The organism is Pontixanthobacter rizhaonensis, from assembly GCF_012972675.1.
GTDB classification, from domain to species: domain Bacteria; phylum Pseudomonadota; class Alphaproteobacteria; order Sphingomonadales; family Sphingomonadaceae; genus Pontixanthobacter; species Pontixanthobacter rizhaonensis.
Map to the genome: position 1 here is coordinate 288,358 of NZ_JABCRE010000003.1, position 763,325 is coordinate 1,051,682.

At 55.9% G+C, this 763,325-nt stretch carries 730 protein-coding genes, 8 tRNA genes and 4 pseudogenes (1 of these 742 running past the window's edge); 394 read left to right on the forward strand and 348 right to left on the reverse strand.

The genetic code is table 11. From position 1 onward, the window contains the following. The 3 genes from HKD42_RS09110 to HKD42_RS09120 form a co-directional block, all read right to left on the reverse strand. Positions 1 to 174: the beginning of a Dps family protein gene (locus HKD42_RS09110; protein WP_170012657.1), read on the reverse strand. The gene continues 288 nt to the left of window position 1, outside the view; only the first 174 of its 462 coding nucleotides appear in the window; the start codon lies at positions 172 to 174; its stop codon lies beyond the left edge, outside the window. A gap of 96 nt (positions 175 to 270) precedes the next feature. Continuing rightward, complete coding sequence (locus tag HKD42_RS09115; protein ID WP_170012659.1) at positions 271 to 834, reverse strand: TMEM165/GDT1 family protein; 564 nt, start codon at positions 832 to 834, stop codon at positions 271 to 273. A gap of 94 nt (positions 835 to 928) precedes the next feature. Further along, positions 929 to 2,278, reverse strand: coding sequence for an alkaline phosphatase PhoX (locus tag HKD42_RS09120; RefSeq protein ID WP_170012661.1), 1,350 nt, complete (start codon positions 2,276 to 2,278; stop codon positions 929 to 931). An 87-nt stretch (positions 2,279 to 2,365) separates the two neighbouring features. On the opposite strand from HKD42_RS09120, the gene HKD42_RS09125 reads away from it, so the two are divergent. Next, on the forward strand, positions 2,366 to 3,160 hold the full coding sequence (locus tag HKD42_RS09125; protein ID WP_170012663.1) for an SDR family oxidoreductase: 795 nt from the start codon (positions 2,366 to 2,368) through the stop codon (positions 3,158 to 3,160). Between the two features lie 49 nt (positions 3,161 to 3,209). Here HKD42_RS09125 and HKD42_RS09130 read toward each other — a convergent pair whose 3' ends face one another. The 5 genes from HKD42_RS09130 to HKD42_RS09150 form a co-directional block, all read right to left on the reverse strand. After that, positions 3,210 to 3,458, reverse strand: coding sequence for a DUF6356 family protein (locus tag HKD42_RS09130; protein WP_170012665.1), 249 nt, complete (start codon positions 3,456 to 3,458; stop codon positions 3,210 to 3,212). Positions 3,459 to 3,471: 13 nt separating this feature from the next. Further along, the gene (locus HKD42_RS09135) at positions 3,472 to 4,539 is read right to left on the reverse strand and encodes a YeiH family protein (RefSeq protein ID WP_170012667.1); all 1,068 of its coding nucleotides are present in this window, start codon (positions 4,537 to 4,539) and stop codon (positions 3,472 to 3,474) included. Between the two features lie 21 nt (positions 4,540 to 4,560). Then, a tRNA-Gly gene (locus HKD42_RS09140) sits at positions 4,561 to 4,634 on the reverse strand. A gap of 360 nt (positions 4,635 to 4,994) precedes the next feature. Then, positions 4,995 to 5,070, reverse strand: a tRNA-Thr gene (locus tag HKD42_RS09145). 50 nt (positions 5,071 to 5,120) lie between these two features. Then, positions 5,121 to 5,194 (reverse strand) — tRNA-Cys (locus HKD42_RS09150). A 168-nt stretch (positions 5,195 to 5,362) separates the two neighbouring features. Between HKD42_RS09150 and HKD42_RS09155 the strand changes: the two genes are divergently transcribed. Further along, positions 5,363 to 6,142 carry an acyl-CoA thioesterase gene (locus HKD42_RS09155; RefSeq protein ID WP_170012669.1) on the forward strand — a complete coding sequence of 260 codons (780 nt, stop codon included), beginning with the start codon at positions 5,363 to 5,365 and terminating at the stop codon, positions 6,140 to 6,142. 9 nt (positions 6,143 to 6,151) lie between these two features. Here the strand turns inward: HKD42_RS09155 and HKD42_RS09160 are convergent, their stop codons facing one another. The 6 genes from HKD42_RS09160 to HKD42_RS09185 all read right to left on the reverse strand — a co-directional run bounded on the left by HKD42_RS09160 (position 6,152) and on the right by HKD42_RS09185 (position 10,361). After that, entirely contained in the window at positions 6,152 to 6,958 is an 807-nt protein-coding gene (locus tag HKD42_RS09160; RefSeq protein WP_170012671.1) for a crotonase/enoyl-CoA hydratase family protein, read from the reverse strand. Positions 6,959 to 7,062: 104 nt separating this feature from the next. Further along, complete coding sequence (locus tag HKD42_RS13410) at positions 7,063 to 7,590, reverse strand: JAB domain-containing protein (RefSeq protein ID WP_170012673.1); 528 nt, start codon at positions 7,588 to 7,590, stop codon at positions 7,063 to 7,065. 8 nt (positions 7,591 to 7,598) lie between these two features. Continuing rightward, positions 7,599 to 8,063 (reverse strand): hypothetical protein, encoded by a 465-nt coding sequence (locus tag HKD42_RS09170; RefSeq protein ID WP_170012675.1) that lies wholly within the window; start codon positions 8,061 to 8,063, stop codon positions 7,599 to 7,601. Positions 8,064 to 8,117: 54 nt separating this feature from the next. Beyond that, positions 8,118 to 8,459 carry a hypothetical protein gene (locus tag HKD42_RS09175; RefSeq protein WP_246236941.1) on the reverse strand — a complete coding sequence of 114 codons (342 nt, stop codon included), beginning with the start codon at positions 8,457 to 8,459 and terminating at the stop codon, positions 8,118 to 8,120. Positions 8,460 to 8,501: 42 nt separating this feature from the next. Next, on the reverse strand, positions 8,502 to 9,074 hold the full coding sequence (locus HKD42_RS09180) for a helix-turn-helix transcriptional regulator (RefSeq protein WP_170012677.1): 573 nt from the start codon (positions 9,072 to 9,074) through the stop codon (positions 8,502 to 8,504). Positions 9,075 to 9,173: 99 nt separating this feature from the next. Continuing rightward, positions 9,174 to 10,361 carry an LL-diaminopimelate aminotransferase gene (locus tag HKD42_RS09185; RefSeq protein WP_170012679.1) on the reverse strand — a complete coding sequence of 396 codons (1,188 nt, stop codon included), beginning with the start codon at positions 10,359 to 10,361 and terminating at the stop codon, positions 9,174 to 9,176. Positions 10,362 to 10,532: 171 nt separating this feature from the next. Between HKD42_RS09185 and HKD42_RS09190 the strand changes: the two genes are divergently transcribed. Next, positions 10,533 to 12,428, forward strand: a complete 1,896-nt coding sequence (locus HKD42_RS09190) for a PHA/PHB synthase family protein (RefSeq protein WP_170012681.1) — start codon at positions 10,533 to 10,535, stop codon at positions 12,426 to 12,428. A 102-nt stretch (positions 12,429 to 12,530) separates the two neighbouring features. Here HKD42_RS09190 and HKD42_RS13320 read toward each other — a convergent pair whose 3' ends face one another. After that, positions 12,531 to 12,929, reverse strand: coding sequence for a hypothetical protein (locus HKD42_RS13320; RefSeq protein ID WP_246236944.1), 399 nt, complete (start codon positions 12,927 to 12,929; stop codon positions 12,531 to 12,533). Between HKD42_RS13320 and HKD42_RS13325 the strand changes: the two genes are divergently transcribed. From HKD42_RS13325 to HKD42_RS09215, 5 genes are all read left to right on the forward strand, one after another. Further along, positions 12,928 to 13,374, forward strand: coding sequence for a phasin family protein (locus HKD42_RS13325; protein ID WP_246236945.1), 447 nt, complete (start codon positions 12,928 to 12,930; stop codon positions 13,372 to 13,374). The two genes, HKD42_RS13320 and HKD42_RS13325, sit on opposite strands and share 2 nt — an antisense overlap. 174 nt (positions 13,375 to 13,548) lie before the next feature. Further along, the gene (gene clpS / locus HKD42_RS09200) at positions 13,549 to 13,935 is read left to right on the forward strand and encodes an ATP-dependent Clp protease adapter ClpS (RefSeq protein WP_170012685.1); all 387 of its coding nucleotides are present in this window, start codon (positions 13,549 to 13,551) and stop codon (positions 13,933 to 13,935) included. 107 nt (positions 13,936 to 14,042) lie between these two features. Next, complete coding sequence (lptF, locus tag HKD42_RS09205) at positions 14,043 to 15,281, forward strand: LPS export ABC transporter permease LptF (protein WP_170012687.1); 1,239 nt, start codon at positions 14,043 to 14,045, stop codon at positions 15,279 to 15,281. 11 nt (positions 15,282 to 15,292) lie between these two features. Further along, positions 15,293 to 16,390 carry an LPS export ABC transporter permease LptG gene (gene lptG / locus HKD42_RS09210; RefSeq protein WP_170012689.1) on the forward strand — a complete coding sequence of 366 codons (1,098 nt, stop codon included), beginning with the start codon at positions 15,293 to 15,295 and terminating at the stop codon, positions 16,388 to 16,390. Continuing rightward, complete coding sequence (locus tag HKD42_RS09215; RefSeq protein WP_170012691.1) at positions 16,387 to 16,911, forward strand: GNAT family N-acetyltransferase; 525 nt, start codon at positions 16,387 to 16,389, stop codon at positions 16,909 to 16,911. Before lptG ends, HKD42_RS09215 begins: the two co-directional genes overlap by 4 nt. Positions 16,912 to 16,928: 17 nt before the next feature. Here HKD42_RS09215 and HKD42_RS09220 read toward each other — a convergent pair whose 3' ends face one another. Beyond that, positions 16,929 to 18,017: a fatty acid desaturase family protein gene (locus HKD42_RS09220; protein ID WP_170013991.1), complete on the reverse strand. Its 1,089-nt coding sequence runs from the start codon at positions 18,015 to 18,017 to the stop codon at positions 16,929 to 16,931. A 161-nt stretch (positions 18,018 to 18,178) separates the two neighbouring features. Between HKD42_RS09220 and HKD42_RS09225 the strand changes: the two genes are divergently transcribed. Together HKD42_RS09225 and HKD42_RS09230 are read left to right on the forward strand one after the other, a co-directional pair. After that, positions 18,179 to 19,312: an N-acetyltransferase gene (locus tag HKD42_RS09225; RefSeq protein ID WP_170012693.1), complete on the forward strand. Its 1,134-nt coding sequence runs from the start codon at positions 18,179 to 18,181 to the stop codon at positions 19,310 to 19,312. 352 nt (positions 19,313 to 19,664) lie between these two features. Further along, entirely contained in the window at positions 19,665 to 20,459 is a 795-nt protein-coding gene (locus tag HKD42_RS09230; protein ID WP_170012695.1) for a response regulator, read from the forward strand. Between the two features lie 52 nt (positions 20,460 to 20,511). On the opposite strand, the gene HKD42_RS09235 is transcribed toward HKD42_RS09230, so the two are convergent. Beyond that, positions 20,512 to 22,170, reverse strand: coding sequence for a CHASE domain-containing protein (locus tag HKD42_RS09235; RefSeq protein ID WP_343042293.1), 1,659 nt, complete (start codon positions 22,168 to 22,170; stop codon positions 20,512 to 20,514). 175 nt (positions 22,171 to 22,345) lie between these two features. Between HKD42_RS09235 and HKD42_RS09240 the strand changes: the two genes are divergently transcribed. The 3 genes from HKD42_RS09240 to HKD42_RS09250 all read left to right on the forward strand — a co-directional run bounded on the left by HKD42_RS09240 (position 22,346) and on the right by HKD42_RS09250 (position 24,377). Further along, complete coding sequence (locus HKD42_RS09240) at positions 22,346 to 22,516, forward strand: NepR family anti-sigma factor (protein WP_170012697.1); 171 nt, start codon at positions 22,346 to 22,348, stop codon at positions 22,514 to 22,516. Next, positions 22,516 to 23,124, forward strand: a complete 609-nt coding sequence (locus tag HKD42_RS09245) for a sigma-70 family RNA polymerase sigma factor (protein WP_170012699.1) — start codon at positions 22,516 to 22,518, stop codon at positions 23,122 to 23,124. The genes HKD42_RS09240 and HKD42_RS09245 overlap by 1 nt, the downstream gene beginning before the upstream one ends. A gap of 65 nt (positions 23,125 to 23,189) precedes the next feature. Then, complete coding sequence (locus HKD42_RS09250) at positions 23,190 to 24,377, forward strand: AI-2E family transporter (protein ID WP_170012701.1); 1,188 nt, start codon at positions 23,190 to 23,192, stop codon at positions 24,375 to 24,377. A 52-nt stretch (positions 24,378 to 24,429) separates the two neighbouring features. Here HKD42_RS09250 and HKD42_RS09255 read toward each other — a convergent pair whose 3' ends face one another. Continuing rightward, a complete protein-coding gene (locus HKD42_RS09255) occupies positions 24,430 to 25,038 on the reverse strand; it encodes a superoxide dismutase (RefSeq protein ID WP_170012703.1) in 609 nt (202 codons plus the stop codon). Between the two features lie 79 nt (positions 25,039 to 25,117). Beyond that, positions 25,118 to 26,368 carry a dicarboxylate/amino acid:cation symporter gene (locus HKD42_RS09260; protein WP_170012705.1) on the reverse strand — a complete coding sequence of 417 codons (1,251 nt, stop codon included), beginning with the start codon at positions 26,366 to 26,368 and terminating at the stop codon, positions 25,118 to 25,120. Between the two features lie 149 nt (positions 26,369 to 26,517). Here HKD42_RS09260 and glmM point away from each other — a divergent pair, with 149 nt between their 5' ends. The 3 genes from glmM to thiD are packed head-to-tail and all read left to right on the forward strand — an operon-like array spanning position 26,518 to position 29,220. Further along, a complete protein-coding gene (glmM, locus tag HKD42_RS09265; RefSeq protein ID WP_170012707.1) occupies positions 26,518 to 27,855 on the forward strand; it encodes a phosphoglucosamine mutase in 1,338 nt (445 codons plus the stop codon). Then, positions 27,855 to 28,085, forward strand: coding sequence for a DUF1272 domain-containing protein (locus HKD42_RS09270; RefSeq protein WP_170012709.1), 231 nt, complete (start codon positions 27,855 to 27,857; stop codon positions 28,083 to 28,085). The genes glmM and HKD42_RS09270 overlap by 1 nt, the downstream gene beginning before the upstream one ends. Then, entirely contained in the window at positions 28,078 to 29,220 is a 1,143-nt protein-coding gene (thiD, locus tag HKD42_RS09275) for a bifunctional hydroxymethylpyrimidine kinase/phosphomethylpyrimidine kinase (RefSeq protein ID WP_170012711.1), read from the forward strand. Before HKD42_RS09270 ends, thiD begins: the two co-directional genes overlap by 8 nt. A 6-nt stretch (positions 29,221 to 29,226) precedes the next feature. On the opposite strand, the gene HKD42_RS09280 is transcribed toward thiD, so the two are convergent. Next, positions 29,227 to 30,102, reverse strand: a complete 876-nt coding sequence (locus HKD42_RS09280) for an LOG family protein (RefSeq protein ID WP_170012713.1) — start codon at positions 30,100 to 30,102, stop codon at positions 29,227 to 29,229. Positions 30,103 to 30,246: 144 nt separating this feature from the next. Between HKD42_RS09280 and HKD42_RS09285 the strand changes: the two genes are divergently transcribed. Both HKD42_RS09285 and HKD42_RS09290 read left to right on the forward strand, forming a co-directional pair. Then, a complete protein-coding gene (locus HKD42_RS09285) occupies positions 30,247 to 31,464 on the forward strand; it encodes a Ppx/GppA phosphatase family protein (protein WP_170013995.1) in 1,218 nt (405 codons plus the stop codon). After that, the gene (locus HKD42_RS09290) at positions 31,461 to 32,129 is read left to right on the forward strand and encodes an RlmE family RNA methyltransferase (RefSeq protein ID WP_170012715.1); all 669 of its coding nucleotides are present in this window, start codon (positions 31,461 to 31,463) and stop codon (positions 32,127 to 32,129) included. The genes HKD42_RS09285 and HKD42_RS09290 overlap by 4 nt, the downstream gene beginning before the upstream one ends. Positions 32,130 to 32,178: 49 nt before the next feature. Here the strand turns inward: HKD42_RS09290 and HKD42_RS09295 are convergent, their stop codons facing one another. Then, positions 32,179 to 32,838 (reverse strand): c-type cytochrome, encoded by a 660-nt coding sequence (locus HKD42_RS09295; RefSeq protein WP_170012717.1) that lies wholly within the window; start codon positions 32,836 to 32,838, stop codon positions 32,179 to 32,181. A gap of 187 nt (positions 32,839 to 33,025) precedes the next feature. Between HKD42_RS09295 and HKD42_RS09300 the strand changes: the two genes are divergently transcribed. From HKD42_RS09300 to bla, 9 genes are all read left to right on the forward strand, one after another. Beyond that, a complete protein-coding gene (locus HKD42_RS09300; RefSeq protein WP_170012719.1) occupies positions 33,026 to 33,925 on the forward strand; it encodes a prephenate dehydratase in 900 nt (299 codons plus the stop codon). A gap of 140 nt (positions 33,926 to 34,065) precedes the next feature. Beyond that, the gene (locus HKD42_RS09305; RefSeq protein WP_246236949.1) at positions 34,066 to 34,728 is read left to right on the forward strand and encodes a hypothetical protein; all 663 of its coding nucleotides are present in this window, start codon (positions 34,066 to 34,068) and stop codon (positions 34,726 to 34,728) included. Beyond that, complete coding sequence (locus HKD42_RS09310) at positions 34,725 to 36,086, forward strand: DUF4350 domain-containing protein (protein WP_170012721.1); 1,362 nt, start codon at positions 34,725 to 34,727, stop codon at positions 36,084 to 36,086. The genes HKD42_RS09305 and HKD42_RS09310 overlap by 4 nt, the downstream gene beginning before the upstream one ends. A gap of 2 nt (positions 36,087 to 36,088) precedes the next feature. Next, a complete protein-coding gene (locus HKD42_RS09315) occupies positions 36,089 to 37,045 on the forward strand; it encodes an AAA family ATPase (RefSeq protein ID WP_170013999.1) in 957 nt (318 codons plus the stop codon). Between the two features lie 32 nt (positions 37,046 to 37,077). Then, positions 37,078 to 38,406 (forward strand): DUF58 domain-containing protein, encoded by a 1,329-nt coding sequence (locus HKD42_RS09320; protein WP_170012723.1) that lies wholly within the window; start codon positions 37,078 to 37,080, stop codon positions 38,404 to 38,406. Next, positions 38,403 to 39,464 (forward strand): stage II sporulation protein M, encoded by a 1,062-nt coding sequence (locus HKD42_RS09325; RefSeq protein WP_170012725.1) that lies wholly within the window; start codon positions 38,403 to 38,405, stop codon positions 39,462 to 39,464. Before HKD42_RS09320 ends, HKD42_RS09325 begins: the two co-directional genes overlap by 4 nt. Then, on the forward strand, positions 39,461 to 40,381 hold the full coding sequence (locus tag HKD42_RS09330) for an RDD family protein (protein WP_170012727.1): 921 nt from the start codon (positions 39,461 to 39,463) through the stop codon (positions 40,379 to 40,381). The genes HKD42_RS09325 and HKD42_RS09330 overlap by 4 nt, the downstream gene beginning before the upstream one ends. Further along, complete coding sequence (locus tag HKD42_RS09335; protein WP_170012729.1) at positions 40,378 to 40,845, forward strand: GNAT family N-acetyltransferase; 468 nt, start codon at positions 40,378 to 40,380, stop codon at positions 40,843 to 40,845. Before HKD42_RS09330 ends, HKD42_RS09335 begins: the two co-directional genes overlap by 4 nt. Continuing rightward, positions 40,842 to 41,732: a class A beta-lactamase gene (bla, locus tag HKD42_RS09340; RefSeq protein ID WP_170012731.1), complete on the forward strand. Its 891-nt coding sequence runs from the start codon at positions 40,842 to 40,844 to the stop codon at positions 41,730 to 41,732. Before HKD42_RS09335 ends, bla begins: the two co-directional genes overlap by 4 nt. 49 nt (positions 41,733 to 41,781) lie before the next feature. Here bla and HKD42_RS09345 read toward each other — a convergent pair whose 3' ends face one another. Continuing rightward, positions 41,782 to 42,897 (reverse strand): isoaspartyl peptidase/L-asparaginase family protein, encoded by a 1,116-nt coding sequence (locus tag HKD42_RS09345; protein WP_170012733.1) that lies wholly within the window; start codon positions 42,895 to 42,897, stop codon positions 41,782 to 41,784. Between the two features lie 135 nt (positions 42,898 to 43,032). On the opposite strand from HKD42_RS09345, the gene HKD42_RS09350 reads away from it, so the two are divergent. From HKD42_RS09350 to HKD42_RS09360, 3 genes are read left to right on the forward strand one after another with little or no spacing between them, the layout of a single operon-like run. Beyond that, entirely contained in the window at positions 43,033 to 44,253 is a 1,221-nt protein-coding gene (locus HKD42_RS09350; protein ID WP_170012735.1) for a mechanosensitive ion channel, read from the forward strand. Positions 44,254 to 44,309: 56 nt separating this feature from the next. Next, complete coding sequence (locus tag HKD42_RS09355; RefSeq protein ID WP_170012737.1) at positions 44,310 to 44,828, forward strand: GNAT family N-acetyltransferase; 519 nt, start codon at positions 44,310 to 44,312, stop codon at positions 44,826 to 44,828. Positions 44,829 to 44,847: 19 nt separating this feature from the next. Then, positions 44,848 to 45,804, forward strand: a complete 957-nt coding sequence (locus HKD42_RS09360; protein WP_343042297.1) for an SDR family NAD(P)-dependent oxidoreductase — start codon at positions 44,848 to 44,850, stop codon at positions 45,802 to 45,804. Positions 45,805 to 45,819: 15 nt separating this feature from the next. Here HKD42_RS09360 and HKD42_RS09365 read toward each other — a convergent pair whose 3' ends face one another. From HKD42_RS09365 to bufA2, 4 genes are all read right to left on the reverse strand, one after another. Then, on the reverse strand, positions 45,820 to 46,746 hold the full coding sequence (locus HKD42_RS09365; protein ID WP_170012739.1) for an alpha/beta hydrolase fold domain-containing protein: 927 nt from the start codon (positions 46,744 to 46,746) through the stop codon (positions 45,820 to 45,822). A 74-nt stretch (positions 46,747 to 46,820) separates the two neighbouring features. Further along, entirely contained in the window at positions 46,821 to 47,615 is a 795-nt protein-coding gene (locus tag HKD42_RS09370) for an HvfC/BufC N-terminal domain-containing protein (protein WP_170012741.1), read from the reverse strand. Further along, positions 47,612 to 48,478 carry an MNIO family bufferin maturase gene (bufB, locus tag HKD42_RS09375; protein WP_170012743.1) on the reverse strand — a complete coding sequence of 289 codons (867 nt, stop codon included), beginning with the start codon at positions 48,476 to 48,478 and terminating at the stop codon, positions 47,612 to 47,614. Before bufB ends, HKD42_RS09370 begins: the two co-directional genes overlap by 4 nt. Positions 48,479 to 48,612: 134 nt before the next feature. Then, positions 48,613 to 48,891: a BufA2 family periplasmic bufferin-type metallophore gene (gene bufA2, locus HKD42_RS09380; RefSeq protein ID WP_170012745.1), complete on the reverse strand. Its 279-nt coding sequence runs from the start codon at positions 48,889 to 48,891 to the stop codon at positions 48,613 to 48,615. 269 nt (positions 48,892 to 49,160) lie between these two features. Between bufA2 and HKD42_RS09385 the strand changes: the two genes are divergently transcribed. Genes HKD42_RS09385 through HKD42_RS09400 form a run of 4 tightly spaced genes read left to right on the forward strand, consistent with a single transcriptional unit; the run spans position 49,161 to position 51,187 of the window. Next, positions 49,161 to 49,445 (forward strand): BufA1 family periplasmic bufferin-type metallophore, encoded by a 285-nt coding sequence (locus HKD42_RS09385; protein WP_170012747.1) that lies wholly within the window; start codon positions 49,161 to 49,163, stop codon positions 49,443 to 49,445. A gap of 32 nt (positions 49,446 to 49,477) precedes the next feature. Continuing rightward, positions 49,478 to 49,939 (forward strand): DoxX family protein, encoded by a 462-nt coding sequence (locus HKD42_RS09390; protein WP_170012749.1) that lies wholly within the window; start codon positions 49,478 to 49,480, stop codon positions 49,937 to 49,939. Positions 49,940 to 49,997: 58 nt separating this feature from the next. Beyond that, on the forward strand, positions 49,998 to 50,528 hold the full coding sequence (locus HKD42_RS09395) for a sigma-70 family RNA polymerase sigma factor (RefSeq protein ID WP_170012751.1): 531 nt from the start codon (positions 49,998 to 50,000) through the stop codon (positions 50,526 to 50,528). A 2-nt stretch (positions 50,529 to 50,530) separates the two neighbouring features. Beyond that, complete coding sequence (locus HKD42_RS09400; RefSeq protein WP_170012753.1) at positions 50,531 to 51,187, forward strand: NrsF family protein; 657 nt, start codon at positions 50,531 to 50,533, stop codon at positions 51,185 to 51,187. Here HKD42_RS09400 and HKD42_RS09405 read toward each other — a convergent pair. Beyond that, positions 51,173 to 51,835 (reverse strand): hypothetical protein, encoded by a 663-nt coding sequence (locus HKD42_RS09405; protein WP_170012755.1) that lies wholly within the window; start codon positions 51,833 to 51,835, stop codon positions 51,173 to 51,175. The two genes, HKD42_RS09400 and HKD42_RS09405, sit on opposite strands and share 15 nt — an antisense overlap. Positions 51,836 to 52,125: 290 nt before the next feature. Beyond that, positions 52,126 to 52,803: an OmpW/AlkL family protein gene (locus HKD42_RS09410; protein WP_170012756.1), complete on the reverse strand. Its 678-nt coding sequence runs from the start codon at positions 52,801 to 52,803 to the stop codon at positions 52,126 to 52,128. A 343-nt stretch (positions 52,804 to 53,146) separates the two neighbouring features. On the opposite strand from HKD42_RS09410, the gene ispG reads away from it, so the two are divergent. Genes ispG through HKD42_RS09435 form a run of 5 tightly spaced genes read left to right on the forward strand, consistent with a single transcriptional unit; the run spans position 53,147 to position 57,772 of the window. Next, a complete protein-coding gene (gene ispG / locus HKD42_RS09415) occupies positions 53,147 to 54,295 on the forward strand; it encodes a flavodoxin-dependent (E)-4-hydroxy-3-methylbut-2-enyl-diphosphate synthase (RefSeq protein ID WP_170012758.1) in 1,149 nt (382 codons plus the stop codon). Between the two features lie 21 nt (positions 54,296 to 54,316). Beyond that, on the forward strand, positions 54,317 to 55,768 hold the full coding sequence (locus HKD42_RS09420; protein WP_170012760.1) for a hypothetical protein: 1,452 nt from the start codon (positions 54,317 to 54,319) through the stop codon (positions 55,766 to 55,768). After that, positions 55,765 to 56,295, forward strand: coding sequence for a thioredoxin family protein (locus HKD42_RS09425; protein WP_170012762.1), 531 nt, complete (start codon positions 55,765 to 55,767; stop codon positions 56,293 to 56,295). Before HKD42_RS09420 ends, HKD42_RS09425 begins: the two co-directional genes overlap by 4 nt. 40 nt (positions 56,296 to 56,335) lie before the next feature. After that, complete coding sequence (locus tag HKD42_RS09430; RefSeq protein WP_170012764.1) at positions 56,336 to 57,229, forward strand: histone deacetylase family protein; 894 nt, start codon at positions 56,336 to 56,338, stop codon at positions 57,227 to 57,229. Between the two features lie 9 nt (positions 57,230 to 57,238). Continuing rightward, on the forward strand, positions 57,239 to 57,772 hold the full coding sequence (locus tag HKD42_RS09435; RefSeq protein ID WP_170012766.1) for a retropepsin-like aspartic protease family protein: 534 nt from the start codon (positions 57,239 to 57,241) through the stop codon (positions 57,770 to 57,772). A 33-nt stretch (positions 57,773 to 57,805) separates the two neighbouring features. Here the strand turns inward: HKD42_RS09435 and HKD42_RS09440 are convergent, their stop codons facing one another. After that, positions 57,806 to 58,282: a hypothetical protein gene (locus HKD42_RS09440; protein WP_170012768.1), complete on the reverse strand. Its 477-nt coding sequence runs from the start codon at positions 58,280 to 58,282 to the stop codon at positions 57,806 to 57,808. Positions 58,283 to 58,399: 117 nt separating this feature from the next. Here HKD42_RS09440 and HKD42_RS09445 point away from each other — a divergent pair, with 117 nt between their 5' ends. Beyond that, positions 58,400 to 59,119, forward strand: coding sequence for a murein L,D-transpeptidase catalytic domain-containing protein (locus HKD42_RS09445; RefSeq protein WP_170012770.1), 720 nt, complete (start codon positions 58,400 to 58,402; stop codon positions 59,117 to 59,119). Between the two features lie 35 nt (positions 59,120 to 59,154). On the opposite strand, the gene HKD42_RS09450 is transcribed toward HKD42_RS09445, so the two are convergent. Further along, on the reverse strand, positions 59,155 to 60,513 hold the full coding sequence (locus tag HKD42_RS09450) for a L,D-transpeptidase family protein (RefSeq protein WP_170012772.1): 1,359 nt from the start codon (positions 60,511 to 60,513) through the stop codon (positions 59,155 to 59,157). A gap of 182 nt (positions 60,514 to 60,695) precedes the next feature. Between HKD42_RS09450 and HKD42_RS09455 the strand changes: the two genes are divergently transcribed. Continuing rightward, entirely contained in the window at positions 60,696 to 61,622 is a 927-nt protein-coding gene (locus HKD42_RS09455; RefSeq protein WP_246236951.1) for a DMT family transporter, read from the forward strand. A gap of 6 nt (positions 61,623 to 61,628) precedes the next feature. Here the strand turns inward: HKD42_RS09455 and HKD42_RS09460 are convergent, their stop codons facing one another. Next, positions 61,629 to 61,811: a hypothetical protein gene (locus HKD42_RS09460; protein WP_170012774.1), complete on the reverse strand. Its 183-nt coding sequence runs from the start codon at positions 61,809 to 61,811 to the stop codon at positions 61,629 to 61,631. Positions 61,812 to 62,023: 212 nt separating this feature from the next. Between HKD42_RS09460 and acnA the strand changes: the two genes are divergently transcribed. The 3 genes from acnA (at position 62,024) to HKD42_RS09475 (ending at position 67,383) form a co-directional block, all read left to right on the forward strand. Then, positions 62,024 to 64,696 (forward strand): aconitate hydratase AcnA, encoded by a 2,673-nt coding sequence (acnA, locus tag HKD42_RS09465; protein ID WP_170012776.1) that lies wholly within the window; start codon positions 62,024 to 62,026, stop codon positions 64,694 to 64,696. Positions 64,697 to 64,818: 122 nt separating this feature from the next. After that, a complete protein-coding gene (locus tag HKD42_RS09470) occupies positions 64,819 to 65,373 on the forward strand; it encodes a rhodanese-like domain-containing protein (protein WP_170012778.1) in 555 nt (184 codons plus the stop codon). Between the two features lie 186 nt (positions 65,374 to 65,559). Continuing rightward, positions 65,560 to 67,383, forward strand: coding sequence for a hypothetical protein (locus HKD42_RS09475; protein ID WP_170012780.1), 1,824 nt, complete (start codon positions 65,560 to 65,562; stop codon positions 67,381 to 67,383). Between the two features lie 595 nt (positions 67,384 to 67,978). Here HKD42_RS09475 and ruvB read toward each other — a convergent pair. Continuing rightward, on the reverse strand, positions 67,979 to 69,031 hold the full coding sequence (gene ruvB / locus HKD42_RS09480; RefSeq protein ID WP_170012782.1) for a Holliday junction branch migration DNA helicase RuvB: 1,053 nt from the start codon (positions 69,029 to 69,031) through the stop codon (positions 67,979 to 67,981). A 17-nt stretch (positions 69,032 to 69,048) separates the two neighbouring features. Between ruvB and HKD42_RS09485 the strand changes: the two genes are divergently transcribed. After that, positions 69,049 to 69,423 carry a GIY-YIG nuclease family protein gene (locus tag HKD42_RS09485; RefSeq protein ID WP_246236953.1) on the forward strand — a complete coding sequence of 125 codons (375 nt, stop codon included), beginning with the start codon at positions 69,049 to 69,051 and terminating at the stop codon, positions 69,421 to 69,423. A 184-nt stretch (positions 69,424 to 69,607) separates the two neighbouring features. On the opposite strand, the gene HKD42_RS09490 is transcribed toward HKD42_RS09485, so the two are convergent. Both HKD42_RS09490 and ruvA read right to left on the reverse strand, forming a co-directional pair. Beyond that, complete coding sequence (locus HKD42_RS09490; protein ID WP_170012784.1) at positions 69,608 to 70,165, reverse strand: DsrE family protein; 558 nt, start codon at positions 70,163 to 70,165, stop codon at positions 69,608 to 69,610. 22 nt (positions 70,166 to 70,187) lie between these two features. Beyond that, entirely contained in the window at positions 70,188 to 70,790 is a 603-nt protein-coding gene (ruvA, locus tag HKD42_RS09495) for a Holliday junction branch migration protein RuvA (protein WP_170012786.1), read from the reverse strand. Between the two features lie 110 nt (positions 70,791 to 70,900). Here ruvA and aroC point away from each other — a divergent pair, with 110 nt between their 5' ends. The 3 genes from aroC (at position 70,901) to ahpF (ending at position 74,419) form a co-directional block, all read left to right on the forward strand. Beyond that, complete coding sequence (gene aroC, locus HKD42_RS09500) at positions 70,901 to 71,968, forward strand: chorismate synthase (RefSeq protein WP_170012788.1); 1,068 nt, start codon at positions 70,901 to 70,903, stop codon at positions 71,966 to 71,968. Positions 71,969 to 72,135: 167 nt separating this feature from the next. Continuing rightward, complete coding sequence (gene ahpC, locus HKD42_RS09505) at positions 72,136 to 72,702, forward strand: alkyl hydroperoxide reductase subunit C (RefSeq protein WP_170012790.1); 567 nt, start codon at positions 72,136 to 72,138, stop codon at positions 72,700 to 72,702. Between the two features lie 118 nt (positions 72,703 to 72,820). After that, the gene (gene ahpF, locus HKD42_RS09510; RefSeq protein WP_170012792.1) at positions 72,821 to 74,419 is read left to right on the forward strand and encodes an alkyl hydroperoxide reductase subunit F; all 1,599 of its coding nucleotides are present in this window, start codon (positions 72,821 to 72,823) and stop codon (positions 74,417 to 74,419) included. A 6-nt stretch (positions 74,420 to 74,425) separates the two neighbouring features. On the opposite strand, the gene HKD42_RS09515 is transcribed toward ahpF, so the two are convergent. The 3 genes from HKD42_RS09515 to HKD42_RS09525 form a co-directional block, all read right to left on the reverse strand. Continuing rightward, on the reverse strand, positions 74,426 to 74,998 hold the full coding sequence (locus tag HKD42_RS09515) for a Smr/MutS family protein (RefSeq protein ID WP_170012794.1): 573 nt from the start codon (positions 74,996 to 74,998) through the stop codon (positions 74,426 to 74,428). Continuing rightward, complete coding sequence (gene mltA / locus HKD42_RS09520) at positions 74,995 to 76,176, reverse strand: murein transglycosylase A (RefSeq protein WP_170012796.1); 1,182 nt, start codon at positions 76,174 to 76,176, stop codon at positions 74,995 to 74,997. Before mltA ends, HKD42_RS09515 begins: the two co-directional genes overlap by 4 nt. A gap of 82 nt (positions 76,177 to 76,258) precedes the next feature. Next, positions 76,259 to 76,963 (reverse strand): Tim44/TimA family putative adaptor protein, encoded by a 705-nt coding sequence (locus HKD42_RS09525; protein ID WP_170012798.1) that lies wholly within the window; start codon positions 76,961 to 76,963, stop codon positions 76,259 to 76,261. Positions 76,964 to 77,212: 249 nt separating this feature from the next. Here HKD42_RS09525 and secB point away from each other — a divergent pair, with 249 nt between their 5' ends. The 4 genes from secB to HKD42_RS09545 all read left to right on the forward strand — a co-directional run bounded on the left by secB (position 77,213) and on the right by HKD42_RS09545 (position 81,340). Beyond that, the gene (gene secB, locus HKD42_RS09530) at positions 77,213 to 77,734 is read left to right on the forward strand and encodes a protein-export chaperone SecB (protein ID WP_170014007.1); all 522 of its coding nucleotides are present in this window, start codon (positions 77,213 to 77,215) and stop codon (positions 77,732 to 77,734) included. A 30-nt stretch (positions 77,735 to 77,764) separates the two neighbouring features. Then, positions 77,765 to 79,342: a murein biosynthesis integral membrane protein MurJ gene (murJ, locus tag HKD42_RS09535; RefSeq protein ID WP_170012800.1), complete on the forward strand. Its 1,578-nt coding sequence runs from the start codon at positions 77,765 to 77,767 to the stop codon at positions 79,340 to 79,342. A gap of 70 nt (positions 79,343 to 79,412) precedes the next feature. After that, a complete protein-coding gene (gene trpS / locus HKD42_RS09540; RefSeq protein WP_170012802.1) occupies positions 79,413 to 80,453 on the forward strand; it encodes a tryptophan--tRNA ligase in 1,041 nt (346 codons plus the stop codon). Positions 80,454 to 80,608: 155 nt separating this feature from the next. Further along, positions 80,609 to 81,340 carry a DUF4136 domain-containing protein gene (locus HKD42_RS09545; protein WP_170012804.1) on the forward strand — a complete coding sequence of 244 codons (732 nt, stop codon included), beginning with the start codon at positions 80,609 to 80,611 and terminating at the stop codon, positions 81,338 to 81,340. Between the two features lie 71 nt (positions 81,341 to 81,411). On the opposite strand, the gene HKD42_RS09550 is transcribed toward HKD42_RS09545, so the two are convergent. From HKD42_RS09550 to coaBC, 3 genes are read right to left on the reverse strand one after another with little or no spacing between them, the layout of a single operon-like run. Then, on the reverse strand, positions 81,412 to 81,756 hold the full coding sequence (locus HKD42_RS09550; RefSeq protein ID WP_170012806.1) for a hypothetical protein: 345 nt from the start codon (positions 81,754 to 81,756) through the stop codon (positions 81,412 to 81,414). A gap of 3 nt (positions 81,757 to 81,759) precedes the next feature. Next, complete coding sequence (gene dut / locus HKD42_RS09555; RefSeq protein WP_170012808.1) at positions 81,760 to 82,206, reverse strand: dUTP diphosphatase; 447 nt, start codon at positions 82,204 to 82,206, stop codon at positions 81,760 to 81,762. After that, a complete protein-coding gene (gene coaBC / locus HKD42_RS09560; RefSeq protein ID WP_170012810.1) occupies positions 82,199 to 83,482 on the reverse strand; it encodes a bifunctional phosphopantothenoylcysteine decarboxylase/phosphopantothenate--cysteine ligase CoaBC in 1,284 nt (427 codons plus the stop codon). The genes dut and coaBC overlap by 8 nt, the downstream gene beginning before the upstream one ends. Positions 83,483 to 83,678: 196 nt before the next feature. Between coaBC and HKD42_RS09565 the strand changes: the two genes are divergently transcribed. Continuing rightward, positions 83,679 to 84,059: a hypothetical protein gene (locus HKD42_RS09565; RefSeq protein WP_170012812.1), complete on the forward strand. Its 381-nt coding sequence runs from the start codon at positions 83,679 to 83,681 to the stop codon at positions 84,057 to 84,059. A 3-nt stretch (positions 84,060 to 84,062) separates the two neighbouring features. Here HKD42_RS09565 and ubiB read toward each other — a convergent pair whose 3' ends face one another. Continuing rightward, a complete protein-coding gene (gene ubiB, locus HKD42_RS09570) occupies positions 84,063 to 85,619 on the reverse strand; it encodes a 2-polyprenylphenol 6-hydroxylase (RefSeq protein ID WP_170012814.1) in 1,557 nt (518 codons plus the stop codon). Between the two features lie 4 nt (positions 85,620 to 85,623). Further along, a complete protein-coding gene (locus tag HKD42_RS09575; RefSeq protein WP_170012816.1) occupies positions 85,624 to 86,355 on the reverse strand; it encodes a class I SAM-dependent methyltransferase in 732 nt (243 codons plus the stop codon). Between the two features lie 68 nt (positions 86,356 to 86,423). Between HKD42_RS09575 and mutM the strand changes: the two genes are divergently transcribed. The 4 genes from mutM to HKD42_RS09595 all read left to right on the forward strand — a co-directional run bounded on the left by mutM (position 86,424) and on the right by HKD42_RS09595 (position 90,629). After that, positions 86,424 to 87,239 carry a bifunctional DNA-formamidopyrimidine glycosylase/DNA-(apurinic or apyrimidinic site) lyase gene (gene mutM, locus HKD42_RS09580; protein ID WP_170012818.1) on the forward strand — a complete coding sequence of 272 codons (816 nt, stop codon included), beginning with the start codon at positions 86,424 to 86,426 and terminating at the stop codon, positions 87,237 to 87,239. Between the two features lie 131 nt (positions 87,240 to 87,370). Continuing rightward, the gene (rpsT, locus tag HKD42_RS09585) at positions 87,371 to 87,631 is read left to right on the forward strand and encodes a 30S ribosomal protein S20 (protein WP_170012820.1); all 261 of its coding nucleotides are present in this window, start codon (positions 87,371 to 87,373) and stop codon (positions 87,629 to 87,631) included. 457 nt (positions 87,632 to 88,088) lie between these two features. Beyond that, positions 88,089 to 89,558 carry a chromosomal replication initiator protein DnaA gene (dnaA, locus tag HKD42_RS09590; RefSeq protein WP_170012822.1) on the forward strand — a complete coding sequence of 490 codons (1,470 nt, stop codon included), beginning with the start codon at positions 88,089 to 88,091 and terminating at the stop codon, positions 89,556 to 89,558. Between the two features lie 294 nt (positions 89,559 to 89,852). Then, positions 89,853 to 90,629, forward strand: coding sequence for a HesA/MoeB/ThiF family protein (locus HKD42_RS09595; protein ID WP_170012824.1), 777 nt, complete (start codon positions 89,853 to 89,855; stop codon positions 90,627 to 90,629). On the opposite strand, the gene HKD42_RS09600 is transcribed toward HKD42_RS09595, so the two are convergent. Beyond that, on the reverse strand, positions 90,614 to 91,105 hold the full coding sequence (locus tag HKD42_RS09600; protein ID WP_170012826.1) for a hypothetical protein: 492 nt from the start codon (positions 91,103 to 91,105) through the stop codon (positions 90,614 to 90,616). The genes HKD42_RS09595 and HKD42_RS09600 overlap by 16 nt on opposite strands. Further along, positions 91,102 to 91,827, reverse strand: coding sequence for an NAD-dependent deacylase (locus HKD42_RS09605; protein ID WP_170012828.1), 726 nt, complete (start codon positions 91,825 to 91,827; stop codon positions 91,102 to 91,104). The genes HKD42_RS09600 and HKD42_RS09605 overlap by 4 nt, the downstream gene beginning before the upstream one ends. A gap of 42 nt (positions 91,828 to 91,869) precedes the next feature. Here HKD42_RS09605 and HKD42_RS09610 point away from each other — a divergent pair, with 42 nt between their 5' ends. The 3 genes from HKD42_RS09610 to nth are packed head-to-tail and all read left to right on the forward strand — an operon-like array spanning position 91,870 to position 95,130. After that, on the forward strand, positions 91,870 to 93,729 hold the full coding sequence (locus HKD42_RS09610; protein WP_170012830.1) for an acyltransferase family protein: 1,860 nt from the start codon (positions 91,870 to 91,872) through the stop codon (positions 93,727 to 93,729). An 11-nt stretch (positions 93,730 to 93,740) separates the two neighbouring features. Continuing rightward, positions 93,741 to 94,469, forward strand: coding sequence for a 4-hydroxy-tetrahydrodipicolinate reductase (dapB, locus tag HKD42_RS09615; RefSeq protein WP_170012832.1), 729 nt, complete (start codon positions 93,741 to 93,743; stop codon positions 94,467 to 94,469). Between the two features lie 10 nt (positions 94,470 to 94,479). Then, positions 94,480 to 95,130 (forward strand): endonuclease III, encoded by a 651-nt coding sequence (gene nth / locus HKD42_RS09620; RefSeq protein ID WP_170012834.1) that lies wholly within the window; start codon positions 94,480 to 94,482, stop codon positions 95,128 to 95,130. On the opposite strand, the gene dapE is transcribed toward nth, so the two are convergent. Genes dapE through HKD42_RS09635 form a run of 3 tightly spaced genes read right to left on the reverse strand, consistent with a single transcriptional unit; the run spans position 95,127 to position 97,821 of the window. Further along, complete coding sequence (dapE, locus tag HKD42_RS09625; protein WP_170012836.1) at positions 95,127 to 96,251, reverse strand: succinyl-diaminopimelate desuccinylase; 1,125 nt, start codon at positions 96,249 to 96,251, stop codon at positions 95,127 to 95,129. The two genes, nth and dapE, sit on opposite strands and share 4 nt — an antisense overlap. After that, positions 96,248 to 97,156, reverse strand: a complete 909-nt coding sequence (locus HKD42_RS09630) for a S1/P1 nuclease (RefSeq protein WP_170012838.1) — start codon at positions 97,154 to 97,156, stop codon at positions 96,248 to 96,250. The genes dapE and HKD42_RS09630 overlap by 4 nt, the downstream gene beginning before the upstream one ends. Continuing rightward, positions 97,153 to 97,821, reverse strand: a complete 669-nt coding sequence (locus HKD42_RS09635) for a glutathione S-transferase family protein (RefSeq protein WP_170012840.1) — start codon at positions 97,819 to 97,821, stop codon at positions 97,153 to 97,155. Before HKD42_RS09635 ends, HKD42_RS09630 begins: the two co-directional genes overlap by 4 nt. 264 nt (positions 97,822 to 98,085) lie before the next feature. On the opposite strand from HKD42_RS09635, the gene HKD42_RS09640 reads away from it, so the two are divergent. Next, positions 98,086 to 98,505 carry a VOC family protein gene (locus tag HKD42_RS09640; RefSeq protein ID WP_170012842.1) on the forward strand — a complete coding sequence of 140 codons (420 nt, stop codon included), beginning with the start codon at positions 98,086 to 98,088 and terminating at the stop codon, positions 98,503 to 98,505. 32 nt (positions 98,506 to 98,537) lie between these two features. Next, on the forward strand, positions 98,538 to 99,728 hold the full coding sequence (locus tag HKD42_RS09645) for an acyl-CoA dehydrogenase family protein (RefSeq protein ID WP_170012844.1): 1,191 nt from the start codon (positions 98,538 to 98,540) through the stop codon (positions 99,726 to 99,728). A 32-nt stretch (positions 99,729 to 99,760) separates the two neighbouring features. Here HKD42_RS09645 and HKD42_RS09650 read toward each other — a convergent pair whose 3' ends face one another. From HKD42_RS09650 to HKD42_RS09680, 7 genes are all read right to left on the reverse strand, one after another. Further along, positions 99,761 to 100,189, reverse strand: a complete 429-nt coding sequence (locus HKD42_RS09650; protein ID WP_170012846.1) for a hypothetical protein — start codon at positions 100,187 to 100,189, stop codon at positions 99,761 to 99,763. Positions 100,190 to 100,249: 60 nt separating this feature from the next. After that, the gene (gene yihA, locus HKD42_RS09655) at positions 100,250 to 100,918 is read right to left on the reverse strand and encodes a ribosome biogenesis GTP-binding protein YihA/YsxC (protein WP_425500388.1); all 669 of its coding nucleotides are present in this window, start codon (positions 100,916 to 100,918) and stop codon (positions 100,250 to 100,252) included. A gap of 15 nt (positions 100,919 to 100,933) precedes the next feature. Further along, a complete protein-coding gene (yidC, locus tag HKD42_RS09660; RefSeq protein ID WP_170012848.1) occupies positions 100,934 to 102,703 on the reverse strand; it encodes a membrane protein insertase YidC in 1,770 nt (589 codons plus the stop codon). 62 nt (positions 102,704 to 102,765) lie between these two features. Next, a complete protein-coding gene (yidD, locus tag HKD42_RS09665; RefSeq protein WP_170012850.1) occupies positions 102,766 to 102,975 on the reverse strand; it encodes a membrane protein insertion efficiency factor YidD in 210 nt (69 codons plus the stop codon). 68 nt (positions 102,976 to 103,043) lie between these two features. Then, on the reverse strand, positions 103,044 to 103,436 hold the full coding sequence (gene rnpA / locus HKD42_RS09670) for a ribonuclease P protein component (protein ID WP_170012852.1): 393 nt from the start codon (positions 103,434 to 103,436) through the stop codon (positions 103,044 to 103,046). A gap of 8 nt (positions 103,437 to 103,444) precedes the next feature. Then, positions 103,445 to 103,579, reverse strand: coding sequence for a 50S ribosomal protein L34 (gene rpmH, locus HKD42_RS09675; RefSeq protein ID WP_170012854.1), 135 nt, complete (start codon positions 103,577 to 103,579; stop codon positions 103,445 to 103,447). A 67-nt stretch (positions 103,580 to 103,646) separates the two neighbouring features. Continuing rightward, positions 103,647 to 104,444: an alpha/beta hydrolase gene (locus HKD42_RS09680; protein ID WP_246236954.1), complete on the reverse strand. Its 798-nt coding sequence runs from the start codon at positions 104,442 to 104,444 to the stop codon at positions 103,647 to 103,649. A 167-nt stretch (positions 104,445 to 104,611) separates the two neighbouring features. Between HKD42_RS09680 and HKD42_RS09685 the strand changes: the two genes are divergently transcribed. From HKD42_RS09685 to HKD42_RS09700, 4 genes are all read left to right on the forward strand, one after another. Further along, positions 104,612 to 106,120 (forward strand): YifB family Mg chelatase-like AAA ATPase, encoded by a 1,509-nt coding sequence (locus tag HKD42_RS09685; RefSeq protein ID WP_170012856.1) that lies wholly within the window; start codon positions 104,612 to 104,614, stop codon positions 106,118 to 106,120. 66 nt (positions 106,121 to 106,186) lie between these two features. Beyond that, complete coding sequence (locus HKD42_RS09690) at positions 106,187 to 106,363, forward strand: hypothetical protein (RefSeq protein ID WP_170012858.1); 177 nt, start codon at positions 106,187 to 106,189, stop codon at positions 106,361 to 106,363. A gap of 89 nt (positions 106,364 to 106,452) precedes the next feature. Further along, positions 106,453 to 106,926 (forward strand): helix-turn-helix domain-containing protein, encoded by a 474-nt coding sequence (locus tag HKD42_RS09695; protein ID WP_170012860.1) that lies wholly within the window; start codon positions 106,453 to 106,455, stop codon positions 106,924 to 106,926. Between the two features lie 111 nt (positions 106,927 to 107,037). Beyond that, a complete protein-coding gene (locus tag HKD42_RS09700) occupies positions 107,038 to 107,751 on the forward strand; it encodes a cyclic nucleotide-binding domain-containing protein (RefSeq protein WP_246236955.1) in 714 nt (237 codons plus the stop codon). Positions 107,752 to 107,789: 38 nt separating this feature from the next. Here HKD42_RS09700 and HKD42_RS09705 read toward each other — a convergent pair whose 3' ends face one another. Beyond that, positions 107,790 to 108,344, reverse strand: coding sequence for a winged helix-turn-helix transcriptional regulator (locus HKD42_RS09705; RefSeq protein ID WP_170012862.1), 555 nt, complete (start codon positions 108,342 to 108,344; stop codon positions 107,790 to 107,792). 177 nt (positions 108,345 to 108,521) lie between these two features. On the opposite strand from HKD42_RS09705, the gene HKD42_RS09710 reads away from it, so the two are divergent. Continuing rightward, entirely contained in the window at positions 108,522 to 108,878 is a 357-nt protein-coding gene (locus tag HKD42_RS09710) for a CC_3452 family protein (protein WP_170012864.1), read from the forward strand. 120 nt (positions 108,879 to 108,998) lie between these two features. Here HKD42_RS09710 and HKD42_RS09715 read toward each other — a convergent pair whose 3' ends face one another. From HKD42_RS09715 to galE, 3 genes are all read right to left on the reverse strand, one after another. Continuing rightward, the gene (locus HKD42_RS09715; protein WP_246236956.1) at positions 108,999 to 109,643 is read right to left on the reverse strand and encodes an HAD family hydrolase; all 645 of its coding nucleotides are present in this window, start codon (positions 109,641 to 109,643) and stop codon (positions 108,999 to 109,001) included. Between the two features lie 83 nt (positions 109,644 to 109,726). Continuing rightward, positions 109,727 to 109,852: a type B 50S ribosomal protein L36 gene (gene ykgO, locus HKD42_RS09720; RefSeq protein WP_007165381.1), complete on the reverse strand. Its 126-nt coding sequence runs from the start codon at positions 109,850 to 109,852 to the stop codon at positions 109,727 to 109,729. 124 nt (positions 109,853 to 109,976) lie between these two features. Continuing rightward, positions 109,977 to 110,978: a UDP-glucose 4-epimerase GalE gene (gene galE / locus HKD42_RS09725; RefSeq protein WP_170012866.1), complete on the reverse strand. Its 1,002-nt coding sequence runs from the start codon at positions 110,976 to 110,978 to the stop codon at positions 109,977 to 109,979. A 152-nt stretch (positions 110,979 to 111,130) separates the two neighbouring features. Here galE and HKD42_RS09730 point away from each other — a divergent pair, with 152 nt between their 5' ends. The 3 genes from HKD42_RS09730 to HKD42_RS09740 all read left to right on the forward strand — a co-directional run bounded on the left by HKD42_RS09730 (position 111,131) and on the right by HKD42_RS09740 (position 113,658). Further along, the gene (locus HKD42_RS09730) at positions 111,131 to 111,742 is read left to right on the forward strand and encodes a DUF4136 domain-containing protein (protein ID WP_170012868.1); all 612 of its coding nucleotides are present in this window, start codon (positions 111,131 to 111,133) and stop codon (positions 111,740 to 111,742) included. Then, positions 111,739 to 112,869 carry a M14 family metallopeptidase gene (locus HKD42_RS09735; RefSeq protein WP_170012870.1) on the forward strand — a complete coding sequence of 377 codons (1,131 nt, stop codon included), beginning with the start codon at positions 111,739 to 111,741 and terminating at the stop codon, positions 112,867 to 112,869. The genes HKD42_RS09730 and HKD42_RS09735 overlap by 4 nt, the downstream gene beginning before the upstream one ends. Before the next feature lie 102 nt (positions 112,870 to 112,971). Then, positions 112,972 to 113,658, forward strand: coding sequence for a DUF4197 domain-containing protein (locus HKD42_RS09740; RefSeq protein WP_170012872.1), 687 nt, complete (start codon positions 112,972 to 112,974; stop codon positions 113,656 to 113,658). A 30-nt stretch (positions 113,659 to 113,688) separates the two neighbouring features. On the opposite strand, the gene cdd is transcribed toward HKD42_RS09740, so the two are convergent. The 3 genes from cdd to HKD42_RS09755 are packed head-to-tail and all read right to left on the reverse strand — an operon-like array spanning position 113,689 to position 115,321. After that, a complete protein-coding gene (cdd, locus tag HKD42_RS09745) occupies positions 113,689 to 114,093 on the reverse strand; it encodes a cytidine deaminase (RefSeq protein WP_170012874.1) in 405 nt (134 codons plus the stop codon). Positions 114,094 to 114,114: 21 nt separating this feature from the next. Beyond that, positions 114,115 to 114,816: a GH25 family lysozyme gene (locus tag HKD42_RS09750; protein WP_170012876.1), complete on the reverse strand. Its 702-nt coding sequence runs from the start codon at positions 114,814 to 114,816 to the stop codon at positions 114,115 to 114,117. A gap of 7 nt (positions 114,817 to 114,823) precedes the next feature. Then, positions 114,824 to 115,321 carry a UPF0262 family protein gene (locus tag HKD42_RS09755; RefSeq protein WP_211483575.1) on the reverse strand — a complete coding sequence of 166 codons (498 nt, stop codon included), beginning with the start codon at positions 115,319 to 115,321 and terminating at the stop codon, positions 114,824 to 114,826. A gap of 126 nt (positions 115,322 to 115,447) precedes the next feature. Here HKD42_RS09755 and HKD42_RS09760 point away from each other — a divergent pair, with 126 nt between their 5' ends. Further along, the gene (locus HKD42_RS09760; RefSeq protein WP_170012878.1) at positions 115,448 to 116,974 is read left to right on the forward strand and encodes a replicative DNA helicase; all 1,527 of its coding nucleotides are present in this window, start codon (positions 115,448 to 115,450) and stop codon (positions 116,972 to 116,974) included. A gap of 14 nt (positions 116,975 to 116,988) precedes the next feature. Here the strand turns inward: HKD42_RS09760 and HKD42_RS09765 are convergent, their stop codons facing one another. Further along, positions 116,989 to 118,161, reverse strand: coding sequence for a phospholipase D-like domain-containing protein (locus HKD42_RS09765; RefSeq protein ID WP_343042306.1), 1,173 nt, complete (start codon positions 118,159 to 118,161; stop codon positions 116,989 to 116,991). A 183-nt stretch (positions 118,162 to 118,344) separates the two neighbouring features. Between HKD42_RS09765 and rpoZ the strand changes: the two genes are divergently transcribed. After that, complete coding sequence (rpoZ, locus tag HKD42_RS09770) at positions 118,345 to 118,689, forward strand: DNA-directed RNA polymerase subunit omega (RefSeq protein WP_170012880.1); 345 nt, start codon at positions 118,345 to 118,347, stop codon at positions 118,687 to 118,689. A 148-nt stretch (positions 118,690 to 118,837) separates the two neighbouring features. Beyond that, a complete protein-coding gene (locus HKD42_RS09775; RefSeq protein ID WP_170012882.1) occupies positions 118,838 to 119,926 on the forward strand; it encodes a DUF3667 domain-containing protein in 1,089 nt (362 codons plus the stop codon). Here HKD42_RS09775 and HKD42_RS09780 read toward each other — a convergent pair. The 3 genes from HKD42_RS09780 to HKD42_RS09790 all read right to left on the reverse strand — a co-directional run bounded on the left by HKD42_RS09780 (position 119,923) and on the right by HKD42_RS09790 (position 123,037). Next, positions 119,923 to 120,297: a hypothetical protein gene (locus tag HKD42_RS09780; RefSeq protein ID WP_170012884.1), complete on the reverse strand. Its 375-nt coding sequence runs from the start codon at positions 120,295 to 120,297 to the stop codon at positions 119,923 to 119,925. The genes HKD42_RS09775 and HKD42_RS09780 overlap by 4 nt on opposite strands. A gap of 79 nt (positions 120,298 to 120,376) precedes the next feature. Then, on the reverse strand, positions 120,377 to 122,326 hold the full coding sequence (gene ftsH / locus HKD42_RS09785) for an ATP-dependent zinc metalloprotease FtsH (RefSeq protein ID WP_170012886.1): 1,950 nt from the start codon (positions 122,324 to 122,326) through the stop codon (positions 120,377 to 120,379). Between the two features lie 93 nt (positions 122,327 to 122,419). Beyond that, positions 122,420 to 123,037 (reverse strand): TetR/AcrR family transcriptional regulator, encoded by a 618-nt coding sequence (locus HKD42_RS09790; protein WP_170012888.1) that lies wholly within the window; start codon positions 123,035 to 123,037, stop codon positions 122,420 to 122,422. Between the two features lie 115 nt (positions 123,038 to 123,152). Here HKD42_RS09790 and HKD42_RS09795 point away from each other — a divergent pair, with 115 nt between their 5' ends. Genes HKD42_RS09795 through HKD42_RS09810 form a run of 4 tightly spaced genes read left to right on the forward strand, consistent with a single transcriptional unit; the run spans position 123,153 to position 127,510 of the window. Further along, the gene (locus HKD42_RS09795) at positions 123,153 to 124,289 is read left to right on the forward strand and encodes an FtsX-like permease family protein (protein WP_170012890.1); all 1,137 of its coding nucleotides are present in this window, start codon (positions 123,153 to 123,155) and stop codon (positions 124,287 to 124,289) included. Further along, the gene (locus HKD42_RS09800) at positions 124,286 to 125,008 is read left to right on the forward strand and encodes an ABC transporter ATP-binding protein (RefSeq protein ID WP_211483576.1); all 723 of its coding nucleotides are present in this window, start codon (positions 124,286 to 124,288) and stop codon (positions 125,006 to 125,008) included. Before HKD42_RS09795 ends, HKD42_RS09800 begins: the two co-directional genes overlap by 4 nt. Positions 125,009 to 125,039: 31 nt before the next feature. Next, positions 125,040 to 126,092 carry an efflux RND transporter periplasmic adaptor subunit gene (locus HKD42_RS09805; protein WP_170012894.1) on the forward strand — a complete coding sequence of 351 codons (1,053 nt, stop codon included), beginning with the start codon at positions 125,040 to 125,042 and terminating at the stop codon, positions 126,090 to 126,092. Next, entirely contained in the window at positions 126,089 to 127,510 is a 1,422-nt protein-coding gene (locus HKD42_RS09810; protein WP_170012896.1) for an efflux transporter outer membrane subunit, read from the forward strand. The genes HKD42_RS09805 and HKD42_RS09810 overlap by 4 nt, the downstream gene beginning before the upstream one ends. Here HKD42_RS09810 and HKD42_RS09815 read toward each other — a convergent pair. From HKD42_RS09815 to HKD42_RS09830, 4 genes are all read right to left on the reverse strand, one after another. Then, positions 127,507 to 128,514, reverse strand: coding sequence for a HupE/UreJ family protein (locus HKD42_RS09815; protein ID WP_343042307.1), 1,008 nt, complete (start codon positions 128,512 to 128,514; stop codon positions 127,507 to 127,509). The genes HKD42_RS09810 and HKD42_RS09815 overlap by 4 nt on opposite strands. Further along, positions 128,511 to 129,320, reverse strand: coding sequence for a peptidyl-prolyl cis-trans isomerase (locus HKD42_RS09820; RefSeq protein WP_170012898.1), 810 nt, complete (start codon positions 129,318 to 129,320; stop codon positions 128,511 to 128,513). The genes HKD42_RS09815 and HKD42_RS09820 overlap by 4 nt, the downstream gene beginning before the upstream one ends. Positions 129,321 to 129,350: 30 nt before the next feature. After that, the gene (locus tag HKD42_RS09825) at positions 129,351 to 131,282 is read right to left on the reverse strand and encodes a DUF3604 domain-containing protein (protein WP_343042308.1); all 1,932 of its coding nucleotides are present in this window, start codon (positions 131,280 to 131,282) and stop codon (positions 129,351 to 129,353) included. A 65-nt stretch (positions 131,283 to 131,347) separates the two neighbouring features. After that, positions 131,348 to 131,800 carry a MaoC/PaaZ C-terminal domain-containing protein gene (locus tag HKD42_RS09830; protein WP_170012899.1) on the reverse strand — a complete coding sequence of 151 codons (453 nt, stop codon included), beginning with the start codon at positions 131,798 to 131,800 and terminating at the stop codon, positions 131,348 to 131,350. A 120-nt stretch (positions 131,801 to 131,920) separates the two neighbouring features. Between HKD42_RS09830 and putA the strand changes: the two genes are divergently transcribed. The 5 genes from putA to HKD42_RS09855 all read left to right on the forward strand — a co-directional run bounded on the left by putA (position 131,921) and on the right by HKD42_RS09855 (position 138,315). Continuing rightward, the gene (gene putA, locus HKD42_RS09835; protein WP_170012901.1) at positions 131,921 to 135,061 is read left to right on the forward strand and encodes a bifunctional proline dehydrogenase/L-glutamate gamma-semialdehyde dehydrogenase PutA; all 3,141 of its coding nucleotides are present in this window, start codon (positions 131,921 to 131,923) and stop codon (positions 135,059 to 135,061) included. A gap of 21 nt (positions 135,062 to 135,082) precedes the next feature. Continuing rightward, a complete protein-coding gene (locus tag HKD42_RS09840) occupies positions 135,083 to 135,613 on the forward strand; it encodes a hypothetical protein (RefSeq protein WP_170012903.1) in 531 nt (176 codons plus the stop codon). Positions 135,614 to 135,695: 82 nt separating this feature from the next. Continuing rightward, positions 135,696 to 136,250: a dCTP deaminase gene (gene dcd / locus HKD42_RS09845; RefSeq protein WP_170012905.1), complete on the forward strand. Its 555-nt coding sequence runs from the start codon at positions 135,696 to 135,698 to the stop codon at positions 136,248 to 136,250. After that, positions 136,247 to 137,083 carry an acyl-CoA thioesterase domain-containing protein gene (locus tag HKD42_RS09850; RefSeq protein ID WP_170012907.1) on the forward strand — a complete coding sequence of 279 codons (837 nt, stop codon included), beginning with the start codon at positions 136,247 to 136,249 and terminating at the stop codon, positions 137,081 to 137,083. The genes dcd and HKD42_RS09850 overlap by 4 nt, the downstream gene beginning before the upstream one ends. Positions 137,084 to 137,148: 65 nt before the next feature. Continuing rightward, a complete protein-coding gene (locus tag HKD42_RS09855) occupies positions 137,149 to 138,315 on the forward strand; it encodes a saccharopine dehydrogenase family protein (protein WP_170012909.1) in 1,167 nt (388 codons plus the stop codon). Between the two features lie 98 nt (positions 138,316 to 138,413). On the opposite strand, the gene HKD42_RS09860 is transcribed toward HKD42_RS09855, so the two are convergent. Further along, on the reverse strand, positions 138,414 to 140,531 hold the full coding sequence (locus HKD42_RS09860; RefSeq protein ID WP_246236957.1) for a TonB-dependent receptor: 2,118 nt from the start codon (positions 140,529 to 140,531) through the stop codon (positions 138,414 to 138,416). Positions 140,532 to 140,776: 245 nt separating this feature from the next. Continuing rightward, positions 140,777 to 141,091, reverse strand: a complete 315-nt coding sequence (locus tag HKD42_RS09865; protein ID WP_170012913.1) for a DUF6768 family protein — start codon at positions 141,089 to 141,091, stop codon at positions 140,777 to 140,779. A gap of 96 nt (positions 141,092 to 141,187) precedes the next feature. On the opposite strand from HKD42_RS09865, the gene HKD42_RS09870 reads away from it, so the two are divergent. From HKD42_RS09870 to HKD42_RS09905, 8 genes are all read left to right on the forward strand, one after another. Next, positions 141,188 to 142,072, forward strand: a complete 885-nt coding sequence (locus HKD42_RS09870; protein ID WP_170012915.1) for an alpha/beta fold hydrolase — start codon at positions 141,188 to 141,190, stop codon at positions 142,070 to 142,072. A 108-nt stretch (positions 142,073 to 142,180) separates the two neighbouring features. Beyond that, positions 142,181 to 143,872, forward strand: coding sequence for a serine hydrolase domain-containing protein (locus HKD42_RS09875; protein WP_170012917.1), 1,692 nt, complete (start codon positions 142,181 to 142,183; stop codon positions 143,870 to 143,872). A 739-nt stretch (positions 143,873 to 144,611) separates the two neighbouring features. Beyond that, the gene (locus HKD42_RS09880) at positions 144,612 to 146,540 is read left to right on the forward strand and encodes a ribonucleoside-diphosphate reductase subunit alpha (protein WP_425500389.1); all 1,929 of its coding nucleotides are present in this window, start codon (positions 144,612 to 144,614) and stop codon (positions 146,538 to 146,540) included. A gap of 138 nt (positions 146,541 to 146,678) precedes the next feature. After that, complete coding sequence (locus HKD42_RS09885) at positions 146,679 to 146,969, forward strand: hypothetical protein (RefSeq protein WP_343042311.1); 291 nt, start codon at positions 146,679 to 146,681, stop codon at positions 146,967 to 146,969. A 1-nt stretch (position 146,970) separates the two neighbouring features. Beyond that, positions 146,971 to 147,144, forward strand: coding sequence for a hypothetical protein (locus HKD42_RS09890; RefSeq protein WP_170012921.1), 174 nt, complete (start codon positions 146,971 to 146,973; stop codon positions 147,142 to 147,144). 90 nt (positions 147,145 to 147,234) lie between these two features. Beyond that, complete coding sequence (locus HKD42_RS09895) at positions 147,235 to 148,593, forward strand: GntP family permease (RefSeq protein ID WP_170012923.1); 1,359 nt, start codon at positions 147,235 to 147,237, stop codon at positions 148,591 to 148,593. A 196-nt stretch (positions 148,594 to 148,789) separates the two neighbouring features. Further along, a complete protein-coding gene (locus tag HKD42_RS09900; RefSeq protein WP_170012925.1) occupies positions 148,790 to 149,857 on the forward strand; it encodes a ribonucleotide-diphosphate reductase subunit beta in 1,068 nt (355 codons plus the stop codon). Positions 149,858 to 149,913: 56 nt separating this feature from the next. Continuing rightward, a complete protein-coding gene (locus HKD42_RS09905) occupies positions 149,914 to 151,227 on the forward strand; it encodes a hypothetical protein (protein ID WP_170012927.1) in 1,314 nt (437 codons plus the stop codon). A 332-nt stretch (positions 151,228 to 151,559) separates the two neighbouring features. Here HKD42_RS09905 and HKD42_RS09910 read toward each other — a convergent pair whose 3' ends face one another. From HKD42_RS09910 to HKD42_RS09935, 6 genes are all read right to left on the reverse strand, one after another. After that, positions 151,560 to 151,958 (reverse strand): endonuclease domain-containing protein, encoded by a 399-nt coding sequence (locus HKD42_RS09910; RefSeq protein ID WP_170012929.1) that lies wholly within the window; start codon positions 151,956 to 151,958, stop codon positions 151,560 to 151,562. After that, a complete protein-coding gene (locus HKD42_RS09915) occupies positions 151,951 to 152,439 on the reverse strand; it encodes a hypothetical protein (protein WP_170012931.1) in 489 nt (162 codons plus the stop codon). The genes HKD42_RS09910 and HKD42_RS09915 overlap by 8 nt, the downstream gene beginning before the upstream one ends. 285 nt (positions 152,440 to 152,724) lie before the next feature. Further along, the gene (locus HKD42_RS09920) at positions 152,725 to 153,393 is read right to left on the reverse strand and encodes a hypothetical protein (RefSeq protein ID WP_170012933.1); all 669 of its coding nucleotides are present in this window, start codon (positions 153,391 to 153,393) and stop codon (positions 152,725 to 152,727) included. Continuing rightward, positions 153,393 to 153,767, reverse strand: a complete 375-nt coding sequence (locus HKD42_RS09925; RefSeq protein ID WP_170012935.1) for a DUF4870 family protein — start codon at positions 153,765 to 153,767, stop codon at positions 153,393 to 153,395. Before HKD42_RS09925 ends, HKD42_RS09920 begins: the two co-directional genes overlap by 1 nt. A gap of 79 nt (positions 153,768 to 153,846) precedes the next feature. Then, the gene (locus HKD42_RS09930) at positions 153,847 to 154,239 is read right to left on the reverse strand and encodes a thermonuclease family protein (protein ID WP_170012937.1); all 393 of its coding nucleotides are present in this window, start codon (positions 154,237 to 154,239) and stop codon (positions 153,847 to 153,849) included. Between the two features lie 177 nt (positions 154,240 to 154,416). Beyond that, complete coding sequence (locus HKD42_RS09935) at positions 154,417 to 154,725, reverse strand: thermonuclease family protein (protein WP_343042314.1); 309 nt, start codon at positions 154,723 to 154,725, stop codon at positions 154,417 to 154,419. A 255-nt stretch (positions 154,726 to 154,980) separates the two neighbouring features. Between HKD42_RS09935 and argB the strand changes: the two genes are divergently transcribed. The 5 genes from argB (at position 154,981) to HKD42_RS09960 (ending at position 158,578) form a co-directional block, all read left to right on the forward strand. Continuing rightward, entirely contained in the window at positions 154,981 to 155,919 is a 939-nt protein-coding gene (argB, locus tag HKD42_RS09940) for an acetylglutamate kinase (RefSeq protein ID WP_170012941.1), read from the forward strand. Positions 155,920 to 156,000: 81 nt separating this feature from the next. Next, positions 156,001 to 156,282 (forward strand): YggT family protein, encoded by a 282-nt coding sequence (locus HKD42_RS09945; protein ID WP_170012943.1) that lies wholly within the window; start codon positions 156,001 to 156,003, stop codon positions 156,280 to 156,282. Continuing rightward, complete coding sequence (gene folD / locus HKD42_RS09950; protein WP_170012945.1) at positions 156,279 to 157,175, forward strand: bifunctional methylenetetrahydrofolate dehydrogenase/methenyltetrahydrofolate cyclohydrolase FolD; 897 nt, start codon at positions 156,279 to 156,281, stop codon at positions 157,173 to 157,175. Before HKD42_RS09945 ends, folD begins: the two co-directional genes overlap by 4 nt. Further along, complete coding sequence (locus tag HKD42_RS09955; protein WP_170012947.1) at positions 157,172 to 157,939, forward strand: hypothetical protein; 768 nt, start codon at positions 157,172 to 157,174, stop codon at positions 157,937 to 157,939. Before folD ends, HKD42_RS09955 begins: the two co-directional genes overlap by 4 nt. Positions 157,940 to 157,954: 15 nt before the next feature. Next, the gene (locus tag HKD42_RS09960; protein ID WP_170012949.1) at positions 157,955 to 158,578 is read left to right on the forward strand and encodes a MarC family protein; all 624 of its coding nucleotides are present in this window, start codon (positions 157,955 to 157,957) and stop codon (positions 158,576 to 158,578) included. 50 nt (positions 158,579 to 158,628) lie between these two features. On the opposite strand, the gene HKD42_RS09965 is transcribed toward HKD42_RS09960, so the two are convergent. Together HKD42_RS09965 and HKD42_RS09970 are read right to left on the reverse strand one after the other, a co-directional pair. After that, positions 158,629 to 159,240 (reverse strand): LON peptidase substrate-binding domain-containing protein, encoded by a 612-nt coding sequence (locus HKD42_RS09965; protein ID WP_170012951.1) that lies wholly within the window; start codon positions 159,238 to 159,240, stop codon positions 158,629 to 158,631. A gap of 4 nt (positions 159,241 to 159,244) precedes the next feature. Continuing rightward, complete coding sequence (locus tag HKD42_RS09970; protein WP_170014026.1) at positions 159,245 to 160,150, reverse strand: tetratricopeptide repeat protein; 906 nt, start codon at positions 160,148 to 160,150, stop codon at positions 159,245 to 159,247. Positions 160,151 to 160,395: 245 nt separating this feature from the next. Between HKD42_RS09970 and HKD42_RS09975 the strand changes: the two genes are divergently transcribed. Continuing rightward, a tRNA-Gly gene (locus HKD42_RS09975) sits at positions 160,396 to 160,470 on the forward strand. Positions 160,471 to 160,545: 75 nt separating this feature from the next. Here HKD42_RS09975 and nadB read toward each other — a convergent pair. Genes nadB through HKD42_RS09990 form a run of 3 tightly spaced genes read right to left on the reverse strand, consistent with a single transcriptional unit; the run spans position 160,546 to position 163,426 of the window. Beyond that, entirely contained in the window at positions 160,546 to 162,129 is a 1,584-nt protein-coding gene (gene nadB, locus HKD42_RS09980) for an L-aspartate oxidase (RefSeq protein ID WP_170012953.1), read from the reverse strand. Positions 162,130 to 162,177: 48 nt separating this feature from the next. Further along, positions 162,178 to 162,477, reverse strand: coding sequence for a putative quinol monooxygenase (locus HKD42_RS09985; protein ID WP_170012955.1), 300 nt, complete (start codon positions 162,475 to 162,477; stop codon positions 162,178 to 162,180). Positions 162,478 to 162,481: 4 nt separating this feature from the next. Then, positions 162,482 to 163,426 carry an ABC transporter ATP-binding protein gene (locus HKD42_RS09990; protein ID WP_170012957.1) on the reverse strand — a complete coding sequence of 315 codons (945 nt, stop codon included), beginning with the start codon at positions 163,424 to 163,426 and terminating at the stop codon, positions 162,482 to 162,484. Between the two features lie 101 nt (positions 163,427 to 163,527). Between HKD42_RS09990 and HKD42_RS09995 the strand changes: the two genes are divergently transcribed. The 6 genes from HKD42_RS09995 to HKD42_RS10020 are packed head-to-tail and all read left to right on the forward strand — an operon-like array spanning position 163,528 to position 166,817. After that, positions 163,528 to 163,665 (forward strand): hypothetical protein, encoded by a 138-nt coding sequence (locus tag HKD42_RS09995; RefSeq protein WP_170012959.1) that lies wholly within the window; start codon positions 163,528 to 163,530, stop codon positions 163,663 to 163,665. A 55-nt stretch (positions 163,666 to 163,720) separates the two neighbouring features. Beyond that, a complete protein-coding gene (locus HKD42_RS10000; RefSeq protein WP_170012960.1) occupies positions 163,721 to 163,933 on the forward strand; it encodes a zinc-finger domain-containing protein in 213 nt (70 codons plus the stop codon). Continuing rightward, positions 163,908 to 164,453, forward strand: coding sequence for a hypothetical protein (locus HKD42_RS10005; RefSeq protein ID WP_170012962.1), 546 nt, complete (start codon positions 163,908 to 163,910; stop codon positions 164,451 to 164,453). Before HKD42_RS10000 ends, HKD42_RS10005 begins: the two co-directional genes overlap by 26 nt. A gap of 17 nt (positions 164,454 to 164,470) precedes the next feature. Next, positions 164,471 to 165,895, forward strand: coding sequence for a metalloprotease TldD (gene tldD, locus HKD42_RS10010; protein WP_170012964.1), 1,425 nt, complete (start codon positions 164,471 to 164,473; stop codon positions 165,893 to 165,895). 57 nt (positions 165,896 to 165,952) lie between these two features. Further along, positions 165,953 to 166,375, forward strand: a complete 423-nt coding sequence (locus HKD42_RS10015) for a hypothetical protein (RefSeq protein WP_170012966.1) — start codon at positions 165,953 to 165,955, stop codon at positions 166,373 to 166,375. A gap of 31 nt (positions 166,376 to 166,406) precedes the next feature. Next, complete coding sequence (locus HKD42_RS10020) at positions 166,407 to 166,817, forward strand: hypothetical protein (protein ID WP_246236958.1); 411 nt, start codon at positions 166,407 to 166,409, stop codon at positions 166,815 to 166,817. A 68-nt stretch (positions 166,818 to 166,885) separates the two neighbouring features. On the opposite strand, the gene HKD42_RS10025 is transcribed toward HKD42_RS10020, so the two are convergent. Further along, entirely contained in the window at positions 166,886 to 167,857 is a 972-nt protein-coding gene (locus HKD42_RS10025; RefSeq protein ID WP_170012968.1) for an NAD(P)H-dependent flavin oxidoreductase, read from the reverse strand. Between the two features lie 199 nt (positions 167,858 to 168,056). Here HKD42_RS10025 and HKD42_RS10030 point away from each other — a divergent pair, with 199 nt between their 5' ends. After that, entirely contained in the window at positions 168,057 to 168,701 is a 645-nt protein-coding gene (locus tag HKD42_RS10030) for an FkbM family methyltransferase (protein ID WP_170012970.1), read from the forward strand. A 117-nt stretch (positions 168,702 to 168,818) separates the two neighbouring features. On the opposite strand, the gene HKD42_RS13455 is transcribed toward HKD42_RS10030, so the two are convergent. From HKD42_RS13455 to HKD42_RS10060, 6 genes are all read right to left on the reverse strand, one after another. After that, positions 168,819 to 169,649, reverse strand: a complete 831-nt coding sequence (locus HKD42_RS13455; RefSeq protein ID WP_211483577.1) for an EamA family transporter — start codon at positions 169,647 to 169,649, stop codon at positions 168,819 to 168,821. After that, positions 169,642 to 170,349, reverse strand: coding sequence for an endonuclease III domain-containing protein (locus HKD42_RS10040; RefSeq protein WP_170012972.1), 708 nt, complete (start codon positions 170,347 to 170,349; stop codon positions 169,642 to 169,644). The genes HKD42_RS13455 and HKD42_RS10040 overlap by 8 nt, the downstream gene beginning before the upstream one ends. 19 nt (positions 170,350 to 170,368) lie before the next feature. Next, on the reverse strand, positions 170,369 to 170,980 hold the full coding sequence (locus HKD42_RS10045; RefSeq protein ID WP_170012974.1) for a YceI family protein: 612 nt from the start codon (positions 170,978 to 170,980) through the stop codon (positions 170,369 to 170,371). 94 nt (positions 170,981 to 171,074) lie between these two features. Then, positions 171,075 to 172,664, reverse strand: coding sequence for a glutamine-hydrolyzing GMP synthase (guaA, locus tag HKD42_RS10050; protein WP_170012976.1), 1,590 nt, complete (start codon positions 172,662 to 172,664; stop codon positions 171,075 to 171,077). Between the two features lie 935 nt (positions 172,665 to 173,599). Next, positions 173,600 to 175,147: a class I adenylate-forming enzyme family protein gene (locus HKD42_RS10055; protein WP_170012978.1), complete on the reverse strand. Its 1,548-nt coding sequence runs from the start codon at positions 175,145 to 175,147 to the stop codon at positions 173,600 to 173,602. Between the two features lie 31 nt (positions 175,148 to 175,178). Further along, a complete protein-coding gene (locus tag HKD42_RS10060; protein WP_170012980.1) occupies positions 175,179 to 176,561 on the reverse strand; it encodes an L-serine ammonia-lyase in 1,383 nt (460 codons plus the stop codon). Positions 176,562 to 176,687: 126 nt separating this feature from the next. Here HKD42_RS10060 and gyrB point away from each other — a divergent pair, with 126 nt between their 5' ends. From gyrB to HKD42_RS10085, 5 genes are all read left to right on the forward strand, one after another. Continuing rightward, positions 176,688 to 179,216 (forward strand): DNA topoisomerase (ATP-hydrolyzing) subunit B, encoded by a 2,529-nt coding sequence (gene gyrB, locus HKD42_RS10065; RefSeq protein WP_170012982.1) that lies wholly within the window; start codon positions 176,688 to 176,690, stop codon positions 179,214 to 179,216. A gap of 21 nt (positions 179,217 to 179,237) precedes the next feature. Further along, positions 179,238 to 179,981, forward strand: a complete 744-nt coding sequence (locus HKD42_RS10070) for a M50 family metallopeptidase (RefSeq protein ID WP_170012984.1) — start codon at positions 179,238 to 179,240, stop codon at positions 179,979 to 179,981. A gap of 17 nt (positions 179,982 to 179,998) precedes the next feature. Further along, positions 179,999 to 181,084, forward strand: coding sequence for an AI-2E family transporter (locus tag HKD42_RS10075; protein ID WP_170012986.1), 1,086 nt, complete (start codon positions 179,999 to 180,001; stop codon positions 181,082 to 181,084). Between the two features lie 6 nt (positions 181,085 to 181,090). Continuing rightward, positions 181,091 to 182,275: a BaiN/RdsA family NAD(P)/FAD-dependent oxidoreductase gene (locus HKD42_RS10080; protein ID WP_170012988.1), complete on the forward strand. Its 1,185-nt coding sequence runs from the start codon at positions 181,091 to 181,093 to the stop codon at positions 182,273 to 182,275. 109 nt (positions 182,276 to 182,384) lie between these two features. Beyond that, positions 182,385 to 184,169, forward strand: a complete 1,785-nt coding sequence (locus HKD42_RS10085) for a bifunctional metallophosphatase/5'-nucleotidase (RefSeq protein ID WP_170012990.1) — start codon at positions 182,385 to 182,387, stop codon at positions 184,167 to 184,169. Here HKD42_RS10085 and HKD42_RS13460 read toward each other — a convergent pair. The 5 genes from HKD42_RS13460 to HKD42_RS10110 form a co-directional block, all read right to left on the reverse strand. Beyond that, on the reverse strand, positions 184,166 to 184,792 hold the full coding sequence (locus HKD42_RS13460) for a hypothetical protein (protein ID WP_170012992.1): 627 nt from the start codon (positions 184,790 to 184,792) through the stop codon (positions 184,166 to 184,168). The genes HKD42_RS10085 and HKD42_RS13460 overlap by 4 nt on opposite strands. 126 nt (positions 184,793 to 184,918) lie before the next feature. Then, on the reverse strand, positions 184,919 to 185,545 hold the full coding sequence (locus HKD42_RS10095) for a 1-acyl-sn-glycerol-3-phosphate acyltransferase (RefSeq protein WP_170012995.1): 627 nt from the start codon (positions 185,543 to 185,545) through the stop codon (positions 184,919 to 184,921). A 103-nt stretch (positions 185,546 to 185,648) separates the two neighbouring features. Further along, positions 185,649 to 187,253: a carboxyl transferase domain-containing protein gene (locus HKD42_RS10100; RefSeq protein WP_170012997.1), complete on the reverse strand. Its 1,605-nt coding sequence runs from the start codon at positions 187,251 to 187,253 to the stop codon at positions 185,649 to 185,651. Further along, on the reverse strand, positions 187,254 to 187,550 hold the full coding sequence (locus HKD42_RS10105; protein WP_170012999.1) for a DUF1330 domain-containing protein: 297 nt from the start codon (positions 187,548 to 187,550) through the stop codon (positions 187,254 to 187,256). Next, positions 187,550 to 188,716, reverse strand: a complete 1,167-nt coding sequence (locus HKD42_RS10110) for an isovaleryl-CoA dehydrogenase (RefSeq protein WP_170013001.1) — start codon at positions 188,714 to 188,716, stop codon at positions 187,550 to 187,552. The genes HKD42_RS10105 and HKD42_RS10110 overlap by 1 nt, the downstream gene beginning before the upstream one ends. Positions 188,717 to 188,877: 161 nt before the next feature. Here HKD42_RS10110 and HKD42_RS10115 point away from each other — a divergent pair, with 161 nt between their 5' ends. The 3 genes from HKD42_RS10115 to HKD42_RS10125 are packed head-to-tail and all read left to right on the forward strand — an operon-like array spanning position 188,878 to position 192,737. After that, a complete protein-coding gene (locus HKD42_RS10115) occupies positions 188,878 to 190,389 on the forward strand; it encodes a PAS domain S-box protein (RefSeq protein WP_170013003.1) in 1,512 nt (503 codons plus the stop codon). 51 nt (positions 190,390 to 190,440) lie between these two features. Next, positions 190,441 to 191,205, forward strand: coding sequence for an ATP-binding cassette domain-containing protein (locus tag HKD42_RS10120; RefSeq protein WP_425500381.1), 765 nt, complete (start codon positions 190,441 to 190,443; stop codon positions 191,203 to 191,205). Further along, entirely contained in the window at positions 191,202 to 192,737 is a 1,536-nt protein-coding gene (locus HKD42_RS10125) for an ABC transporter permease/substrate-binding protein (protein ID WP_170013005.1), read from the forward strand. The genes HKD42_RS10120 and HKD42_RS10125 overlap by 4 nt, the downstream gene beginning before the upstream one ends. Here the strand turns inward: HKD42_RS10125 and HKD42_RS10130 are convergent. Beyond that, a complete protein-coding gene (locus tag HKD42_RS10130; RefSeq protein WP_425500382.1) occupies positions 192,734 to 193,825 on the reverse strand; it encodes a class I SAM-dependent methyltransferase in 1,092 nt (363 codons plus the stop codon). The genes HKD42_RS10125 and HKD42_RS10130 overlap by 4 nt on opposite strands. A gap of 18 nt (positions 193,826 to 193,843) precedes the next feature. After that, the gene (gene lgt, locus HKD42_RS10135) at positions 193,844 to 194,710 is read right to left on the reverse strand and encodes a prolipoprotein diacylglyceryl transferase (RefSeq protein WP_170013006.1); all 867 of its coding nucleotides are present in this window, start codon (positions 194,708 to 194,710) and stop codon (positions 193,844 to 193,846) included. A gap of 185 nt (positions 194,711 to 194,895) precedes the next feature. Here lgt and HKD42_RS10140 point away from each other — a divergent pair, with 185 nt between their 5' ends. The 3 genes from HKD42_RS10140 (at position 194,896) to HKD42_RS10150 (ending at position 201,784) form a co-directional block, all read left to right on the forward strand. Beyond that, positions 194,896 to 196,596 (forward strand): class I adenylate-forming enzyme family protein, encoded by a 1,701-nt coding sequence (locus HKD42_RS10140; protein WP_170013007.1) that lies wholly within the window; start codon positions 194,896 to 194,898, stop codon positions 196,594 to 196,596. A gap of 31 nt (positions 196,597 to 196,627) precedes the next feature. Then, positions 196,628 to 199,387 (forward strand): [protein-PII] uridylyltransferase, encoded by a 2,760-nt coding sequence (locus tag HKD42_RS10145; RefSeq protein WP_170013009.1) that lies wholly within the window; start codon positions 196,628 to 196,630, stop codon positions 199,385 to 199,387. Positions 199,388 to 199,471: 84 nt separating this feature from the next. Further along, positions 199,472 to 201,784 carry a TonB-dependent receptor gene (locus tag HKD42_RS10150; protein ID WP_246236960.1) on the forward strand — a complete coding sequence of 771 codons (2,313 nt, stop codon included), beginning with the start codon at positions 199,472 to 199,474 and terminating at the stop codon, positions 201,782 to 201,784. A gap of 58 nt (positions 201,785 to 201,842) precedes the next feature. On the opposite strand, the gene HKD42_RS10155 is transcribed toward HKD42_RS10150, so the two are convergent. Both HKD42_RS10155 and HKD42_RS10160 read right to left on the reverse strand, forming a co-directional pair. Then, entirely contained in the window at positions 201,843 to 202,310 is a 468-nt protein-coding gene (locus tag HKD42_RS10155) for a hypothetical protein (RefSeq protein WP_170013011.1), read from the reverse strand. Beyond that, positions 202,307 to 202,993 carry a YggS family pyridoxal phosphate-dependent enzyme gene (locus HKD42_RS10160; protein WP_170013013.1) on the reverse strand — a complete coding sequence of 229 codons (687 nt, stop codon included), beginning with the start codon at positions 202,991 to 202,993 and terminating at the stop codon, positions 202,307 to 202,309. Before HKD42_RS10160 ends, HKD42_RS10155 begins: the two co-directional genes overlap by 4 nt. A gap of 1 nt (position 202,994) precedes the next feature. On the opposite strand from HKD42_RS10160, the gene HKD42_RS10165 reads away from it, so the two are divergent. Beyond that, positions 202,995 to 203,588 carry a thiamine phosphate synthase gene (locus tag HKD42_RS10165; RefSeq protein WP_246236962.1) on the forward strand — a complete coding sequence of 198 codons (594 nt, stop codon included), beginning with the start codon at positions 202,995 to 202,997 and terminating at the stop codon, positions 203,586 to 203,588. Positions 203,589 to 203,643: 55 nt separating this feature from the next. After that, entirely contained in the window at positions 203,644 to 205,989 is a 2,346-nt protein-coding gene (locus HKD42_RS10170) for a DNA translocase FtsK (RefSeq protein ID WP_170013015.1), read from the forward strand. Between the two features lie 76 nt (positions 205,990 to 206,065). Here the strand turns inward: HKD42_RS10170 and HKD42_RS10175 are convergent, their stop codons facing one another. Both HKD42_RS10175 and HKD42_RS10180 read right to left on the reverse strand, forming a co-directional pair. Continuing rightward, positions 206,066 to 207,106 carry a substrate-binding domain-containing protein gene (locus HKD42_RS10175; RefSeq protein ID WP_170013017.1) on the reverse strand — a complete coding sequence of 347 codons (1,041 nt, stop codon included), beginning with the start codon at positions 207,104 to 207,106 and terminating at the stop codon, positions 206,066 to 206,068. Positions 207,107 to 207,196: 90 nt separating this feature from the next. Then, positions 207,197 to 208,582, reverse strand: coding sequence for an OprO/OprP family phosphate-selective porin (locus HKD42_RS10180; RefSeq protein WP_170013019.1), 1,386 nt, complete (start codon positions 208,580 to 208,582; stop codon positions 207,197 to 207,199). A gap of 175 nt (positions 208,583 to 208,757) precedes the next feature. On the opposite strand from HKD42_RS10180, the gene ald reads away from it, so the two are divergent. Beyond that, positions 208,758 to 209,873, forward strand: a complete 1,116-nt coding sequence (gene ald, locus HKD42_RS10185; RefSeq protein WP_170013021.1) for an alanine dehydrogenase — start codon at positions 208,758 to 208,760, stop codon at positions 209,871 to 209,873. A gap of 10 nt (positions 209,874 to 209,883) precedes the next feature. Here ald and HKD42_RS10190 read toward each other — a convergent pair whose 3' ends face one another. The 3 genes from HKD42_RS10190 to HKD42_RS10200 are packed head-to-tail and all read right to left on the reverse strand — an operon-like array spanning position 209,884 to position 213,731. After that, positions 209,884 to 211,152: an NADH:flavin oxidoreductase/NADH oxidase family protein gene (locus tag HKD42_RS10190; RefSeq protein ID WP_170013023.1), complete on the reverse strand. Its 1,269-nt coding sequence runs from the start codon at positions 211,150 to 211,152 to the stop codon at positions 209,884 to 209,886. Between the two features lie 4 nt (positions 211,153 to 211,156). Then, positions 211,157 to 211,561: an acyl-CoA thioesterase gene (locus tag HKD42_RS10195; protein ID WP_170013025.1), complete on the reverse strand. Its 405-nt coding sequence runs from the start codon at positions 211,559 to 211,561 to the stop codon at positions 211,157 to 211,159. 7 nt (positions 211,562 to 211,568) lie between these two features. Next, positions 211,569 to 213,731, reverse strand: coding sequence for a S9 family peptidase (locus HKD42_RS10200; protein WP_170013026.1), 2,163 nt, complete (start codon positions 213,729 to 213,731; stop codon positions 211,569 to 211,571). 122 nt (positions 213,732 to 213,853) lie between these two features. Between HKD42_RS10200 and HKD42_RS10205 the strand changes: the two genes are divergently transcribed. The 5 genes from HKD42_RS10205 to HKD42_RS10225 all read left to right on the forward strand — a co-directional run bounded on the left by HKD42_RS10205 (position 213,854) and on the right by HKD42_RS10225 (position 219,285). After that, entirely contained in the window at positions 213,854 to 215,671 is a 1,818-nt protein-coding gene (locus HKD42_RS10205) for an aminopeptidase P family protein (protein ID WP_170013028.1), read from the forward strand. Between the two features lie 68 nt (positions 215,672 to 215,739). Continuing rightward, positions 215,740 to 216,117, forward strand: a complete 378-nt coding sequence (locus HKD42_RS10210) for a VOC family protein (RefSeq protein WP_170013030.1) — start codon at positions 215,740 to 215,742, stop codon at positions 216,115 to 216,117. A gap of 236 nt (positions 216,118 to 216,353) precedes the next feature. After that, on the forward strand, positions 216,354 to 217,052 hold the full coding sequence (locus HKD42_RS10215; RefSeq protein WP_170013032.1) for a CREC-EF hand family protein: 699 nt from the start codon (positions 216,354 to 216,356) through the stop codon (positions 217,050 to 217,052). A 49-nt stretch (positions 217,053 to 217,101) separates the two neighbouring features. Then, on the forward strand, positions 217,102 to 217,866 hold the full coding sequence (locus HKD42_RS10220; RefSeq protein WP_170013034.1) for a response regulator: 765 nt from the start codon (positions 217,102 to 217,104) through the stop codon (positions 217,864 to 217,866). Between the two features lie 3 nt (positions 217,867 to 217,869). Continuing rightward, the gene (locus tag HKD42_RS10225) at positions 217,870 to 219,285 is read left to right on the forward strand and encodes a sensor histidine kinase (RefSeq protein ID WP_170013036.1); all 1,416 of its coding nucleotides are present in this window, start codon (positions 217,870 to 217,872) and stop codon (positions 219,283 to 219,285) included. Positions 219,286 to 219,317: 32 nt separating this feature from the next. Here the strand turns inward: HKD42_RS10225 and HKD42_RS10230 are convergent, their stop codons facing one another. After that, positions 219,318 to 220,892 (reverse strand): helicase HerA-like domain-containing protein, encoded by a 1,575-nt coding sequence (locus HKD42_RS10230; protein ID WP_170013038.1) that lies wholly within the window; start codon positions 220,890 to 220,892, stop codon positions 219,318 to 219,320. A gap of 105 nt (positions 220,893 to 220,997) precedes the next feature. Between HKD42_RS10230 and pabB the strand changes: the two genes are divergently transcribed. The 8 genes from pabB (at position 220,998) to HKD42_RS10270 (ending at position 227,676) form a co-directional block, all read left to right on the forward strand. Next, positions 220,998 to 222,809, forward strand: coding sequence for an aminodeoxychorismate synthase component I (gene pabB / locus HKD42_RS10235; RefSeq protein ID WP_170013040.1), 1,812 nt, complete (start codon positions 220,998 to 221,000; stop codon positions 222,807 to 222,809). Continuing rightward, positions 222,806 to 223,507 carry an RluA family pseudouridine synthase gene (locus HKD42_RS10240; protein WP_246236964.1) on the forward strand — a complete coding sequence of 234 codons (702 nt, stop codon included), beginning with the start codon at positions 222,806 to 222,808 and terminating at the stop codon, positions 223,505 to 223,507. Before pabB ends, HKD42_RS10240 begins: the two co-directional genes overlap by 4 nt. Further along, complete coding sequence (arfB, locus tag HKD42_RS10245; protein ID WP_170013042.1) at positions 223,500 to 223,904, forward strand: alternative ribosome rescue aminoacyl-tRNA hydrolase ArfB; 405 nt, start codon at positions 223,500 to 223,502, stop codon at positions 223,902 to 223,904. The genes HKD42_RS10240 and arfB overlap by 8 nt, the downstream gene beginning before the upstream one ends. A 164-nt stretch (positions 223,905 to 224,068) precedes the next feature. Beyond that, positions 224,069 to 224,236, forward strand: coding sequence for a 50S ribosomal protein L33 (gene rpmG, locus HKD42_RS10250; protein ID WP_160601956.1), 168 nt, complete (start codon positions 224,069 to 224,071; stop codon positions 224,234 to 224,236). Positions 224,237 to 224,324: 88 nt separating this feature from the next. Beyond that, positions 224,325 to 224,984 (forward strand): LolA family protein, encoded by a 660-nt coding sequence (locus tag HKD42_RS10255; RefSeq protein ID WP_170013044.1) that lies wholly within the window; start codon positions 224,325 to 224,327, stop codon positions 224,982 to 224,984. Between the two features lie 303 nt (positions 224,985 to 225,287). Beyond that, on the forward strand, positions 225,288 to 226,094 hold the full coding sequence (locus HKD42_RS10260; RefSeq protein ID WP_170013046.1) for an exodeoxyribonuclease III: 807 nt from the start codon (positions 225,288 to 225,290) through the stop codon (positions 226,092 to 226,094). A 29-nt stretch (positions 226,095 to 226,123) separates the two neighbouring features. After that, positions 226,124 to 227,161, forward strand: a complete 1,038-nt coding sequence (gene ribA, locus HKD42_RS10265; protein WP_170013048.1) for a GTP cyclohydrolase II — start codon at positions 226,124 to 226,126, stop codon at positions 227,159 to 227,161. Beyond that, positions 227,158 to 227,676 carry a GNAT family N-acetyltransferase gene (locus HKD42_RS10270; protein WP_170013050.1) on the forward strand — a complete coding sequence of 173 codons (519 nt, stop codon included), beginning with the start codon at positions 227,158 to 227,160 and terminating at the stop codon, positions 227,674 to 227,676. The genes ribA and HKD42_RS10270 overlap by 4 nt, the downstream gene beginning before the upstream one ends. A gap of 6 nt (positions 227,677 to 227,682) precedes the next feature. Here HKD42_RS10270 and asd read toward each other — a convergent pair whose 3' ends face one another. The 3 genes from asd to recQ all read right to left on the reverse strand — a co-directional run bounded on the left by asd (position 227,683) and on the right by recQ (position 231,475). Beyond that, positions 227,683 to 228,537, reverse strand: coding sequence for an archaetidylserine decarboxylase (asd, locus tag HKD42_RS10275; protein WP_170013052.1), 855 nt, complete (start codon positions 228,535 to 228,537; stop codon positions 227,683 to 227,685). A gap of 90 nt (positions 228,538 to 228,627) precedes the next feature. Continuing rightward, the gene (locus tag HKD42_RS10280; protein ID WP_170013054.1) at positions 228,628 to 229,608 is read right to left on the reverse strand and encodes a right-handed parallel beta-helix repeat-containing protein; all 981 of its coding nucleotides are present in this window, start codon (positions 229,606 to 229,608) and stop codon (positions 228,628 to 228,630) included. Positions 229,609 to 229,669: 61 nt separating this feature from the next. Next, positions 229,670 to 231,475, reverse strand: coding sequence for a DNA helicase RecQ (gene recQ / locus HKD42_RS10285; protein WP_170014043.1), 1,806 nt, complete (start codon positions 231,473 to 231,475; stop codon positions 229,670 to 229,672). A 157-nt stretch (positions 231,476 to 231,632) separates the two neighbouring features. On the opposite strand from recQ, the gene HKD42_RS10290 reads away from it, so the two are divergent. The 5 genes from HKD42_RS10290 to HKD42_RS10310 all read left to right on the forward strand — a co-directional run bounded on the left by HKD42_RS10290 (position 231,633) and on the right by HKD42_RS10310 (position 236,016). Further along, a complete protein-coding gene (locus HKD42_RS10290) occupies positions 231,633 to 232,019 on the forward strand; it encodes a hypothetical protein (protein ID WP_246236966.1) in 387 nt (128 codons plus the stop codon). Positions 232,020 to 232,115: 96 nt separating this feature from the next. After that, positions 232,116 to 232,337, forward strand: coding sequence for a hypothetical protein (locus tag HKD42_RS10295; protein WP_170013056.1), 222 nt, complete (start codon positions 232,116 to 232,118; stop codon positions 232,335 to 232,337). Positions 232,338 to 232,385: 48 nt separating this feature from the next. Beyond that, positions 232,386 to 233,558, forward strand: a complete 1,173-nt coding sequence (locus HKD42_RS10300; protein ID WP_170013058.1) for an acyl-CoA dehydrogenase family protein — start codon at positions 232,386 to 232,388, stop codon at positions 233,556 to 233,558. Beyond that, a complete protein-coding gene (locus HKD42_RS10305; RefSeq protein WP_170013060.1) occupies positions 233,558 to 234,784 on the forward strand; it encodes a CoA transferase in 1,227 nt (408 codons plus the stop codon). Before HKD42_RS10300 ends, HKD42_RS10305 begins: the two co-directional genes overlap by 1 nt. 2 nt (positions 234,785 to 234,786) lie before the next feature. Beyond that, positions 234,787 to 236,016 carry an acetyl-CoA C-acetyltransferase gene (locus HKD42_RS10310; protein ID WP_170013062.1) on the forward strand — a complete coding sequence of 410 codons (1,230 nt, stop codon included), beginning with the start codon at positions 234,787 to 234,789 and terminating at the stop codon, positions 236,014 to 236,016. Positions 236,017 to 236,038: 22 nt separating this feature from the next. On the opposite strand, the gene ppk2 is transcribed toward HKD42_RS10310, so the two are convergent. After that, entirely contained in the window at positions 236,039 to 236,818 is a 780-nt protein-coding gene (gene ppk2, locus HKD42_RS10315; RefSeq protein WP_170013064.1) for a polyphosphate kinase 2, read from the reverse strand. Positions 236,819 to 236,938: 120 nt separating this feature from the next. On the opposite strand from ppk2, the gene phhA reads away from it, so the two are divergent. Further along, positions 236,939 to 237,829: a phenylalanine 4-monooxygenase gene (gene phhA, locus HKD42_RS10320; RefSeq protein ID WP_425500390.1), complete on the forward strand. Its 891-nt coding sequence runs from the start codon at positions 236,939 to 236,941 to the stop codon at positions 237,827 to 237,829. On the opposite strand, the gene HKD42_RS10325 is transcribed toward phhA, so the two are convergent. The 3 genes from HKD42_RS10325 to HKD42_RS10335 all read right to left on the reverse strand — a co-directional run bounded on the left by HKD42_RS10325 (position 237,826) and on the right by HKD42_RS10335 (position 243,013). Beyond that, a complete protein-coding gene (locus HKD42_RS10325) occupies positions 237,826 to 238,683 on the reverse strand; it encodes an undecaprenyl-diphosphate phosphatase (RefSeq protein ID WP_170013068.1) in 858 nt (285 codons plus the stop codon). The two genes, phhA and HKD42_RS10325, sit on opposite strands and share 4 nt — an antisense overlap. Before the next feature lie 126 nt (positions 238,684 to 238,809). After that, a complete protein-coding gene (locus HKD42_RS10330) occupies positions 238,810 to 240,996 on the reverse strand; it encodes a M13 family metallopeptidase (RefSeq protein WP_170013070.1) in 2,187 nt (728 codons plus the stop codon). A gap of 166 nt (positions 240,997 to 241,162) precedes the next feature. Beyond that, positions 241,163 to 243,013 carry an ABC transporter transmembrane domain-containing protein gene (locus HKD42_RS10335; protein WP_170014045.1) on the reverse strand — a complete coding sequence of 617 codons (1,851 nt, stop codon included), beginning with the start codon at positions 243,011 to 243,013 and terminating at the stop codon, positions 241,163 to 241,165. Between the two features lie 170 nt (positions 243,014 to 243,183). Between HKD42_RS10335 and HKD42_RS10340 the strand changes: the two genes are divergently transcribed. After that, positions 243,184 to 244,407, forward strand: a complete 1,224-nt coding sequence (locus tag HKD42_RS10340; protein ID WP_170013072.1) for a polyhydroxyalkanoate depolymerase — start codon at positions 243,184 to 243,186, stop codon at positions 244,405 to 244,407. An 8-nt stretch (positions 244,408 to 244,415) separates the two neighbouring features. On the opposite strand, the gene HKD42_RS10345 is transcribed toward HKD42_RS10340, so the two are convergent. The 5 genes from HKD42_RS10345 to HKD42_RS10365 form a co-directional block, all read right to left on the reverse strand. Then, positions 244,416 to 245,027, reverse strand: coding sequence for a DUF4126 domain-containing protein (locus HKD42_RS10345; RefSeq protein ID WP_170013074.1), 612 nt, complete (start codon positions 245,025 to 245,027; stop codon positions 244,416 to 244,418). Between the two features lie 70 nt (positions 245,028 to 245,097). Further along, positions 245,098 to 246,276 (reverse strand): acetyl-CoA C-acyltransferase, encoded by a 1,179-nt coding sequence (locus HKD42_RS10350; RefSeq protein ID WP_170013076.1) that lies wholly within the window; start codon positions 246,274 to 246,276, stop codon positions 245,098 to 245,100. A 73-nt stretch (positions 246,277 to 246,349) separates the two neighbouring features. After that, positions 246,350 to 246,799, reverse strand: a complete 450-nt coding sequence (locus HKD42_RS10355; RefSeq protein ID WP_170013078.1) for a MaoC family dehydratase — start codon at positions 246,797 to 246,799, stop codon at positions 246,350 to 246,352. 91 nt (positions 246,800 to 246,890) lie between these two features. Beyond that, positions 246,891 to 248,288 (reverse strand): DUF5935 domain-containing protein, encoded by a 1,398-nt coding sequence (locus HKD42_RS10360; protein WP_170013080.1) that lies wholly within the window; start codon positions 248,286 to 248,288, stop codon positions 246,891 to 246,893. Continuing rightward, the gene (locus tag HKD42_RS10365; RefSeq protein WP_170013082.1) at positions 248,281 to 248,436 is read right to left on the reverse strand and encodes a hypothetical protein; all 156 of its coding nucleotides are present in this window, start codon (positions 248,434 to 248,436) and stop codon (positions 248,281 to 248,283) included. Before HKD42_RS10365 ends, HKD42_RS10360 begins: the two co-directional genes overlap by 8 nt. A 91-nt stretch (positions 248,437 to 248,527) precedes the next feature. Between HKD42_RS10365 and HKD42_RS10370 the strand changes: the two genes are divergently transcribed. The 5 genes from HKD42_RS10370 (at position 248,528) to HKD42_RS10390 (ending at position 259,450) form a co-directional block, all read left to right on the forward strand. Further along, positions 248,528 to 249,760: a TIGR04063 family PEP-CTERM/XrtA system glycosyltransferase gene (locus HKD42_RS10370; RefSeq protein ID WP_170013084.1), complete on the forward strand. Its 1,233-nt coding sequence runs from the start codon at positions 248,528 to 248,530 to the stop codon at positions 249,758 to 249,760. 236 nt (positions 249,761 to 249,996) lie between these two features. Beyond that, positions 249,997 to 251,565: a hypothetical protein gene (locus tag HKD42_RS10375; RefSeq protein ID WP_170013086.1), complete on the forward strand. Its 1,569-nt coding sequence runs from the start codon at positions 249,997 to 249,999 to the stop codon at positions 251,563 to 251,565. 267 nt (positions 251,566 to 251,832) lie between these two features. Further along, entirely contained in the window at positions 251,833 to 256,473 is a 4,641-nt protein-coding gene (gltB, locus tag HKD42_RS10380) for a glutamate synthase large subunit (protein WP_170013088.1), read from the forward strand. A 5-nt stretch (positions 256,474 to 256,478) separates the two neighbouring features. After that, positions 256,479 to 257,915: a glutamate synthase subunit beta gene (locus HKD42_RS10385; protein ID WP_170013090.1), complete on the forward strand. Its 1,437-nt coding sequence runs from the start codon at positions 256,479 to 256,481 to the stop codon at positions 257,913 to 257,915. A 338-nt stretch (positions 257,916 to 258,253) separates the two neighbouring features. Continuing rightward, positions 258,254 to 259,450 carry a carbohydrate porin gene (locus tag HKD42_RS10390; protein WP_170013092.1) on the forward strand — a complete coding sequence of 399 codons (1,197 nt, stop codon included), beginning with the start codon at positions 258,254 to 258,256 and terminating at the stop codon, positions 259,448 to 259,450. Positions 259,451 to 259,487: 37 nt separating this feature from the next. On the opposite strand, the gene ung is transcribed toward HKD42_RS10390, so the two are convergent. Then, positions 259,488 to 260,204, reverse strand: coding sequence for a uracil-DNA glycosylase (ung, locus tag HKD42_RS10395; protein ID WP_170013094.1), 717 nt, complete (start codon positions 260,202 to 260,204; stop codon positions 259,488 to 259,490). Positions 260,205 to 260,282: 78 nt separating this feature from the next. On the opposite strand from ung, the gene HKD42_RS10400 reads away from it, so the two are divergent. The 3 genes from HKD42_RS10400 to HKD42_RS10410 are packed head-to-tail and all read left to right on the forward strand — an operon-like array spanning position 260,283 to position 262,153. Further along, positions 260,283 to 260,900: a ribonuclease D gene (locus tag HKD42_RS10400; protein WP_170013096.1), complete on the forward strand. Its 618-nt coding sequence runs from the start codon at positions 260,283 to 260,285 to the stop codon at positions 260,898 to 260,900. Positions 260,901 to 260,924: 24 nt separating this feature from the next. Continuing rightward, on the forward strand, positions 260,925 to 261,590 hold the full coding sequence (locus HKD42_RS10405; protein ID WP_170013098.1) for an LPS export ABC transporter periplasmic protein LptC: 666 nt from the start codon (positions 260,925 to 260,927) through the stop codon (positions 261,588 to 261,590). Then, the gene (locus HKD42_RS10410) at positions 261,590 to 262,153 is read left to right on the forward strand and encodes an LptA/OstA family protein (RefSeq protein WP_170014047.1); all 564 of its coding nucleotides are present in this window, start codon (positions 261,590 to 261,592) and stop codon (positions 262,151 to 262,153) included. Before HKD42_RS10405 ends, HKD42_RS10410 begins: the two co-directional genes overlap by 1 nt. 45 nt (positions 262,154 to 262,198) lie before the next feature. Here HKD42_RS10410 and holA read toward each other — a convergent pair whose 3' ends face one another. Genes holA through HKD42_RS10430 form a run of 4 tightly spaced genes read right to left on the reverse strand, consistent with a single transcriptional unit; the run spans position 262,199 to position 266,774 of the window. Further along, positions 262,199 to 263,248, reverse strand: coding sequence for a DNA polymerase III subunit delta (holA, locus tag HKD42_RS10415; RefSeq protein WP_170013100.1), 1,050 nt, complete (start codon positions 263,246 to 263,248; stop codon positions 262,199 to 262,201). Beyond that, the gene (gene lptE / locus HKD42_RS10420; protein WP_170013102.1) at positions 263,245 to 263,733 is read right to left on the reverse strand and encodes an LPS assembly lipoprotein LptE; all 489 of its coding nucleotides are present in this window, start codon (positions 263,731 to 263,733) and stop codon (positions 263,245 to 263,247) included. The genes holA and lptE overlap by 4 nt, the downstream gene beginning before the upstream one ends. Continuing rightward, positions 263,733 to 266,267 carry a leucine--tRNA ligase gene (leuS, locus tag HKD42_RS10425; protein WP_170013104.1) on the reverse strand — a complete coding sequence of 845 codons (2,535 nt, stop codon included), beginning with the start codon at positions 266,265 to 266,267 and terminating at the stop codon, positions 263,733 to 263,735. Before leuS ends, lptE begins: the two co-directional genes overlap by 1 nt. Positions 266,268 to 266,324: 57 nt before the next feature. Then, a complete protein-coding gene (locus tag HKD42_RS10430; protein WP_170013106.1) occupies positions 266,325 to 266,774 on the reverse strand; it encodes a DUF3576 domain-containing protein in 450 nt (149 codons plus the stop codon). Between the two features lie 340 nt (positions 266,775 to 267,114). On the opposite strand from HKD42_RS10430, the gene HKD42_RS10435 reads away from it, so the two are divergent. The 3 genes from HKD42_RS10435 (at position 267,115) to HKD42_RS10445 (ending at position 268,975) form a co-directional block, all read left to right on the forward strand. Continuing rightward, positions 267,115 to 267,885, forward strand: a complete 771-nt coding sequence (locus HKD42_RS10435; RefSeq protein ID WP_170013108.1) for a hypothetical protein — start codon at positions 267,115 to 267,117, stop codon at positions 267,883 to 267,885. Between the two features lie 129 nt (positions 267,886 to 268,014). After that, positions 268,015 to 268,737 (forward strand): acetoacetyl-CoA reductase, encoded by a 723-nt coding sequence (gene phbB, locus HKD42_RS10440; protein WP_170013110.1) that lies wholly within the window; start codon positions 268,015 to 268,017, stop codon positions 268,735 to 268,737. Positions 268,738 to 268,747: 10 nt separating this feature from the next. Continuing rightward, entirely contained in the window at positions 268,748 to 268,975 is a 228-nt protein-coding gene (locus tag HKD42_RS10445; protein WP_170013112.1) for a ribbon-helix-helix domain-containing protein, read from the forward strand. Between the two features lie 4 nt (positions 268,976 to 268,979). Here HKD42_RS10445 and murA read toward each other — a convergent pair whose 3' ends face one another. Further along, a complete protein-coding gene (gene murA, locus HKD42_RS10450) occupies positions 268,980 to 270,263 on the reverse strand; it encodes a UDP-N-acetylglucosamine 1-carboxyvinyltransferase (RefSeq protein ID WP_170013114.1) in 1,284 nt (427 codons plus the stop codon). A 115-nt stretch (positions 270,264 to 270,378) separates the two neighbouring features. On the opposite strand from murA, the gene galU reads away from it, so the two are divergent. Beyond that, a complete protein-coding gene (galU, locus tag HKD42_RS10455; protein WP_170013116.1) occupies positions 270,379 to 271,263 on the forward strand; it encodes a UTP--glucose-1-phosphate uridylyltransferase GalU in 885 nt (294 codons plus the stop codon). 198 nt (positions 271,264 to 271,461) lie between these two features. On the opposite strand, the gene HKD42_RS10460 is transcribed toward galU, so the two are convergent. The 3 genes from HKD42_RS10460 to HKD42_RS10470 form a co-directional block, all read right to left on the reverse strand. After that, on the reverse strand, positions 271,462 to 271,905 hold the full coding sequence (locus HKD42_RS10460) for a DUF4345 family protein (RefSeq protein WP_170013118.1): 444 nt from the start codon (positions 271,903 to 271,905) through the stop codon (positions 271,462 to 271,464). Further along, on the reverse strand, positions 271,902 to 272,372 hold the full coding sequence (locus HKD42_RS10465) for a methyltransferase family protein (protein ID WP_170013120.1): 471 nt from the start codon (positions 272,370 to 272,372) through the stop codon (positions 271,902 to 271,904). Before HKD42_RS10465 ends, HKD42_RS10460 begins: the two co-directional genes overlap by 4 nt. Before the next feature lie 113 nt (positions 272,373 to 272,485). After that, positions 272,486 to 272,977: a methyltransferase family protein gene (locus HKD42_RS10470; RefSeq protein ID WP_170013122.1), complete on the reverse strand. Its 492-nt coding sequence runs from the start codon at positions 272,975 to 272,977 to the stop codon at positions 272,486 to 272,488. 81 nt (positions 272,978 to 273,058) lie between these two features. Here HKD42_RS10470 and HKD42_RS10475 point away from each other — a divergent pair, with 81 nt between their 5' ends. After that, complete coding sequence (locus HKD42_RS10475) at positions 273,059 to 273,499, forward strand: MerR family transcriptional regulator (RefSeq protein ID WP_170013124.1); 441 nt, start codon at positions 273,059 to 273,061, stop codon at positions 273,497 to 273,499. A 2-nt stretch (positions 273,500 to 273,501) separates the two neighbouring features. Here HKD42_RS10475 and HKD42_RS10480 read toward each other — a convergent pair whose 3' ends face one another. From HKD42_RS10480 to glnE, 7 genes are all read right to left on the reverse strand, one after another. Continuing rightward, positions 273,502 to 274,239: an SDR family NAD(P)-dependent oxidoreductase gene (locus HKD42_RS10480; protein WP_170013126.1), complete on the reverse strand. Its 738-nt coding sequence runs from the start codon at positions 274,237 to 274,239 to the stop codon at positions 273,502 to 273,504. Continuing rightward, positions 274,236 to 275,558, reverse strand: a complete 1,323-nt coding sequence (locus tag HKD42_RS10485; RefSeq protein ID WP_170013128.1) for a cytochrome P450 — start codon at positions 275,556 to 275,558, stop codon at positions 274,236 to 274,238. The genes HKD42_RS10480 and HKD42_RS10485 overlap by 4 nt, the downstream gene beginning before the upstream one ends. Position 275,559: 1 nt before the next feature. Beyond that, the gene (locus tag HKD42_RS10490) at positions 275,560 to 277,086 is read right to left on the reverse strand and encodes an acyl-CoA synthetase (protein ID WP_170013130.1); all 1,527 of its coding nucleotides are present in this window, start codon (positions 277,084 to 277,086) and stop codon (positions 275,560 to 275,562) included. Positions 277,087 to 277,278: 192 nt separating this feature from the next. Beyond that, on the reverse strand, positions 277,279 to 277,974 hold the full coding sequence (locus HKD42_RS10495) for a M23 family metallopeptidase (protein WP_343042327.1): 696 nt from the start codon (positions 277,972 to 277,974) through the stop codon (positions 277,279 to 277,281). Positions 277,975 to 278,086: 112 nt separating this feature from the next. Then, a complete protein-coding gene (locus tag HKD42_RS10500; protein WP_343042328.1) occupies positions 278,087 to 278,869 on the reverse strand; it encodes a ferritin-like domain-containing protein in 783 nt (260 codons plus the stop codon). A gap of 29 nt (positions 278,870 to 278,898) precedes the next feature. After that, on the reverse strand, positions 278,899 to 279,372 hold the full coding sequence (locus tag HKD42_RS10505; RefSeq protein WP_170013134.1) for a peroxiredoxin: 474 nt from the start codon (positions 279,370 to 279,372) through the stop codon (positions 278,899 to 278,901). Then, complete coding sequence (gene glnE, locus HKD42_RS10510) at positions 279,369 to 282,110, reverse strand: bifunctional [glutamate--ammonia ligase]-adenylyl-L-tyrosine phosphorylase/[glutamate--ammonia-ligase] adenylyltransferase (protein WP_246236971.1); 2,742 nt, start codon at positions 282,108 to 282,110, stop codon at positions 279,369 to 279,371. Before glnE ends, HKD42_RS10505 begins: the two co-directional genes overlap by 4 nt. Positions 282,111 to 282,176: 66 nt before the next feature. Between glnE and HKD42_RS10515 the strand changes: the two genes are divergently transcribed. The 4 genes from HKD42_RS10515 (at position 282,177) to HKD42_RS10530 (ending at position 285,951) form a co-directional block, all read left to right on the forward strand. Further along, the gene (locus tag HKD42_RS10515; RefSeq protein ID WP_170013136.1) at positions 282,177 to 283,862 is read left to right on the forward strand and encodes a M28 family metallopeptidase; all 1,686 of its coding nucleotides are present in this window, start codon (positions 282,177 to 282,179) and stop codon (positions 283,860 to 283,862) included. A gap of 38 nt (positions 283,863 to 283,900) precedes the next feature. Continuing rightward, a complete protein-coding gene (locus HKD42_RS10520; RefSeq protein ID WP_170013138.1) occupies positions 283,901 to 284,890 on the forward strand; it encodes an agmatine deiminase family protein in 990 nt (329 codons plus the stop codon). A gap of 42 nt (positions 284,891 to 284,932) precedes the next feature. Then, positions 284,933 to 285,100: a hypothetical protein gene (locus HKD42_RS10525; protein ID WP_170013140.1), complete on the forward strand. Its 168-nt coding sequence runs from the start codon at positions 284,933 to 284,935 to the stop codon at positions 285,098 to 285,100. 77 nt (positions 285,101 to 285,177) lie between these two features. Continuing rightward, positions 285,178 to 285,951 (forward strand): DUF1223 domain-containing protein, encoded by a 774-nt coding sequence (locus HKD42_RS10530; protein ID WP_170013142.1) that lies wholly within the window; start codon positions 285,178 to 285,180, stop codon positions 285,949 to 285,951. 16 nt (positions 285,952 to 285,967) lie between these two features. On the opposite strand, the gene HKD42_RS10535 is transcribed toward HKD42_RS10530, so the two are convergent. Further along, positions 285,968 to 287,632 carry an alkaline phosphatase D family protein gene (locus tag HKD42_RS10535; protein ID WP_170013144.1) on the reverse strand — a complete coding sequence of 555 codons (1,665 nt, stop codon included), beginning with the start codon at positions 287,630 to 287,632 and terminating at the stop codon, positions 285,968 to 285,970. A gap of 142 nt (positions 287,633 to 287,774) precedes the next feature. Here HKD42_RS10535 and HKD42_RS10540 point away from each other — a divergent pair, with 142 nt between their 5' ends. The 8 genes from HKD42_RS10540 (at position 287,775) to HKD42_RS10575 (ending at position 297,617) form a co-directional block, all read left to right on the forward strand. After that, positions 287,775 to 287,948: a hypothetical protein gene (locus tag HKD42_RS10540; RefSeq protein ID WP_170013146.1), complete on the forward strand. Its 174-nt coding sequence runs from the start codon at positions 287,775 to 287,777 to the stop codon at positions 287,946 to 287,948. Beyond that, complete coding sequence (locus HKD42_RS10545) at positions 287,945 to 288,565, forward strand: hypothetical protein (RefSeq protein WP_170013147.1); 621 nt, start codon at positions 287,945 to 287,947, stop codon at positions 288,563 to 288,565. The genes HKD42_RS10540 and HKD42_RS10545 overlap by 4 nt, the downstream gene beginning before the upstream one ends. Then, positions 288,562 to 288,768, forward strand: coding sequence for a helix-turn-helix transcriptional regulator (locus tag HKD42_RS10550; protein WP_170013149.1), 207 nt, complete (start codon positions 288,562 to 288,564; stop codon positions 288,766 to 288,768). The genes HKD42_RS10545 and HKD42_RS10550 overlap by 4 nt, the downstream gene beginning before the upstream one ends. Positions 288,769 to 288,909: 141 nt before the next feature. Further along, positions 288,910 to 289,653 carry an alpha/beta fold hydrolase gene (locus HKD42_RS10555; protein WP_170013151.1) on the forward strand — a complete coding sequence of 248 codons (744 nt, stop codon included), beginning with the start codon at positions 288,910 to 288,912 and terminating at the stop codon, positions 289,651 to 289,653. A 20-nt stretch (positions 289,654 to 289,673) separates the two neighbouring features. Beyond that, positions 289,674 to 290,498 carry a tetratricopeptide repeat protein gene (locus HKD42_RS10560; RefSeq protein ID WP_170013153.1) on the forward strand — a complete coding sequence of 275 codons (825 nt, stop codon included), beginning with the start codon at positions 289,674 to 289,676 and terminating at the stop codon, positions 290,496 to 290,498. Next, on the forward strand, positions 290,495 to 291,478 hold the full coding sequence (locus HKD42_RS10565) for an LLM class flavin-dependent oxidoreductase (protein WP_170013155.1): 984 nt from the start codon (positions 290,495 to 290,497) through the stop codon (positions 291,476 to 291,478). Before HKD42_RS10560 ends, HKD42_RS10565 begins: the two co-directional genes overlap by 4 nt. Before the next feature lie 153 nt (positions 291,479 to 291,631). After that, complete coding sequence (locus HKD42_RS10570; RefSeq protein WP_170014053.1) at positions 291,632 to 296,341, forward strand: NAD-glutamate dehydrogenase; 4,710 nt, start codon at positions 291,632 to 291,634, stop codon at positions 296,339 to 296,341. A gap of 49 nt (positions 296,342 to 296,390) precedes the next feature. After that, complete coding sequence (locus HKD42_RS10575) at positions 296,391 to 297,617, forward strand: NAD(P)/FAD-dependent oxidoreductase (protein ID WP_170013157.1); 1,227 nt, start codon at positions 296,391 to 296,393, stop codon at positions 297,615 to 297,617. Here the strand turns inward: HKD42_RS10575 and queG are convergent. Continuing rightward, the gene (gene queG / locus HKD42_RS10580; RefSeq protein ID WP_170013159.1) at positions 297,601 to 298,692 is read right to left on the reverse strand and encodes a tRNA epoxyqueuosine(34) reductase QueG; all 1,092 of its coding nucleotides are present in this window, start codon (positions 298,690 to 298,692) and stop codon (positions 297,601 to 297,603) included. The genes HKD42_RS10575 and queG overlap by 17 nt on opposite strands. A gap of 50 nt (positions 298,693 to 298,742) precedes the next feature. Here queG and HKD42_RS10585 point away from each other — a divergent pair, with 50 nt between their 5' ends. The 4 genes from HKD42_RS10585 (at position 298,743) to msrB (ending at position 303,069) form a co-directional block, all read left to right on the forward strand. Beyond that, a complete protein-coding gene (locus tag HKD42_RS10585; protein ID WP_170014055.1) occupies positions 298,743 to 299,732 on the forward strand; it encodes an ABC transporter ATP-binding protein in 990 nt (329 codons plus the stop codon). Next, positions 299,732 to 300,979 carry an ABC transporter permease gene (locus HKD42_RS10590; RefSeq protein ID WP_170013161.1) on the forward strand — a complete coding sequence of 416 codons (1,248 nt, stop codon included), beginning with the start codon at positions 299,732 to 299,734 and terminating at the stop codon, positions 300,977 to 300,979. Before HKD42_RS10585 ends, HKD42_RS10590 begins: the two co-directional genes overlap by 1 nt. Positions 300,980 to 301,171: 192 nt before the next feature. Continuing rightward, positions 301,172 to 302,497, forward strand: coding sequence for a cytochrome P450 (locus tag HKD42_RS10595; protein ID WP_170013163.1), 1,326 nt, complete (start codon positions 301,172 to 301,174; stop codon positions 302,495 to 302,497). A 74-nt stretch (positions 302,498 to 302,571) separates the two neighbouring features. Then, positions 302,572 to 303,069 carry a peptide-methionine (R)-S-oxide reductase MsrB gene (gene msrB / locus HKD42_RS10600; RefSeq protein WP_170013165.1) on the forward strand — a complete coding sequence of 166 codons (498 nt, stop codon included), beginning with the start codon at positions 302,572 to 302,574 and terminating at the stop codon, positions 303,067 to 303,069. Between the two features lie 28 nt (positions 303,070 to 303,097). Here the strand turns inward: msrB and HKD42_RS10605 are convergent, their stop codons facing one another. The 7 genes from HKD42_RS10605 to HKD42_RS10635 form a co-directional block, all read right to left on the reverse strand. Further along, positions 303,098 to 304,933 (reverse strand): hypothetical protein, encoded by a 1,836-nt coding sequence (locus HKD42_RS10605; protein ID WP_170013167.1) that lies wholly within the window; start codon positions 304,931 to 304,933, stop codon positions 303,098 to 303,100. 12 nt (positions 304,934 to 304,945) lie between these two features. After that, on the reverse strand, positions 304,946 to 305,356 hold the full coding sequence (locus tag HKD42_RS10610; RefSeq protein WP_343042333.1) for a GtrA family protein: 411 nt from the start codon (positions 305,354 to 305,356) through the stop codon (positions 304,946 to 304,948). 19 nt (positions 305,357 to 305,375) lie between these two features. After that, the gene (locus HKD42_RS10615) at positions 305,376 to 307,025 is read right to left on the reverse strand and encodes an NAD(P)/FAD-dependent oxidoreductase (protein ID WP_170013171.1); all 1,650 of its coding nucleotides are present in this window, start codon (positions 307,023 to 307,025) and stop codon (positions 305,376 to 305,378) included. A 95-nt stretch (positions 307,026 to 307,120) separates the two neighbouring features. Beyond that, positions 307,121 to 307,792: a PilZ domain-containing protein gene (locus HKD42_RS10620; RefSeq protein ID WP_170013173.1), complete on the reverse strand. Its 672-nt coding sequence runs from the start codon at positions 307,790 to 307,792 to the stop codon at positions 307,121 to 307,123. A gap of 152 nt (positions 307,793 to 307,944) precedes the next feature. Continuing rightward, positions 307,945 to 308,029: transfer RNA gene (locus HKD42_RS10625), tRNA-Leu, on the reverse strand. Between the two features lie 134 nt (positions 308,030 to 308,163). Beyond that, positions 308,164 to 308,469 carry an integration host factor subunit beta gene (locus tag HKD42_RS10630; RefSeq protein WP_170013175.1) on the reverse strand — a complete coding sequence of 102 codons (306 nt, stop codon included), beginning with the start codon at positions 308,467 to 308,469 and terminating at the stop codon, positions 308,164 to 308,166. A 153-nt stretch (positions 308,470 to 308,622) separates the two neighbouring features. Next, positions 308,623 to 308,964, reverse strand: coding sequence for a GntR family transcriptional regulator (locus tag HKD42_RS10635; RefSeq protein ID WP_170013177.1), 342 nt, complete (start codon positions 308,962 to 308,964; stop codon positions 308,623 to 308,625). A gap of 208 nt (positions 308,965 to 309,172) precedes the next feature. Here HKD42_RS10635 and HKD42_RS10640 point away from each other — a divergent pair, with 208 nt between their 5' ends. The 4 genes from HKD42_RS10640 (at position 309,173) to HKD42_RS10655 (ending at position 314,402) form a co-directional block, all read left to right on the forward strand. Continuing rightward, positions 309,173 to 310,816 carry a peptide MFS transporter gene (locus HKD42_RS10640; protein WP_246236975.1) on the forward strand — a complete coding sequence of 548 codons (1,644 nt, stop codon included), beginning with the start codon at positions 309,173 to 309,175 and terminating at the stop codon, positions 310,814 to 310,816. Between the two features lie 52 nt (positions 310,817 to 310,868). Then, positions 310,869 to 312,245, forward strand: a complete 1,377-nt coding sequence (locus HKD42_RS10645; RefSeq protein WP_170013179.1) for an amidohydrolase — start codon at positions 310,869 to 310,871, stop codon at positions 312,243 to 312,245. Further along, positions 312,242 to 313,546: an amidohydrolase family protein gene (locus HKD42_RS10650; protein WP_170013181.1), complete on the forward strand. Its 1,305-nt coding sequence runs from the start codon at positions 312,242 to 312,244 to the stop codon at positions 313,544 to 313,546. Before HKD42_RS10645 ends, HKD42_RS10650 begins: the two co-directional genes overlap by 4 nt. A gap of 172 nt (positions 313,547 to 313,718) precedes the next feature. Continuing rightward, the gene (locus tag HKD42_RS10655; RefSeq protein WP_170013183.1) at positions 313,719 to 314,402 is read left to right on the forward strand and encodes an NnrU family protein; all 684 of its coding nucleotides are present in this window, start codon (positions 313,719 to 313,721) and stop codon (positions 314,400 to 314,402) included. On the opposite strand, the gene HKD42_RS10660 is transcribed toward HKD42_RS10655, so the two are convergent. The 9 genes from HKD42_RS10660 to rpe all read right to left on the reverse strand — a co-directional run bounded on the left by HKD42_RS10660 (position 314,399) and on the right by rpe (position 323,673). Then, positions 314,399 to 315,196, reverse strand: coding sequence for a crotonase/enoyl-CoA hydratase family protein (locus HKD42_RS10660; protein WP_170013185.1), 798 nt, complete (start codon positions 315,194 to 315,196; stop codon positions 314,399 to 314,401). The genes HKD42_RS10655 and HKD42_RS10660 overlap by 4 nt on opposite strands. A gap of 40 nt (positions 315,197 to 315,236) precedes the next feature. After that, positions 315,237 to 316,022: an alpha/beta hydrolase gene (locus tag HKD42_RS10665; protein ID WP_170013187.1), complete on the reverse strand. Its 786-nt coding sequence runs from the start codon at positions 316,020 to 316,022 to the stop codon at positions 315,237 to 315,239. Between the two features lie 13 nt (positions 316,023 to 316,035). Then, positions 316,036 to 317,958, reverse strand: a complete 1,923-nt coding sequence (gene dxs / locus HKD42_RS10670) for a 1-deoxy-D-xylulose-5-phosphate synthase (RefSeq protein WP_170013189.1) — start codon at positions 317,956 to 317,958, stop codon at positions 316,036 to 316,038. 80 nt (positions 317,959 to 318,038) lie between these two features. After that, positions 318,039 to 318,503, reverse strand: a complete 465-nt coding sequence (locus HKD42_RS10675) for a Fur family transcriptional regulator (protein WP_170013191.1) — start codon at positions 318,501 to 318,503, stop codon at positions 318,039 to 318,041. Between the two features lie 54 nt (positions 318,504 to 318,557). Beyond that, a complete protein-coding gene (gene msrA, locus HKD42_RS10680) occupies positions 318,558 to 319,250 on the reverse strand; it encodes a peptide-methionine (S)-S-oxide reductase MsrA (RefSeq protein WP_170013193.1) in 693 nt (230 codons plus the stop codon). Next, on the reverse strand, positions 319,247 to 319,384 hold the full coding sequence (locus tag HKD42_RS10685; protein WP_170013195.1) for a hypothetical protein: 138 nt from the start codon (positions 319,382 to 319,384) through the stop codon (positions 319,247 to 319,249). Before HKD42_RS10685 ends, msrA begins: the two co-directional genes overlap by 4 nt. Before the next feature lie 143 nt (positions 319,385 to 319,527). Further along, the gene (gene purH, locus HKD42_RS10690; RefSeq protein WP_170013197.1) at positions 319,528 to 321,117 is read right to left on the reverse strand and encodes a bifunctional phosphoribosylaminoimidazolecarboxamide formyltransferase/IMP cyclohydrolase; all 1,590 of its coding nucleotides are present in this window, start codon (positions 321,115 to 321,117) and stop codon (positions 319,528 to 319,530) included. Positions 321,118 to 321,124: 7 nt separating this feature from the next. After that, complete coding sequence (locus HKD42_RS10695; protein ID WP_170013198.1) at positions 321,125 to 323,011, reverse strand: heparinase II/III family protein; 1,887 nt, start codon at positions 323,009 to 323,011, stop codon at positions 321,125 to 321,127. Beyond that, positions 323,011 to 323,673, reverse strand: a complete 663-nt coding sequence (gene rpe / locus HKD42_RS10700) for a ribulose-phosphate 3-epimerase (protein ID WP_170013200.1) — start codon at positions 323,671 to 323,673, stop codon at positions 323,011 to 323,013. The genes HKD42_RS10695 and rpe overlap by 1 nt, the downstream gene beginning before the upstream one ends. A 292-nt stretch (positions 323,674 to 323,965) precedes the next feature. Here rpe and HKD42_RS10705 point away from each other — a divergent pair, with 292 nt between their 5' ends. Further along, entirely contained in the window at positions 323,966 to 324,409 is a 444-nt protein-coding gene (locus HKD42_RS10705; RefSeq protein ID WP_246236977.1) for a DUF2141 domain-containing protein, read from the forward strand. A 6-nt stretch (positions 324,410 to 324,415) separates the two neighbouring features. Here the strand turns inward: HKD42_RS10705 and HKD42_RS10710 are convergent, their stop codons facing one another. Next, positions 324,416 to 325,309: a hypothetical protein gene (locus HKD42_RS10710; protein WP_170013203.1), complete on the reverse strand. Its 894-nt coding sequence runs from the start codon at positions 325,307 to 325,309 to the stop codon at positions 324,416 to 324,418. Next, positions 325,306 to 326,301 (reverse strand): diacylglycerol kinase family protein, encoded by a 996-nt coding sequence (locus HKD42_RS10715; protein WP_170013204.1) that lies wholly within the window; start codon positions 326,299 to 326,301, stop codon positions 325,306 to 325,308. The genes HKD42_RS10710 and HKD42_RS10715 overlap by 4 nt, the downstream gene beginning before the upstream one ends. A 95-nt stretch (positions 326,302 to 326,396) precedes the next feature. Here HKD42_RS10715 and HKD42_RS10720 point away from each other — a divergent pair, with 95 nt between their 5' ends. Both HKD42_RS10720 and HKD42_RS10725 read left to right on the forward strand, forming a co-directional pair. Beyond that, entirely contained in the window at positions 326,397 to 327,593 is a 1,197-nt protein-coding gene (locus HKD42_RS10720) for a M20 metallopeptidase family protein (RefSeq protein ID WP_170013206.1), read from the forward strand. A 106-nt stretch (positions 327,594 to 327,699) separates the two neighbouring features. Further along, a complete protein-coding gene (locus tag HKD42_RS10725; RefSeq protein WP_170013207.1) occupies positions 327,700 to 329,256 on the forward strand; it encodes a long-chain-fatty-acid--CoA ligase in 1,557 nt (518 codons plus the stop codon). A 90-nt stretch (positions 329,257 to 329,346) separates the two neighbouring features. On the opposite strand, the gene HKD42_RS10730 is transcribed toward HKD42_RS10725, so the two are convergent. Next, positions 329,347 to 332,649, reverse strand: a complete 3,303-nt coding sequence (locus tag HKD42_RS10730; protein WP_170013209.1) for an FG-GAP-like repeat-containing protein — start codon at positions 332,647 to 332,649, stop codon at positions 329,347 to 329,349. Between the two features lie 404 nt (positions 332,650 to 333,053). Here HKD42_RS10730 and HKD42_RS10735 point away from each other — a divergent pair, with 404 nt between their 5' ends. The 7 genes from HKD42_RS10735 (at position 333,054) to HKD42_RS10765 (ending at position 339,250) form a co-directional block, all read left to right on the forward strand. Beyond that, positions 333,054 to 333,656, forward strand: coding sequence for an aspartyl/asparaginyl beta-hydroxylase domain-containing protein (locus HKD42_RS10735; protein WP_170013211.1), 603 nt, complete (start codon positions 333,054 to 333,056; stop codon positions 333,654 to 333,656). 4 nt (positions 333,657 to 333,660) lie between these two features. Next, a complete protein-coding gene (locus HKD42_RS10740) occupies positions 333,661 to 334,620 on the forward strand; it encodes a phosphoenolpyruvate carboxykinase (ATP) (protein WP_170013212.1) in 960 nt (319 codons plus the stop codon). A gap of 4 nt (positions 334,621 to 334,624) precedes the next feature. Continuing rightward, entirely contained in the window at positions 334,625 to 335,446 is an 822-nt protein-coding gene (locus HKD42_RS10745; protein WP_170013214.1) for a sulfotransferase domain-containing protein, read from the forward strand. Positions 335,447 to 335,509: 63 nt separating this feature from the next. Beyond that, positions 335,510 to 335,788 carry a PqqD family peptide modification chaperone gene (locus tag HKD42_RS10750; RefSeq protein ID WP_170013215.1) on the forward strand — a complete coding sequence of 93 codons (279 nt, stop codon included), beginning with the start codon at positions 335,510 to 335,512 and terminating at the stop codon, positions 335,786 to 335,788. Between the two features lie 282 nt (positions 335,789 to 336,070). Further along, on the forward strand, positions 336,071 to 337,720 hold the full coding sequence (locus tag HKD42_RS10755) for an asparagine synthase-related protein (RefSeq protein WP_170013217.1): 1,650 nt from the start codon (positions 336,071 to 336,073) through the stop codon (positions 337,718 to 337,720). Between the two features lie 54 nt (positions 337,721 to 337,774). Beyond that, the gene (locus tag HKD42_RS10760) at positions 337,775 to 338,698 is read left to right on the forward strand and encodes a glycosyltransferase family 8 protein (protein WP_170013218.1); all 924 of its coding nucleotides are present in this window, start codon (positions 337,775 to 337,777) and stop codon (positions 338,696 to 338,698) included. A gap of 66 nt (positions 338,699 to 338,764) precedes the next feature. Next, the gene (locus HKD42_RS10765; RefSeq protein WP_170013220.1) at positions 338,765 to 339,250 is read left to right on the forward strand and encodes a lasso peptide biosynthesis B2 protein; all 486 of its coding nucleotides are present in this window, start codon (positions 338,765 to 338,767) and stop codon (positions 339,248 to 339,250) included. Positions 339,251 to 339,824: 574 nt separating this feature from the next. Here the strand turns inward: HKD42_RS10765 and mobA are convergent. The 13 genes from mobA to HKD42_RS10830 form a co-directional block, all read right to left on the reverse strand. Further along, on the reverse strand, positions 339,825 to 340,337 hold the full coding sequence (mobA, locus tag HKD42_RS10770; protein WP_170013222.1) for a molybdenum cofactor guanylyltransferase: 513 nt from the start codon (positions 340,335 to 340,337) through the stop codon (positions 339,825 to 339,827). A 5-nt stretch (positions 340,338 to 340,342) separates the two neighbouring features. Beyond that, on the reverse strand, positions 340,343 to 341,575 hold the full coding sequence (locus HKD42_RS10775; protein ID WP_170013223.1) for a molybdopterin molybdotransferase MoeA: 1,233 nt from the start codon (positions 341,573 to 341,575) through the stop codon (positions 340,343 to 340,345). After that, positions 341,562 to 342,341, reverse strand: coding sequence for a uroporphyrinogen-III C-methyltransferase (cobA, locus tag HKD42_RS10780; protein ID WP_170013225.1), 780 nt, complete (start codon positions 342,339 to 342,341; stop codon positions 341,562 to 341,564). The genes HKD42_RS10775 and cobA overlap by 14 nt, the downstream gene beginning before the upstream one ends. Next, positions 342,338 to 344,923 carry a nitrate reductase gene (locus tag HKD42_RS10785; protein ID WP_170013227.1) on the reverse strand — a complete coding sequence of 862 codons (2,586 nt, stop codon included), beginning with the start codon at positions 344,921 to 344,923 and terminating at the stop codon, positions 342,338 to 342,340. Before HKD42_RS10785 ends, cobA begins: the two co-directional genes overlap by 4 nt. A gap of 4 nt (positions 344,924 to 344,927) precedes the next feature. Beyond that, positions 344,928 to 345,314: a nitrite reductase small subunit NirD gene (gene nirD / locus HKD42_RS10790; RefSeq protein ID WP_170013228.1), complete on the reverse strand. Its 387-nt coding sequence runs from the start codon at positions 345,312 to 345,314 to the stop codon at positions 344,928 to 344,930. After that, positions 345,311 to 347,809 (reverse strand): nitrite reductase large subunit NirB, encoded by a 2,499-nt coding sequence (gene nirB, locus HKD42_RS10795; protein ID WP_170013230.1) that lies wholly within the window; start codon positions 347,807 to 347,809, stop codon positions 345,311 to 345,313. Before nirB ends, nirD begins: the two co-directional genes overlap by 4 nt. A gap of 235 nt (positions 347,810 to 348,044) precedes the next feature. Then, the gene (locus HKD42_RS10800) at positions 348,045 to 349,292 is read right to left on the reverse strand and encodes an alginate export family protein (RefSeq protein WP_246236979.1); all 1,248 of its coding nucleotides are present in this window, start codon (positions 349,290 to 349,292) and stop codon (positions 348,045 to 348,047) included. Between the two features lie 51 nt (positions 349,293 to 349,343). Then, complete coding sequence (locus HKD42_RS10805; RefSeq protein ID WP_170013231.1) at positions 349,344 to 351,029, reverse strand: ABC transporter ATP-binding protein; 1,686 nt, start codon at positions 351,027 to 351,029, stop codon at positions 349,344 to 349,346. A 10-nt stretch (positions 351,030 to 351,039) separates the two neighbouring features. Then, on the reverse strand, positions 351,040 to 352,101 hold the full coding sequence (locus tag HKD42_RS10810; RefSeq protein WP_170013233.1) for an ABC transporter permease: 1,062 nt from the start codon (positions 352,099 to 352,101) through the stop codon (positions 351,040 to 351,042). Positions 352,102 to 352,134: 33 nt separating this feature from the next. After that, positions 352,135 to 353,481: a CmpA/NrtA family ABC transporter substrate-binding protein gene (locus HKD42_RS10815; protein ID WP_246236981.1), complete on the reverse strand. Its 1,347-nt coding sequence runs from the start codon at positions 353,479 to 353,481 to the stop codon at positions 352,135 to 352,137. A 281-nt stretch (positions 353,482 to 353,762) separates the two neighbouring features. Then, positions 353,763 to 354,971: an ABC transporter substrate-binding protein gene (locus HKD42_RS10820; RefSeq protein ID WP_170013236.1), complete on the reverse strand. Its 1,209-nt coding sequence runs from the start codon at positions 354,969 to 354,971 to the stop codon at positions 353,763 to 353,765. Further along, positions 354,968 to 355,549, reverse strand: coding sequence for an ANTAR domain-containing response regulator (locus HKD42_RS10825; protein WP_170013238.1), 582 nt, complete (start codon positions 355,547 to 355,549; stop codon positions 354,968 to 354,970). Before HKD42_RS10825 ends, HKD42_RS10820 begins: the two co-directional genes overlap by 4 nt. A gap of 464 nt (positions 355,550 to 356,013) precedes the next feature. Beyond that, positions 356,014 to 356,088 (reverse strand) — tRNA-Thr (locus tag HKD42_RS10830). Between the two features lie 105 nt (positions 356,089 to 356,193). On the opposite strand from HKD42_RS10830, the gene HKD42_RS10835 reads away from it, so the two are divergent. From HKD42_RS10835 to HKD42_RS10880, 10 genes are all read left to right on the forward strand, one after another. Continuing rightward, positions 356,194 to 356,337, forward strand: a complete 144-nt coding sequence (locus HKD42_RS10835) for a hypothetical protein (protein ID WP_170013240.1) — start codon at positions 356,194 to 356,196, stop codon at positions 356,335 to 356,337. A gap of 37 nt (positions 356,338 to 356,374) precedes the next feature. Continuing rightward, a complete protein-coding gene (gene gpmA, locus HKD42_RS10840) occupies positions 356,375 to 357,064 on the forward strand; it encodes a 2,3-diphosphoglycerate-dependent phosphoglycerate mutase (protein WP_170013242.1) in 690 nt (229 codons plus the stop codon). Beyond that, on the forward strand, positions 357,061 to 357,552 hold the full coding sequence (gene purE, locus HKD42_RS10845; RefSeq protein ID WP_170013244.1) for a 5-(carboxyamino)imidazole ribonucleotide mutase: 492 nt from the start codon (positions 357,061 to 357,063) through the stop codon (positions 357,550 to 357,552). Before gpmA ends, purE begins: the two co-directional genes overlap by 4 nt. A 13-nt stretch (positions 357,553 to 357,565) precedes the next feature. Then, on the forward strand, positions 357,566 to 358,645 hold the full coding sequence (locus HKD42_RS10850) for a 5-(carboxyamino)imidazole ribonucleotide synthase (RefSeq protein ID WP_170013246.1): 1,080 nt from the start codon (positions 357,566 to 357,568) through the stop codon (positions 358,643 to 358,645). After that, positions 358,642 to 359,127, forward strand: a complete 486-nt coding sequence (locus HKD42_RS10855) for a dihydrofolate reductase (RefSeq protein WP_170013248.1) — start codon at positions 358,642 to 358,644, stop codon at positions 359,125 to 359,127. The genes HKD42_RS10850 and HKD42_RS10855 overlap by 4 nt, the downstream gene beginning before the upstream one ends. Then, the gene (locus tag HKD42_RS10860; protein ID WP_170013250.1) at positions 359,124 to 360,050 is read left to right on the forward strand and encodes a bifunctional riboflavin kinase/FAD synthetase; all 927 of its coding nucleotides are present in this window, start codon (positions 359,124 to 359,126) and stop codon (positions 360,048 to 360,050) included. Before HKD42_RS10855 ends, HKD42_RS10860 begins: the two co-directional genes overlap by 4 nt. Then, positions 360,047 to 361,096: a glycerophosphodiester phosphodiesterase family protein gene (locus HKD42_RS10865; RefSeq protein WP_170013252.1), complete on the forward strand. Its 1,050-nt coding sequence runs from the start codon at positions 360,047 to 360,049 to the stop codon at positions 361,094 to 361,096. The genes HKD42_RS10860 and HKD42_RS10865 overlap by 4 nt, the downstream gene beginning before the upstream one ends. A 76-nt stretch (positions 361,097 to 361,172) precedes the next feature. After that, positions 361,173 to 364,073 carry an isoleucine--tRNA ligase gene (gene ileS / locus HKD42_RS10870; RefSeq protein WP_170013255.1) on the forward strand — a complete coding sequence of 967 codons (2,901 nt, stop codon included), beginning with the start codon at positions 361,173 to 361,175 and terminating at the stop codon, positions 364,071 to 364,073. Then, complete coding sequence (gene lspA / locus HKD42_RS10875) at positions 364,070 to 364,582, forward strand: signal peptidase II (protein WP_170013257.1); 513 nt, start codon at positions 364,070 to 364,072, stop codon at positions 364,580 to 364,582. The genes ileS and lspA overlap by 4 nt, the downstream gene beginning before the upstream one ends. A 17-nt stretch (positions 364,583 to 364,599) precedes the next feature. Further along, positions 364,600 to 365,010, forward strand: coding sequence for a DUF3035 domain-containing protein (locus tag HKD42_RS10880; protein ID WP_170013259.1), 411 nt, complete (start codon positions 364,600 to 364,602; stop codon positions 365,008 to 365,010). 49 nt (positions 365,011 to 365,059) lie between these two features. Here the strand turns inward: HKD42_RS10880 and HKD42_RS10885 are convergent, their stop codons facing one another. Next, positions 365,060 to 366,355 (reverse strand): CNNM domain-containing protein, encoded by a 1,296-nt coding sequence (locus HKD42_RS10885; RefSeq protein ID WP_170013261.1) that lies wholly within the window; start codon positions 366,353 to 366,355, stop codon positions 365,060 to 365,062. 183 nt (positions 366,356 to 366,538) lie between these two features. On the opposite strand from HKD42_RS10885, the gene HKD42_RS10890 reads away from it, so the two are divergent. Next, positions 366,539 to 367,228, forward strand: a complete 690-nt coding sequence (locus HKD42_RS10890) for a YiaD family glycine zipper/OmpA-like lipoprotein (RefSeq protein ID WP_170013263.1) — start codon at positions 366,539 to 366,541, stop codon at positions 367,226 to 367,228. A gap of 68 nt (positions 367,229 to 367,296) precedes the next feature. On the opposite strand, the gene HKD42_RS10895 is transcribed toward HKD42_RS10890, so the two are convergent. Beyond that, on the reverse strand, positions 367,297 to 368,079 hold the full coding sequence (locus tag HKD42_RS10895; protein ID WP_170014061.1) for a 3'(2'),5'-bisphosphate nucleotidase CysQ: 783 nt from the start codon (positions 368,077 to 368,079) through the stop codon (positions 367,297 to 367,299). 146 nt (positions 368,080 to 368,225) lie between these two features. On the opposite strand from HKD42_RS10895, the gene sucC reads away from it, so the two are divergent. The 3 genes from sucC to HKD42_RS10910 all read left to right on the forward strand — a co-directional run bounded on the left by sucC (position 368,226) and on the right by HKD42_RS10910 (position 371,446). Then, positions 368,226 to 369,425 (forward strand): ADP-forming succinate--CoA ligase subunit beta, encoded by a 1,200-nt coding sequence (gene sucC, locus HKD42_RS10900; protein ID WP_170013265.1) that lies wholly within the window; start codon positions 368,226 to 368,228, stop codon positions 369,423 to 369,425. 345 nt (positions 369,426 to 369,770) lie between these two features. Then, complete coding sequence (locus HKD42_RS10905) at positions 369,771 to 370,517, forward strand: electron transfer flavoprotein subunit beta/FixA family protein (protein ID WP_170013267.1); 747 nt, start codon at positions 369,771 to 369,773, stop codon at positions 370,515 to 370,517. After that, the gene (locus HKD42_RS10910) at positions 370,517 to 371,446 is read left to right on the forward strand and encodes an electron transfer flavoprotein subunit alpha/FixB family protein (RefSeq protein ID WP_170013269.1); all 930 of its coding nucleotides are present in this window, start codon (positions 370,517 to 370,519) and stop codon (positions 371,444 to 371,446) included. Before HKD42_RS10905 ends, HKD42_RS10910 begins: the two co-directional genes overlap by 1 nt. Positions 371,447 to 371,533: 87 nt before the next feature. Here the strand turns inward: HKD42_RS10910 and HKD42_RS10915 are convergent, their stop codons facing one another. From HKD42_RS10915 to HKD42_RS10940, 6 genes are all read right to left on the reverse strand, one after another. Then, the gene (locus tag HKD42_RS10915; RefSeq protein ID WP_246236983.1) at positions 371,534 to 372,790 is read right to left on the reverse strand and encodes a DUF445 domain-containing protein; all 1,257 of its coding nucleotides are present in this window, start codon (positions 372,788 to 372,790) and stop codon (positions 371,534 to 371,536) included. Between the two features lie 49 nt (positions 372,791 to 372,839). Then, entirely contained in the window at positions 372,840 to 376,319 is a 3,480-nt protein-coding gene (locus tag HKD42_RS10920; RefSeq protein WP_170013271.1) for an efflux RND transporter permease subunit, read from the reverse strand. A gap of 5 nt (positions 376,320 to 376,324) precedes the next feature. Further along, a complete protein-coding gene (locus HKD42_RS10925; RefSeq protein WP_170013273.1) occupies positions 376,325 to 377,536 on the reverse strand; it encodes an efflux RND transporter periplasmic adaptor subunit in 1,212 nt (403 codons plus the stop codon). Between the two features lie 233 nt (positions 377,537 to 377,769). After that, positions 377,770 to 378,033, reverse strand: a complete 264-nt coding sequence (locus HKD42_RS10930) for a GlsB/YeaQ/YmgE family stress response membrane protein (RefSeq protein WP_170013275.1) — start codon at positions 378,031 to 378,033, stop codon at positions 377,770 to 377,772. 147 nt (positions 378,034 to 378,180) lie between these two features. Next, positions 378,181 to 378,480: a CtrA inhibitor SciP gene (gene sciP / locus HKD42_RS10935; protein ID WP_170013277.1), complete on the reverse strand. Its 300-nt coding sequence runs from the start codon at positions 378,478 to 378,480 to the stop codon at positions 378,181 to 378,183. Next, entirely contained in the window at positions 378,477 to 378,806 is a 330-nt protein-coding gene (locus HKD42_RS10940; RefSeq protein ID WP_170013279.1) for a hypothetical protein, read from the reverse strand. The genes sciP and HKD42_RS10940 overlap by 4 nt, the downstream gene beginning before the upstream one ends. A gap of 168 nt (positions 378,807 to 378,974) precedes the next feature. Here HKD42_RS10940 and mnmA point away from each other — a divergent pair, with 168 nt between their 5' ends. Beyond that, entirely contained in the window at positions 378,975 to 380,120 is a 1,146-nt protein-coding gene (gene mnmA, locus HKD42_RS10945; protein WP_170013281.1) for a tRNA 2-thiouridine(34) synthase MnmA, read from the forward strand. A 15-nt stretch (positions 380,121 to 380,135) separates the two neighbouring features. On the opposite strand, the gene HKD42_RS10950 is transcribed toward mnmA, so the two are convergent. Further along, a complete protein-coding gene (locus HKD42_RS10950) occupies positions 380,136 to 380,480 on the reverse strand; it encodes a hypothetical protein (RefSeq protein ID WP_170013283.1) in 345 nt (114 codons plus the stop codon). A 35-nt stretch (positions 380,481 to 380,515) separates the two neighbouring features. On the opposite strand from HKD42_RS10950, the gene HKD42_RS10955 reads away from it, so the two are divergent. Continuing rightward, on the forward strand, positions 380,516 to 381,655 hold the full coding sequence (locus tag HKD42_RS10955) for a serine hydrolase domain-containing protein (RefSeq protein WP_170013285.1): 1,140 nt from the start codon (positions 380,516 to 380,518) through the stop codon (positions 381,653 to 381,655). Here the strand turns inward: HKD42_RS10955 and HKD42_RS10960 are convergent. After that, positions 381,640 to 382,440, reverse strand: coding sequence for a PhzF family phenazine biosynthesis protein (locus HKD42_RS10960; RefSeq protein WP_170013287.1), 801 nt, complete (start codon positions 382,438 to 382,440; stop codon positions 381,640 to 381,642). The genes HKD42_RS10955 and HKD42_RS10960 overlap by 16 nt on opposite strands. A gap of 30 nt (positions 382,441 to 382,470) precedes the next feature. Then, positions 382,471 to 383,079 carry a pyridoxamine 5'-phosphate oxidase gene (gene pdxH / locus HKD42_RS10965; protein WP_170013289.1) on the reverse strand — a complete coding sequence of 203 codons (609 nt, stop codon included), beginning with the start codon at positions 383,077 to 383,079 and terminating at the stop codon, positions 382,471 to 382,473. Positions 383,080 to 383,187: 108 nt separating this feature from the next. Here pdxH and HKD42_RS10970 point away from each other — a divergent pair, with 108 nt between their 5' ends. The 3 genes from HKD42_RS10970 (at position 383,188) to fabI (ending at position 385,973) form a co-directional block, all read left to right on the forward strand. Further along, on the forward strand, positions 383,188 to 384,156 hold the full coding sequence (locus HKD42_RS10970; protein ID WP_170013291.1) for a DnaJ C-terminal domain-containing protein: 969 nt from the start codon (positions 383,188 to 383,190) through the stop codon (positions 384,154 to 384,156). 63 nt (positions 384,157 to 384,219) lie between these two features. Further along, positions 384,220 to 385,173, forward strand: coding sequence for a YihY/virulence factor BrkB family protein (locus tag HKD42_RS10975; RefSeq protein WP_343042341.1), 954 nt, complete (start codon positions 384,220 to 384,222; stop codon positions 385,171 to 385,173). Next, positions 385,170 to 385,973 carry an enoyl-ACP reductase FabI gene (fabI, locus tag HKD42_RS10980; RefSeq protein ID WP_170013293.1) on the forward strand — a complete coding sequence of 268 codons (804 nt, stop codon included), beginning with the start codon at positions 385,170 to 385,172 and terminating at the stop codon, positions 385,971 to 385,973. Before HKD42_RS10975 ends, fabI begins: the two co-directional genes overlap by 4 nt. A gap of 19 nt (positions 385,974 to 385,992) precedes the next feature. On the opposite strand, the gene HKD42_RS10985 is transcribed toward fabI, so the two are convergent. The 4 genes from HKD42_RS10985 to HKD42_RS11000 form a co-directional block, all read right to left on the reverse strand. After that, positions 385,993 to 387,156 (reverse strand): hypothetical protein, encoded by a 1,164-nt coding sequence (locus tag HKD42_RS10985; protein WP_170013296.1) that lies wholly within the window; start codon positions 387,154 to 387,156, stop codon positions 385,993 to 385,995. Between the two features lie 2 nt (positions 387,157 to 387,158). Then, on the reverse strand, positions 387,159 to 389,315 hold the full coding sequence (locus HKD42_RS10990; RefSeq protein ID WP_170013298.1) for a GumC family protein: 2,157 nt from the start codon (positions 389,313 to 389,315) through the stop codon (positions 387,159 to 387,161). Positions 389,316 to 389,327: 12 nt separating this feature from the next. After that, complete coding sequence (locus tag HKD42_RS10995) at positions 389,328 to 390,041, reverse strand: polysaccharide biosynthesis/export family protein (protein WP_170013300.1); 714 nt, start codon at positions 390,039 to 390,041, stop codon at positions 389,328 to 389,330. A gap of 78 nt (positions 390,042 to 390,119) precedes the next feature. Beyond that, the gene (locus tag HKD42_RS11000; RefSeq protein ID WP_170013302.1) at positions 390,120 to 390,920 is read right to left on the reverse strand and encodes an O-antigen ligase family protein; all 801 of its coding nucleotides are present in this window, start codon (positions 390,918 to 390,920) and stop codon (positions 390,120 to 390,122) included. Positions 390,921 to 391,753: 833 nt separating this feature from the next. On the opposite strand from HKD42_RS11000, the gene HKD42_RS11005 reads away from it, so the two are divergent. Then, positions 391,754 to 393,724, forward strand: coding sequence for a polysaccharide biosynthesis protein (locus HKD42_RS11005; RefSeq protein WP_170013304.1), 1,971 nt, complete (start codon positions 391,754 to 391,756; stop codon positions 393,722 to 393,724). Positions 393,725 to 393,754: 30 nt separating this feature from the next. Here HKD42_RS11005 and HKD42_RS11010 read toward each other — a convergent pair whose 3' ends face one another. After that, positions 393,755 to 394,879 (reverse strand): acyltransferase family protein, encoded by a 1,125-nt coding sequence (locus tag HKD42_RS11010; protein WP_170013305.1) that lies wholly within the window; start codon positions 394,877 to 394,879, stop codon positions 393,755 to 393,757. A 219-nt stretch (positions 394,880 to 395,098) separates the two neighbouring features. Between HKD42_RS11010 and HKD42_RS11015 the strand changes: the two genes are divergently transcribed. The 11 genes from HKD42_RS11015 to HKD42_RS11065 all read left to right on the forward strand — a co-directional run bounded on the left by HKD42_RS11015 (position 395,099) and on the right by HKD42_RS11065 (position 406,247). After that, positions 395,099 to 395,776 carry a class I SAM-dependent methyltransferase gene (locus HKD42_RS11015; RefSeq protein WP_170013307.1) on the forward strand — a complete coding sequence of 226 codons (678 nt, stop codon included), beginning with the start codon at positions 395,099 to 395,101 and terminating at the stop codon, positions 395,774 to 395,776. Between the two features lie 170 nt (positions 395,777 to 395,946). After that, positions 395,947 to 397,296 carry a flippase gene (locus HKD42_RS11020; protein WP_170013309.1) on the forward strand — a complete coding sequence of 450 codons (1,350 nt, stop codon included), beginning with the start codon at positions 395,947 to 395,949 and terminating at the stop codon, positions 397,294 to 397,296. A gap of 45 nt (positions 397,297 to 397,341) precedes the next feature. Next, the gene (locus HKD42_RS11025) at positions 397,342 to 398,358 is read left to right on the forward strand and encodes a glycosyltransferase family 2 protein (protein ID WP_281356512.1); all 1,017 of its coding nucleotides are present in this window, start codon (positions 397,342 to 397,344) and stop codon (positions 398,356 to 398,358) included. Further along, entirely contained in the window at positions 398,355 to 399,314 is a 960-nt protein-coding gene (locus HKD42_RS11030; protein WP_170013312.1) for an ATP-grasp fold amidoligase family protein, read from the forward strand. The genes HKD42_RS11025 and HKD42_RS11030 overlap by 4 nt, the downstream gene beginning before the upstream one ends. Further along, positions 399,307 to 400,080 (forward strand): class I SAM-dependent methyltransferase, encoded by a 774-nt coding sequence (locus tag HKD42_RS11035; RefSeq protein WP_170013314.1) that lies wholly within the window; start codon positions 399,307 to 399,309, stop codon positions 400,078 to 400,080. Before HKD42_RS11030 ends, HKD42_RS11035 begins: the two co-directional genes overlap by 8 nt. Before the next feature lie 2 nt (positions 400,081 to 400,082). Next, positions 400,083 to 401,252: a glycosyltransferase gene (locus HKD42_RS11040; protein WP_170013316.1), complete on the forward strand. Its 1,170-nt coding sequence runs from the start codon at positions 400,083 to 400,085 to the stop codon at positions 401,250 to 401,252. Positions 401,253 to 401,282: 30 nt separating this feature from the next. Beyond that, positions 401,283 to 402,449, forward strand: coding sequence for a CapA family protein (locus tag HKD42_RS11045; RefSeq protein ID WP_170013321.1), 1,167 nt, complete (start codon positions 401,283 to 401,285; stop codon positions 402,447 to 402,449). Between the two features lie 32 nt (positions 402,450 to 402,481). Next, complete coding sequence (locus tag HKD42_RS11050) at positions 402,482 to 403,510, forward strand: EpsG family protein (RefSeq protein WP_170013323.1); 1,029 nt, start codon at positions 402,482 to 402,484, stop codon at positions 403,508 to 403,510. A gap of 51 nt (positions 403,511 to 403,561) precedes the next feature. Further along, positions 403,562 to 404,443 (forward strand): glycosyltransferase family 2 protein, encoded by an 882-nt coding sequence (locus HKD42_RS11055; RefSeq protein WP_170013325.1) that lies wholly within the window; start codon positions 403,562 to 403,564, stop codon positions 404,441 to 404,443. 33 nt (positions 404,444 to 404,476) lie between these two features. Beyond that, positions 404,477 to 405,616, forward strand: coding sequence for a glycosyltransferase (locus HKD42_RS11060; protein WP_170013327.1), 1,140 nt, complete (start codon positions 404,477 to 404,479; stop codon positions 405,614 to 405,616). 16 nt (positions 405,617 to 405,632) lie between these two features. Beyond that, positions 405,633 to 406,247, forward strand: coding sequence for a sugar transferase (locus tag HKD42_RS11065; RefSeq protein WP_281356513.1), 615 nt, complete (start codon positions 405,633 to 405,635; stop codon positions 406,245 to 406,247). A 28-nt stretch (positions 406,248 to 406,275) separates the two neighbouring features. On the opposite strand, the gene tviB is transcribed toward HKD42_RS11065, so the two are convergent. Then, entirely contained in the window at positions 406,276 to 407,592 is a 1,317-nt protein-coding gene (gene tviB, locus HKD42_RS11070; protein WP_170014067.1) for a Vi polysaccharide biosynthesis UDP-N-acetylglucosamine C-6 dehydrogenase TviB, read from the reverse strand. A 213-nt stretch (positions 407,593 to 407,805) separates the two neighbouring features. Here tviB and HKD42_RS11075 point away from each other — a divergent pair, with 213 nt between their 5' ends. Next, positions 407,806 to 408,819, forward strand: a complete 1,014-nt coding sequence (locus HKD42_RS11075; RefSeq protein ID WP_170013331.1) for a GDP-mannose 4,6-dehydratase — start codon at positions 407,806 to 407,808, stop codon at positions 408,817 to 408,819. A gap of 6 nt (positions 408,820 to 408,825) precedes the next feature. Here HKD42_RS11075 and wecC read toward each other — a convergent pair whose 3' ends face one another. The 11 genes from wecC to HKD42_RS11130 form a co-directional block, all read right to left on the reverse strand. After that, on the reverse strand, positions 408,826 to 410,127 hold the full coding sequence (gene wecC, locus HKD42_RS11080; protein ID WP_170013333.1) for a UDP-N-acetyl-D-mannosamine dehydrogenase: 1,302 nt from the start codon (positions 410,125 to 410,127) through the stop codon (positions 408,826 to 408,828). A gap of 86 nt (positions 410,128 to 410,213) precedes the next feature. Then, entirely contained in the window at positions 410,214 to 411,338 is a 1,125-nt protein-coding gene (gene wecB / locus HKD42_RS11085) for a non-hydrolyzing UDP-N-acetylglucosamine 2-epimerase (RefSeq protein WP_170013335.1), read from the reverse strand. Positions 411,339 to 411,382: 44 nt separating this feature from the next. Beyond that, entirely contained in the window at positions 411,383 to 411,943 is a 561-nt protein-coding gene (locus HKD42_RS11090; RefSeq protein WP_170013337.1) for a hypothetical protein, read from the reverse strand. 69 nt (positions 411,944 to 412,012) lie between these two features. Next, the gene (locus HKD42_RS11095) at positions 412,013 to 412,534 is read right to left on the reverse strand and encodes a demethoxyubiquinone hydroxylase family protein (RefSeq protein WP_170013339.1); all 522 of its coding nucleotides are present in this window, start codon (positions 412,532 to 412,534) and stop codon (positions 412,013 to 412,015) included. Then, the gene (locus HKD42_RS11100; protein ID WP_170013341.1) at positions 412,534 to 413,043 is read right to left on the reverse strand and encodes a disulfide bond formation protein B; all 510 of its coding nucleotides are present in this window, start codon (positions 413,041 to 413,043) and stop codon (positions 412,534 to 412,536) included. The genes HKD42_RS11095 and HKD42_RS11100 overlap by 1 nt, the downstream gene beginning before the upstream one ends. A gap of 17 nt (positions 413,044 to 413,060) precedes the next feature. After that, positions 413,061 to 414,398 carry a S41 family peptidase gene (locus HKD42_RS11105; protein WP_170013343.1) on the reverse strand — a complete coding sequence of 446 codons (1,338 nt, stop codon included), beginning with the start codon at positions 414,396 to 414,398 and terminating at the stop codon, positions 413,061 to 413,063. Between the two features lie 108 nt (positions 414,399 to 414,506). Then, a complete protein-coding gene (locus HKD42_RS11110; RefSeq protein ID WP_170013345.1) occupies positions 414,507 to 415,718 on the reverse strand; it encodes a murein hydrolase activator EnvC family protein in 1,212 nt (403 codons plus the stop codon). A gap of 3 nt (positions 415,719 to 415,721) precedes the next feature. Then, a complete protein-coding gene (locus tag HKD42_RS11115; protein ID WP_170013347.1) occupies positions 415,722 to 416,144 on the reverse strand; it encodes a 23S rRNA (pseudouridine(1915)-N(3))-methyltransferase RlmH in 423 nt (140 codons plus the stop codon). Between the two features lie 36 nt (positions 416,145 to 416,180). Next, positions 416,181 to 416,597: a ribosome silencing factor gene (gene rsfS / locus HKD42_RS11120; RefSeq protein ID WP_170013349.1), complete on the reverse strand. Its 417-nt coding sequence runs from the start codon at positions 416,595 to 416,597 to the stop codon at positions 416,181 to 416,183. A gap of 67 nt (positions 416,598 to 416,664) precedes the next feature. Beyond that, complete coding sequence (locus tag HKD42_RS11125; RefSeq protein ID WP_170013351.1) at positions 416,665 to 417,318, reverse strand: nicotinate-nucleotide adenylyltransferase; 654 nt, start codon at positions 417,316 to 417,318, stop codon at positions 416,665 to 416,667. 1 nt (position 417,319) lies between these two features. Beyond that, positions 417,320 to 418,594: a glutamate-5-semialdehyde dehydrogenase gene (locus HKD42_RS11130; RefSeq protein ID WP_170013353.1), complete on the reverse strand. Its 1,275-nt coding sequence runs from the start codon at positions 418,592 to 418,594 to the stop codon at positions 417,320 to 417,322. Between the two features lie 229 nt (positions 418,595 to 418,823). Between HKD42_RS11130 and HKD42_RS11135 the strand changes: the two genes are divergently transcribed. After that, on the forward strand, positions 418,824 to 419,984 hold the full coding sequence (locus HKD42_RS11135) for a M23 family metallopeptidase (protein WP_281356514.1): 1,161 nt from the start codon (positions 418,824 to 418,826) through the stop codon (positions 419,982 to 419,984). Next, positions 419,932 to 420,378 (forward strand): bactofilin family protein, encoded by a 447-nt coding sequence (locus tag HKD42_RS11140; RefSeq protein WP_170013355.1) that lies wholly within the window; start codon positions 419,932 to 419,934, stop codon positions 420,376 to 420,378. The genes HKD42_RS11135 and HKD42_RS11140 overlap by 53 nt, the downstream gene beginning before the upstream one ends. A gap of 19 nt (positions 420,379 to 420,397) precedes the next feature. Here HKD42_RS11140 and HKD42_RS11145 read toward each other — a convergent pair whose 3' ends face one another. Both HKD42_RS11145 and HKD42_RS11150 read right to left on the reverse strand, forming a co-directional pair. After that, entirely contained in the window at positions 420,398 to 422,119 is a 1,722-nt protein-coding gene (locus HKD42_RS11145; protein ID WP_170013357.1) for a long-chain-fatty-acid--CoA ligase, read from the reverse strand. 90 nt (positions 422,120 to 422,209) lie between these two features. After that, entirely contained in the window at positions 422,210 to 422,944 is a 735-nt protein-coding gene (locus HKD42_RS11150) for a DUF1013 domain-containing protein (RefSeq protein ID WP_170014071.1), read from the reverse strand. Between the two features lie 257 nt (positions 422,945 to 423,201). On the opposite strand from HKD42_RS11150, the gene HKD42_RS11155 reads away from it, so the two are divergent. Beyond that, positions 423,202 to 423,918 carry a hypothetical protein gene (locus HKD42_RS11155; protein WP_170013359.1) on the forward strand — a complete coding sequence of 239 codons (717 nt, stop codon included), beginning with the start codon at positions 423,202 to 423,204 and terminating at the stop codon, positions 423,916 to 423,918. 11 nt (positions 423,919 to 423,929) lie between these two features. Here HKD42_RS11155 and HKD42_RS11160 read toward each other — a convergent pair whose 3' ends face one another. Both HKD42_RS11160 and HKD42_RS11165 read right to left on the reverse strand, forming a co-directional pair. Then, positions 423,930 to 424,559, reverse strand: a complete 630-nt coding sequence (locus HKD42_RS11160) for a glutathione S-transferase family protein (RefSeq protein ID WP_170013361.1) — start codon at positions 424,557 to 424,559, stop codon at positions 423,930 to 423,932. Further along, on the reverse strand, positions 424,556 to 425,530 hold the full coding sequence (locus tag HKD42_RS11165) for an NAD(P)H-quinone oxidoreductase (RefSeq protein WP_425500391.1): 975 nt from the start codon (positions 425,528 to 425,530) through the stop codon (positions 424,556 to 424,558). Before HKD42_RS11165 ends, HKD42_RS11160 begins: the two co-directional genes overlap by 4 nt. Positions 425,531 to 425,706: 176 nt before the next feature. Here HKD42_RS11165 and HKD42_RS11170 point away from each other — a divergent pair, with 176 nt between their 5' ends. The 3 genes from HKD42_RS11170 to HKD42_RS11180 all read left to right on the forward strand — a co-directional run bounded on the left by HKD42_RS11170 (position 425,707) and on the right by HKD42_RS11180 (position 429,539). Further along, positions 425,707 to 425,907, forward strand: a complete 201-nt coding sequence (locus tag HKD42_RS11170; RefSeq protein WP_170013365.1) for a DUF1192 domain-containing protein — start codon at positions 425,707 to 425,709, stop codon at positions 425,905 to 425,907. Between the two features lie 148 nt (positions 425,908 to 426,055). Then, positions 426,056 to 428,449, forward strand: coding sequence for an ATP-dependent Clp protease ATP-binding subunit ClpA (gene clpA / locus HKD42_RS11175; protein ID WP_170013367.1), 2,394 nt, complete (start codon positions 426,056 to 426,058; stop codon positions 428,447 to 428,449). An 85-nt stretch (positions 428,450 to 428,534) separates the two neighbouring features. Continuing rightward, entirely contained in the window at positions 428,535 to 429,539 is a 1,005-nt protein-coding gene (locus HKD42_RS11180) for a ligase-associated DNA damage response exonuclease (RefSeq protein WP_170013369.1), read from the forward strand. A gap of 40 nt (positions 429,540 to 429,579) precedes the next feature. On the opposite strand, the gene HKD42_RS11185 is transcribed toward HKD42_RS11180, so the two are convergent. Continuing rightward, complete coding sequence (locus tag HKD42_RS11185; protein ID WP_170013371.1) at positions 429,580 to 429,891, reverse strand: hypothetical protein; 312 nt, start codon at positions 429,889 to 429,891, stop codon at positions 429,580 to 429,582. A gap of 63 nt (positions 429,892 to 429,954) precedes the next feature. Here HKD42_RS11185 and HKD42_RS11190 point away from each other — a divergent pair, with 63 nt between their 5' ends. Together HKD42_RS11190 and HKD42_RS11195 are read left to right on the forward strand one after the other, a co-directional pair. Next, the gene (locus HKD42_RS11190) at positions 429,955 to 431,574 is read left to right on the forward strand and encodes a cisplatin damage response ATP-dependent DNA ligase (protein WP_170013373.1); all 1,620 of its coding nucleotides are present in this window, start codon (positions 429,955 to 429,957) and stop codon (positions 431,572 to 431,574) included. A gap of 50 nt (positions 431,575 to 431,624) precedes the next feature. Next, positions 431,625 to 432,140 carry a DUF1993 domain-containing protein gene (locus tag HKD42_RS11195; protein WP_170013375.1) on the forward strand — a complete coding sequence of 172 codons (516 nt, stop codon included), beginning with the start codon at positions 431,625 to 431,627 and terminating at the stop codon, positions 432,138 to 432,140. 75 nt (positions 432,141 to 432,215) lie between these two features. On the opposite strand, the gene HKD42_RS11200 is transcribed toward HKD42_RS11195, so the two are convergent. The 5 genes from HKD42_RS11200 to HKD42_RS11220 are packed head-to-tail and all read right to left on the reverse strand — an operon-like array spanning position 432,216 to position 436,610. Continuing rightward, on the reverse strand, positions 432,216 to 432,797 hold the full coding sequence (locus tag HKD42_RS11200; protein ID WP_170013377.1) for a gamma carbonic anhydrase family protein: 582 nt from the start codon (positions 432,795 to 432,797) through the stop codon (positions 432,216 to 432,218). Continuing rightward, on the reverse strand, positions 432,794 to 433,357 hold the full coding sequence (locus HKD42_RS11205) for a GNAT family N-acetyltransferase (protein WP_170013379.1): 564 nt from the start codon (positions 433,355 to 433,357) through the stop codon (positions 432,794 to 432,796). The genes HKD42_RS11200 and HKD42_RS11205 overlap by 4 nt, the downstream gene beginning before the upstream one ends. 11 nt (positions 433,358 to 433,368) lie before the next feature. Then, on the reverse strand, positions 433,369 to 433,911 hold the full coding sequence (locus tag HKD42_RS11210; protein ID WP_170013381.1) for a GNAT family N-acetyltransferase: 543 nt from the start codon (positions 433,909 to 433,911) through the stop codon (positions 433,369 to 433,371). Between the two features lie 6 nt (positions 433,912 to 433,917). Next, positions 433,918 to 434,913 (reverse strand): porphobilinogen synthase, encoded by a 996-nt coding sequence (gene hemB / locus HKD42_RS11215; RefSeq protein ID WP_170013383.1) that lies wholly within the window; start codon positions 434,911 to 434,913, stop codon positions 433,918 to 433,920. 59 nt (positions 434,914 to 434,972) lie between these two features. Then, the gene (locus tag HKD42_RS11220) at positions 434,973 to 436,610 is read right to left on the reverse strand and encodes a M23 family metallopeptidase (protein WP_246236987.1); all 1,638 of its coding nucleotides are present in this window, start codon (positions 436,608 to 436,610) and stop codon (positions 434,973 to 434,975) included. 278 nt (positions 436,611 to 436,888) lie between these two features. Here HKD42_RS11220 and HKD42_RS11225 point away from each other — a divergent pair, with 278 nt between their 5' ends. From HKD42_RS11225 to HKD42_RS11250, 6 genes are all read left to right on the forward strand, one after another. Continuing rightward, positions 436,889 to 439,318 (forward strand): helicase-related protein, encoded by a 2,430-nt coding sequence (locus HKD42_RS11225; RefSeq protein ID WP_170014075.1) that lies wholly within the window; start codon positions 436,889 to 436,891, stop codon positions 439,316 to 439,318. Positions 439,319 to 439,348: 30 nt separating this feature from the next. After that, positions 439,349 to 439,642, forward strand: coding sequence for a S4 domain-containing protein (locus HKD42_RS11230; protein WP_170013385.1), 294 nt, complete (start codon positions 439,349 to 439,351; stop codon positions 439,640 to 439,642). A gap of 16 nt (positions 439,643 to 439,658) precedes the next feature. Beyond that, on the forward strand, positions 439,659 to 439,997 hold the full coding sequence (gene fdxA / locus HKD42_RS11235) for a ferredoxin FdxA (protein ID WP_170013387.1): 339 nt from the start codon (positions 439,659 to 439,661) through the stop codon (positions 439,995 to 439,997). A gap of 233 nt (positions 439,998 to 440,230) precedes the next feature. Continuing rightward, the gene (locus tag HKD42_RS11240) at positions 440,231 to 440,767 is read left to right on the forward strand and encodes a CarD family transcriptional regulator (RefSeq protein ID WP_170014077.1); all 537 of its coding nucleotides are present in this window, start codon (positions 440,231 to 440,233) and stop codon (positions 440,765 to 440,767) included. Between the two features lie 120 nt (positions 440,768 to 440,887). Then, positions 440,888 to 441,664, forward strand: a complete 777-nt coding sequence (locus tag HKD42_RS11245; RefSeq protein ID WP_170013389.1) for a head GIN domain-containing protein — start codon at positions 440,888 to 440,890, stop codon at positions 441,662 to 441,664. Between the two features lie 54 nt (positions 441,665 to 441,718). Then, complete coding sequence (locus HKD42_RS11250) at positions 441,719 to 442,051, forward strand: hypothetical protein (protein ID WP_170013391.1); 333 nt, start codon at positions 441,719 to 441,721, stop codon at positions 442,049 to 442,051. A gap of 8 nt (positions 442,052 to 442,059) precedes the next feature. Here the strand turns inward: HKD42_RS11250 and HKD42_RS11255 are convergent, their stop codons facing one another. Next, entirely contained in the window at positions 442,060 to 443,013 is a 954-nt protein-coding gene (locus HKD42_RS11255; protein WP_170013393.1) for an L-threonylcarbamoyladenylate synthase, read from the reverse strand. 86 nt (positions 443,014 to 443,099) lie between these two features. On the opposite strand from HKD42_RS11255, the gene HKD42_RS11260 reads away from it, so the two are divergent. Then, entirely contained in the window at positions 443,100 to 444,842 is a 1,743-nt protein-coding gene (locus tag HKD42_RS11260) for an acyl-CoA dehydrogenase family protein (protein WP_170013395.1), read from the forward strand. A gap of 19 nt (positions 444,843 to 444,861) precedes the next feature. Here HKD42_RS11260 and HKD42_RS11265 read toward each other — a convergent pair whose 3' ends face one another. Continuing rightward, on the reverse strand, positions 444,862 to 446,325 hold the full coding sequence (locus HKD42_RS11265; RefSeq protein ID WP_170013397.1) for a PQQ-dependent sugar dehydrogenase: 1,464 nt from the start codon (positions 446,323 to 446,325) through the stop codon (positions 444,862 to 444,864). A gap of 61 nt (positions 446,326 to 446,386) precedes the next feature. On the opposite strand from HKD42_RS11265, the gene HKD42_RS11270 reads away from it, so the two are divergent. Then, positions 446,387 to 446,869: a GAF domain-containing protein gene (locus HKD42_RS11270; protein ID WP_170013399.1), complete on the forward strand. Its 483-nt coding sequence runs from the start codon at positions 446,387 to 446,389 to the stop codon at positions 446,867 to 446,869. A gap of 151 nt (positions 446,870 to 447,020) precedes the next feature. Beyond that, positions 447,021 to 447,980, forward strand: a complete 960-nt coding sequence (locus HKD42_RS11275; RefSeq protein ID WP_246236989.1) for a glycine zipper 2TM domain-containing protein — start codon at positions 447,021 to 447,023, stop codon at positions 447,978 to 447,980. A 142-nt stretch (positions 447,981 to 448,122) separates the two neighbouring features. Here the strand turns inward: HKD42_RS11275 and HKD42_RS11280 are convergent, their stop codons facing one another. The 10 genes from HKD42_RS11280 to HKD42_RS11325 all read right to left on the reverse strand — a co-directional run bounded on the left by HKD42_RS11280 (position 448,123) and on the right by HKD42_RS11325 (position 458,511). Beyond that, positions 448,123 to 450,564, reverse strand: coding sequence for a fimbria/pilus outer membrane usher protein (locus tag HKD42_RS11280; RefSeq protein WP_170013401.1), 2,442 nt, complete (start codon positions 450,562 to 450,564; stop codon positions 448,123 to 448,125). Further along, the gene (locus tag HKD42_RS11285) at positions 450,521 to 451,276 is read right to left on the reverse strand and encodes a fimbrial biogenesis chaperone (protein WP_211483581.1); all 756 of its coding nucleotides are present in this window, start codon (positions 451,274 to 451,276) and stop codon (positions 450,521 to 450,523) included. The genes HKD42_RS11280 and HKD42_RS11285 overlap by 44 nt, the downstream gene beginning before the upstream one ends. A gap of 12 nt (positions 451,277 to 451,288) precedes the next feature. Then, a complete protein-coding gene (locus HKD42_RS11290) occupies positions 451,289 to 451,774 on the reverse strand; it encodes a Csu type fimbrial protein (RefSeq protein WP_170013405.1) in 486 nt (161 codons plus the stop codon). A 230-nt stretch (positions 451,775 to 452,004) separates the two neighbouring features. Then, positions 452,005 to 452,511: a Csu type fimbrial protein gene (locus tag HKD42_RS11295; protein WP_170013407.1), complete on the reverse strand. Its 507-nt coding sequence runs from the start codon at positions 452,509 to 452,511 to the stop codon at positions 452,005 to 452,007. A 94-nt stretch (positions 452,512 to 452,605) separates the two neighbouring features. After that, on the reverse strand, positions 452,606 to 453,598 hold the full coding sequence (locus tag HKD42_RS11300) for a ParB/RepB/Spo0J family partition protein (RefSeq protein WP_170013409.1): 993 nt from the start codon (positions 453,596 to 453,598) through the stop codon (positions 452,606 to 452,608). Further along, on the reverse strand, positions 453,595 to 454,371 hold the full coding sequence (locus tag HKD42_RS11305; protein ID WP_170013411.1) for a ParA family protein: 777 nt from the start codon (positions 454,369 to 454,371) through the stop codon (positions 453,595 to 453,597). Before HKD42_RS11305 ends, HKD42_RS11300 begins: the two co-directional genes overlap by 4 nt. Next, positions 454,368 to 455,015, reverse strand: coding sequence for a 16S rRNA (guanine(527)-N(7))-methyltransferase RsmG (rsmG, locus tag HKD42_RS11310; protein WP_170013413.1), 648 nt, complete (start codon positions 455,013 to 455,015; stop codon positions 454,368 to 454,370). The genes HKD42_RS11305 and rsmG overlap by 4 nt, the downstream gene beginning before the upstream one ends. Beyond that, positions 455,012 to 456,868, reverse strand: a complete 1,857-nt coding sequence (gene mnmG / locus HKD42_RS11315) for a tRNA uridine-5-carboxymethylaminomethyl(34) synthesis enzyme MnmG (protein WP_170013415.1) — start codon at positions 456,866 to 456,868, stop codon at positions 455,012 to 455,014. Before mnmG ends, rsmG begins: the two co-directional genes overlap by 4 nt. 88 nt (positions 456,869 to 456,956) lie before the next feature. Continuing rightward, positions 456,957 to 458,234 (reverse strand): tRNA uridine-5-carboxymethylaminomethyl(34) synthesis GTPase MnmE, encoded by a 1,278-nt coding sequence (gene mnmE / locus HKD42_RS11320; protein WP_343042350.1) that lies wholly within the window; start codon positions 458,232 to 458,234, stop codon positions 456,957 to 456,959. 16 nt (positions 458,235 to 458,250) lie between these two features. Next, entirely contained in the window at positions 458,251 to 458,511 is a 261-nt protein-coding gene (locus HKD42_RS11325; RefSeq protein WP_170013418.1) for a DUF6489 family protein, read from the reverse strand. 131 nt (positions 458,512 to 458,642) lie between these two features. Between HKD42_RS11325 and HKD42_RS11330 the strand changes: the two genes are divergently transcribed. After that, positions 458,643 to 460,226 (forward strand): FMN-binding glutamate synthase family protein, encoded by a 1,584-nt coding sequence (locus HKD42_RS11330; protein WP_170013420.1) that lies wholly within the window; start codon positions 458,643 to 458,645, stop codon positions 460,224 to 460,226. Further along, positions 460,223 to 460,633 carry a nuclear transport factor 2 family protein gene (locus HKD42_RS11335; protein ID WP_170013421.1) on the forward strand — a complete coding sequence of 137 codons (411 nt, stop codon included), beginning with the start codon at positions 460,223 to 460,225 and terminating at the stop codon, positions 460,631 to 460,633. The genes HKD42_RS11330 and HKD42_RS11335 overlap by 4 nt, the downstream gene beginning before the upstream one ends. A gap of 4 nt (positions 460,634 to 460,637) precedes the next feature. On the opposite strand, the gene HKD42_RS11340 is transcribed toward HKD42_RS11335, so the two are convergent. From HKD42_RS11340 to hemE, 4 genes are all read right to left on the reverse strand, one after another. Next, a complete protein-coding gene (locus HKD42_RS11340; RefSeq protein ID WP_170013423.1) occupies positions 460,638 to 461,030 on the reverse strand; it encodes a BLUF domain-containing protein in 393 nt (130 codons plus the stop codon). A 76-nt stretch (positions 461,031 to 461,106) separates the two neighbouring features. Continuing rightward, a complete protein-coding gene (rho, locus tag HKD42_RS11345) occupies positions 461,107 to 462,372 on the reverse strand; it encodes a transcription termination factor Rho (RefSeq protein WP_170013424.1) in 1,266 nt (421 codons plus the stop codon). Positions 462,373 to 462,529: 157 nt separating this feature from the next. Beyond that, positions 462,530 to 462,976, reverse strand: coding sequence for a CopD family protein (locus HKD42_RS11350; protein WP_170013426.1), 447 nt, complete (start codon positions 462,974 to 462,976; stop codon positions 462,530 to 462,532). A 31-nt stretch (positions 462,977 to 463,007) separates the two neighbouring features. Continuing rightward, on the reverse strand, positions 463,008 to 464,033 hold the full coding sequence (gene hemE, locus HKD42_RS11355; RefSeq protein ID WP_170013427.1) for a uroporphyrinogen decarboxylase: 1,026 nt from the start codon (positions 464,031 to 464,033) through the stop codon (positions 463,008 to 463,010). A gap of 341 nt (positions 464,034 to 464,374) precedes the next feature. Between hemE and HKD42_RS11360 the strand changes: the two genes are divergently transcribed. From HKD42_RS11360 to HKD42_RS11405, 10 genes are all read left to right on the forward strand, one after another. Next, a complete protein-coding gene (locus tag HKD42_RS11360) occupies positions 464,375 to 465,220 on the forward strand; it encodes a pyruvate, water dikinase regulatory protein (protein ID WP_170013429.1) in 846 nt (281 codons plus the stop codon). Further along, positions 465,217 to 465,801, forward strand: coding sequence for a Maf family protein (locus HKD42_RS11365; protein WP_170013430.1), 585 nt, complete (start codon positions 465,217 to 465,219; stop codon positions 465,799 to 465,801). The genes HKD42_RS11360 and HKD42_RS11365 overlap by 4 nt, the downstream gene beginning before the upstream one ends. Continuing rightward, positions 465,798 to 466,670: a shikimate dehydrogenase family protein gene (locus tag HKD42_RS11370; protein WP_170013432.1), complete on the forward strand. Its 873-nt coding sequence runs from the start codon at positions 465,798 to 465,800 to the stop codon at positions 466,668 to 466,670. Before HKD42_RS11365 ends, HKD42_RS11370 begins: the two co-directional genes overlap by 4 nt. Next, complete coding sequence (gene coaE, locus HKD42_RS11375; protein ID WP_170013434.1) at positions 466,667 to 467,275, forward strand: dephospho-CoA kinase; 609 nt, start codon at positions 466,667 to 466,669, stop codon at positions 467,273 to 467,275. The genes HKD42_RS11370 and coaE overlap by 4 nt, the downstream gene beginning before the upstream one ends. 54 nt (positions 467,276 to 467,329) lie before the next feature. Beyond that, positions 467,330 to 468,019, forward strand: a complete 690-nt coding sequence (gene dnaQ, locus HKD42_RS11380) for a DNA polymerase III subunit epsilon (RefSeq protein WP_170013436.1) — start codon at positions 467,330 to 467,332, stop codon at positions 468,017 to 468,019. Between the two features lie 43 nt (positions 468,020 to 468,062). Then, entirely contained in the window at positions 468,063 to 468,629 is a 567-nt protein-coding gene (hpf, locus tag HKD42_RS11385; protein WP_170013438.1) for a ribosome hibernation-promoting factor, HPF/YfiA family, read from the forward strand. A gap of 133 nt (positions 468,630 to 468,762) precedes the next feature. Next, a complete protein-coding gene (locus HKD42_RS11390; protein WP_170014081.1) occupies positions 468,763 to 469,224 on the forward strand; it encodes a PTS sugar transporter subunit IIA in 462 nt (153 codons plus the stop codon). Beyond that, complete coding sequence (locus HKD42_RS11395; protein ID WP_343042351.1) at positions 469,211 to 469,696, forward strand: PaaI family thioesterase; 486 nt, start codon at positions 469,211 to 469,213, stop codon at positions 469,694 to 469,696. The genes HKD42_RS11390 and HKD42_RS11395 overlap by 14 nt, the downstream gene beginning before the upstream one ends. A 17-nt stretch (positions 469,697 to 469,713) precedes the next feature. Then, a complete protein-coding gene (locus HKD42_RS11400) occupies positions 469,714 to 470,049 on the forward strand; it encodes a DUF1491 family protein (protein ID WP_170013440.1) in 336 nt (111 codons plus the stop codon). Positions 470,050 to 470,246: 197 nt separating this feature from the next. Further along, positions 470,247 to 470,915, forward strand: a complete 669-nt coding sequence (locus tag HKD42_RS11405) for a cell wall hydrolase (RefSeq protein ID WP_170013442.1) — start codon at positions 470,247 to 470,249, stop codon at positions 470,913 to 470,915. Between the two features lie 53 nt (positions 470,916 to 470,968). Here the strand turns inward: HKD42_RS11405 and xth are convergent, their stop codons facing one another. The 3 genes from xth to HKD42_RS11420 are packed head-to-tail and all read right to left on the reverse strand — an operon-like array spanning position 470,969 to position 472,537. Beyond that, positions 470,969 to 471,745: an exodeoxyribonuclease III gene (gene xth, locus HKD42_RS11410; RefSeq protein ID WP_170013444.1), complete on the reverse strand. Its 777-nt coding sequence runs from the start codon at positions 471,743 to 471,745 to the stop codon at positions 470,969 to 470,971. Beyond that, a complete protein-coding gene (gene erpA / locus HKD42_RS11415) occupies positions 471,745 to 472,074 on the reverse strand; it encodes an iron-sulfur cluster insertion protein ErpA (protein ID WP_170013446.1) in 330 nt (109 codons plus the stop codon). The genes xth and erpA overlap by 1 nt, the downstream gene beginning before the upstream one ends. Positions 472,075 to 472,105: 31 nt before the next feature. Further along, entirely contained in the window at positions 472,106 to 472,537 is a 432-nt protein-coding gene (locus tag HKD42_RS11420; protein ID WP_170013448.1) for a CBS domain-containing protein, read from the reverse strand. A 132-nt stretch (positions 472,538 to 472,669) separates the two neighbouring features. Between HKD42_RS11420 and HKD42_RS11425 the strand changes: the two genes are divergently transcribed. Beyond that, positions 472,670 to 472,975, forward strand: coding sequence for a hypothetical protein (locus tag HKD42_RS11425; RefSeq protein ID WP_170013450.1), 306 nt, complete (start codon positions 472,670 to 472,672; stop codon positions 472,973 to 472,975). A 12-nt stretch (positions 472,976 to 472,987) separates the two neighbouring features. Here HKD42_RS11425 and HKD42_RS11430 read toward each other — a convergent pair whose 3' ends face one another. From HKD42_RS11430 to HKD42_RS11450, 5 genes are all read right to left on the reverse strand, one after another. Continuing rightward, positions 472,988 to 473,392, reverse strand: a complete 405-nt coding sequence (locus HKD42_RS11430; RefSeq protein WP_170013452.1) for a (2Fe-2S) ferredoxin domain-containing protein — start codon at positions 473,390 to 473,392, stop codon at positions 472,988 to 472,990. Further along, positions 473,389 to 475,551 carry a dipeptidyl-peptidase 5 gene (locus HKD42_RS11435; RefSeq protein ID WP_343042352.1) on the reverse strand — a complete coding sequence of 721 codons (2,163 nt, stop codon included), beginning with the start codon at positions 475,549 to 475,551 and terminating at the stop codon, positions 473,389 to 473,391. Before HKD42_RS11435 ends, HKD42_RS11430 begins: the two co-directional genes overlap by 4 nt. 61 nt (positions 475,552 to 475,612) lie before the next feature. Continuing rightward, entirely contained in the window at positions 475,613 to 476,083 is a 471-nt protein-coding gene (locus HKD42_RS11440) for a DUF2497 domain-containing protein (protein WP_170013454.1), read from the reverse strand. Positions 476,084 to 476,114: 31 nt separating this feature from the next. Continuing rightward, positions 476,115 to 477,623 (reverse strand): TolC family outer membrane protein, encoded by a 1,509-nt coding sequence (locus HKD42_RS11445; protein ID WP_246236991.1) that lies wholly within the window; start codon positions 477,621 to 477,623, stop codon positions 476,115 to 476,117. Between the two features lie 2 nt (positions 477,624 to 477,625). Then, positions 477,626 to 478,249 (reverse strand): protein-L-isoaspartate O-methyltransferase family protein, encoded by a 624-nt coding sequence (locus tag HKD42_RS11450; protein ID WP_170013456.1) that lies wholly within the window; start codon positions 478,247 to 478,249, stop codon positions 477,626 to 477,628. 183 nt (positions 478,250 to 478,432) lie between these two features. Between HKD42_RS11450 and HKD42_RS11455 the strand changes: the two genes are divergently transcribed. The 3 genes from HKD42_RS11455 (at position 478,433) to HKD42_RS11465 (ending at position 482,029) form a co-directional block, all read left to right on the forward strand. Then, a complete protein-coding gene (locus HKD42_RS11455) occupies positions 478,433 to 479,953 on the forward strand; it encodes a fumarate hydratase (RefSeq protein ID WP_170013458.1) in 1,521 nt (506 codons plus the stop codon). Positions 479,954 to 480,065: 112 nt separating this feature from the next. Further along, complete coding sequence (locus HKD42_RS11460) at positions 480,066 to 481,295, forward strand: sensor histidine kinase (protein WP_170013460.1); 1,230 nt, start codon at positions 480,066 to 480,068, stop codon at positions 481,293 to 481,295. After that, positions 481,292 to 482,029: a LytR/AlgR family response regulator transcription factor gene (locus HKD42_RS11465; RefSeq protein ID WP_170013462.1), complete on the forward strand. Its 738-nt coding sequence runs from the start codon at positions 481,292 to 481,294 to the stop codon at positions 482,027 to 482,029. Before HKD42_RS11460 ends, HKD42_RS11465 begins: the two co-directional genes overlap by 4 nt. A gap of 149 nt (positions 482,030 to 482,178) precedes the next feature. On the opposite strand, the gene HKD42_RS11470 is transcribed toward HKD42_RS11465, so the two are convergent. Continuing rightward, entirely contained in the window at positions 482,179 to 482,472 is a 294-nt protein-coding gene (locus HKD42_RS11470) for a UrcA family protein (RefSeq protein ID WP_170013464.1), read from the reverse strand. Positions 482,473 to 482,680: 208 nt separating this feature from the next. Here HKD42_RS11470 and HKD42_RS11475 point away from each other — a divergent pair, with 208 nt between their 5' ends. Together HKD42_RS11475 and HKD42_RS11480 are read left to right on the forward strand one after the other, a co-directional pair. Next, positions 482,681 to 482,950, forward strand: coding sequence for a hypothetical protein (locus HKD42_RS11475; protein ID WP_170013466.1), 270 nt, complete (start codon positions 482,681 to 482,683; stop codon positions 482,948 to 482,950). A 28-nt stretch (positions 482,951 to 482,978) separates the two neighbouring features. Continuing rightward, positions 482,979 to 483,725 carry a metallophosphoesterase family protein gene (locus HKD42_RS11480; RefSeq protein WP_170013468.1) on the forward strand — a complete coding sequence of 249 codons (747 nt, stop codon included), beginning with the start codon at positions 482,979 to 482,981 and terminating at the stop codon, positions 483,723 to 483,725. 89 nt (positions 483,726 to 483,814) lie between these two features. Here the strand turns inward: HKD42_RS11480 and rpsI are convergent, their stop codons facing one another. The 3 genes from rpsI to HKD42_RS11495 all read right to left on the reverse strand — a co-directional run bounded on the left by rpsI (position 483,815) and on the right by HKD42_RS11495 (position 486,109). Further along, positions 483,815 to 484,360: a 30S ribosomal protein S9 gene (gene rpsI / locus HKD42_RS11485; protein WP_170013470.1), complete on the reverse strand. Its 546-nt coding sequence runs from the start codon at positions 484,358 to 484,360 to the stop codon at positions 483,815 to 483,817. Beyond that, entirely contained in the window at positions 484,360 to 484,839 is a 480-nt protein-coding gene (rplM, locus tag HKD42_RS11490) for a 50S ribosomal protein L13 (RefSeq protein WP_170013472.1), read from the reverse strand. The genes rpsI and rplM overlap by 1 nt, the downstream gene beginning before the upstream one ends. Before the next feature lie 208 nt (positions 484,840 to 485,047). Then, a complete protein-coding gene (locus tag HKD42_RS11495; protein WP_170013474.1) occupies positions 485,048 to 486,109 on the reverse strand; it encodes a COX15/CtaA family protein in 1,062 nt (353 codons plus the stop codon). 102 nt (positions 486,110 to 486,211) lie between these two features. Between HKD42_RS11495 and HKD42_RS11500 the strand changes: the two genes are divergently transcribed. The 3 genes from HKD42_RS11500 (at position 486,212) to HKD42_RS11510 (ending at position 488,212) form a co-directional block, all read left to right on the forward strand. Next, entirely contained in the window at positions 486,212 to 486,583 is a 372-nt protein-coding gene (locus tag HKD42_RS11500; protein WP_170013476.1) for a MerC domain-containing protein, read from the forward strand. 16 nt (positions 486,584 to 486,599) lie between these two features. Next, positions 486,600 to 487,616 carry a sulfur carrier protein ThiS gene (gene thiS / locus HKD42_RS11505; RefSeq protein ID WP_170013478.1) on the forward strand — a complete coding sequence of 339 codons (1,017 nt, stop codon included), beginning with the start codon at positions 486,600 to 486,602 and terminating at the stop codon, positions 487,614 to 487,616. A 68-nt stretch (positions 487,617 to 487,684) separates the two neighbouring features. Then, positions 487,685 to 488,212 (forward strand): hypothetical protein, encoded by a 528-nt coding sequence (locus HKD42_RS11510; protein ID WP_170013480.1) that lies wholly within the window; start codon positions 487,685 to 487,687, stop codon positions 488,210 to 488,212. A 3-nt stretch (positions 488,213 to 488,215) separates the two neighbouring features. On the opposite strand, the gene HKD42_RS11515 is transcribed toward HKD42_RS11510, so the two are convergent. From HKD42_RS11515 to HKD42_RS11525, 3 genes are all read right to left on the reverse strand, one after another. Further along, positions 488,216 to 490,021, reverse strand: a complete 1,806-nt coding sequence (locus HKD42_RS11515) for an AMP-dependent synthetase/ligase (protein ID WP_170013482.1) — start codon at positions 490,019 to 490,021, stop codon at positions 488,216 to 488,218. A gap of 106 nt (positions 490,022 to 490,127) precedes the next feature. Then, positions 490,128 to 491,885 (reverse strand): gamma-glutamyltransferase family protein, encoded by a 1,758-nt coding sequence (locus HKD42_RS11520; protein ID WP_246236993.1) that lies wholly within the window; start codon positions 491,883 to 491,885, stop codon positions 490,128 to 490,130. 10 nt (positions 491,886 to 491,895) lie between these two features. Continuing rightward, on the reverse strand, positions 491,896 to 492,924 hold the full coding sequence (locus HKD42_RS11525; protein ID WP_170013484.1) for a quinone-dependent dihydroorotate dehydrogenase: 1,029 nt from the start codon (positions 492,922 to 492,924) through the stop codon (positions 491,896 to 491,898). Positions 492,925 to 493,251: 327 nt separating this feature from the next. Here HKD42_RS11525 and HKD42_RS11530 point away from each other — a divergent pair, with 327 nt between their 5' ends. From HKD42_RS11530 to HKD42_RS11575, 10 genes are all read left to right on the forward strand, one after another. Further along, positions 493,252 to 495,108, forward strand: a complete 1,857-nt coding sequence (locus HKD42_RS11530) for a DUF885 domain-containing protein (RefSeq protein WP_170013486.1) — start codon at positions 493,252 to 493,254, stop codon at positions 495,106 to 495,108. Positions 495,109 to 495,217: 109 nt separating this feature from the next. After that, entirely contained in the window at positions 495,218 to 495,643 is a 426-nt protein-coding gene (locus HKD42_RS11535; RefSeq protein WP_170013488.1) for an SUF system Fe-S cluster assembly regulator, read from the forward strand. Continuing rightward, positions 495,640 to 497,163 (forward strand): Fe-S cluster assembly protein SufB, encoded by a 1,524-nt coding sequence (gene sufB / locus HKD42_RS11540; RefSeq protein ID WP_170013490.1) that lies wholly within the window; start codon positions 495,640 to 495,642, stop codon positions 497,161 to 497,163. The genes HKD42_RS11535 and sufB overlap by 4 nt, the downstream gene beginning before the upstream one ends. Before the next feature lie 39 nt (positions 497,164 to 497,202). Beyond that, positions 497,203 to 497,664: a hypothetical protein gene (locus HKD42_RS11545; protein ID WP_170013492.1), complete on the forward strand. Its 462-nt coding sequence runs from the start codon at positions 497,203 to 497,205 to the stop codon at positions 497,662 to 497,664. Then, positions 497,661 to 498,167, forward strand: a complete 507-nt coding sequence (locus HKD42_RS11550) for a DUF559 domain-containing protein (RefSeq protein ID WP_170013494.1) — start codon at positions 497,661 to 497,663, stop codon at positions 498,165 to 498,167. The genes HKD42_RS11545 and HKD42_RS11550 overlap by 4 nt, the downstream gene beginning before the upstream one ends. 34 nt (positions 498,168 to 498,201) lie before the next feature. Next, entirely contained in the window at positions 498,202 to 498,954 is a 753-nt protein-coding gene (sufC, locus tag HKD42_RS11555; RefSeq protein WP_170013496.1) for a Fe-S cluster assembly ATPase SufC, read from the forward strand. Continuing rightward, positions 498,954 to 499,718: a SufD family Fe-S cluster assembly protein gene (locus tag HKD42_RS11560; RefSeq protein ID WP_170013498.1), complete on the forward strand. Its 765-nt coding sequence runs from the start codon at positions 498,954 to 498,956 to the stop codon at positions 499,716 to 499,718. Before sufC ends, HKD42_RS11560 begins: the two co-directional genes overlap by 1 nt. A 44-nt stretch (positions 499,719 to 499,762) precedes the next feature. Further along, positions 499,763 to 500,935, forward strand: a complete 1,173-nt coding sequence (locus tag HKD42_RS11565) for a cysteine desulfurase (RefSeq protein ID WP_211483617.1) — start codon at positions 499,763 to 499,765, stop codon at positions 500,933 to 500,935. Positions 500,936 to 500,973: 38 nt separating this feature from the next. After that, on the forward strand, positions 500,974 to 501,444 hold the full coding sequence (locus HKD42_RS11570) for an SUF system Fe-S cluster assembly protein (RefSeq protein ID WP_425500392.1): 471 nt from the start codon (positions 500,974 to 500,976) through the stop codon (positions 501,442 to 501,444). Continuing rightward, positions 501,444 to 501,800, forward strand: coding sequence for a HesB/IscA family protein (locus HKD42_RS11575; protein WP_170013502.1), 357 nt, complete (start codon positions 501,444 to 501,446; stop codon positions 501,798 to 501,800). Before HKD42_RS11570 ends, HKD42_RS11575 begins: the two co-directional genes overlap by 1 nt. Before the next feature lie 26 nt (positions 501,801 to 501,826). Here the strand turns inward: HKD42_RS11575 and HKD42_RS11580 are convergent, their stop codons facing one another. From HKD42_RS11580 to HKD42_RS11590, 3 genes are all read right to left on the reverse strand, one after another. Beyond that, positions 501,827 to 502,771, reverse strand: coding sequence for a hypothetical protein (locus HKD42_RS11580; protein ID WP_170013504.1), 945 nt, complete (start codon positions 502,769 to 502,771; stop codon positions 501,827 to 501,829). Positions 502,772 to 502,844: 73 nt separating this feature from the next. Continuing rightward, positions 502,845 to 503,285 (reverse strand): hypothetical protein, encoded by a 441-nt coding sequence (locus HKD42_RS11585; protein ID WP_170013506.1) that lies wholly within the window; start codon positions 503,283 to 503,285, stop codon positions 502,845 to 502,847. Next, entirely contained in the window at positions 503,275 to 503,976 is a 702-nt protein-coding gene (locus tag HKD42_RS11590) for an EI24 domain-containing protein (protein WP_170013508.1), read from the reverse strand. The genes HKD42_RS11585 and HKD42_RS11590 overlap by 11 nt, the downstream gene beginning before the upstream one ends. 131 nt (positions 503,977 to 504,107) lie before the next feature. On the opposite strand from HKD42_RS11590, the gene HKD42_RS11595 reads away from it, so the two are divergent. After that, complete coding sequence (locus HKD42_RS11595) at positions 504,108 to 505,118, forward strand: adenosine kinase (RefSeq protein WP_170013510.1); 1,011 nt, start codon at positions 504,108 to 504,110, stop codon at positions 505,116 to 505,118. Between the two features lie 244 nt (positions 505,119 to 505,362). On the opposite strand, the gene HKD42_RS11600 is transcribed toward HKD42_RS11595, so the two are convergent. Together HKD42_RS11600 and purD are read right to left on the reverse strand one after the other, a co-directional pair. Further along, positions 505,363 to 506,784 (reverse strand): DUF4097 family beta strand repeat-containing protein, encoded by a 1,422-nt coding sequence (locus tag HKD42_RS11600; RefSeq protein ID WP_170013512.1) that lies wholly within the window; start codon positions 506,782 to 506,784, stop codon positions 505,363 to 505,365. 43 nt (positions 506,785 to 506,827) lie between these two features. After that, positions 506,828 to 508,120 (reverse strand): phosphoribosylamine--glycine ligase, encoded by a 1,293-nt coding sequence (gene purD, locus HKD42_RS11605; protein WP_170013514.1) that lies wholly within the window; start codon positions 508,118 to 508,120, stop codon positions 506,828 to 506,830. Between purD and xseA the strand changes: the two genes are divergently transcribed. From xseA to HKD42_RS11625, 4 genes are read left to right on the forward strand one after another with little or no spacing between them, the layout of a single operon-like run. After that, positions 508,119 to 509,594: an exodeoxyribonuclease VII large subunit gene (gene xseA / locus HKD42_RS11610; RefSeq protein WP_170013516.1), complete on the forward strand. Its 1,476-nt coding sequence runs from the start codon at positions 508,119 to 508,121 to the stop codon at positions 509,592 to 509,594. The two genes, purD and xseA, sit on opposite strands and share 2 nt — an antisense overlap. A gap of 24 nt (positions 509,595 to 509,618) precedes the next feature. Then, the gene (locus tag HKD42_RS11615) at positions 509,619 to 509,822 is read left to right on the forward strand and encodes a DUF2093 domain-containing protein (RefSeq protein WP_170013518.1); all 204 of its coding nucleotides are present in this window, start codon (positions 509,619 to 509,621) and stop codon (positions 509,820 to 509,822) included. Beyond that, positions 509,819 to 510,757, forward strand: coding sequence for a M23 family metallopeptidase (locus tag HKD42_RS11620; protein WP_246236997.1), 939 nt, complete (start codon positions 509,819 to 509,821; stop codon positions 510,755 to 510,757). The genes HKD42_RS11615 and HKD42_RS11620 overlap by 4 nt, the downstream gene beginning before the upstream one ends. 22 nt (positions 510,758 to 510,779) lie before the next feature. Beyond that, positions 510,780 to 511,814: an esterase-like activity of phytase family protein gene (locus HKD42_RS11625; RefSeq protein WP_170013520.1), complete on the forward strand. Its 1,035-nt coding sequence runs from the start codon at positions 510,780 to 510,782 to the stop codon at positions 511,812 to 511,814. Positions 511,815 to 511,859: 45 nt separating this feature from the next. Here the strand turns inward: HKD42_RS11625 and rpmB are convergent, their stop codons facing one another. Then, complete coding sequence (rpmB, locus tag HKD42_RS11630) at positions 511,860 to 512,150, reverse strand: 50S ribosomal protein L28 (protein ID WP_170013522.1); 291 nt, start codon at positions 512,148 to 512,150, stop codon at positions 511,860 to 511,862. Positions 512,151 to 512,320: 170 nt separating this feature from the next. Here rpmB and tadA point away from each other — a divergent pair, with 170 nt between their 5' ends. After that, positions 512,321 to 512,776: a tRNA adenosine(34) deaminase TadA gene (gene tadA / locus HKD42_RS11635; protein WP_170013524.1), complete on the forward strand. Its 456-nt coding sequence runs from the start codon at positions 512,321 to 512,323 to the stop codon at positions 512,774 to 512,776. A 33-nt stretch (positions 512,777 to 512,809) separates the two neighbouring features. Here tadA and HKD42_RS11640 read toward each other — a convergent pair whose 3' ends face one another. The 5 genes from HKD42_RS11640 to HKD42_RS11660 form a co-directional block, all read right to left on the reverse strand. Further along, positions 512,810 to 513,232, reverse strand: a complete 423-nt coding sequence (locus HKD42_RS11640; protein WP_170013526.1) for a metal-dependent hydrolase — start codon at positions 513,230 to 513,232, stop codon at positions 512,810 to 512,812. 158 nt (positions 513,233 to 513,390) lie between these two features. After that, positions 513,391 to 514,113, reverse strand: a complete 723-nt coding sequence (locus HKD42_RS11645; protein WP_170013528.1) for a ribonuclease T2 family protein — start codon at positions 514,111 to 514,113, stop codon at positions 513,391 to 513,393. Continuing rightward, positions 514,110 to 514,973, reverse strand: coding sequence for a carboxylating nicotinate-nucleotide diphosphorylase (gene nadC / locus HKD42_RS11650; protein WP_170013530.1), 864 nt, complete (start codon positions 514,971 to 514,973; stop codon positions 514,110 to 514,112). The genes HKD42_RS11645 and nadC overlap by 4 nt, the downstream gene beginning before the upstream one ends. 12 nt (positions 514,974 to 514,985) lie before the next feature. Then, complete coding sequence (locus HKD42_RS11655) at positions 514,986 to 515,783, reverse strand: LytR/AlgR family response regulator transcription factor (RefSeq protein ID WP_170013532.1); 798 nt, start codon at positions 515,781 to 515,783, stop codon at positions 514,986 to 514,988. After that, positions 515,780 to 517,018 (reverse strand): sensor histidine kinase, encoded by a 1,239-nt coding sequence (locus HKD42_RS11660; RefSeq protein WP_170013534.1) that lies wholly within the window; start codon positions 517,016 to 517,018, stop codon positions 515,780 to 515,782. Before HKD42_RS11660 ends, HKD42_RS11655 begins: the two co-directional genes overlap by 4 nt. A 112-nt stretch (positions 517,019 to 517,130) precedes the next feature. Between HKD42_RS11660 and HKD42_RS11665 the strand changes: the two genes are divergently transcribed. Then, a complete protein-coding gene (locus HKD42_RS11665; protein WP_246236999.1) occupies positions 517,131 to 517,748 on the forward strand; it encodes an HD domain-containing protein in 618 nt (205 codons plus the stop codon). A 5-nt stretch (positions 517,749 to 517,753) separates the two neighbouring features. Here the strand turns inward: HKD42_RS11665 and HKD42_RS11670 are convergent, their stop codons facing one another. From HKD42_RS11670 to HKD42_RS11710, 9 genes are all read right to left on the reverse strand, one after another. Continuing rightward, the gene (locus tag HKD42_RS11670) at positions 517,754 to 518,749 is read right to left on the reverse strand and encodes a PDZ domain-containing protein (protein WP_170013536.1); all 996 of its coding nucleotides are present in this window, start codon (positions 518,747 to 518,749) and stop codon (positions 517,754 to 517,756) included. Between the two features lie 7 nt (positions 518,750 to 518,756). After that, positions 518,757 to 519,464 carry a DsbA family protein gene (locus tag HKD42_RS11675; protein ID WP_170013538.1) on the reverse strand — a complete coding sequence of 236 codons (708 nt, stop codon included), beginning with the start codon at positions 519,462 to 519,464 and terminating at the stop codon, positions 518,757 to 518,759. Between the two features lie 9 nt (positions 519,465 to 519,473). Beyond that, positions 519,474 to 520,841: a M48 family metalloprotease gene (locus tag HKD42_RS11680; protein ID WP_170013540.1), complete on the reverse strand. Its 1,368-nt coding sequence runs from the start codon at positions 520,839 to 520,841 to the stop codon at positions 519,474 to 519,476. Positions 520,842 to 520,851: 10 nt separating this feature from the next. Next, a complete protein-coding gene (locus HKD42_RS11685) occupies positions 520,852 to 521,799 on the reverse strand; it encodes an alpha/beta hydrolase (RefSeq protein WP_246237000.1) in 948 nt (315 codons plus the stop codon). Positions 521,800 to 521,963: 164 nt separating this feature from the next. Continuing rightward, entirely contained in the window at positions 521,964 to 523,580 is a 1,617-nt protein-coding gene (locus tag HKD42_RS11690; RefSeq protein WP_170013544.1) for a PAS domain-containing protein, read from the reverse strand. Positions 523,581 to 523,707: 127 nt separating this feature from the next. Next, positions 523,708 to 524,172 (reverse strand): DUF2141 domain-containing protein, encoded by a 465-nt coding sequence (locus HKD42_RS11695; RefSeq protein WP_343042358.1) that lies wholly within the window; start codon positions 524,170 to 524,172, stop codon positions 523,708 to 523,710. Next, positions 524,121 to 524,852 carry a sterol desaturase family protein gene (locus HKD42_RS11700; RefSeq protein WP_170013548.1) on the reverse strand — a complete coding sequence of 244 codons (732 nt, stop codon included), beginning with the start codon at positions 524,850 to 524,852 and terminating at the stop codon, positions 524,121 to 524,123. Before HKD42_RS11700 ends, HKD42_RS11695 begins: the two co-directional genes overlap by 52 nt. A 47-nt stretch (positions 524,853 to 524,899) precedes the next feature. Further along, positions 524,900 to 525,421 carry an MmcB family DNA repair protein gene (locus HKD42_RS11705; RefSeq protein WP_246237002.1) on the reverse strand — a complete coding sequence of 174 codons (522 nt, stop codon included), beginning with the start codon at positions 525,419 to 525,421 and terminating at the stop codon, positions 524,900 to 524,902. Positions 525,422 to 525,478: 57 nt separating this feature from the next. Then, the gene (locus HKD42_RS11710) at positions 525,479 to 525,877 is read right to left on the reverse strand and encodes a hypothetical protein (protein WP_170013552.1); all 399 of its coding nucleotides are present in this window, start codon (positions 525,875 to 525,877) and stop codon (positions 525,479 to 525,481) included. A 140-nt stretch (positions 525,878 to 526,017) separates the two neighbouring features. On the opposite strand from HKD42_RS11710, the gene HKD42_RS11715 reads away from it, so the two are divergent. Continuing rightward, positions 526,018 to 526,094 (forward strand) — tRNA-Arg (locus HKD42_RS11715). Positions 526,095 to 526,604: 510 nt separating this feature from the next. Here the strand turns inward: HKD42_RS11715 and HKD42_RS13480 are convergent. From HKD42_RS13480 to HKD42_RS11750, 6 genes and pseudogenes are all read right to left on the reverse strand, one after another. Next, positions 526,605 to 527,690 (reverse strand): annotated as a pseudogene (locus HKD42_RS13480) (recombinase family protein); the annotation flags it as partial. A 13-nt stretch (positions 527,691 to 527,703) separates the two neighbouring features. Further along, positions 527,704 to 527,889, reverse strand: coding sequence for a hypothetical protein (locus tag HKD42_RS11730; protein WP_170013554.1), 186 nt, complete (start codon positions 527,887 to 527,889; stop codon positions 527,704 to 527,706). Between the two features lie 29 nt (positions 527,890 to 527,918). After that, on the reverse strand, positions 527,919 to 529,796 hold the full coding sequence (locus HKD42_RS11735; protein ID WP_170013556.1) for a hypothetical protein: 1,878 nt from the start codon (positions 529,794 to 529,796) through the stop codon (positions 527,919 to 527,921). Then, complete coding sequence (locus HKD42_RS11740; protein WP_170013558.1) at positions 529,789 to 530,097, reverse strand: hypothetical protein; 309 nt, start codon at positions 530,095 to 530,097, stop codon at positions 529,789 to 529,791. Before HKD42_RS11740 ends, HKD42_RS11735 begins: the two co-directional genes overlap by 8 nt. Next, positions 530,090 to 530,815, reverse strand: coding sequence for a hypothetical protein (locus HKD42_RS11745; protein ID WP_170013560.1), 726 nt, complete (start codon positions 530,813 to 530,815; stop codon positions 530,090 to 530,092). The genes HKD42_RS11740 and HKD42_RS11745 overlap by 8 nt, the downstream gene beginning before the upstream one ends. Positions 530,816 to 531,437: 622 nt before the next feature. Continuing rightward, complete coding sequence (locus HKD42_RS11750; RefSeq protein ID WP_170013562.1) at positions 531,438 to 532,319, reverse strand: WYL domain-containing protein; 882 nt, start codon at positions 532,317 to 532,319, stop codon at positions 531,438 to 531,440. 142 nt (positions 532,320 to 532,461) lie between these two features. Here HKD42_RS11750 and HKD42_RS11755 point away from each other — a divergent pair, with 142 nt between their 5' ends. The 16 genes and pseudogenes from HKD42_RS11755 to HKD42_RS11825 all read left to right on the forward strand — a co-directional run bounded on the left by HKD42_RS11755 (position 532,462) and on the right by HKD42_RS11825 (position 559,706). Further along, the gene (locus HKD42_RS11755; protein ID WP_246237007.1) at positions 532,462 to 535,116 is read left to right on the forward strand and encodes a PD-(D/E)XK nuclease family protein; all 2,655 of its coding nucleotides are present in this window, start codon (positions 532,462 to 532,464) and stop codon (positions 535,114 to 535,116) included. Then, positions 535,116 to 538,520, forward strand: coding sequence for a UvrD-helicase domain-containing protein (locus tag HKD42_RS11760; RefSeq protein ID WP_170013566.1), 3,405 nt, complete (start codon positions 535,116 to 535,118; stop codon positions 538,518 to 538,520). The genes HKD42_RS11755 and HKD42_RS11760 overlap by 1 nt, the downstream gene beginning before the upstream one ends. A gap of 183 nt (positions 538,521 to 538,703) precedes the next feature. After that, complete coding sequence (locus tag HKD42_RS11765; RefSeq protein ID WP_170013568.1) at positions 538,704 to 539,888, forward strand: DUF6361 family protein; 1,185 nt, start codon at positions 538,704 to 538,706, stop codon at positions 539,886 to 539,888. Further along, positions 539,878 to 541,734 (forward strand): phospholipase D family protein, encoded by a 1,857-nt coding sequence (locus HKD42_RS11770; protein ID WP_170013570.1) that lies wholly within the window; start codon positions 539,878 to 539,880, stop codon positions 541,732 to 541,734. The genes HKD42_RS11765 and HKD42_RS11770 overlap by 11 nt, the downstream gene beginning before the upstream one ends. Further along, a complete protein-coding gene (locus tag HKD42_RS11775; protein ID WP_170013572.1) occupies positions 541,724 to 544,852 on the forward strand; it encodes a helicase-related protein in 3,129 nt (1,042 codons plus the stop codon). The genes HKD42_RS11770 and HKD42_RS11775 overlap by 11 nt, the downstream gene beginning before the upstream one ends. A 402-nt stretch (positions 544,853 to 545,254) precedes the next feature. Then, entirely contained in the window at positions 545,255 to 548,284 is a 3,030-nt protein-coding gene (locus tag HKD42_RS11780) for a MobA/MobL family protein (protein ID WP_170013574.1), read from the forward strand. Positions 548,285 to 548,429: 145 nt separating this feature from the next. Beyond that, entirely contained in the window at positions 548,430 to 549,314 is an 885-nt protein-coding gene (locus HKD42_RS11785; protein ID WP_170013575.1) for a 3'-5' exonuclease, read from the forward strand. 58 nt (positions 549,315 to 549,372) lie between these two features. Next, positions 549,373 to 549,897 carry a hypothetical protein gene (locus HKD42_RS11790; protein ID WP_170013577.1) on the forward strand — a complete coding sequence of 175 codons (525 nt, stop codon included), beginning with the start codon at positions 549,373 to 549,375 and terminating at the stop codon, positions 549,895 to 549,897. Between the two features lie 119 nt (positions 549,898 to 550,016). Further along, a complete protein-coding gene (locus tag HKD42_RS11795; RefSeq protein ID WP_170013579.1) occupies positions 550,017 to 550,595 on the forward strand; it encodes a hypothetical protein in 579 nt (192 codons plus the stop codon). Positions 550,596 to 550,640: 45 nt separating this feature from the next. Then, positions 550,641 to 551,396 carry a hypothetical protein gene (locus HKD42_RS11800; RefSeq protein ID WP_170013581.1) on the forward strand — a complete coding sequence of 252 codons (756 nt, stop codon included), beginning with the start codon at positions 550,641 to 550,643 and terminating at the stop codon, positions 551,394 to 551,396. A 144-nt stretch (positions 551,397 to 551,540) separates the two neighbouring features. Beyond that, on the forward strand, positions 551,541 to 552,479 hold the full coding sequence (locus HKD42_RS11805) for a helix-turn-helix domain-containing protein (RefSeq protein ID WP_246237008.1): 939 nt from the start codon (positions 551,541 to 551,543) through the stop codon (positions 552,477 to 552,479). Beyond that, positions 552,476 to 554,056 (forward strand): Eco57I restriction-modification methylase domain-containing protein, encoded by a 1,581-nt coding sequence (locus HKD42_RS11810; RefSeq protein WP_170013583.1) that lies wholly within the window; start codon positions 552,476 to 552,478, stop codon positions 554,054 to 554,056. The genes HKD42_RS11805 and HKD42_RS11810 overlap by 4 nt, the downstream gene beginning before the upstream one ends. Continuing rightward, the gene (locus tag HKD42_RS11815) at positions 554,049 to 556,646 is read left to right on the forward strand and encodes a DEAD/DEAH box helicase family protein (protein ID WP_170013585.1); all 2,598 of its coding nucleotides are present in this window, start codon (positions 554,049 to 554,051) and stop codon (positions 556,644 to 556,646) included. The genes HKD42_RS11810 and HKD42_RS11815 overlap by 8 nt, the downstream gene beginning before the upstream one ends. Positions 556,647 to 556,807: 161 nt before the next feature. Then, positions 556,808 to 556,972 (forward strand): annotated as a pseudogene (locus tag HKD42_RS13485) (DUF6538 domain-containing protein); the annotation flags it as partial. 45 nt (positions 556,973 to 557,017) lie between these two features. Further along, positions 557,018 to 558,526: a site-specific integrase gene (locus tag HKD42_RS11820; protein WP_170013588.1), complete on the forward strand. Its 1,509-nt coding sequence runs from the start codon at positions 557,018 to 557,020 to the stop codon at positions 558,524 to 558,526. Between the two features lie 88 nt (positions 558,527 to 558,614). Beyond that, entirely contained in the window at positions 558,615 to 559,706 is a 1,092-nt protein-coding gene (locus tag HKD42_RS11825) for a hypothetical protein (protein ID WP_170013590.1), read from the forward strand. 1 nt (position 559,707) lies between these two features. Here HKD42_RS11825 and HKD42_RS11830 read toward each other — a convergent pair whose 3' ends face one another. After that, positions 559,708 to 560,733, reverse strand: coding sequence for a DUF4365 domain-containing protein (locus HKD42_RS11830; RefSeq protein ID WP_170013592.1), 1,026 nt, complete (start codon positions 560,731 to 560,733; stop codon positions 559,708 to 559,710). Positions 560,734 to 560,867: 134 nt separating this feature from the next. Between HKD42_RS11830 and HKD42_RS11835 the strand changes: the two genes are divergently transcribed. Next, positions 560,868 to 561,524 carry a recombinase family protein gene (locus HKD42_RS11835; protein WP_170013594.1) on the forward strand — a complete coding sequence of 219 codons (657 nt, stop codon included), beginning with the start codon at positions 560,868 to 560,870 and terminating at the stop codon, positions 561,522 to 561,524. On the opposite strand, the gene HKD42_RS11840 is transcribed toward HKD42_RS11835, so the two are convergent. Beyond that, complete coding sequence (locus tag HKD42_RS11840; protein ID WP_170013596.1) at positions 561,475 to 562,071, reverse strand: hypothetical protein; 597 nt, start codon at positions 562,069 to 562,071, stop codon at positions 561,475 to 561,477. The genes HKD42_RS11835 and HKD42_RS11840 overlap by 50 nt on opposite strands. A 310-nt stretch (positions 562,072 to 562,381) precedes the next feature. Between HKD42_RS11840 and HKD42_RS11845 the strand changes: the two genes are divergently transcribed. Continuing rightward, positions 562,382 to 562,867, forward strand: coding sequence for a DUF488 domain-containing protein (locus HKD42_RS11845; RefSeq protein ID WP_170013598.1), 486 nt, complete (start codon positions 562,382 to 562,384; stop codon positions 562,865 to 562,867). A 197-nt stretch (positions 562,868 to 563,064) separates the two neighbouring features. Here the strand turns inward: HKD42_RS11845 and HKD42_RS11850 are convergent, their stop codons facing one another. After that, a complete protein-coding gene (locus tag HKD42_RS11850) occupies positions 563,065 to 565,215 on the reverse strand; it encodes an ATP-binding protein (RefSeq protein ID WP_170013600.1) in 2,151 nt (716 codons plus the stop codon). 90 nt (positions 565,216 to 565,305) lie between these two features. On the opposite strand from HKD42_RS11850, the gene HKD42_RS11855 reads away from it, so the two are divergent. From HKD42_RS11855 to HKD42_RS11865, 3 genes are all read left to right on the forward strand, one after another. Next, positions 565,306 to 566,499 carry a DNA cytosine methyltransferase gene (locus HKD42_RS11855; protein ID WP_170013602.1) on the forward strand — a complete coding sequence of 398 codons (1,194 nt, stop codon included), beginning with the start codon at positions 565,306 to 565,308 and terminating at the stop codon, positions 566,497 to 566,499. 928 nt (positions 566,500 to 567,427) lie between these two features. Continuing rightward, a complete protein-coding gene (locus tag HKD42_RS11860; RefSeq protein ID WP_170013604.1) occupies positions 567,428 to 568,348 on the forward strand; it encodes a LysR substrate-binding domain-containing protein in 921 nt (306 codons plus the stop codon). 250 nt (positions 568,349 to 568,598) lie between these two features. After that, positions 568,599 to 573,230 (forward strand): autotransporter domain-containing protein, encoded by a 4,632-nt coding sequence (locus tag HKD42_RS11865; protein ID WP_170013606.1) that lies wholly within the window; start codon positions 568,599 to 568,601, stop codon positions 573,228 to 573,230. A gap of 243 nt (positions 573,231 to 573,473) precedes the next feature. Here HKD42_RS11865 and HKD42_RS13350 read toward each other — a convergent pair whose 3' ends face one another. Together HKD42_RS13350 and HKD42_RS11875 are read right to left on the reverse strand one after the other, a co-directional pair. Continuing rightward, entirely contained in the window at positions 573,474 to 573,842 is a 369-nt protein-coding gene (locus HKD42_RS13350) for a hypothetical protein (protein WP_246237010.1), read from the reverse strand. Then, complete coding sequence (locus tag HKD42_RS11875) at positions 573,839 to 575,560, reverse strand: solute:sodium symporter family transporter (protein ID WP_281356515.1); 1,722 nt, start codon at positions 575,558 to 575,560, stop codon at positions 573,839 to 573,841. Before HKD42_RS11875 ends, HKD42_RS13350 begins: the two co-directional genes overlap by 4 nt. A gap of 89 nt (positions 575,561 to 575,649) precedes the next feature. Here HKD42_RS11875 and HKD42_RS11880 point away from each other — a divergent pair, with 89 nt between their 5' ends. The 3 genes from HKD42_RS11880 to HKD42_RS11890 all read left to right on the forward strand — a co-directional run bounded on the left by HKD42_RS11880 (position 575,650) and on the right by HKD42_RS11890 (position 578,915). Then, positions 575,650 to 576,810 carry an acyl-CoA dehydrogenase family protein gene (locus tag HKD42_RS11880; protein WP_170013610.1) on the forward strand — a complete coding sequence of 387 codons (1,161 nt, stop codon included), beginning with the start codon at positions 575,650 to 575,652 and terminating at the stop codon, positions 576,808 to 576,810. 75 nt (positions 576,811 to 576,885) lie between these two features. Continuing rightward, positions 576,886 to 577,356: a PH domain-containing protein gene (locus HKD42_RS11885; RefSeq protein ID WP_170013612.1), complete on the forward strand. Its 471-nt coding sequence runs from the start codon at positions 576,886 to 576,888 to the stop codon at positions 577,354 to 577,356. 5 nt (positions 577,357 to 577,361) lie between these two features. Next, positions 577,362 to 578,915: a PH domain-containing protein gene (locus tag HKD42_RS11890; RefSeq protein WP_343042365.1), complete on the forward strand. Its 1,554-nt coding sequence runs from the start codon at positions 577,362 to 577,364 to the stop codon at positions 578,913 to 578,915. Here the strand turns inward: HKD42_RS11890 and HKD42_RS11895 are convergent. Continuing rightward, positions 578,912 to 579,208, reverse strand: a complete 297-nt coding sequence (locus tag HKD42_RS11895; RefSeq protein WP_170013614.1) for a GNAT family N-acetyltransferase — start codon at positions 579,206 to 579,208, stop codon at positions 578,912 to 578,914. The genes HKD42_RS11890 and HKD42_RS11895 overlap by 4 nt on opposite strands. A gap of 77 nt (positions 579,209 to 579,285) precedes the next feature. On the opposite strand from HKD42_RS11895, the gene HKD42_RS11900 reads away from it, so the two are divergent. Next, positions 579,286 to 580,281 carry a threonine aldolase family protein gene (locus HKD42_RS11900; protein ID WP_170014101.1) on the forward strand — a complete coding sequence of 332 codons (996 nt, stop codon included), beginning with the start codon at positions 579,286 to 579,288 and terminating at the stop codon, positions 580,279 to 580,281. Further along, complete coding sequence (locus HKD42_RS11905) at positions 580,278 to 581,198, forward strand: DMT family transporter (RefSeq protein ID WP_246237014.1); 921 nt, start codon at positions 580,278 to 580,280, stop codon at positions 581,196 to 581,198. The genes HKD42_RS11900 and HKD42_RS11905 overlap by 4 nt, the downstream gene beginning before the upstream one ends. Here the strand turns inward: HKD42_RS11905 and HKD42_RS11910 are convergent. Further along, on the reverse strand, positions 581,195 to 581,965 hold the full coding sequence (locus tag HKD42_RS11910) for a Rossmann-fold NAD(P)-binding domain-containing protein (protein ID WP_170013616.1): 771 nt from the start codon (positions 581,963 to 581,965) through the stop codon (positions 581,195 to 581,197). The genes HKD42_RS11905 and HKD42_RS11910 overlap by 4 nt on opposite strands. Beyond that, a complete protein-coding gene (locus tag HKD42_RS11915) occupies positions 581,962 to 583,206 on the reverse strand; it encodes a M48 family metallopeptidase (protein WP_170013618.1) in 1,245 nt (414 codons plus the stop codon). Before HKD42_RS11915 ends, HKD42_RS11910 begins: the two co-directional genes overlap by 4 nt. A 154-nt stretch (positions 583,207 to 583,360) precedes the next feature. Between HKD42_RS11915 and pepN the strand changes: the two genes are divergently transcribed. From pepN to HKD42_RS11955, 8 genes are all read left to right on the forward strand, one after another. Beyond that, positions 583,361 to 585,997 (forward strand): aminopeptidase N, encoded by a 2,637-nt coding sequence (pepN, locus tag HKD42_RS11920; protein ID WP_170013620.1) that lies wholly within the window; start codon positions 583,361 to 583,363, stop codon positions 585,995 to 585,997. Between the two features lie 3 nt (positions 585,998 to 586,000). Continuing rightward, a complete protein-coding gene (gene pgeF / locus HKD42_RS11925) occupies positions 586,001 to 586,675 on the forward strand; it encodes a peptidoglycan editing factor PgeF (protein ID WP_170013622.1) in 675 nt (224 codons plus the stop codon). Positions 586,676 to 586,936: 261 nt separating this feature from the next. Beyond that, positions 586,937 to 587,479 (forward strand): ubiquinol-cytochrome c reductase iron-sulfur subunit, encoded by a 543-nt coding sequence (gene petA / locus HKD42_RS11930; protein ID WP_170013624.1) that lies wholly within the window; start codon positions 586,937 to 586,939, stop codon positions 587,477 to 587,479. A gap of 17 nt (positions 587,480 to 587,496) precedes the next feature. Beyond that, complete coding sequence (locus HKD42_RS11935; RefSeq protein WP_170013626.1) at positions 587,497 to 588,789, forward strand: cytochrome b; 1,293 nt, start codon at positions 587,497 to 587,499, stop codon at positions 588,787 to 588,789. Between the two features lie 21 nt (positions 588,790 to 588,810). Then, on the forward strand, positions 588,811 to 589,656 hold the full coding sequence (locus HKD42_RS11940) for a cytochrome c1 (protein WP_170013628.1): 846 nt from the start codon (positions 588,811 to 588,813) through the stop codon (positions 589,654 to 589,656). Positions 589,657 to 589,739: 83 nt separating this feature from the next. After that, positions 589,740 to 590,276 (forward strand): adenine phosphoribosyltransferase, encoded by a 537-nt coding sequence (locus HKD42_RS11945; protein WP_170013630.1) that lies wholly within the window; start codon positions 589,740 to 589,742, stop codon positions 590,274 to 590,276. A 6-nt stretch (positions 590,277 to 590,282) separates the two neighbouring features. Continuing rightward, positions 590,283 to 592,148, forward strand: coding sequence for a cation:proton antiporter (locus HKD42_RS11950; protein WP_170013632.1), 1,866 nt, complete (start codon positions 590,283 to 590,285; stop codon positions 592,146 to 592,148). A 14-nt stretch (positions 592,149 to 592,162) separates the two neighbouring features. Then, complete coding sequence (locus HKD42_RS11955; RefSeq protein WP_170013634.1) at positions 592,163 to 592,747, forward strand: OmpA family protein; 585 nt, start codon at positions 592,163 to 592,165, stop codon at positions 592,745 to 592,747. Here HKD42_RS11955 and HKD42_RS11960 read toward each other — a convergent pair. From HKD42_RS11960 to cysD, 3 genes are read right to left on the reverse strand one after another with little or no spacing between them, the layout of a single operon-like run. Further along, the gene (locus tag HKD42_RS11960) at positions 592,744 to 593,484 is read right to left on the reverse strand and encodes a 3'(2'),5'-bisphosphate nucleotidase CysQ (protein WP_170014105.1); all 741 of its coding nucleotides are present in this window, start codon (positions 593,482 to 593,484) and stop codon (positions 592,744 to 592,746) included. The genes HKD42_RS11955 and HKD42_RS11960 overlap by 4 nt on opposite strands. Before the next feature lie 36 nt (positions 593,485 to 593,520). Then, complete coding sequence (cysN, locus tag HKD42_RS11965; protein WP_170013637.1) at positions 593,521 to 595,458, reverse strand: sulfate adenylyltransferase subunit CysN; 1,938 nt, start codon at positions 595,456 to 595,458, stop codon at positions 593,521 to 593,523. Further along, positions 595,458 to 596,369 carry a sulfate adenylyltransferase subunit CysD gene (cysD, locus tag HKD42_RS11970; protein ID WP_170014107.1) on the reverse strand — a complete coding sequence of 304 codons (912 nt, stop codon included), beginning with the start codon at positions 596,367 to 596,369 and terminating at the stop codon, positions 595,458 to 595,460. The genes cysN and cysD overlap by 1 nt, the downstream gene beginning before the upstream one ends. 224 nt (positions 596,370 to 596,593) lie before the next feature. Between cysD and HKD42_RS11975 the strand changes: the two genes are divergently transcribed. Both HKD42_RS11975 and HKD42_RS11980 read left to right on the forward strand, forming a co-directional pair. Then, positions 596,594 to 596,667: transfer RNA gene (locus tag HKD42_RS11975), tRNA-Gly, on the forward strand. 149 nt (positions 596,668 to 596,816) lie between these two features. Beyond that, on the forward strand, positions 596,817 to 598,817 hold the full coding sequence (locus tag HKD42_RS11980) for a DEAD/DEAH box helicase (protein WP_170013639.1): 2,001 nt from the start codon (positions 596,817 to 596,819) through the stop codon (positions 598,815 to 598,817). Positions 598,818 to 598,825: 8 nt separating this feature from the next. On the opposite strand, the gene panC is transcribed toward HKD42_RS11980, so the two are convergent. Next, positions 598,826 to 599,683 (reverse strand): pantoate--beta-alanine ligase, encoded by an 858-nt coding sequence (panC, locus tag HKD42_RS11985; protein ID WP_170014109.1) that lies wholly within the window; start codon positions 599,681 to 599,683, stop codon positions 598,826 to 598,828. Positions 599,684 to 599,759: 76 nt separating this feature from the next. Here panC and HKD42_RS11990 point away from each other — a divergent pair, with 76 nt between their 5' ends. The 5 genes from HKD42_RS11990 (at position 599,760) to HKD42_RS12010 (ending at position 605,897) form a co-directional block, all read left to right on the forward strand. Then, the gene (locus HKD42_RS11990) at positions 599,760 to 600,569 is read left to right on the forward strand and encodes a division plane positioning ATPase MipZ (protein ID WP_170013641.1); all 810 of its coding nucleotides are present in this window, start codon (positions 599,760 to 599,762) and stop codon (positions 600,567 to 600,569) included. 4 nt (positions 600,570 to 600,573) lie between these two features. Beyond that, the gene (locus HKD42_RS11995) at positions 600,574 to 600,894 is read left to right on the forward strand and encodes a DnaJ domain-containing protein (protein ID WP_170013643.1); all 321 of its coding nucleotides are present in this window, start codon (positions 600,574 to 600,576) and stop codon (positions 600,892 to 600,894) included. Next, positions 600,894 to 602,297, forward strand: a complete 1,404-nt coding sequence (gene pgmG, locus HKD42_RS12000; RefSeq protein ID WP_170013645.1) for a phosphoglucomutase/phosphomannomutase PgmG — start codon at positions 600,894 to 600,896, stop codon at positions 602,295 to 602,297. The genes HKD42_RS11995 and pgmG overlap by 1 nt, the downstream gene beginning before the upstream one ends. Before the next feature lie 30 nt (positions 602,298 to 602,327). After that, positions 602,328 to 603,161 (forward strand): DUF2059 domain-containing protein, encoded by an 834-nt coding sequence (locus HKD42_RS12005; RefSeq protein WP_170013647.1) that lies wholly within the window; start codon positions 602,328 to 602,330, stop codon positions 603,159 to 603,161. 279 nt (positions 603,162 to 603,440) lie between these two features. Further along, positions 603,441 to 605,897 carry a ligase-associated DNA damage response DEXH box helicase gene (locus HKD42_RS12010; protein WP_170013649.1) on the forward strand — a complete coding sequence of 819 codons (2,457 nt, stop codon included), beginning with the start codon at positions 603,441 to 603,443 and terminating at the stop codon, positions 605,895 to 605,897. A gap of 10 nt (positions 605,898 to 605,907) precedes the next feature. Here HKD42_RS12010 and HKD42_RS12015 read toward each other — a convergent pair whose 3' ends face one another. The 5 genes from HKD42_RS12015 to HKD42_RS12035 form a co-directional block, all read right to left on the reverse strand. After that, positions 605,908 to 606,357: an ExbD/TolR family protein gene (locus tag HKD42_RS12015; RefSeq protein WP_170013651.1), complete on the reverse strand. Its 450-nt coding sequence runs from the start codon at positions 606,355 to 606,357 to the stop codon at positions 605,908 to 605,910. Between the two features lie 139 nt (positions 606,358 to 606,496). Beyond that, positions 606,497 to 606,952: an ExbD/TolR family protein gene (locus HKD42_RS12020; protein ID WP_170013653.1), complete on the reverse strand. Its 456-nt coding sequence runs from the start codon at positions 606,950 to 606,952 to the stop codon at positions 606,497 to 606,499. Positions 606,953 to 606,990: 38 nt separating this feature from the next. Further along, positions 606,991 to 607,527 (reverse strand): ExbD/TolR family protein, encoded by a 537-nt coding sequence (locus tag HKD42_RS12025; protein WP_170013655.1) that lies wholly within the window; start codon positions 607,525 to 607,527, stop codon positions 606,991 to 606,993. 80 nt (positions 607,528 to 607,607) lie between these two features. Continuing rightward, positions 607,608 to 608,369 carry a MotA/TolQ/ExbB proton channel family protein gene (locus tag HKD42_RS12030; RefSeq protein WP_170013657.1) on the reverse strand — a complete coding sequence of 254 codons (762 nt, stop codon included), beginning with the start codon at positions 608,367 to 608,369 and terminating at the stop codon, positions 607,608 to 607,610. A gap of 77 nt (positions 608,370 to 608,446) precedes the next feature. Beyond that, positions 608,447 to 609,130, reverse strand: a complete 684-nt coding sequence (locus HKD42_RS12035; RefSeq protein WP_170013659.1) for an energy transducer TonB — start codon at positions 609,128 to 609,130, stop codon at positions 608,447 to 608,449. A 431-nt stretch (positions 609,131 to 609,561) separates the two neighbouring features. Between HKD42_RS12035 and HKD42_RS12040 the strand changes: the two genes are divergently transcribed. The 3 genes from HKD42_RS12040 to HKD42_RS12050 all read left to right on the forward strand — a co-directional run bounded on the left by HKD42_RS12040 (position 609,562) and on the right by HKD42_RS12050 (position 612,200). Further along, positions 609,562 to 610,311 (forward strand): hypothetical protein, encoded by a 750-nt coding sequence (locus HKD42_RS12040; protein ID WP_170013661.1) that lies wholly within the window; start codon positions 609,562 to 609,564, stop codon positions 610,309 to 610,311. Positions 610,312 to 610,421: 110 nt separating this feature from the next. Then, positions 610,422 to 610,823, forward strand: a complete 402-nt coding sequence (locus tag HKD42_RS12045; RefSeq protein WP_170013663.1) for an acyl-CoA thioesterase — start codon at positions 610,422 to 610,424, stop codon at positions 610,821 to 610,823. A 45-nt stretch (positions 610,824 to 610,868) separates the two neighbouring features. Then, positions 610,869 to 612,200 carry a homoserine dehydrogenase gene (locus HKD42_RS12050; protein WP_170013665.1) on the forward strand — a complete coding sequence of 444 codons (1,332 nt, stop codon included), beginning with the start codon at positions 610,869 to 610,871 and terminating at the stop codon, positions 612,198 to 612,200. A 21-nt stretch (positions 612,201 to 612,221) separates the two neighbouring features. On the opposite strand, the gene HKD42_RS12055 is transcribed toward HKD42_RS12050, so the two are convergent. Further along, positions 612,222 to 612,692, reverse strand: coding sequence for a hypothetical protein (locus HKD42_RS12055; RefSeq protein WP_246237018.1), 471 nt, complete (start codon positions 612,690 to 612,692; stop codon positions 612,222 to 612,224). 68 nt (positions 612,693 to 612,760) lie between these two features. Here HKD42_RS12055 and glpX point away from each other — a divergent pair, with 68 nt between their 5' ends. Next, positions 612,761 to 613,744, forward strand: a complete 984-nt coding sequence (glpX, locus tag HKD42_RS12060) for a class II fructose-bisphosphatase (protein ID WP_170013666.1) — start codon at positions 612,761 to 612,763, stop codon at positions 613,742 to 613,744. A 151-nt stretch (positions 613,745 to 613,895) separates the two neighbouring features. Continuing rightward, on the forward strand, positions 613,896 to 614,831 hold the full coding sequence (locus tag HKD42_RS12065; protein ID WP_170013668.1) for a ribose-phosphate pyrophosphokinase: 936 nt from the start codon (positions 613,896 to 613,898) through the stop codon (positions 614,829 to 614,831). Positions 614,832 to 614,853: 22 nt separating this feature from the next. Here the strand turns inward: HKD42_RS12065 and HKD42_RS12070 are convergent, their stop codons facing one another. Then, positions 614,854 to 615,843 carry a helix-turn-helix domain-containing protein gene (locus HKD42_RS12070; protein ID WP_170013670.1) on the reverse strand — a complete coding sequence of 330 codons (990 nt, stop codon included), beginning with the start codon at positions 615,841 to 615,843 and terminating at the stop codon, positions 614,854 to 614,856. Between the two features lie 137 nt (positions 615,844 to 615,980). Here HKD42_RS12070 and HKD42_RS12075 point away from each other — a divergent pair, with 137 nt between their 5' ends. The 12 genes from HKD42_RS12075 to HKD42_RS12130 all read left to right on the forward strand — a co-directional run bounded on the left by HKD42_RS12075 (position 615,981) and on the right by HKD42_RS12130 (position 627,732). Next, positions 615,981 to 616,769, forward strand: a complete 789-nt coding sequence (locus HKD42_RS12075; protein ID WP_170013672.1) for an inositol monophosphatase family protein — start codon at positions 615,981 to 615,983, stop codon at positions 616,767 to 616,769. A gap of 155 nt (positions 616,770 to 616,924) precedes the next feature. Next, entirely contained in the window at positions 616,925 to 617,128 is a 204-nt protein-coding gene (gene rpmI / locus HKD42_RS12080) for a 50S ribosomal protein L35 (protein WP_170013674.1), read from the forward strand. Between the two features lie 33 nt (positions 617,129 to 617,161). Beyond that, positions 617,162 to 617,521: a 50S ribosomal protein L20 gene (rplT, locus tag HKD42_RS12085; RefSeq protein WP_170013676.1), complete on the forward strand. Its 360-nt coding sequence runs from the start codon at positions 617,162 to 617,164 to the stop codon at positions 617,519 to 617,521. A gap of 140 nt (positions 617,522 to 617,661) precedes the next feature. Next, positions 617,662 to 618,534: a helix-turn-helix domain-containing protein gene (locus HKD42_RS12090; RefSeq protein WP_170013678.1), complete on the forward strand. Its 873-nt coding sequence runs from the start codon at positions 617,662 to 617,664 to the stop codon at positions 618,532 to 618,534. A gap of 60 nt (positions 618,535 to 618,594) precedes the next feature. Continuing rightward, positions 618,595 to 619,488, forward strand: coding sequence for an AraC family transcriptional regulator (locus tag HKD42_RS12095; RefSeq protein ID WP_170013680.1), 894 nt, complete (start codon positions 618,595 to 618,597; stop codon positions 619,486 to 619,488). 48 nt (positions 619,489 to 619,536) lie between these two features. Beyond that, entirely contained in the window at positions 619,537 to 620,637 is a 1,101-nt protein-coding gene (gene pheS, locus HKD42_RS12100; RefSeq protein ID WP_170013682.1) for a phenylalanine--tRNA ligase subunit alpha, read from the forward strand. Then, positions 620,634 to 623,033 carry a phenylalanine--tRNA ligase subunit beta gene (gene pheT, locus HKD42_RS12105; RefSeq protein ID WP_170013684.1) on the forward strand — a complete coding sequence of 800 codons (2,400 nt, stop codon included), beginning with the start codon at positions 620,634 to 620,636 and terminating at the stop codon, positions 623,031 to 623,033. The genes pheS and pheT overlap by 4 nt, the downstream gene beginning before the upstream one ends. A 3-nt stretch (positions 623,034 to 623,036) precedes the next feature. Beyond that, the gene (locus tag HKD42_RS12110; RefSeq protein WP_170013686.1) at positions 623,037 to 624,563 is read left to right on the forward strand and encodes a peptide chain release factor 3; all 1,527 of its coding nucleotides are present in this window, start codon (positions 623,037 to 623,039) and stop codon (positions 624,561 to 624,563) included. Between the two features lie 31 nt (positions 624,564 to 624,594). Continuing rightward, entirely contained in the window at positions 624,595 to 625,155 is a 561-nt protein-coding gene (locus HKD42_RS12115; RefSeq protein ID WP_170013688.1) for a pyridoxamine 5'-phosphate oxidase family protein, read from the forward strand. After that, positions 625,148 to 625,864 (forward strand): endonuclease/exonuclease/phosphatase family protein, encoded by a 717-nt coding sequence (locus HKD42_RS12120; RefSeq protein ID WP_211483582.1) that lies wholly within the window; start codon positions 625,148 to 625,150, stop codon positions 625,862 to 625,864. Before HKD42_RS12115 ends, HKD42_RS12120 begins: the two co-directional genes overlap by 8 nt. Before the next feature lie 162 nt (positions 625,865 to 626,026). After that, positions 626,027 to 626,365 (forward strand): P-II family nitrogen regulator, encoded by a 339-nt coding sequence (locus HKD42_RS12125; protein WP_170014114.1) that lies wholly within the window; start codon positions 626,027 to 626,029, stop codon positions 626,363 to 626,365. A 29-nt stretch (positions 626,366 to 626,394) separates the two neighbouring features. Next, positions 626,395 to 627,732 carry an ammonium transporter gene (locus HKD42_RS12130; protein WP_170013690.1) on the forward strand — a complete coding sequence of 446 codons (1,338 nt, stop codon included), beginning with the start codon at positions 626,395 to 626,397 and terminating at the stop codon, positions 627,730 to 627,732. 161 nt (positions 627,733 to 627,893) lie between these two features. On the opposite strand, the gene HKD42_RS12135 is transcribed toward HKD42_RS12130, so the two are convergent. From HKD42_RS12135 to HKD42_RS12150, 4 genes are all read right to left on the reverse strand, one after another. Continuing rightward, a complete protein-coding gene (locus tag HKD42_RS12135) occupies positions 627,894 to 629,483 on the reverse strand; it encodes a GMC family oxidoreductase (protein ID WP_170013692.1) in 1,590 nt (529 codons plus the stop codon). Between the two features lie 21 nt (positions 629,484 to 629,504). After that, the gene (locus HKD42_RS12140) at positions 629,505 to 630,470 is read right to left on the reverse strand and encodes a sterol desaturase family protein (RefSeq protein WP_170013694.1); all 966 of its coding nucleotides are present in this window, start codon (positions 630,468 to 630,470) and stop codon (positions 629,505 to 629,507) included. Then, on the reverse strand, positions 630,463 to 630,870 hold the full coding sequence (locus HKD42_RS12145; protein ID WP_170013696.1) for a hypothetical protein: 408 nt from the start codon (positions 630,868 to 630,870) through the stop codon (positions 630,463 to 630,465). Before HKD42_RS12145 ends, HKD42_RS12140 begins: the two co-directional genes overlap by 8 nt. Positions 630,871 to 630,943: 73 nt before the next feature. Continuing rightward, positions 630,944 to 631,381 (reverse strand): protein tyrosine phosphatase family protein, encoded by a 438-nt coding sequence (locus HKD42_RS12150; RefSeq protein ID WP_170014116.1) that lies wholly within the window; start codon positions 631,379 to 631,381, stop codon positions 630,944 to 630,946. A 267-nt stretch (positions 631,382 to 631,648) separates the two neighbouring features. On the opposite strand from HKD42_RS12150, the gene HKD42_RS13415 reads away from it, so the two are divergent. The 7 genes from HKD42_RS13415 to HKD42_RS12185 all read left to right on the forward strand — a co-directional run bounded on the left by HKD42_RS13415 (position 631,649) and on the right by HKD42_RS12185 (position 638,483). Continuing rightward, the gene (locus tag HKD42_RS13415) at positions 631,649 to 632,440 is read left to right on the forward strand and encodes a cold-shock protein (RefSeq protein ID WP_170013698.1); all 792 of its coding nucleotides are present in this window, start codon (positions 631,649 to 631,651) and stop codon (positions 632,438 to 632,440) included. 157 nt (positions 632,441 to 632,597) lie between these two features. After that, a complete protein-coding gene (locus HKD42_RS12160; protein WP_170013700.1) occupies positions 632,598 to 633,788 on the forward strand; it encodes an aspartate aminotransferase family protein in 1,191 nt (396 codons plus the stop codon). Then, on the forward strand, positions 633,788 to 634,729 hold the full coding sequence (gene argF / locus HKD42_RS12165) for an ornithine carbamoyltransferase (RefSeq protein WP_170013702.1): 942 nt from the start codon (positions 633,788 to 633,790) through the stop codon (positions 634,727 to 634,729). Before HKD42_RS12160 ends, argF begins: the two co-directional genes overlap by 1 nt. 46 nt (positions 634,730 to 634,775) lie before the next feature. After that, the gene (gene hslO / locus HKD42_RS12170; RefSeq protein ID WP_170013704.1) at positions 634,776 to 635,669 is read left to right on the forward strand and encodes an Hsp33 family molecular chaperone HslO; all 894 of its coding nucleotides are present in this window, start codon (positions 634,776 to 634,778) and stop codon (positions 635,667 to 635,669) included. Positions 635,670 to 635,757: 88 nt separating this feature from the next. Further along, positions 635,758 to 636,147, forward strand: coding sequence for a DUF3617 domain-containing protein (locus HKD42_RS12175; protein ID WP_170013706.1), 390 nt, complete (start codon positions 635,758 to 635,760; stop codon positions 636,145 to 636,147). Between the two features lie 70 nt (positions 636,148 to 636,217). Beyond that, a complete protein-coding gene (gene queC / locus HKD42_RS12180) occupies positions 636,218 to 636,913 on the forward strand; it encodes a 7-cyano-7-deazaguanine synthase QueC (protein ID WP_170013708.1) in 696 nt (231 codons plus the stop codon). Next, positions 636,903 to 638,483: a spinster family MFS transporter gene (locus HKD42_RS12185; protein ID WP_170013710.1), complete on the forward strand. Its 1,581-nt coding sequence runs from the start codon at positions 636,903 to 636,905 to the stop codon at positions 638,481 to 638,483. The genes queC and HKD42_RS12185 overlap by 11 nt, the downstream gene beginning before the upstream one ends. Before the next feature lie 563 nt (positions 638,484 to 639,046). On the opposite strand, the gene HKD42_RS12190 is transcribed toward HKD42_RS12185, so the two are convergent. The 18 genes from HKD42_RS12190 to HKD42_RS12275 form a co-directional block, all read right to left on the reverse strand. Continuing rightward, positions 639,047 to 640,174: an OmpA family protein gene (locus tag HKD42_RS12190; protein ID WP_170013712.1), complete on the reverse strand. Its 1,128-nt coding sequence runs from the start codon at positions 640,172 to 640,174 to the stop codon at positions 639,047 to 639,049. A gap of 195 nt (positions 640,175 to 640,369) precedes the next feature. After that, positions 640,370 to 640,828 (reverse strand): DUF2793 domain-containing protein, encoded by a 459-nt coding sequence (locus HKD42_RS12195; protein WP_170013714.1) that lies wholly within the window; start codon positions 640,826 to 640,828, stop codon positions 640,370 to 640,372. Between the two features lie 46 nt (positions 640,829 to 640,874). Continuing rightward, positions 640,875 to 643,052 carry a GTA baseplate fiber-binding domain-containing protein gene (locus HKD42_RS12200; protein ID WP_170013716.1) on the reverse strand — a complete coding sequence of 726 codons (2,178 nt, stop codon included), beginning with the start codon at positions 643,050 to 643,052 and terminating at the stop codon, positions 640,875 to 640,877. A gap of 413 nt (positions 643,053 to 643,465) precedes the next feature. Next, a complete protein-coding gene (locus HKD42_RS12205; protein ID WP_170013718.1) occupies positions 643,466 to 644,281 on the reverse strand; it encodes a baseplate hub domain-containing protein in 816 nt (271 codons plus the stop codon). Beyond that, a complete protein-coding gene (locus tag HKD42_RS12210) occupies positions 644,278 to 646,599 on the reverse strand; it encodes a DUF2460 domain-containing protein (RefSeq protein WP_170013720.1) in 2,322 nt (773 codons plus the stop codon). The genes HKD42_RS12205 and HKD42_RS12210 overlap by 4 nt, the downstream gene beginning before the upstream one ends. A gap of 34 nt (positions 646,600 to 646,633) precedes the next feature. Continuing rightward, on the reverse strand, positions 646,634 to 647,212 hold the full coding sequence (locus HKD42_RS12215) for a tail tape measure protein (RefSeq protein WP_170013722.1): 579 nt from the start codon (positions 647,210 to 647,212) through the stop codon (positions 646,634 to 646,636). Next, positions 647,202 to 647,399, reverse strand: a complete 198-nt coding sequence (locus tag HKD42_RS12220; protein ID WP_170013724.1) for a phage tail assembly chaperone — start codon at positions 647,397 to 647,399, stop codon at positions 647,202 to 647,204. The genes HKD42_RS12215 and HKD42_RS12220 overlap by 11 nt, the downstream gene beginning before the upstream one ends. Further along, entirely contained in the window at positions 647,396 to 647,710 is a 315-nt protein-coding gene (locus HKD42_RS12225; protein WP_170013726.1) for a gene transfer agent family protein, read from the reverse strand. Before HKD42_RS12225 ends, HKD42_RS12220 begins: the two co-directional genes overlap by 4 nt. Continuing rightward, positions 647,707 to 648,114, reverse strand: coding sequence for a phage major tail protein, TP901-1 family (locus tag HKD42_RS12230; protein ID WP_170013728.1), 408 nt, complete (start codon positions 648,112 to 648,114; stop codon positions 647,707 to 647,709). Before HKD42_RS12230 ends, HKD42_RS12225 begins: the two co-directional genes overlap by 4 nt. A 5-nt stretch (positions 648,115 to 648,119) precedes the next feature. Next, entirely contained in the window at positions 648,120 to 648,518 is a 399-nt protein-coding gene (locus tag HKD42_RS12235; RefSeq protein ID WP_170013730.1) for a DUF3168 domain-containing protein, read from the reverse strand. A 4-nt stretch (positions 648,519 to 648,522) separates the two neighbouring features. Further along, positions 648,523 to 648,702 carry a hypothetical protein gene (locus HKD42_RS12240; RefSeq protein WP_170013732.1) on the reverse strand — a complete coding sequence of 60 codons (180 nt, stop codon included), beginning with the start codon at positions 648,700 to 648,702 and terminating at the stop codon, positions 648,523 to 648,525. Continuing rightward, positions 648,699 to 649,244, reverse strand: a complete 546-nt coding sequence (locus HKD42_RS12245) for a head-tail connector protein (protein ID WP_170013734.1) — start codon at positions 649,242 to 649,244, stop codon at positions 648,699 to 648,701. Before HKD42_RS12245 ends, HKD42_RS12240 begins: the two co-directional genes overlap by 4 nt. A 155-nt stretch (positions 649,245 to 649,399) precedes the next feature. Then, positions 649,400 to 650,554, reverse strand: a complete 1,155-nt coding sequence (locus tag HKD42_RS12250) for a phage major capsid protein (RefSeq protein ID WP_170013736.1) — start codon at positions 650,552 to 650,554, stop codon at positions 649,400 to 649,402. A gap of 60 nt (positions 650,555 to 650,614) precedes the next feature. Continuing rightward, entirely contained in the window at positions 650,615 to 651,004 is a 390-nt protein-coding gene (locus tag HKD42_RS12255) for an HK97 family phage prohead protease (RefSeq protein WP_170013738.1), read from the reverse strand. Then, entirely contained in the window at positions 651,001 to 651,309 is a 309-nt protein-coding gene (locus HKD42_RS12260) for a DUF6127 family protein (protein WP_170013740.1), read from the reverse strand. Before HKD42_RS12260 ends, HKD42_RS12255 begins: the two co-directional genes overlap by 4 nt. Continuing rightward, complete coding sequence (locus tag HKD42_RS12265) at positions 651,306 to 652,475, reverse strand: phage portal protein (protein WP_170013742.1); 1,170 nt, start codon at positions 652,473 to 652,475, stop codon at positions 651,306 to 651,308. The genes HKD42_RS12260 and HKD42_RS12265 overlap by 4 nt, the downstream gene beginning before the upstream one ends. A 473-nt stretch (positions 652,476 to 652,948) precedes the next feature. Beyond that, positions 652,949 to 654,277: a DNA-packaging protein gene (locus tag HKD42_RS12270; protein ID WP_246237020.1), complete on the reverse strand. Its 1,329-nt coding sequence runs from the start codon at positions 654,275 to 654,277 to the stop codon at positions 652,949 to 652,951. Then, positions 654,270 to 654,779 (reverse strand): hypothetical protein, encoded by a 510-nt coding sequence (locus tag HKD42_RS12275; protein WP_211483583.1) that lies wholly within the window; start codon positions 654,777 to 654,779, stop codon positions 654,270 to 654,272. Before HKD42_RS12275 ends, HKD42_RS12270 begins: the two co-directional genes overlap by 8 nt. A 239-nt stretch (positions 654,780 to 655,018) precedes the next feature. Between HKD42_RS12275 and HKD42_RS12280 the strand changes: the two genes are divergently transcribed. Then, positions 655,019 to 655,660 (forward strand): YqaA family protein, encoded by a 642-nt coding sequence (locus HKD42_RS12280; protein WP_170014118.1) that lies wholly within the window; start codon positions 655,019 to 655,021, stop codon positions 655,658 to 655,660. A 39-nt stretch (positions 655,661 to 655,699) separates the two neighbouring features. On the opposite strand, the gene spt is transcribed toward HKD42_RS12280, so the two are convergent. Together spt and HKD42_RS12290 are read right to left on the reverse strand one after the other, a co-directional pair. After that, on the reverse strand, positions 655,700 to 656,938 hold the full coding sequence (spt, locus tag HKD42_RS12285; protein WP_170013746.1) for a serine palmitoyltransferase: 1,239 nt from the start codon (positions 656,936 to 656,938) through the stop codon (positions 655,700 to 655,702). Positions 656,939 to 656,940: 2 nt separating this feature from the next. After that, positions 656,941 to 657,180 carry an acyl carrier protein gene (locus HKD42_RS12290; RefSeq protein ID WP_170013748.1) on the reverse strand — a complete coding sequence of 80 codons (240 nt, stop codon included), beginning with the start codon at positions 657,178 to 657,180 and terminating at the stop codon, positions 656,941 to 656,943. Positions 657,181 to 657,350: 170 nt separating this feature from the next. On the opposite strand from HKD42_RS12290, the gene HKD42_RS12295 reads away from it, so the two are divergent. Next, positions 657,351 to 657,965: a Pycsar system effector family protein gene (locus HKD42_RS12295; RefSeq protein WP_246237022.1), complete on the forward strand. Its 615-nt coding sequence runs from the start codon at positions 657,351 to 657,353 to the stop codon at positions 657,963 to 657,965. Here the strand turns inward: HKD42_RS12295 and HKD42_RS12300 are convergent. Beyond that, positions 657,962 to 658,330 carry a response regulator gene (locus HKD42_RS12300; protein ID WP_170013750.1) on the reverse strand — a complete coding sequence of 123 codons (369 nt, stop codon included), beginning with the start codon at positions 658,328 to 658,330 and terminating at the stop codon, positions 657,962 to 657,964. The genes HKD42_RS12295 and HKD42_RS12300 overlap by 4 nt on opposite strands. Before the next feature lie 127 nt (positions 658,331 to 658,457). Here HKD42_RS12300 and HKD42_RS12305 point away from each other — a divergent pair, with 127 nt between their 5' ends. From HKD42_RS12305 to HKD42_RS12325, 5 genes are read left to right on the forward strand one after another with little or no spacing between them, the layout of a single operon-like run. After that, positions 658,458 to 658,697: a DUF3572 family protein gene (locus HKD42_RS12305; protein ID WP_170014122.1), complete on the forward strand. Its 240-nt coding sequence runs from the start codon at positions 658,458 to 658,460 to the stop codon at positions 658,695 to 658,697. 16 nt (positions 658,698 to 658,713) lie between these two features. Next, positions 658,714 to 659,337, forward strand: a complete 624-nt coding sequence (locus tag HKD42_RS12310) for an HAD family hydrolase (protein WP_170013752.1) — start codon at positions 658,714 to 658,716, stop codon at positions 659,335 to 659,337. A gap of 3 nt (positions 659,338 to 659,340) precedes the next feature. Continuing rightward, positions 659,341 to 659,802: a RidA family protein gene (locus tag HKD42_RS12315; RefSeq protein WP_170013754.1), complete on the forward strand. Its 462-nt coding sequence runs from the start codon at positions 659,341 to 659,343 to the stop codon at positions 659,800 to 659,802. After that, complete coding sequence (locus HKD42_RS12320; RefSeq protein WP_170013756.1) at positions 659,774 to 660,547, forward strand: glycerophosphodiester phosphodiesterase family protein; 774 nt, start codon at positions 659,774 to 659,776, stop codon at positions 660,545 to 660,547. Before HKD42_RS12315 ends, HKD42_RS12320 begins: the two co-directional genes overlap by 29 nt. Then, a complete protein-coding gene (locus HKD42_RS12325; RefSeq protein ID WP_170013758.1) occupies positions 660,544 to 661,692 on the forward strand; it encodes a GNAT family N-acetyltransferase in 1,149 nt (382 codons plus the stop codon). The genes HKD42_RS12320 and HKD42_RS12325 overlap by 4 nt, the downstream gene beginning before the upstream one ends. 9 nt (positions 661,693 to 661,701) lie before the next feature. Here the strand turns inward: HKD42_RS12325 and HKD42_RS12330 are convergent, their stop codons facing one another. Beyond that, the gene (locus tag HKD42_RS12330; protein ID WP_170013760.1) at positions 661,702 to 662,031 is read right to left on the reverse strand and encodes a sel1 repeat family protein; all 330 of its coding nucleotides are present in this window, start codon (positions 662,029 to 662,031) and stop codon (positions 661,702 to 661,704) included. Between the two features lie 310 nt (positions 662,032 to 662,341). On the opposite strand from HKD42_RS12330, the gene dksA reads away from it, so the two are divergent. The 7 genes from dksA (at position 662,342) to kynU (ending at position 668,028) form a co-directional block, all read left to right on the forward strand. Then, positions 662,342 to 662,800: an RNA polymerase-binding protein DksA gene (gene dksA / locus HKD42_RS12335; protein ID WP_170013762.1), complete on the forward strand. Its 459-nt coding sequence runs from the start codon at positions 662,342 to 662,344 to the stop codon at positions 662,798 to 662,800. Between the two features lie 136 nt (positions 662,801 to 662,936). Then, positions 662,937 to 663,311 carry a PilZ domain-containing protein gene (locus HKD42_RS12340; RefSeq protein WP_170013764.1) on the forward strand — a complete coding sequence of 125 codons (375 nt, stop codon included), beginning with the start codon at positions 662,937 to 662,939 and terminating at the stop codon, positions 663,309 to 663,311. A gap of 88 nt (positions 663,312 to 663,399) precedes the next feature. Further along, positions 663,400 to 664,854 (forward strand): ABC transporter substrate-binding protein, encoded by a 1,455-nt coding sequence (locus HKD42_RS12345; protein ID WP_211483584.1) that lies wholly within the window; start codon positions 663,400 to 663,402, stop codon positions 664,852 to 664,854. Between the two features lie 90 nt (positions 664,855 to 664,944). Then, on the forward strand, positions 664,945 to 665,334 hold the full coding sequence (locus HKD42_RS12350) for a DUF4112 domain-containing protein (RefSeq protein WP_170014126.1): 390 nt from the start codon (positions 664,945 to 664,947) through the stop codon (positions 665,332 to 665,334). A 56-nt stretch (positions 665,335 to 665,390) separates the two neighbouring features. Further along, the gene (locus HKD42_RS12355) at positions 665,391 to 666,182 is read left to right on the forward strand and encodes a tryptophan 2,3-dioxygenase (RefSeq protein WP_170013766.1); all 792 of its coding nucleotides are present in this window, start codon (positions 665,391 to 665,393) and stop codon (positions 666,180 to 666,182) included. Next, on the forward strand, positions 666,179 to 666,808 hold the full coding sequence (kynB, locus tag HKD42_RS12360; protein WP_170013768.1) for an arylformamidase: 630 nt from the start codon (positions 666,179 to 666,181) through the stop codon (positions 666,806 to 666,808). The genes HKD42_RS12355 and kynB overlap by 4 nt, the downstream gene beginning before the upstream one ends. Further along, positions 666,805 to 668,028, forward strand: coding sequence for a kynureninase (gene kynU / locus HKD42_RS12365; protein ID WP_425500385.1), 1,224 nt, complete (start codon positions 666,805 to 666,807; stop codon positions 668,026 to 668,028). The genes kynB and kynU overlap by 4 nt, the downstream gene beginning before the upstream one ends. A gap of 472 nt (positions 668,029 to 668,500) precedes the next feature. Here kynU and HKD42_RS12370 read toward each other — a convergent pair whose 3' ends face one another. After that, positions 668,501 to 669,106: an HNH endonuclease gene (locus tag HKD42_RS12370; RefSeq protein WP_343042394.1), complete on the reverse strand. Its 606-nt coding sequence runs from the start codon at positions 669,104 to 669,106 to the stop codon at positions 668,501 to 668,503. 138 nt (positions 669,107 to 669,244) lie between these two features. Between HKD42_RS12370 and gluQRS the strand changes: the two genes are divergently transcribed. The 4 genes from gluQRS to HKD42_RS12390 all read left to right on the forward strand — a co-directional run bounded on the left by gluQRS (position 669,245) and on the right by HKD42_RS12390 (position 671,865). After that, positions 669,245 to 670,066, forward strand: a complete 822-nt coding sequence (gene gluQRS / locus HKD42_RS12375) for a tRNA glutamyl-Q(34) synthetase GluQRS (RefSeq protein WP_170013772.1) — start codon at positions 669,245 to 669,247, stop codon at positions 670,064 to 670,066. 18 nt (positions 670,067 to 670,084) lie between these two features. Beyond that, positions 670,085 to 670,321 carry an HIG1 domain-containing protein gene (locus HKD42_RS12380; protein WP_170013774.1) on the forward strand — a complete coding sequence of 79 codons (237 nt, stop codon included), beginning with the start codon at positions 670,085 to 670,087 and terminating at the stop codon, positions 670,319 to 670,321. Continuing rightward, positions 670,322 to 670,906: a cob(I)yrinic acid a,c-diamide adenosyltransferase gene (locus HKD42_RS12385; protein ID WP_170013776.1), complete on the forward strand. Its 585-nt coding sequence runs from the start codon at positions 670,322 to 670,324 to the stop codon at positions 670,904 to 670,906. 89 nt (positions 670,907 to 670,995) lie between these two features. Next, positions 670,996 to 671,865, forward strand: coding sequence for a 3-hydroxyacyl-CoA dehydrogenase NAD-binding domain-containing protein (locus HKD42_RS12390; protein ID WP_170013778.1), 870 nt, complete (start codon positions 670,996 to 670,998; stop codon positions 671,863 to 671,865). A gap of 7 nt (positions 671,866 to 671,872) precedes the next feature. On the opposite strand, the gene HKD42_RS12395 is transcribed toward HKD42_RS12390, so the two are convergent. The 3 genes from HKD42_RS12395 to mutS form a co-directional block, all read right to left on the reverse strand. Further along, entirely contained in the window at positions 671,873 to 672,265 is a 393-nt protein-coding gene (locus HKD42_RS12395) for a YidH family protein (protein ID WP_170013780.1), read from the reverse strand. Next, positions 672,237 to 672,611: a hypothetical protein gene (locus tag HKD42_RS12400; protein WP_170013782.1), complete on the reverse strand. Its 375-nt coding sequence runs from the start codon at positions 672,609 to 672,611 to the stop codon at positions 672,237 to 672,239. The genes HKD42_RS12395 and HKD42_RS12400 overlap by 29 nt, the downstream gene beginning before the upstream one ends. Positions 672,612 to 672,684: 73 nt before the next feature. Further along, positions 672,685 to 675,294, reverse strand: a complete 2,610-nt coding sequence (mutS, locus tag HKD42_RS12405) for a DNA mismatch repair protein MutS (RefSeq protein WP_170013784.1) — start codon at positions 675,292 to 675,294, stop codon at positions 672,685 to 672,687. Positions 675,295 to 675,415: 121 nt separating this feature from the next. Between mutS and HKD42_RS12410 the strand changes: the two genes are divergently transcribed. Continuing rightward, positions 675,416 to 677,677: a phosphate acyltransferase gene (locus HKD42_RS12410; RefSeq protein ID WP_170013786.1), complete on the forward strand. Its 2,262-nt coding sequence runs from the start codon at positions 675,416 to 675,418 to the stop codon at positions 677,675 to 677,677. Between the two features lie 3 nt (positions 677,678 to 677,680). On the opposite strand, the gene HKD42_RS12415 is transcribed toward HKD42_RS12410, so the two are convergent. The 6 genes from HKD42_RS12415 to lptB all read right to left on the reverse strand — a co-directional run bounded on the left by HKD42_RS12415 (position 677,681) and on the right by lptB (position 683,663). Then, entirely contained in the window at positions 677,681 to 678,400 is a 720-nt protein-coding gene (locus HKD42_RS12415; RefSeq protein ID WP_170013788.1) for a DUF3592 domain-containing protein, read from the reverse strand. After that, complete coding sequence (trmB, locus tag HKD42_RS12420; RefSeq protein WP_170013790.1) at positions 678,373 to 679,074, reverse strand: tRNA (guanine(46)-N(7))-methyltransferase TrmB; 702 nt, start codon at positions 679,072 to 679,074, stop codon at positions 678,373 to 678,375. Before trmB ends, HKD42_RS12415 begins: the two co-directional genes overlap by 28 nt. Positions 679,075 to 679,105: 31 nt before the next feature. Further along, a complete protein-coding gene (opgC, locus tag HKD42_RS12425) occupies positions 679,106 to 680,314 on the reverse strand; it encodes an OpgC domain-containing protein (RefSeq protein ID WP_170013792.1) in 1,209 nt (402 codons plus the stop codon). Positions 680,315 to 680,470: 156 nt separating this feature from the next. Further along, the gene (ctrA, locus tag HKD42_RS12430; protein ID WP_170013794.1) at positions 680,471 to 681,166 is read right to left on the reverse strand and encodes a response regulator transcription factor CtrA; all 696 of its coding nucleotides are present in this window, start codon (positions 681,164 to 681,166) and stop codon (positions 680,471 to 680,473) included. A 227-nt stretch (positions 681,167 to 681,393) separates the two neighbouring features. Continuing rightward, complete coding sequence (gene rpoN, locus HKD42_RS12435; RefSeq protein ID WP_170013796.1) at positions 681,394 to 682,848, reverse strand: RNA polymerase factor sigma-54; 1,455 nt, start codon at positions 682,846 to 682,848, stop codon at positions 681,394 to 681,396. 26 nt (positions 682,849 to 682,874) lie between these two features. Continuing rightward, positions 682,875 to 683,663: an LPS export ABC transporter ATP-binding protein gene (gene lptB, locus HKD42_RS12440; RefSeq protein ID WP_425500393.1), complete on the reverse strand. Its 789-nt coding sequence runs from the start codon at positions 683,661 to 683,663 to the stop codon at positions 682,875 to 682,877. 192 nt (positions 683,664 to 683,855) lie between these two features. Between lptB and HKD42_RS12445 the strand changes: the two genes are divergently transcribed. Together HKD42_RS12445 and HKD42_RS12450 are read left to right on the forward strand one after the other, a co-directional pair. Continuing rightward, a complete protein-coding gene (locus HKD42_RS12445) occupies positions 683,856 to 684,254 on the forward strand; it encodes a hypothetical protein (RefSeq protein ID WP_246237024.1) in 399 nt (132 codons plus the stop codon). An 82-nt stretch (positions 684,255 to 684,336) separates the two neighbouring features. After that, a complete protein-coding gene (locus HKD42_RS12450) occupies positions 684,337 to 685,686 on the forward strand; it encodes a TldD/PmbA family protein (protein ID WP_170013800.1) in 1,350 nt (449 codons plus the stop codon). A 6-nt stretch (positions 685,687 to 685,692) separates the two neighbouring features. Here HKD42_RS12450 and ppa read toward each other — a convergent pair whose 3' ends face one another. Beyond that, positions 685,693 to 686,223 carry an inorganic diphosphatase gene (ppa, locus tag HKD42_RS12455; protein ID WP_170013802.1) on the reverse strand — a complete coding sequence of 177 codons (531 nt, stop codon included), beginning with the start codon at positions 686,221 to 686,223 and terminating at the stop codon, positions 685,693 to 685,695. 168 nt (positions 686,224 to 686,391) lie between these two features. On the opposite strand from ppa, the gene hisS reads away from it, so the two are divergent. From hisS to metK, 6 genes are all read left to right on the forward strand, one after another. Continuing rightward, the gene (gene hisS / locus HKD42_RS12460) at positions 686,392 to 687,627 is read left to right on the forward strand and encodes a histidine--tRNA ligase (protein WP_170013804.1); all 1,236 of its coding nucleotides are present in this window, start codon (positions 686,392 to 686,394) and stop codon (positions 687,625 to 687,627) included. Beyond that, positions 687,627 to 688,694: a peptide chain release factor 1 gene (gene prfA / locus HKD42_RS12465; RefSeq protein WP_170013806.1), complete on the forward strand. Its 1,068-nt coding sequence runs from the start codon at positions 687,627 to 687,629 to the stop codon at positions 688,692 to 688,694. The genes hisS and prfA overlap by 1 nt, the downstream gene beginning before the upstream one ends. Continuing rightward, the gene (gene prmC / locus HKD42_RS12470; protein ID WP_170013808.1) at positions 688,691 to 689,515 is read left to right on the forward strand and encodes a peptide chain release factor N(5)-glutamine methyltransferase; all 825 of its coding nucleotides are present in this window, start codon (positions 688,691 to 688,693) and stop codon (positions 689,513 to 689,515) included. The genes prfA and prmC overlap by 4 nt, the downstream gene beginning before the upstream one ends. A 212-nt stretch (positions 689,516 to 689,727) precedes the next feature. Next, the gene (locus HKD42_RS12475; protein ID WP_170013810.1) at positions 689,728 to 690,444 is read left to right on the forward strand and encodes a DUF4167 domain-containing protein; all 717 of its coding nucleotides are present in this window, start codon (positions 689,728 to 689,730) and stop codon (positions 690,442 to 690,444) included. A gap of 6 nt (positions 690,445 to 690,450) precedes the next feature. Continuing rightward, on the forward strand, positions 690,451 to 692,070 hold the full coding sequence (gene lnt, locus HKD42_RS12480) for an apolipoprotein N-acyltransferase (RefSeq protein WP_170013812.1): 1,620 nt from the start codon (positions 690,451 to 690,453) through the stop codon (positions 692,068 to 692,070). Positions 692,071 to 692,108: 38 nt separating this feature from the next. Beyond that, entirely contained in the window at positions 692,109 to 693,326 is a 1,218-nt protein-coding gene (gene metK / locus HKD42_RS12485) for a methionine adenosyltransferase (RefSeq protein WP_170013814.1), read from the forward strand. A 26-nt stretch (positions 693,327 to 693,352) separates the two neighbouring features. Here the strand turns inward: metK and HKD42_RS12490 are convergent, their stop codons facing one another. From HKD42_RS12490 to HKD42_RS12500, 3 genes are read right to left on the reverse strand one after another with little or no spacing between them, the layout of a single operon-like run. After that, the gene (locus HKD42_RS12490) at positions 693,353 to 694,006 is read right to left on the reverse strand and encodes a CoA transferase subunit B (protein WP_170013816.1); all 654 of its coding nucleotides are present in this window, start codon (positions 694,004 to 694,006) and stop codon (positions 693,353 to 693,355) included. A 2-nt stretch (positions 694,007 to 694,008) separates the two neighbouring features. Beyond that, positions 694,009 to 694,896: an HAD family hydrolase gene (locus HKD42_RS12495; protein ID WP_170013818.1), complete on the reverse strand. Its 888-nt coding sequence runs from the start codon at positions 694,894 to 694,896 to the stop codon at positions 694,009 to 694,011. After that, complete coding sequence (locus HKD42_RS12500) at positions 694,893 to 695,615, reverse strand: 3-oxoacid CoA-transferase subunit A (protein ID WP_170013820.1); 723 nt, start codon at positions 695,613 to 695,615, stop codon at positions 694,893 to 694,895. The genes HKD42_RS12495 and HKD42_RS12500 overlap by 4 nt, the downstream gene beginning before the upstream one ends. 458 nt (positions 695,616 to 696,073) lie before the next feature. Here HKD42_RS12500 and HKD42_RS12505 point away from each other — a divergent pair, with 458 nt between their 5' ends. Continuing rightward, entirely contained in the window at positions 696,074 to 698,404 is a 2,331-nt protein-coding gene (locus HKD42_RS12505; RefSeq protein WP_170013822.1) for a CDC48 family AAA ATPase, read from the forward strand. Between the two features lie 3 nt (positions 698,405 to 698,407). Here HKD42_RS12505 and HKD42_RS12510 read toward each other — a convergent pair whose 3' ends face one another. Both HKD42_RS12510 and polA read right to left on the reverse strand, forming a co-directional pair. Next, a complete protein-coding gene (locus HKD42_RS12510) occupies positions 698,408 to 699,487 on the reverse strand; it encodes a mechanosensitive ion channel family protein (RefSeq protein WP_170013824.1) in 1,080 nt (359 codons plus the stop codon). 39 nt (positions 699,488 to 699,526) lie between these two features. Next, positions 699,527 to 702,367 carry a DNA polymerase I gene (gene polA, locus HKD42_RS12515; RefSeq protein ID WP_170013826.1) on the reverse strand — a complete coding sequence of 947 codons (2,841 nt, stop codon included), beginning with the start codon at positions 702,365 to 702,367 and terminating at the stop codon, positions 699,527 to 699,529. Between the two features lie 240 nt (positions 702,368 to 702,607). On the opposite strand from polA, the gene HKD42_RS12520 reads away from it, so the two are divergent. Further along, a complete protein-coding gene (locus tag HKD42_RS12520; protein ID WP_170013828.1) occupies positions 702,608 to 702,889 on the forward strand; it encodes a hypothetical protein in 282 nt (93 codons plus the stop codon). Between the two features lie 103 nt (positions 702,890 to 702,992). On the opposite strand, the gene HKD42_RS12525 is transcribed toward HKD42_RS12520, so the two are convergent. Beyond that, positions 702,993 to 704,057: a serine hydrolase gene (locus HKD42_RS12525; protein ID WP_170013830.1), complete on the reverse strand. Its 1,065-nt coding sequence runs from the start codon at positions 704,055 to 704,057 to the stop codon at positions 702,993 to 702,995. A 194-nt stretch (positions 704,058 to 704,251) separates the two neighbouring features. Here HKD42_RS12525 and HKD42_RS12530 point away from each other — a divergent pair, with 194 nt between their 5' ends. From HKD42_RS12530 to HKD42_RS13365, 5 genes and pseudogenes are all read left to right on the forward strand, one after another. Then, the gene (locus HKD42_RS12530; RefSeq protein WP_170013832.1) at positions 704,252 to 705,604 is read left to right on the forward strand and encodes a phosphotransferase; all 1,353 of its coding nucleotides are present in this window, start codon (positions 704,252 to 704,254) and stop codon (positions 705,602 to 705,604) included. Continuing rightward, positions 705,604 to 706,890 carry an acyl-CoA dehydrogenase family protein gene (locus tag HKD42_RS12535; RefSeq protein ID WP_170013834.1) on the forward strand — a complete coding sequence of 429 codons (1,287 nt, stop codon included), beginning with the start codon at positions 705,604 to 705,606 and terminating at the stop codon, positions 706,888 to 706,890. The genes HKD42_RS12530 and HKD42_RS12535 overlap by 1 nt, the downstream gene beginning before the upstream one ends. 241 nt (positions 706,891 to 707,131) lie before the next feature. Beyond that, a complete protein-coding gene (locus HKD42_RS12540; RefSeq protein WP_170013836.1) occupies positions 707,132 to 708,010 on the forward strand; it encodes an S-methyl-5'-thioadenosine phosphorylase in 879 nt (292 codons plus the stop codon). Between the two features lie 89 nt (positions 708,011 to 708,099). Further along, positions 708,100 to 708,405: a hypothetical protein gene (locus HKD42_RS12545; protein WP_170013838.1), complete on the forward strand. Its 306-nt coding sequence runs from the start codon at positions 708,100 to 708,102 to the stop codon at positions 708,403 to 708,405. 102 nt (positions 708,406 to 708,507) lie between these two features. Next, positions 708,508 to 708,807 (forward strand): annotated as a pseudogene (locus HKD42_RS13365) (GIY-YIG nuclease family protein). Between the two features lie 63 nt (positions 708,808 to 708,870). On the opposite strand, the gene HKD42_RS12550 reads toward HKD42_RS13365, so the two are convergent. After that, positions 708,871 to 709,884: a radical SAM protein gene (locus HKD42_RS12550; RefSeq protein WP_246237026.1), complete on the reverse strand. Its 1,014-nt coding sequence runs from the start codon at positions 709,882 to 709,884 to the stop codon at positions 708,871 to 708,873. Then, positions 709,881 to 711,299, reverse strand: coding sequence for a dihydrolipoyl dehydrogenase family protein (locus HKD42_RS12555; protein WP_170013842.1), 1,419 nt, complete (start codon positions 711,297 to 711,299; stop codon positions 709,881 to 709,883). Before HKD42_RS12555 ends, HKD42_RS12550 begins: the two co-directional genes overlap by 4 nt. Before the next feature lie 115 nt (positions 711,300 to 711,414). On the opposite strand from HKD42_RS12555, the gene HKD42_RS12560 reads away from it, so the two are divergent. Both HKD42_RS12560 and HKD42_RS12565 read left to right on the forward strand, forming a co-directional pair. Then, entirely contained in the window at positions 711,415 to 712,470 is a 1,056-nt protein-coding gene (locus HKD42_RS12560) for a methyltransferase domain-containing protein (protein WP_170013844.1), read from the forward strand. Beyond that, positions 712,467 to 713,483 (forward strand): SDR family oxidoreductase, encoded by a 1,017-nt coding sequence (locus tag HKD42_RS12565; RefSeq protein ID WP_211483586.1) that lies wholly within the window; start codon positions 712,467 to 712,469, stop codon positions 713,481 to 713,483. The genes HKD42_RS12560 and HKD42_RS12565 overlap by 4 nt, the downstream gene beginning before the upstream one ends. A gap of 14 nt (positions 713,484 to 713,497) precedes the next feature. Here the strand turns inward: HKD42_RS12565 and HKD42_RS12570 are convergent, their stop codons facing one another. Beyond that, a complete protein-coding gene (locus HKD42_RS12570) occupies positions 713,498 to 714,241 on the reverse strand; it encodes a glycosyltransferase (RefSeq protein ID WP_170013846.1) in 744 nt (247 codons plus the stop codon). After that, positions 714,238 to 714,816, reverse strand: coding sequence for a TIGR04282 family arsenosugar biosynthesis glycosyltransferase (locus tag HKD42_RS12575; RefSeq protein ID WP_170013848.1), 579 nt, complete (start codon positions 714,814 to 714,816; stop codon positions 714,238 to 714,240). Before HKD42_RS12575 ends, HKD42_RS12570 begins: the two co-directional genes overlap by 4 nt. Before the next feature lie 53 nt (positions 714,817 to 714,869). Between HKD42_RS12575 and HKD42_RS12580 the strand changes: the two genes are divergently transcribed. After that, entirely contained in the window at positions 714,870 to 715,664 is a 795-nt protein-coding gene (locus tag HKD42_RS12580; RefSeq protein ID WP_170013850.1) for a sterol desaturase family protein, read from the forward strand. Here HKD42_RS12580 and HKD42_RS12585 read toward each other — a convergent pair. From HKD42_RS12585 to HKD42_RS13420, 12 genes are all read right to left on the reverse strand, one after another. Further along, a complete protein-coding gene (locus tag HKD42_RS12585) occupies positions 715,661 to 717,505 on the reverse strand; it encodes a DUF885 domain-containing protein (protein ID WP_170013852.1) in 1,845 nt (614 codons plus the stop codon). The two genes, HKD42_RS12580 and HKD42_RS12585, sit on opposite strands and share 4 nt — an antisense overlap. 141 nt (positions 717,506 to 717,646) lie before the next feature. Next, on the reverse strand, positions 717,647 to 719,302 hold the full coding sequence (gene groL / locus HKD42_RS12590; RefSeq protein ID WP_170013854.1) for a chaperonin GroEL: 1,656 nt from the start codon (positions 719,300 to 719,302) through the stop codon (positions 717,647 to 717,649). A 63-nt stretch (positions 719,303 to 719,365) separates the two neighbouring features. Then, complete coding sequence (locus tag HKD42_RS12595) at positions 719,366 to 719,653, reverse strand: co-chaperone GroES (protein ID WP_170013856.1); 288 nt, start codon at positions 719,651 to 719,653, stop codon at positions 719,366 to 719,368. A 154-nt stretch (positions 719,654 to 719,807) separates the two neighbouring features. Further along, positions 719,808 to 721,205 carry an MATE family efflux transporter gene (locus HKD42_RS12600; protein WP_170013858.1) on the reverse strand — a complete coding sequence of 466 codons (1,398 nt, stop codon included), beginning with the start codon at positions 721,203 to 721,205 and terminating at the stop codon, positions 719,808 to 719,810. A gap of 174 nt (positions 721,206 to 721,379) precedes the next feature. Then, a complete protein-coding gene (locus HKD42_RS12605; protein ID WP_170013860.1) occupies positions 721,380 to 723,620 on the reverse strand; it encodes a DUF305 domain-containing protein in 2,241 nt (746 codons plus the stop codon). Between the two features lie 200 nt (positions 723,621 to 723,820). Continuing rightward, positions 723,821 to 724,195 (reverse strand): 50S ribosomal protein L7/L12, encoded by a 375-nt coding sequence (gene rplL, locus HKD42_RS12610; RefSeq protein ID WP_170013862.1) that lies wholly within the window; start codon positions 724,193 to 724,195, stop codon positions 723,821 to 723,823. Between the two features lie 81 nt (positions 724,196 to 724,276). Continuing rightward, positions 724,277 to 724,792, reverse strand: a complete 516-nt coding sequence (gene rplJ / locus HKD42_RS12615) for a 50S ribosomal protein L10 (protein WP_170013864.1) — start codon at positions 724,790 to 724,792, stop codon at positions 724,277 to 724,279. A 391-nt stretch (positions 724,793 to 725,183) separates the two neighbouring features. Further along, the gene (locus HKD42_RS12620) at positions 725,184 to 725,426 is read right to left on the reverse strand and encodes a hypothetical protein (protein WP_170013866.1); all 243 of its coding nucleotides are present in this window, start codon (positions 725,424 to 725,426) and stop codon (positions 725,184 to 725,186) included. Between the two features lie 43 nt (positions 725,427 to 725,469). Further along, on the reverse strand, positions 725,470 to 725,733 hold the full coding sequence (locus tag HKD42_RS12625) for a helix-turn-helix domain-containing protein (RefSeq protein WP_170013868.1): 264 nt from the start codon (positions 725,731 to 725,733) through the stop codon (positions 725,470 to 725,472). Beyond that, the gene (locus HKD42_RS12630; protein ID WP_170013870.1) at positions 725,733 to 726,269 is read right to left on the reverse strand and encodes a hypothetical protein; all 537 of its coding nucleotides are present in this window, start codon (positions 726,267 to 726,269) and stop codon (positions 725,733 to 725,735) included. The genes HKD42_RS12625 and HKD42_RS12630 overlap by 1 nt, the downstream gene beginning before the upstream one ends. After that, positions 726,269 to 726,760, reverse strand: a complete 492-nt coding sequence (locus HKD42_RS12635; protein ID WP_170013872.1) for a DUF2975 domain-containing protein — start codon at positions 726,758 to 726,760, stop codon at positions 726,269 to 726,271. The genes HKD42_RS12630 and HKD42_RS12635 overlap by 1 nt, the downstream gene beginning before the upstream one ends. 78 nt (positions 726,761 to 726,838) lie before the next feature. After that, positions 726,839 to 726,970 (reverse strand): hypothetical protein, encoded by a 132-nt coding sequence (locus HKD42_RS13420; RefSeq protein WP_281356519.1) that lies wholly within the window; start codon positions 726,968 to 726,970, stop codon positions 726,839 to 726,841. Between the two features lie 429 nt (positions 726,971 to 727,399). On the opposite strand from HKD42_RS13420, the gene rpoB reads away from it, so the two are divergent. The 3 genes from rpoB to HKD42_RS12655 all read left to right on the forward strand — a co-directional run bounded on the left by rpoB (position 727,400) and on the right by HKD42_RS12655 (position 736,804). Beyond that, positions 727,400 to 731,608 (forward strand): DNA-directed RNA polymerase subunit beta, encoded by a 4,209-nt coding sequence (gene rpoB, locus HKD42_RS12645; protein WP_170013876.1) that lies wholly within the window; start codon positions 727,400 to 727,402, stop codon positions 731,606 to 731,608. Positions 731,609 to 731,661: 53 nt separating this feature from the next. Further along, positions 731,662 to 735,975: a DNA-directed RNA polymerase subunit beta' gene (gene rpoC / locus HKD42_RS12650; protein WP_170013878.1), complete on the forward strand. Its 4,314-nt coding sequence runs from the start codon at positions 731,662 to 731,664 to the stop codon at positions 735,973 to 735,975. Positions 735,976 to 736,087: 112 nt separating this feature from the next. Then, positions 736,088 to 736,804 carry a hypothetical protein gene (locus tag HKD42_RS12655; protein WP_170013880.1) on the forward strand — a complete coding sequence of 239 codons (717 nt, stop codon included), beginning with the start codon at positions 736,088 to 736,090 and terminating at the stop codon, positions 736,802 to 736,804. 6 nt (positions 736,805 to 736,810) lie between these two features. Here HKD42_RS12655 and HKD42_RS12660 read toward each other — a convergent pair whose 3' ends face one another. Further along, positions 736,811 to 737,944 (reverse strand): serine hydrolase domain-containing protein, encoded by a 1,134-nt coding sequence (locus HKD42_RS12660; RefSeq protein ID WP_170013882.1) that lies wholly within the window; start codon positions 737,942 to 737,944, stop codon positions 736,811 to 736,813. Between the two features lie 80 nt (positions 737,945 to 738,024). On the opposite strand from HKD42_RS12660, the gene gltX reads away from it, so the two are divergent. Both gltX and HKD42_RS12670 read left to right on the forward strand, forming a co-directional pair. Then, positions 738,025 to 739,353, forward strand: coding sequence for a glutamate--tRNA ligase (gene gltX, locus HKD42_RS12665; RefSeq protein ID WP_170013884.1), 1,329 nt, complete (start codon positions 738,025 to 738,027; stop codon positions 739,351 to 739,353). Further along, positions 739,350 to 739,727, forward strand: coding sequence for a nuclear transport factor 2 family protein (locus HKD42_RS12670; RefSeq protein WP_170013888.1), 378 nt, complete (start codon positions 739,350 to 739,352; stop codon positions 739,725 to 739,727). The genes gltX and HKD42_RS12670 overlap by 4 nt, the downstream gene beginning before the upstream one ends. A gap of 5 nt (positions 739,728 to 739,732) precedes the next feature. Here the strand turns inward: HKD42_RS12670 and HKD42_RS12675 are convergent, their stop codons facing one another. Then, positions 739,733 to 739,996, reverse strand: coding sequence for a hypothetical protein (locus HKD42_RS12675; RefSeq protein ID WP_170013890.1), 264 nt, complete (start codon positions 739,994 to 739,996; stop codon positions 739,733 to 739,735). A gap of 8 nt (positions 739,997 to 740,004) precedes the next feature. Next, positions 740,005 to 741,489, reverse strand: a complete 1,485-nt coding sequence (gene pyk / locus HKD42_RS12680) for a pyruvate kinase (protein ID WP_170013893.1) — start codon at positions 741,487 to 741,489, stop codon at positions 740,005 to 740,007. Positions 741,490 to 741,550: 61 nt separating this feature from the next. Here pyk and HKD42_RS12685 point away from each other — a divergent pair, with 61 nt between their 5' ends. The 9 genes from HKD42_RS12685 to HKD42_RS12725 all read left to right on the forward strand — a co-directional run bounded on the left by HKD42_RS12685 (position 741,551) and on the right by HKD42_RS12725 (position 746,032). Beyond that, a complete protein-coding gene (locus HKD42_RS12685) occupies positions 741,551 to 741,862 on the forward strand; it encodes a DUF1244 domain-containing protein (protein WP_343042383.1) in 312 nt (103 codons plus the stop codon). Positions 741,863 to 741,948: 86 nt separating this feature from the next. Next, positions 741,949 to 742,185 (forward strand): DUF2312 domain-containing protein, encoded by a 237-nt coding sequence (locus tag HKD42_RS12690; protein ID WP_170013898.1) that lies wholly within the window; start codon positions 741,949 to 741,951, stop codon positions 742,183 to 742,185. Between the two features lie 74 nt (positions 742,186 to 742,259). Beyond that, positions 742,260 to 742,607, forward strand: a complete 348-nt coding sequence (locus HKD42_RS12695) for a heavy metal-binding domain-containing protein (RefSeq protein WP_170013900.1) — start codon at positions 742,260 to 742,262, stop codon at positions 742,605 to 742,607. Between the two features lie 73 nt (positions 742,608 to 742,680). Then, positions 742,681 to 743,427, forward strand: coding sequence for a YebC/PmpR family DNA-binding transcriptional regulator (locus HKD42_RS12700; protein ID WP_170013902.1), 747 nt, complete (start codon positions 742,681 to 742,683; stop codon positions 743,425 to 743,427). 10 nt (positions 743,428 to 743,437) lie between these two features. After that, positions 743,438 to 743,902 (forward strand): crossover junction endodeoxyribonuclease RuvC, encoded by a 465-nt coding sequence (gene ruvC / locus HKD42_RS12705; protein WP_170013904.1) that lies wholly within the window; start codon positions 743,438 to 743,440, stop codon positions 743,900 to 743,902. Positions 743,903 to 743,912: 10 nt separating this feature from the next. Then, positions 743,913 to 744,227, forward strand: coding sequence for an antibiotic biosynthesis monooxygenase family protein (locus HKD42_RS12710; RefSeq protein ID WP_170013906.1), 315 nt, complete (start codon positions 743,913 to 743,915; stop codon positions 744,225 to 744,227). Next, entirely contained in the window at positions 744,224 to 744,571 is a 348-nt protein-coding gene (locus HKD42_RS12715) for an arsenate reductase (protein ID WP_170013908.1), read from the forward strand. The genes HKD42_RS12710 and HKD42_RS12715 overlap by 4 nt, the downstream gene beginning before the upstream one ends. Continuing rightward, a complete protein-coding gene (locus tag HKD42_RS12720; protein ID WP_170013910.1) occupies positions 744,550 to 745,623 on the forward strand; it encodes a glycerophosphodiester phosphodiesterase family protein in 1,074 nt (357 codons plus the stop codon). The genes HKD42_RS12715 and HKD42_RS12720 overlap by 22 nt, the downstream gene beginning before the upstream one ends. Beyond that, positions 745,592 to 746,032: a thiol-disulfide oxidoreductase DCC family protein gene (locus tag HKD42_RS12725; RefSeq protein ID WP_246237028.1), complete on the forward strand. Its 441-nt coding sequence runs from the start codon at positions 745,592 to 745,594 to the stop codon at positions 746,030 to 746,032. Before HKD42_RS12720 ends, HKD42_RS12725 begins: the two co-directional genes overlap by 32 nt. Positions 746,033 to 746,034: 2 nt before the next feature. Here the strand turns inward: HKD42_RS12725 and ubiG are convergent, their stop codons facing one another. Further along, positions 746,035 to 746,805, reverse strand: a complete 771-nt coding sequence (gene ubiG / locus HKD42_RS12730) for a bifunctional 2-polyprenyl-6-hydroxyphenol methylase/3-demethylubiquinol 3-O-methyltransferase UbiG (RefSeq protein WP_170013912.1) — start codon at positions 746,803 to 746,805, stop codon at positions 746,035 to 746,037. Between the two features lie 66 nt (positions 746,806 to 746,871). Here ubiG and HKD42_RS12735 point away from each other — a divergent pair, with 66 nt between their 5' ends. Beyond that, a complete protein-coding gene (locus HKD42_RS12735; protein ID WP_425500386.1) occupies positions 746,872 to 748,143 on the forward strand; it encodes an aspartate kinase in 1,272 nt (423 codons plus the stop codon). A 382-nt stretch (positions 748,144 to 748,525) separates the two neighbouring features. Next, on the forward strand, positions 748,526 to 749,698 hold the full coding sequence (purT, locus tag HKD42_RS12740) for a formate-dependent phosphoribosylglycinamide formyltransferase (RefSeq protein ID WP_170013917.1): 1,173 nt from the start codon (positions 748,526 to 748,528) through the stop codon (positions 749,696 to 749,698). Here purT and HKD42_RS12745 read toward each other — a convergent pair. Next, entirely contained in the window at positions 749,695 to 750,243 is a 549-nt protein-coding gene (locus tag HKD42_RS12745) for a DUF2306 domain-containing protein (protein ID WP_170013919.1), read from the reverse strand. The genes purT and HKD42_RS12745 overlap by 4 nt on opposite strands. Positions 750,244 to 750,401: 158 nt before the next feature. Between HKD42_RS12745 and HKD42_RS12750 the strand changes: the two genes are divergently transcribed. Continuing rightward, positions 750,402 to 751,217 (forward strand): LytTR family DNA-binding domain-containing protein, encoded by an 816-nt coding sequence (locus HKD42_RS12750; protein WP_170013921.1) that lies wholly within the window; start codon positions 750,402 to 750,404, stop codon positions 751,215 to 751,217. A gap of 69 nt (positions 751,218 to 751,286) precedes the next feature. Here the strand turns inward: HKD42_RS12750 and katG are convergent, their stop codons facing one another. Next, positions 751,287 to 753,473, reverse strand: coding sequence for a catalase/peroxidase HPI (gene katG / locus HKD42_RS12755; RefSeq protein WP_170013923.1), 2,187 nt, complete (start codon positions 753,471 to 753,473; stop codon positions 751,287 to 751,289). Between the two features lie 190 nt (positions 753,474 to 753,663). Between katG and HKD42_RS12760 the strand changes: the two genes are divergently transcribed. From HKD42_RS12760 to HKD42_RS12780, 5 genes are all read left to right on the forward strand, one after another. Further along, complete coding sequence (locus HKD42_RS12760; protein ID WP_170013925.1) at positions 753,664 to 754,674, forward strand: NAD(P)H-dependent flavin oxidoreductase; 1,011 nt, start codon at positions 753,664 to 753,666, stop codon at positions 754,672 to 754,674. Positions 754,675 to 754,677: 3 nt separating this feature from the next. Further along, positions 754,678 to 755,532 (forward strand): formyltetrahydrofolate deformylase, encoded by an 855-nt coding sequence (gene purU / locus HKD42_RS12765; protein ID WP_170013927.1) that lies wholly within the window; start codon positions 754,678 to 754,680, stop codon positions 755,530 to 755,532. Between the two features lie 62 nt (positions 755,533 to 755,594). Further along, positions 755,595 to 756,965, forward strand: coding sequence for an acyltransferase family protein (locus HKD42_RS12770; protein ID WP_170013929.1), 1,371 nt, complete (start codon positions 755,595 to 755,597; stop codon positions 756,963 to 756,965). A 12-nt stretch (positions 756,966 to 756,977) separates the two neighbouring features. Then, positions 756,978 to 757,763, forward strand: coding sequence for an SDR family NAD(P)-dependent oxidoreductase (locus HKD42_RS12775; RefSeq protein WP_170013931.1), 786 nt, complete (start codon positions 756,978 to 756,980; stop codon positions 757,761 to 757,763). A gap of 61 nt (positions 757,764 to 757,824) precedes the next feature. Then, complete coding sequence (locus tag HKD42_RS12780) at positions 757,825 to 758,220, forward strand: RidA family protein (RefSeq protein ID WP_170013933.1); 396 nt, start codon at positions 757,825 to 757,827, stop codon at positions 758,218 to 758,220. 11 nt (positions 758,221 to 758,231) lie between these two features. Here HKD42_RS12780 and HKD42_RS12785 read toward each other — a convergent pair whose 3' ends face one another. Continuing rightward, entirely contained in the window at positions 758,232 to 759,029 is a 798-nt protein-coding gene (locus tag HKD42_RS12785) for a LytTR family DNA-binding domain-containing protein (RefSeq protein WP_170013935.1), read from the reverse strand. A 157-nt stretch (positions 759,030 to 759,186) separates the two neighbouring features. Between HKD42_RS12785 and HKD42_RS12790 the strand changes: the two genes are divergently transcribed. Next, positions 759,187 to 759,735, forward strand: a complete 549-nt coding sequence (locus tag HKD42_RS12790) for a DUF2306 domain-containing protein (RefSeq protein WP_170013937.1) — start codon at positions 759,187 to 759,189, stop codon at positions 759,733 to 759,735. Between the two features lie 72 nt (positions 759,736 to 759,807). On the opposite strand, the gene HKD42_RS12795 is transcribed toward HKD42_RS12790, so the two are convergent. Both HKD42_RS12795 and HKD42_RS12800 read right to left on the reverse strand, forming a co-directional pair. Next, a complete protein-coding gene (locus HKD42_RS12795) occupies positions 759,808 to 761,232 on the reverse strand; it encodes an aldehyde dehydrogenase family protein (RefSeq protein ID WP_170013939.1) in 1,425 nt (474 codons plus the stop codon). A 95-nt stretch (positions 761,233 to 761,327) separates the two neighbouring features. Further along, a complete protein-coding gene (locus tag HKD42_RS12800; RefSeq protein WP_170013941.1) occupies positions 761,328 to 762,827 on the reverse strand; it encodes a helicase HerA domain-containing protein in 1,500 nt (499 codons plus the stop codon). Positions 762,828 to 762,965: 138 nt separating this feature from the next. Here HKD42_RS12800 and HKD42_RS12805 point away from each other — a divergent pair. Continuing rightward, positions 762,966 to 763,325, forward strand: a pseudogene (locus tag HKD42_RS12805) (hypothetical protein); the annotation flags it as partial.

Below are 763,325 nucleotides of genomic sequence, written 5' to 3' on the forward strand. Positions count from 1 at the left end.
GTCGCGGATTTCGATAGCCTGTTCGTCAAACAACAAATGCAGGTCGCGAAAGCGTGGGCCTGCCACGTGCCAGTGAAAGTTCTTGGTCTTGAAAAAGAGCGCCAAATGGTCTGCGAGCAATGCATTGAGTTCGCTTGCCAATGCGGTTGTAGAATTATCGCCTGTATCGGCCATGATATGTTTCCTCCAAAGTGTGTGTCTGAAGGTAAAACGGGTGACAGGGATTAATGTTTCGAGAGTTTAGCGATTAACACTGATCGCTTTTGGCGATCATCCAACTATGCCCCGCGCGCTCAAGCCGACATAAATACCCACGATCAGAATAATCGCGGCGAGCACCCTGCGGATAAGCTTGAGTGGCAGTATTACCGGCAGGTCCTCTGCCATTGTCCAGCCAGCTGCGATGGCAATCATACCGCCAAGCGCTCCGCCCGCCGCGGCGAACCAGGGCGTCCCTGTGGATGCGGCAAACGCGAAAATCAGAAAGCGGGAACCATCACCCAACTGGCGCGCCAGCATCACAATTGCCGTTGCCCCCAGCGAGTATGTCGGCTCCTTCGGCGGTTTGACTTTCACCGGCCAAGCCAATTCAAACGCTGCGGCAAACAGGGCAAATGCGACCAGCATGGTTTTGCCCGCGCTGGGCAAGATTGATGCGATATATTGGCCCGACAACGCCATTGCGGCAGCTGTGATAACTGCGATGATACAGCCCACAACCAGCAAGCCCAAACGCCCGCCTTGCCGGGCAGACAGATCAGCCATCAGCAATTGATCCCGTCCGCCAAAGCTGGTGAGCGCGACTGCAACAAGGGCGAGGAAAAAGGCTGGCATGACTTCCGCCTTAAGCCGTCTTAGCAGCTATGCAAGCAGGCGTAGCTCCATTCGCAGAGCTTAGGTCACGGAAGCTTAGGTCACCAAACCCAGTTCAGGAAAACCACGGCCCCTTGATCGCTAACGTTGCTGTGGGACTATAGGCGTTGACGAACAAAGTCTTGCCATCAGGGGAGAAGCACGCCCCCGCCGGTTCGGTTTGTATCCGCAGAAGACCGAGAGGATACGCCTCGCCCTGCGGTGTAACGCCGCGCAAATGGTTGGTCACAGTATCGGTGTATTGATCTTCACATACAATCAAATGGCCATTGTCCTGAACCGTAAGATTGTCGCCATAATTGAACTGATCACCCGATGTACTCTCAAAGAACAATGACAAGGCATCCGGCCCGCCATTCTTACCGGGAATAAGACGGAAAATCTGGCCAAGCTTGGCCGCGCCCCCATTGGTTGAACAGAAATACAATTCCCCGTCGCCCATGTGGATGCCCTCACCGCGCGCGATTTTCAGGCCGCCAGCTGCCGCACCGCGTATCCGCAGATCATTCTTCGGGGCTTCAGGATTGTCCAAATCAATCCACCTGACGGGATGATCGGTGCCCACTGTCATGGCCGGATTTTCCCAATTGCGCGCATCTGTGATGTCTTCTGACAGAGCCAGTGCTTGCAGTTTTCCGCCCTCTGCCAGCTTGCCCGGTACATTTGGAATAAACCGGTACAGCATCGCATCGTTCATATCTTCCGTCAGATAGACAATCCCAGTGCGCGGATCGACAGCAGCGGCTTCATGGTTGAAACGCCCCATCGCTTTAAGCGGCGCAGGGTTCACTTGGCGCCCTGCATCGGCCGGGATTTCAAACACCCAGCCGTGCTTATCCGCCAAATCGCGTTCACGCGTCCACATGGATTCTTCGCAGGTTAGCCAGCTGCCCCAAGGGGTCGTGCCGCCAGCACAATTGCGGATGGTTCCTGCCATTGAACGATATTGCTGCTCCACTTCCAGTGTCGCCGCATCCAGCACCAAGGTGGTCGTCCCGCCGGGCAGAACATTACCTTCTGCGTCGCGGCCAAACCCTTCCGAATACTCACCGCCCAAATCATGTGCAGGGCCAAGCTCATGGTTGCGGACCAGCGCAATTTTACCATTGCCGAGGTCAATGCAGCCCATGCCGTCCGCGCGGTCTGGCACGGTGCCGCCATCATCCATTGCATCGCCAAGCTTGGAAATCACGCGGTAGGAAAACCCCTGAGGTAGATCGAGCATCCCCGCAGGATCGGGAACAAGATCGCCGTAACCACCGAAGCTGGACGCGCCCGCCATACGGTTGTTGCCGGTGCCAACCGTGGTACATCCACTCGCAATCAGCGCCGCAAATGCAGACCCGGTTGCGCCCAGAAATTTGCGGCGGCTGGGTGCAATAACGGGCAGGATAGTATCACTCATCGGGTCTCTCCATTGGGAATATCCATTTGCGATAGCACGATGAAACGACCATGACACTTGCAAACAAATTTATGGAGGATGTGCACGATGAAACTCGAAGCAGGAATGGCCGCTATTGTGACAGGCGGAGCATCCGGTTTGGGCCAAGCCAGCGCGACAGCTTTGGCCGATCAGGGTCTGAAAGTGGCCATCTTCGACATCAATGAAGAAGAAGGCGAAAAGCACGCGGCCGCAATCGGCGGTACATTCCACCACGTCAATATTATGGACGAGCAATCCGTGGTGGATGGCTTCGCCGCCGCGCGCAGCGCCAACGGGCAGGAACGGGTGACTGTTCACTGCGCGATGGCCAGCAAACGCGGCAAAACGATTGGGTGGGACAAGGAAAGTGGCGCCTATAAACGCCTCTCCACAGAAGACTATGCATTTGGTGCGGAGGGCATTCTCGTATCCAGCTACCGCATTGCGTCACACTCCGCGCTCGGCATGGCAAACAGCGACCCGGTCAATGATGATGGGGAGCGCGGCGCGATCACGCTGACGGCATCCGTCGCTGCGCAAGATGGCCAGATCGGCCAAGTGATTTATGGCAGTTGCAAATCCGGGGTAAACGGATTGGTCCTGCCCATGGCGCGTGACCTGATGCAGCTCGGCATCCGGGTGAACTCTGTCATGCCAGGGATTTTTGCCACACCACTGATGCTGGGCATGAAGGACCGGAACCCGCAAATGTGGGATCAATTGAATGCATCTGTCCCGTTTCCCAAGCGCCTTGGTAATCCGGAAGAATTTGCCAGCCTAATTCTGGAAATCGCCCGAAACAGCTACATTAACGGGCATCAGTTCCGGCTTGACGGCGCCATCAGGATGCCGCCGCGCTAACCGCCATCATGACGCCGAACAGTGTGGGACCGCGCACGATAGGCTGGCTTCAGATACACCAGTCGATCTGTTGTCCCTTGCTGTTCACATGGGTCATCGTCTGGCGATTGATCACCATGCGGTCGTACAATCTACGAACCAAGTTGCTACCGGTCTTTTCAAACAAAAACGGAAAGACGCCGTGAAGCACACAGGCAGCCCCCGCCATGATCATCGGGAACCCGAAGCTGGTCGCGGCAACGAAGTGCTCCGAATATGTCTCACCTACAGATCGGGGATGGTCGGTAAAAATGTTCATTTGCGCTCCGATTTTAGATCATTTGGGCAGCAATCAAGGACAAAATAAAGGCTGTTAGCGTGGTCATAATAACCGGTCCAAAACACTGCAAGCCATGCGACAAAAGGCCGGCGAGATTTGACTTGACGGCAGCTGCGATAACCGCAAGCAGCAGCAGAATATTGGCGATCGAAATACCGCTGCTGCTGACTATCGCGGGCAAGGCAACCACGCTGTTGACGATCACCAATGCAATGAACCCGGCAATGAACCACGGCAGCCCCTGACGCAGTGTAAATGTTTGCTGAGCTCCATCCGCGGCACCTGACCTGTTGAGCACGACTGTAACAATCAACAATACTGGAACCAGCAAACTAACCCGGGAAAGCTTCACCACTGTGGCCACTTCGCCCGCATGTTCGGAGTAGGAAAATCCGCCGCCGATTGCCTGCGCCACATCATGGATAGATGCACCGATCAGGAACCCTGCTTGCGTGTCGCTCAGACCCAGAAAAGCAGCAATCGCCGGATAGAATGTCATCGCGCATGCGCTCGCAATGGTCGTACCCAGCAATACAATCGTGAAGCGTTCTTGGCTCACCCGTTTCTCACCAATGATGCTCCACAGGGCAAGAGCCGCAGATGCACCGCAAATGGCCGTGGCTCCGCCCGCCAAAAGGCCGAACAGAATATCTTGCTTAAACAACCTCGCCGCCAATAGGCCGGCAAAGATCACAGTGGCTATGATCACAACCAGCGCCAGAAACGGATAAAGGCCAAGATCGGTGATCTCGCCGATGGTGATACGCAGGCCCAACAGCACAATGCCCAAGCGCAGCAATGTTTGCGAAGCCAGATCCAGCCCCGCAGACAGCCGTTTGTCAGCGCTCACAAAATTCAGCGCCAAACCGATCAATAAGCCCATCAGAATAGCAGGCGGCCCGTAATGCTCGCTCAGCCATAATGCAGCCAAGGCTGCAACGGCAACTACCGCCAAACCCGGCAAATACGACGCGATTGTTCGGCGTTCTTTAGGCTCCGTTAGCTGCAGTTCTCCGTAGAGATCCGCCATGTAGAATTCTTCACGGGCCTGCTTCGCCATATTCTACCCCGCAGAACGGCTTGGAGCGGGTGAAGGGAATCGAACCCTCGTCGTCAGCTTGGGAAGCTGCTGCTCTACCATTGAGCTACACCCGCATTTCAAGGACTTAGCCTTACCTAGCCTCCGCGGTTTACAATACGGTTCGCGCATTCCCGCAGAGACGGCAGTTCAGATTGACCACAATAGCCTTGTCGTCAACGAGTCTTTTGCGGATTTTCTCGGCCTGTTGGTCGACCTTGGTTGGCCGCTTCCAATTCCGTAAACCTGCCAATGTTGCTCAGAAGCGATGGTCTGTAGGCGCTTTACACCAATGACATGCCGTCGAGGCTGAGCCTGCCGCAGCGCTTCTCCTCGGCAACTTTCAATCAAACGCATGGATGGTAACGATTTTACCAGTCACCTGTCCAGAACAGCAGCAAGGCCCCTATGTACAAGCCGTTACATCAGGGGTTTTGTGGTGCCGCTTAGAGGACTCGAACCTCTGACCCCATCATTACGAATGATGTGCTCTACCACCTGAGCTAAAGCGGCGCGGCGGGATCTGTTCGGGTCATGGACTGAACCCTGTACCCGCGGAATTATGGAGGCCCGAGCCGGAATCGAACCGGCGTGCACGGTTTTGCAAACCGCTGCGTCACCACTCCGCCATCGGGCCTCTGTTCCCGTGGGTGCCGAGGCACCGCATGGACGGAAGCGGCCAACTAGCCTCTCCCCACCGTCAAGGCAACATGAATCTAAGCAGAGTATGTGCGCCGTCCTGCGGAACAGAAACCGGGATCATCGGGGCTGGTATGTCATTCTCGATGCGCTATGAAACCTGCCCATGAGCGTAAACAATCTGATTGACCCGGTCACCGCCAGTGGCGGGCCTGTGACACTCCAAAATGCAGAAGGCTGGATGCAGGGACGTACCTTGTATGGAGGCGCATCGGCGCTGATTGCCTATATGTCAGCAATCCGCACATTTCCTGATCTGCCGCCGTTTCGCGCGGGACAAGTCGGCTTTGTCGCACCAATCGGCGCTGAATTTGAGATCCATAGCGAAATTGTCCGCCAAGGCCGCAACGTTGCGCAGCTGCGTAGTGAAATCCGGAGCGGCGGCCAAGTGGCGCTGACTGCCTTCTGGCTGTTTGGCACTAGCCGCGAGGCAAACGCCGTTCACCCCGCACCGTATCCGCAACCCGATCCAGGCCGGCCAGAAGATTCGCTACCCACCGATACGAGCCGGGCTCCGGAATTTCTCAAGAACAACTATGATGTCCATTACACGGCTGACCGGGCCAAAGCAGATGTACCGATCATCAGGCGTTGGACGCGTTTGAAAGAACCGTCGGGATTGGATCCCGTGGCCGAACTGATATTGATGGGTGATACTTTGCCCCCATCAGCCGCACGTATTATGCAGCGGCCTGGACCAATCAGTTCAATCAATTGGTCCTTCAACCTGCTCGATCCGCAACCGACAACCCGCGATGGTTGGTGGCTGGCAGAAACGGCAAGCGATCATGCCGATCAAGGGTATTCCAGCGAGCGGTTACGTTTGTGGAATGCCGACGGCAAACAAATGCTGTCGGGCATCCAAGCTGTGGCGATCTTTGGTTAGTAGGCGCCGTTACACATCTTCAAATACTGCCGGGCGCTTGGCCATACCTGCCATCACAGCTTCAATCTGGTTCTTGGACCGCATAATACCGTGCTGTTCGATGCTCTCTTCCATCAGTAGCGTATCATTATCTTCATCCGCCATCTTATTATGGAGCCGCTTGGCTGCACGGATCGCATGCGGATTACGGTTTGCGATCTCGGTCGCGATGGTGGTTGCACGGGCATGCGGGTCGGCATCCACGAAAGTTGCCAATCCATATTCTAGCGCCTCGGCACCGGTAAACTGCCGGTTGGTGTAAACGAGCTCTCGCAGCATATCGTCCCGAACAAGGCCTCTCCATAAAGCATAGCCACCCATATCCGGCACCAAGCCCCATTTAAGTTCCATAATAGCCATTCTGGAATCGGGTGCTGCCACGCGGATGTCGGCGCCGCTCGCAATTTGCATCCCGCCGCCAAAGCACACCCCGTGGATTGCACACACAACTGGCACCGGTAACTTCCGCCACTGCGTCGCAACCTGCTGGAATTTGTTAGAATTGCCAAAGGTGCGTTCGGTCAAACCCGGTTCATCAGCAGCTGGTTCACGGCCGAAAGTCGACGTATCCAGTCCAGCGCAAAAGCTCGGCCCCTCGCCTGACAAAACCACGGCACGCAGGCCTTTCATCGTATGCAGCGCCTGACCGGCCTGAATAATACGCTCAAACATTTCAGGATCGAGGGCATTCATCTTGTCGGGCCGTGTGAGCCGTACCTGCGCGACTCCATCATCACCCAAATCGATTGAAACGCGGTCGTTTGCGGGGAATTCCATGCTACTCACCTGATCATTGAACCTGTCAGGCAATGTTACTCAAACACGCACCGCTGTCCAGAGATACTGCCGTTGAAACGCCCCCAGAAATTCAGCAACCGACTTCACAACAAGTCACCCGTCCGCATGGAATAGCATTCGCCAGAAGTGAGGATCAGATGGTCCAGAACCGATAGGCCGAGCATGGGCGCTGCGTGGGCTACACGCTTGGTTGCCCGGATATCGTTGTCGCTGGGCGAACATACCCCGGACGGGTGATTATGCGCCATCAGAAATGAAGATGCGCCGATCGAAAGTGCTTGTCGAAACAGGCTTTGCATATCCAGTTCGACACCATTTCGAGTCCCACAGGCGATCACCTCGTCCCCCAGATAACGCCCCCGCCCATCACAGAAAATGATCATGAGCTTTTCAACCGCTGTGGCACATAAACGCCGGCGAAGGAAAATATGGAGCTGCCGGTCAGCGGGATCGAGCCGGGCGCTGACCGCACGCTCATTTCGAACCCCGTCGACCAGCTCGCAAGCAGCGACCAGCAAGGCCTTAAGATTGCGGCCATCTGGCCCCAGCTTTGCGAAATCCATATCCGAAGCGCGCAATGCCCGCCCTAAAGTGCCGAACTCGTTCCGCACTGCCTTGGCTATACGGGGTGCTGACGTTCCGAGGAAAGGGGCGAGGAGCCCCTCCATGATCTGTAATTGCCGTGGCGCTTCACTCGCCGATGATGGAGCCATATGCCGAAGCCCAGAATGATGATCTGAAAATAGGACGGACCGGAAAACATCACCACATAAGCGATTGGCGATATCGTCTCGCTCAAACCGCGGGCCAAATGCGCTAGAACTGCAATGATCTGGAGGCCGGCCAGCCATAATGTATACATCCTGTTAGCCTGCGCCGCTATCACAATAAGTGATATTGCAGCCATCAGGTCCATAAGCATCGGCCCATAATCCAACGACGGTGAGGCATAGGTTGGATGAAAGGTCCAATTATAGAGCTGGAATGCTGCGAATAAGGCCACCATTGTAGAAGCCGCCGCTTTTTCTGGGCCTGCCCCGATCCTGAAGGAAAAGAGGAAACACCCCAGCAACAGCAGATCCAAGCCGCGACCCTGATAGTCATTCCATAGCTCTATAATTGTCAGAGACGGTCCTCTCTATACGTTTTCCAGCTTCTGCGAAGTAACGGTCTCCGCCAATGCAGAAGGTTCAAGATCCGTGGGCACGCCGGGTTTATCAGCATACACTTTGGCAACTTTGCTGAGTTCATCATGAACACGCAACAGATTTGTCGACATTGACATCGCTTGTTGTTCCGCTTGAGCCAGCCGCAATATGGCACGCTGGCCGGTATCGACCTCCACATCGGGATTCTGTCGGGCTTGAAGCATCGCCTGCTTTAATTTTGCGCAGGCCAGCATCGTCTCATCCGACAGCGCTTCGGCTTCCCGGACCAATTTTTTAATCTGAAGCGCATCGGAATATATTGCACTATCCATAACCGTTTCTCCGTTGGGCGGTTGGCCCACGGTTTTGTCCGCCTATGGGCCTTGATTTTCGGTACGCAATGACGCTTTGCCGTCCAAAACCTCGCTGACGGTAACTGCCGCTGCCACTACCAATATGACAGCCGCGACAATCCCAAATGCGATGCCGATCATCGCTGCGAAACGTCTTAGAACGGCGTGATCGCCATCTAACATATGTGGGACGACCACCGGCTCCCGGGACTTTGTCCAAGGCGCATCGATGAGGACGTGATGCGCATCAGAAAAAGCAATCTTGCCAGGGTCGACCCGGGATCCCTGATCCGGGAAAATCGGCTCGTCCGGCAGCTGAGTATTTCTATATAGAGAATTACTATAGGGGTCTTCTGGCCCCACTTCCTTCACGCAAGCTTCTGATTTATAGCTAGAAAATGACCGGTACCGCTCGACCAATTCATTCATGCTTTCGCACTCAAATTTGTCTTTGAGAGTACGAATATGCTGATTGATACGCGCTTCAGACAGGCCTAAATCGCCTGCGATCACTTTAATCGGCACGCGCCTATCGATCCGTTCCAGCACATCGCGCTGGCGGTCAGTCAGCTTTGGTATCGCCGGAGCGTTCATGGCCGATTTCGGTCTTTCATCCGTGACAGGGTAAAATATTGCATCATGAGAATCAACGACGGGCGCCTATTTCGTTCCAAGCCGGATCAGATAGTGTCCCTAATTCACACCAAGTGAGGTCAGATACCGCTTAACATTCCGGGCAGCTTGTCTCAGCCTTTGCTCATTTTCGACCATCGCAATACGCACAAACCCTTCGCCTTCTTCGCCATATCCCACGCCCGGGGCGACCGCGACTTCGGCTTCGGTCAGTAATTGCTTGGAAAATTCGAGGCTGCCCATCTCTTTCAAGGCAGGCGGCAACGGCGCCCAAGCGAACATTGATGCCGGCGGCGGGGGGATATCCCAACCGGCACGGCCGAACGCTTCCACCATCACATCACGGCGTTTTTGATACAATTCGCGGTTACTCGCGACAATGTCCTGCGGGCCGTTCAGCGCCGCGCAGGCAGCCGCTTGAATTGGCGTAAAGGCACCATAATCGAGATAGGATTTCACCCTCGTCAGCGCAGCAATGAGCGCCTTATTGCCTACCGCGAAGCCCATCCGCCAACCGGCCATCGAATACGTCTTGGACATTGAGGTGAATTCAACCGCCACATCCTTGGCACCGGGCGCCTGCATAATGGATGGGGTTGGATTGCCGTCAAAATACAGCTCCGAATAGGCAAGGTCAGACAGTACCCACACCTCATTCTTCTTAGCCCAGGCCACCAACCGCTCATAGAACGCCAGATCAACCACCTCGGCGGTCGGATTGGAGGGATAGTTGACTACCAATACGCTCGGACGCGGTACGGTGAACGCCATCGCATTATCGAGTGCCCGCCAATATTCCTCGTCAGGTGTTGTTGGTACGGCGCGAATGGTTGCCCCTGCGATAATGAACCCGAAGGTGTGGATCGGATATGACGGGTTGGGTGCCAAAATTACATCGCCCGGCGCAGTGATCGCATTGGCCAGACTGCCAAGACCTTCCTTCGACCCCATGGTGACCACTATTTCGGATTCTGGATCAAGGTCAACGCCGAACCGTTGCGCGTAATAATTCGCCTTCGCTTTGCGCAAGCCGGGAATACCGCGTGACTGGGAATATCCATGCGCGGTTGGCTTCTGCGCCACTTCGCATAGCTTATCGATCACGTGCTGGGGCGGCGGTTGATCGGGATTGCCCATACCAAGATCGATGATATCGCGCCCTTCTTGCCGCGCGGTCGCCCGCATCGCATTGACTTCTGCGATAACGTAGGGCGGCAAACGCTTCATGCGGTAAAAGTCGGTATTCATAGTTCGATCGGTTCCAAAACAAGCTGAATTCGCATTCAGAAACGTGCAAATGCGCGTTTCAAGGTTGAGCCCTATCCTAGCTGCGCTACAATCGCTCAATCAGCAATCCTTTAATGCGGAAAATACCGGCTTTTCCGGGATAATCGGCTGGCAAAACAGAATGGGACAATCATGGATCAAGACGATACCCCAGCTGCGCCTTTTGCTGCGATGATGCAAATGCAGACAAAAATCATGCAGGATATGCTGGGTACGGTATTACCTGCCGGGCAAATGCCGGATGCCCCGATGATGCCCTTCCCGACTGTAGAAATGTCTCCAAGCAGCCTCGAAGACTGGCAAGCCGTCAGTCAAAAACTGCAAATGATGTGGCAAGAATTTCAGGCTGAGCAGAGCCAATCCGCGGAACCGAAGCTGGCCCTTGTAGACCCGCTGGAATGGCTAGGGGCGATGCAAAACTGGTATCGTCAAATGCCCATTTCAAAGCCCGACGCTCAAAAACAGCTTTGGGAGGAAAGCCTGGAGTTGTGGCAAACTGTGCTGGGCCGGTACGGAATCGGGCCAGAAGCCTTGAAAGAGCGGGAAACAGACCTTCCGCGATCTGACCGCAGGTTCAAAGACCGGCGCTGGAGCGATCAGCCTGCATTTGCGCTTATTCATCAAACCTATCTGCTCATTTCCGAGCGCCTCCATGCCATGGTCGATGAGATTGAGGGTTTGGATGATGCCAAACGTAAGCAGTTGCGTTTCGCCACGAAGGCCATGATCGAAGCCATGAGTCCGGCCAACTTCCCGACTTTGAACCCGCTCGTGATCGAACGAACTCTCGAGACGAAAGGCGAAAGCCTTGTCTCCGGCATGGAGAACCTGTTCACCGATTTGAAACGCGGGCAACTCACACACACCGATCCAGACGCGTTTACGCTCGGCGAGAACATTGCAGCCACGCCGGGCAAGGTCGTTCATGAAACGCCGCTCTATCAAGTAATCCAGTACAGCCCGACGACACCAACCGTATTGGAAACGCCGCTGGTTATTTTTCCGCCTTGGATCAACCGGTTCTACATTCTTGATCTCAACCCCAAAAACAGCTTCATTCGTTGGGCTGTGGAACAGGGCGTGACCACCTTTGTGGTCAGTTGGAAATCAGCCGATTCCAGTATGTCGGACATTGTCTGGGGCGACTATATTCGCGCGCAGATAGACGTAATTGATTACATTCGTGAGCGTCTCAAAGTGCCTTCCGTCCACACGATCGGGTATTGCGTCGCCGGTACAACGCTGGCCGCTGCACTGGCGATACTCCATGCGCGTGACCAACAAGACAAGGTGAAGTCAGCCACGTTTTTTACCGCCCAAGTAGATTTTACCAAGGCGGGCGATCTGCTGCACTTTATCGACGACCAGCAATTGGCAGGAATCGAGAAGCTGTGCACCGACGGCTATCTTGACGGCCGATACATGGCTGCCGCGTTCAATCTGCTGCGCGGAAACAGTCTAATCTGGAATTACTGGGTCGATAATTATCTGATGGGCAATGGGTACCCTGCTTTCGACCTGCTCCACTGGAACGGGGATGTAACCAACCTCCCGGCAAAATGGCACCAAGCCTATTTGCGCGATCTGTATCGCGACAACAAACTGATACAGCCCGGCGCGCTAGAGGCGGATGGCGAACCGATCGACCTTCGCTTGGTGAAAACCCCGTCTTACGTGCAGGCTGGCAAGGAAGACCATATCGCCCCAGCCGAGAGCGTTTGGGAAATTACCAACCACTTCAACGGACCGTTGCGATTTGTCTTAGCCGGATCGGGACATATTGCCGGTGTGGTCAATCCGCCGGAGTCCGGAAAATATCAATATTGGACCAACACGGCCGATCCGCAGTCTTTGGGCGAGTTCATTGCGGGCGCTACCGAAACCGCTGGAAGCTGGTGGCCTGATTGGATTGAATGGCTCCGATCCCAAGATACCACAGAAATACCGGTTAAAGGGAAACGCAAACCGGGTGGCAAAGGCGATAAAACTATCGAAGATGCCCCAGGCCGGTATGTCATGACTCGATAAACCTATAATAATCAGTGCTTTGCTGAATTATGGTGCACTGCACAAAAAACTCTTGACTTCGCAGCTGCAATATCTATTTTGTGCAGTGCAACATGAGGAGTGTCAGATGCACTCTGCGACGTAAGAGGTTATCACCATGGCTACCAATGCTAGCAAGATCGATGCAGCCGCCGAGAAGGCATATGCTGAAGCCGCTGCTAAACAAGCAGATGCCAAGCCCGCAACTGATGAAGTGAACATCAATGCAGTGGCAAAAGCTGTAGAAGCAGACAAACCTGCTCCAGCCAAAAAAGCGACTGCTGCAAAAACTGCCGCCAAGAAAGCGCCAGCCAAAAAGACTGCCGTTAAAAAGACTGCCACAAAGCCGGCTGCCAAAAAAGTTGCCGCCAAGAAAACTGCGTCGCCGAAGACCGCCGCTAAGAAAACCGCCACAAAGAAAGCAGCACCGAAGCGCAAGCCGGCCACTGCTAAATCACCTGTTTCCACAAAGGACACCATCATGACCAAAGCACAAACCAAAGCCGCTGACCTGACAGCACAAGCCAAAGAAGGCCTGTCTGACATCCAAACACGCGCGAAGACAGCGTTTGATAAAGGCAGCGAGATCGCGACAGACATGGGCGAATTTACCAAGGGTAACGTTGAAGCTGTTGTAGAATCAGGCAAGATCCTTGCTTCTGGTATGCAAGACATGGCCAAAGGCTATATCGCTGAAGGCAAGACTGCTGTCGAAACAATGACCGCTGACGTTAAAGACGTTGCTGCTGTCAAATCTCCAACAGAGTTCGTCGAGCTGCAAAGCAAGATCGTTAGCCGTAACTTCGACGCAACGGTTGCGACATTCTCCAAGAACACCGAAACCATGCTCAAGCTCGCAAATGACGCTTTCGCACCGCTGTCTGGCCGCATGAGCCTGGCCATGGAAAAGGTCCGCAAAGCGGCATAAGCTTGATCAATTCAATATGATCAGTTTCCGCCGGCCCCCTCTCCATTTTCCGGCGAAACATTGAAACGGGCCGGGTAGCATTGCTACTCGGCCCGTTTTTCTTGCAGCTTTTGCTATTACCAGGGCAATAGCCCCCTTGCGGATTAAGCGCGGAATACGATATTGTCTGATGTAATGAAGAGCTTGATCCACATCCCAAACAACCAAACCGCCACCATCCGCGCAGCTGACGACCCATCAGGCGGCAGTGATGAAGGCGATGAGGATGGACAGGTCGGGGTCGCGACCAAGGCTAAAGCCAAACCGAAAAAGCCAAGCCAGTATAAAGTATTGCTGCTGAATGACGATTACACACCGATGGAATTCGTCGTTGCGGTTCTGAAAAACTTCTTCCGGATGGATCTGGAACAGGCCACCCGCGTAATGCTGCACGTCCATCAAAAGGGTGTCGGCGTATGCGGGGTTTTCCCATACGAAGTTGCTGAAACCAAAGTGAACCAAGTGATGGATTTCGCGCGCGAAAACCAACATCCCTTGCAATGTACGCTGGAAAAGGCCTGACTTTAGTCGGTGGATATGCGCAAAGTTTTGCGAGGGGGCATGACCTGATGGGCAATTCAGGCTAACGCTGCGCAAACCATCGATAAAGAGAGCTAATTTTTCTCAGCGTGTTCAACTTTATTCCCGCCATTGACCGATATATTCTTCGGCTCGTGATCGTGCCGATGATTGGCGTGTTCACTCTGGCGGCCTCTCTCCTAATCCTCGACAAAATGCTCCGGCTGTTTGACTTTGTCGCGGTTGAAGGCGGCCCCGTCGGGGTTGTGTTCAAGATGCTTGGCGCATTGATTCCGGAATATGCCAGCCTTGCGATTCCGCTGGGGTTGCTGCTGGGAATTCTGCTGGCATTCCGCAAGCTGGCTACATCCAGTGAGCTTGATGTATTCCGCGCGGTGGGACTGGGTTACGGGCGATTGCTGCGCGGCCCCTACATCATCACCGTTATCCTTATGGCTGCCAATGTCGCGCTGGTTTTCTACGTCCAGCCAGTCAGCCGGTATTATTACGAACAACTGGAATATGAACTGCGTTCCGGCGCGCTGGGTGCGTCCATCAAAGTCGGTGAGTTCACCACGCTGAAGGACAGAATGGCGCTAAGGATTGATGAAAGCCGCGACGATGGGCGCGAGCTGATCGGCATTTTTGCCCGTGCCCAAAACAGCGAGGGTGAAGTGCTGTCGATTACCGCGAAAGAGGGCAACTTTCTCGCTACAAAAGACAGCCCCGATACGATCATACTTCGCCTGACCGACGGCACAATTGTCCAACGGACCGGGGCAGAAGGCAGCACACCCCGGGTACTCAGCTTTACCCGCCATGACTTACCAATCGACTTGCCCAGAGTGGAAGAGTTTCGCGCACGCGGCGATGCTGAGCGGGAATATATCCTGCCCGAACTTGTCCGCATTGGCTGGTCGGATAATGAAACAGAAGCCAAGCGGGATGCCAGTCAGGCCAGTTTCAATTTCAGGCTGGTCGAAGTGGTGATGATGATCCTGATGCCTCTATTGGCGGTCGCGCTTGCTATACCCCCCAAACGATCATCCTCTGCACTGGGGGTATTTGTGTCGATTGTGATGGTTGTCGCTTATCACAAGGTCAACCAATATGGGGAAGACATCGCCGCATTGGGCCGGATTGATCCGATCATTGCCCTTTGGGGGCCGTTCTTCATCTTCGCCGCGCTGATAGTATGGATGTATTACCGCGTGGCATTTGTCCCGGGCGGACAAGCCATCGGAGCGCTTGAAACCGCATTTGGCAAAGCTACAAAACAATTCGGCAAACTGTTCAGCCGCAAAAAGCGCGGCAACGATACAGCCGCTGCGCTGGCACCAGCAGAATAGAGGCGGCTGCGATGCAACTTGATTTTTTCCCGTCGCGATCGCTGACGATCTATCTGGCGAAGATGTTCGTGCTCAGGATCATTGCGATGCTGGCCGTGCTTGTGTTGGTACTGATGGCGCTGGATTTGCTCAGCAATACCGGAAAGATCCTGGCCGCGGAGGGCAATGGGCAAGACGAATTGTGGAAGTATGTCATGCTGCGGCTCCCGCAACTGATATCGCGCTTTCTGCCCTATTCGGTCCTGCTCGCGACATTGATCACGTTGGTCACGCTGAACCAGAATAGCGAAGTAATCGCGATGAAAGCTGCGGGCCTATCCGCGCATCAGGTCCTCGCCCCGCTTCTGCTGACCGCTTTGGTTGTGGCCGGCCTCAGCTTTGCTTTCAATGAACGGTTTGTCACCCGTGCCAACGCCTCGCTCAAAGCGTGGGAGGGGGCACAATACGGCCCCATTCCCGAAGAAACCGGTGTGCGGACCAATGTCTATATGACTGACGGGGCCAATATTCTGACCGCCGCCACGATTACCGGGACAGGCACTGACATCTCGATGCAGGATGTCACATGGTATAGCCGCGATCCCAATGGCAAGCTTGCGGAACAGATCAATGCCAACAGCGCCAGCTTTGCAAGTCCAGGATGGCGTTTACAGGGGGTTGAACGCTTCAACGTCGCAGCGGCCAATACCTCCGGGGTGGATGAACTCATCGTCGGCGAAGGTTTGACCATTTCCCAAATTGAGCTCGACAGCGTTGATGCCGATGCACAGGGGTTCTTCGAACTGTCGCGCTCCATTGATGCTTATGAAGCGGTTGGCCGCCGGACCAGCGAGCTGAGAGCCAAATGGTGGCACAAATTGTCCGGGCCGCTATCCGCCTTCCTGATGCCATTGCTCGGCGCGGTCGCGGCCTTCGGACTTGCCCGATCCGGACAGCTTTTCGTGCGCGCGATTATCGGCATGGGATTGGGTTTTGCCTATTTTGTGGTCGATAATGCGGCGCTCGCTATGGGCAGTTTCGGCGGATATCCGCCATTTCTGGCTGCATGGGCTCCGTTCTTTTTGTTCCTGTTTATCGGTGAGACTGTCCTGATCCGGACGGAAGAATGACGACCGAAGAATGGTCTCTGCGTCTCGCACAGATGGACGATGCAGAGCATCTGCCCGCCATCGAACGTGCGGCGGGCCAGCTATTTTCAGGCGATCCGGATCTAACAAATATTGACTTCGATGATGTTTGGACCGCTGCCGAGCATCGTCAGTTCATAAGACGGGGGCACTGCCTGGTGGCGGCTGCCGGCGAGCTGATTGTGGGTTTTCTGACCAGCCAGCCATTCCGCCGCGAATTGCACATATGGGAAATGTCGGTTCATCCCGATTTCCAGCAATGCGGCATTGGCGCTGGATTGTTAAGGGCGTGCATCATTGATGCAAATAATAGCGGCTTTTCAGCTATTACCTTAACCACGTTTCGTGATGTCCCGTGGAATAGACCGTTTTATCAAAAAATCGGCTTCACCGTGGTGGAGGACATGGCGGCCCACCCTAGATTGGCTGATGAAATCAGCGAGGAAGCCAATAACGGCTTACCGCGCGACAGACGCTGCGGCATGATCTACTTTATAGGATAAACCCGATCGGTCGCGAGTTAGCGGACCCGCATCGTGCTGCGCGCGATCCGCCAGACCAACGCCATCATCCCGCCATGATTGGCCCCGTCAAAGGTGGATCCGGTGCCAAGATGCTTTGCCAAGCGGCGATGCGCTTCGGGCAGTGAATGATACGGCATACTGGGCAACAAGTGGTGCAGCGCGTGATAGCGTAGCCCAACCGGTGCCCAAACCTCTGCCAAGAAGCCCGGCGGCGGAACATTCACTGAATCGAGATATTGCGCCGTCACCGTCATCGGTTCGCCTTCATTCTCCCACAAATGCGCCACCAGTGTGCGCAATTGGTTCAGAACCGCAGTCAGAGAGAAAACCGCCAAAGCTACCAACAAAGGCTTCCAACCGAGCACAAAGATGCTGCCGATAAGGGCCCAAGACCACACCATGCCGAGCGCCTCTTGCCAGAATACGCGGCGCTTTAAATCACCTTCTGGCGGGCGGCGGCGGAAATCGGGGTTAATCGCCAATGCAGAGGCCCGTTCCCAGACCAGCTTGCGTATTGGCGGAAAAATTGCGCCCAGCGGAACAAGAATGCCAAACCGGATCAGCAATGCAGGCGGCGCCAGCAATGCAATCAACACAAAGGCAGGCAGCGACCACGGCTTCATCAATGCAAGCGGCAAATATTCAGGATCCTCTGCCGTGCCGTAGCGCGTGCGGGCATGATGCAGCGTGTGAACGCCTTCATACATGTAAGAAGGGGTCAGCATCACCATACCGACAAGCACATTCCATGTGGTTCGGAAACCCGGCAATGCATTTTTGTGCAAATGCGAAATCTCATGGATGAACAGCAGCGCGCGGTAGAGCGACAAGGCAGCGACAATACCCATGAACACTGCCAGCGCTGTATTTTCCAGCAGAATGGCAGCGGCCAATGACCCATATCCAACCACCGCAGAACCCAGCATATCAGTCCAGTATATCCCGGCGCGTGCTTCCGAAATGTCTTTGGTCAAGTCGCGCGCGGCGCGCAGCATTTCCTTGTCATCAGCGATGGGCGAGCTGACCGGCTTGCCAGCTGCCGTGGCAGGGCCCGATCCGGTATCTATGGTGCGTTGTATGTTCATCATCTATTTCCAAGGGCCTATTAGCCGACTTTATCCTGTCACAACAGCCCCAACCCGCCACGGTTCCTGAAGCCTGTTTCTTGACAAAGGCCAGTAAGCACAGACAGGGCTAATAGCAGCTGAACAGTGAGTAGCCCGTGACTGACAACACCATACATATCATGCCCGCAAATACTAAGGCAGAACGTGCTGCCTTTGTTGACCTCGGCCGAAAATTTGCCGCAGCGACACCAAACAGCGTGCCGCAGCTGCGTAGCGAACAACTGGAACTGGTTGATCCGGCCAAGAATCCATTCTTCGGGCACGCCCGCGTTCAGCTCTACATGGCCTTTCGCGGCGGTATCGCTGTTGGACGTATATCCGCCCATATTGATGAACTGGCTCTGGAACTGCCCCGCGAGCAAGGGATGGGACCTGGGACCGGTATGTTCGGGTATTTTGACGCGGAGGACGAAGACGTCGGCAAAGCGCTGATGGCACAAGCGGAACAGTGGTTGCGCGATCAAGGCATGAACAGGGTGCTGGGGCCAATCAGTATGTCGATTTGGGAAGAACCCGGCCTGCTCACGCTGGGTCATGATCACCCGCCGATGATCATGATGGGCCACCATCCTGCCCATTATCAGGCATGGATTGAAGGCAATGAATACACCGTTGCCAAACGGCTTCTGACCTATGATCTGGAAGTTTCCAAAAAATTCCCCCCCATTGTCGAGCGCGTGGTCAAAGCCACCCAGCGTAACGGAAAAATCAAAATGCGCGCGGCAGATAAAAGCCGTTTTGCTGACGAGGTCCGGATAATCCTCGATATTTTGAACGACGCATGGTCCGATAATTGGGGCTTTGTGCCATTTACGGACCGAGAGATCGCCTATGCGGCCAAAAAACTGAAACCACTCGTCCATCCTGAACTGATCAAAATTGTCGAGTTGGAAGGAAGGCCTATCGCCTTCATTATTACGTTACCCAACGTGAATGATGTGCTGACCGAAATTAACGGGAAAATGCTGCCATTTGGCTGGCTGAAACTATTGAAATGGTCGCGAAAACCCGTGAATACCGGGATGCGGGTTCCGTTAATGGGTGTCTTGAAGGAATTTCATGGCAGCCGGATGGCAAGCCAATGCGCCTTCCTGATGATCGACGAAATACGCCGCAATGCCGATGAAGTCTTCAATTCCAGACACGGAGAAATCGGATGGATATTGGACGACAACCAGGGAATGGTCTCCATCGCCGACATGATTAACAGTAAAATCAATCGCGAATATCTGATCTACGAGAAATCGCTGTAACCGCCCAAAATTAAAAGGCCTCCACTCCGGTTGCGGAGTGGAGGCCTTAGGATCATATCACCACCGCTTGGACGGGAGGGGGGTCTCGGCGGTGATACAAGATAAATGCTCACCCAGCCGGTCGGTTCCTGCCGAAAATAAAAAATCGTCAGAAAATCACTAAACCATTGATTTCATATGCGTAATTTCGATGATTTCTTGCATAGTCCAGCTTGGAATGCCAAAAATTCACAAATGGCCCTCGGATAAAAATTACGTTTGCAAAAACCGGAACATTCAGGCCTTGTAACCGTTAGTGCTGGTCTCGGATGTGTATGCGTCCATATTAGAATTTGAATAGGGAACGTATTCCATGTCGCTTGGTCAAGAAATCGCCCAACATCTCCCGTTTCTGCGCCGCTATGCAAGGGCGCTAACAGGCTCTCAACAATCCGGGGACAGCTTCGTCAGCGCCACGCTGGAAGCTGCACTGGCAGATGATGCGCTCAAAGCGAGCCTGTCTGACGGGCGCGTGCCGTTATATGCAGCCTTCAACAAAGTCTGGTCGAGCGCATATCTGGAAGTTGAAGGCAGCGCAGGAACGGTGAGCGAGCACGAGGCAGCTGCGCAAGGACGGCTGCGTCAAGTTACGCCTCTGAACCGTCAGGCTCTTTTGCTGACCACATTGGAAGACTTCACCCTCGCAGAAGCCGCGCAGATCATGGATCTGGATCAAGACAATGTTCAGCGACTGATCACTGAAGCTGTTTCAGAAATCGACAAAGAATCTGCAACACGCGTTCTGATTATCGAGGATGAGCCGCTCATCTCGATGCAATTGGAAGACCTCGTGACGGGCCTTGGCCACGAAGTGTGCGGCACCGCTGCAACCAGAACGCAGGCAACCGAACTCGCGGCATCAACAACACCGGGTCTTGTACTCGCTGATATCCAACTGGCCGATGGCTCATCCGGCCTCGATGCGGTCGATGATATCCTGCAAATGGGCAGCGTTCCGGTAATCTTTATTACAGCATATCCAGAGCGGTTGCTGACCGGCGACCGGCCCGAACCAACCTATCTCGTCACCAAGCCATTCCAAGAAGCAACGGTGCGAACCGCGATCAGCCAAGCTCTGTTCTTCGGATCGAGCAAGCCGCTAGACTAGCGTTCAATTAGACTAGCGCTCAATCGTGATTTTCATTGGGTACAGTACAGATCTAGCCCGATTTGTGGGCACGGATCGCAAAATCGCTAGGCTTGCGCAACGGCACGGTAAGCTTGCATTCGACACCAGACGGGTGGAAGTTTAGCTCGACCGGATTGCGCAGCTCATGCGCGACGATCTTTTCAATAAGATTGGTACCAAAACCGCAAACCCGTTCCTCAGACACAGTCGGCCCACCAGACTCACGCCATTCCAGCCGCGCCAATTCGTCACTGAGTTTCGCCCATGAAATATGAACGCTGCCGCCTGATTGGCTGAGCGCGCCATATTTCGCTGCATTGGTGGCAAGCTCGTGGATCGCAAGGCCGAGTGACAACGCATCGCTGGGCGCCAATTCGACTTCCGGGCCTTCCAGATTAAGAACATTGTCATGGTTTTTGGCATAGGGTGCCATCTCTGCGACGATCAAATCGCGGATTGGCGTCGTTCCCCAATCGGATTGGGTGAGCAAGTCATGCGTTGCCGATAGCGCCCGAATGCGCCCGTCCAAACTATCTGCAAAATCATCGAGAGACTTGGACCGGCGGCGCGTCAGGGCGATGATCGACAAGACGTTGGCCAGCGTATTTTTGACCCGGTGGTTCAGTTCTCTGGTCAAGGAATCCCTGATCGAACTCTGTTCTTTCAACCAAGCCAGTGAGGCATCGTCTTCAATTGCCTGACGCGTCAGCAAACGCACCACGATCATCAACAAGCTGCCCACCAAAATGCCGAATAGCAGCGTCAATATCGAAAGTTTAGAGAGAGAATAGCCGCGCGCTGACTCTACCTCCAGCACCATTTGCCGACTGGCGATGGTGACAGGTTCTGAAACTGTAACACCGGTGCGCTGGCGCGGCGCAATTTCGGCAAGCAAATTTCCTGGCGCATTGGGCCCGTCAAACAATCGCAAACCCTTATCGCCGCGTGTTTCCAATTCTAGTGCAGATGCCAGAAATTCGTTGGCATTGAACGGGCTGTAAACAAAACCTTTGGGTGGTTGTGCGGATCGGCCCTCAACGAATGTTGGCATATAGATAATAAAGCCCGCTTCGCTGCCTTCGCCCTCTTGCAGCAGAACCAGCTTACCGCTGGCGATTGGACGGTTGGTTTGCCGGGCAAGATCCATCGCTGCCCGCCGCACTGGTTCGGAATACATATCATAGCCGGTCGCTCTGCGGTTTCGTTCTGTGTCCGGCCGGAGGAGAGTGACCGGGACGACTGCCGACTGCCCTACCGCAACGTCAGGCAGAACCCGAATGCTCTCCCCAAACTGCGCTTCGTAATCCTGCTCAAATTGTTCGACCCCGGAAGCGGTCAGGCGTTTCGCCCAACCCAAACCATCTGCACCGCGATAATCGGAATCAAGCTGTATATTACTGACAAACCGGTCAAATAATTCCGGGGTGACATCTGCGTTGGTACTGAACAATGCGGCGCCGGCCCTGAGATAAGAGGCAGTCGTTCCGCCCCGCCTCTCCAAAGCCGAGGCAACTGCTTTCGCCCGTTCACGCAGCTCAGCATGTTCCTGCTGATGCTCCCCGCGCTCTATGGCGAAGACGCTTAGCCCGGTTATCGCCGCAATAAGCAGGAAAACAGCCGCCGGCAGGGCGCGCGGAAAGTCCATCATCAGGCGCCGCACACGGCGATCATGAGAGACTTGTTCTACCACATTACCCTTTCTGCTATTTGCTATCTAATTCACACGCAGCCACTACAATGTTTGTGCAATCATTCAGTCGCTCCTAAACGGAACCAAACACAGCGGGCTTCGTTCCCTTATTATACATCAATAGAAATCGCGGCAGATTGCGCCGCAAGCTAACCTAACTATTTGGCTGAAATACATGAACGATAACGAAACCCCTAACCAGCGACATAACGCTGATGATGGCGACACCACTGTCGACCAGCCGGAGTGGGCTGACGGCCTACGCCAGCTCTATGACTCAGTGGTCGACGAGCCCCTGCCGGACAGCTTTAAAGATCTGCTGTCTAAGCTCGACGACAAATCCTGATGGAAAATAGTAAGCGCTCTGCTGCCGAAAAAGCAGATTTTAAACGGGAATTGACCGAAGTCGTTCCGCATTTGCGGGCGTTTGCTCGCGGCCTATGCGGCAGACCCGATATGGCGGATGATCTCGTCCAAGAAACCATGCTCAAAGCTTGGGCAGCACAGGAACGGTTTGAGCCAGGCACATCTATGCGTGCCTGGACATTTGTGATCCTGCGTAATGCATATTTGACCGACATGCGCCGCAACCGGTTTCGCGGCGAGTATGACGAGGGTGTGGCCGAACGCATCTTGACTGCGCCCGCTGGTCAAGAGGAGCCTATCCACCTATCCGATATGCACCGTGCGCTATTGACCCTGCCGCCGGAAAGGCGCGAGGCTCTCCTTCTGGTCGGAGCAGGCGGGTTTTCTTACGAGGAGGCGGCCAATATTTGCGGTTGCGCAGTCGGCACCATAAAAAGCCGTGTCGGACGCGCGCGTGCGGCGCTCACCTCTATGCTGGAAGATGGCGACATTCCCCAGCGGTCCATCGGCGACGCACGGGCGCACCGGGCGATCTTGCAAGAATTGGACGATGTGGCAGCGGGCAAAGGTATAGCGACAAAAGTGTAACGGCCCGGCCGTAATACGACTGCCTATCTTGCTCTGCAGCCCGATCATCGCCAAACAGTGTGGCGATGGACAACCAAAACCCCAATGCCGCACCAAACGCAGAGTCCGACAAAGCTCTGGGCAGCAAGCGGCTGGCCTTCGCCCAGCAGGAATTGCGCCTGATTTCGGCGTTGGTGCTGCTGCTTGGTTTGGGGCTGTTCCTGGCTTTGCCATTTGTACTGTCGATCGGGTCTGTAGTTTTCTTGCCGGTTACCACCGCCATCGTGCTGACGATCATATTGTCACCGTTGGCGGATAAGCTTTCCAGCTGGGGCGTGCCCAACGTTTTGGCGTCTTTATCGGCTTTGCTCATTTTCTTCGCAGTCTTGCTGCTGGCGCTAGCGTTGATCCTGCAACCGGCGGTTGAGCTGTTCGACAGCGTGCCCGCGATGGCGCAGCAAGTGGCCGACCGGTTCGGTGAATTGAAAGACGAGTTTGCGTGGATAGCGTTAGCCAATGAACAGCTATCGCTGCTTATGGGCCAATCGGGCGCGACCGAGGTTGTGCTGGCCAGCCCTTCGGTCATCCAGCAATTGGCATTTGCTACTCCAAGCCTGCTGATCGAAACGTTGCTGACCCTGCTGATGGCATATTTCATGATCCAAGGCCGGGTTAGCCTTCGCCGCCATTTACTGTTTGAACGCGCCAGTCACGGTACCAGCATCAAAGCAGCCCGTGTTATGCGCGAAGTCCAAGATCGCGTCGCAGCCTACATCCTTACCGTGGCCTGGATTAATGGATGTGTCGGCGTGATTGTTGCCTTGGGGGCCTGGATGCTGGGCGTAGACGCGCCAGTAATGTGGGGCGGATTGGCGGCATTGCTCAACTTCCTTCCTTATATCGGGCCTTTGTTGATGACCGCCCTGCTGACATTGTTCGGCATCGGTACCGCAGAAACGCTGGTTCTGGGCTTCATTCCGGCGGCCGCTTATCTGGGTCTGCATACCGTCGAATCGAACGTAGTCACCCCATCTATCCTTGGCGCGCGGTTCACTATGAACCCGGTGATGATCCTGATTGCGCTTAGCTATTTCTCATGGATTTGGGGCGTATTTGGCGCCCTGCTTTCGGTGCCGATATTGCTCATGCTGACGGCGTTTTTCGATCATGTCGGGAAGCCCAACCTGATCGGGTTTATATTTGGGGAACCGCTATTCGCCAGCAATCTCCTCGCCTTGGGCGACGACAACGCCGTATCTGATCGGCGCGCATAAAAAAGCCCGCCTCGCCAATAGGCGAAGCGGGCCTTCCAATTGCAGTTAGAGCTTACGCGTATTGCCAAGCAGTTCCGCGGGCCAGGTTTTCTGAGGCAAACGCCCAGTTAAGCTTGCCGTCAATCACAGCCTTCAAATAGGCTGGGCGCGCATTCTGGTGATCAAGATAATATGCATGTTCCCACACATCGATGGTCAAGAGCGGGTTAAAGTCGCTATCTGCCAGAGTGTCGCCATCATGCGTTTCTTCGATGGACAGCTTGCCGTCTTTTTCGGCAAGCCAGACCCAACCGCTGGCGAAGTGACCCACGCCGCGATCAGCCAATTGTGTTTTCAATTCTTCGACAGAACCAAACGCTTCGTTGATCTTTGCTGCAAGCTCATCCGATGGTGCTGTGCTCTCTGGTGCCATTGAGTGCCAGTAAAACGCGTGGTTCCATGTCTGTGCAGAGTTGTTGAAGAGACCTTGATTGGTACCACGTGATGCCACGATGACGTCTTCCAAAGACGCATCCGCATGTGCGGTCCCTTCAATCGCAGCATTGGTTTTGTCGATATACGCCTTGTGGTGTTTACCGTGGTGGAATGACAATGTCTCGGCGGAAACCGCCGGTGCCAGTGCAGTGTCTGCGTAAGGCAGATCGGGTAGTGAAAAAGCCATGATAACTCCCTAAATTTCTCAGTCTAAAATTACGATGTTGGTTCCTAAACGCATAGCACGCGAAAGGGTTGCAAAAAATTCACGGTTTATTGCGAACCTGATCGACAGTGGCCGTAACCGCCACATTCATGGTCACATTGGCCAGCGTTCGCATAATATCGGGTAACATTTCAACCGCGACCAGCAGCGCCAGCGGTTCAACCGGAACGCCCATTGCCAAAGCGATAGGGCCGATGGAAACCACAAAGCTGATCGACCCCGGTAGGCTGACCGATCCGACACTGATAATGAACGCCACCGCGATACCGATCATCAGGACCGGCAAGCTCAGTTCAATCCCCGCCAAATGGGCCACATAAATCGCCACCGCCATATTCATCGCCGGGCTGGTAGCGCGGAAAATCGCTACCGCTAGCGGCAAGACAAAATCTGCCGTGGCATCGGGAATGCCCAATCGTTTGGCACTGGCCAGCATGGCCGGAAGGCTCGCCAATGAACTCTGCGTGGAAACCGCGACCGCCTGCGACGGCAAAATAGCCTTCGCAAAAGCCAATGGTAATTGCCGTGCGCCAAACGTCGCCAGCAAATATGCAGCAATCAAAACACAGCCGCCCATTGCTGACACCGCCAGAATGTAATGGGCCAAGGTCGCAAAAGCCCCGCCGCCGCTGCGCGCACCGACACCGACTGCCAATGCAAACACGCCGATCGGGGCAAGCCACAGAACCCATCCGATGATCGTCAGCATTGCATTGGCCAGAGCATGGAAAAACCCGATCAAGGTCGCCCGCTGGCCAGATGGCAGACGAGATATAGCGACCGCAAACAGGGCGAAGAAAATCGTCAAGGGCAGCATCGCGGTTTCCGCCGCAGCCGCGATCAGATTGGGGGCAATAAGAGATTCCAGAAACGCCCATAATTCGGGCACTTGTTGTTCTTCAACCTGTTCCAACGCCAACATGGAAGACGCTGCTTCGGGAATGGGAAATACGGCCAATAATGCGGGCATCAAGAAGGCAGAAACCAACCCGCTGAACACCAACACGCCAAAAACAAGCAACAACATTGTCCGCGCTGTGGCCCCCGCACGCGCAGCTTGTGCCATCTGCGAAATACCCAGCACCAGCAAAGCAGCGACCAGCGGTATAATCGTCATTTGAAGGCCCCGCAGCCACAGTGTGCCAACCAGATTGATCGGCTTGGCCACGGCATCCAGAAAATCGCTCCCGGCCAGCAGCAAGCCAAACGTCAGACCGGCGATTAATCCGCCAAATGTCCACCAGACTGGCAGTTTGATCGATACCAGTTCGACCGGGTCTTGGGCGGTCATGTGCGCCTTATCATCTGTGCCGCCTGTCAAATCATGTCCCCTGAACCATTGATGTGCGAATCGGCACTTCACAACGCGGCCTAATCCCGCCAGAAGCTCGTGGCAAATCTGCGCTCATAGGCTGGGCGCTTTACCGCAGGAAATAATACATGGCACGGAAGTTCTTTGGCACAGATGGGATTCGCGGGCGCACCAACACGGGTGTGATGACTGCAGAAATCGCCATGAGAGTGGGCCAAGCCGCAGGGCGGCATTTTATGCGCGGCGATCACCGTCACCGGGTGGTGATCGGCAAAGACACCCGCCTGTCAGGATATATGATGGAAAGCGCGCTGGTCGCGGGCTTCACCAGCGTCGGCATGGATGTGATTATGACCGGTCCATTGCCAACGCCGGCGATTGCCTTGCTGACCAGAGAGATGCGCGCCGATATGGGCGTGATGATTTCCGCCAGTCACAATTTATACGAAGATAACGGCATTAAGCTGTTTGGACCGGATGGTTTCAAATTATCCGACGCAGATGAACTGGCGATCGAAGAAGCGATCATGCAGGATCAAGAACTTGCACCCGCTGCCAAAGTCGGCCGCGCCCGCCGGATCGACGATGCACAGGGCCGCTATATTCACGCGGTCAAACAGGCGGTGTCCGACAAAACACGGTTTGATGGCCTGAAGGTGGTGGTCGATTGCGCCAACGGTGCAGCCTATCAAGTGGCGCCATCCGCAATTTGGGAATTGGGCGCAGAAGTCATTGCACTGGGCGTTTCACCTAACGGTACCAATATCAATGACGGTGTCGGATCGACCTCGCTTGATGCACTGAAGGCCAAAGTATTGGAAGAAGGGGCAGCCATCGGGATCGCGCTGGATGGCGATGCCGACCGGTTGATCGTTGTCGATGAAAAAGGGCAAACAGTGGATGGCGACCAATTGATGGCGCTGATCGCGACCCGGATGCATGAAAAAGGCGAATTGCGCGGCGGCGGCTTGGTCGCGACGGTCATGTCTAATCTGGGTCTCGAACGCTATATGGAAGCGCAAGGCCTTAAGCTGGAACGGGCCAAGGTCGGCGACCGGTATGTGCTCGAAAAAATGCGCGAAGGCGGGTTTAATGTTGGCGGTGAACAATCGGGCCACATGATCATGCTCGATTACGCGACCACTGGTGATGGAACCACCGCAGCGCTGCGTGTCCTTGCCAGCTTGGTCCGTTCCGGCAAGAAAGCCAGCGAGTTGATGCATCTGTTTGATCCGGTGCCGCAGCTGCTGAAGAATGTACGGTTCGACGGCGGTAAACCTCTGGATGATGCCACGGTGAAATCTGTGATAGCCGAGGCAGAACAAGAACTGGAAGGCACCGGCAGGCTGGTTATTCGCCCTTCCGGAACCGAGCCGGTTATTCGTGTGATGGCCGAAGGCGATGATGCCGCGCAGGTGGAACAGATTGTTGACCGGATTTGTGACGCGGTCCGGGCCGCCGCGTAATGTTAGAAATGTGGCCTGATTGCGAGCGATGCGGGGCAGATACACCGGCCGCCGCAGCCGGAGCTTTCATTTGCAGTTTTGAATGCACATTCTGCGCTGATTGCGCAGACAAGCTGGATGATGCCTGCCCCAATTGCGGCGGCGAACTGATGGACCGGCCAACGCGCTCCCAAAAACTGCAAGAGAAATATCCGGCCAGCACCGAGCGTAAATTTAACGGCGATGGCTAACCCCCTGCGCCCTCCTCCGCGTATTCTGGCCATTGCCGGGTCGGACAGCTCCGGCGGGGCGGGCATTCAGGCTGATATAAAGACGATCACCATGCTGGGCGGTTATGCCATGACCGCAATTACCGCGGTCACCGCACAAAATACAGTGGGCGTGCAGGCAGTGGAAGCGCTAAGCGCCGACATGGTCGCAAAGCAGATAGATGCTTGCACTCAAGATATCGGCGTTGATGCAGTGAAGATTGGAATGCTCGGATCAGCCGACATTGCCAATATCGTTGCAGACAAGTTGGAAACTCTCGCCGTTCCGATCATCTTTGATCCGGTGATGATTGCCACTAGCGGGTCAGTCTTGGCCGATGATGAGACAATTCTGGCCTTTGAACGATTGATGGCATTGGCAGCGCTGACCACGCCCAACTTGGCAGAGCTTAATGCGTTAGGCGGCGATGATGGCATGGCGCGCCGCGATATCGCTTATTTGGCCAAAGGAGGGGATGCTGATGCGGCCACACTTACAGACCGCTTATGCCAGCCCGGCATAGCCGATATCCACTGGTCAGCCGACAAGATCGATACGCGCCACACGCACGGGACAGGCTGCACTTTATCAAGCGCGATTGCCACGTTTTTGGGGCAAGGTTTGGCGCTGGAACAGGCGGTAGAGCGCGGGCGCGATTTCGTCAGGATCGCGCTGCGCAATGCCCCCGAATTGGGCGCAAAAGCCGGTCCGCTGGGCCATCATGCTGTTCGATTGGATCTGGTCGGGGAACCCCGGCTTAACCAGATTACGCTGGCTGCAGGAAACTATGAAGAAGCGGTGCTGTTCTACCGCGCAATTGGGTTAAACCACATCGTCGATAGCCCCTCCAATGGCTATGCCCGGTTTGAAAGCGAAGGCGGCGTCACACTATCAATCTCTACAGGGCATAGCGAAGTCGGCGGCGCATCGGTGTATTTCGAATGCCTCGATGTCGATGCCTATACAGGCATATTGCGCGAAAACGGGATCGCCTGCCCTGCCCCGAAAGATCAAAGTTGGGGCTGGCGCGAAAGCTGGATCAGCGATCCTGATGGCAATCGGATCTGTTTCTACCAAGCAGGCGAAAACCGCCGCTATCCACCGTGGCGGATATAAGACGGACTACCGGTCCAGCTCGTAGAAAGCCGCGATGTGTTTCCATGCGTCATCGGCGGTTTCGCACCAGTGGAACAGTTTCAAATCATCATGATTGATGGTGCCCTCATCTGCCAAAGCTTCCAAATCAACCACCCGGTTCCAGAAGTCTTTACCAAACAACATGATCGGGATCGGCTTCATTTTGCCTGTTTGAATCAGCGTTAGTAGCTCAAAAAACTCGTCAAACGTGCCGAAACCGCCGGGGAACACCGCCACAGCGCGGGCGCGCAGCAGGAAGTGCATTTTGCGCAGTGCAAAATAGTGGAAGTTCAGCGATAGATAGGGCGTGACGTAAGAATTGGGCGCTTGTTCATGCGGCAGAATGATATTGAGGCCGATCGATTCCGCACCAGCATCCGACGCCCCGCGATTGGCCGCTTCCATAATGGACGGCCCGCCGCCAGAACACACGACAAATTGCCGTTTGCCATCTTCGATAATCGATTTCTCGCTGACCATTTTCGCAAGAGCGCGAGCTTCCTGATAATATTTTGCCTTTTCAGCGAGCTTTTCCGCGACCGCCTTTTTCTCAGGCGCAGCATTCGCCACGAGTTCATCCGCCTTGTCAGGAGACGGGATACGGGCCGAGCCATACATCACCAAAGTGGACCCGACGCCCGCCTCGTCGAGGAGCATTTCAGGCTTGAGCAATTCCAGTTGGAAACGCACCGGGCGTAATTCATCGCGCAGCATGAAGTCTGTGTCCCGGAACGCCAATTGATAGGCAGGATGCTGGGTCTGCGGCGTGCTTTCCGGGCTGGCTTCTACAAATTTGGTTTCTTCATCGGCGCGGTAGAATTTGCGGCCGGAAATATCATGTTCGTTCGTTTTGTCTGTCATCTCTCCGCCACTAATGCCGAAGGGGAAACCGGGCAAGCACAGATACACCCGCGCACTCCGCGCTTGCCCAAACGAAGCAGTCGCGGTAGCACTATGGCCAAGTCCTCGCGAATTTCTCGCGAGAGGATAATGAAAGTACTGATAATGGCGGATTTTCCTCCGCCGGACACACACAAAAGGACTGGCCAAAGAGGGGCCGATAAGTCCGGCAAAGTAGCAGATTTTCGCTACCGCTCCCCCTCCCAGTCCGCCAAGCGCAAGCGTGGTCAAGGCCGCAATAGCAGGCCTGCGAGCAGCGCAGCACACGAAGCGAGCGCCCAGAACACATTTACCAACAAGCCGTCCCATCGGCCCCATAATCGCAAACAGGCCTATGCTGCTTTGGATCTCGGGACCAATAATTGCCGGCTGCTGATTGCGCGGCCATCGGGTGAGAATTTCACGGTTATCGATGCCTTCAGCAGAGTGGTGAAGCTTGGCGAAGGTCTCGCCATGTCGGGCCGCCTGAGCGATGCAGCGATGGACCGCACATTGGCTGCGCTCGGCGTGTGCGCCGACAAGCTTCGCCGCCGCAATGTGCACTTGGCCCGCTCCGTCGCGACCGAGGCTTGCCGCCGTGCATCCAACGGGCCTGCTTTTATTGAAAAAGTGAAAGAGCAAACCGGTATTGCGCTGGATATAATCTCGGCAGAAGAAGAAGCCCGATTGGCTGTTCTGGGCTGTCATGTTCTGTTGGAAGGCGGAGAGGGTCCCGCCGTTATTTTCGATATTGGCGGCGGCTCGACGGAGTTGGTGTTGATTGAGCCGGGCGACAAGGTGCCGCGGATCATCGACTGGGAAAGCGTGCCGTGGGGCGTGGTTTCGCTGACCGACACGGTGGGTAAGTCCGACGGCGACAAAGATCATCGATTGGCGATCTATGCCGAAATGCGGCGAGTGGTAACAGAGAGTTTTGCGGCTTTTGCAGCGCGTATCGCAGAACGGTCAAGCAACCCCGACACTATCCGCTTGCTTGGCACCAGCGGCACCGTGACAACGCTCGCCAGCCTCCATCTGCAATTGCCGCATTACGACCGGCGCGAAGTGGACGGACTGATTGTGCCATCGGATTCCATGCGCGCGATCAGCACGATGTTATCGGAAATGTCACCCATAGAAAGAGGCGAGCTGCCTTGCATTGGCAGTGACCGTTCTGACTTGGTTGTGGCAGGCTGCGCAATCTTGGAATCGATCATGGACATCTGGCCTGCGGCGAATCTGGGTGTCGCTGACCGCGGTATTCGTGAAGGTATCTTGCGCAGCCTGATGGCCGCCGATGCTGAAGGCGATCAATGTAGACAGAATTTGCGGGACACACGATGAATCGACCCAGTAAAGATGCCGGGCGCCGCGTCCGAACAGGGCGCGGGCGCACTCAATCGCAAGTGCGGTGGCTCGAACGGCAATTGAACGATCCCTATGTCAAAAGAGCCAAGGCAGACGGGTATCGCAGCCGGGCCGCTTACAAACTGTTGGAGCTGGATGACAAGTTCAAACTTCTGCGCGGGTCGAGGCGGATTGTAGATTTGGGGATCGCCCCGGGTGGTTGGGCGCAAGTGGTACGCAAGGTCAGCCCCAAAGCCGCCATTGTCGGCATCGACTTACTCGAAACCGATCCGATCGAGGGCGTAGCTATCTTGCAAATGGATTTCATGGACGATGCGGCACCAGCAGCATTGGAGGCCGCCTTGGACGGACCGCCCGATCTGGTAATGTCCGATATGGCAGCCAATACGGTCGGCCATAAACAAACTGACCATTTGCGGACGATGGGATTGGTCGAAGCCGCAGCCTATTTTGCGACAGAGACGCTGTCAGAAGGCGGCGCCTTTATTGCCAAAGTGCTGGCAGGCGGGACCGATACAGAGCTGCTGAATATGCTGAAGCACCACTTTAAAGTGGTGAAACATGCAAAGCCCCCGGCCAGCCGGAAGGGTTCATCCGAATGGTATGTTGTAGCCCAGGGATTTAAAGGCAGAGACGAATAACGCCCGATCTAAGGGTGTCTCAGGCGTTCTCAGGCTATCTCTAGCCAGCTTACGCGCCGCCTTCTTCCACTTCTGCGGCGGCGTCTTGTTCTGCTTCTGCAGCACCGGCTTCATCAGCCTCTGCTTCCGTTTCAACCGCTTCTGCTGCGCCGTCTTCAGCGCCCGCTTCTTCAACGATCTCTTCAACGTAATCAGGAACAGCCAGATTCTGGTTGGTTCCGTTCATGTACAACGACACGGCTGCACGGTCTTCGATTTTGGAAAGACCGGCGAAGCTCATTTTCGTACCATTCGCAAACGTCTTAGGGCTTTTCAGCCACGCGTTCATATTTTCCCAGTCCCAAACACCGCCATTTTCAGCCAATACTGTGCTGTAAGCAAAACCGGTCGCAGGGTCAGCAATACGCTTGCCCATAATTCCGTAAAGATTCGGCCCGATTCCGTTGGCACCGCCTGGTGTAATGGTGTGACAAGCCGCACATTTCGCAAATACTTTTTCGCCAGCCTCAATCGTCGTTTCTTCCATATTCAGCGCTTGAGCCATCGTCATTTCAGCCTTGCCGCCAGCTTCCTCGGCAACTTCGACTGCATAACCCAGGGTTTCAGGGCGTTCAGTCTCGAACACCACTGAAGAAATATATGAGAGGCCCAAAGCGATAATGCCTGCGAACAGGACCCATCCGGAGGCTGTGTTAAAACGATCGTCCATGCGTCAATATTCCGCGTAAATTAGCTGGTGTGATTGGCGCCGCTTTAGGGAGTAGATTGCAAGACTGCAAGGCCCACAATTGCATCATTTGTTGCATTGATCGCACGCTGTGCCCGCGAAATCGACCCGCGATACAAATCACTTTCGATATTGCCCGCTCGCGATCCCGCCGTTAGTCGGACGGTCAATGCATAGTTTTCCTAAACCCGCCCTCGAAATGGTCGAGCAATTGCAACAGGCCGCGATGGCCCAGCCGGAGCGCGCCATCGCATTTCAGGGTTCGCCGGGCGCCAACTCCCATCGCGCTGCCAATGAATGGGCCCCGGAGGCTTTACCACTTCCCTGCTTCAGCTTTGCCGACGCGATTGATGCGGTGAAAGACGGGCGCGCGGGCTGTGCGATGATCCCGATCGACAATTCGCAAGCCGGACGGGTGGCGGACATCCATTTTTTGTTGCCCGAAAGCGGATTGTCGATCGTGGGCGAGCATTTCCTTCGCATTCGCCATGCTTTGATGGCCCTGCCCGGTGCGAAAGGTCCGCTAAAAGCTGCCTACAGCCACCCACATGCACTGGCACAAAGCCGGCTTTTCTTGCGTGAGCGGGGAATTGTCCCCCTGAGCTTTGCCGATACTGCGGGTGCAGCGGCCCATGTTGCCGAACTCGCCGATCATAGTCTGGCAGCCATCGCGCCGGTTCTGGCGAGCGATCTCTATGATCTGGAGATCGTCGAGAATAATGTAGAAGACAGCGACGACAATACGACGCGGTTTGTCATTCTTGCACCGCAGCCGCTCGACCCCGCAACCCTTACCGAGGGTACGGTGATGACAACTTTCATCTTTGAGGTCAAAAACATCCCGGCCGCGCTGTATAAAGCGATGGGCGGATTTGCGACCAATGGCGTGAATATGACCAAACTGGAAAGCTACCAAAAGGGCGTGAGCTTTTCTGCAACGACATTCTATGCCGATATTATAGGCGCACCAGGCGATCCCGCGGTTGACCGTGCTCTCGAAGAGTTGGCGTTTCATTGTAAAGAACTGCGCATATTGGGTTCATACCGTCAGGCACGGCCCCGCGGTTAGCTGACCTGCCCTTTACGCCAAAGGGTGGCAGAAGGCAGGAGCGGCGGGCCCAACCGTTGACGGCGATTGCTATTGAAAATGAGTGGTTTGACCGGAGCTATAGCTTGCACCGGTTGAGACGCTCTGCCACCACTGCAGCTGTGACTACGCCAACAGGCCCTATTGCGACCAACGAAGCGCCTCAAGCCGATGGCGGTTATGAAGCCGTGCGCGGCGACGAGACGATCCAATACAAGCCGATTGAAACCCCAGAACCCGTGCAGCCGCCAAGTTGGCTGAAGGATGTGGAGGAATTTCTCAGCAACGTCTTTACGCCCGTTGCGGAGTTGTTTGGTGCCTCCTGGCCAGTGTTCAAATGGGTGCTGATTGCGGGCGCAGCGCTGTTATTACTGTATATTCTTTGGAAGTTGCTCGCGCCGATATTGGATTTGCGGGCTAGCCAGTCACCTGAAATTGAGGAAGAGTGGGTCCCGCAGCAGAGCGACGCCATCGCTTTGCTCGAAGATGCCGACCGGTTGGCGGCAGAGGGGCAATATGACGCAGCCACCCATTTGTTGTTGCAACGCAGTGTCGGTCAGATTGCGTCTGCAAGACCGGAATGGGTTGAACCTTCCAGCACAGCGAGAGAGCTGGCAGCCCTACCCGCCTTGCCAGAAGCAGCCCGGATCGCATTTGGCACCATTGCGAGCCGTGTTGAAAACAGCATTTTTGCGCTAAAGACGCTGGGTAAAGACGATTGGCAGGCGGCCCGCTCAGCCTATGCCGATTTTGCGTTGCAGAGCCTGCGGGGCAAAACCCGATGAGCGCATCTGCCACCCCCCGTGCTTTTGACCCGAAAGTGGTCTTTGGTTTGCTGCTATTTGGTGCCGTGGCCTTTATCGCGACCTTGTATTTTATTGGCACAGGACAGACCAGCAGCGGCGGCAGCAATAATGGCGGCGCTCACGGGTCGGGCAAAGGCCTCAATGGCTACGCCGCCATCGCCCAATTGTTGGAAGAGCAAGGACACGACGTCTCTTTATCGCGAAGCCAAGGCCGGCTGAAAGACGAAGCCCTGCTGATTCTTACCCCGCCATCCTTCGCTGAGGCGGAGGATATTCAGGCCATCATCGATGATCGGCGATATTTGGGTCCGACCATAGTCGTGTTGCCCAAATGGTTCGCTCGCCAAGTAGAGCCGACCCTGTCGGGGGATACCAAAAAGGGATGGGTTGCTTTGCTCGGCAGCAACCCACCGGGCTGGGTCGAAGGCCTTGAACAACCGCTGGATATTGCTGCCACTATCGCAGATATGCAGGGCCAAGCCGTCCATTGGTCTGGGCTGGGCAGCGCAGGCACTTTGCCTGACCCCACCCAAGTTATGTCACTTGCCGGATCAGATTTTCAAGCCTTGGTCAGCAAGCCAAATGGCGACGTGCTGATAGGGTATATCCAGGATGGCGCATCATACGCTGCACTGGATGAAGCGGCAGGTATTGCAGATAATCAGCCCGCCCAAGCCGAACCGGAATATGATGAATATGGATACCGGATAGAAGGTGAAGACGAATATTATGACGACGATTACTACAATCCGAAATGGCCGGTAGTTTTTGTGGCCGAGCCAGATCTGTTCAACAATTATGGTTTTGCCGATCCGGCGCGGGCTGCATTGGCGCATGAAGTTGTCGATCTGGCCATGAATAATGAAGACCTGCCGGTGGTATTTGACCTCACTCTTAATGGTTTGGGTGCAACACAGAACCTTCTGACGCTGGCGATTACCCCGCCATTTTTGGCAGCGACATTGTGCCTGCTCATCGCGATGATCGTGATTGCGTGGCGGGCATTCCGGCGCTTTGGGCCCGCAATTGCAGAGGGCCGCTCCATTGCGTTTGGCAAAGCGCAGCTGGTCACAAACAGCGCCGGCTTCATCCAGCGCAGCCGCCGGTTGCATTTGCTGTCAGCCCCCTATCTGGACATGACCCGTGAACGGATTGGCCGCGCTTTGGCCCTGCGCAATCCTGATGATGACACCATCGACGCCGCTCTGACAAAGCGCTTTCCGCAGGCTCCGTCCTATCGCCAAAGTGCTGCAAATCTGCGCAGCGCCCGAACACCAAACGACATTCTGCGCGCTGCCGCTGCGCTTAAATCCCTCGAAAGGATGATCACCCAATGACTATGAGTTTAGCCGATGTGCGCAGCATGGCCGACGCCATCAGAGGCGAAGTAAGTAAGGCTGTCGTCGGTCAGGATGCGACCATAGACCACTTGCTGGTGGCATTAATCAGCCAGGGACACGTTCTGCTCGAAGGTCCGCCGGGGACAGCGAAAACCTTTCTGGCCCAGTGCTTTACTGCGGCTCTTGGCCTTGATTTCGGGCGCATCCAGTTCACGCCCGATCTGCTGCCCGGCGACATTTTGGGTTCTAACCTGTTCAACTTCCAAACCAGCAGTTTCACGCTGACACGCGGCCCGATTTTTTGCGAGTTGCTGCTCGCCGATGAGATCAACCGGACGCCGCCCAAAACACAGGCGGCATTGCTCGAAGCGATGCAGGAACGGCGCGTAACGCTGGATGGCGAAACCCACGCCTTGCCGGATCGGTTCATGGTTGTCGCCACGCAAAATCCGATCGAGAACCAAGGCGTCTATCCGTTACCCGAAGCGCAGCTGGACCGGTTCCTGTTTAAACTGCTGGTCGATTATCCAACGCTGGAACAGGAAACTGCAATCGTCAGCCGCTTCGGTGACAAAAGCGGACCGCAGCGCGCCGCAGATTTTGGCATCACAGCGGTCACAGACCCTGCAAAACTTGCCGAGGCGAGCAGCGCGTTGTCTGCCGTCACCGTGGCAGGGGAAGTCACGGATTATATCGTTCGGCTGATCAGAGCGACGCGTGAAAATGCCGAATTGTCGAGCGGTGCCAGCCCGCGTGCTGCCGTATTACTGGCCAATGCAGCCCGCGCCCGCGCGGCTTTGGCGGGCCGGGATTATGTTATTCCTGACGATGTAAAGGCACTGGCCACATCTGTTTTACGGCACCGTCTTGTGCTCAGCCCTGCCGCAGAAATTGAGGGACGCCAGGTCGAAGATCTGGTGGCCGATCTGGTCGAAAGCACAGAAGCGCCCCGCTAAGGGATTGATCAGGGACAGCAGAAACAACACTCGTGAATTTTCCCATCCTCCCTACTGGCCGAACGGCATGGCTGGCAGCTCTCGCCGCGCCGATTGCGCTGATTATTGCAGCCACAGCGCCTGATGCCTGGCTGATTGTGCCAGCGGCGGCTGTCGCTTTGCTCGTACTCGTGCTGCTGGATGGTTTACTGGCGGGCAAGTTGGTCGATTCCCGTATTATTCATCCCGCCGATAGCGAGGTGGGTGAGCCATTGAAGCTTGGATGCTTGGCGGAATTTGCGGGCCGTAGCTCGCGCGCCCGGCCGGATGTGGCCCTATCGGTGGACACACGGTTGCAGCCGGATGGCCGGATCGAAATGCCGCTGGGCCAATCCGCCGACAGTGACAGTTGGTATGGCGAGGCTAAACCCGTGCCCATCCGGCGGGGGACAGCACCCATCACAAAAATGTGGCTTCGTTGGGCCGGGCCGCTCGGCTTAGGTGCGCGGCAAATATCGCAGGAACTGGATCAGGAAATCCGGATTTGGCCCGATCTGTCTCCAGTCCGCTCTCCAGAACTCCAGAACTATCTGCGTGATGCGCAATTTGGCCTGATCGCGCGGCGCATTCGCGGCGAAGGCACACAATTTGAAGCGCTGAGCGAATATGAAGCAGGAATGGATCGGCGGCGGATCGATTGGAAAGCCAGCGCCCGTCATACCAAGCTGTATGCCCGCGAAAATGAAAGCGAGCGCAACAACCAGATCATTTTTGCCTTCGATTGCGGACAGGCAATGTGCGAACCGGTTGACGGTTTACCGCGGATTGACCGCGCGGTCACAGCAGCGCTGACGGCATCTTATGTTGCGCTGAAAGGCGGGGACCGCGTGTCTTTGTTCGGCTTTGCCCAGCGTCCCGAAGTGATGACCCCGTTTGTCGGTGACACACGCGCATTTTACCAATTGCAATCCGCAGCAGCCGGGCTGGATTATCATGCAGAGGAGCCCAATTTCACATTGGCATTGGCATCGCTCACTGCAAAATTGCAACGCCGTTCGCTGATCATATTGTTTACCGACTTCACCGACCCGACCGGCGCGGAAATGATGATCGAAAGCGTCGGGCGCTTGGTTGAAAAACATCTCGTGCTGTTTGTCACAATCGAAGATCAGGAACTGTCAGAATTGGCTGATACCCAGCCCAATACTCTGGATGACCTGGCCGTGGCGGTCACTGCCGATACGCTGGCCAAACAACGCGCGGTTGTGCTGCAGCGGCTGCGCCAGATGGGTGTCGATATTATTGAGGCACCGTGGGATCAAATCGGATACCGGTTGATCGATTCCTACCTCAATATCAAACGCAGTGGAGCCATCGGATGAAAGTGCCCACCCTCGCCATGTTTAGCAAACCCAGCGAAATGGCGACCGCTCCGTCAATCGAGAAGGCCGCTCTGCGGTCCGATCGATTCCGGTTGGAGAGAGAGGCAGATTGGCAGCGGCTTGATGCGATATTGCTCAAGCTGGAAAAAGGGCGTCTGCGCAAACTGCCCGATGAAGATGTTCTGGCGTTGCCGGCGCTGTACCGAATGGCTGCATCCAGCCTTTCCGTGGCGCGCGAAACCTCTCTCGACGCAGCGACCCTGACATATCTTGAGACATTGGTGCAGCGTGCCTGGTTTCAGGTTTATGGCCCAAGACAGGGATTGTTTGCGTGGTTCCGCAAGTTTCTGGGCGGCCAGCTTAGCCGGTCAATCCAGGCCATCTGGCTGGACATCTGCATCGCATTATTTGTGATGGTTGCTGGCGCGATCACGGGCTGGTTGCTGGTGGCGCAGGATACCGAATGGTATTACCGCCTTGTTCCCGGCCAATTCGCGGACACACGCGTGCCAGGGGCCAGCCGCGAGGTGCTGCTGGAAAGTCTGAAAGTGGAAGATAGCGCCTCTGGCCTGTCCGCGTTTGCGGCCCAGTTGTTCACCAATAATGCCGGCGTTTCTATCCTTGCGTTTGCGCTGGGTTTTGCATTTGGCATCCCATCGCTGATGCTGCTCATCCACAATATGGCAGTGCTGGGGGCGATGCTGTGGTTGTATAATAGCCAAGGTCTGACTTGGGAATTCGCCGCATGGCTGAGCGTCCACGGAACGACAGAGCTGTTTGCGATCTTGCTGGCCGGGGCGGCGGGGATGCATATCGGGCGCAAGATGGCATTTCCCGGCCAACGGTCCATCATTGCCGCTGCTGCCGAAAGCGGACAGCGCGCTGCCCAAGTGATGATCGGTGTCGTTTTGATGCTGGTCTTTGCCGCATTGCTGGAAGCGTTCCCGCGCCAATTGGCAGGAACAGAGGCCCGCGCCATCATCGGCATCTTTATGCTGCTGTTCTGGATGGCGTATTTCTTCGGGTTCGGACGCAGTAAAAAAGGCGCCGCGCAATGAGCGCGTCCCGCCTCCCATCCCAATTGCGAGAGCGCCGCGCAAAACGGCAACGCGTGATGATAACGCCAGAGGGCGTTGGATTGCCGCTAACCATCGCATCACGGGCGAACCGGGCCGGCGCGTTGATGCTCGATTTCATGATCCTGTTCATGACCACGCTGACGATCACGCTGGTGATTGTCTTTGTTGTGAGCGGGTCTGTGGTTGAGAGTAATCTGGAGGAACTACCCGGATCGGTCGAGTTTCTGTTCGTATTATGGTCGCTCATGTGGTTTTTCGCGTGGAACGGCTATTTCATGTTTTTTGAAATGGGCCCGCGCGGAGCAACACCGGGCAAACGTATCGTCGGGGTCAGGGTGGCATCGCGCGACGGAGACCGGTTGACGCCGGAAGCGGTTATTGCCCGCAATCTGCTGCGGGATATCGAGCTGTTCCTGCCGCTGGTTCTGATCCTGTCCGCACCAACAGGCGAAGGCGGCCCGGCAGGATGGGCGGCAATGGTCTGGTTTGCTGTGTTCCTGCTATTTCCGTTCTTCAACAAAGACGCGATGCGAGCAGGGGACTTGATTGCAGGCACTTGGGTCGTTGATGCGCCCAAGCAAAAACTGGTCGATGTTCTGTCGACCGAAGGCGCTGCGGTAGCAGGTGCAAGCACGCTCACCGGCGCACAATACAAATTCGGTGACGATGAATTATCCGTCTATGGCGAATATGAATTGCAAACTTTGGAACGGGTTCTGCGTGACGGCAAAGCCGAGGCGGTAAGCGCCGTGGCGGACACAATTTGCCGCAAGATCGGCTGGAACCCCGGATCGGGTGACGAACGCGCCTTCTTGGAAGCATTCTACGCCCAGCTGCGGGCGAGACTGGAAACCGATATGCGCTTCGGCAAACGCAAAGCAGATAAGTTCGCATGACCGATTTCAGCCTTCGTCTGGATGATCTCAGCGGCGCAGAAACAACTGCTTTGCTCAAACTCCACCTTGACGAGATGCATCAGTGGTCGCCTGCCTGTAAGATCAATTCGCTGCCGGTGGAGAGGCTCAAGCAGCCTGACGTTACTTTCTATTCCGCGTGGTCGGATGGAGCGCTGGCTGCGTGCGGCGCTATCAAACATCTTGATGACCACCGGGGAGAGCTGAAAGCCATGCGGGCAGCCCCCGAATTTCGGGGTCAGGGTGCAGGCGAGGCAATTTTGATCCATTTGCTCGATGTTGCGAGGGATCGCGGGTACGATTGGGTGGGCTTGGAAACCGGCGCCACTCAGCCCTTTCAGCCCGCACACCGCCTCTATCAAAAGCATGGCTTCGCGGTCTGTCCGGCGTTTGATGATTATGTGTCAGATGAGTTTAGCCTGTGCATGGGATTGTCACTGCGATGACTACGCGGCGGAACTTTGTCACCGGATCGGCAGCATTGTTTGCCAGCGGGTGTATCCCGCTTGATGCCAGCCAAAGCGTGCGCGTAGCGAGCCAGTTCAGGATCATAGAGGCTGCCGCCGGGGGAACGTTGGGTGTTGCCATCCGCAATACAGCCATCGGCCAAATAACATCCTATAATGGCAATGCGCTGTTCCCGCATTGCTCGTCCTTCAAAATGTCTCTGGCCGCCTTGGTGTTGCTGCAAGACCAGCGGGGGATCGTCAGCGCAGATGAGCGCGTGACTTGGACTGAGGACGATTTGATGTTCGTCTCCCCGTTCACCACACGCCGTTTGAAAGACGGGGCAACGTTGCGCGAATTGGCCGAATTCACCCAAAAATATAGCGACAATGCCGCTGCCAACATCCTTTTAAAGCGATTTGGCGGCCCCCAAAAACTGACGGCATTTTGGAGAGCGTTGGGAGATGGCGTCAGCCGTCTAGACCGCACAGAACCCGCGCTTAACAACGTACCGGTCGGGGAACAGCGCGATACGACCAGTGCCAATGCGATGGCAGGCACACTGACGGCCATATTGTTCGGGAACACATTATCGCAGGCCAATCGCGACACTCTCAAACAATGGATGGTCGACACGCCCACCGGGCGGGACCGTGTCCGCAAGGGCCTGCCCAGCACATGGGTCGCTGGCGATAAGACGGGAACATCCCTCTGGCCAGGGATGGGCAGTGTGTATGTTGATATCGGCTTTGTAGAGCCGGTGGGTCATGCCCCACTGACCTTCGCTGTGTATTACAGAGCGCGCGATACCCATACCGGCATGGACCCGGCCGCACTGAATGTTTTGGCAGAGGTCGGGCGCGCACTTACGCGGATCGTAAAGTAACAGGTACAGATCGCCAGATCATGTTGTAGGCTGCAAGGTATTTAGAGCCCTACTCGCTGGCGAAAATGGCGACCTCGTTCACACCTGCGCTGGTTGCCCGGCCCCGGTACATTCCCGGTGTGTTGAAGCTAAACACTGCATCACCATCAGGGGTCACGACGATCACACCGCCGGATCCGCCAAGGTCTTTCACTTCTGCCATGACGGCATCGGCTTCTTCTTGAACCGCGATTGCATCGAGGGAAAACTCGCTGGCATGGACCAGATATGTAGGCACGCCGTCCGCATCGAGCGGAACGGAGCGCTGCGCCGCTTCGATATCCGCCAAAAAGCGGTAGCGCAGCCGGGTGCAGATTTCCTGTGCGACGCCAACCCGAATGAAATATTCGCCCGCGCCAGTGGCAGATACCGCGCAAGACCGATTATCTGCATAGGTTCCTGCGCCGATCACCGGCACATCCCCGATCCGGCCCCACCGCTTGCCAGTTAATCCCCCGGTTGAGGTACCCGCCGCAAGGTTGCCTTCTTTATCGAAGGCCACTGCGCCAACCGTGCCAAATTTATGATCGACATCCAGTACGCTTAATTGCTGTTCTTTCATTCGTTCAAGAGCTTCGCGACGGCGTTCGGTTGCGAACCATTCCGGCCCGGCCAGTTCCAGCTTTGCATCTCCGGCAAATTCTTCCGCCCCCGCCCCGCTTAGAAACACATGGCGGCCATCCTGCATGATCGCATTGGCGAGCAGAATCGGGTTCTTAACCGATTTAACCCCGGCCACCGCACCCGCTTTGCGGCTCGCACCATCCATCAGCGCGGCGTCCAGTTCATTTTCGCCTTCCCAAGTGAACACCGCACCGCGCCCGGCATTGAACTTGGCGTCATTTTCCATCGGAACGATTGCTGCTTGGACAGCCTCCATTGCAGTTCCGCCATTTCTAAGGATTTCAGCGCCGGCATCCAACGCTGATTGCAGCGCCGCTTCATACTCGGCCTGCTGCTGGACAGTCATCTTGTCGCGGTCCATAGTGCCCGCTCCGCCGTGAATCGCTATCGACCAAGTTTGATATTCCTCATGCGCATGATCATCGTGGGCGACAGCAAATGATGAAGAAGTGGCAAATGAAAACGCGATAAACGCGGTTAGAAATGTAAAATGGTGCTTCATGGGGTATGATTCTCCGAAAATTCGTGCATTTTACAAATGTCTTTGTGCGCCTTTTCTGACGCACAACAGGGGTGTTACTATTAAATCAGGGCAGCGCCAAACTGGACGCTATCGAACCTTAGGGGAACTATACATATGCCACTCGGTAATTATCAATTCGATCAGGAGCTAGCGGTCAACCTAGCCACTGTGGGCGTCAAAGCGCTCCTCATTCTCATCGTGACTTGGCTACTTGCAAAAGCGGCGAAATGGACTTTTGCAAAACTCGTCGACAAGATCTCTTTCCTCCAGCGCGGCACATCGACGGGTACATCCGTCGGCGAATCGCTTGGCAAAATTGTTTCGCTGTTCATTTGGCTGTTTGGTCTGCTGGCCATTCTGCAAGTGTTTGAGCTTGATGCGGTTGCCACACCGATCAACAACTTGCTCAACAACATGATGGATGTGATCCCGAACCTTCTCGGCGCTGGCATCCTATTGTTCGTTGGTCTGATGATTGCAGGCATCGTTCGCGACATCGCAACCACTGCCATGCAGACTGTTGATCTGGACAAGTGGGCCAATAAAGGCGGCGTAGATAACGTCACCGGCAACACTACAATCAGCAAAACAATCGGCACAATTATCTATGTGTTCATCGCTATTCCGGTTGCGATTGCAGCACTTGGCGTATTGAATATCGCAGCCATTTCTGGCCCGGCGACCGAAATGCTCGGCATGATCTTGAATGCTATCCCGAACATCATCGCTGCCGGCGTTCTGCTGGGTGTAGGTTACATGATCAGCAAGTTCGCTGTTGGTATCCTGTCAGAACTGCTGTCAGGTCTGGGTATTGACCGTTCGGTCGATGCAATGGGTCTGTTGCCAGCTGGTACCAGCGCTTCCGGCGTTGTTTCACGGATCGTCCAGATTGCCATCATCTTGTTCTTCGCAATTGCGGCGACCAAGCTGCTCGGCTTCCCTGAACTGACCAACATCCTGAACACAGTGCTTGAGCAAGGCGGTAACGTAATGTTCGGTGCAGTCGTCATCGGTATCGGTTTCTTGATTGCTAACCTTCTCGCCAACATTGTTGGCGGTGCAAGCGGTGCATCAGTGGCCGGTTCGGTTGTACGTTATGCCACAATCCTGCTGTTCACATTCATGGGCCTTGGCCAGATGGGTGTTGGCGGTGAAATCGTAGACATGGCGTTCGGCGCATTGGTAATCGGCGGCGCTGTTGCCGGTGCTCTCGCCTTCGGTCTTGGCGGACGCGATTGGGCAGCCAAGAAGCTGGAGCAAATGGACGGTGACGCACCTGCCAAAGCTCCTGCAAAGAAACCAGCTGCTCGCAAGACAGCAACCAAAGCGAAGTAAATTCGCCAAAATAGCCCTTCACAAAAAGGGTCGCACATAAGTAGGGGCGTAGGATCATGATCCTGCGCCCCGCTTTTTTGGAAGACATCCCCGCGCTGGCAGAACTGGGCCGCAGCAGTTTTTGCGCCAAGTTTGCGCATCTTTATTCTGCCGAAAATCTCGATCCATTTCTGGAGCAGGTCTATTCGATCGATGGTGTCACCAGCGATTTCAACCAGCCAAACCTGATCTATCAATTGGCGGAAGATGAGACGGGATTGATCGGCTTTTGCAAGATCGCCCGCCGCAGCAGCTATGCTGAACATTCAGACGCGAAACGGCCAATGAGCCTTAACCAGCTCTATACAGCGGCTGGTCGGACCGGTCAGGGGATCGGTGCTGCGCTGACCGACTGGGCCATAGCGGAAGCCCGCGAACATAGCGCCGATGCCGTCCAGCTATCCGTCTATAGCGAGAATTATGGTGCGCAGCGTTTCTATGCGCGGTACGGTTTCACAAAAATTGCGGATATCGGCTTCTGGGTCGGCAACCAACGCGATGCAGAGTTTCTATACGAGCTGAGACTGGATTCTTAGCCGCACCTTACAGGAGAAGATGATGACCGATTTTGGCGCGACAAGCACGGCTGACGAAGTGCTGGAAGGCAAAGACCTGACCGGAAAACTCGTTTTCATCACGGGCGGCGCATCCGGTCTGGGCCAAGAAACGGCACGCGCAATGGCCGCCAAAGGGGCGCATGTGGTGATCGCCGCGCGTGACCAAGCCAAGCTGGACGAAGCCGCACAAGCCATTCGCGATGGCAGCGGCAGTGATGCGGTGGAAACGATCCTGTGTGATTTGGCTTCTCTCAGCAGCGTGCGCGCCTGCGCCAAAGAAACGAATGAACGCTTCGACCGGATCGATCTGATGATCAACAATGCTGGCGTAATGGCCTGCCCTTTTGCCACAACTGCTGACGGTTTCGAAATGCAGTTCGGGACCAATCATATTGGCCATTTCCTGCTGACCAATTTGCTGGTGCCCTTGATCAAGAAAGGCACACAACCGCGGATCGTGAACCTTTCCAGCCGCGGCCATGTCTTTGCGGATGTGGACCATGATGACCCTAATTACCAAAACCGCGAATATGAAAAATGGGCCGCCTATGGCCAATCAAAGACGGCCAACATCCAGTTTACTGTTGGGTTGCACAGCCGCCTCGCGCGGCATGGCATCCAATCATACGCTCTGCACCCGGGCGGTATCATGACCAATCTGGGACGGCATATGACCCAGGAAGATATGGAATGGATGACCAAGCGCGTGAAAGAAAATGCCGGTGATGGGCCCGGCCTGAAGTCTATTCCGCAAGGTGCGGCCACGACCTGCTACGCTGCAACGGCGGCGGAATTGGACGGACAAGGCGGCGTCTATCTGGAAGATTGCCATGTCGCCGCGATAGATGATGTCAGCCAGAAAGATGGCGTGCGATCCTACGCTCTCGATCCTGCCAAAGCCGAACGGTTATGGGCCGTGTCAGAACAGATGGTAGGCGAAACATTCGCCTATTGATCCGTTCTGGCAGGCTTACTCGTCCAGAAACGCCTTCACCAACGCGAAAGTGTCTTTGGCCTCTCGGGTAAAGGTCAGCGCCATGTAAACATGCGGCCCGCCTTCATATTCGTATAGCTTGGTCGGCACCCCGGCAGCGCGTGCTTTGTCCGCAAAAGTGCGGCTATCGATAACGAAAATATCGTGCCGCCCTTGGAAAATCGCGATTGGCGGCAGGCCTGCCAAATCTGCATTTAGCGGGCTGGCATGGGGATGATCGACCCCGCGATCCCCGGCCCACCACTCGCCCAGTACTTTGACGCTGTCTATATCGAGAATAACGTCCTTATCATTCACATTGCGGGCCGCCGGGTCAGTCATAGCCATATCGAGCCACGGGGCGAACGGGATCAGTTTTGCCGGCAATGACTTACCCGCATCACGCCGCTGGATCGCGAGCGACACGGCCATATTGCCGCCTGCACTGTCGCCGCACAATGCGACTTTATCATCGCCCCATTCAGCCGCGACCGTCTCATATACCGCGGCCGCCTGCTTGTTCGCCGGGTGATAATCATGCTCCGGAATGATATGATAGAGCGGCACACTGATGCTTGCCCCCGTGCTTTCGACCATCGCAGCCACCAGCGGCCAATGCTCTTTGAACATCGGCATATAAAAACCGCCACCGTGAAAATAGATAATGTGCCAGGCACCCTTCCCCGCTTTGGGATGTAGAGTGACAACCGCTTGGCCTTCTGCTTCCCACAGCTCCACGTTGAAACGCTGCTTAAAACTATCTGGCATCGGCGCGTCTGCGGGCAAAGCACGTGTTGGAACATTGGCTTTGATCGCGGCTGCATCGCTAAAGTCGCTGCCGCGTTTGGCGATAACCCATTCCATCAACCGCATCCGCAGGCTGGGTTTGGCAAACCGAAGTTCAAAGGTTTCGCTATTGGTCACACATTCTCTCCCCACTATCTATCAAGAGAGCCGGATCAGAACGCAAGGTCAAGCAGATAGAGGGGTGCGACCGTCTATTTGGTGATCGCCGCAATCAATCCGTTATGCAACCAGCGGCCCAGCATGGCACCCGATTCTGCGATCGCCTCTTCCTCGCCCAAGGATTCCACCAGATATGCGCACATCGCGCCATAGGTTGATCCGTTCCGCATCATCTGCAGCGCGCGGCCTTCTGCATCACTCACTTGCATGAAGACGGGTTTCACCCCTTCACGCCAAACAACCAGATGCATCGGCTGTGCCGATATGACTTCAGGCCGGTCTTCTGCGGCAAGCTCTTCCTCACCAGCGAGTGCCCGCCACAGCGCACCCACATCGTGCCGGACCAAGCGCTGGTCCGTACCGGGCAGAAACGTCAACTGCATATTGCCCCAGTCTTCTTCCGCGAATGTCGCAGCGAGTTTGCCCAGATCCTCGGCCACCATCGGAACCGCATCTGCCGCCACAAACGCGCGGTGCATGGCCCATTCCAGCCAGCCAAGTTCGGCCACTTCGGGATCGCCAGTGAACAGCTCTCGCAAAGTCTCGGGAAAACCATCCCCGGCGTCATCCAAGGTCCAGCTATTGGGCGGGCGATTGATCAGATGATGCGCTGCGGCCTGGCGGAATGCATCTTCGCCAGCCCATTTCGCCGTGCGTTCATATGTGTCACGCAAGGCATCAACCAAACGCGCCCGATACGCATTGCGGTAAATGTCCATCCCCGCGGCATGGCGATCAGTCCATCCTGCTGGCAGCGGATGCTCATCATCCAACACCTGCGCCATAAATTCCTGTTGGCGCTCCCCAAGACTATTCGCGGCTATCATGCTGCAATCCTTTCTGTTGGCCCGTCAGTGGGCCCATCAGTTGGTGACGGACCGGTCGCCAGAGCGCGTGCGCGGTCCAATTCTGTGAGCAGTTCAGGCAGCGGCGGGATGCCATCATCACGTTCGATCATGGTCGCCACATCACCCAATATCCCGCGCGCTTTGGCGTAAAGCTGCCAAACGCCGTCGCACACCAGCGCGTCGTGCGTATCAATCTTGATGTCGCCATCGGTATGGCCAGCCAGATGGATCTGGCGGACCCGATCAGCCGGGATTCCTGCCAGATAATCATCCGCCGAAAAGCCGTGATTATGCGCGCTGACATAAATGTTGTTAACGTCGAGCAGCAAATAACAGCCGGTGCGCAATGACATGGCAGAAAGGAACTCCCACTCTGTCATCTCATCTTCGGGGAATGTCATATAGCTCGAAGGGTTTTCAAACAGCATCGGCCGTCCCAGCGTTTCCTGAGCATGATCAATATTGCTGCAAACCACGTCCAATGCCTCGCGCGTGTAGGGCAGCGGCAGCAAGTCATGGCTGTTATGGGCGCTGGTACGGGTCCAGCATAAATGGTCGGAGACCCATAGCGGATCAATCCGGTTTGCAAGCATTTCCAGCCGGGCCAGATATTCAGAATCAAGCCCGTTTGCTGAACCAATGGACATCGAAACACCGTGCAAAATCACCGGCATTTTCGCGCGTACTTCTTCCAGAATGCGCAACGGATTACCGCCATCAACCATGTAGTTTTCCGAGATGACTTCGACGAAGTCCACCGGCACGTCACTTTCCAGGAAATCCTGATAATGCGTGCGGCGCAGGCCAAGCCCGAAACCGGAAAATGGTGCGATGGTGCTCATACCGTGGTCCCAAAAGACATTTCTAAATAAGAGAAAAGACGACCCGGCGAAGTGTGGGGGAGGGGTTGGGTTTTCGCCGGGTCGCCAAGATCAGCTGACCAAAAAACCGGCCAGCCAAACTGTTGTGTTATGAATTAGCTGATGTCGCCGATTGTGCCGCCAGCAGTCAGACACTCGCCAGCTTTCATCGCTTTGAAGCCGTGGCCTTTACAAGCGTTCTGACCTTTACAGGCGTTCTCAGTCGTCGCGCAGTCGGCATTACCAGCGCAGTCATGGACGCCGTAGCAATGCACAGTGTCATTGGCGTTGATGGCGCGGCCGCTGCTGCCAGCTGGCGCATCAGCTGCAAAAGCTGTTGCAGAAGACAATGCAAGTGCTGCGGCAGTTGCGGCGAAAATTGTGTTCTTAGTCATGATATGATCCTTCAATATTGGGGCCCGTACAATGCCCCGAATATTTGAATTGGGGCGAGCTCTTAAAGTCTGCGTGTCCGTGGGGGACAGGGTGCAATTCGCCATGACTAAGCAAAAGGTTACAGAAAAAGTTCAGCCGAATATTTTTTCGTTTTTTGTAACGATTATCGTCGCTCCTGCGAACTCCTTAATGTTCCCGGCACGATCCGGGGCCAGAAATACAGTCCTCACCGGACGCACGATATTATTCACGCTTAAGGAGAAGTAACATGAACAAGAACAACGTAGCCCGCATCGCTGGTATCGCTCTCGCCGCTGGCGTAACTGCCGGCCTCACTATCACCCCGGCTGCAGCACAAAGCGGAGGCAAAGAAAAATGCTACGGCGTTGCCAAAGCAGGCAAGAACGACTGCGCTGCTGGCCCAGGCACAAGCTGCTCAGGCACATCGACCCGCGATTACCAAGGCAATGCCTGGAAACTCGTCGCCAAGGGTTCTTGCGAAACCATCAAAACACCAAAAGGCAACGGCTCGCTGAAGCCAATCCGCCGCTAAGCACTAGCCGCACAAAACGAGGGAGCTGAGCCATGCAACGCATCACCACTATTTATGACCGGGTAACCGGATTTCTGTCCGGCCGCATTATTGAGAGTTTTGCGTTGTTGCTCACCCGATTGGCTTTGGCCGGAGTGTTTTGGCGCTCCGGCCGGACCAAAGTGGTCGAAGGGACCGCTTTGGAAATCGATGAGACACAATATTATCTGTTTGAAGAGTTCAATCTACCTGGATTGTCGCCGGATATTGCCGTTCCGCTGACCACCTATGCGGAACATTTCTTCCCCATCCTGATAGCGTTCGGGATTGCCACTCGGTTCGGGGCCGCTGCTTTGCTGGTTATGACGGCCGTTATTCAGATTTTCGTTTTCCCGGAAGCATGGTGGGCAGTCCACAGCCTATGGGCCGCTATGGCTCTCGTGTTGATCTCTCGCGGGGCAGGTATATTTTCTTTTGATGCTGCTGTAACCAAACTGCGCAGCCCGGCGAAGTAGCTATCAAGCGACCTTGCAAACACGCTTAAAGGGGCAAACACGCTAAAGGGAGGGTGCCATGATAGCAGATGAAGCAACATTGGCCCGTTTGATGGTCTCTTCTCAAAAGGGAGACCAACAGGCCTACACCGTTTTATTGACGGAAGTGCAATTGTGGCTCGAGCGGTATTTTCGCCGCCGTTGCCCGCCCGCGCAGCTCGATGATTTGGTGCAGGAAGTGATGATGGCAGTGCATAAAAAGCGCGCTACCTTTGACCCGACGCGGCCGTTTCTGCCGTGGCTGGCCGCCATTGCGCGGTACCGCTGGGTTGATCATTTGCGGAAAGTGTACCGCAACGAAGAAGACGCATTGGAAGATTTCGATGCGCCGGAAGATAGTGATGAAGAAGCGGTTCTGGCCCGTATGAGCCTGGAACGCCTGTTTGTGCAAATCCCGGAAAAGCAATCAGAAGTGATCGCTATGGTCAAAATCGAAGGGCTGTCGATCAAAGAGGCAGCCGACAAAAGCGGACAAACAGAGTCCGCTGTAAAAGTGAACATACATCGCGGTCTGAAAAAGATGTCCGCACTTATTGAGAAGGCAGAATAACCATGACACCTGAACGGAAAAGGGCAGCACCCAACCCTTTGATCGCGCAGATGGCGGCAGACCTTAAACCTGTCCGCACGATAAAGTTTCGCGACGGAGTGATCCTGATCGCATTGGCATTCGTGATCACAGTGCTCGGCGTCCATATTGTCGATGGTCTGTGGAAAGGCATCGTTGAAGGCCGGGCATCCGCCTTCTTCATTATCGGAAATGGATTGCTGCTTATCTTGGGTGTCGCCAGCACCAACAGCGTGCTGAAAATGGCAGCACCCCGCGTTGGCAATAGTCATGATGGCCCCAAATGGGCGATGGCGATGGCAGCCGTGCTTCCCCTCGCCGCTTTTGTGACGTTGGCGGGCCATGACCATGGTGGATCAGCCCTGAATGACCCATACGGCCTGACATGTTTTGTGTCTGGCTTGGTCGCCTCCACTGTAACCGCCGGGGCGTTGATCTTTTGGCTTCGCCAAGGCGCACCAGTGTCACCCAATACAGCAGGTATGCACATTGGCGTTGCTTCAACCGCGCTGGGTTCCGTTGCTTACGGCCTTGCTTGCCCACTTGATGGCGTCGTCCATCTCGGTCTGTGGCATGCTGCGCCAGTGCTCGTCGGCGCTATCATTGGCCGCTACGCATTGCCTCCGCTATTGCGCTGGTAAGGGCGGTCGCTGGAGGTAGGACCTATGCGCTTTCTCTGAACGATAGTCGCTATCGAAAAAGCCGACTGTGAACAGGAAGGCCAGTATGAGCATCGCAAATTCACCACCATCTTCGATGAAGACGAGCAAAGCGTGGAATGCTGCGTTCTGATCACCCCAGACAACCAGAAGGTCGACAATTACGCCGAAGAACGCAGCACTTACAACACATGCGGCAAGAATCAGCGAGAAGGCGAGCGCCCTTTGCGAAGCGGTGCGCAAAGTCACCACCATAGCGATCAGCCAAAGTCCGCCGACAGCAACCAGCAATACAAACTCTGCCAAGTGATCGGCTTCGACCGGCACAAAGCGGATCCATTCCAAAGCGGGGCCAAAGCTCTTGCCGAATGCCTCATGAACCTCGGTCCAATTGTCGAGTGTTAGCCAGCCGAACAATATCGAATTGGCCAGATAGACAGGCGCGCGCTTGGTCTTCCACAGCAGCAGCGTCATTACCGCGACCGCGCCCGTCATCGAATACTCAAGGAACTCGCCAAGCCCTCGATCAGAGGCAAGGTAGAACTGAACCGGAAGCTCTGCATTGGTGAGTGAGCCGTAATGGGCTGCGACATCGAGCCCGACGAGAACGCCAGCGTATGGTAAGATCAAGAAGGCAGCGAGGCGACTTGCTCTGGAGCGAGCGATTTCGACTACGAGCCAAATTACGTCTTTGATGGTTGAAAAAAAAATTGGTTTTCTCCTGCCTTGAGCGGTGTCTTGTCCTGCACCAGATAAGGCCAGAGACAATCATTAAGGGGCAGTTGTGCCATTCTGGGCATATTTAGCGCCAATAGTTTTCTCAAGAATTGAGGGCCGCGCCGCTGACAAAGCGGCACGGCCCTCTCGCTGTTAACCGGGGAGACTAAAGAGTTCGGGTTCAGCAGCCCGAACCCGGGATTCTAGAAACGGATACCCAAGCCGGCGCTCAGCACCCACGGGTCAAGATCGTGCTCTGTCTGGAGCAATATCCCGTTATTGTCGCTGAATGTGGCAGTCGTTCCGATGAAGTACCGCTTGGCATCCAGGCTCAACATCAAGCCATTGTCGTTTAGGTCAAAATCTACGCCCGCCTGCAATGCGACGCCAAACTCGTCCGACAGATCGACATCGTTGATGCCCAAGGCTGGCGCACCGCTGCCCACGTTCTCGCTAAAGATAAAGAAATACGCTGGACCTGCGCCGACATAGGGTTTGATGCCGCCCAGATCGAAGTGGTATTTCGCAGTGACCGTAGCGGGCAGGATGATTGCGTTGTCGATCAGCTCAACCCCCGCGATCGCGCCCGTACCATTCACGTCATGCGGCGTGACGCAGCAGATCGTTTCGATCGAGAAATTGTTTGCAATAAAGTACTCGGCGGCAATTGTGGGGACAACGCTGTCGGATGCTTCGGTCTGGGTACCGACCGGCACTCCGATAGTATCGACCACCACATCGGTAATCTCGCCATCAGGCAAAACGCCGGTAACAAATGCTCTCACTTGAACATCGCCCGCTTCCTGCGCCGCAACGCTTGGCGCGAAAGTGACCAATTTAGCGGCGAAAGCCGCGGAAAGGGCTGCATTGCGAAACTTCATGATACTTGTCATCCTTGTTCAATACCAAAACAGAGTATTGACCGGATAATCCGCCACATGGTCAGGAAGTTTCATTGGAAATTGCTGCCAAGTTTCATAGGCAAAATCTATTGTTATGAAATATCTGCAATATACGGGCTATGAAAGGCATTCGCTCGTGGATCGATTTCCTGTCCGGCCCGTTACGCCTACAACCGTAAAACAGGAAAGCCGTGGCAATGTTAGGTGTCGCAAATTCGCCTAAAAGGCTCCATATGGCTTTGGATAGCAATGCTGCCGCGCATGAATGTGCGCTTAGACTGTGTGCCATGTGTACCACGCCGTAAGGAAATGAGCCGCTAAGATGAATGACATCCGCCCTTGGCGCACAATCGAGCGCCGCAAGTGTCGTCAGATTATGGTCGGGGACGTGCCGGTTGGCGGCGACGCCCCCATTACTGTACAAACGATGACCAACACGCCGACCGAAGATGCGGTGGCGACGCTCAATCAGATCCAGCGCTGCGAAGATGCTGGGGCAGATATTATTCGTGTTTCCTGCCCGACCGAGGAAGCCACTGCGGCATTTGGCAAGATCACCAAAGCCAGCCGCATCCCGATCGTGGCAGATATCCACTTCCACTATAAGCGCGCCTTGGAAGCCGCCGACGCTGGTGCAGCATGTTTACGCATCAACCCGGGCAACATCGGTTCAAGCGCGCGGGTGGCAGAAGTTGTGCGGGCTGCGAAAGCCAATGGCTGCGCAATCCGCATCGGTGTGAATGCCGGAAGTCTGGAAAAGGACTTGCTGGAAAAATATGGCGAGCCCTGCCCGGAAGCTCTGATTGAAAGCGCGCTTGATCATATCAAGCTGCTGCAAGATCACGACTTTCACGAATTCAAAGTTGCCGTAAAAGCCAGCGACGTGTTCCTGGGCGTCGCCGCCTATCACGGGCTCGCAGAGGCGGTGGATTGCCCGCTCCATCTGGGCATTACGGAAGCTGGCGGTCTGATTGGCGGCACAGTCAAAAGCTCCATCGGTATGGGCAGCCTGCTATGGGCCGGCATCGGTGACACCATCCGCGTGTCATTGTCTGCTGAGCCCGAGCAAGAGGTCAAAGTTGGCTTTGAAATGCTTAAGTCTCTTGGCCTGCGGACCAGAGGCGTGCGGGTGGTATCCTGCCCCAGCTGTTCCCGCCAAGGGTTTGACGTGATCCGCACAGTCGAGGCATTGGAAGCCCGGCTTGAACATATCAAAACCCCGCTTTCACTCTCGGTCCTTGGCTGCGTAGTCAACGGCCCCGGCGAAGCACGCGAAACCGATATCGGCCTAACCGGCGGCGGCAATGGAAAGCACATGGTCTATTTGTCCGGCGTCACCGATCACACAATCGAAAGCGACGATATGCTCGATCACATCGTTGAACTGGTCGAGAAAAAAGCCGCCAAGATCGAAGCGGGTGAAGCCACCGCCTTCGACCCGCACGCAGACGATGCGGTTCCGGCTGAATAATCACATAAAAGGAAAAGCAGCGTGGCTGATTTTGACACCGACTATCTCGTTATCGGCGCTGGCGCTGTCAGCTTGGCATTTGTCGATACGCTGCTGGATGAAGACCCCGACTGCCATATCACTATTGTTGATATGCATGCCAAGCCGGGCGGGCACTGGAATGATGCCTATTCCTTTGTTGCGCTGCACCAGCCATCAGCCTTTTACGGGGTCAATTCGATGGAATTTGGCGGTGATGTGGTGGATGATCACGGGCCCAATAAAGGGCTGTTCCCGCTCGCCAGTGGTTCCGAGATTTCAGCCTATTTTGAAACGCTGATGAACCGCCGTTTCCTGCCCAGCGGGCGGGTCGATTATCACCCGCTATCGGAATATCTTGGCAAAGATGACAATATGGTCGGGACGGTCAAACAGGTCATGTCCGGCAAGGAAACCACGGTTCAAATCCGGCGCAAAGTGATCGACGGTACATTCTACAAAACGTCGGTCCCGGCAACGCATACACCGCAATATGACGTTGCTGACGGTACGCCATTTACGATCCCTGGTGATCTGCCCAAATTGTGGATGCGCGCGGATGACTTGCCCGGCCATTACGTGATTGTCGGCGCAGGCAAGACAGCGATGGATGCCGGTGTTTGGCTGCTGGAAGCAGGTGTTGATCCAGACACAATCAGTTGGATTTGCCCGCGCGATTCATGGCTGATCAACCGCAAATATACCCAGCCCGGACCAGACTTCTTTGAAGGCGCTGTTGGCAACCAAATCGCTCAGTTGAAAGCAGCCGGGGCAGCAAAAACCGGCGACGAGATGTTCGAGATACTCGGGCGTGACGGGCATATGCTGCGGATTGACGAGAGCGTGAAGCCGGAAATGTTCCACTATGCCACAATTTCGGAAGGCGAAGTGGAACGGCTGCGCAAAATCAAACATGTCATCCGGCGGGGGCGTGTTTCTGCGATTGCGCCGGGCAGTATGACGTTTGCCGATGGCGAGGAAACAGTTCCGCAAGATGCTCTGTTCATCGATTGCACAGCGACAGCGGTGCCGTTCACGGAAAGCCGCATACATGGCCCGCAATTCCGCGGCGACACAGTCGTTCTCCAGCCAATCCATGTGCCGCTGGTTACGCTGAGCGCTGCCCTCACCGCCTTCTTGGAAGTCGCATTCGATACTGACGAGGAAAAAAATGCGCTGGGTATTCCCTCTCCGCTCACAGATACGCCGAACACCTATCCGCTGGGTATGCTGACGAATTACATGAACCGGGGTGCATGGTCGAAGAACCCGAAAATCGCAGCTTGGCTATCGAAAGCACGGCTCGATCCCACGGGCAAAACAGTCGCCAAGATGATGGCCGAAGGCGATACACGCCTTGCCGTCATGGCTGGTTTTCAGGACGCCGTGAAAGTCGGTATTCCGGGGCTTCAACGCTTGGCTGTGGCGGCACAGGCAGAGCATCAGGACCGATGAAGGCAGCCATTTTCGGGGCGGCGCTCGGTGCGCTCGCTTTTACCGGATGCACTGCGACCCATGCCGGTGTCACAGAATCCGCAACCAAAGAAGCCGACCATCCGGAAGCGCGCCTCTATGATCCCTCAATAGATGCATCGGCGGCGGTGGATGCGGCACTGGCCCGCGCAGCGCAGCGTAAAGTCAATGTCCTGTTGGTTCTGGGCGCCAATTGGTGCCACGATAGCCGTGCCTTTGCCGGATGGATGGAAACCCCGCGTTTCAAGGCGTTAACCGATGCACGCTATGAGCTGGTCTATATCAATGTCGGGATGCCACAGACCAAGGACGGCCACAATCTGCACATTGCAGAGCGGTTTGGTGTGGACGATATCGAAGGGACGCCAACGGTGCTGTTGCTGTCGTGGGACGGGATCCTGCTCAATGACGAGACGGCAAAAAGCTGGCGCAACACTGCCAGCCGCAGCGAAGATGCCATTTTTGAAGAGCTGGCGCTGATGGCGACGACTGAGATCGCCCGGGAATAGGTCGCACACCCTGCTTCACGTTGTCCATCATGCCGATTACATGGCTCCTGCGCCTGAACGCGGGACATTCAAATTCGATAAATATTATCTGGTCATGGAAGCTCTGCGCTCGGGCGGCCATCCGGTGACGGAACACGCGCCCCAACCTATGCCGCGCGCATGGCTGGAGGCGGTCCATTGCCCCGATTATGTGGAACAGGTCTTCACTTCGACCGTGCCGAAGGGCAAAGAACGCCGGATCGGCTTCCCGGTAACGCCCCATATTGCTAGCCGGGTACGGCACACCAATGGCGGCACATGGCTGGCAGCAAAATTGGCGAAACAGCATGGCTATGCAGCGAACAGTGCAGCCGGCAGCCACCATGCGCTGCATGATACAGGCGCGGGATATTGCGTGTTTAATGATCTGGCCGTGGCGGCGAACCGCTTGGTTGCAGAAGGCGATGCGCGGCGCATTCTGATTGTCGATCTGGATGTGCATCAGGGCGATGGCACTGCCAGCCTTACTGCCGGACGCGAGGATATTTTCACCTTCTCCATGCAGGCAGAAAAGAACTTCCCTGTTCGCAAAGCGCGATCCGATCTGGATATCAATCTGCCCGATAATATGCCCGATGCCGCCTATCTGGCAGAGCTGGAACGGCATTTGCCGCCTATCTTTGAGGAGTTCGCCCCTGATCTGGTGTTATATCAGGCAGGGGTTGATCCGCACCGGGATGACAAGCTTGGCCGTCTGGCCTTAAGCGATGATGGATTGCAAAAGCGGGACAGATTTGTCGTGGCAGCATCCAGATCGCGCGGCATCCCCATCGCCAGCGCGCTCGGTGGCGGCTACGGCAACGACCAACGGATCGTGGCCCAGCGCCATGCCCGTTCGATGATCGCTATGGCGCAGGAGAACGCTCTTTACCCGCGCTTAAGCCAACCCGCTTAAAACAGGGGCATGTTGAACCGGATCATAGCATTTAGCGGCTTTGTTATCGTCGCAGCGATCATCGCCACGCCAGCGCAAGATGGTGTGGAAACTGTGGAGCGCAGCGGGCAATCTTCCAGCGATGGCTTTGACGGCGGTTCTTCCTCCGCATCAACAGACAGTTCATGGTATGCAGGTACTCATACCCTCACCCGCAGCGCGGATGGCCATTTCTATGCCAATATCGATGTCAACGGCGCGTCCATGCGGATGCTGGTTGATACCGGAGCCAGTGTGGTGGCCTTGACCGAACGCGATGCATTGGATGCTGGCCTTACGTGGAACCCGGACGATGTTGGCCCCATCGGCAGAGGCGCTAGCGGGACAGTGTACGGCGTGGCGACAACGATCGACAGCATCGAATTGGGCGGCATCGCCCAGCGCAATGTGCGGGCGATCATAATTCCGCAGGGCCTCGACATTTCCCTGCTTGGTCAGTCATTTCTGGGCGGGATCAGATCGGTAGAGATCGCCAATGGCCAAATGGCGTTAGACGACGGCTAAGCGGTCGCACCGGCTGTCTTAACTTCACCCGCCTTAGAAGTAGATATCAACATAGTCGGTCAAACCATCGCACCATTCAAACTGGCGTAACCGCCAATATTTACGGCCTTCTGTAATGGCAAACCGCCAATCCTGACGGCGCATTTTGCAGATACGGCCCGCATCCGGTGTCCCCTCAATCACAATCTCTCCCGAGAATGTGAAATAGCCTGTTCCAATCTCTGTCACATGGCCATCAATCGTAAGCAAACCACGCCCGCCACCGGGCGCATGCTGCACCCCTTTGAGCCATAACTGCCCGTCACGCTTTCCTGAATTGAGCGTGCCCCGCTTGTCCCAACCGATCCATTGCAATGTCAGCCCGCTATTGCTGAGCAGTCTGGCAGCCGCACTTTGATCCAGAATGCGCGTCGGCGTTCGATCAATCGATGTAGCCTGCGCTGCTGCTTTGGGGGCAGCGGCTACCGGGACAGGGGCCGTTGCAACAAATACGGGTTCTTGTTTGGCCATGCAGCCAGCAATCAAGGGCAGAAAAGAAAGCAGCAGATATCTTATCATGAGCGGCCAATACCATATTCGCGTTTTTTGTTCATCCTCAGCTTAAGGCCTGTTATGTATGGTGCCAATATGAATAGACGCGATCTCCTCACTCGTTCCGCTGCCATTGGCGCGGCCTTGGCTTTACCGGCACCAATTGCCGCGCAGCCGCGTGTCGGGCCTGCCCGGAACGCGAAGCTGGCTGAAATTGCCAAACGGGCACAGGCCAAAGCGGGCGATAAGCTGTGGCGCTCTGACTATGTCGGGATCGCGGATTTCGGACTGCGATCCTCCGAACCCCGTTTTCACTTCGTCAATATGGAAGCCGGGACCGTTGAATCATTCTTGGTCAGCCATGGTGACGGGTCCGATCCCGAACATGATGGCTGGCTCAATTGGTTTTCCAACACGCACGGATCGCATTGTACCAGCAAAGGCAGCTACGCGACCTATGGCTGGTACACCGGCCGGTACGGCACTTCGATCCGGCTAGACGGGTTGGAGGAAAGCAATTCCAACGCACTTGACCGGGCGATTGTGATGCACCGCGCGCGCTATGCAGAGAAATCGCATCTGGAACGGTGGGGCCGATTGGGCCGGTCAAACGGCTGCTTTGCAATGGGTGATGCCGATTTCAAAGTCGCTTTGCTGAAGCTTGGCGGAGGGCGCGTCTTGCACGCAGACAGCCTGGGGCTTCTGGAAAATGGAGAGATCGCCCCACCGCCAACGACAGAAGCACCCGCCGATCTAAAAATTCTGCAACGCGATCTGCCCACCGGGATCGAACAAGCCAATCCCGGTGTTTTCTAGCCGCACATAGTTCGGGCCAATAGCAGGCCCGATATTTACACTATATCGCGCGGATCATTCTCGATCGGAATGATCTGTTCACCCGTCACCCGTTCACGGTTCGGCACGCGGGGCGCTTCAAAGCTGTCCAGAACTGCTGGATCACGTCCGTAAATGTCAGAGAAGGTCGTCAGCTCGCCTTCGATATTCTGCGCCATCGTGAAATAGGTGATGTAAGCGGGCATGGTCTTCTCGAAACCGACTTTGGTGTATTTGCCCGATTTTAGCTTCGCGACACTCTCGTCAGCGGTAAGCCCGCCTTGCAAAATGGCCATCGTGATGGCCAGCTCGGTCGCGCGTTCGGTACGAATGCAGCCATGGCTCAAAGCACGGCGAGCATTTTTGAATAAGTGCCGCGACGGCGTGTCATGGAAGAAAATTGCATGGCGATTGGGCATGTCGAGCTTCATCAAGCCAAGCGAATTATTGGGCCCGGGCTGCTGCACGACCGAAACCCAGCCATTGGCGTGTTTCGTGGCTTTGTAGCCCGCGCGGCGCGCCCAAGCCGGATTGTTAAGCACCCGCGCGCCCAACCCTTCGCCTTTCACAATGGATTGCGGCACGGTCCACGTCGGATTGAAAATTACGCCTTCAACGCTTTCTGCAATTTGCGGCGTCGCCGTGCGGCCAGGCTTACCAACCACGGTCCGATAGGTACGAATGATCTTGTCATTGACGGTTAGTCGCAATTGATATTCCGGCACATTGGTCATCAAATATTGACTGCCCAGATCGCGCGCCAGCCACCGCCAACGATCCATATTGGCTTGGATCAGCTTATACCGCTTGGTGCCGGCTTCCGTTTTTCCAAGTTCTTCCTTCAACCGGAAATAGTCGGGGTGTTCGGGCATAATCCGGGCCAGAGTGCCGGCCATGTCGCCGCTTGCCAATGCATCTGCCATCAAACGCTCGGTCGGGTACCGATCCACATCGGGATCAAGCACGAACCACTGCTTACGCGCATTCATCGGCGTTCTGCCATCACGAAGATCTTCAACGAGGAAGGCAAAGGATTGCGTTGCAACAGCATTCAAATCCGCGTCAGCACCACCAGCGATCGCTGCCCGCAAACCCGTTAGATTATAATCGGCCGGCTTGAGACCATCAGTACCAATGCCTTCGATAATCGCTGCAAGCGCGCGCGCATTGTCCAAATCCCAACTTTGAAGTCCGGGCTGTTCCGGCTCGGCCATGTCGTCGATGGCCGCCGTCACCGGGTCAGAAATGACTGCATCCGCTGCCACTTCAACCGTTTCCTGCTGGATTTCCGGGTTTTGCGGGAGCAGGTTTTCGGGTTGGCTTGCAACAGACTCGCTTTGCGCAGCCAAATGGGCCGGCAAAGCTGCGCCAACCATTGCCAGAAGAGAAACCTGGATTACTCGCTTAGAAATCAATTTCGTATTCACTGTGCGTCCCACCAATATACTCGCCGCAACCGGCGCGGCACCCTTGTGCCTTAACATAAACCCGCCATCAACCATGATGCCTGTCTGAAGGCTGAATTTCCGGCAGTTTTTGAACCGGGCGCGGGTGACGGATGGCTTTGCAGAACCTATACCGCTGCAAAATGCCCGATAAACGCATCTTATTGCCCATGTTGGCGGCGCTTATGGGCGTGGGTTTCTTATCATTGATGGATGCCTTTATGAAAGGCGCAGCGCTGGCAGCGGGGGCCTACAGTGCCGCTGTCTTTCGTTCCGCGATCGCCGCAGTTCTTATTACGCCCGTTTGGCTGGGCCGCGGAGGGCAGTGGCCACAGCGTGATGTATTGCGGCTCCATATGCTACGCGGAACTGTTTCCGCTTTTATGGCGCTGAGCTTCTTTTATGCCCTGACCAAACTTCCCATTGCAGAGGCTATCGCGATCTCATTTATCGCGCCGCTGATTGCCCTGTACTTGGCGGCGATCTTGCTGGGCGAAGAAATCCGGCGGGAGGCGATTGCTGCTTCTGTATTGGGTTTCGCTGGATCTCTGATCATCGTTGGCAGCCGCCTGGGCGCGGCTGAGTATGATACAGAAACGCTCAAAGGTTTGGCGGCGCTGCTTTTTTCCGCCACGCTCTATGCTTGGAACTTTATCATCATCCGCAAGCAAGCACTGGTATCAAGCCCGATGGAGGCGACCACATTCCATAGCGGGGTGGGCTGCGTGATCTTGTTGCTGGCGGCCCCGTGGTTTCTGACGATCCCTGCCCTGCCCGTGTTTACCGATATTGCGGCGGCGTCCGTTTTGACCATATGCGGGTCAATGGTGCTGACTTGGGCCTATGCCCGCGCCCAAGCGCAGATATTGGTGCCAATGGAATATACCGGGTTCTTATGGGCCGGACTGTTCGGCTGGCTGTTCTTCCAAGAAACCATAACATTCACCGCGCTGATAGGCACGGCGTTGATTGTGGTGGGATGCTGGATTGCTGCGCGGCCCGGTCCAGCACTGGCCAAGACAGAGCAAACAGCGATTTAAAAGAGCTTAGCCGGCAGTTTGAACGGCGTCTTGGGCAATTGCGTCTGCGGGATCACCAGCAAATGCCGCTGCTGCACCGAAGCACAGAACGACTGCCGTCACCGCGCCCAAAATGCCCATGCGCAATTGCTGCAATGATTGCTGTGTTTTTTGTTCTTCCCGATCCATAGTCACCCCTGCGATTGGCATTTGTTCCGCCTTTGTTGACCAGCTGTTAACCAAAGGCGCCGCTTGGCCCTAGTAAAATGATGAAACAAGCCGTGAATCGCGCCGAAATAGCCCGAAACTCTTGACCAAACGCCCGTGAAAGCGCAGGTGCGCGGTCAGACAATCGCCTGCTGCTTTGACCCGCTAAATGCCGGGGACCAGCGCGGGCCCACCCATAGAAGGAACCCCGCTCAATGACCCAGGTCGGTAAGGACACGCTCGGAACCCGCAGCACTATGACAGTGGGGGGCAAAGAATACGCCTATTACTCGCTCAACAAAGCAGCCGAAACCATCGGTGACGTCAGCAAACTTCCATTTTCGATGAAGGTTCTGCTGGAAAACCTGCTGCGGTTTGAGGATGGCGGCTTTACTGTTTCCACTGATGACATTCAGGGCATCGCTGATTGGCAGAAAGACCCGAAGACCGGCAACGAAATCCAATACCGCCCGGCACGTGTTCTGCTGCAAGACTTCACCGGCGTACCATGTGTCGTCGATTTGGCTGCAATGCGGGACGCGATTGCAAAGCTTGGCGGTGACACGGCAAAAATCAACCCGCAGGTTCCGGTCAATTTGGTGATCGACCACTCTGTAATGGTGGACGAATTTGGCCACCCGAAAGCGTTCGAAAAGAACGTTGAGCTTGAATATGCCCGCAATGCAGAGCGGTATGACTTCCTGAAATGGGGTTCCAAAAGCTTTGAGAACTTCTCCGCTGTTCCTCCGGGTACAGGCATCTGTCATCAGGTGAACTTGGAGCATATCGGCCGCGGCGTTTGGTCAACAAATGACGCAAGCGGTGCGACCGTAGCCTATCCCGATACCTGCGTTGGTACGGACAGCCACACCACCATGATCAATGGTCTGGGCGTGCTGGGCTGGGGTGTTGGCGGGATCGAAGCGGAAGCGGCGATGCTCGGCCAGCCTGTTTCCATGCTGGTCCCCGAAGTCGTTGGCTTCAAACTCACCGGGAAAATGGCTGAAGGCGTAACCGCCACCGATTTGGTTCTGACCTGCGTGCAAATGCTCCGCGAAGTGGGCGTGGTTGGCCGCTTTGTTGAATTTTACGGCCCAGGCGTCGCTACGCTCACATTGGCTGACCGCGCAACCATCGCGAACATGGCCCCGGAATACGGCGCAACTTGCGGTTTCTTCGGCGTCGATGACAAGACACTCGACTATATGCGCCTGACCGGCCGCCCTGAAGAAGACATCGCCTTGGTAGAAGCCTATGCCAAAGAACAGGGCATGTGGTTCACTCCTGAAAACGAACCTGTCTTCACCAACACGCTGGAACTGGATGTTGCATCGGTTGTGCCATCGCTTGCCGGACCAAAGCGCCCGCAAGATAAGGTTATCCTTCCCGAAGTGGACGAGCTGTTCAATAATGATCTTAAAACCACTTATAAGAAAGCGGGACCGGTTCGCACCCCGGTTGACGGTAAAGATCATGATATTGGCGATGGTGACGTGGTGATTGCAGCGATCACCAGCTGCACCAACACATCCAACCCTGATGTGCTTATCGCGGCTGGTCTTGTTGCCAAGAAAGCCAATGAAAAAGGCCTGAAGCCTAAACCATGGGTGAAAACCAGCCTCGCGCCGGGATCCCAAGTGGTTACCGATTATCTGATCAAGGCGGGCCTTCAAAGCGAGTTGGATCAAATCGGCTTTGACTTGGTTGGCTATGGCTGCACCACCTGTATCGGTAACTCCGGCCCGCTGGCGCCGCCGATCAGCAAAGCCATCAACGGCAATGACATCGTTGCGGCATCGGTCCTGTCCGGTAACCGCAACTTTGAAGGCCGCGTATCTCCGGATGTTCGCGCGAACTTCCTTGCTTCACCGCCGCTGGTCGTTGCCTACGCACTGAAAGGCACCGTCACAGAAGACATCACCACTACGCCGCTGGGCCAAGACCAGGATGGCAATGATGTGTTCTTGAAGGATGTCTGGCCGAGCAATGATGAAATTGCGACAATCCGTTCAGGCGCGATTGACCGCAAGATGTTCGAAGATCGTTATGCCGACGTGTATAAAGGCGACGAGCATTGGCAAGCGATCAACGTGGTTGGCAGCGACACATATCAGTGGCGCCCCGGCAGCACCTATGTCGCCAACCCGCCCTATTTCGACGGCATGGAAATGACCCCTGCCCCGATCATGGATATTATCGACGCCAAACCGCTCGCGGTTTTGGGGGACTCGGTCACAACCGATCACATCAGCCCCGCAGGCGCGATTAAAGAAGATAGCCCGGCCGGCGAATATCTGATGAGCAATCAGGTCGCTAAGGCAGACTTCAACTCATACGGCAGCCGCCGCGGCAATCACGAAGTCATGATGCGCGGCACATTCGCCAATATCCGGATCAAGAACGAAATGGTTCCTGGCGTTGAAGGCGGATACACCACGTATAATGGCGAACAGATGGCCATTTATGATGCTGCCATGAAACACAAAGCCGACGGCACACCATTGGTGGTCATTGGCGGTAAAGAATATGGCACAGGGTCCAGCCGTGACTGGGCAGCCAAGGGGACCATCCTGCTGGGTGTCCGCATGGTTATCGTCGAAAGCTTCGAGCGTATCCACCGTTCCAACTTGGTCGGCATGGGCGTTCTTCCGCTGCAATTCAAAGGCGGCGATACGCGTGAGACATTGAGCCTCACCGGTGATGAAAGCTTCACGATCAAAGGGCTGGCAGATTTGACGCCGGGGCAAGACGTAGAAGTGGCAGTAACGCGTGCAGATGGCACAGAGTTCAGCTTCACTGCGCAGTGCCGGATCGATACTGCAAACGAAATGGAATATTACCGCAATGGCGGTATCCTCCAATATGTTCTGCGGAATCTGGCTTCGTAAAGAACCGGTCATTTGCAATAATCCTAGGGGGCTCCGCTGCGGCGGAGCCCTTTTTGTATTCAGCCGCGATACAGCGCAGCAGGCGCAGTTTCAGCCCGGTCCCGGATCGTGGAGGAACGAATATGCGTAAGACACTCGTGACGATGGCGGCCGTCAGTCTGCTCGGCATTGCACCGGCAGCTACAGCGCAAGACAGCGACAATCCGCAGATCGACTATGACGGATTTGTCGAATTGACGATCACTCTGCAGGAAACACGCCAGGCGCATCTGATTGATCTCGCGGCTTTCCAAGCCAAAGCGCGGGAAGCAGGTGCGATCATTCTGGATACACGATCTGCCGAAGCGTTCCGTTTGGGACATCTTGAGCGGGCGATAAACCTACCCTTCTCCGAATTTACTGCCGACAAGCTCCGCAACGTCCTTGGCACGGATACTGGCAGACCCATTCTGATCTATTGCAACAATAATTTCAGCGACAACCAGCAGCCGATCCGGCTGAAAGCCGCACCTTTGGCGCTCAACATCCCGACCTTCATCAACCTGCATGGCTATGGCTATAACAATGTGTGGGAACTGGCCGATATCGTATCGACCAAGGATGTCGACTGGGTGGCACAGCCCCTGTTTCCGCAGCAAGCGACGGAAATCACAAAGCCGGACCCCCACAGCAGTTAAGACGCAGCAGTTAAGACAAAGAAAAAGGGCGGCCCATTGCTGGACCGCCCTAGTTTGAAGTTCCGAAAAAGGTGGCGTTAGGCCGCTTTTTTCAGCTTTAATTTCTTACGTCCCAGAACCGCTGCTGCCGCAAGGCCGAACAGGATCATCATTGGCGGTGCCGGTACCGGTGTTCCGCCAGTGCTGGTGGTAGTATTACCGCCAGTGGTGCTGGATGATGTCGACGAAGAGCTGCTGCTCGAAGTTGACGAGCTGCTGGTCGAGGTTGTGATAATGCCCGACGTACCGCCTGAGGTGGACGAGCTCGAAGACCCTGAAGTCGAAGAGCTGCCCGAGGTTGAGCCGGTAGAAGTCGCTCCGCTCGAAGTTGCACCGCTAGAAGTGGCACCGCTTGATGTCGCACCGCCCGAAGTAGAGCTAGAGCCCGATGACGAGGAAGAGCTGCTACCGGAAGACGACGACGAACCACTTGATCCGTTGCTTCCGCCCGAAGTAGACGAGCTACCGCTTGACGAGCCAGAACTTGATGAACTGCTCGAACCGGAAGAACCACCCGTAGTCGTAGTAGTGCCGCCGTTGGTGCCGCCAGTGCTACCGCCCGAAGAAGACGAGCTGGAGCTAGAGCTGGATGAGCTGCTCGATGAAGATGAGCCACTTGAGCCGTTGCTTCCACCAGAGGTGTTGCCGCCGCTGCCGCCCGAAGACGAGCTAGAGCTTGACGAGCCGCTGGAAGATGAAGAACCGCTTGATCCGTTGCTGCCACCAGAGGTGTTACCACCGCTGCCGCCTGACGACGAGCTAGAGCTGGAAGAGCTGCTCGAAGAAGACGAGCTGCTGCTGGAACCGCTGCCACCGCTGGAGGTATTACCACCGCTGGTGGTGTTACCGCCGGAGCTGCTGCCACCCGAAGAAGACGAGCTAGAGCTTGAGCTGGAAGAGCTAGAGCTTGATGAACTGCCCGAACCGCCGCTGGTATTTCCGCCAGATGTGTTACCACCCGACGTTGTGTTACCGCCAGAGCTGCTGCCGCCCGAAGAAGACGAGCTGGAGCTGGAGCTGGAGCTGGAGCTGGAGCTTGAAGAAGACGAGCTGCTTGACGAGGATGACGAGCCGCCGCTGGTAGTGGTGGTGTTGCCGCCAGTGCTGGTGGTGGTCGTTGTGTTACCGCCAGTGCTGGTTGTCGTGCTGGTATTGCCGCTCGTAGTAGATGTCGACGTGTTACCGCTTGTCGTGGTGTTGCCACTAGTGGTCGACGTGCTGGTGTTGCCGCCGGTCGTAGTCGACGTGTTACCACTGGTGGTTGATGTCGTATTGCCACTCGTGGTCGACGTAGAGGTGTTGCCGCCGGTCGTAGTCGACGTGTTGTTACCACTTGTCGTCGATGTCGAGGTATTACCGCTTGTTGTCGATGTGTTGTTACCACTGGTGGTCGACGTTGATGTGTTGCCGCTGGTGGAAGTGTTGCCACTCGTGCTGGTCGTCGTCGACGTATTACCACTGGTTGTCGACGTGCTGTTACCGCTTGTCGTTGTGGTGGTTGTCGTTGTTGTCGTGCTTCCGCTGGTGTTACCCGACGTACCGCCGTCTGACGTTGTGCCGCCAGAGGTTGATGTCGAGCTGGAGCTACCGCCGGTGGAACTGCCACCAGTCGAGCTGCCTCCGGTCGAACTACCCCCAGTAGTAGACGTCACGCCGCCAGTGGATGAAGAACTGCCACCTGTCGAAGTAGAACCGCCAGAGGTCGAAGTCGATCCGCCTGATGTAGAGCCACCTGAAGTAGATGAGCTGCCGCCTGATGTGGTTGTGGTCGAGCTGACAACAACGCTGCCGCCCGAGCCGCCACCACCGCCGCCGCCGCCGAAGAAGCCGCCGAAGAAGCCGCCACCGAAACCGCCGCCGAAGCCGCCACTGCCGCCAATGACAGTTACGCCGCTGCCGCCGCTACCCGTGATGGGTGGCTGTGGAGGAGGTGTGAAAGGAGCTGGGATTGCGGCAAGTGCCATTTGGTAAGCTGGTGCGCAGCCATCCACTTGGGCAACTTGGCCAGAAACATATTGGCCGTTCGCATAGGCTGCACTACCCGCGTGTGCGCCAACTTGACTGTGCGTTTGGCTGTGCGCGATTACGCCGCCAGGGCCGACAGGCTGGCATTCCGTAACCTGACGAACAATGCGGCGTTGGCGCGGTACCACTTGTGTGGTGACGCGGCGCTTCGCTTTGGGGCGCTCTTTAATATACCGGATGGGCTGCGCTTTGACGCTTTTCGACGACTTATAGGACGGTGCATCCGTTATGGGTGTCTCAGCAACGTGCACTGCACCACCAGCTAGAAGCGCTCCGCCTGCTGCAGTCGCAGACAATTTCGCAAGGGCCATTTTTACCGACATGGGCGAACTCTCTTGTTTATTCTGTGGGGATGTTTGGAAGGCAGCGGGTCCGCCTCCATTCAAATCCCTGTCCACCCACAAGACGCCCACACCGGTTAACCAGCAATCAAATTAACCATCAATTTTTGAGTTGAGGCGATTTTTTTGTCCGCAAATCCTCACGATTCGGCGAGTTGTCCCACAATGGAACCGAACGTGAGCCAAACCCTTCTGCGATCTTAACCTTTTGGATCAAACAAACCGGTTTGACGGTCCGAATCACCCGAATCACTTCGCAATTGTGGAATATCGAGCCCTAAATGCTCCCAACCGGCATCATTTAGGCACCTTCCGCGCGCTGTGCGGGCGACCAAACCCAATTGTATTAAGAAAGGCTCGACCACCTCCTCAATCGTATCGCGCGGTTCGGAAAGGCCGGCTGCCAGCGTCTCTACGCCTACGGGTCCGCCCTTATAAATGCCTGCAATCATATTCAGATAGCGCCGGTCCATCGCGTCGAGCCCCAGCCGGTCCACTTCCAAACGGGTCAATGCCTCATCCGCAATCTTGGCGGTTACCACACCGTCACCAGCAACCGAAGCAAAGTCACGTACCCGTCGCATCAAGCGACCGGCCACGCGCGGCGTGCCCCTCGCGCGGCGCGCGATCTCGCGGGCGCCCGCGCGGTCAATATCCATATCGAGCAACCGCGCGCCGCGCGCGACGACTTGCTCCAATTCGTCCTCGGTATAGAAATTCAGCCGTACCGGGATGCCGAACCGGTCACGCAATGGCGTGGTCAGCAACCCCTGCCGCGTGGTTGCCCCGACCAAAGTAAAGGGCGGCAAATCAATCCGCACGCTGCGCGCCGATGGCCCTTCACCGATAATAATATCGAGCGCGCGGTCCTCCATCGCGGGATAGAGCACTTCCTCCACCACGGGATTGAGCCGGTGAATCTCGTCAATGAACAGGACATCGCCTTCTTCCAGATTGGTCAGCAATGCCGCGAGATCGCCTGCCTTGGCGATAACGGGACCAGACGTAGCGCGGAAGCCAGCCCCCAGCTCTTTCGCGACAATCTGCGCCAACGTGGTCTTGCCCAGCCCCGGCGGGCCGAAGAACAACACATGGTCCATCGCCTCCCCCCGAGATTTCGCCGCCTCGACAAACACCCGCAAATTATCGCGCGCCGCCTCCTGCCCGATAAATTCGGTCAGCGACTTGGGCCGCAAAGCCGCGTCATGATCTTCCGGCTGGCGCTCGGGGGAAAGGTCTGGGTTATCGGTCACTACAGTTCTCTACCGTCATGCTGAACTTGTTTCAGCATCAATTTACCGGCACGCTCAGTTTTATGCGGTTCGAGAGACAGCCTTGCGCCTACATCCTTGCCAGCAAGCCGCGCGGTACGCTGTATATTGGTGTGACCTCCGATCTGGTCGGCAGGCTCCACAAACACCGTACTGGCAGCGCTCCTGGCTTCACCAGCCGGTATGGCGTTGCCCACTTGGTCAGATACGAGTTGTTCGGAGACATGTTGCGGGCCATTGCACGAGAAAAGCAATTGAAACGATGGCACCGGCAATGGAAGATCAATCTGATCGAGAGCGAAAACCCCGATTGGCATGATTTGGCTCCGGGACTGGGGCTTTCGCCCGTAGGCACGAAGCCTTCGAAGCCCTGACTTGCTTCCGACTGTGTCACCTTGAACTTGTTTCAGGGTCCATTTCACCGGACGCTCAGTTGCCGATCGTGAAGAACAAGGTTGCAAAGTACCCGCACCTTCTGAAAGCACCGGCCCCAGACGCGAGCTGGACCCTGAAACAAGTTCAGGGTGACGAAGAGAGAGGTTGGGACTCACCGTCGGCTCAAAACGGGTTCACCGTGTAGCCGCGTTGTTGCAGAATTGCGTGGGCGGTCATGGCCGACAGAGCGGTTTCAACGCCCGGAATAAGGTCCGCTTGCGCGATGCCATTGGCGGTCCCGCTTTGGCCGCACAGCACGAAACGCACGCCAGCATCCATCATGGCGCGGACCATCGCCGCAGAGGGATTGTCAGGCGCTTCTTCCTCTTCACCCGCAGGTTGCCGTGCGGCCCACGCCGCATCGCTGATCAAATCGAGCGACGCCTTGCCGTGGACCACCACCACCAGCCGGATATTGTCCTGATCAACGCCCGCCGCGACATGCATGTTGATGAACCGCGCCGCGCTTTCAAAGCCGCGATTGCGGGCCCCATCACTGGCACCCTTTGCCACATCAAAGGCAATCGAAAACTCGGTATCGGCAGGAACTTCCCCCATCCCGTCCACCGGAGCATGCGGCCCGAAACCTTCAAACACAGGCCCCGTTTTGAAGGCTGACATATCCTGCCCAGCTGCCGGAACCGCAAACACCAACGCGGCCAAGACCATCAGAAATTTCATCACATTCTCCATCACCAGCACCTTATCCGGCTGCCCGTTTTAGCGCGACTCTGATCAAATCGCTATCGCTGGCACCATCACCCAACTCGCTTTGCGCCGCCGCCACTGCGCGCGCCGCCACAAGCGGTTTGAAGCCCAAGTTTTCCAGCGCTGAAACCGCATCCGCACTGGCACCGCCAGCCGGAGTGATGGCAACCGCCGCGCCGCCAGCCGAAGCCGGTAGCGCGCCCGCTTTATCCTTGAGCTCATTCACGATCCGGCCTGCCAGCTTGGGGCCGACACCATTGGCCCGCGACACCATCCCGGCATCACCATTGGCGCAGGCCGTCTGGACTTCGGCAGTCGACAGAGCCGACAGGATCGCCAGTGCCACCTTGCTGCCCACCCCTTGCACTTGGTTGAGCAAGCGGAACCAGTCACGCTCCGCCGCATCGGCAAAGCCGAGCAGGCGCATATCATTCTCACTGACTTGTAGGTCGGTATAGATCGTACAGGCCTCTCCCACTTCCCCCATGGCAGCCAGTGTTTTGGTGGAACAATGGACGAGATAGCCCACGCCCTGCACATCAATCACCGCCCAATCCGTGCCGGTTTCGTCGAGCAGACCCTTTAACTTTGCGATCATTTAATCATTTCCCTTGGGCATGGTTTGTTCTTGCGCCGAAAGCTCCTCTTGGTCCAGCCCAAAGCAAGCCATTCTGGACAGCGGCCCACAGTTGAGACATGGCTGCCAGCATGAGCTGGAACACATTTGGCCGCATCTTGCGATTCACCACCTGGGGCGAAAGCCACGGCCCTGCACTGGGCGCCGTGCTGGACGGGTGCCCGCCGGGGCTGGGATTGAGCGAAGAGGATATTCAACCGTTTCTGGATGCACGCCGTCCGGGTCAGTCAAAATTTACGACCCAGCGCAAAGAGCCCGACCAAGTGCGGATTCTGTCAGGCGTGTTCGAAGGCAAGACGACCGGCACGCCGATCTCCTTGATGATCGAGAACGTGGACCAGCGCAGCAAGGATTATTCAGACGTCGCCAAAGCATACCGTCCCGGCCATGCCGATTACGCGTATGACGCGAAATACGGTTTCCGTGATTATCGCGGCGGTGGGCGCAGCTCTGCCCGGGAAACAGCGGCACGGGTTGCCGCGGGTGCCGTGGCGCGTCTGGCAATGCCCGAAGTGACTGTGACGGCCTATGTCAGTCAAATCGGCCATGATGAAATTGATCGCAGCCAGATCGACTTCGCAGAAATTGCCAACAACCCCTTCTTCTGTCCTGATCCGGCGGCGGCAAAGCGGTGGGAAACACTGGTCGATACGGCCCGCAAGGCGGGGTCATCGCTCGGTGCTGTGGTCGAATGCGTGGCCACGGGCGTTCCCGCCGGTTGGGGCGCCCCTGTCTATGCCAAGCTGGATGCCGACCTTGCTGCGGGCATGATGAGCATCAATGCTGTGAAAGGTGTTGAAATCGGCGACGGCTTTGGCGCAGCGCGCCTATCGGGCGAGCAAAATGCCGACGCCATGCGTTCGGGCGAAAACGGCCCTGAATTTGAAGCCAATCACGCGGGCGGCATTGCAGGCGGTATTTCGACAGGCCAACCGGTTGTGTGCCGTGTCGCCTTCAAGCCAACCAGTTCAATCCTCACTCCGGTGGATACTATTGGCCGGGATGGCGAAAACACCCAGATCATGACCAAGGGCCGCCATGACCCCTGCGTTGGTATCCGGGGCGCTCCAGTGGTGGAAGCGATGATGGCGCTGGTGCTCGCCGATCACAAAATGCTGCACCGCGCACAATGCGGCTGATGTGCCCAAGCAGTAAAATATACCCATAATTAGAATAATTTGGAACCGCGGGGCTACTGATCGGTTTTCCCGATGTTAGCAATCGCAACACTCAGTTTTACTGCGCTGCAGCAATCCCTATTTGCGCAGCGAACATTGAACAGATCAACCCAATTTACGGAGATATCATGGGTATTATCGGAAGCACATTGAAGCCATTCAAAGCCACCGCCTTTCAGGCTGGTAAAGACTTTTTCGACGTCACTGACGCCGATGTGAAAGGCAATTGGGCGGTATTCTTTTTCTACCCAGCCGACTTCACATTCGTCTGCCCGACGGAATTGGAAGATCTGAACAACCAATATGCCGGTCTGAAAGATATGGGCGTGGAAGTATACGCCGTGTCAACCGACACGCATTTCAGCCATAAAGCATGGCACGACACTTCGGATAAAATCGGCAAGATCCAATATCCGTTCTTGGGCGACCAACTGCACACACTGTCCAACAATTTCGGCGTTTTGCGTGAAGAAATGGGCTTGGCCGACCGCGCGACTTTCGTTGTCGATCCCGACGGTGTGATCCAAATTATGGAAATCACCTGCGAAGGCGTCGGCCGCAATGCTGGTGAGCTGGTCCGTAAAATCAAAGCGGCACAATATGTCCGCAACAACCCCGGCCAGGTTTGCCCTGCTGCTTGGGAAGAAGGCGCTGACACTTTGGCCCCTTCGCTTGATCTTGTCGGTAAAATCTAAGGGTCACCCTTAGACGGCTTGGCCGCAAACTGATTGCGGCCATTTTGAAGGCCCGGAACCACCCCTCCCCCTCCCAACGGTTCCGGGCCTCTTCTTTTGTAATGTACGGAGACTATCCATGCTCGGCGCGTCGATGCAGCAACAGCTAGAGACTTACCTCGCGAATTTGCGTGAACCGATTGAACTGATCGGTACGTTGGGCGACGATGAAAATTCGCGCAAAACACGCGCGTTGCTGGAAGAAATCGCAGCGCTGCATGATATGATTTCCGCTTCCTTTGATGGAAACGCGTCACATAGCCCCAGTTTCAAAATACGTCGGGCGTCGGATCACAATGCCGCGGTAACTTTTGCCGGGCTACCAATGGGCCATGAATTCACATCATTGGTGCTGGCACTGCTATGGGCTGGCGGCCATCCGCCAAAAGTAGAGCAGGATATTCTCGACCAAATTTCGGCGCTGGACGGCGACCATGCGTTTGAGATGTATTTCTCCCTCAGCTGTCAGAACTGCCCCGATGTGGTTCAGGCATTGACCTTGATGGCGATCTTCAATCCGCGCATTTCGGCCACTCTGATTGAAGGCGGTGCGTTCCAGGACGAAGTGGAATCCCGCCAGGTGATGGCGGTCCCGGCAATCTTCAAGGACCGCGAACCCTTCGCCAATGGCCGGATGGATGTCGCGGATATTATCGGCAAACTGGATAGCGGCGCAAATGCGCGCAATGCCAAGAAGCTGTCAGATAAAAAACCGTTTGAAGTGTTGGTGGTAGGCGGCGGTCCTGCCGGCGCGGCAGCGGCAATCTACACGGTCCGCAAGGGGTTTAGCACCGGGATCGCAGCGGAACGGTTTGGCGGCCAGCTGACGGATACTATGGGGATCGAGAACTGGATCTCAACGCCCTATACCGAAGGGCCCAAACTGACAGCGCAAATGGAACAACATGTCGGCGAATATCCCGTCGATGTGATGACCCGCGTTTCAGCGGAAAAGCTTATACCTGCAAGTAAGCCGGGCGGGCTGCATGAAATCAAGCTGGCAACTGGCGCGTCTTTGAAAGCCCGCTCGATCATCCTGTCGACGGGTGCACGGTGGCGGCAATTGGGCGTGCCGGGCGAAGAACGCTACCGCAATAAGGGTGTCGCTTACTGCCCGCATTGCGATGGTCCGTTGTACAAAGGCAAACGTGTGGCTGTCATCGGCGGCGGAAATTCAGGCGTGGAAGCGGCAATTGATTTGGCCAACATCGTTGGTCACGTCACGCTTATCGAATTCGACAATGCCTTGCGCGCCGACCAAGTATTGCAAGACAAAGTTGCCAGCTTCGCCAATGTGGAGATTATCACCTCCGCCCAAACGACCGAGATTACTGGTGACGGGGACACAGTATCCGGCCTGACATATAAAGACCGTGAAACGGGCGATACACGCACAATCGAGCTGGACGGCGTGTTCGTGCAAATCGGCCTCGTGCCGAACACCGAATGGTTGGCGGGTTCGGGTATCGAGCTCAGCCCGCATGGCGAAATTGTGATTGATGATCATGCCGCCACAAACGTGCCGGGTATTTTTGCAGCAGGCGACGTCACCACGGTACCCTATAAACAGATCATCATTGCCGCAGGTGAAGGCGCGAAAGCGGGTCTGAGTGCGTTTGATTATCTGATCCGGACGGAACCGGCAGAGGAGAATGCTGCCACTGAATCGGCAGACTGACGTGGATTAGCGGTTTCGCCGCAGCACCACATAGACCGCGCCTTCGCCGCCATGCTTGCGGTGCGCCTTGCGAATAGCGGCGATGGCATCTGCATGCGGGCCCGCAGCCAGCCAGTCGAGCAATTTTGCCCGGATTACGCCGCGCTTTGACCCGCGATCCGCCGCCTCCACCGGGCGCGGCCGACCGGTAATTACCAGCACCAGCCGGGCATCCATTGCGCGCGCTTGGGACAGGCCGCTTTCCAGCCGGTCATGCGCTGCATCCAGATAATGATCATGCAGATCGAGTGTGTAATCAGGCGCGATCGACCCGCTTTTCAGTTTTCGATCCCAGTGAGAATCGAGGCTGGTATGCCCAATTCTTCGCGGTCCGGGCGGCGGTGTCGGGACAGGCACCATGCGCGGCGGCGGTCTGACAACTTTGGTAAATTTGGGCGCGGCCGGTTTCGGCGGTGCCGTCTGACCAGCTGGAGCGGCCACCACTTTGGGCCGGGTGCGGCCAGCCAAGGGGTCGACCGAAGACGCTAAATGCGCCCAAGCGGCTTGCTCTTCAGCGGTTAATCCACGTGGCAGCTTCACTGGCTATTGAGGCGCTTAACCGTACCGCGTGGTAACAGGATCAACGCTTGCCCGCGCCCGCTCATACCGCCTGCAATCGTTCGTGCATCCTCGCCCGCGCCCCAGAATGTGTCGAAACGGTTGGGGCCCTTAATCGCCCCGCCTGTATCCTGTGCGATCCACAAACCGTCCGCAATATTGCGGTCCAGATCGAGGAATACCGGCGCACCATAGGGTACAAAACGCGGATCAACCGCAACAGAGCTTTCGCGGCGCACCGGAATACCGAGCGAACCCAGCGGTCCATCACCGGTCAATTCAGTGAAGAAAATCCAGCTTTTGTTGAGATGCATCAGCTCTTTGCCGTCTTGCGGATTCTCGCGGATATATTGCATGATGCCCTGCATCGATCCGGCATATTGCCCCGGGCCGTCACCCAGTAAGCCCCGCTCGCGCATCACTCCGCCTATGCCGGTATAGCCGCGCCCGTTCTGGCCGGCATACCCAATCCGCATCACCCCGCCATCATCCAGGGCGAGCCGACCGGAACCCTGGATCTGCAGGAAGAACATTTCCACCGGGTCTTTTGCCCAAGCGAAGGCAAGTCCGCGGCCTTCCAGCGCGCCAGCATCAATCTCTGACCGTTCAAAATAGGGTACGAATACGCCGTTCTCATTGATACGGCCGAGCGGCGGGCGACCCGTCCGTTCGGACTGCGCCATGTCCGCTGGCCACTGGCGGATCAGATCACCCGGCAGCGCATAAACCGGCACTTCACAGCCCGGCTTGCGAGTCCGGCACCCGGCGATTTCCGGTTCAAAATATCCGGTAGCGAAAGCCTGGCCGGAACCGACAATAGCGGTTTCAAAATATGCGGAGAAAAAAGTGTCTGCGGTTCCGGGATTGCGCGGCGCGGCGGCGCAAGCTTTCTGCCAATCGGATGGCTGGGTGAGCCCCGATTTATCCTCACGCCGGAGCAATGTCGGGCAACTTTCGATGAAAGACCTCAGCGCCGCTTCAGCATCTGTTTGGGATATGGACAGGCTAGAAACAAATGGCCCTTCCTTGACCCCAGCCATCATGGCAGACGTAAACGCCTCACCGCCAGAAGATGGCGGGACGGGATCCGCCGATTTAGGAACAATTCCGGCGCAGCCGGATAGCAGCAATGCACTCGCCAATCCGGTCAACAGCCGCATTATCTGATTACCCCCAGTCTTACACGCGCCAGTCTTATCCGCGCCAGTCTTGACCGTTCGCCAGTCTAAAACTTCGCCAGTCTTACCCTTCGTCGGTCTCGTCGACCAACCAATTCACATCAGTGGATTTGACGTCGCGCATAAATGTCCAAACATCCCGGCTTTCAATCGCATCATCCAACGAACCGGCAATCATTGTGCCGTCTTTATCATAGGTTACAGCGGCGATGTCGGCCACAAAACGCACACCGACGCGCGCCATCGTTCCATCCAGTGATGCGCTGGAAATCACCGTTTCTTCAATCCGGATCAAGCGGTTATTGAGTGTTTGACCAGCCTCTTCACGGGCCGTGATTGCAGCGTCGAAGCTCTCATAGACATCATCGTCACACAGCTCTTTCAGCGTCGCGCGATCACCTGACCAAAACGCCTCAAGAACCATACCATAAGCGGCTTTGGCACCCTCGATAAAGCTGGTCACATCAAACCGGCGGTCTGCCGATGCAATATCATTTACGCCGCGCTCAACCGCAGGCAATACATCAGGGAATTGATGGACATTGGTGGCTGGCTGCGCCTGTTGCGGTGTTGCGCTCGGGGTGGGTGCCTGAGCATTTTGGTCCAACCGGGTCGGGATCGATTCCTCTTCATGCTCGGCGCGTTGGCCCAGCACGGAATAGAGGCGCAGACCCAAAAAGGCTGCAACCATTGCGAGGATGACGATTTCGACAATATGTCCTGACACGATAAGGTCCCGTTTCTTCTGGATAGAAAGCGCTATCCGCATTTCACTAATATTCTTGCCTTAAATAGGGCCTGAATACAAACGAACAACGCCTTAAGCGGCAATTCGGCCCCCAAGTGACGCAAATAAGCGTATTTTTTGCAATTTTCGGACATACATCGCCCTTGTCAAAGCACCTGATACGTTGCGACTGCCGCAGGAGGGTGCTACGCGCGCCGCCGAACAGGATGACCGCGCCGTGTTTGGGCGGCGTGGCGAGTCCATGAATTTGGAATAATGAAAGACAGTATCATGGCCGAAGAAGGCGACGTTCTTACCGATTTGAATGAGGGCCCTATGCCCAATGGCGCAGACACATCGCCGGTTGCGGGTGTCATTTCACAATATGTGAAGGATCTCTCGGTCGAGAACCCGAATGCACCGGACAGCTTCCAGTGGCAGGACAAGCCTGAAATCGATTTGCAGTTCAACATTGGCGCGCGCCAGGTGAATGAAGAAATTCATGAAATTGAACTGAAAATCAACGTCACTGCGAAATCTGAAAAGGGCAATATCTATCTGATAGAGCTCGTTTATTGCGGCCTTATCGGAATGCGCAACCTGCCCGCAGAACAGCAGCATGCATTTATGTATGCCGAAGGCCCGCGGCTTCTCTTCCCATTTGCACGCAGCGTTGTTGCAGACGCCACCCGCGATGCCGGTTTCCAACCATTGATGCTCGATCCGATCGACTTCAACGGCCTGTATATGCAGCAGCTGCAGCAGAAAGCCGAACAAGAAGCCGCCGCTGGTGCGGCATCAGGCGAAGCGTAAGCTTTAGCGGTTGATGGCGGGCAAGCAGAAATGAGCCTGCTCAAGAATGTCGGAACCATTGGCGGGCTGACGATGGTCAGCCGCGTCTTTGGTTTCGCGCGCGACATCATGCTGGCGCGCGTTTTGGGCGCGGGCGGCATGGCCGATGCGTGGCAGCTGGCGTTCCAACTGCCCAATATCTTCCGGCGGCTGTTCGCCGAAGGGGCATTCGCCAGCGCCTTTATACCCTTGTTCAACCGCCACATGACAGATGGCGACAACCAATCCGAGGCCCGCCGGTTCGCCAGCGAGGTATGCGCGGTTTTACTGCCCATATTGGTCGCCTTCGGCGCGGTTATGATGATCGCGATGCCGTGGGTTTTAATGGCTTTTGCCAGCGAAGAACTGCGCGCCAACGATGTCAATTATGATCTGGCGGTGACGATGGGGCGGATCGCCTTCCCCTATCTGTTGTTCATGAGCCTCGCGACATTAACCGCCGCCGTGCTCAATTCACTCTCCCGCTTCGCTGCCGCAGCAGCCGCCCCGATCTTGCTCAATATTTGTTTGATCGCCGCGCTAACTTGGGGTGCGATGCAATCAGACAGCGATACGACCCGCCAAACAACCGGCCTGCTCTTGGCTGTCGCGGTGTCTACCTCCGGATTTCTACAGCTCGCATGGCTGACATTCTGGATGCGCAGGAGCGGCTTTCGCATAGCGTTCCAGCGCCCCAAAATGACTGATGATGTCAAGCAGCTGGGCGTACTGATCATCCCGGCAGTGTTCGGCGCGGGCGTCTATCAAATCAGCCGTTTCCTCGACCTGTTCTTTCTGGGGACACTGCCTGATAAATCGATCACCTATCTGGCAATGGCAGACCGGTGGAACCAGTTGCCACTGGGCATTATCGGGATCGCTCTTGGCACTGCCATATTGCCCGCCTTGTCCCGTTTTATCGCGAGCGAGGACAAAGACGGTGCGTTTCGTTTGCAGAGTAACGCAGTGGAATTGGCCATGCTGCTGACTGTTCCCTGCGCGGTTGCTTTGTATATAACGGGCAGCGCCTTCACCCGGGTTTTCTTTATGGGCGGGGCCTTCACGCTGGAAGATGCACTGGTGACCGGTTCTGTCGTGTCGGGTTTAGTTATCGGCCTACCCGCCTATGTTCTGGTCAAGGTCCTGACGCCCAATTTCTTTGCCCGCAAAGATACGCGGACGCCGGTCTATACGGCCGCAGCCTCGCTACTGATCACTGTCGGGCTCAACATCTACTTCATCTACTGGCTTGATATGGGCGTGATCAGTTTGGCGATCGCCGGGGCGATCGGCGCATGGTGTAACGTAGCCTTGCTCTACGCAATTTTGGCACAGCGCGGGTTTTTTGTGCTGACCGCTCAAGTGATCAGCAGGCTGCTGCGTATTATGGTTGCTGCGGGTATTATGGGCGCTGCACTCTATTGGGCAATGCCATATGCTGATCCCTATTTTACCGGCAGTTTTGCCGAACGTGGCGGCGCAATTGCGGCAATTATGGGGATCGGCGCCGTGGTCTACGGTATCGCAGCATTTGCGCTGCGCGTACTTGACCGGGACACCATTGGTAGGCTTATGCGGCGCCAAGGGTAACACCCGGCAAGCATGGCTCACCGGCCACCACCAAAAATCTGGTACAAATCCAGACAGCTCAGGAAAAACAATGCGCGTAGTTTCAGGGATCCAGCCCACCGGCAACCTTCACCTTGGCAACTATCTGGGTGCGATCCGTAATTGGGTCCGGATGCAGGACGAGATCGCTGGCGCAGATGGCAGCACCAAAGAAGAAGGCGGCGAATGTCTATTCTTTCTGGCGGATTTGCACGCCATTTCGATGGCGCATGATCCCGCTGCGCTAAAGGCTGGCACGCTGGAAATGACAGCCGCGCTGGTCGCGTGCGGGATTGATCCAGACAAGTCGATCTTGTTTAACCAAGCGCAAGTGCCAGCGCACGCGGAACTGCAATGGCTGCTGAGCGGGACGGCCCGGATGGGCTGGCTTAACCGGATGACCCAGTTCAAGGATAAATCTGGCAAAAACCGTGAAGGCGCCAGCATTGCGCTGTTTACCTATCCGGTACTGCAAGCGGCCGATGTTCTCCTGTATCAAGCAACCCACGTTCCGGTTGGCGATGACCAGAAACAGCATCTGGAATTGGCCCGCGACATAGCCCAGAAATTCAACGGGGATTTCTGTACAGAAGATGCACCCGTGTTCACTTTGCCGGAACCGATTGTTCCAGCCGAAGCTGCCCGGATCATGAGCTTGCGCAATGGCAGCGCCAAAATGAGCAAGTCTGACCCTTCTGAGATGAGCCGGATCAATCTGCATGATGATGCCGATATGATCACGAAGAAAATCAAGAAGGCCAAGTCTGACGCCGACGATCTACCCTCTGAAGTGGCTGGCCTGGAAGGGCGGCCAGAAGCGCTCAATCTGGTCACCATCTACGCTGCGATAACAGGCGAAACTGCAGATTCGGTGCTGTCACAATATGGCGGCAAGGGTTTCGGCACGTTAAAACCGGCATTGGCAGAAGTTCTGGTCGATGCGTTTGCGCCTATTTCCGCTCGGTTCCGCGAGCTGAAAGATGATCGCGAATCGCTGGATGCAATTTTGGCACGCGGTGCTGCCAAAGCGCGCCAACGCGGGGAAGACACGCTTAAGCAAACATATGACGCGCTTGGGCTTGTTCGCGGCTGACAGGCGAAAATGCCTGCATAGTCGGCCCCATTTCTGGACGCCCATCGTTCAATTCTGGTTCAGCCTGCGAAACTAGGGTAGGGACTATCCAAGATAGCAGTTGTGCGAGTGTGGGGGCACCGCGCTATCCGCAATCGGATTCGAAAGGGCTCACCATGTCATTCAAGACACCAAACTTAACTCGCGCGCTCAAGCTCGCTTCAGCGCCGCTTCTACTCGCAACACTCGGCGCTTGTGCCAGCGGTTTCAACGCCGATGTTTCACGCTTCCAAAGCCAACTGCCAGCGCCGCAAGGCCAAAGCTTCGCGGTTGTGGCTGATGATCCGGCGCTCGCTGGCGGTTTGGAGTTCGCTCTCTATGCCGATTTGGTTGAAGCTGAAATGAGTAAGCTAGGCTACGTTCAAAGCGACCCACAATCCGCTGATCTTCTTGTAAGGTTTGACTATGGCGTCGACAAAGGGCGGGAACGGGTTCGTTCAACGGGCTTTTCCGATCCATTCTTTAGCCCATGGCGCGGCTATGGATCCTATTACGGGTCACGCTTCGGTTACGGTTCGCGCTTCGGATATCGCAACCGCTTGTTCCGCCCGGGATACCGGCCGGTGGGCGCATGGGGCTTCGGCTTTTATGATCCGTGGCTGAGCGGCGGCCGCGATGTACGCAGTTACACAGTCTTCAGCAGCGACATCGAAATGAAGATTGACCGCAAGATTGATGGCGAACGGCTGTTTGAAGGCAAGGCTGAAGCGGTCTCTACTTCCAACCGGTTGCAATATCTGGTGCCGAATTTGGTCGAAGCCATGTTCACAGATTTCCCCGGCAATTCGGGTGAGACGCTGCGGATATCCATTCGGCCGGAAAAAACCAAAGTGCGCCGCGTTAACTAGAAACCGGTCGTATCACGGCAATATAGCAAAAGGGCGAGCCAGCGATGGCCGCCCTTTTTTGTTTCGGCTTGTTATTTGGGCGGGCTTTGCTTTCGATGCCAGCGAACCGCTGCGATACCCGATCCGATCGCGACGGACCCGATCAAGAACGCGCTGGGGAAACCCAGCTGAACAGCATAGTCGGCTCCTCTCATCGCGCGCTCCAGCAGATCCAACAGGTAGTTACCGCAATGGATCGCCCCCACCAGCAGTAGCACCGTGACCACCAGACTGCGGGGGTCCAAAGGCCGCCAGCCTGTCCGCATCCCGACAAACCGCAAGACCCGTTCCGACAGCCAAACCAGAATGATGATCCAGACCAGCAGCGCGATGATCGCAATCAGTATCCCGCCGGGACCAATGGTGCCTAAAGCCATCACTTATCGCCCGGTTGACCCGAAGCCGCCCGCCCCTCGCACGGTGTCATCAAGTTCATCAACTTCCTGCCACATTGCCTGAACTACTGGCGCGAGAATTAACTGGGCAACACGTTCGCCGCGTTTGACCTCGAAATCATCGCTGCCCAGATTGATCATCAAGATCTTCAGTTCGCCGCGATAATCGGAATCGATTGTTCCTGGCGTGTTGGGCACGGTCACACCGAATTTGAACGCCAAGCCGGACCGTGGACGCACTTGTATTTCAAACCCTTCCGGGATTGCCATGGAAAGACCAGTGGCAACAGCATGCCGCATTCCGGGGGTCAGCGTGACATCTTCCGCCGCGAGCACATCCATTCCAGCAGCGCCCGCGGTTGCATAGGCGGGTAAGGCCAAACCCTCGCCATGGGGCAAACGCTTTACCTGCACTCCGACCGGATTACTCATGCGTATTCTCTCCATCTGATAGCGCCTGTCCGACCCGCATAATCAAAGCCCGCGCAACCGCATCTTTGGGCATATCATCAAGACTATCGACACCGTTCTCGCTAACAATATGCACGCGGTTATTATCACCGCCCATCACGCTCTCACCTTTGGGACCGGAAACATCGTTAGCAACGATCCAATCCACACCTTTGCGGATACGCTTGGCTGTCGCATTATCGATGACATCCTGTGTCTCAGCTGCAAAGCCGATAAGCAGAGCGGGCCGTTTTGACCCTTTGGCAACCCCGGCAAGAATGTCGGGGTTCTCCGCCAGTTCCAATGCCGGCAACCCCGTGTCACGCTTTTTCATCTTTTCTGAAGCGATATCCTTCGTGCGCCAATCAGCCACTGCCGCAACCATAATGCCCACATCAGCCGGCAGAGCGCGATCCACAGCTTCTGCCATTTCGCGCGCGGATTCGACATCAATGCGTTCCACTCCGGGCGGCGTTGCCAAATGCACAGGTCCGGCAATGAGGGATACACGGGCGCCCGCTGCTGCAGCCGCCTCGGCAATGGCGAAACCCTGTTTTCCGGACGACCGGTTGGCGATGTAGCGCACCGGATCAATCGGTTCGTGCGTGGGGCCCGCTGTGATCACCACATGCTTGCCATATAGCGGGCGATGCGCGGGATTGCGGTCAAAGTCAGGCTGCCCCGCCAAAGCGTCTGTCTGGACACCGTTGAGGGTAAGCTGCGCAGAAATTTCGGCCCAAACATCCTCTGGATCGGGCAAACGCCCCGGGCCAAATTCGCCGCACGCCATGGGGCCGACATCCGGTTCTACCACGTGCACGCCTGACGCCTTGAGCGTGGCAACATTGCGCTGGGTCGCCGCGTGCTGCCACATCCTGACGTTCATAGCGGGAACGGCCATAACGGGTTTATCCGTGGCGAGCAGCAGCGTTGTCGCCAAATCATCGGCAATGCCCATCGCCATCTTGGCGAGCATGTCAGCAGTGGCAGGGCAAACCACGACCAGGTCAGCTTCCCGGCTAAGCTGGATATGCCCCATCTCAGCCTCGTTCTTCAAATCCCACAGCGTCGTGTGAACCGGGTTTTCCGACAACGCCGCAAGCGTCATCGGGGTAACAAATTGTTGCCCGCCATTGGTAATGACGCAGGTTACATCACCGCCGCCCTTACGGATCAGCCGCACCAGCTCGCAGCTTTTATAGGCCGCGATCCCGCCGCCAATGACCAGCAGCACTTTCGCAGGTGAAGCGCCGTTCATATTTTAGGTTCCAAAATTCGCGGCATAGGTTTGAAGCCGGATGTCTTACGCTGTCTGTCCATGCACCTTGTCTAGCGGGCTGAGTGGGCAAGGCCAACACTATTGACCACCGCAATAAACCCCGACCAATATCGCCCCAACTGGGCTAGGCGTGCGCTTGTTTTGCGGATATGCCGACCCAAGGGGAGACAAGACAATGATTATTGCACTGCGCGCTATTCTGGTTTTGGGCGGCTTATTACTGGGCTTTTTGGGAGTCGGCTTTTTGACTGACCCCGTAGCGTCCGGTGTTGATTTCGGCATCTCTGCCGCGGGCGCGCACGGGCTTACATCCATTCGTTCCGATTTTACCGCCTTTTTCATGGTCGGCGGGGCTTGCCTCATTTGGGGTGCGATAGCACGCCGCCGCGATCCCCTGATTATTGGCGGAGCATTGATGTTGGTCACCTTGGCAGCCCGGCTGGTCAGCCTGTCCATTAACGGCAGCTTTCTAGGCTATATTCCGCCAATGGTTGTCGAGTTGGTGCTTGGGGTGGCGGCGCTGATCGGTGCGCGGATCTTACCCCAGCGCGGCTAGAGATTACCCCAGCAGACCTGCAGAAGCGGCAGCCCAAACGGCTCCGCCGCCGATAATCGCGGCAATCACATAACCACCAATCCCGGCAGAGCGCTTGTCTCGCTTGTCCCACATCAGTGGGACATCGGGCAGCGGCGCCTGATCGGGTGCACCGCCTTTGGGCGGGAACTTGTCTTCAATCCGCCGGATCAACGCCGGAAGACGCATCAACGTATCTGTGTCTTCCTTCAGCCGGTCAGCCACCAGCGATTCGGGGCCAAGCTCATCGCGGATCCATGCCTGCACATAGGGGCCGGACGTGTCCCACATATTGATTTCGGGGTTGAGCTGAGTCGCAATTCCTTCGACCATCACCATCGTTTTTTGCAGCAGCAGCAAATGCGGCTGTGTTTGCATGTCAAAATCGCGGGTGATGGCAAACAGGCCGTCCAGCATCTGCCCGACGCTGAGTTCTTTGACCGGCTTGCCGCGCATGGGCTCGCCCACGGCACGCAAAGCTGTCGCGAACTCACCGACGGAATGATAGCTCGGCACATATTGCGCCTCAAAATGGATCTCTGCCACGCGTTTATAATTACCGGTGGTCAAGCCGTAGAGGATTTCTGCCAGCCATGCCCGCGCCTGCCGGTCGATCCGCCCCATGATCCCGAAATCAATCGCGACAATCGTGCCATCCGCTTTCACGAATAAATTGCCCTGATGCATATCCGCATGGAAGAAGCCGCCGCTGATTGCCTGGGTCAGGAAAGCCAGGACCAGTCGCTGCGCCATTTCCGATAGATCGTGGTCTGCCTCAACCAACGCCTGCCGGTCGCTGATTTTGGTGCCGTCGACCCAAGCGACGGTCATCACGCGGCCATTGGTCCGGTCCCAATCGACGTCGGGCACTTCATAGCCCTCTATCGCCTTCATGCTTTCCATCAATTCGCTGGCGGAGGCCGCTTCACGGCGCAGATCCAGCTCGCGATTGGTCCAACGTTCGAAATTGGCAATCGTCATGCGCGGGCGCAAACGAGCCGCCTCGCCGCCCAAACCTTCCAGATGGGCAGCTGCCCAATGATAGGTCTGGATATCCCGCTCAAATTTTTCCCGGATACCGGGGCGCATGACTTTTACCGCTACTTCGCGGCCATCTGTCGTCGTTGCGCGATGGACCTGAGCAATAGACGCCGCGCCCACAGGCACTTCTTCAATAGTGCTAAACAGGTTTTCCAGCGGCTGCCCGAAGCTGGTTTCAATAACTTTGCGAATTTCGGCAAAGTCCACTGGCGGCAAATTATCTTGCAGGGAAAGCAGGTTCTCCGCCGCCTCTTCACCCACCAGATCGGGCCGGGTTGCCAAAGACTGCCCAAGCTTAATTGCCGCCGGCCCAATCGCCCGGAACGCGCTGGCATAATCAGGCACTCTAGGCTGGATCGTGCCAAACCGCGCCAACCGCATCAAACGGCGAACGGGCGGCGGCGTATTAGGATCAGATTCTAACCCGCGCAAAGCACCGTGCTTTGCCAGCGTCCGGCCCCATTTTAAGAGCCGCCAAATATGCGTTGCAGGGCGTGTCACGCAGTCAGACTTTCCAACCGGAATGGATCGCGACGGCCCCGCCAAAAATTGGCTCGACCCGTGTACGGCTGAAACCGGCATCGCGGATCATTTGTTCAAATTTCGGCATAGGCGGGAAGCGGCGGATGGATTCGGCCAGATACCGATAGCTGTCTTCATCTTGCGCGATCATCCCGCCAAATTTCGGCATCACCTTGTGCGAATACAGGTCATAGATCTCTTTGAAACCGGGCCATTCAGTGGTCGAAAATTCCATACAATAGAACCGGCCACCATATTTCAGAACGCGGTGCGCCTCTTTCAGCGCCTTATCGATGTGAGTGACATTCCGGATACCAAAGACGATCGTATAGGCATCAAAAACATTTGAAGAAAAGGAGAGTTCTTCTGCGTTTTGGCGCGACCAAACCAGCCCGTCGATCCCGCGGTCCATTGCCCGTTCGATGCCGACATCCAGCATTTCCTGATTGATATCCGATACCGTGATGTCGGCATTATGCTCCGCCATCCGGAACGCGACATCGCCAGTACCGCCAGCCATATCCAATATCGCCTCGCCATTTTGAGGCTTCACCCGGCGGACAAAGCGGTCTTTCCAGACACGGTGCATCCCGCCGGACATGACATCATTCATAATGTCATATTTGGCGGCGACTTTAGAAAATAACTGGCCCACCATCGCGGTCTTTTCTGACACATCGACATCTTGGTAACCGAAAGACACTCTATCATTCATGCGCATATCCTTATGCCGGCGTCCTTAGGAGGAATTGCCAGCATGGCAAAGGGTGTTAGGAAGCCCTTATGCCAGAGCTTCCCGAAGTAGAAACAACGGTCCGCGGCCTTGCCCGGTTCCTCGATGGTCAGCAGATTGTTCGGGCGGCCGTCAATCGGCCTGATATGCGTCGCCCTTTTCCAGTGGATTTGGTGCAGACGCTTACCGGTGCCACTGTGACTGGATTGGGCCGTAGGGCGAAATACGGCCTGATCCACACCGACCGCGACCGGACGATAATATTCCATCTCGGCATGAGCGGTAGATGGCGCATCGACCCCGACACGCCGGATAAGCATGATCACTTTGTCATCGAAACAGCAGACCACCACTTTGCGCTGTGCGATCCGCGGCGCTTCGGCTGGGTTGATCTGGTAGACTCCCCTGGGCTGGAGAATTGGCCCTCCTTCGCTGCCATGGGGCCAGAGCCGTTGGGCCCGGATCTAACCGCTGATCATCTCAAAGCGTCGCTAAAAGGGCGCAAACAGGCGATTAAGCTGCTGCTGCTGGACCAGCGCATCGTGGCAGGGCTGGGTAACATCTATGTTTGCGAGGCGTTGTTTCGGGCAGGCATCAGCCCGCGCCGTGCAGGTGGCCGTGTGACACGCGCAGCTTTGGATCGGCTGGTACCCGCTATAAAAGAGGTTCTGTCCCAATCTATCGAAGATGGTGGCTCGTCACTCAGAGACTATGCCCGGCCGGATGGAGAGCTAGGGTATTTTGCGACCCGGTTCGACGTTTATGGCCGAGAGGGTGAGGCGTGTTCCAATGCCGATGGCGGCATCATCAAACGCGTGGTTCAAGGGGGCCGCAGCACATGGTATTGCACCACCTGCCAGAAGTGACTGCAAACAACATATTGACGATTCGGGCATGCGGACGTAAAGGGCGCGCTTTCCGGCGAGCAATTGCCGCTTCTGAACAAACCAATTTATATATTCCGGCCGCTGATACGGCAGCCTGATAAAGGACGAACATGGCCAATACGCCGCAAGCACGCAAACGCATCCGTCGCAACGATCGCCGCGCCGAAATCAATGGCGCACGGGTAAGCCGCATTCGCGGTTTCGTTAAGAAGGTCGAAACTGCCATCGAAGGCGGGGACAAGGCCGTGGCAGCAGACGCATTGAAAGCGGCTCAGCCAGAAATCGCTCGCGGTGTGGCACGCGGCGTTATGCATAAGAACACAGCTGCTCGGAAAATGTCGCGCCTCTCGAAACGAGTTGCAGCGCTCTGATTCGTGTAAAATGTGGGTGAAAGTCCCGCTATATATGACAGAAGGTCGGTGCCTCGGGCTCCGGCCTTTTTTGTTGCAGCGCAGCGATTCCAGGATGATCGTGCCATGCCATGAATATGGCACCTCCCAAACCTAGGGATTTCCACGATTCGCGGTGCTGGGACATGACAAAATCAAGCTAAACAATAGGTTAAACGGAGCTCTGCGGGGTTTGCTGAGTCAACCGAAATATTTCAAATTTTTTACGCCCGAATCGCTTGCGGAAAATGCTCAGCCGTTCATAACTCCACCATGCTTTGAACCGGACAGTTCAGAGCTTACGAAAATTAAAGAGCGATGGGGGGCTGGATTCACGCGATTCCAGTTAGGGGCGAAGCTTTGCCATCGATAAATACGTAATTGTCGAGGGTCCCGGCAGGGACCTGGCTGTGTGCAAGATGTGGGATGGCGAGTTGTAATGGCGACGAAGGGTAAATCGGGATCCAAAATGGGCAAAGACGGCATGGAAGATCTCGAAGCGGTAAATTTGGCCGCTGATTGGTCGGACATTAGCCAAGGCCTGCGTAAGGATCTGGGCCATCAATTGCACAGCCAGTGGATTAAGCCGATCCAGGTTGGTGACTTCTGCAAGGAAACCGGCACGCTCAACCTGTTCTTGCCAACAGAATTCTCTGCCAATTGGGTGCAAGACCGGTTTGCCGACCGTCTTTCATTGGCTTGGAAGATCGCGAAAAGCGATATTCGCAATGTGAAGATTCAGGTCCATCCCGGACGCCGGAAATTGCCTGATATCAGCTTGAATGGTGATGGGTATGGCGGCGGCCCGATGGCGGCCAATGACCGCAACGATTCATCGATGATCGCTGTTGCTGCCGGTACGATTGGCGAACAAGGTTTCACATCATCCGTGGGCCTCGACCCTTCATTGACCTTCGCCGCATTTGTGACGGGTGAAACCAATATTCTGGGCTGCAATGCCGCGCAGCGTATGGCTGCGACCGAAACCCCGCAATTCAGCCCGCTCTATCTCAAAGCCGCGACGGGACAGGGCAAGACCCACCTGATGCACGCCATCGGGCATTCCTATCTGGCGGCGCACCCGCGCTCACGCATTTTCTACTGCAGCGCAGAACGCTTCATGGTGGAATTTGTGCAAGCGCTGAAACAAAATCAGATGATCGAATTTAAAGCGCGGCTGCGCAGCTTTGATCTGCTGCTGGTGGACGATATTCAATTCATCATCGGCAAAGCCTCCGCTCAGGAAGAGCTGCTCTACACAATCGATGCATTGCTGGCAGAAGGCAAACGGTTGGTATTTGCTGCCGACCGCGCACCGCAAGCATTGGACGGCGTTGAACCGCGTTTGCTCAGCCGCCTGTCTATGGGTCTGGTCGCTGACATTGCGCCTGCGGATATTGAACTGCGCCGCAAGATTCTCGAATCGAAACTGACCAAATTCGCTCCGCTGGAAGTGCCCGGCGATGTGATCGAATTTCTGGCCCGCACCATTACGCGCAATGTCCGCGAACTGGTAGGCGGTCTGAATAAGCTCATCGCCTATGCGCAGCTTACCGGGCAAACCGTGTCGTTGCAGCTGGCCGAAGAACAATTGACCGATATTCTGTCGGCCAATCGCCGCCGGATCACGATTGATGAAATTCAGCGTACCGTCTGCCAGTTCTACCGGATCGACCGGAGCGAAATGAGCAGCAAACGCCGCGCCCGCGCTGTGGTGCGTCCGCGTCAGGTGGCGATGTATCTGTCGAAAGTGCTCACGCCGCGCAGCTATCCGGAAATTGGCCGCAAATTTGGCGGTCGTGACCATTCGACAGTCATCCATGCAGTGCGTTTGATCGAAGATCTGCGTCAACGCGATGCCGATATGGACGGCGATGTACGGAGCCTGCTGCGCCAGCTCGAGAGTTAAATTTGGTGTTTGCTTAGCCTCAAGCGCCGGCGGTCGCGTCCGCTCCCTTAGGCTACCGCGCTAACCGCGCGTCGAGCGCCAATGAGTTCAGGCACCCTCTGACTGCGGTGACCAAGAGTGGGTTCTAACATCGATGACTTGGAATGGTCCGGTCGGCAATCAGCCGACCGCAAGGCCGACCGGCCGCCCGAGCTTATGCGAGGAAGCAAGCGATGCGGATGCATCGCGCCCGCAGGGACCAAAACAAAAAACTCACCCGCTTGAGGCAATACAAAAAACGTCTACAGCCTATTCATGGCCCTATCCCCCGACCGTCTTGATCGCTTTGCCCGTCATATCGTGATCCCGGAGATCGGCGGCGCGGGGCAAGTCGCGCTGAGCGAGGCGCGGATTACTCTGGTCGGGCTTGGCGGGATCGGTAGCCCTGCACTGCAATATTTGGCGGGCGCAGGTATCGGGCATATCACCCTGATCGATGACGGCGATGTCGAGCTATCGAATCTCCAGCGCCAAACAATCTATACCCAACGCGATATCGGCCATTCCAAAGCCGTGAGCGCGAGGCGCTGGCTCGCCAATTTTGACAGCGAGATCGTGGTGGATGTGCGCGATGACCGGATTGGCCGCGATAATGCCGCAGAGATTCTGGGCGGCACGCATCTGGTAATCGACGGAACCGACAATTTCGCCACGCGACTGGCCGTATCCGATGCCTGCGTGGCTATCGGTGTGCCGCTGCTGAGCGCGGCAGTGGGCCGCTTCCAAGGCCAAATCGCGGCATTCGCAGGGCATTTGGACGGGCACGCCTGCTACCGCTGCTATGTCGGCGATGCGTTCGACAATGATGATTGCGACACCTGCGCCGATGACGGAATGCTGGGCGCAATGGCCGGATGGGCCGGCAGCTTCGCCGCAATCCAGGCGGTGCGGATTCTGCTCGACGGCAAATCGGCGCTGGGCGATCCCGGATGGGGTAAGCTGCATATGTTAGACGGCATAAAGCCGGGTATGCGGACGCTCAATATTGCGAAAGATCCTGAGTGTGGGGGCTGTGGTCAAGGGACCGTATAGGTTTCCATCGAAATCAGTTCATCAACTACGATCTCATGGGCAAAATAACCGTAGTGGCCGAAACTGTCTGGTTCTTTTGTCCGTCTACCCAAAAATTGAACTTTGTAGATTGTGCCATCTCCGTAAGGGTGAGCAGCTTCAGGCCTTTCCCCTTCAGCAAATGAAAGCCAAATACCTTCCCCAAATTCTGGTTGATCGCAGTCGCTACGCGGACTGGGACAAAATCTTGATCCTTCAAACTCGTTTACCCATAGCCCTGTCCACGGTCGTGCACTCTGCATTGGGAAACAGATATCGACGCTTACGTTGATTGCGGACGCTCCCTCGTATCGGGCCCTTTCAACACACGCATCGTTGATCGTCGGATAAATCTCTTTCACCAAAGCAATATCCTCCTCTGACATCACAGGAGTTCGGGTGTCGCAGCCGGTCAGCACAAGCGCGGTAAAGATGATTCCACGGTATAAATTCTTCACGCCAAAATCTCATCCACCCATTCGGGCACCAGCACGCTCGCCGCGCCGAGCCGTGTTTCATCGAACCACCCTGACCCTTCGCTGCGCTCAAGGTTAAGCTCCAATGTTTGGACACCCATCGACCGCGCATCCTGCACAAACCCCGCCGCCGGATAGACTGCGCCCGATGTGCCGATGGACACGAACAGGTCGGCACCGCGCAGCGCGCCGTAAATACTCTCCATGTCATAGGGCATTTCGCCAAACCACACGACATCGGGGCGCAAAGCTGTCTCGCCGCATTGGGGACAAGCGGGGCGGCCTATCATCGGCCCCGTCCACGGCGAGCGCTCCAAACAGGCCGAGCAGAGCGCGCTCAGCAGTTCCCCATGCATATGATGGACGCATTGCGCACCGGCGCGCTCATGCAGATCATCGACATTCTGTGTCACGATCAGCAGAGCACGATCCGCCCGCGCATTCCATTCGCGGTCCAGCCGCGCCAAAGCGTGATGCGCAGCGTTTGGCTGTTTCGTCTGCACATCGGCGCGGCGCATATCGTAGAAGTTCAGCACCAGATCGGGATCACGCGCGAATCCTTCCGGCGTGGCGACATCCTCTATCCGGTGCTGTTCCCACGTTCCTTGTTTCTCGGGCCTGCCATCCGACCGGAACGTATCAATCCCGCTTTCCGCGCTGATTCCGGCGCCGGTCAGTATCACTATGTTTTGTGGTTTATGCATGTGGGGGGAATGTTTACCATCTGCGGCTATCGCGCAAGCGTAATGAGCAGCAGACCCCATCCAAATTACCGCCCCGATATTGACGGGCTGCGCGCGCTCGCCGTGCTGCCTGTGCTGCTTTACCACGCGCATGTCCCCGGATTTAGCGGCGGTTTCATTGGCGTCGATATATTTTTCGTCATCTCCGGCTATCTGATCACCGGGATTATCGCCCGCGAAATTGATGCGGGTGATTTCTCTATTCTGAAGTTCTACGAACGCCGCGCACGCCGGATATTACCAGCCCTGTTTGCCGTGATTGCCTTTGTATTGATCGGCGCCAGCTGGCTCTATCTACCCGGCGATTTTGAAGGCGTTCCCCGATCCGCTCTGGCTGCGCTGGGCTTCCTCGCCAATGTCTGGCTGTTTATGGAAGCCGGGTATTTTCAGGCCGCTGCCGAAACCATGCCGCTGCTGCACACATGGTCTTTGGGCGTGGAAGAACAGTTCTATATTATCTTTCCGGTGATCCTGATCGTCATCGCAGGGATAGCGCCCCGCTGGCGGCTGCGCGCTGTCATCGCATTGACGATCGGCAGCTTTATTTGGGCGGTGGCGAAGCAAGCTGACACGGACAGCTTTGCCTTTTATTTGCTCCCCCCGCGCGCATGGGAGCTGTTGATCGGATCGCTGCTGGCATTGGGTGTGGCCCCGGTGATCAAAAACCGCTGGATCAACGAAGTGCTATGCGGCGGCGCTCTGATCGCCATCATCGGTGCAACGATATTCTACAGCAAAGACACGATCTTTCCCGGCCTTACCGCCCTGCCCCCCGTGCTGGGCGCTGCCATTTTGATCCATTGCGCCAGGGGGACCGTGACCGGCCGGTTATTGTCAATGCGCGGACCGGTCGCAATCGGTCTGATCAGCTATTCGCTTTATCTGTGGCATTGGCCGCTGATTGTATTCACGCAATATGCCCAAGACGCCCCGCTGAGCGGGTGGCAGCCTGCTGCTGTGATCGCCGCATCGCTGGTTGCAGCATGGGCCAGTTGGCGGTTTATCGAAAGGCCGTTTCGCAACCCGGCCAGTTTCGGCCGAAAACGGGTTTTCCAATGGAGCGCAGCGGGCATGGGCGCGCTGTCACTGGCGGCAGTGCTCATGATTATGCAAGGGGGTTGGACAAGCCGTTTTCCCGCGGAAACTGTACGCTTTGCAGCAGCCGTCAATGATATTAGCCCGGTTCGCGATGCGTGCATTACCAACCAGATTGGCGGCGACAGACCGCAATGTACCCTGGGCGCAGATGCCCAGCCCCAGGCCGTGATATGGGGCGACAGCCACGGGGTCGAGCTCGCTTGGGAACTGGGGCAGCAATACAGCAAAGACGGGCGCTCCATCGCGCAACGCACCCGCGCCAGCTGCGCGCCTGCTATCGGATATGATGATGTACGCGATCCGGACTGCCTCACTTTCAACCAAGCGGTATGGGCAGAGCTGGCCGATAGCCCTTCGATACAGACTGTGTATCTTGCCGCATTCTGGGCGCGCGACAATTACCGCGATGCCGATGCCGGGAAATTGATGGATGACACAATCGGGCAGTTACAATCCTTGGGGAAATCCGTGGTCTTGATTGGCCCCGTACCGCCACAAACATCGTCCGTGCCGCGCCGGCTCGCCTTGCACGGCGCAAACGCGCAGACAGCCTCACGGTCTACTTTCAAAGCGCAAACCGATTGGTTCACACAGCACTTCGCCAAATGGCGCAGCGAAGGTGTGCGAATAATTGAACCAGCCAATATGTTGTTCACCGGAAACAACAGCATCATTGTCGCAGACGGCCAACCGCTCTATTTCGATTCGCATCATTTGAGCCTGGCCGGCGCGCGGCGCGTATTGGCAGAAGGCACTGCAGACTAAACGGGGGGCATATGGCCCGTATTGGCGTAATTGGCAGCGAAGGCCGCATGGGGCAGGCCCTGATGGCAGCGATCACACAAGCCGGTCATGAATATGTCGGCGGTGTCGACAAAGGCGGCGATGTTACGGCGCTGGCGGCGCAGTGCGATGCATTGGTGGATTTTTCCGCCCCCGCGGCGCTGGAAGATAATCTTTCCGCAGCCCGAACTGCTGGCTGCGCTTTGGTGATCGGCACCACCGGTCTGGAGCCAGCACATCACACGCATATCGATTCAGCAGCCCGGCAGATCGCAGTGCTACAAACGGGCAATACCTCGCTCGGTGTGACATTGCTGGCGCATCTGGTGCAGGAAGCCGCCGCACGGCTTGGCACCGACTGGGATATCGAAATCGTCGAAATGCATCACCGGATGAAAGTGGATGCGCCATCAGGCACCGCTTTGCTGTTGGGGGAAGCCGCTGCGAAAGGCCGCGGGGTTGATCTGGATCACGTAAAAGACAGCGGGCGCGATGGCCAAACCGGCGCCCGCGAAACAGGCGCAATCGGATTTGCGGCCCTACGGGGCGGGACTGTCGCTGGCGATCACAGCGTCATTCTGGCAGGTGACGAGGAACGGATCACCCTCACCCATAATGCTGAAAACAGGATGATCTTCGCGCGCGGTGCAGTGAAAGCCGTAGAGTGGCTGATTGGTAAGAATGCTGGCCGATACACCATGAATGACGTGCTTTCTCTGTGACTGTATCAGCATGACAAAAGACCAAATCTTTGAGTTTTTTCGCCGTCTTGCAGAAGACAATCCAGAACCGGAAACAGAGCTGGAATATGGCAATGCCTATCAGCTGGTGGTGGCCGTCGCTTTGTCCGCTCAGGCGACCGATGTCGGCGTGAACAAAGCCACTCGCGCGCTATTTGTCAAAGTCACCACGCCTGAACAAATGGTGGCGCTGGGCGAAGACGGGCTGAAAGAGCATATCAAAACCATCGGGCTGTTTAATTCCAAAGCCAAGAATGTCATTCTACTCTCCCAGCGGTTGATTGATCATTATGGCAGCGAAGTGCCGAATGACCGCGACGCGCTCGTGACTCTGCCCGGTGTGGGCCGCAAGACCGCCAATGTCGTTCTCAATTGCTGGTTCAAGCAAGAAACATTCGCGGTCGACACCCATATCCTCCGGCTTGGTAATCGCACCGGCCTCGCCAAAGGCAAAACACCCGAAGCGGTTGAGGCCAAGCTGGAAAAGCGTGTGCCCCAGCCTTTCCGGTTGCACGCGCACCATTGGATGATCCTGCATGGCCGCTATATCTGCAAAGCGCGGACGCCGGAATGCTGGCGCTGCCCGCTGACCGATCTGTGCAGCTTCCGCAAGAAAGTGCTGACCGATCCCAAAGCGGCCTAAGCAGACAGAACCGCTTTACCAATCCGCGTATAAATCCGCGCAAGCACATCCAGATCAGCAATCGCAACCGCTTCATCGCGCTTATGCATTGTTGCATTGCACAGACCGAATTCGATCACCGGACAGACCGCGCGCAGGAACCGTGCGTCAGACGTTCCGCCGGTGGTGGATGGTTCCGGATCGATCCCCGTTTCGGCTTTCACCGCATCTGCAATAATCTGCGAAAACTCACCCGGCGGGGTTAGGAACGGTTCGCCCGAAATGATCGGTTTGGCCACCCCGCCATGCTTTTCGGCAATCGCGGCCACCATGTCGGACAAAGATGTACCGCTATGCGTGTCGTTGAAACGGATCGAAAGCCGCGCGGTGGCTTTGGCCGGGATAACATTATGCGCCGGATTGCCGACTTCCAGATCGGTAATTTCCAGATTGGATGGCTGGAACCAATCGGTTCCTTCATCCAGCACCAGAGCATCCAGCTCAGCCAAAATCGCGACCAGTTTAGGCAAAGGATTATCTGCCAGATGCGGATAGGCCACATGGCCCTGCGTGCCGTCTACCTCGATCCAGATATTGACCGAGCCGCGCCGCCCGATTTTCATCATATCGCCCAGCTGGTTGACCGACGTGGGTTCCCCCACCAGACACAGATCAGGCTCCATATTGTGCTCGCGCATGAAATCGATGAGCGCGCGCGTTCCATAGACCGCAGGGCCTTCTTCATCGCCGGTAATGATAAAGCTCACTGTGCCGGCATCTGCCGGAATATCCGCCATTGCGGCAATCATACAGGCGATCGAGCCCTTCATATCGACCGCGCCGCGCCCATACAGCAAATCGCCCCGCCGTTCCGGCGCAAAGGGTGCGCTGGTCCAGCCATCACCCGGCGGCACGACATCCAAATGGCCAGCAAAGGAAAAGTGCTTCGATCCTGCCGGTCCGCGCCGAATGGCAAACAGATTTTCCACCGGGCCATCGGGCGCTTCACCCTTGATAAAACGATGGACTTCAAAACCCATTGGTTTCAGCAGCTCTTCCATCACATCGAATACCAAACCCGTGGCAGGTGTGACGCTGGGTGCCGCAATCAGTTTTTCAGCATAGTCTAAGGCAGTGGTCATCGGCGGCGACGCTCCGGTTCTGGCAAGGCGCCTGGTTCAAAGGCTTGATCGAGCATAGCGGCCATGCGGATACCCGCCTGCCGAATGCGCTTTTGGGCAATCGGCACAGCGGCCACGATATCTTCCTGGCTCAACGCTGTTTCATCAGGCAAATCCGTGGCGCAGGGGTCGGTATCAAATGCTGTAGCGTAGACAAAATCGCGCGCAGTCTGCCAGCTTTCACGGCCCCAATCGGCAGGTTCCCCACCGCCCAGCTCCCCGCGCTCTGCATCGCTGTAACGGCGCGCAATCGGACGCTGGGTGGATGTGATCGCACGCTCTGCAAGTGCACCGTCCCAAATCCAATGCAAATTCATATTGGGGACGTCGCCGTAAGCCGCTGTGCGGTCATTCCCGCCGCGATCATCCTTGTCGCCCGAATGCAGCGGCATATGAATATCGCCGACGAAATGGACCATAAATGCCAACGCCTCCAACCGGATCGGACCAGGCAAACTTTCATCCGCCAGCAGGCGCTGATTACGTTCTATCTGGCCAGTCACGCAATTTCCGCCGCTGCAATTGCGCCACGGCTGATAGTCTTCGCAGATAGGTGTCGTGCGGTAATGCCATGCAGCGGTATAGCCCCAGCGCCACCGCGTCCGGCGCACACAATCCGCCCATACAGTCGCATCTTGCAGCGTCTTTAAAGCACATTCCGGCGTGCCCAGATCTTTCTCATACCGCATCAACCGGTCAATCGCGGCGCGTGTCTCAGGCTTCACATTGGCCAGCGCGATATCGCCCGTTGTCCGGTGCCCAAAACCGCCCCACGCGGCAGCGCCGCTGGGGGTCAAGCCGGTGACAACCAGCGCGAGGGCAGCCGCCAAATTGCCTATGGCCCGCTTTGTAATTGTGGTGGTCATGCTGCTGGCGGGGCCGTTTCGAATTGTTCCAACACCCATTGTTCGTCTTCTGCGCCGGCAATCCATTGCTGCATCCATTCATGTTCCCAGACCGCTTGCATATAAGCCTCTGCGAAACCGGGAACACCAATTCCATAAGTCAGAAACCGGCTGACTATCGGCGCGTAGAAGATATCCGCCGCACCAAAGGTTCCAAACAGATACGGGCCGCCCTGCCCGAAGCGAGCGCGGGCCTCTGCCCATAATTGCAAGATCCGGACAATATCGTTCTTCGCGTCTTCAGAAATGGATACGCCTTCAAAGCGCTTACGCACATTCATCGGACATTCGCGGCGCAAAGCGAGATAAGAACTGTGCATTTCGCCAACCATGGCGCGCGCCATACCGCGGGCCGTCTCATCTTTGGGCCAGAACCGGTCGCGGCCAACCTTGTCGCCCAGATATTCCATGATGGCGCTGGAATCCCATACAACCGTCTCGCCGTCCCACAGGATCGGAACCTTGCCTGCGGGCATGATCTCGCCCGACTCTTTCTTGGCTGCGGCCCATTCCTCGCCGCCAATATTGACAGTGATCTCTTCAAAATGAAGGCCGGATTGCTTCGCCGCCAACCAACCGCGCAGCGACCAGCTGGAGTAATTCTTATTGCCTATAATCAGCTTCAACGTCTGTACCTTATGTCCACCTGATATACGGCGTACCCGTTCATCCTTTCTGTGTCGAGACTGAACGAAAGGGACAGGTGGGACAGAGTACTGGGACACCATTTCCCGAAAAGCAGTGCGCCGCGACCGTGTCTTGGACTGCTGCCGAAAAGCGCGGGCAACGGACGGCATTTGGTCAGTGTTGTTCATCCATGATTATATGACTGGCGGACGACAAGTAGGAAAATGGTTTGGCCATCAGCAATTACTGATTAGGATAGCGATATGACGCTACGCCCGTTCCATCTCGCCTTTCCCGTCAATGACCTCGACGCCGCCCGCAGCTTTTATGGCGGCACACTAGGCTGCGCAGAGGGGCGATCCAGCGCGCAGTGGATTGATTTCAATTTCTACGGTCATCAAATCGTGACCCATTTGGTAGAAGGCGCGCGGGAAGATACCGCCAAGAACCCGGTTGACGGCCACGGCGTACCGGTGCCGCATTTCGGCGTGGTTCTGACGATGGAAGCCTGGACCGATCTGGCCGCCAAGCTGCGCGCCGCGGGAACGCAGTTTGTAATCGAACCCACCGTTCGGTTCAAAGGCAAGCCGGGCGAACAAGCAACAATGTTTTTCCGCGATCCATCGGGCAATGCGCTGGAGATGAAGGCATTTGCGGATGACGCGGCGCTATTCGCGAGTTAGTCTGATATCCAACCATTGGATGGACCCGCGATATGAACCTCGATTACGATCCCGAACTCGTTAAATTCCGCGAAGATGTGCGGTCCTATTTTGAACGCGATTATCCCAAGGATATCCTCGATAAAGTCGCGCGCGGGGCCAGCCTGACCACCCCTGAAGTACGCAAAGCGGAAATGGCACTGGGCGCAAAGGGCTGGCTGGCCAGTGCATGGCCTGCTGAATATGGCGGTCCGGGTTGGTCGATCGAAGAGCAATATATTTTCGATGATGAGTTAGAGCGCGCGGGCGCACCCACTGTTACGCCAATGGGCGTCGTCTATGTCGGACCAGTGGTGTATACATTCGGCACCGATGAACAAAAGGCACAGTGGCTGCCCGGTATTGCCGACGGTTCGGTTGGCTGGGCACAAGGGTATAGCGAGCCGGGGGCCGGATCAGACCTCGCCTCCCTTCAATTTTCCGCTGTGCGTGACGGGGACGAATATATACTCAACGGTACCAAAATCTGGACCTCTGCTGCCAATCATGCGGATTGGATTTTCCTGCTCACCCGCACATCGCAGGAAGCGAAAAAGCAGATGGGCATCACGTTCATCTGCGCGCAGCTGGATCAACCCGGCGTCACGGTGAAGCCGATCATCTCCATCGACGGGAAATATCATTTAAGTCAGGTGGATTTTGTGGATGTCCGTGTGCCAGTCGCCAACCGCATCGGTGAAGAAGGCAAAGGCTGGACCTATTCGCAATATCTGCTGGGGAATGAACGGACATCCTATGCGCGGATTGGCGGCAAACGCAGCCAGCTGGCCAGCATCCGTGCCATCGCCAGCCAAATACCCACCGGCGGCAATCAGCGGCTGATTGATGACCGCGCATTCGCCGCGCGGCTGAGCGCTGCCGAAATGCGGGTGGATGCGCTGGAGATTACCACTTTGCGCGTGCTGTGTTCGGTAAAAGATGGCGGATCGCCGGGCAATGAAGCCTCGATCCTAAAAATCATGGCGACCGAGACCGCGCAGGAAATTACCGGGCTGTTTTGTGTCGCGGCGGGCGAGCACGGAATGCGCAAATTTGCCGATAGCGTCAGCCCGGCATGGACGGGCAAGGCAGCCTTCGCCGCACCGGGCGTAGCGACCTATCTGGGCACCCGCGCGCAAAGCATCTACGGCGGAACCAACGAAATTCAGCGGAATATTATCGCGAAGCATGTGCTGGGATTGTGATTGGGTTGGGAACCGGGCGCATTTGATGGCCTTCAATATCGCGATTTATGGCGAATAGAATTGGCACCTGCCGCATTGTCACCACACGCCCACAGGTCCAAATCGTCATTTGCGATGTGATAGTTCGCAAAGGCGACAAAGTAAGACCGGCTATCAAAAGAACCGAAATTGGATTGTCCTTTGATGATTATTCCGCCTGGTAGATCATCCCAGCCAGCCTCTTGAACCCTAATGTCGATCAGCTCTCGAATTTCTTTTCCGTCACGCATCCCATACCGATACTCTCTTCGCATAGTCGCGATATCTTTGAGGCAGGTGTCACGTGACAATCGCTCTTCGATTTCCAGAACCAGTTCGAGAGCAGGTCCATCTGCTGTCTCAAGAGTCACATTATTGTTGGGTGCGGGCGAACACGCTGCGACGAACAGCACGGACGAAAGTGTTAAAGGAAAGAGCCTCATGGGACGCGAGATTAACTATCCGTGGCAACTTCCGCAATTGGGTCGTTGGCGGACGCCCGCCTAAACCCCCGCATCCCCCAGCACGGCGGCGCGCAGTTCCGCGATGCCCATACCTTTTTCGGCGCTGGTGATGTGGAGTTCCGGAAAAGCGGCGGGGTGCTTGGCCATTTCTTCGGCGGTTTTGGCAGCCACTGCGTCCAATGCGCTGGCTTTGATCTTATCCGCTTTGGTGAGGACCACCCGGTAGCTGACGGCGGTTTCATCCAGCATCCGCATCATATCGCGGTCCACTTCTTTCAGGCCGTGGCGGCTATCCACCAGCATCAGCGTGCGGTGCAGAACCTGCCGCCCGCGCAGATAGGTCTTGATCAGCTTCTTCCACTGCTCAACCACTTTGAGCGGGGCTTTGGCATAACCATAGCCGGGCATATCCACCAGCCGGAACACAGTCGGATCGCCCACCTCAAAGATGTTCAGTTCCTGCGTCCGGCCGGGCGTGACAGAGGCGCGCGCAATCGCCTTGCGCCCCGTAATGGCATTAAGCAGGCTGGATTTTCCGACGTTAGACCGCCCGCAAAAGGCTATTTCCGGCACGGTTGGTTCGGGCAAAAATTTCAGTTGCGGCGCGGAGAGCAGAAAATCCACCCGTCCGGAAAAAAGCTTCGACGCACGGCGTACCAGCTCCTCCCGCTCCGCTTCTTCGTGAGCCTCCAGCTCTTCAAGGCTCAATGCTTTGCTCACCGGTTATCCCTTTGCCTCATTCGCTGCCGCAATGGCTTTGTCGGCCTTCTCTTTTTCCGCCGCCGCTCTCAATTGCGGGTGTTTGGAATAAAGATAGCTTTGCTGCGCCAGCGTGAGGACGTTGTTGGTTACCCAGTAAAGCAGCAGACCTGCGGCAAACGGCGCCATCACAAACATCAGCATCCACGGCATGATGTTGAAGATCTGCTGCTGGATCGGGTCCATCGCTGTCGGGTTCATTTTGAATGTCATCCACATGGTGACACCCAGCAAAATCGCTAATGGGCCGATGGCCAGCAAGCTGGGTACATCGAATGGCAACAGGCCGAACAGGTTCAGAATATGCGCCGGATCGGGCGCAGACAAATCTTTGAGCCACAGGACAAACGGCTGATGGCGCATTTCAATCGACAGCAGCAGCGTTTTATACAGCGCGAAGAAGATCGGGATCTGGATCAGGATCGGCAGACAACCCGCAAGCGGATTGACCTTCTCCTCCTTATACAGCGCCATAATCTTCTGCTGCTGTTCCTGCTTATTGTCTTTGTAGCGTTCCTGGATCGCCTTCATCTTCGGCTGGATCGCTTTCATCGCGGCCATGCTGGCAAACTGCTTTTGCGCAATCGGGAACAGCGCCCCGCGAATGATCACAGTCAGCAGGATAATCGCGACACCGAAGTTACCGACGAGGCCGAACAGATGAGTCAGCAGCCACCAGATCGGCCATGCGATAATCTCGAACCAGCCCCAGTCGATGGACTTACCGAATTTATCGACACCGGCATCTTCATATTCGCTCAGGACATTGCTTTCCTTAGCGCCCGCAAACAGCCGTGTGGTTTTGGATACTTGCTTACCCGCTGCGACGGTGACGGGTTGATAAATCAAGTCAGCGCGGAACAGGCCATTGCCCAGAGAACGGAAATCCGCATCCGCGTCGCTGCCATCTTCGGGGATCAGCGCGGATAACCAATAAATATCGGTAAAGCCCAGCCAATGCGCGCGGCCTTCCGTTTTTCCTTCGGCAATATCTTCCGCCAAATCATCATAATCAGGGCCGAACTGAACCGCATCCCCAAAATTGCCGATTGGGCCGGAATGCACGTTCCATGTGTCAGAACTTGCGGTCTTGCTGGCCCGGTTAATCAGGCCGAATGGCCGTGCAATAATTGCGTTTTCAGACAGGTTGGCAATCGTCTGTTTGGCAGTGATCATATAGTGATCATCAATCGACAGCTCGATCGTCATCACTTGGCCGTTACCATTGTCATGCCGCAGCGTAACCGGACTGCCCGGGGCGAGCGGGCCGCCTTCGGATTCCCAAACAACGTTTTGGGCAATCCGTTCTTCATTCACGATAAAGCCAAACTCAGCAAAATGCTGTGCGGGCGTGCCATTGGGCGAAAGGATACGCACCGGGCCGCTATCTTTCTTAACCGTCTGGCGGTGTGTCTTCAGCGTAATGTCATCGATCCGCGCGCCCACCGGATTGATCGAACCGGTAACTTCGGGCGAATCGATCTGCACGCGTTCTGCCGAAACCAGTTCTGTTTCCAGATCGGCTTCCTCTTGGGCAATATCCGCTGGGTCGGTCAGCCCGCCTTCGCGGGTTCCGGATGTAGCTGCGGCATCCACTGCATCAGCTTGAGCCACCACTTCTGCTTGTGCTTCCACGGCGGGTTGCGGGTAAAAATACCGCATACCGGCGTCCCAACCGAGCAGCATAAGGCCGCAAAGCACCACTGCGAGCAGAAGATTACGCGTATTGTCCAAGATCGAATTCCGTTATGTCTATCTGTCTAATCAGAGCTATCATGTCATGGGGATCACACGATTTATGGTACTGGATCATGCCCGTGTCCGCCCCAAGGATGGCAGCGCAATATACGCTTAAGCGCCAACCATCCACCCTTGATTGCACCATATTTGCCCAGCGCCTCTATCGCGTACTCGCTGCATGACGGCATATAGCGGCACGTCGGCGGCAAAAGCCGCGATGGGCCAAGCTGCCACAGCCGTGCAATCCAGATGAAAATCGTTTTCACAAATCGTCAAATAGGGATGATCAGGTGATTTACGAGAGCAACACAGCTGAGCGGTTTACGCAGGTGCATCACTTACGCCCCTTACCGCCGGGCCGGCGCGGTCGGCGCGGTGGATCGCCTTTACCCTCGCGTGCGCTTTTCAGGGCGTAACCCAGTTCTTTGCGCATCGTCGCGAAATCACGGGTCAGCGCTGCATCGCGGCCAATCAGGATGTGATCGTGATCGGGTAGGCCTTCAGCCGGTAACGCTTCCCAAAGAAGTTCGCGGAAACGGCGTTTGATACGGTTGCGCACCACCGCATTGCCGATCCGTTTGGTTACTGTGATACCGAATCGTGTGCCTTGGCCGTAGTTCGGGTTAGCCAGCAAAACGAAAGCGGGCCGCGCAACGCGCAGCCCGTGATTGGCAGCCAAAAAATCTTTACGCTGCCGGATAACCGCCGGTTTGGGCGGTGTGTCCATCGTATGGATTAAGCTGAGAGCTTCTTACGGCCACGAGCGCGGCGAGCGCGCAGAACCTTGCGGCCACCGACTGTAGCTTTACGCGCGAAGAAGCCGTGACGACGGGCGCGAACCAAGTTGCTGGGCTGAAAAGTACGCTTCATGAGAACACCTAAAATATCAAATAAAAAGGGCCGCCCAATCGGGGACGACCTCCGTATGCAGTGCCCGCTACGGCAGAGCGCGGTCTAAGTCAAGATAAGCCAGCATGGGTGCGGCCTGAATTTTCGGCTGCGCAATCTGGACAAAACCTTCTTGCGATTGGTTCGTCTCGGCACCAATCCAGCTTCGCATATCCTGCGCTGTCAGCCATTTTGCATCCGTAAATGCAACAGAGTTGGTCATATCATAGAATGCCCGCGCTTCACCTGCATCCATCCCCATATCTTGGTAATAGTCGAGGTAGATGCTGTTTTCCGGTGCGTTCATCGCAAAGTCTTGCGGCTGACGGCCATATTCATCGCGCCACGAATGGACCGCAAATTCCGCGCCATCATCGATTCGCCGGGTTTCGCCGGCGAGGAACAATTCCACCGCGCCGGACCGTACTGATCCGCCGGCGGGAACGTGCGTTTCCAGACCAGCCTCGCGGATCATACGCCCGACTTTGAGGTTGGCGCGGTCATCATCGGTGCCCGGTGCATCAATCAACCGGAGCGTTTGGAGCTGCGGGTAATCCCGTACCATCGCTGCAAACTGGCTGGGTGATGTGCGATCGGTAACACCCACCATTTCGGCAGTGCGGTCATCGACGATCCGGAACGGGCCGTACGCCTCAACCGCGGTGCTGGGTTTTGCCGGGCGGGCATGAACGAAACGATCTGCGCCGTCTTCGATACGCACCCAGCGCTGCGCCTGCTCATCCCATTCTTCAACATATGTCTCGACCGACAGGACCTGAGCCGAGGCGGGGACAGCGAAGAATGTCGCAAGAGCAATAAAGAGGGCCACAAGAGTGCGCATACCCATTCTATGACGCCTGTGGTGTTGCACAAACCCCAAGCGATACAGTTTCTTGGCCGTTAACTTTCTTTTTCGTACTGTGCCGTTTTGGTACGTTTGACGGGTCGACAGCTAACAATTTTACGGTCAGAACAGTTAGCGGTGAGGACCAGTCAATTTGTGGGGTGGTGCGCGTGGTCGCATTGGTCAGGACGGTCGCTTATCTAGGTCTCGAAGCGCGTGCGATCGAGGTGCAATGTCAGATTGCACCGGGAATGCCGCGCTTCGCCATTGTCGGGTTGCCGGATAAAGCAGTGGGCGAAAGCCGCGAGCGCGTGCAATCTGCCCTGTCAGCGATGGGGCTGTCGCTACCGCCCAAACGGATCACGATTAACCTGTCGCCAGCCGACTTACCCAAAGAAGGATCACACTATGACCTGCCCATTGCCCTCGCCTTGCTGGGGGCGATGGGCGTCACCGATGCGGAGCAATTATGGGATTGGGTGGCAGTGGGCGAACTGGCGCTGGATGGCCGCATAGTGGCATCGCCGGGAGTGCTGCTGGCCGCGCTCCATGCCAGCCAAGAAAATGTCGGCCTGATCTGCCCCGCAGCCCAAGGGGCGGAGGCGCGCTGGGCCAGCGGTATTCCCATCTGCGCCGCGCCCAATCTGGTCAGCTTGCTCAACCATTTGAAAGGCACACAGCGACTGCCCGACCCGGAACCCGGAACGATCGAGCCGAGAACCCCCGGGCCGGATTTGAAGCGCGTGAAAGGCCAAGAAACCGCCAAACGCGCGCTGGAAATTGCGGCGGCTGGCGGTCATAATCTGCTGATGAATGGCCCGCCTGGTGCTGGCAAAAGCCTGTTGGCATCATGCTTACCCGATATTCTACCGGAATTATCACCGAGCGAAGCGCTCGAAGTCTCGATGGTCCAGTCTGTGTCCGGCCTGATCGAAGGCGGCGCGATCAGCCGCACCCGCCCATTTCGCGCGCCGCATCATTCCGCCAGCATGGCTGCGCTGACCGGTGGCGGATTGAAAGTGAAGCCGGGCGAGGTCAGTCTGGCACATCTGGGCGTCTTGTTTCTGGATGAACTGCCCGAATTCCAGCGCGCGGTGCTCGATTCTCTGCGCCAACCACTGGAAACCGGCAAAGTCGATGTGGCGCGGGCGAACGCCCATGTGACCTATCCAGCCCGTGTCCAGTTAATTGCCGCAATGAACCCTTGCCGATGCGGACATTTGGGCGATCCCGCGCTTGCCTGCTCGCGCGCGCCCAAATGTGCCGCCGACTATCAAAGCAAGGTAAGCGGGCCGATGCTCGACCGGATTGACCTGCATGTTGATGTCGACCCGGTGAGCGCAGCAGACCTGGCCTTGCCGCCTCCTGCTGAAGGCAGCGCAGAAGTGGCAGAGCGTGTCGCTGCAGCCCGGAAAATTCAAAGCGCACGGTCTAACGAAAGCGGGGCACGCACCAATGCAGAATTGGAAGGGGACGCGCTCGATTTGTTTGCCAGCCCGGATGAAGACGGCCGGAAACTATTGATGCAGGCGGCGGAAACGATGCGGCTGTCAGCGCGGGCCTATACACGGATATTGCGCGTCGCGCGGACCATCGCCGATCTTGACGGATCAAGCGGCATTCACCGCATCCATATTGCCGAGGCGCTGAGCTACCGGAGGCAACCACCGCGCGCTTAAAACCCGTCATTTGATTATTGCAACGGTGGTTGATTTTTATTCAAGGCTTGCTTAGGCAACACAACTATGAGTGAGGACAAAAACAAAAATTTTAAGCGGGATGAGGACGATATAAAACCCAGCCCCATTAAACTGATAGAACAGTCACTGAAAGACTGCTTATCTCAAGCTGACGAATTGGAACTGCACCGTGTCAGCGCCAAAATTAGCGAAGCTATAGATGCTCTCCGCGTTGATAAATGATATTTCTGCTGTAGATTAGTTTTTTTGCACTGGCATTGATCACGCCTTATTGCTATCTGCGACACCGGTGTCATTTTAGGGTGGTGGGATTGACTAGCAACGAAAATATGATCGCCTCTGTGAGGTCGCTTGCCCGGCAAATCGCCGATCTCACAAACCGTCTCGGCCAATCAGGCGAGAAGGTAGATAAACGCGATTTCAGCAAGCGCAGCGAGCGGGTGATCCACGAGCGTGATCAGAAATTGATCGCCACTATTGCAGAGCGCGAATACAAAAACCGGCAGCAACGCAGGGCGGAATTCGGCTGCCAGATATTTGGCGAACCTGCCTGGGATATGCTGCTGGATATGGTTGTCCACTATGCCTGCCAGCGGCGGGTCAGCGTTTCCAACGCATGCCTTGCATCGGGTGCCCCCGCTACCACGGCCTTGCGGTGGATCAACTATCTGGAAGAAGAGGGTCTGGTTACGCGGATCCAATGCGAGACCGACAAACGTATTGCTTTTCTCGAGCTGTCCGACGCCGGATGGCAGAAAATGGCGCGGTATCTCTCAAGCCTGTAGAACCGCAGAACCGAATTTGATGCGCAGAATAGCTGGGCCCCTATTGCCGCCGGGCCGATTTGTGCACATGAACATAGTTGAGAAGCTGCACCAAATGGCGGGAATTGCATTTTGTCGACTATCCTCGATGTATCCTTACTGATTCATTTGGGCGCGGCATTATATATTGCCGCCTTTCTGGTTCGTGATGAATTGTGGCTGCGTGTGCTGGTCCTCGCCGGGTCAGGCTTCTACATTCTGTACTATTTCCTGTTCCCCGCCGAACCATTGTGGGACGCGATCATCACCAGCCTTATTCTGGTGCTCGCCAATCTGATCGTACTGGCCCAAATCATTTTGGAGCGGACAACCCTTCGCTTGAGTGGAGAGGAAAAACAGCTGTTTGATGCGTTTGAAACGCTGGCGCCGGGGCAGTTCCGCCACGTAGCCAAATTGGCGCAGTGGAAGACCGCGACAGATCCGGACGGGACTGTCATGACCCGCGAAGCGGAACCTTCGCGGGCGCTGTTTTACGTATTTAAAGGCGTAATATCGGTCGATAAATCGGGGCGGCAGTTCCGCTTGCCCGAAGGCAATTTTGTGGGTGAAATTGCCTATGTTCTGGGCCGGGACACAACGGCCACAACAGTCGCCCCGGAAGGCGTGCGCTATGTCGAATGGTCGGCTGACGCCCTGCGCAAGCTCAGCAAAAAGAAACCCAATCTGGGCAATGCAATCACCGCGCTGTTGACGCGCGATCTGGCTAAGAAATTGAGCACCAGCTATCGGCCAAATTCGGCCATGCCGGCCAATAGCGAAACGGAAAAATTGCTGGCCGACGCATAGGCCTGCCCGCGCGGGCTGGTACCGCCCCGCCCGTTCAATCAGCCATTGACGGCGCGTGCAGATGTTCCCGCCAGATGCGCGACATTGCCATTCTTGCCAAATTTTCCCGGAACGGCAGTGGTGCCGTCTGCCCGGACACCTAGATTTTCAGGCTCCGTCAGTCGCAAATCCTCAGGCCCCAAAATACGGCCATCATGTGACAAGATGGATACCGGGCCGATGGGCAACCGATCTACTTCATCAACAAGTACCGGGTTTTCGGTAATCTCTACGCCGTATTTCTGACCCCATTGGCGCAGCGCCAGCATGGCAGGCAATAAATCGAAGCCCTTTTCTGTCAGACGGTATTCGATCCGGCGTTTATCATCGGCGCAAGGCTCCCGATTGAGAATGCCATGCGCCACCAGATTGGCCAGCCGGTTCGACAAGATATTACGAGCGATACCGAGCTCTGTCAGGAATTCTTCAAAATGGTGCAGCCCGTTAAAGCTTGCGCGCAGGATCATGAATGACCAGCGTTCGCCCATTACTTCCAATGCGCCCGGTAGACCGCAATCGGTCAATTCGTTCAGCGGCTCTCTTAGATCGCCCATATTTTTCTTTCCTTATGGGAACACTCTAACGCGCTTTGCGTATCCCTCAATATCCAAATTAAGTTTTTAGTTGCAACTTGCAATCTATCTAACTAGGTAGTGATTCGCAACTGGTTATCTAGATCGGCCAGTTGGAATATATTTCAACAACCAACACTCTCTCTAAAGGAAGCTGACATGACCCTCTCCCCTTCACTGTCGAATAAGCTGTTCCGCACTGTAGGCGCTGCCTCAGTTGCTCTGCTTTATAGCACTCTCACTATCGGCGCCGCTGTGACCCCCACCGCCGCCGAAGCGCGCTCAAGCGGCCCATATTACACAGTTGAGCTGGCCCAGCCGGCTAGCGAATCCCGCATGATTGTGCGCGGCACTGTATTCCGCTGCGAAGGCACCAGCTGCGTAGCCGGCAAAGGCACATCGCGCCCGGTCGTTATGTGTCAGCGTCTGGCCCGTGAAGTGGGCACCATCACGAAGTTCACCAGCAAAGGCAACGAGCTGGCGGCAGACAAGCTGGCCAAGTGTAACGGCAAGTAATCCCCACCCCCTGAACTATCACGACCCTATCCTCACCCTCATCCTCTTAAATGATAGGGTTACTTCAGCGGCCTCCGGTATGATCCGGGGGCCGTTTTTTATCAGCCAGCATAGGCCCTGTCAGAGTATAAGACCGCGCGCCTTAAGGTCTGCTTCCAAGGTGGGTGCATCGGTGAACAAATGTGTTTGCCAACCAAGCCTGTCCGCGCTGGCAATATTGGCGGCGTTATCATCAATGAACAGCATATCCCTCGCCGGAAAACCAAACCGCTGCTCCGCCAATTGGAAAATCGCCGGATCAGGCTTCACCAGCTTTTCCGTACCGGACACTACCGTATCGCGCAGCAAATCCAGTTCGGGCCGTGTCGGCCGGAATTGCGCCCAAAACTCGTCCCCAAAATTGGTGATCGCAAACAGCGGCACCGCGGCTGCATCAAGCCGGTTCATCAAATCAGCAGTACCGGGGATCGGCCCTGGGATCGTCTCCAGAAAGCGATCCCGATAGGCCTCTATCAAGCTGGCATATTGAGGAAACTCAGCCTGCCGTTCGGGCACCATATCCGCAAGATCGCGGCCGGCATCGTGCTGAAAATGCCATTCCTCGGTTACAACATTGGTCAAAAACCAATCAAGCTCGTCCGCATCCTCAATCAACCGGGCAAACAGATAGCGCAGATTCCATCTGACTATCACCCGCCCGACGTCAAACACCACGGCAGCAATCTGGCCGTTTTTCTGCATATCGCTGAAACCTGCCTCAGACATACAAAAAGCCCCCGCTTTCGCAGAGGCTCCTGTAATTAATGATGTGATCTATGCCGCCGCGAGACCATCGCGGCGTAGGCATATTAGCCCTGACGCGCCTTGAAACGGCGGTTGGTTTTGTTGATCACATAGGTACGACCACGGCGGCGAATAACGCGGCAATCGCGGTGACGGTTTTTCAGCGACTTGAGGCTGTTACGGATTTTCATCGATCGATTTCCAAAAAGAAGGGCACCGGAGACAGACCCCGATGCCGGAATTTCAGTCGCGCAGTTAGGCGGCGAATCATAATCAGTCAAGGTATTGTCGGCGCAATATCTGCCTTTCGCCGCCCTATTCGCCGCGAATTTCACCCAGCTTGCGTTCCCATTGCAATGCGTGGGCGATAATCTCGTCCAGATTGGCGTGTTTTGGCTGCCACGGCAGAGTGGCGCGAATACGCGACGGGTCCGAAATAAGCGCCGCAGGATCGCCGGCGCGGCGCGGCTCCATCACCCGGGTGATTGTCCGGTTTGTGACACGGTCCACCGCATCCAGCACTTCCAATACAGAGAACCCATCGCCATAGCCGCAATTCATGGTGAGCGAACGCTCCGGCTGTTCAATCAGCGCCTCCAGCGCCAGCACATGCGCCGCCGCTAGATCGGAAACATGGATATAGTCGCGGACGCCAGTGCCATCTGCGGTGTCATAATCAGTGCCGAAAACAGCAACGGACTCGCGCTTGCCCAATGCGGCCTCAACCGCCACTTTAATCAGGTGGGTAGCCCCCGCCGTGGATTGCCCGCTGCGCGCCTGCGGATCTGCCCCGGCGACGTTGAAATAGCGCAAAGCACAAAAATTCAGATCATGTGCAAAGGCTGTGTCACCCAGCATCTGCTCGGTCATCAGCTTTGACCAGCCATAGGGGTTGATGGGTTTTTGCGGGGTATCCTCTGTTACCGGCGACACTTCTGGCACGCCATATGTCGCGGCGGTCGAACTGAAGATGAAATGGGGCACGCCGCCGGTTACGGCAGCGTCAATCAACGCCCGACTTTTGACGGTGTTGTTGTGATAATATTTGAGCGGGTTCTCGACCGATTCGGGGACCACAATCGATCCGGCAAAATGCATGATTGCCCCGACCTTCTGCTCGGCAATGATGCGAACCAACAATGCGCCGTCTTCGATGTCACCTTCATAAAACTGGACCGCATCTGGAACGGCGAAACGGAAACCCGTGGTAAGATTGTCCACCACAGCCACGGGCCAACCCGCATCCAACAATGCCAGCACTGCATGGCTTCCAATATATCCAGCACCGCCGGTAACGAGGACTGTTGGTTTCGACATAACGTTAAGCGCCTTCCCGTAAAATTTGGCCTTCATTAGCAATTCAGGCCAAGCGATTAGTTAACGCCGGACAAGTTTGTTTACCAGTCTTTGCCTCAGGCAGTCTGGCATCGGCTGGCTAAGCCGCGTATGGGGATTTCAGGAGACGTCTTATGAAAATGCAGAACTTTGCCGCTGCCGCTATTCTTGCAGCCACCTTGTCGGCCTGCGTCGCTGGCCCGCGGGTCAGCCCGGTTGAAATCACGCGCTTCCATCAAACTGCCACCGTTGCCCAGTTGGGTACAGGAACAGTCTTTATCGAAAGCGCCCCTGATGATGGAGTGATTGCGGTTGATCTGTCGCCTTACAAATCCGCGCTCGCGGCTGAACTGACAGAGCTGGGTTACCGCGAGGTTGCCCGCGATGATGCGCAATATATCGCGCAAGTTTCTGTAGATCGCTATATCGCGCAGGAAGAGCGTAAGCAAAACCCCGTCAGCGTCGGTGTTGGCGGGTCAACCGGTTCTTACGGCTCAGGTCTGGGATTGGGCATTGGCCTCAATCTTGGCGGCGGACAGCGAGAAATGGTTGGCACGGACATGGCGGTTCGCATTCGCGATGCAGCGTCTAGTGATGTTTTGTGGGAAGGCCGCGCCAGCTTTGCGGTAAGTGACAATTCATCTTTGTCCGATAGCGCATCCAACGCGTCTGCAATCGCAGACGCTCTGTTCCGCGAGTTTCCCGGCAATAATGGTGAAACCGTTGAGGTAAGGGTCGCAAATTGACACAGATTCATATCGATGCCGCATTCGACAGCGGCAATATCGAAGTATTGGCCATTGATGGCACAACAGCCCGTCTGGCGATCAAGCACGATCACCAGTCGGAGTTTAAGCAGTGGTTCCATTTCCGCGTCTGCGGAGCGGCCGGGCAAGAAATCGAACTCAAGATGGAGCAGATGGAAAGCTCTGCCTATCCGGGCGGCTGGCCAAATTACAATGCCCGCGTAAGCGAAGACCGCGAATATTGGGGCGTTGCAGCGACAACCTATGACCCAAAGCAAAATGGCGGGACGCTGACCATTCGCCACACCCCGGCGAGCGACATTGCCTATTTTGCGTACTTCGCGCCGTATTCAATGGAGCGCCATCATGATCTGGTGGCAGAATGCGCAGCCAGCGAAGATGTGACGTATGAACGGATCGGCGAAACGCTCGATGGCCAACCGCTCGACTATCTCAGCTTTGGCGAGGGTGACACACAGGTCTGGCTCTATGCCCGCCAGCACCCCGGCGAAACGCAAGCAGAATGGTGGATGGAAGGCGCGCTGGAATGCCTGACCGACCTCAGCGATACAGTGGCCCGCGAATTGCGCCGTAAATGCACATTCCATGTGGTACCCAACTGCAATCCTGACGGGTCACGCCGCGGCCATCTGCGCACCAACGCGGTGGGTGCCAATCTCAACCGAGAATGGCTGGATCCGGCGGATAACCGCGCACCGGAGGTAAAAGCCATTTTGGCCAAGATGGACCAAACCGGCGTCGATTTTGCGATGGATATTCACGGCGATGAAGCCATTCCCGCAGTATTTCTTGCAGGGTACGAGGGCATTCCCGGCCTGACCCAGGACCATCTTGACCAGTATAATCGCTACGAAGCGATCCTTGATCGGCGCACACCCGATTTCCAAACCAAGCTGGGTTATCCCAAAACTCCGGCGGGCAAAGGCAATTTGGGGATGTCGACCAATCAAGTAGCGCACCGTTTCGGCTGCCCCGCGATGACGCTGGAAATGCCGTATAAAGACAATGACGATGCGCCGGATGCAGAGCAGAACTGGTCGCCTGAACGCTGCAAAATGCTGGGCCGCGATTGTCTGGCTGCCTTGCTTGAATTTCTGGACGGCTAACAGGCTCCCAGTCATCTACGCTTCATCAATGTAAACTCGTTTGCGCCCAACTTACCTTCTGGCCCGCTTTCCGCTACACTTTAGCGCGGGGATAGAAGGAGAATGACAGTGCAGAAGCAGGCAACCTTTGATCGGCGGCGGTTTATAATTGGCACAGCGGCAGTCGGCGCGCTCTTGCCATTTGGTTCTTTGGCGCAAGCACAAGGCCTCAATATTGGCAGCTTGCTGGGTTCCGCATCGGATGGCGCGCTGGATAAGCTATCGGTCCCCGGCGCTTTCTACGGCGACAAAGATGTTCGCATCGGCCTGCCATTTGTCGGCAATAGCGGCGGTTTGCTTGGATCGATTCTGGGCGCAGGGCAGAAGCTGGGCATTCTTGATGGGCTGATTAAGTCGGTCAATAATGCCGCTGGTCTCGCTGCCGGAGAAGCCAAGCCGATCTTCCGCAACGCGATCAACGATATTTCCTTCAACGATGTCCCCGGAATCGTCAAAACTGGCGATGGCGGAACGCAATATCTGCGCAGCAGCGCCAATGATGATCTGCACAGCAAATTGAAGCCGCTGATCGACACCGCTTTGGGCGATCTGGGTGCCTATCGGCAGCTCGATTCTCTATCGCAGCAACACAGCTTTGTCCGCAAAGTCGGCCTGTCACGCGATGGCATGAGCACGACCGTGACCGATCAAGGGCTGGACGGTATCTTCAACTATATGAGCAAGGAAGAGCGCAGCCTGCGCGCCAACCCCTTGGACACCGTCGGAAAAGTCTTCAAGGGTCTTTTCTAAGACGCAGCCAAGACGGCTATCTGAGGCTGGTTAGGTGAGGCTGGCGGGGCCGAATGCCTCTGGCAGCAGCACGCTTAACTTCACGCGCCTTACGGTATCCGCGCCGACACACAGAATGTCCGGATCGGTACTGCCGAGCTGCGCCAGCTCGTTCAGAACCTGACGGCAGCGGCCGCAGGGGGTGATGGGATCCGCCGCGGGGCCGGTCACTGCCACCGCTTCCAAGCCGCCGCGCACACCCTGTGCCATCGCATTCGCCACGGCGACAGTTTCTGCGCATAGCGCCAAGCCATAGCTCGCATTTTCGATATTGGTGCCAGTCACAACGCTGCCATCAGCAAAACGAAGCGCGGCCCCAACCGCGAAGTTGGAATAGGGTGAGTATGAATTGTCAGCCGCAGCGCGGGCTGCGGCGATCAGATTGTCATCGGTCATATGCCTGTACCCATAGCCCGATCATGGCTGCACGGCGACCCATTCGATGGGCTGTTCAGACGCGGCAGACTGCAAATGCTGATTGGCCGACCAGAGCAGCCAGGGGCGCTGCGTATAAGTCGGCGCAAAACGCGTCTGGCTGACCCACAAATTGCGTTCCAGCTTGGCAGAGATCGCGTATTGCTCCTCAAATTCCGCAGATATCTTCAGGATCGCTGGCTTGCCGGTATGGTTCTCGATCTGGTTGATCAAGGTCATCAACTCGCTTTCAATCGCGGCATCGCTCACGCGTTTGGGACAATCCTTGGCAGTGATCGTCAATGCAATTGCAGACGGTAGCAGATCGCCTTGGCGGGGGACCATGGTTGCAAAATTGGCCGACTGGCCATCAGCCAGCACACACGGATCGAAATTATGCGCCGCCCCGACCTGTAAACCGGCTTCTTTGGCCGCAGCGTAATTGCGGGTGAACCGGGCGTCTTGTCCCTTGGCACCCTCACTCGCTTCCAGATAGACAAAACTAGCACCGATCGCGCCCAAGGTCCGAAAGTTCACCAAGCCATTACCGGCACCGACAAATGCGCCTTGGTCGGGATAGACACTTTCTTCCGGCGTCCAGTGCTGCACATCCCACCACAGCCACACTGCCCCCGCAGCAACCAATAGCAGCAGCAGGGCAATTGCGCGCCACAGCCACCCACGGGATTTTCGTTTGCGCGCCACTGCCCAGCTATCCCTTAATATGAAGCACGCAGATCAGCGTAAACAGTCGGCGCGCAGTCGCAAAGTCGGTTTCTACTTTGCCTTCCAGCCGTTCCAACAGCAATTCCGCTGCGCCATTATGAACACCCCTGCGTGCCATATCGATCGTTTCGATTTCTGTTGGAGTCGCTTTGCGGATCGCTTGATAATAACTATCGCAAATCGCAAAATAATCCCGGATGGGGCGGCGAAAACGGGCCAGACCCAAGATCAGCGATTCGAGCAATTGCCCCTCTGGCGTGGTAATCGTGAGCGCCAAACGGCCATCCTGCACGGCCAATGCCAAATGGTACGGGCCATTATGCCCGGCCTCTGCCGCGCGAACCGGTTTGAAGGTATTTTCTTCGATCAAATCGAAGATTGCGACTCGCCGTTCCTGCTCAATATCCGCGCTGCGCCACAGGATCGTATCCTCGTCGAGCGTGATATCGGCAATCCGCCAATTTGGGTTTGGAATATCCGGCATAGAGCGCCTCCCTTCGCAGATGCAGAGGGGGCGGCGCAACCCTTTCGGCAGTCATCCCCACTATCCACAAACCGATTTGTCGCAATTGCCTTGCCATTGGGTGCTCGGCCCGCGCAAAGACGCCCCATGACCGAGCATGATCTTCTTGAGCGCCCTTCCCCTGATACCAACGATGTGACGGTAAAAAGCCCTGCACTGCCCGCGAATATAGAGGCTGAGGCGGCATATTTGGGTGCCGTGCTGATCGACAACCGGGTGATTGAAGAACTGCCGACGACGATTCGCCCCGAGCATTTTTTTGAACCGGTCCATCAGCGCGTCTACGAACGCGTGCTGACCTTGCTCGATCGCGGTGCGGTTGTGACGCCCGTTACGCTGAAACCTTATTTTGAGGCAGATGAAGCGTTGAAAGAGCTGGGCGGGATCACTTACCTCGCCCGCCTGACAGCAGACGGCCAGGGCCTGCTCGCCCCGCGTGAATTGGCGCAGCAAATTTACGATCTGGCATTGTTGCGGGAACTGGTCAGCGTCGGGCGCAATCTGGTCGAGGGCGCTCTGGATACGTCGGTAGACGTCGCGCCGATGCAGCAGATTGAATTGGCTGAAGCGTCTCTGTTCAATGTCGCAGAAGGCGCCGGCGGACAAAGCGAAGCCTCTTCCTTCAGCCTGGCATCGCATAAAGCGCTGGGCCTGATTGAAACCGCGATTAATTCTGGCGGCAGTATCTCCGGCAAGACGACCGGTCTGACCAGTATCAACCAGAAGATCGGTGGCTTGCACGATTCCGATTTGATCATTCTGGCTGGCCGCCCCGGCATGGGTAAAACCTCGCTCGTCACCAATATCGCATTTAACTGTGCGGACAGATTTTTGCGCGATCAGGCAGACGGGATTGAAAAGTCGGTTGGAGCGCCGGTCGCCTTTTTCAGTCTGGAGATGAGCGCAGACCAGCTGGCCACGCGTATTTTGTCGGAACAAGCGGGTATTTCATCAGAAGCGTTGAGGATGGGTAAGATTAGCCGCGAGGATTTCCAACGGCTCAGCTTTGCCAGCCAGCGCCTTGCCGATCTGCCGCTATTTATCGATGATACGCCTGCGCTGACGATCGCAGCGTTGCGCACGCGCGCACGGCGTCTGAAACGCAAACATGACATCGGTTTAATCGTGGTCGATTACCTGCAATTGCTGCAAGGAACCGGCCGCGCGAATGACAACCGGGTCAACGAGATTTCGGAAATTTCCCGTGGTTTGAAAACGCTGGCCAAGGAATTGGAAGTGCCCGTGATTGCGCTGTCCCAGCTCAGCCGGGCGGTGGAACAACGCGAAGACAAAACACCGATGCTGTCCGATTTGCGCGAATCCGGTTCGATTGAACAAGACGCGGATATGGTCTGGTTCGTCTACCGGGAGGATTATTACGTCCAATCAAAAGAACCCAAACGGCCCATCGAAACCGATGATCAAAAGGTTCATGAAGCGCACGCAGCATGGATGGCAGAAATGGAACAGGTATTCGGGCTCGCCGAACTGGTGGTCGCGAAACAGCGGCACGGTTCCACCGGCAAAGTGCGGATGAAATTTGAAGCGCGGATCACCAAATTCTCCGACCTTGCCGATGACGATCCACGTGCCAATTACGACAGCTCGCTTTAATTAATCCGCTACACCTAATTCCCGGCATTCAGACTGCGGGTGACGGTGTAATCCAGCGTCGTCACCAAAAACCATCCCAGCCGCCATTTCAGCTGGGTCCAGGGGTTGCTGCGCTGTTTGTGCACGGCATAGGTGACGTGCTGTGACGCGTCTGCCAGATCATCGATAAATTCCCGCATCCGCTGCGCCAAGGCCGCATCCTCCACCCGGAACATCATTTCCAAATTCAGCCTGATGGATCGGTGATCAAAATTGGCGCTGCCGAAATAGGTAATGTCATCAATCACGATCAGCTTCATATGAAGCTTGCTCGGCTGGAATTCATAAATGTCCGCGCCTTTGCGCAGCATCCCGCCATATAGCGCACGCGCAGCGCCAATGGTCGCTCCATTATCCGATTTACCCGCCATTATCAGGCGCGCCGCACCCCGTTTTGCAATCCGCTTGATTAATCGCCGGAAGCTCAGCGGTGGGGAGAAATACGCCATCACCAGATCGAGCCGTTTGGCCCGTATCAAGTCCCGTTTAACCCGCCGCGCCCAATTGCTGGGGGCCCGGGTGGGGCCGCCCACGGTAAGCTGCACCGGGCCATCGCCGGGCTCCCAATCGCGCACCAGTTGGCGCACGGCACGGAACTGGCTGGTCCCGTCGGTTGCCCAGCTCCAAAGGTTCTCGAACCAATCGCACAACGGCTCGGTTGCGCCGCCAACCATCCGGACCCCAAGATCGGTCCATCCGTTTTCACTTGGGGGGGCAAAGTAATGTTCCGATACGTTGAACCCGCCGACCAATGCCGTTTCCTTATCCGCCACAACCATCTTTTGATGGTTCCGGATGAAGTAACGGCGCGACCATTTGGCAGAGAAGACAGCGAACGAGCCGCCCGCTTCGATGATCGGGGCAAAGAACCCATCGCTGGCATCGGTGCCAAACCGATCAACCAGCAGCCTGACATCGACACCGCGCTTGGCCGCATCAGCAAGCGCATCGCGCACTTGCCGCCCGGCTCCGTCATCTTGAAACATATAGTAGAATACGCGCAGCGACGTCTGCGCCTGTGTGATTACATCCAGCAACATTTGCAGGCGATCACGCCCGGATGGCAAGAAGGTGAAAGCCGTGCCTTGGGCGTCGACCGAAAACGGTGACGGGTCGCTATATTCGAGAGAGGAAGCTGTGTCGGGCACGTTTCCTATCTGGCGATGCCGCAACGCCGCGGCAACCCCCCATGCTGTTGCCCCAATGCTATTGCCTCCCTGCTGCTGATCTCATGCTGTTGACTGCGGCGATGGCCCGCAAATTCTTGACTCGCGCGCAAGCTCTGCCTATTTGGCGTTCTTTCCCGAAACACTTGTTTTATCGGAGTGCCCATGGCGCGCGTTACCGTCGAAGATTGCGTTGATAAGGTTCCTAACCGTTTTGATCTTGTTTTGCTTGCCGCACAGCGCGCACGCGAGATTTCTGGCGGTGCTGAACTGACCCTCGACCGTGACCGGGATAAGAACCCGGTTGTTGCTCTGCGCGAAGTTGCCGAGCAAACGATCAAGCCGAAAGACTTGAAAGAAGGCGTCGTCACCAGCTTGCAGAAAATCCTGCCGGACGATGAAGACGAAGCGGATGAAGTCGCATCGCTGAGCCAATCTGCGGAAGCATTGCGGATTACGGCATCTGCGCCGACCCGCTCAACCTCGATCGGTTCCGATTACGAGGGCTAATAGCTCCGGCGGCCCACCGGGTTTGATCCCGCTTATACGCTGGACATAGGCCCCGCCAGGTCATGAGAAGGCCGCTCCTTATCGGGGCGGCCTTTCTCGTTCGGACAACATACTCGCCTTCTGAAGCAGCCTTCGCTACGTTGCCAATATGAGCGGGGACGGCATCGAAGCAGTGGGGCAAATTGCAGAGGGCGGCTTGGCTGCCCGGGCAGTGGAAAATGAACATGGCGAAGGTGCAGCGCAGGCGGCCACCAAAGGCCACTTCGATGAAAGCGAATGCCTGAATTGCGGGGCCGCCATCACCGGCCCGTATTGCAGCCAGTGCGGGCAGAAAGCCCATTTACACCGTACCTTGGCTGCGTTTGGCCACGATCTGATGCACGGTGTGTTGCATCTGGATGGGAAGCTGTGGCGGACCTTGCCTTTGCTGATGTTCAAGCCCGGCGAAATTACCCGGCGCTATATCAATGGGGAACGGGCCAAATTTGTATCGCCCATGGCGATGTTCCTGTTTTCGGTCTTTCTGATGTTTGCGGTATTCCAGCTGGCCGGGATAACCACGCCAACGAACATCGAACAATCGGCTGATCTGCAGCCGGATTTAACGCAGGCCCAAGCCAACGCCGAACAGCAAATAGACGAAGCGCGGGCCAGCCTATCCGAATTGTCACCAGATGATCCGGAACGGGCAGAAGCGGAACGCAGATTACAAGATCTGGAAACTGCGGCGAAGGGAATTGGGCAGCTCACTGATGTGCTGGGCCAAGGCGATAATTCTGAAGTCAGCTTTAATGGCACCGGGATCAAGAGCTTTGACGATGGCATCATCAAGAAATGGCGCGAAAACCCCAGCCTGATGCTGTATAAGATGCAAAATAACAGCTACAAATTCTCGTGGTTGCTTATTCCCATTTCAGTCCCGTTTGTGTGGGTGCTATTTTTCTGGAAGCGCCGTTTCAAAGTCTATGATCACGCGATTTTCGTTACCTATTCGCTGGCGTTTATGTCGCTATTATATCTGGCATTGTCAGTTTTGGGGATCGTCGGGGTACCGCTGCAGATTGTGATATTGTCAGGCATATTCGTGCCCATTCTGCACATCTACAAACAGCTCAAATACGGCTATGAATTGTCACGCCGCGGGGCATTGTGGCGCACAATATCGCTCGCCAATATGATCCTGTTTGGCGTGGTGTTCATATTCCTGTGGCTGTTGCTGCTGCTGGGCGCGCTTTAGCAGGGGTATTTCTTCTTCATTAGATCGAAGAACGCCATACGAACGGTCGTGCTGCTCCGGCGGGATACGGGGTATGTGCTGAAGTGCTTCATCAATTCACCACTGTCCATCGCGCCCTTCTTCGGCGGGCAGCTATGCGGGGCCTTACCGGCTTTCTTGTCGCTCGTAATCCGCGCGCGATAGGTCTTGGCAGCGCCCTCCACTTCACCTTTAACGATGCCCATCTCGCTGGACATAACAGCCAGCGGCCCCTTCGCCATCAACGCCTCAGCCTTGGGCATAAAGACGGCCAGTGACATATCGCCAGCCTTGGCCGCGAGCGGTGATGCAGCAAGACTGGCAGAGAGAACAGCGAGGGCAACATAGCGCATAGAGAAAGGGCTCCTGAATAATCAGAAGCCCTTGTCTTGGATTAGCATTGAATATCGGGTGAACCGGTATTGGCCGGTATCAGGCACCTTGCGGCGTTGCACCGCCCGATCCACCGAATTTTTTCCCGGCTTTGGGAATGGTGGAACCAGAAACAGGTTTCACTGTACCCGTTCCCGTGGGTTGGTCAGGCCGGTCCATCTTGCCCGTTTCCATCAGCTGGTTAATCTCATCGCCGGTGAGCGTTTCATATTCCAGCATCGCTTGAGCCAGCAGATGCAGCTTGTCTTCCTGCGATTTCAGCACGTCTTCTGCACGCTTCAGACCGCCTTCAACCAGCGCTTTGATCTCTGAATCGATCAGCTTGTTGGTCTCTGCACCGCCCATTGTGCGCTGCGTCTGACCCATGCCCAGATAACCTTCCTGGCTGGCTTCATATTGCAATGGGCCAAGCTTTTCAGACATACCCCACTTGGTCACCATATTCCGCGCCAGGTCGGTGGCGTATTGGATATCTGACGATGCCCCGCTGGAGACTTTGTCGTGCCCGAAAATGATATCTTCTGCGACACGTCCGCCCATCGCGACCGCCAGGTTGGCGTGCATTTTATCGCGGTGGTACGAATAATTGTCCCGTTCCGGCAAACGCATGACCATGCCCAATGCGCGGCCGCGCGGAATGATAGTCGCCTTGTGAATCGGATCCGATGCCGGCTCGTTCAGCGACACCAGCGCGTGGCCGGCCTCGTGATAAGCAGTCATCTTCTTTTCTTCTTCTGTCATGACCATGCTGCGGCGTTCTGTGCCCATCATGACCTTGTCTTTGGCGTCTTCAAATTCCTGCATAGCGACCAGACGCTTGTTACGGCGCGCGGCCAGCAACGCGGCTTCATTGACCAGATTGGCCAGATCAGCACCGGAGAAACCGGGTGTCCCGCGCGCGATCGTGCGTGCATTTACGTCAGGCGCCAAAGGCGTTTTCTTCATGTGAACGCCAAGGATCTTTTCCCGTCCATCAATATCTGGGATCGGGACAACCACCTGACGGTCGAACCGGCCCGGACGAAGCAACGCAGGATCGAGTACATCGGGGCGGTTGGTTGCCGCGACAATGATGATACCTTCATTGGCTTCAAAACCGTCCATCTCGACCAGCAATTGGTTGAGTGTCTGCTCGCGTTCATCATTGGAATTTCCAACGCCATTACCGCGGTGGCGGCCAACAGCGTCAATCTCGTCGATAAACACAATGCACGGCGCATTCTTCTTCGCCTGTTCAAACATATCGCGGACACGGCTGGCGCCGACACCGACAAACATTTCAACAAAGTCAGAGCCCGAAATTGTGAAGAACGGCACGCCTGCTTCACCCGCAATAGCGCGGGCCAGCAGCGTTTTACCGGTACCAGGCGAACCGACCAGCAATGCGCCTTTGGGGATTTGACCGCCCAGTTTGGAAAAACGCTGCGGGTCTTTTAGAAACTCGACAACTTCTTCCAGTTCTTCGCGCGCCTCATCAATACCGGCGACATCGTCAAAGGTAACTTTGCCCGAGCGCTCGGTCAGCAACTTGGCTTTGGATTTGCCAAAGCCCATCGCACCACCAGCGCCGCCACCCTTTTGCACCTGACGCAGAGCAAAGAATGCAATGCCCAAAATCAGAATGAATGGCAGGGACTGGATCAAGATATAAAGCAGCGGATTCATCGTATCGCGTGCTGCGCCGGAATAGGTTACGCCTTTTTCCTCCAGCAGCTCGGTCAACTTACTGTCCGTTGCGACAGGCACGGTGGTGAAATATTCACCGTTTTTCAGCTTGCCGGTAATCTTGTCCGGACCGATCTGGACTTCCTCCACAGAGCCTTCCGCGACTTTATCGCGGAAACCCGAATATTGGATCTCGGTCGAGGCGGGCTGGCCAGCGCCGCCAAACATGGTCACCACCAATAGCAGTGCCATAAAAATACCACCCCAGATCATCAAACTCTTGATCCATGGGTTGGGTGCTTGTGGTTCGTTATCGTCGTTCATCGGCGAAGGAGTCCTTTCTCACCTTGATAATGTAGGGTGGGACAAGTGAATGGCAAGCTAATGCAAGGATAAGCGGACCGGTTTGTTTTTCGATTACTCTGATCGACCATAGGTTTTGAGGAACACATGGACCGCGCCATCAATCCTTTCCTGATTGCGCTGCGCATCCATTACAGCGCCAAAACGCCGTTCCAGATCGGCAAAACCCTTGCACATCGAAACAAATTGTTCGGCGGCCAGATACAGATCATCGATCTCCAAGCGGCCGCATTCCACTTCATTCGCCAGCCAACCTGCAAAAGTCTGACGCATATTATATGGGCCTGCCTGCAAGAACGAGCGGCCGATTTCCGGTTCATGCTCGGTTTCAGCGGCGATGCGCAGTTCAAACCGGGTCATTTCCGGACGAGCCAAAAACGCCGTCATGGCTTCACCCAGTTCGCGCAAACGCAGGCTCAGATCTTTGCCCTCGCTCACATCCAGATCGAAATAGTCGCGCATTTTTTCGCACTCATGTTCGACCGTGGCTTTGAACAGCCCCCGCTTATCTCCGAAGTGATTATACACTGTCACCTTGGAAACACCCGCCTTGCTGGCAACTTGCTCAATCGCAGTTGCCGCGAACCCTACCTCGAAAAACATTCGGGATGCTGCCGCGATTATCGCCTCGCGCTTGGCCGCATCGGCAGGCCTGCCGATACGCGAATTCATTTTTTCAGCGGGCTCTCTTGACAAAGTGAACGGCTCCGTTCAGTTAAACGATACCGTTCAATATGTAGGGTAGTGATGTACGAATCACAACCCGCATCAACCGAGAGGCATCTGCGTGCTCTGGATCGCCATCCGAATGCTCACCGGCGACAAGCAAAAGTTCTATGGCTTGCTGTTTGGCATTGCCTTCTCAACCTTGCTTATCACCCAGCAGCTGACGATTTTCGTCAATCTGGTCGAACGCGGGGCGAGCGGCGTGTATAACGTCACAGAGGCCGATGTGTGGGTGATGGACGAAGTCAGCCGGACCACCGAGGTCAACTTTGCCATGCCCTCAACCGCGCTGGACAAAGTGCGCGGCGTAACCGGAGTTGACTGGGCGGTGCCGCATTTACGCGCGGTTGCATCGGTGCGCACGAAAGATGGCGATCTTGAAGGCGTCGAGATTATCGGCGTGGATGATGCCACTTTGATCGGCCTGCCGCCCAGTATGATTGAAGGCAGCAAGTCGGTTCTGTTTCAACCCGACAGCGTCATTATTGATGATGTCGGCACCACGCGTATGTTTGAAGGCGGCATCAGCCCGGTGGGCGAGCGGCTCGAACTGAACGATCAGCGCGCGGTGATACGCGGCGTCGCGGATACGATACCGAGCTTCACCAGCCAGGTCGCTCTCTATACCAAATATAGTCAGGCGCTGCGTTATGTCCCGGGATCACGCAACCGGTTGAGTTTCGTGCTGGTCGGCACATCGGACGGGGTTTCGAGCGAAGAACTGGCCGCGCGCATATCGGAAAAGACCGGCCTCAAGGCTCTCCCGCGTGAAAAGCTTGCCCAGAACGGCATCGATTTCATTATGGAAAATACCGGAATTCCGCTGAATTTCGGGATAACGGTTATTCTCGGCTTCATTGTCGGGGTGGCGATTGTCGGGCTGACATTCAGCCTGTTCATCCGCGACAACATCAAACAGTTCGGCGCTCTCAAAGCGATTGGCGTCACCAACCGCAAAATTGCCGGAATGGTTGCCGCACAGGCATTTATGGTCGGAATGATCGGCTATGGTTTGGGTGTGCTGGGCACGGTCGCATTCATCTACTCCTTCTCCGGCGATCCGACGTTCAAAGGGTTCTATATCCCGTGGCAAGTGCCTCTGATTTCGCTGGTCGCCATGGTGCTGATCATTGTGCTGACCGGATGGATTGCCCTGCGCGGAGTGATGAAAACAGAACCGGCGGCGGTGTTCAGATGAGCGTTTCCGATACCAAGCCCCAACCCGCCATCCGCACCCGCGGTGTCACGCGCGATTTCAAAGCCGGACAGCAGACCATCCGCGTCCTGCACGGCATTGATCTGGACGTCTGCCCGGGAGAGCTGACCTATCTGGTGGGCGAATCCGGATCGGGCAAAACCACCATGATTTCGATCATGTGCGGGATTTTGTGGCCGACCGACGGCGATGTGGAAGTTTTCGGCACCGATATCTATGCGCTGTCGGACAATGAGCTGGTCAATTTCCGGCTGCAAAATATCGGCTTTATTTTCCAGCAATATAATCTGATCCCCTCGATTGATGCGGCCTCGAACGCCGCCGTGCCCTTGATCGCCCAAGGCATGAACCGGCTCGAAGCGCGCGAGCGCGCCGTGGCGATGCTGGAGAAGCTCAATATTGGCGATCAGGCGGCCAAGCTGCCCAACCAGCTATCGGGCGGACAGCAGCAGCGGGTCGCAATTGCCCGCGCTCTGGTTCACGAACCAAGACTGGTCGTCTGCGATGAACCGACCGCTGCCCTCGATGCAAAATCGGGCCGCAAAGTGATGGATCTGCTGCGCGAAGTGGGCGTGGCGGAGGACCGCTCGGTCATTATCGTCACCCATGATAACCGCATTTTCGATCTCGCCGACCGTATCCTCGTTCTGGAAGACGGACGCATCACCCATGACGGCACCGACATGCCGGACGACCATTAACCCCGCCCGATAAAGCCCAAGGAACCAACCGATGGCATTGCTCCCTGAAAATTTCAGCTTCTCGCGCAAAGTGCTACCCGTCATTGCGGTGATTGGCCTCATTATCGCCGCCATCTTTATCTGGAATGGCTTGCCCGACCGTGAATTGTCGGACCCCGATCAGGAGCCGCCGCGCGCCAGCGGTCAACTCGCAGATTCCGCGCGCGTTGCCGGAGCCGGTCTGGTGGAGCCGTCCAGCGAACTGGTCGATATCGGCACCGCACTGCCGGGCATCATTACCGACCTGCGTGTGCAGGCCGGTGACTTCGTGGAAAAAGGCCAAGTGCTGTTTACGGTCGATGACCGCGCGATCCGGTCCAGTCTGAACGAAAGCAACGCCGCCATCGCCGAAGCGCGCGCCTCGATCAATGAAGCGCAAACCGCGCGCCGCACAGCGCAGCAGCAATTGGCTTTGTACCGCCAGGTTGAAGATGCCGCCGCTGTCTCGCGATCCGAAGTCATCCGCGCCGAGGGCGAAGCGAGCGCCGCGAATAGCCGCCTGCAGCTCGCCCGTTCGCGCCTCAATGCGGCGGAAGCCCGCGCGGGAAGCGCACGGACAGAGCTGGGCCGTTTGACCGTTCGCGCACCAATGGCGGGGGAAATTCTCGCCGTGAATATCCGTCCGGGCGAATTTGTTTCCACGCAGGGCGGCGGGAATAGTGCGCCCTTTATCCGCATGGGTGAAACGCGCCCGCTCTATATCCGGATCGATATTGACGAGGCGGATATCAACCGCGTCAGCATGGGCGCGCCCGCCACCGTCTCCCCGCGCGGCGCGGCAGGTGAGCAAGTGCAAGCCAGCTTTGTCCGGGCGGAACCGCTGGTTGTGCCCAAAACATCGCTGACAAATTCAGCCGCCGAGCGGGTCGATGTGCGGGTGCTGCAAGTGCTCTATCAATTGCCCGAGACAGACGGGCTTTTCCGTGTCGGGCAGCAAGTCGATGCGTTTATTCCGGCCAAGGGAGACAAGACTGCTGAAGACGGGCCCGCTGAAAAAACCGCCGAAAGCGGTGACAAGGGCGCAGAACAGGGCGACGGCGAATGAGACGCGCGCATCTATTGCTAACCGCTGCGGCTAGTCTGGCTGTGAGCGCCTGTGTCGCGGGACCGGCCCCCGAGATCGCGACACCGCCGCCCGAACTGCCGCAAAGTTTTGCCTTCAGCGCCGCCGCCAGCGACACGGCCACAGTCGCAGCATTGCTGCCGGTGTCCGATCCGGCCTTCACAGCCTTGGCGCAGGCAGCCTTGGACAACGGGCCGAGCATTCTGGAAGCCGCCGCACGGGTCGATAGCGCGAGAGCGCGCGCCTCGGGTGCAGGCGCAAACCGGATGCCATCGGTGAGCGGCAGCGTATCGGCCACTGGCACGCGGACCAATGCCGCGCAATTTGGCGACAATCTGCCCGGCGGATTTTCCATCGATACCGAGCAATTATCCTATGGCGGAACATTGTCCGCCGCGTGGGATCCCGATCTGTTTGGCCGCTTGCGCGCGCAGGAACGATCTGCCCTCAGCCTGACCGAAGCCGCCGGAGCCGACGCCGCCGCCGTGCGTATTTCGATCCTTGCGGAAATTGCCGGGGCGGTGATTGACTGGCGTACTTTGTCAGCGCGCGAGGATGCTCTGGGCGAGGATCTGGTTGCAGCCGAATCGCTCGTCGCTCTGGCCGATATTCGCGAGCGCGCCGGAATTGCGCCCGGCTTTGACCGGGTCCGCGCAGAAACCGCTGCCGAGCAAAGCCGAAGCCGGATCAGCGCATTGGATAGCCAGCGGGCGCAGATTATCGGGCGATTGGTGGCATTAACCGCGCAATCCGGCCAGCAAGTCCGCGATGCGTTGAGACTGCTTGCCCCCGGCGCGAGTACACCCGCAGCACCCGCAAGCGCACCATCTGCATTGCTCACCAGCCGTCCCGATGTGCAGGCAGCCGCCGCACGGCTCGCCGCGAGTGACGCGGATCTCTACGCCGCTGCTGCAAACCGTTTCCCGCAATTGACGCTATCGGCGGCGCTTGGTCTGCTGACTTTCGACACCAGCACTCTGCTTGATGATGATGCGATAGCCGGTTCGGCGGGCGGATCGCTGCTTGCGCCATTGTTTGATTTTGGCCGGATACAGGCGCAAATCGACAGCGCGGCGGCGGATAAACAGGCCGCCTTCCAAGCCTATCGCGGCGCGGTATTTGGCGCGCTGGGCGATGCCGAAGCGGCATATGGCCTGGTCGCGGCAGCGGACCGGGAGCTGCAAGCCGCGATGCGCGAGGAAGCCAGCGCGACCCGCGCCGCAGAACTTGCCGATGTGCGTTTTCGCGCCGGTCTGGCCAATTTCCTCACCGTACTCGATGCGCGCCGCGTGGCCGATAGTTCGGGCGAACGGGCCGCTGCCGCACGCGGCCGGGCAGAGCGGGCGCGGGTTCTGTTATGGCAGGCATTGGGCGGCAATGAAGGACGTATCGCGCGCTAAATCGCCACCCGGTCGATCAGCCAATAGGCGCCGGTAATGCCGATGCCGTAAGATGCAATCCGGACCGCTGGTTCCATCGCGGCGCTGGCGGCTTTGCGAATAAGGGCGAGCAGCGCCAGCACCGCCGCAACCACTAGCAATTGGCCCGCCTCAACCCCCACATTAAACGCCAGCAATGCGGCGACAATATCTCCCTCCGGCAAGCCAATTGATGTCAGCGCACCGGCAAAGCCGAAGCCGTGCAGCAGGCCAAACAGAAACGCCACAATCCACGGGAAGCGCCGCGTCCATGTGCGGGGTGTGCGGATATCAAGATGCGTGTCGGCGGCTTCGTCTGCGCCGCGCAAAATTTCCACTGCAAGGAACACAATCGACAGCGCGATCAACGCCTCCACCGGCCCGCCGGGCAGACCGACAAAGCCTAGCGCAGCCGCCGCCAGCGTGATGGAGTGCGCGAGGGTAAAGGCAGTCGCAGCCGCCACAACCATTCGCCAGCTCTGCACCAGCAAGACCAATGCGATCACAAACAGCAAGTGATCCCAGCCCGCCAAAATATGCTCGACCCCCAATATGAAATAGGTTTTGAGCACCTGCGCAGTGTCGGGCTGCACTGCGATCACTGCCTCAGGATTGGCCGCCGTCAGCCGCAATGCCTGCGCCGGTTCTTCCAGCGGTTGGATCCGGACCAGCATATCTGCTTGGCCGGTTAAGCCGGGCATGGAAAATGCTTTACCGGCAATAGACCCTTCGCACCCGGCAGTCGCTGACCCGATGATCGCAGCTGCTGCGGTACCGACCTTTGCCTCGCCCGAATATTCGCAATTATCCGGTAGAATGGGCGGAGAAGGCGCGTCGGTAGGCGGGGTGGTATAAGGCAATTTCCAACCGATCGACCATATGCCGGATTGGGTTTCGGTCAGTTCAAGATAGCCGGGCCTCAGCTCATCAGCTTGGGCTGGCACCGAACACATCATCGCCAACAGAAAGGCGGCAATCCATCTCACTTTTGGATATCCACCTGATAGGCATCGCGCAGCAATTGATAGGCATCATCGCGCCGCTGGGCCAGAGTTTCATTGCGCCAGTCACTTTCCACCCGGCCCCGAATATCGACCAAAGGGGGCACGCGGCCCGCAGTCCGGGCGCGCAGCCGGATAAGATGCCAGCCGAACCCTGATGGCACCGGCCCGGTCCAATCCGGTGATGGCTTACCGCCGTTCAAGCCCTCCAGAAACGCAATGCCAAACTGCCTTTCGATGGCCCCGGCCGTGCCAGCATCCATCGTCCCCGGCAGAGAAATGGTGTCGCCCATATCCGCCCCGTTCTGGCCGCCTGACAGGCTTTCCAAAGCTGCAATGGCAGTATCCTTGTCAGCGAAATACAGCTGATCAAAGCTGTAGGTAGTATCGTCTGCAAAGCGGTGCGGATTGTCCGCCAGCCATGCTTCCAATGTGCGATCGGAAGGCTGGGCGGTTTCCGCGATACTGGTCGCCAAATAGTCCATCTTATTGGCGAGCCGTTTGCGGACCACTGCATCATCGCGGTCTAAACCCAGCCGCAACGCCTCGCGGTACAGCACCTCTTCCCGCAGCCAGGTTTCGGTCAGGCTGTCCAGCTCTGCATCGGTGGGCGGGCGTTGCATCATCTGTTCCCACTGCAAAGACAGTCGCGCGCGATCTTCCTGCGTGATGGTGATATCGCGGCTGGCCGGATCAGCGGGTTCGCCTTTCCAGACAAAGAACGCAAAAACCGCAGCACCGGCGACCAAAAAATGCACCAATGGCTCACGGGCCCAGTTGGGTAACGTCATGATATTTTTGCCCCGATATCAGGCCGTGATCTAGCTTTCTTGCGTTGCATCGGTTGCTGGCGGCCCGACCCATATGGGTGATGTGTACGCCCGTTCCTGAGACACAGAATCGGCCAGCGCCTCCGCGCTCAATTCAAAACCGAACCGGACCGCGTCAAACAGGGTCCAGCGCGGAGTCGGGATTTCCAGCACGCGGACATAATAAAACGCATTCTGCCCTTCGCTATATTCCGGATCGGCCCAGACTGTCTGCAATTCAGGGGCCCCGATATCATTGGTATAGGTCGCTGCCGCGCGATCTACTGTATCGCCAACGCCGGGCACTTTGCCGCCCACGGGCCGGCGGGAATCCATGTCGGACCAGACAACATCGAACACTTTCTCGCGCAGCGCGCCATCGGCTGTGATCCAGCCTTTGACAATTTGAACGCGGTCCAGATGGGCACCGTCGGGGTCTTTCAAGGCTGATACAATGAATTGCGGAGCGCTGCCATTATCAGACAATTCCCCGCCCATTGGCACGCCTTTAGTATAGGCGTTTTCCACCCAATCAGCAGTGAAATCATTGTCGGAAAAATCATATCCGCCAAAGAAACGCACCACCATGCGCGGGCCGGTGGTGGCGTACACTTCCCGCCGCATCATGGCATCGAAAATTTCGGCTCTGGTGTTTCCCTTGGCCCAAACCGCCGCATAACCGCTGGCGAGATAATGCCAGCCAAAACGGCCCACCCGGGTTCCCAAATTTTGCGGCGCATTGGCCCGCTCACCATTGGGTTCATTGCCGGTATGCTTGCCGAAGAAATTATCCTCGTCAGCCGTGGCCAGACTGGTGTGGCTGTCGGTCGAGCCGATCATCCCGAATTTATACGGGTTCACACCGGTTTGCTGTTCAATCGACAGTCCGCGCTTCAACGCTTCACGCAGATATTCACCAGCCAGTTGAGAATCTTCTTTGGCTTCGGTCAAAGACAGATTGCCAATCTCCCACCCGACATCGCCAAAGTTCGCGAATTCATCATTGGGTGAAAGAAACGGATGCGATTCGCTGTCGCCCTTGATCTGTGTTGCCTCAACCACCGGCTCTCTTTGCGCACGTTTGCGCGCATATTCCGCCGTCATCGGGCCACCATCAGGGGTAGTCAGCTCAAACATCAAGCCATTGGACAGGTTGGAATTATGCGGGATTGCCAGCACCCGGCCGCCGGTTGCCTCTTCATAAGCGTCCATATAATCGAACAAGCCATCAACCTGCCCGTCCAGCCCGGGGAAAGGCAATGTTTTGGATGTCTTGTCATAGCCATCCCGGTACATCACCACGCGGTGCAAATTGTTCCCGCCCGGCATCAATGTCCATTCATAGCCTGCAATCGGCGTGAAAGTGCCGGGATCATAAAACTTGTCGAGTGTGGCCAGATGCTTGGTCCAGATAGTCCGCGTCGCCTTTTCCTGATTTTCAGGATCGCGCAGCGCCTCTGGCAAGGTGCCATTGGAGGCAGCAGTAATCAGTTCGCCAATCGCCCGTTGCGATTGTTCTGGCGATTCGTGCATCATGTCGTGCCACTTGAGCAGGGTCGGATCCTGAATGGCGATACGCGGTGCATCATATAACCGGCGCGTTGCACCAAGCCCGTCGCTGTGATCGGCAATCACCAAGAAATCGAGCGGCCGCGCAATCTGGGCCTCCATACCGCTGGTCGCGGTTACTTTTTCGCCGCGCGCGAACCGCAAAGCCGCCTCAGGCCCAAGCCGGGTACCAAACCCGAATGCATCGATCGAATTGTCTGTGTGAAGATGGGTGTCACCCCATAAAACCTGCTGCGGATAGGGGGTCAGTTCAACGCTGGCTTCGGCATTGGCAACCTGACGCGCTGTCGCCTCTGGATTATCACGGCCAAACAACCACCAGCCTGCCCCAGCAATCAGTACAATGACTGCCGCGATTCCAAGATACTTCTTCACATGCCCCTCCACGATCACGCTTATCGGTGATTCCAGCGCAAACAGTGCCAGAGTTTACGCTTAGGTCAAGGCTGGGACTTTTTGAGCAATGCGGAACGGCTGCACCGGACAACCACTTCGTTACGCTGATTAAGCAGTTCATGTTGGAACGTTACAATCCCCGCAGTGGGGCGTGACTTGGACTCTTTCAAAGCTGTCACTTCGCTGGTCGCTCGCAACGTATCGCCGATGAACACCGGCTTGGGCATCACCAAGGCATCATAGCCCAGATTAGCGACCAATGTTCCCAAGGTCGTGTCGCCCACGGACAGGCCAACCATCAAGGAGAAAGTGAAAGTGCCATTGACCAAAATCTGGCCAAATTCGGATTCCTTCGCCGCTTCTGCATCCAAATGCAGGGGCTGCGGATTGTGGGTCATGGTGGAGAATAACAGATTGTCTGTTTCCGTAACGGTGCGGCGAATTTCGTGATCAATCCGGTCGCCAATCGCCCACTCGTCAAAATACCGTCCGGCCACACGCGCTCTCCTTACAATTCACTTTTCATCCATGCGCCAGCCGCCCGCGCGTCACAAGACTTGATTGCAATTGAAACTAGGTCCAGATCGCTGGAAATACCATCATAGAAAGAGTCGCTGATGACCAAACCCGCGCCGCTTGATCGTACCCAGTTTCGTTTGGCCTATCGCCAAGACGAGAATGCGTGTGCGGAGGAGCGAATACAGCAGGCAGCACCTGCTAGCAAACTCCATCAAGAAGCCGCCGAATTGGCGATCAGCTTGGTGGAAGGCGCGCGTAAGCGAAAAGCCAGTGGGATCGATGCATTCCTCCATCAGTTTGGCCTCAATACTGAAGAGGGCATTGCTCTGATGTGCTTGGCAGAGGCCCTGCTCAGGGTGCCAGATGTAGAGACTGCGGATGCGCTCATCCGGGACAAGATTGGCGACATTGATTGGAGCGAGCATCTGGGGGAAAGCTCTTCCACCTTCGTCAATGCGGCCACTTTCTCTTTGATGATGACCGGCGAAGTTCTGGAACGCCCGGATGAACATCAGCGCGGAATGGGCGCGACATTGAAACGCACCGTGGGCCGGCTGGGGGAACCCGTTATCCGGAAAGCCACATTGCAGGCCATGCGCATTCTGGGCGGTCAATTTGTCTTTGGCCGGACCATTGAAGAGGCGCTGAAGCGCGCAGCACCGGAGCGTAAACAGGGCCTGACCCATAGCTTCGATATGCTGGGCGAAGCGGCGATGACGTTTGCCGATGCGGAACGATACCGTGTGTCATACGAAGCGGCGATTGAACGTCTGGCGCAGGAAGCTGCCGGCGGTGTCGGGCAATCACCCGGCATTTCGGTGAAGCTGTCTGCGCTATATCCCAAATATGATTATCTCCACGCAGACGCTGCCAAGGCGGCGCTGCTGCCGATCCTGAAAGCGCTCGCCATCAAAGCGCGCGATGCGGATATTCACTTCACCATTGACGCCGAAGAAGCAGACCGGCTTGAGCTGTCGATGAACATCATCGAAACGCTTGCAGCGGATGATCATGTGTTCGCCAATGGCACCCCCACCGGCTGGCAAGGGTTCGGCCTGGCGATCCAAGCCTATCAGAAACGCGCAGCGCCGCTGTGCGATTGGGTGATCAAGCTTGCCCGCCGATATGACCGGCAATTTATGGTTCGTCTGGTCAAAGGCGCCTATTGGGATACCGAAATCAAGGTCAGCCAAGTCGGCGGGTTTACAGATTATCCGGTGTTTACCCGCAAAGTGGCGACCGATGTCTCCTACCTCGCTTGCGCGGCGAAATTGCTGAATGCCCGCGATGCAATTTATCCGGCATTCGCCACCCATAACGCTTACACTGTGGGCGCGATCAAAGCCTTGGCTGGCGCACACCAAGGGGCGTTTGAATTCCAGCGTCTGCACGGCATGGGCGAAGATATTTTTGAAGAGCTTGCCAAGCGCGAGGCACCCAGCCCGACACCGGTTCGCATCTATGCACCGGTGGGCGGACACAAGGATTTGCTGGCCTATCTGGTGCGCCGATTGCTGGAAAACGGTGCCAATTCATCCTTCGTCAACCGGATGGCAGACGCCGAAGTGCCCGCGATAGAACTAGCCGGAGATCCCGTAGCTGAACTGTCTGGCCTCAACCCCAAACGCAATCCGGCCATCCCGCTGCCCGCAAATATATTCCCGGGCCGGATCAATAGCGCCGGGATCGATCTGTCCAATCCGCTGGAGCATGATCCCTTGGCAGCGCGGCTTGCGGAATTGGACGATGTACACTGGACTGCCGAGCCAACCTTTTGCAGCGATGACCCTGATTTTGAGGCAGAGATCGCTCCGATCAACAAGCCACAAGATCTGGGCAAAGAGGTCGGCACGCGGCGGGATTCGCTGCCCGAAGAAATCACCAACGCCATCACACAGGCATCCGACATTCAGGCGGGCTGGAATGGCCTCGGCGGTGAAAAACGCGCGCTCTTGCTGGAGGCGGCTGCCGATCTGTTTGAACAGAACAGCGCCGAATTTCTATCGCTGTGCCAGCGCGAAGCGGGCAAAACTCTGGTTGATGCTGTGCTGGAACTCCGCGAGGCAGTGGACTTTCTGCGCTATTATGCAGGTGAAGCCCGGCGAATGTTTACGCAGCCGGTAATGCTGCCCGGCCCGACCGGGGAAGAAAACCGGCTGAGCATGGCCGGGCGCGGGGTATTTGCCACTATCAGCCCGTGGAATTTCCCGCTGGCTATCTTTATCGGCCCGGCCGCAGCGGCCCTGGCAGCGGGCAATACCGTGGTCGCCAAACCTGCTGAACAAACCCCTTTGATTGCGGCCTTGGCGGTGAAGCTCTGCCATCAGGCGGGCATTCCTGAGGCTGTATTCCAATTGCTGCCGGGGGCAGGCGATGTCGGCGAGATGATCACGTCCGACCCGCGCCTTGCCGGTGTCGCGTTCACCGGATCAACCGATACGGCCCGCGCGATCAATCGTTCGCTGGCCGCCAGGGAGGGGCCCATCGCTACCTTCATTGCGGAAACCGGAGGGCAGAACGCGATGATTGTCGACAGTTCCGCCCTGCCCGAACAGGTGACGCGCGATGTAATCGCCAGCGCTTTCCAAAGCGCGGGGCAGCGCTGTTCCGCGCAGCGGATGCTCTATCTGCAAGAGGACATTTTTGACGAAACCCTCGCCATGATCTGGGGCGCGTTTGATGCGCTGGATATTGGTGACCCTACCCTGCTTTCTACCGATGTCGGTCCCGTTATCGACCCTGATGCAAAGGCCGCGCTCGAACGCCATGTTGCGCGCCGCAAGAAGGCTGGCCGCACTGTATGGCGGCGCAAATTGCCCAAGGGTACCGGCACGACCGGCTGCTTTGTCGCGCCGACCATTATCGAAATCGATTCTATCCTTGATCTCAAGCGCGAGAATTTCGGGCCGATCCTCCACGTCGCACGCTTTAAGGCGGATGAGCTGGAACAGGTGATAGAGGACATCAACGCAACCGGCTTTGGCTTAACGCTGGGGCTGCATAGCAGGATCGAAGCAACACGGCGGCTGGTGGAAGCCAAAGCAAAGGTCGGCAATTTCTACGTCAACCGCAACCAGATCGGCGCGGTGGTGGAAAGCCAGCCATTTGGCGGGGAAGGCCTATCAGGAACCGGCCCGAAAGCGGGCGGGCCGCATTATGTCGCGCGCTTCGCAACCGAGCGCGTTGTGTGTATCGACACGACAGCAGCGGGCGGGAATGCCAGCTTGCTCGCCAGCTGACGGCAGATTAAGCTACTGCATATGATCCGTCTATTCTCGCTTATTGCCGCATTGCTGGTTTCGGGATGGTCACTGCCTGCTGCGGCGGAAGTAACCATGAGCTTCCATAGCTTTAACGGCTCGGTTCTGTTTGGCCGGTACCCGCACACTTTCGTGGTCCTCAAAGGCACGATGCAGGGCAGCGGCGCTGCGGTGGACGAGAATTACGGCTTCACTGCCAAGAAAGTCTCAACCGCCATTCTGTCCGGCCCGGTTGAACATGACATCATGGTGGAAGACCAGAAATACATCAAAAAGACCAATCGGCATTTCTCTGTCACGTTAACCGATGCACAGGTGGAACGGGTGCGCGCCACAATGCGCGCATGGCGTGATCAGCCGGGCAAATATTATGATCTGGATACGCGCAATTGCATCCATTTCGTTGGTGCGATGGCAAAAATTGCCGGTTTGAAGGTCGATTATCCCAAAAAGATGCTGCGGCGGCCCAAGAAATGGCTCAACCATATTGCTGCGCTTAATCCCGATCTGGGTGCCAAACGTATCCGGTAGGCCATACCCGTTCCGGAACGAATCCGGCAAAAAAGACCGCGCATGACTTGCTCCGTCTGCTTGCTTCGGGAATCACAGCAGCATGGCGATTCTCAACGATAAATGGATCCGCGCTCAGGCGCAGGACAATGCAATGATCGAACCGTTTGTGGAAGCACAACGGCGTGACGGATGTATTTCTTACGGGCTCAGTTCCTTCGGCTATGATGCGCGCGTGGCGCCCGAGTTCAAGATATTCACCAATGTCGACAGCAGCGTGGTTGATCCCAAGGAATTTGATCCCAAAAACTTTGTCGACCGCGAAACCGATGTCTGCATTATTCCGCCCAACAGCTTCGCGCTGGCGCGGACGGTGGAATATTTCCGTATCCCAGAAGACGTTTTGGTGATCTGCCTTGGCAAAAGCACCTATGCACGCTGCGGCATCATTGTGAATGTGACACCGCTGGAGCCGGGCTGGGAAGGCCATGTCACGCTGGAATTTTCCAACACCACCCCGCTGCCTGCGAAAATATACGCCAATGAAGGCGCGTGCCAGTTCCTGTTCCTGAAAGGCAATGACCGGCCCGAAGTGACCTATGCCGACCGCGCGGGCAAATATATGGGCCAAAAAGGCGTGACGCTGCCGAAGTTGTGATCGCCAAAGCGCCTTTCTGGCACACACTGCCCGATCCGCACGGGCACGCAGATGCCGGGCGCTTTATTTTACCGGTTACACGGCCCGCTACCGTTGGGCCTGACGGCAACCCCTTTGTCATGGGCGGCGTCGCTTTGGCTGCCGGAATCGATGCTTTGCAGCAGGCGAGCGAGATGCCCTTGCTGTGGGCTACCATCCAATTTCTGGCACCATCACACGGCGCTGAAACATTGGAAATCAGCTGCGAGCAATTGGGCGGCGGGCGCAGTATCGGCCAATGGGCCGTCGATATCACATCTGGCGAACGGCACTTCCAACGGATTAGCGCCGCTGTGGGTGCGCGCGAACCGTCCGATAGCCATATCTTTGCCCGGATGCCCGCCGTGCCGCACCCCGATGATCTGGAGCAGAAACTTCCTGATCCTAACGGGACGGATGACAATCTGATTGGCCAAGTGGAGCGCCGCGTTGCGTTGGATGATCCGGATCGCGGTATCGAAGCGGTGTGGACACGGTCCCGCGCCGGATTCGCGCTGGATGCGCCGTTCCTTGCATTGGTATCCGACTTTTTCTTGGGCGCGCACCCGCGAACACGCACCGGCTCCAGCCTCGATGCGACCTTCCGTTTCATTCAAGCCGCCCCGCCGGGATGGGTGCTGACCGTAACCGAACTCGCCGCGTTTGATCGCGGCACCGTGTCCGGGCAAGCCCGGCACTACGCAGAAGACGGCACGCTGCTGGCAATATCCAGCCAAACCGGCGTGCTGCCGCGTGTGCCAGTGGAACATTGGGAGCCCGACAGCGCAATTGGGGGCGCAATCGGGAACGCATAGTGCCGTAGCGGCTTTGACTCTCTGACATTGCGCGCCCATTCAGGTGGCAACTTAGGAGAGTATGCATGAACGAATTTGATATCGTTGTTTATGGAGCAACCGGCTATACTGGGCGCTTGGTCGCTGAATATCTGTCCAACCATTATGGCAGCCGTGATGATGGCCCTAAATGGGCGATGGCGGGCCGTAGCCAAGCCAAATTGGAAGAAGTGCGCGATTTGATCGGTGCACCGGCAGATACTCCGCTGATCGTGGCCGATGCGGCCGATCCAGCCAGCTTGGAAGCCATGTGTAACCGGACCAAAGTGGTTCTGACCACGGTTGGGCCATATCAGGTTTACGGCAATGAACTGGTCGAGGCCTGCGTCAAAACCGGCACTGATTACGCTGATCTCTGCGGCGAGCCGGGCTGGATGCGCGAAAAGATTGACCAACATCACGAGGCAGCCAAAGCCAGCGGCGCGCGCATCTGTTTCTCCAGCGGGTTTGATTCGATCCCGTTCGATCTGGGCGTCTTGATGCTGCAGAAAGAAGCTGTCGCAAAGTTCGGCAAGCCCGCACCGCGGGTTAAGGGCCGCGTGCGCGCGATGCAGGGAACATTTAGCGGCGGCACCGCAGCCAGCCTGACCGAAACGATGAAGTCGATCGCCAAAAACCCCAAACTGATCCCGATTTTGCAAAGCTCTTTCGGTCTGACGCCGGGCTTTGAAGGGCCCAACCAGCCCAGCGGCATGATCCCGGAATATGACGCGGGTCTGGGCAAATGGGCCGCGCCTTTCATCATGGCTGCGATCAACACCAAAAACGTGCATCGCACCAACTTCCTGCTGGGCCACCCCTATGGCGAAGATTTCAAATATGATGAAATGATGCTGACCAGCGCGGGTGAAATGGGCGAGAAAGCCGCCAAGGCCGCAGCCGAAATGCTCAAAAACCCGTTTGGGGCAAAACCGCCCAAGCCGGGCGAAGGACCCAGCAAGGAAGAGCGTGAGAACGGTTTCTATGATGTGCTGTTTGTTGGTGAAATGGCGGATGGCGAAAGCATCCACTTTGGCGTTAAAGGCAAATATGATCCGGGCTATGGCTCAACCAGCCGGATGATCACAGAGACCTGTATTGGCTTACTGTCCTGCGACAAGGAAGGCGGCATTGGCACGCCGGGTTCATTCCTGGGCGAAGCGCTGGTCCAGCGTCTCGAAGATCATGCAGAGATTACATTCTCGGCCGAGTAGGCCCGGTAGAACCAGTTAACAGGTAGTACCATGATAAAGGGGCGCGGCAGATATCTCTGCCGCGCCCCTTATGCTTTTTGTCTTTGTCCGCAATGCGCTTAGAAACTGGTGCGCACGCTCACTTTGAAATTACGCCCGATATTGGGGACGAATTCTTTAGTGAAGCTCGTGTGACGACGGCCTTCTGCATCAAAGATATTGTCCGCCTGGACCATCACCGTCACATTCGACCGGTCTTGCAAGGGCCGCCAAGCGAGCGATGCGTTCACCAATGTGAAGCTGTCTGTCGCGGTTTCAAATGGCGCAACATCAGTCTGGCTGTCGAACCATTGCGTTTCAATTCGCGCGTCAAACGGGCCAGTTTGCGCTTCCAAAGCACCAAGGAAATTCAGCGCCGGAATACGCGGCAGCGGTGTTCCGTCAGACAGCTCTGCCTGAATATAGTCGCCGCGTAGATCGGCCAGCAATGTGAATGGACCGCTATCGATCAGCGGCACAGTGATTTGCCCCTCAATACCGAAATAGTCAGCATCTTCCTGACGGAATTCAAAAACTGGCAGATCGTCTTCTTCCAGACCTGTGCCAGACAGGAAGATGAAGTCATCAAATGAATTATGGAACACGGCAAAGTTGACGCTTGCCGGGCCGATATTGCCGCGCAGGAAGGCTTCGATGCCCCATGCTTTTTCGGTGTCCAGATTAACATCGCCGATTTCAAAAGTCTGCGTGGCGATATGCGGACCATCGGCAAACAGTTCCTCAGCCGCTGGCGCCCGTTCTGCGCGGGAACCGGTGATACCAAAGCGCAAGCCCCCTTCGGTTTCATACGCCAATGACACAGCGCCTGAAACAGTATCAAAGTTGCGGTCAACGGCCAGTGTGTCGGAACTGACGTCGGTTTGTTCAAAGCGCAGTGCGCCTTCCAACTGGATATTGTTGGTCAGGTCGAATTCTTGCAAACCGAATACCGCGAATTGGTCTGTACGGTTCGGCTGGACGAAAGCCTCTTCACCAATCGCTTCAAAATCACGGTAGGTGTATTGAAGGCCCCATGACCCGCGCCAATTGTCTCTTGGTGTCTGGATCAGTTCTGCGCGGGCTTCAAAACCCTGCACCTCGAACACGGTGCCAACTTCGTCGCCTTCAAATTCCGTGTGGGTATAGTCGCTATAGCCAACCCGCGTGCGCAGCTCTGAGAAAAAGCCGCCGCCAAGCGCAACCGTACCGGCCATCTCAGCGCGGTATTGGCGCAGATCGATGGTGACGACCTCTTCGCCCTCTTCCTCTTCACCGCCTTCGCCTTCTTCTTCGCCATGATGGTGGCCGCCATCCGGGTTTCCGGGCACGCCGTACAGCGTATCATACACGCCGAAGGATGCGCCGATGCTGCTGCCACCTTGAATGAACGCAAAACCGACATTGCCGGTCCATGTTTCGACGGCGCTGTTGGGCAATCTGCCGCTTTGATTGGCGGCTTCACGTAGCTCTTCAGCTTCTTCCAGCTCGCCTTCGCCTTCTTCTTCCAAGGCATCAGCCAGCAGATCTGCACGCAAATCGGGGCTGGCGGTAAAGCCCGGCACATCAATATCGCCGCTATCGCGGTAAGAACCGTTCACGTGCACAACAAAGTTTTCGCCAATCGGAACATCCAGCGACGCCCCGCCTTGCAAAAGGTTAGAAGCAGTGTCTGCCGTGAGCACGGTATCAAGATGAAACGCCTCTTGCGGAATGCGCTGCGGGATCCGTTTATCAATCACGTTGACGGCCCCGCCAATGGCCTGACTGCCATAGAGAATAACCGCAGGCCCGCGCAGAACTTCGATCCGCTCCACGTTCAGGGGATCAATCGACACCGCGTGGTCATCCGACGTGTTGGAAGCATCGATTGCACCGATACCGTTGATCAATACTTTCACCCGCTCGCCTGAAAAACCACGTAGGATCGGACGTGATGCACCGGGGGCAAAACCGCTTGACGATACGCCGGGCAGCTTTTCCAACACCGTGCCAAGCTGGCCATCCAGATTACGCTGCAAATCAGTGCTTTCCAAAATGGCGCTACCGGCAAGAATATCGAGCTGGGTAATACCCACTGCGCTCACCACAATCTCCCCATTCGCATTGAGGCGGCGATTGTGAAGGTCGTCTTCGATCTGGCCGTCTGCCGGCTGACCGGCTGTGGCTGTATCCTGCGCGAAGGCGGTGGCTGGCGCCATCGCCATGCATATTGGCAGCACAGAGGCACTCAAAAGTAAGCGGGAAGTGTTGAGAGGAATCACAGAAATGCCTTTAATTAATGTTACAACGTCTCATTCGCTCTAGAGAATGCCAGCCGGGATGCAAGCGCCAATCGTCGCGAAGCCGACAAAACGCGGCAATTCGTCGATCAACCGCAAGATGGATGCCGCGTTAGCGAAGCCGCAATGGAGCTGGGGATCACGCCATCGGGGTTGCCCTTGCATTATCGCTGGGCGAGCAACTCCTCCAGCCGCTTCACTTCCCGAATAATACGGTTGGCTTGCAGGCTCGGCCATAGGGTCAGCTTGGTCAGGGTCGCAATGATCAGCAGCGTGGCGGAGGGTAGGCCCCAGCGGAGCGCTTCCAGAACATCTGTCGCCTGAAAGAACCGACACGCTGCATAGAGAGACGCGGCGAACAGTATCAGTTGCGCTGCCATCAGAAGCCAGCTGACCCAGCCCAACTCTCCGCGAAACAATTCCGCGATTTGGCGGAAATATCCGGGCTCTTGTTCGGGTGTACTTTCTCTATCCATCATATCCCTCCGTTAGAAAAATCGCTCAATTGCCGGGGCTGCTCTTGTCGCGCGCTGCATAATGCGGTCTTTAGGCTGCAAGATATACCGGAGAGAGCAATGCCACAAATCACCGCCAACGGAATTCCGATCCACTATGAGGAGCACGGTGACCCGTCACATCCGCCAATGCTGCTTATTATGGGCTTCGGCGCGCAATTGACCTTGTGGCCTATCGAATTGGTCGACGCGCTCGTCTCGCGCGGTTTTCGCGTTATCCGGTACGACAATCGCGATGTCGGGCTCAGCCATAAGTTTGACGGGGTGAAAGCGCCCGGCATTATCAAGATGACGATCCTCACCAAATTGGGGATCACGCCCAAAGTGCCATACACTTTGTCTGATATGGCCGATGATGGCGCCGGGCTGCTCGATGCGCTCGGGATCGAGAAGGCGCATATCGTTGGCGCAAGTATGGGCGGTATGATCGCCCAGCATTTTGCCGTGAAACACGCCGCCAAAACGCTGTCTTTAACCTCGGTCTTTTCCAGCACGGGCCACGCCAAACTGCCCCCTGCTAAAAAGGAAGCGATGAAAGTCCTGATCACTCGCCCGGCCAGCATGGAAGAAGAGGCGTTGGTCGATCACGGGGTGAAGCTGTCGCGTACCATTGGCAGCCCCGGCTATCCGGCCGAAGAAGAAAAGTTGCGCGCCCGGGTCCGTCAAAGCGTCCAGCGCAGCGTCTATCCCGAAGGCGCGACACGCCATCTTTCAGCGATCGTCGCTGATGGTGACCGGCGCAGCATGATCAAAAATATCACTGTGCCTACCTTGGTACTGCACGGTGAAGATGATCCGCTGGTACCCGTAGAAGGCGGCCGCGATACCGCCGCGCATATTCCCGGCGCAGCTATCAAGACCTATCCGGGATGGGGGCATGATCTGCCGATGGAACTGGTCGATACCATAGCGGATGATATCTCCGCGCACGCACAGTCAGCGTAGGGCGGGCAACCGGACGTCAGCGTCCGTTGATGGCGGCGCGGACAGGTTGACACTTGTCATTCCCCATAAGTGTATTACGTTAGTAAATCACCTATGGGAGAAATGATCATGGTATCACGTGCGCCGCTCGTCCTCGCTGCCGCTTTAGCCAGCGTTAGCTTTATACCTCATGCGGCGCTGGCCGCGCCCGACACTCTGGCGGCCGATGTCGAAGCCTTGCTCGACAAATCCTATGCCGAAGACGGACCCGGCGCGGCGGTGGTTGTGACCGAAAATGGTGAAGTGATATACAGCGGCGGGCAAGGCGTCGCCAATCTGGAAACAGGCGCGCAAGTGACGCCCGACACGGTCTTTCGCTTTGCATCGATCACCAAGCAATTCGCCGCTGCGGTGATTTTGCAATTGGCTGATGAAGGCGAGCTGTCGCTTGATGATCCGCTGTCAAAGTTCCTGCCCGACTATCCCGGTGCTGGGAAAGAAGTAACAGTGCGGCACTTGCTCAACCACACATCTGGTATTCAATCCTACACCGGCATTCCTGGATGGATGGGCGAAGTGAATACACAGAAGGCGTTCACCACGGCCGAATTGATCGCCGAATTTAGCGATCAACCGATGGAGTTCCAGCCGGGTTCCAATTTCAATTATAATAATAGCGGTTACGTGCTGATCGGTGCGATTATCGAAGCAGTAACGGGGAAGACATGGGATCAAGCGATTGTCGACCGCATTTCCGCACCGCTGGGCCTGACCACCATCGCCAGTTTTGAAGATGAAGCCAGCGTGCCCAATATGGCAATTGGTTATTCCGTTCGCGGCGAAGACGGGGCCTTCCGCCTATCGCAAAAAGTGCACGCACAGGTCCCGCACGCAGCAGGCGCGTTACGCGGCAATGTGCTGGATATGGCAAGCTGGGCCAACGCACTACATAGCGGCAAAGTGCTGAGCCAAACGAGCTACACAGCGATGAATTCGCCCACCGTTTTGCCAGATGGCACAGATATCGATTACGGATATGGCATGGGGCAAAGCGATGTTCGCGGCGCCAAAGCCTTTGGCCATAGCGGCGGTGTCTTCGGATTTTCGACCGACAGCGTATATCTGCCAGAGCATGACGTGTTCGTCGCGGTTTTTGCCAATTCTGATGCACCGCAAACCAGCCCCGGCATGGTGATGAACCGGATTGCTGCAATGGCAATCGAGAACCCCTATCCCGAATTTAGCCAAGTAGAAGTCGATATGGCGGCGGTGGAACCGCTATTGGGTGTCTATCAAATCAACGGGGAAGATACCCGGCAGTTCTTTGCCCGCGACGGTAAATTCTACACCCTGCGCAGCGGCGGTTCTGAAAGTGAAGTGTTCCCCGCCGGCGGCAATCGCTTCTTCTACGGCCCGAACAGCCTGACATGGATGCAGATCGAAGCTGAAGAGGGTGGTCAGCTGGTCATGCAGATGCACCAGAACGGCGCGGAAAAGGCTGAGCTTGCCAAATATGTCGGACCTATGCCCGAAATAGCGGACATTACCGTCTCAGAAACCGTATTGGCACGGTACGTCGGTACATATGAAAGTCCCGCAGTCGGAAAATTGGTCATCGCGCCGCGCGAAGGCGGCGGTATCACTGGCAAGCTTGGCGGACAGCCGGCGCTCGTGCTGCGGCCGGAAAGCGAGACGGAGTTTAACGTCCAAGGTGTCAGTGCGAAAATCGTGTTTACGGTAGACAATGATATCGTCACCAAACTGACTATCGAGCAAGGCGGCCAGTCCATTGATCTGACGCCAATGACCGAAACAGACTAAGCCCCGCTTTAGGAATGTGATTGACCCTGTGAGCGACAAACGGCTCGCAGGGTCAGTATTTTTCAGCATACGGTCAAACGTGGGGATCAAATCGCACGGTAATTTAGCCGCTGCCTGAGGCCGTCTCGCGCACAAAAATTACGCGCCTCGATTCGATTGAATCAAAGCCCTGAAATTCACTTTTCCCGCAAAATATTTTTTCCCAGATTCATTTAAGGTCTTGCGCTGCGCAAGACCTGAGGATTTCTGCCGCGTCGCTGCGTTGCAGCAACCTAACACACCCCCAATCATGGCAGGCTGAAGGTGGTTAATTTCGATTTACCCTCTTGCGCCAGAGTCGCCATTGATTCACTATCTAGTGGTTAGGCCTGAGGGGGCACCTACTAGACCTTGTTGTTCACCGAAACGGACTGAAAAGCCTGCGGGGGGATGATTCGGTCTGGATTTGGGCGGTAAAGGCAGGGCAAATGCAGGTCTGGGGGTATCTACGGGGATAAGTAATTCCCCCGCGGTCGGCGCAGAAATGCTAAGGTGGAGCATACTCCGCCGAATCGAACGGAATGAGAACATCGGCCATCAGGAAACGGATGGCGACAATTTGGTAAGGCGGGCAGCACACATGGAATTACGGACTGGGGACGAAGCGGCAATGGGCCTTGAGGAAACAAACGAGACAACAACTCGTGAGGATACCGCCCCAGCCAACGCGCCTAAGGCACAACAGAAAGCAGCAGTGGCGATGGAAAATGATGATCTGGGCAGTGAAGAACTGATCGCCGCGAAAGCTGGCGAAGCGCTTGCTGGTGCCATGGGCGAAATGGCCAAAGCTGCCGCGCCCGAAGACGATAGTAAGAAGGTCAATGACCGCCGGTTCACCATCACGATTGATGAAAGCCGTGACGATCTGCTGACCGAGTTTGGCAAAGAAACGCTGATTGACCGCTATTTGTTGCCCGGTGAAAAATTCCAGGATCTGTTTGCGCGTGTGGCTGATGCCTATGCGGATGATCAGGAACACGCCCAGCGCCTGTATGATTATATCAGCCGCTTGTGGTTCATGCCGGCGACACCGGTTCTGTCGAATGGCGGAACCGCGCGCGGCCTGCCGATCTCCTGCTATCTCAATTCCGTATCCGACAGCCTTGGCGGCATTGTTGATACGTGGAATGAAAACGTCTGGCTCGCATCCAAGGGCGGCGGCATTGGTACCTATTGGGGCAATGTGCGCGGTATCGGGGAACCGGTTGGCCTGAACGGCAAAACCAGCGGCATTATCCCGTTTGTGCGCGTGATGGACAGTCTGACGCTGGCAATCTCGCAAGGGTCGCTGCGCCGCGGATCGGCCGCGTGCTATCTCGACGTATCGCACCCGGAAATCGAAGAATTCCTCGAAATTCGCAAAGCATCGGGCGATTTTAACCGCAAGGCATTGAACCTGCACCACGGCGTATTGCTGACCGATAAATTCATGGAAGCAGTCCGGTCCGGCGATAAGTTTGAGCTGCTATCACCCAAAACCGGCGAAGTACGCGGTGAAGTGGATGCGCGCAGCCTGTTCCAGAAACTGGTTGAAACACGCCTCGCCACGGGTGAGCCTTACATCGTCTTTAACGACACAGTGAACCGGATGATGCCCAAGCATCACCGCGAGCTGGGCCTGAAAGTGTCCACCTCTAACCTGTGTAGCGAAATCACTCTGCCGACCGGTATCGACCACCTTGGCAATGACCGGACCGCCGTATGCTGCCTGTCATCGCTCAACCTTGAAAAATGGGATGAGTGGAACGAGGAAAAAGGCTTCATCGAAGATGTGATGCGGATGCTCGATAATGTCCTTCAGGATTATATCGACCGCGCCCCGCCAGAAATGGAACGGGCCAAATATTCCGCGATGCGTGAACGGTCTGTTGGTTTGGGCGTGATGGGCTTCCACTCCTTCCTCCAATCGAAAAACATTGCGTTGGAAGGCTCCATGGCGAAGGTCTGGAACCTGAAAATGTTCAAGCACATTAGCGGCAAAGCAGAAGAAGCCAGCATGGTTTTGGCGCATGAGCGCGGCCCCTGCCCCGATGCAGAAGAAATGGGCTCTATGGAGCGGTTCAGCTGCAAAATGGCGATTGCCCCGACTGCGTCTATTTCGATCATCTGCGGCGGCACCAGCGCCTGTATCGAACCGATCCCGGCCAATATCTACACGCACAAAACCCTGTCGGGCAGCTTCGTTGTGAAGAACCCGTATCTGGAAAAATTGCTGCGCGATAAGAGCAAGGATTCCACCAATGTATGGAATTCCATTCTGGAAAATGGCGGCAGCGTCGCGCATCTCGACTTCCTGAGCGAAGAAGAAAAAGCGACCTTCAAAACCAGCTTTGAAGTCGATCAGCGCTATCTGCTCGAATATGCCGCCGACCGCGCGCCATTCATCGATCAGGCACAAAGCCTCAACCTGTTTATCCCGGCTGATGTCGATAAATGGGATCTGATGATGCTGCACTTCCAAGCATGGGAAAAAGGCATCAAATCGCTGTACTATCTGCGCTCCAAATCAATCCAACGCGCCGGTTTTGCTGGCGGTGTAGAGGCGGACAACACCGCTGACGCCGCAACAATCGAACTAATGGCCGCCGCACCGCAAACCGATTATGAGGAATGTTTGAGCTGCCAGTAAATGCGCTCCGTTCATGTGAATGAACGCGGGTAATCTGAAAAGGCCGTATCACTGACACTAGCCGTCATGTGGTTCGGCCTTTTCGGTTGTAGGTGGCCATGTTACCTACATCTCGAATTTGGATTAAAGGAGAGACTTGTGAACCCGATCCGCACAGCCGCGGTTGCCATACTGCTGGCGGTCACCCTCTCCGCTTGTGCATCCCAAATTGATGCGGGCGTTACCAAAGAAGTTGGAACGCCCGGCTTTCTATGGGGCATTTGGCACGGCTTTATCTTTCCGTGGTCCTTTATCGGATCGCTCTTCAACCCCGACATTGCGGTCTATGCCGTACCCAATAAAGGCGGCTGGTACGATTTCGGCTTTTTCCTAGGCATTACGGTGCTGGGCGGCGGATCGTTCTTCGGCTCCAAAAAGAGCGGAGGCTGATATGGTCGCACAGCTTGTTTTCAATGCGCTGAGTATTGCCGCGCTGTTATTTCTGGCCTTTGTCTTGTGGAGCGGGGTCGGCAAGAAACGCCCCTTGGTCGGGCGCGGTTTTGGCAGCGTGTGCGGCGGTCTTGCGGTGTTTCTGATATGGCAAAGTTTTGAATTATTGAGCTAATCGTATGGCATCAGCGAGACAGAGGCGCAGAAAGCGTCCGCCGCTGATAGCCGGGTTTTTTGGAGTTCTAGGGTTTTAGAGGAGTTTGGGATGATCGGATTATTGGGCCTGCTGGCGGGCCTCGGTCTGTTGATCTGGCTGGCGCTGCGCGATGTGAACATCGTCTTCGCCTCTGTCCTGTGCTCTCTTGTCGTGATCGCCACCAATGCGCTGCCCCTGGCAGACAGCCTCTCCAATTCTTACGCCTTTGGTGATTTGGGCGCCTTTACCTTTGCCGGGCGGTTCTTTTTGCTGTTCGCGGCGGGCGCCATATTCGGGCGGCTGATGGGTGATAGCCACGCCGCCACCAGCATCGCGATGGCGCTGGTCCGGCGGCTAGGCGCGCACCGGGCTTTGTGGATTACGGTGCTGTCTTGCGCGCTGCTGACCTATGGCGGAGTGGTGGTGTTCGTGGTCATTTTCGCGATGTACCCGCTGGGCCTGCGCTTGCTGAAAGAGGCGGACATTCCCAAGCGGCTGTTCTGCGGCGCGGCGGCGCTGGGTGCGGGTACATTTACGCTGACGGCGCTGCCGGGAACGCCGTCGATCCACAATGTCATCCCGACCTTGAAACTGGGCACGGATTTGTTTGCCGGCGCCGGGCTGGGCCTGTTTGGCGGGGCTGTGATGCTGGCGCTGGGGATGTTCTATCTGGAGCGCGAACGGGTGAAAGCGCGCGCCGCGGGCGAAGGCTTTGTTGCCGGGCCGAATGATGTCATTCCCGATCTGGACGCGATCCAGAAGGATATGCCGCATTGGGCACTGGCGCTGATCCCCATGATCGTTGTGATCGGCACCATTTTGGCCCCGCGGCTGTTGGAACTGGCGGGTATCGGGGGCAGTTCTGCCATCCTGCAATTCGCCAATAGCCAGCCGGTGATATGGCCATCCATGGCGCTGATCCTGGCCAGCGTCATCGCGGTCGCATTGTTCCCGGCAATCCGCAAAGGCGGGCTGCGGCTAATGGGCAATGGCACGCAGGATGCGATTATGCCGTTGATCGCCACATCAGCGGTGATCGGATTTGGCGGCGTTGTGGCGCAAACAAGCGGGTTTGCCACTTTCACCTCCGCAGTGCTGGGCGCGGATCTGCCGCCGCTGCTATCGGTCTTTACCGCCGCCAGTGCCGTGTCGGGGATCACCGGTTCATCGTCGGGCGGGTTGCAGATTTTCATGGCGACGCTGGCCGACCCGTATCTGGCCAAGGGTATTGATCCGGAAGAACTGCACCGGATTGTCGCGATGGCCAGCGGCGGGTTTGACAGCCTGCCCCATTGCGGCGCGGTGATCGCGATGCTGACCATTACGCAGCTGACCCATAAACAGGCCTATAAGGATGTCGGCGTGGTGACCGTCATTGTGCCCGTAGTCGCGACATTATTGACGGTCGGTTTGGCGATGATCACCTAAATCTGCGTGGCAAGGTTTTCAGGTGAAAACTTTTTGCGAGCCTTGGCGCTAGGGCGAATCCGCACAGACCCTCAGTCCGCGTTTCAGCAAGCGTTTTTTGCAACCACTTATCCACGTGCAATCTTTGCACTTGCTCTCGATTCCCAAATCTGATTCTGTACAACCAATAGTTCATTTGATCCCACGGAGACACTACATGTCGTTGCTCGAAGCCAGAAAGACTTACAAACCCTTTGAATATCCTTGGGCGTTTGATTTCTGGAAACGCCAACAGCAAATCCACTGGATGCCGGAAGAAGTTCCGCTGGGGGAAGACTGCCGTGACTGGGCGCAAAACCTGACCGATCATGAGCGTAATCTGCTGACGCAAATCTTCCGTTTCTTCACCCAGGCCGATGTAGAAGTGCAGGATTGCTATCACGAAAAATACGGCCGCATTTTCAAGCCGACCGAAGTGAAAATGATGCTCGCCGCATTCTCCAATATGGAAACCGTCCATATTGCGGCATACTCCCACTTGCTCGACACAATCGGGATGCCCGAAAGCGAATACGGGATGTTCCTCGAATATGAGGAAATGAAGGCCAAGCACGATTATCTGCAAGAATTCGGCGTTGATAATGATGCCGATATTGCCCGTACGCTGGCCATGTTTGGCGGCTTCACCGAAGGGCTACAGCTGTTCGCCAGCTTCGCCATGCTGATGAATTTCCCGCGCTTCAACAAGATGAAGGGCATGGGCCAAATCGTCAGCTGGTCTGTCCGCGATGAAAGCCTTCATTGCGAAGGCATCATCCGGATGTTCCACGCGTTCTGCGAGGAAACCGGCTGCCTGAACAAAGCGGTCAAAGAAGACATTATCGACGCCTGTCAGAAAACAGTCCGTCTGGAAGATAACTTCATCGATCTGGCGTTCGAGCAAGGCCCCGTGCCCGGCATGACCGCGAAAGAGATCAAGAAATATATCCGCTACATCGCGGACTGGCGGCTGAGCCAGCTGGGCCTACCGGCGATTTACATGGTGGAGGACCACCCGCTGCCATGGCTCGCCCCGCTGCTGAACGGTGTGGAGCACGCCAACTTCTTCGAAACCCGCGCGACCGAATATTCCAAAGGCGCGACCAAGGGCAATTGGCAAGATGTCTGGTCCAGCTTCGACAACCGCAAAAAAGCGGGCGCCGGTGATGAAGCCAATGACGAAGCCGTCGATGACGGCCCGGGCCTGTTCGGTGATACTGGCGGGGAGCCTGTTGCGGCGGAGTAAAACTTGCGCGTTCTAGATTGTTCCTTAAATAGCCATCTAAATGTGTGGAGGTTTATTTGTCAGGATTCCAATCTAGATTTGATGAAGCCGCAGCTGAAGCGCGGCGATTATTCATTCGGCAAGGACCTACGATTAGAGAAGTCATTCCGGGGTTTTGGCATCAGGACTTTTATCGTCTACTTACCGGCATTTCAGAGCTGTTAAAGAAAGTCGACCAACGGAATGTGCAACATCCAGAATATTTAGCGCATACAAGTGGGCATATCGGTGAATATGCAGTCTCATTAGCCAAAGATGTTCCAAGTGCGATCGAGGCAGGCGGAGATAATTTTGTTAAAACTACACTTTCTGGTCTTATTGCTTGCGAAAGTCGGCTTTCGAAGGCCGTCGGCAAACACTATCATAAAGTGCGGGAAGTCAAGGATCAGTACGTTCGAGAACTGCAAAGGTTAAGTGTAGACGCGCAGAGCTACGAACAAATCTCACAAAATGCGGCAGCCTCTGCCGAGAGCTTCCAAGAAAACGCCAAGAACGCAGAGGCTTCAACCAATGTCGCAAGCGAAAGCGCAAAGGAAGCTGCTGAGAAAATAAAAAAAGTTCGAGTCCTTGTTGAAAAATTGGCTTCTGGCGATGCTCGGGGAAAGTCACTTGAATCACTAAAGCGTAGAGCCGAGGCCAAGTTAGATCAAATTGACGATGTTCTAACAAAAAGTGCAACCGCGAAGGCTCTGGTAGAACAATCAAACTTGACACTAAACAAAACGAAACTCGAAATCGATGCTTTGCTGGGTCGACTAAAAGATGTCGAGAATCGTGCTCAAGATGTTCTCTCACTGTCAAATCAAGCAGGACTGGCCGCTTCCTATTTGAAAGAATCCGCGGGGCTAAAAGCCAAGTCTTACGTATTCACGGGAATCTTATATGTCACAGCTATAGCTGCAGTGTTCATTGCTGCGTTCTACGTGCTCCCGTCTCTGGAACGAACTGCAGCTGATGGTAATGGTGCTATTCTAGATAGTAGAGCGATTTACATTACGCTCCTCAGGGCTACTGTATTGGCTCCTTTAGTATATGTAATATATTTCACTACGAAACAAATTTCGGCGCTTGAAACATTGCGGATGGACTATGCTGAGAAAGCGGCGGCCTCGCTTGCATACTCTGGGTATAAGGACGAATTGTCTGTCGATGACTCTTTGCTGGAGCAGTTGAGGGGCAGCCTCCTTCTACGCTTTGCGGAACATCCAGAGAGGCTTTTGCGCAAAACGCCGTTCAGGGAAGCGATCAAGATTCGTCTACCAGGTTTTCTGGCCTCAAGCACAAGTGGACCGTCGAAGGATCAGAACAAATCTGATGGAATCGATTCCTGAACTACCAAATCGAACGTTTAACGAAACCGAAGGGTGCTGCCCAAATACCAGATGAACCATGATTAAGGCCGGCTGGTCGTGAATAGCCGGCTTTGACCGTCCATAGTTTCGGAAACTGTTGAGCGCAGTGATCGCCAACTTTGGTACTCTATATGAATAGTGGAGACCCAGCCCCTCCCGCTTGCGGGAGGGGAGGATATGGCGGATGTTGGGTCTTGGTGGTCTTGTCCCCCTACCGTTTACGGGAGGGGTTAGGGGTGGGCACTGGCTTGGTCCGGGTTTTCAGCTTGGTAACAGCCGCGTATTGTGTGCTTTGGCCCACCCTGCTGCGACTAATCCGGTGGCCCGGATACGTCTCGCTTCCCTCCCGCGGGCGGGAGCGATTGAAGTTCCTCAATTTTCAGGCGGATCGTAGTGACCACACCCTCTACATTGCCGCGAATATCACCATTGGTGAAATGCAGCACGCTATAGCCATGATCGATTAGCCAGCGGTCGCGGATCGGGTCGCGCTGCGGCGCGATATCGTGCGAGTGGCCATCCAGCTCAATCACCAGCTTAAGTGACCGGCAGAGGAAATCGGCAAAGAACGGGCCGACCGGCATTTGGCGGCTGAATTTCACCCCCAATGCAGACCGCGACAGATAGGCCCACAGGGCGCGTTCTGCCGGTGTGGCGCAACGCCGCAGCGCGCGGGCCCTGCGCGTGTTGCGGGGTTTCCAGTCAGCCAATGGCAGAGCGGAGTAGCGCCTTTGCGTACCAGCGGTGCACCGGCATCAATATTTTGAAGATCGGCGTATCGGGCTGGCGCACGCCGCTGCCGAAATAGAGGCGGGTTGTGCGGGCGATAGTGGGGGCATCGCTGGCGAGGGGTTCGGCTTTCAGCCAACTGCACGTCCGCCCTTGAAAATCCCTCAGCAGGATTTCGGTATCGGTGCGTGCCTCCACGCTCCATGCCGCGAAAGTGTTGGCCTCTCCGCTGGCCAGTGCGGCCACCTCTACCGCGCCCAATCCGCCGGGCAGCTTTGCCCCAATCAGGCGCAGCGCCCAGCGTTCGGGCCGGAAGGCGGCGCTGTTATAGAACGCGGTGATATATTCGGGCAGCGTAACCGCGCCCGCGACATCAGCGGTAAAGCAATCATGATAGGCGGCGGGCGGATTATGCAGCGCGAGCAAGCTGTCTGCGGGCAAGGGGCGTTCCGTGATCCTCATACCGGGTGCTTATCGCAAGGCGGCGGGCGGCGCAAAGACAGGTGTTAGAACCCTGTCCTACACTGTGGTTCATGCGCTAGGCTGCGCCCATGCCTGCCCCGCGAACCACCGCCATTTCTTTCTTGCATGTGTCAACTTCGCCAGAGAGAGAAAACCCGCCCATTATCAATGGTTTGGGCGATATTATGCCGGGTGACAGTGTGTCAACTTTGTCAACTTCGCGCGGCGCGACGCGGCGGGGGGCGGGGGGCGGGGGATATTGCGCGGTGATCTGTTCCGTGCGGGTTAAAAACCCCACGGGGCGGGCGGCGGCTCCACCGGATTGGTCAGGTCAAATTCCACCCGGAACAGGCGCGGCTCAGGCGCTCCGCCTTCCACCGTGCGTTTCAATTGATAGGCGAATTGCGCATTCTCCGCATCTGCCGGATCCACTTCAACCCGCCACACATTGGTAACGGAGACGTCCAGCCCTTCACGCTTAAACATATCGATGCTGAACTGGTCGACGGGGAATTGCTGCGCGCCCGCCTCCCCCGCATCGGCTGTATCGCCGCCATACATGGTGACGGCATCAGGCTCCCCATCCTTATGCCGGTGGTCGTGCTTCAGGCGCAGGCCGGTGTTGGGGCCAGTATTGGGGCCATCCCCAGTGCGGGTGACAACCCAAGTGCGCGAGCGGTTCCATTCGCCGTCCGCCTCCTGGATATGGAACGGCACCGAAATCGACGTGTCGCTGCATTCGCGGACATGCATCACCATCGCGCTGCCGGCCATATCGGCGTCGGCTGCGTCCTGGCTGGTCAAGCGCCCGTTAAACGCTTTGCCGCAATGCGATGATAGCGCCGCCCAGAAGGCATCCTGCGGAGCGGTTTCCGCAGGGGCAGATTGTTGACCGCACGCCGCCAGCGCGAGGATGGCACACGCGGCGGCAGAGCTGCGAAGGACGCTGCGCATCAGATCCACAGCGTTTCCGGGTTTGGCATCGGTTCGCGGCGCTGGGCTTTGACAATCGACACCACGCTGCGAACGGCGAACCAGACAGACACGGCAATCAGCATCGGGATGCCAATCAGGATAATGGTCAGCATGGCGCTGACAATCGATGCGATCAGGCCAATCCAGAATGTGCGGATAAGGAAGGTAAAATGCGATGCGGCCCACGGCTCCTGATCACCGCGCCAGACATAAGCGAGGATAATCCCGACCAAGCCCGTAATCCCGGTGATGAACGACCCCAGATAGAGCAGGCTGATAATCGTCGGGTTGTTAAGGTCAAAACCGCCATTGGCGGGCGGTGTCGGTATTTTCTGGTCAGGTATATTGGTCATGGCAGCATGTCCCCTCTAATGCATCTGGAGCACTCTAACGATGAACCGGGCAACTGGAAAGTGCCGCGCTCTGGCGGGGTTACTCGCACCACCCGCCGCGCACGAAACCCCAGCCCGATCCCTGCGCAAGATCAGCGTCGATCATGCGATCCGCCAGCAGCACATTGCCGCGCCGGATTTCGCGCAGCTCCCGCCCATATTGGTCATAGGCAGCCTCATCACCGCCGCTCATTTCAAACGCGCCTTGGTTGAGCCATTGCAGAAGCGCATCGCGGGACTTGCGGGCAAGAGCGGTTTCTGCCGGACATTCCCCCGCCAATTCCGGAGCGTTGTAGCCCGTGAGCCTGATCTTGCGCTTGCCAATGATGATCGTGTCGCCATCAATCACGCACGCATCTGATGACCTGTCGCTGCATAAGGAAAAGCGCTGGCTCGATGGTTGCCAATCTTCAGTCGCCGCGTTGTAACGCATTAACAGCGCGCCAATCGCTAACACGCTGAGCAATGTGAGGAGCGCCTTGATCGTTTTCCAAAGCGCACCGGGCGTACGCCGGCGCCGTCGGAGGGGTTTGGTATGGAAGCGCGGTGGTTTGACCATGCCGTGCTGTTCCAGAATTCCACGTGGCAGAAAAGAGCAGCGACCGAACGGTCAACACCAGTTTTTGCGCCGCCCTATCCACGGCTCGGCCAGCCCTTCCTGAATAAGTGTATCGCCCAGCGATTGCCCGCCCCGCATGACGATACGCAGCTTACGCCCATGCCGATCCTCGTCCCGGCCGTTGCGTGCGAGTTCAAACGGCCCTTGATTAAGAAGCTGCATCATGCGGGCAGTCGCTTTGTCCCCCTTAGCTTTCTCAAGCGCGCACCGTGGGCGGGATATTTCCGGCGTGTTGATATCCGCCACGCGAACCTTTTGGCCATCGAGCCAGAAAGTGTCACCATCGACAATGCACGTCACTCGGGGGCCAGTTCCGCATGGTTGAAAAGCGGCGATATGACTGCGGGCTGGTACATCGGATATACCCGCCTGCAAAACGGCATTGGCTATGATCAAGGACAGGATGAACACGCCCAAAGCCTGCTCGCTTTCAGAAGGGCATCCAATTCGTATGGGTACTTAAGTAGAATTCCTATCCACGCGCAGGCACCGCGATACTTCCCTACCGCGCAGGGAACCGCTAAACGCCACCAATACACCGCGAAGGATTCCGCCATGAGCGCCGCCGACACACCACCCTCGGACGACACAACCACATTGACCAAGGCGGAAACGCTGATCGAGGCTTTGCCGTATTTCCAGCGTTATGCCGGGCGGACATTTGTTGTGAAATATGGCGGCCACGCGATGGGCGATCCCAAAGCTGCGCGCGAGTTTGCAGAGGATATTGTGCTGCTGCGCGCAGTCGGGATTAATCCAGTGGTTGTGCATGGCGGCGGCCCGCAAATCGGCGCAATGCTTAAGAAGCTGGGGGTGGAGAGCGAATTTATCGACGGCCTCCGCGTGACCGATAAAGCCACAGCCGAAGTCGCTGAAATGGTACTATCCGGCGCGATCAATAAAGAATTGGTCGGTTGGATCGCCAAAGCAGGTGGCAAGGCCATTGGTATTTCCGGAAAAGATGGCGGCCTGGTCACCGCGACCAAGGTAGAACGGACTGCGCGCGACCCGGAAAGCAACATCGAACGCGCGATTGATCTGGGCTTCGTTGGTGAACCAACCACTGTGGATACTGCCATCATCGATACGGTCGTGGCATCGGGGATGATCCCGATAATCGCACCGATCGGCGCGGGCGCAGATGGCCATACCTACAACATCAACGCCGATACGATGGCGGGCGCGATAGCCTCTGCGCTGGGTGCAGCGCGGCTCTTCCTGCTTACTGATGTGGCTGGCGTACTTGACAAAACCGGAAAGCTTCTGACCGATCTATCACCCGATGATGTCGCCGCCTTGAAAGAGGATGGCACCATCAGCGGCGGCATGATCCCCAAGCTGGAAACCTGCGTCAACGCAGTAGAGGCGGGGTGCGATGCGGCTGTTGTTCTGGATGGGCGCGTGCCACATGCCATGTTACTGGAATTCTTCACCTCGCGCGGGGCGGGTACGCTTGTCAGCGCCCGGAATAGTGTGGGGTCAAAAAGCACCTAGTATCTGTGTTAGGGTGTTGATACACCTGAAAATGACCACATATGAGTAGTACCAAGTTTCCAATCTTTGAAAGCCTAACCCATGATTGCCTTTATCCAGATACTCGGAATGCTGATCAACGTGTTTGTGATGCTGGTCATCATCCAGTTCGTGATCGGCTTGCTGTTCGCGTTTAATGTGATCAACCAAAGCAACCAGTTTGTCGTACAGATTTATACTTCGATCAACGCGCTGATGGAGCCTGTTCTTGGCCCGATCCGCCGGATTATGCCCTCAACCGGGGCGATTGATTTCTCACCATTGGTTTTGATTCTTGGCCTCAACGCCCTGATGATCATCCTGCAAAGCGTCGCCACATCATGAGCGCACGGCGGATTGACGGAAAAGCCTTCGCTGCCGGTTTACGCGAACGCGTGGGTACCATTGCGGCTGATTTCGCCGGTAAAGCTGGCCGTAAGGCGGGGCTTGCTGTCGTACTGGTGGGGGATGATCCAGCCAGTCAGGTCTATGTCCGTTCCAAGGGCAAGGCGACGGTCGCCGCCAATATGAACAGCTTTGAACACCGTCTGCCTACAGATGCCACCCAAGAACAACTTGAAGGTCTGGTCGACACGCTCAATGCTAACCCGGAAGTAGACGGGATCTTGGTTCAGCTGCCTTTGCCGGCTCATTTGAACGAGCAGGCGGTGGTGGACAGGATTGCTCCGGCCAAAGACGTCGATGGCCTTACGCCTGTCAGTACGGGCCGCCTTGCCCTCGGGTTGGACGGGCTGGTGCCATGCACACCGCTTGGCAGTTTGATGCTGCTAAAGGATATTCACGGCGACCTCAGCGGCATGAACGCAGTCGTGATTGGCCGATCCATTCTGGTTGGTAAGCCAATGGCACAATTGCTGCTGGCTGAAAGCTGCACCGTTACAATCGCACATAGCCGGACGAAAAATCTGCCTGAACTTCTGCGAGGCGCCGATATCGTTGTGGCTGCTGTTGGCCGCCCTGAAATGGTGCGGGCCGATTGGTTGAAACCGGGCGCCACGGTGATCGATGTGGGCATCAACCGCTTGCCGCCGGAACCTGGCGCTGAGAAAGGCAAGCTTGTGGGCGATGTCGCCTATGGCGAGGCGAGTGAAGTGGCTGGTGCTATCACGCCAGTCCCGGGCGGGGTTGGCCCGATGACGATTGCAGTATTGCTTCGTAACACTCTGGTGGCTGCGCACCGGAATGAGAATATCGCGCTGACTGACACCACCCTATGATGCGCTTGATCGGTCTTGCCATTGCAACCGCATTTCTGGCCGGCTGCACCGGCGGGGCCCCGTCCGGCGCACTGAAAAAGCGGATTGATCGCGCCTTGGCGATTGCCCCCGGTGCCGGTCAACCCAGCAAGGTAGTCGCCACCGAGGTCGCTTTTGAACGACTGGCCCGCGAAACCGGCCAATGGTCGGCCTTCTCGGATTACGCTGCAATAGGGGCGCTTATTCATCAGCAAGATGGGCCAGTATCCGCGGCCGAATGGCTTTCACGCCAAGGCAACCCGTCAGAAACAGCGCGATGGAACCCGCGCTCTGTCTGGATCAGCTGCGATGGCAGTCTCGCACTCAGCAAGGGGCGGTTTCGCACCCCTGCCGGTGAAGTGGGCGATTTCGTGAGGGTGTGGCAGAGCTCCGGCCCCAACGAATATCAATGGAAATATCATCTGGCCGCGCTGGACAATCCGCAGCCACCACCTCCCTCGCCAAGCGGCTCTGCCTCGGAAAATGAAATCCGAGTCACTGCGTTTGATACCATTCAAGGCTTCGTGGCAGATTGCCCCAAACGGGACCTGCCCACTCCAGCGCCCATGGCTGCGCCACTTATAGATGGCGTAGAACAGGCTGGAGGAATATCTCGCGACAGGACGCTCCAATGGCGATGGCAACATGACAGCGATGGTGGCAGGCGGATAGTTGCGCACTATGTCGAAGGTGGAGAGTGGAAACTCGCACTAGACGAGTCTAAGGGACCGGCTTCTGCCGATTAGAGAACTCCCTGCCCCATGACCGAACTGTTCATATCCGCCTTCATTACTCTGTTTGTCGTTATTGATCCGCCGGGCTGTGCCCCGATCTATGCCGGACTGACCAAAGGGGCGAGCGCAGCGCAAGCCCGCACAATGGCGATCCGCGCCAGCGTAATCGCCGCCGTGATCCTGCTAATTTTCGCACTGTTTGGCGAACAATTGCTCGGCGCATTGCATATCGAACTGGACTCTTTCCGGATCGCGGGCGGATTGATGCTGTTCTGGATTGCGTTTGAAATGGTGTTTGAGAAGCGGACACAGCGCCGCGAGGAACGCGCCCACAAGGTCAGCGCCAACCCGGAGATTGAAGACGTTTCGGTATTTCCAATGGCAATGCCGATGCTGGCTGGACCCGGGGCGATCGCCGCTATCATGCTATTGATGAATGAGGCCACCACCACAGAAGAGACATTGGTTGTTCTGGGTGCGCTTGGCTTTGTACTGGTTCTTACGATGCTTGCCTTGGTTGCGGCTGGCCCGCTGATGCGCCTGTTTGGTGCGCGGGTTGAAGCCGTCATCACCCGGCTACTGGGTGTCTTGTTGGCCGCGCTGGCCGCCCAATATGTAATCGACGGGTTGCGCGGCAGCTTTATGTCTTGAGCCGCTCTGTTCCTTTGCCAGGATCCACAAATGATGGGATCGGCAGCAGCCTATTGCAGTGTTACGCGGTCGTCATCGCCGTCACGGCGCGCGAAAAACTGCATCAATTGGACCAGTAATTCGCAGCGTTCATTGAGCGTGTTCGCCTCCAGCAACGCTTGCTTAGCGGCTGGATCAAACGGTGCGATTTGGGATACGCCGTCGATCAGCGAAACATCGTCCAGCCGCGTAACGGAATCCCAATCCACACTGTAACCCTGCGCATCGGCAAACCGTTTCGCTTCGCGTTCAAAGCTGGCTCGCTCGATAGAGCTGAGAAATTCGTCTTCAGGCTGTTCCAACAATTCCGCTTCGATTTGCCGGAATTGCGTGGTGACTTCTAGCTCGCGGATGACCCGGAAGCGGCTCTCGCCTTCAAGCACCACATTATAACGCCCGTCTTCCAGCGCCTCGACATCACCGATGCGCCCGACACAGCCGATCTGAAACAAGGGCGCGCCCTCTACCGGTTTTTGTGGTTGGATCATCGCAATCCGCCGGTCACGGGCCAACGCATCGGATACCAAAGCACGATAACGCGGTTCAAAAATATGCAACGGCATCTGCAATCCGGGAAACAGCAGAGCGCCAGTAAGCGGGAAGATGGATAGCCTTTTTGCCATCACGTCAGCTGAACAGAATCTTCGACAGGCGGCGGCGCGTGCCCACGACCCATTCGTCTTCTAAACCGACAGCCTCGAAAATCTGGAGCAATTTTGTGCGGGCAGCACCTTCATTCCATGCGCGGTCCGCCTCTACCATGCCGAGGAGAATATCCGCCGCTTCATCGCGGTGGCCAGCCGCATATGCAGCGTCTGCCAACGCCAAACCGGCATCCATATCGCCCGCATTGCTGGCGTATTGATCACGCAAACCTTGCAATTCACCGTCATCCACAGCCGTACCCGCCAGTTCCAGCGCGCTTAAGGCTTGCTGGATAGAGGCATCTGCCTTCATTTCGTCGGTCAGCGCATCTACGATACTTTGCGCTTCTTCGGTGCGGCCGCCAACTACCAAGGCGCGAATCAAACCGGAATGCGCAGGAACATTTTCTGGCGCCATTTGCACAACCTGCATAAACACGCCTGCGGCTCGTTCTGCATCACCTTCGGCCAGTACCTGCTCGGCCATTTCAATAAATTGGCCGACATCCTGTTCCGGAGCCGCTGCTCCTTCGGATGACAGTGGCAGTTTTGCCAGCAGGTCATCCAGCATCTGTTTCATCTGCGATTCGGTCCGTGCCGGCGTCAGGTCTGCAACCGGCTGTCCTTGGAACATGGCATAGACTGTTGGAATCGACTGAACTTGAAACTGCCCGGCAATAAATTTGTCCTCATCAACATTCACTTTGACGAGAATGACACCCTTATCGGCATATTCGGCGGCCACTTTTTCGAGCATCGGCGCCAGCGCCTTGCACGGGCCGCACCATTCTGCCCAAAAGTCCAGAATCACCAATTTGTGCATGGATGGCTCGACCACATTGGTCTTGAACCGCTCAACCGCCTTCTGTTCCTCGATATTCAGCCCCATGCTTGCCAATGCTCTATCCTTTACGGTGTTAAACTGCCCAAAACGTTCAGCCTCTATGTGGGGCGTCTAGCGAATAAGTGAAGGGCGAAACAGGGAGTGTTACCAGAGCGTTTCAAAAGCGCAATTTTGGCCTTGCGGGGTTCGACAACCGCTGCTAGTTGGCCGCTTCCCCACCGGGACTAAGTGATTCACTTTCTCGGTGCTGGTTACCCGGCAATACCGGATAATTGGAAACGTCTAAGTGAGCGGGCGTAGCTCAGGGGTAGAGCACAACCTTGCCAAGGTTGGGGTCGGGCGTTCGAATCGCCTCGCCCGCTCCATGACTTCTCAACACTATTAGATTATGCTCGGTCGGATACCACCGGGCCAAGCGGTGCGCGGTTTTCTGCCCCGCACTACGGTACCAAAATCGTATCCCGCGCCTGATCCGCCGTCTCGGGGTAGTCGAGCGTATAATGCAAACCCCGGCTTTCGTGCCGTGCCAGTGCAGATTTCACAATCAGTTCGGCCGATTGCAACAGGTTGCGCAGTTCAATCAAATCGGTGGTGACGCGGAAGCTGCCGTAATAATCGTCGACTTCCTTGTTCATCATTTCGATGCGGTTGCGGGCTCGCTCCAACCGCTTAGTCGTCCGGACAATGCCGACATAATTCCACATGAACCGGCGGATTTCAGTCCAGTTCTGTTTGACGACCACTTCTTCATCGGAATCAGTGACGCGGCTTTCATCCCACTCTTTGATCTTGGGCGGCTCCAGCAATTCATCCCACCGGCCCAAAATGTCACGCGCGGCGGCTTCGCCAAATACGAAGCATTCCAGCAAACTGTTGGAAGCGAGACGGTTGGCACCGTGGAGGCCGCTTTCGGTCACTTCGCCCGCAGCCCATAGGCCAGGCAAGTCAGTTCGTGCATCCAGCCCAACCAGCACCCCGCCACAGGTATAATGCTGCGCCGGGACAACCGGGATCGGTCCCTTGGTCATATCAATGCCGAGACCCATCAGCTTGTCATAAATAGTCGGGAAATGGCCCTTCACAAAATCGGCGGGCTGATGGCTGATATCCAGATGTACATAGTCGAGCCCATAGCGTTTGATCTGGTCATCGATCGCACGGGCCACCACATCACGCGGGGCAAGCTCCATCCGCTCCGGATCATAATCCGCCATAAAACGGTGGCCCGTTTCAGGGTGCAGCAAATGCCCGCCTTCACCGCGAACTGCCTCCGTGATCAAAAAGTTTTTGACCTCCAGATTATACAAGCATGTCGGGTGGAATTGCATCATTTCCATATTCGACACACGCGCACCCGCACGCCATGCCATTGCGATCCCATCGCCCGTGGCACCGCGCGGAGCCGTGCTGAATTGATACACCCGGCCAGCGCCGCCGGCCGCCAGGATGGTTGCGCGCGCAGTGTATGATTCCACCTCACCCGTTGTTTGGTTAAGCGCATAGGCACCCCACACACGGCCGGACCCAGAATATGCCTGTCCGTTGCGGCCAGTGATGAGGTCAACACAAGCGCGGCCCGCCAGCATGGTGATATTCGGATTCGCATTGGCAGCGTTCAGCAAAGCTTCCTGCACCGCCCAGCCAGTTGCATCATCGACATGGACGATCCGCCGATGCGAATGGCCGCCCTCTCGCGTGAGGTGCAAATCCCCCGAATCCTGATTGAACGGCACACCCAGTTCCACCAACCGCTCAATTGACCGGGGTGCGCGTTCAATCACAAACTCGACAGTGTCCTGCCGGTTTAAACCTGCGCCTGCACGCATTGTGTCGTGGATGTGATGGTCAAACGTATCGCCCGCATCCAGCACAGCCGCAATGCCGCCCTGCGCCCAAGCAGTGGAACCGCCATCAAGCCCGCCCTTGGCCAAAACGAGCACTTTCTTGTGCTCGGCCAACGCCAACGCCGCAGTAAGGCCGGCCGCACCGGAACCAATGATCAAAACGTCATATTGTGTAGTCATAGGCCGCCCTCATGGGCGAGTGCCGCTATCGGGGCAAGCCGGAGCTGCTTAAATCCGTTCCGCGTTATCCGCTTCAAACAGCTGTAAATCGCGGTCGTGAATGCCGAACCGGTCCCAATTGGCGCGCCATTCCGCCAGATGTTCGGTTTCAAAATGTGCTTCCAGTGCCTCTCGGTCGCGCCACATTTCTGTGACATGGACAAGGCCCGGCTCAATAACGTCTTCAGAGTAGGAATAGGTGATACAGCCATCTTCCGCCTGACTGGCCTCGATCATTTCCTGCATGGCGTAACGCGCCTCGTGAAGCATTTCTGCGGGCATACGAACCGTACCGATGATGAGCAGCATCGGATTATTCCCCTGCGGCCTGACTGGTGAGCGAGACAAACACATCTTCCAGATCGGCTTCGCGCGTGGTCACATCTTCAACGATAAGACCTTGTTCTTGCAAAATCGCGAGTACTTGCCCGGCAGTCAGCTTGTCTTTGTTATACGTTACTTCCACGCCGCGTTCGCCAGACAGTTCTGATTTCACAAACGCTTCGTGTGCCGGCGCCGCGGACAGATCGCTGCCGACGGTAACGGCAACGATTTTCTCACGCGCCATATCGACCATTTCGCGAGTCGGCTTATTCGCAATCAATTCGCCATGATTGATAATCGCAATCCGGTCACATAATTGCTCGGCTTCTTCCAAGTAGTGTGTGGTGAGGACAACCGTCACGCCATCATCATTCAGCTGTTGGACCAGTTCCCACAGCAAACGGCGCAGCTCCACATCGACACCAGCCGTCGGTTCATCAAGCACCAGAATTGGCGGCGTGTGCACCATCGCCTTGGCAATCAGCAAACGGCGCTTCATTCCGCCTGACAATGTCCGCGCATAGGCGTCACGCTTATCCGCAAGATGAACCGCCTCGAGCAATTTTTCTGACCGGCGCAAGCTCTTGGCTATCCCGTAAAAACCAGCCTGATTTTCCAACACCTCATACGGTGTAAAAAATGGATCGAAGACAATTTCCTGCGGAACGATACCGATAGCGCGTTTTGCATTGCGGCGCTGTTCATCAATATCGAAGCCCCAAATCTCTGCGCTACCGCTGGTTTTGGTCACCAAACCCGCAAGCACATTGATCAATGTCGATTTGCCAGCGCCGTTCGGGCCAAGCAGACCGAAAATGCCGCCTTCCGGCACGTCGAAACTGACCCCCTTCAGTGCGAGTTTACCTTCTTCGCCCTTCACACCGGCATAGCGTTTGACGACATCACGGATCTGGATTGCAGGAGGATTGCTCATACCCGCGTCCCTAAGGCCCTCGCCGCGTATTCGTAAAGACCCGATCATGGTTAGCGTCGCATTAACTATACTTTAGGAGCTCACCACTAGGGGCAATGATCATGACCCGTTTGATCAATAAATTCGCAGCGCAGTTTGGCAAAGCACGCCCCACACAACGCAGTCGGCCGCTTCATGCGCCCATGCCGCACGACGTTGCATTGGCTGCCATTGGTGTCACAGCACCCGAATTTCTCTGAGACATATCACGCACAAGCTTGCACCTTGGGCCAATGCCAATTATCGGCAGAACCTATGAGCAACACCGCAACTGACATCATCACCGTCGACACACGCCGCGTCAGCTGTGACGGGGCAACCGATATTCGCGGCGGCGCAGGGTACCGCCCTGCAGCGCTAGGGCATCCCAAGGTCTATCTGGAAATCGACGAAAGCGGTTTTGTCGATTGCGGCTATTGTGACCGGCGGTTTGTCTTGATCGGTGGCCCAGCTGATACCACCAGCTAAGGTGGCTGCGCGCCAAGCCATAATGCGCGCCGCCGCAATTGCACTGGCTCTTGCACTCCCAACTACAGCCTATGCCCGCAATGATTGCGCATCAATTGATGCGTTGCTTGCGCCCGATAATTCCAAGCTCAGACACCTGTCGGTCGGATTTGACCGTGCCGGACTGCTGGAGCTTCGCCATCGCGGAAAAGCCGATCTCATCGCGGGTGCGAGTGATTGCGAACTGAGCTTACCGCGCACCTATTTCGAGATTGGCTGCAGTTGGGATTTCGATACGGGCGAAGCCGCTTCAAGAGAGAAAATCGAAGAGCTGCGCCTTGAAATGGCGCGCTGTATGCCTGTTCTGCTGGTCGACACCGTGCGCGAATCCGCCGTGGATCGTTTGATTATCGAGCATGACTATGGTGCGACCATTGAAACGACGGAAAGTGAAGATGTCGATGTTTCTCTCCAGCTATTTCAATATACCCGCGACAACAGCCCATCGCATTTCAAGGTTCACCTGACTTTTAGCCGATAAGCGACTATATTGCAGGGATGACCACAGCAGATCCCCGTTCCTTGCTTTATCGCGACGACCAATTGACCCCGGATGACGCGCTTGCGCTAACCGCTGAAACGCTTTCCCAATGTGATGATGGGGAGCTGTATTTGCAGCATTCCGCCAGCGAGGCGTTCACGTTTGACGATGGACGATTGAAAACGGCGGACTATTCCCGCGATGGCGGGTTTGGTTTGCGCGGCGTATCGGGCGAAATGACCGGCTTTGCTCACGCCAATGATATCAGTGCGGCTGCGATCCGCCGGGCAGGCGAAACGCTCCAATTGCTCGATCCTGCAAAACAGGTAATGAGCGCGCCGCCAGGGCGCAGCAATCGGCGGCTTTACACTGATGCAAGCCCGCTTGATGCAGTGCCCTTTGCCAAGAAAGTGGCTTTGCTGGAAAGCATTGATGCCGCAGCCCGTGCGCGCGATCCAAAGGTTGCTCAGGTTACCGCATCCCTAGCAGCCAGTTGGAGCGTGGTAGAAATTGTCCGCGCTGACGGATTTAGAGCGACTGATATCCGGCCGCTGGTGCGTCTCAATGTCAGCATTGTCGCCGAGGCAAACGGCCGACGGGAGCGCGGTTCATACGGGTTTGGCGGACGCTATCTGTATGACAAGCTTTTTGAAGAAAGCGAATGGTCCCACGCGGTCGATGAAGCTGTCCGACAGGCAATGGTGAATTTGGACAGCGTCGATGCGCCTGCGGGCGAAATGCCAGTTTTACTTGGCCCCGGCTGGCCAGGCGTACTGCTGCATGAGGCTGTCGGGCATGGGTTAGAAGGCGACTTTAACCGCAAGGGGACCAGCGCGTTTTCGGGCCGCATAGGGGAGCGCGTTGCCGCTCCGGGAGTGACCGTGGTGGACGACGGGACTCTGGCCAATCGGCGCGGTTCGCTATCGCTCGATGACGAAGGCACTCCGACTGAAGAGACAGTGCTGATAGAAGATGGTATCTTAAAAGGATACATGCAGGACCGGCTTAACGCCCGTTTGATGGGGGTGAAACCCACGGGCAACGGTCGGCGCGAATCGTATCAGCACGCCCCCATGCCGCGCATGACCAATACATTCATGCGCGCAGGCAATGATGATCCCGAAGAGATACTGAAAGGCATGAAGTCAGGCATTTTTGCAAAGAGCTTTGGCGGTGGGCAAGTCGATATCGTATCAGGCCGATTCACCTTTTCCTGCACCGAAGCCTATTTGGTAGAAAACGGCAAGTTGGGCGCCCCAATCAAAGGGGCCACCCTGATTGGTGACGGCCCGAGCGTCCTCACGAAAGTCGAGGCGATTGGTAACGATATGGCCCTGGACGAGGGCATCGGCATCTGCGGCAAGGGCGGTCAAAGCGTACCGGCAGGCGTAGGTCAGCCGACCTTGCTTGTTGGCGAGCTCACAGTTGGCGGCACTGCGTAGTTCGCCATCCAAATCGCGCTCATCCAGCGTTCAGGAAGGTCTGCGATGATACGAATCATGAAAAAGCTGATCCGAAACTGGGTTGTTATGGGCGCTATGAGCGCCATGGCAGTCTCTCCTGCCATCGCCGAAGACCAAGCAGAGCAAGAGATATCGCCCGGCGAAGCCGAACTGGCCGAACTGCTAGAAGGCCGTGTCGCCGGTGAACCTGTACGCTGTTTACGCGAATCACAGCACCGCGGAGTCAGGATTATTGATGATACCGCGATGGTGTTTCGCAGCGGTCGCACTGTCTATGTTAACCGGACAAATACTCCGCAGTTTTTGGATGAATTCGACTTGCCTGTTTTCAGGAAGTTCGGGACCGCCTTGTGCGAGAGGGACCAAGTCGAAATGCGAAATCGATTAGCCAATGGATCATTTCCGGGACCCATTATACTCTTGGGGGAGTTTGTTCCGTACACCAAAGAAGAAAGCTGAGGTTGGCAGCTGACATTCAGGAGAAGGCGTAATGAGAAAAGTTGCATTATTCGTAGCACCGGTCATCGCGGCAGCTGTGATGGCGGGACCCGTAACGGCTGAAGTTGCAGAACCCACCAAGGGCGAAATCAAGCTGGCCAAGATGCTCGAGGGCCGGGAAGCTGGCGAGCCCACAAGCTGTGTGCGGCTGTTTCCAACATCAAACCTGACCGTGATCGACGGGACCGCACTCGTCTACAAACGGGGCAGCACGCTATACGTGAACGTTCCGCGTGATCCTCAAAATATCGATAAGCATGACACGTTAGTTACCCGGCCATTTGGCAACCGTTTATGCAAGACCGACATTGTAACGACAATTGACCCATTTACTGGATTTTATACCGGCAATATCTTCCTCAGCGAGTTCGTGCCATATAAGAAAGTCAAGAAGGACGGCTAAACCAACATTGCCGTCTGGAAAAAGGGCTCGGGAACGCAAAGGCGCCCGAGCCCTTTTCAATGAGCAACTTACGCCGAGATCGCGTTCATCCGCTGGCGGATATCTTCTGCTTCACCCATGATCCGGTCCATCAGTTCTTGGCAGGTCGGAATGTCGTTGATCAAGCCTGCAACCATGCCGCAGCTCCATGCGCCTGCGTCCATCTCACCGTCCATCATAATGCGCGGATACACGCCTGCGACCTGTTCGATAACATCCTCAAACTTCAGATCATCGCCCTTTTCTTTCTCGATCTTGAGCAATTCCTCAACCGCATCATTCGTCATCACGCGCTCTGTATTGCGCAATGGACGCATGACCAGACGTGTGTCTAGCTCGCTCGCAGCAACAATCGCTGCTTTAACATTCTCGTGCACAGGCGCTTCTTTAGTGGCGATAAAGCGCGTCCCCATATTCATACCCGCTGCGCCCAGGGCGATAGATGCCATCAGCGACCGGCCATCAGCCATCCCGCCTGAGGAAACGAACGGGATTTCCAGTTCGTCAGCCGCGCGCGGCAACAAGATGAAGTTCGGGATATCATCTTCGCCAGGGTGACCGCCGCACTCAAAACCGTCGACCGATACAGCGTCACAGCCAATGTTCTGTGCTTTCAGAGCATGGCGTACTGCGGTGCATTTGTGGATCACCTTGATCCCTGCATCCTTTAGGTGCGGCAACACCGCCACCGGGTTGTTTCCGGCAGTCTCCACCACCGTAACCCCGCCTTCGATGATAGTCTTGATAATTGCGGGATAGTCCGGCGCATTGACTGTTGGCAGGAATGTGACGTTCACCCCAATCGGCTTGTCCGTCATGTCCTTGCAGCGGGCGATTTCATTGGCCAGATCAGCAGGAGTTTTTTGGGTCAGCGCGGTGATGATACCCAGACCACCCGCATTGGAAACGGCAGCAGCCATCTCAGCAAAACCGACATAGTGCATGCCGCCTTGGATGATCGGATGCTCGATACCAAACATTTCGGTGATCGCGGTTTTCATAGTTTCTCTCCCTCAAAACATTGCAAAATTTTCTAATGAGTTGACCAGTTTGTAGCGCATTGCAAGATTCAATCAGCTGAGCGTATTCCGATTGCGCGATGCCGTAACGTCAGCTTCATATAATTAGTGAACTTCTTCGCTATGCAGTACCGATTGCATATATAAAGCGACACTCAATCGATTGGTTTTAAGGGGGCGTATGGCTAAGTCGCAGAAAGACGCGTTAACGCTGCCGGCTGATTTGCAGATTGATACGCTGATTGATGTGGGCGTCGCGGATGGTACGCAGTGGCTATACGCGCAGTTTCCAGAGGCGCGGCTCGTTCTTGTCGATCCTTTGCCAGTCCCAACCCAGTTGGTTGAAGAGCTCCAGGGCCGAAATGTGCTGATTCATACAGCAGCAGCGGGCGCAACCAAGGGGTCAGCAATATTGCATGTTGATCTTGGACGGGCGTCGCGCTCCTCACTCTATCAACGCACTACTCTTACCCGATCAGCAAACCCAATCGAGCGACAAGACGTCCCAATCAACCGGCTAGACGAGATTGCGGGGAGCCCCGAATACGGAAGAATAGGCTTGAAGATCGATACGGAAGGACACGAGTTGGACGTTCTCATCGGATCGGAAGGCTTGCTGGATCGCTGCGAATTCATCCTGTGCGAGGTATCCATCGGCCATCGATTCAATGGTAGTTATAGCTCTAAAGAACTGTTCGTCTGGTTGGCTGACCACGGTTTCTCCGCCGCTGAATTGATGCGTTCGGTACGGTCCCGAAATGACGAGCCACTCTTTGCAGATATTCTGTTCAGACCAGACGGAAAGCGTCCCGATCAATGCCGTTAGAACCGCATAGCCCATAGTTTTCGTCCCGGGCATTGCGCATAAAAATAACGGCGCCGTTACCCTTTGTGACTGTATAAGAACGCGACGGACTGAGTGAGCCGATCACGGGTGCTTTTCCTATTTCCGGATAGTCAATACGATCCCACCAACAATAAGACCACCCGCCACAGCAATATCGACCGTCAACGGCTCCGCCAGCAAGGCCGCTCCGCCCAGTGCCGCAATGATGGGTGTCGCGAGCTGTACTGTAGCGGTCGTAGCCAATGAGAGATGAGGCGTAACCCGATACCAAATCACATAACCCAGCCCAGATGTGAGCGCGCCAGACACAACCGCAAGAATTACCCCGCTAAGTGACGGCAAGCTCTGATCCAAAAGAATGAGCGGCAATGCAAGTGGCGCCGCGAGCAGAAAACTGGCTGCCGTATTGCGCGTGGGATCGGTGCCGCGCCGTCCGATGATCGTGTAAAGGCCCCAGGCTAGCCCCGCGACCGCCATCATCGCCGCAGGACCTATCGCGGCGCCCTCGCTGCCCGGCAGAAAGAGCCAACCGAGACCGGACAATGCGATGGCCAAACCGGCCCAACTAGCGAAGCTTGGTCGGTCTCCTTGAACAATACCAATCGTCATCACACTCGCCTGCACACAGCCGAACAAAATTAGTGCACCTGTCGCGGCCGGAAGAGTGAGATATGCAAAGGAAAACCCCGCGACATACACTAGCAATGCGGCGGCACCGGGAATGTCCGAAGTGGTCGGTCTTCCCCGCAGAAATGGCAGCAACACTAACGCGCCAGCAGTTAGCCGGATTGCGGAAAACACACCCGCTTCAGTAGCACCATCAGCCAGCGCGGCCCGTGCCAAAAGAGAATTCCCGGCAAAGGCAAGCACAGCAAGGCCCGCCAAACCCACAATCATTGCAAAACTCAAACGACCCTTTTCACGCACCACCTAGCGCTCCTGTTTGGCACTCAGAACGAAGCGCACACCGGTTGCAATACGTCACAGATGGTCGGCAGATTGTCTGCCCGACCCGTTTCACTAGCAAATGGTGCTCATCTATGTCTTTGGCCGTCCATTCTGCAGGCAGTACGGGCATCAACGCTTCATAGGCACGCGTGGTGTCCGCCTTGGCAGGCACTAGCCCCATTCGCTGCATGACACGGCGATGATGCGTGTCCAGCACCAATACTCGCCGTTCAAACATACTGGTATTCGCAATCCCCGCACTGATTTTGCGCGCGACACCCGGTAGGGTTTCGAGCCAATCCATCATGTCTGCGGTATCGAGGTTGGACAAATGTCTTAGATCGACAGCACCACGCTCGGCCACTATCTGTTTCAGACATGCTTGCAGCCGCTGCGCTGATTGTTCGGGAAAAGTCTGATTTCCAAGCACCTCAGTGACGGCCGCTAGAGGTGCTTGTGAAACGCCTTCCCAAGAACCGAACCGGGATAACAACGCGTCAGTGGCCGCGTTCGAGACTGATGTCTTGGTGCGGGCACCGATGACGCCCTGCACCAGCGTCCAAACGGGGTCACGGCGTTTATTATCAGGGCTTTGAATGCGGCCAAACGCAGCGATCAGTGCCGCGTGTATGCGCAGCAACTGTTCACTGCGTGGGTCAGCACCGAGAGGTAATTGCATGGCGCTATGCGATGCAGTGTCAGCGCTTAAACACCAAGGAAAACGTGACTGGAACGGTGGGTGTGATGGACGAAAGCCCAGCAAGTTCTTGCAGTTGGGTCAGCCTCTCAGCAAGCTCAAACTGACTGGCTTCGACGATCACGGGCTTGTCTGACACTGCAAGGACACGGTCCGGCCCGGCCCGCGTCACCGTAACGTTCGCCTGAAACGGTGCTCCAATGCCATTTAGCGACAGCGTGCCATCCAGAACCGTCGATGCACTCTCCCCCACGCCCAGCTTAGCAAATAATGATGGGTCAATTTGCGCGGTAATATTAGCAGTCGGGTTATCGGCCACGACGAAGAACACATCACGCATCCGTTCATTGCGGATATCAACACCTGTACTCACCGAAGCGAGATCTATCGCGATGTTTGCCGCGCCATCAGCAGAAAGTGTCCCGCTGACCCTTTCGAACGAATTCGTTTCCGCAAACTGATCTTGCTTGATGGATACGTAAGAGAGTTTTGAAGCCGTATCATCGACGGTCCAAGCATCCCCAGTAAGTGCAGGCGGCTCTGCAGGACCAGATGAACACGCGGCCAGAAACAGGATGGCGGCAGGGGCGGCATTGCGGATAATGGTGATCATGAGGAGGTCCCTTGAGTTTGAATGATGGCCCGAGACTTATCAGAACGCGCGATGTCGACAAAGGTTGCAAAACGCAGCCGTCAAACGCGCTGGGTTACTCCCACTCGATCGTGCCAGGCGGCTTGCTGGTATAGTCATATACAACGCGATTAATGCCCTGAACCTCATTCACAATCCGCGTCGCGCAATTGGTCAGGAAGCTGGCATCGAAGGGATAGACATCAGCCGTCATTCCATCGGTACTGGTCACTGCGCGTAATCCGCACACATTATCGTAAGTGCGCGCGTCGCCCATAACGCCGACGGTCTTGACCGGTAACAATACCGCGAAAGCTTGCCAGATCGCATCATACAAACCGGCATTGCGGATTTCTTCGAGATAGATCGCATCGGCTTTACGAAGGATATCGCAGCGCTCTTTGGTCACTTCACCTGGAATCCGGATGGCTAGACCTGGCCCCGGGAATGGGTGACGGCCAACAAACATATCTGGCAGACCAAGCTCTCGGCCCAAATCACGGACTTCATCCTTGAACAGTTCGCGCAGCGGCTCAACCAGCTGCATATTCATGCGTTCGGGCAAACCACCTACGTTGTGGTGGCTCTTGATGGTCACACTAGGTCCGCCGGTGAAAGATACGCTTTCGATCACATCGGGATAGAGCGTTCCTTGAGCCAGAAAGTCTGCACCACCCACTTTGGCTGCTTCTTCCTCAAACACGTTGATGAATTCGCCGCCGATAAACTTTCGTTTCTTCTCAGGATCAGTTTGCCCTGCAAGGCCCGCCATGAAACGCTGTTCCGCGTCAACCACCACCAGCGGGATATTATAGTGATCACGGAACATCGTTTCGACTTGTTCGCGCTCGTTCTGGCGGAGCAATCCATGATCAACAAAAACGCACGTCAGCTGGTCGCCGATTGCTTCGTGGATAAGGATGGCAGCCACAGAGCTGTCGACACCGCCAGAAAGCCCGCAAATGACTTTCTTGTCGCCAACCTGCGCGCGAATTTCAGCAATTTTGGTGTCGCGATAGGCAGCCATCGTCCAATCGCCTTTCAGCCCGCAAACATGACGGACAAAATTAGCCAGCAGCTTCGCCCCATCCGGGGTGTGCACCACTTCCGGATGGAATTGTGTGCCGTAAAACTTCCGGGCTTCATCGGCGATTACCGCAAATGGCGCGCCATCACTGGTCGCCACGATTTCAAATCCAGGCGCGAACTGAGTCACTTTATCGCCGTGGCTCATCCAGACTTGATGACGATCACCGACGTCCCACAGGCCATCAAACAGGGCGCATTCTTTGGTAACGGTCAGAAAGGCTCTGCCAAATTCCCCGCCCCGGTTTCCACTGCCATCCCCCACTTCATGGCCGCGCCGGACTTCGCCGCCCAATTGATGGCTCATCACTTGTTGGCCGTAACAAATGCCAAGAATCGGGACGCCAGCATTGAACAGTATATCGGGCGCACGCGGGGATCCTTCATCGGGTACACCTGCTGGCGACCCTGACAAAATGATCCCTTTGGGCTTCATCCGGTGGAAGGCTTCCTCCGCCATCGTGAAGGGCGCGATCTCTGAATAGACACCGGCTTCGCGCACGCGGCGGGCAATCAGTTGGGTAACTTGGCTGCCAAAATCGACAATAAGGATGGAATCGGGGAGATGATCTGAGTTCATGCGCCAAGGCGTTACGGAGCGATCTGCATGCTGGCAAGCGTGCGAATGCCCCCGTCAACGACGATGAAGGATCGCGGCATCGGGGTGCAGAGCGATCCCTCCTTTAGGCGACATCAAATTTCCCTGAACCGTAATAAAATTTCAACGAGTGTAACCAATGATACAAAGCTGGCGAAATGCCATCCAGATATCGCAGCACATCACGCCTGCGACCAACAACTTGAAAGGAATTTTCTATGCGTATCCTATCTGAAAGAGCTGTAGCTTTTGTCTTTGCTGCTTCGATCAGCGGATTGCTGCTCAGCCCTGCAATTGCGTAAGTCCGCTTCTCTATTTCATCTAAGGTTGCAAAAAACTGAACATATATGAGAATTTTCTCATTTGCGTGCGATCGTTTGCAACATTATCTGGAAAGCATACCGGCGGAAACATCCTCCTCTCCCAACTTCTGCCGGGACTATCGGGATTATGAAGCAGCATTTGATGCGCGGATTAACCCGGCTATTCATTCCGCTGCCTGCGAGTGCAGCACAGCGGCAGCCCTCCCCCAATTTGGCTGCCCGCTCTAGGAATGATAGCGATCGGAGACGCGGCTGAATGCCAGATACCCCTGATATTGCATCAGCCGCGTCTCCCCCAATCGCCACTCGCTCAATCACACATTGGTGCCGCAGGCTCTCTGCCAGCCCAGCTGTCGTTTACCGCCTGCCACCTTTCCAATAGGAAAGGGCCGGTGCAGCCTAAGCCGAACCAGCCCTCTAGAAGACGATCATTTTACGCTCGATCAGGCGTTTGGCTGTAGAAACCATGCGTATGACTGAAGTTAATGCAGATTAGATGCCAGTTTCGGCAAGCCCCGGTTTTTCAGGCATCCTAGTGGTTAACGCGATTTCGCTGATCCGCTATTTGTCAGAATTTCCGACACTTAATGCCGGTCAGCCAGGTAGCCCGCGGCGGGCGGCTTCTTCACGCAATTCCGTCTTTAGCAATTTTCCAATATGGCTACGCGGCATTTCATCAATTGCATGCAGCATCGCCAACCGCTGGGTTTTGCCCAAACGCCCGTTGACCGCTGCCAAAACTGTCTCGGCAGAGGCATCGCCGGCCAGAGTGACAAAGCCAACCGGTGTCTCACCCCATTTCTCACTCGGCACGCCAATGACTGCCGCTTCGACAACTCCGTCTTCTTTCAAAAGCTCGCTTTCGAGATCCACCGGATAGATATTGAACCCACCTGAGATAATCATGTCCTTGGCACGGCCAACCAATTCGACAAAACCATCTGCATCGATCCGGCCAATATCACCCATCCGCATCCACACGCTGCCATCACTTGGATTGATCCACTGCGCTTCGCTGGTGGCCTTCTCTCGGTTTTTGTAGCCAACCATCATGGCAGGCGAAATACCAACCAGATTACCCGGCGTTCCGGCGGGCACTTCCTGATCCTCATCATCGAGCACTTTTAATGCATGGCCGGGTGCCGGTTGGCCAACCGTGTGTAGCTTGTCCGGATATTCATGCGCATAGAGCAAACAGGTCACCCCGCCTTCAGTCATGCCATAAATCTCTATCAATGCACCCGGCATCCGCTTCAACACTTCAGCTTTGAGGTCCGCCGGAAACGGCGCCGAAGTGCAGTATTTCAAGGCCAGGGTAGACAGATCAAACTGATCAAAATCTGGCTCCTGCATCAAGCGACGATATTGAACCGGGACCAGCATCGTATGGGTCGTGCCGTCACGCTGGGCAATCTCGAGCCACTTCTTGGTGTCAAATTTGCCCATGATTGTGGTGCACGCACCGGCCAATACAGACGATAAGAAACAGACCATTGTGGTGTTGGAATAGAGCGGTGTGGACGCAAGTGCCTTGGAATCAGGCGAGTAAGCGCGTGCAGCTGTCGCCGCAAATTGAAACCAACGCATCGCATGCGAATGCACGATACCCTTGGGAACACCGGTCGTTCCGCTCGAATAAATGATGTTGAACGGCTCTTCACCGATAGGATGGTGGGGTATCGAAACAGTGCCTTCAGGCGCCATCCAGCCTGCCAGCTCTTCATCCAGAATAATCCGGTCCATCTCAGGCAGGAAACTATCACCCAATTCGGTCAATTTTGCGCGGTCAATAAACAGATGCTTTGCGCCCGAATCTTTGGCCATCCCCGCCAGCTGATCCGGGCTGGCACTGGTTGTAAGCGGCGCAGCGACTCCCCCCGCCACAATCGCCGCAAGAAACACCAAAGCATATTGAGTGGTCGAAGTGCCCAAGATCGCCACTGACTGCCCGCGCTGCAATCCGGTTTGCTGAAGCCGCGCTGCAATCCGCTCAACCTGGTCGGCGACTTCCTGCCAGTTTAATGTCACTGCATCATCACGCAGGGCGGGCTTGTAACCGCGAACCGCCGCCCAATCATGAATAATTTCTCGATATGTGCCGTAGGGTTGTTCGAGCTTCGCGATAATGTCGTCTTGAGTCATGCAGCGAACCGTAGACGGACCGCCGAACTGATCAACACTCGATTACATTCACCGCTAAGCCGCCCTGGCTCGTCTCTTTATACTTGGTCGACATATCAAGCCCTGTTTGGCGCATCGTTTCGATCACTTGGTCGAGCGATACCAAGGTGACTTCATCGCGGTGGAGAGCCAATCGGGCAGCGTTCACCGCTTTCACTGCGCCGATCGCATTGCGTTCAATACATGGCACTTGCACAAGACCGCCCACCGGATCGCAGGTTAGACCAAGATTATGCTCCATGCCGATTTCTGCTGCGCTGGCAATTTGTGTCGGGGATCCGCCCCAAAACGCTGCCAACCCACCGGCCGCCATCGAACATGCCACCCCGACCTCGCCCTGACATCCCATTTCTGCCCCTGAAATAGATGCCCGCTGCTTATACAGCAGCCCGATTGCTCCGGCAGTAAGCAAAAATTTCCGACGAGCGGAACGGCACGCTTTCTCTTCCGAATCGAGGCAATAAAAACGCATCACAGCTGGCAAAATACCAGCAGCACCATTGGTCGGTGCAGTGACGACTTTACCACCAGCGGCATTTTCCTCGTTCACAGCCATGGCGAAACAATTGAGCCAATCAAACAGCTGCTCCCGTTCATTCGATTGCGGCGCAGCTGACAGTTTGGCCCATAATTCCGGAGCGCGGCGCCGCACATTCAGTCCGCCGGGCAAGATCCCAGTTTTTTCCAAACCGCGCGCGATAGAATCATCCATCGCTTTGGCGATGGCATCGAGCCCGGCTTCGGTCTTTTCGCGGGGTCGCATGGCGTCTTCGTTCTGAAGAATCACGTCGTCGATCGACAGCGAATGCGTGTCACACAGCTCTAGTAAATCACTTGCTGAGCCAAAGCGATACGGCACTTGCCGGCCCACTTCGATCCGATCATTCTTTGGCGCTTTCTTAAGCTGCCGCTCTGTTGCGACAAAGCCCCCACCGGTTGAATAATATGTGCGATCAGAGAGGATAACACCGCGCTCGTCAAACGCGCGCAGCCGCATTCCGTTGGGATGGATGTCTGGTACAATGTGCCCGGCAAGATCGACATCTTCGTGCTGGTCAAACGAGATGTCGTGTCTCCCTGCCAGCGCGAGCAGATGGTCACGCTCCAGACGCTCGAACTGGGCATCACCTTTCGCCGGATTGAAGGTTTCTGGCTTGTGCCCCGCCAGCCCCAAAATGGCCGCCCGCGGCGTCCCGTGACCTATTCCGGTCAAGGCAAGCGAACCCTGCAACTCAATATGGATCCGAGCAACGCGGCCCAGTTTACCCGACCGTTTAAGCGCGCGGATAAACATCGCGGAAATACGCATGGGCCCCACCGTATGCGAACTTGAGGGACCAATGCCGATCCGGAAAATGTCGAGTACAGACAGCATCCCGAAGGAATGCGCCGCAAAGGACTTTTCGTCAACCGGTTACATTTGAAACCATTACGGCGGTAACTGTGGGTAAGAACCGCCATTCCGCTTTGGATATCGCCTTGTCGCGCCTATATAATCAGCATGAGCGAAACACCTGAAAATACGCCGCCATCCGCACCCGAAAAAGTCGTCCAGCAAGGCGAATATGGGGCCGATTCGATCAAAGTTCTCAAAGGGCTGGATGCGGTCCGTAAGCGCCCCGGTATGTATATCGGCGACACAGACGATGGCAGCGGCCTGCACCACATGGTGTTCGAGGTATCAGACAACGCGATTGATGAAGCGCTGGCGGGGCACTGCGACCTCGTTCTGATAGAGCTCAATCCGGATGGATCCGTATCCGTTGAAGATAATGGCCGCGGAATCCCCGTGGGTATGCACAGCGAAGAAGGGGTTTCGGCTGCCGAGGTTATCATGACCCAGCTTCACGCTGGCGGTAAGTTCGACAACACCAATGACGAAAACGCCTATAAGGTTTCCGGCGGCCTTCACGGCGTTGGCGTCTCGGTGGTGAATGCGCTGTCCGAATGGCTTGAGCTGGTTATTTGGCGTGACGGCAAAGAGCACTGGATGCGTTTCGAGCATGGCGACGCAGTCAACTCATTGGAAATCAAAGGCGACGCTCCACCGGTAGCCAGCAATGGCGATGATAATGGCTTGAAAAAGGGCACTCGCGTTACCTTCATGGCCAGCGAAGACACGTTTAAAAACGTCACCGTTTATGACTTTGACAAGCTGGAGCATCGCTACCGCGAGCTGGCGTTCCTCAATTCCGGCGTCCGTATCCTGATCCGTGACAAGCGCGCTGAGGAACCGGTTGAGCACGATCTGTATTACGAAGGCGGCATTGGTGCATTCGTGTCATTCCTTGACCGCAACAAGCAAGCGCTCATTCCGGATCCCATTGCGATTTCCGCAGAGCGCGACGGTATCGGGATTGATGTCGCGCTGGAATGGAACGATTCGTACTATGAGAACGTGCTGTGCTTCACCAACAACATCCCGCAGCGCGATGGCGGCACCCATTTGGCGGCGTTCCGGGCTGCGCTGACCCGCACTCTAAACGGGTATGCGGCTTCCTCAGGAATGCTCAAGAAGGAGAAAGTCTCCCTCTCCGGTGAAGATATGCGTGAAGGCCTAACCGCCATTGTGTCGGTTAAATTGCCTGACCCCAAATTCTCCAGCCAAACGAAAGATAAGCTGGTGTCTTCCGAAGTGCGTCAACCGCTCGAAAGCCTGATGAGCGACAAAATGACCGAATGGCTGGAGGAGAATCCGGCGCATGCGAAAACCATCATTCAAAAAGTCATCGACGCCGCAGCCGCACGCGAAGCAGCCAAGAAAGCGCGCGAACTCACCCGGCGTAAAGGCGCGATGGATATTGCCAGCCTGCCCGGTAAACTGGCCGATTGCCAAGAACGTGACCCCGCGAAATCCGAACTGTTCCTGGTGGAGGGCGACTCCGCCGGCGGCTCCGCAAAACAAGGGCGTGATCGTCACTATCAGGCCATTTTGCCGCTTAAAGGTAAGATCCTGAATGTCGAACGCGCACGTTTTGACCGGATCATCTCATCCAAAGAAGTCGGCACGCTTATCCAAGCGATGGGTACTGGCATTCGTGACGAATTTAACATCGAGAAGCTACGATATCACAAGATCGTCATTATGACCGATGCTGACGTTGATGGAGCGCATATCCGGACGTTGCTGCTCACTTTCTTCCATCGTCAAATGCCCGAAATCATCAAAAACGGGCACTTGTTCATCGCGCAGCCGCCTTTGTTCAAAGTGATGAAGGGTCGCAGCGAGGTCTATCTGAAAGACCAAGCCGCGATGGATCGGTATTTGGTCGCCGGCGGGTTGCAAGGGCGTTTGCTCGAAAGCGAAGGCGGAGCACGCGGCGGTGCGGAATTGGAAGGGCTTGTCGAACATGCCCTGCGCATCCGCAATTTGATGGCCTTTGTTCCGAACAAATATGACGCCGGCATGATCGAAGCAATGGCCCTGGCCGGATCGTTTGAGCCGGGCCTAGATCAAGCCAGCAGAGAAGCTGCCTTATCGACGGCGGCGGCACGTTTGCAGATGGGCGATAGCGAGGCGAAGTGGTCCTCGGAAATGCGCAGCGACGGGTCTATCCTGATGAAGCGCATCTGGCGCGGCGTAACGGATGCTCATGAGATTGAAGCTGCCTTTGTTGACAGTGCAGAGGCAAGAAAACTGCATCGTTTGGCGAGCGAAAATGCCGATGTCTATGCTGCTCCGGCGCGCTTGGTTAAGGGCACTGCGACTGATGACGAAGATGGCGAGACAGAAACGCTCGATGTCAGCGATGCAGATGCGATCACCCGGCCCACACAACTGCTTGATGCCGTACTGAAAGCTGGCCGCAAAGGCCTATCCAGCCAGCGCTACAAAGGGTTGGGCGAGATGAACGCCGAACAATTGTGGGAAACCACGCTTGACCCGGAAAATCGCGCTCTGTTGCAGGTCAAAGTCGAAGACGCTGATGTCACCGACGAGATTTTCACACGTTTGATGGGCGATGTGGTCGAACCACGGCGGGAGTTCATTCAGGACAATGCTCTCAACGTTGCCAACCTCGACGTTTGATCTGATGCATATAGCCGCATCATGAGTTGGGCGGTCCGCCCGGGTTCTCAGGAAGAGCAAGTTGGCCGCCTGATCCTGGCGGGTGTGATTGTGGTGTTTTTACCGCAATTGCCGCTGGGTAACTTCCTGATCTATCCCTTCACAATATTGACCACGTGGTTCCATGAAATGGGCCACGGACTGACAGCCATATTGATGGGGCATGAGTTTGAGCTGCTCAAAATATACCCCGACGGATCCGGCGTCGCACAATCTTATCATGAAGGACCAGAATCGCCCATCGCCAGTGCATTTATCAGCGCAGGCGGGCCGCTTGGCCCAACGATGATCGGATCGATCCTGATCCTCGCCAGCAGCAAGCAGCAATATTGGCGGCCCACGTTGATTGTTCTTGCAGTCTGTATCGGCCTATCGACCGTTATATGGGTACGCAGCACGACCGGCGTGATAGTCTTGCCCATGATCGCAGTGGCTCTGGCGGCGGCAGCATGGAAGGGTAAGGACTGGCTGGTCCGGTTCGCTCTGCAGTTCCTTGGCATATTGGCCGCCATGAGTATGTTTCGCGACTGGGATTATCTGTTTTCGGAAAGCGCGGTGATTGACGGGCAAATCATGCTGTCCGACACTGGCGCCATCGCCAACGCATTGCTGCTGCCCTATTGGTTTTGGGCGATGGCGATTATTCTCCTGTCTGGCCTAATGGTCGGCGCCAGCCTCAAATATGCACTCGCAGAGGATGACGATCTGAATGACTGGCGGCGATAAGAGATGAGAGGTCAAGCATGACGCAAGACAGCATGGCGAACGGACTGCAGCGGGGCGGCTTCATCCTGTTTCTGGCGCTGATCAGTATTGCTCTGATCATCGTGGTATGGCCGTTCGCGTCGTCACTGTTGTGGGCGGCCTTGGCTGCCATCATGTTCCAACCACTCAACCAGCGCCTGTTGCCGATATTCAAACAGAGCGCGAACCGCGCAGCTCTCGCGGCGCTGATGATCATCACATTCGCCGTTATTCTGCCAACCTTGTGGATTGGCACGATGATAGTGGAACAGGCGGCCGAATTGTTTCTGGCATTCCGTGATAATGAAATCGATGTCAGCGCGTGGTTCACCAAAATTTTCGATGCTCTACCCGCTGGCATTCAGGCTTCGCTGAACAATTCTGGTCTCGGCACGATCAGTTCATTGCTTGACCGGGTTCAAGACTTTGCGCGTGAGAGTACCGGCGTCCTTGCCCAGCAAGCCGTCGTCATTGGTGGCAGCGCTTTGAGCTTTGTGATCGCCTTTGGTGTCGGCCTATATGTCACTTTTTTCCTATTACGCGACGGGCCGCATATAGGGGAAACTGTGGTCGCGGCACTGCCGATGGAGCGATCTATTGCCAGTAAACTTACCACCAAATTCCTATCCATTGTGCGCGCAACGATCAAAGGATCAGTGGTGGTAGGGCTGGTGCAAGGCGCTCTTGGCGCCATGACCTTCTGGGTCGTGGGTATGCCATCCGTTCTGCTGCTGGGGCTGCTAATGGCAGTATTTTCCCTGTTACCCGCGCTAGGCCCGGCGATCGTTTGGCTACCGGTTGCGGCCTATCTGCTGGCCACAGGGGCAATCTGGCAAGGTGTCTTGGTTATCATCTCGGGCGTCTTGGTGATTGGGATGGCCGACAACGTGTTGCGCCCGATCTTGGTGGGGCGCGATACCGGCATCCCTGATTGGATCGTTTTGATCACCACGCTGGGCGGAATTAGCCTGATGGGGCTATCCGGCATCGTGGTTGGCCCCTTGGTTGCCGGACTGTTTCTGGCAGGCTGGACTTTGTCCAAGAATACGCCTGTCAATCCAGCGCCAGATGCTGCGGTAGAATAATCTCTCATGCATTATGATGTGATCATTTTGGGCGGCGGTGCAGCCGGACTGTTCTGTGCAGCCAGAGCTGGCCAGCGCGGTAAGACAGTACTGGTTCTGGAACGGAGCGAGAAACCCGGCAAAAAGATTCTGATATCGGGCGGGGGCCGGTGCAATTTCACGAATATCGGGGCCGGGCCCGCCAATTACCTTTCCGCCAATCCGCATTTCGCCAAATCCGCGCTCAGCCGCTATACCCCGTGTGATTTTCTGGACCTGATCGAAAGCTACGACATTGCGTGGCACGAAAAGACGCTGGGGCAATTATTCTGTGACAGCAGCGCCAAGCAAATTGTGGCCATGCTGTTAGAAGAATGCACGAAGGCGGAGCAATATGGCGGCAAAGTGCGTGTCTTGTGCGAAGCAGAAGTCGCCAGCACAGCGCACGATGCTGATGGTTTCTGTGTAACAACCGGCGGTGATACATATACCAGTCAAGCGTTGGTAATCGCCACTGGCGGGCCCTCCATCCCGAAGATGGGTGCAACCGGGTTTGCCTATGATCTGGCCCGTCAATTCGGCCTGAAAATTGTCGAGCCACGGCCCGCGCTGGTACCCCTGACGCTTGGCGGCGAAGACGTTTTGTTTCGCGATTTGTCGGGCGTGTCTGCCAATGTCGATGCCACCAGCGGCAAAGTCACATTTCATGAAGCAGCTTTGTTCACGCATAAAGGCCTGTCGGGGCCATCTATTCTACAAGTCTCTTCCTATTGGAAACATGGCGAACCGATCACCATAGATTTCCTGCCCGATCGGGATGAAGGGTGGTTACTCGAAGCGAAACGCGCTGCACCGCGCAGCACTCTCAAAACGCAACTGAAAGATGGTCTGTCCGACAGGCTGGCAGCCACTCTTTCGGACCGACTGGGACTGGAAACCGAGCTCGGCAACATATCTGACAAAGCCCTGCGCGAGGCGGAAACGCAATTACGGAAATGGACATTCCATCCCAATGGGACCGAAGGATTTGCCAAAGCGGAAGTGACATCAGGCGGAATCGACACTGCCGAGCTTTCTTCCAAAACGATGGAGGCAAAAAAAGTCCCGGGCCTGTTTGTAATTGGTGAAGCCGTGGATGTCACCGGATGGCTGGGCGGCTATAATTTCCAATGGGCTTGGGCCAGCGCGGCAGCGGCGGCGGACGGGCTTTAGCTCCCAAGCGAAGATAGTGCGCCAAGATCGCCGCAAGCCGTCTTTGCCCGGGCGCTCCGCCAGATCAACGCACTTTGCGTTGTCATAATCAGCAGCTAGTAATGCTCTTATGATCACATCTAAGACCAAACGGTTCGCCGCCCTTATTCTCGCGACTTGCACAATGTCAGCCTGTGCTGCCAATCCAGACGTCAACAGCGCGTCGCCATCTGCTGCAATGGTTGCGCCGGTCGAAGTGAAGATCATCGGTCTCAACGATTTTCATGGCAATATTGAACCAATCCGCCGACCTATACGGTTCACTGATAATGATGGTGAACAGCAACAGGTCTATGCTGCCGGCGCGGCTTATTTGACCACCGCGGTGGAAACCTACCGTGCCAAGACAGAGCACAGCCTGACCATTGCAGCCGGAGACTTGATTGGCGGCAGCCCGCTGGCCTCATCGATTTTTCTCGATGAGCCTTCAATTGGCGCAATGAATCGTCTCGGCCTTGATTTCAATGCAGTGGGCAATCACGAATTTGATCGCGGATGGAAAGAGCTACGCCGCATCCAAGAAGGCGGCTGCGAGAAGCACACGCTGCGCACGCCCTGCGCAGTGGAAGATCCCTATCCCGGGGCCGAGTTCAAATTTCTCGCCGCCAACGTCATCATGCCCGATGGCGACACTTTGTTCCCGGGCCACGGCATGAAGACTTTTGGAACAGGAGACAGCGCCGTAACCGTCGGGATCATCGGCTTAACCCTGAAAGAAACACCCACTCTTGTGACCCCCAGCGGAGTCGCCGGTCTCGATTTCATTGATGAGGCAAAGGCGATCAACGATCTGATCCCTGTACTTGAAGCGGACGGCGCAGATGCGATTGTTGTCACCATCCACCAAGGTCTGACCACCCGCGTGGGGTACAACGATAAGAGCTGCGGCGGCGTCGACGGTCCGTTGCTTGATATCCTAGCTAAGCTGGATCCCAAAGTGGATGTCGTGATCTCTGGCCATACCCACAGATCCTATGTCTGCGACTATTCCGCCATTGATCCCGCGCGGGACTTTCTTGTGACCAGTGCAGGCTATGGCGGGTCTATGCTAACCGATATCACCATGATGATTGATCCCGTTTCCGGAGAAGTCACGGCAAAATTGGCGGACAATGTAATCATTCAAAGCGTAGGCACCGACCGCGATGGCAATGCCGCAATACCCAATCCGGATTTCGTGCAATTCGTGCCCGATCCAGAAGTTGCTGCCTATGTGGAACTATACGTAAACGCATCCCGGGAAGCGGCTACGCGTCCGGTTGGCAAAATCAGCGGAGAGGCGCGTGATCCGGGACCGCCAACTGAAGAAACCGCGCTGGGTAATCTTATTGCCGATGCGCAATTATTCGCCACGCGGGAGGCCGGTGCACAGATCGCGTTTATGAACAATTCAGGCATCCGCACCAGCCTGATACCACAGACCGACGGCACCATCAGTTACGGCGATATTTACACAGTTCAACCGTTCGGAAATACGCTGATCACCAAGAGCTTTACGGGCGCGCAATTGCTCGCGCTGCTGGAGCAGCAGTTTGATGACGAAGGCTTTGTTCAGACATTTTCACCCTCGAAAGGCTTTGCCATGGTGTGGGATAATAACCGCGCCATTGGGGATCGGGTCGTATCGGCTACGCTGGACGGGGAAGCAATTGATCCGGCAGCGACCTACCGTGTGACGATGAACAGCTTTCTGGCCGCTGGCGGCGACAGTTTCACAGTGTTCAAAGATGGTACCGATGTGGTCACCGGTCCGACCGATCTTGATGGGATGGAAGCCTATCTGAATACAGCCGACGTCATCCAACTACCCGAACTGGGCAGGGTGAAGACCATTCAAGCTGTCTTGCCGGATTAGGCGACGCGCAAACCGGTTACGCCCTGTGCCTGCCCCTGATCTGACGACAGACCAGCAAGGATCGTATCAATGATCCGGCCAAGTTTGGCCTCGCTCAATCGGTGATCCAGATACAGTAGAATATCGGTCTGGATATAGCAGTGTAGCATCTGGTTGATCAGGCTAAGTGCATCAGCAATCGACACGCCCGATAGATACCCATCCGCCTGTGCCTGTGCGATCAGCTCGCTCAGATAATGATCCCCCAAATCGACATAGCTCTCGATCTGCTTGAAATTATCGCGACCCAATTCACAATATAGCTGAAATGTCGCCGGGTCCGCATGATATCGCTTGCGCATATGCAGAAAACGGCGAGCAAAAAATTCATACAGCTTCCGGTTCACTGGCATATCAGCAGCGACAACCTCTTCCATGATTGCCACATGCGGCGCGAACCATTCGGCGACAATTGCATCAAACAGGTCGTTTTCTTCAGGGAAAAGTGCGTCGATGCGGGCGCGGGGTGTGCGCGCTTCTGTTGCCAGCACCGCGCGAGTCACCGCTTCACCGCGCCTTTGGACAGCGTCCATCGCAAGACCAACATATCGGCTGCGTTCGTTTTGAAGATCCGTTTCAGTCACTGGGCTGCCCTCAATTCTGCTATGCTGGATATGTAGGTATGCCCCCGCGCCGCTTAAAGTCATATCTTGAACTCCAGCGCGTTTCATCGACGAACAGCACCTGGCTATCCATGGGATGAAGGCCCCTTAATCCTGTGCCTCAGCCAACAGTTTTTGAGCCTGCGCTTTGAGCACGTGATAGCGCGGGTAATCCGGCAATTTCGACAACATAAAATCGGCGATCCGGTTGAGGTCAGCGGCGTAATCTCCGGTTGGCATCATCGGCGGGCTGAAGCCTAGAATATTCCGCTCGTTACACACCCAGGCCGCCACAATCGGCACATTGGCCGCGCGTGCGATATTATAGAAACCTGATTTCCACGTGCCGTCGGTAGTGCGCGATCCCTCCGCGGCGATGACCAAGGCCAACTCGTCGCGCTTCGCGTATTCTGCTGCGACTTGTTCGACCACATTGGCGCGTTTCGTCCGATCAATCGGGATGCCGCCCATATCGAACATGAAATTGCGCATGACCCCTTTAAACAAAGTATGCTTGCCCATGAAGTTCGGTTTCACACCTTCTTTCTCGGTCGCCCCGGCAAAGAAAACAAAGTCCCAATTGGAGGAATGCGGAGCGCCCGCTATCACATATTTCGAGATACCTTTGGGCAAGCCACCTTCAATTTGCCACCCCTTCAAATCATAGAGCCAGATGATAATCCGCCGCACAATGCGCGATAGCAGCGATGGTGTGCGGGTGGTCTCTTGTGTCATGTTCTCTCCCAGTAGCAGCCTAATTAGCAGCTACGTTTGGGAAAGCGAGAGGGTTTCAATTAATCCTCATAATCCCCCCCCAAGCGAACTCGGGGAGGATTGATCACATCCTGAACACACCAAAGCGTGGACGATCTGCGAACGGTGCTTCCAGAGTCGCGGCAAAGGCGAGGCCCAGCACATCCCTCGTCTGCGCAGGATCAATCACGCCGTCATCCCATAGACGCGCGGTGGCGTAATAGGGATTGCCTTCGTCTTCGTATTTCTGGCGGATCGGGGCTTTGAAAGCCTCCGCCTCTTCCTCACTCCAGCTATCCGCATCGCGGTGGACGGTCGCCAGTACGCTTGCGGCCTGCTCGCCGCCCATCACGCTGATCCGCGCATTGGGCCAAGTGAACAGGAAGCGCGGTGAGTATGCACGGCCCGCCATACCGTAATTGCCCGCGCCAAAGCTGCCGCCGATCACTACGGTGATTTTGGGCACTTGCGCCGTGGCAACCGCCGTCACCAGTTTGGCCCCATGCTTAGCAATACCCTCCGCCTCATATTTCCCCCCGACCATAAAGCCGGAGATATTTTGCAGGAATAGCAGAGGAATACCGCGCTGCGCCGCCAGTTCGATAAAGTGTGCGCCTTTTTGCGCGCTTTCGGAAAACAGCACGCCATTATTGGCGAGGATCGCCACCGGCATCCCCCAAATATGGGCGAAACCGCACACCAGAGTGCTACCATAATGCGCTTTGAATTCGTGAAATTCGGACCCGTCAACGATCCGCGCGATCACTTCCTTCACATCATAAGGCGCGCGGACATCGTCAGGGATAATGGAATAGAGTTCTTCTGCATCGAAATTCGGCGGGCGTGGGTCCTTGCGATCAACTTTCGCGCCTTCATTGTGGCCCAGGTGGCTGACAATATCGCGCACGATGGTTAGCGCGTGTTCGTCATTTTCGGCCAGATGATCAACCACGCCCGATTTCTTCGCGTGCAGATCGCCGCCGCCAAGGTCTTCAGCGCTAATTTCTTCGCCTGTTGCGGCTTTTACCAAAGGCGGACCGGCGAGGAAGATCGTGCCTTGCTCGCGGACGATCACCGTCTCGTCTGACATGGCAGGAACATAGGCCCCGCCCGCGGTGCAGCTGCCCATGACGCAGGCAATCTGCGCAATACCGCGCGCCGACATATTGGCTTGGTTGAAGAAGATACGGCCAAAGTGGTCGCGGTCGGGGAACACTTCGGCTTGGTGCGGCAAATTCGCGCCGCCGCTATCGACCAGATAGACGCAGGGAAGGTTGTTCTCCGCCGCGATTTCTTGCGCGCGCAGATGCTTCTTCACTGTCATCGGATAATAGGTGCCGCCCTTCACGGTGGCATCATTGCACACAATCATCGCCTGCCGTCCCGACACGCGGCCAATCCCGGCAATCATCCCGGCAGCGGCAATATCATCTTTGCCATACATGCCATTGGCCGCGAGCTGGCCGATCTCTAAGAATGGCGATCCGGGATCAAGCAAGCGTTCGACGCGGTCACGCGGCAGCAGCTTGCCCCGCGAAACTTGCCGCTCGCGGCTGCCTTCGCTGCCGCCCAGCGCAGCCTGCGCAACCTTGGCTCGCAATTCGTCATTGAGCGCCCGATTATGCGCCGCATTGGCTTTAGCCTCAGGGCTTTCGAGATCGAGCTTTGAGGTGAGGGTCGGTGCGGTCATCTATTCGTCTTCCATCCCTTTGACGATAATCGCCTCAGCAGTGCTACCGGCATCACGGTGCTTGCCGATCGCCTGATATTCTGGCGAGGTTAGCCACGCGAACAGTTTGGGCTTGTCCGGAAACTCAATCAATACCGACCGCGTCGCACTCCACTCTCCAGCAACCACTTGAGGTTCCTCATCAACGCTGAGCAATTTGCCTTCGAACTTTTCAAAAATACCGAAGAACTGCTCTTCATATTTGTCATATTCCGTCCGGTCATGAATGGTCATGCGGGAGATCATATAGACCGGCATCAACCCGCCGCCCCGATCAATTCGCGGCCGATCAGCATCCGGCGGATCTCATTCGTTCCTGCGCCGATATCGAGCAGTTTCGCATCGCGCAGATACCGCTCTACTGGCCAGTCTTTGGTGTAGCCAGCGCCGCCTAATGCTTGCACAGCCTCGGCTGCCACGCGGAAGGCATTTTCGCTCGATAGCAGGATAACGCCCGCCGCATCGAAGCGCGTCGTCTGGCCCGCATCGCACGCTTTGGCCACCGCGTAGGTATAGGCGCGTGCCGATTGCAGCGCGACATACATATCGGCCACTTTCGCCTGCATCAGCTGGAACGATCCGATCGGTTTGCCGAACTGCTTACGCTCGCGCAGATACGGAATAACCGTATCAAGACACGCCTGCATAATGCCAAGCTGAATACCCGACAGCACAACGCGCTCATAATCCAGCCCGCTCATCAGCACGCCGACACCGCCATGAACCGGGCCCATCACGTTTTCTTCGGGCACTTCGCAATCATCAAACACCAGCTCTGCCGTAGGCGAGCCGCGCATCCCCATCTTGTCGATTTTCTGCCCGATGCTGAAACCGGGCATGTCTTTCTCGATCAGGAAGGATGTGATGCCGCGCGATCCAGCCTCTGGTGCGGTTTTGGCATAGACCACCAGCGTATCGGCATAGGCCGCATTGGTGATCCAGAACTTGGTTCCGTTGAGAACGTATCCGCCCTGCACCGCGTCAGCCTTTAATTTCATCGACACGACATCGGACCCCGCGCTGGCTTCGCTCATCGCCAGAGAGCCGACATGCTCGCCGCTGATCAGCTTGGGCAGATATTTCGCCTTTTGCTCAGAGTTACCCCAAGCCTTGATCTGGTTGACGCACAAATTAGAATGCGCGCCGTAGGACAGCCCGACCGAGGCGCTCGCGCGGCTGACTTCCTCTACGGCGATAACGTGCTCAAGATAACCAAGCCCAAGCCCGCCATCTTCCTCCGGCACAGTCAAACCATGTAGGCCCAGCTCTCCCATTGGCTGCCAAAGTTCACGCGGGAACCAATCTTCGCGATCTGCCTTTTCTGCCAGCGGGGCAATCTGCTCATCCGCAAAACGAGCTGTGGTCTCGCGGATCATTTCGGCAGTTTCACCCAGCTGGAAATCGAAATCGGGGGTCGCGCGCATAGTTACTCCTGAAACTTGTTTATCGGCGCATAGCCGAGCCGCGCAAACGCCGCAAATATAGCAGGCGCCAATTACACTCTGCCGGATTATATATATCGGCGCCGACCCAGCTAAACCATTTGATGGACTGCACCTTTCCCCCTAAAGAGCCCCTGAACGCAATGCCTATCGAACAATTTGAACCCTGGCCTGATGCCGCCCCGCCCGCCCCGGACATGACCGTTGAAGCGAGGCGCAATGAAGTTTTGCTGGCCTATGATCTGGATCAGCTGGACGATGATCCTGAACTTTCCGCGATTTCAGCCTTTGCCGCACAATTGTGCAATGTACCCACTGCGATGGTCAGTCTTGTCGAAGAGGAGCGGCAGCGGTTTTTGACCAGGATCGGCATTGAAGAAACTGAAACCAAGCGCAGCACCAGCTTTTGCGCGCATGCCATGCTTGGCCATGATGTGATGCAAGTTACCGACGCCACCCAGGATGATCGCTTCGCCCATTATGCAGTCGTTACTGGGAAGCAGCATGTCCGGTTCTATGCCGGTCAGCCATTGATCAGCCATGATGGCGCGCCACTGGGCGCTCTGTGTGTGATCGACCAGACACCGCGTCCCGAAGGACTGACCGAGCTACAGATCAACGGACTTAAGGTGCTTGGTCAGGCGGTTATGCGCCGGCTACGGCACCGGCGGGAAATTTTGGCAGCCCATGCTGAATTTGAACTGGGCCGAAAACGTCTGCAGACTCTGGCTGACAGTATTCCCGATATGGCCTGGTCGGCTAAGGCAGATGGCACATTCGATTATTTCAATCGGCCCTGGTTTGAATTTACTGGTTTTGATGACAGCGTCATGATCAGCCAAGAATTTGAAAGCGTGTTTCATCCCGATGACCGCGCCGAGTGGTCCGCCGCATGGGATGCTGCACGGACTGAAGGGGTGACTTACGAAGCCGAGTTCCGGATGCTGCGACAAGACGGCGAATATCGCTGGATGCTGGCGCGCGGGCTTCCGGTTGACGGGCCAGATCGACGCCCGGCGCAGTGGTTTGGCACTCTGACCGATATTCACGACGCGCGGGTGCGCACAGAAGAGCAAGATCTGCTCACACGTGAATTGTCGCACCGGATCAAAAATATCTTCGCGGTAGTGGGCGGGCTGGTTGCGCTGAAAAGCCGCGATTATCCCGAAGCGGGTCCGTTTACTCAAGATATTACGAAAACGCTCCAAGCGCTTAACCGCGCGCACACTTATGTCACCGACCAACAGACAGCGGCAAATGAGACGTTGCAGGGCTTAATCGGGAAACTGATGGCCCCCTATGCCAACTTGCCTGGCACACAGCTTTCGATCACCGGTGATGATGCACCGGTAAGCGGGCGGTCCGCCACACCTTTGGCGCTGGTATTCCACGAACTGGCCACCAATTGCGCGAAATATGGGTCATTTTCGGTCGTTGATGGAGCGGTTGATATCACAGCGAAAGTCTCTGCCACTCACGTTACTATTATCTGGCAGGAACGCGGCGGCCCACCCCCGCCAGAAGAACGGGGAACCGGCTTCGGGTCACGCTTGGTTGAAAAAAGCGTAAATGGGCAATTGGCCGGCACGTTGGACCGGAACTTTGCCGCTACCGGCCTGATCGCCACTCTCTCGGTACCGCTGGCCTCGTTGTAGAAGCGCTTGTTAGAGGTTTGACGCAGACCGTGGGTGCCCTAGGGTACCACGGTGACGCACGCTGTACCCGCCATTTCTTTTCGCGAAACGACCAAGTGTTTCGGCCAAGTGACAGCTGTAGGCAATGTCTCCCTCGACATAGAGGATGGCAGCTTTGTCGCATTGGTTGGCGCATCCGGGTCGGGCAAATCAACTTTGATGAAGATGATCAATCGCTTGGTAGAGCCCGATAGCGGCTGCGTATTGATCGATGGACAGGACGTTCGCACGGTTTTTGCCCCGGAACTGCGCCGTACCATGGGTTATGTCTTCCAAGGCATTGGATTATTCCCGCATCTGACCGTGGCTGAAAATATAGCGATCGGGCCGCGCCTATCAGGGACACGCCTGCCAGTAGAACGCATCGCCGATCTACTGGACGGGGTGGAACTGGATAAAAGCTATGCCGCAAGGATGCCGCATGAATTGTCCGGCGGTCAACGGCAGCGGATTGGCGTGGCGCGGGCCTTGGCAGCTGATCCCAAATTGCTGCTGATGGATGAACCGTTTGGTGCCCTTGATCCGGTCACGCGCGACGCATTAGGAAAACGGGTACGTGCACTGCATGACCGACTAGCGCTAACAACAGTTATGGTCACGCATGATATGGCCGAAGCACTGCTGTTGGCAGATCGTGTTTTGGTGATGGAAGCAGGCACCATAGTTACCGACTGCACCCCGCGGGAATTGCTATCGGGCAAAGGCTGCACGACCGCTCAGGAATTGGTTGCAGTTCCGCGCGATCAGGCCAAAGCGTTGGCGGATCTGGCCTCATGAGCGATATCATGATTGCCCTATTCGGCTTGGGGGACAAGCTCGCTTCGCATGTGTTGCTGGCCGCAGCCGCGTTGGCCCTGGGCATTTCTGTTGCTCTGCCGCTGGCAGTCTGGGCCAGCCGTTCCCCGCCTGTGGCGAAAATCGTGCTGGGATTTGCCAGCTTGGTGCAAACGATCCCCGCGCTTGCATTGCTGGCTTTGTTCTTTCCAATCTTGCTGAGCCTGAGAGTCGTTTTTGGTGAAGGCTTGCCAACATTGGGCTTCTTACCAGCGCTGCTTGCCCTCGCATTATATGCTTTATTGCCAATTCTGCGTAACTCGGTGACCGCCCGCGAACATATGGCTGCTGGCGTGCTCGAAGCAGCAGACGGCGTGGGCATGACTGGCTGGCAGAAGCTCCGTCTGGTGGAGGCACCCTTGGCAGCGCCGTATATTATGGCTGGCATCCGGACTGCCGCTGTCTGGACGATTGGTGCTGCAACACTGTCTACGACAATCGGGCAACCCAGTTTGGGGGATGCAATTTTTGCGGGCCTGCAAACGCAAAACTGGGCGCTGGTTTTGGCCGGGTGTATCGCGTCCGCGGGGTTAGCGATTATCGCAGATACGCTGCTTGGCGCGGTGGAACGCGGTTTCGCAGAGCGGAAGAAATGGCTGATCTGGGGCGGTGCAGCGATTGCTGCCCTAGGAGTTATCACTGCGGCATGGTCGCTCCGCGACAGCAGCGATGAAGATCCAATTGTCATTGGTGCTAAGAGCTTCTCAGAACAATACATTCTAGCCCAGTTGGTCGGCAAACAGTTGGAGGATGCCGGTTACGCTGTAGAGTACCGCGACGGATTGGGGTCTGCTGTTGTCCACAATGCTTTGACCAGTAGCGAGATTGATATCTCTTTTGATTATACCGGGACGCTATGGACCAACCAGCTAAAGCGAAACGATAATCCGGGCCGCGAGGTCATTTATGATACGTTGGTGGAGTGGGAACGGGAAACTACTGGAACATTGGTTCTGGGAAAGCTGGGTTTTGAAAATGCCTACGCGCTAGCGATGCGGCAGGATCGGGCCGAAGAATTGGGCATCACCACCATTGCCGATCTGGCGCGCCGATCATCACAGCTAACCGTGGGCGGTGATGTCGAATTTTTCGACCGCCCGGAATGGATTGCGGTGCGCGATGCCTACGGACTAAACTTTGAACGGCAACGCAATTTCACCACGACTTTTATGTATGATGCGCTGACCGGCGGGGAAGCAGATGTTATTTCCGCCTACACGTCTGACGGACGAATTGTGGCTGACAAGCTGATGATTATCGAGGATACGAAGGGGGCCTTCCCGTCTTATGATGCCTTGCTGATGGTATCACCTGAAGCGGCACAGGATCAGAAATTGATCGATACACTTTCACCGTTAATCGGCGCGATCTCGGTCGATCAAATGCGTGAAGCCAATCTGGCAGTCGACCGGCTGGATGATAAACAATCGCCCCGTGATGCAGCAGCAGCCCTGGCGACGGCGATTGGGCTTTAGCTTTCTGGTACGACAGCAGAAAAAGCAGCGCCGCCAATCCATTTGGGGCCCGCGAGACCCATCACCTTAAACAATTTCCCCATTTGATCATCTGCCACCAATCGGTGAAGCGCCGCATCAATATCGGCTGCGTGTTGCGGTGCCCGCTGTGCCAGATGCTTCGCGCGTGTTTCAATACCAAGGCCGCGCAGCCAATCGCCTTGAGTGGCCGTGCCAATATGCCGGACCCCGCGTGACTTTGCGATTTGGGCCAATGTTCCAAAATCGACCAAGGCGGTGAGATCGGCGGTACCGGGCGCATCAAAAGGCGATACTTTTTCATGGCTTTGTACAGCTTGGAAGGTCGACCCGGCCTGCAATTCCGTATGGCCATAATCGATGAATAGCGCGGCACCGCCCTGCTGTTCCAACCGGCCCGCTACCTCAAATAATATCGCGGCGGCCGCCGGGCAGGTTTCCAGAATCGTACCCTCTGCCGCGTCCTTCCAGCCCGCCGGCACTGCTGCATCCATGGGCTGATCCCCAGCGACGAAGATGAAGTCATCACCGCCAAGACCGACCAACCGTTCCCGCCAGCCGCTGGCCATGCGGACCAATTGGCGGATCGGCAATGCATCAAGAAATTCATTGGCAACCAACAGCATTGGACCATCGGTGGGCAGAGACGAAAGGTCATCATGCCACAAAGCGCCCGGCACCGCCTTCAGCTGGATATCTTTCAGCGTGCCGGATGTTTCGATAAAATGTACTGCGGGTTCAAGGCCATAATTGCGCGCTGCCCTAAGCGCGTCCTGCGCAAGTGTACCGCGCCCCGGTCCCAATTCGACATAATATACCGGTTCTTCGCGGCCCGCATTGATCCACATATCCGCCAGCCACAAGCCGATTAGTTCACCGAACATCTGGCTGATTTCCGGGGCCGTGATGAAATCCCCCGAAACCCCGTCGCCCAGCCCAATAGGATCTTTAGCCGCGTAATAGCGCGCGTTGCTTTCGCCCATAAATTGGGCGAGCGACATCGGACCCGTATTCTGGATCAGTCGGCGGAAGATGCTTCCCAAATCGTCAGTCGGTTCCGAAATTGGCACAATAAAGCCGCTTTGCTGTTAGGCACCGCTGCCGCGCGGCGGCTTGCGCATAGACCATAGCACCAAGCCAATACCAACAATTATCATCGGTATCGACAGCCATTGCCCCATCGACAAGCCGGTCGATTGGGCAAATTCGGTCAAATGCGCATCAGGTTGACGGAAAAACTCGTTGATAAACCGGGCAAGACCCATCCCGAATGTGAAAGTGCCCACCAGCATACCTGTGCGGAACCGCGCGCCAGTGCGCCAGAATAAATAGAGCAATACCATCAACAGAAGCAGCCCTTCTAGGCCGGCTTGATAAAGCTGCGAGGGATGCCGTGCGATGTCCCCGCCATCCGGAAATACCATCGCCCACGCCACATTGGTTTCGCGGCCCCACAATTCGCCGTTCACAAAGTTGGCAAGACGGCCAAGGAGCATTCCCATTGGGACATTGACCGCGATGTAATCGCACACTCTCAAAAATTTCAGATCACCCTGACGGCAAACAAATGCGATAGCCACCAACACGCCAAGAACGCCGCCGTGGAAGCTCATTCCGCCGTCCCACAGGCGCAGCAATTCCCAAGACACGAAACCGTCGCCTTCAAATCCGACAAAAAGTTCCGGCTTGTAAAACAGCGCATAACCCAGCCTACCGCCGAGAATGACACCCAGAGTACAATAGAAAAACAGGTCGTCCACGTGCCGCTGGGCCATCGGCGCCCCGGGGGCTTTGATCATCTTGGAAACGTGCCAATAGGCAAAAAGAATTCCGCCCAGATACGCCAGCGAATACCAGCGCAGCAAAAAAAAGCCCAGATCGATGCCCGGTGTCAGGCCCAAATCAGCCCATTGGATCGGTGTAGCTGCCGCGGATACGGCCAATAGTGACAGCAAGTGCCTAACCCCTTAAGTACCTTGATGAAGGTCTAGATTCTGTGGGGAACAATTGAGTGAAATCGATCATTCCATGGGAGCTATTGGCATAGGCAGTCTTGGAGGGGAAGTCTGCTCTTCACTAAGTTTCACGTTTCAACGCCCGAGCAAACGGGCAGAACGTTATTGAGAGGATACTAAAAAAGATGCCCACACAGTTGGACACCACCCTTACCGCCATTATGGACACATTGGTTCAGCCAGGAATGCCGTTTGAAACTGTTCCGCACGAACAGTTTGGCCAGCAACTGCCAGCTTTTAAAAATGCACCCCCTAGCCTCGCCCATTATTTCGCACATTATTGCAACGAGCATAAAGACCTGACCTTCTTGGTCGATGGTGATCTGCGCCTGACTTTCGGTGAATGTTATGCCGCTGCGACCCACGTCGCTGCGGGCTTAGCGCAAACGCATGGGATCAAAAAAGGCGACCGGGTCGGCATAGCGGCTCGCAACTCTGCCAATTGGATCATCTCCTATATGGGTATCATCATGGCGGGCGGCTGTGCGACATTGCTCAACGGCTTCTCCATCGGTGAAGAACTTGCCGACGCCATCAATCTGGCAGAATGTACGGTGGTACTGGCGGATGAAGGCCGGGCAAAACGGATCGAAGGCAATGAACATTGTGCCAAGATCGTGCTGTTCGGTCATGATGGCGATCCATCAGAAGGGCTGGCCTCAACCTGGGCTGATGGTGATACCGCCATGGCAATGCTTGGCGAGTTGGGCCCTGATGATTTGGCGACCATTCTCTACACTTCCGGTTCAACCGGTGCTTCAAAAGGAGCATGGTCCGATCATCGCGGCGTAATGGCTGGAACCATGAGCTACATTGCGCAAAGCGCGATGGCCAAGATATTGCTCACCCAGCAAGGCAATGAACCTACAGAGCAACCCTGCGCGCTGATCGCCGTGCCACTGTTCCACGTAACCGGGGAAGTACCGTTATTCCTGCAAAGCTATGGCATCGCCCGTAAGCTGGTGATGATGCCGAAATGGGATGCGCTTGAGGCACTGCGCCTGATGGAAGCGGAGAAAGTCAGCTATTTCGTCGGAGTTCCGCTGATGAGCTACGAAATCGCCACTCACCCGGAACGCGGCAATTTCGATCTGACTGCTTGTAAGAGTTTCGCAGCAGGCGGCGCGCCGCGCCCGACAGATCACGTTACCAAGATTAAAGACGCCTTCCCCGAAGGATTCCCGCTGCTCGGTTACGGTTTGACAGAAACAAACGGTGTTGGTTGCGGCAACTTCAATGAAAACTATCTCGCCAAACCAGGCAGCACCGGCAAAGCCAGTCAGCCTATCGTAGAAATCGCCATTCTGGATGATGATGGCAATAAACTCCCGCAAGGGACCATGGGAGAAGTATGCTTCCGCACCGTGGCCAATTTCCGCGGCTATTGGAAAAATGATCAAGCAACCGAAGCTGCCTTCACCAAAGATGGCTTTTTCCGCACCGGCGACCTCGGATATCTCGACGAGGATGAGTATCTGTTTATCGTTGACCGCAAGAAAGACATCATCATTCGCGGCGGCGAGAACATCACCTGCATCGAAGTTGAGGCGGGTATCTACGGACATGAAGGCATCGCCGAATGTTCCGTGTTTGGTATACCGGACGAACGGATGGGTGAAGTCCCTGCCGCAGTGTACTACATGAAAGAAGGCCAATCGATGACACCGGGCGATGTCCGCGAATTTATGCTGACCAAGCTCGCCCCGTTCAAAGTGCCGCTCGTCGAGCATATTTGGCAATCAGATACAGCTTTGCCGCGACTAGGTACGCAAAAGATCGACAAGCGCACAGTTCGGACTATGTTTGCAGGCGATCTGATCGCGTAATGCAGAAGTAACTTAGCCGGAAAGAACAGCCTTGAACCAAGCAAAAATCCCCAAACAGCGCGCGATCATTGACAGACGCGCGCTGGCTGGGGAGATTTCCTCTCTGGTAGATGAATACGGTGAGAAAGCGCGTGGTGCAATTGTTGCCCTGTTGCGTGACGCGCTGGAGGCTGGCCGCGCAGAACTGGCCAAGCGCCTGGCAGAGAAGCCCGCTTCCGGGCACGAATGTTCAGGCGGCCAAGCGTTCCTCGTCGATCAGCTTGTAAGGCTGCTTTATGACCATGTGACACAGCATGTGTTCCCTTCTGCCAACCGATCGAAAAACGAGCGTATCGCGGTCATGGCTGTGGGCGGATATGGCCGTGCGGAAATGGCACCGCATTCGGACGTAGACATTGCCTTCCTCACCCCGGCCCGGCGAACACCGTGGTGCGAACAGGTGATCGAGGCGATGCTCTATTTCCTTTGGGATATGGGCCTTCAGGTTGGGCATTCGAGCCGTACACTGGATGAAATGGTGCGGATGGCCAAAGAAGACCTGACCATTCGGACCGCCTTATTGGAAGGCCGGTATTTGTGGGGTGACCGCGAGCTCTATGACGAGTCTGCCCGCCGTTTCTTCACCGAAGTCGTGCATGGAACCGAGCGCCAATATATATCGGAGAAGCTGGCCGAGAGAGATGCGAGGCACAAGCGGATGGGAGATAGCCGTTATGTGGTCGAACCCAATGTCAAAGACGGCAAAGGCGGCTTGCGCGATCTTCACACTCTCTATTGGATTGGCAAATATATTCACAAAGTCCGTAGCGCTGCCGACTTGATTGAAGTGGGTCTGTTGACCAAGCAGGAATATAAGTCATTCCGCCGCGCGGAGGCCTTTCTGCTCGCGGTGCGTTGTCACTTACATATCTTGACCGGACGGGCGGAAGACCGGCTTACATTCGACTTACAGCGCGAAATAGCGACGCGGATGAATTTCGCGGATCGGACCGGTAAAAGTTCGGTCGAACGCTTCATGCAGTTTTACTTCATACAAGCCAAACGCGTGGGCAGCCTTACCGGGATATTTCTTGCCCATATTGACGATCAATTTGCCAAAAAACGCAGCCGCAAAGGGTTCCTTGCGGCCTTCACTGCCAAAGCCAGAACGCATAAAGGTTACCAGGTGTTTGGCGGAAAGATCGGTGTGCCCGGCGATGATTGGTTCCGCGATGATCCCGTCCGTCTGATAGAAATCTTCCAAATCGCAGAGGAGGAGGGAATTGAGATCCATCCTGATACCATGCGGCAAATTGATCGCGACGCGGTGCATATTAAAGGGCCGATCCGCAAAGATCCCAGAGCCAACGCATTGTTCTTGCAATTACTCGCTGGAAGAAACGACCCCGAAACCGTTCTGCGATGGATGAATGAAGCCGGTGTTTTCGGGAAGTTCGTGCCTGATTTCGGCCGGGTAAACTCGCAAATGCAGTTCGATATGTATCATCACTATACGGTTGATGAGCATACAATCCGCGCGATCGGCCTGCTCAGCCGAATTGAAAAGGGTGAGCTCACAGATGATCACCCACGCGGTGCCAGATTAATCCACCGCGTTGCTTCCAGACGTGCCATTTATGTCGCTGTCCTGCTGCACGATATTGCCAAAGGCAGGGGCGGCGACCATTCCGTATTGGGCGAACAAGTCGCCTATGAATTGTGCCCGCGCTTCGGATTGACCAAGGGTGAAACAGCAATGGTCGCATGGCTTGTGCGTGCCCATTTGCTGATGAGCGCAACCGCCTTCAAACGGGATTTGGCCGATCCCAAAACGATCGAAGATTTTGTCGGGCAAGTCCAAAGCCAGGAACGCCTGCGTAATCTTATGCTTCTGACCGCCGTAGACATTCGCGCAGTTGGCCCTGGTACTTGGAATAGCTGGAAGGGGCAGTTGCTCGGCGAGCTATATGATGTGTCGCAAGAACGCTTGCGCCTCGGCCATGTCCGGCATGGCCGCAGCGAACGGATTGCTGCCACAAAAGCTCTGGTCCGTGAGCAGCTGGGCGACAGAGCCCATCTGATCGACGAGTATGGTGATATCTACACCGACTCTTATTGGCTGGCCGAAACTGATGATGTGATCGCCCGGAACATCGTCCAATATTCTGTAGCCCAGTCACTAGGCGAACAGCTATCCATCCACTGCGAGTATGAAGAAGAACGCGGCGCTACTCTGGTGAGCGTGATTGCCGCTGATCATCCCGGCCTATTCTACCGGATCGCTGGCGGCATCCATTTGGCCGGTGCGAACATCATTGACGCGCGTATTCACACTATGCGCAATGGCTGGGCAGTCGATAATTTCCTGATCCAAGACCCTGTCGGTGCACCGTTCTATGAAGCCAGTCAGCTGGAGCGGATCAAAACGGCAATCAGCGACGCATTGGCCAATCGCGTGGAATTGGCACCAAAGCTTGCAAAGCGGCCTTTGCCAATCAGCCGGTCTAAAGCTTTCAATATCCAGCCGCGTGTGATTTTTGATAATAGTGCATCGAACAGATTTACGGTGATCGAAGTCAATGCCCGTGATCGCCCAGCCTTGCTGAACCGGCTGGCCCGCGCTCTGTTTGAAAGTCAGCTAATCGTTCATTCTGCACATATCACTGCCTATGGCGAACGTGCTGCCGATACATTTTATGTGACCGACCTGATGGGCGAGAAGATATCCGCCACAGAGAGGTTGGAAAACATCGAAGCAGAACTGCTTGATGCGGCTAGCGATAGTCGTCAGGCAGAGCTGGAAAGCGCTTAGTCGGAACTGGATTGCGTTTTACACATTTGTGACTAAAGGGACGCGCGGAATCAACTCCGGTTACCCCCTTTAGGAGAGACAATCTTGAAAACCACACCATCGAAGGGCACGCTTGCGTTGCTCGGCGCAGGCATGATCATGGCCCCCCAGATCGCCTATGCGCAAGATACCGCCACACCCCAAGACGACGCAGCTGAGAGCACAAGCGCCTTGGATAGCCTCGACATTATCGTTGTGACCGGCACCAAGTCCCGCAATGCTGAAGATGTGCAAGATGTGCCGCTGGCAGTAACTGCATTTAACGCAGCAAGCCTCGATGCGCTCAAAGTTCGCGACGTGGAAAGCCTGTCTTACTCGGCACCAAACGTATCGCTCGACCAGATCGGTACATCACGCGGCACCGCCAACTTCTCTATTCGCGGCCTGGGCATCAACAGCTCGATCCCGTCAATTGATCCTACTGTTGGTGTATTTGTCGATGGTGTTTACCTCGGCTTTAATGGCGGCGTTGTGTTCGACCTGTTCGATCTCGACAGCGTTGAAATTCTGCGCGGCCCGCAAGGCGTCTTGTTCGGCCGCAACGTCACCGGCGGTGCAGTGCTGATCAACACCGGCAATCCCACCGAAGAATTTCAGGGCAAATTCCGCGCGGCTGTTGACGGCCCGTTCGTGGATGACGGCCGTGGCGGCGCAAACTACACTGTCAGCGGTGTAGTTTCGGGCCCGATCATTGAAGACACGCTGCTGTTCAAAGTTGGCGCGTATTACAACAATGACGATGGCTATTTCACCAACCTGTTTGATGGCGAGAATTTCGGCGCTGCCGAAACCAAGATTTTCCGCGGTGCCTTGGAAGGGCGCTTCGGTGACCTCACTATTACAGGTAAACTTGATTATTTCGAAAGCGACGGCGACGGACCAGCTGGTCAAAACCGCGGTCAGTTTGACCGGGAAAGCTTCGATTTCTCAATCAACAATCGCGGCGGCTATGCCAATGAAATCTGGACCGGTAGCATCACGACCGAACTGGATATCGGCCCTGGTACATTGACCAACGTGTTCGGATATCGCGATTATGCGGCTACGACAGACGCTGATATCGACTCCCTTCCGGTAACCATTTTCCATTCCAACACGGAAACCGAGCAGGATCAGATTTCGAACGAGCTGCGCTATGCAATGGACTTCGACAACGTCCAGCTGACAGTCGGCGGCTTCTTCTTCGATCAGTCGATCGCCTATACAGAAAACCGCCTCATCCCATCCGCACCGGCGACCTTCTGGGGCGGCGGCCAGCAGGATCACCAAGTGTTGGGCGCTTTTGCATCGGGTCAGTTCAACCTGACTGACGCATTGAGCGTAATTGCCGGTATCCGGTGGAGCCGGGAAGAAAAAGATGCAGGCGTCACTTATGTACGCCCGCGCCCCGCGTGTTCGGTTATACAAGGGACCTGCCCAACGTCCGGCACGAACCCGTTCATCGCTGGGGAAAGTAACGGCTTTACCGACAGCGAAAGCTGGTCAAACTGGTCGCCTAAACTGGGCCTCCAATACGAGTTTGACGATGGTCAGATCTACTCGCACTGGACCCGCGGATACCGTTCCGGCGGCTATAACTTCCGTATCACGAACGTCGCTTTGTTTGAAAATGTCGTTTTGCCCGCCACCGGCGGCAACTTCGCATTCGATGAAGAGAAGGTCGATAACTACGAAATCGGCGGTAAGTACCAGACATTTGACGGTGCGTTCACTATCAACGCGGCTGCCTACGTGACCAAGATCAACGATATGCAGCGTGAAGTGAACCAAAGCTCTATCCCTGAAGGCGTCTCTCAGTTCATTTTGAACACTGCCGATGCGACGATCTTTGGCTTCGAAGCAGAAGCACGGATGCGCGTCTCGGACGGTTTGCTGTTCACCGCCAATATCGGGATTATCGATGCCAATTATGACGAAGTCCGGTTCGATATCTCCAGCGACGGCATGATCGACGCGGCAGATGAAGCGCTGTCATTGCCACGCGTACCGCCTGTCACTTGGGGCGTCGGCGCAATTCACGAATTGGATCTTGGCAACAGCTCCGTCGTGAGCCGCGTCAACCTGCAATATCGTGACGAGTTCGCCTACACCGACAACAATTTCGGTTTCGTTCAGGACCGGACTCAGCTCGATCTGAACGTGACGTGGAATACACCCGTCGAAGGTTTGGCATTCTCTATCTACGGTAAGAACATGCTCGACCAAGTTACCGTTGGCGGTGATACCCAGCTTCCATTCGGAACAGGGGCATTCTCCAACGGTGTAAACCGGCCATTCGACCCTTCACCAGCTGCGGGCACCTTCTCGCCGCTGAGCAAAGGCCGTCAGGTTGGCGCGGAAGTGACTTTCGAGTTCTAATCTGCGGATCATTAAAACAGATAAGGGGCGCCTACGGGTGCCCCTTTTTTGTTGGTGCTCAATCTTCCGCAGTTAGCAATAACAAGGCGATTTTCCGGTCATCGAACCCCACAAAAGCCCATTCAAAAGTAGCCGCGGAAATGGGATTCCAGCCAATATCCAGCCGGTTGGTTAAGATGGTACGATAAGATGGATTAAAGCTTGAGCTAAAATCGGCGTAGCACTGCGAAGCGCGGCTTTCGCCTAACCACTCGGTCGATGAGAATACCATATTGTTACACAGCGCATCGCAAAATGCAGCCCGTGCAGAACGTGGCGCCGCTTTGTCAGCAGTATCGTCGAGCATTTCCCAATTCATACCGATTGGAGAGAGGCCGAGTGACTCAACAAGCGTGTCTGCCAGTTCCGTATGATTGCTTAACGCACTACCCAACATACGCGCTTCGAACAGTACTGTAGCCTGGCTTTCCAGCGGTTCGCGCCAGACTGCGATAAACTGGCTCAGCCTATCAAGCTCGGCACTCACCCGCCCACCGGCTTCCGCGCGCCAAACAGAGCGGTACCAACCCGAATATGCGTTGCACCCTGCATAATCGCGGTATCATAATCACCGCTCATACCCATACTCCTGCCGGGCAAACCGTGATCACGTGCAAGCTTATCCATAAAGGCAAAAAACGGAGCCGGTTCGATGTCGGATGGAGGAATACACATTAAGCCCGCAATGGGAATCTCCGCATCGCGGACCTGAACGATAAAGGCTGGCAGCTCAGAAATCGCGCATCCGCCCTTCTGCTCTTCATCGCCAATGTTCACCTGAATGAAGCAGGGGACGCGGCGTCCCGCTTTGTCCATTGCCTTGCGAAGAGCCTTCAGCAGGCTGGGCCGGTCAAGCGAATGGATATAATCGAACAGAGCAACTGCCTCTTCCGCTTTGTTGGATTGCAATTGCCCGATCAAATGTAATTCTACATCCGGATAGCTATCGCGTAACTCAGGCCACTTGCCCTCTGCCTCCTGCACGCGGTTTTCACCGAAAACACGCTGGCCTTGTTCCAATAACGGCAAGATACTGTCTGCCGGATGGGTCTTGCTCACAGCGATCAGCGTGATGTCTTCTGCTTCACGGCGCGCGATCTTGGCCACTTTTGCCAGCTTGGCGCGCACGGTTTCCAACGGAGTATCGTCAAGGGAAGCTGTATTGTCCATAATGCTCCGCTATAACGCGGCTATGGCGCAAGACCAGACCCTCACTTTCAAAGACGGCAGGACTATGCCCAAGCTTTGGCTACTCAGCGATGCACGCAACGATGCGTGGCTGGCGGACAGCCTGAAAGCGCTGCCCCGCGGATCGGGATTTGTGTTTCGCCATTATCATCTGTCCGATATCGATAGGCGCAAACGGTTTGACAGCTTGGCAGCCCTCGCCCGCAGATATGGGCACATCGTCATCTTGTCGGATAGCCCCGTCGCCACACGCAAATGGGGGGCCGATGGCCTTTACGGCCCAGCCGAAAAAATGCCGCGCGACGATGCGTTGATAAAGCTCGCGACAGCCCACAATGCCAAGGAAATTATCGCGGCAGATCGGGCGGGCGCAGATGCCATTGTCCTGTCTCCAGTATTCCCGACCCGGTCGCACCCTGATACGCAGGTGCTGGGTCCGGTTCGGTTTCGGATGTTGACCCGAAAAACCGAGACGCCGGTAATAGCATTGGGCGGTATGACCCCGCTAACGGCGCGAAGGCTTGGTTGGCCCAACTGGGCAGCGATAGACGGACTCGTTTCAACGCAGGATTCTTGACGGGTGAGTCCGGCAAGGTCCATGATGCATGATTGATCGAAGATAGGGGTTCATTATGGCCAGCCGCGCGGTTCGCAAGGCAACACACACTGATTGGAGAGCAGCCTTTCGCCGCTCTTTCAGGCGGGCTGCCCAAATGGCGGGTGCCGTCATACTGTTTGGGGCAATGCTGTTCCTCGGTCTGGCGCTGTTCAGCTACACCCAATCTGATCCCAGTTCATCGACAGCTGCTGCCACCACAGATGTAAGCAATTACATGGGCGTAGGCGGCGCATGGACGGCAGACTTCGTTCTATTGATCTTCGGCTGGCCCGCGATCCTGTTGCTGCCATTGCTGTATATATTCGCACGAAAATTATGGCGTGATGTCGAGGAAGAAGACATCGATACCGATACACGCTGGTGGCGACCGGTCGGTATGTTGCTGCTGGCAATGGCTCTGCTGGGCACAGTACTGTCCCTATGGTTTGGCGGGCCGGGCGGCACCTTACCCGCCTCTCTAGGCGGGATGACTGGCCTGCTGGGCGCTGGGGCGGTCACTGCAATCGCTGGCCAATTCCCGGAAGGGGTTGGTGGCTGGATCAGCGTCGCACTGGGTGTGGCCAGTCTGATTGGCGGCGGTGTGCTGGTAACGCGCGTGTTTGCTATTGATTGGGTATCGCTGCTCACTTTGCCGATATTCTTAAAGCGGGCACCAAGTATCGCGATGCCGGAGGTTGCGGCACCATTATTGCCAAAACGCAAACCCAAGGCGATCAGTTCTGACACGCCGGCTTCCGAAGCGATTATCGAGCAGTCCGAACGCCGGGCACCAACAATCACCGATCCCAGTAGGCCTCCGAAAAAGGCACCGCTGGCAAAAGCCAAACAGCGCGATATGTTTGCGGATTACGAGCTGCCCAGCCTCGATCTGTTGGAAGAACCACCCGAAGACAATGCGCCCAAGCTCGATAAGCTAGCGCTGGAGCGCAATGCGCGCTTGTTGGAAACTGTGCTGGATGACTTCAACGTCAAAGGCGAAATCACTGCGGTACGGACCGGCCCAGTTGTTACAATGTACGAATTGGAGCCAGCACCCGGCATCAAGTCTGCCCGCGTCGTCGGTTTGGCCGAAGATATTGCACGCAATATGTCTGCCATCAGCGCCCGCGTGTCACCAATTCCCGGCAAGACAGTCATGGGTATCGAACTGCCTAATACCCACCGGCAAATGGTTGTTCTGAAAGAACTGGCTGCGTGCGAGGATTTCGTCGATTCCAAAGGGTCTTTGCCGATTATCCTTGGTAAAGACATTGCCGGTGAGCCGATCGTCGCAGATCTTGCCGCCATGCCGCACTTGCTGGTCGCGGGTACAACCGGATCGGGTAAATCGGTTGGCCTCAACTGTATTCTACTCAGCCTGCTCTATCGCTTCACGCCTGCTGAATGTCGTCTGATCCTGATCGACCCCAAGGTGCTCGAGCTCAAAACCTACGATGATATTCCCCACCTGCTGTCTCCCGTGGTTACGGAGCCGCACAAATCTGTGCGCGCCCTAAAATGGGCGGTCGAGGAGATGGAACGCCGCTACCGGATGATGTCGAGCGTCAGTTCGCGCAATATTGCCGGGTTTAACGAGAAAGTCCGTAATTCTATTGCCAAGGGCAAGCCCCTTGGCCGCCGTGTGCAAACCGGTTTTGATCCTGAGACAGGCGAAGAGCTGTATGAGGAAGAGCAGCTTGATTACGAACCATTGCCGCAGATCGTTCTGATTGTTGATGAATTGGCCGATTTGATGGTCACCGTCGGCAAAGAGATTGAGGTGCTGATCCAGCGTCTCAGTCAGAAATCCCGTGCTGCGGGGATCCATTTGATCATGGCAACCCAGCGCCCGTCCGTCGATGTCATTACCGGCGTTATCAAGGCCAACCTGCCGACCCGGATTAGCTTCAAGGTGACCAGCCGGATCGACAGCCGGACCATTTTGGGCGAGCAGGGCAGCGAACAACTGCTGGGTAAAGGCGATATGCTATATAAGCCGAATAGCGGCGCGATGGTCCGCGTCCATTGTCCTTTCGTTTCTGATGAAGAAGTTGAAAGCGTGGCTGATCATTGGCGCACGCAGGGCAAGCCTGAATATGTCGACGCCGTAACCGAAGAGCCGGAAGAAGGCGGCGGCTTCGCGTATGAAGATGATGTGACCGCGAGTGACGATCCGGCTGAACGGAAATACCGGCAGGCTTGCCAAGCTGTGTTCGAAGCGCAGAAAGCCTCCGGCAGCTGGCTCCAACGGCAAATGGGCGTTGGTTACAACACCGCCGCTAAATGGATTGAACGGATGGAGAGCGAAGGGCTAGTCGGCCCAGCCAACCATGTTGGTCGCCGGGAGATTTTCCGCGATCAAGATGGCAACCCGCTTTAAAAATCCAACCCAAGCACAAAAAAGCCGCCCTTTGCTGAATGCATAAGGGCGGCTTTTCTATTCTAGTAAACCGAAGTTACTTCAGCTCGTCACCCGTCATTGGTGTCAGGTCGGTAACCTTCGCGAGGTTGGCAGCGCGAACATCATCGGGGGATGCCACCAGGCCGATTTTCGCAAGCGGGCCGTCAGCATCCCAGCTCTTTGCCCATTCGGCCATATATTCTTTCAGACCCGGGATCGCATCGACATGCGCCTTCTTAACATACATGAAGAGCGGGCGGGCACCGGGATAAGCGAAGCTGGAAATGTTCTCGTAGGTTGGCTCTGAACCGTTCATCGGCAGACCCTGAACCTTGTCAGCATTCTCTTCGAGATAGGAATAGCCGAACACACCAATGGATTTATTGTTGTTGCTGATCTTTTGGACGATCAGATTGTCTTGCTCACCCTGATCAACATATTTCCCGTCGCTGCGCACTTCGGTGCAAACTTGGTCATATTTGTCTTCGTCAGTTTCTTTAAGCGCTTTCATATCGGCATTGGCTTTACAACCAGCCTCCAGAACCAGTTCTTTGAGCGCATCACGGGTGCCAGAGCTGGATGGCGGACCATATACCAGGATTGGCTCGCTCGGCAGCGACGGGTCAACGTCGGACCAAAGCTGGGTTGTTTGCTCGCCGCCATATGGGGCTGCAGCCAGCGCTCGATAGACGATTTCCGGTGTTAGGTTCATCATGATGCCGCCTTGCGCAGAGGCGAAAGCAATACCATCAAGACCAACCTGAACTTCGATGATGTCAGTCACGCCATTCTCTTGGCATGTTGCAAATTCGGAAGCCTTCATCCGGCGCGAGGCGTTGGTGATGTCAGGCGTTTGCGCACCAACACCGTTACAGAACAGCTGGAAACCGCCACCGCTGCCAGTTGATTCGATCAACGGAGCAGTCATACCGGGATTGGAGATTGCGGCGTTTTCCGCAACAGTCTTAGCAAATGGAAATACAGTAGAAGAGCCCACTACGCGGACTGAATCGCGGCTGTCGCCGCCAGCGCCGCCGCAAGCGGCCAAGGTAAGAGCGGATGCTGCAATAAGCGCAGATTTCATAGATAGACGCATGATTTTTGATCCCTGTAACAATATCAGTTGGCGGTTATGGGCAAAGTATGACCCATTTGTGACAAGCCGCCAGCTTGCCTCAGTTGAAATTTAGAAGTCGATTTGGGCACGAACGCCGAAGGCATCCACACCATAGGATGTATCCCCACCCGCCGCAGGCAGCACGGCATCATTATAATTCAACCGCGCATAATTGAGGAGCAAGCGAGTATAATCTGTCATCGTCCAGATGAGCGAGAATTGATAGCTGTCCTGCGTACCGCCAATGATCCCTGCGTCGTTAAGGTCGAGACGATCATAGCGGGCATTTACTTGCCATGCTCCCATTCCGCCTTCGCCAATCGGATTGGCTGGCTTAACCCGGCCAAACGTGCCGCTCTTATAACCACGCGTATCGCCTTTGGTCAGGAAATACCCCACCTCCGCCGAGCCGCCAAAGAATGTTGGGTTGGCCAAAGCGGCGCCGCGATCAGCTTTTTGCCAATAAGTTTCTGCGGCGAAATGGAACGGACCGCTAATTGCGGCTGCTTCCAGACCCAGTCCAAACTCGCTTTCAGCACCGATATTACCAGTGTTGATGAAACGTTGACCTGTAAAATGCACCAATGGACGCTGACGATACCGGACTGACGACCCACTTTCGAGTGAACGATAGTGAACGGACGAGCCAAGGTGCAATTGCGTTTCGCCCAACTTTGGCATGAAGACTACGCGACCATCCGCGCTCCAATCTTTGGCCGGCAAGTCAGCGCTGTTGCCGGTGAACAGACCAGCCTGAACCAGAACATCACCGCCGCTATATTGCGCCGATGCACCAATACGGCGTTCAAACCCGAATGCGTCAGTAAAGGCAGCACGTTCGATAAACGATGTATTCAGGCTGCTGGACAGCTCTTCGAGGCTTTGGAAATTGTTATGCTGGCCAACGGACAGTGTCAGTCCGCTATCTTTATACGTCAAAATCGCATCAGTCAGAGCTACTTCATCACCCGCCAAATCTGCCTCGACTTTGTATCCGAAGCCGCCGGGAATGGTGCCTTGTACACCAAGACGGATCCGGCGGGCTTCGCTACCGAAGCCTTCTTCCGCGCCAGTAGAATCAGGCGCATTTACAAAACCGGCGTCAATATTGATCCGACCGCGCGGCTTGAAGCTCCAGCCTCCTTCGCCTTTGATCTCAGGCGCGCCCTTCCAGTTGACTTGAGTGCTGGCCGCAGGGGCGGGCGGCGGCGGCGCAGCCGCAGTTGTCGCAACAGTCTCCACCGCTATTTCTGTTTCTGCAAGGTCGCTTTCCAGCTCCGCAATCCGCTGCGCCATTGCTGCCATTTGAGCGCGCATTTCAGCGAGTTCTTTGGCGACACCTGCATTCGCGGCATCATCTTGGGCCAAAACAGGCGGTGCCCATGCGCACGCGGCGGCAAGCGCCAAAACAGAGCCTGACGCGCGATTTTTGGAAACTGAAAATAGGCGTTTCATGCAGTAAACCTTTGCATTTTCGTGAAGCTATTTTGACGCCAATATGTCCCGATTATGACAGTTTCGCGACGCACCCACCGACACATCAAGTCACCGCCAACAACGGCACAACTTATTCTCTGGTTGCAGCAAGGTCGTTTCACTTGTAACCAGATTGCATCAAGGAGACCTTCCCATGCGCATCGGTTGCCCCAAAGAAATCAAGAACCACGAATACCGCGTCGGCCTTACACCAGAAAGCGCACGCGAGCTGGCTGTAAACGGGCACGAAGTATGGATTGAAAGCGGCGCAGGGTTGGGCATCGGCGCCACCGACGAAGAATATCGCGCCGCACGGGCGACCATCGTCGATGGTCCTGATCCAATTTTCGCGGACTGTGAAATGGTGGTAAAAGTCAAAGAGCCTCAAGCCGTCGAACGCGCCAAACTGCGCGAAGGCCAGCTCCTCTATACCTATTTGCACCTTGCACCTGATCCGGAGCAAACCGCCGATCTGGTGAAATCGGGTGTGACCGCAATCGCCTATGAAACCGTAACCGGTCCTGACGGCTTGCTGCCACTGCTCAAACCGATGAGCCAGGTTGCGGGACGCATGAGCATTCAAGCCGGTGCAGCGGCTTTACAGAAAGAACATGGCGGACGCGGTGTTCTGCTTGGCGGTGTACCTGGCGTGATGCCGGGCAAAGTCGTGGTCATTGGCGGCGGCGTTGTAGGCTTTAACGCTGCGCAAATGGCAGTTGGCCTTGGCGGGCAAGTTTCGATTCTCGACCGCAATCCGGAAGTGCTCGACAAGGTCGGGACATTCTTTGAAAACCGCGCAAGCACCCGCTTTTCCAACCGGTCGAACTTACATGAGGCCGTTGCAGAGGCCGATCTGGTTATCGGCGCTGTCCTTATTCCCGGTGCCGCTGCGCCTAAGCTTATCACCCGCGAAATGCTGTCTGATATGAAACCTGGTGCGGTGCTGGTCGATGTCGCGATTGACCAAGGTGGCTGCTTTGAAACGTCAAAGGCAACCACGCACGCAGACCCGACATATATCGTCGACAATATCGTCCATTATTGTGTGGCGAATATGCCCGGCGCGGTCGCACGGACCAGCACCTATGCGCTCAACAATGTCACACTACCCCACGCTCTGCGAATGGCACGCGATGGTTGGAAAGAAGCCATGCGCCGTGACCCGCATCTTGCCGAAGGGCTCAACATCCATGCTGGCGGCGTTACATATCAAGCTGTCGCTGAAGAGCTGGGCTATGATCACGTGCCGGTAAGCAGTGTTATTGGCTAGAGCGGGATAGCTAAGCGACGCGCCATTTGCGGTAATTTTTGGCCCGGCTGGCGGCGCGTATTTGATCCGCAATCAGTGCCTTCAGCGGCCAACCGCCCATACCGGGCTCTTTACCTGCTGCCATCCGTTCAATCTGGGCTTTGGTGAGGCCCATCACAGCGAGCGCGCCCAAAGTCTGGTTGGACCATCTGACGGCTGGCATCGTGACATCCACATTGCTCTGCCGCTGCCAGTTATTGGGCAAGTCAGGGTCACTCGCCAATACCCGGGCAATGCCGAGGATTTCAACGCCAAAGCCGTTTTCGTCCTGCGCTAGCGCCGCCTCTGCTGTCGCGAGTTTGGTAATCCCGCCAGTGACCATGATCGACATATCGGCGATGGTGGCGATATCGCGCGCGAAGTCCACAAAATAGGCCTCTCGCTCCATCGTCGATGCTTTCTTGCCCGATGTTTCCTCTTGCGCATTACCTTGCATGGCGGGACTTTCATAACTGCCGCCCGAAAGCTCGACAAAATCAAGACCATGGCCGTTTAACCATTCAACCACTTGCCGGGAATCGTCTGCGTCAAAACCGCCGCGCTGGAAATCAGCCGAGTTCAATTTCAGGCCCACCCCGAAAGACAGTTTCACTCTTTTACGCACTGCTTCAACTATGCGGATCAGGAAGCGCGCGCGGTTTTCAAGGCTGCCGCCCCATTCATCATCCCGCTTATTGTTGAGCGGTGAGAGGAACTGGCTGATCAAATATCCATGTGCACCGTGGATTTGCACCCCGTCAAAGCCCGCTTCCTGTGCGGCTTCTGCGGTGTCGGCGAAACGAGTGATGATCGTTTCGATCTCTGCCACTTCCAGCTTGCGGACCGGTGCGAACAATGACGAGAATTTGCCCAAGTCCAACTCGACACCCGACGGTGAAACAGCCGTTTCGCTCAGGCTCTTATATAACTGCCGCCCCGGATGGCTGATCTGCAGCCAGAATTGCCCACCATGCGACTTGCCGATTTTAGCCCATTGCTTGAACGGCGTGAGATCGGTGCCTTTCTCCAGCACGACGCCGCCTGGCCCCGTCAGCGCGGATGGGTCGACCATAACGTTGCCGGAAAGCAGCAAACCGGTGCCGCCCTTGGCCCAGCGATCATAGAGCCGGAACAGTCGCTCCCCCGGATACTGGCCGGGTTGGTCAGCCAAATTTTCCTCCATCGCGGCCTTGCAGACGCGGTTCGGCAGAGTGCTGCCATTGGGCAGCGTCAAAGGATCAAATAGAGCGGGTTGGGTCATAGGATCACTCGATTTCTAAAAGGAATGGCGCAATAATTTCTGGGCGTATACGGGCCAAACGTCCGGTTTCGCGGTGCAGCATGGCCCACATCGTATTGGCGGAAACGATGACCTTGCCGGCTTCATTGGTAAAGTCCACCCGCCGAGCAGATTGCGCGCCTTTACTCTCGCCAGGAATCCATGTCGTTCCGGTCACAGTCTCGCCTTCAGCAACATTGCCGCGATAGTCGATTTCATGCCGGGTCACGAGCCACACAAACTCGGCCATATGGGCCGGATCAGCGACCGCATCCCAATGGGCGGTCGCCATATCCTGCACCCACTGCACCCACACCGCATTATTGACGTGGCCCATCACATCGATGTGTTCAGGCGCGGCGGTAAAGGTTTTGCGAAACGGCTCCGTCAATGATCGATTACTCGTCAATGCCGTGATGGCTCAGGATAAAGGCGAATTCCTCAGCGGTTTCGTACAGCGCAGTGAAACGACCCGATTTGCCGCCATGCCCGGCGCCCATATTGGTCTTGAGAAGCAGCTCGTTGTCGTCAGTTTTGGTGTCCCGCAATTTCGCCACCCATTTAGCCGGCTCCCAATATGTCACACGCGGATCGTTCAGTCCTGCGGTTACCAGCAACGGCGGATAATCCTGCGCGCTCACTTGGTCATAAGGACTATAGCTGAGGATATAGGCAAATGCTTGTTTGCTCTCGATCGGGTTGCCCCATTCAGGCCACTCGCCCGGTGTCAGCGGCAGGCTTTCATCAAGCATCGTGCTGAGCACATCGACAAAGGGCACATGGGCCGCCACTGAAGACCAAAGCTGCGGATCAGTGTTGAGCACTACACCCATCAATTCACCCCCAGCAGACCCGCCGCTCGCACTGATTTTGCCTTCCGCCGTAAAGCCTTCTTTGGCGAGGCCTTTGGCGACATCGACAAAATCATTGAACGTATTGGTCCGCTCGTTGAGTTTCCCTTGAAGGTACCAATTGCGTCCCAGATCATCGCCGCCGCGAATATGCGCGATGGCATAAGCAACACCGCGGTCGAGCAAGCTCAACCGGGTGGACGAGAAACCCGGTGGGACCGCATAGCCGTAAGCGCCATAGGCGTAGAGATGCAGCGGACCGCCCATCGGCCGATCTTTACGCATCACCACGCTGACAGGTACTTGCGTCCCATCACGCGCGGTCACATTCACTCGCTGGGTGGTGTAAAGAGAAGCATCATAGCCGGATGGGATTTCCTGCTGCTTTAACAGCTCCAACTCGGCATCAGCGATGTTGTAATCATAAACAGAATCCGGTGTGATCATACTTTCATATGTCAGCCGCAGTTTGCTCACATCATATTCGGGATTGTTGGACAATCCGGCCGAATAGCTTGCTTCCGGAAATGCAATCGGTGTGATCGCGGCAGGGTCTTCATAAGAGCGCATCTGCACCTGATCGAGGCCGTTCAACCGCCCCTCTGTCACGTAGAAGTCTTTGAACAGATCAAAATCCGTCAGGTAAAACGCGTCTGATCCCGGAATGGCCGTCGTCCATTCCCCGGGCGTCTCTAGCGAAGCCGTGGCAAGACGGAAATTCACGTGGTCATCATTGGTGTGAATGTAGATTTTACCGTCGCGAATATCGACGCTGTATTCAACGCCCTTCACACGCGGTTTGATGACAATTTGCTCACCTGTCGGATCATTCGAGGGAACAATCCGCACTTCGCTGGTTTCATTGTCACCGGTGGCGATGATCAGCCAGTCTTCCTGAGAGGACAAGCCAGCGCCGACACGGAAACCCTCATCGGCCTCTTTATACAATTCAATGTCTTGTTCCGAAGGCGTACCAACCCTGTGCAAGCGGGCATTGTCGGTCCGCCAGTTGGCGTTCGCTTTGCCGTAGACAATGCCGGTATCATCCTTGACCCAGATCAAGCCAGACAGCGTTTCCGGGATGACATCATCCAGCAAATCACCTGTTTCCAAATCTTTGATCCGCGCAGTGAACCGCTCGCTACCATTATCGTCATAGGAATAGGCCAGATAGCGCCCGCTATCGCTGACCGAGAATGCCCCAAGACGGAAATAGTCCTTGCCGTCTGCCAGCACGTTTTCGTCCAGCATGAGCTGCTTGTCGCCGCCGGCCACCGGTTCACGGTACCACAGCCGGTATTCTTTCCCCTCGGCCACTTCGGTCCAATACAGGTAATCGCCATCCTTTTGCGGGACCGAGCTGTCATCTTCTTTGACGCGGCCCTTCAGTTCCTCAAACAATGTGTCGATCTGCGCCTTGCGCGGTGCCATGTTTTGCTCGAACCAAGCGTTCTCCGCTTTTACATAGTCCAGCACATCTTCATCATCGATTGTCGGGTAGGACTGGTCTTTCAGCCAATGGTAGGGATCGGAGATAGTGATCCCATGATGGGTATAGCTGTGCTCCCGCTTTTCAGCGACGGGTGGAGCGGTCAAAGTACCTTCAGTCAAAATGGTGTTTTCCTCAGTAGCAGGGGCGTTTTGAGCCGAGAGCGGCGCGGCCATCAGTCCAGTAGCGAGAGCAAACATGGCGACGGGTGCGATTTTCATGGTAGTGTCCCCATTGGATGGTGAAGCGGTTGAAAGCGATCGCGGGTGGCAACCCGGATCATATGAAACTATATTACCCTCAATACGCGACACACCGCAAAAGCCAAATCAGGATCTGCCAAATGCTTATGCAAACTCACAAAGCCCGTATTTCTGCCCTGCGTGAAGAATTGAAACAACAGAAGCTGGATGGCTTTGTGGTGCCGATCTCGGATGAGCATATGTCAGAATATGTCGGCGCCTATGCGCAGCGGCTGGAATGGCTGACGGGCTTTGGCGGCTCCGCCGGTAGTGCGATCATCCTGACACATAAGGCAGCGATGTTTGTCGATGGACGATACACGATCCAAGTGCGTGATCAGGTCGACGGCACTTTATATGATTACGAATCAACATTGGAAACAAATCACGCCAAATGGCTCGTCGCCAATGTCGAAGCTGGCGCTCGGATCGGCTATGACGCTTGGTTGCACACCAAGAGCTGGGCAGAAAGCTTAGCCGCTGCACTTGCAAAAAAAGGCGCAGAGCTGGTTGCAGTAGAGCATAATCCCATTGACGCCGTATGGAGCGACCAACCCGCCCCATCACCAGCCCCGGCATTTGTTCACGATGATGAGCATGCCGGCCAATCGAGTGCAGAAAAACGCGCGCAAGTTGCAGATTGGTTGAAAGCGGAAGAGGTCGATTCCGCAGTAATCTCTGCGCTCGATTCGATTGCGTGGATGCTCAATATTCGCGGCGCGGACGTCGACCGTACGCCAGTTGCGCTGTCTTATCTCGTGGCCCATGCTGACGGGACGGCAGAGCTGTTTATCGCGCCTGAGAAAGTGACGCCTGAGGTGGAGCAACACTTGGGCAATGCCGTTACCATCACCAACCGTGATCAATTTTCGGCACGCCTCAGCGGTATGAAAGGCAAGACAGTCGCCGTGGATCCCGATTTTGGGGTCGCGGCGATTTTCCAAACTCTTTCAGATGGCGGGGCGACCCCCGTGGCGCTGCGTGATCCGGCGATCCTACCCAAAGCGATCAAAAACCCCGTCGAACGTCAAGGGCACCGCCATGCCCAGGCACGCGACGGTGCAGCGATTGCAAAGTTTCTGCATTGGCTATCTTATGAACCGTCTAAAGGCGGTCAGACGGAATTGTCGGCAGCCGCCAAGCTCCGCGCATTCCGGGATGAGACCGGCGTCCTGAAAGATCAGAGTTTTGACACGATCTCTGCATCCGGCCCCAATGGCGCACTGTGCCATTACCGCGTTGATGAAGACAGCAATCTGGACATTGAACCGGGCAGCGTATTCCTGTGCGATTCCGGCGGGCAGTATCTCGACGGTACAACTGACATCACCCGCACAGTATGGATTGCTGGCCCCGGCGAAAAATCGGAACCCTCCGCAGAAGTTCGCGACCGGTACACACGGGTGCTTAAAGGGCACATTCAGATTGCACGGGCGATCTTTCCGCAAGGTACCAACGGATCGCAACTGGATGCATTTGCACGGCAATACCTGTGGGAAGCCGGGGTCGATTACGCGCATGGCACCGGCCACGGCGTCGGGAGTTTTCTGGCAGTGCATGAGGGCCCGCAGCGGATTGCAAAATCGTCTGGCGGGCAAGCGGGCACCGGCCAGGAACTGTTTGCCGGGATGATCCTGTCTAACGAGCCTGGTTATTACAAGGCTGGCGCTTTCGGCATCCGGATCGAAAATCTTGTATTGGTTGAGAAACGTGACATCCAAGGCGCGGAAGGGACCTATCTTGGATTTGAAAATCTCACATGGGCGCCAATGGCACGCGACATGCTCGATATTACTTTGTTGACTGCGGAAGAAAAGCAGTGGTGGAATGACTATCACGCAACCACCTACGATATCCTTGCTCCGCAATTGGAAGGTGAGGTTTTGGCTTGGCTTAAGGACGCGTGCTTGCCGATTTAGTTGGCTTGCGCCCCAAAATCTGTTCTTCTAATGTTCTATCTCTACGAGTGGACAATCAGGAGAAAATAATGCTCGGTTATGTTACCTTAGGGACCAACGATCTGCCACGCGCAGCGGCGTTTTATGATGCAATCGCAAACGTAATGGGTGTCGGCCGGATGATGGATTTCGACACCTTTATCGCGTGGGGTGAAATGGGCGGCGCGCCGGGCATCGCGGCCACAAAGCCGTTCGACGGGGAAGCAGCAACCGTCGGAAATGGCACAATGGCCGCATTGGCGGTTGATACGACCGACAAGGTTCAAGCCGTGTATGACGCTGCCCTCGCCAATGGTGGCAGTGACGAGGGCGCGCCCGGCCCGCGCGGTGATGATGGCTTTTACGCCGGATATTTCCGTGATCCTGACGGGAACAAGCTGAACGTCTTCGCTATGACTTCTGGATAGGCGCCGCCTGTCACAAGAATACGCGGATTGTGGCAGCTTTCGTTTGGCTGAACGGCTTACGAAACCTGCGACAATCTGCGACAATTCCATTCTCTAACGGCATATTCCTGCGACAATCGGCCCTTAGAAAGGTATTGCGAGTTGCGGCGATGCCTTATGGTCCTCCCTCACTCACGGCCCTTACCCCAAAGAAAGGTGTCGTCGTGACTCAATCGAAAAACGATTGGAGAATAGAGATGCGTAAATTGAACAAGAGAATACCTTTGGGCCTGTCTGTTGCGGCGCTTGCTTTGGCTGGCGGTACAGCGGCAATCGCAGCCAATCATGGCGGCAAGAAAGGCCCGGACGCAAATGGCGACAAGATTGTCACGCTGGCCGAACATGAAGCGCATGCTGACAAAATGTTCACCCGGATGGATGTTAACGGTGACGGCGTTATCAATGCCAGTGATCGTGAAGCCCGCAAGGCAAAGCGTTTTGCAGAGGCAGACGCAAACGGTGATGGCGAAGTAACGCAAGCAGAAATGACTGCAGCGCGGGAAGCCCGCAAGACAGCAAAAAAAGAACGCCGTGTTGGCCGCAGCGCAGAACGTTTCGCCAAACTCGATACCGATAATAGCGGCGGCGTGTCGCAGGCCGAAATGGATGCAGCACGTGAAATGCGAGGCGAGAAGCGCGGTAAACGCGGCGACCGTATGCGCGGCAAAAAAGGCGGCAAGCGCGGCATGGCCATGCTCCGTCAAGCAGATAGCAATGGGGACAAAGCAATATCCCGGGCGGAATTCGACGCTGCGACAACTGCACGATTTGCCAAAGCGGATGCCAATGGCGATGGTCAGATCAGTCAGGAAGAGCGCAAGGCAGTGCGCGCAGAAATGCGGCAACAACGCCAAGAACGCAAAGCCGCTCGTAAGGCCCAGCGCTCTGCGAACTGATTACGGTTGATCGCTTTACACAATCAAGGATAGGTGCTGGATCAACGTTATGACGGAAACAGCGCCTACCCAAATTCTGCTGGTCGATGATGAATTGACCCTACGTGAACCTCTGGCCGAGTATCTCGCTCGCCAGGGGTTTGCCGTGCAATCCGCAGAAAGTGCCGCCGCAGCCCGCAGCGCCATGCTGGATTTTACACCGGATCTGGTCTTGCTCGACATAATGATGCCCGGGGAAGACGGTTTGTCGTTGTGCCGGCATTTGGTGGAAGCACGCGGTCTTCCGGTCATCCTGCTGACAGCAAAAGGTGAAGCGACCGACCGCATAATTGGGTTGGAGATCGGCGCCGACGACTACGTTGTTAAGCCGTTCGAACCGCGTGAGCTGGTCGCCCGCATCCGGTCAGTCTTGCGCCGCGCATCCAAGGCCGGCCCGGCAAGCGCAACAGAAGAAGACGTGGTCTTTGTCTTTGAAGGCTGGCAATTGGACCCTCTCAAACAGAAATTGATCGACCCGGAAGGTGCGGTTATTTCTATTTCAACGGCGGAATATCGGCTCTTGCTCGCCTTTTTGGAACGGCCCCGACAAGTTCTCGACCGCGACCAATTGCTCGACATGGTGCAAGGCCGCGAAGCCCATCTTTTTGATCGCGCGGTCGATAACCAAATTAGCCGGCTCCGCAGGAAGATTGAACGCAATAGCCGCAATCCCGAATTGATCCTGACGGTTAGAGGTGGTGGGTACCGTTTCGCTGCGGATGTACGGCGCGCTCCGGCAGAAACAGTGTCACCAGCCCCCACGGAAGACCGATAGGCCATGCGTCTGTGGCCCAAAAGCCTATTGGGGCAAGTGCTGCTAACTGTCGCACTTGCCCTTTTGCTCGCCCAGACCGTATCCGCCGTTCTGCTATTTCAAGCGGGGGAGAACCGCAGAGAGCAGGCGGTTCTTAACTCTGCAGCCTTTCGGCTGATTGCGCCAGAGGGTCCCCGCGCTTTCAGGGAAATGCGGCGCGGTGCACGCAGGGCGGGCGTGCCCCGTGAGGTAAGTCGACGGCTTCCCAGACCATTGCCGCTAGAAACGGCAACAACTGCTGAACTTCTCACTGGCGAGACGCGAGACGCGAACCTTGAGAGCGAACTGAAAAAGATACTTGCGCGCGAGGGGATTGCTGCGGAAGAGATTGTGATCGTCAAGCGGGACGCCGCTGCCGACCCATTTGTTCAATCGAATCCACGCCTGCAGCGCCGCTTAGCCCGCAGGGGTGACGACGAAACTCGCCTGCTGGTTGCGGCGCTTCGTCAACCTGGCGCGGCCGAGTGGCAATTGGCCCGCATCCCGATACCCAATGGTCCAAGAGCCGCTGTCACAACGATTGTGCTTCAAACGCTCGTTTTATATGTCATCTTGATTGGGCTGTTATTTCTTCTGCTCAGACGGATCACCCGGCCGCTCGGCGAACTTACCAAGCGAACCGAGGAATTTGGCCAGAACGCTATTTCCACCGCGCCGCTGCAACAAAACGGGCCAGAAGATATCCGCCGTCTTATTGCTGCTCACAACGTCATGGAAACACGCATTGCCGGCCTGTTGAGCGAAAAGGATGTCATGCTCGGCGCTATCGGCCATGATCTGAAAACGCCTTTGGCCGCGCTTCGTGTCCGTATCGAATCGGTCACAGATGAACATGAACGCAGCAAGATGGCCGCAAGCATTGAAGACATTACCCAAACGCTTGATGATATCCTGACGCTGGCACGGGTGGGTAAAGCGCATGAAGCCCCTGAACGGGCGGAATTGTCTGCCTTGCTCGGCTCAGTCGTAGAGGAGTTTGAGGATCGCGGCCGGCCGGTCACCGTCGCCGAAACAACCAGAGTGGTCTACCCCATCTACATCACTTGGCTGAGGCGGGGCATTCGAAACCTGATCAGTAATGCCATTCGGTATGGCAATGCGGCAGAGGTATCGCTGATTACAACACCGGAGGCCGTCACCATACGGGTGGATGATAGCGGTCCTGGTATTGAATCAGATAGAATTGAGGAGATGCTCCAACCATTCACACGCGGCGAAACGTCACGCAACCGCGAGACGGGCGGCGCTGGATTAGGCCTGACCATTACCCGCGCGATTGCGCAACAGCATGGCGGCGAACTGACTCTGTCCAACAAACCAGAAGGCGGCCTTCGGGCGGAAATACAATTGCCCCTGATCTGGTCACCCGCAGTCCGCTAAAAGCTAGTCAGCCCGATCACCACGCGGCCCCATTACCGCATCAAACCACCAATCAGATTGCGAACAAAGCGGCCTGCCAATGGACCCGCCAAATCGGTAGCGATGGAGCCGGCTACAGATGTGACGCCAGACTTCATCGGGTTGGCCCGGGATTTTTTGCCAAGCACCGCTGCGGCGGCGAGACTTGCGGCTGAGCCAGCGGCAACTTTCGTGCCCCGGCTAAGGGCTTTCTCCCACAGGCTTTTGCTTTTGCGGGACCGCTTGCCGACTTCTTCTACGCCCTTCTCTTCCACTTCCTTCGCGGTTTCTGCCGCGTCCACCGCTTTGGCCGCAAGAACCTCTTCAGCGCTTTCGCGGTCGACCTGCTCATCATACTTGCCCTCAACCGGGCTGATGGATTTGATGATCGCGCGTTCTTTCTTGGTCAGCGGGCCAAGCCGTGACCGTGGCGGTTTAATCAGGGTCCGCTGAACCACTGACGGTGCGCCGTCATCCATCAATGTCGATACCAAAGCCTCACCCACCTTTAGCTCGGTGATCGCTTCTTCGACATCCAGCTCCTCATTAATCCGGAAAGTATCGGCAGCGGCCTTGATTGCTTTCTTATCGCGCGGCGTAAAGGCGCGCAGTGCATGCTGCACCCGGTTACCCAACTGGCCCGCAACTTCTTCTGGAATGTCGATAGGGTTTTGAGTGACAAAAAACACACCGACACCTTTGGACCGGATCAAGCGAACGACTTGCTCAATCTTGTCTTCGAGCGCCTTGGGCGCATCATCAAACAACAAATGCGCCTCATCAAAGAAGAAGACGAGCTTCGGTTTTTCCGAATCGCCCACCTCGGGCAAAGTCTCAAACAATTCTGCCAGCAGCCACAAAAGGAAAGTCGCATAGAGCTTTGGGCTGCGCATCAATTTATCAGCGGCCAGAACATTGATGTAGCCGCGCCCTTGCTCATCCACTTGCAGAAAATCGTCAATTTCCAGCGCCGGTTCACCGAAAAACAAATCGGCGCCTTGGGCTTCAAAACTCAGTAATTGCCGTTGGATCGCGCCAACGCTCTGCTTGCTGACATTGCCATAGGTCGAAGACAGTTCTTTTGAATTCTGCGAAGCGTAAAGAAGGATCGCTTGCAGGTCTTCAAAATCGAGCAGGAGCAACCCGTTCTCATCCGCATATTTGAAGATGATCTGCAGGACCCCCTCTTGCGTATCGTTGAGGTCGAGCAAACGAGCCAGCAATAATGGGCCCATTTCGCTGATTGTGGTGCGGATTGGATGGCCTTGCTCACCAAACAAATCCCAGAAAATCGCAGGATTATCGGAATAGGCATAATTATCCATGCCCAGCTCTTTGGCGCGGCCTTCCAGTTTATCGGCATGCTTGAACGTCGGGGAGCCCGGCATTGCGATCCCCGATAGATCGCCTTTCACGTCAGCCACGAACACAGGCACACCGTTTGCAGAGAAGCTCTCCGCCATGCCTTGCAGAGTTACGGTTTTACCCGTTCCGGTTGCACCAGCGATAAGGCCGTGCCGATTGGCCCGGCCCAAATCTAGCGATTGCTGCTCGCCATTGCCGCCCAACCCCAGAAAAATACTGCCCATCGTCGTCATCTCCATCGCGGAATTTGCTATGTAACGGCTGTGGAGCAGCCCGGCATATGCGGTCAAGTACTCGACTTGCGCGTTTGACAAGCTAAGGCTGGATCCATGTCCGACCGGCACCCTTTTGTTTTGCTCGATGATGCCCGCGCCAGCGGCGGGGTCGACGCACATTTATTCACTGCGCCTGATCAGGTTTTTGTCGCAAGGCAAGCCGGGCAAGTCGCGGATATATTGGCGCAGGCTGATGCTGCACGAATCGCCACTGGCGGCACGCTTGCGGGGTATATCGCCTATGAAGCTGGCCTGGCTTTGGAAGGAAAGCTCTCTGCCACCGCCGCAGGTCGCAGCGGAGCCTCTGGTCCGCTAGTGTGGCTGGGATTGTTTGGCGAAGAACAGATCATCCCGCATGATGGTGTTGATGCATGGCTGACCGAACATGGCAGCGGCGAAGGATCGATCGGACCGCTTGATCCGCAAATCTCTGTCGGTGGCTATGCAGCAGCTTTTACCGCATTGCAGGAAGCCATCGCAGCAGGCGACATTTACCAAGCCAATCTTACATTGCCTTTGGCCGGTTCTTATCGCGGTGATCCGATATCTCTTTATCAGAAACTACGTCCCGCAGCGCAGGCAGGATATGGCGGGATGATTTTCGATGGGTCACATTGGCTGCTCAGCCTCTCGCCCGAATTGTTTTTCAGCCTCAAAGACAACGCAATCAAGGTAAAGCCGATGAAAGGCACTCGGCCACGGTCCGAAGACCGCCAAGAGGATGCCGCGTTGGCTGCAGATCTTGCGAATTCTGAAAAGGACAAGGCCGAAAATCTGATGATCCTGGACCTGATGCGCAACGATCTTTCCCGCGTCGCCGAGGCAGGCAGTGTTACTGTGGAAGCCCCCTTTGCGGTCGAAACCTATCCGACGGTCCATCAAATGGTGTCCTCTGTAAAAGCGACCCTGCAACCAGGGAAAGGCGCATCTGATCTCATTGGCGCAATATTCCCCTGCGGATCCATCACCGGGGCGCCCAAAATCCGTGCGATGGAACTTATCAGCGACACCGAACGGGATGCGCGCGGTCCCTATTGCGGCGCGATGGGCCGGATTAGCGCAAGCGGCGAAGCGGCATTCAATGTTGCGATCCGGACATTACGGTTGAATCCGATCGAGAATGATCAGGGTGATGCCATTCTGGGCGTCGGATCTGCCATCGTCGCAGATAGCGAACCGATGGCAGAATGGCGGGAAACGCTGATCAAAGGCGGTTTCGCCCGGCAAACCTCTCCAGAACACACAGCAGCGGCGTTTGATCTGATTGAGACCATGCGGTTTCACCCGGAACAAGGTATCGAGCTGCTTGAGCTGCATCTCGAACGTATGAAATCCAGCGCCGGGGAACTGGGTTTCAGCTTCGACCGCCACGGTGCCCGCAACCAAATCCACGCCTTATGCTTTGATTTGGAGACACCGGCGAAAGTCCGGCTGCTCTGCACCCGCTCCGGGGCTATCGCACTGGAAACGCAGCCGCTTGAACCCAATCTACAGCAGGCTCTGCAATGTATTGCGCTGCCCCTGCCCGTCGATACCGGTGACTGGCGGCTGCGCCACAAAACGTCACACCGGCATTTCTACGAGGAAGGGCTGTCTGTAGCCAAAGCCAGCCAAGCGGATGAAACAATCTTCATTCGCGATGACGGGTTGGTCACAGAGGGGTGCTGGACCAGCGTTTTTGTTGAACGCGATGGCGTTTTGCACACGCCGCCACTGGCGCTGGGCCTTCTGCCTGGTGTGATGCGCCGCTCGCTGATTGAAAGCGGCCGCGCTATCGAGACAGAACTAGCACTCAATGATCTTACCAATGGCTTCCTGCTCGGAAACGCAGTGCGCGGCCTGATGCCAGGAACACTCAAACCATGACTATCAAAACAACCATGAATGTGCCGATTACGGCAAAAATTCCGATCGTCTATGAAGATGGTGAAGCACTGGTGATCGACAAGCCAGCCGGGTTACCGGTTGATCCGCCCCGCAGCGGCGGGACCTGTCTGGCCGATTATTTCCATACACTAAAGCTGGGGTTCAAACGGCCGCCAATCGCAGTGCACCGCCTCGATACAGACACATCTGGCTGTCTCTTGCTTGCCCGCAACCCCAAGGCCGTGAAACGCTTTGCGATGGCATTTCAGGAACGATTGGTCGGGAAAATATATCTTGGCATCATAGCGGGCGAACTGTCTGATAGCGAAGGCACGATTGACCTTCCGCTTGGCAAAATTAGCAGCGCTGAAAAGGGATGGCGCATGGTGCGTGATGTCGATGGCAAGCCATCCGTGACCCATTGGCGGACCTTGGATGTAAAAGACGGGAACAGTCTGTTGGAATTCCGGCCAGAGACCGGCCGGACCCATCAAATCCGGGTCCACGCAGAAACTGGCTTAGGCGTACCTCTATTAGGCGACCCTGTGTATGGCCCTGTCCATGGCACACCCACCGGCGCAAAACGGACAATGCTGCACGCCTCCAAAATCACGGTGGAGCGGGACGGTAAGCCAGCAATCGAAGCGATGGCGCCAATGCCAGCCGACTTCATTGAACTCGGGTTCAGTGATGGATGATGTAGTTTCTCGGGCACTGGCGATCGTTGAGGAAAGCTTCATCACCAGCTCAGGGCCCGGGGGTCAAAATGTAAACAAGGTGGCGACAGCCGTACAGCTACGGCTCAATGTCTTTGCCTTGCGGCTCTCCCCCCCTGTATTTAATCGCTTGAAAGCAGCAGCCGGTTCACGACTGACATCCAAAGGGGAAATCGTGCTGACGGCGCGAAATTACCGTACTCAAGAAGCGAATCGCGACGATGCCAGAGCGCGCCTCTCCGCACTGCTTGAGGATGCTCAGAAAGAACCCAAAACCCGCAAGAAAAGCCGCCTGAACCGGGTCGGCAAGGAAAAGCGGATCAAGGCGAAAAAGAACCGCGGCACAATCAAAGCAGGGCGCGGGAAAGTTCAGTTCTAATCACCAAGTCACCCGGCAGGCCTGTGTAGGCGCAGAATGCTTGACATTTTAGGGGCTTTACCCCATTTGGCGCGGCTTGAAGGGCGGCAACCCCACCATACGGGTGCGCCGCCTGTTTGTTTTTCGGCCCTGATTCGGGCTTTAGCGATTTTTAGGATACCGTCATGGCGAAGCCAGCAACCGTCAAGATCAAGCTCGTCTCGACTGCAGACACGGGTTTTTACTACACAACCAAAAAGAACCCACGCAACATCACTGAGAAGATGACCTTCCGCAAGTATGACCCCGTTGTGCGTAAGCACGTCGAGTTCAAGGAAGCCAAAATCAAGTAATGCGATATCGCCAAGATATCGTTGTCTGAACAATGATATGTGCGATAATTCAGTGACGGTTCAATTCTCTGCCGCTATTGGCCGAGCTATGACTATTGCTTCAAAAATTCTTCGCAAGCCGGTTCGCACAGCCTGTGCGGCCGCGTTGATGTTGCTCGCACCAGCGGCAATGATCGCTCCCGCCGCTCCTGTGGCTGCAGCGAGCAACAACTTGGACGGTGCAGTCGACGCGCTTCGATCCATCACCACCATGACTGCTGACTTCACTCAGACAGACCGGCAAGGCCAAGCCATCAGCGGTGTCATGACATTGAAAAGCCCTGGAAAAATCCGGTTTCAATATCAGGATGGTGTACCACTGTTGGTGGTTTCCAACGGCAAGTCACTCACCTTGGTTGATTACGAGGTAAATCAAGTACAGCGCTGGCCAATCCGCAACTCTCCTCTCGGAGCATTGCTCGATCCGAAGCGCGATATCGCAAAGTTCGGCAAGTTGATCGATACCGGGCGCAGTGATGTGTTGAGTGTTGAGGTTCGCGATCCAAACCGGCCCGAATTCGGTGTCATCACATTGATCTTCATAAAAAAGGCCTCCGCACCCGGCGGATGGCAGCTTACCAACTGGGTGGCTCTTGATTCGCAGAATCACAGAACAACAGTCCGGTTGCGCAATCACAAATACGGCATGGCCGTATCCGACAAGCGATTCACATATCGTGACCCTCGCCGGTCAACCCGTCGCAGGTAATCGTCGATTCGCGGGCAGCCAGTGGCCAGATTGCGACGGGCTGCCCGGGCCTGTTCATGAGACGGAAAGCCAGCCCGGCTTATTCTGATTTTACAAAGCGGCTGGAGTCGGGTTCCCCCCTGTTATCCTAGACTCCGGTTAGATAGCCGCCTTGTACAGCGTGACGAACGCTAAGACGGAACCCTCGCGCCAATGCCCCCGGCGCGGGGGTTTTCCTGTCTAACAATGGACTTTTCACGATCCGACGAGCCAATTGCCTGCATCAGATAGACAGATCGCGCTGCTCCGCCTATCGCCCCACTCATGGTTTCAGTTGCATCTTGGAATATCAATTCCGTCCGCCTGCGTATGCCGATTGTAGAGCGTTTCCTGAAGGAACACGCCCCGGATGTTTTGTGTTTGCAGGAAATCAAAACGGTCGAAGAAACTTTCCCGTTCGAAGCCTTCAATGCATTGGGCTACACCTATCACGCGGTTCACGGCCAGAAGGGATATCACGGCGTGGCAACAGTCAGCCGCATCCCAATGCAGGAATATAGCCGTCACGATTGGCAAGCCAACGGTGAAGCCCGCCATGTTGGGGTTGAGCTCACCGGGCGCGGCCTGGGGCCGGGCCAAGATATGGTGATCGAGAACGTATACGTGCCGGCGGGGGGCGATGTGGCCGATCGTGAGGTCAATCCGAAGTTCGGACAGAAGCTCGATTTTCTTGGCCGCATGACCGACTGGGCTGGTTCAATCGAACGCCCGACATTGATTGTCGGAGATTTCAACATCGCGCCGCTCGAAAGTGATGTGTGGAGCCACAAGCAATTGCTGAAGGTCGTCAGCCACACCCCTTTAGAAGTGGAAACGCTCGCGCGCTTCCAAGCGGCCCATAATTGGACCGATATAGGCCGCGAATTCATCAAAGCTCCCGACCGCTATTTCAGCTGGTGGAGCTATCGATCGAAAGACTACCGGGTTGGCGACCGCGGTCGCAGGCTCGATCATATGTGGGCCTCCCCAGCATTGGCGAATACAGCCTCCGCACATCGCATTCATGAAGATTGCAGAGGGTGGGAGAAGCCCTCAGACCATATTCCGTTAGTGACGGAGTTCGATCTCTGACTGCGAAAACGCCCAGCCCTTCCCGCCGGGTGGCCCGCGCAATTGATGCGCTGCGTCACGGCTGGCCTATTACCCTTGGCAGCGGCACCGTTTTGTTGCCTGTAGAAACCGGGGTGGCTGTGGAAGCTAACGCCTCCCGGATGCTTATCTCCTGCGCGAGAGCAGCGACACTTAAGCTCGCCAATCAGCGGGATGCGGCCGCGCCGCATGCCCCGGTTATTATTCGCGCGGCTGAGCCACTCTCGCTTCAAAATGCCCGGCCCATTGCTGATCCTGCGCTTGATCTGGCGCATCCTATGAAGGGGCCGTTCAAAGCCGAACCGATCATTTGGGAAGATGATGCAGTAGCCGCGATGGAGCTGGCGCGTCTGGCGGGAATTCTGCCTGCCTTCCTAGTCAATCCGGACAATGCCGGGGAGGCAGAATTTGTGCACTCCGGCGACCTTGGTGATTGGAGTGACACGGTACAGCTAACGCTTGCCACACGGGCACGTTTACCAGTTAGCGCGCAAACCGATGCCGAGATCATAGCCTTTCGTAGCGCCAATGACATGCGCGAACATGTCGCGTTGATTATCGGTGAGCAAAGCGCGGACAGAGAACCCCTTGTTCGGCTCCATTCAGAATGTCTGACCGGCGATGTGCTTGGCAGCTTGAAATGTGATTGCGGCCCGCAATTGGACGCGGCTCTACACGCAATGGCTGACGAAACCGAAAGCCGCGGATGGGGCATATTGCTCTATATGCGACAAGAAGGCCGCGGGATCGGGCTGGTCAACAAGCTCCGCGCGTATAATTTGCAAGATCAGGGGTTTGACACAGTTGATGCCAATCAGCGGTTGGGACTGCCGGATGAGGCACGTGATTTTCGGGTGGCGGCACGGATGCTGGAATTGCTTGGTGTTCAGTCGATCAAGCTGATGACCAATAATCCGAAAAAGGTTGATGCCCTGAGCAGCGCCGGCATTATCATTTCCGAGCGTGTTCAGCATCAGCTCCCCGATAATCCGCATAATCGCCGCTATCTCGCAACGAAACGGGACCGTTCAGGGCACTTACTCACATGACAAAAACGGCAACCCATGAAATCGCCATCCGGCACGAGCAGCCAGAAGACGTAAATGCCATTTATGCGCTAACCGAAGCAGCTTTCAGAACAATGCCGTTTAGCGATGGCGACGAACATCATTTGGTCAATGGCTTACGGAATGATGGCGATTTGACACTATCTCTGGTCGCCGAAAGCAATGACAAGGCCATCATTGGCCACATCGCATTCTCCCCAGTGACGATTAGCGATGGAACGCAGAACTGGTACGGATTGGGGCCAATATCTGTGATCCCGCTAAAGCAAAGTTTTGGGATTGGGTCTGCATTGGTCAATCGCGGCATTGCTGAAATGGAGCAGCGCGGCGCGCGCGGAATTATCCTGCTCGGAAGTCCGGAATATTATTCACGCTTTGGTTTCGAGCATGATCCGGAACTGCAATATCCCGGGCCGCCAGCCGAATATTTTCAGCGATTGGTGATAAGCGGAGATCGGCCCAGCGGTATCGTCCAATATGCAAAGGCTTTTAGATAAGCAGGTTTACAGCCAAGTGCCCAAGGCCTGTCCCATGCGAACGACACTGCCCGATACCAAGGCGTCATCCCAGGCCATTGCGCCCGGTTCAAACAAAAGAATGACAGTGGAACCAAGCAGGAAGCGGCCCATTTCATCGCCAGCCTCGAAAATCTGTGGCTGGGAAACGCCTGACCCGAAGGTCTGCGTCGCCACCCTCTTTTGATGAGGGGTCACCAACCCGCCCCACACAGTCTCGATACTTGCAACGATCATCGCGCCGACCATAACGCTGGCCATCGCTCCCCGAGGGGTTGCAAAGACCGACGAAAGTCTCTCATTTCGGGCAAATAGGCGCGGTACATTCTCTGCCGTCACTGTGTTCACAGAAAACAGATCTCCGGGGACATATGTCGTACTCTCCAGCGTTCCGGCGGCTGCCATGTGGACCCGGTGATAATCGCTCGGCGAAAGATAGATCGTCGCGAAATTCCCACCTTCAAAACGCTGCGCGAGTTCAGCATCCCCTCCAAGCAGTTCAACGGCGCTATAGCTTTGGCCTTTAGCCTGAAAAATTCGTCCGTCCTCAATAGAACCGATCTGGCTGACTGCACCGTCGGCAGGACAGAGAACGCTGGTAGTCGCATCTGCCAAAGGCCGCGCATCCGGTTTCAGTGCGCGCGTGAAGAAATCGTTGAAATTACGGTACTGGCCTTCGGGCCGCTCCGCCTCCGCCATGTTCACTTTATACGACTGAATGAATTTGCCGATCAGCCGATCTCGCAGCCAAGGCCGTTCACTGCGCGCGACAGCCCCCGCCAGCTTGGATAGCCCGTGCTGCGGCAATATATATTGCAGCCAAATAAACAGTCGGTCGAACATACTGGTATCCCATTGGCGTAAGTCGCGGAATGCCCCCGTTAGGCGGCACTGGGAGTCTGTTCAATCTATTCTGAAGGGACGGTGTGCGTCTTACCGGCGCTCAAACCGGCTTAGGCCGGACCCAAGGTTGTTCGGGCCGATATCCAGATTGGCACCAGACCAATCCGCCACGAAAATAGTATTGCGGCGAACGTTGGGGGCCAAACGGGCATCATTGCCAGCAATCTGCAAGCCGTCAGAGCTATGCAATTTTTGCTCCGCACCAACTGCGATAAACGCGGAGTAGTTTTCTTTGCTCTGGCCCTGAACGAACCAATTATTGGTAATCTGGCCTGTAGCTCCAGCTGGTAAATCGATCATATAGTTGGTCGAGCTACCGGCGGAATCGTCGAAACTGGATGACGCCACGTCAACACGTTTTGCGCGTGCTTTGACGTAATGCCCGCCGCGGCCTTTTTCGAACCTGCTGCGCGTGACCCGAAGGTGGCCGTAATCGCCAATGTAGATAGAATGGGCACAACCGCCCGCGCCTTCGCATGTGCCAAGGCCAGAGAATGTCGATTTGTCGATAACAATCCGCCCATTCGCGTCGTTGCCGGTCAGAATGCCTTGCTGGCTATCCAGGAACCAGCTTTGGGCGACCGTGAGATTACCCTGTTCCAAGCGAATGCCGGCACCATTAAAGTCGGCCACCGCCATCCGGCGGAACACAAGGCCCGAAACATTGGCTTCGCGGCCGCGCAAGACCAACGCTGCCTTGCCCTCACACGTTACGCCTTCAAAAATGGCCTGCCCCGGTTGGGATGCCATATATGATATTGAACCGGCGGATTGCACCGCACATTGGCGATGAGTTCCGGCCGCAACGGCAATCGTGCCTGTACCGCCGCCAATCGCATCGACGGCATCTTGTAGAGTGCTAAATCCGCGCCCCGTCTCTACGACGGTAAACGCCGCCCTATCCTGCGCAAATACTGCGGCAGCTGGGATAGCAGCAACAGCCAGTGCGGCGAGTACGCCGATCAGTTTAATCGAAGGGCGAGCGGGCGATGTGCGTGCAAAGTTTTCCATGCGGACCGGCGTAGTACGAAAGGGTTAACGCTCCGCTAACGCTTTTGATGGCTGCGCTAGGTCAAAATTGCCTGATAACGGCCAGAAAATCATCACCATAGGCGTCGAGTTTTTTCTTACCAACGCCGGTGATGCTGGACATATCGGTCAAATTGGCGGGACGTTGCAGCGTAAATTCTCGCAAAGTGGCGTCATGAAAGATTACATATGGCGGCACACCCAAGCTTGCCGCCAGTTCGCGGCGCTTCTCCCTAAGCGCCTCGAACAGCGGATTCCCCACTGGGTTCGCAGTGCTCCCGCCTCTTCCGCTGCGGCGGGACCGTTTGGGCGGGATGACGATTTCGACCTCTTGCTGGCCCTTCAGAATTGCTTTCGCGTCACCCGCCAAAGCCAACCCGCCATGTTCAGTCGCAACCAGCGCACCGCGCGCTTGCATTGCCCGAGACAACGGTTGAAGCAATTGTGCCTCCTCGGGCTCAACGATGCCATAAACACTCAGAGAGTCGTGGCCCTTTTGGGCGATACGGTCGTCTCTGCTGCCGGTCAGGACTTTTTGCAGATGTCCAAAGCCAAAACTCTGGCCCGTTCGGTAGACTGCGGAAAGCAGTTTGCGGGCTGTTTCGGTCACGTTGGTAACGTCTGGCGGATTGAGACAATTGTCGCAATTACCGCATCCATCGGGCGGGCTTTCACCAAAGTGCCTCAATAGAACCGCGCGCCTGCATTTCGGGGTTTCGACCAAGGCCGCCAGCATATCCAGCCGTGCCCGCTCATCGTTGCGCCGTTCTTCTGGCAATTCACTCAGCCGCTGGCGCGCTTGAGCGAAATCCCCTGCCCCCCAAAACAGCATCGCTTTGGCAGGGTCACCGTCACGCCCGGCACGGCCTGTCTCCTGATAATAGGCCTCGATAGATTTAGGAATGCCGGCATGCGCAACAAAACGCACATCTGGCTTATCGATCCCCATTCCAAAAGCGATCGTCGCGACAATCACAATATCTTCTGATGCCACAAATGCTGCCTGATTTGCGGCGCGTTCTTCAACGGGCAGCCCCGCATGGTAGGGCAGCACTGTACGGCCGGTAGCGGCGGCTAGTTTTTCTGCCAGATCCTCCACCTTGCGGCGGGTTGGCGCGTAGACAATGCCGGGGCCAGAAATTTCTTCCATAATCGCGGTCACTTGTCGCACCGGATTGTCCCGGTGGTGAATAGTGTACTGAATGTTGGGCCGATCAAATCCGGCCAATACCAGCCCTTCCTTTGGGATGCCCAATTGCCCCAGAATATCGCGGCGTGTGCGCTCGTCCGCAGTCGCCGTCAGCGCCAGTCTGGGCACGTCAGGGAACTGGTCCATCAAATGCTGCATCTGACGATAGTCCGGCCGGAAATCATGCCCCCATTCTGAAACGCAGTGTGCCTCGTCAATCGCAAACAAAGCCACTGGTGAGGCAGTTAAAAAGTCGGCAAATTGTGGTTGGCTGGCCCGTTCCGGAGCGACATAGAGCAAGTCCAACTGGCCCGCACGGAACGCATCCATAGTCTCTCGCCAATCCGCATCAGCGCTGGTGAGTGTGGCTGCACGTATACCGTTCGCCTGGGCTGATCGTAGCTGGTCATGCATCAGAGCGATCAAGGGCGAGATTACTACACATGTCCCTTCCAGCATAATGGCGGGCAATTGATACGTCAGCGACTTACCCGCACCCGTCGGCATCACGGCCAACGTCGATTGCCCATCCAAAATCCGCCTGAGCACATCCGTCTGCCGACCACGGAAACGGTCAAACCCGAACACGTCCCGCAGCGTTGAACGCGCCCTGTCCAGCGCAGGGAAGTCTGTCTCAGCAAGTTCGGAATCCGCCGCCATAAGCCGCTCCATGCCAGACAGAACCGGCCCCGTGAATCCCGTTACCCACATATTTGGCCTTTGCCCTGACGGCATGCGCGTCTAAGACCCCCGAGTCGCTAGCGCAGCCAACATGGCACAGCGCTGCGACAACAAGTTTCAGTAAGGGAGCATACACATGAAAAAATTCGCATATGTCGCATTCGCCTCAACCGCCGCTCTGGCACTCGCCGCTTGCGGTAGCGCTGATGACGCATCAACAGACGCCGAAGCAGAAACAGTAGAAGCCGCTGCTGACACAGCAATGGAAGAAGTTGCTGAAGGCGAAGAAGTCGCTGCTGAAGCCGCTGGCGAAGAAGCTGTCGCAGAAGAAACAGGCGCTAGCGAAGCTGTTGCAGCCGAAGCAGAAGGCGCTGGTGATGCAGCCGCTGCTGCTGCTGCTGACGTCGAAGCCGCTGTGAAAGCAGAAGCTGACAAAGCAATGGAAGCTGGCAAAGAGGCTGCCAAAGAAAAGGCCGGCCAGATGATGGAAAAAGCTGCAGACGCTGCAAAAGACAAAATGTAAGCACTGGCTCAGCCTTTGCTGAGAAATATAAAGCGGGCGAATTGCATCAGCGATTCGCCCGCTTTTCCTTTGGTGAAATGCCGCTATGGTGGGGCGATGAACAAGATTTTACCCCTCGCTGGATTGCTACTATCGGCCACCGCAGCGCTCACTGCGTGCGGCTCCTCAGACAATGATCCTGGCCCCGGCGGCGTTAGCGTCGGTGAAGCAAAAGCGCTCGACGAAGCTGCTGAAATGATCGAAGCGAAAAGACTGCCGCAAGATGCAGCGACCGGCGAAAATGACAGCGGCGACGGTAACAATACCGCCAGCGAATAAAGTCGGCCGCAATACTAAAAATTGTGAATTACGAGAGAGGATCGCCCGATGGTCAATGCAGGCATGGACCCTGAAATCTTCAGTCAATTTATCGATCAGCTGCAACGCTATGTGCGCGAAAGACTGATCCCAGCAGAAGATGATGTTATCGCAAATGATGCGATCCCGGATGAACTGGTCAACGAAATGCGCGAGATGGGGCTATTCGGACTGACGATGCCTGAAGAATATGGCGGATCGGGCATGAACATCCCGCAATATGTCGAAACCATCCGCGTATTGAGCTATGCTTTGCCTGCCTATCGTTCCATCACCTCGATCAACTTGGGCATGGTGTGTTCCGCACTCAAAAACTCCGGCACCGAAGAGCAGAAAAGTGAATGGTTGCCGCGTTTGGCTGCGGGCGAAATTGCCTGTTTCGGGCTGACAGAACCCGGCTCTGGATCAGACAGCGCGGCAATGGCCACGACCGCCAAGCGTGACGGAAATGGCTATGTCCTCAACGGATCAAAGCGTTACATCACCAATGCACCGCACGCTAAGCTGGGCCTGATCATGGCGCGCACTAACGACGAGGCGCTTCCAAAGAACGCCCATGTCAGTGCCTTTCTGGTCGACATGGAAAGCGCGGGCATCTCGGTTGGGAAACCCGACCGCAAAATGGGTCAGGCGGGTAGCCATATTGCCGATATCTATCTGGACGATGTCAAAGTCCCCGGCAACGCCCTGCTCGGCGGCGAAGAAGGGCGCGGTTTCGCCACGGCCATGCAAAGCCTGGATAATGGGCGGCTTTCAGTAGCCGCGGCAAGCTGCGGCTATGCCCGCCGCATTCTGGATACGGCCGTCAAATACGCCAATGAACGCAAAGCCTTTGGTGAACCCATCGCGCAATTCCAGCTGGTTCAAGCAATGCTGGCTGACAGCGAGGCGGAGATTTACGCTGGCGAATGTATGCTCCGCGATTCAAGCGCCAAAGCCAACGAAGGCAAGGCGATCATCGAATGTGCCAGCACCAAAATGTTTGCTTCCGAAATGTGCGGCCGCGTGGCTGATCGCTGTGTCCAGATACATGGCGGGGCCGGTTATTTGGCAGAATATGAAGCAGAGCGGTTCTTTCGCGATAGCCGTATCTACCGCATTTACGAGGGAACCACGCAGATTATGCAATTGGTAATTGCCAAGCAAATGCTCCGTAACTTTGCAGCTGGAGTCAGCGCTTAATGTACCAGCTATTGAGCGGCCTATCGGTCATTGAAGTTTCCAGCTTTGTCGCATCCCCCACGGCCGGCCTATATTGCGCGCAGATGGGTGCAGAGGTCATCCGGGTCGATCAGATTGGCGGAGGGCTGGATTATGACCGGTATCAGTTAACCGAAGAAGGCCGGTCGCTCAGTTGGGAAAACCTCAACCGCGCGAAAAAGAGTGTCGCGCTGGATATGCGAAAATCTGAAGGGCGCGAATTGGTTCAGGAACTCGCAGCCAAAACAGGTCAGCTGATTACCAATGTCCCGGAAAAAAGCTTTCTCAGCCATGCCAAGCTGAAAGAAGCGCGCGAAGACATTATCACGGCCCGCATTATGGGTTGGGGCGATGGCCGCCAGGCAATGGATTTCACTGTGAATGCTGCCAGCGGTTACCCGCTGATGACCGGCCCTGCAGACTGGGATCCCGACACTGCCCCGCCGGTTAATCAGCTGCTGCCAGCATGGGACTTTATCTGCGGCGCCTATACCGCTTTTGCGCTGCTTGCTGCGTTGCGTCACCGCGATATGACCGGCGAAGGCAGCGAATTGCGTATTCCCCTAGGTGATGTAGCGATCGGCACAGTCGCCAATTCCGGAGCCATGGCGGAGATGCTCTATCGCGGTAGCGACCGGCAGCGGCTGGGCAACGCCATTTGGGGCGCATTCGGGCGCGACTTTATGAGCCGCGACGGCAAGCGCTTTATGGTCGCAGCTTTGACCGCCAAACAGTGGGCCGGCCTGGTCGAGGCCTTTGATGTCGGACAGCAGGTGGCGGCCATTGAAGCAGCCCACTCAGTCGACTTTACCACCAGCGATCACAACCGCTTCACCCACCGCGATGAATTGTTCGCTCTATTCCAAAGCGTCGCGGATACCATGGATTATGATGCGCTGGCCGACAGGCTGGCCAAAGCAGGCACCACTTTCGAGCGGTACCGCACCATGTATGAAACCGCGAATGACCCCGATCTGGTTCACGACAACCCGCTATTCGGCACGTCTCCACACAACCCAAGCGGCTTTGAATATCCCGCAGCGGGGCCCTTCGCCAATATGCCGGAACGGGAACGCGGTGCGCCGCATCCTGCACCCTATCTGGGGGCCAATAGCGAAGAAATACTGGCAGAAAGACTGGGGCTTGGATCAGGAGCCATAGGAAAATTGATGGATAGTGGCATCGTCGCTGGAAGCGATAAGGAATAGATATGACACTCAGACGCGTTGCGATCGCCCATCCGCTAAGGACACCTGTTGGAAAATTTCTCGGCTCGCTGGCACCGTTGGAGGCGGGCGCGTTGGGCGCGATCATTCTGAAGGCGCTGATAGAGCGCAGCGGGATTGATCCGGCGCGGGTCGATGATGTGGTTTTCAGCCAAGGGTATGGCAGCGCGGAGGCCCCCGCGATTGGCCGGTGGAGCTGGCTTGCCGCGGGCTTGCCCATCGAAGTCCCCGGCTATCAATTGGATCGGCGCTGTGGCTCGGGCCTGCAAGCTGTGATCAACGCTGCGATGATGATCCAAACCGGCGCTGCTGATGTCGTGGTGGCAGGCGGCGTGGAAAGTATGTCCAATGTCGAGCATTACTCCACCGATATCCGCAAAGGCATTCGCTTTGGTGATCTCAAATTCCACGACCGGCTAACGCGCGGCCGGTTGATGAGCCAACCGATCGAACGCTTCGGCGTGATCAGCGGCATGATCGAAACCGCGGAAAACCTCGCCAAAGATTACGCAATCAGCCGCGAGGCATCTGATGCCTACGCTGTACGCAGCCACCAGAACGCGGCTGCAGCTTGGGCCGCCGGGAAATTCGATGCGCAATTGGTGCCGGTGGAAATACCACAGCGCCGGAGTGATCCGGTTACCTTTGCTCGTGACGAAGGCTTCCGTGCGGATGCGAGTATGGACAGCCTTGGCGCATTGCGCGCGATCGAAGGCAAAACCAATCCCGATGCCGTCGTCACCGCTGGTAATGCCAGCCAGCAAAACGACGCGGCAGCCGCCTGTCTGGTGGTTGCCGAAGACAAGCTTGAAGAACTAGGTCTTGAACCCTTGCTGTGGTTCGATAGCTGGGCAGCGGCCGGTTGCGATCCTTCAAGAATGGGTATCGGCCCCGTGCCAGCCGTTGATCGCCTGTTCGGGCGCACCGGCAAATCATGGAGCGATGTTGATCTGGTCGAACTGAACGAAGCCTTCGCCCCGCAAGTACTGGCCGTGCTGAAGGGCTGGGGCTGGAGCGACACTGACAGCCGGATGGATATGCTCAACGTCAACGGTTCGGGTATCTCGCTCGGCCACCCGATTGGCGCGACTGGCGGTCGTATTCTTGCCGATATGGCGCACGAAATGCACCGCCGGGATGCACGCTTCGGCTTGGAAACCATGTGCATCGGCGGCGGACAGGGCATTGCGGCATTGTTTGAACGGGCAGTTTAATCCGGCCCGTCAAAAAGCCATCTTACTCGACCGGATAGTTCTCAATCGGTTTCAACACGTCGTAACTCTCTTCAATTGGATCGTGCCCCAAATCCGGGAATACCAGTTCAGGCGGGTCAATATGCGTATCGGGCAACCGGTCGAGCAGGTCGCGGACCAGTGTTAATCGCCCCCGTTTTTGATCGTTGAAATCCACCAAAGTCCACGGAGCATGGTCGCTATGCGTTGCCGCCAGCATGGCCTCTCGCGCCTTGGTATAGGCATCATATTGTTCGCGCGCGGCGAGATCGATAGGGGAAAGTTTCCAGCGTTTCAGCGGGTCTTCCAGCCGTTCTGCCAGCCGCTCTTCCTGCTTTTCCTGATCCGTCGTCAGCCAGTATTTGAACAATAAAATACCGTCATCGGTCAGCAGTTTTTCAAATGTTGGCGCCTCTTTCAAAAACCGCTCGACCTTCGCATCATCGGTGAAGCCCATCACTTTTTCCACGCCCGCGCGGTTATACCAGCTGCGGTCAAACAGAACGATTTCCCCGGCAGCCGGCAAGTACGCTGCGTAACGCTGGAAATACCACTGAGTCATTTCCTGCTCATTGGGTTTGGCGAGCGCAACAATCTTGCATTGGCGCGGATTGAGACGCTGGCTGACCGCGCGGATCGCACCGCCTTTGCCCGCCGTATCGCGCCCTTCAAAAATCACGCAAATCCGCGCGCCTGTGTGCCGTGCCCAACGCGCCATCGCGACCAGTTCTTCCTCCAACGGCTCGAGCAGTTTGTCGTATTCCTTGCGCTTTAGCTTGGCCAATGCATCTCTCCCTATATCTGCAGCGCTTGTAACAGGTGACGTGAACTGCCGCAGATGGTATCGAATGAAACTATGGTGAGCATAACAGAAACTCCGACCGATTTTACCACCCTGCCCGACATGTCGGCAGATATTTTCACGGCGCCGTTACAGAAGCCGGCACATTTAGGGTCTGATTGGCTTGAGCCGAAACAGGCAGATTACAGCTCGGCAGATCATGCGATCTGGGACGAGCTGTTTGCACGGCAGATGGCAGTTTTGCCGGGACGCGCCGCGACGGCCTTTATTGAGGGGCTGGACAAGCTTGATCTAAGCCGCGGCGGTGTGCCAGAATTTGGTCGTCTTTCAGAAGAATTGGACAGATTGACCGGATGGAGCGTGGTGCCCGTGCCCATGCTGATCCCTGATCATGTGTTTTTCTGGCATTTGGCCAACCGGCGCTTCCCAGCCGGGAATTTCATCCGCACCCGCGAGACGTTCGACTATATTCAGGAACCGGACGTGTTTCATGATGTGTTTGGCCATGTGCCGATGCTGACCGATCCAACCTATGCCGATTATATGCAGGAATATGGCAAGGCAGGGTGGAAAGCGATGAAATATAACCGCCTGAAAGCCCTGGGTGCGCTCTATTGGTACACAGTCGAATTCGGCCTAATCATGGAAGGCGACGATGTCCGGGCCTATGGCGCTGGCATCCTATCCGGACCAACCGAAGCGAAATTCGCGGTGGAAGCAGAAAGCCCCAACCGGATCATGCTCAATGTCGACCGCGTGATGCGCACCGATTACGTCATTGATGATTTGCAGCCGACCTATTTTGTGATCGAGAGCTTTGCGGATTTGTTCAAACAAACCGTCGAACGTGATTTTGACCGGCTATATAAGAATTTGCCGCCAGCGTTCACTTACGCCAATTCTGCGGTGATTGACGTCGATTATGTGGTGAACCGCGGGACGCAGGAATATCTGCTGCGCGGGGGCAGAGGCAGCGGCGCGAAGCCCGTTTAGAATATCCAGAACAAGGCCACGCCCATCACAACCCGGTAAATCACAAAGACCATCATCGATGCCTTCTTCAAGAAGTTCATCAAGAACGCCATCGTCAAAAACGCAGCGATGAAGGTCAGTACACCGGCAACTAAGGCGTCCCACGCAAGAGCGGTGCCGGCTTCGAAAATCTCCGGCACAATCAGAACGCCTGCACCCGCCACCGCGGGGATGGATAGCAAGAAAGAGAAACGCGCTGCCTCGACCCGTTTATAGCCAAGGGCGCGGGCTGCGGTCATCGTAACACCTGAACGGCTGGTACCCGGAATGATCGCCAGAGCCTGTGCAAGGCCAACGATCAGACCATCACGCCAGCTCATATCTTCAAAGACCTTGATCTCTTTTCCGACCCAATCAGCGATGCCCAAAAGAATCCCGTAAAAAATCAGATTGAACGCGATCAAATCAATAAAACGGATCGAGCTCATCAAGTCGCCATCGATAATTTCGATCCCGAACACATTGCTTGCAAGGCCGTTGAACACGCCCATTTTGATCGACAGGCCAAAGACCACGGCCGGAATTGTGCCCAGGGCAATCCACCAGAACAATTTTCGTTCAGCAGGGGCGTTAGGGGCGCTTGCTCCGACACCGATACTGGCGAAGCCGCCCCGCGCCAAAACCACCACATCTTTGAAGAAATAGACGATAATCGCCAGCAATGACCCGACGTGGACAGCCACATCAATCAGCGGTCCTTGATCCGGTAAGTCGGTAAGATAGGGGATCAGGATCAAATGCCCAGAGGAAGAGATGGGCAAAAATTCGGTAATACCCTGCACTAGGGCAATCAGGATTTGCTGGAAAAGGGTCATGCGGGGCGAAACACTTTCATACAGGCCAAACGTTCTTCACGCTTGATAATCGAAGTGCTGCCTTCGCAATGAAGGCGGGCAAGTCAAGACCCTAAGCGATCTCAGCCCGCCCGCCTACACGCAAAATTACCAAATGCGGACGCGTTCTTCTGGCGGAATATACATTGCGTGGTCTTCAGTAACACCGAACGCTTCGTACCAAGCATCCATTTGACGCACGACACCATTTACGCGGAATTCTTCCAAACTGTGCGGTCCAACCCGGATGCGTTGGCGCATCGATTCTTCGCGATTCTGCGAACGCCATACCTGCGCCCAAGCGAGGAAGAAGCGCTGATCACCGGTCAGCCCGTCAATCACGGGAGCCTCTTCACCATTCAAGGCCAGTTTATAAGCACGATAGGCGAGGCTGAGACCGCCCACATCACCAATGTTTTCGCCCAAGGTGAGACGGCCATTGAGGCATGTAGTGCCATCATCAAGCGGGCAGAACTTGTCATATTGCGCTGCCAGCTTATCGCCGCGCTCTTTAAAGTTGGCCAGATCTTCCGGCTGCCACCAATTACGCAGCTTGCCGGTCCCGTCACTCTTGGCGCCTTGATCGTCGAAACCATGACCGATTTCGTGACCGATAACACCGCCGATTGCGCCATAATTGACGGCCAGATCCGCAGAGATGCCAAAGAATGGCTGCTGCAAAATCGCTGCCGGGAATGCGATCTCGTTCTTGGAAGGGTTGTAATAGGCATTTACCGTTTGCGGCAACATGCCCCACTCAGTCCGATCAATTGGCTTCCCTAATTTGCTGACATTGTCTTTTAATGCCCATGCTGCTGCCGACATACGGTTGGCGAGCGGATCATCACCGACAATCATCAAGCCTTCATAGGTTTCAAGATTGTCGCGGTAGCCGATTTTCGGATCGAAGCTGGCCAGCTTAGCCCGTGCTTCCACCTTGGTCGCTTCGCCCATCCATTCCAGCTCGTCGATACTTTGGCCCATCGCTGTCCGCAAATTGGCGACCAGCTCGTCCATGGCTTTTTTGTTTTCCGGCGGGAAATACCGTTCAACATAAGACTTGCCTAGCACTTCGCCCAAATGGCTTTCTGTCTCAGAAATCGCCCGCTTCCAACGTTCCCGCTGTTCCGGCTGGCCGCGCAATGTACGACCATAAAAAGCGAAGTTCGCTTCATCGAAACGGGTCGGTAAAACGCCCGAATTACCGGAGAGGAAACGGGCAGCGGTCCAAGCTTGCAATGTGGCGACATCCGTTTCGGCCAGTAACGCGAACATACCCGGCGTGCCTTTGCCAATTTTGGCAAGCGTCGCCTCATCAAGACCCAATTCCTTCGCGCGTTCGGCACTTGGCGGAACTTGTGTCAGAACAAATTTTTCGGATGCGTCCATACCGGTTTCTTGCAGCATCGTCGCCACCGGGAAATCGCCGGCCAGAGCGACCAGCTCTTCTGCAGAGAAAGATGTGTAGCTGAGGTCACGGTTACGGCGTACCGCCCGGTCCCACGAAATGTCCGAGGCAATTCTATTTTCAAAGTTGTAAACAGCTGACGCGGTGGCATCGGGATCTCCATAACCCGCCTCTTTGAAAAGAAACGAAAGATAGGCCCGGTAATCCTTCTGGATGCCGCGGCCTTTTTCGCTGTCGTCCGAATAATATGTCCGGTCAGGCAAACCCAAACCACCAGAAAAGACGTAAACCGTGTAAGTGTCCGGCTGTTTTTGATCGACAGTCACAAAGCCACCCACCGGGGAATTGTAACCCGGCTTGCTCCACACAGAAGCCAGCTTTTCAAGCGAGGTGGCTGCGAATATTTCACTCAGATACGGGTAGGCCGGGGTCAAGCCAGCGGCATCAATCGCATCGGTATCATAGAACGCGTTATAAGCGTCCACGATGCGGCGTTCGCTGCTTCCTGCAGCTGGCTGTGCAGCCACAAGTTCATCAACCAATGTCTTCACATCGGATGTCGACTTCTCCCGCAGGAGATTGAAGGCTCCGAACCGAGAATATTGCGGCGGCAAGGGATTGGCCTTGAGCCATTTGGAATTCACATGAGCGAAAAAGTCATCTCCAGGATGGATCGTGTTATCAATCAGATCCGGATCCACACCCCATTCGCCAAAGCTCATGGTTGGTGTTGCGACCTCAGCCGCCTCTTCTCCGCCTTCGGTCTCAGCCGTTTCAGCCAAAAACTCAATCGTCCCGTGATCGTGGTCATGCTCATCAGCGATAGCGGGGGCGGTGATGGCCAGAGCCAAAGCGCTTGTGCCAACGGCAAGAAAATTCCGTATCATATTGTTTTGCTCCCAAGGGCGATCAGCGCCCTAAATTTTAAGCCTAAGCTTCCATGAAGACCGTCATAGCGGGGTTACGTCAAGACAGCAGCGGTTTGTCGTGCGAACTTGCAGTTGGTCGAAAATACTACGCAGTCGAACCAAACAACCAAGAGGAAAACGCTGCTTAGGCGCTTTCGCTGGCAGTAAACTGCAACGCTGCCAGGCGGCTATATAGACCGCCCGCATCGGAGAGTGCCGCATGGGTGCCCTGCTCCACCATTTGCCCGTCTTCGAGCACGACGATCCGATCAGCGGACCGCACCGTGGCCAGCCTATGAGCGATTACCAGCGTAGTTCTGGTCGACATCAGCCGGTCCAGCGCTTGCTGAACCAATTGCTCACTTTCCGCATCGAGCGCGCTAGTGGCCTCGTCTAGTAACAAGATGGGCGCATCCCGCAGTAACGCCCGAGCGATAGCGATCCGCTGTTGTTGACCGCCTGACAGGCGCGTTCCGCTCTCGCCCAAATACGTGTCGAGACCGTCCGGCAATTCGCGTAAAAACTTCTCTGCATTGGCGGCCCGCGCCGCTTCCCAGATTTGATCGTCGGACGCCTCCCAATTGCCGTAACGCAAATTATCACGAGCATTGGCAGAGAACAAAACTCCATCTTGCGGTACCAGCGCAATACGCCGGCGAACATCCGCCGGGTCAGCGCTGGTAAGCGGAACCCCGTCGATCCTGATAGATCCGGCTTGAGGGTCGTAAAAGCGTTCTGCCAATTGGAAGATCGTCGATTTCCCGCCGCCGGAAGGCCCGACAATCGCGACAGTCTCCCCCGGTTCGACTTCAAGAGTAAAATCTTTGATCGCCGGCGTTTCGAGGCGCGTAGGATAACGGAAGGTAACCTGCCGGAATGACAGGCTACCCCTTGGCGGTTCGGGCAAAGCTTGCGGCCGTGCCGGAGGCGCAATTGCGGGCTTCTCATTCAATAATTCGTTCAGCCTGCTCGCCGCGCCAGCACCGCGCAGCAGATCGCCATACACTTCTGTCAGGGCCCCGAACGCCCCGGCCACCAAGCCGCCAACGAGTACAAACGCAGTGATCGTACCGCCGGTGATTTCACCGGTGCTCACGCCCACTGCACCGCGCCACATCACCATCGTGATTGAACCGAAAATAAACAGAATGATAACCGAGGTCATCACAGACCGCAGCATGATGCGCTGCTTGGCTGTATCAAACGTCGCTTCGACAGCGCCGCCAAAACGGTCTTTTTCGCGGGCCTCTTGGTTGAAAGCCTGCACTACTTTCATCGCGCCCAATGTTTCGGAGGTCATCGAACCAATGTCGGCAACCCGGTCTTGACTGTTGCGCGAGATATTACGCACTCTGCGGCTGAACACCATGATCGGAATAATGATCAGCGGTATCGCCATTAGCAGGCCCACCGCCAAGGTCGGGGCCAGCCAGAACAGCATCACCGTACCGCCCAGACCCATCAAAACATTCCGTATCGCGACTGACACAGTTGTGCCGACAACCTGCTCGATCAAAGCAGTATCAGCAGTCATCCGCGAACTGATCTCTTTCGGGCTATTCTCTTCATAGAATGCTGGCCCAAGTCGCAGCAAGTTTGCTTGAACTTTCAACCGGATATCGGCGACCACTCTCTCGCCTAGCCAACTGACGAAGTAGAAGCGTAATGCGGTACCAATTGACAGAACCACAACGACCGCCAGCAATCCTTTAAACAGATTGCCGATTTGCTCCAGATCACCGCCTGCCGCAAAACCATCATCAACGATCAGTTTAAAGCCATAAGGGATCGCCAAGGTGGCAGAGGCAGTGATCATCAATGCGATCAAAGCAAGGCCAACTTTGGAAGGGTAATTGGCCATTTCCGACCATATCATTTTCAATGGACCAAGCGTTTTGGCTGGCTTGGGATCTACCTCGTCCTGTTTCCCTCGGTTCGATACTGATCCGCCCGCTTCGCTCTGCGGGATATCTACTGCGATCTCTTCAGCGTCCATAGTGCTGAAATAGGGTGCAGCGGTGGCAAAATCCACCAGTCAGCGTCGATTTGCCCAATTTTGCAATTGAGAAAGGCAAAGAGTGTTTGCGCTGACTGTCCATTACGCGCATGGTGCACTGCACAATTTCCCGTAACAGGGACTAGAAGGTTTGCCGCAGGGGACATTATTTGCTTTATCATGCCTATGAAATGCAGCGCGCTTGGCTATCCAGCGCCAGCGCTTGGGCCTCGATCGGCGCAGAACTGCTAACCAACCCCCGCTTGCCAATGGGATATATGGGGCTTGGCCCGGCAGCAGCGTCGGCGCTGGAAGTGTTTGCCCACGCGGCAGCACCATATGGGAAGCCCGCCTTCGGGATCGAAACAGTAACGGTGGGCGATACCCAGCACGCGGTCACCGAAGCGACCGTGGTCAATAAACCATTTGGCGATCTAAAGCGGTTCGTGCGGGATGACTTGCCCGAAGACGCACCGAAACTGCTGATAATCGCTCCAATGAGCGGGCATTATGCAACATTGCTGCGCGGAACGGTCGAACGGATGATCGACAGCTGCGAGGTGTATATTACTGATTGGGCTGATGCCAAAACCGTTCCCCAGCACGAAGGGTCTTTCGACCTCGACGACTACATAGATTATATTATCGAGTTCCTTGAGCATATTGGGCCTAACGCAAACATGATGGCTGTATGCCAACCATCGGTGCCAGCCTTCGCAGCGACCGCGATCATGAACCGCGATAAACACCCATGCATGCCCGATACGCTGACCATGATGGGTGGGCCAATCGATACGCGGGAATCACCCACGACCGTCAACGATATGGCGATGGAGCGCCCGATCAGCTGGTTCCGCCAGACTGTTATTGCAACTGTTCCTATGAACCATCGCGGCGCAGGCCGGCGCGTTTACCCTGGCTTTTTGCAACTGGCGAGCTTCATGAGCATGAACCTCGGTGCCCACATGTTGAGCCATTACGAGATGTTCAAGCACCTCACCAAAGGCGATGATGACAGTGCCCAAGCTACCAAAGATTTCTATGATGAATATCGTGCGGTGTGCGACATGACTGCGGAATTTTACCTCCAAACGGTCGAGGAAGTATTCCAAAAGCATTCTATCCCGAACGGGACATTCGTACATCGGGGTAAAGTGGTCGACCTGCATGAAATCAAGCAGACCGCGATACTCGCTGTTGAAGGCGAACGTGACGACATTTCAGGCTTGGGTCAAACCAAGGCAGCACTGACACTGGCCGATAAACTCTCTGAGAAAAAGAAGCGGTATTACGTCGCCGAAGGTGCCGGACATTACGGCATTTTCAACGGCAGCAAATGGCGCGATAAAGTTGCCCCCGTGGTTGAAGAGTTCATTGCCGATCACTCAGGCTAATACCAGCTTCAAGCGGGCGGCAGCTCGCGCGGGGTTTTGCCGAAACTGAATATCTGTTTGATGATCCGCCGGGCTAGCATCAGCAGCCATATCGTCAGCACCAACAATACCATTGCGATGCCGCCTGCCCAATAGGGGTATTCGTAAGCGGCATAGAGCAATCCAGCGGTGGCCACATCCTCCACAGTGGACACAGCCACGTTGGTCACCGGCTCCGGGCTTGTATTGACCACAGCTCGTGCGCCAGCCTTGCCCCCATGCGAAAGCAATGCACCTCCGCCGCCTAGAATGAAGGCAATGACTTGAGTTGCAGGATCGGAAGGATCGACAATTGCCAGCGCCAACAGCGCGCCGCCGATAGGTCTGATCAGCGTATGGACCGTATCCCACAAGGTATCGAGCCACGCCACCTTATCGGCAAAAAACTCACATACAGCAGCAAGCCCAGCGACCCCCATGACCCACGGATTGGCAAGAATCTGCAGACTCTCAAGATGTTCGGGGAGCGGCACGACACCGGCTTGCATCGCAATACCAGTCGCCAGAACCGACAGATAAAGCCGCCAGCCCGACAGCAAGCTGACACTGCCGGCTATTCCGATAATTTCCATAATACCCAAAACGGCCCATCCTCTCGGTTGAGAGAATGGGCCGCTTGGTTAGTTTTGGCAAGTTGCCTGATCAGCCGCTTCAGAAGATCTCGAACAGACCTGCAGCACCCATGCCGCCGCCAACACACATGGTGACAACACCGTATTTGGCTTTGCGGCGCTGGCCTTCACGCAGGATGTGGCCGACGCAGCGCGCGCCCGTCATACCGTAAGGGTGGCCGATAGAAATCGAACCGCCATTCACGTTCAACTTATCATTATCGATGCCGAGCTGGTCACGGCAATAGATGACTTGAACCGCGAACGCTTCATTCAATTCCCACAGGTCGATATCATCCACCGTCAAGTCAAAACGCTTCAGCAGCTTGGGAATGGCGTAAACCGGGCCGATGCCCATTTCGTCGGGTTCAGTACCCGCCATTGCCATACCGACACACCGGCCGAGCGGCTGCAGGCCGCGTTGTTCTGCAAGTTTGGCTTCCATTACAACCACAGCTGCTGAACCATCGGACAGCTGCGATGCGTTACCAGCGGTAATGGTCGTATCAGGACCAAGAACGGGTTGCAGCGATTGCAAGCCTTCCAAAGTAGTCGAAGGACGGTTGCCTTCATCTTTGGCAATGGTGACATCCGCATCAGATACTTCGCCCGTTTCACGGTCTTTCACCTTGTGAGTGGTGCTAACCGAAACGATTTCATCATCAAACAAGCCGGCTTCTTGCGCAGCAGCGGTACGTTGCTGCGATTGCAGACCATATTCGTCTTGAGCTTCACGGCTAATCTTATAACGCTGAGCCACAGTTTCAGCGGTCTGCAGCATCGGCATGTAAATGGCACCGTGCATGGCCATCAGGGATGGATCCGGCATCATCCGCATTTCCGGTGTCTGCACCAGGCTGATCGATTCTTGACCACCAGCAGCAACAATATCCATACGGTCGATCACAACTTGCTTGGAAGCAGTGGCGATAGCCATCAGGCCTGACGAGCACTGGCGGTCAATGGTCATGCCAGATACACCAATCGGGCACCCTGCCCGCAGCGCAACTTGCCGTCCAAGGTTGCCTGCCTGTGCGCCCTGCTGCAACGCAGCGCCCCATACCACATCGTCGATCTCGCCAGCTTCGACGCCGGCACGTTCGATTGCAGGCGCCAGAGCATAGGCCCCAAGTGTTGCCCCTGGGGTAGAATTGAAGGCGCCCTTATAGGCTTTGCCCATACCGGTACGGGCGGCGGAAACGATTACTGCGTCGCGCATGGCGAACTCCTTATATGATAGTGACTCAGTCTAATTCCCGGGGAGGGGATGAAAATCAGACGAAGAACCCAATTTAAACGAAAAACATGGTGATCCATTCGCAGATCAGGGCAGGCTTATCTTCGCCTTCGATCTCGATGGTAATTTCGCAAGTCTGTTGCCACTGACCAGGACGTTTTTCGACCATTTCGGTCAGCTTCCAATGGCCGCGGATACGCTTGCCACTGCGTACCGGGGCGATGAAGCGGGTTTTGTTGCCGCCATAATTCACACCCATCTTGATGCCTTCCATGCGAGGCATGTTGGATTCAGCGGATAGGTAAGGAATCATCGAGAGCGTCAGGAAACCATGCGCAATTGTGCCGCCAAACGGCGTCATTTTTGCAGCTTCTTCATTGATGTGGATGAACTGATGGTCACCAGTTGCATCAGCGAATTGATTGATACGCTCTTGGCTCATTTCGGCCCATTCGCTGGTACCAATAACTTCGCCGACCTTGGCTGCGATATCTTGCGGTGACATGTTTCTCTCCATGTAGCTGTGTATGTTGCAACGCTACATGGAGCATATCGGAGGTTAGCGCAACGAGGTTTCCGTAAACGTCAACCTGCCGCTACGGCGTGCTGGGCGAAAGACGCGGCGGAACACGGCGCTTGGGCGGCTCTGGCTCAGCCGGTGCAGCAAGCGGTCCGTGAACCGCCCGATGCGAATCGAGCCGCTTGCAGTACGTCCACAGCGCGCATTGCAATGCAACCAGCATCAAAACATAGGGCTGATAGGCAATACCTTGGAACAGAGAGCCGACCAGATAAATGATCTGGGCGTATTGCAATGCAGTGGCGAGCGGCGCTTGCCACTGCTCGCCGTCGCCTTGCAGTTTGCGCCATTTGCGGCGAATACGCTCCATATGCCACAAGCCCAACGCATGGATCCATAACCATACGAACAGGCCCGGCCAGCCTTGCTCGCCCAGCATTTCAAACACTGCTGAGTGGAACGCGCGCCCTTCATCTACTACTTCACGATATTCGACAGAAGTCGTGTTGCCGGTCTCCTGCCGGATCGGGATATCATAAGTGAACTTATTCCCCCGGAACGAATCGAAACCGCCGCCGGTGGGATTTTCCAAGGCATAGTCAAATGTCCATTCCCACACCTTCAAGCGGGTGGAGGCGGACTCGTCCCCGTCGGTACTACCAAGGGTAGCCATCCGGTCGTAATAGGATTGCGGAAGGAACGGCAGCGCGACAAACACCAGCGTCGCCCCGGCCATAATAAATGTGAGCCGCCGCTTTACGTCTCGCAATGCAAGCACCAGCAAAACCGCAATACACACCAGACCCGTCCGCGCTTCTGTGCCGACAGGAATGAGCAGGCACGAAAAGATCAAACCGGTAGAAAAAAGTTTCACACGCCAATCCGGTTTGAAGATCGTGCCGTATTTATTGAACCACAACACAATCGGAATGCTACAAATCGCCACCGCGGCAAGCGTGGAGCTTTCATAGATACCGCTGTTGTCATTCACGAAGAACAGCTTGTTTTCATAGCCGCCCCCGCCAAGAATAATCTTGATACCTGCACTGATGACAATGGCACTAACGGTTATCACCATCGTGAGAAGAGCTGCCTCGATCCGGAGCTTGGTAGTCAATGTCAGCGGTAGAAATATCGCAAAGAACATAGCCTTCCAGACCCAGTCCCACTTGGTGGCCGCAAATTCGGGAAAGTCTGCTTGGGATGTCGTCCACCAGCAGTAGAATAGCAGCGCAGCGATCAAGCCTTGGCGAAAGGTGAATTTTGCACCCTTTTTTGGGTCGGTCAGGAGCCATCCCGCAAATGCCGCAACAAATGTTAGCAGCGAAGGACTGATCGCGGGCATAATGGTGAAGCCCATTTTTCCTGGCGCCAGGATGTCGACGTAAATATAGGCGAGCACCCACACAAACGGGCGCCGGAATCCGATGGCAAGGAACGCCATAAGAAATCCGAACAGGGCAAGATCAAGCATCTTTGGCCCTCCGCTTCCGGCGTTCTTCCGGGCTTTCTCGTTTAACGTCCAGCTCTGGCTCTCGGTCCAGTTCATTCCGGCTGACAGCGCGAATAAGCGCAAGCAGTATTAAGGAATGCGTAAGGGCAAGGGCGAAATAGTCGATCACGTTACAGAACAAGGCTCCAGCGGAAGGTCTGAGGCCAGTTAGCAGCACGGGGTTGACGGCGCGTTAAGGTTACTTGGCTAATTACGGTCACATGACCCGCATTCTTCATATTCTCGATCATTCCTTGCCGCTTCATAGCGGCTACACCTTTCGCACCCGTGCGATCATGAAAAGCCAGCAAAACGCCGGGATGGATGTCCGCGGAATTACTGGGCAGCGTCACGCGGCAGATGGGCCGATGGTGCAAGAGACCGAAGGTTTGACCTTTTATCGCACGCCAGGGACTGCAGATGGGCCCGTTGGTGTGCGGGAACTGCGTGAAGTTGGCGCCTTGGCCCACGCCATTGAAACCACCGCCGAAGAATGGCGCCCGGATATTCTCCATGCGCATTCCCCGGCGCTATGCGGACATGCCGGGCTGAAAGCAGCTCGCAAACTCGGCATACCGCTGGTCTATGAGATTCGTGCGTTCTGGGAAGATGCTGCGGTTGGCAACGGCACAGGTAGCGAAGGTTCACTCAAATACCGGATGACCCGCGCCTTGGAGAATCATGTTGTGACCGGAGCAGATGCTGTTTTCACCATTTGTCATGGCTTGCGAGATGACCTGATCAAACGCGGTCATAATGGCGGAAAAATAGGTATTTCGCCCAACGGCGTAGATTTATCTCTGTTCGGTGATCCACCGCCGCGCGATGAAGCTCTGGCGAAAGAACTTGGATTGCCTGCCGGTGGGCCAGTAATTGGTTTTATCGGCAGTTTCTACGACTACGAGGGGCTGGACGATTTAATCGCTTCGATGCCTCATTTGTTGGCCCTCCAGCCAAGTGCCCAGCTATTATTGATCGGCGGCGGGCCGCGCGACGAGGCTTTGCGGCAGCAAGCAGCCGCTTCCCCAGCTGGGCAGGCCATACATTTTACCGGCCGTGTGCCGCATGACCAAGTGGAACGGTACTACTCTCTGATCGATATTCTGGCGTATCCCAGAAAGGCCAGTCGCTTGACCGATTTGGTGACTCCGCTCAAGCCGCTTGAGGCGATGGCACAGCGGCGCATAGTCGCCGCGTCTGATGTGGGCGGGCATAGGGAACTCATTACCGATCGCGAAACCGGAGTGCTTTTCCCCGCAGACGATCCCGCCGGATGCGCCGCTGCGCTAAGCGACCTTTATGACAGCCGCGATGATTGGGATGCCATGCGTAATCGCGCCAAACTCCACATCACAGACCGCCATGACTGGGCCCAGAACATTTATCGTTATCAAAGCGTTTACCAACGTCTGTTAACCCCGAAAGCCAATCAGAGTATCGCGACCGCCGCATAAGTGCAGTCGCCAGCTTGAAGGCAATAAGAGGCGACCACGTGTTCGGAAAAAACCGAAAGCAGACTGGCAAACAAGCTGCGATCAGTACGCACCCCGCGTTTCCAGCGGTCGTCGCTTTGTGGTTTGCAGCGCTTTTAGGGCTCGGCAGTCTTGTGCTGCCTGTTATGCTATTTGAGAAATTAGCGACCGCGACCGGGCTTTCCTCGGTTGTCAGCGCAGCGGCGCCCCCTTTGGGTATGACAGCGCGTTTGCTAATTGCGGGCGTAGCTGCCGTCGCGGGTGCGATTGCCGGTGTGTTCATTGCGCGCAAAGTGGCAGCAGCACAGGGCAATACGACATCTGAACGTGCCATCTCGCCAGCCAAGCGCGGCGAACAAAAAAATGACCCCGGCCAGAAACGACCAATTTCTGCGCATGAGGAGTTGGGGTCTGAATATCTTGATGAGCCGATCGCGGATGCCGCACAGACACCGGGCCGTTACACTGGCAGGCGGCGGGCATTGGCCGTCACGGATGACAGCGGGCCAAGCGAATATCTGGAAAGCGCGCCGTTACCTGGCGAGAGTCTGACGATTGATCCGGCCCCTGAAACGCCGCGCGAGGATGAACCATCCGCAATTGAAAGCGATACAACAGATACCTTGGATCTTGATGAGCTGGGACTAACCGAAGAAGCGTCCGTGCCTGACCAACAATCCGAGGAATTGGTAGAACAAGCCCCGATTGCAATGCCCGTTCCGGAGCCCGAATGGGCGGCCGAAGATAATGATCGCACCAGCTTTACTGCGAGTGAAACCATACCTGTTAACGCATCTGCGGGGTCTGCCTCCTACGATGAAACTACTCCCTTAACACCGAGAGAGGAGCTCGCTGCTATGACCCAAAGACTGACCACGCCCGCAGAAGCGACAGCCTATAATCCGCTGTCGCAACATGCCGCAAATAACGAGCTTGGTCAGGATGACCATTCGACGGATAGCGCCGTACATGCAGAGCCCACCACGGTAGAAGCATCAGGTCAGCCTGTGCTTGACCAATCACTTTCCGATCTGGGAATGGTCGAATTGGTCGAACGGTTTGCTCTCGCGCTACAAAACAAAAAAATGGAAGATGCCAAGGCTCAACAGCCTAAGGCCGCTCCGTATAATCCGTTCGAACAGAACATAACGGACGAAACCGAGATCGAACCTCCGGTATTTCGTCGATCCAATCCGGAAGAAACAGCACCTGCCGCACCAGCAGCGGAACCGCAGCACATTCAACCTCTGCCTTCATTCGCGCAATCTGCACCCAATGCCATGCCTTCCTCACTTCAGCCGATGACTCTCGATGAAGAATTAGAGGAAGACGCTTTTGACGGTATCGAAGATTTGGGTTTGTCGCTGAATGTGTCGCCTAATCGATTTGCCAAACCAGAACCGGTAGAAAACGCTGCAGATACTGCCCCAGATATTGGCGCAGACACTGGCGCTGATGGGGACTCAGAATTCAGCTCCCTCCTCTCCCTCAAAAGCCCGCTTAACGCTGGTCAAGAGTTCGTTCGCATCGATGCGGAGTTTGACCGTCCCAACACTGCCGAACCTGTTGTGGTCTTTCCGGGTCAACACGCCGGCTCCGCTCACGATGCTTTAGGATCGGCGTCACCTGCCGAACCGCAACAGGCTGAGCCTGCTCCGAAACCTAGGGCCTTCGACGCACCGCAAGGGATTGCACCCCAAGCGTCTACTGCCGCGAATAATAGCGAGACAGAGCGAGCGCTTCGTGACGCTCTTGAGAAGCTACAGAAAATGAGCGGCGCAGCCTAACACGCCCCAAACGCTGCAAATTGCGCAACAGGTGTTGCGCGGCATTTGCCTGCCCCTAGGGGCGCTCGCATCAGAGCGCTGTAGGACAGGCCCAACTTGTGCCGCGCATACGATATCTTGCCCCTTCGCAGTTGCAAAAATCTTTTCATGTCGCCATGACGGTGGTTCGTGAAACTTTCCGACGCTGAAAGGCGAGGAAACACGATACACTGCCGGTATGGGGTGCGGGACCTCAGCGTCGGCACCTGACATGATAGGAAGTAATGCATGGGATACCCTGCGCCTGAGGGGCTGTACGATCCACGAAATGAGCACGACGCCTGCGGCGTTGGTTTGGTCGCGCATATTAAGGGTACAAAGTCCCATTCCATCGTCACGCAATCCCTTGAAATTCTGAACAATATTGATCACCGCGGCGCCGTTGGGGCAGATCCGCTTCTGGGTGACGGCGCTGGTATTCTGCTGCAATTGCCAGATCCGCTTTTCCGCAAATGGGCCGACGGCGCCGGCCACTCGCTCCCTGCGCCAGGCGAATACGCTGTGGCCATGTGCTTTATGCCGCAAGACGAAACCGCCAGAGCCTTCGTTACCCAGCAGCTCGAGCGATTCGTTACCAAAGAAGGTCAGAAGGTCGTTGGCTGGCGTGATGTCCCGACAACTTTGGATGGTCTAGGCGATGCTGTCATCGAGACAATGCCGGTTATGCAGCAATGCATTATTGCGCGCGGCGAAAATTGCGCAGACCAGGACGCATTTGAACGCAAACTGATTGTAATTCGCAAGCAAACCCTCAATCCTCTGGGGCGGCTGGCGGAAAAACATGATCTGCCTGACCTGACAAAAACCTATATCCCAAGCTTCTCTAGCCGTACCATTGTGTACAAAGGCTTGCTACTCGCTAACCAAGTTGGCTCGTTCTACGATGATTTGCGCGACCCGGATTGCGTTTCTGCGCTTGGCTTGGTCCACCAACGGTTTTCGACCAACACCTTCCCAAGCTGGCGGCTCGCACACCCTTACCGCCTGATCGCCCATAATGGCGAAATCAACACAGTTCGCGGCAATGTGAACTGGATGAACGCGCGGCGCAGGACCATGGAAAGCGAGTTGCTGGGTCCGGATCTTGATAAGATGTGGCCGCTCATCCCGCATGGTCAATCTGACACAGCTTGCCTTGACAATGCACTCGAATTGCTCCTCGCCGGTGGATACAGCCTCGCGCACGCGATGATGATCTTGATGCCGGAAGCGTGGGCCAAGAACCCGCTGATGGAACCAGAGCGCCGGGCATTTTATGAATACCACGCCGCTTTGATGGAGCCATGGGATGGCCCGGCAGCAGTGGCCTTTACTGACGGGCGTCAAATCGGGGCGACGCTGGATCGCAACGGTCTGCGCCCTGCCCGTTTCTGTGTCACCAAAGATGACATCGTCTGCCTGGCTTCGGAAAGCGGCGTATTGCCGTTCAAAGAAGAAGACATCACCCGCAAATGGCGTTTGCAACCGGGCAAAATGCTGCTGATTGATCTGGAAGAAGGCCGGATCATCGAAGATGCGGAGCTGAAGGCCGACCTTGCAGGTGCGGCACCTTACGCGGACTGGCTGGACAAGGCCCAATATAAGCTGGAAGACCTCGATACTATCGAGCCGGAGCTTGCAGAAGTCCCGGATAACCGCACCACTCTGCTCCAATGCCAGCAGAGCTTTGGCTATACGCAAGAAGATATCAGCAAATTCTTGGAGCCAATGGCCGTCGACGGTAATGACCCGATTGGCTCGATGGGCACGGATACGCCGCTCGCTGTGCTATCCGACAAAAGCCGGCTGCTATACGATTATTTCAAACAGAACTTCGCGCAAGTAACGAACCCGCCAATCGACCCGATCCGGGAAGAATTGGTGATGAGCTTGCTGTCCATGGTGGGGCCGCGTCCCAACTTGCTGGGCCGCGATGCCGGTACGCATAAGCGGCTGGAAGTCAGCCAACCGATCCTGACCAATGATGATCTGGCCAAAATCAGATCCGTAGAAGCCGCTTTGGATGGCGCGTTTCGGACCGAGACAATCGATATTACCTGGGATGCCTCCACTGGGGCTGACGGTCTCGCTCTTGCCCTGAAAGAAATGTGCTGGGCAGCGACGGAGGCGGTCCTTCAAGATCACAATATCTTGGTTCTATCCGACCGCGCCCAAGGTCCAGACCGGATACCGATGCCAGCATTGCTGGCCACGGCCGCCGTCCACCATCATTTGGTCCGTCAGGGCCTCCGGATGCAGACCGGCCTTGTCGTCGAAACCGGTGAAGCGCGCGAAGTGCACCATTACTGTGTCTTGGCCGGTTACGGCGCGGAAGCGATCAACCCCTACCTTGCCTTCGAAACGCTGGAGCAATTGCGGTCCGAAAAATATCCGGACATGACGCAAGAGCAGGTCGAGACAAACTACATCAAGGCTGTCGGTAAAGGCATCCTAAAAGTAATGTCCAAGATGGGCATCTCGACCTATCAATCCTATTGCGGTGCGCAGATCTTTGACGCTGTTGGTTTGTCCTCAGAATTCATCGATCACTACTTCAAAGGTACAGCAACCACCATTGAAGGCATCGGTCTGGCACAGGTTGCAGAAGAAGCAGTCCGCCGTCACGCAACCGCCTATGGTGACAACCCGCTTTACAAGGGCATGCTCGATGTTGGCGGAATATACCAATATCGCTTGCGCGGTGAAGACCACGCCTGGACACCGGGCAATGTTGCCAGCTTGCAGCATGCGGTAAGAGGTAACGACCCGAAAAATTACGAAGAATTCTCCAAATCGATCAACGAACAATCCGAACGATTGCTGACGATCCGCGGGCTGATGGAATTAAAGCCTGCCGATCAACCGCTTGACTTAAGCGAGGTCGAGCCCGCGTCAGAAATCGTCAAACGGTTCTCTACCGGCGCGATGAGCTTCGGCTCCATCAGTCACGAAGCGCACAGCACCATGGCGATTGCGATGAACCGTCTGGGCGGCCGCTCCAACACGGGCGAAGGCGGCGAGGAAGTGAACCGCTTTACCCCGATGGAAAATGGCGATTCCATGCGCAGCCGGATTAAGCAGGTTGCTTCTGGCCGGTTCGGCGTGACCACCGAATATCTGGTCAATTCAGACGATATCCAGATCAAAATGGCGCAAGGTGCAAAGCCAGGCGAGGGCGGACAGTTGCCGGGCCACAAGGTGGATAAACGAATCGGCGCTGTGCGCCATTCAACACCGGGTGTCGGGCTGATTTCACCGCCGCCTCACCATGACATTTACTCAATCGAGGATCTGGCACAGCTGATCCATGATCTGAAAAACGTGCAGCCTAAGGCCCGGGTTTCTGTGAAACTCGTCTCCGAAGTGGGCGTCGGCACAGTTGCCGCTGGTGTTTCAAAAGCACGCGCGGACCACGTAACGGTCTCTGGTTATGAAGGCGGCACGGGTGCGTCCCCGCTTACCAGCCTGACACATGCGGGCAGCCCATGGGAAATCGGGCTGGCAGAAACCCAGCAGACCTTGTTGCTCAATGATTTGCGTAGCCGGATTGCTGTTCAGGTCGATGGCGGCCTCCGCACTGGCCGCGATGTCGCAATCGGCGCTTTGCTGGGTGCTGACGAGTTTGGATTTGCAACCGCGCCGTTGATTGCCGCTGGCTGTATCATGATGCGCAAATGCCATTTGAATACTTGCCCCGTAGGTGTTGCAACACAGGACCCGGTTCTGCGCAAACGCTTCACCGGCACGCCAGAGCACATCATCAATTACTTCTTCTTCGTTGCTGAAGAGGTCCGCCAGATAATGGCAGAAATGGGCTTCCGCACTATCGAAGAAATGGTCGGCCGGGTCGACCGCATCGGCACCAAGCGGGTGGACCGCCACTGGAAAGCCGATGGTGTTGATCTGGGCAAATTGCTCCACAGCGTACAGCTGGAAGAAGGCAAACAGCTGTTCCACACGGAAACACAGGATCACGGCCTGGCGGCAGCGATGGACAACATCCTGATTGAGAAATGCCAAGGCGCGATCCAATCAGGTGAGCCGGTGCAGATCGATATGGAAATCCGTAACGTAAACCGGACCGCGGGGACCATGCTATCAGGTGAAATCGCCAAGGCGCATGGCCATGCAGGATTGAAGCCTGACACCATTCGAATCAATCTGACTGGTGTGGCGGGCCAGAGCTTTGGTGCTTGGCTTGCTCACGGTGTCACTCTTGATCTGACTGGCGATGCCAATGACTATGTCGGCAAGGGTCTGTCTGGCGGCAGAATTATCGTGAAACAGCCGGATAATGTCGACCGAACACCATCCGAAAACATCATCGTCGGCAATACTGTTCTCTATGGCGCGGTCGCTGGTGAAGCCTATTTTGCCGGCGTCGCAGGCGAACGGTTCGCCGTCCGAAACTCGGGCGCAGTCACTGTCGTCGAAGGCGCGGGCGATCACTGCTGTGAATATATGACCGGCGGCGTGGTATGCGTTCTGGGTAAAACCGGCCGTAACTTCGCCGCAGGAATGTCGGGCGGGATCGCCTATGCTTACGATCCCGACGGGGACTTCGCGGATCTGTGCAATATGGCGCAAGTCGATATTGAAGAGATTTCCCGTGACGCCAGCGATGATGAGGGCGCTGGATATCCGCAGCAGCGCGGTATCAGCGTAAACGATATGGGCATGGGTGATATGCTTCGCCATGATGCCCAACGTTTACGCATTCTGATCGAACGGCATCAACTGCATACGGGCAGCCAAAAGGCGTCTGATATCCTCGCCAATTGGGATGCAGAACTGCCGAAATTCAAAAAAATTATGCCGCGCGATTATGCTCGTGCGCTCCGCCAGATTGAGGCCGAGCGCGCTGAAGCAGCGACAGTGGCAGCGGAGTAAGCGATATGGGCAAAGATACTGGTTTTCTCGAAATTGACCGCCGCGAACGCGATTATATCAAACCCGGCGAACGGCTGAAGAACTACAAAGAGTTCGTTGTCGAGCCAGCCGAAAGCGAGCTCAAAGATCAGGCTGCGCGCTGCATGGATTGCGGGATCCCTTATTGCCACAATGGCTGCCCGGTCGATAACATCATCCCGGACTGGAATGATCTGGTTTACAAGGGCGATTGGCAGAACGCACTGGAAGTCTTGCATTCGACCAATAACTTTCCCGAATTCACAGGCCGGGTATGCCCTGCACCGTGCGAGGCAAGTTGTACCCTTAACCTCATCGACCAACCGGTCACGATCAAAAGCATTGAATGCGCGATTGTCGACCGCGGGTGGAAAGAAGGGTGGATCAAACCACAACCAGCCACGCATTCTACTGGAAAATCTGTCGCAATTATCGGTTCCGGTGCGGCCGGGATGGCATGCGCCCAACAGCTGGCCCGAGCCGGGCATGCGGTGACGGTGTTCGAGAAGAATGACCGGATCGGCGGCTTGCTTCGTTACGGCATTCCTGACTTCAAGATGGAAAAGCATCTGATCAATCGCCGCGCCGTCCAAATGGAAGCCGAAGGTGTCACGTTTAAGACATCGGCTGAAGTCGGGGTGGAAGTGTCTTTCTCTGCATTGCGGGAAAATTTTGATGCCGTTGTTCTGTCCGGCGGGGCTGAGGAAGCGCGTATTCTTGACGTGCCCGGCGCCGAATTATCCGGCGTCCGACTGGCGATGGAATTCCTGATGCAGCAAAATAAACGCAATGCTGGCGATGATGAAGTGCGCGCCGCACCGCGCGGAACTTTGTCTGCCGAAGGCAAAGACGTGATTGTAATTGGCGGCGGCGACACCGGATCGGATTGCGTCGGTACATCCAATCGCCAAGGCGCCAAAAGCGTCACCCAGCTCGAAATTATGCCCCAGCCTCCTGAAAAGGAAGACAAGGCCATGACTTGGCCAAACTGGCCAATGAAAATGCGCACCTCTTCCAGCCATGAAGAAGGGGCAACGCGCGATTGGTCGGTTTTGGCCAAGCGAGTGATCGAGAAAGACGGCGATGTCGCAGGGCTTGAATGCGTAAAAGTAGAATGGAAAGACCGGCAAATGGTAGAGATTGAGGGCAGCACCTTCACTCTGCCTGCAGATCTTATCCTGCTTGCCATGGGCTTCACCGGGCCAAAGAAAAGCGGCCTGCTGGACCGCGCCGGTGTAGAACTGGACAAACGCGGTAACGTCGCCGCCAACACGTCGAATTATGCCACCAGCCAAGACAACGTCTTTGCCTGCGGTGATATGCGGCGCGGCCAGTCATTGATTGTTTGGGCAATTAAAGAGGGCCGCCAATGCGCGCGTGCCGTGGATCAAGCGCTGATGGGCGTCAGTGAATTGCCAAATTAGGGAAGTATCGAGCAGAACTGTCCCGGATCCGTTCCGGGGCAGACTTCTCCCTAAACACTAAAGAACAGGTGATTTGATTCGACAAATCACTTGATGTCATTCACTTTTTGCTAAATATATGACTCCATAAATAGTATTGTAAAACAATGCGGTATTATACGGAGGATCATTGATCAAATGCTTGGGGACGCATTTGATTTAGACATCAAATAATGCGTCTTTTATTGACCCCTTCGTGGCTGGTTCTCTCACGGGCAGCGCCCCTTAGTCTTGCTTGCGCGCTATTATGCGGCACGTCCTCGCCCGTTCTTGCCTCGGAATTGCAGCTCCAAGAAGAAGTGGTGCATACAGTTGTCGATACGTCCGCCGATCAGGTCGAAACGGCCGATAGCGGAAATGATGGTGCGCAAACCCCGCCCCCGCCAGAACCCGCCAAGACCGCTGAACGCGTAACCATACGCGGCATTTGGTCGCAATTCCTCGACTTACCAGTGAGCGGCGATGCCGACCAAACGCTGCGCTATGGCGGGAAAGCAGACGCCTATATTGATGTTAAGGGCAGCGCTGTCGGGATCGACGATTCCCTATCGCTGCATGTCCATCCAGAATTCAAATATGGCAAAAGCAGTAATGGCGAGATTGGCCTGATCCCGGAAAACGCTCAGCTATTCTATCCCGGCGACGGAGACGTGTTTGATCTGTCGATCAACGTGACCAAACGGTGGAAGAGCGGCGCCTCATTAACCGTCGGCAAAATCAACATTCTGGACCTTGCCGCGCTGACCCCTCTTCAGGGTGGCGGCGGGCATGAAGGCTTCCAAAATCTCGCGGTAGCGCTTCCGCCAAGCGCTATTGTGCCAGGTTCGGTCACTGGCGCCCTTATCAATGTACCGACGGAAAAGGTTCTGCTTCGCGCGATTATCTTTGATCCTGAACTGCAATCACGGCGGAGCGGGCTGGAAGATCCGTTCTCAAAAGGCGTCGGCATATTGGCGTCCGCGACCTTCCCTGTTCGGGTCGGCGGGAAACGCGGCTATTATGGAATTAAATTTGCCGGTTCCACCAGAAGCGAAGTGGCAGCGGGATCCTTACCTGCTGCCTTGGTACCCGGCCCAGGATCAAGTTTCGGCAACCGCAAAGGTGAATTCAGTGTCATTCTGACGGTTGACCAATATCTGTCAGAAGATGCGGCGGTGCCGGGCAACGGCATCGGTATTTTCGGCCAACTTTACCTCTCCAATGGCGACCCGACTTTCCTCGATGCAAGCGGATTTATCGGGATCGCCGGCAACCCAAAAAAACGGCCACAAGACCGGTTCGGTGTAACTTATTTCCGGTATTCCCTGGCCGATGGTTTGGTCAATGCACTGCGCAATCGCATCCCGTTGCAGGATGAGGAAGGTGTGGAAGCCTTCTATACGGTTGGCCTTGCGAAAACGCTCCGTCTCACAGGCAATCTTCAGATTGTCGATTCAGCAATTAGTCCACGCGCCGTCGGGATCACCACAGGGTTGAGACTGACCGCGCTGTTTTGATGTTTAAAACACCTTTTGCCGTTTGAACCTGTTGGGATCAGCCTCTGTCATCGCCATCGCCGATTTCCGGCAACTGCCAATCAATCGGGGCACGGCCTTGCTTGGCCAAAAACGTATTAATCGCGCTAAACGGCTTAGAACCGAAAAAGCCGCGATAGGATGACAGGGGGCTCGGATGAGGGCTGCGGATTACCAGATGGCCGCTATCGTGCTCGAGCGCGTCAATTCTGTCTGCTTTCTTTTGCGCATGGCTGCCCCACAGTACAAACGCGCTGGAGACGTCACGGTTCGCCACTGACGCAATGATTGCATCTGTGATCGCATCCCAGCCCTTACCAGCGTGGCTGCCCGCGTGGCGCGCTTCCACAGTCAGCGAGGTGTTGAGCAACAATACCCCTTGCCGCGCCCAATGCTCCAAATTTCCGTGACTCGCCGCCGGAATACCCAGGTCACTTTCCAGCTCTTTATAAATATTGACCAGCGAAGGCGGGATTTTGACGCCGGCTGCGACTGAGAAACTCAAGCCGTGTGCCTGGCCCGGTCCGTGATAGGGATCTTGGCCCAGTATTACGGCTTTGACCTTGTCGAGCGGGGTCAATTCCAAAGCGCGCAGTCTTTGCCCGCGAGGTGGGTAGATTATCTTACCCTCAGCCTCTTGCGCGGCCAACCACCCGCCCAGCTTACGCCCCTCAGCCGTTTGCAAAACCGGGGTCAAAACTTCGCACCAACTGTTGGGGATAGCATCTGTTGTCATCGGCATAACCTAACCGTTCGAAACATTACCGGCCAGCCGCCCCTTTCCCTCCATCCCCAACGCGACTAAGGGAGGGAAATGGCAGTATATTTCCACGAAGAAGATTTACCTGAAGGCGTCCTCGCCCAAGGGCCGGTTGCAGTCGATACTGAAACGATGGGCCTGATTACCCCTCGTGACCGGCTATGCGTCGTCCAGATCAGCGATGGTCAAGGCGATGAACATCTGGTGCGCTTTAAAGTCGGCAGTGCTTACGATGCGCCGAATTTGAAAGCAGTATTGGCCGATCCCTCGCGGATTAAGCTGTATCACTTTGCCAGATTCGATCTGGCAGCGATTGAATATTATCTCGGGGTAGAGGCCAGTCCGGTATTCTGCACCAAGATCGCCAGTAAAATGACCAGAACCTATACCGACCGGCACGGGTTGAAGAATCTGGTGGTTGAATTGCTCGGCGGTGAAATTTCAAAGGCACAACAGAGCTCCGATTGGGGCGCCCCTGAAATCAATGATGCGCAGCGTGATTATGCCGCATCCGATGTCCGGTATTTGCACCGCCTGCATGATGTCATGGTCGAGCGTTTGGCCCGCGAAGGACGAACTGAAATGGCGCAAGCTTGTTTCGACTTTCTGCCAACACGCGCGCGGCTCGATATTGCTGGCTGGGCGGATCACGACATTTTCAGCCACGCTTAATCACGCGGAACGCAGGTAGCCAGTATGGGCAAGCAAAAACGGATTGAGACCGACGAGGCGAAGGAACGGCGCAGCAAACGCCAGCACTTTGCTGTGCCCGGCGGCTCTCATGACAAGCTTGTCAGCATTCTCGGCAAAACACTCCCGATGGGCGTCGGTGTGCTTGCCGCCCTAATGGTCATCACGCCGCTATCACCGCGGGGGGAAGTCAGCTTTCTGCTGGACCGTAACAAAGTGGCTGTCATTGATGAACGTCTGCGCGTGGATAATGCGCTTTACCGAGGTCAGGATGACCGGGGGCGGCCTTTCTCTTTGACTGCGGGTGAGGCAGTTCAGCGTTCGAGCCAAGAGGGCCTGGTACGCATGAAGGATCTGGTCGCGCGTATTCTTCTGCCGGAAGGCCCCAGCAAGCTGGCAGCAGATACAGGCCAATACGACATTGATGCCGAAACGGTCGACGTGGACAGCGAAGTCCGGCTGACAGCTGCCGACGGTTACAGTATGATGGCACGCGGCGTCGCGGTGGATCTTAAGGCAAGACGGATGGTCGGCAGCGGCGGGATAGCGGGGACAATTCCTGCAGGTACGTTCTCGGCCAACCGATTGGAAGCCGACCTGGCGAACAGAACATTGGCATTGGACGGCAACGCAAAACTGCGCATGACGCCCGGCGCATTGAGGATACCATGATGAGTTTTTCGCTGAAGAATGCCGGCCAATATGCCCTTCTGGGATTCGCGGTGACGGTGGTGACGCTGGGCGGAATACAGCTGAATGCGCAGGCAATCGCCGCGCATAATTCGAACGCGCCCGTCAACTATGCCGCTGACCGGATTGAATTGCAGGACAATCAAAACCGCGTGATATTGTCGGGCAATGTCGACATCACGCAAGCCGGATTGCGAGTGCGGGCCGCCCGTACGCTGGTCAATTATACCGACGCTGGCAGCCTTAGCATTCAGCGGATCACCGCCACTGGCGGTGTGCAGGTGACACGCGGCGGAGAAGCCGCACGCGGGGATACCGCCATATATGACTTCAATCGCCGGATCATCACGCTGGCGGGGAATGTCAGCCTTAGGCGGGGCAATGATACCCTAAACGGGGGACGGTTAGTGATCGACTTAAGGAGCGGTATCTCCAGCGTCGATGGCCGGGCATCGGGATCCTCATCTGTCACAGGTGAAGATGGCACGTCCACGCCGTCATCCAGTGGCCGGGTCAGTGGAACCTTCTCTGTTCCGAACAACTAAATCATCAAAATTGGTTCACAGCTTCTTTCCGGCGAACCATTTAGGTTAGCTACGCCGAACAGCAGCAGCACGGGCTATTTCTGTCAGCCCTTGGGCCAACAGCAGCTCAGCTGAGTGGCTGTTACTAAGCAATGCGCGATGCAATCCCGTCAGCTTACTCACCAGACGCTCCAGCTTCTTTCCTCTCCATCGGCGAATTTGGGCAGACAAGTCGCGCTCGTCCTTCCAAAATATCCGGCGCGCGCGTTTTTCTGACTGGATCACGCTGCCAATATCACCCTGAGGCCCAATCTTGGCTGACAGTTGCGCCAATTGCGCCGCTCTGCGTTCCATCGCCAGCAACAGCCCAACCGGATTGATCGAGAGTTCATGCATTCGCCGTAATTCAGCCGGCAACTTGCCCACTTCCCCCGACAGCACAGCGTTGACCAGCGGCATAAACCCGTCATCTTCTGTCTTCGCCCCAATCGCTGCCAACGCATCGCCATCAGCCGTTTTGGGAGAGGTAGGATCCGCCCCCAGATACAGAGCCAGCTTCTCCACTTCCGACTGAGCGAGCCGTACATCCAAGCCAGAAGCGCGGGCGATCCGCTCTGCTATATCGCCATTGAGCTGGAGCCCAACCGAATCGGCCATCGTCCGCACCGAACTGGTAACCGAGCCAAGGTCAGGCGGCCAAAACATTGCCACCAACGCATCATCCCGCTTCTCGAGCAGCTTCGCGGTGCGCGATTTATCAGTCGCCGAAGTAGCGACGATTACAACAGGAAACGCCTCTGGCTCTCCGCCATCAACACCCGCGAGCAAAGTCTTGACCGCATCGTGTGCCTCGTCCCCTGTGGCACGCACGAAAATATGGCGCTGGTCGCCGAACAAGGATGAAGATCGCGCTTCATCACCCAATCGGACCGGGTCTTTACGCAGATCCGAACCGGATATGTCGACCGTCTCCCCGGCATCAGCAAAGCTGCCGATGATCATCCGCGCAGCGGCAGATGCACCAGCCTCATCAGGGCCGCACAGAAAAAACACTCTACAGTTATGGACGGCCTGCGGAATCCGGCCGCCGCCGAAATCCTTTTGTGTCGCCTTCACGCGCCCTCGCGCAGGGTCAGGGCGACTTGGGCTACAATCCGGTCTGCAACCTGTTGTGAGAGGTTTTCCAAGGCCGTTTGCTCTGCCGCGATCGTTGCATATTCGCTCGACACGACGTCAATACCTGCATCCGACCCAGCGGTCGCATCCAACACAATAGTGCCGGTGGCGATATCGACCAGCTGATACCGTGCCCGTAATGTGCGCCGTTCCCGCGCGATCGTATCATCGCCCAGAACAGCCAATCCTTCCAACTGATCGTCTAGCCTGACATCCAATCGATACCGCGGTTCCGCCTTACCCGCGACCCCCATCCGGTCGCGCAGTGCGTTACGCATCAACCAGCCGGCCTGACCCGGGATTGGGGCAATATCAACCGAACTAAGCCCACGCGCGACAACCCCATTACTGCCGCCAGCATACATCGGCTGCAGCCCGCAAGCAGACAGCATGACAACAGCAAAAAGGGCAATGAGACTCCGCATCAGGTAACGATATTCACCAATCTGTCCGGGACTACAATAATTTTGCGCACTTCTGCGCCGTCCAGCGACCGTTGGACCTTCTCGCTTGCAAGCGCCAGTTCTTCCATTTGATCTTTGGGCAAACCTTTCGCAACCGTGAGCGTATCACGCAATTTGCCCTTGTGCTGGATCGCAATGGTCACCTCGTCGTCAACCAACAAGGCCGGGTCGACATCCGGCCATGCCGCCATCGCAGCGAGCCCGTCCCCGTCCAATTTCGACCATGCCTCTTCCGCCAAATGCGGCATCATCGGTGAAGACATCAGCAATATGGAGCGGATTGCTTCATTCCGGCTTTCAGACGGCGTCGCCTTTTCCGTGGCGCCGGTAAGCTCGTACAAACGGGCAACCGCCTTATTGAAGGACAATGCCTCAATATCTTCTGCCACCGCGGCGATGGTCTGATGGGTTTTCCGGTCCAAAGCTTTGTCACGGCCCTGCGCATCGGCATCAAACTGCCCGAACAGACGCCAGAGGCGGTGAACGAAGCGAGAGCAGCCTTCAATGCCCGCTTCCGACCACGGCAAATCCCGCTCGGGCGGGCTGTCCGACAGCATAAACCAGCGGACCGCATCGGCACCGTAACTGGCTATAATCTCGTCCGGATCGACCACATTCTTCTTCGACTTCGACATTTTGATGACGCGGCCAACATCCACCGCAGAACCATCTGACTTCAAAGTCGCGGAATCGGCTGAACGCTCTACTTCACTCGGCGTGAAATAGCTGATCCGGCCATCTTCGGGCGCGCTACGAGAATATGTCTCATGCGTAACCATACCCTGGGTAAACAGGCTGCCGAAAGGCTCCGCCACGTCGATATGGCCTGTGTGTTTGAGGGCGCGGGTCCAGAAACGCGCGTAAAGCAAATGCAAGATCGCATGCTCAATCCCGCCAATATACTGCTCTACAGGCAGCCATTTGGCGACTTCTTCTGGATCGAATGGCCGATCCTCAGGCTGGCTGGCAAATCGCAGGAAATACCATGAGCTATTGGTGAAAGTATCGAGCGTGTCCGTCTCGCGCTCGGCTTGGCCGCCGCAGCTCGGGCATTCGACATGTTTCCAAGTCGGATGCCGCACCAAGGGATTGCCAGGCGTTTGAAAGTCTACATCTTCGGGAAGCTCGATCGGCAAGCTTTCCTTAGGCGCTGGAACGACGCCGCATGTGTCACAATGGATGAACGGGATTGGCGTGCCCCAATAACGCTGACGGGAAACACCCCAATCGCGCAACCGCCACACGGTCTTGCCCTCACCCCAATTTTCATCCTCTGCCCGGGAGACAATCAAGGCTTTGGCTTCATTGACCGTCTTGCCATTGAGGAAGGCTGAGTTAACCAGCACCCCATCGCCCGCTTCCGCTTCGGTGATCGGCGCGTCTGCCGCAGTCTTGTCCGCAGCAACCACGCGCAAGATCGGCAAACCATATTTGGTCGAAAATTCAAAATCGCGCTGGTCATGTCCGGGGACACCCATCACCGCGCCAGTGCCATAATCCATCAGGACAAAGTTAGCGATATAGACAGGCAGGTCCGCGCCAGTGATCGGGTGCACTGCTGTGATGCCCGTATCAAAACCAAGCTTCTCGGCTGTTTCCAGTTCCGCCGCGGTTGTGCCGCCCGCTTTACACTTTTCAACGAAAGCCTGTGCTGCCGAATTGTCAGCAGCCACACCCTGCGCGATCGGATGGTCCGCCGCCACCGCAATAAAGCTGGCACCGAAAATAGTATCCGGACGAGTTGAGTAGACCTCAACCGATTGCCCATCACTCAAAGCAAATTTCAACTGGAGGCCTTGGCTTTTACCGATCCAGTTTTCCTGCATCAACCGAACTTTGTCTGGCCAGTTTTCGAGCTCGCCCAAACCTTCGAGCAGTTCTTCGGCAAAATCTGTGATCTTCAAAAACCACTGGCTCAGCTTGCGCTTTTCGATCTGAGCGCCCGACCGCCAACCCTTGCCGTCGATGACTTGTTCGTTGGCCAGAACCGTCTGATCAACCGGATCCCAGTTAACTTCGCTTTCCTTGCGATAGACCAACCCGGCTTTGAACATATCAATGAATAGTGCCTGCTCATGCCCGTAATATTCAGGGTCGCAGGTCGCAAACTCGCGGGTCCAATCCAGCGCAAAACCAATCCGTTTGAGCTGCGCTTTCATGTTGGCGATATTGTCGCGGGTCCAACCGCCGGGATGCACACCCTTTTCCATCGCTGCATTTTCAGCTGGCATCCCGAAGGCATCCCACCCCATCGGATGCAGAACCTCATGCCCGCGCATCTTCTTGTAGCGCGCTAGAACATCACCCATGGTATAATTGCGCACGTGCCCGATATGGATGCGCCCGGATGGATAGGGAAACATTTCAAGCACATAGCTTTTCGGTTTCGGACTGTTAGAATCCGCGACGAAGCACTTCGCCTCGTCCCATGCTTTTTGCCAACGCGCGTCAGCCTGCCCAGGCTCAAAGCGGGCATCGAAACCAGTGTCGGTCATATCAGGCCTGTGAAAATAGAGTTCGGATAGAATCGGGATAGTTAGCTGGAAACAGACCTAGCTAGAAACAGATTGGCGGCGCAATTCGCGCGCCTTGGTCAGAATGATGCCTTCCAGCTTCTGAACCGTCGCAGCCTGAACGGGGGCATCCACCCAGCCGCCGCCTTGGGCAACTTGCCGGCTTGCAGCCACACGCAGCGCGTCAGCCCGCAAATCCTGGTCCAAGATCGTGATTGTCATTTTCACGCGTTCACTCGGGTTGGTCGGGTTCGCATACCAATCGGTCACGATAACGCCGCCAGCACTATCTGCCTGCAACAGCGGGGCGAAACTGACCGTATCGAGCGACGCACGCCACAGATAAGAATTCACACCGATCGTCGTAACCTGTGCGGCAGCCAAATCCGCAGTTGGCCGGTCAGAACCGCCACAAGCAGTCAGGCCAGCAAGTGCAGCGGCGCCGATGACCAGCTGTGAAATAGTGGAAGATGTTGCGCGTGCAGTCATAATGTTTCCAAATTACCTTAACTATCGGGCCAATGCTTGGCGTCATGTTCTCTATAGCTCGCCACAGAAAAGCAGCAAGGCATAGGACGCTTGAGGCGGTGAATGGGCGCTTAATCCCGCAAAATTGCGCTAACCGACTGCATATTCAACCCACATAGCTGTGGGAAGACTGCAACAGTTTGTACTCATCGCCGCCATAGGCTGTGGAAAAGCTGGCCAACCGGCTACCTTGTTCGTATCACCAGCATCTTAGCCGTAAGGTAGGAGTCAGGAACAGTTCATCATTAGATCTGTTTAATTGGCGATATTGACGTAATTAATGGGGCAAGAAATTTAGGCGATGGCACAGCCAAAACTGACAGGAAGTAAGGGCAAAATTGCTTTGGCGCTTGGCGCTGCAGCAACAATTGCGCTTGCGATTCCTACAGCTGGCTGGGCACTTGGCGGTAAAGCAGAGGTTTTAACCGGCCCTAATTCCCCCGATTTTGCTTTCTTCACACCCGCCTCTGTCGACCCGCAACTTGCGAAACGGGTACAAGATTCGATGCGCGCCAAGGGTTTGGATCTCGGCTTCACACCTGCGGGTTCCGCATCCACCGGCAACCGCACGGTAACAGTCGCGGTCCGTGTCAATAATGATGCGGCTAACGCAATTTCGATTCGCCCAGCCGGGGCCATTGCGCGCTCTGCACCGGGCGCCCGCGCAGTCGCGATCGCGCCGACACGGTATAATCTGGGCGTCGCCCGAGGCTATCAGAGCTTCACCAAGGCGCCAGACCTCTCTGCTACAGCCCGCACCTCTGCCGTGCGCGACGTGGCTATGCCTGATCTGGCCGAATATCAGCCAGCTAAGGGTATTGCGAAAAGCAAGCCGAGCCGGTTCCAACCGCGCATCGTATTGGACGCCGAAGAAAAAACTGGCCGTTCCCCGCGTACACGTGACGCCTTGGGCGACCAATCCGTCGATCTGGGCGGTGCATACCGGGTAACAAAGAACCTTGATGTCACCGCGGGTGTACGCCTGTCGCAAGAACGCGATCGCCTCGATCCGCTGACCGATTCGGTTCAGGACAGCCAAGCTGTTTATGTCGGAACGCAGTTCCGCTTCTAATCCACACAGCACTGTGACCTGCGGATGCCTATCTTATAAATAGCTATGAATGGACGCGGCTTGTCTTCCCCGTAATACTCCGGTGCCGTAAGGTCATAGGGTAAGGTACAAAGGGGGTAGGAATTCCATATGGCACGCATAGCAATAGTCACTGGCGGCACACGCGGTATTGGCCGGGCCATTTGCGAACACCTTACGCAAGACGGTTTCACCGTTATTGCCAATTACGGCGGGAATGATGCGGCGGCGCGGGCATTCACTGCTGAAACGGGGATCGCAGCGCGCAAATGGGATGTCGGTGATCACCAAGCGTGCTTGGATGGATGCGCAGGGGTTGAGGCGGAGTTTGGCCCAGTAGATGCTGTCGTCAACAACGCTGGTATCACGCGCGATGGGACACTTCACAAGATGAGCTTCGATGATTGGAACGAAGTCATGCGGATCAATCTGGGCGGCTGTTTCAACATGGCAAAAGCATGCTTTCCCGGAATGCGCGACAGGAAATGGGGGCGGATCGTCAATATCGGCTCAATCAACGGGCAAGCGGGCCAATATGGCCAAGTGAATTACGCCGCAGCAAAAAGCGGCATTCACGGATTTACCAAAGCGCTGGCTCAAGAAGGTGCAAAGGTTGGCGTGACCGTCAATGCCATCGCGCCCGGCTATATCGACACGGATATGGTCGCCGCAGTACCCGAACCCGTCTTGGAAAAGATTGTCGCCAAAATACCTGTTGGCCGGTTGGGTGAAGCCAGCGAGATTGCGCGCGGGGTCGCATTTCTTTGCTCGGACGATGCTGGCTTTGTGACCGGCTCAACCATGAGTATCAATGGGGGCCAACATATGTACTAAGGGTGTCAGCATGATCACACCCTACCACCCACCCGTAAAATACTCGGTGCAAATCGATAAGCATAAGACGTCGATCAGTCTGGAACCGGTTTTTTGGGATATGCTCATGAAGGAAGCAGAAAGGCTCGCTCTGCCGATCAACGCCCTCGTCGCGCAGATTGATGCAGAACGCATTCAGGCCGATACACCGCCCGGCTTGGCCAGTGCGATCAGAGTATGGCTAGTGAGCCAGGCTTAAACCCTTAGTCGTCGCCTACGCGTTCAATATCCGCGCCGACCAGCGCCAGCTTTTCTTCCAACCGCTCATAACCGCGATCCAAATGGTATAGGCGGCGGACTTGCGTTTCGCCTTCTGCGGCGAGGCCGGCAATCACCAAGCTCATCGACGCTCTTAAATCAGTCGCCATCACTTCCGCGCCAGTGAGCGTGTCTGTCCCGCGCACCACGGCGGTGCGGCCATTGGTTTCGATATTGGCGCTCATCCGGTTGAGTTCGGGCACGTGCATGAAACGGTTTTCAAAGATCGTCTCGGTCAGAACGCTGGTCCCTTCCGCTTTGCAGAGTAGCGCCATCAGCTGCGCCTGCATATCTGTCGCCAATCCCGGGAAAGGTGCAGTGGTAAGATCTACCGCCTTGAGCGGACCATTGGCTGCAACCGTCACGCCGGTCTTATCGCTCGTTACCTCAACGCCGATATCCCGCAATGCCTGCAAAGTTGACGTCATATCATCCGCTTTGGCACCATCGAGATGCACTTCACCGCCGGTTATGGCAGCCGCGCAGGCATAGGATCCCGCCTCGATACGGTCAGGCATGACTTTATACGTCGCCCCGTTCAGCCGTTTAACACCGTGTATAGTCAGGTCAGAACTGCCGATATTTTCAATTTCTGCGCCCATCGCGACCAGCAAATTACACAAATCGACAATTTCCGGCTCGCGCGCGGCATTGGTCAACCGCGTGGTGCCATTAGCCAATGATGCGGTCATCAAAGCGTTTTCAGTCGCTCCAACAGACACCACAGGGAAGGTATAGTCACCGCCCGGAAGCCCGCCATCTGGTGCGTGAGCCCGAACATATCCTGCCGCCAATTCAATTTCCGCACCCATCGCTTCCATCGCTTTGAGATGCAGATCAATCGGACGGTTACCGATCGCGCAGCCGCCCGGCAGCGACACTGTCGCTTCACCCGCCCGTGCCAGCATGGGGCCAAGCACCAGAATCGATGCCCGCATCTTGCGCACCAGATCATACGGAGCAACCGTCGAGGTCAGCCTGGCCGCCTCATATGTCACCACCCGGCCGAATTCTTCCGGACGATTGCCGCGAATCCCCGTTGAGACACCAAACTGCGTCATCAAATGCTGGAAGCCATCAATATCCGCCAACCGCGGCAAATTACGCAGAGTCAGCGGTTCCTCTGTCAGCAACGCGCAGGGGATCAGCGTGAGGGCTGAGTTCTTCGCGCCAGAAATGGGGATGCTGCCCGATAGGCGTTTTCCGCCTTGTATTACAATCTTGTCCATCGCGGTGGTTTAGCCAGAATGACCAAGAGGGCAATACCAATGCAGCCGGTAACGTCATCGAAATACGTTTCCACTAGTTGACGGATCATCCATAGTAACCTTACGTCGAGACCTTATGACCCAGCGCAAACCGATCAAAAAAGCCGTTTTCCCCGTCGCCGGCCTCGGCACACGGTTCCTTCCCGCTACTAAAGCGATCCCGAAAGAGCTGCTTCCGATCGTCGACAGGCCGCTCATTCAATATGCCGTGGACGAAGCGCGCGAGGCGGGAATCGAGCAAATCATCTTCGTAACCGGCCGCGGCAAAACCGCTATCGTCGAACATTTCGATGTCGCTTACGAACTCGAAGCGACCATGGGCGAGCGTGACAAGGATATGTCCGTGCTCGATGCGACCCGCGCAACCCCCGGCGATATTATTACAGTCCGCCAGCAAGTTCCGCTTGGCCTTGGTCATGCGATCTGGTGCGCGCGGGCGATTGTTGGCGATGAACCTTTCGCCATTCTGCTGCCCGATGAATTGATGGTCGCGCAAAAGGGCGGCGGAACCGGCTGCATGAAACAAATGGTCGACGCCTATAATGAAGTTGGCGGCAATCTGATCAGCGTGCTGGAAGTGCCGCATGAGGAAGTGAGCAGCTACGGCGTGATTGATCCGGGCGCATCTAATGGCGCGCTCACCGAAGTGAAGGGCCTCGTCGAAAAACCACCTGTGGATCAGGCCCCGTCCAACAAGATCGTATCGGGCCGCTATATCCTGCAACCCGAAGTCATGCGGACGCTGGAAAATCAAGGCAAAGGCGCTGGCGGCGAAATCCAATTGACCGACGCGATGGCCAAGATGATTGGCGATCAGGCGTTTAATGCGGTCACATTCCAGGGCCGCCGTTTCGATTGCGGCAGCAAGCTTGGCTTTGTCGAGGCGACATTGGCGCTGGCGCTGGAGCGGGACGATATGGGCGCAGATGTCCGCGCGATGGCCCAGCGATTGTTGGGATAAAGTAGGAAAGACACGGTCCCACCGGTTTTCGAAACTGTGACTTTGCAAATTTTTGGCGGATTTTTAGTCGGTTAGCTACCCGCCCGACTATACGGCTGTGACCTTTGCCGCGAAATATGTGTGACTTTTGCGGGCTGGAGCTGAGCGTGTGCCAATTGCTGTATGACAGAGCGGACGATGAGAAAGAGCATGGCGCACTTAATCCGTATCATCTGAGTAGGAAACATGTCCACCCGCCAGCCCGGCGTCCGAACAGCGTGCTGCCCAGAAGCCTAAGGCGCCGAGCGTTATTTCGATAGCCGCTTCCCGAAAAGGCTGGATTGTCAGCTGGTCTATCTCTTCAACATAGGCACCCAACAGCCTGCTTAACCCAACGAAGATGAAAATTACTGCGGCAATTAGGCTGCGCTGGCGGGATGACAAAGCCATGTAGCCCCCGAGCAGTAGTATGAAAGCGATTCCTATTTCGCCCCCACCGATCATCGCACGCACGGCTGTGCGTGCAGAAGGTTGGTCGAGATTGATCGCGTAATAGCCCAGAATTTCTGGGTGGATCAGAGTAACCGCTCCCAACCCGAGAAAAATGCAACCCGCAATTACAGGGTAGATACGGCTAACGATACTATGGAAACGCACCGTCATAGAAACCGCCTTGTGTGGCTCTTATAGTCCAAATATTCTTGGCCATATTGTTGTTCCAGCCACGGTTCTTCAAAAATTGGGGCGAGCAGATACATGGTCGCCCAAAGCGCCAACAATATCCAAACAACGCCTGTGTTTGCGAGAAGCCCCCAGCCGATCATCCCGATCCATGTGGCAACGTAGACAGGATTCCGGCTGATGCTGAACCAACCTCGGGTCTTAAGACCATTCTTTTCACCAAAGGCATTGCGCCAACCCATCTGAAGAGTGATCCAAAAAGCGAGGGAGAACCCCGTCACCAGCAAAACAATGCCAACACCATATTGCGCAAGCGCATATGCGGAAGGCACAGGCTCGAATGACAAAAGCGAAAGCCCCACCATTGGGTAGAGGAATAGGCGAAACAACCCCATAAACGTGCGGTGCTGCCAACTATCCTTTGAGGGTGGCGGGAAAAATTCAAACATCCCGGTCGAAACAGCAAGCAAGGATAGGAAGATGATCGCGCAAACTGCGCTGGCCGATATTCCAAACAGTATCCATGATAGGGAATAGGGTAGATCGATCATCGGCGGCGCTCCTACAGCCAACGCCGCGTCTGCCGGCGATATGCGGCAAAGGCGCTGCCAAAGTTTTCTTTCAGAACCCGCTCTTCCGGGATGATTTGCAAGAAGGTAATCGAAGCCATGAAAAGCAGTGGTCCGCCCAAGGCGGTGGTGTTCTGAATGGCCAAGGCAACAGCAACAAGAAGCAGCAACATCCCGAGATACATCGGGTTTCTTGTAAAACGGTATGGGCCTGTCGTTACCAATCGCCCTGCCTTTTCGGGCGCAATCGGGTTAACTGTTGTCTCCTCCTTCGCAAATGATCGAACAGAGATCAGCACCATCAGCAACCCCGCCAATGCAATTGGGATAGATAGCCAAAATATGGGTGCGGACTGATACGCCAAAGCGAGGGTGTTTGCCGCCAAGCAATACGTCGCAATTGCGCACAGCAAGAACTGTAAGAGCGGCGGAAAATAGAGCTTTCTCGGCGCTTTATAGGGCTTTGATGGGCGGGATTTGGTCATCGCTTCACTCTCTTGATTGTGATTCGATGCAAGTGATACAGTCTACAGTCACTATAGAGGCAAGCGGGAAGACTCATTTATATGAAACCACTGACAATTGGCCGCCTCTCTCGTGCGGCAAACGTCAAAGTGACCACCATCCGCTATTATGAAACTATCGGGCTGATGGGCACACCAGACCGCAGTGCAAGCGGGCAAAGGCTGTATGGGATGGTTGATGTGGAGCGCCTGTCGTTCATCCGGCACGCCCGCGAACTTGGCTTTTCGATAGATGCTATCAAGGATTTGATCCGATTACAGACCGCCCCTGATCAGGATTGTTCTGCAGTGGACTCAATCGCCCAACAGCAGCTTGTCGAAGTGCAAAAGCGGCTTGCTCAACTTGAAGCCTTAGAACGCGAATTAAAACGCATGATCGAAAATTGCCGAGGTGGCGAAATTGATGGGTGCCAAGTCATGGCCGCGATCAACAACCACGCTGAATGCGAGTCAGAAAAGCATGAACGGTTGAAGCCGCTATGACGCTAAGCCAGCGTCAGACCGCCATCGACTATGAGTGTCTGTCCTAGAATATAAGACGATAATGGGGATGCCAAGAACATGGCGGCGCCCGCCATTTCGGCTGGCTCGCCCATCCTACCCACAGGGATTTTGGCAAGAGCGCCTTCCAAACGCCCCGGATGATCGGTGGTGACTTTGGTCATCTTCGTAGCCACGAAGCCCGGTGCGATGCCGTTTACCCGGATACCGTCACCAGCCCAAGACGCCGCGAGTGTTCGCACCAGGGCGACCGCACCGGCTTTTGATGCAGCATAGGCCGGGTTGCCCAAGGTCGCGTGGAAGGCCGCAGTTGAGCTTACCACAATCAAAGCACCACCGGTCGCGGCAAGCGCATCATGAAACTTACGGGCGCAGTCCATTACGGAATTGAGATTGATATCCATTACCGCGTCCCAGCCCTCCCGTTCAAATTCTGCCCGGCGATATTTCACTGCACCTTGGCACAGGATGAGAACGTCCAGCTGATCGAATGACGGGGCCGCATCCACCGCGTCTGGATTGCCCACATCCACCGATGTGTAGTGCAGCCCTTCCAAATCGGAGCCTTCTACGCCGTCATAATCTGATGCCTGCGCCCGGGTGCCCCATACATTCACTTGCGCACCGCGTTGCCGAAATGCTTGCGCCATCCCGTTACCGATTCCGCTGGAGCCACCAACTATCAGTACCCGCTTACCGGCAAAATCAAGCGGATCGGTCATGCGGCAGAGGCTTTGATCCGGAGCGGCAGCGTTTTCAAGCCGCCAACAAAGGTGGATTTGGACCGCGCGGGTTCACCGGCCAGCTCGATACTGTCGAGCTTATCCAGCAATGTCTCAAACAGGATACGCATTTCGAGCCGCGCCAGATGGAGCCCCAAACATTGATGCCCGCCCGCGCCAAAGGCCAAATGGCGGTTGGGTGAACGCGCCGCATCAAAAGTGCGCGGATCATCAAACTGGGCAGGATCGTGGTTGGCCGCGACATAATTGATCATCAGCCAATCGCCTTTTTTGATCTGCTGCCCGCCGATCTCCACATCCTCGGCCGCTGTGCGCATAAAATGCTGGACCGGGCTGGTCCAACGGATCGCTTCTTCGACAATCCCCGCAAGCAGCGACCGGTCCGCTTTAACGCGGGCAAACTGCTCCGGATCTTGTGCCAAGGCCAGCATCGCGCCCGCGGTTGAGGCCGATGTCGTATCATGCCCGGCGGCGGCCAGAATGATGTAGTACCCCATCATATCGCGGTCATTCAGCGGTTCGCCATCAATCAACGCGTTGGCAATTGTGCTGGCGACATCGCCGGTCGGATTGGCGCGTTTTTCTGCGGTGATCTTGGCAAAATAGGCTTCAAAATCCTTGACCGCACCCGCGACCAATTGGGTGATCTGCTCCACCGTCATGTCTTTCATGCCTGACTGGTTCAGATCTTCATCCTGCCCGCCGAACATTTGCTGGGTCAGCATTAGCATGCGCGGTTCGTCTTCTTCAGGCACGCCCATAATCTGCATCACCACGTGCAGCGGATAGGGCGCTGAAACGAGCGGGACAAAATCGACTATGTCGGTTCCGGCATCGATCAGCCGCTGCACCGTCGCATCGGCCAAGCTACGGATTTCATCCTCTACCGAGCGCAGATTCTTTGGCATGAACCATTCCTGCGTCAGCTTGCGGTACTTCATATGAACTGGCCCATCGAAGGTCACCAGGCTGGCCACCATATGCGGGCTGCCGCCGGTCATTTGCTTGGCGAATTCGATCCCCTCATTAAGAGAGAATACCACCGTGCGCGGATTGTTGAGGAAGGTCTGATTATCCTTCGACACCCGCATCACATCGTCATAGCGGGTGATCAGCCAGAACGGGTCAAACACCCCCTCCTGATCCGGCAGAACTTTGACCACCGGCGTAGCTGCGCGGATATGGTCAAATGCGTCGAGGAGATTGTCCCAATCCGCATAGGACGCCGGATCAATTACCGTGCGCGCCAACTTGCCCTGTATGGTTGGTTCTTGAGTGGCCGAAGCTTCGCTGCCCATGTTACGCCCCCTGCTTTGCGGCGATCTGATATTCTTCTTTCAGCTTGCGCTTATACAGCTTGCCATTGGCTTCGCGTGGCAACTCGGCTCTGAAATCAAACACTTTAGGCATTTTGAGGCGCGCCAGCTCGCCAGACAGATAATCGGTCAATTCGGCTTGAAGCTGGTCGCCCGCTTCGTCCATCGACACAGGCTGTACCACGGCGACCACTTTCTCTCCCATTTCCGGGCACGGCGCACCGATCACGGCAGCGTCCATAATCTTGTCATGGCTCACCAGCAGATTTTCGACTTCCTGCGGGTAAATATTTACGCCACCGGAAATGATCATATTGCTGCGGCGGTCGGTCAGATAGAGAAACCCGTCTTCATCCAGCCTCCCGATATCCCCCAGCGTCGTCCAGCCTTTAGGGTGGGTGGCTTCTTTGGTTTTGGCATCGTCCTTATGATACGCGAACGGGTAAGGACTTTCAAAAAAGATCACCCCTTCATCGCCAACAGGGACTTCGTTACCGGCGTCGTCACATACATGGATAGTCCCCAGAATCGCACGCCCTACTGTGCCTTCATGCGTGACCCAGTCCGCGCTGCTGACCATAGTCATGCCGTTGCCTTCACTACCGGCGTAATATTCAAAGATGATTGGCCCCCACCATTCAATCATCGCGCGCTTGATGTCGGATGGACACGGAGCCGCTGCATGGATTGCGCTGGCGTGCGATGACAGATCGTATTTGCTGCGCACATCTTCGGGTAATTTGAGCATCCGCACGAAATGGGTTGGCACCCATTGGCTGCTGTTGATCTTGTATTTTTCGATCGCCGCCAACGCCCCTTCCGGATCAAATTTCTCCATGACGACGACAGTGCCGCCAAGCCGGTGGATCGTGCTAGACCACGCGAGCGGAGCAGCATGATACAGCGGAGCAGGCGACAGATAAATCGCGCTCCCGTCGGCCTTCATCTGGAAACCCATTGTGGCAAGACCCATCAACGGGACCGGGGCCTCTACCGCTGGATCTTCGGGTGGAGCGGGAAGAATACCCTTCGGGCGCCCGGTCGTGCCGGAGCTATACAGCATAACCCGGCCAACAACTTGGTCGGCAATTTGCTCGCTGGGCAGCGCAGCCAGAGTAGTCTCCCCGCCTGCACCAAAAGTCAAAGTCGGCAGGTCCGCCCCAAGACTGGGAAGCTCAGCAACTATTGCATCGAATTTCGGCGTGGTGATCAGCAGTTTGGCATCACTATCATCGAGGATATACGCGATCTCGCTGGCCGTGAGATGGGTCGAGATGGGCACAAGTACCGTTCCTGCACGCTGTGAAGCCCAATAGGTCTCATGATAGCGCGCGTTATTTTCCATCAGCACGCCAAACGCATCGCCTTCATTCAGGCCCTGCGCGCGCAACCAATGCGCCATGCGATTGGCGGCATCGTCCATTTCCCGGTAGGTTACAGTTTCTCCGCTGCCGGCCATGATAATGGCTGGGTGGTCGGGTTGGCTCTTGGCGAATTGAATGGGGTGCATTGGGGGTTCCTCTCTTAGGAACCATCCTATTCACACCATCGGCCTCCGCAAGTGAAAAGCGACGCCAAAAACATCCTGTCCGCGTGCCATTAAAAAAGCGGCGGGATCGATTGATCGATCACCGCCGCTTCAAAAAACAGACACCCTCTCCGATGTCGTCTTAAACTAGATAATGTGCAGGCTTAGCGCAACTTACCGGCCGCCGCGACCACCTTCGCCAGTTACCAAGGCGAATGCCCGCTGGGCGTCGGTTTCAGCCATATATGGCATCGGGTTCACCGCGCGTCCACTGATCCGTACTTCATAATGGAGATGCGGGCCGGTGGAGCGACCAGTGGAGCCGACATAGCCGATCACATCGCCCTTCTTCACCGCTTGACCGTCTGCAACCACCATGCGTGACATGTGGGCGTAACGGGTCTGCACTTGGGCGCCGTGTTCAATATATGTGACCAACCCATATGTGCGTGAACGATCTGCGCGGCTTACGATACCGTCGGCAGTCGCATAAATCGGTGTGCCGGTCGGGGCCGCCAAATCGATCCCGCTGTGATTGCGGCGACCGCCAAGAACGGGATGCGTGCGCATGCCATAGCTGCTGGACAAGCGCGCATTATCGACGGGCATACGTGAAGGGATAGAAATGCTGGGCATTGGCGCCGGGGCGATATCATCTGCACCATCAAGCGCTTCCCAGCGCGCAAACAATTCGCTGAATTGTTTGTCTCCGCCAGTAATTGCGTTGTTCGGTGCATCCACAATCGGCGCGGTCACATCAGCAGTAGCGGCGCTGGTATTGGCGATAGCTGGCGATGCAGCGACGGTGACAAAACCGGCAAATGCAAGAGAAGCAGCTGCCAAACCGCGTTTCAGAGATGATACGACCACAAATCGTCCTTTGTTTGCGACTTAAACCAAATCGCGAGGATCATTTTCGAAAAGCAAAAACCCGTTTCGGGGTCCCTTTATTTCGCTGATTGTGGGTTACAGTCGGAAACATTTACGAAGCAAGGCTGTCATAGAAGTCTCGCGACAAACCGGCTGCAAGACGCGCCGAGTCGTTGAACGGAGCCTTAAGACCGCCCCGAAAATGTTCCTGAACCAAGGATTTCCAACGTTTTTGTGGTGAATCACCCGGTGATTGTGTCGATTCTGTGCAATACGCGATGAAATGCTTGGTCCCTATCGCGACGTGCCGAATTTCGTCGTCCAGGATTCGCGCCAGTATTTTTGCGCCGTTCTCGTCACCTTGCGCGCGCACGCGCTCCAATGTGGCCGGCGTCACATCCAGCCCGCGCGCCTCCAGAACCATTGGCACAATCGCCAGCCTTGCCGCGACATCATGCGATGTCCGTTCGGCCGTTTCCCATAGACCGGCATGGGCAGGCAGAGCTCCGTAATAACTACCCAGCTGGCGCAGCTTGCGGTCGAGAATCGCGAAATGCATCGCTTCATCCGCTGCAACAGCCATAAAATCGGATACGAAATCCCGGCCCATCTGTTCGCCAAACCGCCCGGCCATGTCGAGCGCGAGGTCAATGGCGACGAATTCGATATGCGCCAAGGCATGCCACAGCGCTATGCGCCCTTTCGCGGACCCGCCTTTCCCGCGTCTGGGCATATCGCGCGGGTCCAACAGCTCTGGCTTGTCCGGCCATGCCGGGCGTTTTGGCATCGGCGTATCAAAGGTAAAGTCCAACCGGCCAAGCCGCCAATCCCGCGCCGCGTCGCGCGCCGCCATCGTCTTGGCGCGCGGATCAGCGGTTAACAATGCTGCGGACACAGCAGCGCTGAAAGAAGGCTTTGAAACGTTCAAAGTGCTTGCGCAGCCGCTAGGACTTCTTCCGCATGGCCTTTGACTTTCACCTTGTTCCATACCTGCGCAATCACGCCATCAGCACCCACCAGGATGGTGGTACGGACCATGCCCATATAGGTTTTGCCGTACATTTGTTTCTCGGTCCAAATACCCAACGTGTCGCTCAGCCCGCCTTCTTCTGCATCGGTGGCAAGCGCCACTGTCAGATCATGTTTGGCGATAAAGTTCTGGTGCTTCTTTGCCGAATCCTTGCTGATCCCGAGGATCGCGGTACCCGCTGCGTCGAAATCTGCCTTCATCGCGGTGAAGTCTTTCGCTTCTGTCGTGCAGCCCGGCGTGTTGTCTTTGGGGTAGAAAAACAGAACCAGTTTTTGCCCTGCGAAATCAGACGGCTTCACTTCCCCGCCTTCGGGCGTGCCCATCGCGATATCGGGAATTTTTATGCCTGCTTCGAGAGGGGTGCTCATGGGTCTATCTCCAATTCTATTCCAAAGATGCGGTGCCAGCTATCCGCTACATCATGGCGTGCTGCTGTAAACACGCGCGACAGGTCATTTGGGTCCCGGCATCCGCATAATTGTGCCAATTGCGCCGCGGCGCTGGGTGAAACCTGCTGCTGACCCGGTGCCAGCAGCCGCCCGGCGACGAGCAATCTAGTCATCATATCATGTGCAGCAATGAGTGCGTCAGGCAACAGATCAAGCCGCACCAATTCACGAACGGCCAGTCCCAGATCCGGGATCAGAGCCGCGCGTTCTTTCAGCTGCAAATAATGGATCAAAAATTCCAGATCGACGAGTGCCCCGCGAAGCAGCTTTGCATCTAACGGGCCATTCGGCTTTTTATGATCGGCCATTTGCTGCCGCATCGCCAACACATCTTCGCGCAGTTTCGTTTCATCGCGTTCCACCGCCAGCACATCAGCGAATACGCTTTCAATCCCGCTGCATATTGCAGGCGATCCGGTAAGCACCCGCGCTCTGGTGAGTGCCATATGCTCCCACGTCCAAGCATCTTCGCGCTGATATTTGGCAAAACTCTCTATGCTTACGGCCAGCGGACCTTGCGCGCCTTGCGGCCGTAAACGGGTGTCGACCTCATACAGCGCGCCTTGCGCTGTTGGTACGCTCACCGCGGCACTGATCCGCTGTGCCAGCCGGTTATAATATAGCGACGCCCCCAAAGGGCGTTCGCCATCGGACTCAGCGTCCTGCCGTCCGCTGAAGATATACACTATATCAAGATCCGACATATGGGTCAGCCGGCCGCCGCCCAAACGCCCCAGCCCGACAATCGACAACTCGCTGCCGGGAATGCGCCCATGCTTGACCGCGAATTCTTCTGCCGCAGCCAAGGCCGCTTTACATAAGGCTGCTTCGGCAACCCGGGCCAGACCGGCCGCCACATCCAGCGGATCGTGGATATTCTCAATCAACTGCACACCCAGCGCAAACCGCTTTTCGCCCGTAACGATGCGGATACGGTCGAGCGTGAATTCATAATCCGCCCGCATATCATCCCGGCCAATTTCTGCGGCAATAGCAGCCACATCGCTGGGCAGGTCGAGCGCGCTTTGATCCACCAAAGCGTCAAACAAGTCTGGCCGGTCACATAGATCATCCGCCAACGGATCCGCCAGTGTCAGAATGCGGATGAGCCGATCGAACAGTCCGGGCCGCGCTTCCAACAGGCGAAACAAGTTGATCGCGCTAGAGGCGCGTTCGAGAAAATTTTCCCACCTTAAAATGGCCCTTTGCGGGTCAGGCGCGGATGCCAAGGCTTCCAGCAAAGCTGGCGAAATCGCATCAAAAGCGGCAATGGCCGCACCGCTTTTGAGCGAACGGATGTGCCCGTCAGTCCACGAAGCGACGCGGCGGGCCAGCGCGTCTGGATCATCAAAACCCAATTGGGCAATATCGTTGCGCAAGGCACCGCCCGTCGGCGCTGCCGAGCTATTGCCGGGTTCTACGTCAATCAAGCGGTCGAACCGCGCAGCCACTTGATTGGTAATATCGGTCAGATCATCGAGCAGGGCCTGCCCGCCAGAATATCCACCTAGCTGCGCGACATTGTCCAGCGCATCACCACCGGGCAAGCTATGGGTCTGATGGTCATGAACCATTTGCAGCCGGTGTTCGATAATGCGCAGCCGGTCATACGATTCGCCCATCATCGCCGCATCCTCTGGCGTAATAACCTCTGCCGCTGCCAGACTATCCAACGCCCCGCGCGTACTGCGTGACCGCAAGCTTTCATCGCGTCCGCCACGGATAAGCTGATGCGTTTGTGCAAAAAATTCGACTTCGCGAATACCGCCGCGCCCTTGTTTTACATTGTAATCCGGCGACGGTGTGAGCGGCCCTTGATAAGTCTCCCTTATCCGGGCGGTCAGGCGGCTGATTTCTTCAATCGCGCCAAAATCCAGGCTGCGCCGCCATACAAACGGATTGATCGCAGACAGGAAGCTCTCGCCCGCGGCAATATCCCCTGCCGCCGCACGGGCACGGATAAACGCCGCCCGTTCCCACGACAAAGCGGACGATTCATAATGGGATAATGCCGCATTTAAAGAAATCGCCAGCGGGCTCACTTCGGATGCCGGGCGCAGCCGCAGATCAACCCGAAATACATAGCCTTCCGCTGTGGCATCGGACAGCGTCTGGACGATCCCGCGTGCATATCGTTGCGCGGCCTCGCCCGGCTCATCGCGGTCCCGCCGGGGCAAGGTGTCGGGATCATAGAGCAGGATCGGGTCAATATCAGAACTATAATTCAGCTCCCCCGCACCATGTTTCCCCAGCGCAATGCCGATGAACCCCTTCGGCTCCGCATCAGGCACGCGCTTGTTAATTACCGACCCTATCGCGCGGTCCAATGCCCGATCCGCGAAATCCGACAATTGCTGCATCACAAACCCGACCGGAAATGCGCCCGCCAGATCACCAATTGCCAATGTGGTGGCGAGCGCCTGTTTTTCACGGCGCAGAGCGCTGCCCGTTTCTGCAACACCATCACCGGCGGCAGCCGCAAAGGTCAGCGCCGAGCGGGCATCCCCATCCGCCAGCAAAGCTTCCAATTCCGGCTGACGATCCAGCGCATTACATAAATAGGGAGAGTGCGCCCGCGCCCGCGCGATCGCTGATCGCCAGGCTTCAAGTGGGGCCTCATATTCTTGTCGATGCTCAGACATTCCGTGGTCAGACATGACCATGCTCTTGCCCCGATTGGCTTCCTTTGCAATGAGGCACGTTCAACAAAATAGGATAATTTCATGATCCGCACTTTGATTGCCGCTTCCGCCGTCCTCGCTTTGGGCGCGTGTAAAGCCGCCCCGGAACTCGACATTCCTGACGCAGCACCGGGCGAAATCTCGCAAGAGACAATGGTCGATATCACGCGCACCCTGTCTTTGGATGAATTTGAAGGCCGGATGCCGGGCACGATTGGCGAAGAGAAAACTGTCGCCCTGCTGATCGAACAGTTTGAGCGTGTCGGCTTGAAGCCGGGCAATGGCGATAGCTGGGTCCAGAAAGTGCCGCTGGTGGAGATTACCGGCAAAGACTTCGCGCCTCTGACGGTGCAAGGCTCCAATCCTGAAGGGGAAGCCGTCGATCTCAGCTTCGATTTCGCCAAAGACTGGGTCGGGGTAAGCTACCGCGAAGAGGCGCAAACCACCTTGGCAGATAGCGAGCTGGTATTTGTCGGTTACGGTGTCAACGCGCCGGAGCGCGGTTGGAACGATTATGAAGGTCTGGATATGACCGGCAAAACCGCCGTCATTCTGGTCAATGATCCCGACTTTGGCACGGAAAGTCTGGAAGGCCCGTTCAATGGCAAAGCCATGACATATTACGGGCGCTGGACGTATAAATATGAAGAAGCCGCGCGCCAGGGTGCCGCTGGCGCATTGATTATTCACGACACAGAACCGGCATCCTATGGCTGGAATGTGGTCGAAAGCAGCTGGTCCGGCCCGCAAGCCTATGCCCAGCGTGGTGACAATGCACCGGCGCTCACCCAGATGAACGGCTGGGTGCGTAATGAAGTGGGCGCGCAAATCCTTGCCGCCGCTGGCCAAGATCTCGAAGCGCTCTCTGATCAGGCGAAAAGCGAAGATTTCAAAGCTGTGCCGCTCGGCCTCACTGTCGGCACAAGTTTTGCCAATGATATCCGCTCATACGAATCGCAAAACGTGATCGCGATGCTGGAAGGCAGCGAACGGCCTGACGAATATATCATGCATACGGCCCACTGGGATCATCTGGGCCGCTGTACCCCCGCCCCCGATGGCGATGATATTTGTAACGGCGCAGTAGACAACGCAACCGGCACCGCTGCCCTTGTGGCCTTGGCCGAAGCCCATGCCAAGGCGGGCGCACCCGCGCGCAGCTTGGTGTTTCTGGCGGTAACTGCGGAAGAACAGGGCCTGCTCGGCGCTGATTATTACGCTTCCAATCCGGTGTTCCCGCTGGCGCAAACTGTCGGCGGCATCAATATGGATGCCTTCCTGATCGCTGGCGAATCCAAGGATGTCACAGTGGTTGGCCCCGGCAAATCACGGCTGGATGATTTCCTGAATAAAGCGCTGGAAGCCGATGGCCGCGTCGCCACGCCAAACCCGTCGCCAGAAGCCGGCTATTACTACCGCTCTGATCACTTCGCTTTTGCCAAACGCGGTGTGCCAATGCTGTATGTTGATGGCGGCGAAGATCTTGTCGAAGGCGGGCGTGAAGCGGGTGAAGCTGTGGCCAAGGATTACCGCGAAAACCGCTATCACGGGCCAAAAGACGAATTTAGCGAAGACTGGGATTGGAGCGGCGTGATGGCCGATCTGCAATTGTTCTACCGTCTTGGCAGAATGTTGGGCAACAGCACCAGCTGGCCGGGCTGGGTCGAAGGCGACGAGTTTGAAGCCATCCGCAAAGACAGCTGCGCGGCGGCCGAAACCGGCTGCTGAACCCAGCGCTATTCTGACCTGACACGAAACGCCGGTTCATGACCTTTGCCATGCCGCCCGAATGGGCACCGCAGGACTGGTTGTGGATCGGCTTTCCGCATGACGCAGAAGAATGGCCGGGCTATCTCGCGCGGGCTCAGGAACAGATTGCCGCTTTCGCCAATGCAGTCGCCGAAAGCGGGCAAGAGGTGCGTTTACTGGTACGCGATGTTGCCAATCAAGGCCGCGCGGCGGAGCTGGTCAGCAGCGCAGTCACTCTCGAACAGCGCGTCTATGGCGATATCTGGCTGCGCGATACCGGGCCTTTGGTGTTGAGCGACGGCAGCTCCAGAAAAGCCGCGCAGTTCGGTTTTAATGGCTGGGGCGGCAAATATGAAATGCCGGGCGATACAGCCATCGGTGCAGAAATTGCAGACGATGCCGGTTTGGCAATCGACCAGCATGATTGGGTGCTGGAAGGCGGCGCGATTGATGGTGATGGGGCGGGACTGGTTGTCACTACCCAGCAATGCCTGCTCAATCCCAACCGCAACCCCGCGCTGGATCGTGAGCAGATAGAACAGCGGCTGCTGGATGATCTGGGCTTTGAACACATCCTGTGGCTGGGTGATGGCTTGATCAACGACCACACCGATGGGCACGTTGATAATCTGGCGCGGTTTGTGGCGCCGCGCACACTGGCTGTCGCCGTGCCAGAGGGCGCTGATGATCCCAATATCGCCATTTATGACGATGTGAGGCGCCGCGCCCATGCGGCGGGAATAAGCGTTTGCGATATACCCTCGCCCGGCCGTGTGATCCGTGACGGCGTGATCGAACCCGCCAGCTATGCCAATTTTGCCATCACCAGCCATTTGGTGGTGGTGCCAACATTCGGCTGCGCCAATGATGCAGCAGCGGTGAGCGCGATCAGCGCGTTATTTCCGGACCGCGAAACAGTTGGTCTGCCCGCAGATGCCGTGCTGGCAGGCGGCGGCGGGTTTCACTGCGCCAGCCAGCAGATGCCATCGCTTCATTCACCAAAGTGAACCCTTAACGCTTCGTTTACCTTTGCCTGTAAAAAGCACCCTATGGCAAAGATTCAAACCGCATTGCGCAATCCTGCACTGGCATCGCTCAAAAATGCCCGGCTGGAAAGTGACCGGCTGGAAAACACCCTGATGGAAAGTGCCCGCGCCGGGATAGTCATCGGTTGTGCAGCGGCATTGGCGCTGGCCGGAACTACGCTTCCATTCTAAGATAGCACGCTGAGGCGTAACCTTTCGCCTTTCGCCTGCGAATATCCCCCTGAACACGGATATCGCGGAGCATCTCTATGAAAATCGTCGCAACACTGGCTGGACTGGGATTGGCCGCCATTACCTTTTTGGCGATCAACCCGTCGGGTTCCGGTATGTCCGACGCACGGCTGGCCGATGTGGCCAAGGCCGCTCCGCTCGCATCTGCGGATGCCCCGGTTGTTCTGGAGCTATTCACCAGCCAAGGCTGTTCCTCTTGCCCGCCGGCAGACAAGCTCGCCGCGCAACTGGCGAAAGACCGGTCTTTGTTGGTGATCACGCGGCCGGTTACCTATTGGGATCGGCTGGGTTGGAAAGACACACTCGCGCGCGAAGAAAACACCGCATTGCAGCGCGCTTACGCCCGCAAAGGCAATGAAGGTGCTGGCGTCTACACACCGCAAATTGTCGTTAATGGCCGGCACGGAGCGGTCGGTTCCAACGCGCGCAGCGTCAGCGCTTTGTCGCGCAATGCCGCGATGACAAACCGGCCGAGCCTCGCTGTCACGCCAGCCGCAAATGGCGGCTATACCGTGCGCATAGACGGCAAAGTTTCTGGCGCCAGTGAACTTATGCTCGTCGCCCTATCCGCGCATGAAACGGTCCCAATCGCTCGCGGCGAAAATGGCGGGCGGTCGATCAGCTACACCAATGTGGTGCGCCGCGAGACGCGTCTTGCGCCCAGCAGCCCGGTGCGCCAGTCTTTTTCCATCGCAGCGCGCCAATTGCGCAACGCCAAGGCAGATAGATATGCGGTTATCCTGCGCCGGCCGGGCGCCGGACCGATCTTGGCTGGCCAATATCTTCGCTGAGGCTGCCCCCAAACGGCTAACCGTTAGAAACTCTATTTGACCCTGCTGCGCTGACCATCCGGTGTGTCGCTGCCAGCCGTGTCGAGCGGGATTTGATGCCATCCACAAACCGCCATTCGCAGCTGGCCTGCTGCGGAGTGAGCTCCACCGCCATATAGCCGCGCTGGCTGGTATCTGCCCATTGCAGCTCAGGATTGCGGCCTACTAAAGACTTTTGCATCACGTCCGGCGGCACCATCCCGAGATAGGTTTCAAGGCCAGGCGATGTCACGCCTTGCACACCAAACTCGGCACCGGCCCGTTCGCCATCATGGGCCAGATCAAACGCCCAGGCATTGTGAGTATCGCCCGCCAGTACCAGCAGGTTCGCATCCGCATTGAGGGCAGAGGCAAGCAATCGGTCGCGGGCTGCAGGATAACCATCCCAAGCGTCCATATTCAGGGGCAAACCCGCTTTGCTGGCAAGGGCAGCCGCTTGAAGCCGTGACCTGAATTCTTCCGGAGCCATTGCCGCAAGCCCCTCCAGCAAACTATCCGGACTGGCCAATTTGCCGACCAGCACCTGTTGGGCAAGCACTTGCCATATCTTGCCCGCTTTGCGCGAAGCGGCAAGGCCAGCGGCGAGCCAATCTTCCTGAGCGTTGCCCAGCATAGACCGCGCCGGATCGACATATGCGCCGTTCCGGAAGCTATCGAGCGATGCGGTGATGTCTTCCGTGCTGGTTGTTTCCTCCAGCACTTTTTCGACGCTAAACTGTTCGGACCGGGCGCCCAGGCGGGTTTCCAATCGGAACAGAGTGGCCAGATCGCCGACCTCATATTCCGCATAATCCGCATCCGATACAGGAAGCCATTCACGGTATGCGCGAACCGCTGCACGCTTGCGAGCGGCCCAATCGCCTTCGCTATCATCGTGGTTTTCAGCGCCGCCTGCCCAGCTATCATTGGCGCTTTCATGATCGTCCCAGCCCAGTATCATGGGGTAAAGCTGGGTCAGGCGGCGCAAATCCGGATCAGCGCGGTAACTCGCATGGCGCAGGCGGTAATCCGCCAAAGCCACGGTTTCGGTGTCCGGCCAACTGACCCGTCCTGCAACCTTCTGACTGGCCGAGGGATACCGGCCATCGGCATATTCATAGAAATAGTCACCAAGATGCAGGATCAGATCGAACGCGTTCTGCTGGGCTGCATGGCCATAGGCGTTGAAATATCCGAAGCCCAGATTTGAACAGGAAAACACGCCCAGCCGAAAATTGTCGACAGCGCCCGCTGGCAAGGTGCGTGTCCGGCCAACGTCAGAGAACGCGCCTGCCGGATCGATAAAGCGGTAATAATACCATGTGCCGGGCTGCAACCCTTCCGCGACGGGCTTAACGCAAAAGTCCCTTTCCGGTTTTGCCAGCACCGAACCGCCTGCGATGATTACCGAAAAGCTGTCATCAGCGGCCACTTGCCATTCAAGCGCTGTCTCCTGAAGCGCGGTGTAGCGCGTCCATAGAAGAACGCTGGTCGCGCTTGGCTCCCCGCTGGCCACCCCGAAACCAAAGCCGGTTGAAAGCCTGGCCGATGCGATTTCGGGAATGGCAGCCAATCCGGCCACGCCGGCGACACTGGCGCGAAACAGATCCCGGCGATTGAGCGCGGTAATGGCATTGGGCGTAGCGGCATCGGCGTTGATCATGACACCGCCCTAAACCCGATCTGCGTCAGCACCAAGACTCACACGCACCCAGACAAGGTAGCCAATCATTATGCAAAGGACACTTGACATTACCAAATTACAATGTAAATGACGCTTTACATAGTGAAAAGGAACATTGATCATGACTCATATTCATAAGGCTATTTTGCTGGCATTCGCCATGATCGGGATAGCGCTGTTGGCTGTGGCGGGGATCGTACCCGAAGAAACTGCCCAATGGGCGCCGCTTGCTCTGCTCGCCATTTTCCCCAGCGTATTGATGGGCAAGACGCGGAATTGCGGAGCAAAATCATGACAAATGAAAACGCGCCAACATCCGGCGGGCACAGCCCGTGGTTCTGGGCCGGTTTGATGCTGGCCTCTTATGCCATCATTTCCGCCCTCATTGTCACCAAAGCGATTGAACAAACGCCTTATCTGATATTCTTGATTCTGGTTCCGCTTGGCCTGACCTTCCCCTTAATGAAAGCCGCCAATCGCAGGGTCGATGACGGGTCATGCCTCGGCAAAGGGGAAGCGCAAAAACGGTATATAAAGCGCGTTGCCGTATCCACATCCGCCTATCTTGCTGCGTTTGCATTAATGACATTCGCCACCGCCAGTGGCGATCCGCCCATAGCTTTGCGCGCATTTCTGGCGATACTGCCCGGCCTAGCCATCATCGGCATCTTCTGGGCCATTGGGCGTCTGATTGTGGAGGAGCAGGACGAATTTATGCGGATGCTGATAGTCCGGCAATCGCTGGTTGCAACCGGATTTGCGCTCAGTGCGGCATCAATCTGGGGCTTCTTAGAAGCTGCTGACGTCGTACCACATCTGGATGCCTATTGGGTTGCCGTCGCATGGTTCGCCGGTTTGGGGCTGGGCGCAATTATGAACCGCGTTCAATACGGAACCTGGGGCGCGGTATGAAGAACTGCCTCAAGGTTCTCAGGGCTGAAAACGACTGGAGCCAACAAGACTTGGCAAACCGATTGGGCGTGTCACGGCAGAGCGTCAACGCCATCGAAACCGGGAAATATGATCCATCGCTGCCTTTGGCCTTCAAGATCGCTGATATCTTTGCTATGACCATCGAGGATATATTCGAGCGGGGGCAAGAAGAAGGGGAATAGAATGCGCTTTACAGTTCTTCTATTAGCTGCCGCGCTGGCCGCCTGTGGGGGTGCCGATAAGGCTGGCCAATGCGATGATCCCATCACTCTTCCCGCGCTTTACTGACATATTGGCATCGACAGCCGATCATCTGAAGCACCGTGCCTGACATCCAATTCCACACCCTGCCATCCGGGCAGAAAATCGCCTACCGTTTCCATGACGGTTTGGGGCCAACATTGGTGTTTTTGCCAGGCTACATGTCCGATATGGATGGCGGCAAGGCAACCGCGACAATGGATTGGGCGCAGGCGCATGGCCGGTCCTGTGTGCTGCTCGATTATTCGGGATGCGGTTCAAGCGATGGCGATTTCGCAGATGGAAGTTTGAGCCAGTGGCGAGATGAAGTTGCCGCTCTTATCGATATATTGCCGATTGATCAGGTAACACTGATCGGATCATCAATGGGCGGCTGGCTCATGCTGCTGGTCGGGGAATATTTGGGTTCAAAGCTGAAGAGTATGGTGGGTATCGCCGCCGCACCGGATTTTTCCAGCTGGGGTTTTGACGAAGGACAAAAGGCCAAACTGACGGCTGGTGAGACAGTCTTTGAAGACAACCCTTACGGCCCCGAACCCACGCCAACCCATGCGCTGTTTTGGCAGGATGCAGAAACTCTCAAACGCCTGAACAGATCAATCCCGATCGACTGCCCGGTGCGCTTGTTACACGGCCAGCAAGACAACGATGTGCCTTGGGATATTAGTATGCAGCTTTCCGAAGCGCTTCGTTCTGCTGCGGTACAGGTCCATTTGGTCAAAGACGGCGACCATCGCTTGTCGCGGGATCAAGATATTGCACTGCTGCTATCCGTCTTGGAAAATCTCCCGGCCGACCCCGACTAATCGTTTTCGGAGATTGTCTGTTGTTATCTGCCGCTCTTATTTTTGCCCTACAAGTGGGCCCCAACCCCTCTGCGCCGGCGCTGGAACCACTGCCATTTGAACTGCGCAGGCAGCAATCCCAACAGGAGCAGGCCGAGGTAACGCCGACTGCTGACCCGCTGGCATTATGCCTGATACGTGCCGAGGAAGACCCTGTGGCGGCGCAAGCCGAAGCCAATATCTGGTTGGAAACCACAATTGGTCTGACACGTGCCCATGGGCTGCATTGCCGCGGCTATGCCGAAGCGCAAAGCGGCAATTGGGAAGCCGCCGCCGCCAGTTTCGTGGCGGCGCGCAGTGAACCGGCGGTCATCAACTCAAAATACAAAGCACGGCTGGGCGCGATCGCCGCCAACGCTCTTATCACATCCGGGGATGCGCAGGGCGGCCTGGCCATGTTGGATCAGGCCATTCCCGATGCCGCCAGGAGCGGTTTTGCCGCTTTGGAAGCAGAAATGTGGCTCGACCGCGCGCGGGCGCAAGTCGCTCTGGGCGAGACCGAGGCTGCTGGCGTCTCTCTCGCCTCTGCCCGTAGATTGGCCCCCGGCAGTTCGCAGGCGTGGTTGCTATCGGCGACCTTGGCCCGGCGTAGCGGTGATCTGGAGACAGCCCGCAGCCAGATTGAGCAAGCTGCGAAGCTTAACCTGACCAATCCCGAGATTGCGCTGGAAGCGGGGGTTATCGCAATCTTGGCAGGCGATGAAGACAGCGCCCGACAAAACTGGCAGACAGTGATCACGCTAAACCCCGATTCACCCGCAGCCGCAACCGCGCAGGGCTATCTGGAGCAATTGACCACAGAATGATTCCGCTATCCGTTCTTGATCTGGTGCCCGTGCGCGAAGGGGGCTCTCTTACAGAAGCCTATGCCGCATCCGTGTCACTGGCCCAAGCTGCCGAACAGCACGGCTATAAGCGGTTCTGGGTGGCGGAACATCACGCGATGGAAGGTATCGCCGGCGCAGCGGCTTCGGTTGTGCTTGCGCATATCGGAAATGCCACGTCCAGCATCCGGATCGGGTCCGGCGGGATTATGCTGCCCAATCACAATCCGTTTGTGATTGCTGAACAATTCGGCACGCTGGACGCGCTGTTTCCCGGCAGGATTGATCTGGGGCTGGGCCGTGCACCGGGCGCGGATCAGCGATTTGGCCAGGCCTTGCGCAAGAACCTTGGCCAAGCAGCCGAATATTTCCCCAATGATGTGGTGGAACTGCACGCTTTGTTAACCGGTGATATTGATCTGCCAATCACAGCCACGCCCGGTATGGGCGCAGCGGTCGATATGTGGATGCTGGGCTCCAGCCTGTTTGGCGCGCAATTGGCGGCCAAGCTCGGTCTGCCCTACGCCTTTGCCTCGCATTTCGCGCCTGATCATCTGGACGAAGCATTGTCGATCTACCGGCGGGATTTCCAACCCTCTGCGGCTTTGGATCGGCCCTATGCAATGGCGGCCATGACAGTGATCGCCGCCGATAGCGATGACGAGGCGGAATGGATCGCATCGTCCCAATTGCAAGCCTTTGTAAGGCTGCGCAGCGGCACACCGGGCAAGCTCCCCCCGCCGATTGAAAACTACCGCGACAGCCTACCGGCACCTGCCAAAGCCATGCTCGCCCATATTGGTCAAGCCAGCGCGATCGGTTCCCCGCAAAGGGTGAAGGACACGATTGAGGCATTCATCAAGCGTACCGATGCGGACGAGATAATCGTCGCGGGTTCAACCTATGACCCTGAACATCGCACCCGGTCTTTGGCACTGACCATGAACGCACTTGCCGCCTAGGCTCCCTTGCCCTTAGGCGCGTAGCAGTGAAATCACCTACCGTAGGGTCAACCCGGCTTGCAGGCCTGATCGCTGTCGGCTATTTGCGCACAATAAATAAAGCAGACAGCAAGAAAATAACAAAGGCACACAGTGTCTGACGGAGCACGGCGGATGGGTACCAGTTCTTCCACAACATCGCGATTGGCGGATCAGGCCAAGCTGGTGAACGCACTGACCACGCATATGGGCGAATCGCTGCTACCGGGAGAGGCGCCATTCGCGGCAGAGCGGCTCAAAGAAGCGGCGGCCTTTGTGATCGATACCGCGGCCCAGCGCGACGCCAAACGCTCTGCCCTCAGCCTCACCAGTGCGAGCGATGAACGCCGCTTTACGCGCATCGCCATCGTCAATGATGATATGCCGTTTTTGGTGGATTCAATTGCTGCCACGATTGCCGCCCAAGGGCTGGCAATCGACCGGCTGGTCCATCCGGTGGTCCCAGTTCAGCGTAGCGATACAGGTAATCTGGAGGCAATTTCCGGCAAAGACACAGCCGATGCATCGCGCGAATCGATGATTTACATCGAAACTGCCCGGATCGACGCCAAACAAAGGCGGGAGCTGGAAAAGGCCCTGCGCACCACGCTGGGAGATGTCCGTGTCGCAGTGAGCGATTGGCCGAAATTGCGCAAAGCTGTGATAAAAGATGCAGAGCAGATTGATGACACAGAAGGTGCCGCGCTTCTCAGATGGCTGGAAGACGGTATGCTCACACAGCTGGGGCATTTGGTGCGCGGCCGCGATGGATCCCAATCGGGTGCCTTGGGGATTTGCAGACGGAGCGCAAAGGTGCTTCTGGCAGACGCGTCTTATGACCGGGCATTTGCGTGGTTTGATGATCCAGCCAACGCGCACGCCAATCTGCCTCTGATTGTTAAGGCTAACAGAGTGGCTCTGGTCCATCGGCGTGTGCCGCTTGATCTGTTTATCGTTCCGGTGAAATCCGGCGGCAAAGTGGTCAGCCTATCGATCCATGCCGGTGTCTGGACCAGTGCGGCATTGGCAGCGGTGCCCACAGAAGTACCGCGCCTGCGCACCCATATGACCGAGCTGATGGACAAGTTCGGTTTCGACAGCAGAGGCCATGCCGGAAAAGCCCTGGTCCATGCATTAACCGCCTTGCCGCATGATTTGATTATCGGTTTCTCATCGGCAGATGTGGCCCGTATCGCGGGTGCCGTCATGAGCCTGGTCGACCGGCCGCGCCCGCGCCTCGCGATTGTGCAGGCCCCGCTGGCCCGCCATTTGTTCGCCTTTGTCTGGCTGCCGCGCGACATGCTCTCCACACAGGTCCGCCAAGACATCCAGCGATTGCTCGAAAAAGGCGCTGGCGCGGAATTGCTCGATTGGAGCTTGCAAGTCGAAGGGGGCAATCTCGCCACTTTGCGCTTCGTGCTGGATATCCGGGCTGGCGGCACCGATTGGGCTGAAGCAGAGCTGGAACAGCAATTGCAAGATATGCTGCGCGGTTGGCCAGAGGCGGTTGAACAGGAATTGGCCGGTTTTGAAGATGCTGGCCGTGCCGCTGCGATTGCTGCGCGCTTCGCCGATATTTTCCCGCCCGCTTACCGCGCCGCTTACGGCGCACAAGAGGCAGCGCGCGATATCCGCCGTATGCGGCCCTTGATCGCAGGCGAAAGTTCGGATGACAGCGTTAGCGGTCAACGCGATGCGCGCCTCTACCGTATGGATAGCGACCCGGAAGGTTGCCTGCGGCTCAAAATCTATGAGCATGAGGGCGCGTTGCCCTTGTCCGATGCGGTCCCGGCGTTGGAAAATTTCGGCTTTGAAGTCCTGTCTGAAGTCCCCACGACATTGGGTGATGGCACACTCGGCACAATTCATGACTTCATCATTGAATTGCCCGAAGGCGACGCCATCACTGACATTCTGGCCCGCGCCCGCCCCATCGAAGCGGCCATCACGGCTGTCCTGAATGAAACAGCAGAAGATGATCCGTTTAACCGGCTGGTCATTGGCACCGGTCTGTCAGCGGGCGAGGCCGAATGGCTCCGCGCCTTTTATCGCTATCTCCGCCAAGCGGGGACGACTTTCACCATCTATACAGTCGTCGATGCATTGTACCGTGCCCCGGATGTAACCCGGGCACTGATCCGCCGGTTTGCGGCGGCGCATGATCCGGAATTCTCCGGCGATCGTCGGGCAGCCATCGATGCTGCCGAAGCCGCGATCAAGCAAGGCCTGGCGAAAGTGGCAGCGATCAATGACGATCGGCTGCTACGCCTCTATCATGCGCTGATCAAAGCGATCCTGCGGACGAACAGTTTTGCGCCGGCAGCAGCGGAAGCGCTTGCTTTCAAGATACAGTCCGACCTGGTACCAAACTTGCCAAAGCCAGTGCCGTGGCGAGAGATCTTTGTCTATTCGCGCCGTGTCGAGGGGATCCATTTGCGGTCCGGCCCCGTCGCGCGTGGCGGGCTGCGCTGGTCTGACCGGCGGGACGATTTCCGCACGGAAATACTCGGCTTGATGAAGGCCCAACGAGTCAAAAACGCCGTTATCGTGCCGACCGGTGCAAAAGGCGGATTTTATCCCAAGCAACTGCCTTCACCCGTGAAGGACCGTGATGCTTGGGCCGCTGAAGGCCAAGCGAGTTACGAGCTGTTCATCCGCACATTGCTGTCGATTACCGACAACATCGTGGATGAGAAAATCGTCCACCCGGAGGCCGTGCTCCCAACCGACGGGCAAGATCCGTATTTTGTGGTTGCCGCAGACAAAGGCACGGCGCGGTTTTCTGACGTCGCCAATGCGATCGCGGAATCGCGTGATTTCTGGCTCGATGATGCGTTTGCGAGTGGCGGTTCCAACGGATATGACCACAAGGCTATGGGTATCACCGCAAAGGGCGCGTGGGTATCTGTGCAGCGGCATTTCCTGGAAATGGGTGTCGATGTCCAAAACGATCCGGTGAGCGTGGTCGGCTGCGGCGATATGTCGGGCGATGTGTTCGGCAATGGTATGCTGTTATCGCAATCAATCCGCCTGATGGCTGCTTTCGATCACCGGCACATATTTATCGATCCCAACCCAGATGCCGCAGCAAGCTGGAAAGAGCGTAAGCGGATGTTCGATCTGCCCCGCTCCAGCTGGGAAGATTATGACAGCAATCTGATATCCAAAGGTGGCGGGGTCTATTCGCGGTCCGCCAAGATCATCAAACTGTCCGCCGCGGCGCGCAAAGCGCTGGGCATTGATGCGGCTGAGATCGAACCAGAGGCGCTCATTTCAGCCATCGTCAAAGCGCCGGTCGACTTGCTGTGGTTTGGCGGGATTGGGACCTATATTAAGGCCGCTGCTGAAAATAACGCAGCGGTTGGTGATCCTGCCAACGACACGCTGCGCGTTGATGCGAAAGACTTGCGCGTCAAAGTGATTGGTGAAGGTGCCAATCTGGGCGTCACTCAAGCCGCGCGGATCGAGTTTTCGATACTGGGCGGCCGGATCAATACCGACTTTATCGACAATTCCGCCGGTGTTGATTGCTCCGATAACGAGGTCAATATCAAGATCGCATTGGCCGCCGCGCGGCGATCCGGCAAATTGTCGGAGAAAAAGCGCAACATATTGCTGGCGGAAATGACCGATGAAGTGTCAGCGTTGGTATTGGAAGATAACCGCCTGCAAGCTTTGGCTTTGTCTATCGCTGAACTGGGCGGCGCCAAGGCCGCAGATTCCCAATTGCGGCTGATTGAAACGCTGGAAGATCGCGGCGCGCTGGACCGGCACACAGAAGGGCTTGCACCCAATGATGTCCTATCCCGCCGGGCGGCTGACGGGATCGGCCTCACCCGGCCCGAACTGGCCGTTCTACTCAGCTCGACAAAACTGGTCTTGCAAGACAAGATCGAAGCGAGCGGGCTGCCCGATGATGCCAGTTTGGCAGGCTCGCTCAGCGATTATTTCCCGACCCCGATGCGCAAAACATACAGCGGGGAGATCGAAACACACCGTCTTCGCCGGGAAATCATCGCGACCAAATTGGCAAACCGGGTCATTAACCGGTTGGGCATTGTCCACCCATTTGAACTGGCCGAGGAAGAAGGTGTGGGACTGGCCGATGTCTGTGGGTCTTTTGTCGCCGCCGAACGATTGTTCAATGTAGATGGCTTGTGGGCGAAGCTGGAAACAGCGGCCATGCCGGAACATGCCCGCTTGATGCTGTTTGATCATGTTGCGGCTGCCATGCGCAGCCAGATGGCAGACTTGCTGAGGGCCGGCGCGAGCCTTCACTTACCGTCGGAAATGATCACTCGCCTGCAAGATGGTGTCACTGATCTGTCTGTGACCGATGGACTGCTTGCCAAAGAGACACAGCATCTCTCGAGCAATCTTAAACAGCAGTTGGTCGATGCCGGTGCGCCAGAAGCTATCGCGGCCGAAGTCGCGCATCTGTATGATATGGACGGCGCCATCGGTCTTGCCGCTCTTGCACGCGATGCCAATATTGAAAGCCGCCCGCTGACACTCGCCTTTACAGATTTGGGCGAACGGCTGGGGCTGGATTGGGCGCAGGGCACAGCCGCGCTGATGAACCCGTCCGATGTGTGGGAGCGCTTGCTGGTGGCTGGACTGGCCAGAGATTTCCAGCAAATGCGGTTGGAATTCCTGCGCCGGATTGCTCGTCGCAAGGGGGCCAAGGATGATCCCGCAAAAGCGGTAGCTGGCTGGGCGGCAAAGCATGAAAATGCGATTCGGCAGTTCCGGTCCATGATTGGCCGCGCACAAACGCAAACGCCTGTTGCCCCGGCAATGCTCGCGCAAATTGCCAGCCAAGCCCGCAACCTATTGGGTCGCTAAAAGAAAATAGCGGGTTGACCAAGGGCGCAATTCGTCCGACGCATTTGGGATGGATCACGCAGATATTATCATCGTGGGAACCGGGCATGGCGGCGCACAAGCAGCCATTGCTCTGCGCCAAAATGGCCATGAAGGCACCATCGCAATGGTCGGGCGGGAGCGCGTTGCCCCCTATGAACGTCCGCCTCTGTCAAAAGAGTATCTGGCGCGGGAAAAACCGTTTGAACGGCTCTATATTCGTCCACCAGCCTTTTGGGAGGATAAGAATGTCGATCTCCGGCTGGGGCATCCCGTGGTGGAGATCGATGCGATGCGCAAAGTCATCACGCTCGGCGATGACAGCCAGATGTCTTACCGAAAGCTGATTTGGGCCACTGGCGGGGATGCGCGGCGGCTATCCTGTCCAGGTTCCGATTTGGACGGCGTGTTTACAGTGCGCAATAAGCCCGATTCTGACCGGATCATGGCGGCGCTCGATGCAGGCGCGCAAAAAGCCGTTGTTGTCGGTGGCGGTTACATCGGCCTGGAAGCCGCCGCTGTCCTGCGCAAACTTGGCCGCGAGGTGACCGTACTCGAAGCATTACCGCGCGTTTTGGCCCGGGTAGCAGGCGAAGAACTTTCCGAATTTTATCAAGCAGAACACCGCGCCCAAGGCGTCGATATCCGGCTTGAAACCAAGCTTGAAAGCATAACCGGTGAAGACGGTAAAGTCACCGGGGTTTTGCTCGAAAGCGGTGAAACCATTCCCGCTGATTTGGTCATAGCCGGGATCGGGATCGTGCCATCTGTCGGCCCGCTGATCGCCGCTGGTGCATCTGGCGCAAACGGGGTCGATGTGGACGAAGTGTGCCGGACAACCTTGGAAGACATTCACGCCATCGGTGACTGCGCAGCCCATGCCAGTGCCTATGCCGAAGGCGCTGTGATCAGGGTGGAATCGGTCCAGAATGCCAATGACATGGCGACCACCACTGCCAAATCCATCATGGGTGACAAACAGCCTTACAAAGCGTTTCCGTGGTTCTGGTCAAACCAATATGATTTGAAACTGCAAACCGCCGGTCTCTCTATCGGTTATGATCAGACAGTTCTGCGGGGCGATCCGGCGGACCGGAAGTTTTCGGTTATCTACCTGAAAGAAGGCCGCATCATCGCGCTTGATTGCGTCAACAATACGAAGGATTATGTCCAAGGGCGTAAGCTGATCGAAGCGGGAATTTCACCGGATCCCGCTGCACTGGCAGACACGGAGATTTTGCTTAAGTCGCTGCTGTAAGTTCTGCCAAAGCCCACTGGGCAGCTTCTGCGACCACCGGATCACTATCCGCGCACAGCGCCTTGACCGGCTCAACCAGCGCCGCCGCTTGCGAATTGCCTGCCGCAATCAGACAATTGCGGACGAACCGGTCGCGCCCGATCCGCTTGATGGGTGAGCCGGAAAACAACGTGCGAAAGCCGGCATCGTCCAAGGTCAAAAAATCCGCCAGATCGGGCTCGTCCAGTTCGGCGCGCGACGTGAAGGATTTATGGCGTGCGGCGGTTTGGGCAAACTTGTTCCATGGGCATACCGCCAGACAATCATCGCAACCGTAAATCCGGTTCCCCATTGGTTTGCGGAACTCTTCTGGAATCGGCCCCTTATGCTCGATCGTAAGATAGGAAATACAGCGCCGCGCATCGACGATATAGGGTTCGGGAAATGCATCTGTCGGGCACGCATCATGACAGGCAGAGCATGAACCGCAGCGATTTTCATGCGCGGCATCAGGCGCGAAAGGGACGGTGGTGTACATCGCGCCCAGGAATAGCCAGCTGCCGTGATCGGTGCTGACCAAATTGCTATGCTTGCCCTGCCAGCCAATGCCGGACGCTTCGCCCAAGGGTTTTTCCATGACCGGGGCGGTATCGACGAAGACTTTCAATTGCGGTTCTTCCAGACCAGCCTTCTTGGCTTCCGCGACCAGCCACCGCGCAAGCGCTTTCAGCGCCTTCTTCACCACATCATGATAATCGCGCCCGCGTGCATAGACAGAAATGCGCGCCTTCTCTGGCTGATCCTCCAATGCCAACGGATCAACATCGGGCGCGTAGCTCATGCCCAGCGCAATCACGCTCTGCGCCTCTGGCCACATAGAACGGGGGCCCTGACGCACATCGGCGCGATCCTCCATCCAGCCCATCGCTCCGTGATGGCCCGCCTCCAGCCAATTGCGCAGCCGCTGTGCCCGTACAGGATCGTCTTCAGCCGAGGCAAAACCCACGCTGACAAAGCCCAATCGCCGGGCCTCGGCAACCATCCGCTGCTGCAAATCCTTGATAAGCGTTCCAGTAATTACCGGCGCGTTAACCATAATTGGGGTTGCTCCCGTTCATACGCGGCGCGTAACCGGCATCTATGGATATGCCGCTAAGCGATACACTCGCGCAAGACAATGCTCCCCAAACCGCAGACACCCGCCCGCTCGCCATTGAAGCGCGCGGATTGGTGAAGGAATTTGCAGGTACACGCGCCGTCGACGGCGTCGACCTGTCTGTGCCTGAGGGAGCGATTTACGGCATATTGGGACCAAACGGGGCCGGCAAGACGACCACTATCCGGATGCTGCTGGGCATTATCGATCCCGATGACGGTGTTCGCCGTATATTCGGCCATGATGAACCACACGAAATCGCGAAACTGATCGGCTATCTGCCCGAAGAGCGCGGGCTATATCCTGCAATGAAGGCCTATGAAGCGATTGGCTTTATGGGCGCGCTGCGCGGATTGCCGCTGGAAGAAGGCAAAGCGCGCGGCCGTGAATTGCTTGAACGGCATGATCTGGGCCACGCAGCCGATAAGCAAATCCGCCAGCTGTCAAAAGGGATGGCGCAGACGGTGCAATTGCTGGGCACGCTGGTCCACCGGCCTAAACTGGTCGTGCTCGACGAGCCATTTTCCGGTCTCGACGCGATCAATCAGGGCAAGCTGGAGCGGATGATCCGCGAGCTTGCCGATAATGGAACGACGGTCATTTTCTCGACCCATGTTATCCATCACGCAGAGCGCCTGTGTGAAGGCGTGGCGATTATCGCTGGCGGTAAAGTGCCCTATGCCGGTTCCGTCGAGGCCGCGCGCGACCGTATTCCGGCGCAAGTACGCCTGGAAACGCGCGAAACCGATGGCCGTTGGCGCAGCGCACTGCCCGATGATGCCCGGCGCGAAGGGGATTTCTGGTATTTCTCTTTACCCGAAAGCGGCATTGAAACCCTGCTGCGGGCGCTGATCGAGGGCGAAGCAGGCATTCAATCGCTATCCATCGAACGCGCCGGTTTGCACGATGCCTTTGTCCATATTGCCGGGGAAGCTGCGGCACGCGCTCTGGAAGCCGACAATGCGGCGGAGAATAATTGATGAGTAACCCGACCGCCTCCCACCATGCATCGTCACGGCTCAGCACTTTGCAAGCCGCCTATGTCATCGCGCGCCGCGACTTTCTGGCGATTTTGTTCAGCCGGGCTTTCCTGTTCTTTTTGCTGGGCCCTCTATTCCCGATCATTGTCGGCGGATTGGCTGGCGGCATCGGTAGCGAAGTCCAACGCGAGGCCACAGCAGCAGAGATCGGCATCGCCATGAGCGAAGCCGACAGCGCTGCAATGGTCGCCTCCGCAGCGCAATTGCGAGAGGAACTGGGCGGATATATCCCCCCATTGGTCACCCTTGACGAGGAGCAGAAAACGCTTGAGCCGGTTGAAGTGCTCAAAACCAAGCGCGGCAATCTGGCCGCAATTGTCAGCGGGACCCCTGCTGAACCCACATTGGTTGCACCCGAAGGTCAAATCGACCGGTGGCGAGGCCAGGTGAGTTTGATCGCCGCCAACAGTGTGGGGGCTTCAGCAACGCAGTTCCCTGACATCACATTTGAAAAAGTCGCCACCAGCGGCGCTGCTGAAAAGCGCAATCGCATTCAAACCGCACAAGCCGGGCAAATGCTATTGTTCCTTCTCACTATGCTGCTGGGCGGAATGGTGCTGTCCAATCTGGTTGAGGAAAAAGGTAATAAGATCATCGAAGTGCTCGCCGCAGCGATCCCGATGGACTCGGTATTCCTCGGAAAGCTGTTCGCAATGCTTGGCGTGTCTTTTGTCGGCATCGCAGTGTGGGGCAGCGTGGGCGGCCTGATCTTCCTTGCTGGCGGTTTCAGCATGGGCAGCTTTGCCGCACCGGCAGTGGGTTGGCCCATCTTCCTGGCACTCGGAGTGGTCTATTTCGCGATGGGTTATCTCATCCTTGGCTCGTTGTTTCTGGCGATCGGATCCATGGCCGCGACGGTGCGCGAGGTACAAACGCTGTCCATGCCGGTGACCATGATGCAGCTGATTGTGTTCTTCTTCGCCAGCTATGCAATGGCGAAGCCGGGAACAGCGGTGGAGCTGGCGGCCGCGATTTTCCCGTTTAGTTCACCCTTTGCAATGCTGGCACGCGCCGCCCAAGTCGACACATTGTGGCCGCACGCGCTCGCTATTGCATGGCAAGCCATTGCGGTTGCGATCTTCGTGAAAGCCGGGGCGACATTATTCCGCCGAAAGGTCATGAATTCAGGACCGCGCGGCGGAAAGAAAGCGCGCTGGTGGCATCGCCGGACCAAAGCTGATGCATAAGCGCGGCCAAACACCAGACCAATGACACGTGCAGCGACGGCAATAAACGGACGGTTGGGCGCAACGTAATTCCAGACACCCATACAGTTAGGTCGCAAACCGCAACTTACTATTGACATTGATGTAAGGAAGGTCAGGATACTCTCATAAATCGACACTGCGACAACGCGGTGCGGCATAGGAGAGAATGTCATGGCAACGATTGCCCCGGAAAAAGCAGACGGACAGCCCGAATATCCAACCTCGCCAACCGCGTATGAGGTTCTGCTCAAACATCTGGAAATGCATCCGGAAGATACGCCAACGCATACCCACCCCTATGATGTTAGCCGCAGCGATATTTACGCGGAAGACCGGTGGCAGCCAATCTTTGCCGAAATGCGCGCCAAAGGCCCGCTCCACTATGTACCCGAAAGCCCTTATGGCGCTTATTGGAATGTGGTATCCAACAAGGCGATCCAGCACATTGAAGCTTTGCCAGAACTGTTTTCCTCCAGCTGGGAACATGGCGGCATCACCATTCTGGAACGCGAGGAAGAGGCGGGTCTGGAACTGCCGATGTTCATCGCGATGGACCGGCCCAAACATACCGGCCAGCGCCGCACTGTCGCGCCTGCATTCACTCCGGCGGAAATGAAGCGGATGGATGATGAAATCCGCCGCCGCACCGGCGAATTGCTCGATTCCCTGCCCGAAGGCGAAGTGTTCGACTGGGTGGATACAGTCTCAATCGAACTCACCACAGGAATGCTCGCCATTTTGTTCGGCTTCCCATGGGAAGACCGCCGCTTGCTCACCTATTGGTCCGATTGGGCGGGCGATACGGAAATCGCGACAGTCAAAGATCTGACTCAGGAACGCGAAAAAGTGCTCCACCAGATGGGCGCCTATTTCCAGAAATTATGGATGGAGCGCGCGCAAGAGGAAGAACCCGGCCCCGATCTCATTTCGATGATGATCCATTCGCCCGCGATGAACCAGATGGACCCGCGCGAATTTATGGGCAATCTGATCCTGCTGATCGTGGGCGGCAATGACACCACCCGCAACACGATGTCGGGCATTATCCATGCTTTTGACAAATTCCCTGACCAGCGTAAATTGTTCGAAGAGCAGCCCGATTTGATCCCCAACGCGGTGCAGGAATGTATCCGTTACCAGACGCCGCTGGCCCATATGCGCCGCACTGCCAGTGAAGACACCGAACTGTTTGGCGAGCAAATCAAAAAAGGCGACAAGCTGGTCCTGTGGTATCTATCTGCAAACCGTGATGAAGCGCTGTTCGACGATGCTGAGAAGCTCGACATTACCCGCGAAAATGCCCGCCGCCATCTGGCATTTGGCTACGGCATTCACCGCTGCGTGGGTGCGCGTTTGGCAGAATTACAGCTGCGGATTTTGCTGGAAGAAATGCACAAACGACGGATGCGGGTGCATGTTGCCGGTGATGTCGAACGGGTGAAAGCGAATTTCGTGCATGGCTTCCGCAAGTTGGAAGTGGAAGTCACGAAGTTTTAGGGCGTTCGGATGCAACTTTTGGCGCTGTCCCGTCGTATATACTCAGTGAGAGAAACTTTTCGCCCGAGGATGCTATGACGGACAGCCCATCATCAAACCGCCGCCAGTTCATTGGTTTTTTGTCTGCCGGGGCAGCATTGCCGCTGCTGTCGGCTTGCGGCAGCGCGCCTGCTGATGCGAAGAGCTTTCCGATCACGCGGACCGATGCGCAATGGCGCGCCAAGCTGTCTAAGTCGGAATATTATATTCTACGGCAAGCTGGAACAGAACGGCCCTACAGCTCGCCGCTCGACAAGGAAAAACGCAAAGGCACCTTTATTTGTGCCGGATGCGATAACCGGCTCTATTCCTCCTCCACCAAATATGACAGCCGCACCGGTTGGCCCAGTTTTTGGAAACCCTTGCCTGGCGCCATTGCGACCCAGACCGATTACAAAATCGGATATCCGCGGACAGAGGTTCTCTGCGCCGATTGCGGCGGGCATTTAGGGCACGTATTTAATGACGGGCCGCAGCCAACCGGCAAGCGATATTGCATGAATGGCGCTGCGATGGATTTCATCGCTTCCTAAGCCTTATCTCAACCCCGTCTATTTCCGGCTAACGGATTTTCCAAATGCCGAATTCAGCGGGCTGGGCTGGCTGCCCATCCAGCGGCACGGGTTCCAACCAATCGGGCGTATCGCCAGCAATCAGAAGCGCCGCCAATCCGTCTGGATTGCCGCGTGCGTACAGGTTGGCTTCGGCCAAGTCCGAACACATCAGGATATACCCGGCACCGCGCTGCTTCGCGGCCGCGCGGGCATCCTCAATCGGGCCAACGAACGTCAAAATCACATCGCGCATAGCCATCTCGGCCCGGTGGTGACTGGTCGCGACCACGCTATGATGGGATTCCAGCAGGATAGATGGCCCTGCATCCAGCGGGGCCAGAATGGTGCCAGCCGGAAGCAGGTTAAGCTTGGCCGCTTGCCCGCGCAGGTCACACCGGGCATCGGTCACCGTCGGGCTGATAGGGTGTTCCCCCCCAGACTGAGCACCGGACTGATTACCGGTCGGCACATCGCGCGGCGTAAGAGCCGTATACAAAGAGACCGGTGATGATGGCAGCAGCACCACTATGATCGCGCCGCTGGCTAGCAATTTCCCCGCCAAAGCGGGCGCAGAGTGCAGCTGCTCCAGAAGTTTCGTGACCAGCCAGCCAAGCGGGATAGCCGCCAGCAAAGCCGCAAAAGCCGCGGCGCGCCATACCAGCAGCGCCAAGGCAATACTTGCCAGCAAGAGAAATGCATATTCTGCCCACCGCAGGCGCTGCTCGGGCTTGCCCTTTACCGCCAGCATGATGGCAGCCGCCAAGCCAACCAACAGTTGAAACGCCATCGGAAGCGCGCTTGCCAATTCCTGCTCCCACAGCGGCCGGCCTTCAGAAATGTGCACGTACCAGTAATCACGGACCACTGGATCAAGCTGTGCAAATGGCGTGGTCAAACAAGTGGGCGAGAAACTGCCAAACACAGCAATGCCCAGCGCGCCGACACAAGCAAAGGATAAGAGCCAGGCCCAACGTGGGAGCGCTGGCAACAGCGCAATCACCGCTGTCCCCAACGCAGTGATGCCAAAGAACGCCAGATGCGCAGGCGACACAGCATCGCAATATTGCGCCAGATCACCAAGCCCGCGGGTGGTCAGGAAAATGACCGTCAGCCCCGCTGCCAGGCTCACCATGTAACTGGCCAGCCACGAGCGCCCTGCGTGATCGCGCAGCCACCTCAGCGCCAGCACTATGCCTGTCGCGGCAACAAGCGGGAGGATCTCCAACGAAATACTCAAACCCAGGGCCATTGCGAAACCGGCCATGCACCCGCCCCTGATGGCAGAATTATGCGCGACGCCCCATAGCGACGCCGCAACCATACCAATCTGCCACCCATGATGATCAATCCGCATCGGCTGAAGCTGGAACACCAGCGGGGCGAGCAGGCCGAGAGTTAGGCAGGCAAAGGTCATGGCTTCAACGCCCAGCCATCGCCGTGCCAGACCGCCAATGATGAATAATACAACACCCAAAGTCAGAAGCGGAACCGCAATCAGCGTCACAGTTTCAGCCAGCGATGCGCCCAATAACGGTGTCAGCCCTCCAATCAGCAGAGCAAGCGGCAGATCAACCAGTCTTGACCAATGCATTTGCGTGCCGGTGACGGGATCGATCCGGTATTGGGTAACATCCCACCAGCTTTGCCCGGCGAGCAAATCGCGGATTTGCACCAGACGCAGGGCATCATCCGGATCGGGAAATTGCCCCCGCATTAAACCTTGCAAACCGCTGCCGATGAAAATCAGCGACAGCACACTCCAGATGACAGCGATCCGCGCATTGGGACCGCTTAGCCAAGCAGCTATTCTTTGCAGGGCCGTGGTATGAGCTGCTTTTGCCATAGCCAGAGGGGACTATTGGGCCGGTTTGAAAACAACGCGGCTGCGCAAAAGCCATGTCAGTGTGAAGCTGGCAGCAATGGCAATCAGCTTGGCCGGGCGCGGATCGAACGCCCAATAATCGGCCGTGCCGACAATCATAGTAGTCAGTGCCAGACCAGCCAATGCAGACATGACAAACAGTGCCTTCTGCTTGGTCCGTTCTTGGCCGCGCTCTGCCACGGTATCGGTGAAAACAGTCCGGCTTGAAAGCAGCCAATGCGCCAGAATACCGGCGCTATATCCAATGGCGGAGGCAGGTGCGGCCAGCATTCCAGCCGCCAACAGCATCAGGAAACAACCGACATCAACCGCCAATGCGCCAACGCTTGCCAGCAGATATCTCAGCAAGCGAATGTCGCGCAATTTATGGAAAATCTCGGTCACTGCTGCCCCCAAATACCGGCTAGGCCACTTTGCGATCGGGCGAATCATCCGTGTCAGTATCACGAATGCGTTCAGGTACCGGCATCAGCGATTGCAAGGCAGCTGCCTGATCATCGCTTACTGGCATATAGCCTGCTTCGCGGGTCGGCATGACTTTCTCATCCCCTTCATCTCCCGCTTCGTGATATTCGGCATCTTCATTGACGCACCATGTGTCGTATAACCGCTCACCCGCGAGGATATTCTCCGTCGTCAGCATCGCGGTCATCATCGCGTGATCTTGGTTATTATACCGGTGCATTCCGTTGCGGCCGACCAGATGCAATGTTGGATGTTTCTCTTCCAGCTCTTGCCGCATCACATCGACATTCGCGGCATAGTCTTCATCATAAACGGGATAGGCTTTTTCCTGACGGACCACCGCGCCGCCAATCACATCGGCAGGATCGCACAGACCCAAAATGGCCATTTCTTTCTTGGCCAGTTCGATCAGATCATCATCGGATGATGACCACAGACCGTCATTCTCGAAACAGAAATATTCCAGGCCGACACAGGCAACGCCCTCATCCGGGACCATTTCCGGCGACCAGCTGCGGAAGTTCTGCACCCGGCCAACCTGCACCTTGTCGTCATGGATATAAATCCAGTTATCGGGGAACAGATCATCCGATTTAATCTTGAGCGCCACGGTCAGGAAATCACGATATTTCAAGTCATTCGCTTGCAGGGTGCTTTCGGGCAAAGGATGCATCCGCTTCGCCAACTCGCGCATCGGGGCTGAACTGATCGCATCTTTGGCTTTGACGACAACCGTCTTGCCATCCTTATCGGCGGCACGCATCCGCCAGCCGCCTTTACCGTCAGATGCCAGCTGTTCCAGGCCGTGGCCCATAATAATGGTGCCGCCAGCAGCCAGAATCTTGTCACGCGCGGCGTCCCACATCATGCCCGGGCCGAGGCGCGGATAGCGGAATGTTTCCAGCAGCGTTTTCGCAGCTTGGCCATCATTGGGTGCCTTGTTCAGACCCATCGACCGCTTAAGACCATCGATCACCGCGCTCCACAAAGACAGACCCTTAATCCGTTGGGCGGCCCAGTCCGCGCTCATTTCGTCGCATGGCATACCCCAGACTTTCTCGGTGTAAGTCTTGAAGAAGATTGAATAGAGTTTCTTGCCAAACTGGTTGGTCGTCCAATCCTCAAAGCTTTTCACTTCTGCAATGGGAAACAGTTTGTAACGCAAATAGCTGACCATGCAGGCAGTCGAGCGTAGAATGCCCAAATTGCCGAGCGCTTCAAATGCGCGCAATGGATAGGAATAGAATTTGCCTTCATAATAGATCCGGCTCATCCGTGGGCGCTGGATGAAATCATCGGGCAGGATTTCATCCCACAGATCGACCACTTGCTGGCTTTTGGAGAAAAACCGGTGCCCGCCAATGTCGAAGCGGTAACCTTCATGCTCCACCGTGCGGCTGATCCCGCCGACATAGGTTTCATCTTTTTCGATAATGGCAACGCTTTTGCCCTGCTTAGTCAGCAGATACCCTGCGGTAAGCCCGGCTGGCCCAGCGCCAATAATGGCAACGTCGACGTCCAGTTCGTCCGGGACAACCCGCTCGTTTGACGTTTCGTTCGGTACTTGCGGACAATCGCGCTTGCTCATTTAAGCCCCCGTTTAGGTGTGTGAGGCTGGGGTGAAGGAAATTGGTTAGCGCAAAGTTAACGCGGCCCTAAAAAGCACACGCCGTCCTGCCCCTATCAAGTCGATTGCCGGGCAGTCGCCGCAGGTTGGCGGCACGCGGGATTCGGCGCGGCACGTGCGTTGCGGCTATGCAACCGGTCAATCAATGCCGCCAGATCGACGAGCGAGAATGTCGTATCCAGCACCAATCCATAGGCCTGGCCTTTGCGCCAGCGCACCCGTGCCTCAATATCAGGCAAGCCCGGGGCCTTGATCCTTAGCGGCTGCCCGATCGCAAGTGCGGTGTCACAATGGATTAGCCCACCTTGGCGGGACACATTCGCCAGCTGTGCGGGAATGGGGAGACTATCCCCTTCTATCTGAAGCGGCAGCTCCACATCGAACCGCAGGTCCCGTTTGGGATATTCACCCGTCGCCATAATGATGTCTTCAACATCGATCGGCGTGTGAAACTGGAAGCCGGCCTCGCCGTCTTTCTGCCAAACCATTTCGGCGGGATACACATCGCCGGTCGGGAATTCGAGTGCCGTCCGTTTCCCTTCGGGAACCGGATGGAAACTCTTGATGCTTGCACCCGTCATGGAGATATCACGCACCACACAAAGATACTGCCTGTCTTCGATGATGAGCTTGGCCGTGCGGATAAGCAACGTGAATCGCGGGGCTCTGCGCTCTTCCAAGTCCAATGTTTCCGCTTCAGACGGCGTATGATCTCTAGCTATGTGCACTACTTTCCCCAAACGTCATTCACACCAATGGAGCTGATGTCTGGACCAACGTTATAGGAAGGTGGTTACCGCTGCTTGGGTCCGGCAATATGGAAAAACGCCTATCGCAGCAGATCGTGGTAGTTAACGCGCCCGCCGATGGCTTCCGGGGGTGGTACGGGTGACTGGACTCGAACCAGCACGATCAAAGATCAGGGGATTTTAAGTCCCCGGCGTCTACCATTCCGCCACACCCGCATATTTGCCGGTCCACTCGGGCAGACCCGCATTTGACTGCGTGGAAATTCCCCTAACGGCTCAAATCGAAAAGGCCAATCGCTCCATGCGAAAAAAGCAGATGGAGTCTGTCTTTTGGCCAACCTGTAGGCCGGTTAGCGGTTTAAACGCTCACGCATTTCCTTGCCGGGTTTGAAATAGGGCACCCGTTTAGAGGGTACTTCAACCGTTTCACCAGTGCGCGGGTTGCGGCCTGTGCGCGGTTCTCTTTCGCGGGTGGAAAACGCACCAAAGCCGCGCAGCTCCACGCGGCCGCCCTCGGCAAGGCGCTTCGTAATCTCGTCAAAAAAGACGTCCACAACCTGCTCGATCTCTTCGCTTCGCAGATCTGGATTGTCCTTGGCCAAAGCCTGCAACAATTCGGACCGTATCATCTCTTTCTCCTCAATTCTTCCCCGCATATACACGCAAGAAAATGCCGCGATTAAACGGCAAAGGGCCCCCACAGACCATTCATCCCGGAATTTACAATGCCAGAGAGTAGCTTCCCGCGCAATCGGCGCACGCACGGTTTGGTGAAATTGAGTCGTTACAGGCTCAGAAACGCCCCAAAATTAGACAGATTCGAGCAATTCGCGCGTGGAAATGCCCAAACGGTCCATCCGTGAGCGAATTTCCGGCCATTCTTCGCGCAAAAATTGCGCTCGCTCTGTGGCGCGCAGCTTATCGGCGGCACCGGCAACAACATACATCCCCACGCCGCGCTGCACTTCGACCAAACCATCGGTCTGAAATTGCTGATAGGCTTTGGCGACCGTCAACGGGTTGGCGCCTTGCGCCGCCGCAAAGGCCCGAACTGATGGCAGCATTGCGCCCTCCGCATACTCACCTTCAATGATAGCTGCCGCGATTTGATCGCGCAGCTTCAAATATACCGGGCGGGATTGCTGGGTCATGGTTGCTTCCTTACCTGCTTTTTCAAGCGCTTGGTGCCTCAGTGACATAATACACTGCGCCGCGTCAAGTTCCCCGAAATATCCCGGATTTGCAGTTTCATGTGAAACTAGCTCTTCCCATGAAAAATTCTGGCGTTAGTGTGCCGCCTTTCGGCCCCTCTGTTGGGAGCATGGGCCAGACAAGATAAATTGAGGGGGGCGCACGCCCATGCATGAGCTTATTTTCACGTTCGATTCAGCGTTTGAAATGTGGACGTTCTGGATCGCAGTAGTGGCACTCGCAGTGTTTCTGTTTGGCGGGTCTTACATCGTCACACGTCCGCAGCCGGAATTTGCAGGCCATCCAAAGGGTCTGTTCCTTCTGTTCCTTGCAGAAATGTGGGAGCGTTTTTCGTACTACGGAATGCGCGCCCTGCTCATTTTTTACCTTGTCCAGCATTGGATGTTTTCAGATTCCGAAGCCTCGGTAATCTACGGCGCTTACACGGCGCTGGTCTATATCACTCCGGTAGTTGGCGGCTATCTGGCTGACCGTTATTTGGGGCAGCGCAAAGCTGTTGTCTTCGGCGCGGTATTGCTCACCTTTGGTCACTTCTTCATGGCGTTTGAAGGTGACGGCGGACAAGCTGATCCATTTATCAATGTGTTCTGGTTGGCGTTGGCGCTGATTATCGTTGGTTCGGGTTTCCTGAAGGCCAACATTTCGGTCATCGTCGGGCAGCTGTATTCGCGCACCGATATCCGCCGTGATCCTGCCTATACCATTTTCTACATGGGTATTAACGTCGGCGCGGCGACCGCATCGATCATTTGCGGCTTCCTTGGTCAAACATATGGCTGGGAATACGGCTTCGGTCTGGCCGGCTTCGGTATGCTGATCGGCCTGGTGTTCTTCGTGCTCGGCAAACCCCTGCTGATGGGCAAGGGTGAACCCAAAGATCCGGCCAAAATTGCAGGCGGGAAAGAATGGGGCATTTACGGCGCTGGCCTGGCCATGGTTCTGCTATGCTGGACTGCCATCCAATTCCAAGAATTGGTCGGTATCGTGCTGGGTATCTTCGGCGGCGGCCTGGTGCTCTATGTGCTGTTCACTGCTGTCACAAAGCTGGCCCCGGAAGAACGTGACCGTATTTTCGCGGCGATGTTCCTGATCCTCACTTCGATCGTATTCTGGGCTCTGTTCGAGCAAGCAGGCTCATCACTGAACCTGTTTACCGACCGGCACGTTGAAACTGGCGGCGTGAATGCGTCGATGTTCCAGTCGATCAATGCGATCTATATCGTCTTGCTGGCACCAGTGTTCGCCATGATGTGGCAGAGCTTGGCCCGTAAAGGAGCCGAGCCTTCGACACCGATGAAATTCGGCCTCGCCATTATTCAGGTTGGTCTTGGTTTCCTCGTACTCGTCTGGGGTGCGGAATCGGTTGGCGTGAATGTGCCGACACCGGTGATCTTCATCTTCCTGATCTACCTGCTCCATACAACTGGCGAGCTGTGCCTTAGCCCTGTCGGCCTCAGCGCCATGAACCGGCTCGCACCGGCGCATATGGCGTCGCTGATCATGGGAACATGGTTCTTTGCATCGGCACTCGGCAACTTCGCTGCCGGACTGATTGCATCGGCAACAGGCGGTGAAGGCGTCGGAGAAGAGGCTGGCAAGCAGCTTGTGCTCGATGTGTACGGGACCGTTGGCTGGTACGCTGTCGGTATTGGTGTGGCCGTCATGGTCATCAGCCCGCTGGTCAAGAAGCTGATGCATCTGGATACGCTGGCCGATGATACTTTGGCCGGTGCAGCCGAAGCCGGATTGGAAGCGCAAGAAGGCGGCGTTCATCCCGCCACTAAAGCGTAACTGACAAAACCTGATCAGATCGGGTGACTAATAATGGTTGGAGAATAAAGTGATGCGCTACCGTGCCTTGACCATATTGGGGGGCGCGGTGGCGCTCGCTGCGTGTTCCGCCTCGGGCCAGTCGAAGCCCGCAAGCGCATCGGATGCGCCCGCACCGCAGGCCGAAACGCCTTATGCGTCGACCTATCAAGCCTATCCCTCGGCCGAGACTCTGATCATTCCGGTGTCCGTATTTGACGGCGCAGGCGGCGGCTGGGACAATGGCTGGGTCCATATGAAAGACGGCAAGATTGCTGCTGTTGGCGGCCCCACGTCGCGTCCGCCAGAGGTAGACAATGTCGTCGACGGCACCGGCAAGGTTGTTACGCCCGGCATTATCGACATTCACAGCCACCTTGGCGACTATCCGACACCGTCGGTCCAAGCCCATGCAGACGGTAATGAAGCAACCAGCCCGACGACACCCGAAGTCTGGGCCGAACACTCCATTTGGCCGCAGGATCCGGGCTTTAGCAGAGCGATGGCCAATGGCGGCATCACGTCACTGCAAATTCTGCCCGGCTCCGCCAACCTGATGGGCGGGCGCACGGTCACGCTTAAAAATGTACCCAGCCGGACAGTCCAAGGGATGAAGTTCCCCGGTGCGCCGCATGGCATGAAAATGGCCTGCGGGGAAAACCCCAAACGCGTCTATGGCGGCAAGGGGAGGATGCCATCCACCCGTATGGGTAACTTTGCGGTAAACCGGCAAACATGGATTGATGCCCAGCAATATGCCGACGGCGACCGCAAAAATCGCGATCTCGCAAATGAGACGCTCGCCGGTGTTCTGGATGGCGAGATCCAGATCCACAATCACTGTTACCGGGCCGATGAAATGGCGTTGGTGATCGATATGGCCAAGGAATTTGGCTATACCGTCAGCACATTCCACCATGCGGTTGAAAGCTACAAGATTGGTGATCTGCTACGCGAAAATGATGTGTGCTCTGCGGTTTGGGCCGATTGGTATGGCTTCAAGATGGAAAGCTATGACGGGATACCGGAAAACGCGGCTCTGATCCAACAGGCCGGTGCCTGCGTAGTTATCCATTCGGACGATGAGAACGGTATCCAGCGACTCAATCAGGAAGCCGCCAAAGCGCAAGCGGCAGGCAAACGGATCGGGATCGACATTAGCGATGCCGACGTCATTTCCTGGATCACTCTCAATGCAGCAAAAGCCATGGGTATTGACGACCAAACCGGCAGTTTGACAGCGGGTAAAATGGCCGATGTGGTGTTGTGGAACGGCGATCCGCTCAGCGTCTATTCCCGGCCTGAAAAAGTCTGGGTCGATGGTGCATTGCTGTATGATGCAAACGATCCCAAACGGCGACCGGTTAGTGATTTTGAGCTCGGCCAACCGGGCGAAGGAGACGTGAAATGAAGGCGTTTCTGAAACTTGCAGCGGCGACGCTTGCCCTTGCTTTGCCAACGGCCGTATCGGCACAAGACGTGACCATCACTAACGCCAAACTAGCAATCGGCGATGGCAGCGATCCGATTGATGATGGCATGGTGATTGTCAGAAATGGCACGATCGTTTTCGCCGGAACTGCGGCGAATGCTCCTGCTGGCAGGCAGTCCGGCACAATGGTTGACGCGCGGGGGCAATGGGTATCGCCCGGCATCTTTATGCCGCTGACCAATCTGGGTCTGTGGGACGTTGGCGCGGTGAGCGAAAGCAACGATATCCGCGCCGGTGACAGCCTGTTCGGGGCCGCGCTGGATGCCTCGACAGCGGTCAATTATGCCTCTCAACATATCGCAGTGAGCCGCGCTGGCGGCGTTACACGGGCGACGATTTCGACGGGTCCGAGCGGATCGATCTTTGCCGGACAAGGGGCGGCAATCGATCTGGGCGCAGACCCGGATGCCATTGTCGCGGCAAAATCTTTCCAGCTGGTACTGCTTGGGGAAACTGGTGCCCGGCTAGCCGGTGGCAGCCGGGTTGCAGCCTATGCTGAATTCGCCAATGCCCTGCACGAGGCGAAAGCCTACGCAGCCGGCAATTGGAACGCAGAGGCGAGCTTACTCACCCGCGCGGATGCGGCGGCTTTGGTCAGTGTAATTGGCGGCAGCCAGAAGCTGTACGTTCATGTTGAACGCGCGGCGGACATTCGCGCCGTGCTGGCACTTCGGTCAACCTATCCCAAACTCGATATGGTCCTTGTCGGGGTCAGCGAAGGCTGGATTGTGGCAGATGCAATCGCCGCATCGGGCGTTCCCGTTATCGCTGACCCGTTGGACAATCTGCCCGCGAATTTTGAAGAGCTGGGTGCGACCCAGAGCAATGTCGGCCGGATGGTCGATGCGGGCGTGACAGTCGCGCTGGGCGGATTGTCCGGCGGGATCACCGGGCCGCGCACAGCCCCGCAATTTGCAGGCAATTTGGTGGCTCTGTCCAAAGTGCCGGGCGCCTCTGGTCTGACATGGGGCGAGGCCTTGGCAAGCATCACGTCCATACCCGCAGAGATTTCCGGTTTTGGCGGAAAATACGGCGTGCTGAAAGCTGGCGCTGCGGCGGATGTTGTGATCTGGGATGGTGACCCGTTGGAAGTATCCAGCGCGCCAACCAAAGTGTTTATCGACGGGATCGAACAACCGCTTACCAACCACCAGACACGGTTGCGCGACCGGTATAAAGACCTTGATGAAAGCGACTTGCCCAAAGCGTATGATTGGTAGGTACAGCGCCAACTGGAGCGAAGGCGGGGATAAGCGGGGTCCAACCCGCTCCCGCCGCCCAAGGCACTGTAATCCGCACCGGCCAAGTAACACTCAAACGGTAACCGCATATTGGATATGAGTTGCATTTAGGGACCTAGTGTGCTTTCTCCTGCCAAGGGAGAGAAACATCATGGATCAAGCACTCATCTCGCTACTCGCCGCCAGCATCGCGCTGGTCGGCACGCACTTTGCCATGTCGCATCCGCTACGCGCGCAACTGGTCGGTGCGTTGGGGCAAAGCGGCTTTATGGGTGTATATTCGCTTGTCAGCCTGGGCTGTATCGTCTGGATGTATTTCGCCTTTACCGCAGTGGAGCCCGCCGCGCCCCCTTTGTGGGCAGGGTTCGATACTGTCAGCTGGGGAATTGCCAGTGCGCTAACGCTGATCGCGATGGTTCTATATGCCGGATCAATGAGCGGCAATCCGGCCTTGCCTGCGCCGGGGGCTGAGGAGGCGGCACAGGCTGATCCGAAAGGTGTCTTTGCAGTCACCCGCCACCCGATGATGTGGGGCTTTGCCCTTTGGGCGGCCGCGCATATCATCGCCGCGCCCACCGCGCGCACTTTGATCGTGGCCACAACAGTCCTGTTCTTGGCGCTCGTCGGTGCTCACATGCAGGACCGGAAGAAACGCACATTGATGGGCGATGCGTGGGCTGGTTGGGAAGCCAAAACCAGCTATTGGCCGCATTGGACCAAGATAATTGGCGCTGGCGTCATGCCGTGGTCCATTGGCGTTGTGTTGTGGCTGGCCTTCAGCTGGGCACATATCCCGTTGAGCGGTTATGACGCAGGCATTTGGCGCTGGTTTTAACGCCCTTTGAAAACGCCCGCGCGCTTTTCCAGCAGCGCATCGATGCCTTCGATGTGATCTTCGGTATGATGCATCAAAGCCTGAGTGTTGGCGGCCATTTCCAACGCCGTATCATAGGAAATAGAACGGCCTTGCCTGAGCAGGTTCTTGGTTTGGCGAAGTGAATGCGGCGGCATGGCGGCAATTTTCGCCGCCATCGCGCCTGCTTCATCCATCAGCCGGTCGCTCTCAATAACACGGCTGACAAGCCCCCATTCGGCAGCCGTGCCAGCATCAATCACATCGCCGGTATAAAACAGCTCCGCCGCACGCGCTTCACCGATCACTCGCGGCAAAATCCACGTTCCGCCATCACCGGGGATGATCCCCAGTTTGAGAAAGGTGACGCCAAATTTGGCACGATCAGAAGCGATCCGGATATCCCCCAAACAGGCCAGATCACACCCCAGCCCTATCGCCGGCCCATTAATCGCTGCGATCAACGGGACCTGCAAACCATAAAGCCCGCGCAAGATCCGGTGGATGTTGGTACGATATCCATTGGCGATATCAATCGGCGCGCCGCCGAAATTCCCGGTCCGTTCGCGCATTGCCTTCACATCGCCGCCCGCCGAAAACGCCCGGCCCGCGCCGGTTAAGATAACGCACCGAACATCGGTGTCCGCATTGATTGCGTTGCACGCCGCCTCAAATTCCGCGCCATCACCGTCCGCCCCCAGCGCATTCATACTATCAGGCCGGTCGAGCGTTAGGGTGGTCACGTGATTGGCGGTCGTCACAGTCAGCAAAGACATTTTTGGGCTCCGTTCATTGACAGGGTGCCACGCTAGGCGATCACAGCCCGGCAAGCCACTCCACTTGTGCAGCCTGCACCGCGGGGGTGAAAATCAAATTGTGGCCCTCGCCTGCAAACAATTGAAAATCCGCCCGCGCAGTCTCGGCTGCCAAAGCCTGCCCCTGCTGGTAGGGGATCAGCTCATCCGCAGAACCGTGCAGCACCAGAATGGGCGCGTTGACATCACCGATCTTGGCGTGGCTGTCATATTGGTCACGGATCAGCAGCCGGACGGGCAGCCACCACAGCACATCAGCCGCAACATCGGGCAAGCTGGTAAAGGGCGCTGTCAGCAGCAGCGCTTTAGGCGTAATCTCTGTGGCGAGCTGCACGGCTGTGCCAGTACCGATCGAATTGCCCATCAAGATGGTGTCGCTCTCGGCAATCTGTCGCTCGCGCAGAAACGCCAAGGCAGCGCGGCCATCGGCATAGAAACCGTCTTCTGACGGGCTGCCAGCATTACCGCCATATCCGCGATATTCCACCAGCAGCAAACCATATCCCGCAACGGCAATCTGTTCGGTTGCCACCAAGCTGCCATACAATGTCCCGCCATTGCCGTGGAAATAGACAGCGGTCGGCTGGCCCGCAGAGGCAGGGCGGTAAAATGACCGTAACTCTATGCCGTCCGAGGTCGTCAGCACGACCTCTTCAAAGCCAGCGGGCAGCGGAGAAATCATGTCGGGCGCGGGGTAAATCAGCTGTGTTTGCTGCGAGTAGAGGAACCCGGTGACTGCGATATACACAGCTCCGCACAGCAATCCGATCCCGATCAACCAACGCATGGGTAGGCTTGGCTTAGGCCCGCGCCTCTTCAACGCCCGCACTATTGTGACGCAGCGCCTTCAGCACGGCATCAACAATATGCGGAGCGTTCAAGCCCGCTTCGTCATATTGTTTGTCCGGTGCGTCATGATCCTGGAATAGGTCCGGCAAACGCAATGTGCGGATTTTCAAACCGCTATCGGTCAGTCCGTTATCGCTGGCGAAGGTCAACACATGCGCGCCAAGCCCGCCAATGGCGGCTTCTTCAACTGTGACCACAACTTCATGTGTCCGCATCAAACGTTCGATCATATCGGTGTCGAGCGGCTTAGCGAAGCGCAGATCGGCCACTGTGGTCGACAGACCCTTAGCCTCCAAATCATCAGCAGCTTTCAGGCTTTCTGCCAAACGCGTGCCCAGCGACAGCAGCGCAACCTTGGTCCCTTCGCGGACGATACGGCCCTTGCCAATCTCCAGCTTTTGCGGTGTTTCGGGAAGGTCGACGCCTACCCCCGCACCGCGTGGATAGCGCAGTGCAATCGGGCCATCATCATATTCCGCAGCCGTGTAGGTCATATGGACCAGTTCCGCCTCGTCAGCGGCTGCCATCACCACAAAATTGGGCAGCGTCGCCAGATAGGTGACGTCAAATGAACCTGCATGGGTCGCACCATCAGCGCCGACCAATCCAGCGCGGTCGATTGCGAAACGGACCGGCAAATTCTGAATCGCGACGTCATGGACGATTTGGTCATAGGCGCGTTGAAGAAACGTTGAATAGATGGCGGCAAATGGCCGCATCCCTTGCGCGGCCAAACCAGCCGCAAACGTGACGCCGTGCTGTTCTGCGATACCGACATCGAACGACCGTTCAGGGTGCGCTTGCGCGAATTTGTCTACACCTGTGCCCGATGGCATCGCCGCGGTAATCGCACAGATCCGCTTATCCGTCTCCGCCAGCTTGGCCAGCGTTTCGCCAAACACATTCTGATAGTTTGGCGGCCCGCCCGATGATTTCTTTTGCTTGCCGGTGATGACGTCAAACTTAGCGACACCGTGATATTTATCGGCGCTGCTTTCGGCGGGTTCATACCCCTTGCCCTTTGTCGTCACCACGTGGATCAGCACAGGGCCTTCATCAGCATCACGCACATTTTCCAGCACTGGGATCAAATGATCCAGATTGTGCCCGTCAATTGGCCCGACATAATAGAAGCCCAGTTCTTCAAACAACGTGCCGCCGGTGACCATGCCGCGGGTATATTCTTCTGCCTTGCCAACCGCCTTGTGGGCGCGGCGTGACAGTTTCGACATCGCTTTGGAGGCGAGGCTGCGAAGCCCCATATATTCGCTCGATGAGACCATTCTGGCGAGATACGCGCTGAGGCCGCCAACCGGCGGTGCGATCGACATGTCATTATCATTCAGAATAACCACCAGCCGGTTGCCCGCCTGTTCAGCATTATTCATCGCTTCATAGGCCATGCCCGCGCTCATCGCGCCATCCCCAATGACCGCAATGCCTTTTCCCGGCTTGTCATTCAGCTTGTTGGCAATCGCAAAGCCCAGACCCGCAGAAATGGAGGTAGACGAGTGCGCCGCCCCGAACGGATCATATTCGCTTTCACTACGCTTGGTGAAACCGCTGAGCCCGCCGCCTTGGCGCAACGTCCGGATCCGGTCGCGGCGGCCGGTGAGGATTTTGTGAGGATAGGCCTGGTGGCCAACATCCCAGATCAACCGGTCGTCGGGCGTGTTGAAAACGTAATGGATCGCGACAGTCAATTCGACCACGCCGAGACCTGACCCCAAATGCCCGCCGGTCGATCCGACTGCGGAGATCATCTCCGCCCGCAATTCGTCCGACAATTGGCGGAGCTGCTCCGGCTTCAGTTTACGCAGATCGAGCGGTGTATCCACCGTGTCGAGAAGGGGGGTATCAGGCTTTACAGACATACCGGGGTGGTAGCTGGCCCTGAACCGCTTGTCGATTCAGACTAACACCGAATGCCGTCAGTTTTTTCGCGGAAGTACATTTAGTTGCAGCTGGCGCAAATGCCCCGGATCTCGATCACCGGCCGGCGGGCAGCAAAGTTACGCTGCTCTGCAATGGCTCGCACAGTCCGGGACACGTCATCGCTATCGACGTGAGTCGCTTCACCGCAATCGTCGCACACCAGGAAAATACAATCATGGGTGCAGCCCGGATGGCTGTTGGCCAAATAGGCGTTTGAACTTTCCACACGCAGCGCGAGATTGTTGGTCACGAACAAATCCAGAATTCGGTAAACGCTGTTCGGTGCGACCCGCTTGCCCCGTTTGGCAGACAAATTATCCGCGATATCATAGGCCGAGGCAGGCTTTTCGTGGCGCGCCAACTCTTCAAAGACATCGGCGCGCATATTCGTCCACTGCTCGCCAGCGGCGATCAAAGACGCGCTGGCTGCATCCATCAAACTGTCGCCGGAATGCTCTTGGTGAGAATGATTGTGCTTGCCCATGCTGTAGACATAGCGTGTCTCAGCCCCAGTTTCCAGCACCTGCCCAATCTTGGCTTAGTTACGGATAAAGGTGCTGCGGTAATGGGAAGGATACATGGCCTTCAAAGCCGCCACTTTTGGCTTGTCCCACCGGACAATATATCCGTGCCGTGGGTTTTTGACCATAAAGTCCTGGTGGTACGTTTCCGCCTTGTAGAACTTCTTATAGGCTTCAATCTCGGTCACAATCGGGCTGCTCCATTTTCCCGAAGCCTGCATTTGCTTCAAGTAAGCAGCCGCGACCTTGCGTTGCTCAGCGCTCAACGGAACCAAGGCGGCGCGGTACTGGCTGCCTCGATCGGGCCCTTGCCGATTGCGCAAAGTCGGATCAGCAGTCACCGAAAAGAAGATCTGCAGAAGCTGGTCATAGCGGACGATTTTGGGATCATAGACCACGCGCACTGCCTCGGCGTGACCGGTGACGCCGGTATTGGTTTTCTCGTAAGTCGCGGTTGCTGCATTGCCGCCATGATATCCCGAAACAGCACTTTTTACGCCTTTGACGTGGCTGAAGACTGCCTCGACACCCCAAAAGCAGCCGCCCGCGAAAACCGCCGTTTTCAGGCCGTTACCTTCATTGGCAAAACGCTTCGCCGCCGGTGCAGCGACAGGGCGCTCAAGCGCCGCAGCAGATTGACTATAGGCCGGAATTACAATCGCTGACGCGATAGCCAACGGAACCATTGCCGCGAGGAAATGCCGTTTCATCGGATCACCGCCGCTACCGCTTCGGGTACCAATTGCGACCCAAGATCAGGACTGATCTGGAAAGCGACGATCAATCCACCCAAGACAAATCCCAGGGCGAAATTGCGGGTCAAATCAGATTTCAATAAGCTCATGGCGTGTCATCTTCACATCTAATATCTTGCAAAGCAGCTATAATTCCATCGGCTGACCGGTGGGTGAACGCTTTGTTGTTACTAGGATGTACGTTGAGGGAGCCGGAAAGGTTTCACTTGGTCGGCATTGGCGCCAAATAAATCTAGTGGCGGAAGTGCCGCATTCCCGTGAGCACCATTGCCAGACCCGCATCATTGGCCGCCGCAATCACTTCATCATCACGCATCGAACCGCCCGGCTGAATAATCGCAGTGGCGCCCGCCTCTGCCGCTGCCAGCAAGCCATCGGCAAAAGGGAAAAACGCATCAGAAGCAACCGCACTGCCAACCGCGCGGGAGGCGGCCCATTGGTATTTTTCCGCGGCTTCCGCCGCCTTCATCGCAGCAATGCGAGAGCTATCGCGCCGGTTCATCTGGCCCGCGCCAATGCCCGCCGTGGCGCCGTCTTTGGCATAGACAATCGCATTGGATTTCACATGGCGCGCCACCGTCCATGCGAACAGACAGTCCTTCAATTCCTGCTCCGTCGGCTGACGCTCCGTCACCACTTTCAGATCCGCTTCGGTAATCGCGCCATTGTCGCGCGATTGAACCAGCAGGCCGCCAGTAATGGGCTTGATCGCCAGACCGCCGCGGCGCGGATCGGGCAAGTCGCCTGTCACCAGAAGCCGCAGATTCTTCTTCTTCGCAAAGGCCTCGCGTGCTTCATCGCTAACTGATGGGGCAATCACGACTTCGGTAAAGATCGCGCAAATCGCCTCGGCAGTCGGGCCGTCCAGCGGAACATTGACCGCAACGATGCCGCCAAAGGCGGACACACTGTCACAGGCCAGCGCCTCTTCCCACGCTTCCAGCAAACTGGCGCGCTGTGCCACACCGCAAGGGTTGGCGTGTTTGACAATCACCACCGCAGGGTCGCCGCCCGCAAATTCCGCGCACAGTTCCAGCGCGGCATCGGCATCATTGTAATTATTGTAGCTCAGGGCTTTGCCTTGCAGCTGTTCGGCCTGAGCAATGCCTTGCGCATGCGGGCCAACCGGCGTGTACAGCGCCGCGTTCTGATGCGGGTTTTCACCATAGCGCAGCTCAACCGGAGCCTTGCCGTTCACCGCCAGCATATCGGGGAACATTTGCCCCTGATCGGCAAAGGCAAACCACTGGCTGATCATCGAATCATACGCGGCGGTGGCGGCAAAAGCTTTGGCCGCCATTTGCTTACGGAAACCGAGTGACGTCGCGCCGTCTTGCCCATCCAATTCTGCCGTCAATGTGGTGTAATCCGCAGGGTCAGTCACAATGGTGACGAATTGGTGGTTCTTCGCCGCAGAACGCACCATGCTCGGTCCGCCAATATCGATATTCTCGATGATGTCAGGCCGTTCTGCACCGCGCATAACGGTGGCTTCAAACGGATAAAGATTGACCACCACCAGATCAATGGCGCCAATCGCGTGTTGTTCCATAGCCGCGAAATGCTCCGGATTGTCGCGCACCGCCAGCAAACCGCCATGCACCATCGGGTGCAATGTCTTGACCCGGCCATCCATCATTTCCGGAAATCCGGTTAGGTCGGACACATCTTTGACCGTCAATCCCGCATCACGCAAAGCCTTGGCGGTTCCGCCGGTAGAAACCAGCTCAACACCGCGTTGTGCCAAGGATTGGCCAAGCTCTACCAAACCGCTTTTGTCGGACACTGACAGCAGGGCCCGTTTGATAGTCACGTCATTCATTGGAAAATTATCCCATTTTCTTAAGCAGCCAGGAGAAACTTGCTCCGCCGCGCGATGTCATTCCTTGGATCACCAATTGCTGGATCGGTTGCGGGCGCCCGCCGCCATCAACCCACATGCTTTCTTCTATAGACAATGTGCCGCCGCCATCTGTGGCTGCCAAACGGAACTGCCAATAACTGCCGTCGGGCAATGCCAGGCCCGCGCCCTTTTTGTCTTCCGACAGACCCAATTCGATACCCGGCCCGATGTGAAAACGGATCGCAAAGCCGATCTTGCCGCGCTTACCCTTTTTGCCGGCCGGCGTGAGAAGATCTTCACCGCGCAATTCACTGCCATCCTCGCGCATGATCAGCACCCGCTGGTGGGTGAGGCCAAAGCGGGCTGCATATCCATCATGGCTGGCAGCAATACGCGTGGCCAACCCCTGGCCGAGCCGCAGCGCCTTGCGGTCCACTTCCACTTCGGCAACGCCCGCGCCCAGCTTGCCATTGATGTGGACGGCGGTGGAATTTGCATCCTCTAATGTCAGCGTAGAATGGGCTGCCGTCGCGCGCAGACCTTGTTCGATCCGCGCCGGAACTTGGCCGCCGGCAAATGCCGCTCCGCCGCAATTGACGATGATCCTTTGCCCGCCAGCACACAATTCAAATGCCAATGTCGACGCGCAGCCTGCCCGCGCATGACGCGACAAAGGCGGCGGTGCCGCATCAAATTGCAATGTCGTTTTGTTGCCGGCAATGCGCTGATAGCCCCATTGGCGGACGTCTTTAAGCGGGCGGGTCCGTACACCGCTGGCCTCGATCAATCCGGCCAGCTTGCTTGCACGCACGGCACCTGCGCCTTGCCACCCGCCCAGCGCGCCATCGGCATGGACCAAAGTCAGCAAGGGCGGGACCAATAGATCAAGCATTGTGCCCAATGCCTCTGGCGGATCCAGTTCGCGGGCGCGGTAGCAAGCAGAAACATCGATCAGCAGACCAATCGCATCCATCTGCGCCAGCGGGCTACGCGACAATACGCCGCCATCATCTGCCACCAGATCACCCAAAGCGCGGATAAGACCGGCTTCACCGAACAACCGGCGCGGATGGCCTTCAGGTAGCAGCAGACCGGCAGCGGTAATGCCGCACCAGCCAGCCACTTCGCCCAGCCGATCATCAGCCTTGCTGACATTACGGTCGAGCCACCGCGCTGTCTCCGCAATCGCTTCTATTGTCCGGGTACGCTGATGCGGCTTATTACCGGATAAGATCAACGGCGCGTGGACCAACCAGTTAAGCAGCCGGTGACCAACCAGCTCGACATTCCACGGCGCACCTTTGGCTGGTTTTTCATTGGCATTCAGCCATTCGGTCATCACCCGCTCGGCTGTTTGCGTGCATTGTTCACGGGGGGCAGAAGCGGATAGATCGCGCAGCCATGCGAACCCGTGAACAGACCGTTCAAATGGCGGCGTCAGCCGGGCCTTGGCCGAAAAATCCATCTGTGTGATCGGCGCTTTCACACCGTGCACAAGAAAATGCCCTGCGCGCAGAGCCACACCGGCAGCCCGGTCACCGGGCAGCGGGGAGTTTACAGTGGCCAGCAAGCGCGGCTTCGCAGGTTTCGAGAAAGGCGATGTCAGCGTAGAGGCAGGGACGCCCAACCGGTAAGCCAACCGAATTAGCTTCTCGCCCGCACCGATCGAAGGTGGCGCAAAATCCGCAATCGCCAGCGCGCGCCCGGGCTCCAGCGTTTCGCGCTTGGCTGTTTGCGCATCTTCTGCGTCTATGACCAACGCATCTGAAGCATCATCACTGAGCGGGATCGCTGAACTATTGTCAGCAGAATTATCAGTATCGCCTGCAGGCGCAGACCCCCGGTTCAGTTCTGAAGCCGCAGCATCAACCATCAGGCAGCGCCCTTCAGCGCCGCGATATTGGCCGCATACTGGGTCGGACCACCTTTGAACGTGGCAGATCCGGCAACCAAAACGTCGGCGCCGGCGTCAACACATTGCCGTGCTGTTTCGGCGTTCACGCCGCCATCGACTTCCAAGTGGATATCACGGCCCGTTGCATCAATCATCCGGCGAATAGCCTCGACTTTACGCAATTGGCTGGAGATAAAGCTCTGCCCGCCAAATCCGGGGTTAACACTCATCACCAGAACCAAATCGATATCATCAATCAAATATTGAAGCGCAGATTCTGGCGTGGCCGGGTTGAGGGACACTCCGGCCTTCTTGCCCAGGTTCTTGATCGCCTGAACCGTGCGGTGCGTATGCGCGCCAGCTTCTGGATGAACTGTAATAATATCGGCACCGGCATTCGCGAATGCTTCCAGATACGCGTCAACCGGGCTGATCATCAGATGGACATCGAACGTCTTTTCTGTATGCGGCCGCAGCGCCTTCACAACATCAGGGCCGATTGTAATGTTGGGGACATAATGTCCGTCCATCACATCGACATGGACCCAATCCGCCCCCGCAGCATCGATTGCGCGCACCTCTTCGCCCAGCCGCGAAAAATCGGCAGATAAAATGGAGGGTGAAATCAGCGGCTGGGCCATAAAAGCGCCTCGTTGCGAATAATTTCTGGGCGTAGGAGTCGAGCACCGCCCCCACAAGCTGGGGATAGGTGTTTTTCCACATCGCACCGCCTTACAAGCCAGCAAAACGGGCAAATCCGGTTCAATTCAGCCCAAATTCAGGGGAACTCTGGCATATGCGTGTCATATCGAGGCGTGATATTGCGCCGATCGCACATTAGCGTGGCTCTAAAATGGCCAACAGAATAATAGGGTAATCATGACAGGCTTAAAATTGCTCAGAACCGGGGCCACACTCCTTGCGGCGGGTAGCATGGCCGTATCCGTCCCTGCATGGGGACAATACCGTCAAACAATCAGTAACAACCTCAGCAATTGCAGTGCATCGTCTGGCCCAGCCGTTAAAGTAACGGTTCGCGGCATCGAGACATCAACCGGCAATATGCGGGTTCAAAGTTATCGCGGTGTAAAAGCAGATTGGCTGAAAAGCGGCCGCTGGATCAACCGTATTCAAACATCTGCCCGCGCGGGGACGATGACCTTTTGTATGCCGGTGCCAGCGGCAGGGGTATATGGGATCGCTGTTCGCCATGACAAAAATGGCAACGGCAAAACCGACCTCAGCAGTGATGGCGGCGGTATGTCCAACAACCCCAGCATCAACATCTTCAACCTGGGCAAGCCAAGCTACAAAAAAACACGCTTTACCGTTGGCGAAGGCGTTACGTCGATCACAATCAATATGAAATATATGTAAGCCGCGTCAGTTGCGGCGGCGCTTGGCCTTCCAGACGCTGAACAGAACGGCAGGGGCGGCCAGAACGGGATGTTTCTCCCGCCACGGAGTGATTTCAACCGGCACCCCCGTGTGGCGCTCTATTTTCCATCCGGCATAGCGAGCCGCACCTTCAAACGTGGTGCTGGCCTTGAGCAAGCGGATGACATTAAGCGGCTTGCCCCATCGGCGTTTGCTGCGCCACCGGCGCAGGATCTGGCCTTTTTCTCCGCCGCGCCAATCCACCGATAACGCACCGCCAGCTTCGCGGAACTCTATACCCGCGTGCCGCCAAGCCAGCGGCAGCAACCCGTCAAAATGATCCCGATTAAGCGACAAAATCGAGTCTTCACGCCCCGATTTTTCGACCCGGAATTCCGCCTTGTACGTTTCCTGAAACAACGCCCGCCAAAAATCGCTTTCCGAACCGGATTGGGGGCCCAGCGCGGCAGCAAAACGCGCGGCGGTCCCTGCTGCGGCCTCGATAGCGGCAACAATTTGCTGTTTGGCACTTTCATCGCACCGCCAAACCAACCCGCTCGGCTGGACAAAGCGCGCCCAAATGGTGGTGTCCCGCAGCATACCCGATGCAGCATCATGGAACAGACTGATGGGCATTGTCGCCACCTTGGCTCTTAGCGTAGTGCCCTGATAATCCCATTCATGATAGCTGACGCGCGGCCAGATCCGGTCGAGCTGCGGGCCGGGCGTTAGCAAATAGAAATCCAATACGCCTTCCAGCTCACCGGTCCGAAGGTTGGATCCATAAAACAGCGCCCCGACTGCGCCAGCCTTCCGGGCCAGCACCTCTGCAAAAGCGGCAACAGCCGGATCAACTGACCGATCGAGCTGCCGTTCGACCCGCTGGGTTAACGCCATCATTTGGGAACGACGAAGGACAATTCTGGCCCTTTGGATACAGCATACCGGCCTTGCGGGTATGCCTCCCCGTCCAGGATGAATTCGTCTTCAATCGTCAATACATATTGATCAGTAGAAACGAAATGCACCCCGACCTCTGCCAACCACGGGGGGTTCCAACCCGCCAAAATGAGCGGCAGCAACGCCATCATCCTGCGGCGTGGGTGGTCAACCACCGCGATCTTAAGGCCCGCTTTCTCAGGCCCGAACAGCTTGATGCCAACCGGAAATTTCTCAAGCGTGGAAGACATCATAACGAACCGACGCGCCGCTTCGCCGTAAGTACTGCGGGCAAACACAGCGCGTTCCGCCCCTAGCTCCAGCTTGATACCAACGCCGCGCCGCCAAACATTATCATCGCCGCCGAACAGCCCTTGCAATACGCCCCACGCTGTGGTGGCCCCGACCGCGAAACTGTTGAATGCCCCCATCCGGTGGGCTTCCTGCCCCGCACGTACGCCAAGAGTGAAACCACCAGCACCCAAGATAAAGCCAAGACGCGGCTGCGCACTGCCATCTGCCGCCTGCACTTTCATTGTGTGGCGTTTGATGCGTTTACCATCAGCAAGCGATCCGATCGCTTCTGCCAAATTCCAGTCAGCCGGCGCGCCAAGATCAACATTCAGCGCGTTCGTCTTACCCTTTGGCAGCACGGCCACTTCCGGCCAGTCATCACCAAACACAGCATAGCCGCAAGTGAGCACATCGCGCACGGTCCCGTCGCCGCCATTGATGATCAGATATTCAATATTCTCGCGCGCGAAAAGATGCAGCGCCGCGGTAATATCATCGCGTGTCGCCGGTTGTTCGACCAACACATTGCCCGACGCAACGCAGTCCAGATCACGGCCCTGATTGCGGTGACTGCGCGGATTATAGATAACACCAACCTTCGGGCCGCCATCGGCCAGCAGACCGCCGCAGGGGGGTAAGTTGGATGGTGTCTCGTTCATGATGACGCCGCTTTAGCCGCAACTCAGAATATTTCACTAGGCTTTTTGGCACATTATGGGGCGACGATCGCCAATCATGCGGTTATCTTTGCCTGATGCTGACACCTGATCTCCTCGAAACCGCCCGTGGCCTGTCTGACAAAATCATATCTCTGCGCCGCGATATCCATTCAGAGCCAGAACTTGGCCTGCACACGCCCAAAACCAGCGCCAAGGTGCGGGCTGCGCTGGCCCATCTGCCGCTCAGCTGGCGGGAAGGCGGCTCGACAACTGGCATGGTCGCCACGTTGAAAGGCGCACAGGCCGGGCCGCGCGTGTTGTTGCGCGGCGATATGGATGCCTTGCCGATGCAAGAACATACAGGTCTGGAGTTTGCCTCCACTATAGAAGGCCGGATGCACGCCTGCGGTCATGACACACATACCGCAATGCTGGCGGGCGCTGCAGAGCTACTATGCGCCCGGCAGGACACTTTGGCCGGCGAAGTGCAATTCATGTTCCAGCCGGGCGAGGAAGGGTATCACGGTGCCCGCTTCATGCTCGATGACGGGCTGATTGACCCGCTGCCAGACGCCGCCTTTGCGCTGCATATCATGCCCAATGCCGCCCACGGTGTGATCGCCGGTAAGCCCGGCCCGCTCATGGCGGCAGCAGACCAGTTTGATATCCGGATAACCGGCCAGGGCGGCCATGCATCCATGCCCCATGACACGCGTGATCCGGTGCCTGCCGCGTGTGAAATTGTGGCTGCGATACAGGCTATGGTAACGCGGCGCTTCAACGCCAGCGATGCGGTTGTTGTCACCGTTACGCAGCTGAATGCAGGTACAGCACATAACGTCATCCCCGATCATGCGTCATTGAGCGGGACGATACGCACGCTTTCGCCGGAAAACCGCAGTGAGGTGCAAAAACTGATGCGCCAAGTCGCCACCGGCATTGCAGATGCGCACGGTCTTTCAGCGGATATCACCATTACCGAAGGGTTCCCGGTAACGATCTGCGACGCCCGCGCGGTCGCGATCGGGCAGGCCGTTACAGAAGCGACACTGGGCGTCCATGCTTGGCGTAATTTACCCGCACCGATCATGGGCGCGGAAGATTTCGCCTATCTGCTGGAAAAAGTGCCCGGCGCCATGTTCTTTCTGGGCGTTGCGCCAGAGGGGGACAATTGGGCCTCATGTTGCGGAATCCATTCGCCCCGAATGCATGTTGATGAAACAGCGTTGCCCCACGGGACGGCAATTCTGGCTGGCTGCGCCATCCATTTTCTAGAGAACGGCTTTACTTGATCCAAGACGCCCTAAGCAGACCGTTTACGGCGGGGCGCGAAACGGACATGATCGCATTCATACGAGCCGAATGATTCGGCCATGAGGATGCTGGAGAAGTAAGTATATGTCCGAAGAGGCAATCTATTACCCGACCTATGGTGAAGCGCTGACGGCCCATGCTGCCGAAATGCCTGATCAAATCGCATTGCGCTTTGGTGACCGGACCACTGATTATAAAACCTATGACCGGCACGCGACCCAGATTGCCAATGGCCTCGCAGCGATGGGCCTGTCTAAAGGTGACCGGATCGCATATTTCGGCAAAAATAGCGACCGTTCGGTAGAACTGGCGATGGGTGCCGCGCGCGCCGGTATCGTCTTCATCCCGATTATTTGGCGGCTGTCCCCCAAAGAAGTCGATTTCATTCTCAATGATTCAGGCGCGAAGATTCTGTTCGTCGAACCGGAATTTGCGGCACAATTGCCCTTTGAAGGCGAAACGATCCAAACAGATGACAGCTTTGACAGTTGGCGCGATGGACAATCAGATGCACCGGTTACCACCGAAGTGGGTGCGCAAGACGCGCTGCTGCAATTGTATACGTCAGGCACCACCGGGCTACCCAAAGGCGTGGTGCTAAGCCATCACAACGGCACCAACCTTCGTCCGTTGATGAAGAAGCACAATATCTATTGGTATTGCGCCGAACGCGGCGAAACGATGATTTTCGCCATGCCCTATGGCCATATCGCCGGTGTCGGCACTGCATTGGGCGCAGTATTGGGCGGGCAGGAACTGATCATCCACCGCGAATTCGACCCCGCCTTGATGATCGCGGATACGCAGAAGTACCAAGTCGCGTGGATCTTCATTGTCCCCGCCGCACTTGGTATCATGTTGGCCCATCCCGATGCCGCCAATGCGGATTTCTCGTCTGTCAAAGGCCTGACATACGGCGCCAGCCCGATCCCGCTCGACATGCTGAAAGAAGGGGTAGAACGCCTCAAATGCGATTTTGCCCAGCTCTACGGTCTGACAGAGACATTCGGCACCGTCATCAGCCTGTCGCCCGGCGATCATAAGCCCGAAAATGTCAAAGGGCGCGAACATGTGATGAAATCTGCGGGTCAGCCAATGCCCGGGGTCGAAGTGCGGATTTTGGATGAGGATTTGAACCCGCTGCCCGCGGGCGAGACAGGTGAGGTCGCCATCAAGAGTGATTGTGTGATGCTCGGCTATTGGAACCGCCCTGAAGAAAACGCAAAAGCTATGATCGGCGATGGCTGGTTCCGTACTGGCGATGCGGGCATGCTTGATGAAGAAGGCTATTTGTACATTCAGGACCGGATCAAAGACATGATCATTTCCGGCGGAGAGAATGTCTATCCGGCAGAGGTTGAAAGCGCAGTCTACGGCCACCCTGATATCGCGGATATTGCCGTGATCGGCATTCCTGATGAAAAATGGGGTGAAGCGGTCAAAGCGGTCGTGGTGGCGAAACCGGGCTCAGGCCTGACAGAACAAGATGTTATCGCTTATGCCAAGGATAATATCGCAGGCTTCAAATGCCCGAAGACTGTCGACTTCATCGACGCGCTACCGCGCAATCCCTCCGGCAAAATCCTGCGGAGAGAATTGCGTGCCCCATATTGGGAAGGCAAAGAGCGCGCTGTCAATTGATGCAAACGGACGCAGGGCGGGCTGGCAACCCGCCCCCATCGGCTTCCTGCTTCCTGCTTCCTGCTTCCGGCTCCCCATAGCCGGTAGAGGTCATTTCTGGCGGCTAATGGTCACTTCTCCGCCCAGCAGGCTGTCGGGCCGAATATCTGTAGTCTCTCCATCACGCCAAACCACTTGAATGAGGGAGACATTCTTTGCGTTACCCAATCCGAAATGCGCGGCGATGGGGTCAAACGACATAAACCCTCCCCCGGCATTGATCGGGCGGGTTTGGCATTTGCCCGGCTGCGGCTGCGTTATGCCGTCAACGCATATAGTCACCCGGGCATCAATACCCATCCGGTTGCCGATACGATCACGCAGGTGAACCCATAATGCCGGGCCGCTGGGTTTTTCATTGCGGTGCACAACTACGGCTTTGCCATCAGGGGGACGTATAACGTCGATGTCACCATCGCGATCGAAATCCAGAGCCGCAAAGCTGTAAGATGGAGTCACATCCGTAAAGCCGAATTGCTCCGTCCGATCAGCGAATGTTCCGCCTTCATTCCGATAGAATACATTGGTCGTGGTTCTGCTGACAGAAAACCACGCACCCGTCATCACCAACAAATCCTGCCAGCCATCCTGATCTAGATCGGTAAAGCGGCTATTCCAGGTCCAGCCAGGGAAATCCACTTGCTGTTCCGGTGCCATATTGGTGAAACTGCCTGCCGCTCCGCCCGTCATCAAAATATTGCCCGCTCTGATGGCTGGCTTATGCAGTCGTTCAATTTCTTCATTGCTCATGGCATCCACCATCGGAAGCTTGAAAGTTTCGCAATAGCGGCCGGCAAACGGCCAGCGTTTAAGCGCGCTACTGCACCGTTCAAAAGCACCTTCGCCTGAAATTCCCTTTTCAAAAAAATCACTATTCTTCGTGGAGCCTAAAAAGTGCCCGATACCGCATAAAGTGGCATCCCGGTCTGACAGAATTTCAGACTGACATAGATTATAAGTGAAGCCAGTCCGAAATGCGCGGATCTGGTCGACCGAGAGCATTTCCGCAGCGCATTGGCGAACACGGTCATTCGCCCAACCAAAGTCTCGCCCAAATTGTTGGCAGACCTTCAGGATACGCCCTTCTCCGCGAACACTGGTTCTTTGCTCGCTGCCGTGTGGTTCGGAGATTTGTCCGCCATAATAATCCGGGATCAGGTCGTTATTCCAGTCACCCTCGTCATAGCTCATGCTGGTTTGTACAAAGTAGGGAAACGGCTGTAGCGATTTATCAGAACGCGTTCGACCATCGGGTGAGAAAAAGACAAACTGATCGGTGGCTTTGAAATCATCGCCCTTCAGATAATCGGGTCGCCCATCGCGGTTCACATCAGTCACCAATCCAGTCAACGTTTGCCCAATTGATCCAGCGACGCTTTCCGCCCTAAAATTACCGTCTCCGTCATTCCAAACAATCCTGTTGGCGGTGGTGGATGGCTGCAAACGGGCCCATCCTTCTTTTCCCTGACGAGAAGCCCACTCACCCAGCAAGATGTCGAGCCAACCATCTCCGTCAATATCAGAAAATGACACGGCCATAGTGGTCGTCGATGCAGGACCAGGAACATGGATCATACTATCCTGATCGAACTGTCCCGATCTATTGGTGAAGATGTATAGGCCATCCCAAAAACTCGTCACAATAAGGTCAAGCCAGCCATCATTATCAAGGTCGGCAAATGCTGTGTTGGCAATCTGAAGTTCGCCTACTGGCCCCAGATCAAGTTCCTGCCGCTCGTATTTTCCGCCAATATTGGCATAAAGAGATAGCCCTCGGGCACCCAATGGGCGGCGGAAAACGATATCTGTCCAGCCATCATTGTGAATGTCCCCCGCCGCTATCCCGCCAACCATCATGCTGGGTGCAAATTCGTGAAGCGGAGTTTGGGTTCCGATATCGTCAAAACCAAGTTGCGCCCCAGGGACACGATCAAAGGGTAACCCACCTTCACTGCGGCCTGTCACATTTCCAGAGCCAAGCTGCGCGAACTTCGCCGTTATAGTACTGCCTTCGCTGGTTGAATAGCCGATGGGCAATGGTGTGCTTTCGATCGCTTGCGACCCTATCCCCGGCGACAATGCTTCAAGATCGGCGGCCTTTGGCAGGGCCGGTAAAGCCGGCATATCAAAACCTGCGCGACTTTCGATGAAAGCCGTGGTGCGCTGGGCTTGCAGTCTCATTTCGAGCGGCTGGGTTTTCATGGCGATTACCCCCCCGATCATTGCCAATGCGATTGTCGCCGCCCAAAGGCTGAGCGCGGTCCGCAGCGATACGGCCCGCCATAGAATAATGAACGCATATACGCTGAAAGAGCCAAGCGCGATGAGAACCGCCGTGCTGTAGAAAGACGCAAGGCCAATACCCATCAGAACAATCGTCAAAATGACGTCCAAAGCTATCGGTGCCGGCACAAAGCTGGCAACAATCGCAATCGCCAGCATCGCCAGTAAGACGGGAATGGCACCTGATCTCGGCAATGCATTGACCAAAGACGCGCTGTCAAAATCCATCGCGACAACGGCGCCCATCATGGCCGCGAGAAACATCATCGGAACGGTAATCAAGCCAATGAAAAACAGATTTCGCAAATAATTGCGAGCAAACCATATCAGCGATCCCACCAGACCATCCGGTGCTTGCTGATGTATGTCAGACCCCAGTGACTTGCCAATCCAGGCAGTCAGGCCGCGCGTCTCTGAAACCTTCGCCAGATTGGAGACGCCGTCCTTGGTGAGCTGCGTCTCTTCCACCAGCACATATCGGCATAGCAAAGGGACAATCAACAAAACCAGCAGCACCGTCAGGATAAGCTTGGTCAATGCAATGTGAAGCGGAAGCAGTGTGAAGCTCATCGTCACCACAATGATATTAAGCGTTGGCGACGCAATCAGCGCGGATAATGTGGTTTCCAGCCGCATTCGGCCAGCATGAAGCCCCAAGGCAATCGGCGCTGCACAATTGACACAGACACCAAGCGGCGCACCGATCACCGCCCCTAAGGCCGCATTGGCAAAGCCGTTTTCAAAGGAGCGGGTCTTCACCAAAGAAAGCAGGGTAAGCGCTACGGCGCCAAACAGAACGCCAAAGGTCATACCTTTGACGTTTGTTGCAATCCAATTGCCGGTATTTGCGACGAAGCTCCACCACCGCGGACTATCGGGAAGAATATCAAAAACAATCTCGAAGGACAGGCCAGACAAAGGCGTATCTCCGCCCATGATCGCTTTTTCGTCAAGCGCAGGATATCTGGAACCAAGCCAGAATGTCAGCACCAGTCCGATCAACACCGCAAGTGCGATCAGCGTTCTGTAATCACCACCACGGCGAAGGGATGGAAAGCCAATTTTACCCATGCCAGACAACGCTATCACCCCTGATATCCGTCAAAGTTTCTCGATTCCCGCGACGATTTTACAGGAGCCAACCTGTACCCAATTGCCTGACCTGAGAACTCTCCACAAGAGCCAGCCGGCCGCAAAGTAGCAAAGCGTGCGAATAGAATACAAAAAAGAGCCCGCTAACTTTGCCATTGTTCTGTTGTTGCAGTCCGTGTAGAGACTGATGTCATAAATATTTAGGGGTGAATTTTATGGCTGCTGAGAAAACAAACAATGCTCAAGGCACAAAACGTACTTGGACGAAACCAAAGATCAATTCCAATGTTCCGGTGAATAGAACCGAGAGCGCCGTAGTTCCGGTTAGCCAACAAGAAGACGGCTTTTATCAGTCTTGACGCACTAGCGGCCGAACGGACATTATGCAGGCATTAGCCCGCATCCCGCCAGTAAAAAAACCAGGGACTATACGCGATCTAGGCTCGGCCGACGTCACGGCTTTGGCCAGTGCTGTCGGCCAGCTCTCTGAGGCTGTTTGGGCCGGACAGGATAGTTGCAAGGAAAATGACTTTCCTGTCTTGGGCAAGACCCGTCATATTGTCTTCCGCTTCATTCGCCATAATCGCGATCCGCAAGATTTCTATTCCAACAGAATATGGGATATTTGGCGGCCCAAGCTTTTACCTGTGATGGAGCAAGTGACCGCCGGTTACAGGCACCGCGAGACAGTCTATCCCAAAGTCATGTTGGCTCGCCTTCCGGCAGGTGAGCGCATCGGGGCGCATAGCGATGGGCAAGGATCGCACGCCTATACGCACAAAATCCATGTGCCGCTGATCAGCAATCCGGATGCGATATTCACCGTGGGTGACACCGCGCAGCATTTGGAAGTCGGCAGAGCTTACGAGGTCAATAATATTGTCCATCATAGCGCTATCAATCGGGGTGATGAGGACCGTATTCATTTAATCTTTGAACATTTTGATCAATCCCGCGCCTATCAGCAAACCGGCGAGGAAGGCTGATACCATGCCGCACTTCCAGCACCGAGCTCATGGGCTTAATTTTCAGTCCGATTTCGAGCTGGCAGGCTTGATTGAAGAGGCATTTGCAGAGCCCGATGTGCTGGTCCGCTTCGGATCGGTGGAGCCCCATCTCGAAGCGCACCGGCAGGGGAAACTCATGCGCTATCGCGGTTGGGAGGCATCAAAGAGCCATTTCCTGCTAGAGCTTGATCATATCGCCAAATATCTGGTCACTGGCGGCAATCACATCCTGGTTGAGAAACACCCAGACGCTTCGCTGCACGATGTGATGGCCTTCTTCACCGGCTCCGCACTCACCGCATTATTGCAGCAGCGCCAATTGTTCACTTTGCACGCCAGTGCGGTTCAAACTGCGCAGGGTGCGGTTCTGTTCATGGGGAAATCCGGAGCGGGCAAATCAACCTTGTGCCGGGCCATGCAAAAACGCGGCTTTCCGATGATATCTGACGATGTTTCAGCGATCACATTTGATGATGATGGCACAGCCACCATGTTGCCATCCTCGCCCACCACTCGGCTATGGGGCGATTCAATTGACGGGCTCGGAGAGCAGCGAGGCGTCAACCGCAAGCTGCGCGCCGAACTGGACAAATATTTGGTTCCCGCAGAATCCTTCTGCAATCAGCCCTTGCCGATCCATAAGATATTTTCCCTTAGCACGCATAACCGCCCGACAATCGATATCCAGCCGCTGCAATCAGCTGAGAGTTTTCAGGCGTTATCGCTGTTCACATTCCGCAAGAACTTTTACCTTGGTCAGGAGCTTGGGCCGGTATATTTTGAATCGGTGACGAAACTGGCCCGCTTGGTGAACGTCGCCGGGATTGCCCGCCCAGCAAAGCCGTTCCTCATTCATGAACTGGCGGATGCCGTTACCCAGCACATAGCCCCGCCGCCGCACGCTTGTAGCCCGTCCGTTAGCCCCGCACACAGCACGGCATAATACGATGTCGATAGTCTGGCTCGCCTCTTATCCAAAATCCGGCAACACGTGGGTTCGGGCTCTGCTGACCAATTATCTGCACACCGAACAGTCTCCCGCCAGCATTAATGCGTTGCTGGGCAATTCCATCCATCTCGACAGGTATCTGTTCGACGAGACAATGGGAATTGCGTCCGCCGAAATGACGGATGGCGAAATCGCCAGCGCAAGACCGATCTTCCACGAAGAACTGGCAAAGCAGAGCAGCGGCATAACTTTCATCAAAACGCATGACGCATTTGGCTATCCGCCCTCTGATGGGCCGCTGTTCCCTGCGGCATCAGGGTACAAAGCCATCTACATCATCCGCAATCCGTTAGACATAGTCCCATCCTTTGGTCATCACCAAGGGCAAGAACCGGATGCGATCATCGCTTTCATGACAGATACCGCCAGCAAGTTACCCGGCGGCAGTGGACAATTCGGCGAGCATTTGGGCACTTGGGCTGACCATGTGACGGGTTGGACCGAACAGGATGTATTGGAAACGCTCATTGTGCGATACGAAGATCTCATCGCTGATACGGTTGCCACTTTTGAACGTATCGTGCGTTTTAGCGGATTGGAAGTTGATATCGCACGGGCACAACGAGCAGCGCATAATGCAGATTTTGATACGCTAAGACAGAACGAACAGCGGGAAACATTTCGCGAAAAGCGGCCATCGGCACAATCTTTCTTTCGCGAGGGACAGGCCGGTACCGGCCGCCAGAAACTGACCGAAGCACAAATCGGCAGGGTTGTTGAAAAGCATCGGGATTTGATGTTCCGTTTCTCCTATGATTGAGGCAGAAACAATCGGCGGCAAACGCATAATCCAATTATCGGCTACACATATGGGGAGAGCATAGTGAAGTTAGAAATCGAAAGCACAGTGTCTCACGACGACGCTGTTATTTTCTCTGATCTCGACAACAATATCGTGATGATGAACGTCGAAAACGGGGAGTATTACGATTTTGACGAGATCGCGTCCTATATTTGGCGAAAGCTGGATGAACCCATTATTATCAAACAATTATGCGCTGATCTGTGCGACGCATTCACTGTCGATGCAGCCACGTGCCAGGCTGACACTTTGGAATTCCTGGACGATTTGCTGGGCCGCAAACTGATTGTTACCCATTGAGCATATGGCGCGATCGCAATGCCCTGCTGCGGCTCACAACTTGAACGCGCCGCAGTGACAGCGATAGGCGGAATATATCCCCGCGGTTCAGGCTGCGGACGGAGCCCGATCAAGAAGATGACGGGTGCCTTTTGCGATTTGGGGCTCAGCAATACTGAGGTCTGGCCAACGGAAATTCCGCAGACACCAGCGAGCCCGCGCCCCGTTTTTGGCACCTTTGCCCTTCCGAGAAGCGGCTCAAAGGCAGACGCTAGCGCCCGTTACTGTGACGAAAATAGCGGCATGGAAATCGCCGCTGATGCACGCATCGACGATCAAGAAACCTTGCTACGTCTGCTCGATCTGCCGCCTGGCCAAGCGTACACTATGGCTGCTGGTGACCTGATCCTGCACGCCTACCGGAAATGGGGCGATGCATGCCCGGAATACCTGATCGGCGATTATGCCTTCGCGATATGGGACCCCGGTAAACGGCGATTGTTCTGTGCGCGTGACCATATCGGGGCGCGGTCATTCTTCTATCAGAACACCCCGGATGGCTTTACCTTCGCCAGCGATATTCGCGGGGTCCTGGCCGCCAGTGAGGAACCCTGTCCGCTTAACGAAGACTATCTGGCCCACAGCCTTCTTTCGGGGAATTTCTACTCAAAGCAGCAGACCTATTATGAAGGGGTGAAGAAATTACCGGCAGGGCATAGCCTTTCCGTCGATTCTGACGGTGTAGAATTGCACCGCTATTGGGATCCGCGCGCCGTGGCACCTATCAGCTATCCAAACGACGCATCCTATGCCCAAGCTCTCAGGGATTTGCTGGGCAAAGCGGTTGAAGACCGTATCCGAACTGATCAAAGTCTGGGTGTCCATATTTCCGGCGGGCTCGACTCCTCTGCCATCGCGCAGATTGCGGTCCAGCAATTGCATTCTCAAAACCGTGATCAGCCACTGGGCCTATCGTGGCAACCGCCAGTAGACGAAACACAGGCAACAGGCCCGGAACACAGGCTGATTGCCGCCCTTCAGCAGCAGACCGGGCTGCAAGTCGATTACGTAGTGCCTGATACTGACGGGCTGTATGCCATGTTCCTGCGCGACGGGACACGCGAACCTTGCGGGCGCACATTGGTCAATGAGGATGCCATCCAACAACACGCTGCCGCGAACAATTTGGGTGTGATCCTTTCGGGCTGGGGCGGTGACCAATCCATCTCCAATAATGGGCGGAGCTATTATCCTGAACTGTTATTATCCGGTCGCTGGATAACGCTGTTCCAAGAACTGCGATTGAAGGGGCGCCGCGGCTTTAAAGCCTTATGGTCAGAAACCATCATGCCCGCCTTTCTTCCATCTGTCTTGAACCGCTATGCCAATTGGAAAATCGGCAAGCCGAAACGCACGCGGCAAATGCAATCCTACATTCATCCAGATTTTCAAGCCAAGATGAAGCCGGAGAAGCCCGAGAGCTATAGTTTTCGCAGCGTGAGAAAGAGCCAGATCCAGCAGATGGATGATGGTCTCGTTACGCGGCGATTGGAGGCATGGGCCGCGAATGGCCGACCGCACGGCATTGAGTACCGGTACCCTCTGCTCGATCGCAGAATTACAGAATTCGCGCTGGCCATACCCAGCAGCCAGTTCAAACGCGGGAAATGGAATCGCTGGATTTTTCGCAATGCTATGCGCGATATTCTGCCAAAAGAAATCTGTTGGAACCAAAGCAAAGCGGAACACCAACGGATAGACGCCTTGCTGGAACCGTTCTTCGAGACGATCGAGCGGATCCGGCAAGAATTACAATCAGGGGATTTGACCACCAGCCGCGGACATTATGTCGATATGCCTCGATTGATAGACTGTATCGAACCAAGCAGGCTCAAGGCCGGGCAAGCCTATGGAAGTGTCCAAAACACTTTGAAGTTGCTTGATCTTGGTTGATGCGCAGAAAATTGCTCTCCGCTGCAGATAGCCACATCAGAAAAACCAAACCCCATGGCACAAACGCAGGAAATCAGCATCAGCACCAACCAACACAATTACTGCATTGCCACCGTAACCAGCGACAATTTTTTACCGGGCACAATTGTCATGCTGGATTCGTTTTTGCAGCACCATAAGCAATTTTCTGGCGACATCTGCATCATCCACAATGGACTGAGCGAGCAATCCCGCGCCATTTTGGAGGCACATTTTGAATCTTTGAAATTCAAGTCCGCAGGCCATCAGCTGACAGAGGCCGTGGATCGTTTGACCAGTGCATATCCCGGGATGAAATCTCGCCAAGCGCGCTTTCTCTCGGTCGAAATGTTCGCATTAACCGGCTATGATAAAGTCCTGTTCTGCGACAGCGACTTGCTCTTCCGGGGATCCATCGCCAGTTTGTGGGCGCATGACAGCGCAGTGGTCTGCTGCGGGGATGGTGCATATTATCGCGGGTTCGGGCGTGACCCGAAAACCTTCACGGAGGTTGCGCTCGATGCTGCAGCTGATGTTCTACAGACGCCTTTCAATGCCGGTTTGATGCTGGTGGATCGCGGCCAATGTTCGGCCGATAATTACGCTGCCATTATCCGCCGTATCTCGCCGGAACGATGGCAGAAAGTCCGCACGGGACATACCGATCAACTCCTGTACAATCTGCACTTTGCTGACCGTGCCACGCTCGTCAGCCCGGCCTATAACTACCTGCTTGCCTATGGGGACGCTATTATCGAACAGTCCGGCACGACGCTTTCGGACGCCGCGGTGCTCCATTATAACGGACCCATGAAACCGTGGCTGCCCAATTCGATTTTGGCAGGGTTTCGGCAGAGCCCGATGATCGTCCGATCAACCCAGCTATGGAGCACAGCCTTCCACGACTTTCTCAAACGATCTGTGCTGGGCACAGTCGGCGTTGGCCGCTCCGGCAGCTGACTATGGGTCCTGGTCAGGTGCACATGGCAGGTTGCCCGGCGGGATACAGGGCGATAGCGTGACACTGTGTTAGCCAAATTCAAACAAAAATGCGCCACCGCCATCAGCCAGCCACCACTGTTCTTTCTATGGCTGGCGCCTGCGTGGGTGCTGCTGGGAATCTGCCGACTGATTATCAACACTACCCCGTTTAAGCACTATGCCCATCGATTGGGCGTGTTGGATGGCACAGCCCCGCGAACGCCGCTCATCACGCACAGGCAGGAAGCACGCGCGCGAATCATCAGCAGCGCCATCAAGATCGCCGCCAAATATTCTCCATGGGAAGCCAATTGCTTTCCCCAAGCCATGACGGCCCGGTGCATCCTTGGCCTATATAGCATCCCCTATGCGCTATTTTTCGGGTTGCGCAGAGACACCCATAGCAATGGAAATAGCGCTGCGGAGAGCGCCCTAAAAGCACACGCATGGATCGTAAGCGGCCCCGTCATTGTCACAGGCGGGGCGAGTTTTGGCCAGTATCAGACCGTCGGTTGCTTTGTTTCAGAGTAAAGCGAGCGATTGGAAACAGAAAACTTCTACAGAAATAGACTGCCGCAATCGCTGACATGCTCAATCGCCACCCAGCCTCTTGCAACCGCGGTGAGCCGCCGGCTGAGCGCTACCTTCGGTGATGTCGGGGTTTGATGGCCAATGCGGCAATTATTAATATCACCGAGATCAAACGCCGTTGTTGATGGTGCTGCTAGGGCGAATTGAACTCCCGACCTCGTCATTACCAAAGCAAGGGATGGTTTTCAGAAACGTTAACGTTATCAATGGCGTTGGCTTACATTGGGTTGGTGTTTTACCAACGACCCACGCGGTTCCCAAACTGTGCTGAGTTCCGGATTTACTGTTTTACTATTGAAAGTTTTGTGGTCCAACAGGGTTCAGAAATTCGACCTGCGCTATACCTGCAATGAAGTTTGAAGGATGCTAGCCGATGGCAGCTAACGGGCAGGTCCTTGCCACCTCGAGATGGCATAAACTGGGGGTGGAGACGGACATTCGAAGCAATCCACCGCCTGGTTTCCTCGGTATCCGCCAACCGAACACCAGGTTAATTTATGTCTTAGATGAGGTTTCACGGGATATCCTCAGGTCTGTTTATATTACTGATCCGATCGTTGCGGAACTCGATTGGTTTTGCTCCACATCTCTCGATCCATGACCTGACAGACCGATTTCCTTCAGAAAGATGTTGGTCTAGCAAACTCGCGAGTGATGCCGGCCAGCAGCCCGTGGCAAAGTGCCTGACAAGAAAGCGCGGACTTTCAGCAGCGAGCCTATCGGTTAAGTCGGACGGGATAGGATATACGTCGACCGGCAGGCTAAGAACTGCATCAAAGCCATTCTTAGCGGCATAGGAGAGTGCGGCGTTAAGCCCGCCCAACGGGCCAAGGTCGGGCTTTGGTTTGTCCTCAATGGAAACCATTCCCGGCCAAGAATGCCCTGAAATCACCAACTCATTGGTTTGGGTAGCGAGCGCATCAATGGCATGCTGCATGAGCGGCTTCCCTGCCACCATTGCACGAGCCTTATCACTGCCGAACCGGCGTGATTTACCGCCAGCGAGTATCACGCCTAACAGCCGCATCGCAGTCAGAACCGGTAGGTTGCCATTTGAGTTCCCGCTGGATAGTCATGGGACCCCGCTGGAACTTGCACAAGAATATCAGCAGCTTGTAATGACAGCTGGCGCGATGCGGATTGGCGTTTGATCAACCGGATATGACCTTCATCTTCATAACCGCACAAGAACTGTTCGCGCGGTGCACATTGAACCGCATCGGCAAGCGGAAGATAGTGGGTGCGCAGGCCAGCTTCGGTCCCCCGTCCCCCAAGACCGGTCAACAATGGGGCAAGGAACAAGCGAGCAATTGTCATGGCGGCTACCGGATTTCCCGGGAGTCCTAATATGTGCCGATCCCCGATGCGGCCATACCATACCGGCTTACCTGGTTTCATTGCGATGCCTGCAAAGTTGATGCTCAATCCGAGCGGGACCAGACCAGCGCGCGCGAAATCGCGGTCACCGCGCGATGCACCACCAATCACAGCAAGGACGTCGCAATCGGGCAAAAGATCCCGCGCTGCACCTTCAATTGCTTCGGGCGTGTCTTTGACGCGGGATGCTTTACCCGACTTGGCGCCCCATTGCCGACCGAGCAGCAAAACAGCTTGCGAAAGACTGTCTGGAATGGCGGTACCCGTGGAACTGGCATCGCCTGAATCGACCAGTTCATCACCGCTAGCCAGACAAGATAGGCGAGGTCGGCGATGAACCACTAGCTTGTTGGCATCTGACGCAGCAGCAAGGACTAGCGCGTTAGGGTTTATGGTTGCCCCCTGCTCCAACAAAGTGTCCCCACATACAAAATCTGAGCCGCGCGGTCGTACATGCGGCTTGTTGTGCAGAGTTTCTGGGATCGTTACGAAATCGCCCTCGACTATGCATTGCTCAAGAACGACAATGCGATCTGCACCTATGGGCATTGGCGCGCCTGTCATTATGCGCATCGCTTTTTTAGGCCCGGCAAGCGTAATACGAGCTGATCCTGGATAGCTTTCCCCAACTACCTTAAAACGGTTGTGGCCAGCAGCAATATCTGTGCTCCGTACCGCGTATCCATCCATTGCGGCCACGTCGAACCTTGGCGAATTGATCTTTGCCAATACAGGCTCAGCCAAAATCCGACGACCGGCCTTCTCCAAAGCGACCGTCTCACTGCCAAGCGGCAAGGCAGCCAGACGGAGAATCGCCTGAGCCGTCGCGAAATCCACTGTCGCAGCGCAGCTGTTAGAAGCGGTTGACAACTTACTATGGATGGTCATGCGTGGCCTCGTTCAGTGTTTCGATCACTTCGCCGATTTGCGATGATTCCACAGCCTCACCGACGAGTATCAATGTCGGCAAATCCTCCGCAATTGTCGCGGTGGCGAGCGCCAGCAGGTCTAATCTCGTATTTAGCAACCGCTCTTCTGGCAGGCTGACATTGCAAGCGATAAGAACGGGTGTATCCTTGCCTAAACCGGCCGCCAGCAGGTTTCGACTAATCTCTCCAGCTGCGGATCGGCCCATGTAGAATGCAAGAGTCGACTGCCCATCGGCAAGCGCGCGCCAATCCAAATCAAGTGTATCACCCGTCCGGCTGTGCGCAGTGACAAATTGGATGCGCCGCGCCAACCCGCGCAAAGACAGTGAAACGCCAGCCGAGGCTGCGGCGGCGCTCGCGGTAGTAATCCCAGGGCAAATACTTGCCCCGATCCCCGCATTGCGCAGCGCTGCGAGCTCTTCCATTGAACGGCCGAAAACAGATGGATCGCCGCCCTTCAATCGCACGACCTTGTACCCGGCTTGTGCAGCTTCCACAATCAGCTCGTTGATTGAGCTTTGGTCCTTGGAGTGGCGGCCAGCTCTCTTGCCGACACTAACCAACCGGGCATTTCTAGCGAGGGCAAGCACATTCAGTCCGACTAAAGCATCGTAAAACACCACATCAGCCGCGACGAGCAATCTCTCAGCCTTGCGCGTCAGCAGTTCAGGATCGCCGGGGCCAGCACCAACAAGCCAGACCATGCCAGGGGTAAAGTCGTTCATTGCGCCGCTTCCTCCAGTTCCAGTTCAAGCGAGGCGAGCATCTGCGCAATTGCTGGGCGGCAGCTACCGCAATTTGTGCCTGCCGCAGTGCATGCCCCAATGGCCTCGACGCTGGTTGCGCCCGTATCGCACGCGGCGAAAATCTCGTTCTCTCCAACCCCGTGACACACGCAGACAATTGCGCCCTTTTCGGGCAGCGGAGTGGAAGGACGACCAGCGAGACGTTCACCGGCGGCGCTGTCCGCTTGGCCCAATTGCGCGGAAATCCAGTCGCGCGCAGGCAGTTCGCCGAACCGCGTGACATAAAGCGCCGCGATCAATGTTCCGGCATCATCTGCGACCGAGACCCGGCGCATCCCGCGCGCCAGATCGCTTACCTCGCTGCGATGTCCTGCGGGGAGCAGCGCATCCACATCTATAGCCCCGTTCTTGTCCGCGCTTCCGGCCAGCTCTGTCAGCCATCCACCTTCGATACGTGACCGGCTCCAATAGGGAACCTTGGGGTCGATAATATCTTGCTGCACCAGAAATGCACGCCAAGCTGGTTCGACGGGGGCGAGCCTAGCGGGTGTGTCTTTGAAACCCGGCTGGCCTGAAACTGGGTCGGTGGCATCTTTTGCCAGCCTTCCCGCTCTTCCGAGACTTCCCATTGCATCGGTCCAATGAATAGGGGCGAATATCTCGCCAGCGCGCTGGCCTTCAGTGACTTCTACGCGAAAAATGCCGCTACCAAACGGCGTGGCTATTTCTGCGAGCCCGCCTTGCTCAAGGCCGTCTCGAGCCGCATCGTCTGGATGCACTTCGAGCAATGGCTCGCGGCGGTGGAGCGAGAGTTTCGGACTGAGGCCCGTGCGCGTCATGGTATGCCACTGATCGCGATAGCGGCCCGTATTCAGCCGCAACGGAAATTCAAGATCGGTGCAGATCTTGGGTATCGCGACTGGCACCAATTGGGCTTTCCGGTGGCTGGTTGAGAAGCCCTCTGCAAAGGGCCGTTCTCCGCCCCAACGAAACGGCTCCATAGCCTCATACTCGTTATCACTAAGCGTCTGATGCTCTGAAAGATCGAGCAATTTTCCATATTTCGAAGCAAGCGCAGTCATAGCGGCATATTCGCGAAAAATAGCAGAAGGTCCGGTAAAGCCAAACGCATCACCATAGCCAAGTCGCGTGGCCACATCGCAAATGATGCGCCAATCTGCGCGGGTTTCGCCCGGTGGAGAAAACAGCGCACGCTGGCGACTGACGCGGCGTTCGGAGTTTGTAACCGTGCCGTCTTTCTCGCCCCACCCCAGCGCCGGCAAGCGAATATCCGCAAGCCGACCGGTATCAGTATCGGCCATCACGTCAGAAACAACTACAGTCGGGCAGCGCTCAAGAGCCTCGCGCACAAAACCAGCATCGGGCATAGAAACGGCGGGATTGGTCGCCATCACCCAAATGAATTTGATCCGTCCGTCATGGACCGCGCGGAACATATCGACTGCCTTGTGACCAGGTCCGCTACACATATTGGGCGCACCCCAAAACGTCGCGACATCAGCCAACTCGCTGTCCGAAAACCCCAGATGACAGGCAAGCATATTAGCGAGTCCCCCGACCTCGCGCCCGCCCATCGCATTTGGCTGCCCGGTGATGCTGAATGGCCCTGCTCCCGTTCGAGCAATCCTGCCGGTCGCAAGATGAAGGTTGATGATCGCATTGCCTTTATCCGTGCCACCGACCGACTGGTTAGCGCCTTGGCTGAACAGAGTAATCATACGCGGATGTGAGGCGACAAGACCCGCCAGCGCATTAAAGTCTGATGCCGAGAGGCCATGCAAAGTATTGTCCAAACCTTCCCAGAACCCTTCAGGTTTGACGCAGTGGTCCGCGATGTAAGCTTCGTCCAACTCGCCCCGCTGCATCATTTCGGCGAGCAAGGCATTGAATAGCGCCACATCGCCATCTGGCGGAACAGCGATATGGAGATCGGCCTGCTCGGCGGTTTCAGTTCGACGCGGATCGATCACAACAATCTTGGTGCCCCGCTCGGCCCGTGCTTGTTCTATTCTCTGCCAGATGACGGGGTGGCACCACGCCGTGTTAGAGCCGACCAGAAGTACCAGATCGGTCTCATCCAGATCGTCATAATTGACGGGAACCACATCCTCCCCAAATGCCCGGTTATGGGCCGCCACCGCACTGGCCATGCAGAGGCGCGAATTGGTGTCGATATTGCCCGTGCCGATGAAGCCTTTGGCGAGCTTGTTGGCGACGTAGTAATCTTCGGTCAGCAATTGCCCTGAGACATACAGCGCCACACTATCTGGCCCATGCTCGTGGATGCAATCGCGCATCCGGCCTGCAACTGCGTCGAGCGCATGATCCCAAGCTACCCGCTGGCCGGCGATTTCTGGATAGAGCAAGCGGCCGTCTAGTCCGACGGTCTCGCCCAGATGCGTGCCTTTGGAACAGAGCTTGCCGTAATTCGCCGGATGGCTGACATCGCCCGCAATATCAACCGACCGTTCGCCAGTGACGGTCGCCGAAATACCGCATCCTACGCCGCAATAGGCACAAGTGGTACGGATCGGCTCCATCGCCTCAGGCGACCTCGTCTGCTGGGGCAATTATGCCGCCGCCGATTGCCGCTTCGCGCAATAATAACATTCGCCCGGCATCCACCCGCATCGGTATGGTTGGAACGCAGCCTTCGTCATCGCCGAGCGCCTTGCCCGTCTTGAGCGAGATATTCCAATTGTGCAGCGGACAGGTTACGACTGAACCATGGACAAGCCCTTGACTAAGCGGGCCTTGCTTATGTGGGCATTTATTGATCAGCGCATAGCATTCGCTTTGCATGGTACGGAATACAGCGATCTCCTCACCACCTGCGACAGGCAAGGTGCGCGCGCTTCCCGGTTCGATTTGGGTAACTGGACCGATATCGAGCCATTTGCCAGTTATTGGTCCGCTCTTGGGAGTCGTCATTGCGCTGGCTCCAAGGCCAAGGGCCGTAACTCAGCGATATGGCTGTGCAGATCGGCGCGTTCGCGGTCGGCACGTTTTGCCCAAGGATCATCTTGGCAGAAGCTTTGCGAGTAGTAGAAACGCTGCGCATACTCACCCAGCGCATCGGGATCATCGAACAGCTTTGACTGTACGTACTCCAGCCCCACACGCTCGATCCACGGCGCGGTGCGCTCAAGGTAGTAGGCCTCCTCGCGATAAAGTTGCACGAAGGCTGCGCAATGCTCCATCACTTGCTGTTCGGTTTCAACCTTGCAGAGCAAATCCGTGCCGCGAAGTTTCATTCCACCGTTTCCTCCGACTTGCAACTCGTAGCCGCTATCAACGCAGATGATCCCAAAGTCTTTGATCGTTGCCTCAGCACAATTGCGCGGACAGCCGCTGACTGCGATCTTGAACTTATGCGGCATCCAACTGCCCCAGGTCATATGTTCCAGCTTTACGCCGAGTCCCGTCGAATCCTGCGTGCCGAAGCGGCACCATTCGCTGCCAACACAAGTTTTTACCGTGCGCAGTGATTTACCGTAGGCATGGCCAGAGACCATTCCCGCAGCATTCAGATCAGCCCAGACAGCGGGGAGATCGTCTTTTTTGATACCAAAAATGTCGAGTCTTTGGCCACCGGTAACCTTCACCATAGGTGCGTCATATTTTTCAACGACATCGGCAATTGCTCGCAGCTCTTTGGGATTGGTCAGCCCGCCCCACATCCGCGGCACAACCGAATAGGTACCGTCTTTCTGGATATTTGCATGCATCCGTTCATTGACGAAACGGCTCTGTTGGTCGTCGATATAGTCGCCGGGATACGCGCAAAGCAGATAGTAGTTCAGAGCAGGACGACAGGAAGAACAACCTTCTGGCGTGGTCCAGTGCAGTTCCTGCATCACTTGCGGGATCTCGCGGAGGCCTTTCTCGACAATCAGTTTGCGCACATCCCCGTGACCGAAACCTGTGCATTTGCACATCGTCTTCGCACCTTCTTCGACATCATCGCCGAGTGTCAGCACGAGCAAGCTCTCGACTATCCCGGTGCAAGATCCGCAACTGGCCGATGCCTTACAACTAGACCGCACCGCGTCGAGGCTGGTTGCGCCGCCGAGGATTGTGCCGACAACTTTCGCTTTGGAAACGCCGTTGCAACCGCAGATTTCTGTATCATCTGACATAGCTGCAACGGCTGAATTAGGGTCCAGCGAGGTGCTCCCCGAGGCGAAGGCTTGGCCGAAGATTAGTGCTTCGCGGATATCGGAAATATCCTCGCCTTTCTTGAGCAGATCGAAATACCAATTCCCGTCAGCGGTATCGCCATAAAGAACCGCGCCGATAAGCTTGTTGTCCTGTACCACCACACGCTTGTAGATGCCGCGTGATGCATCGCGCATCACAATGTCTTCGCTGCCATCACTGCCGGAGAAGTCACCAGCGGAAAACAGGTCGATGCCCGACACCTTCAGCTTGGTCGAGGTGACCGAGCCTTCGTAACCACTAGGCTGGTCGGTCAAATGATCAGCCAACGCACGGCACATATCCCAAAGTGGCGCGACAAGCCCGTAACAAGCGCCCCGGTGCTGTACGCATTCGCCCACCGCCATGATTGCTGGATCAGATGTGACCATGTGATCGTCGACCATGATGCCGCGCTCTGTATCGAGGCCTGCTGATGAGGCGAGGCCGGTAGATGGTCTGATTCCGACCGCCATCACGACGATGTCAGCCTCAATCTCGGTTCCATCTTTCAGCTGAACGCCAGAAACATGGCCGTCCTTGCCAAGGATCGCCTGCGTGTCGGCACCAATCCGAATTGTTTGGCCGCGCCTTTCCAGCTCTTCCTTCAATAGCCAGCCAGCCGCCTCGTCGAGTTGCCGCTCCATTAGCGTAGGCATCAAATGCAAGACCGTTACGTTCATGCCGCGCAGCGACAATCCATGAGCAGCTTCAAGTCCCAACAAGCCTCCGCCAATGACAACGGCATTGCCGCCGCCCTCGGCCGCTGCAAGCATCTTGTCGACATCGTCTAGATCGCGGAATGTGACCACACCCGACAGGTCATTACCAGGCACCGGAATAATGAACGGGTCTGAGCCGGTCGCGATCAGCAGCCGATCATAATATTCTGTATGGCCAGACACCGAGACAACCATCTTGCGATCGCGATCGATTTTCTGAACCGGATCACCGGAGACCAAGGTAATCGTGTTTTTGTCATACCAATCTTGGCCATTGATGACGATTTCATCGAATGTCTTCTCGCCAGCCAGAACTGGGGAGAGCATGATCCGGTTGTAATTGACGCGGGGTTCCGCGCCAAAAATCACGATATCGTAGCGTTCGGGGTCGCGTTCGAGGACTTCCTCAATCGCCCGGCACCCGGCCATGCCATTGCCGATGACAATGAGCCGTTCTCTCTCCCCCCCGCTGCCGGATTGCGCATCAAAGCTTGCTGGTGCGTTCACATTCAATTCCCTTCGGCCAAAGCCAACACGCACGCAAAAAAGCCGCCAAGCCTCGTCCCGAAGGATAGACTAGGCGGCGCCGTTGCCACGTTTTCGTATGATTAGCCGATGTGCTATCTCGCCCGTCATTGGGCGGCATGGAATCGGCCTGTCACACGTTCATACCAGTACTTTCGGCGGGCAGACAAGTGTCTTCTTTTGCAGTGCAGCATTTATCAGCCCGCCGGTTTCGTATTTAGAAGCTTATTCCGGCTTGTACCCACAGCTTTTCGGTATCGACGCCGAACGTGTCCGCCTGATAATTGGCGTATTTCACAAGCAAACCGACTTTACCGAGCTTGAACCCAACCGAGGCATCCCACTCGCTACCGTAGTCGAATGACCCCGTGTCGCTGGAAAAGTCATGATAGACCACCGCCGTCTTGAATGCTGGCAGCCCGCCAATCTTGAAGGTGTACCCCCCGCCGGCATAAACGTCCTGCAAGCCGTTGGCTGGTGTTGTCAGAAACAGATCTGCCCAGCCGTTGAACTTGTGTAATGTCGCGAGAGGTGTTTGGAATGCGGAGGTTCCGCCATCGCTGCCCAGTTGCTCGTAACCCGCCTTGAGTGAGAAACCGGAAATGTCCATCCCCAGCTCGCCATGTAGATAATCAGCGTCATAGCGTGTTGGATTGTTGCCATAGTCAGACTGGCGGGCATAGCTGCCCATAGCATTGATTTTGAGCCCGCCCGCGGGAATTGTTGCCTTGGCTATCAGTCCGTACGTCTGACTGGAGAACGCAAGACGCGTGTCATAATCGATAAGGTAGGCGAAGCCGGTTACGTCAATCGGGCCAGCCTTTACGCCGGCATTCAGTAACACTAAATCGCCATCGAGAAACTCATTGGGGCTTTCGGATCCAAAGATTGTGCGCTGGGAATTGGAATATGTGGCATCGACGCTGACCGGGCCAATCTTTGCCGTGCCGCGTATTGCGTCAAAAGTCTGTTCATTCTGCCGCCAGCCGACATTACCTACGAAGCGCGAATTACCCAGAATAATCCTCTGGCGACCGACAGTCACACCGTATCCATCACCTTTATAGGCAATTTGTAGACGGTTTAGTTCGACCGTTTCCGGATCGGGAACAACAGAAAACGGCTCAATCCCGTTACCGGGCAAAGTGTCGTTGAAATCGTCCACGATAGCGAGCGAGCCCTCTGCCTCTGCCAGAAACGAGAAACCGTTGGTTTTGACTTCGCCGCCAAAACGCAGCCGTGCGGTTACCGCCGTGGCATCGCCCGCAGCGTTGGCTTGTTCAGAAGTTTCCAGCCGGATGCGCGCATCAATGATGGGGTCGAATGTAACTCCTTCGGCAAACTCAACCGGGCCTCCCCAAGGTTGTTTAGGTGCTTCCTTGGCGGCTTGATCTTGCGCGTAAGAATTCGTTCCGCAAGCTGCCATAATCATGGCAGATGCGGTGGCCATTAATTTCAAGCTCATATATTTGCTCCCTGAAAATTGTTTGGTTTCAGGCATCATTCCCTGTTTTTTTTAGGCCGCCTTGCTGGCTGGTCCATGGTCATATTCCGCCAGGAAGCGGAGAACTTCCTGCCGGTATTCGTAGAATTTCGGATGATCGAGCAAAGCCTTGCGATCGCGTGGGCGCGGCAGGTCGATTTTCAGGATCTTACCGATGGTAGCGTGTGGGCCATTGGTCATCATGACTACGCGATCGGCCATCAAAATGGCCTCATCCACATCATGCGTCACCATGATCGCCGTCACTTTCGTACGATTCCAGACTTCTGTCAGAACATCCTGCAAATCCCAACGTGTGAGACTATCGAGCATCCCGAAGGGTTCATCGAGCAGCAACAAGCGCGGGCTGAGCGCAAATGCCCTGGCCAAGCCAACACGCTGGCGCATTCCATTGGACATTTCCGCTGCCATTTTGTCCTTTGAATCGGCCAGGCCAACGCGGTCGAGGTAGTAATCGACAATGTCTCGGCGTTCGCCCTTGCCAGCTTGCGCGTAGACGCGATTAACGCCCAAATCGACATTTTGGCGTGCGGTCAGCCAGGGCATCAAACTGGGGGCTTGGAACACTACCGCCTTATCCGGACCGGCAGTTTCAATCTCGCGGTTGTCTAGCACGATCCCGCCACCGCTAATCTCATTCAGGCCTGCAGCCATGGTGAGGACGGTCGATTTACCGCAGCCAGAATGGCCAATCAGGGTGATAAATTCACCCTTGTTCATCAATAGGTTGAAATCTTCAACGACGGTCAGTGGCCCTTTTGGAGTTGGGTAAATCTTCTTGAGCTTAAAGAACTCCAAATAGCGCTGCGTGACCGAGCTTTGAGCCGCGTCGCGATAGGCCTTTGGCGGCGGCGCCAGATCAAGCGGCGCAACATCCGGCAATGCGACCGTTTCAGTTGTCGCAAGGGCAATACTCTCGTTCAATCCACCGAGATAGGTAACAATGTCTGTGCGTAGTCTGATAAACGCAGCATCATCGTTCATCGCTTCACGTTCACGAGGGCGAGGCACATTTACATCAAAAATCTTCCCAATTGTTGCGGCCGGTGCCGGTGTCATAACGGCCACCCGATCGGCGAGCAGCAAGGCCTCATCCACATCGTTGGTAACAAGGATAATCGTACGCTTTTCTTCCTTGCGGATACGCTCGATCTCGTCTTGTAGCTTAGCACGAGTGAGAGCATCGAGCGCCGACAGAGGTTCGTCCAGAAGCAAAATTTCTGGCTCCATCGCCAATGCCCGGGCCACTGCAACACGCTGACGCATTCCACCGGAAAGCTCAGACGGCTTTCGGTCCATTGCATGGCCCAAGCCGACCAACTCCACCTTCTGCTTTATGAGCTCGTCGCGCTCCGATTTGCTCCGGTTCTTATGGACCGCTTCGACTGCTAGCGCGACGTTCTGCTCAACGCTCAGCCAAGGAAACAGGGAATACGACTGGAAGACCAGACCTCGATCCCGGCCAGAACCATCAACCGGTTCGCCGCGAAGTAAGATCTCGCCGGAATCAGGTTCCACCAATCCTGCTACCGACGAGATCAGCGTGGTTTTACCCGCGCCCGAGAAACCGAGGATTGCAACAAATTCTCCCTCCTCGACTTCGAGATCAATCCCGCCCAGGACTTCGGTAGTTGCACCCGTCTGGCCAGAGTAGCTTTTGGTCACGCCTCTAAGCGACAAAATGGGATGGTTGGTCATCAAGGCCTCCTCAAACAGTCCGGTTGCGCGATGCGAGTGACTGAAGCCCCATCATGATCCGGTCGAGACCAAAGCCGATTAGGCCAATGACAATCACCGCAAACATAATGCGTGCCAAACTTTGCGAACTCCCATTTTGGAATTCGTCCCAAACAAACTTGCCAAGGCCAGGATTCTGAGCGAGCATTTCTGCCGCAATAAGAACCATCCAGCCCACGCCCAGCGAAAGACGCATGCCTGTAAATATGTACGGAAGTGAGGATGGGAGGACGAGCCGGGTCAGTTTGGCAAACCAGCCTAACTTCAATACTTTCCCGACATTCAAAAGGTCTTTGTCAATTGAAGCGGTACCGACAGCGGTATTGATAAGCGTTGGCCATAGCGAACAAAGGGTCACAACAATGGCAGAGATAACGAAGCTCTTTGCCAATAGCGGATCTGCGCTGGTGATCGTCGCCGAAACAACCATGGTGACAATCGGAAGCCAAGCGAGCGGGCTTACGGGTTTCATAATCTGGACCAGTGGATTAATCGCCGCGTTGAACATTCGCGAGAGACCGCTGATCAAACCGAGTGGAACCGCGATAATGGTCGCCAATAAAAACCCGAGCGCGACCGTGTAGAGCGACGTGAATATCTGATCGACGAAAGTAGGTGCGCCAGCATATTCAAAGTCGCGAACAGCACCAGGATTTCCCGCTGCGATAGCGGCTTCGTTGGCGTCATCTTGCGCGGCATAGAATTCAGCTTCTTGATCGTTCGCCGCGACCCATTCATCGTAGAGTGCTCCACCTTGCTCAGCGACTTCAACTGGGCCAGGCAAAGCGCCCAGTGATGTGTCAACTTGCGGGGCAAGCAGAGCCCAAAGTCCGAGGAAAATGACAATTCCCGCGATGGGAGCGATCAACGGCTCCCCCCATCTACCCAGGAATTTACGGAAACCCTCACCATCCGCCACGGAGGGCTTACTACCACTCGTTGCGTCGGTTGTAATTGCTTTAGCGCCCCTTTCTACCGCTTCTATTTCAGCGGGCTTTGGTGGTGCTTTGTCATCAGCGTATGCGGTTGCCATTTTGTGCTCCTTGGACCTTGGGATAGGCGTTGCTTACTTGACGCCGGCGGCAGTCACGGTTTGGCCTTTTTGAAGCCCAATTTTGAACTTCGCGAGGTAAGCATTTGGTTGCGAGCCATCGAAGATAATCCCATCGATGAAGCCGCTTTGCTCCCCCTTGAAGCCATCCGTTTCAGGAATGTCTGATGCAGCGATCACGCCTTCTTCGGCCAGCGAATTGGCGGCAGCCAAATAAAGGTCCGGACGATAGATGGACTTGGCCTGTTGGACATACCATTCGTCCGTCTGGTCTTCCGCAATTTGGCCCCAACGGCGCATTTGCGTGAGGTACCAGATAGCGTCCGAATAGAACGGGTAACCGGCATATTTATCGAAGAAGATGTTGAAACCCGGGGCATCGCGTGTGTCGCCCGGTTCAAAGGTGAACTTGCCTGTCATTGAAGCGGCAATCACTTCGGCATCGGCGCCAACGTAATTTGGTCGAGCCAAGATTTCTACAGCTTCTGGTCGGTTCTTCCCGCCATCTTCATCGAGCCACTTCTGCGCTTTAATGATTGCCCGCAAAACAGCAGCGGTTGTGGCAGGGTTCTTCTCAGCAAAGTCTTCGCGCAGGCCGAACACTTTCTCCGGGTTGTCATTCCAAATCTGATGATCGGTAATAACCGGAACACCGATCTTTTTGAATACGGCCGCCTGATTCCAAGGTTCGCCGACGCAATACCCTTCGATCGTACCTGCTTCCAGTGTCGCCGGCATTTGCGGAGGAGGCGTGACAGAAAGCTGGACGTCAGCATCCACCAACCCGCCAACATCCCCAGGCGTATAGAAGCCGGGATTTAAACCACCAGCGGCAAGCCAATAACGCAGTTCATAATTGTGTGTGCTGACCGGGAATACCATGCCCATTTTAAACGGCTTGCCTTGCTCTTCGAAGCTGGCGACTACTGGCTTAAGCGCCGATGCCGAGATCGGGTGCTTGGGCTTGCCGTTTTCCTGCGGCAGATCATCTTTGATCATCTCCCAGACTTTGTTTGAAACAGTGATCGCATTTCCATTCAAGTCGAGGCTTAGCGGCGCGATCAAGTCAGCTTTTGTACCGTAGCCTATGGTCGCCGCGATTGGCTGACCTGCAAGCATATGCGCGCCGTCTAATTGTCCGCCGATCACGCCATCCAACAAGACCTTCCAGTTCGCTTGGGGCTCCAACGTCACATTGAGGCCTTCTTCCGCGAAAAAGCCTTTTTCCTTTGCGATGGCGAGTGGTGCCATGTCGGTCAGCTTGATGAATCCCAACGTCAGATTGGCCTTTTCGACTGCGCCATCAAGGTTCGCAGGTGCGACAACATCTTCATTGCTAGATCCGCAAGATGCCAAAATCATACTTGCAGCGACCGCTGCTATTACACCTCGGCGATTGAAAGAGATACTCTTGAACATGCTTATCTGACCCATCGTCTGTTTGATGCGCACACAAAAAAGCCGCCTCGAATGGTTTCCCTGAAGAAGACCAGTTCGGGCGGCATCGTTGCCACGCAATGTTGAAATCTATCAAACGTACGGTTCTCTGTCCGCCTTTGGACAACGCTCGATTGATGCGGTGTAGCTAACCGATTCGGGTGCGCCGCGTAAAGCGTTTTTTGCACTGCAGCATACGATTTCTGTTAATTATCGTGCTGAACGTACGTTTCCAACTCATCTGGATCAAAAGCGCGCCCATCAAAAAATACGTTATTTTTTAATGTAATAGAACCTTCTTCGGCTCCGACACCTAGCGGTGCTTGAACGCTACCCTCCACCTTAGCATTCGCAGCGGGTAGATCGTCACCGGTCCCGCGTATTGCACTGCGGTATATATCTGGTCGGAAAACACGTGTGGCGGCTTCAGCCTCGGATGGGTCATATTCCATCGAGTCCCAGCGCAGCATTTGCGAATAGAGCCAGCGCGCCTGGCTGATCCATGGGAAATTCGCCGCTTCACTGTGCTGGAACATAAAATCAGAGAACACTTCTGGAGGTTGTCCTTGAGATAGAACAAGCCGATCCGACAGTGCCCGCTGTATCGGTTTTGGATCACCGTCAAGGTAATCAGCCCTGGCCAAGATATGGGCATTCTCTTCCCAATTGGCCGGGTCGATAAAGTGCGCGCCCGCTTTGCGCATTGCGCGGATAAGGGCTTCTACCGCACCCTGTTTCTCAACCATCACCGGCTCGCGCAGAGCCAGCACCTTCTCCACGCCGCGCCGCCATATCTGTGATGTAGTCAGAACGATATCACCCAACCCGCGATCAACCGCGTAACTATTATAGGGTTCTCCAACGCAAACACCGTCAAGCGCACCATTGCCTAGCGCATCGACTACAAAAGGCGGAGCAACGGTGACAATCTCTACGTCTTGGTCGGGCTTAATGCCGCAAGCCGCAAGCCAATAGCGCAATATGTAGTTGTGGCTGGAATAGCGATGTACGACACCAAACCGAAGTTTACGCCCGCTCTTCGCTGCGAGAACAGCCTCTTTGCGTAACCTCTCTCCAACTGCAGCCGGAGCACCCATTTGTCCGCGCGTACCGACAGTGGCAGAGAGTTCGGGCCGCAGTGTGATGGCATTGCCATTCAGCCCCAGAAGGAACGGGACACTAATTGGCTGGGCAGGCCTGCCACGACCAAGCGTTGTTGCTATCGCCAACGGTGCGACCAAATGCGCCGCGTCGCTGTGCCCGTAAAGTAGGCGGTCCAATACCGTTGCCCAAGACGCATCGCGAATGAACGACACATCGACGCCTTCTTCCTCCGCAAAGCCATGTTCTTTCGCCAAGATCGGCAAGCAAGCGTCGACCAGGGGCAGGAAACCAATTGTCAGTTGCTCGGTCACGATTGGTCTCCCATTAGTTCATGCGCCGTCACCACGGCCTCGGCAATTGTTGCGATACGTTTGCTCGATTCCATCGCTTTACGGCGCAGTTCGGCGTAAGCTTCAGGCTCCGAAATTCCTCGGCTATCCATGAGGATTCGCTTTGCCTTGTCGATTGATTCACGCGCGGCAAGCTTACCCTTGGCCTCACTCAGCTCTGTCTGGAGGCGCGCAAATGCATTAAACCGTTTCACGGCAAGGTCGAGTAATGGTTTGATCCGATGGGCCGCTAGACCATCCACCACATACGCAGACACCCCGGCATCAATCGAAGAGGTAATCGCCTCATCATCAGATTCATCGACAAACATCGCAATGGGTCGATCCAAGACCCGGCTGACGGCAAAGTACTCCTCCAACACATCGCGCGACGGGTTACCAAGATCCATCAGAACGATGTCGGGTTCGATTTTAGCTATCTGAGCAAGCAGTCCATCGCGTTGCGCGATTACAAACGTCTCATAATCGTCAAATTCAGACAGCCCATCCTCGATAATCGAGGCGCGCACTGCGCTTTCGTCGACGATTGCGATTCTCATGTAAACGATATTGCAGTGCACAAAAGTTCACGCAAGTGCATTTGGAAGCATCGCTGTTTGGGTCACTTTCGGTACCACCTGCGCCACCTACCCTAGAGGGCCTTCCCGCTGCGAAGGCGGCGTCCACAACACCGGCTACCTCGACGTCGCACACTATAGCCAAGAGCAATCCGATATTTTGGATCGAAACAGCAAACTGACGCTTCTTTGATATGCCGCTTAGGTCCACCGTAAGTTTTGCCCTTCCAGCAGGCAAAGCCACTCCTCCAAGCTCAAGGACCTTCCACAGAGAGCCTATGATTTCCATACTGGAAGTAGTGGTGCACTTAGAGGACTCGAACCTCTGACCCCATCATTACGAACGATAGCCTCCCTGCTTAAAGCACCACCCACTCGATACCCACACAGGCAGCAAGCTTTATGCACTGCCCGCAGGGAGCCGTTCTAACACTAAGCGGAAGTGATGGTGCTGCTAGGGAGAATTGAACTCCCGACCTCGTCATTACCAATGACGCGCTCTACCACTGAGCTACAGCAGCGTACCGTTTCAAGGGGCGCGCTATTGTCGCGCTGTCGGATAAAGTCAAGCAGCGACATGCCCTAGCCCTTGAGGAAAGACGTCTTTAGCGGCAATAGCTTTCCCAATGGCTACCGATTCCCCAAAAAAGACGCGTGAAGAGCGCTTAGCAGAGAAACTGCGCGAAAATTTACGCCGCAGGAAGGCGCAAGCACGGCAAATTGACAGCTCAGACACAGAAAGCCTTTCCAAGCCGGTCGATCAGAGCTAACGCCAATTGCTCCCAAAAACGCTTCGGAGCGCATCTCTTGCCTACACTTATTCTTGTTCGCCACGGTCAAAGCCAGTGGAATCTCGAAAACCGGTTCACCGGCTGGTGGGATGTTGATCTGACAGAGAAGGGCGTAGCGGAAGCAAAAGCAGCTGGCGCGCTGATGGCCGAAAAAGGCATTTTGCCGACCGCCGCGTTTACATCATTTCAGACACGCGCAATCAAAACGCTCAATCTTGCATTGGAAGAAGCGGGCAGATTATGGCTTCCGGTCACCAAAGACTGGCGGCTCAACGAACGTCATTACGGCGGATTGACCGGACTCAACAAGCAAGAGACGCGCGACAAACATGGCGACGACCAAGTCCATATTTGGCGCCGCAGCTTCGATGTGCCGCCACCAGAGATGGAAAGTGGTAGCGAGTATGATCTGACCAAGGACCCCCGCTATGCCGGGATCGACATTCCTAACACCGAAAGCCTTAAGCTGACTATTGAACGCGTTCTGCCGTATTGGGAAAGCGATGTTCTGCCCGTATTGGCGAGCGGCGAAACCGTGATCATTTCTGCCCACGGCAACTCTTTGCGTGCCTTGGTAAAGCACCTTTCGGGTATTTCCGATGATGATATCACCGGTTTGGAAATCCCAACCGGCCAGCCAATCATATATGAATTTGATGACGCGATGCAGCCGGGTGAGCGGTTTTATCTGAAGGACATGAAATGACGGCTGCAGCGCCAAAAGTTGCGATTGTGATGGGCAGCCAGTCCGACTGGCCAACCATGCAATGCGCCGCCAAAGTGCTGGAAGAGCTGGAGGTGGCCAGCGACGTACGGATTGTCTCCGCCCACCGCACGCCGGACCGAATGGCGGATTTCGCCAAGGGCGCAGCCGATCAAGGACTATCGGTTATTATCGCCGGTGCGGGCGGTGCGGCCCACTTGCCCGGTATGATCGCCGCGATGACGCATTTGCCTGTTCTGGGCGTCCCGATCCAGTCCAAGGCACTGTCGGGTATGGATAGCTTGCTGTCGATCGTGCAAATGCCAGCGGGTGTGCCCACTGGTACCTTGGCGATTGGCGAAGCAGGGGCCACCAATGCCGGCCTGTTGGCGGCATCAATCTTGGCCACCAGCGACCCAGCACTGACAGCGCGCCTGAAGGCTTGGCGCGCGGCGCGCAGTGATGCAGTTACGGAGCGTCCAGTAGAATAATGGTGGCCATCTGATGCTGAAACCGGGGGGAACAATCGGAATTTTGGGCGGCGGCCAGCTTGGCCGGATGATGGCCATGTCTGCCGCGCAGCTCGGCTTTCACACTATCATCTACGCACCGGAAAAAGACAGCGTGGCTGCCGAGGTGAGCCGCGATTTTTTTTGTAACAAATGGGATGACACTGCGGCGCTGACCGCTTTCATCCAGCAATGCGACGCAGTAACGTGGGAATTTGAGAATGTCCCCGTGGCACCGCTGGCACCCATTGCAGACCGCATAACGCCGCACCCCCGCGCACTTGAAACGGCGCAGGACCGCTTGGCGGAAAAAAGGTTTGTCGAGGAATTGGGCGGTACGCCTGCGGCCTATGCCACTGTCGACACGCATGAAGAATTGATGCGCGCAGTTGAACGGATTGGCACGCCCGGCATACTCAAGACGCGGCGCGATGGCTATGATGGCAAAGGCCAATGGCGGATCGGGTCAGTCCGCGATGCGGAGGGTTTGCGAGTGCCTGATATGCCCGCAATCTACGAGGGTTTCGTCGATTTTTCTGCAGAGTTCTCCGTCATTCTGGTGCGTTCTAAGGACGGCGAGATACGCTATTGGGATAGCGCCGAAAATGTTCACGAAAATGGCATTTTGGCGCATTCGACCATTCCGGCTGGCGCCGCTATTGCCGGCCAATTGAAACCGGCGCGCGCACTCGCCGCCGCCATTGCACAGCGGCTGGATTATGTTGGTGTGCTCACTTGTGAGTTCTTTGCCACAGCGGCCGGTCCTGTGTTCAATGAAATGGCCCCGCGGGTTCACAATTCCGGCCATTGGACAATCGAAGGCGCCGCCACGAGCCAATTTGAAAACCACATTCGGGCAGTCGCGGGCCTGCCCCTAGGTGATACCAGTACAATCGCTCCGCATATTGTGATGGATAACATCATCGGCAAAGCCGCCAATACTGCGCTCGAAATGCTGAGCGAGCCGGACACACATTTACACCTATACGGCAAGAAACAAGCGCGCGATGGCCGCAAGATGGGCCATGTGACACGCATCACGCGCGATGCAGAGGGTTCAGGCAGCACCCAATGAGCCAGACCATCACGCTTATATATGCCCGCGCCGCCAATGGCGTGATTGGCAAGGATGGCGATTTACCGTGGCGACTGCCCGCTGACCTGAAGCGCTTCAAAGCCCTCACCATCGGCAAACCGATGATTATGGGCCGCAAGACCTTTGAAAGTCTGCCCGGCCTTCTGCCCGGCCGCCGTCATATCGTGCTGACACGGCATGATAATTTCGAGGCGGAAGGGGCCGAAATTGCGCATTCGGTTAAAGAAGCGCTGGCGATGGCAGGCGATGGCGACGTAAGTGTTATTGGCGGCGCTGCGATCTACGATGTGTTTTTACCCTTGGCTGACCGCATCGAACTCACCCAAATCCACTCCGATTATGAGGGCGATACTTTTATGCCCGAACTCAGCAATGCTTGGGTGGTCACTGAACGGCACGATCACCCGGCAGACGGTGACGGCCCAGCCTATTCCTTCCTGTCTTTGGAGCCTGCCACATGAGATGGCTCGATCACCGTGAACCAGTGCCCGACAGCTTGCGCGGCGCGATTGTTGCGCTGGGTAATTTTGACGGGTTTCATAAGGGACATCAGGCCGTTGCAGGCGAAGCCATTCGCTGGGCCCGGGAAGAGGGGCGCCCCGCGATTGTGGCAACGTTCGACCCGCACCCGGTGCGGTTTTTCAAGCCCGATATAGAGCCGTTCCGCCTTACCACCCTGGAACAGCGGCAAGAGCTATATCTGGAAGCTGGCGCAACAGCGATGCTCGTCTTCCATTTCGATGCAGAACTCGCCGCGACTTCGGCAGAGGATTATATTGGCGAGGTGCTGGCCAAACGGCTTGGCGTTGCGGGCGTGGTTACCGGTGAAGATTTCACTTTCGGCAAAGCGCGTGGCGGCAATGTGCAAGTGCTCGCCGATGCCGGATCAGAATATGGCATCCGGGCGCGCACTATCGGGCCGGTTGGTGATGCGGATAAAGTCATTTCCTCCAGCCGTATCCGCGACGCTTTACGAGAAGGGGATCCGCAAGAAGCCGCGCGACTACTGTCCCGCCCTTTCGCCATTCGTGGGATCGTACAGCATGGCGACAAGCGCGGGCGTGAAATCGGTTACCCGACAGCCAATCTCTCGGTGGAAAGCTACTTGCGGCCCAAATTCGGTATTTATGCCGTCACCGGTAAAATTCTGGCGACTGGCGAAGAGCTAAAGGGTGCCGCAAATATTGGAATTCGCCCACAATTCACACCCGCCAAAGAGCTGCTGGAACCGTATTTCTTCGATTTTTCCGGCGACCTTTACGGGCAAGAAATCGAGGTGGCATTCCATCACTTCCTGCGCGGCGAAGCCAAGTTCGATTCGCTCGACGGCCTGATGGAACAAATGGAAAAAGACTGCGACGAAGCGCGGCGGCTGCTCGGATGATATGGGCCAAGCGCATCGGTACGGTGCTGGCGCTGGGCTTTGTTATGCTGACGGTCATCAATGCCAGTTGGCTCGCCCCCAATCCCAAAGGTAACGTCAAATTGATCGCCCATCGCGGGGTGTATCAAGCGTATGACCAAACCGATCTGGGCCGCGATGATTGCACGGCCACCCGGATCGAACAGCCGGTGCATGGCTTCCTGGAGAACACCGCAGATTCGATCATTGCTGCGCGCGAATTGGGCGCTCAGATGATCGAAGTTGATATCGCGCCGACCAAAGATGGCCAGATCGCTTTATTCCATGATTGGACCGTCGATTGCCGCACCGAGGCGTCGGGCGACACGCGTGATTTCACGATGGCAGAACTCAAAGCTCTCGATATCGGCTATGGCTACACAGCGGATGGGGGCAAGACGTTCCCGTTTCGGGGCCAGCATATCGGGGGCATAGCAACTCTAGAAGAGGGGCTGAAAGCCGCCTTCCGCACACGGCTGGCGTTCAATTTCAAAAGCAAAAACCCGGATGAGGCCGACCTGCTTGTGGCAGCCCTGAAAGCGGCTGATCACAATATCGCAAATGGCCGTGATATTTTCTACGGTCACCAAGATGTAATCGCCCGGCTCAAAGAACTTGCGCCGGATGCATGGGCTTTCAGCACGCAAGGTGCCAAGCAATGCACCACGGATTATACAGTGATGGGCTGGTTCGGAATTATGCCGGACAGCTGCAAAGGCGGCACCATTTTCATCGCGCTCGATCTGCAATGGACCTTGCCCGGCTGGCCCAACCGGATGATCGCGCGGATGGAGGAGCATGATGTGCAGATGATCATGCTGGGCCCACAATTGCCTGATAATTATCCGCGCGGGGTCGATATACCTGAACAATTGGGCGACATTCCGCGCAGCTTTAACGGGTGGTTGTGGGTCGATGATATCTACACCATCGGCCCGTCATTGCGCCCAGCCTTCAACAGCCGAACCGAGGAACAGAGCGACGCGCTGGACGCCGCGCTGAAGCGTCGCCGCGCCGCCCGAGAGTAAGAGCGTGATGAAGTACGCGCTATTGAAGGCAATTGCGGTTTCCATCGGGCGCAGTTTCGGATAACGGCCCTACGCTATGCCAAATGACGACAATTCCCGCGATTATCGCCCCACAGTCTTCCTGCCGAAGACTGCGTTCCCCATGAAAGCCGGCCTTCCGCAGAAGGAACCGGGTATTCAGGCCCGCTGGGAAGAGATTGGCCTGTATGAAAAACTGCGCGAGGCACGCGCTGGCCGCGAGAAATTCATCCTGCATGATGGCCCGCCCTATGCAAACGGCGATATGCATATCGGCCATGCGCTGAACCATGTGCTGAAAGACACTGTGGTGCGCACGCAAAGCCTGCTTGGCAAAGATGCGCCTTACGTGCCTGGCTGGGATTGCCACGGTCTGCCGATCGAATGGAAGATCGAAGAGCTGTATCGGAAGAAAAAGAAAAACAAGAACGACGTTCCGCCGAAAGAATTCCGCGCCGAATGCCGCGATTACGCCCAGAAATGGGTCGACGTGCAGCGCGACCAGTTGAAGCGGCTGGGCATTAATGGCCGGTGGGACAAACCCTATCTAACCATGCGCCCCGAGGCAGAAGGCGCAATTGTTGCGGAATTGCACAAATTCGCCGAAACCGGCCAGCTCTATCGCGGGGCGAAGCCAGTGATGTGGTCGCCGGTAGAAGAAACCGCCTTGGCTGATGCCGAAGTAGAATATGCGGATTTGACCGACAGCCCACAAATCGATGTGGCGTTCGAAATTGTGGAATCGCCGATTGAGGAATTGGTTGGCGCTCATGCGGTAATCTGGACGACTACTCCTTGGACGATTCCGGTGAATCAGGCTTTGGCTTATGGGCCGGATGTCGAATACTCGACGTTCGAGATCAAAACTGATGAAATTGACGATAAACCGCATCTTGAAAAGTGGCGCGGGAAACTCTTGTTCATGGCAGACAAGCTTATTCCTAGCTTCCTTCTGCGAATTGGCTGTGAATACGACAACAGCAGTGTAAAACATTACACGGTCTGCGGCGGTGACCAGCTCGCAGGAACCATCGTTCGCCACCCGATGCACCATCTCGGCGGGTTCTATGCCAAACCGCGCCCCATGCTCGCAGGCGATTTTGTCACCACCGATAGCGGTACCGGCATCGTCCATATGTCGCCCGATCACGGCGAGGATGATTTCGATCTATGCAAGGCCAACGGGATTGATCCGGTTTTCGCCGTTATGGGCGATGGCCGTTACCGCGATGACTGGCTGTGGTTGGGTGCAGATGACAAAGACGCCGACGGCAAAGAACGCCGCCGCAGCGTGATCAACAAACCGTTCAACTCGCCCGAAGGCCCGATTTGTTCGGACTTGCGGGAGGCGGGCGCGCTTCTTTCGGCCAGCGCCGATTATGCGCATAGCTACCCGCATTCATGGCGTTCCAAGGCCAAAGTCGTTTACCGCTGCACCCCGCAATGGTTCATCGCGATTGACGAGCGGCTGGAGCATATTGACGGTGCGCCCACCTTGCGCGCGCGCGCCATGGAAGAAATTGAAGCAACCCGCTTTATCCCTGAAAAGGGGCGTAACCGTTTGCGTTCTATGGTCGAAGGCCGGCCTGACTGGCTGATCAGCCGCCAGCGCGCATGGGGCGTGCCGATTGCGCTGTTTGTTCACCGCGAATCTGGCGAATTGCTGGTGGATCCGGAAGTGAACGCGCGCATTCAGGCTGCGATTACCGCAGACACGGTCGATGCATGGGACAAAAGCCGCGCCGCTGAATTCCTTGGCGCCGATCGTAACCCCGATGACTATGAAATGGTCAGTGACATTCTGGACGTGTGGTTTGACAGCGGTTCTACCCATGCCTTCGTTCTGGAAACAGACGAATGGCCCGAACTGCAATCCCCCGCAGACCTCTATCTGGAAGGCAGCGACCAGCATCGCGGCTGGTTCCAATCAAGCCTGCTGGAAAGCTGCGGTACGCGCGGCCGCGCACCGTATAAGGACGTACTGACACACGGCTTTACTATGGATTCCAAGGGCATGAAAATGTCCAAGAGCCTGGGTAACACCGTCAATCCGTTGAAAGTGATGGAGCAATATGGTGCGGATATTATCCGCCTATGGGCGCTCAGTGTCGATTTTACCGAAGACCACCGGATCGGTGATGAAATCCTGAAAGGGGTTGGCGACACCTACCGCAAATTGCGCAACACTTTCCGCTATTTGCTTGGCGCGCTCGACGGGTTTGTTGGCGATTTGGGCGATGATGCGGAAATTCCGGAACTGGAAGTCTACATCCTGTCTGAATTGGCAGAGCTTGACCGCAAATTGCGCCAAGCGGTCGATGATTATGACTTCAACACCTACACGCGGTTGCTAGTCGATTTCTGCAATGAAGATTTGTCGGCATTCTTCTTCGATATCCGCAAAGACTGCCTCTATTGCGATGATGAGAATGACCCCAAACGCCGCGCCTATCGCACCGTGCTGGATATCCTGTTCCACGCGCTGATCCGCTATACCGCACCGGTTCTGGTCTATACATCAGAAGAAGTCTGGAGAGCGCGTTACCCCGAAGACAACGAACAGCAGGGCAGCGTTCATCTGCTTGAATGGCCAAGCATCCCGCAAGTTGGTTCGGATACGGCGCGGTGGACGGCGCTGCGCGAATTGCGCGAGACTGTGATGGAAGCAATCGAACCTTTGCGGCGCGAGAAAACCATCCGTTCCGGGCTCGAAGCCGATGTTATTGTGCCGGCTGACAAAGTGCCAGCCGGTTTCACAGATGCCGATTTGGCCGAACTGTTCATCGCTGCGTCAGTCACGCGCGGCCAAGGGGATGATGTGAAAGTTACGCGGACATCCGATCACAAATGCGGCCGATGCTGGCGCTTGCTGCCCGAAGTAACGGCAGATGGCGACTTATGCGGTCGCTGCGCGGAGGTTGTTACAGCCTATGATGCAGCAGAGGAGGCAGCGGCATGAGCTTCCTGACCAAAAATCGCATCATCGGGCTGGTATTGGCGACGGTTATCTTTGTCGCGGATCAATGGATCAAGAAAGTGGTCGATGTCGATCTGGCGATGAAGCTGGGCGATCGGATTGATTTGCTGCCTTTCTTCGCGCTTCACCGGACGCATAATTACGGCGTATCAATGGGCATGTTCGAAGCGACTTCACCAGAAATGCGCTGGGCGCTGGTCGGCGTAACCGCGCTGATCGCGCTGGTTGTCTTCATCTGGATGCTCCGCGAAAAGGCGCTCGGCGATATTATCGGACTGTCGATGATCCTTGGCGGCGCGCTCGGCAATATTATTGACCGGTATGATTATGGCTATGTCCTCGATTATGCAGATTTTCACATTAACGGGTTCAGCCCGTTCCTGATTTTCAACGTTGCCGATGCGGCTATCACCATCGGTGTTGTGATCATCCTTGCCCGTTCCTTCTTCGTGCGCGATAAGGAACCCACTGACACGAATGAAGCGGCGTAAAGCTGCGGAGAGCTGATATGCGTAAAGTAAGCACACTCATCCTTCTAAGCGCGGCGAGCGCAATGCTGGCATCATGCGGCAGCGGCGGGTTTTTAACTCGTGAGCGCCCAGACGAATTCGCTGTTCAGCGGCAAGCCCCATTGGTTGTTCCGCCAGATTTTAACTTGGTCCCGCCATCACCGGGCGCACCTCGCCCATCCGAAGGCACAGCGTCCGAGCAAGCTCTGGAAGCCTTGTTCGGCGGCCCAGCGGCGCGCAGCGCGGTGGAAACCAGCGCGCTTGACCGTGCGGGTACTGCAGCGCCGGGTATCCGGTCGTCTGTTGGCGATCCTGCGACAAACACGGTCGCCAAAGGCAGTGTAACGCGTGATATTATTGCCGCCCCAGAAGGTGACGGCCAAAACAGTCAGGCGATTATTCCCGGTTGAGTATTCTGTTTGGTCGCTCGGTCGCAGGGCGTTAGAGGCCAAAAAGCCCCTAATTCGCTTTGCTGACCAGTAATTTACCGATCTTGCGGGCATCCATATCGATCACCTCGAAGCGCCAGCCTTGTTCCACAAAGCTGTCGCCCTCAAGAGGTAGCTTCTTAAGTACCGACAACACAAACCCCGCAGCGGTGGCAAATTCGCGCGTGTCATCATAGGTGAGGCCCAGCCGATCAGCCATTTCGTCTGCCGACATCCCGCCGGCGATAATTAGCAGCCCGTCCTCGCGCTCAATAAATGTCGGCGCATCGCCTTCGTCAACGTCGCTCACAAATTGGCCGACCAGCGCAGTCAGCAAATCAACCGGCGTCACGATCCCGTCCAGATGGCCATATTCATCATGCACCATTGCCATCGCAACCTCAGACTGTTGCAAGCTGCGTAGCGCATCCATGGCATCCAGTTGATCAGGCACGATTTCCGCCTTCTTCATCAGGCGTTTCAAGTTCACTTTTTTACCCGCGACCATCAACGCCAGCACTTCACGGACTTTCACCACGCCAAGGATCGTATCGGGCGATCCTTCTGCAACGGGTAGCAAGGAATGCGGGCTTTCCTCTATGGTCGCACGAATCGCTGCTTCATCCGCATCAATATGCAGCCAATCGACCTCGGTCCTCGGGGTCATCACTTCGCGAACAGGGCGTTCTGCCAAGCGAACCGCCCCCGTTAGGATTTGATGCTGATCCGCCTCGATCACGCCCGAATTGGTCGCATCGGCAAAAATCATATGCAGCTCTTCAGCCGTAACACTGGATTGGCCGCTGCGGCGAACACCCAGCAGCCGGATCAATAGGCCGGACGACGAATCGAGTAGCCACACCAGCGGGGCAGCGATTTTGGCCAGCAGCGCCATCGGGCGCGCCATGACCAGCGCAATCGGAACCGCAGCGCGCAAGGCCATTTGCTTCGGTACCAATTCGCCCACCACCAAAGTGAAATAGGTCGTCAGGGCGATGGCCAGCACAAAGCCTGTTTCCGCCGCATATTCCTCTGGCACGCCGATCGCCGCCAGCCGTTCACCCGCCGGAGTGCCGAGACTGGACCCGGAATACGCACCCGCGACGATGCTGATGAGTGTAATGCCAATCTGGACGGTCGACAGAAACTTGCCCGGGTCAGCCGCCAAAGCAATTGCTGTTTTGGCAGCGCCGCTACCTTTCTCAGCCGCCGCTTGCAGGCGCGCTGTACGCGCAGAAACAATGGCGAGTTCGGACATGGCGAACACACCGTTGAGAACGATCAAGCCGCCGATAATCAGCAGGTCAGGCCAAGGAAAAGGAGTCACTCCTATTCGCTAGCAGAAATCCGGGAGAGTGCCAGAGGGACGATTTTCACGATTCGTCGTAAATTGATGTATCTCGTCGCACTGTCGGAACCCCATCGTTCCTTGCCTGTTCATGTAACAGACGCCTAACGTGGGAAACGCCCGCTTATGGGCACCATGGCAACTCCTTAGGAGGGACAACCGATGAAGAACTCACGGATATTCGTATCAAGCCTAGCGGCAGTATCTCTAATGACAGTATCTGGCTGCGTCACCGATCCGAACACCGGACAACAGAAAGTATCCCGCACGGCCATTGGCGGTGTTGGCGGCGCCGTGCTGGGCGGACTGCTGGGCGGTGTTATTGGCGGCAAAACCGGGCGCATCATTGGCGCCGGCGTCGGCGGTGTGGCTGGCGGTGTTGTTGGCTACAACATGGACCAGCAGATCAAAGAACTGAAAGAGCAGACTGCCGGTTCAGGTGTTGATGTAACTGAGGTTGATGGCGGCAATGCAGTTCTCGTGAACTTGCCCGATGGCGTCACCTTCGACGTTGGCAGCTACACTATCAAACCATCTTTCCGCAGCACTCTGGACACTGTGGCCGGTAGCTTGCGCCAATATCCCGACAGTCTGATAGACGTTTACGGCCACACTGATTCGACTGGTTCGGACGCATTCAACCAACGTTTGTCTGAGCAGCGCGCACAAGCGGTCTCGAACTATATGACGTCGCGCGGTGTCAATTCAGCACGCATTCGCTGGCAGGGCTTTGGTGAGACTGCACCGATTGCAGACAACGCCACTGCTGAAGGCCGTGCGATGAATCGCCGGGTCGAGATTAAGATCATTCCGATTACACAAGCGGATGTAGATGCTGCCCAAGGTGGTTAGTCACTAAATTGAATATGCCACTCGCTGAGGGGCATCGAGAAGGGGCTGGCTGCAAAGCCGGCCCTTTTTTATTGGGTCGCGATAATGGCGGCCCGATCCGCCAGATGGTCAATTGCATCTGTGTGAATCGCTGGTGCGCTCACCAGCAGACCAAAAGCGCGCGGGTCACGCTTATTATACAGGAACGGACGGCCAAACGCATCGCTGACGGCCGCCCCTGCTTCGCGCGCAATAAGAGCCGCTGCGCCGATATCCCATTCAAAACCCCAACGGAGCGTCGCCACCAAATCCGCCTCGTCTGCGCCAACCATCGCAACCCGCAGGGCGATCGAGTTCGGTTGATCCACCATCGACAAGATCTGATCAACTTTTTGCAGGGACACAGCAGGCACTCTTGCTCCGGCAAACTCCTGCCGGGTCGAGGCATTAAGAGCAATGCCGTTCCGCCACGCTCCCTTGCCAGCCTCAGCCACCCATTTTTCCTGGCGCGCTGGGGCGTCGAGCATCCCCAGCAACGGTTTGCCTTCACTGATGAGCGCAACCGAAACGCACCAACCCGCGCGCCCACGCAGGAAATCCCGTGTGCCGTCGATAGGATCAACGAGCCAAATCAGGCCTTTATCGAGCCGTTTGGGATCATCCGCTGTCTCTTCCGAAAGCCAACCGGCAGACGGCAAAAGTTTTCCTAACTCGTGCCGAAGAAAGCCATCGACCTCGATATCGGCCTCCGAAACCGGGCTCCCCGGCTCTTTCTCCCAACTGGTGACTTCATGCCCGGCACCGGGCCAAAATCCGAACGCAATTTTCCCAGCTTCATCGAGAATTGCGTCGAGGCGGGAGCGATCAATCATCTGCCAATGCTGTTGGATGGCATCGCGCAACAATTCAACCCTCACTGTTTTGCGTTTCGAGCCTTTTCAACCGCGCGAATCCATGCTTAGGCGGCCAGCAGATTTATCGCTTTCTCCCTAAATTTGCTCGGAAAGACGGACATTCCATGAATATTCACGAATATCAGGCCAAAGAACTGCTCGCAAAATATGGCATCGGTATCCCCACCGGTCACGCTGCTCTGACAGTAGAAGAAGCAGTTGCGGGTGCCAAAAAATTGCCTGGACCACTCTATGTCGTCAAAGCACAAATCCATGCGGGTGGCCGCGGCAAAGGGAAGTTCAAGGAACTGGGCCCTGACGCAAAAGGCGGTGTACGCCTCGCCAAAAGCATCGAAGATGTGGAAGCGGATGCGAAAGAAATGCTCGGTAATACGCTGGTCACCATCCAGACCGGTGACGAGGGCAAGCAAGTCAACCGCCTCTACGTCACAGATGGCGTCGATATTGAACAAGAATACTATCTTGCCATGTTGGTTGACCGCGCCACAGGCCAAGTCGCCATGGTTGCCTCAACCGAAGGCGGGATGGACATTGAAGATGTCGCACACAACACTCCAGAGCTGATCACCACGATCACCATCGATCCGGCCCAAGGCTTTATGCCGCATCACGGCCGCGCCGTGGCCTTCGCGCTGAAGCTGACCGGCGATCTCAACAAACAATGCCAGAAGCTGGCAGCCAAGCTCTACACTGCGTTCATGGAACTCGACACAGAGATGCTCGAGATCAACCCTCTGGTGGAAACCAAGGCCGGCGAACTGCTTGTGCTGGACACCAAAATGAGCTTCGATGGCAACGCGCTCTATCGTCATAAAGATGTCGAAGCGATGCGCGACGAAACTGAAGAAGATCCGGCGGAAGTCGAAGCGAGCGAATATGATCTCGCTTACATCAAGCTGGACGGTAATATCGGCTGCATGGTCAATGGCGCTGGTCTGGCGATGGCGACAATGGACATCATCAAGCTCAACGGCGCGTTTCCGGCCAACTTCCTGGATGTTGGCGGCGGCGCAACCACTGAAAAAGTGACTGCGGCGTTCAAGATCATTCTGAAAGACCCTGCCGTAGAAGGCATTCTGGTGAACATCTTTGGCGGCATCATGAAATGTGACGTGATTGCGGACGGTATCGTTCAGGCGGCGAAAGACGTGAACCTCTCGGTTCCGCTGGTCGTCCGTTTAGAAGGTACCAACGTTCAGCAGGGTAAAGACATTCTGGCCAATTCGGGCCTGCCAATCGTGGCGGCGGATGATCTGGGCGATGCGGCGAAGAAAATCGTCGCTGAGGTCAAGCAAGCGGCATAAGCCGACCTCTTCACAGGCTTTTAAAGGCGGGCGGGATTGGTTCTCGTCCGCCTTTTTCATATGCGTTGGCCATTGTTCGGCGGGCTACTCATATCCTGTCTGCGAATCATGCTGAAAATGCATCGCGGCGAGCCATACCATCTGCTGTACCAGCGCCGGGCTGACGCCTGGTGCGCCAAGCAAACGCCCCAAAGTTCCAGCTTGACCGACGCCAATTGGAACGCGACAGCATCTATGCGAGTTAAGCCTTCAAAGCCATGTTTTGGAGAAGTTGCCCAACTTGACGTTTACGTAAACGCAAGCTAGGCCACGGGACAGAGTTTCTGGAAAGAGGAAAGGTACACTATGAAAATCCTCGTACCCGTAAAACGGGTTATCGATTATAACGTAAAGCCACGCGTGAAAGCGGACGGCACCGGTGTTGATCTTGCGAACGTTAAGATGAGCATGAACCCGTTTGACGAAATCGCAGTTGAAGAAGCCATCCGTTTAAAAGAAGCGGGCAAGGCAGAAGAAATCATCGCGGTATCTGTCGGTCCGGCAAAGGCGCAAGAGACCTTGCGCACGGCGTTGGCAATGGGTGCGGACCGGGCGATCCTCGTCGAGACAGATGAAGAAGTAGAGCCACTGGCTGTTGCCAAGATACTCAAAGCGATCGCCGCAGATGAAAATCCCGGATTGATCCTGCTGGGCAAACAATCGATCTCTGACGATAGTAACCAGACCGGTCAAATGCTGGCAGCTTTGATGGAGCGCCCGCAAGGCACCTTCGCCAACACAGTAGAAATTGATGGCGACAGTGTTGTCGTTAAGCGCGAAATTGATGGTGGTCTGGAAACAGTGAAACTGGCTCTGCCAGCCATCGTCACCACCGATTTGCGTTTGAATGAGCCGCGCTATGCGTCTCTGCCAAACATCATGAAAGCCAAGAAGAAGCCGCTCGACAGCAAGACGCCAGCCGATTTCGGCGTCGATATTGCGCCGCGCCTGACCACCACCAATGTCAGCGAGCCACCCGTTCGCCAGGCTGGTGAAAAGGTTGAAGATGTGGATGCGCTGGTTGCGAAGCTTAAAGCATTGGGAGTCGCATAATGAAAACTCTGGTTCTCGTTGAACACGATAATTCGTCGGTCAAAGACGCCACTCTGGCCGTTGTAACTGCCGCATCCAAATTGGGTGAAGTGCATTTGCTCGTTGCCGGCTCAGGCTGCGCAGCAGTTGCGGACGAAGCGGCCAAAATTGCTGGCGTGGACAAGGTGCATCTGGCAGATGACGCGGCTTACGCCAATCAATTGGCTGAAAACGTAGCGCCCCTGGCCGCCGGATTGATGGCAGACCACGACGCATTTCTTGCGCCAGCCACCACCAGCGGCAAAAACATCGCACCGCGCGTCGCAGCATTGCTCGACGTGATGCAGATTTCTGACATTCTTTCAGTCGAAGGCGACAAGACTTTCACGCGCCCGATCTATGCTGGCAACGCGATTGCCACAGTGGAAAGCAGCGATGCGAAATTGGTTATCACCGTGCGCGGTACCGCGTTCGATAAAGCTGCCACTGAAGGCGGTTCGGGTACAGTTGAGGCTGTTTCCGGCCCGGGTGATGCGGGTACGTCAGAATTCGTCAGTGCGGAAATCGCGAAGAGCGAACGTCCTGAACTGACCAGTGCCAAGATCATCGTATCCGGCGGGCGCGCATTGAAAGATGCTGCAACGTTTGAGGAAGTGATCACTCCGCTGGCTGACAAGCTGGGTGCAGGCATTGGTGCATCACGCGCCGCTGTTGACGCAGGGTATGTCCCCAACGACTATCAAGTGGGCCAGACCGGTAAGATTGTTGCGCCTGAAGTGTATATCGCCATCGGTATCTCCGGCGCGATCCAACACTTGGCGGGAATGAAAGATTCCAAGACAATCATCGCCATCAACAAAGATGAAGATGCACCGATCTTCCAAGTCGCCGATATCGGCTTGGTTGGTGATTTGTACAAAGTTGTACCGGAGCTTCTTGGTAAGCTGTAATCGCTAACCGTATATAGCACACAAAAGGGGTCCGCCTGCGAAGGTCGGGCCCCTTTTCTTTGCGGGCCTGTGAAGCGAATACAACCGCTAAAACAGACTATCCAGGAAATGGATGGTCACGCCGACCAGCCCGCCTACCATCGTGCCGTTGATCCGAATGAACTGGAGATCGCGCCCCACTGCGCCTTCGATCCGGTCAGTAATGGTTTGGGCGTCCCACCGGCGAACAGTCTCCGATACCAATTGGACGATCTGATCGCCGTAACGCGTGGCGATGCCCACAGCCGTGCGGCGGGCGAAGCGGTTAATCTGGGTTTGCAGCAGAGCATCTTCGCGCAGGGCTTTACCCAGTTCGGCCAAGCTCTCCCCGATCTGGCCGCCAAGCACCGTATCAGGATTGCGTGCCATGCGAATCATGCCGCCGCGGATGCGTTCCCACACGCCTTGCCACCAATCGGCTACGGCTTCGTTTTCGATGAGCTCATTCTTCATCCGCTCGACTTTGGCGCGCATTGCCGGGTCATGGATCAAATTCTGGGCCAGCTCTTGCAAGCCTTGCTCGATCTTGTCGCGCAAGGGATGGTCAGGATCGATCAACACTTCGGCCAGCAACCGGTACAAACCATCGAGGACCGAGCTTGATAGCCGCTCGTCCAGCCCGGTCCAGCGGAGCAAGCCATTGGCTCGCTCGCTAATCATTTCCCGGACCATCTCTTCATTGTCTTCCAATGTCAGCCCCGACCAGCGGACCAACGCGTCGATCAATGGTAAGTGTTTGCGATCCGCAATCGTGGTGGACAGCATTTGGCCGGCGAGCGGCGATACTTCGAGCTTCGCCATCTGCTGTTTCAGCCCGGTACGAACCTGCCCGCCCAGCCGTTCCGGATCGAGCGATTCAAAGATCCCGGCAATCAGTTCTGCCGCACCTGCTCCGATACGTGATTGCGACCCCTGTGTCGGCTGTTCCAGAAATTCGCCCATTGCGCGGGCCATATTCATATTGTGCATCCGGCGCGCTACGACCGCAGGTGTCAGGAAATTGCTCCGCAAGAAGTCCGCCATAGTATCGGCGATCCGGTTCTTGTTTGTCGGGATAATCGCCGTATGCGGGATCGGAATGCCGAGCGGGTGGCGGAACAATGCCGTGACCGCAAACCAGTCTGCAATACCGCCGACCATGGCAGCCTCTGCAAAGGCATGGAGATAACCCCAGCCGGGGTGGAATTCGAGATATTGCTTCGACAGCAGGAACAGCCCCGCCATCAGCACCAGCATCAGGGTCGCAGTGATCCGCATATTACGCGCGGTATCTGGCGGCAATTTGGGGCTCGGGGCTAAGCTCATGGCTGGGCCTTCTACCGCCACATCGCCTGCTGTTCCAGATGGTAAGGTATCACTCGGCAGGAACGGCCCCGGGCCCTTCGCCCTCGGCAAAGCCCGTCTGGTTCTCGTCCCCCGGCTTATAGGTCAGGAACCGATTGCGCAGCCATGGACCCATACGTTTCTCAAGGCCATCTGCCAGGCTGAACCCGGCAGGGACGATCATCAATGTAAGCACCGTAGACAAGATCAAGCCGCCGATCACGACCGTGCCCATCGGTGCGCGCCACGCGCCATCACCAGACCCGATCAAACCGGAAAAGGCCGTAGGCACCATGCCTGCAGTCATCGCCACTGTCGTCATGACAATAGGCTGCGCCCGTTTATGGCCGGCATCGAGTATTGCCGCCAATTTGTCGGTTCCTTTGGCCATTTCTTCGATCGCAAAATCAATCAGCAGGATGGAGTTCTTCGACACGATCCCCAGCAATAGAAGAATGCCAATATAGACCGGCATGGATTGCGCCTGGCCGACCAGCCAGATCAGGAATATCCCGCCAAGCGGGGCCAATGCCAGCGATGTCATATTGACCAGCGGGCTCATCAGCCGCTTATACAGCAACACCAGAACCGCAAACACCAGCAATACGCCGGACAGAACAGCAATATTCAGGCTTTCCATCAGCTCGGCCTGCCAAGCATCCTCGCCCACACTATCGCGGATGACACCTTGCGGAAGCGCCGCGAGAATGGGCAATGTCTCGATCTGCTCCTGCGCTGTGCCTTTGATCACGCCTTGCGCCAAATCCGCACCAACCAGAATACGGCGGTTCTGGTTATAGCGCTGGATAGTGGTCGGCCCTGATCCAAATGAGATTTCAGCGACCCGCTCAAGTGGTACAGAGCCGCCACTGGCCGTTTGCACCGGCAGATTGGCGATTGTCGTTAAATCGCCGCGCGATGCCGTCGGCAGCTTCACACGGATCGGGATCTGGCGGTCGGAGAGCGAGAATTTCGCGGCATTCTGCTCGATCTCGCCCATGGTGGCGATGCGGATGGTCTGGCTTAAGGCCGCAGTGGTTACACCCAATTCCGCAGCAATATCGGCACGCGGAGTAATCAACAACTCGGGACGGTTCATATCGGCGGTGATGCGGGGTGCGACAAGTGTATCAAGCCCCTTCATTTGCGATACCAAAGTAGACGCGGTTTCTTCCAGCAAAGCAGGGTCAGACCCGGCCAGCATAATGGTTAGATCACGTCCGCTACCAAAACCCCCAGATTGGGACTGGAACCGCACCCGGGCATCAGGTATTTTCGCCAATACGGGCGCGAGATCACGTTCGAATTCTATCGACGTTTTTTGCCGATCCTCTTTCAGTGTGATGTAGATTGTCGCATTGCCTTCACGAACACGCTCCAACGCCCGCAGGACTTCAGGCTGTTCGTAGAGAATGTCTGTCACGGCGCCCGATACGCGGGCGGTCGTCTCCAAAGTGGTTCCGGGGACCATTTCCAAAGTGATTTGGCTATTTTCATTGTCGGTTGTTGGCTGAAACGCGGCGGGGACGTTCATGAACAATAGAATTGTCAGCAACAGCGAGAAGTAGCCAACCCCGACCATCCACACCCGGTGATCATGAAAACGGGCTTCGAGATAACGCCAGCCCTCTGACAAACGCCGACCCATTGAGCGGGTGGCCAAACGGATAATGCCGAAAATCAGGAATACGGAAAGTAGACCGGCGGCAAGCGCGACAGCCAATTGAACAAGCTCCAGCGGCTTGTTGATCAGCCACCACCCCATGCTGTTGGAATCGGCTACCACGGCGCTTGCCAATGTCGACGGGATGGCCAATCCTGACAACAGGTCGTGACCGACAATAACCACGCCGCCTGATGCAACGATCAGCAACAGCAACACAGATATGGCAGACAGAACATAGAAGAACCGCTTGCGGACAGGCTCCAAACCAGCCCGCATCGCCACTGTCTTTGACCGGTCGAGCGACCAGTGTAGCAAATTCATATACCGGTCCATCCACGGGCCTTCACCATGTTCCGCGTGACCTTTGGCCTGCAGAAAATAGGCAGCCAGCATCGGGGTAATCATCCGCGCCACGGCGAGGCTCATCAAAACGGCAATCACCACGGTTATGCCAAAATTCTTGAAGAACTGTCCCGGAATACCGGGCATCAATCCCACTGGCAGAAACACGGCAACGATACAGAATGATGTGGCCACCACCGGCAGCCCGATTTCATCGGCAGCATCGATGGATGCCTGATAGGCGGATTTGCCCATCCGCATATGGCGCACGATATTCTCGATCTCCACAATGGCGTCATCCACCAGAACACCCGCCACCAATCCCAATGCCAGCAAGGACAGTTGATTGAGGTTGAAACCCAGCAGATCCATGAACCAGAATGTCGGGATAGCGGAAAGCGGAATGGCAATTGCCGAAATCACCGTCGCCCGCCAATCACGCAGAAAGAAGAACACCACAACAACAGCCAGAATGGCGCCTTCAACCATTGCAGCGATCGAACTGTCATATTGGTCTTGAGTGTACTTAACCGTATCGAACAGGGGGATGAACGTCACACCGGGGTTTTCTGCTTCGATTTCAGCGATAATCACTTTGGCTTCTTCAAACACCGTGACATCCGAGGCGCCCTTGGCGCGCGCCATGAAGAAGTTCACGACTTCCTTGTCGCGTACTTTGCTGATCGAGCTCCGCTCGCTGTAGCCATCGCGTACAGTCGCCACTGATGACAATTGCACAGTGCGGCCATTGCCCAGGCGAATCTGCTTCTGGGATAAATCATACGCGGTGTCGACATTACCCAGAACGCGCACGGACTGGCGGGTTCCGCCAATCTCTGCCATCCCGCCTGCTGCATCGAGATTGTCGGATCGCAATACTTGGTTGATTTGGCTCGCAGTCACGCCCAGCGCCTGCATCTTCGCGGGATCCAGAACCACCTCGATTTCGCGGTCCACACCGCCGAAACGGCCCGCTTCGCCCATGCCATCAATCGTCAAAAGACGTTTGGCGACAGAATCATCAATGAACCAACTGAGTTGTTCAATGGTCATGTCATCGGCTTCAACCGCATAGATACCCAGGAAGCCGCCTGCGATCTCCTCTTTGCTGATACGCGGTTCAAGGATGCCATCAGGCAGGCTTCCGCGGATCGTATCAACCGCGTTCTTTACTTCTGCCACTGCATCATTGGGATCGGTCCCGATCTCGAATTCGATGAAAGTATTGGTACTGCCTTCGCGTGCTGTCGAATTGAGAGAATTTACGCCGTTGATATTGCTAACTGCAGATTCCACGATTTGGGTGATCTGGTTTTCAATTTCTGTCGGGGCGGCGCCCGGTTGCGAGATAGAAACATTCACAGCCGGAAAATCGATATCCGGGTTGTTCACCACATCCATATCATTGAAACTGAGGATGCCCGCCAATGAAATGGCGACAAAGAACACCAGCGGAATAACCGGGTTTCTAATCGACCAAGCGGATATGTTCCGGAAATCCATAGCGACTAACCCTCGATCGCCTTGCCGGCCGCATCGACCAGCTGCGGACTGATGAGCTCGCCTTCAGTCAAGAACCCGCCGGCCTGGTAAACCACGCGCTCACTGCCTTCCAGACCATCGACCACTGCAATTCCTTGCGCGGTTACGAGGCCGGTTTTCACACGGCGGCGCTCCACTTTATTCTCTTTGCCGACAACATATACAAACGCCCCCTCATCATCCGACAACAGCGCGGATTCTGGCAGAATGGGGGCGACAACCGTGCCGCTGGCAATTGTTGCGTTGGCGAAACCGCCGGGACGCAATTCGGGCGCATATGACAAAGCGATGCGCGCTGTCCCTTGGCGGCTTTGCGGGTCAATAACCGGCGACACTTGCCAGATTTGGCCTTCGAAGCTTTTATCTGATCCAGTGGGCGTAATCGACGCCGCAAGACCGGCAGATAATGTGGCCAGATCCACTTCGCTCAATTGCGCGAGCATTTCCATTTCACCGCCGCGCGCGATCCGGAACAAAGCACCCGACCCAGCGCTTACCACTTGGCCAGGCTCCACCATCCGCTCCAGAATAAGCCCCGCTGCCGGCGCCACAATATTGAGGCGAGAATTGCGCGCGCGGGTTTCCCCGACCTGCGCCTCAGCCACTTTTACACGCGCATTTGCCGCATCGCGTGTGGCGGTAAGCCGGTCAATATCCGCCTTACTGATAAAGCCCCGCTCCACCAGTTTGAGCGCGCGGTCCAGATTGGCTTGCGCCAGATCGGCATCAGCTTTTGCGACACTCACCTGAGCAGACTGGCTGGCAATTTGTTGATTTTGAACCGAACGATCAATCACAGCCAACACTTGGCCCGCACGGACCCAATCGCCAGCCTCTACTGGAACCAGTGTTACTCGGCCGCCTTCGCCAGCGACACCAACGGGGAGCTCACGCCGCGCAGCCAAAGTGCCGGTGGCATTAATCTGACCCTCGATAGTGGTTTTGCCGGGTGCGATTACGCTAATCGCAGCAGCCTGCCCTTCGCGGTCATCAGCCGCAGGTGTCGCGCCTGCCCCATTGGTGACATAGAAATAGGCTGCGGCAATCGCGCCAAGCAACAACAGGGCGATCACAATGTAGGCGATCTTGCGGCTGGGTTTGGTATGCGTTCCCTGCATATCGAACTGTTCGCTCGGATGGTCGGCGGTTTCTGCCCGGACGTTTGTTTGGTAATTCATCGCTTGTCCTGATCGCCTTTGATCTCGTTCCAGAAGGGTGTGTTACACATATATATCACCCGGCGCAATGCGCGTGTTTTTTCATCTTAGCCGCTAAGCCGGTCATTCAACACAGGCAAGGGTAGGTTCGACAGGCGACGTTTTAGACCGATGAAACGCGTAAATGACGCATACGATAAGGGCGAGGAAATTGCTCATTTCCCCGCCCTTACAATCAATCTAAGTTCAACAGCTTAGCGAACACGGCCACGCTGAACGAGGTTCACGATACCCAGCAAGATAACTGCGCCGACAACCGCTACGGCCAAACCCGTGATCGAAAATTCCTGAACGCTACCGGAAATACCAAAATATCCGGCAACCCAGTTACCGATGACAGAACCGACACAACCAACGACGATATTCCAAAAAATACCCATCGACGCATCGCGGTTCATCACCAAGCTAGCGAGCCAACCGGCGACTCCGCCAACGACCAATGCAATAATCCAACCCATAACAACCTCCTGTTTTATATCACTTTGCTTCGACCAAATAACGATAGGACGCGCAAAATGTTCCTCAAGTGGACTTGAGAAGATCAGGGGATAGTCAGTTTTGGGTATTTTGCCTAGGCTGACGCTGTGCCGGCAAAGCTATCAATGTCAGTATTTAAGCTGGCGCTCGTACAGATCGCGATAATGCTGAATGCGCGTGACGCGTAGCCCTTGCATCCCGGAACGATCTACAGCGCGCTGCCAAGAAGCGAATTCTTCCAGCGTTAACCCGTACCGTTCCAATACGTCATCAATGGTCAACAGACCACCATTTACAGCAGCAACCACTTCGGCCTTGCGCCGCACAACCCAGCGTTTCGTCGATGGTGGCGGCAAATCGTCGATAGACAGCGGCTCACCCAGAGGACCGATAACTTTTGCCGGACGGATTTTTTGGTTCTCGATCATGGTTGCTCTCTGCTTGGCGTCTGCACAGTCTCTGTGCTCGCCAACATCTTTGACGCGTCGGTTTTGCGATGCCCTAAAATTGTAGGGTTAACGCCGCCGGCAATTTTGTTAACAATCGAGGAATCATCCTGAACCTCCACCTGTGACAAGGCAGAAAAGCTGCCAGCAGCTGGTGTGCCGGTAGCTCGGGCAGAGCGGACGACATCACGGCGCAGTTCGCGAGCAGCATCAAGCCGAGCGACAAGCGCCGCCCATTCAACACGGCGCAAACCACTCATACCTGACGACTCGACCGAGTCGAATTGGGGGATAGATCCTTCGAACATTCCCGCCTTCTAGAACCGCTTGGTCAAAATCAGGTAAAGCCGCAGTTTACATCTGATTAGGATTACCAAAGAGAAGGTGAACGCCGCGATATGGCATCTTTGCCGCTCGATAATCGGGCCGGACTAGCGCACTAGCAGTATGAGATCGCGCCGTGTAAAGGCGCGGCTATGACCGCTCAAGCTCTCTTCGATTCCTCTTTGGATACCGCTGCCTTATTTGACCTGCCGCGTCCGGCAGCCGAATGCCGCATCGTTGTCGCCATGTCTGGCGGTGTCGATTCATCGGTTGTGGCCGCGCTCGCCGCAGCAACCGGTGCAGAAGTCATTGGTATTACGCTGCAGCTCTATGATTACGGCGCAGCCACCGGCCGCAAAGGCGCCTGCTGCGCCGGCGATGATATTAGCGACGCAAGGGCGGTGGCCGATAATCTGGGTATTGCACATTACGTATTTGATCACGAAAGCGCGTTTCGGGAAGAAGTGGTCGAACAATTTGCTGATGATTATCTGTCGGGCAAAACTCCGGTGCCTTGCATTCGCTGCAATATGGGTCCGAAATTCACAGACCTGCTGCGTATGGCGAAAGAGCTGGGCGCAGACTGCCTGGCGACAGGCCACTATGTCCGCCGGGTCATTGGGGCGGCTGGTCCAGAATTACACCGCGCATTGGATCCGGCCCGCGACCAGTCCTATTTTCTCTATGCGACGACCGATCAACAGCTCGACTTCATCCGGTATCCGCTGGGCGGCCTGCCAAAAACGCAAGTGCGCGAATTGGCCGAACAGGCTGGCCTGCGGAACGCAGCCAAGCCCGACAGTCAGGACATCTGCTTCGTCCCAGACGGCGATTATGCAAAAATCGTCCGCTCGATCCGCCCCGAAGGCGGCCAGCCGGGCGCGATTGTCCATGCGCAAACCGGCGAAGAGCTGGGCCAACACAAAGGTGTCATTCATTATACCGTTGGCCAGCGCCGCGGACTTGAAATCGGCGGACTGGCCGAGCCGCTTTATGTCGTCGGCCTAGATGCTGCCAAGGCGCAGGTTCTGGTCGGACCGAAGATCATGCTGGCGGTGCATTCAGCCAATATCATCGAGACCAACCGTATCGGCCCGCTACCCGATGCCCCGCTAACTGCCAAAGTCCGCTCTCTGTCCAAGCCAGTGCCGATTACGCTTGATGGACCATTGGGCGATGGCGCAGCCACTACTATCCGGTTCGAAAATCCCGAATTTGGGGTCGCGCCAGGGCAGGCAGCCGTTATCTATTGCGGCGAACGTGTTGTGGGTGGCGGCTGGATCGATTCTACGGATTAAACCGCCTACGGGTGATCAATCCGGCCAGCTTTCCAGCACACAGCCATACCCTTCACGGTAGGTCGCCGTTTCCGAAACAATCAAAGGAAAACGGGCTGTCACGCTTTTGGCTTCAGCATCTTCTTTGAGCGAGATAAGCTCCATGCCTGCCAGTTTATCCTTCGCGCAGTCATCCAAATCACGCCCCCCGACAAACCGGCAAGAGCACGCCACGCGCGCTGTGTATGCGGTGCCCGCACCGGCATAGCCTTGTATCGGTGCGCGGTAGAACCAAACTGCGATCGCGGCGACAATCAACAGAACCAACACTACCCAAGGCCAACGGCGTGACCGGGACGGCGAGGATGTCGTTTTAACCATTGCCAAGTGTTTTCCTGTGCGCGAGTGAAGCATCCATGACCGGACGTTTCCCTGCCCATATCGCGCGTATTGCTATCCTACCAGCCCTTCTGTTGGCTGGTATATCCGGATGCAGTGGGCCGCCCCCGGCTGAGCACCCTCTCAGCGAGGATGCGTTGAAAGCTGTTTCGGATGATGCCGGGGCACCGAGCGATGTCGTTGCCCGCCAAATAGACGATCTCTTTTCCAAACCGGCATTGGGCGAAACCCGATCGCTTCTGGTATATCATAATGGTGCAATCGTGGCTGAGCGGTATGGCGAAGGCTATGATGAAAACACCCGCCTTATCAGTTGGTCGATGGCCAAAACCATTACTGCCGTAATGATCGGCATGCTGGTTTCAGACGGGCGCCTGCGATTGGACGAATCGGTCCCCGAACCGCGATGGAATCGTCCCGGAGATCCGCGCGCCGAGATCACGTTGCGCCAACTGCTACAAATGCGGGCTGGACTGCGCCACACAGAAGCCGGTGATCCACCTTATGAATCGGCTGAAGTGCGGATGTTATTCATGGATGGCCGCGATGACATGGCCGATTGGGCGACATCGCAGCCGCTGGAAGCAGAACCCGGTGCCAAGTTTGAATATTCCAGCAACACAACCGTCATTCTGGCAGATATTGCCGCGCGTGTTCTTACCGACAGCAGCGACCCCGATATCCGCCGTACAGCAGTAGATACATATCTCAGGACGAGGCTATTCGGCCCTATCGGCATGGATTCGATGGTGCCTGAATATGACGCAAACGGCACCTTGATCGGCGGCAGCTTGATGCACGCCACAGCTAGGGACTGGGGCAAGTTTGGTGAATTTCTGCGCAATGGCGGGTCGGTACGCGGGGCACAATTGATCCCGCGCAAATGGATCGATTTTATGACCACACCCAGCCCGCGAAGCCCGCATTATGGCGGGCAAACATGGCTAAACCGGCCGACGGGGGACGACCAGCATCCGCTATTTCCCAATCGCGCACCCGACAACATGTTCGCGGCCATCGGGCATATGGGGCAATATGTGTTGGTTTCGCCAAGTCAGGGGCTGACCATTGTCCGTCTGGGCCATTCCACCAGCGAAGAACGCCCGCCCATGCTGCAAGAGCTGGCGGATATTATGGAACTCTACCCCGAAAGGTAGAAAGTTCCCTCAACCACCGTGACACAGGGCCCGCCAAGCCAAGCGCGATCGCCCTCTAACCGGCAGACCAGATCACCCCCGCGCTGCGACGCTTGGTGGGCGGTGAATTGATTTTTGCCCAGTTTCGCGGCCCAGAACGGAGTAAGCGCTGCGTGGGCAGAACCGGTTACGCTGTCTTCATCTACGCCCCATGCAGGAACAAAAACCCGGCTGACGACATCATGCTCCTCACCAGGGGCAGTGCAGATGGCCATGATATCGATCTGGCCTAGCGCGCGGATATCCGGCGACAATGCGCGGATAGCAGCTTCGTTTTCAAACAAGATGATCGCGGTTTGCTCTGCCCCGGAATAGGAATGGAACACTTCACCTGACGCGCCTAGCGCTGATAGCAAGTCAGCGTCGTTTCGCTGCTCTACCAACGTCACCGGTAACGACAGCTCATAGCCCGCTTGAGCCTTGCGGACCTCCAGAACCCCTGCCTTGCGCGTGCGGAACGTCACCACATCGCCGCCATCACGGCTCAAGACAACATGGCCGCTTGCCAACGTCGCATGGCCGCACAACGCTACCTCCGAAGTGGGGGTAAACCAACGCAATTCATAATCCGCAGCACCGGTCCCATCAGGCACCAAAAACGCAGTCTCCGCGAAGTTGTTTTCTTCCGCTATGGCCAGCAGCACCGCATCATCCAACCATTCCTGAAGCGGCATGACCGCGGCCTGATTGCCCGCAAAGGGTTGTTCAGCAAAAGCGTCAACGTGCCAATAGGGCAAGCGTGTCATAGCATATGTCCTCGCAGTATAGTGATGTGATCAGGGATAGAGCAGCTGATCGTTCCAGCCTTCACCGTCCCGGACAAACCGGCGGCGATCGTGCAGGCGGTTGGGGCGATCAAGCCAGAACTCAAACGCTTGCGGGGTGATGGTAAAGCCAGTCCAATGGGCTGGTCGCTCCACTTGCTTCCCCTCGAACCGCTTCTCCGCTTCGGCAAAGCGTTCCACAAACCTGGCCCGTTCCGGCAGCGGCCGGGACTGGTCAGACGCGACTGCGCCCAGTTGGGAATCCCGTGAACGGCTGTGAAAATAGGCATCGGCCACGTCGGGCGCGACTTCTGAAAGCGGGCCTTCAATCCGGATCTGCCGCCTCAGGCTTTTCCAGTGAAACAACAATGCCGCTTGGGCATTGGCCCGAATTTCACCGCCCTTGCGGCTTTCCGCATTGGTATAAAAGGTGAAGCCATGCGGGCCATGACCCTTCAGCAAAACCATCCTAACAGATGGCGCGCCGTCTGGCGTCGATGTCGCCAGTGCCATTGCATTGGAATCGTTGATCTCAGTTTCGCGGGCCTCTTTAAACCAAACGTCAAACAGGGCGAATGGATCGCTGGAGGGGACTTCACTGTGGAGTTGATCGGTGCTCATGCGGGGTCTCTAACGCCAACCGGATAGGCTGCAAAGGAATTGTCGCAGGAGCAATTGAAACACAGCATTAGCTTGCACGGCGGCACTGTTGCACCTAGCTAACACGGTATGAGTGATCCGTATAAAATCCTGGGTGTTCCGCGCACTGCGTCCGAAAGCGAAATCAAAAGCGCTTACCGGAAGCTCGCCAAAGAACTCCATCCTGATAAAAACAAGGATAACCCCAAGGCGACAGAGCGCTTTTCCGCCGCGACCAATGCCTATGATTTGCTGTCCGACAAGGCGAAGCGCGGACAGTTCGATCGCGGCGAGATCGACGCAGAAGGCAATCCGGCCAGTCCTTTCGGCGGCATGGGCGGCGGGTTCGGTGGTGCACGCGGCGGTGGCGGCCGGCATCCACAGGGTGGTTTCAGCGCTCAGGACTTTGAGGGATTTTCACAAGATGGTGTTGATCTAGGGGATATTTTTGAAGGCCTGTTTGGCGGCGGCGCGGCGGGCGCCCGCGGCCCAGGGGGCCCCTCCGGTTTTGGCCGCAGACCGCCGCCTCCACCGCCGAGGAAAGGCGCGGAAATCACCTATCGGCTGCGCGTCCCGTTTATAGATGCGGCCAGCAGGACAGATCAACGCATTACGCTGGCAGATGGTAAAACCATCGACATGAAGCTGCCAGCCGGTGTCGAAAACGGAACAAAAGTCCGGCTTAAAGGCAAGGGAGAGTCTGGCCCGGGCGGTGCCGGTGACGGGATTGTGCTAATCACGGTCGATACCCATGCCTATTTCCGCAGAGACGGCGATGCTGTGCGGATGGATTTGCCTATCACACTGGACGAGGCGGTTCGCGGGGCCAAAATCAAAGTGCCCACCGTAGATGGCGCGGTGATGATGACGATAAAACCCGGGACCAATGGCGGGACCGTGCTGCGCTTGAAAGGGAAAGGCTTCTCCAAAAAGAACGGCACGCGCGGCGATCAGCTGGTGACGCTGGAGATTATCTTGCCCGAAGACCTTTCCGATCTGAATGAGCGGCTGGATGGGTGGCAAGATACCGGCAATCCCCGTAAGGAAATGGGTGTCTAAACAAATTGCCGCAGATGAAAGCCCTGATCCATTAGCGATATTCGCCAAACCGGTTCGGTACCAGTGCCGTCACTTTCCCCCGAGGCCCGGCGGCGGAAACGTGACGCGCTGAAAGACGGATTGCAGGACAAAATCGGCCCAAGCACGCGGATTTATCAAGTTATCAATCGCACCATTTCCGGCGCATGGAACGATGGCACAATCCACGCTGGCAACCTTGCTTACCTTGCAATGCTGTCGATTTTTCCCTTCTTCATTTTGGGAGCTGCTATCTTCTCCGCCATTGGCGAGGAAAGCGAAAGACTGGCATTGGTACAGGCTCTGCTGGCGGCGCTACCACCCGTCGTAGCGAGCGTTATCGAACCTGTGGCGCGTGATGTGGTAGAAGCCAGAAACGGCGCGCTTCTATGGCTAGGCGGTGCTGCCGGACTGTGGAGCGCTTCTGGCCTGATTGAGACTATCCGTGATATTCTCCGGCGCGCTTATGGGACAGAGGCCACGCTCGCTTTCTGGCGGTCGAGACTGCTATCGGTCGGGATTATCATTGCATCCGTGGTGGTGCTGATGCTGTCCCTGATCGCACAATTTGTCATCGGGGCAGCGCAGCAGGTCATCGCGGCCTATATTCCGTGGTTTATGGAGGCGATCAACGAGCTGTCCTTCTCCCGCATTATTCCGGCAATTGGTCTCTTTGGTTCGATCTTTATGCTGTTCATTACACTGACACCAATTGAATATCGCGGGCGGCGCTATCCCAAATGGCCAGGCGCGGCATTGGTGACCGTTTGGTGGATCGCGGTGGCCATCGCCTTGCCGCGGGTGTTATCCGGCTTTTTCACTTATGATCTGACCTACGGTAGTTTGGCAGGGATCATGATAACGCTGTTCTTTTTCTGGCTGGTTGGGCTGGGAATGGTTATTGGCGCAGAATTCAATGCCGCATTGGCCGAACCGCTTGATGCGGAAACGGCGAACGATATAGACGGCGAAGCAGTGCAGAAGGATCAAGCACAATGAACGGTTTGATGGCAGGAAAACGCGGGCTGATTATGGGTCTGGCAAACGAGAAATCGATTGCGTGGGGCATAGCAAAACAGCTGAGCGAGCAGGGCGCAGAGCTAGCGTTCACTTACCAAGGTGATGCGCTGGCGAAGCGCGTTAAGCCGCTGGCTGAACGGCTGGGATCTGACTTCACCTTTGAATGCGACGTGTCAGAAATGTCCGCTCTGGATGCCGCCTTCGAAACGCTGAAAAGCCGCTGGGACACGATTGACTTTGTCGTTCACGCGATAGGCTTTTCAGACAAGGCAGAGCTGCGCGGACAGTATCTTGATACGAGCCTCGACAATTTCCTTATGACGATGAATATCTCCGCCTATAGCCTCGTGGCTGTGACCAAGCGGGCGGCGGAGATGATGCCTGAAGGCGGGTCAATCCTGACGCTAAGCTATTACGGCGCAGAAAAAGTCATCCCGCATTATAACGTAATGGGCGTAGCCAAAGCCGCTCTTGAAACCAGCGTTCAATATCTGGCAAATGACCTGGGGCCGAAGAATATCCGCGTCAACGCCATCAGCGCGGGGCCGATTAAGACGCTCGCCGCCAGCGGGATTGGCGATTTCCGCTACATTCTGAAATGGAATGAACTGAACTCGCCATTGCGCCGTAATGTAACGATTGACGATGTCGGCGGTTCAGGCGTGTACTTCCTGTCCGACCTGTCCTCAGGCGTCACAGGCGAAGTCCACCACGTCGATGGCGGATATCATGTAGTCGGCATGAAGCAAGAAGACGCACCCGATATTGCGTTGGATTGAACCACATCTCTGTCGACAGTCAATCAACCGATAACTGCAGTTTCTCGATGCTTCCACGCACAGGACTTCGCCCACTCCATGACCGTCCAGAAAGAGATATCCTTAAGTACTGGCAAGAAACCGTCGGAATGATGACCTGATTTTCGCCCTCTGAAAACCGGTGCTCAACAATTGTAGCGTCAAGATTGCTGCATGCTACCCGTAGACGAGCATCGGCGACTTGGGCGGCAGGCAAAAGGTTGTGACGGAATGTAATATTGAACGGTCGGGCTGGGTTGCTGATGATGCGCTCTGCCCAAACGCCTCCATCGCCGCTGCGTGCATAGACCTCAAGAACGTCTTGATCGCGACTCGGTTGCGCACGTAAGCCGCTGTCGCTAGCCAACTGCCAATCAAAAGGAGGAAAGTTTGATTGCCAAGACAATTCAGATGCAGATGCCTCCAAACCATTTTGTCCAGTAGCTCTCTCATAGATTTCAGCCGCTGCCGTCATTTCATTCTGTAGTGCCAGCGCGGATATGAGGCGGGCATCGATCGCAGCGTCCACTTTGTTTCTGGATAGACGCAACTTTGCCAAGTTCGAAAGGACGGACGGTTGATTGACCGCTGCTTGAAAGAACTTTTTCTGCCAAACGGGCCCTTGATCTAAAATGCTGGCCAGCGCAGGCAAGGCGTCGTCATTCTCTAAAGATCGGGCCAGGACTGGAAAAAATAAATCCGATTTTGTCGGATGCACACGCAAAATTCGGTCAAGCGTTGCCAAAGTAGACGGGTAATCTTGATACTCTAGACTTCGCTGCAATAGCAGTCCTTGAAGCATCAAGTTCCGCCTATTGAGACTGCCAGCGGCATCCAGAATCTGTATTTTACGGCTAGACTCCTCTTCGGAAATTGCGGCCAGTGATAGAGCAATGGGTGTTAGCGGTTCTAATTCAAAGGCTTTCAAAGCGAGCACTCTGGCGTTCGTTGCGCCGGCAGCCAAGGTCTCTGGCGACACCGCCGTCAGACGAAATTGCCGTAGAGCTAGCTGTTCATATGCAAGCCCATTCCATGGATTAGCCATACTTGCGTAGGCAGGGTTAGTTCGTGTTTGCGTAGCGCTTAAAGCTTGTAGGAAGAAAATAGCGGAAACACTGATCCCAAAAATCGCAACAAGTATCAAATTGAAAGATCGTTTGAACACTATCACTCTTCTTCGGGGGTATCGCCATAGCCATAGCCATAGCCGTAGCCGTAGCCGTAGCCGTAGCCGTAGGCTGCGTTTCTTTGATCCAATTTTGTAACGACCGCGCCGAAGATGGTAGCATTCGCAGTGGCAAGGCGCCCCAATGCCGTTTGAACAGCCCGAATATTCGCACCATTTGACTCTACAATGTAGACAACCCCTTCAACAGCACGTGATACTTCCAATGCATCAGCAAGGCCGAGCACAGGTGCGCCGTCGACAATCACTTGATCATAAGTGTCCAGCGCCATGTCTACAATTTCTTTAAGTTTTGACCCTGAGAGCAGTTCCACAGGGTTGGGCGGTCGATGGCCAGCAGGCAACAAATCAAAACCATGTTCCTCAACCCAAACAGCAGCTTCGGCCAACGTGCCACCCCCGCTTAACAAAGTGCTCAGGCCCTTGCCGGGATCGGTTGCTAGTCCGATAAAGTCACTTATCCCAGAATGCCGCAAATCCGCGTCAACCAAAAGCACTTTCTTACCCAATTGGGCAAAGCTACGCGCCAGCGCCACACCTGAAAGGGTCTTACCCTCATTGGGACGCGTACTGGTAAGCATCAAGGCTCTCGGCGCGCCAGTCGCAGTCAAGAACGTCATATTGGTCCGTGCTGCGGTGTAAGCCTCACTGACTTCGGAACTGCGACGAAGCAGCTCATCAACAATGTCCGCGCCTTGCACTCTTGGAATAAGACCAAGCGGCACAATTCCTAGCTTGTTGCGCACATCATTCGGGTCACGCACGGTACGGTCCATCGTCTCACGCAAATAAACAACCGCCGCAGCGGCGAGGAGACCGGCCCCCAACCCAACAAACAGATTGACGAGCAGCGACGGCGAATATGCCTTTAAAGGAGTGCTCGCCGCATCGACCAGCGTGACATTATTCTTGCCAGCTCCCGCAGCCTCAAGCTCTTTATATCGTTGGAGCAAAGCATCATATAATTCGCGGTTCGTATCCACTTCCCGCTTCAATATACCGTACTGGATTCCTTGCCCTTGCTGGCCCAAAAAGGAGCCCTTCACATCCGCCAGTTTTGTCCGCAGCGCACGCTCTTGGAGCAAAGCTTTGCGGTAAGCAGCTTGAAGAGCACCATTATCAATACTGCTTTCGACGTTTAGCGCCTCTTGTAGTGCGGAGATTTCGGCCAACTTAGCCTTGATCTCAGGGTATTCTGGACCAAATTTCGAACGCAACTCAGCAAGCTCTGCCTGCTCTTCAGCGAGACGCCCCCGAAGGGCCGCTGCGGATGCCGCTCCTGTTTCGCCAGTCGATCCTGCATTGAGTGCACTCTCTGCTTGGATGCGTTCAGTGGTCGCAGTGGCCAGCGCAGTGTTCAACGCAGCTAGTTCAGCACCAACCAGCGTCTGAGAAGCCGCGTCAGAACCACCGGATTCACGCCCAGTATCTATGATCACCAACTCGTTTGCGTTAGCATAATCAACCAGCTCCCTCTCGGTTATGGCAAGCTTATCGCGCAATTCCGCAATCTGCCCCTCAAGAAAGTCCCGTGCCTCTATGTTTGCGCCGAAACGCTTCTGGTAGTTAGCTGCGATATACTCGTTGGCCCACAGATTAGCTATGCGAGCTGACACTTCACGGCTGGCGCTAGAATAGCTGATATCAACAAGACTGGTCCGATCTAAAGGATTGATCTGGACGTTGCCAAGCAAGATCGTGCCAAGAGTGCGTTCGGTGATCTCTTGTGAAGGATCCAATCCAATAGCAGCCAATAGCTCTTCATCACGAGCGAGGTTGCCCGAGGCAATCACACGGTTGACTAATGACCGGGATTGCAACAGTTCAAACTGCGTATCATAATATTGCTGCTCGCTGAATCGACTCTCCACCTCAAGCGGCTGGGACGAGACAACATTCTGGCGAACTAATGAAATCTCGACGCGCGCGGTCGCGCGGTAGAGGCTTGTCGATAAAAGCGTCACAATGAGGCCAATCAGCAGGCCGATCACCACAATCCCAAGCAACCAATATTTGAGGTTGAGGGCTTGTATCCAGAACCTTTCAAAGTCTATTTGCAACAATGAAACCGAAGGATTGCCGCCATCGGGCTCATTGTGCTCCGAGAGCACGCGTACAGGGCCAGTATCTTTACTCATTTCTGTTCGCGATCATCTCACTATGGTATTCAGAAGGAGAATGCTGCTGGACAGCAGTGGGACAAACTGAAGTATGGAATCCACTCGCTTCCGCGCCACTGAGTCACCAACAGTAACTATGTCACCAGGATAAATCGCTGGATCAGGGTAGTTACCCCTCTGAATTGCTTGGATATTATACACACCGATGTAGTCCTGATCATCTACGGTGCGCAGAACAAGCACATCATCCAACTTAGCCAAATCCGACAAGCCGCCAGCACTGTTAACCGCGCGCAAAAGAGTGGCGGCCTCGGTGGCGGTATAGCTCCCTGGCTTTGCCACCTCTCCGCCCACAGAAACAGACTGTAACACCTCTGCTTGTGGCAATACGCGCACTTGAGGATCTACGACATAATCACCCCGCAGCCTATCGCTGATCATTCTCGCGGCTTGATTGGGTGTCTTTCCCGCCAACAGCAAATCTCCAACCAAGGGATAGCTAATATAGCCCTCTTCATCAGTCAAAAAATTACCGCTGAGCAATGGAACATCAGCAACCTCGATCTGCAATTTCTGCAGCGGGTCAATTGTATAGGCCGTTGCCTTACTCGGCGCAGGTAATTCAGACAGTGTTGTAAGCGTAATAGACGGAGCGGCGCCGGTCATCACTGAGCCAGATGCACAACCAGTCAGTCCAACGCTCAGCACAAGGGACGCCAAAAAAGCTCTAAAAAATGTGCGCATGACTTCCTTCACGTACTACCTAACTTCGTTTAACCACCGATGCCTTAGATGCAAGAGCTTTCAACTAGTGACCCACAGTCAACTGAGAGCCCGAGAACTGTCAGGCCTAATCGCTCGACAATCGAGGCAGAACAATATGATAAAATGGGCCATCATCACTTGAAAGAGAGGCGCCCGCAAAGGGTAATCGACCGCACTGGCGAACGCTGTAATTGCGATCGCGCTGAGCCAAAACACTACCAAACCAGCTTGTGTGTTCGCGCTCAAGGCCAAGCGGATCAATCCTCCAACCAGTGCAGCGCCGCCTGCCAGCAACAAACATCCGGACAAGATGCCACCCTCGATCAGAAACTGGGCCCAGTCGTTATGAGCTTGGTTCAGATAGCTGGGCTGGAGCAATTGCTCGGCCTCATAAATGTGAAAGACTTCTTCAAAAGAACCAAAACCAGAGCCAAAAACCCAATGAACGGCGATCATTTCCTGTAAGACTGGCAAAAGCGTCCAACGCAAATCAGACAATGGATCACCACCCCCTAACCTTTGTAAAGCAGGTATCCGATCAAAAGCAACGAAAGTGCCAAGCAACAGCATTGCCGTAACGACCCAACCCAAACTCTGCCAAGACCTGCCGAGCGCAGGCACCCATTTGGTCGCCCCATCCTCTGGACGATGTTGCCGCCCCTGCAACCACAGCAAGTACACGCTAATCGCGGTGGCAAAGATAGTCGCGACGAGCCCAGCCCTAGACCCACTAGTTATCGCCGCCAAAAGTACGACGATATAGGCTCCGTAAAGGCCAGCCCGCAGAGCCATGTGGTCCAAACCAATCCCCCTGCTGATAAGTGTGCGGGCAATTGCTATCAAAGTGAGCGCATGCATAATCGCTGCGTGGTTCCGGTTTGCAAAGAACCCGACGGGCGATCCAAGATTGGTTATATCATATATATACCCGAATCCTGTGCCTATTTGCACCAAACCAAGCAAAGCATTACCAACGCCAATGCCGATGAATGAGAGCAAAATTATACGACGGCGCTGTGATTGAACCGACAATAAGATCAACGCCGCTGCTGGCACAACCAAGCTGAAGAGCGCGTTTAGGGTGCGCGAAGGGGTCAAAGATAGCGGGCGCCAAATTTCTTCCATTCCCAAAGACAAGCCGAGTTGGGTGACCAATTCTCGACCAGGTAAAGACTGCCAAACCGAAGGCGGGAGCGGGACCAATTGCAGAATCATCACTCCTGCCAGCAGCTGCAGCAAAATTAACGGGATTCGGACGGAGCTAAGACGGGAAGGCGTTGCCAGTAATATTGCTACGGTCAGTAACAAAACGCTGGCGGGGCGAAGGAAAAGGAGTTGGCTGGCATCGGGCCGCGAGCTACCGCCCAGTAATGCGGCAATCGCTAATAAAGCAACCAACACACACAGGGCCATTATGTCGGTAAGCCGTTTAGTCCTCTTAGACCGGTTCATAATTGTTCTTAACTTCACCTGACATTAAGTTACGCATCACATAGAGGACCCAACCCGGATCGGGGTCGATTCCTGTGTTATTGCACGGGTTTGCGGTGAACGCGCTATAGTGCATACACCACTCCGCTTTAGTTGTAAGGTCAGCTAGGCTCGCTTCATCCCTCTGACGGCATGGTTCGCCGAATCAGCAAACACGCTGCTGCCCCGCAATCCTAGCTTGAGTTTCATCGCCAGATGTGGTGTCAGAATTTCCACACCCCGCCGTTTTTGCGCTGGGCCACCCCGGAGATGCGACCTTGTCGAGTGACCTCGCAAGCTATATTTTTGACGTTCCACGTAAAAAGAAGCGTCGGATTCAAATTGCGGCAGACGTTGGGCTGATTGTCTTTGCACTGCTGGCAGCGCTATGCCTGCGATTTGATGCATTCACCAGCGTGCTACTGATGCAAAACTGGCTAATTGGTATCCCGGTTGCGCTTATATGCACCTTCTGTTTTCTCAAGCTCGGCTATTACAATAATATCGTCCGGTTTGAAAACAGTGCCGGTAACGCAAGCAACTTCGCGTTGAAAATAGGGACAGTCTGGGCTCTATTTATGGTGATATCCTTATACAACCCGTCGTTGCTGCCTCGTTCCGTGCCTTTCATCACGGCCCTAATACTATCAGTCGGATGGTTCGCAATGCGATGGATCGTCCACACGATCTACCTTGCAACATTGGTTGGCAAGCGCCGGAAAGCGATCATTTACGGTGCAGGCACTTCAGGCCGGCAACTTGCAAATAGCCTCGCTAGCAACAACGATTACAAGATAGTCGGAATGGTCGACGATGATCGCGAGCTAGAAGGCTTGAGCATTGCTGGGCTGAGAGTCTCTTCGCCAACAAAGCTTGCAGAACTGATCGAGAACAATGATGTCGAGCGAATTTTCCTGGCGATGCCCAGCTTGGCTGCTCCTCAGAGACAAGCCATTCTCAAAGAACTGGAACCGCTGCCCGTTAAAGTGAAGACCGTGCCGAGCGTTGACGAACTGATTTCCGGTCGAGTGTCCATTGACGACACACGAGACTTACAGATCGAGGATCTACTCGGCCGGGTTGCCAGCAAGCCTCTGCCAGAGCTTCTCAGTAAAAACACCTCTGACAAAACCATCTTGGTCTCAGGTGCGGGCGGATCAATTGGATCGGAAATTTGCCGAAAGGTATTGCTGCAAAAACCCCAACGGATTATCCTGTTTGAACAGTCCGAGCTCGCATTATACACTGTGGAACTGAGCCTGCAGAAGCTACGTGCTGTACATAATATCGATACGAAAATCGAAGCCATTCTGGGTTCGGTTCAAGACGAAACTAGGCTGCGACATGTCTTCCGGTCGTTCTCGGTGGACACGGTGTATCACGCGGCTGCATATAAGCACGTGCCGCTTATCGAAAATAACTCGGTTGAAGGGCTGCGGAACAATGTTTTTGGCACCTTGGCCCTCGTTCGCATGGCGCAGGAATTTGGTGTTGCTCACTTCACGCTGATTTCAACCGACAAAGCCGTGCGCCCAACCAATATTATGGGCGCATCAAAACGTTTGGCAGAGTTAATTTGCCAGGCCTACGCCAATGACGCGGCCAAAAATGCATCGGTTGACGGCGCCGTGAGAACCCGGTTTGCGATGGTTCGCTTTGGCAATGTACTAGGATCATCGGGTTCGGTCATTCCATTGTTCCGAAAACAAATTGATGAAGGGGGGCCGGTCACGGTCACGCACCCAAAGATCAACCGGTTTTTCATGACAATCGAGGAAGCGGCACTGCTGGTTATCCAATCATGCGCTATGGCCCGTGGGGGTGATGTATTCCTGCTGGACATGGGCGAACCGGTTGAAATCGTGAAGCTCGCACAGCGAGTTATTTCCCTATCTGGCTATCAGCCAAGAATGCCTGATAGCGCAGCGGCTAATGATCCGCTGCAACCACATGAAATAGAAATCCGGTTCACTGGACTCCGGCCAGGTGAAAAGCTCTACGAAGAATTGCTCGTCGCGGGCGAGGAAGAAGAAACCCGCCACCCATCAATCAGACGGTCAAACGAGCCATTTCTAGAGCGAGAAGTTCTGGAAAGTCACCTACAAGAGCTAGAAAATTTTTGTACCTCCAACAATTTCGAAGGACTGGTTGAAAAACTACTGAGTCTGCCGTTGGAATATCGGCCAGATTAGGAGCTGCGAACCCGAAAAACCGGCCTTGCTCTATCTCCTCGCATCATTTTTCCGGGCCTGGCCATGCAGTAAACTTGTAAGCGGTTGCCTGATAAGTTTTTCCAGTTCGACAATTCCAAGAGAGAGAGCCACTAGCGCCAGTATTGTCAGCCACAAAGCCAGATACGCTGGCAAATTCGTTAGGCTCAGCATTATATCCCGGCCTAGCTCACTATGCACCAAATACAATGGATAAGTTGCTAAACCTAAAGAGCGGATCACGTTCCGCTGGCTGCCCAACACAGCGTTGATCGCTTCAGCAAAGTGCACTGAACAGTACATCGCCGCCAAAGCCATCAACCAAATTGCTGCTGGTAACAACAATGGTGCGGCTCCCAGCGGATCGACAAGTAGATACGTACGCGCGGCCCCTACATTGGCCGCCAAGCCAGACAACACTAAACCACTTGCAAACAAGAGACGAAAGGGTGTCCAACCGGATTTAGTCGTTTGCCACAGCAACATACCTAAAGCGAAGTAGCAGCCAGTCCGAGATAGGGTCAGATATTCGTAGTCGCCAGCGATTTGCAGATTGATTCCGAGGTCAAAGCCTACAAAATCCTGAATAACCTTCAATCCCCAATATGCCATGCTCCAGCTACCAAGCAAAATGGCAAAAGAATGTAAGTATTTAGCCCCAGCCACCCACAGCACTATCGCGACCAAGACATAGAACACCAATTCCACGGCCAATGTCCAGTAAACACCGCTGACCCAAGGCCCGAGTGGGTTCAATATGATTGAGTTAAGATATCGTACCAGTTCAAACTCAGCCGAGAATAGGATCCCCGAGACGACTGTAATTGAAGCACAAATCCAAGCGGCCGGATATAATCTTGAAATACGGCCTTTGAGGAAATTGCTGCTTGATCTTTGCTGAGCCGAGTACGCGATGACAAACCCGGACAATACAAAGAAGATTGGCACACCGATCCATCCTGCTGCTGATACCGGGGATTGGATGCCATCCCTGAAGCCCCCCCCCCCCGTCGTAGCCAAGTCAGGTCTCCACCACCAATAGGCAAGGTGGTAAAAGCACACCATCAAGGCGGCGGTGAAGCGGACAACATCCAATCCGAGAAATGTGGTTTTTGTAGTTTGACTTGCAGCGTTCATGCGACATCGCTAGCTGAGCGACGCCTCGCTCGCAATCACACAGATCACCCAACGAACAGACGCCGAACGAACATGTCAGCCGCAGGCCATTTCACCGCCATAGTTGCCTTCTGGTTTACTCTTCGGCTACGCGCGGGCCACTGGCTGCTGCGCAAACAGCTGCTAAGCGAATAATCTACTGCATTTTCAAACCACCCAGCGCCAAAGGCTTGCCCGACAATGAGTACAATTTTGAGAACTGGTTATGCGTCCCTCGCGAAACTATCGAAACGGTTCTCCCGCGCGAACCTGTATCAGTGGCTGGAGGCCGAACTGGCAATTTTGCCTCAAGGCAGCCGAGTTCTCTGCATTGGCGCAGGCGGTCTGCTGGACACCATGATCAAGGGTCAAGCCGGGATTGAAGCAACTACGGTGGATATCGACCCCGCGCGCAAACCTGACATTGTCATGGATGCCACGCAGCTGACATTTGACAATGAAAGCTTCGACGCAGTCTTTATGCTGGAGGTATTGGAGCACGTTTTCGAACCCAAGGCAGCGCTCGATGAAATCAACAGAGTACTCAAGCCAGGCGGCCGGTTTATTATCAGTACCCCGTTCGTATTCGGCATTCACGAAGCCCCTTATGATTTTTGGCGCTTCACTCGTCATGGGCTGGAGCATCTTCTTGCGGAATATTCGGACCTATCCATTCGCGTGCGCAATCATTATTATGAATCGATCATTGTTCTTTTGACCCGCTCAATATTTTCGAAAGGCAAAAAAAGGCAACTGATCGGGGGGCTAGTCATCATTTTGGGCCTTCCCCTATTTGCTGTCCTATTGCTGCTGGATCGAATAACCCGGGACGATCAATCGACCACTGGGTATTTTGCCACCTGTGTAAAGCCGGATTGATGGCTGTTTGAACCCTGCAAAATAGCTACCTGACGCATTCTTGAATCATGTTTCGCAGCAGGGCTATTAGTAGCTATCTCACGCGATGCTGCTAAACCGATTGCAGACCGTCAAAATGGCTGGAAACACAGCCTGCCATAAATAGGCCCGACTCCGCTATGCCGTTCCCGATGATGCAACGATACTTTTCCAGCGAGAAGTGGGTAAATCAGGTCAAGACCATACTCGCCGCCGGTTCTGGAGGACTGTTTGTCAGAGTCCTGTCTTTGATCGCGACGCTGCTATCCTCGGTCGTGTTGGCTCGCGCGTTGGGTGCGGATAGCTTTGGATTGTATGTTTTTGCGTTGTCGGTAACGTCGTTACTATCCATCCCGATCCAGATGGGGGTGCCGACCTTGGTCGTACGCGAAACTGCCAGCGCCGATGCGGTCCAAGACTGGCCCGCTATCGAAAGTATCAGAGTTTGGGCATTGCGATGGAATATGACGCTGGGGCTGTTCATGGCCGGGGCATTTATTGGCGTTGCCATTATATTTGCTGATCAAGCATCGGATCAGAAATGGGTTTATATTTTGGCGGCGGCGATCATATTGCCGCTGGCAATTACCGGAACCTTCGGCGCCGCTTTGCGCGGGCTGCGACATATTGTTTTGGGGCAGTTGCCAATCGAGGTGCTTCGCCCGTTCGCTATTGTCGCTGTCATCTTTGTTATCTGGACGCAGACCGATTACACACTGGACACCACACTTGCCCTTTCGGTCAATCTTGTGGCCACCATTTTGGCAGGGTTGGTCGCCATGCTATTCTTGCGTAAACGGTTGGGCAAGCGGTACAAAACGGGCACCCCGTATGTGTTCCAAAACCGCGCTTGGGCCAAAGCAATCGTACCCATCGCGCTCATGTCGGGACTGCATATTATCAACCAAAACCTCGACCTGATGATGATTGGTGTGATGCGCACCAACGCTGAGGTCGGCGAATATAAGATAGCCGTTTCCGCCGCCACTTTTGTGATCTTTGGTCTATCGGCCATTCAGCTTGTCGCAATGCCTTACGTCAGCCGCTATTTTAAGAAGAAGAATTTCGGTGAATTGCAGAAGCTGGCCTCGCTTTCGGCATTGGCCTCTATCATCATGGCGGCGCCGGTAATGGCCCTGTTCGCAGTGTATGGCGATGTGCTTATCCGGGTGATCTACGGACAAGAATTTGCCAATGCGCTCAGCCCGCTGATCATCCTATCGATCGCGCAGCTGATCAATGGCTTCTTTGGTATTGTCTGGCCGCTGTTGGTCATGACCGGGAATGAACAGGCTGGGTTCCGCGGGCTGCTGATTTCTACATCGGTGAATGTGTCACTAAATCTGGCGCTCATACCCACATATGGCGCGTCTGGGGCCGCCGTCGCAACCGGATGCTCGATTGTCGTTTGGAACATACTCTTCTGGTGGTCGGTTTGGCGGCACCTAAAAATCGATGCGTCCATACTTGGATTATTGCGCCGTCGCCACTATGGGGCGTAGCGTAAGGCGGCACATCGACCATTTTAAGGACTAACACGCAACGCAATGTCGATAGCTGGCGCGCCTCCCACAATATCCGTAACTATGGCGACGTATAACGTGGCTCCATATGTCGCAGCCAGCGTTGAGAGCGTACTGAGCCAAAGTTTCACGGACTTTGAATTCATTATCGTCGACGATGGATCAACCGACAATACGCGCAAGATTCTGCAGCATTATGCTGACCAAGACACCCGTATTCGGTTGGTATTTAAGTCGCAAAACGGCGGGCTGGCGGCAGCCCGCAACGATGCGATTGTGATCGCGCGCGGCGATTGGGTGACGTTCCTTGATGGTGACGATATCTTCCGTAAAGATATGCTCGAAAAAGCGGTCAGTGCTGGCCAAGCAGCCGATGCCGATATGGTCCTGTGGGACTTTACAACATTTTCAGATGAAACCGCGATCAGTACCTCCAGCACCAGTTCCCGCTTGGCGACAATAGATGGTGATGACCGCTCCGCTCTGTTGGCGCTTCCCGCATTCGCTTGGACACGCCTGATACGGCGCGATGCACTGCTGCAGCACAAGATCCAATTTGCAAATGGGCTGACATATCAAGACGTCCCTCCGCATTGGGTGCAGATGACTGCACTTAACAAAATTGCTTTGGTTTCCGAGAGGCTGGTTTTTTACAGGCAGCAGCCCAATGCCACGACAGCCAAAACTAGCTGGAAGCGGGCTGATTATTTCCATATTCTGGACCAAGTGGCGGAATATTTGCGCACTTCCGGCTTGGAGCAGGTCTATGGAGATATCCTTGTGCAGCGGCAGCTTGAGGCATGGGCCGGTGTATATGACATCATCGACCCTGACTTGAAGCCAAGGGTGCTGGATATGATTACCAACCGATATTCTGCCACCCACACAGAATATATTCGATCAAACAAGCCTTTGCGCTGGCGGGCCAGAACCTTTTTCAAGGCCCTAAACGGCCAGACCAGTGCCAAACTGGCTCTGGCACTTTGGACAAATACCCGGCAGCTTTACCGTTGGCTATCCAAGATTGCTGTGACGGCATGAGCAACTTGATACACCGCGCCCGCGAGTGGCTGGTTGCCAAGAAGAATGAGCAGACATGGCTCTATCTATGCTGGATGAACTGGTTGCGATTGCGGGCAGCCATAAACCTGCGCAAATTCGATGATCGGCAAGCGGTCATCCACTTGTATAAACGCTATGCCGGCCGAGAACCTGACTTGGAAAACCCCGTTCGGTTCAGCGAGAAAATGCAATGGCTTAAGCTGAATTATCGACCTGCGGTGCAGACCATCTTGGCTGACAAACACGAGGTGCGCACCTACTTGACAGATAAGGGATACGGACATTTGCTGAATGAGCAACTGGCCTGCGTATCGTCGGTCGAAGACATTGATTTCAGTGCCCTACCCAACCAATTTGTGGTGAAAGCGGCCCATGCCAGTGGCTGGAATTTGATTTGCCAAGACAAACGGTCTCTCGACGTGAAATCGGCCAAAGTGAGGCTTGCCAGCTGGCTGCAGCAGGGGATATTCTGGAACGGTCGGGAATGGCCATATAAGAACATCCCCAGAAGGCTAGTGATTGAAGAATATCTGGAAGATTCCAGCGGCGGCCTTCGCGATTACAAGGTGTTTTGTTTCGGCGGCATCGCTGAGTTTATTCAAGCCAATTCGGGCCGGGCGTCTGCTGAGCATGCGCAGAATTTCTATAGTGTGGATTGGGAATTACTACCTTTCGGAAAGGATTTGACCCCGCGGTCAGATATTACCATTCCAAAGCCCGGTACGTTAGACGAAATGGTGAAACTGGCACAGAAACTGGCAACGGGGCATCCATTTGTGCGGGTGGATTTCTATGATGTCGATGATCGGCTGTTTTTCGGGGAACTTACCTTTTACCCTGCCAGCGGCCTGCCTGACTTTAGACCGGATCAATTTGATTTCACGTGTGGTGATATGCTTAGCCTCCCTTCTGCAAATGAGATGAACAATGTCTGACAACATGCAAGAACAACAACTCGTCCAGGAGAGTTGGTATGATTTTCCATATCACTACCTCACCGGCATTCCGCCGAAATTTGGGGTTGCGCGTTTTTATGATTGGCATCTCAACTATGCCTCCGCGATCGACTTTCTGTTGGAGAGAATCGGCAAAGAGAAAAAGCGGGTTTCCATAGTGGATATCGGGTGCGGTGACGGTCGTCTCACCTCAGAACTTGCCCGGTGCTTCCCATATGCGCGCGTTGCCGGGATTGATTATTCCGAAAGAGCCATAGGGCTCGCTAAGGCATTGAATGCGCGCAGCAGTATCGAATTTGTCGCGTGTGACCTGATCGCAGACCCCCGCAAGGACTCCTTCGACGTAGCTGTTTTGATGGAGGTCTATGAACACATCGAACCGGCTAAAGGAGAGGCCTTTCTACATAGCGTCAAAGATTTAATGGCCGCGGACGGAGTTTTGCATCTGACTGTGCCGCACGTTAATATGCCGACCGATCCGCATCACTTTAGACACTTTGATGCCGCGACTATTCGGGCCGAGCTTGAGAAATTTTTCACTGTCGAGGAAGTGATACCATTTGAGAAGATTTCTAAGAAAAGACGATGGCTGAACAGAATTCTTGCCAACAAGCTCTTTATCCTAAACCACGATGGCCTTTTGAGTCGCGTGTTCAAATATTATAAATCAAATTTGTTCTACTGCGGCTCAGAGGCGCAATGCCAGCGGCTATATGTTCGTGCGGTCCGCCGCTCAGACACGTAATCATGCCATCGGATCACCTCAAAGTTTGGCACGCAATCGGACCTATGGAGATGGGCGGCGCCGAGGTGATGATCATGGAATTGATGCGCCACAAAAGCGCCGATATCGATGTTACGTTTCTGGTACATTGTCGGGACAGCTACTTAGCCGGTTCTGCCCATTTTGATCAGGAAATTCAGGCGCTTGGAGGGGCAATAGCTCCCATCACCACTCCCATGCAGAGCGGTGTGTTGGCCTATCTAGAAGCGTTTAAGGACCATATCGCCCAACATGGTACCCCAGACGTCATTCATATTCATTTGAACGCCCGAAGCGGGTTGGTGGCCGTGGCCGCCGCTCTTCACAAGATACCTAGGATAATTGTCCACTCCCATGCGGAAATCACTTTCCGCGGGACATGGCGCTACCGAATTTTGGCACAGCTTGAATTGCTGATCAGCCGAGTGTTATTTACCTTTCTCGCGACGCATCTTTGGGCGTGTTCCAAGCCCGCTTTCAAAAGCCTTTTCTTGCCCTTCTCACTCAGGAAGCAGCACCGGGCAATCGTGCCAAATGCCATCAATGTCTCGCCTTACATCATGGCAATGCAAAAGGCGGGGGCGATTACAAACAAAGCCGCCTCCGACCAGCCGCGTCCGCTGGTAATCGGCACGGTGGGGCGGATAGTACGGCATAAGAATGTGCTGTTTCTGATTGCGGTATGCAGCCTGTTGCGCAGACGGGGCACGGCCGTTGAACTGCGCATTGTCGGACGGGAGGCTGAATCCGATTACGCAGACAAAATTCGCGCTGCTATCGCCGCTGATGGCTTGGAAGACTGTGTTTATTTGATGGGCGAACGCGGCGACATACCGGGCCAGATGGCAGGCTTTGATGTGTTTGCCAGCCCCGCTCTCAAAGAGGGCTTTGGAATCGTAGCGATAGAAGCACAGGCCGCCGGGAAGGCGTGTGTGCTATCGACCGGCTTCCCCCCAGCGGTTGATATGGGGTTAAACTTGGTGGATTTTGTCGAGCAATATGATACAGAAATGTGGGCAGACGCGATTATGCAGGCATCTGTCCGAGACCCGGTAGACAGTGCTCAAATTGATCAAGCATTCCAAAACAGTGGCTTCTCGATTGAGACGAGTGTCAAAATCGTTGAACACGCATGGCGCGGTTATGAGCGCTAATTTGGGAGCGCATATCCAGTGGGAAATTCGGTGAACATCCTGATCCTTGGCGATATCTGTCCCGCGGAAGGCACTCGGTCGTTATTTGATAGTGGTGACGAAAAAGCAATCTTCGGCACGTTACTCCCCCTGCTGCAAACTGCGGATGTTACGGTCGGGAATTTGGAATGCGCATTGTCATTGGCAGCCCTGGATGCGGTAAAGACAGGGCCGATATTGCGCGCAAAGCCAACCGATGCTCAGGTTTTGTCGCGCGCCGGATTTGATATTCTGGGCATTGCCAATAATCACATTCAAGATTGCGGCAGTGATGGCGTATTGGAAACAGTCGAGGCACTGCGTAATGCCTCTGTCGCTCCGGTTGGCGGCGGCGCATCTCCGGATGAAGCTGCAGCACCAAGAGTCATTGAGAACAATGGTCTAAAAATCGGCATAATCGCGGTCGCTGAACGAGAATTCAACGCCGTCAGTGACACGTGTGCAGGCGCGCACATCTTTGACCCGTTGACTGATCTAGAGCGCATTAGAGACTGCGCTCTAGAATGCGACTTTACAGTCGTTCTCTATCATGGCGGGATCGAAGACTACGCCTTCCCCAGCCCCGAATTGGCAAACACTTGCAGAGCGCTGATCCGCAATGGCGCCAATTTGGTACTGTGCCAGCATAGTCACGTGATCGGCACCCTGGAACACTATCAGGGTGGGCAAATTCTATATGGGCAGGGCAATGCCGTTTACGGTCACCGCCCTCATAACGATCAATGGAACGAGGGATTGGCGGTTTCAATAACCATTTCCAAGACCAAAAAGTCAGCCAAAGCAAGTTGTGAAGTGCAATTACTTCCAATCGGTTCTGACACGCACGGGAAGGTGGATTTGCTTCCACCAAATCGGGCTGAACTGGTGCTGACACAGCTCAATCAAAGATCCCAATTGGCCGCCGATCCAGCTGTTATAGAACAAAAATGGGTGCAATTTTGCGCGACGCTCGGCAACCAGAATCTGCCCCATGCGTTTGGGTTGGGGTTATGGGCAACGCGGATAAATAAGCTATTGAAAGGGCTTTTGGTCAAGCTTCTGTATACTCGGAAGCAAAAAATGATCGCGATGAATGTTATTCGCTGCGCGGCGCATAGGGAAGTTATTCTGACTTCGCTGGAGCAGGCCAGTAAACCTGCACAAGCTTCTGACGGCTGACAATGCTACCATATCTTGCACTATTGATCGGTATGACCGCTCTGGCCTTTGCTGCCCAATCGCCGAGGGTTGCGGCACGTCCTAGCGCGGCAATTTGGTTGCTGACCTTGGTCATGCTGGTCATTTTTGCAGGCATTCGCGCAAATGAAGTGGGCGCAGATACGCAAGTCTATGTTTCACGATATGAGTTTCTACAGTCGCAGCTGCAAATATGGGATGTCAGGGGCTCTGCCGAAATAGGCGTTAAAGCAGTCTATGCTGTGGCATTGGCCCTGCAGTTTGAAGTGACCGGTTTTTTAGTTGTCGTATCGGCAATCGTGGTGGCTTGCTATTTCCATTCCATTATTCGCTATTCTGCCAACCCCGCTTTATCTCTTTTTCTGTTAATCGCGCTTGGATTTTTCCTGTTCCATATGAATGGTCTGCGTCAGGGCTTGGCGGCGGCAGTGTTCATACTGGCCGTACCCCAGCTGCTCCGCGGTAAATTTTGGCATTACGCATTGCTATGCCTTCTTGCCGGGACATTCCATGTTTCTGCGCTGGTCATGATTCCTCTATATTTCGTTTTTCGCAGGGGTGTCTCGCCGCTCACGGTTGGCAGTATGATAATCGCCTGCACTCTCATTACATTTTTCCCAGAAGACGTGTTTAGGTTCGCAGGTCTGTTGAACGAGCGCTATGAGACTTATGCCGAGCGGAATGAAACTGGGGCCACATTGCTGACCGCCTTTTTCGTTCTATCATCGGTGGGCCTTGCTGCCGTTCGATCCTTTGTCCTAGCAGCCGTGTGGCCGGATTATGACAAGCTCTTGGCGATGGTTATCTTGGGCACGCTGATTTATCTGACCGTCACGATGGCCGGCCTGTACGTCGAGATAACCAGAATGGCCATTTACCCGCTACAGGCACTCATTTTTATCTGGCCTTTGCTGATCATGTCCCAGACGAACTCAAAAAATCAGGCATTCTTTTTAATCGTCTCGGTCATTTCAGGATTGGTATTTTATATCGCTTTCATCAGTCAGATAGGTGGATATATTCCTTATGCAGCCCGGCTTTAATCCAGTGCAATTTTGTGGTTCTGCCGAAGGAAGTGATACGGGTCTGCTGACATGAAAATTACCGTTGGAATTCCATTCTTTAACGCCGAGAAGTATCTGCTCGATGCTATAAAATCCGTATTCGCCCAAACCCATCAGGACTGGGAACTATTCCTAGTAGATGATGGATCTACCGACAGATCATTGCAGATTGCCGAAAGTATCCGCGACCCCAGAGTGAAAGTCATTTCTGACGGACATAATCGGAAGCTTGCAACCAGACTCAATCAGATAACACAGATTACCAATTGTGACATTATTGCCCGGATGGATGCCGATGATCTGATGGCAACTGACAGGCTAGAAAAGCAGCTGGCGCTGTTGACCGCCAGACCAGACCTTGATTTCGTTTCGAGCGGTTTACTCTCGATAGATGCTGAAGATCGGCCAGTCGGCAAACGATGGCATTTTGACACAGCCATCAAGCGCGAGCATCTGGCAGCGAAACGCGGGGCGGGGATTGTCCATGCGGCGGTGATGGCCCGGCGGTCTTGGATGCTCGAACATCCGTATGATCAGAACGTGGCGATCGCTCAAGATTATGATCTATGGATGAGAGCCAGCCGTTCCCAAGATCTGAAGGTAGAGATTATTCCAGAGGCGCTTTATTATGTACGCGAATTGGATAGCGTAACCCCCGATAAGCTATTCCGATCATATCGGGTCGACCGCCGAACGCTATGGAAATATAGGCGCAACCTTTGGGAAGCGCGCCACATCCTGAAATCCGTCGCTAAGAGTATAGTTTTAAACGGGATCATTGCTTCTGGCCGATTTGACGCTCTGATCCGCAGACGGTCTAGCGGCACTCTGGAGCAATATCTGATTGACCAATTTGAGCGGGATCTGGACAAAATCCGCTCTGTGGAGCTGAGTGGGTCTAACGAAAAGTAACCTCGCCAAATCTATGGGAATGTTGTGAGCACAATGAAGAATAAGAAAACCATTGCAGTGATCATGCATTCCGTGGTCAATTTTAAGTTCTTTTGGATCCCCATAATTCACAAGCTGGCCGAAGAATTTTCGATCATTGTGTATGTCGGGAATGACGATCCAGAGTTTCTGAAAACGCTGGATGTGCCCTGCCGTATCGTGGAATTGCCACTGCGGCGACGCATTGAGCCACTGGCGGATTTAAGAGCGCTGATCGCCCTATGCCAAGAATTGCGCAAAGAAAGACCAGATTTGGTGCAGACTGTCACGCCCAAAGGTGGCCTGTTAGGAATGCTGGCCAGCGCCTTAGTGAGAGTGCCGAAGCGGGTACATACTTTTCAGGGGCAGGTTTGGGCAACGCGGACGGGTCTATCACGATGGATATTCAAGTATATTGACTGGTTTATAGCACGCCTGTCAACATCACAGCTGGCTGACAGTCAAACGCAGCTCGACTTTTTACGAACAGAGGGGGTTCTTACTTCCGAACAGGGCGCCGTGATTGGCGCTGGTTCCATATCCGGGGTCGATCTTAGCCGCTTTCATCCAGCCGTCAAAAAGGAGGCTGAATTGTTGGGCGAAATAGATAACGCCGCAAATGAATGGGTTATCATGTTTCTTGGCCGGATGAATATCGACAAAGGCTTATTAATACTGGGCGAAGCGTTTGAGATCGCTCAGAAACGTATCGCCAGACCTTTACGGTTGGTTTTGGTCGGTCCAGACGAAGCCGACATTGAGCCTATACTAAAGCAGAAGATCGGATCCAGCCTCACCACACGCGGATACACTGCCAATCCAGAACACTATATTGCGTTGTCAGACGTCATTGTGCTGCCCAGTTTTCGCGAAGGGTTCGGGTCTATTTTGATCGAAGCGGCGGCAATGGGCAAACCCACCGTCGCGTCCAGAATTTACGGAATTGACTGCGCGGTCCGCGATAGGGAAACCGGTATTCTGGTGGAGCCGGGCAATGCCGAAGAATTGGCCAATGCACTGGTCGAACTTGCCACTGACGGCGAGCTATACGCCGCTTTCGCCAAACAAGGCAGAGAGATGGCAGTATCCGATTTCGATCAGGATACCGTTATCAAGGCTTTGGGACACTATTATCGCCAACGGCTTGAAGCGTGATCTAACCATGACGCCAATGAAACGCGCTTTTGACATCATTGTCGCGATACTGATTTTGATCGCAGCAGCACCCATTCTGCTGAGCATCACCATTCTCGTCATCCTTTTTGACGGCGCGCCCGTATTATATATTTCCGAGCGTATGAAAACGCCCACCACATCGTTTAGGCTCGTAAAATTCAGGACGATGCGCAGTTCATCTGACAGCCTAAGAGCCACTGGCGGCTACAATCAGAGCCGTGTCACAACGTTGGGTAAATGGCTACGCAGTAGTAGGCTCGACGAGCTACCGCAGCTGTGGAACATCTTAAAAGGCGACATGAGCTTTGTTGGTCCACGGCCTCCGCTGCGGCGCTATGTTGAAATGTGTGATGACACATATGAAAAAGTGTTGCGCAATCGGCCTGGGGTAACTGGCCTGGCATCGCTTTTGTATCATCATCATGAAGAATGGCTGCTAAAAGACACGAGCGATCCTTCTGAGGCGGAAGATATTTATTGCCGCATTTGCGTGCCGCAAAAAGCCAAAATTGACCTTATCTATCAGCGGCATTCCAGCCTGTGCTTTGATATAACCATCATGTTTGCGACTGTACTTCGACGATTGAAACCCCTTCTGCACCGCCGATAAGCGCACGGACTTTCGGTAGCGACCAGTATCATAGCCTGTGGTCTGATGCGTCGAGAGGCAATACAGACTTCAAATCATACAAAACATTTTGCGGCTTTCCAAAGGCTTGAATACCTTCCGCACCCAAAGCGAGAAATTCGTTATGCGCGACGGCCAATACGATTGCATCATAGGATCCAACGACCGGCGCCTCGATCAATTCGATGCCATACTCATGCTGCGCCTGGTCCACATTCGCTTGCGGATCATAGACGTCCACTTGCATCCCAAAGCTGTCTAACTCTCGGACTACATCGACCACTCTGGTGTTGCGCAGATCAGGGCAGTTTTCCTTAAACGCCAAGCCCAAAACCAACACGCGCGCGCCGTTGATCTGAATTCTCTTTCTGATCAGCCCTTTGACTAATTGCTGCGCCACATAATTACCCATCCCATCATTGGTCCGGCGGCCCGCAAGAATCACATCAGGATAATAGCCCAAGGCCTCGGCCTTGTGGGTCAGGTAATAAGGATCGACGCCAATACAGTGGCCACCTACCAACCCCGGTCTGAACGGCAAGAAGTTCCACTTGGTACCAGCAGCTTCCAGCACGGCAGCAGTATCGATATCCATCCTGTCGAAGATAATCGCCAGCTCGTTAACCAGAGCAATATTGAGGTCGCGCTGGGTGTTCTCGATCACCTTCGCGGCTTCTGCGACACTGATCGACTCCGCCTTAAAGGTGCCTGCAGTAATAATTTCCTGATAAAGAGCATCCACTTGATCGGCAATTTCGGGTGTCGATCCCGACGTCACTTTGGTGATCGTCGGCAGTCGATGTGTCTTATCTCCAGGATTAATACGTTCCGGGCTATAACCGCAAAAGAAGTCTGTGTTGAACTTCAACCCTGAAACGCTTTCAAGAACTGGCACGCAGTCTTCCTCGGTGGCCCCAGGATAAACTGTGCTCTCGTAGATCACGATATCACCAGCGCCCAGCACCCTCCCGACGGTTTCCGAGGCTTTCAGCAAAGGTGTCAGATCCGGACGCCGGTGCTCGTCAATTGGGGTTGGTACCGTAACGATGTAGATAGAACAGTCGCGGAGGTGTTCCAGATCGTCTGTAAACGTGAGGTGCTTTGCGTCAGCAAAATCCTGGGCATCGGTTTCTCTGGTGGAGTCTTCACCTCGATTGAGCGCTGCAATTCGATCGCCATCGATATCGAAGCCGACAACTGTCCGTTTCTTTCCAAACTCTACAGCCAATGGCAAACCGACATACCCTAGGCCAATGATAGCTATTTTTGACAATTCTGTGCTTCCTGTTTGCTCAGCAAAAAAGGTCGATTCCCACGTCAACGACATTGTGTCGCATACATCGCTTTTTGGTGAAACCGGTCTCTTCCTATAGGTCGACGTCCTGTAGACGGATATATGCAATCATTTGTTTTTTAGCAAAGTCTTGGTTAGTGGCGGATTGTCCCGTCGCTTCTGATTAAGACCCGCAAAGCCCTCGCGCCGACCATCAGTGCCATGGTTCTCGATTATAATACAACGAAATGTGAAAGCTTCATTCCCATGCGTAAAGTCTTCGTCACCGGATCTGCTGGATTCATCGGTTTTCACCTGTCCAACCTGCTCCTGAAAGAAGGGTTCCAGGTCATCGGCTTCGACGGAATGACCGACTATTATGACGTCCGGATTAAGGAACGCCGGCACCAAATGCTGCTGCAAAACGAGCATTTCAGCGCCCATATCGGCATGCTGGAAGACTTTGAGGCATTGCAGAAATTGATGATGGCCGAAAAGCCTGACGTCATCGTTCACTTGGCAGCCCAAGCCGGCGTCCGGTATAGTCTCGAAAATCCGCGGGCCTATTTGGACGCCAACATTGTTGGCACTTTTAACATCATGGAATGCGCTCGCGAGTTGGGCGTCGACCACTTGTTGATGGCCTCCACAAGCTCTGTCTATGGCGCAAATGAAGAAATGCCGTTTGACGAACTGGAGCGGGTGGAAACGCCCATGACGTTCTACGCAGCCACCAAAAAAGCCAATGAATCGATGGCGCATAGCTATGCCCATTTGTGGAACTTGCCGACGACGATGTTCCGCTTTTTTACAGTCTATGGGCCATGGGGCCGTCCTGACATGGCCCTGTTCAAATTTACCAAAGGCATTCTCGAAGGCACACCGATTGATATTTACAATCATGGCGAGATGTACCGGGACTTCACCTTTGTAACTGACTTGGTGCGCGGCATCCGCTTGCTGATCGACGCAGCTCCTGAACGGCCCGCAAGCAAAGACGATATTGCCGAAGGGGACAGCCTCTCGCCGGTCGCACCATTCCGGGTCGTCAATATCGGCAATAGCGATAAGGTGAAACTGACCGCCTTTATCGACGAGATCGAACGTCAATGCGGCAAAGAAGCCAAGCGCAATTATATGGACATGCAGAAGGGCGACGTGCCTGCAACATGGGCAAATGCGGAACTGCTCAAAAGCCTAACGGGGTATCAGCCGCAAACCGATTTCCGAGAGGGTATCCGGCAGTTTGTTGAATGGTATCGCGCCTATTACGGCGTCTAGCTATCGTTAACTCGCCAGTCGCAAGCTCGGCTTGACGGCCTTAGAGCCGGCATCAGGCCAGATCCCCCGCGTATCATACACCAGAGCGGTCGAGCGTTCTTCCGCTGGTACAACTTTGAAAATGTCATGATCGACCAGAACGATCAGGATACCGCAATTTTCAAGCGCAAAATCGATATCCACCAGCTCCGCGCCAGTGTTATCAAACTCTTTTGGAAGCGCGCTTGCATAGGGCTCGACAATCTTCACCCGTTCGCCAAACTGGCGCGCGATCTTACCTGCAATAAACCGTGCGGGGCTTTCGCGGAAATCATCAATGTTGGCCTTAAAAGCAAGGCCGAGACAAGCGACAGGCACGCCCGGATTGTCTTCAATCAATTTGCTGGCTGCTTCCACCACATGATGCATCTTGCCATCATTCACTTCACGGCCCGTGCGGATGAGCGGCGAATGATCAGGGGCGCCGTGCATGATGAAGTATGGATCAACGGCAATACAATGCCCGCCAACGCCAGGTCCAGGCTGCAAAATGTTGACCCGTGGGTGACGGTTGGCAAGTTTGATCACTTCCCAAACGTCAAGATCCATTGCATCCGAGATCATCGACAGTTCGTTGGCGAACGCAATATTCACGTCACGATAGGCATTTTCGACCAACTTCGTCATTTCGGCTGAGCGGGCGTCTGTTGTTACGCAGGTCCCGCGGACAAATTGCTTGTAAAAAGCTAGCGCTTTACGGGCACAACGCGGCGTAATTCCGCCAATTGAGCGGTCATTATGCGTCAGCTCTTCCAAGATTTTACCCGGAAGAACGCGTTCCGGGCAATACGCGATGGAGACATCGGGAGTCCCGTCCGTTTTTCCAGGCATTTTGAGGTCGGGTCGAAGCCCGGCAATCATATCGCGCATGGCTTCTGTGGTTCCCACAGGCGACGTCGATTCAAGGATAATCGTATCGCCGTGTTTCAACACACCCGCGACTTCTGTCGCCGCAGACATCACGTAAGAGGTGTCTGGAGTGTGCTTACCATCTTTTTCAAACGGAGTGGGGACAGCAATGACGAACACATCTGCTGGAACAATTTGGGTCGATGCTTTGAGGGTACCGCGCTGAACAACCCCGCGAACAAGACCGTCGAGATCGACTTCTTCAATATGGATTTCACCGCGATTGATCGTATCGACAACCTCCTGCGAGACATCAATCCCCGTTACCGGACAGTTGGACCGCGCAATAATAGCGGCGGTCGGAAGTCCAATATAGCCAAGGCCAATAACACAAGTAGTAGGTTTGTTGTCGCCGCGCATGATCATTCCATAGGTAAGTTTCTATGGGTCGGCATTAGAGGTAGTTAGTAAATATTGCGGTAACGCTGCTGACCGGCACCCAAATTTCAGGATTTAGCCAAAGCCTCTACAATCCGTGACACGGATTTGCCGTCGCCGAACGGGTTGTGGGCTGTCGACATAGCGGCATAAGCGGATTCATCATCGAGCAGCTTAAAGCATTCTTCGACGATCATATCAGTGTCGGTTCCCACCAGCTTCGCGGTTCCCGCCTCGACACCTTCTGGCCGCTCAGTCGTTTCCCGCATCACAAGCACAGGCTTGCCCAGCGCCGGAGCTTCTTCCTGGACGCCGCCACTATCGGTGAGCATTAATGTGCAAATATCCAGCAGACGGGCAAAATGCGGGTAATCGAGTGGTTCAATCAAGGCCACATTGTCGAGGCCTTCTAGCTCGGCGTTCATAACCTTACGGACGTTCGGGTTAAGATGGACGGGGAAGATCATCGCAACATCGTCACGCACGGCAATCTGGCGAATGGCGTCTGCAATCGCTTCCATCCCACCGCCAAAGTTTTCGCGCCGATGACTGGTTACGCCGATAATACGTTTGCCAGAAAAACGCGTTTCTAGATCAGCAAGGTTAGCAGCCAGTTCCGGACGGTTTTCGATCTGGGCCGTAATCCAATGGAGCGCGTCAATCACTGTATTGCCAGTGACATGGATGGTCGCCGGATCGATCGTTTCGCGTTTCAAAGCATTGGCGGCTGTTTCGGTCGGGGCGAAATGCAAGGCCGCAAAGCTACCGACAATTTTGCGGTTCACCTCTTCTGGCCAAGGATGGTGGATGTTGCCGCTGCGCAAACCCGCCTCGACATGAGCCACCGGGATTTTGCGGTAATAGGCAGCAAGAGCGCCGCTCATAGCCGTTGCTGTATCGCCCTGAACGACAACCCAATCCGGCTGTTCTTCATCCAGCACTTTACCGATACCGGTCAAAAGATTAGCTGTCAGACTATCCAGCGTCTGGTCAGGCTGCATAAGGTCTAGATCATGATGCGGGACAATATCCGCTATCTCGAGCACTTGATCCAGCATTCCGCGATGTTGGCCAGACACGCACACGCGCGAGTCAAACCGCGGATCTGCGTCCAATGCGTGGATTAGCGGGAAGAACTTAATGGCTTCGGGACGAGTGCCGAAAATCGACAAAATCTTGATGGGCTTGCTCATAGCCAGCCCTATAGCGCAGGAAGGTTAATTCCTCCTATCCGGGGTTAATTCCCAGATGGTGAAGGCAATTCGCTCTCAGCGCCGTCCGGTATTTCACTTGCACGCTCTCGCTCCAGCCGCTCGATATATTCTTTCTCTATCTGTTCGACACGGGCCTGCTCTTCCGCAGCCAATGCGTCGATCTCGCTCATCCGGTCGGCGCGTGCAGCAGCGATCAATTCACTAAATCGGACATTAGAATCTTCGCGTTTTTCGCCATAAGCTTGTTCGAGCAATTGTTGGGTACAGCCGGTGAAACCACCCGCGCCCGCAGTCGAACACGACAACGTCCCGAATGCCCCCACCATCTCGAGCGATTCTACTCTCTTCGCCCAAGCTTCGTTTTCCGGGTTGTCGGAGAAGCGAAGTGTCTCGGGAATGCGGTAGCGATCACCTTCCGGCAACCGCGCAACCACAACAATCTCGTTTTCGTCACACTGCGGTGCCTCATCATCACCATACACGATCGCCATGCACACATTGTCGCTGACTTCTTCTTGTGCGGAGGCAGGCGCGGCGATGGCCATGGAGCCTGCAAGGCAAAGGGAGGCGATAATGCGTTTCATCGTGACTATCCGTAGAAATTACTGATTGGGGACCCTTAGCACAATTCGCTGTGAATAAGGGATGAAGCTTTAGATGCGTTCGGAAATCTTGATCGCCGCCCGGCAGCCAAGCCGTATTACTCCCGACAGCAATGGATAGGCAGGGGCTTTTTCCGCACCAGCAGCGAAAGCGGCATCACGGTGCTCACGCTCATCTTCCCGAAATTCTTCGATCATTTCCGATAGCTCAGGATCCGCATTATTCTCGGCCAATGCGTCCAACTGGTCCGAGTAATGCTTGTCGATCTCGGTCTCGACCGCAGCAGTACAAGCCATTGCCGCTTCCGGGCCGAGCAGTGCGGTCCCCGCGCCCAATGCATAACCGGCCACCGACCAAAACGGGTGCAGCGCCGTGGGCCGAACGCCCCGCTCCGCCATCAGCGCATTAAATTTCTCATGATGCACATCTTCCTGTGCAGCCATAGCGGTGATTTCTGCGGAGAGTGGATGCCGGTCGCCCATAACAGCCAATTGCCCGGCATAAATTCGCGTGGCGCCAAATTCACCAGCTTGGTCGACCCGAATCATGCGATCGAGTTCCGATTTGTCCATCACACAGTCTCCTTCACGGCCGGTTTCAACACTAACGCAGCAACGACCACCGCTGTTCCGGTTGAGATCAGGAAATTCCCACCAGCCAAGCTTATGCCGAACAAATCCCAAGGGGCCTGATCGCAGCGGATCATCGGCGCATTCATCACCGAATCAAGCGCGCTTGCGCCATTGCCGGATAGGGTCATTGCGCAGCCGGTAATTCCTTCCCACCAGCCATATTCGACACCGGCGTGGAACCCGCCGATTGCGCCGGATACCAGCATCGCAGTGGCTGCAAGTACGATCCACAACCGCGGTAGCGGAACAAAAAGGGCCAGCGCCGCAAACCCTAGGGCAACGAAGTGGGGCCAGCGCTGCCACCAGCACATCTCACAGGGATACAAGCCGAAGCCCAATTCGGAAATATAGGCGCCGCCCAGCAGCAAGGCTGGAACCGCAATAGCGATACGCCGAGCAAGGCTTGTGGCACGGCGTGAGGCAAAGTCTGCGGTCGGGGTTAAAACCATACCATCTAACTAGGCCTTTATCGAGCGCGTGCAACCGCATTTGGCGTGGTGCGCTGCAAGGTTTGGAGCGCATAATGCAGCTGAAAATCCTCCACACCCTGCGCTTCAAGCTCCGCCGCCGTCAGTTGGAAGCGGGGATCGTCGAGCTTGTCGGTTTCCAACGCTTTGTCTTCCAGAGCCAGCTCGTTCACCAGATGACCGCGCAAATCGGATTCGCGCATCTGGAATTTTGCACGGCGTTCAAGGTCGGGATCGGAAAGCTGCGGAACTTTGATATCCGGCGTAATCCCGCCCTCCTGCACAGACTTACCGGCAGGGGTGTAATACCGAGCGGTTGTAAGCTTCAGCGCGCTGTTCCGAGTTAAAGGTAGCAATGTCTGAACACTACCCTTGCCGAAACTCTGATCTCCCATGATCACCGCACGGCGATGGTCCTGCAGCGCCCCTGCAACAATTTCGGATGCCGATGCAGATCCCGCATCGATCAACACAATCATTGGCAGGTCTTCCGCGATCTCGCCGCGGAATACTGATTCAGCATCATACAAAATGGTCTCACCCGTGGCGCGGCCTCGTTGTGAAACGATCCGGCCACGGTCCAGAAACAGGTCAGACAAAGCGACAGCCTCATCGAGCGAACCGCCCGGGTTGGAGCGCAAATCGAGGACCAAACCAGCCACCCGGCCGGCCGCCTCCCGCTGGATTTTTTGCCAGGCTGAAAGCACATCGGCGCCAACATCGCGGGAGAATTCGTTGACCGTAATAACGCCGATATTTCCAGCCTCGAGAGTATGCGTGACGGGCTCAAGCTCGATAACACCGCGTTTTACCGTAACGTCGAAGGGTTCTTCCCGTCCGGTGCGGAATATCGTCAAGCGGATTGAGGTTCCCGCAGGCCCTCGCATCTGGCTAACGGCTTCATCCAGCTCACCGCCGTAGATCAATTTGCCTTCAAGATGCGTGATGTAATCGCCTGCTTTCACCCCGGCATCCTCAGCCGGGCTTCCGCGAAATGGCGAGACCACTTTTACAGCCCCATCTTCCATAACCACCGATAGGCCAAGACCGGAATAATTGCCGTCGATCATGGTGTTCAAGCGTTGCAGATCAGACCCATCCAGATAGCCGGAATGGGGATCGAGCGATGCCAACATGCCATCAATTGCACCGCGAATCAGTTTTTCATCATCAACAGGCTCGACGTAATTGGCCTTGATTTGCTGATAGGTCGCGAAAAGTTTCGAGAACTCGGGGCCGACGCGGCCATCTACCTGCGCGAAACCAGCCGTTGTTGCAGGAATAAGAGCCACGGCGGTAACCAAGGCGGCGGAACGGGCAAGGGCAGCGAACTTCATACGAAAACCTCTCAATTCCCTATGGTGTATCGCGCAATACGTCTGAACGCCAGATGATGATTGCGCAGCCGTCCCAGAGCGGGGCGAACGACACAGCAAACCTTTCGGTTAGCGGATATAGTCGAGCGGATTAACCGGCGTGCCATCACGGCGTAGTTCAAACGTCACAACCGGGCCTTCGATACCGGCCACGCCTAAAGGGGCACCGGCAACAATCTCGTCTCCGACATTCACGTCCGTTCTGGCCATGCCCGTGACAAGACTGGTCCAACTGCCCTCATGTTCCAGAATGACAATTCTGGAATAGCCGCGATATGGCCCGGCAAACGCCACACGCCCTTCAGCTGGTGCGATAACCTGAGCGCCGCCGCGCGGGGCCAGAGAAATACCTTTGTTGCGAACCCCGCCTTCACCAGTACCGCCAAAACCTGCAACAGTACGGCCCGAGACGGGCAGCTGAAAACCTGCGACAGGCCCGGTTGAGGCTGGCGTCGGCGCTGGCCCGGCTGCGGCAATGCTCTGGCTCGGACTATCCGGACGTAGAACAGGGCCGGAAAGCTCAGCGAGCGATTTGCGGGTGGCCGCCTCAGCATCAAACCGATCGACCAGAGAATCGAGATCGCGCGCCTCCTCGGCCAAAGCCAAGGCACGCTCATTTTCTCTGTCCGCCTCACCGCCCGTCTGCCTTGAAACCAGCCGCTGCTGCGTTTCAAGAGTGACGAGCCGTGATCGCCGAGTGCTCAGTTCGGCTTCACCACTCTGCAAGGCGGCCAAAGCTTGCTGCGCCTCGCGCTCCAATTGCTGGCCCCGGATAATTTCTGCTCGCAAGGCAGCGGTCCTATCACGGACTTGCGGTATGGTACTTTCCAGCATCGCCCTAAGATAGACTGTCTCACGGATGCTGCCAGGTTTGAGAGCAGACAATGCCAAAGGGCGCCGCGCCATTTTTTGCAATGCGCCGGTTAGCCTGACCAATGGCTCGCGCCTCTCTGCCAACCGGCGGCTAAGCTTGGCCCGCTCGCCATCAATGATCGCAATTCGGGCCTCGGCTGCGGCTATGTCAGCTTCAGCCTGTTGAATACGTGCAGCAAGTGCGGCCGCCTCGCGGGCTGTCTTTTCAGCTGCATCGCTGGCTTGCCTCGCTTTTTCCTCAAGCTCTTTGCCGCGAATATCGGCCGCATTCGCTTCCGCCAAAGCGCGCTGCAACGCGTCGCGGGCTTCTGACGCAGAGCCCACTGTGCCGCCTTGCTGGGCCCAGACAACCGTCCCGGCAAAAGCGCCGACCGAAACTAATCCGGCAATAAATGATGTGCGGCGCATAGCTTACCCTGCCCGATGATAGGGGTGGCCGGCAAGGATCGCGGTTGCGCGGTATATCTGTTCCAACACCATCGCACGGGCCAATAAATGCGGCCATGTGGCCTGACCAAAGGCCAGCAGAACGTCCGCATTCTCCCGCTCTGCTTTTGTATGACCATCCGCAGCACCGATGACAAAGCGCGTTTCCCGCACACCATTATCGCGCCAATCACCGATAAGGCCGGCAAATGCTTCCGATCCAAATTGTTTGCCGCGCTCGTCCAGCAAGACTGTCCGCACAGGCGTTTGGGGCGGCGGAATACGGCCACCAGTTTCGGGGAGTTCTGTGAGCTTTAGGGGCCAAGTGATCCGTTTTTGATAACGGCTGACCAACTCGGCCTCAGGTGATCTGGCAATCTTACCGCGCGCAATGACGTGCAATAGCATTGTCGTTCACCCGTCCATTGAGCCTTTGAAGCTTTGTTATGCGGAACCCGTTGCCACGGGCGGTGCATCACCGAATGCCCACATACGTTCCAGATTATAGAAGCTGCGCACTTCAGGGCGGAACAGATGGACAACCACATCACCAGCGTCAATCAATACCCAATCGGCAGCAGGTAACCCTTCAAGACGCACAGGCCCGTGGCCTTCTTTCTTGAGCCGTTCAGCCATTTTCTGAGCCATCGCCGCGACTTGCCGTGTCGAGCGACCGGAGGCAATGACCATATGGTCGGCAATGCTGGATTTACCAGCAAGAGGGATCGTGACCATGTCCTGTGCCTGATCCTGATCAAGCTGATCATGAACCACGGCCAGCGGTGTGCCAGGCTCTGCAATGACTTGGAGCGTTTCAGCGCCTTGATCATCCGTTTGGGGGGGTGTTGGCGCCTGAGTCATAGGCGTTTCCGATACTCCTGTATGCATGATGTGTCTTCGTTCAAATAAAAGGATACAGCCGCAGCAATCATAATGCAGATCCTTGAGGCGCGTCGGTTGTTATGAGCTGGTGAGTAACTTGGTCGCGGGTTGCACTATCCGAAATTCGGGACGCCCAATTTGGATCAGCGCGGCGAATTGCCGTCGCGGATCGTGGATCGGGATCGAATCGTAATGTCACCAGTGCCGGTGCGCTCCAATTGGCCCTGCTCTGAAAAAAATCTGATCCGACACGGTATCGTCGCAACCACGCCATTGCTGGGCTCGCAATAACGTGGCTGTTATAGCCCGGGCGCGCCACAACCGCAATCGGCATTGTCCGTGCGATTGTCCGCCACTGCCGCCATCGGTGGAATTCGGCCAGATTGTCTGACCCCATTACCCAGACGAATTCATGCTTTGGATAACGGCGCGACAACGCTGCCAACGTATCGCATGTATACCGCGTCCCCATCTGTTGTTCGATCGCTGTCACCCGTATCGGTGCCCGGCGGGCTTGGACGGCTGCTGATTTGACGCGGGCTGACAGCGGCGCCATTCCAGCCTTTGGTTTCGACGGGTTACCCGGGGAGACGAGCCACCAGGCCTCGTCCAAACCCAACGATTCTATCACAAATCGAGTGATTTTCCGGTGGCCGCCATGCGCTGGATTAAAGCTGCCGCCAAGTAAGGCAATCCGCATCTTAAGGCCGCACCTGACCCGAGCCGCGCACGCACCATTTGTACGTCGTCAGCCCTTCAAGAGCGACAGGCCCGCGCGCGTGCAATCTGCCCGTTGCAATACCGATCTCGGCACCCAGTCCAAACTCCCCGCCATCGGCAAATTGGCTAGATGCATTGACCATAACGATGGCCGAATCGACCGTATTCAAGAACTGCTCTGCCGCCGCATCGTCGGAGGTCACAATCACGTCAGTATGATGGGAAGAATGTTCCGCAATATGCGCCAATGCCTCGCCCAAGCCATCCACGATACGGACGGACACGATTGGTTCGAGATATTCAGTGCCCCAATCGGCATCACCGGCCGGCACAATCCGGCTATCCAATGCTTGGGCACGCGCGTCACCGCGCACTTCACAGCCGGCATCAAGCAAGCGGCCAAGAACGGCAGCCGACGCGCTAAATTGCGCATCGATCAAAAGAGTTTCCATCGCACCGCAGATACCTGTCCGGCGCATTTTCGCGTTAAATGCAATGTCACCCGCCATCGCCGTGTCGGCGGCGCTGTGCAAATATGTGTGACAAATACCGTCGAGATGCGCGAGAACCGGCACCCGCGCATCGGCTTGGACGCGTTCGACCAGCCCCTTGCCTCCTCGCGGTATAATCATATCGATCAGCCCCGCCGCCGCCAGCATCGCGCCAACCGCCGCTCGATCTTGTGTCGGGATCAATTGCACTGCATCTGCCGGAACGCCGCTTGCTACCAAACCTTCCACAAACGCCGCATGGATCGCGGTGTTAGAGTGCACGGCCTCGCTTCCGCCCCTCAGCAGCACTGCATTCCCTGCACGCACGCATAATGCAGCCGCATCCGCCGTCACGTTGGGACGGCTTTCATAGATAATGCCGAGCACGCCAATTGGTACGCGAACGCGGCTGAGCTGCAGGCCATTTGGGGGCGTGCTTTGATCTATAATCTGGCCAACCGGATCAGGCAGATCTGCCACAGCGTCAACAGCCTTGGCGATGCCCTCTAATCGGTCAGAATCGAGCCGCAAGCGATCGATCATGGCAGCAGACAAACCCGCTGATGTGGCTGCGTCTATGTCACAGGAATTGGCCTGCAAAATAGGTCCGCATGATCGGCGCAAAGACGCAGCAGCGGCGTGCAACGCTTCAGCTTTCTGGATGTCACTTAATGCCGCCAACGGTAATTGAGCGGCGCGAGCGCGCTGCGCACAATCCAGGACGATACTCTCAGGAGAGCGCTCTTGATCAGGATGGATAGTCATAGGCTACGCTTAGCAGCGAAATTCGGCCACGTCAGCGCCCTGTTGGCTGATCATGGAGCTTAAAAATCGACCGTGAAGAAGGCAAAATCACTTGCATTCAACGCCCAGACATCACTTCACCGCGCGACTCCGTCAGCTCGGCGTAATCAAAAGGTAAACCGATTCGACGACCGGCGATTCGCATGGTAGCCGCACGATCGAAGAAAAGAATCGGTCACGGGGAAGCTTTTTGGACAACGAATTATCTGCCGGCGGATGGACAAGCCGCTTGGCCGACTGGTTTCCAGACCGCGAGTTTTTCATGCGGTCGCAAGGCCAAGTCCGATTCATCAAAATCTCATCCACCATGCAAAAAATTGCCGCAGCTGTCATTGTTGCGGCACTGCTAGCTTGGGCAATATCAATGGCGGTTATGGCCTGGAGCCAATATCGCGCTCAGGCAGACCGGAGCTCGTTGCTGGAGCGTGAAGCCAAAATTGCCACTGCGGAAGAACGCGTTGCCGAATATTCTGACGATATTAGCAAGGTCATGGATGATCTGAGCAACCGCCAGGACTTTTTGGAAGCGATCAACTCCGCTCTTCCTGATGATGTCCGCACAGACGAGACAGTGACCGATTCCAGCACGGAAGCTGATGAAACTGTTTCCAAAGTCAGCGCGCTGATCCCTGAAGCGGCCGCCCTTGCGGAATTGGAAGCGCGTCAGCTTAAATTTGTTGAGCGCCTTACGCGCTTTGCCGATCGCCGCGCCGCTCGCGCAGAAACTGCGATCCGCAAGCTGGGTCTTGACCCCAAGGCAATGGTCACAAATGCCAATATGGAAGCCATGGGCGGTCCGTTAGAACAACTCGCTACTGGCGCGAACGGACAGATCGACCCCCGATTTGAGCGGCTTGGCCTCAGTATGGCCCGGATGGCAGCACTGGAACGCGGATTGAACGGGATCCCACAGGTCGCGCCAGCCGCAAAAGAGAACATCTCTTCCGGCTTTGGCTATCGCCGCGACCCCTTCAATGGCGGCGGGGCAATGCATTCCGGCCTTGATTTCCGCGGACCACATGGCGCGCCTATTTACGCTGCAGCCGATGGAAAGGTTAGCTTCTCTGGCTGGAAATCCGGTTACGGAAAGACAGTAGAAATTACGCACGGCAATGGCATGATGACGCGCTACGCACATATGTCTCGCTTTGCCGCTGCCGAGGGGCAATATGTTGATGCAGGGGAAGTGATCGGAGCGATTGGCAATACTGGCCGCAGCACCGGACCGCACCTGCATTTTGAAGTGCGGATAAATGATCGCGCGGTAAACCCCCGCCCATTCTTGGAAAGAGCCCCCAATGTTCTCAAAGAAGCCCGAACCGACGACACCGCGCGTCAGTCAGCCGAGTAAGTCTGTGGCCAATAACTCAACATTTTCCGTCATTGGATCCGACGTAACGATTACAGGCGATATCTCCGCTACCACGGAATTGCATGTGGACGGGAAGATCGCGGGTGACATCACTTGCGCCTCTATTGTTCAAGGCGAAACCAGCATGATCGAGGGCGCAATCGAAGCTGAAAGTGCCCGTATGGCCGGCACAGTCAAAGGGTCTATCTCTGCGCGCGAGCTGGTTATCCTGCGCAGTGCCAAAATTCACGGTGACGTACATTATGACGCGCTTACCATTGAACAAGGTGCAGAAGTAGAAGGGCGGTTTGCCCCAAAGAAAGCCAGCAGCGCAGCCCCGGCTAAGCCAAACACTGGCAAAAACGGTGAACCAGCGCTTAGCGTTGCAAGTTAATCCGCACCCAAACTTGGCGTCAGCCGCCGACGGCTTCTGAGACTTCCGCCCTCAAGGCCTTCCGATCCAGCTTCCCAATCATCGTTTTGGGTAACTCGTCCCGGATGACCATATTGGTCACACGTTCATGCTTGCCAACGCGGGAATTGAGCCATGCGGTCAGTTCGTCAGGCGAAGCCGATTGCCCCGAGTTGAGCGTGACAAAGGCATGAGGCGTTTCCCCTAGATAGTCGTCAGGCATTCCCAGAACGAGCGCTTCTTTGATGGCGTCATGTTCAACCAGTACAGCCTCAACCTGGCTGGGGAAGACTTTGAACCCGCCAACAGCGATCATGTCTTTGGTGCGGTCGACAATCTTGATGAAACCCTCTTCATCGCGGATTGCCACATCACCGGTCCGCAACCATTTCTCTCCGTCAATTTCCACAAATGTGGAAGTGTCAGTCTCGGGCCGGTTCCAGTATCCTTGCATAATTTGCGGGCCGCGAATGACGAGCTCGCCTGGCTCACCTGCTGCGGCAGGCTGGCACGGATCTTCTTTGTCAACGAAGCGCACCTGCGTACCGGGAACCACTTGCCCGATTGTGCCGGATTTGCGCTTGCCCTCATAGGGGTTGACCGACACCACGCCGGAACTCTCGGTTAAACCGTACCCTTCCACGACGCGCACACCGGTTGCTGCTTCAAATTGCTCACGCGTCGGCGCCGACAGCGGTGCCCCACCAGAAATACACACTTTTAGCGAAGACAGATCTGTCTTCGCCAATTTGGGGTTGTCGAGCAGTGCCTGGAACATGGTCGGCACACCGGGAAAGCCCGTGGTACCGTGCTTGTCGATGGTATCAAGAACTTGCGCCACTTCAAAGCGCGGGACCATCGCAATAGAAGCTCCCGTCACAACGGCATGATTGAGTAGCGCCGTATTCGCAAACACGTGAAACATCGGCAGGCCGCCCATGAACACTTCGTTCTGCACATCATCAAATGGATTGATGGACGCGACTTGCTGGGCGTTCATCGATAAGTTTGAATGGGTAAGCATGGCGCCTTTCGGAACGCCGGTGGTGCCGCCAGTATATTGCAGCAACGCCAAATTATCGACTGCCACTTCGGGTAGATCGGGGTGTTTGGCATCAATTGTGGCCGGCGCAGCAGACTGCGCCTGCAAATCCTTCCATCGCAAGATGTCGGATGAATAGGAAACTTTGGCGATTTTGCTGCGGGCGAACAGCTTCATTGCCAAACCTTTCACTGTCGGCAACATCGCCGCCAGCTCTCCAATTACCAAAGTTTCCAGCTCAGAGCAGCGCAAAACGGCTTCTGCGGTGGCGAATAGTTCTGGCACATCGACAGTCACCAGCATCCGTGTGCCCGAATCCGCAACCTGTTGGGCCAGTTCCTCAACCGAGTAGAGCGGCGAGAAATTCACGACCACCGCACCAGCCATCATCGCGCCGTAATAGGCGGAAATGTAGGTGGGGACGTTGGGCAAGAACAAGCCAACACGGTCACCAGCCCCGATCCCGTTGGCCTTAAGAGCCAAGGCAAAACGCTGTGCATCACAAAATAGATCGCGGTATGTAAAGCTCCGTCCCATGAAGTACGCGAGCGCGGCGTCAGGCGCCGTTCGCGTAGTACGGGCAAACATCTCTGGCAGAGCCATAGGCTCAAACTGAGTGTCCCACGGCTTCGGGTGATGATACGCCATGTCAGCGAATGGGTTTACGTTACTTACATTCATGTAAGCAGGATGACGGAACAGTCTCTTTCAGGCAAGAGTAAAGGACTCCTCCCGAAGCGAAAACAGCCGCTTTTTTCGTCAATTTGCGATTTATTCGCTCGCTGGCGGCGAAACTTCTTCCCCGCCGGTAGCTTCACCGGATTCTTCAGCTGCACGCTTTGCTTCCAACCACGCCGCAGCTTCTGCCTCTTGCGCCGCTTCAGAGGCTGCTTTCTCTGCTTCGGCACGCTCAGCATGCAGCTCGGCAATCAGTTTGTCTTTGTCGCTGACGACTGGTGCGACCGGTGCAGTCACTTCTGCTTCTTCATCAACCTCAGGGGCCGGAATGTTTTTCGCCGCCTTGGCGACAACAGCGTCAAGCTCACGTTGGGAACAAAGCCCCAATGTCACAGGATCTTTGGGTTGAATATTCTGGATGTTCCAGTGGCTACGGTCGCGGATCGCATTGATCGTGTTCCGCGTAGTGCCGATCAGCTTTGAAATCTGGGCGTCAGAAATTTCAGGATGGTTGCGAATAATCCATGCAATCCCATCGGGCTTATCCTGCCGCTTGGAAACCGGCGTGTAGCGCGGGCCTTTTGTCCGGGTAACTTCAACCGGCGCCTTCTGCATCCGCAGGCTGTATGATGAGTCTGCTTGTCCGCGTTCAATCTCTTCCTGTGTCAATTCACCGGAGTGCACAGGGTCGCGGCCCGTATATTTGCTGCCCGCCAGATCGTCTGCCATCGCCTGCACTTCAAGAATGTGCAGCCCGCAAAACTCAGCGATTTGTTCAAAACCAAGCGAGGTGTTGTCAATCAGCCAAGTGGCAGTCGCATGCGGCATAAGCGGTTTAGCTTGAGTAGTGGCCACGGGATAATCTCCAGCGAAAATCTGTTACAAAATAGAAGGGCCGCCCCTTTCGGAGCGGCCGTTGCGTGGATGATCTAGGGCAAGGGCCACGATTGGGCAAGTGAATACCATAAAAGCGCCGATGGTCTGCCCGTCATTGGTTCTGGGAACCGTATGGGAATGGAAGCAGGGTAGGGGGATTAAGTAGATATTAGCCTTATCGCCAATACAACCACCGCCAAACAGGGGGAATGATGAAGCGTTGGGTTTTGGTTGCGGCACTGGGCGGTGTATTAAGCGCTTGCGGTTCTGATAGCGATGATTTCGTCATCTCTGTAGAGCGTTCAAGCGACGCAGCGCTGACGAGCCTGGCCGGAATGAACATCACCGGCGCTCCGCTGGTTTCAGGCACAAAATCGATAATGCGAACCGTGTCTGATGGCGGGGTGATCGAATATGCTATCCCGGCCAGCGATGGATACGACAACGGAACAGTCAGGTTTTCGGTCACCGACAGCGATAGCACCCCGACGCAAGTTGCAGTGATGGTGGACATCCCGGCCGTTAAAGGACGGGTCGACGGCAAACAGAAATATGTGGCCGAAGACAGGGTTGAGCGGGCAATCAAACGCGACCTCAAAAGCTGGGCGACCAGAATGGAGGACAGCAACAGTTTCGGGCGGCCAACAGCGAGCTTGGAAACATCCATGATGAGCTTGGCGGTTGTTCTACAGCATATGGACGATTTGGAAGCGGTTGAAAAACGGCTCGCGGCTGGTGGCTCTGCCTTTTTCGATTCCAGTGTTGGCGAGAATGATGGATTGAGCGATGATTGGGATTCAGAATCCGACCCCGATCAAGCCGCCTTCGACCCAGATCCCATGAGCGATCCTGACGATGACGCATCATCCTTCGGAAAGCCCATGGATGAAGCAGAGGGCGCGGATACCGATCCAGACGGCTGGTAGGATGCTTACATTTACCGAGGAGGCGTAAGAGCCGGTACGTTTTCAACGCGCTCAAGCCAACGTCCGATCGCGGGATAATTGGCGAGTGGAAAGCGCGATTCTTCTGCTGTTTGCGTGTACGGAAACAATACAACGTCAGCGAGAGTGGCCGCGTCGCCCACCATCCAGTCGCGCGTTGCCAAATGGTCTTCGAGCAATCGTAAAGCAGAGACCGCTGTGTTGGACTTGGCGGTAATCATCGCTTTTTGCTCTTCAGACAGATTGTCCACACCCACAAACTGGTACCAGAATCGCAATGTGGCGATATTCGGCTCGTGCGTGTTTTGTTCAAAGAACATCCAGCGCAGCATTTCAGCCCGGTTAAACCGGCCTTCAGGGATCAAGTCGGACCCTTCGGCCAAATACCAGCAAGCCGCATTGCTTTCCGGGATAAAGCGCGGGCCGAGATCATCCTGAATTTCCAGCACGGGTATGGCGTTGGCCTTGCTGACATTCGCGGCGAATTCCGGTGTGCGGGTCTCACCTTTAAGAATATCGTATGCCCGAATTGTCAGGGGAATACCCAGGTATGAGGCAACCATTTTAATCTTATAGCAATTGCCACTGCGCGGATCTTCATGGAGGGTGTAGCCCTCGCTCATCCGCCCACTTTCAGAACGATCTTTCCAATGTGGTCGCCCGCTTCCATACGGGTGTGCGCCGCGCCCACTTCGGCCAGTGGGAAACTACGATCCATTTCCGGGCGAAGCGTGCCATCCTCCACCGATGGCCAAACGGTCCGGAAAATCTCATCACATAACAGATCTTTAAACGCATCTGGCCGCGCTCTCAAAGTGGAACCGGTCAAGGTCAGGCGCCTTACCATAATCTGGGCCATATTGAGCTCGGCTGTCATGCCGCCCAAAACCGCAATCGTAACGTGACGTCCGTCTTCCGCTAAGCAGGCAAGGTTGCGCGGCACATAGTCGCCGGAGACCATGTCCAGCACAAGCTGTACACCCTTACCGCCAGTGATCCGCTTCACCTCTTCGACGAAATCGGTGTTGCGATAGTTGACCGCATGATCCGCGCCGATTTTGACCGCCGCTGCACATTTTTCATCGGACCCGCAGGTCACAATAACAGTCAGCTCAAACAGCTTGGCAAGTTTGATCGCCATGGTGCCGATGCCGCTGGTGCCTCCATGTACCAGCAAAGTTTCTCCGTCACACGCCCAGCCGCGCTGAAAGACATTGTGCCAAACAGTGAATAATGTTTCTGGCAAAGCTGCCGCTTCAGCCAAAGATACGTTCGCCGGAACAGGAAGGCAGTGACTGAATTTGGCGATACAATATTCAGCATAGCCGCCCCCGGTGACGAGCGCGCAAACATTCTGGCCAATTGCATCAGGGGTAACCGATGTTCCTTGCGCAACCACTTCGCCGGCAATTTCCAACCCTGGTATTGGCGATGCGCCCGGCGGCGGCGGATAGTGACCCATCCGTTGGATGACATCGGGCCGGTTCACACCTGCATAGGCAACGCGGATCAACACTTCGCCTTCACCTGGCGTCGGCACAGGCAGTTCCTCAGCACGAAACACATCCGGTCCGCCCGGGCTATCAAAGCCCATCGCTGTCATCACGTTCGGTATCACAATCCTAAGTCCCCACTATCTGATTTTTCCACCCAACATCGCTTGCCCTGTTGCTCAGGAGAAACACCTGACGGTTAAGGGGTTGCGATGCGCCGGAACTAACCCCACCTTGTGTTGACAGCAAGCACCGTTGCTTGCGAAGTTGTAACCAGATGCAAGATGACGATCTTCCACGCCCACGAGGCGACGCGGCAGAGAAACTCTCTGGAGAAGATCTGGCACCCTACTCGCAAGATGAGCTCGCGGAACGGATCAATCTCTTGAAAACAGAGATTGCCCGGGTCGAGGCGCATCGTGATGCCGCATCAGCCCATCGGAAAGCGGCTGATGCATTATTCGGGAAGCCGAGTTAGCTTGGGATATCTTCCATCCTTTACCAACGGCCACAAAGCTGAAAATTGTTTAACGCAGGTTAACCCTATCTGCTCATATTGCCTTAAGGGGATAACCCCGTCTCTGATCGCGCTCCACAAGCTGCCACACACGCTGAAAGTGAACTGAATGCCAAGTTTTGCCCAAAACCTTGAAAAAACGCTCCACGCTGCGCTGACCAATGCCTCCGACCGGCGGCATGAATATGCGACGTTGGAGCATCTGCTGCTCGCCCTGATTGATGATGAGGATGCGATACAAGTAATGGGCGCATGCGGCGTAGACGTGAAAGAACTGGGCGAGGTGGTGAGAACCTATCTCGATCAGGAATATCAATCCCTACAAACGGAAGAAAGCGCTGATCCGCAGCCAACCGCCGGTTTCCAGCGTGTGATCCAACGCGCTATTCTGCACGTGCAATCCTCTGGCAAAGACACTGTAACCGGGGCGAATGTGCTGGTTGCCCTGTTCTCGGAACGCGATTCCTATGCTGTGTATTTCTTGCAGCAGCAGGATATGAGCCGCCTCGATGCGGTCAGCTTTATCAGCCACGGCATTGGCAAAGGCGGCAAGCAAGTTGACCCCAGCAAAGCTCCACAGGGGACTGAAGAGGTTCAAGGGGAAGAGAAAAGTGCAGAAGGCGGTAAGAAAGAAACCGCGCTGGACCAATTTACCGTCAATCTGAACGCGAAGGCAGAAAACGGTAAAATCGATCCGCTGATTGGCCGCGGGCCCGAAGTAGACCGGACTGTTCAAATCCTTTGCCGCCGCAGCAAGAATAACCCGCTTTATGTTGGCGATCCCGGCGTTGGTAAAACCGCAATCGCTGAAGGGCTCGCCCGCAAGATTGTTGAAGGCGATGTGCCGGAAGTTCTGGCCGATGCTGTGATCTATTCTCTGGATATGGGCGCATTGCTGGCTGGCACCCGGTATCGGGGTGATTTTGAAGAACGGCTCAAGCAAGTCGTGACGGAATTGGAGCAGATGCCCGATGCGGTTCTGTTTATTGACGAGATTCATACGGTGATCGGTGCCGGGGCAACCAGCGGCGGGGCAATGGATGCGTCCAATTTGCTCAAACCGGCGCTCAGCAACGGTTCAATCCGCTGTGTCGGGTCAACGACATACAAAGAGTTCCGCAATCATTTCGAGAAAGATCGTGCCTTGCTGCGCCGGTTCCAGAAAATCGATGTGAATGAGCCAACGATCGAGGATACCGTTAAAATCCTCAAAGGTTTGCGCAGCGCGTTCGAAGACCATCACAAAGTACGCTATACGCCTGACGCTATTAAAACCGCGGTCGAGCTGTCGGCGCGCTATATCAATGACCGCAAATTGCCGGACAAAGCGATTGATGTGATTGACGAGGTTGGCGCGATGCAAATGCTGGTGCCGCCAAGCCGCCGCAAAAAGAAAATTACCGCGCGCGAGATCGAGCAAGTCATCGCGACGATGGCGCGTATCCCGCCGAAATCCGTTTCCAAGGATGATAAGAAAGCGCTCGAAAATCTCGGCCGCGATCTCAAACATGTTGTCTTCGGGCAGGATGAAGCGATCACACGCCTATCAACCGCGATGAAGTTGAGCCGTGCCGGTTTGCGCGACCCGGATAAGCCGATCGGCTCCTTCCTGTTCAGCGGCCCAACCGGCGTCGGTAAAACCGAAGTGGCACGCCAACTCGCCTCCATCATGGGGATCGAGTTAAAGCGCTTTGATATGTCGGAATATATGGAACGCCACAGCGTTTCCCGATTGATCGGTGCCCCCCCTGGGTATGTCGGATATGATCAGGGCGGATTGCTGACCGATGCGATCGATCAAAATCCGCATTGCGTGTTGTTGCTCGACGAGATCGAGAAAGCTCACCCCGATCTGTTCAATATCCTGTTGCAAGTGATGGATAATGGCCGCCTGACCGACCATCATGGCAAGACGGTCGATTTCCGCAACGTAGTGCTGATCATGACAACCAATGCGGGCGCATCCGATATGGCGCGCAGCGGCATTGGCTTTGGCGATGTATCCAAAGCGGATGCCGGTACTGAAGCTGTGAAAAAAATGTTCACGCCGGAATTCCGCAACCGCCTCGATGCGATCGTACCATTTGCCTATTTGGGCAAAGACACAGTCAGCCGCGTTGTCGACAAGTTCATTCTGCAACTCGAACTGCAACTGGCCGACCAAAATGTTCATATCCAATTTGACAGTGATGCACGCGATTGGCTCGCGTCCAAGGGATATGACAAACTCTATGGCGCCCGCCCGATGGGCCGTTTGATCCAAGACGAGATTAAACAGCCACTCGCGGAAGAACTTCTATTCGGAAAGCTGGTCGATGGCGGCGAAGTGCATGTGACGGTGAAAGACGGCAAGCCGGCTTTCGAGGTGTCACCCGCCCCGCCCAAATCCGCAGCAAAACCCAAGCCGCGTAAAAAGCCCGCAGCCAAAAAGAAAACGGCACCGAAGACACCGGATGCTGATGCTGGCGAAAGTACCGGTGACGCGACCGACGATAAAAGTTGAGCTTTCAGCCAGAAATCGCCAGACAAAACCACGTAAAGAGGGCGCGGATCGGGAACGGTTCGCGTCCTCATTTCATTCTAACTCCATGACCGCTGATTTTTCGTGGATCCAACCGCACCCTCACGGTATCTATATCGCCCCGGCTGATTGTTGGATCGATCCCTCACGCGCGGTGGAGACGGCGTTGGTAACGCATGGCCATGCCGATCATGCGCGCGGCGGGCATGGCACAACCATTGCCACCCCAGAAACTCTGGCGATCATGAAGTTGCGCTACGCAACAGATGACGGCGCGACGCTAGCCCTATACGGGGAAACTATCACATTACCGGGTCAGGTTCGCGCAACCTATACACCCGCGGGCCATGTATTGGGCTCCGCGCAGATATTGCTCGAACATGCGGGCGAACGTGTTGTTATCACGGGTGACTATAAACGCCGCAGCGACCCGACATGCGCAGAATTCGCCGTAACGCCCTGCGATATCTTCATCACCGAAGCGACCTTCGGCCTGCCTTTGTTCATCCACCCGCCAATCGCAGGGGAGATAGCGAAAATAACAGACGCGCTGGCGGCGCACCCTGAACGATCCGTGCTGGTTGGCGCCTATGCTTTGGGCAAGGCCCAGCGCGTGATTGCAGAGCTGAGGGCTGCCGGACATACCGATCCGATCTATCTTCACGGGGCGATGGAGAGAATGTGCGCTCTCTATCAGGATCATGGCGTCGATCTGGGCGATCTGAGATTGGTCGCGGATACAGAAAAAGACGCAATGCGCGGGCAGATCATCATCTGTCCGCCTTCCGCCCTTAATGACCGTTGGGCCCGGCGTATGCCCGACCCGATCACGGCGATGGCATCAGGTTGGATGCGGGTACGGCAACGGGCGCGGCAGCGTAATGTCGAGCTGCCCTTGATCGTCTCCGATCATGCCGATTGGACAGAGCTGACCCAAACAATAGAGGATGTAAACCCGCAGGAAACCTGGATCACACATGGCCGCGAGGACGCGCTATTGCGCTGGTGCGAATTGCATCAACGCAAGGGCCGTGCCCTCGCCATGATTGGCCGGGAAGATGAAGATGAATAGGCGCGCGGTGAATAAGTCCGCGGCGACCAAGGCGGCCGGTTTAACCGAGCTCAGCCAAATCCGCAGCAATTGCGGCGAGCATCTCGTCCGTAATGGCACCTTCCGAAAACGGTTGAACCATTGGCAAACTAAACCCCTTGATTTGCTCGTAAGCCGGATGGGCTTCGATACCGGGAATATGTTTATCAACCACGGCCTTGGCGCGCTCATCCGCCATCAAATCCGCGATTGGCGTGTCGATGGTGAAGGCCGCAGCTTTGGTTTCAACCGTTTCCTCTACAGCTGTTTCTGTGTCTTGCGCCGACACGGAAGTGGCAAGCAGCAGAGAGGCAGTGACCAAAGCAAGTTTCATAATTCCGGTTCCTTCATCGGCAACAGCACATTCATGATGCCAACGGTCAGGGGCGTCTGACCGGTGGAGAGGTTTGCCGCACTTATTGATATGCTGGTATTCACTCGCAGCCGCAATGAAAAGTTGCGGCTGATTGCCGAGTATCTCCGCGCGACACCAGATCCAGATCGCGGCTGGGCGCTGGCTGCTTTGACCGACGGGCTTGACTTCAAGGCCGTCAAAAGCACCGCCATCCGCAACCTGATGAAAGACCGGATTGATCCGGTCTTATGGTCTCTCAGCCGGGATTTCGTTGGCGACACTGCGGAAACCGCCAGCTTGCTGTGGCCCGAGCCGGCGGGAGACGTCGCGCCGCCGCCAACCGTCAGCGAGGCCGTGTCGTTACTCTCAGCCATGAACCGGTCCTCAGTTACGGGCGAGCTTGCCCAATTATTGGACCGGCTTGATTCGTCAGGACGGTATGCGCTGCTGAAGCTGGCGACAGGCGCGATGCGCATCGGCATCTCTACGCGTCTGGGCAAAACAGCATTTGCGCAAGCCTTCGATGTCTCTGTCGAAGATGTGGAGGAATATTGGCACGCCCTTAAGCCGCCCTATACCGATCTATTCGCCTGGGCTGCCGATGGCAATGAGCCGCCTGATACAGAGAATATCCCTTTATTCCGTCCGTTCATGCTCGCCCATCCACTGGGGGATACCGAAGTGTCGATGGATGAATATGCCGCAGAATGGAAATGGGACGGTATCCGGGTGCAATTGGTCCATGTCACAAGTGATCAGGGCAGTGAGACACGCCTCTATTCGCGGTCCGGCGATGATATCTCCGCGACATTCCCTGAACTGGTCGATGCGTTGCAGATCCCCGCGGTCTTGGATGGCGAGCTGTTGGTGCGCGGTTCGGTCCAAGGCGGAGCGAGCGGCGGGGCCGCAAGTTTCAATGCATTGCAGCAGCGCCTTGGCCGCAAAACAGTGAGCAAGAAAATGCTCGCCGAGTTTCCTGCCTTTGTCCGGCTGTATGACGTTATGCAGTCGGATGGAGAGGATGTGCGGGCTCTGGGCTGGGAGGAGCGCCGCACGCGGCTGGAAGCCTTGATGCCGCACCTTCCGCAGAGCCATTTCGATATTTCCGCCATTGTCGAAGCCGGTAGCTTCGCGGAACTGGCGGAGATACGCCAAGCCGCCAGAGACGATGCTATTGAAGGGCTCATGCTCAAAAAACGCGATGCACCTTATAGCGCCGGGCGCAAAACGGGTCTGTGGTACAAATGGAAACGTGATCCGCTGCTGATCGATTGTGTGTTGATGTATGCGCAGCGCGGTAGCGGGAAGCGGTCAAGCTTCTATTCCGACTATACATTCGGCTGTTGGAATGGTGATCCCGACCAGATTTCCGACGGCGGGGCCGAGCTGCTGCCTGTGGGCAAAGCCTATTCAGGGTTTACCGATGCAGAATTGAAGAAGATCGACCGGTATGTGCGGCAGCATACGATCAACCGTTTTGGCCCCGTCCGGGAAACAGAGAAAACGCTCGTCTTTGAAGTGGCCTTTGACAGCGTCCACGAAAGCAAACGGCACAAATCCGGCCTTGCCATGCGGTTCCCGCGCATCCACCGGATCCGGTGGGACAAGCCCGCACATGAAGCCGACCGGATTGAAGCGCTGCATGCCTTAATCAGCAATTGAGTTGTACTGCAATCAAGCGACGATTACGGGAACGCAAAGGAGAATCCCCCATGACGTTGTTTGAAAGCACTTTGCCGATCTATCGCCGCAGCTTGACCACGCTGTCAGCGATGCTGACCAAGGCGCAGGCGCATGAAGGCGGGGATGCACTGCTCGATGCGAAGCTGGCCGATGATATGCATCCTTTAGCCACACAGCTGCGGTTCTTGTCGAACCAGCCAGGCGAGGCGGTGGCCCGTCTTACAGACCGCACTTTCACCTCGCGCGATGATAATGAAACCACTCTGGCATCAGCTAAAGCCGTTTTGGCCGAGATGGACGGCTTCCTTGCGGGCGTTGAAGAAAATGAGCTGGTCGATGCACACTCAACAATTGTGATGGATATTCCCAACGGGATGCAATTCACACTAACGGCGGAGCAATATGTCCGTGACTGGTCATTGCCGAATTTCTATTTTCATCTGACCACCGCTTACGCCATCCTGCGCCAAGCGGGTGTGCCATTGGGTAAAGCCGATTTCGTCCCGCATATGATGCCTTACATCACCAAAATGCCGACGGAATAGCTTGCGAATGACGCCAGATGTTGCGCGGCGCGACATCTGCGCGCCAACGGATTCAGCGCTGAGCCGGATCGAGAATTACGTCAGACCCGCTGCGGCTATCGCTGCTGCATGATGTTTGGCGTTTTCGGTATAATGCATCACCCCCGCTTGCATTCCCGCAATCGCGGGCTCCGGCAAATCACGCAAAAACTTCGCTGGCCGCCCGGCCCATAGCTGGCGGGGCTCCATAACTTTACCCTCGGTCAACATTGCCCCCGCCGCCAGCATAGCATCGCTGCCAATCCGCGACTTATTCATCGCGATCGCGCCCAGACCGACAAAGCCGCGATCCTCGATCGTGCAGCCGTGGACCATCGCCATATGGCCGATCAGCACATCATCCCCAATCACGGCTGGTGATCCTTCCGCATCACCCGGGTGCGGCGGGTCACAATGGACGATAGTGCCATCTTGAATATTGGTACGCTCTCCAATCCGGATCGTGAAAACATCGGCCCGCAAGACACAATTATACCAAACCGATGATTCCGCCCCGATTTCGATATCGCCGATCAGGACACATCCTGGCGCGATGAAGGCGGTTTCATGGATCTTCGGTGTCTTGCCATGGATCGGCACGATAGTAACGCCCGGCCGGGCCAATGTTTGTTCGCTCATAGTGTCTGTTCCCATTCTGCCCGGTCAATCGAATAAACGATAATCGTATCCGTGCCAAAGTCGCTATTTTTATAATCGAGATCTTCGCGCCGGCGCATACCCAGCCGTTTCATCAAACCCCAGCTACCTGTATTGGGCTCCACTGTAAGCGCGATAATGTGCGGCGCGCCAAATGTTTCAAAGCCGAGCTTCAGGCTTTCCCGCGCCGCTTCTTTGGCATAGCCATGGCCCCATGCGTCTTCACGCAAACGCCAACCGACTTCATGCTCCCCTATGGGGCCGCCCGGTTGATTTGACATTTTCAGACCGCAAAACCCGATGATTTCCCCTGCCAGATGCCCACCGTCTTGCTTGCGTTCGAGCACCCAGAACGTGAAGCCGTTGTCACGGCTATATCCCTCCAACCGGTCCTGGATCCAAGGGTATTTGTCGTCCGTCAAAACCCCGCCCAACCATTCCATGACCGCCGGCGTGTTGGTGTGCCGCAGAAACTCCGGCCAATCCTCATTCCGCCAGTCCCGCATGATCAGGCGTTCTGTTTCATGACGGAATGTTGTCATCGATTGTGCTCCTAGTCTTTTGCAGCGATCTGGTAGACGATGGTGGGATTATCCCTGTCGGAATATGTTGGATCGTCAAATTCCAAATCACGTCGACGTGTCATGCCCAGCTTCTCCATAAATCGCCAACTTGGCTCATTCCGCTCGCTCGTTAGCGCGACAATATATGGGGCAAGGTCGCGGGCGAACGCATCATCAAGAACTGCGCGGACGGCTTCCCCTGCATAGCCCATCCGCCAGCGATCCTGACGGATGAGCCAACCAATCTCCAGATCGCCCAAATTCTTGGCCATAGGATTGTCGACCCGCTTCAAGCCACAATGGCCGACAAGATCACCGGTCGACTTCTCGATCACCATTGCGAAGCCAAACCCTTCGCGGGCGAAAAGCGCCTCGGATTTGGCCAGCTTCGCTTCCAGCTGATGCGGCTCTTTAACACCGCCGAGATATTCCATCATCGCCGGAGTATTGAGGTGTAGGTCGTGTAAAACCGCATCGCCCTCTTGCGGTTTGCGCATCACCAGACGCGCGGTTTCCAGAACCAGATCACCCATCGCACATCAACCATGCATCAGACGCGCGGCGTGCTCCGCATGGTATGTGAGAACACCGGTGCAACCCGCCCGTTTGAAACTGGTCAGCGTTTCCATCACCAAGCCATCGCGGTCCCCTGCGCCAGCAGCGGCAGCCGCTTCGATCATCGCGTATTCTCCGCTCACATGATACGCGAAAGTTGGGACTTCAAATCGCTCTTTTACGCGGCGGACAATATCCAGATAGGGCAGCCCGGGTTTAACCATTACGCTGTCAGCCCCTTCGGACAGGTCCAATGCAACCTCGCGCAAGGCTTCTTCCCCGTTGGCCGGGTCCATCTGGTAAGATTTCTTGTCACCTTTCAGCAAGCCGCCCGACCCCACAGCATCGCGAAATGGTCCGTAAAATGCCGAAGCATATTTGGCCGCATAGGCCATGATCTGGACATTGACGTGCCCTTCACTCTCCAGCGCACGCCGGATCGCGCCAATCCTGCCATCCATCATATCCGACGGGGCGATAATATCAGCGCCTGCTGCAGCCTGGTTGAGTGCTTGCTGCGTCAAAATTTCGACCGTCGGATCATTCACGACATAGCCAGCTTCATCGAGCAAGCCATCCTGCCCATGTGCGGTGTACGGATCGAGCGCGACATCGGTCAGAATCCCTATATCGTGTCCGCAAGTATCCCGGATTGCGCGGATTGCGCGGCACATCAAATTGTCAGGATTGAGCGCCTCTGCCCCGTCATCACTGCGGCGATCCGCTTGGGTGTTGGGAAATAGCGCAACACATGGAATACCCAGATCAATAGCCTCTTTGGCACGAGTAGCCACAGCATCGACCGACCAGCGCGAGACACCGGGCAAAGAGCCGATCGGTTCTTCAACCGCTTCCCCTTCGGTCACAAATAACGGCCAAATCAGATCTGCTGGCGTAAATTGGTTTTCGCGGTGCATGGCCCTGCTCCACGCAGCAGAGCGGGTGCGGCGCAAACGGGTGTCGGGGAATAATCCTGTCATGCTGAAGGCTGTGCCGGAAATACGAGCGCACATCAATTGCCCGCAAACGAAACATGCCCTTAGCCAACCGGCTTGGGCTGTTCCAACTTGTCGATTTCTCGAACCGGCTCTGCATCCACCGGGACATCGGGTTCGATATCGGCAAAGGCTTCACCCGCCTCTACCGTTTTTAAAGCGGCCAGAGCACTGCGGAACTTACGCAGTTCTTCGCCAGACAGCTGCGCGCGGGTGACAAATTTTACGGTTGCCGGATTAACGGCTCTGCCGCCCCGATACATTTCATAGTGAAGGTGTGGGCCAGTTGAGAGACCGGTAGAACCGACATAGCCAATCACTTGACCGCGGCGGACCGATTGACCGCGCCGGACCGCCATGCGGCTCATATGGCAATATCGTGTCTCCATGCCGCCGCCATGATTGAGGCGCACCGCGTTACCGCAACCGCCCATTCGGCCTGCGCCAACCACGCGGCCATCGGTCACAGCCACAATTGGCGTTCCGTGACGGGCGCGGAAATCCATGCCGGAGTGCATCCTGCGATAGCCCAGGATCGGATGCCGGCGCATCCCGAAACGGGAACTGATCGGACCGGGCACAGGTGCAACAAGGCCGCTACGCTGCTCCCCGACACCAGAGGCTTCATAGAAACGGCCATCGCTGCCCCAGCGCATCAATTGGATTTTTGAAACGCCCGCGCGATCGATCCCCGCGTAGAGCAGTTTTCCCGCCTGTCGTTCACCTGTTGCAGCACGGCGGTGCGCCACGATGATATCAAAAGTATCCGTCGGGCTAACCGAACGGCTCATATCCACCTGATCGCCGAGCGTTTTGAGAAATTGTTGAACCGCACTGGCGGGTGCGCCAGCCGCACGTGCGGATCGGTATAAGCTGTTGCCGACTGTGCCGCGGATCCGCAGCGGTGTATCATCAACCGTAATAGGTATGCGTTTGAGTGACAGATTGCCGTCGACCCGCGCAATCTCCAGCGCCAGATCGAACCGCGCACGGAAGTTGAGAGAATCAAGCGGTCTTGCTGCGCCGCGTTCTGGCCGCCGCCCCAGAGTGATATCAACCTGAGTACCCGATTCGATATCGCTGAGATTGATCGCCCGCGAAATAAGCTCATTTACGCGGCTGGCGTCACCTGACCCGACACCGGCACGCTGGAGCATACGCTTAAAACTGTCACCACGGGCCAAGGTGGCCAGCAAATCCAGTTGCGGCCGTTCCGGCGCGCTTTCCAGTTCTATGACAGAGGGCGTCGCCCCCATATGACGGCCGGAGTCTGCTCCCAACGCCAGGGGCAGAATCATCTGGCTGCGGAATTCATCCCGGACGCCATCATCGACTTGCATTGCCGGCGCAGCTTCAAGCGGCGCAAAATCGGGCCATAGTGCCAGGGACACAGCAGACAAAATAGCCAATGTACCGGCACCGCGGAACCATCTTCCGCTACCGATATTTTCCGCAAGGTCAGGCGCAAGATCCATCGCATGCAGTTTTTCCGACACCGTGAAACGCCACTCGCCCAACTTTTCTGTAATTCCTCTTGCGCGCTGGATCACTTTGCGTTTGGCAGGCTGGTCATCATGCACGATCTGGTCATGCGTCAAGACAGCAGTGCGCCAATCCTCTCCCGGCCCAAAAGGGTCGGTCGCGGACGTTTCAACAATGTTGTCACGGCGCGGGCTATCCAACGCGGTCTCCTACCTTTGCAGTCTTGGCGGCACGTATGGACAACCGGCCCGCCCCAGCTTCTGTAAATTCTCTATACAATCAAGGTTAATGTCAGGCAAAGAATCGGTGATTTGGATCCTCGGCAGGACAGATTGTTGATCATCTGCGGTGAACGGTTGCAGCAGACCTTCGCTACTGCCACATTCCCATAGTGACACCCCGCAACGATCATACATCCACAGTCAAAGCCGTGTTGGGGCCGACCAACACCGGCAAGACCCATCTCGCGATCGAAAGAATGTGCGCGCATTCCAGCGGCCTTATGGGTTTTCCGCTGCGCCTTCTCGCCCGTGAAGTATATGACCGCGTTGTCGCAATTAAAGGCGAAGCCCAAGTTGCGCTCATTACCGGGGAAGAACGGATCGAGCCCCCTAATGCCCGGTATTTCTGCTGCACCGCTGAAGCCATGCCGTCTGACGGCGGGGGTCATGCGTTTGTGGCGCTGGATGAAGCGCAGCTGGGCGGGAACCGCGAACGCGGTCATATTTTCACCGACCGCCTACTCAATGCCCGGGGACGGGAAGAAACGCTGCTACTTGGCGCGGCAACGCTGGCACCGATTGTCAGATCACTGATACCCGATGCCGAAATCACCGAACGGCCGCGCTTCTCCACCCTAACGCATATTGGCCCGCGCAAATTATCCCGGCTGCCCCCGCGCAGCGCCATCGTCGCGTTCTCCGCCGAGCAGGTTTACGCCGTCGCTGAAATGCTGCGCCGTTTTCGCGGCGGATCTGCTGTGGTGATGGGCGCTCTTAGCCCGGAAACGCGTAACCGCCAGGTTGAGCTCTTCCAGTCCGGTGAAGTGGATTACATCGTGGCGACCGACGCCATTGGTATGGGGCTTAATCTGGATGTCCGCCATGTGGCTTTTGCATCCTTGGTAAAATTCGACGGCGTGCGGCAGCGGCGGTTGATACCGGCAGAGATGGCCCAAATCGCCGGGCGGGCAGGACGGCATCAAACCGACGGGACATTCGGCGTCATGACGGGTGGTAAAGATGACCAACCCGCTGAATTTTCTGAAGAAGATATCTACGCAATAGAGGATCATCACTTCGCCCCGCTGACCAAACTCTATTGGCGGGATTCAGAGCCGCGATACAATTCCATCGGGACGTTAATCGCCGATTTGGAACGGGTGCCGCACGAAACAGAACTGACCGTCGCACCAGAAGCGATTGATTTGGCAGTGCTGAAACGATTGGCTGACGAACCATTCGCAGCCGAGATACGCGGCAGCGGCAATGTCCGGCGGTTCTGGGAAGTGTGTTCACTGCCCGATTTCCGGCAGCAAGGGGCTGAAACCCATTCCCGCTTTGTAGCCCGCTTGTGGCAGGACCTGCGCGGCGGTTATTTGGGTGCAGACTATATCGCGGCGCGGATTGCGGAGCTCGACAATGTCCAAGGTGACATTCATGCGATACAGGGGCGGATTGCGGCAATCCGGAGTTGGGCGTATATTTGCCAAAGGCCCGACTGGGTGCTGGCCCGCGATGAAATGGCAGCCAGAGCGCGCGCAGCGGAGGCCAAACTCTCCGATGCCCTGCACGGCCGGTTGACGGAACGATTTGTGAATAGAAGGACTGCCATACTGATGAAAACGCTGGGCCAAGACCCCTCATTACTGCCAGTCACACTGTCAGACGACGGTGTGTTGTGTGTCGAGGATGAGCCCATTGGCCGGATCGATGGCTTCCGCTTTACCGTTGACCAGGCAGCCAACCATGCAGATCGAAAAATGCTTTTGTCCGCGGCGGAAAAAGCACTTCCCCGCATTTTGGGCGATAAGGCGCAGGCCCTTATCGCTGAAGGGATGGACAGCCTCACCATTGCCAAAGGCAGTATTCGGCAAGGCTCGCAACAGATCGGAACGATTGCGCCCAAAACGGGGTCAACTCGCTTGAAAGTGACGGCCGGCAAGGATTTGTCGTTGCTGGCGGATAGTGACCGCGCAGCCTTGGAAACGGCCATCGAGACATGGCTGGAGGCGAAATCAAAGGCGCTGGAACCGTTAGCCAAAATGGAGGCGGCAACGCGTGACCCAGATGCCGGATCAGAAGCCCGTGCATTGCTGCTGACGCTAATTGCGGGTCATGGATTCATCTCGCGCGAAAAAGCCGGGCTGCACCATTTACCCAAGGAAATGAGGCCTTTCTTGCGCCGTCTAGGCGTCACATTCGGGGCGCTCGATATCTTTTCTCCATTGCTGCTCAAGCCGGCACCGCGCCAGTTGCTCCATGCCCTGGGGGTGGATCGGCGCCCGCTGCAGGAGGCGATGATCCCGGTTATCGAGGGCAAAGGAAAGCTCCCCTCCGGCTACCGCCCGGCAGGTAAGCAATTTGTCCGCATCGATGTGGCTGAAAAACTGCTGAAAGCAGCGCATGAAGCACGCGCAAAACTTGACCCGAAGGGCAAGCAAAAGCGTTTCCGGATTGATCAAGCGTTGGCCATTTCAACAGGATTGACGCCGGACAGCTTCGAGAGATTGCTGGGGGCCGCAGGTTTCCGGCTTCACCCACCCCGCAAGCTGGCCGAAGGGGCCTTTGGCCCCAGCGCACCGCCCAATTGGGAGTGGCGCCCGTCCCGGCGGAAGCAGCAACGCGCCGCACCAGCCAAACCCGCCACGGGCAATGCCTTTGCTGGCTTGGCCGATCTGGTGAGATAGGCCGCCCCATGAGTGTGAGGTGAGTGTCAGGTGAGAATCGACCGGCTTCTGTGCTATCTGCGCTTCGTAAGGACACGAAGCCAAGCGCAGGTGCTGATCGAGTCAGGTCATCTGCGATGCACAAATATTCGTGTGACCCGAACAAGCCACACTGTCGCGATTGGTGATGTTTTGACCTTTCCCATCGGGAAAACGGTCCGAATTGTCCGGATTCTCACGCTTCCCGATCGTCGGCGCAGCGCGGCTGAAGCGCGTTTGTGCTATGACGATCTTGACCCCGGCGCGGAAAACGCCATAGCAAACAGCAACACACGATCGAATTAAAAGGGATCTGCCCACCATGACTTACGTCGTCACTGACGCATGCATTAAATGCAAATACACAGATTGCGTAGAGGTCTGTCCCGTTGATTGCTTCTATGAAGGCGAGAATATGCTCGTCATCAATCCGAGCGAATGCATTGATTGCGGCGTGTGTGAACCTGAATGTCCTGCCGAGGCGATCCTGCCCGATACGGAAGACAATCTGGAAAAGTGGCTTGAGCTGAATACCAAATATTCTGCTGAGTGGCCCAATATCACCAGCCAGAAAGATCCACCGGCCGATGCGGATGAGCACAAAGGCGCAGAAGGGAAGTTTGAAAAGTTCTTCTCTGAAGAGCCTGGCGAAGGCGACTAAACCCACCACCTTCCGTCCATGTAAGCGGTGAAATCCCAGACGACTCGCAATATTATTGCGATTGTGTTATAAGACTATTCAAGCTTGCCGGTTTGGTCCCGGCAGGATTTGAGTATCTGGAAGGGCGCGGACCACAAATAGACAATTTGAACGCGAAAGTGGTCGCATCTTTGGATGGGGCCAACAGAGCTTTTGACTATCTATCGGCACCGACCCGCAAGAAAGGATTGAATATGGCAGCCAAGGGCCTCGCCTTTGATGTTGGCGACTATGTCGTCTACCCGAAACACGGTGTTGGCCGTGTTACCGAGATTCAGAACGAAGAAATCGCTGGTATGCAGCTGGAGCTGTATGTCTTGCGCTTCGAAAAAGAGCGGATGACACTGCGCGTACCAACCAACAAGGTTGAAGCCATTGGCATGCGGAAACTGTCGAGTGACAAAACGCTGAAAGAAGCGATGGAGACGCTCAAGGGCAAACCAAAAGTCAAGCGCACCATGTGGAGCCGCCGGGCGCAGGAGTACGAAGCGAAGATCAATTCCGGTGACTTGGTTTCGATCGCTGAGGTTACCCGCGATTTGTTCCGTCCGGACGATCAGCCAGAGCAAAGCTATTCAGAGCGGCAGATTTTTGAAGCCGCTTCAAGCCGCCTCGCGCGCGAACTGGCGGCGATGGACAAGACGGATGAGCCAACCGCGCTTGAGAAGGTGCTCGACATTTTGCGCGAACACGCGCCGCAATATTACGACAATCCTGAAGAGGAAAGTTGATCGACAGATCACCAATTGTATTCGATCAGGGTCGTCCAAACGGGCGGCCCTTTTCATTTGTCTACCTTGTTTTGCGGCGCCCAGTGTATTACCTATGCAATACAGATAGGGAGTGCTATTATGCAAAACAGATTTTTCAAAGCCGCCGGGTCCATCGCCGTTATCGCGTTAGCCGTCACAGCCGCTGGCTGCTCGATGGACATGGATATCGGAAGTTCCGATGGTGTGCCTTTGGCAGAGCTTGATCAATCGGGCGACGCACCCACCGAATTGGCTTTGGCCAGCGGCGATACCGTCATCATCACCACCGGCGAAACATTGTCGATTGACGTGGAGGGCGATGCAGAAGACGTCGCTAAAATGCGTTTCTCATTGGAAGGCGGAATGCTGGGTATCGCCCGTGAAAGCGGCAATTGGTCAGGCGGCACCGCCACCACTGTACGAGTCACCATGCCCGCACCGACCGAGATTGATATGGCTGGCTCCGGCAATATTACCTCCGATGCTTTGGCGGCGGCGGCCGAGATCAACATCGCCGGATCGGGCGACGTAGAGGTTTCGGGGATTGATTCACAACGGCTTGAAATATCAATCGCGGGCAGCGGCGGCTTTGCGGGTACAGGTGAAACGGATGTTCTTGAAGTTGCCTTGATGGGCTCCGGCAGCGCCAACATGCCGGCTTTGAAAGCAGACAATGCGGATATCTCAATCGCCGGATCAGGCAGCGCCAATTTTGCCTCCGACGGAACTGTTGAAGCGAGCATTGCTGGCAGTGGAAGCGTGAATGTTACCGGCAATGCGAGTTGTAATCTCAACGCAATGGGCTCCGGCTCTCTCAACTGCAAGCCTGGCACCAGCGCTCCATCGGATGACGGCACATCAGCGGATTCCGAATAAATCGGGCACATCCGCCCAAAATATGGTAATGCCGCGCGTAGAAGGAATACTTCCATGCGCGGCATTTTTACGATTCCCCTTACGCTAGCCACTTTGGCTCTCTCAGGCTGTATCGCCAAAACAGCACTGGACGTGGCCACTTTGCCCGTCCGGGCTGCAAGCTCTGCAGTTGATCTGGCCACGACAAGCCAGTCTGAAAAAGACGAGAAACGCGGCCGGGAACTTCGTGAGGCGGAAAAGGAAATCGGTAAATTAGAACGCCGCTATAGCGATGAGCGGGAAGATTGCATGGATGGGGACAAAAACGCCTGCCTTGATGCTAGGGCGACCTACCAAGAAATTCAGGCGCTGCTTGGGCGTATGCCGCCGCCGCCGCCCAACCGCTAAACCCAAAATTAAGCGGCCGCCCTTCGCAGCCGGTCATTGATTGCCACGCCCACCCCTTCGGCAGGTATTGAAGCAATAGCGATCTTTGGCTGAACTGCCTGAGCAGCTTCGTGTAAGCACGCATAGAGCCGGGCAGCTGCTTCGCCCAAATCACCTTTGGCCGAAAGAGTGCAATCACTGGCAACCGGACCAAATCCGATCAAGAACTCATCGCTCTTACCCGCCGTCGCACCCATTCGGATCGGTTTTCCCGGCGAATAATGACGCTTCAATTGGCCCGGTGCTTCGATACCTTCCTTTGCTGGGGCCGGCCGCATAGGCGCGCCATGGAAGTGTTGATGCAACAAATCCAAATCAACCGGTCCGGGGCGCAATTCTTCCCAAGTGCCGTCTTGGCGGATGGCCAATATACTCGATTCCAAGCCTTTCTTACACTCCCCGCCATCAAGAATGAGATCAATTCTACCATCCAGCGTTGCAGCCACATGATCTGCCGTTGTCGGACTGATCGTGTTGCTGCGATTGGCCGATGGCGCAGCAAGGGCCGTTCCCGCTTCTTCGATGACGGCTTTCATCACCGGATGGTCCGGCATCCGAAGGGCAATTGTACTCAGCCCGGCAGAAACACTGTCCGCCAAAGGTGCATCGCTTCGCTTGGGCAGAACCAATGTCACTGCGCCCGGCCAGACTGTCGCCGCGACCCGCCGCGCCTCTTGCGAAAACTCGGCCAACGCCTCGGCTTGTTCCATCTGCGCGACATGGACAATCAGGGGGTTCAACCCGGGGCGCCCCTTGGCAGCATATATCTTGGCCACTGCCAGATCACTGTCAGCGCGCGCTGCAAGGCCGTAAACCGTCTCTGTCGGAACAGCGACAATCCCCTCATTTCGCAGAATTTCGGCCGCGCGGGATATTCCCGGCGGGTCTGCGCGTAGTGATTCCGTAGCGTTCTTGTCGCTCATGCCGCCGCGCTATAGATGGGGACGACAAATGCCAAGAGAGTCGCAGCTATAATGCCGTGACAATAACCGCCAAGAGGTTCGCAAGAATGACGCCCTTCACCGCCCCCACCCAAGATCAATTGCTCGCGATCAAAGTCAATGCAGGGATCGAAGAACTCGCCCAGAGCGAGACATTCGCCGCTGCGGAGGCTGATATGGTGGAGGCAATTGTCGAAGGCGTTGGCGCATTTGCCGCTGGCGAGTTTGCCCCCCTCAACCGTATCGGTGATCTGGAAGGCGCACAGCTAGAGAACGGTGTAGTGCGTTTGCCAGACGGTTTTGAAGCGGCGTATGACCAATATGTGGCGCAGGGGTGGAACTCGATTGCATCCCCCACCGAATTTGGCGGGCAGGGGCTGCCCTTTACACTGGCCTGCAACGTCATCGAAAACCTTGGCGCGGCCAATATGGCATTTACCTTGCTGCCGATGTTGTCGGTCGGTGCCATTGAAGCCATCGAACACCACGGCAGCGAAGCGCAAAAGGCAATGTATATGCCGCAATTGGTCAGCGGCGAATGGTCTGGCACGATGAATCTGACAGAGCCGCAAGCTGGCAGCGATGTGGGCGCCCTGCGATCCACTGCTGAACTGATTGAATCCGGTGAACATGCCGGCAAATACAAAATCCAGGGGCAGAAAATCTATATCACTTGGGGTGAGCATGATTTGGCCAAGAACATCATCCATTTGGTTCTGGCCCGCCTGCCCGGTGCGCCCGAGGGTAGCCGCGGCATTTCGCTGTTTGTAGTGCCAAAGTACCACGTGAACGCCGACGGTTCGCTTGGAGCCAGAAACGATCTGCGCTGTGTCAGTATCGAACATAAGCTGGGCATCAATGCCTCGCCCACATGCGTGATGAGCTATGGCGACAATGGCGAATGCATTGGCGAGCTGATCGGCGCAGAAAACCGCGGTCTGGCGGCGATGTTTACAATGATGAATAATGCCCGGATCAATGTCGGCAGCCAAGGCGTCCAAATCGCCGAGCGGGCTCTGCAACAAGCGATATATTATGCGAATGACCGGGTGCAGTCAGCGCGCGCCGGTGCGGCTGATCGTGAACCGGTAGCAATCGTGGAGCATCCGGATGTGCGGCGGATGTTGCTGCGAATGAAATCACTCACCGAAGCGACGCGCGCCTTGCTATATTACACAGCCGGCCAGACCGATCGCGGTACTTTGGGTGACAAAGACGCGGGAATGCGCGGTGATATTCTGGTCCCCATGATCAAAGCCTGGGGAACTGATACGGGTATTGATGTCGCCAGCATCGGTATTCAGATCCATGGCGGAATGGGCTTTGTCGAAGAAACCGGCGCAGCACAGCATTACCGCGATGCCCGCATCGCCCCGATTTATGAAGGCACAAACGGCATTCAGGCGGCAGATTTGGTCACGCGCAAACTCGGCTTGGAAAATGGTGCAGCCTATGCAGCACTGATGGCTGATATTGTGTGTGATGCGGCGGATGAACCCGCTTTGGCTGACTTGGCCAAGACATGCGCGCACATCGCGGAATGGATGCGTGACACAGCGTCTCTCGATGACAAACTCGCCGGCAGCGTGCCGTTTTGCACCATGTCAGCCATTGCTGTCGCCGGTTGGCAAATGCTGTTGCAGAAACAGGCAGTCGATAACGGCAGCAGCCCGGCACTCGCCGCCATCAAGCCGGTAACAACGCGCTATTTCCTTGACCATGTGGTGCCAGAAGCGGCCGGGCTAAAGGCATCGGCCACGCATGGCGCGGCGCTGCTGTACGCGCTGAGCGCTGAACAACTGGCGGGTTAAAACATGGTCTTGATGCCGCTTAGTTCAGCGGCATCGGCACTTCGCGCGCAAATTCCTCGGTAAAGCTGGCGCGCGGATCACCGCGCAATTCGCGTTGAGGCGGGAGTGATTTGCCAGTGAGCTCTGCAATGGCCGCCCCTGGTTCGGCGCCGGGAGCTTCTACCCGCCAGATAATACCGGCCGTATCGTCGCTAATCAGCAGAGCGCCATCGCCAGCCCATTCCGCCCATGTAGGGCGGCCGCGGGTGGTACCCTCTCCGGTCAAAAAGTCGGTCAGTACCGGCACTGGCTTCCCAACCGGGTTGCCCAGATCATCAAATGCAACATAGACCACATCATAGCCCGATGCGGGTTTGCGATTCCATGATCCGTGCTGGGCGATAAATGCGCCCTGGGCAAATCCATCGCCCATCCGGTGACCGCCCTTGGTAAATACCATGCCAAGCGCCGCAACGTGCGGACCAACGGCGTAAACCGGCTTCCGCGCATATTCCATCAGATAGGCTGGCATCGGGGCCTTAACACGGTCATCAATATTGCTCCGGTAATAGAGCCACGGCCAACCATATTGCGCGCCCAATGGGACATTGGTCAGATAATCAGGCACCAGATCAGAACCGAGCATATCGCGCTCGTTCACAGTGGCCCAAAGCTCTCCCGTCCACGGGCTCCAATCCAATCCGTTAGGGTTGCGTAGGCCCGTCGCAAAGATCCGCGATCTTGCTGTTTCGAGAGAATATTCCCAAATCGCAGCGCGACCTTCTTCGATCTCCATGCCATTTTCGCCGATATTGGAGACAGACCCGACAGCGATATACAGCTCGGTCGCTTCAGGATTTAGCTCGATATTGCGCATCCAATGTCCGCCACCCGGCGGCAGATCCATCAGTTTGGTCGGCTCTGCGTCCACCGACATTTGCCCCAATGTATAGGGAAATGATAAAACTGCGTTGTGATTGGCGATGTATAATGTGTCGTTGGCCCAAGCGATACCAGAAGGGGAGTCGAGGGCATCCGTGAGCACAACGCGCTCTTCTGCCGCCCCGTCTCCATCTGCATCGCGCAGCAAAACCAGCTGATTGGGGGATTCCCCTTTGGCACCCGCTTTTGTCATCAGCCAATCTGCTATCCAAGCCGTGATACCGCCCCCATCAGCAGAGGCCGGTGATCGCGTCAGTGTCACCAGCACATCGCCATTGGGTAAAGTATGCATCACACGCGGATGGTCCAAACCTTCTGCAAAGCGGGTGACGGCCAGCCCTTCTGCAGCGGTGGGCTTTTCACCATCGGCCCAGCCGACCGGCTCCGCGATATTAACAGTGGGCACTGCCTCGGCATTGGGTTCCTGCAATACCGGATCAGTTCCGGTTACTTCTGCAACCGACAAATCAGCCGTATCGCCGCGGGACAACCAGTAAAACGCCAAAGCCAGCAGAATGAGGATGGCCAGGACGGACAGGAGAATTTTGCGTGTTTTTGTCATAGTCCGTAGAATAGGCCGTGTCTGGCCTTGCGGCAATCCCGCATGGTACTAGATGGGTCATATGTTTGATTTCACCGCAGATCCCGATCTTCCCAAGCCGGAACGGTACCGCCAACTGGCCGATGCCGCCGAGGCGCTTATCTCTGGTGAAAATGATGTGGTGGCCAATATGGCCAATGTCGCAGCGTTGATGGCTGAGTTTATACCTGGTCTGAACTGGGCCGGCTTCTATCGATTGGTAGAAGGCGAGTTGGTGCTGGGCCCTTTCATCGGACGGCCCGCCTGTATTCGCATTCCCTTGGATCAAGGCGTCTGCGGCGCAGCGGCCAAGAGCGGACAAACACAATTGGTGGCAGATGTTCACGAGTTTCCCGGACACATCGCCTGTGATGCAGTAAGCGCCTCCGAATTGGTGGTACCCGTCTACCGGGACGCGGAGGTTTGCGCAGTGATTGATCTCGACAGCCCCACTAAGGGGTATTTTGATGCGGACGATGCAGCAGGCGTAGAATTGCTCGCCGCCCGCCTGTCTGGCTCTATCTAAAACCTATCCTGACAACTGTTTACGGCGGCGGAGATAATCGCCCCGAAACGGGACAGTGGCTGCTGAACCCTTCGGTTTCGGCCAGTCCCAGTGGTATACAACTCCTTAACGCCGGGAATCGACCGGTATTTAGCTTTTTAAGGGGATAGCCATGACGATCCGTCAGCTTGTTTCAATGTCCGTAGCTGCCAGCGCGATCGTGGCAGCATCACCAGCGGTTGCACAGCCGGAAATGACCTATGAAGAACGCGCATATGAATATGCACGCGCCGTTCCAGCCGCGCCAGCTGCACAGCAAATCATTTACCGCCAGCAGCCCGTTGTTCAGCCACTACCGGCCGTGCGCGACGAAGCGGCAGCCGGTGCGGACTATGTAGTGCGGGACGATTACCGCGCTCCTCAACCGGAATATCGTGTTGAAAGAGAAGTTGTCCGGCACACTGTTCCACAGCAAGCGGTTCCGCAGCAGGTTGTTTATACCCAAAACAGCGCCCAACCGGTCATCTATCCGCAACATGGCGGGCAGCAACCAGTGATCTATCAAGGGCATGCAGTTCCGCATCATGGACAGATCCAACGGCACCAGAATTTTGACCGTGACGCATGGCTCGATGAATGCCGCGACCGTGTTGGCCGCGGTCAACGGCGCGACGGCAATGGCAATGTCATCGGCGGACTCGTCGGTGCTGCTGCTGGCGGATTAATCGGCAACCGCATCGCCGGTCGCGGTGACCGTCTTGGCGGTACGTTGATCGGCGCTGGCGTCGGCGGCCTGGCAGGCCTGGCGATTGGTAGCGCAATTGATAGTGGCAATCGCGCGAGCCGCGATGAGGTATCTGATTACTGCGAGCAGTATTTGGCATATTATTCAAACGGTTACGGTCAACAAGGCCACTATTACGGTCATCAGCAAATGATGCTGGTACCGGTACTGATCCAGGTACCGCAGCGCGCCGTTACCCGTGAGATCGTGACTTACGAAACCGTTGAAGAGCATGTGACAACTTACGAGCATGTACCTGCCCAGCGCCACGTCGCCCCGCGTCCGACCAAACGGATCAAGGTAGCACCTCAGCCTACCAAGCGGACCCGGTACATTAAGGGCAACTGAGTCTCCCGGCCAAACGGCTGTGACTTACTAATCCTTCGCTGACGATAATGGTTAAAGTTGCGCCGCGCGACTTTAACCATTTGTCGTTGGAAGCCGGGGCTTTGATCATTAGGCCGTGCATTCCTCCAGTCTGTTCACCCGTTCATTCACCGGGCCCGGTTATCTCGGCCTGAGCCAAGTCCAAGCCTATACAGCTCGCGCGGCCCTCTGGAATATCAAAGCTCTCAATCTCTCCTATCGGGATCGACATGGAGCAAGGCGCACGCCCTGCCTGTGTAATCGTAAAGGTCTCATCGCCGGACAAGATATTGAAATCGAGCAGGCCGTCATAGCCTACCATATACTCTGTGCCTGAAGGCTGCGCGGTCAACTGTGTCCCCACTTCCAGCGGCCTGCCCAGCGCGTCGACCAGCTTGATCAACTGTGAACGATAGGCATCGACATCCAGCTTGACCGATGCGACACCCCCGCGCGAGACGACAACACGGCGATAGGTTGACCGGGCAATCGCATCAAACGGCAGCTTGTCCGGATCGATATCGAATTGGAGCGGAACCAACGGAGTGAGCGATTCTACCAGCAACCGTCCCTGACTATCGGTTACACCTGCTTCGCGATTTTCCCGCATCACAGTAATCCCTGGCACTTTGCCCGTTTCCACCAACGCATAGGAGCCGCCCGTTTGATTGCGTGCATAAAAGGTATTGCCCGCAAAGATCAGCGTACCGCGCGCATTGACCCGGCCGGCCAGTTGACCGCCATTATACTCCGCTTGCCCTTCTAAGCGGGTATGGCGGCTCCGCCACGCGGCATTGCCTGCGATACGTGACCGCTCCGAAGCCAACGCTTGTATGCCATAGCCTATTTCCCCAGCCTCTGTGTCAGGTCGGAAGAAGGCGGCTTGCGCACTGTTTCTACCGCCGCTGCGGGTAATACTGGCCTGAGCAGAACGTTTCTTACCCAGCTGGATACTTATCCCGGCCATAAAGGCGAGGTTGGACCGGTCGCTGCGCCGGTAAGACACATCGCTGTAGAAATCGATCGAGTCGTTAATGGATGTACGGAAATTCGCCCGCAAAACTTCTACTTTTCGGGTCTGCTGCGGAAAACGAGGGTCAAAATGACGTTTTTGACGGCTCGCCGCGAACTGGAACCGCATCGTATCGCGCAAATTGAAGTTGATTGAGGCATTGATCTGCTGAGCAGGGGTCGGATCACCCCCTTGAGCTGCCAAATCGCGATACCCTTTTGATGGTATCACCGCGTCGGCGCGGACAGAGAAGCGATCACCAACCGATTCGACTCCGGTTCTAAGCAAAAACCCGCTGTTTTGGGCTGTTTTGCTGTAACGAAGCTCAGAAAACACCAAAGCACGGTCGAAAACAGTCGTTTCAAACTGGGCCCCAAAGTTTTTGAGCCCAATACCCACTTCCCCAGAAACACCGAAGGAGAGACTTTTTGAAAAGCCTCTCCTCAGAAAGAACGTGCCCACAAGGTCACGATAGTCATTGCTTACTTGGCCAAATCGTCGCCTGACATAGCCGACATTGGCTGCCCCCTTCCATAGGCCGGGGGCTAGCAGATTTCTGGAAACATATATTCGCGCATTCTGCACGACCTCCCGCCCCAGCTCATCCTGGACAATGACGGAGACTTCCCCGCGCCCCGGACTAACCGGAATGTTTCGCACCTGAAATTCGCCCGCTTCCAACTCTGCGGAAGTAAAGCGCCTGTCATTGATAATAAGGTCCAAGCCTGTCGGCACGGCCACGCTGCCTTCAAATGCCGGCAGCGGGTTGGTGACCAGATCAGGCCTGAGGGCGAAATCGGTACCAAACTGCAATCCGCCGATTCGCAGCGGCCGTTGGCTTTGTGTGCCCGAAGTAATGGTGTCACCCCCGCGAACTACTAAGCCTTTTTCAGGCATCGCAAAGGTCACGGTGGTGTCGAGGCGGCGAATGTGGCTCTGCCCTGCCGCGGGTTGCGAGATATATTGAACAGATCCGCCCGCTTGGAAATTGCCATACACTACGCGGGGTGAAACCACCGCAGCGGCCTGCACGCCGTTCTTGTTTATTGTCGAACTGAGATCATAATTGATCAACATTGCCGGAAGTGGTGATCTATCACCGCCACCCGTCCGTTGGAAGCGCGCCAGATTGACATCATTAACGCCGTCTTTGTTGCGGAACAGCGTCACACTCAACCGCTGGCTAAGCTTATCGAATGACCAATCAGCGAGTTTCAGACTTTTGAGCGGAATAAGACCGGTTGCACCGACATCGAGTGGCAGGCTGGCCATTTCGGCCGATTTTGCGTCGATAGCCAGTTCACCATCGACATATGCCAATTCCACCATCCGGGCGAGCGAGCGACCATCGACTGCAATCGCGCTAAGGCCGGGGCCCTCCGCCTCGCCTGAACGAGCATCAGCGATCGTAATGTCTGTCGGTAGGGCAAACGGGTCCGCCGCTTGGGCATGAACCGGGGTTTGACCCGAAATCAGTACCGCAAACGCGAAAGAAAAGGGTGCGAGGCGTTTAGCCGCAGGTGTTGATAGCCTGCGCATTGACCTCTTCGTCATCAATTGACGCGGTTATGGTGATCGGGCCAGCAGAACAGGCGCCGGGAAACTCCCACACCTTCTCACTACCGCCGTGAACATAATAGAGGCCCGACGTATCGACGCCGAGCGGTTCGCCATTGGCTTTGGTTAGGCTCAAATTAACCATACGAGCTGTTTGCTGACCGGAATTTGTGGCGCGCAAACCCTCTGGCCCAATAGACCAGGCCATGTTTACGGGCGTGGCAGACGCCCGATCGAGGAACATGGGAATAGTGAACCGGATACGTGCCTGGGCTTCGCCCGAACGCATCAATTCAGGGTCGGGAAGCTGATCAATCGCAACGCGAAACCGGCGCTCACCTTCGGCGGGCTGGTCGCGGCGGACAACTCGGAATATCTGGGTTGCGCCTGGATCAATAGTAATGATCGACGGGGAAACCATAACGGCGTTGGAAGGGAAGTAGACGTCTTCGCCAGCTTCTTGTTTCCAGCCAAATGCTCGAACCTGAACGCCAATGGCGCGGCTCGATGGATTGAGAACGCGCAGGGTTTCTGCCCTTTGCTCCCCATCCATTTCGATGCGAAGCGGTGCCAATGAAACATTCGCTCTGCGATCATCAACGCTGGTCGCAGCGGATTGGTTATCTTGCGCCTGCGCTACTCCGCTCGAAAGCAGAACAAAAGCTGGCAAAAGGGCAATCTGGTGAAGTTTCATAGCACCGCTCATCATCTTATTTCTGGATTAGAAAGTAACTGTGACGACAACACTGTCGCTGTAGTTACCAGCAATCACGGCAGCAGCTGTGCTTGGAATACGGCCGTAAGCAGTCAGATCTTGCTGAGCGCCAGTGCCTGTAGCAGCTGCTGGAGTAGTCGCTGCATTCCATACAGTGGAACGTGCTGCGTCTGAGTAAACGTCATATGCGATGAACTGCGTAGCGTCGGTGGCGTGAGCCAAACGGCGTTGACCAGCATCATCGTTTGCGCCGTCATCCATGGAAACGACATAAGTCGCACCCAGAGTACAGGTGACGCCTACAGTAGATGACGAATCGATGTTACCTGTACCGAGTGTGGTCAGTGTACCGAATGCCATTGGTGTGGCGCTGACTGTGCAGCTGTTCAGAACGTTGGCAGTAACGTCCATTGTGGTGTCTTCGGTTGCTGCGATTGCAGGCGACGCCGAAAGAACAGCAGCACCCGCTGCCATCATTATAATTTTACGCATTATTTTAGTCTCCTAGCCCCTTGGTTTTAGTGGCAAGAGGGGAAATACGTATGGGCCGTATAGAAACGGTTAATTTTGGAGAGAAAGAGTCGGTATCGCTCCGACAGATGGATAAATAATGTAACGAAATTAAGATGTTAGATGATTAATTTGATGTTACATGTAAATTTAGAACAGGGTTTGGGCGGGGAGATCGCGCCCGCTAGACGGGCCGCTGGCTAAGCCTTGGCTCAGAACTCTACGGTGACGGTAACCGTGTCATAATAGGCGCCAGTGCGTGCCCCGGCGTTTGCGTTACGGATCTCGCCGTAAGCTGTATGCGAAATAAAGCCAGTGGCCCCACTATTTCCGCTAACGCGGCGATTGGCCGTGTTATCCCAACGCTGTGTTAGACCCGCATTGCTATAGATTCGGTAACGCAGATGGCGTCCATTGTCCGGATTACGCATTCGGCGGGTATTACCATTTGCATTCAAACCATTATCAATTGAAATTTCGTAATTGATGTTAGGATTACACAGCAATGAGATTTGCGCGGTCGTGGTCGGACGATTGACTTGCCCGGTAATCAACCCGAAATTCATCGGTGTGGCTGATATTGCACAGCCTTCGAGAATTGTCAGCTCTACAGGCCACGTAAATGTCTGGGTCTCTGCACGGACAGGCATGCTCGCGGCGAAGCTAGCAACGCCCAAGATAGCCGATACGGCAATAAGAGAGAATCTACGTGTAATCATAGTGATCCTCAGGCTGCATAGGCCGCCCGAGTTAACAATTGATTGTAAAAACGCGGTTGTCCCGATCGCGGACGGCAGACCTCAAAAAGCCGCGCTAAATATCTCCGCCGGTCAGGCGCTGGCAAACCAGATCCAGCTGATCCAGCGTTCTATAACGAATTGTCACCACACCGGATCGCGGATCACTGTCTGTTTTGATAGACACCGGCAGACCCAGAAACTCTTCCAGATGGGTTTGGACAGCCGCAATGTCTGCATCTTTTGCAGAATCACGCGAAGGGCGTGCTTGCCGCCGGCTTGTTTCCGCGGGTCCGCCGAATGATTTCACGAGCTTTTCAACATCGCGAACCGACATTTTCTTGGCGACAGCCTGCTTAGCCAGAGCAACGGCGTCCTCATGCCCGATCAAAGCCCGTGCGTGCCCCATGGACAGGCTTTCACCCTCAACCAGCGCCAATACCTCCTCAGGCAGGGCCAACAGCCGTTGGAGATTGGCGACATGGCTCCGCGATTTGTCGACCAGCTTGGCGATTTCACCCTGAGTCATGTGCTCTTGCTCAGCCAGACGGTGATAGGCCCTCGCCTCCTCGACCGGGTTCAGGTCTTCGCGCTGAATATTCTCGATCAGTGCAAGAGCCATCACTTCGAGATTATCGAGATCGCGAATAATTGCAGGGATCTGATGCAACTGCGCCTTTTGCGCGGCACGCCAGCGGCGTTCGCCCGCGACCAATTGATACCGGCCATTCGCAACGGGACGAACGATGATCGGTTGAATTACACCTCGCTGCGCAATCGATGCAGCCAGATCATCTAAAGCAGATTCGTCAAAATGAGTGCGCGGCTGCCCAGGAAGAGGCTCAATCGCAGCCACATCGATAGAGGCCAACCCACTGGCGGTTTTCGTAGTTGTTTGACCGGTATCGGTAGACTGCGCGGTCTCAGCCGCATTGTTTACCACCAAAGGTTCTTCTTTACGTGTTTCACCAAGAAGCGCCCCCAAACCCTTGCCCAGTTTGCGTTTCTTGTCTGGACCGACACGTGGCGGGACCGTCAATCGAATAGGATCGCTGGGGTCGTTGCTCATGCGGCTTTCCTTTTTTCTGGCAATCTACCGATTAGTTCACGCGCCAAAGCGATATAGGCTCTGCTGCCCGAGCAGCCGTGATCATACACTAACGCTGGCAATCCATGACTGGGTGCTTCGGATAAACGGACATTGCGCGGAATGACCGAATCGAACACCAGCCCTCCCAAACAATCGCGAACATCATCGGAAACCTGGTCTGTCAGGCGATTTCTGCGGTCAAACATCGTCAAAACCACGCCTACAATGCCCAGATCGGGGTTGAAACGCTGCTGAACGCGTTCGACGGTCTGCAATAATTGGCTCAACCCCTCCAACGCGAAGAACTCGCATTGAAGCGGGACCATCAGCGTGTCGGCCGCCCCAAGTGCGTTCAGCGTCAACAATCCAAGCGATGGCGGGCAATCAATAAAGCAAATGTCGTGACCGGCGTGATTCGCCAAAGCAGAACTCAGCCGCGCAGTGCGATCCTCAACCGAAACAAGCTCAACCTCTGCACCACTGAGATCAACAGTGGCCGGCACGATATCCAGCCCAGGGATATTTGTTTCTTGAATACAATCGGCCAATGGAGCTTCTTCAACCAGAATATCATAGGTTGAACGCTGACGATCATCAGCAGAAACCCCCATGCCCGTGGATGCGTTGCCCTGGGGGTCGAGATCAATCAGCAATGTTCGCCATCCCGTCGCAGCCATGGCGGTCGCGATATTAATAGCGGTCGTTGTTTTGCCTACACCGCCCTTTTGGTTAGCAATTGCAATGGTAATCATGTCGCTTTTCTAAGCCCCTTTGCCAACTTCCCAACCAAAATTCCCGCATCATCGTCGGTGACCGATTGTTCCACGTGGAACATTTGACGGACCTTTCTGGATGATTCTTCCAATTCTTGCGCCGCGGAACGCCCTTTCGGCAACACAAAGACAGTTTGCGCTGTGGAGAATCTTGCGGACAAGTCGAGGATAGATCGCAGCGGCGCGAAGGCCCGGGCGGAAATGACCGCGGCCGGGACAGTTTCTACATTCTCTAATCGTGTGCCAGCCACTTCGCACTTAAACAGGTCCAGCTCGTCGACCATGCGCTCCAACCAATCGATTCGCCGGCGCCGTGATTCGACCAGCATAACCGGGCGATCGGGCCGCATTATCGCTATCACCAGGCCGGGCAGCCCCGCCCCGGTTCCCAGATCCATCCACATACCTGTTTCACGTGAAACATGGGTTAGAAGCTGCGCGCTATCCGCCAAATGTCTTTGCCACGCGATTTCAAGCGTCGGCTTGGCGACGAGGTTTTGACGGGTATTCTCTTCACGCAACGCAGCTAGGAAGAGGTCGAGTTTCTCCACTGCCTCGGCGCTGGACAGGTTCTTAACAAATGACCGAGCGCTCTGTTCGTCGCGAACACGGGAAATATTCATGCGGCAATTTGCTCCAACCGGCGTGCATGGACCAGCAGAGCAGATAGTGCAGCCGGAGTGATACCAGCGACGCGCCCGGCCGCTGCCAGTGTAGCTGGCTTGGACTGGGACAGCCGCTCGACCATTTCATTCGACAAGCCAGGTACCGATGCAAATGGGAAGTCAGGTGCCAGGCACACGGCCTCGCTCGATCTCAGATTTCTCAACTCAGCCTCCTGGCGGGCCAGATAAGGCGCATAGGTTGCATCCTCTTGAAGCTCGCTTGCCAACTCGCTGTCAGGATCAAACCCGTCTGGCAGCCAGCGTGTCACCGCCGCCAGATCAACACCTTTGAAACGGAGCCATTCGCTCAAAGACCTTTTGCCACCATCGCGCTTCACTGGAAGCCCTGCGCTTTCCAATTCTGTCGCATTCACTTGCGCCGTGAATCCTTCGCGCCAATCGGAGAGCGTAGTTAAACGCCGTTCGAACCACTTTGCCCGCTCTTCACCAATACAGCCCAATTCCTTGGCCAGGGGTGTCAGCCGGGTTGTGGCATTATTTGCACGTAATCGCAGGCGGTATTCGGCGCGCGATGTCAGCATCCGATAGGGCTCTGTTACGCCGTGCAGCGTAAGATCATCCACCATCACGGCAATGTACGAGTTCGCTCTGTCGAGAGCGGGCGGATCGCGCTCCAGAACGGCAGCCGCAGCATGCATCCCGGCCACAAGGCCTTGGGCGGCCGCTTCTTCATATCCGGTAGTGCCATTAATCTGGCCCGCACAGTACAGCCCACCAATATCGCGCAGCTCCAACCCTGTCGTCAGAGCTCTCGGGTCAATATGATCATACTCGACCGCATAGCCTGGCACTGCCATTTCAACCTGTGACAGACCATCCATTGCACGCACCATGTCCAGCTGAACATCGACGGGTAATGACGTACTAATGCCGTTAGGATAGACCAAATGGGTATCGAGCCCCTCTGGCTCCAAGAAGATCTGGTGCCCGTCACGGTCGCCAAACCGGTGGATCTTGTCTTCAATGGACGGACAATAGCGCGGGCCCTGCGCATCAATCGCGCCTGAGAATAACGGCGACCGATGAAGATTAGCCCGGATAATATCGTGGCTACGCGCATTTGTGCGCGTAATTGCGCAAAAGATCTGCGGGTTGAGGCGAGCCGCGTTCATTGGCGACATTGTCCAATGCTCACTGTCAGACGACTGCTCCTCCAACACAGACCAATCAATGGTCCTGCCATCCAACCGTGGAGGTGTGCCGGTCTTCAGCCTCGCCATCGGCAAGTCGGCATCGCGCATTTGGTCTGCGAGCTTCTGCGCCGCATTCTCGCCAATCCGGCCACCCTCGAAACGTTCTTCTCCGCGAAACAAAGTGCCGCCTAGAAACGTCCCGGTACACAGGATAACATGGGGAGCCCCTAGGGCCGTGCCGTCAGCCAGATTGAGGCCTTCCACACGGCCACCCGCCAAACGCAAGCTAGCTGCCTCGCCTTCGATCAGAGTGAGATCACCCTGAGTTTTAAGTTGCGCTTGAACAGAAGCCTTGAACAGTTTGCGATCCGCCTGAACCCGCGGGCCCCAGACTGCACTGCCCTTAGAGCGGTTGAGCATGCGGTAATGGATGGCGCCAGCATCAGCCGCTCGGCCAATCAGCCCGTCAAACGCGTCAACTTCGCGCACCAAATGACCTTTGCCCAACCCACCAATCGCCGGGTTGCAGCTCATTGCACCAATGGCGTCGAGCTCAAAATTCACCAGACCGACACGCGCACCCATCCGCGCAGCCACCGCTGCAGCTTCAACACCCGCGTGTCCGCCGCCAATAACGAGAATATCGAACTTTTGCATAAGCCGGAGATAGGCAAGGTCATGCCCAGCGTCAAAGACAGATTACGGTGATCTCGGTCTCAAAATGAGAGTGTTTCACGTGAAACACCTACTTCCCGATACAAAACCGCCCGAAAAGCGCATCTAGCATGTCTTCGGTTGATGCTCGTCCGATCAACTTATCGAACGCCAAACGCACAACACGCAACTGCTCGCCGACCAATAGCGGGTCCTCGATTTGCTCGATGTCCTCACACGCATCGTAAGCCTCACCAATCAACGCGTGCTGCCGCGCGTTCAGCGCCACGTCTCCGGGTTTGGGCATCAATCCTTGCGCAAAATCGATCAGCCGCTCCAGCAAATCATCCATGCCCTCGCCTGTCTGCGCGGACAGCGATAATAATGCTGACTTTTTTGATCGCCGGTCTGCCACATCACATTGGGCATCAATTTCCCATGCTTCATCGGGGCCATCCCCTTCGGGGCCAAGCCAAAGAACCAGATCGGCAATATCTGTTTGTTGATGTGCCCGCTCTATACCGATTTGTTCGATAGCGTCCTCACTATCCAGACGGAGGCCCGCGGTATCGACAAATGTGAACGGGATACCCGCCAGAGCTACGGGTCTTTCCAAGACATCTCGAGTGGTTCCTGCGACCGGCGAAATAATTGCTGCATTATCGCGCAACAAGGCGTTGAACAGGGTCGATTTCCCGCTGTTGGGCGGCCCGGCGAGAACAACCCGGATACCATCTTTCAGCCTCTCTACCTTCGGGCGATCCAGCCAGGCTGATAACTCTTCCCGAAGGTTGCTCGCGTGATCGATGAATTCTTGCGGTAACGCAGCCACATCATCTTCGTCGGAAAAATCCAAAACCGCTTCGACATGCGCAGACAGCTGTAAAACCGTCTCGCGCCAAGTTGTCACTTGGGTGGAAAACGCCCCCCCGACCAAGGCCATCGCCGACCGGCGTTGCAGCTCGGTTTCTGCGCTAAGGAGGTCGGCGAGCCCTTCGGCCTCTGCCAAGTCCATTCGGCCATTGGCAAATGACCGCCGGGTAAACTCTCCTGGCTCGGCTTTCCGTAAACCCGGGCACAATGCCAGGGCCTCCTCGACAGCTGTGATAACCGCCCTACCCCCGTGCAAATGCAGTTCCGCTGTATCTTCGCCAGTTGCCGTTCGCGGGCCGGGCAACCATAGAACCAGCGCTTCGTCCAGAACCATGCCCGCGCTGTCCACCAAGCGGCGAACGCTTGCGCGACGCGGCTGTGGTAAGGCTCCGGATAGCTTTTCCAGTGCTGCGCCTGCAGACGGGCCGCTGACACGAATTACCGCTATGCCAGCCGGAGGTGCTCCGCTTGAAAGAGCGTAGATTGTATCCATCACGCCCTTCTGGGGTAAATTAGTCTGATTTGGTAGATTTGCCGGACGAAGTGGCAGCTGACGCCGCGCCCTCTACGAAGTTTTGGAATAGTTTGAAGCCAACTTGGCCCATCGGAGCCAATTGCTTGGCAAATTGCTGGAGTTGTTCAGGGTTACTAACGCCCTTCATCGCCTTTGTGACCGTCTCGACATAGACGTCGTTCGCTTTCCCGACATCTGGCAACCCCAAGAACGACCGTGCCTCCTCCGGTGAGCAATCGATTTCGACTTGGACTTTCATTGCGGCTCTCCCTGCGGCTAAACGATGCCATATCTTGCCTGCCATAATGATCATATGGCCAAGTAAGTCCACAAGAGTTAGGTTGTTTTGCCGTAATTCCAAGGTTTAGCCGGAAACAAGGATCATCATTGATGTTCGTCGCACCTCGATACCTCGTCCCCGCTGGACTGATCATTCTCACTATCGCAACTGCAATTTACCCTTTGACGAGAGGGGCGCTGTGGCTTTTGATACCCCTTACGGTGGTTGCACTGTGGGATTTCTTCCAGACCCGCCACTCCCTCAGACGCAATTACCCGCTGGTAGCGCGTGTCCGCTGGATCATGGAAGAACTACGGCCGTTTGCGCAGGCCTATGTGGTGGAAAGCGATCTGGAGGGCCGGCCGTTTAGCCATCAGGCGCGCGCACTTGTATATGCCAGAGCCAAAGGTGATCTCGATTCCCACCCAATGGGCACAGAGCTTGACGTCTATTCTGACGAATATGAATGGCTCAGCCATTCGGTTTTACCGAATGACCAAGCTCCGAAAGAATGGCGGGTCGCCGTGGGGTCCGAAGGAGCGCGGCCCTATCAGTCATCGCTGCTCAATATCTCCGCGATGAGCTTCGGCTCCCTATCGGCCCGGGCCATTGAAGCGCTGAACTATGGTGCGCAACAAGGCAGCTTCGCCCATAATACCGGTGAAGGCAGCATCAGCCGCTACCACCGTGCGCATGGCGGAGATTTAATTTGGGAAATCGGTAGCGGGTATTTTGGATGTCGCGCTGTTGATGGCGGGTTTGATTCCCAGCGCTTCGCTGACAATGCACAAGATGATCAGGTCAAAATGATCGAGATCAAACTGAGCCAAGGCGCAAAGCCGGGCCATGGCGGAGTCCTTCCCGGTAAGAAAGTCACGCCAGAAATTGCTGAGGCTCGCGGTATCCCTGTCGGCGAGGATTGCCTATCCCCCGCTGCGCATTCCGCGTTCAGCACACCGATTGAAATGCTCGAATGGATCGCGTCATTGCGCGAAATGAGCGGCGGCAAGCCGGTTGGCATCAAGCTTTGCGTCGGCCAACCTCACGAAGTCTTTGCCATCACCAAGGCCATGTTAAACACAGGGATAACGCCCGATTTCATCACGGTGGACGGGGCAGAAGGTGGCACAGGCGCAGCCCCGCTAGAATTCTCAAACTCTGTAGGAATGCCGCTGCGCGAAGGGTTAATTTTCGTCCGCAACGCGTTGGTTGGAACCGACCTTAAAGATCGCGTCAAAATAGCTGCCTCGGGCAAAATCCACTCAGGCGCGCAAATGGCCAAGGCGTTTGCGCTTGGCGCAGACTGGTGCAACGCCGCCCGCCCCTTCATGTTTGCGCTTGGCTGCGTTCAGTCAATGGAATGCCATACCGGCAATTGCCCAAGCGGTGTCGCAACGCAAAAAGCATGGCGTCAAAAGGGTCTTATCGTTGATGACAAGGGGCCAAGAGTCGCCCGTTTTCACGATCAGACTATACACAGTTTGCGCGAAATAGTGGTCGCTATGGGCTTAGAGACACCGTGGGATATCGGCGCACATGATATGCGAGAACGGCTCAACGGGGCAAAATCCAAAGCAGTGGATGCTATCTATGAATTCGCAAAACCTGGCCAATTGCTCAGCGACCCGGACAGTCTGAAAATTGCCCAACATTGGAATGTCGCCAGCGCTGAGAGTTTCAGGAGAGTATCATGACAAACGCATCCCATCATCTCGCCGCTTGGCACAGGATTGCCGAAAATGGTAGCAGCCCGGAGGCATTGGCTACGATCATCGCCGATGAGTGTGTTTTTCATTCGCCCGTCGTTCACACACCCCAGGCAGGCAAAGCAAAAGTAATTGCGTATCTTTCAGCCGCGGGTCAGACATTTGCCAACACCGGGTTTGAATATGTCCGCGACATTACCGACGGCCCGCATGCAATCTTGGAATTCACCTCAAATCTTGATGGGATCCAGCTCAACGGGATCGATATGATCACCTTTAACGATCAGGGAAAGATCATTGATTTCAAAGTCATGGTAAGGCCGCTTAAGGCCGTCAACAAGATCTGGGAAATGATGGGCGCCCAACTTGAGCGTGATAAAAAAGCAGCCGGCTAAACCCTCAATTAAGAGCAGCAAAATTGAGAATGATACGCTTTAGCTGATCATTCAGCCCGCTCGGCAATTGTTCTTCAAGGCTCGCGCGGCGATCTTCAATTTTGTCAACCAAACGGATATGCCGCATCAGCCAATCGGGACATCCGCGCTCTTCAGCGGCAACATCTTCGAGCACTGACAGACCGCTATGGCGCGGATCAGTACTGATCCGCCGCATTACCCATAACAAATCAGCTTCTTCCCCTTCCAAAAGTTGGAGGAAGTTTCGCCCGTTATAAACAAGCAAGCCGGTAATCCCGCGCTCTTCATTGTTCCGTTCGCACGATTCAATAATACCCTTGAGATCATCACGCTCAAGACCGGGGGCTGTGCTGACATAGAGGTACTGGCGAAGCATGGTTCGTCCTTAGCGAAAGAATGCTCTGAAACAAGGGGCCGGTGCTCGCCTCTGCAGGTTCGCACCCACCCTCTCATCACTGGTTCATGGTATCGAAGAAATCTTCGTTGGTTTTGGAATCTTTCATCTTGTCGAGCAAGAACTCCATCGCATCGATCGTTCCCATCTGCATGAGGATGCGGCGCAGCACCCACATTTTAGACAGCTTGTCCTTCTCGACCAGAAGCTCTTCCTTACGGGTGCCAGACTTACCAACATCCAATGCTGGGAAGATCCGTTTATCGGCAACCTTACGGTCCAGAACGATTTCGGAGTTACCCGTGCCTTTGAACTCTTCAAAGATCACTTCATCCATCCGGCTGCCAGTATCGATCAGCGCGGTTGCAATGATCGACAGAGAACCACCCTCTTCAATATTACGCGCAGCACCGAAGAAGCGCTTCGGACGCTGGAGCGCATTCGCATCGACACCGCCAGTAAGGACTTTACCGGAGCTTGGTACGACCGTGTTGTAGGCCCGGCCCAAACGGGTAATGGAATCGAGCAAGATCACGACATCGCGCTTATGCTCGACCAATCGCTTCGCTTTTTCGATAACCATTTCAGCAACTTGAACGTGCCGAGTTGCAGGTTCGTCAAAGGTGGAAGAAATGACTTCGCCTTTCACGCTGCGCTGCATGTCTGTCACTTCTTCAGGACGTTCATCGACCAGTAGAACCAACAGGAAGACCTCTGGATGATTATCCGTGATCGCTTTGGCAATATTCTGCAAAAGGACAGTTTTACCGGTCCGCGGCGGTGCAACAATCAGTGCCCGCTGGCCTTTACCCTGTGGTGAAATGATATCGATCACTCGGGCTGATTTGTCTTTTACGGTGGGATCAAGCGTATCAAGCGACAATTTCTGCTCTGGATAGAGCGGTGTCAGATTGTCAAAATTGGTCCGCATCCGGACTTGGTCAGGATCTTCAAAGTTGACAGTCGTCAGTTTCGTAATCGCAAAATACCGTTCACCCTCTTTCGGTGCGCGAATTTCGCCTTCTACGGTGTCACCGGTGCGCAAACCCCATTTGCGAACTTGATTGGGCGAAACATAAATATCGTCCGGACCTGCAAGATAATTCGCTTCGGGGCTGCGAAGAAAGCCAAAGCCGTCTTGCAGGACTTCGATGGTACCGATCCCCATAATATCTGCGGTATATTCTTCATCTTCAGCCAACTCGCGCAGAATGCAGAACATCAAATCCTGCCGGCGCATCGTAGATGCACCTTCCACACCGAGTTCTTCGGCCATACTGACAAGCTCAGCCGGAGCTTTCAGTTTCAAATCTTTAAGATGCATGTCGAGTGTCTTTCAAAACCCATATCGGGTGTATTAGAATGTAGCTTGGCCAGTCTATCGGGCTTGGTGAAAGCAGACTGGGATTGCATCAAGCAATCCTTGACCGTTGACCGAGGAATTAGGCGCGGCTGTTTCCCGCGTCAATCTGTTTGCGAAACTAGAACGGTTTTACCACGACCAGAATTACGATGATGGCCGCCAATATTCCGGGAACTTCATTGGCCAAACGCAGCGCTTTACCTTGCATCGGACGTTCTCCGCGCGCCAGCTTTTTGGCATAAGCGGCAAGCCAGCCGTGATAACCCGACAGGATAATCACCAGCAGAAACTTTGCATGAAACCAGCCTTGTGTGTGTGCTTGTACGGCTGACATCAACGCCAAACCCAGTACCCAAACAACAATGATCGAAGGCAACAAGATGATTTTCAGCAGTTTTTGCTCACGGCTGGTCCACAGCGCATCCATCTCTGATCCGGGCGCACCATCTTCCTGATGATACACAAAGAAGCGCGGCAGCATAAACAAGCCCGCCATCCAGAAGATCACGAATATGAGATGGCCGGCCTTCAGCCAAGGATAGATCGGGAGGAGAATTTCTTGCATGATTATCCCCTACCGCAAATCATTGGTGAAATCACCCCTGCCATCCGCGAATTATCGCAACCAGTTCTTCCACATGTGCGATTGGCGTGAACTGCCCGATCCCATGCCCCAGATTGAACACATGGGGCCGGTCACCAAATGCTTCGAGAATGCGTTTTGCGGCTTTTTCCAAAGCTGGCCCGCCCGATAATAACATCAGTGGATCCAGATTGCCTTGAACAGGGAGAGAGTCTGGCAAGGCTTTGGCAGCCCATAAAGGATCGATAGTTTCATCAAGACCCGCAGCGTTCACACCCGTTTCGCGGATATAGGCAGGTAATTTTTCACCGGCGCCTTTTGGAAAACCGATGACCGGCACATCCGGGCATCGCTCGGCCAAGGCAGCAACAATCTTTGCATTGGGTGCAATCACCCATCTTTCAAATTCAGTTGGGGCAAGACTTCCGGACCAACTGTCAAACAGCTGAACCGCTTCCGCGCCTGCGTTAATCTGGCCAACCAGATATTCGATGGTCAGATCAGCGATAGCATCAATGATTTCACCAAACGCTTCCGGGTTTTGATACGCCATTGCTCGTGTCTGATGTTGATCACGGCTCCCCTCACCGGCGACCATATAGGTGGCTACTGTCCAGGGTGACCCTGCAAAGCCCAGCAAGGTAGTTTCAGGGCCCAAACGCTCCCTCACCTTCGTAACGGTGCTGTAAATCGGGGAAAGGCGCTCTGGCACCGCTTCCAAGCTGCTCAGGGCATGATCAACCAATGTCGGGGAGAGCTTAGGGCCCTCGCCAGCCAAAAACTCCAGCTTCTGACCCATCGCATAGGGAATAATCAAAATATCGGAAAACAGAATGGCACCGTCAAAACCAAACCGGTCGATCGGTTGAACGGTTACTTCCGCCGCAGCGTCAGAATCGTAAACCAGTTCCAGAAAGCCGCCCTTATCGGCCCGTAATGCGCGATATTCAGGCAAATAGCGCCCAGCCTGACGCATAAGCCAAAGGGGTATGTGATCGCTGCGCTGACCGCGCATTGTGTCGAGAAGAATTCCGGGCATGAGGGCCTTCTTACTAAATAATATAAGTATTTAAATAGGATGATGGAGTATGTTGGCCCTGTGGATATCGGGGATTGCGCCGCCATGCCTGATTTATCCCAGAGCACAACAGGTTTTTGCCAAGGCGAATCCCAGCTTCTCCGCGTCAACGATTAGATATCCACGTTGTCCCCAGCCTGTCTAAAACCATAGAAGCTTGTCCAAAAATCATCTTGGAAATGACTCGGATTGGGCATGGAAAGTGCGCTGGAACTTGTCGTCAGGATTATCCCGTGGTTTATGCTGGGTTTCATCCACAGCCTGCCGCCCGGTTATATTCCACCGAAAGTATCGCCCAACATATGAGCCGTCTTCACCTTCACCTTGTGTCAGATTCCACCGGCGAAACATTGGAAATGGTCGCGAAAGCCGCGCTTGCCCAATTTGAAGACGCCGACATTATACGGCATTTCTGGCCAATGGTCAGGTCCCGGCAGCATCTTGACCGGATTGTTCCCCAATTGGCCGAAAATCCGGGTCTCGTATTGTTCACGCTGGTTAATCCAGAGACCCGCGAGCGGCTGGAAGATCATTGCCGCCAACTAAGCCTTCCAGCGGTACCCGCCCTCGATGCGGTGACCGCCGCGTTGGAGGATCAGCTTGGCCAAGCCGCGCATGGCCGGCCCGGCCGGCAACACTTGATGGACGATGCCTATTTCAAGCGCGTCGACGCTATCCATTACACAATCGCCCATGATGACGGGGTCGGTTGGGAAAATTGGGAAGAGGCAGATATCGTCTTGGCCGGCGTATCACGCTCATCCAAAACACCCACCAGCATTTATCTCGCTAACCGCGGCTTTAAAACGGCCAATATACCGCTGGTTATAGAAAGCCCGCCGCCTGATGTGTTGTATAAACTTCGCAAGCCGCTTGTGGTTGGGCTGACGACTGCGCCAGAACGTTTGGTTCAAATTCGCCGGAACCGGTTGTTGAGTTTGAACGAGCAAACGGAAACATCCTACGTCAATGATGACCGGGTCCGCGAGGAAGTGAAGTTTGCCCGCCGGATGTTTGCCGATAATGGCTGGCCAGTGATTGATGTAACCCGCCGTTCCATTGAAGAGACCGCGGCTGCCGTTATCAATCTCGTGGGTGAACGGGAACGCAGGGATACGCCGCCTAAAGTCGGACCCAAGCCAATATGATTATCCTCGCTTCAAAAAGCGCTAGCCGTAAAGCAATGCTCGACGCCGCGGGCGTCGCTTATCAAGCTGTTCCAGCGGATATTGACGAGCGCGGCATTGAAACAAATATGGCGGGAGAGACATCCGCCCATATTGCATCGGGTTTGGCGGTGGCTAAGGCCCGCGCTGTGTCGGCGCTCTATCCCGACGGGTTGGTACTCGGAAGCGATTCCTTGGTGGTGGTGGATGGCAAACGGTTTAATAAGCCGGTTAGCCGGGACAACGCGGCTGAACATTTGCGTTTCTTCTCTGGCAAAGTGATGGAGCTGCATAGCGGTGCCGCCCTGGTCCGTTCAGGCGATGTGGTGTGGCAGACCGCCGCCGCGGCGCGGCTCTATGTCCGCCCATTGTCGGAGGGTTTCATTCAGTCCTATCTGGACGCAGAATGGCCCGAAGTATCCTATTGTGTCGGCGCGTTTCGGATAGAGGCAATGGGGGTCCAGTTGTTCGACCGTATCGAAGGTGATCAATTTACCGTTCTGGGAATGCCGTTACTGGCTGTATTGGGCGCGCTGCGCGACCAAGATGTGCTGCCAGCATGACTATACCAAGCGCGGACAAACTGTATGCCGAAGTCATCGGCGATCCGATCGCTCAGTCCAAATCTCCGCTTATTCATGGATTTTGGCTGGAAAAATGCGGGCTGGATGCCGCCTATGACAAAACCCGCGTGGCTCCAGATGGTCTTGCAGACTATCTGACAGAACGCAAAGCGGACAAGAACTGGCGTGGTTGCAATGTCACAATGCCGCATAAGCAAGCGATCGTCCCCCTTCTTGATCAGCTCACTCCGCTGGCTCAGCGGATCGGGGCGGTCAATACCGTGATCAGGCAAGAAGATGGATCGTTGTTAGGTCACAACACCGATGTTGGCGGCTTTCTTGAACCGCTACAAAGCCATCTGTCGCAGGACTATCTGTTTCGAATGGCCCGTATCTTAGGCACGGGCGGCGCTGCCAGAGCGTTGGTAACCGGACTTTCTGATCAGGGTATGGTTATCGTTCTGGCAGGGCGCAATGTCCAAAAGGCAGCAGCCATGCTTGAAGAGCAAGCAAAGGGTGGTGACCATCACAGCGTCGCTTTATCGCATTTTTCCGGGCCAACAGACTTTGCATTTGATGACCGCGAAGGGTGTTTGGATGTGATCGTTAATGCGAGCCCTTTGGGAATGCGAGGCCAACCCCCTTTAGCATTTGATTTCAGCCATGCACCGCCCGGTAGTATCGTCTATGATATCGTGACCGATCCCGTCGAAACCCGGTTTCTTCAAGATGCCAAGGCCGCAGGATTTGAGACTATTGACGGGTTAGCGATGCTGATTGGTCAAGCTGCCGAAGCCTTTGCGCTGTTTTTTGATCAACCTCCACCCAGAGGATTCGATACCGATTTGCGAAAAAGGTTGATGGAATGAGCGTTCAAAACCAGCCTCGAATTATTGGTCTAACCGGCTCGATTGGTATGGGTAAATCCACTATCGCTGAAATGTTTGCCAGTGCCGGTGTGCCCGTATTTGATGCAGATGCGGAAGTCCGCGCAATGCAGGTGCCGCAAGGTGATTTGTTGGAGGCTATTGAAGCGGCTTTTCCGGGCAGCACTGGCCCGGCAGGTGTCGACCGCGATGCCTTGGGGCAGCAGGTTTTTGCCGATCCAGAGGCCTTGGCCCGGCTAGAGGCGATTATGCACCCCGCAGTGGCCCAGAAGCGCGAGACATTTCTGTCGGAGAATAGCGGAACGTCGCTCGTGGTGTTTGATATACCTTTGCTGTTTGAAAAGGGCGGACATAGTCTGGTCGATCACATTGTGGTGGTGTCGGCCCCGGCGGATGTCCAGCGCGCAAGAGTGCTTGCCCGCCCGCACATGACGACGGAAAAGTTTGAACATATTCTTTCGCTGCAAATGCCCGATGCGGAAAAACGCGCACAGGCTGATTTCGTGATCGATACCTCCTGCACATTGGCCGAAACACAAACCCAGGTTGAACGGCTGATTGAGACATTGGCGGGTAAGACGCTGTAAAAAGGCGTCGATCACCCCTTGCTTAAAGCAGGTTTGCGTCCGATATTGAATCCAATGCGAGAGATTGTTTTCGATACCGAAACTACTGGCTTCGATCCCAAAAACGGGGACCGGATGGTCGAGATGGGCTGTGTCGAGATGGTCAACCGGGTTGAAACCGGGGCTACCTATCACGCCTATTACAATCCGGAACGCGACATGCCGGCCGCTGCGGAAGGTGTTCACGGCCTATCTAGCGCGTTTCTGTCAGATAAACCTTTGTTTCGCGATACGGCTGCGGAATTGCTCGATTTTATCGGCGATGCACCGCTTGTCGCGCATAATGCCAGCTTTGATTTTGGTTTCTTGAACAACGAGCTGGAGATCGCTGGTTTGGCCACAGTGTCGCTTGACCGGATGGTCGATACGGTGGCGATTGCCCGTAAAAAGCACCCTGGCGCCAAGAATTCGCTCGACGCGTTGTGTTCGCGGTATGGGGTCGATCGTAGCCACCGGGTTAAACACGGCGCGCTGTTGGATGCTGAGCTGTTGGCGCAAGTTTATGTTGAGCTGTTGGGTGGCCGGCAAATCGGCCTTGAATTAGCGGCTGACGCGCCCGCAGAAGCTGCCGAAGCCCCGATCGTGCAAAGCCAAGTTTTGCGAAAGACGGTTAGAGAGCCCCGCCCGCATGTCGCATCGGCAGAAGAAATGGCCCGGCATCAAGAGTTTTTAAAGCAGATCCAGTCACCCCTTTGGGGAAGCTGAACAGAACGATTATAAGACCACCATCCTAAAGGAGAAAACGACAATGGATATTCGCGTTTCAGGCCACCAAGTTGAAACCGGTGCTGCATTGCAGGATCATGCCGCTGACCGCCTGAATGCTATTGTCGAAAAGTACTTTGGACGCGCAATATCTTCCCATGTGACGCTGGGAAAGGCGCCCGCGGGGGCCTTTAGCTGCGACATCGTTACGCATGTGATGCATGGGTTAACGGTCAAAGGTCATGCAGAAGCGCATGACGCGCATCAGTCTGTCGACAAGGCTGCTGCTAAGATTGAAAAGCAAATCCGGCGTTACAAACGGCGCATCAAGGATCGCCACGAACAAGCGGCGCATGCAGTGAAAGAGGAGGAAGCTGCCTACACCATTTTTGCAGCGGACGAGCCAGAGCAGGAAGAAGAAGCACCGGACGCACCACCTATCATTGCTGAAACGAAGGTCGATATTCCCGAATCGACTGTGGCCGACGCAGTTATGATGCTGGATTTGCGTGATACGAATGCACTATTCTTCAAAAATGCTGGCACTGGGCGGCATAATATGGTTTATCGCCGCCAAGATGGTTCGATCGGATGGGTTGAACCAAGCTAGGACTCCGCAGCGACCCTCACGCTGACGAGAGCCAACCGCAGGATTTCGCTAGAGCGGGTCGGTATTTCGATCCGCTTTTCAGACGCCATAAATTGGTGCGGTACCCCCTTTTGTTTGAAGTAACTGACCAATGCTGGATGCAAATTTTAGACTGAAACCCGACGCCGTGGGCATTACGGAAGCTGGCACCAAGGCCGATGTTCTTGATGCGTTGGCTGAGAAATTTTCCGCGATCTATGATGTTGATCGATTGGCTGTTTTAGAAGCGCTGCAGGAACGTGAGGCGTTAGGCAGCACTGGTTTCGGCCGCGGCGTTGCCATCCCGCACGCACGGATTACCGGCATTACCCGTCCGGTTTCCGTTGTTTTGCGACTCAAATCTGCAATTGATTTTACTGCTGCTGACGGGATGCCGGTTGACCTTGTATTCGGGCTGCTGTCACCTGAAGGTTCGGGTGTTGCGCACTTGCATGCACTGGCTGCCATTTCGCGTCTTGTCCGCGATGACACCATGCATGAAGCGCTGAGCAACGCCGCAAATGGTGAGGAGCTATATGCCATGATTACCAATGTGACGGATCGTGACGCCGCGTAAGTCAGCCAGCGATGACGGGGCCAAAGTGCCCGGCGCACAATCGCATTTCCGTGCTTTGGAGCGATTATACCAGTCGGCACCAGTGAACCAATTGTTCGATTCGACGCTTAAAATCACCGAAGAAGGCCGCTCACGGCTGGAGTTTCAGGTTACGGAGCAGGCCTATCATGCAGCTGGTGCGGCTCATGGTACCATTTATTTCAAGATGCTCGATGATGCTGCCTTCTATGCGGCCAACACTTTGGTCACAGACCGCTTTTTATTGACGACCTCTTTCAATTTGCACTTCACCAAGCCGGTTAAAGAGGGGCGCGTTATCGCAGAGGGCCATTGGGTCAGCGGTAAACGGCGAGTATTTGTCGCAGAATCCCGCCTGATAGACGAAGAAGGCGACGAGATAGGCCGTGGCACCGGCACATTCATGCGGTCTCACATTCCGCTATCCGGACTGCCTGGCTATAGCGACGGATAATAGTGACATGGGCTGTTATGACTGATCGCCTACCCACACATATAGAAGTTTCAGGTTTGATCCTCGCGGTGCAGAATGCGGGGGGCTTCGCCACCGTCCTGGCCAAGGGCGAGCGCGATGCCGGTACGCTGCTAATTGTAACATTGGGCCGAGGCGGGCCTGACCGTCTTTATGAGCGGATGCCGCAATTGGATGGTTCGCGGCCATTCACGGTTACGCGGGAACAGGACATCGATAACCCTTTAAAATTTAACGAATATTTAACCAAACGCCGCCAACAGGACCCGGATATTTGGATTGTGGAGCTGGATATCGCGGATGCAGAACGCTTTGCCGCACTGCAGCATAAATAGATTGACTCGCATTCATTTGTAACTATTTGACCCCACGAACTTCCGATGCGCAGGCGGCGGAATGGCATTCGGCCATTATGTTAGCACGCAGACGGGGGACGGCCGGCAGGCCATATTTTTGGACCCTTCTTTAATTTGACTACCCCTTCAGGTCCCGCCTGCGCCAGTGCTCGTTCACCGCATAATGTTGTATTTTCATGGCTCGTAAGACCCATTTTGCAGGTTTTGTCGCAATCGCAGCGACAGCTACTATTGCTTTCGCCAGTGCAGAAATGTCTGGCGCCAACGCCCAAGAAGGCGTTGAAACAGAGATTCCCGTTCCTGCCGGCCAGACCGAAATTGCGCCGGTAACAGTGACTGATGAAATCGTTCCGGTTTTCGTATCCCAACCCGTGGTTCAGCCGATACCGGAAGAACCAGAAGAGACCATCACCGCGCCTTCCGACGCTTCGTCGTTGCGTGCGCTGATTGCTGAAACTGACATCTCCGGTGACCTTTCCCGCGAAATGCAATGTCTTGCTGGTACCATCTATTTTGAAGCCCGCGGCGAGCCATTGGCGGGTCAGTTGGCTGTCGCACAAGTTGTGATCAACCGCGCTGAATCCAGCCGCTTCCCGTCAAGTTATTGCGGCGTAGTGTATCAGCGCTCCCAATTCTCATTCGTCCGGAACGGCTCCATGCCGCGTATCCGCGAACAGACCAAAGCCTGGAAACGGGCAAAGGCTATCGCTCGGATTGCCCATGAAGGCCATTGGGAAAGCGAAGCGCAAGACTCGCTCTATTTCCACGCAAAATATGTGTCACCGCGTTGGAGCCGGAGCAAGACGCGCCGGGCGACCATCAACACACATATTTTCTACCGCTAATCGGCGGACCTTATGAAATTGAAAGCCCTCGCCTGAAATGGCGGGGGCTTTTTCTATGGGGTGGATATTTCCACCCACACTGGTGTGTGATCGCTTGCCTTTTCGCGGCCGCGATATTCACGGTCGACACCAACGGCGGTCATTCGATCTGCCAGTTCCGGAGTGAGCAATAGGTGGTCGATCCGAAAGCCGTGATCCCGCTGCCATGCGCCTGCCTGGTAGTCCCAATAGGTCCAAACGCCGCCACGCGGATTCAGCGTCCGAACCGCATCGGTCCACCCATCAGCGAGTAACCGGGCGTAGGCATCTCTGGATTCGGGTTGCATCAGCGCGTCGGATTCCATCGCCTTGGACGCCCAAACATCGTCATCTTCAGGGATGACATTATAATCACCCACAATCGCACAAGGGATTTCCAGCGCTGACAGTTCCTGCATCCGAGCGCGGAGGCGTTTCATCCATGCGATCTTGTAATCAAATTTAGGGCCTGGCAGCGGATTGCCATTGGGCAAGTAGATACACGCAATCCGAACGCCATTGACGTCAGCCTCAAGATAGCGGGCCTGCTCATCCTCAGGGTCGCCCGGTAGTCCGCGCTGTGTTTCCACCGGTTCCACGCCGTCCGCTAATATAGCGACGCCATTGAAGCTTTTTTGACCGTGCCAGATGGCTTTATAGCCAATCTTTTCAAATTCTTCGGCCGGGAAACCCGCATCCTGGCTTTTGACTTCTTGCAAACAGGCCACTTTCGGGCGCGTTTCATCCAACCATTCGAGCAAGCGCGGCAAACGCGCCTTCACCCCGTTAATATTGTAAGTGGCGATCCGCACTAGATGCCGAAGCTCGATCCGCAGCCGCAACCTGCCGCAGCGTTAGGATTTTCAACGCGAAACGCCGCGCCGCCCAGCGATTCGACAAAATCTACTACGCTGCCATTCACCAGATCGAGACTGAGCGGATCAACCACCAGCTGGACACCGCTGGTTTCGCTCACCGAATCGTCCCCATCCGCTTGGTCGGCCAAATCAAACTTATATTGGAAGCCGGAGCATCCCCCGCCTTCAACCGATAGGCGTAAAATCGCAGGCTTTGATTGCTTATCTGCAATCCATGCCACGCGTTTTGCGGCAGATTCGGTCAATGTCAGCATTTGTCCCATGCCTGCTATGTAGGGAGTCCTGGAGCATGGCTCAAGCGGTCTGAATGTAGTTTCGCATTGCTTCCGCTTCTAGCTCAACCTCGTCCATCCGGGACTTCACCAAATCGCCAATCGAGATAAACCCGCACATATGGCCCTGATCGACCACTGGCAGGTGGCGGATTCGGCGGCGTGTCATCATGGCCAGTGCATCATCGACCTTTGCGCCTGCGTCGACCGTGATTGCGGGCGCTGTCATGACCTCCCCCACGCGTTTGTCCAGACAAGCCGAGCCTTCTTCTGCCATCCGGTAAATCACGTCGCGCTCCGAGAAAATCCCGGCCAGTGAGCCTGCTTTCATTACCGGAAGCGCGCCGATTCGTTTGCCCGCTAATACAGCGATAGTGTCACGCACCAGATCATTGACGTCACAGGTAATAACATCCCCCGCGCTGCGATCTTCAATCAGTTTAGAAATATCCATCTCTACTCCCTCCTTTCGCGCTGCGCAGGATGCCATGAAATCGCGCTGTTGGCGAATCCGCACGGTCTGTTGCAAGAAAAGCAGCCCATTGGGCCATTGCCAGAGCGTTTCTGGCAGAGCATGGAGGGGGATATGATACCAAAATCTCCCTTGGATGACCCAGAAACCGCTGCTTATGCGTGGGCACGGTATAAACGCTTGATGCGTTTCATGCTGTTTGTGACCATTGGTGTAGTGATCATCGCCATCGCATTGCTGTATGATGGCGAGAGCGAAGCGACGGTTCACTTCTACATCGCTACTGCTCTGGGTATCGGGTTTATGATGTTACTGACAGCGGCGTTGATGGGGCTGGTATTCCTATCCAGCGGCACCGGTCATGATGAATCGGTAAGCGATCTGATGGATGACGACCACTGGGACGACACCGATAAATGATCCTGCCCAGCGTTATTCTGCCGGCTGCCCGCGCAATCTGAATTCCTCCACCGGTTCACCGCCAATCAGATGCTGCTGAATGATCCGCTCGAGCACGTCTTCTGTGCAGGAATGATACCAAATATTCTCTGGCCAAACGACAGCGATCGGGCCTGCGGCGCATATCTGTAAGCAGTCTGCCTTGGCCCGCTGTACGCCGCCTGTTCCGCCGTGCTGTTTCGGCCCGACCAGGCCAAGTTGCTTGAGGCGTTTCTTCAGATAATTCCACGACTGCCGACCGGCTTCTTCGCTGCAGCACTTTTGCTTTTCGGAGACAGCACACAGAAAGATCTGCCGCTCAATTGTTTCAGCGCCGATCTTTCTCATCGCGAGCTCAGCCCGGATCAGGTCCGCGTCATTTACCGGTGTGTCACTCATTCTGTGTCGGCGTCCTCGCCCAAATAGGTGTCGAGCCAGTCGAACACTGTATTGTGCCATTGCAAGGAGTTTTTCGCGCCCAGAACCCAGTGGTTTTCATCCGGGAACACCAACAGCTTTGCCGGAACATTTTGTTCCTGCAGCGCCGTGAAGCTTTGCAACCCTTGCGAATAGGGGACCCGGTAATCTTTCTCTCCGGTGATCACCAGCATTGGAGTTTGCCAGTTACTGACATGATTAACCGGATTCCATTTCTCATAATTCTCAGGGACTTCATTGTACGATCCGCCAAAATCCCAGCGCGGAAACCATAGCTCTTCGGTAGTATAATAGAAGCTGCGCATGTCGAATAAACCGTCATGCTGCACAAGACAGTTGAACCGGTCGGGCCATTTTCCGGCAATCCAGTTCATCATATAGCCGCCATAGGATGCGCCCATTGCGCATACTTTTTCACCATTGATCTGCGGATCTAGATCAAGCGCGGCAGCCAGTCCTTTTTGCAAGTCCTCAAGCGGTTTGCCGCCCCAGTCTTGATTGATCGAATCTGTGAAGGCTTGCCCGTAACCAGAGCTACCGTGGAAATCGACAGAGATAACCGCATAGCCTTGGCTCGCCACCACGCGGGGGTTCCATCTGCTTGACCATCCATCGTTAAAGCTGCCTTGCGGGCCGCCGTGAACATAGAGGATCGCAGGCATCGAAGCGTCGCCATTCTCCAACTTGGTAATCTGGCCCCAGACCGTCTCGTCATTGGCACCTTTGAAGTTGAAGCGCGTGGTCACGACCGAAGCACGCTCCCCAAGCAGAGATGTAGCGACATCGGTGAGAGGAGTCCCCTGCTGCCATCCTTTGGATAAATAGAGCTCGGATGGCCCTCCGATCGAATTGCGCGTGAACAGAAGACTGTCATTACCAATCGGCGTAACGCCGCCGATTCGGGCTTCGTTGCCAGCCATCAGATCGAGCCGTTCGACTGTTCCGGAACGCGGATCAATCTTGAAAGCAGGCGTGTCGAGGACATCTTGTGCGCCGGCGATGATCCAGCGCGAATCGCGTGTCCATGTCAGTGACCCGAAAGAACGGTCAAAATCACCTGTCAGCGCGCGCGCTGCGCCCGTTTCCACATCACGCAAGTGAATCACCAGGCGATCGGATTCGTAACCCGGCCGTTCCATCGCAGCGTAGGCAAGCCATTTTCCATCAGGTGATGGCGACGGCAATGTATCGGTTGCCAGGTTTTCAGCAGTCAAATTTTGCGGTGCCCCGCCGTCTAGCGTTGACCAATAGATGTCGACATTGGTTGATGTCGGTTCGGCTGCATTGGATTGGCGTGCGGCAAAGTAGATGCCTGTGCTGTCCGCGGACCACGCGATCTCTTCACCGCCGCCAAATGGCTTGGTCGGCGTATCGCCAACCAGGCCGGTTTCGGCGTTCTGGCCATCAACCGCAACGCCAGAGCTGGCCTTGCCATTGATTAGATCGAAGGCAAACAATCTGCTGAATGTGCCGGGTGTCTCCCACTGGTCCCAGTGGCGGAAAAAGCCATCCTCTGCATCATATAACCGTCCCGTACCTGGTCCCGGCAAATGGGCGGTGCCATCATTATCACAGCCGAAGGTTACGCAGTCCCGGCTGATATCCCCAAACAAGGCGATTTTGGACGTATCAGGCGATAGTTTAAAGCCATGCACATCAGCTTTAACGTTCGTGACCTGCATCGGTCCGGTCACATTGCCGTCTGCTTCCAATGCCGCGCGCCAGACTTGTGTCACCGCATCAGCAGAATCATCTGTGTCATTCGATGGACGGTCGGACAGAAAGTACAAAAAGCTGTCAGATCCAAATGTAAGATCATGGGCCGAGCCACCAAGGTCGATCACCACGGGATCACTACCGGTTCGGTTGAGGTCTTGCAGATAGATCGCGGTGTCGCTGTCCAGGGTCTTTGGATCCCTAGTGGTGACTGAATAGACCGCGAAACGGCCATCCGGCGTCACTGTCGGGGCGCTCAGACGCGGCATGGTGACTAAGTCGACAGCGCTCATCGGTGGATGTTCCGCCGTGTGATCGCCGTGATCCGCCAAAGCGGGAGTCGCTGTTACAAGCGCGAGCGTAGATGCAGCGAGGGAGGCTACCAGCCAGGTTTTTTTGATCATGTCGGGCAGAACTAAACGCTCACCCAAAAGGCGCAAGTGATATTGGTTTGGGGAGGCGGTCTTAGCTGCGCTTACCGGCAATCCGGTTGATTTCGTTCCGGACCATGGATTCGACCATGCCGGGCAGATTTTGGTCGAGCCATTCCGCCAGCATGGGGCGCAACATCTCCCGCACCATGCCTTCTAGCGAGGTTTCACCGCTTCGCACGATTTGCGGCGGTGTGCTGGGCTCGGATATCATCGCCAGCGCAGCCAGATTTTCTTGCATGGACGCACGTACAGCGTCCCCAATCAGCGGGCTTGAGAAATCTTCTTCTTCGCTGTCTGCATCATCTTCAAAGAAGGCTGCGGACCCTAGGTCGAGAACATCATCAGCCGTGTCATCGGTGGAGGCTTGCCCTTCATCTGAATCAACGCCCTTAGTCGTCCGTTTCTTGCGTTCAGTTTCAGCACTTGTGCGGTTGTCGCGCGCAATCACTTTCTTGATTGATTCAAGTATCTCTTCGACCGAAGCTTCACCATCTTGGCGCATGAATTACTTCCTCAACCCTGCAACCTGACCCTTATTGACCAGTTCCCGAGCGATCATCAATCGGCCCGATGGCAGGAATCTTCGCATCTGGCGCCGAAATGTCAACGGTTCGCGTGGAAATTGCTTCTGGTGTGGGATCGCGGTCCCAGTCCCAGATTTTGTTCTTTACGCGGTTATAATTGAGTGTGGGATCATACAACAGACCATCCCCCTCAAGGCCAAGGTCCCGGGCTTCCGCTTTCCCCATGGCTGCAAGCAGCGCGAAACCGGCCACATAGGCGTTGCGCCGCGCTGTCACCAATTGGACGCGCGCCGAAAGCAGTTCTTGCTCTGCATTGAGGATATCCAGAATGGTTCTGTTGCCAACGGTATTTTCAGCGCGAACACCCTCCAGACCGAGTTCTGCCGCAGCCACCGCACTTTGCGATGATTCGATAATCGCGTTCGCAGCAATCCAGCTGGAATATGACGCGCGAACCTGAGCGATGACATTGCGTTCAGTCGCGATCACCTGTTCCAACGCGCTTGAGGCTCTGGCCTGGGCTTGTCTTTGTTGCGCCGCGATCCGCCCGCCTTGGAAAATAGGTATGGTGAGGGAGACACCGGCATTGGCCGTTTTTTCACTCTGCGCAAAATTGCTGGAGGTTGGGCCGCCTAATGTGCCGTAGAAGTCATTGTAATCTCCGTTGGCGAACAACGAAACGGTCGGCAATCTGCCGGCACCGGCTGTTTTGACGTCAAAGCCGGCGGCTTCGGCATCTTCCTTGGCAGCAATAAGGTCGGGGTTGAATTCCAGCGCTGTATAGACCGCTTCTTGCGGATTATCCGGCAGTCCCGGCAGCGGGGGCGGGGGCTCCAACGCATCAGGAGCAGATCCTACCAGTTGGATGTACACTTCCCGCGCATTGATCAGATTCGCTTCAGCAGACCGTAGATCGCTCAGCGCCACGGCCAATCTGGATTGTGACTGCGCGATATCCGTCCGAGTGAGATCACCAATTTCAAACCTATCGCTCGTGGCTTCCAGATTGATAGTCAGGACTTCTACCTGATTTCGCGACAGGCCAACAATCGCCTCGTTACGAACGACATCCATATAAGCGGCAACGACCAGACTAAAGATGGACGATTCTGTCGCTCTCAATCTGGCTTGTCCGGCTGCGACGCGTTCTTTTGCCGCCTTTATGCCATTTTTGACGGCACCGCCGGTATAGACTGGAACACCCAAATCAATACCGGCCTGCAACGTTCGTGTAGGCGCGGTAAAACTGTTGGCGGAGCGGCGGAGGAATTCGATATGCTGAGCCGATGCACTTACCGTGGGTAAGCCGCCAGACTTCGCAATCGTCACCCCTTCATCCGTCGCGCGTTGGTTGGCCCGCGCAGCTTGTAATGTAGGGTTGGTTTTATAGGCGCCAACTAAGGCGTCCCGCAACGAATCTGCAGATGCAGGAGAAGCAATGGCAGCAGCACTCGCCATCAGCGCCAGCGTGATCGCCTTTGCTGATGTTCTTAGTCGCGGTGCCGTGCTGCCATTCATGCTTAGAAGCTCCAGCTTTTCTCGGTATCGAATTCAGAAAGACGCGGAATACCGATCTCAGCCAGCGGCAGCAGTGCCACGTCATCACCCGCTTTGCGCCCGGTAGCGAGGCGGGTTACACCTTGCTTGCTGACACCAGTCACAATTCGCCCATCAGCAGCCATTCGTTTGGCAAGTGGCTGGCCGATGCTTTCTACGGCACCGTCGATAAGAACCAGCGAATAGGTTGTGCGTTTAGGGCTGCTGGTGACCGCCTCCTCAGGTGAGATAACATCAACCTGGCCGACCAAGGGGCCAACCAATGCTGGCAAATATCCACTACCTGCGTCCACGACCAAAACAGTGTCACTGGCCTTTGGTTGTGCTTCTTCTAGGAGCATTCCATAAAATAACGGTGCCGCGATTTTCCGGCCATTTTCCAATGTGATTGCGCGATCAATATAAGCGGTACCCTGAGCATGGCCGGGGACATGATTTTCGCGCGGGACCAATAACATACGCTCCAAAACGAACTCGGCATTGACGCCGCTGGTCCGTAATTGACTGTCGACCATCGCGCGGCGGGAGGCTGCGGAACTGGCGGCCAGGGCGTCTGTTGGGGCGGTTTTGGTTGCAGTTACAGTCATGATTGCTCTTCAAATTTGATCGATAGCTGTATTACATCAATAATACAGTTGGTCAATCCAGTTGGCGATACCGGGGCTTTAGGCCCAACAGCGGCGGCGGCCAAGTGCTTTGACGCTGGCCCCCACCTCCGCCTATGGGGCAGGAAAGACGAGATGCAATCGACCGGTAGGAGTATGGATTCGATGAGTGACATGGTGATAATTACAGAAGATGATCTGATCGAAAGCGTGGCTGACGCGCTGCAATACATCTCCTATTATCATCCAATGGACTATATTCGTGCCTTGGGTGACGCATATGAAGCCGAACAGGGTCCTGCTGCTAAAGATGCAATTGCACAAATTCTTACGAATAGCCGGATGTGCGCCGAGGGGCACCGGCCGCTGTGTCAGGATACTGGCATTGTCAACGTGTTCGTCAAATGGGGCCAAAATTGCCGCCTTGATTCGAAGCTCAGCCTGCAAGAAGTCGTCGATGAAGGTGTGCGCAGGGCTTACACGCATCCTGAAAACAAGCTCCGTGCTTCGATCTTGGCCGATCCTGCATTCACTCGCCGCAATACGCGCGACAATACACCTTCGGTCTTGTCGGTCGAAATGGTGCCAGGTGATACCGTGTCGATCGACGTAGCCGCCAAGGGCGGTGGCAGCGAAAACAAATCAAAATTCAAAATGATGAATCCGTCAGATAATATCGTTGACTGGGTTCTCGATCAAATCCCGAGCATGGGCGCCGGCTGGTGTCCGCCTGGAATGCTGGGGATCGGTATTGGCGGTACGGCCGAGCATTGCGTTAAGCTTGCCAAACAGAGCTTGATGGACCCGATTGATATGGGCCAGCTCAAAAAACGCGGTGCGCAAAACGATATTGAACAACTGCGGATCGATATTTTTGACGCCGTCAATGCCCAGGGTGTCGGCGCTCAAGGGCTGGGCGGCCTGTCGACTGTTCTTGATGTGAAGATTTATGACGCACCGTGTCATGCGGCAGGCAAGCCAGTGGCGATGATCCCGAATTGCGCTGCGACCCGGCACGCCCATTTCACACTAGACGGATCTGGGCCGACCTATCTGGAGCAGCCGAAATTGGATGAATGGCCGGATGTGAACTGGCAGCCGGATAGCAGCGCAAAACGCGTCAATCTTGATACGTTGACACAAGCAGAGGTGGAAAGCTGGGAACACGGCGATCGTCTATTGCTGTCTGGCAAGATGCTGACAGGCCGCGACGCAGCGCATAAGCGTATCCAGGATATGTTGGCGAAAGGCGAAGAACTGCCCGTCAATTTCAAAGGTCGCGCCATCTATTACGTCGGTCCGGTCGATCCTGTAATGGGCGAAGCTGTCGGCCCTGCGGGTCCCACAACTGCTACGCGGATGGATAAATTCACCGAAATGATGCTTGATCAGGGCCTTTTGGCCATGATTGGCAAGGCGGAGAGAGGCGCTGATGCGGTTGATGTGATCAGCCGGTTCAAAGTGTCTTACCTCATGGCCACCGGCGGGGCAGCCTATTTGGTCAGCCGCGCTATTAAAGAGGCCAAAGTGGTGGGTTTTGAAGATCTTGGCATGGAAGCCATCTACGAGTTCACTGTCGAAAATATGCCGGTGACTGTGGCGGTCGATAGCGCTGGCAATAACGTCCACACTTTGGCCCCGGCGCGGTGGAAAGAGAAAATCGCCAAAGAAGGCTTGCTCGCCTGATCCAGGCTAAACGTGATCCAGACTGGGGCGTGTCAGCTCGACGAAGGACCGAAACTTTTCGACCGCTGTTCTGGTCTGACAGGGCCAAAGTGCATTAAAGAGAGCATAGATTATGGCTCTGGATTTCTCCTCAAGCGCCCCTGCCCGGGTGCCATTCCGCACCGTGTTGATCTCGATGTTGGGGATATGGCTATGCTATTTCCTGCTTACTACGTTGCGCGGCTCAATTGTGGGTCTCGATGCGGAGTTTGAGCTTCTATGGCGCCGGGGAATTGTCACACTTGCAGGGGTAAGTGTGACATTTGTTTTGTGGTTGCTGCTGCGGCTGCTCGATCGGCGGACGCTGTGGGTGAAAGCCTCCGCCGCCATTGTTTTGGCACTGCCTGCAGCGATCATTGTGGCGCAGGCCAACCAATTGATTTTTGCGTCTGTGCAACCGCAGGTCACTCAAAAAATCGCAAAAGAGCGCGGCGTTGGTTTGCGGCAAGATGAATCTGGCAATATCTTTATCGAAGTTCCCTCAAATGGGGAAAATTCGGGGCAAGGCGGCGCTGAAGAGGCGCCTCAGGAATTTATGATTCAACAAGCTTCCGGCTGGGAGCGATGGCGGTCAATTGTCGACATCGCAATCGGTCGCTATTTCTTGCTGTTAGCGTGGTGCTCTTTGTATTTCGCGTTATTGGCAGGCGCGCAGGCACAAGTCGCGGAGCGCCGCGAAAGCCGTTTCCGCAGGCAGGCCAAAGAAGCGGAATTGCGGTCGTTACGCTATCAAGTGAATCCGCACTTTCTGTTCAATTCGCTCAATTCACTGAGCGCTTTGGTGATGACCGGCAAAACTGACCGGGCAGAGAATATGATTCAAACCCTGTCGAACTTCTATCGCCATTCACTGGCTGATGAACCGACATCTGATGTCATCCTCGCTGACGAATTTGCCCTGCAGCAACATTACCTAGAGATCGAGGCTATTCGTTTTCCGGACCGCCTGAGATCAACGGTCCGTCTTCCAGCCGAGCTGGAAGATGCCAACATCCCGGGAATGATCTTGCAACCATTGATTGAAAACTCGGTGAAATATGCGGTTGCGCCGCTAAACCGGCCGGTTACGATCACCGTGGCTGCCCGGGAGGATTTTGGCAGATTGGCCATTACTGTCAGCGACGATGGGCCAGGAGCGCAGGAAAGTGCTGCGAAGCACGGCTTCGGTATTGGTTTGGCCAATGTAAGAGATCGGCTGGAGGCTAGGTTTGGCAAAGAAGCCAGTATCGCCGCAGGCCCGATTGAAGGCGGATATTCGACGGAGATCCGCGTTCCACTCAAGAAACGGGATGGTGTGGCATGACAGAGGCAGTGGCAGACACTCTGCGCACGTTGATCGTTGATGATGAGCCATTGGCTGTCGAGCGGATGCAAGTCATCTGTTCCAAGATCGCCGCATTGTCAGTCATCGGAACCGCAAATGACGGGGCCGCCGCGCTCCGGTTGATAGAAGCCCTTTCGCCTGATCTAATCCTATTGGATATGACTATGCCGGAAGTAGATGGCTTGTCGGTTGCACGCAAAGTGGCCAAACTCTCCAAACCCCCGGCAATTGTTTTTGTCACGGCCCATGATCATTTCGCAGTTGAAGCGTTTGATCTTGATGCCGTTGACTATGTCCTCAAACCGGTAGCGACCGAACGGCTGGAACGTGCCATCGAACGCGCATTGGCCCGCCGGGGTGTCCAAGAGGCCAAGGACAGCGAATGGCTAAGCGAGCTGTGGGTACCGCATCGCAGTGAATTGCTGCGAATAGAAGTGTCTCAAGTCAGCCAGATCGATGCAGAAAGAGACTACGTCCGCCTGCATGTCGGCGACCGTACCTATCTGTTGCTACAGACGATTGCCGGCCTGGAAAAACGATTGGATCCCGGCGAGTTTATCCGCATTCACCGCTCCACCATATTGCGGCGCGACAGTATTCGCGGATTGCGTCATGACGGGTTGGGTGTGTGGTCGGTAGAGCTTGGCGATGGAGAAGCATTACGCATCGGACGCACCTATCTGCCCAAAGTTAAAGCGATGGCCGGCCGCTAGCCTCCAAACACTGGGGCGATACCCCTTTGTAAAAAATAGCCCGAACCGGGGGACTGAACCAGTTCGGGCTATAACCCCGCACAGATTAAGCCTGCGCAGGAGGGGTATGACGATCGGTGATGCTCAACCGCCAATTTGATAGGGCGATGCTATCCGCCCAGGCGTTCTTCATTGACCACTACAGTCATTTGACTTGCCGCCTGCTTTTTGGCCGCGATGTAGCACTTCTGGGCATCGCTTGAGCGGATACGAGTGCCTAGCGTCTTGGTGTTCAAACCACACACCTCGCGAGCAGCATGATCAAGCCGCTTCTGAAGTGCCGCTTGACCCTGTGGACTAGCTAAATTGAGATCTCGATAGTCGACAGATTTGGTTTCAGCATATGCCGGTGTGGTCGCTGCCAGCGCAGCCATGGTTGCCAAACTGATCAGAGTCTTTTTCATAGTATACCTCCATTCGCGGGCCTTTCCGGTGAAGGGGATGAAAGGCTCATCGCGTAGTATTGAAATAGGGGAGGTGGGCGGCCGAAGCACCAACGGTTCGACTATCGAGCCAATGCCATCGACCGTTTGGCTTCTTTCAAGACAGACGCTGTACTTTGCCGGATAAACAACACTTGCGACCCGACGAAGGTTTCCGCACAACTGCCATATGTTAGCGATTGCAGTGATTTTTGTATTGGGAGTCGGGAATTTTGCGCTTCATAAAGCTGTTATGGAGAGCAATCATCCGATGACCCGTCAAATAGCCTGGCTCTCCAACCCTACTGGCCGGAAAATTGCCTTCGCGTTGGAATTCGGTGTGTTACTGGCCGCGTTGCTGTTGGCGGCGAATGGTTGGCCCAATCTGGTATGGGGTTATCTGGTTTATAGCGGGCTTAATGGTGTATCCGGATGGCTGATATTGGGAGGGCGAGTGTGAAGATCGGCGATAGGAACAGACTTTTCTGATGAACGCTCACACTATCTTTCACGTCAGTGATGTCCATTTCGGCGTCGAGAACCCGCGCGCCATCGATTGGTTTGCAGCGGCCGTGCATGCGGAGAAGCCAGACGTAGTGGTTTGCACCGGTGACTTGACGCAGCGGGCCACACACAAACAGTTTGATCAGGCGCGGCGGTTTTTTGAGAGTCTGGACACGCTGGTTACTTTGGAGCCGGGCAATCACGATATGCCATATTACAATTTGTGGGAGCGTTTTACACAGCCCTACAAGCGGTACGGCACTCTTGCAGAATTGGTGCGGGCCCCGGTTGCGTTGCCGCATTGCGTTTTCATTCCGCTCAAAACAACTGTCAGAATACAGCCTCGTTTCCCGTGGTCTGACGGATATGTCCGTAAAGAGGCATTGGCCGCAACGCTGGCTTCCTTGGAAACGCTAAAAGATGATGCGCGGTTAAAGATAGTGACGTGTCACCATCCATTATTGCCTGCCCAGCCGGATGATAAAAATCCGACTATCGGCGGGACTAACGCGTTCAATGCTATTGCCGAGGCTGGCGCGGATGCAATTTTGACAGGGCACGTCCATGTGCCGTTCGATCTGATGCGTGCTTACGGTAATAGGTCTGTGCGCATGATCGGGGCGGGTACATTATCCACTCGTTTGCGGGGTGCCGATCCGGGCTACAATGTTGTTACCATCACACCGCATCGCCACATCCATGTCGAACAGCGCGTGTTTGTAGAGGCATAACAAAAAGGCGGCCCATTTCTGGACCGCCCCTTGTTTTTGATCTGGAAAGGCCAAGGCCAAATGCCCCGCCTTGCAGAATTCTAGCAGAATTAACGCTTAGAGAACTGGAAGCTACGACGCGCTTTCGCCCGGCCGTATTTCTTACGTTCAACAACACGGCTATCGCGTGTCAGGAAGCCAGCGGCTTTGACAGTGGCGCGCAATGTTGGCTCATATTTAGCCAATGCTTGGCTGATACCGTGCTTTACCGCACCCGCTTGACCGGACAGGCCGCCGCCGCGAACAGTGGCGATAATGTCATACTGGCCTTCACGCTCTGTGATGGTGAAAGGCTGGTTGATCACAAGACGCAGAGTTGGACGTGCAAAATACACTTCCTGGTCGCGGCCGTTGACAGTAATCTTGCCGGTGCCGGGCTTTAGCCAAACACGTGCAGTCGCATCTTTACGGCGACCCGTGGCATATGCACGGCCGTACTGGTCCAGCTCCTGCTCGCGCAGAGGCATGGTTGGCGTTGCCGGCGCGGCAGCAACTTCACCATTTTCAGCGGCAACAGCAGCATCAGCCGCGGGTGCATCACCGGCGATGGTTTTCAGATCTGCGAGATCGGAAACAGTGTTGTTTTCATCAGCCATTATGCAGACGCCTTATTCTTACGGTTCATCGAGGCAACATCGAGCACTTCAGGCTTCTGGCCTTCATGCGGGTGCTCGGTACCATTATAAAGGTGCAGCGCTTTCATTTGCGCGCGGCCCAAAGGACCGCGCGGGATCATGCGCTGAATAGCTTTTTCCATGACACGCTCTGGAAAACGACCTTCGAGGATCTTCGCAGGTGTGGTTTCCTTGATCCCGCCCGGGTGGCCGGTGTGCTTGTAATAGATTTTGCCGGTCATCTTGCCGCCGGTGAATTTCACCTTGTCGGCATTGATAATGATTACATGATCGCCGCAATCAACATGCGGGGTGTAGCTTGGCTTGTGCTTGCCGCGCAGGATGTTGGCGACAATTGCAGCCAAACGTCCAACGACGAGACCGTCGGCATCGATAATATGCCATTTCTTTTCGACCTCTGCCGGCTTTGCCGACTGTGTGGTCTTGCTGAGAGCCTTCATGGGCTATGTCCATTCCTATAAATGCAAGCACCCTGAGGGCATTCTTGCTTTTCAAATGTGAAACTGATTCTCGAATCCGTAATGGACTGAAGAGAGCGCGCCGTTTGTTCGCAAACCGTGTGTAAGTCAAGCAATTCCGGGCCTCACAAGAGAGGTAAAATAATACCGCAGCCAGTTTGAGCTGATAGAATCGAGCTATCTTCTGAATTTACGCGGTCCTGCCGATCAAATGCATGCCCCATGCGGTCGCGGCCACCAGCAATGCGCCAACCCCTTGGTGGGCTGTGGCGATCCACAGGTCGACACCCGTCCAGACCGTAGCAATGCCGAGAATGATCTGGATTCCGAATGCAGAATGGATGGCGATGGATGCGCGGCGGTCAAACGGCCTGACTTTACGCGAAAGGATAATGAGCGCTGCCACAGCAACCCAAGCCCACCAGCGATGCAGAAAATGTAGCAGGTAGGGGTCATGTGTCATGGCCCAGAACCAGCCTTTGGCAAGGTCGAATTCCGGCACCAGCCGATCTTGCATCAGCGGCCACGTATCAGAAGCCAAGCCCGCGTTAAGGCCAGCCACCCACGCTCCTAAAAGCAACTGGATAAACAGAATAGCACTGACCGCCCAGGCCATGCCTGTGAATTTTGCTGGGCGTGCATTGGGAATAGCTGCGAGCCGCCCCAAATCCAGAGCGGTCCAAATCAGCCCCCCCAACGTGAATAAAGCGGTCAACAAGTGGATGGACAGCCAGAAGTGGCTGACATCGGTCATTTCGGTCGAAAGGCCCGAGCGCACCATATACCAACCGAATGTTCCTTGGAGACCACCTAGCGCCAACAGCGCGACCAGACGCCACTTATAACCGCTGGGAATGTAATTTTTGATCCAGAACCACGCCAGAGGCAGGGCATAGATCAGACCGATAAACCGCCCTAGCAGCCGGTGAAACCATTCCCAAAAATAGATGAATTTGTAATCTGCCAGTGTCATCCCTGCAGGCCCGCTGACCTGCTGATACTCGCCGATTTGCTTGTAGGCGTCGAATTCTGCCTGCCATTGTGCATCATTAAGCGGCGGTATCGCGCCAGTGACCGGTTTCCACTCTGTAATCGATAGGCCCGATTCGGTTAACCGTGTAATCCCGCCGACAATAACCATGACGACAATCACCGCAGCAACCGAATAGAGCCATCGGGCGAGCAGCTCTGGCCTGCCCGTGATTGGCGGCACAGTGGGGGTAAGTTCGGCGGATGTGGCACTGTCTGTCATGGTGTATCCCATGATAGGAGGCCGCCAGATAGGCAAGATCAATATGTGCAACATCAATTGCAGCTTGCAGAATGATATAGCGTCACATACATGGGCCTCACCATGACTCGCGCCACGCAAGCCTTTCGTACCCGCATCGACCGCGCGGGGCTCGCCCTCTCCGGGTTATGCGCCGCGCATTGTGTGCTGAGTATCTTCATTGTGTCTGCATTGGGGATCGGCGGCGAAATTTTGTTGGCACCCGAAATTCACCGTGTCGGATTGGCTTTAGCGCTGATTATCGCGGCGGCGGCTATTGGCTGGGGCGCGCTGCAACATCGGCAGACTATTCCTTCTATTGTCGCGGTTACCGGGTTGCTGACTATGGGTAGCGCATTGGTGGTTCCACACGGGCCGCAGGAGGTCGTTTTGACCGTATTGGGCGTCGCTCTCGTGTCGATTGGACACATACTCAACTTGCGCGCCGCGCGTTGAGCGCTATTTGGCGGGTATGACCCAGCCAAACGCGAATTCTCAATCCATCACACCCAAATCCATCACGGTGAATGGTGATACCCGCCAAACCACTGCCGCAACAATCGCCCAGCTCGTCAATGAATTGGAGCTCGATCCAGCCAAGGTAGCGGTTGAACGTAATGGTGATATCGTACCGCGTTCGACGCTGTCAGATGCATCGTTGAATGATGGCGATGTGTTGGAAGTGGTTCATTTTGTGGGCGGGGGCGATCATCCGGCAGAAAATGATAGCTGGAGCGTTGCCGGCAAAACATTTCGATCGCGGCTGATTGTCGGGACCGGGAAGTATAAAGACTTTGCCCAGAATGCCGCTGCTTTGGAAGCCTCCGGCGCGGAAATCGTTACGGTCGCTGTTCGCCGGGTCAATGTGACCGACCCCAAAGCGCCGATGCTGACCGATTTCATCGATCCGAAGAAAGTCACGTATCTGCCCAATACTGCGGGCTGTTTTACAGCCGATGATGCCATCCGTACACTGCGACTGGCGCGTGAGGCTGGCGGCTGGGACTTGGTCAAGCTGGAGGTTTTGGGCGAAGCGCGCACCTTATATCCGGATATGCGTGAAACGCTGAAGGCGACAGAAGTATTGGCGAAAGAGGGTTTCCACCCGATGGTCTATTGCGTCGATGATCCGATCGCTGCGAAACAACTGGAGGAAGCAGGCGCCGTCGCCATTATGCCGCTAGGCGCGCCGATTGGTTCCGGACTTGGCATTCAGAACCGTGTGACCATCCGCCTGATTGTTGAAGGCGCGAGCGTGCCTGTCTTGGTGGATGCCGGCGTTGGTACTGCGTCAGATGCGGCGGTGGCCATGGAACTGGGCGTTGACGGCGTACTTATGAATACGGCGATTGCTGAGGCAGCCGATCCTGTTCGGATGGCCCGCGCCATGAAGCTGGCGGTTGCCGCAGGCCGCGATGCGTATTGTGCAGGCCGGATGGCCACTCGCAAATATGCTGATCCCAGCAGCCCATTGGCGGGACTAATTTAGCCAGAGTGCTAACCCAAAATTAACCATGTTCGACGACAGTCTACCTTGTAACACAAGGAAACTTCGTCATGGCTGCCACAAGTAATGCATCATTGACTATCGCTGAGATGCGCGAATTTGCGAGCTTTGAACCGGCAGAGCAGCGCTATATCCGGCGCAGTCTCGACATTGGTTTGGGCCGGCAAGATGCCTTCAAGATCTGGGCGCGCGATGCCGCTGAAAATGCAGCCATCCGCCGCCAGTATGTCTCTTATCAGGAATTGAAAGTCCTGCGGGAAAGCGTGCCGAACGAAACCGGCTTTGATGCAATCGAAGGCTTTATCGGCAAACTCACCCGGGTGGCAGCGTTTGATCTGGCGCAAGAACGGTTGGATTGTTTTTCGGCGTTTCGCTTTTTGTACGAACGGTTGCTGGGCCCCGATGCCCGTCCTTGGCTACCAAGCGCATTCTGCGCCGCCGCAGCCTTGCCGCAAATCCGCCCGAACCGCCGCAAGATGTTGCTGCAAAGCCTGAGCGAAGCTGCCGCGACGGCGCCGGGTTGGTCCGATGCGAAGCCCAGCTTCTTCCCAGAGTTTATCGAGCAAGAAGCGGCCTAGGCCCTACTTCTTATACAATGCGTCCAAACGCTCCTGATACCGGTCACGGATTTTGTGGCGGCGGATCTTGAGGCTTGGCGTCATTTCCTCGTTTTCGATAGCGAAAGGCTCATCAGCAAAGGCGTATCGCCGGACTTTTTCGGTGACTGACAATTCCTTGCTCACACGGGCAACCGCATCGCTGATTGCGCTGCGAAAAGCCGGCAGGTCCTGCAAGGCAGTCAGATCGAATTTTTCGTCATTCGCGCGTGACCATTCCAGTGCCCATTCGGCATCTGGTACGATCAACCCGACCACATAAGGACGTTTATCGCCAGCAACCATCGCTTGCGCAATTTCCGGTTGCAGCGTCAGCATTCCTTCGATCTTCTGCGGCGCAACATTATCACCCTTGTCGTTGACGATCATATCTTTCTTACGGTCGGTAATTTTGATCCGACCGCGCTCGTCTAGGTGGCCAATATCGCCGGTATGAAGCCAGCCATCGATCAGCGTTCGTTTGGTTTCAGCTTCATTCTGCCAATAACCATGCATGACCAATTCGCCGCGGCAGAGGATCTCTCCATCGTCGGCGATTTTGATCTCAACGCCCCGCATCGGCGGCCCCACAGTGTCCATTGCAATGCCGGCTGCGGGTCTGTTGCAACTGATCACCGGGCCGGCTTCGGTTTGGCCATAACCTTGCAGCATGGTTAGGCCCATCGCTTCAAAGAATATCCCGACATCCGGGTTGAGCGGCGCGCCGCCGGATACCATCGCCTTGATCCGGCCACCGAACTTTGCACGAATTTTGGGTCGCAGCAGCTTTTCCACGATCAGATTCATCGGTCGATCGCGGAGCCGGTTGCGGCCTTCGAATTTATGCTCACCGATCGATAGGGCGCGGTCCATAAGATAGTTTGCGACTTTGCCCTGCTGCGACACTTGTTTCATGATCCGGGTGCGGAGGACTTCAAACAGTCGCGGCACCACCACCATGATGGTGGGCTGTACTTCTTCGATATTGCTCGCAAGCTTTTCCAGCCCTTCGGAATAGTAGATCTGCGCACCGGCACCGATCGGCAGATATTGCCCGCCGGAATGCTCATATGCGTGGCTGAGAGGCAAGAAGCTGAGGAACCGCTCATTCTCATCCAGCCCGAAGTCAGATTCCAAAATCTCAGCAGCGCCAGCCACATTGCACAAAATCGAGCCATGATGCTGCATCACGCCGCGGGGCGCGCCGCCGGTCCCGCTGGTATAAATGATGCAGGCGGTTTGATCGCGTCCAATAGACGCGATGCGATTGGTGACAGCCGCGCGAGCTTGTGCGGCATCGCCAATGAGCATTGATGCCCAGCTGCGACAGGTAAGGTCGCCAGATTGGAAGGGGGGAATTGCATCAATGGTGATCAGATGTTCTGCAATACCTGTTCGCATGATCGCTGGTAGCAACGGCGTAGCCAACTTTGCATTGGACACGAACACTGCCTTAGCGCCCGAATTGTCGAGGATATGTACGTGGTCCCTTTCGGTATTGGTGATGTAGGCGGGTACCGATATGCATCCGGCGGCCATGATGGCCAGATCGACAATGCACCATTCGGGTCGATTTTCGGAAACGATCATGACCCGGTCACCGTCACCCAGACCGATCTTCCGCAAATTCTCGGCCAGCAGGCAAACCTTGTCAGCCACTTCCTGCCACGTTTCGGTCTGCCACTCGCCATCGCGCTTGGCTCCTAGAAACGCTGCAGAGCCTTTCTCATCGGTGCGTTTCAGAAAGAGTTCGACCAGATTTCTGGCGGTATCAACATCGGATAGCTGCAAAATGCTCTCCTGCTCCCATTTTTCGTTCCGCTGTAACGGTTGATGACGATCTACAGTTCCACCCTATGTCGGGCAAGCTACGATATGCTGCCGGTCAGGTGTGCGGCTATTTGGTATATTCTAGCTTTCCTTTCAGCCGCGGGTCGCGGGCACTGTCCCACCCGGCTCCATTCCAAACGATGGCTCCAGCTTTCAGTGGGGGCTTTCGTGCCACGATTTGCCCGTGTCCCAGGGCCTCGAATTCGGCCTTTCTTGCCTCCAACCACGTGCCTTCTTCAACCAGTACACGGCTGCCAAATGCCATAATCAGCGGCAATCCCAATGCATCCTCTGCGGACAGGCCGAAGTCGATAATACCGATAATACTGCGGGCCGTTTGCACCGGAATTGTCGTACCGCCAGCGGCCCCGATGGCTGCGACCGGTTTGCCGTCCGGGTCGTAAATGATGGTTGGCGCCATAGAGCTACGGGGCCGCTTACCTGCCTCAATCCGGTTGGCGACCGGTTTGCCATCCTTTTCCGGTGAGCGGCTGAAATCGGTCAGCTCATTATTGAGATAAAACCCGTGATGTATCAGTCCAGACCCGAACGCCCCTTCGATAGTCGAAGTATAGCTGATCATTGTTCCCGCGCTGTCGATCACTGCTAAATGCGACGTGCCATTTTCCGGTGGCTCGTCACCATCTGCGAAGGCCTGTGTAACCCCGCGCGGTGTCCCCGGGCTGACGCTTTCCAAAGCCGCATCCGCGCGGATCAATGCGCTGCGCTGCGCCAGATACTCTGTGTTGATCAGTTGTTTGACAGGGACATCGACAAAATCACTATCGGCCAAATAGATTTCACGATCCGCATAGGCCAATCGCTGCGATTCCAGAAATAGATGCCATGTTACCGGATTGTCCGCGCCGAGCGCTGTCAGGTCAAAGCGTTCCAGCTGTCCAAGTATCTGCGTGACCGCGACTGCGCCCGATGATGGCGGTCCCATGCCGCAAATGCGATAGCCGCGATAGGTGCCGCATACCGCCTCGCGTTCTTTTGCCACATATCCCGCCACATCAGCCGGTGTCATGCCGCCGCTGCGCGGCGTTGCAGCCTTTACCATATCAGCCATCTGAATCGCTGATGGGGAAGCATAAAAGGCCTCCGGACCTGTGTTGGCAACCGCTTCCAGCATCCCGGCTATCGCTGGATTTTTGAGGGTAGTACCCACCGCTTTGGGTGTCTCATCTGCATTGTAATAGAGATCACGGCCAAATTCCGTCAGCCCCGCCCGATCAAAGCGGGTAGACAGCGATTCATTGAGCCTGACATTCATCGTAAAACCATCGCGGGCCAATGCTATCGCTGGTTGGAACAGTTCCGCCCAAGCCAGCTTTCCGTGCGCTGCATGGGCTTTGGCGGCAACCGCAATGTTCCCGGGGACACCAACGCTGAGCCCGCTGCGCACGGTGGTGCGATAATCGCGCAGCTCGCCATCTTCGCCGATAAACCACTGAGGATCAGCCCCAGCGGGTGCAGTTTCGCGGCCGTCGAAGCTGGTCACTGCGCCATCGGCTGTACCGCGCACGATAAACCCGCCCCCGCCAATGCCAGAGCTTTGAGGCTCCACAACAGTCAGCGCCAACATGACAGCAATTGCCGCATCTGTAGCAGAACCCCCTCGGGCCAGCATAGCTTCGCCAGCGGCCTCCGCGCGCGGGTCTGCCGCAGTCACTGCGCCTGTTACACGCGGTGCATCGGTATTTTCAGCAATAGGAACAGAATTCATGTGTTCCGGCGGTGTGCAGGCGGCCAGCAACAGGGCTGCTGTTCCCAACGCTCCCAATTGTCCGGCGAAAGGGCGAAATCGTTTGGTTGTGGTCATGGGCGGAACGCTATTCGGTTCCTATCGCCTCTGCAATGGTGGAAAATCCGTCGCGGGCCATCAGTTTGGGCAAGGTCCGTGTGATCCGCTTCGCCAAACCGGGCCCCTCATAGACTAGAGCGCTATATAACTGGACCAAGCTGGCACCGGCGCGGATTCTTTCCCAAGCATCTTCAGCGCTGGCGATCCCGCCGACACCCACCAAAGGAATTGCACCGCGGGCGGCGGAACGAAAATCTCTGATACGCTGCAGCGCGAGCGATTTTAGCGGAGCGCCGGACAAGCCGCCGGTCTCTCCTATATGATGGGACTGCAGCGAAGGTCTGCTGATTGTCGTGTTGGAAACGATCAGGGCGCCAAGCGATTTGTCCATCACGATACGGGCAATGGCATCGATGTCCGTCGGGGTCAGATCAGGCGCAACTTTCAAAAAAATCGGCGGGCCATTTTCTCCGCGCGCTTCAAGAACAGCATCGAGTAAAGCGACCAAAGCGCCTTCATCTTGCAACGCCCGCAGGCCCGGAGTGTTGGGGCTGGAGATATTGACCGCGAGATAAGTGGCCAGCGGCGCCATGATCCGGGTCATTTTTGCATAATCAGCAATTCGATCCGCCGAATCCTTATTCGCGCCGATATTAATGCCCAGAACGCCGCCGCGTGACTGGCGGGCATGGAGCCGCTCTGCCGCCGCCTTCGCGCCGCCATTGTTAAATCCCATGCGGTTGATCACGGCCTTGTCCTGGACCAGCCTGAACAGCCTCGGCTTGGGATTGCCAGCTTGCGGGAGCGGGGTGATCGAGCCAACTTCGGCAAACCCAAACCCAAGGCCCAGCACAGCATCCGGCACTTCACCGTCTTTATCAAATCCGGCGGCCATTCCGACGGGGTTTGGAAATTGGATACCTGCCACATCTACTGCGAGTTTGCCTGCCTTGGGCTTAGGTCCGGCGGGCATGGCTTGTAGACCAGCTAGGGTAAGCAGATGTGCACGCTCAGGATCGAGCGTAAAAAGGGCGGGCTTGATCAGATTGAAAATCATGGGTCAACGCCTATGCCCATATGCTCCGGCACTGTCGATATGCCATTGTAATTCATATCGTAAGCCTCTGATAAAATGCAATTAGTTTAAGAACGTCAATTACTGTCGTTTCCATACAATCTGCAATTTAGAAAGCGATCTATACGCTTCCTTGCGACCCGAAGGGCTCTTACTTCCATGTATAGAGTTCCTCGACTTTAGGGGGCAGTTCCGGAAATGGGGCTGCCCCTTTTTTTGCGTAATCTGGGCGTGGTGTGCCGGTTAGTCTGGCCGACGCTGCCATTTCCTGATTAAAGGCCCGTCATTATTTCTGTTTGGAGATGTGCGATGGTCCGTAAATATCTGATGCTCGGCTGCGGGGCTGTTAGCCTTGCGGCATGTTCTTCTACCTATAGCGAACCTGTGAGTACGGCCGCATCTGCTGCGCCCGTTTCCGCTGAGGGTTCTGCTGCGGCTGAAGCACCTGCGCAGACAATCAACGGGCTGTTTGAAGAATACGACGCGGCTCAGCTTGAACTGTCTCCTTTGTCAAAGGCATATCGCGGTATTCGGGACGATGATTACAGCAAGTGGGGCGATTTCTCCGATGCGGCTGAAGTGGCAAGTAACGATTTGCTGCAATCGACCGCGCAGACGATGCGCGGCACTTATGATCTGGCAGAACTGTCAGATCAGGATGCGCTGTCTTACCGGTTATTTGAAGCCGTTGCAGAGCGCGGAGCCGAGCGGTTTAGGTTCCGTAAATATGGTTATGTCTTTGACCAGATGAATGGCGCGCAAAGCCAGCTTCCGGCGTTTTTGATCAATATTCACCGGGTTTCAACGCCAAGCGATGCGGCCGCCTATGTTGAGAGGATACGCGGGCTGGGGCCAGCGATTGATGCCTTAACCGCCGAGTCAAAAGCGCGCGCAGACGCGGGTGTGATGCCGCCGGACTGGGTGTATCCCTATGTCATCAAGGACATTGAAAACCTGCTTGCAGCCGGTGATGATAACGCGGTGTTGGAAGACTTTTCCGCGAAGTTGGCCGGTCTATCACAGGCGGCGGGAGAGTCATCTGAAGCGTTGGACACTCTCGGCAAGGCCGCCCCATTGGCCTGGAATCAGCATGCCTTGCCCGCCTATCAACGGCTTTTGGCGGAACTGAAGCGGCAACAGGCCATCGCCCCGACCGATGATGGCGTTTGGCGCTTTCCCGAAGGTGCAGCCTATTATAAGGCGCTTCTCGCAAACTATACCACGACCGATCTTACTGCTGATGAAATCCACGACATCGGTCTGCGCGAGGTCGAGCGTATCCATGGTGAGATGCGCGCTATTATGAAGACGGTCGGTTTTGAAGGCAGTCTGCAGGATTTCTTCCAGTTTACGCGTACCGACGACCAGTTCTTCTACACCAGCCGCGAAGAATATATCGCCGATGCGACGGCCAAAATTGATGCGCTCGGCGAAAAGATGCCGGAGTTTTTCGGTGTGCTACCAACCGATCCTCTGGTGATTAAACCGGTCGAGGCGTTTCGTGAGCAAAGCGCTGGTAAGGCGTTTTATCAGCGGCCTGCCCCCGATGGCTCGCGCCCCGGTACCTATTACGTGAACCTGTATAATCTGCGCGATATGTCGAAGAATGAAATGGAGGCGCTCGCTTATCATGAAGGCCTGCCTGGCCACCATTTGCAGCTTTCCATTCAAACGCAGCTTGGTGATGTACCTGCGTTTCGCCGCTTTGGCGGTGTGACTGCCTATTCGGAAGGTTGGGGCCTGTATTCGGAGGAATTGGGTAAAGATATGGGTTTCTATCAAGACCCTTACTCCGATTTTGGCCGTTTGGGCATGGAGCTATGGCGCGCGTGTAGGTTGGTGGTCGATACAGGGCTGCACCACAAGCGGTGGAGCCGAGAGAAAGCGATTCAATATCTGACGGATAATACGCCCAATCCAGACGGTGATATTCGCAAGGCGATTGAGCGCTATGCTGTCTATCCCGGGCAAGCCACAGCCTACATGATTGGCAAGCTTAAGATCATGGAACTGCGGTCACGGGCGAAAACCGAGCTGGGGACCGCCTATGACATTCGTGAATTCCACGATGTCATCCTGAAGAATGGCCCGGTTCCGCTGTCGATTATGGAAGAGAATGTCGATAATTTCATTCGCGCCCGCAAAGCGTCGATGACGGAGGACTAGCCCCTCTTATCTGCTAACGACTCGCAACAGGTGTTTTGCCGTTGAAAGGGTGGAATCGCGCGACTAGATGAAATTGGAACGAATCAGTCCAATTTAAGTTTACTCTGATATGCGATTGTCCAATCTTGCCGATTACGCCGTTGTTACTATGGCTGCCGCTGCACAGCATTGCGGTGGCGGCCGTGTATCTGCGTCTGAATTGGCGGCGGAAACCGGCTTGCCGGGGCCAACCGTCCAGAAAGTTGTCAGCAAGCTTACTGCGGCAAGCTTGCTCCGCTCTGTTCGCGGTGCGGGGGGCGGTTTGCAGCTCGCTCGCCCGGCAGCGGCCATTACTTTGGCTGATATTGTCGAAGCCATTGAAGGGCCTATTGCGCTGACGGCCTGCGTGGACAGCAATGCGCACGAATGCGGACTGGAACAGAATTGCGCGGTCCGGCCTCACTGGCCAATTGTTAATCAAGCACTGCGCGGCGCGTTGGCGGATATTCCGCTCACGCGTTTGGCGCAAACTACACCTCATCAGGAACTGGTATGAACGAACAAACCACTCTGTCGGGCGACAAGATCTTGGATGCTGCCCCTGAAGAAGAAATTCAGGACAAGGCGGCACGCGATGCCGCCAAAAGCCTGGAGACGTATGAGCACGGGTTCTCGTCTGATATTGAGCAGGAATTCGCGCCGAAGGGTCTGAACGAAGATACTGTGCGGTTTATCAGCGGCAAAAAGGAAGAGCCGCAATGGATGCTCGATTGGCGTCTCAAAGCGTTCCGTATGTGGCAGACGATGGAAGAGCCGGATTGGGCCAAGCTGGGCTATCCAAAAATCGATTATCAAGACGCGTATTATTATGCGGCACCGACGAAGAAACCCGTACTGGGTTCTTTGGATGAACTCGATCCGGAAATTAAGCGGGTTTACGATAAGCTGGGTATCCCAATCGCCGAGCAGGAAGTGCTCGCCGGTGTGGAAGGCGCACGCAAAGTTGCGGTCGATGCGGTGTTTGACAGTGTATCGGTTGCCACAACCTTTCGCGAAGAGCTTGAAAAGGCAGGTGTTATCTTCCGGTCGATCTCTGAAGCGATCAAGGAATATCCTGATCTGGTGAAGAAGTGGCTCGGCAAAGTGGTGCCGATGCAGGATAATTACTTCGCGACGCTCAATTGCGCGGTGTTTTCGGATGGAACCTTTGTCTACATCCCAGAAGGTGTCCGCTGTCCGATGGAGCTGAGCACCTATTTCCGGATTAATGCGGAGAATACCGGCCAGTTTGAGCGGACACTGATTGTGGCGGAAAAAGGCAGCTATGTGTCTTATCTGGAAGGCTGCACCGCGCCGATGCGCGACGAGAACCAATTGCACGCAGCAGTGGTTGAACTTGTCGCGATGGACGACGCCGAGATCAAATATTCGACCGTTCAAAACTGGTATCCGGGTGACGCTGAAGGCAAGGGCGGGATCTATAATTTCGTCACCAAACGCGCTTTGTGCCAAGGCGCGCGCTCCAAAGTGAGCTGGACCCAAGTGGAAACGGGCAGCGCGGTCACTTGGAAGTACCCGTCATGCGTCCTCAATGGCGAAGACAGCGTGGGTGAGTTTTACTCTGTCGCAGTGACTAACAATTACCAGCAGGCCGATACCGGCACCAAGATGATCCATAACGGCAAGGGAAGCCGCTCTACGATCATCTCCAAGGGTATTAGCGCCGGCAAGTCTGACAACACCTATCGCGGGCTTGTTCGGGTTGGCGCCAATGCAGATAATGTCCGCAACTTCACGCAATGTGACAGTCTGTTGCTCGGCGATACCTGCGGTGCGCATACCGTGCCGTATATCGAAGTGAAAAACCCAACCGCCCAGATCGAGCACGAGGCAACGACCAGTAAAATCAGCGACGACCAGCTGTTCTATGCCATGCAGCGCGGATTGGGCGAAGAAGAAGCGGTCGGGCTGATCGTCAATGGCTTTGCCAAAGAAGTGCTCAAGCAATTGCCTATGGAATTCGCTGTGGAAGCGCAAAAGCTGCTGGGAATCAGCCTAGAAGGTTCGGTCGGATAGTCATGACCCGCAAGACAACTCATACATGGAGAATACACCATGCTTAGCATTGCATTGGCATCGTTCGTTATCGGACTGCAGTCGCAGGCGGCTATTGCTGAATACCCTGAACAACCTAAGACTTGGACTATCGAGTACCCGTTCGTAATCGACGCCTCCGTGGCTGGTTACTACAACTGCCTTCAGTCTGAGGAGGTAATCGCTGGTGAAGGCTATACTTTTGAAGGGCAGCATCGCAAGGCCGTTGAATCGTGTGAGAAGAAAGGCAAGCAGGCCCAAAAGGACGCGAATGCCATCCTTGCCAAATCTGGCCGCTATCCTGCAATGACTCCCGAGAAAGTATCTCTGGTGTTTGAAACGCTCCGCAAGATTCATATCGAGCGCGGTAGAGATATTGATGTACAAATTGCACAAGATCTGGCGGGCAACCCTTATGCTGACCAAATCCAGACATCCGCTAGTCAAAATGACCCTTCTGTTGGTGAGGACGAGGGCCTGTGACCGAGCGCAAGAAACTCTCCTTGGGCTCCGGTGAGGCAACTAAAGCTGACAAAACTGCGGGTTGGAATATTTCCGAAGCGCGCAAGGATAAGCTTTATGATCGGGCGCGGTTTAACCGCCGGCATCCGACGGCTGCGCATAAGCAGCTTTGGGCGGTTCTGAAGGATAAAGGCCTCAATAATTTTGCGTTTAACCGTGAGGTTGTGATGGGCTCTTCTGTGGTCGACTTTGCGTGTAAAACCCGTTGGCTGGTTGTTGAAATCAGCGGTGAGACCGACGCCGATCACACGATAGAACAATTATCCGATCGCAAGCTTAACGACGTTGGGGTGCGGGTAATGCGCTTTTCCCAAATAGAGGTCATGGAAGATCTCGATACTGTCGTTGCGACTATTGGCGCAGAGCTGGACAAGCCATTTGAACGTCCACGTATCGCAGCCGGTAACACAATCCAATTTGGCGACAATGATGGCGAAGAGCGGTTTCACCGCAGCCGCTATTAATCCCATTCAATTCCTTGAAAGACGCAGATCAATTATGCTGAAAATTGAAAACCTTCACGCCACGGTCGGTGATACCGAAATTCTCAAAGGTTTAACCCTGGAAGTAGACGCGGGCGAAGTGCACGCCATTATGGGCCCCAATGGCGCCGGTAAAAGTACACTCTCTTATGTTTTGGGCGGCCGGCCAGGCTACGAAGTGACTTCCGGTTCGGTCAGCTTTGATGGCAAGGATCTGCTTGATATGGACCCGCATGAGCGGGCCGCTGAAGGACTGTTCCTCGGCTTCCAATATCCGGTTGAGATACCCGGTGTTTCCAATGTGCAGTTTTTGCGGGAGGCGCTGAATGCCCAGCGCGCTGCACGCGGTGAAGAACCGCTATCGGGCGGCGACTTTCTGAAACTGGCACGTGAAAAAGCAGGCCTGCTCAAACTCGATATGGAAATGCTCAAGCGGCAGGTGAATGTCGGGTTTTCCGGCGGCGAGAAAAAGCGTTCCGAGATGGTTCAGATGGGTATCTTGGGTCCGAAATTCGCAGTTCTTGATGAAACCGATAGCGGTTTGGACATCGATGCATTGCGTATTGTGGGTGACGGCATCAACCAAATAATGCGCGCAGACAATAAGGGCGTTCTCCTGATTACTCACTATCAACGCCTGCTTGATTATGTGAAGCCCGACAAAGTGCACGTTCTTGCTGATGGCCGGATCGTGAAGACAGGCGGCCCTGACTTGGCGCTCCGTCTGGAGAGTGAAGGCTATGACGGCATTATGGCGGAAGCGGCATAATGACGGTCACTGCTCTCCCCACAACACGCGAAGAGGATTGGCGTTACAGCGACGCTGAATTCCTCAAGCAAGCGGACCCTGTAGTGATCCACAATTGGCGGACGGTTACGGTCCTAGCTGGTGAAACTGTTCGCGAAGTGCAAAACTACCTCCCGGTTGACCACCCGGACGGCGTGATGGAACGGGTACGCGTCCACGTCGGTGCAGGCGGCCGTTTTGAAAGCTTCGCCACATTGGCGGGCAATCACTATGGCCGTGTCGAGGTTGAAGTAACGCTGGAAGACGGCGCGCATTTTGAATTTGGCGGTGTCACATTGGGCGGTGGCGATAGCGTGCAGGAATTCGTGACCCGCACCAAACACGCGCATCCAAATGCAACATCTAACCAAGTGATCCGCGCGGTCCAATGGGGCAAGTCAGTTGGTAATTTCTTGGGCAGGATTGAAGTCGCGCGTGATGCTCAAAAGACGGACGCAGGCCAGAACTTCCGCGCTATTTTGCTGGAAAAGGGTGCGACGGCGAATACCAAACCGGAACTGGAAATCTTCGCCGATGATGTACTGTGCGCGCACGGTGCCGCTATCGGTCAGCTGGATGAGCAAGCGCGGTATTATATGGCAGCGCGCGGAATTCCGCCGCACATTGCCCGCAAGTTATTGATCCAAGCATTCATTGGTGATGCTTTTGCTGAATTGGATGATGCGGAGCAGCGCGAAGCGATGCTCGACCATGCCTTGGCCGCGCTGGATGCGGGGGCAATGTGACGCAAGCAGCTATTCTTTCTCGCAAAGCTGACTTTCCCGGGCTGATGACACCGGGCGGAGACGCTTGGCATTATCTCGACACCGCTGCGACCGCGCAAAAGCCGCAGGCTGTGATCGACGCGATGAGCAATGCACTGGGCCGTGACTATGCGACGGTCCATCGCGGCGTGTATTCCCGATCCGCCGATATGACACTGGCCTACGAAGCCGCACGGCGCCGCGTTGCCGATTTTATCGGCGCAAAGTCGGAAAACGAGATCGTGTTTGTGCGCGGCGCGACCGAAGGGATCAATCTGGTTGCGCATAGTTGGGGCGGCTTGAATCTGAAAGCCGGTGACCGGATTATGCTGAGCCAGTTGGAGCATCATTCCAACATTGTGCCGTGGCAAATGATTGCCAAGGCCACTGGCGCCGAGATTGATGTCTGCCCGCTAACCGACGACCATTTGATTGATCTTGATGCGTTAGAGACAATGCTCACGCCGCAGCACAAAATCGTTGCGCTTGCCCATGTTTCCAATGTGCTCGGTTCTATTTTGGGTGTGAAGCGGGCTGCAAAGCTAGCCCATTCCGTCGGTGCCAAGCTGCTGCTCGATGGCTGCCAAGCGGCCCCGCGGATGCGGCTGAGTATGACAGAGCTCGACTGCGATTTCTATGTTTTGTCCGCACATAAGCTATACGGGCCGACCGGTATTGGTGTCCTGTGGGCACGTGAAGAACTGCTGGCCGCGATGCCACCCTACCAAGGTGGAGGCGCGATGATCGACACCGTGACCTTTGAAAACTCGACCTATGCCCCGCCGCCACAACGGTTTGAGGCAGGGACGCCGATGATTACAGAAGCCATCGCTTTGCATGCGGCGATTGATTACACACAAGCGCTGGATATGGAGCAGCTATTTGCCCATGAAAGCGCGCTGGCTGCCAAGCTGCGCAGTGAATTGCGTGCTATGAACTCCATCCGTTTGTTTGGGCCGGACAAATCTGCGGGTATAGTCTCGTTTGAAATGGAAGGGGTTCATCCGCACGATTTGGGCACCATATTGGATGAAGAAAATGTCGCAATTCGGGCGGGCCATCACTGCGCACAGCCATTGATGGCGCATCTGGGCGTATCGGCAACGGCACGCGCCAGTTTTGGGCTTTATAGCGACGAGAGCGATATTGACGCGCTGCTGCGCGGAATTGAACGGACGACAAGGATTTTTGGGCAATGACCGGACCAATGACTGGAAATGCAAACCAAGAGCGTAAAATTGCTGTCGAGGAAGTAGTCGCGGTTGCTCCTGCCAAGCGCGCACGTGTCGAAGATGCAGTAGAACCTGCGCCTGAAAGCATGGGCGAGAAGCTGGAGCGCAAGCGTGACTACCTGGAAGGCTTTCTCCAGAAAAAGCCTGAGCAGGTTGCTGATGGCGAACCGGGCGGTGCAATTCACGACGCGGTGATCGCCGCCTTGAAAGAGATTTATGATCCGGAGATCCCGGTCAATATTTACGATTTGGGTCTAATCTACGGCGTTGAAGTGGATGACGAAAGCGATGTGGTGGTCAGCATGACGCTGACCACGCCGAACTGCCCGGTCGCTGAATCCATGCCAGCTGAAGTTGAGCTGAGAGCAGGATCGGTACCGGGTGTCCGCGATGCAGAGGTTGTGTTGGTGTGGGACCCGCCATGGGACCCGCAGAAGATGAGCGATGAAGCCCGCCTTGAACTGGGGATGCTATAATGGTTGACGTAAAAACCCGGCAGGTCCCGGCCGCTGTTACGCTGACGCAAGGGGCAGAGGCCCGTATTGCGCATCTGATGTCGCAAGCTCCCGCTGATGCTATCGGCGTGAAACTATCGACCCCTCGCCGGGGGTGCTCCGGTTTGGCTTACTCGGTCGATTATGTGACCGAAGAAGTAAAGTTTGACGAGAAAATCGAAACCCCAGGTGGTATTTTTTACATCGACGGGGCCAGCGTACTCTATCTTGTTGGATCTGTGATGGACTGGGTCGAGGATGATTTCACCGCTGGCTTCACCTTTGAAAACCCCAACGCCAAAGGCGCCTGCGGCTGTGGTGAAAGCTTCATGGTCTGACGCGATCTATGCGGCGGCCGCTGCCCCTAAGCGAGGTCTGCTGCAATACGGTTAAGTAAAGCACGCTCCAGCGCGTCGATGTGTCCGTCGTTTTCAATCTGGCCATCCAGCCATTTGCGTTCATTGCTCGTCACTTCGTCGCCCGCGGCAGCTCGATCTGCAATCGACGGCGCGGTAAACTTCTTACCGAACACTACGCCGAAATTGTTGCGGACGTTGGGTGCCTCTGTCGCCATCCGGCGGAAGAACCGGCCCACATTTGCCGAGTCATCGGCCACAAATGCTTCAAGCTCTTTGCGCCTTTCGTGCGAAACCTGTGCGTTTGCGAGTGTGAAGCCTTTCAAATAGTTCGCAACACCATCGACGAATAGGTTTTGCCAGTCGGCTGCGTTAGTTTGGCCAAGCGTATCGTCTTTCAGGCGGAACAACATCTCTGCATCGAATCGGCTGACAGCGGCCGGTCCATGTCCGCCGCTGGAAAAGATAAAGCGCCGGATGAGCGCGCATTCGGCACTGGTAATCTGATGGGCCGATAATTCACCGCCGCAGCGTGTCGGTCCCTGGCCGGTCAAAACGGCGGCTTCGATTTGTTTGAGCGCGTAATGTTTGAGTGTGTCGGGCACGTTGCCGGCACGCTCCATAATCCGGGCGAGCAGTTCCAGCTCGGCCATCGTTTCCAGCCTGCCATCTTGGTCTAGCGCGCCGATCAGCCAGTCGGCTTCTTCCTGGTCCACATAGCCGCGTGGTTCGCTGCCGTTGAGGACAAATTCGCCAATCGCTTCGACGAAGAAATCCACCCACGCATCGTCTGGCGCGGTCAGGGCATGGTTGATCACAAAGATCGCTTCCGCTTCGCCGCGGTGAATTTCACCGTCACCCCAGCCCAGTTGGCGCAATGCCAATAGTTCATCCGGAGAAATGACGCCGTCTGCACTGGCGGTTTTTGCTAATTCGGCAAATTGGAAGCTCATGGCGTGATGGATCCTTATTTCAGTCCATTCGCCCCTCGCATAATACCCTTAAATTCGGGTTAGTATCGAGCTTTTACCGTTTAAGAGCAGCCACGCAGGAGGCTCGATCCACGTCGAGCCCGTCACTGGCCCGGCGCGCATCGACATAGGTGGCGGTCGGTTGGGCACCCTTACGCAGGGGGTATAGGTACACATCCAACACGCAGGATTGCCCGCTAAATTGCAGCTTCCTTGCATCGCCCTCGGTCACATTGAGCCGTGGTTCGCCGAACATTCGCTGCAACCCGTTACTATCGGCGCCGATCACGCCCTCCAGCCCGGGGACACTCATCACCCGCGGCGCGCGAAAACCACCCGATGATGGCGCAGGTGTGGCCGGCAAAGGCTTGGTCGATTGCGGCGGCGGCCGGGTCGAGGTGGTTGGCGCGGCGGGTTGGCCCAAAGGCGGCGGCACAGCCGTCGCAGCGCAAGCGCCCAAAAGCGGCAGTAAGGCAATGACTAATTTACGCGGCATATTCGGGTCCGTTTCGCCGGTGGACGAGATGGGTTGCACTAGCCGCCCCGATGATTGGTGCAAGCAAGTTAAGGAAAGGAACGACCAATAGTGCGGCAATTGCGCCGCCCAGCAGGAAACGTTCCAACTTGGACAAGGGCGGGTGCGATGGATGCCCGCCACCGGAATGGCGATGCCGCAGCCACACCATATCCTGCAATTCCCGGCCCAGCAGCCATGCATTGACCACCCAAAACACCACCGCTGGCCCGATGGCTGTAAAAAACAGCGGTATCGCCAGCACCAAAGCCAGCAGATTGGCGGCGAGCGTCCTGCCGATTCCCTTGGCCGAATTCTTCACTTCTTCGGCAAAGGGCAGGTTGCGCGCGGTGTCGGCCTGACGGGGATAATGTGCTTGCTCCACCGCGCTGATGATTTCATCGGCAAAGAACTGGACCACTGCCAACGCGACCACGCGGAACAACAGCCAACCGCCCAGAACCGTCAAGATCACCGCCAGTATGGCGCCGATCTCGTCACTGTAAGAGCCGGTCCATTCGGCCAGCGCGGTGTCGAGCGCGACAAAAGCGGCCACTCCCAAAACGGCAAATATCGCCAGGGTCAGCGCCACGCTTTTGAGTAGCACGGCCATAATCCGACGGTCACCCAATTGGCTGATGGCCTTGCTCATTGCGGAAACTACACTGCTCATACAGCCCGCTTTGCCGGTGAATATGGCAAAAGGTCAATCTCTTGCTTGGCGGCACGCGCGCAAGCGGCTAGGCGCGCGGCATCATTTCTTGCCCCTGCCTTGCAGCGGGTTGCGTCTTGCAGAGGATTACCATGCCCAATTCCGACAATTCCCCCCGCTATGATGTGATCGCCATCGGCAATGCGATTGTTGATGTGATGGCCCCGTGTGATGATGCTCTGATCGAAGAGCTGCAAATGGCTAAAGGCGGGATGTCTCTGATTGATGCCGACGGCGCGCGCGATCTGTATAAAGCGATGGGACCGGCGAAGGAGATTTCGGGTGGTTCAGCAGCCAATACGCTGGCGGGCCTTGCGACATTGGGCGCCCGGTGCGCCTTTATCGGCCAAGTGGCGAGCGATCAGCTGGGCGATGTGTTCAGCCACGATATCCGCGCCGCTGGTATTGATTTTGATACGCCTGCCCGTGAAGGCGAACCGCCAACCGCGCGCTGCCTGATCTTTGTCACCCCCGATGGGGAGCGGACGATGAACACGTTTCTGGGCGCGAGCCAGTTCCTGCCGCCTGCCGCCTTGAGCGAAGAAGCGATCGCCGACGCGAAAATCCTCTATCTGGAAGGCTATCTGTGGGATCCGGAAGAACCGCGCAGCGCAATGCGCCGTGCCATCGAAGTATCCCGCAATGCGGGCCGCAAAGTCGCCTTCACTGCGTCAGAAAGCTTCGTAATTGACCGCCACGGCGATGATTTCCGCGCGCTGATTGCGGAAGGTTTAATCGATATTCTGTTCGTCAATGAAGGTGAATTGGCGACGCTGACGGGCGAGGATGATTTTGAAGCCGGTCTCGCCAAATTATCGCCCAACGTGCCGGTTCTGGTTGCGACCAAAGGCCCCAATGGCGCGGTCGCCATCGCCAATGGGACGCGCGGTGAAGTGGCGGCAGAAGCGGTTGACGCCGTGGTCGATACAACCGGAGCAGGCGACCTGTTCGCGGCGGGTTTCCTGTCCGGCCACGTAAAGGAAGAAAGCCTCGAAAACTGCCTGACGCGCGGCGCGATTTGCGCTGCCGAAGTGATCTCCCATTACGGCGCCCGGCCAGAGGCGGATTTGCAAGCCTTGGTCGCGGCAAAACTGGGCGATTGATTGTCCCGACCGATTGCGCCGCTTGATGGGCGCAGCGCGAAGTTGACAAAGTTGACACTGCGTCAACTTTGATTTTCGGCAAATAGCGCCGTGTAATCAGATGGTTATTGCTGAATGGCGAAGTTGACACTTGCGCGCAAGGAATGCGCAAGACGCGGACTATGCGCCAAAAGCGCGCTGGTGTGCTGACGATGGGAAAGAGCAGCCTGTCTGGTAGCTCTTGCTGGCGATGTAGGACAGCCGCCTAAACACGGAACAGATTGCGCAGTCCAAGGCCGAGCAGGAATAGCAGGATAACGGATAGGATGCTTTCCGCAGCGCCCACGCCCAGCGCCGATGCTGGAACCAGAGTATCCTCTCCAAACAGCCATTCCTGCCCTTGCAACCGTGCAGTGCGCCCGGTGGGGATGAAAGCCAGCATATGACTGCCCGAATAGGCAAGCGCGGCGGAGAACTTGGCGCTTTGCTCTGTACTGTAAGCGAAGAAATAGGCGGCAAAGCCGACCCATGTTGCGATCAGCCAGATAAATGGCCGAAACACACTCCGGCCATAATCGCCGAGCAACCAGAATAGGAACTGCGCCGCTGTTTGCCACCAGCGCGTTTCATGTCCGCGCTTGCTTTGGATTTCCTGCACATGAAATTCGAGCGCTTTTGCATGGTTGCGATTGGACAGGGCGAGTTCTTTCAAGCGGCGAAATCGTTGGCTGTCTTCACGGTCTGAAGCCTTAGTGGTCCAACGCCAAACGGGGGCGGAGCGTTCTGGCATGCCTGACCAATATTGACTGGCAGCGGAGGCCCAATTTGGCATTGGTTCTGCATCGAATTGGCACTGAATATCGTTGACGACCACGTCATGGCTCATCTTTGTTCGGCGCAAATCTAGAGGACAACCCATTATTCCAAAGTGAGAGAAAGTGAACAGTTTCTCAAATCCGGCCCCCTCGAAGCTAAAGGTCCTTGGACAATCCATTCTTTGTAAATCAACAAAATGCGATGGACCGGCAAAATTACAGTACCTAAAGGTCACACAGTTGGACTTGAACTCAGTCTTTTCAAATAACATGGCACCTGATCCAAAGTCAGTATTGTCGAACATTAATTGACCCTTACCGAACGACGATTCGTAGAATCGAATATCGCCGCGATCAAATGTGGCACCTATAAAGTACGTATTACCTTCTCCAAAATTAGTTCCGTGAAAGCTGACGTCTCCTGAGCTAAATTCGACATAAGAAAAATCGACGGTCCCTGTGTTGAATTCCGTGTTGGAGAAATTGATATGCCCATCACCAAACTTTGCGTTGGCGAAGTTAATATCCCCACTTCCAAATTTTGCGTCTGAAAAACTTACGTTACCTTTCCCGAATTTAGTGCGGTAAAAGTTGACGTTTCCCCGGCCAAATTCAGCATCTACAAACCAGACGTTACCATCACCCAGTTTGGCGTCAGCGAAGTTGATGAAGCCATTTGGAAAAATAAAACCTGTGAAATCGACCGATCTTAGTGGCAGGTTGTTAGGACCATTAAATGATTGGCTGGAAAAGTTTACGTCCGCCTCAGGATTTTGTTCGACCCAAGCGTTCCAAACTTCCCGCCCTCGACGCCAAAGTTCTATAGCATCCTCGCCCTTCAGAACTTTACGTGTCGGTTTTTTATCGCTCATAGCTAGAGGTTATACGGTACAATTTTTTGATACAAGCTGGGCTTTATTTACCCGCCTCCCGCGCGACTTCGCGCCAGCCAATGTCGCGGCGGCAGAAGCCGGTGTCGAACGTGATCGCGTCCACTGCTGTATAGGCGGCGCTTTGTGCTGCGGTCACATTGGCGCCGGTGGCGGTGACATTGAGCACGCGGCCTCCACTTGCAGTCAGTGATCCCGCATCATCGCGCTTGGTGCCAGCATGGAAGATTTTTGCGCCTTTCGCCTCGGCATCGCCCAGATCAACGGCGCCGCCTTTTTCAGGCGCTTCGGGATAGCCTTTCGCGGCCATCACTACCGTCAGCGCGGTTTCCTCTGCGAACTTGGCAGGTGCTTGCGCGGCCAAGTCACCTTTGGCGCAGGCGAGCATCACTTCGCCCAGATCGCTGTGTAGCCGGGTCATCAGCACTTGGCATTCCGGGTCGCCGAAACGGCAATTATATTCGATCAGCTTGGGGCCTTCGTCAGTCAGCATCAGCCCGGCGAAAAGTACGCCTGAGTAGGCCATTCCCTCGGCCCGCAGAGTATCGACGGTTGGCTGGATGATCTGGCGCATCACTTGCGCTTCCAATTCCGCCGTCAACACTGGTGCAGGGCTATATGCGCCCATGCCGCCGGTATTGGGGCCGGTATCGCCTTCGCCCACGCGCTTATGGTCTTGCGCGCTGCCGAAGGGCAGAATGGCGGTGCCATCGGTGAGTGCGAAGAAGCTCGCTTCCTCGCCGCGCATAAATTCTTCGATCACCACTTCTGCGCCCGCTGCACCGAAGCGCCCGCCGAACATATCAGTGAGGGCTACTACGGCTTCGGCATGGGTTTCGGGAATGACCACGCCTTTACCGGCTGCCAGCCCGTCTGCCTTCAACACATAGGGCGGGGTGAATTTGTCCAGCGTGCTGATCGCCTCGTCCAAAGATTTGGTGCGGACATAGCCAGCCGTGGGAATGTTGGCCCGTTCGCACAGATCTTTGGTGAAGCCCTTGCTGCCTTCCAATTGTGCGGCTGCCTGAGAGGGACCGAATACGGCAATGTCTTGATTGCGCAGGCTATCGCCCAAACCGTCTACCAGCGGCGCTTCCGGGCCGATAACGACCAAGCCGATGTCATGTTTGACGCAGAAACTGATCACGGCCGCATGATCGGCGGCATCCAGCGGGATGCATTGGGCATGATCTGCAATACCGGGGTTGCCCGGCGCAGCGTAGAGAGTATCGTGCGCCCCGCTTAGCAGTGATGACTGCGCCAATTTCCACGCCAATGCGTGTTCACGTCCGCCCGATCCCAGCAAAAGGATATTCATGTCCCGGTCTTCTTTCAGTGATGATCCCAATGAAGGCGGCTTGGTAGCGCGAAGCCGCTCGGGCGACAACGCAGAGCCGCTGTCGATCACCGAAATTTCCGCCAAGTTGAAGCGCACGGTGGAGGATCAGTTCGGTTACGTCCGGCTGCGCGGCGAATTGTCAGGCGTAAAACGCGCGGCATCGGGGCATCTCTATTGCAGCTTGAAAGACGAAAAGGCCGTTATTGATGGCGTGATGTGGCGCGGCAATGCGGGGCGGCTGGGCTTTGTGCCCGAAGACGGAATCGAAGTGGTCGCGACAGGTAAGCTGACGACCTATGCGGGCCGGTCCAAATACCAGATCGTGATGGAGGGGATGGAAATTGCGGGTGAGGGCGCTTTGCTGGCCCTGCTTGAAAAAACACGGACAAGGCTGGAGGCGGAGGGGCTGTTCGCCGCTGAACGTAAGAAGCCCTTGCCGTTCCTGCCCAAAACCATCGCTGTGGTCACATCGCCCACTGGCGCGGTTATTCGCGATATTCTGCACCGGCTGGCGGACCGTTTCCCCAGCCATGTGCTGGTCTGGCCGGTATTGGTGCAGGGCAAAGGCTCTGCGGAACAAGTGGCGGAGGCCATTCGCGGCTTTTCCGCTTTGCCTGATACAATGCCCAAGCCAGATGTGTTGATCGTGGCCCGCGGGGGCGGTTCGATCGAGGATTTGTGGGGCTTCAACGAAGAAGTCGTGGTCCGCGCCATTGCCGACTGCCCCATTCCGGTGATTTCCGCCGTCGGCCATGAAACCGATACGACATTGGCTGATTTTGCCGCAGACCGCCGCGCGCCCACGCCCACCGCCGCGGCGGAAATGGCAGTGCCGGTACGCGGAGAGCTGGCAGCGACGGTGGAAGATTTTGCCCACCGCCAGAAACGTGCCATCGTGCGGCCGATCACTCTGGGTAAGGAACGGCTGGATGCGCGCGCGCAGCGGCTGCCCAAGCTGGAGGCGCTGCTCCAACCATCGACGCAGCGGCTGGATGAAATGTCCGACCGTTTGCAGCGCGGATTGAAAGATCGGGCGAGCAAAGCGCGGGAGGCATTACAGGCCGATACAGCCCGTCTTTCTGCGCCGCTATTGCTGGCGAAAATTGACCGTGCGCGCGACCGGCTCGATGCTGTCAGACTAACCCCGGCCTTGGCGACAGGCCGGATGACCCGCGATGCGGAGCGATTGTCTGCGCTGGGCCGTGTGTTCAAATCCTTGGATCCCAAAGCGCCGCTCAAACGCGGATTTGTGCTGGTGAAAGATGCTCGCGGTAATCTGGTCCGCACCAAAGCCACCGCGGCTGCTGAAGGCCGTTTATCGGTCGAGTTTGCCGATGGTGTTCTGGATGTCGCGCCCTCAGGATCGGTTCAGGCGCCGCCCGCTAAACCCAAACCTCCTCGCAAAACCCGATCTGATCCGGCACAATCCCGCCAAGATGATTTGTTCGGATAGATACATCTTGTTAAAGGCACCCCCATGTTAATGTCCTCCGGCGATAAAGCCGCCAAACTCGCCTTTGGCCCCAACGGTTTCCGCGTGATGAAGCCTGGCCCCTATGTCCTGTGCGCTGTCACGGCGGAGCAAATTCCGCTGGAAGAATTGCGCTATTGGAGCGTCGATTTCCAAGAAGCGTATGCTAGCGCCGAAATCGCCACCCGCCGATTGGCTGACGGCGAATGAAAACGGTCGCTTCTATCCTTGGGTTGGCATTGTTGGCCGCGTGCGGCAGCGCGGCGATGGGCGGCGATGGCGCGGCCCCATCCGCGACAACGCAGCCGGAAATGCGCAGCGAGCCTGTCATCCGCACACAGGCGGTTACGTCCCCGCCACCTGCGCAACCGCAGCCCGAACGCACGGGTCCGGTCGAGTTCACTTATGCAGGTGAGCTGACTCAGGGCGGCTGGATTAAGGGCACTGCGCCGTTTGGCACCGTGAATGCGTTTTTGGGCGATGTCCCGCTAGAGCTGGATAGCGAAAATGGCTATTTCGCTGCGTTTGACCGTGATGCGGGCAGTGAAGCCGTGCTGCGCGCTGAACTTGCCAATGGCACCACCAAGGCGGCGCGGCTTTCGATTGCTCCGCGCAAATGGAATATCGAGCGCGTCAATGTGGCGCGCCGGTCTGGCGGTGCCAGTGCCGCCTTTATGAAACGCAGACAGCCGGAGCTGGACGCCATCTGGAATGCCCGCCTGAAAGTCACGGGTGCCACAGGGTACCGGCAAGACTTTATCTGGCCGGTCAAGGGCCGGATTTCGGGCCGTTTCGGATCGCAGCGTATCTATCGCGGAGAGCCGGGAAGCTATCATTCGGGAATTGATATCGCACCGGGGAATGGTGTGCCCTTTGTTGCTCCGGCTGACGGGGTGGTGGTGCTGGCGCGGAACAATTTCTCGCTCGAAGGGCGCTTGCTGATCATCGATCACGGATCGGGTCTCAACAGTGCGTTTCTTCATGCGTCCAAGCTCGCCGTGAGTGAGGGTGATATGGTCACGCAAGGCCAGTATATCGGCAATATCGGATCAACCGGCCGGGCAACTGGCCCGCATCTGCACTGGAGCATCAAATGGCGCAATGCGCGGCTTGATCCGCTGTTGTTTACCGGCCCGATGAACTGATCCCTCCGGCCGTGACGCGCCTATGACCCGTTCAAAAGCGAAACGCATATTCCGGTGGCTGGTGCTGATCGGGGTGATCGTCGGCCTGACCCCTGGCACATGGATCAGATCCCCTATACCCGAAGCCAATTACGATCAGATCCTTACGCTGACCCCGCTGGATGTGCCCGATAGTAATATAGGCGAGGTGGAGGTGACCGGCGTGTGGCACCTCACCAGCCCCAACAGCCTTTTCGGCAGCTATTCCTCTTTGCTGATTGATGATGATGGCCGGTTTCTGTCGGCCAGCGATGCGGGGCAGCTACTGCGCTTCCCCAAACCGGGAGCAGACGGGGATATTCGCATAGAAACCTTTGCCGGGCGTACTGTGCGGCGGAAGAAATATATCGATATTGAATCGCTTACGCGTGATCCGGATACGGGCCGGATATGGGTCGGTTTTGAAGGGTCCAATACGATTGAGCGGTTCGATGCTGCGCTGAGGGATAGCGACAGGGTGGAGCCCCCGCAGATGGAGGATTGGTCATCCAATTCAGGGCCGGAATCGATGGCGCGCTTGGCCGATGGCCGCTTTATCGTCGTGTCGGAAGGCTATAATGATTGGGGCGGTATCGGTTTTCCCGGTCTGCTGTTTCCATCCGATCCGGTGGCGGGTGCCGAAGCGCTGGAGTTCACTTTCAAGCCGCCGTCTGGCTATCGGCCGGTTGATATGGTCCAGATCCCTGATGGGCGCGCGCTGATCCTTGTCCGCGCGGTGCATTTCGCCCCGCTGCCCTATTTTACCGCGAAGATTGTTCTAGCCGATCCCGCAGCCATCGCAGAAGATACGGTGTGGTCAGGCGACGTGATCGGTGCAATCGCCCCGCCTATACCCAGCGACAATATGGAAGGCCTCACTTTTGAGGAGAATCTCGACGGAAGCCTGACCCTGTGGGTTATTTCCGACGATAATGGCGCGGGTTTTCTGCAGCGGACATTGTTGATGCGCCTTAGGTGGGATCCGGCACAGCCCACAGAAAAGGCGCCCGGAAATACCGAGCGCCTTTCTAAGCCGTAATATCTGATTGTATCCGACAGACTGCTGTCAGATCAGAGTGCCAGATTAGGCAGCTTCTTTAGTTGCCTTCTTAAGTTCACGCTTCACTTTGAGCGCGCCCTTGGAAAGCTTTTCGTCTTTCGTTTTAAGCAACCAATTGTCGAGACCGCCATTATGCTCAACCGAACGCAGACCATTGGTCGATACGCGGAATTTGAAGCTACGCTCCAGCTTTTCGCTGAGCAGAGTAACATTCTGCAGGTTAGGCAAGAAGACACGCTTCGTCTTGTTGTTGGCGTGGCTTACATTGTTGCCAGTTAGGCGACCTTTGCCGGTCAGTTCGCAGATGCGCGACATGGTTTCTCTCGTTCGGTTGGGGGCGGCCAAACAAATGCTGGCTGCCGAAATTTGCTGGGTGTTATCCCGGAAAGGCGCGCAACTAGCTTTCAGATACCGAATCGTCAAGCAAAACTCCCATAGCCAAGCCGTGAGTTGCGACCGCGTGCCGCACAGGGTAGCGCGTTGTCATGACCCGTTGGCCCCTTCCGCAACCCATGCAGCGCGCGCTGGCCCTCGCACAGCAAGCAGCCGAGCGGGGCGAAGTGCCAGTGGGCGCGGTAATAATGCGCGGAAACGAATGTATCGCAGAAGGCTATAACTCGCCGCGCGAGGATCATGATCCCACCGCCCATGCAGAGATTGTCGCGATTCGCGAAGCAGCCCGGATATTGGGCAATGACCGGCTGATCGACTGCGAATTATGGGTGACGCTGGAACCCTGCGCGATGTGCGCGGGCGCGATTGCTCATGCGCGGATTGGCAAGCTGTATTACGCGGCGGCCGATCCAAAGGGGGGCGCAGTAGAACATGGCACACGGGTGTTTGAGCAGGCGCAATGCTTGCACCGGCCAGACGTGTATTCGGGCATGGGCGCGAGCGAGGCGGCAGAGTTGTTAAAAGCGTTCTTTAGGGAGCGGCGATGATCACAAGGTCGGCTAACGACCCAATTGCGGACATCAGTCCGCGGTCGATTTCGTGCGAATAGCAACCCTTGTGACCGCGATGCACCCAGCTAACACGGCGGAAACAAGGCACAGCAAATGTATTTGCGGAATCGATACTAGTCCCAACAATGGGTTCATTTCAGCAAGCGGCCAGAGCGGTCGCATGTCTGCGTGCATCATGGCATCGAAAACGATGTGCGAGTAGGTTCCTACGAAAGCCGTTGAGAATGAGACCGACCACCCGAAATTGGAATGGCGGATTTGCAGAAGTTTTAGCACGTAGAGGCTGATAGGCCGTCCGATGAGGCCCGCAATCAAAGCAATAAGAAACGCGCCGAGGACCGTGTGAGTATAGCCGTGGAGGATGGTGTCGCCACGAACAATTCTCACTAGCGGCTCCAAGTCCATCAGAACTTGAGCACCTCCAAATACCATGAAACTGAATCTTCGGCCACCTACGGACTTGAACAGAACCCCAGGGCCCAAATGGAATGGCGTAAATGGCATCACCGTTGAGCTTAGCGTCTCTCAAACCGTTGTCTACAAATTGTCCAAGGCCGATTGTCCGTTCTCCACCCCACAAACTGCCGTCTTCACATCCCGCGCCAGATTTTCATCGGCGTGCTATCCGCCGGACCATAACGCCGCCGTTCGCATCTTTTGGGCATGAAGTCTTTGCCGTAACACAGCCTTACTTCTTCCAGCCATCCGCGCTGGTTCAAGTCGATGCCCACTGCCGAGCGCGGCCAGTCCGGGTTGGACCGGATGAAGGCATCGCGAAACTGCCCCGCCGTCAGCGCCTCGTCGCGCGAAAGGCGGTCGGTTGGCGGCATCCGCAGACTGTTCCACAATATGCGGGTGACTTTGAAATAGGTTTCCGGCTTGCGCACCATGCAGCTGCCATGTTTGGCCCATTGCCGCGCGAGCAGTTTGGCCGAGGGTGTCATGCACATATTCTGGCGCGCCTCTGCCGGGGAAAGCCGCCGCGGATTGCTGCACCATTGCGGCCATGTGTTTCTGCCATCGGGCCACAGGCCGTGGACGATAAAGCCAAACCGCCCGTTCCGGCCTGAACATTGGGTGCGCTGGCCCGATTGCATTTCGCGCCCCTTACAAAATTCAGGCGACCAGCTGAGCGCGAGAGTATAGCCGGTAATCGGAACAGAGCGGGGCGGCCTTTCGCGAGTGACTTGCGGGACAGAGATCGCCGCGGGCATCCGGCATTGATAGGCTTGGGCATAGGCGGGGGCTGTTGCTGCGCCATTGGCGGCGATGCCCACCAGAGCAGCGACTATCAGTGCCCCTGCCCGCCTCATTCGGGTGTGAAATCCAAACCGATATCAGCGGCGGGCGCGCTTTGCGTGAGCCTGCCAACCGAGACATAATCGACGCCGGTTGCCGCCTTGGCTTTGATCGTATCCAGATTGATACCGCCCGATGCTTCGGTGGGCACTCTGCCGGCCACCATTGCGACGGCTTCGCGCAAAATGGGCGGTTCCATATTATCGAGCAGCAGCCGCGTTGCCCCGGCGTGCAATGCGGGTTCGATCTGGTCCAGCCGGTCCACTTCGCAGATAATCTGCGCGACCCCGGCATCGCGGGCCCGGCGCACAGCTTCGGCCACATCACCGGCGACAAGAACGTGGTTGTCCTTGATCATCGCGGCATCCCACAGGCCCATCCGGTGATTATTGCCGCCACCCATACGCACCGCGTATTTTTCAAGGTGACGCAGGCCGGGAATGGTTTTGCGCGTATCGAGCAGGGTGCAGTCCGGATTGTCCATCACATCGACATATTCGCGGACCATGGTGGCGATGCCTGATAGATGCTGGACTGTGTTAAGCGCGGCGCGTTCTGCGGTCAGCATCGCGCGGGCATTGCCCGACAGGCGCATCAAATCGGTCCCGGCTGGCACTTGCGCGCCTTCCTCGACCAGAATTTCGATGTCCATTGCCGGTTCCAGCGACCGGAAAAACGCCTCGGCCACCGGTAATCCCGCGACGGATATTGGATCGCGGCTATCCATCACCCCTGAAAAGCGCGCATCGGCCGGAATAACGCTTTCGCTGGTTACATCATGGCCGCCGCCCGGCAGCCCTTCACCAAGATCTTCGGCCAATGTGTCCGTGACGAATTTCTGGAGGTCGAACCCCTCAAGCGACCAGTGAGTCAAAGCCCGCTCTCCTCAATGTACAAAGCGCGCGACGACATCGCGGTACGACCGGCTGACTTTCACTTCCGCGCCCGAATCCAGCACCAAGAAGCATTCGCCATTGGTGTGCGGCTTCACTTGCCGGACCTGGTCCAGATTGACGATGGTCGAGCGGTGGACACGCTGGAATTTGCGCGGATCAAGCCGCCGTTCCAGATCCTTCATCGTTTCCCGCAGGATCAGCGAATTGTCGCCCGTATAGATGCACATATAGTCGCCGGCGGCTTCGATATGTTCGATTGTTTCCACCTCGACCCGGAAGATCTGGCCGCGATCTTTCACATTGATCAGTTTTTCAAACCGTTCGGCGCTTTCACCGTCATTCTCGGTAAATTCTTCCGCCGCATCGGGCGCAACCTCGGCGAGAACGTTGAGGAGTTTTTCCGCATCTTCGCTGGATTTCTTCTCCGCCAAACGGACCCGAACCCGTTCGATCGTATCCGCCAACTGGTCTTCATCCACCGGCTTCATCAGATAATTGACTGCATTGGCTTCAAAAGCCCGAACCGCGTGTTCCTGATATGCTGTCACAAAAACAATCAGCGGCGGCTGTACGCCCATGACGCCTTTGACCACGCTAAATCCGTCAAAACCGGGCATCTGGATGTCGAGAAAAACCACATCGGGTTTTTGCGTTTTAATCTTGCGGATGGCTTCGCGGCCATTGACGCAAGTATCGATAATTTCGACATCATCGAAGGCTTGCAAGCGCAGCTGTAATCCTTGGATGGCGAGTTTTTCATCATCAACGATAATCGCACGGATGGTCATGTGACGGTTCCAATCTGCCCGTTAGGGATGGGTTGTTCGGGGGATGACACTGGCTTGGGGGCGTCCAGCGCATGGGGCGGCGGTTGAAGTGTTGCCGCAGCAGAGGGATCGTTTTCGCGGGCCTCACGAGCCGTTTCGTAGGGTAGCTCAATAATCACAGTGAACCCGCCGGTTGGCGGCGTCCGGATTTCAAACAGATGGTTATCGCCATAAGCTTGCGCAAGCCGGTCACGAATATTGGGCAAGCCGACACCAGTAGACACGGCCTGATTATCACCGGTCACGGCATCGGGCAGGTGCGGCCTTCCGCCTTTGGCGTGCAATCCGGGCCCGGTATCGGACACGGTTATACGCAGCCTTGTGCCAACCAGCTGCGCAGATAAGCTGATCCGCGCGCCTTCTTCTTGCGGCGACACAGCATATTTGATCGCGTTTTCCACCAAGGGCTGGAGCAGCATTGACGGCAAGCACCCTTTGGCCGCTTCCGGCTCGATCCGGAATTCTGTGCGCAGGCGTTCTTCAAACCGCATCCGCTCAATACCCAGATAGAGCTGCAATGTCTCAACCTCTTGGGCGAGCGTTACCTTGCCGCTCGCCTGAGTCAGCAACGTATGGCGCAGGAAAGAGGATAGGCGCGTCAGCATCGCATTGGCGGGCTCGGTCTGTTTGAGCAAAACCAGTGTGCTGATGGAATTGAGGGTATTGAACAGGAAATGCGGATTGAGCTGGTAACGCAGCATGGCCAGCTGCGCGCTGGTGGCCTGCATTTCCAATCGTTCCAGCCGGTCTGCCTGTTCTTCCACCTGAAGGAAAAAATTGATCGCATAATAGAGCGCAGACCATGCACCCAGCAGCGTCATTGGCAGATAAAACAGGCCAATCAGCAATTGCGTGAAAGACGTGTCATCATTGGTCCGCGTCAATTGTAGAACCCACGCATCGACAAATGTGTACAGCCCCACCGACAGAGCCAGCACGAATGCAGTGATACCCCATGTGATCACCGGCCGGCGGTTAATCAGTTCTCTGTAGATTACTGAAAGCACCAACGTGACCGAAAATCCGGTGATCGCGCTGATCAGGAGTTGCAGTAAAAGCGAAGGGGGCTGCTGGTTCGCAATCGCCGCCATCGCGCGCAGCAGAAATGCACCGCCCCAACCCGCAAATTGCATGGTCCAGAAGGCCCGGTTCTTATTCGCGAAGAACGGCGTGGGTTCAAAGGGCAAGACAGCCATAAGTGTACCCTTAGACCAACTTTTGCCGAAATAGCATTGCTGTTTTGTGGATTGCGCGACTTACTGTATCGTACATAAGACAATTCGCGGAAAATCATGGGAGATGGGCGGAATGGATATCAAAACCGGGCAGATGGAAGCTGGGCAGACGGCGGTTGGGGCGGACCACGCCAAATTTCGCGAGATGAAAGAAGGCACTCAGGAAGACTGGTCAATTATCAGCAAGCATTACATGGAGTTTGCCTCTGACCTTCCCGACCGCGTGCTAACCCATTTGAAGTTGCTTGAGGGTGATTTTGGCGGCTTTCCGGTCTGCCGGATGGAGCATTCACTCCAAACAGCGACGCGCGCTCACCGTGATGGCCGCGGTGAACGCTATGTGGTGATGGCACTGTTGCACGATATCGGTGATACGCTGGGAACTTATAATCACCCCGAAGTCGCAGCCGCCATTCTGAAGCCGTTTGTGACTGAGCAGGAGCACTGGATTTGCCAGCATCACGGCGCCTTTCAGGGATATTACTTCTTCCATTTCCTTGGAATGGACAAAGATGTGCGCGACACATTCCGCGACAGTCCACACTTTGATGCCTGCGCAGAGTTCTGCGAAAAATACGATCAGGCGGCGTTTGACCCCGACTATGACAGCGAAAGCCTGGAGTTCTTCGAACCAATGCTACGCCGTGTGTTCGCAAAACCGCTCAGTTCGATGTATGTCAGCGACGACTAACCGGCTTAATTCGGCGCGCGGATAATGCCGGGTTGCCGGGCAAAGTCGCTCGGCCAGTGCGCGCTGCCATGCTGTGCCATGGACTGCGCCACCAAAGGCAGTTCGGCGGCGATAAATTCTGCCCGTTCATCCCAGCCATCATGGGTGCGCTTGCGGAAAATCCCGCCGCTATGGCGCGGTCCCCAGCGGTTCATAAACTGCAAGGCTGCCTCTGGCGGATAGCCCGCATTGGCGAGCAGCCACGGCATCAACCGATCTGCTTCCCGCTCCGTCTGACGCACATTCTTGCGCTTGCGGCCGTGCTTATCCAGCCACTGTGTATGGCCCAAGACGACATGCGCCAATTCATGCGCGAGCAGCGCGGCAAATTCTGCTTCGGGATAAGCAAAAGCGGGACTGTCCTCTCCAATCGCGACCCGGTACCCGTTGGTGCTGGCATTGGCGCTGTTGCTGATCAGTTCAAAATGGCCGGCGCATATGACATTGCCGCGGGCTGTCATGGCCCCGGCGTTTTCGGCATGGAGTAGAGACAGCGCGACCGTACCGCTGGCGCCCAGCGATTCCGTAATCATGCGGTTGATCGTCACCAGCCGTTGCCACGGCTCGGATTCGGATAAAGGCAGAGATCGCAGCGGCTTGCCGTCCACCGCAATCAATTCCGCCCCGACCGTTATACCGGCTTGATCAGCCCCTGCACCCGGAACCACTGCTTGCACGAAGAAATCCCCTTCAATGCCGCGCACATTGCGGATCGCCTTGGCTTGCCCATAAGCACCTGCGTCTTGGACCAACATACCGATGGATTTTTCGGTGTCCGTACAGAACGATGCATTGCCGGTGAGCAGCCGCCATCCAGTCTGTTGCAAGTACGCATCGTGTTTCTGGAGCGCGGCAAAACGCTCTGCCAAATCTGTGTTGCCTGCATCGCTGCCTTGGGAAGGCACCGGCGCGGCTATCAAACAGCCAAGCGCAAGGAATAATCGTGCGAACGTGGCGGGCATCAGCGCGTTACGATGCGCTGGCTGCGTCGATGGCTTCCTGCAATTTGGCCACGCCGACAGCGCCTTCAAACGTGCTGTCCCCGACGACCCAGCTGGGCGTGCCGGAAAAGCCGAGTTGCTGCGCGAATGCTGTGTTTTTGGATAGTTCAAATCCGGCTTCTGGTGAATTGATGAATTCTTCTGCCAACGCCAAATCCAACCCAGCCGCCCCGGCTGCGGCCAGAATGTTAGCTTGGCTAGGGGGACCTTGCGCAAACATTGCAATATGGAATGCGTCAAACTTGCCTTGTTTGGCGGCGGCCAAAGCCATTTTTGCGGCGCGATCGCTGCCTTCAAATATTGGCCATTCGCGTACCACGACACGCAATTCAGGGTTCTTGGCGATGAGTTCTTGCACATGCTGGGTGCTCATCCGGCAATAGCCGCAGCCATAATCGGTAAATTCGACCAGCGTCACTGAACCTTGCGGATTGCCCAATACTGCCCCGGGGAACGGCGCGCTAACGTCACCTGCCACGTCGGCGAGCCTTTTGCGGGCTTCTTGCCGTTCATAATTGGCGACCATTTCCGGAAGAATTTCCGGATTCTCCAGCAAATAGGCTTTCGTTTGGGCATGGCCCATGCCCGCCCATGAAAAGATAGCTGCACCGCCAAAGCCAAAGATGAACGCAAAACAAGCCGTGAGGGCGAGCGACCGGATAGATGTGTTTCCCATCCTGCTGCGCTAGCGCCTGTCGCGCAGCTGCTCAAGCTCGGCGCGGGCTTGCAAGCCAATATCTTGCGCGCGTATCCAATCGGGCGACCCTTCCGGCAGGCCCGCTTCCGCCACCTGCGCGCTACGGATCGCCAAGTCATATTGCCGCCGCATAATCTGCTGTTCTGCGCTGGCCAGCCGCGCTCTGGGCATATCGCCACTCGCGGCATACACCACGCCCAACTGATACCATGCAAATGGGTTATAACGGTCACGGGCCACCGCCGTTCGCAAGATGTGCTCCGCTTCTTCAAAGTGGGTTTTGTCTTCCGTTGCGATCAAGGCGTGGCCAAACATCGAGGCTATCAGCGGCTCACTCCGGCTGAGCTTGGTCGCTTTACGCAGCGGTATCAACGCGTCTTGCGGCCGGCCCGATTCGAGCAGCACTTGCCCTTTCAGTTCGAGAAAATACGGATCATCGGGATCGCTCGCCAGCAGCTCTTCGGCCTCGGCCAGTGCTTTGTTGACCAAGGCATCCTTGTGATAGGCATAAGCGCGGGCATATCGGGCGGGCGTGTCTGTCCGTGTTTCGGGATAGCGCTGCAATGTTCGCCGCGGTTCGGATTGGTATCCAAACAGCTTTGCTTTCACGCGTTCAAACCGCCTTTGCAGTTCAGGATCATCCGGCGCGTTCCAGGCGGGATCAGCCTCGTACGTGTCGCGCAGCACTGCAATCCGGTCACCGGACAGCGGGTGAGTTCGGCTAAAGGTGGCTTCATCCGCCTGGCTGCGGCCATAGCGAAATTCAAGATTTTGCAGTTTTCCGAAAAACTCCAGCGATCCCCGGCCTGATATGCCCGCGCGGGACAGATATGTTGCCCCGGCAGCATCGGCACTCGATTCCTGCACGCGTGAGAATGCCAGAAATCGTCCAATGGCCGCTTGTTGTCCCGCGGCAATAACGCCCAGACCTGCCTCGCTTGCGCCAGCAAGAACCGCAGCTGCGCCAAGTATCATCGACAGGATGGAGATATTTCCCGCTTTACTGATGCCTTCGCTCGACCGGATAATATGCCCGCCGGTGATGTGGCCCAATTCGTGGGCAATCACGCCTTGCACTTCGTTAGCGGTGTCAGCGGCGTCGATCAGGCCGCCATGAATATAGACCACTTGGCCGCCAGCAACGAAAGCGTTGATTGAGGGATTGTTGATCATCACGATGTCAACATTTTGCGGCTCTAAGCCCGCGGCCTCTACCAGCGGAGCGGCCATGTCACGCAGCAGCGCCTCTGTTTCCGCATCGCGCAGGATCGATTGCGCTTGAACAGGTTGAACCGCCATTGAAATGGCAGCGATCAGGGCGAGTAAGCGTGCCAATAAGCGATGTGGGTTCGACATGGGATAGAGGCTAAGGCGATTCTGCCTGAACGGGAACTGAAATCTGCGTTTGGCGGGCCTGTTCTGTCTCTTTGACGAAATCCGTGATCGCTTCCAGCACGGCGGGATCACGGCGCCACGGGCTGGCGATGGCGGTCAGAATGGCGATATGGTCCATTTCCGGGAAAAACCGCGTTTGCGCAGTGCCGCCCATCTCGGATATTTTAGCGGCCAGAACGCGGGTATTGCGCGGGCGCACAACCGTGTCTTTCTCGCCGCTCATCAACAGCATGGGCGGGGCATCCCCGCGGGCGAAAGCGATCGGCTGCGTCACCTGTTCCGCGTTGGGTGTGCTGCCAAAGGTGAATTTGGTGGAATCGCTATCGAAAGGGAAAAAATCATATGGGCCGGACAGCCCGATAACGCCCTTGATTGCGTCATCATCCAAACCCGCACGGCCAAGCCACTGCCGATCCAATGCAGTCATCACGACGTTGTAAGCACCGGCGGAATGGCCAGAGATATAGATGGCGTCGGGATCACCGCCATACCGCGCGATGTTGTGTTTCGTCCACGCGATCACGCTGGCAGTGTCTTCCAGAATTGCGGGGAAAATACTTTCGTCGCCCAACCGATATCCGGCGAGGACTACGACAAACCCTTCCGGCGCGATGGCGCGGCCAATAAAGCCGTAATCATCCGGATCGCCGCTGCGCCAACTGCCGCCATGGGCAAAGACCAGCACCGGCTTTGGCCCGGTATCATCGCCATCAGCCGCGCCATCAGCCGCATAAACGGCCAGCTTCTGGAATGCGGAATCGCCATATGTGTGGGTCATCACAAGTTGCGTGCCGCGATCACCACCAGTCAGCCGATCTACGGCGTTCAACACTGCCGGGCCGTTACGATTGATCGCGAATTGCAGCGCAATAAATGCGGCAATGGCCAGAACCACAATTGTACCAATGGTCCACGCCATAAGTTTTCTGCCCTTCGTCGCCATTGCCGCCCCGAGATTGTGTAATATCGCGGGGGCGATGTGCGGCGGGAAGGGCCGATATGCAAGCCTGGTGTGAACGGGCCGCAGCGCAAGGCTGCTTGATCAGCCCCGAAGATCATCCGGCAAAGGGAGCAAGAAACGCTCTAAATAAGCTTGCGGGCCACCTTTTCGACCAAAGCGATATCGTCTGATACTTCGCCCAGCACAACCACTTCGCCAGTGGTTAAGCGGCGGATCATCACGACACCAAATTCCGCCCCTTGCGGGTCGATGGAATCGAGTGAGTGTGTTTCCAATACGCGCAGCTTCTTGGCGATCTTTTCGCGCGGCCGGTCGGCTGGTTCAACGGTCTTTCCACTTTCTTCCTTGCGGATGCGCCGTTCGGTAGAGACAACGCCTTTCAGGCCGCCTTCCGCATTGGCGAGAAAGCTCTGCAAGCCGCCGCGTTCAATACCGACACGCTGTGCGTGCGACAGGACGGAAGCATATTCGGTCAGGCGGGTTTTGTCATAATCGGCCCCGAATACCAATTTCACGATTGGCGTCATCGGTGCGCGATCTTGGACGGTTAGGCCATTGTCACTGATCAGCTCGTCAAATTCTTCTGGCGCATCTTGGGCAGCGAGGCAGACGTCGTAAGCACGGCTGACGGCAGCATAGAGCGTAGCACGAGTGCGATCTTCCGAACTGTGCGCATCTTGCGCGAGTTGGCGCGCCTCGGCGAGGCAGTCATACAAGTCGGCTTGATCTTCACCTTGGACTTCCACCACATCAGGCGAAGACACCGCCGCGGCTGGCGCTTCATTATCGGCAGGATTGTCGAAGCGGTCTTCCAGTGAAGAGCTGCCAAAGCCCTTGGATAGAACCGAGAAGTCGGGATCTTGTTCGCCTTCATCCAGCTCCTCATCATCAAACTCGGCCGAGAGCTTGGAGACGCTGCTTTTGCGAGGGTGGATCAGGGATGCCATCCGGGACACGACCGGATCATCATCCATCGTATTGTCGTCCTCGGCATTTTCCTCGGAACCACCAATGCCCAAATCAGGAGCGCTGAATGCGGGTGCGGCCGGCTCTTCTTCAGAGCCATCTGCTGACAGTGCATCGGCGGCCGGGCCATCTGCCCAGTCGGTTACCGGCTCGGCATGGCGAGGCTCGGCATCCTCGGCTTCAAGGGCTTGATCAATTTCCAGCAGCAATTCGTCAGAGGTGATTTGATCCGCCATCTCTTTCCAATTGATCACACCATAGATGAAGTCAATTGTTTCGCCATCGCTGGAATAGGGCAGCAGAATGCCGCGATACAGGATTGTGGCATCGCGCTGGTTGATGAATTCAGCCTCGAAACCAATCGGTGCCTGATTCGCCAAAATTTGCATGTAGTGATCGGTGATGCGGCTCAGAAGTGACCGGCTGGGCACATCCGACAACGTTTCAATTTGCCCCTCAGTGCCGCATTCATCCGCCAATTTATCGCCAAGGAATTGCACCCCGGGATTGTCCATACCAGCAGTAAAATCGAGCAGCACACTGAACGGACCGAAGTCTGTCAGCGCATCTGGATCAAGGTCTTCTATCGAGGGGAAGCTGCGGTCTTCGAGCTGACCGGCCCAATGATTATAGGCGCGCACTTGCATGCGGCGCTCATCTGTGCCGATGGCAGCGGGTGGCGGCTCATGGCCTGCCTCGTCATCCGCATAGTCATAATCGCGCTCGTCATCGCCAAAACCGGCTGAATCAAAGTTTCCGCGCAAATTATCCATGGCCCCAAAAGCCCCCTTGGTGGTGTTTCAAGGAGCCTTTTGCAGGGGTGTGGTAAACATTGCGTTAAGAACGCTTTACCAGTCAGATGGACCGGTTGGCGGGTTGGCGTCGGTGATCAACCGCGTGTTAGAGCATGTAGCGCATTTTGATCGTTTGCGCCTGATCTGCCGTGCCGACGTCAAATGCCGCAGCTTTGAATTTGGGCGGCCCCATTCGTACTTTGGCGTCACGGGAAAACCCGTATCCTTCTTTGGGCATCATCATCAGCGCCCGGTCTGCTTTGCCATTATCATTCTCATCATGCAGCATCGCGATGGCATAGCGGCCCGGTTTGACGTTTTTGAAGCGGAAGGTCACCGTTGTACCCGCAGGGACAACAGCGGAATAGGAATTGGCGTCACCGCGGCATTTGGGAAAGCGTTTGGGATTGGTGGTCATACAGGCGCGCACCACGCCTTCATCAGACCGCAGATTCGTGGCGGTGACGGTGACCGTGCTGCCGCCGGCACTATTGCTGACCAGCATGATCGCTGCTGCGCTTAACGATCCTGCGGCAGAAAGGCGCCGGACAGTCCCCGATCGGTTCCGCACAGCCGGTCCCAAAACCGAAAATATAGACCGTAATTGCATGAATATGCCTCATGATGTTTCTGATGATGGCTGGCTGTTATCAGCCAATTCCCCAACCGGGAATGAACAAGTGCCCTAGGGAACATTTCCCATCCCATGTGATTGGTGATCCCCATGATGGTCATGATCGCCAAAACACCGCCTAGCACGCCCACATGTACGGGAATGACAAATACCAGAAACGGGATCACCACCGCGCCGGTTAATGCCTCAATCGGGTGAAAGCTCATCGCCGCCCACGCCGTTGGCGGGCGACTGGCATGATGGACCGCATGGGCACGTTTGAACCATTTGGGTTGATGCATCCACCGGTGGGTCCAGTAAAACCACGTGTCATGGGCCAACAAATAGAGCAGCAGAGATAGCGGTGCATACCATAGAGGGTATTCTGACAGATCGGAGTAGACCACTGTCCACCCTTGATGGCGCCATCCCCAAGCGACAATCCCTGCCGGGACGCCATATATCGCAGCAGAGAGCAGCGACCAGCCAATCTCTGTACGGATTTGCCCGCCCATTGCATCATACAGCCCAGGCCGGACCCGCGATGTCGCCCAGGCAAAAAAACCGCTGGTTATCACATAGCGGACCGCCACAATGGCAGTCATCAAAATCGCAGCAGTGGTTATTGCGAGCAGCATTGCGGGCCTTATGCCGCAGCCAATCGCTCAGTAACAGGCTTAATGATCTAAGGCTTCCAAGCGCTGCATTCCGGATCCGCAGCGATCACCTGCCGGCGCATGGATGCGCGCGCCAAACGCTCTATCTCGACCTTGCGCCGAGCAGCAGCCAGCGGGCGCGACGGCGCAGGCCGGACGATTTCCGCATCATAGGCATCGGCCATAATCACGCCGCAGCTATCCGGCATAAATGCCTCACCAGATAGCGGGCTGGCATCGAATTGCGTGGGCAGTCCCCAGTAAAAGCGGTCGCAATATTCCAGATAGTCGGGCCATTTATGGTCCCCGAGCAAGTCCGCGCGGCTTACTTTGATCTCAACAATAACAATCCGTCCCTTCGGATCGATCCCCATAAGATCCGCCCGCCGTCCGTTGCGCAGCGGCATTTCGGACACGCACCAAATATCGTTGCGGCCAAACAGGCGGGCAATTCCGCGCGCCACAGATTGCGCGCTGGGTGATGCCTCTGCGACGCCCGCTAATGGCTCGGTTGGTACGGATTTCGGCAGGGTTAAGGCAGGCTCAGACATGAGTCTGAAATGGAACATAAAAAGAACATGGTCAAGCGTTCTATTTCTGGTCCGGGTCTAAGCAGTGCGGCGCGGCCCCATAGCGCCAGCTTCCGGCAGCAGCGCCAAAACCGCTTCGCGTGCCGCATGATATTCGCGCCATAGAGTTATCGCCGCAGCGGTAGCGTCTTGGCCCCGTGCATTGACGGCGAGCAAAGCGGCAAGACCGGGCTGCATCATCGCAGTCATATCGGCCACTTGGTTCTTTGCCAGTTCCAGCCGCCATCCATCGACATCTTTGATCAATACTGGAAACTGCCGCGTTTTCTGGGATGGTTCTTCCGGTGCAAGGTTGGCCAGGGTCGCGATTGCGCTCCCCGCATCCTGCAACGCCGCCCACTGTCTGGTCAGCGTGCTGGCCCCGCGCGACGGTTCCGCATTGACGGGTTTTGAAAATCGTGGCGGTGTCTGATCCATGGCGCATCGCGATAAGGCAAAGCCATTGCCAAATCGCTAATGGGCCTCTTCGTGCGTGTAATGCGTTTAGCACTGGCAAGGCCTTCGCCCCTTTGCTAAGCGGCCCCAATATCGAAGCGCAACACCGCGCTTTAGCATCAGCACCCGTAGCTCAGCTGGATAGAGCGCTGCCCTCCGAAGGCAGAGGCCAGAGGTTCGAATCCTCTCGGGTGCACCATTCCCGTTCAGTTCTGGGCACCGCATGCGGCGGTGTCCCGTTTGCTGCGCGGGACAGAGCGGTCTTGGTTCCCATAATACGAACGACGTCGTTGCCCACCTCGACCCGTGAGATGAGAAGGTCCACATATGCCTGACGCAAAGGGTTGGTGCGATCGCGCATCGTATTTGAGATCAGATCGCCAAACTTGGTCAGAATCTGTGGTGTGATGGCCTTTGCAGGGTCGGCCAGCTTGCGCTCGAGGGCGTCAATGTCCGCTGCCAACGCGCGTTTCTGTGCCGCAATTTGACCCAATTCTTTTTCGACCTGAGGGTCGTCTGGTGAAAGAATTCCGTTACGGACTAGTTTGATAACTGAAGCACTTTCACCTTCCAGGCGAGTCTGGCGTGACCGAAGACTTTTCAGTTCCTTGCGATCCTGAGTTTCGCCATGTGCACTGCGATCAAGCCATGCTTCCAGAAGTTTGGAAAGGCGGTCGGGTGCCAGCACCTTTTCAATTACACTTTCAACAACAAGATTGTCGAGCTTGTCCATTGGGGTCCATCGACCTGGGCATTCGGATTTCCCCGCTTTGCTGGAAGCATGACAAGCGTAATATCGGTGCTGACCAGATTTGCCTGTGGCGGTCGTCATGCCGCCGCCGCATCCATCTTCATTTCCGGTTCCGCACTTGACCTTTTTGGTGAGAAGATTCTTCTTCGTGCGCTCTGCAGCGCTGCCCATCTTGGGATCGCGCGCTGACATTTGGGCCTGCGCTGCATAGAAAAGTTCTTCGTCAATGATTGGCGGCACACTCATGGGAACCCACTCTGATTCCGGACGAGTGACCTTGGCGCGTGAATCGCGCTTGTTGAAAAACACGACGCCAATGTAGGCAGTGTTCGTAAGGATGAAGTGGACGTTGGAGACGTGGAATTTTTTCCCACGAACGGTGTCACCACGCTCGTTTAGCAAAGCCGCTAGTTTGGTGATGCCGATCGGTCCGTTAGGCGTGCCATGAACATACGTGCTAAAAATGAAGCGCACGAGTGGAGCGGTCTCCTCGTCCACTACGAGCTTTTTGCGATCTTTTCCCTTCGGCTGCGGAACACTGGTGGTTTTGAACCCCAAGGAAGGCGTCTGACCGTTCCAGTATCCACGGCGGGCATTCTCAAGCATCGTGCGTTTGACGTGCTTCGCATTTTCTGCCGAATGATACTCATCGAAGATCGCTACCATCGAAAGCGCCAGCTCTCCTGCGGGATCGCTAGAAAAATCCTGCGTTATCGAGATCAGTTTGATGCCGGCCGCACGAAACTCTGCACGAGCCTGGAGATAGTCCAAAGCATTCCGAAACATCCGGGAAAGCGAATGGGTGATGACCACGTCGAAATGTCCATCTCTGCCGTCGGTGAGCATCTCCTGATAAACTCGCCGTGCGGTAGTTGTCGCACTCGCACCCGGCTCAATGTAGGTCTTTACATATGTGCCAGCACGTTCAGAAACATATCGTTCGCCTTGGGCCTGCTGGTCCGGGATTGAAATATTATTATTGGCCTGCTCAATTGTGCTAACACGGGCGTATACCACGCATTTGCGGCCCGCCAGACTATCCATATATAATCCCTTCTTACTTCCTATTCGCTTCGCCTTCGAACAGCACGATGATTTGTTGGCCTATCAATCGATCGAGCAACTCGGCCTCTGTCGCCGCATTTTCTGGAAGCACGATTTGCAGCTCGACCTTCTCTGGCAGTGCAACCAGTCGCCGCGAATCTTCTCGGCTTGCCTCGTTTTGTGATGCCTTCGCTTTCATGACGACGCTTGTTGCGCATCGTCAAAATCCTAGTGGTGCAGGTAAGTCAGAATCGGCTTTGCCATCGACGCAGCCCAACCTGCGAACTTAATTCCCTTTCGCCGAAAGAATGCATGCATCGGATCAAGCGAGAACTCGCCGAGTGTCATGGCGAGATTCTGTGCTGCCCGATCCTCGATCCGCGAAGGGGCATATCGGTAGAGATCGATATCTGAGAGAATTTCCTGCACGATCAACGGTGACGTCAACGGAAGATTGGCGATCTTACCCTGCTGCGCAACCAATCTGCGGCCAATCCAAAAACCAATATCATTGAGTTTTTTAGGCATCTCATACCAAAGTGTAGGACGATACTCGGCGGTGAAGCCCGGCAGTCCTTTTACTGGTTTCCTCGCAGCCAGCTTTTCCATGTTTGAAAGCAGTCTGGCTTTGATCTTCACATTGGTGTCCACAATAGAGAGTGATGGCTCGACACTTTCTTCAAAATGCGTGCCGATGAATCTCTTTTTCGTTGCTACGGTCTGCGGCTTAGCATTTTCATTGCCACAAAAGCTGGAAGGCAGTTCGCTGCCACGCTCGTTCCTCGCCTGAACAATCTCAAACTCCCTGCAAAGTTTCTTGTAGGCTGCCGTGTGCGCTGTTTCGAGCCACGCATTCGCAATGCGTGCTATGGCCTGCCTGCGGCTCACTATCGAAAGTTTATTGTGCGGAGCCCGTTTTGGTAATCTTGCGTGTCGATACTTCATGTTGAAAGCTTCAGCAGCCGATGCGAGTTGAAATTGGCCAAAATAGGCATGCTCGATCCAATTCAGACCGTAATGTTTTGCGAGATACTCCGTTCTGACGACCACCTTGCCGCCCCTGACCTTTCTGTCCCGCCGATGATCGGGATGAGCGATCACAGCCTGAGCGACAAATCCTGAACGCGACTGGTCGGAAGAACCAGATAATCTTGCTAAAGTATCTTCAGGCCCGTTCGAAATCGCATCATTCAATATGCAGAAAGCCTTTTCAGTATGTTTGATGCCAGCCAGAGCATTGCGGCTGCTCATGACGCGTTCCTCGGGAACCAGCGCGTAGGTTTGCAACGGGACAAGCGTTGTCAGACCAGCGATGCAATTTTCGAAAATCTTGTAGCCTGAACCGACATAATCAGAATTGACTGCCGCCAAGTCCTCAACGGCAGACGCTATTGTAAGACGACTTCCGTCCGCACGGAACGACAAGGTAATTTGCGCCGTCACATTCTGGGCAAGGCGCTGAAATTCTGAAAGCAGCACGAGGAACAGGAACGGAGGCAGATAATCCTTTCCGCCGGTTGTCTCCCAACGCGCAAGGGTTTCTGGTGGCCATTTCCAATCCAAAAGGTCCGGACAGATCTCCAGCGCTTCCTCAAAACGCTTACTTGCCAGCATTCTTCCGATTTCGGGCTCTTTGATCAGGGCAGCATGCACAAAATCGGCCGCATCCCGGTTTGTGTGTCCGAAGAGCGAAAAGATAAGCCAGTCCCGGTCGGCCAGAGGCCTTACTGCTGAATTTCGTCTGGCCACAGTCGAGTAGAAATCGCCGGGGGCTGTTTTGACAAAATCTTCGTCAGCATAGGTGTCTTGCGCCTCCGGTAGAATTCGGGCCAGCCTCCAGAACCCGTTATACAGTTCTGCCCTGGTCATTTCCGCATGAACCACCGCCGGCCGGGACGGATCGATCTCGGTGAGGCAGGAACCAGTCAGCAGAAGAGGAGTGCGCCACATTCCAAAATTTGGCGGATCGGGTGCGGAACGATCGTTCGTAAAGTCCCACCCGACAATGCTGGCGGCGTAGAGACTTTCGGTGCTGGCATCATCGATGCGCTTTCCCAGCCTTTCGCGTTCACACACGAGTGCGATACGTGCGCCTGGGTCAAGCATCAGTTGCTCCGAACGGATCCGGCAGATTCTTGAGATCGGCCCTGAGCTGTTGTTCAAGGTGCCGTGAATGCAGGTCAATTTCCGAACACCACACCATATGCTCGTCCAGCATATCGCTATAGTCGTCCAAATCCTTGAGGATTTGCTCTCGTTCGCCGCGTGACCATGATCCCTCCGCGCTGCTTCTTGCGATAAGTGACGCCCGATATTCGCTTATGTCCTCTTCAAGCGCTTCAATGCTCGGATAGCGGCAACGCTTATGTCTCAGTTGGACCAGCCTTTCAGTATTCGGATCATCCATCAGGATTCTCCGAACTTGACGAGCTTTTAGGTTGTGCTGCCTCATCGCGAACAGGCTTGCTGGCTGGCTGGTTGGTTGGCGGCGCTGTCACCGGTTGTGAATCGGTCTCGGCCGCTAGCGCAGCGCGAAAGCGAAGGTTGGCATCGTGGTTGTCGAGCCAGTCATGTGCTTCGCCGCACTTCAGGTTGAGAGGCTGCTGGATGCCGAGGTGTTCTGCAGTTCTCCAGATCAGGAAATACTGGTTCTTGGTGGCAGGCTTATCACGCCAGCTTGTCTTGTCAGGGTTTTCGGCCTGCCATTTCTTGAATCCTTCGACCTCTGCTTCATATTCGCGGCGAGCGCGATCCCAGTGCTGGTGTTTTCCCAGCTCAGTCCAATCTGTGTAGTTGGCCCGCACAGCGTCATATTCGACGCTCAGTATTGAAGCCTCTGCTTTCGCATTGGCGAATGGTGTCACCGCCTCCACATAATCACTGAGTGACAAGTTACGGAGGTGGAACAGCGCTTCGGCGTGTTCACCGGTGAATCCAATACGTCTGGCTTCTGCGGTCAGGGCCATTGCATGCCATTTGTCGGACTTGGTCGTAGCGAATAGTCTGCTTTTAACGGCACGCAGTTTCCGCTTTTTTTCGGCCGCTTGATCCTGGATTTTCTGCAGCTTTGCTTCTTCCCTGCGCAGTTCCTGCTCCAGCGCGGCGGTCGCTTTATCGTAATACATTTAAAATGCTCCTTGTCCGGATGTTCGAACAGGCACGATAGGCTGAGTGATCGCGTCTAAAGCTGCAACTAAGTCGCGAAGTCAGGGCTGCGACTGGATTGCCGTGTGCAACGTCATAATCGGCAGAGATGCCCACTACGGATATTGGCGGTTGGGAATTACGCAGAAAAATGGTCACAGGTCGTCCTTTTCACCCCCGTCCAAAAACGGGGTCTAATGGTGAAAAGCGACCTGTTGGACAGTCACTTAAGGGGAATTTTCAACCCACGGACGACGCCTCCGACTATTCGTCGACGGCAACAAGACGCCTGTCTGCAGCGTCAGGTTATGGCTTACCAGCTTCTTGCCATCCCGGCGTATCAGCAAAGACCATCACATGGTCCAGACTTGCATCACGACTCGCCAATCAAGGCTTCAGGGACGGTTGAGATATACCGATGCTTGATGATTTGGCAAGAACATAATGCCAACATTCATCCAGTATGGATTCAAGTTGATACAAATGGAGGCCAGAAGTGGGCCGATAGCGGAACGGCAGCTAACGAGAAAACCCAGTGCTCTTGGCAGACGAAGGGTGCCGCTCATCCCTTCCGCGGCGCAGCGCCCTGCCAATCTAGTCCTACTAGACCAGGAATTCAGCCTTCTCCAAGGCCGCCTCGGTCTCAACCCGATTGACGACGACAATGTGCTGGCTGCGCGCGGGCTGCTTCGCTGCATCACCCAGCAGGCCCAGTCGCTTCAATACATAGAACAGCATGGCGTAGCGCACAGTGAGAATGGCCGAGCCGCCCTCCATCCCGAAATCCTTGGCGACGACCGCCTTCTGGCTTGCGGTCAAGTCAGGATGCGGGCCGATCTCGACCCCGAACCGCTCCTGCCACAGCGCGTCCTCCAGCGCGTCCGCGCCTCCGTCGCCCATCTCCCCGACGTCAAGAATGCGCGGCAGGAGAAAGTCCTTGAACTTGTCGGTGACGTGGCAATAGGCGCGCACGTGCCAGCGAAAGCCGTCATAGCCGAAGGCATGCGGTTTGATCCGTCGCCATATCGGGTCGGGGCGATCGTTGCTCATCGACTGATAGTGAACATCGATCGAACGGTGGTCTCGCACCGCACCCAGCACCGTCCTCAGCACTTTCGCATCAATATCTCTATGTGGCGTCAGCGCGATGTCGGTGTCGGGAACCTCGCAGATCCATGAGTCCGAGATATCGATCAGGCCCTCGGCCACCGAGCGTAGAGGGGACAGATAACCGGAGGGGTCGAGCTTCATAAAATGGGGTTCAAACTGCGCGCCGGCGACGTAGCGCTTGGCACTCTTGTCGTAGATCGCGTTGTGGGGCGCACGCTCCTGATAGAGCGTCAAATCCTTCGAGGCCTGCGGCACCGACACGTCGAACATGTCGATGATGTCCGAGCGATTGACCCCGCCCTCCCAGAACAGGCGGAACTCGATAAACTCGAGTCGACGCTCCACGCTCCACTTCAAGGTGGCCAGGCCATCCATCCGAAATCGTCCTCCGACTAATGCAGATAAAAACTATATGGACATATCTGCACGACGCATTTAGTTTTTATTCCCACCACGGAGTCGCGTCAAGCGGAACCGTGCCGGGCAACAGGGCGGAGAGACGAGGACGATGACCAGAATGACCGACCGGCGGACCATCGTCGCCCACGGGCGCATGGCGATGCGTGAGCTTCGCCTCGACGCCGCACGCCACCGCCGGCACGGCCTGCAGATTATGTCGTTCGAGCAGCTAGCGGTCCGCCTCGCCGGCGGCTTTGCGAGACCGATCGACGACGAAGGCCTGCGCACCGCGATCCAGGCCGTCCTGCCGGACACCTCGCTCGGCGAACTTGAAGGCATCAAGCTCCTGCCCGGCATGGTCGACGCCTCGGCCGACACCCTGCGCAAGGCCTGGCGCGCCGGCATCGACCTCAACTCCCGCGTCCACGAGCATCCGCGTCTCGACTCAATTGCGCGACTCGAAGCGGCGGTGCTTGCGCAACTACCACCGGGCATGATGCGGCCCTGCGACCTGGTCACGACCGCTTGTCAGCGTCTCGCTCACGCCAAGGCCGTTCTCGGACCGGTCGAGATCGTCAGCCTCACTGAGCTGTCGCCGTGCTGGCGCCCGCTGCTTGCGGCGCTGACCGGCTGCACCCAAGTGATCTGGACGGCGGGCCCTCGGCCCACGCCGCCCTGGCTCGAGGCGACCGGTGTCACCATCGCACGCGAAGCGCTGCAGGCCCCGGCGATTCGGGCGGAAAGCGCCGCCACGGCGTATCATGAGGCTATCGAGGCGATTCGCTGGGCGCGCTCGCTCTTGGCTTCCGGCGAGGCCGAGCCGGCGGACATCGCCATCGCCGCCGCCTCAACGGCGGAATATGATGACCATTTCCTGTCGCTTCGCGCCGACGCGAACCTCGACCTTCACTTCATCCACGGGATCAAGGTCACCACCACTCGCGAGGGTCAGGCGGCCGCCGCGCTCGCCGACATCCTCGTTCGCGGCTTGTCGCAGACCCGGGTGCGCCGTCTTGCGGCGCTGTGCGGGTCCGAGGCCGGTCCGCTCCAGACGCTGCCCGCGGGCTGGCTGCGCATTTTGCCGACCGACGCGCCGCTTGCCTCGGTCTCGGCCTGGACGCGTCTGCTTGGGCGCCTGACCGCTGCGGACTGGCCTGACAAGCAAGACCACACCCCCATCTTGCGCGGCATCGTTGAGCTCCTGGGCAAGGGCCACAGCGCCGCCGAGGAGATCGGCGCGGCGCTGCTCAGCGGCCGAGCCCTGGCAATCTGGCGCAAGGCGCTGCTGGCGGGGCCGACCGGATCACTCGACACAACGCTGGAGAATCTCAAGCAGGACGACGGCTTCGAGGCATGCGTCTCGGTCGTCTGGATGCCCGCCAGCGCCTTGGCGGCCTCGCCGCGCCGGTTCGTTCGCTTGATCGGGCTAAATTCGTCGCGATGGCCGCGGAGCATCTCCGAAGACCGCCTGATCTCCGACCATGTCATTCCCACCGCCGAACTCGATCCCCTGCCGGTCGCGGCGGCCGATCGCCAGGACTTCGAGACAATCCTCGCCACGACCGAACGCCAAGTGGTGCTGTCGCGCGCGCGCCGCGACAGTGAAGGGCGGCTGCTCGGCCGCAGCTCGCTGCTCGGCGCTTATGGCGAGGAGACCTACGTCCGCCGCAACGCGGTCCCGGCTCATGCCTTCAGCGAGACCGATCGGTTGATGGCGCGCCCGCAGGAGTTTGCCGACGCGCCCCAGGCGGTCGCCGCCACGGCCTGCTGGCGCAACTGGCACCGAAAGGAGATCACGCCGCACGATGGCCTGGTGCGCGCCGAACACCCGCTCTTGCTGGCCATCCTCGACCGCACCCAGTCGGCAAGCTCGCTCCGCCTCCTCCTGCGTAGCCCGCTCGGCTTCGTCTGGCGCTACGCGATGCGGCTGCGTATGCCCGAGAGAGGCGCCGATCCTCTAGTTCTCGACGCCCTGGGCATGGGCGACCTCGTCCACATGACGCTCGATCTGGCGCTCCAGAAGTTGGAGGCCGACGGCGGTCTGGCCAACGCCGACGAGGCGCAGATCGAAGCCACCGTGCAGGAGGCCACGCGCGAGATCGCCGGGGTCTGGGAGAGCGAACGCGCTGTGCCGCCGGAGGTGATCTGGCGCCGGACGCTCGACGACGCCCGCATCCTGACGAGCCGCGCGCTCACCTTTGGCGACGAGCGGCTGCCGGACGCCCGTTCCTATGGAGAAGTGGCCTTTGGCGGCTTGGAGCCCAAGCCGGAAGTCGACAGCCCCTGGGATTCCAAGATCCCGGTCGAAATCCCCGACGCGGACTTCCGGATCAACGGCTACATCGACCGTCTCGACCTGTCGGGCGACGGCAAGCGCGCCCTGGTTCGGGACTACAAGACCGGGCGCCCGCCTAGGGAGGACATCAGCCTCGACGGCGGCCGCGAGTTGCAGCGCTGCCTCTACGCCTTCGCCGTCAAGGCGCTGCTCGGATCCGAGGTCTCGATCAGCGCCTCTCTGCTCTTCCCGCGCGAGCAGGTCGATCTCCAGCTCGCCGATCCGGAAGCCACCTTAGTCGAGATCACCGGCTATCTGCAGGCGGCGCGCGCCTACCTGACCGCCGGGCACGCCCTCATCGGGCCCGACACCGGCGGAACCTATGACGACCTTGCCTTCGCCCTGCCGGCGAACGCAGGCGCCACCTACTGCAAACGCAAGCTGCCCGCCGCGACCGATATGTTTGGCGACGCCGCGCAAGTCTGGGAGGCCCAGTGATGACCGCCGCAACTAAAGCCCTGCGTGACGACAGTGCCCGCCGCGCTGCGATCAGCGTCCATGACCGGTCCATCTTGGTGGAGGCCGGCGCGGGTTCGGGCAAGACGGCCGTCATGGCCGGCCGCATCGCCGCCTTGCTGGCCGAAGCGGTCGCGCCCAGATCCATCGCGGCGGTCACTTTCACCGAGCTGGCCGCGAGCGAACTTTTGATCCGCGTCCGCGACTTCGTCGCCGACCTCGTGGCTGGGACCATCCCGACCGAACTGCGGATCGCCTTCCCGGACGGTCTGTCGGAAATCCACAAGGCCAACCTCGCTGTGGCCTCCGCGACGATCGACGAGATCACCTGCTCTACGATCCACGGCTTCTGCCAGCGCCTGATCAAGCCCTATCCGGTCGAGGCCGACATCGATCCGGGCGCCGGCGTAATGGACCGCAACCAGGCCGACCTCGCCTTCATCGAGATCGTTGACGCTTGGCTGCGCGAGCAGCTTTCCGGCGGCCAGGGCGGCATCATCGCCGAAATGGTGTTGCAAAGCCCCGACGAGACCGTCGGGCTGATCCATAAGATTGTCGACAACCTGCGCAAGCGTCGCACCGTGTCGGCGCCGCCCGTGACGCCGCTCGCACCGCATCTGCACGCCTTCCATGACGCGACCGAGGCCTTCTCGGACTTCATCCAGACCGCGCCCGCGGTCGAGAACGAAACCGCGATGTTCGCCGAGCGGTTCTCCGAGATGGCCCAGGCGATGGAGGATGCCTCAGTCGCCGAAACGCCGTCCGGGCTCATCCAGCTGCTGGTGACACCGCCGCACACCGATCTCTGCACCAAGAGCGGCTCGTTTCTGGCCTTCAAGAAGAAGGGCAAATGGATGGAGGCCGCCAAACGCGAGGGCCTGGCCAAGGCCGACGGCGAGCGCCTCTACGCGGCGGCCGAGGGCCACTATGCGGCGTGCTGTCAGGTGTGGCGGGTCTTGCTCCAGAATGTCGCCAGCCGCGTGCTGGCCGATCTAATCGCGCAGGTGCAGCCGGTGCTCGAGCGCTTCCGGGACTACAAGCGTTCGGCCGCCTTGCTCGAATTCGACGACCTGATCTTCGCCGCGCGCGATCTACTGCGTGATCATGACGAGGTCCGCCGGATGCTGGGCGCGCGCTTCACGCGAGTTCTCGTTGACGAATTCCAGGACACAGACCCGCTGCAGATCGAGATTTTCTGGCGGCTGTGCGGCGAGCCACCCTCCGAGCGCGCGACCGCCGATTGGAGCGAGTTCCAGATCCGTCCCGGCGCACTGTTCTTGGTCGGCGACCCGAAGCAGGCGATCTACCGCTTCCGAGGCGCCGACGTCAGCGCCTATGTCCGGGCGCGCGACGCCTTCATCGCCCAGGACGCCGAGAGCGTCCTGTCCATCTCAACCAATTTCCGTTCCTGCGCGCCGATCCTCACCTATGTGAACGAGCGCTTCGAGACGCTGCTTTCGAGGGACGGCCAGCCGGGCTTCACCGCGCTCGATCCGTTCCATGCCGACCGAGGTGAGACCCCTTGCGTGGCCGCGCTGGACGTCGCCGCCGCCGACGAGAACGGCAAGGCGAGCGCCGAGCAGCAACGCGACGCCGAAGCCGAAGCCGTCGCGGAGCTGTGCTCCCGCCTGATCGGCAGCGAGATGATCCGCGATCGTCGCTCCGGCGTCAGCCGGGTCTGCCGGCCGGGCGACATCGCCCTGCTCGCGCCGACCGGAAGCGACCTGTGGCGCTACGAAGAGGCCTTGGAGCGGCACGGCATCCCGGTCGCCACCCAGGCTGGCAAGGGCCTGTTCCGCCGGCAGGAGGTTCAGGATCTCATCGCGCTGACCCGCGTCCTCGCCGATCGACGCGATACGCTCGCCTTAGGCGCGCTCTTGCGCGGCCCGCTGGTCGGCCTGACCGAGGAAGAGCTGCTCGACATCATCTGGGCGCTGCCCCGGTCCGAGGAAGATCCCGACGCCCTGCCGCGTCTCAACCTCGGCGTGGAGGCCAGTGAGATCGCCCACCCGCTGGCGCGTTCGGTGATCGAAAGGCTGCAAGCCCTCATTCGCCGGACCAACAGCACCACGCCGCACGACCTGCTGTCGCAAGCGGTCGACGTGATGCGGGTGCGGCCGATCCTGCTCGCCCGCCACCGCGGCCAGGCCGAGCGGGCGCTCGCCAATGTCGATCTCTATCTCAGCCTGGCCTCCGCTTTCGCGGTTCGCGGGCTGCGCGCCTTCGCCGAGACGATGACCGCGGCGTGGACCGATGAAGCCCGCGCCATCGAGGGGCGGCCGGACGCGCAGGAAGAAGCCGTCGCGCTCTACACCATGCACGCGGCCAAGGGGCTCGAGTGGCCGATCGTCGTGCCGGTCAACACGATGACCGGCATCATGTCGGCCGAAAACGCAGTGACCGATCGCGACAGCGATACGTTCTACTGCCCGGTCTTCGGCGTGAAGCCGGCCGGTTATGACGAAGTGCGCGACGCGGAAACGGCCGAGCTCGATCGCGAGCGCGTCCGGCTCTGGTATGTTGCCGCCACCCGGGCGCGCGAGCTGCTGGTCCTGCCCCGCCTCGACGCCATGTCCTCTAAGTCGGCCTGGATCTCGCTGCTCGACCTGTCGCTCGCCGACCTTCCGGCGCTCGATGTGGCTCATCTCCCGCTGGGGAGGGTCGCAGCGGCGGCCGGCGGAGACAACCAGCAGACCCGCGAGAGCTTCGCGGCGGAAGCCGCCGCCATCGCCGAGCGCCAACGACGCCTGATCTGGCTGGCGCCTAGCCGTGACGAAAGCGGCGGCGGCCCGGTGCTAACCTTGGCGGCGGGGGATATCTGGCCGGCGCGCGACGAGCGCCAGCCCGACGACGAGGCCCGCCGCCCCAGCGTCCAGGGCGGGCGCGAGCGCGGCCTGATCCTGCACAAGCTGTTCGAAGAGGTGCTGACCGGCGAGACTGCGCAAGATAGCACCGCGCTGACCGATAGGGCGCGCTCGCTCATCGCGGCGCTCGACCGGCCTGTGGTCGAGGACCCATCTCTAGGCCTTTCACCCGCTGAACTTGCCAGCTGCGTGGTCCGCACGCTCGCCTTGCCCGAAATCGCCGAGCTTCATCCTGTCCTAACCCCTGAGGTCCCGGTCTATGCGTCGTCGCTCCTCAATGAGGTTGAGCAGGCGACCGCTGGCGTCGCCGACGCCATCGCCCGGGGAGCCGACGGGACGCCGCAGGTGGTCATCGATTGGAAGAGCGACGTCGAGCCAACCCCTGAGACGGTCGATCACTACCGCGCTCAGGTGCGGGCCTATCTCGACATGACCGGCGCCGAGCGCGGACTGATCGTGCTGGTTACGACCGGCGAGATCATCGCCGTCACGCCGTCGCCGCTCGCGGCGGTCGCAGCATAGTCGCCGACGGAAGGGGAGAACCGATGCTGACCCGGGCGAACGCCACCCCCGCCGGCCAGGACGACCTCTTTAGCGAAGTGGTGTCGCTGCGGCTCCCTGTCCGACCGGCGCTCGACGGCAAGGTTCTGGGCAGCGTGGCTCAACATCGGCGCGGGGCGCCCGAAGAAAGAATGGCGGGGGCCGATGTCGTCACTTGCTTGGATTGATTTCGACGAGGCCGAGCGCCAGCGCGCGCAGCGGATCATGTCGCTGTTTCAGGAACGGGAGAGCCGGGACGAACTCGGGCTCGGCGGCATCCGTGATTCCATCGCCGACCACCTGTTCCCTGGAACCAGCACAATCCAGACGCGCCTGCGTTACGTGCTCTTCATCCCCTGGCTGTTCCAGATGCTGGAAGGGTCGGCGGCCGGGCCGGACCAGCTCACCGCCGAGGCGCGCGCGCTTGAAAACCGGCTCGCCAATGCGCTCAAGGCCGGTGGAGAATCGAACGGCATCATCGGCCGCGACGCCGGCGCGGCCGTGCAAAGGCTCCCCAGTTCAGTCTATTGGGCGGGGCTCTCGGCATGGGGCATCCGCCTCTTTCCCGGCTCGATCGACAGCCTCTTTTCCTCGCTGAGCCATCTTCAAGGTAGCCGGCCACGAATCCGCAGGACCGAAAACGCCACGTCGGAAACGCAGACCTTCCAGATTTGGACGTCATCGCTGCCGGCCCGACCGGCGGACCTCCTGGAAGCGGTGACCTTTCGCCTCGCGCTCGAGGAAGCACAGTTCATCATCGACCAGCTGGTAGCGAATCAGCCACGCAGCCTTCTGACCTTCCTCGCCCGCGCCGGCGGCGACGCGGCTGATTGCCACTATATCTGGGAGCATCCGCATCTAGCGGATTTCCCCAACGACACGCGGGCGTTGGTCGCTCATAGCGAGCTGTTTTCCAGCGTGATGCACGGTGCCTCGCTCTTCTACAATCTGCTGTTAAGCGAGCTGCGGGCCAAGCCTGAGTGGGTCGAGGACTATCAATCGCGGCTGCAGGACTGGCGCGCTAACCTAAATATGCCCGCGATCCGCGCCTGGTCACTCGACACCTTTTGGCAGGTCATCGATCACCCGGCCCACCGCATCCGTCCGGCGGCCAAGCGCTTTGTCGACCAATGGCTCGAGTTGGTGCGGTCCGGTGAAATCGTCGGCGACCGCCAAGCTGCCGCCGCGCGGCTCGTCGAGGACCGCGAGCGACAGCTCAAGACCAGCCAGTCGCGCTTCGCCAACCGGACCGTGCGCGACCGCTGGACGGGCGCCTCGGGTGTCGATCGGCTCTCGTTCCGATGGGCGCAGGCCCGATCGCACTTGCAGGATCTCGCCGATGCTGAATAGGACCACCCTCGATCCCGAAACCCGCGTGCTCTACGGCGATAGCCTGCAGCCGCCGCCCGGCTATGTCTTCGACGCCGCTGTGTCGACGACCTTCTCGCTCGATTTCGAAACCGCGCTGGCGGCGCCAGTCAGTCTGGCCTTGTTCGCCGCCGAGAACCGCGAGGACATCCTCTCGCATCCCTTGGCGCTGCTCGAGGGCGCCGAACGGATCGCCGGACGTTTGGTGGTCTTTGCCGACGCTGGACATCTCCAAGCCCAGAGTCGCCCGCGTTCGCGGCTTTGCTCGCTGCTCGAACAAATCATCGTCGAGGTCGCCGCGCCGCGCGGCGGCGCTTTTCACCCGAAGATGTGGGCTCTGCGGTATCGGCCGACCCGGGCCGGCGATCCCACCTTGCTGAGGCTTCTCGTCCTCTCGCGGAACCTCACTCGGGACCGTTGCTGGGACATCTCGCTGCGCCTCGACGGCGAGCTGACGCGCCGCCCCGACGCCGGCAACCGACCGTTGTTCGACCTGATCAGCCGCCTGCCCGACCTCGCCGTGGGCCCCATCGCCGACGACGCGCGGGCGCTGACCCAGGAGATCGCGCAGGACATTCGCCGCGCCCGATGGACGGCGCCCGAGCGCTTCGACGAGGTTTCCTTCGCGCTAAATGGCTTTGGCGGAAGCATCTGGCAACCGCCGCGCTGCGCGCGCCTCGGCGTCATCTCGCCGTTCTGCGATACCGACGCACTCGACCTCCTGGCGGACTTGCCGAGCGCGGAGAAGCCGATCCTCATCAGTCGGCCCGATCAACTGGCTTGCGTCGAGCCCGAGACGCTGGCCGACTTCGAGCGCGTCTCCGTTCTCGACGAGATGGCCGCCAGCGAAGACGGCGAGGAGGTGTCCGCCACCGCGTTGCAGGGGCTCCATGCCAAGGCCTTCATCGCCGAGATCGGCTGGGATACGGTCCTGACCGTCGGCTCGGGCAACGCGACCCGGCCCGCCTTGCTCTCCGGCAACAATGTCGAGCTGTTCGCCTCGCTCAAAGGCAAGCGCTCGCGCGTCGGCACCGTCGAGCAGATTATGGGCGAGAAGGGCTTCGGGCGTCTGACCCGCTCCTTCGTCCCCAGCGAGCTGGAGCCGGTCGATCCGGCGGTGATCTTCGCCGAGAGGCGGCTTGATGAGGCCCGCCGCGCCCTGTGCCGGGGCGCGCTGCGGTTACGCTGCGAGCGAGTCGCGGACGAGGACGCTGCGGAGCACCCGTGGCGCGTCTGGCTGACGACATCGGAGCCGCTGCCGCTCAAGGGCGTGGGGGCGCTGACCGTCTGGCCGATCACCCGCGGCGACGGACATGCTTGCGAAGTCCTATCGGCGCTGCGCTCCGGCGAGCCCGTCGACCTGGGTGCGATGCCGATGGTCGACCTGACCCGCTTCCTCGCCTTTCGTCTGGTCGAGGAGACCGAGAAGGCGTCCGCGCTGTTCAGCACCGGCCTTACCATGGATGGGCTTCCCGCCGAGCGCCATGCCGCGATCCTGCGCTGGGCGATCGACAGCCGCGACGCCTTCTTCCGCTATTTACGGCTTCTGCTCTCCGAGCTCGGCGAGCCATTCAGCGCGGCGCTGGCCGCGCAGGAAGGCGCGGGCGCCGGCGCCTGGGCGACGGCGGCCGACGATGCGCCGCTGCTCGAAGACATGGTCCGCGCGCTGTGCCGCGGCGGCGAACGCCTCCGTGCGATCGAACGGCTCATGACCCGCTTGGAGGCAGGCAACGACACCGGCGCCGATCCCATCCCCGACGATTTCCGCACTTTGTGGGATTCCTTCCGCATCGCGCTCCAGGACCAGGACGCCGTTCATGGCGGATAGCCGTTTCGAGGCCGCCGCGGCCCTCGCGCCGCTCAAGGCGTTCCAGCGTCGCACTGTCGACTATGTGTTTGATCGGCTTTACGCTGATCAGGATCCAGTGCGGCAGTTCCTGGTCGCCGATGAGGTCGGCCTTGGGAAAACCATGGTCGCGCGCGGCGTGATCGCGCGGACGATCGAGAAGCTCTGGGACACGAGCGAGCGGATCGACATCCTATACATCTGCTCCAACCAGGCGATCGCCGCGCAGAACCTCAACCGCCTAAACGTCCTTAACCGGCGCGAGCTGGCACTGCCGACGCGCATGACACTGATCCCGCTTCAGGTGCGCGGCGACCAGGGCCTCGACGCCAACAAGGTGAACTTCATCAGTCTGACGCCGGGCACCACCTTCGACCTGCGGTCCACGACCGGCGTCATCCGCGAGCGCGCCCTGCTCCTGCGGCTGCTGGAAGACCGGGTCTCGCGACCGCGCGGGCTGCACAACCTGCTCCAGGTCAGCGCCGGCGTCGACGGCTGGAACTTTGCGGTCCGCGACCTGACGCTGGACGGCGTCGACCAGCGGATTATCGACCGCTTCCGCCGCGACGTCGAAGCCGACGCCGCTCTGTTCGAAGAACTCGAAGCGGTCTGCGACATCTTTCCACGCCGGCGGGACTCCTACCCTTACGAACTGGGTCACCGCCGGAACGTGCTTATCGGCCGGTTGCGAGCCAAGCTCTCGCACGCCTGCATCGATGTGCTGAAACCCGACCTCATCATCATGGACGAGTTTCAGCGCTTCCGCGATCTTCTCCACGGCGAGACGCCGGCGGCCGATCTCGCGCGCGAACTGTTCGACTACACCGACGGTAACGGCCATGCGGCCCGCACGCTGCTGCTGTCGGCCACACCCTACCGGATGCTGACCCTGTCAGGCGACGAGCCGGACGACGGCGAACACTATCGCGACTTTCTGGAGACCCTGTCCTTCCTTTACGGCCGCAACAACGGCCCCCAGGTCGCCGCCACGCTCGAAGGGGAGATGCGGCGGTTCCGGGCCTTTCTCTACGCGCTTCCGGGATCCAGACCAGAGGCGATCGAGGCGCGGCGCAGCATCGAACAGCATTTGCGCAAGGTCATGTCGCGCACCGAGCGCGTGGCGAGCACGATTGAGCGGGACTCGATGGTCGGTGAGCCGCCGATGGCGATCTCAATTCAGCCCGCGGATCTGCGTCAGGCGGCCGCCGTCTCAGAGGTCGCCCGGGCGCTCGAAGCGCCCGAGATCACCGAACACTGGAAGTCAGCGCCCTACCTGCTCAACTTCATGCGGGACTACGCCTTCAAGCGCCTCTTGCGAGACAATCTCGACCGCCCGCCCACACATCTGCGCGAAGCGCTCGCGCGCGCCCGTCCGGCCATGCTCGATCACAGCCGCCTCGACGCCTATGAGCCGCTCGAACCGGCCAACGGCCGGATGCGGGGCGTGATGGACGACCTGTTTCGTGATGGACTGGACCAGCATCTCTGGATCTCGCCGTCGCTGCCCTATTACGGTCCCGAGCGGCAAGGCCCGCCGCTGACCAAGGCGCTGATCTTCTCCTCCTGGTCGATGGTCCCTGACGCCATCGCGGCGATCCTCTCCTACGAAGCCGAGCGTCGCATGGGAGTCGGGGCGGCCGGCCAGCGCTATTTCGGCCATGTCCGGCCGCGTCCCATCCAGTTCCGCCAGAACCAGGGCCGGCTGGTCGGCCTGCGCGCCATGCACTTGGTCTATCCGTCCCCGACTCTGGCGCGGCTTGCCGATCCACTGGCGATCTTCGCCGAGCACCCCGAGCGGCTCTCCGCCGACGAAATGCGGAAAGCCGTCGCCGAGCGCCTGCGAACGAGCGTCGAAGCGCTTTCGCAGCGATCCGGAGATGCTGCCGACGGCCGCGACTGGGAATGGGCGGCTCCGGCTGTCATCGACGCGATGGCGGGTGCGCGATCCGTCGCCTGGGTGGAGTCGCCCTCCGGCTTCGCCATGCTGGGCGACGAGGAGGGCTTCAAGGAGCATGTCGCCGAGCTGCGCACGGCCGCGACCGAGCGCCAGTTCGGTCCGGTCAGCGAAACGCTAGTGGACCTGCTGGTCGACATCTCGCTCGGCAGCCCGGCGGTGTGCGCACTGCGCGCGCTGCACCGCATCGCCCCCGATCTCGACTGGGATGATCCGCGGCTTCTGATGGCGGCCAATCAGGTCGCCTGGGGATTTCGGACCATGTTCAATCAGCACGACGCCGTTGCGTTGCTGCGCAAGGACGACGACGATCGCTACTGGCACCGAATGCTCACCTATGGCGTCGAGCACAACCTTCAGGCCGTCCTCGACGAATATGTCCACTATCTGGTTGACGCCGAAGGCCTCGGCGCGCGGCCGTCGGCCGATCGCGTCGCCGGTGTCAGCAAGGCGATCTTCGACGCCCTGTCCATCCGGCCCTCGCAGATTGATGTCGACGACCCGATCGTCGAAGGAAGGAAGCTGGTCATCAACAAGTTCCAGATGCGCGGCCGCTTCGCCATGCGGCTGGCCGATTACAAAGACGCGGAAGGCGGCGCGGCGCGCCTCGGCAGCGTCCGCGAAGCCTTCAACTCACCCTTCCGGCCGTTTGTGCTGGCGACGACCTCGGTCGGCCAGGAGGGACTCGATTTTCACCCCTATTGCTACCGGATCTACCATTGGAATCTGCCCGGCAACCCGGTTGATCTGGAGCAGCGCGAGGGGCGCGTTCACCGCTTCAAGGGCCACGCAATCCGCTTGAACCTGGCACATCGTCAGGGCCGCGTGCTCCAGGGCGCCGAGCCGGTTCCCGATGATCCGTGGCAAGCGATGTTCGACGCCGCGAGGGCCGAAACCGAGATCGATTCCGACCTCATCCCCTATTGGATCTATGAGGGCCCGGTCAAAGTCGAGCGCCGCGTTCCCTCGCTGCCGTTCAGCCGAGAGGTCCGACGGCTCGAATGGCTCAAGCGCAGCCTGACCGTCTATCGACTGGCTTTCGGTCAGCCCCGCCAAGAAGATCTGCTGGAATATCTGCAAAGCCTGCTCGGAACTGAGATGGTGACCGAGGAACTCGCCGAACTGCAAATCCAATTGCAGCCTTAGCGCCCGGCGACCTTTTCGCCCAACGATCTAATCGTCGCACAGCGCACCCCTGCGCATCATTGGCGTAACTTCGATAAGCGGCAGCTTTCGAGATTAGCAAGTCTAACGCTGAACGACAGAAATTGGGGCGCATAGCTGCCATTCTGAGCCTTATGCGAATGAAGAGGCTTGGTAGTCTAGCCTCTCGAAACCCCCGTCCGAAGTTTGCGTGAAAAGTACTCGGCAGACTTAGTTGCAGCACTAGAGACGCAAAATTTCTCAATAATGCGAACGTCAAAAACCGACAGGACGTGAGGTTCAGTGGGTGGGGACGCGCAAGAAACGTTGACCCTTGCTTTGCATGGTCAACACCCGCTCCCCGCTCGAAGTCCCCACCCCCTGTTTTAGGCAAGGACGCTTCGCGTGATCAGACTGGAATACGACGGAAAATCGATGCCTGCAACCGCAGGCCGCGTGAGCGCGATCATGAAGGATGGCCGCACCGCGCGGCGCCTGCTGTCCGACGGACGCAGCGCAGAGAAAGCCCGTGAACGCTCGGCGAGGCTTCGTTCCATCAAAGAGGCAAAAGGCGAACGCGAATACGGTAAGCAGGTCCGGAAAATTCTTCGCGAACTTGGGCTTCATCCAAGCAATAAGGCCTGGGGGCGGACCTTTCATGTGAAAGTCGAAAAAAGCCCGGAGCGCAAACAGCCCAAGCGCGAAAAGAGACTCAATCCGACTACATTGCGATTGGGCGCCCGGAGATACAAAGCTCCCATACGTGATGGACGGGGGCGGATCGCCGTCTTCGTCAGGATGCGATACCTCGGTCAGAAATCGAAAGGATATCGATCCGGTCGGGCAGCCGACCATGTCAAATATATCTTCCGGGAAGACGGACTGGAGGATCCGGAAATCCAGCTGGCGAAACCGATGTCGAATGTCGGCAGGACAGTTGAGGAGTGCGCCGCATTCTGGAAAGCGCTGGAACCGATCGAGGAGGGCTACCGCGCCAATTCCAAAGTCCAGTTTCGCATGACTGTAGCGCTCCCGTATTTCTTTGATGCCGAACAGCGCCGGCGGGTAACACAGGCGATCGGTGACCAGGTTTTCGGACGCTTGGGACTTGGCTGGATGGCTGCCAATCACATCCCGGATGCGAAAGGTTCACAGCGCAACTTTCATCCGCATTTTGCAGCCTCCATGCGTCCTGCAGAACATATTGGCGATCATGAATGGGCCTTCACCGAGGAGAAGCTGACCGAGCCTTTCACGCCTGAGGGGCTACTTCGTATGCGGGCCGAAATCGCCGCCATCATCAACATGGAATGCCGACGTGCCGGGTTCGAGGAACGCTATACACATCAGTCCTATCAGCGTCGCGGCATCGACGCCGTTGCTACTGAACATGTCGGACCGGAACGCATGGCGCTGCACGACAAGGGCGAACCGGTCGGCGTTGTCGAACGCAATAATGCCCGGGTTGAAGCAAACGAACATTCGGTCGCGCTTCAGCACCTCTCGAACAGGATTGCGATGCAGGAAAAAATTGTGGGACTGGTGAAGGAAGCCGCCGTGCGCGCTCACAAAATCGCCGGAGTGCAGAAGCTGAATAGCACAGTGACAGGTATGCGAAATACGGCCACCAGACTGAACGCCGCGCATGGCAAGATGCAAGGGCTCCGTGGCATTATCGATGCCGGCCACCAGCTTCATGAAATCCGGAAACACGCAGCACAATTACAAGCCGCGAAGTCTGCCAAAATTCATCGCAGCGGTGCGCGCGCACCGCTGGATAGCATGATGTCAAAGCTACACAGAGCAGTCCGGGCTGGTAGCCCTAAACCTGGACAGCTGGATCAAACTGCACGTCAAAAACTCTCGGTCTTGATGGCAAGCTTTAGGAATCGTCGGCCGGTCCAACCGAACCGTGTGTCAGAACTGGCGTATGACGCGATCAGGCTCGTTGCAGAACAGGCGAACAAGCTGCGGCAAGTTCGAAATGGAGCGTCCATCCGGACTGTCGTGCGCGGCACCAAACTGGATGTGCGTTCGATTCTGCGGTCACGTGGTTCGTCGGGCCTTTCCGTGACCAAACCACTGTCATTGCGCCTGGCAGCTGTGGAACGGCTGCACCGAATCCAGAAACTGGCGAATGGCGGTCTACGGAAGCAACAGCCTGTAACCGCAGGTAGGGCTACTCCTTACGCAGTCGCCAACATTACATCATCGGCAGTCGCTATAAGAAATGAGGATGCTCCCAAGCGTGTGGCGGCGCCAGTTGTCGCATCACTGGCTGGCATTTCCGCTTCCGCTCGCGGCCTGGTTCAAAAGACCTGGCCAAGGAAGATGAGTCGGTCGTCGGCCGCCCGCCTAGCGTCCATCAGAAGTCAGGCGCAGATTTTGCAAACCAGCCGGCATTTTGTGCCTCACTCATATGATGCGGGGCTCGATCAAATCCAGAGTATTCGGGCGAGCGTATTCGCTCGGCCGGTTTCAGATTCAGGTGAACCAGCTCAATCGTCTCGGCCGCTGGGTCCATGCGATGTCGCTTCGCCGGCAGCCGCGCGGGAGCTCAAACCCACAGGCGCAGTGGCGGCAGGCGGCCAAACTGAAATCGCACCGTCAGTGCGTAGTTTCACGGAGGGGACAGATGCGCCTGCCCGTATCGGCAACACGGATGATCCATTTCGCTCAGAATGGCGGAACGGTGAGGCAAACGGTGCGCATGCGGTGAATGCAGCAACCGGGACCAATGCTGATGAAAAACAGACTGGATCGGCCGGACCAACAAACATACCGAAGCCAGAAGCGGCTGCGCCAGATGCCGCTTCCTCGTCAGGCGATGCAGGGCGAGCATCTCCGACGCGCTACGAGCTGTCAGGCTTGGGACCGCAGCATATTGTTGCTCTGCTGGCTGGCGAGCGCTTTGCAGTTGAGGAACCGCACAGGGGGATGTTTGTGCCCCTCACACCGGTCTTTGAGAAGCACGGGCTTGATTGGGGAGCCATACTTCACCCGGCGGTCCAGAGTTCAATGGCGGAGCGTCTCGCACAGCAGCGCGAGCAGGAGCGTATTCTGACGCCATTGCTCGCGCGATACGTGCGCGAAGAGGATATCGGCGACGACGACAGTATCATTGCACGCATGCCTGATGAGGAACGCCGTAGGTGTGCCGAGAAGTGGCGGGCAACCGGTCTCCTGCGCATTCTGACCCAGCGGATCCGCTCAGACCAGAGACGTCAGACTGAAAAGCTCTATCGCAAATGGCGTGCTGCAAAAGATGCAAATCTGCCTGAGCATCAGAAGTGCGCAGGTGACGCGTCTGCCCAATACAAACGCTGGCCAATTCAGCTTCCGCCGGATGACGTGGTTCTCATGGAGCGGGACGCTGCCGTTCATCGCAGACGTCTTGCCCAGCTTCAGGGGCAGCAGCGCAGCATCGGAGACTGACGTAGAAATTCGCACGAATCCACAATTGGAAAAGCCGCATTCACAGAGGGGCGGCATGAAGGAATGGCAATCGGCTGAAGCCTGACCTGGCGTGAGTGAAAGGGTGGAAAATGTTCCGTCCGCTGACGTCATGAAAGGCTAGATTATGATGAAACAAGATGAGAGTTCAGCAGCGAAAAAACGCCAGTGTAGTTGCGATGACGATCCGGACCGCCGTGTCCTGCGCAAGATCACACCGCTAGGCGAATGGCCTGAAATATCGAACCCGGTGCAACCCACCACGATTGTTGCTGCCATTGATTGCGAAACCACGGGATTTGATCCTGAAGAGGATGCGGTCATCGAAATGGCCGTCGCGCTGATCGAAGTGGACGCAACCGGATGCATCACCAGAGTGCTGCGAAAAGGGTGCGGCACGCAGGACCCCGGCCGGCCCATACCGCAGCGCGTCACACAGATCACCGGCATCACCGATGCCGATGTTGCGGGTAAAAACTTCAGGCGTGAAGCATTCGCAGAGGTGCTGCGACAAGCTGATGTCGTGCTTGCGCATAATAGCGGATTCGACAGAAAATTCGCGGAGCGCTTTCTTCCGGATATCGAGAACCTCGCGTGGGCGTGCAGCCTCAACGATTTCGACTGGATTGGCGCAGGATTCGACGGAGCCAAGCTCGGCCATCTGATCAACCAGATCGGACTGTTTGCTCCCAAGGCGCACAGCGCGCTTGCTGATGTCGAGGCGCTGGTGAACCTGCTGGCACATCGTCTGCCGGACGGGGAAACCGTTGTCGGCAAGGTTCTGGAAAAGGCGGCGAAGCCGACCACCATGATCGAGGTGATCAACGCCTATTATGGCAAACGCGGCGAGATGAAGCGGCGAGGCTTCCGCTGGAACCCTGCCCGTAATGCGTGGTGGGTAGAGGTTGGCCAGGACAAGGCCGGCGACGAAACCATTTGGGTTGAAGAGACCATGCCGAACGCGCGTCTGCGTATTTCGGACATCACATGGCACACACGTTACCAGCGGTAGGATTGAAGAGAGACGGGCGGCTCGAAAGGCCGCCCGGGCGTCCAAATCTAAGGTGAGATTGAGCAGTCCGTGGGAACGAAAAAAGCTGCTCCGACCGATCAGGTCGTCACTAAAAATCAAGGAACATCGAATGAATACGATTTTGAACGCGGACATCAGTCCGCGCGAAGCAATGATGCGCGCCCTGCACAGGGAAATGGGCGTCAAGGAAAATATCTGTTTGCCCAGTGCATCGCTTTTCGGCGCAGTGGACGGGGTCTCCGACAGGACCTTCACGGGACTTGCCTGCCTGGCTGAAGAGAGCAGCCGCGATATGGTCATGGGCATGTGGAAAGGCCCTGATAGCAAGACGCCTGCCTTGCTTCTGGTATTCTTCCGGACGCCGGACGGAGTTGAAATCGCACCGGCCCATGCAGCCAGCCTGCGGGATGACAAGGCGCTTGTCCTTGTTTCCGGGGACTGCCGCAGCATCTTCGCCCTGAACTATCAGCATCAGCTGTTTCGAAAATCTTGCTCGCCCTCGGCCAGGATCGAACGGTCGATCAAGCGCGGGCAAGCGAGACTGGCAGCTGCCATCGGCTGACCAACTTTCGGGCAATCCTGCCGAATACGGCGGACACCCTCCTTACATCCAAATCCAACCCAGCAGAGCGGGCGGCATCATTGCGATGACCGCCCGCTCTGCGTTTCGGGATATCGAATATGAACCACTACTCCCATCCGCAGTCCGCCGTGTCATTTGCGGTCATGTATCGCCAGCAATGCCCGGACGGGGTCCAGCCCATCCGCGCGATCGGCGCGTTCAAGGTCTCGCTCGGCTCGGGCGATGATGTCGCGTTCGAGCGTCATCACTTTTCCTACCGGTCTGACGATTTGCTTGGCCCTACCGCCGATATGCACTCGCTGGTAGATCGCCGCACGGATTGCCTGACAAATATCGGCCCGGACCTTCACAGGCTGGCATTGCTGCCGGATGATGATCGTCTGACCCGGGCAGAGCGAAATGCGTTCCCCATTCGCGACCACCATCGCCATCGCCGTGCCCATTACATCTCTGCCAGCGAACGCGCGCTGTCTGTTATCGGTAGATCATACGATATCGAACTGGCCCCGCCTGATGCTGACGAAGGTCTGACGGCAGCGCGGACACCGCAGCGTGCGCAGGCCATCTGGCTTGCGTGGCTCACCGGTGTTCTCAGCGAGGATCCGCAGCATCGCGCCATGCTTGCTGCGTATCAGGCCTGGCATGCGCTTGAACGGGCCCGGCCCATTCAATTCTGATTTGAGAGGATTTTGGCCAATTCTGGCTGAAAGGAAAATAGTGAAATGACTAAAACATATCTGAGCACCGATCTCGAATTTGCGTGGGATGAACATCTCCATGAGGCGCATCGCAGCATCGACAGCAAATCGAAGCACCATGCGACGGCCGTAAAGCGCGTGATGGCCGCCGCGTGCTTTGAATTTGCCGTGGACGATGAGGGGCGCGTTTCAACCGGCGCAGTATCAAGCTGGACCCAATATGATTGGGGCGACGAACAGGCTGTAGTCTCGGAGCTGTTCGACCATCTTCGCATAAACGAGGAAAAGCCAATCCTCACCTTTGGCGGCCTGGCAACCGACATACCAGTGCTGTTGCTCTCAAGTATGGGAGAGCGGCTACGGCTGCCACCTCAGCTTATCGATCAGCCTGGCCGACGCGGTCCGCGCCCGCATCTCGATCTGGGGCTGATGCTGAAGGGCGGGGGACGGACCTGGTCGCATCTGTCTCAGGTTTTGCTGCGCGTTGGAGTGCCGCAGGAACTTGTGGCTGCCAAACCGGTCGTATCTCTGCCGAAGACGCCGGAGGAATGGGCTGAGCTGCGCGATCATGTGGAGCTTGATACGCTTCTGCTGGCTATTGCAAAGATCGCATGGCTGACCGCGCAGGGCATTTCCGGTTTGCGGTTCGCACCCGGCGCTATTGCCCTCATCGCGGGATTTCTGCGTCGCCGACCTGATCACAGTGCTAGTGCGGACTTGCAGGTTTATGCAGACGAACTTCAGCGATCAATGACCGAAAGCCTCGCTATGCCCGCATAACCACTACCTCAAAATGCGCCGGGCCAGTGAAATACCTTATTACTGGTTCGGCGCATCAAGCCTCTGAAATGGTCCGAATTTTTCACTGGTTTGAGGAACATGCTTTGCGAATTGCGACCAGCGTCCTATCAACTGGGATAAGCTATGATGACCCTAGACAAAAAACCTTCTTCGTTCTCAGTAAAACGCACGGATGCCGGGCTGACGCTCAGTGCCGTGGCAAATGAATTCAAAGTCACCGAAGAAGTGATCAAGGCGTGGGAAAGCGGGGAGGCCAAGCCTCCAGTAAGCGTTATGCGTTCGCTGGACGCGATTGGCCGATACGGCGGTGGCAGTCAGACAACTCCGGTCCCTTTGCGCGGCAAACCGCAGCAGTCCGTCGAAGGGTCTAAATCGCCCCCACAAAAACTGCAGGGCACATCGGAAAAAGCCCTAATCAAATCCAAGGCACGGGTCGCCGACCATGGCGAGGTCTTCACTCCCCCTTGGCTGGTCGAGAAAATGCTCGATCTGGTGAAGGGCGAGACAGAGCGGATTGATTCACGGTTTCTGGAGCCAGCCTGCGGGAGCGGCAATTTCCTCGTGCCCATCCTGCAACGTAAGCTGGCAGCGGTCGAGGCCAAATACGGCAAGTCCGATTTCGAGAAGAAGCATTACGCCCTTCTGGCTCTCACCAGTCTCTATGGCATTGAATTGTTGGCGGATAATATCGCCGAATGCCGCGCGCTGATGTTGGGGGTATTTGCCGAATATCTTGGTTTGGAACCGGGCGACGATCTCTACCGCGCTGGCTCGCATGTCCTGTCGCTCAACCTAATTCACGGCGATGCGATGAGCATGAAGGATGCTGATGGTGGGCCGATCACGGTCGCTGAGTGGAGCTCGCTCGGCAAAGGCAGGTTCAACCGCCGCGATTTCCGGTTGGATGTGTTGACCGGCATGGCAAAATTCCGGGAGGAACGGTCGCTCTTTTCCCATCTGGGCGATCATGAAATTTTTCAGCCAAGTGGCGATCATCCGCCAATGACTGTGCGTGATATGGCGGCGCTGGATACGGAGACTGATATGGAAATTGGCGAATGAGTGACCTTGCACCATTCACCTTGAAAGGTCGCAACCCGGATGTGTTGAGCTGTATTGCCAACCTGTCCAATGACGAGGTGTTCACTCCCCCGGAATTTGCGAACCGCATGCTCGATACGCTGGCAGAGGCATGGGCTGCCGATAATGACGGCGCAGACATTTGGGCCGATAGCAGCGTCACGTTTCTTGATCCCTGCACCAAATCAGGCGTGTTTCTCCGGGAGATTGCCAAACGACTTATTGCGGGTCTGGAAAGTGAAGTTCCAGACTTACAGGAGCGCGTCGATCATGTGCTAACCAAGCAAGTGTTTGGCATCGGTATTACGCAGCTGACAGCTCTGTTGGCACGGCGAAGTCTTTATTGCTCGAAAAACGCGACCGGTGAACACTCGGTGGCGAAAAGCTTCGACGACGATGCCGGGAACGTCTGGTTCGAGCGGACCAAACATAAATGGGAAAAAGAAAGGTGCAAATTTTGCGGTGCTCCCAAGTCTCTTTTTGACCGAGAGCTCGAGTTCGAAAATTACGCTTATGCCTTTATCCATAGCAGCAAGATCGATGCGCACCTTGATGCGCTATTTGGAGGAAAAATGCAGTTTGACGTCGTCATCGGAAACCCGCCCTACCAAATGACCGGCGGCGCAGGCGGGAGTAGCGATTCATCGATATACCATTTGTTTGTTGAGCAGGCGTTCAATCTACAGCCACGTTTTGTCAGCATGGTGATCCCCTCGAGATGGATGGCAGGGGGGCGGGGTTTGGCTGGCTTCCGGGAGCAAATGCTAAGCGGTGGCCATGTTCGAGGCTTGACGGATTACACTGATTCAGCGGCTGCATTTCCTGGCGTCCAAATAAAAGGTGGTATCTGCTTTTTCCTGTGGGATCGGGATCAAGCTGGGCCATGCAATCTAACACGGATATCGGATGGCATTGAAACTGAGCAAAAATCTCGTGACTTAGGTGAATTTGACGTTTTTGTGAGGGAGGAGCGGGCTCTAGAGATACTAAAAAAGGTTCTTAAAAAAGAGGAAGACTCAATTTTAAGCCTTGTGTCGGGTGACACGCCCTATGGAATAGCGACTAACTTCAAGAACTGGAACGAAAAGAAGAAATCGGGTTCCATACCACTGCATTTGATTAATCGTGGAAAGCGTTCGATTGGTTTCGTGAGGCGCGATCTGATTAAGAAGAATGCGACATCAATCGACAGGTGGAAAGTTTTGGTTCCAGAAGCATACGGCGCTGGGGAATCATTTCCACACCAAATATTGGGAAAAGAGATCGTGGCTTCGCCGCCAGCCGTTTGCACTCAGTCTTATCTCGTAGTCTCACCTTTTAAAACGAAAGAAGAAGCAGAGAGTTTCGCAAGCTATTATAGAACAAGGCTATTCAGATTCTTGGTTTCTTTGAGGAAAATTACTCAACATGCTCTTCGATCCACCTATTCGTGGGTTCCATTACAAGCTTGGGATCAAGTTTGGACTGATGAGAAGCTTTATCAGAAGTATGAGATTGACCAAGATGAGATTGCATACATCGAAAGCATGATCCGTCCGATGGAAGCTTCCGGTGAATAAGCCATCTGTCGACGAAGTCCTGAGTCCCAAGCCAGAGGCCCGGCTGCGCATCTACGCGTGGACGCCGAATGATCCTCCCGCTGCTTATGCCGGACTAATCAAGGTCGGGCAAACCACCCGCGAGGATGTCAACGAGCGTATCCGCCAATCGCAGGGCCAGATGCAGCAGACCTATACTCTCCATGTCGATGCTTTGGCTGAGCGCGATGATGGCAGCACTTTCCGCGATAATGATGTCCGCCAGCGGCTAATCGATAAGAAATTCGCCAATCCAAATATGGATGGCTCGCGGGAGTGGCTGCGCTGCACCGCGGACGACGTGAAAACGGCCATAGCTGAATTGCGGAAAGGCTTGCGGCTTAGCGGCACGCATCACGAAGACTTCGTGATGCGCCAGGAACAGACCGACGCTGTCGACCAGACGTATGATTATTATAAATCACGCTGGAGCGAGGATGCCGATGCCGTGCCCCGCTTTTTGTGGAATGCCAAGATGCGCTTCGGCAAGACGTTCACCAGCTACCAGCTGGCGAAAAAGCTGAAAGCCAAGCGCGTGCTGGTGGTCACCTTCAAACCGGCAGTGGAAGATGCTTGGCAGGCGGATCTGCAAAACCATGTCGATTTCGATGGCTGGGAATATATCTCCCAAAAATCAGGCGGTGACCCGCGCGATGTCGCTGCCGATACGCCGCTGGTCTATTTCGGGTCGTTCCAAAACCTGCTCGGACGCGATAGGCAGGGCAATATCAAACCGAAGAATGAGTGGATCCACACAATCAATTGGGACCTTGTCGTATTCGACGAGTATCATTTCGGCGCATGGCGCGATTCCGCCAAGGAACTGTTTGAAGGCGAAGACGATGCCGCTGCCAAGGCCGAGATCAAGGAGCAATATGCAATCGGGCTGGACGAGGTAAACGAGGAGTTGGATGTCGCTGGCAAGGATCAGGATTTGTTCCTGCCTATCACGACGCGTGCGTATCTCTACCTGTCCGGAACGCCGTTTAAAGCTTTGGCCACCGGTGAGTTCATCGAAGAGCAGATTTTCAACTGGACCTACACCGATGAACAGCGCGCCAAAGCAGAGTTTGACGCCGCGCATCCGAACGAGCGCAATCCTTATGGCGCTCTGCCGCAGATGCGCTTGTTGACGTATCAGATGCCGGACGAACTGCTCTCAATCGCCAGCGGCGGTGAATTCGACGAGTTTGATCTCAACGAGTTTTTCAAAGCCAAGGGAACAGGCATTCTAGCCCAGTTCGAGCATAAGGACGAAGTCCAGAAATGGCTGGAAATCATTCGCGGTTCTGGTGCTTCGCAGGCACTGGAAAGCTTGAAGACCAAGTCCCGGCCCCCTTGGCCGTATTCCGATGTGCGGTTGCTACCTTATCTCAATCACGCCTTCTGGTTTCTGCCAAATGTTGCCGCATGCCATGCGATGAAGAATCTTCTGGAAGAAGATCAGAACGTCTTCTGGCAGGAATACGAAGTCGTAGTTTCGGCGGGAGCGGATGCAGGTGTGGGGCTAGAGGCATTGCCGCCTGTCCGCGAAGCCATTGGCAGTGGTCACGACACCAAGACGATCGTCATGTCCTGCGGCAAGCTGACCACAGGGGTGACAGTGCCCCAGTGGTCCTCGATCCTTATGCTGCGTAATCTGAAATCGCCGGAAACCTATTTCCAGGCCGCGTTCCGCGTGCAGTCGCCATGGTCAATCAAGAACCCGGACGGCGATGACCCAAACCGCGAAGAAGTGCTGAAACCGGCGTGCTTCGTATTTGATTTCGCGCCGACGCGTGCTTTGCGTCAAATATCCGAATACGGAATTGGCCTTTCTCCTGGTGAGCCCAATCCTGAAAAGGCAGTGGCGGACCTTGTCTCATTCTTGCCTGTGCTAGCTTATGATGGCGCGAACATGGTGCAGATCGATGCTGGTGGCATCCTCGATATGGCGATGGCCGGCACTTCAGCCACGCTGCTTGCGCGCAAGTGGGAGTCGGCGATGCTCGTCAACGTCGATAATGACACGCTGCGCCGTGTGTTGGACAGTGAAGAGGCCATGTCGGCAGTCGCGCGCATAGAGGGATGGCGCGCGCTGGGCGACAATGTGATCGAGACGATCATCAACAAGAGCGAGAAGGTCAAGGAGCTCAAGAAAAAGGCGAAGGACGGGGAGCTCGACAAAAAAGAGAAGAAGGAGCTGACCGAGGAGGAGAAGGAATACAAATCCCTTCGCAAAAAGGTTCAGGAGAAGCTGATCAAGTTCGCCACACGCATCCCGGCTTTTATGTATCTGACCGATTTCCGCGAGAATACCTTGGTCGACGTAATCACCAAGATTGAGCCGGAGTTGTTCCTCACCGTCACCGGACTAACGGTCGCTGATTTCAACCTCTTGGTCGAGTTGAAGGTCTTCAATACCGAGCGCATGAACGCCGCGGTATTCGCCTTTCGGCGGTATGAGGATGCATCTTTGCGCTATACCGGAATCGACAGCCACGAAGGGCTCGCCAAGATTGGCGGATACGATACCGTGATCGCAAAGGAAGCTGCTTTGACTGACGAGAAAGAACCGGAAACGACAGATTGAAATCAGTTAGCGGGGAAGATCGACGGAAATTTCCCAATGATTTGAGTGCCCATTGTTTTCATGTCGGGTGCGCCATTTTGGCAAAAAGGCAATGAAAAACAGGGGCTGGCGAAACTGCCAATCCAGCCGAATGTTCAACTGTCCCACAATGGTGTACCACAGTGGGTAGGAAAAGCGGCACTCGGCACCCGCATTTGATCCGCCGAGGAAATGTTTTCTATGTGCGGTTCCGCATTCCCAAACGTTTGGTTCTCAAGCTGGAGTTGGGAGAACTATCCCGTTCATTGCGAACGTCTGATCTAGCAACTGCAAAGTACCGAGCAACGGACGCGGCCCTTTGGTTTGCTGAAACAATAGCTATCTTGGGAAAGATGACTTACGCGACCCGCCACCAGCTTGAAGAAGCAGCAAAGCTGTATTTTAGAGAACTTTGCCAAGAGGTGGACCAGCCGCACGAGTTTTTAGGGGACCAATCAGGAGCGGAGCTTGGGTTCCAGCTAGAGCAGTCAGCGGCCGAAATTCTTGCTTTAGACGAACAGATCCTCGCAAATGCATTTGCGAAGTCGGAGATGCCCGATGCGCTGCGCCAATACGTGTCCGGTGATGTGGCTCCAGTTGATCGTGTTCTCGCATTGCAATTGATTGCACGGGCAAAGAGACAGCAGCTGCGATACTTCATTCATCAGTTGAATGAGCCTCTGAGAAAGTTCGAAAGCGACGATGTCGTTTTCAGCGATCCACCTGATCTCGGGCAGGCCGCGCAACAGAATGATGGGCTTTCGCCCCCCTCGATCTATCGACCTGATTTGACGCTTGCCAGAGCCAGAAGCTTATTCGTTAGCTATTCGGGTGCCGTTTTAGGCCAAAGCAAGAATCCTATCGATGAGGCCGAACGTGTCCTCGTTTGGCTGGGAGAACGTGTCGGAGACGACAAGCCTGTTTCCAGTATAACAAGAGCGGAGATTCGAGACTTTCGAAATGACCTGAACAGACTTCAGAAGCAACAAGGAAAGCGGACCTCTTTTGCAGGGCGCCTCAACCTACCAAATGGCGAGCAACTACATCCGGCGACCCGCTCTAAGTACTGGCGTTCGGTCAAGGCATTCTTCAGTTGGCTGCAAGAAGAGTATGATGTTCCGAACGCAGCCGTCGACTTAACCCTAAAAACTGGGAAGGCGGTTCCGTCACGAGTGACTAAACCACTCAGCCTGTCCGAAATCGACCAGCTATTCAGCATCCCGATCTTCGCTGGTGCAAGAGGCCCAAATTCGCTGTACCAAGCTGGAGATTACGTTCGCCGGCGTGGTGAGTGGTGGGCTGGAGTACTCCAGTTGGTTTACGGAATGCGCGGGGGTGAATGCGCACAGCTGCTTCCTTCTGACTTTGTGTTCGATAGCGATATTCCGCATTTCAAAATTCAGCCGGGCAATCTACCAGAGGGCTGGCCGAAGAGGCATAAGAAAGACCTACAGGTTCTTGCCTTACCGATTCCTCCTCAGTTGCTTGAACTTGGGCTGCGAGAGTTTGTTGAAGCCCGACAGAAAAAGAAACGCAGGCTCCTTTACGAAATCCGGATCGCTGAGAAGAAGCGTGGAGATGGAATGAGCAAGCTATGGCTCAGGCATTTCCAGAGGTTCGGCTTACATTCGGAAGGCCGTGGGTCTCATGTCTTCCGGCATACGCAGGCAAGCCATCTCCGAGCTGCTGGATCGTCTGAGGACGAGATTTCGATTGTACAAGGGCGAGCGATCAACTCGATTTCCAGCAAGTACGGAGTTACACAGCAGCTTGAGCGAAAGCTCGAAATTATCCAAAGGCTTCCGTATTTAGAGAGTGTTGTCGAAAAACTGGGCGGTCCCTTCGACCCAAAGAAGCATTGAACGCCTAACCAATAAATCGTAGCCTACCGCCGCTTTTTGGGCTATAAACACGTCAGCTTAGTGCCACGGAAGGCGAGGTTGCAAGAAGTTGCCGATAAAGTTCTTAGACGGCGATTTCCATTCCTATAACAAGGGGCAACCGGTAGGTAAGCCAAAGCCGTCATATGGTACATTCCCGACGGTAGTAGAGCTATCAAATGGATGGGTAGCTAGGGTCTCAGTTCCGCTACCTGATAAGATCAGGCTCGCAATTGATGTCTCTGATGAAATCTACTCTTCGGGATTTGGTGGGCTGTCGGTTGCAAGCTGGGTCAAGCAAACTGGCGATCATCTAAAGGGCGAGCCTTGCAATTCTCAGCACCTAAACAACGCCTATAATCCTGCTTGGGAATATCCATACAGGTTCGTTGAGATGGGCTTAGGTAAGCGTGAAGCAATGGTTCGTTTCGAGTTCCGGCGGCCTACGAAACAATCACCCCCTCGGCTTTGGATAACGACAAATCCAAGGAAACTAGGCCCTGAAGGCTTCAAGACCCTCGTCGCAATGCTCTCCAATGCAGAAGGTCCATTTGCGATAAAGCCGCTTCTTCAATCGGCTAAAGTCACGATGCTGGATGTTGCGGTTGACATTGTCGGTCTGCAAACTTCCGATCTGGTGATCTTCCATCCTTACGTCGGGAAAAGGCAGCATTATGTCGGAGCAGATGATGTTCTAGAAACGATCTATTTGCACCGCAAACCCTTCAAATCAAAGCCCGCCGGCAATGCTTTTGTGAAGGTTTATGATCGCCGCCGCGAGCGTATTGCGGCTGGTAAAAATGCTCCGCACGGGGCGACAGAGGTGACAAGAGTGGAAGTCACCAGCCGCCGAAAGCATCCGTACAATGCTTTCTCTAAACTACTTGATTTCAGCGATCCATTCAAAGGGCTGAAAGTTGGCTTCGTGTGCGATCAAAACCCAATCAGCAGGGACTGGCTAAGCTATCATGCCCTCACGCGAACAATGAAGCCTGAAAAAGCAGCACAGATGCTGGGGCTTACACCAGTTCAGCAGCAAAGCTTCGATGAAGCCTTGCAAGTCACATCCAATCCACTTGTGGCTGGCAAGCTTAGTTGGGCAGGATGGAGCGAAGGGGTTCAAAAAACTGGGCTTATGCAACTGCTGCTGGCAGCCGCTTGAGCTACTTGGCGGCGCTTTTACCATGCCTGCTTGATCTATGTGGCTGGCGCGCTTGTTGAACAAAGTAATCTCCCAACCCAGATTTTTGTAGGGCATCAAATTCGTAGGTTAAATCACGTAGACTCTCGATGTCTAAGTCTTCTGGGAGGGTGGTTTCATAGACGAGCTTCAAATAGCGAGCGTTTGAGTTTGCCCAGTAGTACTTCCCTGCAAGGACGCGCCGTTCGAGTTTTTGCAGTTCGGCAATTAGTGCCGGAACGAGCTTGGCGACGACGGGCTTGATCGCATCGTAGCAAAGCTCTCCCCAACCATCTTCCATCGCTCGTTGGTCCCAGTAACTTATATCTGCCCAATACTTGCGCTCTTCCTTAGTTGGAAAGAGCTTGTCGAGTTGTCGCCAGAGCAGCACTTCGCATACTTCAAGCAGCTCAGCAAAATGGTCAGGATCATGCAAAGGAGAACCAGCATCGTATTGGTAGGCAGCGTCGAGCAACGCCAAATATTGCTTGAGATTGCGCAGGGCGCTTCGATGTGAGTTGATGAGGGTCGGAACTGTAGGTTGAGAAAATGCAAGCAAGGTCAGGATCACGGGCATCTCGTCCTTAAGCCTCTCGTGTTGCACAAATTCGACCGACTTTGATGCATCGCCTCCATCAAGCAGTTTCGTTGCCTGCCAAAAGAGATTTGAGGCAGAATAGATGATCTCGCTTTCGAGATCGACTGCGTAAGCGATGACATTTGTTTGCTGACTGATTTCACACCAGTACGCCAATGTGGATTGCTTAATGCCGCCTACGGCAACCAGCCCGTCTTTTCTGGGTTTGAACTTCTTGGAAGATTTGACCTGCGCCTTCAGCAACCGCCCCGTTACACGTCCGTTGATCTTTAGCTCGATCTCAAAGTCGATCCCATAGTCACTTTCTGTCTGACTTCGGAAAATCCCAATGTGCTTCGCTAGCTTGTAGCGGAGTATGTCGAAGGACGTGGCTTCGGCTTCTTGTTGCTTGGTGCTTCGCGGCAAGTCCATATGGTTATCCTGATTCGTACATGGCACAAGAGCAACTACAGACGAATCCATCTCCGGCGCACTTCTGACTGTACAGCAGGTCAACCATCAGCCAAGTTCTAACACATATACCAACCTACACATGTTCAGGAGCAATGCCGCTAATCGGTTATCTGAGGGTTTCCACGGGGAAACAGCAATTATCGGGGTTAGGACTAGAAGCTCAAAGGGCCAGTATCGAAAACTACGCTTCCCAGATCGGGGAGACCCTTGAGCAGGTATTTGTCGAAACAGAGTCCGGTCGCAAGAAGAGCCGCCCCGAATTGCAAGCGGCCCTATCCGCCTGCAACCGTCATAAGGCGACACTGATCATTGCCAAACTTGATCGCTTGGCTCGCAACGTGGCATTTGTCTCTTCGCTGATGGAGGCGGGTGTCGAGTTTGTCGCGGTCGATGCGCCTTATGCAAATAAGCTGATGCTGCACATTCTATCAGCATTCGCAGAGCATGAGCGCGAAATGATCTCAGAGCGCACCAAGGCAGCCTTGGCCGCAGCAAGGGAGCGCGGCGTTGTATTGGGTGCGCATGGACATGTCTTAGCCAAACAGAACAAAGCAGCAGCAGCAGCGCATGCCTCGATGGTCCAGCCCAGCATTGAGGCGGAGCTTGAAGCAGGCTGCAAAACGCTTACTCAGCTTGCAGACCGATTGAACGTACTTGCAATCCCCACCGCGAACGGGGGGAAGTGGCATCCGATGACGGTCAAGCGGACGTTGAAGAGGCTCGGACTACGTCTTCCTCAGCGGCATTGACCGCCCGAGCGAGGCCAGCGATCCCGCATTTTGCTGACAGCTCTTCGAGATTACGGAGGCTTATCGATTTCGTCGAAGGAAGGCTGGAGGTCAGGGTGACGTAGAAGTTCCATTGGCATGGGTGTCGATGGTCCGCGCTTTCATCAGAGATCGGGTGATAGGCGAAGATGTAGATTTGGGCGGCTCTTCCTACTTCAGTCACGAACGTTCCGTCTGTTTCCCAGCGCCCGCTTCGCTCGGCGATATCAAATCTAGGCGCACTTGGCTTGCTGTCTGGATGCAATACCCAGCTTTGCTTGGCAGCGGACTGCTTCACCTCAAGTCGTGTGCCCTTTGAGCAAGATTGAAAGTCCCAGCTCGAATAATCTCCGCTGCACCACTCCCACTCGGGTTCGAGTGCTAGCGCGATAATTGCCTCGGCCAAATGCCCTCGCAACACATTGTTGATCAATGGAGAGCCAAAGGTAGCCTCTGTTACCTTCGACACGGCATCGCTGACTGTAAAGGGCGAACCTGAGTATTCTTGATCTGAAACGTTAGCCTCCATGCTTTCGGAGGCGCCCGGACCAAGCCGGGTGTTCGTAACCTAGGCTTCCGCGAAGGCGCTGCCGCCTTTGGGCAGAACCTTGGACATACGCGACAGCCACCCGGCCAGAATGCTCTGACCGGCCGGAAGCTCTGGGGTTACGAAGCCCCACCCCTGAATTTCGCAGGAGCGCCGACAGCAATAGCTTTGCGATCACGAAATTGGAATAGCTTGTCCAAGGCGGAAAAACTGGTGGCAGCAAGCGATTTTGGCTGTCCAGCGAGTTGTCAAAAAGTTAGACTTTAATGCAACTAAAGCATTGGATTCAAACATGATTTATACATTGGGATACTCGAACAGGACGCTAACTGAGTTCACGTGTGAGCTTGAGAAACGAAACATCACTCAACTGATTGATGTCCGATCCCGCCCGTGGTCGCGCAATCCAAATTTCGATCAGAAGGCGATTGAGAAGTGGTCCGAACGATTAGGCATCCACTACCGCTGGGCTGGAGAGGTGCTCGGTGGCGACCATGCCCACCGTGAATTGCAAGCAATTGCAAACGCAATCTCTAAGCTTGCTAAGGCCAGTACGGACGAGAATGTCGCCGTTATGTGCGCCGAAGGCGATCCGGCCAAGTGCCACAGGACATGGGATGTGTCGGTGTGGTTGCTTCGTCGGCATGATATCGATCCCGTCAGCATCTTACGGGATGGGAGCGAGGAACGTGCCACACAGAGCCTTCTCCGCGTTTCTAAGCGTGATTTGCCTGATCATGCCTCCCAATACCTCAGTAGGCAGCGATCACTCTTCTAACAGGCCAAATTGCAGGGGATTGCAACAGGCTCGACGCTCTACAAAACGGCAAAAATGCCGCACAAGGTCTCGTTCGCATAATGGCGGATTTCTAGGGTTTTTCGGGAGTAACGCTTACAAAATTTGTAGATACATGCACCGGAGCAATTTTGGGGTGCAAGTAATTGCAAAATCTGATTGCAATCCCTTGTGAAAGTCTATTCGCCGCCCTTGGGGGGGATCAACGCTGGGGAGGCGGGTGCCCCAGCCATGGAAGGCAATCCGCTGGGGCTTTGTTTCTCGAAGTTCCCGATCAGGATTTTGAGGTTCTCGTCAGTTTCCGAGAGTTTGGTCAATAACTCCCAAGTTGCATCACCACCAAAATCACGAATGATTTCCAATCGTGTGTCGCCGCCCTGCACATCAGCGATCTCAATCATACTTGCTACCATCTCGACATAGATGGCCCTGCATTCGCTTAGGATTTCATCCCAGCCTTTTACCTCGATTCTAGAGTCTGTATTTTTCACGCCCGCTTTGTTGCCAACCAATAGCCCTTCTACTGTTGAGCCCGAGTGTGCTTCCTCCACGTAGTCGAGATAGGCTTGGAGCTGACGCACTTCCTCCTTCCCCATAGGAAGTCTTGGTTTCTTAATCTCGGCAATCCTGATCATTTTCTTGTCAGGAGATGTCAAAAATACAAAATCAGCGCGCTGCCGTTCGGTCATTCCTTTTATCACTAGCCCAGGATTGTTCGCGCCTTCAGGTTTTAATGCCATTGCAAGCCGGTCGGTTGTGGTCTTCAAAGTCTTGTCTGCGGTAAGAAGGTCTCCTCTCGGTTCAAGAATCCAAGGGAACTCTGATACAAGCTTCTGCAAATCCGGCTCGGCATTTCGATGTACCAGCTCATACAGCACCGACAATGCAAATGCTCGCTGAGAAAACGTCAAAGCCAAACCCATCTTCTCAGGAACCGAATGAAAAGAAAGCTCGCTTAGGATAGCTGTGATCTGCTCAGGCGAACTGCTTGTGTCCCTCAGTTTATCCCATAAGCTCCCCAAAAACTCGCGTGTAGGCTGATTGATCCAAGCCTTCGACACTGCGATTAAAAGTTGCTCTCTTGCGGCTTCAGCGGACTTGGTTTTGCCAATTTCGCGGGTTGCATCCGAAACTAGCGACACGATCTGCTCGTTCTCGGCAGCTGAATAGGTATTGACCGCCTTCGACTTTCGAAGTTCGTCCGCTTGATCCCTGACTTCTTGATCCTGCCGGTCTTTTCGAAATGCTTCGTACCGCGTTATCCAGCTGGACACCTTTTTTTGCCCCCACTTATATAGGGGTTGCAGCTCATCTACGCTCCAATCGATAGAGGTCCGGTCAGTTGAGATCAGGTCATTCTCAGCCTCGTCGAGCCAATCGGCTTCAACGACGGCATAGAGGTAACGCTGAAATACCTCTTTACCCTTCTTGTTGAAGAAATAGGGCCGTGCTTGCGCAATTTTGCCGTGCGCAAAAACACCCACGCCAGCTTCGTCGGACGACCACTCGGCTCGCTCGACAAAGCCAACCCAAAATTTGACTTCCTTTCCCTCCACCATCTCGATTGAGGTTCCGTCGCCCTCAGGGATTCTAAATTCGAACTCAGGCAGCGCCTCTGCGTGGGTTAGCCGCTGGTCATTCACCCGAACCACAAAATCGTCACGAAGCAAGACAACTGTGAATCTGGCCCCCAAATCTTGGGCCACTTCTGGTCGCTGCGGAAACTGATTGGCGTTGATTGATCGCAAGAAGATCGCAGTGCCCGAGTCTTTATCTTCTGCAATGAGGCGCTCACGAAACTCGTTGACCTTTGATGCAACATATTCGTCGTCACCTGCGGCGCTGGACATGAGCGCCAAGTCTTGTTCTTGAAATACCGGAGGATAGCTACCGTCAGACCCCTTCTTGAGAATGGTTTCGAGGTCGAGTGTAAACCAGTTGATCAGTCCAGCCTTGATGGTGACGACATCTACTATTCTTGCGATGCCAAATGGCGCTAGTTTGCCTAACCCCTTGCGGCCCATTGGCCTCCGCCCACCCGGCGAGCGCTCATTTGGTTTGCGCCTCTTTGGTTTCCCAACATGTAGGTAATGGTCCTTGATGAGCTGGAAATCCATGCCGGACCCGTCATCAAATATTGCAATGCAACCGTTGCCATTGTCGCCACCAGCGGGATCGATGAGAATGTCTACCCACGTAGCATCGGCGTCCCAACAGTTTGCCAGCAATTCGGCGAGCACGTTCCCTGTTTTATTTCGGTAAAGCTTAATGCCAAGATGCTCGATGACATTATGGGCGAACTTGAGCTTCGGTTGCTGATCGTCGGACATGCGTTTTCCCATAAATATTATGCCAGTCTAATTTCCATTTCGCACATATCCAGTTAATTCTCCGGTCATTGACAAGTACGGAGTTCGCGGTTGCCCAGTTTTTACGAGTTTTTTTCAGGTGGCGGAATGGCGCGTGCCGGGCTTGGTCGGAACTGGAAGTGCCTGTTTGCAAACGACAATGATCCAGCAAAGGCGGATATCTACGAAGCCAATTGGGGTGCAGATAGTTTGGACCGGCGCGATGTCGCCGAGATTGGAGTGGCCGACCTTTGGGGCATCGCTGATCTCGCTTGGGCGTCGTTCCCTTGCCAAGACTTGTCGCTTGCTGGGAATGGAGCCGGACTTTCAGGCAATCGCTCTAGCGCATTTTGGCAATTTTGGAGCTTGATAGCCGATAAGGCTCGAAACAATGAACACCCTAAGATCATTGTTCTTGAGAACGTGATGGGTGCGGTGACCTCCCATCACGGAAATGACTTCAGATCAATTTGTGAAAGCTTGCATGAAGCAGGTTATCGACTTGGGGCGTTGATGTTGGACGCATCCGCCTTCTTGCCACAATCGCGCCGACGCCTCTTTATCGTCGGTGTCAGGGCTGACTTGAAACTACCTGAAGAATTGTATGCTGAATCTGCGGTCGCTAACCTTCACACGAAATCGATAATCGATGCAGTTGACAAGCTGGAAGGGGCGGTCCGAAAGTCTTGGATTTGGTGGGCAGCTTTGCCTTCAGCTTCAAAACGCCATGATCTCGCTGATTATGTCGGAACGATCAACGATCCGAATGATTGGCATTCCGCCGATCAAACGCGGCGCCTTATAGAGTTGATGGATGACAACAACCGAGAGAAACTAAGCAGGGCACAAAAGGACAAACTCCCGCAAATCGGGGCGCTCTACAAGCGAATGAGAAAAGACACAAAAGGTTGTAGCATTCAGCGAGCAGAAATTCGATTTGATGGCCTTGTTGGTTGCTTACGAGTACCTCTCGGAGGCTCAAGCAAACAGACCCTGATTTTTGTTGATCGATCCAAGGTCCGAACGAGGTTACTTACCCCTCTAGAATCTGCGAAGCTTATGGGCCTTGCCTCGGATTTTGTTTTGCCCGAAAGCGCAACAGAAACCTATCACTTGACGGGAGACGGGGTTGCAGTGCCGGTTGTCTCATTTATTCGAGACGAAGTAATACAACCAATTCTACAGGCGAACGAAACGTCGCATGATCCAGTTGGGCTGATCCCATCAGATTCTCAAAAAGGTGGTTTCACGCCTGAGCTTGCGTAGATTAAAGCCCGCAACGGATAAAAATGCGGCGCTTTTTGCCGCGCTAGCCAGATACTAGTCCCACTAAACTGTCCCACAAGGGTGCGCCATGTGATATGCTGAGTTGAAATATATCAACCACTTAGGGAAACAGAAATTGACGTACTTCCTTTCCTCTCGGGTGCGCCAGTTTTTCAATGACTTAACTAAGCATCGCTCGCTCCGTATGGAATGAGTATGGAAAACAGGGGGTCAGGCTGACCGAGCTTCCGCGAGGCCCGCTAAGGTCGCAATCCGATAATCGAAGCACGGCTGGCGGTCCAAATATTCGCGGGTCCTCCCTGCCAGATGCGCCGGCATGAAGCGCTAGCTAACCGCATTTTCTCCGGCTGGGCAACTTCTAGGCGACTGTTTCAGTTAGAAGTTACAGTTTGGGCCGTAGCGGCTGGCCTGCTTAGCACGGGCGAACTGTGCGGATCGCAAACAACTCGCGCACTATGGCGAATTTCGATCGCTATTTCAGAACCTTGTCGCGCTATGAGTTGCACACGGATCAGCGCAAACCCGCTCTACTCGTATACGGGTTGATTCCGCCCAAAACGTTATTCTGAAGATATATCAGAGTCTTATATCCCGAATTCGCGGGGTACGGTGTGCTCGCTAGATTACGGTCTGCGCGAGTGTGCTTTAGGTATAGCGAGATCCTTTGCTTGCGCCCTTTCGGAAGAGATAATTGGAAGTCGAGCCGCGTGGCGATTGAGCGCTGGGAACGGCAACTTTGCGCCCCAATCTAAGACGTAGCTTCCGCGATACCAGCTTCTGAAAGCGGACGTTTTTCGCGGACATACCGGCATATAGTTGTTTCAAAAAACAGCTATTTGATAATTAATTGAGCCAGGATGTAACCAATGCCTCCAGTCTTGCGAACAGCAGTTGGTGAGGTAAAACTATGAACTTACGTGATCTGGAATATGTTGCCGCGATTGATCGCCACCGCAATTTTGGGCGTGCGGCAAAGGCATGTAATGTGAGCCAACCTTCGCTATCTGCGCAGGTCAAAAAGCTGGAAGAACGGCTTGGAGTGGAGCTGTTTGCGCGCACGACTAATGGCGTACTAACCACAGATGCAGGGCTACGTATTGTTGAGACTGCACGCGATATGCTTCGCTCTGCCCAGCGCATCACAGACACCGCCGCCGAATATCATGACCCGATGGCGGCCCCACTGCGCATCGGCATATTCCCGACTTTGGCGCCATTTGTGCTGCCCTATGTGTCTCAGACGATTAAAGACCTCGCGCCGGATCTCAACGCGATCTTTCGTGAGCAACCTACGGATACTATCTGGAAAGAGCTTGAGAAGCGCACAGTCGATGTCGCGATGATGAGCGGCCCTGTGGACCGAGCTGGCTATCGTTTCTCGCCTGTCTTCATTGAGCCGCTTTTGCTCATGGTCTCGGCCGATCATAGGCTCGCCAATGAAGCAACGATTTCAGTCTGCGATGTGCCGGTTGAGGAGCTAATCCTGCTACCCGAAGAGCATTGCCTGCGGGCTGATACGATCTCGCTTTGCAATGCTAAGAACATTGGTATTGATGTGCCCGATCTGACTTTTGCGACGAATTTTCTGACGATGTCGCATTTTGTCGATGAAGGCTATGGTTCAGCGCTAATCCCGATGCTGGCACGGCCGGTGCTGCAATGCGCAAACAAGAACATGCGGTTCATCGAAATTGAGGATCCATCATTCAGCCGCGAGATTGGATTTGTCTCACGCATTGGATGCCCGCGAGAGCATATTTTGATGGCTTTGGTTGATCAGATCAAAGCACACCCGCCAACCCGAAAGACGGCTGCAATGGCCGGTTAAATCCGCGTTCCTCTCCACATAAAACCGACAGAATTTTAACCTGCTTTTGTGGGTTATTTGCGATTCTGGGGAACACATAATGCCGTATATAAACAATCACTTAGGCTATAGTTTTTGCCTATAAGGGCCATTGAGAGCAAGTATTATACAGACCTAAGGACTGCTCATATCTGCTTGCCTTGAAAGGCAGGCCTATCCAGTTTCTCGGCCTGCTTTCCATCCAGTTTTCAACAATGGAAAAGGCAGCACAATGAAAACTTTCAATCCACGCAAGCAGGCATTTAATGCCAGTCGTTTACTTCTTACTTCATCGACCCTCGCTCTATTCACCTCTGGTGCAGCTCATGCTCAGCAAGTGATCATTGAGGGCGATAATATAACTGTCACCTCGGTTGCGGATGGCGAGACCATTTCCGCGGCCGCAGGAGTGGCAAGCACCGTCGAGGGCGCTCCCGTCGTCGTTGTCGCAAACAATGATGTGACTGTAGACAATGCCGGTACGCTCGCGACCACCGGCGTGACGCAGACCATTCAAGTGAATCAGGGCACTACGGGTACCATCATCAACAATGCAGCAACCGGGCGCCTCGAAGGTGCATCACGCGTTGTGAACTTTGACGGCACTGATGCGACGCTCAACAATGAAGGCGTCATCCTCGGCACCGGCAGTCAGCGCAACGGCGCCGTCTATGCCAACCGTACTTCGAACAACATCGTCATCAATAACGGTGTGAACGGTGTCATCGATGCAGGCGTCGAAGGCGCAGGCGTTGCAATCGAAGTCGGCGGCGGTGGAATGCCGATCACCGGCGAGATCAATAATGCCGGCGTAATCTCGGGTCGCGGTCAGGCGCCGGCAATGGGCGGAACGGCTGGCGACGGCATCCGCTTCTTCGGACCGGGTGTTGCTCCTGCTTATATCTATGAAGGCACGATCAACAATTCCGGCCTCATCACCTCCGACAGCGAGCAAGGGACGGTCGCAGCAATCCGTTTTGCCGACCGCATCGGTTTCCAGGGCGAGCTCAACAACACCGGCGAGATTTCCGGTGTCCGCAACGGTCTGTATTTCGGCGATGCCGATCACACGGGCGGCGTGGTCAACAATGACGGGCAGATTATCTCCGACAGCCGCGCACTGAACATCGATGGCACCGGCCTTGTCGTGAACAACTTCGCGGTGATTGCCGGGTCCGGCAACCAGCGCAACGGAACGGTTTACGCCGACAGTACCGCGCAGGATTTCGAGTTCAATAATTTCGGGCTCGTTGATCCGGGCCTGGGCAATAACGGTGCAGGTTTCTCAGCCGAGCTTTCGGCAGAGGGCAACAACTTCACCATCAACAACGAAGGCAACATTCTCGGCGATAGCGTTGAAGATGCTGGTTCGCCGCTCGCAGGTGACGGCATCCGTTTCGAACGCGAACGCGTCAATGGCGTGCTTGACGGGACCACATCCGGCCTGTTCACCGGTACGATCAACAACTCCGAAACCGGTGCAATCGCCAGCCTTGGCGGCGGCGGCACGACGGCAGGTATTCGCTTTGTGAACGGTGTCAGCTTTTCTGGCACGATCAACAATGACGGCTTTATCGGCGGCGTAAGCAATGGCCTCTACTTCGGGAACGCGACCCCTGCGGGCGGTGGTGATTTCACCGGGGCCGTGGTCAACAACTCGGGCACGATCGAATCGGAAAGCCGTGCGCTCAACATTGACGGTCTTGGTCTCACGATTAACAACTCGGGCAGTATCCTTGGTGCGGGTAACCAGCGCAACGGAACGGTCTACGCCGACAGCACAGCGCAGGGATTTGTCCTCAACAACCTCGAAACCGGCGTGATCGACGCAGGTATGGGTAATGAAGGCGCAGGCTTCTCGGTCGAACTTTCGGCTGAAGGCAATGACTTTACCATCGTTAATGCCGGCATCATTCAGGGCCGTGGTCAGGCTGATGCCGGTGCTGCAACTGCTGGTGACGGCTTGCGCTTCGAACGCGAGCGCGTGGGCGGAATACTCGAGGGATCGACCACCGGTTTGTTCACCGGAACCATCGAAAACTCTGGCCTAATCAACTCTGAGAGTGCTCAGGGCACAACAGCGGGCATCCGCTTTGTGAACGGGGCGAGTTTCCAAGGTGTGCTCAACAATTCGGGCACCATCAGCGGCGTTCAGAACGGCGTCTATTTCGGCAACCCGGTCCCTGCTGGCGGTGCTGATCACACAGGCGGCGTCGTCAACAACCTCGACGGCGGGGTGATTTCATCGGACAGCCGCGCATTTAACATCGATGGGCTTGGCCTGACGCTGAACAATGCGGGGTCCATCCTTGGTACCGGTGACCAGCGCAACGGCACAGTTTATGCCGATGGCACTGCCGACAATTTCACTGTTAATAACAGCGGTGTGATCGATGCCGGCATGGGCAATGAAGGTTCGGGCTTTGGCGCGGAAATCGGCGGTGCAGCCGATGGGGCCAACACGTTCGACCTCGTCAACAGCGGCACCATCCAGGGCCGCGGTCAGGCAAGCGCTGCTGTCGGCGGCGCAGGCGACGGTGTTCGCATCGGCAATGTCGGCAACATCGGCGTGTTCGATGGCACGATCACCAATTCGGGCACCATTGCTTCTGAAAGCATGCAAGGCACAACTGCAGGCATCCGCTTCGTCAACGGCATCAGCTTCCAAGGCACGCTTACCAACGAAACGGGCGGTGTGATCTCCGGGGTTCAAAACGGCCTGTATTTCGGCAACCCGGTCATGGGCATGGGCGCAGATCACACGGGCGGTGTGGTCAACAACGCCGGAACGATCTCGTCAGACAGCCGCGCGCTCAACATTGATGGCTTTGGATTGACGGTGAACAACACCGGATCGATCCTCGGCACAGGCAACCAGCGCAACGGCACCGTCTATGCCGATGGGACTGCAGATGATTTCGCCGTCAACAACAGCGGCGTGATCGATGCAGGCATGGGCAATAACGGTTCGGGCTTCGGTGCCGAAATCGGCGGCGCTGCAGATGGAGCGAACACCTTTTCTCTGACCAACACCGGCTCGATCCAGGGCCGCGGTCAGGCTGGGCCTATGGACAATCAGGCCGGTGATGGCGTGCGGATCGGCAATGCCGGAAACATGGGAACCTTTGACGGGACGATCATCAACTCCGGTACGATCAACTCGGAAAGTATGCAGGGTCCGGTCGCCGGTATTCGCGTGGTCAACGGTGTGAACCTCGCCGGTTCAATCACCAACTCCGGTACGATCTCCGGTGGCAACCACGGTATTTACCTTGGTGCTGGCGATCACACTGGTGCGGTGATCACCAACTCGGGCATTTTGTCCGGCGGTGTGAACGCTTTCTTTGCTGGTAACGCCCTGTCGGCAGTTAACGTCGTCAATGACGGGGGCACTTTGATCGGTAACTTCGTTGGATCAAGCGCGTTCGAGGACACTCTCTCAATCACCGGCATGGGTAACTCCATTCAGGGCAACATCCTGAACACTGTCGCCGTGACCACTGCCGCAGGCAGCACCACCGACATTTCCGGTGCCCGCACTCTCGATGGACGCCTGACGCATAACGGCACACTGTCTTTCGACCTCGATGTGGACAGCCTGGCTGTTGACGGTGACACCGTTCTGGGGATGGGAAGCGTCATCAACGTCGCCACTGACCAGATCGGCCAAGCCGATGTCGGGCGGACCATCGACGTCCTGACCGAAACGGGCAGCTTCACCAACAATGGTGTCTCCGTCAATGTCGCCGACAACGACTTCCTGATCGACTACGATGTCGTGTTCGGATCGGTTGCGGTGGCTGTAAATGCGGCGGATCTCGGCAATGTATCGGCCGATGCCAACATCAGCAGCTTCGGTTCGGCGATCACCAGCGCAACGGCGAACAATCGCCTGACCGCACCGGTGTTCGACGCCCTGAATGGCGTTGACGATGCAGCCGGTTTCGAAGCGCTTGCACTCGACCTTCTCCCGGCGATCAATGATGGCGTGACCCGCGAGATTTTCGAGACCCAGCGTTTCGCAAGCTCGCTTGTTCAGGATCGTCTGCGTCAGAAGGGAACCGGATTGTGGGGCGAAGCCTTCTTCCGCAACGCCGATGCCGAGGGAACCAGCGTAAGCTCGCTTGGCTACAACGCCGATGCAACTGGCTTCACTCTGGGTCTTGATGGCCAGATCAGTGAAACTGTCACCGTGGGTGTGCTCGCAAATTATGCCGACATCGAACTGGAAGCTGCCGGTACCGCCGGTGCACGCAGCCAGATCGACGCTTTCCAGATTGGTGCCTATGCCGGCTTCGATCTGGGTCAGGCTTATGCCAATGCCGAGCTTGGATACTCCACCAACTCCGTTGACAGCAGCCGCACGGCCCTTGGCTCGGTTGTTACCGGCGACAGCAATGTGGATGGTCTCTATGCCAGCCTGAATGTTGGTTACGATGTCGATGCTGGAAGCGTTGCCGTCACGCCAAGCGTAGGGCTACGCTATGCCGATCTGTCTCGTGACACCTTCACGGAAACAGGCGGTCTTGGGCTCAGCCTCGACAGCGACAATGCGCAATTCCTCGAAACACGCCTTGGCGTTCGGGTATCCGGCACAGCGCAAACGGGTGTGATCCCGTTCGCCACCGTCGATTACGCTTATGATCTCAGCAGCGATCCAATCGCGGTTGCAGGTTCATTCAACGGCGGCGCTGACACCTTCACCGTGGTCGCAGACGAAGCATCGGCATCGCGGTTCGATTTTGCCGCTGGTTTCGACTTCGTAAGCGAAGGCGGGCTGACAGTCGGGGCCGAGTATCGCGGGCGTTTCGCCTCCGGCTACCAGTCGCACGCTGGCGGTGTTCGCGTTCGGTTCCAATTCTAAGTAGCTCCATCTTGGGCTGCCTAGGCCAAGGGAAGCCAGTCGGGGTCCTCCACCCCGGCTGGCTTCTTTCGCATTCACTCACAGCCAAAACATACAAACCTGAATCAAGTTTTTCTGCTCACAATTCGCCAGCGCAGGCGTCGATCATGGCGTGTGAGAGTGGCGTCAGCTTTGCGAACCCGATCATCCAAGAGCAGCCTATCCGCTAACGGCCCAGTTCTGGTCGATATCGAGCAAATGCATTCAATCAATCCTTTTGATCACTCGTGCGATTGAAGTCGGGTGCTTGTGGCTTCCGCTTCGTGTCCGAACTCCGATGTCATTCAGCGCAGCAGCAACTTCTCTCAAACTTGCCGAGCCGTCCAAGCCTAACTTGTCTATTTCTTTCGAGATCACTCTTGCAAACTCGACTGCCTTCAGCATTCCGAAATCGCCTAGCGACTTCACTTGGTACTTGCCTGTGTCTTCGTCGTAAACGCGGGCAATCCATGTTCCCTTGCCGCCGCGTTTTGACGGACGAAAGCCGATAAAGCAGCCAGCGCGCAAACGTTGCCAATGAGGCTCCTGCTTTGGTTTGAGCCCATGCCGGTAGCATAAGCGCCCCTCAGTCATGCGATACGGCGGTGCCAGAGGGCTGCCAAAACATTCCCCGCAACAAGCGCCGCAATGGCGGTCCAAAAGACTGTACTGAGCTCGCCCGAGGCCAAGCCTATCGGTGAGAAAAGCAAATAGCAGGCGATAACCAGCGACATCAGCAGGATGGCCGTGGGGATCGCGCCGCGCCACGGGGTCATATCGGTTTTGGCTGCCTTTGGCATTTCGCTTTCTACGTCGCGGGGATAGAGCTTGCAGCAAACCGCCATGATCGCGAGTTCGATCACAAATAGTACCGCATATAGATGCAAGAAGTGCATCGTAATCACATCGTCGAAGATAAATTTGGCGAGGCCGTAAGCGACAACATGGAAGACGATCACCAGCTTGGCACCGATGGCCGGTACGCGCTGCGTGAACAGGCCCACCAGCACAATTGTGATGATCGGAATATTATAGAAGCCGGTGAAGATGCGGATGATCTGCCACAATCCATCGGGTGCGAAGTATAATAAGGGCGCGACCGCGAAGGAAAATAGCGCGACCACGGCGCTCGCCCATTTTGCGGTTTGCACTACCGATGCTTCGGCGAGCGGTTTACCCCGTATTGCTGGCAGAATGTCGAGGCAGAACAGTGTTGCAGCGCTGTTTACGAGCGAATTGAACGAGCTGAAAACCGCGCCCAGCAAGACCGCCAAGAATAATCCCATCAGCCAAACGGGCAACAAGTCCCGCACGAGAGCGGGATAGGCGAGGTCGATGGTGGTCAATCCGGGGCCGTAGAGGTGATAGGCAATGATCCCCGGGATCATCATCAGAAACGGCACCAGCACTTTGAAGAAACCGGACAGCAAAACGCCCTTCTGGCCTTCAGCCAAGGATTTCGCGGCCAATGTCCGCTGGATCACATATTGGTTGGTACACCAGTAAAACAGATTGGCGATCAACATTCCGGTGAAGATCGTCCCGAATGGCGTGGGGTCATCCGAACTGCCAATGGCATTGAGTTTTTCCGGGTGGTTGCTCGCCAGCCGGGTGAGCCCTTCCATAAATGCGCCGCCGCCAATCGCGATAAGGCCCAGAATGAGCACCAGAAATCCGATGATCAGCAGGCCTATGCCATTGATCGTGTCGGATATTGCGACAGCCTTCAGCCCGCCAAAAACCGCATAGATCGCGCCTGTGCAACCGATGACCAGCACCATCACAACCAATGCCGGAAATTCACCGATACCGAACAGCTGTGGTACATCGAAAATCTTCATCACGGCGAGTGATCCGGAATACAGCACCGATGGGATCGTGACCAAACCATACCCCAGCAAGAACAGCACGGCCGACATTTGCTGTACCCCGACATCATACCGGCTCTTCAAGAATTCGGGCAGAGTGGTGAACGCCCCGGCGAGATAGCGAGGCAGAAATATCAGGGCCATGACAATGGTGGAAACCGCCGCCGTCACTTCCCACGCCATGGATGACATATTGTAGCCATAGGCCGATCCATTGAGGCCAATCAGCTGTTCTGCGGACAGATTGGTTAGCAATAGCGAACCGGCAATGAAGATGCCGCCCAAACCCCTACCAGCAAGGAAATACCCCTCGCTTGAGCCGGTACTGCCGCGCGTCATTCTCCATGACACGGCGGCCACCAGTGCCATAAAGGCAGCGCAACTCGACAGAGTTAGCCAAAGGCCCGCGCTATCGCCTGTGCTATCCAGTGAACCTCTCCTCAATCCCGCCCTTAACGCCGCAGCGGACCTTGCCAGCTTTGGCCGCGCGGGCAATAGCGTGCGGCAAAGAATTACAGTTTGGAGAGTAGGCGATGGATTTCGGTTTAAGCGATCAACAGCGTGAATTGCAGGATGCCGCCCGGAAATTTGCACGCGCGGAATTGCCCGATTTGGCCCGCGAGTTGGAGCGCAAGGACGAGCCTGTCCCGCATGATGTGCTGCGCCGCTATGGAGAGCTGGGTTTCCTGGGAATCAATCTGCCGGAGCAATATGGCGGTCTGGGTTTGAGCCATCTGGACGCTCTGTTGGTGTTAGAGGAATTTGCCCAAATCTCCGTCGCAGTAGCTTTCCCGGTGTTTGAGGCGCTGACTGGCCCAGTTCGTACTGTCGAGCATTTCGGGTCCGACGCCCTCAAAGCCAAGATTTTACCGGAAGTGATCCGGGGCGAGAAAATTGTTGCGGTTGCTATGTCTGAACCGGATGCAGGTACCGCGCTGACCGACCTTACAACCAGTGCTGTGATGGATGGTGACGAGATTGTACTGAACGGCCGCAAAAGGTGGAGTTCCGGTGCAGGGCATTCGGAATATTACATCACCTATTGCCGGTTCGATGATCAACCGGGCGCAAAAGGCATCGGTGCTGTGCTGGTGGAGAAAGATGATGCGGGGGTTTCATTCGGTAAACGTGAGGAACTGATGGGGTTTCGCGGCATACCCTCTGCCGATATCTTCTTGGATGATGTCCGGGTGCCCAAAGGCAATATGATCATCGGCGCCGGCGGGTTCGGCCAATTGATGAGCGCTTTCGGGCTGGAGCGCTGCGGCAATGCAACAATGGGTTTGGGGGTTGCGGCAGCGGCGTTGGAAGACGCGCTGGCTTACACGCAGGAACGCCAAGCGTTTGGTAAGCCAATCGTCGATTTCCAAGCTGTGCAAATCAAACTGGCCGAAATGGCCATGAAAGTGGACGCAGCGCGGTTGTTGATCTGGCGGGCAGCCGCCAGCGCCAAGGATGGATTGCCAACGGTATATGAAAGTTCACTCGCCAAATGCTTTTCCAACGAAATCGTTCGGGAAGTCACGCAATTGGGCGTGCAGGTCATGGGCGGCTATGGCTATTCCAAAGACTATCCGATGGAACAGCGTTTGCGCGACGGGTTCGCGTGGGGAATTGCAGGCGGCACGACCGATGTACAGAAAACCAATATCACTTCGGCCATGATCGGGCGGCGTTTTAACCAAAGAGCATAAGCGGCGCGCAGTTCTTTTGGGCGCGACGACCGAAGACGCTTGCAAATAGCCGGCGTGTTATCCATGCAACTCACTATGGATGATACTGACGATAGCTTGACCGCTCTGCACCCTAATCACGTCAAAGTGACGCGCATTTCTGCCATTCTTTTTGTGCTGCCATTTGTGATCGGATCGATCATCTTGGAAGTGGCGGAACTGCTACCCTTCGGCATATTCGTCGTGCCAACCGTATTGCTCGCGGCCTTTATCGTGATCCGGGTGCCGTTGCGGCGCTATCAAGCGCGCGGATATGATCTGGGCAATGACCGGCTGCGCGTTGTCCGAGGCATTTTATTTCGCCATGATTCGGTGGTTCCGTTCGGCCGTGTCCAGCATATTGACGTAGATCAAGGGCCATTGCAGCGTGCTTACGGTATCGCCACCCTGACCGTGCATACAGCCGGGACGCATAATTCGTCTGTTCACTTACCCGGCCTGGGCAATGATGATGCTTTGGCCATGCGCGAAACGATCCGCGCACATATTAAGCGGGAAACCACCTGATCGTGGTGGATCAAGAAGCAGACATAGAGCCAGCTGCCGCCAGTGCTGAACCTTTGCGCAAGCACCCGCTTAGCGTGGTGGTTGCCGGTCTTGCCGGATTGCAAAATGCGCTGTTCCCAATGGCGGCGGCCTATTTTTCGATGCGGGAAAAATGGTGGGCGCTGTTCGCCGCGCTCGGCATCGGTCTGGTCATTGCGGTTGTCATTGGCGGGTTTGCCTATCTGGCGTGGCGGCGTTTTACATATATCGTTGGCGCAACGGATATTCGGGTGGAAAGCGGCATTGTTTCGCGCACGGCACGGTCGGTTCCCTATGAACGGATCCAGGATGTCAGCCTGGAACAGTCACTGCTTCCGCGCCTGCTCGGCTTGGTTCAGGTGAAGTTTGAAACCGGCGCGGGCGGCGATGAGGAAATCACGCTGCGTTATCTCTCGGAAGATCAAGGCGAAACCCTGCGGGATCTGGTGAGAGAGCGCAAGGATGGTGCGGTAATTGCGATTGGCGAAGCAGCCTCTGCCAATGAAGCTGCCAAAGAGGAGCCCGCTGACGTCATCTTTGCGATGGGTCACAAGAGGCTGATTACCTTTGGCCTGTTTGAATTCTCGCTTGCCGTTTTCGCAGTGCTTGCCGGCCTGTTCCAATATGCGGAAACCTTTGTTTCGATAAATTTATGGGACGCGGAGTTCTGGCGGGACAATTTCGCAGATCCGGGCAGCGCCGTGGCGTCTTGGGGCCCCGCCGTTCAAATCATTGCTGGGGCTATGGGGCTTATAACTCTGTTTATTGTTGGCTCTCTGACGGGTCTGGTCCGCACGGTATTGCGCGATTGGGGTTTTGTTCTGGAACGAACGGCCAAGGGCTTTCGCCGCAGGCGCGGATTACTCACCAAAACCGATGTGGTGATGCCGCTGCACCGCGTTCAGGCGATCAAAACGAAAACCGGATTTATCCGCCGCCGTTTTGGATGGCACGCGCTCAGCTTCGTCTCACTCGCGCAAGATAGCGGCTCGGCAAGTCACGATGTCGCGCCGTTCGCCACTATGGAGGAGATTGCCCCGATCGCGCGTGTGGCCGGCTTTGCGGTTGATCCGCAGGCTGAAACCCGGTGGTATCGCGGCAGCCGGGAGTTTCGGGTGGATGCCGCCATTGTTGATTTTTGCGTTCTGTTGATGATCGCTGCGGGCGCGGCTGTAGGTCTGACCCTGTCGGGATTGGCATCGCCGCTATTCGCGTTAATTGCGGTCGCAATAGGGGCGCTGTTGGCGTTTCGCCAAATGTTCCTGTGGCGCTTTGATTTCAACGCGCTGGGTCCGGACTATGTCTTCATCAAACGCGGCTGGCTGGCCCCGAAGCTGGATGTCGCGTCGCGGATCAAGCTTCAATCGCTTGAAATTGTCCAAGGCCCTATTGCCAGAAAACGCGGCTATGCGACGCTGTATTTCGGCCTCGCTGGCGGCACGCTGGAACTGGAAGGCTTACCCATCGCACGCGCGCAGGAACTGCGTCAGGCGATCTTGGGCAGTATCGCAGGCACGGATTTTTCCGAATTGGTGGGTTAGGCCCTCAGATCGGCCCAATCCGGGTTTTGATCGAACTTTTTCTCTACATAGGAACATTGCGGTACGATGGTGAACCCGTGTTCACGGGCATCTGCCACCAGCGCGTCGACCAGCTGTGCCGCGACCCCGCGCCCGCCAATTTCGCGCGGTACCAGAGTATGCTCTGCTACTCTGGCATTTCCGCGCTTCACCCAGGTCAGCCGGCCGATTGCCTCCGTTCCTTCGATATGGGCGTGATATTCGCCGGCAGTCTCGTCGCCATGACGGGTAATAGAAACGCCATTAATAGCCATTGCTGTTATCCTCGGTTTAGTATGTGTCTTGCATGTAACGCAGCTCTGGGCCACGGCGTTCCGCAATGACGACATCTATGCAATTCTTGTCTGATAACGCAGCCTCTGTACACCCGTCTCTATGGGCGGCGATGCAAGCTGCTGATGCGCCGGATTCGCCTTACGATGGTGACGCCGTTTCCCAGCAGTTGGATGAAGCGTTTGGCGCGCTGTTTGGGCGTGAATGCGCTGTGCTGTGGGTCGCGACAGGAACCGCGGCCAACTGCCTTGCCTTGGCCAGCATGGTGCCTCCACATGGCGGCGTACTATGCCACCGCGAAGCGCATATCGAAATGGATGAAGGCGGCGCGCCCGGTTTCTATCTCCACGGTGCAAAGCTGATGCTGGCCGATGGTGAGAGCGCCAAATTGACCCCCGATGCGATCCGGACGGTGATCGACCCCATTCGTAATGATGTCCATCAGGTCCAGCCACACGCGATTTCCATCACTCAGGCCAGCGAATATGGCTGCGCGTACCGGCCTGATGAGATAGCGGCCATTTCCGCCTTGGCAAAAGAACGCGGTCTAGGCTTGCATATGGACGGCGCCCGGTTTGCCAATGCTTGCGCGTTCCTTGGCGGGGATGCGGCAGACACGGCAGGGCCGGTTGATGCGCTCAGTTTCGGGTTTGTGAAGAATGGCGGCATGGGCGCGGAAGCGATCGTGTTTTTCGATACCGCGCTGGCCGATGTGGCCCGATACAGGCGCAAACGGGCAGGGCATTTGCAAAGCAAAGGCCGCTATCTGGCGGCGCAGTTGCTGGCGATGCTCAAAGATGAACTGTGGCTCAGCAATGCGCGCAGTGCCAATGCCGCAGCGGGGGAGATTGCCTCTGTTGCTGGCACACGCCTGATGCATCCGGTTGAGGCGAACGAAATATTCTTGCACTGCTCCGCAACCGAGCGTGAAGCGCTGCGCAATCAGGGCTTCGAATTTTACGATTGGGGCACGGATGCCGCGCGTTTGGTTACAGCATGGAACACGCCGCAAGAGCACGCGATTGCTCTGTCCAAAGCAATCGCTGCCTTATGAATACAGACAATTCGCCTGAAAATCCGCACACTATGTTGCGGCCAGCGATCGCGCTGCCATTTCTCCTCACGGCCTTGATTTGGGGCAGTACGTGGTATGTGATCACCGGCCAAATTGGCGATGTCCCGGCGAGCTGGTCAATTACCTATCGCTTCGCTTTGGCGACACCGGCGATGTTCGCCGTTGCGCTGGTGATGGGGCGCAGCCTCAATATCGGGCGGGCCGGGCACTTGTTGGCCGTGTTTATCGGCCTCACGCAATTCTGCCTCAACTTCAATTTCGTCTATCGCGCGGAACTGCATTTGACGTCGGGCGTGGTGGCTGTGATGTTCGGCCTGTTGATGGTGCCCAATGTATTGTTCGGACGCCTGATTTTGAAACAGCCAGTGACCGCGCGTTTTCTGGTCGGAAGCGCGGTGGCCATCGCTGGCATCGCGATGCTGCTGCTGCATGAAGCGCGCTTGTCACCGCTGGGCGGCAGTGTCGGGACCGGCATATTGCTGGCGGTGGGCGGTATTCTTGCGGCGTCTATTGCGAATGTTGTTCAAGCGAATGATACCGGCAGGGCGCTGCCAATGGTCAGTCTGCTGGCGTGGTCGATGCTGTATGGAACTATCATCGATTTTGGTCTGGCTTGGGCAACCGCAGGGCCGCCAATATTCCCCGACCGGTGGGAATATTGGGCGGGTGCAGCATGGCTGGGTCTGGCCGGATCGGTTGTGACATTTCCGCTTTATTACACCATCGTCCGCAAGATCGGCGCAGGGCGTGCAGCCTATAATGCGGTGCTGGTGATTATTGTTGCGATGCTGATCTCCACCGTGGTGGAAGGCTATCAATGGTCTTGGCTATCGGCAGGGGGCGGGGTGCTGGCGCTGGCAGGAATGGTTCTGGCGCTGCGGGCGCGCAAAACCTAAAGTAGGCTGCGAAGGCCAGCTCGGTAATCTGGATATTGCGGCTGCCATCCCAAAACCCGCTTGGCCTTACTGTTGGCAACGCGGCGGTTCTCAGAATAAAAACCCAATGCCATTTCCGACAGATTGGCTTCTTCCAGGGTTTGTAGCGGCGGGGGCGCTATGCCCAGCAAACGGCTGGCTTCTTCGATAATTGTGTTTTGCGGGCAGGGCAGGTCGTCAGACAAATTATACGCACCCGGCGGGCCATCCAGACCGGCGATTACGCCCGCAACGATGTCATCCACATGGACCCTGCTGAAAACTTGGCCGGGTAAATCGATCCGATTGGCCTTGCCGCTTTGAACCCGCTCAAACGCGCTGCGGCGAGGGCCGTAAATGCCCGGCAAACGGAATGCGCGCGCGCCTTTTGCCAGCCAGCGGGCATCGCACTCAGCGCGGTCTTTGCGCCGCCCGCCGCCTGTGGAAGCGCTTTCATCAACCCACGCGCCGGCAGCGTCGCCATACACTCCGGTTGAGGAAAGGTAGCCGAGCCAAGCTGAGCCAAAGTACTCGCCATATCGGTCAAGCACGGGATCGGTTCCCTCGGCCGGGGGAACCGATGAAACGACGTGGGTGGTTTCGGCCAGCAACCGGCACACAGCAGCTTCGTCAGCGAAGTCGACATTGCCTGCGCTGCCGGTAGCATCAACTGTCCATTCGGCTTCTCGCAATGCTGCGGCGAGGCGCGAAGCGGTATAGCCCAGCCCGAAGATCAGCATATGGCTCATTGCGGGTCGAGGTAGCCTTCTTCTGGCACGATCATGGCTGCATTCGGCACATTATCGGCCTTCCATTGCATAGAGCGCCGTACACGGTTTTCGCCAGAGGGGTGGGTGTAGAACAGGAATTCTTCCACTGGCCCCGCCTCGATTTTGCGGTATTCGCTGAGGCGCATCGCTGCGCGTGCAAAGCCGTCAGGCTCCTGCGCTGCTTCCAATCCAAAGGCGTCGGCTTCGTTCTCTTGCACGCGCGTGATGTTGTTGAAAGCCGGGGTGGCCAGCATAAAATACACTGAAAGCACGATCCCCAGAACAGGCAAAGACGCAGGGTCTGTAATGTCGCGCACGCCCCAGCGATCACCATATTTACGGATTAACCAGGGTGCAGCGCGGCTGACAACAAACAAACCCAATCCGATAATGGTCAGCATGAAAGTGACCCGCCATAGGCCGTGGTTCAGCTTATAGTGGCCCAGCTCGTGCCCCATAACGGCGACGATCTCTTCCTCGCTGGTACGCTCTAGCAGGTTATCATTGAGCGAAATCCGGATGGTTGGGCCAAGTCCGGACACATTGGCCGAAATGCGTTTATGCTGTTTCGACTGATCGAACACATAGATGTTGTCCGCCGGCACGTCATATTGGGCAGCCATCGCCACAATCCGTTCACGCAGCGGGCCGTCTTCCAGTTCCGTGTAGGTATTGAACAGAGGCGAGATGAAAACGGGCGCAACCATCAGCATCACCGCCAAGAACAGCCCGACAACCCCGGTACCCCACGCCCACCAGCCGCGCGGCGATTTGCGAATGACAGCATAAATGACAGCTATAAATAGCGGCATGACGGCCAGCCCAAGCGCAAGCGCGATCAGGCTTTCCCCGATCCATGCCCCGAAGCTTTGATCGAGTAGATCATATTGCTTCTCGCGCACGAAGCCGGTGTAAATTGACCAGGGTAGGCTCAGGACCCAACCAACCAATGTGTATAGCAATGCGGTCAGCCAGGTGATTGCAAATGGCCGCTTAAAGACGCGTTCACCCAAATTGCGGAACCGGTTTGCCAATCCGAAACGCAAAATCAGCCAATCGACCAGAACCGCAGCCGCCGCTCCGAATAATATAAGCCAGTATCCGCCTTCGAAATATGCGTCAGAACTTTCGCGTGCGGCACCTTGCAGCGTTTCAAGGTACGCGCGCGTTGCGGCTTCTACATCAAATCCGGGCGCGGCACTGGCGAGAATTTCGAACATCAACTTAGACCCCCTCAAACACGTGCAGACGCTGCCTGTATTTATCGCCCGGTGTCAACGTGCCGTGCAGACGAACAGAGCAATTGCCTCGACCGGTGGCGGTTCAGTATCCGATGGGGCTGGACGCGCGGTAACAAAGACTTAGATACACACTATGGATATTGCGACCAACCCAGAGATGGCAGATGCTGCCCCGACCCCGCACGAACCGCCGGTTATTCGCCGGGAGGACTATACGCCATTTGCGTGGGCGTTACCTGAAACACGGCTGGCATTTGACCTAGGTGTTGAAAAAACCCGTGTCACATCTTCTTTATCGGTGGAGCCGAACCCGGCTGCCGAACCATCACCTGTTCTGCGTTTGAACGGTGACGGCATCACTGCCGCCCAAGTTACAGTGGACGGGGCGGAGATTAGCGATTGGACGATGGACGGCCCGGACCTACTCGTTCCGCTGAGTGCGGGCGCGCACGTGGTGGGCATTGTTACTGAAATTGACCCATCGGCGAACAGCCAGTTGATGGGGCTGTATGCGTCGGGCGGAATGCTGTGCACCCAATGCGAGGCGGAAGGCTTCCGGCGGATTACTTTCTTCCCCGACCGCCCTGATGTTTTGTCGACTTACACTGTCACGATGACCGGACCGAAAAGCCTGTTTCCGGTTCTTTTATCCAACGGCAACCAAACTGGCGAAGGCCAGAATGAAGATGGCACCCATTGGGCTGAGTGGCACGATCCATGGCCCAAGCCATCCTATTTGTTTGCGCTGGTTGCGGGTGATCTGGTGGCCAATACAGACAGTTTCACGACCATGTCGGGGCGCGAGGTTGATTTGGCGATCTATGTGCGTGACGGCGATTTGCCGCGCACCGACCACGCTATGCGATCTCTGATCAAATCGATGGAATGGGATGAACAGGTCTTTGGCCGCGAATATGATCTTGATGTGTTCAACATCGTGGCGGTTAGCGATTTCAATATGGGCGCGATGGAAAATAAAGGGCTCAACGTATTCAACACCAAATATGTGCTGGCCGATGCTGACACTGCGACTGATGGCGATTTTGACGGTGTGGAAGGGGTTATTGCCCATGAGTATTTCCACAATTGGTCAGGCAACCGGATCACATGCCAAGACTGGTTCCAGCTCAGCCTGAAAGAAGGCTTCACCGTTCTGCGCGACCAGATGTTCAGTCAGGATATGCAGGGTGAAGCGGTTAAACGGATTGAGGATGTGCGCATTTTACGCGGGGTCCAATTCCCCGAAGATTCCGGTCCTCTAGCGCACCCGATCCGCCCCGATAGTTTTCGCGAAATCTCCAATTTCTACACCGCCACAATCTACAATAAGGGCGCTGAAGTTATTCGTATGATGCGGACGATGTGCGGGCCGGAGGCGTTTCGTAAAGGCACCGATCTGTATTTCGACCGGCATGATGGAGAAGCGGCAACTTGCGAAGATTTCATCACCGCAATGGAAGACGGGGCAGGGCTGGATCTGACGCAGTTCCGCCTTTGGTATTCGCAAGCCGGTACGCCAAAAGTAACGGTGACAATGAATTACACTGATGGTGAGGCAAGCCTGACGGTCCATCAAAGCGTACCCGCCACGCCGGGGCAAGCGATCAAAAAGCCGATGCCAATCCCACTGAAAATCGCGTTGTTTGACCCTGCGACCGGTACGCATCGCGGTGAGGAATTGCTGCTATGCAATCAGGCGGAGCAGCGCTTTACCTTTGATGGGTTTGCGCAGAAGCCGGTGCTTTCGGTCAATCGCGGTTTTTCTGCTCCGGTCACCATCGCGCGCGAGATTGAAGATCATGAACTGGTTTTCTTGGCCGCGAATGATGATGATGCCTTTGCCCGGTATGAAGCCATGCAGGACTTGGTGGTCCGGCATCTTACCGCTGCATCGTCTGGCGGATTGAGCGATGAGGCCCGTGATGCCGCTCGCGATGCAATCGGAACGGCCTTCGGTGCGATTATCACCGATAGCGCTCTGGACGATTCCATGCGCGGCGAATTGATGATGCTTCCAAGTATCACCTATTTGGCAGAACAGCAGGAGGTTGCTGATCCGTCTGCCATCCATCAGCAGCGCGAAGATCTGAAAGCGTGGCTTGGTGTGCGATTCGCGACAGAACTTGCCGCTTTGCACGACCGGGTATCGCAGCTTGAATTTAGTCTTGAGAAAGCCTCTCGCGGGGCGCGTAAGGTGAAAACACAGGCGCTAGTCTATCTGGCATCCGGTGATCCAGAGTCGGGTTCCAAAGTGGCAGCCCGGCAATATGACGCAGCCGACAATATGACTGACCGCCAAGGTGCGCTGATGGTGTTGGCCGGACTTGGCACAGCTGCACGCACCGACAAGCTCATTGATTTTCATCGCCGTTATGCGGACAATGAACTGGTGGTCGATAAGTGGTTTGCCCTGCAAGCCTCGTCGCTTCATCCCAAGGCAATCGAACATGTCAAAGCGCTGGCGGAGCATAAGGACTTCACCCTGCGCAATCCCAACCGCGTTCGGTCGCTCTATATGGCGTTTGCCGCCAATCCGCACGCGTTCCATGCCGAAGATGGCGAAGGGTATAGGCTGATTGCGGATCTGATTATCGCGCTCGACCCCATCAATCCGCAAACGGCGGCGCGGTTCGTCTCTCCGCTGGGTCGGTGGCGGCGGATCGAGCCGAAGCGGGCGGCGCTGATGCGTGAACAGTTGGAGCGGATTGCGGCGGTGAAAACACTGTCGCGCGATACGTTTGAGCAAGTTTCGCGGTCCTTGGGTGATTAACACGTGACCGATCATGTGCAGTCCAGCCTACTCGGCAGTATCCCGCATGGCTTCTCGACCAAAGCAGGGCTGGGCGGCTTTGCCGGATTGCCCGCTGTGCCAATGGTGCGTGTGCAGCAAGTGCATTCAGCGGATGTCGTCGCAATTGACGGCGCTGAACCTTGGACAGCAGAGCAGCAACCGGAAGCGGACGCGATGGTCACCGCCGCGCCGGGATGTTTGCTCGGAATTGTAACCGCAGATTGCGCGCCAGTGTTGCTAGTGGATCCTAAAGCGCGTGTCATCGGCGCCGCTCATGCCGGATGGCGCGGCGCGGTGGGCGGTGTGCTGGAAAATACGGTCGAGGCAATGGTCGGGCTTGGCGCAAAACGGCCTGATATTCGTGCGGCGATCGGGCCGTGTATCGCACAGGCGAATTATGAGGTCGATGCCGCCTTCAGACACCGATTCTCCGAAGCGGATGCCGCCTTCTTTAGTAACGGCAGATCAGGCCATTGGCAGTTTGATTTGCCCGCCTACGCCGCCCATCGTTTGGGTTTGGCGAAGGTCGGTCATGTTGATGACGTCGCGCTTGATACTTACGGAAATGATACCCGGTTCTATTCGTATCGACGGGCGACCCACCGCAAGGAACCAACCGAGGGCCGGCAAATAAGCGTGATTGGCCTTCCAGCCTAGCCCAGACGTGTTTCCAAAATCTGCGGCGTTGCACCAAATGGAATGGATAGTGCCAAAAAGGCGGTTGGCACAGCCGCCCAACCGGTCTATCAGCGCGCGGAAACCGGCCTTTGGCACGGTGCCTTTAGTGCACCCGCTGTAAGGGCAGTATACTGGGGCAAGGGGATTGCTGGGCAATTCTTGTTTCGGGGCGCCGCCTGAGGACCGGGAATTTTTTGTGTGCCGCGCATAGTGTGCGGCAAAAGCAGGCAAGGCAGGCTAATGGCTGATACAGAAAGCGAAGACGGCGTTCGTCGGCGCGACTTTATCCATATCGCAGCAGTGGGCACCGCCGGTGTTGGCGGTGTGTTCGTGGTTCTACCGCTCGTGAGTCAAATGGCTCCATCGGCAGACGTTCTCGCGGAAAGCAGTACCGAAATCGATGTCAGTGCGATTGAGCCGGGCCAGACCGTTAAGGCGATTTTCCGTAAGCAGCCGCTGTTTGTGCGCCGTTTGACTCCGGAAGAAATTGTTGAAGCGGGTGAAACGCCTATCGCAGACCTCCGTGATCCGGAAACTCTCGATGATCGGACGAAGGAAGGCCATCGGGATATGCTTATCACTATGGGTGTTTGCACCCACTTGGGCTGTGTTCCGCAAGGTGCAGCTGAGGGCGAAGTGAAGGGCGAATATGGGGGCTATTTCTGCCCTTGTCACGGTTCGCACTATGACACTGCCGGCCGTATCCGCAAAGGCCCTGCGCCTACTAATCTGGTGGTGCCGGAATATGCATTCACCTCCGACACTATCGTCACCGTCGGCTAAGTGAGAAGAGAAGCGCTATGAGTTTTCCTTGGGCACGCCAATATGAGCCGACTAACGGCTTCATGAAATTCATGGACGAAAAGCTGCCATTGCCGCGTTTTGTCTATAATGCTGTCGGGGCCGGTTATCCGGTGCCGCGCAATCTCAGCTATTTCTGGAACTTCGGTGTTCTCGCCGGATTCTTCCTGATGCTGCAAATTGTGACAGGTATCGTCTTGGCTATGCATTACGCTGCCAATGCGGAAGTCGCCTTCGCGACGACAGAGCACATTATGCGCGATGTAAACTGGGGCTGGCTGATGCGCTATTCGCACGCCAACGGCGCCAGCTTCTTCTTCATCGTCGTCTACATCCACATCTTCCGCGGCCTGTTCTACAGTTCGTATAAAGCCCCGCGGGAGATGATTTGGTTGCTGGGCGTGGTGATCTTCCTGCTGATGATGGCCACAGCCTTTATGGGTTATGTTCTGCCTTGGGGCCAAATGAGCTTCTGGGGTGCAAAAGTGATTACCGGCCTGTTCGGGGCAATCCCGCTAGTGGGTGAGCCGCTGCAAGTATGGCTATTGGGCGGATTTGCGCCGGATAACGCCGCGCTGAACCGTTTCTTCAGCTTGCACTTCCTGCTGCCATTCGTGATCCTGGGCGTTGTGATCCTGCACATTTGGGCATTGCACATTCCGGGGTCTTCCAACCCGACGGGTGTCGAGATCAAGAAAGAAAGCGATACGCTGCCTTTCCACCCATATTACACCGCGAAAGACGGCTTCGGCTTGGGCGTGATCCTGATCATCTTCATGTCGTTCGTGTTCTTCGTGCCCAACATGCTGGGTCACCCGGATAACTATATCGAAGCGAATCCACTGGCGACGCCGGCGCACATCGTTCCGGAATGGTATTTCTACCCGTTCTACGCGATCCTGCGTGCGTTCACTTTCGACTTCATCCTGTCAGCCAAGCTGTGGGGCGTGATCGCAATGTTCGCGTCGATCCTGGTGTGGTTCTTCTTGCCGTGGCTTGATAAATCACCGGTACGTTCTGGCCATTACCGTCCGCTGTTCCGCAAGTTCTTCTGGTTCGGTTTGATCCCGACAATGGTTGTGCTGTTCATTTGCGGCGGCGCTCCAGCGGAAGAACCCTATGTGATGATCAGTCAGATCGCGACTGCCTATTACTTCATGCACTTCCTGGTGATCTTGCCGATCATCTCCTCGATCGAGAAGCCTCAACCGCTGCCATACTCGATCACGGAATCAGTGCTGGGTACCGATGATGACGCCAAGATGCCTGCTGGTTCAGCGGCAACGGCCTGAGCGTTAGAGAGAGAATAGATCATGATCCGTATTGGTGGACTCCTCATTGGCCTCGGCTTCACAGTCGTCGTCTTGTTCTCATTCCTCAACGGGGCGTATAACTACGCCACCGAGGAGAAAGTGGGCGCGCCTGAGTATGAATTCTACAAGAAACCAGCGAAAGTTGATTTCCAGCAGGATGGCCCGTTTGGCACATGGGATTTGGCGCAAGTCCAGCGCGGCTACCAAGTGTACAAAGAAGTATGCGCCGCCTGCCACTCTTTGAAATTTGTCGCGTTCCGCGATTTGGCAAAGATTGGGTATACCGAAGCTGAAGTCAGAGCTTTGGCGGCAGAATGGCAAGTGCCGGGTATCGATCCGAACACTGGTGAAGACATTCTTCGTCCGGGTCTGCCGACCGATAACTTCCCTGACGTCTACCCTAATGATGTCGCGGCCGCTGCGGCTAACAACAATGCGATTCCGCCAGATCTTTCTTTGATGGCGAAGGCGCGCGGTGACGGAACAAATTATATCCACTCGCTGCTGGCTGGCTATGGTCCGATCCCTGAAGAATTGACTGCGAAGTACCCTGATTTTGAAACCTCCACGGGTCTCTATTTCAACGAGTATTTCCCCAACCTCAACATTGCGATGGCTCCGCCGCTGACGGCGACGGATCAGGTCACTTACACAGATGGTACTCCGGCAACGGTGCCGCAAATGTCGCAAGATGTTGCTGCCTTCCTGGCATGGACAGCGGAACCCAGCCTGGTTGAACGCAAGCAAACCGGCTGGCCGATCCTTGGCTTCCTGCTCTTCGCAACTATCTTGGCATATTTGTCCAAGCAGCAGATCTGGGCTGCGGTAAAACCGAAGAAAGATTGAACGCTTTCTTTGATTTTCGGGTAATTTGAAAAAAGCCCCTCCATCCGCGTGATGTGAGGGGCTTTTTCGTGTAGGGACGCATTATGGAAATCGCTCAACTCCAACCTCTGGTCCGAACAGTCCCCGATTTTCCTAAGCCCGGAATCCAGTTTCGCGACATCACGACCCTGATTGGTCATGGCGAAGGGCTTGCGTCGACCATTGATCATTTGGCGGGCCGCGCTGAAGCTATGGGCGCGAAGGCCATTGCCGGGATGGAGGCGCGCGGTTTCATTTTTGGTGCGGCAGTGGCGGTGCAATTAAAGCTGCCGTTCATTCTGATCCGCAAACCCGGCAAGTTACCGGTTGAGACCATCGGCGTTGAATATGAACTGGAATATGGGACCGACCGGTTGGAGCTGGACCCGCTATCGGTAAACGATGGTGAAAACGTCGTGATCGTCGATGATTTAATCGCCACGGGCGGCACAGCAGAAGCGGCCATTACTCTACTGCGCCAAGCTGGCGCGAAGGTAGATAATGCGCTCTTCGTGATCGACTTGCCCGACCTTGGGGGCGCAGCTCGTCTTTCCCGGTTGAACGTTGCGGTAACCGCACTGATGGATTTTGAGGGCGACTGACTTACTATGCAGGAACAAGCTCTCGTAATTGCGCTCGTCGGCGTTCTGGGCATCGGTGCCCAATGGCTCGCATGGCGAACCGGGTGGCCAGCTATCGTGCTGATGCTCGCCGCCGGATTTCTTGCTGGCCCCGGCGCTGAATTTGCCTTTGGTTCTAGCCTGTTTGACCCGGAACACGCCTTTGGTGACTTGCTGGAGCCGATGGTGGCAATCGGGGTGGCACTGATCCTGTTCGAAGGTGGGCTGAGCCTTAATTACAAGGAACTGCGCCATGCGGGCGATGGCGTAATAAGGCTCGTTATATTGGGCGTTCCGCTCGGCTGGTTTTTCGGTGCTATGGCTGCCCACCATATCGCCCAACTCGACTGGCCGGTCGCGGTATTGTTTGGCGGCATTCTGGTGGTGACTGGCCCCACTGTGGTTATGCCCTTGCTGCGGCAATCGTCGGTCAAGACGCGCCCCGCCGCGATCTTGAAATGGGAAGCCATCGTCAATGATCCGATTGGCGCATTATGCGCAGTGATCGCGTTTGAATATTTTCGGAAATCCGCAGAACTGCCTGATGCGACTTTAATGCAAGTGGTGCCGCCGATGATCATCGCGGCTATCATTGCGGGCCTCATCGGCTACGCGGCGGCGCGCGCGATTGCATGGGCATTCCCGCGCGGCGCGGTCCCCGAATATCTCAAAGTTCCTGTGCTGCTTGCGACCGTGATCGCGGTATTCGTGTTGAGCAACCAGATCGAGCATGAGGCGGGCCTTGTCGCGGTTACCGTGATGGGCATCGCTCTGGCGAATATGAACGTGTCGAGCCTGCGCAGCATCCACCCCTTCAAACAGAATATCGCGGTGATTCTGGTATCGGGAATTTTCATTCTGCTATCTGCCTCACTCGACATTGCTGAGCTGAAGCCGCTCAACTGGTATATCGCAGCCTTCTTGTTTGCGCTGTTGTTCCTCGTTCGCCCCGCAACGATTCTGTTAAGCCTGGCTTTCAGCACAGTGCCTTGGAACGAGCGCTTGTTTCTGGCGTGGATTGCCCCGCGGGGGATCGTGCTGGTCGCCATTTCCGGCTTGTTTGCGCTGCGCTTGACCGAGCTGGGCTATGCCGACGGCAATATCCTCATCGGGCTGAGCTTTGCGGTCGTTGTGGCCACAATTATGGCGCACGGATTTACCGTTGATCTGGTGGCGCGCTGGCTCAAGATCAAAGGCGATACGCGGCCCGGACTGCTCATTGTGGGGTCCAGCCGGTGGAGCATCCAGCTTGCCGAACATCTCCAAACCCTCAAAACCCCGGTGATGATCGTCGATTCCAGTTGGGAACGTTTGGCCCCCGCCAGAACCCGAGGTTTGCCATTTTACCATGGTGAGATCCTGAACGAGGCGACTGAGCACAATCTTGATTTGGCAGCTTATCAATCACTCATCGCGGTGACCGATAACGAGGCTTACAATGCGCTGGTTTGCAACGAATTCGCCCACGAAATTGGCCGGGACTCGGTCTATCAGCTGGGCGAAACGGTGGATCATGATGATAAGAAAGCGTTGCCGCCATCGCTGCGCGGGCGCGCATTGTTTGAATCGGGATTCGGCGTCAATGATGTGAAGCAGCGACAAACCGATGGCTGGGTTTTCCGTAAGACGACTTTGTCCGAAGAATTCTCCTTCGAGGATGCCCAGGCCGTTTTGCCGGAGGAATCGCACAGGCTGCTGGTATTGCGTGCCAGCGGCACAATGCGTTTCTTCTCCCACGCGGCCCGGCCAGAGCCGCGCGCCGGGGATACCATCATCACCTTCTCTCCCCCTAAGGAAGAGGGCGCGCTGAAAGATACTGCCAGGCGCAAAGCGGCCAAGCCGCAAACCACATGAGGATGCAACGGAATATGATACAACGCTGGACCATCATATTGACCGCAACGCTTGCATTGGCTGCGTGTGACCGTGGTAGTCCGCCGCCGCAGGCCGATCCGGAAGCGAAGCCGGCTGAACCAATCTCGATTGTCCGGGCAGATGCGGATATTGCCCGCGCAGAGCCCGCACTAGAAGCGCTTGATGTGACCATTCCTTTTGCCGGGGGAGGTGGCGAGCTGAGTGACGCCGCAATTGCCCGGTTGGAGGCCGCACTGGCTAGCCCGCAAATGGCCGCCGGCGGCGTGATTTCTCTTGGGGGTCATAGCGATTCCGGGGGCGATGATGCGGCTAATCTACGTGCTTCGCAGCAGCGTGCTGAAGCTGCGCGCGACTGGCTCGTGCTGAACGGGGTGGCGGAAGAGCGCATTGCGATAATTGCATTTGGTGAGCAAAATCCCGTTCGGCCCAATGCGCTGCCCGATGGCACGCCTGATGAAACGGCGCGTGCCGCGAACCGGCGTGTCGAAATGACGATCTCTGTCCCCGAACAGCCTGCGCCACCTGCTCCGTCGGACACTCCGGGTAGCCTGGTGGAGCAAGTCGCTACAGAAGATTAGTCTGAGAGCTCGCTCACTAGGCTGAGCACTTTATCAGCCCATTCCGGCTTGCAAATCAGCAAGTCTGGCAAATAGGTGTCGGTCTGATTGTACCGCAGCGGGGAGCCATCAATCCGGCTGCAATGCAGGCCATAGGCCTTGGCGACCGCTGCGGGCGCGCAGCTATCCCATTCATATTGACCGCCCGAATGGAGGTAGATTTCCGCTTCGCCGCGCACGATTGCCATTGCCTTTGCGCCCGCGGATCCCATCGGTACGAGCTCGCCCTTGAGCGCTTCGGAAACTGCGACTGCCTCTTTTGCAGGCCGCGTCCGGCTGACGACCAAGCGCGGCGGGCCGTCATAGGCTGGAACGGGGGCCGGATTGTCGGTGCGCAACACCACTCCCCCATCACAACCGGGCAGGGCTACGGCGCCGATTTCAGCGACCCCGTCTATGGACAGCCCGACATGGACTGCCCAGTCAGAACGCGCTTCGCCATATTCGCGGGTGCCGTCCACGGGATCAATAATCCAGACCCGCTTATGGGCAAGCCGCTCTGCCGTGTCCTTACTTTCTTCGGACAGCAGCCCATCATCAGGCCGCTGGCTTTTGATCGCATGAACCAAAAACTGGTTCGCCGTTTCATCGCCCGCTTTACCCAGCGCTTTACCGCTAAAGGCGCCGCTACCACGTACGGACAGCAGAATGTCACCGGCGACTTTAGCCAAATGGCCCGCCAGCGCGGCATCGCTCATGGCGGCGATGTTGGAAGCGTTTTCACTCATAGCTGATCACTTAAGCGGCATGATCTGGCTGACAATATGATCGGCTGCTTCCTCCACCGTCATTTCGACGGTGTTGACGCGAATCTCCGGTGTATCTGGCGCCTCATATGGACTGTCGATGCCGGTAAAATTCTTTAGCTCGCCGCTGCGTGCCTTTTTGTAGAGCCCTTTCACATCGCGTTTTTCGGCCACGTCCAATGGCGTATCGACGAAGATCTCGATGAATTCACACTCATCCATCATCGACCGGACCATGTCCCGTTCGGCGCGGAATGGGCTGATGAATGCGGTCAAGACAATCAAGCCGGCATCCGTCATCAATTTGGCCACTTCGCCTACCCGGCGGATGTTCTCAATCCGGTCGGCTTCGGTGAAGCCCAGATCTTTATTGAGGCCGTGCCGGACATTGTCCCCGTCCAGCAGGAAGGTATGGCGGTTCATCAGGTTGAGGCGTTGCTCAACAGCATTCGCGATCGTTGATTTGCCCGAGCCGCTCAAGCCGGTGAACCACAGCACCCGCGGGCGCTGGTTTTTGAGATCAGCGTGATCATCGCGCGTTATCGTCGTTGCTTGCCAATGCACATTGGATGCGCGGCGGAGGCTGAAATTCAGCATCCCCGCGCCAACGGTCGCATTGGTGATCTTATCGATCAGAATAAACCCGCCGAGCGAGCGGCTATCGGCATAAGGTTCAAATGTGACCGGCCGGTCGGTGCGGATTTCTGCGACCCCGATCGAATTGAGTGCCAGAGTCTTGGCGGCCAGCCGTTCGTCTGCGCCGCCAACGCTGTTTACGTTGATCTCGTATTTCGGTTCCTGAACGGTTGCAGTCACCATCTGGCTGGCGAGTTTAAGCCAATAACCACGTCCGGGTTTCAGCGCTTCCTCATCCATCCAGACGATAGTCGCTTCGAACTGGTCGGAGGCTTCCGGCGGATTATCCGCCGCGGCAATTACATCGCCCCGGCTGCAATCCACTTCGTCATCCAGAGTTATCGTAACCGATTGCCCGGCAACAGCTTCATCTTGTTCACCATCAAAGGTCACCACGCTTTTGACGGTGCTGGTCTTGCCCGAAGGGACAATCCTCACCGTATCGCCGGGTGCTACTGATCCGGTGCTGACCAAGCCGGAGAAACCGCGAAAATCCAGATTGGGGCGGTTGACCCATTGCACCGGCATACGGAACGCCTGTTCCTGCGCCGTAGTATTGGCGATCTCTATCGTCTCAAGGTGATCAATCAGAGCGGGGCCGGAATACCACGGCGTATTCTCAGAAGGTGCAGCGGTAATGTTGTCACCCTTGAAGCCGGATATAGGAATCGCGGTGAAGGCTTCGATACCAATACTGTCGGCAAAGGCAGTGTAATCGGCAACGATCCCGTCAAACACGTCCTGGCTGTACTCTACCAGATCCATCTTGTTCACGGCGAGCACGAGATGTTTGATGCCCAGCAAATGCGCCAAATAGGAATGGCGACGGGTCTGAACGAGCATCCCCTTGCGCGCATCCACCAAGATAATGGCGCAATCCGCTGTGGAGGCGCCAGTGACCATGTTGCGCGTATATTGCTCGTGCCCGGGAGTATCCGCGACAATAAATTTGCGCTTCTCAGTCGCGAAAAAGCGGTAGGCTACATCAATAGTAATGCCCTGTTCGCGCTCTGCCGCGAGACCATCCACCAACAGCGCAAAATCAATATCCTGCCCTTGTGTGCCGACTTTCTTACTATCGTTTTCAAGCGCAGCCAGCTGATCTTCAAAGATCATTTTGGAATCGTATAACAGCCGTCCGATCAGCGTGCTCTTGCCGTCATCCACGCTGCCACAAGTGATGAAGCGCAACAGCGATTTGTTCTGATGCTGATCGAGATAGGCGTCGATATCGTCGGCAATGAGCGCATCAGTTTCGTAGGTAGGGGCTTGGTTTGCAGGATCAGTCATCAGAAGTAACCCTCCTGCTTTTTCTTCTCCATTCCGGCACCGCCTTCATCCTGGTCAATAACCCGGCCTTGTCGTTCGCTGGTTGTGGTAAGCAGCATTTCCTGCACCACTTCCGCCAGTGTTGATGCGTTGCTTTCCACTGCTCCGGTGAGCGGGAAACAGCCCAATGTCCTGAAGCGCACGGATCGTTCAGTGATTTCCGGTTTTTGCCTCATTACTTTTTCCAGGCGTTCGATATCATCGGCCATGAACAACCCGCCTTCATATTCAAATGTCGGGCGCGGCGCCGCGAAATAGAGCGGCACAATCTCGATATTTTCGGCCATTATATACTGCCAGATATCCAGCTCGGTCCAATTGCTTAGCGGGAAAACGCGAATGCTTTCTCCCTTGGCTTTTTTGGCGTTGTAGAGGTTCCACAATTCGGGCCGCTGTTGCTTGGGATCCCATCCGTGATTGGCGCTGCGGAAACTGAAAATCCGTTCTTTAGCACGGCTTTTTTCCTCATCACGCCTGGCGCCGCCAAAGGCAGCGTCGAAACCATAATGGTCAAGCGCCTGCTTCAATCCTTGCGTCTTCCACATATCGGTGTGGAGCGCACCATGATCGAATGGGTTGATCCCGCGATCTTGCGCCTCCGGATTTTGCCAGACCAGCAATTCCATCCCGGCATCGACCGCGGATTTCTCACGCAGCTTATACATGTCTTGGAATTTCCAGGTCGTATCGACATGCAGCAGCGGGAAGGGCGGGGGCGACGGATAGAACGCCTTTTTGGCTAGATGCAGCATCACGGCGCTGTCTTTGCCCACGGAATAGAGCATGACCGGCTTGGTAGCCTCTGCGGCGACCTCGCGCATGATGTGGATGCTTTCGGCTTCAAGCCGTTGGAGATGTGTCAGGCGGCGCATGGCGGTGTATGATGTCCAAAAGACCAATATGTGAGCACGCCGGTACCGTATAGTAAGAGGCAATTCGCGCCAGTTTTGCTTCTAGAGGGTAAGGCGGATTTGTTATGCTGCCCGATAGGCATCGTGTAATCTATTGACCTTCAGCGCGATAAATTGCGTTTGGGGCAACGCTAAGGTTGACGAATCCGGCCAGATAGTGCCAAGCGCGCAGCCTCAAAGAGCGGGCGGGTATAGCATAGTGGTAATGCTCTAGCCTTCCAAGCTAGCTAGAGGGGTTCGATTCCCCTTACCCGCTCCAATTCTCCGCCCTAATCGTTGGGCCCCTTCGCAGTTGCACAAAAAGAACAAGCCAATTGGCGTTGTTATGTGTATGGGCGGAGTTTGACCGCTGCGAGGTGCAGCCAACAGGACGCGCTGCAAGCAGTCTGTCCAGACAATGCGAGACTCATGAATTTTTCCGAATTGCCGCCAATCCTTGGCGAGGCACTGGCCGAACGCGGCTATGAAAACCCCACTGCCGTACAATCTGCTGTCATCGAACCCGAAGCATCCGGTCGGGACTTGATCGTTTCTGCGCAAACCGGTTCTGGTAAAACAGTGGCCTTTGGTTTGGCGATGGCCGAGCAATTGCTGGGTGATGATGGCCAAGTTGCCTATGGCATTGCGCCGATTTCGTTGATTGTGGCCCCGACTCGTGAATTGGCTTTGCAGGTCAGCCGCGAGCTGGTTTGGTTATATGGCAAGGCTGGCGCGCGCATTGCGACATGTGTTGGCGGTATGGACGCATCGAAAGAGCGCCGGTCGCTGCGCGGCGGTGCGCAAATCGTGGTGGGTACTCCGGGCCGTCTGCGCGATCACTTGGAACGCGGCGCGCTAGACCTGTCAGAACTTAAAGCAGTCGTTCTCGATGAAGCGGACGAAATGCTCGATATGGGGTTCCGTGATGATCTGGAGGCCATTTTGGATGGCACCCCCGAAGGTCGCCGGACATTGTTGTTCTCCGCCACTATGCCCAAATCCATCGTTTCATTGGCCAAGCGGTATCAGGAAAATGCCTTGCGTATTTCCACCGTTGGCGATGATCGCGGGCATGGGGACATTTCCTATCAAGCAGTAACGATTTCACCATCTGAAATTGAAAATGCTGTGGTCAATCTGCTGCGTTTTCATGAAGCGGAAACTGCCATTCTTTTCTGCGCGACTCGTGATGCGGTACGCCGTTTGCACGCGACATTGCAGGAACGCGGCTTTGCCGTGGTCGCTTTGTCGGGCGAACATTCCCAGCAAGAACGCAACCAGGCGATGCAGGCCTTGCGAGATCGCCGGGCGCGTGTTTGCGTGGCGACTGATGTTGCGGCGCGCGGGATTGATTTGCCCACGCTGAGCCTTGTGATCCACGTAGAAGTACCGCGTGATGCAGAGGCATTGCAGCACCGTTCGGGCCGGACAGGCCGTGCAGGTAAAAAAGGTACGGCGGTTATTCTGGTGCCATACCCACGCCGCCGCCGTGTCGAATCCATGTTGCGCGGCGCGAAAATCAAGGCGGACTGGATCAATGCGCCGACGCCTGATGCCATTCGCAAGCAGGACCGTGAGCGGTTGATGGAAATGCTGCTTGCCCCGGTTGAAGCGGACGAGGAAGATCGCGCATTGGGCCGGCGTTTGCTCGAAGACCGCTCGGCAGAAGACGTCGCCGCAGCGTTGGTGCAAGCGCATCGTTCCAAAATGCCCCAGCCTGAAGAACTTATTCCGAACACGCCGGAAGCGCGCAAAGAAGCGCAGCAGGAACGCCACCGTCCCGGCTTTGAAGATATTGCCTGGTTCCGAATGGATATTGGCCGGAAACATAATGCCGATGCGCGGTGGATATTGCCGCTAATTTGCCGCCGTGGTCACGTGACGCGGAACGAAATCGGGGCGATCCGTATTGGCGGGGACGAGACTTTTTTCCAGATCCCGACCAAACTCGCAGACAAAGTCGCCGATGCGATAGAGCGGACCGCAGCGTCTGAGGATCAGGAACGTCCGGTCTTTATCGAACGCTCCAACCATGGCCCGCGTATGGAAGCCCGCCAGAACCGTAAGGGTGGCCGAGATGGTGGGCGTGATCGCTCCGACCGCAAGCCCTATGGCAAGCGTGGCGGCGCTGATGGCGGCTATGGTGATAAACCCCGCGGCGATAAGCCGTTTAAGAAGAAACCTTATGCCAAGAAGCATGGTTCTGACGGCGGCGGCGCAGAAAGCGCCCGAGATGGCGCCCAAGACGGTAAAGGCGTACGTGCCGGAAAATGGGACCGGGATAAATCTGGTGGCCAGTCAGGCGGCAAGAAGCCGGTCAAACAACGCGGCCCGCGAGTAGAGCGCGGCGCAGCGGGGAAGGCTGGCCCCCAGAAACGGGCTGGACCCAAGAAAAAGCACCGCAAGGGCGGTAAACCGTCAGGCGAATAAATCTCGGCTTAGCCTGGGACTGCCATATTGTCGATCAGCCTGGTGCCGCCAATTCTGGCGGCGACCAGCAGCCGTGCGGGCTTTGTGGGCTTGGTGTCTAGCGGCTTAAGGCTGTCAGCATCGGCCAATTGTGCATAATCGACCGAAGCGAAGCCAGCGGCGATCAGCGATTTTTGGAGCTGCGCCAGAACCTCAGTGACCGCATCTCCCGACGTAATGGCCGCAATGGCGTGTTTCATGCCATTGGGCAGGGCCACCGCAGCCGCGCGGTCCGTTTTATCCAGATATCGGTTGCGGCTGCTCATTGCCAAGCCATCCGCCTCACGCACGGTCGGTACGCCGATAATGTCGGTTGCTTCGGGCAGCATCAGATCAAGGTCGCGGGCCATTTGCCGGATAACCGCCAATTGCTGCCAGTCCTTCTCTCCGAAAAAGGCGAGGTCCGGGCGGACTTGATTGAACAATTTACATACGACTGTGGCCACTCCGTCAAAATGGCCGGGCCGGTCAGCACCGCAAAATCCCTCGCTCACACCGGCTACGCGGATGCTGCTGGAAAAGCCGCCAGGGTACATTTCTTCAACGGCTGGCGCCCATAAAGCCGCCGTCCCTTCTTCCTCAAGCATCGCGGCATCTTGTGCCAGTTGACGCGGATATGCGTCCAAATCTTCATTCGGACCAAATTGTGTCGGGTTCACAAAGATCGTCGCGATCACATGGTCTGCGCGCTGTTTGGCCGCGCGTACCAGAGTCAAATGCCCCTCGTGCAAAGCGCCCATTGTTGGCACGATGGCTACGGTACTGCCATCTGCGCGCAATTCGCTGACCGTCTTTCTCAACATTTTGAGCTGGTGGATAATTTGCACGGCGTCGATCCCTCCGGTATCAATTTGCACATGGTCTCTAGCGTCGCACGGGACTGGAAAACAACCACAATACGGGATGACCGCCTTGGCTGATAGACAACCTCACCGGATTACCTTCGCCAATGAAAAGGGCGGGACGGGGAAATCCACTACAGCCGTCCATGTGGCAGTGGCGCTAGCTTATAGCGGTGCAAAAGTGGCAGCGATCGACCTCGATCCGCGCCAACGGACAATGCATCGCTATTTTGAAAATCGAACCGAGACGCAGGAGCGGCGCGGGATCGATCTGCCGACTGCGCGTTGTGAGGTGTTCCGGGGTGATAGCGTCGCTGATTTTGACGCAATGGCGACAGAGCTCGCAGAAGGAATGGACTTTCTTATCATCGACACGCCGGGCCGTGATGATGAGTTTGCCCGCCATGCCGCGACCGAATCCGATACGCTGGTGACCCCGATGAATGATAGCTTCGTTGATTTCGATCTGATCGGGCAAGTGGACGCGGAAAGTTTCAAAGTCCGCCGTTTATCTTTCTATGCCGAGCTTATTTGGGAAACGCGTAAGACCCGGGCGATCCAGCGGCGCAAGGAAATTGACTGGGTGGTTGTCCGCAATCGGGGCGGCCATACCGAAGCGCGCAATATGCAGCGGATTGAGAAGGCCTTGCATGAACTGTCCAAGCGAGCTGGCTTTCGGGTCGCAAAAGGCCTGTCAGAGCGTGTCATCTACCGCGAATTGTTCCCCTCTGGCTTTACGTTGCTGGATAAGGGGCATTTGGGGGAACTTGGCACCAGCCATCTGGTCGCGCGGCAGGAAATGCGCTCGCTTCTTGCCAGTCTGCAGCTGCCCGAAGTCACCAAAGCAGAACCGAAATTTGAGCTAGCTTGAACCGATGATGCGGTTCCTTCTTATTGCGGGATTGGCATGCATCGCGTGCCGGGTGTTTTTCGGCAAATGGCCGTGGGATTTTGCCCGTACGCAAAGCACTCGGTCCCAGGCCTTGTTCCGCGCAAGAAAACTTTTGGGCGTTAGCGAAACTGCAACCCGTAGTGAGATATTACAGGCTCATAAACAGTTGATCACTATGGTCCATCCGGATCGCGGCGGCACTAATGAGCAAGTGCATGAAGCCAATGCCGCGCGTGATATTTTGATTAACGCCTTGCCCTATCCCGATCCGGGGGAAGACGGGCCAACCGATAGAGACAGATAATGAGCCACAATTTCGATCCGACCGTCCTTCGTGAATATGACATTCGCGGAATAATTGGAGAGACATTGGGGGCGGAAGATGCGCGCGCAATCGGGCGAGGCTTTGCCACTTTGCTAACGCGCGCTGGCGGCAAAACCGTGGCTGTGGGCTATGATGGACGGACCAGCTCGACCATGCTGGAAGAAGCTTTGGTCGAAGGTCTCAATGCAAGCGGCTGCGACGCAATACGGGTTGGGATGGGGCCGACCCCGATGTTGTATTACGCCGCAGCCTCAGCCGAAGAGGTGGATGGCGGCATTCAGATAACCGGCAGCCATAATCCAGCCAATTACAACGGCTTCAAGATGGTATTTCAAGGGCGTCCTTTCTTCGGAGAGGATATTCTGACGATCGGCCGCATGGCGGCTGAAGGCGACTGGGATAATGGCACCGGCACGTCCGAGCACCGTGATGTTATGGATGCCTATATCGAGCGGATGCTGAAAGGTCTGGACGGGGTCGATCTGACCGCGATGTCGGGCCTGAAGATCGCTTGGGACAACGGCAACGGTGCGGCTGGGCCCGCACTGGAAGCGCTCGCAGCCCGTCTGCCGGGTGAGCATCATTTGCTGTTTACTGAAGTAGACGGAAATTTCCCGAACCATCATCCTGACCCCACTGTTGAAGCCAATCTGGAAGATTTGCGTGCGGTGGTCGCGGAAAAGAACCTCGATTTTGGTGTGGCTTTTGATGGTGATGGTGACCGGATCGGCGCGATTGACGGGCAGGGCCGCGTCATTTGGGGCGATCAGCTGCTGATGATCTATGCCGAAGACCTGCTGCAACGTATGCCGGGTTCCACCATTATCGCCGATGTGAAGGCCAGCCGCGCCCTATTTGATCACGTTGCCAAATTGGGCGGTCAGCCGGTTATGTGGAAGACCGGGCACAGCCTGATTAAGTCCAAAATGAAGGAAACTGGTTCTCCATTGGCGGGTGAGATGAGCGGCCACGTGTTTTTTGCCGACGATTATTACGGCTATGATGATGCCCTCTATGCGGGAATCCGCTTGCTGACGGCCTCTGCACGCTTGGGTAAATCGGTTACGGAACTGCGCAGCGAGATGCCTGCCATGGTCAATACACCGGAAATGCGTTTTCAAGTGGATGAGAGCCGGAAATTTGCCGCTATTGATGAAGTCAAAGCGCGGCTCGCTGACAGCCCGGCAGTTGTCGATGGCACAGACGGCGTGCGCGTGACCAATGATGATGGCTGGTGGCTGCTGCGTGCATCGAATACGCAAGACGTGCTTGTGGCCCGCGCCGAGAGCGAGACAGAGGCGGGTCTGGAGCGTCTGATGGCGCAGATTGACGAACAGCTCGCTGCCTCCGGCCTTGAACGCGGAGAAAGCGTCGGGCATTAGGCCGCTGAACATTTTATAAGGGTCGCCAATATGATGAAGAGATTTGCTGCATCGGTCGCCGCAGTTACATTGCTGCTCAATGCTCCTGCGGCCGCGCAAACCGAGGCAGAATCCGAAGAGGCCGCTGAAGTTATCGCTCTGCTGGGTGATATGTTTGAGGCGGATCCGCTGACCGCAGAGCAAGAGAGGCGTTTGCCGCTTGCCTTGGTCACAGTGGATCAGATCTTTCCCGAAGGCACCTATCGCAAGCTGATGGAAGAAACCATGCAGCCCATGTTTGACAATATGTTCGGCAAAATGGGCGAATGGCCAGTGGCTACTTTCGCGCAGATTGGCGGTGTGCCGGAAGATCAGGTGGCGGGTTTAGGCGACACGACATTGCAGGAAATTACCGAGATCGTTGATCCTGCGTTTCAGGAGCGCACCCGGCTTACCGGTCAGGCTGCGGTGGAAATGATCACCAATTTGGTCGACCGGATTGAACCCTCCTACCGTGCCGGGTTGGCCCGGGCCTATGCGGTCCGCTTCAACGAAGCGCAGCTGACCGAGCTCAACGCGTTTTTCGAAACACCTACTGGCAGCTATTACGCCGGCCAATCGATGCTGATTTATGCCGATCCGCAAGTCATGTCCGCGATGAATGAAATGATGCCGGCAATGATGGAAATGATGCCTACAATGATGGCAGAAATGGAACAGCGCACAGCAGCTTTGCCGCCGCAGAAAACATATGATGATCTGACGGCTGAAGAACGCTCCCGTTTGTCCGAATTGCTGGGTGTCAGCGAGGAAGATTTGGAATATAATATGGGCTCCAGCTACGGCATCTTGGATGGCGCGGCCGAGGATACCTACGGCGAATAGCGACAAAGAAGGGCGTGCGGCGCTGGCTGGCTGGCCCAGAAAGATCAGTCTTTCCTAATCGCGGCAAAGCTGCTCAGGTCTGGTGGCTATGCAGCGCGCGCCTTTCAGCCTTCAATCTGCCATTCCGGTTGCACCCGTGAATTGGCCAGAATTCTCACCGCTGTGCCTGCCCTTTCGCCCACTCAGTTGCACGCCGTTTCGCTCGGAGGCGTGCTCACCAGAAAATTTGCCCGTATACAGTGTCCCATGTGTCCCTTTCCTACAGACTAGCGCTGCCTCATGACCGATAATGGGCGGGTTCCGGTAGAGATCGAAGCGTGGTTCGCAGCCCGCGATTGGCGTATCCGCGATCACCAACGGGACATGTATGCCGCAGCTCTGGCGGGTAAGCACGCGATGCTGGTAGCCGACACAGGCGCCGGAAAAACGCTGGCAGGGTTTTTACCGACTTTGGCAGATTTCTGCCCGTCAAAACTGGACGGCGCGCCGCCGCATGACGGTTTGCACACGCTGTATATCTCGCCGCTTAAAGCATTGGCGCATGACGTGCAGCGCAACCTGGTTGCGCCGGTAGAAGAAATGGGTTTGCCGATCAGGATCGAGACGCGCAGCGGTGACACGCCGTCAGACCGGAAGAAGCGCCAACGGGGTAAACCGCCCCATATTCTGCTGACAACGCCGGAATCCCTGTCTCTGTTGTTGTCGTATCCTGACAGCATAATGATGTTCGCGGGTCTGAAGCGCATTGTGATTGACGAAGTTCATGCCTTCGCGACGGGAAAGCGCGGCGATTTGCTGGCTTTGTCGCTATCTCGATTACAAGCGATTGCGCCCGGGCTTCAACGCGCCGCCTTATCGGCCACCGTGGCGGATCCTGCGGCCTATCAATCATGGCTTGCGCCATGGGGTGATCTGGATTCGGTGGCGTTGGTTGAGGGTGAGAAAGGGGCTAAGCCCGATCTGGAAATCCTGCTGCCGATTGAAGAGAGAGTGCCGTGGGGCGGGCACGCAGCGACTTGGGCCATCCCGCAATTGATCGAGACGATCAAAGCCAATCGCACGACATTGATCTTTACCAATACGCGGTTTCTGGCCGAGTTCATTTTCCAGAATCTGTGGGAGGCGAATGACGAGAACCTGCCCATTGGCGTCCATCACGGATCGCTCAGCGCAGAAGCGCGCCGTAAAGTGGAGGGCGCGATGGCGCGGGGCGAATTACGCGCTTTGGTGGCCACGGCCAGTCTCGATCTAGGGGTTGATTGGGGGGATATTGACTGTGTGGTGCAGATGGGCGCACCGAAAGGCTCCTCGCGGCTGTTACAAAGGATAGGCCGCGCCAACCACCGGTTGGATCAGCCCAGCCGGGCCATGCTGATCCCGGGCAACCGGTTTGAATTTCTTGAAGCAACCGCGGCGAAAGATGCGGTTGATGAAGGGCAGCGTGACGGCGAGGATTTTCGCGATGGCGGCCTGGACGTGCTGGCTCAGCATGTGATGGCCTGTGCCTGTGCCGGCCCGTTTGATGAACAGGAATTGCTGGCCGAAATACGCTCGTCGCTATCCTATGCTTGGGTTGATCAGGCCGTATGGGCACGCGTGCTGGGATTTGTGGAATCCGGGGGATATTCCCTGAGGGCCTATGATCGTTTCAAACGCATTATCCGCGATCGGGACGGGGTGTGGCGTCTGACCCATCCGGAACACGCCGCCCGGCACCGGCGCAATGCCGGGATCATTATCGACGCCGAGATGCTGAATGTCCGGTTCAAGAATGGTCGTTCACTCGGGCGGGTAGAAGAAAACTTTGGAGCGACCTTGTCGGCCGGCGACACTTTCTTTTTCTCTGGGACGAGTCTGGAAGTGGTGCAGATCAAAGACATGGATTTGTTCGTCCGCGCCTCTGCCAAAGCTGCGGTGATACCGTCTTATGGCGGCGCGCGTATGCCGCTGAGCACACATCTGGCGGATAGAGTGCAGGGTTTGCTGGATAATCGGGCGGGGTGGGGGCGTTTCCCCGACGATGTCCGCGAATGGCTGGAAGTGCAGGATTATCGTTCTGTCCTGCCAAAGCCGGGGCAATTGCTGGTTGAAAGCTTCCCGCATTCGAAGCGGCATTATACCGTCTATTACACGTTTGAAGGCTGGAATGCGAACCAGTCGCTCGGGATGTTGATCACGCGGCGGATGGAAGTGTTGGGCCTGCAACCGGGCGGGTTTGTTGCCAATGATTACTCGCTCGGCGTATGGGGCCTCAGGCCGGTCGATGATCCGGCGCCGCTATTGTCGCCTGATATTCTGACCGATGAATTTGTAGAATGGGTGCAGGATTCGCATTTGCTGCGCCGCGCATTTCGTGAAGTGGCGGTGATTTCGGGTTTGATAGAGCGCCAGCATCCCGGGAAGCGCAAGTCGGGTAAACAAGTGACGTTCTCGACTGACCTCATCTATGATGTGCTGCGCAAGCACGAGCCCGATCATGTGCTGCTGGAGGCAGCGTGGGCCGATGCGCGGGCGCGGCTGACGGATGTTGGCCGATTGGCGGATCTGCTCGAACGGTCGGCAGAGCAGCTTCATCACATGACATTGGAACGGGTAAGCCCGCTCGCCGTCCCGATTATGGTGATGATCGGCCGCGAATCCGTGCCGCAGGGCGCGATTGATGATGAGCTGCTTTTAGAGGCTGAGAGTCTGGCCGACACCGCGATGCGAGTCGGCCCTATTGAAGCCTTAGAATAGCGGCTTGACGCTATTCGGCGGTTTCAAAACTGCGGTAACGATGATTGCCGACGAAGCCGAATTTGGTGACGCCGGTGGCTTTGATAGTGCCAAGAGTTTCGGCAGCCAGATCATAGCGGACGTTGGCCTCCGGCTCGAACTGGAGTTCTGGTTCAATCGGCAGCAATTTGGTGTCGAGCAGTACAGAACTCAACTGGCTTTGCGTAACCGGGTCGCCGTTCCACAGGAGCCTGTCATCGGCGGTGATGACGATCTTGTTCTTGATCGGATCGAGCGGCGGCGGGTCAAACGGGAGGTCTGTTGCCGGCATATCAATATCGATCGAGTGGCTGGCAACGGGAATGGTGATGATGAACATCACCAGAAGGACCAGTAAGACATCGATTAGCGGCGTTGTGTTCAGATCGCCCATCGGCTCATTGGCGCCGGAATTGGAGCTAGAAACGGGTGTAAAAGCCATGCTTATTCTCCCTTTGTGATGAGGGAACGTATCATAAGGAGGGTGGGCTGGCAAACCACCGCTTGGTCAGCTGGGAATGAGGCAAGAAAAAAGGGGCAGATTGCTCCGCCCCTTTTTAGAAATATTGCTGTCTTGCCACTTATTGAGCTGGAGCAGCTCCTGTGGTGCCAAGCGTCCGGTATTTCTCGTTGCCGACAAAACCGAATTTGGTCACGCCAGAAGCCTTAATCACGTTCAGCACTCGTGCTGAAAGGTCGTAACTGGCGTTTGGCTCTGGCTCAAATTGAAGCTCGGGCTCTAGTGTAATCGTCTTAGTGATATTCAGATTACGGACCAATTCTTCTTGGTTGATCGCATCCCCGTTCCAAAGAATCTCATCAGCCTGCGTAAGAACAATCTTGTTCTTGATCGGGTCAATTTGATCCTCTGGCGGAGGGTTCGGGTTCGGCTGCGGCAGATCGATATCTACCGAGTGCGTCGCTACCGGGATGGTAATGATGAACATGATGAGAAGCACGAGCAAGACGTCGATAAGCGGCGTCGTGTTCATGTCCATCATCGGCTCGCCATCATCGCTTCCGCCTGACATTGCCATTGTGGTTTACTCCTGAATTACTTGCGTTCCAGCTCCGGTTACCCGTTAGGGTCGACCGGATTGGAAATGAAGCCAACGGTGGGATAACCCGCCGCTTGAACGTTGTAGATCGTGCCAGCAACACAGCGCCAAGGTGAGTTTACGTCACCCCGAATGTGAACCTGTGGGATTTGATCCGGATTATCCATGATCGCCTCTGGGCCACCTGCGCTTTGAACGATGTTATCAAGCCGTTCAAAAGCCTGATCGTACAGTTCCTGCGAATTCACCAGCGTGGTATTGTTGAAATACACCCGGCATTCGCCATCGCGCGACGCCCCTTCATAACCGGCTTCCCCTGCACTGCGACCAGCAGCATCGGTTGTCACCACGGTCAGAAGCAAGTTCTCAACCTTATCCTTCGACTCCGCAGTTTCCATAATTGGAATTCTGAGCTTTTCGATCGTCTGGATGGCGACCGGAACCGCGATAAGGAAGATGATCAATAGAACCAACATCACGTCTACAAGAGGCGTGGTGTTGATGTCTGACATGGGGCGGTCTTCTCCTCCGCCTCCACCTGCCGAAATAGCCATTGCTACATCCTATCCTGAATTAAAGGTTATTGGATTGCGGTGGAGGGAGCAATTTGCACTGCCCCCTCCATACATCCGGATCAGGCTTTTTTCGCTGGAGCAGGCTTAGCAGCTGGCTTTTGAGCCGGAGCTTTTGCTGGTGCAACAGCCGGCTTTACAGTGCCGCCAGAGTTAAGGTTGGCAAGCAGGTCAGTCGAGAAACCGGTCAGCATGGCAGCAATGCGCTTGTTGCGTGAAGACAGCCAGTTGTACGAAAGCACAGCAGGAACAGCCACAAGCAAACCAATCGCAGTCATGATCAAAGCTTCACCAACTGGGCCAGCAACTTTGTCGATCGATGCGGAACCGGCAAGGCCGATGTTGATCAGAGCGCGGTAGATACCGATAACCGTTCCAAGCAGACCAACGAATGGCGATGTCGCACCAACCGAAGCCAGGAACGGAAGACCGCCAGCGAGTTTCGCGTTAATTGCAGACTCTGAACGAGCGAGTGAGCCGTGGAGCCAGTCATGTGCTTCCAAGCTGTCGGTCATTTTGCTGTGCTGATCGTCTGCTGCAAGAGCATCGTCAACCAGCTGACGCCATGCGCTGTTCTTTTCCAGCTTGGTTGCGCCTTCTTTAAGCGAACCCGCGCGCCAGAAATTGGTGCGGACAGCTTCGTACTGCTTCATCACTTTGGATTGCTCAAGGAGCTTGGTGATCAGGATGTAGAACGAACCTACAGACATGATAACGAGAACACCAAAGATGGACCATGCGATTACACCGCCCTGGTTCATGGCTTCCCAGAAGCCGAATTGGTTCTTTACTTCGGCTGCTGCCGCTAGAATTTCGATAGTCATTGCGAGTTTCCTCTCAGAAAGAAGCGTAATTGATAAAATTGATAATCAGACCGGCCCCTTGCCGGCCCAATGAATTCTTATTGCGGGATTTCCCAACGAACGGCGCTGGACCAAGTGCCCGCCACTTCTTTGTTGTTCCCATCGGTGGCTGCACGGAAGCGTCCGCGGCGGGAGATCAACTTACAAGTGGTTTCGTCAAGGTCGCTATGCCCGCTGGATCCCGTAACCTGACAGCTTGATACCCGTCCGTTCGCGTCAACATTGACACGGAAACGGGTAACGCCCTCGCGTTCTTCACGCAGCGCCCGTGACGGATAGTCACGTGGACTTGCCCACCGGCCAGGGTTACCCCGTGGTGTCGGGTCCTTAGGCTGGAAAGCCGGAGGTGGTGGTGGCGGTGGTGGTGGAGGTGGCGCTACTGGTGCAGGCGGCGGAACAGCAACCGCTACCGGTGCCGGCGGCGGAATCGTAGGCTGCGTTTGCACAGTTGGCGGAGTCGTCGACACATTGATCGGCGGCGGTGGCGCCACGATCGGGGGTGGTGCTGTGTCTGGAACTTCCTCTGGGGGCGGTGGTTCATCCGGTTCCGGTTCCGGTTCCGGCTCGTCGATATCCACTGTCGTCACACGATCCACAACCTTCTTGATGCCTTCATAGGCAAGTCCGGTCACGAGAACATATCCGATAGCGATATGGATCAACGCCACGATGATCAGCGCGATAACTCGGTTACCGCTCATCTGTTGGTCAGCGTAGGCCATTCAGTCGCATCACTCCATCGTCTAATGCCGGGCATGGCCCGGCCAGTTTTTCTCTGCATGGCCGAATTAGCCACGCGAGATCCCATTTAAGCTTGTCTACCCAAACCATTTCTATGAACGTGGCAGACGCTAAGTCTGCCGGTTGCCCAAAGACCCGGCCCGGGCCAGCCAACGGATTTTATCTTATTTTTTACCGTAGCTGTTTTGACCTTTAGCCACGATGCGAAGCATGGGCAAATGCTTTATAGATTAACGCGTAATTCATCGAGAACGCTGATATGGGTCATAACTCAACTTTGATGTGGCATTGCTCCGCAGTTACCAATGGATTGAAAATGCTAAGAAATTTTGCATCAGCGATGGTTTGCCTTGGGGTTTGTGTTGCGGCTTTCACGCCAATCCATGCACCGTCAGCGCAACAATATTTTGAGATGCAAAATGCAACCTATGCGGATCTTGCGGATCTGGCAGACGGTGCAGATCTGGTATTGAAGGCACAGATTCGCAAACAAGCACAGCTGAAGCCAGAGCGAGCGGTGGGCGTGCGGCCGGGCTATGCGCGCCTATATATAGAAGCGAACACGATTGAATTGCTAAGCGGGTCCAGCCCGGTGGGCGAATCGCTTCGCTATCTGGTGGATGTCCCTCTGGATGCGAAGGGGCGTGCGCCCAAGTTGAAGAAAACAGAGGTGATTCTGTTCACTCGCCCGCCATCGGGAAGGCGCGGTGATCTGCAACTGGTAAACCCGACAGCCCAACTGGCGTGGTCCCCTCAATTGGAAACCAATCTTCGCTCTATATTGGGGGAACTGGTTGCGGCAGATGCGCGCCCATCAATCACTGGGGTGCGGGATGCTTTGTCGATCGCTGGGAACCTTGCAGGCGAGTCTGAAACGCAGATATTCCTCTCTACCGCGAATGACGGACCCGTTTCGCTTACAATCATTCGCCGTCCGGGGCAGGCGCCTGTATGGGGCGTATCTTGGTCAGAAATCGTTGATCAGGCGGCCCGCCCGCCTCGCCCGCAAACCTTAGAATGGTACCGCTTGGCGTGTTTCTTGCCCGCTGATCTTCCGCGGGCTGCCAATTTGTCCGACAGTAGCGAGGCGCGGCAAAGGGCTGCCGCAGACTATCGCTATGTTCGCCAGCAATTGGGATCTTGCCCCAGAGTGAGACCATAGGGCGAGCCAGACCATAAACCGCTCCCTCAGCTGGATGGAAAAGGCATAGCTAGGGATAACGCAAGAATATGTGGTTCCTTAGATAGGACAAGAATGTCTAAAGGCGCTGCATGTCAGAACCATTCACCCACCGTTTCCGTGTCCGCTATGCTGAGCTAGACCCCCAAGGGGTCGTATTTAACGCGCGGTATCTCGAATATGCAGATTTGATCGTCACTGAATATTGGCAGCACCGCAATATCCGTATGGCGGGCGAAGGGGCGATTGAGTTCCACGTGGCCCATGCGGATGTGAACTTCCGAAAGCCGATCCGTGCCCTTGAGACAATCGAAGGACGCGTTTGGACGACGCGGTTTGGCAATAGCAGCATGACCACCAAGATCGAATTGCACGGTACTGCGGCGGATGAGGACGATCTCCGTGCAGAAATTGCACTGGTGAATGTGCATGTCGATTTGGCAACCGGAAAACCCCTCCCTATCCCGGCATCCGTTCGTGAAGCCCTCAGCTAAGAAGTCTCGCCTGAAGAGCAGAGCCTCGTTTGGAGCACATACATAATGACTGCGAACCAATCTGATAACACAAAGCCACTCCGCATTGCCCTGGCTGGCGTTGGAACGGTGGGTGTGGGTGTCATTAAACTGTTAGACACCAATGCTGATTTGGTCACGGCGCGGGCGGGTCGGCCGATTGAAATCGTGGCTGTCAGCGCGCGCAATAAGGGCCGCGATCGGGGCGTCGATTTGTCCCCTTATGCGTGGGAAGATGACATGACGGCCTTGGCTGCACGCGGCGATGTTGATGTGGTTGTCGAACTCGTGGGCGGTTCGGATGGACCTGCTTTGGCATTGGCGCGCAATGCCATTGCAGCAGGCAAAAGCCTGGTAACCGCCAATAAGGCCATGATTGCCCATCACGGCCAGGCGCTGGCAGCTGCTGCAGAAGATAAAGGCGCCGCTTTGAAGTTTGAAGCCGCCGTTGCAGGCGGCATTCCGATCGTGAAAGGCCTGCGTGAAGGGGCTGCGGCCAATTCGATTGAACGCATTTACGGCATCCTGAACGGCACAGCGAACTACATCCTGTCTACGATGGAGCATAGTGGAGCGGATTTCGGCGCGACGCTGAAAGATGCCCAAGAACTGGGCTATGCTGAGGCCGACCCGACATTCGATATTGAAGGCGTCGATGCCGCACATAAATTGTCGATCCTTGCGGCTATCAGCTTTGGCGCGCAGATCGATTTCGATGCCGTCGATTGCGAGGGTATTTCCTCCGTCCGTGCGGCTGACATCACGCAAGCCGATGCGTTGGGGTATGTTATCCGCTTGATAGGCATGGCGGATGTCGAAGCAACTGCTGGAGAAAGCCCGGCATTGCTACAACAGGTGAAACCGTGCCTTGTGCCGAAAGGGCACCCATTGGCCCATACCACCGGTGCCACCAATGCAGTTGTCGCGGAGGGCAATTTCTCCGGCAGGCTGTTCTTTCAGGGCGCTGGCGCAGGCGATGGGCCTACAGCTAGTGCTGTGGTTGCGGACATCATTGATATTGCGCGCGGAGAAACCGGCAGCCCGTTTTCTATTCCGACGGCTCAGCTGGTGCCGATGACGCGGGCCGTATCCGACAATCGTACCGGCCAAGCCTATTTACGGTTCACCGTGACAGACAAGCCAGGTGTATTGGCGGAGATTACGGCCGCAATGCGCGATGCGGATGTTTCGATCGAAAGCCTTATTCAACAGGGCCGCGCCAATGATGGCGGCGAAGTGTTGGTAGCGCTGGTTACGCATGATGGGCCCGAAGGTAATATCTCAAAAGCCGTCGAGCTATTGAAGGGCTCCGAGAGCTTGACTGCTCCGCCGCTGATCATGCGGATTCTCAGCGAATAGGATCACACTACTGGCGGGTGTTCAACGACCCGGCATTTCCCCTTTGGCGATCTTATCAGCGTCTGATCCTTCAGGGGCCTGAGGCAGCGCCGTGACATCAATTATCAACGCTGGGGGCGGGGGGCATTTTTGCAGGCCTGGAATGCAAAGCCCGCCGATAGTCGGCGGACCGGTAAATATCCCTGGCCCGGCCACATCGGGTGCGCGCGGTGTCCCGTCATCCAATGCTTCTTCAGATTCGGGTTCCAATTCTGAGGAGGACTTTACCCGAAATTGTGATTGATCCTGTTCTTCCTCGGCGCATACGACGATTTCATCACCCTGCTGGGGCGCGCATTCTTTTTCTGGTGCGGGCGGGCCATAGGCCTCTTCTGCTTGGGCCAAGGCGTCCTCAGCGGTAATTGTCGGTGCGTTTTGGGCAATTGCCGGGCTATTGATCGCAAGCGGCACCGATAAATATAGGGCGATGGCGTAAGACGCGCTTCTCGACATAGTAACACTCTCTGGGTAAGCGCGAAGAACTGTATTAGCCTTAGCAGCCCAAAGGGACTGAATTCGTCATGAACGACACCAAAGTATCACCTAGCCAAACTCTAGATCGTGTTCTCGTTTTGGAAATGGTACGCGTTACCGAAGCTGCTGCAATTGCAGCTTCCAGCGAGATCGGCCGCGGCGACGAAAAGGCTGCTGACGCCGCCGCTGTAGAAGCGATGCGCGGCGCATTCGACGAACTTTACATGGATGGTACTGTCGTCATCGGTGAAGGGGAACGCGACGAAGCCCCGATGCTCTACATTGGCGAGAAAGTCGGCGGTGCGCCCGGTAAAGGCCCAAAAATTGATATCGCGCTTGATCCATTGGAAGGCACAACCATTACGGCGAAAGCCGGGCCGAATGCGCTGGCCGTGTTGGCGGCTGCTGAAGAAGGCTGCCTCCTGAATGCGCCCGACACCTATATGGATAAGTTGGCTGTTGGCCCGGGCTACCCAGAAGGCGTTATCAGTCTTGAAAAAAGCGTGACCGAGAATGTGACGGCTGTTGCAGAAGCCAAAGGCGTCAAGCCTAGCGATATCATAGTATGTGTTCTCGATCGTCCGCGTCACAGCGATATTATCAACGAATTGCGTGAGATCGGCTGCGGCATTCAATTGATCCCGGACGGCGACGTTGCCGGGGTCATCGCGACCACCGATGAGGATACGACTATTGATATCTATATGGGGCAGGGTGGTGCGCCAGAGGGTGTTTTGGCCGCAGCGGCTTTGCGGTGTGTGGGCGGACAGTTCAACGGACGGTTGGTGTTCCGCAACGACGATGAAAAAGCCCGTGCCCGCAAGTGGGGTATCGAGGATCTGGACCGCATCTACAAACTGGAAGATCTGGCCAGCGGTGACTGTATTTTTGCAGCCACTGGCGTGACCAGTGGTTCACTGCTGGATGGTGTGAAGCGTCGCCGCGGCGGTGTGATGACTACAGAAAGTGTGGTGATGCGCGCCAGTTCTGGGACTGTTCGCTGGATCAAGGGTGAACACCGCATCGATTAAACCGATCTGTGCGGCCGCGCTGATACAGTGCCTGACCCTGTCTTCGCTTGGGGAAAGGCTGGGCGCGCCATGTTGCAAAGCGCACCTCCTCGGCTAAGCCAATCCTAAATCGATTCGTTACGCACTTCTTGGGCGCACTGGGGATATTCGCATGAAAATTATGGCTGCCAATTCCAACCTTCCGCTGGCGCGGGCGGTTGCCGCCTACCTTGAAATTCCGCTGTGCGATGCCAGTGTACGGCGTTTTGCCGATGAAGAAATATTCGTAGAAATCCACGAGAATGTTCGCGGCGAAGATGTGTTTGTCGTTCAGTCGACCAGCTTTCCCGCCAATGACAATCTCATGGAATTGCTGATCTGCATTGATGCGCTCAAACGCGCGTCAGCTCGCCGGATCACGGCTGTTGTGCCGTATTTCGGATATGCCCGGCAAGACCGTAAGCCCGGGCCGCGGACACCGATTTCGGCAAAGCTGGTGGCCAATCTGATCACGGAAGCCGGCGCGGACCGGGTTCTGTCGGTGGATCTTCACGCTGGCCAGATTCAGGGTTTCTTCGATATCCCGACCGACAATCTGTATGCAGCTCCGGTAATGGCGGCTGACATTCAGGCCCGATATGGCGATCAAGATTTAATGGTCGTGTCGCCTGATGTGGGCGGTGTTGTGCGTGCACGCGCTTTGGCAAAACGTTTGGACAATGCGCCGCTCGCCATCGTCGACAAACGCCGTGACCGGCCGGGCGAATCCGAAGTGATGAACATTATTGGTGACGTGAAGGGGCGCCATTGCATTCTGATCGATGATATCGTCGATTCAGGCGGCACCCTGTGTAATGCAGCGCAAGCTTTGCTGGACCAGGGCGCGAATAGCGTTGCGGCCTATATCACTCACGGTGTCTTGTCAGGCGGCGCGGTAGCGCGGGTTGACGAATCTGCGCTGACCGAGCTGGTTATTACCGATACAATTTTGCCGTCTGATTCCGCTCAGGATTCTGACCGGATTCGGATTTTGGCTATGGCACCGTTGATCGGTGAAGCAGTGCGCCGCATTGCTGATGAAAGTTCGGTCAGCTCCCTGTTTGACTAACCGCGAAAAGCGGGATTGCGACTTAACCCGGTTCCGTGAACGGATCTTGCATCCAAGGCCGAATTGCGCCGGGATCAATCCGGTTGAGCAGCTCTAAGCGGCGTGCCTGACGGATTTCGAGGCTTAGAGTAAGCAGCCCTTGCCTGTCGGTCAGGAATTGCCGCGGTGTCATGCCAAAAAAGGCAATGAATTCACGAATCTGATGCGATTGGTCGAAGAAGCGAAGATACATTTCTTCCTCTTCCTGTTCGTCAGCCACACCGCACAAACGCGCGGCAAGATCCAGTGTGCGGGCGCGCCGCATGATCTGTTTCGGTGTGAGGCCGAAATCACGCTTGATAATTCTCTGCAGCGTCCGCGCAGTTACGTTGTGATCATCAGCGAAATCGGTGATCGACTGATTCGGATCGGCAAATGCGGCAACTTCAAAATGTTGAGACACAGCGTCGGGTTGTTCGCAGCCCTTGCGGGCAATGGTTTCCCGCAGCCAATTCTCGATTTCGCGAAGCCACTCTTCGGGCGTCATTTCGGGATCGTATAAGCCGGTCAGCGACGCGTCTGGTATACCGGCGTAATCCATCGGTTTGATGCGATCGATCAGCTTGCCATCATCTATCCCAAATAGAGCGCGCATGGCGCCGGGACGCAGCATGAAACCAGAGACTTTGATGCCGCCCGCAAAACGCAGTGGCATAGCTTTGGAATGCTGCCCGCAGATAAACGATTCGTCACGGATCGCGAGCGATCCATCCGCCGTTTCGACAGTCCAATCAACGCCGATTGCTGTGCGGACATAGCCAGCATCGTTGCACAGTAAGCCATTTGATACAGTGCCGTCAGGAGATTGGGCAACTGCGACCATAACCCGGGCAATCCAGGGGGTTAAGTCTTCTGCCGGTGGCCGGTTTAGTGACAGTGGAACGCCATCTTTTGTCGCCCCGGTTTCAGCTGAGTAGCTATCCGTCTCTTGACTGTTAGCGGTGTTGCCTGAAGGGGGTGATCCGATACCCATAATACTGATTGATACCCCCCGGTTGAACAATTGTAACGTTCCTTAATGCGCCGTCGCATTTATACAATACTATTATAACAAGCGGGTCGTTGGTCTGGGCAAGGGCGCAGGGATTTTAGCACGGAAATGAGCGAAGTATGACCAATCTTCAACAGGATATCGCGCTGGCGAACCGGCTTGCTGATGTGGCTGGCAGCGTGATTAGGCCGTTGTTTCGGAACGATTTTGACCAGTCACGGAAGGCAGACAAAACCCCGGTCACAGAAGCGGACCAAAGCGCAGAAGCCGCAATGCGGGCTATTCTGGAGAATGAGCGCGCTGCTGATGGGATCATCGGAGAAGAATATGGCACCCGGAACGAAGCGTCCGGCCGGCAATGGGTTTTGGACCCGATCGATGGCACTATCAGCTTTATGGCCGGACGTCCTATTTTCGGCACCCTCATTGCCTTGATGCAGGACGGCTGGCCGGTTCTTGGCGTGATTGATCAACCGATAAATGGTGAACGGTGGGTCGGGCAGATCGGAGTTGGCACTACGTTCAACGGGAACCCTGTTAAGACGTCTACCTGCCGCGCGCTGACAGAGGCCAAATTGGCGACCAGCAGCCCCCATTATTTCGATGCTGACCAAGCGGGTGCCTATATGAAAGTGGCCGCTGCTGTGGGCGGCAATGAACGGCAGGGCACCATCATCTATGGCGGCGACTGCTACAATTACGGGCTGCTTGCCTCTGGGCACCTCGACATTGTTTGTGAAGCAGGACTGCAGATTTATGATTATGCCGCGCTCGTGCCCGTCGTGGAAGGGGCAGGGGGCACTATGTCAGACTGGCAAGGCAACCCTTTGGACGCCGGGAGTGATGGCAACGTTTTGGCCTTGGGCGATCCCGCACGTCTGGATGATGTACTGGAAGCGATGGGCTAGACAATCATTCTGCTTACAATCCGGCTTGCAATTCTGGCGTTCTGCCCGTAGTGGGCGCGCTTCACCGACACGTGATTCATATTCCGGTCTGGCCGTTAGGGCTGCCAGGGCTGGTTGAACGTGTCTCCGAATCGATATCCTTTCAGGAGATAAAAATGCCCAAGCTGAAGACCAAAAGTGGTGTGAAGAAACGCTTCAAAATCACCGCAACTGGCAAAGTGAAACACGGCGTCGCTGGTAAGCGTCACCGTCTGACTCACCACAATGCCAAGTATATCCGCCAAAACCGCGGCACGTCCGTGATCTCTGACCATGACGTCAAGACGATCAAGAAATGGGCCCCTTACGGTCTCGATTGAGCCGGTTTTTGGAAATTTAGGAGTACTTGAAAAATGCCACGCATTAAACGCGGCGTCACCACGCGCCAAAAACACAAAAGGTTACTCGATCAGGCCAAAGGCTATCGCGGTCGCCGTAAAAATACGATTCGCGTCGCACGTCAGGCAGTCGAAAAGGCTGGCCAGTACGCATATCGCGACCGGAAAGTTAAGAAGCGCAACTTCCGCGCATTGTGGATCCAGCGGATCAACGCTGCGGTTCGCGCAGAAGGTCTCACATACTCGCAGTTCATGCACGGTGTGAAACTGGCCGGTATCGAGCTTGACCGAAAAGTTATGGCTGATCTGGCGATGAATGAAGGCGCTGCTTTCAAAACCATCATTGAACAAGCGAAAAAAGCCATTCCGGCTTGATGCGCTAATCACCCTACACCTTTTGGGTGTGTATGAAGGGCGGCCATTTGGTCGCCCTTTTATTTTGTCCGCTGGATTTCTCGCAATATTCGTGCTTACCCACTGGCGAAGTCTAGGAATGCAATGGGGATAGCATCCGAATGACCGCAGCTTGCCGCGTCGACGCACGTTTTCATCAACCACCACCGGAATTGGAGAGGTTCTTTACGACCTTTTGCTTCGGCACTGTCGACGCTGATGGCATAGTCGAAGACGCTATGCAGCCTGAATGGGGCACATTGCGCTTCTTTCCAGACACTGCCCCTTCGATCCATGCGCCAGACGGCGGGACGCTGAGTTCAGCGCGATTTGTTGCATCTGGTCCGTCGAGCCAGATTACTGAATACTCGATGGGATCATCCCGGTTTTGGGGGATCGGCCTGCTGCCACTGGGGTGGGCCACCTTTGTCGGTACCCCGGCAAATGAAATGGCTAACCGGTTGGTGGACGGCGCGGTGGAGCCTCCTTTTCGCGCCTTTGCTCCGCTGGCCGAGGTGTTGCTTGACCCTGACCTTGCCGAAGATCAGCAGCTTGCGTTTCTGACCGACTTTTTTCTTTCTCATGCGCAGCGGCACGGAAAAGAGGATCCGCGGATCACAAAGGTGCACGATTGTTTGATGGCACCCGATTTGCCCGATGTGCAAACGATGGCTGATCATTGCGCGATGGGGGGACGGACATTGGAACGGTTGTGCCGCCGCGTTTTCGGTTTCCCGCCAAAGCTTCTCATCCGCCGGCAGCGCTTTATGCGGTCCCTCAGTGCTTTTATGCTCGATCCAGACGCGAGCTGGAGCAATACGCTCGATGCGCTGTATTACGACCAGTCCCATTTTGTGAGAGAGAGCCATAAGTTCCTAGGTATGACGCCCAGCGAATATGCTGTGCTGGAGCATCCGATCCTGGCCGGCTTCATGCGCGATCGGGCGCAAATCAAGGGGTCGGCGGCGCAAACGCTCGATAAACCGGCAACTTGACAGCAAATGCGTTTTGCTGCTGGTTTGTAGAAATCCGACAAGAAATGGGGGCAGATGGGTATGGCGCAAGATGCGCAAGTATCAGTGACATTCTATGAACCGCCCGCCGATTTGGAGCGGTTCTTCACGACGTTCTACTACGTCGAAACGGAAGTTCAGAGTGATTGCCCGATGACGGATTCCCTGCATCCTGAATGGGCCGGTCTTCGGATAATGTCAGGCAATCGGCCCGACTGTGTTATCGGTGACCAGAAACTGTCCGGCTCGCAGTGCATAGTGACAGGTCCGAGCAGCCTACCGCTACAGTTTTCCATCAAAAATTGTCGGATGTGGGGCATTGGCCTGTTGCCGCTCGGTTGGGCCACATTTGTCGGGCAGCCTGCCGATACCTTCGCCAATAGCGTGCAGGATGCCTACTCCTCAGACGCGTTTGCGCAATTTGGCGGCCTTGCGGATGAAATATTGCAAAGCGGGATGGGCGAGGCCGATCAGTTGGCGGCCATTCATCACTTCTTTCGGGAAACCGCACCGCGCTTCGGCAAAGAAGATCCGCGCATTCTGGCCATCCACTCCGCCTTGTTGGAGCCGGAATTGCCCCAAGTGTGTGAAATGGCGACGCTATGCGGCATCAATCAGCGCACGCTAGAACGGCTATGCCGCAAGCACTTTGGCTTCTCACCCAAAGTCTTACTACGCAGGCAAAGATTTATGCGGAGCCTCGCGCAGTTCGTCATGGACCCCTCGCTGGGATGGATCGGGGCGATAGATTCGCTCTATTTCGACCAGTCGCATTTCGTCCGTGATTGTAAGAAATTTCTTGGCATGCCGCCGTCAGAATATGCGGCGATGGACCACCCCGTGATCATGGGTTTTATGCGGGAAAGAATGCGCGCTCATGGCTCGGCGGTGCAAACACTGGATCAGCCGGAAGGCGGGCAAGCTCCAACTTCGTAAATTGCTACTTTGCTTTGCGCGGCAATAGGCGCTAGCGCGCCTCCCGTCATGACAGATTTGAATACACGCCAAAAAAATACGCTGGCCGCGATTTCCGCTGCCGATACCGCTGATGCTGTGGAGGCGCTTCGCGTTGAAGCCTTGGGCAAGCAAGGCTGGATCAGCCAGCTCTTGAAAACGCTCGGCAAAATGACGCCGGAAGAACGGCAAGAACAAGCGCCCGCGATCCAGCAAGCCCGTGCAGCCGTCGCGGATGCAATTGCGGACCGCAAACAAGCGATCGATGATGTCGAGCTTGACCGGAAGCTTGCCACAGAAACGCTCGATCTGTCTTTGCCTGCTCCGGCAACGCCGAAAGGCACTGTTCATCCCGTAAGCCAAGTGATGGATGAGCTGGCAGAGATTTTCGCCGATTTGGGTTTTGCGGTGAAAACGGGCCCCGAAGTGGAAGATGATTGGCACAACTTTACCGCCCTTAATATGGACGAAAACCACCCGGCACGGGCAATGCATGACACCTTCTACTTTCCTGATCGGGATGCGGATGATCGGGCCATGCTGCTGCGCACGCATACATCGCCAGTACAAATCCGTACCATGATGAATGAAGGCGCGCCGCTGCGGATCATCGCACCGGGCCGTGTCTATCGGTCCGATAGCGATGCGACGCACACACCGATGTTCCATCAGGTTGAAGGCCTGGTAATCGATAAAGACATCCATCTTGGTCATTTAAAATGGACATTGGAGACATTCCTGAAAGCGTTCTTTGAACGCGATGACATCGTGTTGCGCCTGCGCCCGTCTTACTTTCCGTTCACAGAACCTTCGGTCGAAGTGGATGTCGGGTTTGCGATCGTTAAAGGTCGCCGGGTTTTGGGCGGTTCTGGCGATGCGCCGGGCCACGCATGGATGGAGCTGTTGGGTAGCGGCATGGTCAATCGCCGGGTTATTGAATTTGCCGGGCTTGATCCGGATGAATGGCAAGGATTTGCCTTCGGGGTCGGCGTGGACCGGCTTGCGATGCTGAAATACGGAATGGATGATTTGCGGGCGTTTTTTGACGGCGATATCCGCTGGCTGCAGCATTACGGGTTCAGCCCGTATGACCAGCCCACGCTTTCCGCCGGTGTAGGAGCGTCCTCATGAAGTTCTCTCTGACCTGGCTTAAAGACCATCTCGAAACCGAAGCGACTGTTGTCGAACTTGCCGCCGCGATGAACCGTATCGGGCTTGAGGTTGAAGGCATCGAAGATCCCGCAGAACTGCTGGCCGGCTTCACAGTGGCCAAGGTGCTTACGGCTGCCAAACATCCGGATGCAGACAAGCTGCAAGTGCTGAGCGTTGATACAGGCGCAGGGGATCCCTTGCAGGTGGTCTGCGGGGCACCGAACGCACGCGCGGGTATGATCGGTGTGCTTGGGCAACCTGGCGCCGTCGTGCCGTCAAACGGTATGGAACTGCGCAAAAGCGCGATCCGCGGTGTCGAGAGCAATGGCATGATGTGTTCCGTCCGCGAACTGGAACTGGGCGACGAGCATGATGGCATTATCGAATTGCCGGATGATGCGCCCATCGGACACAGCTTTGCTGACTATCATGGTTCCAGCCCAGTTTTTGACGTTGCGATTACGCCAAACCGGCCGGACTGTATGGGTGTCTATGGCATTGCCCGCGACCTTGCGGCGGCGGGTATGGGAACGCTCAAACCGATCGCATTCCCGAAATTCGATGTTGCTGGCGAGTGCCCGGTAGAGATTCGCACCGATGATCCAGAGGGCTGCTCTGCATTTTACGGGCGAGTCATTACCGGCGTCAAAAATGGTCCGTCTCCCGACTGGCTGGCGCAACGTTTGCAAAGTGCGGGCCAGCGCCCGATTTCTTTGCTCGTCGATTTGACCAACTATCTGATGTTAGCGTTTGGCCGCCCCGCGCATGCCTATGATTTGGCGAAACTTACCGGCGCCGTGGTCGCCCGCCGCGCCAAGGATGGCGAGCAGGTCGTGGCGCTGAATGAGAAAACCTACACACTGACTGGCGATATGACTGTGATTGCCGATGACCAAGGCGTGCACGATGTCGCTGGGATTATGGGCGGTGAGCATTCCGGTTGCAGTGATGAAACAACCGACGTGTTGCTCGAAATTGCCTATTTCAACCCTGACAGGATTGGTCAGACGGGGCGCAAGCTAGGGCTTGCGTCAGATGCCCGCACACGGTTTGAGCGCGGCGTTGATCCTGCGTTCTTGGACGATGGATTGGCTCTGCTTACCGGGCTGATTACTGAATTGGCGGGTGGTAAAGCATCGGAGGCTGTTCACGCTGGTGCTGCACCATCCGATGCGAAAACCATCATTTTCGATCCTGCATTCACGCAGAAGCTGGGCGGTGTATCTGTCGATGTGAGCCGTCAGAAAGATATTCTGCAGTCTCTTGGTTTCGCAGTAGATTCCGCAACCGATCCTTGGACAGTTACGGCCCCGCTGCGCCGTCACGACATTGAAGGCCCGGCTGATCTGGTTGAAGAAGTCGTCCGGATTTTCGGTATTGATGACGTGGCTAGCGTTGCCTTGCCGCGCGCTGATGGGGTTGCTGCGCCAACCGCTTCGGCAGAACAGAAGCAAGAGCGGCGTGTGCGCCGTGCAGCGGCCGGTCGCGGTTTGAACGAGGCAGTGACCTGGTCTTTCCTGCCGGTGCCGGAAGCAGAGCATTTCGCAGATGGAGGAACCCTGTGGACGCTCGATAATCCGATCAGCGAAGATATGAAGGCAATGCGGCCTTCGATGATCCCCGGATTGTTGATGGCGGCCAAGCGCAATGTCGATCGCGGCGCGACATCGTTGCGCGTGTTTGAAATTGGCCGCAGATATTTCCGCAATACTGACGGGTCTAGCAACGAGAAGCCTACTTTGGGCGTCGTGTTGGCGGGTGAAAAAGCCCCGCGCGGCTGGGCATCAGGCAAAGCAGTGCCTTTTGATGCGCTGGATGCGAAAGCAGAAGCGATGGCCCTGCTGGCGGAGGCCGGGGCACCGGCGGAGAAGCTTCAAGTCATGGGCGAAGCCGGGGTGCAATTCCATCCCGGGCAGTCTGCAACTTTGCGTCTTGGACCGAAAAACGTCTTGGCGCGCTTTGGCACGCTGCACCCCAAAACACTGGAAGCGTTCGATATTGGTGTGCCGGTTGTCGCGGTTGAAATATTCCTCGATGCTATTCCGGGCAAAAAGGGCGGCGGTAATTTCGCCCGCACCGCCTACGCGCCGCCAGCATTGCAATCTGTATTGCGCGATTTTGCATTTTTGGTACCGGCTGACTTGCCTGCTGGTGACCTTCAACGAATAGTCAAAGGTGCGGACAAGGCCAACATTATCGATGCGCGTATATTTGACGTGTTTGCTGGCCAGGGCGTGCCCGAAGGCAAAAAATCAATCGCGATTGAAGTGACACTTCAGCCCACCGAAAAAAGCTACAAGGATGAAGATCTGAAAGCGATTTCCGACAGAGTGGTGGCTGCGGCCGGCAAATTGGGCGCGGAGCTTCGGGGCTAAGCCATGACCACGAATTCCCGCCGTACTTTTGCGATCATCTCGCACCCTGATGCCGGTAAAACCACATTGACGGAAAAGCTGCTGCTGCAAGGCGGCGCGATCCACCTTGCGGGGGAAGTGAAGGCCCGCGGGCAAGCGCGCCGCGCGCGGTCTGACTGGATGAAGATTGAGCAGCAACGCGGTATTTCGGTGACATCCAGTGTGATGACATTTGAGCGCGACGGGGTGACTTTCAACCTCTTGGATACGCCGGGCCACGAGGATTTTTCCGAAGATACCTATCGCACGCTGACCGCTGTCGATTCCGCGATCATGGTGATTGATGCAGCAAAAGGTATCGAGCCGCAAACACGCAAGCTGTTCGAGGTCTGCCGTCTGCGCAGCGTGCCGATCATTACTTTCGTCAATAAAGTCGATCGTGAAGGCCGTCCTGTATTTGAATTGCTGGACGAGATTGCCGATATGCTGGCGCTGGATGTCTCGCCGCAGATGTTCCCTGTCGGCATGGGCGGCCAGTTTGAAGGCATATTGGATTACGCGACCGGACTGGTCGCACGGCCGGAAGGCGATTCCAAAGAGTTTCTGGGCAAGCGCGATGCGGATGCGGTGCTGCCGGAAGAATTCGCTGAGGAAGCAGAGCTTGCCCAAATTGGCTACCCCGAGTTTGATCTGGAAGCCTATCGCAATGGTGATTTGACGCCGGTTTATTTTGGATCGGCGCTTAAGAATTTCGGCGTGACCGAGCTGATCGAAGCGATTGCCAAATACGCCCCGCCGCCGCGTCCGCAACCGGCCGGTGATGACCAGATAAGCCCGGATCATTATGAGGTTACCGGCTTCATCTTTAAAGTGCAGGCCAATATGGACCCCAACCACCGTGACCGGATCGCGTTCATGCGGCAGGTATCGGGTACATTTAAGCGCGGGATGAAGCTAACGCCCTCCGGTCTTGGCAAGCCTATCGCCATTCACTCACCGATTTTGTTCTTCGCGCAGGACCGGGAGATTGCCGACACGGCCGAGGCTGGCGACATCATCGGTATTCCCAACCACGGAACTTTGCGTGTGGGCGATACGCTGAGCGAGCATAATAAACTGCGCTTTACCGGTCTGCCCAATTTCGCGCCGGAAATCCTGCGCCGTGTCCAGCTCAAAGACCCGACCAAGACCAAGCAGTTGCGCAAGGCGTTGGATGATTTGTCCGAAGAAGGAGTTATCCAAGTTTTCTACCCTGAATTGGGCGCGAACCATATTGTCGGCGTCGTCGGCCAATTGCAGCTTGAAGTGCTGATTTCACGGCTGTCGGCGGAATATAAGGTTGAGGCAGCGCTGGAGCCTGCGCCTTTTGCCACCGCCCGCTGGGTCAAGGGGGATGCGGAAGCACTCAAGCAGTTTGAAGATTTCAACCGCGCGAATTTGGCGAAAGATCGGGACGGCGATATCGTGTTTATGGCCAAGTCGCCTTGGGACGTCGGCTATCAAGAAGAGAAGCACCCCGATCTGAAATTCTCCGCCACAAAAGAGCGGTGACAGCAGAGCCAACGTAGCTTAGCATCAGCGCATGGCAGAGTTCTTCGACAGGCTGAACGATAAACACATCGCGATGATTGCAGCGCAGCCGATGTTTTTCGTCGCCACCGCGGCTGCGGATGCGCGGATCAATCTCAGTCCTAAGGGCTATGATGCTTTCAGGGTTTTGGCACCGGATAGAGTAGCTTATTTGGACTTGGGCGGCTCGGGCAATGAAACCAATGCCCATTGTCTGGCTGATGGCCGCATTACGGTAATGTTCTGCAATTTTGAGAACCCCGCATTGATCTTGCGTATATATGGGCGTGCGGTGCCGGTTCTTCCCAAAGATGCTGAATGGGATGGGTTGGCGCAGCACTTTACAATGATGCCCGGCACACGCCAGATCTTCGATATTTCTGTAGAAAGCGTCCAGACCAGCTGCGGCTGGGGCGTGCCCGTGATGACAATGGAACGCGAGCGGCCCACCTTGAAGAAAGCCCATGCACAAGCCAATCCCAGCGAATGGGCTGCCAAGATGTCGACCCGTATCGCGAGCATTGATGGCTTGCCGGCAAGGCCAACCGACCGCTTCATTGCCGGTGATGAATAAGCATCACGGCGTGCGTCTGAAATTCGCCAGTTATAATATTCATAAAGCCGTCGGTACCGATCTGCGGCGCGATCCTGCCAGGATCATCGCAGTATTGCGGGAATTGGATGCTGACATCATTGCCCTGCAAGAAGCCGATTTACGGATCGGACAGCGCGCCAGTGTTTTACCCCGGGCGCTGATTGACGATACTGGCTGGAAAGTGGTGCCGGTTGCCCGGCGCCCGCGCAGCATAGGCTGGCACGGTAATGCTATGCTGGTGCGTCGTTCAATCGAAATTGTCGATGCGCGGGCGATCCATTTGCCGACGCTGGAGCCACGCGGTGCCATCCGGGCTGATCTGCGGTGCACAGGGCAGTATATACGGGTTTTTGGGACGCATCTTGATCTGTCCGGATTGCGTAGAAGAGCCCAAGTAAAGGCCATTCTGGCAGACAGTTATGGCGCTTCGCCGGCTTGTCCGACTGTCCTTATGGGAGACTTTAACCAATGGGGTGGGCGAACAGGTGCGATGCAGGAATTTGCGCAGAATTGGCAAGTTCTGGCCCCGGGCCGGAGCTTTCCCAGCCGGCAGCCGGTTGCCTATTTTGACCGGATAGTCGGAACTCGCGACTGGCAATGCGGAGCGCTAGGCGTGCATCATAGCGCCTTATCAGCCCGCGCCTCCGATCATTTGCCCGTCTGGGCCACACTCAAACTGCCTACATAATAGGCAATGCCTAAACATTAGGCATTTAGTCAGTATCAATCGCGATGGCGAGATGATCTCACCTTTAGGGATTCGGTAACTTTTCGATTCTGGCACAGTGTTTGCGAGGCATGCGGCGTCGGCGCTTGCTCGACATACATGCTATTATCGAAGGGGGCACCGATGAAGTTCATCATCGCCGTAATAAAACCATTCAAACTGGACGAGGTCCGCGAAGCGCTTGGCGCTATCGGTGTTGCTGGTATGACTGTCTCGGAAGTTAAAGGCTTCGGGCGTCAAAAAGGCCAAACCGAAATTTATCGGGGCGCCGAATATTCGACCAATATGCTTCCTAAAGTGAAGCTGGAAATTGCCGCCAGCGACGAGATCGCTGCGCAAGTCGTCGAAACGATCCAAAAAACCGCCAGCAACGAGACCATCGGAGATGGCAAGATCTTCGTGCTCGACCTGGCTGATGCGACCCGCATCCGTACCGGTGAAACCGGGGAGACGGCGCTGTGAGCAACAATTTCGAAAAGAAGGAAACTTCCATGATTCGCAAAACACTTAGCGGTGTTGGCGCTTTAGGTTTGTCGCTTGCTGCGTCTGTACCAGCATGGGCGCAAGAGGCGGCGGAAGCCGCTGAACCTGTAGCCAACCCAGGCAACAATGCTTGGATGATGACCGCAACAGTCTTGGTGCTGTTGATGATTATTCCCGGTCTGACCTTGTTCTATGGCGGTTTGACCCGCTCCAAAAACATGCTTTCCACAATGACCCAAATTGGCGCGACAGCCTGTTTGGCGATGCTGATCTGGGTGATGTGGGGCTATTCCCTGGCATTTGGTGACACCACATATGAAGGCACTCTCGGCCTGTTCATCAGTGGTGGAAGCTACTTCTTGGCAGGCACTGACGCCAGCAGCACCGCTGCGACATTTACTGATGAAGTCATCAGCAAATATGTCTTTATCAGCTTCCAGATGACATTTGCCGCAATCACGGCTGCACTTATCCTGGGCGCAACCGCAGAGCGGATGAAGTTTAGCGCCGTGATGGCATTCGTGCCTATTTGGCTGACTATCGTCTATTTCCCGATTGCTCACATGGTATGGGCTGGCGGTGGCTTGCTGTTTGAAGACGGCGCGCTCGACTTTGCCGGCGGTACCGTTGTGCACATCAATGCTGGTATCTCTGGCCTCGTGCTCGCTTACCTTCTTGGCAAGCGCCGCGGCTACCCGGCTGAGCCAATGCCGCCACACAGCCTTACCATGACCATGATCGGTACCGGTCTTCTGTGGGTTGGTTGGTTCGGCTTTAACGCTGGTTCGGCTCTCGAAGCTGACGGTTCGGCTGGCCTTGCCATGATCAATACCTTTGTTGCGACCGCCGCTGGCGCTCTTGCCTGGATGGTTATTGAACGGATGATGGGCCACAAGGGTTCTGCTTTGGGCTTCTGCTCGGGTGTGATCGCCGGTCTGGTTGCAGTTACTCCAGCCGCAGGCAACTCAGGCCCATTTGGTGCCATCCTGCTCGGTATTGTATCATCGGCGGTATGTTACTTCTTCGTGGCCAAGGTCAAAGCCAAATTCGGCTACGACGATTCGCTTGATGCATTTGGCATCCACGGCGTGGGCGGCATTGTCGGCGCGATCGGTACAGCGATTGCCTATCAGCCGTTCCTCGGCGGTCCTGGCGATGGCTCGGTCGGTGTTGGCGCACAGCTCGGCATTCAAACTTACGGCGTACTCGTCACAATCGCATGGGCCGGTATCGGTACCTTGATTGCTGGCCTGATCGTCAAAGCACTGATCGGTCTCCGTGTTAGCGAGGAAGTCGAAGTCGACGGCCTCGATATCTCAGAGCACGGCGAACGCGCTTACAACTAATTCACCAGGTTCGGCGGGGCCGGGAGATCCTCTCCCCTCCCGTTCCCGCCGCACGACGTTCCTCCTGCGAACAACACTTTTATGGCCGGGGCATTATGCTCCGGCCCTTTTTTTATTTTGCGGGCGATATCCTGATCGCGTTATTGCCGCAGATCCGTGGATTAGTTCGCAAGCGCTTCTTTCACAAAATCTGCGCAGCGCTCACCAATCATAATGCTCGGCGCGTTGGTATTGCCGCTGACGATCTTCGGCATGATGCTGGCATCGGCAATCCAAAGCCCGTCAACGCCTCTCGCTTTCAATTTTGTATCCACCACGCTGCCATCGTCTGAACCCATCCGGCACGTGCCAACCGGGTGATAGACGGTGTCTGATCTATTGCGGATCAACTCGTCCAGCGCTGCGTCATTGTTCAAATCGACGGGGTGACGGTCTTGCGGCTGATAGTCTGCTAGCGGAGAGGCTTCTGCGATCCGGTGCGACAGCCGAATACCCGCGCGCAATGTCGCAATATCTCGGTCATCATCGAGGAAATTGGGATCGAGACGCGGCGCCGCGGCGGCATCTTTGGAGTTGAGCTTCACGGTTCCGCGGCTTTCGGGCCTGAGAACACAGGCATGGAGCGAGAACCCGTGCCCCTTTACTTTCTCGCGTCCGTGATCCTCCAGCATCGCTGGTACAAAATGCCACTGAATATCAGGCGCTGGCGCATCCGGCATCACGCTCCAAAACCCGCCGGCCTCAGCATAGGGTGTGGTCATAATCCCGGTGCGTTTTCGGCGATGTTCGATGATTGCTTTCGCCATCCGGAAACTGCCCGCGAGGCTGTCGCCAATGGGATCTTTGGACTCGGTCTTCCAGCTCGACACGTAATCAATATGGTCCTGCAAATTACTGCCAACGGCAGGTTTATCGACCACCACATCTATGCCGTGTTCCTGTAGATGGTCCGCAGGACCAATGCCTGACAGCATCAGGATTTGCGGACTGTTGAATGCCCCAGCGGACAGGATCACACCCCCGGTAGCGGTCAGCATTTCGCGTTTGCGCCCGCGCTTGATGGCCACACCAGTGACGCGGCCATCCTCGATCACCAGTCTTTCCACCAGCGTACCGGTTAATATGGTGAGGTTTTCTTTCTCACGCATTGGTTCGATATAAGCGCGCGCAGCAGACCAGCGCTCGCCGTCTTTCTGGGTTACTTGATATATCCCGAAGCCTTCTTGGCGTTCGCCATTGAAATCGTCATTACGGCGCAGTTGGAGCGCCTCGGCACTGCTGACAAAGGCGCGGCTCGTCGGGTTAACCGCGTGCTGATCGGATACTGACAAGGGGCCGTCGCCGCCGTGGAACTCGTTACCGCCACGCACATTGCCTTCGGACCGTTTGAAATAGGGCAAGACATCATCATAGGCCCAACCGTCGCAGCCCATCGCTGCCCAATTGTCATAATCCCAGCGATGACCGCGGATATAGACCATGGCGTTGATCGCAGATGATCCGCCGAGCCCTTTGCCGCGCGGTTGATAGCCTATCCGGCCGTTCAGTCCTTTCTGCGGGACCGTATCGAACCGGTAATTGGCGTTTTTCAAAAGGAACGGCATCATGCCAGGAGTTTTGACGAGGAAATTATCGTTTTTTCCGCCTGCTTCCAGCAAGCACACATTCCGCGTGCCATCTTCTGCTAAACGGCCGGCTGCCGCGCTACCCGCGCTGCCGCCGCCGATCACGATCACATCAAACTGCTGCATAACCTCTCCTTTACGGAAACGTTAGGCGGCTTGATCGGGATCGGCAATTGCGTTGTTTTCAACAACTGGTTGGGGCGTGGTGCGGTCTTGCTCTTTCAGCCAGCGCCTGCGGATCATGTCGGATGTCTCCCGGCTACCATCGTGGGTCCATCCTGGCTCGCGCAGGAGGTAGAGCAATTTGTACCGCCATGGCGCGTGCCACAGATCGCGAAATAGGCCGATCCATTCGTGGAACACCGCCCATAACAGGTTGAAACTGCCCAGCTGTTTGACGATGCCATACCGGATTCGCTCTTGTTTCATTTCTTGTTGAAACGTCCCGAACATCTTGTCCCAGATGATAAACACACCGGCATAGTTGCGATCAAGATAGCGGGGGTTGGTCGCGTGGTGAACGCGGTGGTGGCTTGGCGTGTTCATCACTACCTCAAACCAGCGCGGCATCCGGTCAATCGCCTCGGTATGAATCCAAAACTGGTAGATGAGATTAAAGCCGCCCGCGATCGCGAGCATTACGGGATGGAAGCCGGCCAACACCAACGGTAAACCGAACAGGAACCCCGGTGTAAACGATCCGGTCCAGCTCTGGCGCAAGGCGGTGCTCAGATTATAATGTTGGCTGGAATGATGGTTGACGTGGCTCGCCCAAAACCAGCGAATTCTATGACCGGCGCGGTGCACCCAGTAATATTTGAGATCGTCCAGAACAAAGCATAGCGGCCAAGCCCACCAGACGAGCCACCATTGCTCGCCCAAGTCGAACAGACGATAGTCGTAGGCCCAGAAAAATACGGCTATGACCGCACTGCCGAACAAAGCGCCTGCCACAGTGCTGCCTAGCCCAAACATCAGGGAAGTCAGGGTGTCGCGGGGTTCATAACTCTCTGACCGCCGTTTCCATGCCCACATCACTTCAATCAAAATGAGCAGCACAAAGGCTGGAACTGCATATTCGGTTGGGCTGAATGAAGGCGCTTCATCAAACATTGTTTGGTTCCAATCTGCGCAAGCTGGAAGCCCAAATGGCCGCTTCACTACCCAAATTGAGCGTAATTGCTCCGAAGGGATTATCGTCCGGTTTGATGGTCAACAACCCTTGGTCGAGCCGCGCCTCTGGCCGCTTGGTCACGACCCGTCCTGCAAAGTGGGAACCGTGGCGGCGCAATATCAAAATACGGCCTGCCTCGTCGCGCATCAACGCGCCGTAGCCCGTTTTGTCGATTGTTGTGTCAACTGGCTTAAAACCGCTTTCAACCTCATCGGCCAATAGCCAGGCATGTGCCTCATTGGCGATTCTTACATCACCGCCGAGGCCCATTTTGCGGACCAGCCAAGCCACTGCCAAGATCGCCACAAGTGAGCCACCGATCTGAATGACATAGTCCATTCGCTATCCACTGGCAGAAAGTTCGATGCTCGTCGAGATATGCGAATAGGCGACTGGGCGCTGAGGCCTGGCGTTACCCGTTTTTCGTAGCCAGCATGTCCATCGCCGGTCTTACAGGCGACACATCATAGCCCGCGGCCATCGCTTGGGCGGCCAATTCTTCCGGATTTGACCCTTGGCTGGCTTGGGATAAAGCCCAGAGTAGGGTCGATCGGGTGCCTGATCGGCAATATGCCAGAACCTGTCCCGTGGAATTTTCTAGTGCGCTTGCCATGGCTTCCACCTGCGGGGCACTGAAGCCTGATTGCCCTATCGGAATCGCCATATATTCAATTCCGGCCGCCGCTGCCGCGGATTCAATTTCATGGCCAGCGATCTGTCCAGCCTCTTCATCATCGGGCCGGTTGTTAATGATGAGCGTGACCCCTTGGGCTTTGGCGGCGTCTATATCGGCTAAGCCAATTTGCGGGCTGGCCAATATCGAATCGGTCAAGCGGCGGAAATCACTCATCATTATCTCCAGAATTACTCTTATCGTTTGGCGCAGCACAGGCTTATGTGCAAGGCGTAACCGAATGCGGAAATGTCACATAAATGGGCCAGACTCGCTGGGTCGGCAAAATTGCTCGCTTAGGACGTCCTTTTGCGCTATGTTCTGCCTCTAAAGGATTGGCTTTGAATCATTTTGCGCCATAATCCGTAAGTGCTGGGTGCGGTTGCCGTTCACGCTAACAGCATATGACTTTATCGGGACGGTGACGAAAGTACGTATTAGATTATGGGTTATGATAGAGGGCGTCGGGGCCGGGGCCGTGACAAGCGCGATGGTTTTGGTGAAGATAGCTTCGATCCGTTCGGCGGCGGCAGTGGCGGCGGTTTTGGCGGCGGTGACAGCTACGGCGGCGGAGGCGGAGATCGCTTCGGCGGCGGCAATCGCGGCGGCGGCGACCGTTTTGGCGGTGGTGATCGTGGCGGCGGCGGTGGTTTCCGCGGCGGTCAAGGTGGCGGCAATCGCGGCGGAGGCGGCGGTGACCGTATGCCTGCACAGGTTGTTGGTACCGGCAAAGGTGTTGTGAAATTCTTCAATGGTGAAAAAGGCTTCGGCTTTATTCAACAAGAAGGCGGCGGCGAAGACGTGTTCGTGCATATTAGTGCAGTCGAACGTGCTGGCCTCGAAGGTCTGGCTGAAGGTCAGGGCCTAGAGTACAATCTGGTTGATCGCGGCGGAAAAACGTCTGCGCAAGACATTCAAGTTGTCGGCGATGTAATCCCGGTTGAAAAACGCAGCGGCGGCGGTGGTGAACGTGCTGGCGGCGGTGATCGGGGTGGCGCGCCACAGCGCGAACTAACTGGTGACAGCGCAACGGGTACGGTCAAATTCTTCAACGCAATGAAGGGCTTTGGCTTTCTTGTGCGTGACGACGGACAGCCCGATGCTTTTGTACATATCAGCGCCGTTGAACGGTCTGGTCTCACAGCGATCAATGAAGGTGAGCGTTACAAGTTCGACCTAGAAGTTGACCGACGAGGCAAACATTCGGCAGTCAACCTCGTCCCGGCGGACGCCTGACAGCCGCATTTGTAACCCGGCAGTTGCCAACCGCTTTGTAGGTTTGGTGATTGACCAAACTAGTTACAGATGAATATAAATTTGAATGGCGGCTCCGGTGGGGTCGCCATTCGCTTTTGGTGGCACTTACGGTGTCGATTGAATGAGGAATACCGCAATGACTATTACCCCGCTGATGCCCGTTTACCCCCGGTGCGGTGTTCGTCCTGTGCGCGGCGAGCATTGCCATTTGATCGACGAAGATGGCACCCGCTATCTCGATTTTGCCAGCGGTATCGCGGTCAATCTGCTCGGCCATTCGCATGAGGGATTGATCAGCGCAATTCAGGAACAAGCGAACACGCTGATGCATGTGTCGAACCTCTACGGCAGTCCCCAAGGGGAAAAGCTGGCGCAGATGCTGGTCGATGCCACTTTCGCAGATACCGTGTTTTTTACCAATTCTGGCGCAGAAGCGGTGGAGACAGCGATCAAAGCGGTGCGCGCCTATCACCAGTCACACGGCAATGATCATAAGCATGAGATTATAACCTTCAGCAACGCGTTCCATGGCCGCACAATGGCCACCATTAGCGCGTCGAACCAAACGAAAATGCATCATGGTTTTATGCCATTGCTGGAAGGGTTCAAATATGCGGAGTTTGACGATCTTGAATCAGCTAAGGCGCTGATCGGGCCAAACACAGCTGGTTTCTTGGTAGAGCCTATCCAAGGCGAAGGCGGAATTCGTCCGGCTTCCGATGCATTCTTGCAAGGTCTGCGTGCCCTCGCGGATGAGCATGATCTGATGCTTGCGCTGGATGAAGTGCAATGCGGCGTTGCGCGGACTGGGACGCTCTATGCCTATGAACAATATGGGATCGAACCAGATATCCTCGCGACCGCGAAGGGCATCGGCGGCGGATTTCCGCTAGGGGCGTGTTTGGCCACAGAGAAAGGCGCGCGCGGGATGACTTTTGGAACGCATGGTTCGACCTATGGCGGCAACCCGCTTGCGATGGCCGCCGGCACGGCAGTTATGAAGGCTGTGGCTAATGACGAGTTTCTTGCTTCTGTTAAGGACAAGGGCGAACGGCTTCGTACACGGCTGGAACAGTTTATTGGCAATTACCCCGATCTGTTTGAACTCGTTCGCGGCAAGGGCTTGATGCTTGGCATCAAAATGAAAGTAGAGAGCCGGCCGTTCTTTCTGCACTTGCGGGAAAACCATGATTTGCTGCTGGTGGCTGCTGGTGACAACACATTACGGCTGTTGCCTCCGCTTGTTATCGGTGATGCGGAGATCGAAGAGTTTTTCGCAAAACTATCGGCTGGTGCGGCTGATTATATCGTGCCGGAGGCTGCGTGATGGCACTAAGTAACGGTCAAAACCACTTTCTCGATTTATCTGACGCCGGCGGCGATATTCTCGCGGCGATGATCAATGATGCGCAGGACCGCAAAGCGAAGCGTGTATCTTGGGCCAAAGGCCAAGCAGATAGCGACAAGCCGCTCGAAGGGTTTGTGCTGGCGATGATTTTCGAGAAAAGCTCTACGCGCACACGGGTCAGTTTTGACATGGCGATGCGTCAACTTGGCGGCACGGCGCTGATACTTGAAGGCGGTACCAGCCAGCTTGGCCGGGGCGAGTCCATTGCGGACACTGCGCGCGTTCTAAGCCGCATGGCAGACGCCATTATGATCCGCACAGACGATCATTCAAAAATTATCGAGATGGCGAAACACGCCACTGTGCCTGTAATTAACGGCTTAACTGATCGTTCGCACCCCTGCCAGATCGTCGCGGACCTGTTGACGGTCATAGAACACGGAAAGGCTTTACCCGGCCTGGAAGTTGCTTGGCTGGGCGATGGCAATAATGTGCTGCATTCTGTCTTGGAAGCAGCCGGGCTGATGAAGTTTAATGTGCGGGTGGGCACCCCCGCCGGATTTGAGCCAGACCAAGAGTTTGTCGATCTGGCGCGTGCCGGAGGGGCCCGCGTCGATGTTAAGAATGACGCACATGAAGCTGCGGCTGGTGCAGATGTTCTTGTGACTGACACTTGGATTTCAATGGGTCAGGACGACGCTGACGAGAAGTTGACGGCAATGCAGCCATTTCAAGTCAATGATGGCCTGATGTCGTTAGCCAAAGACGATGCGATTTTTTTGCATTGCCTGCCTGCACATGTCGGCGATGAAGTAAGCGAAAGCGTCTTTGAAGGGCCCCAATCGGTCGTTTTTGACGAGGCTGAGAACCGCTTACATGCGCAGAAATCCGTTTTGCTGTGGTGCTTAGGCAAGCTCTGAACTGCTGCGGTCTGGCTTTCCCGAAGGCATTGCCCATATAGCGTTTATGGAAATGCAATCTGAAATATTCGCCGACAGAGTACTTGGTTTCACTTTGCCGGCGCGGGACGCCCGCGGTCGGGCGGTGCGGCTGGACGCTGTACTGAACCAGGTGCTGTCGGCCCATGACTATCCACCCCCGATAATGCATCTGCTGGCCGAAGCGCTGGTGCTGACGGCTTTAATCGGCAGTCTACTTAAAGACTCTGACGCCCAGATGACCATGCAAGCGCAAACGCAGGAGGGCGTGGTGAGCTTGCTGGCATGTGATTTCAAAGCCGGAGATGTGCGGGGTTACGTGAAGTTCGACGCCGATAAGCTGGCGGAACTGGGATCTAACCCGTCGCTCTTCGCGCTGTTTGGTAAAGGGTATCTCGCGATCACGTTTGATGGAGTCGGAGCCGGGGGCCGCTATCAGGGCATTGTACCTTTGGAAGGCAACTCGCTTGCCGAAGCATGCGAGGCCTATTTCATCCAATCAGAACAAGTTCCTACCATGATCCGACTGGCGATCAGCAATGATGCGGATGGCTGCACGGCTGGCGGGTTATTGATCCAGCACCTGCCAGACGGTGAAGAGGGGCGGGACAGAATTCATGCTCGGCTAGATCATCCAGAATGGGAGCATGTATCAATTTTGGCAGGGACAGTTCGCCATGACGAACTGTTGGATTCCAGCTTGTCGATGGAGGGGTTAGTCTGGCGGCTGTTCCACGAGGAAGACCGCATCCGTGTCGAGCAAGGATGTGAGCTGCACCGTGGGTGCCGTTGTTCCGCAGAACATTACCAACAAGTTCTTGGCCGCTTCTCTGACACAGAACTGCAGGACATGCGCGATACTGACGGGTTGGTCAGAGTTGATTGTGCTTTCTGTTCCCGAGTGTTTCCGGTGACAGTGTAGTCACTTAGTCCGCAGTATGTGTGTCCTTAATGTCATGATTTCCTCGCTACGCTTCACTCCAGATCTGTGGTAATGCTTACAAATGAGAATGCCCGCCGTCTTGATTCCTTTAATTGCTGCCGGCGCCTTTATTGGCCCAGCCACCGCGCAGGCGCCGACATTGCAAATGCTGGAGCAGCTTGAGCGTGGTGAGTGGGAGATCCGTTTCCGTGGCGGAGAAGAACCCATGAAACTCTGTTTGCGTACCGGCCAAGAACTGATTCAGTTACGCCACCCACAAGCGAATTGTAGCCGCTATGTGGTCGAAGACGGCACCGGAGAGATCACGGTGCAATACACCTGCCGGAATATGGGTTATGGCCGCACGAATATCCGGAAAGAGACAAACCGGCTGGTGCAAATTGCGGGCCAGGGCAGTGTCGGCTCATCACCATTTGAATTTACAGCGGAAGCTCGCAGGACAGGTAGCTGCAAATAAGCATTCAGAATGCTGTTTGATACAGTACTGATCGTTGCGATAAGTTTGATTTCCTACTAGCCGAGCGCTTATGGAAAATTCCCCACTTCAAGCCGAAAAGTCTGCCGTAGTATTGCTGTCCGGCGGTCTGGATTCGATGGTTTCTGCTGCATTGGCGCAAGAACAGGGGTTCGATCTGTTCGCCCTAACAATCGATTATGGCCAACGCCATCGGGTCGAGCTGGAATCGGCCAGGGCAATCGCTGCGCAATTGGGCTGTACCCGCCATGTGACTTTACCCCTGGATCTGCGGGCCTTTGGCGGTAGCGCGCTCACCGATGATATTCTCGTACCCAAAGACGGGGTCACGGATGATATTCCTGTGACCTATGTACCCGCCCGCAATCTGGTCTTCTTGTCGCTCACTTTGGCTTGGGCGGAAGTTACACGGTCTCGTGACCTGTTTATCGGTGTCAATGCCTTGGACTATTCAGGATATCCGGATTGCAGGCCGGAATTTATCGCCAGTTTTGCTGAAACAGCGAGATTAGGGACCAAGGCTGGCGTTGAAGGGGCGCCGTTCAACATCCACACGCCGCTGCAACATATGACCAAGGCGGATATTGCCACGGAAGCTGCACGGTTAAATCTTGATACGGGCCTCAGCTGGTCCTGTTACGACCCGACAGATGAAGGTTTTGCTTGCGGAGTCTGCGATAGTTGCCGATTGCGTAGAAAAGGCTTTGAAGAAGCCGGTCTTGAGGATGGCATCCAATATGCAAAATAGCGATGAAGGCACCGTAGACGCAGCTGAACAACCAGCCGACGTAAAGGTCTCTGGATATAGCTGGTATGCGCTCGGGATACTTGTGCTGGTTTACATTCTCAACTTCGTAGACCGAAACATCATGTCGATTTTGGCAGAAGACATTAAAGCCGATCTCGGGATTGGGGATGCCGATCTGGGGTTTCTGTACGGGACGGCCTTTGGTGTATTTTATGCACTCTTTGGCATTCCTCTCGGCAAATTGGCCGATAGCTGGCACCGCATTCGGTTGATGACGATCGGTTTGGCTCTTTGGTCTGCGATGACCGCCTTATCCGGATTCGCCAAAAGCTTTACAACGTTAGGTGTTGCACGAATTGGCGTGGGCGTGGGCGAGGCGACAGCCAGCCCAGCCGCTTACTCGTTGATTTCTGATTGGTTTCCGAAGCGGATGCGGGCAACCGCGTTGGCCATCTATTCATCCGGGCTGTACCTTGGCGGTGGTATATCGCTGTTCATTGGCGGTTTGATCGTAGAGCGCTGGAACAACGCGTACCCCGGTGGCGGTCCGTTGGACTTAGTTGGCTGGCAGGCCGCGTTTTTGTCGGTGGGTATTCCGGGTCTGCTGCTGGCAGCTTTGGTGATCACATTGAAAGAGCCGATTCGCGGCCAAGCGGATGGCATCGTTTCTGAACCCGTTCGTGACCCGTTTCGAGGCTTTGTAAACGAGCTGTTCGCAGTCATTCCGCCGTTCACGGTTTTTCAGGCTGCGAAGCACGGCTCGCGAGCGTTGTTGATGAACATTCTTGGGGCATTGGCGATTGGCGGAGCCGCTTACGGTCTGATATTGCTCACTGGCAATGTTCCCCAGTGGATCGCGTTGGGCATTGGCTATTACGCGGTGTTCTCTTGGGCAACGACACTTCGTCGGCGCGACCCTCCAGCCTTTGCGCTGATCTGGGGCTCTCCGGCGTTTCTATGCACTATCCTCGGCTATGGTATGGTCGCCTTTGCAGCCTATGCGGTCAGCTTCTGGGCGGCACCTTATGCGATTCGGGTATTGGGCGAGTCGCCGAGCATCGTTGGCTGGTGGATCGGTGGCCCCGGGGCCTTAGGCGGGTTCCTGGGTGTGATCATTGGCGGCAAAGTGGCCGACATGCTTCGTGACCGGAACCCCTCTGGACGCTTGCTTGTGGTTTTGTTCGGGGTGTTGGCGCCTGTGATACCTTTGATCGTGGCGTTTACGACATCGACGGTATGGCTGTTCTATCTGCTGAACTTTGTGATCAGCCTGTTTGCGAGCTCTGCATTAGGGGCAGCTGCAGCGACGTCGCAGGATTTGGTTCTGCCGAGAATGCGGGGGACTGCAACGGCGACATTCTTCTTGTCGACGACGCTGGTTGGTCTGGCCCTTGGCCCGTATCTGGCGGGTCAGGTCTCGACGTTAACGGGAAGCCTGTCGACCGGTGTGTTGTCACTGTTGGTGGCCGCACCGATTGGCAGCATTCTTTTGATCGCCGCATATCGTCTTCTGCCAGGGGCTGAAGCGTCTGTAGTTGAACGGGCGCGGGCAGCTGGCGAAGCGATTTAGCCAAACCGCTGGGTCGTCAGCAGGATCGCGGATTGTTGTGTGACTAATGCCGTTCGTTTCCGGACCTTTGGAACAGCGTGAACTACGTCCAGAGGCTGCGGAGACCTGAGTGGCTTTAGGCCGTCTGTCGCGAGAGCGGAAAAAGTGATCCCTGGAATAGAGTGCGGCAGTACTTTCGGCTGAAGGAGCTTTGTGGGCCGTTTGGCAATATGTGTGGTCGCTTTGTCTGACAGAGCCGTAGCAATGTCGTAGTTCGCGGCAGCTGAACTACCGTGGGTGGCATAACTGCCGCGAAATGGCTCCGCGCTGAATATTGCTAGTTGGGCGGGGCATATCCGGCTTCGAGGGTACTCTGAGCAATTGCCGTAGTTCTCGTGGGCCTAGGTTGGACTGGAGGCCTTTCGTCGTTGGGGAATGGACGTTCTTTGGACTTTTATAGTTCAAACTTTGAGCGAGCGACCGACGAGATCGGGCTTGCTACAATTTAGCGACGCTGGCGGGAGGCAATAAAAAAGGGGCTGGATTTCTCCAGCCCCTTTTTAAGTTTTAATCGCTTATGCGAATTACATGCCAGAACCTGGTCCGTAAGTCACAGAAACACGACGGTTTTGAAGTTCACGAACACCGTCAGCAGTTGGCACAGGCAAGGAAGTCTCACCGAATGCTTCGCTCGAAATACGTGCAGCAGGAATACCCCGACCAGCAAGATATTCCGTAACAGCTGCGTTACGACGCTGTGAAAGACCTACGTTGTAGGCTTTCGCACCAGATGAGTCAGCGTGACCAGCAAGCATAACAGCGGCTGAGCCACAGTTAGCGTATGCAGATACAGCGCTGTTCAAAATGGTAGCCGCTTCCGGAGTAACATCGGACTGATCCCATTCGAAGAATACGATGTAAGGGCCTTTGTTACACTCGACTGCTGCCACGGGTGGTGGTGGCGGTGGCGGTGGAGGAGGCGGTGGTGGAGGAGGCGGTGGTGGCGGTGCCACAACTACCGGTTCAGGAGCACCACCGAAGTTGTAGGTAAGCGTGCCCAAAATAGAGTGTGTGCGCAACTTACCTTCAAGATCGCGGCCAACAGCATCTACGAGTGATATGCTTTCGGCGGTAAACATGCGGTAGCGCAGGCCAGCATCCCAGCTATCACTGATTGGCGCGCGAACACCTGCAAGAAGCTGCCAAGCCAATCCTGTGTCAGAGTCGTCAAAAGCTGTAGCGGGACCCGACGGGACTGCTACTGCCTGAAAGTCTGTGCGAGCAACGCCGATACCAGCTCCAGCGAAACCTTGAATGCCATCATCATCGCCAAAGTCGAACAGGCCGTTCAGCATAAAGCTGAGAACATTGACATCACCGGCAGCGTTAAAACGACCTGGATTTGTCAGGTTTGACCCTTGCTGCGGGATGCCTGAGGACCCGACGTCCAAAGCGCTGATATCCGCTTCGCGATAGCTAGCTTCGGTTTCCAACCGGAAGCTGCCGAAATCGTAGCCAACTATGCCACCGAAGTCGTAACCAGAGTCAGTATCGACACCCAGATCGTCTGTTCCATTGCTCACATCTAGCGTGATGTCTTCAACGACCATTGGGCCACCGTTGACCTCAACGTACCATTGACCATCGCGCGCAAGAGCTGGCGAAGCAAGGGCCGTTGAGGCCATCGCCATTCCTATGACGAGTTTCCGCATTATGTAGTTCCCCTTATATTAGCGAATTTAATCCACCGATTTGATGGTTTTCTAACTTTCCCTTGTAGGAGTCGCAAGCAATCAATGAAGCCAAACTGTTGCAATTATGCCGCTTTCTGGCTTCATAACTATAAAATCGCGTACAATCCTAGTCGGTTCGACACTCTAAATGGTCTTGTCGCGCAAATGTTCCAGTCACGTGACGCCAAATATACCCAGTGTCTTAAGGCCTTCGATCAATTCCGTAAAGGCTTGTCGCAATTCTATATCGGCGTTCGCGCCGGATTGGGGCGCTTGCGGGGCCTGTGCGGTTGTCCAGCTCGTTGTGTAATGCATTGGCTGATTGCTACCTGCGTCGAATACACGCAAACCGAATCGCGGCGGTATGAACTGCCACGTTCCTGCGTGGTAGACAGCCAAACTGTCGTCTTGTCCGGCCCATTCGCCTGTTGGTGCTGGCCCAACTAACCAAGTGTCGCCATCATCGGCTTGCGCTGGCGGAGCCGATAATATGCCACCGATCACAGGGTGAAGCAGGCAATCAATTTTTGCGAGCGCTTCGTTGATAAAGAACTCTTTCTGGGCCTGCCCGCTGAACAGAAAGGGTAGGCGGAATCGGCCTGAATTACTCATATTTTCGGTAGATTCAGTCATTTTTGGTCGTTCCTAATCTTGTTATTTCAGCTCTTTTCGACAACCATCATGACGGCGATATGGTCAGGAACAGAGGGTGCGATTTGGCGTGGCGGCCAATCTGCTGCACCCATATTGCTTGACCGGGAAATGGGTTCAGCATGGAGGACGTCAGAACAATTTGGGGTTCGTTTCGTACCCAAAGCTGGTTTGGCTGTCCGGTTGGCCCGATCCCGATGCAATATCGCTCAACTTCTTCGACCAAAGGAACATCAACCCCGTCTAACCATTCCCAAGCGCCGCGGGCGCGGCGGGTCCAAGAAACAACAATGCCGCCGTCGGTTTGTACTTTTGTCTTCGGGTGTACGGGAGCGATGGGCCTAAGCGAGGCGCCTCTATTTTCAACAACGGCGCTGACCGGGCTGTTATCGCCCCTTCCAATGGCCGCTATCGAAAGCGGATTCGTCCCACCAGACAAATGAGAGGGCAGGCGCGTTAGCGTATCGTCAAGGAACGTCACCAAGGTGCCAATTTCGTGAATTCCCACCGCTGCGTGTTCTGTCCCGCCTCTTCCTCGAAGGAGCCCTTGGAGCCTCCAAGTGTCGACATCCACTTGCGTCGCGTCGAGGTACTGAACGATCTCGTCACCGACGAGTATCCGCGCTCTTCCGTTTGCAATAATCTCGGTTGAGCTGGGAGGGAATTGCATATCCGGCGAATCTAGGTGGACTTCAAGCGCTGCGTTGCGGTCTAGGAAAAGCGCTTGGCCAGGTTGTCGCGAAGCAATTAGTCGACCTGATACGGGCTGTGTTCTGGCTGCTGTTGCGATCGGGATCAGTTCACTGTTTGCTTCGCTGAATAATGCCGCACCTGCCCAGTGTTGGTCCACGCTAGATGCCGCAGCATAAACGCGTGCTTCATCAGCTGTTCCTATTCCATCCCAAGGAAGCTCAAAAGCGCGTAGTGACGTCGGAGGGAACAAGACATCTTGTGGCTTGGAGGATGCGCCAGCTTCGCCCAGGAACGTATCAGAGAAATCGGGCCTCACCGGTTCTAGCTCCAACTCAACGCCGATTTCGCGCCATTCCCACGAAGTAATCAGCCACTTACCGTCAAAGCCCGGGACAGTAACCAGCTTCCCAGGACTGATTGCATCGCTGATCTCGGTTATGTTCCATCTAAGGACCACGCGCTTCGATGCTTGGCGCCGGGAAGCGGCATTGGCGATTCGGCGCGCTTCATCGGGTGTGGTCGCAGCGGGCAGTTCCAAGGTGCGTTCCGGTCCTGGGTTAGCGCGCCCGGTGGGTCGTTGAAGGCCCAGCTGATAGTCACGCTCCACATCATAATACCGAACGGCAATTGGTTCCGTCTTTTGCCGCTCTGTCCGATTCAGAGCCTGACCGCCAAGATTGATCGCGCCATTGCCATCCATGCTTGCCACAGGCGCGGGAAGTTTGGGTGCGGCCTGTTCAAATTGGGGGGCATTCTGAACGGTCAGGCTTGCCTTGCCTGCATCCACAGCTAGCGGCACCGCATTGTCGATCAGATCCAGCGCACCGATCAGGCTGCCGCCGGAGTTGGTGAAGCCGCGTATGCCGCGAAGTGTAGCCTGGGTATGGTCGTTGCCGGACGAGGAATTGACAATATCGGTTAATGTGAATGGCTGAGTGTCTGCGAAGATTTCAAAGCTAAGGGCCGGAATGCGATTGCCGAAATCGGCCAAGGCGAGATCTTCAAAGACAACATAGGCTGTCCCGCGAAATGCGGGGGCATGCGCTCCTTCAGCTGCTGAAATTAAGGGGTCAGGGATCTGGTCGCCATATCCTTGGTGTATCCTGAACAGGCCAGGTGATTTCAGATCACCGCTTGCACCGCGCAACAAATTTCCGTTGGCCCAAATACGGCCGATGCCGTGGATAGGTCTGCTCGACAACGAAACTGCAAACGAGGTTGAGTAATTATACGTCGTGACACTGGGCCTGCCCTTACCACCGCTTCTCTCGCTAGTTTCAACCAGGTCAGTTGCCCATATGATGCTGCCAACGCTCCGCATCGTGCCGAATTGCTGAGCTATTGGGGAGCCATAACTGGAAGTCGACACGGCAAGTTCTTCCAGCCTGGGGCCAGAACGAGAATCTGAGCCAAGAATTTGACTATCCAATGTCCGTCCCAGCAGCCCGCCAATAGCGCCGCCAATCGGCCCGCCTATCGCCGTGCCTACTGCGGTCAGTGCTAAAGTAGCCATATGTCAGTCCTGTCTAGAAAGCCGGAAATTATAATGAGAAGGCCAAGGCAAGGGCCCATGTGAAATCACCACTTTGCCCAGCCCTGCATGAGCATGGACGAAGGATGTAGCGCTGGAGGCGATCACAAAATGGAGCTGAGCTGGCCCCGGGATTGTCGAGACAATATCCCCCCTTTGAACCGGTCCATCGCAAACATCCCAACCAAGCTGCTCCGCTACCGCCTGCACAGATGTGTGTTCGGCGTTTCTAAGCCGGTAAGGGGGAATTATTGGAAGCCTATGTCCTGATTTGGCCAAAGCATGGAGCACGAGGCCCACACAGTCTAAACCGAAACGGGGGTCGCGGCCGTGCAACCTGAACACGGCACCCTCGCATTCCTCTGCTGCCTTTGCCACGGCATCAGCGCGAGTGTTCAAGGCGTTGTCGGCCCGCGGACCAACAAGTCGTTGCCGGGTAAAAAGGGCTCAGCTTGAAAGTTGATAGCGTTCGCGAATCTGGTGCCACATGTGTCCAAGCGGTGATCGCAGCCTTCCAGCAGTTCCACAGTGACACCTCCCGCAATAGCAGGCGGCAAAGTGTCAGCCAGAATCAAATTGTTGTTCTGGATGCCCATAACCAATGTTCTTTGCCCTGCAGCTGGTCCATCAAGCCATCGCAATCGCCCTCCAACGAAGGCTTCCGCCGGACCTATGGTAATCGTGACAGCGTTCAGACTGCGATCAACATCGGTGACGGAACCCAAATGCGTGAAAAGCGAAGCTGACAAACCACACCCTGGGCCGCAAAATTGAGCGCGACATGTAGGGCTGGTGCGCGGAATAATATCCTTAGCCAATTCAGCCTTGGTTGACCGCAGATCTGCGCTGAAATGCCCATCCAGCGTCGATACTTGCCCGATAGAGCCAAAATATAACGGCATTGGGTTAAGCTCGCTCCAATCAACTGCACCGACTTCAATTCTGGCATAGTCGAATCGCCCAATTCTGAGATCGCTATCGCTAATCGTGTCATGCGACAGCACCCCGGTCATTTCGGCGCTATCATCAGATAAGTCCGACGTTTTCCGAATAGCGCTGGGGAGCATACCCGGGGCCGCACGATGATTGATACCACCGAACCATAAATCGCGGTCATGCGATGTGAAACCCAACGTCACACCATCACGCCGGAAAACGCGCCAGTAGGTAGCGACCCCTTCTAGTTCGGATGCAAAAAAGACTGTGCTCACAGGTCTTCTCTAATTTCTATCAAAGGCACCGAGGGCGCTTCGCCTGCCGCAAAATGACTGCTTACGATATCCAATCTGTCTTCCAGAAACCGTACCGGGACATCAAACAAGAAACCGGCAGTGACCGTAGCACCTGCGGGTGGTGCACTATCCAGCAAGACGCGGCCACCTGTCTGGTAGCTCCAATCCGATATCTCGGCGCCATCTACAGCGATCCGCAAGCTGCCAAGCCTTGGCCGCGTGATGTTACGCTTCTGCGGTTCTGGTTGGTCGCCATAGGACTTACTCAGCTGAAACGTCGCATTTGTGCCATTCCCTTGGCCGATGGGTTGGTCCAACGCCGTCGGGGTGTCAGTCATTCTGTTCGAGCTGTAATCGAACGGATCTGTTATTCTGAACCCTTTTGCTGGACCGCGCCTCGCACGGAAAAAGTCGATCAGTGTTTTCAACTCGGCTTCTGATCGAATTCCGGGGCCAACATCGAAGTGTAGCCGGGCATCAGCCCACAAAGAATTACGCCGTTCATGGCCCGATGATGTTACTGCAACTGAGGTCGAGAATTCTGGGCTGACCCCGGTATTGCGCCCTAATGGCAGCGGATAAAGAACATCATCAAAGGCTTGCATTGTTTCATCCTGTGTTGGGGGAAGCCGCGTATAGCCATCGCGTGCGATTTGTGGTTGTGCCCAAACGTATCGGCTGATGATCCCACGCTCGGCAGCTTCATCAAGCCCGGCATCAATCCGGGTCCAATAGAGGTCGGCATCCTCCGGATTCAGCACAAAACCCGATAAATAGTCTTGCCGGTCAATCGGATAGCCAAGGCGTTCATTGAAAGAATGGTATGCCTGCCGGCGGAGCCCGTCCGCACCGTCAGTCAGCCAGTCGTAATCTTCGAGCTGCAGCCGATCAAATGTGGGCCATGCCCAGCCAACGGGCACATTTGCTCGGGCCAATTCAGGCATTTCAGGATCGAGGATAGTCGGGGTAAAGGCGAGGAGTGACACTTCTACAGCGCCCCGCGCAATGTGTTGGACCGCCCCGGCCAGGTCAATTGTTGACTGGGCAAGTACCGCCCCTGCTTGATCGAGAAGAGCCTTTTGCGCGGCATCAAGCGGCTGCTTCATTGACTCGATAATGGGCGGTTTGCCGCCGAACTGCGCGGCAGCGGACTGATCATACAGGCAGGGCTTCGCATCCGGCGTGATCCACCACCATGGTTCTCCGATCTGAAACCTTAGCGGTAATCCTGCCGATTTCTGCAATAGCGTGAACCGCATGGCCACCCTTTGAAGCCAACGCATCGCTGCGCTATTGGCCGGCGATAAGAGGGCGGATGGAGGGTCCCATCCGGTTCTGCCTGCTTCCCCGTCAAAAGCGAGTTGTTGCCATTCTGGTGGGCAGTGCGCCGCAAAAACTTCGTAAGATAGCGAGAGGATAACCTCAAATCCTGCAGCCTTTGCCGCATTCAGAAATGAATTGTGCCACCGTGTTGCGGAAACGGCCAATTTGCCGCCGGGTTGAACCAACAACGTACCACTCTCGTTCACCAGTTGGAAAAAATGGCTCATTCCGACATAGTGCAGCAAGGTATCGCGGTAACCCAATGCCACCGCTTCTCTAATCAAGCGTGTTGGTGTTTGGTTATAGGCATCATCATAGGCCGTTGCCATGCGCTCACCATGCGGTGGCAATATGACATTACCGATTTCAAGCAGAGGCAGATGCCCCTCGCAGGAAATCTGGCTGATCTCGGCATGGGCTGTGATCGGGTGCTGCAATAGCTCGCTACTGCTGGCGACAAAGCCGACTGGCACAAACGAGATAAACATCCGGTCAATGTCGCTTACATGGACCGGCTGGCCAGGCAGAGAAAACCCAGCTTCTAATTTCGAAAACGGCAGCACAATATCGGCATCAGTCGGCGATCCGGTTGCATAGTTCCACAGCCGGACATACCAGGTCGCGGGGGCACCGGCCGCATCCCGACCTTCGATTGTCAAAGTCGGCCCGTTCGGTTCATCCAACGGTATCAAGCCCGACGATTTCCAGTGGAAGCGCAGTGTGTTCCGTGAATAGTCGCGGTGGGTTTCATACTTCAGCAAGGGATGGCTGAGAGTGTCCTCGCTCGACCAGATCAACCCTGCCAGATCACCTTCTGTGTAGAATTCGCAATCGACCCGTATCGAGTCAGGGGATTCCGCGGTGACCGAACTCATCATTGGCCGGGGGAAATTGACGGTCCAAAAACGGGGGTCAAAGCGCTGGATGTAGTCGCTATCTTGCCCATAGCGTGACTGGGCGAGCCAAAAAGCCATGCGGGTTCCTAACCAGTTTTAAAATAAGAGATGTTCAGATCGCGAGCGTGCGGCGGATCGCGCTGGCCACTTGGCGCGAAGACCGCTGCATCGCTGCTGGCGCAGATGCGCCGCGTGGTGCGTTCAGCTGTATGGCTACTTTGACGTCTCTGGCACCGCCCGATCCGGCGGCATTTGCTTCGACCCGGCCTGCACTTGTGGGAATGAATAATTCAGGCCCGCGTTCACCAACAACATATCCGCGCCCTGGCGATACCGGACCGCCGGTTGCCCTTCCCGGCAAACCAAATAACGCGCCGACCGACCCGATGAGCCCGCCCAATCCGGATGGACTGCTGCTGCCAGCGCCGCCAAAAATCTGGTCCAAACCCAATTGGAGGGCTTCCGATGCTATCTGGTCGAAAGCCTGCGAGGCAGCTCTTTTTAGATCATCGAACCCTAAATTGCCTTGCCGGATTGCGGAGACCAACCCTTTTTCAAGAGCCGCACCCGCCCGCCCAAAGCCATCGACCAAATTGGTATCGACACCGGCTTTCATCGTTGCAATGTCGGCTTCAAAACCGCTCGTGCTTGCTCTGACATCAATTATCAGCTCATCAATTTCAGCATCCATTCTGATCTATCTCCATCAGACTATTGAGTTCAGAGCGCGACATGGTCGGGGGTGCCGCTGTGCTCTCTCCCAGGGAAACGGCCAATTCTATGGGTGTTGCCTGCCAAAAATCATGGGGTTTCCAACCGAGTGCCTGGGCCGCGTGCCCGGCAAGGGATCGCGCGGCGTGCGCGAAACTTTGCGTCATTGTGTACCTTTGAGAATTTGTGCCAATATTGCGCGTAACGGGTCAGCACAGCGCGTCAGGCCGATGGCTATGATCGCGTTTTCGACGTCATTGCGAGAGTATGATTCTTGATCGTCGAGGCAGTGCCAGAACAGCGCCGACAACTCGCCTAGTTTAAGCTGCCCGTTTGCTGCCCGTTCAACCATGGCCAATAGCGGCCCAAGCTCATCTTCCGCCGCAATCAGTGCCGAGAATGTCGGTCGGAGCAACTTGTCTTGGCCGCCGATGGTGAGCATTGCCTCACCGCGGAGCGAGTTGGCAGTCTGGTTCATACCGGTAACACTGCGCCTGAGCTTTCCAGCTGGAGCGTGTAGTTGCGCTCTCCATTGAAATCTCCGGCATAATCCAGCCGTTGGACGAGGAACCGGCCGACGAGCTTCTCCCCGTCTTCAAATGACAATTCATAATCATCAATCGTGCCAGCCAAGGCGTGCGAGCGGATCAGTGTTTCGGCATTGCTGCCAAGAAATATACCGCTTGCGCTTACTGATACTGAGCGGGTTCCGGCGCCGGACAACAGATCCCGCCAACCGCCAGATTCCTTGTGGGTCACGACCACCGTGTCCCCGTTGATAGACATCTGCGTGGTGCGCAAACCTGCGACGGTTTCGTAAGATGGGGGCTGTGCCCCATCGCCAATTTTCAGCAGGAACGCGGAACCTTTTTGTGCAGTCATATTGGTTACTCCGGTGAGTTTTGAAGAATGCGGAAGCTGTATTCCAGCAGGATGTTGAGCTGATTTCGGCGTTGCCGCGCCGACCGGGCCCGTAGGAAACGGGTATTGATCACGGAAAACCCATCCTGCCCCTTGGGGAAGGTGGCTATGCGTTTCTCAATCAGGCTCACCAATCGGCCGTCATCGGCAGTATCATCGCCGCGTGTCTGCAACTGCAAAGCCAGCCGGACCTCGCGGCCATTGCGGGTTTTGGTGCTCCAATCGGTGGAGGCTGTGGCCGCAATGGTGACGAAGGGCGGGCTTGCGCTAACGGGAACTTCTTCGGTGAAGCTATTTATGCGTTCTGAGAGCTCGGACGCGGACGTGAGCCACGATAGCAAGGCGGTGCGGAGGATATCTTCCATAATTTCAGCCTTTGCGGGATGAACCAAACAGCGGCCAAAGCTGTTCTGGCCTGTGCCAATGCGAGATTGATCGGTTGTTACGTGCGGCGCGATCTGTGATTTGCGCTTTGACCAAGCGGGTGGCCTTGGCGATCAACCGGGCACCGAGACGGTTCGTTTGTTTGGCCAGTTTAGCTTGGATCATATGATCCGCATCCGCCGCCAAGGTCGCCATAGCGCGGTTACGGCAGCGGGCGGCTGAGCGGCACCGCCATCGTCGCGTTCGCGATATTGATGCGCCGCCAGCCGGATAATGCCCTGACGCAGACCATCAGGAAGCGATCCCCACCCAGGCGCCAGTCCAGCGGCGAACCGGACTGCCATTCTTCCCGCGGCGCCCGGCCGGTTGACGCGGACTAACCCGCTCCCGTCTGGCGATATATCCACTTCATAGGCATCTACCGGCAAGACCAACCGAGCACCGTCGGAAAGGATGCCTTCAACACCCGTGATGGCGTGGACTGGCCGGGTGGCCAGCGTCTGCCAATCCGGTGTAGCGGCAATGATCTCCTCGCAGGTTGCGGCGAGGGGCATCACCCCGGTAAATGCTTCACAAATATCAAGTGCAGCCCGGATCAGGCGCACTAACGCCTCATCCTCATGCGTTGTCTGGATGGCGAGCCAATGTTTCAGCTCGCTCAAAGCGGCCCCGCCAAGCTCGGCAGGGGCAAGGATAGCCCGTTTCATGGCGGTCTCCCGGTTTAGTAGGGTGCGCCCACGCCGCCAGCATAGGGAGGAGGATGCAGCAGCGTGGGCGCGGGGACCGGCAAAGGAGAAGGGGGCTCGACTCTGCCGGGGACTGGTCAGGATGTGGCCTGGCAATACAGCCAGACCAGCGGCTGTTAGAGCTCGATCTTCAGCAGTTTGATCGCGGCACTATCCAACACGCCGCCGCCGACACGCTTGGTCGCATAGAAGTGGACAAACGGTTTGTTGGTGAACGGGTCGCGCAAGATTTGTGTCGCGCTGCGTTCCGCGATCAGATAGCCGTTCCGGAAATTGCCAAAGGCGATCGGGTAGGTGCCAGTTGCAATATCGGGCATATCTTCTGCCTCCACCACCGGATAACCGAGCAAGCGGTCGGGCTGCCCTTCCACCATTCCAGGTTGCCACAAGAATGCGCCATCAGCGGTTTTCAGCTTGCGAACCTCTGCCAGTGTGGCGGAATTCATCACAAAGCTGGCGCCTTGGCGGTGCCCCGATTTGAGCGTGTGAACCAGATCAATCAGCCGCGATTCCGGTTCGCTGCCAAAGCCTGCACTGTCGCCTGATCCGATATATTGCAGCGCGCCGAATGCACGAACATCATCTTCTGCAGTTGCTACCGCGCCAGACAGAAAGCCAGCAGGTTGGTCCGAACCCGACCCGTTGATAAATGCGGTTCCTTCAGCGCGGGCGAATTCCATTGCGATCTCGCTGGCGAGCCAGCTTTCCAGATCGAAACCGGCATCGTCCAGCATTGCCTGACTGGCCGCTGGATTGGCGTAGAGTTCGCCAGTGGGCGGGGTGATCTCTGCAAATTGGGGCGTGTCGGTTTCAGGGCGCGCAGCAGCTTCGCTAACCCAGCCGCTGGCGGTACCGCCGGTGGACACTAGCTTGCGATATCCCGCCGAGCCTGTTTGTACGACTTGCGCAATGGCACGGATCGGGCTGATTTCTGTCAGTTCGCGGGCGATAACGGCATCAATCTGGCGGGGCACCGCATAGCCGCCATCAGAGGGCGTCTGGCCAGAAATCGATTTGAGTTCGGTTTCACGGCCGTGACGCAAATAGCCGTCGATGAAGCCCTTCACCTCTGCGGCGCCGGAATCGGTGCCCAAAGCAGGCCGGGCAGCTGCCTTGGATACTTTATCGAGCCGGGCTTTTACCTCGTCAACATCCGAGCGAAGGGCTGCAACATCGCTTTCCGTTTTGTCTTGCCGCGCAACAATGTCGAAGCTGGATTCGAGTTGATCATCGGCGGTCGGGTTCGGGGTTTTGGATACAATTGTATTCATCAAGGAAGTACCTTTTCAGTGGGGGTAGGGTGGGGGAGAGTGCACTTGGTGCGCGAGAAACTAAGCGATCAGATGAACGCGTGCGCCGTATTGAAGGGGGTGTGTGACGAGGCTGACTTCGAACAAATCCACCTGTTTCAATAAGCGGTTGCCCGACAGTGTTTGATAGTGCCGGGCGCGATAGCCGAAGGACAAGCCGCTGATTTGCCGTGCCGCCAGCATTGTCGCGGCACGCCCTTGCGGATTGTCGATCTGGGCGATGACCCGCAATCCGGTGTCATCTTCTGCAATCGCGGTGACATCTCCGATTGGTTGGTCAGGCCGGTGCTGCCAAAATAATGGCAGCGGCGTTGTACGTTCAGCGAGTGTAGCAGCGAAGGCACCCGGGGCGATCGTGTCACCTGCCGCATCAGCAACGCCGAACAGGGCGGCATAGCCCGCGAATTTCAACGTAAGATCTCCGGCAGCCCAAGTCGGACTGCAATACCGATCAGCAATAAAGCCAAAATGCCTCGGACGATCCAGGCGATTGCTGCCTTGGACGCGCTGGCTTTGGCGTCACGCCACGCTTGCAGCAATTCGCGCAGCTCATCGATATCATCCTGGGCATTCTCGTCGGATAGGCCGAGCCGTTGCATGGCCCGTTCTGCGCCCAGTTCGGTCGCCTCTTCTATGACTGCACGAAGCGTAACCAATTCCCCGCCTTCTGCGGCAGCTTGGGAGACTAGGCCGGCCAGCATATCTTGGCGGTTCATTGTGAAACTCCTTCCAATATTGACCCGGCAGGCAGCCCAAGCATGGCCCGTTTCTCTTCGGTACTCAGGAAGTCCGCGCCGGACACTTGCGACCATAGGCGTTCGCGATCTTCCGAGAGGGCAGCCACCTGATCCAAGTCGACCGCCAGCGTGGCACCATCAAACCAAGGCATAAGGCCCTGCTGCAGCCCGGCCAAAATCTTGCGTGACAGAGGTAGTAAGGTCAGGCGCCACAATGCCCGATTGGCTTCTTTATAATTGGCATAAGTGTTGTCTCCCGGCAGACCCAGGAGCATGGGCGGAACACCCAGTGCCAGCGCAATATCACGCGCCGCCGCGCTTTTCAGGGTGGCGAAATCCATGTCGGCGGGGCTCATCGACATGGCTTTCCAGTCCAGGCCGCCCTCCAGTAAAAGCGGGCGGCCAGCATTGTTTTGGCCTGAATACGCCGTCCTGAGCTCTGCCTTCAGCCGGTCAAATTGCTCCGTAGTCAGACCGCTGCCTTCGCCTGCATCATAGACAAGCGCGCCAGACGGCCGTGCCGCATTTTCCAACAAAGCCCGGTTCCAATCACTGGCGGCATTGTGGATGGCAACGGCTTGCTCTGCCGAGGCCAAGCTGCCCGCCCCGTAATGATCATCGGTGGGGTGCAGGCTCTTAATATGGATCAGATTGGGCCAGCCATTCTCATCCTCTAGCGGGATAGTCAGCGTCCGGCCCGACAAGCGATATGAGTAGGCAGTTGGCCAACCATCATCACCTGCCACAACTGAAACCCGTTCCGGCCGAAGGGCAAACAGTTCCACTGGCTGGCCTGCTGCGTCTTTCATAATCTGGATGTAGCCATTGCCGTGAAGCAGCAAGTGCAAGGCCAGCGTTTCGAGCAAAGACTGGCCGGCGCTGGAATGGCTCACCAGATCATGCAGTTTGGGATCACTGGTTGATACAGGCGCGCTCCCGACCCCCTCGGCGACGATTCTGGCGGCCCTTTGTGCAACAGGGTTCTCTATAAAACTGCGCTGAACCGCATTGCCGTAATCAAAAGGAGCGCGCGCGCTGCCGCCATCAAATGCGGTTGCCCATGGCGAGATAAAGCCACGCGCAAGAGGCACGCGGTTGTCGCCCCCGCCTTTGAAGGCAGAAGCGATATTAGATAGGAGGGACATAGAATTCCTCTCAGATTTCAATGAAAGAGTCGGTTTCAGACTGCCTTTGGAGCGTTATCCCCAAGAACAGAACAAATCAGGCCCAACGGTCTTGCGTAGAGGCTCATTTTAGCAAAAGGTACGAATCGGTAGTCGTCCTACCGTCTTTTTTCCGGAACCGTGCGTCTCTGATAGCCGGCGGAGGCAATTGGGCCATCCGGAGAGCGGGCTGAAACCCGTCAAAAGAAAGGCGGTAGCTTATGAAGCACGTACATGTACGTGCTTATAGGCGCTGGCGGTTCGGCCGGGAGGAGCGTGTCTGCGCTCACTCCCGTCGCTGGCCTAACCAGTTGTCGTTTTCATTTTAACCTAGACTGAGCGGTAGGGCGACTACCACTCACCCAGTTGGTTTTATCCAACTTGGACTTATGCAATTTGCATAACAAAACTGAAGTTGCAAAAAATTTTGTGTGGAAAATCACTAAGCTCCTAAATTAAAGCGATTTAATTCTTGGCCTCGCGCTCTGCCCGAGCATAAGCTCGTGCAATGCCCAAACCAGTGCATCGGCGCGGTCGGGGCTGCGGCCAGGCCCTTCATATTTGCCGCCCGCCATCAGGCCGCATAATTGATCTTCCAATTGCGGAAACATCGCCGCGTGATGGACGCGGCCCGCTTCGTATAAAGCCGCGATTGGCTCTGCGCGGGTGACTTTGCCCCGGCTGGCATGGACAAGCCTAACCGGAAGCGAAATCTCCGCTGCACGCAATACACTGCCGACCATCGCACCGCCCTGATTGGCTTCCGCGATGACCCGATCAGCGGACCAAGTCTTGGCTGCTTCAGCCACTGCGCGGGCCCATTGTTCCGGAGAGGATTTGCCGACCGAACAATCTGCCAGGACAGCAGCTGTCCCATCCTCTAACTGCGCGGCGACGATAATTCCGCATTCATCGCCCGTGGCGCTGACAGGTGGATCGACGCCGACAACGATACGGACTGGTTTCTCTGCAGGGCGGCGCGCACGGCTGCTTTCCAGCAGGGTTCTGGACCATAAAGCACCTTCTGCGTCTTTTAATATCGTGCCCTCTAACTCTTGGCGCCCGAGCGAAGTGCCCGAATATGTCTGCTGCATTGCGGCCACGAACCGGACGGGCAAATTGGCTGCGTTGTCATATGTCGTTCCGCGCGTCAGGATGGTTTCACGGTCGTCAACTTGGCCGAGCAGGATTCGCATCAGAGCGACGGCGCGCGGTGTGGTTGTGGCCAAGGTCTGCGGCAGTTTACCGATCCTCAACCCCATCATCAGATTATCCCATGCGTTGATACTGCGCCCATTCGCGCTGTCCCATTTGGCAATCTCATCACACCATGCGTGGCTGTGCTGGGGTCCGCGCAAGCTGTCGGGCTCTGCTGCCGAATAGAGCATCGCTTGTGCGCCATTGGGCCAGCTTAGGCGCCGCAAAGAAGATTCATATTTGGGCCGGTAAGCAGGCGGCGAGATCGCCAAAATTCCGCTTTCCCCCTCGACCATCACCGCCCTTACTTCGGCGAGCGATGCGCCGACCAAAGCAATGCGTGCCTCCGGCTGATGCACGGCAATATGCCGTACCCATTCAGCACCCGCCCGCGTTTTGCCAAAACCCCGGCCAGCGCAGATCAGCCAGATCCGCCAGCGGGCGGCAGGTGCCAATTGTTCTGGCCTCGCCCATATGTCCCAGAGAAACTGCAATTGTGCGCGTTCTGGTTCGTTTAGTTCAGTGTAAAGGCGCCGTCGTCCCTCGTCACCCAGCTCCCTGAACCAAGCCGCTATGCCGTCAGTCAATCTTACTGCCTTGAGTAAGCACGGATGCGTTTTTTCGCCCATCCCCGCCTGCTTCTTCACGGCGACGCATGGCGGCGATTTTGGCATTGATAGAAGCGAGGACATCGGCTTCGCTGCCCGCTCCTTCCTGTGCCATTGCACGGGCGATCGTATCTTTATGCATCGCTAACAGGCGCAGTGCGTTGGCAATGTCGAATTTCGGATCATCCTTCGCTGTTCCGTTGCGCAAACGGTGCAGGGTTTCCATTTCCAGATGAGCGTACCCTTCCATCAGCGCAATGCGCCAAGCGCTGGCGAAATCAGGTTCTTCCCGGCGCACCTTGTAAGCTCGGCTGGGGTTTACGTTGGCCCGGCGTGCAGCCTCCGATACATTTGAGGTTTCCGCCAGTGAATCGAGAAATAATGTGCGCCAGTGGCGTGTGAGGTTAGGTTTTTCTCCGGCTTTGAAGGCTGGATTGATTTTCGTAGGTTTAGCGCGCCGTTTGCCGCTGCTGCTGGTCATAATATCGGGACACTCCGCCAAATGACATTCTGAACGCAAACGGGCAGCCCCTCAAAGCTGTGAGAGAGCTGCCCGTTTTCTGATTCGGTCTATCGCGATGTTCTGGTTCTCTAACCAAAGAGCGTGACAATGTCAATGAAAAAGTACCAAATAGGTTATTATTATCCTATTGCCTCTCAACTGCCGCTGGCCTAGTTGCCGCGTTCTCACGGCGGTGTGTAAGGTAAAGCCCAATGAATTTGCTACGCGGTTTGTATGATTGGACGATGGACAAGGCGGCGCACCCGCAAGCGGTGTGGTGGCTGGCGTTCTTCTGCTTTATCGAATCCAGCTTCTTTCCGATTCCGCCGCATCCATTGCTAGGGCTGATGTGCCTGGCTGAACCGAAGAAGGCCCTGCGCTTTGCAGCTATCGCCACAGCGTCTTCGGTGGCGGGGGCCCTGCTTGGCTATGCGATTGGTTGGGGGCTGTATGATACGATCGGCGGATGGCTGATCGGCGTGTTGGGTCTGAGCGAGAGCTTCCCTGTCGCGGCCTGCACTCTCCGCGAATACGGGGCAGAGGCTGTGATCTTGGCCGCTTCAACGCCTGTCCCCTTCAAATTGTTGACGATCACCGCCGGCTTCATCGAGATGGACTTGGCCACCTTTATCTTCGCCAGCATCGTCGGCCGCTCCATCATCTTTATGACGGTCGGCATTTTGTTTCAGCTGTTCGGTGCGCCGATCAAGCGGATTATCGACGAATATCTCGGACTGGTCACCGCCGCCTTTGTAATATTGGTCGTGGGCGGTTTCTTGGCGCTCGCCTTTCTCAGCGGCGGTACGGAAGAAACCGTTGATCAATGCGAATTGGAAGCCAGCCAGCTTCAGACCGTCTAATCGGGAATTGCGGTGCCTCGCCGTAGCGAGGCCACCGGATCAAATGATGCCGGTGGCTTTCCCGGCACGCTCAAACATTCCCAAAACTGTTTGCACTTCTTCCTCTGTGTGTTCCGCACAGAGCGAGCACCGCAGAAGTGTCATGTTGGCAGGCGTCGCTGGCGGCCGCGCCAAGTTGACATACAACCCTTCTTTCAGGAGCGCCTCCCACATCATCGCACCTTTCTGCAGGTCAGGCATGATAACCGCGATGATGGCACTTTCAGGTGTGTCTGTACCCAGCTGGAAGCCCAAAGATTTTAGCCCCGCGTGAAGGTTCTTTGAATTTTCCCAAAGATGCGCGCGCTTGTTTGAACCGTGCATCAGCTTGCGGATCGATGTGGCGGCAGTCGCCACCACGCTTGGCGGCAATGACGCGGTAAACACGTATGGCCGGCATACATACCGCATCACGTCAAACTTCGGATGGTTGGACACGCAGAAGCCGCCCACTGTCCCGACGCTCTTAGAGAAAGTCCCGATGATGAAATCGCAATCATCGATAATCCCCGCTGCTTCACAAACGCCGCGGCCATTCTCGCCGATAAAGCCCATGGAATGCGCTTCATCTACCAGCACCATCGCGCCATTTTCTTTCGCGATCCGTACCATTTCCTTGAGCGGCGCCACATCCCCCAGCATCGAGTAAACGCCTTCAAGAATTACCAGCTTTCCGGCGCCTTCCGGAACACGCTTCAGCCGTTTTTCCATCGCTTCGATATCATTGTGCTTGAAGGGTACAGCTTCTGCCTTACCCATCGCACAGCCATCCCAAATGCTGGCATGGCTATCGATATCGAGAATGATGTAATCGCCTTTTCCAGCGATCGTAGAAATGATCCCCAAATTGGCTTGATAGCCGGTTGAGAAGACCATCGCATGGTCCATGTCATAAAATTCTTTGAGTGCGTCTTCGCACTCCTTGTGGCCTTGATAGGTGCCGTTGAGAACGCGGCTGCCCGTGGTCCCGGTACCAAATTCAGTCAGCGCTTCTTTGCCCGCCTCAATCACATCCGGGTCAAAGGTCATGCCCATGTAATTATACGTCCCGAGCAAAATAGTGTCCCGCCCGTTACAAATTGCGCGAGTGGGGGAGAGCACTTTCTCCATCACCAAATTGAAGGGATCTTCCACACCGCTTGCCAGAATGCCATCTCGCATCGCGATGAAATCATCGAACTTGCTGAACAGATCGCCTTGGTTGGCGCCGCCAGCCTCTATATCGGATTGTGCGTTCATAATCAGTCCTGAAGCTTCGTGACGGCATCGACCAGCAGGCCGTAGGTCTCGATCTCAGCTTGCTGGTTCATAGTGATAATAATGTCGAATTCGTCCTCGATCTCGGCCACGAAATCCATCACAGTTAAACTGTCAAATTCGAGATCATTCACGAATGTGGTAGCGTCTGTCAGCTCGACACCCTTTTTGTTGAAGGGTGCGATCAGGTCGCGAATTTTACTATCGACTTCAGCGCGATCCATCGGGGCAATTCCAATCTAAATCTAAACCAGCAGCGTCCAAACGATTATCCGGCGCCGCATCCATCAGGGTGAAAAGCGGTTACAACCCCTGCTTGTCAAGCGATAGCGCCAATGGCAAGCCAGTGCACGCATAATTGCAGGGTGCAGTGTGTTGGGGGCAAGGGGAAAGCATGACCGACGAAGCGAAAATCAATCAATCGGCGGATGGTTCCACGCCAGACAAAGTAACTGCGGCCCAAGCAGCTACGGCCCAAGCAACCACAATCGTAACATCGCCCAAAGCCCCGATCTATTCGGCTAACGCGATCCATATGATCCGAACTGCGCAGTTAAACACCTTAACTTTGTCGCAGATGGCGGATCAAAAAGCGTCCATATTGATGGGGGCAACTTTTCTGGTGTTTTCTTTGTCAATCAGCCGGTCCCTTGCTGGTGACGTCCCGCCATCCCTGTTGCTACTGGCTGTCTTTTCGTTCCTCAGTTCCCTTTGCGCGGTCATGGCGGTGCTCCCTTCCGTGAAGAAGGCTGATCCGACGCATACCAACACCAATCGCTTGTTTTTCGGGCATTTTGCCACGTTGGACGAGGATGAGTGGATTGAATCAGTGCTCGACGATATGCGCGCCGATGAAACCGTTTTCCGCACGATGATGCATGATATTTATCAAAACGGGCAGGTGCTGGCCCAACGGAAATACAAATTTCTGGCGCTGGCTTACCGCATATTCATTGGCGGCCTTCTGATCACCTTGGTTGCGTTTGGGGTAGAAGCGCTTGCACCTTAATCGCCCAACATCTTTTTGACTGCTGCCATGAAAGGAGAAATCGACACAGGCTTGCTTAGATAGCCTTCTGCACCGGCATCCCGGATCCGTTCCTCATCGCCTTTACCGGCATAGGCAGTAACTGCCAAAATTGGCGCGTCGGCCAAACTTTGATCTTGTTTGAATGCAGAGATCAGGTCCAGGCCCGAGATATTGGGCAGTTGAATATCCATAATAACCAAATCCGGTGCAAAGGCGCGCGCGGCATTTACCGCTAGCTCTCCATCGGCCACCGGTTCGGTTTCGTAGCCATTGGCTTTCAGGACATCGCAGAACAATTTGCGGTTAAGGTCGTTATCCTCGACAACCAGTATTCTCTTTGGCATTGGCTCACTCATTCTTGGCAAGGCTGAATAACGTCTTGGGCCTGCTACATCTGTCCCATATGCTGGGTTTAGGAAACTGACAATTATCACACATGACGAATCTCCTGAGCGCTTAACTCCAGAGACACTGGCCCTTGCATTGCTGGGCTGGATCTTGGGAGATGAAAACCGCGCTGACAGACTGTTGTCGCTCACCGGCCTCACGCCTGATATTCTGCGGGAGCGTTTGGACGATCGAAGCGTTCTGGCTGCTGTGCTTGAATTTTTGTTGGCGCACGAACCCGATTTGACCAAGGCCGCCGACGATCTGCAAATCAAGCCGGAGGCGATTGTCTCCGCCCATCAACAACTGACAAGCTCGGTTTAGTGTAAGAGAATTTGTTGTGACCAAACCCCTATTGATTTCCGACTGCGACGAAGTGTTGCTGTATATGGTGGCACCGTTTCGCGACTGGCTCGCGGAAGGCCAGGGCGTTACCTTCAAAATGGAAGGCAATAACTTTGCCAATGCAATGCGCTGGACGGATAGCGGTGAGGTTGTCAGGGAGAAAGATATCTGGCGGCTGCTAGGGGGCTTCTTCGATACAGAAATGCACCGGCAAAACCCGATCGCCGGAGCGATCGAGAGCATCAACACCATCGCAGAAAATGCTGATGTCGTTATTCTGACAAACCTGACGGATGAACGCCAGGCGATGCGAACAGAGCAACTGGCCAAGCACGGGCTGCACGCGCGGGTGTTCACCAATCAAGGTCCCAAAGGCCCCGCTTTGGCCCGGATTGTTGAGGAATATCAGCCCTCGACCACGATCTTCATTGATGATCTGCCGCAGCATCATCAATCGGTGTCAGTTGACGTCCCCCAGGTAAAGCGGCTCCATCTTTGCGGTGAGCCAATGCTTGCGCCGCATATCGACTGCGCGCATGAAGCGGGGCACGCTCATGCACGGATTGATGAGTGGGACGCCGCCTTGCCTTGGCTGCTTAAGGAATTGCACGGGGAGTAAGATATGCAGATCGAAGCACGTTTAGCCGAATTGGGTATCACTTTGCCGAAGGCGGCCGCGCCAGTGGCCAGTTATGTCCCGATTGTGGTGCATGACAATGTTGCTTACATATCGGGCCAATTGCCGTTCATAGACGGAAATTTGGTCACCGGAAAATTGGGCCAAGACGTGTCTTTGGAACGCGGTACAGCAGCCGCTCGTGCTTGCGGGATGATGATTTTGGCTCAATTGGTTGGGGCTGATATTGCGCTGGACCGAGTTGCACAGATTATCAAATTGGGGGCGTTTGTCTGTTCTGCTGACGACTTTTCCGACCAGCCTAAAGTGGCGAATGGCGCTTCTGAATTGATGTTCGATGTCTTCGGCGACAAAGGTCGCCACGCGCGCAGTGCGGTCGGCGTGCCCGTCTTGCCGCTTCATGCCGCAGTAGAGGTGGATGCAATCATTGCTTTGGAACCCGCTTGATAATTGGCGCTCGCCGGCGCCCTCTCCTGATAGAGTACAATGGTTGAAAGATTGGGATTACGCCCATCGGGGGCTGCATGGTAATGGCGTGCCCGAAAATTCCCCGTCCGGTTTTGCCGAAGCGATTGGCCAAGGCATCGGTATTGAACTAGATGTTCAGCGTAGCCGCGATGGCCGGGCGGTTGTGTTCCATGATTGGGAATTTGACCGCCTGACAGAGGAAAAGGGCCCCGTGGCACAGCGCGATGCTGCCGATATTGAAAAGATTTTTCTGGCTGGCAGTAGTGATGCAATTCCGCAGCTTGGGCGGACTTTGGATCAAGTGGCGGGGCAAGTGCCAATCTTGATCGAACTCAAATCAGCGTTCGACCGGCGAACTGCATCTTTATGCCTTGCCGTCCAACGCGCTTTGGAGGGGTACCGGGGCGATCACGCGGTAATGAGTTTCGACCCTGGCGTGTCTGGCTGGTTCGCCCAACATTCACCTCGCACTGTGCGGGGTCTTGTTATTCGTGAAACCGGAAAGCCTGCTCTGCGTTCCAATTGGAAACGGAGGCGCGCAATGTGGCAGGCCAAGCCCGATTTCATCGCTTATAATATCATCGATCTACCCAGTAGGTTTGCAGCGCAGCAACGGAAACGCGGACTGCCCATGCTGACTTGGACTGTGAAGTCGGAAGAGCAGCGTCAAACAGCTGTAAACAATGCCGACGCGCTCATTGCTGAGCAAGAACAGCCCCGGTGACGGAGCTCAATGAAGAAGGCCTGATTGCCAAAGTTGCCGGCTCTGTCGGAGCATTACCCAAAGATGGTTGGGATGCCTTGGCAGGGCAGGACAACCCTTTCGTATCGTATGATTTTCTAACTGCTCTAGAGGCATCTGGCAGCGTTGGCTCTGGCACTGGCTGGCAGTCCACCCCGATTATCATTGAAAATGACGCTGGCGATATGCTGGCGGCGATGCCAGCCTTTCTCAAAGGTCACAGTCAGGGCGAATATGTTTTCGATCAGTCTTGGGCCGATGCGTATCAGCGAGCAGGGGGTGAATATTATCCTAAACTTCAGATCGCAGCCCCCTTTACCCCGGCCACTGGGCCGCGTTTGTTGTTGAGCGATCCGCTTTATGCTGCGCCGTTGTTGCAGGCTGCAGAGCAATTATGCGCCAGCAATGGTTTTTCATCCGCGCATGCAACTTTCGTGGAACCGGCGCAGCTTCCGTTTTTTGAGGAGGCCGGCTGGCTGCCGCGCAGCGACATTCAGTTTCATTGGGAAAACCGGGATTACCGAACATTCGATGATTTTCTGGACAGTCTGGCATCTCGAAAAAGGAAGGCTGTCCGCAAAGAACGGCTGGCTGCTCAAGACGGCGTCGAGATTATCACGCTGACAGGCGATAAGATCACCGAAACCCACTGGGACGCTTTTTGGACTTTTTACCAAGACACCGGTGCCCGAAAATGGGGCCAGCCGTACCTGACCCGCGAAGCATTTAGCCTGATGGGCAAGACGATGGGCGAGCGGATCATTCTGATATTGGCGTTGGAAAGTAATGTTCCGATTGCCGGAGCGCTAAATTTCGCGGGTAAGAGCGCTTTATATGGCCGCTATTGGGGGTGCAGCCGGGAGAAGCGTTTCCTGCACTTTGAACTGTGCTATTATCAAGCGATTGATATCGCCATCGCCCGCGGTCTCAAGCGGGTAGAGGCTGGTGCGCAAGGGGGGCACAAATTGGCACGGGGATATGAACCTGTACAAACATGGTCTGCCCATTGGATCGCGGACCCGGGCTTTCGTTCCGCCGTTGCCGATTTTCTTGAACGGGAACGAGAAGGTATTGCCATGGATCAGATGATACTGGACCGCCGCACCCCTTTCAAAAAAGGAGCTTGAAGGTACAGTTTAGGCGACTTTGCGGTCGCCTGTACGCAGCCATTCGCGTGCACGGCGTTGTGCTTCAGCCACTTCGCGGGCGGTCATCTCATCAGCAATATCAGCCCGGCACCAAGCGGCCTCTTCATGGCCCTTAGTGGCGGCCAAATTGAACCATTTATGCGCTTCGATCATGTCGCAAGGCGCGCCATGGCTACCCGTGGAAAACGCGACACCAAGATCGTAAAATGCGCCAATTTCACCCTGAGCGGCAGCAGCAAGGCAGTTTGCCACCAGCAAATCTGCTGCTTTGGTATCCGCTGGAACGGCTGTGCCGCCATCAATTGCTGTAAATTCCATGGTCTTTCCCCCATCAACTTGCGGACCTGATTTCCGCTTCGGACCAAGAATTCACCCAACATGGTCAACAATTGGTTAATGCCGGGTGTAAAATATTCAGCTGCAAGACGGCTCATGCATGATCGTGCATGTGGTCCAGCGCTTGGCGAAACACGTTTTGTGTCAAACTGTGCCCGATATCGATTGCGCCTTGTAACGACAAAAAACGCCGCCTATAGGCCCGCTCAATTGGTCATCGATAAAGCCAGAAAAAAACTGGACCGTCGCGACTAATCAGGAGGACGGGGAACTTTTGGGAGCCTTAGGCACTATGACGACCGGATCGTCCGACGAACTTGATATTCTTGAACGCGTCAGAAAATCGCTGGGGGCTGATTATGTGCCCAGCGAGGATGAAGAATATATGAGCCTTAAGCAGCAGGACTTTTTTCGAAAACTTCTGCTGGAATGGAAGGGATCAATTCATTCTGCATCATCAGCCACCTTGCAGTCGCTGCAAGATGGGCCGATCCGTGATGCGGACCTGAATGATCGCGCATCCAGCGAGACAGACTGGAGCATTGAGCTCAGAACGCGTGACAGGCAGCGCAAGCTGATCGCAAAAATTGATTCGGCGATGCGCAAGATAGACGAAGGCGAATATGGCTTTTGTGAAGTGACGGGTGACGAGATAGGCTTGAAGCGTTTAATGGCACGGCCGGTGGCGACGATGACCGTTGAAGCGCAGGAGGCGCATGAGCGCCGGGAGAAAATCTCGCGCGACGATTGATCGCCGCGACCTGTCCTTCGGCGCTTGCGTAACATTATTTTACGTTAAAGCTTCATTAGGCATTACCCAGCTACAGGAAATGTAACGCCGATCATGGCGGAGCAGATAAATCCAAAGCCTGGGAGTGACAGCGATCATGTCTGGAGTAGACACCCGTAATATTGAACGTGACAGCCTGTTTCTGATGGCCGAATTACGTGTCGACGACATTCCAGGGTCTTATCGCGTGAAAGTTCGCAACCTTTCCGCTGGCGGGATGATGGCTGAAGGTGGTCCAGATGTGCCGCGCGGTGCCAAACTTTCGATCGAACTTCGCAACATCGGCTGGGTCCACGGTGTGGTCGCTTGGGTTCAAGATGGCCGTTTCGGTATCGCATTCGCTAGCGAGATCGATCCAAAGCTTGCGCGGGCGCCCGTCAGTTCCGGGGGTGACCTTACATCTCCGCGTTTTACCCGGCCTTCTTCGCTCTTCACCAATGGCGCTGATCGGGGGCAGGTCAGAAATCTCTGATTGATTGTCGCGCACATAAAATTTGGTCACTGACGACGATCAGCGAAACTGCTATTGTCAGATCGTGATCCAAAAATTCACCCTTTGCTTGGCTGCTGTTGCAGTAGTTTCATTGACGTCAGCGTGCACTGCGGCTGGCGATGATGATGTGACGCGTATTGCGTTTATCAGCTCGGGTGAAGACATTACAAACGACGGCTTGAGGCTGGCTTCTTCTGCCCAGCATATCAGGGCGGCCACTGCCGAAGGTTTGGTCAGTATTGACGAAACAGGCGCTGTTGTGCCTGCTGTCGCGGAGCGTTGGATCGTCACAGAAGACGGGCTCAGCTATATCTTTCGATTGCGGAACTCGGAATGGGCCGACGGAACTGATCTGACCGCGGCCAGCGTTCGGGCGGAATTGCGCCGAACCATTCGCCAGCTCAATGGGACATCACTGGGTATCGATCTGGCGATCATTGATGATATCCGCGCCATGACCGGGCGAGTGGTAGAAATTCGGCTGACCAAGCCAATGCCTCAATTTCTGCAGCTTCTGGCTCAACCAGAGTTGGGTTTGCGCCGCTCGGGTCAGGGTGTTGGGCCGATGCAAGCGCAAGAAACCGGTTCTGGTGTATTGCTGACAGTTGTCCCTCCTGAGCGCAGCGGGATGCCGGAAATAGAGGGCTGGGAGGAAGCGCAACGGGCTGTTTTTGTGACAGCCCAGACGGCGGAAGATGCAACCAACGCGTTTGAAGCAGGTTCGGTTGATGCAGTTTTTGGCGGCCAAATTTTTGATTTGCCGCTGGCGGATACAGGCCCTTTATCGAGCGGTACCGTGCGTCTCGATGCGGTATTTGGCTTATTCGGTTTGGCGGTTCGGAATGAACGCGGCTTTCTGGCAAGCGCTGATAATCGCGGTGCCTTGGCGCTCGCAATAGATCGTGAAACGGTGTTGCAGCCGTTTAATATTGGCGGTTGGGTCCCGACAACACGTATCATTCCGCCTGATCTTCCCGATGAAGATGTTGTGCCGGGCGAGCGGTGGGCGGATCTGTCTCTGGAGACACGCCAAGACCGCGCGCGTGCCCGTGTGTCGGCTTGGAAAAGTGCGAATGGCGGAGGCGACTTGAGAATTTCGCTTGCCGTTCCCGAAGGTGTGGGATCAGATATCCTGTTTGATCAGCTGGCGGCTGATTATGCAGCAGTGGGCGTAGAATTGACCCGCGCCGGGCCGGATCAACCTGCTGATTTGATGCTGGTGGATCAAATCGCCCGCTACGGCGATGTTCGGTGGTTTCTCAACCAGTTCAATTGCACTGTTGTGAAAACCCTATGTTCCAAGGAAGCGGACGCGCTGGTGAGGCAAGCGTCCAGTGAAAGCGACCCTGCCGCACGGCTTGAATTATTCACGGATGCGGAGCGTGTTTTGCTCGCGGAGAACGTGTATATTCCAATTGGCGCACCGATCAGATGGTCGCTTATTCGCGGCGGAGTTGACGGGTTTGAAGAGAACCGCTGGGGGCTGCATCCCTTGTTTCCCATGGCTTTACGCCCCATCTAATGGGTAAAGGAGAGCATCATGGCCCAATTTGAGCGGCCCACGATTTTGCGGCCCGAGCCTGAGCAGAGCCATAGCGGAAAAGCCCAGCCTATGGGTTTTGAATTACCCACGGGGACCGATCCGGTTTCCATTCGCAAACGGATTGAAGCGATGGAAATGCTACTGGAGCGTAGCTTTTCAGTGCCTGGCACAAAGATACCGATTGGGTTGGACTCGATCATCGGCTTGGTACCCGTGTTGGGCGATATCATCACGACTGCGCTGGGCGCCTATCTGGTGTGGGAAGCCAAGAACCTTGGCCTTCCGCAATGGAAAATTTGGCGGATGGCTGGAAATGTCGGTTTTGACGCGGTTTTAGGCGTGGTGCCTGTCGTCGGCGATGCGGCAGACTTCTTCTTCCGTTCCAACACACGCAATTTGCGGATCGTTAAAAAGCACCTTGATAAACATCATCCAGAATCGCGTATTATCGAAGGCTGATCTCGGCACGACCGAGATAGTTTCAAATAATACCAGATTGTGCCTATAGTTGGCGCATGACCAAAAGTGTTACCTATTCCAGCTACCTCGATCTTGAGCGCATTCTATCGGCGCAGCACCCAGCGTCTGATGCCCATGACGAGATGCTGTTTATCGTCGTCCATCAGGCGAGCGAGTTATGGCTGAAACTGTGCCTGCATGAACTGGAAGAGGCCCGGACGTATATCGCAGCTGACACGTTGCGGCCCGCTTTCAAAATGTTGTCGCGGGTTGCGCGGGCGCAGAATCAGCTGATTTCCAGTTGGGATGTGTTGTCCACTATGACCCCGCATGATTATTCGTTGGTCAGGCCGCATTTAGGTAGCTCGTCCGGCTTCCAATCGGCGCAGTACCGGTTGATGGAATTCCTGCTGGGTGGCCGAAATCCCGATATGGTGACAATGCATGAGGCGACCCCGGATATTGCCGCGAAGCTCACTGCAGAACTTGACCGTGCCAGCCTGTATGATGAAGCGATCCGCCTTTTGGCGCGGCGGGGGTTTGCGATCCCGCTGGAGGTATTGGAACGCGACGTGCAAACCCCGTGGACGGCCTCTGCCGAAGTGGAGGCGGCGTGGGCGGACATATATCGCGATCCCGGCACATATTGGGACTTATATGAACTCGCAGAAAAACTGGTTGATCTGGAATATCATTTCCAGCGTTGGCGGTTTGGCCATCTAAAGACGGTCGAACGCATTATCGGTTATAAAAAAGGCACGGGCGGTACGGCTGGCGTTCCCTATCTGGAAGCGGTCTTGAAACAGACATTTTTCCCGGAATTGCTGTCTGTGAGGACCGCGATATGAGCAGCCGAAAACTGTGGGATATTACCCAGCGCCTGCGTGCGAATTTGCCGGTTTGGCCGGGCGATACGGCCTTCTCGCACCAACAAACATGGGCGATGGATGATGGATCACCCGTCAATGTTTCCAAGCTGACGCTTTCCACCCATAGCGGCACCCATGCGGATGCGCCGCTGCATTATGATCCCAGCGGTGAAGACAGCGCCGCTGCCGACCTCGCGATCTATTGCGGCGAATGTCTGGTGGTGGATGCGCGTAATACCGGCGCCGCGATTGAAGTCGGTGATTTGCCGCATTTGCATTCTGCCGACCGGGTTCTGTTTCGCACCTATGACAGCTTCCCGCATGATGCATGGGACGAAGGTTTCACCGCGATTGCCCCGGAAGCGATCCAGTGGTTGGCGGTCCAAGGGGTTAGACTGGTCGGCATCGATACACCGTCGCTCGATCCGCAAAATTCCAAGACGATGGATGCGCATAAGGCAGTGCTCGCGGCGGATATGCGAATATTGGAGGGCTTGGTTCTCGATGATGTCCCAGAGGGGCGGTACGAACTGATTGCCCTGCCATTGCCGATTGTGGGTGTAGATGCCTCCCCGGTCCGCGCGATTTTGCGAGAATTGCCATGAGTCTGCTGGACGAAGCCAAAGCGCTTGATGCGGCTGATCCGTTGCGCGCCTATCGCGATCAATTCGATCTGCCAGAAGGCGTGATTTACCTCGATGGCAATTCCTTAGGGGCATTGCCGAAGCGCACGCGAGGCCGTTTGCAGCAGGTGGTTGACACCGAATGGGGCGACGGGCTGATACGCAGTTGGAACAGCGCAGATTGGATCGGCACCCCGCAGCGGATTGGGGCCAAGATCGCCCCATTGATAGGCGCGCAGTCGCATGAAGTGATTGCCTGCGATAGTGTCTCGGTCAATCTTACCAAACTGATTGGCGCGGCGCTCAAGATGCGTCCGGGGCGCACAGTCATTCTGTCTGAACCCGGTAATTTTCCGACCGACCTGTATATGATCCAAGGACTCGCGGGGCAGGGTATGGCCGAGCAACGTCTGGCTCATCGTGACCAGATTATCGAGGGGCTCAATGAAGATGTCGCACTGCTGATGCTCACCCATGTCCATTACAAAACGGGCGCGATGTTCGATATGGCCGCGCTGACCAAAGCGGCGCATGATGCGGGCGCTCTGGTGCTGTGGGATTTATCGCATAGCGGCGGTGCAGTGCCGGTTGATTTGAACGAATGCGACGCTGATTTTGCGGTGGGCTGCGGCTATAAATACTTGAATGGCGGCCCAGGTGCGCCCGCCTATGCCTATGTGGCTGAGCGGCATCATGAAACCTTCCAGCAACCGATCACCGGCTGGATGGGCCACGCACGGCCTTTCGCCTTTTCAGACGAGTATGAGCCAGCAGAGGGTGTCAGTCGGATGCTTGCGGGCACCCCGCCGATTTTGGCTATGGCGGCGCTGGAAAGCGGGGTGGAGCTGATGGCGGAAATCGGGATGGAGCCACTGGTGGCCAAGTCCCGCGCATTGTCTGAATTCTTCCGCACTGCGATGGCCGAACACTGCCCGCAAATGGAGCCGGTCAGCCCGGCTCATCCAACGCAGCGCGGCAGCCAATTATCCTATTATCACCCAGAGGCTTACGCGATCTGCCAAGCTCTGATCGCGCGTGGTATCATCGGCGATTTCCGCGATCCGGATGTACTGCGGTTCGGTTTTGCGCCAGCCTATGTGTCGTTCGAGGATGCCGGTAAGGCGGTTGCTGCTCTGAAGGAGATTCTTGAAACAGGCGCTTGGGATAGGCCAGAATTCAAACAGCGTGCTGCGGTGACTTAGAAGGCAGTAGTCTTTTCCCTTCGAATCTAGGGCGTAAATTCAAATGGAAAAAAGCTTCTAGCATTTTGCTGAGCGCATCTCCATCATCACTGCCGTTTCGGCTCTCGTAATCGATAGGAAGGCGTATATTGGCCCGCCCAAAATTCTGAAAAAGCCAAGCATCGATTTCATGTTCTAAGCCTGTATAGCCAAACTCCTCACGATTTAACCAAATGTCTTTTGCAAATGTGCTTCCAGCCCGCTTTGTCCCGTAATGCTGGCTCGTAAACCTCGGTGAGTACGCGGTTTGCCCGACACGTAGCCACCTATGTCCTTGGAAGAAGAGGTACACACCGCGTTCGAGGTGTAAGGGAGATGGGCGGGTATGAGGCCCCGCATCAAATTCTAGTTTGGGCTGAGTCAAATCTAACTTTGATACACCGTGAATTTCGACGAAGCGTTTTAGTAGTTCTAGCAAGACTTCTTTGATAGCTTACCCCTCCAATTCAATATCCCAATAGAGCCAGTCGCGCCATGTTTCGTGGAGGTAATTGGGCGGATAGGCGCGGCCAAATTCTTGCAATTGCCAGCTGGTCGGGCGGATCGGGCTGACCGATTTCATCCGCGCTTGTTTGGGCGTGCGGCCGCCTTTCTTCATGTTGCAGGGCGCACAGGCCGTCGCGATGTTTTCCCACGATGTCTTTCCGCCAAGGCGCCGGGGCGTAACATGGTCAAAGGTCAGATTGTCACCGCTGCCGCAATATTGGCAGGCGAACTTATCGCGCAGAAAAAGGTTGAAGCGCGTGAAGGCAGGCCATTCATTGGGTTTCACATATTGGCGCAGCGCAATAACCGACGGGACTTGCATATCGAGCGAGGGCGAATGCACCGCCCGGTCATAACTCGCGACAATATCGACCCGGTCCAGAAACACCGCCTTGATCGCGGTTTGCCACGGCCACAGGCTCAGCGGATAATAGGACAGCGGCGTATAATCCGCATTCAGCACAAGGGCAGGGCAGGCGGAAAGGTTGCTGCCCGCATCTTCGGTTGCGCTTCTAAATTGCGCGGCACGTTCAATCAGTTCGGCTTTGAACACTGTGGCGTTCCCTTCTGATGGACATGAAATGAGCATTTGCACCAAACAGCGTCAACCCTGTTACAACCCCGCAATCCACAGGCATTTACTGCCGATTCGTATCAAGAAGGGCGTTTAGGCTACTGTGCGGCACCTAATATGATTGTCACTCGTTTTGCCCCCAGCCCCAATGGTATGCTCCATCTAGGACACGCATTTGCGGCGATTACGGCACATGATCTGGCGATGGATGCTGGCGGGCGTTTTCTCGTTCGGATCGAAGATATTGATGGTGCGCGCAGCCGGCCAGAACTTGCCGATGCGTTTCGAGAAGATTTGGTATGGCTTGGGCTGACATGGGATGAAGTGCCTGCCCAATCATCCCGGCTTACACGGTACGATGATGTCGCCCAGCAACTTGAACGCGCGGGTTTGTTATACCCCTGCATCTGCACCCGGTCAGACATAGCCGCCGCCGCTGAGGTGACAGGGCCGGAGGGGCCGGTTTACCCTGGGACATGTAAGGGCAAGGCGTTGCAGCCAAGCGAACCAGCGGCGCTGCGATTGGACGTTGCAGAAGCCATCCGGCGATCCGGCCCGTTGCAGTGGCAGGACGCCCTGGCAGGTTATCAGCAAGCGGACCCGGCCGCGCTTGGGGATGTGGTGCTGGTCCGGAAAAGCGAGCCAGCAAGCTATCACCTGGCGGCGACTCTGGATGATGCCGAAGATGGCGTGACATTGGTAACACGGGGCGAAGATCTGTTTGCGGCAACGCATATTCACCGGTTGTTGCAATCATTGCTCGATCTACCGGTGCCCACTTGGCATCATCACCCGCTTATTGTGGACGAAGAAGGGCGCAAGCTGGCCAAGCGGCGCGGGTCGCTATCATTGGCAGATTTGCGCGCATCGGGTATGAATGGCATTCAATTGGGCACCGATTTGCGTGCCGGGCGTTATCGTCAACACAGCACACATTAATCCTGTAAAGGCATTCCCATGCAAACTCTGTTTATCATCGTTCTCGTTGGCCTATGCGTGATGGTCCTTATCTCGCTTGTGCGCGGGATTGTGGCGTTCATGCAAAGCACCAAAATTGATCTGGAAACAGGCGAAAGCCAAGACGCGACGGAAATGCAAATGAAGCAGAACAAAGCCATGTTCGCGCGGATCAAGTATCAGGCATTGGCCATCATTGTCGTCGGGATTATTCTGGCGATTAGCCGGGCTGGCTAAGTGGTTAAACTCAACAAAATATATACGCGAACCGGCGATGATGGTTCGACCGGTCTGGTCGATGGGTCGCGGGTGGATAAACATGCAGCCCGTATCGAAGCGATCGGGGCCGTCGATGAAGCGAACAGTGCTTTGGGGCTTGCCGCAATTTCTTTGCAAGGCGGCGCCTATGCGGATCCGGTCGAGCGGATTCAGAATGATCTTTTCGATCTCGGCGCTGATCTCGCAACGCCGCTGGGCGATATCGGCGGTAACGACTTTGAACCGTCAGAAATGGTTTTGCGGGTTGTAGCGAGCCAGGTGGATTGGTTGGAGGATGCGATTGACAGCCTGAACGAAAACCTCGCTCCGCTGACCAGTTTCGTTCTTCCCGGCGGCAGCGAAGCGGCTGCGCGAATGCATATTGCCCGGGCAAGTGTTCGCCGGGCGGAACGCTCTATGACCCAGCTTGCTGCGGCAGAGCCGGTTAACCCGAACGCCTTGGCCTATATCAACCGGTTGTCAGACTATCTGTTCGTTTTGGCGCGCGTTTTGAATGATAATGGCGCTGCGGATGTTAAATGGGTGCCGGGCGCAAGCCGATAGCATATCTGTAGGGCTTGGTTTCCGCGCTAGTCATACGCTGAATCACCCGCTAACAGGCTGACTTTGCTGCAAGTGCGAAGGAATACTCAATGGATCAGATCGCTGTTATTGGTGCCGGCCAAATGGGCTCGGGCATCGCTCAAACTGTCGCTCAAAACGGCGGTAGAGTGCTGTTGTCCGATATCGATCTGGCGGTTGCAGAAAAGGCCAAGGTTGGAATTGACAAGTCGCTTGGCAAACTTGTGGGCCGAGGCAAGATCGAGATTGCAGAGGCTGAAGCGGCGCTGGCACGGATCACGCCGATTGCTGACAATGCTGCAATGGCGGATGCCGCACTGATCATCGAGGCTGCAACCGAGCGCGAGCAGGTTAAAAAGGCTATTTTTGAAGCTGCTGGGGAATTCCTCGCCGATGGTGCCATCATGGCCAGCAATACCAGCTCCATACCGATTACACGTATGGCGAATTATGCACCGGATCCGGCGCGCTTTATTGGCCTCCATTTCTTCAATCCAGTGCCGGTAATGGGGCTGATCGAAGTCATTCCGGGCTTGGCCACAGCGCAAGCGACGACCGACCGGATCACTGCATTCGCCGAAGGTTTGGGCAAGCAAGTGGTATTGTCTCAGGACGAGCCGGGCTTTGTCGTAAACCGGATTCTGCTGCCGATGATCAACGAGGCGGTATTTGTCCTTGGGCAGAGCACCGCCAATATTGAAGATATCGATAAGGGCTGCAGATTGGGATTGAACCACCCGATGGGTCCGCTGCAACTGGCCGATTTTGTCGGCCTTGATACGTGCTTTGAAATTATCAAAGTGCTGTATGATACAACAGGCGACAGCAAATATCGGCCCGCACCTTTATTGGTCAAATATGTGGAAGCGGGCTGGCTTGGCCGCAAAACCGGTCGCGGCTTCTATGATTATTCCGGTGAAGAGCCCGTCCCTACGCGATAAAGTTGCTTTAAGCTGCGGTAGACTCTCGTAAAAACCACAAGGCTATCGCGAGAATTATTGCACCGGCCGTTACGATGTAACTAAGCCAGCGCATCTGTAGCGTCGCGGGCCGATCGACGTCATGACTGTCCAAGCGGGATAGAGTCTGGCAGGCATTGCGCTGCGCGGACCACGATACGGCTGCTCCGAGCAATATGAAAACAGTCGCAATGGCTTTGGCCAACCATGGCGGATCGAATTCACCGAATAAGGCCCTAAAGCCGAGGCCGATACCGATTGCGGCAAACGCAGTGCGCTGCCACCCGGCATATGTTCGTTCTGTGGCTTGGACGGTTCGGTCCTCAGCCCAATCTGTTCTCTGTTCGGCTAGGTCAGTTGAATTGGGATTCGATTTCGGCATTATCCACTATTACAGAGACTTCGCCTTCCGGGCTAGAGCCACCGGTTGTCGGGATATAGCCGTTCCCATCATCGGAATCGTCAAATGATGGCTCTCCCTCGGAATCCCCCTCCGGCGACGGGTCAAAACCGGCTGTATCGTCAATCAGCCCTTCATCGCCATCTTCAGAGGCTTCATTGAATTCCTCCGGGCTGGGTGGGGGCGGTGGACGACGGGTGGGGCGAGGTTCCTCTGCCGCACTGGCCTCTACCCGTTCCTGCGGCATTTCGATCTGCTCCGGGTTGCCGCTACTCAGCTTGTCATCATCGCTGTTCATGTAGGTCGTTGCGCCATACACAGCGATCAACAGCAGTCCGAGCGCGACAAGGCGGTTCTGGGAAAGTAAATCCAACATACGCAAAACTGTAGACCAACAGGTCTTAAAGTTTGGTAGATTCAGCGTCGCGTTTCAATTGATAGAGCAGGTCGAGCGCTTCGCGCGGCGAAAGGGCATCGATATCGAGTTCTTGCAAGCGGGATAGGAAAGTAGTTTCCTCATCGTTCTCGTCTTCAGCAATGACCGACGCGAACAGAGGTAAATCCCCGAGTCCCGCTGCAAGACCGCCGGTCTCCTCCCGCCCCTTCTCGAGCTTTGCCAATACGGATTTCGCGCGGGACACCACCGGTTTTGGAATACCTGCCAAGCGCGCCACGGCCAGCCCATAGCTGCGATCAGCAGGACCTTCTGCCAGTTCATGAAGCAGGACGAGGTCTCCCTTCCATTCGCGTGCCCGAACGTGGTGGAGTGACAGGGAATCGCAGGTTTCTGCGAGGCGGGCGAGTTCATGATAATGGGTTGCGAACAAACAGCGGCAGCGGTTTGTTTCATGCACGGCCTCGACCACGGCCCACGCTAGAGCTAGCCCGTCATAGGTCGAGGTGCCGCGGCCAACTTCATCGAGAATCACAAAACTGCGTTCGCTCGCTTGCGCAAGGATAGCGGCAGTCTCGACCATCTCGACCATGAAGGTCGACCGCCCTTTGGCGAGATTGTCTGAGGCACCTACCCGACTGAACAGCCGATCGACCAAACCAATTTCGGCTCGCTCTGCCGGAACAAAGCCGCCCGCCTGCGCCAGCAATACGATCAAAGCATTCTGCCTGAGGAAGGTCGATTTACCGCCCATATTCGGGCCACCGATCAGCCAGAGCCGGTCTGCGTTTTTAAGGGTGCAATCATTCGCAACGAAGCGATCCCCGGTTGCTGACAGCGCACTTTCCACGACCGGGTGGCGCCCACCTGTGATGGTGATCGCGTTATCGTCTCTGATGGCTGGTTTGCACCAACTGCCTTCGGCGGCCCTCTCTGCCTGACCTGCCGCCACATCCAGCCGCGCTAAAGCTGTCGCGGTGGTGGCAATGGCTTCCCGCACGGAGGCGACCTGTTCGATAAGTTCTTCGAAATGTGCTTCCTCTGCAGCGAGTGCCCGTCCGCCAGCTTCGGTTATCCGGCCAGCCTCTTCGTGCAGTGTCAATGAGTTAAACCGCACTGCACCTGCCATCGTCTGGCGGTGGGTGAAACCGCTATCGGGCGCCATCAACGCATCGGCATGTTTGGCGGGCACTTCAATAAAGTACCCCAGCACTCCATTATGCTTGATTTTCAATGCCGTGATGCCAGTCTCGTCGCGGTATCTGGCTTCTAACGCAGCGATGGCCCGGCGGGCATTGCCAGAGACCTCCCGTAATTCGTCAAGCGCGGCATCAAACCCTTCCGCGATAAAGCCGCCCTGAGAACGTTCGGTTGGCGGAGCTGCGACCAGCGCGCGCTGCATCAGATCTACCAAGGCCCCATGCCCGCCCATTGCCGGTAGCAGCGACAGGAGCAGAGGCGGTTGATCCGGCTTGCCAGAGAGAAAGTCTTTGATCCGGCGCGCTTCCGCCAATCCGTCGCGAATCTGCCCCAGATCCCGCGGGCTACCTCGCCCTGCAACAACACGGCCCAGCGCCCGGCTAATGTCCGGCAAGGCCCGAAGCACATCGCGCAAATCGGCTCTTAAAAGCGGATCACCATATATGTACTCTACCAATTCGAGCCGGCGGGAGATGGCGGCCTGATCGCATAGAGGCGCGGCCAGATCCTCTGCCAACTGCCGCGCTCCTGCGCCGGTTACGCAGCGATCGATGGCCGCGACCAAACTTCCCGCCCGTCCGCCTTGTTGCGAGGTCAGTATCTCTAGGCTGGCACGGGTGGCTTCATCCATCGCCAATTGCGCCTCACCGGCCCGCAACTCCGGCGGCAGCAATAAGGGTAAATTACCGCGACCGACATGGTCAAGATAGGCGACCAACCCACCTCCAGCGGCGAGCATCTCGCGCGAGAAATCGCCAAAAGCATCGAGCGTTTTAACCGCATGCAGCTGTTTGAGGCGGCGCTCTCCGTCATCGCTCCCGAAGTCCCCCTTTGGGCGTTTTATCGCATTGTCACCGGGTGGATCCATGCTGTCAGGGAAGATTATCTCGCTGGCTCCGATCCGCGCCAAAGCGGATGGGATGTCACCCGGAAGGCAGCTTTCAAGCACCATTCTACCGGTCGAAATATCGCAGCTGGCCAGTCCAACCGTACCGCGTACGTCACAAATTGCCGCGAGCATGTTGGCACGGCGAGGTTCAAGTAACGCTTCTTCGGTTAGTGTGCCCGCAGTAACGAAGCGAACGATATCGCGCTTTACGAGTGCTTTATACCCGCCGCGCCTCTTGGCTTCTTCCGGCGTCTCGACCTGTTCGGCAATAGCGACACGGCAACCAGCCTTGATCAGCCGCGCCAAATACCCCTCGGCGGCGTGAACGGGCACACCGCACATGGGGACCGGCTCCCCACTGTCTTTTCCGCGCGCGGTCAGCGCGATATCCAGAATGGCGGCAGCCCGTTTGGCATCATCGAAAAACAGCTCGAAGAAGTCACCCATGCGGTAGAAAAGCAAACAGCCTTCTGCCTGTTCTTTCAGAGCATGATACTGCTCCATCATAGGTGTCGACTTACCGGCCATCCATTGGGCGTACCCTTGCCCGCAACGATTCGGAAAGGGCGGTTTGTTGCCTTTCCCCTATCGCTTGCGCCGATGCTCGGTTAGATGAAGCGCTATATTCTATAAAAAAGGGATTTCGGCTGTGGCTGACGACAAGAATTCTGGTTTTACCACTCGCGAAGCATTGTTTTATCACGAGACGATCCGCCCCGGAAAAATCGAGATTATCGCGTCCAAACCGATGGCGACCCAGCGCGATCTGTCGCTCGCTTACTCGCCCGGTGTTGCAGCACCAGTGCAGGCGATTGCTGATGATCCCTCAACCGCTGCGAAATACACGGCGCGGTCTAACTTGGTCGCAGTTATTTCCAACGGAACCGCGATCCTGGGCATGGGTAATTTAGGCGCTTTAGCATCCAAGCCTGTGATGGAAGGAAAGGCGGTTCTGTTTAAACGCTTCGCTGATGTGGACTCGATTGATATCGAACTCGATACAGAAGACCCGGAAGCTTTCATCAATGCAGTGGCTTTGATGGAACCCAGCTTTGGCGGGATCAATCTGGAAGATATCGCTGCGCCGGAGTGCTTTATTATCGAGCAGGCCCTGCGCGAAAAAATGAACATTCCGATCATGCATGATGATCAACACGGGACCGCGATTATTGCGGCAGCCGGCTTGATCAACGCCTGTCACTTGACCGGCCGGGACTTCAAAGATGTGAAGATGGTAGTAAACGGGGCAGGTGCATCTGCTTTGGCCTGTACTGCGTTGATCAAGAGCATTGGCGTGCCGCATGAAAACGTCACTGTATGCGACCGCAAAGGTCCGATCTATCCTGGCCGTGAAAATGTCGATCAATGGAAAAGCGCGCATGCCGTGCCGACAGAAGCGCGTAGTTTGGAAGAAGCACTGGAAGGCGCTGATATCTTCCTGGGCCTATCGGCGGCGGGCGCACTTAAGCCTGAATGGGTGAAGAAGATGGCTGACAAGCCGATAATCTTTGCCATGGCAAATCCTGATCCGGAAATTTTGCCCGATGAGGCCAAAGCTGTCCGTCCTGATGCGATTATCGCCACCGGCCGTTCCGATTTCCCCAACCAGGTTAACAATGTGCTGGGTTTCCCGTTTATCTTCCGCGGCGCGCTGGATGTTCAGGCGACCGGTATTAACGAGGAAATGAAAGTGGCAGCAGCTCACGCGATTGCAGAGCTTGCGCGCCAGCGTGTGCCCGATGAAGTGGCAGCGGCTTATGGCAAGAACCACAAATTCGGAACGGATTATATCATTCCGGCACCGTTTGATCCGCGCCTGATGGAAGTTGTCTCATCTGCCGTTGCGAAAGCCGCGATGGATTCGGGCGTAGCTAAAGCGCCCATTGCGGATTTTGACGTCTATCGCCAATCATTGAAAGCGCGCCTCAACCCGACCACGTCGGTTCTGACCAACACTTATGAAATTGCGAAGGCGAATCCCAAACGCGTGGTATTTGCCGAAGCGGAAGAAGATGTGGTGCTGCGTGCCGCCATCCAGTTCCGTGATTTCGGCTATGGCACGCCTGTTCTGGTGGGCCGGACGAAAGCAATTGCAGACAAGATGCATATGCTGGGCGTGGAAAACCATCGCGATTTTGAAATTCAGAACTCTGCCGATAGCGAGCACGTGCCCGCGATGGTCGAGTATCTCTACAAGCGGCTGCAACGCAAAGGCTATACCGAGCGTGATGTCCGCAGGATGGTCAATCAGGAGCGAAACGTTTTCGCTTCCTTGTTGGTTGCGTTGGGTCACGGTGATGCATTGATTTCCGGTCTGACGCGGACCTTCGCACAGACTGCCCGTGAGGTGAATTTGGTACTGGATGCCAAGCAGGACGCGCTGCCATTTGGTATTCATATGATGATCGGCAAGAACCACACAACGTTCCTTGCCGACACTACGATTAACGAGCGTCCAAGCGCTGAAGAACTGGCCCATATCGCCCGTGAAACGGCAGAGGTTGCCCGCCGGATGGGCCACGAGCCACGCGTGGCATTTTTGTCCTATTCCACCTTCGGCAACCCAAGCGGGAAATGGCTGGACAATATTCGCGGTGCGGTTGCCATTCTGGATCAGGAAGATCCGGGCTTTGAATATGAAGGCGAAATGGCGCCCGATGCCGCGCTGAACAAGAAAGTGATGGAGCTCTATCCATTCAGCCGTCTCTCTGGTCCAGCCAATGTCTTGATTATGCCAGGGCTCCAATCAGCTAATCTTTCCGCAAAAATTCTCAAGGAATTGGGCGGGGATGACACAATTGGCCCGATGCTGATCGGTATGGAGAAGCCGGTGCAAATCGCCCCTATGACGGCGATTGCACCCGATGTGTTGACGTTGGCAGTGTTGGCCGCAGCCGGCGTCGTGGGTTAGCGTTCAATCCGCGCCAATGAATTCGGACAAATCGACATAGTGCTGCTTAGGCTTGTTCGGATTGACTAGCACTCTGACGGATTGCCCCTCCATTTGCTCGCTTGGATCGATCCATAGCATCTCGCTTTTGAATTGCTGTAATTTGCCGGTCGCTGGGTGTGTAGCCTGCGCGACAACGCGGTAGGGGCTGCGGCCGTTCACTTTGACGCTCGTATCGCGGTAGGTTTCGATATATTTGGCTTGGATCGGTAGGCCGCGCTTCAGCAGCTTGGCAATCGTCCGTTTGCGTCCGAAAACGGCGATTAAAATTCCTGCTCCGATCGCGAAGAAAACAAACCCAATGCCGCCAAAGATCAGCACAAACAGATAGTTACCAAGAAAGTCGTCAATTGCGGCACTGCTTGGCTTGTCAGGCTGATATTTGACCGTGACCGGATCGCCTACTGCGTAGCGGGGAGGGCTACTGCTGACGTTGCTTTCAAACCGGTGATATTGGCCGTTTATGTTACGAAACTGTACCCTCGAGGCAGAACCGCTGGAGCTTCGCTGACCATATCCAATCACTGTCCCTTGGGCGGACATGGCGTCTGCAAAAGCGGCTTGCTGATAGAAATGCACCGTCGCTGTGAAGGCCAGCATAACCGCCCCAATAGTGCCGAAGATATATCCCAAGAATTTCACAGCTTGGCCCTCACCTATTTCCGCCGATAGCGGAAATACCATACTTCATGCTTGAATACGTCCCGGGCTTTGCGCTCATACCGTGTTTCGCTCCATCCGCCGGGCCGGTTTTGCCAATCATCAGGCCCTTCGGCGAGCCATTCAAACTTGTCTGTCTGACCGCGCATGATCATCAATGCATGACGTAGATAAATGTCGTGATCTGTGCCGAAACGAAATTCACCGCCGAGTCTTAGCTTATCCGCGATCATATTGACCGGACCATCATTCATCATCCGGCGTTTGGCGTGCCGTGCTTTCGGCCAAGGGTCAGGGTGGAGAAGGTAGACGAAACTGAGCGCGCCATCGGGAATGCGCGAGAGAACTTCCAACGCATCGCCGTGATGGATACGAATATTGGGCAAGTTTCGGTCTTTGGCATGACCCAAGGCGGCGGCGACACCGTTCAAAAACGGCTCGGCCCCGATAAAACCATGATCGGGCAGCATATCGGCGCGGTCAGCCATATGTTCGCCTGATCCAAAGCCAATCTCAAAATGTAGCGGGCGGTCATCGTCAAACAACCCTTGCGAAGTGACTGGACCTTCTAGCGGCGGGGCAATCTTCGGCAGAAATTCATCCACCAGACCTTGCTGATACGCGCGCAAAGGCTTGCCGATGGAACGGCCATAGAGACGGTTGAGAGTGGTGGGATCACCAGGCTTATGGGCAGACATGCTGCGCGTTTAGTGCCAGAGTGTATCGCCCTCAAGCCCTAGCTATATTTGTGCGCCGACGCTTGTTGAATACGGTGTCTTGAATGAGCCTGCTAACTGTGGCCGTGGTAAACCGATCGCTGCGAGCGATACGCAGCATGATGACGAATGCTGCCGCGGTCAGGGCAATTTCCAGCGCTATGGCATTCGCGGATTCCAATAGGACGATCCGATTGACCGATAGCGCCCACAGTAAATTGTCGACGGCAACCGCCAAGATCGCACCAGCGGCAAAGACTTCGAGCGATTTGCGGCCCAGCTGTGTCAGGGGATTGCCGGCGGAAACGCTATGAACCGCCCGTACGACAGGGGCATGGCGCCATGCGATGAAAAGGTAGCCGAGGGCAGCCATATACAACACTCGCAGCGGGGATTGCAGAGTTTTGCTCGCACCGGTCCAGAAGTAGTCATTACGGGTGTTCACCCAGTCTAGTATCTCGGGTGAAAGGCGGGTTAGCACGACGAAGCAAATGGGCGCCGCCAATACCAATAGGGCGGCTGCTCCGGTCAGAATATTGTGCTGTGGGAAGCTTCGTTTTTGTACGATGGCGGCACCCAGCGCAACGCCCACAGCAAACACCAGATTCCACGGTAGAAGCGTCAACGCCAGGTCGACATGGTTTAGACTGTTAACCTCCACCAGGCCAAAATGCCCAGCTGTCACCCAAATTGCCCCAGCAGGAATGAGTGGCAGCCAGAACCGAATTGTGGCGAGCCAGATATACAGCGGGGCGACCACCAAAAGCGCGACGTACAGCCGCAGAACAACCGTATATCCTACGTTTTGCTGCATGGTGAGGACGTGCCAAAGATAGGTGGCAAGGCCGTGCTCCTGAATCATCTCGGTTGGAAAAATTGCCGGATGTGCCGGATCCGCGAACGTAGCTGATACCAGCAATATGCCTAGCGACGCGAACGCGATGACCATGTTGACCAAGAACAGAGTGACCGCCCGCCGCCAAACCTTGGCTCGCCCTTCTGCCAGCGATCGTTGATTGTCGCGCGGGCTGTAGGCGAGAAAGCACGAGATGCCTGCTAGGAACACAAAGGCTTCAGCGCTGTCCGAAAACATCACCCGTGATGGAGAGAAGCCGTTCAGTACACCAACGTAAATGTGGTTGATGAAGATGTTGAGCAAGCAAAACCCGCGGATCGCATCGATCGCGTGAATACGCGTGGATGAAGGCGCGGTTATGTGCATGGTTTCAGCATACCGCCTGACTGTTGGGATAGGGTTAATTTAGTGTGTCAGAGCCGGGCATATGGGTGACACATATTAATAGACGCCCGCAGCGCTTATGCTGCGGGCGTCTATAATCGTCAGGAGACCCGTTGCTGAGGGTAACCTAAAGCCGTCTTAAGCGGCTTCAGCAGCACTTTCGGGATCGCGCAGGACATAACCACGGCCCCACACTGTTTCGATGTAGTTTTCGCCATCGCATGCGTGGCTGAGTTTCTTACGCAGCTTGCAAATGAAGACATCAATAATTTTGAGTTCGGGCTCATCCATGCCGCCATATAGGTGGTTGAGGAACATTTCCTTGGTGAGCGTCGTGCCTTTGCGGAGGCTTAATAGCTCCAGCATGGCATATTCTTTACCGGTCAGGTGAACGCGGGCGCCATCGACTTCGACAGTTTTGGCATCGAGGTTCACGGCCAGCTTACCAGTGCGGATGACCGATTGGCTGTGTCCTTTGGAACGGCGGACAACGGCGTGGATGCGGGCAACCAGCTCTTCGCGGTGGAATGGCTTGGTCACGTAATCGTCAGCACCGAAGCCGAAGCTGCGGATCTTGCTGTCCATCTCGGCAATGCCTGAGAGGATAAGGACGGGCGTTTGCACCTTGGCGACGCGCAGTTTTTTCAGCACATCATAACCGTGCATGTCTGGCAAGTTCAGATCCAGAAGGATGATATCGTAATCATACAGCTTCCCCAGATCGAGGCCTTCTTCGCCCAGATCGGTTGAATAGACATTAAAGCCTTCAGTCGTCAGCATCAGCTCGATAGCTTTTGCTGTTGTTGGCTCGTCTTCAATCAGCAGTACTCTCATGGGTGGTTCCCCTTTACCCCGAATTCGTCTGGTAACACATCGCTAATCAGTGTTACGTTGGATTAACCACAAAACTTCTGAACAAAAAAGGTTAATAAGCCGTAAACCGGCCGAATCCGGCGAGTCGTTTCGTTTCCGAGTCGGGACGTTTTTGTTTTCGGAAACCTATCCTGGCTCGCGGTTTCCTCGCTGGGGCTGTACCGCGTGACCCTTGGGTTCCTTATTGCCTAGATACCCGCGATCTTCTTCGCGCGCCTGCGCTGCACACTGCTGCCGATGCCCATAGCTTCGCGATACTTTGCGACTGTCCTGCGCGCCAGATCGAACCCTTCGGCCTTTAGCAGTTCGACCAATTTGTCGTCCGAGAGAATTTTTTTCGGCTCTTCAGCATCGGTAAGAGCTTTGATACGCGCTTTCACGCTTTCCGAAGATGCGCCGCCTTCTCCATCAGCTCCGCCGCCGACCCCGCTCATAAAGAAATATTTGAGCTCAAAGGTGCCGCGCTCGCAATGCAAATATTTATTCGATGTAACCCGGCTGACCGTGCTTTCGTGCATATCGATTTCTTCAGCAACCTCACGGAGCGTTAGCGGTTTTAGTTCCGATACGCCATTGACGAAAAACCCGCCCTGTTTGGTCACAATCTGGGATGCGACTTTCAAAATAGTCTTTTGACGCTGGTCCAAAGCTTTGATCAGCCAATTGGCATCGCCCAATTTTTCGTTGAGCCAGCCTTGGCTCTCTTTGTCAGTGCAGCCTTCGCGCAATTCAACATAATACCCGCGATTCACAATAAGACGCGGCAGGGTCGCTTCGTTGAGCGCTATATCCCAGCCGCCGCCCTTGGCCGCTGTGATCAATATATCGGGGACAACCGCGGCTTGTATATCAGTGCCATAGGCAAGTCCGGGTTTCGGATCATACTCACGCAGCTCGCTCAGCATGTCGGCAAAATCTTCGTCATCGACATCGCACATGCGTTTCAGCCGGGCAAATTCGCCGCGCGCAACCAGCTCCAGATTATCGATCAACCGCGCCATGCACGGATCGTAACGATCGGCTTCTTTCGCTTGCAGGGCTAGGCATTCGCCCAGATCGCGTGCGCCCACTCCGGTCGGTTCTAGCGCCTGGACCGTGCTCAACGCCCGCTCAACTTCTGTGATCGGGATGGCCAGATCATCGCTGACTTCCCTCAGCGTGCTGCGCAAATATCCCGCTTCATCCAGCAGACCGATCAGGTGCCGGGCAACGAATTCTTCGCGCGCATCGCCGGTTACGCTGCCAATCTGCGCGTCGAGGTGATCGGCAAGCGACAGGGTATCGCTGCTCCGCTCTTCAATTCCGGGTAGATCATCTGGCGGCGCACCGGCGCCACCAGCGCCCCATTCGCCGTCACCGGTATCACGATCTTGGTCAATCGCTGACCGGTCAATATCGAGGGCGGGTTCTTCCGCCGAAGGTGCATCGGCTGATGCCGGTTCGGTCGGAATGTCTTCTGCGGGGCGCGCCTCATCACTTCGTAGTTCGCCAGCTTCCAGCAGCGGGTTGGCTTCCAGAGCATCGCCAATAAACGTCTCAATTTCCAGATTGGACAGGGCAAGTAATTTGATCGCCTGCTGCAATTGAGGCGTCATGACCAGCGATTGCGACTGGCGAAGGTCTAGGCGTGGGCCCAGGGCCATAGTTCAAAGTGCCGCCGCGTTGCCCATTACAGAGTGAAACCTTCACCCAGATAGAGGCGTTTGACGTTCTCGTCCGCAACAAGATCTTGCGGCGTTCCTGAAAATAGAACTTGGCCGCCGTAAATGATGCAGGCCCGATCAACGATCTCCAGCGTTTCCCGCACATTGTGATCGGTTATCAGCACGCCAATTCCGCGTGTCTTAAGATCTTTGACCAAGTCGCGAATATCGCTGATCGACAGGGGGTCGATTCCGGCGAAGGGTTCATCCAGCAGCATGATCGATGGTTTGGCCGCCAACGCACGGGCAATTTCGCACCGCCTGCGTTCACCGCCTGATAGCGCCATCGCCGGTGAGGCGCGCAGCCTAGTCAGACCAAACTCGTCCAGCAAACGCTCCAACTCGGCTTCCCGCGTGTCTTTGTTGGGTTCAACCATCTCCAGCACGCAGTTGATGTTCTGCTCCACCGTCATCCCGCGAAAAATACTGGTTTCTTGCGGCAGATATCCCAGCCCCAATATGGCGCGGCGATACATGGGCAGGTTGGTGACATCGTCGCCATCCATTAAAATACGGCCAGCATCAGGCCGAACCAGTCCCATGATAGAATAGAAACAAGTGGTCTTGCCGGCCCCGTTCGGCCCCAGCAGTCCCAGCACTTCGCCCTTGCCCACGCTAAGCGAAATGTCTGAGAGAATCGCTCTCTTGTCATAGGATTTTGCAATCGAAATGACTTCTAATCCGCCATTTGGCAGGGGCGCGGTTGCATCCACTGCGCCAGAGGCGGCATTTGGGGCGATATCGGCTTCGTCCATCGTGCTCATAGGTTAACCATGTAGCACTCAGTGAGTCCTTGAAAACCCTTGAAAGGCAGAAACTGGCAAGATTCGTGCATGACCCCTTATTCCCCGTGCGAGGTTGCAATTTGGTTACCGCGCTTGATTGTCGGGCCGTAGTTTGAAATACTCTTTGCCGGAAAAGGATGTTTTCAATTGGGGAGAAAGCGCATGACAAAGGCGCTGAAGAGCACCGTGGCCGCCGCCAAAAATGGTTCGGCTGAGATGCAAATATCGGGCAAAACGCGTGATTGGCGCAAGAGTATGAGCGACAATGTCGCCTATGCGCTGATCGTTTATACCGCGCTGCATATCTTCCTGACAGTTGGTGCCATGAAAGAAACAGGCATCAAATCGATGGCGCTGTTTGCGCTGGTCGTGTTGGTTTTGGGCATCATCCCGGCTTGTCGTTCCTTTGAGAAACGGTGGCGGACTATCAGCGATTCGCAGGCCAGCGATCCTGCGATGTCCAGCGCGTTTCGGCGTGATCAGGCTCTTGTCTGGTTGATGGCGCTTGGCCTTCCATTCGCGCTCACAGGGCTTTTCAAGCTGATTGCGACGATAGCCTAATTGAGACTGGCCCGGCGTTGGTCCATTGCAGGGCGCCGCTTTGGCCCCTAACTCCGCCCTATGAAACGGACGGAAACCGAAAATGATTGATAGTTCCACGGCGCTGGATCGCTGCGAACGAATGCTGCAAGCTGCGCGTAAAGCCGGGGCAGAGACTGCGGATGTAGTAATGTCTGCCAGCGCTTCCGAGAGCGTCACAGTACGCCTTGGTGCATTAGAGGATGCGGAGCGATCGGAAGAGGAGGCGGTTGGTTTGCGGGTCTTTATCGGCCAGCAATCTGCGACTGTAAGCGCCAGTACTTTTTCCAATGATGCGGCGGCGGAAATGGCAGAGCGCGCTGTTGCGATGGCGCGGTTGGCCCCTGAAGATCCTTATGCCGGTCTGGCGCCAGAGCATATGTTGTCATCAGCAGCCGACCACCGTGATTTGGACCTGGCTGACCCGGGGGAACCCAGCCCGACGGAACTGAAGGCGCGCGCGCTGGAGGCCGAAGAGGCAGCGCGCGGCGTTGCCGGTGTTACCAACAGCCAAGGTGGCAGCGCCAGTTTCGGGCAAAGCGTGGTTGCGCTCGCGACGAGTCATGGATTTTCCGGTGCATATCGCGCGACCAGTCACGGGATTAGCGCGAGTGTGATTGCCGGCGAAGGCGATGCTATGCAGCGTGACTATGCCTATCGCACAGCACGCCATTTAGCGGACTTGCCCAGCGGGACGGACATTGGTGTTCTGGCAGGGGAACGTACAGTCGCCCGGCTCAACCCCCAAACCATGCCCAGCGGTAGTGTCCCCATCCTGTTTGATCCGCGGGTTAGTGATTCGCTTGTCGGTCATCTGTTGGGCGCAATGAATGGGGCGGCCATTGCTCGCCGATCCAGTTTTCTATTGGACCGTCTAGAGGATGAACTTTTTCCGGATTCTATCATTATCACGGATGATCCGCATCGCTTGCGCGGGCCCCGTTCCCGCGCGTTTGACGGGGAGGGCTTGCTTACTCGCCAAAGCGATCTGGTAAAGAATGGCAAAGTGACCGGCTGGATACTGAATGCTGCATCAGCCCGTCAGCTGGGATTGGCACCCACGGGGCACGCATCCCGCGGGGGCAGCGGCGCGCCGGGCGCTTCGGTAACAAATGTGCACATGCAGCCGGGTGCAATCACGCGAGAGGCGATGATCGCCGATGTCGAGGACGGTATTCTGGTCACCGAACTGGTTGGCCAAGGCGTCAACGGTGTGACCGGTGATTACAGCCGTGCCGCATCCGGTTTTCGTATTAGAAACGGCGTCCTGTCGGAACCGGTTTCCGGCTTTACCCTCGCCGGAAACCTGCTCGATATGTATGCTGCAATGACCCCGGCAGATGATCTGGCGATGCATCAGGCAGTCAATGTACCCACTGTGAGGGTGGACGGCATGACTATTGCGGGAGCTTAATGGCGTCTAGCTCTTGTTCGCCAGATCAATCGCTTCCAGAACCACTTTTCGTGCTTCTTCAGCGTCACCCCATTGGCCGATCCTGACCCACTTTTCGGCCTCTAGGTCTTTGTAGTGGGTGAAGAAGTGTTCGATCTGCTGAAAAATGATTGATGGCAAATCTTTGGTTTCGCCGACATCCGAATAATACGGGAAGGTCGTGTCGACGGGCACGCAGATCAGTTTCTCGTCACCGCCATGCTCGTCTTCCAAGTTTAGGACACCAATCGGGCGGGCGCGTATCACGCTGCCTGCGATAAATGGGGTGCGCGCGATCACCAAGGCATCTAATGGATCACCATCAGGCGACAAGGTGTGCGGAATAAAGCCGTAATTGGCCGGATACCGCATGGGTGTGTGCAGGATGCGATCGACAAATAAAGCGCCAGAAGCTTTATCAAATTCGTACTTAACCGGTTCGCCGCCAGTCGGGACTTCGATGATGACGTTCAGGCTTTCGGGCGGATTATCGCCTATACTAATCTTGCTAATATCCATGAGGATTGTCCTTTGTGGGGGCAAAGTGGGGAAGTGTTGATGCGCCAATAGTCAGACATCATGCGCTCGCCAAGGAAGAAAATGCTGCACTGCGGCAGCTACCCACCAAGCAAGGTGCCTTGCGAGCTGTATATTGCGGGCTTTGCATCAACCGCCTAAGCGGCACTTATGAGTCAGAACACCCTTAAAGCGATCCGCGGCACGCAGGATATTTTCGGTCCAGAAGCAGAAGCATTTGCCTTTGTGGTTGAGACATTTGAGCGCGTGCGCAAACTCTACCGCTTTCGCCGTGCAGAAATGCCGGTTTTTGAAAAGACGGAGGTTTTTGCCCGGCCATTGGGGGAAACCACTGATGTTGTGTCAAAAGAAATGTATTCTTTTGAAGATCGCGGCGGTGAATCGCTGACCCTGCGCCCGGAATTTACCGCTGGTATCGCGCGGGCCTTTATCACCAATGGTTGGCAGCAACACGCACCGCTCAAACTGGCAACGCACGGCCCGCTATTCCGCTACGAGCGCCCGCAAAAGGGTCGTTATCGCCAGTTCCACCAGATCAATGCAGAGGTGCTGGGTGCGGGTGAACCGCAAGCCGATGTTGAACTGCTTGCAATGGCGGATCAGCTTCTGAAAGAGCTTGGCATCGATGACGGCGTCACACTGCAATTGAACACGCTGGGCGATCCGGAAAGCCGGGACGCATGGCGGGGCGCATTGGTCGAGTATTTTGAAGGGCATCGCGGTCAGCTGAGTGAAGACAGCCAGACACGGCTTGATGTGAATCCACTGCGTATTCTGGACAGCAAGAACCCCGGCGATCAGGCGATTGTTGCCGATGCACCGCCGATTGATGATTTCCTGACTGATGAAGCCCGCGATTTCTTCAGGCAGGTCGAAGCAGGATTGAAGGCGGCAGGTGTAGAGTATGTCCGCAACCCGCGCTTGGTTCGCGGCTTTGATTACTACCGGCACACGGCTTTTGAATTCGTGACCGACCGGCTTGGCGCGCAAGGCACCGTTTTGGGCGGCGGCCGGTATGATGGACTGATCGAGACACTGGGCGGGCTGCACACGCCAAGCGTTGGCTGGGCGGCCGGGATTGAACGGCTGGCGATGCTGGTGGGTGAGCCCGCCCAATCTCACGCCGATGTGATGGTGGTGGTGGAGAATGACGTATTGCTACCAAAAGCAATCGAGGCGGCGCAGTTATTGAGAAGAGAGGGCCTATCTACTGAACTAATGGCCTCTGGCTCTGCACGGAAGCGGTATGATAAAGCGGTTAAATCGGGTGCGGTCAGTATCGTAGCGTTTGACGTCCGTGACGGCGCCAACCAGATGCGGTTCAAAGCAGATGGCAGTTTGTTGGAGCGCTTGCAGGACCTCACCCGGACATTGAGCCTCGACTGATGCAAATCCCCGCCGAACGCCTTCGCCAAATCACGAACCGCTTTGCCGAGCTGGAGGCCCGCATGGCATCGGGCACGCTGGAGGGGGAAGAATTCGTCAAAGCAAGCCGTGACTATGCGGAGCTGGAACCCGTTGCCAAAATCGCCGCAGAAGTCGGCGCGATCCGTGAGGAAATCGCGGGGCTTGAGGAGATGCTGGCCGATCCAGAAATGAAGGCGATGGCACAGGAAGAGCTGGCCGAATTGAATGCCGCGCTGCCTGATAAGGAACGCGCGCTCGCTATTGCCATGTTGCCGCGTGATAGCGCCGATGCCCGGCCGGCGATGCTGGAAATTCGCGCTGGCACAGGCGGGGATGAAGCGGCGTTGTTCGCCGGTGATCTCTACCGAATGTACGAGAAGTTCGCCGCCGATATGGGCTGGAAGGTGGAACCAGTCAGCATGAGTGCTGCTGATGTCGGCGGGTTTAAGGAAATCGTCGCCAACGTCACGGGTACGGGCGTGTTTGCCAAGATGAAGTTTGAAAGCGGCGTCCACCGCGTCCAGCGTGTGCCGGTCACAGAAAGTGGCGGCCGAATTCATACCTCTGCGGCGACAGTGGCCGTACTGCCCGAGCCAGACGAGGTTGACGTCCATATCGATACGAATGATCTGAAAATTGATATTTACCGCGCCTCCGGTGCTGGCGGCCAACACGTCAATACGACCGATTCCGCAGTCCGATTAACCCACTTGCCGACGGGTCTTGTGGTCATCCAGCAGGATCAACGTAGCCAGCACAAAAACCGCGATAAAGCGATGCAAGTGCTGCGGACGCGGCTCTATGATCTGAAGCGTGCAGAAGCGCATGGAGAGGAAGCGGAAGCGCGCAAGGCAATGGTGGGCAGTGGAGATCGGTCAGAACGTATCCGCACCTACAATTTTCCTCAAGGCCGGGTCACCGATCACCGGATCGGCTTGACGCTTCACAAATTACCCGAAGTGTTGGAAGGCACGGGTTTGCCAGAATTGATTGATGCATTGATTGCTGAAGATGAGGCCAAGCGCCTCGCTTCTCTGGATTCGTGAGCACTGTGGCTGCTGCGTTGCGCGACAGCGCGCAGCGGTTGGCGAATACATCCGACACAGCGCGACTGGATGCCGAATTATTGATGGCGCATGCCCTGCAGATGTCGCGATCCGATATGCTGCTGCGCGGCGGTGATCTGCAAGTTCCCGCGGCATTTGATGACCTGCTCAAGCGCCGGATACGGCATGAACCGGTTGCCTATATTCTGGGCCAACAGGAGTTCTACGGCCGCGAATTTTTGGTCTCTCCCGAAGTGCTCATCCCTCGCGGAGATAGCGAGACAATCGTTGACGTGGCGCTTGACCTTTCCGGCAATGCCACGCGCGTTCTTGATTTGGGGACAGGTTCAGGGGCGCTACTCCTTACAATACTGGCCGAACGGCCAGGGATGGTCGGAATAGGCGTGGATGCGTCTTTGGGCGCATTATCGGTCGCCGCAGCAAACGCTGCACGGCTAGGCCTAGCGGAGCGTGCCCGGTTGTTAAGGCGGGATTGGCACGAGCCTGAATGGCAGAAGGGGTTGGGCCGGTTTGATGTAATCGTAGCGAACCCGCCCTATGTTGAAACCACTCTCCTTCTCGATCGATCTGTTCAAGACTTTGAACCATCATCGGCGTTGTTCGCCGGACCTGATGGGCTTGACGATTACAGGGTATTGGTGCCGCAATTGAGCGAATTGCTAGAGGATAGCGGGGTAGTAATTCTGGAAATCGGCCACTTGCAGGCCGATCCCGTGGGGCAGATATCCCGCGACTGCGGGTTTACCGCCGAGCTGTTTCGGGATCTTGCCCACAGGCCCCGCGCGCTATTGTTGCGATAAAAGCTTGGCAAAGAGCGAATCAGGCTTTACCCCCTTCAATTAGATCGAGGGTTCGGGTCTTTTGCCTCCAACCCGGTCTAGCTCCAACATTTGCAAATCGCTTGCGCTTCGGCGCTGATGCTAGTGGAACAGGCAAATTGCAGATGGGGATTATTGTTTGACCGGCGCGGTCGCTATGCACTGCCATTGGTCGTTAACGGGAAGAGAATTCCTTGAATAACCATCGTAATAATAACAATCGCCGTCGCGGTCGTAATAACAACAATCGGAATCAAGGTGGCGCCAATCAGGCGAACCGGATTGATAGCAGAGCGCGCGGTAACGCGCCGCAACTGCTCGATAAGTACAAGAAGCTGGCGCAGGACGCCTATCACAATGGCGACCGGGTGCAGCAAGAATATTACCTGCAATTCGCCGATCACTATCACCGCGTATTGGCCGACAACAAGGCGCGTCAAGATGAAGCACGGGCAAAACGTCAGGAAGAACGCGGCGAATCTGGCGAAGACCAAAACGATTCGGAAGATGACGATTCCCGCAGTGAAGGCCGGAGTGATCGGGGCAACAACCGCCGTGGCCGTGGCCGCCGTGATGAGCGTGAAGATGGCGGGCGCGGCAATGACCGGAATTCAGACCGCGGACGGAGCCGTCGGCCCCGTGATGGCGAAGAGAGTGACGAACAGAGCGATGGTGCTGCCTCGGATGGCCCAAGCGAAGGCGTAGAAGCGAATGAAGGCGATGACGCACCGGTAAAAGAAACACGCAAGCCGCGGAAACCTCGCGCACGCAAGCCTGCGGCTGATGATAGCGAGATTGATGCCGCCGTTTTGCCGCCAGAAATTGGCGGAGATGGTGAAGAGAAGCCAAAGCGCGCCCCTCGCCGTCGCCGGAAGGCGAGTGATGACGAAGCGGTCGAAGCAGCCGAGTAAGTAATCATGGCGGGCAAGCGGATCGAGGCTTTGCTCCGGAAAGCAGCGGATCGGGCGCGGGCCTATCCCAAGCTCACATCGCTGTGCTTGGGCGTATTGGCCGCATGCGGTTTCCCGCCTTTAGGCCTTTGGCCACTAACCCTCATCGCAGTGGCAGGGTTTGCACTGCTGCTGTTCTGGTCGGTAAATTGGAAAAGTGCAGCGGCGGCGGGCTGGTTCTTCGGGCTTGGCCATTTCACGCTGGCCAATAATTGGATCGCAACCGCCTTCACGTATCAGGAAGAAATGCCGGTTCTGCTGGGTTGGGCAGCGGTTCCATTGCTATCGCTCTATCTGGCTGTTTATCCGGCTGTGGCTGCGGTGGGCGCCAAACTGGTTGCTCGCGGGGCAGGGTTTCCCGCCTTCGGGACGGCCTTTGCGGGCAGCTGGATCTTGAGTGAGTGGCTGCGTAGCTGGGTCTTTACCGGTTTTGCTTGGGATCCTTTGGGTCTCGCCTTCTTAGGAGGCTTTGAAGAGCCGGGTATCGCCAGCATTTTACCATCGGTGGGTACCTATGGTTTGTCAGGCTTGCTGATAGTCGCGGCGGTTTTGATCACGGTGCTGCTGTCACGGCGGGCTTGGTTGGGCACAGCTGGTATTATTGCAGTGATCACTGCGGGGATGCACTTCCCGTTTCAGCACACCTTCGTTCCGCGCGTAGAAGGGACGTTGCCCTTTACTTTGGTGCAGCCTGATACCCGTCAGGAAAACTTGAACGATCCCAGTCAGTATGAAGCGCAGTTCCTGCGCACCGCCATGTTGACTCGCAAGGCTGAAGATACCGGGAAGCGGTTAGTTCTGTGGCCAGAATCCGGTGTGCCGGATTATCTGCGCGACGGGTATCCGCAGCGATATTATAACCAGATGACTGCTGGCGGGGATCCCGCTTTCGCACGCTTTCGCATCGGGCGGGTCGTGGATGAGGGTGGGTTGTTGCTTACCGGGGCGGTGGATCTGGAGATCAAGGATGGCCGTGCCTATGGCGCGCGCAATGCAGTAACCGCGATTGACGAAAACGGCACGATTGTGGCCGGATACGACAAGGCGCATTTAGTGCCCTATGGTGAATATTTGGCGCTGCGATGGTTGTTGGAACCGCTGGGGGCGACACGCTTGGTGGCGGGCACGATCGATTTCCTACCCGGGCCGGGGCCGCAAACATTGGACTTGGGCGACTGGGGACAAGCGGGCATTCAGATCTGTTACGAGATTGTGTTTTCTGGTGATGTGACCGATCCTGAAAACCGGCCGGACTACATTTTCAACCCGTCAAATGACGGATGGTTTGGGGCTTGGGGCCCGCCGCAGCATTTGGCTCAGGCCAGAATGCGCGCGATTGAAGAGGGGCTGCCGGTCTTGCGGTCAACCACCACGGGAATAAGCGCTGTGATTGATGCCAACGGTGTCGTTCGCCAACATATCCCGATGCACCGGGCATCCCGGCTTGATGGTTTGGTGCCGCCAGCCAACAGCCCAACCCTGTTTTCTCGGTGGGGAAATATGTTGCCACTGGCGTGGGCAATGCTTCTCCTCGCTCTCTCAGTTTTGCAGACATCATTGGTTGCAAGGAGAGGGCTGCGCAGCTAGTAGACCTGTGACATAAAGAATTCTTTATATGAGGCCCTATGCGCAATTCATTCCTGTTCACTTCAGAAAGTGTTTCTGAAGGGCATCCCGATAAAGTCTCCGATCAAATCTCTGATGCGATCGTCGATCTTTTCCTCAGCATTGATCCAGAAGCCCGCATTGCTTGCGAGACTATGACCACGACCCAATTGGTTGTTTTGGCCGGTGAAATCCGCGGGCAAGGTATTTACGAGAATGGCGAATGGGCAGCCGGTATTCCAGAGCGGATCGAACAGGCTGTGCGCAATACGGTTCGTGAGATCGGGTATGAGCAAGAAGGCTTTCACTGGGAAACATTGAAGTTTGAAAACAATCTTCACGGCCAGTCGGTCGACATCGCGCAAGGCGTTGATGCGGGCGAAGATAAAGACGAAGGCGCTGGCGACCAGGGCATTATGTTCGGCTATGCGTCCGATGAAACCCCCGATTTGATGCCAGCGACGCTGGATTATAGCCACAAGATTTTGGAACGGATGGCGCAGGACCGTAAATCCGGAAAGGCACCGTTTTTGGAGCCTGATACCAAAAGCCAAGTAACACTGCGTTATGCCAATGAGCGCCCCGTTGAAGCGACTGCAATCGTTGTCTCGACACAGCATGCGCCTGGCTACTACTTCCATAATGGCGAAGGTGACGAAGGCAAATATACGCAGCTACGCGATTACGTGAAAGGCGTGGTGGCGGACTTGCTGCCAGCTGATCTGCTGACCGATAATACAGTGTATCACATCAATCCGACCGGTAAGTTTGAAATTGGCGGACCGGATGGTGACGCGGGTCTGACTGGCCGCAAGATCATTGTCGATACCTATGGCGGCGCTGCTCCACATGGCGGCGGCGCATTCAGCGGTAAAGATCCGACCAAAGTTGACCGTTCTGCGGCCTATGTGACGCGGTATCTGGCGAAAAATATCGTTGCCGCCGGTCTGGCGCGCCGCTGCACAATCCAGCTTTCCTATGCGATTGGCGTGGCTGAGCCGTTGTCGATTTATGTCGATTTACACGGCACGGGTACAGTGGACGAAGGGCGCATCGAAGCCGTCATTCCTAGCCTGGTTCGATTAACACCAAAGGGTATCCGCACGCATCTCGGCCTGAACAAGCCAATCTATCGCAATAGCGCTGCCTATGGGCATTTTGGCCGGACAGCTGAAGGCGATCTGTTCCCGTGGGAGAAGACCGATCTGGTCGATAAGCTCAAGGCCGCGTTGGGGTAACGCATATTCGGGCAAAACGGCGAGCGCTAATCGCTGATGTAATGCGCTGTCGTTTTTGCTGCGATTTCTTCTGGTGAGATACCGGGGGCACATTCGGTCAGTTTGAACGGAGCGTCATGGCTGGTGCGTTGAAAGACGGCCAAATCGGTCACGATCATATCAACCACATTCTTACCGGTTAGTGGAAGCGTGCATTCGGGAATGAATTTGGGCGCACCGCTTTTGCTGGTGTGTTCCATCACCACGATGATCTTTTTGACACCTGCGACCAAATCCATTGCGCCGCCCATGCCTTTGATCATCTTGCCGGGGATCATCCAATTGGCAATGTCGCCATTGGCCGCGACTTCCATCGCTCCCAAAACTGTCAAATCGATATGACCGCCGCGGATCATGGCAAAGCTGGCTGCGCTATCAAAATAGGCTGAGTGAGGGAGCTCACTGATAGTCTGCTTGCCAGCATTGATTAGATCAGCATCCACTTCATCATCATAAGGGAAGGGGCCAATGCCCAGCATTCCGTTTTCGGATTGCAGGGTCACATGTACGCCGTCCGGGATATGATTGGCCACTAATGTCGGAATACCAATCCCGAGATTTACGTAATATCCATCTTGCAGCTCTTGAGCCGCGCGGGCCGCCATTTGATCGCGGGTCCAGCCAGCAGCAACATCAGACATGTTCATTGTCCTTGAGTTAGAGGGAGGGGGGCAAGGAACCAACCGGAACCAACCAATTCTTCGAGCGGTTGAGCGAGCTCTGGTGTTTTCAGATACTCATATAGCTCGTCAAAATCGGATCGCGTATCGCCAGCGATCGCGATCAAGCAATGCGTTTCTTGCAGTTGCTTGCGCCGTTCCTGTTTCCGATCTTCTGAGCGCTGGATGAGCAAAATGCCATCATCACTTTTTGGGTCGAGCCCTGAATTTTTCAGCACCCTCCGAACATCCCCGGCGCGCAGGGCAGGTAGGCCGGAAATCCAAAAAATGTCGATCGCTTCGGCGCGCAGCCTCCGCACCATGACATCAAGAAGCGGATCGGAATGATCCATAGTGTCAGGGTCAAACAAACCGTCTGCCGGGTCGAGATCAAACAGCACGGCGGGTGGGCGAATGCTGCAGTCAGCACGTGCTGGGCTGAGTGAAGTTGGTGCCTGTAACACGGCAGACATTCGTGGCCGTTCAACAGGATCACGGGCTGCTTCGGTCACCGCATAGCTGAGCAGAGCATCATAGGCTCTCAGGCTACGGGCAGGCGTGGCAGCTGGTACCCTGGCAGTGGGTGGTTCTGCACCAACCGGGTCGGCCGTTTCGTTCGGTGCCGGCGGTGCTGTGTTCGCTGGTGGAGGTGCAATATCGACATATGCCGGACCAGGCGGCGTCAGAACCCGATCTTCTTTCCGCAGTACAGGAAGATCTGGCTCTGACTTTGGCTCCGGTTCTGGCTCGCTCTTGCGCTCTTGGTTTAGTATGGCGCCGCTGGCTGCCAGCGGGATAACTGCGGCTACGCATCCAGGTAAGGCAATTTGGGCGGCTAACAGTAGAGTGAGGGTCATGCGGGGCTTGTTCATGCGCTTACCTCTTCCCCAGCATCGCGTTCGCGCACTGTTCGGAACTCTATCTTTTTGTCATATGGAGCACCGATGACCATGCGTTGTACGTATACGCCGGGCAAATGAATGCTGTCAGGGTCTAGCGAACCAGCAGGCACGATTTCCTCTACTTCCACAACACAGACCTTGCCGCATGTGGCCGCAGGTAAGTTGAAATTGCGTGCAGTTTTCCTGAATATCAGGTTGCCTGTCTCATCCGCCTTCCATGCCTTTACTATAGCAAGGTCCGCAAAAATTCCGCGCTCGAGGATGTAATCTTCTCCGTCAAAATTTTTCACCTCCTTGCCGTCGGCCACTTGCGTGCCAACCCCGGTTTTGGTGTAAAAGCCCGGAATGCCAGCACCACCCGCGCGCATCCGCTCCGCCAAAGTGCCTTGGGGGCAGAATTCTACTTCTAATTCGCCAGACAGGAACTGGCGCTCAAACTCCTTGTTCTCGCCAACATAGGAAGAAATCATTTTCTTGACCTGTTTGGTCCGCAAAAGCTTGCCGATACCTTCATTGTCAATTCCGGCATTGTTGCTGGCAAAAGTCAGCCCTGTGACCCCGCTATCACGGATGGCGTCCAGAAAGCGTTCTGGAATTCCGCATAGGCCAAACCCACCCGATGCGATCAGCATATCATTGCTTAAAACACCGTCCAAAGCGGCGGCGGCATTGGGGAACAGCTTTTTCACATCGATTTCCAACATTCTACATCACTTAAAGCATCGCAACTGTAATTGGGCGATTGCACTGTGTCACCCCTTTGCGAACAGGCGATAATGCTGCGCTGCAACGCGAAACCATCCCGATCCGCTTTCTTGCTTATGACGCAACTGACAGGGCTTGGATAAAGCTTGATAAATCAGCGCATTAAGCATATTTTGGCATTAGTTGCATAATTTGCACCATATAATGTTCTTTTCGCACTTGCACAAAATCCGGTTCGAGTGCATTTAGACGGTGCCTTTTTAGGCATCCTCTCCCAAGACTTTACAGGCCCGGCTGGCAACAGCTGGGCCCTTTTTTTGCTTAACTGTCCGATGAGGCGGTCTTACCTATAACTACGTGCCGGCAAAAAGCCGTTTGCATACCGCGCGTGCGGTTCCTAGCTATGGGGTCACACGAAAAAGAGCGACGGGACAGCAACATCATGGCAGGCAAGAAGGCTCCGACGGAGACAGACGCGAAAGACGGATCGGTCCGATTGCAAGTTGCTGCTGCCCGACAAGAAGAAAGCGGCCAAGGCATTGCGCGGATGCCGCGATCAGCATTTCAGGCGTTAGGCATCACCGAAGGCGATGTGGTTGAGATTGCGGGCAAGCGCGCCACGGTCGCGATCGCGATGCCCGCTTATGACGAGGATCAAACGCTTGATGTTGTTCGACTGGACGGGTTGCAGCGCGGTAATGCTGAAACCGGCTCGGGTGAACATGTCACGATCAAGCGTGCCGAATCCCGCCCTGCATCCCGCGTAGTCTTCGCGCCTGCGCAGCGCGAGATGCGGCTTCAGGGGCCGACACAGGCGCTCAAGCGCAATTTCTTTCGCAAACCCGTGGTTACAGGCGACTTGGTTGCCACCACTGGCCAGCAGCCTGTCCAGAATATGCCGCCACAAGTGCAGCGGATGTTTAACACCCCGGCCTATGCGCTTACCCAGATAAGGTTGTCCGTGGCTTCGACCACGCCCAAGGGTATTGTCCATATTGATGAAAATACCGAAGTTGAATTGCGTGCAGAATTTGAAGAGCCGCGCGACGGCCGGGCCGCCGTCAATTATGATGATGTCGGCGGTATAGACGATACTATTCAAGCCCTCAGGGAAATGGTTGAACTGCCGCTACGTTACCCTGAGCTGTTTACCCGGCTGGGCGTCGATCCGCCTAAAGGCGTCTTGCTGCATGGCCCCCCCGGTACTGGCAAAACGCGTTTGGCCCAGGCTGTGGCCAATGAGAGCGACGCAGAGTTTTTCATCATAAATGGCCCGGAAATTATGGGCTCTGGCTATGGTGAGAGTGAGAAGAAACTACGCGAAGTGTTTGAGGCCGCTACAAAAGCAGCGCCGGCCATCGTTTTTATCGACGAGATTGATTCTATCGCGCCAAAACGGGACCGTGTCCCGGGCGAGGCTGAGAAACGCCTTGTGGCGCAATTGCTCACGCTGATGGACGGTCTTGAAGCGCGCGCAAATCTGGTTGTCATCGCCGCGACCAACCGCCCGGATGCGATAGATGAGGCTCTTCGCCGTCCGGGCCGCTTCGACCGCGAGATTGTTATTGGTGTGCCGGATGAGAAAGGCCGCCGCGAAATACTGGCGATCCATACGCGCGGTATGCCGATTGGTGATAAGGTCAACTTGGCTGAGCTGGCAAAGACCACTCACGGTTTCGTGGGGGCGGATATCGCGGCGCTAGCGCGTGAAGCCGCCATTGATGCGGTGCGCCGGATTATGCCGAAGCTTGATCTGGATGAACGCACAGTCCCGCAAGAGGTGCTTGATGATCTGTGCGTGACGCGGGAAGATTTCTTGTCAGCGCTTAAGCGTGTCCAGCCATCTGCGATGCGCGAAGTGATGGTGCAGGTCCCCAATGTGGGATGGGACGATATTGGCGGCGTTGATGATGCCATAGACAATCTGAAAGAAGGCATCGAACTGCCTCTGAAAAACCCAGAGGCATTTGAACGTTTGGGCGTTCGTGCTGCCAAAGGCTTCTTGCTCTACGGCCCGCCGGGTACAGGTAAAACGCTGCTGGCCAAAGCGGTTGCAAAGGAAGCTGAGGCTAACTTCATTTCGATGAAGAGCAGCGATTTGCTGTCTAAATGGTACGGCGAAAGCGAACAGCAGATCGCAAGAATGTTCCAACGCGCCCGTTCAGTCGCCCCCTGTGTGATCTTCATTGACGAGATCGACTCGCTGGTGCCTGCGCGGGGCAGCGGACAAGGAGAGCCGGCTGTAACCGGCCGCGTTGTGAATACAATACTGGCCGAAATGGATGGGCTGGAAGAGCTACAATCCGTGATCGTGATTGGGGCGACAAACCGCCCCACGCTGGTGGATCCGGCATTGCTACGGCCAGGCCGTTTTGACGAACTGGTTTATGTTGGCACGCCTGATCCTGCTGGGCGTGAGCATATCTTGCGGATTCATGCTGCCAATATGCCTGTGGCAGATGATGTTGATTTCACCACGATCGCAAAGAAGGCGGACCGGTTCACTGGCGCTGATTTGGAAGATGTGGTTCGGCGTGCCGGTCTCAATGCTTTGCGCAGAGCCGGGGGTGATGTCAAAGAGGTCACTGCCGCTGACTTTACAGAGGCATTGAAAGACTCGCGCGCCACTGTCACTTCAAAGATGGAAGCTGAGTATAAGAAAATGCGCGGGGAATTAAAAAAGCGCGCAGCGGCAGTGAAGCCGACAATCGGCTTTGTTCATGACGGTATGATTGAACCGACCCGTGATAGGAAACACGGCCCTGACGAATAGATTCTAGCTGCCCTGAACGCGCTGATTGGCCCCCTCGACTTCCAGTCGGTGGCGGATGAGCGCCTCAGGCATTTCGTCGCGTAGCCATTCGATCATATGTTCGCGGATTGCGCAACGAAGGGTCCAGAGATCGCCGATCGTCCGTGCGCTAACGGCCAAACGCAGCTCGATGCTTTCGGGGTACGCCTCGGTCATCAGGCATTGGACTGTTCGCCCGTCCCACAATTCTTGAGTGGTAACAAAGGCCTCTAACTCCTCGCGGATGGGTTGTATCCGCGTCGCAGGATCAAGGTGCAGCATGACCGGTCCGGTCAATTGCTCGCTTTTGCGCGACCAGTTTTCAAAGCTATGATCCAGTACGCTGGTGGTGGGCACAATAATGGCGCGCTGATCCCAGGTTCTTACTGTGATGAAGCTCATCCGGATCTCTTCGACACGTCCTGTATGGCCATCTACCACAACCAGATCACCGATCCGCAGCGGTTCGGTCAAAGCCATTTGAATCCCGCCAATCAGCGATTTTAATGCAGGCTGCGCTGCTGCGCCGACAGCGAGAGCGGCCAAACCGGCTGATGCCAGCAAAGTTGTGCCGATTGATTTTACAGCGGGTATGGCGAACAGCATTAGCCCGATGGTGATGAAAATGATCGCAAAGGTTGCCGTTCGCGACAGGATGGATAGCCGTGTCCTGCGGCTGCGCACTGCCACCGGATCATCGGACGCCTCCAGCCGGATTTCCATTGCAGCGGTAAAGGCTTTCACCAGAGTGTACGCGATCCAGCCCAAAAGCGCTGGACGTACGAATTGCGCAATCGGCTCCCAAACGAATGCCAATGCGCTGTTCCCTTGCGCAACCACGGTTACGGCAATGGCGATCAGCGACCATTTCACTGGCCGTCTGATGCTTTCCAGCACCAAGTTGTCGGCTTCCGTTTCGGATGCTTTGGCGAGCCGTTCCAGCACGGAAAAGCTGATCCTGTATATGAAATAGGCAACTATGGTTGCGGCCACCACTGCCACCAGAGCCATGCCGACATTGAACCATTCAATCTCCCAGGTGCTGGGGTTCAATTTATCAAACATAATGCGTCCTTATGGGCGTGAAAGTCGGGCTACAGGTTATCAATGCGCGGCGCCCCAATCGGTGCCAGACCCAATTTCAATGCCCAGCGGCACATCTAACGTCACAGCAGGCATGGCCGCGTCCGCCATCACTTTTTCGATGATGGGCTTTGCTGCTTCTACATCGCCTTCAGGCAGTTCAAAAACGAGTTCATCGTGCACTTGCAGCAGCATCCTGACATGACCTAGATCCGCCTCGGTCAATGCCGGCATCATCCGCACCATAGCCCGTTTGATGATGTCTGCACTTGTACCTTGTATCGGGGCATTGATCGCGGCGCGTTCGCTGCCTTGCCGTTCTGCCCCGTTCTTGGAATTGATCCGGGGGAACCAGGTTTTTCGGCCAAATAGCGTTTGTGAATATCCCAGTTCGCGTACGCTTTCGAGCGTCTCGGCAATATAGCGCTGAATGCCGGGAAACCGTTCAAAGTAGCGATCAATCATTGCCTGCGCTTCATCAGCTTCGACGCCCAAACGCCCAGCAAGGCCCCAGCGGGAAATACCATAGAGAATAGCGAAGTTGATCGTTTTGGCCTGAGCCCGCGTGTCGCGGGTTACTTCCCCGTACATTTCCTTTGCAGTGCGCGCGTGAATGTCCTCTCCCGCCGCAAAAGCTTCTTTGAGGGAGGGAACATCCGCCATATGCGCTGCCAGCCTGAGCTCAATCTGCGAGTAGTCAGCAGCCAGAAGCACGTTGCCTGTATCGGCAACAAATGCAGTTCGGATTTGCCGCCCGATTTCGGTCCGGATCGGGATATTCTGCAAGTTTGGATCGGTAGATGACAGCCGCCCCGTTTGCGCACCGGTTAGCGAATAGCTGGTGTGAACACGGCCAGTCTTCGGGTTGATGGCGGCTTGCAATGCGTCCGTATAGGTCGACTTCAATTTGCTTAGCTGGCGCCATTCAAGGACCTTGGTGGCAATAGTTGCGCCTTGCTCTGCCAATTTTTCGAGCATCGCCTGATCGGTGGAATACTGGCCGCTTTTACCTTTGCGTCCACCCTTATAACCCATCTTGTCGAACAGAATTTCGCCCAATTGTTTCGGGCTGCCGATTGTGAATTCCTGATCAGCCTCGCCGTGGATTTCCCCCTCCAGCGCTGCCATGCGGGTCGCGAATTCTTCAGACAAGCGTGACAGGGCCGCACGATCAACTTTGATACCGTGACGTTCCATTTGCGCGACGACCGGTACCAACGGCCGATCAACACGCTCGTATACAGTGGTTCCCCCTTCAATCGCGAGCCGCGGTTTCATATGTTTGTGTAAGCGCCACGTCACATCAGCATCTTCTGCGGCATATTCTGTCGCGCGGTCCAGGGGGACTTCACCAAACGGGATTTGTTTTTTGCCCGTACCGCAGACGTCTTTGAAACTTAGCGGTGAATGCCCAAGGTGGCGAACAGACAATTCGTCCATCCCGTGGCCGCCGCCAATGCCGGCTTCGCCGCGTCCGGCATCCAGCGCAAAGCTGATGATCATGGTGTCATCAACGGGTGTCACATCGACATCATATCTGGCCAGAACATTCAGATCATATTTGATGTTCTGGCCGATTTTCAGGATGGCATCATTTGTCAGCACCGGCCGTAAAGCCGCGAGCGCATCTTGCAGACCGATCTGCTGGGGCGTTTCCGCCAACAAGTCTGTCCCCCCATGCGCGAGCGGGATGTAACAGGCTTCATTCGGAGCGACTGCCAAGCTGATCCCTACCAAGTCAGCCTGCATGGAATCGAGCGCGCTGGTTTCGGTATCGACAGCGATGACGCGTGCGGCTTCGCACCGGGCGATCCAACGATTGAGTGTGTCCATGTCTTGAACGCACTCATACGCGCTGCGGTCAATCGCGGGCATATCTGGAACCGCCTGACGGTTGCCTTCGCTATCGCCCACGTCTGCTGCGGTTGCGGGTTTTGCCGGGTTGAGATCATTGGCTCTGTCAGGGCTGCCGCTGCCGGCATCTAACCTACGCAGCAAGCTGGTGAAGCCATGTTTCTGGAGGAACGCGGCAAGCGGTTCAACCGGTACGCCATCCAATTTGAAGTCGTCCATAGCCATTGGCAGGTCGCAGTCTTCTTTGAGCGCTACCAATATACGGCTCAGCTCTGCATCGGCCCGGTGTTCAATCAGCCTTTCTTTCAGCTTGGATTTCTTCATATCCGCCGCTGCATCAAGAGCTGCTGTAAGTGAGCCGTGTTCTTGGATCAGCTTAGTCGCTGTCTTCGGTCCAACGCCAAAGATACCCGGAATATTATCAACCGAATCCCCCATGAGAGCGAGGACATCGCCAACAAGGTCAGGTGTCACGCCGAATTTATCTGCGACTTCCGGCAGGGAAATGCGCTGATTTTTCATCGTATCCAGCATGTCGATCCGACCGCGAGAATCATCCCCTTCGGAAATCAACTGCATCAGATCCTTGTCGGAAGACACAATCGTGACATCCCAATTCTGGGCCGCCGCTGCACGGGCGTAGGATGCAATCAGATCATCCGCCTCTAGCCCTTGTTCTTCTATACAGGACAGGCTGAACGCGCGCGTTGCATCGCGAATGAGAGGGAATTGGGGCACCAGATCGTCAGGCGGAGGAGGGCGGTTGGCCTTATATTCCGGATAAATATCATTGCGGAAAGAGTGACTCGATTTGTCGAGAATCACTGCCAGGTGAGTCGGCCCCTCTGCTTTATCAAGATCCTCGGCGAGCTTCCAAAGCATTGTTGTATAACCATAAACTGCCCCAACTGGCGTGCCTTCCGGGTCGGTTAGTGGTGGTAGACGGTGGTATGCACGGAAGATATATGCGGAGCCATCGACGAGATAGAGGTGCTGTTTTTCGGCCATAGTAAGGCTGTTAGCAGCGGATAGAGGCTGGGTCAGCTTACTTTATTTGGGTTCAAAAAGGGCGGTTTTCTGCGCCGAAGCGTAAAATAAGGCAAAAAAAAGGCACATTGAGGCCGAATCCACTTGCCATGCCACATTTCCGCCATTATTTAGAATTCACGAAGTCTGTCCTTTGGGGAGATTTCGCACATGACCCCGAAGGGGCGTGTGATAACCACTCGCTGTTTAAGGAATTATAATATGCGCAAGATCGTACTCGCTGCCGCAGCTGCTGGCGCCGCTCTTACTCTGGCTGCTTGCTCAGAAACTGCTGAAACTGCTGGCGACGCTGCTGACGCAGTTGCTGCTGACACAGAAGCAAACATGGAAGCTGCTGGCGAAGCAATGGAAGGCGCTGCTGACGCGACTACCGAAGCTGCTGGCGACGCCATGGAAGCAACTGGCGAAGCAATGGAAGGCGCTGCTGACGACGCTGCTGCAGCTGCTGAAGGCGCTATGGAAGGCGAAGAAGCTGCTGAATAAGCAGTTCGCTTTTTAGCAAATAGAAAGGGCGGTACCGCGAGGTGCCGCCCTTTTCTTATGCGCGATTAAGATTTCGGGGCCCATTTTGGGGGCCTCTAAGAAACTATCCGCCAGTCCGGTATTCTGAATTTGTCCATATCTGCTGGCTTTGGTTGGGATTGGAAAACCCATCATATAACACCCGCGCAATATCGGCGATTCGGGCATCCCGCATACGCCGCGCTTGGCGCTTATTGGCGGCCTCATGCTGGCTCGATAGGCTTTGTCCTGTCACATAGATAGCTATCGCAATTGACCGTCCATCGGGCGTCTGGAAAATGCCTATATCGCTGGCTGTCCGGTTGAGTGTACCGGTTTTGTGAAGAAGGTTGGAATGATCAGGCACCGCCGATCTGATCCGCCGTTTGCCGGTTGTGGTCTTGGCCATTGCATCAAGCAACACATTCCGGCTGCTATTGCTCAAAAGCCGGCCCTGATAAATACTCGCTAGCAGCCCCGCCATCGCCCGCGGAGACGCACTGTCTCGCATATCAATTGTTGTCGCCGGGTCATATTCCCCGTCATCACGCACCAAGGTGGCGATATTGCGGGTTAACTCAAAATCTCTAATGCCGGCGCGGCGCATAAACGCATTCACCGCTTGGGGGCCACCTACAACGCGCAGCAGTGCATCGGTCGACACATTGCTACTCTTGCTGATCATCAGTTCTATCAGTTTGTGTGCAGGCAGATAGTTGCCTTCACGCACTGGCGCGCTGGCAGAAGAAAACCGTGCAGACCGCACCGGGATAAGAACTGGAAATTCGCTGGTCAGGGTCCAGCGGCCTTGGTCGACGCCCGCCAGATAAGTGGCGGCAATCGCTACTTTACTGGTGCTTGCCATGGGGAAGCGTTGATCACCCAGGATAGAGACTTCTTTTCCCGTGCTTAGGTCTATCGCTGCGACACCAATACGCCCTTTGTCACCGTCTGCAACGCGGGCCAGATATTGTTCAAAGCCAGTCTCATAGACTGCTTCAAATCGCTCGGGTGCTCTTTCTTTCGTGCCTAACGCCGAATCGAACGCCAGTTCGAAATTGTCGGTGTTAGCCTGCGCGGGTGAGACTGCTGATAAAGCGAGCATCGCGGCTGCGCCAACGGGTAGAAGGTTTTTGAGGTTCAATCGCATAGGGGTGCTGATACCTTATTTGTGGTTGTCACAGTCTTAACGAGCGTCGATTCTGTCCGGCAACGCCCTTAGCGATGAACAGAGACGCCCAAGCGACCAAGGTGAAGAATACGGATAATTGCATGGGTTTCCGACCGTTTATCTAGGCAAGACAGCTCTTGTGCGCGGTTCAATTGGATGCAAGACCCTCGCCGATGGAGAGCTCCGCACAAACGTTTGAGTTACTGCTTGATGGATTGCAGTCTTGTTGCACCCGCGCGAATCTTGGTCAGGTTTCGGATATTGTCCGGTTGACTGGCGGTGCGACGATGGAAAGCTGGAAGTTCCAAGCTGACGGCGAATTGTATGTGCTGCGGCGCGCACCATCTTTGGAGTTCATGAACGATCGCCCCTTTGGCCACGATGTCGAAGCTGCCATTATCCGCGCAGCTCACAGCGCCGGCGTGTCAGCTCCGGAAGTTGTGGGTGAACTGGCGGCTGAAGATGGCATCGGCAGCGGTTTCATTATGCGTGCCTTGCCCGGTACGCCCGACCCGAAGGCAATATTGGCGATGAATTCGCCCGCTGAACTGCTAGATGAGATTGCGCGCGATCTGGCGCGAATTCATGGCATTGCTCCTGCTCGGTTACCCGTTGCCATTCCAACACTTGATTACCGCCAGGGGATTGAGGGGCTGAAGGCTCAGTTTGATGAGGCTGGCGGTGACCGTCCGATCATTGCGCTTGGGCTGAAATGGTTGATGGATAATTGCCCCGACCCAGTAACGCCTGTGCTCAATCATGGCGATTATCGGATGGGTAACTTGCTTGCAGAAGACGGCAAACTTACCGGCGTGCTAGATTGGGAACTAGCCCATTTTGGTGACCCGCATGAGGATTTAGCCTTTGGATGCATGACGGTGTGGCGTTTTGCCCGAATTGATCGGCCAGCGCTTGGGCTGGGTTCTTTGGAGGCGTATTTTGCCGCCTATAAAAATGCTGGCGGGGGCAAGGTCGATCCCGATCGCTTTCGCTTTTGGTTGGTCTATCGCACTGTTTGGTGGGCCCTAGGCTGCTTGCAGATGGCCAAATATTGGCGGACTGGCGAAGACCGGATGCTCGAACGCGTAGTTATTTCCCGCCGCACGAGCGAGCAGGAATTGGATTTGCTGATGTTGCTAGAGGAGGATGCGCCGGAAGCAGAGCGAGATCGGCCTCTTCCAGATCCGCATCTGACCTTTACGTACACAGGCGAAGCGTGGGCGGGTGAGCTTGCGGAAGCGGTTTCGGAATGGCTCGTAACCATTAAAGACCGGCTAACTGGCCATGATCGCTTCCAACTGGCTGTTGCCCGCAATGCTTTGGGGATGTTGGCACGAGGCGAGCAAGAGGGGGACACCACGATCGATATCCAAGCTGCCAAACTGGTTATGGAGGAAGGCATGTCGCTCAACGACCCCATTTGGCTTTCGTTGTTGCGCCGAGGCGCACTGGAGAAAGTGGCAGCCGACTCTCCCAAATACCCCGCGCTCGCCGTAGCTCGTAAAAAGTGGACTGGAAAAGACTGATGGATTTCGCAATTCCTGCCGACCTCACTGCCTATCTCGCCGAACTCGATGCGTTTATCGAAGCGGAAATCAAACCGCTGGAAGCGCAAGATGATAATATCCGTTTCTTCGATCATCGCCGTGAATATGCCCGGACCGATTTTGACGCGGGCGGCCTGCCGCGCGAGGATTGGGAAGAACTGCTGAGTGAAGCCACGCGCCGCGCCGATGCGGCGGGCCATTGGCGGTTTTCTGCGCCCAAGGAATATGGCGGCAAGGATGGCTCCAACCTTTGGATGGCCGTGATCCGCGAACATTTTGCGGCTAAAGGGCTCGGCCTGCATAACGACTTGCAAAATGAACATTCCATCGTTGGGAATTTCCCCTTTGTGGCAATGTTCGACACGTTTGGCACCGAGGCACAGAAGCAGGAATTTATCCATGGCGGGTTTAACCGGACGCGCCGCGTCGCCTTTGGGCTGACCGAAGCAGAGCATGGCAGCGACGCGACGCATATGGAAACTACTGCCGTGCGCGAGACGCGGGATGGCGTCGATGGTTGGTTGATCAATGGCGAGAAGATGTGGATCACCGGCATGCATGTCGCGACGCACTGCGCCACATTTGCGCGGACATCCGGCGAAGCGGGCGATGCACGCGGGATCACCTGTTTCTTGGTGCCCAACCCGACTGAGGGGCTGAAAATCGAGGAATGGATGTGGACGTTCAATATGCCCACTGACCATCCTCGCCTGAGCCTGACCGATATTTGGGTGCCCGACAGCACGATATTGGGTGAGGAGGGCAAAGGCCTCGCTTTGGCGCAGAGCTTTGTTCACCAGAACCGCATCCGGCAGGCGGCGTCTTCCTTGGGCGCTGCGACATTCTGCGTTGAGGAAAGCGTCCGCTATGCACGCGAGCGCAAGCCATTCGGGCAGGAACTCGCCCGCAATCAGGGTATTCAATTCCCGCTGGTTGAATTGGCGACGCAGTGCGAAATGCTGCGAATGCTGATCTACAAGACAGCATGGGAAATGGACAACACGCCGCACAAGCAGATCGAGAGCGAGCTGTCGGACAAAGTCAGCATGTGCAATTACTGGGCGAACCGGCTTGTGTGCCAAGCTGCCGATCAGGCAATGCAAGTGCATGGCGGAATTGGATATTCACGGCATACTCCATTTGAACATATTTACCGGCATCACCGGCGCTACCGGATCACCGAAGGCGCAGAAGAAATACAGATGCGCAAAGTGGGCGCGTATCTGTTTGGCTATTTGGGGCCCAGAAGGGGGCTGTATGATTGAGGTGACGAAGTTGACACTGTGTCAACCGCGAAATATTACTTAACACATTGATTATAATAATATTTTTCTCAAATATCAAAGTTGACACATTCCGCTATGCTTCGCCGAAGGGTGACCGTAAATCGACCTTTTTCAGTAGTCTGGCACAGTCATAACAAGGCTCGGCGATGTAGGAAAACGATCCCCGCCCGCTCTGCTGGCCATGCTCGCCTTTGCTGCAATATCCGGCTAAACCAGTGTGATGAGCACATGGACAATCGGCATCATCGGGGGCAGCGGCCTCTATCAAATCGACGCGCTGGAAGATGCGCAATGGATTGCAGTGGACTCGCCCTTCGGCACAGTCTCGGATGAAATCCTGTGCGGGCGTATTGGGCCCGAAGAGGGAGGCGTGCAGGTCCGCTTCCTGCCGCGCCACGGCAGAGGCCACAAAATCCCGCCATCCGAAGTCAATGCGCGCGCCAATATTGATGCGCTGAAACGCGCGGGCTGTACGGACTTGCTGGCGATATCCTCTGTCGGCTCGCTTCAGGAGGAATTGCCGCCGGGGCACTTCGTGGTCGTCGATCAATTTATCGACCGGACCAAAACGCGCAGCTCCAGCTTCTTCGGCACCGGCATGGTCGCGCATGTCAGCATGGCCGAACCGGTCTGCCCGCGCCTGTCCGACATGGCGGCCGCCGCCGTGAACAAAGCGGGCGGGAACATGACCCAAGGCGGGACCTATCTGGCGATGGAAGGACCGCAATTCTCCACTCGCGCGGAAAGCCATATGTATCGCAGCTGGGGGGCTCACGTCATCGGTATGACCGCCATGCCCGAAGCCAAATTGGCGCGCGAGGCAGAGCTACCCTATGCTCTGGTCGGCATGGTCACAGACTATGATTGCTGGCGCGAAGATGCGGCTTTCGTGGAGGTCAGCGAAGTTATCGCGCAAATGAACGCCAATGGCGAAATTGCCCGCAAAACGGTCGAGCAATTTATCGCGGCTTTGCCGGCGGAGCGTGAAGCGTGTCCGCTCGATACGGTGCTCGATTACGCGATGATCACCGCGCCTGATGCACGCGATCCGGCGATGCTGGCGAAATTGGATGCTGTGGCGGGGCGGGTTTTGGGGTGAATCAATACACGATCCCACGCTTTGACTGGAAAGGCTGGATCGTCGGTACGCTGCTTGCGTTTCTGATCTTGTGCATTGCTTGGCTGTTCATGACTGGGTATCTCCCCGTCCGAGCCTTCGACAGCGATGATTGGAGGGCGGCCAAGGATGATGGGTCGCAAACACGTGTAGAGATGATCGAGCATCTCACGCGAAGTGGCACGCTGGATGAATTGGCCAAGCAGCAGGTGTTTGATTTGCTCGGCGAGTGCCGCGACACCGCATATTTCAACGAATGGGATTGTGTTTACCGGCTCGGCGATCAGCGCGGTTTCTTCAGCCTAGACTCTGAATGGTTGGTGATTGATTTCAGTCAAGACGGGATCGTCCAACGTTACGAAGTGGTGAGCGATTGAAGGTAACGATTGGGTCTTGGTTTTCAGTTCAGTACAGAGTGGCCTGTCAAATCTTCGTCACCCCGGACTTGATCCGGGGTCCCGCTTGGCGGTGGTCGTAATATGGACCGCGAATGCAAAGGCGGATGGGTATACATCATGGCGGACCGTTATCGCGGTACGATGTAGGTCGGCGTAACAGCGTCACTGGCACAGCGGGTATTCCAGCACCGCGAAGGAACAGGTTCTGATTTCTGCAAGCAATATGGCCTGACGAAGCTGGTTTGGGCGGAGCGTGGTGACACGATTGAGGATTGCATCGCTCACGAAAAGCGCATCAAACGTTGGCGGCGAGCGTGGAAGTTTGACCTGATCGAGAAGGGTAATCCTGATTGGGCCGATTTGTTTGACCGGTTGGTGTGACGCCCCTTAAGCGGGGCCCCGGATCAAGTCCGGGGCGACGATAGAGGGCGGGTATGTGTTGCCCTAAGCCGAGCAACTCGCTCCGCCCAGCACACAGAACCGTGCGCAATGGGGGTGGTTGAGCGATACGTCGCGCGATGCCTCGGCCAAGGTTGCGCCCATATCGAAGCCGTCATCATAGGGGATCAGCGTGCACGCTGCGACGCGGGGCGCGCCCTCGCCTTTGCGGTGCACGACCATGCGGCTGGTGGCGCACATGATGTCGGCGGGGTTCTGGTTCAGGATACCCCAACATTCGGTTGTGATTTCAGCGATGTCTTTTGCCTCGTCCATTTCGGGGAATAGCACCATCCGCATCGGGTCAGCTGCATCGACGCAGATGCCCATTTCGGCGAACAGCGCGCCATATCCTGCGCGGGCATCATCCATGGTTTCGCTCGGCAACATCCGGCCCGCAACGGCGATGGAAAAGCCCTTATCGGATAGCCATTTCAGCCCGCTCGTGCCCGGCTCCCAGCTGCGCGGTCCGCGTTCGGCTTCGTGCGCATCTTTGGTGTAATGATCAAGGCTAACGCGGATCGTCAGCTTATCACCAAACCGCTCTTTCAGATCGAGCAAGGCCGCCTCATGCCGCCGCATTGGCTTCATCGCATTGCTCAGCACCAGCGCATCGAAGCCGCGTTCCAGAGTATCGGTCAGGATCGCGACAAATTCGGGATTCATAAACGGTTCGCCGCCGGTATAGCCGATTTCGGTAGTGCCAATCTGGTCTGCTTCGATCTCGTCCAGAAACCGCGTCACATGGGCGCGGCTGATATAGAGCAGCGCATCATTGGTCGGGCTGCTTTCAATATAGCAGTTTACGCAGGCAAGATTGCACAATGTGCCGGTATTGAACCACAGCGTTTCCAGCCCCGTCATCGGCACAGATGCGCGGCGTTCGCCCTTCGCGGTCCATTCAGGGTCGGCAAACTTCTCCTGCGGCAGTGCCTCTGCCAGAACCTGAAACGGAGAGGTCCCGGCGGGTGCATTACGGCTTTTGCTGCGCGGTGATGTATCGGTATCGGTGTCGTTCAATTGAAAGTCCTGCGCATTTTGGCGACGAAGCCGGCATATTTCTTCGGTAAGGAACCAAAAACTGTCGGTTCCCATGCGCTAAAAGCTGCGGCTTTGGAAATCTCGCTGCGGGTGGGGTAGCTGATGATGGCAGAGCCGAGCGAGAATGTGTCGCTTTTGCCGGTAATGCTTTGCGTGAACGGTAGCAGTAATTCGCCCGCGTTCTTGCCGCAAATGCTCGCGCCGATCACTTTCTTGCCTTTCAGAATGACTTTGAGATGGCCTTTGGTGGAATCCTCCGCAATCGCCCGCTCATTATGGTCGAAGCCTTCTTTGATCACCGTGACTTTATCGCCGTATTCCTTGCGCGCGTCTTCTTCGGTCAGGCCGATTTGCGCGACTTCCGGCTCGGTATAGGTACACCAGGGCAGGGCTTTCCAATCCACTTTGGTCGGTAGGCCGGTGGTAATTTCCAGCGCCACGTTGGAGCCTTCATAGCCCGAGACATGGGTCAGGCGCGGCCCTTCGCGGCAATCGCCAATCGCATAGATGTTTTTCATCGATGTCCGGCGGCGGGCATCCACTTTGATACCGTTACGGCCGAGCTCAATGCCGAGTTCTTCCAGCCCGAAACCCGATACGCGGGCAGAGCGGCCCACTGCGATCAGCAGATGCGATCCGGTAATCGCTTCGCCGCCATCGGTGTGGACAGTGATTGCGCCGGTTTTGCCTTCAACCTTGGTGCCTTTGCCCTCGACAAAGCGGACGCCTTCATCCTTCATCGTATCGACCACGATCTGCACGCTCTCGCGATCATCGCGGCCCATCGGTTTGCCCGGCTCGATCACGGTGACTTCGCTGCCGAGGCGGCGGAAACTTTGTGCCATTTCCATGCCAATGACACCGCCTCCAATGATAACGAGGTGTTCCGGCTGCTCGGTCAGTTCGAACAGATTTTCATTGGTGAGGTAAGGCACGCTATCAAGGCCGTCGATCGGCGGGACAAACGGCTCTGATCCGGTGGCGATGACAATGCGCGGGGCTTTCAAAGTGCGCCCACCAACTTCGACAGTGTGTTTGCCGGTCACAGTCGCGCGGCCCATAATGACCTCGCAGCCCATTTCCTCGAATGTTTCCTTGGAATCATGCGGGGCAATATGCGCGATGGCATCGTGGATGTGTTTGTGGACACCGGCCCACTCCACCTGGGGCGCGGCCAGTTGTACGCCGTAGCGTTTTTCCTCGCGGGCTTCCTGTGCACGTTTCGCAGCGGTAATGATCGCTTTGCTGGGGACACAGCCATTATTCAGGCACTCGCCGCCCATTTTGTTACCCTCGATCAGGACGACGTTGAGGCCAAACAGCGCGCAGCCGCCCGCTGCGGTCAGGCCTGCGGCGCCACCACCAATTACAATTGCATCATGCGTAAATTTCATGGTTTCCCCAGTTCTGCACTGCCTGTAACAAATTGATGCTGCAAGGCGAACTCATTTGTGCCAAGCATACCGCAACACTCGGTCTGTCATTCGGCCAAACGGGATTATACGTTACATGAACATTGAAAATAGCCGCGATTATTATGGTAAGGTTTTGGGCGGTTCTGACGACCTAAAAACCGATGCTTGCTGCACTACGGAAGCACCGCCGCCAGCGATTATGGATGCGATGCGCAATGTGCATGACGAGGTCCGCGCGCGCTATTATGGCTGCGGTTTGGTGAGCCCCCAAGCAATTGAAGGCGCGCATATTCTCGATCTGGGATCGGGTAGCGGGCAGGATGCCTATATCTTGGCTCAAATCGTCGGTGAGAATGGTACCGTTACAGGCGTTGATACGACGCCTGAACAGCTGGCGGTCGCCAATGAACATCTTGAATGGCACCGCGAAAAATTCGGCTTTGCTAAATCCAATGTGATGTTTGTTGAAGGCGATATTGAAAAGCTGGACCAGCTTGATCTGCCGGAAAACCATTATGACGTGATCGTATCCAACTGCGTCATCAATCTGGTGGCGGACAAGCAAGCGGTGTTTTCTGCTGCCTACCGCTTGCTCAAGCCGGGCGGGGAGCTGTATTTCTCCGATGTCTATTCGGACCGCCGCGTGCCAAGTCACTTGCTGGGTGATCCGGTGCTGCACGGCGAATGTCTGTCGGGCGCGCTGTATTGGGGCGACTTTATCGATCACGCCAAGAAAGCGGGCTTCTTGGATCCGCGTCTGGTGTTCAGCCGCCCGCTTGGCATCGGTGATGCAGAGGTAGCGGCTAAGCTGGACGGGATCGCTTTTCATTCCGCGACATACCGCCTGTTCAAATTGCCCGAACTGGAAATGCAGTGCGAGGATTACGGCCAAGCGGTGATCTATAAGGGCACAGTGCGCGGGCAGGAGCGCGTGTTCGAACTCGACGATCACCACCATATCGAAGCGGGCAAGATATTCCCGATTTGCGGTAATAGCTGGAAAATGCTCAGCAGTACGCGCTTTGCCGAGCATTTCGAATTTATCGGCGATTTCAGCAAACATTACGGCGTATTCCCCGATTGTGGGATCACCATTCCGTTTGCAGATGAAGCTGTTTCCGGCTCAGACACACCGGCTGCCTGCTGTTGAACATATTCCTGACCGGAGCCGCCGGATTGATCGGCGGAGAGGTGGCTGCGCGGCTATTATCGGCAGGGCACAATGTCACTGCGCTCGTCCACAATAACCGCGAGATACTGGCCAATAATGGCAGCGCGGTGGAGCCAAGCGAGATTGTTTCGGGCGATGTGTCGCAGCCTTTGTTCGGCTGGAATACGGCGGAATGGAACAGGCTGACAGGCGCCCATGATCTGCTGATCCACTGCGCCGCGACGGTGCGCTTTGATCTCGATGATGAGACCTATCGCCGGGTGAATACGGGCGGCGCGGCCAATGCGGTGGAATTTGCGCGGTCGGGAAATATGCCGATCCTGCATGTCAGCACTGCCTATGTGTGCGGCACCCGCAATGGCCCGATTCTAGAAGCGGATCGCGTACCGGCAAGCGGCTTTGCCAATGGGTACGAGGCCAGCAAAGCCTCTGCTGAAAAGCTGGTGCGGGCGAGCGGCATCCCGTTTGCGATCGCGCGCCCCAGCATCGTTGTCGGGGAAAGCGAAACCGGCCTGATCCGGCAATTCGACACCACCTATGCCGCGTTCAAACTGATTGCCGAAGGGCGCGTGGGCCATATGCCTGCGCGCGCCGATGCAACGCTGGATTTTGTGCCGCTCGACCATGTTGCGGCGGGAATTGTGGCCTTGGCGCAGAATATGCGGCGGGCGGAAGGCGGAGCCTATCATCTGGTATCGGGCCGTCCGATCCCAGTGCAGATGTTTACCGACGGGATCGCTGCGTTCCCGCAATTCCAGCGGCCCAAGCTGGTTGATCCCGATAGTTTCGATCCGGCCGAATTGCCTGCCTTGGAACGCCGACTCTACAAACGTGTGGCAGGATTATATGCTAGCTATTTTCAGCGGAACCCGCAATTTGATGATCGCGGGGGGCAAGAAATGACCGGGCTGGTTTGCCCGCCAACCGGCGCAGACTATTTGCACCGGCTGATCACCCATTGCATCGATGTCGGGTTCTTAAAAGCAGAGTAGGCCAACCACTGCTGTCACCTGACGTCGGGATAGTCTTTCGCCATTCTTCCGCGCGCGCCCACGGCCCATAAAATGCCGACTTTGAAATAGATCCAGTTGGCTTTCAGCGGACCCCATGCGGTGATCCGGCGGTCGGAAGTGTGGACCCAGCGGCGCACCATTTTGGTTTTTCCAAGCCGTGCAAACTTAACGCATAGATCGGCCTCCTCCATCACCGCATCGCTGGGCGTACAGCCGCCAATTTCAAGAAACTGCGCGCGGCGGAAAAACATCGCATGGTCGCCGAATAATAGCCGGACCCCGCGCACAAACAGATGCGGGCGCGTGATGATCGGCGCGTACCAGGTCTTGATCCAATTATGGAATGTGGTGAACCAGCGCGTTTTCTCCGGCCCTTTGATGAGCGGCGTAAAGCTGGCCAGCGCGATTTTCGGGTCGGCCAACGTATCGGCAATCACCCGCGCCATATCGGCGGGCGGTACGGTGTCGGCATGGAGCACGCAGACATAGTCCGCTGCAATTGCTTCAACCCCGGCATTGATCTGGACTGCGCGGCCTTTGCCGGTTTCAAGCAGGTCAAAACCCGCTGCACGGATCAGATCGCAGGTTGCATCATCGCTGCCGCCATCGACGAATAGAATAGCCTCTGGCTGCGGGTCCAGCGTTCCCAATACGCCAAACATTGCCGGTAGCGCAGCGGCTTCATTCAGCACCGGCAGAACGATCCCGACACGTTTGGCGGTAGAAATTCCGGTCATGGTAGAAATTCCGGCCAATCTTCCAAATCTGCCGCTGTGTCGACGTCGCTCAGTTCCGGCAAAACGGCTGGTCTTATCCCTTGGGCGACGAACCGCTTGAGCGTTTCGGCAAATACGCTGTCCGTGCTCCATTCCATATCGGTAAAAGCAAAGTCAGCGGGCTGATTATATCCCAGCAGATAATATCCGCCATCGCTGGCCGGGCCGATCACCATAGGGTCGGTCAACAAAGTATCGCGCGCTGCGACCAAGATCGCCGGAGTGAGACCGGGGCAATCGCTTCCGATCACAATGGCCGGTGCCGGAACGCGCGAAAGCTTGTCGGTCAGATCGCCGCAGCCCTGATCGACGACCTGTAAATCCTCGCCCAGTGCCTCGCGGAACTGTTCGGGCGGTGCGCCGCTTACGCGCAATTCAAATGCGATGCCTGAGGTGCGGGCGACCTCGACCGTATGTGCGAGCAATTTGGTATAGATTGCCGCTGCGCCTTCTGCACCGAAGCCGGGGATCAGTCGTGTCTTGGCTTCACCGGGAGTGGGCCAGCGGCAAAAGATTGAAATTAGCGGAGTGGTCATCCGCTACACTCTAACCCCTCGACGCGGCGCGCGCCATAAGGCATTGCATTTGCATGAAAGCGGGTAAGATAGCTTTGGTGGCTGCGGCAGGCGCGGTGGTGGGCGGAATTCTGCTGGCCGAGCGGACACGCCCGCTGCGCGCACAGACACGGCCGGCAATTCCGCGCAATATCCGCAATGCTGCCTTGGGGGCAGGTTGCGCAGTGATTGTGGCGGCGGTGGAAGAACCGTTGACTCAGGCGATTGCCCAGAAGAACGAAGCGCGCAGACGCGGTATTGCGCAAAAACTGCCGGGGCCATTGCGCGAGATCGCCGGTATCATAGCCATGGATTACGGGTTTTACTGGTGGCACGTCGCCACCCACCGCGTACCGTTTCTATGGCGGTTCCACCGTGTCCATCACATTGATCCCGATATGGATGCGAGCACGGCGGTGCGTTTTCATCCTGCCGATATGTTTGTCTCGCTGCCATGGCGATTGGCACAAGTGCGCTTGTCAGGGGTCGGGCCGCGCGGTCTGCGCTGGTGGCGGAACATCTTCAATTTTTCGATCCTGTTCCATCATTCCAATATGAAACTGCCGGGGCGGCTCGATGATCTGCTTGCCGCTGTGATCACTACGCCCAAAATGCATGGCATTCATCATTCTGTGGTGGCGGAGCAGGCGGATAGTAATTTCACCAGCGGCTTGAGTATTTGGGACCGGCTGCATGGCACATTCCGCGATGATGTAGCGCAAGGCAGTATCACCATCGGCGTGGATGATGCGCGGCAGCAGGATGTGGAATTACCCCACGCCCTGACTGCCCCGTTCAAAGATCAGCCCGCCACTAAGATGACGGGTTAGCTGCTAGCGGATTGAACCCCGGCCACCCATTGATCCACACGTTTTTCCAGCAGATCGAGCGGCACAGATCCGCCGCCCAAAACCGTATCGTGGAACCCGCGTATATCGAAATCTTCGCCCAGTTCTTCTTCCGCTTTGGCGCGCAATTCTTGAATCCGGATCATCCCGATTTTATACGCGGTGGCTTGCCCGGGCATAACGAAATACCGGCGTGTTTCAGCTGTCACTGCGGCTTCGGGGATGGGCGAGTTGGCGAGGAAATAATCAATCGCCTGCTGCTCGCTCCACCCTTTGGAATGAATACCCGTGTCGACCACCAAGCGGATCGCGCGCCACATCTCTGTCGTCAAACGGCCAAAGTCTGAATAGGGGTTGTCATACGCGCCCATTTCTTTGGCGAGCAGTTCGGAATAAAGCGCCCATCCTTCGCCAAATGCCGGCAGATAGAAACCCTGGCTGCGAAACTTGGGAATCTCCGTCAATTCCTGGGCAATTGATAGCTGCATATGGTGGCCCGGATTGCCCTCATGATAGGCGATAACCTCTAGCGAAGGGATCGACATGGCCCGCATATCGGACAGGTGGGCGTAATAAATACCGGGGCGCGATCCGTCGGGCGTACCGGTTTGATAATGCTGCGGCGCACCGTCCTGCTCACGGAAAGATTCGACCCGCCGGACTTCCAATGGAGCTTTAGGCAGAGTGCCGAAAAATTCGGGCAATTTGGTATCAATGAAGGTCAAATGGCTTTTGGCAGCGTCAATATAATCCTGAGCGCCCTTATCATCATTGCTGAAATAGAACTGGTCATCCTCGCGTATGAAGGTGAAGAAGGCTTGCAGATCGCCATCAAAATTCACCTGATCCTTGATCGCTTCCATCTCGGTGCGGATGCGCGCGACTTCGGACAGGCCGATATCGTGGATTTCATCTGCCGTCAGATCGGTCGTGGTCATCGCGTTCAGGCGGTAATTATAAAAGTCAGTACCATCGGCCAGTTCGCTTGCGCCTTGGGCTTCGACATCAGCATTGGCGCGGTCTTCCGTGTACCATGCGACGATGCGTGCATAGGCGGGGGCGAGGGTGTCAGTTAGCGCAGTCCGCGCTTCCCCGCGCAATTCGTCGGCGCGCTCTTCGGTAATGGCACCGCTTTCGACCAAAGCGGCAAGCCGTTCCTGCGTGGCGGTCCATAAAGCGGATGGCTCGCCATCGGTAAACGGCTCGCCGGTGGTGATTTTCTGCGATTCTGCAATCACCGCATCATAGGCAAATTGGGGCGGGCGCGTGCCGGCTTCTGCATTGGCCTGCGCGCGAGCCAACAATTGATCAAGCGCAGTACCAATCCCGCTAAGCCGCGCGATGAAAGCGGTCATATCGCTCTCATCATCGACCTTGTGTTGGTTCATCAAGAAGGTAGGCAGACCCGAATGCGCCGTGCCCATTTGATGCAGGATGTATTGTTGATCGCGGAATTGCGCAGCGGCTTCGGCGGAATCCTTGCGGAATTGCCACATATCCCATGACAGTTTGGCATCATCGGATAGTTCTTCGTAATCGAAATTCGCTTCCATCTCGGCGGATGTTTGCTGCCACCAAAGCAGCTGCGCTTGCTCCGCCTCGATGCTCATATCGTCGATTTTATCGTAATCGGTTTTCATACCCAGCGCGGTCTGCTGCATTGGGCTGAAGGCAAGTAATTCGTCAAATTTCGCGTCGAACCATGTGTTGATGCACTCGGTTTGAGTGGTTGAACATTCCAGAGTCGCCACAACCGGCTGCCCCATCTGCCCGCAAGCAGACAGGGCGGCGGAGGCGAGAAGCAAAGCGGCAAAGCGTTTCATGTTGGCGGTCCTTCAGATTTGCAATTTCGTTAGCAAAGGCAATGCGCCAACATTGAGGAAATGGGAAGGGTACATAAGAAAAGGCCCGGCGGATTGCTCCACCGGGCCTTTCTGTTTGGCTTTGTAAGAAGCGCGTCGGGCTTAGAAGCCCATGCCGCCGCCCATACCGCCCATGCCGCCCATATCAGGCATTGCTGGGGCGCCAGCTGCTTTGTCTTCCGGTGCGTCGGTAATCGCCGCCTCGGTAGTGATCAGCAGGCCAGCAACAGATGCTGCGTCTTGCAGAGCAGTACGAACAACCTTTGTAGGGTCGATCACGCCAGCGTCTACCAGATTTTCGTAGACGTCGGTTGCAGCATTGAAGCCTTGTGTTTCGTCATCTTCGCGCAGCAAGTTGCCAGAGATCACAGCGCCGTCATGGCCTGCGTTCTCAGCAATCTGACGTACTGGAGCGAGGATTGCACGGCGAACAATGTCGATACCGCGAGTTTGGTCATCATTGTCGCCTTTGACGCCTTCCAGAACCTTGGTTGCATAAAGAAGAGCGGTACCGCCGCCAGGGACGATGCCTTCTTCAACTGCAGCGCGTGTAGCGTGGAGCGCATCATCAACACGGTCTTTGCGTTCTTTCACTTCAACTTCAGAAGCGCCGCCAACCTTGATCACAGCAACACCACCAGCGAGTTTCGCCAGGCGTTCTTGCAGTTTTTCGCGGTCATAGTCGGAAGTGGTAGCTTCCATTTGTGCTTTGATTTCGCCGACACGGGCTTTGATATCGTCCTGACTACCAGCACCATCAACGATGGTGGTGTTGTCTTTGTCGATTGTGACACGCTTGGCATCACCGAGCATACCCAATGTGACGTTTTCGAGCTTGATACCCAGATCTTCGCTGACCATTTCGCCCTTTGTCAGGATCGCGATGTCTTGCAGCATGGCTTTCCGGCGGTCGCCGAAACCAGGGGCTTTGACCGCAGCAACTTTCAAGCCGCCGCGCAGCTTGTTGACCACGAGAGTAGCCAGCGCTTCGCCTTCGATGTCTTCTGCGATGATCAGCAGAGGACGGCCTGATTGCATGGCGGCTTCAAGAACCGGCAGCATAGCTTGCAGGCTGGTCAGTTTGCCTTCGTTGATCAGGATGTATGGATTTTCGAGTTCCACAGTCATCTTGTCAGGATTGGTGATGAAGTAAGGTGACAGGTAACCACGGTCGAACTGCATGCCTTCAACGACGTCGAGTTCAAATTCGAGGCCTTTGGCTTCTTCAACAGTGATAACGCCTTCTTTGCCAACTTTATCCATCGCTTCAGCGATTTTCTCGCCAACTTCACGGTCGCCATTGGCAGAGATTACGCCGACTTGAGCGACTTCTGCTGAACCAGCGACTTCTTTGGACCGGCTGACAAGGTTTTCGACAACTTTGGCAACGGCTGTATCGATGCCACGCTTCAGATCCATCGGGTTCATACCCGCTGCGACAGATTTCATGCCTTCGCGAACGATTGCCTGGCCCAAAACTGTTGCAGTGGTGGTGCCGTCACCGGCGAGGTCATTGGTCTTGGACGCAACTTCCTTGAGCATTTGAGCGCCCATATTTTCGAACTTGTCTGACAGTTCGATTTCTTTGGCAACCGTAACACCGTCTTTGGTGATGCGCGGTGCGCCGAAGCTTTTGTCGATAACAACGTTACGACCTTTAGGGCCGAGCGTTACTTTTACAGCGTTTGCGAGCGTATCAACGCCCTTAAGAATGCCTTCGCGTGCGTCGCGACCGAACTTTACGTCCTTAGCAGCCATGATTGTTTCTCCTGAATTGGAATAATGTGAAAGTGCGCGTTAGAGCGAACTTGAGTGTCGGGATCAGCCGATCACTCCCATGACGTCGCTTTCTTTCATGATCAGCAGGTCTTCACCGTCGACTTTGACTTCGGTGCCGGACCATTTGCCGAACAAGACGCGGTCACCCGCGGCAACGTCGAGCGGGGTAACAGTGCCATCTTCAGCTTTGGAACCATTGCCAACAGCAACAATTTCACCTTCGCTAGGCTTTTCCTGAGCGCTGTCAGGGATGATGATACCGCCAGCTGTTTTTTGATCGGCTTCGATACGGCGGACCAAAACGCGGTCGTGTAACGGACGAAATGCCATGTCTATGACCTCTTCGTTAGAGTGGATGAATAGAATGATTGGCACTCTCCGTCTGAGAGTGCCAGCGAGGGGCATATGTGTATGCGCGTGGTGAGAGTCAACAGCGCCGGCAGTGAAAAAATCGGTTAGTCGTTAAGTGGGCCGGCGGACTTGTCTAATCCGGTCGCTGCAGGCGTTCCGTCAGGCCGATCTGGTCCCGCAGCAACCATCGCCAAATGAGTAACAAAGCGGCGGCTGCCAGTCCTGTGGCGAGACCGACCCAGACCCCGGTTCCGCCCCAACCGGCAACAAAACCCAGATACAGCGCGACACCAATTCCGGGTACCCAGTAAGAAAAGATGGCGATCCACATGGGGATGCGAGTGTCCTGCAAGCCGCGCAAGGCACCGGCCGCGACCGCCTGTAACCCGTCTACCAATTGAAAGGCGGCTGCAATTACAAGATATCGCAGCGCGAAGCCGACCAGTACGGCGTTCTTTGCTGCATCGGGATCAATATAAATATGCAGCAAAGTGCGCGGCATGAGCACCATGGCGCTGCACGAGATGATCATGAAGCCTGTTCCAATCAGGATCGCTGCCCAACCGGCCCGGCCCATTCCTTCTTTGTCCCGAGCGCCGTAGAAATACCCCACGCGAATGGTGGCGGCCTGACCGACGCCAAAGGGAATTTGAAAGGCCAGCGCTGCAATTTGCAATGCCACGGTGTGGGCGGCGAGCTGCGCTGTGCCAATGCTACCCATCAAGAAGGCGGCCGCTCCAAAAATTCCAGCCTCCGCCGTAATAGTTAGCGCGATTGGTGTGCCGATCCGAACGATGGACCAGAAGCGGGCCCAATCAGGCACCCACCAACGCCCGAAAATGCGGTAGCGATGCATCACGCTATCGAACCGGATTGCGAGAATATAGATGGTAAGGGTTATCACGGCTGTGATGATGGTGGCGATTGCCGCCCCTTGTAAGCCGAGTTCCGGTGCGCCCAAATTGCCGAAGACAAAAGCGTAATTGGCCAGAGCATTCACCCCGATGCCAGCGGCCGTGATCAGCGTTGCAAAGATCGGCCTGCCCAAAGCAGACACGAAACACCGTAGTACATTGGCCATGACCATCGGGATCATCGACCACACGATAATAACGGTGTAATCGGTAGCCATCTGGATGATTTCAGGCTGTTGACCGGTCACGCGGGAGATGGGGCCGATCATCAGGCAGACCATCATTCCCGCGCCGCCGCTTAGTACTGCCAGCCACAATGCCATTCGTGTCGCCCGCCGCACCGGGCGCAGTGCTGGCGCACGTTCACCCAGCTCAGCCGCGATCACCGGAGCGACTGCTCCGGTAAGCCCGGACAGCGCCCACAGGACCAATCCAAACAGCGCCACGGCCAATGCAGATGCAGCCAGAGGTGCTTCGCCAAGCCGTGCAATAAAAATGACGTCGACCGCGTATGTCAGCATTTGCAGCAAGTTGGCGAGCGCCAGCGGCCAGGAAAGCCGCAGGGTGGCTCCTAATTCCGTACGCCAGGGCGTATCACTGGATTGCAGCGTTGGCATTCAATGCCCGTTCCGCTTCGTAAGGCCAAAGGTCAACCATTGCTGCCTTTCTCGCAGGCAATGCGACCAGTGCTTGTGTCCTTAGTGCATCAAAATATCAGTATTGCAGACGCAATGATGAAGCGGGTTTATGCTGTTTTCAAATGCTGCCCTTGGCCTGACCGCCCAAGCGTTTTACCCGCCCTTGCGGCTCTCTTCGGCTTTGGCGGCGACATCTGCTGGCCATGTAACGGGTACCTGCGTTTGCGGGTTAAAGACTGCACCCATATTTGCGGCCTCCGCTGCGGCAATTTCTTCAGCGGTCAGAAACTCGCTTGGTTCGAGCTTGAAAACATCCAATCCGCGCGCGATTTCTGTGCCGTAAATCCGGCCGTTATACCAATAAGCAGACCAATACCCGCCGGTGATCAATTGGTCCTCATCGACCGGGCCACGATCAAAATATGCGATCTCGAATGGGTTGGTCGAATCAGTGAAATCGATCACCGAAATACCGCCTTGGTACCAGGCTTGAACAAAGATATCGCGGCCGGGTACGGGAATGATCGAGCCGTTATGGGCTACGCAGTTTTCTTTGTCGCCTTGCGGCGCAGGAATTTTGTACTGACCCCGTGCTTCCAGCTTGCCGTCGACAATGTCGTAAAACGCGTTCGCGCCCCAATCCATTGGATCGGATGCTTGGCAACGCGGCCGCCCGCCGCCGCCCCACTCATCTGTAAACAGCACTTTGGTACCATCATTATTGAACGTGGCGGAGTGCCAATAGGCAAAACCTTTGTCGATCACCTCGTCGATCCGTTTCGGCGCGCGCGGGTCAGAAATATCAAAAATAATCCCGTTGCCGGAACAGGCACCGGCAGCCAGATTCAGGGAAGGGAATACCGTAATATCGTGGCAATGATTGGTCGAATTGGTATCCTGAGTGCCTTCGCCGTGATCGCCGCCCTGCCACAGTCCTGCAATCTGCCCGCTCTCGGGGTCCGCAAATACGGTCGGGCTGTCGATGATCTTGGCTGCTGCTGGATTGGCAATCGGAATTTCGACAACATCGATCCGGAATAAAGCCGTGCGCTGGTCTCCGGGCACGTTTCCTACGCATCCTGCCAGCTCGTCTCCGTCTCTAATGCTAGAGGTGCCGGAATTGTAGACGATGATTGATGTATCATCTTGCGAAACGATAGAATGCGTATGAGATCCGCGACACGTTTGGACAAGGCCAACCTGACGCGGCCGTGTCAGGTCGCTGATGTCGAAGATACGCAGGCCGCGGAAACGTTCATCGCTGACATCGTCAGCGACCCCTTGTAAGCCGCAATCAATGCGGCCGCGGGTTTGCTCAACCGACATAATCAGCAAGTCGCCAGCGATAGAGATATCGCCCTGACCACCCGGGCAAACGACTGAACTGGTCAGATTAGGTATACCCTCGGTACCCAACTTGTAGATGTTGAAGCCGTGATAGTTTCCGGCAACCATAATGTCGCCGGAGAAGGCCATATCCGTATTGGCAAAATTGAGCAGCGGACTGCGTTCAGCAAACTGTGTTTTGTTTTCTTCGTCGCTGTCCGATGTGTTGTCCTGATCAGTTTCTGAATCGTCCGGACTTTCGTCTTCATCCTCATCTGCGGGAATTTCCGGCTTTAAGCCTGCGGGGTTGGCTGGGTCGAAAAAGCCGGCAGGCTTCGGCTGTGAGCTGACCAACGTAAGATTGAGAATGGCACTTTCAGCATCTCGGAATCCTGCGGCCAGCGAGGCGCGGGGGTCTTCAGACAAGCCCGCCAGCATGCCGTTCATTTGCTCGATTTCAGATTCTTGATCCGCGACAATATCGTTTACGAATTCCAGCAGGACTGGATCGGAAGCAGAGCCTGGCTGGTCCAGCAAATCTTCCACCATCCGCAGCGCGCCGCGGTGATGCTCGATCATCAGCGTTAGGAACAGCCGGTCAAATGCCGTGCCTTCCAAGGTCGCCAGCTCAGCCATTTCGGCGGGTGTGGCCATACCCATCATTTCATAATGGGCGGACATATCGTGCCCCGCATGGGCGGACATATCCATCATCACGGGTTCGCCGCGCTCTTGCAGCCATTCTTTCATAAAGCTGATTTCATCAGCTTGGGAGGCTTTGATCCGGCCCGCAATATCGACCACTTTGGGCTGGTTGGTGCGCCCCTCAACCAGATTTGCCAGTTCAACCGCTTGTCCATGATGCGGGATCATATCGCGCATAAACCGCGCATCATCAGGCGAATATTTATTGTCGGCAAGCTGGGTGGCTTGCTCTGCCGTCAGAACGGTGCCGTCACTGCCAGGCGCTCCGGGTTTATATATCGCAACATCTTGGGCCAGCGCCGGGGTCGCCGCAAGCATGGCGGATACGGCAACGGTTGCAATGAGACGAGTCTTGGTAAGCATATTGGTAAGTCCCTTAAACTGTTCCGTTATAGCTGCCGCAGTTCCCGCATATTGCCAAGAGCGGAGTTGGAAATCCGAAGTCGTTCAACGAAAAGGGCGGCACCTTGCGGTACCGCCCTCCCATCTGCAGGCGCTTCAAGTCACCTACAAAATTCTAGCTAGATCACTCGAGCAAGGCTCAAGCAGTCTGCAGCGCTCAATTATTTGAGTTCTACAGTACCGCCGGCTGCTTCGATCTTGCCTTTGATTTCTTCAGCTTCAGCTTTGCTCACGCCTTCTTTGACGGGCTTAGGTGCGCCTTCAACGAGGCCTTTAGCTTCAGTCAGACCCAGGCCAGTGATGGCGCGGACTTCTTTAATCACTTGGATTTTCTTGCCACCGTCACCGGTAAGAACGACGTCGAATTCGTCTTTCTCTTCAGCAGCAGCTTCACCGCCACCAGCGGCTGGGCCAGCAACTGCAACAGCTGCAGCAGCGCTAACGCCCCACTCTTCTTCGAGTGCTTTGGCAAGTTCAGCTGCCTCAAGGACAGTCAGTTTTGATAGTTCTTCAACAAGCTTGGCGATATCGGCCATGATGCTTTACTCCAATAAATTGACTTGGCAGAGTTTCCCGGAACTGGGCTACACTCTGATAAATTCGATTCAAAAAACCGCTTACGCCGCTTCTTTGGCAGCAAATGCGCCAAAGACCCGTGCAAGCTTGTTGGCTGGTGCGTTGACGACTTGAGCGATTTTCGTCGCTGGTGCGTTAACGAGGCCAACAATCGTGCCGCGAAGCTCGTCAAGGCTCGGCATAGAGGCAAGTGCCTTTACGCCAGCTTCATCAAGCATCTGACCGCCCATAGATCCGCCAACGATTTCGAGGTTGTCGTTCTTTTTGGCAAATTCCACGGCAGCTTTGGCAGCAGCGACTGGGTCGCTGGATGTTGCCAGAGCAGTCGGGCCGGTGAGCAGATCACCAAGGCCGTCATAATCCGTGTCTTTCAGGGCGAGTTTGGCAAGACGGTTTTTCGCAACCTTGTACGATGCACCTGCTTCCCGCATCTTTCCGCGCAGTTCAGTGGACTGTGCCACTGTCAGGCCGAGATTGCGGGTTACAACAACCACGCCGCTCTCGTTAAAAGTTGCGTTAAGAGCTGCGACCGCATCAGATTTTTGCGAACGATCCATGTCTTACTCCTTCACTATGGCCGTCTGGCAATATGCCCGGCGACCGGCTACGTTTGTCCATGACACAAAAGTATCACAGGCGAGTCCATTGATGGGGAAGGAGGGTGCAGTTCCGTTGAAGGAGCCTGCGATACGATGGCCATATGGCACATCGTGAAAATCTCTAATCCCCGTCTAGGCTGGAAATTAAGATGGCCAAATTACCATCACCGGCTGTCTTGGACGGATGTTCGCTGAACCCGTCAGTCCAGCGAACGAGAGGGCCAATAGCGGACCCGCTTCAGGAGTCAACCAAAAGCAGTCGCTCCTCAAGGCGTGAATATCAGGAGTACCCATACAAAAAGGCCCGCTACTCGCGTAACGGGCCCTCTCGCTGTTAACTTTTTGTAGCTTACATGCCGTCTGCGGTGTCTTCCATCGCTTCAGCATTGGCTTCAAGATCGGCCTGGACAGCGTCATCGCCCATTGCTTCGGCAACATCAGCTTTCTCTTCAGCCAGCTCGGCTTTTTCGTCCATGACGTCACCTTCGGCTTCTGTCACGTCATCGATCTCTTCGCCCATGTTCTCGGCAGGGCCATCACACGCGGTGACAGCAAAAGCGAAAGGTAGTGCGATAAGTGCTAATTTCTTCATTAGTTTTCCCCTTGTTGTATGCCCTACCAATGGGGCGCCACGGTTATTGTTCCGAGAAAGTTTCATAGCCTAGCAAATCACCCGGCTGGCAATCGAGTTCGTGACAAATCGCGGCCAGTGTCGAAAATCTGATCGCTTTCGCCTTGCCAGTTTTTAGAATGGAGAGATTGGCCAATGTGAGGCCAACCCGTTCGGCCAATTCCGTCAGTGTCATCCGGCGCTCATGAAGTAGATCGTCAAGTTTCACGGTAATGCTCCCGTTTGTTGTGCTGTCGATACCAGTGTCATTGTGTGTTGTGTCAGGCATCAGATGGCTCCTTCTGGATAGGTGCGAGCTGCGGCGCCGCTGCGAACAATACTCGACAATAGGAACAGCGTCAGAACGGCAATAATGCCAAGCAACGTCCCGCTGACTTCAACGGTTGATGTTGGTCCCTTAAAAGCGGTCTCGACAATAAGGCCGAGCCATGCGGTCGGGTATTTGAAAAGTTGGATGGCCACCATGATCCAGCCCATAAAGGCGAGCCGTTCCGCATTCTGAACCGTGATAGGATCTGCTCTTTCGGCCGACATTACTATCGCTGTCAGCGTTTTGAGAAATAGCCAGACCAGACCGAGAACGATGGCGCCGCATACGATCAATGCAGCGACGTGGCTGGCTGGATAGGCGCTCGCGGGTTCCCCGAAATGTTGCTGTACCGCGGCAAATGCCTCGTTTTGAAAAACAATGGCCAAAGGCGCGCAGATGATAGCTATCATTGTGAGTACGCCGATAAGCGGACGAATGAAACGCAGTGCCAGATGGCTCCATGCGATAGCTGCGGATGTGGAGCGGGCAATCATCAGATTGTCCCTTCCAGATCGTCACGCATTGCAGCCCCTTGGCGGAATATGCGGGCAAGGATGAACAGGACGATCGCGAACAGAATTCCGGTTAAGGAGAATTCAAAGTCAGCCGAAAAATCGTCGCTAGGTATATTGATTGCGATGTAAGCGGCGAGCGCTCCGATCGGTATTGAGGCGATCTGGAATGTCAGGGCGATCCACCCCATACGGTTCAGGCGCTCTGAATTGTCGGCGGTAAAGGGCTCCCCGTCACTCACTGTGTCGATGATTTGGCTGAGCAGCCGAAAAAAATGAAAGGAGAGTCCGGCGACTATCAAAATAAGAAGTAATACCGCCACAATTGCTGCCAGCATCATGGGCAGACTTGCTTCGCTGCCTGCCTCCACCAGCCTCTCGGCCACCTGGTCCGTATTGAACAGGATCACAGGCAAGATAATGGCGACAATTGCTGCCGCGATGCCGATGATTATTTGTAACAGGCGGCTCATGACCTTCCCTGCTGTGAGTAAAAGGTCGCGTTGAGGTTGCGGTTCGGGGCTCATGTTAGTCTCCCAGTGTAGATTGGATCAGGCGATGTATGGCGCGATGGTCAGGGTCGCCGCCTGAACTGGCGGCACAGTTACAACCGGCACCCATGTGACGGCGACAAGAGCGATAGCGGCGATGCCGGCGGCTAAATTTTGTAGCGTGTTTGTCATTTGTTGTTCTCCAATATGCTTGATATCGAAATTCAATAATGCCGAGTCGGTTTATTGTCAATCAATAATATCGAAAAACAATATGTAGAGTATGGATAAACGATAATTGAGGGCTTTCGAAGCGCGGTCATTGGCTGGGGTGCTGTGCGTCTGCCGGATTACCTTTGACACGGGGACGGAGCGTTCCTATATGCGCGTCAACCGCACTCTTCGAGAGTGACAGGTCCTTGCGCGGGGGTCGGTCCAAGAAGGAAGGTGCGTTTCCATATTCGCGACGTTTTTTGAAGCTGCAGCAGTGCCCACAACGGGTGCGATTCGCTGCGGTCTTTTTGCGTCTCTCGCTATGGAAGTGTCGATCCGCGCAGACACAAACTGAATGCTCTTCACCGCGTAGAAGGGCTTACACAATTGAATAGGCGAATAACTCCTATGGCTACCAAGGCGAAAGCACCCCGTAAGTCGGGCGCAAATACCGGTACTGCAAAGAAGCGTATCCGTAAGATTTTTGGCGATGTGCACGAAGTCGTACAAATGCCAAACCTGATCGAAGTTCAGCGGGAAAGCTATGAGCAATTCCTGCGTTCCGATCCCTCGATCGACTATGTGTCTGGTTTGGAAAAGACGCTGCGGAGTGTCTTCCCGATTCGCGATTTCGCCGGCACTGCCGAGCTGGATTTCGTGCATTACGAGCTGGAGCCGCCAAAATACGACACCACCGAATGTCGCCAGCGCGGTATTACCTACGCTGCGCCGATGAAGGTAACTTTGCGCTTGATCGTGTTTGAGGTTGATCAGGAAACTGAAACCCGTTCCGTGCTCGATATTAAAGAGCAAGACGTTTACATGGGCGACATGCCTTTGATGACGCATAACGGCACGTTCATCATCAACGGCACAGAGCGTGTTATTGTCAGCCAGATGCACCGTTCGCCTGGTGTGCTGTTTGACCATGACCGCGGTAAAACGCATTCTTCTGGCAAGTTGCTGTTCGCAGCGCGCGTAATTCCCTATCGCGGCTCGTGGCTCGACTTTGAATTCGACGCGAAAGACATCGTCAACGTTCGGATCGACCGTAAGCGTAAGTTGCCGGTCACCAGCCTGCTATTCGCGCTGGGTCTCGATCATGAAGGTATTCTTGATCATTTCTATGACACCGTCACTTGGGACCGCGTGGCCGGTAAGGGCGGCGCCGAAGGTGGCTGGAAAATGCCATTCGTTCCTGACGCATGGCGCAATACAAAGCCAGCCTTCGCATTGGTCGATGCAAAAACAGGCGAAGAGATTTTCGCGGCTAACCAGAAGATCAGCCCTCGTGCTGCCAACAAAGCGGCGAAAGACGGCCTGACAGATCTTTTGATCCCGACCGAAGAAGTCTTCGCACGCTACGCAGCGCGCGATTTGATCGACGAGAAAACCGGCCGGATTTACATCGAAGCCGGTGACGAGGTCTCCGCAGAGAACCTCGAAGTGCTCGACAATGCGGGCATCGATCAGCTCGAATTGCTGGACATTGACGAGATCAATACCGGCCCTTGGATCCGCAACACTCTGGCCGTCGATAAGGCAGAGAACCGCGATGAAGGTCTGGAAGCAATCTATAAGGTTATGCGTCCAGGCGAGCCGCCCACCAAGGAAACAGCTGAAGCCCTGTTCGAAGGCCTGTTCTTCGACGCTGAACGCTATGACCTGTCCGCTGTTGGCCGGGTAAAGCTGAATATGCGTCTTGAACTGGACGCTGAAGACACCGTTACTACCCTGCGTAAGGAAGACATCCTCGCCGTGGTAAAAGAAATGGTCGATCTGAAAGACGGCAAGGGCGAGGTCGATGATATCGATAACCTCGGCAACCGCCGTGTTCGTTCGGTTGGCGAGCTTCTCGAAAACCAGTACCGTGTCGGTCTGCTTCGTATGGAGCGCGCGGTTAAGGAGCGTATGTCTTCGGTCGATGTGTCGACTGTGATGCCAAACGATCTGATCAATGCGAAGCCTGCAGTTGCTGCGGTTCGTGAATTCTTCGGTTCCTCGCAGCTGTCGCAATTTATGGATCAGACCAACCCGCTGTCAGAAGTCACGCATAAACGCCGCGTCTCTGCGCTGGGCCCTGGCGGCTTGACCCGTGAGCGTGCCGGCTTCGAAGTCCGTGACGTTCACCCGACCCACTATGGCCGCATTTGTCCGATTGAAACGCCGGAAGGACCGAACATTGGTCTGATCAACAGCTTGGCGTCGTTTAGCCGGGTTAACAAATACGGCTTTATCGAAACACCATACCGGTCTGTCAAAGACGGCAAGGTGACAGGCGAAGTTGCCTATCTGTCAGCGATGGAAGAGCAGAAGCACGCGGTTGCGCAGGCATCTGCGGCGCTGAATGACGATGGTACATTTGTCGAAGATCTCGTCTCTGCCCGTCAGGCTGGCGAGTTTGTGATGCTGCCAAACGATCAGATCACTCTGATGGACGTCTCGCCGAAGCAGCTGGTTTCGGTGGCGGCATCGCTTATCCCATTCCTTGAAAACGATGACGCCAACCGCGCATTGATGGGATCAAACATGCAACGTCAGGCTGTGCCTTTGGTGAAAGCTGAAGCACCGTTCGTCGGGACGGGCATGGAAGAAACTGTGGCCCGCGATTCCGGCGCTGCGATTTCTGCGACACGCGGCGGTATTGTTGACCAGGTCGACGCTACCCGTATCGTGATCCGTGCCATTGGTGATGTTGAACCGGGTCAGTCCGGCGTTGACATTTACACGCTGCAGAAATTCCAACGCTCCAACCAAAACACCTGCATCAACCAGCGTCCGCTGGTGAAGGTGGGTGAGACTATCGAAAAGGGCGATATTATCGCTGATGGTCCATCAACTGATATTGGTGAGCTGGCGCTGGGCAAGAACAGCCTCGTCGCCTTTATGCCTTGGAATGGCTACAACTATGAAGATAGTATCCTGATCAGCGAACGTATCGTGAAGGATGACGTCTTCACCTCGATCCACATCGAGGAATTTGAAGTCATGGCCCGCGATACGAAGCTTGGCCCAGAAGATATCACGCGCGATATTCCAAATGTCGGCGAGGAAGCGCTTCGCAACCTCGACGAAGCAGGTATCGTGTATATCGGTGCTGAAGTGCATCCGGGTGATATCCTTGCGGGTAAAATCACACCGAAGGGCGAAAGCCCGATGACGCCGGAAGAAAAACTCCTGCGCGCCATCTTTGGTGAGAAAGCCTCTGATGTCCGCGATACCTCGCTGCGTTTGCCGCCGGGTGTTGCTGGTACTGTTGTTGAAGTGCGGGTGTTCAACCGTCACGGCATTGAAGTTGATGACCGTACACGGGCGATCCAGCAGGAAGAAATCGAACGTCTGCGCAAAGATAGCGCCGATGAGCGTGCGATCCTCAACCGTGCAACATATAACCGTCTGCGCGACATGCTGGTTGGTCAAACCACCTCTGCCGCACCGAAAGGTGTTAAGAAGGGTAGTGAGATCACCGAGGAAGTCCTGGGCGAAGTTGAAAAGCACGAATGGTTCAAATTTGCTGTGGCCGATGATGGCCGTCAGCAGCAAATCGAAGCCGTCAAAACGCAATATGACGAAGCGATCAAGATCATCGACGACAAGTTCGAAGATCGTAAAGAGAAGCTGGAGCGTGGTGACGAATTGATGCCGGGCGTTCTGAAGATGGTCAAAGTCTTCGTGGCGGTGAAGCGTAAGCTGCAACCGGGCGATAAGATGGCGGGCCGTCACGGAAACAAAGGTGTTATCAGCCGCATTCTGCCGCAAGAAGATATGCCGTTCCTCGAAGATGGCAGCCCGGTTGATATCGTGCTGAACCCGCTGGGTGTTCCATCGCGGATGAACGTCGGTCAGATCTTCGAGACTCACTTGGGCATGGCCGCACGTGGTCTTGGTCAGCAGGTCACAGAAGCTCTGGTCGAGTGGAAAGCCGCTAACCCGAACGCTGCAGAAGATTATGCGAAGGCGCCTCCGCCAGAGGCAGTGATCGAGCGTTTGAAGCATGCCTATGGCGAGGATTATCATTCCGAAATCGACGCGCGTTCCACTGCGGAAATCGTCGAGCTCGCGGGTAATCTTACCAACGGTGTTCCGATGGGTACGCCGGTATTCGATGGTGCGCGCGAAGGCGATGTCACCACTATGCTGGAGAACGCCAATCTGCCGGGTTCCGGTCAGGTGACGCTGTTCGATGGCCGGACCGGTGATGCTTTCGACCGTCAGGTGACAGTGGGCTATATCTACATGCTCAAACTGCACCACTTGGTTGACGACAAGATCCACGCGCGGTCAATCGGCCCATACTCGCTTGTCACGCAGCAGCCGCTGGGTGGTAAAGCGCAGTTCGGTGGTCAGCGCTTCGGTGAGATGGAGGTCTGGGCACTCCAGGCCTACGGCGCGGCATACACGCTGCAGGAAATGCTCACTGTGAAGTCGGATGACGTGATCGGACGGACCAAGGTGTACGAAGCTATCGTCAAGGGTGACGACACCTTCGAAGCGGGCATTCCAGAGAGCTTCAACGTTCTCGTCAAGGAAATGCGCAGCCTGGGTCTCAATGTCGAATTGTCCTCGCTCTCCGATGGAGATGAAGATGATGACGGCATGAAGATTGCCGCCGAATAAGCCACTGAAGGATTTACCCTGACCCTCCCGAAGGAGGGAAACGGAGCGAAATTATGAACGACCTAACCAAATTCACCAACCAGCTGGCTAAGCCGGAAACCTTTGACCAAATCCAGATCGGTCTGGCCTCGCCAGAGCGTATCCGCAGCTGGTCCTTCGGCGAAATCAAGAAGCCGGAAACCATCAACTACCGGACATTCAAGCCGGAGCGTGATGGCCTGTTCTGCGCGCGCATTTTTGGTCCTGTAAAGGATTACGAATGTCTGTGCGGCAAGTACAAGCGGATGAAGTACAAAGGCGTCGTCTGCGAAAAATGCGGCGTTGAGGTTACCGTAACCAAAGTCCGCCGCGAGCGGATGGGTCACATCGAACTGGCTGCGCCGGTCGCGCACATCTGGTTCCTCAAATCGCTGCCGTCGCGCATTGGTTTGCTGCTCGATATGCAATTGAAGCAGCTTGAGCGTGTGCTCTATTTCGAAAGCTACATCGTCACCGAGCCGGGCCTTACTCCGCTGGAGAAATTCCAGCTGATGACCGAAGACGAAATGGTCGAAGCGCAAGACGAATATGGCGAAGACGCGTTCTCCGCCGGCATCGGTGCAGAAGCTGTCAAATTCATGCTGATGGATCTCGATCTAGAGCAAGAGCGCGACGATTTGATGGAAGAGCTGCGGACCACGAAGTCTACGCTCAAGCCGAAAAAGATCATCAAGCGTTTGAAAGTCGTTGAGAGCTTCATTGACTCAGGTAACCGTCCTGAATGGATGATCCTTGAAGTTGTGCCGGTTATCCCGCCAGAGCTGCGTCCGCTGGTTCCGCTGGATGGCGGCCGTTTCGCGACGTCTGATCTGAACGATCTCTATCGCCGTGTGATTAACCGGAACAACCGTTTGAAGCGCCTTATTGAACTGCGCGCGCCAGACATCATTGTGCGGAACGAGAAGCGTATGCTTCAAGAAGCCGTCGATGCGCTGTTCGACAATGGCCGCCGCGGCCGCGTGATTACGGGCGCGAACAAGCGTCCGCTGAAATCGCTGTCCGATATGCTCAAGGGTAAGCAGGGCCGTTTCCGCCAGAACTTGCTTGGTAAGCGCGTCGACTATTCAGGTCGTTCGGTCATTGTGACCGGCCCTGAATTGAAACTGCACCAGTGCGGCCTGCCCAAAAAGATGGCGCTCGAACTGTTCAAGCCGTTCATTTATGCGCGCCTTGATGCGAAGGGTCTTTCCATGACTCTGAAGCAAGCCAAGAAATGGGTCGAGAAAGAGCGTAAAGAAGTCTGGGACATTCTGGATGAAGTCATCCGTGAACATCCCGTTATGCTCAACCGCGCGCCAACGCTTCACCGCCTTGGTATTCAAGCGTTCGAGCCCGTCCTGATCGAAGGTAAAGCCATCCAGCTGCACCCGCTGGTCTGTTCGGCATTCAACGCTGACTTCGATGGTGACCAAATGGCTGTTCACGTGCCGCTGTCGCTGGAAGCCCAGCTGGAAGCGCGTGTCTTGATGATGTCCACCAACAACATCTTGTCACCTGCCAATGGTAAGCCGATTATCGTTCCTTCGCAGGATATGGTCCTCGGGATTTACTACCTATCGATGGACCGTCAGGAAAAGACGCCTGAATTCGTCGAAGACAATGGCGAGCAAATTGAGAAGCTGCCACGCTTTGCCGATATGGCTGAAGTGCATCACGCTCTGGAAGTGGGCGCCGTAACGCTTCACTCGAAAATCATCACCCGCGTTCCGCAGGCCGATGAAAAGGGTAAGATTGTCCTTAAGCGTTTCACCACCACTCCGGGCCGTTTGCTGATCGGTGAGTGTCTGCCGAAGAACCACAAGGTTCCGTATGACATCATCAACCGTCTTCTCACGAAGAAGGAAATCGGTGACGTGATCGACCAAGTGTATCGTCACACTGGCCAGAAAGACACGGTTCTGTTCGCCGATGCGATCATGTCGCTTGGTTTCCGGCACGCGTTCAAAGCCGGTATTTCGTTCGGTAAGGACGATATGATCATCCCTGACACCAAGGATGGCATGATCGAAGAGGCTAAGGCGCTGGTTGCTGATTACGAGCAGCAGTACCAAGACGGTCTGATCACGCAGCAGGAAAAATACAACAAGGTCATCGATGCATGGTCACGTTGTGGTGATACTGTCGCTGATGCGATGATGGATGAGATTAAGGCTCAGCCAATCGATGAAGACGGCCTGCAGGCACCGATTAACGCGATCTATATGATGGCACACTCCGGTGCGCGTGGTTCGCCTGCTCAAATGAAGCAGCTTGCCGGTATGCGCGGCTTGATGGCGAAACCGTCGGGCGAGATTATTGAAACACCGATTATCTCGAACTTTAAAGAAGGTTTGACCGTTCTTGAGTATTTCAACTCTACCCACGGTGCCCGTAAAGGCCTGGCGGATACAGCGCTGAAGACCGCTAACTCTGGTTACCTGACACGCCGCTTGGTTGACGTATCGCAAGACTGTGTGATCGTTGAGGAAGATTGTAAAACCACCAACGCGCTGGAAATGCGCGCTATCGTTCAAGGTGGTTCTGTAATCGCCTCGCTCGGTGAGCGTATTCTCGGCCGGACTACCGCGGAAGATCTGATCAACGCCAAAACCGGTGAAGTCATCGTCAAATCGGGCACATTGCTTGACGAGCCGATGGTTGCGGAAATCGAAGCTGCTGAAGTTCAGTCTGCCAAGATCCGTTCGCCGCTGGTTTGTGAGGCCGATCAAGGCGTCTGCGGCAAGTGTTACGGACGTGACCTGGCCCGCGGTACTCCGGTAAATATCGGTGAAGCTGTTGGCGTTATTGCCGCGCAGTCCATCGGTGAGCCGGGTACGCAGCTGACAATGCGGACATTCCACATTGGCGGTGCAGCGCAGCTTAATGAAACATCGCACCTCGAAGCGATTTCTGATGGTACTGTTGAATATCGCGACATGCCGACCATTACCGATAAGAAGGGTCGTATGCTCTCCTTGGCGCGTAACGGTGAAATCGTGGTGATCGATGCCGAGGGCCGTGAGCGTGAGATGCACAAAGTGCCGTATGGTACTGTTATTCTCAACAAATCTGGCGCGAAGATCAAAGAAGGCGACCGTCTGGCAGAGTGGGATCCGTTCTCCTTGCCAATCATTACCGAGCAATCGGGCCGCGTGACCTTCCAAGATCTGATCGATGGTACGACGATGGAAGAGCGCGTTGATGATGCCACTGGTATCGCTCAGCGTGTTGTTACCGAAAACCGTGCAACTGGCCGGAAGAAGAAAGAAGATCTTCGTCCGCGTCTGACATTGCTCGGTGAAGGGGAAGTGATCGGCGAAGATGGCGAAACCGATGCGCAGCGTTATATGCTGGCACCGGGTACTTCGCTGTCGGTTGAGGACGGCCAAGAAGTACAGGCAGGTGACATTCTTGCCCGTGCATCACGTGAAGCTGCCAAGACCCGCGACATTACCGGTGGTTTGCCGCGCGTTGCTGAGCTGTTCGAGGCGCGTATTCCGAAAGACAATGCGATCATTGCCAAAATTTCTGGTAAGATCGAATTCGTCCGCGAATATAAAGCGAAGCGTAAGATTGCGATTGTTCCCGAGGAGGGAGATCGCGTCGAGTATCTGATCCCGAAGACGAAGATCATCGACGTTCAGGAAGGCGATTTCGTTAAGAAGGGCGATACGCTGATTTCGGGTAGCCCGAACCCGCATGACATTCTGGATGTTCTGGGTGTCGAAGCGCTTGCTGAGTATCTCGTTGACGAAATTCAGGAAGTGTATCGTCTGCAAGGTGTGAAGATCAACGATAAGCACATCGAAACGATCGTTCGCCAGATGCTTCAAAAGGTCGAAATCACCAATGGCGGCGACACAACGCTGCTGCCAGGCGAGCAAGTCGACCGTGAAGAGATGCACGAGTATAATGCGAAACTCGATAAGAAGCAGGCGAAGGCTGAAGGTATGCCGATCCTGCTTGGTATCACTAAGGCTTCGCTGCAAACGCGTTCTTTCATCTCGGCGGCGTCTTTCCAAGAAACCACTCGCGTGCTGACGCAAGCGGCGGTCGAAGGAAAGAAAGACACCTTGATCGGTCTGAAAGAGAACGTGATCGTTGGCCGTCTTATCCCTGCCGGTACCGGCGCGGGTATGAACCGGATGCGTGTCACTGCCTCCAGCCGTGATGCTGCTTTGCGGGCTCAGTGGAAGAAACAGCAAGACGCGATTGCTGCGGCTGAAGCTGCTGGTGAAGTGATCGAAGAGCCAGAAACAGATGCACCTGTTGATGCTCCTATGGATGAAGCCGCGATGGCTGCAGCCATGGGCGGCGGCACTGCTCCGGAGACACCAGACGCTGAATAAGCCGCTGGGTTGACCGAATAGAGAACCCCGCCAGAACTTCGGTTCTGGCGGGGTTTTTCTTGCGTTCATTCTGAAATGAGTACCTACTCTGGTGGGAATGGAGGAGGTACACATGAATATTCAAAAGCTTCTGATCGGGTTAAGCGCATTTGGACTGATCATACCGGTTGGCGCTCATGCACAAGATAGCGGCGCGGTGATTGTTACGGCTCAGCGGTCCGACCGCTCAAGCTACGAATATTATGACGATGATCAATCGGCAATCGGCCTGACACGCACTGCGGATTATTTCGTCAAACCGATGTTCGTCAGCTCTGACTCGCGAGATATAAATGAACGCAAGCAAGAGCTGCACGCAATGCTGCGCGCGGCCATTGAACGTTCGCGTGGTTCAGGAATTTCGTTGGTGGCTGGCAGTTATAGTCTGCGTCCGGTTACGATCGAGAATTATGAGGAGCTTCCCCTTGCATATGGTGGCCGTCCCGACACAAATCGCGTCCAGATCTATGCCCGGATTCCCGTAGACAGTTCTGTTCAGAGAGCGAGCGACGCTGACAAACTGATTGAAGCTTTTGCAAAAACTATCCCCGCCACTGGTCGTTCCTTTATCGAAACAGGCACGACCGCCTTGGCGATCGATAATCCGGATCAATACCGCTTCGCTGTTGTCAAAGAAGTGGCCGCCGAAGCGAAGCGTTATGCCGGTTTGTTTGGCTCAGATTACGGGGTGGAGATTAACGGCCTGGACTCAGAACTGTACTGGCAACAAGCCAGCGAGAATGAAGTGTTCCTGTATATCGAACACAGCTTCAAAATTGCGCCAAAATAGGGTTGGTTAAGCGTAAGCCATTGTCTCCAATTCTTTGAATGCGGCTAAAGCTCCCGGGTCGCCAAACGGGGAAAGCTGGCTGATGAACACACCCGCAACGCCTGCGGCAGGATCAATCCAGTAATAGGAATTGAAGATTCCTGCCCAGGCCAAGCTACCCGCAGAACGGCCGCCTTCGATCGGCTCCGGATTGATCAGGAAGCCCAGTCCCCAGCCGGTGTGCTGATCCGGGAACGTGTCAAATGGCTGCGCCAGATCAGGCATAGCGGACCCCATATAGCCCGCACGTAAATCGCCAATCTGGTTGCGCGACATTTCCGCGATGCTTTCCGCAGACAAAACGCGGTTGCCGCCCAGTTCCCCTTGCCGCAGCACCATTTGCAGGAATTTCGCGTAATCCGGCGCGGTGGAGGACAGCCCGCCGCCGCCGCTTTGAAATTCGCCGCCGCCCAAATTCATGGGTGTGGCTTCGAGCTCGCCAGCTTCGCCGCGCACATGCACTTTGGCCATGTTGTCTGATAGCTCCGGGCGAAAGGCCGTGTCGGTCATTCCCAGCGGCTCGAAGATATTTGCTTGAAGATAGTCACCCAATGTCATGCCGCTTGCGGCCTCTACCGCCAAACCCGCCCAGTCAGTGGCGACGCCATATTCCCATTGTTCACCCGGATCGAACATCAGCGGCATTGTGATGCTGGCTTTGGAGCCCGGTGCTGGCATCCCGACTGCGCCGAAATATTGCAGTACTTGAGGTTGCACGAAGAAATAGCCGAGACCGGCAGTGTGCGTTAGCAGATGCCTGAGTGTGATTGACCGGTTTGCGGGGCGCAGCTGCGGTTGGCCATCCTCTCCAAACCCGTCCAAAACTTGTGCGTCGGCCAGTTCGGGCAGCACATCGCCAATCGGCCCATCCAACGTCAGTTTGCCTTGCTCTACCAATTGCATAGCGGCCACTGACACCAGAGCCTTGGTCATAGAGGCAATCTGACACACCGTATCAAGCGCCATGGGTGCACCCGTACCTGCGTCTGCTTGACCCCATGCACCGCTGAAGCGGATACCGTCCCGATCGACAATCATCGCGGAGGCACCGGGCAGACCGGCAGTCGATATCGCATGTGCGAGTGCTGTTTCTGTGCTCATGCCCCAAACGCTAGCTGCTTAGCTGTCTGTTGCAAAGCATCTGCTTGTCGCAGCCCGTTGCAAAGGCTAGTTGCGGCCCCATGACCACTATCACACGTTTTGCCCCGTCGCCTACTGGCCGTCTTCATGTCGGCAATATCCGTACTGCCTTGCACAATTGGATGCTCGCCCAAAAAACCGGCGGGAAATTCATGCTGCGGATTGATGATACCGACCCAGAGCGGAGCAAAGAAGAATATACTGTCGCCATCCGTGCTGACTTGGCCTGGCTCGGGATGCATCCTGATGGGGAGGAGCGCCAATCTCTGCGGCTGGATCACTATGACGCCGCCTTTGAAAAACTGCGTGCATCAGGCCGGGTTTACCGCTGCTATGAAACGGCGCAAGAACTGGATTTGAAGCGCAAAGTACAATTGGGCCGTGGTAAGCCGCCAATCTATGATCGGGCAGGGCTGGAGCTGACCGATGCTGATCATGCGGCAAAGGCGGCTGAAGGCATCGCACCACATTGGCGGTTCAAACTGGATCATAGTACACCCATCACATGGGATGATGGGGTGCGGGGCCCACAGAAATTTGATCCTGCCACATTATCCGATCCGGTCATTCGCCGTGCGGATGGATCGTGGCTGTATATGCTGCCCAGCGCCGTGGATGATATTGAAATGGGCATCACCGACGTTTTGCGCGGGGAAGATCACGTTTCCAACACTGCCGTACAGGTGCAGATGTTCGATGCGATGGGGGCTACGCCGCCACGGTTTGGTCATGAGGCATTGTTGGTCGGGAAAGAGGGTAAGCTGTCAAAGCGTCTGGGATCGCTTGGCTGCGATGCATTCCGCGAGAAAGACATCGAACCCCAAGCAATCATTGCCTTGTTGGCACGGCTAGGCACATCGTTGCCCGTGGAACCAATCGCGGATGTGGCGGCTCTGGTAGAGACGTTTGATCTGTCGACCTTCGGCCGGGCTCCTGCGAAATTTGATGATGCGGATCTCGAACGGATCAATACCGCTCTTGTCCATCAGCTGAACTATGGCAGCGTACAAGACCGCTTGCCCGACGGCATGGGCGAGGAAGCATGGCATGCTATCAGGCCCAATCTGGAAACCGTATCTGGCGCACATGATTATTGGGCGATTGTCACAGGGCCGATTGAATTGCCGGAATTCTCTGACGAAGATCGTGCCTATCTGGCTGAAGCCGCCAAAACGCTGAGCTGGGGTGATAACCCCTGGGGTGCGTTGACCAGCGCGCTCAAAGACAGCACGGGCCGAAAAGGTAAGGGATTGTTCTTGCCACTGCGCCAGGCACTGACCGGCCAAAACCATGGGCCGGACATGGGTGAGTTGCTGCCCGTCTTGGGCGAAGAAACCGCGCGTCGGCGGTTGGAACGGGCTGCCGGATGAACAACACTGATATAGCAGAGGCTCTGTTCGCCGGATTTGCAGCAGGGGATGCGGACGCAGCCAAAGCGCTGTGTTCGCCTGATCTGAAAGCAAGCCAGAATGGCGGGCCGTTGATGGATTTGGCCACGGTGCTGCATTTCGCCGTTGCGGTGAAAGCTGCCGCGCCTGACTTCCGGTACGAAGAAGCGGTTAGATCGGCCACAGACAGCGGCTTCGTTGAAGAACACCGGGTGCGCGGAACATTCACCAATGGTGGTGAAATTGACTTGGTGGTGTGTATCGTGGCCACCATCGAAGACGGCAAAATCACAGTTCTGCGTGAGTATTTCGACCCAGCCGGTGCAGCGGCGTTGGGCGCGGCTCTCTCAACCTGACAGATCTATTGATCGGGTTCTGACGCTGCCATCATATCCATGAAGTTGCGGGCGGCGTCTTGATCGGCTGAATCTTCAAAAGTCTCCTGCAGATCGGGCGCGTCACCAAGCATATAAAGCAGCGACCACAGTGCGAAGCGCTTGCCCTGATCTTTTTCCAAGCCAAGATCTACCTGCATTCGCTCCGTGCCGGCAGCCATCGCGGCCGGTGTCATCTCGTCAAATTGCGAAGTGGCGAAATACCGCTGCAGCAGATCATTAAATTCCACGCGGCTGTTTATCCTTCATGCTTTTCTAATTCATCACCGGCAAGCGTCACAACATGAAGTAAATTGGTGCTGCCCGGGGTGCCAAACGGCACACCCGCCAAAGCGATCAGCTTACTGCCTGCTGTGCCGAAACGGTGGCGTAAAGCCATCCGTTTGCCCTTCGCAATCATTTCTTCAAAACTGCCGATATCTTTAGTGGTCACCGCATGAGCGCCCCACAACAAAGCAACGCGGCGCGCAGTGCGCTGGGACGGGGTCAGCACGAGCATCGGCACCGATGGCCGTTCGCGCGCAACCCGGCGGGCTGTGCTGCCCGATCCGGTGAAGACGGTAATCGCCGCAACTTTGACCGTATCGGCAATGGTCATACAGCTATGCGCCAGCGCATCCGCCGTCGTCCGGTCTGGCGGTGTTTCCAGAAAACGGACACGATCCAGATAAGCGCCATCGCGTTCCACCTGCGCCGAAATACGGTCCATAATGGCGACGGCTTCTTCCGGCCAATCACCCGCTGCGGTTTCCGCGCTGAGCATAACGGCATCTGCGCCATCATACACTGCATTGGCGACATCGGACACTTCGGCGCGTGTTGGTGCCGGGCTTTCGATCATCGATTCGAGCATCTGCGTCGCAACGATCACTGGCTTTCCAGCGATACGGCTTTTGTTGACGATCTCTTTTTGTAGCGGGGGGACTTCTTCGGGTAACAGTTCGACACCTAAATCCCCGCGCGCCACCATGATGCCGTCCGACATTTCGATGATTTCATCCAACCGGCGGACTGCCATCGGCTTTTCGATCTTGGCGCAAAGCGCGCCATAGCTGCCCATCAATTTGCGTGCTTCTGCCAGATCTTCCGGGCGCTGCACAAAGGATAGGCCAATCCAGTCGGCCCCTTTTTCGACGGCGAAAGCAAGGTCTTTGCGGTCTTTCGCCGTCAATGCCGGGATCGGAATTTCCGCATCCGGAACGTTTACGCCTTTGCGGTCTGAGATGACCCCGCCGACCGTTGCGGAACAGAGAATCTCGTTCTCATCCGCGCGAATAACTGTCAGTTGGATTTTCCCGTCATTGATGAGCAGCCTCTGGCCTTTTTCCAACAGTCCGAACAGTTCCGGATGGGGCAGTTCAACGCGGGTCTCATCGCCAAGTTCTGGATTGCGGTCGAGCGTGAAATGGCCCGAATGCCGGATCACCGCCTTGCCACCTTTGAATTTTCCAACCCGCAGTTTCGGCCCTTGCAAGTCACAGAAAATGGCGATCGGGCGATTAAGGTCAGCTTCCAATCTGCGTATTTCGTCAATTGTCTCTGCATGGGTGGCATGTTCGCCGTGGCTCATATTGACCCGGAATGCATCAACGCCTGCCCAAACCAGACGGCGGAGCATGGCCGGATCACGGCTGGCGGGGCCGACAGTGGCCAAAATCTTGACCTTGCGCCCACGGGGGTCAAGGTATTTGGGGTCTAGATGTTTCTGATCGCGCTTTTCCATGGGAAGGACCTATGGCAGAGCTGTATTGCAACTCAAGGACCAAAGACGAAGGATATGGGCAGTGGATACGAATGCTAAGAATGATCTTGAGGCACTACCTGACCCGGTCGCTGCAGCTGCATTCCGCAGATTGGTGCTGCATTTGCAGCATAGACATGATGCGCAGAACATCGATCTAATGGGGCTATCAGGCTTTTGCCGGAACTGCTTGGCTGACTGGATTATGGAAGCCGGGTTTGATGGTGATAAAGCCCGCGCTCGCGAAGTCATCCACGGTATGCCGCAGGATGAATGGAAGGCGACCCGTCAATCGCCCGCCACCGAAGAACAGCTCGCACGAATGAAAGCGAGCGTTGCAAAAAATAAGCCGTGAATTGTGGATTCGCGATCTTCACCGACACGCGGACGCCCGCTATCAGCCTGATCAACTGATTCTCATACAATTGGAGTTTTGAACCCATGGCTGAAGCCACTGACGACCGCCTGCGCCTGCTGATCGAACGCATTGAGCGTCTTGAGGAAGAGAAAAAAGGCATCGCTGACGATATCCGTGATGTCTACGCAGAAGCCAAAGCGGTTGGGTATGACCCCAAAATCATGCGCCAAATTGTTCGCCTGCGCAAAATGAAGCCAGACGACCGCAGTGAAATGGAAATGGTGCTCGACACATATAAAGCAGCCTTGGGAATCGGTTGATTTGTGATCAATTGATTTTAGCGGCGTATTATGATAGTAATACAGCTCATTGAAACGAGTTGGAGAACTGACATATGCCCGGACCTTGGAAAGACGCACGCGGAATTACGGTAAGCACGACGCCGACTTTGGAAGGGCAACCGATCCAGCAATATCTTGGTATTGTTACCGGTGAAGTTATCGTGGGTGCTAACCTGTTTCGTGATCTCTTTGCCAATATCCGCGATATTGTCGGCGGCCGGTCCGGTTCTTACGAACGCATTTTGAGTGACGCCCGCAAGCAGGCGATTGAAGAAATTCAGGCTGAATGTGCAGCAATGGGCGGTAATGCCGTGGTCGGGATTGATTTGGATTACGAAGTCATCGGCGATACCGGATCAATGCTGATGGTCAGTGCCAGCGGCACCGCGGTGAAGGTTTAGACCTTAGGGGTGACGTTCCGCTTTGGCTAAGCTATCGGATAGGCAGACACCCAATAAAGCATAACGGATTCCCATGGCAGGCCATTCCAAATTTAAAAACATCATGCACCGCAAAGGTGCGCAGGACAAAAAACGGTCCAACCTTTTCTCGAAGCTTAGCCGCGAGATTACCGTGGCTGCGAAGATGGGGACACCTGATGTCGATATGAACCCGCGGCTACGGCTGGCGGTGAATACGGCTAAGGGGCAGTCCATGCCCAAGGATAATATCCAACGCGCAATCGATAAAGCGACTGCGGGCGATGACGAGAATTATGAAGAGGTCCGGTACGAAGGATACGGCCCGGGCGGCAGTGCGATCATCGTGGAAACACTGACTGACAACCGCAATCGTACCGCCACTGCTGTGCGCACCGCTTTCGCCAAGAATGGCGGAAATTTGGGCACTGCCGGTTCGGTTGCGCATGGTTTTGAACGGCTGGGCTATATCGAATATTCGGCAGAAGCGGGCAGCGAGGATGAGGTTCTGGAAGCGGCATTGGAAGCCGGTGCGGAAGATATCCAATCATCCGAAGATGGTCATGAAATCTGGACTGGCGGTGATGAATTGCACGCAGTCGCGAATGCCCTTGAGAAAACTCTGGGCGAACCGGCAACAGTCAAACTGGCATGGAAGCCCAATCTGACTGTAGAGCTGGACGCGAAGGATGCAGAGGTTCTGCTCAAATTGATCGATACGCTGGACGATGATGATGATGTCCAGAACGTGTCCGGCAATTATGAAATTTCTGATGAAGTGATGGCGAAACTCGACGCGTAAGCGGTCGGTAGTGATCATCCTCGGCCTTGATCCATCGCTCAGCTGTACGGGCTGGGGTGTTATCCGGACCGAGGGATCGCGGTTAAAGCACATCGCCAACGGCCAGATCAAAACTGATGCGAAAGCGCCGATGGCTGTAAGGCTTGCGATGCTTCAATCCGGTGTCGCTGGGGTTATTGCCGACCATCAGCCAGACCGTGCTGCGGCAGAAGAGGTGTTTGTGAATAAGAATCCGCAATCCACCTTGAAATTGGCGCAAGCCCGCGGCGTGGTTCTGGCGGCATGCGGCGCCAGTGAGCTCACTGTTCATGAACACGCCGCGCGTCTGGTTAAAAAAGCGGTGGTCGGCACGGGCGCAGCCGAAAAATCCCAGGTGCAAGCGATGCTTAAAATCTTGCTCCCCGGGGCGAAATTAGCCGGTGCAGATGCGGCAGACGCCCTCGCTGTCGCTATAGCAGACGCACATTTGGGGTAAGTAAGACAGCATGTATTTGGTGGTATTCCGCAACCGCAAACGGACCGATATTGATGCGGATGCGTATGGTGTTGAGGCAGAAGCGATGGAGCGTATGGCTCGGGCACAACCCGGCTTTTTATCGTTCAAGAGCTATACCGCCGCCGACGGCGAAGTTGTGGCCTTGTCTGAATGGGAAACCGAACAGGCCGCCCGTAATTGGGGCCGTGTTGCCCAGCACCTGGAAGTTCAATCGCGCGGCCGCGAGCTCTACTATGAAAGCTATACGCTGTTTGGATGTGACGCCCCGCGTATCCATCAATTTTCTACAAAGGACCGATCATGAGCGTACATTTCTATGGCATCCCCAATTGCGACACGGTGAAGAAAGCGCGGAAATGGTGTGATGCCAATGGCGTCGAATACGTGTTCCATGATTATAAGAAAGAAGGGGCAAATGCTGAAAAGCTGGCCGCTTGGGTTGATGCCAAGGGCGTGGATATTGTGCTCAACAAACGCGGGACCACTTTTCGCAAATTGGACGATGCCGACAAGGTGGATATCGATAGCCACAAGGCTGTCACATTGATGGCGCAGTACCCCAGTATGATCAAACGGCCTGTTGCAGAATATCCCGGCGGCATTTTGGTCGGATTTAAGGAAGACGAATGGTCCGCTGCCTTTTTATGAGCCTGATGGCGTTGATGGGAATTGCAATGGCTCCAATATCTTCGGCGCAAGGTGTGAATAGTGATTTCCTTATCATCGCCCATCGCGGCGCGAGTGGGGAAAGGCCTGAGCATACTCTTGCCGCGTATGAGCGCGCGATTGATCAAGGCGCCGATTATATCGAACCCGATCTGGTTGTGACGAAAGACGGCGTGTTGGTGTCCCGTCATGAAAACGAGATTTCCGGCACGACAGACGTGGCCAACCGGGAGGAATTTGAAGATCGCCGCCGAAGCAAGACCATTGACGGGCAATTGGTTGCCGGATGGTTCGTAGAAGACTTTACTTTGGCAGAATTGCGAACGTTGCGGGCGCGTGAAAGGTTGCCGACACTGCGCCGATCCAACACTGATTTTGACGGGCTCTATCAAGTGCCCACCTTTGCCGAGATTGTGTCTCTTATCCGGGCCAAAGAAAAAGCGCTGGGGCGCCGGATCGGGCTGTATCCGGAACTGAAGCATCCGAACTTCCTGTTGCAGGAGGAAGGCGTCGACGTGGTCGATTTGTTGCTGACCGAATTCAAAGCTCTTGGCCTCACTCCCGCCGACCCGGTATACATACAATGCTTTGAAGTCGGCCCATTGCAGCGGTTAAACCAGCGCAGCGATTTTAAGCTAGTGCAATTGGTACATAGTCACGGCGGCCCCGCTGATGAGCCGGGCATGACCTACGCCGAAATGGCAACACCAACAGGTCTTGCTGCCATCGCATCTTATGCGGATGCCATAGGCGCGCATATCCCACTGATCCTGAATGCCGATGGCAGCCCCACTGGTTTGGTCGCCGATGTTGCGGCGAGCGATCTTGGCGCTATCCATGCGTGGACCGTGCGCAAAGAGAATGTCTTTTTACCGCCGCCCTTGCGTCAGGCTGGCGGCGAGGCTGCGATTGGTGATGACAGCACTTTGCTTGACCTTCTGGCCGCTGCGGGTGTGGACGGTGTGTTCAGCGACGATCCGGGGCGCGCAGCATTGTGGCGCAATGGCCGACAAGCAGTACGCGATGGCGAGTGAAGGTCTGACCGATACCTCTCATCCCATTATCGTTTTTGACGGTGTATGCGTGCTCTGTACCGCCAATGCGCGGTTTGTGCTGAAATATGACAGGCGCGGCCATTTCAGGCTTGCCGCCATGCAGGGGCCTGTCGGAGCAGGGCTGATGCGGGCTGCTGGGATCGATCCAACCAATCCGGAGACACTGATAGTCGTCGATGGAGATCGGATTTTGCGAGATAGTGATGCTGCAATTGCCATCTGGCGGGAATTAGGCTGGCCTTGGAAAATCGCCGCTGCCGCAAACTGCATTCCGCGACCGATCCGCGACAGCGTTTATGGTTTCATTGCGCGCAATCGTTACCGAATTTTCGGTAGGTTGGACCAATGCTGGGTGCCGACGGCGGAACAGTCACAGCGTATTGTGTGACGCTATTCTGGCCGTGCGGTCGCTATGTAATTGAGCGCTAGATCGCCTGAGAGATGCAGACCCTTGGACGGGCTAAATGCGATACCTGTTGGTTCGCTCATAACCATTCCGATGCTGGCCAGTAGATCACCGAGTTCATCCGGAGTGATAAAATCATCCCAATGGTGCGTGCCCTTGGGGATCATACCTATAGCTTCTGCGCCTTCGACCAGCAGCAAGCGGGATGCAGCCGTCCTGTTGGGCGTCGAAAGAACCATTAGCCCGCCGGGTGCCAAACGCGCTTTCAGCTCTTTCAAAAACGCCAGCTTATCCGCGACATGTTCGATCACTTCCATGCTGGTCACCAGATCGAAAGCGCCGATATTCTGCGCGCCAATCTCTCCTGCCATATAGCGTATATCCAGCCCGCTCCCCTCTGCATGAAGCGCCGCCGACGCAGTATTTTCCGGCGCTGCATCTACGCCCGTCACCGCGCCGCCCATCCGGGCCAATGGCTCGCATAACAGGCCAGCCCCGCAACCCACATCTAGCGCGGTCTTGCCGGCAAGCGGTTTTACACTGCGAATGTCACCGCCCCAATGCATATCAATCGCCTCTCGGACGTAAGCCAGACGCACCGGGTTGAGTTTATGTAACATGGCGGAAGATCCCTTCGGATCCCACCAATCAGCGGCCAGCGCGCCAAAATGTGCCGCTTCATCCGGGCGGATGGTCGCGCCAGAAGTTTGGGCGGCTGTAGAATTCGTTTTCGCAGTTACAGTTGCATCACTCATCATGCGACCTTAACACCGCGGGGAAACTGGCGCCAGTATGGGGCCATCTTTTGGAGAAGACACAGCTTGGCCCGCATAGTGATGAAATTTGGCGGTACGTCGATGGCCGGGACGGAGCGTATCCGCCGGGTGGCGAATATTGTCCGCCGTCAGCAAGCTGCCGGGCATGAGGTCGCGGTGGTCGTTTCGGCCATGGCCGGCGAAACCGACCGGCTGGTCAATTTCTGCCGTGAAGCCAATGCGCTGTATGATCCCGCAGAATATGACGTGGTTGTGGCTAGCGGTGAACAGGTCACGTCTGGGCTGCTTGCTCTGACGCTGCAATCGCTCGGGTGTAAGGCGCGCAGCTGGCTGGGATGGCAAATGCCCATCAACACGGTAGAAGCGCACTCCAAAGCCCGCGTGCAGACTATTGATGCGCCAGAATTGCTCGATTCGTTGGGACGAGGCGAGATTGCCGTCATTCCCGGCTTTCAGGGCGTGTCTTCCGAAAACCGGATTACGACGCTGGGCCGTGGCGGTTCCGATACTTCTGCAGTTGCAGTTGCGGCCGCCATCGGCGCGGATAGGTGTGATATCTATACCGATGTTGATGGCGTCTACACCACCGATCCGCGGATCGTGGCCAAGGCACGTAAACAAAAAGCGGTCACGTATGAAGAAATGTTGGAACTGGCCTCTGTCGGGGCAAAGGTTTTGCAAACCCGCTCTGTCGGTTTGGCTATGAAAGAAGGGGTCCGTATTCAGGTCCTCTCCAGTTTCCTGGGCGATGATGCCCCACCGGCTGATGATTTGCCGGGAACTTTGATTGTCTCTGATACAGAGATGGACGCTATTTTGGAGGAAGGCGAGATGGAACGCCAGCACGTAACCGGCATCGCGCATGACAAGAATGAAGCGAAAATCATTCTTACCCGCGTTCCTGATAAACCCGGCGCAGTGGCCAATATTTTTGAGCCCTTGGCTGGGGCGTCGATTAACGTGGATATGATCATCCAGAATGTGGGCCGCGATAAAGGTGAAACCGACGTCACCTTCACCGTGCCGCAAACCGATCTCGCGCGGGCGCAAGCTTTGCTGGAAGACCAGCGGGGGAATATCGGGTTTAACCGGATCATCACAGATGATCACATTGCAAAGATCAGTGTCGTTGGTGTGGGGATGAAAAGCCATGCCGGTGTCGCCAGCACGATGTTTAAATCGCTTGCTGATCGGGCCATCAATATTCAGGCCATCACCACCTCGGAAATCAAAGTCAGCGTGATTATCGATGAGGATGAAACCGAACTGGCTGTGCGCGTATTGCACACGGCTTACGGGCTGGATGCGGCGGAGTAAGTATGAGCCTAGGCCACGACGAATGTGGGCCGCTTGTGAAGGGGGCAATCGCGCTTGCGACTGGGCACCGTCGGCTTGAGCTCGACAACGAGAACAAGAAAGTCGTCCGATTTATGTGTGCGGGTAAGCCTGCATGTGTTGTGGTGAAGAATAAAAATAAATTAGCTATTTGGACAAGCGCAAATTTGAAAATCTCCGCCCAGCTAGTTGCTATACAGACGGACCGAAGAACAATCGGTATGAACCGAAGTGGCAATCTCGCAAAAGGCAAAAATCCAGGACTGCACACAAATGTAGCGTCTTGGCTGGCGTGCAGTGATCTATTCTGTTTCTATCCCGCGAATTTGGATGAAGCGTGGAGAGTGTTCGAGGACATCGCCGCATGAGCCACACCGCAAAAATCCTCTTGCTTGGTTCCGGCGAATTGGGCCGCGAATTTGTCATCTCGGCCAAACGCCTTGGCGCCTGTATTATTGCGTGCGATGCGTATGATAACGCACCGGCGATGCAGTTGGCAGACAGCCATGAAGTGTTTTCTATGCTCGATGGCGATGCACTGAGGGCGGCGATTGCCAAACATTCACCTGACTTGGTCGTGCCTGAAGTTGAGGCGATCCGCACTGAAGTGCTAGCGGAGCTGGAGGATGAGGGCGTCAATATTGTACCCTCGGCCCGGGCGACGCAGCTGACCATGAACCGCGACGCCATCCGCGATGTCGCGGCGCAGGAATTAGGGCTGAAGACCTCGCGCTACAGATATGCGGAAAGCTTGGACGAAGTGTTGGCGGGCGCGGAGTTTACCGGTCTGCCTTGCGTCATAAAACCGGTCATGTCGTCCAGCGGCAAGGGGCAAAGCACAGTCCGTTCTGCTGATGAACTGGAACAGGCTTGGGATTATGCTGCCGCCAATATGCGCGGTGACCGCAAGCGCGTGATCGTCGAACAATTCGTCGATTTCGATTACGAGATTACTTTGCTGACCGTTCGTCATAAAGATGGTGTCAGCTTTTGTCCGCCCATCGGTCACCGGCAGGAACGCGGCGATTATCAGGAAAGCTGGCAGCCAACCCCCATGTCTGATGGGGCCATCGCATCTGCGCAAGATATGGCGCGTAAAGTCGTCAATGCGTTGGCCGGTAACGGTGCGGGATATGGTCTGTTCGGGGTCGAATTCTTTGTAAAGGGTGAAGAGGTGATTTTCTCGGAACTCAGCCCGCGCCCGCATGATACCGGGATGGTCACATTGCTAAGCCAGAACCTGACCGAATTCGATCTTCACGCGCGCGCTATTATGGGGTTGCCAGTGCCCGATACGATCCGCGCGCGGCCATCGGCCAGCGCGGTGATATTGGCGGACCGGGATAGCGAGGCGTTGAGCTATTCGGGCCTCGCCGGGGCGATGGAGAACGGTGCCGATGTCCGGATTTTCGGTAAGCCCACTTCGCGCCCTTACCGCCGGATGGGCGTTGCACTGGCCTGTGCTGGCACCACAGACGAAGCCCGCCGCATCGCAAAGGACGCAGCGGGCAAAGTCGTAATCGGATATGACGGTTAGCCCAGTAGCAAAACATTCATGAGGCGGCCGGGCAGAGCGAAGGCGGCAATACCCGGGATCATCAGTGCGGCCAGATAGGTCAGCACCAGATGTTTCTTGTGCCCGGCAATGTCGCCTTTGCGCGCGGTCGCAACAGTTTTCCATGCGGCATGGAAAGTAACTGGCACAAAGATATGGATGAAGCTGAAACTGCCGCTTGATTGGATGAAGATGGCAGAGGTTGCCGTGATGAGCATCAGCAGAAGCCAGATCTTGCCCAGCATCCGGTGGCGCGGAGTACCCTTGCGTGTCAGCAACACATAAAGACCTAGCGGGATGCACGGCAATACAGTCGCGACATGGATGATGACCGGCAATTTATTGTAGTGATGCAAGTTCGGTACAAAGCCGAGCAGCCCACGGCCAATCGCTATCACGCAGAAAAACGTCATCGTGAAACCAGCAATGCTTACCAGCGTGCGGGCGATTGGGCCGATTTCAAAGTCTGCCTTAGCGGGCGTGTTGGCGGGTGCCGGGTGAAAGTCTGCGAGTGTTGTGCTGGTCATGTAAGCCTCCTTAGCTGGTCCGTTGAGAGCCATCATGCAACGTGCCCGTTCACTCGCAATACAGTCTGCGCGGGCGGCGCAAATCCTTCGTGAAAATGGCGCAAATCGGTATGTTTGCCACTTTACGAAGCGCGAACGGGCGTTACTTTGCAGCGCATATGAGTGAAACGGCACCCGGAAAAGGCGCACGGCTGGCGCGCAAATTGGTCATCGACCTATCGATCATGACACTTATCGGGATTGTGCTGGCAGTGATTGGCCCGTTTGGTACGGTCAATGCACCGATGGCCACGCGCCTGCTCAGTTGGATTGGGCTCGCGTGGTTGGGTTATTGTATTTACAATCCCATGGGACTGACGGTTGGTTGGTTGCACGCCAAGCTGGATTTGCCGCAATGGGCGCTGTGGACCGGGGTGACGCTGCTGGCCACCATTCCGATGGCCATTGCGGTTTGGAGTATCGGCTTTTTGCCAAATGTGCCGCGCATGCCGACCCCGCAGGAAGGGCTTGCTGCCTATATCAATGTCTTGGCGATCGGGGCCAGCATCACCGTATTGTTCATTCTTATTGAGCGCGGCAAGCGGAATGCGGATGCAGTTCCGCACGAACACGCGAGGAATGCGGCGCTGGCTGATCCCGCCCCCGAAGATGTTACGCAGTTCCGGCCGCGTTTTTTTGAACGGCTTCCGCTGTCGCTTGGTACCGATTTGATCGCGCTGGAGATGGAGGATCATTATGTTCGTGCGCATACCGCCATGGGGTCTGATCTGATCCTGCTGCGGATGCGCGATGCAGTGGCTGAGCTAGATGGATTGGACGGCGCGCAGGTGCACCGTAGCTGGTGGGTGGCGCGCGCGGCAGTGCAAGGGACCAAGCGTGAAGGGCGCAATATACGTTTGCTGCTGAACAACAATCTGGAAGCGCCCGTGTCGCGCGCTGCGGCACCCGCGTTAAAAGAAGCAGGCTGGTTCTAACAAAAAGCCCCCTCATGCCGAAACATGAGGAGGCTTCTCGCGACCCTTTAGGGTTCTATTTGCGGATGCTTATCCCAGATCGAACCGGTCGGCATCCATCACTTTGGTCCATGCGGATACGAAGGTGTCGAGGAACAGCTGCTCATTGCCGCTTTCCGCGAACACTTCGGCTTGTGCGCGAAGCTGTGAGTTGGAACCGAACACCAGATCGGTGCGGGTTGCACGGTACTTTTCTGTACCGCTTGCCCTGTCACGGCCAACAAATTCTTCATCGCCGCTTCCGTCCACGACTTCCCATTTTGTGCCCATGTCAAGCAGGTTGACGAAGAAGTCATTGGTGAGCTGGCCAGCGCGGTCTGTCAGAACACCGTGGCCAGTATTACCCGCCACTGCGCCCAGCGCCCGCATGCCGCCAACCAAGGCAGTCATTTCCGGCATCGAAAGGCCCAGCAGATGCGCTTTGTCGACCAGCAATTCTTCGGTCTTCACGCTGGCTTTCGTTTTCAGATAATTGCGGAAACCATCGGCAAACGGCTCCATCGGTTCGAAGCTTTCTGCATCGGTATGCTCGTCAGTCGCGTCGCCGCGGCCTGTGGTCACATTAATCGAAACGCTGCTGCCCGCATCGCTGGCGGCTTTTTCGATTGCTGCGGCACCGGCCAGCACAATCGCATCGGCCATCGACAGATCACCGCGGATGCCGTCCAGAGTGCTGAGCACTTTGCCCAGTTCTTCCGGATCGTTTGCGGCCCAACCATTTTGCGGGGCAAGGCGTACGCGGGCACCATTGGCACCGCCGCGGTGGTCTGAATTGCGATAAGTTGATGCAGATGCCCAAGCGGCTTTCACCAGTTCGGCCACGCTCAAACCGCTATCCAGAGCTTTGGCTTTGAAATCTGAAACCGCGCTATCTGATGGCGTGCTGCCTTCAGGAACCGGATCCATCCAGATCAGTGTTTCTTCGGGAACTTCCGGACCCTGATACCGGACTTTCGGCCCCATATCGCGGTGGCACAGTTTGAACCATGCACGGGCAAAAGCATCATCCAGTGCCGCTTGATCGTTGCGGAAGCGTTCGGATATCTTGCGATATTCCGGATCCATCTTCAGCGCCATATCGGCAGTGGTCATCATGGTCGGAACCTTCTTGGAAGGATCGCGGGCGTCTGGCGCCATGTCCTCTTCCTTCTGGTCAATCGGCTGCCATTGCTGCGCACCGGCTGGCGAGTGAACCAGCTCGTATTCGTAATCCATCAGCAAACGGAAATAATTGCCGTTCCATGTTGTCGGCGTGTTGCTCCACGAACCTTCAATGCCCGAGGTTGTGATGTGACCTTTTTCGATCTCTTCGGCATCAGTCAGCCAGCCAAACCCTTGCAAGGCAAGAGCTTCGGATTCCGGCGAACCGCCAAAGCTATCCGCCGGTTTCGCGCCATGCGCTTTACCGAATGCGTGGCCGCCAGCGGTCAGAGCAACAGTTTCTTCGTCATTCATCGCCATACGCGCGAATGTTTCGCGCATGTCGCGGGCTGACAGAAGCGGATCGGGATTGCCGCCTGGCCCTTCCGGGTTGACGTAAATCAGACCCATCTGGATCGCCGCAAGCGGGCCTTCCAGTTCCAGACCGGATTCAGGATTGATGCGGGTTTCCGCGCCAGTATCGACCCACAGTTCCTCTGTGCCCCAATAGACAGTTTCCGGCTCAAACACGTCTTTGCGTCCGCCGCCGAAACCAAAGACTGGTCCGCCCATGCTTTCAATCGCGACATTACCGGCGAGGATGAACAGATCGGCCCAGCTGATGTGTTTGCCGTATTTCTGCTTTACCGGCCACAACAGGCGGCGCGCCTTATCGAGGTTGCCATTATCCGGCCAGCTGTTGAGCGGGGCAAACCGTTGTTGGCCGCTGCTCGAACCGCCGCGGCCATCGCCGGTGCGGTATGTGCCGGCTGCGTGCCATGCCATACGAATAAAGAATGGGCCGTAATGGCCGTAATCGGCCGGCCACCAAGGCTGGTCGTCTGTCATCAACGCGGTCAGATCTGCTTTCAGGGCAGTGTAGTCGATGGCGTTGAAGGCTTCAGCGTAATCGAAATCATCGCCTTGCGGATCGACCGAACCACCATTCTGGCGGAGAATGTCAACTTGGACAGCATCAGGCCACCAGTCTTTATTGGTCCGACCGTGAAGGGGGCGAACATCGCCGCTTGCCGCGCTGAACGGGCAACCGGATACTTGTGGATCTGCTTCTGCCATTGGGAACTCCTGTTAAATTTGCCTCACTGTACTAACCCGCCATAGCGCGATTCTTTCCATTTAGCGAAACGATTAATGGCATCAGTATGATCGACTAAGGCGATTTTAGAATATTTGACCGCCCTTTACGGGTTCTTGCCGATGTCCGGCAGTGGCTTTAAAGCACAAATCAATATCGAACGGAGCCAGTATGAGCCAATTTTCCAAGACAACCGAATTGATGCGACGGGGGACCGATTTCCTCGGGACCGACTATGCCATTTTGTGTGGTGCAATGAGCTGGGTGTCTGAACGCAATCTGGTGTCTGCGATCAGCAATGCCGGTGGGTTCGGTGTGATCGCTTGCGGGGCAATGACGCCCGATTTGCTCGATACAGAAATCGCAGCGACTAAGGCCCTGACGGATAAACCGTTTGGTGTGAACCTTATTACAATGCATCCGCAATTGCTCGATCTGATTGCCGTCTGCGCGAAACATGGCGTTACTCATGTTGTCTTGGCCGGCGGTATTCCACCCAAAGGTAGTGTGGAGGCCATCAAGGAATTTGGCGCCAAAGTTATCGTCTTTGCACCGACACTTGCGTTGGCGAAGAAACTGTTGCGCAGTGGCGGCGATGCGCTTGTGATCGAGGGCATGGAAGCCGGCGGTCATATCGGTCCGGTTTCGACCAGTGTTTTGGCGCAAGAGTTTCTGCCAGCGTTGGCAGAAGATCATTTGGTATTTGTTGCCGGTGGTATTGGCCGCGGGGAAGCTATCGCTAGCTATTTGGAAATGGGCGCAGTTGGGGTTCAGCTCGGTACCCGTTTTGCTTGCGCGACAGAGAGTATCGCCCATGAGAATTTCAAGAAAGCATTCTTCCGTGCCAATGCGCGCGATGCGATTACCAGTGTCCAAGTTGATCCGCGCTTGCCAGTGATCCCTGTTCGCGCACTTAAAAACAAAGGGTCCGAAGAGTTTACCGCCAAACAGATCGAAGTCGCCAAAATGCTCGACGCGGGCGAGATTGAAATGGGCGAAGCGCAATTGCAAATCGAACACTTCTGGGCAGGCGCGCTGCGCCGTGCAGTTGTCGACGGGGATGTCGAAAGCGGTTCAATCATGGCGGGTCAATCGGTAGGTATGTTGAAGACTGAAGAACCAGTGGCGGATATTATGCAGGAACTGATGATGCAGAGTGAAGAGGCGTTGGGAGGGCGTTGAGCGATGTCTGACCCACTCGTTCTCACGCTAAGCTGCACAGATCGCCCCGGCATTACCGCGCGGGTTACGAATTTCCTGTTCGAGCGTGGCGGAAATGTTCTTGAAGCACAGCAATTCAATGATCGGGACAGCGATGCTTTCTTCATGCGGGTCGAATTTGACCCTGCCGGAGTGAGCAGGAGCGTTCTGCGTTCTGAATTCGATCCTATTGCTGGCCAGTTCGGGATGAATTGGAAGCTTGCGCTGCGTGATCGCCCGCGCCGTGTTGTGATCATGGTCAGTAAGTTTGACCACTGCCTGGCGAGCTTGCTTTACCGGTGGCGGATCGGGGAACTGGCGATGGATCCGGTCGCGATTATTTCTAACCATCCCGCCGATGCGATCAGCCATACAGATTTGAGTGATTTGCCATTTTACCACCTGCCGATCACGCGAGAGACTAAAGCTGCGCAAGAAGCCCGGGTGCGAGAAATTGCGGACGAGAAAGGCGCCGAACTCGTCGTGCTGGCACGCTATATGCAAATTCTGTCAGACGAGCAGGCAGCCGATTTTTCTGGTCGCTGTATCAATATCCACCACAGTTTCTTGCCCGGTTTCAAAGGCGCCAAACCCTATCATCAGGCCCATGCACGCGGCGTGAAAATGATTGGTGCAACCGCGCATTATGTGACCACTGATCTGGATGAGGGGCCGATTATTCATCAATCAGTGGAAGCAATAACCCATGCTGACAGCCCCGATGATCTGGTCCGCAAAGGTCGCGACATCGAAAGCCGCGTATTAGCAGAAGCCGTTCGTTTGCATTTGGAAGAACGGGTGCTTTTGAACGGCGCGCGAACTGTTGTGTTCGGCGGTTAGAACGCGGATTCATTGAAAAGTAACAGGAACAGTCCCACTTCTGGCTTTAAGAGGAGTGGTGAATGACGGATACCAAACCGGCCAAAAAAGGGATTTGGGGCCGTGCGCGTGCGATGGCCGAGATGGCCCCGCCGGAGCGCAACCGCTACGTCGATTTTTTGCGGGCCTTATCAATATTGGCCGTGGTGGTCGGGCACTGGTTGGTCGCTGCGCCGTATATTGATGAGAGCGGCGCAGTGGTTGGCGGAAACTTGCTCGGCATCATTCCATGGACGCAAGGGCTGACCTGGGTCTTTCAAGTAATGCCGCTGTTCTTTCTGGTGGGCGGTTTTTCCAATGGCGTCAGCTGGTCCGCCAATACCCGTAATAATGGCACCTATTCGCATTGGTTCTCCAGCCGGTTCAGGCGGCTGATCTATCCGGTGCTGCCATTATTCGCGATCTGGACTGGTATCGCGATGTTTGGGACCGTTATGGGTATCGAACGGGGCATTGTCGCTATGGCGGCACAGCTTGCACTGATCCCGGTGTGGTTTCTGTCTGTCTATATAATGGTCACGGCCGTGGTACCGCTCAGTCACGCCGCGTGGAAGCGGTGGGGCATGGGGTCATTCTTCGCGCTGGTCCTCGGCGCGGTTGCGGTTGATCTGCTGACCTATCAATTCGGTGTCGCTTATCTGAAATATACCAACTTCGCTTTTGTCTGGCTGGCCGTGCATCAGCTCGGTTATGCTTGGGGCGAGGGGCACTTCGCCAAACCAGCCAAGGCGCTTGCGTGGGGTGCCTCCGGGCTGATTGCCTTGCTCGGGCTGGTATTTATCGGCCCATATCCTGTGGCGATGATTGGCGTACCCGGGAATGACATCACCAATTCGATGCCGCCCACGATTGCGCTGTTGGCGCTAGGGATTATGCAAACCGGCTTTGCTTTGGCGTTAGAGCCGCAGGCGCGCAAGATGCTCGACAATATCCGGATCTGGACCAGCGTGGTGCTGATTAACGGCATGATTATGAGCGTCTATCTGTGGCATCTCACCGCCTTTGTGCTGGTTCTGGTTGCGGCATGGATGCTGGGCGGAGTGGGCCTGGGCGTGGAGCCAGGCACAGCGATGTGGTGGTTGGCGCGGCCAGTGTGGTTCGTGCTCTACATCGCGCTCACACTGCCGTTGGTCATGCTGTTTGCACGCTATGAACAAGCAGGCGAAAACCCGAAGGGTATGGGTAAGGGCGATGTACCGCGCTGGCGCTTGTTCCTGGGCCTGATCCTCGCCTGTATCGGCCTCGCGTCAACCGCTGTCCTCAGTATTGCAACGCCGGAAGGCGTGCTGGGTGTGCGGTTCTGGATAGTAGTGCTACCATTTATTGGCGGCGCATTGGTGCGATTTGGCAAACTGTATGATTGGACAGCCAAACGCCCTAAAGACACCGCCTGAACGGAGAGCATAATGAGCGATTACCCACTACCCAATATAGCGCATGACCTAACCGGACGTGTCGCATTGGTGACCGGGGCTTCATCCGGTTTGGGGGAGCGGTTTGCCCGCGTTCTGGCGAGCCAGGGCGCGGCGGTTGCGCTTTGCGCGCGGCGGGTGGACCGGCTGGAGGCTTTGGCCAAAGAGATTACCGACGCAGGCGGTAAAGCCGCTGCGATCCCAATGGATGCGCTGGACGCAGATGCTCTGGTTGCCGCTGTTGATGCTGCAGAGGCCGCGCTCGGTACTGTCGATATCTTGGTCAACAATGCGGGAATGCCCGATGCAATGCGCGCGCACAAAATGCCGGTGGAGCTGGTTGATCAGGTGCTGGGAGTAAATCTACGCGCGCCGTGGTTGCTCGCGACGGAAGTCGCGCGGCGGCTGATTGATGCGAAGAAACCGGGCAATATCGTCAATATCAGCTCGACCGCGCATTTCCGCTATGATGGCGGCGGTGCGGCACTCTATGCGGTTACCAAGACGGCTATCGCCCGTATGACAGAGGCACTGAGTGTTGAGTGGGCCTATGCCAATATCAACGTCAATGCGATTGCACCGGGAATGTTCGTGAGCGAAATGACGGACGGAATGTTTGCCCGCATCGGTGATCCGAGCGATCATGTCGCGCGTAAACGTGTGCCGGTGGCGGCGCAGCTCGATTCAACCCTGCTCTATCTGGTGGGCTCCGCGAGCGAATGTGTGACTGGCGCGATTCTCAAAGTCGATGACGGGCAAAGCGCCAAAATGGTGATGTAGTAACCGGCTGGCGTTTTGGTGATGCTGCGGGTAGCTTTCCGTATAAAGGGGGAGTGACCTGATGAAAAAGACCAATTTTAATCCCACATCGTGGTTGCAGGGTTTTGGCCTCAACCATGCGATCGAAGTTTCGGGCAATACGCGGACGCTGTACCTATCGGGCCAGACGGCTTCGGGTCCCGATGGCTCTCCGTTGCATCCCGGCGATATTGTCGCGCAATATAAAACGGCTTGGCAATGCGTGAAAGATGCATTGGCTGCTGCGGATATGACACCCGCCAATCTGGTGCGGATGAATTTCTACACCACCGATGTCGATGCCTTTATGGCTGCGGCGGAAGAAATTATGCCGATCCATGTTGGTGAGGGCGCGGAAATAGTCGCGACTTTGCTGGGCGTGTCACGTCTGTATGATCCGGCCACTATGATCGAGCTAGAAGCGACTGCGGTCGGCTAACGCTCGCGCCGTTAATCGAGCAAACCCGCTGCACGGACTTTTGCGACATTATTGCGTGAGACGGGGGCACTTATACCGCAGGGCAGCGTCAGATAGATATTGCGCCCGTTGCGGGTGTGGCCCGTGATGGCGCACGTCGCGACCCACCAGCTGCGATGGGTTTGCAGGCCCGTATCGTCGCCCATCAGTGCTATCGCGTCGGACAGCTTCATGAGCAGCATTTCGCTATGTTCGGCTGCGTTTTCGCGGACGGAATGAACGCGGACATAGTGGTCTTCTACCGAGAGCGCGATGATCGGGCCAAATCCGGCGGGCAGTTTCTGATGCAAGGCTGTGTTTGCAAGTCCTGTTGGTTCGGTGCGTTCGCGAGATGTGTTGAGCCGTGCGTTTTCCTTCTCCGCAGCGTGATTGGCGGCCCGGTCGTAAATAAGCCAGAATATTACAAAGAATGCCAAGCCTAATCCGAGTATCTGCACATAGGCCCAGCTTGATATTCCCGCCAGATCGGTTCCTGCTGCCGGGCCGCCAAACGCGCTCTGTGCGATCAAGATTAGGCCGCCCAACAGAGGTATGGCGAGTAGGTAGGAGAACACGTCTGATATGCCCAATAGCTTGGTGATTTCAGACATCGCGACAACGATCAATCTAAACACTACCCAAGCCGCAAGCAGTCCCCCGATCCAATACGAGAAACGAACGCCAAGCGGCATTGTATCTGTACCGAACGGTCCGACTAGAGCCAGCACCAAGCCAGCGAGAGCGATCACGCCTATTTCGGCAATGTAATTGGTAAGCGGGCGTGTTTTCATATGTATTCAGTAGTCTGCGGTTTCGTGAATGGGCGAATGGGATGAAGTAAGCTCCACTCACGCATCAGCGGTGTCATTCGCGTAGTTTGGGTTGAGCAAGCCGTCATTCCTCTCATCATGCAATTGAACTGAGTCCATTGCCAAGAGAGAACTGAACATGGCTGACGAAAAAGAACAGCCCAGTAGGGCAAAACCCTCTAGCTGGGGCTATGTGCTGGCCAGCGTCGCGATCACTGCAGTTATAACCGCTATTTTGTCGGTATTGTCTGCAACAACCGGTGGGTTTGCAGCGTACTCACAAGCCAGCGGAGAGAGCGCTGCCACCGTTTCTTTGACAGTGCCGATTGCTATTCATCTATCAACCGTTTTGCCATGTTTGGTAATCGGCGGTGTGCTATTGGTCCGGAAAAAAGGCGATTTGCTGCACAAGTGGTTGGGCAGAATATATGCCGTCCTCATGGTTATCACGGCGATTGCGAGTTTTTGGATCGGCCGTCCTGGCACTGGGATTGCTGGGTCGGGATATAGCTTCATCCATTTTTTCTCGGTGCTGACTTTGGTGAGCATCCCGTGGGCTGTGTACGCGGCACGCACGGGTAGAATCGCCAGCCACCAGGGGACCATGCGGGGGCTATATATCGGCCTGATAGTGGCTGGATTGTTCACGCTGATACCAGGCCGTTTTCTGGGCAATCTGCTATTCTAACCACCACCAGATACACGAAAGGCGGCACCCGTGTGGGGCGCCGCCTTTCTATCAAAGCAGATGGCCTGCGACTTAAACCGCCGCGTCTTTTTTTACTGTGATCACTTGCGGGTAAGTAAACTCCAGCAAGCCTTCGGTGCCATATTCCGCGCCGAAGCCCGATTGTTTGTGGCCGCCAAACGGGGCGAACGGGGACAGGTGCATGTATTCATTGATCCAGACAGTGCCCGTTTCCAGCTGTTCTGCGATGGCCACGCCTTTATCGGTATCTTTGGTCCACACGGCACCGGCAAGTCCATATTCGGAATTATTGGCACGCTCGATCACTTCATCATCGGTGCTGAATTTCATCAACGGCATGACAGGGCCAAACTGTTCTTCGGCCACAATCCTTGCATCTTCTGGCGGATTGTCAAGAATGGTCAGTGGTACGAAATAGCCTGTGCCCGAGGGGTCAACATCGCCGCCGCTCAGGAATTTATAGCCGTTATCTTTCGCATCCTGGATCAGCTCGCATACACGCTCGAACTGTTTTTTGTTCTGGATCGGGCCGACACCGGTGCCCTGCTGCGAACCGTCACCAACAGTCACACCTTTGGCGACTTCAGCGATAGCGGCGGATAGTTCATCATAAATGTCTTCATGGATGTAGACGCGCTTGGCCGCGATGCAGACTTGGCCTGCATTGCTGAAGCTGGACCAGAACAATTGCTCGGCGACTTTTTCGACATTGGCATCGGGCAGAACGATGGAAGCATCATTGCCGCCCAGTTCCAAAGTGATGCGCTTCAAATCTTTCGATGCGCCTTCCATAATCTTTTTACCGGTCGCGGTGGATCCGGTGAAGGTGATCTTATCGATCCCTTCATGCTCGGTAATCAATGGGCCGAGTGTGTCTTCACCAGTGATGATGTTGACCACGCCAGCAGGGACGATGTCCTTAATCAGTTCGGCAATGCGCAATGTCGCCAGCGGCGTGAAAGGTGACGGCTTGAGCACGATGGTGCAACCGCTCAGCATAGCTGGCGCGATTTTCTGCATCGCCATCATCACCGGGAAATTCCACGGCACAATACCGCCGACAACGCCCACGGGCACGCGGCGGGTACGGGACAGGCGCGTGTCGCTATCTTCGTTGACTTCATCTTCCAGGCTGAGCGTTGATTGCGCGGCCACCATGCCCGCTGCGCCGTAAATCTCGCCCTTGGCCTGATCGTGCGGCTTGCCTTGCTCGCTGGTCAGCAGGCGGAACAATTCATCCGCATTTTCCTTGATCGCGCCGGACATCGCTTGGATCACTTTGCGGCGATCATCAATCGGGGTCTTGGACCATGTTTTGAACGCTTTGCGTGCGGCGGCAACGGCGCGGTCCAGTTCCTCTGCCCCGCAAGACGGAACAAGGCCGATGGCTTTTTCCGTGGCTGGGTTGAGAACCTCCATCGTCGCTGATGTGCTTACCATCTCGCCGTCAATAAGGTTGTGATATGTCGTGGTCATCGTTCTCTCCGATTATGTCTACCTGTGTATTGTTACTCAATGCATCAGGACGCGATTCGTTGCAGGGCGAAACCTAACACGCGCGCGGCAAAATACTAAACCGTTTGTACTTCGGCGTTCGGTTCGATGTTCGGTTCGATGTTCGGGTCGATTCCGGGAACCAGCAGGCTGCGGCCGCCGCCATATTCCTCGCGGATGACAATCAGGCCCAGCGTTTCGATATGGTCAAGCAAGCGGCGGATACGGCCGGGGGAACTGGTTCCATAAGCGGCGGCCAATTCATCAGTATCGGGCGCATCCTTGCCTTCAAAGGCGGACCGGATAATGACCAGATAGGGCGCCAGAATATCGCTATCGACATGCGCTGCCATTTGCTGGGCGGTGTGCTGCTGCGCGTCATCCAGCCGGTCTATACCGGCCAGAGCAAAGGCAAATTCACGCCGGAATTGCTCCATATCCATTCCCACTGCATGGGCGCCTGCTGCGCGGCATTTGGTGAGGAAGGATTGAAATAGATTAGAGGCAGATTGATAGGTGCTGGATGGATCAGCGGCGAGGGCGCGTAAAGCGCTGCGCGCGATGTCTTGCTGGCTTGGGCCATCATTGCCGGGCCCGTCACTGTCTGCTGGCTTGGCCTCAGCTGGTGCCGGGGAAGTGTCCAAAATATCGAGATTGCGGGAGAGGTCTTCCGGCGGCGGAGCGGGAACCGGCCGGTCGACTGGCGGTGGTGCAGCTTCTATTTCCAGTTCCGCATGAAGCAGCGCTTCCATTTCGGCGGGTTTTGCATCGGGCAGCGGCATCAATCCGCTCGCATTGCGTTTGGTGCCAGTGCGGGTCGGGCCGATATGGATCGAGAGCGGGCGGCGCGTAATGGCGGGGCCGAGCCCCAAAAAACTGCCCCGGTCCAGATCGCGAATTTGCTCTGCCTGCCGCCGTTCCATTCCCAGCAAATCCGCCGCACGGATCATATCAATATCAAGGAAGGTTCGCCCCATCAGGAAGTTGGAAGCTTCCGCCGCAACATTCTTGGCGAGCTTCGCCAGACGCTGCGTTGCGACGATCCCTGCCAGCCCGCGCTTGCGCCCGCGGCACATCAGATTGGTCATGGCATTCATCGACAGGCGGCGCGTGTCTTCGCTGATCTCGCCAGAAACGGCGGGGGCAAACATCTGCGCCTCGTCCACTACCACCAGCGCAGGATACCAATGCTCGCGCGGAGCATCGAACATCGCGCCGATAAATTGCGCGGCACAGCGGATTTGCTGTTCGACATCGAGCCCTTCGAGAGCCAGCACAACCGATGCGCGGTGTTCCCGCACCCGCCGCGCCAAGGCTTCAATCTCCGCCACAGAATGCGCTGCGCCGTCAATTACGATGTGCGAAAATACATCGGCCAAAGACGTAAAATCGCCTTCGGGATCAATCACCACTTGCTGCACCATATCGGCGCTTTCTTCCAGCAAGCGGCGCAAAAGGTGCGATTTGCCGGACCCGCTATTGCCCTGAACCAGCAGCCGAGTGGCGAGCAGCTCCTCCATATCAATGGTACAGGGCTGCCCGCTGCGGTCTTTGCCTATGATGATTCCGGTGTTCACGTGAGATGCGTAGCGGGGCGGATGCGAGTCGCGAAGATGCGGGCAGGGGATGTCCCCATATTGGGGTGCTTAATCAATAATTTGCCCAATTACGTGTAGCGTTCATAGTGAAAGCAGGCAGCGTTGCAGGTGGCGAGTATGAACAGACGGAATTTTCTTTCAAGGGTTGCGCTGGGCGCTGCCTTTGTCCTTTCAGGCTGCGGACTAGGCCCCGATCCCACCCCCGATTACCGGTACCGGCTGACGGTGGAGGTGGAGACGCCGGAGGGTCTGAAGAGCGGCTCCAGCGTGATCGAAGTGCAGACCAATATTGCGGGCGAGTATTCTATTCCGACACCAGGCCGCGTCAGCCAGCGGCTACGCGGAGAGGCTGTTACCGTTGATCTGGATGATGGGCAGGTGTTGTTTGCCCTGCTGCGGTCCGATAGCGAAGCGGACTGGGCTAAGCAGGTTATGTTCCTGCTGACCCCGTCTGTCCGATCGAGCGATGGCAAGAAT

Coding starts and splice junctions, on each gene's coding strand:
- HKD42_RS11450 (WP_170013456.1), bottom strand. CDS start 478,249: ATGACTGTAACTGCAACCAAAACCGCCCCAACAGACGCCCTGGCCGCC.
- HKD42_RS09865 (WP_170012913.1), bottom strand. CDS start 141,091: ATGATGGATAGAGAAAGTACACCCGAACAAGAGCCCGGATATTTCCGC.
- HKD42_RS09575 (WP_170012816.1), bottom strand. CDS start 86,355: ATGAATGATAGAGTGTCTTTCGGTTACCAAGATGTCGATGTGTCAGAA.
- gluQRS (WP_170013772.1), top strand. CDS start 669,245: ATGATTGTCACTCGTTTTGCCCCCAGCCCCAATGGTATGCTCCATCTA.
- HKD42_RS12160 (WP_170013700.1), top strand. CDS start 632,598: ATGACTATTACCCCGCTGATGCCCGTTTACCCCCGGTGCGGTGTTCGT.
- HKD42_RS12570 (WP_170013846.1), bottom strand. CDS start 714,241: ATGACCGGAATTTCTACCGCCAAACGTGTCGGGATCGTTCTGCCGGTG.
- HKD42_RS11155 (WP_170013359.1), top strand. CDS start 423,202: ATGATGAAGCGTTGGGTTTTGGTTGCGGCACTGGGCGGTGTATTAAGC.
- HKD42_RS11435 (WP_343042352.1), bottom strand. CDS start 475,551: ATGATCAAAAAAACCTGGCTGGTAGCCTCCCTCGCTGCATCTACGCTC.
- HKD42_RS11180 (WP_170013369.1), top strand. CDS start 428,535: ATGACCGCTGATTTTTCGTGGATCCAACCGCACCCTCACGGTATCTAT.
- putA (WP_170012901.1), top strand. CDS start 131,921: ATGACCAAACCCGCGCCGCTTGATCGTACCCAGTTTCGTTTGGCCTAT.
- galE (WP_170012866.1), bottom strand. CDS start 110,978: ATGTCGAAACCAACAGTCCTCGTTACCGGCGGTGCTGGATATATTGGA.
- HKD42_RS10570 (WP_170014053.1), top strand. CDS start 291,632: ATGGGTACCAGTTCTTCCACAACATCGCGATTGGCGGATCAGGCCAAG.
- ispG (WP_170012758.1), top strand. CDS start 53,147: ATGAATGACATCCGCCCTTGGCGCACAATCGAGCGCCGCAAGTGTCGT.
- pabB (WP_170013040.1), top strand. CDS start 220,998: ATGTCCGACCGGCACCCTTTTGTTTTGCTCGATGATGCCCGCGCCAGC.
- HKD42_RS11095 (WP_170013339.1), bottom strand. CDS start 412,534: ATGGACAAATCGGAACTCGATCGCATGATTCGGGTCGACCAAGCTGGT.
- HKD42_RS11145 (WP_170013357.1), bottom strand. CDS start 422,119: ATGAATGTAAGTAACGTAAACCCATTCGCTGACATGGCGTATCATCAC.
- gltX (WP_170013884.1), top strand. CDS start 738,025: ATGACCACTATCACACGTTTTGCCCCGTCGCCTACTGGCCGTCTTCAT.
- HKD42_RS11425 (WP_170013450.1), top strand. CDS start 472,670: ATGATACCAAAATCTCCCTTGGATGACCCAGAAACCGCTGCTTATGCG.
- HKD42_RS11805 (WP_246237008.1), top strand. CDS start 551,541: ATGATGACCCTAGACAAAAAACCTTCTTCGTTCTCAGTAAAACGCACG.
- HKD42_RS12145 (WP_170013696.1), bottom strand. CDS start 630,870: ATGGACTATGTCATTCAGATCGGTGGCTCACTTGTGGCGATCTTGGCA.
- HKD42_RS12025 (WP_170013655.1), bottom strand. CDS start 607,527: ATGGCTATTTCGGCAGGTGGAGGCGGAGGAGAAGACCGCCCCATGTCA.
- HKD42_RS12265 (WP_170013742.1), bottom strand. CDS start 652,475: ATGTCCCTCCTATCTAATATCGCTTCTGCCTTCAAAGGCGGGGGCGAC.
- HKD42_RS11760 (WP_170013566.1), top strand. CDS start 535,116: ATGACCGCCGCAACTAAAGCCCTGCGTGACGACAGTGCCCGCCGCGCT.
- HKD42_RS10905 (WP_170013267.1), top strand. CDS start 369,771: ATGAAAATCCTCGTACCCGTAAAACGGGTTATCGATTATAACGTAAAG.
- HKD42_RS12215 (WP_170013722.1), bottom strand. CDS start 647,212: ATGGATGCTGAAATTGATGAGCTGATAATTGATGTCAGAGCAAGCACG.
- mutM (WP_170012818.1), top strand. CDS start 86,424: ATGCCAGAGCTTCCCGAAGTAGAAACAACGGTCCGCGGCCTTGCCCGG.
- rpoC (WP_170013878.1), top strand. CDS start 731,662: ATGAACGACCTAACCAAATTCACCAACCAGCTGGCTAAGCCGGAAACC.
- HKD42_RS11205 (WP_170013379.1), bottom strand. CDS start 433,357: ATGACAACATTCCGTCATGAAACAGAACGCCTGATCATGCGGGACTGG.
- HKD42_RS09215 (WP_170012691.1), top strand. CDS start 16,387: ATGACGACCGAAGAATGGTCTCTGCGTCTCGCACAGATGGACGATGCA.
- pgmG (WP_170013645.1), top strand. CDS start 600,894: ATGAGCCACAATTTCGATCCGACCGTCCTTCGTGAATATGACATTCGC.
- HKD42_RS09970 (WP_170014026.1), bottom strand. CDS start 160,150: ATGGGGCTGAATATCGAGGAACAGAAGGCGGTTGAGCGGTTCAAGACC.
- dapE (WP_170012836.1), bottom strand. CDS start 96,251: ATGACCACTGCCTTAGACTATGCTGAAAAACTGATTGCGGCACCCAGC.
- HKD42_RS11600 (WP_170013512.1), bottom strand. CDS start 506,784: ATGAGCGATAAAAAACCGACACGTAAAGTTCTGAAGGGCGAGGATGCT.
- ahpF (WP_170012792.1), top strand. CDS start 72,821: ATGCTCGGCGCGTCGATGCAGCAACAGCTAGAGACTTACCTCGCGAAT.
- HKD42_RS12350 (WP_170014126.1), top strand. CDS start 664,945: ATGGGTTTTGAATTACCCACGGGGACCGATCCGGTTTCCATTCGCAAA.
- HKD42_RS12120 (WP_211483582.1), top strand. CDS start 625,148: ATGAATAAGCATCACGGCGTGCGTCTGAAATTCGCCAGTTATAATATT.
- HKD42_RS11160 (WP_170013361.1), bottom strand. CDS start 424,559: ATGAGCGAGGGCTACACCCTCCATGAAGATCCGCGCAGTGGCAATTGC.
- bla (WP_170012731.1), top strand. CDS start 40,842: ATGACTACGCGGCGGAACTTTGTCACCGGATCGGCAGCATTGTTTGCC.
- HKD42_RS10735 (WP_170013211.1), top strand. CDS start 333,054: ATGCAGGCATTAGCCCGCATCCCGCCAGTAAAAAAACCAGGGACTATA.
- HKD42_RS10115 (WP_170013003.1), top strand. CDS start 188,878: ATGCCTATCGAACAATTTGAACCCTGGCCTGATGCCGCCCCGCCCGCC.
- HKD42_RS11730 (WP_170013554.1), bottom strand. CDS start 527,889: ATGAAAGCGAAGGCATCACAAAACGAGGCAAGCCGAGAAGATTCGCGG.
- HKD42_RS12445 (WP_246237024.1), top strand. CDS start 683,856: ATGACAAAGGCGCTGAAGAGCACCGTGGCCGCCGCCAAAAATGGTTCG.
- HKD42_RS11275 (WP_246236989.1), top strand. CDS start 447,021: ATGACGATCCGTCAGCTTGTTTCAATGTCCGTAGCTGCCAGCGCGATC.
- HKD42_RS09800 (WP_211483576.1), top strand. CDS start 124,286: ATGAGCGTTTCCGATACCAAGCCCCAACCCGCCATCCGCACCCGCGGT.
- HKD42_RS12785 (WP_170013935.1), bottom strand. CDS start 759,029: ATGAAAACACGCCCGCTTACCAATTACATTGCCGAAATAGGCGTGATC.
- HKD42_RS09330 (WP_170012727.1), top strand. CDS start 39,461: ATGAGCGCGTCCCGCCTCCCATCCCAATTGCGAGAGCGCCGCGCAAAA.
- HKD42_RS10745 (WP_170013214.1), top strand. CDS start 334,625: ATGTCGATAGTCTGGCTCGCCTCTTATCCAAAATCCGGCAACACGTGG.
- HKD42_RS10815 (WP_246236981.1), bottom strand. CDS start 353,481: ATGATTTTGGCATCTTGCGGATCTAGCAATGAAGATGTTGTCGCACCT.
- HKD42_RS10260 (WP_170013046.1), top strand. CDS start 225,288: ATGGTTTCAGTTGCATCTTGGAATATCAATTCCGTCCGCCTGCGTATG.
- HKD42_RS10585 (WP_170014055.1), top strand. CDS start 298,743: ATGCCGCTAAGCGATACACTCGCGCAAGACAATGCTCCCCAAACCGCA.
- queC (WP_170013708.1), top strand. CDS start 636,218: ATGGAAAATTCCCCACTTCAAGCCGAAAAGTCTGCCGTAGTATTGCTG.
- HKD42_RS10925 (WP_170013273.1), bottom strand. CDS start 377,536: ATGAATTACCAAACAAACGTCCGGGCAGAAACCGCCGACCATCCGAGC.
- pheS (WP_170013682.1), top strand. CDS start 619,537: ATGACAGATTTGAATACACGCCAAAAAAATACGCTGGCCGCGATTTCC.
- HKD42_RS10485 (WP_170013128.1), bottom strand. CDS start 275,558: ATGGGCAGCGAAGCTTCGGCCACTCAAGAACCAACCATACAGGGCAAG.
- HKD42_RS11445 (WP_246236991.1), bottom strand. CDS start 477,623: ATGAATGGCAGCACGGCACCGCGACTAAGAACATCAGCAAAGGCGATC.
- HKD42_RS09870 (WP_170012915.1), top strand. CDS start 141,188: ATGCCACAAATCACCGCCAACGGAATTCCGATCCACTATGAGGAGCAC.
- HKD42_RS10930 (WP_170013275.1), bottom strand. CDS start 378,033: ATGGGTTGGATTATTGCATTGGTCGTTGGCGGAGTCGCCGGTTGGCTC.
- HKD42_RS09755 (WP_211483575.1), bottom strand. CDS start 115,321: ATGCCGGATATTCCAAACCCAAATTGGCGGATTGCCGATATCACGCTC.
- HKD42_RS11690 (WP_170013544.1), bottom strand. CDS start 523,580: ATGGATAATTTGCGCGGAAACTTTGATTCAGCCGGTTTTGGCGATGAC.
- kynB (WP_170013768.1), top strand. CDS start 666,179: ATGAGCAGCCGAAAACTGTGGGATATTACCCAGCGCCTGCGTGCGAAT.
- HKD42_RS12605 (WP_170013860.1), bottom strand. CDS start 723,620: ATGCTTACCAAGACTCGTCTCATTGCAACCGTTGCCGTATCCGCCATG.
- HKD42_RS11200 (WP_170013377.1), bottom strand. CDS start 432,797: ATGAGCGAACAAACATTGGCCCGGCCGGGCGTTACTATCGTGCCGATC.
- pyk (WP_170013893.1), bottom strand. CDS start 741,489: ATGGAAAAGCGCGATCAGAAACATCTAGACCCCAAATACCTTGACCCC.
- HKD42_RS10715 (WP_170013204.1), bottom strand. CDS start 326,301: ATGAACGAGACACCATCCAACTTACCCCCCTGCGGCGGTCTGCTGGCC.
- gyrB (WP_170012982.1), top strand. CDS start 176,688: ATGAGCGAAACACCTGAAAATACGCCGCCATCCGCACCCGAAAAAGTC.
- leuS (WP_170013104.1), bottom strand. CDS start 266,267: ATGACCGACACTGGTTTCGATGCCCGCTTTGAGCCTGGGCAGGCTGAC.
- HKD42_RS12260 (WP_170013740.1), bottom strand. CDS start 651,309: ATGAACCGCCAAGATATGCTGGCCGGCCTAGTCTCCCAAGCTGCCGCA.
- HKD42_RS10890 (WP_170013263.1), top strand. CDS start 366,539: ATGAAGAACTCACGGATATTCGTATCAAGCCTAGCGGCAGTATCTCTA.
- HKD42_RS12635 (WP_170013872.1), bottom strand. CDS start 726,760: ATGAGCCGCCTGTTACAAATAATCATCGGCATCGCGGCAGCAATTGTC.
- HKD42_RS12450 (WP_170013800.1), top strand. CDS start 684,337: ATGATTGATAGTTCCACGGCGCTGGATCGCTGCGAACGAATGCTGCAA.
- HKD42_RS10595 (WP_170013163.1), top strand. CDS start 301,172: ATGGCAACGATTGCCCCGGAAAAAGCAGACGGACAGCCCGAATATCCA.
- HKD42_RS10615 (WP_170013171.1), bottom strand. CDS start 307,025: ATGAGCAAGCGCGATTGTCCGCAAGTACCGAACGAAACGTCAAACGAG.
- HKD42_RS12050 (WP_170013665.1), top strand. CDS start 610,869: ATGACTGCGAACCAATCTGATAACACAAAGCCACTCCGCATTGCCCTG.
- HKD42_RS11255 (WP_170013393.1), bottom strand. CDS start 443,013: ATGAGCGACAAGAACGCTACGGAATCACTACGCGCAGACCCGCCGGGA.
- HKD42_RS11335 (WP_170013421.1), top strand. CDS start 460,223: ATGACAAACGCATCCCATCATCTCGCCGCTTGGCACAGGATTGCCGAA.
- HKD42_RS11755 (WP_246237007.1), top strand. CDS start 532,462: ATGACCGACCGGCGGACCATCGTCGCCCACGGGCGCATGGCGATGCGT.
- HKD42_RS11935 (WP_170013626.1), top strand. CDS start 587,497: ATGAGTTTTCCTTGGGCACGCCAATATGAGCCGACTAACGGCTTCATG.
- HKD42_RS10230 (WP_170013038.1), bottom strand. CDS start 220,892: ATGGGCAGTATTTTTCTGGGGTTGGGCGGCAATGGCGAGCAGCAATCG.
- HKD42_RS09985 (WP_170012955.1), bottom strand. CDS start 162,477: ATGCTGCTCATCATCGGTACGGTTCGTATGCCCGCAGAAATGCTTCAC.
- HKD42_RS10410 (WP_170014047.1), top strand. CDS start 261,590: ATGAGTTTTTCGCTGAAGAATGCCGGCCAATATGCCCTTCTGGGATTC.
- HKD42_RS10445 (WP_170013112.1), top strand. CDS start 268,748: ATGATCACACCCTACCACCCACCCGTAAAATACTCGGTGCAAATCGAT.
- HKD42_RS10055 (WP_170012978.1), bottom strand. CDS start 175,147: ATGACTCAAGACGACATTATCGCGAAGCTCGAACAACCCTACGGCACA.
- HKD42_RS09705 (WP_170012862.1), bottom strand. CDS start 108,344: ATGGGCGATCTAAGAGAGCCGCTGAACGAATTGACCGATTGCGGTCTA.
- HKD42_RS09410 (WP_170012756.1), bottom strand. CDS start 52,803: ATGAAGTTTCGCAATGCAGCCCTTTCCGCGGCTTTCGCCGCTAAATTG.
- HKD42_RS12545 (WP_170013838.1), top strand. CDS start 708,100: ATGACTGGGTATCTCCCCGTCCGAGCCTTCGACAGCGATGATTGGAGG.
- HKD42_RS11670 (WP_170013536.1), bottom strand. CDS start 518,749: ATGCCCGCCACGTTCGCACGATTATTCCTTGCGCTTGGCTGTTTGATA.
- HKD42_RS10300 (WP_170013058.1), top strand. CDS start 232,386: ATGGTCAATGCAGGCATGGACCCTGAAATCTTCAGTCAATTTATCGAT.
- HKD42_RS12240 (WP_170013732.1), bottom strand. CDS start 648,702: ATGATCCAAGCTAAACTGGCCAAACAAACGAACCGTCTCGGTGCCCGG.
- mobA (WP_170013222.1), bottom strand. CDS start 340,337: ATGCGGCTGTTAGGCGTGATACTCGCTGGCGGTAAATCACGCCGGTTC.
- HKD42_RS12115 (WP_170013688.1), top strand. CDS start 624,595: ATGGCAGAGTTCTTCGACAGGCTGAACGATAAACACATCGCGATGATT.
- HKD42_RS10270 (WP_170013050.1), top strand. CDS start 227,158: ATGACAAAAACGGCAACCCATGAAATCGCCATCCGGCACGAGCAGCCA.
- HKD42_RS10730 (WP_170013209.1), bottom strand. CDS start 332,649: ATGGGTAAAATTGGCTTTCCATCCCTTCGCCGTGGTGGTGATTACAGA.
- HKD42_RS11525 (WP_170013484.1), bottom strand. CDS start 492,924: ATGATTTTCAATCTGATCAAGCCCGCCCTTTTTACGCTCGATCCTGAG.
- HKD42_RS09455 (WP_246236951.1), top strand. CDS start 60,696: ATGGCTTTGCAGAACCTATACCGCTGCAAAATGCCCGATAAACGCATC.
- HKD42_RS11340 (WP_170013423.1), bottom strand. CDS start 461,030: ATGCTTCGCCAGTACCTCTATGTCAGCACAGCCCCCGGTCTTGAGCGT.
- HKD42_RS12095 (WP_170013680.1), top strand. CDS start 618,595: ATGGCGCAAGATGCGCAAGTATCAGTGACATTCTATGAACCGCCCGCC.
- HKD42_RS09780 (WP_170012884.1), bottom strand. CDS start 120,297: ATGCGCTATGTTGCCCTCGCTGTTCTCTCTGCCAGTCTTGCTGCATCA.
- HKD42_RS09190 (WP_170012681.1), top strand. CDS start 10,533: ATGGATCAAGACGATACCCCAGCTGCGCCTTTTGCTGCGATGATGCAA.
- hpf (WP_170013438.1), top strand. CDS start 468,063: ATGGATATTCGCGTTTCAGGCCACCAAGTTGAAACCGGTGCTGCATTG.
- HKD42_RS09855 (WP_170012909.1), top strand. CDS start 137,149: ATGAACGAATTTGATATCGTTGTTTATGGAGCAACCGGCTATACTGGG.
- rplJ (WP_170013864.1), bottom strand. CDS start 724,792: ATGGATCGTTCGCAAAAATCTGATGCGGTCGCAGCTCTTAACGCAACT.
- HKD42_RS11075 (WP_170013331.1), top strand. CDS start 407,806: ATGCGTAAAGTCTTCGTCACCGGATCTGCTGGATTCATCGGTTTTCAC.
- HKD42_RS12700 (WP_170013902.1), top strand. CDS start 742,681: ATGGCAGGCCATTCCAAATTTAAAAACATCATGCACCGCAAAGGTGCG.
- HKD42_RS11545 (WP_170013492.1), top strand. CDS start 497,203: ATGCTTAGCATTGCATTGGCATCGTTCGTTATCGGACTGCAGTCGCAG.
- HKD42_RS12580 (WP_170013850.1), top strand. CDS start 714,870: ATGAAAGCGGGTAAGATAGCTTTGGTGGCTGCGGCAGGCGCGGTGGTG.
- HKD42_RS09300 (WP_170012719.1), top strand. CDS start 33,026: ATGCATAGTTTTCCTAAACCCGCCCTCGAAATGGTCGAGCAATTGCAA.
- HKD42_RS10435 (WP_170013108.1), top strand. CDS start 267,115: ATGGCACAGCCAAAACTGACAGGAAGTAAGGGCAAAATTGCTTTGGCG.
- HKD42_RS10940 (WP_170013279.1), bottom strand. CDS start 378,806: ATGTTCGAAGGATCTATCCCCCAATTCGACTCGGTCGAGTCGTCAGGT.
- rpe (WP_170013200.1), bottom strand. CDS start 323,673: ATGGCCCAGCCGCTGATTTCACCCTCCATTTTATCTGCCGATTTTTCG.
- HKD42_RS12300 (WP_170013750.1), bottom strand. CDS start 658,330: ATGCCAAAGAGAATACTGGTTGTCGAGGATAACGACCTTAACCGCAAA.
- HKD42_RS10165 (WP_246236962.1), top strand. CDS start 202,995: ATGCTCCGCTATAACGCGGCTATGGCGCAAGACCAGACCCTCACTTTC.
- HKD42_RS10015 (WP_170012966.1), top strand. CDS start 165,953: ATGAAAAAGCTGATCCGAAACTGGGTTGTTATGGGCGCTATGAGCGCC.
- HKD42_RS12775 (WP_170013931.1), top strand. CDS start 756,978: ATGAGCGATTACCCACTACCCAATATAGCGCATGACCTAACCGGACGT.
- HKD42_RS11585 (WP_170013506.1), bottom strand. CDS start 503,285: ATGCCGCGTAAATTAGTCATTGCCTTACTGCCGCTTTTGGGCGCTTGC.
- HKD42_RS11820 (WP_170013588.1), top strand. CDS start 557,018: ATGACTTACGCGACCCGCCACCAGCTTGAAGAAGCAGCAAAGCTGTAT.
- HKD42_RS09315 (WP_170013999.1), top strand. CDS start 36,089: ATGAGTTTAGCCGATGTGCGCAGCATGGCCGACGCCATCAGAGGCGAA.
- ppa (WP_170013802.1), bottom strand. CDS start 686,223: ATGGATATTAGCAAGATTAGTATAGGCGATAATCCGCCCGAAAGCCTG.
- HKD42_RS10465 (WP_170013120.1), bottom strand. CDS start 272,372: ATGTTTGAATTTTTCCCGCCACCCTCAAAGGATAGTTGGCAGCACCGC.
- HKD42_RS12295 (WP_246237022.1), top strand. CDS start 657,351: ATGACCGACGAAGCGAAAATCAATCAATCGGCGGATGGTTCCACGCCA.
- HKD42_RS09350 (WP_170012735.1), top strand. CDS start 43,033: ATGCCACTCGGTAATTATCAATTCGATCAGGAGCTAGCGGTCAACCTA.
- HKD42_RS10075 (WP_170012986.1), top strand. CDS start 179,999: ATGACGCAAGACAGCATGGCGAACGGACTGCAGCGGGGCGGCTTCATC.
- HKD42_RS11245 (WP_170013389.1), top strand. CDS start 440,888: ATGCAAAACAGATTTTTCAAAGCCGCCGGGTCCATCGCCGTTATCGCG.
- HKD42_RS11300 (WP_170013409.1), bottom strand. CDS start 453,598: ATGAGCAACGACCCCAGCGATCCTATTCGATTGACGGTCCCGCCACGT.
- ruvA (WP_170012786.1), bottom strand. CDS start 70,790: ATGATCGCAAAGTTAAAGGGTCTGCTCGACGAAACCGGCACGGATTGG.
- HKD42_RS10475 (WP_170013124.1), top strand. CDS start 273,059: ATGAAACCACTGACAATTGGCCGCCTCTCTCGTGCGGCAAACGTCAAA.
- HKD42_RS10855 (WP_170013248.1), top strand. CDS start 358,642: ATGAGCCAGACCATCACGCTTATATATGCCCGCGCCGCCAATGGCGTG.
- asd (WP_170013052.1), bottom strand. CDS start 228,537: ATGTTCGACCGACTGTTTATTTGGCTGCAATATATATTGCCGCAGCAC.
- HKD42_RS11500 (WP_170013476.1), top strand. CDS start 486,212: ATGACTCGCGCCACGCAAGCCTTTCGTACCCGCATCGACCGCGCGGGG.
- thiD (WP_170012711.1), top strand. CDS start 28,078: ATGGCTAACCCCCTGCGCCCTCCTCCGCGTATTCTGGCCATTGCCGGG.
- HKD42_RS12245 (WP_170013734.1), bottom strand. CDS start 649,244: ATGAAACGGGCTATCCTTGCCCCTGCCGAGCTTGGCGGGGCCGCTTTG.
- pdxH (WP_170013289.1), bottom strand. CDS start 383,079: ATGAGCACCGATCAACTCCACAGTGAAGTCCCCTCCAGCGATCCATTC.
- HKD42_RS09915 (WP_170012931.1), bottom strand. CDS start 152,439: ATGAGGATCACGGAACGCCCCTTGCCCGCAGACAGCTTGCTCGCGCTG.
- HKD42_RS11130 (WP_170013353.1), bottom strand. CDS start 418,594: ATGACTATCCATCCTGATCAAGAGCGCTCTCCTGAGAGTATCGTCCTG.
- HKD42_RS11110 (WP_170013345.1), bottom strand. CDS start 415,718: ATGCGCCGCACATCATTTATTGCCGGATTAGTTTCGGTCGGCGCTTTT.
- wecC (WP_170013333.1), bottom strand. CDS start 410,127: ATGCGCGGCGACAACAAACCTACTACTTGTGTTATTGGCCTTGGCTAT.
- secB (WP_170014007.1), top strand. CDS start 77,213: ATGGCCGAAGAAGGCGACGTTCTTACCGATTTGAATGAGGGCCCTATG.
- spt (WP_170013746.1), bottom strand. CDS start 656,938: ATGAACGCACAATCCGATATAGAGGCTGGCGGCGCCAACCAAGGCGAT.
- HKD42_RS09740 (WP_170012872.1), top strand. CDS start 112,972: ATGACAGTGCAGAAGCAGGCAACCTTTGATCGGCGGCGGTTTATAATT.
- ung (WP_170013094.1), bottom strand. CDS start 260,204: ATGACAACAGATGCTATCCCCAACAGTTGGTGCGAAGTTTTGACCCCG.
- HKD42_RS09930 (WP_170012937.1), bottom strand. CDS start 154,239: ATGCGTTACAACGCGGCGACTGAAGATTGGCAACCATCGAGCCAGCGC.
- HKD42_RS11430 (WP_170013452.1), bottom strand. CDS start 473,392: ATGAGTGACACACCGGTAAATGACGCGGACCTGATCCGGGCTGAGCTC.
- HKD42_RS09595 (WP_170012824.1), top strand. CDS start 89,853: ATGGCCCTATCCCCCGACCGTCTTGATCGCTTTGCCCGTCATATCGTG.
- HKD42_RS11260 (WP_170013395.1), top strand. CDS start 443,100: ATGACGCCCTTCACCGCCCCCACCCAAGATCAATTGCTCGCGATCAAA.
- HKD42_RS10220 (WP_170013034.1), top strand. CDS start 217,102: ATGACGGAAACAGCGCCTACCCAAATTCTGCTGGTCGATGATGAATTG.
- HKD42_RS12595 (WP_170013856.1), bottom strand. CDS start 719,653: ATGGCATTTCGTCCGTTACACGACCGCGTTTTGGTCCGCCGTATCGAA.
- HKD42_RS11405 (WP_170013442.1), top strand. CDS start 470,247: ATGGCTCGTAAGACCCATTTTGCAGGTTTTGTCGCAATCGCAGCGACA.
- HKD42_RS11895 (WP_170013614.1), bottom strand. CDS start 579,208: ATGGCTATTAATGGCGTTTCTATTACCCGTCATGGCGACGAGACTGCC.
- HKD42_RS10405 (WP_170013098.1), top strand. CDS start 260,925: ATGGGCAAGCAAAAACGGATTGAGACCGACGAGGCGAAGGAACGGCGC.
- HKD42_RS10540 (WP_170013146.1), top strand. CDS start 287,775: ATGACTCATATTCATAAGGCTATTTTGCTGGCATTCGCCATGATCGGG.
- tviB (WP_170014067.1), bottom strand. CDS start 407,592: ATGTCGTTGACGTGGGAATCGACCTTTTTTGCTGAGCAAACAGGAAGC.
- HKD42_RS09880 (WP_425500389.1), top strand. CDS start 144,612: ATGGAAAATGATGATCTGGGCAGTGAAGAACTGATCGCCGCGAAAGCT.
- HKD42_RS09155 (WP_170012669.1), top strand. CDS start 5,363: ATGAGCGTAAACAATCTGATTGACCCGGTCACCGCCAGTGGCGGGCCT.
- HKD42_RS12745 (WP_170013919.1), bottom strand. CDS start 750,243: ATGACCAGCACAACACTCGCAGACTTTCACCCGGCACCCGCCAACACG.
- HKD42_RS12210 (WP_170013720.1), bottom strand. CDS start 646,599: ATGGCTTTTTGGCTCGCCCAGTCACGCTATGGGCAAGATAGCGACTAC.
- HKD42_RS10775 (WP_170013223.1), bottom strand. CDS start 341,575: ATGACCATCCATAGTAAGTTGTCAACCGCTTCTAACAGCTGCGCTGCG.
- HKD42_RS11830 (WP_170013592.1), bottom strand. CDS start 560,733: ATGGACTTGCCGCGAAGCACCAAGCAACAAGAAGCCGAAGCCACGTCC.
- HKD42_RS11655 (WP_170013532.1), bottom strand. CDS start 515,783: ATGACCATCCGTGCGATTATCGTTGATGATGAAAAACTCGCCATCCAA.
- HKD42_RS11140 (WP_170013355.1), top strand. CDS start 419,932: ATGTTCTCAAAGAAGCCCGAACCGACGACACCGCGCGTCAGTCAGCCG.
- ubiG (WP_170013912.1), bottom strand. CDS start 746,805: ATGAGTGATGCAACTGTAACTGCGAAAACGAATTCTACAGCCGCCCAA.
- bufB (WP_170012743.1), bottom strand. CDS start 48,478: ATGAGCACCATCGCACCATTTTCCGGTTTCGGGCTTGGCCTGCGCCGC.
- HKD42_RS11010 (WP_170013305.1), bottom strand. CDS start 394,879: ATGAACGCTGCAAGTCAAACTACAAAAACCACATTTCTCGGATTGGAT.
- HKD42_RS12495 (WP_170013818.1), bottom strand. CDS start 694,896: ATGAACAAGCCCCGCATGACCCTCACTCTACTGTTAGCCGCCCAAATT.
- HKD42_RS11900 (WP_170014101.1), top strand. CDS start 579,286: ATGCAATTCTTGTCTGATAACGCAGCCTCTGTACACCCGTCTCTATGG.
- folD (WP_170012945.1), top strand. CDS start 156,279: ATGAGCGCACGGCGGATTGACGGAAAAGCCTTCGCTGCCGGTTTACGC.
- HKD42_RS09790 (WP_170012888.1), bottom strand. CDS start 123,037: ATGAATTCGCGTATCGGCAGGCCTGCCGATGCGGCCAAGCGCGAGGCG.
- HKD42_RS12780 (WP_170013933.1), top strand. CDS start 757,825: ATGAAAAAGACCAATTTTAATCCCACATCGTGGTTGCAGGGTTTTGGC.
- HKD42_RS10240 (WP_246236964.1), top strand. CDS start 222,806: ATGACTATCAAAACAACCATGAATGTGCCGATTACGGCAAAAATTCCG.
- glnE (WP_246236971.1), bottom strand. CDS start 282,110: ATGTCTGACCACGGAATGTCTGAGCATCGACAAGAATATGAGGCCCCA.
- HKD42_RS10655 (WP_170013183.1), top strand. CDS start 313,719: ATGGATCAAGCACTCATCTCGCTACTCGCCGCCAGCATCGCGCTGGTC.
- rnpA (WP_170012852.1), bottom strand. CDS start 103,436: ATGGACACACCGCCCAAACCGGCGGTTATCCGGCAGCGTAAAGATTTT.
- mutS (WP_170013784.1), bottom strand. CDS start 675,294: ATGGCCGGTAAGTCGACACCTATGATGGAGCAGTATCATGCTCTGAAA.
- HKD42_RS09460 (WP_170012774.1), bottom strand. CDS start 61,811: ATGCCAATCGCAGGGGTGACTATGGATCGGGAAGAACAAAAAACACAG.
- HKD42_RS12065 (WP_170013668.1), top strand. CDS start 613,896: ATGAAAATTATGGCTGCCAATTCCAACCTTCCGCTGGCGCGGGCGGTT.
- cysD (WP_170014107.1), bottom strand. CDS start 596,369: ATGCGCCGCCTGACACATCTCCAACGGCTTGAAGCCGAAAGCATCCAC.
- galU (WP_170013116.1), top strand. CDS start 270,379: ATGACCCAGCGCAAACCGATCAAAAAAGCCGTTTTCCCCGTCGCCGGC.
- HKD42_RS11495 (WP_170013474.1), bottom strand. CDS start 486,109: ATGACAGACAGTGCCACATCCGCCGAACTTACCCCCACTGTGCCGCCA.
- fdxA (WP_170013387.1), top strand. CDS start 439,659: ATGACTTACGTCGTCACTGACGCATGCATTAAATGCAAATACACAGAT.
- HKD42_RS10545 (WP_170013147.1), top strand. CDS start 287,945: ATGACAAATGAAAACGCGCCAACATCCGGCGGGCACAGCCCGTGGTTC.
- trmB (WP_170013790.1), bottom strand. CDS start 679,074: ATGTCTGCCCATAAGCCTGGTGATCCCACCACTCTCAACCGTCTCTAT.
- HKD42_RS11295 (WP_170013407.1), bottom strand. CDS start 452,511: ATGATTACACGTAGATTCTCTCTTATTGCCGTATCGGCTATCTTGGGC.
- HKD42_RS10325 (WP_170013068.1), bottom strand. CDS start 238,683: ATGACCCTTTTCCAGCAAATCCTGATTGCCCTAGTGCAGGGTATTACC.
- ald (WP_170013021.1), top strand. CDS start 208,758: ATGCGCATCGGTTGCCCCAAAGAAATCAAGAACCACGAATACCGCGTC.
- HKD42_RS12005 (WP_170013647.1), top strand. CDS start 602,328: ATGATGAAGAGATTTGCTGCATCGGTCGCCGCAGTTACATTGCTGCTC.
- phbB (WP_170013110.1), top strand. CDS start 268,015: ATGGCACGCATAGCAATAGTCACTGGCGGCACACGCGGTATTGGCCGG.
- guaA (WP_170012976.1), bottom strand. CDS start 172,664: ATGAACTCAGATCATCTCCCCGATTCCATCCTTATTGTCGATTTTGGC.
- HKD42_RS09310 (WP_170012721.1), top strand. CDS start 34,725: ATGAGCGCATCTGCCACCCCCCGTGCTTTTGACCCGAAAGTGGTCTTT.
- HKD42_RS11150 (WP_170014071.1), bottom strand. CDS start 422,944: ATGCCGCATGCGACTGCCACTTGGCTGATTGACAACACCTCGCTTGGT.
- HKD42_RS09805 (WP_170012894.1), top strand. CDS start 125,040: ATGGCATTGCTCCCTGAAAATTTCAGCTTCTCGCGCAAAGTGCTACCC.
- HKD42_RS12330 (WP_170013760.1), bottom strand. CDS start 662,031: ATGGAATTTACAGCAATTGATGGCGGCACAGCCGTTCCAGCGGATACC.
- HKD42_RS09960 (WP_170012949.1), top strand. CDS start 157,955: ATGACCGAACTGTTCATATCCGCCTTCATTACTCTGTTTGTCGTTATT.
- argF (WP_170013702.1), top strand. CDS start 633,788: ATGGCACTAAGTAACGGTCAAAACCACTTTCTCGATTTATCTGACGCC.
- HKD42_RS10660 (WP_170013185.1), bottom strand. CDS start 315,196: ATGTCTTTGCTGACTGTGACGACCGCCAATCACGTGACCACCCTAACG.
- rpmG (WP_160601956.1), top strand. CDS start 224,069: ATGGCGAAGCCAGCAACCGTCAAGATCAAGCTCGTCTCGACTGCAGAC.
- HKD42_RS09490 (WP_170012784.1), bottom strand. CDS start 70,165: ATGAAATTTCTGATGGTCTTGGCCGCGTTGGTGTTTGCGGTTCCGGCA.
- pepN (WP_170013620.1), top strand. CDS start 583,361: ATGGATATTGCGACCAACCCAGAGATGGCAGATGCTGCCCCGACCCCG.
- msrB (WP_170013165.1), top strand. CDS start 302,572: ATGACGGACAGCCCATCATCAAACCGCCGCCAGTTCATTGGTTTTTTG.
- HKD42_RS10955 (WP_170013285.1), top strand. CDS start 380,516: ATGACCGGACGTTTCCCTGCCCATATCGCGCGTATTGCTATCCTACCA.
- dxs (WP_170013189.1), bottom strand. CDS start 317,958: ATGTCTGTAAAGCCTGATACCCCCCTTCTCGACACGGTGGATACACCG.
- HKD42_RS11620 (WP_246236997.1), top strand. CDS start 509,819: ATGAAAACGGTCGCTTCTATCCTTGGGTTGGCATTGTTGGCCGCGTGC.
- metK (WP_170013814.1), top strand. CDS start 692,109: ATGCGCAATTCATTCCTGTTCACTTCAGAAAGTGTTTCTGAAGGGCAT.
- HKD42_RS09390 (WP_170012749.1), top strand. CDS start 49,478: ATGCAACGCATCACCACTATTTATGACCGGGTAACCGGATTTCTGTCC.
- HKD42_RS09760 (WP_170012878.1), top strand. CDS start 115,448: ATGACCGAGCATGATCTTCTTGAGCGCCCTTCCCCTGATACCAACGAT.
- HKD42_RS09175 (WP_246236941.1), bottom strand. CDS start 8,459: ATGGATAGTGCAATATATTCCGATGCGCTTCAGATTAAAAAATTGGTC.
- HKD42_RS11470 (WP_170013464.1), bottom strand. CDS start 482,472: ATGAAAAAGACTCTGATCAGTTTGGCAACCATGGCTGCGCTGGCAGCG.
- HKD42_RS10805 (WP_170013231.1), bottom strand. CDS start 351,029: ATGACCAACCATCCCATTTTGTCGCTTAGAGGCGTGACCAAAAGCTAC.
- HKD42_RS11640 (WP_170013526.1), bottom strand. CDS start 513,232: ATGGTATTTGGAGGTGCTCAAGTTCTGATGGACTTGGAGCCGCTAGTG.
- HKD42_RS11520 (WP_246236993.1), bottom strand. CDS start 491,885: ATGACCACAACCAAACGATTTCGCCCTTTCGCCGGACAATTGGGAGCG.
- HKD42_RS10350 (WP_170013076.1), bottom strand. CDS start 246,276: ATGCGCGACGCAGTAATCGTTTCCGCCGCCCGTACCGGTATGGGCAAA.
- HKD42_RS11680 (WP_170013540.1), bottom strand. CDS start 520,841: ATGTCGAACCCACATCGCTTATTGGCACGCTTACTCGCCCTGATCGCT.
- tldD (WP_170012964.1), top strand. CDS start 164,471: ATGACCACAGCAGATCCCCGTTCCTTGCTTTATCGCGACGACCAATTG.
- HKD42_RS11185 (WP_170013371.1), bottom strand. CDS start 429,891: ATGAAACTTGCTTTGGTCACTGCCTCTCTGCTGCTTGCCACTTCCGTG.
- HKD42_RS10525 (WP_170013140.1), top strand. CDS start 284,933: ATGGCAAAGATTCAAACCGCATTGCGCAATCCTGCACTGGCATCGCTC.
- HKD42_RS11370 (WP_170013432.1), top strand. CDS start 465,798: ATGACTATACCAAGCGCGGACAAACTGTATGCCGAAGTCATCGGCGAT.
- HKD42_RS09630 (WP_170012838.1), bottom strand. CDS start 97,156: ATGACCACCACAATTACAAAGCGGGCCATAGGCAATTTGGCGGCTGCC.
- groL (WP_170013854.1), bottom strand. CDS start 719,302: ATGGCTGCTAAGGACGTAAAGTTCGGTCGCGACGCACGCGAAGGCATT.
- HKD42_RS11745 (WP_170013560.1), bottom strand. CDS start 530,815: ATGTATTACGATAAAGCGACCGCCGCGCTGGAGCAGGAACTGCGCAGG.
- HKD42_RS09425 (WP_170012762.1), top strand. CDS start 55,765: ATGAAGGCAGCCATTTTCGGGGCGGCGCTCGGTGCGCTCGCTTTTACC.
- HKD42_RS10950 (WP_170013283.1), bottom strand. CDS start 380,480: ATGGTTAAAACGACATCCTCGCCGTCCCGGTCACGCCGTTGGCCTTGG.
- HKD42_RS11765 (WP_170013568.1), top strand. CDS start 538,704: ATGTCGTCACTTGCTTGGATTGATTTCGACGAGGCCGAGCGCCAGCGC.
- hemB (WP_170013383.1), bottom strand. CDS start 434,913: ATGACAGGATTATTCCCCGACACCCGTTTGCGCCGCACCCGCTCTGCT.
- wecB (WP_170013335.1), bottom strand. CDS start 411,338: ATGAGCAAGCCCATCAAGATTTTGTCGATTTTCGGCACTCGTCCCGAA.
- HKD42_RS12090 (WP_170013678.1), top strand. CDS start 617,662: ATGACCGCAGCTTGCCGCGTCGACGCACGTTTTCATCAACCACCACCG.
- HKD42_RS10025 (WP_170012968.1), bottom strand. CDS start 167,857: ATGAAAACCGCGATCACCGAAATGTTTGGTATCGAGCATCCGATCATC.
- HKD42_RS11350 (WP_170013426.1), bottom strand. CDS start 462,976: ATGCAAGAAATTCTCCTCCCGATCTATCCTTGGCTGAAGGCCGGCCAT.
- HKD42_RS10725 (WP_170013207.1), top strand. CDS start 327,700: ATGTCCGAAGAGGCAATCTATTACCCGACCTATGGTGAAGCGCTGACG.
- clpA (WP_170013367.1), top strand. CDS start 426,056: ATGCCAAGTTTTGCCCAAAACCTTGAAAAAACGCTCCACGCTGCGCTG.
- HKD42_RS10140 (WP_170013007.1), top strand. CDS start 194,896: ATGCCCACACAGTTGGACACCACCCTTACCGCCATTATGGACACATTG.
- opgC (WP_170013792.1), bottom strand. CDS start 680,314: ATGCACATAACCGCGCCTTCATCCACGCGTATTCACGCGATCGATGCG.
- HKD42_RS10665 (WP_170013187.1), bottom strand. CDS start 316,022: ATGCGTTGGTTGATCGGGATCGGATTGCTGTGCGGAGCTGTGTATATC.
- HKD42_RS09290 (WP_170012715.1), top strand. CDS start 31,461: ATGAATCGACCCAGTAAAGATGCCGGGCGCCGCGTCCGAACAGGGCGC.
- HKD42_RS11960 (WP_170014105.1), bottom strand. CDS start 593,484: ATGAGCGATGCCGCGCTGGCGGGCCATTTGGCTAAAGTCGCCGGTGAC.
- petA (WP_170013624.1), top strand. CDS start 586,937: ATGGCTGATACAGAAAGCGAAGACGGCGTTCGTCGGCGCGACTTTATC.
- HKD42_RS12535 (WP_170013834.1), top strand. CDS start 705,604: ATGGATTTCGCAATTCCTGCCGACCTCACTGCCTATCTCGCCGAACTC.
- HKD42_RS12275 (WP_211483583.1), bottom strand. CDS start 654,779: ATGACCAGCAGCAGCGGCAAACGGCGCGCTAAACCTACGAAAATCAAT.
- HKD42_RS11090 (WP_170013337.1), bottom strand. CDS start 411,943: ATGAAACGCATTATCGCCTCCCTTTGCCTTGCAGGCTCCATGGCCATC.
- HKD42_RS12320 (WP_170013756.1), top strand. CDS start 659,774: ATGCAATCATTGCTTTGGAACCCGCTTGATAATTGGCGCTCGCCGGCG.
- HKD42_RS11195 (WP_170013375.1), top strand. CDS start 431,625: ATGACGTTGTTTGAAAGCACTTTGCCGATCTATCGCCGCAGCTTGACC.
- sciP (WP_170013277.1), bottom strand. CDS start 378,480: ATGATCGAGAACCAAAAAATCCGTCCGGCAAAAGTTATCGGTCCTCTG.
- HKD42_RS11710 (WP_170013552.1), bottom strand. CDS start 525,877: ATGGATCAGACACCGCCACGATTTTCAAAACCCGTCAATGCGGAACCG.
- HKD42_RS12670 (WP_170013888.1), top strand. CDS start 739,350: ATGAACAACACTGATATAGCAGAGGCTCTGTTCGCCGGATTTGCAGCA.
- HKD42_RS10100 (WP_170012997.1), bottom strand. CDS start 187,253: ATGACCGCACCGACCCTCACCTCAAAGCTCGATCTCGAAAGCCCTGAG.
- HKD42_RS13325 (WP_246236945.1), top strand. CDS start 12,928: ATGACCAAAGCACAAACCAAAGCCGCTGACCTGACAGCACAAGCCAAA.
- HKD42_RS11575 (WP_170013502.1), top strand. CDS start 501,444: ATGGTTGACGTAAAAACCCGGCAGGTCCCGGCCGCTGTTACGCTGACG.
- HKD42_RS10305 (WP_170013060.1), top strand. CDS start 233,558: ATGTACCAGCTATTGAGCGGCCTATCGGTCATTGAAGTTTCCAGCTTT.
- HKD42_RS09730 (WP_170012868.1), top strand. CDS start 111,131: ATGAAAATGCAGAACTTTGCCGCTGCCGCTATTCTTGCAGCCACCTTG.
- HKD42_RS12710 (WP_170013906.1), top strand. CDS start 743,913: ATGTATTTGGTGGTATTCCGCAACCGCAAACGGACCGATATTGATGCG.
- HKD42_RS12135 (WP_170013692.1), bottom strand. CDS start 629,483: ATGCAGCAGTTTGATGTGATCGTGATCGGCGGCGGCAGCGCGGGTAGC.
- sucC (WP_170013265.1), top strand. CDS start 368,226: ATGAATATTCACGAATATCAGGCCAAAGAACTGCTCGCAAAATATGGC.
- HKD42_RS12185 (WP_170013710.1), top strand. CDS start 636,903: ATGCAAAATAGCGATGAAGGCACCGTAGACGCAGCTGAACAACCAGCC.
- HKD42_RS09775 (WP_170012882.1), top strand. CDS start 118,838: ATGAGCGGGGACGGCATCGAAGCAGTGGGGCAAATTGCAGAGGGCGGC.
- nth (WP_170012834.1), top strand. CDS start 94,480: ATGACAAAAGACCAAATCTTTGAGTTTTTTCGCCGTCTTGCAGAAGAC.
- HKD42_RS10685 (WP_170013195.1), bottom strand. CDS start 319,384: ATGAGCTTATTGAAATCTGATTTGACCCGCAATTTCGCCCTGGGATTT.
- HKD42_RS11460 (WP_170013460.1), top strand. CDS start 480,066: ATGGCTCTGGATTTCTCCTCAAGCGCCCCTGCCCGGGTGCCATTCCGC.
- HKD42_RS10590 (WP_170013161.1), top strand. CDS start 299,732: ATGAGTAACCCGACCGCCTCCCACCATGCATCGTCACGGCTCAGCACT.
- HKD42_RS09345 (WP_170012733.1), bottom strand. CDS start 42,897: ATGAAGCACCATTTTACATTTCTAACCGCGTTTATCGCGTTTTCATTT.
- HKD42_RS11290 (WP_170013405.1), bottom strand. CDS start 451,774: ATGCGTAAAATTATAATGATGGCAGCGGGTGCTGCTGTTCTTTCGGCG.
- HKD42_RS11455 (WP_170013458.1), top strand. CDS start 478,433: ATGAGTGACATGGTGATAATTACAGAAGATGATCTGATCGAAAGCGTG.
- HKD42_RS10180 (WP_170013019.1), bottom strand. CDS start 208,582: ATGAAACGCCTATTTTCAGTTTCCAAAAATCGCGCGTCAGGCTCTGTT.
- HKD42_RS11800 (WP_170013581.1), top strand. CDS start 550,641: ATGACTAAAACATATCTGAGCACCGATCTCGAATTTGCGTGGGATGAA.
- hemE (WP_170013427.1), bottom strand. CDS start 464,033: ATGCCCGGAATTCTTCTCGACACAATGCGCGGTCAGCGCAGCGATCAC.
- HKD42_RS12655 (WP_170013880.1), top strand. CDS start 736,088: ATGAATATTCAAAAGCTTCTGATCGGGTTAAGCGCATTTGGACTGATC.
- nadB (WP_170012953.1), bottom strand. CDS start 162,129: ATGACTACACAATATGACGTTTTGATCATTGGTTCCGGTGCGGCCGGC.
- HKD42_RS10960 (WP_170013287.1), bottom strand. CDS start 382,440: ATGACACGCTTGCCCTATTGGCACGTTGACGCTTTTGCTGAACAACCC.
- HKD42_RS10295 (WP_170013056.1), top strand. CDS start 232,116: ATGAACAAGATTTTACCCCTCGCTGGATTGCTACTATCGGCCACCGCA.
- HKD42_RS09120 (WP_170012661.1), bottom strand. CDS start 2,278: ATGAGTGATACTATCCTGCCCGTTATTGCACCCAGCCGCCGCAAATTT.
- rho (WP_170013424.1), bottom strand. CDS start 462,372: ATGCATCTTAAAGATTTGAAACTGAAAGCTCCGGCTGAGCTTGTCAGT.
- HKD42_RS11100 (WP_170013341.1), bottom strand. CDS start 413,043: ATGGTTTTAACCCCGACCGCAGACTTTGCCTCACGCCGTGCCACAAGC.
- HKD42_RS10575 (WP_170013157.1), top strand. CDS start 296,391: ATGGATCACGCAGATATTATCATCGTGGGAACCGGGCATGGCGGCGCA.
- HKD42_RS10430 (WP_170013106.1), bottom strand. CDS start 266,774: ATGACTGCACGCGCAACATCTTCCACTATTTCACAGCTGGTCATCGGC.
- HKD42_RS11660 (WP_170013534.1), bottom strand. CDS start 517,018: ATGGCTGTCTTGCCCTTTGAACCCACGCCGTTCTTCGCGAATAAGAAC.
- HKD42_RS11480 (WP_170013468.1), top strand. CDS start 482,979: ATGAACGCTCACACTATCTTTCACGTCAGTGATGTCCATTTCGGCGTC.
- murA (WP_170013114.1), bottom strand. CDS start 270,263: ATGGACAAGATTGTAATACAAGGCGGAAAACGCCTATCGGGCAGCATC.
- HKD42_RS11770 (WP_170013570.1), top strand. CDS start 539,878: ATGCTGAATAGGACCACCCTCGATCCCGAAACCCGCGTGCTCTACGGC.
- HKD42_RS09295 (WP_170012717.1), bottom strand. CDS start 32,838: ATGGACGATCGTTTTAACACAGCCTCCGGATGGGTCCTGTTCGCAGGC.
- mltA (WP_170012796.1), bottom strand. CDS start 76,176: ATGCGGCTGTTGACCGGATTGGCGAGTGCATTGCTGCTATCCGGCTGC.
- HKD42_RS11055 (WP_170013325.1), top strand. CDS start 403,562: ATGAAAATTACCGTTGGAATTCCATTCTTTAACGCCGAGAAGTATCTG.
- HKD42_RS11940 (WP_170013628.1), top strand. CDS start 588,811: ATGATCCGTATTGGTGGACTCCTCATTGGCCTCGGCTTCACAGTCGTC.
- HKD42_RS10385 (WP_170013090.1), top strand. CDS start 256,479: ATGGGCAAAGATACTGGTTTTCTCGAAATTGACCGCCGCGAACGCGAT.
- HKD42_RS09360 (WP_343042297.1), top strand. CDS start 44,848: ATGATGACCGATTTTGGCGCGACAAGCACGGCTGACGAAGTGCTGGAA.
- HKD42_RS10550 (WP_170013149.1), top strand. CDS start 288,562: ATGAAGAACTGCCTCAAGGTTCTCAGGGCTGAAAACGACTGGAGCCAA.
- cysN (WP_170013637.1), bottom strand. CDS start 595,458: ATGACTGATCCTGCAAACCAAGCCCCTACCTACGAAACTGATGCGCTC.
- xseA (WP_170013516.1), top strand. CDS start 508,119: ATGTCCCGGTCTTCTTTCAGTGATGATCCCAATGAAGGCGGCTTGGTA.
- HKD42_RS10565 (WP_170013155.1), top strand. CDS start 290,495: ATGATTCCGCTATCCGTTCTTGATCTGGTGCCCGTGCGCGAAGGGGGC.
- HKD42_RS12195 (WP_170013714.1), bottom strand. CDS start 640,828: ATGACTGAATCTACCGAAAATATGAGTAATTCAGGCCGATTCCGCCTA.
- HKD42_RS10215 (WP_170013032.1), top strand. CDS start 216,354: ATGCGTAAATTGAACAAGAGAATACCTTTGGGCCTGTCTGTTGCGGCG.
- HKD42_RS10915 (WP_246236983.1), bottom strand. CDS start 372,790: ATGAGCTTAGCCCCGAGCCCCAAATTGCCGCCAGATACCGCGCGTAAT.
- HKD42_RS10995 (WP_170013300.1), bottom strand. CDS start 390,041: ATGCGCACATTTTTTAGAGCTTTTTTGGCGTCCCTTGTGCTGAGCGTT.
- HKD42_RS09470 (WP_170012778.1), top strand. CDS start 64,819: ATGCGTAAGACACTCGTGACGATGGCGGCCGTCAGTCTGCTCGGCATT.
- HKD42_RS12045 (WP_170013663.1), top strand. CDS start 610,422: ATGTCAGAACCATTCACCCACCGTTTCCGTGTCCGCTATGCTGAGCTA.
- HKD42_RS11995 (WP_170013643.1), top strand. CDS start 600,574: ATGATGCGGTTCCTTCTTATTGCGGGATTGGCATGCATCGCGTGCCGG.
- coaBC (WP_170012810.1), bottom strand. CDS start 83,482: ATGAACGGCGCTTCACCTGCGAAAGTGCTGCTGGTCATTGGCGGCGGG.
- HKD42_RS09240 (WP_170012697.1), top strand. CDS start 22,346: ATGAACGATAACGAAACCCCTAACCAGCGACATAACGCTGATGATGGC.
- HKD42_RS09180 (WP_170012677.1), bottom strand. CDS start 9,074: ATGAACGCTCCGGCGATACCAAAGCTGACTGACCGCCAGCGCGATGTG.
- HKD42_RS09400 (WP_170012753.1), top strand. CDS start 50,531: ATGACACCTGAACGGAAAAGGGCAGCACCCAACCCTTTGATCGCGCAG.
- HKD42_RS11475 (WP_170013466.1), top strand. CDS start 482,681: ATGTTAGCGATTGCAGTGATTTTTGTATTGGGAGTCGGGAATTTTGCG.
- HKD42_RS11400 (WP_170013440.1), top strand. CDS start 469,714: ATGACTGATCGCCTACCCACACATATAGAAGTTTCAGGTTTGATCCTC.
- HKD42_RS12725 (WP_246237028.1), top strand. CDS start 745,592: ATGGCCGACAAGCAGTACGCGATGGCGAGTGAAGGTCTGACCGATACC.
- HKD42_RS11910 (WP_170013616.1), bottom strand. CDS start 581,965: ATGAGCCATATGCTGATCTTCGGGCTGGGCTATACCGCTTCGCGCCTC.
- HKD42_RS11510 (WP_170013480.1), top strand. CDS start 487,685: ATGGCTGCCACAAGTAATGCATCATTGACTATCGCTGAGATGCGCGAA.
- ileS (WP_170013255.1), top strand. CDS start 361,173: ATGCCAAATGACGACAATTCCCGCGATTATCGCCCCACAGTCTTCCTG.
- HKD42_RS11250 (WP_170013391.1), top strand. CDS start 441,719: ATGCGCGGCATTTTTACGATTCCCCTTACGCTAGCCACTTTGGCTCTC.
- HKD42_RS11305 (WP_170013411.1), bottom strand. CDS start 454,371: ATGATTACCATTGCAATTGCTAACCAAAAGGGCGGTGTAGGCAAAACA.
- HKD42_RS11840 (WP_170013596.1), bottom strand. CDS start 562,071: ATGGAGGCTAACGTTTCAGATCAAGAATACTCAGGTTCGCCCTTTACA.
- katG (WP_170013923.1), bottom strand. CDS start 753,473: ATGGCAGAAGCAGATCCACAAGTATCCGGTTGCCCGTTCAGCGCGGCA.
- HKD42_RS09890 (WP_170012921.1), top strand. CDS start 146,971: ATGGTCGCACAGCTTGTTTTCAATGCGCTGAGTATTGCCGCGCTGTTA.
- HKD42_RS12750 (WP_170013921.1), top strand. CDS start 750,402: ATGAGTGAAACGGCACCCGGAAAAGGCGCACGGCTGGCGCGCAAATTG.
- HKD42_RS11590 (WP_170013508.1), bottom strand. CDS start 503,976: ATGAGCAGTGTAGTTTCCGCAATGAGCAAGGCCATCAGCCAATTGGGT.
- purT (WP_170013917.1), top strand. CDS start 748,526: ATGAGCCACACCGCAAAAATCCTCTTGCTTGGTTCCGGCGAATTGGGC.
- HKD42_RS12695 (WP_170013900.1), top strand. CDS start 742,260: ATGCCCGGACCTTGGAAAGACGCACGCGGAATTACGGTAAGCACGACG.
- hisS (WP_170013804.1), top strand. CDS start 686,392: ATGAGTCAGAACACCCTTAAAGCGATCCGCGGCACGCAGGATATTTTC.
- HKD42_RS11365 (WP_170013430.1), top strand. CDS start 465,217: ATGATTATCCTCGCTTCAAAAAGCGCTAGCCGTAAAGCAATGCTCGAC.
- HKD42_RS11615 (WP_170013518.1), top strand. CDS start 509,619: ATGTTAATGTCCTCCGGCGATAAAGCCGCCAAACTCGCCTTTGGCCCC.
- dut (WP_170012808.1), bottom strand. CDS start 82,206: ATGAGTAATCCGGTCGGAGTGCAGGTAAAGCGTTTGCCCCATGGCGAG.
- HKD42_RS12630 (WP_170013870.1), bottom strand. CDS start 726,269: ATGATTGCCCGCTCCACATCCGCAGCTATCGCATGGAGCCATCTGGCA.
- HKD42_RS11580 (WP_170013504.1), bottom strand. CDS start 502,771: ATGAGCTTCCAATTTGCCGAATTAGCAAAAACCGCCAGTGCAGACGGC.
- HKD42_RS09820 (WP_170012898.1), bottom strand. CDS start 129,320: ATGACGTTACCCAACTGGGCCCGTGAGCCATTGGTGCATTTTTTGGTC.
- HKD42_RS10710 (WP_170013203.1), bottom strand. CDS start 325,309: ATGATGGCGTTAACCCAGCGGGTCGAACGGCAGCTCGATCGGTCAGTT.
- HKD42_RS10990 (WP_170013298.1), bottom strand. CDS start 389,315: ATGAGTAAAGATACTGGCCCTGTACGCGTGCTCTCGGAGCACAATGAG.
- HKD42_RS09270 (WP_170012709.1), top strand. CDS start 27,855: ATGTTAGAAATGTGGCCTGATTGCGAGCGATGCGGGGCAGATACACCG.
- HKD42_RS10280 (WP_170013054.1), bottom strand. CDS start 229,608: ATGGAAAACTTTGCACGCACATCGCCCGCTCGCCCTTCGATTAAACTG.
- HKD42_RS10675 (WP_170013191.1), bottom strand. CDS start 318,503: ATGGGCAAGCACAATCATTCTCACCAAGAGCATTCCGGCGACAGTTTG.
- HKD42_RS09925 (WP_170012935.1), bottom strand. CDS start 153,767: ATGACCAATATACCTGACCAGAAAATACCGACACCGCCCGCCAATGGC.
- HKD42_RS09385 (WP_170012747.1), top strand. CDS start 49,161: ATGAACAAGAACAACGTAGCCCGCATCGCTGGTATCGCTCTCGCCGCT.
- HKD42_RS12555 (WP_170013842.1), bottom strand. CDS start 711,299: ATGAAATTTACGCATGATGCAATTGTAATTGGTGGTGGCGCCGCAGGC.
- HKD42_RS12140 (WP_170013694.1), bottom strand. CDS start 630,470: ATGTTTGATGAAGCGCCTTCATTCAGCCCAACCGAATATGCAGTTCCA.
- HKD42_RS12690 (WP_170013898.1), top strand. CDS start 741,949: ATGGCTGAAGCCACTGACGACCGCCTGCGCCTGCTGATCGAACGCATT.
- HKD42_RS09115 (WP_170012659.1), bottom strand. CDS start 834: ATGCCAGCCTTTTTCCTCGCCCTTGTTGCAGTCGCGCTCACCAGCTTT.
- recQ (WP_170014043.1), bottom strand. CDS start 231,475: ATGGCGGCGGATTCCGAACTTGCTGAGACAGACTTCCCTGCGCTGGAC.
- HKD42_RS10040 (WP_170012972.1), bottom strand. CDS start 170,349: ATGCAATTACCTCTCGGTGCTGACCCACGCAGTGAACAGTTGCTGCGC.
- sufB (WP_170013490.1), top strand. CDS start 495,640: ATGAACGAACAAACCACTCTGTCGGGCGACAAGATCTTGGATGCTGCC.
- HKD42_RS12585 (WP_170013852.1), bottom strand. CDS start 717,505: ATGAAACGCTTTGCCGCTTTGCTTCTCGCCTCCGCCGCCCTGTCTGCT.
- HKD42_RS09605 (WP_170012828.1), bottom strand. CDS start 91,827: ATGCATAAACCACAAAACATAGTGATACTGACCGGCGCCGGAATCAGC.
- rpsT (WP_170012820.1), top strand. CDS start 87,371: ATGGCCAATACGCCGCAAGCACGCAAACGCATCCGTCGCAACGATCGC.
- HKD42_RS11015 (WP_170013307.1), top strand. CDS start 395,099: ATGAGTACAATTTTGAGAACTGGTTATGCGTCCCTCGCGAAACTATCG.
- HKD42_RS11565 (WP_211483617.1), top strand. CDS start 499,763: ATGACACCGGGCGGAGACGCTTGGCATTATCTCGACACCGCTGCGACC.
- glpX (WP_170013666.1), top strand. CDS start 612,761: ATGAACGACACCAAAGTATCACCTAGCCAAACTCTAGATCGTGTTCTC.
- HKD42_RS10755 (WP_170013217.1), top strand. CDS start 336,071: ATGGAAATCGCCGCTGATGCACGCATCGACGATCAAGAAACCTTGCTA.
- HKD42_RS09645 (WP_170012844.1), top strand. CDS start 98,538: ATGAACCTCGATTACGATCCCGAACTCGTTAAATTCCGCGAAGATGTG.
- HKD42_RS09860 (WP_246236957.1), bottom strand. CDS start 140,531: ATGGCGCCAGCCACCGCCTTCGCGCAGGATACAGCCACAGCCGGTCAG.
- HKD42_RS12220 (WP_170013724.1), bottom strand. CDS start 647,399: ATGACGCAAAGTTTCGCGCACGCCGCGCGATCCCTTGCCGGGCACGCG.
- HKD42_RS11835 (WP_170013594.1), top strand. CDS start 560,868: ATGCCGCTAATCGGTTATCTGAGGGTTTCCACGGGGAAACAGCAATTA.
- HKD42_RS11060 (WP_170013327.1), top strand. CDS start 404,477: ATGAAGAATAAGAAAACCATTGCAGTGATCATGCATTCCGTGGTCAAT.
- glmM (WP_170012707.1), top strand. CDS start 26,518: ATGGCACGGAAGTTCTTTGGCACAGATGGGATTCGCGGGCGCACCAAC.
- HKD42_RS09135 (WP_170012667.1), bottom strand. CDS start 4,539: ATGGCGAAGCAGGCCCGTGAAGAATTCTACATGGCGGATCTCTACGGA.
- HKD42_RS11115 (WP_170013347.1), bottom strand. CDS start 416,144: ATGCTATTGCACGTCATTGCGCGCGGTAAGATTGCCAGATCACCTGAG.
- rsmG (WP_170013413.1), bottom strand. CDS start 455,015: ATGAATATTTCCCGTGTTCGCGACGAACAGAGCGCTCGGTCATTTGTT.
- rpoZ (WP_170012880.1), top strand. CDS start 118,345: ATGGCGCGCGTTACCGTCGAAGATTGCGTTGATAAGGTTCCTAACCGT.
- rplL (WP_170013862.1), bottom strand. CDS start 724,195: ATGGCCGATATCGCCAAGCTTGTTGAAGAACTATCAAAACTGACTGTC.
- HKD42_RS09995 (WP_170012959.1), top strand. CDS start 163,528: ATGACCCGTTTGATCAATAAATTCGCAGCGCAGTTTGGCAAAGCACGC.
- ahpC (WP_170012790.1), top strand. CDS start 72,136: ATGGGTATTATCGGAAGCACATTGAAGCCATTCAAAGCCACCGCCTTT.
- HKD42_RS12390 (WP_170013778.1), top strand. CDS start 670,996: ATGGATCAGATCGCTGTTATTGGTGCCGGCCAAATGGGCTCGGGCATC.
- argB (WP_170012941.1), top strand. CDS start 154,981: ATGAGCGCCGCCGACACACCACCCTCGGACGACACAACCACATTGACC.
- HKD42_RS12525 (WP_170013830.1), bottom strand. CDS start 704,057: ATGCGATTGAACCTCAAAAACCTTCTACCCGTTGGCGCAGCCGCGATG.
- HKD42_RS10000 (WP_170012960.1), top strand. CDS start 163,721: ATGAGCAACACCGCAACTGACATCATCACCGTCGACACACGCCGCGTC.
- HKD42_RS12770 (WP_170013929.1), top strand. CDS start 755,595: ATGACGGATACCAAACCGGCCAAAAAAGGGATTTGGGGCCGTGCGCGT.
- HKD42_RS12175 (WP_170013706.1), top strand. CDS start 635,758: ATGCCCGCCGTCTTGATTCCTTTAATTGCTGCCGGCGCCTTTATTGGC.
- HKD42_RS09565 (WP_170012812.1), top strand. CDS start 83,679: ATGATTATTGCACTGCGCGCTATTCTGGTTTTGGGCGGCTTATTACTG.
- HKD42_RS10095 (WP_170012995.1), bottom strand. CDS start 185,545: ATGACACAAGAGACCACCCGCACACCATCGCTGCTATCGCGCATTGTG.
- queG (WP_170013159.1), bottom strand. CDS start 298,692: ATGGTTAACGCGCCGGTAATTACTGGAACGCTTATCAAGGATTTGCAG.
- HKD42_RS12505 (WP_170013822.1), top strand. CDS start 696,074: ATGGCAGGCAAGAAGGCTCCGACGGAGACAGACGCGAAAGACGGATCG.
- HKD42_RS09335 (WP_170012729.1), top strand. CDS start 40,378: ATGACCGATTTCAGCCTTCGTCTGGATGATCTCAGCGGCGCAGAAACA.
- HKD42_RS11530 (WP_170013486.1), top strand. CDS start 493,252: ATGGTCCGTAAATATCTGATGCTCGGCTGCGGGGCTGTTAGCCTTGCG.
- HKD42_RS11880 (WP_170013610.1), top strand. CDS start 575,650: ATGGATTTCGGTTTAAGCGATCAACAGCGTGAATTGCAGGATGCCGCC.
- HKD42_RS10480 (WP_170013126.1), bottom strand. CDS start 274,239: ATGACCGATCCGCTTGATTTTGCCGGTAAGCGGGTACTGATAGTTGGT.
- HKD42_RS09260 (WP_170012705.1), bottom strand. CDS start 26,368: ATGACCGCCCAAGACCCGGTCGAACTGGTATCGATCAAACTGCCAGTC.
- HKD42_RS11665 (WP_246236999.1), top strand. CDS start 517,131: ATGGATATCAAAACCGGGCAGATGGAAGCTGGGCAGACGGCGGTTGGG.
- HKD42_RS12130 (WP_170013690.1), top strand. CDS start 626,395: ATGATTCGCAAAACACTTAGCGGTGTTGGCGCTTTAGGTTTGTCGCTT.
- dcd (WP_170012905.1), top strand. CDS start 135,696: ATGGCGATTCTCAACGATAAATGGATCCGCGCTCAGGCGCAGGACAAT.
- HKD42_RS10760 (WP_170013218.1), top strand. CDS start 337,775: ATGGCACAAACGCAGGAAATCAGCATCAGCACCAACCAACACAATTAC.
- HKD42_RS10640 (WP_246236975.1), top strand. CDS start 309,173: ATGCATGAGCTTATTTTCACGTTCGATTCAGCGTTTGAAATGTGGACG.
- HKD42_RS11915 (WP_170013618.1), bottom strand. CDS start 583,206: ATGTTCGAAATTCTCGCCAGTGCCGCGCCCGGATTTGATGTAGAAGCC.
- thiS (WP_170013478.1), top strand. CDS start 486,600: ATGACCCAGCCAAACGCGAATTCTCAATCCATCACACCCAAATCCATC.
- HKD42_RS09160 (WP_170012671.1), bottom strand. CDS start 6,958: ATGGAATTCCCCGCAAACGACCGCGTTTCAATCGATTTGGGTGATGAT.
- HKD42_RS11950 (WP_170013632.1), top strand. CDS start 590,283: ATGCAGGAACAAGCTCTCGTAATTGCGCTCGTCGGCGTTCTGGGCATC.
- HKD42_RS11625 (WP_170013520.1), top strand. CDS start 510,780: ATGACCCGTTCAAAAGCGAAACGCATATTCCGGTGGCTGGTGCTGATC.
- HKD42_RS10080 (WP_170012988.1), top strand. CDS start 181,091: ATGCATTATGATGTGATCATTTTGGGCGGCGGTGCAGCCGGACTGTTC.
- rpmI (WP_170013674.1), top strand. CDS start 616,925: ATGCCCAAGCTGAAGACCAAAAGTGGTGTGAAGAAACGCTTCAAAATC.
- HKD42_RS09965 (WP_170012951.1), bottom strand. CDS start 159,240: ATGGCAAAAAGGCTATCCATCTTCCCGCTTACTGGCGCTCTGCTGTTT.
- HKD42_RS11240 (WP_170014077.1), top strand. CDS start 440,231: ATGGCAGCCAAGGGCCTCGCCTTTGATGTTGGCGACTATGTCGTCTAC.
- HKD42_RS13320 (WP_246236944.1), bottom strand. CDS start 12,929: ATGATGGTGTCCTTTGTGGAAACAGGTGATTTAGCAGTGGCCGGCTTG.
- HKD42_RS11885 (WP_170013612.1), top strand. CDS start 576,886: ATGGATGATACTGACGATAGCTTGACCGCTCTGCACCCTAATCACGTC.
- HKD42_RS10860 (WP_170013250.1), top strand. CDS start 359,124: ATGAGATGGCTCGATCACCGTGAACCAGTGCCCGACAGCTTGCGCGGC.
- HKD42_RS12035 (WP_170013659.1), bottom strand. CDS start 609,130: ATGGCCTACGCTGACCAACAGATGAGCGGTAACCGAGTTATCGCGCTG.
- HKD42_RS12620 (WP_170013866.1), bottom strand. CDS start 725,426: ATGAAGAAATTAGCACTTATCGCACTACCTTTCGCTTTTGCTGTCACC.
- HKD42_RS12150 (WP_170014116.1), bottom strand. CDS start 631,381: ATGAGTGATTTCCGCCGCTTGACCGATTCGATATTGGCCAGCCCGCAA.
- HKD42_RS12490 (WP_170013816.1), bottom strand. CDS start 694,006: ATGTCTGATGTTGCTGCTGGCTGGACCCGCGATCAAATGGCGGCCCGC.
- HKD42_RS10970 (WP_170013291.1), top strand. CDS start 383,188: ATGAGTGATCCGTATAAAATCCTGGGTGTTCCGCGCACTGCGTCCGAA.
- HKD42_RS11645 (WP_170013528.1), bottom strand. CDS start 514,113: ATGAGGCGGGCAGGGGCACTGATAGTCGCTGCTCTGGTGGGCATCGCC.
- HKD42_RS12575 (WP_170013848.1), bottom strand. CDS start 714,816: ATGACCACTCCGCTAATTTCAATCTTTTGCCGCTGGCCCACTCCCGGT.
- HKD42_RS10865 (WP_170013252.1), top strand. CDS start 360,047: ATGATATGGGCCAAGCGCATCGGTACGGTGCTGGCGCTGGGCTTTGTT.
- HKD42_RS12520 (WP_170013828.1), top strand. CDS start 702,608: ATGCGCAAGATCGTACTCGCTGCCGCAGCTGCTGGCGCCGCTCTTACT.
- HKD42_RS12530 (WP_170013832.1), top strand. CDS start 704,252: ATGGAGAGCTCCGCACAAACGTTTGAGTTACTGCTTGATGGATTGCAG.
- HKD42_RS10535 (WP_170013144.1), bottom strand. CDS start 287,632: ATGATCAACGCCGATGCCGCTACGCCCAATGCCATTACCGCGCTCAAT.
- HKD42_RS09710 (WP_170012864.1), top strand. CDS start 108,522: ATGACCCTCTCCCCTTCACTGTCGAATAAGCTGTTCCGCACTGTAGGC.
- rpmB (WP_170013522.1), bottom strand. CDS start 512,150: ATGTCGCGCATCTGCGAACTGACCGGCAAAGGTCGCCTAACTGGCAAC.
- HKD42_RS11685 (WP_246237000.1), bottom strand. CDS start 521,799: ATGGCGTGGACCATTGGTACAATTGTGGTTCTGGCCATTGCCGCATTT.
- HKD42_RS11905 (WP_246237014.1), top strand. CDS start 580,278: ATGAATACAGACAATTCGCCTGAAAATCCGCACACTATGTTGCGGCCA.
- purU (WP_170013927.1), top strand. CDS start 754,678: ATGTCTGACCCACTCGTTCTCACGCTAAGCTGCACAGATCGCCCCGGC.
- HKD42_RS11330 (WP_170013420.1), top strand. CDS start 458,643: ATGTTCGTCGCACCTCGATACCTCGTCCCCGCTGGACTGATCATTCTC.
- HKD42_RS10645 (WP_170013179.1), top strand. CDS start 310,869: ATGCGCTACCGTGCCTTGACCATATTGGGGGGCGCGGTGGCGCTCGCT.
- HKD42_RS12340 (WP_170013764.1), top strand. CDS start 662,937: ATGTCTGGAGTAGACACCCGTAATATTGAACGTGACAGCCTGTTTCTG.
- HKD42_RS11990 (WP_170013641.1), top strand. CDS start 599,760: ATGACCGCCTTGGCTGATAGACAACCTCACCGGATTACCTTCGCCAAT.
- HKD42_RS09840 (WP_170012903.1), top strand. CDS start 135,083: ATGATCCGTCTATTCTCGCTTATTGCCGCATTGCTGGTTTCGGGATGG.
- HKD42_RS12715 (WP_170013908.1), top strand. CDS start 744,224: ATGAGCGTACATTTCTATGGCATCCCCAATTGCGACACGGTGAAGAAA.
- bufA2 (WP_170012745.1), bottom strand. CDS start 48,891: ATGACTAAGAACACAATTTTCGCCGCAACTGCCGCAGCACTTGCATTG.
- HKD42_RS10880 (WP_170013259.1), top strand. CDS start 364,600: ATGCGTAAAGTAAGCACACTCATCCTTCTAAGCGCGGCGAGCGCAATG.
- HKD42_RS09525 (WP_170012798.1), bottom strand. CDS start 76,963: ATGCGGATAGCGCTTTCTATCCAGAAGAAACGGGACCTTATCGTGTCA.
- HKD42_RS10605 (WP_170013167.1), bottom strand. CDS start 304,933: ATGGCAAAAGCAGCTCATACCACGGCCCTGCAAAGAATAGCTGCTTGG.
- HKD42_RS10330 (WP_170013070.1), bottom strand. CDS start 240,996: ATGATACGGAATTTTCTTGCCGTTGGCACAAGCGCTTTGGCTCTGGCC.
- erpA (WP_170013446.1), bottom strand. CDS start 472,074: ATGGGACAAATGCTGACATTGACCGAATCTGCCGCAAAACGCGTGGCA.
- HKD42_RS09545 (WP_170012804.1), top strand. CDS start 80,609: ATGTCATTCAAGACACCAAACTTAACTCGCGCGCTCAAGCTCGCTTCA.
- phhA (WP_425500390.1), top strand. CDS start 236,939: ATGTCGGCAGATATTTTCACGGCGCCGTTACAGAAGCCGGCACATTTA.
- cdd (WP_170012874.1), bottom strand. CDS start 114,093: ATGACCGATGACAATCTGATCGCCGCAGCCCGCGCTGCGGCTGACAAT.
- HKD42_RS12415 (WP_170013788.1), bottom strand. CDS start 678,400: ATGGTATTTCCGCTATCGGCGGAAATAGGTGAGGGCCAAGCTGTGAAA.
- HKD42_RS11740 (WP_170013558.1), bottom strand. CDS start 530,097: ATGGATGATCCGAATACTGAAAGGCTGGTCCAACTGAGACATAAGCGT.
- HKD42_RS12625 (WP_170013868.1), bottom strand. CDS start 725,733: ATGCCTGACACAACACACAATGACACTGGTATCGACAGCACAACAAAC.
- rpsI (WP_170013470.1), bottom strand. CDS start 484,360: ATGGCTGATGAAAACAACACTGTTTCCGATCTCGCAGATCTGAAAACC.
- HKD42_RS09250 (WP_170012701.1), top strand. CDS start 23,190: ATGGACAACCAAAACCCCAATGCCGCACCAAACGCAGAGTCCGACAAA.
- HKD42_RS10255 (WP_170013044.1), top strand. CDS start 224,325: ATGACTATTGCTTCAAAAATTCTTCGCAAGCCGGTTCGCACAGCCTGT.
- HKD42_RS10125 (WP_170013005.1), top strand. CDS start 191,202: ATGAGCGATATCATGATTGCCCTATTCGGCTTGGGGGACAAGCTCGCT.
- HKD42_RS11000 (WP_170013302.1), bottom strand. CDS start 390,920: ATGCATGCGCTCACTTTGATAGCAATTGCCCGCACACTTATCAGCAGG.
- HKD42_RS10360 (WP_170013080.1), bottom strand. CDS start 248,288: ATGCTTGATCTTGCCCTGTTCGGATTTCTTATGGCGTTCCTTGCCATC.
- HKD42_RS11810 (WP_170013583.1), top strand. CDS start 552,476: ATGAGTGACCTTGCACCATTCACCTTGAAAGGTCGCAACCCGGATGTG.
- HKD42_RS12030 (WP_170013657.1), bottom strand. CDS start 608,369: ATGACTATCGAAATTCTAGCGGCAGCAGCCGAAGTAAAGAACCAATTC.
- HKD42_RS12380 (WP_170013774.1), top strand. CDS start 670,085: ATGCAAACTCTGTTTATCATCGTTCTCGTTGGCCTATGCGTGATGGTC.
- HKD42_RS09690 (WP_170012858.1), top strand. CDS start 106,187: ATGAGTGAGGACAAAAACAAAAATTTTAAGCGGGATGAGGACGATATA.
- HKD42_RS10030 (WP_170012970.1), top strand. CDS start 168,057: ATGGCTAAGTCGCAGAAAGACGCGTTAACGCTGCCGGCTGATTTGCAG.
- HKD42_RS09325 (WP_170012725.1), top strand. CDS start 38,403: ATGAAAGTGCCCACCCTCGCCATGTTTAGCAAACCCAGCGAAATGGCG.
- HKD42_RS12055 (WP_246237018.1), bottom strand. CDS start 612,692: ATGTCGAGAAGCGCGTCTTACGCCATCGCCCTATATTTATCGGTGCCG.
- HKD42_RS09430 (WP_170012764.1), top strand. CDS start 56,336: ATGGCTCCTGCGCCTGAACGCGGGACATTCAAATTCGATAAATATTAT.
- arfB (WP_170013042.1), top strand. CDS start 223,500: ATGGATGATGTAGTTTCTCGGGCACTGGCGATCGTTGAGGAAAGCTTC.
- HKD42_RS10490 (WP_170013130.1), bottom strand. CDS start 277,086: ATGCACCCCATTCAATTCGCCAAGAGCCAACCCGACCACCCAGCCATT.
- HKD42_RS10470 (WP_170013122.1), bottom strand. CDS start 272,977: ATGACCAAATCCCGCCCATCAAAGCCCTATAAAGCGCCGAGAAAGCTC.
- HKD42_RS11285 (WP_211483581.1), bottom strand. CDS start 451,276: ATGATGAGCGGTGCTATGAAACTTCACCAGATTGCCCTTTTGCCAGCT.
- mnmG (WP_170013415.1), bottom strand. CDS start 456,868: ATGCAAAAGTTCGATATTCTCGTTATTGGCGGCGGACACGCGGGTGTT.
- rplM (WP_170013472.1), bottom strand. CDS start 484,839: ATGAAGGCTCTCAGCAAGACCACACAGTCGGCAAAGCCGGCAGAGGTC.
- HKD42_RS10020 (WP_246236958.1), top strand. CDS start 166,407: ATGAGAAAAGTTGCATTATTCGTAGCACCGGTCATCGCGGCAGCTGTG.
- lptE (WP_170013102.1), bottom strand. CDS start 263,733: ATGCGGAGTCTCATTGCCCTTTTTGCTGTTGTCATGCTGTCTGCTTGC.
- HKD42_RS09285 (WP_170013995.1), top strand. CDS start 30,247: ATGGCGGATTTTCCTCCGCCGGACACACACAAAAGGACTGGCCAAAGA.
- HKD42_RS10920 (WP_170013271.1), bottom strand. CDS start 376,319: ATGGATTTCCGGAACATATCCGCTTGGTCGATTAGAAACCCGGTTATT.
- HKD42_RS12560 (WP_170013844.1), top strand. CDS start 711,415: ATGAACATTGAAAATAGCCGCGATTATTATGGTAAGGTTTTGGGCGGT.
- HKD42_RS11535 (WP_170013488.1), top strand. CDS start 495,218: ATGCGATTGTCCAATCTTGCCGATTACGCCGTTGTTACTATGGCTGCC.
- HKD42_RS10375 (WP_170013086.1), top strand. CDS start 249,997: ATGACAGCGCGTTTGCTAATTGCGGGCGTAGCTGCCGTCGCGGGTGCG.
- gltB (WP_170013088.1), top strand. CDS start 251,833: ATGGGATACCCTGCGCCTGAGGGGCTGTACGATCCACGAAATGAGCAC.
- HKD42_RS09640 (WP_170012842.1), top strand. CDS start 98,086: ATGACGCTACGCCCGTTCCATCTCGCCTTTCCCGTCAATGACCTCGAC.
- HKD42_RS09220 (WP_170013991.1), bottom strand. CDS start 18,017: ATGAACATACAACGCACCATAGATACCGGATCGGGCCCTGCCACGGCA.
- HKD42_RS10170 (WP_170013015.1), top strand. CDS start 203,644: ATGGCCAGCCGCGCGGTTCGCAAGGCAACACACACTGATTGGAGAGCA.
- HKD42_RS10335 (WP_170014045.1), bottom strand. CDS start 243,013: ATGGACGCTGAAGAGATCGCAGTAGATATCCCGCAGAGCGAAGCGGGC.
- HKD42_RS09955 (WP_170012947.1), top strand. CDS start 157,172: ATGATGCGCTTGATCGGTCTTGCCATTGCAACCGCATTTCTGGCCGGC.
- HKD42_RS09435 (WP_170012766.1), top strand. CDS start 57,239: ATGTTGAACCGGATCATAGCATTTAGCGGCTTTGTTATCGTCGCAGCG.
- HKD42_RS10060 (WP_170012980.1), bottom strand. CDS start 176,561: ATGCTGTCTGTACTCGACATTTTCCGGATCGGCATTGGTCCCTCAAGT.
- HKD42_RS10205 (WP_170013028.1), top strand. CDS start 213,854: ATGCTTATGCAAACTCACAAAGCCCGTATTTCTGCCCTGCGTGAAGAA.
- HKD42_RS12760 (WP_170013925.1), top strand. CDS start 753,664: ATGAGCCAATTTTCCAAGACAACCGAATTGATGCGACGGGGGACCGAT.
- HKD42_RS11270 (WP_170013399.1), top strand. CDS start 446,387: ATGTTTGATTTCACCGCAGATCCCGATCTTCCCAAGCCGGAACGGTAC.
- lnt (WP_170013812.1), top strand. CDS start 690,451: ATGGCGGGCAAGCGGATCGAGGCTTTGCTCCGGAAAGCAGCGGATCGG.
- rplT (WP_170013676.1), top strand. CDS start 617,162: ATGCCACGCATTAAACGCGGCGTCACCACGCGCCAAAAACACAAAAGG.
- purD (WP_170013514.1), bottom strand. CDS start 508,120: ATGAATATCCTTTTGCTGGGATCGGGCGGACGTGAACACGCATTGGCG.
- HKD42_RS12015 (WP_170013651.1), bottom strand. CDS start 606,357: ATGGCTTTTACACCCGTTTCTAGCTCCAATTCCGGCGCCAATGAGCCG.
- lptG (WP_170012689.1), top strand. CDS start 15,293: ATGCAACTTGATTTTTTCCCGTCGCGATCGCTGACGATCTATCTGGCG.
- HKD42_RS09185 (WP_170012679.1), bottom strand. CDS start 10,361: ATGAATACCGACTTTTACCGCATGAAGCGTTTGCCGCCCTACGTTATC.
- HKD42_RS10400 (WP_170013096.1), top strand. CDS start 260,283: ATGGCAGTATATTTCCACGAAGAAGATTTACCTGAAGGCGTCCTCGCC.
- HKD42_RS10835 (WP_170013240.1), top strand. CDS start 356,194: ATGGCTACCGATTCCCCAAAAAAGACGCGTGAAGAGCGCTTAGCAGAG.
- lspA (WP_170013257.1), top strand. CDS start 364,070: ATGAGCTTCCTGACCAAAAATCGCATCATCGGGCTGGTATTGGCGACG.
- HKD42_RS11795 (WP_170013579.1), top strand. CDS start 550,017: ATGAACCACTACTCCCATCCGCAGTCCGCCGTGTCATTTGCGGTCATG.
- HKD42_RS11595 (WP_170013510.1), top strand. CDS start 504,108: ATGCCCAATTCCGACAATTCCCCCCGCTATGATGTGATCGCCATCGGC.
- HKD42_RS11165 (WP_425500391.1), bottom strand. CDS start 425,530: ATGGGCTTTGATAGCCCGGGCGGACCGGATGTGTTTCGTGCTGAGGAA.
- HKD42_RS11125 (WP_170013351.1), bottom strand. CDS start 417,318: ATGCGGATTGCCTTACTTGGCGGCAGCTTTAATCCAGCGCATGGCGGC.
- HKD42_RS12510 (WP_170013824.1), bottom strand. CDS start 699,487: ATGTTTGATAAATTGAACCCCAGCACCTGGGAGATTGAATGGTTCAAT.
- HKD42_RS09715 (WP_246236956.1), bottom strand. CDS start 109,643: ATGTCTGAGGCAGGTTTCAGCGATATGCAGAAAAACGGCCAGATTGCT.
- HKD42_RS11105 (WP_170013343.1), bottom strand. CDS start 414,398: ATGAAGTTCGCTGCCCTTGCCCGTTCCGCCGCCTTGGTTACCGCCGTG.
- HKD42_RS10110 (WP_170013001.1), bottom strand. CDS start 188,716: ATGCGCGCGACCCCCGATTTCGATTTCCAGCTGGGTGAAACTGCCGAA.
- msrA (WP_170013193.1), bottom strand. CDS start 319,250: ATGAAACGGCATTTCCTCGCGGCAATGGTTCCGTTGGCTATCGCGTCA.
- HKD42_RS11785 (WP_170013575.1), top strand. CDS start 548,430: ATGATGAAACAAGATGAGAGTTCAGCAGCGAAAAAACGCCAGTGTAGT.
- HKD42_RS10200 (WP_170013026.1), bottom strand. CDS start 213,731: ATGAAAATCGCACCCGTCGCCATGTTTGCTCTCGCTACTGGACTGATG.
- HKD42_RS11065 (WP_281356513.1), top strand. CDS start 405,633: ATGAAACGCGCTTTTGACATCATTGTCGCGATACTGATTTTGATCGCA.
- HKD42_RS12020 (WP_170013653.1), bottom strand. CDS start 606,952: ATGGCAATGTCAGGCGGAAGCGATGATGGCGAGCCGATGATGGACATG.
- HKD42_RS12230 (WP_170013728.1), bottom strand. CDS start 648,114: ATGACTGCACAAAAAGGTTCCGCGTTCCTGCTGAAAATTGGCGATGGG.
- HKD42_RS09875 (WP_170012917.1), top strand. CDS start 142,181: ATGGTATCACGTGCGCCGCTCGTCCTCGCTGCCGCTTTAGCCAGCGTT.
- cobA (WP_170013225.1), bottom strand. CDS start 342,341: ATGAACGACTTTACCCCTGGCATGGTCTGGCTTGTTGGTGCTGGCCCC.
- HKD42_RS11040 (WP_170013316.1), top strand. CDS start 400,083: ATGCCATCGGATCACCTCAAAGTTTGGCACGCAATCGGACCTATGGAG.
- HKD42_RS09550 (WP_170012806.1), bottom strand. CDS start 81,756: ATGGCTTTAGGCACCATTGGTCCCGGCGGGATACTGATTGCGATCATC.
- HKD42_RS10810 (WP_170013233.1), bottom strand. CDS start 352,101: ATGGCAACCGCATACGCTGATGACAAAGCACCACCAAAGCCCGCTGAA.
- HKD42_RS10515 (WP_170013136.1), top strand. CDS start 282,177: ATGATCCGCACTTTGATTGCCGCTTCCGCCGTCCTCGCTTTGGGCGCG.
- HKD42_RS10160 (WP_170013013.1), bottom strand. CDS start 202,993: ATGGACAATACAGCTTCCCTTGACGATACTCCGTTGGAAACCGTGCGC.
- HKD42_RS10825 (WP_170013238.1), bottom strand. CDS start 355,549: ATGAGAATCGCAATCGTCGACGAAAGCGCAGTGCGCGCCTCGATTATC.
- HKD42_RS10630 (WP_170013175.1), bottom strand. CDS start 308,469: ATGCGGGGAAGAATTGAGGAGAAAGAGATGATACGGTCCGAATTGTTG.
- fabI (WP_170013293.1), top strand. CDS start 385,170: ATGAACGGTTTGATGGCAGGAAAACGCGGGCTGATTATGGGTCTGGCA.
- purE (WP_170013244.1), top strand. CDS start 357,061: ATGACGGCTGCAGCGCCAAAAGTTGCGATTGTGATGGGCAGCCAGTCC.
- HKD42_RS09445 (WP_170012770.1), top strand. CDS start 58,400: ATGAATAGACGCGATCTCCTCACTCGTTCCGCTGCCATTGGCGCGGCC.
- HKD42_RS11225 (WP_170014075.1), top strand. CDS start 436,889: ATGTGCGCGCATTCCAGCGGCCTTATGGGTTTTCCGCTGCGCCTTCTC.
- HKD42_RS12225 (WP_170013726.1), bottom strand. CDS start 647,710: ATGAACCAGACTGCCAACTCGCTCCGCGGTGAGGCAATGCTCACCATC.
- HKD42_RS10895 (WP_170014061.1), bottom strand. CDS start 368,079: ATGATTGATCGCTCCCGCCTCGACGCAATTCTCGATGAAGCTGGGAAA.
- HKD42_RS11705 (WP_246237002.1), bottom strand. CDS start 525,421: ATGTCTGAGCCTGCCTTAACCCTGCCGAAATCCGTACCAACCGAGCCA.
- acnA (WP_170012776.1), top strand. CDS start 62,024: ATGACCCAGGTCGGTAAGGACACGCTCGGAACCCGCAGCACTATGACA.
- coaE (WP_170013434.1), top strand. CDS start 466,667: ATGAGCGTTCAAAACCAGCCTCGAATTATTGGTCTAACCGGCTCGATT.
- HKD42_RS11675 (WP_170013538.1), bottom strand. CDS start 519,464: ATGGGAAACACATCTATCCGGTCGCTCGCCCTCACGGCTTGTTTTGCG.
- dapB (WP_170012832.1), top strand. CDS start 93,741: ATGGCCCGTATTGGCGTAATTGGCAGCGAAGGCCGCATGGGGCAGGCC.
- HKD42_RS10190 (WP_170013023.1), bottom strand. CDS start 211,152: ATGACCCAACCCGCTCTATTTGATCCTTTGACGCTGCCCAATGGCAGC.
- HKD42_RS10695 (WP_170013198.1), bottom strand. CDS start 323,011: ATGGTTGATGCTGCGGCTTCAGAACTGAACCGGGGGTCTGCGCCTGCA.
- pheT (WP_170013684.1), top strand. CDS start 620,634: ATGAAGTTCTCTCTGACCTGGCTTAAAGACCATCTCGAAACCGAAGCG.
- HKD42_RS10650 (WP_170013181.1), top strand. CDS start 312,242: ATGAAGGCGTTTCTGAAACTTGCAGCGGCGACGCTTGCCCTTGCTTTG.
- HKD42_RS10910 (WP_170013269.1), top strand. CDS start 370,517: ATGAAAACTCTGGTTCTCGTTGAACACGATAATTCGTCGGTCAAAGAC.
- HKD42_RS10720 (WP_170013206.1), top strand. CDS start 326,397: ATGCTGACACCTGATCTCCTCGAAACCGCCCGTGGCCTGTCTGACAAA.
- prfA (WP_170013806.1), top strand. CDS start 687,627: ATGCAAATCCCCGCCGAACGCCTTCGCCAAATCACGAACCGCTTTGCC.
- hslO (WP_170013704.1), top strand. CDS start 634,776: ATGGAAATGCAATCTGAAATATTCGCCGACAGAGTACTTGGTTTCACT.
- HKD42_RS10225 (WP_170013036.1), top strand. CDS start 217,870: ATGCGTCTGTGGCCCAAAAGCCTATTGGGGCAAGTGCTGCTAACTGTC.
- HKD42_RS10175 (WP_170013017.1), bottom strand. CDS start 207,106: ATGCGTCTATCTATGAAATCTGCGCTTATTGCAGCATCCGCTCTTACC.
- HKD42_RS10310 (WP_170013062.1), top strand. CDS start 234,787: ATGACACTCAGACGCGTTGCGATCGCCCATCCGCTAAGGACACCTGTT.
- HKD42_RS12190 (WP_170013712.1), bottom strand. CDS start 640,174: ATGCGGAAACTCGTCATAGGAATGGCGATGGCCTCAACGGCCCTTGCT.
- HKD42_RS11170 (WP_170013365.1), top strand. CDS start 425,707: ATGCAAGATGACGATCTTCCACGCCCACGAGGCGACGCGGCAGAGAAA.
- dnaA (WP_170012822.1), top strand. CDS start 88,089: ATGGCGACGAAGGGTAAATCGGGATCCAAAATGGGCAAAGACGGCATG.
- kynU (WP_425500385.1), top strand. CDS start 666,805: ATGAGTCTGCTGGACGAAGCCAAAGCGCTTGATGCGGCTGATCCGTTG.
- tadA (WP_170013524.1), top strand. CDS start 512,321: ATGACCCGTTGGCCCCTTCCGCAACCCATGCAGCGCGCGCTGGCCCTC.
- HKD42_RS11845 (WP_170013598.1), top strand. CDS start 562,382: ATGATTTATACATTGGGATACTCGAACAGGACGCTAACTGAGTTCACG.
- HKD42_RS12790 (WP_170013937.1), top strand. CDS start 759,187: ATGGCTGACGAAAAAGAACAGCCCAGTAGGGCAAAACCCTCTAGCTGG.
- HKD42_RS09230 (WP_170012695.1), top strand. CDS start 19,665: ATGTCGCTTGGTCAAGAAATCGCCCAACATCTCCCGTTTCTGCGCCGC.
- lptB (WP_425500393.1), bottom strand. CDS start 683,663: ATGGACGAAGCCGATATCGCCCCAAATGCCGCCTCTGGCGCAGTGGAT.
- HKD42_RS09650 (WP_170012846.1), bottom strand. CDS start 100,189: ATGAGGCTCTTTCCTTTAACACTTTCGTCCGTGCTGTTCGTCGCAGCG.
- HKD42_RS12795 (WP_170013939.1), bottom strand. CDS start 761,232: ATGACCACGACATATCACAACCTTATTGACGGCGAGATGGTAAGCACA.
- HKD42_RS10210 (WP_170013030.1), top strand. CDS start 215,740: ATGCTCGGTTATGTTACCTTAGGGACCAACGATCTGCCACGCGCAGCG.
- rpoB (WP_170013876.1), top strand. CDS start 727,400: ATGGCTACCAAGGCGAAAGCACCCCGTAAGTCGGGCGCAAATACCGGT.
- HKD42_RS09370 (WP_170012741.1), bottom strand. CDS start 47,615: ATGATAGCCGCGAATAGTCTTGGGGAGCGCCAACAGGAATTTATGGCG.
- HKD42_RS11020 (WP_170013309.1), top strand. CDS start 395,947: ATGATGCAACGATACTTTTCCAGCGAGAAGTGGGTAAATCAGGTCAAG.
- HKD42_RS09225 (WP_170012693.1), top strand. CDS start 18,179: ATGCCCGCAAATACTAAGGCAGAACGTGCTGCCTTTGTTGACCTCGGC.
- HKD42_RS09450 (WP_170012772.1), bottom strand. CDS start 60,513: ATGGTTGGCGCAGCTTTGCCGGCCCATTTGGCTGCGCAAAGCGAGTCT.
- HKD42_RS09245 (WP_170012699.1), top strand. CDS start 22,516: ATGGAAAATAGTAAGCGCTCTGCTGCCGAAAAAGCAGATTTTAAACGG.
- HKD42_RS11735 (WP_170013556.1), bottom strand. CDS start 529,796: ATGCTTGACCCAGGCGCACGTATCGCACTCGTGTGTGAACGCGAAAGG.
- HKD42_RS09395 (WP_170012751.1), top strand. CDS start 49,998: ATGATAGCAGATGAAGCAACATTGGCCCGTTTGATGGTCTCTTCTCAA.
- HKD42_RS12315 (WP_170013754.1), top strand. CDS start 659,341: ATGCAGATCGAAGCACGTTTAGCCGAATTGGGTATCACTTTGCCGAAG.
- dksA (WP_170013762.1), top strand. CDS start 662,342: ATGACGACCGGATCGTCCGACGAACTTGATATTCTTGAACGCGTCAGA.
- HKD42_RS10355 (WP_170013078.1), bottom strand. CDS start 246,799: ATGTCACCGCAAGATATCGCAGCCAAGGTCGGCGAAGTTATTGGTACC.
- HKD42_RS10785 (WP_170013227.1), bottom strand. CDS start 344,923: ATGGAGCCGATCCGTACCACTTGTGCCTATTGCGGCGTAGGATGCGGT.
- HKD42_RS11035 (WP_170013314.1), top strand. CDS start 399,307: ATGTCTGACAACATGCAAGAACAACAACTCGTCCAGGAGAGTTGGTAT.
- HKD42_RS11560 (WP_170013498.1), top strand. CDS start 498,954: ATGACGGTCACTGCTCTCCCCACAACACGCGAAGAGGATTGGCGTTAC.
- HKD42_RS12395 (WP_170013780.1), bottom strand. CDS start 672,265: ATGCCGAAATCGAATCCCAATTCAACTGACCTAGCCGAACAGAGAACA.
- HKD42_RS12720 (WP_170013910.1), top strand. CDS start 744,550: ATGGTCCGCTGCCTTTTTATGAGCCTGATGGCGTTGATGGGAATTGCA.
- ctrA (WP_170013794.1), bottom strand. CDS start 681,166: ATGAGAGTACTGCTGATTGAAGACGAGCCAACAACAGCAAAAGCTATC.
- HKD42_RS12110 (WP_170013686.1), top strand. CDS start 623,037: ATGACCACGAATTCCCGCCGTACTTTTGCGATCATCTCGCACCCTGAT.
- HKD42_RS09810 (WP_170012896.1), top strand. CDS start 126,089: ATGAGACGCGCGCATCTATTGCTAACCGCTGCGGCTAGTCTGGCTGTG.
- HKD42_RS10530 (WP_170013142.1), top strand. CDS start 285,178: ATGAAAATCGTCGCAACACTGGCTGGACTGGGATTGGCCGCCATTACC.
- polA (WP_170013826.1), bottom strand. CDS start 702,367: ATGGCCGAAAAACAGCACCTCTATCTCGTCGATGGCTCCGCATATATC.
- aroC (WP_170012788.1), top strand. CDS start 70,901: ATGAGCTGGAACACATTTGGCCGCATCTTGCGATTCACCACCTGGGGC.
- HKD42_RS11050 (WP_170013323.1), top strand. CDS start 402,482: ATGACCGCTCTGGCCTTTGCTGCCCAATCGCCGAGGGTTGCGGCACGT.
- HKD42_RS11465 (WP_170013462.1), top strand. CDS start 481,292: ATGACAGAGGCAGTGGCAGACACTCTGCGCACGTTGATCGTTGATGAT.
- HKD42_RS09280 (WP_170012713.1), bottom strand. CDS start 30,102: ATGACAGACAAAACGAACGAACATGATATTTCCGGCCGCAAATTCTAC.
- dnaQ (WP_170013436.1), top strand. CDS start 467,330: ATGCGAGAGATTGTTTTCGATACCGAAACTACTGGCTTCGATCCCAAA.
- HKD42_RS09485 (WP_246236953.1), top strand. CDS start 69,049: ATGCTGAACTTGTTTCAGCATCAATTTACCGGCACGCTCAGTTTTATG.
- HKD42_RS10085 (WP_170012990.1), top strand. CDS start 182,385: ATGATCACATCTAAGACCAAACGGTTCGCCGCCCTTATTCTCGCGACT.
- HKD42_RS09255 (WP_170012703.1), bottom strand. CDS start 25,038: ATGGCTTTTTCACTACCCGATCTGCCTTACGCAGACACTGCACTGGCA.
- nirD (WP_170013228.1), bottom strand. CDS start 345,314: ATGACGACTCCCAAGAGCGGACCAATAACTGGCAAATGGCTCGATATC.
- HKD42_RS12010 (WP_170013649.1), top strand. CDS start 603,441: ATGACCGATAATGGGCGGGTTCCGGTAGAGATCGAAGCGTGGTTCGCA.
- HKD42_RS09440 (WP_170012768.1), bottom strand. CDS start 58,282: ATGGCCAAACAAGAACCCGTATTTGTTGCAACGGCCCCTGTCCCGGTA.
- HKD42_RS10705 (WP_246236977.1), top strand. CDS start 323,966: ATGGCCGTATCCGTCCCTGCATGGGGACAATACCGTCAAACAATCAGT.
- HKD42_RS11265 (WP_170013397.1), bottom strand. CDS start 446,325: ATGACAAAAACACGCAAAATTCTCCTGTCCGTCCTGGCCATCCTCATT.
- HKD42_RS11980 (WP_170013639.1), top strand. CDS start 596,817: ATGAATTTTTCCGAATTGCCGCCAATCCTTGGCGAGGCACTGGCCGAA.
- HKD42_RS09895 (WP_170012923.1), top strand. CDS start 147,235: ATGATCGGATTATTGGGCCTGCTGGCGGGCCTCGGTCTGTTGATCTGG.
- HKD42_RS13420 (WP_281356519.1), bottom strand. CDS start 726,970: ATGACAAACACGCTACAAAATTTAGCCGCCGGCATCGCCGCTATCGCT.
- HKD42_RS12200 (WP_170013716.1), bottom strand. CDS start 643,052: ATGGCTACTTTAGCACTGACCGCAGTAGGCACGGCGATAGGCGGGCCG.
- HKD42_RS11775 (WP_170013572.1), top strand. CDS start 541,724: ATGGCGGATAGCCGTTTCGAGGCCGCCGCGGCCCTCGCGCCGCTCAAG.
- murJ (WP_170012800.1), top strand. CDS start 77,765: ATGAGCCTGCTCAAGAATGTCGGAACCATTGGCGGGCTGACGATGGTC.
- ftsH (WP_170012886.1), bottom strand. CDS start 122,326: ATGAACGACGATAACGAACCACAAGCACCCAACCCATGGATCAAGAGT.
- mnmA (WP_170013281.1), top strand. CDS start 378,975: ATGACCGCTCAAGCTCTCTTCGATTCCTCTTTGGATACCGCTGCCTTA.
- HKD42_RS11860 (WP_170013604.1), top strand. CDS start 567,428: ATGAACTTACGTGATCTGGAATATGTTGCCGCGATTGATCGCCACCGC.
- ykgO (WP_007165381.1), bottom strand. CDS start 109,852: ATGAAAATCCGTAACAGCCTCAAGTCGCTGAAAAACCGTCACCGCGAT.
- HKD42_RS11280 (WP_170013401.1), bottom strand. CDS start 450,564: ATGACGAAGAGGTCAATGCGCAGGCTATCAACACCTGCGGCTAAACGC.
- HKD42_RS11955 (WP_170013634.1), top strand. CDS start 592,163: ATGATACAACGCTGGACCATCATATTGACCGCAACGCTTGCATTGGCT.
- HKD42_RS10520 (WP_170013138.1), top strand. CDS start 283,901: ATGACCTTTGCCATGCCGCCCGAATGGGCACCGCAGGACTGGTTGTGG.
- HKD42_RS12355 (WP_170013766.1), top strand. CDS start 665,391: ATGACCAAAAGTGTTACCTATTCCAGCTACCTCGATCTTGAGCGCATT.
- HKD42_RS11850 (WP_170013600.1), bottom strand. CDS start 565,215: ATGTCCGACGATCAGCAACCGAAGCTCAAGTTCGCCCATAATGTCATC.
- purH (WP_170013197.1), bottom strand. CDS start 321,117: ATGAATGACGTGACTATCAAACGGGCCCTGCTGTCAGTGTCCGACAAA.
- rpmH (WP_170012854.1), bottom strand. CDS start 103,579: ATGAAGCGTACTTTTCAGCCCAGCAACTTGGTTCGCGCCCGTCGTCAC.
- HKD42_RS11360 (WP_170013429.1), top strand. CDS start 464,375: ATGAGCCGTCTTCACCTTCACCTTGTGTCAGATTCCACCGGCGAAACA.
- HKD42_RS11865 (WP_170013606.1), top strand. CDS start 568,599: ATGAAAACTTTCAATCCACGCAAGCAGGCATTTAATGCCAGTCGTTTA.
- HKD42_RS11440 (WP_170013454.1), bottom strand. CDS start 476,083: ATGCGCCAAGATGGTGAAGCTTCGGTCGAAGAGATACTTGAATCAATC.
- HKD42_RS12235 (WP_170013730.1), bottom strand. CDS start 648,518: ATGGAAGATATCCTCCGCACCGCCTTGCTATCGTGGCTCACGTCCGCG.
- HKD42_RS10505 (WP_170013134.1), bottom strand. CDS start 279,372: ATGAGCACCCCTCTCGAAGCAGGCATAAAAATTCCCGATATCGCGATG.
- HKD42_RS12250 (WP_170013736.1), bottom strand. CDS start 650,554: ATGAATACAATTGTATCCAAAACCCCGAACCCGACCGCCGATGATCAA.
- HKD42_RS12070 (WP_170013670.1), bottom strand. CDS start 615,843: ATGGGTATCGGATCACCCCCTTCAGGCAACACCGCTAACAGTCAAGAG.
- HKD42_RS09945 (WP_170012943.1), top strand. CDS start 156,001: ATGATTGCCTTTATCCAGATACTCGGAATGCTGATCAACGTGTTTGTG.
- rpoN (WP_170013796.1), bottom strand. CDS start 682,848: ATGGCCCTGGGCCCACGCCTAGACCTTCGCCAGTCGCAATCGCTGGTC.
- HKD42_RS13415 (WP_170013698.1), top strand. CDS start 631,649: ATGGGTTATGATAGAGGGCGTCGGGGCCGGGGCCGTGACAAGCGCGAT.
- HKD42_RS10290 (WP_246236966.1), top strand. CDS start 231,633: ATGAAAAAATTCGCATATGTCGCATTCGCCTCAACCGCCGCTCTGGCA.
- HKD42_RS11700 (WP_170013548.1), bottom strand. CDS start 524,852: ATGCTGCTCGCAATAACCACTGCTGCGATTTTGATGACTGCCATTGTG.
- sufC (WP_170013496.1), top strand. CDS start 498,202: ATGCTGAAAATTGAAAACCTTCACGCCACGGTCGGTGATACCGAAATT.
- HKD42_RS09610 (WP_170012830.1), top strand. CDS start 91,870: ATGAGCAGCAGACCCCATCCAAATTACCGCCCCGATATTGACGGGCTG.
- HKD42_RS09130 (WP_170012665.1), bottom strand. CDS start 3,458: ATGAACATTTTTACCGACCATCCCCGATCTGTAGGTGAGACATATTCG.
- HKD42_RS09355 (WP_170012737.1), top strand. CDS start 44,310: ATGATCCTGCGCCCCGCTTTTTTGGAAGACATCCCCGCGCTGGCAGAA.
- HKD42_RS11030 (WP_170013312.1), top strand. CDS start 398,355: ATGAGCAACTTGATACACCGCGCCCGCGAGTGGCTGGTTGCCAAGAAG.
- HKD42_RS10800 (WP_246236979.1), bottom strand. CDS start 349,292: ATGAGCTTGAAATTAATGGCCACCGCATCTGCCATGATTATGGCAGCT.
- HKD42_RS10850 (WP_170013246.1), top strand. CDS start 357,566: ATGCTGAAACCGGGGGGAACAATCGGAATTTTGGGCGGCGGCCAGCTT.
- HKD42_RS12540 (WP_170013836.1), top strand. CDS start 707,132: ATGAGCACATGGACAATCGGCATCATCGGGGGCAGCGGCCTCTATCAA.
- HKD42_RS09680 (WP_246236954.1), bottom strand. CDS start 104,444: ATGGGTATGCGCACTCTTGTGGCCCTCTTTATTGCTCTTGCGACATTC.
- HKD42_RS11750 (WP_170013562.1), bottom strand. CDS start 532,319: ATGGATGGCCTGGCCACCTTGAAGTGGAGCGTGGAGCGTCGACTCGAG.
- HKD42_RS09125 (WP_170012663.1), top strand. CDS start 2,366: ATGAAACTCGAAGCAGGAATGGCCGCTATTGTGACAGGCGGAGCATCC.
- HKD42_RS10635 (WP_170013177.1), bottom strand. CDS start 308,964: ATGACCCAGCAATCCCGCCCGGTATATTTGAAGCTGCGCGATCAAATC.
- HKD42_RS12600 (WP_170013858.1), bottom strand. CDS start 721,205: ATGCCAACGCTGCAATCCAGTGATACGCCCTGGCGTACGGAATTAGGA.
- HKD42_RS10740 (WP_170013212.1), top strand. CDS start 333,661: ATGCCGCACTTCCAGCACCGAGCTCATGGGCTTAATTTTCAGTCCGAT.
- HKD42_RS10105 (WP_170012999.1), bottom strand. CDS start 187,550: ATGCCGGTCTATATGATCTCCCGCATGACCATTCATGACCGGACGGAA.
- HKD42_RS12125 (WP_170014114.1), top strand. CDS start 626,027: ATGAAGTTCATCATCGCCGTAATAAAACCATTCAAACTGGACGAGGTC.
- HKD42_RS13350 (WP_246237010.1), bottom strand. CDS start 573,842: ATGACTGAGGGGCGCTTATGCTACCGGCATGGGCTCAAACCAAAGCAG.
- HKD42_RS11325 (WP_170013418.1), bottom strand. CDS start 458,511: ATGAAAGTCCAAGTCGAAATCGATTGCTCACCGGAGGAGGCACGGTCG.
- HKD42_RS09900 (WP_170012925.1), top strand. CDS start 148,790: ATGTCGTTGCTCGAAGCCAGAAAGACTTACAAACCCTTTGAATATCCT.
- HKD42_RS10460 (WP_170013118.1), bottom strand. CDS start 271,905: ATGACGGTGCGTTTCCATAGTATCGTTAGCCGTATCTACCCTGTAATT.
- HKD42_RS11420 (WP_170013448.1), bottom strand. CDS start 472,537: ATGGATATTTCTAAACTGATTGAAGATCGCAGCGCGGGGGATGTTATT.
- HKD42_RS10070 (WP_170012984.1), top strand. CDS start 179,238: ATGAGTTGGGCGGTCCGCCCGGGTTCTCAGGAAGAGCAAGTTGGCCGC.
- HKD42_RS11210 (WP_170013381.1), bottom strand. CDS start 433,911: ATGGGTGATCTGGTTCTGGAAACCGCGCGTCTGGTGATGCGCAAACCG.
- HKD42_RS09920 (WP_170012933.1), bottom strand. CDS start 153,393: ATGCGCAGCGTCCTTCGCAGCTCTGCCGCCGCGTGTGCCATCCTCGCG.
- HKD42_RS12040 (WP_170013661.1), top strand. CDS start 609,562: ATGCAAAATGCAACCTATGCGGATCTTGCGGATCTGGCAGACGGTGCA.
- trpS (WP_170012802.1), top strand. CDS start 79,413: ATGCGCGTAGTTTCAGGGATCCAGCCCACCGGCAACCTTCACCTTGGC.
- HKD42_RS11945 (WP_170013630.1), top strand. CDS start 589,740: ATGGAAATCGCTCAACTCCAACCTCTGGTCCGAACAGTCCCCGATTTT.
- HKD42_RS09990 (WP_170012957.1), bottom strand. CDS start 163,426: ATGAGCAATCCTCCTGCAATCCAGATCCGTGATGTCGTCAAACGCTAT.
- HKD42_RS12290 (WP_170013748.1), bottom strand. CDS start 657,180: ATGGATCGCGCTGAAGTCGATAGTAAAATTCGCGACCTGATCGCACCC.
- HKD42_RS12660 (WP_170013882.1), bottom strand. CDS start 737,944: ATGAGCACAGAAACAGCACTCGCACATGCGATATCGACTGCCGGTCTG.
- HKD42_RS10370 (WP_170013084.1), top strand. CDS start 248,528: ATGACCCGCATTCTTCATATTCTCGATCATTCCTTGCCGCTTCATAGC.
- HKD42_RS10045 (WP_170012974.1), bottom strand. CDS start 170,980: ATGATCACCATTATCCGCAATGCCGCCCCTGCCGCCATCCTGTTTCTG.
- rsfS (WP_170013349.1), bottom strand. CDS start 416,597: ATGACTCAGGCGCCAACACCCCCCCAAACGGATGATCAAGGCGCTGAA.
- clpS (WP_170012685.1), top strand. CDS start 13,549: ATGAAGAGCTTGATCCACATCCCAAACAACCAAACCGCCACCATCCGC.
- HKD42_RS12075 (WP_170013672.1), top strand. CDS start 615,981: ATGACCAATCTTCAACAGGATATCGCGCTGGCGAACCGGCTTGCTGAT.
- HKD42_RS11025 (WP_281356512.1), top strand. CDS start 397,342: ATGTCGATAGCTGGCGCGCCTCCCACAATATCCGTAACTATGGCGACG.